The 802,152-nt window shown below is 55.3% G+C and carries 738 protein-coding genes, 5 tRNA genes, 1 other RNA gene, 13 pseudogenes, 1 riboswitch and 1 other annotated feature (1 of these 759 only partly in view); of the genes and pseudogenes, 416 read left to right on the top strand and 341 right to left on the bottom strand.

From position 1 onward, the window contains the following. Window positions 1-123: 123 nt before the first annotated feature. From amyA to fliD, 4 genes are read right to left on the bottom strand one after another with little or no spacing between them, the layout of a single operon-like run. A complete protein-coding gene (gene amyA / locus E3U32_RS23615; protein WP_134350800.1) occupies window positions 124-1,611 on the bottom strand; it encodes an alpha-amylase in 1,488 nt (495 codons plus the stop codon). Window positions 1,612-1,663: 52 nt separating this feature from the next. Continuing rightward, complete coding sequence (gene fliT, locus E3U32_RS23610) at window positions 1,664-2,038, bottom strand: flagella biosynthesis regulatory protein FliT (protein ID WP_134350738.1); 375 nt, start codon at window positions 2,036-2,038, stop codon at window positions 1,664-1,666. A 5-nt stretch (window positions 2,039-2,043) separates the two neighbouring features. Beyond that, the gene (gene fliS, locus E3U32_RS23605; RefSeq protein WP_023312296.1) at window positions 2,044-2,448 is read right to left on the bottom strand and encodes a flagellar export chaperone FliS; all 405 of its coding nucleotides are present in this window, start codon (window positions 2,446-2,448) and stop codon (window positions 2,044-2,046) included. Between the two features lie 21 nt (window positions 2,449-2,469). Then, on the bottom strand, window positions 2,470-3,894 hold the full coding sequence (fliD, locus tag E3U32_RS23600; protein WP_134350736.1) for a flagellar filament capping protein FliD: 1,425 nt from the start codon (window positions 3,892-3,894) through the stop codon (window positions 2,470-2,472). 401 nt (window positions 3,895-4,295) lie between these two features. On the opposite strand from fliD, the gene E3U32_RS23595 reads away from it, so the two are divergent. The 9 genes from E3U32_RS23595 (at window position 4,296) to sdiA (ending at window position 12,206) form a co-directional block, all read left to right on the top strand. Then, entirely contained in the window at window positions 4,296-5,120 is an 825-nt protein-coding gene (locus tag E3U32_RS23595; RefSeq protein ID WP_134350734.1) for a flagellin, read from the top strand. 62 nt (window positions 5,121-5,182) lie between these two features. Continuing rightward, window positions 5,183-6,388 carry a flagellin lysine-N-methylase gene (fliB, locus tag E3U32_RS23590; protein WP_134350732.1) on the top strand — a complete coding sequence of 402 codons (1,206 nt, stop codon included), beginning with the start codon at window positions 5,183-5,185 and terminating at the stop codon, window positions 6,386-6,388. Window positions 6,389-6,517: 129 nt separating this feature from the next. Continuing rightward, window positions 6,518-7,237, top strand: a complete 720-nt coding sequence (locus E3U32_RS23585) for an RNA polymerase sigma factor FliA (RefSeq protein ID WP_059310219.1) — start codon at window positions 6,518-6,520, stop codon at window positions 7,235-7,237. A 54-nt stretch (window positions 7,238-7,291) separates the two neighbouring features. Then, window positions 7,292-7,843: a flagella biosynthesis regulatory protein FliZ gene (gene fliZ / locus E3U32_RS23580; RefSeq protein WP_134350730.1), complete on the top strand. Its 552-nt coding sequence runs from the start codon at window positions 7,292-7,294 to the stop codon at window positions 7,841-7,843. A gap of 86 nt (window positions 7,844-7,929) precedes the next feature. Next, window positions 7,930-8,730: a cystine ABC transporter substrate-binding protein gene (tcyJ, locus tag E3U32_RS23575; RefSeq protein WP_047652374.1), complete on the top strand. Its 801-nt coding sequence runs from the start codon at window positions 7,930-7,932 to the stop codon at window positions 8,728-8,730. A 106-nt stretch (window positions 8,731-8,836) separates the two neighbouring features. Further along, window positions 8,837-9,823, top strand: coding sequence for a D-cysteine desulfhydrase (gene dcyD / locus E3U32_RS23570; RefSeq protein WP_134350728.1), 987 nt, complete (start codon window positions 8,837-8,839; stop codon window positions 9,821-9,823). A gap of 21 nt (window positions 9,824-9,844) precedes the next feature. Then, window positions 9,845-10,513: a cystine ABC transporter permease gene (gene tcyL / locus E3U32_RS23565; protein WP_028013677.1), complete on the top strand. Its 669-nt coding sequence runs from the start codon at window positions 9,845-9,847 to the stop codon at window positions 10,511-10,513. Next, window positions 10,510-11,262, top strand: coding sequence for an L-cystine ABC transporter ATP-binding protein TcyN (gene tcyN, locus E3U32_RS23560; protein ID WP_134350726.1), 753 nt, complete (start codon window positions 10,510-10,512; stop codon window positions 11,260-11,262). Before tcyL ends, tcyN begins: the two co-directional genes overlap by 4 nt. A 221-nt stretch (window positions 11,263-11,483) precedes the next feature. Further along, window positions 11,484-12,206 carry a transcriptional regulator SdiA gene (sdiA, locus tag E3U32_RS23555; protein WP_134350724.1) on the top strand — a complete coding sequence of 241 codons (723 nt, stop codon included), beginning with the start codon at window positions 11,484-11,486 and terminating at the stop codon, window positions 12,204-12,206. Between the two features lie 66 nt (window positions 12,207-12,272). Here sdiA and E3U32_RS23550 read toward each other — a convergent pair whose 3' ends face one another. Both E3U32_RS23550 and E3U32_RS23995 read right to left on the bottom strand, forming a co-directional pair. Next, window positions 12,273-12,497 carry a DUF2594 family protein gene (locus tag E3U32_RS23550; protein ID WP_008500345.1) on the bottom strand — a complete coding sequence of 75 codons (225 nt, stop codon included), beginning with the start codon at window positions 12,495-12,497 and terminating at the stop codon, window positions 12,273-12,275. 25 nt (window positions 12,498-12,522) lie between these two features. Then, window positions 12,523-12,591: pseudogene (locus E3U32_RS23995) on the bottom strand (hypothetical protein); the annotation flags it as partial. Between the two features lie 372 nt (window positions 12,592-12,963). Between E3U32_RS23995 and uvrY the strand changes: the two are divergent. The 7 genes and pseudogenes from uvrY to E3U32_RS23515 form a co-directional block, all read left to right on the top strand. Continuing rightward, window positions 12,964-13,620, top strand: coding sequence for a UvrY/SirA/GacA family response regulator transcription factor (uvrY, locus tag E3U32_RS23545; protein ID WP_013096026.1), 657 nt, complete (start codon window positions 12,964-12,966; stop codon window positions 13,618-13,620). After that, window positions 13,617-15,449 carry an excinuclease ABC subunit UvrC gene (gene uvrC, locus E3U32_RS23540; protein ID WP_134350722.1) on the top strand — a complete coding sequence of 611 codons (1,833 nt, stop codon included), beginning with the start codon at window positions 13,617-13,619 and terminating at the stop codon, window positions 15,447-15,449. The genes uvrY and uvrC overlap by 4 nt, the downstream gene beginning before the upstream one ends. A gap of 56 nt (window positions 15,450-15,505) precedes the next feature. Further along, window positions 15,506-16,054, top strand: coding sequence for a CDP-diacylglycerol--glycerol-3-phosphate 3-phosphatidyltransferase (gene pgsA, locus E3U32_RS23535; RefSeq protein ID WP_041909393.1), 549 nt, complete (start codon window positions 15,506-15,508; stop codon window positions 16,052-16,054). Window positions 16,055-16,206: 152 nt separating this feature from the next. Next, window positions 16,207-16,282: transfer RNA gene (locus tag E3U32_RS23530), tRNA-Gly, on the top strand. A 46-nt stretch (window positions 16,283-16,328) separates the two neighbouring features. Further along, window positions 16,329-16,402 (top strand) — tRNA-Cys (locus E3U32_RS23525). Between the two features lie 11 nt (window positions 16,403-16,413). Then, window positions 16,414-16,500 (top strand) — tRNA-Leu (locus tag E3U32_RS23520). A gap of 649 nt (window positions 16,501-17,149) precedes the next feature. Continuing rightward, window positions 17,150-18,244: pseudogene (locus E3U32_RS23515) on the top strand (replication endonuclease); the annotation flags it as partial. Between the two features lie 98 nt (window positions 18,245-18,342). Here the strand turns inward: E3U32_RS23515 and E3U32_RS23510 are convergent. The 8 genes and pseudogenes from E3U32_RS23510 to E3U32_RS23475 form a co-directional block, all read right to left on the bottom strand. Beyond that, a pseudogene (locus E3U32_RS23510) lies at window positions 18,343-18,829 on the bottom strand (phage portal protein); the annotation flags it as partial. A 345-nt stretch (window positions 18,830-19,174) separates the two neighbouring features. Further along, window positions 19,175-19,654, bottom strand: coding sequence for a DUF2778 domain-containing protein (locus E3U32_RS23505; protein ID WP_074170349.1), 480 nt, complete (start codon window positions 19,652-19,654; stop codon window positions 19,175-19,177). Further along, window positions 19,651-20,133: an Hcp family type VI secretion system effector gene (locus tag E3U32_RS23500; protein ID WP_063957584.1), complete on the bottom strand. Its 483-nt coding sequence runs from the start codon at window positions 20,131-20,133 to the stop codon at window positions 19,651-19,653. Before E3U32_RS23500 ends, E3U32_RS23505 begins: the two co-directional genes overlap by 4 nt. Window positions 20,134-20,288: 155 nt before the next feature. Then, window positions 20,289-21,005, bottom strand: a complete 717-nt coding sequence (locus E3U32_RS23495; RefSeq protein ID WP_063431873.1) for an ABC transporter ATP-binding protein — start codon at window positions 21,003-21,005, stop codon at window positions 20,289-20,291. Then, complete coding sequence (locus E3U32_RS23490; protein ID WP_063431875.1) at window positions 21,002-21,877, bottom strand: ATP-binding cassette domain-containing protein; 876 nt, start codon at window positions 21,875-21,877, stop codon at window positions 21,002-21,004. Before E3U32_RS23490 ends, E3U32_RS23495 begins: the two co-directional genes overlap by 4 nt. After that, window positions 21,874-23,148 carry a high-affinity branched-chain amino acid ABC transporter permease LivM gene (gene livM, locus E3U32_RS23485; protein WP_134350720.1) on the bottom strand — a complete coding sequence of 425 codons (1,275 nt, stop codon included), beginning with the start codon at window positions 23,146-23,148 and terminating at the stop codon, window positions 21,874-21,876. The genes E3U32_RS23490 and livM overlap by 4 nt, the downstream gene beginning before the upstream one ends. An 11-nt stretch (window positions 23,149-23,159) precedes the next feature. After that, window positions 23,160-24,074 carry an ABC transporter permease subunit gene (locus E3U32_RS23480; protein WP_047345968.1) on the bottom strand — a complete coding sequence of 305 codons (915 nt, stop codon included), beginning with the start codon at window positions 24,072-24,074 and terminating at the stop codon, window positions 23,160-23,162. Window positions 24,075-24,173: 99 nt separating this feature from the next. Then, window positions 24,174-25,295 carry a branched-chain amino acid ABC transporter substrate-binding protein gene (locus E3U32_RS23475; RefSeq protein ID WP_023312277.1) on the bottom strand — a complete coding sequence of 374 codons (1,122 nt, stop codon included), beginning with the start codon at window positions 25,293-25,295 and terminating at the stop codon, window positions 24,174-24,176. 425 nt (window positions 25,296-25,720) lie between these two features. Here E3U32_RS23475 and E3U32_RS23470 point away from each other — a divergent pair, with 425 nt between their 5' ends. Further along, window positions 25,721-26,389, top strand: a complete 669-nt coding sequence (locus tag E3U32_RS23470) for a YecA family protein (protein ID WP_134350718.1) — start codon at window positions 25,721-25,723, stop codon at window positions 26,387-26,389. A 34-nt stretch (window positions 26,390-26,423) separates the two neighbouring features. Here E3U32_RS23470 and tyrP read toward each other — a convergent pair whose 3' ends face one another. From tyrP to yecR, 3 genes are all read right to left on the bottom strand, one after another. Continuing rightward, window positions 26,424-27,635 (bottom strand): tyrosine transporter TyrP, encoded by a 1,212-nt coding sequence (gene tyrP / locus E3U32_RS23465; RefSeq protein ID WP_208527924.1) that lies wholly within the window; start codon window positions 27,633-27,635, stop codon window positions 26,424-26,426. 246 nt (window positions 27,636-27,881) lie between these two features. After that, window positions 27,882-28,379, bottom strand: a complete 498-nt coding sequence (gene ftnA / locus E3U32_RS23460) for a non-heme ferritin (RefSeq protein WP_134350714.1) — start codon at window positions 28,377-28,379, stop codon at window positions 27,882-27,884. 201 nt (window positions 28,380-28,580) lie between these two features. Then, complete coding sequence (yecR, locus tag E3U32_RS23455; RefSeq protein WP_047345964.1) at window positions 28,581-28,919, bottom strand: YecR family lipoprotein; 339 nt, start codon at window positions 28,917-28,919, stop codon at window positions 28,581-28,583. Between the two features lie 234 nt (window positions 28,920-29,153). Between yecR and azuC the strand changes: the two genes are divergently transcribed. Beyond that, a complete protein-coding gene (gene azuC / locus E3U32_RS23450; RefSeq protein ID WP_014884364.1) occupies window positions 29,154-29,237 on the top strand; it encodes a stress response protein AzuC in 84 nt (27 codons plus the stop codon). 110 nt (window positions 29,238-29,347) lie between these two features. Next, window positions 29,348-29,599, top strand: a complete 252-nt coding sequence (locus tag E3U32_RS23445) for a DUF2766 family protein (RefSeq protein ID WP_008500405.1) — start codon at window positions 29,348-29,350, stop codon at window positions 29,597-29,599. A 42-nt stretch (window positions 29,600-29,641) separates the two neighbouring features. Here the strand turns inward: E3U32_RS23445 and E3U32_RS23440 are convergent, their stop codons facing one another. Continuing rightward, a complete protein-coding gene (locus tag E3U32_RS23440) occupies window positions 29,642-30,985 on the bottom strand; it encodes an anaerobic C4-dicarboxylate transporter (RefSeq protein ID WP_134350712.1) in 1,344 nt (447 codons plus the stop codon). A 157-nt stretch (window positions 30,986-31,142) separates the two neighbouring features. Continuing rightward, complete coding sequence (locus tag E3U32_RS23435) at window positions 31,143-31,646, bottom strand: non-heme ferritin-like protein (RefSeq protein WP_134350711.1); 504 nt, start codon at window positions 31,644-31,646, stop codon at window positions 31,143-31,145. Between the two features lie 779 nt (window positions 31,647-32,425). Here E3U32_RS23435 and araF point away from each other — a divergent pair. The 5 genes from araF to otsA all read left to right on the top strand — a co-directional run bounded on the left by araF (window position 32,426) and on the right by otsA (window position 38,382). Continuing rightward, window positions 32,426-33,415 carry an arabinose ABC transporter substrate-binding protein AraF gene (araF, locus tag E3U32_RS23430; RefSeq protein ID WP_134350710.1) on the top strand — a complete coding sequence of 330 codons (990 nt, stop codon included), beginning with the start codon at window positions 32,426-32,428 and terminating at the stop codon, window positions 33,413-33,415. A gap of 71 nt (window positions 33,416-33,486) precedes the next feature. Continuing rightward, on the top strand, window positions 33,487-35,001 hold the full coding sequence (gene araG / locus E3U32_RS23425) for an L-arabinose ABC transporter ATP-binding protein AraG (RefSeq protein WP_134350709.1): 1,515 nt from the start codon (window positions 33,487-33,489) through the stop codon (window positions 34,999-35,001). Window positions 35,002-35,015: 14 nt separating this feature from the next. After that, window positions 35,016-36,002, top strand: a complete 987-nt coding sequence (araH, locus tag E3U32_RS23420; RefSeq protein WP_023336141.1) for an L-arabinose ABC transporter permease AraH — start codon at window positions 35,016-35,018, stop codon at window positions 36,000-36,002. 177 nt (window positions 36,003-36,179) lie between these two features. Then, entirely contained in the window at window positions 36,180-36,983 is an 804-nt protein-coding gene (gene otsB / locus E3U32_RS23415; RefSeq protein ID WP_134350708.1) for a trehalose-phosphatase, read from the top strand. After that, window positions 36,958-38,382 carry an alpha,alpha-trehalose-phosphate synthase gene (gene otsA / locus E3U32_RS23410; RefSeq protein WP_134350707.1) on the top strand — a complete coding sequence of 475 codons (1,425 nt, stop codon included), beginning with the start codon at window positions 36,958-36,960 and terminating at the stop codon, window positions 38,380-38,382. The genes otsB and otsA overlap by 26 nt, the downstream gene beginning before the upstream one ends. A gap of 15 nt (window positions 38,383-38,397) precedes the next feature. On the opposite strand, the gene uspC is transcribed toward otsA, so the two are convergent. Continuing rightward, entirely contained in the window at window positions 38,398-38,826 is a 429-nt protein-coding gene (uspC, locus tag E3U32_RS23405) for a universal stress protein UspC (RefSeq protein WP_134350706.1), read from the bottom strand. Between the two features lie 795 nt (window positions 38,827-39,621). On the opposite strand from uspC, the gene flhD reads away from it, so the two are divergent. From flhD to cheW, 6 genes are all read left to right on the top strand, one after another. After that, complete coding sequence (gene flhD / locus E3U32_RS23400; protein ID WP_023312264.1) at window positions 39,622-39,972, top strand: flagellar transcriptional regulator FlhD; 351 nt, start codon at window positions 39,622-39,624, stop codon at window positions 39,970-39,972. A gap of 2 nt (window positions 39,973-39,974) precedes the next feature. Then, on the top strand, window positions 39,975-40,553 hold the full coding sequence (gene flhC / locus E3U32_RS23395; RefSeq protein WP_134350705.1) for a flagellar transcriptional regulator FlhC: 579 nt from the start codon (window positions 39,975-39,977) through the stop codon (window positions 40,551-40,553). A gap of 123 nt (window positions 40,554-40,676) precedes the next feature. Continuing rightward, window positions 40,677-41,564 carry a flagellar motor stator protein MotA gene (gene motA, locus E3U32_RS23390; protein WP_008500417.1) on the top strand — a complete coding sequence of 296 codons (888 nt, stop codon included), beginning with the start codon at window positions 40,677-40,679 and terminating at the stop codon, window positions 41,562-41,564. Further along, on the top strand, window positions 41,561-42,490 hold the full coding sequence (motB, locus tag E3U32_RS23385) for a flagellar motor protein MotB (protein ID WP_134350704.1): 930 nt from the start codon (window positions 41,561-41,563) through the stop codon (window positions 42,488-42,490). Before motA ends, motB begins: the two co-directional genes overlap by 4 nt. Window positions 42,491-42,494: 4 nt before the next feature. Beyond that, window positions 42,495-44,531 carry a chemotaxis protein CheA gene (gene cheA / locus E3U32_RS23380; RefSeq protein WP_134350703.1) on the top strand — a complete coding sequence of 679 codons (2,037 nt, stop codon included), beginning with the start codon at window positions 42,495-42,497 and terminating at the stop codon, window positions 44,529-44,531. Between the two features lie 19 nt (window positions 44,532-44,550). After that, complete coding sequence (gene cheW / locus E3U32_RS23375; RefSeq protein WP_134350702.1) at window positions 44,551-45,054, top strand: chemotaxis protein CheW; 504 nt, start codon at window positions 44,551-44,553, stop codon at window positions 45,052-45,054. Window positions 45,055-45,149: 95 nt separating this feature from the next. Here cheW and E3U32_RS23370 read toward each other — a convergent pair whose 3' ends face one another. Further along, entirely contained in the window at window positions 45,150-46,415 is a 1,266-nt protein-coding gene (locus tag E3U32_RS23370; RefSeq protein ID WP_134350701.1) for a dicarboxylate/amino acid:cation symporter, read from the bottom strand. A 429-nt stretch (window positions 46,416-46,844) separates the two neighbouring features. Between E3U32_RS23370 and E3U32_RS23365 the strand changes: the two genes are divergently transcribed. The 14 genes from E3U32_RS23365 to flhE all read left to right on the top strand — a co-directional run bounded on the left by E3U32_RS23365 (window position 46,845) and on the right by flhE (window position 62,227). Then, a complete protein-coding gene (locus tag E3U32_RS23365; RefSeq protein ID WP_134350700.1) occupies window positions 46,845-47,417 on the top strand; it encodes a spore coat protein U domain-containing protein in 573 nt (190 codons plus the stop codon). Between the two features lie 12 nt (window positions 47,418-47,429). Next, entirely contained in the window at window positions 47,430-47,978 is a 549-nt protein-coding gene (locus E3U32_RS23360; RefSeq protein WP_134350699.1) for a Csu type fimbrial protein, read from the top strand. A gap of 16 nt (window positions 47,979-47,994) precedes the next feature. Then, window positions 47,995-48,756, top strand: coding sequence for a fimbrial biogenesis chaperone (locus tag E3U32_RS23355; protein WP_134350698.1), 762 nt, complete (start codon window positions 47,995-47,997; stop codon window positions 48,754-48,756). Next, a complete protein-coding gene (locus tag E3U32_RS23350) occupies window positions 48,732-51,116 on the top strand; it encodes a fimbria/pilus outer membrane usher protein (RefSeq protein ID WP_134350697.1) in 2,385 nt (794 codons plus the stop codon). Before E3U32_RS23355 ends, E3U32_RS23350 begins: the two co-directional genes overlap by 25 nt. Beyond that, on the top strand, window positions 51,113-52,075 hold the full coding sequence (locus tag E3U32_RS23345) for a Csu type fimbrial protein (RefSeq protein ID WP_134350696.1): 963 nt from the start codon (window positions 51,113-51,115) through the stop codon (window positions 52,073-52,075). The genes E3U32_RS23350 and E3U32_RS23345 overlap by 4 nt, the downstream gene beginning before the upstream one ends. A gap of 84 nt (window positions 52,076-52,159) precedes the next feature. Beyond that, window positions 52,160-53,827 (top strand): methyl-accepting chemotaxis protein II, encoded by a 1,668-nt coding sequence (gene tar, locus E3U32_RS23340; RefSeq protein ID WP_134350695.1) that lies wholly within the window; start codon window positions 52,160-52,162, stop codon window positions 53,825-53,827. A gap of 44 nt (window positions 53,828-53,871) precedes the next feature. Then, window positions 53,872-55,473, top strand: a complete 1,602-nt coding sequence (tap, locus tag E3U32_RS23335) for a methyl-accepting chemotaxis protein IV (protein WP_134350694.1) — start codon at window positions 53,872-53,874, stop codon at window positions 55,471-55,473. 19 nt (window positions 55,474-55,492) lie between these two features. Further along, window positions 55,493-56,359, top strand: a complete 867-nt coding sequence (cheR, locus tag E3U32_RS23330) for a protein-glutamate O-methyltransferase CheR (protein WP_023312253.1) — start codon at window positions 55,493-55,495, stop codon at window positions 56,357-56,359. After that, window positions 56,356-57,405: a protein-glutamate methylesterase/protein-glutamine glutaminase gene (locus E3U32_RS23325; protein WP_063143692.1), complete on the top strand. Its 1,050-nt coding sequence runs from the start codon at window positions 56,356-56,358 to the stop codon at window positions 57,403-57,405. The genes cheR and E3U32_RS23325 overlap by 4 nt, the downstream gene beginning before the upstream one ends. Window positions 57,406-57,422: 17 nt before the next feature. Continuing rightward, window positions 57,423-57,812: a chemotaxis response regulator CheY gene (cheY, locus tag E3U32_RS23320; protein WP_008500431.1), complete on the top strand. Its 390-nt coding sequence runs from the start codon at window positions 57,423-57,425 to the stop codon at window positions 57,810-57,812. Window positions 57,813-57,822: 10 nt separating this feature from the next. After that, on the top strand, window positions 57,823-58,467 hold the full coding sequence (gene cheZ / locus E3U32_RS23315) for a protein phosphatase CheZ (RefSeq protein ID WP_023312251.1): 645 nt from the start codon (window positions 57,823-57,825) through the stop codon (window positions 58,465-58,467). Between the two features lie 148 nt (window positions 58,468-58,615). Beyond that, on the top strand, window positions 58,616-59,764 hold the full coding sequence (gene flhB, locus E3U32_RS23310; RefSeq protein WP_134350693.1) for a flagellar biosynthesis protein FlhB: 1,149 nt from the start codon (window positions 58,616-58,618) through the stop codon (window positions 59,762-59,764). Beyond that, a complete protein-coding gene (gene flhA / locus E3U32_RS23305) occupies window positions 59,757-61,835 on the top strand; it encodes a flagellar biosynthesis protein FlhA (protein WP_134350692.1) in 2,079 nt (692 codons plus the stop codon). The genes flhB and flhA overlap by 8 nt, the downstream gene beginning before the upstream one ends. Further along, window positions 61,835-62,227, top strand: a complete 393-nt coding sequence (flhE, locus tag E3U32_RS23300) for a flagellar protein FlhE (RefSeq protein ID WP_134350691.1) — start codon at window positions 61,835-61,837, stop codon at window positions 62,225-62,227. The genes flhA and flhE overlap by 1 nt, the downstream gene beginning before the upstream one ends. A 56-nt stretch (window positions 62,228-62,283) precedes the next feature. Here flhE and argS read toward each other — a convergent pair whose 3' ends face one another. Beyond that, on the bottom strand, window positions 62,284-64,017 hold the full coding sequence (gene argS, locus E3U32_RS23295; protein WP_134350690.1) for an arginine--tRNA ligase: 1,734 nt from the start codon (window positions 64,015-64,017) through the stop codon (window positions 62,284-62,286). 239 nt (window positions 64,018-64,256) lie between these two features. On the opposite strand from argS, the gene E3U32_RS23290 reads away from it, so the two are divergent. Beyond that, window positions 64,257-64,817 carry a VOC family protein gene (locus E3U32_RS23290; protein ID WP_134350689.1) on the top strand — a complete coding sequence of 187 codons (561 nt, stop codon included), beginning with the start codon at window positions 64,257-64,259 and terminating at the stop codon, window positions 64,815-64,817. Window positions 64,818-64,895: 78 nt separating this feature from the next. Then, window positions 64,896-65,639 carry a copper homeostasis protein CutC gene (gene cutC, locus E3U32_RS23285; protein ID WP_134350688.1) on the top strand — a complete coding sequence of 248 codons (744 nt, stop codon included), beginning with the start codon at window positions 64,896-64,898 and terminating at the stop codon, window positions 65,637-65,639. Between the two features lie 175 nt (window positions 65,640-65,814). Here cutC and cmoB read toward each other — a convergent pair whose 3' ends face one another. From cmoB to E3U32_RS23260, 5 genes are read right to left on the bottom strand one after another with little or no spacing between them, the layout of a single operon-like run. Further along, the gene (gene cmoB, locus E3U32_RS23280; protein ID WP_134350687.1) at window positions 65,815-66,786 is read right to left on the bottom strand and encodes a tRNA 5-methoxyuridine(34)/uridine 5-oxyacetic acid(34) synthase CmoB; all 972 of its coding nucleotides are present in this window, start codon (window positions 66,784-66,786) and stop codon (window positions 65,815-65,817) included. Continuing rightward, window positions 66,783-67,526 (bottom strand): carboxy-S-adenosyl-L-methionine synthase CmoA, encoded by a 744-nt coding sequence (gene cmoA / locus E3U32_RS23275; RefSeq protein ID WP_134350686.1) that lies wholly within the window; start codon window positions 67,524-67,526, stop codon window positions 66,783-66,785. The genes cmoB and cmoA overlap by 4 nt, the downstream gene beginning before the upstream one ends. A gap of 40 nt (window positions 67,527-67,566) precedes the next feature. Then, window positions 67,567-67,962 (bottom strand): MAPEG family protein, encoded by a 396-nt coding sequence (locus E3U32_RS23270; RefSeq protein ID WP_021240443.1) that lies wholly within the window; start codon window positions 67,960-67,962, stop codon window positions 67,567-67,569. Window positions 67,963-68,013: 51 nt separating this feature from the next. Further along, window positions 68,014-68,832 (bottom strand): DUF72 domain-containing protein, encoded by an 819-nt coding sequence (locus E3U32_RS23265; RefSeq protein WP_134350685.1) that lies wholly within the window; start codon window positions 68,830-68,832, stop codon window positions 68,014-68,016. Continuing rightward, window positions 68,829-69,395, bottom strand: coding sequence for a hydrolase (locus E3U32_RS23260; RefSeq protein ID WP_134350684.1), 567 nt, complete (start codon window positions 69,393-69,395; stop codon window positions 68,829-68,831). The genes E3U32_RS23265 and E3U32_RS23260 overlap by 4 nt, the downstream gene beginning before the upstream one ends. A 263-nt stretch (window positions 69,396-69,658) precedes the next feature. Between E3U32_RS23260 and aspS the strand changes: the two genes are divergently transcribed. The 6 genes from aspS to ruvB all read left to right on the top strand — a co-directional run bounded on the left by aspS (window position 69,659) and on the right by ruvB (window position 74,914). Then, complete coding sequence (gene aspS / locus E3U32_RS23255) at window positions 69,659-71,431, top strand: aspartate--tRNA ligase (protein WP_134350683.1); 1,773 nt, start codon at window positions 69,659-69,661, stop codon at window positions 71,429-71,431. 1 nt (window position 71,432) lies between these two features. Continuing rightward, complete coding sequence (gene nudB / locus E3U32_RS23250) at window positions 71,433-71,876, top strand: dihydroneopterin triphosphate diphosphatase (RefSeq protein ID WP_047345934.1); 444 nt, start codon at window positions 71,433-71,435, stop codon at window positions 71,874-71,876. Window positions 71,877-71,903: 27 nt separating this feature from the next. Beyond that, window positions 71,904-72,644, top strand: a complete 741-nt coding sequence (locus tag E3U32_RS23245) for a YebC/PmpR family DNA-binding transcriptional regulator (RefSeq protein ID WP_010432574.1) — start codon at window positions 71,904-71,906, stop codon at window positions 72,642-72,644. A 34-nt stretch (window positions 72,645-72,678) separates the two neighbouring features. Further along, complete coding sequence (gene ruvC / locus E3U32_RS23240; RefSeq protein ID WP_134350682.1) at window positions 72,679-73,200, top strand: crossover junction endodeoxyribonuclease RuvC; 522 nt, start codon at window positions 72,679-72,681, stop codon at window positions 73,198-73,200. A gap of 80 nt (window positions 73,201-73,280) precedes the next feature. After that, on the top strand, window positions 73,281-73,895 hold the full coding sequence (gene ruvA, locus E3U32_RS23235) for a Holliday junction branch migration protein RuvA (RefSeq protein ID WP_023617042.1): 615 nt from the start codon (window positions 73,281-73,283) through the stop codon (window positions 73,893-73,895). Window positions 73,896-73,903: 8 nt separating this feature from the next. After that, the gene (gene ruvB, locus E3U32_RS23230; RefSeq protein WP_047345932.1) at window positions 73,904-74,914 is read left to right on the top strand and encodes a Holliday junction branch migration DNA helicase RuvB; all 1,011 of its coding nucleotides are present in this window, start codon (window positions 73,904-73,906) and stop codon (window positions 74,912-74,914) included. 57 nt (window positions 74,915-74,971) lie between these two features. Here the strand turns inward: ruvB and znuB are convergent, their stop codons facing one another. Continuing rightward, complete coding sequence (gene znuB / locus E3U32_RS23225) at window positions 74,972-75,757, bottom strand: zinc ABC transporter permease subunit ZnuB (RefSeq protein ID WP_134350681.1); 786 nt, start codon at window positions 75,755-75,757, stop codon at window positions 74,972-74,974. Continuing rightward, the gene (gene znuC, locus E3U32_RS23220; protein ID WP_134350680.1) at window positions 75,754-76,509 is read right to left on the bottom strand and encodes a zinc ABC transporter ATP-binding protein ZnuC; all 756 of its coding nucleotides are present in this window, start codon (window positions 76,507-76,509) and stop codon (window positions 75,754-75,756) included. Before znuC ends, znuB begins: the two co-directional genes overlap by 4 nt. Window positions 76,510-76,586: 77 nt before the next feature. Between znuC and znuA the strand changes: the two genes are divergently transcribed. The 3 genes from znuA (at window position 76,587) to lpxM (ending at window position 79,959) form a co-directional block, all read left to right on the top strand. Next, window positions 76,587-77,531, top strand: a complete 945-nt coding sequence (znuA, locus tag E3U32_RS23215) for a zinc ABC transporter substrate-binding protein ZnuA (protein WP_134350798.1) — start codon at window positions 76,587-76,589, stop codon at window positions 77,529-77,531. 15 nt (window positions 77,532-77,546) lie between these two features. Continuing rightward, the gene (gene mepM, locus E3U32_RS23210) at window positions 77,547-78,866 is read left to right on the top strand and encodes a murein DD-endopeptidase MepM (protein ID WP_134350679.1); all 1,320 of its coding nucleotides are present in this window, start codon (window positions 77,547-77,549) and stop codon (window positions 78,864-78,866) included. Between the two features lie 121 nt (window positions 78,867-78,987). Continuing rightward, complete coding sequence (lpxM, locus tag E3U32_RS23205) at window positions 78,988-79,959, top strand: lauroyl-Kdo(2)-lipid IV(A) myristoyltransferase (protein WP_134350678.1); 972 nt, start codon at window positions 78,988-78,990, stop codon at window positions 79,957-79,959. Between the two features lie 45 nt (window positions 79,960-80,004). On the opposite strand, the gene pyk is transcribed toward lpxM, so the two are convergent. Further along, a complete protein-coding gene (gene pyk / locus E3U32_RS23200) occupies window positions 80,005-81,447 on the bottom strand; it encodes a pyruvate kinase (protein ID WP_134350677.1) in 1,443 nt (480 codons plus the stop codon). 140 nt (window positions 81,448-81,587) lie between these two features. Then, entirely contained in the window at window positions 81,588-82,457 is an 870-nt protein-coding gene (locus E3U32_RS23195) for a MurR/RpiR family transcriptional regulator (protein WP_023336102.1), read from the bottom strand. Window positions 82,458-82,813: 356 nt separating this feature from the next. Here E3U32_RS23195 and zwf point away from each other — a divergent pair, with 356 nt between their 5' ends. The 3 genes from zwf to kdgA all read left to right on the top strand — a co-directional run bounded on the left by zwf (window position 82,814) and on the right by kdgA (window position 87,015). Further along, on the top strand, window positions 82,814-84,289 hold the full coding sequence (zwf, locus tag E3U32_RS23190; protein ID WP_134350676.1) for a glucose-6-phosphate dehydrogenase: 1,476 nt from the start codon (window positions 82,814-82,816) through the stop codon (window positions 84,287-84,289). 233 nt (window positions 84,290-84,522) lie between these two features. Next, window positions 84,523-86,334, top strand: a complete 1,812-nt coding sequence (gene edd / locus E3U32_RS23185; RefSeq protein WP_134350675.1) for a phosphogluconate dehydratase — start codon at window positions 84,523-84,525, stop codon at window positions 86,332-86,334. A 39-nt stretch (window positions 86,335-86,373) separates the two neighbouring features. After that, window positions 86,374-87,015, top strand: coding sequence for a bifunctional 4-hydroxy-2-oxoglutarate aldolase/2-dehydro-3-deoxy-phosphogluconate aldolase (gene kdgA / locus E3U32_RS23180; RefSeq protein ID WP_134350674.1), 642 nt, complete (start codon window positions 86,374-86,376; stop codon window positions 87,013-87,015). A gap of 41 nt (window positions 87,016-87,056) precedes the next feature. Here kdgA and purT read toward each other — a convergent pair whose 3' ends face one another. Next, complete coding sequence (gene purT / locus E3U32_RS23175) at window positions 87,057-88,235, bottom strand: formate-dependent phosphoribosylglycinamide formyltransferase (protein WP_134350673.1); 1,179 nt, start codon at window positions 88,233-88,235, stop codon at window positions 87,057-87,059. A gap of 301 nt (window positions 88,236-88,536) precedes the next feature. On the opposite strand from purT, the gene E3U32_RS23170 reads away from it, so the two are divergent. After that, window positions 88,537-89,796 carry an MASE1 domain-containing protein gene (locus E3U32_RS23170; protein ID WP_166790976.1) on the top strand — a complete coding sequence of 420 codons (1,260 nt, stop codon included), beginning with the start codon at window positions 88,537-88,539 and terminating at the stop codon, window positions 89,794-89,796. Window positions 89,797-89,798: 2 nt separating this feature from the next. Beyond that, on the top strand, window positions 89,799-91,805 hold the full coding sequence (locus E3U32_RS23870) for a MipA/OmpV family protein (RefSeq protein ID WP_286164471.1): 2,007 nt from the start codon (window positions 89,799-89,801) through the stop codon (window positions 91,803-91,805). On the opposite strand, the gene E3U32_RS23160 is transcribed toward E3U32_RS23870, so the two are convergent. Further along, window positions 91,789-92,919, bottom strand: coding sequence for an MFS transporter (locus E3U32_RS23160; protein WP_134350671.1), 1,131 nt, complete (start codon window positions 92,917-92,919; stop codon window positions 91,789-91,791). The genes E3U32_RS23870 and E3U32_RS23160 overlap by 17 nt on opposite strands. Window positions 92,920-93,135: 216 nt before the next feature. Between E3U32_RS23160 and E3U32_RS23155 the strand changes: the two genes are divergently transcribed. Continuing rightward, window positions 93,136-93,279 carry an omptin family outer membrane protease gene (locus E3U32_RS23155; protein WP_286164470.1) on the top strand — a complete coding sequence of 48 codons (144 nt, stop codon included), beginning with the start codon at window positions 93,136-93,138 and terminating at the stop codon, window positions 93,277-93,279. 199 nt (window positions 93,280-93,478) lie between these two features. Next, window positions 93,479-95,539: an oligopeptidase B gene (gene ptrB / locus E3U32_RS23150; RefSeq protein ID WP_134350670.1), complete on the top strand. Its 2,061-nt coding sequence runs from the start codon at window positions 93,479-93,481 to the stop codon at window positions 95,537-95,539. Here ptrB and exoX read toward each other — a convergent pair. The 3 genes from exoX to E3U32_RS23135 form a co-directional block, all read right to left on the bottom strand. Further along, complete coding sequence (exoX, locus tag E3U32_RS23145) at window positions 95,536-96,198, bottom strand: exodeoxyribonuclease X (RefSeq protein ID WP_047345922.1); 663 nt, start codon at window positions 96,196-96,198, stop codon at window positions 95,536-95,538. The genes ptrB and exoX overlap by 4 nt on opposite strands. A gap of 24 nt (window positions 96,199-96,222) precedes the next feature. After that, window positions 96,223-96,873: a carbon-nitrogen hydrolase family protein gene (locus E3U32_RS23140; protein ID WP_134350669.1), complete on the bottom strand. Its 651-nt coding sequence runs from the start codon at window positions 96,871-96,873 to the stop codon at window positions 96,223-96,225. A 110-nt stretch (window positions 96,874-96,983) separates the two neighbouring features. Then, window positions 96,984-97,214 carry a DNA polymerase III subunit theta gene (locus E3U32_RS23135; protein ID WP_013096102.1) on the bottom strand — a complete coding sequence of 77 codons (231 nt, stop codon included), beginning with the start codon at window positions 97,212-97,214 and terminating at the stop codon, window positions 96,984-96,986. Window positions 97,215-97,351: 137 nt separating this feature from the next. Here E3U32_RS23135 and yobA point away from each other — a divergent pair, with 137 nt between their 5' ends. Genes yobA through E3U32_RS23120 form a run of 3 tightly spaced genes read left to right on the top strand, consistent with a single transcriptional unit; the run spans window position 97,352 to window position 98,949 of the window. Further along, on the top strand, window positions 97,352-97,723 hold the full coding sequence (gene yobA / locus E3U32_RS23130) for a CopC domain-containing protein YobA (RefSeq protein ID WP_134350668.1): 372 nt from the start codon (window positions 97,352-97,354) through the stop codon (window positions 97,721-97,723). A gap of 1 nt (window position 97,724) precedes the next feature. Continuing rightward, entirely contained in the window at window positions 97,725-98,594 is an 870-nt protein-coding gene (gene copD / locus E3U32_RS23125) for a copper homeostasis membrane protein CopD (RefSeq protein ID WP_134350667.1), read from the top strand. A gap of 16 nt (window positions 98,595-98,610) precedes the next feature. Next, the gene (locus E3U32_RS23120; RefSeq protein ID WP_134350666.1) at window positions 98,611-98,949 is read left to right on the top strand and encodes a YebY family protein; all 339 of its coding nucleotides are present in this window, start codon (window positions 98,611-98,613) and stop codon (window positions 98,947-98,949) included. 407 nt (window positions 98,950-99,356) lie between these two features. Here E3U32_RS23120 and E3U32_RS23115 read toward each other — a convergent pair whose 3' ends face one another. Continuing rightward, on the bottom strand, window positions 99,357-100,298 hold the full coding sequence (locus tag E3U32_RS23115; protein WP_134350665.1) for a VirK/YbjX family protein: 942 nt from the start codon (window positions 100,296-100,298) through the stop codon (window positions 99,357-99,359). A gap of 176 nt (window positions 100,299-100,474) precedes the next feature. Here E3U32_RS23115 and pphA point away from each other — a divergent pair, with 176 nt between their 5' ends. Further along, window positions 100,475-101,119, top strand: a complete 645-nt coding sequence (gene pphA, locus E3U32_RS23110) for a protein-serine/threonine phosphatase (RefSeq protein ID WP_134350664.1) — start codon at window positions 100,475-100,477, stop codon at window positions 101,117-101,119. 34 nt (window positions 101,120-101,153) lie between these two features. Here pphA and E3U32_RS23105 read toward each other — a convergent pair whose 3' ends face one another. The 4 genes from E3U32_RS23105 to yebS form a co-directional block, all read right to left on the bottom strand. Beyond that, window positions 101,154-101,393, bottom strand: a complete 240-nt coding sequence (locus tag E3U32_RS23105) for a YebV family protein (protein WP_008500472.1) — start codon at window positions 101,391-101,393, stop codon at window positions 101,154-101,156. A gap of 106 nt (window positions 101,394-101,499) precedes the next feature. Then, on the bottom strand, window positions 101,500-102,942 hold the full coding sequence (gene rsmF, locus E3U32_RS23100) for a 16S rRNA (cytosine(1407)-C(5))-methyltransferase RsmF (RefSeq protein WP_134350663.1): 1,443 nt from the start codon (window positions 102,940-102,942) through the stop codon (window positions 101,500-101,502). Window positions 102,943-103,019: 77 nt separating this feature from the next. Next, window positions 103,020-105,653, bottom strand: a complete 2,634-nt coding sequence (locus tag E3U32_RS23095) for a PqiB family protein (protein WP_166790975.1) — start codon at window positions 105,651-105,653, stop codon at window positions 103,020-103,022. Further along, on the bottom strand, window positions 105,622-106,905 hold the full coding sequence (gene yebS / locus E3U32_RS23090) for a membrane integrity lipid transport subunit YebS (protein ID WP_134350661.1): 1,284 nt from the start codon (window positions 106,903-106,905) through the stop codon (window positions 105,622-105,624). Before yebS ends, E3U32_RS23095 begins: the two co-directional genes overlap by 32 nt. Before the next feature lie 132 nt (window positions 106,906-107,037). Between yebS and E3U32_RS23085 the strand changes: the two genes are divergently transcribed. From E3U32_RS23085 to htpX, 4 genes are all read left to right on the top strand, one after another. Beyond that, window positions 107,038-107,535, top strand: a complete 498-nt coding sequence (locus tag E3U32_RS23085) for a GAF domain-containing protein (RefSeq protein ID WP_134350660.1) — start codon at window positions 107,038-107,040, stop codon at window positions 107,533-107,535. Window positions 107,536-107,631: 96 nt separating this feature from the next. Beyond that, window positions 107,632-108,318, top strand: coding sequence for an RNA chaperone ProQ (gene proQ / locus E3U32_RS23080; protein ID WP_023336085.1), 687 nt, complete (start codon window positions 107,632-107,634; stop codon window positions 108,316-108,318). A 19-nt stretch (window positions 108,319-108,337) separates the two neighbouring features. Beyond that, the gene (gene prc, locus E3U32_RS23075) at window positions 108,338-110,386 is read left to right on the top strand and encodes a carboxy terminal-processing peptidase (RefSeq protein WP_059312760.1); all 2,049 of its coding nucleotides are present in this window, start codon (window positions 108,338-108,340) and stop codon (window positions 110,384-110,386) included. Window positions 110,387-110,579: 193 nt separating this feature from the next. Continuing rightward, on the top strand, window positions 110,580-111,461 hold the full coding sequence (gene htpX, locus E3U32_RS23070; protein ID WP_014884290.1) for a protease HtpX: 882 nt from the start codon (window positions 110,580-110,582) through the stop codon (window positions 111,459-111,461). A gap of 50 nt (window positions 111,462-111,511) precedes the next feature. Here htpX and E3U32_RS23065 read toward each other — a convergent pair whose 3' ends face one another. Beyond that, the gene (locus tag E3U32_RS23065; protein ID WP_134350659.1) at window positions 111,512-112,885 is read right to left on the bottom strand and encodes an MFS transporter; all 1,374 of its coding nucleotides are present in this window, start codon (window positions 112,883-112,885) and stop codon (window positions 111,512-111,514) included. Window positions 112,886-113,064: 179 nt separating this feature from the next. Here E3U32_RS23065 and kdgR point away from each other — a divergent pair, with 179 nt between their 5' ends. After that, entirely contained in the window at window positions 113,065-113,856 is a 792-nt protein-coding gene (gene kdgR / locus E3U32_RS23060) for a DNA-binding transcriptional regulator KdgR (RefSeq protein ID WP_134350658.1), read from the top strand. A gap of 65 nt (window positions 113,857-113,921) precedes the next feature. Here the strand turns inward: kdgR and E3U32_RS23055 are convergent, their stop codons facing one another. Continuing rightward, window positions 113,922-114,161 carry a YobH family protein gene (locus E3U32_RS23055; protein WP_134350795.1) on the bottom strand — a complete coding sequence of 80 codons (240 nt, stop codon included), beginning with the start codon at window positions 114,159-114,161 and terminating at the stop codon, window positions 113,922-113,924. A gap of 162 nt (window positions 114,162-114,323) precedes the next feature. On the opposite strand from E3U32_RS23055, the gene mgrB reads away from it, so the two are divergent. From mgrB to rlmA, 7 genes and pseudogenes are all read left to right on the top strand, one after another. Continuing rightward, window positions 114,324-114,467, top strand: coding sequence for a PhoP/PhoQ regulator MgrB (gene mgrB, locus E3U32_RS23050; RefSeq protein WP_006175995.1), 144 nt, complete (start codon window positions 114,324-114,326; stop codon window positions 114,465-114,467). Window positions 114,468-114,541: 74 nt separating this feature from the next. After that, window positions 114,542-114,832, top strand: coding sequence for a YebO family protein (locus E3U32_RS23045; protein ID WP_039263640.1), 291 nt, complete (start codon window positions 114,542-114,544; stop codon window positions 114,830-114,832). Between the two features lie 23 nt (window positions 114,833-114,855). Continuing rightward, on the top strand, window positions 114,856-115,845 hold the full coding sequence (locus E3U32_RS23040; RefSeq protein ID WP_134350657.1) for an MBL fold metallo-hydrolase: 990 nt from the start codon (window positions 114,856-114,858) through the stop codon (window positions 115,843-115,845). 525 nt (window positions 115,846-116,370) lie between these two features. Next, window positions 116,371-116,515 (top strand): annotated as a pseudogene (locus E3U32_RS23035) (DUF2627 domain-containing protein). A 12-nt stretch (window positions 116,516-116,527) separates the two neighbouring features. Continuing rightward, window positions 116,528-116,737 (top strand): transcription antiterminator/RNA stability regulator CspE, encoded by a 210-nt coding sequence (gene cspE, locus E3U32_RS23030; protein WP_001062678.1) that lies wholly within the window; start codon window positions 116,528-116,530, stop codon window positions 116,735-116,737. Window positions 116,738-116,956: 219 nt separating this feature from the next. Then, window positions 116,957-118,675 (top strand): peptidoglycan glycosyltransferase FtsI, encoded by a 1,719-nt coding sequence (gene ftsI, locus E3U32_RS23025; RefSeq protein ID WP_134350656.1) that lies wholly within the window; start codon window positions 116,957-116,959, stop codon window positions 118,673-118,675. Window positions 118,676-118,740: 65 nt separating this feature from the next. After that, window positions 118,741-119,556, top strand: a complete 816-nt coding sequence (gene rlmA / locus E3U32_RS23020) for a 23S rRNA (guanine(745)-N(1))-methyltransferase (protein WP_134350655.1) — start codon at window positions 118,741-118,743, stop codon at window positions 119,554-119,556. Here rlmA and mntP read toward each other — a convergent pair. The 5 genes from mntP to manX all read right to left on the bottom strand — a co-directional run bounded on the left by mntP (window position 119,553) and on the right by manX (window position 123,716). Next, on the bottom strand, window positions 119,553-120,119 hold the full coding sequence (mntP, locus tag E3U32_RS23015) for a manganese efflux pump MntP (protein ID WP_134350654.1): 567 nt from the start codon (window positions 120,117-120,119) through the stop codon (window positions 119,553-119,555). The genes rlmA and mntP overlap by 4 nt on opposite strands. A gap of 10 nt (window positions 120,120-120,129) precedes the next feature. After that, window positions 120,130-120,319, bottom strand: a riboswitch (yybP-ykoY riboswitch). 198 nt (window positions 120,320-120,517) lie between these two features. Further along, the gene (locus E3U32_RS23010; protein WP_134350653.1) at window positions 120,518-120,976 is read right to left on the bottom strand and encodes a DUF986 family protein; all 459 of its coding nucleotides are present in this window, start codon (window positions 120,974-120,976) and stop codon (window positions 120,518-120,520) included. 62 nt (window positions 120,977-121,038) lie between these two features. Further along, window positions 121,039-121,890 (bottom strand): PTS mannose transporter subunit IID, encoded by an 852-nt coding sequence (locus E3U32_RS23005; protein ID WP_006810994.1) that lies wholly within the window; start codon window positions 121,888-121,890, stop codon window positions 121,039-121,041. 12 nt (window positions 121,891-121,902) lie between these two features. Beyond that, window positions 121,903-122,703, bottom strand: a complete 801-nt coding sequence (gene manY, locus E3U32_RS23000; RefSeq protein ID WP_008500490.1) for a PTS mannose transporter subunit IIC — start codon at window positions 122,701-122,703, stop codon at window positions 121,903-121,905. A 47-nt stretch (window positions 122,704-122,750) separates the two neighbouring features. After that, window positions 122,751-123,716 (bottom strand): PTS mannose transporter subunit IIAB, encoded by a 966-nt coding sequence (manX, locus tag E3U32_RS22995; protein WP_032658500.1) that lies wholly within the window; start codon window positions 123,714-123,716, stop codon window positions 122,751-122,753. A gap of 264 nt (window positions 123,717-123,980) precedes the next feature. Here manX and E3U32_RS23990 point away from each other — a divergent pair, with 264 nt between their 5' ends. Together E3U32_RS23990 and yoaE are read left to right on the top strand one after the other, a co-directional pair. Next, entirely contained in the window at window positions 123,981-124,190 is a 210-nt protein-coding gene (locus E3U32_RS23990; protein WP_407057617.1) for a protein YoaL, read from the top strand. Continuing rightward, complete coding sequence (yoaE, locus tag E3U32_RS22990; protein ID WP_134350652.1) at window positions 124,178-125,737, top strand: CNNM family cation transport protein YoaE; 1,560 nt, start codon at window positions 124,178-124,180, stop codon at window positions 125,735-125,737. Before E3U32_RS23990 ends, yoaE begins: the two co-directional genes overlap by 13 nt. A gap of 6 nt (window positions 125,738-125,743) precedes the next feature. Here yoaE and E3U32_RS22985 read toward each other — a convergent pair whose 3' ends face one another. The 4 genes from E3U32_RS22985 to pabB form a co-directional block, all read right to left on the bottom strand. Further along, a complete protein-coding gene (locus E3U32_RS22985) occupies window positions 125,744-127,342 on the bottom strand; it encodes an EAL domain-containing protein (RefSeq protein WP_134350651.1) in 1,599 nt (532 codons plus the stop codon). A gap of 130 nt (window positions 127,343-127,472) precedes the next feature. Beyond that, complete coding sequence (gene sdaA, locus E3U32_RS22975) at window positions 127,473-128,837, bottom strand: L-serine ammonia-lyase (protein WP_134350649.1); 1,365 nt, start codon at window positions 128,835-128,837, stop codon at window positions 127,473-127,475. Between the two features lie 185 nt (window positions 128,838-129,022). Beyond that, window positions 129,023-129,601: a CoA pyrophosphatase gene (locus E3U32_RS22970; RefSeq protein ID WP_047345838.1), complete on the bottom strand. Its 579-nt coding sequence runs from the start codon at window positions 129,599-129,601 to the stop codon at window positions 129,023-129,025. Window positions 129,602-129,607: 6 nt separating this feature from the next. Continuing rightward, a complete protein-coding gene (gene pabB / locus E3U32_RS22965; protein ID WP_134350648.1) occupies window positions 129,608-130,933 on the bottom strand; it encodes an aminodeoxychorismate synthase component 1 in 1,326 nt (441 codons plus the stop codon). A gap of 61 nt (window positions 130,934-130,994) precedes the next feature. On the opposite strand from pabB, the gene E3U32_RS22960 reads away from it, so the two are divergent. Further along, the gene (locus E3U32_RS22960) at window positions 130,995-131,180 is read left to right on the top strand and encodes a YoaH family protein (RefSeq protein ID WP_047345836.1); all 186 of its coding nucleotides are present in this window, start codon (window positions 130,995-130,997) and stop codon (window positions 131,178-131,180) included. A 5-nt stretch (window positions 131,181-131,185) separates the two neighbouring features. Here the strand turns inward: E3U32_RS22960 and E3U32_RS22955 are convergent, their stop codons facing one another. Then, window positions 131,186-131,530, bottom strand: a complete 345-nt coding sequence (locus E3U32_RS22955) for a RidA family protein (RefSeq protein WP_134350647.1) — start codon at window positions 131,528-131,530, stop codon at window positions 131,186-131,188. A gap of 133 nt (window positions 131,531-131,663) precedes the next feature. Between E3U32_RS22955 and E3U32_RS22950 the strand changes: the two genes are divergently transcribed. The 5 genes from E3U32_RS22950 to rnd all read left to right on the top strand — a co-directional run bounded on the left by E3U32_RS22950 (window position 131,664) and on the right by rnd (window position 138,043). Then, window positions 131,664-133,574 (top strand): ATP-dependent DNA helicase, encoded by a 1,911-nt coding sequence (locus E3U32_RS22950; RefSeq protein WP_134350646.1) that lies wholly within the window; start codon window positions 131,664-131,666, stop codon window positions 133,572-133,574. A gap of 66 nt (window positions 133,575-133,640) precedes the next feature. Further along, the gene (gene tsaB, locus E3U32_RS22945) at window positions 133,641-134,336 is read left to right on the top strand and encodes a tRNA (adenosine(37)-N6)-threonylcarbamoyltransferase complex dimerization subunit type 1 TsaB (protein WP_134350645.1); all 696 of its coding nucleotides are present in this window, start codon (window positions 133,641-133,643) and stop codon (window positions 134,334-134,336) included. A gap of 37 nt (window positions 134,337-134,373) precedes the next feature. Further along, window positions 134,374-134,955, top strand: coding sequence for a Slp family lipoprotein (locus tag E3U32_RS22940; RefSeq protein ID WP_134350644.1), 582 nt, complete (start codon window positions 134,374-134,376; stop codon window positions 134,953-134,955). 203 nt (window positions 134,956-135,158) lie between these two features. Beyond that, the gene (gene fadD / locus E3U32_RS22935) at window positions 135,159-136,844 is read left to right on the top strand and encodes a long-chain-fatty-acid--CoA ligase FadD (protein WP_074164683.1); all 1,686 of its coding nucleotides are present in this window, start codon (window positions 135,159-135,161) and stop codon (window positions 136,842-136,844) included. Between the two features lie 71 nt (window positions 136,845-136,915). Beyond that, a complete protein-coding gene (rnd, locus tag E3U32_RS22930; protein ID WP_134350643.1) occupies window positions 136,916-138,043 on the top strand; it encodes a ribonuclease D in 1,128 nt (375 codons plus the stop codon). Between the two features lie 73 nt (window positions 138,044-138,116). Here the strand turns inward: rnd and minE are convergent, their stop codons facing one another. The 3 genes from minE to minC are packed head-to-tail and all read right to left on the bottom strand — an operon-like array spanning window position 138,117 to window position 139,933. After that, a complete protein-coding gene (gene minE, locus E3U32_RS22925; RefSeq protein ID WP_008500504.1) occupies window positions 138,117-138,386 on the bottom strand; it encodes a cell division topological specificity factor MinE in 270 nt (89 codons plus the stop codon). A gap of 3 nt (window positions 138,387-138,389) precedes the next feature. Next, a complete protein-coding gene (gene minD / locus E3U32_RS22920) occupies window positions 138,390-139,202 on the bottom strand; it encodes a septum site-determining protein MinD (protein ID WP_134350642.1) in 813 nt (270 codons plus the stop codon). Between the two features lie 23 nt (window positions 139,203-139,225). Further along, on the bottom strand, window positions 139,226-139,933 hold the full coding sequence (gene minC, locus E3U32_RS22915; RefSeq protein WP_134350641.1) for a septum site-determining protein MinC: 708 nt from the start codon (window positions 139,931-139,933) through the stop codon (window positions 139,226-139,228). 123 nt (window positions 139,934-140,056) lie between these two features. Between minC and E3U32_RS22910 the strand changes: the two genes are divergently transcribed. The 3 genes from E3U32_RS22910 (at window position 140,057) to E3U32_RS22900 (ending at window position 141,572) form a co-directional block, all read left to right on the top strand. Then, window positions 140,057-140,332, top strand: a complete 276-nt coding sequence (locus E3U32_RS22910; protein ID WP_134350640.1) for a YcgL domain-containing protein — start codon at window positions 140,057-140,059, stop codon at window positions 140,330-140,332. A 46-nt stretch (window positions 140,333-140,378) separates the two neighbouring features. Next, window positions 140,379-141,038, top strand: coding sequence for a fumarylacetoacetate hydrolase family protein (locus E3U32_RS22905; protein WP_134350639.1), 660 nt, complete (start codon window positions 140,379-140,381; stop codon window positions 141,036-141,038). 93 nt (window positions 141,039-141,131) lie between these two features. Continuing rightward, entirely contained in the window at window positions 141,132-141,572 is a 441-nt protein-coding gene (locus tag E3U32_RS22900) for a YcgN family cysteine cluster protein (RefSeq protein ID WP_024909872.1), read from the top strand. A 115-nt stretch (window positions 141,573-141,687) separates the two neighbouring features. On the opposite strand, the gene dsbB is transcribed toward E3U32_RS22900, so the two are convergent. Together dsbB and nhaB are read right to left on the bottom strand one after the other, a co-directional pair. After that, on the bottom strand, window positions 141,688-142,218 hold the full coding sequence (gene dsbB, locus E3U32_RS22895; RefSeq protein WP_063439323.1) for a disulfide bond formation protein DsbB: 531 nt from the start codon (window positions 142,216-142,218) through the stop codon (window positions 141,688-141,690). 143 nt (window positions 142,219-142,361) lie between these two features. Beyond that, complete coding sequence (gene nhaB / locus E3U32_RS22890; protein ID WP_134350638.1) at window positions 142,362-143,900, bottom strand: Na(+)/H(+) antiporter NhaB; 1,539 nt, start codon at window positions 143,898-143,900, stop codon at window positions 142,362-142,364. A gap of 201 nt (window positions 143,901-144,101) precedes the next feature. On the opposite strand from nhaB, the gene fadR reads away from it, so the two are divergent. Further along, window positions 144,102-144,821 (top strand): fatty acid metabolism transcriptional regulator FadR, encoded by a 720-nt coding sequence (gene fadR / locus E3U32_RS22885; protein ID WP_134350637.1) that lies wholly within the window; start codon window positions 144,102-144,104, stop codon window positions 144,819-144,821. 116 nt (window positions 144,822-144,937) lie between these two features. Here fadR and E3U32_RS22880 read toward each other — a convergent pair whose 3' ends face one another. After that, entirely contained in the window at window positions 144,938-146,470 is a 1,533-nt protein-coding gene (locus E3U32_RS22880) for a SpoVR family protein (protein ID WP_134350636.1), read from the bottom strand. A 321-nt stretch (window positions 146,471-146,791) separates the two neighbouring features. Here E3U32_RS22880 and E3U32_RS22875 point away from each other — a divergent pair, with 321 nt between their 5' ends. Together E3U32_RS22875 and dadX are read left to right on the top strand one after the other, a co-directional pair. Then, on the top strand, window positions 146,792-148,090 hold the full coding sequence (locus E3U32_RS22875) for a D-amino acid dehydrogenase (RefSeq protein ID WP_134350635.1): 1,299 nt from the start codon (window positions 146,792-146,794) through the stop codon (window positions 148,088-148,090). A 9-nt stretch (window positions 148,091-148,099) separates the two neighbouring features. Beyond that, window positions 148,100-149,170 carry a catabolic alanine racemase DadX gene (gene dadX, locus E3U32_RS22870; protein WP_134350634.1) on the top strand — a complete coding sequence of 357 codons (1,071 nt, stop codon included), beginning with the start codon at window positions 148,100-148,102 and terminating at the stop codon, window positions 149,168-149,170. Between the two features lie 97 nt (window positions 149,171-149,267). On the opposite strand, the gene E3U32_RS22865 is transcribed toward dadX, so the two are convergent. Beyond that, window positions 149,268-151,001, bottom strand: a complete 1,734-nt coding sequence (locus E3U32_RS22865) for a potassium/proton antiporter (RefSeq protein ID WP_134350633.1) — start codon at window positions 150,999-151,001, stop codon at window positions 149,268-149,270. A gap of 97 nt (window positions 151,002-151,098) precedes the next feature. Continuing rightward, window positions 151,099-152,013 carry a muramoyltetrapeptide carboxypeptidase gene (gene ldcA, locus E3U32_RS22860; protein WP_134350632.1) on the bottom strand — a complete coding sequence of 305 codons (915 nt, stop codon included), beginning with the start codon at window positions 152,011-152,013 and terminating at the stop codon, window positions 151,099-151,101. 108 nt (window positions 152,014-152,121) lie between these two features. On the opposite strand from ldcA, the gene emtA reads away from it, so the two are divergent. Next, window positions 152,122-152,733: a membrane-bound lytic murein transglycosylase EmtA gene (emtA, locus tag E3U32_RS22855; RefSeq protein ID WP_134350631.1), complete on the top strand. Its 612-nt coding sequence runs from the start codon at window positions 152,122-152,124 to the stop codon at window positions 152,731-152,733. Between the two features lie 38 nt (window positions 152,734-152,771). On the opposite strand, the gene ycgR is transcribed toward emtA, so the two are convergent. Continuing rightward, on the bottom strand, window positions 152,772-153,503 hold the full coding sequence (gene ycgR / locus E3U32_RS22850; RefSeq protein WP_134350630.1) for a flagellar brake protein YcgR: 732 nt from the start codon (window positions 153,501-153,503) through the stop codon (window positions 152,772-152,774). A 208-nt stretch (window positions 153,504-153,711) separates the two neighbouring features. Between ycgR and E3U32_RS22845 the strand changes: the two genes are divergently transcribed. Next, window positions 153,712-153,966, top strand: a complete 255-nt coding sequence (locus E3U32_RS22845; protein ID WP_008502662.1) for a GlsB/YeaQ/YmgE family stress response membrane protein — start codon at window positions 153,712-153,714, stop codon at window positions 153,964-153,966. Window positions 153,967-154,079: 113 nt separating this feature from the next. Next, the gene (locus tag E3U32_RS22840; protein WP_134350629.1) at window positions 154,080-156,182 is read left to right on the top strand and encodes a TonB-dependent siderophore receptor; all 2,103 of its coding nucleotides are present in this window, start codon (window positions 154,080-154,082) and stop codon (window positions 156,180-156,182) included. A 62-nt stretch (window positions 156,183-156,244) separates the two neighbouring features. On the opposite strand, the gene E3U32_RS22835 is transcribed toward E3U32_RS22840, so the two are convergent. Continuing rightward, entirely contained in the window at window positions 156,245-157,930 is a 1,686-nt protein-coding gene (locus E3U32_RS22835) for an alpha,alpha-trehalase (RefSeq protein WP_134350628.1), read from the bottom strand. Window positions 157,931-158,295: 365 nt separating this feature from the next. Here E3U32_RS22835 and E3U32_RS22830 point away from each other — a divergent pair, with 365 nt between their 5' ends. Both E3U32_RS22830 and E3U32_RS22825 read left to right on the top strand, forming a co-directional pair. Then, window positions 158,296-159,654, top strand: coding sequence for a glycoside-pentoside-hexuronide (GPH):cation symporter (locus E3U32_RS22830; RefSeq protein ID WP_134350627.1), 1,359 nt, complete (start codon window positions 158,296-158,298; stop codon window positions 159,652-159,654). Between the two features lie 94 nt (window positions 159,655-159,748). Then, on the top strand, window positions 159,749-161,128 hold the full coding sequence (locus tag E3U32_RS22825) for a carbohydrate porin (RefSeq protein ID WP_134350626.1): 1,380 nt from the start codon (window positions 159,749-159,751) through the stop codon (window positions 161,126-161,128). Window positions 161,129-161,141: 13 nt separating this feature from the next. Here E3U32_RS22825 and E3U32_RS22820 read toward each other — a convergent pair whose 3' ends face one another. Beyond that, a complete protein-coding gene (locus E3U32_RS22820) occupies window positions 161,142-162,098 on the bottom strand; it encodes an AraC family transcriptional regulator (RefSeq protein ID WP_134350625.1) in 957 nt (318 codons plus the stop codon). A gap of 115 nt (window positions 162,099-162,213) precedes the next feature. Between E3U32_RS22820 and E3U32_RS22815 the strand changes: the two genes are divergently transcribed. Next, the gene (locus E3U32_RS22815) at window positions 162,214-163,401 is read left to right on the top strand and encodes an MFS transporter (RefSeq protein ID WP_059312785.1); all 1,188 of its coding nucleotides are present in this window, start codon (window positions 162,214-162,216) and stop codon (window positions 163,399-163,401) included. Between the two features lie 41 nt (window positions 163,402-163,442). Here the strand turns inward: E3U32_RS22815 and gap (E3U32_RS22810) are convergent, their stop codons facing one another. Both gap (E3U32_RS22810) and E3U32_RS22805 read right to left on the bottom strand, forming a co-directional pair. Further along, window positions 163,443-164,453 carry a type I glyceraldehyde-3-phosphate dehydrogenase gene (gene gap / locus E3U32_RS22810; RefSeq protein WP_134350624.1) on the bottom strand — a complete coding sequence of 337 codons (1,011 nt, stop codon included), beginning with the start codon at window positions 164,451-164,453 and terminating at the stop codon, window positions 163,443-163,445. A gap of 79 nt (window positions 164,454-164,532) precedes the next feature. Beyond that, the gene (locus E3U32_RS22805) at window positions 164,533-165,513 is read right to left on the bottom strand and encodes a GlxA family transcriptional regulator (RefSeq protein ID WP_134350623.1); all 981 of its coding nucleotides are present in this window, start codon (window positions 165,511-165,513) and stop codon (window positions 164,533-164,535) included. 149 nt (window positions 165,514-165,662) lie between these two features. Here E3U32_RS22805 and E3U32_RS22800 point away from each other — a divergent pair, with 149 nt between their 5' ends. Next, a complete protein-coding gene (locus tag E3U32_RS22800) occupies window positions 165,663-166,634 on the top strand; it encodes a fatty acid desaturase (protein ID WP_134350622.1) in 972 nt (323 codons plus the stop codon). Beyond that, the gene (locus E3U32_RS22795; RefSeq protein ID WP_134350793.1) at window positions 166,627-167,385 is read left to right on the top strand and encodes a phosphate/phosphite/phosphonate ABC transporter substrate-binding protein; all 759 of its coding nucleotides are present in this window, start codon (window positions 166,627-166,629) and stop codon (window positions 167,383-167,385) included. Before E3U32_RS22800 ends, E3U32_RS22795 begins: the two co-directional genes overlap by 8 nt. On the opposite strand, the gene E3U32_RS22790 is transcribed toward E3U32_RS22795, so the two are convergent. Together E3U32_RS22790 and E3U32_RS22785 are read right to left on the bottom strand one after the other, a co-directional pair. Further along, window positions 167,364-168,260: a LysR family transcriptional regulator gene (locus E3U32_RS22790; protein ID WP_134350621.1), complete on the bottom strand. Its 897-nt coding sequence runs from the start codon at window positions 168,258-168,260 to the stop codon at window positions 167,364-167,366. The genes E3U32_RS22795 and E3U32_RS22790 overlap by 22 nt on opposite strands. 22 nt (window positions 168,261-168,282) lie before the next feature. Beyond that, a complete protein-coding gene (locus tag E3U32_RS22785) occupies window positions 168,283-170,571 on the bottom strand; it encodes an FdhF/YdeP family oxidoreductase (protein WP_134350620.1) in 2,289 nt (762 codons plus the stop codon). Window positions 170,572-171,571: 1,000 nt separating this feature from the next. Here E3U32_RS22785 and E3U32_RS22780 point away from each other — a divergent pair. The 39 genes and pseudogenes from E3U32_RS22780 to E3U32_RS22585 all read left to right on the top strand — a co-directional run bounded on the left by E3U32_RS22780 (window position 171,572) and on the right by E3U32_RS22585 (window position 215,038). After that, window positions 171,572-172,066: a hypothetical protein gene (locus tag E3U32_RS22780; RefSeq protein WP_032647696.1), complete on the top strand. Its 495-nt coding sequence runs from the start codon at window positions 171,572-171,574 to the stop codon at window positions 172,064-172,066. A gap of 23 nt (window positions 172,067-172,089) precedes the next feature. After that, complete coding sequence (gene tssJ, locus E3U32_RS22775) at window positions 172,090-172,593, top strand: type VI secretion system lipoprotein TssJ (RefSeq protein ID WP_134350619.1); 504 nt, start codon at window positions 172,090-172,092, stop codon at window positions 172,591-172,593. A 28-nt stretch (window positions 172,594-172,621) separates the two neighbouring features. Continuing rightward, a complete protein-coding gene (gene tssK, locus E3U32_RS22770; protein ID WP_134350618.1) occupies window positions 172,622-173,965 on the top strand; it encodes a type VI secretion system baseplate subunit TssK in 1,344 nt (447 codons plus the stop codon). A gap of 17 nt (window positions 173,966-173,982) precedes the next feature. Next, on the top strand, window positions 173,983-175,221 hold the full coding sequence (locus E3U32_RS22765; RefSeq protein WP_033145801.1) for a DotU family type VI secretion system protein: 1,239 nt from the start codon (window positions 173,983-173,985) through the stop codon (window positions 175,219-175,221). Between the two features lie 2 nt (window positions 175,222-175,223). Further along, entirely contained in the window at window positions 175,224-178,844 is a 3,621-nt protein-coding gene (gene tssM, locus E3U32_RS22760; protein ID WP_134350617.1) for a type VI secretion system membrane subunit TssM, read from the top strand. Window positions 178,845-178,860: 16 nt separating this feature from the next. Beyond that, window positions 178,861-179,577, top strand: coding sequence for a type VI secretion system-associated protein TagF (gene tagF / locus E3U32_RS22755; protein ID WP_134350616.1), 717 nt, complete (start codon window positions 178,861-178,863; stop codon window positions 179,575-179,577). 11 nt (window positions 179,578-179,588) lie between these two features. Beyond that, entirely contained in the window at window positions 179,589-180,605 is a 1,017-nt protein-coding gene (tssA, locus tag E3U32_RS22750) for a type VI secretion system protein TssA (protein ID WP_134350615.1), read from the top strand. Window positions 180,606-180,680: 75 nt separating this feature from the next. After that, window positions 180,681-181,205 carry a type VI secretion system contractile sheath small subunit gene (tssB, locus tag E3U32_RS22745; protein WP_008502644.1) on the top strand — a complete coding sequence of 175 codons (525 nt, stop codon included), beginning with the start codon at window positions 180,681-180,683 and terminating at the stop codon, window positions 181,203-181,205. A gap of 3 nt (window positions 181,206-181,208) precedes the next feature. Beyond that, entirely contained in the window at window positions 181,209-182,708 is a 1,500-nt protein-coding gene (gene tssC / locus E3U32_RS22740) for a type VI secretion system contractile sheath large subunit (RefSeq protein ID WP_028018712.1), read from the top strand. A gap of 368 nt (window positions 182,709-183,076) precedes the next feature. Then, the gene (locus tag E3U32_RS22735; RefSeq protein WP_134350791.1) at window positions 183,077-183,466 is read left to right on the top strand and encodes a T6SS amidase immunity protein Tai4 family protein; all 390 of its coding nucleotides are present in this window, start codon (window positions 183,077-183,079) and stop codon (window positions 183,464-183,466) included. A gap of 180 nt (window positions 183,467-183,646) precedes the next feature. Then, window positions 183,647-184,129, top strand: coding sequence for an Hcp family type VI secretion system effector (locus tag E3U32_RS22730; RefSeq protein WP_014884229.1), 483 nt, complete (start codon window positions 183,647-183,649; stop codon window positions 184,127-184,129). A 57-nt stretch (window positions 184,130-184,186) separates the two neighbouring features. Next, complete coding sequence (locus E3U32_RS22725; protein WP_134350614.1) at window positions 184,187-184,729, top strand: hypothetical protein; 543 nt, start codon at window positions 184,187-184,189, stop codon at window positions 184,727-184,729. After that, window positions 184,720-185,127: a putative T6SS immunity periplasmic lipoprotein gene (locus tag E3U32_RS22720; RefSeq protein ID WP_134350613.1), complete on the top strand. Its 408-nt coding sequence runs from the start codon at window positions 184,720-184,722 to the stop codon at window positions 185,125-185,127. Before E3U32_RS22725 ends, E3U32_RS22720 begins: the two co-directional genes overlap by 10 nt. Before the next feature lie 18 nt (window positions 185,128-185,145). Further along, window positions 185,146-185,322 (top strand): annotated as a pseudogene (locus E3U32_RS23985) (type VI secretion system-associated FHA domain protein TagH); the annotation flags it as partial. A 3-nt stretch (window positions 185,323-185,325) separates the two neighbouring features. Next, the gene (locus E3U32_RS22715) at window positions 185,326-185,679 is read left to right on the top strand and encodes a T6SS amidase immunity protein Tai4 family protein (RefSeq protein WP_134350789.1); all 354 of its coding nucleotides are present in this window, start codon (window positions 185,326-185,328) and stop codon (window positions 185,677-185,679) included. A gap of 613 nt (window positions 185,680-186,292) precedes the next feature. After that, complete coding sequence (gene tagH, locus E3U32_RS22705; protein WP_134350611.1) at window positions 186,293-188,059, top strand: type VI secretion system-associated FHA domain protein TagH; 1,767 nt, start codon at window positions 186,293-186,295, stop codon at window positions 188,057-188,059. Then, a complete protein-coding gene (locus E3U32_RS22700) occupies window positions 188,056-188,853 on the top strand; it encodes a PP2C family protein-serine/threonine phosphatase (protein WP_014884226.1) in 798 nt (265 codons plus the stop codon). Before tagH ends, E3U32_RS22700 begins: the two co-directional genes overlap by 4 nt. 16 nt (window positions 188,854-188,869) lie before the next feature. Next, the gene (locus E3U32_RS22695; protein ID WP_134350610.1) at window positions 188,870-189,868 is read left to right on the top strand and encodes a hypothetical protein; all 999 of its coding nucleotides are present in this window, start codon (window positions 188,870-188,872) and stop codon (window positions 189,866-189,868) included. Between the two features lie 9 nt (window positions 189,869-189,877). Continuing rightward, complete coding sequence (locus E3U32_RS22690; protein ID WP_134350609.1) at window positions 189,878-190,690, top strand: type VI secretion system accessory protein TagJ; 813 nt, start codon at window positions 189,878-189,880, stop codon at window positions 190,688-190,690. Continuing rightward, complete coding sequence (tssE, locus tag E3U32_RS22685) at window positions 190,683-191,246, top strand: type VI secretion system baseplate subunit TssE (RefSeq protein WP_134350608.1); 564 nt, start codon at window positions 190,683-190,685, stop codon at window positions 191,244-191,246. The genes E3U32_RS22690 and tssE overlap by 8 nt, the downstream gene beginning before the upstream one ends. A 2-nt stretch (window positions 191,247-191,248) precedes the next feature. Beyond that, entirely contained in the window at window positions 191,249-193,120 is a 1,872-nt protein-coding gene (gene tssF, locus E3U32_RS22680; RefSeq protein ID WP_134350607.1) for a type VI secretion system baseplate subunit TssF, read from the top strand. Beyond that, complete coding sequence (gene tssG, locus E3U32_RS22675) at window positions 193,117-194,160, top strand: type VI secretion system baseplate subunit TssG (protein WP_134350606.1); 1,044 nt, start codon at window positions 193,117-193,119, stop codon at window positions 194,158-194,160. Before tssF ends, tssG begins: the two co-directional genes overlap by 4 nt. A gap of 38 nt (window positions 194,161-194,198) precedes the next feature. Continuing rightward, a complete protein-coding gene (gene tssH / locus E3U32_RS22670) occupies window positions 194,199-196,814 on the top strand; it encodes a type VI secretion system ATPase TssH (protein WP_134350605.1) in 2,616 nt (871 codons plus the stop codon). A gap of 24 nt (window positions 196,815-196,838) precedes the next feature. Continuing rightward, complete coding sequence (locus E3U32_RS22665) at window positions 196,839-198,275, top strand: serine/threonine protein kinase (RefSeq protein WP_134350604.1); 1,437 nt, start codon at window positions 196,839-196,841, stop codon at window positions 198,273-198,275. Between the two features lie 32 nt (window positions 198,276-198,307). Further along, window positions 198,308-199,726, top strand: coding sequence for a phospholipase (locus tag E3U32_RS22660; protein ID WP_134350603.1), 1,419 nt, complete (start codon window positions 198,308-198,310; stop codon window positions 199,724-199,726). Between the two features lie 35 nt (window positions 199,727-199,761). Beyond that, window positions 199,762-200,484: an ankyrin repeat domain-containing protein gene (locus E3U32_RS22655; RefSeq protein WP_435659356.1), complete on the top strand. Its 723-nt coding sequence runs from the start codon at window positions 199,762-199,764 to the stop codon at window positions 200,482-200,484. 357 nt (window positions 200,485-200,841) lie between these two features. Next, window positions 200,842-202,770, top strand: a complete 1,929-nt coding sequence (locus tag E3U32_RS22645) for a type VI secretion system Vgr family protein (protein ID WP_134350601.1) — start codon at window positions 200,842-200,844, stop codon at window positions 202,768-202,770. A gap of 74 nt (window positions 202,771-202,844) precedes the next feature. Further along, on the top strand, window positions 202,845-203,279 hold the full coding sequence (locus tag E3U32_RS22640; RefSeq protein WP_134350600.1) for a hypothetical protein: 435 nt from the start codon (window positions 202,845-202,847) through the stop codon (window positions 203,277-203,279). A gap of 65 nt (window positions 203,280-203,344) precedes the next feature. Then, on the top strand, window positions 203,345-205,267 hold the full coding sequence (locus tag E3U32_RS22635) for a type VI secretion system Vgr family protein (protein WP_134350599.1): 1,923 nt from the start codon (window positions 203,345-203,347) through the stop codon (window positions 205,265-205,267). Between the two features lie 75 nt (window positions 205,268-205,342). After that, the gene (locus tag E3U32_RS22630; protein WP_134350598.1) at window positions 205,343-205,783 is read left to right on the top strand and encodes a DcrB-related protein; all 441 of its coding nucleotides are present in this window, start codon (window positions 205,343-205,345) and stop codon (window positions 205,781-205,783) included. 3 nt (window positions 205,784-205,786) lie between these two features. Beyond that, on the top strand, window positions 205,787-210,202 hold the full coding sequence (locus tag E3U32_RS22625; protein WP_134350597.1) for an RHS repeat-associated core domain-containing protein: 4,416 nt from the start codon (window positions 205,787-205,789) through the stop codon (window positions 210,200-210,202). A 21-nt stretch (window positions 210,203-210,223) separates the two neighbouring features. Continuing rightward, window positions 210,224-210,580 carry an SMI1/KNR4 family protein gene (locus E3U32_RS22620; RefSeq protein WP_134350596.1) on the top strand — a complete coding sequence of 119 codons (357 nt, stop codon included), beginning with the start codon at window positions 210,224-210,226 and terminating at the stop codon, window positions 210,578-210,580. Between the two features lie 576 nt (window positions 210,581-211,156). Then, window positions 211,157-211,639 (top strand): competence protein ComJ, encoded by a 483-nt coding sequence (gene comJ / locus E3U32_RS22615; protein WP_134350595.1) that lies wholly within the window; start codon window positions 211,157-211,159, stop codon window positions 211,637-211,639. A 140-nt stretch (window positions 211,640-211,779) separates the two neighbouring features. Continuing rightward, window positions 211,780-213,228: pseudogene (locus E3U32_RS22610) on the top strand (RHS repeat domain-containing protein); the annotation flags it as partial. 11 nt (window positions 213,229-213,239) lie between these two features. After that, window positions 213,240-213,464, top strand: a complete 225-nt coding sequence (locus E3U32_RS22605) for a hypothetical protein (protein ID WP_134350594.1) — start codon at window positions 213,240-213,242, stop codon at window positions 213,462-213,464. Window positions 213,465-213,676: 212 nt separating this feature from the next. Beyond that, entirely contained in the window at window positions 213,677-213,814 is a 138-nt protein-coding gene (locus tag E3U32_RS23865; RefSeq protein WP_286164457.1) for a hypothetical protein, read from the top strand. Window positions 213,815-213,822: 8 nt separating this feature from the next. Beyond that, window positions 213,823-214,203 (top strand): hypothetical protein, encoded by a 381-nt coding sequence (locus E3U32_RS22595; RefSeq protein WP_134350593.1) that lies wholly within the window; start codon window positions 213,823-213,825, stop codon window positions 214,201-214,203. A 73-nt stretch (window positions 214,204-214,276) separates the two neighbouring features. Next, window positions 214,277-214,597, top strand: coding sequence for a hypothetical protein (locus tag E3U32_RS22590; protein WP_134350592.1), 321 nt, complete (start codon window positions 214,277-214,279; stop codon window positions 214,595-214,597). Between the two features lie 147 nt (window positions 214,598-214,744). After that, a complete protein-coding gene (locus E3U32_RS22585) occupies window positions 214,745-215,038 on the top strand; it encodes a YciI family protein (RefSeq protein ID WP_134350591.1) in 294 nt (97 codons plus the stop codon). A gap of 54 nt (window positions 215,039-215,092) precedes the next feature. On the opposite strand, the gene ychF is transcribed toward E3U32_RS22585, so the two are convergent. Continuing rightward, a complete protein-coding gene (ychF, locus tag E3U32_RS22580; RefSeq protein ID WP_010432886.1) occupies window positions 215,093-216,187 on the bottom strand; it encodes a redox-regulated ATPase YchF in 1,095 nt (364 codons plus the stop codon). A 126-nt stretch (window positions 216,188-216,313) separates the two neighbouring features. After that, window positions 216,314-216,898 (bottom strand): aminoacyl-tRNA hydrolase, encoded by a 585-nt coding sequence (gene pth / locus E3U32_RS22575; RefSeq protein ID WP_134350590.1) that lies wholly within the window; start codon window positions 216,896-216,898, stop codon window positions 216,314-216,316. Between the two features lie 274 nt (window positions 216,899-217,172). On the opposite strand from pth, the gene ychH reads away from it, so the two are divergent. Further along, complete coding sequence (gene ychH, locus E3U32_RS22570; RefSeq protein ID WP_024907062.1) at window positions 217,173-217,448, top strand: stress-induced protein YchH; 276 nt, start codon at window positions 217,173-217,175, stop codon at window positions 217,446-217,448. 120 nt (window positions 217,449-217,568) lie between these two features. After that, window positions 217,569-218,627, top strand: coding sequence for a MerR family transcriptional regulator (locus tag E3U32_RS22565; RefSeq protein WP_134350589.1), 1,059 nt, complete (start codon window positions 217,569-217,571; stop codon window positions 218,625-218,627). On the opposite strand, the gene dauA is transcribed toward E3U32_RS22565, so the two are convergent. From dauA to lolB, 4 genes are all read right to left on the bottom strand, one after another. Beyond that, complete coding sequence (dauA, locus tag E3U32_RS22560) at window positions 218,613-220,292, bottom strand: C4-dicarboxylic acid transporter DauA (protein ID WP_134350588.1); 1,680 nt, start codon at window positions 220,290-220,292, stop codon at window positions 218,613-218,615. The genes E3U32_RS22565 and dauA overlap by 15 nt on opposite strands. A 124-nt stretch (window positions 220,293-220,416) precedes the next feature. Continuing rightward, window positions 220,417-221,364, bottom strand: a complete 948-nt coding sequence (prs, locus tag E3U32_RS22555) for a ribose-phosphate diphosphokinase (RefSeq protein ID WP_003856663.1) — start codon at window positions 221,362-221,364, stop codon at window positions 220,417-220,419. Window positions 221,365-221,489: 125 nt separating this feature from the next. Continuing rightward, window positions 221,490-222,359: a 4-(cytidine 5'-diphospho)-2-C-methyl-D-erythritol kinase gene (ispE, locus tag E3U32_RS22550; protein WP_134350587.1), complete on the bottom strand. Its 870-nt coding sequence runs from the start codon at window positions 222,357-222,359 to the stop codon at window positions 221,490-221,492. Next, window positions 222,356-222,967, bottom strand: coding sequence for a lipoprotein insertase outer membrane protein LolB (lolB, locus tag E3U32_RS22545; protein WP_134350586.1), 612 nt, complete (start codon window positions 222,965-222,967; stop codon window positions 222,356-222,358). Before lolB ends, ispE begins: the two co-directional genes overlap by 4 nt. A 201-nt stretch (window positions 222,968-223,168) precedes the next feature. Between lolB and hemA the strand changes: the two genes are divergently transcribed. From hemA to kdsA, 6 genes and pseudogenes are all read left to right on the top strand, one after another. Further along, window positions 223,169-224,425: a glutamyl-tRNA reductase gene (hemA, locus tag E3U32_RS22540; RefSeq protein ID WP_023335999.1), complete on the top strand. Its 1,257-nt coding sequence runs from the start codon at window positions 223,169-223,171 to the stop codon at window positions 224,423-224,425. Between the two features lie 41 nt (window positions 224,426-224,466). Continuing rightward, window positions 224,467-225,549, top strand: a complete 1,083-nt coding sequence (gene prfA, locus E3U32_RS22535; protein ID WP_134350585.1) for a peptide chain release factor 1 — start codon at window positions 224,467-224,469, stop codon at window positions 225,547-225,549. Next, on the top strand, window positions 225,549-226,379 hold the full coding sequence (gene prmC / locus E3U32_RS22530; RefSeq protein ID WP_134350584.1) for a peptide chain release factor N(5)-glutamine methyltransferase: 831 nt from the start codon (window positions 225,549-225,551) through the stop codon (window positions 226,377-226,379). Before prfA ends, prmC begins: the two co-directional genes overlap by 1 nt. Continuing rightward, window positions 226,379-226,471: pseudogene (locus E3U32_RS23860) on the top strand (siroheme synthase); the annotation flags it as partial. The gene prmC and the pseudogene E3U32_RS23860, both read left to right, overlap by 1 nt. Before the next feature lie 41 nt (window positions 226,472-226,512). Beyond that, on the top strand, window positions 226,513-227,322 hold the full coding sequence (sirB1, locus tag E3U32_RS22520; RefSeq protein WP_047348217.1) for an invasion regulator SirB1: 810 nt from the start codon (window positions 226,513-226,515) through the stop codon (window positions 227,320-227,322). Between the two features lie 36 nt (window positions 227,323-227,358). Beyond that, window positions 227,359-228,213 (top strand): 3-deoxy-8-phosphooctulonate synthase, encoded by an 855-nt coding sequence (gene kdsA / locus E3U32_RS22515; RefSeq protein ID WP_134350583.1) that lies wholly within the window; start codon window positions 227,359-227,361, stop codon window positions 228,211-228,213. A gap of 106 nt (window positions 228,214-228,319) precedes the next feature. Here kdsA and chaA read toward each other — a convergent pair whose 3' ends face one another. Further along, window positions 228,320-229,420, bottom strand: coding sequence for a sodium-potassium/proton antiporter ChaA (gene chaA, locus E3U32_RS22510; RefSeq protein ID WP_134350582.1), 1,101 nt, complete (start codon window positions 229,418-229,420; stop codon window positions 228,320-228,322). A 270-nt stretch (window positions 229,421-229,690) separates the two neighbouring features. Between chaA and chaB the strand changes: the two genes are divergently transcribed. Beyond that, window positions 229,691-229,921: a putative cation transport regulator ChaB gene (gene chaB, locus E3U32_RS22505; protein WP_008499518.1), complete on the top strand. Its 231-nt coding sequence runs from the start codon at window positions 229,691-229,693 to the stop codon at window positions 229,919-229,921. Between the two features lie 177 nt (window positions 229,922-230,098). Next, window positions 230,099-230,794 (top strand): gamma-glutamylcyclotransferase, encoded by a 696-nt coding sequence (locus tag E3U32_RS22500; RefSeq protein ID WP_023344362.1) that lies wholly within the window; start codon window positions 230,099-230,101, stop codon window positions 230,792-230,794. Between the two features lie 30 nt (window positions 230,795-230,824). Here E3U32_RS22500 and E3U32_RS22495 read toward each other — a convergent pair whose 3' ends face one another. The 3 genes from E3U32_RS22495 to E3U32_RS22485 form a co-directional block, all read right to left on the bottom strand. After that, complete coding sequence (locus E3U32_RS22495; RefSeq protein ID WP_010432930.1) at window positions 230,825-231,064, bottom strand: DUF1883 domain-containing protein; 240 nt, start codon at window positions 231,062-231,064, stop codon at window positions 230,825-230,827. Window positions 231,065-231,275: 211 nt separating this feature from the next. Then, window positions 231,276-233,060, bottom strand: coding sequence for a methyl-accepting chemotaxis protein (locus tag E3U32_RS22490; RefSeq protein ID WP_134350581.1), 1,785 nt, complete (start codon window positions 233,058-233,060; stop codon window positions 231,276-231,278). 103 nt (window positions 233,061-233,163) lie between these two features. Continuing rightward, the gene (locus E3U32_RS22485) at window positions 233,164-233,520 is read right to left on the bottom strand and encodes a DsrE/DsrF/TusD sulfur relay family protein (protein WP_134350580.1); all 357 of its coding nucleotides are present in this window, start codon (window positions 233,518-233,520) and stop codon (window positions 233,164-233,166) included. 72 nt (window positions 233,521-233,592) lie between these two features. On the opposite strand from E3U32_RS22485, the gene nasR reads away from it, so the two are divergent. From nasR to E3U32_RS22445, 7 genes are all read left to right on the top strand, one after another. Continuing rightward, entirely contained in the window at window positions 233,593-234,777 is a 1,185-nt protein-coding gene (nasR, locus tag E3U32_RS22480; protein ID WP_134350579.1) for a nitrate regulatory protein NasR, read from the top strand. 228 nt (window positions 234,778-235,005) lie between these two features. Continuing rightward, on the top strand, window positions 235,006-236,253 hold the full coding sequence (locus tag E3U32_RS22470; protein ID WP_134350578.1) for a CmpA/NrtA family ABC transporter substrate-binding protein: 1,248 nt from the start codon (window positions 235,006-235,008) through the stop codon (window positions 236,251-236,253). A gap of 2 nt (window positions 236,254-236,255) precedes the next feature. Beyond that, the gene (ntrB, locus tag E3U32_RS22465) at window positions 236,256-237,134 is read left to right on the top strand and encodes a nitrate ABC transporter permease (protein WP_134350577.1); all 879 of its coding nucleotides are present in this window, start codon (window positions 236,256-236,258) and stop codon (window positions 237,132-237,134) included. A 9-nt stretch (window positions 237,135-237,143) separates the two neighbouring features. Next, entirely contained in the window at window positions 237,144-237,932 is a 789-nt protein-coding gene (locus tag E3U32_RS22460) for an ABC transporter ATP-binding protein (protein ID WP_047348225.1), read from the top strand. 10 nt (window positions 237,933-237,942) lie between these two features. Continuing rightward, window positions 237,943-241,932 carry a nitrite reductase large subunit NirB gene (gene nirB / locus E3U32_RS22455; protein ID WP_134350576.1) on the top strand — a complete coding sequence of 1,330 codons (3,990 nt, stop codon included), beginning with the start codon at window positions 237,943-237,945 and terminating at the stop codon, window positions 241,930-241,932. Continuing rightward, window positions 241,929-244,427 carry a nitrate reductase gene (locus E3U32_RS22450; RefSeq protein ID WP_134350575.1) on the top strand — a complete coding sequence of 833 codons (2,499 nt, stop codon included), beginning with the start codon at window positions 241,929-241,931 and terminating at the stop codon, window positions 244,425-244,427. The genes nirB and E3U32_RS22450 overlap by 4 nt, the downstream gene beginning before the upstream one ends. Before the next feature lie 75 nt (window positions 244,428-244,502). Then, window positions 244,503-245,909 (top strand): YchO/YchP family invasin, encoded by a 1,407-nt coding sequence (locus E3U32_RS22445; RefSeq protein WP_134350574.1) that lies wholly within the window; start codon window positions 244,503-244,505, stop codon window positions 245,907-245,909. 3 nt (window positions 245,910-245,912) lie between these two features. On the opposite strand, the gene narL is transcribed toward E3U32_RS22445, so the two are convergent. After that, entirely contained in the window at window positions 245,913-246,563 is a 651-nt protein-coding gene (narL, locus tag E3U32_RS22440; protein ID WP_008499531.1) for a two-component system response regulator NarL, read from the bottom strand. After that, complete coding sequence (gene narX / locus E3U32_RS22435) at window positions 246,556-248,352, bottom strand: nitrate/nitrite two-component system sensor histidine kinase NarX (protein WP_134350573.1); 1,797 nt, start codon at window positions 248,350-248,352, stop codon at window positions 246,556-246,558. The genes narL and narX overlap by 8 nt, the downstream gene beginning before the upstream one ends. A 309-nt stretch (window positions 248,353-248,661) precedes the next feature. On the opposite strand from narX, the gene E3U32_RS22430 reads away from it, so the two are divergent. The 5 genes from E3U32_RS22430 to narI (E3U32_RS22410) all read left to right on the top strand — a co-directional run bounded on the left by E3U32_RS22430 (window position 248,662) and on the right by narI (E3U32_RS22410) (window position 257,098). Continuing rightward, on the top strand, window positions 248,662-250,059 hold the full coding sequence (locus E3U32_RS22430; RefSeq protein WP_134350572.1) for a NarK family nitrate/nitrite MFS transporter: 1,398 nt from the start codon (window positions 248,662-248,664) through the stop codon (window positions 250,057-250,059). Between the two features lie 379 nt (window positions 250,060-250,438). Continuing rightward, entirely contained in the window at window positions 250,439-254,182 is a 3,744-nt protein-coding gene (locus E3U32_RS22425) for a nitrate reductase subunit alpha (RefSeq protein ID WP_134350571.1), read from the top strand. After that, window positions 254,179-255,714 carry a nitrate reductase subunit beta gene (gene narH, locus E3U32_RS22420; RefSeq protein ID WP_134350570.1) on the top strand — a complete coding sequence of 512 codons (1,536 nt, stop codon included), beginning with the start codon at window positions 254,179-254,181 and terminating at the stop codon, window positions 255,712-255,714. Before E3U32_RS22425 ends, narH (E3U32_RS22420) begins: the two co-directional genes overlap by 4 nt. After that, window positions 255,711-256,421, top strand: coding sequence for a nitrate reductase molybdenum cofactor assembly chaperone (narJ, locus tag E3U32_RS22415; RefSeq protein ID WP_134350569.1), 711 nt, complete (start codon window positions 255,711-255,713; stop codon window positions 256,419-256,421). Before narH (E3U32_RS22420) ends, narJ begins: the two co-directional genes overlap by 4 nt. Next, window positions 256,421-257,098 (top strand): respiratory nitrate reductase subunit gamma, encoded by a 678-nt coding sequence (narI, locus tag E3U32_RS22410; protein WP_134350568.1) that lies wholly within the window; start codon window positions 256,421-256,423, stop codon window positions 257,096-257,098. The genes narJ and narI (E3U32_RS22410) overlap by 1 nt, the downstream gene beginning before the upstream one ends. Here narI (E3U32_RS22410) and E3U32_RS22405 read toward each other — a convergent pair. Beyond that, a complete protein-coding gene (locus E3U32_RS22405) occupies window positions 257,095-257,991 on the bottom strand; it encodes a DMT family transporter (RefSeq protein WP_134350786.1) in 897 nt (298 codons plus the stop codon). The genes narI (E3U32_RS22410) and E3U32_RS22405 overlap by 4 nt on opposite strands. Before the next feature lie 107 nt (window positions 257,992-258,098). Between E3U32_RS22405 and E3U32_RS22400 the strand changes: the two genes are divergently transcribed. Continuing rightward, window positions 258,099-258,542 (top strand): Lrp/AsnC family transcriptional regulator, encoded by a 444-nt coding sequence (locus E3U32_RS22400; RefSeq protein WP_029740417.1) that lies wholly within the window; start codon window positions 258,099-258,101, stop codon window positions 258,540-258,542. Between the two features lie 84 nt (window positions 258,543-258,626). Here E3U32_RS22400 and E3U32_RS22395 read toward each other — a convergent pair. The 5 genes from E3U32_RS22395 to E3U32_RS22375 all read right to left on the bottom strand — a co-directional run bounded on the left by E3U32_RS22395 (window position 258,627) and on the right by E3U32_RS22375 (window position 260,514). Then, window positions 258,627-258,757, bottom strand: a non-coding RNA gene (locus tag E3U32_RS22395) — RtT sRNA. Window positions 258,758-258,802: 45 nt separating this feature from the next. Continuing rightward, window positions 258,803-258,887, bottom strand: a tRNA-Tyr gene (locus E3U32_RS22390). 35 nt (window positions 258,888-258,922) lie between these two features. After that, a tRNA-Tyr gene (locus E3U32_RS22385) sits at window positions 258,923-259,007 on the bottom strand. A gap of 158 nt (window positions 259,008-259,165) precedes the next feature. Next, window positions 259,166-260,008, bottom strand: coding sequence for a formyltetrahydrofolate deformylase (gene purU, locus E3U32_RS22380; protein WP_023335983.1), 843 nt, complete (start codon window positions 260,006-260,008; stop codon window positions 259,166-259,168). Between the two features lie 47 nt (window positions 260,009-260,055). After that, window positions 260,056-260,514, bottom strand: a complete 459-nt coding sequence (locus E3U32_RS22375; RefSeq protein WP_134350567.1) for a YchJ family protein — start codon at window positions 260,512-260,514, stop codon at window positions 260,056-260,058. Window positions 260,515-260,629: 115 nt separating this feature from the next. Here E3U32_RS22375 and rssA point away from each other — a divergent pair, with 115 nt between their 5' ends. The 3 genes from rssA (at window position 260,630) to galU (ending at window position 263,746) form a co-directional block, all read left to right on the top strand. Continuing rightward, on the top strand, window positions 260,630-261,532 hold the full coding sequence (gene rssA, locus E3U32_RS22370) for a patatin-like phospholipase RssA (protein WP_134350566.1): 903 nt from the start codon (window positions 260,630-260,632) through the stop codon (window positions 261,530-261,532). 91 nt (window positions 261,533-261,623) lie between these two features. Beyond that, on the top strand, window positions 261,624-262,637 hold the full coding sequence (gene rssB / locus E3U32_RS22365) for a two-component system response regulator RssB (RefSeq protein WP_134350565.1): 1,014 nt from the start codon (window positions 261,624-261,626) through the stop codon (window positions 262,635-262,637). Between the two features lie 200 nt (window positions 262,638-262,837). Continuing rightward, entirely contained in the window at window positions 262,838-263,746 is a 909-nt protein-coding gene (gene galU / locus E3U32_RS22360) for a UTP--glucose-1-phosphate uridylyltransferase GalU (RefSeq protein ID WP_134350564.1), read from the top strand. A gap of 199 nt (window positions 263,747-263,945) precedes the next feature. On the opposite strand, the gene hns is transcribed toward galU, so the two are convergent. Then, window positions 263,946-264,359: a histone-like nucleoid-structuring protein H-NS gene (gene hns, locus E3U32_RS22355; RefSeq protein ID WP_008502781.1), complete on the bottom strand. Its 414-nt coding sequence runs from the start codon at window positions 264,357-264,359 to the stop codon at window positions 263,946-263,948. A gap of 551 nt (window positions 264,360-264,910) precedes the next feature. On the opposite strand from hns, the gene tdk reads away from it, so the two are divergent. Beyond that, window positions 264,911-265,525, top strand: a complete 615-nt coding sequence (gene tdk, locus E3U32_RS22350) for a thymidine kinase (protein ID WP_134350563.1) — start codon at window positions 264,911-264,913, stop codon at window positions 265,523-265,525. Window positions 265,526-265,593: 68 nt separating this feature from the next. Here the strand turns inward: tdk and adhE are convergent, their stop codons facing one another. Next, entirely contained in the window at window positions 265,594-268,272 is a 2,679-nt protein-coding gene (adhE, locus tag E3U32_RS22345) for a bifunctional acetaldehyde-CoA/alcohol dehydrogenase (RefSeq protein ID WP_134350562.1), read from the bottom strand. A gap of 478 nt (window positions 268,273-268,750) precedes the next feature. On the opposite strand from adhE, the gene E3U32_RS22340 reads away from it, so the two are divergent. The 7 genes from E3U32_RS22340 to E3U32_RS22310 all read left to right on the top strand — a co-directional run bounded on the left by E3U32_RS22340 (window position 268,751) and on the right by E3U32_RS22310 (window position 276,641). Beyond that, window positions 268,751-269,398: a YchE family NAAT transporter gene (locus E3U32_RS22340; RefSeq protein WP_023312098.1), complete on the top strand. Its 648-nt coding sequence runs from the start codon at window positions 268,751-268,753 to the stop codon at window positions 269,396-269,398. Window positions 269,399-270,172: 774 nt separating this feature from the next. Then, on the top strand, window positions 270,173-271,804 hold the full coding sequence (gene oppA / locus E3U32_RS22335; protein WP_134350561.1) for an oligopeptide ABC transporter substrate-binding protein OppA: 1,632 nt from the start codon (window positions 270,173-270,175) through the stop codon (window positions 271,802-271,804). Between the two features lie 84 nt (window positions 271,805-271,888). Beyond that, complete coding sequence (gene oppB / locus E3U32_RS22330) at window positions 271,889-272,809, top strand: oligopeptide ABC transporter permease OppB (RefSeq protein ID WP_134350560.1); 921 nt, start codon at window positions 271,889-271,891, stop codon at window positions 272,807-272,809. Window positions 272,810-272,823: 14 nt separating this feature from the next. After that, entirely contained in the window at window positions 272,824-273,732 is a 909-nt protein-coding gene (gene oppC, locus E3U32_RS22325; protein ID WP_047348245.1) for an oligopeptide ABC transporter permease OppC, read from the top strand. Between the two features lie 11 nt (window positions 273,733-273,743). Next, a complete protein-coding gene (locus tag E3U32_RS22320; RefSeq protein WP_134350559.1) occupies window positions 273,744-274,757 on the top strand; it encodes an ABC transporter ATP-binding protein in 1,014 nt (337 codons plus the stop codon). After that, window positions 274,754-275,758, top strand: coding sequence for a murein tripeptide/oligopeptide ABC transporter ATP-binding protein OppF (gene oppF, locus E3U32_RS22315; RefSeq protein ID WP_114977023.1), 1,005 nt, complete (start codon window positions 274,754-274,756; stop codon window positions 275,756-275,758). The genes E3U32_RS22320 and oppF overlap by 4 nt, the downstream gene beginning before the upstream one ends. Before the next feature lie 46 nt (window positions 275,759-275,804). Then, window positions 275,805-276,641: an ion transporter gene (locus tag E3U32_RS22310; protein ID WP_134350558.1), complete on the top strand. Its 837-nt coding sequence runs from the start codon at window positions 275,805-275,807 to the stop codon at window positions 276,639-276,641. A gap of 31 nt (window positions 276,642-276,672) precedes the next feature. Here E3U32_RS22310 and E3U32_RS22305 read toward each other — a convergent pair whose 3' ends face one another. Together E3U32_RS22305 and cls are read right to left on the bottom strand one after the other, a co-directional pair. Further along, the gene (locus E3U32_RS22305; RefSeq protein WP_006810881.1) at window positions 276,673-277,002 is read right to left on the bottom strand and encodes an HI1450 family dsDNA-mimic protein; all 330 of its coding nucleotides are present in this window, start codon (window positions 277,000-277,002) and stop codon (window positions 276,673-276,675) included. A gap of 33 nt (window positions 277,003-277,035) precedes the next feature. Continuing rightward, on the bottom strand, window positions 277,036-278,496 hold the full coding sequence (gene cls, locus E3U32_RS22300; protein WP_134350557.1) for a cardiolipin synthase: 1,461 nt from the start codon (window positions 278,494-278,496) through the stop codon (window positions 277,036-277,038). Between the two features lie 144 nt (window positions 278,497-278,640). Here cls and E3U32_RS22295 point away from each other — a divergent pair, with 144 nt between their 5' ends. From E3U32_RS22295 to E3U32_RS22285, 3 genes are all read left to right on the top strand, one after another. Further along, the gene (locus tag E3U32_RS22295; RefSeq protein ID WP_021240326.1) at window positions 278,641-278,814 is read left to right on the top strand and encodes a YciY family protein; all 174 of its coding nucleotides are present in this window, start codon (window positions 278,641-278,643) and stop codon (window positions 278,812-278,814) included. A 108-nt stretch (window positions 278,815-278,922) separates the two neighbouring features. Next, complete coding sequence (gene leuE, locus E3U32_RS22290; protein ID WP_134350556.1) at window positions 278,923-279,558, top strand: leucine efflux protein LeuE; 636 nt, start codon at window positions 278,923-278,925, stop codon at window positions 279,556-279,558. Window positions 279,559-279,652: 94 nt separating this feature from the next. Further along, complete coding sequence (locus tag E3U32_RS22285) at window positions 279,653-280,606, top strand: bifunctional helix-turn-helix transcriptional regulator/GNAT family N-acetyltransferase (protein ID WP_134350555.1); 954 nt, start codon at window positions 279,653-279,655, stop codon at window positions 280,604-280,606. A 41-nt stretch (window positions 280,607-280,647) separates the two neighbouring features. On the opposite strand, the gene E3U32_RS22280 is transcribed toward E3U32_RS22285, so the two are convergent. Beyond that, window positions 280,648-280,944 (bottom strand): YciI family protein, encoded by a 297-nt coding sequence (locus E3U32_RS22280; RefSeq protein ID WP_047348250.1) that lies wholly within the window; start codon window positions 280,942-280,944, stop codon window positions 280,648-280,650. Window positions 280,945-281,164: 220 nt separating this feature from the next. Here E3U32_RS22280 and tonB point away from each other — a divergent pair, with 220 nt between their 5' ends. Beyond that, window positions 281,165-281,887: a TonB system transport protein TonB gene (tonB, locus tag E3U32_RS22275; protein ID WP_134350784.1), complete on the top strand. Its 723-nt coding sequence runs from the start codon at window positions 281,165-281,167 to the stop codon at window positions 281,885-281,887. Between the two features lie 38 nt (window positions 281,888-281,925). On the opposite strand, the gene yciA is transcribed toward tonB, so the two are convergent. From yciA to E3U32_RS22255, 4 genes are all read right to left on the bottom strand, one after another. After that, window positions 281,926-282,321, bottom strand: coding sequence for an acyl-CoA thioester hydrolase YciA (gene yciA / locus E3U32_RS22270; RefSeq protein WP_008502796.1), 396 nt, complete (start codon window positions 282,319-282,321; stop codon window positions 281,926-281,928). Between the two features lie 104 nt (window positions 282,322-282,425). Next, window positions 282,426-282,965, bottom strand: coding sequence for a septation protein A (locus E3U32_RS22265; RefSeq protein WP_023312088.1), 540 nt, complete (start codon window positions 282,963-282,965; stop codon window positions 282,426-282,428). Window positions 282,966-283,020: 55 nt separating this feature from the next. Continuing rightward, window positions 283,021-283,764: a YciC family protein gene (locus tag E3U32_RS22260; RefSeq protein WP_033145752.1), complete on the bottom strand. Its 744-nt coding sequence runs from the start codon at window positions 283,762-283,764 to the stop codon at window positions 283,021-283,023. Window positions 283,765-283,789: 25 nt separating this feature from the next. Further along, a complete protein-coding gene (locus E3U32_RS22255; protein ID WP_134350554.1) occupies window positions 283,790-284,194 on the bottom strand; it encodes a YkgJ family cysteine cluster protein in 405 nt (134 codons plus the stop codon). Between the two features lie 282 nt (window positions 284,195-284,476). On the opposite strand from E3U32_RS22255, the gene ompW reads away from it, so the two are divergent. After that, window positions 284,477-285,109, top strand: a complete 633-nt coding sequence (gene ompW / locus E3U32_RS22250; RefSeq protein ID WP_134350553.1) for an outer membrane protein OmpW — start codon at window positions 284,477-284,479, stop codon at window positions 285,107-285,109. A gap of 46 nt (window positions 285,110-285,155) precedes the next feature. Here ompW and E3U32_RS22245 read toward each other — a convergent pair whose 3' ends face one another. From E3U32_RS22245 to yedE, 3 genes are all read right to left on the bottom strand, one after another. Next, window positions 285,156-285,494: a hypothetical protein gene (locus tag E3U32_RS22245; protein WP_071995940.1), complete on the bottom strand. Its 339-nt coding sequence runs from the start codon at window positions 285,492-285,494 to the stop codon at window positions 285,156-285,158. Between the two features lie 126 nt (window positions 285,495-285,620). Then, window positions 285,621-285,854, bottom strand: a complete 234-nt coding sequence (gene yedF, locus E3U32_RS22240; RefSeq protein WP_069598428.1) for a sulfurtransferase-like selenium metabolism protein YedF — start codon at window positions 285,852-285,854, stop codon at window positions 285,621-285,623. After that, the gene (yedE, locus tag E3U32_RS22235) at window positions 285,851-287,062 is read right to left on the bottom strand and encodes a selenium metabolism membrane protein YedE/FdhT (RefSeq protein ID WP_134350552.1); all 1,212 of its coding nucleotides are present in this window, start codon (window positions 287,060-287,062) and stop codon (window positions 285,851-285,853) included. Before yedE ends, yedF begins: the two co-directional genes overlap by 4 nt. A 249-nt stretch (window positions 287,063-287,311) precedes the next feature. Between yedE and E3U32_RS22230 the strand changes: the two genes are divergently transcribed. After that, on the top strand, window positions 287,312-287,728 hold the full coding sequence (locus E3U32_RS22230; RefSeq protein WP_134350551.1) for a hypothetical protein: 417 nt from the start codon (window positions 287,312-287,314) through the stop codon (window positions 287,726-287,728). A gap of 47 nt (window positions 287,729-287,775) precedes the next feature. Here the strand turns inward: E3U32_RS22230 and E3U32_RS22225 are convergent, their stop codons facing one another. The 7 genes from E3U32_RS22225 to trpL form a co-directional block, all read right to left on the bottom strand. Further along, complete coding sequence (locus E3U32_RS22225) at window positions 287,776-288,651, bottom strand: transcriptional regulator (RefSeq protein WP_134350550.1); 876 nt, start codon at window positions 288,649-288,651, stop codon at window positions 287,776-287,778. Between the two features lie 218 nt (window positions 288,652-288,869). Further along, window positions 288,870-289,679: a tryptophan synthase subunit alpha gene (trpA, locus tag E3U32_RS22220; RefSeq protein ID WP_134350549.1), complete on the bottom strand. Its 810-nt coding sequence runs from the start codon at window positions 289,677-289,679 to the stop codon at window positions 288,870-288,872. After that, entirely contained in the window at window positions 289,679-290,872 is a 1,194-nt protein-coding gene (trpB, locus tag E3U32_RS22215; RefSeq protein WP_134350548.1) for a tryptophan synthase subunit beta, read from the bottom strand. Before trpB ends, trpA begins: the two co-directional genes overlap by 1 nt. A 10-nt stretch (window positions 290,873-290,882) precedes the next feature. Then, window positions 290,883-292,241 (bottom strand): bifunctional indole-3-glycerol-phosphate synthase TrpC/phosphoribosylanthranilate isomerase TrpF, encoded by a 1,359-nt coding sequence (trpCF, locus tag E3U32_RS22210; RefSeq protein WP_134350547.1) that lies wholly within the window; start codon window positions 292,239-292,241, stop codon window positions 290,883-290,885. Between the two features lie 3 nt (window positions 292,242-292,244). Next, window positions 292,245-293,840: a bifunctional anthranilate synthase glutamate amidotransferase component TrpG/anthranilate phosphoribosyltransferase TrpD gene (gene trpD / locus E3U32_RS22205; RefSeq protein WP_134350546.1), complete on the bottom strand. Its 1,596-nt coding sequence runs from the start codon at window positions 293,838-293,840 to the stop codon at window positions 292,245-292,247. After that, window positions 293,840-295,402: an anthranilate synthase component 1 gene (locus E3U32_RS22200; protein WP_134350545.1), complete on the bottom strand. Its 1,563-nt coding sequence runs from the start codon at window positions 295,400-295,402 to the stop codon at window positions 293,840-293,842. Before E3U32_RS22200 ends, trpD begins: the two co-directional genes overlap by 1 nt. Window positions 295,403-295,425: 23 nt before the next feature. Continuing rightward, window positions 295,426-295,520, bottom strand: a sequence feature (Trp leader region). Then, window positions 295,497-295,541: a trp operon leader peptide gene (trpL, locus tag E3U32_RS23940; RefSeq protein WP_106993556.1), complete on the bottom strand. Its 45-nt coding sequence runs from the start codon at window positions 295,539-295,541 to the stop codon at window positions 295,497-295,499. It overlaps the preceding feature by 24 nt. Before the next feature lie 127 nt (window positions 295,542-295,668). On the opposite strand from trpL, the gene rnm reads away from it, so the two are divergent. The 3 genes from rnm (at window position 295,669) to rluB (ending at window position 298,151) form a co-directional block, all read left to right on the top strand. Beyond that, window positions 295,669-296,562 carry an RNase RNM gene (rnm, locus tag E3U32_RS22190; RefSeq protein WP_134350544.1) on the top strand — a complete coding sequence of 298 codons (894 nt, stop codon included), beginning with the start codon at window positions 295,669-295,671 and terminating at the stop codon, window positions 296,560-296,562. After that, complete coding sequence (locus tag E3U32_RS22185; protein WP_003856793.1) at window positions 296,559-297,179, top strand: L-threonylcarbamoyladenylate synthase; 621 nt, start codon at window positions 296,559-296,561, stop codon at window positions 297,177-297,179. The genes rnm and E3U32_RS22185 overlap by 4 nt, the downstream gene beginning before the upstream one ends. Window positions 297,180-297,275: 96 nt before the next feature. Further along, window positions 297,276-298,151 (top strand): 23S rRNA pseudouridine(2605) synthase RluB, encoded by an 876-nt coding sequence (rluB, locus tag E3U32_RS22180; protein WP_008502809.1) that lies wholly within the window; start codon window positions 297,276-297,278, stop codon window positions 298,149-298,151. 35 nt (window positions 298,152-298,186) lie between these two features. Here the strand turns inward: rluB and cobO are convergent, their stop codons facing one another. Beyond that, window positions 298,187-298,777 carry a cob(I)yrinic acid a,c-diamide adenosyltransferase gene (gene cobO, locus E3U32_RS22175; RefSeq protein ID WP_134350543.1) on the bottom strand — a complete coding sequence of 197 codons (591 nt, stop codon included), beginning with the start codon at window positions 298,775-298,777 and terminating at the stop codon, window positions 298,187-298,189. Next, window positions 298,774-299,535, bottom strand: a complete 762-nt coding sequence (locus E3U32_RS22170) for a YciK family oxidoreductase (protein WP_134350542.1) — start codon at window positions 299,533-299,535, stop codon at window positions 298,774-298,776. The genes cobO and E3U32_RS22170 overlap by 4 nt, the downstream gene beginning before the upstream one ends. A gap of 251 nt (window positions 299,536-299,786) precedes the next feature. Here E3U32_RS22170 and sohB point away from each other — a divergent pair, with 251 nt between their 5' ends. Continuing rightward, a complete protein-coding gene (sohB, locus tag E3U32_RS22165) occupies window positions 299,787-300,833 on the top strand; it encodes a protease SohB (RefSeq protein ID WP_134350541.1) in 1,047 nt (348 codons plus the stop codon). 34 nt (window positions 300,834-300,867) lie between these two features. Here sohB and E3U32_RS22160 read toward each other — a convergent pair whose 3' ends face one another. Next, a complete protein-coding gene (locus E3U32_RS22160; RefSeq protein ID WP_023312072.1) occupies window positions 300,868-301,119 on the bottom strand; it encodes a YciN family protein in 252 nt (83 codons plus the stop codon). Between the two features lie 399 nt (window positions 301,120-301,518). Here E3U32_RS22160 and topA point away from each other — a divergent pair, with 399 nt between their 5' ends. The 6 genes from topA (at window position 301,519) to acnA (ending at window position 309,002) form a co-directional block, all read left to right on the top strand. After that, the gene (gene topA, locus E3U32_RS22155) at window positions 301,519-304,116 is read left to right on the top strand and encodes a type I DNA topoisomerase (protein ID WP_134350540.1); all 2,598 of its coding nucleotides are present in this window, start codon (window positions 301,519-301,521) and stop codon (window positions 304,114-304,116) included. A gap of 187 nt (window positions 304,117-304,303) precedes the next feature. Continuing rightward, window positions 304,304-305,278, top strand: a complete 975-nt coding sequence (gene cysB / locus E3U32_RS22150; RefSeq protein ID WP_006175683.1) for an HTH-type transcriptional regulator CysB — start codon at window positions 304,304-304,306, stop codon at window positions 305,276-305,278. 336 nt (window positions 305,279-305,614) lie between these two features. Further along, window positions 305,615-305,755 (top strand): YmiA family putative membrane protein, encoded by a 141-nt coding sequence (locus E3U32_RS22145; protein ID WP_216689425.1) that lies wholly within the window; start codon window positions 305,615-305,617, stop codon window positions 305,753-305,755. A gap of 38 nt (window positions 305,756-305,793) precedes the next feature. After that, window positions 305,794-305,928, top strand: coding sequence for a hypothetical protein (locus E3U32_RS23855; protein ID WP_072162352.1), 135 nt, complete (start codon window positions 305,794-305,796; stop codon window positions 305,926-305,928). A 138-nt stretch (window positions 305,929-306,066) separates the two neighbouring features. Continuing rightward, window positions 306,067-306,165 (top strand): small membrane protein YmiC, encoded by a 99-nt coding sequence (ymiC, locus tag E3U32_RS23850; protein ID WP_032623144.1) that lies wholly within the window; start codon window positions 306,067-306,069, stop codon window positions 306,163-306,165. A gap of 161 nt (window positions 306,166-306,326) precedes the next feature. After that, on the top strand, window positions 306,327-309,002 hold the full coding sequence (gene acnA / locus E3U32_RS22140) for an aconitate hydratase AcnA (protein ID WP_134350539.1): 2,676 nt from the start codon (window positions 306,327-306,329) through the stop codon (window positions 309,000-309,002). Window positions 309,003-309,038: 36 nt separating this feature from the next. On the opposite strand, the gene ribA is transcribed toward acnA, so the two are convergent. Beyond that, window positions 309,039-309,629: a GTP cyclohydrolase II gene (gene ribA / locus E3U32_RS22135; protein ID WP_134350538.1), complete on the bottom strand. Its 591-nt coding sequence runs from the start codon at window positions 309,627-309,629 to the stop codon at window positions 309,039-309,041. A 197-nt stretch (window positions 309,630-309,826) separates the two neighbouring features. Between ribA and pgpB the strand changes: the two genes are divergently transcribed. The 5 genes from pgpB (at window position 309,827) to yciH (ending at window position 313,478) form a co-directional block, all read left to right on the top strand. Further along, window positions 309,827-310,594: a phosphatidylglycerophosphatase B gene (gene pgpB / locus E3U32_RS22130; protein ID WP_134350537.1), complete on the top strand. Its 768-nt coding sequence runs from the start codon at window positions 309,827-309,829 to the stop codon at window positions 310,592-310,594. 148 nt (window positions 310,595-310,742) lie between these two features. Then, window positions 310,743-311,051 (top strand): LapA family protein, encoded by a 309-nt coding sequence (locus E3U32_RS22125; protein ID WP_023312067.1) that lies wholly within the window; start codon window positions 310,743-310,745, stop codon window positions 311,049-311,051. A gap of 6 nt (window positions 311,052-311,057) precedes the next feature. Further along, a complete protein-coding gene (lapB, locus tag E3U32_RS22120; protein WP_134350536.1) occupies window positions 311,058-312,227 on the top strand; it encodes a lipopolysaccharide assembly protein LapB in 1,170 nt (389 codons plus the stop codon). 184 nt (window positions 312,228-312,411) lie between these two features. Then, window positions 312,412-313,152: an orotidine-5'-phosphate decarboxylase gene (gene pyrF, locus E3U32_RS22115; RefSeq protein WP_134350782.1), complete on the top strand. Its 741-nt coding sequence runs from the start codon at window positions 312,412-312,414 to the stop codon at window positions 313,150-313,152. Beyond that, on the top strand, window positions 313,152-313,478 hold the full coding sequence (yciH, locus tag E3U32_RS22110) for a stress response translation initiation inhibitor YciH (protein ID WP_063145056.1): 327 nt from the start codon (window positions 313,152-313,154) through the stop codon (window positions 313,476-313,478). The genes pyrF and yciH overlap by 1 nt, the downstream gene beginning before the upstream one ends. 105 nt (window positions 313,479-313,583) lie before the next feature. On the opposite strand, the gene osmB is transcribed toward yciH, so the two are convergent. The 3 genes from osmB to E3U32_RS22095 all read right to left on the bottom strand — a co-directional run bounded on the left by osmB (window position 313,584) and on the right by E3U32_RS22095 (window position 315,044). Further along, window positions 313,584-313,802 (bottom strand): osmotically-inducible lipoprotein OsmB, encoded by a 219-nt coding sequence (osmB, locus tag E3U32_RS22105; protein ID WP_008501216.1) that lies wholly within the window; start codon window positions 313,800-313,802, stop codon window positions 313,584-313,586. Between the two features lie 263 nt (window positions 313,803-314,065). After that, window positions 314,066-314,818 carry a DNA-binding transcriptional regulator YciT gene (yciT, locus tag E3U32_RS22100; RefSeq protein WP_134350535.1) on the bottom strand — a complete coding sequence of 251 codons (753 nt, stop codon included), beginning with the start codon at window positions 314,816-314,818 and terminating at the stop codon, window positions 314,066-314,068. Between the two features lie 43 nt (window positions 314,819-314,861). Then, on the bottom strand, window positions 314,862-315,044 hold the full coding sequence (locus E3U32_RS22095) for a YciZ family protein (RefSeq protein WP_134350534.1): 183 nt from the start codon (window positions 315,042-315,044) through the stop codon (window positions 314,862-314,864). A 194-nt stretch (window positions 315,045-315,238) separates the two neighbouring features. On the opposite strand from E3U32_RS22095, the gene E3U32_RS22090 reads away from it, so the two are divergent. Next, window positions 315,239-316,108: a crotonase/enoyl-CoA hydratase family protein gene (locus tag E3U32_RS22090; RefSeq protein WP_134350533.1), complete on the top strand. Its 870-nt coding sequence runs from the start codon at window positions 315,239-315,241 to the stop codon at window positions 316,106-316,108. Here the strand turns inward: E3U32_RS22090 and pdeR are convergent. The 6 genes from pdeR to crrC form a co-directional block, all read right to left on the bottom strand. Further along, window positions 316,105-318,096, bottom strand: coding sequence for a cyclic di-GMP phosphodiesterase (gene pdeR / locus E3U32_RS22085; RefSeq protein WP_134350532.1), 1,992 nt, complete (start codon window positions 318,094-318,096; stop codon window positions 316,105-316,107). The two genes, E3U32_RS22090 and pdeR, sit on opposite strands and share 4 nt — an antisense overlap. Window positions 318,097-318,418: 322 nt before the next feature. Beyond that, window positions 318,419-320,353, bottom strand: coding sequence for an exoribonuclease II (locus E3U32_RS22080; protein ID WP_134350531.1), 1,935 nt, complete (start codon window positions 320,351-320,353; stop codon window positions 318,419-318,421). 88 nt (window positions 320,354-320,441) lie between these two features. After that, window positions 320,442-321,428, bottom strand: a complete 987-nt coding sequence (locus E3U32_RS22075) for a CMD domain-containing protein (protein ID WP_134350530.1) — start codon at window positions 321,426-321,428, stop codon at window positions 320,442-320,444. Window positions 321,429-321,584: 156 nt separating this feature from the next. Continuing rightward, window positions 321,585-322,373 carry an enoyl-ACP reductase FabI gene (gene fabI, locus E3U32_RS22070; RefSeq protein ID WP_134350529.1) on the bottom strand — a complete coding sequence of 263 codons (789 nt, stop codon included), beginning with the start codon at window positions 322,371-322,373 and terminating at the stop codon, window positions 321,585-321,587. Between the two features lie 270 nt (window positions 322,374-322,643). Continuing rightward, the gene (locus E3U32_RS22065) at window positions 322,644-325,739 is read right to left on the bottom strand and encodes a multidrug efflux RND transporter permease subunit (protein WP_134350528.1); all 3,096 of its coding nucleotides are present in this window, start codon (window positions 325,737-325,739) and stop codon (window positions 322,644-322,646) included. 36 nt (window positions 325,740-325,775) lie between these two features. Further along, window positions 325,776-326,162, bottom strand: coding sequence for a colistin resistant protein CrrC (crrC, locus tag E3U32_RS22060; RefSeq protein ID WP_166790973.1), 387 nt, complete (start codon window positions 326,160-326,162; stop codon window positions 325,776-325,778). Window positions 326,163-326,433: 271 nt separating this feature from the next. On the opposite strand from crrC, the gene E3U32_RS22055 reads away from it, so the two are divergent. Together E3U32_RS22055 and E3U32_RS22050 are read left to right on the top strand one after the other, a co-directional pair. Then, window positions 326,434-327,138, top strand: a complete 705-nt coding sequence (locus E3U32_RS22055) for a response regulator (RefSeq protein WP_134350526.1) — start codon at window positions 326,434-326,436, stop codon at window positions 327,136-327,138. Continuing rightward, on the top strand, window positions 327,135-328,199 hold the full coding sequence (locus E3U32_RS22050; protein ID WP_134350525.1) for an ATP-binding protein: 1,065 nt from the start codon (window positions 327,135-327,137) through the stop codon (window positions 328,197-328,199). The genes E3U32_RS22055 and E3U32_RS22050 overlap by 4 nt, the downstream gene beginning before the upstream one ends. Window positions 328,200-328,213: 14 nt before the next feature. On the opposite strand, the gene E3U32_RS22045 is transcribed toward E3U32_RS22050, so the two are convergent. The 7 genes and pseudogenes from E3U32_RS22045 to E3U32_RS23845 all read right to left on the bottom strand — a co-directional run. Then, complete coding sequence (locus E3U32_RS22045; RefSeq protein WP_134350524.1) at window positions 328,214-329,128, bottom strand: ATP-grasp fold amidoligase family protein; 915 nt, start codon at window positions 329,126-329,128, stop codon at window positions 328,214-328,216. 158 nt (window positions 329,129-329,286) lie between these two features. After that, window positions 329,287-330,093 (bottom strand): putrescine export ABC transporter ATP-binding protein SapF, encoded by an 807-nt coding sequence (sapF, locus tag E3U32_RS22040; protein WP_047348277.1) that lies wholly within the window; start codon window positions 330,091-330,093, stop codon window positions 329,287-329,289. 1 nt (window position 330,094) lies between these two features. After that, on the bottom strand, window positions 330,095-331,087 hold the full coding sequence (gene sapD, locus E3U32_RS22035) for a putrescine export ABC transporter ATP-binding protein SapD (RefSeq protein WP_023335931.1): 993 nt from the start codon (window positions 331,085-331,087) through the stop codon (window positions 330,095-330,097). After that, window positions 331,087-331,977, bottom strand: coding sequence for a putrescine export ABC transporter permease SapC (sapC, locus tag E3U32_RS22030; protein WP_134350523.1), 891 nt, complete (start codon window positions 331,975-331,977; stop codon window positions 331,087-331,089). The genes sapD and sapC overlap by 1 nt, the downstream gene beginning before the upstream one ends. After that, window positions 331,964-332,929, bottom strand: coding sequence for a putrescine export ABC transporter permease SapB (gene sapB / locus E3U32_RS22025; RefSeq protein ID WP_023335929.1), 966 nt, complete (start codon window positions 332,927-332,929; stop codon window positions 331,964-331,966). Before sapB ends, sapC begins: the two co-directional genes overlap by 14 nt. Continuing rightward, window positions 332,926-334,566, bottom strand: coding sequence for an ABC transporter substrate-binding protein SapA (gene sapA / locus E3U32_RS22020; protein ID WP_134350522.1), 1,641 nt, complete (start codon window positions 334,564-334,566; stop codon window positions 332,926-332,928). The genes sapB and sapA overlap by 4 nt, the downstream gene beginning before the upstream one ends. 66 nt (window positions 334,567-334,632) lie before the next feature. Continuing rightward, a pseudogene (locus E3U32_RS23845) lies at window positions 334,633-334,814 on the bottom strand (site-specific integrase); the annotation flags it as partial. A gap of 657 nt (window positions 334,815-335,471) precedes the next feature. Here E3U32_RS23845 and E3U32_RS22010 point away from each other — a divergent pair. The 4 genes from E3U32_RS22010 to E3U32_RS21995 are packed head-to-tail and all read left to right on the top strand — an operon-like array spanning window position 335,472 to window position 341,574. Beyond that, window positions 335,472-337,145, top strand: coding sequence for a type I secretion system permease/ATPase (locus E3U32_RS22010; RefSeq protein ID WP_134350780.1), 1,674 nt, complete (start codon window positions 335,472-335,474; stop codon window positions 337,143-337,145). Continuing rightward, entirely contained in the window at window positions 337,138-338,451 is a 1,314-nt protein-coding gene (locus tag E3U32_RS22005; RefSeq protein WP_134350521.1) for an HlyD family type I secretion periplasmic adaptor subunit, read from the top strand. Before E3U32_RS22010 ends, E3U32_RS22005 begins: the two co-directional genes overlap by 8 nt. Next, window positions 338,451-339,812 carry a TolC family outer membrane protein gene (locus E3U32_RS22000; protein ID WP_134350520.1) on the top strand — a complete coding sequence of 454 codons (1,362 nt, stop codon included), beginning with the start codon at window positions 338,451-338,453 and terminating at the stop codon, window positions 339,810-339,812. Before E3U32_RS22005 ends, E3U32_RS22000 begins: the two co-directional genes overlap by 1 nt. Window positions 339,813-339,840: 28 nt before the next feature. Continuing rightward, window positions 339,841-341,574: a polyurethane esterase gene (locus E3U32_RS21995; protein ID WP_134350519.1), complete on the top strand. Its 1,734-nt coding sequence runs from the start codon at window positions 339,841-339,843 to the stop codon at window positions 341,572-341,574. An 84-nt stretch (window positions 341,575-341,658) separates the two neighbouring features. Here E3U32_RS21995 and pspF read toward each other — a convergent pair whose 3' ends face one another. After that, window positions 341,659-342,636, bottom strand: coding sequence for a phage shock protein operon transcriptional activator (gene pspF / locus E3U32_RS21990; RefSeq protein WP_134350518.1), 978 nt, complete (start codon window positions 342,634-342,636; stop codon window positions 341,659-341,661). A 166-nt stretch (window positions 342,637-342,802) separates the two neighbouring features. Between pspF and pspA the strand changes: the two genes are divergently transcribed. The 15 genes from pspA to E3U32_RS21915 all read left to right on the top strand — a co-directional run bounded on the left by pspA (window position 342,803) and on the right by E3U32_RS21915 (window position 357,236). After that, window positions 342,803-343,471 carry a phage shock protein PspA gene (gene pspA, locus E3U32_RS21985; protein ID WP_134350517.1) on the top strand — a complete coding sequence of 223 codons (669 nt, stop codon included), beginning with the start codon at window positions 342,803-342,805 and terminating at the stop codon, window positions 343,469-343,471. Between the two features lie 49 nt (window positions 343,472-343,520). Then, the gene (gene pspB / locus E3U32_RS21980; protein ID WP_134350516.1) at window positions 343,521-343,745 is read left to right on the top strand and encodes an envelope stress response membrane protein PspB; all 225 of its coding nucleotides are present in this window, start codon (window positions 343,521-343,523) and stop codon (window positions 343,743-343,745) included. After that, on the top strand, window positions 343,745-344,104 hold the full coding sequence (pspC, locus tag E3U32_RS21975; protein ID WP_023617934.1) for an envelope stress response membrane protein PspC: 360 nt from the start codon (window positions 343,745-343,747) through the stop codon (window positions 344,102-344,104). Before pspB ends, pspC begins: the two co-directional genes overlap by 1 nt. 12 nt (window positions 344,105-344,116) lie before the next feature. Beyond that, on the top strand, window positions 344,117-344,341 hold the full coding sequence (gene pspD, locus E3U32_RS21970) for a phage shock protein PspD (protein WP_134350515.1): 225 nt from the start codon (window positions 344,117-344,119) through the stop codon (window positions 344,339-344,341). Window positions 344,342-344,536: 195 nt separating this feature from the next. Then, complete coding sequence (locus E3U32_RS21965; RefSeq protein WP_134350514.1) at window positions 344,537-346,234, top strand: sugar phosphorylase; 1,698 nt, start codon at window positions 344,537-344,539, stop codon at window positions 346,232-346,234. 15 nt (window positions 346,235-346,249) lie between these two features. Further along, window positions 346,250-347,542 (top strand): ABC transporter substrate-binding protein, encoded by a 1,293-nt coding sequence (locus tag E3U32_RS21960; protein WP_134350513.1) that lies wholly within the window; start codon window positions 346,250-346,252, stop codon window positions 347,540-347,542. A gap of 22 nt (window positions 347,543-347,564) precedes the next feature. Beyond that, entirely contained in the window at window positions 347,565-348,446 is an 882-nt protein-coding gene (locus tag E3U32_RS21955) for a carbohydrate ABC transporter permease (RefSeq protein ID WP_134350512.1), read from the top strand. Then, window positions 348,433-349,275, top strand: coding sequence for a carbohydrate ABC transporter permease (locus E3U32_RS21950; RefSeq protein ID WP_059309892.1), 843 nt, complete (start codon window positions 348,433-348,435; stop codon window positions 349,273-349,275). The genes E3U32_RS21955 and E3U32_RS21950 overlap by 14 nt, the downstream gene beginning before the upstream one ends. A gap of 28 nt (window positions 349,276-349,303) precedes the next feature. Next, a complete protein-coding gene (locus tag E3U32_RS21945; protein WP_134350511.1) occupies window positions 349,304-350,356 on the top strand; it encodes a zinc-dependent alcohol dehydrogenase in 1,053 nt (350 codons plus the stop codon). A gap of 17 nt (window positions 350,357-350,373) precedes the next feature. After that, complete coding sequence (locus E3U32_RS21940) at window positions 350,374-351,162, top strand: sugar phosphate isomerase/epimerase family protein (protein WP_134350510.1); 789 nt, start codon at window positions 350,374-350,376, stop codon at window positions 351,160-351,162. A gap of 2 nt (window positions 351,163-351,164) precedes the next feature. Next, entirely contained in the window at window positions 351,165-352,232 is a 1,068-nt protein-coding gene (locus E3U32_RS21935; protein ID WP_134350509.1) for a Gfo/Idh/MocA family protein, read from the top strand. Beyond that, entirely contained in the window at window positions 352,226-354,505 is a 2,280-nt protein-coding gene (locus E3U32_RS21930) for a glycoside hydrolase family 65 protein (protein ID WP_134350508.1), read from the top strand. The genes E3U32_RS21935 and E3U32_RS21930 overlap by 7 nt, the downstream gene beginning before the upstream one ends. Next, the gene (gene pgmB / locus E3U32_RS21925; protein WP_134350507.1) at window positions 354,495-355,160 is read left to right on the top strand and encodes a beta-phosphoglucomutase; all 666 of its coding nucleotides are present in this window, start codon (window positions 354,495-354,497) and stop codon (window positions 355,158-355,160) included. Before E3U32_RS21930 ends, pgmB begins: the two co-directional genes overlap by 11 nt. 13 nt (window positions 355,161-355,173) lie before the next feature. Further along, complete coding sequence (locus tag E3U32_RS21920) at window positions 355,174-356,256, top strand: ABC transporter ATP-binding protein (RefSeq protein WP_134350506.1); 1,083 nt, start codon at window positions 355,174-355,176, stop codon at window positions 356,254-356,256. 65 nt (window positions 356,257-356,321) lie between these two features. Further along, complete coding sequence (locus E3U32_RS21915; RefSeq protein ID WP_134350505.1) at window positions 356,322-357,236, top strand: OmpG family monomeric porin; 915 nt, start codon at window positions 356,322-356,324, stop codon at window positions 357,234-357,236. A gap of 34 nt (window positions 357,237-357,270) precedes the next feature. Here E3U32_RS21915 and E3U32_RS21910 read toward each other — a convergent pair whose 3' ends face one another. Continuing rightward, window positions 357,271-358,281 carry a LacI family DNA-binding transcriptional regulator gene (locus E3U32_RS21910; protein ID WP_134350504.1) on the bottom strand — a complete coding sequence of 337 codons (1,011 nt, stop codon included), beginning with the start codon at window positions 358,279-358,281 and terminating at the stop codon, window positions 357,271-357,273. A gap of 155 nt (window positions 358,282-358,436) precedes the next feature. Here E3U32_RS21910 and E3U32_RS21905 point away from each other — a divergent pair, with 155 nt between their 5' ends. From E3U32_RS21905 to tyrR, 3 genes are all read left to right on the top strand, one after another. Next, window positions 358,437-359,834, top strand: coding sequence for a YcjX family protein (locus tag E3U32_RS21905; RefSeq protein ID WP_134350503.1), 1,398 nt, complete (start codon window positions 358,437-358,439; stop codon window positions 359,832-359,834). Next, the gene (locus E3U32_RS21900) at window positions 359,831-360,883 is read left to right on the top strand and encodes a YcjF family protein (protein WP_134350502.1); all 1,053 of its coding nucleotides are present in this window, start codon (window positions 359,831-359,833) and stop codon (window positions 360,881-360,883) included. The genes E3U32_RS21905 and E3U32_RS21900 overlap by 4 nt, the downstream gene beginning before the upstream one ends. A 112-nt stretch (window positions 360,884-360,995) precedes the next feature. Further along, the gene (gene tyrR / locus E3U32_RS21895) at window positions 360,996-362,537 is read left to right on the top strand and encodes a transcriptional regulator TyrR (RefSeq protein ID WP_134350501.1); all 1,542 of its coding nucleotides are present in this window, start codon (window positions 360,996-360,998) and stop codon (window positions 362,535-362,537) included. A gap of 36 nt (window positions 362,538-362,573) precedes the next feature. Here tyrR and E3U32_RS21890 read toward each other — a convergent pair whose 3' ends face one another. Both E3U32_RS21890 and tpx read right to left on the bottom strand, forming a co-directional pair. Beyond that, complete coding sequence (locus tag E3U32_RS21890; RefSeq protein WP_134350500.1) at window positions 362,574-363,782, bottom strand: aldose 1-epimerase family protein; 1,209 nt, start codon at window positions 363,780-363,782, stop codon at window positions 362,574-362,576. Between the two features lie 275 nt (window positions 363,783-364,057). After that, window positions 364,058-364,564 (bottom strand): thiol peroxidase, encoded by a 507-nt coding sequence (gene tpx, locus E3U32_RS21885; protein WP_134350499.1) that lies wholly within the window; start codon window positions 364,562-364,564, stop codon window positions 364,058-364,060. Window positions 364,565-364,671: 107 nt separating this feature from the next. Here tpx and ycjG point away from each other — a divergent pair, with 107 nt between their 5' ends. Further along, window positions 364,672-365,637 (top strand): L-Ala-D/L-Glu epimerase, encoded by a 966-nt coding sequence (gene ycjG / locus E3U32_RS21880; protein ID WP_134350498.1) that lies wholly within the window; start codon window positions 364,672-364,674, stop codon window positions 365,635-365,637. Here the strand turns inward: ycjG and mpaA are convergent. Continuing rightward, on the bottom strand, window positions 365,628-366,341 hold the full coding sequence (mpaA, locus tag E3U32_RS21875) for a murein tripeptide amidase MpaA (protein WP_134350497.1): 714 nt from the start codon (window positions 366,339-366,341) through the stop codon (window positions 365,628-365,630). The genes ycjG and mpaA overlap by 10 nt on opposite strands. 185 nt (window positions 366,342-366,526) lie before the next feature. Here mpaA and E3U32_RS21870 point away from each other — a divergent pair, with 185 nt between their 5' ends. Continuing rightward, window positions 366,527-368,143 carry a peptide ABC transporter substrate-binding protein gene (locus E3U32_RS21870; protein ID WP_134350496.1) on the top strand — a complete coding sequence of 539 codons (1,617 nt, stop codon included), beginning with the start codon at window positions 366,527-366,529 and terminating at the stop codon, window positions 368,141-368,143. 122 nt (window positions 368,144-368,265) lie between these two features. Further along, window positions 368,266-369,021, top strand: a complete 756-nt coding sequence (locus tag E3U32_RS21865; RefSeq protein ID WP_134350495.1) for a hypothetical protein — start codon at window positions 368,266-368,268, stop codon at window positions 369,019-369,021. Between the two features lie 98 nt (window positions 369,022-369,119). Here E3U32_RS21865 and E3U32_RS21860 read toward each other — a convergent pair whose 3' ends face one another. The 4 genes from E3U32_RS21860 to E3U32_RS21850 all read right to left on the bottom strand — a co-directional run bounded on the left by E3U32_RS21860 (window position 369,120) and on the right by E3U32_RS21850 (window position 373,570). Then, on the bottom strand, window positions 369,120-369,683 hold the full coding sequence (locus E3U32_RS21860) for a DJ-1/PfpI family protein (protein WP_134350778.1): 564 nt from the start codon (window positions 369,681-369,683) through the stop codon (window positions 369,120-369,122). 217 nt (window positions 369,684-369,900) lie between these two features. After that, on the bottom strand, window positions 369,901-370,041 hold the full coding sequence (locus E3U32_RS23685; RefSeq protein ID WP_166790970.1) for an Ecr family regulatory small membrane protein: 141 nt from the start codon (window positions 370,039-370,041) through the stop codon (window positions 369,901-369,903). Window positions 370,042-370,115: 74 nt separating this feature from the next. Beyond that, entirely contained in the window at window positions 370,116-371,348 is a 1,233-nt protein-coding gene (locus E3U32_RS21855) for a sensor domain-containing diguanylate cyclase (RefSeq protein WP_134350494.1), read from the bottom strand. A 92-nt stretch (window positions 371,349-371,440) separates the two neighbouring features. Next, window positions 371,441-373,570 carry a putative bifunctional diguanylate cyclase/phosphodiesterase gene (locus E3U32_RS21850; protein WP_134350493.1) on the bottom strand — a complete coding sequence of 710 codons (2,130 nt, stop codon included), beginning with the start codon at window positions 373,568-373,570 and terminating at the stop codon, window positions 371,441-371,443. 455 nt (window positions 373,571-374,025) lie between these two features. Between E3U32_RS21850 and E3U32_RS21845 the strand changes: the two genes are divergently transcribed. The 4 genes from E3U32_RS21845 to dbpA all read left to right on the top strand — a co-directional run bounded on the left by E3U32_RS21845 (window position 374,026) and on the right by dbpA (window position 378,164). Further along, a complete protein-coding gene (locus tag E3U32_RS21845; RefSeq protein WP_134350492.1) occupies window positions 374,026-375,168 on the top strand; it encodes a methyl-accepting chemotaxis protein in 1,143 nt (380 codons plus the stop codon). 155 nt (window positions 375,169-375,323) lie between these two features. Further along, complete coding sequence (zntB, locus tag E3U32_RS21840; protein ID WP_134350491.1) at window positions 375,324-376,307, top strand: zinc transporter ZntB; 984 nt, start codon at window positions 375,324-375,326, stop codon at window positions 376,305-376,307. 273 nt (window positions 376,308-376,580) lie between these two features. Then, on the top strand, window positions 376,581-376,763 hold the full coding sequence (gene ynaL / locus E3U32_RS23840; protein WP_134350777.1) for a proline-rich small protein YnaL: 183 nt from the start codon (window positions 376,581-376,583) through the stop codon (window positions 376,761-376,763). A gap of 27 nt (window positions 376,764-376,790) precedes the next feature. Next, the gene (dbpA, locus tag E3U32_RS21830; RefSeq protein ID WP_134350490.1) at window positions 376,791-378,164 is read left to right on the top strand and encodes an ATP-dependent RNA helicase DbpA; all 1,374 of its coding nucleotides are present in this window, start codon (window positions 376,791-376,793) and stop codon (window positions 378,162-378,164) included. A 42-nt stretch (window positions 378,165-378,206) separates the two neighbouring features. Here the strand turns inward: dbpA and ttcA are convergent, their stop codons facing one another. Continuing rightward, window positions 378,207-379,142, bottom strand: coding sequence for a tRNA 2-thiocytidine(32) synthetase TtcA (gene ttcA, locus E3U32_RS21825; RefSeq protein ID WP_134350489.1), 936 nt, complete (start codon window positions 379,140-379,142; stop codon window positions 378,207-378,209). 15 nt (window positions 379,143-379,157) lie between these two features. Beyond that, a pseudogene (locus tag E3U32_RS23935) lies at window positions 379,158-379,268 on the bottom strand (site-specific integrase); the annotation flags it as partial. Window positions 379,269-379,362: 94 nt separating this feature from the next. Here E3U32_RS23935 and E3U32_RS21815 point away from each other — a divergent pair. The 7 genes from E3U32_RS21815 (at window position 379,363) to E3U32_RS23835 (ending at window position 382,887) form a co-directional block, all read left to right on the top strand. Then, entirely contained in the window at window positions 379,363-379,689 is a 327-nt protein-coding gene (locus E3U32_RS21815; protein WP_134350488.1) for a hypothetical protein, read from the top strand. A 121-nt stretch (window positions 379,690-379,810) separates the two neighbouring features. After that, window positions 379,811-380,155 (top strand): DUF1294 domain-containing protein, encoded by a 345-nt coding sequence (locus E3U32_RS21810; RefSeq protein WP_134350487.1) that lies wholly within the window; start codon window positions 379,811-379,813, stop codon window positions 380,153-380,155. 122 nt (window positions 380,156-380,277) lie between these two features. Then, the gene (locus E3U32_RS21805) at window positions 380,278-380,727 is read left to right on the top strand and encodes a hypothetical protein (RefSeq protein WP_134350486.1); all 450 of its coding nucleotides are present in this window, start codon (window positions 380,278-380,280) and stop codon (window positions 380,725-380,727) included. A 268-nt stretch (window positions 380,728-380,995) separates the two neighbouring features. Then, window positions 380,996-382,027, top strand: a complete 1,032-nt coding sequence (locus E3U32_RS21800; RefSeq protein ID WP_134350485.1) for a methyltransferase — start codon at window positions 380,996-380,998, stop codon at window positions 382,025-382,027. 90 nt (window positions 382,028-382,117) lie between these two features. Continuing rightward, window positions 382,118-382,315: a hypothetical protein gene (locus E3U32_RS21795; RefSeq protein ID WP_023312007.1), complete on the top strand. Its 198-nt coding sequence runs from the start codon at window positions 382,118-382,120 to the stop codon at window positions 382,313-382,315. 3 nt (window positions 382,316-382,318) lie between these two features. Then, the gene (locus E3U32_RS21790) at window positions 382,319-382,741 is read left to right on the top strand and encodes a GFA family protein (RefSeq protein ID WP_134350484.1); all 423 of its coding nucleotides are present in this window, start codon (window positions 382,319-382,321) and stop codon (window positions 382,739-382,741) included. A 68-nt stretch (window positions 382,742-382,809) separates the two neighbouring features. Then, window positions 382,810-382,887, top strand: coding sequence for a hypothetical protein (locus E3U32_RS23835; RefSeq protein WP_223239581.1), 78 nt, complete (start codon window positions 382,810-382,812; stop codon window positions 382,885-382,887). Window positions 382,888-383,224: 337 nt separating this feature from the next. Here E3U32_RS23835 and ompC (E3U32_RS21785) read toward each other — a convergent pair whose 3' ends face one another. Next, the gene (gene ompC, locus E3U32_RS21785) at window positions 383,225-384,334 is read right to left on the bottom strand and encodes a porin OmpC (RefSeq protein WP_134350483.1); all 1,110 of its coding nucleotides are present in this window, start codon (window positions 384,332-384,334) and stop codon (window positions 383,225-383,227) included. 387 nt (window positions 384,335-384,721) lie between these two features. Continuing rightward, complete coding sequence (gene nifJ / locus E3U32_RS21780) at window positions 384,722-388,246, bottom strand: pyruvate:ferredoxin (flavodoxin) oxidoreductase (RefSeq protein ID WP_134350482.1); 3,525 nt, start codon at window positions 388,244-388,246, stop codon at window positions 384,722-384,724. A gap of 271 nt (window positions 388,247-388,517) precedes the next feature. On the opposite strand from nifJ (E3U32_RS21780), the gene E3U32_RS21775 reads away from it, so the two are divergent. Beyond that, on the top strand, window positions 388,518-388,784 hold the full coding sequence (locus E3U32_RS21775) for a putative hemolysin (RefSeq protein ID WP_032658293.1): 267 nt from the start codon (window positions 388,518-388,520) through the stop codon (window positions 388,782-388,784). Here the strand turns inward: E3U32_RS21775 and hslJ are convergent, their stop codons facing one another. From hslJ to E3U32_RS21755, 4 genes are all read right to left on the bottom strand, one after another. Then, the gene (gene hslJ, locus E3U32_RS21770) at window positions 388,785-389,222 is read right to left on the bottom strand and encodes a heat shock protein HslJ (protein ID WP_134350481.1); all 438 of its coding nucleotides are present in this window, start codon (window positions 389,220-389,222) and stop codon (window positions 388,785-388,787) included. It abuts the gene before it with no gap. 127 nt (window positions 389,223-389,349) lie between these two features. Then, window positions 389,350-389,478, bottom strand: coding sequence for a DUF2474 domain-containing protein (locus tag E3U32_RS21765; RefSeq protein ID WP_045354196.1), 129 nt, complete (start codon window positions 389,476-389,478; stop codon window positions 389,350-389,352). Further along, window positions 389,478-390,488, bottom strand: coding sequence for a cytochrome d ubiquinol oxidase subunit II (gene cydB, locus E3U32_RS21760; RefSeq protein ID WP_134350480.1), 1,011 nt, complete (start codon window positions 390,486-390,488; stop codon window positions 389,478-389,480). Before cydB (E3U32_RS21760) ends, E3U32_RS21765 begins: the two co-directional genes overlap by 1 nt. After that, window positions 390,488-391,888, bottom strand: coding sequence for a cytochrome ubiquinol oxidase subunit I (locus tag E3U32_RS21755; protein ID WP_134350479.1), 1,401 nt, complete (start codon window positions 391,886-391,888; stop codon window positions 390,488-390,490). Before E3U32_RS21755 ends, cydB (E3U32_RS21760) begins: the two co-directional genes overlap by 1 nt. A 392-nt stretch (window positions 391,889-392,280) precedes the next feature. Between E3U32_RS21755 and ymcF the strand changes: the two genes are divergently transcribed. The 7 genes from ymcF (at window position 392,281) to patD (ending at window position 399,603) form a co-directional block, all read left to right on the top strand. Beyond that, a complete protein-coding gene (gene ymcF / locus E3U32_RS21750) occupies window positions 392,281-392,469 on the top strand; it encodes a cold shock small protein YmcF (protein ID WP_134350478.1) in 189 nt (62 codons plus the stop codon). An 82-nt stretch (window positions 392,470-392,551) separates the two neighbouring features. Further along, on the top strand, window positions 392,552-393,961 hold the full coding sequence (locus tag E3U32_RS21745; RefSeq protein WP_134350477.1) for a PLP-dependent aminotransferase family protein: 1,410 nt from the start codon (window positions 392,552-392,554) through the stop codon (window positions 393,959-393,961). Window positions 393,962-394,235: 274 nt separating this feature from the next. After that, window positions 394,236-395,381, top strand: a complete 1,146-nt coding sequence (gene ydcS, locus E3U32_RS21740) for a putative ABC transporter substrate-binding protein YdcS (RefSeq protein WP_134350476.1) — start codon at window positions 394,236-394,238, stop codon at window positions 395,379-395,381. 17 nt (window positions 395,382-395,398) lie between these two features. Beyond that, window positions 395,399-396,412 (top strand): ABC transporter ATP-binding protein, encoded by a 1,014-nt coding sequence (locus tag E3U32_RS21735; protein WP_134350475.1) that lies wholly within the window; start codon window positions 395,399-395,401, stop codon window positions 396,410-396,412. 1 nt (window position 396,413) lies between these two features. Next, a complete protein-coding gene (locus tag E3U32_RS21730) occupies window positions 396,414-397,358 on the top strand; it encodes an ABC transporter permease (protein WP_134350474.1) in 945 nt (314 codons plus the stop codon). Next, complete coding sequence (locus E3U32_RS21725; protein ID WP_008501291.1) at window positions 397,348-398,154, top strand: ABC transporter permease; 807 nt, start codon at window positions 397,348-397,350, stop codon at window positions 398,152-398,154. The genes E3U32_RS21730 and E3U32_RS21725 overlap by 11 nt, the downstream gene beginning before the upstream one ends. A gap of 24 nt (window positions 398,155-398,178) precedes the next feature. After that, window positions 398,179-399,603, top strand: coding sequence for an aminobutyraldehyde dehydrogenase (patD, locus tag E3U32_RS21720; protein WP_134350473.1), 1,425 nt, complete (start codon window positions 398,179-398,181; stop codon window positions 399,601-399,603). A gap of 37 nt (window positions 399,604-399,640) precedes the next feature. Here the strand turns inward: patD and E3U32_RS21715 are convergent, their stop codons facing one another. From E3U32_RS21715 to E3U32_RS21705, 3 genes are read right to left on the bottom strand one after another with little or no spacing between them, the layout of a single operon-like run. Next, a complete protein-coding gene (locus E3U32_RS21715) occupies window positions 399,641-399,823 on the bottom strand; it encodes a DUF1869 domain-containing protein (RefSeq protein WP_134350472.1) in 183 nt (60 codons plus the stop codon). Between the two features lie 4 nt (window positions 399,824-399,827). Continuing rightward, window positions 399,828-400,181, bottom strand: a complete 354-nt coding sequence (locus E3U32_RS21710; protein ID WP_134350471.1) for a DUF1971 domain-containing protein — start codon at window positions 400,179-400,181, stop codon at window positions 399,828-399,830. Between the two features lie 27 nt (window positions 400,182-400,208). Further along, entirely contained in the window at window positions 400,209-400,535 is a 327-nt protein-coding gene (locus E3U32_RS21705) for a DUF1971 domain-containing protein (RefSeq protein ID WP_134350775.1), read from the bottom strand. A gap of 244 nt (window positions 400,536-400,779) precedes the next feature. Here E3U32_RS21705 and E3U32_RS21700 point away from each other — a divergent pair, with 244 nt between their 5' ends. Next, on the top strand, window positions 400,780-400,953 hold the full coding sequence (locus E3U32_RS21700; protein ID WP_003856960.1) for a GhoT/OrtT family toxin: 174 nt from the start codon (window positions 400,780-400,782) through the stop codon (window positions 400,951-400,953). Window positions 400,954-401,039: 86 nt separating this feature from the next. After that, window positions 401,040-401,795: an alpha/beta fold hydrolase gene (locus E3U32_RS21695; protein WP_134350470.1), complete on the top strand. Its 756-nt coding sequence runs from the start codon at window positions 401,040-401,042 to the stop codon at window positions 401,793-401,795. Between the two features lie 96 nt (window positions 401,796-401,891). Here the strand turns inward: E3U32_RS21695 and E3U32_RS21690 are convergent, their stop codons facing one another. Genes E3U32_RS21690 through E3U32_RS21680 form a run of 3 tightly spaced genes read right to left on the bottom strand, consistent with a single transcriptional unit; the run spans window position 401,892 to window position 408,392 of the window. Next, the gene (locus tag E3U32_RS21690; protein ID WP_134350469.1) at window positions 401,892-404,069 is read right to left on the bottom strand and encodes a virulence factor SrfC family protein; all 2,178 of its coding nucleotides are present in this window, start codon (window positions 404,067-404,069) and stop codon (window positions 401,892-401,894) included. After that, window positions 404,066-407,047, bottom strand: coding sequence for a virulence factor SrfB (locus tag E3U32_RS21685; RefSeq protein WP_134350468.1), 2,982 nt, complete (start codon window positions 407,045-407,047; stop codon window positions 404,066-404,068). Before E3U32_RS21685 ends, E3U32_RS21690 begins: the two co-directional genes overlap by 4 nt. 4 nt (window positions 407,048-407,051) lie before the next feature. Beyond that, window positions 407,052-408,392, bottom strand: coding sequence for an SrfA family protein (locus E3U32_RS21680; RefSeq protein ID WP_134350467.1), 1,341 nt, complete (start codon window positions 408,390-408,392; stop codon window positions 407,052-407,054). 283 nt (window positions 408,393-408,675) lie between these two features. Between E3U32_RS21680 and E3U32_RS21675 the strand changes: the two genes are divergently transcribed. After that, window positions 408,676-410,274 (top strand): ABC transporter substrate-binding protein, encoded by a 1,599-nt coding sequence (locus tag E3U32_RS21675; protein ID WP_134350466.1) that lies wholly within the window; start codon window positions 408,676-408,678, stop codon window positions 410,272-410,274. A 96-nt stretch (window positions 410,275-410,370) separates the two neighbouring features. Continuing rightward, window positions 410,371-410,604, top strand: a complete 234-nt coding sequence (locus tag E3U32_RS21670; protein WP_134350465.1) for a YdcY family protein — start codon at window positions 410,371-410,373, stop codon at window positions 410,602-410,604. 3 nt (window positions 410,605-410,607) lie between these two features. Here E3U32_RS21670 and E3U32_RS21665 read toward each other — a convergent pair whose 3' ends face one another. Further along, the gene (locus tag E3U32_RS21665) at window positions 410,608-411,057 is read right to left on the bottom strand and encodes a DMT family transporter (protein WP_134350464.1); all 450 of its coding nucleotides are present in this window, start codon (window positions 411,055-411,057) and stop codon (window positions 410,608-410,610) included. After that, window positions 411,054-411,572, bottom strand: a complete 519-nt coding sequence (locus E3U32_RS21660; RefSeq protein WP_134350463.1) for a GNAT family N-acetyltransferase — start codon at window positions 411,570-411,572, stop codon at window positions 411,054-411,056. Before E3U32_RS21660 ends, E3U32_RS21665 begins: the two co-directional genes overlap by 4 nt. A 146-nt stretch (window positions 411,573-411,718) precedes the next feature. Here E3U32_RS21660 and E3U32_RS21655 point away from each other — a divergent pair, with 146 nt between their 5' ends. The 3 genes from E3U32_RS21655 to E3U32_RS21645 all read left to right on the top strand — a co-directional run bounded on the left by E3U32_RS21655 (window position 411,719) and on the right by E3U32_RS21645 (window position 414,323). Further along, a complete protein-coding gene (locus E3U32_RS21655) occupies window positions 411,719-412,294 on the top strand; it encodes a helix-turn-helix domain-containing protein (RefSeq protein WP_008501301.1) in 576 nt (191 codons plus the stop codon). A gap of 65 nt (window positions 412,295-412,359) precedes the next feature. Further along, window positions 412,360-413,400 carry an NADP-dependent oxidoreductase gene (locus E3U32_RS21650; RefSeq protein ID WP_134350462.1) on the top strand — a complete coding sequence of 347 codons (1,041 nt, stop codon included), beginning with the start codon at window positions 412,360-412,362 and terminating at the stop codon, window positions 413,398-413,400. Window positions 413,401-413,654: 254 nt separating this feature from the next. Continuing rightward, window positions 413,655-414,323, top strand: a complete 669-nt coding sequence (locus tag E3U32_RS21645) for a GntR family transcriptional regulator (protein ID WP_134350461.1) — start codon at window positions 413,655-413,657, stop codon at window positions 414,321-414,323. A 119-nt stretch (window positions 414,324-414,442) separates the two neighbouring features. Here E3U32_RS21645 and pqqU read toward each other — a convergent pair whose 3' ends face one another. Beyond that, on the bottom strand, window positions 414,443-416,557 hold the full coding sequence (gene pqqU, locus E3U32_RS21640; RefSeq protein ID WP_134350460.1) for a TonB-dependent receptor PqqU: 2,115 nt from the start codon (window positions 416,555-416,557) through the stop codon (window positions 414,443-414,445). A gap of 243 nt (window positions 416,558-416,800) precedes the next feature. Between pqqU and E3U32_RS21635 the strand changes: the two genes are divergently transcribed. Then, window positions 416,801-417,862 (top strand): YncE family protein, encoded by a 1,062-nt coding sequence (locus tag E3U32_RS21635; protein ID WP_134350459.1) that lies wholly within the window; start codon window positions 416,801-416,803, stop codon window positions 417,860-417,862. Between the two features lie 91 nt (window positions 417,863-417,953). Here the strand turns inward: E3U32_RS21635 and ansP are convergent, their stop codons facing one another. After that, window positions 417,954-419,450, bottom strand: a complete 1,497-nt coding sequence (ansP, locus tag E3U32_RS21630; protein ID WP_134350458.1) for an L-asparagine permease — start codon at window positions 419,448-419,450, stop codon at window positions 417,954-417,956. A gap of 435 nt (window positions 419,451-419,885) precedes the next feature. Continuing rightward, on the bottom strand, window positions 419,886-421,421 hold the full coding sequence (locus E3U32_RS21625; protein WP_134350457.1) for a methyl-accepting chemotaxis protein: 1,536 nt from the start codon (window positions 421,419-421,421) through the stop codon (window positions 419,886-419,888). A 346-nt stretch (window positions 421,422-421,767) separates the two neighbouring features. On the opposite strand from E3U32_RS21625, the gene E3U32_RS21620 reads away from it, so the two are divergent. The 11 genes and pseudogenes from E3U32_RS21620 (at window position 421,768) to E3U32_RS21565 (ending at window position 432,055) form a co-directional block, all read left to right on the top strand. Then, entirely contained in the window at window positions 421,768-422,307 is a 540-nt protein-coding gene (locus tag E3U32_RS21620) for an AAA family ATPase (RefSeq protein WP_134350456.1), read from the top strand. A 110-nt stretch (window positions 422,308-422,417) separates the two neighbouring features. Further along, entirely contained in the window at window positions 422,418-423,419 is a 1,002-nt protein-coding gene (locus E3U32_RS21615; RefSeq protein WP_134350455.1) for an LLM class flavin-dependent oxidoreductase, read from the top strand. Next, on the top strand, window positions 423,416-424,537 hold the full coding sequence (locus E3U32_RS21610; RefSeq protein ID WP_134350454.1) for an amidohydrolase: 1,122 nt from the start codon (window positions 423,416-423,418) through the stop codon (window positions 424,535-424,537). The genes E3U32_RS21615 and E3U32_RS21610 overlap by 4 nt, the downstream gene beginning before the upstream one ends. A gap of 16 nt (window positions 424,538-424,553) precedes the next feature. Further along, window positions 424,554-426,817, top strand: a pseudogene (locus E3U32_RS23830) (NtaA/DmoA family FMN-dependent monooxygenase). 9 nt (window positions 426,818-426,826) lie between these two features. Beyond that, the gene (locus E3U32_RS21595) at window positions 426,827-427,336 is read left to right on the top strand and encodes a GNAT family N-acetyltransferase (RefSeq protein ID WP_134350451.1); all 510 of its coding nucleotides are present in this window, start codon (window positions 426,827-426,829) and stop codon (window positions 427,334-427,336) included. A 9-nt stretch (window positions 427,337-427,345) separates the two neighbouring features. After that, window positions 427,346-428,272, top strand: coding sequence for an amino acid ABC transporter permease (locus E3U32_RS21590; RefSeq protein WP_134350450.1), 927 nt, complete (start codon window positions 427,346-427,348; stop codon window positions 428,270-428,272). Beyond that, window positions 428,256-429,029, top strand: coding sequence for an amino acid ABC transporter ATP-binding protein (locus E3U32_RS21585; protein ID WP_134350449.1), 774 nt, complete (start codon window positions 428,256-428,258; stop codon window positions 429,027-429,029). The genes E3U32_RS21590 and E3U32_RS21585 overlap by 17 nt, the downstream gene beginning before the upstream one ends. Window positions 429,030-429,038: 9 nt before the next feature. Continuing rightward, a complete protein-coding gene (locus E3U32_RS21580) occupies window positions 429,039-429,926 on the top strand; it encodes a transporter substrate-binding domain-containing protein (protein ID WP_134350448.1) in 888 nt (295 codons plus the stop codon). Window positions 429,927-429,973: 47 nt separating this feature from the next. After that, window positions 429,974-430,591, top strand: coding sequence for a glutathione S-transferase family protein (locus tag E3U32_RS21575; protein WP_134350447.1), 618 nt, complete (start codon window positions 429,974-429,976; stop codon window positions 430,589-430,591). Window positions 430,592-430,628: 37 nt separating this feature from the next. Then, window positions 430,629-430,859: a tautomerase PptA gene (gene pptA / locus E3U32_RS21570; protein WP_047348369.1), complete on the top strand. Its 231-nt coding sequence runs from the start codon at window positions 430,629-430,631 to the stop codon at window positions 430,857-430,859. Window positions 430,860-431,053: 194 nt separating this feature from the next. Next, window positions 431,054-432,055 (top strand): Kdo(2)-lipid IV(A) acyltransferase, encoded by a 1,002-nt coding sequence (locus tag E3U32_RS21565; protein ID WP_134350446.1) that lies wholly within the window; start codon window positions 431,054-431,056, stop codon window positions 432,053-432,055. Window positions 432,056-432,099: 44 nt separating this feature from the next. Here the strand turns inward: E3U32_RS21565 and E3U32_RS21560 are convergent, their stop codons facing one another. Both E3U32_RS21560 and E3U32_RS21555 read right to left on the bottom strand, forming a co-directional pair. Further along, window positions 432,100-433,785 (bottom strand): NAD-dependent malic enzyme, encoded by a 1,686-nt coding sequence (locus E3U32_RS21560; RefSeq protein WP_134350445.1) that lies wholly within the window; start codon window positions 433,783-433,785, stop codon window positions 432,100-432,102. Between the two features lie 32 nt (window positions 433,786-433,817). Continuing rightward, window positions 433,818-434,765 (bottom strand): AEC family transporter, encoded by a 948-nt coding sequence (locus tag E3U32_RS21555; RefSeq protein WP_134350444.1) that lies wholly within the window; start codon window positions 434,763-434,765, stop codon window positions 433,818-433,820. A gap of 406 nt (window positions 434,766-435,171) precedes the next feature. Between E3U32_RS21555 and E3U32_RS21550 the strand changes: the two genes are divergently transcribed. Beyond that, on the top strand, window positions 435,172-436,497 hold the full coding sequence (locus E3U32_RS21550; RefSeq protein WP_134350443.1) for a 2-hydroxycarboxylate transporter family protein: 1,326 nt from the start codon (window positions 435,172-435,174) through the stop codon (window positions 436,495-436,497). Between the two features lie 34 nt (window positions 436,498-436,531). Here the strand turns inward: E3U32_RS21550 and E3U32_RS21545 are convergent, their stop codons facing one another. Next, window positions 436,532-436,993 carry a winged helix-turn-helix transcriptional regulator gene (locus E3U32_RS21545; RefSeq protein ID WP_134350442.1) on the bottom strand — a complete coding sequence of 154 codons (462 nt, stop codon included), beginning with the start codon at window positions 436,991-436,993 and terminating at the stop codon, window positions 436,532-436,534. A gap of 60 nt (window positions 436,994-437,053) precedes the next feature. Here E3U32_RS21545 and E3U32_RS21540 point away from each other — a divergent pair, with 60 nt between their 5' ends. Then, a complete protein-coding gene (locus E3U32_RS21540) occupies window positions 437,054-437,290 on the top strand; it encodes a tautomerase family protein (RefSeq protein WP_134350441.1) in 237 nt (78 codons plus the stop codon). A 67-nt stretch (window positions 437,291-437,357) separates the two neighbouring features. Here the strand turns inward: E3U32_RS21540 and E3U32_RS21535 are convergent, their stop codons facing one another. After that, a complete protein-coding gene (locus tag E3U32_RS21535; RefSeq protein ID WP_134350440.1) occupies window positions 437,358-438,836 on the bottom strand; it encodes a PLP-dependent aminotransferase family protein in 1,479 nt (492 codons plus the stop codon). 191 nt (window positions 438,837-439,027) lie between these two features. On the opposite strand from E3U32_RS21535, the gene E3U32_RS21530 reads away from it, so the two are divergent. Next, window positions 439,028-439,483, top strand: a complete 456-nt coding sequence (locus E3U32_RS21530; protein ID WP_134350439.1) for a GNAT family N-acetyltransferase — start codon at window positions 439,028-439,030, stop codon at window positions 439,481-439,483. 92 nt (window positions 439,484-439,575) lie between these two features. Here the strand turns inward: E3U32_RS21530 and E3U32_RS21525 are convergent, their stop codons facing one another. Next, entirely contained in the window at window positions 439,576-439,878 is a 303-nt protein-coding gene (locus E3U32_RS21525; RefSeq protein WP_134350438.1) for an ArsR/SmtB family transcription factor, read from the bottom strand. A 161-nt stretch (window positions 439,879-440,039) separates the two neighbouring features. On the opposite strand from E3U32_RS21525, the gene fusA reads away from it, so the two are divergent. Beyond that, a complete protein-coding gene (gene fusA, locus E3U32_RS21520; protein WP_134350437.1) occupies window positions 440,040-442,139 on the top strand; it encodes an elongation factor G in 2,100 nt (699 codons plus the stop codon). A gap of 77 nt (window positions 442,140-442,216) precedes the next feature. On the opposite strand, the gene E3U32_RS21515 is transcribed toward fusA, so the two are convergent. Next, on the bottom strand, window positions 442,217-442,642 hold the full coding sequence (locus E3U32_RS21515) for a DUF3828 domain-containing protein (RefSeq protein ID WP_134350436.1): 426 nt from the start codon (window positions 442,640-442,642) through the stop codon (window positions 442,217-442,219). Between E3U32_RS21515 and E3U32_RS23930 the strand changes: the two genes are divergently transcribed. Continuing rightward, window positions 442,633-442,848 carry a hypothetical protein gene (locus E3U32_RS23930; RefSeq protein ID WP_166790969.1) on the top strand — a complete coding sequence of 72 codons (216 nt, stop codon included), beginning with the start codon at window positions 442,633-442,635 and terminating at the stop codon, window positions 442,846-442,848. The genes E3U32_RS21515 and E3U32_RS23930 overlap by 10 nt on opposite strands. A 281-nt stretch (window positions 442,849-443,129) precedes the next feature. Here E3U32_RS23930 and E3U32_RS21505 read toward each other — a convergent pair whose 3' ends face one another. Further along, window positions 443,130-443,702 (bottom strand): flavin reductase family protein, encoded by a 573-nt coding sequence (locus E3U32_RS21505; protein WP_134350434.1) that lies wholly within the window; start codon window positions 443,700-443,702, stop codon window positions 443,130-443,132. A gap of 106 nt (window positions 443,703-443,808) precedes the next feature. Between E3U32_RS21505 and nhoA the strand changes: the two genes are divergently transcribed. Further along, window positions 443,809-444,645 (top strand): N-hydroxyarylamine O-acetyltransferase, encoded by an 837-nt coding sequence (nhoA, locus tag E3U32_RS21500; RefSeq protein WP_134350433.1) that lies wholly within the window; start codon window positions 443,809-443,811, stop codon window positions 444,643-444,645. 9 nt (window positions 444,646-444,654) lie between these two features. On the opposite strand, the gene E3U32_RS21495 is transcribed toward nhoA, so the two are convergent. The 3 genes from E3U32_RS21495 to E3U32_RS21485 form a co-directional block, all read right to left on the bottom strand. After that, window positions 444,655-445,608: a GlxA family transcriptional regulator gene (locus E3U32_RS21495; RefSeq protein WP_134350432.1), complete on the bottom strand. Its 954-nt coding sequence runs from the start codon at window positions 445,606-445,608 to the stop codon at window positions 444,655-444,657. Between the two features lie 61 nt (window positions 445,609-445,669). After that, window positions 445,670-446,383 carry a cysteine hydrolase family protein gene (locus E3U32_RS21490; protein WP_134350773.1) on the bottom strand — a complete coding sequence of 238 codons (714 nt, stop codon included), beginning with the start codon at window positions 446,381-446,383 and terminating at the stop codon, window positions 445,670-445,672. 113 nt (window positions 446,384-446,496) lie between these two features. Continuing rightward, the gene (locus tag E3U32_RS21485; protein ID WP_134350431.1) at window positions 446,497-447,423 is read right to left on the bottom strand and encodes a LysR family transcriptional regulator; all 927 of its coding nucleotides are present in this window, start codon (window positions 447,421-447,423) and stop codon (window positions 446,497-446,499) included. A 153-nt stretch (window positions 447,424-447,576) separates the two neighbouring features. On the opposite strand from E3U32_RS21485, the gene E3U32_RS21480 reads away from it, so the two are divergent. From E3U32_RS21480 to E3U32_RS21420, 13 genes are all read left to right on the top strand, one after another. After that, entirely contained in the window at window positions 447,577-448,665 is a 1,089-nt protein-coding gene (locus E3U32_RS21480; protein ID WP_134350430.1) for a 4-oxalomesaconate tautomerase, read from the top strand. Window positions 448,666-448,740: 75 nt separating this feature from the next. After that, window positions 448,741-449,985, top strand: a complete 1,245-nt coding sequence (locus E3U32_RS21475) for an MFS transporter (protein ID WP_134350429.1) — start codon at window positions 448,741-448,743, stop codon at window positions 449,983-449,985. 70 nt (window positions 449,986-450,055) lie between these two features. After that, entirely contained in the window at window positions 450,056-450,919 is an 864-nt protein-coding gene (locus E3U32_RS21470; RefSeq protein WP_134350428.1) for a fumarylacetoacetate hydrolase family protein, read from the top strand. Window positions 450,920-450,937: 18 nt separating this feature from the next. Continuing rightward, window positions 450,938-452,005: a [citrate (pro-3S)-lyase] ligase gene (gene citC / locus E3U32_RS21465; RefSeq protein WP_134350427.1), complete on the top strand. Its 1,068-nt coding sequence runs from the start codon at window positions 450,938-450,940 to the stop codon at window positions 452,003-452,005. Window positions 452,006-452,029: 24 nt separating this feature from the next. Further along, window positions 452,030-452,320, top strand: a complete 291-nt coding sequence (gene citD / locus E3U32_RS21460; RefSeq protein WP_134350426.1) for a citrate lyase acyl carrier protein — start codon at window positions 452,030-452,032, stop codon at window positions 452,318-452,320. Further along, on the top strand, window positions 452,320-453,195 hold the full coding sequence (gene citE / locus E3U32_RS21455; protein WP_134350425.1) for a citrate (pro-3S)-lyase subunit beta: 876 nt from the start codon (window positions 452,320-452,322) through the stop codon (window positions 453,193-453,195). Before citD ends, citE begins: the two co-directional genes overlap by 1 nt. Before the next feature lie 30 nt (window positions 453,196-453,225). Beyond that, window positions 453,226-454,746, top strand: a complete 1,521-nt coding sequence (citF, locus tag E3U32_RS21450) for a citrate lyase subunit alpha (RefSeq protein WP_134350424.1) — start codon at window positions 453,226-453,228, stop codon at window positions 454,744-454,746. A 5-nt stretch (window positions 454,747-454,751) separates the two neighbouring features. Further along, complete coding sequence (gene citX, locus E3U32_RS21445) at window positions 454,752-455,291, top strand: citrate lyase holo-[acyl-carrier protein] synthase (protein WP_134350423.1); 540 nt, start codon at window positions 454,752-454,754, stop codon at window positions 455,289-455,291. Beyond that, complete coding sequence (gene citG / locus E3U32_RS21440; protein WP_134350422.1) at window positions 455,266-456,141, top strand: triphosphoribosyl-dephospho-CoA synthase CitG; 876 nt, start codon at window positions 455,266-455,268, stop codon at window positions 456,139-456,141. Before citX ends, citG begins: the two co-directional genes overlap by 26 nt. A 17-nt stretch (window positions 456,142-456,158) precedes the next feature. Further along, window positions 456,159-456,707, top strand: coding sequence for an RBBP9/YdeN family alpha/beta hydrolase (locus E3U32_RS21435; RefSeq protein ID WP_134350421.1), 549 nt, complete (start codon window positions 456,159-456,161; stop codon window positions 456,705-456,707). A 17-nt stretch (window positions 456,708-456,724) separates the two neighbouring features. Continuing rightward, the gene (gene acnB, locus E3U32_RS21430) at window positions 456,725-459,316 is read left to right on the top strand and encodes a bifunctional aconitate hydratase 2/2-methylisocitrate dehydratase (protein WP_134350420.1); all 2,592 of its coding nucleotides are present in this window, start codon (window positions 456,725-456,727) and stop codon (window positions 459,314-459,316) included. A 96-nt stretch (window positions 459,317-459,412) separates the two neighbouring features. Further along, entirely contained in the window at window positions 459,413-460,852 is a 1,440-nt protein-coding gene (locus E3U32_RS21425) for an anion permease (RefSeq protein WP_134350419.1), read from the top strand. Between the two features lie 70 nt (window positions 460,853-460,922). Beyond that, the gene (locus E3U32_RS21420) at window positions 460,923-461,372 is read left to right on the top strand and encodes a hypothetical protein (protein ID WP_134350418.1); all 450 of its coding nucleotides are present in this window, start codon (window positions 460,923-460,925) and stop codon (window positions 461,370-461,372) included. Between the two features lie 85 nt (window positions 461,373-461,457). Here E3U32_RS21420 and narI (E3U32_RS21415) read toward each other — a convergent pair whose 3' ends face one another. The 6 genes from narI (E3U32_RS21415) to E3U32_RS21390 form a co-directional block, all read right to left on the bottom strand. Then, window positions 461,458-462,138 carry a respiratory nitrate reductase subunit gamma gene (gene narI / locus E3U32_RS21415; protein ID WP_047348394.1) on the bottom strand — a complete coding sequence of 227 codons (681 nt, stop codon included), beginning with the start codon at window positions 462,136-462,138 and terminating at the stop codon, window positions 461,458-461,460. Then, entirely contained in the window at window positions 462,135-462,830 is a 696-nt protein-coding gene (gene narW, locus E3U32_RS21410) for a nitrate reductase molybdenum cofactor assembly chaperone (protein WP_134350417.1), read from the bottom strand. Before narW ends, narI (E3U32_RS21415) begins: the two co-directional genes overlap by 4 nt. Further along, entirely contained in the window at window positions 462,830-464,374 is a 1,545-nt protein-coding gene (narH, locus tag E3U32_RS21405) for a nitrate reductase subunit beta (RefSeq protein WP_134350416.1), read from the bottom strand. Before narH (E3U32_RS21405) ends, narW begins: the two co-directional genes overlap by 1 nt. Continuing rightward, window positions 464,371-468,111 (bottom strand): nitrate reductase subunit alpha, encoded by a 3,741-nt coding sequence (locus tag E3U32_RS21400; protein WP_134350415.1) that lies wholly within the window; start codon window positions 468,109-468,111, stop codon window positions 464,371-464,373. The genes narH (E3U32_RS21405) and E3U32_RS21400 overlap by 4 nt, the downstream gene beginning before the upstream one ends. Window positions 468,112-468,178: 67 nt before the next feature. Then, entirely contained in the window at window positions 468,179-469,564 is a 1,386-nt protein-coding gene (locus E3U32_RS21395; protein ID WP_134350414.1) for a NarK family nitrate/nitrite MFS transporter, read from the bottom strand. 209 nt (window positions 469,565-469,773) lie between these two features. Beyond that, complete coding sequence (locus tag E3U32_RS21390) at window positions 469,774-470,349, bottom strand: TetR family transcriptional regulator (protein ID WP_134350413.1); 576 nt, start codon at window positions 470,347-470,349, stop codon at window positions 469,774-469,776. Between the two features lie 116 nt (window positions 470,350-470,465). Here E3U32_RS21390 and E3U32_RS21385 point away from each other — a divergent pair, with 116 nt between their 5' ends. Both E3U32_RS21385 and E3U32_RS21380 read left to right on the top strand, forming a co-directional pair. Beyond that, window positions 470,466-471,953 carry an MFS transporter gene (locus E3U32_RS21385; protein ID WP_134350412.1) on the top strand — a complete coding sequence of 496 codons (1,488 nt, stop codon included), beginning with the start codon at window positions 470,466-470,468 and terminating at the stop codon, window positions 471,951-471,953. A gap of 93 nt (window positions 471,954-472,046) precedes the next feature. Next, entirely contained in the window at window positions 472,047-473,930 is a 1,884-nt protein-coding gene (locus E3U32_RS21380) for a potassium transporter Kup (RefSeq protein ID WP_134350411.1), read from the top strand. Between the two features lie 36 nt (window positions 473,931-473,966). Here E3U32_RS21380 and E3U32_RS21375 read toward each other — a convergent pair whose 3' ends face one another. From E3U32_RS21375 to E3U32_RS21345, 7 genes are read right to left on the bottom strand one after another with little or no spacing between them, the layout of a single operon-like run. After that, complete coding sequence (locus E3U32_RS21375) at window positions 473,967-475,193, bottom strand: Zn-dependent hydrolase (protein ID WP_134350410.1); 1,227 nt, start codon at window positions 475,191-475,193, stop codon at window positions 473,967-473,969. Next, window positions 475,190-475,672: an L-2-amino-thiazoline-4-carboxylic acid hydrolase gene (locus E3U32_RS21370; RefSeq protein WP_134350409.1), complete on the bottom strand. Its 483-nt coding sequence runs from the start codon at window positions 475,670-475,672 to the stop codon at window positions 475,190-475,192. The genes E3U32_RS21375 and E3U32_RS21370 overlap by 4 nt, the downstream gene beginning before the upstream one ends. A gap of 17 nt (window positions 475,673-475,689) precedes the next feature. Next, the gene (locus E3U32_RS21365) at window positions 475,690-476,847 is read right to left on the bottom strand and encodes a branched-chain amino acid ABC transporter substrate-binding protein (protein WP_134350408.1); all 1,158 of its coding nucleotides are present in this window, start codon (window positions 476,845-476,847) and stop codon (window positions 475,690-475,692) included. Window positions 476,848-476,875: 28 nt separating this feature from the next. Continuing rightward, window positions 476,876-477,595, bottom strand: a complete 720-nt coding sequence (locus E3U32_RS21360) for an ABC transporter ATP-binding protein (RefSeq protein ID WP_134350407.1) — start codon at window positions 477,593-477,595, stop codon at window positions 476,876-476,878. Then, window positions 477,588-478,355: an ABC transporter ATP-binding protein gene (locus tag E3U32_RS21355; RefSeq protein WP_134350406.1), complete on the bottom strand. Its 768-nt coding sequence runs from the start codon at window positions 478,353-478,355 to the stop codon at window positions 477,588-477,590. The genes E3U32_RS21360 and E3U32_RS21355 overlap by 8 nt, the downstream gene beginning before the upstream one ends. Beyond that, window positions 478,352-479,458: a branched-chain amino acid ABC transporter permease gene (locus E3U32_RS21350; protein WP_134350405.1), complete on the bottom strand. Its 1,107-nt coding sequence runs from the start codon at window positions 479,456-479,458 to the stop codon at window positions 478,352-478,354. The genes E3U32_RS21355 and E3U32_RS21350 overlap by 4 nt, the downstream gene beginning before the upstream one ends. A gap of 8 nt (window positions 479,459-479,466) precedes the next feature. Then, a complete protein-coding gene (locus E3U32_RS21345; protein ID WP_134350404.1) occupies window positions 479,467-480,417 on the bottom strand; it encodes a branched-chain amino acid ABC transporter permease in 951 nt (316 codons plus the stop codon). Between the two features lie 170 nt (window positions 480,418-480,587). On the opposite strand from E3U32_RS21345, the gene E3U32_RS21340 reads away from it, so the two are divergent. Next, complete coding sequence (locus E3U32_RS21340) at window positions 480,588-481,532, top strand: LysR substrate-binding domain-containing protein (protein ID WP_134350403.1); 945 nt, start codon at window positions 480,588-480,590, stop codon at window positions 481,530-481,532. Here the strand turns inward: E3U32_RS21340 and E3U32_RS21335 are convergent. The 3 genes from E3U32_RS21335 to yddG form a co-directional block, all read right to left on the bottom strand. After that, on the bottom strand, window positions 481,522-481,962 hold the full coding sequence (locus E3U32_RS21335; protein WP_134350402.1) for a GFA family protein: 441 nt from the start codon (window positions 481,960-481,962) through the stop codon (window positions 481,522-481,524). The genes E3U32_RS21340 and E3U32_RS21335 overlap by 11 nt on opposite strands. Window positions 481,963-482,039: 77 nt before the next feature. Further along, the gene (ompC, locus tag E3U32_RS21330; RefSeq protein ID WP_134350401.1) at window positions 482,040-483,122 is read right to left on the bottom strand and encodes a porin OmpC; all 1,083 of its coding nucleotides are present in this window, start codon (window positions 483,120-483,122) and stop codon (window positions 482,040-482,042) included. A 622-nt stretch (window positions 483,123-483,744) separates the two neighbouring features. Continuing rightward, the gene (gene yddG, locus E3U32_RS21325; protein ID WP_134350400.1) at window positions 483,745-484,623 is read right to left on the bottom strand and encodes an aromatic amino acid DMT transporter YddG; all 879 of its coding nucleotides are present in this window, start codon (window positions 484,621-484,623) and stop codon (window positions 483,745-483,747) included. 221 nt (window positions 484,624-484,844) lie between these two features. Here yddG and fdnG point away from each other — a divergent pair, with 221 nt between their 5' ends. From fdnG to fdnI, 3 genes are read left to right on the top strand one after another with little or no spacing between them, the layout of a single operon-like run. Then, the gene (gene fdnG, locus E3U32_RS21320; RefSeq protein ID WP_134350399.1) at window positions 484,845-487,892 is read left to right on the top strand and encodes a formate dehydrogenase-N subunit alpha; all 3,048 of its coding nucleotides are present in this window, start codon (window positions 484,845-484,847) and stop codon (window positions 487,890-487,892) included. Window positions 487,893-487,903: 11 nt separating this feature from the next. After that, on the top strand, window positions 487,904-488,788 hold the full coding sequence (fdxH, locus tag E3U32_RS21315) for a formate dehydrogenase subunit beta (protein WP_134350398.1): 885 nt from the start codon (window positions 487,904-487,906) through the stop codon (window positions 488,786-488,788). Continuing rightward, a complete protein-coding gene (fdnI, locus tag E3U32_RS21310; protein ID WP_134350397.1) occupies window positions 488,781-489,437 on the top strand; it encodes a formate dehydrogenase-N subunit gamma in 657 nt (218 codons plus the stop codon). The genes fdxH and fdnI overlap by 8 nt, the downstream gene beginning before the upstream one ends. A 65-nt stretch (window positions 489,438-489,502) precedes the next feature. Here fdnI and E3U32_RS21305 read toward each other — a convergent pair whose 3' ends face one another. The 3 genes from E3U32_RS21305 to ppk2 form a co-directional block, all read right to left on the bottom strand. Further along, window positions 489,503-489,826: a CcdB family protein gene (locus E3U32_RS21305; protein WP_134350396.1), complete on the bottom strand. Its 324-nt coding sequence runs from the start codon at window positions 489,824-489,826 to the stop codon at window positions 489,503-489,505. Then, window positions 489,826-490,017 (bottom strand): type II toxin-antitoxin system CcdA family antitoxin, encoded by a 192-nt coding sequence (locus E3U32_RS21300; RefSeq protein WP_166790968.1) that lies wholly within the window; start codon window positions 490,015-490,017, stop codon window positions 489,826-489,828. The genes E3U32_RS21305 and E3U32_RS21300 overlap by 1 nt, the downstream gene beginning before the upstream one ends. Window positions 490,018-490,116: 99 nt before the next feature. Next, a complete protein-coding gene (ppk2, locus tag E3U32_RS21295) occupies window positions 490,117-490,935 on the bottom strand; it encodes a polyphosphate kinase 2 (protein ID WP_134350394.1) in 819 nt (272 codons plus the stop codon). A 166-nt stretch (window positions 490,936-491,101) separates the two neighbouring features. Here ppk2 and araJ point away from each other — a divergent pair, with 166 nt between their 5' ends. Next, window positions 491,102-492,277, top strand: a complete 1,176-nt coding sequence (gene araJ / locus E3U32_RS21290) for an MFS transporter AraJ (protein WP_134350393.1) — start codon at window positions 491,102-491,104, stop codon at window positions 492,275-492,277. 5 nt (window positions 492,278-492,282) lie between these two features. On the opposite strand, the gene E3U32_RS21285 is transcribed toward araJ, so the two are convergent. The 12 genes from E3U32_RS21285 to E3U32_RS21230 form a co-directional block, all read right to left on the bottom strand. Next, a complete protein-coding gene (locus E3U32_RS21285; RefSeq protein WP_134350392.1) occupies window positions 492,283-493,374 on the bottom strand; it encodes an alkylhydroperoxidase domain protein in 1,092 nt (363 codons plus the stop codon). A 10-nt stretch (window positions 493,375-493,384) separates the two neighbouring features. After that, window positions 493,385-494,374: a putative FMN-dependent luciferase-like monooxygenase gene (locus E3U32_RS21280; RefSeq protein ID WP_134350391.1), complete on the bottom strand. Its 990-nt coding sequence runs from the start codon at window positions 494,372-494,374 to the stop codon at window positions 493,385-493,387. Then, entirely contained in the window at window positions 494,371-495,978 is a 1,608-nt protein-coding gene (locus tag E3U32_RS21275) for a dipeptide ABC transporter ATP-binding protein (RefSeq protein ID WP_134350390.1), read from the bottom strand. The genes E3U32_RS21280 and E3U32_RS21275 overlap by 4 nt, the downstream gene beginning before the upstream one ends. After that, window positions 495,975-496,826: an ABC transporter permease gene (locus tag E3U32_RS21270; protein WP_134350389.1), complete on the bottom strand. Its 852-nt coding sequence runs from the start codon at window positions 496,824-496,826 to the stop codon at window positions 495,975-495,977. Before E3U32_RS21270 ends, E3U32_RS21275 begins: the two co-directional genes overlap by 4 nt. Next, a complete protein-coding gene (locus E3U32_RS21265; protein ID WP_134350388.1) occupies window positions 496,823-497,767 on the bottom strand; it encodes an ABC transporter permease in 945 nt (314 codons plus the stop codon). Before E3U32_RS21265 ends, E3U32_RS21270 begins: the two co-directional genes overlap by 4 nt. A 10-nt stretch (window positions 497,768-497,777) precedes the next feature. Next, complete coding sequence (locus tag E3U32_RS21260) at window positions 497,778-499,397, bottom strand: TIGR04028 family ABC transporter substrate-binding protein (RefSeq protein ID WP_134350387.1); 1,620 nt, start codon at window positions 499,395-499,397, stop codon at window positions 497,778-497,780. A gap of 149 nt (window positions 499,398-499,546) precedes the next feature. Further along, window positions 499,547-500,557 carry an alcohol dehydrogenase AdhP gene (gene adhP, locus E3U32_RS21255; protein ID WP_134350386.1) on the bottom strand — a complete coding sequence of 337 codons (1,011 nt, stop codon included), beginning with the start codon at window positions 500,555-500,557 and terminating at the stop codon, window positions 499,547-499,549. 321 nt (window positions 500,558-500,878) lie between these two features. After that, the gene (locus E3U32_RS21250) at window positions 500,879-502,588 is read right to left on the bottom strand and encodes an ABC-F family ATP-binding cassette domain-containing protein (protein WP_134350385.1); all 1,710 of its coding nucleotides are present in this window, start codon (window positions 502,586-502,588) and stop codon (window positions 500,879-500,881) included. A gap of 348 nt (window positions 502,589-502,936) precedes the next feature. Then, window positions 502,937-504,634: an NAD-dependent malic enzyme gene (locus E3U32_RS21245; RefSeq protein ID WP_134350384.1), complete on the bottom strand. Its 1,698-nt coding sequence runs from the start codon at window positions 504,632-504,634 to the stop codon at window positions 502,937-502,939. A 176-nt stretch (window positions 504,635-504,810) separates the two neighbouring features. Continuing rightward, window positions 504,811-504,948, bottom strand: coding sequence for a stationary-phase-induced ribosome-associated protein (gene sra / locus E3U32_RS21240; protein ID WP_008501714.1), 138 nt, complete (start codon window positions 504,946-504,948; stop codon window positions 504,811-504,813). 95 nt (window positions 504,949-505,043) lie between these two features. Beyond that, on the bottom strand, window positions 505,044-505,259 hold the full coding sequence (gene bdm / locus E3U32_RS21235; protein WP_013096534.1) for a biofilm-dependent modulation protein: 216 nt from the start codon (window positions 505,257-505,259) through the stop codon (window positions 505,044-505,046). Between the two features lie 232 nt (window positions 505,260-505,491). After that, on the bottom strand, window positions 505,492-506,343 hold the full coding sequence (locus E3U32_RS21230) for a Vmh family MBL fold metallo-hydrolase (protein WP_134350383.1): 852 nt from the start codon (window positions 506,341-506,343) through the stop codon (window positions 505,492-505,494). Between the two features lie 110 nt (window positions 506,344-506,453). Between E3U32_RS21230 and E3U32_RS21225 the strand changes: the two genes are divergently transcribed. Then, complete coding sequence (locus tag E3U32_RS21225; protein WP_134350382.1) at window positions 506,454-507,329, top strand: LysR family transcriptional regulator; 876 nt, start codon at window positions 506,454-506,456, stop codon at window positions 507,327-507,329. Between the two features lie 19 nt (window positions 507,330-507,348). Here E3U32_RS21225 and E3U32_RS21220 read toward each other — a convergent pair whose 3' ends face one another. Beyond that, the gene (locus tag E3U32_RS21220) at window positions 507,349-508,308 is read right to left on the bottom strand and encodes a hypothetical protein (protein ID WP_134350381.1); all 960 of its coding nucleotides are present in this window, start codon (window positions 508,306-508,308) and stop codon (window positions 507,349-507,351) included. Between the two features lie 116 nt (window positions 508,309-508,424). Here E3U32_RS21220 and E3U32_RS21215 point away from each other — a divergent pair, with 116 nt between their 5' ends. Further along, the gene (locus E3U32_RS21215) at window positions 508,425-508,853 is read left to right on the top strand and encodes an OsmC family protein (protein WP_134350380.1); all 429 of its coding nucleotides are present in this window, start codon (window positions 508,425-508,427) and stop codon (window positions 508,851-508,853) included. A gap of 331 nt (window positions 508,854-509,184) precedes the next feature. After that, the gene (locus E3U32_RS21210; RefSeq protein ID WP_134350379.1) at window positions 509,185-509,919 is read left to right on the top strand and encodes a lytic polysaccharide monooxygenase; all 735 of its coding nucleotides are present in this window, start codon (window positions 509,185-509,187) and stop codon (window positions 509,917-509,919) included. 21 nt (window positions 509,920-509,940) lie between these two features. Here E3U32_RS21210 and E3U32_RS21205 read toward each other — a convergent pair whose 3' ends face one another. The 7 genes from E3U32_RS21205 to E3U32_RS21175 are packed head-to-tail and all read right to left on the bottom strand — an operon-like array spanning window position 509,941 to window position 516,775. Then, window positions 509,941-510,870, bottom strand: coding sequence for an oligopeptide/dipeptide ABC transporter ATP-binding protein (locus E3U32_RS21205; RefSeq protein WP_134350378.1), 930 nt, complete (start codon window positions 510,868-510,870; stop codon window positions 509,941-509,943). Then, window positions 510,863-511,849 (bottom strand): ABC transporter ATP-binding protein, encoded by a 987-nt coding sequence (locus tag E3U32_RS21200; protein WP_134350377.1) that lies wholly within the window; start codon window positions 511,847-511,849, stop codon window positions 510,863-510,865. The genes E3U32_RS21205 and E3U32_RS21200 overlap by 8 nt, the downstream gene beginning before the upstream one ends. Continuing rightward, entirely contained in the window at window positions 511,849-512,742 is an 894-nt protein-coding gene (ddpC, locus tag E3U32_RS21195; RefSeq protein WP_134350376.1) for a D,D-dipeptide ABC transporter permease, read from the bottom strand. Before ddpC ends, E3U32_RS21200 begins: the two co-directional genes overlap by 1 nt. Next, window positions 512,739-513,761 carry an ABC transporter permease gene (locus E3U32_RS21190; protein WP_134350375.1) on the bottom strand — a complete coding sequence of 341 codons (1,023 nt, stop codon included), beginning with the start codon at window positions 513,759-513,761 and terminating at the stop codon, window positions 512,739-512,741. The genes ddpC and E3U32_RS21190 overlap by 4 nt, the downstream gene beginning before the upstream one ends. Window positions 513,762-513,784: 23 nt before the next feature. After that, window positions 513,785-515,317 carry an ABC transporter substrate-binding protein gene (locus tag E3U32_RS21185; RefSeq protein WP_134350374.1) on the bottom strand — a complete coding sequence of 511 codons (1,533 nt, stop codon included), beginning with the start codon at window positions 515,315-515,317 and terminating at the stop codon, window positions 513,785-513,787. Window positions 515,318-515,332: 15 nt separating this feature from the next. After that, entirely contained in the window at window positions 515,333-515,908 is a 576-nt protein-coding gene (gene ddpX / locus E3U32_RS21180; protein ID WP_134350373.1) for a D-alanyl-D-alanine dipeptidase, read from the bottom strand. Window positions 515,909-515,920: 12 nt separating this feature from the next. Continuing rightward, entirely contained in the window at window positions 515,921-516,775 is an 855-nt protein-coding gene (locus E3U32_RS21175) for a MurR/RpiR family transcriptional regulator (protein WP_134350372.1), read from the bottom strand. A gap of 266 nt (window positions 516,776-517,041) precedes the next feature. Here E3U32_RS21175 and E3U32_RS21170 point away from each other — a divergent pair, with 266 nt between their 5' ends. From E3U32_RS21170 to E3U32_RS21130, 9 genes and pseudogenes are all read left to right on the top strand, one after another. Then, window positions 517,042-518,523, top strand: a complete 1,482-nt coding sequence (locus E3U32_RS21170; RefSeq protein WP_134350371.1) for an alpha/beta hydrolase — start codon at window positions 517,042-517,044, stop codon at window positions 518,521-518,523. A gap of 95 nt (window positions 518,524-518,618) precedes the next feature. Beyond that, the gene (locus tag E3U32_RS21165; RefSeq protein ID WP_134350370.1) at window positions 518,619-519,830 is read left to right on the top strand and encodes a diguanylate phosphodiesterase; all 1,212 of its coding nucleotides are present in this window, start codon (window positions 518,619-518,621) and stop codon (window positions 519,828-519,830) included. An 89-nt stretch (window positions 519,831-519,919) separates the two neighbouring features. Beyond that, entirely contained in the window at window positions 519,920-520,810 is an 891-nt protein-coding gene (locus tag E3U32_RS21160) for an aminoimidazole riboside kinase (RefSeq protein WP_134350369.1), read from the top strand. 173 nt (window positions 520,811-520,983) lie between these two features. Further along, window positions 520,984-522,501, top strand: a complete 1,518-nt coding sequence (locus E3U32_RS21155) for a carbohydrate porin (protein WP_134350368.1) — start codon at window positions 520,984-520,986, stop codon at window positions 522,499-522,501. 68 nt (window positions 522,502-522,569) lie between these two features. Then, window positions 522,570-523,940, top strand: a complete 1,371-nt coding sequence (locus E3U32_RS21150) for a sucrose-specific PTS transporter subunit IIBC (RefSeq protein WP_134350367.1) — start codon at window positions 522,570-522,572, stop codon at window positions 523,938-523,940. Beyond that, window positions 523,940-525,346 (top strand): sucrose-6-phosphate hydrolase, encoded by a 1,407-nt coding sequence (locus E3U32_RS21145; protein ID WP_134350366.1) that lies wholly within the window; start codon window positions 523,940-523,942, stop codon window positions 525,344-525,346. The genes E3U32_RS21150 and E3U32_RS21145 overlap by 1 nt, the downstream gene beginning before the upstream one ends. A gap of 28 nt (window positions 525,347-525,374) precedes the next feature. Beyond that, window positions 525,375-526,391: a LacI family DNA-binding transcriptional regulator gene (locus E3U32_RS21140; protein WP_134350365.1), complete on the top strand. Its 1,017-nt coding sequence runs from the start codon at window positions 525,375-525,377 to the stop codon at window positions 526,389-526,391. 89 nt (window positions 526,392-526,480) lie between these two features. Then, window positions 526,481-528,031: a methyl-accepting chemotaxis protein gene (locus E3U32_RS21135; RefSeq protein ID WP_134350364.1), complete on the top strand. Its 1,551-nt coding sequence runs from the start codon at window positions 526,481-526,483 to the stop codon at window positions 528,029-528,031. 110 nt (window positions 528,032-528,141) lie between these two features. Continuing rightward, a pseudogene (locus E3U32_RS21130) lies at window positions 528,142-528,803 on the top strand (replication endonuclease); the annotation flags it as partial. Window positions 528,804-529,514: 711 nt separating this feature from the next. On the opposite strand, the gene E3U32_RS21125 reads toward E3U32_RS21130, so the two are convergent. Next, window positions 529,515-530,474, bottom strand: coding sequence for a colicin-like pore-forming protein (locus tag E3U32_RS21125; RefSeq protein WP_166790967.1), 960 nt, complete (start codon window positions 530,472-530,474; stop codon window positions 529,515-529,517). A gap of 552 nt (window positions 530,475-531,026) precedes the next feature. Continuing rightward, a complete protein-coding gene (locus tag E3U32_RS21120; protein WP_134350362.1) occupies window positions 531,027-531,887 on the bottom strand; it encodes a hypothetical protein in 861 nt (286 codons plus the stop codon). Window positions 531,888-532,116: 229 nt separating this feature from the next. Here E3U32_RS21120 and E3U32_RS21115 point away from each other — a divergent pair. From E3U32_RS21115 to dsbG, 7 genes and pseudogenes are all read left to right on the top strand, one after another. Continuing rightward, window positions 532,117-532,254 (top strand): annotated as a pseudogene (locus tag E3U32_RS21115) (phage baseplate assembly protein V); the annotation flags it as partial. A 274-nt stretch (window positions 532,255-532,528) separates the two neighbouring features. Then, window positions 532,529-532,948 (top strand): hypothetical protein, encoded by a 420-nt coding sequence (locus tag E3U32_RS21110; RefSeq protein ID WP_134350361.1) that lies wholly within the window; start codon window positions 532,529-532,531, stop codon window positions 532,946-532,948. Window positions 532,949-532,953: 5 nt separating this feature from the next. Further along, window positions 532,954-533,514, top strand: a complete 561-nt coding sequence (locus E3U32_RS21105) for an RNA polymerase sigma factor (protein ID WP_134350772.1) — start codon at window positions 532,954-532,956, stop codon at window positions 533,512-533,514. An 87-nt stretch (window positions 533,515-533,601) separates the two neighbouring features. Beyond that, on the top strand, window positions 533,602-533,973 hold the full coding sequence (locus E3U32_RS21100; RefSeq protein ID WP_134350360.1) for a hypothetical protein: 372 nt from the start codon (window positions 533,602-533,604) through the stop codon (window positions 533,971-533,973). A 48-nt stretch (window positions 533,974-534,021) separates the two neighbouring features. Then, the gene (locus E3U32_RS21095) at window positions 534,022-536,046 is read left to right on the top strand and encodes a protein-disulfide reductase DsbD family protein (RefSeq protein WP_134350359.1); all 2,025 of its coding nucleotides are present in this window, start codon (window positions 534,022-534,024) and stop codon (window positions 536,044-536,046) included. Between the two features lie 7 nt (window positions 536,047-536,053). After that, window positions 536,054-536,668, top strand: a complete 615-nt coding sequence (locus tag E3U32_RS21090; protein ID WP_134350358.1) for a DsbA family protein — start codon at window positions 536,054-536,056, stop codon at window positions 536,666-536,668. Window positions 536,669-536,709: 41 nt separating this feature from the next. Further along, on the top strand, window positions 536,710-537,468 hold the full coding sequence (gene dsbG / locus E3U32_RS21085) for a thiol:disulfide interchange protein DsbG (RefSeq protein ID WP_134350357.1): 759 nt from the start codon (window positions 536,710-536,712) through the stop codon (window positions 537,466-537,468). A gap of 40 nt (window positions 537,469-537,508) precedes the next feature. Here the strand turns inward: dsbG and E3U32_RS21080 are convergent, their stop codons facing one another. From E3U32_RS21080 to E3U32_RS21070, 3 genes are all read right to left on the bottom strand, one after another. Beyond that, window positions 537,509-538,801: a glycoside hydrolase family 10 protein gene (locus E3U32_RS21080; protein ID WP_134350356.1), complete on the bottom strand. Its 1,293-nt coding sequence runs from the start codon at window positions 538,799-538,801 to the stop codon at window positions 537,509-537,511. 7 nt (window positions 538,802-538,808) lie between these two features. After that, the gene (locus E3U32_RS21075) at window positions 538,809-539,096 is read right to left on the bottom strand and encodes a VF530 family DNA-binding protein (protein ID WP_134350355.1); all 288 of its coding nucleotides are present in this window, start codon (window positions 539,094-539,096) and stop codon (window positions 538,809-538,811) included. A 131-nt stretch (window positions 539,097-539,227) separates the two neighbouring features. Further along, window positions 539,228-540,715, bottom strand: coding sequence for a UbiD family decarboxylase (locus E3U32_RS21070; RefSeq protein WP_134350354.1), 1,488 nt, complete (start codon window positions 540,713-540,715; stop codon window positions 539,228-539,230). 110 nt (window positions 540,716-540,825) lie between these two features. On the opposite strand from E3U32_RS21070, the gene E3U32_RS21065 reads away from it, so the two are divergent. Continuing rightward, window positions 540,826-541,710, top strand: a complete 885-nt coding sequence (locus E3U32_RS21065; protein WP_134350353.1) for a LysR substrate-binding domain-containing protein — start codon at window positions 540,826-540,828, stop codon at window positions 541,708-541,710. On the opposite strand, the gene E3U32_RS21060 is transcribed toward E3U32_RS21065, so the two are convergent. From E3U32_RS21060 to E3U32_RS21050, 3 genes are all read right to left on the bottom strand, one after another. Further along, entirely contained in the window at window positions 541,701-542,612 is a 912-nt protein-coding gene (locus E3U32_RS21060; RefSeq protein ID WP_134350352.1) for a LysR family transcriptional regulator, read from the bottom strand. The two genes, E3U32_RS21065 and E3U32_RS21060, sit on opposite strands and share 10 nt — an antisense overlap. A gap of 1 nt (window position 542,613) precedes the next feature. Continuing rightward, window positions 542,614-543,600, bottom strand: a complete 987-nt coding sequence (locus tag E3U32_RS21055) for an MBL fold metallo-hydrolase (protein ID WP_134350351.1) — start codon at window positions 543,598-543,600, stop codon at window positions 542,614-542,616. A 141-nt stretch (window positions 543,601-543,741) separates the two neighbouring features. After that, entirely contained in the window at window positions 543,742-544,494 is a 753-nt protein-coding gene (locus tag E3U32_RS21050; RefSeq protein WP_134350350.1) for a 5'-nucleotidase, lipoprotein e(P4) family, read from the bottom strand. Window positions 544,495-544,725: 231 nt separating this feature from the next. On the opposite strand from E3U32_RS21050, the gene treZ reads away from it, so the two are divergent. The 3 genes from treZ to glgX are packed head-to-tail and all read left to right on the top strand — an operon-like array spanning window position 544,726 to window position 551,069. Continuing rightward, window positions 544,726-546,513, top strand: coding sequence for a malto-oligosyltrehalose trehalohydrolase (gene treZ, locus E3U32_RS21045; RefSeq protein WP_134350349.1), 1,788 nt, complete (start codon window positions 544,726-544,728; stop codon window positions 546,511-546,513). Continuing rightward, window positions 546,510-548,978, top strand: coding sequence for a malto-oligosyltrehalose synthase (gene treY, locus E3U32_RS21040; RefSeq protein WP_134350348.1), 2,469 nt, complete (start codon window positions 546,510-546,512; stop codon window positions 548,976-548,978). The genes treZ and treY overlap by 4 nt, the downstream gene beginning before the upstream one ends. A 15-nt stretch (window positions 548,979-548,993) precedes the next feature. Further along, a complete protein-coding gene (glgX, locus tag E3U32_RS21035; protein ID WP_134350347.1) occupies window positions 548,994-551,069 on the top strand; it encodes a glycogen debranching protein GlgX in 2,076 nt (691 codons plus the stop codon). A gap of 2 nt (window positions 551,070-551,071) precedes the next feature. On the opposite strand, the gene E3U32_RS21030 is transcribed toward glgX, so the two are convergent. After that, window positions 551,072-551,617, bottom strand: a complete 546-nt coding sequence (locus tag E3U32_RS21030) for a winged helix DNA-binding protein (protein ID WP_047348472.1) — start codon at window positions 551,615-551,617, stop codon at window positions 551,072-551,074. Window positions 551,618-551,816: 199 nt separating this feature from the next. Here E3U32_RS21030 and E3U32_RS21025 point away from each other — a divergent pair, with 199 nt between their 5' ends. The 6 genes and pseudogenes from E3U32_RS21025 to E3U32_RS21000 all read left to right on the top strand — a co-directional run bounded on the left by E3U32_RS21025 (window position 551,817) and on the right by E3U32_RS21000 (window position 556,066). Continuing rightward, entirely contained in the window at window positions 551,817-552,539 is a 723-nt protein-coding gene (locus E3U32_RS21025) for a DUF969 domain-containing protein (RefSeq protein WP_023327494.1), read from the top strand. Beyond that, window positions 552,536-553,522 (top strand): DUF979 domain-containing protein, encoded by a 987-nt coding sequence (locus tag E3U32_RS21020; protein WP_134350346.1) that lies wholly within the window; start codon window positions 552,536-552,538, stop codon window positions 553,520-553,522. Before E3U32_RS21025 ends, E3U32_RS21020 begins: the two co-directional genes overlap by 4 nt. A 9-nt stretch (window positions 553,523-553,531) precedes the next feature. After that, window positions 553,532-554,527 (top strand): DUF2891 domain-containing protein, encoded by a 996-nt coding sequence (locus tag E3U32_RS21015; protein ID WP_134350345.1) that lies wholly within the window; start codon window positions 553,532-553,534, stop codon window positions 554,525-554,527. Between the two features lie 227 nt (window positions 554,528-554,754). Further along, window positions 554,755-555,147, top strand: a complete 393-nt coding sequence (locus E3U32_RS21010; protein WP_134350344.1) for a polymorphic toxin type 44 domain-containing protein — start codon at window positions 554,755-554,757, stop codon at window positions 555,145-555,147. Beyond that, the gene (locus E3U32_RS21005) at window positions 555,125-555,559 is read left to right on the top strand and encodes a hypothetical protein (RefSeq protein WP_134350343.1); all 435 of its coding nucleotides are present in this window, start codon (window positions 555,125-555,127) and stop codon (window positions 555,557-555,559) included. The genes E3U32_RS21010 and E3U32_RS21005 overlap by 23 nt, the downstream gene beginning before the upstream one ends. Window positions 555,560-555,580: 21 nt before the next feature. After that, window positions 555,581-556,066: pseudogene (locus E3U32_RS21000) on the top strand (Hcp family type VI secretion system effector). 135 nt (window positions 556,067-556,201) lie between these two features. On the opposite strand, the gene E3U32_RS20995 reads toward E3U32_RS21000, so the two are convergent. Beyond that, on the bottom strand, window positions 556,202-557,617 hold the full coding sequence (locus E3U32_RS20995; protein ID WP_134350342.1) for an MFS transporter: 1,416 nt from the start codon (window positions 557,615-557,617) through the stop codon (window positions 556,202-556,204). Window positions 557,618-557,734: 117 nt separating this feature from the next. On the opposite strand from E3U32_RS20995, the gene E3U32_RS20990 reads away from it, so the two are divergent. Continuing rightward, window positions 557,735-558,640 carry a LysR family transcriptional regulator gene (locus tag E3U32_RS20990; RefSeq protein ID WP_134350341.1) on the top strand — a complete coding sequence of 302 codons (906 nt, stop codon included), beginning with the start codon at window positions 557,735-557,737 and terminating at the stop codon, window positions 558,638-558,640. A 4-nt stretch (window positions 558,641-558,644) separates the two neighbouring features. Here E3U32_RS20990 and E3U32_RS20985 read toward each other — a convergent pair whose 3' ends face one another. After that, window positions 558,645-560,099 (bottom strand): Cu(+)/Ag(+) sensor histidine kinase, encoded by a 1,455-nt coding sequence (locus E3U32_RS20985; protein ID WP_134350340.1) that lies wholly within the window; start codon window positions 560,097-560,099, stop codon window positions 558,645-558,647. Next, entirely contained in the window at window positions 560,089-560,772 is a 684-nt protein-coding gene (locus E3U32_RS20980; RefSeq protein ID WP_134350339.1) for a copper/silver response regulator transcription factor, read from the bottom strand. Before E3U32_RS20980 ends, E3U32_RS20985 begins: the two co-directional genes overlap by 11 nt. A 162-nt stretch (window positions 560,773-560,934) precedes the next feature. On the opposite strand from E3U32_RS20980, the gene E3U32_RS20975 reads away from it, so the two are divergent. The 4 genes from E3U32_RS20975 to silA are packed head-to-tail and all read left to right on the top strand — an operon-like array spanning window position 560,935 to window position 567,103. Further along, window positions 560,935-562,320, top strand: coding sequence for an efflux transporter outer membrane subunit (locus E3U32_RS20975; protein ID WP_134350338.1), 1,386 nt, complete (start codon window positions 560,935-560,937; stop codon window positions 562,318-562,320). 28 nt (window positions 562,321-562,348) lie between these two features. After that, window positions 562,349-562,690: a cation efflux system protein CusF gene (gene cusF, locus E3U32_RS20970; protein ID WP_134350337.1), complete on the top strand. Its 342-nt coding sequence runs from the start codon at window positions 562,349-562,351 to the stop codon at window positions 562,688-562,690. A gap of 11 nt (window positions 562,691-562,701) precedes the next feature. Further along, on the top strand, window positions 562,702-563,952 hold the full coding sequence (locus E3U32_RS20965) for an efflux RND transporter periplasmic adaptor subunit (RefSeq protein WP_134350336.1): 1,251 nt from the start codon (window positions 562,702-562,704) through the stop codon (window positions 563,950-563,952). 10 nt (window positions 563,953-563,962) lie between these two features. Next, window positions 563,963-567,103, top strand: coding sequence for a Cu(+)/Ag(+) efflux RND transporter permease subunit SilA (gene silA, locus E3U32_RS20960; protein ID WP_134350770.1), 3,141 nt, complete (start codon window positions 563,963-563,965; stop codon window positions 567,101-567,103). Between the two features lie 43 nt (window positions 567,104-567,146). Here silA and E3U32_RS20955 read toward each other — a convergent pair whose 3' ends face one another. Further along, a complete protein-coding gene (locus E3U32_RS20955) occupies window positions 567,147-567,728 on the bottom strand; it encodes a hypothetical protein (protein ID WP_286164437.1) in 582 nt (193 codons plus the stop codon). Window positions 567,729-567,927: 199 nt separating this feature from the next. On the opposite strand from E3U32_RS20955, the gene E3U32_RS20950 reads away from it, so the two are divergent. Beyond that, window positions 567,928-569,550, top strand: a complete 1,623-nt coding sequence (locus tag E3U32_RS20950; RefSeq protein ID WP_134350767.1) for a mechanosensitive ion channel family protein — start codon at window positions 567,928-567,930, stop codon at window positions 569,548-569,550. A 2-nt stretch (window positions 569,551-569,552) separates the two neighbouring features. On the opposite strand, the gene E3U32_RS20945 is transcribed toward E3U32_RS20950, so the two are convergent. Beyond that, on the bottom strand, window positions 569,553-570,458 hold the full coding sequence (locus E3U32_RS20945; protein ID WP_134350765.1) for a LysR family transcriptional regulator: 906 nt from the start codon (window positions 570,456-570,458) through the stop codon (window positions 569,553-569,555). 279 nt (window positions 570,459-570,737) lie between these two features. Further along, entirely contained in the window at window positions 570,738-571,775 is a 1,038-nt protein-coding gene (locus E3U32_RS20940; protein ID WP_134350335.1) for an aldo/keto reductase, read from the bottom strand. A 704-nt stretch (window positions 571,776-572,479) separates the two neighbouring features. Here E3U32_RS20940 and E3U32_RS20935 point away from each other — a divergent pair. The 4 genes from E3U32_RS20935 (at window position 572,480) to E3U32_RS20920 (ending at window position 576,263) form a co-directional block, all read left to right on the top strand. Continuing rightward, window positions 572,480-572,749: a hypothetical protein gene (locus E3U32_RS20935; RefSeq protein WP_024908520.1), complete on the top strand. Its 270-nt coding sequence runs from the start codon at window positions 572,480-572,482 to the stop codon at window positions 572,747-572,749. 245 nt (window positions 572,750-572,994) lie between these two features. Next, the gene (locus tag E3U32_RS20930; protein ID WP_134350334.1) at window positions 572,995-574,137 is read left to right on the top strand and encodes an HBL/NHE enterotoxin family protein; all 1,143 of its coding nucleotides are present in this window, start codon (window positions 572,995-572,997) and stop codon (window positions 574,135-574,137) included. A gap of 111 nt (window positions 574,138-574,248) precedes the next feature. Further along, window positions 574,249-575,136, top strand: a complete 888-nt coding sequence (locus E3U32_RS20925; RefSeq protein WP_134350333.1) for a hypothetical protein — start codon at window positions 574,249-574,251, stop codon at window positions 575,134-575,136. A gap of 35 nt (window positions 575,137-575,171) precedes the next feature. Next, on the top strand, window positions 575,172-576,263 hold the full coding sequence (locus E3U32_RS20920; RefSeq protein ID WP_134350332.1) for an HBL/NHE enterotoxin family protein: 1,092 nt from the start codon (window positions 575,172-575,174) through the stop codon (window positions 576,261-576,263). 103 nt (window positions 576,264-576,366) lie between these two features. Here the strand turns inward: E3U32_RS20920 and E3U32_RS20915 are convergent, their stop codons facing one another. From E3U32_RS20915 to nifL, 4 genes are all read right to left on the bottom strand, one after another. After that, window positions 576,367-576,921: a nitrogen fixation protein NifQ gene (locus tag E3U32_RS20915; RefSeq protein ID WP_435659353.1), complete on the bottom strand. Its 555-nt coding sequence runs from the start codon at window positions 576,919-576,921 to the stop codon at window positions 576,367-576,369. Continuing rightward, window positions 576,918-578,324 carry a nitrogenase cofactor biosynthesis protein NifB gene (gene nifB, locus E3U32_RS20910; protein ID WP_134350331.1) on the bottom strand — a complete coding sequence of 469 codons (1,407 nt, stop codon included), beginning with the start codon at window positions 578,322-578,324 and terminating at the stop codon, window positions 576,918-576,920. The genes E3U32_RS20915 and nifB overlap by 4 nt, the downstream gene beginning before the upstream one ends. 165 nt (window positions 578,325-578,489) lie before the next feature. Beyond that, on the bottom strand, window positions 578,490-580,064 hold the full coding sequence (gene nifA, locus E3U32_RS20905; RefSeq protein ID WP_134350330.1) for a nif-specific transcriptional activator NifA: 1,575 nt from the start codon (window positions 580,062-580,064) through the stop codon (window positions 578,490-578,492). Continuing rightward, a complete protein-coding gene (gene nifL / locus E3U32_RS20900) occupies window positions 580,061-581,548 on the bottom strand; it encodes a nitrogen fixation negative regulator NifL (RefSeq protein ID WP_134350329.1) in 1,488 nt (495 codons plus the stop codon). The genes nifA and nifL overlap by 4 nt, the downstream gene beginning before the upstream one ends. A gap of 356 nt (window positions 581,549-581,904) precedes the next feature. Between nifL and E3U32_RS20895 the strand changes: the two genes are divergently transcribed. Next, a complete protein-coding gene (locus E3U32_RS20895; protein ID WP_134350328.1) occupies window positions 581,905-582,435 on the top strand; it encodes a flavodoxin in 531 nt (176 codons plus the stop codon). Window positions 582,436-582,490: 55 nt separating this feature from the next. Here E3U32_RS20895 and nifM read toward each other — a convergent pair whose 3' ends face one another. The 14 genes from nifM to nifH all read right to left on the bottom strand — a co-directional run bounded on the left by nifM (window position 582,491) and on the right by nifH (window position 595,681). Further along, on the bottom strand, window positions 582,491-583,285 hold the full coding sequence (gene nifM / locus E3U32_RS20890) for a nitrogen fixation protein NifM (protein WP_134350327.1): 795 nt from the start codon (window positions 583,283-583,285) through the stop codon (window positions 582,491-582,493). Beyond that, window positions 583,282-583,725, bottom strand: a complete 444-nt coding sequence (locus tag E3U32_RS20885; protein ID WP_134350326.1) for a nitrogen fixation protein NifZ — start codon at window positions 583,723-583,725, stop codon at window positions 583,282-583,284. The genes nifM and E3U32_RS20885 overlap by 4 nt, the downstream gene beginning before the upstream one ends. Next, window positions 583,722-583,979 (bottom strand): nitrogenase-stabilizing/protective protein NifW, encoded by a 258-nt coding sequence (locus tag E3U32_RS20880; protein ID WP_134350325.1) that lies wholly within the window; start codon window positions 583,977-583,979, stop codon window positions 583,722-583,724. Before E3U32_RS20880 ends, E3U32_RS20885 begins: the two co-directional genes overlap by 4 nt. A 2-nt stretch (window positions 583,980-583,981) precedes the next feature. Further along, entirely contained in the window at window positions 583,982-585,121 is a 1,140-nt protein-coding gene (nifV, locus tag E3U32_RS20875) for a homocitrate synthase (protein ID WP_134350324.1), read from the bottom strand. A gap of 10 nt (window positions 585,122-585,131) precedes the next feature. Then, complete coding sequence (gene nifS, locus E3U32_RS20870; protein WP_134350323.1) at window positions 585,132-586,334, bottom strand: cysteine desulfurase NifS; 1,203 nt, start codon at window positions 586,332-586,334, stop codon at window positions 585,132-585,134. 15 nt (window positions 586,335-586,349) lie between these two features. After that, complete coding sequence (gene nifU, locus E3U32_RS20865; protein ID WP_134350322.1) at window positions 586,350-587,189, bottom strand: Fe-S cluster assembly protein NifU; 840 nt, start codon at window positions 587,187-587,189, stop codon at window positions 586,350-586,352. Window positions 587,190-587,395: 206 nt separating this feature from the next. After that, on the bottom strand, window positions 587,396-587,860 hold the full coding sequence (locus E3U32_RS20860) for a NifB/NifX family molybdenum-iron cluster-binding protein (protein WP_134350321.1): 465 nt from the start codon (window positions 587,858-587,860) through the stop codon (window positions 587,396-587,398). Next, window positions 587,847-589,232: a nitrogenase iron-molybdenum cofactor biosynthesis protein NifN gene (gene nifN / locus E3U32_RS20855; protein ID WP_134350320.1), complete on the bottom strand. Its 1,386-nt coding sequence runs from the start codon at window positions 589,230-589,232 to the stop codon at window positions 587,847-587,849. Before nifN ends, E3U32_RS20860 begins: the two co-directional genes overlap by 14 nt. Window positions 589,233-589,242: 10 nt before the next feature. Continuing rightward, window positions 589,243-590,616 carry a nitrogenase iron-molybdenum cofactor biosynthesis protein NifE gene (gene nifE / locus E3U32_RS20850; protein ID WP_134350762.1) on the bottom strand — a complete coding sequence of 458 codons (1,374 nt, stop codon included), beginning with the start codon at window positions 590,614-590,616 and terminating at the stop codon, window positions 589,243-589,245. Window positions 590,617-590,772: 156 nt separating this feature from the next. After that, window positions 590,773-591,435, bottom strand: a complete 663-nt coding sequence (locus tag E3U32_RS20845; RefSeq protein WP_134350319.1) for a NifB/NifX family molybdenum-iron cluster-binding protein — start codon at window positions 591,433-591,435, stop codon at window positions 590,773-590,775. A gap of 11 nt (window positions 591,436-591,446) precedes the next feature. Continuing rightward, a complete protein-coding gene (gene nifT, locus E3U32_RS20840) occupies window positions 591,447-591,665 on the bottom strand; it encodes a putative nitrogen fixation protein NifT (protein WP_090135060.1) in 219 nt (72 codons plus the stop codon). A gap of 40 nt (window positions 591,666-591,705) precedes the next feature. Further along, entirely contained in the window at window positions 591,706-593,268 is a 1,563-nt protein-coding gene (gene nifK / locus E3U32_RS20835) for a nitrogenase molybdenum-iron protein subunit beta (protein ID WP_134350318.1), read from the bottom strand. A 55-nt stretch (window positions 593,269-593,323) separates the two neighbouring features. Continuing rightward, on the bottom strand, window positions 593,324-594,772 hold the full coding sequence (nifD, locus tag E3U32_RS20830) for a nitrogenase molybdenum-iron protein alpha chain (protein ID WP_074779463.1): 1,449 nt from the start codon (window positions 594,770-594,772) through the stop codon (window positions 593,324-593,326). A gap of 27 nt (window positions 594,773-594,799) precedes the next feature. Next, window positions 594,800-595,681, bottom strand: coding sequence for a nitrogenase iron protein (gene nifH / locus E3U32_RS20825; protein ID WP_134350317.1), 882 nt, complete (start codon window positions 595,679-595,681; stop codon window positions 594,800-594,802). A gap of 387 nt (window positions 595,682-596,068) precedes the next feature. Here nifH and nifJ (E3U32_RS20820) point away from each other — a divergent pair, with 387 nt between their 5' ends. After that, window positions 596,069-599,581 carry a pyruvate:ferredoxin (flavodoxin) oxidoreductase gene (gene nifJ, locus E3U32_RS20820; RefSeq protein WP_134350316.1) on the top strand — a complete coding sequence of 1,171 codons (3,513 nt, stop codon included), beginning with the start codon at window positions 596,069-596,071 and terminating at the stop codon, window positions 599,579-599,581. A gap of 241 nt (window positions 599,582-599,822) precedes the next feature. Here the strand turns inward: nifJ (E3U32_RS20820) and E3U32_RS20815 are convergent, their stop codons facing one another. Next, entirely contained in the window at window positions 599,823-600,146 is a 324-nt protein-coding gene (locus tag E3U32_RS20815) for a darcynin family protein (RefSeq protein ID WP_134350315.1), read from the bottom strand. A 432-nt stretch (window positions 600,147-600,578) separates the two neighbouring features. Continuing rightward, on the bottom strand, window positions 600,579-601,487 hold the full coding sequence (locus E3U32_RS20810; protein WP_134350314.1) for a LysR family transcriptional regulator: 909 nt from the start codon (window positions 601,485-601,487) through the stop codon (window positions 600,579-600,581). Window positions 601,488-601,581: 94 nt separating this feature from the next. On the opposite strand from E3U32_RS20810, the gene E3U32_RS20805 reads away from it, so the two are divergent. The 5 genes from E3U32_RS20805 to E3U32_RS20785 all read left to right on the top strand — a co-directional run bounded on the left by E3U32_RS20805 (window position 601,582) and on the right by E3U32_RS20785 (window position 604,393). Further along, complete coding sequence (locus tag E3U32_RS20805; protein ID WP_134350313.1) at window positions 601,582-602,544, top strand: NAD-dependent epimerase/dehydratase family protein; 963 nt, start codon at window positions 601,582-601,584, stop codon at window positions 602,542-602,544. A 79-nt stretch (window positions 602,545-602,623) separates the two neighbouring features. Continuing rightward, window positions 602,624-603,067: a PACE efflux transporter gene (locus E3U32_RS20800; protein ID WP_134350312.1), complete on the top strand. Its 444-nt coding sequence runs from the start codon at window positions 602,624-602,626 to the stop codon at window positions 603,065-603,067. Between the two features lie 71 nt (window positions 603,068-603,138). Further along, the gene (locus E3U32_RS20795; protein WP_134350311.1) at window positions 603,139-603,492 is read left to right on the top strand and encodes a hypothetical protein; all 354 of its coding nucleotides are present in this window, start codon (window positions 603,139-603,141) and stop codon (window positions 603,490-603,492) included. 13 nt (window positions 603,493-603,505) lie between these two features. Continuing rightward, entirely contained in the window at window positions 603,506-603,934 is a 429-nt protein-coding gene (locus tag E3U32_RS20790; protein WP_134350310.1) for a DUF4354 family protein, read from the top strand. A gap of 87 nt (window positions 603,935-604,021) precedes the next feature. After that, a complete protein-coding gene (locus tag E3U32_RS20785) occupies window positions 604,022-604,393 on the top strand; it encodes a VOC family protein (protein WP_134350309.1) in 372 nt (123 codons plus the stop codon). 12 nt (window positions 604,394-604,405) lie between these two features. Here the strand turns inward: E3U32_RS20785 and E3U32_RS20780 are convergent, their stop codons facing one another. Beyond that, the gene (locus tag E3U32_RS20780) at window positions 604,406-605,173 is read right to left on the bottom strand and encodes a DeoR/GlpR family DNA-binding transcription regulator (RefSeq protein WP_134350761.1); all 768 of its coding nucleotides are present in this window, start codon (window positions 605,171-605,173) and stop codon (window positions 604,406-604,408) included. A gap of 86 nt (window positions 605,174-605,259) precedes the next feature. Between E3U32_RS20780 and E3U32_RS20775 the strand changes: the two genes are divergently transcribed. Both E3U32_RS20775 and tam read left to right on the top strand, forming a co-directional pair. Next, window positions 605,260-605,844, top strand: a complete 585-nt coding sequence (locus tag E3U32_RS20775; protein WP_134350308.1) for a GDP-mannose pyrophosphatase — start codon at window positions 605,260-605,262, stop codon at window positions 605,842-605,844. A gap of 83 nt (window positions 605,845-605,927) precedes the next feature. Further along, complete coding sequence (gene tam, locus E3U32_RS20770; RefSeq protein WP_134350307.1) at window positions 605,928-606,686, top strand: trans-aconitate 2-methyltransferase; 759 nt, start codon at window positions 605,928-605,930, stop codon at window positions 606,684-606,686. Between the two features lie 4 nt (window positions 606,687-606,690). Here the strand turns inward: tam and E3U32_RS20765 are convergent, their stop codons facing one another. The 7 genes from E3U32_RS20765 to E3U32_RS20735 form a co-directional block, all read right to left on the bottom strand. After that, window positions 606,691-607,881 carry a cytochrome c biogenesis protein/redoxin gene (locus E3U32_RS20765; protein ID WP_134350306.1) on the bottom strand — a complete coding sequence of 397 codons (1,191 nt, stop codon included), beginning with the start codon at window positions 607,879-607,881 and terminating at the stop codon, window positions 606,691-606,693. Between the two features lie 135 nt (window positions 607,882-608,016). After that, window positions 608,017-609,315 carry an ATP-binding protein gene (locus E3U32_RS20760; protein ID WP_134350305.1) on the bottom strand — a complete coding sequence of 433 codons (1,299 nt, stop codon included), beginning with the start codon at window positions 609,313-609,315 and terminating at the stop codon, window positions 608,017-608,019. Next, window positions 609,312-610,052, bottom strand: coding sequence for a response regulator (locus E3U32_RS20755; RefSeq protein WP_134350304.1), 741 nt, complete (start codon window positions 610,050-610,052; stop codon window positions 609,312-609,314). The genes E3U32_RS20760 and E3U32_RS20755 overlap by 4 nt, the downstream gene beginning before the upstream one ends. Before the next feature lie 44 nt (window positions 610,053-610,096). Next, window positions 610,097-611,092 (bottom strand): alpha/beta fold hydrolase, encoded by a 996-nt coding sequence (locus E3U32_RS20750; RefSeq protein WP_134350303.1) that lies wholly within the window; start codon window positions 611,090-611,092, stop codon window positions 610,097-610,099. A 145-nt stretch (window positions 611,093-611,237) separates the two neighbouring features. Continuing rightward, window positions 611,238-611,678, bottom strand: coding sequence for a GNAT family N-acetyltransferase (locus tag E3U32_RS20745; RefSeq protein ID WP_134350302.1), 441 nt, complete (start codon window positions 611,676-611,678; stop codon window positions 611,238-611,240). Window positions 611,679-611,690: 12 nt separating this feature from the next. Next, window positions 611,691-612,161, bottom strand: a complete 471-nt coding sequence (locus tag E3U32_RS20740) for a GNAT family N-acetyltransferase (protein ID WP_134350301.1) — start codon at window positions 612,159-612,161, stop codon at window positions 611,691-611,693. A gap of 9 nt (window positions 612,162-612,170) precedes the next feature. Beyond that, window positions 612,171-612,698 (bottom strand): hypothetical protein, encoded by a 528-nt coding sequence (locus E3U32_RS20735; RefSeq protein WP_134350300.1) that lies wholly within the window; start codon window positions 612,696-612,698, stop codon window positions 612,171-612,173. A gap of 134 nt (window positions 612,699-612,832) precedes the next feature. Here E3U32_RS20735 and E3U32_RS20730 point away from each other — a divergent pair, with 134 nt between their 5' ends. Continuing rightward, window positions 612,833-613,381, top strand: coding sequence for a GNAT family N-acetyltransferase (locus E3U32_RS20730; protein ID WP_134350299.1), 549 nt, complete (start codon window positions 612,833-612,835; stop codon window positions 613,379-613,381). Here E3U32_RS20730 and E3U32_RS20725 read toward each other — a convergent pair. From E3U32_RS20725 to sad, 9 genes are all read right to left on the bottom strand, one after another. Continuing rightward, window positions 613,369-614,283, bottom strand: coding sequence for a bestrophin family protein (locus E3U32_RS20725; RefSeq protein WP_134350298.1), 915 nt, complete (start codon window positions 614,281-614,283; stop codon window positions 613,369-613,371). The two genes, E3U32_RS20730 and E3U32_RS20725, sit on opposite strands and share 13 nt — an antisense overlap. A 201-nt stretch (window positions 614,284-614,484) precedes the next feature. Beyond that, entirely contained in the window at window positions 614,485-615,936 is a 1,452-nt protein-coding gene (locus E3U32_RS20720; RefSeq protein ID WP_134350297.1) for a tagaturonate reductase, read from the bottom strand. A gap of 117 nt (window positions 615,937-616,053) precedes the next feature. Next, window positions 616,054-616,581, bottom strand: a complete 528-nt coding sequence (locus E3U32_RS20715; protein ID WP_134350296.1) for a GNAT family N-acetyltransferase — start codon at window positions 616,579-616,581, stop codon at window positions 616,054-616,056. 82 nt (window positions 616,582-616,663) lie between these two features. Continuing rightward, entirely contained in the window at window positions 616,664-617,629 is a 966-nt protein-coding gene (locus E3U32_RS20710) for a sensor domain-containing diguanylate cyclase (RefSeq protein WP_134350295.1), read from the bottom strand. A 110-nt stretch (window positions 617,630-617,739) separates the two neighbouring features. After that, window positions 617,740-619,188, bottom strand: a complete 1,449-nt coding sequence (locus tag E3U32_RS20705; protein WP_134350294.1) for a GGDEF domain-containing protein — start codon at window positions 619,186-619,188, stop codon at window positions 617,740-617,742. 107 nt (window positions 619,189-619,295) lie between these two features. After that, complete coding sequence (locus E3U32_RS20700; RefSeq protein WP_134350293.1) at window positions 619,296-619,658, bottom strand: DUF4186 domain-containing protein; 363 nt, start codon at window positions 619,656-619,658, stop codon at window positions 619,296-619,298. Further along, window positions 619,658-620,584, bottom strand: coding sequence for a glutaminase B (gene glsB, locus E3U32_RS20695; protein ID WP_134350292.1), 927 nt, complete (start codon window positions 620,582-620,584; stop codon window positions 619,658-619,660). The genes E3U32_RS20700 and glsB overlap by 1 nt, the downstream gene beginning before the upstream one ends. A 62-nt stretch (window positions 620,585-620,646) precedes the next feature. Then, window positions 620,647-622,236 (bottom strand): methyl-accepting chemotaxis protein, encoded by a 1,590-nt coding sequence (locus tag E3U32_RS20690; protein WP_134350291.1) that lies wholly within the window; start codon window positions 622,234-622,236, stop codon window positions 620,647-620,649. Between the two features lie 107 nt (window positions 622,237-622,343). Then, window positions 622,344-623,732, bottom strand: a complete 1,389-nt coding sequence (sad, locus tag E3U32_RS20685; protein WP_134350290.1) for a succinate-semialdehyde dehydrogenase — start codon at window positions 623,730-623,732, stop codon at window positions 622,344-622,346. A 98-nt stretch (window positions 623,733-623,830) separates the two neighbouring features. Between sad and ptrR the strand changes: the two genes are divergently transcribed. After that, complete coding sequence (gene ptrR, locus E3U32_RS20680; protein ID WP_134350289.1) at window positions 623,831-624,709, top strand: putrescine utilization regulator PtrR; 879 nt, start codon at window positions 623,831-623,833, stop codon at window positions 624,707-624,709. On the opposite strand, the gene E3U32_RS20675 is transcribed toward ptrR, so the two are convergent. The 4 genes from E3U32_RS20675 to dtnK form a co-directional block, all read right to left on the bottom strand. Beyond that, entirely contained in the window at window positions 624,663-625,145 is a 483-nt protein-coding gene (locus E3U32_RS20675) for a GNAT family N-acetyltransferase (RefSeq protein ID WP_134350288.1), read from the bottom strand. The two genes, ptrR and E3U32_RS20675, sit on opposite strands and share 47 nt — an antisense overlap. Window positions 625,146-625,226: 81 nt before the next feature. After that, complete coding sequence (locus E3U32_RS20670) at window positions 625,227-625,988, bottom strand: DeoR/GlpR family DNA-binding transcription regulator (RefSeq protein WP_134350287.1); 762 nt, start codon at window positions 625,986-625,988, stop codon at window positions 625,227-625,229. A gap of 1 nt (window position 625,989) precedes the next feature. Next, window positions 625,990-626,976 carry a D-threonate 4-phosphate dehydrogenase gene (locus E3U32_RS20665; protein WP_134350286.1) on the bottom strand — a complete coding sequence of 329 codons (987 nt, stop codon included), beginning with the start codon at window positions 626,974-626,976 and terminating at the stop codon, window positions 625,990-625,992. Continuing rightward, entirely contained in the window at window positions 626,969-628,186 is a 1,218-nt protein-coding gene (dtnK, locus tag E3U32_RS20660; protein ID WP_134350285.1) for a D-threonate kinase, read from the bottom strand. The genes E3U32_RS20665 and dtnK overlap by 8 nt, the downstream gene beginning before the upstream one ends. A 173-nt stretch (window positions 628,187-628,359) precedes the next feature. Here dtnK and E3U32_RS20655 point away from each other — a divergent pair, with 173 nt between their 5' ends. The 6 genes from E3U32_RS20655 to E3U32_RS20630 all read left to right on the top strand — a co-directional run bounded on the left by E3U32_RS20655 (window position 628,360) and on the right by E3U32_RS20630 (window position 634,204). Further along, complete coding sequence (locus tag E3U32_RS20655; RefSeq protein ID WP_134350284.1) at window positions 628,360-629,502, top strand: iron-containing alcohol dehydrogenase; 1,143 nt, start codon at window positions 628,360-628,362, stop codon at window positions 629,500-629,502. Between the two features lie 17 nt (window positions 629,503-629,519). Then, window positions 629,520-630,404 (top strand): dihydrodipicolinate synthase family protein, encoded by an 885-nt coding sequence (locus tag E3U32_RS20650; RefSeq protein ID WP_134350283.1) that lies wholly within the window; start codon window positions 629,520-629,522, stop codon window positions 630,402-630,404. A 76-nt stretch (window positions 630,405-630,480) separates the two neighbouring features. Continuing rightward, the gene (locus E3U32_RS20645; protein WP_134350282.1) at window positions 630,481-631,893 is read left to right on the top strand and encodes a sodium:solute symporter family protein; all 1,413 of its coding nucleotides are present in this window, start codon (window positions 630,481-630,483) and stop codon (window positions 631,891-631,893) included. 1 nt (window position 631,894) lies between these two features. After that, the gene (locus tag E3U32_RS20640; protein WP_134350281.1) at window positions 631,895-633,058 is read left to right on the top strand and encodes a sialidase family protein; all 1,164 of its coding nucleotides are present in this window, start codon (window positions 631,895-631,897) and stop codon (window positions 633,056-633,058) included. Continuing rightward, window positions 633,055-633,525: a YhcH/YjgK/YiaL family protein gene (locus tag E3U32_RS20635; protein WP_134350280.1), complete on the top strand. Its 471-nt coding sequence runs from the start codon at window positions 633,055-633,057 to the stop codon at window positions 633,523-633,525. Before E3U32_RS20640 ends, E3U32_RS20635 begins: the two co-directional genes overlap by 4 nt. 1 nt (window position 633,526) lies before the next feature. After that, the gene (locus E3U32_RS20630) at window positions 633,527-634,204 is read left to right on the top strand and encodes an SDR family NAD(P)-dependent oxidoreductase (RefSeq protein ID WP_134350279.1); all 678 of its coding nucleotides are present in this window, start codon (window positions 633,527-633,529) and stop codon (window positions 634,202-634,204) included. Here E3U32_RS20630 and E3U32_RS20625 read toward each other — a convergent pair. Further along, the gene (locus E3U32_RS20625) at window positions 634,201-634,992 is read right to left on the bottom strand and encodes a PhzF family phenazine biosynthesis protein (protein WP_134350278.1); all 792 of its coding nucleotides are present in this window, start codon (window positions 634,990-634,992) and stop codon (window positions 634,201-634,203) included. The genes E3U32_RS20630 and E3U32_RS20625 overlap by 4 nt on opposite strands. A 27-nt stretch (window positions 634,993-635,019) precedes the next feature. Continuing rightward, window positions 635,020-635,808: a PhzF family phenazine biosynthesis protein gene (locus tag E3U32_RS20620; protein WP_134350277.1), complete on the bottom strand. Its 789-nt coding sequence runs from the start codon at window positions 635,806-635,808 to the stop codon at window positions 635,020-635,022. 177 nt (window positions 635,809-635,985) lie between these two features. On the opposite strand from E3U32_RS20620, the gene E3U32_RS20615 reads away from it, so the two are divergent. Then, window positions 635,986-637,182, top strand: a complete 1,197-nt coding sequence (locus E3U32_RS20615) for a sugar transporter (protein WP_134350276.1) — start codon at window positions 635,986-635,988, stop codon at window positions 637,180-637,182. Window positions 637,183-637,266: 84 nt separating this feature from the next. On the opposite strand, the gene E3U32_RS20610 is transcribed toward E3U32_RS20615, so the two are convergent. Further along, window positions 637,267-637,932: a MarC family NAAT transporter gene (locus tag E3U32_RS20610; protein ID WP_134350275.1), complete on the bottom strand. Its 666-nt coding sequence runs from the start codon at window positions 637,930-637,932 to the stop codon at window positions 637,267-637,269. 255 nt (window positions 637,933-638,187) lie between these two features. Between E3U32_RS20610 and marR the strand changes: the two genes are divergently transcribed. Genes marR through marB form a run of 3 tightly spaced genes read left to right on the top strand, consistent with a single transcriptional unit; the run spans window position 638,188 to window position 639,275 of the window. Beyond that, window positions 638,188-638,622 (top strand): multiple antibiotic resistance transcriptional regulator MarR, encoded by a 435-nt coding sequence (gene marR / locus E3U32_RS20605; protein WP_032647191.1) that lies wholly within the window; start codon window positions 638,188-638,190, stop codon window positions 638,620-638,622. Between the two features lie 20 nt (window positions 638,623-638,642). Then, window positions 638,643-639,023, top strand: a complete 381-nt coding sequence (gene marA, locus E3U32_RS20600) for an MDR efflux pump AcrAB transcriptional activator MarA (RefSeq protein ID WP_008502237.1) — start codon at window positions 638,643-638,645, stop codon at window positions 639,021-639,023. 33 nt (window positions 639,024-639,056) lie between these two features. Further along, a complete protein-coding gene (gene marB, locus E3U32_RS20595) occupies window positions 639,057-639,275 on the top strand; it encodes a multiple antibiotic resistance protein MarB (RefSeq protein WP_047348538.1) in 219 nt (72 codons plus the stop codon). 32 nt (window positions 639,276-639,307) lie between these two features. Here the strand turns inward: marB and eamA are convergent, their stop codons facing one another. Continuing rightward, complete coding sequence (eamA, locus tag E3U32_RS20590) at window positions 639,308-640,210, bottom strand: O-acetylserine/cysteine exporter (RefSeq protein ID WP_134350274.1); 903 nt, start codon at window positions 640,208-640,210, stop codon at window positions 639,308-639,310. Between the two features lie 194 nt (window positions 640,211-640,404). Between eamA and ydeE the strand changes: the two genes are divergently transcribed. Further along, on the top strand, window positions 640,405-641,598 hold the full coding sequence (gene ydeE / locus E3U32_RS20585) for an efflux MFS transporter YdeE (RefSeq protein WP_134350273.1): 1,194 nt from the start codon (window positions 640,405-640,407) through the stop codon (window positions 641,596-641,598). 48 nt (window positions 641,599-641,646) lie between these two features. Here ydeE and zinT read toward each other — a convergent pair whose 3' ends face one another. From zinT to E3U32_RS20545, 8 genes are all read right to left on the bottom strand, one after another. Next, window positions 641,647-642,288, bottom strand: a complete 642-nt coding sequence (zinT, locus tag E3U32_RS20580) for a metal-binding protein ZinT (protein WP_134350272.1) — start codon at window positions 642,286-642,288, stop codon at window positions 641,647-641,649. A 52-nt stretch (window positions 642,289-642,340) separates the two neighbouring features. Further along, complete coding sequence (gene urtE / locus E3U32_RS20575; protein ID WP_134350271.1) at window positions 642,341-643,039, bottom strand: urea ABC transporter ATP-binding subunit UrtE; 699 nt, start codon at window positions 643,037-643,039, stop codon at window positions 642,341-642,343. 9 nt (window positions 643,040-643,048) lie between these two features. After that, window positions 643,049-643,846, bottom strand: a complete 798-nt coding sequence (gene urtD, locus E3U32_RS20570; RefSeq protein WP_134350270.1) for an urea ABC transporter ATP-binding protein UrtD — start codon at window positions 643,844-643,846, stop codon at window positions 643,049-643,051. After that, on the bottom strand, window positions 643,846-644,919 hold the full coding sequence (gene urtC / locus E3U32_RS20565; RefSeq protein ID WP_134350269.1) for an urea ABC transporter permease subunit UrtC: 1,074 nt from the start codon (window positions 644,917-644,919) through the stop codon (window positions 643,846-643,848). The genes urtD and urtC overlap by 1 nt, the downstream gene beginning before the upstream one ends. Next, entirely contained in the window at window positions 644,919-646,493 is a 1,575-nt protein-coding gene (gene urtB / locus E3U32_RS20560) for an urea ABC transporter permease subunit UrtB (protein WP_134350268.1), read from the bottom strand. The genes urtC and urtB overlap by 1 nt, the downstream gene beginning before the upstream one ends. 23 nt (window positions 646,494-646,516) lie before the next feature. Next, window positions 646,517-647,788 (bottom strand): urea ABC transporter substrate-binding protein, encoded by a 1,272-nt coding sequence (urtA, locus tag E3U32_RS20555; RefSeq protein WP_047348546.1) that lies wholly within the window; start codon window positions 647,786-647,788, stop codon window positions 646,517-646,519. A 204-nt stretch (window positions 647,789-647,992) separates the two neighbouring features. Then, window positions 647,993-649,096 carry a cobalamin-independent methionine synthase II family protein gene (locus E3U32_RS20550; RefSeq protein WP_134350267.1) on the bottom strand — a complete coding sequence of 368 codons (1,104 nt, stop codon included), beginning with the start codon at window positions 649,094-649,096 and terminating at the stop codon, window positions 647,993-647,995. Between the two features lie 156 nt (window positions 649,097-649,252). Continuing rightward, window positions 649,253-649,666: a rhodanese-like domain-containing protein gene (locus E3U32_RS20545; protein WP_134350266.1), complete on the bottom strand. Its 414-nt coding sequence runs from the start codon at window positions 649,664-649,666 to the stop codon at window positions 649,253-649,255. Between the two features lie 73 nt (window positions 649,667-649,739). On the opposite strand from E3U32_RS20545, the gene ftrA reads away from it, so the two are divergent. Together ftrA and E3U32_RS20535 are read left to right on the top strand one after the other, a co-directional pair. Then, window positions 649,740-650,747 (top strand): transcriptional regulator FtrA, encoded by a 1,008-nt coding sequence (gene ftrA, locus E3U32_RS20540; RefSeq protein ID WP_134350265.1) that lies wholly within the window; start codon window positions 649,740-649,742, stop codon window positions 650,745-650,747. A gap of 52 nt (window positions 650,748-650,799) precedes the next feature. Next, a complete protein-coding gene (locus E3U32_RS20535; protein ID WP_134350264.1) occupies window positions 650,800-651,336 on the top strand; it encodes a dihydrofolate reductase family protein in 537 nt (178 codons plus the stop codon). 167 nt (window positions 651,337-651,503) lie between these two features. Here the strand turns inward: E3U32_RS20535 and E3U32_RS20530 are convergent, their stop codons facing one another. Then, complete coding sequence (locus E3U32_RS20530) at window positions 651,504-651,866, bottom strand: hypothetical protein (RefSeq protein WP_134350263.1); 363 nt, start codon at window positions 651,864-651,866, stop codon at window positions 651,504-651,506. Between the two features lie 243 nt (window positions 651,867-652,109). Between E3U32_RS20530 and E3U32_RS20525 the strand changes: the two genes are divergently transcribed. Further along, window positions 652,110-652,340: a DUF2554 family protein gene (locus tag E3U32_RS20525; protein WP_134350262.1), complete on the top strand. Its 231-nt coding sequence runs from the start codon at window positions 652,110-652,112 to the stop codon at window positions 652,338-652,340. Here E3U32_RS20525 and E3U32_RS20520 read toward each other — a convergent pair whose 3' ends face one another. Together E3U32_RS20520 and E3U32_RS20515 are read right to left on the bottom strand one after the other, a co-directional pair. Further along, window positions 652,341-654,305 carry a peptidase U32 family protein gene (locus E3U32_RS20520; RefSeq protein ID WP_134350261.1) on the bottom strand — a complete coding sequence of 655 codons (1,965 nt, stop codon included), beginning with the start codon at window positions 654,303-654,305 and terminating at the stop codon, window positions 652,341-652,343. A gap of 80 nt (window positions 654,306-654,385) precedes the next feature. Then, complete coding sequence (locus E3U32_RS20515) at window positions 654,386-654,913, bottom strand: helix-turn-helix domain-containing protein (RefSeq protein WP_134350260.1); 528 nt, start codon at window positions 654,911-654,913, stop codon at window positions 654,386-654,388. 92 nt (window positions 654,914-655,005) lie between these two features. Here E3U32_RS20515 and E3U32_RS20510 point away from each other — a divergent pair, with 92 nt between their 5' ends. Then, the gene (locus E3U32_RS20510; RefSeq protein ID WP_134350259.1) at window positions 655,006-656,172 is read left to right on the top strand and encodes a benzoate/H(+) symporter BenE family transporter; all 1,167 of its coding nucleotides are present in this window, start codon (window positions 655,006-655,008) and stop codon (window positions 656,170-656,172) included. Here E3U32_RS20510 and E3U32_RS20505 read toward each other — a convergent pair. Further along, entirely contained in the window at window positions 656,152-657,024 is an 873-nt protein-coding gene (locus E3U32_RS20505; RefSeq protein WP_134350258.1) for a helix-turn-helix domain-containing protein, read from the bottom strand. The genes E3U32_RS20510 and E3U32_RS20505 overlap by 21 nt on opposite strands. Window positions 657,025-657,197: 173 nt before the next feature. Here E3U32_RS20505 and E3U32_RS20500 point away from each other — a divergent pair, with 173 nt between their 5' ends. After that, window positions 657,198-658,094, top strand: coding sequence for a DMT family transporter (locus E3U32_RS20500; protein WP_134350257.1), 897 nt, complete (start codon window positions 657,198-657,200; stop codon window positions 658,092-658,094). Between the two features lie 34 nt (window positions 658,095-658,128). Here the strand turns inward: E3U32_RS20500 and E3U32_RS20495 are convergent, their stop codons facing one another. Both E3U32_RS20495 and E3U32_RS20490 read right to left on the bottom strand, forming a co-directional pair. Then, complete coding sequence (locus E3U32_RS20495) at window positions 658,129-658,803, bottom strand: DUF3313 domain-containing protein (RefSeq protein ID WP_134350256.1); 675 nt, start codon at window positions 658,801-658,803, stop codon at window positions 658,129-658,131. Window positions 658,804-658,938: 135 nt separating this feature from the next. Beyond that, on the bottom strand, window positions 658,939-660,534 hold the full coding sequence (locus E3U32_RS20490; protein ID WP_134350759.1) for an ABC transporter substrate-binding protein: 1,596 nt from the start codon (window positions 660,532-660,534) through the stop codon (window positions 658,939-658,941). 111 nt (window positions 660,535-660,645) lie between these two features. On the opposite strand from E3U32_RS20490, the gene pepT reads away from it, so the two are divergent. Further along, window positions 660,646-661,875 (top strand): peptidase T, encoded by a 1,230-nt coding sequence (gene pepT / locus E3U32_RS20485; RefSeq protein WP_134350255.1) that lies wholly within the window; start codon window positions 660,646-660,648, stop codon window positions 661,873-661,875. On the opposite strand, the gene tehB is transcribed toward pepT, so the two are convergent. Further along, a complete protein-coding gene (tehB, locus tag E3U32_RS20480) occupies window positions 661,872-662,465 on the bottom strand; it encodes a tellurite resistance methyltransferase TehB (RefSeq protein ID WP_134350254.1) in 594 nt (197 codons plus the stop codon). The two genes, pepT and tehB, sit on opposite strands and share 4 nt — an antisense overlap. Window positions 662,466-662,599: 134 nt before the next feature. Between tehB and ydcK the strand changes: the two genes are divergently transcribed. Then, the gene (gene ydcK / locus E3U32_RS20475) at window positions 662,600-663,580 is read left to right on the top strand and encodes a YdcK family protein (RefSeq protein ID WP_134350253.1); all 981 of its coding nucleotides are present in this window, start codon (window positions 662,600-662,602) and stop codon (window positions 663,578-663,580) included. Here the strand turns inward: ydcK and rimL are convergent. The 4 genes from rimL to E3U32_RS20455 all read right to left on the bottom strand — a co-directional run bounded on the left by rimL (window position 663,575) and on the right by E3U32_RS20455 (window position 668,071). Next, the gene (gene rimL, locus E3U32_RS20470; protein WP_134350252.1) at window positions 663,575-664,114 is read right to left on the bottom strand and encodes a 50S ribosomal protein L7/L12-serine acetyltransferase; all 540 of its coding nucleotides are present in this window, start codon (window positions 664,112-664,114) and stop codon (window positions 663,575-663,577) included. The two genes, ydcK and rimL, sit on opposite strands and share 6 nt — an antisense overlap. Window positions 664,115-664,219: 105 nt before the next feature. Then, entirely contained in the window at window positions 664,220-665,875 is a 1,656-nt protein-coding gene (locus E3U32_RS20465) for a glucan biosynthesis protein D (RefSeq protein ID WP_134350251.1), read from the bottom strand. Between the two features lie 242 nt (window positions 665,876-666,117). After that, window positions 666,118-666,891 carry a transporter substrate-binding domain-containing protein gene (locus E3U32_RS20460; RefSeq protein WP_025756391.1) on the bottom strand — a complete coding sequence of 258 codons (774 nt, stop codon included), beginning with the start codon at window positions 666,889-666,891 and terminating at the stop codon, window positions 666,118-666,120. A 10-nt stretch (window positions 666,892-666,901) separates the two neighbouring features. Continuing rightward, window positions 666,902-668,071 carry a pyridoxal phosphate-dependent aminotransferase gene (locus E3U32_RS20455; RefSeq protein ID WP_134350250.1) on the bottom strand — a complete coding sequence of 390 codons (1,170 nt, stop codon included), beginning with the start codon at window positions 668,069-668,071 and terminating at the stop codon, window positions 666,902-666,904. 114 nt (window positions 668,072-668,185) lie between these two features. Here E3U32_RS20455 and E3U32_RS20450 point away from each other — a divergent pair, with 114 nt between their 5' ends. After that, a complete protein-coding gene (locus tag E3U32_RS20450; RefSeq protein ID WP_134350249.1) occupies window positions 668,186-669,028 on the top strand; it encodes a LysR family transcriptional regulator in 843 nt (280 codons plus the stop codon). Here the strand turns inward: E3U32_RS20450 and E3U32_RS20445 are convergent. Both E3U32_RS20445 and hglS read right to left on the bottom strand, forming a co-directional pair. Next, complete coding sequence (locus tag E3U32_RS20445; RefSeq protein WP_134350248.1) at window positions 669,015-670,520, bottom strand: carboxylesterase/lipase family protein; 1,506 nt, start codon at window positions 670,518-670,520, stop codon at window positions 669,015-669,017. The two genes, E3U32_RS20450 and E3U32_RS20445, sit on opposite strands and share 14 nt — an antisense overlap. Window positions 670,521-670,563: 43 nt before the next feature. Further along, window positions 670,564-671,907 carry a 2-oxoadipate dioxygenase/decarboxylase HglS gene (gene hglS / locus E3U32_RS20440; RefSeq protein WP_134350247.1) on the bottom strand — a complete coding sequence of 448 codons (1,344 nt, stop codon included), beginning with the start codon at window positions 671,905-671,907 and terminating at the stop codon, window positions 670,564-670,566. Between the two features lie 524 nt (window positions 671,908-672,431). Between hglS and E3U32_RS20435 the strand changes: the two genes are divergently transcribed. From E3U32_RS20435 to E3U32_RS20400, 8 genes are all read left to right on the top strand, one after another. After that, a complete protein-coding gene (locus E3U32_RS20435; RefSeq protein WP_004136767.1) occupies window positions 672,432-672,617 on the top strand; it encodes a general stress protein in 186 nt (61 codons plus the stop codon). Window positions 672,618-672,711: 94 nt separating this feature from the next. Beyond that, complete coding sequence (locus tag E3U32_RS20430) at window positions 672,712-673,206, top strand: ferritin-like domain-containing protein (protein WP_023311678.1); 495 nt, start codon at window positions 672,712-672,714, stop codon at window positions 673,204-673,206. A 23-nt stretch (window positions 673,207-673,229) separates the two neighbouring features. After that, a complete protein-coding gene (locus E3U32_RS20425) occupies window positions 673,230-673,433 on the top strand; it encodes a hypothetical protein (protein WP_013096662.1) in 204 nt (67 codons plus the stop codon). A 25-nt stretch (window positions 673,434-673,458) separates the two neighbouring features. Next, window positions 673,459-673,965, top strand: coding sequence for a ferritin-like domain-containing protein (locus E3U32_RS20420; protein WP_024908416.1), 507 nt, complete (start codon window positions 673,459-673,461; stop codon window positions 673,963-673,965). A 16-nt stretch (window positions 673,966-673,981) separates the two neighbouring features. Next, entirely contained in the window at window positions 673,982-674,854 is an 873-nt protein-coding gene (locus E3U32_RS20415) for a manganese catalase family protein (RefSeq protein WP_134350246.1), read from the top strand. A gap of 68 nt (window positions 674,855-674,922) precedes the next feature. Beyond that, complete coding sequence (locus E3U32_RS20410) at window positions 674,923-676,326, top strand: cytochrome ubiquinol oxidase subunit I (RefSeq protein WP_134350245.1); 1,404 nt, start codon at window positions 674,923-674,925, stop codon at window positions 676,324-676,326. Then, window positions 676,326-677,336 carry a cytochrome d ubiquinol oxidase subunit II gene (cydB, locus tag E3U32_RS20405; RefSeq protein WP_134350244.1) on the top strand — a complete coding sequence of 337 codons (1,011 nt, stop codon included), beginning with the start codon at window positions 676,326-676,328 and terminating at the stop codon, window positions 677,334-677,336. The genes E3U32_RS20410 and cydB (E3U32_RS20405) overlap by 1 nt, the downstream gene beginning before the upstream one ends. Window positions 677,337-677,344: 8 nt before the next feature. Beyond that, window positions 677,345-678,970 carry an alpha-amylase family protein gene (locus E3U32_RS20400; protein ID WP_134350243.1) on the top strand — a complete coding sequence of 542 codons (1,626 nt, stop codon included), beginning with the start codon at window positions 677,345-677,347 and terminating at the stop codon, window positions 678,968-678,970. Here the strand turns inward: E3U32_RS20400 and E3U32_RS20395 are convergent, their stop codons facing one another. From E3U32_RS20395 to E3U32_RS20380, 4 genes are read right to left on the bottom strand one after another with little or no spacing between them, the layout of a single operon-like run. Next, window positions 678,971-679,957, bottom strand: a complete 987-nt coding sequence (locus tag E3U32_RS20395) for an SDR family oxidoreductase (protein ID WP_134350242.1) — start codon at window positions 679,955-679,957, stop codon at window positions 678,971-678,973. A gap of 17 nt (window positions 679,958-679,974) precedes the next feature. Beyond that, window positions 679,975-680,493, bottom strand: a complete 519-nt coding sequence (locus tag E3U32_RS20390; RefSeq protein ID WP_134350241.1) for a 2-oxo-tetronate isomerase — start codon at window positions 680,491-680,493, stop codon at window positions 679,975-679,977. A gap of 11 nt (window positions 680,494-680,504) precedes the next feature. Continuing rightward, window positions 680,505-680,951: a DUF421 domain-containing protein gene (locus E3U32_RS20385; RefSeq protein WP_134350240.1), complete on the bottom strand. Its 447-nt coding sequence runs from the start codon at window positions 680,949-680,951 to the stop codon at window positions 680,505-680,507. Between the two features lie 9 nt (window positions 680,952-680,960). Then, a complete protein-coding gene (locus E3U32_RS20380) occupies window positions 680,961-681,464 on the bottom strand; it encodes a hypothetical protein (protein WP_134350239.1) in 504 nt (167 codons plus the stop codon). Window positions 681,465-681,602: 138 nt separating this feature from the next. Between E3U32_RS20380 and E3U32_RS20375 the strand changes: the two genes are divergently transcribed. From E3U32_RS20375 to E3U32_RS20360, 4 genes are all read left to right on the top strand, one after another. Continuing rightward, the gene (locus tag E3U32_RS20375) at window positions 681,603-681,992 is read left to right on the top strand and encodes a YdeI family stress tolerance OB fold protein (RefSeq protein WP_134350238.1); all 390 of its coding nucleotides are present in this window, start codon (window positions 681,603-681,605) and stop codon (window positions 681,990-681,992) included. Between the two features lie 64 nt (window positions 681,993-682,056). Beyond that, window positions 682,057-682,941: an SDR family oxidoreductase gene (locus tag E3U32_RS20370; RefSeq protein WP_134350237.1), complete on the top strand. Its 885-nt coding sequence runs from the start codon at window positions 682,057-682,059 to the stop codon at window positions 682,939-682,941. 182 nt (window positions 682,942-683,123) lie between these two features. Beyond that, the gene (locus E3U32_RS20365; protein WP_134350236.1) at window positions 683,124-684,047 is read left to right on the top strand and encodes a LysR substrate-binding domain-containing protein; all 924 of its coding nucleotides are present in this window, start codon (window positions 683,124-683,126) and stop codon (window positions 684,045-684,047) included. Window positions 684,048-684,303: 256 nt separating this feature from the next. After that, a complete protein-coding gene (locus tag E3U32_RS20360) occupies window positions 684,304-686,685 on the top strand; it encodes a glucose/quinate/shikimate family membrane-bound PQQ-dependent dehydrogenase (protein WP_134350235.1) in 2,382 nt (793 codons plus the stop codon). A 119-nt stretch (window positions 686,686-686,804) separates the two neighbouring features. Here the strand turns inward: E3U32_RS20360 and E3U32_RS20355 are convergent, their stop codons facing one another. The 4 genes from E3U32_RS20355 to cspF all read right to left on the bottom strand — a co-directional run bounded on the left by E3U32_RS20355 (window position 686,805) and on the right by cspF (window position 690,543). Then, window positions 686,805-688,496, bottom strand: coding sequence for a methyl-accepting chemotaxis protein (locus E3U32_RS20355; protein WP_134350234.1), 1,692 nt, complete (start codon window positions 688,494-688,496; stop codon window positions 686,805-686,807). A 160-nt stretch (window positions 688,497-688,656) separates the two neighbouring features. Next, window positions 688,657-689,775, bottom strand: a complete 1,119-nt coding sequence (locus E3U32_RS20350) for an S-(hydroxymethyl)glutathione dehydrogenase/class III alcohol dehydrogenase (RefSeq protein WP_134350233.1) — start codon at window positions 689,773-689,775, stop codon at window positions 688,657-688,659. Window positions 689,776-689,806: 31 nt separating this feature from the next. Next, on the bottom strand, window positions 689,807-690,082 hold the full coding sequence (locus tag E3U32_RS20345; protein WP_134350232.1) for a metal/formaldehyde-sensitive transcriptional repressor: 276 nt from the start codon (window positions 690,080-690,082) through the stop codon (window positions 689,807-689,809). A 248-nt stretch (window positions 690,083-690,330) separates the two neighbouring features. Continuing rightward, entirely contained in the window at window positions 690,331-690,543 is a 213-nt protein-coding gene (cspF, locus tag E3U32_RS20340) for a cold shock-like protein CspF (protein ID WP_134350231.1), read from the bottom strand. A 270-nt stretch (window positions 690,544-690,813) separates the two neighbouring features. On the opposite strand from cspF, the gene E3U32_RS20335 reads away from it, so the two are divergent. Further along, complete coding sequence (locus E3U32_RS20335; protein WP_134350230.1) at window positions 690,814-691,035, top strand: cold shock domain-containing protein; 222 nt, start codon at window positions 690,814-690,816, stop codon at window positions 691,033-691,035. 115 nt (window positions 691,036-691,150) lie between these two features. Here E3U32_RS20335 and E3U32_RS23820 read toward each other — a convergent pair whose 3' ends face one another. After that, a complete protein-coding gene (locus E3U32_RS23820) occupies window positions 691,151-691,315 on the bottom strand; it encodes a YnfU family zinc-binding protein (protein ID WP_286164430.1) in 165 nt (54 codons plus the stop codon). A gap of 149 nt (window positions 691,316-691,464) precedes the next feature. On the opposite strand from E3U32_RS23820, the gene E3U32_RS20330 reads away from it, so the two are divergent. The 3 genes from E3U32_RS20330 to E3U32_RS20325 all read left to right on the top strand — a co-directional run bounded on the left by E3U32_RS20330 (window position 691,465) and on the right by E3U32_RS20325 (window position 692,949). Then, complete coding sequence (locus tag E3U32_RS20330) at window positions 691,465-691,692, top strand: hypothetical protein (protein ID WP_134350229.1); 228 nt, start codon at window positions 691,465-691,467, stop codon at window positions 691,690-691,692. A 239-nt stretch (window positions 691,693-691,931) separates the two neighbouring features. Continuing rightward, entirely contained in the window at window positions 691,932-692,039 is a 108-nt protein-coding gene (locus tag E3U32_RS23925) for a YnaM/YnfT family protein (protein ID WP_353620398.1), read from the top strand. 307 nt (window positions 692,040-692,346) lie between these two features. Continuing rightward, entirely contained in the window at window positions 692,347-692,949 is a 603-nt protein-coding gene (locus E3U32_RS20325; protein ID WP_134350228.1) for a LysE family translocator, read from the top strand. On the opposite strand, the gene E3U32_RS20320 is transcribed toward E3U32_RS20325, so the two are convergent. Then, complete coding sequence (locus E3U32_RS20320; RefSeq protein WP_134350227.1) at window positions 692,944-693,837, bottom strand: LysR family transcriptional regulator; 894 nt, start codon at window positions 693,835-693,837, stop codon at window positions 692,944-692,946. The two genes, E3U32_RS20325 and E3U32_RS20320, sit on opposite strands and share 6 nt — an antisense overlap. Window positions 693,838-694,051: 214 nt before the next feature. Between E3U32_RS20320 and E3U32_RS20315 the strand changes: the two genes are divergently transcribed. From E3U32_RS20315 to E3U32_RS20295, 5 genes are read left to right on the top strand one after another with little or no spacing between them, the layout of a single operon-like run. After that, window positions 694,052-694,858 (top strand): MipA/OmpV family protein, encoded by an 807-nt coding sequence (locus E3U32_RS20315; RefSeq protein WP_134350226.1) that lies wholly within the window; start codon window positions 694,052-694,054, stop codon window positions 694,856-694,858. A gap of 9 nt (window positions 694,859-694,867) precedes the next feature. Next, on the top strand, window positions 694,868-695,983 hold the full coding sequence (locus E3U32_RS20310; protein ID WP_134350225.1) for a serine hydrolase domain-containing protein: 1,116 nt from the start codon (window positions 694,868-694,870) through the stop codon (window positions 695,981-695,983). Continuing rightward, window positions 695,970-696,317 carry a hypothetical protein gene (locus E3U32_RS20305; RefSeq protein WP_134350224.1) on the top strand — a complete coding sequence of 116 codons (348 nt, stop codon included), beginning with the start codon at window positions 695,970-695,972 and terminating at the stop codon, window positions 696,315-696,317. Before E3U32_RS20310 ends, E3U32_RS20305 begins: the two co-directional genes overlap by 14 nt. A 25-nt stretch (window positions 696,318-696,342) precedes the next feature. Then, on the top strand, window positions 696,343-696,876 hold the full coding sequence (locus E3U32_RS20300) for a DUF2975 domain-containing protein (RefSeq protein WP_134350223.1): 534 nt from the start codon (window positions 696,343-696,345) through the stop codon (window positions 696,874-696,876). A 2-nt stretch (window positions 696,877-696,878) separates the two neighbouring features. Beyond that, entirely contained in the window at window positions 696,879-697,094 is a 216-nt protein-coding gene (locus tag E3U32_RS20295; protein ID WP_024908393.1) for a helix-turn-helix domain-containing protein, read from the top strand. Here E3U32_RS20295 and E3U32_RS20290 read toward each other — a convergent pair. Next, window positions 697,049-698,011: a LysR family transcriptional regulator gene (locus E3U32_RS20290; protein WP_134350222.1), complete on the bottom strand. Its 963-nt coding sequence runs from the start codon at window positions 698,009-698,011 to the stop codon at window positions 697,049-697,051. The genes E3U32_RS20295 and E3U32_RS20290 overlap by 46 nt on opposite strands. An 89-nt stretch (window positions 698,012-698,100) precedes the next feature. Between E3U32_RS20290 and E3U32_RS20285 the strand changes: the two genes are divergently transcribed. Together E3U32_RS20285 and E3U32_RS20280 are read left to right on the top strand one after the other, a co-directional pair. Next, window positions 698,101-698,577, top strand: a complete 477-nt coding sequence (locus tag E3U32_RS20285) for a GNAT family N-acetyltransferase (RefSeq protein ID WP_134350221.1) — start codon at window positions 698,101-698,103, stop codon at window positions 698,575-698,577. 119 nt (window positions 698,578-698,696) lie between these two features. Then, window positions 698,697-698,969 carry a DUF883 family protein gene (locus tag E3U32_RS20280; RefSeq protein WP_047348589.1) on the top strand — a complete coding sequence of 91 codons (273 nt, stop codon included), beginning with the start codon at window positions 698,697-698,699 and terminating at the stop codon, window positions 698,967-698,969. A gap of 29 nt (window positions 698,970-698,998) precedes the next feature. Here the strand turns inward: E3U32_RS20280 and E3U32_RS20275 are convergent, their stop codons facing one another. Next, a complete protein-coding gene (locus E3U32_RS20275) occupies window positions 698,999-700,462 on the bottom strand; it encodes an EAL domain-containing protein (protein WP_134350220.1) in 1,464 nt (487 codons plus the stop codon). 276 nt (window positions 700,463-700,738) lie between these two features. On the opposite strand from E3U32_RS20275, the gene E3U32_RS20270 reads away from it, so the two are divergent. Beyond that, on the top strand, window positions 700,739-701,623 hold the full coding sequence (locus tag E3U32_RS20270; RefSeq protein WP_134350219.1) for a MarR family transcriptional regulator: 885 nt from the start codon (window positions 700,739-700,741) through the stop codon (window positions 701,621-701,623). A gap of 35 nt (window positions 701,624-701,658) precedes the next feature. Here the strand turns inward: E3U32_RS20270 and E3U32_RS20265 are convergent, their stop codons facing one another. The 4 genes from E3U32_RS20265 to E3U32_RS20250 form a co-directional block, all read right to left on the bottom strand. Continuing rightward, complete coding sequence (locus E3U32_RS20265) at window positions 701,659-702,834, bottom strand: HlyD family type I secretion periplasmic adaptor subunit (protein ID WP_134350218.1); 1,176 nt, start codon at window positions 702,832-702,834, stop codon at window positions 701,659-701,661. Continuing rightward, window positions 702,831-705,011, bottom strand: coding sequence for a type I secretion system permease/ATPase (locus E3U32_RS20260; RefSeq protein ID WP_134350217.1), 2,181 nt, complete (start codon window positions 705,009-705,011; stop codon window positions 702,831-702,833). The genes E3U32_RS20265 and E3U32_RS20260 overlap by 4 nt, the downstream gene beginning before the upstream one ends. A 73-nt stretch (window positions 705,012-705,084) precedes the next feature. Continuing rightward, window positions 705,085-723,090, bottom strand: coding sequence for an Ig-like domain-containing protein (locus E3U32_RS20255; protein ID WP_134350216.1), 18,006 nt, complete (start codon window positions 723,088-723,090; stop codon window positions 705,085-705,087). Between the two features lie 120 nt (window positions 723,091-723,210). Then, window positions 723,211-724,548 carry a TolC family outer membrane protein gene (locus E3U32_RS20250; RefSeq protein WP_134350215.1) on the bottom strand — a complete coding sequence of 446 codons (1,338 nt, stop codon included), beginning with the start codon at window positions 724,546-724,548 and terminating at the stop codon, window positions 723,211-723,213. A gap of 744 nt (window positions 724,549-725,292) precedes the next feature. Here E3U32_RS20250 and E3U32_RS20245 point away from each other — a divergent pair. After that, window positions 725,293-726,036, top strand: a complete 744-nt coding sequence (locus E3U32_RS20245; RefSeq protein WP_134350214.1) for a DeoR/GlpR family DNA-binding transcription regulator — start codon at window positions 725,293-725,295, stop codon at window positions 726,034-726,036. A gap of 13 nt (window positions 726,037-726,049) precedes the next feature. Continuing rightward, window positions 726,050-727,117 (top strand): oxidoreductase, encoded by a 1,068-nt coding sequence (locus tag E3U32_RS20240; protein ID WP_134350213.1) that lies wholly within the window; start codon window positions 726,050-726,052, stop codon window positions 727,115-727,117. A gap of 77 nt (window positions 727,118-727,194) precedes the next feature. Here the strand turns inward: E3U32_RS20240 and cybB are convergent, their stop codons facing one another. Continuing rightward, window positions 727,195-727,725, bottom strand: coding sequence for a cytochrome b561 (gene cybB, locus E3U32_RS20235; RefSeq protein ID WP_134350212.1), 531 nt, complete (start codon window positions 727,723-727,725; stop codon window positions 727,195-727,197). A gap of 189 nt (window positions 727,726-727,914) precedes the next feature. On the opposite strand from cybB, the gene gap (E3U32_RS20230) reads away from it, so the two are divergent. Then, window positions 727,915-728,916 (top strand): type I glyceraldehyde-3-phosphate dehydrogenase, encoded by a 1,002-nt coding sequence (gene gap, locus E3U32_RS20230; protein WP_134350211.1) that lies wholly within the window; start codon window positions 727,915-727,917, stop codon window positions 728,914-728,916. A 42-nt stretch (window positions 728,917-728,958) separates the two neighbouring features. On the opposite strand, the gene E3U32_RS20225 is transcribed toward gap (E3U32_RS20230), so the two are convergent. Further along, window positions 728,959-729,762 (bottom strand): YdcF family protein, encoded by an 804-nt coding sequence (locus E3U32_RS20225; protein ID WP_134350210.1) that lies wholly within the window; start codon window positions 729,760-729,762, stop codon window positions 728,959-728,961. 202 nt (window positions 729,763-729,964) lie between these two features. Between E3U32_RS20225 and E3U32_RS20220 the strand changes: the two genes are divergently transcribed. The 4 genes from E3U32_RS20220 to E3U32_RS20205 all read left to right on the top strand — a co-directional run bounded on the left by E3U32_RS20220 (window position 729,965) and on the right by E3U32_RS20205 (window position 734,859). Then, window positions 729,965-731,617: an MFS transporter gene (locus tag E3U32_RS20220; RefSeq protein WP_134350209.1), complete on the top strand. Its 1,653-nt coding sequence runs from the start codon at window positions 729,965-729,967 to the stop codon at window positions 731,615-731,617. 22 nt (window positions 731,618-731,639) lie between these two features. Continuing rightward, window positions 731,640-732,722, top strand: a complete 1,083-nt coding sequence (locus E3U32_RS20215; RefSeq protein ID WP_134350208.1) for an HlyD family secretion protein — start codon at window positions 731,640-731,642, stop codon at window positions 732,720-732,722. Next, entirely contained in the window at window positions 732,719-734,098 is a 1,380-nt protein-coding gene (locus E3U32_RS20210; RefSeq protein WP_134350207.1) for an efflux transporter outer membrane subunit, read from the top strand. Before E3U32_RS20215 ends, E3U32_RS20210 begins: the two co-directional genes overlap by 4 nt. Window positions 734,099-734,199: 101 nt before the next feature. Continuing rightward, complete coding sequence (locus E3U32_RS20205) at window positions 734,200-734,859, top strand: O-methyltransferase (protein ID WP_134350206.1); 660 nt, start codon at window positions 734,200-734,202, stop codon at window positions 734,857-734,859. Window positions 734,860-734,941: 82 nt separating this feature from the next. On the opposite strand, the gene hrpA is transcribed toward E3U32_RS20205, so the two are convergent. Then, the gene (gene hrpA, locus E3U32_RS20200) at window positions 734,942-738,844 is read right to left on the bottom strand and encodes an ATP-dependent RNA helicase HrpA (RefSeq protein ID WP_134350205.1); all 3,903 of its coding nucleotides are present in this window, start codon (window positions 738,842-738,844) and stop codon (window positions 734,942-734,944) included. Between the two features lie 205 nt (window positions 738,845-739,049). On the opposite strand from hrpA, the gene azoR reads away from it, so the two are divergent. After that, window positions 739,050-739,655, top strand: a complete 606-nt coding sequence (gene azoR, locus E3U32_RS20195; protein ID WP_008502313.1) for an FMN-dependent NADH-azoreductase — start codon at window positions 739,050-739,052, stop codon at window positions 739,653-739,655. A gap of 89 nt (window positions 739,656-739,744) precedes the next feature. Next, the gene (locus E3U32_RS20190) at window positions 739,745-740,431 is read left to right on the top strand and encodes an RluA family pseudouridine synthase (protein ID WP_134350204.1); all 687 of its coding nucleotides are present in this window, start codon (window positions 739,745-739,747) and stop codon (window positions 740,429-740,431) included. A gap of 7 nt (window positions 740,432-740,438) precedes the next feature. Here E3U32_RS20190 and E3U32_RS20185 read toward each other — a convergent pair whose 3' ends face one another. Then, window positions 740,439-740,978 (bottom strand): DUF2058 domain-containing protein, encoded by a 540-nt coding sequence (locus E3U32_RS20185; protein ID WP_134350203.1) that lies wholly within the window; start codon window positions 740,976-740,978, stop codon window positions 740,439-740,441. A 353-nt stretch (window positions 740,979-741,331) separates the two neighbouring features. Between E3U32_RS20185 and E3U32_RS20180 the strand changes: the two genes are divergently transcribed. Further along, a complete protein-coding gene (locus tag E3U32_RS20180) occupies window positions 741,332-742,306 on the top strand; it encodes a DUF1852 domain-containing protein (RefSeq protein WP_134350202.1) in 975 nt (324 codons plus the stop codon). A gap of 23 nt (window positions 742,307-742,329) precedes the next feature. Continuing rightward, complete coding sequence (locus tag E3U32_RS20175) at window positions 742,330-743,358, top strand: methionine synthase (RefSeq protein ID WP_023311627.1); 1,029 nt, start codon at window positions 742,330-742,332, stop codon at window positions 743,356-743,358. A gap of 4 nt (window positions 743,359-743,362) precedes the next feature. Here the strand turns inward: E3U32_RS20175 and E3U32_RS20170 are convergent, their stop codons facing one another. Further along, a complete protein-coding gene (locus E3U32_RS20170; RefSeq protein WP_134350201.1) occupies window positions 743,363-744,295 on the bottom strand; it encodes a LysR family transcriptional regulator in 933 nt (310 codons plus the stop codon). 95 nt (window positions 744,296-744,390) lie between these two features. On the opposite strand from E3U32_RS20170, the gene E3U32_RS20165 reads away from it, so the two are divergent. Both E3U32_RS20165 and E3U32_RS20160 read left to right on the top strand, forming a co-directional pair. Then, window positions 744,391-744,825 carry a DMT family transporter gene (locus E3U32_RS20165; RefSeq protein WP_134350200.1) on the top strand — a complete coding sequence of 145 codons (435 nt, stop codon included), beginning with the start codon at window positions 744,391-744,393 and terminating at the stop codon, window positions 744,823-744,825. A gap of 3 nt (window positions 744,826-744,828) precedes the next feature. After that, on the top strand, window positions 744,829-745,287 hold the full coding sequence (locus tag E3U32_RS20160; RefSeq protein ID WP_134350199.1) for a DMT family transporter: 459 nt from the start codon (window positions 744,829-744,831) through the stop codon (window positions 745,285-745,287). A gap of 2 nt (window positions 745,288-745,289) precedes the next feature. Here the strand turns inward: E3U32_RS20160 and E3U32_RS20155 are convergent, their stop codons facing one another. From E3U32_RS20155 to E3U32_RS20120, 8 genes are read right to left on the bottom strand one after another with little or no spacing between them, the layout of a single operon-like run. Further along, window positions 745,290-745,817 carry a DUF3833 domain-containing protein gene (locus tag E3U32_RS20155; RefSeq protein ID WP_134350198.1) on the bottom strand — a complete coding sequence of 176 codons (528 nt, stop codon included), beginning with the start codon at window positions 745,815-745,817 and terminating at the stop codon, window positions 745,290-745,292. Next, entirely contained in the window at window positions 745,814-746,338 is a 525-nt protein-coding gene (locus E3U32_RS20150; RefSeq protein WP_134350197.1) for a hypothetical protein, read from the bottom strand. Before E3U32_RS20150 ends, E3U32_RS20155 begins: the two co-directional genes overlap by 4 nt. After that, entirely contained in the window at window positions 746,335-746,820 is a 486-nt protein-coding gene (locus E3U32_RS20145) for a DUF2878 domain-containing protein (protein ID WP_134350196.1), read from the bottom strand. Before E3U32_RS20145 ends, E3U32_RS20150 begins: the two co-directional genes overlap by 4 nt. Continuing rightward, the gene (locus E3U32_RS20140; protein WP_134350195.1) at window positions 746,817-748,037 is read right to left on the bottom strand and encodes an SAM-dependent methyltransferase; all 1,221 of its coding nucleotides are present in this window, start codon (window positions 748,035-748,037) and stop codon (window positions 746,817-746,819) included. The genes E3U32_RS20145 and E3U32_RS20140 overlap by 4 nt, the downstream gene beginning before the upstream one ends. Then, complete coding sequence (locus E3U32_RS20135) at window positions 748,034-748,756, bottom strand: DUF1365 domain-containing protein (protein WP_134350194.1); 723 nt, start codon at window positions 748,754-748,756, stop codon at window positions 748,034-748,036. The genes E3U32_RS20140 and E3U32_RS20135 overlap by 4 nt, the downstream gene beginning before the upstream one ends. Before the next feature lies 1 nt (window position 748,757). Beyond that, entirely contained in the window at window positions 748,758-750,017 is a 1,260-nt protein-coding gene (locus E3U32_RS20130; protein ID WP_134350193.1) for an NAD(P)/FAD-dependent oxidoreductase, read from the bottom strand. Then, window positions 750,014-750,733: an SDR family NAD(P)-dependent oxidoreductase gene (locus E3U32_RS20125; protein ID WP_134350192.1), complete on the bottom strand. Its 720-nt coding sequence runs from the start codon at window positions 750,731-750,733 to the stop codon at window positions 750,014-750,016. The genes E3U32_RS20130 and E3U32_RS20125 overlap by 4 nt, the downstream gene beginning before the upstream one ends. After that, window positions 750,730-751,164, bottom strand: coding sequence for a nuclear transport factor 2 family protein (locus tag E3U32_RS20120; RefSeq protein ID WP_134350191.1), 435 nt, complete (start codon window positions 751,162-751,164; stop codon window positions 750,730-750,732). Before E3U32_RS20120 ends, E3U32_RS20125 begins: the two co-directional genes overlap by 4 nt. 258 nt (window positions 751,165-751,422) lie before the next feature. On the opposite strand from E3U32_RS20120, the gene E3U32_RS20115 reads away from it, so the two are divergent. Then, on the top strand, window positions 751,423-751,620 hold the full coding sequence (locus E3U32_RS20115) for a hypothetical protein (protein WP_134350190.1): 198 nt from the start codon (window positions 751,423-751,425) through the stop codon (window positions 751,618-751,620). Window position 751,621: 1 nt separating this feature from the next. Continuing rightward, the gene (locus E3U32_RS20110; RefSeq protein ID WP_134350189.1) at window positions 751,622-752,410 is read left to right on the top strand and encodes a hypothetical protein; all 789 of its coding nucleotides are present in this window, start codon (window positions 751,622-751,624) and stop codon (window positions 752,408-752,410) included. On the opposite strand, the gene E3U32_RS20105 is transcribed toward E3U32_RS20110, so the two are convergent. Continuing rightward, the gene (locus E3U32_RS20105; RefSeq protein WP_134350188.1) at window positions 752,391-752,903 is read right to left on the bottom strand and encodes a GNAT family N-acetyltransferase; all 513 of its coding nucleotides are present in this window, start codon (window positions 752,901-752,903) and stop codon (window positions 752,391-752,393) included. The genes E3U32_RS20110 and E3U32_RS20105 overlap by 20 nt on opposite strands. Window positions 752,904-753,099: 196 nt before the next feature. Here E3U32_RS20105 and E3U32_RS20100 point away from each other — a divergent pair, with 196 nt between their 5' ends. Further along, window positions 753,100-753,684: a histidine phosphatase family protein gene (locus E3U32_RS20100; RefSeq protein ID WP_353620397.1), complete on the top strand. Its 585-nt coding sequence runs from the start codon at window positions 753,100-753,102 to the stop codon at window positions 753,682-753,684. A gap of 52 nt (window positions 753,685-753,736) precedes the next feature. On the opposite strand, the gene E3U32_RS20095 is transcribed toward E3U32_RS20100, so the two are convergent. Continuing rightward, window positions 753,737-754,315 (bottom strand): TetR/AcrR family transcriptional regulator, encoded by a 579-nt coding sequence (locus E3U32_RS20095; RefSeq protein ID WP_134350187.1) that lies wholly within the window; start codon window positions 754,313-754,315, stop codon window positions 753,737-753,739. Between the two features lie 103 nt (window positions 754,316-754,418). On the opposite strand from E3U32_RS20095, the gene E3U32_RS20090 reads away from it, so the two are divergent. After that, a complete protein-coding gene (locus tag E3U32_RS20090; protein WP_134350186.1) occupies window positions 754,419-754,886 on the top strand; it encodes a DUF1348 family protein in 468 nt (155 codons plus the stop codon). A gap of 49 nt (window positions 754,887-754,935) precedes the next feature. Here the strand turns inward: E3U32_RS20090 and E3U32_RS20085 are convergent, their stop codons facing one another. Together E3U32_RS20085 and E3U32_RS20080 are read right to left on the bottom strand one after the other, a co-directional pair. Further along, entirely contained in the window at window positions 754,936-755,511 is a 576-nt protein-coding gene (locus E3U32_RS20085; RefSeq protein WP_134350185.1) for an ester cyclase, read from the bottom strand. Further along, window positions 755,508-756,623 (bottom strand): alkene reductase, encoded by a 1,116-nt coding sequence (locus E3U32_RS20080; RefSeq protein WP_134350184.1) that lies wholly within the window; start codon window positions 756,621-756,623, stop codon window positions 755,508-755,510. Before E3U32_RS20080 ends, E3U32_RS20085 begins: the two co-directional genes overlap by 4 nt. Before the next feature lie 98 nt (window positions 756,624-756,721). Here E3U32_RS20080 and E3U32_RS20075 point away from each other — a divergent pair, with 98 nt between their 5' ends. From E3U32_RS20075 to E3U32_RS20065, 3 genes are all read left to right on the top strand, one after another. Next, on the top strand, window positions 756,722-757,633 hold the full coding sequence (locus E3U32_RS20075; RefSeq protein WP_134350183.1) for a LysR family transcriptional regulator: 912 nt from the start codon (window positions 756,722-756,724) through the stop codon (window positions 757,631-757,633). 57 nt (window positions 757,634-757,690) lie between these two features. Beyond that, complete coding sequence (locus tag E3U32_RS20070; RefSeq protein WP_134350182.1) at window positions 757,691-758,290, top strand: HAD-IB family hydrolase; 600 nt, start codon at window positions 757,691-757,693, stop codon at window positions 758,288-758,290. A gap of 133 nt (window positions 758,291-758,423) precedes the next feature. Continuing rightward, a complete protein-coding gene (locus tag E3U32_RS20065; protein WP_134350181.1) occupies window positions 758,424-758,738 on the top strand; it encodes a PTS sugar transporter subunit IIB in 315 nt (104 codons plus the stop codon). 44 nt (window positions 758,739-758,782) lie between these two features. Here E3U32_RS20065 and E3U32_RS20060 read toward each other — a convergent pair whose 3' ends face one another. Further along, the gene (locus tag E3U32_RS20060) at window positions 758,783-759,151 is read right to left on the bottom strand and encodes a MerR family transcriptional regulator (protein WP_134350180.1); all 369 of its coding nucleotides are present in this window, start codon (window positions 759,149-759,151) and stop codon (window positions 758,783-758,785) included. Window positions 759,152-759,247: 96 nt separating this feature from the next. On the opposite strand from E3U32_RS20060, the gene E3U32_RS20055 reads away from it, so the two are divergent. From E3U32_RS20055 to E3U32_RS20025, 7 genes are all read left to right on the top strand, one after another. Continuing rightward, entirely contained in the window at window positions 759,248-760,042 is a 795-nt protein-coding gene (locus E3U32_RS20055; RefSeq protein ID WP_134350179.1) for an SDR family NAD(P)-dependent oxidoreductase, read from the top strand. A gap of 211 nt (window positions 760,043-760,253) precedes the next feature. After that, the gene (locus E3U32_RS20050; RefSeq protein WP_134350178.1) at window positions 760,254-760,868 is read left to right on the top strand and encodes a TetR/AcrR family transcriptional regulator; all 615 of its coding nucleotides are present in this window, start codon (window positions 760,254-760,256) and stop codon (window positions 760,866-760,868) included. Between the two features lie 74 nt (window positions 760,869-760,942). Beyond that, window positions 760,943-762,052 (top strand): efflux RND transporter periplasmic adaptor subunit, encoded by a 1,110-nt coding sequence (locus E3U32_RS20045; protein WP_134350177.1) that lies wholly within the window; start codon window positions 760,943-760,945, stop codon window positions 762,050-762,052. Beyond that, window positions 762,049-765,138: an efflux RND transporter permease subunit gene (locus E3U32_RS20040; RefSeq protein WP_134350176.1), complete on the top strand. Its 3,090-nt coding sequence runs from the start codon at window positions 762,049-762,051 to the stop codon at window positions 765,136-765,138. Before E3U32_RS20045 ends, E3U32_RS20040 begins: the two co-directional genes overlap by 4 nt. A gap of 34 nt (window positions 765,139-765,172) precedes the next feature. Then, the gene (locus E3U32_RS20035; protein ID WP_134350175.1) at window positions 765,173-765,766 is read left to right on the top strand and encodes a TetR/AcrR family transcriptional regulator; all 594 of its coding nucleotides are present in this window, start codon (window positions 765,173-765,175) and stop codon (window positions 765,764-765,766) included. 73 nt (window positions 765,767-765,839) lie between these two features. Further along, window positions 765,840-766,439, top strand: a complete 600-nt coding sequence (locus tag E3U32_RS20030; protein ID WP_134350174.1) for an NAD(P)H-dependent oxidoreductase — start codon at window positions 765,840-765,842, stop codon at window positions 766,437-766,439. Window positions 766,440-766,774: 335 nt separating this feature from the next. Beyond that, window positions 766,775-767,320 carry a cysteine hydrolase family protein gene (locus E3U32_RS20025; protein WP_134350173.1) on the top strand — a complete coding sequence of 182 codons (546 nt, stop codon included), beginning with the start codon at window positions 766,775-766,777 and terminating at the stop codon, window positions 767,318-767,320. Between the two features lie 65 nt (window positions 767,321-767,385). Here the strand turns inward: E3U32_RS20025 and E3U32_RS20020 are convergent, their stop codons facing one another. Continuing rightward, window positions 767,386-767,862, bottom strand: coding sequence for a WbuC family cupin fold metalloprotein (locus tag E3U32_RS20020; protein WP_134350172.1), 477 nt, complete (start codon window positions 767,860-767,862; stop codon window positions 767,386-767,388). Between the two features lie 320 nt (window positions 767,863-768,182). Here E3U32_RS20020 and E3U32_RS20015 point away from each other — a divergent pair, with 320 nt between their 5' ends. Then, window positions 768,183-768,653, top strand: a complete 471-nt coding sequence (locus E3U32_RS20015) for a hypothetical protein (protein ID WP_134350171.1) — start codon at window positions 768,183-768,185, stop codon at window positions 768,651-768,653. A gap of 53 nt (window positions 768,654-768,706) precedes the next feature. Here E3U32_RS20015 and E3U32_RS20010 read toward each other — a convergent pair whose 3' ends face one another. Both E3U32_RS20010 and E3U32_RS20005 read right to left on the bottom strand, forming a co-directional pair. Next, window positions 768,707-769,630 (bottom strand): LysR substrate-binding domain-containing protein, encoded by a 924-nt coding sequence (locus tag E3U32_RS20010; protein ID WP_134350170.1) that lies wholly within the window; start codon window positions 769,628-769,630, stop codon window positions 768,707-768,709. A gap of 20 nt (window positions 769,631-769,650) precedes the next feature. Beyond that, window positions 769,651-770,190 (bottom strand): MarR family winged helix-turn-helix transcriptional regulator, encoded by a 540-nt coding sequence (locus tag E3U32_RS20005; protein ID WP_134350169.1) that lies wholly within the window; start codon window positions 770,188-770,190, stop codon window positions 769,651-769,653. 130 nt (window positions 770,191-770,320) lie between these two features. Between E3U32_RS20005 and E3U32_RS20000 the strand changes: the two genes are divergently transcribed. The 3 genes from E3U32_RS20000 (at window position 770,321) to E3U32_RS19990 (ending at window position 773,151) form a co-directional block, all read left to right on the top strand. Beyond that, complete coding sequence (locus tag E3U32_RS20000) at window positions 770,321-771,481, top strand: MFS transporter (protein WP_134350168.1); 1,161 nt, start codon at window positions 770,321-770,323, stop codon at window positions 771,479-771,481. Window positions 771,482-771,545: 64 nt separating this feature from the next. Further along, complete coding sequence (locus tag E3U32_RS19995; RefSeq protein WP_134350167.1) at window positions 771,546-771,983, top strand: VOC family protein; 438 nt, start codon at window positions 771,546-771,548, stop codon at window positions 771,981-771,983. A 229-nt stretch (window positions 771,984-772,212) separates the two neighbouring features. After that, window positions 772,213-773,151: an omptin family outer membrane protease gene (locus tag E3U32_RS19990; RefSeq protein ID WP_134350166.1), complete on the top strand. Its 939-nt coding sequence runs from the start codon at window positions 772,213-772,215 to the stop codon at window positions 773,149-773,151. 165 nt (window positions 773,152-773,316) lie between these two features. Here E3U32_RS19990 and E3U32_RS19985 read toward each other — a convergent pair whose 3' ends face one another. The 15 genes from E3U32_RS19985 to paaA all read right to left on the bottom strand — a co-directional run bounded on the left by E3U32_RS19985 (window position 773,317) and on the right by paaA (window position 785,416). Further along, window positions 773,317-773,622 carry a cupin domain-containing protein gene (locus E3U32_RS19985; protein ID WP_134350165.1) on the bottom strand — a complete coding sequence of 102 codons (306 nt, stop codon included), beginning with the start codon at window positions 773,620-773,622 and terminating at the stop codon, window positions 773,317-773,319. A gap of 134 nt (window positions 773,623-773,756) precedes the next feature. Then, complete coding sequence (locus tag E3U32_RS19980; RefSeq protein WP_134350164.1) at window positions 773,757-774,239, bottom strand: glutathione peroxidase; 483 nt, start codon at window positions 774,237-774,239, stop codon at window positions 773,757-773,759. Between the two features lie 26 nt (window positions 774,240-774,265). Continuing rightward, the gene (paaY, locus tag E3U32_RS19975; RefSeq protein ID WP_134350163.1) at window positions 774,266-774,862 is read right to left on the bottom strand and encodes a phenylacetic acid degradation protein PaaY; all 597 of its coding nucleotides are present in this window, start codon (window positions 774,860-774,862) and stop codon (window positions 774,266-774,268) included. Window positions 774,863-774,871: 9 nt separating this feature from the next. Further along, complete coding sequence (gene paaX / locus E3U32_RS19970) at window positions 774,872-775,807, bottom strand: phenylacetic acid degradation operon negative regulatory protein PaaX (protein WP_025757961.1); 936 nt, start codon at window positions 775,805-775,807, stop codon at window positions 774,872-774,874. Between the two features lie 100 nt (window positions 775,808-775,907). After that, window positions 775,908-777,224: a phenylacetate--CoA ligase PaaK gene (gene paaK, locus E3U32_RS19965; RefSeq protein ID WP_134350162.1), complete on the bottom strand. Its 1,317-nt coding sequence runs from the start codon at window positions 777,222-777,224 to the stop codon at window positions 775,908-775,910. Window positions 777,225-777,250: 26 nt separating this feature from the next. After that, window positions 777,251-778,456 carry a 3-oxoadipyl-CoA thiolase gene (pcaF, locus tag E3U32_RS19960; RefSeq protein ID WP_134350161.1) on the bottom strand — a complete coding sequence of 402 codons (1,206 nt, stop codon included), beginning with the start codon at window positions 778,454-778,456 and terminating at the stop codon, window positions 777,251-777,253. Beyond that, window positions 778,456-778,878 carry a hydroxyphenylacetyl-CoA thioesterase PaaI gene (paaI, locus tag E3U32_RS19955; RefSeq protein WP_134350160.1) on the bottom strand — a complete coding sequence of 141 codons (423 nt, stop codon included), beginning with the start codon at window positions 778,876-778,878 and terminating at the stop codon, window positions 778,456-778,458. The genes pcaF and paaI overlap by 1 nt, the downstream gene beginning before the upstream one ends. Continuing rightward, entirely contained in the window at window positions 778,868-780,292 is a 1,425-nt protein-coding gene (paaH, locus tag E3U32_RS19950; protein WP_134350159.1) for a 3-hydroxyacyl-CoA dehydrogenase PaaH, read from the bottom strand. Before paaH ends, paaI begins: the two co-directional genes overlap by 11 nt. Window position 780,293: 1 nt before the next feature. Beyond that, complete coding sequence (paaG, locus tag E3U32_RS19945) at window positions 780,294-781,082, bottom strand: 2-(1,2-epoxy-1,2-dihydrophenyl)acetyl-CoA isomerase PaaG (RefSeq protein ID WP_134350158.1); 789 nt, start codon at window positions 781,080-781,082, stop codon at window positions 780,294-780,296. Further along, window positions 781,082-781,849: a 2,3-dehydroadipyl-CoA hydratase PaaF gene (gene paaF / locus E3U32_RS19940; RefSeq protein WP_134350157.1), complete on the bottom strand. Its 768-nt coding sequence runs from the start codon at window positions 781,847-781,849 to the stop codon at window positions 781,082-781,084. Before paaF ends, paaG begins: the two co-directional genes overlap by 1 nt. Continuing rightward, window positions 781,846-782,916: a 1,2-phenylacetyl-CoA epoxidase subunit PaaE gene (gene paaE, locus E3U32_RS19935; RefSeq protein ID WP_134350156.1), complete on the bottom strand. Its 1,071-nt coding sequence runs from the start codon at window positions 782,914-782,916 to the stop codon at window positions 781,846-781,848. The genes paaF and paaE overlap by 4 nt, the downstream gene beginning before the upstream one ends. Window positions 782,917-782,923: 7 nt before the next feature. After that, window positions 782,924-783,421 carry a 1,2-phenylacetyl-CoA epoxidase subunit PaaD gene (gene paaD, locus E3U32_RS19930; protein ID WP_134350155.1) on the bottom strand — a complete coding sequence of 166 codons (498 nt, stop codon included), beginning with the start codon at window positions 783,419-783,421 and terminating at the stop codon, window positions 782,924-782,926. Window positions 783,422-783,432: 11 nt separating this feature from the next. Further along, entirely contained in the window at window positions 783,433-784,179 is a 747-nt protein-coding gene (paaC, locus tag E3U32_RS19925) for a 1,2-phenylacetyl-CoA epoxidase subunit PaaC (protein ID WP_134350154.1), read from the bottom strand. 8 nt (window positions 784,180-784,187) lie between these two features. Continuing rightward, complete coding sequence (gene paaB, locus E3U32_RS19920; protein WP_108416960.1) at window positions 784,188-784,475, bottom strand: 1,2-phenylacetyl-CoA epoxidase subunit PaaB; 288 nt, start codon at window positions 784,473-784,475, stop codon at window positions 784,188-784,190. 11 nt (window positions 784,476-784,486) lie between these two features. Beyond that, window positions 784,487-785,416 (bottom strand): 1,2-phenylacetyl-CoA epoxidase subunit PaaA, encoded by a 930-nt coding sequence (paaA, locus tag E3U32_RS19915; protein WP_286164422.1) that lies wholly within the window; start codon window positions 785,414-785,416, stop codon window positions 784,487-784,489. A gap of 284 nt (window positions 785,417-785,700) precedes the next feature. Between paaA and paaZ the strand changes: the two genes are divergently transcribed. The 4 genes from paaZ to E3U32_RS19895 all read left to right on the top strand — a co-directional run bounded on the left by paaZ (window position 785,701) and on the right by E3U32_RS19895 (window position 793,540). After that, window positions 785,701-787,740 (top strand): phenylacetic acid degradation bifunctional protein PaaZ, encoded by a 2,040-nt coding sequence (gene paaZ / locus E3U32_RS19910; protein ID WP_134350153.1) that lies wholly within the window; start codon window positions 785,701-785,703, stop codon window positions 787,738-787,740. Window positions 787,741-787,945: 205 nt separating this feature from the next. Continuing rightward, window positions 787,946-790,222 (top strand): primary-amine oxidase, encoded by a 2,277-nt coding sequence (gene tynA, locus E3U32_RS19905; protein WP_134350152.1) that lies wholly within the window; start codon window positions 787,946-787,948, stop codon window positions 790,220-790,222. A gap of 165 nt (window positions 790,223-790,387) precedes the next feature. Continuing rightward, entirely contained in the window at window positions 790,388-792,361 is a 1,974-nt protein-coding gene (locus E3U32_RS19900; RefSeq protein WP_134350151.1) for an alkyl/aryl-sulfatase, read from the top strand. Between the two features lie 72 nt (window positions 792,362-792,433). Further along, window positions 792,434-793,540 carry a GGDEF domain-containing protein gene (locus E3U32_RS19895; protein ID WP_134350150.1) on the top strand — a complete coding sequence of 369 codons (1,107 nt, stop codon included), beginning with the start codon at window positions 792,434-792,436 and terminating at the stop codon, window positions 793,538-793,540. Window positions 793,541-793,626: 86 nt separating this feature from the next. Here E3U32_RS19895 and E3U32_RS19890 read toward each other — a convergent pair whose 3' ends face one another. Next, window positions 793,627-795,126 (bottom strand): aldehyde dehydrogenase family protein, encoded by a 1,500-nt coding sequence (locus E3U32_RS19890; RefSeq protein ID WP_134350149.1) that lies wholly within the window; start codon window positions 795,124-795,126, stop codon window positions 793,627-793,629. A gap of 241 nt (window positions 795,127-795,367) precedes the next feature. Between E3U32_RS19890 and feaR the strand changes: the two genes are divergently transcribed. After that, entirely contained in the window at window positions 795,368-796,276 is a 909-nt protein-coding gene (feaR, locus tag E3U32_RS19885) for a transcriptional regulator FeaR (protein ID WP_134350755.1), read from the top strand. Here feaR and E3U32_RS19880 read toward each other — a convergent pair whose 3' ends face one another. From E3U32_RS19880 to E3U32_RS19865, 4 genes are all read right to left on the bottom strand, one after another. Beyond that, window positions 796,277-796,594: a YdbL family protein gene (locus E3U32_RS19880; protein ID WP_047958482.1), complete on the bottom strand. Its 318-nt coding sequence runs from the start codon at window positions 796,592-796,594 to the stop codon at window positions 796,277-796,279. It abuts the gene before it with no gap. 7 nt (window positions 796,595-796,601) lie between these two features. Then, on the bottom strand, window positions 796,602-796,793 hold the full coding sequence (locus E3U32_RS19875) for a YnbE family lipoprotein (RefSeq protein ID WP_134350148.1): 192 nt from the start codon (window positions 796,791-796,793) through the stop codon (window positions 796,602-796,604). After that, window positions 796,790-799,429, bottom strand: coding sequence for a YdbH family protein (locus tag E3U32_RS19870; RefSeq protein WP_134350147.1), 2,640 nt, complete (start codon window positions 799,427-799,429; stop codon window positions 796,790-796,792). The genes E3U32_RS19875 and E3U32_RS19870 overlap by 4 nt, the downstream gene beginning before the upstream one ends. Window positions 799,430-799,556: 127 nt before the next feature. Beyond that, window positions 799,557-799,880 carry a hypothetical protein gene (locus E3U32_RS19865; RefSeq protein ID WP_134350146.1) on the bottom strand — a complete coding sequence of 108 codons (324 nt, stop codon included), beginning with the start codon at window positions 799,878-799,880 and terminating at the stop codon, window positions 799,557-799,559. A 328-nt stretch (window positions 799,881-800,208) separates the two neighbouring features. Between E3U32_RS19865 and E3U32_RS19860 the strand changes: the two genes are divergently transcribed. Further along, entirely contained in the window at window positions 800,209-801,198 is a 990-nt protein-coding gene (locus E3U32_RS19860; protein WP_134350145.1) for a 2-hydroxyacid dehydrogenase, read from the top strand. Between the two features lie 406 nt (window positions 801,199-801,604). On the opposite strand, the gene E3U32_RS19855 is transcribed toward E3U32_RS19860, so the two are convergent. Continuing rightward, window positions 801,605-802,152: the 3' portion of a DUF6694 family lipoprotein gene (locus tag E3U32_RS19855; RefSeq protein WP_134350144.1), read on the bottom strand. The gene runs 244 nt beyond the window's last position; the window shows 548 of its 792 coding nt (coding positions 245-792); its start codon lies off the right edge, out of view; the stop codon is at window positions 801,605-801,607.

Here is an 802,152-nt window from a genome sequence, read left to right as displayed (position 1 = left end):
ATCACCATGGGTAAAGGATGTTAAAAAGTGTTCACCATGTCCCCGAACACCTGTCTACCATGTCCCCGGACTGTACAGTGGGAGAGGGACGGGGAGAGGGCATCAGGCCGCACTTTTCCAGTACTACAACGCATCCTCAATGACCCACACGCTCACGCTCCCGCCTTTGCAGGTAAAAGTCCCTTCGCCATCCGCCGCCGTAGTGATGGTTTCTTCGCGATTGCCGAGAAAATCACGCCACGTTTTGTTGCCGTAGTTTTCCCCAAGACAAATCACCTTCTCGCCGTCGTCTCCGTTCGACATCACCACCACGCAGCCGGGATCGTCCTCGGTGCCGCTGCGGCTGAAGGCGATGCAGTTAGGATGGTCAAAAAACAGCGTCTGTACGCCGTGGGCAAAACGCTGCCGGGCGAGGATCAGCTCGTGAAGCTGCTCAATCACCGGCATATCAATATGGTACGTTTCACCGTCGCCTCCCGTGTCGTCATAGCTGGCGCCAAAGAGGTCGGGATAAAAGACGCTGGGTACGCCATTTTCCCGCAGCAGGATCAGCGCGTAGGCGAGCGGTTTAAACCAGGCTTCGACCGGTGCTTCCAGCGCCTGCAGAGGTTGAGTGTCGTGGTTCGCGACGAGGGTGACCGCATGAAACGGATCGGCTTCCACCAGCGTACCGGTGAAGATCTGGCTCATGTCGTAATCCCGTCCCTGACGTGACGCCTCGTGGAATTTCATCTGCAGGGGGGCATCAAACAGCATGGTTTTGCCCTCAACCTGATCAATATAGGCCTGAAGTTTATCTACCTCGTGGGACCAGTATTCCGCCACGATAAACAGCGGCTGGTCGGCGACTTCCTGAACGTGTTCTATCCACTCTTTGTAAAACCAGGCGGGAATATGCTTAACAGCGTCCAGACGAAAACCGTCGCAGCGCGTCTGTTCCATCACCCAGCGGGCCCAGTATTTGATCTCTTCGGTCACGGCGTGATTGCGAAAATCGATATTCTCGCCCATCAGATAATCGAAGTTACCCATCTCATCATCAACCTGATCGTTCCAGCCTTCGCCGGTGTAGTCGTTGACGATTTTAAAGATGCCGTCTTCATCGGGGTTTTCAATATGGTCGACGCCGCTGAAGCATTTGTAATCCCAGATAAACTGCGAGTATTGCCCGGCACGGACAGGGAAGGTGTAGCGGGTCCAGGCTTCACACTCAATGACATCATCATCGATTTGCGTGCGATCCTGCTCGTTGACGCGCTGAACGTGAACTGACTCTTTCTCGTCTGCCCCCATTTTGTGATTCACTACCACATCCAGCAGCACGGCAATGTCGTTGCTTTTGAGCGCGTCGATAGCTTCCAGCAGCTGCGCTTTGTCGCCGTATTTGGTGGCGATACTGCCTTTCTGATCAAACTCGCCGAGATCGAACAGGTCGTAAGAATCATATCCAACCGAATAACCCCCGGACGCACCTTTATAGGCGGGGGGGAGCCAGATCATATTGATGCCGATTTCGTTAAGATTGGGGGCTAACGCCGTGACCTCACGCCACAATTCACCGCCAGCAGGGTAATACCAGTGAAAACATTGTAACAGGGTGGGGTTTTTCATCATCCTTGCTCCAGAAGCCGTGTGGCTGACTTCTGGAGTATGGATGAAGAAATCATAATTGTGTGTCGCGGGTCAAACTTTCTGGATAAAGAATATTCCCTGACAGCTTTCCATAGGTAGACGTGATGGATTGCTGTTTGCCGGTTTGATCAATCAGATTACGCAGCTCGTCCATCCGGACCTTCAGCAGTGCCTTTAGCGCATTCTCATTGTCGAGGATCATTTCCAGCAGCGCACGCGCTTGCTCAACCTGAGCCGGAGGGCATGACATGATGGGCGTTTGAGAAATCCTTTCCACCAGTTGTACGTAATGCATTTCCTGCTCGATAAGCGCATCCCATTGACCAGAATGAGCGAGATTTAGCATAGCAATGCTCTGAGCATGTAACGCCTGCCAGTGGCTAAGCGCTGCGCTGGGATTGTTCATCAAAATTATCCTGAAATAGAGGACGCATTGGGGCCAATTTGCTTCCACGCATCCGCAATGTTGTTTAATAAACCCTCGACTTCAACAATTGCGTCTACGTCGTTACTGACATTCGCCAGCAACAAACGTCGAACCATATATTCGTACAAGGAGGCAAGATTACCGGACAACTCGCTCTCAACCTCCATGTTCAGTCCTGCTTTTAAACCGTTGTCGATGATGTTAATGGCTTTGGATAACGCTTCGCCTTTCTCACGAATTTGTCCGGCTTCCATGAACAAACGCGCGCGAACAAGGGCGCTATGCGCCCCGTCGAACAACATGACAATCAGCTGGTGTGGACTGGCATTCATGACTGCGCTTTCAACTCCTATCTGCTGATAAGATTGAACACCAGAGGTCTTATACATATCCACTCCTGAAGGCTACGACTACTTTTGTGAGAACTGTTGGGTCAGGTAGTTGGCCGTACTGGTCATTTTGGTGACTAATACGTCCAGGCTGGTGAACTGCGTTTTGTAACGTGCCATGGTGGCTTCAATTTGGGCATCCATGGCATCGTAACGTTCACCCAGCGTTTTCAGCGTTTTGTTGATTCCGTCTTTCGCGTTCTGGATCACCCCGGCGCTGCCGGTACTGGTGCTGAGCATAGTGGTCAGCGTGTTATTCATCTGGGTCGCCATGCCGGTTTTCTTTCCGTCACCGACAAAATACTGCTGTACGGCGTTCGGGTTGTCGGTCAGCGCTTTTTTCAGCTTATCGGTATCGACTTTCAGGTTGCCAACGGTACCGTCCGCACCTTTCACCGGGTCCTGGGTAATCCCCAGCTGTGCCATGATCTGAACAGAGCCGGTCTGCACTTCGGTCAGCAGGCCGCGCAGCTGAGACTGGACCCCGCGCACGTTCGCATCACCGACCAGCGCGCCGTTGCTGGTAGACTGGCCGCCAGCGCCTGCATCGACCGGAACATACTTCGTCAGGCTGTTAATGGTGGACTGCAGCGAGTTGTACGCCGTGACCCAGTCCGTGATCGCCTTCTGGTTTGCATCCGTTGCGCGTGATACCTCAAGGGTTTCATCCGCTTTGCTCTCGGCCTTCACCGAGAAGGTGACCCCAGGCAGCGCATCGGTAATGGTATTCGACTGGCGCTCGATCGAGATGTTGTTCACTACCACAATCGCGTTCTGAGCGTCGGTGTTCACCGTCAGCGCGCCCGTTTTGGCGGTTGAATCGTAGCCAATGGCGCTTTGAAGCTTGGCGTCGCCGGTGACGCTTACCGTCATCGCCCCGTCAGTACCGGTGGTTTTTGATGACAGCATCAGGCGGTAATCGCCGTCTTTCGCTTTAATCACGCTGGCGGTGACGTTGCCGTTGGCTTTATTAATGGCGCTCGCGATCCCTGCCAGGGACGTATCGCCATCTGCCAGGTTCACCTCTAAAGGTGTCTTCGTACCCGGCTGGGTGATGGTGATTTTACGCGTCGTACCTGTCGTATCGCCCAGCAGATCCGTGTTGTTTGCATAGGATCCCGTGGTGAGCGCCTGTGCTTTTGCAACCTGGTTGACGTTGACAACAAAGGAACCCACGGACGCGTCAGCCGTTGTTGTGGCAGTAAAGGCCGTGTTAGTGCTGCTAACGGACGTTGAGTTCCAGGTGGTAGCTTTACCCAGTGCAGCGGTTGCAGTCTGCAGCGATGTCATGGCGCTCTGCAGCTTGCCGTAAGCGCTTAACTGTGCGTTATACGTTGATTGCTGGGAAGTAATCGTCGTCAGCTTGGTTTTCTCTGCTGCTTCCAACTGATTATATAAATCCCCGAGTCCTGCAGAACCTATCCCGAGGTTACTGATAGTAGCCATGCATATTTTCCTTAAAATACGAAAGTAGTTCAGGACTCTTATCGGCCTCTCAACGTAAAAGTTTACGATGGTGAGAAAAAAATAATCCAAAGAATAGACACGTCCTGGCGGGGTAAATGAAAGGATTGCACTTTAGGATCATTATCGGCGCATTAAAAACAGGAATAAGTGTGTGCCTTTTTTGTCATCTCTTTGTGCGTTAAAAAAGCGTAAATAATAAACCTCTCGTGAACTTTAATTGATTTTTTAAAAATAAAAACATTAAAAATCATTAAGTTATAATTTTTTCAAAATTGATTCTAAAGTCTTTTGGGGACCCGTCGATAACCTTGTTGACGGTGAGAGACGCTGTGAGTGTTAGGCACCGGACCTAAAACCCAATTTTTGAAGGAAACAAAATTATGGCAGTTATCAATACTAACCTGTTGTCCCTGACCACTCAGAACAACCTGAACAAATCTCAGTCTTCTCTGGGCACTGCTATTGAGCGTCTGTCTTCAGGTCTGCGTATTAACAGCGCGAAAGACGATGCTGCTGGCCAGGCGATTGCAAACCGCATGACCTCCCAGATCAAAGGCATGACTCAGGCAGCACGTAACGCCAACGACGGTATCTCCATGGCGCAGACCGCTGAAGGTTCACTGAACGAAATCAACAACAACTTGCAGCGCGTTCGTGAGCTGGCTGTTCAGGCAAGCAACGGCACCAACAGCGCATCTGACCTGGCTTCTCTGCAGGATGAAGTTACCGCTCGTCTGGCTGAAATCGACCGCGTTGCGGGCAAAACTGACTTCAACGGCATCAAACTGCTGGACGGTTCTGCTGGTACTGCTGGCGTGGTTAAGATTCAGGTTGGCGTGAACGATGGCGACACCATCAACCTGGACCTGAGCGGTGCTAAAGCTGATACTGCTACCCTGAAAGTTGACACTCTGGATCTGAAAGCTGTAAAAGCTACAGACTTGGCAACCATCGATGCTGCTATCGCTACCGTTGATAAAGCACGTTCTGGTCTGGGTGCTGTGCAGAACCGTTTCACTTCTGCAATCAACAACCTGAACAACACCTCTAACAACCTGTCTGCTGCTCAGTCCCGTATCCAGGACGCTGACTACGCAACTGAAGTTTCCAACATGTCCCGCGCGCAGATCCTGCAGCAGGCTGGTACTTCTGTTCTGTCTCAGGCAAACCAGGTTCCACAGACCGTTCTGTCTCTGCTGCGTTAATTTTACGCGTGAAACCCCGCTTCGGCGGGGTTTTTTTATCTCTGCTATTTGAGAATCCGCCTGTGAAACAAATCAGTGTCACTCAACCAAAGCTGGTCGCAGATTTTTCATGTGTCGGTGGGGAATGCCGTGAACATTGTTGTCAGGGCTGGACCATCGCGTTTGATAAATCCTCTGTTAATCGCTATCTGAACAGTAAAAATGCCGTCATTCGTCATACGGCGAAAACGGCGATAAAAGTCACCAAAAAACAGTTTGGCCATTGGGGTGAAGTCATTTTCCATACGGAAAGTAAAAACTGCCCGTTTATGGATACAGAAAAACTCTGTTCCATTCATAGCGCCATGGGCGCCCAGGCATTAAGCCCAACCTGTTCGTCGTTCCCGCGCACAAGCCGGGTCTATAAAAATGAAATCGAAAAATCGCTGAATCTCTCGTGTCCGGAAGTCACCCGGCTTCTGTTGAACGATCGGGAGTCGATGGCGCTGATGGAATCCATCAGCGTTCAGCAGGACGTCAATAATGCGCCGATGATTGATTTGAAGGCCAAGGTCATCAATCTCTTCTGCCAGAATATTTTCAGCGTTGAGGCGGTCTGCGTTGAAGAACAGGTTTACGCCGTGGTGAAATTCCTCATGGTGGCTGAAAAGCTCGATAATCTCGAAGAGAATATCGGCACGCTCGAAACGGTTTATTTCTCGCTGGTGAACGAGCTGGTGAGCGGTAAAATCAAGACGGAGTTAGGCGGCTTTAACCAGAACTACAGCCTGAAATTCGCGTTAGTCTCGCTTATTCAAAGTTACTTTACGAAGAAAACGACTTCCCGCGGTGGTGCCGTACTGAACCGTTATTTTGACCAGGTCTATAAACAGTTTGAATCTGTCGATGACACCGTTTCGGCAGAAAAGGTGATGGAAAACATCGAGTCCGTCTGGTGCGATGTGGCGGGCAGTTACCTGGCGGAAAACGATCATCTGTTTAAAAACTTTTTTAAATACAAGCTCTGGCAGCAGGCCTTCCCACAAAGCAATGGCCGCAGCATGTTGAATAATCTTTATTTAATCGTTGCGGAGTTCTATTTCCTGAAAACGTTACTTGCCGGTCAGGCACTCGTGGCGGGAAAAATTGAGCAAGATAATATCATTGATGTTATTTACAGCTTCCACTCCCTGAGCCAGCATAATCAGGAAGCGGGAAAGCTCTTTCATCAACATATAGATAGCGTAAAACTCGGCGACGATCTTTCATTGTTACAACTGTTAATTTAGGCAGAAAAGTTGCCCCTGTTGTGGGCAACCTCAGAATAACCTCACTTTATCCCCCTTTTTCATCCAATTGAACGCCCTGCAGAATCGGATAATCATGCCGATAACTCAACTAACGCAGGGCTGTTTATCGTGAATTCACTCTATACCGCTGAAGGTGTAATGGATAAACACTCGCTGTGGCAGCGTTATGTCCCGCTGGTGCGTCACGAAGCATTGCGCCTCCAGGTGCGCTTGCCGGCGAGCGTGGAACTCGACGATCTGCTACAGGCGGGCGGTATCGGGTTATTGAATGCAGTTGACCGATACGACGCTCTGCAAGGAACGGCATTTACGACTTACGCAGTTCAGCGTATTCGTGGTGCGATGCTGGACGAGCTGCGCAGCCGCGACTGGGTGCCGCGCAGTGTTCGCCGTAACGCGCGCGAAGTGGCGCATGCGATGGGGCAGCTGGAACAGGAACTGGGACGTAACGCAACGGAAACCGAAGTGGCGGAACGTCTTGGCATTGCTGTTGAAGAGTATCGTCAGATGTTGCTCGATACCAATAATAGCCAACTCTTCTCTTATGACGAGTGGCGCGAAGAGCATGGCGATAGCATCGAGCTGGTGACGGATGAGCACCAGCAGGAAAACCCGTTACACCATTTAATGGAAGGGAATTTACGCCATCGCGTTATGGAGGCTATTGAAGCTCTGCCTGAACGCGAACAGCTGGTGTTGACCCTTTATTACCAGGAAGAGCTTAACCTCAAAGAGATTGGCGCTGTTCTGGAGGTGGGAGAGTCGCGGGTGAGCCAGCTGCACAGCCAGGCCATTAAACGCTTACGAACCAAGCTGGGTAAGTTATAGGTGATTGATTCACCTGAAAAATGCCGCACAACGTATTGACAACCAGGAGTTATCATGACGGTGCAGCAATCTAAAAGACGGCCTTTAAGCCGCTACCTGAAAGACTTTAAACACAGCCAGACGCATTGCGCCCACTGTAACAAGTTACTCGATCGTATCACGCTGGTTCGCCGTGGCGAAATCGTCAATAAAATTGCGATTTCGCGCCTCGACACATTGATGGACGAAGCAGCATGGCTCGAAGAACAAAAAGAGTGGGTGGCGCTTTGCCGTTTCTGTGGCGATCTCCACTGCAAAGAGCAAAGCGACTTCTTCGATATTATTGGCTTCAAACAATTCCTGTTTGAACAAACGGAGATGAGCCACGGAACCGTTCGCGAATATGTGGTTCGCCTGCGTCGCCTCGGACAGCATCTGACCGTGAACAATATTTCCCGCGATCTGCTCAAGAGCGGTTATCTGGATGAGAATCTGGAGCCGTGGCTGCCTGCGACCAGCACCAACAACTACCGTATTGCCCTGCGTAAGTATGCGCAATACAAGGTACAAATGCCGGGTGCCATGAAGCAGAAAGCCCACGCCGGAACAACTTCTGATATATATTAAAAAAGAATAAGATGTAGCGCAGTCGCCTTTGACGTTGCAGGCGATTTCTCTACACTACGTAAAAATTCCACTATATCGGGGTATTTATGAAATTTGCACTTCTGGGTCGTCAGGCGCTGATGGGTGTTATGGCCGTTGCGCTGGTTGCGGGTATGAGCGTGAAAACGTTCGCTGCAGAAAACCTGCTGAATAAAGTAAAAGAGCGCGGTACGCTGCTGGTTGGGCTGGAAGGGACTTATCCTCCGTTCAGCTTCCAGGGTGATGACGGTAAGCTGACCGGTTTTGAAGTGGAATTTGCTGAAGAGCTGGCGAAGCACCTCGGCGTTAAAGCGTCCCTGAAACCGACCAAATGGGACGGTATGCTGGCGTCGCTGGATTCCAAACGTATTGATGTGGTCATTAACCAGGTGACCATCTCTGACGAACGTAAGAAGAAATATGATTTCTCCACCCCGTACACCGTATCCGGTATTCAGGCGCTGGTGAAAAAAGGCAACGAAGGCTCCATCAAAACGGCTGCGGACCTGAAAGGTAAGAAAGTCGGTGTGGGTCTGGGAACCAACTACGAAGAGTGGCTGCGCCAGAACGTTCAGGGCGTGGATATCCGTACCTATGATGATGACCCGACGAAATACCAGGATCTGCGCGTGGGCCGTATCGACGCCATTCTGGTTGACCGCCTGGCAGCACTGGATCTGGTGAAGAAAACCAACAACACCCTGGCGGTAGCGGGTGATGCGTTCTCTCGTCAGGAATCCGGCGTGGCCGTTCGTAAAGGCAACGAAGACCTGGTAAAAGCGATTGATTCCGCCATTGCTGACATGCAAAAAGACGGTAGCCTGAAAGCGCTCTCCGAGAAGTGGTTCGGGGCAGACGTGACCAAATAAGTCTCTGACTGATAAAAAAAGGCGCTTTTAAAAGCGCCTTTTTTATTTCTGGCGCGTCTGCGTGCATAATGAAAATATCAAATAAGAGTGAGTTACCGGAGAACCCATGTCACTACAGAATTTAACGCGCTTTCCTCGTCTGGAGTTTATCGGCGCGCCAACGCCGCTGGAGTACCTGCCGCGATTTTCTGATTATTTAGGCCGCGACATTTTTATTAAGCGTGATGACGTGACGCCGATGGCGATGGGGGGCAACAAGCTGCGCAAGCTGGAGTTTCTGGCGGCGGATGCCCTGCGCGAAGGCGCGGATACGCTCATTACTGCCGGGGCCATTCAGTCCAACCACGTTCGTCAGACGGCGGCAGTGGCGGCAAAACTTGGGCTCCATTGCGTAGCGTTGCTGGAAAACCCGATCGGCACGCGGGCAGAAAACTATCTGACCAACGGGAACCGCCTGCTGCTGGACCTGTTTAACGTGCAGGTTGAGATGGTCGACGCGTTGACCGACCCGACCGCCCAGCTCGATGAGCTGGCGACGCGTCTGGAAGCGCAGGGTTTTCGTCCCTACGTTATCCCCGTTGGCGGTTCGAATGCGCTGGGCGCGCTGGGGTATGTGGAAAGCGCGCTGGAAATCGCACAGCAGTGCGAAGGTGCGGTAAGCCTCTCCTCCGTGGTGGTCGCGTCTGGCAGTGCAGGTACGCATGCCGGGCTGGCTGTGGGGCTGGAGCAACTGCTGCCGGATGTCGAGCTGATTGGCGTGACGGTATCCCGCAGCATCGCGGACCAGAAGCCAAAAGTGGTGACCTTACAGCAGGCGGTAGCAGAGCAGCTGGAGCTGAAGGCAAAGGCCGATATTCTGCTGTGGGATGACTATTTTGCACCGGGTTACGGCACGCCTAACGAAGAGGGAATGGAAGCGGTTAAGCTGCTGGCGCGCCTCGAGGGCATATTGCTCGACCCGGTCTATACGGGTAAAGCGATGGCCGGACTGATTGATGGCATTGCGCAGAAACGCTTTAAGGATGAAGGGCCGATTTTATTTGTCCATACCGGCGGGGCGCCTGCGCTGTTTGCCTACCATCCTCATGTCTAAAAATCAGGTCGAAAAATAATAATGCAAGAAAGTATTCAACTGGTTATTGATTCGCTGCCGTTTCTGCTGAAAGGTGCGGTATTTACATTACAGCTCAGTATTGGCGGGATGTTCTTCGGGCTGGTGCTGGGCTTTGTGCTGGCCTTAATGCGCATGTCACCCATTCTGCCGGTACGCTGGCTGGCGCGTTTTTATATCTCCGTGTTTCGCGGTACGCCGCTCATCGCCCAGCTCTTTATGATCTACTACGGCCTGCCACAGTTTGGTATTGAGCTGGATCCGATCCCTGCAGCGATGATTGGTCTGTCGCTCAATACTGCGGCGTACACGTCAGAAACTCTGCGTGCGGCGATTTCGTCTATCGATAAAGGGCAGTGGGAAGCGGCGGCCAGTATCGGTATGACCCCCTGGCAGACGCTGCGCCGCGCTATCCTGCCGCAGGCGGCCCGAGTAGCGCTTCCGCCGCTCAGCAACAGCTTCATTAGCCTGGTGAAAGATACCTCCCTGGCGGCAACGATTCAGGTACCGGAGCTATTCCGTCAGGCGCAGCTGATTACCTCCCGCACGCTTGAAGTCTTCACCATGTATCTGGCCGCCTCGCTGATTTACTGGGTGATGGCGACGGTGTTGTCTGCCCTGCAAAACTACTTCGAAAACCAGCTTAACCGCCAGGAGCGTGATCCAAAATGAGTGCTATCGATGTCAAAAACCTGGTGAAAAAATTCCACGGTCAAACGGTGCTCCACGGGATCGATCTTGAAGTTGAGCAGGGCGAAGTGGTAGCGATTATCGGACCGAGCGGGTCGGGAAAGACAACGCTTCTGCGCAGCATTAACCTGCTTGAACAGCCGGAGGGCGGCACCATTCGGGTCGGGGAGATAACGATTGATACCGCGAAATCCATCAGCCAGCAGAAAGGATTGATCCGCCGCCTGCGTCAGCATGTTGGCTTCGTTTTTCAGAACTTCAATCTTTTCCCACACCGTACGGTGCTGGAGAATATTATTGAAGGGCCGGTCATCGTAAAAGGTGAATCGAAAGAGGACGCGACGGCGCGCGCGCGCGAACTGCTCGCTAAAGTTGGGCTGGCGGGTAAAGAGACCAGCTATCCGCGCCGCCTGTCGGGGGGGCAACAGCAGCGCGTGGCGATAGCGCGCGCGCTGGCGATGCGCCCGGATGTGATCCTCTTTGATGAACCCACCTCTGCGCTCGATCCGGAACTGGTGGGTGAGGTGCTGAACACTATTCGCCAGCTGGCACAGGAAAAGCGGACGATGGTGATCGTGACCCATGAAATGAGCTTTGCACGCGATGTAGCTGACAGGGCCATCTTTATGGACCAGGGACGGATCGTGGAACAGGGGCCGGCGAAACGCTTATTCGCTGACCCTCAACAGCCGCGAACCCGTCAGTTCCTTGAAAAATTCCTCATGCAGTAGCATTTTTGCACTAATTTGCTCCAGAAATTTACCCTGGAGCAAATTATTCTCCCTCTTCGCGCTGTCCTGTGTTTTTTTATTCCACCCGGCTTGGATAAACCTTATCAATAGTAAAGTTAATTGTGCTATTGCCGATATTTTGTAGTTAGAAATAAGTTTTATGTGTTAGGTTATATTCACCATAATAATGATTATCTTTTCAGAGGCTTCATTTAGTAAGTATGAAGGATTCAGACTTTTTCACCTGGCGACGGGATTGCTCCCTCCGGTTTCAGGAATTGACCTGTGCCGACGAGGTATATCAGGAACTACAGAGACAAACGCAGGCGCTTGAATTTGATTATTACGCACTCTGCGTGCGGCATCCCGTGCCATTTACGCGGCCTAAGATCTCTGTGCACACCACTTACCCAAAGCAGTGGATGGCGCAATATCAATCCGCGAACTATTTTGCTATTGATCCGGTTCTAAAACCGGAGAATTTCATTCAGGGTCATTTACCCTGGACGGATGCATTATTCGCTGATGCACAGGAATTATGGCACAGCGCTCAGGAGCATGGTTTACGCACGGGAATTACCCAGTGTCTGATGCTGCCTAATCATGCGCTTGGCTTCCTGTCGGTTTCTCGTACTAGTGTAGTGGAAGGACCGTTTGCCAGTGAAGAAATAGAATTGCGGTTGCAAATGCTGGTGCAAATGGCCTTAACCTCTCTGATGCGTTTTGAAGATGAGATGGTCATGCCGCCAGAAATGAAATTCAGCAAACGCGAGCGTGAAATTCTGAAATGGACTGCGGAAGGGAAGACGTCAGCGGAAATAGCGATCATTCTCTCCATCTCAGAGAATACCGTTAACTTCCATCAGAAAAATATGCAGAAGAAATTCAACGCGCCAAACAAGACGCAGATCGCGTGCTACGCGGCGGCAACGGGGCTGATCTGAGTAGATAATACGTTCTGCGTGACAGACGAGCGAACGGCTGAATGCCCTGCATTCAGCCGTTTTTTGTTACTGGCGGTAGGCTTGTTTGATTTGCTTAACGGTGTTCGCAAATACCGCTGATTCAGCCTGGTCTTCCATCTCCGCGATTTGTTTTTCCATTTTAATGATCACACGACCGGCGTCAGCCTGGCCCATCGCCTGCAGCATCAGCGTTAGCAGCGCTTTCAGGCAGTTTACTTCCTGTGCCAGTTCCTGGTTATTCTCCGCAGTGGCAAATTCAGGTGTGCTCATTTATTTTCCTCATTATTTAACGGCGCTAAAACGCGACGACGAAAGTCAAGGCGGCGGAGTATACCACAAGCTGCTGCAAAAAATGCAGCGGTTGTTTTTCGTACTTTTACGCGGATGTTTAATTGCGTAAACAGAACGAACCGGTAAACTGCACCGCTGTTAATGGCTATTAATTGTTTAAGTCCGGTTCGCTTGCCGTTAATTATTGTTACAAAAATTTGAGAGCTGTTTTTTTGCAGGTAAAGCTTGCAGGCTTTTTGTAACTTTTTGAATACAGATGCTTAAAAAAAGCCGCAATAGCACTGAATGCACGGGCTCTCTTTCCAGGGACTGTACAGCCTAATTTCCAAAAACGAGAGCGAAATCGAATAGCAGGGTTTTTAACGTTTTAATCTTGTGAGGAAAACCGTTAATATAAACCAAATTATCACTCAGTAGCGTTATCCCTATTCTGGAGACATTTCCTTTGATCAACGTCCTTCTTGTTGATGACCACGAACTGGTGCGCGCAGGGATACGACGCATTCTTGAAGATATTAAAGGTATTAAAGTTGCCGGTGAGGCGTGCTGTGGCGAAGATGCTGTAAAATGGTGCCGCACAAACTCGGCCGACGTGGTACTGATGGATATGAACATGCCCGGTATCGGCGGTCTTGAAGCAACGCGCAAAATCGCGCGTACCTTTGTTGATACGAAAGTCATCATGCTGACGGTGCATACCGAAAACCCACTGCCTGCGAAAGTGATGCAGGCGGGTGCCGCGGGTTACCTGAGTAAAGGTGCTGCGCCGCAGGAAGTCGTCAATGCTATCCGTTCCGTGTTTGCCGGACAGCGCTATATCGCTTCCGACATTGCTCAGCAGATGGCGCTGAGCCAGATCGAGCCCGAGAAAACCGAATCACCGTTTGCCAGTTTGTCCGAGCGTGAATTGCAGATTATGCTGATGATCACCAAAGGTCAGAAGGTGAATGAGATCTCGGAACAGCTGAATCTCAGCCCGAAAACGGTGAACAGCTATCGTTATCGCATGTTCAGTAAACTGAACATTCATGGTGATGTCGAACTGACGCATCTGGCCATCCGACATGGTTTGTGTAATGCGGAGACGTTGTTAAGTCAGTGAGTGATGTGTTCGATTCAAAAGCATTTCTGAAAACCGTAACCAGCCAGCCTGGCGTCTATCGCATGTATGACGCTGGCGGTACGGTTATCTATGTGGGGAAGGCAAAAGATCTTAAAAAACGCCTCTCCAGCTATTTTCGCAGCAACCTTGCCTCCCGTAAGACCGAAGCGCTGGTCTCACTTATTCAGAATATTGATGTTACCGTCACGCACACCGAGACAGAAGCGCTGCTGCTTGAGCACAACTATATTAAGCTCTACCAGCCGCGCTATAACGTGCTGTTGCGCGATGATAAATCCTACCCGTTTATCTTTCTGAGCGGCGACACCCATCCGCGCCTCGCCATGCACCGCGGAGCAAAACACGCGAAGGGTGAATATTTTGGGCCGTTTCCTAACGGCTATGCCGTGCGCGAAACGCTGGCGCTGCTGCAAAAAATCTTCCCGATCCGCCAGTGTGAAAACAGTGTCTACCGTAACCGCTCGCGCCCGTGCCTGCAGTACCAGATTGGGCGTTGCCTGGGGCCTTGCGTTGCCGGGCTGGTGAGTGAAGAAGAGTATGCGCAGCAGGTTGAGTATGTGCGCCTGTTTTTAGCCGGAAAAGACGATCAGGTGTTAACCCAACTGATCGAACGGATGGAAAAAGCCAGCGCCGCCCTTGAATTCGAAGAGGCCGCGCGCATCCGCGACCAAATCCAGGCGGTGCGCAGAGTCACTGAGAAACAGTTTGTCTCAAATACCGGTGACGATCTCGACGTCATCGGCGTGGCCTTTGACGCCGGGATGGCCTGCGTGCACGTTCTCTTTATTCGCCAGGGCAAAGTGCTCGGCAGCCGCAGTTATTTCCCGAAAGTGCCTGGCGGCACTGAACTGGGTGAAGTGGTGGAAACGTTTGTCGGCCAGTTCTATCTGCAGGGGAGCCAGATGCGCACGCTGCCTTCTGAGATCCTGCTTGATTTCAGTCTCGACGATAAAACTCTGCTGGCTGATTCGCTTTCGGAACTTGCCGGTCGTCGGGTCAATGTGCAAACCAAACCGCGCGGCGACAGGGCGCGTTATCTGAAGCTGGCGCGGACCAACGCGGCGACGGCGCTCACGACGAAACTGTCTCAGCACTCGACGGTGCATCAGCGCTTAACGGCCCTGGCGGCGCTGCTGAAGCTGCCGGAAGTGAAGCGTATGGAGTGTTTCGACATCAGCCATACGATGGGTGAACAGACGGTGGCTTCCTGCGTGGTGTTTGATGCCAATGGCCCACTGCGCGCCGAGTACCGTCGCTATAACATCACCGGCATCACGCCGGGCGATGACTATGCGGCGATGAATCAGGTGCTGCGTCGTCGCTATGGTAAAGCCATTGAAGAGAGCAAGATCCCAGATGTGATCCTGATTGACGGTGGGAAAGGGCAGCTCGGCCAGGCGAAAGCGGTATTTGAATCGCTTGACGTCAGTTGGGATAAAAACCATCCGCTGCTGCTGGGTGTCGCAAAAGGGGCCGATCGTAAAGCCGGTCTGGAGACATTGTTCTTCGAGCCAGAAGGTGAGGGCTTCAGCCTGCCGCCGGATTCCCCGGCGCTGCATGTCATCCAGCATATTCGCGATGAGTCACACGACCATGCCATCAGCGGTCACCGTAAAAAACGGGCGAAGGTGAAAAATACCAGTACCCTGGAAACAATTGAAGGCGTGGGGCCAAAACGTCGCCAGATGCTGCTGAAATATATGGGCGGATTGCAAGGATTACTCAACGCCAGCATGGAGGAAATTGCAAAAGTGCCGGGTATTTCGCAAGGGCTGGCAGAAAAGATCTACTACTCGTTGAAACATTGAGGGCTCTGTAGCAACATAGAGCTAAATTTTACTGACAACAAATAGTTACCGTCACTATGCAATATAATATCCCTACGTTGCTCACTCTTTTTCGTGTTGTACTCATCCCGTTCTTTGTACTGGCGTTTTATCTGCCGGTCGTCTGGGCACCTTTTGCCTGCGCATTGATCTTTCTGATCGCGGCGGTCACCGACTGGTTTGATGGCTATCTGGCTCGCCGCTGGAATCAAAGCACCCGTTTCGGTGCCTTCCTCGATCCGGTGGCAGATAAAGTAATGGTTGCTATCGCGATGGTGCTGGTGGCCGAGCACTATCATACCTGGTGGGTAACGCTGCCGGCGGCAACCATGATTGGCCGTGAGATCATCATCTCCGCGCTGCGTGAGTGGATGGCTGAACTGGGTAAGCGCAGCAGCGTGGCGGTCTCCTGGATTGGTAAAGTGAAAACGACCGCGCAGATGGCGTCGCTGGTCTGGATGCTCTGGCGTCCAAACGCCTGGGTTGAATGGGCGGGAATTGGTCTGCTGTGGGTGGCGGCAGTGCTGACGTTATGGTCAATGCTGCAATATCTGAACGCCGCGCGCGGGGATTTGCTTGATCAGTGATCGTTTCGCCGTAATTTTCAGCAAACGATCCGGGGATGTAAAAAATAACGTTGACTCATAACGTCATATCAGTAGAATGCAACGCATCGAACGGCGGCACAGCAAGCCGGACGATAATGAAATCAAGTGGTTAGAAGTTAACTTGATGACATGCGGGAATAGCTCAGTTGGTAGAGCACGACCTTGCCAAGGTCGGGGTCGCGAGTTCGAGTCTCGTTTCCCGCTCCAGATTAAAGACATGCGCAATGGCGGGTGTCAGTTTTAAAGATTTAGCGGCGCGTTAGCAAAGCGGTTATGTAGCGGATTGCAAATCCGTCTAGTCCGGTTCGACTCCGGAACGCGCCTCCACTTTCTTCCCTGGCCGGATGGTGGAATCGGTAGACACAAGGGATTTAAAATCCCTCGGCGTTCGCGCTGTGTGGGTTCAAGTCCCACTCCGGCTACCATGGGAAACAAAGAATAATCAAAGCAATAAGCAGTGTCGTGAAACCACCGAAAGGTGGTTTTTTTGTGCCTATTGTTTGCCTTCATACAATTTGATTGGCATGCTGCCCATGCTGTAATCTGGCTTTCTATAGTTTTGCTTTGCTGAATCAAAATCTGTTTATCAGGACCTTTTTCTTCTTACTGCTGATTTCCCCGGCCAGTTACAATTACTGGAGACGCGATCGACAATCACCTGTTTCCTCGCCCTTAGTGACATTTACTTTTAGGCGTTAAGTATGTTCACAATGGCACCCACTCAATTCTCATTATCGCTGATGAGATAGCCAGCAGCACGAACATTTTACTTCGAGTCGAATGGATTAGCGTGTAATGCCTTCCCCAAAGATATGCGCCCCAGCACCTTCTCTAGCTGCGTAACTACTTTCCCATGTTGCCGTGGACGGAAAAAAAACGCCTGAAAAGACTGGCGTATAAGCTTGCTAACCTTATGAAAAATGAGTTTATGCATGAGTTTGATACAGACATCAGGTTTGAAGTTTCATCGCTCTATAAATACGGGGCTATAGCGAGCAAAGCAGCTATTCGCAATATTATGCTCCCGGGGGGCGCTATTACGATGTAGAATTGGCCGCTGACGAAGCTTTGAGCGTTGCCGAGCCTCATCACGATGGAACCCCTCACTGGCACCTGTTGCTTTTCCTCCGTCATGAGGAAGTGGAGTATGCAACAGCCATTTTCCGTAAGCATGCCATGAGAGAAGACGGGCAGGAGCCGGGAGCACAGGACCACCGCTTTACCGTTAAGCCAATTGACGAGCAATTTGGTTCGGCGACGGGCTACATCGCTAAATATATCTCCAAAAATATCGACGGCTACGGCATGGATGGTGAGCGTGATCTTGAGTCAGGCCAGCCAGTCATGGATATGGCAAAGCGCGTACGCGCCTGGGCTTCACGCTGGAATATCCGCCAGTTTCAGCAGATTGGCGGCGCGCCGGTGACCACCTGGAGGGAGTTGCGCCGGTTAGGTAACCGTGAGCTGGTATTGCATCCGGAGCTGGAAGCGGTACGTGCCGCAGCCGATGCACCAGACTGGCCGGGATATACCAACGCTCAGGGCGGACCGTTTGTCGCGCGCGATTGCCTGCGCGTTCGCCTAAACTATGAATTCACTGAAAACGGCAATGATTATGGTGATACGGTCGCCAAAATTACTGGCGTTTATTACCCATATACGGGCAGCGAATCAGTCATTTTCACTCGCACCACCGATTACAAGATTGTGCCGAAGCGTAAGCCGTCGCCGGTCGAGATTTTGACCTTAGAAAGCCGCGCAGCGGCCCCTTGGTGTTCTGTCAATAACTGTACGAATCGTTCAGGCGCGGTCGAAAAACAACCGTCAAAAGTATCTGTGCCAGCTGGTGCTACAACGTTAAAATCAGCGATGAATGCCAGTAATTCTACCCAAGTAAGTCCGGTGACAGAACTTCCGCTGAATATCGAAGAGTTGCGACGATATTCACGTCAACAACGACAAGAAATCACTAGCCGACTTAAAAATTACGGTCGTGAAAGCTCAGATCAAACCTTCGAACGTACCGTGCGAGCCATGCGCGCATCTGTTGAGGATGAAAGTGCGTTGACGTGGGGGCCAACAGTAGTCGCCGCGACAGATATGAATCTGACCCCTGAAGAGACGGAGCAGCGCTGGCGTAAGAAGTTGCCCGTTGGCTGCGTCTGGTAGGGGGGATTTATTTGTGTTTCGTGAGTGGCCGATATGGCCGGAAATGATGGTGCTGCGGGTGGTACCACACCGCCAGAAATGACGATGCGGCCAGGAGATCACTTCGTGGATTCAAGCAATGCGTAAGGGTTGAAGCGAATCACCTCCTCACCCAGCCAGTCGTTAACATGCTTCATGGCTTCCATGCAGGGTGTCAGCTCATTGACGGCGAACACGCGAGTCACTTTCTCAATATCACTGAATGAACCGTCTCCTTCCGGAATGGCGCCCATCAATTTCGGTGGCACCCGGTGTGCTGCAAGCATGTCATTGCGAGAGGAAGAGGAAGACTCCCATCCTACAAATTAATCCTTAGCCGATATCTGGCTGAATGATAGGATTTTCACGGAGTCTTTGCCGCCGTTAGGTGCGTGCAGAAGAATGTTCTTAAACGCACCGCCGCGCCGGGTATCAGCCAGCGACTTTTTGAGCTCATCAAGGCTCTCCTGGTTGGTCATCACGCTGTTAACGTAGACGATGCAGCCAGCATGTGAGCCGTTGTCTTAGTAGAGCTTTCGCAGAATGGGCCAAATCAGCCGACAGTATTCTCTTTGACACAAAAGTCTTCTGAGCAAGCCCAGAAGACCTTTTACCTTTTTCTCTCACAATCGCTATAACATGGTTTTTGAGTCTGGTGTTAAACGTGTTTTTTCCGAACGTTTTGATGCACTATCGCTGCTATCCATATCAATATGGTCGTTAACATAATCGAAACGGTAAATAGAATCAGCGTGTAGTAATCAAGAAAATCTTCCTCCAAAACATAGCCATATCTTTTTACATACCAATCGTATATTTCCAGGTCCGGCAAAAAGAAACAAAGCACGGAATAAGATATGAAAAGGGTTGCGAGTTCTGCGAACCAGACAAGCACCCGTGAAAGAGGTTTCATCAATATACCTGTATCGTCCCGAAAGCCTTCAGTTGGGCGGTGATCATAACTGGTGGGGATTTAACTAGCGCCCTCCAGAGGATCATGTAGTCTGACAACGAAACAATTGAAATACATCCATCGCTGTTTCCATTATGGCCTGCGGGATGTAGGCGAAATGCTCCGCGCTCAACATCTCCAATAAAGGAGGTATCATCAATCCGATCATCTTCACGAAACAGGGCAAACCACAACTTGCGATCTGAACCACTTTCCAGGGATTTATAGAAATCATTCAGTCTGGTTTTCCATCCGCCGCGCGAACGGGCGACGATGTAGTACTTTCCCGGAGGAAGGGGGCCCCTTTTGGATATTGCGATCGAGTCTGGGTTGTTCCTGTGCTTCCCTTTATTGCCTGAGTAGGCAGCAAAGAAACCCACCCCAGGACAACTTAATGAAGAAAGTTGCCCGTTATTGATATGAAAATAGCAACGAATCATCTGTCTGCCCACGAATCAGTAAATATGATATTTCCGTCGCAGTGCTTCCAGGTTATGCGTTCATAACGCAAAGATATGCTTTCAATATGGTTGTGCTTTTCAGTCGTAGGATCTTTCACATCGTGCATGACGGGGCATACAGAAACCACCTTTACCCCTTCAAGATACATATTGAAGTATTCAACTTCCTGCCCAGCGTCGTTAATCCTGTACCACTTAAATTCCGCTGATTGTAACGTTTGTCCGTGCGCCACTGCTTTATAAAGATAGGGGCTTGATGAATCGAATTCTTTTTCAAAATGTAATGCGGAGTGAACTCGTGTACCTGTAATTTTGCCGGTTGCGCTATCAGTCGGAAGATGTAAACCATGCCCAAATCCAAGAACTTCAATACTACCTTCACGGTATTGAACATCGACAGACCCTTTGATGTTTGCGCCACCGTCATCTTTAAGCCAAAGGTATGCGGGTATAGCCATTCTGAACGCTCCTTTTTCAGTGAGTTTGACGTGATTATCAGAGACTAATAAATCAACAAACTCAGACCTTCTCAAGGCATTGCGTGCTATACCTTTGGTGAATATCTCATTGTTATTTATATGAAAATATTTTTAATGGTTCCTTTCGTATCAAATCACACCCCACCCAAATAAGCCTTCCTCACCTCCTGGTTGCCCAGCAGTTCCTCACCGCTGCCGCTCAGCCGGATCTGTCCGTTAACCATCACGTACCCGCGGTCAGACAGCTTCAACGCGTGATGCGCATTCTGCTCCACCAGAAAAATCGTCATCCCGTTGCGGGCCAGCTCGCGCAGCGTCTGGAAGATCTGTTTCACCACTATCGGCGCTAAGCCCAGGCTCGGTTCATCCAGCAGCAGCAGCTTCGGACGGCTCATCAGTGCCCGGGCGATAGCTAACATCTGCTGTTCCCCGCCGGACATGGTCATTGCGCGCTGTTTACGCCGCTCTTTAAGACGGGGAAAGAGGTCAAACATGGTTTGCATATCGTCAGCGGCAAACTGGCTGCCGATGGGGATGGTGCCCATCAGCAGGTTCTCTTCAACGGTCATATCGGGAAAGATTCGTCGCCCCTCGGGTGCCTGCGCAATGCCGCCGGAGGCGACATAGTGGGTGGATTTATGGCTGATATCTTCACCACTGAAAAGGATCTGCCCGTTGCGGATACGGGGCTGGCCAAAGATGGACATCAGCAGAGTCGATTTACCTGCGCCGTTTGCGCCAATCAGCGCCACGGTTTCACCTTTATTGACCTCCAGCGAAACCTGTTTCAGCGCCTGAATGACGCCGTAGAACACATCCACTTCGCGAAATGCCAGCAGCGGTTCGCTCATAGGGTGACCTCGCTTTCATCAGTGCCCAGGTAGGCGGCAATGACCTTTTCATCATGCTGGATCTGCTCGGGTTTTCCCCTGGCAATGACATCGCCGTGGTCGAGCACGATAATGTCGTCTGAAATCTCCATCACCATCCCCATATCGTGCTCAATCAGTAATACCGTGATGTCATGGCGATCCCGCAGAAAACGAATAATGCTGCTCAACTTATGCGTTTCAACCGGATTCAGCCCGGCGGCGGGTTCATCCAGACAGATCATTTCCGGCCCGGTACACATTGCTCGCGCAATTTCCAGACGCCGTTGCTGGCCGTACGACATCTCTCCCGCCAGGCGATTGGCGCACTCCACCAGATCCACCACTTCCAGCCAGTAGAAGGCCCGGTCCAGGGCGTCGCTTTCCGCCCGACGGTATGCCGGCGTATTTAAGATCCCGGCGAGCAGATTGCGGTTTACACGCATATGTTGTGCGACCAGCAGATTTTCCACGACTGACATCTCGCGAAAAAGGCGGATATTTTGAAACGTGCGCGCCAGTCCTGCGCGGTTGACCAGGTGCGTTCCGCCAAACATTTTGTAGAAAAGACGCTGCCCGAGCTGCGCGGGATGGATCCAGTCGCCTGGCTGGAATTTTTGTCCGAGTACCTGAATGACGTTGGTCGTTTTATTGCGGGTATTAAATAAAATGTTGCCGCCGGAGGCTCTGTAGAAGCCCGTCAGGCAGTTAAACACGGTGGTTTTCCCCGCCCCGTTGGGTCCAATAAGGGCAGTGATTGACCCGCGCTGAACGTCCAGGTTGACGTCGTTCAACGCTTTAATTCCACCGAAGTGCATCATCAGGTGTTCAACGCGTAATATCGTTTCGTTCATGGTGCGACGCCCTTACGCACGGCAAACCCGCTGCGATTAATGCGGATCAAACCGCGTGGACGCCAGATCATCATCACTACCATGAGCATGCCAAACAGCAGGACGCGGTACTCTGCAAAACTGCGCAGCAGTTCTGGCGTGACCGTGAGCACAAAGGCGGCCAGCACCACGCCCAGCGTCGAGCCCATGCCGCCCAGCACGACGATGGCGAGGATCAGCGCGGATTCAAAGAACGTGAATGAGGTCGGGTTCACGAACCCCTGGTAGGTCGCGAAGAAAACTCCGGCAATGCCCGCGGTCGACGCGCCCAGCGTAAAGGCCGACAGTTTGACCAGAACATGATTCAGCCCCATTGAGCGACAGGCAATTTCGTCTTCACGCAGGGCTTCCCACGCCCGCCCAATCGGCATTCGCGTTAGGCGGTGCTTGATATAGAGCACCAGCATCACCACCAGAAACAGCACCGTGTAGATAAAAATAAATTTCATATTCGGGTTGTAGGTCAGGTGGAAGAACTCGTGGAAGGGCACGCCTCCTTCTTTCGCACGCCGACCAAATTCCAGACCGAAAAAGGTCGGGGGAGGGGCCGACACGCCGTTAGGCCCGCCGGTGAACGTCAGCCAGTTGTTCAGTATCAGGCGAATGATCTCCCCGAAGCCGAGGGTGACGATGGCCAGATAGTCACCGTGCATGCGCAGCACCGGGAAACCGAGCAGGGCACCGGCGGCGGCCGCCATGATTGCCGCCAGCGGGAGCATGCTCCAGAAGCCTAACCCGAGATACTGATACCCCAGCGCCAGGCCGTAAGCGCCAATCGCGTAGAAAGCGACATATCCCAGGTCCAGCAGACCGGCCAGGCCCACGACGATGTTCAGCCCCAGGCCAAGAAGCACGTAGATCAGCCCGAGGATGGCGACGGTCAGCACATATTTGGTGGCGACAAACGGGAAGCAAATCGCGAGGGTAATCACCAGGGGAATAATCCAGCGCATGCGGCTTTTGTATTCCGGTGGCCGGACATACACGCCTGCGCTATCGGCTTCGAAGCGCGCCTGGAAACGGGCACCGGCAGGGGTACCTAAGAAAGCGCTCAGCAGAAAACGCCCCAGCATCACAATGCCGACCATCCAGGCCAGGCGCTGCCCGGCGAAGTTAAAGCTGTACCCGTCCAGCACCACGCCTGCAATGGGGCCGAAGATAATTAGCGCAATCAGCCCCGAAAAAATCGCGTCCAGAATGCAGCGTTTAAGCGAAAAAGCGTGCGATACCATGTCGTTCTCCCTCACACTTTGGCCACAATCGGGCGCCCAAGCAGCCCCTGGGGACGGAAAATCAGGATCATGACCAGCAGCCCAAACGAGAAGACATCTTTATAGTCCGAGTTCACCATGCCTGAGAACTGCGCTTCCGCCACGCCCAAAATAAGGCCGCCGAGCATCGCGCCGGGCAAGGAACCGATGCCCCCCAGTACCGCTGCCGTAAAGGCTTTAATCCCAATCACAAACCCGACGTAGAAATCAAAGGTGCCGTAATTCATGGTGATCAGCACGCCCGCCAGGCCGGCCATCGCTGCGCCGATGACAAAGACCAGCGAAATGATCCGGTCGGTATTAATGCCCAGAATGGAGGCCATTTTTCGATCCTGCTGCACCGCACGGCACATCCGCCCAAGACGGGTATGGTTGATTATCCAGGTGAGCACCAGCATGCCGGCAAACGAGGCGAGCAGAATAAACACTTTGGTGTAGGTTATCTGAACGAACCCATCGCCCAGATGCAGACGAATAACGCCGTCCAGCATGGTTGGCACCCCTTGCTGGCGGGGGCCCTGGCTCAGCTGCGCGTAGTTTTGCAGGATAAGCGACATCCCGATGGCGGAGATAAGTGGAGCGAGGCGCGTGGAGTTTCGTAGCGGCTTGTAGGCAATACGCTCGATAGTCCAGCCGTATACGCCAGTCACCACAATGGTGAAAACCAGCGTCCCAAGGATCAACAGCGGGAACGACTGCAGGCCGAAGAATGACAGCAGCGCCAGGCCAATGGCGCAGAGATAGGCGGAAATCATATACACTTCGCCGTGGGCGAAATTAATCATGCCGATAATGCCGTACACCATGGTGTAGCCGATGGCGATTAAGCCGTAGACGGAGCCCAGCGTTAAGCCATTGATTAACTGTTGCAGGAAGAATGTACTCATTTTAGCGCGCTCGTTTTATAGGCTGCGCGAGCCGCGCAGCCTGATGTTTATTACGCGCCGGCAGGCAGGCCCGCCGACGTTGAGCGTGACTCCGTCCCGTTACTGTACTTCCTTATATTTTCCTTTGTCGTCCCACTGGTAAACCACATAGTCAGAGACTTTCAGGTCGCCTTTGCTGTCCCAGGCTTTTTTGCCCATCACCGTGTCGACGGAGTTAGCTTTCAGCCACTCGCTGGCTTTGGCTGAGTCCTTGCCGCCGGTGGCCTTGAAGGCCGCTGCAATCGCCTGTACGGAAGCATAAGAATAAAGGGTGTAACCTTCCGGCTCGAATTTACCGGCGCGGAATTTCTCGATAACCGCTTTACCGTCCGGGATCAGGCGCGGATCTTTACCGAAGGTCATGTAAATACCATTGGTGTACTGCGGGCCGCCTGCCGCGGTTACCATCTCTTCGTTGACGATACAGTCACCGGAGAAGAATTTCGCCTGTACGCCCTGTTCACGCATCTGGCGAACCAGCGGGCCAGCTTCCGGATGACACCCGCCGAAGAACACCACGTCCGGTTTTTGTGCGCCAATTTTAGTGACCAGCGCGTTAAAGTCTTTTTCACCGCGCGATAGCCCCTCGTACATCACATCCTGAACCCCGCGTTTTGCCAGCGCCGCTTTGGTGGCGTCAGCCAGACCCTGACCATAGGTGTCTTTATCGTGAATGATCACCACGCGTTTGGCTTTCAGTTTGTCGATGATGAAGTCGCTGGCAACCTGGCCCTGCTGGTCATCGCGGCCGCACATGCGGAACATGTCGCTCATGCCGCGTTCGGTAATCAGCGGGTTGGTCGAGCCGGGGGTAATAGCGATGATCCCCGCATCGCTGTAAACCTCGGAGGCGGGCATTGTGGAAGAGGAGCAGAAATGGCCGACCACGGCGTTGACTTTATCCTGGTCAACTAAACGGTTGGCGACGGCCACGGCCTGCTTAGGCTCGCAGGCGTCATCTCCCTGAACCAGTTTGATCTTCTCACCGTTAATGCCGCCCGCGGCGTTAATGTCTTCAGCGGCCTGCGTTGCGCCGTGCCAGTACTGATCGCCATAGGTGGCATTAGGACCCGTGAACGGCCCGGCCACACCAATCACAATATCTGCCCTGGCGGAAAACGCCGTCACCAGGCAGCCGGCCAACACGAGAGAAAGAGGAGTTCTGATAAATTTCAGCGACATTATTATGTTCCTTAGCAAAGAGGTTTTTGCACCACGGCGTAAACCCAAACGCCCGACGGCGCAGCCAATCCAAAACACGAACAAGAACAAAATGCACTAAACGAACAAGATACAGACGGCATCCTGCATATTACGGCGAGGTTTCCCTGCGCAGCATCGCGCGAAGAACAGTAAGCAAAAACGTTGCCAGAATGGTTAACCCATTGACGGGCTTGTGACCTGTTTGAGTATAGAGCGCCGCGTTATGCCGCCCTGCGGGAGGAGAAGAAATTACAGCGGAGATCACATATCGTTAACAATAAAGCCCATAAGTTGTGCAAAGGTCACGATTTGCACGTTTTTGCAGCAATAAAGACCTAAACTTCAGCCCGGAGAGGCGTGAGATATGTGTTAGGATCGTTTCCTTTTTATCAGGAGTGTCAGCGATGACTGAAGGCCCATTAAATGAAAGCGAAATGGCGTGGCTTGAAGAGACGTTAATGTCTTACGGTCATGATGATGCGTCCGTGATTGACGTGTCCGAACTGGACGGCATGTTCACCGCAGTGCTTTCCGGCCCTGTTGTCGTTGAGCCAGATGCCTGGCTGGTGGCGGTGTGGGGTGGTGAAAAATACATTCCACGCTGGAAAAACGATCGTGAGATGAACCGTTTTATCGATCTCTGCTTTAAGCATATGAACGATATTGCAGAGCGCCTGAGCGAATATCCGGATCAGTTTGAACCGATGTTTGGGTACAACGACGTGGACGGTGAGAGCTATACCGTTGTGGAAGAGTGGTGCTACGGCTACATGCGCGGCGCGGCGCTGACGGACTGGTCAGCCTTGCCGGAAGAACTGAAGGCCGATCTCGATGTGATTGCGCTTCACGGTACGGAAGAGAACAGCGACCAGCTGGATGCGCTGACCGAAGAAGACTATAAAGACAGCATTGAGCGTATTCAGCCTGCGGCGCTGCGCTTGTATAACTACTGGGTTAACAACCCGCAGCAGCCGGAAGTGAAGAAACCGACGGTGAATGGCACGAAAGTTGGGCGTAACGATCCGTGTCCTTGCGGCAGCGGGAAGAAGTTTAAGAGCTGCTGTTTGCACTGATAAAAAAAGGGGCTGATGATAGCCCCTTTTTTATTTAACCCACTTCCGGCAGCATTCCCGCTGCAATCAACGCCTGCACCAGAATAATCACCACCCCACAGGCAAACACAACACACAGCAGCGGTTTTCCCCCTGCCACGCGGTACCCCTGCTGCGGATGCTGCTGGCGGCTCTTCCATGCCAGCAGGGAAGGGAGGAGCAGGGCAAGGACCGACAGCGCCACTCCTGCGTATCCCAGCGCCATCACAAACCCGCGTGGATAAAACAGCGCGAATGCCAGCGGCGGCAGAAAGGTGATTGCCCCGGTCTGTAAACGCCCTGCGGCGGTATTGCGACGCTGGAACAGGTCGGCCAGGTAATCGAACAGGCCAAGGGCCACACCCAGGAACGAGGTCGCCAGCGCCAGGTCGGCAAACAGGTGTACCGCCAGCTCAACGTGCGGGGAGGTGACGACCTCGCGCAGTGCCAGCAGAAAACCGTTCAGACCAGCGTGCTGTGCCATCAGCCCAATAAAGGTTGAGGAATCAATGCTGCCCAGGGTCACCAGTTGCCAGAAAATATAGGCGATCAGCGGGATCGCGCTGCCGATGACAAAGACGCGGCGCAGCTTGCGAATATCGCCGTTCATATAGCTAACGATGCTCGGCACGCTGCCGTGGAAGCCAAACGAGGTGAAGATGACCGGGATCGCGGAAAGCGCCAGACCTTTTTCCAGCGGCAGGGTCAGCAGATTGACCTTGTGAACATGCGGTGCCAGCAGGACCAGCATGACTATCAGGAACAGAATTTTGGCGCTAAACAGAAAACGGTTAAACAGATCGACCAGCGACGTCCCCACGCAGACCACACCGCCGCCGATGAGCGCAAAGAAGATAGCCCCCGTTGCAGGGGTAATGTCTGAGCCGAACCAGTCATTAACGCTGGAGGCGATCAATTCTCCGGCGCCGCTGATATAGGCGGCGGTCAGGGCGTACATCAGGAACATCATGCTAAAGCCGGTGATCCACTGGCCGTAACGTCCCAGGTAGCGCGACGCAAGTGAACCCAGACCGGTGTCGGCGGGCACATGCTGATAAACCTCAAGCAGCAGCAGGGCGGTGTAACACATCAATGCCCAGAGCGTACCCAGCAGCAGCAGGGTCATGCCAAATCCCACGCCTGCGGCGGCCAGGGGCATTGCCAGCATTCCTGCGCCAATTGTCGTTCCGGCGACGATAAAAATACTTCCCAGGGTTCTGTTTTTCACGCTTTCCTCTACAACAGCTCTTAATCGCGGCAAAATCTGCGGCGCAGAGTAAGGCAAAAGCGATAATTCGTCAAACCACCGTTACAAGGGGTGTAATGAAAGGTTTACGTATTGCGCTGCCGACAATCCGACGTGGGGCGACGTTCAGGTATGACGTAAACAAGGCATACAGGGAATAAAATGCGTGTTTTGATGCGGAGGGAAAGAGAAATTAACGCGGTGCCGGAAACCAGCACCGCATTGAGATTAATTCTGCGTATCAAGAGTGGAAAGTTCTTTATCAATAAAGTAAAGACCTTCGCCTGATTTACCCGCCAGAGCTAATTTATCCAGAACAGATTTAAACAGCTTCTCTTCTTCGTGCTGTTCAGCAACATACCACTGCAGGAAATTAAAGGTTGGATAATCCTGGCTGGTCATAGCGGCATGAACCAGTTCGTTAATTTTCTGCGTGATCAGCTGCTCGTGCTCGTAGGTGGCACGGAACAGTTCGTCGAGAGAATTATATTCAGCAAAAGGGGATGTCACGGTTTCAATGCGCGGCAGGCTGCCCGTATCTGTCAGATAATCAAACAGACGTTGCATGTGGGTCATCTCTTCCTGAGCGTGACGACGCAGAAACGCGGCTGCGCCTTCGAAGCTGTGGTAGCTGCACCAGGCGCTCATCTGCTGGTAGAGGAGAGACGAAAAAAGCTCAAGGTTCATTTGTGCGTTGAGCTTGTCGATCATTTCAGATTTCAGCATGGTGGCGCTCCGGGTTATTATTTCTGGTTCACAATGAGCGACACTATAATTTGTTATTTAATTATTTGCAAAACGTAAAATTTTTATTTCTTTATTTAAAATACGAATGGGAATAAAACGCATTGGCGATATTTATATTTATTATTGAGAATTGTTTTTGTTCGTAATAAATAAACCGCCAGCAAACGCTGGCAGCCTTGATCAATACCACGGATTATTTGACTTAGGGTTAACGGCATACCCCATACATTTATACTGGATAGTTACGCTCTCGTTCAGACACAACGCGCCGCTGGTCAGGGTACAGGTTTTGATGGGCTGACCATAGGCTGATGCGGTGGCGTACCCCATGCTCTGACACGCTTTTGCCGCCGTGCCGTTATTCACATACTCATCGGAATACGCATTTTGCAGTACTGCCTGGCCGTAGTCGAGGCGGACGATGCCGTTAGGCGCGTCGAGGCTACTGACTTCAGCCTGGCGGTTAATACTGCATCCTGCGAGCAGCAGGAGCGTGCCGGCTACAATGACTCTTTTCATGGTTCGCTCTGAGTGGATGGAAATACGTTATCGTACCCGCAGATGCCCACTGCAATGCCTGGAATAGCCGGGCAATCTGCCCTCACTCTTTGCAACGGGTCAGAGATGAACGCTATCAGGCCACACCCTGAGAAAATTGTGATGTATATCACAAAAATATTGATTTTTGTGATGATGGTCATATTATAGGCACGTTGACAATAAAGTTGTATAACAAGTTAATGGAGCCTCATCGTGAAACTGCGCAAAATCCTGAAAAGCATGTGGGCCAATTACTGCCGCACGTTCAAAGACGTGCCGCCGGGCGCCATGTTCTGACAAAAAAAACCTGCTTCGGCAGGTTTTTTTGTCTCTGCCGACGACGAAGGGGAGATGAAAGGGGCTGCATTTTGCTACTATGGCGGCCTTTAAATAAGGAGAAAGCCCCCATGTCACAAAACCTGAGCGCCGATCAGGAGCTGGTGTCTGACGTTGTCGCATGCCAGCTGGTTATCAAACAAATCCTTGATGTTCTGGACGTGATTGCGCCGGTTGAAGTGCGCGAGAAGATGTCTACGCAGCTGAAAAACATCGATTTCGCCAGCCATCCTGCTGCCGCTGACCCGGTTACGCTTCGTGCGATCCAGAAAGCCATCGCGCTGATTGAGCTGCGATTCACGCCGCAGGGTGAGTCCCACTAAAGCGGGGAAATGGGCGACGGTATGTGTCGCCCTTTGATGCCGCTAAAAGAATGTCTGGACCAGCAGGTAGCTCGCCGCGCACGCGCAGCTTACCCCAATCAGCCCTGGAAGAATGAAGCTGTGGTTGATGATAAATTTGCCGATGCGGGTGGTGCCTGAACGGTCGAAGCCGATGCAGGCCAAATCGCTTGGATAGGTTGGCAGGACAAAATAGCCGTATGAGGCCGGGAAAAAGGCGATCAGCATTTTCGGATCGATACCCAACATAAGGCCCATAGGCGCAACGGCCGTCAGCGCAGCCGCCTGGCTGTTCACCAGTTTTGACACCAGAAACAGCACAATCGCATAGGTCCACGGGTGGCTTTTCACCACGCCTTCCAGCGCCAGTTTTAGCTCGTCGAGATGCGCCTGGAAGAAGGTATCGCTCATCCACGCTACGCCGAACACCGAGAAGATCGCGACCATACCTGCCTTGAACACCGCGCCGTTAGAGATCGCGGACGCATTCACTTTGCAGGCCATCAGCATCACGGCGCCCGCAATCAACATCATCATCTGGATGACAAGATTCATCGACAGCGCCGTCATTTTGCCTTTCAGTTCAAAGGCGGGACGCAGTTCAGGAAATGCCCCCAGCAGAACGACCACGGCAATCCCGGCAAAGAAAATCCACGTGGACCAGTAGGCCTGTTTTGGGAAACGTTGGTTCATTAACGTCTCCGTTCCGCCATAGATAAACTCGCGCTGTTTAGGATCTTTCAGTTTTTCCTGAAATTCCGCGTCGTCAGCCAGGTCTTTCCCGCGGCGTAAGCTCCACAGGGCTGCAATGGCCACGCCGAAAAGTGAAGCGGGAACCGACACGGCGAGTATTTCCAGGATCCCCCATACGTGACCGATCCCATGCTGTGCCGCCAGGATGGAGATCAGCGATACGACGGCGACGGAAACGGGGGATGCCGTAATCGCCATCTGCGATGCCACCGATGCCACGGCCATTGGGCGTTCCGGGCGGATCCCTTTTTTCAGGGCGATGTCCGCAATGATGGGGAACATGGTGTACACCACGTGCCCGGTCCCGCACAGAAAGGTCAGCATCCAGGTGGTAAAAGGGGCGAGCAGGGTGATGTGTTGCGGGTGTTTGCGCAGAAGACGTTCGGCAAACTGCATCATGACGTTGAGGCCGCCCGCAGTCTGAAGGGTAGCCGCGCAACCAATCACCGCGAGAATGGTCAACATGACGTCAACCGGCGGCTTGCCCGGCTGCAGACCAAAAACAAAACACAAAATAAAAAGGCCAATACCGCTTATTAACCCAAGCCCCATCCCACCGAAACGTGTACCCGTCAGCAGGCAGAGGAGAATGACAACAAATTCAATGGTGATCATGATGCTCCCTCGACAATGATTATGTAATTAAATAAATCATTACACGTTGTGTGGTTAATCATTGGGAGCAAGATCTGATTTGTTAAATTTCAGCAAAAGCAGAAGGTTGGAGCTAAGAAGGGGAACCTGCCCCCGGAACGGAAGCAGGTCAAAAGACTCAGTGATGCTGCACGGCCACGATGTCGAGCAGATTACGATCGGTTTGCTCAGGGCATAAACCTGCCTGCTGCGCATTATGGATTTCATCCGCCAGCGTCTTCAGCAGCATGCCGTCCTGCTGCTGCTCTTTGTCCATGTCATGTAAGAACGTGAGTGTGGTAATGTCCTGCTGCGCTCTGGCTTCATCGGCCAGTTTGCTGAGCGTGCTGCAGCGTTGTTCATATTCTTCGAGCGTTTTCTGGAACAGTTCTTCCAGTGAGGAGTAGTCTTCATTAATTCCATCAAGGGCTTTAACGACAGGATTTGCCCCTGCGGCTTTAAGGAAGTTAAAGACGCGCATCATATGGGTGACGTTACTTTGCGCCTGAGAGCGAAAGAATGTGGCAGACCCCGTGAGACTTTTCTCGGAACACCAGGCACTTAAGTGAAGGTGCAGATTCGAGGCGTAGAACTCAAGGTTCATCTGCGCATTAAGTTTTTGCATCATCGTTTGGGTAGCCATACTCATATCCTTATTGACTGTGGGACGTGATGTCCGTTGCTTAACCTGAGCGTCAGGCAAATACGAAGAAAAAGAGCAGAAATAAGCATTCTGCAGCGACCGAAATTCACTTCCTGTGTTCGATATAAATAAGCATACCCTTGTCTGTGGTCTAAGAAAACTCTTAATTGGGCTGTATTTACCATACATTACAAACTTTAATATAGTACAGAAATACAATTAGCTCGCCATCGAATAACTATACATTAATTGATTGATAATTAATGTTTTTTAATGAAGAGATATACTGTTACTCTTTGGAGGATATTAAGTTGGAGTAATGCTCCGTAAAAACAAGAAATACGGATTAATTATTTCGAATATATGATGCATTAATTAAATTGCGCTAAATCAAATTCTGCGGAATAACGAATCTTCAGGGCGTGGTACATTTTTGATGAAAAACATGCTGCATCCTTTTTAACATCGGGAGTCCTTTCGTGCGTAGCCGGGCATCAGGGATATCTTAGCTAATCTTATGGATAATCCTGCTCAACCCTCTTTCATTTGTCCGACAAATCCTGCCTTTTTTATGTCATTTTCCGCTGAATTTATGTACGCAATTACTGTAATTCTGCGGTGTGATGGGGCTCTCTTATGGATGATTAATTTCCCGCTAAAACTATCACCAGCAATAACGCTTATGACGAGGTAAGCGCTAATGCCTTGTTTTAAGTCCGATTAAATAAGAAGCACGCAAATATTCCCTACAGAAAAGAATGCTAAAGCTGGAGTTTACCATGCACAAATTTACTAAAGCGCTGGCGGCCATCGGTCTGGCTGCCGTTATGTCACAATCCGCTATCGCTGAGAATTTAAAACTCGGTTTTTTGGTAAAACAGCCCGAAGAACCCTGGTTCCAGACTGAGTGGAAATTCGCCGATAAAGCCGGGAAAGATTTAGGTTTTGAAGTGATTAAAATCGCCGTGCCTGACGGTGAGAAAACCCTGAACGCCATTGACAGCCTGGCAGCCAGCGGCGCGAAAGGTTTCGTTATCTGTACTCCGGATCCAAAGCTCGGTTCGGCAATCGCGGCGAAAGCCCGCGGTTACGATATGAAAGTCATTGCCGTTGACGATCAGTTCGTTAACGCCAAAGGCAAGCCCATGGACAGCGTTCCGCTGGTGATGATGGCGGCGACCAAAATCGGCGAACGTCAGGGTCAGGAACTTTATAAAGAGATGCAAAAGCGTGGCTGGGATGTCAAAGAGACCGCAGTGATGGCCATCACTGCGGATGAGCTGGACACGGCTCGCCGCCGTACTTCCGGTTCAATGGACGCGCTGAAAGCGGCCGGCTTCCCGGAAAAACAGATCTACAAAGTCCCCACCAAATCCAACGATATCCCGGGTGCTTTCGATGCCGCGAACTCCATGCTGGTTCAGCATCCGGAGGTGAAACACTGGCTGGTGGTCGGCATGAACGACAACACCGTGCTGGGCGGAGTACGCGCGACGGAAGGCCAGGGCTTCAAAGCGGCTGACGTGATCGGGATTGGCATCAACGGCGTTGACGCCGTCAGCGAGCTGTCCAAAGCGCAGGCTACCGGTTTCTACGGCTCTCTGCTGCCAAGCCCGGACGTTCACGGCTACAAATCTAGCGAGATGCTCTACAACTGGGTAACCAAAGGGGCTGAGCCGCCGAAATTTACCGAAGTGACCGACGTGGTGCTGATTACCCGCGACAACTTCAAAGAGGAGCTGGCGAAAAAAGGACTGGGCGGTAAGTAATACGCTGTGATTGTGCCCCTCACGCATCGTGAGGGGCCAGACGTACACACTACAGGAATCACGGAGACGTTATGCGACAGTCTGATCCGTATCTCTCTTTTCGCGGCATCGGGAAAACCTTCCCCGGTGTTAACGCGCTGACCGATATCAGCTTCGACTGCTATGCCGGCCAGGTTCACGCCCTGATGGGGGAAAACGGTGCGGGAAAATCCACGCTGTTAAAAATTCTCAGCGGCAACTACGCGCCAACAACCGGCACGCTGGCTATTCGCGGCGAAGAGGTGACCTTTGCCGATACCACGGCGGCACTCAATGCCGGGGTTGCCATTATCTATCAGGAGCTGCACCTCATCCCTGAGATGACCGTGGCGGAAAATATCTATTTAGGCCAGCTCCCGCACAAAGGCGGCGTGGTGAATCGTTCGCTACTTAATTATGAAGCGGGGCTGCAGCTCAAACACCTGGGTCTGGATGTCGATCCTCAGACCCCGCTGAAATATCTCTCCATCGGCCAGTGGCAGATGGTTGAAATTGCTAAGGCGCTGGCGCGTAACGCCAGAGTTATTGCCTTTGATGAGCCCACCAGTTCGCTCTCTGCGCGTGAAATCGACAATCTGTTCCGCGTGATCCGCGAGCTGCGTCAGGAAGGCCGTACGATTTTGTATGTTTCGCATCGTATGGAAGAGATCTTTGCCCTGAGCGATGCTATTACCGTATTTAAAGATGGCCGCTATGTGCGCACCTTTACCGACATGGAGCAGGTTAACCATGACCAGCTAGTTCAGGCGATGGTCGGGCGCGAGCTGGGTGATATTTATCACTGGCAGCCGCGGGCATACGGGCCTGAACGCCTGCGTCTGGATAACGTCAAGGCGCCGGGCGTGCGTGCGCCGGTTTCATTATCTGTACGCAGCGGCGAAATCGTCGGGCTGTTTGGTCTGGTGGGCGCGGGGCGCAGTGAATTAATGAAAGGCCTGTTCGGCGGTACCCGCATTACCGATGGGCAGGTCTCCATTGACGGTGAGCGGGTAGATATCCTGAAACCGGCCCACGCGATAAAAGCGGGGATGATGCTCTGCCCGGAAGACCGTAAAGCCGAGGGCATTATTCCGGTGCATTCGGTGCGCGACAACATCAACATTTCCGCCCGCCGCAAGTTTATTCGCGCAGGTTGCCTGATAAACGATAGCTGGGAGTCGAGCAACGCCGACCACCATATTCGCTCACTGAATATCAAAACGCCGGGTCCAGAGCAGTTGATCATGAATCTTTCAGGCGGAAACCAGCAGAAGGCCATTTTGGGTCGCTGGCTGTCAGAGGATATGAAGGTCATTTTACTGGATGAGCCGACGCGCGGTATCGATGTGGGGGCAAAGCACGAGATTTATAACGTGATCTATGAGCTGGCAAAACGCGGCGTGGCGGTGCTCTTCGCCTCCAGCGATCTGCCGGAGGTGCTTGGCGTGGCCGACCGCATTGTGGTGATGCGTGAAGGCGAAATTGCCGGTGAATTACTTCATGAACAGGCGAATGAACAACAGGCGTTGAACCTCGCCATGCCTAAAGTCAGCCAGGCTGTCGCCTGAGTAAGGAGTTAATGATGTCCTCTGTTACTACATCCGGAGTGCCGAAGTCGAAGTCGGCGTTAAGTTTTGGGCGTATCTGGGATCAGTACGGCATGCTGGTGGTCTTTGCCGCACTCTTCCTCGCCTGTGCCATCTTTGTCCCTAATTTTGCCACCTTCATTAATATGAAGGGGCTGGGGCTGGCCATCTCCATGTCCGGGATGGTGGCCTGCGGGATGCTGTTCTGCCTGGCCTCCGGCGATTTTGACCTGTCGGTGGCGTCGGTGATTGCCTGTGCGGGCGTCACGACGGCCGTGGTGATCAACATGACGGAGAGCCTGTGGATTGGCGTTCTGGCCGGTCTGCTACTCGGCGTCATCAGCGGTCTGGTGAACGGTTTTGTTATCGCTCGCCTGAAGATTAATGCCCTGATCACCACGCTCGCGACGATGCAAATTGTCCGCGGGCTGGCCTATATCATCTCCGACGGTAAAGCGGTGGGGATTGAAGACGAGCGCTTCTTTACGCTGGGTTACGCCAACTGGCTGGGCCTGCCTGCGCCTATCTGGCTGACCGTGGCCTGCCTGATCCTGTTCGGCTTCCTGCTGAACCGGACCACCTTTGGCCGTAACACGCTGGCGATTGGCGGGAATGAAGAGGCCGCTCGTCTGGCGGGTGTGCCGGTTGTGCGAACCAAGATTATTATCTTTGTGCTCTCAGGGCTGGTTTCTGCCGCCGCGGGGATTATTCTGGCTTCGCGTATGACCAGCGGCCAGCCCATGACCTCTATCGGTTATGAGCTGATCGTCATTTCGGCCTGCGTGTTAGGGGGCGTTTCCCTCAAGGGCGGCATCGGAAAAATCTCATATGTGGTGGCCGGTATCCTGATTTTAGGGACGGTAGAGAACGCCATGAACCTGCTGAATATTTCGCCGTTCTCTCAGTATGTGGTTCGCGGCCTGATCCTGCTCGCAGCCGTGATTTTCGACCGTTACAAGCAAAAAGCGAAGCGTACCGTGTAACCCTTTTTCCCGCCTTTTATTGCTCAACTTATAACCTTAGTTGACCCCTTAACCGCCCCGCCAGTAAAACTGGCGGGGCGGTTGTCAAATGGCGAGCGACGTCACACTGTCTATACTTACATGGCTATGAAAGAGGTAAAGGCGTTTACCTCTCAGTAAACCGTAAGGAGGAAAAGGGTGGCTGACATGTTAACCGCACCGCCTGTACTGCCCGGACATTATGCTTTCTTTTTTGATCTCGACGGCACGCTCGCCGGGATAAAGCCGCACCCCGATCAGGTGTCTATTCCGGATGCGGTATTACAGGATTTGCATCAGCTCTCGCTTATGAATGAGGGAGCACTGGCATTGATATCAGGGCGCTCAATGGCCGAGCTGGATATGCTCGCCAGTCCTTACCACTTTCCGCTGGCCGGTGTACACGGAGCGGAGCGCCGCGACATCCATGATCACACGCATATCGTTTCACTCCCCGCCGCACTCACGCAAACGCTGCAGAAGCAGCTTTCTGCTGCGCTGGAAGCGCTGCCTGGCACCGAGCTGGAAGCCAAAGGTATGGCTTTTGCCCTGCATTATCGTCAGGCACCGCAGCATGAAGAGGCCGTGCTTGCACTGGCTCAGTCGGTGGCGGATGCGCATCCACAGCTGGCATTGCAGCCCGGCAAGTGCGTGGTGGAGTTAAAACCGAAAGGGATTAATAAAGGCGCGGCCATTGCCGCATTTATGGCGACACCGCCTTTCAAAGGGCGGACGCCCGTTTTCATTGGGGATGACCTGACCGACGAGGCCGGGTTTCGTGTGGTGAATCAGGCCGGAGGGATAGCCGTCAAGGTGGGGCCTGGTGACACTGTCGCCGAATGGCGGCTGGCGGATGTCGCCAGCGTCTGGAAGTGGATATCTGACATCGCTAACCAGCAACAACAACAAATAGCGCAAAACAAAGGGGGAAACCATTATGGGTCGCTTAGTCGTCGTCTCTAACCGAATTGCACCGCCGGATGATAAAAAAGCCAGCGCGGGTGGCCTGGCGGTAGGGGTGTTAGGTGCCTTAAAAGCTGCTGGTGGGCTGTGGTTTGGCTGGAGTGGTGAAATCAGTGAAGAAGAAAAACCGCTCAAAAAAGTGACGCGCGGAAATATTACCTGGGCTTCTTTTGCGCTGAAAGAGAAAGACTATGACGAGTATTACTCGCAGTTCTCTAATGCCGTTCTGTGGCCCGCATTTCACTATCGTCTTGACCTGGTCAAATTCCAGCGGGAATCGTTTGAAGGCTACTCACGCGTGAATGCGTTGCTGGCAGATAAACTGCTGCCTTTAATCGAGGAAGACGATATTTTATGGATCCACGATTATCACCTGCTGCCCTTCGCCAGAGAGCTGCGAAAAAGGGGCGTAAATAACCGGATTGGCTTCTTCCTGCACATCCCGTTCCCGACGCCGGAAATCTTTACCGCACTGCCGCCGCACGAAGCGCTGCTGGAGGCGCTGTGTGATTACGATTTACTGGGCTTCCAGACCGAGAATGACCGCCTCGCGTTCCTCGACTCCGTGTCAGGAAAAGCGCGTCTGGTGACCAAAGGCGGGAAAACCCATACGGCGTGGGGGAAAACCTTCCACACCGAAGTGTATCCGATAGGGATTGAGCCTGACGAAATCGCGGAACAGGCTTCCGGCCCGCTGCCGCCGAAACTGGCGCAGCTTAAGAATGAACTCAAGCACGTGAAAAATATCTTCTCGGTAGAGCGTCTTGACTATTCCAAAGGGCTGCCGGAACGCTTCCAGGCGTATGAGACGCTGCTGGATAAATACCCGCAGCATCACGGTAAGATTCGCTATACCCAGATAGCGCCGACGTCGCGCGGTGAGGTTCAGGCCTACCAGGATATTCGCCATCAGCTGGAGACCGAAGCAGGGCGCATTAATGGCCGTTATGGCCAGCTGGGCTGGACGCCGCTCTTTTACCTGAATCAGCATTTTGACCGTAAGATCCTGATGAAGGTCTTCCGCTATGCGGATGTGGGCCTGGTCACGCCGTTGCGTGATGGGATGAACCTGGTCGCGAAAGAGTATGTGGCGGCCCAGGATCCTGCTGACCCGGGCGTCCTGGTGCTTTCCCAGTTTGCCGGTGCGGCGAATGAACTCACGTCGGCGCTTATCGTTAACCCTTACGATAGGGATGACGTGGCAAACGCGCTGAATCGTGCCCTGACGATGCCGCTCACGGAGCGTATTTCCCGTCATGCTGAAATGATGGAGACGATCCGTAAGAACGATATTAATCACTGGCAGGCGCGCTTTATTCAGGATCTCCGTAATATCGCCCCACAAAGTCATGAAGGCGATCTACAAAAAAAGATCGCGACCTTTCCTAAACTAGCCTGATTTGCCACTGGGGGGTTAATGCCCCCCAAGCGGCACTAATAGCACATCAACCTGGCTTGACGCGACAATCGATTTCGCCGCACAGGCTGCGCGCGATATAAAGCTGTGGTTATGATTTCCGCATATCACCAAATCAATATGGTGTTTACGACACATATCGAGAATATGGGCGTTAAGTTCCCCCGTCGCAATAACGGTTTCATAAACAGGATATTGTGCCTTTTCAACTAACTCTCGCAGAAATTGCTGTGTTTCCTCCTGAAGAACCTCACGAATATCCTCCAGCATCGGGGCGGCCAGCTGATTATACATCTCGGGTTCTGCCGCGAGAGTGATGAGGCTGATACGGGCATTGTGGGGCCTGGCAATGAAGACTGCCCGTGCGACGAGTTGATGGCTTTCGGGAGAAACTGCAACAGAAACAAGAATATGGGAGTAACTCATGGCGCACTCCTTTGGTGTCTGACAGACAGCGTTTGATCACCATTACCGCGAATTGCCTGGATCTGCAAGAGCGGATTACGACATTAGTGTGAAGCTTATCATAATTATTCATTAATTATTCTTATAAGAAGAATAACTGAAAAATGCGCCTAAATGAAAAAAATTAACAACTTAACGTAAATCACACAAATTCCCGCTTTCACTGTTGAATCGTTTAGGTATGTTACAAAACCATTTCGAATGATCACGAACTGAAACAGTTTTTTTGTGCTACCTGCATAACTATATGTTTTTTCACGGTAAGAAAAATGTTTCCGGGAGAGGTGTTTGATGTGAATGTTTCCGCGCGGCGCTTACAGCAGGAAAAGCACGATGCATGCCAGTTCGGATCACCCTTCTGCATGAGTATTCGTCAATTAAGAATACAAAACAGTGCTGACAGGTTAAAAAATGAACAAATTACAAGTCATACTGATGGATTTATGGGTCATATTCACTTAAATTGTGTGACGTGGATCACATTTTTTTTAAATTTGAGGGTGGTTGGATTGTATGTGTCAAAACTGACGAGTAGAGTTTGCGTCGAATTAGGAAAAATCTTAGTTATTTGTAAGAAATGATAAATCATGTAAGAGACGCGTTCGCGTTTCATCTCTTACACGTTTCAGTGAATACAAACCTAAATTCAACTATGCATTTAGCCTTTTCTTTTTTATACCGGGTGATTTCCCGGCGACATCACGGGGTGCGGTCTTTCCGCATAAAAATAATAGTTGGTTATTCGGGATGGGAACAATGCATACATCCGAGTTGCTAAAACATATCTATGACATCAATTTGTCGTATTTACTGCTCGCGCAGCGTTTGATTAGTCAGGACAAGGCGTCCGCGATGTTTCGTCTGGGTATTAACGAAGAGATGGCAACCATGCTGGGCGGTTTAACCCTCCCGCAGATGGTTAAACTGGCTGAAACGAATCAACTGGTTTGCCAGTTCCGTTTCGATGATTCGCAGACAATAACGCGTCTGACGCAGGAGTCCCGTGTTGACGATCTTCAACAGATCCATACCGGTATTCTTCTCTCCACTCGCTTGCTTAACGAAATCAGCCAGCCTGATGACGCAGCCCGTAAGAAAAGGGCCTAGCAATGAGCGAGAAAAGCATTGTTCAGGAAGCGCGTGACATACAGCTGGCCATGGAGCTGATTACACTGGGTGCTCGTTTACAAATGCTGGAAAGCGAGACTCAGTTGAGCCGTGGTCGCCTCATCAAACTGTACAAAGAGTTACGTGGTAGTCCCCCGCCGAAAGGCATGCTGCCGTTTTCTACCGACTGGTTTATGACGTGGGAGCAGAATATTCACGCTTCCATGTTCTGTAATGCCTGGCAGTATCTTCTCAAAACCGGTTTGTGTAGCGGCGTTGATGCCGTGATCAAAGCGTACAAACTTTACCTTGAACAATGCCCACAGCAGGACGAAGGTCCTCTGCTGGCGCTGACCCGCGCATGGACGCTGGTGCGTTTTGTTGAGAGCGGAATGCTTGAACTGTCGCGCTGCAATTGCTGCGATGGCAATTTCATTACCCATGCTCACCAGCCTGCAGGCAGCTTCGCCTGTAGTTTATGTCAGCCTCCATCCCGCGCAGTAAAAAGACGTAAACTTTCCCGGGATGCTGCCGATATTATTCCACAACTGCTGGATGAACAGATCGAACAAGCTGTTTAACCCGAACGTGTGGGCAAGATTCCAGCAGCGGTAAGCAATTACCGCTGCTTTTTTTTACCCCGCAAACGGTAAACGCTGCGAGCTGGACGTCCTTGCCATAGTCACTAGCGGAAGGATGATGTCGTGCTTATCTTATTAGGTTACCTGGTAGTTCTCGGTACAGTTTTCGGCGGTTATATGATGACCGGCGGGCACCTTGGAGCACTCTATCAACCGGCTGAACTTATTATCATCGGCGGTGCAGGGGTAGGGGCTTTTATCGTTGGTAACAACGGTAAATCGATCAAGGGGACGCTGAAAGCTATTCCATTGCTGTTCCGTCGTTCGAAATACACCAAAAGCATGTATATGGATCTGCTGGCACTGCTCTATCGCCTGATGGCGAAGTCGCGTCAGCAGGGGATGTTCTCTCTTGAACGGGATATCGAAAACCCAAAAGAGAGCGAAATTTTTGCCAGCTATCCGCGCATTCTTGCTGACGCCATGATGCTGGATTTCATCGTCGATTATCTGCGACTCATCATCAGCGGCAACATGAACACCTTCGAAATCGAAGCGCTGATGGACGAAGAGATCGAAACCCACGAAAGCGAATCTGAAGTGCCGGCCAACAGCCTGGCGCTGGTGGGCGATTCCCTTCCGGCATTCGGTATCGTTGCCGCGGTGATGGGCGTTGTCCACGCCCTGGCCTCGGCAGACCGTCCGGCAGCCGAGCTGGGTGCGCTGATTGCCCATGCGATGGTGGGAACCTTCCTCGGTATTTTGCTGGCGTACGGCTTCATCTCTCCGCTGGCAAGCGTTCTGCGCCAGAAGAGCGCGGAAACCACCAAAATGATGCAGTGCGTGAAGATCACGCTGCTCTCTAACCTCAACGGTTACGCGCCACCGATCGCGGTTGAGTTTGGCCGTAAAACGCTTTATTCCAGCGAGCGTCCGTCGTTTATCGAGCTCGAAGAACACGTGCGTGCGGTGAAAAACCCAAACCAACAGACGACAACTGAGGACGCATGAAAAACCAGTCCCATCCGATCGTCATCGTAAAAAAACGCAAGCACAAGGGCGGCGGGCATGGCGCACACGGCTCGTGGAAAATTGCGTACGCCGACTTTATGACCGCAATGATGGCGTTCTTTCTGGTGATGTGGCTGATCTCTATCTCCAGCCCAAAAGAACTGATCCAGATTGCCGAATATTTCCGAACGCCGCTGGCGACGGCGGTGGCCGGTGGACCGCGTATCTCTAACAGTGAAAGCCCGATCCCCGGCGGGGGCGATGATTACACCCAGCAGAAGGGTGAGGTGAAAAAAGAGCCGAACATCGACGAGCTGAAAAGAAAGATGGAGCAGGCGCGCCTGAAGAAACTGCGTGGCGATCTCGATCAGCTGATTGAAGCCGATCCTAAGCTGCGCGCATTGCGCCCGCATCTGAAAATCGATCTGGTGCAGGAAGGGTTACGCATTCAGATTATTGATAGCCAGAACCGCCCGATGTTTAAAACCGGGAGCGCGGAAGTTGAACCGTACATGCGCGATATTCTGCGCGCCATTGCCCCGGTGCTGAACGGCATTCCTAACCGGGTCAGCCTGTCAGGACACACGGATGATTTCCCGTACGCCAGTGGGGAAAAGGGATACAGCAACTGGGAGCTTTCTGCCGATCGTGCCAACGCCTCGCGTCGCGAGCTGGTGGTAGGTGGGCTTGATGATGGCAAGGTACTGCGCGTGGTCGGCATGGCAGCAACCATGCGCCTCTCCGACCGCGGGCCGGATGACGCCATCAACCGTCGTATCAGTCTTTTAGTGCTGAACCAGCAGGCGGAGCAGGCCATCCTGCATGAAAACGCCGAAAGTCAGAATGAGTCACTGGACGATTTAAAACAGCCTGGGGCCGTTCCTTCGGCTGCCGTTCCAACATCGCCACCAGCCAATCCGAGGTGATAGCGTGAGCATGGATATTAGCGATTTTTACCAGACATTCTTTGATGAAGCCGACGAATTGTTGGCCGATATGGAGCAACACTTACTCGATTTGGTGCCCGAAGCACCGGACTCCGAGCAGCTCAATGCCATCTTCCGTGCGGCGCATTCCATTAAGGGCGGAGCCGGAACATTTGGATTTACCATCCTGCAGGAAACAACCCATTTAATGGAAAACCTGCTTGATGAAGCACGACGCGGTGAGATGCAGCTCAATACCGACATTATCAACCTGTTTTTGGAAACCAAAGATATTATGCAGGAACAGCTCGACGCCTATAAAAGCTCGGCAGAGCCTGATGCCGCCAGCTTCGAATACATCTGCAATGCGCTGCGCCAGCTCGCGCTGGAAGCAAAAGGTGAGGTTGCTGCAGCCGTGGTTCCGGCCGCAAAACTGAGCGTTGTCGATGCGGTTGCCGGGCAGGAGTCTGCCCCTGCCGAAGCACAGGCGGGCAAATTGCGCGTTGTACTGTCACGCCTGAAAGAGAGTGAAGTTAACCTGCTGGAAGACGAGCTGGGTAACCTGGCGACATTAAGCAACGTGGTAAAAGGTAAAGACAGCCTTGCGGCGACGCTTGATGGCGGTATTGGTCAGGACGATATCGTGGCGGTGCTGTGCTTTGTGATTGAAGCCGACCAGATTGCCTTTGAAACTGAAACCGCCGCGGTTGACGCCCCGGCGACAGAAGAAGAGGTGGCTGTGGTCGCTCAGGCTGCGGCATCGGCCGTTGCGCCTGCGGCTCCGGCGTTAAAAGCGGTACCAAAAGAGGCAGCCGCGCCAGGCCGTGGCGAAAAACCCGCCGCGCGCTCCAGCGAGTCTACCAGCATCCGCGTTGCCGTTGAGAAGGTTGACCAGCTGATTAACCTGGTGGGTGAACTGGTCATCACGCAGTCGATGTTGGCCCAGCGTTCTAACGAACTGGACCCGGTCACCCATGGCGATCTGATTACCAGCATGGGTCAATTGCAGCGTAATGCCCGCGACCTGCAGGAATCGGTCATGTCCATCCGTATGATGCCGATGGAATATGTCTTCAGCCGCTTCCCGCGTCTGGTCCGCGATCTCGCCAGCAAGCTGAATAAACAGATTGAACTGACCCTGATGGGCAGCTCAACCGAACTGGATAAAAGCCTGATCGAGCGCATCATTGACCCGTTAACGCACCTGGTGCGTAACAGTCTCGACCACGGTATCGAACTGCCGGAAAACCGCATTGCCGCCGGAAAATCCCCGGTCGGGAATCTGATCCTGTCCGCGGAACATCAGGGCGGGAACATCTGCATCGAAGTGACGGATGACGGTGCAGGTCTGAACCGTGAGCGTATCCTGGCGAAAGCAATGTCGCAGGGGATGGCGGTCAATGAAAACATGACCGACGAAGAAGTGGGCATGCTGATTTTCGCGCCGGGCTTCTCAACTGCCGAACAGGTGACAGACGTATCCGGGCGCGGCGTGGGCATGGACGTGGTGAAACGTAACATCCAGGAGATGGGCGGCCATGTTGAAATCAAATCTAAACAGGGTTCCGGCACGACCATTCGTATCCTGTTGCCGCTGACGCTGGCGATTCTGGACGGCATGTCTGTGAAAGTGGCGGACGAAGTCTTTATCCTGCCGCTGAACGCCGTGATGGAATCCCTGCAGCCGCGTGAGGAAGATCTGCATCCGCTGGCGGGCGGCGAGCGCGTTCTTGAAGTGCGCGGTGAGTACCTGCCGCTGGTGGAACTGTGGAAAGTGTTCGAGGTGGACGGGGCGAAGACAGAGGCCACGCAGGGTATCGTTGTGATCCTGCAAAGTGCGGGCCGCCGCTACGCGCTGCTGGTTGATCAGCTGATTGGCCAGCACCAGGTGGTGGTGAAGAACCTCGAAAGCAACTACCGCAAAGTGCCGGGTATTTCGGCCGCCACCATTCTGGGTGATGGTAGCGTGGCGCTGATCGTCGACGTGTCGGCGCTTCAGGGATTAAATCGTGAACAACGTGTGGCGTACACAGCCGCCTGATTAAGTAGAAGGTAAAAACATGACCGGTATGAGTAATGTAACGAAGCTGGCGGGCGAGCCATCAGGGCAGGAATTCCTGGTATTCACTTTAGGCGATGAAGAGTACGGCATCGATATCCTGAAAGTGCAGGAAATCCGTGGTTATGATCAGGTTACCCGCATCGCTAATACGCCTGCTTTTATTAAAGGTGTCACCAACCTGCGTGGCGTTATTGTCCCTATCGTTGATCTGCGCGTGAAGTTCAGCCAGGGCGACGTTGACTACAACGAGAACACCGTGGTGATTGTCCTCAACCTGGGTCAGCGCGTGGTGGGTATTGTGGTGGATGGCGTCTCTGACGTGCTTTCTCTGACCTCTGACCAAATCCGTCCTGCGCCGGAGTTTGCGGTCACGCTGTCGACCGAATACCTGACCGGTCTGGGCGCGCTCGGCGAGCGTATGCTGATTCTGGTGAACATTGAGAAGCTGCTGAACAGCGATGAGATGGCGCTGCTGGATATCGCGGCGAGCCACGTAGCATAAAACAAAGCCGGGTGGCGCTGACGCTTACCCGGCCTACGTGTTCGAGTTATTTGTAAGCCGGGTAAGCGTCAGCGCCACCCGGCTTTTTCATACCCTTACGCTTCCTGCTTTACCAGCTCAGCTTCCGCTTCAGCTTCCCGCGCACCTTCATTCTGCGACAGCATCGCGGTTGCAATCCCGTTCCCCAGCACGTTAATTGCAGAGCGGCCCATATCCAGGAAGTGGTCGATCCCCATCAGCAGCAGAATGCCGGCCACCGGAATGTTAAAGCTCGGGATCGTCGCCGCCAGTACCACCAGCGAGGAGCGCGGTACGCCCGCAATCCCTTTTGAGGCCAGCATGAGGGTCAGCATCAAAACCGTCACTTCAGAGAAGCTCAGGTGAATATTGTACGCCTGTGCGATAAACATCGAGGCGAAAGAGCAGTACACCATCGAACCCACCAGGTTGAAGGAGTAGCCAATCGGCAGCACGAAAGAGGCAATGTTGCGCGAACAGCCAAAACGCTCCAGCTGCTCCAGCGTTTTTGGATAAGCGGCTTCCGAACTGCTGGTGGTAAACGCCACCAGTACCGGGTCTTTCAGCATGCTGACCAGGCGAAACACCTCTTTTTTCAACACCATGTAACCCACGGCCAGCAGCACCATGCAGGTGATAAGAATGGCAACATAGTAGCCGCCAATAAAGGAGGCATAGTTCAACAGAATGCCAAGACCCTGAGTGGCAATCACGGACGAAATCGCCGCGAAAATGGCCAGCGGGGCAACGTACATCACGTAACCCGTTACCTTCAGCATGATATGGGAAACCACATCCAGCGCGGCTACCAGCGGTGCGTTGAATTTCTGCCCCAGCGACGCGCCACCGATGCCAAAGAACATCGAGAACACCACAATCTGCAGGATTTCATTGTTCGACATCGCCCCTGCGATACTGGTTGGAATGGTGTGAGACAGGAACGCTTTCAGCGTCATGCCCCCAACGGCCAGACCGGTATCGACCGCCTCGGTTGGGACCGTCAGGTTAAGTCCGCTTCCCGGATGCTCCAGGGTGACAATAAACAGTCCTACCAGAATAGAGAGCACGGATGAGCTGATAAACCACACCATCGCTTTGCCACCCACGCGGCCAATGGTGGAGGTTTCGCCCAGCTTCATAATGCCGACGGTGAGCGTGCTGAAGACCAGTGGTGCAATGACCATTTTGATCAGACGCAGGAAAATATCGGTCAGAAGGGTAATATTATCCGACCAGGCTTTGATGGCATCCGCAGATGCATACTCATGAATTGCTGCCCCTGAAAGAATACCCGCCAGCATGAATATCACGATGAAGAGTGTGAGTTTGTTTGCACTTGCCACGAAAAAAGACCCTCTATGCGCTTCGGTTGTCGTCCGCGTCGATACATATAAATTTTTTATTACGACGCGGTAAATTATTCGGCACATAAATTGACGCAAAGTGTAGGGGGATACAACTCCTTTTTAAGTTTTATTAATTTTGTTGTTAATGCGCTGACGATATATTGTGATCGTGATCACATTTTAATGGATATATTCTCTCTGGATAAAATAAAATCTCTGACTGAATTAATTTAACTATCTGTTATTTATAAAAATACTCAGTCAATAAGACATGTGCCTTAGATGTCCTGGGGCAGGTGGTCGAAGCGATATCCGTAAACTAAATTCTCAATAACCCCCTCAGAGGAACCTTAAGCGGGGCTAACAGCTTGAACGACAAAAATAAAATGTAGCAAGGGAACGGAGACGTCTTCTGGAGGGTGGTAAATGAAAAGAAAACTCCTTTTGATCTGCACAGGCACCTTACTGGCTGCGACAACGGCCCATCAGGCGTTGGCCGTCACCAGCAGCGGCACCATCGGCGCGACGCTGACGCTGACAAACGGTTGTCTGATAAACGGATCGCCCACGCAAAACGGCATTAACTTCGGGACGCTTGATTTCGGTACCCATCCCGCAACATTTTCCACCCTGACCACGCAGTTAAGCGGCGCCAGCGGCGGAAACACCTTCACCATTCAATGCACCACAGCCAGCTATACGGTGGCGATCACCGGCAATACCAACTCCACAGCCCCCGGTACCGTTGTCGGCACGACGGGAACCCCTGCGCGTTATCTGATCAATACGGCCAACGCGGCACAGGGTGTGGCTTACAGCCTGTATAGCGACAGCGGGTTTAACACCGTGGTTGCTAATAACGCCGCATTGCCGATCGCTTCAACGGCGGGAGGTGTCGATAGTTACACTCTCTACGGGCGTATTACCGGCGGCGGTAACAGCGTAACGGTCGTACCGGGAACCTACACCGACACGATAAACGTCAGCGTGACCTATTAGTCCTGCACCGCCATGAAGGCATTTATTACAGGTCTGCGCAAACGCGCAGAGGGACACGTGCAGCCTATTTTTGCGCTGATCGTCGGATTGCTAATGGTGCCCACGGCCAGTGCGGTGACATCACAATCCTTCAAAGTCAGCGCGACCATTGTGCCGGGATGCGCGGTGGCCACGGGCAGCGGAGGACTTTTCGGTACGCTGGATTTTGGCACCCATAACGGCGTCGAAAGCGCGCCGGTAAGCACCGGCTTTGTGCCAAACGGGGCGTTGTCCATCGCCTGTACGCCAGGCGTGTCGCTGAGCATGAGCATCAATGGTGGTCAAAATTATGCATCCGTTCGCCGCATGAAACGCTCGGGCGGAACCGAAGTGGTGGCATACCGGCTCTACAGCAGCAGTTCGCTGGCCGCGAACAGCGAAATTGGCGTCAACCAGGCAATACCGGTGACCTACACCAACAGCAATAACATCGCGCTGCCGCTTTTTGGCGTGGCGCTACTGACCGGGTTTAGCCCGGCAGGAACGTATTCCGATCAGCTCACCGTGACCTTGTCATGGTAATAAAGGGAGAGTGCCGATGAAGCCATTTTTCAGACCTGTTTGTCTGGTGTTCGCGTTGGGAATGGCGGCAGCAGCAGCCGGCCAGGCGCAGGCGGCAGCCACCATTCTGCTATGGCCAATCGATCCGTGGCTTGCTGCAGACGCCAAAGCCACGGAATTGTGGATCCAGAACCAGGGAAGCAGCGCCACGACGATGCAGGTGCGCATTGTGCGCTGGAAGCAGGAGGACGGGCACGAGCGCTATACCGCGCAGCAGGACGTGGTGGCCAGTCCCCCCATTGTCACGATTGGAACTGGCAGCAAGCAGCTTATTCGTCTTATCAAACAGGCTTCGGTTCCCGCAGGCGTCGAACAAGCCTACCGCATTATTGTGGATGAAATTCCCCAACCTGATGCCAAAGCCAAACCCACCATTGGCCTCAAATTACAGATGCGTTACTCCATTCCTCTGTTTGTTTATGGGCAGGGGATCCCGACCATAAAAGAGGGTGCGCATCACGCGCTGGCGGAGACCCAAAACCTGAGCTGGCGGGTGACGCAGACGGGCGGGGAGCCTGCGCTGGAGGTCCGAAATCGGGGGGATGTCCATGTCAGGCTGAGCCAGGTGGCGCTGGAGCAGGGAGGGCAGAAGCGTACGGTCGCGGAGGGATTACTGGGTTACGTCCTCCCGGGCAGCACCCGCAGCTGGCCGATACCCGCTGGCGTTCGTCAGCCAGAGCGGATGAGCGCGCAGATTAATGCCAGGGATGCACAATGGCAGTCGACGCCCGTCAACTGAAGCCGGCGATGATGATCCTGCTTTGCATCAGTTCCGCGACCTGGGCTGAACCCGGCGACGACAGTTTACCGCCGCCGCCCCAGGCGCAGGCGATAAACGATGAGGCAGTCTTCCAGCTTGCCATTGTGCTGAACCACTACGATACCGGCCTGGTTGTGCCGGTGACGCAGCGTAACGGCGCTTTCTTTATTTCCAGCGCCGATTTACTGCGCGCGGGGCTGCCCCCGGAGCATGTGCCAACCGGAGAGGTGAATCTCTCCTCGCTTACCCGGGTTCGGGTGGAGTACGACAGCGCCGCGCAGCGCCTGCTGCTGACCGTTCCCCGCGACTGGGTCACTGCCCGGGTTACCCCCTTCAGCGCCCAAACGGCGCAGACCAAACCGCACTTCGGACGCGGGGCGCTGCTGAATTACGATTTCTACACCAACCACACGGAGCATATCGGCGGTCAGGCCTCGCTCTGGCACGAATTCCGCTATTTCAATGAGAACGGCTCGTTTTCCTCTACCGGCTATGCCCGGGAAAATTTCACCGGTAGCGACGGCCAGCAGGAAGGCTATGTTCGCTATGACACGACTCTGCTGTTCACAAATGAAGATGACGCGATGAGCTGGAGCGTGGGGGATGTGATCGGTGATGCCCTGAGCTGGAGCTCCAGCGTGCGGATGGGCGGGGTAAGCGTCGGGCGGGATTTCTCCCTGCGTCCTGACCTGGTGACATGGCCGCTGCCCGAGTTCTCGGGAGAAGCCGCGGTACCCACCTCGGTCGATCTCTTTATCAATGGCTATCGCTCCGGCTCAACCCAGCTTCAGCCTGGCCCCTTCACCCTGACCAATCTGCCCTACATTAACGGCGCAGGGGATGCGGTGCTGGTGACCACCGATGCACTCGGGCGCCAGGTGAGCACCACGCTACCGTTTTACGTCACCAGTGATTTGCTGAAACAAGGGCTGAGCGACGGCGCCGTGACCCTGGGCAGCCTGCGGCGTAATTATGGCATCAAGAATTTTGACTACGGTTCCGCGGCAGGCAGCGGCTCGTATCGCTACGGGGTGACGGACTGGCTGACGCTGGAGGGCCACGCGGAAGGGGCGCAGGAGCTGGCGCTGGGTGGGGCGGGGACGGTGATAAAACTCGGGCAGCTTGGCGTGGTGAATACCGCTTACTCGCAAAGCCGCATGCGCGGGGATGCTGGCGGACAAATCAGCTGGGGTTACCAGTACAGCACCAGCGAGTTTAGCGTGGCGACCCAGCACACGCGTCGCGGCCGCGGCTTTGGCAATCTTGCCCTCTACGACCAGCCGACGGTCTATGACGAAAACGACAGACCCATCGCCAGTTTTAGCCGTAATACGGACCAGTATTCTCTGACCTTCAATCTGGGGCAGTACGGCAACATTGGCGCGGCCTGGATTGGCGTCGAGAGCTTTGACAGTCAAAAAACGGAGCTGCTGAATCTCTCCTGGAGCCGCAATCTGTGGGGCGCGAGCAGTATTTACCTCGCCGGCAGCCGGGACCAGCAGCGGGGAGACTGGACGGTCGCGCTGTCGCTGCAGGTGCCGCTGGGCGCGCGCGACAGCGCCGCCGTCACCTTTGAAAACACCCCGGACGCAGGCAGCACCCAGCGGGTCAACTACAACCACTCCATGCCCTCTGACGGCGGGTTTAGCTGGAACATGGCGTGGGCCAACCAGTCGAGAGCCAGTGATTATCAGCAGGGAACGCTGGGCTGGCGCAATAACAATATTGAGCTGCAGGGCGGTGGCTATGGCGAAAGGGACATGATGACCTGGTGGGGCGAGGCGATGGGCGCGATTGTTCTGATGGACGGCGAGCTATTTGCCGCGAACAAGATCAACGATGCGTTTGTGGTTATCAGTACCGACGGTCATCCGGATGTGCCCGTCAGCTATGAGAACCAGCCCGTCGGAAAAACAAACGGCAACGGTTATCTGCTGGTCAGTGGGGTGTCGGCGTATTACCCGGCAAGCTACCGGATTGATACGCTAAATCTGCCTGCCGATACCCGGCTGAAAGAGACCGAGCGTCGAATTGCGATCCGGCGTCACAGCGGCTATCTGGTCGATTTCCCCATGGAGCAGGAGCGAGTAGCGAGCGTCATCCTGCAGGATGCGCACGGGCAGGCGATACCGGTTGGAAGCCAGGTCCGGCGTGCCTCGCGCAGCAATGCAGTGGTGGGGTATGACGGCATCGCCTGGCTGGAAAATCTCAGCGATGTAAACCCGCTTGAGGTGATGACGCCTGACGGGAAACGCTGCACGGCCACCCTGACCGTGGGGGCAAATCCCCAGCACAAGCTGGAAACCTACGGTCCGCTGGTTTGTCGGGAGGGGCCGTGAGGCGCCTGCTGCTGTTGATGCTGCTGCTCTTCTCCGGCGGCGGCTGGGCGGCGTGTACCGTCAATACGGTCAATGCGTCGTTTGGCAGCGTCACCTCGTTCGCGCTCAGCGGAACCGGGGAGGTGGAAACCACCGGCACGCTGGTGGTGGCGTGTGATACCGTGCTCAACGTTCTGACCAACGACTCGGTGACGCTGAACTACACCGCGGCATCGGTGACGGGCAACAGTCGCGCGACCATGAAACGCACGGATAATGCGGCCATCACGGACGTGATCCCCACCCGGCTGTGCGGATTATCGGCTTGCGCGAGCAGCAGCGAGGTACAGATAAGTAAATCGTATACCTGGAGCGGCAATACTTTGCTGGGACTGCTGGGGACAAAGCAGTACAACATTCCGCTCTATTTTCGCACCGTCGCCGGACAAAACGTCACTGCCGGTCCCTATCAGGTGCTGTTGACCTTCAGCATCAACTACAGCGTCTGTGCCTTCGGTGTAGGAAGCCTCTGTACGAATCCCCAGACGGGCACCGCGACAGCCAGCATCCTGCTTGATATGAACGTCACCAACGACTGCAGCGCGATGACCACCCCGGACGTCAACTTTAATAGCGCACCGCTGGTGCAAAGTTTCCCGACCGTCTCGCAGGCGATTGCCGTCACCTGTACCAAAGGAAGTACGTATACCATCGGCATTAATAATGGTGCTAACGCGCTGAACAACGTGCGGCGGATGGTGAGCGGCAGCAACACCATGAGCTATGACATCTATAAGGAAGCCACCGGTAGCCGCTGGGGCGGCAGCGGCAGCGAGCGCTGGTCCAGTGCGGTATCGTCACAGGTCAGTACCGACGGTTTACTGCGCACCTACAACTACACCGCGAAAGTCCTGGCCAGTCAGGCCACGCCCCCCGCCGGAACCTACACCGATACGCTGATTGTCGACGTGGCGTTTTAACCCCGCGCTTTTCCCTTTCTCAAATGTAAAGTTCCTGTGGGCAGTGCCGATAACACCGTTAATAAATCTATGAGAAGGTGTTGTATGTTGAACCGTATCCGCGTTGTCACAATGCTCATGATGGTGCTGGTCATTTTCGCACTTCTTCAGCTCATTTCCGGCGGGCTTTTTTTCTCGTCATTAAAACAGAACCAGGACAGTTTCGCGGCCTCAAACGATCTCCGCCTGCAGCAGAGTGAACTCACGTCAACGTGGGATCTGATGCTGCAAACGCGTATCAACCTGAGCCGCTCGTCCGCGCGCATGATGATGGATCCCAACAATCAGCAGAGCAGCGCGAAAACCGATCTGTTGAAAAATGCCCGTGCCACCCTCGCTGACGCCGCGAAACACTACGACGCCTTCAAAAAGATTACCCCGCAGCCTGCGATGGAGCAGGTGAGCCAGAATATTGATGAGAAATACAACGCCTACTTTGCCGGCCTGACAGAGCTGATTCAGTTCCTGGAGAGCGGCAACATGGACGCCTATTTCGCGCAGCCTACGCAAGGGATGCAAAACGCACTTGGCGCGGCGCTGGGGGAATACGCGAAGGTCAGCGGCGATCTGTATCACTCGGCCTTCACTGAAAGCCAGAATGACTACCGCTTTGCGAAATGGCAGATGGCGGTGCTGGCGCTGGCGCTGGTCATTGTGCTGGTGGCGGTATGGTACGGCATTCGCCATATCCTGCTTAACCCTCTCGGCCGCGTTATTGCCCACATTCGTGAAATTGCCGGCGGCGACTTAACCAAAACGCTGACCGTGTCCGGGCGCAATGAGATCACCGAGCTGGCAAACAGCGTTGACCATATGCAGCGTTCGCTCATCGAGACCGTCGCCAACGTGCGTAACGGGTCTGAGGCGATCTATACCGGCACCAGCGAAATTGCGATGGGGAATAACGACCTCTCTTCTCGCACCGAACAGCAGGCGTCCGCCCTGGAAGAGACGGCCGCCAGCATGGAGCAGCTCACGGCGACCGTGAAGCAGAACGCCGATAACGCCCGTCAGGCGTCTCAGCTGGCGGAAAGCGCCTCCGAGACGGCGCAGCGCGGCGGTCGCGTGGTGGATGGCGTGGTCAAAACCATGCACGAAATCGCCGACAGCTCGAAGAAAATTGCCGACATTATCAGCGTGATCGACGGTATTGCTTTCCAGACCAACATTCTGGCGCTGAACGCCGCCGTGGAAGCGGCGCGCGCGGGCGAACAGGGGCGCGGGTTTGCCGTGGTGGCCGGGGAAGTACGTAACCTGGCCAGCCGCAGCGCCAATGCGGCGAAAGAGATCAAATCGCTGATTGAAGATTCTGTCTCCCGCGTGGATACCGGCTCCGTGCTGGTTGAAAGTGCCGGGGAGACCATGAATGACATCGTGAATGCCGTTACCCGCGTGACGGACATCATGGGTGAAATCGCCTCTGCGTCTGATGAGCAGAGTCGTGGTATTGACCAGGTTGCCCTGGCGGTATCGGAAATGGACCGCGTGACACAGCAAAACGCCGCCCTGGTGCAGGAGTCCGCTGCGGCGGCCGCTGCCCTGGAAGACCAGGCGAGCCGTCTGAAGATGGCCGTCTCGGCGTTTCGTCTCGCTTCACTCGCTGGAAACACGGTCACCCCGCAGGCGACGTATCGCGTGCCAGCCGCAGAATCGGCTGCCAACCGTACGCGTACCGCGACGACCGGACAAGATGAAAACTGGGAAACATTTTGACTGACAATTAAACCGCGGCTGCTTGCCGCTTGATGGGAGCGTGGATGTTAAATCGTATTCGTATCTCGACCACACTGTTTTTGATTCTGATCCTTTGCGGTGTGTTGCAGGTTGGCAGTAACGGGTTGTCTTTTTGGGCGTTTCGCGATGGCTATCAGAATTTGCAGGAAGTTGAGGCGAGTAATCAGCAGCGCTCCGCACTGGCACAAACGCGTGCCGTGCTGTTGCAGGCAAGCACTGCGCTGAACAAGGCGGGAACCTTAACCGCGCTGAGCTATCCGCCGGATGACATTAAAGCGCTGATGGCGACCGCGCGTGACAGTCTGAAACAGGCTGATACGCAGTTTAAAGCCTTTACGGCGCAGGCCGCCGACAGCGAGAAAGAGAGAGCGCTGAAGGCCGCGATGAAGACGAACTTTGAGCAGTGGTACAGCGATCTCGACCACCAGGCGACCTGGCTTGAGAACAACCAGCTTTCGGACTTCATGACCGCACCGGTTCAGGCCTCTCAGGCGGCGTTTGACGGCAGCTTTAACGCGTGGCAGCAGGATATTAACCAGTCCGTTCAGCGTGCCGGTGAAGACAGCCGCAAAAGCTATCACATGTCGGGCGTCATCTTTGCCGTGGTTGTGATTCTGGCAGGGCTGCTGACCGGCGGGGCGTTGCTCTGGGCGCGCAGAATGATTGTACAACCGCTGGCGATTGTCAGCAGCCACTTCGACAGCATTGCGAAGGGTGACCTGGCGCGTCCGGTGGCGGTGTTCGGTAAGAACGAAATTTCGGCGATCTTTGCCAGCCTGAAGGCGATGCAGGGATCGCTCAGGGAAACGGTATCCGATGTGCGTCAGGGCAGTTATGCCATGCACACCGGGATCTCAGAGATTGCGGCAGGCAATAACGATCTCTCCTCCCGCACCGAGCAGCAGGCAGCTTCGCTGGCGCAGACGGCGGCCAGCATGGAGCAACTGACCGCGACGGTAAGCCAGAACGCCGATAACGCGCGTCAGGCGTCTGACCTGTCAAAACAGGCGGCGATGACGGCGAAGAAGGGCGGCGATCAGGCCTCTCACGTCGCCAGCACCATGCAGGAGATTGCCACCAGTTCGCAGAAAATTGGTGACATCATCAGCGTGATTGACGGTATCGCGTTCCAGACCAACATTCTGGCGCTGAATGCCGCCGTTGAAGCGGCGCGTGCCGGAGAGCAGGGGCGCGGGTTTGCGGTGGTGGCGGGGGAAGTGCGTAACCTGGCGAGCCGCAGCGCCAACGCGGCAAAAGAGATTAAGGTGCTGATTGAAGAGTCGGTCTCGCGCGTTCAGCAGGGCTCAACGCTGGTGGACACGGCGGCGAAAACCATGCACGAGATTGTCACCTCCGTCACGCGGGTGAACGACATCATGGGCGAAATTGCCTCGGCGTCGGACGAGCAGCGTCGCGGCATTGAGCAGGTTGCCCAGGCCGTCAGCCAGATGGATCAGGTGACGCAACAAAACGCCTCGTTAGTCGAGGAAGCGGCAGCGGCAACCGATCAGCTGGCCAGCCAGGCGGATCGCCTGACCGGGCTGGTCGCGGTATTTAATGTGAAAGAGCACGTTGAAGCAGTAACAGAAGTCGGGCGGTCGCAGGCCGTGCCAGTTGTATCCTGAATGTAATTAAGAAGGCGCTATGACATCACCAATGCCCCCTGGGCAAACGTCATTATTGTTGCAGATGACACAGCGCCTCGCGCTGTCCGACGCGCATTTTCGTCGGATATGTCAGTTAATCTACCAGCGTGCGGGGATCGTGCTTGCGGATCATAAGCGAGACATGGTCTACAACCGTCTGGTGCGGCGCTTGCGTACGCTGGGGCTGGATGATTTTGGTCGCTATCTGAGCATGCTCGAGGCGAACCAGAACAGCGCAGAGTGGCAGGCTTTCATTAACTCCTTAACCACCAACCTGACGGCGTTTTTCCGTGAAGCTCACCACTTCCCGGTACTGGCAGAGCACGCGCGCCGTCGCACCGGAGAGTATCGCGTCTGGAGTGCGGCTGCCTCGACGGGCGAAGAGCCTTACTCACTGGCGATTACCCTTGCAGACACGCTGGGAATGACGCCCGGACGCTGGAAAGTTTACGCCAGCGATATCGATACCGAGGTGCTGGAGAAGGCGCGCAACGGTGTTTATCGCCAGGATGAGCTGAAAACGCTGTCGCCGCAGCAGCTGCAGCGTTATTTCATGCGCGGGACAGGCCCGCATGAAGGCCTGGTACGCGTACGCCAGGAGCTGGCGAACTGCGTGGAGTTCGCGCCCGTTAACCTGCTGGATAAGCAGTACAACGTGCCGGGGCCGTTCGACGCCATTTTTTGCCGTAACGTCATGATCTATTTTGATAAAACGACGCAACAGGACATTCTGCGTCGGTTTGTTCCGTTGCTCAAGCCTGACGGTTTACTGTTTGCCGGGCACTCGGAAAACTTCAGCAACCTCGCGCGTGAGTTTAGCCTGCGTGGGCAAACGGTATATGCGCTGAGTAAGGAAAAAGCATGAGTAAAATCAGGGTGTTGTCTGTCGATGATTCAGCGCTGATGCGTCAGATCATGACTGAAATTATCAATAGCCACAGCGACATGGAGATGGTGGCTACAGCGCCTGATCCACTGGTAGCGCGGGATTTAATTAAAAAATATAACCCCGATGTGCTAACGCTGGATGTCGAGATGCCGCGCATGGATGGCATAGATTTCCTCGAAAAGTTAATGCGACTTCGGCCCATGCCGGTGGTGATGGTCTCCTCCCTGACCGGGAAAGGCTCGGAAATCACCCTGCGCGCGCTGGAGCTGGGGGCGGTGGATTTTGTCACTAAACCGCAGCTCGGCATTCGTGAAGGGATGCTGGCGTACAGCGAAATGATCGCTGAGAAGATCCGCACCGCGTCGCGCGCAAAGCTTGCCGCCCACACGCCGATGGCCGCGCCGGTAACCCTGAAGGCCGGTCCCTTACTCAGTTCGGAAAAACTGCTGGTCATTGGGGCGTCAACCGGAGGAACAGAGGCAATTCGCCATGTACTCCAGCCATTGCCGCTTTCAAGTCCGGGTATTCTGATCACTCAGCATATGCCGCCAGGTTTTACCCGATCGTTTGCCGAACGCCTGAACAAGCTGTGCCAGATCAGCGTGAAAGAGGCGGAAGACGGCGAGCGCGTGCTCCCGGGACATGCCTATATCGCCCCGGGTGACAAGCATATGGAGCTGTCGCGCAGCGGCGCTAACTATCAAATCAAAATTCATGACGGACCGCCGGTTAACCGGCACCGTCCGTCGGTGGATGTGCTGTTTCATTCGGTGGCGAAACATGCGGGGCGCAACGCCGTTGGGGTGATCCTGACGGGGATGGGCAACGACGGTGCCGCCGGAATGCTTGCAATGCACCAGGCTGGCGCCTGGACGATTGCGCAGAATGAAGCAAGTTGTGTGGTGTTCGGCATGCCGCGCGAGGCCATCAATATGGGTGGCGTGAGCGAAGTGGTCGATCTTAGCCAGGTAAGCCAGCAGATGCTGGCGAAAATCAGTGCCGGACAGGCAATACGTATTTGACTCAGGAGTATTATTTTATGGCGGATAAAGAGCTTAAGTTTTTGGTTGTGGATGACTTTTCCACCATGCGTCGCATTGTGCGCAACCTGCTGAAAGAGCTGGGCTTCAACAACGTTGAAGAAGCAGAAGACGGCGTTGATGCGCTGAACAAACTGCAGGCTGGCGGATTTGGTTTTGTTATCTCTGACTGGAACATGCCAAACATGGACGGTCTGGAACTGCTGAAAACCATTCGTGCCGATGCGGGAATGGCGTCTATGCCGGTTCTGATGGTCACTGCGGAAGCGAAAAAAGAGAACATCATTGCCGCTGCACAGGCGGGCGCAAGCGGCTATGTGGTGAAGCCATTCACCGCGGCAACCCTGGAAGAGAAGCTCGGTAAGATCTTCGAGAAACTCGGCATGTGAGGTGATGGAAATGTTGCAACCTGCTATGAAACCCGTTGAAGAACACTCGCCGAGCGATATCATCGTCCGCATCGGCAGCCTGACGCGCATGCTGCGTGACAGCCTGCGTGAGCTGGGTCTGGATCAGGCGATTGCCGAAGCGGCGGAAGCGATTCCTGATGCCCGCGATCGTCTGGACTACGTTGTGCAGATGACCGCCCAGGCCGCTGAACGTGCGCTGAACAGCGTTGAAGCATCACAGCCGCACCAGGATGCGATGGAAAAGGGGGCGAAAGCGCTGAGCAAACGCTGGGACGAGTGGTTTGAAAACCCTATCGAGCTGGCGGATGCCCGCGAACTGGTGACGGATACCCGTCAGTACCTGGGTGATGTGCCGGGCCACACCAGCTTCACCAACGCCCAGCTGCTGGACATCATGATGGCGCAGGATTTCCAGGACCTGACCGGTCAGGTGATCAAGCGCATGATGGATGTTATCCAGGAGATTGAGCGTCAGCTGCTGATGGTTCTGCTGGAGAACATCCCGGAACCGGCAGCTCGTCCAAAACGCGAGAACGAAAGCCTGCTCAATGGGCCACAGCTCGACGCCAGCAAAGCGGGCGTTGTGGCGAGCCAGGATCAGGTCGACGACCTGCTGGACAGCCTCGGCTTCTGATTGTCCATTCCGCCTCAGGAGGTTAATGCCCCCTGAGGTGGTTTGCGACAAAATCACCGAAAAGAGCCCGAATAAACGGGCTTTTCCCGCCATTGGATTTCCGCTGCGCTGGCATGATACCCGTGACGTAATGGGCTGAGCATGCACTGTGGCAGAAGAGAACGACGACAAAACGGAAGCCCCCACACCCCACCGACTAGAAAAGGCGCGTGAGGAAGGGCAGATCCCCCGATCCCGAGAATTGACCTCCCTGCTGATCCTTATCGTAGGCGTGTGCATTATCTGGTGGGGTGGGGAGTCGCTCGCCCGCAAGCTGGCGGGAATGCTCTCAACCGGCTTACGGTTTGACCACAGCATGGTCAACGATCCGAATCTGATCCTCAGCCAGATTATTCAGCTTATCAAAGGGGCCATGGCCGCGCTGTTGCCCCTGATTACCGGGGTTGTGCTGGTCGCGTTGGTTTCCCCGGTGATGCTGGGCGGTCTGGTTTTTAGCGCCAAATCGCTGCAGCCGAAATTTTCTAAACTGAACCCGCTGCCGGGCATTGCAAAAATGTTCTCTGCCCAGACCGGGGCTGAGCTGCTCAAAGCCGTTCTCAAATCGGTGCTGATGGGCAGTTCCGCGGGGTTTTACCTCTGGTACCACTGGCCGGAAATGATGCGTCTTATCAGCGAATCGCCGCTCACCGCGATGAGCAACGCGCTGAACCTGGTTGGGCTCTGCGCGCTGCTGGTGGTGCTCAGCATTATCCCGATGGTGGGTTTTGACGTGATCTTCCAGCTTTATACCCACTTTAAGAAACTGCGGATGTCACGTCAGGACATCCGTGACGAATACAAGCAGATGGAAGGTGACCCGCACGTGAAAGGGCGTATCCGCCAGATGCAGCGTGCCGCCGCCCGTCGCCGCATGATGGACGATGTGCCGAAGGCCGACGTCATCGTTACCAACCCGACACACTATTCCGTTGCGCTGCGCTATGACGAAAACAAAATGAGCGCGCCGAAAGTGGTGGCGAAAGGGGCGGGACTGATCGCACTGCGTATCCGCGAAGTTGGCACCGAACATCGCGTGCCAATCCTCGAAGCCCCTCCGCTGGCGCGTGCCCTGTACCGCCATGCGGATATTGGACAACAGATCCCCGGGCAACTCTACGCCGCCGTGGCGGAAGTTCTGGCCTGGGTATGGCAGTTGAAGCGCTGGCGTCTGGCCGGCGGTCAACGGCCTGTGAAACCTGAGAACCTTCCGGTGCCTGCCGCGCTGGATTTTATGAACGAGAAGGACACTGATGGCTAATCTGGTGGCAATGTTGCGCCTGCCCGGCAACCTGAAATCGACCCAATGGCAGATCCTTGCCGGGCCGATTCTGATCCTGCTAATTCTGTCGATGATGGTACTGCCGCTCCCGGCGTTCATCCTCGATCTGCTTTTCACTTTCAACATTGCGCTGTCCATTATGGTGCTGCTGGTGGCGATGTTCACCCAGCGTACCCTGGAGTTCGCCGCGTTCCCGACCATTCTGCTGTTTACCACCTTGCTCCGACTGGCGCTGAACGTGGCTTCCACGCGTATCATTCTGATGGAAGGCCACACCGGTGCGGCAGCGGCGGGTAAAGTGGTGGAGGCGTTCGGCCACTTCCTGGTGGGCGGTAATTTCGCTATCGGTATCGTGGTGTTCGTTATCCTCGTTATCATCAACTTTATGGTTATCACCAAAGGTGCAGGGCGTATCGCGGAAGTGGGCGCGCGTTTTGTGCTGGACGGGATGCCGGGCAAGCAGATGGCGATCGACGCCGACCTGAACGCCGGGCTTATCGCCGAAGATGAAGCCAAAAAACGCCGTTCGGAAGTGACGCAGGAAGCGGACTTCTACGGCTCCATGGACGGTGCGAGTAAGTTTGTGCGCGGTGACGCCATCGCGGGCATTCTGATCATGGTGATTAACGTGGTCGGCGGCCTGCTGGTGGGGGTATTGCAGCACGGGATGGACATGGGCCACGCGGCGGAAAGCTATACGCTGCTGACCATTGGTGACGGTCTGGTCGCGCAGATCCCGGCGCTGGTTATCTCCACGGCGGCGGGTGTGATTGTCACCCGCGTCAGTACTGACCAGGACGTTGGCGAGCAGATGGTGGGCCAGCTCTTCAGTAACCCGCGCGTTATGCTGCTGGCCGCTGCCGTTCTGGGTTTACTCGGCCTGGTGCCGGGGATGCCAAACCTGGTGTTCCTGCTGTTTACCGCGGGGCTGCTGGGGCTTGCCTGGTGGATGCGTGGCCGTGAGACCAAACCGTCAGCGGAACCTGTTCCGGTAAAAATGCCGGAGAACACCCAGGCCGTAGAAGCGACCTGGAACGACGTTCAACTGGAAGATTCCCTGGGAATGGAAGTCGGATATCGCCTGATTCCGATGGTCGATTTCCAGCAGGATGGCGAGCTGCTTGGTCGTATCCGCAGTATTCGTAAAAAATTCGCGCAGGATATGGGCTTCCTGCCGCCGGTTGTGCACATCCGGGACAATATGGACCTGCCGCCCGCGCGCTATCGCATCCTGATGAAAGGTGTCGAAATTGGCAGCGGTGATGCCTATCCGGGCCGCTGGCTGGCGATTAACCCCGGCACGGCAGCAGGCACGCTGCCGGGCGAGCAAACCATCGATCCGGCCTTTGGCCTGGCCGCTATCTGGATTGAAAGTGCCCTGAAAGAGCAGGCGCAAATCCAGGGTTATACGGTGGTAGAAGCCAGTACCGTGGTGGCGACCCACCTTAATCACCTGATTGGGCAATTCTCAGCAGAGCTGTTTGGCCGTCAGGAAGCGCAGCAGCTGCTCGACCGCGTCACGCAGGAGATGCCGAAGCTGACCGAAGATCTGGTCCCGGGCGTGGTGACGCTGACCACGCTGCACAAGGTGCTGCAAAACCTGCTCGACGAAAAAGTGCCGATCCGCGATATGCGCACCATTCTGGAAACGCTGGCAGAGCATGCGCCAATCCAGAGCGATCCGCACGAGCTGACGGCGGTAGTGCGCGTGGCGCTGGGACGTGCGATCACCCAGCAGTGGTTCCCGGGCACCGGGGAAGTGCAGGTTATTGGTCTCGATACGCCGCTTGAGCGTCTGCTGCTTCAGGCCCTGCAGGGCGGTGGCGGGCTGGAGCCGGGCCTGGCGGACCGTCTGCTGGCGCAAACGCAGGAGGCGCTGGCGCGTCAGGAGATGCTGGGCGCGCCGCCGGTGCTGCTGGTGAACCACGCGCTGCGTCCGCTGCTGTCGCGCTTCCTGCGTCGCAGCCTGAACCAGCTGGTCGTGCTGTCGAATCTGGAGCTGTCGGATAACCGTCATATCCGCATGACCGCGACGATTGGAGGAAAATAATGCGTAAATGGTTATGGATTTTGCTCTTCCCGCTGGCAGCGCAGGCTGCCGGGGGAGGCACCTGGCAGGCAAGCAGCATGGGCGTGACGCTCAGCAACCGGGGTGTGGCTATGTCATCTAACCCGCTGTCGCCTTCTGACGCGGTTTCCGGCCAGATGGGCCTTGTGGTCTGGAACTACAGGCTGATTGGCCCAACGCCTGCCGGGCTGCAGGTGCGCCTCTGTTCTCAGACGCGCTGCACGGAAATCGACGGAGAAAACGGTACGACGCAGGCGTTCAACGGCGTGCCTGCCATTGAACCTTTGCGTTTTATCTGGGAAGTGCCGGGCGGGGGACGTTTGATCCCGGCGCTGAAGGTGCAGAGTAATTCCGTCATCGTGAACTACCGCTGACGGTCGTATTATCAGGACTGCAAAAAACAAAACCCGGCGATTGCCGGGTTTCTTTTTTACATACGCTCTACGGTTTCGATACCCAGGGTATCCAGACCCAGCTTCAGGGTCTTCGCCGTGAGCTGCGCCAGCTTCAGGCGGCTGTTGCGGACCGATTCATTTTCCGCAGACAGAATAGGGCAGTGCTCGTAGAAGCCGGAGAACAGGCCCGCCAGATCGTACAGGTAAGCACACATCACGTGCGGTGTGCCGTCACGCGCAACAACCGTCAGCGTCTCTTCGAACTGCAGCAGACGCGCCGCCAGCTGTGCTTCACGATCTTCAGTGATGGTCACGGCAGCATTCGCCAGCGCGCTTTCGTCGATATTGGCTTTACGGAATACCGAGAGCACGCGGGTATAGGCGTACTGCATGTACGGCGCGGTGTTGCCTTCAAACGCCAGCATGTTATCCCAGTCGAAGATATAGTCGGTGGTACGGTTCTTGGAGAGATCCGCGTATTTCACCGCGCCGATACCCACGGCGTTCGCCAGTTTTTCCAGTTCATCGGCCGGCATGTCCGGGTTCTTCTCAGCCACCAGGCGACGGGCGCGTTCCAGCGCTTCGTCCAGCAGGTCGGAGAGTTTTACGGTACCACCCGCGCGGGTCTTGAACGGCTTGCCGTCTTTGCCCAACATCATGCCAAACATGTGGTGTTCCAGCGGAACGCAATCTGGCACGTAACCGGCTTTACGCACTATCGTCCACGCCTGCATCAGGTGCTGGTGCTGACGGGAATCGATGTAGTACAGCACGCGGTCGGCGTGCAGCGTTTCGTAACGGTATTTCGCGCAGGCGATATCGGTGGTGGTGTAGAGGTAGCCGCCATCCTTTTTCTGGATGATCACGCCCATCGGTTCGCCTTCCTTGTTTTTGTACTCATCAAGGAACACTACCGTTGCGCCTTCGCTCTCAACCGCCAGGTTTTTTGCTTTCAGGTCGGCCACAATGCCCGGCAGCATCGGGTTATAGAGGCTTTCACCCATTACGTCGTCACGGGTCAGGGTCACGTTCAGACGGTTATAGGTGAGCTGGTTCTGAGACATGGTGATGTCAACCAGCTTGCGCCACATCTCGAGGAAGTATTGATCGCCGCCCTGCAGTTTTACCACGTAGCTGCGCGCGCGTTCGGCAAAGGCTTCGTCTTCATCGTAGTGTTTTTTGGCTTCGCGATAGAACCCTTCCAGGTCCGCCAGCGCCATTTCACCCGCGTTTTCCTGCTGCTGTTTTTCCAGGTAGGCAATCAGCATGCCGAACTGGGTACCCCAGTCGCCCACGTGGTTCGCGCGGATCACCTTGTGACCGAGGAACTCGAGCGTGCGCACTGCGGCATCACCGATGATGGTGGAGCGCAGGTGGCCAACGTGCATCTCTTTCGCCACGTTAGGGGCAGAGTAGTCGATCACGACGGTCTGCGCTTCCGGCTGGGAAACACCCAGACGGTCAGATTTCAGCGCCGCGTCAACGTGGCCGGCCAGGAACGCAGGTTCCAGGAAGATATTGATAAAGCCCGGGCCGGCAATTTCGGTTTTGCTGGCAATGCCGGTGAGATCCAGATGCGTCAGTACCTGCTCAGCGAGCTGTCGCGGCGGCATGCCCAGTTTTTTAGCCACTGCCATCACGCCATTAGCCTGATAGTCGCCAAACTGTACTTTTGCTGACTGACGAACCTGCGGTTCGCAATCCGCAGGCGCACCTGCGGCAATCAGTGCCTGACTGACTTTTTCGGAGAGAAGAGCCTGAATATTCACCTGGATACCTTACGTTTTTGATGCGGGCTTACAACCGCCCGCGCCAGTTAAAGAATTTAGGGCGGGAGTATACTGCAAATGCCTTCTGGCGTCAGCATCGCGGGGGCCGAAGATTGTTCAGAATCCAGGCTAAGAAGGAGTGCATAATCATGCAGTCATAAAAAGCCGTATTCTGCGGTTGGTCAAAACAGGGCAACAGAGTAAATTAGCGCCTTTGCGACCCGAAAAGAGACTGATTTATGGCGAACTGGCAATCCATTGACGAACTGCATGATATTTCCGCAGATTTACCGCGCTTCACCCAGGCGTTCACAGAACTTGCCACCCGTCTTGGTCTGGATATCGCGCCGCTTGAGGCCGATCACATCTCTTTGCGCTGTCATCAAAACGCGACCGCCGAGCGCTGGCGTCGCGGGTTCGAACGGTGTGGTGAGCTGCTGTCCGAGAATATCATTAACGGTCGCCCCATTTGCCTGTTCAAACTGCATCAGCCTGTCAGCGTGGCACACTGGCAATTCACCGTAGTTGAACTGCCGTGGCCGGGTGAGAAACGCTATCCGCACGAAGGCTGGGAGCATATCGAAATTGTCCTGCCGGGTGAGCCGGAAACGCTGAACGCGCGCGCGCTGGCCCTGTTATCCGACGAAGGCTTAAGCAAGCCGGGGATCTTTGTTAAGACGAGCTCCCCCAAAGGTGAACGCGAGCGGTTACCGAACCCGACGCTGGCCGTCACGGACGGACAGGTCACAGTGAAGTTTCATCCGTGGACCATCGAGCAGATTGTTGCCAGTGAAGCCTGAGAGTTGTGATTCCACGCTGAGACCGCAAGCGGTCAGCGTGTCATGATGGTGCGTTACGTCGATTTTAAGGAGGATTGAATGGCGCTGCTGGAGATTTGTTGTTACAGCGTGGAGTGTGCCGTGACGGCACAACAGCAGGGTGCTGACCGCATTGAACTGTGCGCGGCCCCGAAAGAAGGTGGGTTAACGCCTTCGTACGGCGTGTTGAAGTCTGCCCGTCAGGCTGTCACTGTTCCGGTACACCCGATTATTCGTCCTCGCGGCGGTGATTTTTGTTACACGCCGGGCGAGTTCGGTGCCATGCTTGAAGATATCACCCTCGTGCGCGATCTGGGATTCCCCGGGCTGGTGATCGGTCTGCTTGATGAAGACGGTCAGGTCGATTTGCCGCGTATGCGTCAGGTCATGGACGCCGCGAAAGGGATGGCCGTCACTTTTCATCGCGCGTTTGATATGTGTAAAGATCCCCTGCAAGCGTTTGAAACGCTTGCCGAACTGGGTGTGGCGCGCATCCTGACATCAGGACAGCAGGCCTCTGCTGAAAAAGGACTGCAATTAATTACGGAACTAAAAGCACATTCCGGTGTTCCAATAATAATGGCGGGCGCGGGAGTTCGTGCCAGCAATCTGGAACTGTTTTTAAACGCCGGGGTAGAAGAGCTTCACAGCTCGGCAGGCAAATGGATGCCGTCACCCATGCGTTATCGCAATACAGGGTTGTCAATGTCGACGGATGCTGAAGCGGATGAGTACTCACGCTACGGTGTAGATGGAGAGTCGGTTGCGGAAATGAAGTCGCTGATTGAGCGCCATCACGTGTAGCAACGTACCGATTTTTACCGCGCATCATGTCGCCCAATATGATGCTTGCTTGTACCAGGCCCCTGCAATTTCAACAGGGGCCTTTTTTTCTCCTGTGCCCGGTGGCGCTGCGCTTACCGGGCCTACAAAAGCGATGGTAGGCCGGGTAAGGCGCAGCCGCCACCCGGCTAAAAGGCTACGGCTTGGTCGCTATCAGTACCGCACGCATCGGGGCCGGATAGCCTTCAATGGTTTTGCTGTGGTCGGCCGGGTCAAGGAACTGCTCCAGCGATTCGGTGATCATCCAGTCGGTGCGGCGTTGTTCCTCGATTGAGGTCACGCTCACGTCGGCAATCCGCACATCCACAAACCCGCATTTCTCAAGCCAGTTCTTCAGCGCCAGCGCGGAAGGGATGAAGTAAACGTTGCGCATCTGCGCGTAGCGATCGCCCGGCACCAGAACGGCATGTTCATCACCTTCAATGACCAGCGTTTCCAGCACCAGCTCGCCGCCGCTGACCAGCTGGTCTTTCAGTTGCCACAGGTGTTCAAGCGGGGAACGACGGTGATACAGCACGCCCATGGAGAACACGGTATCAAATGCTTTCAGGGCAGGGAGTTGCTCAATGCCCAGCGGCAGCAGGTGCGCGCGCTGGTCATTACCCAGCAATTTACGCACCGCCTCAAACTGGCACAGGAAGAGCTGCATCGGGTCAATACCTACGGCCAGATGTGCCCCCGCGCCAATCATGCGCCACATGTGGTAACCGCTGCCGCAACCCACGTCGAGAATGGTGCGCCCGGTCAGGTCGGAAAGGTGGGGCAGAACGCGATCCCATTTCCAGTCAGAGCGCCATTCGGTATTGATGTTCACGCCGTATAGTGAGAATGGCCCTTTGCGCCACGGCATCAGGTTACGCATCAGCGTTTCGATGCGGTTGACCTGACCTGGCGGGAGTGGTTCTTCACTCTCTGCGGTCACGCTGTGCAGGAGATCCAGACGATGCGGGGTCAGCTCGGGCAGAAACTCCACCGCATTAGACCATTGCTTTAACAAGCCGTGCTGCTGATCACGCTGCCAGGCGGCAATCTGCGCAGGCAGCGTCTCCAGCCAGTGTGAAAGCTGGTTTTTGGCAATCAGCTGGTAGAAGTTGCTGAATTCGGTCATGCGGATTCTCCCGATTTCAGCGCCACCAGAGAGCCAAAGTTAAAGCACTGGAACCACAGTTCGCTATGCTCAAATCCGGCCTGACGCAGGCGCGCTTTATGGGTTTCCACAGAGTCCGTCAGCATCACGTTTTCGAGCATGCTGCGTTTTTGGCTGATCTCCAGCTCGCTGTAGCCGTTCGCACGCTTGAAATCGTGGTGCATATTAAACAGCAGCTCGCCAACCTCGGCATCTTCAAAGCTGAATTTCTCGGAGAGCACCAGCGCGCCGCCAGGATTCAGCCCTTTATAAATTTTGTCCAGCAGCAGCTGGCGGTCTTCAGGCACCAGGAACTGAAGGGTGAAATTCAGCACCACCATCGACGCGTTATTGATCTCGATATCACGGATATCGCCTTCCACCACGTCCACCGGAACAGGGGCTTTGTAAGCGTCAATATGGCGACGGCAACGTTCAACCATGGCCGGGGAATTATCGACGGCAATGATTCGGCAGCCTTCATGGCGAACATTACGACGAACCGACAGCGTTGCCGCGCCGAGCGAGCAGCCCAGGTCATAGATCGTCGTGCCGGGGTGAACGAAACGCTCAGCCAGCATACCGATCATAGAGATAATATTGGAATAACCGGGAACAGAGCGCTGGATCATATCCGGGAAGACTTCGGCTACCCGTTCATCGAAGGTCCAGTCGCCCAGGCTGGCGATAGGCGCGGAAAAAAGCGTGTCGCGATCTGACATAACGTAAAAATCCGGGAAAAATAAAGTGGCGTATTGTGCGCTAATGGAGGGAGAAAACCAACTCCCACGGCATATACCACAGGTTAGCCAGCACCATCAGCAAAAGCGAACACCAGGTCGCACTCATGCCGGAACGACGCCAGCGGATCAAGCGGTGGTGAAAACCGTAATAATGCATTAGCCGGCCAGCAATCAGAAGCAGGCCACAGATGTGCACCATCCAGGTTTCTGCGCCATTCATCTCCATAAAAAGCAGCAGGATCAAGGCTGCGGGGATGTATTCGACCGCATTACCGTGAATGCGGATAGCGCTCTGTAGCTCGGAAAATCCACCGTCACCGTAAGAGACACGGTACAGCGTTCTGAGGCGCACAACATCAAATGAAAACTTAATCAGCAGTAATGCACCTAACACCGCATACAGCGCGCTGACCATACAAACTCCCTGTTTTTGGCAGATAGCACTTCACTATGATAGGGGGTGATATCAGAAAAGAGAAGATTGTTGTGGGATGGAAGGGGCGTTACCCACGGACGGAACCGCAGCCTGTAAGGCTTGCCACAGTGCATCGACCAGTTCGGGGGCCTGGGCGATATCCGGCGTGTGCAAAAAGAGATACGGCGTGGTGGTGTGTTCCCATTTCGCTAATGTTTGCAGCCAGACGGCGAACATCTCCTGGTTTTGCTGCATATTATCGCTGCCGATAAACCTGACCATGGGGTTACGTGCGGTCACCAGGGCATGAACAGGCACTTTGGGCTTTTTACGCTGCGCATCGATGATGGCTTCACTGTGCGGTATAGCGCTGTGCACCGGACGGCTGTCGAGGATCACCCGGTTAACGGAACGTTCAAGCAGGCCGCGATTAAGCGCTTTTTCAGCTTCACCTTTTGCAAAAAACTCAGGATGTCTGACTTCTACGCCGTAGGTAAACGTCCGGGGCAGCGTATCAAGAAACTGCCAGAGTGCAGGCAGATCGCGCGGACCAAAGACGGCAGGTAGCTGTAGCCAGTACTGACCAATGCGATTCGCCAGCGGCGACATGCGCGTAAAAAATTCTTCGGTCAAATCCCCGCAGTTGCGCAGCGCAGCCTGGTGGGAAATGGTGGCCGGAAACTTGAAGCAGAAGCGGAAGTCGTCGGTGGTTTGTTCCCGCCATCGCGCCACAATCTCTGCTTTGGGAAGCGCGTACAGGGTAGTGTTACCCTCGACGCAGTTGAAGTGCCGGGCATATTCCTCAAGGCTGGTGATGCCAAGGCGCACCCATTTCGGGTGCGACCATTGGGGCAAACCGACATACATCATAGCGCGCTGATAATCTCATCCGTGCTGCGCACGCGGCCGATGCGCGGGAAGATATGGGTCATACTTCCCTGGTGCTGCTCCGCGGAGGCCGCGCTGCAGGCATCTTCAGCAATCACCAGATTAAAGCCCAGCTCCCACGCGTTACGGGCGGTAGACTCCACACCGATATTGGTGGAAATGCCGCACAGGATGATGGTGTCTATGCCGCGACGGCGCAGCTGCAGCTCGAGATCGGTACCGTAAAATGCGCCCCACTGGCGTTTAGTCACTTCGATATCGCTATCACGTTTGCCGAGTGAGACCGGATACGACCACCAGTTTTCCGGTAGAGAATGTGCCGCAGCCTGAGCGTCGACGGGCTGTTTTAAGGCTTCGGCGAAATCGGCGGACCAGCCGACGCGCACCATGAAAACAGGGGCACCGCTGGCGCGACATTTTTCCGCCAGGCGGGCGGCGCGGCTGACGACATCGTCCGCGGTGTGCGGACCCCCGGCAAAGGGCAGAATGCCTTCCTGTAAATCAATCACGACAAGCGCGGTTTTGCTGGCATTAAGTGTTAACATCGTTACTCCCGTAAAATTAATCACTTCCTGACACCATACGACGTGATGGCCTGTTATCGGTCGGATAATTTTGTTAATTTTTGTGAGAATGCGCAATAAGAGTGCAGCAAACGACCGTCTGGCCGTGGTTCGCACTTATCGTCCGGCGGAATTTCCAGTATAATAGCCGCCTTTTTTCATCCAGTTGTGACATACAGAAAGCTGCGACATAGTAGCCTGCATACCAGGCGACATTTAGCCTGCGGCTAATTAAGGGATATCTCATGCGTACAGAATATTGCGGGCAGCTGCGTCAGTCCCACGTCGGACAGCAGGTCACCCTGTGTGGTTGGGTCAATCGTCGTCGTGATCTTGGTAGCCTTATCTTCATCGATATGCGCGACCGCGAAGGTATCGTTCAGGTGTTCTTCGATCCCGATCGCGCAGACGCGTTGAAGCTGGCTTCTGAGCTGCGTAATGAGTTCTGCATTCAGGTCACCGGCACCGTGCGTGCGCGTGACGAGAAAAACGTCAACGCCGACATGGCGACGGGCGCCATTGAAGTGCTGGCGTCCGATCTGACGATCATCAACCGTGCAGAAGCGCTGCCGCTGGACTCCAACCACGTCAACACTGAAGAAGCGCGTCTGAAATACCGCTACCTGGATCTGCGTCGTCCGGAAATGGCCCAGCGCCTGAAAACCCGTGCGAAAATCACCAGCCTGGTGCGTCGCTTTATGGATGACCACGGTTTCCTTGATATCGAAACCCCGATGCTGACCAAAGCCACGCCAGAAGGCGCGCGCGATTACCTGGTTCCATCCCGCGTTCATAAAGGCAAATTCTACGCGCTGCCACAGTCTCCGCAGCTGTTCAAACAGCTGCTGATGATGTCCGGCTTCGATCGCTACTATCAGATCGTAAAATGCTTCCGCGACGAAGACCTGCGTGCTGACCGCCAGCCAGAATTTACCCAGATCGATGTGGAAACCTCCTTCATGACCGCCGAGCAGGTGCGTGAAGTGATGGAAGCCCTGGTGCGTAGCCTGTGGAACGACGTGAAAGGCGTTGAGCTGGGTGATTTCCCAATCATGACCTTCGCGGAAGCCGAGCGTCGCTACGGCTCTGATAAACCGGACCTGCGTAACCCGATGGAGCTGGTGGACGTGGCTGACCTGGTGAAATCTGTAGAGTTCGCCGTATTCGCGGGCCCGGCCAACGATGCCAAAGGCCGCGTTGCAGCGCTGCGTGTACCGGGCGGTGCGGCACTGAGCCGTAAGCAGATCGACGACTACGGCAACTTCATCAAGATCTACGGCGCGAAAGGTCTGGCCTATATTAAAGTGACCGAGCGTGCGAAAGGTCTGGAAGGTATCACCAGCCCGGTCGCGAAATTCCTGAACGCGGACATCGTGGAAGCGATCCTTGAGCGCACCGGCGCGCAGGACGGCGATATGATCTTCTTCGGCGCAGATAACAAGAAAGTCGTTGCGGATGCGATGGGCGCGCTGCGTCTGAAGCTGGGCAAAGACCTGAACCTGACCGATGAGAACAAATGGGCGCCGCTGTGGGTCATCGACTTCCCTATGTTTGAAGACGACGGTGAAGGCGGCCTGACCGCGATGCACCACCCGTTCACCTCGCCAAAAGACATGACGGCGTCTGAACTGAAAGCAGCGCCAGAAGATGCGGTCGCTAACGCCTACGATATGGTCATCAACGGCTACGAAGTGGGCGGGGGTTCCGTGCGTATTCACAGCGGTGAAATGCAGCAGACCGTGTTCGGCATCCTGGGCATTAACGAGCAGGAGCAGCGCGAGAAATTCGGCTTCCTGCTGGACGCGCTGAAATACGGTACGCCTCCGCACGCGGGTCTGGCTTTCGGTCTTGACCGTCTGACCATGCTGCTGACCGGCACTGATAACATCCGTGATGTTATCGCCTTCCCGAAAACCACCGCAGCGGCGTGTCTGATGACCGAAGCGCCAAGCTTTGCCAACCCGGCCTCTCTGGCCGAGCTGGGCATTGAAGTGGTGAAGAAGGAAGAGAAAAACTGATATGGCATATAAGCTTCCCGTTTCTGTTCTGGTTGTCATTTATGCAGAAGACACGAAGCGGGTGCTGATGTTGCAGCGGCGCGATGATCCTGATTTCTGGCAGTCGGTTACCGGTAGTCTGGAAGAGGGGGAAACCGCGTCGCAGGCCGCCGCGCGCGAAGTAAAGGAAGAGGTCGCCATTGATGTTGCCCGCGAGCAACTGACCCTGAAGGACTGTCAGCGCACGGTGGAGTTTGAAATTTTTAGCCATTTACGTCATCGCTACGCGCCGGGTACCGAGCGCAACACGGAATCCTGGTTCTGTCTTGCACTCCCCCACGAGCGGGAGATCGTGTTTACCGAACACCTGACCTACCGCTGGGTGAATGCGGCGGATGCCGCCGCACTGACCAAGTCGTGGAGCAACCGGCAGGCGATTGAAGAATTTGTAATTAACGCTGCCTGAAAAGGCGCGCTCTTTGAGGATATTTTTATGGCAGGTCATAGTAAGTGGGCCAACACCAAACACCGCAAAGCGGCACAGGATGCCAAGCGCGGTAAGATCTTTACCAAAATCATTCGCGAGCTGGTGACAGCAGCGCGTCTGGGCGGCGGCGATGCGGGTTCTAACCCTCGTCTGCGTGCAGCGATCGATAAAGCGCTGTCTAACAACATGACGCGTGACACCCTGAACCGTGCTATCGCACGTGGCGTGGGCGGTGATGAAGACGCGAACATGGAAACCATCATTTATGAAGGTTACGGTCCTGGCGGTACGGCGGTAATGGTTGAATGTCTGTCAGACAACCGTAACCGTACCGTAGCGGAAGTGCGCCACGCGTTCACCAAAACCGGTGGCAACCTGGGCACTGACGGTTCCGTTGCTTACCTGTTCAGCAAAAAAGGCGTCATCTCTTTCGAGAAAGGCGACGAAGATGCGATCATGGAAGCGGCGCTGGAAGCGGGTGCGGAAGATGTAGTGACCTTCGACGATGGTGCTATTGACGTTTACACCGCGTGGGAAGAGATGGGCGCCGTACGTGATGCGCTGGAAGCGGCTGGCCTGAAAGCAGACAACGCTGAAGTCTCCATGATCCCGTCTACCAAAGCGGACATGGATGCGGAAACCGCACCAAAACTGCTGCGACTGATCGACATGCTCGAAGACTGCGATGACGTGCAGGAAGTGTATCACAACGGTGAAATCTCTGATGAGGTTGCAGCGACTCTCTAATGAGAGCGTCTAAATCCGTTACAGGAGACGCGTGATGTCGATTATCCTTGGGATTGACCCCGGCTCGCGCGTCACCGGTTATGGCGTTATCCGTCAGGTGGGACGCCAGCTAACCTACCTCGGCAGCGGGTGTATTCGCACCAAAGTGGACGATCTGCCGTCACGCCTTAAGCTCATTTATGCGGGCGTGTCGGAGATCATCACCCAGTTTCAGCCAGATTTTTTCGCTATCGAACAGGTTTTTATGGCGAAAAACGCCGATTCGGCGCTAAAGCTCGGTCAGGCGCGAGGGGTCGCCATCGTGGCTGCGGTGAACCAGGATTTGCCGGTGTTCGAATACGCGGCAAGACAGGTCAAGCAGACGGTGGTGGGCATCGGTAGCGCGGAGAAAAGCCAGGTGCAGCACATGGTGCGAACCTTGCTTAAGCTCCCTGCGAACCCGCAGGCGGACGCCGCGGATGCGCTGGCTATCGCGATTACCCACTGCCACATCAGCCAGAACGCGATGCAAATGAGCGAGTCGCGGCTCAATCTGGCGCGAGGCAGGTTACGATAATAGTAAATCAGGCTGGATGTTTATCCAGCCTTTTTTTATTATGTCGCAAGTAAAAATTTTCCAGAACGCAGGAGCGTCACGTGATAGGCAGACTCAGAGGCATCATCATTGAAAAACAACCCCCGTTAGTGCTGCTGGAAGTGGGTGGCGTGGGCTATGAAGTCCATATGCCAATGACCTGCTTCTACGAGCTGCCGGACGCGGGCAAAGAGGCGATTGTCTTTACTCAGTTTGTAGTGCGTGAAGATGCTCAGCTGCTGTACGGCTTCAATAACAAACAGGAACGCACCCTGTTCCGCGAGCTGATTAAAACCAACGGGGTGGGGCCGAAGCTGGCGCTGGCAATTTTATCCGGCATGTCAGCCCCGCAGTTTGTGAATGCCGTTGAGCGAGAAGATCCTGCGGCGCTGATTAAGCTTCCTGGCATCGGCAAGAAAACCGCCGAGCGCCTGATTGTCGAGATGAAAGACCGCTTCAAAGGGCTGCATGGCGATCTCTTCACCCCGGCTGCCGATTTGGTGCTGACGTCCCCAGGCGCGCCTGCGACGGATGACGATGCCGAGCAGGAAGCGGTTGCTGCGCTGGTGGCGCTGGGCTATAAACCTCAGGAGGCCAGCCGTATGGTGAGCAAAATTGCCAAACCGGATGCCAGCAGTGAAACCCTGATTCGTGAAGCGCTGCGCGCTGCATTGTGAGGTAAAGGATGATTGAAGCAGACCGCCTGGTGTCGGCAGGCACCCTTCAGGCAGAAGACGTGGTGGATCGCGCTATCCGCCCGAAACTGCTTGATGAGTATATCGGCCAGCCGCAGGTACGTTCTCAGATGGAGATTTTCATCCAGGCGGCAAAACTGCGCGGCGATGCGCTCGATCACCTGCTGATTTTTGGCCCTCCGGGGTTGGGGAAAACCACGCTGGCGAATATCGTCGCCAATGAGATGGGCGTCAACCTGCGCACCACCTCCGGCCCGGTGCTGGAGAAAGCGGGGGATCTGGCGGCGATGCTGACCAACCTCGAACCGCATGACGTGCTGTTTATCGATGAGATCCACCGTTTGTCACCGGTGGTGGAAGAGGTGCTTTATCCGGCAATGGAAGATTACCAGCTGGATATCATGATTGGTGAAGGCCCGGCTGCGCGCTCCATCAAAATCGATCTCCCGCCGTTTACTCTGATTGGCGCAACGACCCGCGCCGGATCGTTGACCTCTCCGCTGCGTGACCGTTTTGGCATTGTGCAGCGTCTGGAGTTTTATCAGGTGCCTGACCTGCAGCACATCGTCGGGCGCAGTGCGCGCTACATGGGGCTGGAAATGAGCGAAGAGGGGGCGTTTGAAGTAGCGAAGCGTTCCCGCGGCACGCCGCGTATTGCTAACCGCCTGCTGCGCCGCGTGCGTGACTTTGCCGAAGTGAAGCATGATGGCTCGATTTCCGCCGAGATTGCCGCGCAGGCGCTGGATATGCTGAACGTCGATGCAGAAGGTTTTGACTATATGGACCGCAAGCTGCTGTTGGCGGTGCTGGACAAGTTCTTTGGCGGTCCGGTGGGGCTGGATAACCTGGCGGCGGCTATCGGTGAAGAGCGCGAAACCATCGAAGATGTGCTTGAGCCCTATCTTATCCAGCAGGGCTTCCTGCAGCGCACCCCGCGTGGACGCATGGCAACGGTGCGGGCGTGGAATCACTTCGGCATTACGCCACCGGCAATGCCGTAATATTGTTCCCTCTCCGTGTGGGAGAGGGTCAGGGTGAGGGCATCAGCGCCCTCCGTGTTAATTTGCCGTCTTCTTCATCATACTGAAGATAAACAGCACCGCCGCACTCAGCACCACAGACGGCCCCGCAGGCGTGTCATAGAACGCCGAGAAGGTTAACCCACCCGTTACCGCAACCATCCCGACGATAACCGCCACACCTGCCATCTGCTCCGGCGTACGGGCGAAACGACGCGCCGTGGCGGCAGGGATGATCAGCAGCGAGGTAATAATCAGCGCGCCGACAAACTTCATCGCTACACCGATCGTTAACGCCGTCACCAGCATCAGCAGCAGTTTCACGCGCTGCAGCTTCACGCCATCAACAAATGCCAGGTCCGGGCTGACGGTCATCGCCAGTAAATTACGCCATTGCCAGAGCAAAATCCCCAGTACTACAACCACGCCTATAGCGATGGCGATCAGATCGTCCGGCGTCACGGCCAGCAGGTCACCAAACAGGTAGGCCATCAGGTCGACGCGGATATTCGACATCAGGCTGACCACCACCAGACCCAGGGACAGGGCGCTGTGCGCCATAATGCCGAGCAAAGTATCAATGGCGAGGTGAGGGCGTTTTTCCAGCCAGACCAGACCGGCCGCCAGCAGCAGCGTGACCACAATCACCGCGTAGAAAGGATTCACATCCAGCAGCAGACCAAAGGCAACACCCAGCAGAGACGCATGCGCCAGGGTGTCACCGAAGTAGGACATTCTACGCCACACCACAAACGAGCCCAGCGGCCCTGCGGCGCAGGCAAGCATAATCCCGGCCAGCCAGCCGGGCAGTAACAGTTCAATCATGAGTGTCCATTTCCCCGGCGCAGGACAATTCGTCCCTGTAAATCATGGCGGTGATTGTGATTATGGCGATAGATTCCCAGCTGCTCTGCACCCCGATGGCCGAACATCGAAATAAACTCCGGGTGCATTGACACCACTTCAGGCGTACCGGAGCAGCATATATGATGGTTGAGACACAGCACTTCGTCGGTTTTAGCCATCACCAGATGCAGATCGTGGGACACCATCAGCACCGCGCAATTCAGTTCCCGGCGCAGCTGGTCGATAAGGTCGTAAAGCGCGACCTGGCCATTAACGTCGACGCCCTGGGTTGGCTCATCCAGTACCAGCAGCTGCGGGCTGCTCAGCAGCGCGCGGGCAAGTAAAACACGCTGTGTTTCACCGCCGGACAGTTTTTGCAGCGGCGCATCGACAAGGTGACCCGCCTGTACGCGTTTCAGTGCCGGGAGGATGTCTGCTTTCCGCGTGCCGGGGCGCAGACGCAGGAAACGGCTGACCGTCAGCGGTAGCGTGGCGTCGAGGTGAAGCTTTTGCGGCACATAGCCGATACGCAATTTTTCCTCACGAACGATCACGCCTTCATCGGGGACGACCAGACCCAGCACCACGCGCACCAGGGTGGATTTACCGGCGCCATTGGGCCCGAGCAGCGTCAGAATTTTGCCGGGCTTCAGATCAAGCGACACGTCAGAGAGGACGCGGCGCTGGCCAAATGAGACCGAAATATTTTCAAGAGAAACCAATGTCGTCATGTCATTTTAAGCTTGAAGAAGTCAACGAATGTTATAATATCACATTCCACGCATTCACTACGATGATTAGTCGCATTATGTTACATAAAAATACGCTTCTTTTCGCAGCATTATCCGCTGCCCTTTGGGGTTCAGCAGCACAAGATGTTAACGCCGCTGTTGTCGCTTCGCTTAAACCGCTCGGTTTCATCGCCTCGGCCATTGCAGATGGGGTAACGGAAACCCAGGTTCTGCTTCCCGACGGGGCCTCCGAGCATGACTATTCCCTGCGTCCATCAGATGTAAAACGCTTACAAAACGCAGACTTAGTTGTGTGGATTGGTCCAGAGATGGAAGCGTTTATGCAGAAGTCTGCAAAACAGATTGCTGGCGAAAAACAGGTCGCCATTGCCTCTCTGCCCGGCGTAAAACCGCTGCTCATGAAAGGGGCTGACGACGACGGTGACGAACATGACCATCACCCTGCAGACGCTGAAAAAGGTGATGGAGATCACCATCACGGCGAGTACAACATGCATCTTTGGTTATCCCCAGAGATAGCGCGGCTTTCGGCGGTTGCAATCCATGACAAATTAGTGGAACTTATGCCGCAAAGTCGAGCCAAACTTGACGCCAACCTGAAGGATTTTGAGGCACAATTAGCCGCAACCGATAAGCAGGTAGGTAATGAGCTCGCACCGTTGAAAGGAAAAGGGTATTTCGTTTTTCATGACGCCTATGGCTATTACGAAAAACACTACGGCCTGACCCCGCTGGGTCACTTTACCGTCAACCCTGAAATTCAGCCTGGTGCGCAGCGTTTACATGAAATCAGAACACAGCTGGTTGAGCAAAAAGCGACATGCGTTTTTGCTGAGCCACAGTTCAGGCCAGCGGTCGTTGAAGCCGTGGCCAGGGGGACAACCGTGCGCATGGGAACCCTTGACCCGCTAGGTACGAATATCCAGTTGAGCAAAGCGAGCTATTCGCAGTTCCTCAGCCAACTGGCGAACCAGTATGCGAGCTGCCTGAAAGGAGATTAACGAGGAAGTGAATACGTGCAACAGATAGCCCGCTCTGTCGCCCTGGCATTTAACAATCTGCCTCGACCCCATCGCGTTATGCTGGGGTCGCTTACAGTACTCACCTTAGCGGTCGCCGTCTGGCGGCCCTATGTGTACCACCCGAGTTCTGCCCCTATCATCAAAACCATTGAGCTTGAAAAGAGCGAAATCCGTTCTTTGCTGCCTGAAGCCAGTGAGCCTATCGACCAGGCGGCTCAGGAAGATGAAGCTATTCCGCAGGATGAACTGGACGATAAAACCGAGAACGAAGCGGGTATCCACGAATATGTTGTGTCTACCGGAGACACGCTGAGCAGCGTGCTGAACCAGTACGGCATCGACATGGGTAATATCAGCCAGCTGGCGGCTGCAGATAAAGATCTTCGCAACCTGAAAATCGGGCAACAGCTCTCCTGGACATTAACGGCTGATGGGGATCTGCAGCGTCTGACCTGGGAAATGTCCCGCCGTGAAACCCGCACCTACGATCGCACTGCAAACGGTTTCAAAATGACCAGCGAAATGCAGAAGGGCGACTGGGTTAATAGCGTTCTGAAAGGCACCGTGGGCGCGAGCTTTGTCTCCAGTGCGCGAGATGCAGGATTGACCAGCGCTGAAATCAGTGCGGTGATTAAAGCCATGCAGTGGCAAATGGATTTCCGCAAGCTGAAGAAGGGTGACGAGTTTTCCGTTCTGATGTCCCGCGAAATGCTGGACGGCAAGCGCGAGCAGAGCCAGTTGCTGGGCGTACGTTTGCGCTCCGAGGGCAAAGATTACTACGCGATTCGTGCAGAAGACGGCAAATTCTATGACCGCACCGGTACGGGCCTCGCGAAAGGTTTCCTGCGCTTCCCGACGGCTAAACAGTTCCGTATCTCCTCTAACTTTAACCCGCGACGTCTGAACCCGGTGACCGGGCGTGTTGCACCGCACCGTGGCGTTGACTTTGCTATGCCGCAGGGAACGCCGGTACTGGCGGTTGGGGATGGGGAAGTGGTTGTCGCCAAACGTAGCGGTGCCGCCGGATATTATGTTGCGGTGCGTCATGGTCGTACGTATACGACCCGCTACATGCACCTGCGTAAGCTGCTGGTCAAACCGGGCCAGAAAGTGAAGCGTGGCGACCGTATCGCGATCTCCGGAAACACCGGGCGTTCTACCGGCCCGCACCTGCACTATGAAGTGTGGATCAACCAACAGGCTGTGAACCCTCTGACGGCGAAACTGCCGCGCACCGAAGGCCTGACAGGTAAAGATCGTACTGATTATCTGGCGCAGGTGAAAGAGGTGATGCCGCAGCTGAGCTTAAACTAAGCTCTCTGTTTTTGTTAAAAAAGCCGGCGTCAGAATGCGCCGGCTTTTTCTTTTGTGCGTGAGCGACTGCCTCGCTACACTATCTGCATAAAATTTTGCGTCATCAGACCCTGGATCCAGCATGGAAACCCAAAAAAACAATATTGAATACATTCCTGAGTTTGAAAAATCTTTTCGCCATCCGCGCAACTGGGGCGCCTGGTTTGGCGTTTACGCATTTGCGGGTATCGCGATGCTACCGGCCTCCGTTCGCGATCCTGTGCTGGGTAAAATAGGTCGTCTGGCCGGACGCTTAGGCAAAAGTGCCCGTCGTCGCGCGCAAATTAACCTCTATTATTGCTTCCCGGAAAAGAGCGATGCGGAGCGGGAGGCCATTATTGATGCTATGTATACCACCGCACCACAGGCAATGGCGATGATGGCAGAGCTGGCGCTGAAAGGGCCGGATAAAGTGATGGAACGCGTTGACTGGAAAGGGCTGGAGATTATCGACGAGATGCGTCGCAACGATGAGAAGGTGATTTTTCTCGTTCCCCACGGCTGGGGCGTTGATATTCCTGCCATGCTGATGGCATCGCAGGGCCAGAAGATGGCGGCAATGTTCCATAATCAGGGCAACAAGATCTTCGATTACGTCTGGAATACCGTGCGTCGTCGTTTTGGTGGCCGTCTTCATGCGCGAAATGATGGCATCAAGCCGTTTATTCAGTCCGTGCGCCAGGGATACTGGGGCTACTATTTGCCGGATCAGGACCACGGCCCGGAGCACAGCGAGTTTGTTGATTTCTTCGGCACCTACAAGGCGACCCTGCCTGCGATTGGCCGTCTGATGAAAGTGTGCCGCGCCCGGGTCATTCCGCTTTTCCCGGTCTACGATGGCAACACCCATCGCCTGAGCATTGAGGTTCGTCCGCCGATGGACGATCTCCTCACCGCGGACGATCGCACCATTGCGCGTCGAATGAACGAAGAGGTGGAGCTCCTGGTGGGACCGCATGCCGAGCAGTACACGTGGATACTGAAGCTGCTCAAAACGCGCAAACCGGGTGAAAAAGAGCCGTATAAGCGCAAAGAGCTTTATCCGACGAAATAAAAAAAGCCCTCTCCATCCGGAGAGGGCTTTTTAACAGAGACGTCATTACTCGACGGTCATAACTCGCGTGGTGTTGGTTGAACCAATGGTACTCATCACATCGCCCTGGGTCACAATAACGATATCCCCGGAGACCAGATAGCCTTTGTCACGCAGCAGGTTTACGGCATCGTGTGCCGCTGCTACGCCGTCATTGGTGCTGTCGAAGTGAACCGGCGTCACCCCGCGGTACAGCGCTGTAAGATTCAGCGTACGTTCGTGACGCGACATGGCGAAGATTGGCAGACCGGAGCTGATACGGGAGGTCATCAGCGCGGTACGGCCGGATTCGGTCATGGTGATGATCGCTGTAACGCCTTTGAGATGGTTAGCGGCATACATGGCGGACATGGCAATCGCTTCTTCCACATTGTCGAACTGCACGTCCAGACGGTGTTTAGAAACGTTAATGCTCGGGATCTTTTCAGCGCCCAGGCAAACGCGCGCCATGGCGGCCACGGTTTCTGCCGGATACTGTCCCGCAGCGGTTTCTGCAGAGAGCATGACCGCATCGGTACCGTCCAGCACGGCGTTGGCCACGTCCATGACCTCCGCACGGGTTGGCATAGGGTTAGTTATCATGGATTCCATCATCTGAGTGGCGGTAATCACCGCGCGGTTCAGCTGACGCGCGCGACGAATCAGCGCTTTCTGGATACCCACCAGCTCAGGGTCGCCGATTTCAACGCCCAGGTCGCCGCGCGCAACCATCACCACGTCAGACGCGAGGATCACGTCGTCCATGGCGTCCTGATCGCAAACCGCTTCCGCACGTTCAACCTTGGCGACGATTTTGGCCTCACAGCCTGCATCGCGAGCCAGACGACGCGCATAGTTCAGATCTTCGCCGCAGCGTGGGAAGGAGACGGCCAGGTAGTCAACGCCAATCAGCGCCGCAGTTACGATGTCTGCTTTGTCTTTATCGGTGAGCGCCTCTGCAGAGAGACCGCCGCCCAGTTTGTTGATGCCTTTATTGTTAGAGAGCGGGCCGCCGACGGTAACTTCGGTGAACACCTTCATGCCCTGAACTTCCAGTACTTTCAGCTGTACGCGACCGTCGTCGAGCAGCAGAATATCGCCCGGCACTACGTCAGCTGGCAGGCCTTTATAGTCGATACCGACTTTCTCTTTATCGCCTTCGCCTTTGCCCAGGTTGGCATCAAGCAGGAATTTGTCGCCGATATTGAGGAAAACTTTACCCTCTTTAAAGGTCGAAACACGAATTTTAGGACCCTGTAAATCGCCAAGGATAGCAACGTGGCGGCCCAGTTTTGCTGCGATTTCACGCACTTTATCGGCACGTAATTTATGGTCTTCTGGCGTACCGTGAGAGAAGTTCATACGCACCACGTTGGCGCCAGCGGCGATAATTTTCTCAAGATTATTATCGCGATCGGTGGCCGGACCTAAGGTGGTTACGATCTTGGTTCTGCGAAGCCTTCTGGACATGTAATACTCCGTTGACTGAAACAACTTTGGTGTTGCGTGAACATTGAATCGGCCTTCATCTGCCGCAAGGCAGCAAAGAGTGGACCGAATGCCGTAAATCGTTACTTCGTCATTATTCGTGACGTCTTCGTTATCAACTATCAGGGAACATCGCTCTTTATAAGCAATTCTTTATCAAAACGCGATTCCTTCAGCGCTTCCTTGACCCGCTTCAAGTTATCCCGGAATTTTGCCCCCCGACGTAAGGTAAAACCGGTTGCCAGCACGTCAATCACCGTAAGCTGCGCCAGACGAGATACCATTGGCATATAAATGTCGGTGTCTTCCGGCACGTCGAGGGTGAGTGCCAGCGTCGCTTCACGCGCCAGCGGCGTACCCGCCGTGGTAAGGGCAATCACCATGGCATCGTTTTCACGGGCCAGCTGCGCCAGCTCGACCTGGCTCTTGGTGCGGCCGGTATGCGAAATCAGTACCACGACGTCATCTTCACTGCAATTCATACAGCTCATGCGTTGCAGCACAATGTCATCTGAGTAAATCACCGGAACGTTAAAGCGGAAAAATTTGTTCATGGCGTCATGCGCCACAGCAGCTGACGACCCGAGACCAAAGAACGCAATCCGCTTAGCCTGGGTGAGCAAATCCACCGCGCGATTCACGGAACTCATATCCAGAGACTGACGAACGTGGTCAAGCGAGGCCATGGCCGATTCAAATATTTTCGCGGTATAGGCATCAACGCTGTCGTCTTCATCCACATTACGATTAACATAAGGGGTGCCATTAGCCAGACTTTGTGCCAGATGCAGTTTAAAATCAGGAAAGCCGCGCGTTTCCAGGCTGCGGCAAAAGCGATTGACCGTCGGTTCGCTCACACCTGCTTCCTGCGCCAGAGCGGCGATGCTTGAATGAATCGCCTGAGCGGGAGAAGCCAGAATGACCTCGGCCACTTTTCGCTCGGATTTGCTAAGGTGTTCCAGTTGAAACTGGATTTTTTCCAGCATGTTCATGTTAACAGGACGCTCATGGGTGTAAACGATTTCATAAATTGATGAAATCGTGATTCGATTTAGCCGATATTACCCTTGCGGCTTCCATAAAGGGTAACAACCGACAAGATAATGTTGTTGTTTTTTTTCATTACTTGATCGGTGTCGGGTTTTGCTGTGAACCTGTTGCGCAAAGAATCGACGGTTGTTGCGTCATTACGCCATCGTAATCACCCGGAGGGTGAAAAATCGCGGTATCGCACGCGACGATAAGCGCTAATGGTTTCAGGAATGACGTAAAAGCAGTACAGTGCATTGTAATAAAATTACAACGATACCTGGCAGAAGTACCAGGTGATCCAACTGAGGAGAATGACATGGCGGTAACGCAAACAGCCCAGGCATGTGACCTGGTCATTTTCGGCGCGAAAGGCGATCTTGCACGCCGAAAATTGCTGCCTTCCCTGTATCAACTGGAGAAAGCGGGCCAAATTCATCCGGATACCCGTATCCTGGGTGTAGGGCGCGCCGACTGGGACAAGGACGCTTATACCAAAGTCGTCCGCGAGGCGCTCGAAACTTTCATGAAAGAAAAAATTGATGAAAGTTTGTGGGATACCCTGAGTGGACGTCTCGATTTCTGCAACCTGGACGTGAATGACGTCAGCGCGTTTAACCGTTTAGGCGCGATGCTGGATCAGAAAAACCGTGTCACTATTAACTATTTCGCCATGCCGCCAAGCACCTTCGGCGCCATTTGCAAAGGTCTGGGCGAAGCAAAGCTGAACGCCAAGCCAGCTCGCGTCGTGATGGAAAAGCCGCTGGGTACCTCACTGGCCACCTCGCGTGAAATCAACGACCAGGTGGGCGAGTTCTTTGAAGAGTGTCAGGTTTACCGTATTGACCATTACCTCGGTAAAGAGACGGTTCTGAACCTGCTGGCGCTGCGTTTTGCGAACTCCCTGTTTGTGAATAACTGGGACAACCGTACCATCGACCACGTGGAAATTACCGTGGCGGAAGAGGTGGGGATTGAAGGCCGCTGGGGTTACTTTGACCAGGCAGGCCAGATGCGCGACATGATCCAGAACCACCTGCTGCAAATTCTGTGCATGATCGCCATGTCTCCGCCGTCTGACCTGACGGCTGACAGCATCCGTGACGCCAAAGTGAAAGTGCTGAAGTCACTGCGCCGCATCGACCGCTCCAACGTGCGCGAGAAGACCGTTCGCGGTCAGTACACCGCCGGGTTTGCGCAAGGCAAAAAAGTGCCTGGCTACCTGGAGGAAGAGGGCGCGAACAAGTCCAGCAACACCGAGACGTTTGTGGCGATCCGTGTAGATATCGACGACTGGCGTTGGGCGGGCGTTCCGTTCTACCTGCGCACCGGTAAGCGTCTGCCAGCCAAGTGCTCCGAAGTGGTTGTTTACTTCAAAAACCCGGAACTGAACCTGTTCAAAGAGTCCTGGCAGGAACTTCCGCAGAACAAACTGACCATCCGTCTGCAGCCGGACGAAGGGGTGGATATCCAGATCCTGAACAAAGTGCCGGGCCTGGATCATAAACACAACCTGCAGACCACCAAGCTGGATCTGAGCTACTCCGAAACCTTCAACCAGACGCACCTGGCCGATGCTTACGAGCGTCTGCTGCTGGAAACCATGCGCGGTATTCAGGCGCTGTTCGTGCGTCGCGATGAAGTGGAAGAGGCGTGGAAATGGGTCGATTCCATTACCGAAGCCTGGGCTGCCGATCAGGATGCGCCAAAACCGTATCAGGCGGGTACCTGGGGACCTGTGGCGTCGGTTGCGATGATCACCCGTGATGGCCGCTCCTGGAACGAGTTTGAGTAAGATAATCCTCTAGCTCGAAAGTGTTATTTTACCGGTAACATGATCTAGCACAGCTAGAGGCACAATTTTCAACTTTTAAGCTCCGCGTGGATTCACCCGCGGAGCTTTTTTTATTACACTGCCGGAAGTGATTTTGCCCCTGAGCTCCGGACAGCAAGCGTTTCAGCGTTGTTAACAACTGCCAGCGACTTTGTAAACTCCCGAGCCCGGACAGATAAATAAGAGGAGCTTTTATGAATCCGACATTGTTACGCGTAACAAAGCGCATTATCGAGCGCTCGAAAGAGACCCGTTCGGCCTACCTCGCCCGCATTGAACAGGCAAAGAGCAACACCGTACATCGCTCGCAGCTGGCCTGCGGTAACCTGGCGCACGGTTTCGCCGCCTGTCAGCCCGATGATAAAGCCTCCTTAAAAAGCATGTTGCGTAACAATATCGCCATCATTACCTCCTATAACGATATGCTTTCCGCGCACCAGCCTTATGAGGTTTATCCCGATATCATCCGTAAAGCGCTGCACAGCGTGAATGCCGTGGGCCAGGTGGCGGGCGGTGTACCCGCGATGTGCGACGGCGTGACGCAGGGTCAGGATGGTATGGAGCTGTCCCTGCTGAGTCGCGAAGTGATTGCCATGTCTGCGGCGGTGGGCCTGTCGCATAACATGTTTGATGGCGCACTGTATCTCGGCGTATGTGACAAGATTGTCCCGGGCCTGGTGATGGCAGCCCTGTCGTTTGGTCATCTGCCTGCGATCTTTGTGCCGTCCGGCCCAATGGCAAGCGGTCTGCCGAACAAAGAAAAAGTCCGTATTCGTCAGCTGTACGCGGAAGGGAAGGCAGACCGCCAGGCGCTGCTGGAGGCGGAAGCCGCGTCCTACCATGCGCCGGGTACCTGTACTTTCTACGGTACGGCTAACACAAACCAGATGGTCGTGGAGTTTATGGGGATGCAGCTTCCGGGCTCGTCCTTTATCCAGCCGGATGCACCGCTGCGCAAGGCGCTGACCGAGGCCGCGGCCCGTCAGGTCACGCGTCTGACCGGCAACGGCAACGAATGGATGCCTATGGGCAAAATGGTTGACGAGAAAGTCATCGTCAACGGTATCGTCGCGTTGCTGGCAACCGGGGGGTCAACTAACCACACCATGCACCTGGTGGCTATGGCGCGTGCGGCAGGTATTCTGATTAACTGGGATGATTTCTCCGAGATCTCTTCCGTGGTGCCTCTGATGGCCCGCCTGTATCCAAACGGCCCGGCGGATATTAACCACTTCCAGGCTGCAGGCGGCGTACCGCTGCTGATGCGCGAGCTGCTGAAGGGCGGTCTGCTGCATGAAGATGTAAACACCGTGGCGGGCTTTGGCCTGCAGCGCTATACCCAGGAGCCGTGGCTGAACAACGGCGAGCTGGACTGGCGTGATGGGGCAAGCGTCTCTCTTGATGCGCAGGTGATTGCCACCATCGATAAACCTTTCTCTCCTCACGGTGGCACCAAAGTGCTGAGCGGCAACCTCGGTCGTGCGGTGATGAAAACCTCTGCCGTACCGGAAGAGAACCAGATTATCGAAGCGCCGGCAGTGGTGTTTGAAAGCCAGCACGACGTATTACCCGCCTTTGACGCCGGTCTTCTCGACAAAGACTGCGTGGTGGTGGTGCGTCATCAGGGGCCAAAAGCCAACGGGATGCCAGAATTACATAAACTTATGCCACCACTTGGTGTATTATTGGACCGCCGTTTCAAAATTGCACTGGTGACCGATGGACGCCTCTCTGGCGCATCCGGTAAAGTGCCTTCAGCCATCCACGTGACGCCGGAAGCTTACGACGGCGGCCTGCTGGCGAAAGTGCGTGACGGTGACATGATCCGCGTTAACGGTCAGACAGGCGAGTTAACCCTGCTGGTTGATGACGCAGAGCTGGCAGCACGTAAACCCCATATTCCTGACCTGAGCGCCTCGCGCGTGGGGACTGGACGCGAAATGTTTGGTGCGCTGCGTGAGAAACTCTCCGGTGCTGAGCAGGGCGCAACCTGTATTACGTTTTAAGACGACTTGATTTTAACGATCTGGCGAGAGAAGACTCTGATGAAAAACTGGAAAACAAGTGCAGAAGCAATCCTGACCACTGGCCCTGTCGTGCCGGTTATCGTGGTAAACAAGCTGGAGCACGCTGTACCGATGGCGAAAGCGCTGGTTGCGGGCGGCGTTCGCGTTCTGGAAGTGACCCTGCGTACCGCCTGCGCGATGGATGCTATTCGCGCCATTGCGAAAGAAGTGCCGGATGCCATCATCGGTGCGGGTACCGTTCTTAATGCACAGCAGCTGGCCGAAGTGACCGAAGCGGGCGCACAGTTTGCCATCAGCCCGGGTCTGACCGAGCCGCTGCTGAAAGCCGCCACCGAAGGCACTATTCCGCTGATCCCGGGTATCAGCACCGTCTCTGAACTGATGCTGGGCATGGACTACGGTCTGAAAGAGTTCAAATTCTTCCCGGCGGAAGCAAACGGCGGCACCAAAGCGCTGCAGGCGATTGCGGGCCCATTCTCTCAGGTGCGTTTCTGCCCGACGGGCGGTATCTCTCCTGCTAACTACCGTGACTACCTGGCGCTGAAAAGCGTGCTGTGCATCGGTGGCTCATGGCTGGTTCCGGCGGATGCGCTGGAAGCGGGTGACTGGGATCGTATCACCAGACTGGCTCGTGAAGCGGTTGAAGGCGCGAAGCAGTAAGTTATACGCCGTATGAAAAACGGGCCTTACGGCCCGTTTTTTTATCCTGCTACCTTTACGTTCGCTGCGGCCGCTTTCGCTCTCGCCACGGCATCATCCACGTTATTCCCGGTGGCTAATGCCACGCCAAGACGACGGGAGCCGTCGATTTCCGGCTTGCCGAACAAACGCACCTGCAGCCCTGCGCCCACCGCCGCGTCGACGTTATCAAACGTGACGTTCTGGCTGGTTAATTGCGGCAGGATCACCGCTGAGGCAGCCGGACCGTACTGGCGGATACCGCCGACGGGCAGGCCGAGGAACGCGCGCACGTGCAGGGCGAATTCGGAAAGATCCTGCGAAATGAGCGTGACCATGCCGGTGTCATGCGGGCGAGGGGAGACTTCGCTGAAAATCACGTCATCACCGCAAACAAACAGCTCCACGCCGAAGAGGCCATATCCGCCCAGCGCCAGGACGGTCTTACGAGCGATCGCCTGCGCACGTTCCAGCGCAAGGGCGCTCATCTGCTGCGGCTGCCAGGATTCACGGTAATCGCCATCTTCCTGGCGGTGGCCAATAGGGTCACAGAAATGGACGCCGTCAACGGCGCTGACCGTCAGCAGGGTGATCTCGAAATCAAACTTCACCACGCCTTCGACAATCACGCGACCGGCTCCGGCGCGGCCACCCTGCTGGGCATAATCCCACGCCTTGTCCAGCGTGCTGCTGTCGCGAATGAAGCTCTGCCCCTTACCGGAGGAGCTCATTACCGGCTTAATGATGCACGGATAGCCAATCTCGTCGACGGCCTGCAGGAATGCGGCTTTATCGCCAGCAAAACGGTAGCTCGAGGTGGGCAATTCCAGCTCTTCCGCCGCCAGGCGACGAATGCCTTCGCGGTTCATGGTCAGCTTTGCGGCTTTTGCGCAAGGCACCACGCGCTGACCTTCCTGTTCAAGGGCGATCAGCGTATCGGTGGCGATGGCTTCAATTTCCGGCACAACGAAATCCGGCTTCTCGCGCGTAATCAGCTGACGAAGGGCTTCGCCATCCAGCATGTTAATCACATAAGAACGATGGGCGACGTGCATGGCGGGTGCGTCGGCGTAACGGTCGACGGCAATGACTTCCACGCCTAAACGTTGACACTCAATGGCGACCTCTTTGCCCAGTTCGCCCGATCCCAACAGCATCACTCGCGTCGCTGCAGGTCGCAGCGCGGTTCCTAAACGAATCATAACAATCCCCCTGAAAAAGTTGCGCGCAGTATAAACGAAAACGTTTGCGTCTGTCCTGGCATATAGGAAATTGAAACCATTTTTCCTGGGATATAGTACCCAAAAATTAATCCCCCTAATGCCCGGGTCATCTGCAGCAGGGGTATTGCTGCCGGTTAATACATACAGTCAGGTTCCGTCGATGATCATTTCTGGGCAGGAAGCGCAACTGTTTTGTAATCTATTCAATTGAGGTGATCATATTTAGGCATTTCGCCCCTCATTACGCATGACGGGACAGATAAGCTTGTGGGAGATAATTATGCAAAACAGGGCATTAAAAGGTGAGCAAAAAATATGGTCATTAACAATGCTGACGTGGGGAATGCTCTACTACCTGTTGGGATATCTCTCCTTAACCATAGATGACCCGGGTAATCGGGTCGCTTTTATATGGCTCCCCGCTGGAGTGGCGGTCAGTGCTTTCCTTATTTCCCCCCGCCGAAGTTGGACGCTGCTTTTTATTGCCTTTTTTATTACGCATTTATTGCTGGATCTGACTTTCCATCATCAATTAACAGTCTCTCTGGTGCTGGCGAGCATATCACTGGTAAACGATCTGGCTATTGCATGGTGCGTTCGTTATTTTTCCTCTCACCATGATGAGCTGCATAAGGTTGTTACATGGATTATTTCCACCATCATTATTAGCGCGCTGGCGGCAATGCTGGGCGTGTTATGGCTCCGCTTTTATAACGGCGCGCCGTTGATAAAAGGAATATGGATTTGGTGGAGCGCCAACGTTTCTGGCACCCTGTTCACCACACCCGCGCTGGTTGGGTTGATCGGCTATAACGAACCCCGGCGTGGCTGGCTGGCGTATCTCTTGTCCGTTGTCGTTCTGGTTGTGACGTTTCTAATCTTCGTGCGAACGCCGGATAATGTCGAAAATATTGCCCTGACCTACTCTCTGGCGTGCGTGCCGCTGGTACTGGTAACTATCGCCGCCGTGCTGTGTGGCAACCGGCCCGGCTCAGTGGCATTCATTCTATTTAGTATGGTCGTGATAGGGGCATCGTGGTATGAGACTGGACCTTTTTATATTGCCAGACTGAATACCGAACAGTCGATTATTCTGGCCCAGAGTTATCTTTCGGGGGCGGCTCTGCTGATTGTTTTTATCAGAGCGCTAAAACGCATGCAGCCAGGCGCTGTTGAGACCGCAACACGGGAAATCGCCTATTCGCTCAATCCTGATTCAGGCCAGATTGTCTGGAATCCCCATACGGATTACCCGCTGCGCACCGAACTTGCTTGCATTCGCACCCGAGATGAACTGCTGGCCTGTATTCCTGATGACGGGCAAAAATCGCAATTGCAGGCACGCTGGCAGACCGTTGTCGCGCGTAACGACGTAACGGACACCTTTCGCTTTACCCTGCAGCTGAACGACCAGACGTTGTTGAATATGATTGAGACCAGGACGCTGTTGGTCACGGCAAATGATGCTACTGCCATTATCGGGTTTTGGGTTGAATCACGTCCCGGGTTGTATAAATCGGCACCGAAAGGGAAACAGTAATTATGTTGCAAATTGCTTTTTTACTTGCTGGCGCGGCCTTTGTCAGAAAAGCGGCCCCGGTGTTTATGTTCTCAGGCATAGTGTGGGGAGGTCTTGGCCTGTCGATCTTTATCGATGGTCTGCAGGGAGAGCGTCATTTCCCGCTGCACGTGTTTGGCCTGCTGCTGCTGACTGACAGTGTCGTATCTCTGCTTATGGGTTCAGCTGCCCGTGGTACTCAGCGTGGGATATTTTATTTTAAAGGCGGACTCTTTTTTTTGATTGCCATGCTAATCCTGGTGGGCCACCACAACGGTAACCTGGTACTGGCGATTGTTTTTGGCATGGCTTATTTCATCACCGGGCTTTTTGTCATTGCCTCTGCATTGGTCGTGCGCTTTAGACAGTGGCAGCGGTCCCTTTTATCTGGTGTATGGCAAATCATTTTTTCTGTTTTTCTGTTTTTACCTTACCCCACTGAACATGATGGCACGGTATCGCAGTTTATCGGAATGGTGCTAATTACCGGTGGTATCCATTCAGTGCGTTTGTCGTTACGGATGCTGCGCATTAAAAACGGTTCCTCGGTATTTGATATACTTGCACCGCGCGATCTCGTGACGCCCACAGTCGAACAGACGCCCGCGATGGATATGCCCGCTACTGGCCGGTTGACTGTTCATGTCTGGACACCAGAAGGATCAGCGGAAAATGAGCCTCTTCGGAGACCTGTGATTAACCGCTACATTGCCGCCGTGGATGCCAATGGCGTGATCTCTACCGGACATGCCGCACTGGAATTACCGCCATCTCTGTATATCAGTCTCTATCCGGCAGCAGATATCGACCGGTCGCCATCTGAGTTTTTTAATACCCTGAAGGCGGTTGAAGAGAATACTGTTGCCGGCAAGTTCCAGTCCGATTATGCCTCAGAGGCGCGGGCCTGGTGCGAATCAGATCGTAAAATCGTCTTTTCAACGTTTAATGCCCCATCACTTATCGGTTTCTGGACGCGTTATCGGCAGAACGAGACCTATAACCTGACCTGGCGCAACTGTTCCAGTAGCGTGGCCTATGCGCTGGAAGCCGCTCTTGACGGCGTATTGCGCGAGCGTTGCTCATATGTTGGCTTCATACGCCTTCTGTTTGTTCCTGAACTGTGGATTGCTGCCCAACTGCGTAAGCGAGCCACAACCATGGCATGGACGCCAGGGCTGGTGCTGGACTACACCCGGGCGCTTCATGCGATTGTTCATCCGGATAAGCTCTCACTGTTGACGTTTATCAAAAGGAAAATTTTTGTTGGTCTCTTTGTCGCGCTTGCGGCGTTGCCCTTTGTACCTTGTCCGGCCTCGGCCATCTCGCTGGGGCTGCAGGGCGGAAGTTACGGCACGCCTTATAACGATCGTCATGCTGAAAATTGGGTACTACCCTATATTGGGCTGAATTATAAGCAGTTTTATATCGACGGCACGGAGCTGGGGTACACTCTTATTGACTCACCCTCCAATACGCTGAAGCTGAAAATAGAGTATCTGGACGTGCAATATGACGCTTCCGAAGGGCGCACCGCGGCTCTTCGCAGTTTAAATAATCGCCACAGCACTCTGCTGGCCGGAGCCAGCTATTTGTATACAACCCCGTTTGGTGGCTTTCAGACTACATTGGGTGTTGACACACTGAATCAGAGTAAAGGGGTTACGGCTAATTTCAGCTGGATCCTGATGAAACAATGGGGCGGCCTGACGCTGGTTCCCATGGCCGGTGTCGACTGGGATAATGGCCAACAAAACCGCTACTACTATGGTATCTCGGATGACGAAGCGAGGCGTTCGGGACTTGACGCGTGGCGCCCTCACGCCAGCGCCATACCTTTTATCACTCTGGCGGCAAACTATGACTGGCAAAATAACTGGAATAGCTGGGCTGAAGTCACGGGACGTTTCTACTCCTCAACCATCACCGACAGCCCGATGGTCAACAAAAATGCAATCGCTGAATTGACAGTTGGCTTTAGCTATAGCTTCTGAACGGACGAAACAGGCTGACCAGGGCAAACAGCAGGCACAGTGCAGCTGTCAGCCAGGGCAGCCCATGCAGGGAAAACTGCATCGCAACACCACCCAGAAGCGGTCCGGCCATCGCGCCGACGCCCCAGGCCACCGACATAGCGGCGTAGATCCCCGCCAGTTGCCCTCCCTTAAAACGCTCCCCTACCCAGGTGATGGCGACGGTATAAATACCGACGAAAATTCCCCCCCAGAGAAACAGCATGGCGTAAGAGAGCAAGTGAAACGCGAGAATATGTGGCCAGACAAACGCCAGTACAGCAGCGATAAACGCCAGGGATCTCATCAACATCAACCGGTTAACCTTATCGGCTAGCCAGCCAATGGGTAACTGCAAAATAATAGCGCCAAACATTAGCACCGAAATCAGAAGAGCTGACGCGGATTCACTCCAGCCTAACCGGGTTGCGTACAGTGACAGAAAATTCATCCCAAGAACTTCTACTGAGGCGTTCAGCATCGTGGCTATCACCGGCAATGTTGCCAGCTTCAGGCTATCACGAAGTGTTGAGGGAGTATCGTGATGTCCGTTAGTCCGGGGCATGCCCGTGGCGGCGATAAGAATAATGGCGATTGCTGCCAGCAGGGCTGCGGCATAAAAGGCAAGATCGCCCTTGCTGCCTGTCCATGCCAGAATTAGCGGTCCGGAGGCAAAGCCAAGAGACATGCCACTGGTATACAGTGCCAGCACTTTTCCCCTTGCCCGCTCGACCGTGCTTCCGTTAAGCCAGGTCTCAGTTTGCACCATGATGATTTCACTGAATAGCCCCAGCCCCATGCGTAACACAAACCAAACCGGCAGAGGGACAACGGTGAATAACATAAAAATGATGGCTATCGCTGTCAGCGATGCCACTATCAAAGTAACCGGACGAAACTTATGAAATAAAGCGGGTAAAAATGGGGCGATAATAAATACGCCGACGGCATGCATGGCGGCGTTAAAGCCGAGCATACTTTCACTCATCCCTGCGGCATGTAATTTAAAAGCGATGAGCGGTGAACTAAGTCCATAAGTCAGACTAAACACCGAAACCGAAAAAATTAATGCAATCAATCTCTTAATTGATATCATAATCCGTTTTTACCGCAACAATTGATCGCTATATCTATTATACGCTGGCAGTAACGGTTCAGTGACGGTTTTGCTTACCGCGCTGTATAGCAGAGCCACGTTCGTTGGGAAAGTAAGTATAGGAGACCGCATGGGAGACGTGTTAGTAACTTATAACATTCAATAGACCAGTATAGGGCAGGTGTTATCGCTGGTTATCAGGAAACCCGTTTTAGCATGACGGCGAAAAATGACACCTTCGATTATTGGGTTACGCCGCATGTGAAAATATTTATCGAAGTTACTTATACTTATTATCCCAATAATAAAGGTGAAATTAAGCAATGGGATAATAGCGGGTCTCAGTCAGAAAACAACTGAGGCGGCATGCAAAACCGTAACTGGGAATTATCCATCGACATCAGCCGCCTGAACTCTATTGCCTCAGCCGTGCCGCCATTGATGTCGATCACGTTATGCAGCGGAGTTACCTTAACGCATGGGCTGCGACACTGTTTCGCTTGCATCATGCGTGGGTTTTGCCAACCTTATAGGGTGTAAAACTTAAAAGAATGATGACATGCCACCGAAAGCCCGACGTACTCCTTATGCGATCACCACGCATGGCGATACGCGCATAGACAACTATTACTGGCTACGGGACGATTCACGCTCCCGGCCAGAGGTGCTCGACTACCTGCACGAGGAAAACGACTATGGCCGCAAGGTCATGTCCAGCCAGCAAACGCTTCAGGACCAGTTGCTGAATGAAATGGTGCAGCGCATTCCCCAGCGCGATATCTCCGCGCCCTGGACCAAAAACGGCTATCGCTATCGCCATATTTACGAGCCCGGCAATGAGTATCCCATCTACCAGCGTCAGTCGGTGTTAAGCGCAGAATGGGACGAGTGGGATATTCTGCTGGATGCCAACCAGCGCGCTGCCCACAGCGAGTTTTATACTCTGGGCGGCATGTCCATTTCTCCGGATAACGCGGTGATGGCGCTGGCGGAGGATTACCTCTCCCGTCGCCAGTATGGCCTGCGTTTTCGCAATCTGGACACCGGTAACTGGTATCCTGAAATGCTGGAGAACGTTTCCCCGGATTTTGTCTGGGCGAATGATTCCGAGACGGTTTACTACGTCAAAAAGCATGCTTCCACGCTGCTGCCTTATCAGGTATGGCGACACACCGTGGGGACGGACTCCGCAGACGACGAACTGGTCTATGAAGAGAAAGACGAAACGTTCTATGTCAGCCTGCATAAAACCTCTTCACGCCACTATGTGATTATCGTCCTTGCCAGCGCGACGACGTCGGAAGTCCTGCTGCTGGACGCCGAACTGCCTGATGCCCAGCCGCTCTGCTTCCTGCCGCGCCGCAAGGATCATGAGTACAGCCTGGATCACTTCCAGCACAGTTTTTATTTGCGTTCGAATCGCGAGGGCAAAAACTTTGGTCTTTATAAAACCAAAGTGCGCGATGAGCGCAAATGGGAGGTACTTATTCCCGCGCGGGATCAGGTGATGCTGGAAGGGTTCACCCTGTTTACCGACTGGCTGGTGGTGGAAGAGCGCCAGCGGGGGCTGACCAGTATCCGGCAAATTAACCGTAAAACCCGGGAAGTGGTGGGGATTGCGTTCGACGACCCGGCCTACGTGACGTGGATTGGTTTCAACCCTGAACCCGAGTCGTCGCGGTTACGCTATGGCTACTCATCCATGACCACACCGGACACCCTGTTTGAGCTGGATATGGATACCGGGCAGCGTCAGGTGATTAAACAGACCGAGGTAAAAGGGTTTGAGTCTGAAAACTACCGAAGCGAGCACGTGTGGGTTATCGCCCGCGATGGGGTGGAAGTGCCCGTCTCGCTCGTCTATCACAAAGCACATTTCCAGAAAGGCAAAAATCCGATCCTGGTCTACGGCTACGGCTCTTATGGCTCAAGCATGGACGCCGATTTCAGCAGCAGCAGGTTAAGCCTGCTCGATCGCGGCTTCGTTTTTGCCATCGCCCATATTCGCGGCGGCGGCGAACTGGGGCAGCACTGGTATGAAGACGGGAAGTTCCTGAAAAAGAAAAACACGTTTAATGACTACCTCGACGTCTGCGATGCGCTGGTTGAGCAGGGCTATGGCGATCCGCAGCTCTGCTTTGGAATGGGCGGCAGCGCGGGCGGCATGCTGATGGGGGCGGTTATCAACCAACGTCCCGACCGCTTTAAGGGGATTGTCGCGCAGGTTCCTTTTGTCGATGTGGTCACGACCATGCTCGATGAATCCATCCCACTTACAACCGGGGAGTTTGAAGAGTGGGGAAATCCGCAGGATGAGCTCTACTACCGCTATATGAAAGAGTACAGCCCGTACGACAACGTGGAGGCAAAAGCCTATCCCCATATGCTGGTGACTACCGGTTTGCATGATTCTCAGGTTCAATACTGGGAGCCAGCAAAATGGGTGGCAAAACTGCGGGAACTGAAAACCGATGACAATCTGTTGCTGCTGTGTACGGACATGGACTCCGGACACGGCGGGAAATCGGGACGGTTTAAATCGTATGAAGGGGTAGCACTGGAATATGCCTTTTTGATAGGCCTGGCGCAGGACACGCTGCCAGGCCGTGCGGAGCGTTAAGCCTCGCCCAGATAATGTTTCAGCGTTAAGCGCAGCTCCGGGCTCATTTTGTCGAGGTTGTTATACAGCCAGCGCAAATAGCCCGGGTCTTTATCCGCAATATCCGACACCGCTTTGCCCCGGTATTTACCAAAGGTGAACGTGGTCAGAAGCGCAGGGCGACCGGTAATTGTCGCCATATCATCCGGCGTCCAGCCAGAGATATTCATTATATCAATGAGTAGCGCGGCGGTGATATAGCAGTCATACAGGGCGCGGTGATGGTGAAGTCCCTCGGGGGTACGAACGCTGAGCTTGCGGGACTTGTACAGCGCCATGTTACTGTATTTAATCCCCGGCCAGAGGCGGCGCGCCAGCTTCATGGTACAAATCCATTCACCTGGCATTTCAGGTAACACCCGGCGGTCAAAGCTGGCGTTATGCGCGACGTACCACGGGCTACCGTAATAGTGGGGAATGATCTCTTCTATCCATGGCTTATCCGCCACCATCGATTCGGTAATGCGATGGATAGCCATTGCCTGTGGGCTGATGGGGCGATCGGGACGCACCAGATGGCTCATTGGGTTGACGATTTTACCGTCCACCACGTCGACAGAGGCCACTTCCACAATTCCGCCCTGAAGATCGCAAGTTTCGGTATCGATGACGCGCAGCATGGAAAACTCCTGAGCTTAAAACGCTTAGCCTAAAGGAATGATATCGCCTTGCCAACCCCGTCTGCTGAGCGTGCCGGTTAACAGCAGCTCGCCTTTATCCGCCCGGACGATCAGCTGGCCTTTTTCATCCCACAGCGCGCTGCCGCCGCAGGCATTCGCCATTAACACCGCAATGGCATATTTATGCGCAAATCGCTGCAGGGAACTGATGGACTGCCGCCAGCGGTTATCCCCCACAGACTGACAGCTGGTAACAAGCGTTGCCCTGGGATCGAGAAGGGGGGAATCAGCATGTGCATCAATGATGGTGAGCTGTTTATCTCCTGGCACCAGACTTGCTCCGCTCCCCTGGGGATAGCGCAAAATGCTCTGGCGAGAGGGCGAAAACAGCACGAGGCCTTTCTGGCAGTGGCCATTCAGCTCAAGGGGGAGCCCGGCAATAACCGTAATCCGATAAAAATGTGCTGCGTTAAGCAGGGGTTGCAGCTGCGCGTCGCCGGGTGGGGAAGGTAACATCGGCGCGTCTGAGCCCGTCAATGAGAGTTCAGGGAATACCAGCAAATCGCAATGCTGCCGTGCTGCTTCAGCAATGAAGCGGAGGTGGTGCGTAACGTGTTCATCGATATTCTGATGCTGCCCGCCATACTGGGCTGCCGCTATATTCCAATGTGACATCGTGACTTCCTTATACACTGAGTCGCAGGGATTTAAGAATACACCTAAATTAATCAGGGTCTTCTTATCCTGGCAGATTCCGCGTAAGGAAATGTAACGACTCGTTAAGCTTATTTAACTTTAGGCTCGTACGGTAGACGTGAGAGGTTGACCGAGGCGAGACGGTGGGCGATTAACCTTTCGCGAAACCAGTCGCGCAGATGGGCGGGTTGTTCACGTTCAACGACTTCAGCCACGATGGGCATGTTGTAACGCTCTTTGAAAGCGACGCCAGCGGCAGCGAGATCGACATTCACTTTATCCATCTCGTCCTGAGGAAGGGCGGCCAGATTGATCTTCATTACCTTCTCCTTATTATGCGGCGGCAACGTTACCGCGATTGCACGACGATGACAAGCGGGGGCGGGATGATCCTCGACTCGTTTATTATACAGCATTATTCTTTAGCATACAGACATAACAAAAAGGAATGATTGCGATGAGTTTCTCCGCTTCCCGTGCGGTAGGCGCACTGGTTTTTCTGGCCTCGACTCTTGTTACGCCCTCCGTGCTGGCACATGCGCATCTTAAACAGCAGATCCCGGCGGCTGATAGCCTGGTAACCGCGCCGCAGGCGCTTACGCTGAATTTTTCTGAAGGTATCGAACCTGGATTTAGCGGTGTGGTGGTAACGGATGCGCAAAAGCAGGCCATCAGGACGGGTACCGCTACGCGAGACGAAAAGAACAAGGCTCAGCTCACCGTGCCGCTGGAGCAAACGCTGACGTCAGGGATTTACCAGGTCGACTGGCATGTGGTCTCTGTGGACGGCCATAAAACCATAGGCAGCTATTACTTTAGCGTGAAATAGCATGCTGGCGCTGTTTTATATCGGGTTGCGCTTTATCCATTTTGCGGCGCTAATGCTGGTTTTTGGCAATGCGCTTTACAGCGTCTGGTTTGCGCCTTCCTCTCTCCACCGTCTGATGTCCCGGCGTTTCGAGCAGCAGCAGAAAGTGGCGTCCTTAATCAGCCTGACGTCTGCTCTCCTGATGTTTATGCTGCAGGGCGGGTTAATGGGAAGCGGCTGGGGAGATGTGCTTGCCCCGGAGGTCTGGCGCAGCGTGATGGGGACACAGTTTGGTGGCGTCTGGCTGTGGCAAATTATACTTGCTGCGATTACGGTCGGTGCAGCATGGCTTGCACCGCTGAAAGGTTCTCGACTGCTGCTGCTCGCAATGGGCCAGCTTATCCTGCTCGCTGGAGTTGGGCACGCTGCGATGAACGAAGGCGCTATGGGGGCTTTGCAGCGTCTTAACCATGCTATTCATCTGCTATGTGCGGCGACCTGGCTTGGTGGTTTACTGCCGCTGCTGTTCTGCATGCGTCTGGCGAAAGGGCGCATGCAGAATGCTGCCATCTATACCATGATGCGCTTCTCGCGCGTAGGCCATTACGCCGTCGCAGGTGTGCTGCTCACCGGCGTTGTTAATACGCTATTGATTCTGGGCGTCCATATTCCCTGGCAGGCTGGCTACGTGCAGTTTTTGTTGTTCAAATGTGCGCTGGTGGCGTTGATGGTGGTAATTGCGCTGGCAAATCGGTATTTTCTGGTGCCACGGTTTCGTCCGGAGACCGGGCGGGCACAACAGATTTTTATCAGGATGACACAGGCAGAAGTGGTGCTGGGGGCGCTGGTGCTGGCAACGGTCAGCCTGTTCGCCACCTGGGAACCCTTCTGACAAGGTTAAATATCATATGAAAAAGACAGTACTTTCTCTCGTATTGCTGGCCTGCACGGGGAGCGCGCTTGCCGCACCGCAGGTTATCACCGTCAGCCGTTTTGAAGTGGGTAAGGACAAATGGGCTTTCAATCGCGAAGAGGTGATGCTGACCTGCCGTCCGGGCCATGCTCTGTATGCGATTAACCCGAGCACGCTGGTGCAATACCCGTTAAATGATACCGCAGAGCAGCAGGTGGCCAGCGGCAAGAGCAACGGCCAGCCGATCGGCGTGATTCAGATCGATGACCCCGCTCATCCGGGACAGAAAATGAGTCTGGCACCGTTTATCGAGCGCGCCGACAAGCTCTGCTAACGTTCAGGTTTCCAATAAAAAACCGCAGATGCTTGCGAAAGCACTGCGGTTTTTCACTTTTAATGATGCTCTGACGCTTTTTTTCCGACCGCTTTAACTGTGGACTGGAAAACCTGGCGTCGTCATCTATTCTTAAAAGGCAAGGCGACTTAGCCTGCATTAATGCCAACTTTTAGCGCACGGCTCTCTCCCAAGAGCCATTTCCCTGGACCGAATACAGGAATCGTATTCGGTCTCTTTTTATCTGTATGAAAGTAAACGCGTAATCCCAACGTTATCTTTTTCATACAGCGCGCACGTCCTGTACGTCCTGTTAAAACATAACACAACACAGCATGCGGAAGTCCAGCCCTTTTTGCCTGTTTTGTTAAATTTTCGTGTACAGTCAGCAAAAGCAAGAGCCGTGCTTAAAAGCGGGATTTAACGGACGCTTCAATTTCATCAAGCAGTTCAAAGCGACGGCGGTATTCGGCACGTTTTTTACTGGCAATCTCCTCAAGGGATTTGCGTTCCATCTGTAAGGGTAGCTGCCAGCTGAAGGTTGAGCGCTTTTGACCGTCGATAGAGGCCCAAAACTCGTCATAGCTGGCATGGAAATGGCGACCTTTACTCAGACGATAACGCAGCGCACGGAAGATGTGTCCTTCATCGCTGACCGCATAAATGGCTTTGATACCGGAGAGCGTTGCCAACTGGAAAAGCACTTCCATCAACACTCGCTTCGGGAAAAGACCATGACAGGCACGGGTTGCCTGTTTGATCACATCACGGGATACGCTGCGGCGTGGGCCCTGAAGACCGCCAATAACCAGAACATATTCGCCGTTTTCGCGGGCAACGCAAAATGTCACGCTTGCAAGCAGGGTGTTTTCGTTATCACGCAGCCACAGCGTACACTCGCCCTCACGCTCTGCTTTGCTGGCATTCATGGCATTGACGTTATAGCTCACGCCATCTTTGGCATGAAACTCAACGATTGATTGCTCTTGCGGTCCGGTTAAAGCGGCGATTAGCTCGGCGTCTTTCAGGGAGTCAATCCACTGATAATGGCTGATGATGGCGTCGGCCCGTGCGTTAGCGTTCATACCACGCATCAGATACTGGCGGTGTGTTTTACTTGGCAGGGTGATTTGCGATGCCAGCAACTGATCGAAATCGTCGCGGCGAGCCAGCGCATCGAGCATGCGATGCGTGGAAGACCAGAACAGCAGTGAACGTAACAGAAATTTGAGACGGTACTCGCGTTTTTGCCAGATAGGGCCTGGAACGAGTTTACCTTTCACCAGTTCGGAAATGATATGGGTACGATGCGAATGTGGCGCATCGTCTTGCAGGCGCGTATTTGACACGGGAAAACCTCAAAGTTTATGCAATGCATAGTTTAGGGGGCATGCAAAAGTGGATTAATACTGGTGAAATATTTATTTATCCTTAGTTTACTGTTTGTTTAGCTTTGTGAAAAGCGCTCCCGCAGAGCGTCGCTGCGCATATTCCAACTGCAACTATACTCCCTATGGGAGGTTCTATGTACCAGCGAATAGAGGGGCGACTGTGGCGTCACGTCTGGGTTGTCAGCGATATACATGGCTGTTACCAGCGGCTTATGGATGAGCTTAAACGCCGTCACTTTAACCCGTATGAGGATTTACTCATTTCTGTAGGCGATATGATCGATCGTGGCCCTGACAGCGTGAAATGCCTGCAGCTAATCAATGAAAAATGGTTTCGCGCCGTGCGGGGTAACCACGAGCAAATGGCAATCGACAGTCTGGATAATAACGATTTCGCGCTCTGGACGATGAATGGCGGAATGTGGTTTGCACATCTTGAACGCGACCAGAAACCGCACGCGTTGGCGTTGCTTAATGACTGTCGCCATTTACCGCATATCATTGAGATAACCTGTGCTAACGGCCTGAATGTGATTGCCCATGCCGATTATCCGGCAACCGAATACCGCTGGCAAAAGCCGGTCAGCGCTCAGCGCGTTTTATGGGACCGCGATCGGTTGATGGGGTTTATGGTAGGTAAAGGGCAGGGCATCAGCGGCGCGGATCATTTCTGGTTCGGACATACGCCCGTCGACAGAAGGTATGATTTTGATAATCTCCACTACATTGATACGGGCGCTGTTTTCGATGGTTACTTCACGCTGGCGCAGCTGCAGTAATAAATAACCCGCCTTCGGGCGGGTTCACTTTAGGTCAGGCAAGGCGCATGACCCAGGCATCGGTTTTGCTATCGTAATGCTCACGGTAAAGGACAGAATGTTCGCCATCAAGTATTGCCGGGACGCTGGTGTCTGCATCCCATGCATCAAGCTGCATACACAAATCCGGGTCGGATTTGCAGGGAATACTTAACGTTCGATCGCCTTGTGCTTCGCCGCGCAATTCTGCGTCGTCGATCTCAAAAGCGCCAATACGCACGCTGGTTTTCGTCATAGTGCTCTCCGGGTCGGTTGTCAAAATCTGGTATGACCAGTGCGATCACCCATTTTTTATCGTAGACAAGGAGAGCAAAATCGCCAGTAAAAAAATGCGCTTTTTTTCAGGCCGTGCGATCGTTACCGGTAAACAGCCGACCATCCCGAACCAGCTCGCGCGGATAGCTGTTTTTCAATCGGGAGCCGACCTTTTTTGCCAGTCCCAGCGGGTATCCCTGATACGTCACCACCACTTCATCGTTAGATGGCGTGTTTTCCGGATAGACATCGCGACCGCGGTACCACTCTTCAGCTTCCTGATGCGTCAGGGCGAAGGTATTGTCGTGACCGGCAAGCGCGATGACGGCCTCGTGCTGCCAGCGATACCCTTTATTATGGACTTCCGCCAGGCGGATCCCGATGCGGGAGAAACGGACTTTGCCAATCAGCGGCTCAATATTCGCCGGGAACAGCCAAATTTCTTTATCTCGCTGCCAGAGATGGAGCGTTTCATCCCAGCTAAGTCCTGCTTTACCCGCGGCGAGGGTGACCTGCCCGGCGTCACGGCCTTTTAGCGGTGCGAACGGGAAGTTGCCAACCTTAAACGTTGGGGCAGGCAGCGGGGCAACGGCGGCAGTTTTACGCAGACGGGCCACAAAGAACCCTTCGCAGTCGTAAATTTGCGGGAACACATGGAGGAAACCGTCAGGCGTGACGGCTTCATGCGCTGAGGCAAACAGATCGTTAAGCGGCAGGAACTCGACTGCATCCGGATATTGCGCTTTCAGCCACAGACAGACGTCTTCGTTTTCATCGCGGTTGAGAGTGCAGGTGGAGTAAACCAGCGTGCCGCCGGGGCGCAGGGCGTGAAAGGCACTCCCGATCAGCTCTCGCTGCGTGGCGGCGATCTCAAGATTGCTTTCCACCGACCAGTTCTTTAACGCATCGGGATCTTTACGCACCACCCCTTCGCCGGAGCAAGGGGCATCCAGCAGAATGGCATCAAAGGCTTCCGGTAAGGCGGCACCAAACACGCGTCCGTCGAAGTGCGTCAGGGCGACATTACGAATGCCGCAGCGGCTGATATTGGCATGCAGCACTTTCACACGACTGGCGGAAAACTCGTTGGCGAGGATCGCCCCGCGGTTACCCATCCGGGCGGCAATTTGCGTGGTTTTCGAGCCGGGCGCCGCAGCGACGTCCATCACGCGTTCAGGCGTATTACCTTCTGCGAACAGGGCGGCAACGGGCAGCATCGAGCTGGCTTCCTGAATATAAAACAGGCCGCTCAGATGTTCAGCGGTACTGCCCAGCGGCACGGCGTCTTCATCATCGCGTTCGATCCAGAACCCCTCAGCACACCACGGGACTGGCGTAAGCTGCCAGCCGTATGGCGCGACCAGCGTCAGAAAATCTTCGACGCTGATTTTCAGCGTATTGACGCGAATACTCCGGCGCAGCGGGCGCTGGCAGGCGGCAATAAAATCGTCTAACGACAGGTGAGAAGGAAGCGCCTCGCGCATCTGCGCCAGGAATTGTTCAGGAAGAAATACGGAGTTTTGAGCCACGGGCACACCACAGGGAAAAGTTCAGGTGCGCAGTGTAACATAAAGGCTCCGGTGCGTTGACACCGGAGCCTTTCAGATTAACGCGGCAGGGCCGTTCCCCATTCGCGCCACTCTTTCGGTTCACTTTCGAGCAGCAGGAAGTGTTTACCCGACTGCGCTTTCGGCGCCAGCGGTGTTCCCGGTGGTGTGGCAAACGCGATACCGCCGCGAATGAACTGGTTGAAGGTGCCGGTTTTCACCACGCCTCCCGTCAGGCCGAAGTCCAGCGAATAGCCGGATGCCAGCCAGAATACCGAGTTATTACGGACCAGGTGCTGGTACCGTTCGCTGATACGTAACGCCACCATCACGCGGTCGGAGAGCGTACCGAGCGTCAGGCCCGTGACCGTACCCACCTCAATGCCGCGGAACAGTACCGGCGTGCCGATATTCAGCGAGCCCGCTTCCGGCACTTCCACCACAATGCTCAGGCCGCCAAGGTAGCGTGAGTCGGTGATCGTGGCTTCCTGCAGCTCAAAATCACGGCGGGCATTGCCCTGGCCGGGCTCAACGTTGATGTACGGCTGCAGGATGGTGTCGAGATGCTCAACGCCCGCAGCCGAAATCTGCGGCGTGACCACCGAGAAGCGCGAACCCGTGCGGGCGAAGGTCTGAACATATTCCGGGTAAAGCACTGCGGTAGCTTGTACCTCGTTACGCGCGGTGATCAGCGTCAGCTTCTGGATCTGTCCGATATCAATGCCCAGATAACGGATTGGCATACCTTCCGCCAGCTTGCCGGCATCGAACGCGTGCAGGGTAATTTGCCCACCCACGGCACGTGCGGCGGTTTCGGACGGGAAGAGAATACGCTTATCGCCTTTACGCAGATTCGCGCCGGCACCGCTGAGATTATCGAAGCTAATCGCCCCGCGCAGCGCTCGTGAGAGCGGGGAGGCCTGCACGGTCAGTCCGTTGCCGTTAAGCTGAACTTTCGCGCCACCCTCGGCCCAGAAGACGCTGTTTGGTGTCAGCAGCTTGCGGTACTCCGGCTTGATATGCAGTTCGATATCAAACGCGTCCGCACGGGGGCGCACGGTGATCACTTCCCCGACTTCAAACTTGCGATACAGCACCACGGAGCCTGCCTGTACGTCCGGCAGCGTTTCGGCGCTTAATGTCAGCGTGGTGGTAGGGAGATCGCTCAGGCTGTTTTCAATCGCTTTATCCAGGTTGGCATACAGCGGGTAGCTTTCGCGCACGGGGCCTTTATCTCCTGGTAAAATACGGATGCCGCCGTTAACCCATTCGCTGGCGCTGGCACCGAGGAACTCCACGCCGTCCAGCCCAACTTTCACGTCGACGCGACTGTTCACCACGAATTTACTGTCGCCATGTACCAGGTCGCTGTATTGCGGATCGATGGCGACCGAGAACGTCACGCCATTCGCGGAGAGCTTACGCTCCAGCACCTGTCCGACCTGCACGCCGTGTAAAATCAACGGCTGTCCGGCTTCAATACCATAGCTTTCTGGTGCATTCAGCGTAACCGTCACTACACCCGGTTTTTGCAGCAGGGCTTTATCTGCCGGGGCAATCACGAAGCTATTGCTGGGTTGACCTTCACCGGGGATTAGCTCAAACGTATTGCCGGTCAGCAGGGTGCTGAGGCTGGCATCGTTCAGGGAGAGCTTCGGACTGCGCATTTCGATGCGCGTTTTCTCGCGCAGGAGGTCGACCACGCTAGGATCGACCGTCATTTCGCCGGTGACTGAGCCGCCCGGGTTGAGCGTCATTTTGGTGAGCTGACCAACCTGCAACCCCTGATACATCAGCGGCGTTGAACCAGCTTTTAGCCCCTTAGCATCGGGCAGGGCGAGCTTGACGATCACGCCGCGCTGGCTGTGCGCCAGGTCAGCGTACAACCCGAACGTGTCATCGGCGGAGGCAGGGCTTGAGTTTTCCGGGGAATCAAAGGCAATGGCGCCATTCACCAGTGCGGCCAGGCTCTCCAGCTTCACCTTCGCGCCGCTCAGGCTGAGGTCGGCGTCCACGCCGGATACGTTCCAGAAGCGGCTGCCTTTTTTCACCAGGTTAGTGAAGCGACGCTCGATCAGAACATCAATGGTGACGCCCTGTTTATTCGGGTTAATCGCGTAGTCGTACACGCGGCCAACCGGGATTTTTCGGAAATAGACCAGGGAGCCACTGTTCAGAGAGCCGAGATCCGGCGCCTGGAGATGGATCATCAAATCGCCGTTATTGAGACGGTATTTGGGCTGAGTATCCAGTGCCACAAAGTGATCCTGAGGCTCACCTTTGCCCGGCATCATGCCGATGTAGTTACCGCCCACGAGGGCATCCAGCCCGGATACCCCGGCCAGAGAGGCTTTCGGCGTCACTAGCCAGAACTGCGTTTCGCTGCGCAGGGCATCCTGCATGTCAGATTTAATACTGACCCGCACCTGTATCTTGTTCAGCCCTTTTCCAAGGGAGATGTCCTGAACCGTACCGACTTCAACCCCCTGGAAGCGAACAGGAGTTCGCCCGGCAACAATGCCGTCAGCGGTCTGAAAATCAATGGTGACCGTGCTCCCGCGATCTTCATAGCTCGTCCAGATAAGCCAGCCTGCAATCATCAGGGCGATGACGGGCAGCAACCAGAATGGCGAAATGCGGCGTTTTGTTTTAATTCTCGCTTCAGTCGGCGAAGCGGGGGTTTCCTGACTCATGTGCATCCCAAAGTAAGCGGCTATCCAGCCATTCCACAGCAAGAATAGTCAATATCACCGCAGAGCCGAAATAAAAAGCCGCGGGTCCCATTGTAAAAGCAAGTAACTGGTCGCGATTGATAAGCGACATCATCAGCGAAATCACAAACAGATCTAACATTGACCAGCGGCCAATCCAGGTGACGAATCGCAGAAGCAGAATGCGGGTACGTAAGCCTTGTTCACACTTAAAGTGAATGCTGATAAGCAGGGTAAACATCACCACGACTTTGGTAAAGGGAACCAGGATACTGGCAATAAAGACAATCGCAGCCACCCCGACGTTGCTGTGTGCAAGGGAGATAATACCCGAAAGAATAGTATCCTCCTGACGCCCGCCATTCACGTAAATAATGGAAATAGGAAGCATGTTGGCTGGGATCAGAAACACCAGAGAGGCGATAAGTGCGGCCCAGCATTTTTGCAGACTGTTGTTGCGTCGCAGCCTTAACGGAATGTGGCACCGTGGGCAACGTCCACGTGTGTCGGGTAACCCGGTGTAGTGGCATCCCAGACAGACGCGGAGATTTTCATCAGGACGTGTGGCGGGGCGTTGAGGGTAAAATCGCTCCCAGAGTTGCTCAACGTTTAGATGTATCAGCGTCAGAATGCTCAGCAATACCAGACTGATGAAAGCAAAGAGTCCGATGCCGGGCTGCAAAAATGCATAGTCCTGCACCTTTATTGACGCAACGCCCACGCCCACCAGATAAATATCCAGCATCACCCACTCTTTGAGTTTGTCCAGCATCAACAGCACCGGACGAAGGTTCATGCCAAGAATATTGCCTAACCAAAGATAGGCAATGGCGGCGACCAGCACCAGCGGCGCGCCGACGGTGCAGAACAGCACCATGGCGGCAGTGATTGGGTCGCCCTGACGGGTCATCTGCCAGATACCCTGCAGCACGTTGGCATCAATGCGTACGCCAAGCAGGTAGAGTTTCAGCAGCGGCTCGCTCCAGGCGAAGGGCATCAGCAGCAGCATGGTGACAGCCATCGCGGCGAGGCGGGTTAAAGACCAGTCGCGGCCGTCACGAATTTTGGCGTCGCAGCGGGGACAAAAGGCACTTTGGTGCGATTTCATCTTCGGCAACATAAAAAGCGTATCGCACTGGGGACAACGCTGATAATGTGCACGGGGCAAAGCTTTGCTTACCGTATGGACAGTTATCTTTCTTGTCGGCGTAATTTTGGTTGTTTTTAAGGCCATCAGCTGCGCACAAATAAGTATTGTTGAAAGTTATAATAACTCATGAACGGATTCATCTTGAGCATGAGCGCATTTAATGCTTATTTTAATAGGCTATGCGGTAATTTTGTAAGACAACCAAGTGATTGAATAATGAACAAAACAGAATTCTACGCGGATCTAAACCGCGATTTTAAGGCATTGATGGCGGGTGAGACCAGCTTCTTAGCCACTCTGGCAAATACTAGCGCATTGCTGTTTGAACGTCTCTCTGACGTGAACTGGGCCGGCTTTTACCTTCTGGAAGGTGAAACGCTGGTGCTTGGCCCGTTCCAGGGCAAACTGGCGTGCGTGCGCATCCCGGTAGGACGCGGCGTATGCGGCACTGCTGTGGCCGAAAATCAGGTACAGCGTGTAGAAGACGTTCATGCGTTTGACGGGCACATTGCCTGTGATGCCGCCAGTAATTCTGAAATCGTTCTGCCGCTGGCGGTAAAAAATCAGATTATTGGCGTTCTGGATATCGACAGCACGGTCTTCGGCCGCTTTACAACCGAGGACGAACAGGGGCTGCGCGAACTGGTGGCGAATCTGGAAAACGTACTATCAGCAACCGATTATCAAAAATTCTTTGCGAGCGTCGCAGGATAATCAACGGATAACGTAGCATTTACTGATAGCGTCATTATAATGACGCCTGTTCATGCCTGCGCTTGTTGGCAACGTCCGTTGTAATCAGGAAATTTCATGGAAAATCAACCTAAGTTGAATAGCAGTAAAGAAGTTATCGCATTTCTGGCCGAGCGTTTCCCGCAGTGCTTCAGCGCGGAAGGTGAAGCTCGTCCCCTGAAAGTCGGTATTTTTCAGGATCTGGTGGCGCGTGTTGAGGGGGAAATGAACCTCAGCAAAACTCAGCTGCGTTCCGCCTTACGTCTTTATACTTCGAGCTGGCGTTACCTTTACGGTATCAAAGCGGGCGCGACGCGTGTGGATCTCGACGGCAACCCTTGTGGTGAGCTGGACGAGCAGCACGTTGAGCACGCGCGTAAACAGCTTGAAGAAGCCAAAGCACGCGTTCAGGCACAACGTGCAGAGCAGCAAGCGAAAAAACGCGAAGCCGCAGCGGCAAACGGTCAGGAAGAAGCGCCTCGTCGCGAGCGTAAACCACGTCCTGCACCGCGTCGTCACGATAATAACGATCGCAAACCGCGTGCTGACAAACCAGCAGCTAAAGCCCCGCGCGCCCCTCGTGAAGAGCCGCGCCATACTCCGGTTTCAGACATTAACGCCCTGAGCGTTGGTCAGGCGCTGAAGGTTAAAGCGGGCAACAATGCTATGGACGCCACCGTACTGGAAATCACCAAAGATGGCGTTCGTGTACAGCTGACTTCTGGTATGTCAATGATTGTACGCGCAGAACACTTGTTGTTCTGAAACGGAGGCCAAGCCTGGCATGAACACTTTTTTTAAGCTCACCGCGCTGGCGGGCCTGTTTGCCATAACAGGTCATGCTTTTGCAGTGGACGATATCACCCGTGTTGATCAAATTCCGGTCCTTAAGGAAGAGACGCAACACGCGACGGTGAGCGAGCGCGTGACCTCACGTTTTACCCGTTCGCACTATCGTCAGTTCGATCTCGATCAGGCCTTTTCGGCCAAAATCTTTGACCGCTATCTGAACTTGCTGGATTACAGCCATAACGTTTTGCTCGCCAGCGATGTCGAGCAGTTCGCTAAGCGCAAATCCGAGGTGGGTGACGAGTTGCGTTCAGGCAAGCTGGATCTGTTTTACGATCTCTACAACCTGTCGCAAAAGCGCCGTTTCGAACGCTATCAGTACGCGCTGAAAGTGCTGGAACGTCCAATGGACTTCACCGGTACCGACACCTTTAATCTGGACCGCAGTAAAGCACCCTGGCCGAAAGATGAAGCCGAGTTGAATGCGCTGTGGGACAGCAAAGTTAAATACGACGAACTGAGTCTTAAGCTGACCGGCAAAGATGAAAAAGAGATCCGTGACACGCTGACGCGTCGTTACAAATTTGCCATTCGTCGTCTGGCGCAGACCAACAGTGAGGATGTCTTCTCGCTGGCCATGACTGCTTTCGCTCACGAAATCGATCCGCATACCAACTATCTCTCTCCACGCAACACCGAACAGTTCAATACCGAAATGAGCCTGTCTCTGGAAGGTATCGGCGCGGTACTGCAGATGGACGATGATTACACGGTGATCAATTCAATGGTCGCAGGTGGCCCGGCATCCAAAAGCAAAGCGATTAGCGTAGGCGATCGTATTGTGGGTGTGGGACAAACCGGCCAGAACATGGTCGACGTGATTGGCTGGCGTCTCGATGACGTGGTTGCACTGATCAAAGGTCCGAAAGGCAGCAAGGTTCGTCTGGAAGTTCTGCCGGCCGGAAAAGGCACCAAAACCCGTATCGTTACCCTGACCCGCGAGCGTATCCGTCTGGAAGATCGCGCGGTGAAAATGTCGGTGAAAACCGTGGGTAAAGAGAAGGTGGGCGTCCTGGATATTCCTGGCTTCTACGTGGGGCTGACTGACGATGTGAAAGTACAGCTGCAGAAGCTTGAAAAGCAGAACGTCAGCAGCGTTATCATCGATCTGCGCAGTAACGGCGGCGGTGCGCTGACAGAGGCGGTTTCTCTCTCTGGCCTGTTTATTCCATCCGGTCCTGTGGTTCAGGTGCGCGATAACAACGGTAAAGTGCGTGAAGATGCTGACAACGACGGTGTGGTCTACTACAAAGGCCCGCTGGTGGTGCTGGTTGACCGCTTCAGCGCCTCCGCGTCTGAAATCTTTGCCGCTGCCATGCAGGACTATGGTCGTGCGCTGATCGTCGGTGAGCCAACCTTCGGGAAAGGTACTGTTCAGCAGTATCGCTCTCTGAATCGTATTTACGATCAGATGCTGCGTCCGGAATGGCCTGCACTGGGCTCTGTTCAGTACACCATCCAGAAATTCTACCGTGTGAACGGCGGCAGTACGCAGCGTAAGGGCGTCACGCCGGATATCATGATGCCGACAGGCACGGAAGAGACTGAAACCGGCGAGAAGTTTGAAGATAACGCGTTGCCGTGGGACAGCATCAATGCCGCGACGTACGTGAAGGCGGGTGACATGACGCAGTTTGGTCCTGAACTGCTGAAGTCACATAACGACCGCATCGCGAAAGATCCGGAATTCCAGTACATCATGAAGGACATTGCTCGCTTCAATGCTCTGAAAGATAAACGGAATATTGTTTCTCTGAACTACGCTCAGCGTGAGAAAGAGAACAACGAAGACGATGCAACGCGTCTGGCGCGTATCAACGATCGCTTCAAGCGTGAAGGTAAGCCTCTGCTCAAGAAACTGGACGATCTGCCTAAAGATTACCAGGAGCCCGATCCGTATCTGGACGAGACGGTGCATATCGCACTCGACCTGGCGAATCTGGAAAAAGACAAGCCTGCCGTACAGCCCGCTCCGGCAAAATAACCTCCCAACAGGCACAAGAAATTGTGCCTGTTTCTTTTTGTTCTGCATCCTTCCGTCAGCCTGATTTTCAATTGTGTAAAGTTGTGTCTTTCTGGTGACTTACGCCCGCCGGATGCTTGAAAATAGCCGCAATACCCATACGATGTGGGTAATCGCATAGTGCGTTTTGTTAAACTGAGGTAAAAAGAAAATTATGATGCGAATCGCGCTCTTCCTGCTCACCAACCTGGCGGTAATGGTGGTTTTCGGGCTCGTGCTAAGCCTGACAGGGATTCAGTCGAGCAGCGTTCAGGGTCTGTTGATTATGGCGCTGCTGTTTGGTTTTGGTGGCTCTTTCATTTCCCTGCTGATGTCGAAGTGGATGGCGCTGAAATCAGTAGGCGGTGAGGTTATCGAGCAACCGCGTAATGATATGGAACAGTGGCTGATGAATACGGTGGCTCAGCAATCCCGTCAGGCCGGGATCGCCATGCCGCAGGTGGCCATTTACCATGCTCCTGATATCAACGCCTTCGCCACAGGTGCCCGTCGTGATGCATCACTGGTTGCCGTCAGCACTGGTCTGTTGCAGAACATGAGCCGTGACGAAGCCGAAGCGGTTATTGCTCACGAAATCAGCCATATCGCAAACGGTGATATGGTAACCATGACCCTGATTCAGGGCGTGGTGAACACCTTCGTTATCTTTATCTCTCGTATTCTGGCGCAGATTGCGGCTGGCTTTATGGGCGGCAACCGCGACGAAGGGGAAGAGAGCAACGGTAACCCGCTGATCTATTTCGCTGTCTCCATGGTTCTTGAACTGGTATTCGGTATTCTGGCCAGCATCATCACCATGTGGTTCTCTCGTCACCGTGAATTCCACGCGGATGCCGGCTCAGCGAAACTGGTTGGCCGTGAGAAGATGATTGCGGCGCTGCAGCGTCTGAAAACCAGCTATGAGCCGCAGGAAGCGAACAGCATGATGGCCTTTTGCATTAACGGTAAATCGAAATCGCTGAGCGAGCTGTTTATGTCTCACCCGCCGCTGGATAAGCGTATTGAAGCGCTGCGCAGTGGGGAATATCTGAAGTAACACAAAGAACCGCAATGAGCCGGGCAGGAGAATACTCCGCCCGGCTTTTTTTATGCCTGAACCCTGGGCTGGGTCACCCGCAGGCCGCTGACGAAAGCCGCGAGGGTGGCAAGGAAACCCGCGGTGAGGAGAGCAACATGATTGCCATTTTGTCCGGCGAGGTTAAACATCAGGGCAACCAGTGCCGCACCGGTGCTTTGTCCCAGAAGGCGCGCGGTCCCCAGCATGCCGCTGGCACCTCCGCTGCGATGACGCGGTGCGGAGGTGATAATAGTGTGGTTGTTAGGAGACTGGAACAGGCCAAACCCCGCACCGCACAGGATCATGCGCCAGATGATGTCCAGATCGGTCGGCGATGACGGTAGCAACGCCAGCGCGAAGAGGCCTGTCGCCATCACCGCCAGCCCCAAAGCACCCAACAAACCGGCATGAACGCGTTCAATTAAGTAACCTGCCAGCGGCGCCATCACCATCGTTGCCAGCGGCCACGGCGTTAACAGCAGTCCGGTCTCCACTTCTGAACGTCCTACCACGCTCTGTAGAAAGAAGGGCAGCGACACCAGAGCCAGCATCTGGGCGCAGAACGAGCAGACAGACGTGCAAATGGAGAGCGAAAAGAGGGGAATACGCAGCAGATCAACAGGCAGTAAAGGCACCGGGAGAGTGAGTTGGCGGCGAACAAAGAAGAAGCCTATGACCAGCAGGGCGAGCAGTTCCACTCCGGTCAGCACCAGTGATTGCCCCTGCGCAAAGCCGCTCAGGGCGGTAATCAGCAGGCCAAAGGTGAGGGCATTCATCACCGCGCTCGCGACGTCGAAGCGCGGCATGGTGCTTTTAGGACCGTTAGCGGGAAGGAAGCGCAGGGCAAAGAAGATGGCCACGATACCCAGCGGCACGTTAATGGCGAACAGCCATTGCCAGGAGGCAACGGAAAGAATAGCCGCCGCAATGGTTGGCCCGGCGGCGGAAGAGACGGCGACAATAAACGAGTTTATCCCCATGCCGCGCCCCAGATGTCGCTGGGGATAAATTAAGCGAATCAACGCCGTGTTTACGCTCATGAGCGCCGCGCCACCAAAACCTTGTGCAATGCGTGCAAGCGTCAGGGTATGAAGTGAATCAGAAAGTGCACATAACAATGAGGTAACGGTGAAAACCACCAGACCGCACTGATACACCCGACGGTAACCGAACATATCGCCCAGGAAAGAGAACGAGAGCAGGGAAACCACAATCGCAATCTGGTAGGCGTTAACAATCCATATTGAACTGGCTGGGGAGGCATGCAGGTCGCTGGCGATAGTTGGCAGGGCAACGTTCGCAATTGCGCCGTCAAGGACGGCCATTGAGATACCGATAATGATGGTCGCTATAGCGCCATACCGCTGGGGTAAAGGCAGGCCATCGGAAAGATTTTTTTCCATTAGGATTAAAAAAGCTCAGCGTGAAATTATTCTCAGGGTAACTATTTTAGCACTGTTACTGGCGCGATATGTCGCAGATTTGTAACGAAGTAAACGCGGATTGATTGCAGGTGACATGACGGGAACTTATAATAAAAACCGGTTCTGATTTTTATAAAACACTCTCTATGAGGTGGTAAATGGCTATTGCGGATTTGGATAAACAGCCAGATTCTGTTTCTTCCGTGCTGAAGGTGTTTGGCATCTTACAGGCGCTCGGGGAAGAGCGTGAAATTGGTATTACAGAGTTGTCGCAGCGCGTGATGATGTCGAAAAGCACCGTTTATCGCTTTTTGCAAACCATGAAGTCACTGGGCTATGTTGCACAGGAAGGCGAGTCAGAAAAATACTCTCTGACCCTTAAACTGTTCGAACTCGGTGCCCGTGCGCTGCAAAATGTTGATCTGATCCGCAGCGCTGATATTCAGATGCGCGAAATCTCGCGCCTGACCAAAGAGACCATACATCTCGGTGCGCTGGATGAAGACAGCATTGTTTATATCCATAAAATCGACTCCATGTACAATCTGCGCATGTATTCGCGCATCGGTCGTCGCAACCCGCTCTACAGTACCGCCATTGGTAAGGTTCTGCTGGCGTGGCGCGATTGCGAGGAAGTGAAGCAGATCCTCGATGGCGTGGAATACAAACGCAGTACGACACGAACCATTACCAGCACTGACGAACTGTTAACGGTGCTTGATCACGTGCGTGAGCAGGGGTATGGCGAAGATAATGAAGAACAGGAAGAAGGGCTGCGCTGTATCGGCGTTCCGGTGTTTGACCGTTTTGGCGTGGTGATCGCGGGTTTAAGTATCTCTTTCCCAACCCTTCGCTTCTCAGAAGAGCGTCTGCACGAATATGTGGCTATCCTGCACACTGCCGCACGTAAGATTTCTGAACAGATGGGTTATCACGACTACCCGTTTTAATCTCTGTTAGCATAAAAAACGCCGCAGATGTTGCGGCGTTTTTTGTCAGTGATTAAACCGGTTGATTAGCCATTATCGATGACGACGGACGTTTTACGCAGTACAGGACAGTTTGTTAAACCAATGAACCCGCTGTCAGAATGCAGATACTGCGCAGTGCTCAGTCCTTGTGCCGTTAAGTACTTACACTGAATACCTAATCCGGCTGCGTTTTCGGTGCTCCCCACGAGCACACCATAACCCGTTAACAGAAGGCCAATCCAGACGATGGCCAGTGCAATAATTGTTCGAATAATTAAGCGCATCATTACCTCTTTTTTATCGTTGTTATCATAAAGCTAGCGTAAACGGTTTACGCTATGAAACAAGTGCAGGATTCTGAAAAAAGCGTGTTGGCGGTACAGTTAGTCCTTGTTTAAGATAACCGTGATAACCTGGTTACATCAGGTCTTTAGACGGAGTGTGGAGTGAAAAAAATACGCTGGGTGATTCTGATTATCGTGCTGATAGCGTGCGTGGTGTTATGGACGCAGACTATCAATGTAATGTGCGATCAGGATGTACAGTTTTTTAGCGGCGTCTGCGCAATTAATAAGTTTATTCCGTGGTAACACGCATTTTTTCTCAAGGTGATTTCCTTCCTTCGCGCCAGTGGTAAAATAGACGTTTTTATTGAGGTGGTGAAATGGGTGAGTTACTGAATTCAGGGCTGCTGAATATGGCATCCCTGATGATTTCTTTGGTTGTTCTGCTTGTGGGGCTGGTCATCTGGTTTTTCGTGAACCGTGCCAGTTCGCGTACGAACGAGCAGATCGAACTGTTAGAAGCGCTGCTCGATCAGCAAAAACGTCAGAACGCGCTGCTGCGCCGTCTGTGTGAGGCTAACGAGCCGGAAGAGAAAGACGCGCCGAAAGACGTGGTCGCTGAAGATAACAAAGACGAAGACGACTTTATCCGCCTGGTGGCTGAGCGTTAATTTTTTCGTGCTGGGAGGTGGCTGTGGTCTGGAAAAATCCCTGGTATGACCCCTCCCTGAAACACCACACCCCGAACGGTTTTCGTAATACCCATCCTGCTGGACATCAACCCGGCGACCTGGACCGTTGGCGTAAAGCGCGTAAAGAAGCTGGTTTGCCGAAACCACCCGCGCTGGGTTATGAAGATTTTATTCGTCAGTGGTGGCAACCCGCCGAGCTTACGCAACCTCAAGAGGATGGAGTGTGGTGGCTGGGGCATGCGAGTGTGTTGCTACAGCTAGACGGTAATATCATCCTTACCGACCCGGTTTTTTCGCAGCGCGCCTCTCCACTCCCTTTCCTGGGACCACAGCGTAAAACGCCTCCTGCACTGTCTGTCGAGCAACTTCATCAGCTTGATGCGGTCGTCATTTCCCATAACCATTACGATCATCTTGATGATGCGACCATTCGCCGTATTCTCAAACGCTTTCCCGACGTGAGTCTCTTCGTCCCTTTAGGTCTGGCCGCCTGGTTTCGGCGTCGGGGAGCAAAACGCGTGGTTGAGCTCGACTGGTGGCAGAGTTTCACCTGGCAGGGGATGACGTTAACCGCCGTACCTGCGCAGCACTGGAGTATGCGCACGCCATGGAACCGCAATCGCTCCTTATGGTGCGGCTGGGTCATGGAAGGGCGGCATCATCGTTTCTGGTTCAGCGGGGATACAGGGTATTCACCTGAGCTGCTGTTGATACCTGAACGTCTGGGGCCTGTTGATGCTGCCGCGTTACCGGTGGGTGCCTATGCCCCACGATGGTTCATGGCTGTACATCATATGGATCCGCAATCTGCGGTGGCATTGTGGCAGCAGCTGGGTTGTCCTCTGGCGTTTCCCATTCACTGGGGCGTGTTTGAACTGGCAGATGAAGCCTTGGATGAACCGGTGCAGGAGTTAACTGAGGCGCTAGATAATTTAGCACCAGTTAATGATTCTTTCAGGATACTGAAAATTGGTGAATATTTATCCTTATAAACGACGCGATAAATTGTTGCATATATTCTGTATGTAAACGCGCATATGAATGTTTTATTTTTATCGAAACGTTTTGCTTGCCTTGTTTTGATGCAGAGTCATAAAAATTTCATTATTTTGGTGCATAACACTGTTTATTAACTGATGCATTTTAATACAGCTGGCCGCGGGTTATTAACAATGTTTTTTCCCTGAAACAATTTGGTCGCGTTACAATGATTTAAGCATAAGTTTTCACAAATTGTTCTAACTCAATCAATGCTTAAGATTTCTTTTCCCGGTTGCTGGACGCTTTGTAATGATTGCGCTATGTTAAAAATGTCTTAGATTACAGCGGCTGTGTAAGCAGCGTTGGGTCTTTGTTACGCAGCAGGGCTGTCGGTACGTATTGCGCATAATTGTGCAAAACCTGACAAGCACTGTTCGAATTTGTGCGGCGGATCGAGACATGTTTAAAAATGGCTTGCCATATTAAACATTGTGTGTGATAACACGTTTTGGGTCAAACGAGGTACAGTTCTGTTTATGTGTGGCATTTTCAGTAAAGAAGTCCTGAGTAAACACGTTGTCGTTGAATACCGCTTCTCTGCCGAACCTTATATTAGTGCCTCATGCAGTAATGTCTCAGTTTTATCTCAGTTAATGCCTGCGGGCTAAGAAAACACTCTAAGGAATTTTGCAAATGGCAAAGATTAAAGGTCAAGTTAAGTGGTTCAACGAGTCTAAAGGTTTTGGTTTCATTACTCCTGCTGACGGCAGCAAAGACGTGTTCGTACACTTCTCTGCAATCCAGGGTAACGGCTTCAAAACTCTGGCTGAAGGCCAGAACGTTGAGTTCGAAATTCAGGATGGCCAGAAAGGCCCAGCTGCAGTTAACGTAACTGCTATCTGATCGAACCACTGCTGACTGAAACGCGCCGCGTTTCAATCTCAGACATAAAGCCTCGCATAACGCGGGGCTTTTTTATGCCCTTTATCTTTCAAAATATTACGATCTGCGGCCTTGTTCGTAACTTGTTGCAAAGCTGCGAGGTTAGTAGCACTGTTTCGCCACCTTCCTCCCGTCTTTTCCCGTTAAATCAGGGCGTTGTTTAACAGCCCTGGGGTTCAGGTGAAGAAGAAATTAATAACAGCAACTGGAAATTTCACGCCGGTGCGTTTTGCTCTGCTCTGTTTCGCTATTTTTTGCAGTCTGGCTTTTTTGCTGGGCCGCGTTGCCTGGCTGCAAATCATCAAGCCTGACAATCTGGTGAAGCAGGAAGATATGCGATCCCTCCGTCAACTGGCAATTGATGCACCGCGTGGCATGATAATGGATCGCGAAGGTCGACCGCTGGCGGTGAGCGTGCCTGTCCGGGCCGTATGGGCCGATCCCAAAACGGTGCTGGCAAAAGGGGGCGTCAGCGCTGATGAACGCTGGCAGGCGTTGGCAAATGCGCTGCATCTCTCCCTGAGCACGCTTTCGGCGCGAATCAATGCCAGTCCACAGGGGCGTTTCATTTACCTTGCCCGTCAGGTCGATCCTGCGCAGGCGAAGTGGATCGATAAACTGAATTTGCCCGGCATCAATTTGCGCGATGAGTCCCGCCGTTTTTATCCTGCCGGGCATGTCGCCGCAAACCTGATTGGTTTTACCAATATTGACGGGCAGGGCATTGAAGGTGTGGAAAAAAGCTTCAACGCTCAATTGACGGGCAAGGCGGGGGTACGGCAGGTAAGGGAAGACCGCTATGGACGCGTGGTTGAAAACCTGACAGAAGTTGCGCCCGCACCGGCGCACAACATCCAGTTGAGCATTGACGAGCGGCTGCAAACCATTACCGAAGATGCGCTGGATAATGCCGTGGCCTGGAACAAGGCCGAGTCAGGTGCATCGGTGCTGATTAATATCCCAACCGGGGAAATACTCGCCATGGCGAGCTATCCGAATTTTAACCCCAATAATCGGGAAGGTGCGACGATAAATGACTTTCGCAATCGCGCCATCAGCGATACGTTCGAACCCGGTTCGACCGTCAAGCCGCTGGTGCTAATGACGGCCCTGCAGCAGGGGCTGGTCCAGCCGGATAGCGTGATTGACACTCACCCGTATATCCTTGACGGGCATCGTATCCGCGATGTGGGTTACTATCCTGAACTGACAATGACCGGGATCCTGCAAAAATCGAGCGACACGGGTGTGTCGCGACTGTCTCTGGCAATGCCAGTCCAGCATCTTATTGATACGTACAGAAACTTTGGTTTTGGTACCAACACGGGGCTTGGCTTAACGGGGGAGAGCGCGGGACTGTTGCCACGGCGTAAGTACTGGAGCCAGCTCGACCGCGCGACATTTGCCTTCGGCTACGGGCTGATGGTAACCCCGCTACAGCTGGCGCACGTCTACGCGACAATTGGCGGCTTCGGGCTTGAGCGCCCCCTTTCCATTACCCGTATCGATCCCCCCGTCATCGGCCAACGCGTCATGCCGGAAGAGATTGCGCACGAAGTGGAGCACATGATGGAGAGCGTCGCGCTACCCGGCGGTGGGGGCGTTAAGGCCGCCGTTCGTGATTACAGGGTTGCGGTGAAAACCGGCACGGCGAAGAAAATTGACGATAGCGGAAAATATGTCGATAAATACGTGGCCTACACTGCGGGCGTAGCACCTGCCAGCGACCCGCGTTTTGCCCTGGTGGTAGTGATTAACGATCCCCAAAACGGAGCCTACTACGGCGGTGCCGTCTCCGCACCTGTCTTCAGTGAGATTATGGGTAACGTACTGCGTCTGGAGAACGTGAAGCCTGACGGGCTACCGGCGGGTTCCGATCACCTTATCGTTATGCGCTAACCGGGCGTTTATAACCAGGGCGAATAGCGGTACACTTCGCCCTTTGATTATGCTCCGGAGTAGCCATGTCCTTCAGTTGTCCCCTTTGCCACGCGGCCCTGACGCACTCAGATAAAAGTTATACCTGTCCGCAGGGACATCAGTTTGATATGGCGAAAGAAGGCTACGTAAATCTTCTGCCGGTGCAGCATAAACGCTCCCGCGATCCCGGGGACAGTGCCGAGATGATGCAGGCGCGCCGCGCGTTTCTCGATGCCGGACACTATCTGCCGTTACGGGAAACGGTCGCGAAAATACTGGATGATATTTTGTCTGGTTCAGCAACCGCCATGCTCGATATTGGCTGCGGGGAAGGGTATTACACCGCGCGGTTTGCGGAGGTTGCTCGCGAGAAGGGCGCGCTGACATTTGGTCTGGATGTGTCGAAAGTGGCGATTCGCGCGGCGGCTAAACGCTACACTGACGTGACGTTCTGCGTGGCATCCAGCCATCGGCTGCCGTTTGACGATGCCAGTATGGACGCTGTTATCCGCATTTACGCGCCCTGTAAGGCGGAAGAGCTGGCGCGTGTGGTGAAACCGGGCGGATGGGTGATCACCGTTACGCCAGGCCCGCGTCATCTGATGGAGCTGAAAGGGCTGATCTACGATGAGGTGCGTCTGCATGCCCCTCATTCTGAACAGCTGGCCGGTTTTACCCTGAAGCAAGCGCAAACCGTGGCGTATGAAATGACGCTGAAAGGGGAAGAGGCCACAGCATTGTTGCAGATGACGCCGTTTGCGTGGCGGGCGAAGCCGGAAGTGTGGGAAGCGTTAGCTGCGCATTCACTCTTTCGCTGCCAGACGGATTTTAGTATCCACGTCTGGCAGCGCGAAGATTAACCGGCGAAGTGTGCCCAGAGGATCTGGGCACCAATCCCAATTAACACAATCCCCCCCAGGATCTCGGCGCGTTTACCCAGCAGTGGGCCGATAAACCGTCCGACCATCATGCCCAGCGTGGACATAATCAGGGTTGCACAGCCAATGGCCAGCGCGGTGGCGATAATATTAACCTGCAGGAATGCCAGACCGACACCGACAGCCATCGCATCCAGGCTGGTGGCGATTGCCGTAGTGACCAGTAGCCAGAATCCGTGGCGATGCAGCGGCTCCTCATCTTCATCTTCACCGCCGCGAAAACCTTCAATCACCATTCGACTGCCGAGAAATACCAGCAGGATGAAGGCAATCCAGTGGTTCCACTCCAGCACAAACTGGCTGGCGAGCATGCCAAGGCCCCAGCCGATAAGAGGGGTCAGCGTTTCGATAGCACCAAAAATCAGTCCGGTGCGCAGGGCTTCTGAAAATTTCGGTTTGTGAAGCGTGGCGCCTTTTCCGATGGAAGCCGCAAATGCGTCCATGGACATGCCAAAAGCGAGAAGGATCGTAGCGGAGATATTCATAACAGCGTCCAGACCGGGGATATCCATATGACACATCACTGCCCCCAGTAAACAGCAGTTGATGTATCTATGGTCTCGCCTGATCGCTCTACACATAAGATGTGCTGAAAACGATCCGTACGTGCCACGTTTTTCAACGAGTATGTTGACACGTACATTTCCTGTGAACAGGAAATCGGCTACTCCCCAACGACGGGCGCAACCTTAACATATTTTGAGAATATAAAACAACAATGAATAAGTATAATCCAACCTGCTTATTGAGAACAGTTTTCATTTACTTTTAAGTGTGAAGGTATCGTTAACAAATAGAGATCAAATTAACGAAGGGGATATAGCTTGGGCTATATTTCTTGCGCAAAATAAACGCAGAACATAGCCATTGCTATATATCTAACTTATTGAGTTTTAAGGAGTAGGTTGTATATCCTCTCCAGGTCGTCAATATTCTTCACCCGAATAAGCAGGCGCCGCTGTTCTAATTGCATAACCAGTACACCGTCTTCGGATAAATTCATCTCTTTAATACGGTTATATTCTATCCACACATTGGCAAAGAAAAATCCACGAGTTTTAAAAATGACTTTCGGCGTGCGGATCCAGAACAGATAAACCGCCATTAATGCCAGCGCACATAATAACCATGTGGTTAATATTGCACCATGGCTGGTGACGTTATTGTAAATAAGAATGACGATGAGACCCGCGAAGATAAACGCATCCACGCGCCCGCGTCGCAGAAGGGGAAGGGAGAGCAGCGTCTCGCCGTGACGGCGGGGCATGATGAACTCGTCATAGATCGCGTAAGCCAGAAGGGCTGCAATAAATAAAACCAGTACGATGTCCGTGACAGTCATTCATCCTCCAGTAAACAGATAAAAAAACCGGGGGCAAGCCCCCGGCGTCTAACGTTATTGCTTTACAGACCCAGCAGGCCCACAGCGTAGCCCGCGATACCGATGACGAAGAAGCCAACGATAATCCACAGCGGGTTCACTTTCTTACGCAGGAGCCACATACAGGCGAAGGTCAACAGCAGAGGTACCAGGCCTGGCATCAGCTGGTCCAGGATAGTCTGCACGGTGGTGACACGAGTTTGTCCATCCTGGCCAGTGATGGTTGACACCACCAGTGGGATGTTCACGTGCGTCCACTTGTTAACCAGTGCCCCCATGACAAACAGGCCGAGGATTGACGCCCCCTCAGTCAGTTTCTGCAGGAAGCCGCCGCCCATGTCCTTAACGATGTCCACCCCTTTACGGTAGCCGTAGGCCACGCCGTAGTAACGAGTCAGCAGACGCACGGCGTTGAACAGGATGAAGAACAGCAGTGGACCAAGCAGGCTGCCGCTCATCGCGATACCGGCACCCAGTGCCGCGAAGACCGGACGAACGGTACCCCAGAATATCGGGTCGCCAACGCCGGCCAGCGGGCCCATCAGACCGACTTTGATACCGTTGATGGCACCATCGTCAATCTCTGCGCCGTTAGCACGCTGCTCTTCCATCGCCAGCGTAACGCCCAGAACCGGAGCCGCTACATAAGGATGGGTGTTAAAGAATTCCAGGTGACGCTTAATCGCCTGACGGCGCGCTTCGTTGTTTTCCGGGTACAGGCGTTTAATCGCCGGTACCATGGAGAAACAGAAGCCCAGCGCCTGCATACGTTCGAAGTTCCATGAACCCTGAAACAGGTTAGAACGGATGAACACGCCACGAATATCACCCGGAGTGAGTTTTTTCTCAGTGGTAGTTTTTGTCATATCAACCATTTCGCTCACCTGCTAGTCCAGTTCGTTATCGAGATCGTTGTTACCAGCAGCCTGCGCTGGGGCACCCGCGACGCGGTTATATTTCGGGCTGAGCTGGATGTAGAGAATCGCCATCACCGCACCAATCACACCCAGTGCAACCAGGTTAAAGTTGGTGAATGCAGCGGTCACGAAGCCGAGGTAGAAGAACGGCATCAGGTAGCCTGCGCGCATCATGTTGATGACCATTGCATAACCGACGACCACGATCATACCGCCCGCGATGTTCAGACCGCCGGTGACCACTTCTGGAATGGCGTTCAGCATGCTCTGGACTTCACTGGTACCGACGGAAATCGCGACGATAACGGCCGGGATCGCGATACGCATCGCCTGCAGGAACAGGGACGAAACGTGGATCCACGACAGTGCCGTGAGGTTGCCGTTTTCGGCCGCCTTATCCGCTGCGTGCTGGAAGGCTACGGTGATTGTACGAACAATGATGGTCAGAACCTGGCCTGCGGCTGCCAGCGGGATCGCCAGGGCGATACCTGCACCAATACTCTGGTGACCGGCAATAACCAGAACGGTAGAAATGATAGAGGCCAGCGCGGCATCGGGCGCAACTGCCGCACCGATGTTCATCCAGCCAAGGGCGATCATTTCCAGGGTACCACCGATGATGATACCGGTTTTCATGTCACCCAAAACGGCCCCAATCAGCGTACAGGCCACCAGTGGGCGGTGGAACTGAAATTCATCAAGTACGGATTCCATACCCGCAATACATGCGACGACGAACACCAGCACAATCTGAAGAGTAGTAATCTCCATTGCACTTCTCCTATTACATAAGCTCTATGTGAAAAACCGGCGCGGGCTTATTTCCCAACTTTGCCGATCAAATCCATCATTTTCAGTTTTTGATCCGTGGAAACCTTACGGGCTTCCAGCTCAATACCGCGCGCATTCAGCTTGTTGAATGCCTCGATATCTTTCGCATCGACTGAAATGGCGTTGTTGACCTGCGTTTTGCCCTGACGGAATGCCATACCACCAATGTTCACGGAGGTGATTTTCACGCCGCCTTCAACAATGCGCTCAACGTCTGTCGGGTTAGTGAACAGGAGCATTACGCGTTCACCCGCATATTTCGGGTTGTTGTAAACGCGAATCATCTTGGCGACATCCACGACGTGCGCGGTAACGCCAGGAGGAGCAACCTGAGTCAGAAGGGTTTTACGCACGGTGTCGGCGGCAACTTCATCGCTGACGACGATAATGCGTCGAACGTTGGTCTCTTTGGTCCAGCGCGTGGCGACCTGGCCGTGGATTAAGCGGTCATCAATACGGGCAAGGCCGATAACCATGTAATCGTTCGGGCCCATCGGTTTTGCCGGCGCTGCCGCTTTCGGTGCCGCAGCAGGCGCAGGGGCTGGTTTTTCAACCGGCTGCGCTTTCAGGGCTTTTACCCCTTCGCGACCGGTTTCAACGGCCAGTGCCACCAGCTCATCGAACGCCGGATTGTCGTCGCGGGCCATGAAGGTTTCCACCAACATGGGGATATTGACCCCGGCGACAACTTCATAGTGCTCTTTATCGACGACAATGCGGCTGGCAGCATTGAACGGGCTGCCGCCCCATGTATCAACGAGAAACAGCACGCCTTTGCTGGTATCCAGCTTCGCGAGTTGAGCGTTGTACTTCTCAATCAGCGTCTCGGCATTTTCACCGGGAACGAAATCGATCCAGCCGACGTTTTCCTGCTCGCCCAACAGCATCTCTGCCGTTTTGAGTAGCTGCTCAGCAGCCCAACCATGTGTGCCTATGACAATAGCAATGGTCACTTGCTACCTCCTTTTATTATCATTAATACGCCTGCCGGGCAGTCGTACTGAGAATCGTATTGGCGAACCGAATCGATTCAGATAAGGGTTAGAGAGAAATAAACTAAGACTTACGCGAATTATTTTAGATAGTGAAAAAATAATTTATGTGATGAAGATCCGTAATTTAGCTTTCCCGATACAGAAATTACTCAACACAAATAAAGTCTTTTCGCGATTTTGCAAAAGAACGTAAATCTTTGCTAAAAATGCATTGTGTCTGATATGTTTAGCCTCCGTTTAATTGTTCAGGAGTATAGGGCTACAGCCCACTATATGGACCGTCACCGACGTCAGTCATCTTCCAGGCCATTTCGCGCCTTTTTCACCGGCGATCCTCGCCATGTATCGACTCTGTCTGCCTCTGTTTTGCCCACATTGAGTGGGGCACCGTTTCGTCATTCCTTTAGCAGGAGCTTGTCATGGAATTCTTAATGGACCCGTCAATCTGGGTGGGATTACTCACGCTGGTGGTGCTGGAGATTGTTCTCGGCATCGATAACCTGGTGTTTATCGCTATCCTTGCGGACAAACTGCCGCCAAAACAGCGTGACAAAGCGCGACTGATTGGTCTCTCGCTGGCGCTGGTCATGCGACTGGGCCTGCTGTCCGTCATCTCCTGGATGGTCACGCTGACCAAACCGCTGTTCTCCGTCATGGATTACACCTTCTCCGGCCGTGACTTGATCATGCTGATCGGGGGGATATTCCTGCTCTTTAAAGCGACGACTGAGCTTCATGAGCGGCTGGAAAACCGTCAGCATGATGATGGGCACGGTAAAGGCTATGCCAGCTTCTGGGTGGTGGTAATGCAGATCGTGGTGCTTGATGCGGTCTTCTCGCTGGATGCGGTGATCACGGCGGTCGGCATGGTGAACCACCTGCCGGTGATGATGGCAGCGGTCGTCATTGCGATGGCGGTCATGCTTCTGGCCTCGAAGCCGCTGACGCGTTTTGTGAACCAGCATCCGACGGTGGTGGTACTGTGTCTGAGCTTCCTGCTGATGATCGGTCTGAGCCTGGTGGCTGAAGGCTTTGGCTTCCATATTCCGAAAGGCTACCTGTACGCCGCGATTGGCTTCTCGATCCTGATCGAGCTGTTCAACCAGATTGCACGTCGTAACTTCATTAAGCAGCAGTCTAATCAGCCGCTGCGCGCTCGTACCGCAGATGCCATTCTGCGCCTGATGGGCGGTCGTCGTCAGGGGAACGTTCAGTCTGATCCCGAAAACCATAACCCGGTTCCGGTCCCGGAAGGGGCGTTTGTGGAACAAGAGCGCTACATGATTAACGGCGTGCTCTCTCTGGCCTCTCGTTCACTGCGCGGGATCATGACGCCACGCGGGGAAATCAGCTGGGTCGATGCAAACCTGAGCGTTGATGAGATTCGTCAGCAGCTACTCTCTTCACCGCACAGCCTGTTCCCGGTGTGTCGTGGTGAACTGGATGAGATCATCGGCGTCGTGCGGGCGAAAGAGATGCTGGTCGCCCTGGAAGAGGGCGTTAACGTGGAAGCGGTTGCCGCCGCATCACCTGCGATTGTCGTTCCGGAAACGCTGGATCCGATCAACCTGCTGGGGGTGCTGCGCCGCGCACGCGGTAGCTTTGTTATCGTCACCAACGAGTTTGGTGTGGTGCAGGGACTGGTAACGCCGCTGGACGTGCTTGAAGCGATTGCCGGTGAATTCCCGGATGCCGACGAAACGCCGGAGATCGTCGCCGACGGCGAAGGCTGGCTGGTTAAAGGGACGACCGACCTGCACGCGCTCTCGCACACGCTGGGGCTGGAAAACGTGGTCAACGATGAAGAAGACATCGCGACCGTCGCCGGTCTGGTTATCGCCGTTAACGGGCAAATCCCGCGTGTCGGCGATGTGATTGAACTGCCGTCGCTGCACATTACGATTGTCGAAGCCAACGACTATCGCGTTGATATGGTCCGTATTGTTAAAGAACAATCTGCCCACGATGAAGATGAGTAAGTCTGCTTAACGCAGCGGCATTAAGGGCACGATGTGTCCGTTATGACGCGCTGGCGGGGGAGTTCTCCCCGCCAGCCAGTCTGGAAAGTCCCGAAGCGGCATAGGCCGCGCATAGAAAAACCCCTGCAGAACAGGTACGCCATGGCGGCGTAAAAATCGCGCCTGCTCCTCCGTCTCGACCCCTTCAGCCACCAGTTCTATATTCAGCCGCTGACCCAGAGCAATAATGATATCCGTCACCGTTGAATTCACGGCATCAGTGCCAATGGCTGTGGTAAATGACTGGTCGATTTTCAGCACGTCCGGGTGCAGCTTTTCAAGCCAGGAGAGGGAGCTGTTTCCGGTGCCAAAATCGTCGATGGCGAGCTTCACCCCTTTGCGATGCAGTTCGCGGACGATGCGATAATCCGCATCCAGCAGCGCATCCCGCTCCGTTAATTCAATCACCAGCTGCTGACGCGGATTAGCGCTGAACCAGAGACGGTTCAGGTCCTGTAACAGCACCGCGCGACGGAAATGGCTGGCGGCGACGTTAATGCCGATGTGAAAACCGGCGCTGGCAGGGAAGTAGCCTATCTGGCGCACCGTTTCGGCGATCACATAACGGGTCAGGGGGACAATCTGGTTGTGTTCTTCTGCCAGAGGAATAAACACTTCCGGGGAAATCCACCCCTGACGGGGATTATTCCAGCGCAGCAGGATCTCAACGCCAGTGCATTTCTGGGTACGGGCATTCACCAGCGGCTGGCAGAAAAGCTCAAATTCCCGCGACGCAATCCCCATGTCGATCTCCCACGTGAAGCTCATCCGGTTTGCCGTGGCCAGCCAGGCGAGATAGCCCAGCAGCAGGCTGAGCATGAGTCCCAGCGGCAGCTGGGCTGGCAGACTTTTTAAGGCTAATACTCCGGGCCCCGGTCCGCTGACCGTAATGGTGAAAGGATTTCGGGATGATGACTGCTGGAAAATCGCACCATCTTCATCAAATGTCAGGCTGTCGGTGACGCGTTGACCATAGCGTAAAAAGCGATCGCCCACGTTAAGCGCCACGTCATTGATAAGCGGACGCTGGGGCTCCAGAATCATTTTAGTGATCAGATCAATATTGATGATCTCAATGATGCCATCTTCACCGTCCCGGGAGACGGGGTACCACTGGATCACTATCGGGCTGCCCTTCAGCAGCCACTGATCGGTCGATAAAATCAGCGTCGCCGTGCTGGCGGGTAATTCCTTCTGGAAGTCGCGAACGGGTACATCACGGCTGCCGAAAATACTCGAGCAATAGAGGATACCGTCTTTGATCAGGGCGATGGAGCGTACCGTCTGCAAAATGGCGGCCTGCTTTCGCAGGGCCAGATGCGCCTGCGGGCAGGGCTGACCCACCAGTGGCTGCAGCACGCTGCGGCGGTTTTCTAAAGAAAGCAGTACGTTATCAAGGGCGCGAACGGAATGGCTGGTAAAATCGATGATCCGCTGTTGGTTAACATTGCGCTGTGAAATAAAGCGAATACCTAATGTCAGGATGAGCGTCAGGAGCGCAACCGTCACACAGACGATAACGCGTTTTTGGCGATAGTTTTTAATGATCGTTTGTGCAGTTTGCATGAACGGTCGCCTGATAAGCCACCAGCCACAAAAGCCGGACGCAACAGTAAAAGTGTAGTGGGGAAAGCAGAAGGAGACGAGGAAGAAGAGGGAAATTCGCCCATCCGTTGCAGATGGGCGAAAGGCAGTATTAGTCGCACTGCACCTTAATGGCCAGGCCACCACGGGACGTTTCACGGTATTTCGCGTTCATGTCTTTGCCCGTTTCATACATGGTTTCAATCACCTTATCCAGCGATACGCGAGGTTCGCTGGTACGGCGCATCGCCATACGTGAGGCGTTGATGGCCTTCACCGACGCAATCGCGTTACGCTCGATACACGGCACCTGCACCTGGCCTGCGACCGGGTCACAGGTCAGACCGAGGTTATGCTCCATACCGATTTCGGCCGCCACACAGACTTGCTCAGGACTTGCGCCCAGCAGCTCTGAAAGACCGGCTGCCGCCATAGAACAGGCCACACCCACTTCACCCTGGCAGCCGACTTCAGCGCCAGAAATGGAGGCGTTCATTTTATACAGCGCACCGATGGCACCCGCCGCCAGGAAATAACGGATGTAGATATCCGGCGTCACGGGCTCAATAAAGTGGTCGTAATACGCCAGCACCGCGGGAACAATACCGCACGCGCCGTTGGTTGGCGCGGTCACGACGCGGCCGCCGGCGGCGTTCTCTTCGTTAACCGCCAGGGCGAACATATTCACCCAGTCGACCACGTTCATTGGGTCGTTGGAGAATTTGTCTGTGGTCACCAGCATACGGCGCAGGGCAGAGGCACGACGCGGCACGCGTAGTGGACCCGGCAGGACACCTTCGGTGTTCATCCCGCGATCGATGCAGGCGCGCATGGTTTGCCATACGTTCGCAAAATAGTCTTCAATCTCTTTTTTGCTGTGCAGCGCCAGTTCGTTCTGCATCACCATGCCGGAGAGTGAAAGACCGGTCTCTTTGCAGTAACCCAGCATTTCGGTAGCCGATTTGAACGGATACGGAACGCTGACGTCGCCAACGCTATCTTTGCCAAAATGTTCTTCATCCACGATGAAACCACCGCCGATGGAGTAGTACGTTTTGCTGTAAATCTCTTTTTCACCGCTAAAAGCGTGAATGGTCATGCCGTTCTCATGTAGCGGCAGGTTGTCGCTGCGAAAACGCATGCCGTCATCCTGCGGGAAATCGACTTCCTGCTGACCGTTTGCCAGCAGCAGGCGGCCGCGTGTTTCCACGTCGCGGATGAATGCCGGAATGGCATCAATATCTACGGTATCCGGCATATTGCCTGCCAGACCCATAATAATGGCGATATCGGTGTGGTGGCCTTTACCCGTCAATGACAGCGAGCCGTAAACATCCACGGCGACACGGGTAACGCTTTCCAGTAATCCTTTTTCGACCAGATCATCGACGAACTGTTTACCGGCCTTCATCGGGCCAACAGTATGGGAAGACGAAGGGCCAATTCCCACTTTGAACATGTCGAATATACTAATCACTTTCACACTCCTGACAGGGTTACCGGGGTTCCAGTAACGATGTTATAACTGCGCATAGTGTAAGAGGGAACACCGACCTCGGCTTAACTATTCACATGAATTAAACTAATGGTTGGCGATGGGTTTTGCTAATAGCGCGACGCGGATCGCAAACCTGGCAGAAGAGGGTGGAACGTAAAGTATAGTCAAGGCTTCAGGCCGATTTGCAACGCCAGCTCACGAATAATGCCCGCCGTCATGCCCCAGACAAAATAATGCTGATACCAGGATAACCACACCCGATGGTCATGCCCCCGGCGTTGGATATCCAGCGGGTGATAACGACTCAGTCGAAGGGCCTCTTCCAGCGGCATTTCAAACACCGCTGAAACTTCATCGACGCTGGCGTGATACTGCAGGTCCGGCGGGATAATACCGACCACCGGCGTAACCTGAAAGCCGGTGACGCTGTTGACCGGCGGCAGCACGCCGATGACCTCAACCGCTTCCGGCGGAATGGCGACCTCTTCCTGCGCCTCGCGCAGCGCGGCGGCAATCAGCGAGGCATCGGTGCTATCGACAGCGCCACCCGGAAAGGCGACCTGACCGGCGTGCTTGCGTAAATGGGGAGAACGCTGGGTGAGCAACAGGCCCGGCTGCGCGCGGCGCACGACCGGGATCAGCACGGCCGCCTGGCGCTGATTCAGCGCTTCGCGGTTGACCTGCGGTCGTAATAGCTGAAAGCGAGATAAAAAGTCATCCAGCGTCAGGTTCTCTTTTTCCACCCGTGATTACTCCAGTTGTTTCAGGATACGGTTAACTTTATCAAAGGTTTCCTGATATTCCGCATCGACCTGGCTATCGGCAACAATACCGCCCCCAGCCGAGCAGTATAAATTTCCGCCGCAGGCGGTCAGCGTGCGTATGGTAATGCTGGTATCCAGCGTGCCGCACAGGCTGATGTAGCCAATACTGCCGCACCAGGCGTTGCGGCGCTGCGGCTCCAGCTCATCAATGATCTCCATCGCCCGTACCTTTGGCGCACCGGTGATGGAGCCTCCCGGGAACGCGGCACGCAGCAGGTCGCAGGCCGTGCGCGAGGGCGGCAGCCGAGCGGTAATCGTGCTGACCAGATGATGCACGGCCGGGAAAGGCTCAACGACAAACAGTTCCGGCACGCGCACGCTGCCCGGAACGGCCACGCGGCCGATATCGTTGCGCATCAGATCGACAATCATCAGGTTTTCGGCGCGGTCTTTCGGCGAAGCGGCCAGTGTTTCCGCCTGCTGGCGATCGGCATCGGGATCTGCAAGACGCGGCAGGGTGCCTTTGATCGGGCGGGTCTGAATAGTGCCTTCCGCCAGATGGATAAAACGCTCAGGCGACAGGCTGAGGATCGCGCCCTGTTCCAGACGTACGAATGCGCTGAACGGCGCCTTATTGCAGGCATTCAGACGGGTGAACGCCTGCCATTCATCTCCCTCATATGTTGCCTGAAAACGCTGGGCAAGATTGACCTGATAACAGTCACCGCTTTGCAGATACGCCTGTACGCGCGAGAATTTTTCTGCATACTCCGCAGCGCTCATATTCGAGCGCCATTTTGAGGTCAGCGTGAACGTTTCTGCCGGTGCAGGCTGCTGCGCCTCAAGCCAGGCCAGACGCGCCTGCACGTCATGATGACTCAGCAGTGAAACCGTTTTTTTGTGGTGATCAACAATTAACGCCCAGTCATACAACCCCACGGCCATGTCTGGCAGGGAAATATCCGCCTGCGCATGCTCAGGCAGCGTTTCGAAACGACGACCTAAATCGTAGCCAAACAGGCCCAGCGCGCCCCCCTGAAAGGGGAGGTCCGGGTTCGGCGTGGCAGATAAGCCCAGCGCGTTAATTTCTTGCTGAAGCTGCATCAGCGGATCGTCCGTTAGCGACAGGTCATTGGTCGTCAGCGTCTTCAGCGGATCGGCTACCAGGATATCAAAGCGGCTGTAGGGGTGGTCCGCGTAGCCGGAATGCAGAAGCATCGCAAAAGGAAGGTGGCTCAGACGGGCAAACCAGAATTCCGCAGCGTCTGTACGCCAGGGCAAGGTAATAACAGTGGGGAAGCGCATGTTCATGTGTGGCATACTACCGGGCAGCGTGAAATAATTAGCGCGAATAATTTAGCAGGAGTTGACGATGTTTGCAGGTTTACCTTCTCTCAGTCATGACCAACAGCAGAAAGCGGTTGAACGCATTCAGGAACTGATGACCCAGGGTATGAGCAGCGGAGAGGCGATTACCGTTGTCGCTCAGGAAATTCGCGCCAGTCATACCGGCGAGCGGATTGTGGCGCGATTCGAAGATGAAGATGAAGAAGAATAACGGGCTTAAACCGCCGCGATAATCTTGATCTCAACCTTATACTCCGGTTTCATCAGCGTCGCCTGTACGGTGCAACGTACAGGCGCGTGACCCGCCACGACCCATGCATCCCAGGCTTTGTTCATTGCCGCGAAATCGTCTTTGTTTGCCAGGAAAATCGTCGCATCCAGAATGCGGGATTTGTCGCTACCTTGCTTAACAAGTACTGCATCAATTTGCGCCAGGGTGTTAGCCGTTTGTTCGAAGGCATCCGCGTCCAGGTTAGCCGGTACGCCGGTGTAGTAGAGCGTCTGGTTGTGGATCACCACATCAGACCAGCGGGCTTCGGCATCAATGCGCACAATCGTCATAAACGTTTCCTCGTTATTTTTCGTCATCAGGCGGCAAGACTGCCATATTGTTCCGTCGTCGTCACTATTTGGGGTGGCACTGGAGAGGATGGGCTGACATAATCCCTGTGCAAAAATACAGTGAGAGAGCACCGTGGCAGACGATTTTTCCCCTGAAGGTCAATTAGCACAAGCTATTCCCGGCTTCAAACCGCGTGAACCTCAGCGGCAGATGGCCCACGCCGTTGCGCGTGCCATTGATAAGGCACAGCCGCTGGTGGTGGAGGCCGGAACCGGCACGGGGAAAACCTACGCGTATCTCGCTCCGGCGCTGCGCGCGAAAAAGAAGGTTATTATTTCCACCGGGTCGAAAGCGCTGCAGGATCAGCTCTACAGCCGCGATTTGCCCACGGTGGCAAAAGCGCTGAAATACAAAGGCCGTCTGGCCTTGCTGAAAGGACGCTCCAACTATCTCTGCCTGGAACGTCTTGAGCAACAGGCGCTGGCAGGCGGCGATCTGCCGGTACAAACCCTGAGCGACGTCATTATCCTTCGCGCCTGGGCGAACCAGACGGAAGAGGGTGATATCAGCACCTGCGCGAGCGTGCCGGAAGACTCACCTGCCTGGCCGCTGGTGACCAGCACCAACGACAACTGCCTTGGCAGCGACTGTCCGCTGTATAAAGACTGCTTTGTGGTGAAAGCGCGCAAAACGGCGATGGACGCCGATGTGGTCGTGGTAAACCACCATCTGTTCCTCGCGGATATGGTGGTCAAGGACAGCGGGTTTGGTGAGCTGATCCCTGAAGCGGACGTCATGATTTTCGATGAAGCCCACCAGTTACCGGACATCGCCAGCCAGTATTTCGGCCAGTCGCTTTCCAGCCGCCAGCTGCTGGATCTGGCAAAAGATTTCACCATTGCTTACCGCACCGAATTAAAAGATACCCAGCAGCTGCAGAAGTGTGCTGACCGCCTGGCGCAAAGCGCGCAGGATTTCCGATTACAGCTCGGCGAGCCGGGCTATCGCGGTAACCTGCGCGAGCTACTGGCGGATAAAAATATCCAGCGCGCGCTGCTGCTGCTCGATGATGCGCTGGAACTTTGCTACGACGTGGCGAAACTGTCGCTCGGCCGTTCCGCGCTGCTGGATGCCGCCTTCGAGCGTGCCACGCTCTATCGTGGCCGGCTCAAGCGGCTAAAAGAGATTAACCAGCCTGGGTTCAGCTACTGGTATGAGTGCACCTCTCGTCATTTCACGCTGGCGCTCACGCCGCTGACGGTGGCGGATAAATTTAAAGAAGTGATGGCGCAAAAGCCGGGAAGCTGGATCTTCACGTCGGCAACCCTGTCGGTGAATGACAATCTCCACCACTTTACCGAACGTCTGGGCATTGAGCAGGCGGAGTCGCTGCTGCTGCCAAGCCCGTTCGATTACGAAAAACAGGCGCTGCTCTGTGTCCCGCGAAATCTTCCGCTGCCTAACCAGCCGGGTGCGGCACGCCACCTGGCGGCGATGCTAAAACCGATGATCGAGGCCAACAACGGCCGCTGCTTTATGCTCTGCACCTCTCACGCCATGATGCGCGACCTTGCGGAGCAGTTCCGCGCCACTATGACCTTGCCGGTGCTGCTGCAGGGCGAAACCAGCAAAGGGCAACTGCTGCAGCAGTTCGTCACTGCCGGTAATGCCCTGCTGGTGGCAACCAGCAGCTTCTGGGAAGGGGTCGACGTGCGGGGAGACACCCTTTCGCTTGTGATCATCGATAAGCTGCCGTTTACCTCCCCGGACGACCCGCTGCTGAAGGCGCGGATGGAAGACTGTCGCCTGCGCGGCGGCGATCCGTTCGACGAGGTACAGCTGCCGGATGCGGTGATTACTCTCAAGCAAGGGGTAGGGCGCCTAATCCGCGACGTTACCGATCGCGGTGTGCTGGTCATTTGCGATAACCGACTGGTCATGCGCCCTTACGGCGCAACCTTCCTGGCAAGCCTGCCGCCCGCGCCGCGGACGCGGGACATAAAACGCGCGGTGCGTTTCCTGGCAAACCCAACGGCGGAGTAATTTACCCCGGAGTGTGCTAAGATGCGCGCCATTTTGTGACTGACCCTTGCGAGAGCGCGACGACCCATGCGAATTCTGGCTATTGATACCGCAACAGAGGCTTGCTCTGTTGCCCTGTTGAACAACGACGCTGTTTCTGCTCATTTCGAAGAGTGCCCCCGGGAACACACCCAGCGTATCCTGCCCCTGGTAAAAGAGATCTTAACCCAGGGCAATACCTCCTTAACCGACCTCGACGCTCTGGCCTTTGGCCGCGGCCCCGGCAGCTTTACGGGCGTACGCATCGGGATTGGCATTGCCCAGGGGCTGGCGCTGGGCGCCGAACTGCCGATGATTGGCGTCTCTACGCTCGCCACTATGGCGCAGGGCGCATGGCGCATGACCGGGGCAACGCGCGTCCTGGCCGCGATTGATGCCCGTATGGGCGAAGTCTACTGGGCGGAATACACCCGCGACGCGCAGGGCGTGTGGCACGGTGAAGAGACGGAAGCCGTACTTAAGCCGGAAGCGGTTACTGAGCGGCTGAAACAGCTGTCCGGTGAGTGGGCGACCGTCGGCACCGGCTGGCCGGCGTGGCCAGATATGGCGAACGACACCGGGTTAATGCTGGTGGACGGCAACATGCTTCTGCCTGCCGCTGAGGATATGCTTCCCATTGCCTGCCAGCTGCTTGCAGCAGGGAAAACCGTTGCCGTTGAACACGCGGAGCCGGTTTATTTACGAAACACCGTTGCGTGGAAGAAACTTCCGGGCCGCGAGTGAATCTCAGTAACAGGAACTGAGAAAAAGGAGTCGCATCATGGCGGTTCAGACTAAAGCAGTACGCCTTATTATGGCAGGCGCGGTGGCCATAGCATTGAGCGGATGCGTTTCCGTTCCTGATGCGATCAAGGGCAGCAGCCCGACGCCCCAGCAGGATCTGGTTCGGGTGATGAATGCGCCTGAGCTGTACGTCGGCCAGGAAGCGCGCTTCGGCGGCAAGGTGATCGACGTGCAGAACCAGCAGGGGAAAACCCGTCTGGAGATCGCGACCGTTCCGCTGGACAGCGGCGCGCGGCCCGTACTGGGCGAGGCCTCCCGCGGACGTATCTATGCGGACGTCAGTGGTTTCCTCGACCCGGTCGATTTTCGCGGACAGCTGGTAACCGTTGTCGGGCCGATAACCGGTGCCGTGCAGGGCAAAATCGGCAACACGCCGTATAAATTTATGACCATGCAGGTCAACGGGTATAAACGCTGGCGGCTGGCGCAGCAGGTGATCATGCCGCCTCAGCCGATCGATCCGTGGATGTGGGGTCCACATCCTTATCGTTACGGCTACCCGGGCTGGGGCTGGTATAACCCGGGACCTGCACAGGTACAGACGATCGTTACTGAGTAACTTACTGTTATTGTTAGAAAAGAGACAGCGGCTCAGCCGCTGTCTCTGTTTTTTTACGGATAAAACGAAAAAAAAGAGTGACGCGCTTCGCAACCTTAAATCTGAACAATTAATAAACTGGTACGCTGAGTTAATATAATGTTAACAAACTGTTTATTATCGGGGTTGTGATGACGACGAACACTCATTTCAGAGGTGATGCATTGAAGAAGGTTTGGCTTAACCGTTATCCCGCAGATGTTCCTGCTGAGATCAATCCTGACCGTTATCAATCCCTGGTGGAATTATTTGAGCACTCGGTAAGGCGCTACGCGGACCAGCCCGCATTTGTGAATATGGGCGAGGTGATGACGTTCCGTAAGCTTGAGGAGCGTAGCCGGGCGTTTGCGGCGTATCTGCAGGAAGGGCTGGGGCTGCAAAAAGGGGACCGCGTCGCGCTGATGATGCCGAACCTGCTGCAATACCCGGTGGCGCTGTTCGGTATCCTGCGTGCCGGGATGATTGTCGTCAACGTCAACCCGCTGTATACCCCGCGCGAGCTTGAGCACCAGCTGAACGACAGCGGCGCGGCCGCGATTGTCATTGTGTCCAACTTCGCCCATACGCTGGAAAAAGTGGTCGACAAAACCCAGGTTAAACACGTCATCCTGACGCGCATGGGGGATCAACTCTCCACCGCCAAAGGCACGCTGGTTAACTTTGTCGTCAAATACGTCAAGCGTCTGGTGCCCAAATACCACCTGCCGGATGCTATCTCCTTCCGCCGTGCGCTGCATGCGGGCTATCGTATGCAGTACGTCAAGCCGGAAGTGGTTTGCGAAGACCTGGCCTTCCTGCAATACACCGGTGGCACAACCGGCGTGGCAAAAGGCGCGATGCTGACCCACCGCAACATGCTGGCGAACCTGGAACAGGTTAACGCCACTTACGGGCCGCTGCTGCACCCGGGTAAAGAGCTGGTGATCACCGCGCTGCCGCTGTATCACATTTTCGCGCTGACCATGAACTGCCTGCTGTTTATTGAACTGGGCGGTCAGAACGTCCTGATTACGAACCCGCGCGATATTCCGGGGCTGGTGAAAGAGCTGGCGAAATATCCGTTCACCGCCATGACCGGGGTGAATACCCTGTTTAACGCGCTGCTTAATAACAAAGAGTTCCAGCAGCTGGATTTCTCCACGCTACATCTCTCTGCGGGCGGCGGCATGCCGGTTCAGCAGGCGGTGGCCGAGCGCTGGGTAAAACTCACCGGCCAGTATTTGCTGGAGGGTTATGGCCTGACGGAATGTGCTCCGCTGGTCAGCGTTAACCCGCATGATATCGACTATCACAGTGGAAGCATTGGTCTGCCGGTCCCTTCCACAGAAGCCAAACTGGTCGACGATAACGATAACGAAGTCGCGCCGGGCGAGCCGGGCGAGCTGTGCGTCAAAGGCCCTCAGGTGATGCTGGGCTACTGGCAGCGTCCCGATGCGACCGACGAAATCATCAAAGACGGCTGGCTGCACACCGGTGATATCGCGGTAATGGATGACGAGGGCTTCCTGCGTATCGTCGATCGTAAGAAAGACATGATCCTGGTCTCCGGCTTCAACGTCTATCCGAATGAGATCGAAGACGTGGTTATGCAGCACAGCGGCGTGCTCGAAGTGGCGGCCGTAGGCGTTCCTTCCGGCAGCAGCGGTGAAGCGGTCAAGATATTTGTGGTCAAGAAAGACGCTTCTCTGACAGAGGAGGAGTTGATAACGTTCTGTCGTCGTCAGCTGACGGGCTACAAGGTGCCGAAACTGGTTGAATTCCGCGATGAGCTGCCGAAATCCAACGTCGGAAAGATATTACGACGAGAATTACGTGACGAAGCCCGTGGCAAAGTAGACAATAAGGCCTGAGCTTCACGCTAATCGCCCAGACGCCGGTTAAGCCGGCGTTTTTTATGGGCGCAAACAAAAGAGAACCCGTTTTGAATTACCAGATGATCACGACCAATGACGAGCTGGCTTCGCTGTGCGAAGTGACGCGCGACTTTCCTGCCATTGCCCTGGATACCGAATTTGTCCGTACCCGGACGTACTATCCGCAGCTGGGTTTGATTCAGATGTATGACGGTAAACACGTGTCGCTGATTGACCCTCTCGGTATTACCGACTGGGCGCCGATGCGCGATCTGCTGCTTGATACCGCCGTGACGAAATATCTGCACGCAGGCAGTGAAGATCTGGAAGTCTTTCTGAACACTTTTGGCATCATGCCCCAGCCGCTGATTGATACGCAGATCCTCGCGGCATTCAGCAATCGTCCACTCTCATGGGGCTTTGCTGCCATGGTTGAGGAGTATACGGGCCTGACGCTGGATAAAAGTGAATCCCGTACCGACTGGCTGGCGCGTCCGCTTACCGAGCGTCAGCTGGAATATGCGGCGGCAGATGTGTTTTACCTGCTGCCAATTGCCGGACAGCTGATGAAAGAAGCTGAAGCCTCTGGACGGCTCTCTGCGGCGCTGGACGAGTGTCGTATGACCCAGCAGCGTCGCCAGGAAGTGGTTGACCCGAAAGAGGCCTGGCGCGATATCAGTAATGCCTGGCAGTTGCGTACGCGTCAGCTGGCGTGCCTGCAGCTGTTAGCGGACTGGCGTCTGCGTAAAGCACGCGAGCGCGATCTGGCCGTTAACTTTGTAGTCCGCGAAGAGCATCTTTGGGCAGTCGCGCGCTATATGCCGGGCAGCCTGGGCGAGCTGGACAGCATTGGGCTTTCGGGCAGTGAGATTCGCTTCCACGGCAAAACCCTGCTGGCGCTGGTCGCAAAAGCGCAGGAACTGCCGGAAGATGCGCTGCCGGAACCGCTGCTGAACCTGATGGATATGCCGGGCTATCGCAAAGCGTTTAAGGATATCAAAGCGCTGGTGCAGGAAGTTGCAACGGAAAGCAAACTGAGCGCTGAGCTGCTCGCATCACGTCGACAGATTAATCAGCTGTTGAACTGGCACTGGAAGCTGAAGCTGCAGAATGGCGTACCGGAGATGATGGCAGGATGGCGAGGGGAATTGATGGCCGATCGCCTGAATACGCTACTGGAAGGTTATCCGCGCTAAAAAATATGCCGGGCTTATACCCGGCATATTTCCCCGGCGGCGCTGCGCTCACCGGGGCTACGAAATCACAACCCTACGGACGCGACTCTTCCGCTTCCGGGAGCGTAACGTTCAGCTCCAGAATCGAAATATCCCCGTCTTTTTGTTCCAGCTGTACGGTGACCATCTCCGGGTCAATCTGCACATACTTACAGATCACTTCCAGGATGTCCTTGCGCAGCTGCGGCAGGTAGTGAGGCTCGGCGTCGCTACGACGACGCTCCGCAACGATAATTTGCAGACGTTCTTTTGCGATGTTGGCGGTGTTCTTTTTCCGCGAGAGAAAAAAGTCCAGTAATGCCATAACTTATCCTCCGAACAGGCGTTTGAGGAAACCTTTCTTCTCTTCTTCAATGAAGCGGAAAGGACGTTCTTCTCCCAGCAGACGGTCAACAGTATCAGCATACGCTTTACCTGCATCTGCCTCTATATCAAGGATCACTGGCTCGCCCTGGTTAGAGGCGCGTAACACGGACTGATCTTCCGGGATGACGCCCACCAGTTTGATGCGCAGGATCTCCAGCACGTCTTCCATGCTCAGCATGTCACCCTTGTTCACGCGGCCCGGATTGTAGCGGGTGAGCAACAGGTGTTCTTTAATCGGGTCTTCGCCATTTTCCGCACGACGGGATTTAGAGGCGAGGATACCCAGAATGCGGTCTGAGTCACGCACGGATGAAACTTCAGGGTTGGTAGTGATGATCGCTTCATCAGCGAAGTAGAGCGCCATCAGGGCACCGGTTTCGATGCCGGCAGGGGAGTCGCAGACAATGAAGTCGAACTCCATTTTTTTCAGCTCCTCGAGCACCTTTTCCACCCCTTCACGGGTCAGGGCGTCTTTGTCACGCGTCTGAGAAGCCGGGAGAATGTAGAGGTTCTCGGTGCGCTTGTCTTTAATCATCGCCTGGTTCAGCGTGGCATCGCCCTGAATGACGTTCACGAAGTCATACACGACACGACGCTCACATCCCATGATGAGGTCGAGGTTACGCAGACCGATATCGAAATCGATAACGATGGTTTTCTTTCCCTTCTGGGCCAAACCAGTAGCGATGGCCGCGCTGGAGGTGGTCTTGCCAACGCCTCCTTTACCCGAAGTAACAACAATAATGCGTGCCATAGAAATTCCTTGTTAAAAAGGGATCAATTCAACGGTTGAACGGTCAACGCGTCGTCTGCCAGAAGCAGGCGAGCTGCTTTGCCATAAAATTCGGCTGGGATCTTGTCGCTCAGCCAATATTCACCTGCGATGGACACCAGTTCCGCCGTCAGGTGAGTACAAAATATTTGCGCATCTCGATCGCCACTTGCGCCTGCGAGCGCACGTCCACGCATCATACCGTATACGTGAATATTGCCATCTGCAATCAGCTCAGCGCCAGCACTGACGTGGCTTGTAACAATCAGATCACAGTTTGGTGCATAAATGCGCTGACCGGAACGAACCGGTACATCAATCATTCGCGTTTTTGTGACGGTAGTAACGTTTTGCACCGCAGGAGGAGGCGTTTGCACGGCAACAGGTGCCGAACGTGGGGCTTTTTCTTTACCCTCGCTTAGAAGGGGCAGCCCCGCACGGTCAATTTCCGCTTTCAGCTCAGTATCTTTGCAGCCGCTGATGCCGACAATACGCAGTCCGGTCGAGGAGACGGCTTTCTGAAGAAGTTTCCAGTTAACCGGAGCCTCAAGACCGCTGACGTTGATAACAACAGGGGCATGCTTCAGAAAGGCGGGAGCCTGGGCGATTTTGTCTTCTAACGCCTGACGAATAACCTCGGGTTTTGCATCATGCAAATGTACCACTGATAAGGTGAAGCTACTGCCTTTAAGCTCGATGGGCGTGTTTGACATCCTGGCCTTACTCAATTTGCTATTAACCGCAACCATTCGCTGCGATATTCCGAAGAGTATCAGGCATGTTATAGTCAGGAGTATATTGAGGCAAGCAACCACCCATTAATTCAGAGTAAAAACATGTTTTGTGTGATCTACAGAAGTACAAGCCGTGACCAGACCTATCTTTATGTCGAAAAGAAAGACGATTTTTCACGCGTGCCTGAAGAATTAATGAAGAGCTTTGGCCGACCACAGCTGGCGATGCTGCTGCCGCTCGATGGTCGTAAGAAACTGGTCAATGCCGATCTGGATAAAGTGAAAAAGGCATTAGCCGAGCAAGGCTATTATTTACAACTTCCACCGCCGCCTGAGAATTTATTAAAACAGCATCTTGAGGCGAACGGTAAAAAATAGTCTCAACTGTTTTGGGCATAACACATCAACCGTTTAGGGGTCGACCATGTATCAACATCATAACTGGCAAGGTGCATTACTGGATTATCCCGTCAGCAAAGTGGTTTGCGTGGGCAGCAACTATGCAAAACATATTCAGGAGATGGGCAGTGCGACGCCAGAAGAGCCAGTCCTGTTCATTAAGCCAGAAACGGCGCTTTGCGATATCCGCCAGCCGCTGGCGCTGCCGCAGGGGCTGGGTTCGGTGCATCACGAGGTTGAACTCGCCGTGCTGATCGGTGCGACGCTGCGGCAGGCCTCTGAAGAGCATGTTCAGAAAGCGATTGCCGGATACGGCGTGGCGTTGGATCTAACCCTACGTGATGTTCAGGGCAAAATGAAGAAAGCAGGGCAGCCGTGGGAAAAAGCCAAAGGGTTTGATAATTCCTGTCCGATATCGGCGTTTGTGCCGGTGAGCGAATTTGCTGGCGATCCGCAGGACACGCCGCTCAGCCTGAAGGTTAATGGCGAGATCCGCCAGCAGGGCACCACGGCAGACATGATCCATAAGATTGTCCCGCTGATTGCCTATATGAGCCGCTTCTTTACCCTGAAACCGGGTGATGTGATCCTGACCGGAACACCTGAAGGCGTTGGCCCGCTACTCAGCGGCGATGAACTGGAGGTCGGTTTTAACGGCCTGTCGCTGAAAACCCGCGTGCTATAACCCCATCTTGCCGCCTGAAGAGGGCGGCAAAACTTGCAACAACGTGCCAGACTCGTTATAAGGTGCGCTTTCTTTTGACGTGTGGACATCCTGATGAACGACATCCCTTTCTGGCAAAGCAAGACTCTCGACGACATGACTGACGCGGAATGGGAATCATTGTGCGACGGCTGCGGGCAGTGCTGCCTGCACAAGCTGATGGATGAAGATACGGACGAGATCTACTTCACCAACGTTGCCTGCAAGCAGTTAAACATCAAAACCTGCCAGTGCCGCAACTATGAGCGTCGGTTTGAATTTGAGCCGGACTGCATCAAGCTCACCCGGGATAATCTGCCGACGTTTGAATGGCTGCCGCATACCTGCGCGTATCGCCTGCTGGCGGAAGGGAAAGGTCTACCTGACTGGCACCCGCTGCTGACCGGTTCAAAAGCGGCGATGCACGGCGAGCGTATCTCCGTGCGCCACATTGCGGTGAAAGAGTCCGAGGTGCGTGACTGGGAAGACCACATCATGAACCACCCGACCCGTTGAGATTAAAAAACCCGCCGAGGCGGGTTTTTTATTGTGCGCTGTTGTGTCGGGTGGCGCTGCGCTTACCCGACCTACAAAACCGTAGGCCCGCGCAAGCGAAGCGCCGCCGGGCAAGTTAGCGCCCGAACAAATCGCGTTTCTTCGGTTTGAACGGCTGAGCGATCAGCACCAGCAGCGCCACGACGAAGTAGGCGGCAAAAATACCCACCAGCCACTGCGGCATCTCCAGCGTCAGGAATTCCCACTGACGAACGGAGCAGTCACCGGAGGCGACAAACACCTGCGGCAGCCATTTGTCCAGCGGCAGCCAGCTCGGGAAGCGGGCGGCAAAATCACAGGTCATAAACGGTGACGGATGCAGCTGCATCATGGTGTGCTGCCAGGAGAGTTCAATCCCTTTCCAGGCGCTGTAGATCCAGATGGCAATGCCGACATAGCGAAGCGGCGATTTTGGGGCAATCGCGCCGACCAGGCCTGCACCCATAATGCCGAACAGTGCGCAGCGTTCGTAAATACAGAGCACGCAAGGCTTGAGTCCCATTACATGCTGGAACCACAGCGCGACCATTTCCAGCGCAAAGGCGGTCAGGGCCATTAGCAACCACGCTCCGCGACCGCGGGAGCACTGGTTTAAAAATCTCAACATAATCATTTCCCTGGAACATGCTTAGAAAGCGCAGTGTAAACGAATTCGTTTTTCGCGCCACCTGTACCTGGCGAAATAAAACGTAATTGGATGTTTATCGTGCGAAAAGGCAAACGGGCAGCGAACTGCCCGAGATGCATTGTTTACTGCGCCGCAAGTATACCCGCTTGTATCAACCATTGCGTACAGGGAATGAGGGTAATTTTGACGCAAAGCAATCCCACTATCGTGAGCACCAGCGTATACGGCAGCGCCATCCATACCATCCTGCCATACGAAAGACGTATGAGCGGCGCGAGGGCCGAGGTCAGCAGGAACAGGAAGGCGGCCTGTCCATTGGGTGTCGCCACCGACGGCAGGTTGGTGCCGGTATTGATCGCCACGGCCAGTAGCTCAAACTGACCGGCGCTGATGACGCCTTGCTCCATCGCGGCTTTGGCCTCGTTGATGTAGACCGTCCCGACAAAGACGTTATCTGAGATTGACGAAAGCAGACCGTTGAACAGGTAAAACAGCGTCAGCTGAGCATCCGGCGCGGCCTGTAAGACAAAGGCAATAATCGGCGCGAACAGATGCTGGTCGATAATCACGGCCACGACCGCAAAGAACACCGCCAGCAGGGCGGTAAACGGCAGGGCTTCGGTAAAGGCTTTGCCGATGGCGTGCTCGTCCGTCACGCCGGTAAAGGTGGTGGCGAGAATAATGACCGACAGGCCAATCAGCCCCACTTCGGCAAGATGGAGCGCCAGCGCCGCGATAAGCCAGACGCCGATAATCCCCTGAGCAATCAGACGCAGCGTCTCCTGGCGCGTCCGCTGGCTTCGGCTCTGTAAATCGAATTTATGCAGTTCCTGACGTACCGGCTCCGGAAGTTGCGCCCCATAGCCAAAGAGACGAAACTTCTCCACCAGCAGACAGGTCGCCAGACCGCAGAAAAGCACCGGTACGCTCACCGGCGCCATCCTCAGGAAGAACTCACCGAAGTGCCAGCCCGCCGCTTTGGCAATGATCAGGTTTTGCGGCTCGCCCACCATCGTCATCACACCGCCCAGCGCGGTTCCGACGCCGGCATGCATCATCAGGCTGCGCAGGAAGGCGCGAAACTGTTCCAGCACGTCACGGTTATGCGCTTCGACGTGGCTGTCATCCTGCAGGTCCTCGCTAGGGCGAGAGGAGGCGACACGGTGATAAATACCGTAAAACCCAACCGCTACGCTTATCACGACCGCGACAACCGTCAGCGCATCCAGGAAGGCCGACAGGAAGGCGGCCGCAAGGCAAAACGCCAGCGAGAGGAACATTTTCGATGGAATGCTGAGCAGCAGGCGCGTGAAGATAAACAGCAGCAGCTGTTTCATAAAGTAGATGCCCGCCACCATAAATATCAGCAGCAGAAGCACTTCAAGATTAGACGCCAGCTCGGCTTTGACATGTTCGGCGCTGGTCATACCGATGACGACGGCTTCAAAAGCCAGCAATCCACCGGGCAACAGGGGATAACATTTCAGCGCCATGGCCAGGGTAAAGATAAACTCCGCGACCAGCAGCCACCCGGCAATGAACGGGCTCACGCTAAAGAGGAGAGGGTTAACGACCAGGAATACCAGAAGTATAAGTTTGTACCAGTCCGGAGACTGGCCTAAAAAGTTGCGCCACAGCGCGCGCCCAAAAGAAATTTCCACGACAGACGTCCTTCCCCGTCAAGTAAGACAAAACATCAGTATACGCAAAAATCGCGGCCTGGAGGCGGATAAGGCGGGATTGTAAATTTCACAAAAATGAAACGGCGATCCCTCTTTTCTCGCTTTGCCGCGCTACCTGCCACTGCGCGCCTCTGGTATGATGAGTCCAATTTGCTAAAGCTGTGTAATGGAAATCTCACTATGGTCATTAAGGCGCAGAGCCCGGCGGGTTTCGCGGAAGAGTACATCATTGAAAGCATTTGGAATAATCGTTTCCCTGCGGGGTCCATTCTTCCGGCTGAACGCGAACTCTCTGAACTGATTGGCGTCACTCGCACCACGCTGCGTGAAGTCCTCCAGCGACTGGCGCGTGATGGGTGGTTGACGATTCAGCACGGCAAGCCAACGAAAGTGAATAACTTCTGGGAAACATCCGGACTGAACATTCTTGAAACGCTGGCGCGTCTCGATCATGAAAGCGTGCCGCAGCTCATTGATAACCTGCTCTCCGTTCGCACCAACATCGCGACGATCTTTATTCGTACCGCTTTCCGTCAGCATCCGGAAGATGCCCTTGCGGTGCTGGCTACCGCGAACGAGGTGGAAGATCACGCCGATGCGTTTGCCACCCTCGATTACAACGTGTTTCGCGGCCTGGCGTTTGCCTCCGGCAACCCGGTGTACGGTCTTATCCTCAACGGCATGAAAGGGCTTTATACCCGCATCGGTCGCCACTATTTTGCCAATCCGGAAGCGCGTAGCCTGGCGCTGGGCTTTTACCATAAGCTGAGCAAGCTCTGCACTGAAGGCCTGCACGATCAGGTTTATGAAACGGTGCGCCGCTACGGTCACGATTCCGGTGAAATCTGGCACCGTATGCAGAAAACGCTGCCGGGTGATTTAGCGATTCATACTCGCTAAAACAAAAAACCTCTCATACGAGAGGTTTTTTTTCGTCGGGTGGCGGCTACGCCTTACCCGACCTACAGGACCCGTAGGCCCGGTAAGCGTAGCGCCACCGGGCAAACAAGATAGAGCTACAGCGTATTCAACCGCGCCGGGCAGCGTTCCAGCAGCTCTACGCTCCCGTCTTCATTCTGCTGCTCCAGCTGTACGTCAAAGCCCCACAGGCGATGCACATGTTTCAGCACCTCTTTACGTCCTTTATCCAGCGGCGCGCGGTTGTGGGGGATATAGCGCAGCGTCAGGGAGCGGTCACCGCGCAAATCCACGTTCCACACCTGAATATTGGGTTCAAGGTTGCTCAGGTTGTACTGGGAAGAGAGGCGAGAGCGAATCTCACGGTATCCCTCCTCGTTGTGGATCGCTGAAATCTCCAGGAAGTTGTTGCGGTCATCGTCCAGCACGGTGAAGAAGCGGAAATCACGCATGATCTTCGGCGACATAAACTGGCTGATAAAGCTCTCATCCTTAAAGTCACGCATCGCAAAATGCAGCGTTTCCAGCCAGTCAGAGCCGGCGATATCCGGGAACCAGTACTTATCTTCTTCCGTCGGCGACTGGCAGATGCGTTTTATGTCCTGGAACATGGCAAAGCCAAGCGCATACGGGTTAATTCCGCTGTACCACGGGCTGTTATAGGGCGGCTGGAACACCACGTTGGTATGGCTGTGAAGGAATTCCATCATGAACCGCTCGGTGACTTTCCCCTCGTCGTACAGATGGTTGAGAATGGTGTAGTGCCAGAATGTCGCCCAGCCTTCGTTCATCACCTGCGTCTGCTTTTGCGGGTAGAAATACTGGCTTACCTTGCGCACGATGCGCAGGATCTCACGCTGCCATGACTCCAGCAGCGGGGCGTTCTTCTCCATAAAATAGAGCAGGTTTTCCTGCGGCTCGGACGGATAACGACGCGCTTCGGTGACCGCTTTCTCTTCCTCACGCTTAGGCAGGGTACGCCACAGCATGTTCACCTGGCTTTGCAGATACTCTTCGCGGCTTTTCTGCCGGGCTTTCTCCTCCTGCAGGGAGATTTTCTGCGGGCGTTTGTAGCGGTCAACGCCGTAGTTCATCAGCGCGTGACAGGAATCGAGAAGTTTTTCCACTTCGTCCACGCCGTAGCGCTCTTCGCAGTCGGTAATGTATTTACGGGCGAAGATGAGGTAATCGACGATGGAGCTGGCATCCGTCCAGCTGCGGAACAGGTAGTTATTCTTGAAAAATGAGTTATGCCCGTAGCAGGCGTGCGCCATCACCAGCGCCTGCATGGTAATGGTGTTCTCTTCCATTAAATAGGCGATACACGGGTTGGAGTTAATGACAATCTCATACGCCAGCCCCTGCTGACCGTGCTTATACAGCCGCTCCGTTTCAATAAATTTTTTGCCAAACGACCAGTGCGGATAGTTAATCGGCATTCCGACGCTGGAGTAGGCGTCCATCATCTGTTCAGACGTAATGACTTCAATCTGATGGGGATAGGTGTCCAGACGATAGAGTTTTGCGACCCGGTCGATTTCGGCGAGGTAGACATCCAGCAGCTCGAAGGTCCAGTCGGGTCCATCGCTCAGACGTGTGTTGTCCTTGTTCAGGGAATCAATAGTAGCCATTAGCGCGCCCTCGTTGTGGGTGCTCTCTCTGTCTGGAGAGCCTCCTTTCAAGCATAGATCAACGTGTTAAAAAGCGTGCTGGGGCAGAAATTTTTTCTTTGCGATTTCGCGTTTTTGATACGGCAAAAAAACGGTTCCTCACAGCACATTATGCTGGTTAAAAATAACGCGCAGCAGGAGATCCCAAATTAACACTATCCCCTGATGCTGGGGGATGTGTGAGATAAGTCACCATAAAAAAGTCGTATGTTGAATAATATTTTCAACTAGGTTATCAATCTGTAATTAGAAGATTGTTCTTTTGCACATAATGGAGTGGCTATGCGTGTTGTCATACTGGGAAGTGGTGTCGTTGGCGTAACCAGCGCCTGGTATTTAAGTCAGGCGGGACATGACGTAACCGTTATCGATCGTGAGCCAGGCCCTGCGCTGGAAACCAGCGCGGCGAACGCCGGGCAAATCTCTCCGGGCTATGCGGCACCGTGGGCTGCACCGGGTGTTCCGCTGAAAGCGATTAAATGGATGTTCCAGCGCCACGCGCCGCTGGCCATCAGCCTTGATGGCACGCAGTTCCAGCTGAAGTGGATGTGGCAGATGCTGCGCAACTGCGACACCCGCCACTATATGGAGAACAAAGGGCGCATGGTGCGCCTGGCGGAATACAGCCGCGACTGTCTGAAAGCGCTGCGCGCCTCGACCGGAATTGAGTACGAAGGCCGTCAGGGCGGGACGCTGCAGCTGTTCCGCACTGAGCAACAGTACGAAAATGCGACCCGCGATATCGCCGTGCTGGAAGATGCAGGCGTGCCGTATCAACTGCTGGAAGCCAGCCAGTTGGGTCAGGTTGAACCGGCTCTGACGGAAGTGGCACATAAGCTGACGGGTGGCCTGCGCCTGCCTAATGACGAAACCGGCGACTGCCAGCTCTTTACTCAACGTCTGGCGCAAATGTGCGAGCAGGCGGGGGTAAAATTCCGCTTCAATACCTCAGTCGACAAGCTGCTGTCGGAAGGGGAAAAAATTTACGGCGTGAAGTGTGGGGAAGAGGTGATCAAAGCGGATGCCTACGTCATGGCGTTTGGTTCGTACTCCACCGCGATGCTGAAAGGCATTCTCGATATTCCGGTCTACCCGCTGAAGGGCTACTCGTTGACCATTCCGGTGAAAGAGGAGAGCGGCGCGCCCGTGTCGACCATTCTGGATGAAACCTACAAAATCGCCATTACCCGCTTTGATAACCGCATCCGCGTAGGCGGCATGGCGGAGATTGTCGGCTTCAACACCGAGCTGCTGCAGCCGCGGCGTGAAACGCTGGAGATGGTGGTGGGCGATCTCTTCCCGCGCGGTGGTTTTGTTGAACAGGCGACGTTCTGGACCGGTCTGCGTCCTATGACGCCAGACGGCACACCGATCGTGGGCCGCACGCCGTATAAAAACCTGTGGACCAATACCGGTCACGGTACGCTTGGCTGGACGATGGCCTGCGGGTCCGGCCAGCTGCTGAGCGACCTGATTTCCGGGCGTACGCCGGCAATTCCGTTTGACGATTTAAGTGCGGCACGCTATCAATCGGGGTTTATGCCTTCGCGTCCACAGCACCTGCACGGCGCGCATAACTGAGGAGTTGTCATGTCCCGTCCTGTTCTGGCCCAGCTGAACCTGCAGGCCCTGAAGGATAACCTGCAAATTGTTCGCCGGGCAGCACCTGGTGCTCGCGTGTGGTCGGTGGTGAAGGCGAATGCCTACGGCCACGGCATTGACCGTATCTGGAGCGCGCTGAGCGCGACCGATGGTTTTGCGTTACTGAATCTGGAAGAGGCCATTCTGCTGCGCGAGCGCGGCTGGAAAGGGCCCATACTGTTGCTGGAGGGGTTCTTCCACGCGGACGATCTGCCGCTGCTGGATAAGTACCGGCTGACCACCAGCGTTCACAGCAACTGGCAGATTAAGGCGATTCAGGATGCGAAGCTCCAGGCTCCGCTGGATATTTATCTCAAGGTGAACAGCGGCATGAACCGCCTGGGCTTCCAGCCTGAGCGGGTGCATACGGTCTGGCAACAGCTACGAGCCCTGAAGAACGTGGGTGAAATGACGCTGATGGCGCACTTTGCCGACGCGGAAAAAACCGACGGTATTGCCGATGCCATGGTGCGGATTGAGCAGGCGGCAGAAGGACTGGATTGTCCACGCTCGCTGTCAAACTCGGCGGCCACGCTGTGGCATCCCGAGGCGCACTATAACTGGGTGCGTCCGGGGATCGTTCTGTACGGTGCATCGCCCTCAGGCCAGTGGCAGGATATCGCCAACAGCGGCCTGAAGCCGGTGATGACACTGCGCAGCGAAATCATTGGCGTGCAAACCCTGAAGGCCGGTGACACGGTGGGCTACGGCAGCCGCTACCGGGCAACGGGCGAGCAGCGCATTGGTATCGTGGCGGGCGGTTATGCCGACGGCTACCCGCGCATCGCGCCGACCGGTACGCCAGTGTGGGTGGATGGCGTCCGCACGGGGACGGTGGGGACGATATCCATGGATATGCTGGCCGTTGACCTGACGCCATGCCCGCAGGCGGGCATTGGCTCACCTGTCGAACTGTGGGGTAACGAAATCAAAATTGATGATGTGGCCGCCGCGGCGGGAACGGTGGGGTACGAATTGATGTGCGCGCTGGCACCGAGAGTGCCAGTTGTGACGGTGTAACGAGTGTTTGTGTCGGGTGGCGGCCTCGCCTTACCCGACCTACAAAACCCTCGAACGTAGGCCGGGTAAGCGTCAGCGCCACCCGGCCAAAAAATAACTACTCCGCGTCCTCTTCCATTGGTCGGACGCCGACTTTTCTGACTGCGTTATCTTCTTTCTCCGCCACCGTCCAGATCATCCCTGCGAACTCCACCTGGTCACCGACGACGGGGGCAGCCCCCAGCAGTTGCTGAATGATTTCCCCTAACGTTTGCTGCTTATCGCGGTACTCCAGCCCTTCATCCAGACCGTAAATCAGTGCCACATCGGCAAATTTGGCGCTGGCTTCCAGAATAAAATCGCCGAAGAAACGCTGGTCCAGCGCCACCGGAGGCGACTGGCTGAACAGCTTGCCCAGCGCGGGCAGGTCGCGCTCGCGACCAATCACGCACAGAATATCCCCTTCGCGCAGGCGGGTGCTGCCTGTAGGGTGCAGCAGGACATTGTCGCGGAACAGGGCGGCAATGCGCGTTTCAGCCGGCATGTGCAAATCGCGCAGCGAGGCCCCCACGCACCATTTGTCGGCGCTCAGCTGATAGACAAACTGTTCCCACGGGTTCTCCGGATGAATGTCGAGCCCCACCCGGGAAACCGGCCAGCCCACGGGGGGCACCACCACTTTGGCTTTTTTCGCCGCCCACCCGAGCGACGTCCCCTGGAACAGCAGCGAGATCAGCACCACGAAGAAGGCCACGTTAAAGAACAGCCGCGCGTTATCCAGACCGGCCATCATCGGAAAGACCGCAAGGATAATCGGCACCGCGCCGCGCAGGCCCACCCAGCTGATAAAGACGCGCTCGCGCAGGTTGAAGCCGCGAAACGGCAGCAGGCCTGCAAATACCGACAGCGGACGGGCGAAAAAGATCATCCAAGCCGACAGCAGCAGCGCCGGAATGGCGATCGGCAGCAGGTCTGATGGCGTAACCAGAAGCCCCAGCACCAGGAACATGCCGATCTGTGCCAGCCAGGCCAGGCCGTCGAAGTTCTGCAAGATTGCATGGCGGTTGCGAATAGGGCGGTTGCCCATCAGGAACCCGCAGAGATAAACGGCGAGAATGCCGCTACCGTCCAGCGCAGTGGTCACGGCAAAAATAAGAATACCGCCGCTCAGCGCCAGCAGCGGGTAAAGCCCCAACGGCAGGGATATGCGGTTGATTGTCTGCTGTAACAGGTAGCCCCCCGCCAGGCCGATGAGTATCCCCAGGCCGAACTGCTGCAGGATATGCCACGCAAACATCCAGCTCAGCCCGTTTTCATGCTGCTGAATCATCTCGATAAGCGTAATGGTGAGAAACACCGCCATCGGATCGTTACTGCCGGATTCAATTTCAAGCGTGGAGCCAACGCGTTCGTTAAGCCCTTTCCCGCCGAGCAGGGAAAACACGGCTGCCGCATCGGTTGAACCCACGATAGCGCCAATCAGCAAACCTTCCATGATATTAAGATGGAAGAGCCACGCGGCCATCATCCCGGTGAGGCCAGAGGTAATCAACACGCCGACGGTTGCCAGCGACAGCGCGGGTCCTAAGGCAACGCGAAAGGAGCTCGCCTGGGTGCGCATCCCGCCGTCAAGCAGGATCACGGCCAGCGCGAGGTTACTTACCATGTAAGCGAAAGGGTAGTTGTCGAAGGGGATACCGCCGATGCCATCAATGCCAGCCAGCATGCCGATGGCAAGAAAAATAACAAGAATAGGTATGCCGAGACGCGATGAAAATGAACTTAATAAAATACTGCTGGTTACAAGGACCGAACCCAGAATGAAAAGGCTGATTATCGCTGCGGCATCCAATGTTCTCTTACTCCCACCTCAATGTTAACGCTGTTACTAAAACCCTAACATATTAACGACGGCAACAGCGTTTTATTAAGCGGGTATAACGGCTTTTTTATGCCTTTATGGCAGGATGGCTGCTGATGGTTAGCCGGCTGCCTGAATCGTTATGAATCAGGGAGGCGTGCGCCCCCAGCGCCAGGGTCACGGTTTGCTGCTCATGACCAAAATCCAGGCCGGTGATGACCGGAATATCCAGCCGCGAGCGAACGAAGTCGACCATGGTCTCAAGGGAGTAACCCGCGTCATAGTCATTCGGCGCAGAGCCGCTAAAGCTGCCCAGCACAATCGCGGACTGGCGTTCAAGAATACCGGCATGATAAAGCTGCAATAGCATGCGCTCGACGCGGAACGGATGTTCGTTAATATCTTCCATCACCAGAATGCCGTCCTCGATGTGCGGCATCCACGGCGTTCCAATGAGCGAGACCAGCATTGCCAGGTTGCCGCCCCAGAGCTGACCTTCACATTCCCAGTGAGGTCCATTTCCCTGCCACTCAACGCTGTAGGTTGGATTGCGCAGCGCGCGCCAGAAATGTTCCACGGTAAACGTATCCAGCTCCGGTGCACCAAAGTTGCCGGCCAGCATCGGGCCGCTGAAGGTGATCACGTTATGCAGCGCCAGCAGTCCCAACTGGATGACGGTGAAATCGCTGTGGCCGCAAATCAGCAGCGGATCCTGCTGCTGGCGCTGCGCCAGTCCCTGCCAGTCAATGCTCTCCAGCAGCCGACTCGCGCCATACCCGCCGCGCACCGCCAGAACTATCTGGTTTTCACCCTTCAGGTTCACCAGGCTGTTGATATCATTCAGCCGCTGCGCTTCAGTGCCGGCAAAGCGCTGCTGACGGCGGGGGATAATCGTCTGATTTTCTACCTGATGGCCGGATTCCAGCAAACGCTGAACGCCCCGCTGCGCCGCGTCCTGGTTAATGCAATAGCCCGACGGCGCGATGAGATGAAACTGAGACATGGCAATTCCTTGCTGAATGAGAAACTAATTGTCTATATCATGCCGCTTATACGCTGCCTGCTTCAAGGGGGCGGCGCACTGCGATGACCGGCTATAAGGATAGATGACGTGAAATTGAGATGGTTTGCTTTTTTGATTGTGTTGCTCGCTGGCTGTAGTTCAAAGCATGATTATCAAAATCCGCCCTGGAACCCTGAAGTGCCGGTGAAGCGGGCCATGCAGTGGATGCCGATCAGTGAACAAGCCGGGAAGGCCTGGGGCGTCAGTCCACGTCTGATCACGGCGATTATTGCGGTCGAGTCCGGCGGTAATCCTACGCTTGTCAGCAAGTCCAACGCGGTGGGGCTGATGCAGCTTAAAGCGTCCACGGCAGGAAGAGAAGTATACCGCTATATGGGCTGGAGCGGTCAGCCGTCGACCAGCGAGCTGAAGAACCCGGAACGCAACATTTCAATGGGTACAGCCTATCTGAGCATTATGGAACATGGCGTGCTGAAGGGGATTCAGGATCCGGAGGTGATGCAATACGCGCTGGTAGTGTCTTACGTTAACGGTGCCGGCGCGTTGCTCAGAACCTTCTCCTCTGACCGCAAAGAGGCGATAGAAGAGATTAACGGCATGGACAAAGACGAGTTCTTTGAACATGTGGCGAAAAATCACCCGGCACCACAGGCGCCTCGTTATATCTGGAAAGTACAGAAAGCGATGGATGCCATGTAATGCCGCAGACGGGCGGCGGTCACGCTGCCCTCTTTTCTTCAGAGAACTTTATTTGCACGTTCCCGCGCTTCCCGCTCAAGCGAATAGATAATACGCTGAAGTTCACGCTCTGCACCGGGTCCGACGTTCAGGAAACGGAAACTCAGACGCGGCGTGGTGATGGTTTCATTTTTGCTGTCCACGACGGTGCGATCGCTGATGGCAATCAGCTGTGCATCGAAATAAAAGCGACCCCAGCCCCCCATATCCAGCTCGATTTGCGTAAACCGCATGCCTTCTACCAGTCCGTCAGGTTTCGGCGTATCCATCAGCGCGCCCATACCGCCCAGCGACAGATCGAAGAGACGGAAGCGGATCTCTTTTTTGTCCGGCATTTTGGCCTTGCAAAAATAGGCGGGGTGAAGCGGGGCGCTGATGCGGAAATATTCACGACGCTGGACAAACCAGAGATTGGTGGGAAGCGGGGTAGCAAAAGCAGGGAGTCCCTGGTATTCGCTCAGTTCCAGCCGCGACAGGACAAACTCCACTTTGGCGCCCTGCGTTTCGGCCATCACCGCGATATTCTCCGCTCTCAGCGCAGCGCGGTTTTCATACTCCTGACTGCCTAAATCAATCACCAGCCGCTCCTGCGATACGTCAAGGATCTTGCTGATGAACTGATTATTCGACCAGCTGATGCGCAGCGGCACTTCACCTTTTTGCAGGTCGCGTAATACCCCTAATACAGCCAGCGGATTTTGCTTGAGGAACTGCTCACTGTAATGACTCACGCCGGATGGCTCCTTGATAGATGACAGACTGTCTTAGCGTTATCGGCAATCTGCAATGAAACTTAATACAAACCGGTGAGTTTTTTTTGCCTGTTTACGCAAAGATAAGTCGGTGAGAAGAAAATGATTTTCCGGCGATGACCTATACTTAAGTTAGCTGCGCAGAAGGTTTTCTGCACATGCGTTAAACCTGCAAGAGGGCATCGCTATGGGTATCATCGCCTGGATTATCTTTGGTCTTATTGCTGGCGCTATCGCTAAATTGATCATGCCGGGAAACGATGGCGGCGGCTTTATTTTGACCTGTGTACTCGGGGTCGTTGGTGCGGTTGTAGGCGGCTGGCTGGCGACGATGTTTGGCTTTGGAGGCAACATAAGTGGTTTTGACCTGCACAGTTTCCTGGTCGCTGTCGTGGGTGCCATTGTTGTGTTGGGCATATTCAGACTACTGCGACGAGCATAAAATGACATAAACGGCTCTCTGCGGAGGGCCGTTTTTTTTGCCTGAATATTGATTTGTTAATCGAAATGATAATAATTGTCGTTCCGTATTGCATCTAACAACAAGACGACATTATGAATACCTCCCGTTTTACGCTATGCGCCCTGGCAGGCGCCGTTACGCTGGCATTGCAGGTTCAGGCGTTTGCCGAAGAATCAACCATCGTCGTCACGGGCTCAGAGCAGGGCAGCGCGCTGCCGGCCTGGACAAACAGCGCCACGAAATCCGCCGTGGCCGAAAGTAAAACCCCGCAGATCATCACGACCGTCTCTGCGCCGGAAATTGAAAAGCGTCATGCGAGTTCCGTGAATGAAATCCTGCGCTATGCCCCGGGCGTCTCTACGGAGGTGCGGGGAAATACCTCCTACATGAGCGAATATAAAATTCGTGGCTTTACCGTCGACCAGGAGTTCTACAACGGGCTGCAACTGCCCTATAACGTTACCGGCAATACCAAAGCCCGCATCGACCCGCTGTTGATTGACAGCGTGGATATCCTGAAAGGCCCTTCATCGGTTCTTTACGGCGGCGGCTCGCCGGGCGGGCTGGTAAATATTCAGAGTAAAAAGCCGCAGCGGGAAGCCCGAACCGAGATCGGCGTAAATACCGGGACCCGAAACCTGAAAGAGGGCTATCTCGACTCAACCGGGCAGATTGCCGACAGCGACTGGAACTACCGTCTGCTGGGCAAAGCCACGGAAAATGACGGTCAGCCGCACACCACCCGGTATGAAAACTACCTGGTTGCCCCGTCTGTCACCTGGCAACCCGACAGCAAAACCCGCCTCACCCTCGATGCGCTGGCACAAAATACCCCAAGCCTGACGCCGTCGAACCCGCTGCCGCTCGCCTACCTGCGCTCGAAATACGCGGGCAAGCGCGATTACGCCGGAGATGAGTGGAACGGATTTAAGCAGCGACAGTGGATGCTGGGCTACAGCTTTGAACACGAGTTTGACAGCGGCTGGGGCTTTAACCAGAAGGCGCGCTATTTCGATGTCGATACCCATCAGCGCAGCGTCTATGCAACCGGCGCGGGGAGCGAGGTCTATCAGCTTAACCGCTTTGCCTACACCACCGATGAAGATCTGAAGAGCTTCAACATTGACAACCAGGTGACCAAAACCATTGCGCTGGGCGAGTGGAAACACCATCTGCTGGCCGGGTTTGACTATCAGAAGCTGAACTCCCACTTCCACTACCGTTACGCGTCGGCCACGCCGGGCATTGATATGCGCAATCCTGACTATTCGCAGATCAATGAAGGCGCTCTGGGGCTTTATACCGCCCAGAAAAACCGTCTGAGCTATCAGCAGAACGGCTATTACCTGCAGGATCAGGTTGAATTTGGCGGCTTAAATCTGCTGGGTAGCCTGCGCTACGATGATTACCGCTCCGTCACTACCAATTATCTGCAAAACGGTGATAAGGCCTGGGTATCACAGGACCGCGTCACCAAACGTCTGGGCGCGCTGTACGCCTTCGAGAACGGGATTTCACCGTTTATCAGCTATTCCGAAGGTTTTGCGCCGGTGTCGCCGCAGGGAACGCTCGTGGCAAAAGACGTCAAACCCACCACCAGCAAGCAGGTGGAAGGCGGGGTAAAATATCTGCTGGCGGATTACGCCACCACCTTTACCGCCTCGGTGTTTAACATCCGTCAGAAGAATGTCGTCACCTCCGATCCGGGCTTCCTGAACTATCGTCAGACCGGGGAAGTGGAATCTAAAGGGGCAGAACTGTCTGCCATCAGCCGTCCGACGGACAACCTGACGCTGATTGCCAACTATGCTTACACCCACGCGATCAATACGGAAGATGACAAGTACAAAGGAAAACGTCCGACGCAGGTGCCGGAGAACGCCTTCAACCTCTGGGGGGATTACACCTTCGAGAACACGCCGCTGAAAGGGCTGATGCTGGGCGCAGGCGCACGCTACACCGGGCCAATGGAAATCTCTCCGGCTAACGATGCGGGTAAGCTGGGCGGCACTACGCAGTACGATCTGTCGGCATCCTACCGGATGGGCGAAATACTGCCTTCGCTGGCAGGGCTAACGCTTAAAGCCAGCGCGCAGAACATCACTAACAAAGAGACGCTGACCTGTTACGACGCGACAAACTGCTGGATTGGGCGTGACAGAACGTATCAGCTAGGGGCGAGTTACAGCTTCTGAGCAAAGCCCTGTGAGTTCAAAATGTAGGCCGGGTAAGGCGTAGCCGCCACCCGGCAATACACTTACTGCGCCGCAGCTTTCGTCGGCGCAGCCTCGTCATTCGCCGCAGGCCGATTCTCCGGCACGCTGTCGCACGGTTTTTCTTTCGGGCAGACCAGGTCCAGCATCTTCAGCGTCACGCCGTTGCTCCAGCCAAACCCATCCTGTAGCGGATATTCTCCACCGCCGCCGCCCGTACCGGTTGTCGACACGTCATACTTCTCGACCAGTTTCTTTTCGCGATCGTAAGTATGCTGAACGTTCTTCAGGAAGCGCCAGGTCACGTCCATCGCGACCTTATCTTGCCCGTAATTCTGCAACCCTTCTGTTGCTACCCACTGCAGCGGAGCCCAGCCGTTTGGCGCATCCCACTGCTGGCCGCTGTTTACGGTGGTGGTCGCTATCCCGCCCGGCTGCAACAGGCGAGATGAGGCTGCCGCGGCGACTTTATCGGCGCGATCCTGTGCCGCTGCCTTCACGTAAAGCGGGAACAGGGCCGCCGCCGTGAGCTGATTGCGGACCTTCTTGCTCTTGAGATCGTAATCGGCGTACCAGCCCTCTTTATCATTCCACAGGTGGCTCTCGATGGCTTTCTGGCGCGCAGTAGCCAGCGCCTCATATTTGCTTGCGCTGGCGGCATCACCGCTCTCCTGGCTTGCCCGCGCCAGCAGTTTTTCCATCTTGAACATCAGGGCGTTCAGGTCTACCGGCACGATGCTGGTGGTCCGGATGGTGCCGAGTTTTTGCGGATTATCCATCCAGCGGGAGCTAAAGTCCCAGCCCGAGGCCGCAGCGGAACGTAAATCACGGTAGATCTCTGTCGCGGGTCGGTTAGGGTTACTTTTAGCGGTATTCACATCATCAAGCCAGGATTCCGGGCGCGGGGTATCGCGATCGTCCCAGTAGCGATTGAGGATTGCGCCGTCATCCAGCTTCACCACGCGTTTGTTGGCCTGCCCCGGTTGAAGGGCGTCAACGCCGTCCATCCAGTAGGCATACTCTTTCTCCATCTGCGGACGATATTTCTTCAGCGCATCGCTGTCGTGGGTCGCCAGCAGTTCAACCATCAGTGAGAAAAACGGCGGCTGGGAACGGCTCAGGTAATAGCTGCGGTTGCCGTTGGGGATATGCCCGAAGGTGTCGATTTCATAGGCAAAGTTATCCACCATATCGCTGATTTTGTCCCAGTGACCGCTTTCCGCCAGACCCAACATGGTGAAATAGCTGTCCCAGTAGTAGACCTCCCGGAAACGACCGCCGGGCACAACGTAAGGTTTCGGTAACGGCAGGAGGGAATCCCATTTGTTGCTGGCTTTATCGGTGGTGCGCGTCAGTACGGGCCAGAGATCGTCAATGTGTTCACGTAAGCTTTGCCCGGCAGGCGGAACATATTTTTCACCTTCCCCCGGTAGCGTAAAGTTCACCTCAACAAAATGGCGTAAATCAAACCCGGACTGACGGCGCTGCATGCGGTAATCGGCAAGGATCGTCAGAGGATCGCTGTTAGGTACCGCGTCGGCAAAGGTTTTTTGATCGGGGAAGAGTTTGGCACTCTGAACATCGTTGAAGAGGGGCCCGAGCAAAATATCCGGTGAATTCGTCTGGCCAGCGTTCATCTCTTCCGCGGCGCCAGAAGCGGCAACCGCGAGCAGCGCACTGCCCAGAACCAGAGGTAAAAGGCGAGGGCGCAGCTTTTGAGGGGTTATCATTGGTGCTTCTCCTTATTCACTGAGCAGCAGTTACGCTGTCAACAATCACCAGAAAACCTTAGTCGAATATGCCGCGCTTCGCGTGTCGAACATCGCATTTTGCACAAATCCAGACTATTTACCGTTGCGCTTAATGCCGCGCGTGATGCGGTGAAATATTGATATTGTGAATATCTAACAGCATGGGAAATAAATTGCGATCCGTTGCACATAATGTGCCCGGTGAATTGTTTCTTTTAATTATCACGATCACATAAAGCAAAAAACATAAGTTCCTGGTGAAAAAACATAATGGATCGTGGCGTCACTCTCAGGCGAAATTGTCGCAACAAAAGAAACCGGTTTCATAAATGAGGAGTCACGCTATGTCAGTTGCAGAAAAAATTCCGGTCAAAGAAAAAATAGGCTATAGCCTGGGAGATGCAGCGAGTCACATTGTATTTGATTCATCGGTGGCCATTCTGGCGTATTACTATACGGATATATATGGATTACCGCCGGCCGTAATGGGAACGATGTTTCTTCTGGTGCGTTTATTAGATGCCATTACCGATCCTGTAATGGGAGCAATTGCCGATGCAACGTCAACGCGCTGGGGGCGTTTTCGTCCATGGCTGCTGGCGATATGCGTGCCTTTTGCGGTGAGCTGCGTACTGGTTTATTCCATTCCGAATTTTACCGAAACCGGAAAGATTTATTATGCCGTCGGGGCATATATATTTATGACTCTGATGTATACCGCCATTAATATCCCGTATTGCTCCCTGGGGGCGGCGCTAACGTCCGACCCGCGTGAAAACCTCTCTTTGCAGTCCTGGCGTTTTGCTATCACCCCTATTGGCGGTGCGCTTGGTACAGCCCTCATTCTGCCTCTGGCGGATTATCTCTACCCTGGTGACAGAGCAACCGGCATTCAGGTAGCGATGGCGCTCTTTGGCGCGATCGGTTGTCTGATGTTTATCGTCTGTTTTGCGACCACAAAAGAGCGCGTGCAGCCCATCAAAGAAGAGAATCTGAACATCGCCCGTGACGTTAAAATTCTCTTCCGTAACGATCAGTGGCGCATTCTCTCCATTTACAACTTTATGATGCTGGTGGCGGTGGTGATTCGCGGCGGCGCGGTGGTCTATTACGTCAACACCGTGCTGAACAAAGGGGCGGACATCATCTCGTTCTTTATGCTGGGCGGGATGCTGGCCTCGATGTTTGGCTCCGTGCTGGCTCAGCCGTTCGGCACCCGTTTTTGCAAGGTCAAACTCTCGTTCTGGATTAATATCCTGAATGCCGCATTAGGCGTGGCCTGCTTCTGGCTGCCGCTGGAGTTCTGGGTTATTCCCCTGATCGCCCACGTGCTTATTCAGATTGTCCAGGGCGGCAACGGCGCGCTGCAGTGGTCTATGATCACCGATGCAAATAATTACGGTGAATGGAAAACCCAGCGTCGTATTACAGGTATGAATGTTGCGGCCAATATATTTGTGATTAAATTAGGTGTTGCGGTCGGCGGCGCTATCCTGGGCTGGGTTCTCGCCGGGTATAATTATGAGTCAAACAGCGCGGTACAATCGGAATCCGCCGTTCAGGGCGTCATTCTTCTGTTTACGTTGATCCCTTCACTCTTTTATTTACTCACCGCCTTCTCGATTAAGTTTTATAAATTAACGGAAAACGTCATGGATGGCGTAGTGAATGATTTAAATAAAGGCGAATTCGCTAATTCTTAATGGTTGATGTAGTAAGCCGATAATTCATATGAATTATCGGCGAGGTTCTCTGTGTCCGTCAGGAAATAATGATTAACTCACGAGGATGGAGTCGATGAAAGTGAAATACCTTGCACTCATTGTCAGTGCGTTTTGTACTACCGGAGCAATGGCAGCAAAAGATACCCAGCGTCTGGAAGATAAGCTGGCGCAACTGGAGGCGCGCCTCGAAAAGGCGGAAACACGGGCGGCAAAGGCGGAAGCGCAAATTCAGGATCTGAAGCAACAGCAGCAAACCGTGGCGGCCGCGAATCCGGTTGTGGTTGAATCCACGGAGCCTTCCACAGCACAAACGGCACCCAAACTGACGTTATCCGGCTACGGGGATATTAAGTTCTACGGCGACGTTGAATTTAATATGGACGCGGCCAGCAAGACCGGCAGTTTAACCTCCATGAAAACGACGGCCAATAAAGACTGGGCACCCGGCAGCCACGAGCGCTGGGATATTAACGGCCGTCTGCTGCTGGGTTTTGACGGATATAAACGGATGGAGAACGGCAATTTCGCCGGTTTCTCCGTGCAGCCGCTGGCTGACTTAACGGGCAAAATGAACCTTGATGATGCCGTTTTCTTCTTTGGTACGGAAAACGACTGGAAGGTGAAAGTTGGGCGCTTCGAAGCCTATGACATGTTCCCGCTGAATCAGGACACCTTCGTTGAATATTCCGGCAACACGGCTAACGACCTCTACAGCGATGGTTACGGCTACATCTACATGATGAAAGAGGGGCGTGGGCGTAGCGACAGCGGCGGTAATTTCCTGCTGAGTAAAACCCTGGGAAACTGGTATTTCGAGGTCAACACCCTGCTGGAAGATGGCAGTTCGCTGTTTGTTGACCAGCAGTACCACGGTGTGGACCTGGATAACGAAAAAAACGTCGCCTACGTCCGTCCGGTCATTGCCTGGCAGGAAGGCAACTTCTCGACGGCCATCGCGATGGAGAGCAACCTCGTCAACAACGCCTATGGCTACCGCGATGCATCGGGGAAATGGGTAGACCAGTCTGATCGCACCGGCTACGGCTTCACCATGACGTGGAACGGGCAAAAAACCGATCCGGATGGCGGTATCGTGGCGAACCTGAATACCGCTTATATGGATGCAACTGATGAGAAGGATTTCACCGCGGGCGTGAATGCCTTATGGCGTAACGTTGAGCTGGGCTATATCTACGCGCACAACCAGATCGATAATTTCAACACCGCTAACTTCGACGCTGACTGCGACGGGGACTGCTGGGTAACCGATCCCGGGGATTATGATATTCACACCATTCATGCTTCATACCTGATCCCGAACGTGATGAAGATGAAGAATTTCAATATTTATCTTGGCGCGTATGCGTCCTGGGTGGAAGCCCATCCGAAAGACGGCGATGACCGAAATGACGATCGCTACGGCGGACGCGTGCGCTTTAAATACTACTTCTGATGTCGTACGCCAGTCATACCTCTTCCGGGGTCTGGCTGGCTTCCCGCAGCGTGCCGGGTGCATGCCCGATAATCCGCTTAAACGCCCGGCTGAACGCCGCCAGCGAACCATATCCCAGCCGCAGCGCGACCGTTTCAATGGGCTGATTTTCATGGCGAATGTACTGAATGGCCAGCCGCATCCTCAGCTCACTGAGATATTTGGCCGGTGTGGTTCCCGTCGCGGACAGAAACCGTTCTGCAAACACGGAACGGGAGGTGCCCGCTTCTTTTGCCAGGTCCGCCACGCTCCAGTTCAGGCCGGGCTGCTGGTGCATGGCGTAGATGGCCCGGCTCAGACGAGGGTCACGTAAGACCTGCACCCAGCCTGTCGCTTTTCCACAACCCGCCTCGACCCAGCCGCGGACGATCAGCGCCGCCACCACGTCGGCCAGCCGGGCAAGGATCCCGGCGAACCCGACCTGTCGCGTCATTGACTCGCGCTCCATTGCCGCGAGCAGCGGATGAATTTCCGGCCAGGTGGACATCAGCCGGCTAACCATCATCACTTCCGGCATCGCCTTGATCAGCGGCTGCATCCCGCCCAGCTCAAAATCCATGCACCCGCTAAAGATGATGGTGTTCTCGCCCTCCGGGCAGGGCTCACAGGTAATAGCGCAGACCGAGCTGCAGATAGGTTCGCTGGGAAAGTCGTTGACCGGGGTTATGGTGGCCTGCTCGTCAGAGAGTAGTGCATGAGAATTACCGCCGGGAATAAACAGGGCATCGCCGCTGCTCAGTTCGAACGTCGCACCGCTCTCCATTCGCAGCAGGGCGCTGCCTTGGCTCACGAAATGAAACTGCGCTCTGCCGGGCGCGTGATGGAACGCGACGCCAAACGGCGAGCTGGCTTCAATTCGACGGTATTTCACCCCCGACAGGCGCATGCCGCGTAAAAGTTCGCTGATCAAATCGGGTGACTGTACGGTCATGACGCAACTCCGGACGAATAATCAATAAGTGGAGATTATATGTCATAGATCGTCCAGGGTGAACCTTCTATGCTTTTGCGACAGTTGTCACATTTCTATAACGGGAGAAAAACAGATGAATTCATGTGTCGCGGCGAGCGAGGCGGTAACGCCTGCAAAACCCGCCTGGCGGGCCGTCTATTCACTGGGGCTGGGGGTGTTTGGCTTGATTACGGCAGAATTTCTGCCCGCCAGTTTGTTAACGCCAATGGCCGCGAGCCTCGGCGTGAGTGAGGGAATGGCCGGACAGGCCGTGACCGCCACCGCACTCGTGGCGCTGGTGACCGGGCTGCTGATTACCCCGGCAACCAAAAGTATCGACCGCCGCTGGGTGCTGATGTTTTTCTCGGTGCTGCAAATTATCTCCAGCCTGCTGGTGGCTTTTGCGCCCAACCTGCACGTTCTGCTGATGGGGCGTTTGCTGCTCGGGGTTGCCATCGGGGGATTCTGGGCGATGTCGACGGCCACGACGATGCGTCTGGTGCCGGCGGACAAAGTGCCGAAAGCGCTGGCGGTGATCTTCTCCAGCGTATCCATTGCCACGGTGGTTGCGGCGCCGCTGGGCAGCTATCTTGGCAGCCTGATCGGCTGGCGTAACGTGTTTATCCTCTGCATTCTGCCGAGCATGCTGGCGCTGCTGTGGCAGCTCTGGGTCCTGCCGTCCATGAAGCCGGAGAGCAGCGGCAGCCTGAGCACGCTGTTCCGCGTGCTGCGTCGCCCGGGAATGATCGGCGGCATGCTGGCGACCATCCTGATCTTCAGCGGCCATTTTGCGTTCTTTACCTACCTGCGTCCGTTCCTGGAAACGGTAGGGCAGGCGAGCGTAGAGACCATTTCACTGATCCTGCTGGGCTTTGGACTGGCCAACTTTGTGGGCACCTCCGTTGCCGGGCATCTTCTGGCGCGTAATCTGCGCCTGACGCTGGCGCTGGTACCGTTCGCCATGGGCGTGCTTGCGCTCACGATGGTAGCGTTTGGTCATCTGGCCATGCTGGACGGATTCCTGGTTGCGCTGTGGGGCTTTGCATTTGGTCTGGTTCCGGTGGGCTGGTCAACCTGGCTTGCCACTACCGTTCCGGATGAAGCCGAAAGTGCAGGGGGGCTGCTGGTAGCCTCAATCCAGCTGGCGATAAGCGCCGGTGCGGCCGGGGGCGGGGCGGTATTTGACCTCAATGGCGCCAGCGGCGTATTTGCCGGCAGCGGCCTTCTGCTGGTAACGGCGATGGTGATTGTGTTTATGGGCGTGAAAGTTAAAGCGGAGTAATGCACTTGCCGGGTAGGCGCAAGCGCCACCCGGCTCCAGACTTACAGCCCTTTCTTATCCATAAATACCGCCAAATCTACCAGACGGTTTGAGAATCCCCACTCGTTGTCATACCACGCCAGGATCTTCACCATATTCCCGCCAATCACCAGCGTGGAAAGCCCGTCAATAATCGAGGAGCGCGGGTCGCCCTGGTAATCGCTGGAGACCAGCGGTTCATCGCTGTATCCCAGAATGCCTTTCAGTGGCCCGCTGGCGGCAGCGTGACGGAACGCCTCATTCACCTCTTCGACGGTTACATTGCGGCTCAGCGTCACCGTTAAATCCACAACCGACACCACCGGAACCGGCACGCGCAGGGAGTACCCGGTCAGTTTACCGTCCAGAGAGGGGATCACTTTCCCCAGCGCTTTCGCCGCGCCGCTGGAGTAAGGCACAATCGACAGCGCCGCCGCGCGCGCGCCGCGCAGATCTTTCTCCGGCTGGTCGTGCAGCGCCTGGCTGTTGGTATAGGCGTGGGTCGTGTTCATCAGACCATGCTCAATCCCGAACTGCTGATGCAGCACCTGAGCAGCCGGTGCCAGACCGTTCGTGGTGCAGCTCCCGTTACTCACCACGGCGTGGCGGGCGGGATCGTACTGCTCATGATTGACGCCCATCACAATCGTCAGGTCGTCGTTCTTCCCGGGAGCGGAAATGATGACGCGCTTCGCGCCGCCGTGGGTAATATGCACTGCCGCTTTTTCTCGTTCAGTAAAGAACCCGGTGGCTTCAATCACCACGTCAACGCCGACATCGCGCCACGGAATATTCGCCGGATCGCGTTCGCTAAATACGGCGATCCGCTGCCCGTCTACCTGCAGCGCGCCGTCTGCCGCTTCAACGGGCGCGGGTAGTTTACCCAGCAGGGAATCGTGTTTCAGCAGATGGGCGAGGGTTTTGCTGTCCGTCAGATCGTTAATGGCCACAATCTGCAGATCCGGGTTACCCAGCGCCGCGCGCAGGAAATTACGTCCGATACGGCCGAAACCGTTAATACCGACCTTAACCATGGTGCACTCCTTATCTTTCGTTGTCTGGAGTCACTGTAGGCGTCAGGCGCAATGGCGTAAACGACAAAAAAGGATCAGATTACGCCATTTTCCGGCAATGAAAGCGCTGGCGATATTCGCCCGGGGTGAGGTGGAGCTGTTTCTCGAACACGCGTCGCAAATTAATGCTGGTGCCAAACCCGCTTTGCCCGGCAATGCGCTCAAGGGAATCGCTGGTCTGCTCAAGCAACTGGCGGGCGGCGGCCAGACGCGCTTCGGTCACGTAGCGGGCAGGAGAGACGCCGGTCTCACGGGTAAACACGCGGGTGAAATTGCGCGGGCTCATCACCGCTTTTTCGGCCAGATTTTCCACGCACAGGTCGGCGGTGAGGTTTTGCAGAATCCAGGACTGCAGCTCGCTTATCGGGCCCGATGCGCCAGGCTGCTGCAGGCTGTAGCGACTGAACTGCAGCTGTCCCCCAGGGCGGCGCAGATACATCACCAGATCCTGCGCCACATCGCGGGCGAGGGTAAATCCGTAGTCGTCCTCCACCAGCGCCAGGGTCAGGTCAAACCCGGAACTCACGCCCCCGGAGGTCCAGATGGGGCCATCCTGAATATACAGCGGGCCGCCTTCGACCCTGATCGACGGGTACTGAGCCTGCATTGTCTCCAGCAGCCGCCAGTGGGTGGTCGCGCGACGACCGTCAAGCAAACCGCTCTGGGCCAGCAGCATCGCGCCGCCACATATTGAAGCGACCCGCCGGGCGTGCGGTGCCGCAAGGTGCAGCCAGTCGACGACCGCCGTGCTCTCCTGCTCGTTCATGCCGCGCCCGGTGATGATAATGGTGTCCAGCGGTTCACGCGGATCCAGCTCCGGCAGGCGATAATCCGCCAGCAGATTCAGGCCGGACTGACCGTGGATCACCTGGTGAGGCTGGGTCGTGGCGATGATAATCCGGTAGCGGGGTTGGGCAAGCCCTTCCGGGTGCAGCCGGTTGGCCTGCATCAGAATGTCGGCAATACCGGCGGCTTCAAACAGCATGCCGCCGTCAGGAACGATAATCAGGATCTTTTTCATGTCCTGAAAAGTACCTTTATTACAGAATAAGTCAAGCAGCGGGCAAGCCCCATGTTTCTGGCAAAGCAAAGCGATTTAAGTTGTTTGTTATTTCAGATGTAATCCCGGATTGTCAGGAGACTGTCTCTGGCGAAACGGCGTCTGAAGGAATGGGTAAACGAAACTCCCTCTATTTGCATCCGCAACAACGCAATCAAATCCACCATCTCGCATCGGGATTCCTGTGGCGAAGCGAACTGCCCACCTGGCTTTTAATTATTACTATTTATGCTGGCTGGTTTGCCACGCTGGCGTTCTGGCAAACGCTCGGCCTGCTTCCCGCCACGCTGCTGCTGATCGGGTTTACCGCCTGGTACATGTCCCTGCAGCATGAGCTGATCCATGGGCACCCCACGCGTTTTGCCTGGCTTAACCAGCTGTTTGGCACACTCCCGCTGGCGGTCTGGTATCCGTATGGCCTGTACCGGGATTCTCATCTGGCCCATCATCGGTACGATAGCCTGACCCATCCAGTGGATGACCCGGAGTCGTACTATTTTACCGACGAGAGCTGGGCGCGCTTTACCCCATGGCAGAAGCGCGCGATCCGCGCCCGGAACACCTTCGCCGGTCGGCTGATGCTTGCGCCGCTGCTCGATATTCTTCAGACCCTGGGCAGCGCCGCGGCGGCGTTTCGTCATCTTCGCCTGCGGGCGATGACGATGTGGCTGGTTCACAGTGTGCTGCTGGCGGCACTCTTCGCCTGTATGATGCACGTCGGTTTTTCACCCGTCTGGTTTGTGCTAGCGGTAAGCTATCCGGCGCTGGCGCTCACTAAAGTTCGATCCTTTTTCGAACATCGCGCAGCGGACGACCCGCTCGCGCGCTCCGTCATTAACGAGGCGGGGCTCTTCTGGCGGGTACTGTTTTTAAATCTCAACTACCATTCAGTACATCATGATTTGCCGGGCGTTCCCTGGTACGGACTGAAGGCGATCTACCTGCAAAACCGGGAGGCGTACCGGGAGCGAAACCACGGTTTTCTCGTCAGGGGCTACGGCGAATGGCTGCGACAGTTCTGGGCCAGACCCGTCGACGTCACCGTTCATCCCGGGAGACAACAAGAGGATGAGTATGAGTAACCTGCTGGCGTTTCCCATGTACGCCGTGGATCGCGACGACACCCGCGCGCTCTGGCTGGCGGTAAAGGGTTTACTGGTTGCGCGCGGTGTGCCCGTCGATCGTGACCCCGGCTGGCCGGAGGCTGACCTGCTGACCCACTGGCAACAGCCTGGGCTTATCCTCAGCCAGGCCTGCGGCTATCCGCTGGTCACGCAGCTTCCGGATGTGCAGGTGGTCGGCTGTTTTCACTACACGGCACCGGGCTGCGAAGGGATCCACTACCGCAGCGTTCTGGCGGTGCGCGAGGAGGATCGGCATCTCACGCTGGCTGATTTTCGCGGACGCCGGGCGGTCTGTAATTCACCGGACTCGCAGTCCGGCTACCGTGCGCTGCGAAAAAAAGTGGCTCCTCTGGCAACTGACGGTCCGTTTTTCGCGCAAACGTCCTTTAGCGGTAGCCATCGACAGTCGCTGATTGATATCAAACGCGGGGCAGGAGATATCGCGGCTATCGACTGTGTCACCTGGGCGCTGCTGCAGCGTCACGAGCCGGAGCGGCTTGCGGGGCTGGCGGTTATTGACCGCACCCCCCTGACGCCTGGGCTGCCGCTCATCACCTCGCATAACACTTCGCCTGAAACGCTGAACGCCATCCGCGATGCGCTACGCGCGCTGGTGAGCTCGCCGGAACACCGGGCCGTTTGCGACGCGGTATTCATCGGTGGGTTTAGCGTGGTGGCGCGCCAGGCTTACGCCTCATTGTCCGCATGAAAAATTTCCTGCGCATCGGTAAAACAGCGCAGCGCCAGTGAAGATACGGGTTTCTGCCTGCGCATAATCAGTCCGACGGGAGCCTCAATATTTGCGTCGGTGATGGGGACTATCCTGAAATTACTGTTCAGATCCTCCAGACCGTTGTTCAGCGGCATCACGGCGCAGCACACGCCGCTCTGAACCGCCTGAATGATCTGGAACGTGGAGTCGCTCTCAAAAACCGACGTCGGTTCGATGCCCGCCGCGTTAAAGCTGGCCTCCATATGCGCCCGGTAATGCATCCCTTTGGTCAGGAACCCCAGCGGAAAATCCATCAGATCGCGCCAGGTCAGTCTCTCCTGGCGTAGCTGGAAGTGGCGGGTGTCGTGCAGCAGACCCATCTTCGTTTTGGGCAACTGAATAATGTCGAACAGGCTGGTGTCGATGCTATTGAGGTAGCAAATCCCAAGTTCAAGCTGGTTGCGGCTGACGCCATCGGCTATCTGTGCGGAGGACATAGAATAGAGGCTGTAGGTCAGCTCCGGGTATTTTTGCGTCAGCAGACGAATAAAGATCATCGGATCCACACTCGCCAGCGGCACCATCCCCAACCGTAATTCACCCACCACCTGGCCTTTGCACAGCGCGGCTTCCGCCTGTAAGCCGTCGTGCGCGGCCAGCAGGGAGCGAGCCCACGCAAGGATGCGCTCTCCCTCCGGCGTAAACCCTTCAAAGCGCTGTCCGCGCACGATCAGCACCAGCCCCAGCTCCTCTTCCAGGTTGCGGATGCGCATGGAGAGGGTCGGCTGGGTGATATTGCACTGCGAGGCCGCTTTACCAAAGTGCCGGGTCTGGTCGAGTGCGATTAAGTATTTTAACTGTTTAATATCCATCTTTTTCTTTGCGCGAACAGCCTTACAGCATGCGGATCTCTTTTGAGCGCAGGGTAATGCGAACCGGAACGGATTTATAAGACGGCGTTCCGCTGTCCTTATCCAGATAGTCGAGCGGTACCAGCACGTTGGCCTCCGGGTAGTAGGCGCCGACAGAGCCCGGGGCGATGCTGTACGCCACCACGGTGATGTCTTCCAGACGCTGAACGCTGCCGGGCAGGGCGGTTTCGATATCCACGCGGTCGCCGTGTTCCAGTCCTGACTGCGCCATATCGTCTTCGTTCATAAACAGCACGTCGCGGCGGCCAAACACGCCACGGTAGCGGTCGTCGAGGGCGTAAATGGTGGTGTTGTACTGGTCGTGGCTGCGCAGCGTGATCAGGCGCAGAACGTGTTCACCTTCGCCGCTGGCGTTCTCGTGAACACCGTCGAATACCGAGAACATCGCTTTTCCCGTCGCCGTTGGCCAGATACGTTGCGTTGGCGGCAGCGGCATCCGGAAGCCGCCGGGAACGCGGATCCGCGCATTGTAGTTCTCAAAGCCCGGGATGGTCTGCTCAATCAGATCTCGGATGCGGTCGTAATCCTCAACCAGCGTCATCCAGTCCACGCGGGTGGCTGGCAGGGTGGCTTTTGCCATGCCGGCGACGATAGCGGGTTCTGAACGGAGCAACGGTGAGGCAGGTTTCAGCTTGCCGGAGGAGGCATGCACCATCGACATAGAGTCTTCGACGGTGATGGACTGACGGCCGGTAGCCTGGATATCCAGTTCGGTACGGCCGAGACACGGAAATATAAAGGTCTCTTTGCCTACCAGCAGATGCGTGCGGTTCAGCTTAGTACCGACGTGGACGCTCAAATCCAGGTTACCCATCGCCGGAAAACCGCGTTCATGATCGGGCATCGCCACCGCAAAATTGCCGCCGAGGCAGATAAGCGCTTTCGCCCTGCCGTCGATCATCGCCTGCGTCGCCTGCACCGCGTCATGCCCGTGGTGAGACGGCGGCTCAAAGCCGAACACGTCCTTCAGACGGTTCAGGAAGGCCGGCGTGGGTTTCTCGCTAATCCCGACGGTGCGGTTCCCCTGCACGTTAGAATGACCGCGCAGCGGGCAGATTCCCGCGCCGGGCTTGCCGATATTGCCGCGCAGCAGCAGCACGTCAGCGATCAGCCGCACGTTTGCCGTGCCTTTATTGTGCTGGGTAATCCCCATCCCGTAGGTAATGATGGTGGCCTTCGATTTTGCATAGGCCTCGGCCACTTTCCCGAGCGCCTGCTGGCTCAGGCCCGACTCGTGCTCGATATCGTCCCAGCAGGTTTGCGCGATATCGGCGGCAAAATCCTCAAAGCCCTGGGTATGCTCTGCAATAAACGCGTGGTCAAGCACGTCACCGCGTTCAGCCTCCATCTCCAGGAGGTGTTTGGCAAGACCTTTCAGCGCGGCGGCATCGCCCCCGGCCTTCACCTGGAAATAGGTTGAGGCGATATCCGTGGAGCCGTAGGTCGCCATTTCAATCACGCTTTGCGGGTCAGCGAAGCGTTCCAGGGCGCGCTCGCGCAGCGGGTTAAAGACGATAATCGGCACATTGCGACGCGCCAGCTCATGAAGAGTACCCATCATGCGCGGATGGTTAGTGCCGGGGTTGTGGCCGATGGAGATCACCAGCTCGGTCTTGTCGAAGTCGTCCAGCGAGACGGTGCCTTTCCCGATGCCAATCGACCGCGGCAGACCGACGCTGGTGGCTTCATGACACATATTCGAGCAGTCCGGGAAATTATTGGTGCCGTATTCGCGGGCGAACAGCTGGAACAGATACGCCGCTTCGTTAGAGGCTCGCCCGGAGGTATAGAACTCAACCTGGTCCGGTTCGAGCCCGCGCAACACCTCGCCGATGCGTTGAAATGCCTCGTCCCATTCGACGGGCCTGAAGGTATCGCTGTCCCGGTCATAGCGCAGGGGATGCGTCAGCCGACCATAGCCTTCCAGTTCAAAGTCCGATTTTGCCAGCAGCGAGGAGACGCTGTTTTCCGCCAGAAACGCGGGGGTTACACGTTTGCTGGTTGCTTCCCAGGTCACCGCTTTGGCGCCATTCTCGCAGAACTGAAACGTCGATTTATGTTCTTTATCGGGCCACGCGCAGCCCGGGCAGTCAAAACCGTCAGGTTGATTGGTGCGCAACAGCGTCGCGGGGGCATCAAGGGTATCCATCTGGGTACGTACCGCAATGGCCGTGGCTTTTAACGCGCCCCAGCCTCCGGCAGGACCATCATAGTGTCTGATACCGGGCACTGAGCGTCTTTTATTGTTCATACCAACTCCTGATTCGTTCGGTCTTACGGCGACTAAGCCAATAAATCACTGAAGAAGACAATAAGCGAAAGCAATGACGGCCGGGTGTCTGTGCGCATACGGCACGGCAAAATGCCTTATCTTAAATTCTTTTTATTACAGTTAGTTATCATCTAAGTTGCATAAATATTTAAAGAAATTATAACGAAATTTTATCATTTGAATAATAAATCTTATCTATCATCCGGTAGGTGGGATAGATGGCGGCGAACGCAGGAGGATGTAGTACCAGTTAAACTTCGAATGAAGCTTACGATTGGTGAAAAAGACAATATTCGGACCTGGCAGGCGATCTGGCGCATTGGGCAACGCGAGAGTGACGGGAATGTTTACTCAGGCTTAATGATTAATGGATATAATTTATGTCTTAGTGGGTAATTATCACAACGTGAAATATAAAGTTATTTTGAGGCGTGAAATTAACGCCGTTCGGCATAAGTGAAATATTCCCATTTTGACGGTGAATTACGATGAATATTAAAGATACCCTGTTAGTGCAACAAATAATTCATCGTCGGTATATTCTTGTGGCATCACCAATACGCGAATTCTACTAATTATGGTAGTGGCGATAATAGCAGTATTGCGTTAATGAAAGTGGTTCTCTTTTGTGTTTTTAATTTATAAAACATGATGTTATGTCGTGTTGGGGTGGGGTAATAAAAGGGTGCAGGCTGTGTCGTATTTTTTTCTCAGATTAATCCTATAATTTTCCGACTGCTTCATTTACCATCAGTTACGTAGCGGTAAATATTGAATTGATACGAAGCTCATGTAAACTTGTTTACCGTTTGTCAAAATATGTCAGGAAGACACTGGGCCTTATTCTGAAGGGCTCGTGCGGTAGCTATGCCTTTAAAATAGTAACGCCCCGAAAATATCCTGGCTATTTTAACGATAGCACTTAAGTCAAACTTCATCCCCTTATCTCCATCATCGAAATATCGCTACGGAAAAGCATATGAAAATGCGCGTACTGTTTTCACTTCTGTTTGTAATGGCGGTGGCGGGCTGTAAAGCGCCGCAGAAACCTGTGATCAACGACGATACGATCGAGACCAGCCAGGTCAACGGCGTAACCTTAACCCACCGTCACGCTGTTACGCCGCCGACGGAGTTCACGCCGGTCAACGAGCCGTATCGTGCCATGTACCCAGCCTCCCTGATGAGCCGTCCTGACTTTGGCGGTAAAGTTATCCGCAACCTGGAGACTGGAAAAACATACGTGGTGCTGGGACAGGTTGAACACTACTGGATGGCGCTCGCCGATGAAGGTAACGATCAGCTGATTGGCTACGTCCCGATGCGCGCCGTTATTAAGGCCGATCAGTACGATGCCGCCGTGCGTAAACAGGCCATTCGTCCTAAGGCGCGTAAAAAAGCGACCTGTGTGGATGTCGATGGCAACAGCAAAGCCTGCAAAGACAGCGCTAACGGTACCTGGATCCTGAACTAAACGGCTTTCATGAGCGCATTTTTATGAATAATAAAAATTTTCATAAGCTGTGGTTATTCTTTTACGCGGTGGTTTTCGCCCTTGTCAGTGGTTGTACGTCGTCTTCACACAGCGACCCTTCCCGCTACAATCTGCAGTTTCAGGCTCATCCACAAATCAATGAATCTGCGCCGCTTAAGGTTCGGGTGCTGTTGCTGAAATCCGATGCGGATTTTATGTCCAGCGACTTCTACTCCCTGCAGAACAACGCGTCAGCCACGCTTGGCGCGAATCTGCTGAACAGCGATGTGTTCTTCCTGATGCCGGGACAGCTGTCGAAAACCCTCACCGGGCAAAGCTCTCCGGAGGCTCGCTACATCGGCGTGATGGCGGAATATCAGATGCTGGATGGCAAAAAATGGCGCGTTTCACTCCCTCTGCCTGTGCCTGGCGAAAATCATATCTATCAGTTCTGGAAATGGTCCGCAGATGAACTTCAGGCCAACGTCTTTCTCGACGTGAACGGCATTCGGGTCATCAGCCAGTAACGCGCTTCATAACAGGAAACACATCATCATGACCAAAGCAGAAAAGGTCGTCTGGACCGAAGGCATGTTCCTGCGTCCACACCATTTTCAGCGGACTGAAAGTTATCTGCTCAACCATGTTCGTGAATGGGGTGCGCTGCAGCGTTCCTATCTCTGGGGCTTTCTTGACGTTGAACTGGATGAAGCGATGCTTCGTCAGGGATGCATTGCCCTGAGCTACTGCAGCGGGTTGCTGCCCGACGGCACTTTTTTCCAGGTCCGTAACGGGCGCAACGGTCCTGTGCCGCTGAAAATTCCTGACAACCTCACCAATGAAAAGGTGGTGCTCGCACTGCCGGTTCGTCGTGGCGAGAGAGAAGAGGTGATTTTCAGCGAAGAGCCGGCCTCGCTGGCGCGCTTTATCGCGTTCGAGCAAGAGGTGGAAGACGATAACGCCATGTCGGTGGGGGATGCCACCGTCCAGTTTGGCCGTCTGCGTCTGACTCTGATGCTCGAAAAAGACCTCACAGCCGAATGGACCGCCATCGGCGTGGCGTTTGTGGCTGAGAAACGTAACGACAACCACGTGCGGCTCGATAACAGCTACATCCCGCCGATGCTGAATGCCAATAACAGCCCGCAGATCTACAGCATGATCAACGACCTGCACGGCTTACTGGTGCAGCGCAGCCAGCAGATTGGCGGCCGTCTGCGCCAGCCTGGCCGCTTTAACACCTCGGAAATGATTGAGTTTACGCTGCTGTCGCTGGTTAACCGTCATCTGGGCGAGGTGTCTCATTTAAAAACCCTCCCGCTGCTGCATCCGGAAACGCTCTGGCGCAGCTGGCTGCCGTTCGCCACCGAGCTCTCCACCTGGACGTCGCAACGTACCACCGAAAGCGTGCTGCCGATTTACGATCATGACGATCTGGCAAACTGCTTCAGCAAACTGATGCTGATGCTGCGCCAGGGACTGTCGCTGGTGATGGAAGACCACGCGATTCAGCTGCCGCTTAACGAGCGCTCTCACGGCCTGAATATCGCCACGGTGCCTGAAACGAGCATGGTGCGTGAGTTTGGTTTCGTGCTGGCGGTAAAAGCCAATGTGCCAGGCGAACACCTGCAAACGCATTTCCCGGCGCAGATGAAGGTCGCGCCGGTCTCGAAAATCCGCGATCTGGTTCAGCTTCAGCTGCCGGGCATTATGCTGCGCGCCATGCCGGTCGCACCGCCGCAGATCCCGTGGCATGCCGGCTACAGCTACTTTGAGCTCGAGAAGGGCAGCGAGCTGTGGCACGAGATGGATAAGTCCGGCGCATTCGCCCTGCATCTTGCAGGGGAGTTCCCGGGGCTGGATATGGAGTTTTGGGCCATCCGTAGCCCGACTGAATAATAAAGCGAGCGCTTAATATGCAGGAACGACAGGATACCGGCAGTGATGCCGCGTTTACCGGAGCCAGTAGCAACAATCAGCTGGTGGCGGCCGCCAATCCGCTGCTCAATGCGATCCCGCAGATTCGTCATTCGGTATCGCATGACGACCAGGTGGCGTTACGCCAGCGTCTGATCGATGAGATTCGCCGTTTTGAAGTCCGCTGCCAGCAGGCAGGGCTGCCTTACGAAGTGATCGTCGGGGCTCGTTACTGTCTGTGTACGGCGCTTGATGAAGCCGCCGCGCTCACCCCCTGGGGCAGCAGTGGCGTCTGGTCAAGCAATGGCCTGCTGGTCACGTTCCATAACGAAACCTGGGGCGGCGAGAAGTTTTTCCAGCTGCTGGCGCGCCTGTCGCAGAACCCGCGCGAACATATCCTCCTGCTGGAGATGATCAACTACTGTCTGCTGCTCGGCTTCGAAGGGCGCTATCGGGTGCTGGACAATGGCCGCACCCAGCTTGAAACCATCAAGCAGCGGCTGTGGCAGATGATCCGCGGCGTGCGCGGCAGCTATCCGCCGCCGCTCTCACCCCATCCGGAAGATCGTCCGGTGCTGCGCAAGCTCTGGCGGCCGATGGTTCCCCTGTGGGCCTGCGTGGCGCTGGCCGGGTTTATCGCCTGTCTCTTCTATATCGTGCTTAACTGGCGTCTCGGCGATAACACTAACCCGGTGCTGGCGAAGATTTACCAGTCTCAGCTGCCGGAAACCACTATTCAGCAGCCGGCTCGTCAGCTACCGGCGGTGCTGAACCTGCGGGGCTTCCTGAAACCGGAAATCGAAGCTGGCCTCGTCGCGGTGAAAGACGAAGCGGATCGCAGCGTCGTTATCCTGAAAGGCGACGGGCTGTTTGCGTCTGCCTCTACCGTCGTGCGCGACCGCTATGAGCCGGTGATCAACCGCATTGCGCAGGCGATGAATAACGTCAGCGGCAAAATTCTGGTGGTGGGCTACAGCGACAACGTGCCGATCCGCAGCGCGCGCTTTGCCTCTAACTACGAACTCTCTCTGGAACGTGCCCGCTCTGTACAGAAAATGCTGCAGGGAAGCCTCTCTCAGCCTGGCCGCGTGAAAGCGGAAGGGCGGGGCGAGATTAACCCGGTGGCGCCAAACACGACGCCAGAAAACCGCGCCCGTAACCGCCGTGTGGAAATTACTCTGCTGGTGTCGCCTGAAAATACGCAGGCCGAGCTGAACGGATTGCCGCAAGGAAACTAAGGATGCTGACTACACTTCTTTCCATTTTGACCAACCGCATTCTGTGGAGCTTCCTCGGCGTAACGGCGCTGGCGGCGGTGATCTGGATGATTGGTCCCCTGTTGTCCATCGTGGACACCCGGCCGCTTGAATCCGAACAGAACCGCATTATCAGCATCGCCGTGGTCTATCTGCTCTGGGCGCAGGGCCACATTCTGCCGCGGCTGTACAATGCCTGGCTGAACCGCAAGCTGATGGACAAGCTCAATGAGAACACCACCAGCCCGGAAGCGGCGGATCCGCAGAAGCGACTGAACAGCGAGGAGCAGATCCTCGCCAGCCGTTTTGATGAAGCCGCGCAAATGCTGAAAAAAGCGCACTTCAGCAAAGCGGGACAGGGTGCCCAGTGGACCCAGCGCTTCAGCACGCAATATCTCTATCAACTGCCGTGGTACGTGATTATCGGCGCGCCGGGATCGGGTAAAACCACGGCGCTGGTCAACTCCGGACTGCAGTTCCCGCTGGCGGATCGTTTCGGTAAGACCGCGCTGCGGGGCATCGGCGGCACGCGCAACTGCGACTGGTGGTTCACCAACGAGGCGGTGCTGCTGGACACGGCGGGTCGATACACCACGCAGGAGAGCGAGCAGGTACAGGACGCCGGCGAATGGCTGGAGTTCATGGGACTACTGCGTAAGTATCGCCGCCGCCAGCCGATCAACGGCGTCATCATCACCATAAGCATTTCTGACCTGCTTACCCAGTCTGCCGAGGCGTCCCGCCAGCAGGCGGTGAATCTGCGTCAGCGTCTGTCGGAGCTGCATGAACAGCTGGGTATCCGCTTCCCGGTGTACGTGATGGTGACCAAGGCCGACCTGCTTAAAGGCTTCCGCGCCTGGTTTGCAGACTACGACAAAGCGCAGCGCGACCAGATCTGGGGCTTTACGCTGCCGTGGGAGCAAACCAAACACGCCGACTACGACCTGATGGGCAACTTCCAGCAGGAGTTTTCGCTTTTACAGCAGCGCCTCGATGCCGGGCTGCCGGAAACCATGCTCAAAGAGCATGACGCGAAAACCCGTGCCGAAGCGTATCTCTTCCCCCAGGAGTTCGCCGCGCTGCGTCCGCTGCTGGCGGATTACCTGAGCACGGTCTTCGCCCGCTCCAACTTCGAAACCGAATTCTCCCCGCGTGGGATCTACTTCGCCAGCGGCACTCAGGAAGGCATGCCGTTCGACCGCGTGATGGGCGAACTGAACCGTGCGCTGTCGCTGCCGGAAGGGGCGGAGGCGGATCGCTGGGATTCGGTCAGCAAAGAGGCCCCTATCCCGGGGGCGAAAGGCCAGAGCTTCTTCATTAAGAACCTGCTGCAAAACGTTATTTTCCAGGAAGCGGGGATCGCCGGAGAAAACCGCTGGTGGGAACTGCGCAACCGGGCCGTGATCTGGTCCGGCTACGCGGCGCTGCTGGCTCTGCTGGTGATCCTGGGCGGTCTGTGGCTGACCAGCTATGCCAAAAACAAGGCCTATCTGGAAGAGGTGGATGCGAAGGTACCTCTGCTGGACCAGCAGAGTAAAGCGCTGCAGGGCCAGACCCAGCGCGACCTGTTCGATCTGCTGCCGCTGCTGAACGGTCTGGTTGACCTGCCGAAAAGCGACGCGTTTGACGTGAACGACCCGCCCGTTTCCCGCCGTATGGGGCTTTATCGTGGCGATGACGTCAGCGATGCATCCCAGTCTCTGTACCAGAAAGCACTGGATCAGATGCTGTTGCCCGCCGTCGCCATGCACATTACCACCTGGCTTCGCAACGACAACGGCAGCGATGTGGAGTACAGCTACGAAGCGCTGAAAGCCTATCAGATGCTGTATCAGCCGAAGCAATATGACGGCAAATTCCTGCACTCATGGGTGATGCTGAACCTGCAGCGTAACCTGCCGCAGAACGTTACGAAGGCGCAGCTGCAACAGCTTGAATGGCACCTGACTCAGTTGCTTGAGCCGAAAATTCAGGCCTCCCCGTACGCTCAGGATGAATCTCTGGTTGCGCGCGAAAGGGCGATGATCAACCAGCAGCCGCTCTCCACGCGCGTGTACGGTCGTCTCAAGCGCCTGCTGGAGCATGATGAAAACCTGAAGCCGGTCTCCCTTTCCGACCTCGGCGGACCGCAGAGCGAGCTGGTCTTTTCACGTAAAAGCGGCAAGCCGGTGAGCGAAGGCGTACCGGGCCTCTATACGCCGGACGGCTACTGGAAAAGTTTTAACGGCCAGATTGACAGCGTTACCACTGCGCTGCACGAGGACGACGCCTGGGTGCTGGGAGCCGCCACGGCGCAGGAAGATAAACAGCAAATTGATAACGCCGTGCGCCAGCTCTACATGCGCGACTTTATCGCTAACTGGGATCGCTTTCTCGCCGACATTCAGCTGAACAACAGCGCCGATCTTTCCCAGCGCATCAACACCGCGCGCCTGCTCTCGGGGGCAAACTCGCCGCTGCGCCGTCTGGTGCAGAACCTGAGCCAGGTGCTGAATCTGTCGCGCAATGCCCCAGTACCAGAGGATGCGGGTAAAGCGCAGGATCAGAGCAACCGTGCCACGCGTACGCTGGAAGCGCTGTTCAGTAACAATGACGCAGCCCCGACGCAGGCAGCCGTGGTTACGCAGGCACCGGAACAGCTGGTGACCGACCACTATGCGCCGATGATTGAGCTGGCGCAGCCGCTGGAGAAGGGCGGGAAGACCATCGTATTTGACGATTTTCTCAAGCAGGTGGACGAGCTTTATCGCTACCTGACCGCCGTACAGGACGCCGCCAACAGCGGCATGCCGGCGCCGGGCGGCGAGGCGATAAGCCGCCTGCAGGCCAGCGCCGGTCGTCTGCCGGGCGGGCTGCAAACCATGTTCAGCAATATGGCGGTGGGTGCCAGCAGCGATACCCAGCGCCGTGACCTGGAAAACGTGCGTAAGCGAATCAACGTTGAAGTGGGCGGGTTCTGTCGCCAGGCGATTGCCGGTCGCTACCCGCTGGTGCGCAGCGCCAGCACCGAGGTCACCCCTGACGATCTCGCGCGCATGTTTGCCCCTGGCACCGGTCTGATGGACGCCTTCTTCCGCGACAACCTGACCAATAAAGTGGATACCACGCAGGCAAACTGGCGCTTTATGCCGGGCATTGACGGTAAAACGCTGCCGGGAAGCGAAGGGCTGCTGAGACCGTTCCAGCAGGCCCAGTCCATTCGCGACGCCTTCTTTGCTAACGGCGCAACCACGCCGTCTTTCAAGGTGACGGTACGCACCGTGCGAATGGATAACACCATTCTGAACCTGACGCTGGACGTTGACGGCCAGCTGCTGCGCTACAGCCATGGCCCGCAGGCCGTGCAGATCATGAACTGGCCGGGGCCGGGCGGTACCAATCAGGTCCGTATGCAGCTGGGTCTGGCGAACGGCAGTACGGCGACGCTGGTAACGAACGGTGCCTGGGCACTGAACCGCTTTTTCGATAAAGCGAGCACCAGCCCGGGCGCGGGTAGCCTGAGCCGTCAGGCCACCTTCAACGTTGACGGACATCAGGTCACGCTGGAGTTTGCGCCAAACAGCATTCGCAACCCGTTCCAGCTTCCTCGTTTCTCATGCCCATAACCGCAAGGACAGCCGTATGACGAATACCCCTGCGATGAACCGCTACAGCTGGTATGGCAAATTACCCAGCGCCGGAGATTTTTTGCAGCGCCGCTTTCCTGACACCTTACAACGCCAGTGGTCCCACTGGTTCCAGGTCGGTCTGCTGGCCTGGCAGCAGGAAGAGCTGCGCAGCGGCGAGCGCCAGTTCCATAAAGCGCCAGTCTGGAACTATGTGGTACCGCCTATGCTGGGCAGCCAGATGATCCAGATGGGCTGTCTGCTGCCCGGTCGCGACAGCGTTGGCCGACAATATCCGGTTTGCCTGCAGCTGAGCTTCGCCCCGTCAGAGTGGTCGACTAACCTGCTCAGCCAGGCCGAAAGCTGGTATCAGCAGATTGGACGCCTGGGGCTGCATGCGGTGCGCAACAGTTTTTCCGCCTCGCAGCTGGACGAGATGCTGATGACCATTCCGGCACCGCAGCCTGTCGAGCCGCAAAAGCGTTCCGATATCCTTGATGTGATTGGTTATGACGAGGACGGCCAAAGCACGCTGGGCTGGCCTCAGGCGGCAGAATGTTTTGATCCGCTTCGTCAGACCAGCTACTGGTGGACCAACCGCTGCGACGGCTACCCGCTGTACACCCACGTTCACAGCGGTAACTTTACCGGGCAGCTTTTTACCCTGCTGTTCGATCCGGCAGGGGGCGCCCGCCCGGGTCGTCACGGTCTTTATCCGCCTATGTTTGAATAAGCAGGGATCTTATGAATATCGAAGAATTTCTCGCGCCAATCAGCCCCGACAAACCCTGCGGCGAAAACCTGGAGTACGACGCTGACTTCCAGATCATGAATCAGGCAGGCCAGGGAAAAGCGGAACAGCAGTTTGGCGACACCATCATCCCGGCAGAGCCGGCTGACTGGAACACGGTAGAAAAATACGCCACCAGCCTGCTGACCCGCACCAAAGATCTTCGCGTGCTGCTGGCGTTAACCCATGCCTGGACGCGCCGCCGCGGGCTGGCGGGCTACGCGGATGGATTACTGCTGGTGCAGGAGGCGATCGCACGCTACTGGGAGCCGCTCTATCCGCTGCTGGAAGAGTTTGGCGAGACCGATCCGTTCTACCGCATCAACGCCCTGGCAGGGCTGAGCGATAAGTCTGATCTCACCGTCGCCGTGCGTAACGCCTCGCTTCTGCGTTCAAACGGCGATGAAATTTCGCTCCGGGATGCCCAGGCGCTGCTGGACGGCAGTAAGACGGAATGCCCGGACTATCCCGGCGGCCGTCCACGGCTGATTGACGAACTGGCCCGCGGCGACCAGCCGGGAACCGCAGCGGTTATCGTCATTAACGAACGGCTGCTGGCGATTCGCGCTTTGCTCACCGGCTATCTCGGTGAAAGCGGGGTGCCGGAGATGGAGCAGCTACTGAAAACCGTAGGGCTGGTTGCCGACGCCTGTCAGGTGACCGACATCAGCAAGCTGCTGCCGAACCGTGACGCACAGGCTGAACAGCCTGCCGGGCCACAGCCGGTGGCCGCGCAGCCTGCTCAGCAGGTGACGGACTGGCGCAGCGTGCAGGTCACCAGCCGCGCCGATGCGCAGCTGATGCTGGAAAAAGCGAAGCAGTATTTTGCACAGTACGAACCGAGCCACCCCGCACCGCTGATGATTGAACGGGTGCAGCGGCTGTCAGAACTTAACTTTATGGACATTATTCGCGACCTGGCGCCAGACGGCGTTAACCAACTGGAAAACATCTTTGGACGCCGCGAATAACGCGTCCAGGCATTATGACGACAGGCATGGAGCCTGCCGTTTCACCTTCACCGCGCATCTTTGATGGAGAACATCATGGCAATGAGTAACAGTGGGCAGAAATTCATCGCACGTAACCGTGCCCCCCGCGTGCAGATCGAGTACGACGTAGAGATCTACGGTGCAGAACGTAAAATTCAGCTGCCGTTCGTGATGGGCGTCATGGCCGATCTGGTCGGCAAACCGGTGGAAAATCTGCCGGCCGTCGACGAGCGTAAGTTCCTCGAAATCGACATCGACAACTTTGACGAACGCATGAAGGCGCTGAAGCCGCGCGTGGCGTTCCAGGTGGATAACACCCTGACCGGCGAAGGCAAGCTCAACGTCGATCTGACCTTCGACAGCATGGACGACTTCCTGCCGGATGCGGTGGCCCGCAAGGTTGAGCCGCTGAACAAGCTGCTGGAAGCGCGTACTCAACTCTCCAACCTGCTGACCTACATGGACGGCAAAAACGGTGCGGAAGAGCTGATCGCTAAAATTCTGCAGGATCCGACGCTGCTCAAATCCCTGAGCCAGTTGCCGAAAAATGACGAAAGCGCGAAAGGTAGCGAGGAATAATCGATGAGCAACCAGACTCAACAACATGAGCAGCAGGCGGGTCAGGCGTTCAGCCAGGATGAATTCAGCGCGCTGCTGAACAAAGAGTTCCGCCCGAAAACTGACCAGGCGCGTTCCGCCGTAGAAAGCGCGGTTAAAACTCTGGCGCAGCAGGCGCTGGAAAATACCGTCACCTTCTCAAACGATACCTACCGTACCATTCAGAACCTGATTGCGGGTATCGATGAGCAGCTGTCGCAGCAGGTAAACCAGATTATTCACCACGACGAGTTTCAAAAGCTGGAGAGCGCCTGGCGCGGTCTGAGCTACCTGGTGAACAACACTGAAACCGACGAGATGCTGAAGATCCGCTTTATGAGCATCTCCAAGCAGGAGCTGGGCCGTACCCTGAAACGCTACAAGGGCGTGGGCTGGGACCAGAGCCCGATCTTCAAGAAAATCTACGAGCAGGAGTACGGTCAGTTTGGTGGCGAGCCGTTTGGCTGCATCGTCGGCGACTACTACTTCGACCACAGCCCGCAGGACGTTGAGCTGCTGGGTGAAATGGCGCGCATCGGTTCTGCGGCGCACTGTCCGTTTATCACCGGTACCGCACCGGGCGTGATGCAGATGGAGTCCTGGCAGGAGCTGGCCAACCCGCGCGACCTGACCAAAATCTTCCAGAACACCGAATACGCCGCCTGGCGTTCACTGCGTGAATCTGAAGATGCCCGCTATCTGGGTCTGGTGATGCCGCGCTTCCTGTCGCGTCTGCCGTACGGCATTCGCACCAACCCGGTCGACAGCTTTGACTTTGAAGAGCAGACCGACGGCGCAAACCACAACAGCTACTCGTGGGCGAACGCCGCCTATGCGATGGCTGCCAACATCAACCGCTCCTTCAAAGAGTACGGCTGGTGCACCTCGATTCGTGGCGTCGAGTCCGGCGGGGCGGTAGAAAACCTGCCGTGTCACACATTCCCGAGCGATGACGGCGGCGTGGACATGAAATGCCCGACCGAGATCGCCATCAGCGACCGTCGTGAGGCCGAGCTGGCGAAAAACGGCTTTATGCCGCTGGTTCACCGCAAAAACTCTGACTTTGCTGCCTTCATCGGCGCGCAGTCTCTGCAAAAACCGGCGGAGTACCACGACCCGGATGCGACCGCTAACGCGCGCCTGGCCTCCCGTCTGCCGTACCTGTTCGCCTGCTGCCGTTTTGCGCACTACCTGAAGTGCATCGTGCGCGACAAAATCGGCTCCTTCCGCGAGCGTGAAGAAATGGAGCGCTGGCTGAACGACTGGGTCATGAACTACGTGGACGGTGACCCGGCTAACTCCTCTCAGGAAACTAAGTCCCGCAAACCGCTGGCGGCTGCGGAAGTGCAGGTGCAGGAGATTGAAGACAACCCGGGCTACTACGCCGCGAAGTTCTTCCTGCGTCCACACTACCAGCTGGAAGGCCTGACCGTTTCCCTGCGTCTGGTTTCTAAACTGCCGTCGCTGAAGACGAAAGACGCGTAATGAAGGTGGCCGGCCCATTGGGGCCGGCGGCCTTACTGTGAATACGAGATAGCTAATGAATTTACCTGTGAAAGCGATAACAAGAAAATTCATCAGCTATTTAACGATTTATACGTTGTTAATTATTTCATTCATGCTGTGTGTGACGGTATCCGGCTACTATCTGTTTATCTTTGACTGGCCGGAAGATATACCCCGGATCGCAATGCATGGGTTCTTATGTGCTGGACTTAATGCATTAGCGATAGGGATATACGTTGTCGCAGAGAAATGGAAAGAGAAAAGTTAGTGCCTCACGCTGGCAGATGCGCTACTGAGCATATGGCAAAGGATATAAGGTGAAACGTTTCTGTTTTTTCCTCGCATTTATGACTTTTTACGTGTGTGCCGGAAATAACTATCCTGATTTTTATCATCAGCAAACATATCGGCAGGTTTTAAAAGATTTAGTTCTGGCGCGCTGTCTTGCGCAGGTGGCAGATAAAGGCAGCCAATTTTCTGCTGATGCGGCCCGTAGTGCGAGTGCATTCATTGAGTGGATACCTTTTGATGCCGAAAATGGCACTGATAAAGTGAATGCCCTCATTGCGAAATATAAAAATCAAATTAACGGTTTTCATTCAGAGCGAAAACCCGATGTCAAAGGCGTAACCTTAAACTGTTTACGTCTTTATCATAGCGACGAACTGAATAAACTGGTTCCGCAGGTCATCATTGGCGATCCTGAACGTACCTGGATTCAGGATAACCCGGAGTAGTAAAAGACTTCACATTCTTTCCGTTCATTCAGGGGGAATGTAAGACTGTCAAATGACACGGGTCATTTGATATGAGGCAGAGGTAAAATATGGACGGTTTTATTCAGCCCCATGCTTTCCTGTTTGCCATATAAGTGCTTTTTCGAAAGCAATATTGTTCATCCACGAAGAGTAGATATTATGGCTATTGATATGTTTCTGAAGGTCGAGGGTGTTACTGGCGAATCTAAAGATTCTAACCACACCGGCTGGACTGATATTACCTCCTTCTCCTGGGGCGCTTCCCAGCCAGGTAATATGAGCGTTGGCGGTGGCGGCGGTGCCGGTAAAGTTAACTTTAACGATCTGCACGTTAACGCCCTGATCGACAAATCCACTACAGCAATCCTGAAGCACTGCGCCAGCGGTAAACACCTGACCAAAGTTGAGCTGTCCGTCTGTAAAGCCGGTGGCCAGCAGGTGGAATATACCCGCATCACGCTGGAAGATGTGCTGGTCACTTCTGTTCAGTACACCGGTGCAGACAACGGCGATACCGTTGGTGTGACCTATGCATTCCAGGCTGCGAAAGTGAAACAGCAGTACTGGGAGCAGACCACTGCCGGTGGTAAAGGTGCTGAAAGCAGCGCTGGCTGGAACATCAAAGAGAACAAAGAAGCGTAATTGCGCATGTGGCCGGGGAATTTTCCCCGGCCCTTATCAACCGGGAAGGAAGATAGCATGGCAAGTTTGCAGGAAGGAGGCGCCCGTCCTCTCACCATTGGCGAAATAGCACTGGCGCGCTCGGTTTTTGGTGACGCAATAAAGTATTCTGAAGTTAAAGTCCATAATAAAAGCTATTTGCCATTTAATATGCAGTCCACAGATGTCGCGATGACCCCCAATGGTGAGCTCTATTTTCGCGAGCCGCATTATCGGGATGACTTCTCGATAGAGGTTCCACGATATAAACACTGGTTTATTCACGAGATGGTGCATGTGTTGCAGCATCAGATTGGAATGAATGTTCGAACCCGAGGAGCATTCAGTTGGGCAGCAAGTTATAACTATTCTCTGCCCTCCGATAAAAAGCTATCGGACTTTGGTATGGAGCAGCAGGCTTCTATCATTTCAGATTTTTATTATCTGATAAATTACGGCTTGGGTGATTTCCGAAATATTGCAGGGTTTGAGGGAATTATTGGACCAGATCTGAAGGAAAAATACCTGCAGGTATTATCGTTGTTTATTCAAAATCCTAAAGACCGACGGGTATGGTTATGAAACAGTTACTCAGTGTTGTGGCAATCGCATTAACGGTGAGCGCCTGTGTATCTTATCCGGCACAATATCAGCCGCTTTCGGTTACGCTAAAGAACAACGAACCCTGCTTTGCTATTCCCGCTAAAGCCGGGTTAGACGCGCCTATCACCAGTCATTCACCCACCATAATGAAACGCGCGGGAAATGAATGGAAAGCGATATCGCCGCCGTCAACGTTTAGCCCTGAGGTGACGTTAACGACCCAACAATGTCATCAGTGGACGGGGATTACGTGGCAAGCGGGAGAATATGATGTTGCTCTGAAAGTGTCAGGGAAAAACGATTCTATTCGCTATGCGGCCCGTTTCACCTTACAAGAAGGCCCCTCAGGCCAGTTTAAGCTTACGCAGACTGAATAGAATATGTTAACCCCAAACGCCGCCGTTCACGCCCCGGTCGGATACTGCCTGACCAACCGTGGCAGCGTCATCCGCGTGGTATTAAATGACATTCCTCTGGAACGTGGGCGTCAGGTTGAACTGCAGGATGGCGGTATTCTTGGTATTGATGACTACTGTTTATCGGGCACGCAGCAACGCAACATTCTGGAGCCTGAAATGAAACGTTTACTGCTGCTCTTGTTGGCATTAAATGCCCCTGTTGTTTATGCCCAATCACTGCCTGATTTCAGCGCTTTTTCTCAGCAACAAATCTTTGAACACTGGGTGCAAAATCGATGCATCGGCAAGATTGCAGATAGTAAAATCCTGAAGGATGATGCAGAGGCCAGTGCCGCTGCATGGCTCGAAGCAAGCGATCTGCCTGCAGAGAATTTTGAAAAAGCTGACAAGGTGATTGTTTCCTTACTTAAAGAGAAGGTAGGCGGTACTGAATCGGGTAATTATCAGGTATTAAAGTGCAGCTTAATCGCCAATAGCGACGCAATCCGCCTGCTCGATGTCCAAAAATAGCGTTTCACCGATATTGCCAGGAGATTTGACCGCACCATCTCGCGTCTTCAAGTCACAGCCCGTGATGGCCCTCAAGATGAGTGCAGATTCGCCAGCCTTGGTAGTAAATTATGGTGTATATGGACTGTTTACTATTCTTTCTTATTGTGGTCTTGTTCCTGATTGTTGTAATCATGGACCTATTCAGCTCACGTTTTTTTAAAAAGCACGAGAATGATTATAATCAGCTTCTTTCAGACTACAGACGGAAAGGATATGACCTGGATCTTGTGACAAATTACGCTTCTTTTTCTGGTTCACTGGTTAATTACCAAAAAATAATCTGGTTTGTACGCCTTTATAAAGGCGTCAAAATGAAGTTTACTCATCAAAAGCCGGTGCAGGAAGAAGCTTATAAATACGTGCAGTCGTTACCGGATGAAAGAATTGGCTGGATACTAAAGTTACATCGTCGTTATAAATTACAGGCGTTAATATTCACTCTATGGCTCATTGTTGGATTATATTTTATAACCTTCATTAAATAGTTTTAATATTCACTTTCTCAAACGCCGCCGTTCTCGCCCCGAGAGCGGCAGCGTTTGAGCGCTAATCATACCAGCAGGAATACGCCATGCGATTCACGATTATTTCTACAAAACCCGGTCATCAGCCGCCGCAGAGCAGCTGTGATTTTTACGCCCCGGGCGGCACCATTGGGCGCGGTACGGATAACAATCTGGTATTGCCGGACAATGACCGCACCATCTCGCGTCTGCAGGCCATTGTTCACGTTGACGCCCAGGGGGAATGCCGCGTCACCAACCGTGGCAGCGTCACCCGCGTGGTATTAAATGACATTCCGCTGGAGCGGGGGCGTCAGGTTGAGCTGCAGGATGGCGACATTCTCGGTATTGATGACTACCGCATCGAAGTGACCGAGCTTATCCACGACACGCAGCCGGTGAGCCGCATGGCGGCCAGCATGCAGCAGCAGGTTCGTCCAGCAGCGCCAGCGCCCGCTCCGCAGCCGAAACCGGCGAGCGCCGCCCCGCGCGGGAAAACCGAGCCGACAGCCGTGCCAACGGAAATCTGGGATAGCCTGATGCAGGAGTTCTCTATCTCCGACAGCATCTCCAGCAACCGCACGAGGCCTCAGCCCGCTGCATCGCACGACCCCTTCACCCAGCCCGCGGCACCGGAGCGTAACGCCGAAGATCCGCTGGCGATGTTCAACGACAGCGATCTGAAGCTTGAGCGGAAGAATGTCGATCCGGACACGCTGTTCAGCGATGAGGCGTTGTTCAAAAAAGAGAGTATTTTTGACGACGTCACCCCGTCAACGCTGGTACCGCCGAGCGAGACGCCCCCCGTGCAGCCAGAAGAAGAGGCGACGGATGAGCTCGACCCGCTGGCCCTGTTTGGTGGAAAGACCAGCGCGCCCGCTGCGCGTAATGACGACCCGCTCGGACTGATGGGCGGCGCGCCGTTAACCCATCCGGATGACATTGCCGACGAAAAGCCGGAGCCAAAAACGGAGCCAGCGCCAGTGCAGGAGGAGGACGTGCTTGCCGCTTCCCCGCTGTTCGCCCCTGAGCCGCAGGAAACCCCGCGTGCTGAGGAAGAGCCTGCGCGGCCGGATTACGCAGGCTTCACCATGCCTACGCCGCAGGCCGTTGCGCGCAGTAGCGCGCAGACGCCTAAGGGCCGTTTGCGTATCGACCCGGTCAATAACGCCGCCTCCCCAGCCGCCACGGCGAACAGCGGTGAGAAGGGCGAAGTGCTGCAGGGCGAGCTGCTGGAGGCGCTGCTGGAAGGCATGGGCCTGAGCGAAATGCAGCCGGTGCCGCAGTTTGACCGTGAAAATATGCGTCAGCTGGGTCAGATCCTGGGCATGTTCTCCCAGGGGACCGTGGCGCTGCTCTCCTCGCGCTCCATCCTCAAACGCGGCGTAAAAGCCGATATGACCATGGTGCTGGACGATGCCAACAACCCGTTCAAGCTGTTGCCGACCGGGAAAACCGTCCTGATCCAGATGTTCGGTACGCCAATGCCGGGCTTTATGCCGCCAACAAAATCCGTGCGCGACGCGCTGATCGATCTGCAGGCGCACCAGCTGGGTATGATCTCCGGTATCCGCGCCATTATTGCCGCGATGCTGCAGTCCTTTAACCCGGAACAGCTGGAAGAGCAGGCGAAGCAGAACGGGATGACCTCTCGTCTGGCGCTGCCGGGAAGCCGCAAAGCCGCCCTGTGGGACTATTTTGTTCGCAGCTACGGTGAGACAGCTGGCGAAATTGAAGATGACTTCCACACCCTGTTCGGCGAGGCCTTCCTTCATGCGTATGACATGGAGGTGAATCAGTACAAAGACTCACAGAGTGGATCGGAAGACAAATGAATATCGCAACGGCTTCTCTCTCCCGCCAGGGGACGCGCGCCAGCAACCAGGATCAGACGGGAGAAACCATCGGGGAACGTTCAGCCTGCTTTGTCGTCTGCGACGGCATCGCGGGCCTGCCGGGCGGTGAGGTTGCCGCTGAACTGGCCCGCAACAGCATTATCTCCCGCTTCGATGGCGACAAACACCTTAATGCGCAGCATATTCGCGACTACGTGCAGACCGCGAATCGCACCATTCTCAGCGAACAGCAGGCCGTTCAGGACTATCGCCGGATGGGCACGACGCTGGTCAGCCTGTTCATTGACCGGGATTACGGCCTGGCCTACTGGGCGCACGCGGGTGACAGCCGCCTGTACCTGTTCCGCCGGGGATGGCTGTGGCACGTGACCACCGACCACAGCCTGGTGCAGCAGATGAAGGACGCCGGGCATCAGACCGACAACCTGAACAGCAACCTGCTGTATCTGGCGCTGGGGATTGAAAACGGTGGACCAGAAGCCAGCTATAGCGACGTGGTGCAGGTCGAAGACGGCGATGCGTTCTTACTGTGCACCGACGGCTTCTGGCACGGCGTCAGCGAAGAGCAAATGAAGCAGTCGCTGCATATGGTCAATACGCCGCAGGAGTGGCTGACCTTAATGAACCAAATCATTCAAAAGAATGGCGAACAGGAGGGGAATGCTCAGGATAACTATACTGCCCTGGCGGTATGGATGGGCAACCCTCAGGATACCACTTTGCTGCACACCCTCTCTGATGCAGCACAATTTCTTCCCTGCGGAACTGATTAGACACACAAGGAACGATATGAAACTTTGGCTATCGGGTTTGGCAATACTGGCGGTAACCTCCACCGCGCAGGCTGAAAATTTCCGCATCGTGCAGTCTCCTGCGCAGAAGCTGGATATCTGGATCGACAACATCAAAGACAACACCCCACAAAGCTGGTGTAAGCCAGAGGTGGCGCTGCGTATTGTGGCGAACGGCAAGAAAGACGTCTCTGTGCTGGAAAACTTTGTGCCGCGTCTTGGCTCACTGCTGGAACACCAGTGCAGCAAAGTGAATAAACTTAGCTGGACGCTCAACGATCCGGCGGGTACGACGCTTGCGCAGGGCACAGCAGGCAAAGCGCAGGACTGGGCGCTGGTGGTGAAACAGGCGCAGGCTGAGCCAGCCGCAACCCCGACCGCGACCACAGCCAGCGGCGCGTTACTGCCGCCAGACCAGAACGTGGCAGCCAATACCGTCGCCGCCGACCGCACGCCGTGGCAGGAGTTTACCCTTCAGGACGGCTGCCACCTGCGCACCTTCTGGGAAGGCGGCGCTTCCGCACCGGCGCTCTTCATTCCGGATTCTGACACCACCCGCTGCGGTAACGGCAGCTGGCTGAGCGGACACACCGTTATTTCTCAGTCCCGCAACGGCGGGCAGAAAGAGATGGCAGTGACCTACATTCATGGCTTCCCGGTGATGGGACTGAACCAAAGCGCCGACCCGGAAAATGCGCTGATCACCTCCGTCAACAAAGAGCGCATGGTATTCAGCACCCCAAACAGCGACCAGAGCTGGATGATCCTGCCTTACGATAACTCTCTGAACAGCTGGAAGAGCAACGGCACGGTGGCGGTGGAAATTTCGCGTGAAACCGCCAGCGACGATGCCAAACTGCAGGCGCGTATCGCCGCGGTGAAAAAAACGTGGAGCGCCTGGGTCGCACCCGGCACCCCGCTGAATATCGTTCTGATTGACACCCTGCGTCCACAGCTGCGCGATCCGGCAGTGGGCGCATGGCGCGCGGCGAATTAAGGAATGGCTATGAATACGCTCTATCAACACCTGGCGGGTGAGTCGCTCAGCGACGCGCTGGCGCGTCTTGAAGCCGAAATCAAAGCCCGTCCGGCAGATGCCGATCTTCGCGCCGCGTTCGTGCAGTTTTTAACCCTCAGCGGCAACTGGACGCGGGCCCTGACCCAGCTGAAAAGCTGGCTGGCGCTGAAGCCTCAGGCGAAGCCCACCGTGACGCTGCTGGAGCAGTCCATTCAGGGCGAGCTGCAGCGTGCGCAGGTGATGGCCGGTGCGCAGCGTCCTGCCATGCCTGAAACCCAGTGGCCGTGGCTGACCACCCTTGCCGCGGCGCTGAGCGAGGAGGGCGAGCGTGCGCAGGCGCTGCGTCTTGAAGCACTTGAACAGGCTCAGGCAAACCCAGGCCACATCGTGCTTGAAAACGAAGAGACCCAGGCCTTTGACTGGCTGATGGACGGCGATGCCCGTCTCGGCCCGGTGTGCGAAACCATAGTTAACGGTCGTTATTTCTGGCTGCCGTTTAGCGCTATTGCGGAGATCCGTTTCCAGGCACCGGCCAGCGTCACCGACCTTGTCTGGCGTCATGCGCTGGTGCGTCTCACCGACGGCACGGAACAGGTGTGCCAGATCCCGGCGCGCTATCCTTTTGCGGCCGATGCCTCCGATGCGGTCAAACTGGCACGCACCACCGAGTGGCGTCCGCTCGACGAGGATGGCACCCTTTACGAAGGGATGGGCCAGAAAGCCTGGCTGAGCGAACAAAGCGAAAGCCCGCTGCTGTCGCTAAGCCTCGTGACGTTTGCGACGGATGGAGCCGATGAGTAATCCCGCTGGCGAAGGCGATCTGCTGCGCAGCGGCTGGCAAGCCCGCAGCAAGCAGGAGAAGGTGGGGGCGCGCGATAAAATGCAGCCCTCGCTGCTGGATCGTCTCACCGATAACGACCCGGAAAAAAAACGCGAGTCGGCCAACAGCAATCTGATCACCCACGCCGCGCTGCGCCGCAATGTCCTGCGGGATTTGCAGTGGCTGTTTAATACCATCAACCATGATGCCTCAAGTGATTTAAGCGCCTTGCCGCACGTGAGCCGCTCGGTGGTTAACTTCGGCGTCGCGCCGCTGGCCGGGAAGCGAATGTCGGATATCGAATGGCACGATATTCAGCGCAAGCTCACCGAGGCCATCATCAATTTTGAACCGCGCATTTTGCCGCAGGGGCTGCAGGTCCGCTGCGTGTCGGATACCTCCTCGCTGGATCTGCACAACGTGCTGTCCATCGAGATAAAAGGGCGTTTATGGTGTGTGCCGTACCCGCTGGAGTTCCTGTTTCGCACCGATGTCGATCTGGAAAACGGCCATTTTGAACTGAAAGATGCGGGGTAATCATGGAAAGTAAACTGCTCGAATATTACAACCGTGAGCTGGCCTACCTGCGTGAAATGGGGGCCGAGTTTGCCGAGCGCTATCCTAAAGTCGCCGGGCGGCTGGGCATGCGCGGCATCGAAGTGGCGGACCCGTACACTGAACGCCTGATGGAGGGCTTCGCCTTCCTGACCTCCCGCGTGCAGATGAAAATGGATGCGGAGTTTCCGCGCTTCTCCCAGCGTCTGCTGGAGATGATTGCGCCGAACTACCTCGCGCCCACGCCCTCGATGGCGATTGCCCAAATTGAGCCCGACAGCAGCCGGGGCGACCTGAGCAAAGGCTTTATCGTGCCGCGCGGCACCATGATGGACAGCCTGGCGCTGAAAAAAACGGGTGTTACCTGCAGCTATACGACGGCGCAGGAGGTCAATCTGCTGCCGGTGAAAATCGACAAGGTTGAGCTGGGCGGTGTCCCCGCAGACCTGCCGCTGGCGCAGCTGGGCCTGAGCCAGCGGGGTATCAACAGCGCCTTACGGATCCGCATCGCCTGCGACGGTCCGCAAAACCTCGGACACCTGGATTTTGACCGGCTCGAGTTTTTCCTTAGCGGCCCGGATATCGAAGCGCTGAAGCTGCTGGAGCTGGTGATGGAGCACCATGCCGGGATCGTCTGTCAGACGGTCAGCAAACATCCGCAGCGGCAGCTGCTGGCGTCTGACGCGCTGCGCCAGGAGGGCTTTGAGCCGGACCAGGCGCTGCTCCCGGACGATCTGCGCAACTTTGACGGCTACCGTCTGCTGCAGGAGTACTTTGCTTTCCCGGCTCGTTTCCGCTTTATCAGCCTGAGCGGTCTGAGCAAGCTGATTCAGCGTTGTGAAAACGAAAAAGCCTTTGATATTTTCATCCTGCTGGATAAATCGGACGAACAGCTGGAGCGCGTGGTCGACGCCAGCCATCTGGCGCTGCACTGCACGCCGGTGATCAACCTCTTTCCGAAGGTGGCGGCCCGGCAAAAGCTGAACGAAGGCCAGCATGAATACCATCTGGTGGTCGATAACATCCGGCCGCTGGATTATGAAATTTACGCCGTGAATAAAATCTTCGGCAGCGCCGACGGGCAGCGTGACGACCAGACGTTTCGTCCTTTCTGGAGCACCTGGAGCGGCGATGCGGGCAACTACGGAGCCTATTTTTCGCTGCGCCGGGAACAGCGCGTGCTCTCTGAGCATGCCCTGCGTTACGGCACCCGTACCGGCTATATCGGTTCGGAGGTGTTTGTCTCGCTGGTGGATGAACAGCATGCGCCTTGGCAGGAAAACCTGCGCTATATCTCTGCCGAGGTACTCTGCACCAGCCGTGACCTGCCGCTGATGCTGCAGCAGGAGCTCGGGCAGTTCATTATGGCTGACTCCATGCCGGTGAAATCTCTGACGCTGCGTAAAGGCCCGACGCCGCCACGTCCGGCGCTGGCCGAAGGGTTCAGCACCTGGCGGCTCATCAGCCAGCTGCAGATGAACTACCTCAGCCTGATGGACAGCGAAAATGAAGACGGCGCGGCCGCGCTGCGTCAGCTGTTAGGGCTGTACGCTAACCTGGCAGAAACGCCGGTTGCGCGCCAGGTGGAAGGCGTTCGCCACTGCGTGCTGGAGCCGGTTCACCGCCGCGTGCCTGAACCCGGCCCGGTCGTTTTCGCCCGCGGGATTGGCATTACCCTGACGGTAGATGAGCGAGCGTTTTCCGGCGCCAGTCCCTGGCTTTTCGGCAGCGTGCTGGAGCGCCTGTTTGCACGGCTGGTCTCGATTAACAGCTTCACGGAATTCACCCTGAAAAGTCAGCAGCGCGGTGAAATCGGCTACTGGGCACCGCGAATGGGTAAAAGGGCGCTGCTATGAGTGACGTTGCTGCCGCACCGCTGCGCGTTCACCGCCTCACGCCGCTGCCGGACAGTTTCTGGCGCGGCGTGCGCGAAACGCCGTGGCGCTATGACCTGTTCCAGCTGTTAAGGCGCATTGATGCCCAGGGCGGAGAGCGCTATCCGCTGGGACGCGCGCCGCTGCCGAAATTTGAGCCGTTACGCATCGGCCAGCAGCCGTCGATGAGCTTTGCGCCTTCCACGCTGGCACAGGTACGACAGCGGGAAGAGAGCGGACTGCACGAGGTGTCTATCCTCAGCTTCGGTCTGTTTGGCCCGAATGGTCCGCTGCCGGTCCACATGACCGAATACGCCCGCGAGCGTATTCATCATCATCAGGACACCAGTCTGAGCGCGTTTGCCGACCTGTTCCATCATCGCCTGACGCTGCTGTTCTACCGCGCCTGGGCGGATGCGCAGCCCGCCGTCTCCCTTGACCGCGCCGACAACAGGCGCTTTGAGGGATATCTGGCGTCGCTGATTGGGATGGGGCAGCCGGGTCAGATGAGCAAAGGCAGCCTGAGCGCTCATGCCCGCTTTACCCACGCCGGGCACCTGACGCGTAACGGGCGGGATCCGGAGGGGCTGGAAAAGATCCTTCGCGACTATTTTAAGGCCCCGGTCAGGCTGGTGAGCAACGTGCCGCAGTGGATGCCGCTCTCCGCGCGTGAGCAGGCGCAGCTGGGAGCAGGACGCCGCCTGCCGCGCATGGGTGAATCCGCCTTTCTGGGCGTTGCGGTGCGCGACGTGCAGCATAAGTTTCGCATCGAGATTGGCCCGCTGAGCGCGGAGGAGTACAACCGCTTCCTGCCGGGCGAAGCGTGGGTCACCGAACTGCGCGACTGGGTGCGCCAGTATGCCGGGGTGGAATTTGAGTGGGAAACACGGGTGATCCTGCGCGAAGACGCGGTGCAGGGCACCACGCTCGGCGGCGACGGGCGATTAGGCTATAGCACCTGGCTGGGCCACCAACCCCAGCCTGTCCCGCGTGGCGATCTGGTGTATCGTGCAGAGCGGTAATCCTTCCGTATACCGAATCATTGTTAATGGAAACTAACATGTCAGAAATTAGCCGTGCCGTGCTTTTCGGCAAACTGGATACGCTGTTATTTACCTCTCTGGAAAGTGCGACTGCGTTTTGCAAGCTGCGCGGCAACCCTTACGTGGAGCTGGTGCACTGGCTGCATCAGCTGATGCAGCAGCAGGATGGCGATCTGCAGCAGGTCATCCGCCACTTTGCCCTCGACGAACAACAGCTGACGCGCGATATCGTAGCCGCGCTGGACGCCCTGCCGCGCGGGGCGAGTTCCGTTTCCGATCTCTCCGAACATATCGACAGCGCCGTGGAGCGCGCCTGGGTTTATGGCTCGCTGAAGTTTGGCGTTAGCCGTATTCGCGGCGGCCACCTGCTGATCGGCCTGCTCAAAACCTGGAACCTGGCTAACGTGCTGAAAAGCATCTCGGCGCAGTTCACCCGTCTTAACGTCGAGGTGCTGATCGAGCAGTTCGATGCCATTTGTTCCAACAGCAAAGAGACGCAGCAGGCCGCTGCCGCGGTTGACGCCCCGGCGGGTGCGGTCCCGGCTGCGCAGGGGACGTTGGCCCAGTACGGTCAGGATCTGACCGCTCGCGCACGTGACGGCAAGATTGACCCGGTTGTCGGGCGCGATGAAGAGATCCGCCAGATGGTCGATATTCTGATGCGCCGCCGTCAGAACAACCCGCTGCTGACCGGTGAAGCCGGGGTCGGCAAAACGGCGGTGGTGGAAGGGCTGGCGTTGCGTATCGCCGAGGGCGACGTACCGGAGCCGCTGCAAAATATTCAGCTGTGGCTGCTGGATATCGGCATGCTGCAGGCAGGCGCAGGCATGAAAGGCGAGTTCGAGGCCCGACTGCAGGCGTTAATCAATGAAGTACAGTCCAGCGCTACGCCGATTATTCTGTTTATCGATGAGATCCACACCCTGATTGGCGCAGGCGGCCAGCAGGGCACCGGCGATGCCGCCAACCTGCTGAAGCCTGCCCTGGCACGCGGTCAGCTGCGCACCATCGGCGCCACGACCTGGGCGGAATACAAAAAATACATCGAAAAGGACCCGGCGCTGACCCGTCGTTTCCAGACGGTACAGGTTCACGAACCGGACGAAGCGAAAGCCGTTCTGATGCTGCGCAGCACCGTATCCCCGCTGGAGACGCACCACCAGGTCCTGCTGCTCGACGAAGCGGTCAGCGCGGCGGTGAAACTGTCGCATCGCTATATTCCGGCGCGTCAGCTGCCGGATAAAGCCGTGGCCCTGCTCGACACCGCCTGTGCCCGCGTGGCGGTCAGCCAGAGCGCGCCGCCGGCGCAGCTGGAAGACTGCCTGCGCCATCTCGCCGCGCTGGACGTGGAAATCGAGATAGCCGAACGCGAAGCGCGCGTGGGGGCCGGTGACGCCGGGCGCGTAACGGCATTACGCGCAGAACGCGACGCGTATGAAACAAAACGCGAAACCCTTGCTCAGCGCTGGGAAGAAGAACGCAGCCTGGTGCAGGAGATCATCCGCCTGCGTGCCGCGCTGTTTGCGGCGGGTGATGACGATACCGCCGGGCTGCGCAGCCAGCTGGCGGAGCAGCAGCAGGCGCTGAACGCCTTACAGGGCGATGAACCGCTGCTGTTTGCCGCGGTGGATGAAAACGTTGTCGCTGCGGTGGTCTCTGACTGGACCGGCATCCCGCTGGGGCGGATGGTGAAAAACGAGATCGACGCGGTGCTGAACCTTGCCGACACGCTGAACCAGCGGGTCATTGGCCAGCGTCACGGTCTGGACCTGATCGCCCGCCGCGTCAAAACCTCGCGGGCGAAGCTGGACGATCCGAACAAACCGGTGGGCGTCTTTATGCTGTGCGGCCCGTCCGGCGTTGGTAAAACGGAAACCGCGCTGGCGCTCGCGGAATCGCTGTACGGCGGCGAGCAGAACGTTATCACCATCAATATGAGTGAGTTCCAGGAAGCACATACCGTTTCCACCTTAAAAGGTGCACCTCCGGGGTACGTAGGGTATGGTGAAGGCGGGGTATTAACCGAGGCCGTTCGCCGCCGCCCGTACAGCGTAGTGCTGCTGGACGAAATTGAAAAAGCGCACCCGGACGTCCACGAGATCTTCTTCCAGGTCTTTGATAAAGGCTGGATGGAGGACGGCGAGGGGCGCCATATTGATTTCCGCAACACCATTATTATTCTGACGTCGAACGTGGGCACCGACCTGATTAGCGCCATGTGCGCCGATCCGGAGCTGATGCCGGAGCCGGATGCCCTGAGCGGCGCGCTGCGCCAGCCGCTGCTGGAGGTGTTCCCGCCCGCGCTGCTGGGCCGTTTGCTGGTGGTGCCGTACTACCCGCTCAGCGACGAGATGCTGGGGCAGATTGTTCGCCTGCAGCTCAAGCGCATCCAGCGCCGTCTGGAAGAGAATCACAACATTATTTCTGAGTTTGACGACAGCGTGGTGGAACAAATTGTTCAGCGCTGCACCGAGGTGGAGTCCGGCGGCCGCATGGTGGACGCTATTCTGACCAACACCTTGCTGCCTCAGATGAGCCAGATATTACTTACCGCCAGCCGCAGCGACGAGCAGTACCGACGTCTGCACGTCACCTGCGAGCAGGGCGAGTTTCACTGTCAGTTTGCCGCGTAATAATCATCAAGAGAACTGTAAAAGATGACGGATAATGATAACAATCGGACTGTCCCAAACGCGCTCCCGGTCGGGTACCGCTTCAACGAGTTTGAAATCAAAGAGGTGATCGGCGGCGGCGGTTTTGGCATCGTTTATCGCGCGTGGGATCACCAGCTCGAACGCACTATCGCTATCAAAGAATTTATGCCTTCCTCGCTCGCCGTGCGCGGCGACGACATGACCCTGGTGCTGCGCAGCGAGCGCTTTGGCAAAGCCTTTTCCGCCGGCCTGAACAGCTTTATTCAGGAGGCGCGTCTGCTGGCGCGCTTTAACCACCCGAACCTGCTGCACGTCCTGCGTTTCTGGGTGCAAAACGACACGGCCTACATGGGGACGCTGTTTTACAGCGGTACCACGCTTTCGCGCCTGCGTGAACAAAAGCCGGAGCTGATTAACGAAGCCTGGATCCGCCGCACGCTGCCGATGCTGTTTGGCGCGATCAAGACCATCCACGACGAAGGCTATCTGCACCGCGATATCTCTCTGGATAACATCCAGATCCAGGATAACGGCCTGCCGGTGCTGCTCGATTTCGGCTCCGCGCGCCGCACGATTGGTAACCTCTCCGACGAAACGGAAACCATGCTGCGTCCGGGCTTTGCGCCGATTGAGCAGTACACCGACGATAACGAAAGCGAACAGGGCCCGTGGACGGACATATATGCCCTCGGTGCCGTGCTGCGTACCCTGATTGTGGGATCTCCGCCGCCGGTCAGCGTGGTGCGCTCCATTCAGGACACCTGTAAACCGCTGGTCGAGCTGATGCCGCAGGGCTATTCCATTCCGCTGCTGCAGGCTATCGACCGCGCGCTGGCGCTGCACATGGAGGACCGTCCTCAGTCTATTGACGAGTTCGCCGCGCTGATTGAGATGCCGGTTGCTGGTATTAACGACGTGCTGACGGCGAAAAAACCCGGCACGATGCTGGTCCCGGTAGAAGATGAAAAACCGGCTTCGGCACTCGACTGGCGTCGCTACAAGATCCCGGGCATGGTTGCCGCGGGCGTGCTGGTGGGGGTCGTTGCCGGTGCGATGCTGTTCAGCGGTGGTGGCCATGACGCGCCTGAGCAGGCTGCGCAGGCACCGGCAGAGACGCGTGCGACGGAAACAGCCGCGAACGCGCCAGACGTGAAGCCAGAAACGGCGACGGTGAACGAGCAGGCCACTGCGCCAGCAACGGCGCAGCCGACGCCACCGCCTGTCGAGGCCAGCCCGGTTGCGTTGGTCTACATCCGTATTCTCGACGGCGAAACGCTGAAAGTGAACGGCGAACCAAAAGCGCTGCGTCCGGCGAATAACGGCTACGCGTCGCTCAAGCTGCCAGCCGGCGAAGTGAAGATTGAACTGCAGGGCAACGGGAGAACGCGTGGCCAGACGCTGGATATCACCAAGCCGGGCACCTGGCTGGTGAATCCGTAGGGCAGGCAGGGACAGGGAACAGGACGGAGCGAATGTATAACATTAAGTTTGTCTATCTTTTCAGCGAGAAGGTCTCGCCAGCGCTTTTTGCGAAAATTATCCGCCCGTCCGTTGCCGGGCAGTGGATTATGTCGGTGCCCGACAATTCGCTGCGCTCGCTGTTCACGCGCTACGATTTACTGCGAACCATTACCGGTGCGAATCCCTATCAGTCCGGGCGCGATACGCGCAAGCTGATTGTGCAGGATCTCGATATGGGCAGAATCGTTGCGATTGACGAGAGTTTTCGCAGCTGGTCGTCGGTAACGGAAATCTTTTATATCAATGCACAGGGGCGGCTGCAGGCCGCCTCGCTCACCGGGCTGGGCTGGTACCCGGTAAGCACTATTGTCGATCGTTATGAAACGATGGTGCGCACCTATGGTTCCCGCCCTGCGCCAACGGAGCTGCCGACGCAGGTGGTGAAATCCAAAGCGGCGCAGGTGCCTGACCAGCCGACGCCGGGCAAAGACGGTAAAACCTATGCCTCTCAGTTGCAGAATATGACCAAAGCCGAACGCTGGCAGGCCCGTAAGGACCTGATTGCGAAGGGCAGCAACAGTCTCTACCCGGATGCGCAGATCGCGGCTAAACGGTTAGCGGCGAATAATATTGCCGTGGAGAAAGCGAAGCTTGCGGAAAATGTTTATAAGACCGTAAACCCGCTGGAAACAACGCCGGGCGTGCCGGAGGGGTGGACGGATATTAGTAATGACGCAGCGGCGCTGAAGAAGCTTGGGCTGAACAGCAAATCACTTTTCGACAATACAGCCTCTCCTGATTTTCTGGCCCGCGTATATCAACCCGACCCTGCTGTTTTTGGTCGTGATATGAACCCAACGTTGGTTTTCAGAGGGTCACGGCAACCCGAATTTTTCCCCATGAAGAACATGGCTGACTGGAAAAATAACGGTGCGCAAGGGCTCGGAATGGCGTCAGATTATTATAAAAGAGCAGTGGGCCTTGGCGAACAGCTCTCTAAATCCGGTCAACAAGTGGACATTGCGGGCCACTCTTTAGGGGGCGGATTAGCGTCTGCTACCGCGATGGCCAGCGGTATGCCGGGATGGACCTTCAACGCGGCTGGTCTGCATCCGGGTACCGTAGAGAAATATGGCGGAAGTTTGTTGGGCAGTACGGAAAATATTCAGGCCTACCGGGTTGAAGGTGAACTGCTGACAAAAATTCAGGAAGTTAACCTTTGGGAAGATTTCAAAACGGTTAAAGGACACGTGCCGGCGCTGATAGCCAAAGAAGAGCTTTCTGCCGTCATGCCTAACGCCGCCGGAATTGCACACGACCTTCCGGGGGGAACGGGAGGCGCTCTCGATCGCCATGGCATCGATCAGGCGATTAACTGTATTGAGCAACAGAAAGATGAAGACATCGCAATTATCGGGAGTCGCGCGTGAAATCATTGATTACTGGCTGGATAGCGCTTTGTTTAATGTTTATGGTTCAGGGGTGCAAGCAAAATATGGATTTAAAACCAGACAATTACTTCAGTGGTCAGCAGCTCACAGTCGCGCGTGCAATTGAAGCCGGTGAGATGAATGAGGTTATTAAATTAGCTTCGCAAACAGACCTTAATAAGCCCGGCAAAGAGGACATGACGCTGTTGTTTTGGGCGGTGATGAGCTCAATTAACGATAAAAAAACACCGGAACAGCTAAAAATTATTACCGCTCTGGTTAAATCGGGGGCAGACCCGCTCCAGCCAAGGCCTAAAGGAGAGAGCAGTCCGGCTGAATATGTGCTGAAAGCGGACAGTGGGGTCTGGATAAAGGCGATGCTGGAGGGCGGATTATCGCCGGATGCGAAGGATAAAACGTTTGGGGAACCGATTATCTTCGAGACCCTCGAAGCAAAAAACACCGATACGCTGCAGGCGATGCTTGACGGTGGAGCGGACATCAATATTACCAATTCACTGGGTAATACGTTGCTGATCGCCGCGCTGGACTTTCACTCTTACGACCATGTCCTGCTTTTGCTGGAGCGTGGCGCAAACGCTGAGATCAAGGCGGATAATGGCTGGACAATGGCCAACCAGCTGCAGCGTTATCTGAAGCGGGCGAAAGAGGGCAGTGACGAATATCAAAAGCTGACTGAAATCAAAGACGCGCTTATTCGGCATGGCGGTAAATGGCCTCCTGCACCGGTGAAGTGAGGCCGCCATTGATGACCTCGAAAGAAAAGATTTTCTTTTTTGGGGTCGTGATGGATATCATCGGGATTGTGTTTTATATGCTGTCCGTTTTGCCCTCTCGCAGGAAGCGTTGCGCGCTCTCACTGTAAGTTGTTCAGTGACTTTATTCCCAGTTGCTATCGTCAGTACTGGATTAATCATTATCCCCCTAAATATTGCGCTGTTTGTATTTTCTGAATTACTAAAAATCGGAACGCTCATCTTTATCATAAAAAAACAGCCCGCCGTCCCTGCAGGGCAGTGATCAGAACAGCGCCTGTTCTGGCTTGTCTGTTGCCGTAATACTTTTCATCGCATAAGCCATATGGATTAACGATTATGCTCAACCGAATTACCGTTCAGCTCCCGGTCGAGGGGCTGCTCTTCTGGAAACTTTCCGGCCGCGAGGCGATGTCCGAGTCGTTTGCCCTGACGCTGACCCTGCTCGGCACGGACGCGCGCATTGACCGCAGCAAATTACTCGGGCAGCCGGTCACGGTGACCATCCCGACGCAGAATCTGCTCACCTCCCGCTATATCAACGGCAAAGTCACGCGCGTGGCGGTGAGCGCCGTTGAGCTGACTGGCACCCGCTACGCGGTGTACCAGCTGACGGTGGAGCCGGACCTGTGGCCGATGAAGCGCGACCGCAACCTGCGTATCTTCCAGGGTCAGACGGTGCCGCAGATAGTGAAAACCCTGCTGGGTGAGCATCAGGTCAACGTGGAGGACAAGCTCACCGGCAGCTACCGGGTGTGGGACTACTGCGTGCAGTATCAGGAGTCGAGCCTGGACTTCATCAGCCGCCTGATGGAGCTGGAGGGGATTGCGTATCACTTCAGCCACGAGGCGGACAAACACACCCTGGTGCTGACTGATGCCGCCACCCAGCACCAGCCGTTCAGCGGCTACGAGGTGATTCCGTATCACCAGACGCCGTCCGGCGGCAGCACGGACGAAGAGGGCATCGGTCAGTGGGCGCTGGAGGACAGCGTCACGCCGGGCATTTACAGTCTCGATGACTACGACTTCCGCAAGCCGAACGCGTGGCTGTTCCAGGCTCAGCAGAACCCGGCGTCGCCGAAACCGGGCAGCATTGACGTCTACGACTGGCCGGGCCGCTTTGTGGAGACCGGGCATGCGGAGTTCTACGCCCGCATCCGCCAGGAGCGCTGGCAGGTGGAGCATCAGCAGATTCAGGCCACCGCCACGGCGGCGGGCATTGCGCCGGGCCACATCTTCACCCTGACTAACGCGCCATTCTTCAGCGATAACGGCGAGTATCTGGTGACGGCGGCCGGGTATCACTTCGAGGAGAACCGCTACGCCAGCGGCGAAGGTGAAACTATTCACCGCACCGATTTCACGGTCATCCCGGCGTCGGTCTCTTATCGCCCGGCGCAGAGCACGGCGTGGCCGCGCACCTACGGCCCGCAGACGGCGAAAGTCGTGGGGCCGCAGGGGGAGAGCATCTGGACGGACAAATACGGTCGCGTGAAGGTGAAGTTCCACTGGGACCGTCTGGCGAAGGGGGACGACACCAGCTCCTGCTGGGTGCGCGTGTCGAGCGCGTGGGCGGGCCAGGGCTACGGCGGGGTGCAGATCCCGCGCGTGGGCGATGAGGTGGTGGTGGACTTTATCAACGGCGACCCGGACCGGCCGATTATCACCGGTCGCGTGTACAACGACGCGAGCATGCCGCCGTGGGCGCTGCCAGCAGCGGCGACGCAGATGGGCTTTATGAGCCGGACGAAAGACGGCTCGGTCGACAACGCCAACGCCCTGCGCTTCGAGGACAAGGCGGGGGGCGAGCAGGTGTGGCTCCAGGCCGAACGCAACCTGGATATCAACGTCAAAAATGATGAATCCCATTCGACTGAAAAGAATCGAACCCAATTTGTGGGAGAGGATGAAACATTACGGGTTGTCAAAAATCAGAATGCGGGCGTAAAAGGGAACGTCATCTGCCTGACGGGTAACAGTCGCAGTGACAAAGTGGTTAACGACTATATTCTTTCGGCAGGTAATACGCTGAGGCTGGAATGCGGTGAAAGCGCCATTGAATTATCGAAAGATGGCAGCGTTAATATCATTGGCAATAATTTTAACTTTACCGCTAAGCAGAATGCGCAAATAAACACGCTTGGCGGTGAACTGCATCTGAATCCTGCCGGTGGAAGCAATGCGATCAATCCTCCTGGGACATCCCACCAGACGGCAATCCAGCAGGAAGTGGATGGTTTTTTTGTTTTCAACGCCAATAAGTAAACGTATTCAGGCTGGCTCATAACCGACTACCCCGTCACCGTAAGGCGACGGGGTAGTCGATGGGATAAATTGTAATGCACTGGTTTTTCTTTCTTTTCTTTTTATTCCTGACGCTGGCGGTTATCTGGAATGAAAAGAACTTATTTAATAAAAAACAGTGGATCATAACGGGCCTGATGTTGGTGCTTGTTCTGCTTTCTACGGTTGTCATTGGTTTCTTTTTGAAATGGCTGGCGCAGTCATTTTTATTATTCCCTGTAGCGGTGGCAAAAAAATACACCATCATCATTTCTATGTCTCTCCTGTGCGTCTGGGGTATGAAATTTGCCGTCGCTTTGCTGTGTACTCTATTTTCAGGCGTTATGGCCGCGCATAAAAAAATGAATTTTCGCAATTATGAAAAGATCTCCCTGATGTCACGCACCGTAGCGCCGCCCTTATTTGTCTTCGCTAAACTCCTTCTCTCGTTAGGGTGTGTCCTTATGTTTTCAGGCCTGTGGCTTAAGTAAGCGTTGCGATTGATGCTGCTTCGTGGCCGCTGAAACAAAGATGTTGCATTTACGGAATAACGATTATGCTCAACCGAATTACCGTTCAGCTCCCGGTCGAGGGGCTGCTCTTCTGGAAACTTTCCGGTCGCGAGGCGATGTCTGAGTCGTTCGCCCTGACGCTGACCCTGCTCGGCACGGATGCGCGCATTGACCGCAGCAAATTGCTCGGGCAGCCGGTCACGGTGACCATCCCGACGCAGAACCTGCTTACCTCCCGCTATATCAACGGCAAAGTCACGCGCGTGGCGGTGAGCGCCGTTGAGCTGACGGGCACCCGCTACGCGGTGTACCAGCTGACGGTGGAGCCGGACCTGTGGCCGATGAAGCGCGACCGTAACCTGCGTATCTTCCAGGGGCAGACGGTGCCGCAGATAGTGAAAACCCTGCTGGGGGAACATCAGGTCAACGTGGAGGATAAGCTCACCGGCAGCTACCGCGTATGGGACTATTGCGTGCAGTATCAGGAGTCGAGCCTGGACTTCATCAGCCGCCTGATGGAGCTGGAGGGGATTGCCTATCACTTCAGCCACGAGGCCGACAAACATACGCTGGTGCTCACCGACGCCGCCACCCAGCATCAGCCGTTCAGCGGCTACGAGGTGATTCCGTATCACCAGACGCCGTCCGGCGGCAGTACCGACGAAGAGGGCATCGGCCAGTGGGCGCTGGAGGACAGCGTGACGCCGGGCATTTACAGCCTCGACGACTACGACTTCCGCAAGCCGAACGCATGGCTGTTCCAGGCGCAGCAGAACCCGGCGTCGCCGAAGCCGGGCAGCATTGACGTCTACGACTGGCCGGGAAGATTTGTCGAGACGGGTCATGCGGAGTTCTATGCCCGCATTCGTCAGGAGCGCTGGCAGGTTGAGCACCAGCAGATTCAGGCCACCGCCACGGCGGCGGGCATTGCGCCGGGCCACATCTTCACCCTGACCAACGCGCCATTCTTCAGCGATAACGGCGAGTATCTGGTGACGGCGGCGGGGTATCACTTCGAGGAGAACCGCTACGCCAGCGGTGAAGGTGAAACCATTCACCGCACCGATTTCACGGTTATCCCGGCGTCGGTGTCGTACCGTCCGGCGCAGAGCACGGCGTGGCCGCGCACCTACGGCCCTCAGACGGCGAAAGTCGTGGGGCCGCAGGGAGAGAGCATCTGGACGGACAAATACGGTCGCGTGAAGGTGAAGTTCCACTGGGACCGTCTGGCGAAGGGCGACGACACCAGCTCCTGCTGGGTGCGCGTGTCGAGCGCGTGGGCGGGCCAGGGCTACGGCGGGGTGCAAATTCCGCGCGTGGGCGATGAGGTGGTGGTGGACTTTATCAACGGCGACCCGGACCGTCCTATCATTACCGGTCGCGTGTATAACGAAGCCAGCATGCCGCCGTGGGCGCTGCCGGCAGCGGCGACGCAGATGGGCTTTATGAGCCGGACGAAAGACGGCTCGGTCGACAACGCCAACGCCCTGCGCTTTGAAGATAAGGCGGGCGCGGAGCAGGTGTGGATCCAGGCCGAGCGGAATATGGACACCAGCGTTAAGAATGATGAAACGCACAGCGTCGGCGGCGAGCGCAGCCATTACGTGAAGAAAAACGAGCTGCATCGCGTGGAGGCTAATCAGATCCAGGCGGTGAAAGGTGGAACCGAGATCCTGACGGGGAAAGGCAAGCTGGATGCGGCGGTGGAGCAGTACGTTATCGCTTCCGGAACAAAGCTGAGGCTGGTCTCCGGCGAGAGCGCCATTGAGCTTAACGCGAACGGCAAAATTAGCCTGATCGGCAAAGAGTTTAACTTCTTTGTTGAAGGGGATGGCCATATCACGACGGGCGGTAAGCTGCACCTGAATACCTCAGGCACAAAACCGGGCACCACGGCGCCGGGATCGGGGCATAAAGGGGATATTGATGCGGCGGTGCAGGCGAAATTCACGCCGCCGAAAGAATAACCGCTTACTGTCTGCCGCCATGTTGTCCATAACGGCCCTTAATATTCTTCAGCAATCTTAGACGCGGTTTCATCAATGAAATACACCCTCCAGGAAGGTTCGTTTTCCCTTTTTCCTGCTGCCTGGCAGGATAACAGCATGAACATTATTCGCGATGACGAAAGCGGGCTGTCCGTCGTGGTCAGCCGCGGCGTTATCCCGGATGGCAGCGATTATGAACAAGAGTTCCACCGCCAGTGGGACGTGATGCGCCCGCAGATGGGCGAGGTCGTTCAGAGCGAGTTCCAGGGTGTGAAAGCCGGGCCTGACGGCAACATCATCGGTCTGGAAGTTGAAACCAACTTTGACCATAACGGCCAGCGCCTGTGGCAAAAACAGCTGGCAGTCCAGACGCCGGGCAAACCGGTATTGATGATTTTTACCCTCTCGGCACTCAGAGCATTCACTGAAGAGGACGAGGTGCGCTGGAGCGCGCTTAAGCAGAGTCTGACGCTGAACGACAACCGGAATGTGTAAGGCATGAGCGACAACAACGCGGCCCGTAAGGGCGACGAGATTATTCACTCCAGCATTTTTGCGGACATCACCAGCATTGTGGCGGAAGGCGCCGCTTATGCGGTGATCGGCGCGGCGGTGGGGGCAGCAGCTACCGTGGCGGCACCATTGCTGGGGGCAGGGGCGGCAGCCGCAGGCGTGGCGGCGATTGGCTCCAGCTGTCTGTTAAGCGGCATCATTGGCGGCGTGCTGGCAAACGTGGCGGGGATCACAGACGATATCAGCAACGCCGCTGAGGGGTTAGGCAACGCGATTTTCCCGCCGTCGCCTGCGGGTAAAATCACCACCGGTTCGAATAACGTTCTGACCAATGCGATCCCCGCCGCGCGTGCGGCTGGAACGCTGACGCCAGCAGATACCCCTTCACCTGAGCCGCAGTCGCCGGGCAGCTTTGCCGATTACGCAGGCATGCTGCTTTCCGCTGCCGGACAGTTTGGTAGCGAAATGTGGCAGCCGAGCGTGGCGTCTGCCGCTGCGGGGACCTCACCGCTGGAAGAAGACAAGGTGGCGTGTGAAAAGCACTCCGGACCGCAGTATCTGGCGGAAGGCTCGAAAAGCGTCTTCATCAACGGCCAGCCTGCGGTGCGTGCGAAAGATCGCACCACCTGCGAAGGGACCGTTTCCGATGACGTCTCCCCGAACGTGATCATCGGCGGCGACACGCTCACGGTTCGCGATATCAAAAGCGGCAAAACGCCGGGTCTGGCGCTGGGGATGATTGCGCTCTCCCTCCTGCGCGGCCGTCCGGGCAAGATCCTGAAAAACATGCCCTGCGCGCTGGCGGCAGCCGGCGGCGGGATGCTGGCCGATATGGCCGTCAATGCCGTGTTTGGCTCCTCGCACCCGGTTCACGCCGCCACCGGCGTGAAGGTGCTGAATGACGATGATGAACTCGATTTCTCGCTGCCGGGCCGCTTCCCGCTTCGCTGGCAGCGCAGCTACAACAGCCTGACCACCCGCGAAGGGCTGTTTGGCCTGGGCTGGGCGACCGCCTTTGACAGCTATCTGACTCTTGAAGAGAACAGCGCGACCTGGTTCGACGAAACCGGACGCGAGCTGAGCTTCGAACTGCCCCCTGTCGACCGGGCGTTTTACAGCATCAGCGAAGGCATTATTATCCGCCGCAATGAGAGCGGCGACGTGGCGATTGCCGACGATGACGGCGCTGTGTGGCGTTTGTACAAACCGACACGCGCGAACCCCTTAATCCTGCGTCTGGCCTCCCTGAGTGATGAATACGGCAACGCGCTGCTGACGGAGTGGGACGAGCACGGCAGGCTGGTTGGTCTTCACGATGAGCCGCGGGCGATAGACGTCACCCTGCGCTATGAGGACGAACGGTTCCCGCATCGCGTGACTGCTGCCAGCCATTTCGACGGCAACCGAACCTGGCCGCTGATGCAGTGGGGCTACGATGCGCGCGGCCAGCTGGCGAGCGCGACGGATGCCTCCGGCGTCGTCACCCGCGAATACCGCTATAACGACCACGGTCTGATGGTCTGGCACCGCCTGCCGGGCGGGCTGGAGAGCGAGTACCGCTGGAAAAAATTTGATCACTGGCGCGTGGTGGAAAACCGCACCAGCACCGGTGACGGCTGCCGCTTTACCTATGATTTAGCCGTCGGGCTAACGACCGTCGAGCACTATGATGGTCAGAAGCGTCAGCACTACTGGAATGCGCAGAGCCTGATCGTCCGCTTCGTTGACGAGCGCGGTGAAAACTGGCGCTACGAGTGGGATGACAACGAGCTCCTGACCCGCCGCATCGATCCGCTCGGGAATGCCGTTACCTTCGTTTATGACGAGATGGGCAACCGGGTGCAGGAGATCGACGCCGACGGTAATGCCCGCACCACCACCTGGCTTGAGCACCGCGCGCTGCCGTCTTCGATTATCGAAGCCGACGGCAGCGCTACCCGGTTCTGGTATGACGAACATCACGGCCTGAAGCGCGTGGTGGACCCGATGGGGCAGACCACGCTGCTGCGCCGGGACGAGTTTGGTCAGGTCGTTGAGGAGGTCGATGCCGCCGGCAACAGCCGCTACCAGGAGTACAACGAGGCGGGACAGGTGGTGCGAGCGACGGACTGCTCTGGCCGCACAACCCGGTATCACTATCATCCGCTGGGCTGGCTGGTGGCCGAGACTGGGGCCGACGGTGAAGAGACGCGCTATCGCTACGACGCTGCAGGGCGCCCGGTGCAGCTCGATCGCCCGGAAGGCTGGACGGAATCGCTCAAATGGAACGAACATGGCCTGCCGGTGAAGCATGCTGGTGCTGATGGTAAAGAAAGTGAGTTCAGATACGATCGGGCAGGACGCTTAACCGCCACGCGTAATACTCAGGGTGAAGAGGTCCGTCGCCGCTGGGACAGCCGAGGGCGTCTGATTGCCCTTGAAAACGAAAACGGTGAAGCGTATCAGTTCCGCTGGGGAGCAGATTCGCTGCTGCTGGAAGAGGTAGGGCTCGATGGCGTGGCCTCGCAGTATCGCTACGACGCCTGCGGGCGCACGATAGCGCGTACCTTTGCCGCCGGTCATCCCGAAGCCATTACCCACGCCTTTGCCTGGAGCGCGAGCGGCCAGCTGGTCGCCCGCACCACGCCGGAAGGACAGACCCGCTACCACTACACGCCGTCCGGGCTGTTAAGCCGGATTGGGCTGCATCCTGCGCTTTCAGCAGACGCCTGGAGCACCGAGGCAGAGCAGGAGCTTGCCTTTGAATATGATGCGCTCGGTCGCGTGACGCGCGAAGCGGGCGAGCACGGCGAGCTGGCGTGGCAGTATGACGCCCTTGGCAACCGCACCTCCGTTACGCTGCCCGATGGCCGCGAGCTAAAACAGTTCTACTACGGCAGCGGGCATCTGCTCGGCATTGCTCTCGATAAGCTGTCGGTCTCCGACTTTACCCGCGACGAACTCCACCGGGAGACCAGCCGCACGCAGGGGCTGCTGACCACCCGCAGCGAGTACGACCGTCTCGGTCGACTGCATCGCCGGGATGTTTTCACCGGTAACGCCCAGCGCCCGTCGCCGCGCCGCTGGTCCCGCCGCTGGGATTACGACTACCGCAATAACCTGGTACGGGAAGAGCGGGACGATAACCCGTTCAGCTGGTACCGCTGGCAGTACGACAGCGCCGGACGCCTGCTGGTTCAGGACGGCACGCTGCCCGGACAGGAGCAGTGGCGCTGGGATGCTGCCGGTAATCCGCTCGAAGGCTCTGCTGAGAAGATTACGCACAACCGCCTGACGCAGCTGAACGGCATTCGCTGGCGTTATGACATCCACGGGCGCACCGTGGAGAAGGATAACGGCCAGATCCGCTGGCATTACCGGTACGACGGTGAGCACCGCCTGACGGAGGTGATTAGCCAGCCACGGGATCGCAACAGGCCGCAGACGCAGGTCAGCTTCCGCTACGATCCGCTCGGACGCCGTATCAGCAAAACGCGCCGCCAGATGCTGGGCGGTCAGCCAGCCGGCAAGCCGGTCACTACCCGATTTGTCTGGGAAGGCTTCCGCCTGCTGCAGGAGCTGCACGGAGACGTGCCGCTGACCTACGTCTACAGCGACCAGGACAGCTACGACCCGCTGGCGCGTATTGACGGCGCTGATGCCCCGGAGATCTTCTGGTTCCACTGCCAGCCGAACGGCACGCCGGAACAGATGACGGATATCGAAGGGCAGGTGCGCTGGGAAGGCGTTAACAGCGCCTGGGGCAAGCTGCTGCGGGAAAGCGAGACGCAGCTATCAGGATATTCCCAGAACCTGCGCATGCAGGGACAATACCTGGACCGTGAGACAGGGCTGCACTACAATCTGTTCCGGTATTACGACCCGGACTGCGGACGGTTTACGCAGCAGGACCCGATAGGGCTGGCGGGGGGGATAAACCTTTACCAGTATGCGCCGAATGCGCTGGGGTGGGTGGATCCGTGGGGGTTGTCGAGATGCAAAGCACCGAACGGATATAAAACTGGTGATGTTGATCCACATGGTAATCTTTCTCCTGGTGTAAACAGAGCGTCGGGCCATACAAATAGTAAAAATGATGGGTTTGTACAAAGTCACCACCCAATACAAGACGCTTGGGCTAAGAAAAGAATAAACGGTTACCAGAGAAATACTGCACCTGCTACGTTACTTAAATCCGCATCAGGCAGTCCACACGCTAATATAAGTTCTGCTCAACGAACTCGTAGAGCTTTGCCTGGAGGTTGGGATACAACGTTGAAACAAGAGTTCCATATCAGTTACAAAGAAATGATTGATGCAGGTGTTCCAAAGCAGCAGGCAAGGAAATCGATTAGTGATTCATATAAATATTTTGACCAATTGAGAGAGTCTAATAGTAGTAATGTTTATTTTGATATATAACTTATTTATAGGTAAGCCGATATGGAAAAACAGGATTTAATTGATCAGTTAAATGAAATTGAAAAGCTCATACACATGTCTTTACCTTCTGAATATAAGCGCTTTATGATTGAGAACGTCAAGGATAGTGACTCTTATGAAATTCAACGAGCAAATGGTGACCAGCTTTATGTTTTCAATTGTTTTGACTTACTTGAAAGGAATGACACTTACACAATTCAAGCGGTTGAGCCTGGCGTTTTATTGATTGGTCAAGATGGTGATTTGGGTTACTTTTTGAATTTGCGCAAAGGTACTGATGAGATTTATTCTTTAGATCTTGGAGCGTTAGGAAGTCTAGACATGGATAAAGAAAGTAATAGTATATTTATGCTATAATTTTTTATTTATTAAAGACCTAGTTCAGAATATTGGAAAATCCACGCCAAATCGTGGATTTTTTTTCAAAACAAATCAAACATAAAAAAGAAGTTCATCATATCGCAATTTTTAATGATGTAATCTTTACCTTTCGCACCCAGTGCTACGCCGCTGGTCTCTCCGCTCGGATTACGGCTACCGCAATAACCTAGTGCGGGAAAAGCGGGACGATAACCCGTTCAACTAGGACAATAGCGCCGGCGACTACTCGTTCAGGACAGCATGCTGAGGGACAGGAGCAGTGGTGTTGGGAAGCTGCCGGGAATCCGATCAGAGGATCCCCTGAGAAGATAATCCATAACCGTCTGCTGAAGGAAGTGCACTGGGATGCTCTGCTTACCTATGTCTACAGCGATCAAGACAGCTACGATTCGCTGGCGAGTATCGATGCCCCGGAGATTTTCTGGTTCCAATGCCAACTCGACTGCACCGATGACGGATATCGAAGGGCAGTAACTGTGGTGCAGGTTCAAGTATTGGTAAACTTTTATCAGAACTTCCAGTTAGAACGAGAATAAAAGTCAAGGAAATGTAATGAATGATAAAAAAATACAAATAGTTGATCTGCTGATTTCGCATAGTCAAATATTGTTACGATCCCGAGACTATGACGAAAAGCTGAGTCGGTGGGGAAAAGGCAATGTTTCTCAAGGTGCTGTTCTACACAAGGATTATGTTATATTCGATCCATTACCAGAGGATGCGTTTGGAGCAAACGTCAATATCAAAATAGAAAATGCTTTCAAATTTGATGAAAATGCTCAGCGCTGTATTGTTGTACCATTTTTCATCACGGATAAACATAAGTTGCAGATCGCTTCTGCAACTGAGAAATTTGATTTAAATATAGATGTGAGCGATAAAGTTTATTCACTCTTTTATGAGATTTGTGAAGGGGATGAAATTTACTATAATTTCACTCTTGTACCGGCAAAAGATGCTATTACTGCTAAGTTTTTGCTAGATGACCCTTGGGGGGGAATAAAAGACCATCCTCTCAAGGAAGGTGTTTTTTAAATTTAATACTATCTGGGATTTTTATTCATTCAAAACAAATCAAACGTTAAACAGGAAGTTCATCACATCGCCATCTTTAACGATCTAATCTTTCCCTTCCGCACGCATCTTGCCTGCTAATTTCGCGCCTCGCTCGCCCTGCTCTCAATAAGCTGTCGGTCTCCGATTTTACCCGCGATGAGCTCCACGGGAGACGAGCCGCACGCAGGGGTTGCTGACCACCCGCAGCGAGTACGACCGCCTTGGTCAACTGCATCGCCGTGACGTCTTACAGGCAATGCCCAGCGCCCGTCGCCGCGCCGCTGGTCCCGCCGCTGGGATGCTCCGGTAACCCGCTCGAAGGCTCTGCTGAGAAGGTCACGCACAACCGCCTGACACAAATGAACGGCATTCGCTGGCGTTATGACATCCACGGCCGCACCGTGGAGAAAGATAACGGTCAGACTCGCTGGCACTACCGCTATGACGGCGAACATCGCCTGACGGAGGTGATTAGTCAGCCACGGGATCGCAACAGGCCGCAGACGCAGGTCAGCTTCCGCTACGATCCGCTCGGACGACGCATCAGCAAAACGCGCCGCCAGATGCTGGGCGGTCAGCCAGTCGGCAAGCCGGTCACTACCCGGTTTGTCTGGGAAGGGTTCCGCCTGCTGCAGGAGCTGCACGGAGACGTGCCGCTTACCTACGTCTACAGTGACCAGGACAGCTACGACCCGCTGGCACGTATTGACGCCGCTGATGCCCCGGAAATCTTCTGGTTCCACTGCCAGCCCAACGGCACGCCGGAGCGGATGACGGATATCGAAGGGCAGGTGCGCTGGGAAGGCGTTAACAGCGCCTGGGGCAAGCTGCTGCGGGAAAGCGAAACGCAGCTATCAGGATATTCCCAGAACCTGCGCATGCAGGGGCAATACCTGGACCGTGAGACAGGGCTGCACTACAATCTGTTCCGGTATTACGACCCGGACTGCGGACGGTTTACGCAGCAGGACCCGATAGGGCTGGCGGGGGGGATAAACCTTTACCAATATGCGCCGAATGCGCTGGGGTGGGTGGATCCGTGGGGTTTGTCGTGCAGAAATAGCTGGAATGATTTCCAGAATAAAACAAAAGGAGTTTTCTCAAGTAGGGCATGGGCAGCAAAGGCGTATAATTCATTAAAAGGTACGACGAAGCCCAATCGGCCAAACCCAACAACCTATTTAAAACCTTCCTATGTTAAGCAACATCTTGCATTATTTAACGATGGTATTTCTAAAATTGCTTGGGAAGTAAATAGAGCTGAGATTGGTCCTCCATCTGTTCATTTTGTGATGCCAAAATCAGTTGCTGATAATATTATTACGAAAGCTGGCGGGGATGTCGGGAAGTTAGAGAAAATGTTGGGATTAGACCCTGGAGATCTCGGCGATTCACCGGTTAGAATAGATATCCTTAAACCTCAAGGGCTTAGGATGCCTTCAGGCAACGAGGGGGGAGCTAATGATTTTTGGGTTCCTGGTGGTAAGACGTCAGGAGGTATCCCTGAGGCCGTAATAGATCAAACACCTGTCGGTGATGCGTTGATTACACCAATTATAAATAAATAGAGGTATGAAAAATGGATGAACTTATTTTTACAGGTTTTGGTATTGACATAATTAAAAGAAGTGGTGAATATTTTATCCGATATGATACCGGAACTATTGCTATGATTGAAAAGGAATCGAAAATTACATTAGAAGAGGCATTGAAAGCACAAAAAAGTGAAAGCGATGCTTATGAAGTTATTATTGCCACTCAGACTAGAGAGGGAAAAAACAAACCGTTCTTTTCGAAAGAATAATAGATTCTTACAGTAGGTGGGTAATTAATTTTGGTTTTCATAGCAAAAAGAATCGGGTGCAGTATAATTGACAGCGCCAGAATGATAATGTACTTCGTTGATGTACCGCTGGGTAAGTAATATGTCTTTTTTAGAAAAAAAAAGATGCTGAAAAACTTCTCCATAGATTTTTAAAGAGTACTTTAAAAAAACAGTCCGATATTAATGAGTTAATGGCTTGGGCAATCAATCATGAATCTGGTATTCCTATGAAAGGAATAATGTATGAATATGATAAAATGGAGCAAAATAAGCCAACCGCACAAGATTTAGATGATCTTAACAAACTGATGCATTTTTATGGTCCATGATTAGGAATATGAAGCCTATTCTACTAAAAAGTTATAATTACAGACCGGGTAAAATCATCTATGACGGAAAGGATGATGATTTTTATGATTATTCAGATAAGATCTTTATCCCACAATTAAATAGCGATATTATTTTCCAAAATAAAGACGCCAAACCTCTTTGGAATCTCCAGAACGATTTGATAAGTGAAGTTTTATATAATATTTCGGAGATTAAAGTTATAACATATCAAGATGATCTTAAACCTTCTTATAAAAATAATGATCTGGATATTTATGTTTTTCGTCATTTATTACCAGATGACACTTTGCATATTGTGTTGGCGGAGGGGGAAAGTCAGCCTGCCAGATATAAAATTATATTGTTAGGATATATAGTAACAACATAATGTTTATGCTATATACTAAATTTTCTACATAAGTGTTGAATCATCCTAATGAAAATATTTATTAAGAGTGAAGATGATCGCTGACTTCAGGTTTATTAAAGAAAATAGCGTGCTCGAATGGATGTGCTGTACAAAAAATGTACGCTTAAATATATCTTGCTCAGATCTCGCAATGGTCGACTCAACACGCCAGTTAGTCTTTGCGTTAAGCGAGCCAAAGCCACTACCAACCGTTTTGACCATCTTCAATGCGCAGGGCGAAAAACTATTTTGGTCTGCACCTCCTGAAGGCGCATTTTTCTATTACTTAACTTTCAACCTGTCAAAGGAAGTGGTTGTGGTCTGTAGCTATGCGGAAAAGCAAAACGGCTGGCATGATTGGTTTTATTCCTGAGAGATGAAGCGTAACGCGTTGTCTCGATCGGGCCCTGCGTATTAAGATCACATGCGCCCAAAAAATAATAACAATAAACGGTGGCAAAAGAGGGACTGTATCAGCAGTTCCAACAAGCGGTTTAAAAACAGAGCTAAGAGGCAAAGGATGAGCACGGTTTACATTGTCATATTGACCTATATAAAACCCCTTGACGAGGTTGATGCAGCGATATCTGCTCATGTTGAGTGGCTAAAAAAGGGGTATGCAGAGGGGATATTTCTGGCTTCCGGGAGACGGATCCCAAGAAACGGTGGAGTCATTCTCGCTAAATGCGAGAGTCTTGCTTCTCTTGAAGAGCGCTTACGCGAGGATCCTTTTCAGGCGTTAAAGCTTGCGACCGCCGAAATCATTCCCTTTGAACCCAGTATGAAGACAGATCTCTTAGACAATGTGTTTTGACGCCGCAATAAAAAAATCCACGCCAGGGCGTGGATTTTTTTCGTTCAAGACGAATCAGACGTTAAACAGGAAGTTCATTACGTCACCATCTTTAACGATATAATCTTTCCCTTCCGCACGCATCTTGCCTGCTTCTTTCGCGCCTTGCTCACCCTTGTAGGTGATGAAGTCTTCAAACGCGATAGTCTGCGCACGAATAAAGCCTTTCTCGAAGTCGGTGTGGATTTTACCAGCCGCCTGAGGTGCAGTTGCGCCTACAGGGATGGTCCACGCACGCACTTCTTTCACGCCAGCGGTGAAGTAGGTCTGCAGGTTCAGCAGCTCATAGCCTGCGCGGATCACGCGGTTCAGGCCCGGCTCTTCCAGACCCAGCTCGGCCATGAACTCTTCACGGTCGGCATCGTCCAGCTCGGCGATATCAGATTCAACGGCAGCGCACACGGCAACAACCACAGAACCTTCAGCCGCTGCGATTTCACGCACTTTGTCGAGGTACGGGTTGTTCTCGAAACCGTCTTCGTTAACGTTGGCGATGTACATGGTTGGCTTCAGGGTCAGGAAGCTCAGGTATTTGATTGCCGCTTTGTCTTCTTCAGTCAGGTTTTTCAGCGCGCGCAGCATGCCCGCGTTTTCCAGCTGTGGCAGACATTTTTCCAGCGCAGCCAGTTCCGCTTTCGCGTCTTTGTCGCCGCCTTTGGCTTTCTTCTGCACGCGGTGAATGGCGCGTTCGCAGGTGTCGAGGTCAGAGAGCGCCAGCTCGGTATTGATGACGTCGATGTCGTCGGCCGGATCCACTTTGTTGTTTACGTGGATGATGTTGTCGTTCTCGAAGCAGCGCACAACGTGACCGATCGCTTCGGTTTCACGAATGTTGGTCAGGAACTGGTTGCCCAGACCTTCACCTTTGGATGCGCCTTTTACCAGGCCCGCGATGTCCACGAACTCCATGGTGGTCGGCAGAATACGCTGCGGCTTCACGATTTCCGCGAGCTGGTCCAGACGCGGATCCGGCATTGGCACAACGCCGGTGTTAGGTTCGATGGTACAGAACGGGAAGTTCGCCGCTTCGATACCCGCTTTGGTAAGCGCGTTAAACAGGGTGGATTTGCCCACGTTTGGCAGACCGACGATACCGCATTTGAATCCCATTTCTAAATCACCTTAATATCTTGATAATCAATCCGTTAACGATAACCGACTGATGAAAAGTAAATAACTACGCCTATTATACACGTAACCCGCATGACGCGCGGTAAAAAAGCCGTATCGGGCGGATTATTGCGCTTTGAAAGCGTGCAAGCGGTTTGTCGCCTTGGTTAACCCATCTTTCAGCCAGATTTCGGTGCAGCGCGCCGCTTCGTCTACCGCCTCGTCAATCAGTTTCTGCTCAGAAATCGGGGGTTTACCCAGAACAAAACCGACAACTTTGTTTTTATCGCCCGGATGGCCGATTCCTACGCGCAAACGGTGAAAATTCGGGTTATTGCCCAGCTTGCTGATGATGTCTTTAAGACCGTTGTGGCCGCCGTGCCCGCCGCCCAGTTTGAATTTTGCCACGCCAGGCGGGAGATCCAGCTCATCGTGGGCCACCAGAATTTCATCCGGATTAATGCGATAAAACGTCGCCATCGCCGCCACCGCTTTACCGCTCAGGTTCATAAACGTGGTGGGCACCAGTAAGCGAACATCCGCGCCTGCAAGGTTGATACGTGAGGTATACCCGAAGAATTTAGGTTCTTCACGCAGAGGAGCACGTAACCGCTCGGCCAGCAGATCGACATACCATGCCCCGGCGTTGTGGCGGGTGGCCGCATACTCTGCGCCAGGGTTGGCGAGGCCGACAATCAGTTTAATCGTCACGATTTAATTCCTAATGGGTTCCAGATCTGGCGCGTAGTTTACTGTCTGGCGCGCCGCTTGACAAAATTCTGCGATCTTCGCAGTGAAATACGAATAATTTCTTATTTGAACAATTAGAATTTCAAGCTGTTCAAAGTCTTATTTGTAAACTTTTGTTTGGGAGTTATCTGTAATTGTGATCATTCACGCAACTCATAAAAGGGGCGTTGTCTATACTTTACACACAAGGATTAGGGGCTTTTCCCCTGACAACCCAAAGTTCCGGAGGTGACACATGAAACGCAAAAACGCTTCGTTACTCGGTAACGTGCTCATGGGGTTGGGGCTGTTCGTGATGGTAGCCGGCGTGGGTTATTCAATTTTAAACCAATTGCCGCAGCTTGATCTCCCGCAATACTTCGCACATGGCGCGATATTAAGCATCTTCATTGGGGCGGTGCTGTGGCTCGCCGGGGCGCGCGTCAGCGGCCATGAGGAAGTGTGTGACAAATACTGGTGGGTGCGCCACTACGATAAACGCTGTCGTCGCGACCAGCATAAACACAGCTAGTGCTACGATAAGAAACACCGAAACGGCTCCCGAGGGAGTCGTTTTTTTTGCATCAAGGGTTGACCCTCACGTAACGTAAGGCTCCAGAGTGACGGCACTGGCAAAGTAAAAGGAGCAGTTATGTTGATTCAGGTGGGTGAGCTGGCGAAAAGGGCCGGTATCACCGTGCGAACATTGCATCACTATGAGCAAACAGGGTTGTTGCTGCCTTCTGCCAGAAGCGCGGCAGGTTACCGGCTTTACAACCTGGCGGATGTTCAGCGTCTGCACATGATCCAGGCGCTGGCAAAAGCGGGGCTGGAACTTGCTGAGATCAGGGATTTTCTGGAACAGGAGTCGCTGTCGTTAACGGAACTCCTCGATGCGCAAATCAGCCTGCTGGATAAACAGCTGCGCAGCATAAACACGCTGCGCGACCGGCTGATGGACTTACGCACCGGGCTTGCCGCTGATGAGACTCCCGATCTGGAATCCTGGCTACAGACTCTGGAGTTGATGAATATGTACGATCGCTGGTTTAGCAAAAAAGAGTTACAGCAGCTGCCGTTTGCGGTGCAGAAGGATGCGCTGGCGGCTATCTGGTCAGGGCTGGTTGCAGAGGCCAGCATGCTGCTGGAACAACACATACCCGTGACGGACGCCCGGGCGATGGACCTGGCAACGCGCTGGATGGAACGCCTGGAGCAGGACACGGCGGGTAAGCCGGAGTTTCTCACCCGGCTGAACGAAATGCACAGCGTTGAGCCACAGATGCAGGTACAGACCGGCATTACGCCGGAGATGACCGATTACATTACGCGGGCGTTTGCCGAATCGAAGCTTATTATCTGGGAGAAATATCTCTCTGCCGAAGAGATGGCTTTTACCCGGAAACACTACTTTGACCGCATGATGGAGTGGCCGCCGCTGGTGGCAAAAGTGCACCAGGCGCAGCGGGAACATCTCGACCCCGCCTCTGAAGAGGCGCAAGAGCTTGCCGAAAACTGGCTGGCGTTGTTCCAGTCGTACGCGGGTACGAACCCGGAGACCCAGCAAAAGTTTCGCGTGGCCATGCAGCAGGAGCCTCATCTAATGAAGGGAACATGGATGACGCCTGCCGTGCTTGGGTGGCTCCAGCAGGCTATCGGAGTGATGATGCAGAGACGTTTCTCTGCATCAGGTGGCTCACAGGTCCGCTAGCGCGGCATCCCGGTTAGGGTAGAAGGAGAGTCGGCCAGGGATGGGCTGCACGCCTGCGCGCGCCATGGTGCGCAGGGGCTGGAACTCCAGGTTACTCACCCGCAGCTCGCAGCCTTCCGGCAGACGTTTCACGAAGCGCTGGAAGGCATCCAGCCCGCCGGCATCCAGCACCGGTACGGCATCCCATTTCAGTACCACAATCCGTTTGCCCGCCATGCGGGACTCCAGATCGCTGAACAGGCCTTCCGCCGCGGCGAAGAACAGCGGGCCAATTACGCGCAGCACCAGCACATCATCAGGCACCTCCACGTTAACCGGGGAGAGGCGCGTCATCTGCGCAATGCGTCGCATAAACAGCAGGGAAGCCAGCACGATCCCGACGCTGATGGCGATGACCATATCGAACAGCACGGTCAGCGACATACAGATCAGCATCACGATGATGTCGTCTTTCGGGGCGCGACGCAGCAGGTTCACTACCTTATGCGCCTCGCTCATGTTCCAGGCCACCATCAGCAGCAGGGCGGCCATGGCGGAGAGCGGCAGCCAGGAGAGCAGCGGAGCGAGGATCAGCAGGGCGAGGATCACCAGCACGGAGTGGATAACCGCAGAAACCGGTGAGGTTGCCCCGGCGCGCACGTTCGCTGCAGAACGGGCGATAGCCGCCGTGGCCGTAATACCGCCAAAAAACGGTGCGATGAGGTTGCCTAAGCCCTGGCCGACCAGCTCGCCGTTGGCTTTATGTTTGGTGCCGGTCATGCCGTCAAGCACCACGGCGCAGAGCAGGGATTCAATCGCCCCCAGCATCGCCATAGAGAACGCGGCAGGAAGCAGAGCACGCAGGGAGTCCCAGCTGAGGGTAAAGCTGGAACCGGGCATGTCCCACGGCAGCACCAGCTGCGGTAACAGTTGCGGAATGCCGCTGCCCTGTGAACCGTCCGCCAGAACATAGTGGAACTGCGAGCCGATAGTCGCGACATGACCACCAAACATATTCACGATAGCCATCACCGCGCAGCCCAGCAGTAGCGCGGGCAGATGGCCCGGCAGACGAATGCCCAGACGAGGCCAGACGATCAGCGTACCCAGCGTCACAATCCCGATGGCGGCGTCGCCCAAGTTTGCAGTCGGCAGCGCCATAAACAGCGCGCCCACTTTTTGCAGATAGTGTTCAGGGACGTGAGCCATTTGCAGGCCGAGGAAATCCTTGATTTGCATTGTCCCGATGGTGATACCGATCCCGGATGTGAACCCCAGCGTGACGGAAAGGGGTATGTACTCAATCAGGCGGCCAAAACGGGCCAGGCCAAACAGAATTAAAAAGACCCCGGACATCAGGGTGGCGACCAACAGGCCCGCCAGCCCAAACTGTTGCGAAACGGGGTAGAGGATCACCACAAAAGCGGCGGTCGGGCCGGAGACGCTAAAGCGTGAACCGCCGGTCAGGGCGATGACTATCCCGGCGACAGCCGAGGTGTACAGACCGTACTGCGGCGCAACGCCGCTGCCAATCGCCAGCGCCATTGCCAGCGGGATGGCGATAATGCCGACGGTGATCCCGGCAATCAGGTCACGTACAAAGCGTGATGAGGTGTATTTCTCTTTCCAGCAGGCGTCGATGAGGGCGCGAAAGGGCAGAACATGTGAGGAAGTTACGTTTTTCACAATTATCTATCATCCGTATGCGCATCATCTGTCATATCAATGGCAGGTGAAGGAGGCATTAATCATACAAATAAAACCCAGAGACAAAAAAACCCGCCGCAGCGGGTTTTTTGGCCGTATTCGATTAGTGTTCGAACATTGCAGAGATGGATTCTTCGTTGCTGATACGACGAATCGCTTCGGCCAGCATCCCGGACAGAGTCAGAGTACGTACGTTTGGCAGTGCCTTGATCTCGTCGCTCAGTGGGATGGTATCGCACACCACAACTTCGTCAATAACGGAGTTGCGCAGGTTGTTTACCGCATTGCCGGAGAAGATCGGGTGGGTCGCGTAAGCGAACACGCGCTTGGCACCACGCTCTTTCAGCGCTTCAGCGGCTTTACACAGCGTACCACCGGTATCGATCATGTCGTCAACCAGCACGCAGTCACGGCCAGCAACGTCACCGATGATGTGCATCACCTGAGAAACGTTAGCGCGCGGACGACGTTTGTCGATGATCGCCATGTCGGTATCGTTCAGCAGCTTAGCGATAGCACGAGCACGTACCACGCCGCCGATGTCCGGAGAAACCACGATTGGGTTATCCAGGTTCAGCTGCAGCATGTCTTCCAGCAGGATTGGGCTGCCGAATACGTTATCAACCGGGACGTCGAAGAAGCCCTGGATCTGCTCTGCGTGCAGGTCAACGGTCAGAACGCGGTCAACGCCGACGCTGGACAGGAAGTCAGCGACAACTTTAGCGGTGATTGGCACACGCGCGGAACGAACGCGACGGTCCTGACGGGCATAGCCGAAGTAAGGAATAACAGCAGTGATACGGCCTGCTGAAGCACGACGCAGGGCGTCGACCATAACAACCAGTTCCATCAGGTTGTCGTTTGTTGGAGCACAGGTGGACTGGATGATGAAAATATCACCACCGCGTACATTTTCGTTGATTTGTACGCTGACTTCGCCGTCGCTAAAGCGACCTACGGCGGCGTCGCCGAGGGAAGTGTACAGGCGGTTGGCAATACGTTGTGCTAGTTCCGGGGTGGCGTTACCAGCAAAAAGCTTCATATCAGGCACGAGAAGAACCTCAGGCATGCGTCCAGTGGTGGATAGCGTTCGCCGCAAACTGTGCGGGCCAGGCAAATGCTATCCAGGCGGTGTATTAAAGAGCGCGATGCAACGTCTGGAACAGGGTGACGTTGTCACCGAAACTCAGTCTGCGCCAGAATGGCGTGCTGCAGGGGGGAGGTGTTCATCCCACGCGCTACAAAACCATGCAGCCAAACCGGCGCTTGCTCAAGCACCTGACGAGCGGCGGATTCGGTGTCAAATTCAGCAAAGACACAGGCCCCTGTACCAGTCAGGCGCGACGGCGCGTATTCTAACAGCCAGGAAAGCACCGCATCAACCTCGCGAAAACGTTTTCTTGCGATATCCTCGCAATCGTTGCTGAATTCACAATTTAATAACGTTTCTATTGACCGAACCGGGGTATTTCTTTTGAGGTCTGGATCTTTAAAGATGACCGGGGTCGGAATGCTCACGCCAGGGTGGGCCACCAGATACCATTTTTCCGGCGGTTCAACCGGGGAGAGGATCTCACCCACGCCCTCGGCAAAGGCCGCATGACCGCGAACAAATACCGGGACATCCGCGCCCAGCGTCAAGCCTAAGGCTGCCAGCTCGTCCTGCGACAGTCCGCAACCCCAGAGGTGGTTCAGGGCAACCAGCACCGTGGCGGCGTTAGAAGAGCCACCGCCCAGCCCGCCGCCCATTGGCAAACGTTTCTCAATGCGGATGTCAGCACCGCTCCCTGCCGGCAATCGTCCGGCGTCGGCCGCGGCTTTCATCAGCAGGCGCGCAGCGCGCACGATCAGGTTGTCTTCATGCGCTACGCCTTCGACCGGCGTCAGGAGGCAAATCTGCCCATCCTGGCGCAGTTCGATGGAGATCGTGTCGCCATAGTCAATAAACTGAAACAGCGTCTGCAGGGTGTGGTAGCCGTCAGCACGCTGGCCAGTAATATATAAAAACAGGTTCAGTTTTGCCGGAGAGGGCCAGTGGGTCATCATTTAACGATCCAGTTGTCCATTTTCAGCTTGATGCGCTGGCTGCCCTGGGTCAGTTCCATATTTGATGGCAGCGACGGTTTACTCTTACTGTCATAGTCGTTGTACACCACTTTCCAGGTTTTGCCGTTCTGGGTGTAGCTCATCTGGCTCAAATGGTATTGCTCGTCAAGCGTGTAGTCAGTTGCTTCACCCGGCAGGCCAAGGATCCACTGGCGCAGGCTGTTGAGCGGGATAGGCATCCCGGTCAGCTTGCCAATCATCTCTTCGGCGTCGGTTGCGGTGTAGTGCTGGCCTTTGTTATCGGTGATCTGCGCTTCGCCCGGTTTCGCGATAAGCTCCAGTTCGGTGCTGCCCAGTGGGTTCAGCAGCAGCAGGCGATAGTTGTCCTGGCCCGTCTGCTGCCAGAAGAAGCGCGCATAAACCTTTTGTTCGTCAGAGAGATAGGCGAAGGCGCCACGGGTCTGGTACTGGCTCAAATTACGGACGTCCTGCTGGTGCTGACGCCACTGCGGTGAATCAGGGCTTTTGCCCGGGCCTTTTGGTTGGGTGACGGTACATGCGGTCAGAACCAGTGCCGCCAGCGGCAGCAGGCGAATCAGTCGGGTCATAATGAGGACAAATCCTTGAGATACGTTGCAGTTATAACTGTTAATGCTAGCGTCGAAGGGGGCTACCGTCTACGTTCAAATTATCTCAAAGCGTGGCGTAAGCTATTACTCCGAAAGGGGGCAGTCTCTTTTATTGATCTCGCGCATCCTGTATGATGCGTTCTGCTAACCTTATTAACGCTGGTACTACTCCCGCTCAACATGACCCTATTAGCACTCGGCATCAACCACAAAACGGCCCCGGTTTCGCTGCGAGAACGCGTTACGTTTTCGCCGGATACGCTTGACCTGGCGCTGGACAGCCTGCTTGCACAGCCGATGGTGCAGGGTGGCGTGGTGCTCTCGACGTGCAACCGTACCGAGCTGTATTTAAGCGTGGAAGAGCAGGATAACCTGCATGAAGCGCTGATCCGCTGGTTATGCGACTACCACAATCTCAATGAAGACGAGCTGCGCAACAGCCTGTACTGGCATCAGGACAACGATGCCGTCAGCCATCTGATGCGCGTCGCCAGCGGGCTGGATTCGCTGGTACTGGGCGAGCCACAAATTCTGGGTCAGGTGAAAAAAGCGTTTGCGGATTCGCAAAAAGGGCACCTGAAGGCCAGCGAGCTGGAGCGCATGTTCCAGAAGTCTTTCTCCGTGGCGAAGCGTGTGCGAACCGAAACCGACATTGGTGCCAGTGCGGTTTCTGTTGCTTTCGCGGCCTGCACCCTTGCACGCCAAATCTTTGAATCCCTCTCAACCGTCACCGTGATGCTGGTGGGTGCGGGCGAAACCATCGAACTTGTGGCGCGCCATCTGCGCGAGCATAAAGTGAAAAAGATGATTATCGCTAACCGCACCCGCGAACGCGCGCAGGTGCTGGCGGATGAAGTGGGTGCAGAGGTGGTTGCCCTGAGCGACATCGATGAACGCCTGAAAGAGGCGGACATTATTATCAGCTCTACCGCCAGCCCGCTGCCGATCATCGGTAAAGGGATGGTTGAGCGTGCGCTGAAGTCCCGCCGTAATCAGCCGATGCTGCTGGTGGATATCGCCGTTCCGCGCGATGTGGAGCCAGAAGTAGGCAAGCTGCCTAACGCCTACCTTTACAGCGTGGATGACCTGCAAAGCATCATTTCGCACAACCTCGCTCAGCGTAAAGCGGCGGCGGTTCAGGCGGAAACCATTGTCGAGCAGGAAACCAGTGAGTTTATGGCCTGGCTGCGCGCGCAAAGCGTCAGCGAGACCATCCGCGAGTACCGCGGGCAGGCGGAGCAGGTGCGTGATGACCTGACTGCTAAAGCGTTAGCGGCCCTTGAACAGGGTGGCGACGCAAATGCGATTATGCAGGATCTGGCGTGGAAACTGACCAACCGCCTGATCCATGCACCAACCAAATCTCTTCAGCAGGCTGCCCGTGACGGGGATGATGAACGCCTGACTATTCTGCGCAACAGCCTCGGGCTGGAATAGCGCCCTATACCCATTTTCTAAGACAAGGTGCACTTACGCCTATGAAGCCTTCTATCGTCGCTAAACTGGAAGCTCTGCAAGAGCGCCATGAAGAAGTACAGGCGCTGCTCGGGGATGCCGGGACCATTGCGGACCAGGAACGTTTTCGCGCACTCTCACGTGAATACGCGCAGTTAAGTGATGTTTCTAAATGCTTTACCGACTGGCGACAGGTTCAGGAAGATATCGAAACCGCGCAGATGATGCTCGACGATCCTGAAATGCGCGAGATGGCGCAGGAAGAGTTACAGGATGCGAAAGCGCGTTCTGAAGAGATGGAGCAGCAGCTTCAGGTACTTCTGCTGCCGAAAGATCCGGACGATGAGCGTAACGCGTTTGTGGAAGTTCGCGCCGGTACCGGCGGTGACGAAGCGGCCCTGTTTGCCGGGGATCTGTTCCGCATGTACAGCCGCTACGCCGAATCGCGTCGCTGGCGCGTGGAGATCATGAGCGCCAACGAAGGCGAACATGGTGGCTACAAAGAGGTTATCGCTAAGATCAGCGGCGACGGTGTGTACGGTCGCCTTAAGTTTGAATCCGGCGGCCATCGCGTGCAGCGCGTGCCGGCCACCGAATCTCAGGGACGCATTCATACGTCAGCCTGTACGGTGGCGGTGATGCCGGAGCTGCCGGAAGCGGAACTGCCGGACATCAACCCGGCGGACCTGCGTATTGATACTTTCCGCTCCTCTGGCGCGGGTGGTCAGCACGTTAACACCACCGACTCCGCCATCCGTATTACCCACCTGCCAACCGGCATCGTCGTCGAATGTCAGGACGAGCGTTCGCAGCACAAAAACAAAGCCAAAGCGCTTTCCGTGCTAGGTGCACGTATTCACGCGGCAGAAATGGCGAAACGCCAGCAGGCGGAAGCATCTACGCGTCGTAACCTGCTGGGGAGCGGCGATCGCAGCGACCGTAACCGCACCTACAACTTCCCGCAGGGCCGCGTGACCGACCACCGCATCAACCTGACGCTGTACCGTCTGGACGAGGTGATGGAAGGGAAGCTGGATATGCTGATTGAGCCTATCGTGCAGGAATACCAGGCTGACCAGCTGGCGGCACTGTCCGAGCAGGAATAATGGATTTCCAGCGCTGGTTACGCCAGGCCACCGATGAGCTTTCAGAAAGTGAAAGCCCTAAGCGCGATGCCGAAATTTTGCTGCAGCACGTGACGGGCAAAGCCCGCACGTATCTGCTGGCCTTCGGCGAAACCGAACTGACCGCTGAGCAGGAAGTGCAACTCGCAGCGCTGCTCGCCCGCCGTAAAACCGGTGAGCCGGTGGCGCATCTGGTCGGCGAGCGCGAGTTCTGGTCGTTACCCTTGTTCGTCTCTGCAGCAACCCTGATCCCGCGTCCCGACACCGAGTGTCTGGTTGAGCAGGCGCTGGCGCGTTTGCCGGCGGCGGCCTGCAGCATTCTCGATCTCGGGACGGGAACAGGTGCTATCGCGTTGGCGCTCGCCACCGAGCGGCCCGACTGCGCGGTGACGGCGGTGGATGTGATGTCCGATGCGGTGGCGCTGGCGCAGCGTAACGTGGAACGTCTCGGGCTCAGCAACGTGACGGTGCTGCAAAGCAGCTGGTTTGCCGCGCTGGAGAATCGTTCATTTGCGATGATTGTCAGCAATCCTCCTTACATCGACGAACACGACCCGCACCTTGCGCAGGGTGATGTTCGCTTCGAACCGCTCACGGCGCTCGTGGCCGCCAACGCGGGATTAGCCGATCTTGATCACATTGTGACAACGTCACGGGAACATTTACTTTCCGGCGGCTGGCTGCTCGTGGAGCATGGCTGGACGCAAGGAGAAGCCGTGCGGGCACTGTTTACGCAAGCAGGTTATGCCGCTGTCGAAACCTGCCGCGACTACGGCGGCAACGAACGCCTGACGCTGGGGCAGTGGTCTTGAGATCCGGATATCTGCCATTTACTGATAAAGGCGTAAGGCTGACTGAAACGCAGTTTGGCGTTATCATCTACATCGTTTTGAGTTTTATCGCGCCTGAGCGTCATTGTACGCTCAGGCGTTACTGGGGTAAGTCATGAGGTCCTTAGCCGATTTCGAATTTAATAAAGTGCCGCTTTGCGATGGCATGATCCTGATTTCGGAGATGATCCGCGACGATTTTACGTCGCAGTATGTCTACGATGAGCTGGAAAGCCTGGTTAGCCTGGCGCGCGAAGAGATCAATCAGGCGCGTCCGCAGGACTGGCAGCTGGAGAAGCTGCTTGAGCTTTTCTACGGCGAATGGGGTTTCTGCGACACGCGTGGCGTGTACCGCCTGTCTGACGCATTATGGCTGGACCAGGTCTTAAAAAATCGTCAGGGTAGCGCGGTTGCGCTGGGCTCTATTTTGCTGTGGGTCGCGCACCGTCTGGATATTCCACTGGTGCCGGTCATTTTCCCGACGCAGATGATCCTGCGTGCAGAGTGGCTGGACGGTGAGATGTGGCTCATTAATCCGTTTAACGGCGACACGCTGGATGAGCATACGCTGGATGTCTGGTTGAAAGGCAATATCAGCCCGGTGGCCGAGCTCTTTAATGAAGATCTCGACGAAGCCGACAACGCAGAAGTCATCCGCAAGCTGCTGGATACGCTGAAATCCGCCCTGATGGAAGAGCGTCAGATGGAGCTGGCCTTACGTGCCAGCGAAGTGCTGCTGCAGTTTAATCCGGAAGATCCGTACGAAATTCGCGACCGTGGGCTGATTTATGCCCAGCTTGACTGCGAGCACGTGGCGCTGAACGACCTGAACTATTTCGTCGAGCAGTGTCCGGAAGATCCGATCAGCGAAATGATCCGCGCGCAGATCAACGCGATCTCGCACAAACAAATTACACTGCATTAATCTTAATTCCGATTCACACCTGAATAAGGCGATCCTATGAAACAAAAAGTGGTTAGCATTGGTGATATCAAGGTAGCAAACGACCTGCCGTTCGTGCTGTTTGGCGGTATGAACGTGCTGGAATCCCGCGATCTCGCCATGCGTATCTGCGAACACTACGTGACCGTGACCCAGAAGCTGGGCATTCCGTACGTGTTTAAAGCCTCTTTTGACAAAGCCAACCGCTCCTCCATTCACTCTTACCGTGGCCCGGGCCTGGAAGAGGGGATGAAAATCTTCCAGGAACTGAAACAGACGTTTGGCGTGAAAGTGATCACCGACGTGCATGAAGCCTCTCAGGCGCAGCCTGTGGCTGACGTGGTTGACGTGATTCAGCTCCCGGCGTTCCTGGCTCGCCAGACTGACCTGGTTGAAGCGATGGCGAAAACGGGCGCGGTGATCAACGTGAAAAAACCGCAGTTCGTGAGCCCAGGCCAGATGGGTAATATCGTCGATAAATTTATCGAAGGCGGCAACGACAAAATTATTCTGTGCGACCGTGGTGCTAACTTCGGTTACGACAACCTGGTTGTGGATATGCTCGGCTTCAGCGTGATGAAGAACGTCTCTAACCAGTCTCCGGTTATTTTCGACGTGACCCACGCGCTGCAGTGCCGCGACCCGTTTGGCGCTGCGTCTGGCGGCCGTCGTGCACAGGTGACTGAACTGGCGCGCGCCGGTATGGCGACCGGCCTGGCAGGCCTGTTCATTGAAGCGCACCCGGATCCGGACAACGCGAAATGCGACGGTCCATCCGCGCTGCCGCTGGACAAGCTGGAGCCGTTCCTGAAACAGATCAAAGCGATTGACGATCTGGTGAAGAACTTTGACGAGCTGGATACCAGCAAATAATAAAAAACCCGCTTCGGCGGGTTTTTTATTTGCCCGGCGGCGCTACGCTTGCGCGGGCCTACGGGTTTTGTAGACCGGGTAAGCGCAGCGCCACCCGGCAAAAAGGCTACGCAAATATCGTCATCAGATACGCAATAAACAAGGCCATATGCGCCGCGCCGTTCAGCACGTTGGTGCGTCCCGTGGAGAATGAAATCTGGCACAGCAGCAATGATGCCACCATCACGATCATTTCCGGCGCGCCCAGCGCAAACTGCAGTTCGTTGCCGGTCATAAAGGCAATCAGCGTCACCACCGGTACGGTGAGTGAAATCGTCGCCAGTACAGAGCCGAAAAACAGGTTCATTGCACGCTGCACCTGATTATTCAACACCGCTTTCAGCGCGCCGAGCCCTTCAGGCGAGAGAATCAGCAGCGCTACCAGGAAGCCGGTAAACGCCACAGGCGCGTTCAGCTCGGTTAACAGTGTCTCCAGCGGGTTAGCGTTCATCTTGGTGACGGCAATCACCGCAATCAGATGCACGATCAGCCAAACCGTATGCCACGTGCTGCTGTGGGCCGACGGTTTACCGTGGTGTGGGTCATCGTCGTCGCCATCGTCTTCATGCTCATACACAAACAGGCTCTGGTGCGTTTTAGTCTGTATCAACAGGAACACGCCGTACATGGCGGCGGAAATCAGTGCGACCAGCAGCGCCTGCCCAGTGGAGAAGTTCGCACCCGGCAGGGCCATCGGGAAGACCAGCACGATAATCGCCAGCGGGAAGAGTGCAATCAGATACTGTTTAATGCCAAACAGGTTCATATACTGGGTCGCGAATTTGCGTCCGCCCAGTAACAAAGAGAAGCCCACCAGGCCGCCCGTTACAATCATAATGATCGAGTAGAGCGTGTCGCGCATCAGCGTCGGCGCGGCATCACCGGTCGCCATAAGCGCGGAAATCAGGCTGACTTCGAGAATAACAACGGAAAGGCTGAGAATTAACGATCCGTACGGCTCGCCCAGACGGTGGGCTAACACGTCCGCATGGCGAACGACGCTAAATGCGCTGGTTAAAATGCCGACCAGAGCCAGAATATTGATACCAACCACCACTGGCAGTGACTGACTGCTTCCCCAGAAGAGCAGCACAGCCAGTGCCAGAACCGGGAAAATGAGTGACGACTCCTTGTGGCGGGTCTTTACCGCCTCGTGTGTTGCTGTCATGTGCTTCTCCATCAATGCAGGTGCTTGTAATTATAGATAGATTTTAGAGGTCGTTAAACTAACAGATCTCTGTTAAATACCCTTTATATTTTACTTAATTTTACCCTTTGTCATCATTTCTCTGTTTGAGTCTTATAATGAGATATTTTCATTTAATACACCTTAAATAACAGTGAATTATAATTCATATACATTCATAAATTAATGCCGGGTGGCACCCTGACGTATCGTCGTCCACACTTATCTCTTTAACCAAAAGAGAGGTTAGTGATGCCCTATAAAACGAAACGCGAATTACCTGATAACGTACAAAACGTGCTGCCCGCTCACGCGCAGGATATCTACAAAGAGGCGTTTAACAGCGCCTGGGATCAGTACAAAGATAAGGACGATCGCCGGGATGATGCCAGCCGTGAAGAGACGGCGCACAAAGTCGCCTGGGCCGCAGTAAAACATGAATATGAGAAAGGGGACGATGATAAATGGCATAAAAAGAAATAGCCGTGAAATTATTCGCTGCCTTCATTTTGACTTTTCAGGCGGTTGAACTTTCGTTGTATTGCAACTGGTCCGCTAATTGCTTATCGTTATTTAACTGCTGGCAAAATGACCAGCACATAATGCCGGGAAGGCGAATTACAGATGTCGCAAGGAAGCACGCAGTGGCGGAGGTGGAAAGTGTTAACGCGTGATTTCTTAATGAAGGCAGATTGTAAAACGGCATTTGGTGCTATTGAGGAATCGCTTCTCTGGTCGGCTGAACAACGTGCGGCGTCACTCGCTGCCACGCTTGCCTGCCGCCCGGACGACGGCCCGGTATGGATTTTTGGCTACGGTTCACTGATGTGGAACCCGGCTCTGGAATTTGTTGAATCGGCAACGGGAACGCTGCCTGGCTGGCATCGGGCATTTTGCCTGCGCCTGACGGCCGGGCGCGGCAGCGCGTGCCAGCCGGGACGGATGCTTGCACTGAAAGAGGGCGGACGCACCACGGGCGTGGCGTATCGCCTACCGGACGCCACGCTGGAAGAGGAGCTCACGCTGCTCTGGAAGCGTGAAATGATCACCGGCTGCTATATGCCGAGCTGGTGCAAGCTGGAACTGGACGACGGCCGCACCGTCAATGCGCTGGTCTTTATTATGGACCCGCGCCATCCGCTGTATGAAGCGGACACCCGCACGCAGGTGATTGCCCCGTTAATTGCCGCCGCCAGCGGGCCGCTCGGCACCAACGCGCAGTATCTCTTCTCCCTCGATCAGGAGCTGACCCGCCTCGGCATGAAGGACGATTGTCTGAATGAGCTGGTGGTGAAAGTGAAGGCGCTGCTGGAAGGGAACCCGCTCAACGGTACGCTGCGACCGGGTTTTGCCTGATAATACGCCCGGCGAGCCGGGCGTTTGACTTTATGCTGCCACGTAGCTGACTGAATGCTCCAGCGACTGACTGTGGCTGTCGATCAGCACATCCCACGTGCCGGTATACGGCACGGTAAGCCAGGCTTTATCGTCCTGTACGGTCAGAATATCCGCCTGGGACTGTTTTTGCGCTTTCGAACTCATCAGATGAATACGACAGCGTTCTGAGCAACGCACCACTACCGTATCCCCGCCAAACAGTTTCAAACTTGTTTTTACCAGTGCCATTTTTTACCCCGTAGTCTTAAACAACGCTCTCCCTGCTGCCATATCCGAGCGTGATGTTGTTCACAATTCACTCATGGCATAACACCAAAGGGGGAGGGATGGGATGCTGATTTTGATCAAAAAATGGCATAACGATTAAACAAAAATGACAAAATTCCTCAAAATTTCCGCTGGCGCGCGTTTTCCCCGCTAAACGCGCGCCGGTAGAACATTAAATGCGGAAATGGCCGGCGGTTTCAGCAAGGTCGCCCGCCTGGCTCTGCAGGGCGCCCGCGGCGGCGGCGGATTCCACCACCAGCTCGGCGTTCTGCTGCACCATGCGGTCAAGATGGGTCACCGCGTGGTTGATCTCGTGAATGCCTTTCATCTGCTCGCTGGTGGCGATGGAGATTTCGCGCATGATGCCGGAGACGCTGCCGATGCTGGAGCGGATCTCATCCATGCTTTCCCCTGCCAGATGCACGTAGCGGGACCCGGTTGCCACGCTGTCGGTGGTGGAATCAATCAGCGATTTGATCTCTTTCGCCGCCTGGGCGCTACGGCTCGCCAGGTTACGCACTTCGCCTGCCACCACGGCAAACCCGCGACCCTGCTCACCGGCTCGGGCCGCCTCTACTGAGGCGTTCAGCGCCAGAATGTTGGTCTGGAAAGCAATACCGTCAATCACGCTGGTGATATCGCCAATTTTTGCCGACGCGACTTCAATGGACTGCATGGTGCTGATCGCCTGCGATACCACCTCGCCACCGCGTGCAGCGGCCGCGGAGGCCTTGCTCGCCTGGTCGTTCGCTTCGGCTGCCGATTCATTCGACTGCGTCACGGAGGCGGTGATCTGCTCCACGGCGCTTGCCGTTTCGCGCAGGCTGGACGCCGCCTGCTCGGTACGCCCTGAGAGATCCTGGTTACCTGCGGCAATCTCCTGCGCGGCATTTTTCACCGATTCACTGGCATCGCGAAGCTGTACCATCACCACCGAGAGCTTATCGCTGAAGGCGTTAAAGGCCTGAGCAATCTGCGCGACTTCGTCCTCGCCGTTGTCCGGCAGACGCTGTGACAGATCGTTGGTCCCGTTGGCAATGTTGTGCATCGCGTCGCGAATGTCAGACAGACGCTTCAGCAGGCGGGCAATCAGGAAATGGACGATGGCCGCGCTCAGCAGCGCCAGGATCACCAGCGAAATCCCCGACGCTTTAAGCAGGGAACGCATACCGGAGGAGGCGTCACCGCTGTCGAGGGCGACGACCAGCAGCCAGTTCGTGCCCGGCACGGCTGTCGCCACGAAGGTTTTCTCTACGTCGTTCAGCGTTCCGTTAACCGGATTACCGCTTTTCAGCGCAGCAAAATCGATACCTTTGATGGTTTCAGCAAACGGTTTAAGCGTTAAAGCCGGATCGTTAGCCGCAATAACGCTGCCATCGCTGTTCAGAAGCAACCCGCTGCTGGCCGGGGTAGGATGGATCCCGCGCACGTTTGCCACCACGCTGTCCATGGCCACATCGCCCGCCACAACCCCTTTCAGGGTGCCATTTTCTTTCACCGGCACGGCGAAGGTCACCACCAGCTTACCGGTTCCGGCGTCAACGTAGGGCGCAGTGACAACCGGGCCATCCGTGCTGACCACCTGCTGATACCAGGGGCGAATGGTCGGGTCATAATCCGCCGGGACACCCGCAGGCTCGGAGAATTTTGCCGTTTTGCTGGCGTAGCCAACATAGACGTTGGTGAATCCACCCGCCTGGGCAAGCTGTTTAAACACCGGAACCGGATCGTCACTCAGCGCAACGGTCTGCGCGGAGGCGATGACGGTCATCTTGCTTTTTACCCAGTCGGCAATCGCCATGTTATGGCTGGCGCTGGTGCTGGTCAGGATATCGCGCTGGGACTGCTGGTTATCCTGGCGTGTGACCTGGAAGTTGATAACGGTATTCAGGAGAAGGGCGACGACCAGACAGCCTGCCGTCGCGACGATGATGCGTGCACGAATGGATCTGAACATAAGTGAAATACCTGCTGTGTTGTTTCCATGCCTATCGGCAACCGTGCAGGTAAACTTGATGCTGAAACCGCGTCCATAAGAAAATAATATTTTTACGGGTTTATTATGAAAAAGCTAATACTTTATCGGCGGTCAGCGTCCACTCGGCCAGCTCAACCAGCGTACCAATTTCTACACCCTCAATCAGCGGCAGACCAGTAATGCCGCGTCCGTCGGTGCAGGTCTTGCACAGCTTAACCGGCACGTTTTGCGCGGTCAGGATCTCCAGCATCTGCTGAATGTTATAGCCCTCTGCGGGTTTCTGCCCCTTCAGCCCGGCGGTGACCGCGTCCGACATTAAAAAGAGGCGTAACGCCAGGTCGCTCTCTTTTTCACGCAGCGCAATGGCCAGACGCAGGCTGTTAAAAAGGGATTCGCTACCGTAGGCCGCACCGCTGGCGACGATCACAATCTTTTGCATGTTGACTCCTGTTCTTATAAAGGCACGAATATTGCTTAACTATCCCGAGTTTCGCTGTTCTGGAGAGTAAGCATGACATTAATGGCTGGCATTTCGCCAGGTGCTGCCGAATGGCTCCAGCGCGCAAAGATGATGCGTCGGGAGCAGCTCAGCAAGCTGGCACAGCTGGGCGTGCTTGTGCATGGCATTAGTCAGCTGGTGCACATGTTACAGTGCGAGCGCGGGGCGTCCAACGTCTGGCTCTGCTCACAGGGTAAGCTTTACGCCCCGGAATGCAAAGCCAGCCGGGCGCTGGTGGATGAAAACCTCGCTGCACTTTACGGCATTCTTGAAGCACAGTCTCCGATCCCGGGAAGTACCGTTTGTGAACGCATCGGCGGGGCGTTGCTAAGCCTGGAAATGCTCCCCGCGCTGCGTGATGGTGTCATTCAGCAAACGGTAACCGCACCGCAGGCGATGGAGCACTACTCCCGCATGCTTCGTCATCTGCTCAGTATCGTGCCGCAGCTCAATGACAGCATTGACGATCCGCAAATCGCCGGGCGTTTTGTCGCTCTTTATAGCCTGATGCAGGGCAAAGAGCTGGCGGGACAGGAGCGGGCGCTGGGGGCAATTGGCTTCACGCAGGGCTTTTTCGATGATGTGACCCGCCAGAGGCTGGTTGACCGCATCGACGGCCAGCAGGCCTGCTTTGAGATCTTTCTCTCGCACAGCTCCGCTGACGCTCAGACCGCCTTTTCCCTGAACTGCCAGCCCGACCGTGAAACGGAGCAGCTGCGACGCGTGGCCTGTACCCGCCAGCCTGCCGCAGACGATGGCCATACTGCGCTGAGCTGGTTTGCCCTGCAAACCGCGCGCCTTGAACATCTGCGCGCGCTGGAGGAGACGATCATTGCCGATCTGATAGTCGCGGTGGACGATCGCATTTACCGTGACGACGAGTACGCGCCTCCCGCCGATGAGCATGACGAGCCGCCTGTTCACTACCCGGAAAAACCGTTGCTCACCCTGGTGCGCCAGCAGGCGCGCGAGATAGAGCAGCTCTCGCGCCAGCTCGCGTCGCTGCGCGATACGCTTGAAGAGCGCAAAATCATTGATAAAGCGAAAAGCGTGCTGATGACCCACCAGAATATGAGTGAGGAGCAGGCCTGGACGGCACTGCGCAAAATGGCGATGGACAAGAACCAGAGAATGGTAGATATCGCCCGCGCGCTGCTCATGGTAAAGAATCTTTGGCAGGTAACCCCAAAGGAGTAGTTGCACAATCAGCGGGCATGTTGTGCCTGATTGAGGTGCGTGAAGGCGAAAGCATTGTTGTTAGCACCGCGAAAACAGCGTGTTAAAACCTGGCATTCGCTTTGCATTATCAGATTAACCATTTTTGACGGTGCGCCAACGGCGGTGCATTAGTCTTCGGGATAAAGGCGTCCAGCAGTGCTTCTGCACTGTCGGGCGCTTTTTTTTGTCTTTTTTTCAGGAGTGGTCATGGCGGATTTGTCGAGACGACGGTTTTTGCAGGCCAGCATGCTGGCGAGTGGCGCAATGCTGTTACCGGGTGTCATGCAGGCCGCATGGGCGGCAGGCTCGGATAAGCCGGAGCAGGAAACGGTGCGCATCGGGTTTATCCCGCTAACCGACTGCGCGCCCGTGGTTATCGCGGCGCTGAAGGGGTTTGATAAAAAATACGGCATCACCATCGTGCCCACTAAAGAGGCGAGCTGGGCGGCGGTGCGCGATAAGCTGGTGGCGGGCGAGCTGGATGCCGCACACATTCTCTACGGTCTGCTGTACGGGCTGGAGCTGGGTATCGCCGGTAAGCCGCAGCAGATGGCGAACCTGATGACCCTTAACCAGAACGGCCAGGCGATTACCCTCTCAGGCGACCTGGCGGAGAAGGGGGTTCGCGACCTCGATGGGCTGAAAAAGCTAATTGGGCAGCAGGTGCCCGGCACGTACACCTTCGCGCACACCTTCCCGACGGGCACACACGCCATGTGGCTTTACTACTGGCTGGCCAGCGCGGGCATTAACCCGTTCGACGATGTTCGCACCGTGGTGGTACCGCCGCCGCAGATGGTGATGAACATGCGCATTGGCAACATGGTCGGCTTTTGCGTCGGCGAGCCGTGGAACGCGCGCGCCATCAACGACCGCATCGGTTTTACCGCCGCAACCTCGCAATCCATCTGGGCCGATCATCCGGAAAAAATCCTCGGTACGCGTCGTGAGTGGGTAGAGAAAAACCCTCACACCGCACGGGCGCTGGTCAGCGCGGTGCTGGAGGCGGCGCGCTGGATTGATGCTTCCCCGGAAAACAAACGCGAGACCGCGCAGATCCTCTCCCGCCGTGCGTGGCTGAATACCAAAGAGCAGTACCTCACCGGGCGGATGCTGGGCGAGTACGACAACGGTCTGGGCACGCGCTGGCAGGACGCCCACCCGATCCGCTTCTTTAACGAAGGGGCCGTCAGCTATCCGTATCTTTCCGACGGCATGTGGTTCTTAACCCAGTTCCGCCGCTGGGGCTTGCTTAAATCAGCGCCGGACTACGCGGGCATTGCACAGCGCATTAACCAGACGGCGGTCTGGCAGGATGCCGCCACGGCGGTGGGGGGCATTACCGCACCGGCGTCACCGCTGCGCAGCAGCACATTGATGGACGGCACCGTCTGGAACGGTACCGACCCGGAAGGATACGCCAACCGTTTCGCCATTCATCGTAAAGGGGCCTGATTATGCAGCATCTGCAAAAGACGAAATCACACGAGACGCCGGAGAGTGGGGAGGTGATTATTCTGCCTCCGGTAGAGATTCGCCGCCGTACGCCGACGTTCGCGCGCCGGATTAACGGGATCCTTCAGCGCATCATTCCAGCGTTTCTGGGGCTGGGGCTGCTGGTCGTGCTCTGGCAGCTGGCAGCGATCAACAGTAAAGGATTCCCGACGCCGCTCAGCACCCTGGATTCGGCATTAACGTTGTTTGCCGATCCGTTTTACCGTGACGGACCCAACGACATGGGGATCGGCTGGAACGTGCTCGCCTCACTGCAGCGCGTGGCGGTGGGTTTTGGTCTGGCCGCACTCGCCGGGATCCCGCTTGGCTTCCTGATCGGTCGCTTCACCTTTTTCTCGCGCATGTTCAGCCCGCTCATCGCGCTGTTGCGTCCGGTCAGCCCGCTGGCCTGGCTGCCTATCGGCCTTCTGCTATTCCAGAAAGCGGAACCGGCCTCCAGCTGGACCATTTTTATCTGCTCAATCTGGCCGATGGTGATCAACACCGCCGAAGGGGTACGCCGCATTCCGCAGGACTACCTTAACGTCGCGCGCGTGCTGCAGCTCTCTGAGTGGACCATCATGCGCCGCATTCTCTTTCCGGCCGTGCTGCCGGCGGTGCTGACCGGGGTGCGTCTGTCCATCGGCATTGCCTGGCTGGTGATTGTCGCCGCCGAGATGCTGACCGGAGGTTTAGGGATTGGCTTCTGGATCTGGAATGAGTGGAACAACCTCAACGTCGAAAACATTCTCATCGCCATCGTCATCATTGGCGTGGTCGGATTACTGCTGGAGCAGGGGCTGATGCTGATCGCCCGCCGCTTTAGCTGGCAGGAAAAATAAGGAGCGAAGATGAAACCAATAATTCAGGTCCAGGCCGTGAGCCAGCGTTTTTCCACCGCCAGCGGTGAGTTTCTGGCGCTGCAGAACGTCTCTTTTGATATTCACGAAGGCGAAACCGTGAGCCTGATTGGCCACTCCGGCTGCGGCAAATCGACGCTGCTGAACCTTATCGCCGGCATTACTCTGCCGACGGAAGGCGGGCTGATTTGCGACAACCGGGAAATTGCCGGGCCAGGGCCGGAGCGTGCCGTGGTCTTTCAGAATCATTCGCTGCTGCCGTGGCTCACCTGCTTCGACAACGTTGCTCTGGCGGTGAATCACGTGTTTCGTCACACCATGAGCAAGGCGGAGCGCCGGGAGTGGATTGAACACAATCTCGATCGCGTGCAGATGGGGCACGCCATGCATAAGCGCCCGGGAGAGATCTCCGGCGGCATGAAACAGCGCGTCGGGATTGCCCGCGCGCTGGCGATGAAGCCGAAAGTGCTGCTGATGGATGAGCCGTTCGGCGCGCTGGATGCGCTGACGCGCGCCCATCTGCAGGACTCGGTGATGCAGATCCAGCAGGCGCTCAACACCACCATTGTGCTTATCACCCACGACGTGGACGAGGCGGTACTGCTCTCCGATCGCGTGCTGATGATGACCAACGGCCCGGCGGCGACCGTTGGGGAGATCCTGAACGTTGACCTGCCGCGCCCGCGTAACCGGGTGCAGCTGGCGGACGACAGCCGCTATCACCATCTGCGCCAGCAGATCCTGCATTTCCTCTATGAAAAACAGCCCAAAGCGGCGTAGCGGGGCAGCCATGACGCGACTGATCGTTATCGGCAATGGGATGGCAGCAGCGCGGCTGATTGCTTCGCTGACGGAGCGTGCTCCCGGTCGCTTCGCGATTACCGTGCTGGGCGATGAGCCTGAACACGCGTACAACCGCATCCTGCTCTCTCCGGTGCTGGGCGGGGAAAAACAGGCAGAGCAGATCCGCCTGCAGGATGACGCCTGGTATGAGGCCCGGGGGGTGACCGTGCGAAGGGGGGAAAAGGTGCTCGCGGTAGATGTGGCGAAGCGGCTGGTCCGTACAGCACAAACCACGCTGGCCTGGGATGAGCTGGTGTTTGCCACCGGTTCAACGCCCTTTGTGCCACCCATCCCCGGCGGCGACGCGTCTCATGTGTTTACCTTCCGACGGCTGGCGGATATCGATGCGATTCAGGCTATCCCGGGCCCGGCGGTGGTGCTGGGCGGCGGCGTGCTCGGCGTTGAGGCTGCGGCGGCGCTCGCAAATCGTTGTGACAATGTCACGCTGGTACATCGCGGGGCGTGGCTGATGGAACAACAGCTGGATCGGAAGGCTGGCCTCCTGCTCGAGGAGGCGCTGACGGAGCGCGGAGTACGCTGCGCGCTGTCGTCAGGGATTGCGTCCATCGCAGCGGACTCGGTGACGTTATCTGACGGTAAGCGGGTTAGCGCCACCCGGGTGGTGCTGACGACAGGGGTACAGCCCAACATCTCACTGGCAAAAGCCAGCGGCATCCACTGCGCCCGCGGCATTGTCGTTAACCCGCAGATGCAGACCTCCGCTGCGAACGTCAGCGCCATTGGCGAATGCTGCGAGATCGATGGCCAGACCTTTGGCCTGGTCGCCCCCTGTCTGGCGCAGGCGGATATCCTCGCCGCCCGGCTGGCCGGTGAAGCCGTAGCGTCTTTTGCCCCAACGGACAGCGGGATGCGGCTCAAGGTGACGGGAATCGAACTGTTCACCGCCGGTCGCGCCACGGAACAGCCGGACGACGTGGTCTGGAGCGCATGGGATCCGCTGACGCGCCACTACCGACGCTTATTGATTCATCGCGGGGCGCTGGCTGGCGTGCTGCTGATGGGCGACTGCCGGAGCGCGGCGACATTTACCGATTTACTGGCAACGGCTGCGCCCGCCCACGCGGACTGGCTGTTCGATCGTTTCACTACGCAACCGCAGGTTGCAGGACAGAACGCTATGACAAAACCTACTTTGGTGGTGGTTGGACACGGTATGGTCGGCCATCATTTTCTCGAAGATTGCGTTAGCCGCAATTTGCATCAGCAGTATCAGATTGTTGTCTTTGGTGAGGAGCGCTATGCCGCTTATGACCGCGTGCATCTGTCGGAATATTTTGGCGGCCGCAGCGCGGAGTCGCTCTCGCTGGTGGAAGGGGATTTCTTTGCTGACAACGGCATTGAGCTGCGCCTGTCGCAGCAGATCGTCGTTATCGATCGCGATGCACGCGTGGTGCGCACCGCCAGCGGACATGAAACCCACTGGGACAAACTGGTGCTGGCGACCGGCTCATACCCGTTTGTGCCGCCCGTACCGGGCAACGATTTACCGGGCTGCTTTGTCTACCGCACCCTTGACGATCTGGACGCGATTGCGGCCCATGCGGCAGGCTCCCGCCGCGGCGTGGTGATTGGCGGTGGGTTGCTCGGGCTGGAAGCGGCCAACGCCCTGAAACAGCTGGGCCTGGAAACCCACGTGGTGGAGTTTGCTCCCAATCTGATGGCGGTCCAGCTCGACGGCGACGGCGCGGCGATGCTGCGCAAGAAAATCGAGGCGCTGGGGGTCGGCGTGCACACCAGTAAAGCGACGACGGAGATCGCCATCGCGGACGGCGGGCTGGTGCTGCGCTTCGCCGACGGCGAACAGCTGGAAACGGACATGGTGGTCTTTTCTGCGGGTATTCGTCCCCAGGACTCGCTGGCGCGCAGCAGCGGGCTGGCTATCGGCGAGCGCGGCGGGGTCTGCATTGACGACGGCTGTCGTACCTCCGATCCGGACGTGCTTGCCATAGGCGAATGCGCGCTGTGGGAGGGGAAAATCTTCGGACTGGTCGCGCCCGGCTATCAGATGGCGCGGGTGGCCGCCGCCGCGCTGGCGGGTGAGGATAAAACCTTTACCGGCGCGGATATGAGCACCAAACTCAAGCTGCTGGGCGTGGACGTGGCCTCGTTCGGTGACGCTCACGGGCGCACGCCGGGCGCGCTGAGCTACCAGTGGACGCATGGCCCGCAGCAAATCTACAAGAAAATGGTGGTGAGCAACGACGGAAAAACGCTGTTGGGCGGCGTGCTGGTGGGCGATGCCAGCGAATACGCCACGCTGGTGCAGATGATGCTCAACGGGGTTGCCCTGCCAAAAGAGCCGGAGACGCTGATTTTACCCGCATCGTCAGGCAGCGCGCCAAAAGCGCTCGGCGTGGCGGCGCTGCCGGAAAGCGCGCAAATCTGCTCCTGCCATAACGTCAGCAAAGGCGATATCTGCCAGGCGGTGAGCGCCGGCGCGACCGACATCGGCGCCATCAAGCAGTGCACCAAAGCGGCAACCGGCTGCGGCGGGTGTAGCGCGCTGGTGAAGCAGGTGATGGAGTTCCAGCTTGCCGAGCAGGGCGTGGAGGTGAAAAAGGATATCTGTGAACACTTCCCGTACTCGCGTCAGGAGATTTACCACCTGGTGCGCGTTAACCATATTCGCACTTTCGAACAGCTGATTAGCCGCTACGGGCAGGGGCACGGATGTGAGATCTGCAAGCCGCTGGTGGGGTCGGTGCTGGCCTCGTGCTGGAATGAATACCTGCTGAAACCGTCACACCTGCCGCTGCAGGACACCAACGACCGCTATTTTGCCAACATCCAGAAGGACGGCACCTACTCCATCGTGCCGCGTATGCCCGCAGGGGAAGTGACCGCCGACGGGCTGATTGCCATCGGCCAGATTGCGAAACGCTACAGCCTTTACAGCAAAATCACCGGCGGCCAGCGTATCGACCTCTTCGGTGCCACCCTTGAGCAGCTGCCGGAGATTTGGCAGGCGCTGGTGGAGGCCGGGTTTGAAACCGGGCATGCTTACGGGAAATCCCTGCGCACGGTGAAATCCTGCGTCGGGTCGACGTGGTGTCGCTACGGCGTGCAGGACTCCACCGGCCTCGCGGTCAGGCTGGAGCACCGCTACAAGGGCCTGCGTGCGCCGCACAAAATCAAAATGGCCGTCTCAGGCTGTACCCGCGAATGCGCCGAGGCGCAGAGTAAAGACGTCGGGGTCATCGCCACGGACAAAGGCTGGAACCTCTATCTGTGCGGCAACGGCGGCATAAAGCCGCGCCATGCGGATCTCTTCGCCAGCGATCTCGATGATGAAACGCTGATCCGCACCGTTGACCGTTTCCTGATGTTTTACATCCGCACGGCGGATCGCCTGCAGCGCACCAGCACCTGGATGGATAACCTGGAAGGCGGTCTCGACTATCTGCGGGAGGTGATCCTCAACGACAGCCTGGGCATCGCCCATGAGCTGGAGCAGGAGATGGCTCGGGTGGTGGAAACCTACCAGTGCGAATGGCAGACCACGCTTAACGATCCGAACCGTCTGGCGCTATTCCGCACTGCCGTGAATGACGCCGCAGCGGATCACAATAAGCGCTGGCAGGAAATGTGCGGCATCGACGACATCCCCGAGCAGGCGGGCATTGGCGCGCGGCTTGGGCGTAAGCCGATTGCGCTGTTCCGCTTTGGTGAGTTCGTTTACGCCCTCGACGATCGGGAGCCCGGCAGCAGCGCGAACGTGCTTTCCCGCGGCATTCTTGGCGATGCGGCGGGGGAGCCGGTGGTGATCTCCCCGCTCTATAAACAGCGCATTCGCCTGCGCGACGGCTGTCAGGCGGATAACGGCGAACCTGCGGTGCGCGCCTGGCCGGTAAAAATTGAAGACGGCAAAGTGTGGGTCGGAAACGACGCCCTGGTGATGCGTGCGGAGGCCTCATGACTGAAACCCGGACAACGTGCCCCTACTGCGGGGTCGGCTGCGGCGTGGTCGCCCGCGTGGAAGATGAAATGGTTAGCGTTCGGGGGGATGAAACCCACCCGGCGAATGCTGGACGACTGTGCGTGAAAGGGGCTGCCCTGGGGGAAACGACGGGCCTGCAGGGGCGATTGCTGCACCCCGTTGTTGACGGTGTTGAGGTGGGCTGGGCGCAGGCGCTGGGGACGGCAGGTGAACGGTTGCGGGACATCATCGACGCTTATGGGCCGCAGGCGGTGGCATTTTACGCGTCCGGGCAGTTGCTGACCGAGGACTACTACGCCGCCAATAAGCTGATGAAAGGGTTTATCGGCGCGGCGAACATTGATACCAACTCCCGGCTTTGCATGTCGTCGGCGGTCGTCGGCTATAAACGCGCCTTCGGTGAAGACGTCGTGCCGTGCAGCTACGAGGATGTAGAAAACAGCGATCTGGTGGTGCTGGTTGGCTCAAATGCGGCCTGGACGCATCCGGTGCTGTATCAGCGGCTGGTGCAGGCGCGGAACGCCAATCCGGAGATGAAGGTGGTGGTCATCGACCCGCGCAGAACCGCCACCTGCGATATTGCCGACCTGCATCTGGCGCTTGCGCCGGGGAGTGATGCCGGATTATTTGTCGGCCTGCTGAACCTGATTCAGGGAGCGGATGAGTGGCCCGTTGAGCGCGTGGCGGCATTTTGCGGTCTTTTGCCGCAGGATATTGGCACCTTTTACGACTGGTTTATGACGGCGCCCCGGGCCGTCACGCTCTACACAATGGGGATCAACCAGTCCTCCAGCGGCAGCGACAAATGCAGCGCCATCATTAACGTTCACCTTGCCAGCGGGAAATTTAACCGTCCGGGCTGCGGCCCGTTTTCGCTGACCGGACAGCCTAACGCGATGGGCGGAAGGGAAGTGGGCGGGCTGGCAAATCAGCTGGCGGCGCACATGAACTTTGAGCCGGACGATCTTTCGCGGGTGGCGCGTTTCTGGGGAACGGAACGGCTTGCGCAAACCCCGGGGCTGATGGCGGTGGAGCTGTTTGACGCCATTGCCCGCGGCGAGGTGAAGGCGGTGTGGATCATGGGCACCAACCCTGCCGTCTCGCTGCCGGACAGTCACGCGGTGTGTCAGGCGCTGGCAGGCTGCCCGCTGGTGATTGTCTCTGAGGTGATGAACGACACCGACACCGGCCGGTTTGCCCATATTCGCTTTCCGGCGCTGGGCTGGGGGGAGAAGGACGGCACGGTCACTAACTCGGAACGGCGCATCTCGCGCCAGCGCGCGTTTCTGCCCGCGCCGGGAGAAGCGAAGCCGGACTGGTGGATCGTCGCGCAGGTGGCAAAGCAGCTGGGCTACAGCGACGCGTTTGCCTGGCAACATCCCCACGAGATTTTTTGCGAGCATGCGGCGCTGACGGCCTTTGAAAATGACGGCGCGCGGGCGCTAAACCTTCATGACCTGGCTGCGCTGACCCGTGAGGAGTGGCAGCAGCTTGAGCCTTATCAGTGGCCGACGGGGGATTTTCCGTGCCGAAACATCGTCATCGTTAACCCTCTGTCGCACGGTGCGACGGTCAGCGCATTATACCCGCTGATTCTCAACACCGGGCGCATTCGCGATCAGTGGCACACCATGACCCGAACGGGATACGTGGCCAGACTGATGCAGCATATAGCCGAGCCGTTTGTTGAGGTTTGCCCCGCAGACGCTGTTCGGTTTTCCCTGGGCGACGACCAGCTGGCGCGCATCAGCTCGCCGCGCGGCGTCATGGTGGCAAGAGTGCGCGTCAGCGACGGACAGCGTGAAGGAGAGGTTTTTGCCCCGATGCACTGGAACGCCGAGTTTGCCCGCCAGGGAAAGGTGAATGCGCTCGTGGAAGGGCGCTGCGATCCGGTGTCGGGCCAGCCGGAGAGTAAACAAACCGCCGTCAGAATCATGCCCTGGCAGCCCGCCTGGCAGGGAGAACTCTACTCCCGCGAACGGCTGGAAATGCCCGCTTCGGTTTACTGGTGGCGCAAAGCGTCACGCCTGACGGTGGCGGGCGATAAACCGCTGCTGTCGTGGATTATGGATTACGCCAGCGGCCGGGGCTGGCAGCTTCAGGTTGCTCAAACCGGTGAGCGTAGCAGCGTGCTGGCCTGGCATGAAGGCCAGCTGATGCTGGGTTTCTGGGAGGACACCGCGCTACCGGCGCTGGCGCATACGGTGATAGAAGCCGCTTTTCAATCGCCGCCCTCAACGCCTGCTGCGCGCCATGCGCTGCTGAACGGGCAGGGCATCGGCAAGGCGGCGGATCCGGGGCGCATTGTCTGTAGCTGTTTCAGCGTCGGGGAAAAGGCGATACGGGAGGCAATTGCCGGAGGTTGTGATTCCGTCTCCATGCTGGGCGCACAGTTACGCTGCGGAACCAACTGCGGTTCGTGCGTGCCGGAGCTCAAAACAATGTTTCAGGAAATTCCGGAAAATTCCCCGTAAAGCTGCAAATACGGAGAAATCGCGTTAAGGTACCTGGTGTTCTTACGTAAGCACCGGGTATTTCTTACGACATTGATGACTGTTTCCCCCCCTTTCCGAACGCTGGTTTTACTCTCCCTTCTTACGGCTGGAGCCGCTCACGGTGCGCCGAATTCCTTTATGCATCAGGCGCAGAACCCCTTCGATAATGATGGGGATAGTTTGCCCGATCTCGGCATAGCGGCACCAGCGGGCGAGGGGGAGAAGCACCTGGCCGAAATGGCCAAAGCGTTTGGCGAAGCCAGCATGACCGATAACGGCCTCACCACCGGCGAGCAGGCGCGGCAGTTCGCGTTTGGTCAGGTGCGCGACGCGGTGAGCGGCGAAGTGAACCAGCAGATTGAGTCCTGGCTTTCGCCTTGGGGGAACGCGAGCGTGAATTTACTGGTGGACAACGACGGCAAATTTAACGGCAGCAGCGGGAGCTGGTTTATCCCCTGGAATGATACTAACCGCTATCTGAGCTGGAGCCAGCTTGGCCTGACGCAGCAGACGGATGGCCTGGTCAGTAATGCCGGAGTTGGACAGCGCTGGGTCGCCGGGAAATGGCTGCTGGGCTACAACACCTTTTACGATAACCTGCTGGACGAAAACCTGCAGCGTGCCGGGCTGGGGGCGGAAGCGTGGGGGGAAAATCTGCGCCTGTCAGCGAACTATTATCAGCCCTTTGCCAGCTGGCGCGAGCGCTCCGACGTTCAGGAGCAGCGCATGGCGCGCGGATACGACGTGACGGCCAACGCCTGGCTGCCGTGGTTCCATCATCTGAATACCAGCGTGAGCTTCGAGCAATACTTTGGCGATAACGTCGACCTGTTCAACAGCGGAACCGGCTATCGCAATCCTGTGGCAGTGAATCTGGGGCTTAATTATACCCCCGTTCCGCTGGTCACGCTGACCGCCGCGCATAAGCAGGGCGAGAGTGGAGAGAGCCAGGATAACCTCGGGCTGAAGCTCAACTACCGCTTTGGCGTGCCGCTGGCCAAACAGCTTTCGGCTAGTGAAGTCGCCGCCACGCGTTCCCTGCGCGGAAGCCGCTATGACTCGCCGGAGCGCAATAGCCTGCCGGTGATGGAGTTCCGTCAGCGGAAAACGCTGTCCGTCTGGCTGGCCACGCCGCCGTGGGATCTGAAAGGGGGCGAGACTGTGATCCTGAAGCTGCAGGTTCGCAGCACGCATGGCATCCGTCAGATCCACTGGCAGGGTGATACTCAGGCGTTGAGTCTGACATCGCCGGCTAAAAGCAATAGCAGCGACGGCTGGAGCGTGATTATGCCTGCCTGGGATGGGAGTGAAGCGGCGACAAACCGCTGGCACCTGTCGGCAGTGGTGGAAGATGAGAAAGGCCAGCGCGTCTCGTCCAATGAGATCGTGCTGACAGTGGTGCAGCCGCTGGTCGCATTACCTGGCAACGACCCGCGCTGGAAGCTGCTGCCGGAGGAGTGATCCTTAGAAAATGCGTTCCTGATGCACCCACACGGCGGCTTCAACGCGGGATTTTAATTTCATTTTCTTCAGCATATGTTTCACGTGCACTTTGACCGTGCTTTCGGTGATATCCAGGCGGCGGGCGATCATTTTGTTCGGCAGCCCCTGGGCAATGAGTTTGAGAATATCGCGCTCGCGCGGCGTTAGCTGGCTGACATCACGGTCGGAGGTGGCGCGGTTTGCCCGCAGGCTGGCGGCCAGGACCGGCGTTAAGGCCTCGCTGAGCACCATCTCGCCCGCCGCAGCCTGCTGTAGCGCCTTAAGCAAGTCTTCCGGCTCCATATCCTTCAGCAGATACCCATCCGCCCCGCGCTTCAGCGCCGTGACCACATCCTCTTCATGGTTCGACACGCTAAAGACGACGATGCGTCCGGAAAGCGATTTTTCCCGCAGCTTGTCGAGGGTTTCCAGGCCGTTCATGCCCGGCATATTCAGATCGAGCAGGATCAGATCGGGATCGAGGGATTCGGCAAGCTCAATGCCCTGTTCGCCGTTGCTGGCTTCGCCAACCACGGTGATATCGGGTGCCATGCTGACCAGCTGTTTCACGCCAGTACGCAGCATCGGATGGTCGTCGATCAACAGGATGGATGCCGGTTCCTGATTAGTCATGGGTTTCTCCTTGAGCAGTTGTGAGCGGTTTTTCGGGAATAAAGGTGACGACAACTTCCGTGCCACCCGTCTCTCTCCGGCGAACCTGGCAATCACCGCGCAGGCTTTGGGCGCGGTCTCGCATAATAATTAAACCGTAGTGGTTCGTTCGTTCGGCATTTTCCGGCACGCCGCGGCCGTTGTCGTGAACCGTCAGCTTCACCTGATTGTTGTGCTGGCTGACGGTGACCGTTACCGCCGTTGCGCCGGCATGCTTGAGCACGTTGCTCAGCGCTTCACGGGCGATCTGCAGTAAATGGATGGCCTGGTGGGAGGGGACAAACCGCGGCGGCAGCTGGTAGTCCAGCTTCACCGGGAACCCCAGCCGGGCGCTAAATTCGTGGCAGCTGGACTCCAGCGCCGGACGCAGGCCCGGCTCGGTCAGCTGCAGACGGAAGGTGGTCAGCAGCTCGCGAAGCTGTATCCAGGAGGTATTCAGCTCGTTGCGGATCTGGCTGAGCAGCTGCTTGTTACTTTCGGGCATCTCTGCATCCTGCATCTGCAGGCAGCTCACCTGCATTTTCATACAGGAGAGCGACTGGGCGATAGAGTCGTGAAGCTCGCGGGCGATGGTCGCGCGCTCTTCCATGACGATCAGCTGCTGCTGCTTTTCCTGATGTCTGTCGAGCGCCAGCGTGGCCGTTAGCTGTTCGACCAGCGTATCAACCAGCTGCTGCTGGTCGTGGCTCAGATGACGCCCGGCCGGGAGGGTTGCAAGCAGAATACCGTACTGGGTGTGGCTGTCCGTCAGCCGCCACTTCAGGGTGGTGCCGCTGGAGGTGAGCGGCGGCAGGCCGCGAGGGCAAAGATGGCAGCCTTTGTCATCGCAGGACATATCGGACTGACAGGTAAATTCCTGATGGTTATCTTCGTCTTCCACATCGTAGACCCGCAGTTCAAGGTCATGAAGCAGGGTCAGATTTTGCAGGCCGTTCAGCACCGGCGAGAGGCGTTCGCATAGCGGCACCTGCATGTGCAGCCGACGGTTGGCCTGCCACAGGAAGGAGAGGATTTCGTTTTTCTGCTCAAGCCCCGCCGTCTTTTCCTGAACGCGCTGTTCCAGCACCGCGTAGCTCTCGGAGAGTTCAGCCGACATGGTATTCAGCGCCTGCCCGAGCATCGCCATCTCGTTGCGCCCGCTGATGTGCGTGCGCTGGGTAAAATCGCGCGCGGTGACCGCGCGGGCCATTGCCAGCAGCTGTTTCCAGGGATTCAAGAGCCGCGCGCGGAGCCAGACGATGGTGAAGATCAGCAGCAGCCCCATAAACAGCGCCATGGCGCGGTGCACCATCACCACCCGGTCGATGCGTAATTCGGTGGTTTGGTCGAAAGCGGAGACCAGCGCATCAATGCGTGAGACGAACCCCGCAACGTCCTGGGCAACAGCCTCTGCACTACGCGCCTGTTTCAGGCCTGGCTGCAGCTGGGTGTGCCAGTACCCCTGAAGGGCTTTAAGCTGGGATTGTTGGCCGGCGCGAATGGCGGCATTTTCCAGCTCGGGGCTGAACGCCGTGCGCTCCATTTCATCGATCAGGGGCCTGTCATCCTGCGTCAGGGGAACCGACGCCAGCAGGCGATAACTCTGCATGCGTAGCGAGCCTGCCTCATTAATAGCATGCGCATTACCCTGTACTCCCTGTACCAGCCAGCCGGAAATCGCCATGCCGGCCACGCCGATGGCGGTGGACAGCAAAACAATCAGGGCGACCTGATTCACGAGCGTCAGCGGTGATAAACATCTTTTTAACATAGAGTTGGCGTGCTCCTGACGTGGCCTGCTTGCAGGAATGGCGCTATTCTGGTGCATACCCTGGAGTATACCCATACCAATAAAGGATTACCCCTAAATTGCCAACGGAGTAGGGGGAAGGTGGTGGGGGTAGCAATGAACCGTCAGTGCCGTGAAAAACCACGTCTTTTTTACCGAATTAGCCTACTCACTAAGGGTAAGGCCTTTTTTTGTGCCGCAAATCCTCCCACTTTTCCTTTGATTTATATCAACTTACCGCCGCCCTAAAACCCTAATGTTTGCAGCATCATTCGAGAATCAGAGGTGTCTATGAGTCACTCATCCGCTCCCGAAAGGGAAAATGGTGCCGTTATTACAGACTGGCGTCCAGAGGATCCGGCGTTCTGGCAACAGCGCGGCCATCGTGTAGCAAGCCGGAATCTGTGGATTTCCGTGCCATGTTTGTTATTAGCGTTTTGCGTATGGATGTTGTTTAGTGCGGTGGCGGTCAACCTGCCAAAAGTTGGGTTTACGTTTACGACCGATCAGCTGTTTATGCTGACCGCGCTGCCGTCGCTGTCAGGCGCGCTGCTGCGTGTACCCTACGCGTTTATGGTGCCGGTCTTTGGCGGTCGTCGCTGGACGGCGTTCAGTACGGGCATCATGATCGTCCCTTGCGTGTGGCTCGGCTTCGCGGTGCAGGATACCTCCACGCCGTTCAGCGTGTTCGTGATTATCTCCCTGCTGTGCGGCTTTGCGGGCGCGAACTTCGCCTCCAGCATGGCGAACATCAGCTTCTTCTTCCCGAAAGCGAAGCAGGGCGGCGCGCTGGGCATTAACGGCGGTCTGGGGAATATGGGCGTCAGCGTGATGCAGCTGATTGCTCCGCTGGCGATCTCGGTCTCCATTTTTGCGGCCTTTGGCGGCGGTGGCGTTGAGCAGGCGGATGGCTCTTCCCTGTACCTGCAAAATGCAGCCTGGATTTGGGTACCGTTCCTGGTGGTCTTTACCCTCGCAGCCTGGTTCTTTATGAATGACCTGTCCGCGTCGAAGGCGTCGCTGAGCGAACAGCTGCCTGTGTTGAAACGCGGTCATCTGTGGGTGATGGCGCTGCTGTATCTGGCAACCTTCGGTTCGTTCATCGGTTTCTCTGCGGGCTTCGCGATGCTGTCGAAAACCCAGTTCCCGGAAATTCAGATCCTGCACTTTGCCTTCTTCGGACCGTTCATTGGTGCGCTGGCGCGTTCGCTGGGCGGCATGGTGTCTGACCGCCTGGGCGGTACCCGCGTGACCCTGGTTAACTTCGTCATGATGGCGGTCTTCTGTGCACTGCTGTTCCTGACGCTGCCCGTCGACGGACAGGGCGGTAACTTCATCGCCTTCTTCGGCGTGTTTATGGTGCTGTTCCTGACGGCTGGGCTGGGGAGTGCGTCTACCTTCCAGATGATCTCCGTTATTTTCCGTAAGCTGACCATGGACCGCGTAAAAGCGCAGGGTGGAAGCGAAGAGCAGGCGATGCGCGAAGCGGCGACGGATACGGCTGCGGCACTGGGCTTTATCTCTGCCATCGGCGCGATTGGCGGCTTCTTTATCCCGAAAGCGTTCGGTATCTCTCTGGACCTGACCGGCTCTCCGGCGGGTGCAATGAAAGTCTTCCTCGTCTTCTATATCGCCTGCGTCGCGATCACGTGGCTGGTATATGGCCGTAATACCAAGAAAAATAAGTAAGTGTGATTATCCGTTTACGCGGCCTTCGGGCCGCGTTTTTTTGGGTTGGAAATAGTTACAACATACTGATGGATTAGCAGCAAAAGCCCGCAGGTAACATTGTGATCGCCATCGCTTTGCAGGGCGCTCTACCCCTTAATACCTGAGATGTTAAATTTTACCCTGCCTTTTGTACGATAAAATAAAAATAACGATATATTTCATGTTGATACGCAATTCATAAAGATACCGCTTTGGTGGTATTTGGTATAACCCCTCGCCAGAAAGTCCCTCGTCGTCTTGATCGTTATCAATTCTCCCCCTCTTTCAGGGCGTTACCTTCGCTGCAAATCAGCAATGTCGATTTAGAGAGCCACAGGCTCCACACAGGAGATACCCGATGAGCAAATTTTTGGACCGGTTTCGCTACTTCAAACAGAAGGGTGAAACGTTTGCCGATGGGCACGGCCAGGTTCTGGATACCAACCGGGACTGGGAAGACGGTTACCGCCAGCGCTGGCAGCATGACAAAGTCGTCCGTTCAACCCACGGCGTGAACTGCACTGGCTCATGTAGCTGGAAGATATTCGTTAAAAACGGTCTGGTGACCTGGGAAATGCAGCAGACCGACTATCCGCGCACCCGCCCTGATATGCCAAACCACGAACCGCGTGGCTGCCCGCGTGGCGCCAGCTACTCCTGGTATCTCTACAGCGCAAACCGCCTCAAATACCCTCTGATGCGCAAGCGCCTGATGAAAATGTGGCGTGAAGCGAAGGTGCAGCACAGCGATCCGGTTGATGCCTGGGCGTCTATTATCGAAGACGCGGACAAAGCGAAAAGCTTTAAGCAGGCCCGCGGCCGCGGTGGTTTTGTACGTTCTTCCTGGAAAGAGGTGAACGAGCTGATTGCCGCTTCCAACGTCTACACCGTCAAAACCTATGGTCCGGACCGCGTGGCGGGCTTCTCGCCCATCCCGGCGATGTCGATGGTCTCTTACGCCTCCGGCGCACGCTACCTGTCGCTTATCGGCGGTACCTGCCTGAGCTTCTACGACTGGTACTGCGACCTGCCGCCTGCGTCTCCGCAGACCTGGGGCGAGCAGACCGACGTGCCGGAATCCGCTGACTGGTACAACTCCAGCTACATTATCGCCTGGGGCTCTAACGTGCCTCAGACCCGTACGCCGGACGCGCACTTCTTTACCGAAGTGCGTTACAAAGGCACCAAAACCGTGGCGGTAACCCCGGACTACGCCGAAATCGCCAAGCTGTGCGATCTGTGGCTGGCTCCGAAACAGGGTACCGATGCCGCGATGGCGATGGCGATGGGCCACGTCATGCTGCGTGAGTTCCACCTTGATAAGCCAAGCCAGTACTTCACCGACTACGTCCGCCGCTACACCGACATGCCGATGCTGGTCATGCTGGAAGAGCGTGAGGGTTACTATGCTGCTGGCCGCACGCTGCGCGCTGCCGATCTGGTGGACGCCCTGGGTCAGGAAAATAATCCTGAGTGGAAAACCGTCGCGTATAACAGCAACGGCGAGCTGGTGGCGCCAAACGGCTCTATTGGCTTCCGCTGGGGCGAGAAGGGCAAGTGGAACCTTGAGCAACGCAATGGCACAACCGGTGAAGAGACTGAACTGCGCCTGAGCATGCTAGGTAGCCAGGACGAGATCGCCGAGGTTGGCTTCCCGTATTTTGGCGGTGAAGGTTCCGAGCATTTCAACAAGGTCGAGCTGCAGAACATCCTGATGCATAAGCTGCCGGTAAAACGCCTGCAGCTGGCCGACGGGTCTACCGTGCTGGTCACTACCGTTTATGACCTGACCATGGCGAACTATGGTCTGGAACGCGGTCTGGGCGATGAAAACTGCGCAACCAGCTATGACGACGTGAAGGCCTATACCCCGGCATGGGCGGAACAGATCACCGGCGTTCCTCGCGGGCATATTACCCGTATCGCACGTGAATTCGCTGAAAACGCCGACAAGACCCACGGCCGTTCAATGATCATCGTCGGTGCGGGTCTGAACCACTGGTATCACCTCGACATGAACTACCGTGGCCTGATCAACATGCTGATCTTCTGCGGCTGCGTCGGTCAGAGTGGCGGCGGCTGGGCGCACTACGTGGGTCAGGAAAAACTGCGTCCGCAGACCGGCTGGCAGCCGCTGGCGTTTGCCCTCGACTGGCAGCGTCCGGCACGCCACATGAACAGCACCTCTTATTTCTATAATCACTCCAGCCAGTGGCGCTATGAAACGGTCACCGCGCAGGAATTGCTGTCGCCGATGGCGGATAAATCCCGCTACAGCGGCCACCTGATTGACTTCAACGTGCGCGCAGAGCGCATGGGCTGGCTGCCGTCTGCGCCTCAGCTGGGTACCAACCCGCTGCGCATTGCAGAAGAGGCGAAGAAAGCGGGGATGTCGCCGGTGGATTACACCGTTAAATCCCTCAAGGACGGCTCAATCCGTTTCGCGGCAGAACAGCCGGAAAACGGTAAAAACCATCCGCGTAACCTGTTCATCTGGCGCTCCAACCTGCTGGGCTCGTCCGGTAAAGGCCACGAGTACATGCTGAAATACCTGCTCGGTACCGAAAACGGTATCCAGGGTAAAGATCTCGGCAAGCAGGGCGGCGTGAAGCCGGAAGAGGTGGAGTGGAAAGACAACGGTCTCGACGGCAAGCTGGATCTGGTAGTGACGCTCGACTTCCGTCTGTCCAGCACCTGCCTGTACTCCGACATTGTGCTGCCAACCGCGACCTGGTACGAAAAAGACGACATGAATACCTCGGATATGCATCCGTTTATTCATCCGCTGTCTGCGGCCGTTGATCCGGCGTGGGAATCGAAAAGCGACTGGGATATCTACAAGGACATCGCGAAGAAATTCTCTGAAGTTTGCGTGGGACACCTCGGCAAAGAGACCGACGTGGTGACGCTGCCAATCCAGCACGACTCCGCCGCCGAACTGGCGCAGCCGCTGGACGTGAAGGACTGGAAAAAAGGCGAATGCGACCTGATCCCGGGCGTGACCGCACCGCACATTATTCCGGTTGAACGTGATTACCCGGCAACGTACGAGCGCTTTACCTCTATCGGCCCATTGATGGAGAAAATCGGTAACGGCGGGAAAGGGATTGCCTGGAACACCCAGAGCGAAATGGATCTGCTGCGCAAGCTCAACTACACCAAAGCGGACGGCCCGGCGAAAGGCCAGCCAATGCTGAACACGGCGATTGATGCGGCAGAGATGATCCTGACCCTGGCACCGGAAACCAACGGCCACGTTGCGGTGAAAGCCTGGGCGGCGCTGAGCGAGTTCACCGGTCGCGACCATACGCACCTGGCGACGAATAAAGAGGAAGAGAAAATCCGCTTCCGCGATATTCAGGCACAGCCGCGCAAGATTATCTCCAGCCCGACCTGGTCTGGCCTTGAAGATGAACATGTGTCTTACAACGCCGGCTACACCAACGTTCACGAGCTGATCCCATGGCGTACCCTGTCCGGCCGTCAGTCGCTGTATCAGGATCACCAGTGGATGCGCGACTTCGGTGAAAGCCTGCTGGTTTACCGTCCGCCAATTGACACCCGCTCTGTGAAAGCCGTGATGGGTGCGAAATCGAACGGTAACCCTGAGAAGGCGCTGAACTTCCTGACGCCGCACCAGAAGTGGGGTATCCACTCCACCTACAGCGACAACCTGCTGATGCTGACCCTGTCGCGCGGCGGTCCGATTGTCTGGATGAGCGAGGCGGACGCCAAAGATCTGGGTATTGAAGATAACGACTGGATTGAAGTGTTCAACAGCAACGGTGCCCTGACGGCGCGTGCGGTAGTGAGCCAGCGCGTACCGGCCGGTATGACCATGATGTACCACGCGCAGGAACGTATCGTTAATCTGCCGGGTTCAGAAATCACCGAGCAGCGCGGCGGGATCCACAACTCCGTGACCCGTATTACGCCGAAGCCGACCCATATGATCGGCGGCTATGCGCAGCTGGCCTACGGCTTTAACTACTACGGCACCGTAGGATCGAACCGCGATGAGTTCGTGGTGGTACGTAAGATGAAGAATATTAACTGGTTAGACGGCGAAGGTAATGACCAGGTACAGGAGAGCGTAAAATGAAAATTCGTTCACAAGTCGGCATGGTGCTGAATCTGGATAAATGCATCGGCTGTCATACCTGCTCGGTCACCTGTAAAAACGTCTGGACCAGCCGTGAAGGTATGGAATACGCCTGGTTCAACAACGTGGAAAGTAAGCCGGGCACCGGCTTCCCGACCGACTGGGAAAACCAGGAGAAGTGGAAGGGCGGCTGGATCCGCAAAATCAACGGCAAGCTGCAGCCGCGCATGGGTAACCGTGCGATGCTGCTCGGTAAAATTTTCGCTAACCCGCACCTGCCGGGTATCGACGATTACTACGAGCCGTTTGACTACGACTACCAGAACCTGCACAACGCGCCGGAAAGTAAACACCAGCCGATCGCCCGTCCTCGCTCGCTGATCACCGGGAAGCGCATGGACAAGATCACCAGCGGTCCAAACTGGGAAGAGATTCTGGGCGGCGAGTTCGAAAAACGCGCTAAAGACCAGAATTTCGAGAATATGCAAAAGGCGATGTACGGCCAGTTCGAAAACACCTTCATGATGTATCTGCCGCGCCTGTGCGAGCACTGCCTCAACCCGGCGTGCGTGGCGACCTGCCCGAGCGGCGCCATCTACAAGCGTGAAGAAGACGGTATCGTCCTGATCGACCAGGACAAGTGCCGCGGCTGGCGTATGTGCATCACCGGTTGCCCGTACAAAAAAATCTACTTCAACTGGAAGAGCGGCAAGTCTGAGAAGTGCATCTTCTGCTACCCGCGTATTGAAGCCGGTATGCCGACCGTCTGCTCCGAGAGCTGCGTAGGCCGTATCCGCTACCTCGGCGTGCTGCTGTACGACGCGGACGTGATTGAAAATGCCGCGAGCACCGAGCACGAGAAAGATCTGTATCAGCGTCAGCTGGACGTGTTCCTCGATCCGAACGATCCGAAAGTGATAGAGCAGGCGCTGAAGGACGGCATTCCGCAGAGCGTGATCGACGCCGCGCAGCAGTCTCCGGTGTACAAAATGGCGATGGACTGGAAGCTGGCCCTGCCGCTGCATCCGGAATACCGCACGCTGCCGATGGTCTGGTACGTGCCGCCTCTGTCGCCGATTCAGTCAGCCGCGGATGCGGGCGAGCTGGGCAGCAACGGCATTCTGCCGGACGTGGAAAGCCTGCGTATCCCGGTTCAGTACCTGGCGAACCTGCTGACCGCAGGCGATACCCAGCCGGTACTGCTGGCGCTGAAACGTATGCTGGCGATGCGCCACTTCAAACGTGCCGAAACCGTGGACGGCGTGACCGATACCCGCGCGCTGGAAGAGGTTGGTCTGACCGAAGCGCAGGCGCAGGAGATGTACCGCTACCTGGCGATTGCCAACTACGAAGACCGCTTCGTGGTGCCGAGCAGCCATCGTGAGCTGGCCCGCGAAGCCTTCCCGGAGAAAAACGGCTGTGGCTTTACCTTTGGCGACGGCTGCCACGGGTCAGACAGCAAATTCAACCTGTTCAACAGCCGCCGCATCGACGCCATGGATGTGACCAGTAAAACGGAGCCGCACTCATGATTGAACTCGTCATTGTTTCGCGTCTGCTCGAGTACCCGGATGCTGCGCTTGCGCAGCATCAGCAGGAGCTCTTTGATGCACTTGCGGCATCTGAAAACCTGGATAAAGAGGATGCCCAGCGGCTTGGCGTTTTCCTCCGCGACCTGTTTGCGCGCGACCTTCTTGATGCGCAGGCAGACTACAGCCAGCTGTTTGACCGTGGTCGTGCAACCTCGTTGCTGCTGTTTGAACACGTTCACGGTGAGTCCCGCGACCGCGGTCAGGCGATGGTTGACCTGATGGCGCAGTACGAGCAGCACGGACTGCAGCTCGACAGCCGCGAGCTGCCGGACCACCTGCCGCTCTATCTGGAATATCTGGCGCAGCTGCCGAAAGAGGAGGCGCTGGGTGGTTTGCAGGACATCGCGCCGATCCTTGCGCTGCTCGGCGCGCGGCTTCAGCAGCGCGAGAGCCGCTACGCGGTGCTGTTCGATCTGCTGGTGAAGCTGGCCAACGCGTCGGTAGACAGTGAAAAAGTGGCGGAGAAAATCGCCGATGAAGCCCGCGACGATACCCCGCAAGCGCTGGATGCCGTCTGGGAAGAAGAACAGGTGAAATTCTTTGCTGACCAGAACTGCGGCGAGTCTGAAATCTCTGCTCACCAGCGTCGTTTTGCCGGAGCCGTTGCCCCGCAATATTTGAATATCTCTAACGGAGGACAGCAATAATGCACTTCCTGAATATGTTCTTCTTTGACATCTACCCGTATATCGCGGGCACCGTGTTCCTGGTGGGAAGCTGGCTGCGTTATGACTACGGCCAGTATACCTGGCGCGCTGCCTCCAGCCAGATGCTGGATCGTAAAGGGATGCATGTGGGCTCTAACCTGTTCCACATCGGTATTCTGGGGATTTTTGCCGGTCACTTCCTCGGGATGCTGACGCCGCACTGGATGTACGAAGCGTGGCTGCCGATCGAGGTGAAGCAGAAGATGGCGATGATCGCCGGCGGTGCCTGCGGCGTGATGACTCTGGTTGGTGGCCTGCTGCTGCTTAAGCGTCGTCTATTCAGCCCGCGTGTGCGTGCAACCACGACCGGGGCGGATATCCTGATCCTCTCTCTGCTGATGGTGCAGTGCGCGTTGGGTCTGCTGACCATTCCGTTTTCTGCGCAGCATATGGACGGCAGCGAAATGATGAAGCTGGTCGGCTGGGCGCAGTCCGTTGTCACCTTCCACGGCGGAGCGTCTGCACACCTGGACGGCGTAGCGTTTATCTTCCGCGTCCATCTGGTGCTGGGTATGACGCTGTTTGTGCTGTTCCCGTTCTCTCGTCTGGTGCATATCTGGAGCGCGCCGGTGGAGTACCTGACGCGCAAATACCAGATTGTACGCGCCCGTCGCTAATTTGCCGTTTTGATACCAACCCCGCACTCGCGGGGTTTTTTTTCGCCCCAGCCCAGGTTATTGCCAGCCGCAGCAAACAATATCAGTGCGCCGCCCGCCAGCTGCGTCAGGTTCAGCGAGTGTCCGAATACCAGATTATCGACAATAATCGCTACCACCGGATAGATAAACGACAGCGAGCCGGTAATGGGCGTAGGCAGCTTCTGAATCGCGCTATAGAGCAGCTGGTACATGATGCCGGTATGGACGATGCCCAGCGTCAGCAGGATCGGCCAGGGGAAATCAGCGGAAAATGACGGCATGCGGGCAAACGGCAGAAGCATCACTACGCCGGTCAGCACCTGAATAAAGGCAATATGCTGTGGCGCTATGGACCTGAGTTTGCGGGCAATAATGGCCGTGACCGCGTAGAAGAACGCCGCGGCCATCGCCAGGCCGATTCCGGCAAGCCATTCGCTGCCATGCGCACCGGTCAGCTCGCTGGAGAGCAATATCACCACGCCGCCGAAGGCGAGGAACAGCCAGCCCCATTTCACCAGGCTGACGCGTTCGCCTAAAAACATCCCCATCAAGACCAGCATAAACGGCTGGGTGTTATAGACCACGGTAGAAAGACCAATAGAGATCCGTTCATAGGCGGCGAAGAGCAGCAGCCAGTTCACCACGAGCGCCACGCCGCCGAGAATAGCCAACAGCAGTGTGGTGCGGGTGAGGGGACTAAAAGGCTTTTGACTGACCCGGATAAAAATAAAAAGCGCCATAGCCCCGATAAGGCAGCGCCAGAACACCACTTCCGTCACAGGCAGACCGGAAAGTAATACAAATGCGCCGATAGAGCCGGAAATTAACATCGCCAGGCTCATCTGCCAGACGCCTTTATGGAAATCACGCATCATCCACCTCCTGATTAATGACGCTATTGTCGAAAATTGCTGACGGGTTTTACAGGGGTGATATAAGGTTGAATACGTTAATGGCTTTTTAAAATTAGGTGAAAACGATGGAATACCTTCTCGATGATATCGACCGACAAATTCTAGCCTGTCTGGTCGAGGATGCGCGCATGTCCCTGAAGGTGCTCAGCGGGCGTATCGGTCTGACGTCACCCAGCACGGCAGAGCGCCTGAAACGGCTGGAAGAGCGTGGCGTGATTCAGGGGTATGGCGCACGGGTGAATCTGGCGGCGCTAGGGTATACGCTGCAGGCGCTGGTGCGCGTGCGGCCTTTGCCGGGATTATTGCATAAGGTGGATAAGTACATTCAGGCGATGCCGGAGTGTATTGAGAGCGACAAAGTGACCGGTGAAGACTGCTTTGTTATCCGGCTGGTGGTGCGGTCAATCGAGCAACTGGATGTGTTGCTGGACGGGCTGGCAGAACATGCCCAGTGCAATACGTCGATTGTGAAAAGCTCGCCGGTGAAGCGACGCTTGCCGCCGATGTAGCTGTCTGTTGCCGGGTGGCGGCTGCGCCTTACCCGGCCTACGAAGGTGGACTCGGTTCGATTTTGTTATGATTTTTGGAAGTGATGGTGGTGGGGGAAGGATGACTCGGCGCGTTGCGCCTCGCCCTTCGGGTCGTTGCCTGCGGCAACGCTTTCTCGCTACGCTCGAATCGAACCTTAGTCGAAGCTTCTCATCCTTCCCCGTTACGGAAATGCATGATGCCCGGTGCGAACAGAAAGTTTAGAGTCATTTAAAAGTGATGGTGGTGGGGGAAGGATTCGAACCTTCGAAGTCGATGACGGCAGATTTACAGTCTGCTCCCTTTGGCCGCTCGGGAACCCCACCAGGGGTAATTCAAATTTTGAGGTGATGCTGAGAGATGGTGGTGGGGGAAGGATTCGAACCTTCGAAGTCGATGACGGCAGATTTACAGTCTGCTCCCTTTGGCCGCTCGGGAACCCCACCACGGGGCAATGCTTTTTTACTGGCCTGCTTCCTGCTGGAAGCGGGGCGCATCATATCAAATGAGACGCCCCTGTAAAGCATTCCTTTAGGGAAATGAAGCTGTTTGCCTGCTTTTTATCCGTAAAGGCGCAAAGCTAATCAATTCATTTTCCGAAAGATTAAAGAATGATGGTTCTGTTGCCGTACACGAAGACCCGCTGCGCCAGCACCTGATACAGCGCACGACTCAGCACATTCTTCTCAACGTCACGCCCCGCGCGCATCATATCTTCGGCAGTGTAGGTGTGATCTACATGAATCACGTCCTGCATAATGATTGGACCTTCGTCCAGGTTGTCATTCACGTAGTGCGCGGTCGCACCGATGATCTTCACACCGCGCTCGTACGCCTGGTGGTATGGGCGTGCGCCAATAAAGGCCGGCAGGAACGAGTGGTGAATGTTGATGATCTTGTTCGGGAAGCGCGCTACGAAGGATGGCGTCAGCACGCGCATATATTTCGCCAGAACAACGTAGTCCGGGTTATGCGCTTCAATGGCCTGCGCCATCAGATCGTCGTGTTCTTCACGGGTATGGCCTTCGTGGCTGACCAGCTCGAACGGAATATCAAAACGTTCGACCAGCGTGCGCAGCGTCTCGTGGTTGCCGATAACGGCAGCAATTTCGACGTCCAGACCGCCATAGTTGGCTTTCATCAGCAGGTCGCCAAGACAGTGTGCTTCCTTGGTCACCAGAATCACGACGCGGCGTCGGCCTGCGGGGGTCAGTTCACGCACGGAACCTTCCGGCAGCGCGCTGTCCAGATCGGCAAGCAGGGTGGTGTCGTTGAAAATACCTTCCAGTTCGGTACGCATGAAGAAGCGACCGGTACGGTGGTCAACGAACTCGTTGTTCTGCACGATATTCAGTTCATGTTTGTAACAAATGTTGGTAATTCGTGCGATCAGTCCTTTTTGATCGGGACAGATGGTGCGCAGAACTTTACGTTGTAATGATTGCATCGCCGGGAAATCCTGTTTGTATTTGCGAAGTCTGGGTTGTCAGGCAGCTACTGCCCGCAACACTTTTTAAATTTTTTACCTGAACCACATGGGCAGGGATCGTTACGACCAAACTGCGGGCGCGTTCCGTCAATATAATACCATTGCCCGCTTTCCTTTAAGAACCGGGAACGTTCGATAATGGCACCGGGCTTATTATTCTCGGTAAAGCGGGCTACAAAACTGACATAACCTTCATCAATATGATTGCCTGCTGAGGATTCATAGACGGTAAGGCCGAGCCATTGCGTGTTCGCGAACCCGGCTTCGATGTCCTGTCTGAATTCGGCTGCGTGGCAGGACGGGTGCCAGGTTTTGATCAGATAGTCTGCGTCTTTGATCACAAAAGCAGTGTACCGTGAACGCATGAGGTGTGACGGGTCTGGCGCAACCTGATCGCCAGAAAGATATCGCTGGCAACATAGGCTATACTCCAGAGCGCTACCACAAGGGCAGAGTTGAGACACGATTCTCTTCCTGGAACAAAAAAATAAGGGCGTAAAACGCTTCGGGTAGCACTATGTTAACTGAGCTGTTGCATTGACGCTATGTCAGGAATCCAGGGGACGTAAAACAGGGCTAATGAGAAAGGTTAAAATTGGACTGGCGCTGGGCTCAGGTGCAGCCCGGGGATGGTCACACATCGGCGTGATTAATGCTTTAAATCAGATGGGCGTTGACGTCGATATTGTTGCAGGGTGCTCAATAGGATCGCTTGTCGGCTCCGCTTATGCGTGCGGGAAGCTGCCGGAACTCGAGACCTGGGTACGCTCCTTCAGTTACTGGGACGTGCTGCGTCTGATGGACCTCTCATGGCAGCGCGGTGGGCTGTTGCGCGGCGAGCGCGTCTTTAATCAGTTTCGCCAGGTTATGCCTCTTGAAGACTTCACTGATTGTCACATGCCTTTTGGCGCCGTTGCGACGAATCTCAGCACGGGTCGCGAACTTTGGCTCACCGAAGGGGATATCCATCTTGCTGTGCGTGCCTCCTGCAGTATGCCGGGGTTAATGGCGCCTGTCCCGCATAACGGTTACTGGCTTGTCGATGGTGGAGTCGTTAACCCGGTTCCCATCTCGCTGACGCGTGCAATGGGGGCAGACATCGTCATTGCCGTGGACCTGCAGCATGACGCTCATCTGATGCAACAGGACCTCATGCCGGTCAATCTCCAGAGCGAAGATGCAGAAGGCGAGAAACTGGCCTGGCATGCTCGCCTGCGCGGAAGAATCGGGCGTATGGCCGCGCGACGCTCGGTTGCTGCGCCCACGGCGATAGAAATCATGACCACTTCAATCCAGGTGCTTGAGAATCGCCTTAAGCGCAATCGTATGGCCGGCGATCCGCCAGATATTCTTCTTCAACCTTACTGTCCGCAAATCTCTACCCTTGATTTCCATCGTGCTGAGGCCGCCATCGCAGCGGGCTCGTTAGCCGTCGAAAAGAAAATGGACGAATTGCTACCTTTTGTGCGAACAGCACGTTAAGCACCTTTTTTTGACTACTTCAGCAAAATCTGACAGGCGATAGTGCCGATCGCATGCCACTATTTAGTAACTGTCAGCCAGGGGAGGAACCATGACGCAGCCATTGGCCGGAAAACACATTTTGATTGTTGAAGACGAGCCCGTTTTCCGATCGCTACTGGATTCGTGGTTATCCTCACTGGGGGCAATCACGTCACTGGCTGAAGATGGCATCGACGCGCTGGAAAAAATGATCAGCATTACGCCCGATTTGATGATTTGCGACATTGCGATGCCGCGTATGAATGGACTGAAGCTGGTTGAACATCTGCGTAATGAAGGCAACCAGACGCCGATTCTGGTGATATCTGCCACAGAGAATATGGCTGATATCGCCAAAGCGTTGCGCCTTGGGGTGCAGGATATACTGCTTAAACCGGTCAAGGATCTGAACCGGTTACGGGAAACGGTGTTAGCGTGCCTTTATCCAAATATGTTTAATTCACGGGTAGAGGAAGAAGAGCGCCTTTTCCAGGACTGGGATGCCCTGGTCAGCGATCCGCCTGCCGCGGCGAAACTTTTGCAAGAGCTCCAGCCGCCCGTTCAGCAAACCATTTCACATTGCAGAATAAATTATCGTCAGCTGGTGTCCGCAGACCAACCTGGACTGGTGCTGGATATTGCACCGCTGTCTGATTCCGATCTTGCGTTTTATTCTCTTGATGTCACCCGCGCGGGGGATAATGGTGTCTTAGCGGCGTTACTCCTTCGTGCGCTATTTAATGGTTTACTGCAGGAACAGTTATCACATCAGGGGCAACGGTTGCCGGAGTTAGGCAGTTTGCTCAAACAGGTAAACCAGCTTTTTCGTCAGGCAAATTTACCGGGACAGTTTCCGCTGCTGGTCGGTTATTACCACAGCGGTTTAAAGAATCTTATCCTCGTTTCTGCCGGCCTCAACGCTTCACTGAATACCGGTGAACATCATATTGAGGTGAGTAACGGTGTGCCGCTTGGGACATTGGGAACGGCTTATCTTAATCAAATTAGCCATCGCTGTTCTTCCTGGCAGTGCCAAATTTGGGGTGCCGGGGGACGACTACGCTTAATGTTGTCCACGGAATAAGCAAATGGATCGTAATTTTAAGATTGCTTTACCTGTGTTTTACGGGGAGTGCTACTATCGCTGCCCAGATTCATGCGTATTTATCCTAATTGATCGGCAACGCGTTCTTTTCAGACCCGGACTGTGGGGCGAGGCTGATATACTTAACGCGTTATTTATTGCATAAAAGTTCAAAACTTGAACAGCTCAGGAGAATTTGAATGGCTGCCCTAAATTCGAAAGTCAGAAAGGCCGTCATCCCGGTAGCGGGATTGGGGACCAGGATGTTACCAGCAACTAAGGCGATTCCTAAAGAAATGCTGCCTCTGGTTGATAAGCCATTAATCCAGTATGTCGTTAATGAATGTATCGCAGCCGGCATCACGGAAATTGTGCTGGTTACACATTCATCAAAAAACTCTATCGAAAACCATTTCGATACAAGCTTTGAACTTGAAGCCATGCTGGAAAAACGTGTTAAGCGTCAGCTGTTAGAAGAAGTTCAGTCTATTTGCCCTCCGCACGTTACCATTATGCAGGTTCGTCAGGGGCTGGCTAAAGGTCTGGGCCACGCTGTGCTATGTGCACATCCTGTTGTGGGTGATGAGCCTGTAGCGGTAATTCTGCCAGACGTTATTCTGGACGAATATGAATCCGATCTTTCTCAGGATAATCTGGCTGAGATGATCAAACGTTTTGACGATACAGGTAGTAGCCAGATCATGGTTGAGCCTGTTGACGACGTAACGGCTTACGGTGTGGTTGACTGCAAAGGTGTTAACCTTGAACCGGGTGAAAGTGTGCCAATGATTGGCGTGGTAGAGAAGCCTAAAGCCGACGTAGCGCCTTCGAACCTGGCCGTTGTAGGTCGCTATGTCCTGAGTGCTGAAATCTGGCCTCTGCTGGCGAAAACGCCTCCAGGAGCAGGTGATGAGATCCAGCTGACTGATGCCATTGATATGCTGATCGAGAAAGAGACCGTTGAAGCTTACCATATGAAGGGTAAGAGCCATGACTGCGGTAATAAGCTCGGTTATATGCAGGCATTTGTTGAATATGGCATTCGCCACAACACCCTTGGTGAAGAATTTAAAGCCTGGCTCAAAGAGAACGTAGGTATTAAGAAATAAGCCAGCATTGCTAATGTCTGAAACCGGTGAGGCGCTGCCCACCGGTTTTTTTATGCCCGTAACACTCCGAAGCCCACTGAAAGTAAGCGCCCTGAAATAGCCGAATAACGTTTTATGACAGAGTGTAAGGGGATGTTTGCGATAAATTTTGGTTAAAAAAAATCCCGCATAATGCGGGATTTTTCTGAATGCGGCTTGATTAATCCTTGATCAGGAAGTCATCCAGCTGTTTACCTTGCTCATCCATGGCTTTCTTGATAACAGCAGGAGTACGACCCTGGCCAGTCCAGGTTTTAGTTTCGCCGTTCTCGTCAACGTAGCTATATTTAGCAGGACGGGCAGCGCGCTTAGCTTTAGTACCGGTTTTAGCTGCAGCCATGCTGTTCAGCAATTCATTTGGATCGATACCATCAGCAATCAGCATTTCACGATATTGCTGCAGTTTACGCGTACGCTCTTCGATTTCAGCAGCAGCAGCGCTTTCTTCTTCGCGACGTTCATTAACTACAACTTCTAATTTTTCCAGCATTTCTTCAAGCGTTTCGAGGGTGCATTCTCTTGCCTGCGCACGAAGAGTACGGATGTTGTTCAGAATTTTAAGTGCTTCGCTCATTGTAGTAATCTCAAACTTATAATGGGGGGGGTGGTTTGTTGACCTAATAATAGAGCCATAAATTCAGTTGTGCAATAGCCAGGAATGTAAGGAATTCAAAAAATACTAAATAATGCCGCTATTATTAATTACGCTAACTTAAATTTCATCACCCGACAGTCTCGCTTGTTATCACGTAAACCTGCCTAACCCGGCCGATTGCATCTTTTTTTTGTGACATTTACCGCAGGAATTATAGTTGCGGTAGAGAAATATCAGCCTTTTGTATTAGTTCCCACCAGTGATGTTAAGACTGAAATAGTTAATAAATAGTGAATTTTAATGAACGGTGATTCCACTATAAAAAGAAGTGTTATGTTTGGCTGAACTTATAACATATTGGCCTGGCTGAACGCGTTTACTTCATGTTTTAACGGATTATTTTCGAAAACAGAAGACCCGGATCTCCGCTGCGAACCGTGTCGTCTGTGCGCTGTATCGCTGATGACCAGACAAAATATGGTACAATCAATCATTGGGAATATTACACATTGATTAGGGTTTTACGGCCAATGGCACAACTTTATTTCTACTATTCGGCAATGAATGCAGGGAAATCCACCGCGTTGCTGCAGTCCTCGTACAATTACCAGGAACGAGGGATGCGTTCCGTTGTTTATACGGCTGAGATAGACGATCGCTTCGGTGCAGGGAAGGTGAGTTCCAGAATAGGTCTCTCGTCGCCTGCCAGACTGTTTAACCCGAAAACTGACCTGTTTGAGGACATTCGTACAGCGCATGCTGCGCAGCCCATTCACTGTGTCCTGGTAGATGAGAGCCAGTTTCTGACGCGTGAACAGGTTCATGCGCTTTCAGAAGTGGTCGATGAACTCGATATTCCCGTTCTTTGTTACGGGCTGCGTACGGATTTTCGCGGCGAACTCTTTGCCGGGAGCCAGTATTTGCTCGCCTGGTCGGATAAACTTGTTGAACTGAAAACAATCTGTTTTTGCGGCCGTAAAGCCAGTATGGTGCTTCGTCTCGACCAGGCCGGGAAACCTTATGCAGATGGTGAGCAAGTGGTGATAGGCGGTAATGAACGCTATGTTTCGGTCTGCCGTAAGCATTATAAAGAAGCGTTGTCTGTAGGCTCGCTGACAGCGATTCAGCACGACAACAGAAAGTAACGTCAGCTTTATTATTCAGACATAAAAAAACCCGCCATACAGGCGGGTTTTTATCATCAGACTGTCAGTTAAGCGCTTTTCTTCGCTTTCTTGTCAGCTTTAATAACAGGAGCTTCTGTTTTCACAGCGGCAACGTCGCTTTCTTTGAACTCACGACCGTAGAAGGTATCCAGCAGAATCTGTTTCAGCTCAGAGATCAGTGGGTAGCGCGGGTTAGCACCAGTACACTGGTCATCGAATGCATCTTCAGACAGCTTGTCTACGTGAGCAAGGAAGTCAGCTTCCTGAACGCCTGCTTCGCGGATAGATTTAGGAATACCCAGCTCAGCTTTGATGCTGTCCAGCCATGCCAGCAGTTTCTCAATCTTCGCAGCAGTACGGTCGCCCGGTGCGCTCAGACCCAGGTGGTCTGCAATTTCAGCGTAACGACGACGCGCCTGAGGACGGTCGTACTGGCTGAATGCAGTCTGCTTGGTTGGGTTATCGTTAGCGTTATAACGGATAACGTTGCTGATCAACAGGGCGTTCGCCAGACCGTGAGGAATGTGGAACTGAGAACCCAGTTTGTGTGCCATAGAGTGGCAAACACCCAGGAAGGCGTTGGCAAACGCGATACCGGCGATGGTTGCTGCACTGTGAACACGCTCACGCGCTACCGGGTTTTTAGAACCTTCGTTGTAAGACGCTGGCAGGTTTTCTTTCAGCAGTTTCAGCGCCTGCAGTGCCTGGCCATCAGAGAACTCAGAAGCCAGTACGGAAACATAAGCTTCCAGGGCGTGAGTTACTGCATCAAGACCACCGAATGCACACAGCGATTTCGGCATATCCATAACCAGGTTGGCATCAACGATAGCCATGTCTGGAGTCAGCGCGTAGTCAGCCAGTGGGTATTTCTGACCTGTTGCGTCATCAGTTACAACCGCAAACGGTGTAACTTCTGAACCGGTACCGGAAGTGGTCGTTACTGCGATCATCTTCGCTTTCACGCCCATTTTCGGGAACTTATAGATACGTTTACGGATATCCATAAAGCGCAGCGCCAGTTCTTCAAAGTGGGTTTCTGGATGCTCGTACATGACCCACATGATTTTCGCGGCGTCCATTGGGGAACCACCACCCAGTGCGATAATCACATCAGGTTTGAAGGAGTTAGCCAGCTCAGCACCTTTGCGAACAACGCTAAGGGTAGGGTCAGCTTCAACTTCAAAGAATACTTCAGTTTCAACGCCAGACGCTTTCAGCACAGAGGTGATCTGGTCAGCGTAGCCGTTGTTGAACAGGAAACGGTCAGTCACGATGAGCGCACGTTTGTGGCCATCAGTAATCACTTCATCCAGCGCGATTGGCAGAGAGCCACGGCGGAAGTAGATAGATTTCGGAAGTTTGTGCCACAACATGTTTTCAGCTCGCTTAGCAACGGTTTTCTTGTTGATCAGGTGTTTTGGACCAACGTTTTCAGAGATGGAGTTACCACCCCAGGAACCACAACCCAGAGTCAGGGAAGGTGCGAGTTTGAAGTTGTAAAGGTCACCGATACCACCCTGAGAAGCCGGGGTGTTAATCAGGATACGCGCAGTTTTCATCATCTGGCCGAAGTGAGCGACGCGTTCTGGCTGGTTATCCTGGTCGGTGTACAGGCAAGACGTGTGACCGATACCACCCATGGCAACCAGTTTCTCGGCTTTCTCTACCGCGTCTTCGAAATCTTTCGCACGGTACATTGCCAGCGTAGGAGACAGTTTTTCGTGTGCAAACGGCTCGCTTTCGTCGACAACTTTCACTTCACCGATCAGGATTTTGGTTGTTGCCGGAACGGTAAAGCCTGCGAGTTCAGCGATTTTGTACGCTGGCTGACCTACGATAGCGGCGTTCAGCGCGCCATTTTTCAGGATGATGTCCTGAACCGCTTTCAGCTCTTTGCCCTGCAGCATGTAGCCGCCGTGGCTGGCGAAACGTTCACGAACGGCGTCGTACACGGAGTCTACGACAACAACAGACTGTTCGGATGCACAGATAACGCCGTTATCGAAGGTTTTAGACATCAGCACGGAAGCAACAGCGCGTTTGATGTCAGCAGTTTCGTCGATAACAACAGGGGTGTTACCTGCACCCACACCGATGGCCGGTTTACCGGAGCTGTATGCTGCTTTAACCATGCCAGGACCACCCGTCGCCAGGATCAGGTTAATGTCCGGGTGATGCATCAGCGCGTTGGACAGCTCAACAGAAGGTTGGTCAATCCAGCCAATCAGATCTTTAGGTGCGCCAGCAGCGATAGCAGCCTGCAGGACGATATCCGCAGCCTTGTTGGTTGCGTCTTTCGCACGTGGGTGTGGAGAGAAGATGATAGCGTTACGGGTCTTCAGGCTAATCAGCGATTTGAAGATGGCAGTAGAGGTTGGGTTAGTTGTCGGAACAATACCGCAGATGATGCCGATAGGTTCAGCGATAGTGATAGTACCGAAGGTGTCGTCTTCAGACAGCACGCCACAGGTTTTCTCATCTTTATAGGCGTTGTAGATATACTCTGAAGCAAAGTGGTTTTTGATCACTTTATCTTCAACGATACCCATGCCGGATTCGGCAACGGCCATTTTAGCGAGAGGGATTCGAGCATCTGCAGCAGCCAGTGCGGCCGCGCGGAAGATTTTATCAACCTGTTCTTGGGTGAAATTGGCATATTCACGCTGGGCTTTTTTAACGCGCTCGACGAGGGCGTTCAGTTCAGCGATATTAGTAACAGCCATAATGCTCTCCTGATAATGTTTAAACTCTTTTAGTAAACCAGCGCTCGATACGTCACACAGTATAGACAGAGCCGATACGACTTGCGTAACATAAAGTAAAACAAAGGGTTACTTTATGCTTCAGCACACTAATTTACTAAAAGAGCCTTACCTTAGCATCATCCGTTTTTGTCAGGTGATCTCCCTGGGGGCGTAACCAAGATTACTCACTTCTGAGTACGGAAATTATGATCTGCGTCAATTTTACCCCAAGCTGATACCTTTCAGCAGGGTTATTTCTTTGAGATTTTTCCAGTGTTAAATAATTACGTAAGTATTGGAAGCGGCGCTATCATTGATTATACATATGTTTAACATCCTGAAATGATAACGTTTTGGCACAGATTTCAAGTGAAGTATGCTAATAAAAAGGGTATCTTCAGCGCGATTTCTCATAACAAATTATCAATCCCGGGCATATGTATAAGCGGAGCAAAACGTGATCCAAACGCTCTTTGATTTTCCAACGTATTTTAAGTTTTTTATTGGTTTGTTTGCCCTGGTCAACCCGGTGGGGATCATTCCTGTCTTCATTAGTATGACGAGTTACCAGACGGCGGCGGCCAGGAACAAGACCAACCTCACCGCTAACCTCTCAGTGGCTATCATATTACTGACCTCCCTTTTTTTGGGTGATGCCATTCTTCAGCTCTTCGGGATTTCGATCGATTCTTTCCGCATCGCGGGTGGGATCCTAGTGGTGACTATCGCCATGTCCATGATCAGCGGGAAGCTGGGCGAGGATAAACAGAACAAACAGGAGAAGTCAGAAACCGCCATCCGGGAAAGCATCGGCGTGGTGCCACTGGCATTACCGCTCATGGCCGGTCCTGGCGCCATCAGTTCAACCATTGTCTGGGGCACGCGTTACCATAGCCTGATGCATCTGATTGGCTTTTCAGTCGCTATTGCCCTTTTCGCGCTGTGTTGCTGGGGGGTATTCCGCATGGCACCCTGGCTGGTGCGCTTGCTGGGGCAGACGGGCATTAACGTCATCACGCGTATCATGGGCCTGTTGTTGATGGCGTTAGGGATAGAATTCATTGTCACGGGGATTAAAAGCATTTTCCCTGGCTTGTTACACTAATATTTCATATGAAAGAACGGAGCTACGGCTCCGTTTTTTTTTTACGTAATTATCAGCAAATCATATAACTAAAGTTGAAATGCTCACATATCATAATAAATTCTACTAATAATGTTCATCTCTTGTATTTCAATAAGTTATTAATCCCGCCTCAGTCTGCCTGCGCAGAAAACCTTCGATCGCTCTGTTATTTTACTCACATGATACTCTGGGGCTTGCTGAGAGATAACCGAAATGATATTAGTAATTTCAACATTCCCTTAGAGGAATGTGCTAAATAATAACCAGTTGTTAAATTTTTGTACAAAGTTGCTCAGTGATAGCGCAGCGACGCGCGCATAGAGAGGTTTTTCTCTATCATGTTGAATATCATGTCTTTTTTATGGTGTTTGATGTCTGGCAGGGCTGCCCCCAACGATACGGTGCTCACCGTAAAAGAGAATTGCTTAACAAATTTGCAAAATGTATTGGCGCGCGTTTACGCCATTTGATACTTTCCGGCCTAATATTTTGCAGCGTAAAACAATCAGATGAGAATTATTTTCATATAGTTCTCTTCTCAGATATCCAGCACGGATCTCAAACAGGGGAGGTCTGTGACGAATCGACGCAAGACGGCCATACGAGCGGTCAGTAATAAAAAAAGTCGGTGATAGCAAGCAGTAAAAGAAGAACCTGACAGCAGCAAAAAAAACTCCTGCGCTGTACAGGCCCCAACAGGGGATTACACAGCTGGCGAAGGCCAGTAATTATAATGAGTGGAGTACCAACACAATGTCCATCATCACAAAAAAAAATCTGGTAGCGGCGGGGATTTTAACTGCGCTAATCGCGGGCAACGCTGCAATGGCTGCGGACGTTCCTGCAGGTGTTCAACTGGCAGAGAAGCAGACGCTGGTTCGTAATAACGGTGCGGAAGTTCAGTCTCTGGATCCGCACAAAATTGAAGGTGTTCCTGAGTCTAACGTTAACCGCGACCTGTTCGAAGGCTTGTTGGTCACTGACGTTGACGGCCACCCGGCACCGGGTGTGGCAGAGAAATGGGAAAATAAAGATTTTAAAGTCTGGACCTTCCATCTGCGTAAAGATGCAAAATGGTCCGACGGCACTCCGGTCACCGCCGAAGATTTCGTATATAGCTGGCAGCGCCTGGCGAACCCAAATACCGCCTCTCCGTATGCGAGCTACCTGCAATATGGCCACATCGCCAACATTGATGACATCATCGCGGGCAAAAAACCCATTACCGACCTGGGCGTAAAAGCGATTGATGCCAATACTTTTGAAGTGACGTTGAGCGAACCTGTTCCGTACTTCTATAAGCTGCTGGTTCACCCGTCCGTTTCTCCTGTTCCAAAATCCGCTGTGGAAAAATTTGGTGAGAAATGGACTCAGCCTGCCAATATCGTGACCAACGGCGCCTATAAGTTGAAAGATTGGGTAGTCAACGAACGTATGGTTCTTGATCGTAACCCGCAGTATTGGGACAACGCGAAAACCGTTATTGATCAGGTGACCTACCTGCCAATCTCTTCCGAAGTGACTGATGTTAACCGCTACCGCAGCGGTGAAATCGACATGACGTATAACAACATGCCGATTGAACTGTTCCAGAAACTGAAAAAAGAGATCCCTAAAGAAGTTCACGTCGATCCGTACCTGTGTACCTATTACTACGAAATCAACAACCAGAAAGCACCGTTCACCGACGTACGCGTCCGTACTGCGCTGAAGCTGGCACTGGATCGCGATATCATCGTGAACAAAGTGAAAAACCAGGGCGATTTGCCGGCATACAGCTATACCCCTCCATACACCGATGGCGCGAAACTGACTGCGCCAGAGTGGTTCAAAGAAACGCAGGAACAGCGTAACGCGGAAGCGAAGAAACTGCTGGCCGAAGCGGGCTACACCGCTGACAAGCCGCTGACCTTCAGCCTGTTGTACAACACCTCTGACCTGCACAAAAAATTGGCTATCGCCGTCGCCTCGATCTGGAAAAAGAACCTGGGCGCAAACGTGAAGCTGGAAAACCAGGAGTGGAAGACCTTCCTCGACAGCCGCCATCAGGGCACCTTTGATGTGGCGCGTGCTGGCTGGTGTGCGGACTATAACGAACCGACCTCCTTCCTGAACACCATGCTGAGCGACAGCTCAAACAACACCGCGCACTATAAGAGCCCGGCGTTTGACAAGCTGATTGGCGATACTCTGAAAACCACTGACGAAGCACAGCGTACTGAACTGTACTCTAAAGCTGAGCAGCAGCTGGATAAAGATTCCGCGATCGTTCCGGTTTACTACTACGTTAACGCCCGTCTGGTGAAACCGTGGGTAGGTGGTTATACCGGTAAAGACCCGATGGATAATATCTACGTTAAAAACTTGTATATTATCAAGCATTAATGGCAATGAGTGGGGCGAGTTTGCTCGCCCCACGGTGTCTAACCAACGTCACATTATATAGGCACACGCCAGAAGGTACGGGCAATGTTTAAATTTATCCTACGTCGCTGTCTTGAAGCGATTCCAACGCTTTTTATTCTAATTACGATTTCATTCTTCATGATGCGTCTTGCACCGGGAAGTCCATTTACCGGTGAGCGTACGCTGCCGCCAGAAGTCATGGCGAATATCGAAGCGAAATACCACTTAAACGATCCTATCTCCACCCAGTATTTCAATTATCTGAAGCAGCTGGCCCACGGTGATTTTGGACCGTCATTTAAATATAAAGACTATTCCGTTAACGACCTGGTCGCCTCCAGCTTCCCGGTTTCGGCTAAGCTGGGTGCTGCGGCATTCATTCTGGCCGTCGTTTTCGGGGTCACCGCAGGCGTTATCGCCGCGCTCAGACAAAATACCAAATGGGATTATGCCGTAATGGGGGTGGCGATGACCGGGGTAGTCATACCCAGCTTCGTTGTCGCGCCATTACTGGTAATGATATTTGCCATCACGCTGAAGTGGTTGCCTGGCGGGGGCTGGAACGGTGGGGCATTAAAGTTCATGATTTTGCCGATGGTGGCATTATCTTTGGCGTACATCGCCAGTATCGCGCGTATCACCCGTGGTTCAATGATCGAGGTGCTACACTCGAACTTCATTCGTACCGCGCGCGCAAAAGGGCTACCGATGCGCCGGATTATTTTACGCCACGCGCTCAAACCGGCGCTGTTGCCCGTACTCTCCTATATGGGACCGGCATTCGTCGGGATCATCACCGGTTCAATGGTCATCGAAACGATCTACGGCCTGCCAGGCATTGGTCAGCTGTTCGTTAACGGTGCGCTCAACCGTGACTATTCACTGGTACTGAGCCTGACTATTCTCGTCGGGGCGCTGACCATTCTCTTTAACGCTATCGTCGATGTGCTGTATGCCGTCATCGATCCGAAAATCCGTTACTAACACTGGAGCACGCCATGATGTTGAGTAAGAAAAACAGCGAGGCGCTGGAAAACTTCAGTGAAAAACTGGAAGTAGAAGGTCGTAGCCTCTGGCAGGACGCGCGCCGTCGTTTTATGCACAACCGTGCAGCGGTTGCCAGTCTGGTTGTTCTGGTGATTATCGCGCTGTTTGTGACCCTGGCGCCGATGCTGTCGCAATTTACCTATTTCGACACCGACTGGGGCATGATGTCCAGCGCGCCTGATATGGAATCCGGCCACTATTTTGGCACGGACTCCTCCGGACGCGATCTGCTGGTGCGTGTCGCTATCGGTGGTCGTATCTCGCTGATGGTCGGTATCGCTGCCGCGCTGGTGGCGGTGATTCTGGGGACGCTTTACGGCTCACTTTCCGGCTATCTTGGCGGCAAAGTTGACTCCGTAATGATGCGTCTGCTGGAAATCCTGAACTCCTTCCCGTTCATGTTCTTCGTTATCCTGCTGGTGACCTTCTTCGGCCAGAATATCCTGCTGATCTTCGTGGCCATCGGGATGGTATCCTGGCTGGATATGGCACGTATTGTTCGCGGCCAGACGCTGAGCCTCAAACGTAAAGAGTTTATCGAAGCCGCGCAGGTGGGGGGCGTCTCTACCGGAAATATCGTGGTTCGCCATATCGTTCCTAACGTACTGGGCGTGGTAGTGGTGTACGCCTCACTGCTGGTGCCAAGCATGATTTTGTTTGAATCCTTCCTGAGCTTCCTTGGTCTGGGTACGCAAGAGCCACTGAGCAGCTGGGGCGCGCTCCTGAGCGATGGCGCAAACTCAATGGAAGTATCACCCTGGCTGCTGCTTTACCCGGCGGGTTTCCTGGTCGTCACCCTGTTTTGTTTTAACTTTATCGGCGATGGCCTGCGTGATGCCCTCGACCCGAAAGACCGTTAAGGAGCGCCGTCATGACAATTATTGAAACGGCCACTGCGCCACAGGCGCAACAGCAGAACAATCTTCTGCTGGATGTGAAAGATCTCCGTGTGACCTTTAAAACGCCGGACGGGGATGTTACCGCCGTCAACGATCTCAACTTCAACCTGCGCGCGGGCGAAACGCTGGGGATCGTCGGTGAATCCGGCTCGGGCAAATCCCAGACCGCCTTTGCGCTGATGGGGCTGCTGGCATCTAACGGTGTCATTGGAGGTTCCGCAAAATTCAACGGCCGTGAAATTCTCAACCTGCCGGAGCACGCGCTGAACAAGCTGCGCGCCGAACAGATCTCGATGATTTTCCAGGATCCGATGACCTCGCTGAACCCGTATATGCGCGTTGGCGAACAGCTGATGGAAGTGCTGATGCTGCACAAAGGCCTGGGCAAAGCTGAAGCCTTTGAAGAGTCCGTTAAAATGCTGGATGCGGTGAAAATGCCGGAAGCGCGTAAGCGTATGCGCATGTTCCCGCACGAGTTCTCTGGCGGTATGCGTCAGCGCGTGATGATTGCGATGGCGCTGCTGTGCCGGCCAAAATTGCTGATTGCCGATGAACCTACCACCGCGCTGGACGTCACCGTTCAGGCACAAATCATGACCCTGCTGAACGAGCTGAAGCGTGAGTTCAACACGGCGATTATCATGATCACCCACGACCTGGGCGTGGTTGCGGGCATTTGTGACAAAGTGCTGGTGATGTATGCCGGTCGAACCATGGAATACGGCAAAGCGCGCGATGTGTTCTATCAGCCTGCGCATCCGTACTCGATTGGCCTGCTGAATGCGGTCCCGCGTCTCGATGCGGAAGGGGAAGCGCTGCTCACTATTCCGGGCAACCCGCCAAACCTGCTGCGTCTGCCAAAAGGTTGTCCGTTCCAGCCGCGCTGTCCGCACGCGATGGAGATCTGCAACAGCGCGCCGCCGCTGGAAGAGTTTGCACCAGGCCGTCTGCGCGCCTGCTTTAAGCCGCAGGAGGAGCTGGTATGAACGCATTAGATGAAAAACGTAACGTGCTGCTCGAAATCGCAGATCTTAAAGTGCATTTCGATATCAAAGACGGCAAACAGTGGTTCTGGCAGCCGCCGAAGACCCTGAAAGCGGTGGATGGCGTCACGCTGCGTCTGTACGAAGGGGAAACCCTGGGCGTGGTGGGCGAATCCGGCTGCGGTAAATCGACCTTCGCGCGAGCAATTATCGGTCTGGTAAAAGCCACCGGCGGCAAGGTGGCCTGGCTGGGTAAAGATCTGCTGGGCATGAAACCCGACGAGTGGCGCGACGTGCGCAGCGATATCCAGATGATATTCCAGGATCCGCTGGCGTCATTAAACCCGCGTATGACTATCGGTGAGATTATTGCCGAGCCGCTGCGTACCTATCATCCAAAGATGGCGCGTCAGGAAGTACGCGATCGTGTTAAGGCGATGATGATGAAAGTGGGGCTCTTGCCTAACCTCATCAACCGCTATCCGCACGAATTCTCCGGTGGCCAGTGCCAGCGTATTGGTATTGCGCGTGCGCTGATCCTCGAGCCGAAGCTCATCATCTGTGATGAGCCAGTTTCCGCGCTGGACGTTTCTATTCAGGCGCAGGTGGTGAACCTGCTGCAGAAATTACAGCGTGAGATGGGACTGTCGCTGATCTTCATTGCACATGACCTGGCCGTGGTGAAACACATCTCTGACCGCGTGCTGGTGATGTATCTGGGTCATGCCGTGGAGCTGGGCACCTACGATGAGGTGTACCATAACCCGCTGCACCCCTACACCAAAGCGCTGATGTCCGCGGTACCGATCCCCGATCCCGATCTGGAAAAGAATAAAACGATTCAGCTTCTGGAAGGGGAATTGCCCTCACCGATTAACCCGCCGTCGGGCTGCGTCTTCCGCACGCGCTGCCCAATGGCCGGGCCGGAGTGTGCGAAAACGCGACCGGTTCTGGAAGGCAGTTTCCGACATGCGGTTTCCTGCCTGAAAGTAGACCCGTTATAATCGCAAGGGCTGACATGATGTCAGCCCTTATCTTTGCGAGGTTATTGTGTCGCGTTTATTCACGTCAGCCCGTCAGCGGCTTTATCATTTATTATTCGATCCTGAAACGGTATCCGGGCGACGCTTCGAAGGTCTCTGTGGTTTATTTGCGCTCCTCAGCGTGGTTGTCATCTTTATTGAATCGGGTGCCGGGACGCAATACCACCTGACGTTTGACGAATGGCATATCTTTGTCTGGCTTGAACTGGTGATAACCCTGGTCTTTACCGCTGAATATGTCCTCAGAGTGGTTACCTGGCCTAATCCGGCCCGATATGTTTTCAGCTTTTGGGGGGTTATCGATTTAGCTACCATCCTGCCGCTCTATGTGATGTGGCTGTGGCCGGAAATCAGCCTGAGCTATGTCTTTGCCTGGCGGGCGATGCGCGTTATTCGGGTATTGCGTATTCTGAAATTACTGCGTTTTATGCCGTCATTGCGCATATTCTGGAGTGCGATCGTTAGCGCGCGACATCAGCTTATTCTGTTCTATTCATTTATTGCCATCGTCATGATTGTTTTCGGCGCGTTGATGTATTTGATAGAAGGGCCGAAATATGGCTTTACGACGCTCAATGCGTCGGTGTACTGGGCAATTGTGACCGTCACGACCGTGGGTTACGGAGATATCACTCCCCATACGCCACTGGGCCGCATTGTGGCGTCCGTGCTAATTTTGATTGGATATTCGGTGATTGCTATCCCGACGGGACTCATTACTACACACATGAGCAACGCATTTCAGAGCCGCAAGCAGCAGCGTAAATGCCCGAGCTGCCATCAGGGTGAACATGAACACAGCGCGCGGTTTTGTAACCGCTGCGGAAGTGAATTGCCGGAGTAAATAAAAAAGGCTGCAATCGCAGCCTTTTTTATTATTCGCGCCAGAGTATATGGCACAGCTTGTGGTCTTTCTCGCGACACAACAGGACGCGGGCGAAGATGTCGTTAATTTCGCCGCCATCTTCATCGGCCAGCCCAATCACCACTTCGGCAAAGAAGTCAGGATTAAGGTCAAAATCCACGTGTTCAGCCCAGTCTTCTGAAGGGTCGAACAGTTCAGCACCGCCGCGCTCTTCGAATTGCAAATTAAAGAGGATCACGTCTGCGGGATCGAGATTATCAACCGCCAGTTCGAGAAAAATGTCATAGGCCTGCTCGAGCGTTTCGTCTTCGGTCAGGCGATTGTTCAGATCCATTTCCATGATGACTACCTGTTTAACATCGTTGGGCACGTTTTACAGCAACGGACTAAAGAAGTAAAACAGTCGTTCGGTAATTCTCTGCCACAGCGGACGTTTTACCCACAGCCGGGCATCCAGCAGCCGAGAGCGCGAGATATAATCATCCTGCACCGCCGCCAGATCGCCGCCAAAGCCGGCATCATCAATCACCAGCGTGATTTCAAAGTTTAGCCACAGGCTACGCATATCCAGGTTGACCGTCCCCACAAGACTCAGTTCACCGTCGACGAGAACGCTCTTGGTGTGGAGCAAGCCGCCTTCAAACTGGTAAATTTTCACCCCGGCGGCCAACAGTTCGCTAAAGAATGCGCGGCTGGCCCAGCCCACCAGAAGGGAGTCATTTTTGCGTGGCAAAATGATGCTCACATCGACACCGCGCTGCGCTGCGGTACAGATCGCGTGCAGGAGATCATCGCTGGGGACAAAGTAGGGCGTCGTCATGATCAAATATTCACGCGCCGAGTACGTTGCCGTCAGCAGCGCCTGATGGATCAAATCCTCCGGGAAGCCCGGCCCCGAGGCAATGGTATGAATGGTATGACCGCTGGCCTCTTCAAACGGCATAATATTGCCATCCGGTGGCGGCGGCAGGATACGCTTGCCGGTCTCTATCTCCCAGTCGCAGGAGTAGACGATCCCCATCGAGGTGGCAATCGGCCCCTCCATGCGCGCCATCAAATCAATCCACTGGCCAACCCCCGAGTCCTGTTTGAAGAAGCGCGGGTCAACCATATTCATGCTGCCGGTGTAGGCAATATAGTTATCGATCATGATCATCTTACGATGCTGACGGAGATCCATCCGACGCAGAAATACACGCAGGAGATTTACCTTCAGCGCCTCAACCACTTCGATACCGGCATTGCGCATCATGCCCGCCCAGGGGCTACGGAAAAATGCCACGCTGCCCGCGGAGTCAAGCAGCAGGCGGCAATGAATGCCGCGCCGCGCGGCTGCCATCAGCGATTCAGCAACCTGGTCGGCCATCCCGCCGGGTTGCCAGATGTAGAAGACCATCTCGATATTATGGCGGGCCAGCTGGATATCGCGGATTAACGCCTGCATGACGTCGTCGGATGAGGTCAGCAGCTGGAGTTGATTGCCTTTAACGCCGCCAATTCCCTGACGGCGCTCGCACAGCTTAAACAGTGAGGAGGCGACGCTGCTGTTCTCCTCGGCAAAGATATGTTTGCAGGCTTTAAGGTCATGGAGCCACTTTGCGGTCGAGGGCCACATGGCGCGGGCCCGCTCGGCACGGCGTTTACCCAGATGAAGTTCACCGAAGGAGAGATAGGCAATAATTCCTACCAGCGGCAGGATGTAGATTATCAGAAGCCAGGCCATGGCAGAGGGTACGGCTCTGCGCTTCATCAGGATGCGTAATGTCACACCCGCGATTAACAGCCAGTATCCCAAAATGACCAGCCAACTCACCACGGTGTAGAAGGTTGTCATAGGTAAAAAAATCCTTTTGAAAGCGTATTGTTAAGAGTGTACGCATCAGGATTCATCTGGCAAATAAAAACGCCAGGTAAAAGCGCTGGTTTGCAGCCGGGTTGGGTTTATAATGGCGGCTCTGTTAGAGAAAGAGTTGTAGACATGAAGCGCAGTAGAACAGAAGTAGGGCGCTGGCGCATGTTGCGACAGGTGAGTCGTCGCAAGGCTCGTTGGCTGGAAGCACAATCCCGCCGCAATATGCGTATTCACGCCATCAGAAAATGTGGAATGACCAGACATCGTAACGCGTTGCTGTTCGCAGTCCAGGATATCTGAGAACCATGAGGGCACCGTAATGGTGCCCACTGTTTTTATAGCGTCTGATTTTTAGGAATAGCGTATTTGCAGCGATATTCCTGTTGTGTTTAGCAAAAGGAGGGAGAAGTGTTTGCGGAGTTTGGTGTACTGAATTTCTGGACGTACGTTGTCGGCGCATTTTTTATCGTGCTGGTGCCAGGGCCAAATACCCTGTTTGTGTTGAAAACCGGGATCGGTCACGGTGTTAAAAAAGGCTATCTCGCCGCGACAGGGGTATTTATCGGCGATGCGGTACTGATGTTTCTGGCCTGGGCAGGCGTTGCTGCATTAATCCAGACCACCCTGGTGCTGTTTAATATCGTGCGCTATCTCGGGGCCTTCTATCTGCTGTGGCTGGGCGGTAAAATGCTCTGGTCGGTAATCACCCGGCAGAATCATGCTCACGAGAGTGGAACCGAGCCTGCCAGCACGATCATGAAACGCTCGCTGGTGTTAAGCCTGACGAATCCAAAAGCGATTCTGTTCTACGTATCTTTCTTTGTTCAGTTCATTGACGTGAATGCTGAGAACACAGGCACCTCTTTCCTGATCCTCGCCACCACGCTTGAACTGATAAGCTTTATGTACATGAGTTTCCTGATCTTCTCTGGCGCGTTTGTGACGCGTTATCTGAAAACTAAAAAGAAACTGGCAAAGCTGGGAAACGGGCTGATAGGGTTACTGTTTGTCGGGTTTGCGGCGAGGTTGGCGTCGCTACACTGATTGAATGAAAGGCTCCTGCGAGAGCCTTTTTAATTCTATTTGACAGCCTTTTACTATTTGGTTGTATAGTACAACTAAATAGTGAGGGCATAATATGCACAGCGAAGCTCCCATAGTCAGCGTTATCCGTAGTTCCTCGCGTCTGATGGTGCGAGAGTTAGGTTTTATGGCTTCCACTCTGGCCTCAACCCCTTACTCTCCCTCGGCCGTGCACACCCTTGTCGAAATAGCATTACGCAAGGAAATGACGGCGGGTCAACTGGTGAAGCTGCTGGGGCTGGAAAAATCCAGCGTCAGCCGGATGCTGGCTCGCCTGATTGCCGCGGGTGAACTTGAAGAGGTGGTGTCCACTGACGATGCCAGAACAAAATGTCTCAGGTTGACTGCGAAAGGCCATGAGACAGTCCAAAAAATTAATACCTACAGCAACGAGCGAGTTGTCTCAGCGATAAAGCTCCTGAAACCCGCTCAGCAGCAGACCATCTCTCAGGGATTATCCCTTTACGCCAATGCGCTACTGGCGTGTCGTGAGATGACTGTCGATACCCGCCCCGACGAGCTTAAGATTGTGCAGGGCTATCTACCTGGCATGATTGGCCGCATTGCAGAAATGCACGGGTGCTATTACGCACGCGAGCATAATTTTGGTCGCTTCTTTGAGGCCAAAGTGGCTTCAGGTCTGGCAGAGTTCAGTGGCAGGCTGGACAAGCCATGTAACCAGGTCTGGCTGGCGATGATGAACGACAGGATCGTGGGGTCGGTGGCAATCGATGGAGAGGACTTAGAACAGGGCGAAGCCCACCTGCGCTGGTTTATTATCGACGACGGCTGTCGGGGTCATGGCGCTGGAAAAAAATTACTCGCCGAAGCCATGCTGTTTTGCGACAGCGCCGGGTTTTCAACCGTGCATCTCTGGACATTTAACAAGCTGACCACCGCCCGGCGGCTGTACGAATCGTTTGGTTTTACGCTGGTTAAAGAGTGGGAAGGCGACCAGTGGGGAAGCCTCATGACGGAGCAGCAGTTTACCCGGCACAGAGACGCGTAGCCGCCACCATAAAAAAGGCTCCTTTCGGAGCCACTTTGGTATCAGAACACTTTCTTGTATGGTCGAACCGTGACTTTCGCATACACGCCCGCAGCAACGTACGGGTCAGCGTCAGCCCAGGCCTGAGCGGCTTCCTGGGATTCAAACTCGGCAATGACCGTGGAGCCCGAAAAACCGGCGGCACCCGGGTCATTGCTGTCTACTGCAGGCATTGGGCCAGCGGTCAGTAACCGACCTTCATCCTGGAGCAACTGTAAACGCGCGAGGTGAGCAGGGCGTACAGACTGGCGTTTTGCGAGTGAATCAGCAACATCTTCAGAGTAAATCACGTAAAACACGGCGAAGCTCCTTAACCGGTAAAAGTGTCAGTTACGTTATGTGAAAGGGCAAACGACTGCAATGTAAAATAAAAACAATGTTAATGCCCTGATCTGAATGCCCCTTTTTTAGCCTCTCATGCGCTAAAGTTGCGCCAGAGCAAAGTGTCTTATTGAATATGATTGCTATTTGCATTTAAAATCAGTGTTCGATTTTTTAACGTTGATGAATATGACTTCGATGACCCTTGATTTACCTCGCCGCTTTCCCTGGCCGACGCTGCTTTCTGTCGTGATTCACGGTGCCGTTGTGGCGGGTTTGCTGTACACCTCGGTTCATCAGGTTATTGAAATGCCCGCGCCCGCGCAGCCGATTTCGGTGACGATGGTATCGCCAGCGGATCTCGAACCGCCGCAGGTTGCACCGCCACCGCCACAACCCGTTGCTGAACCGGAGCCAGAGCCCGAGCCCGTTCCGGAGCCGCCGAAGGAAGCCCCGGTGGTTATCCATAAACCTGAACCGAAGCCAAAACCGAAGCCGAAGCCAAAGCCGATGAAAAAGGTCGAGGAGCGTCCGAAACGCGAAGAACGTCCGGTTGAACCGCGCGCGACCCAGCCGGTTGAAAATGCAGCGCCTTCACGTCCGGTGATGAACAATACGGCAACGGCCGCAAAGCCGACGGTAACCGCGCCAGCGGGTCCGCGTGCCGTGAGCCGCAACCAGCCACAGTATCCGCCTCGCGCTCAGGCCTTACGTATTGAAGGCCGCGTGCGGGTGAAATTTGACGTCACGGCGGATGGTCGCGTTGATAACGTGGAAATTTTGTCTGCTCAACCTTCTAATATGTTCGAGCGAGAAGTGAAATCGGCGATGCGCAGATGGCGTTATGAGCCAGGCAAGCCAGGGAATGGGTTGATAGTGAACATTGTTTTCCGCCTGAACGGCGGGGCGCAGATGGAATGAAAAAAGCCTCCTTAGGGAGGCTTTTTTTTGCCTGTCTGTCAGGCCTGTGGAAGTTGACGAGGTTTACCCTCGCTGTCTACTGCGACATAAATAAACAGCGCTTCTGTAGCTTTATAGCGTTGTCCAATCGGCTCAGAAGAGACTTTCTTCACCCATACTTCAATATTGATTGAAATAGAGGTATTGCCGCGTTTGACGCAGCGCGCGTAACAGCAAACCACATCACCCACCGCAACCGGGCGCAGGAAGGTCATGCCGTCCACTCTCACGGTCACCACGCGCCCGTGGGCGATCTCTTTTGCCAGAATTGCGCCGCCCATATCCATCTGCGACATCAGCCAGCCGCCAAAAATATCGCCATTGGCATTGGTGTCAGCGGGCATTGCCAGTGTGCGTAAAACCAGTTCGCCCTGAGGGGCGTTAGTTGTTGTCATTGTTTTAACTCATAACGGAAGACTTCAGGCGGGATGCTACTATGATTTCGAAGCGGAGAGAATAGACCAGAACGCCTCTCGTTAACGTCCTGGTCAGTCATTAATCAGTGCTTGTCGTCCTGCGGCATGTGGCGATAGATGTATACGCCGCTTAACAGCGTGAAGATAAGCGTCAGCGCAGTCAGGCCGAAGACCTTGAAGTTGACCCAGATATTCTGCGGCAGCCAGAAGGCGATATAGATGTTGGCGAGGCCGCAAAGAATAAAGAAGACCGCCCAGGCGATATTCAGACGCGACCAGACTTCCTGAGGCAGGGTCAGCTCTTTGCCCAGCATGCGCTGGATCAGCGGCTTTTTCATTACCCACTGGCTGATTAGCAATGCGCCCGCAAACAGCGCGTAAATCACGGTCACTTTCCACTTAATAAATTCATCGTTGTGGAAGAACAGAGTAAGCCCGCCGAACACGGCGACCAGGACGAACGTTATCAGCGCCATTTTTTCGACTTTACGATAGCGAACCCAGCTGTAGATCAGTACTACAGCGGTCGCGACGATCAGCGCAGTGGTCGCGGCATAAATGTCATACAGCTTATAAAAAGCAAAAAAGACCACGAGCGGTAAAAAATCAAGAAACTGCTTCATTCTGTGATTCCATCTTCTGAATGGGGCGGGAGACAGCGATGTTCCCGCCACAGGATTACTGACGAATTAACATATACAGGCGGAACAGGTAAACCAGCAGTACCGCAGAAATCAGATTGCTCAGCGTATTCGCCACCACCGCGCCAACGTTTGGCGTCAATACCGCGAAATTCGGTGCAAACAGTAGCAGGAGCGTTTTGGCAAGCAGCCAGCCGATCACGGCGGGAGCCACAAGACGCATATTAGCCCATGCCAGTCTGATGCTGCTGCGCATCGCGGTAAAAATACCCATTTTGTCCTGCACAACCATGACCGGGGCAAATGAGAGCACGATAGCCAGTAACACACCCGGCACCACAACCAGCATAATCCCCATCTGAACCAGCAGGGTGGTTAAAAATATCAGGATAAACAGCTTAGGTAAGACCGGTGCGCTGGCACCAATCGCCCGTAAGGCGCTGACCCGATGACCCGCCGATACCAGCTGAATCATCAGTAAAACGCCGCCCGCCAGAACCGCATTACCAATAAGGCCTGAGAATGTGGATGCGGCAGAGGCCCGCAGCAGAATTTGCTGCTGCTCCGGCGTCATGTTTTGCACCAGCTCAAACAGCCCCACGCTTCCCGCAAGATGGTCGCCCTGGCTCAGGCTGGCAATCTGTTCTTCACTCGGTGAGAACGCATGACCCAGCACCACCGTGATAAAGGCGCAAAGCAACGCGATCAGTAAAAAGGTTATGAACTGATTGCGGAAAAAGTTTCCCGTGTCACGGTAGACAGACTTCGCCGTGATAGACATGCACTCTCCTTGAGTATTGCAGGTGTTAATTAGCCGGCAATTGTACACCGGATGCGCCTGCTGTGGCAGCATCAAGGCTTGTATGGAAAAGCATATCTTTGTAAAGCGGCGGTAATCCAACGCGCGCCCGGGCGCGATTACAGGATTCATTGACCAGCCCATCTTCTCCCGACATGGCAAATTCCCGGCACGGGCTGGGACGATCCTCATAGATAGAACACCGGGTAAAGACTCCAGGCTCACCCTGTAACGCTACACAGCGGACCTGTTTTTGGTTCGTGCCGCTCATGCAGCGCAGAAAAGGTGTTAACGGCTCGGTGAGATGAACCGGAACGGTACCGCCGCCATCGCTGGCTTCGGCCCAGTAGAAAGAGACTCGAAAATACGCACAACAGGCTCCGCACGTCATGCACGGGTTAATATCACTCATGGCACACCTGCAAAAGAAGAACGCATCAAATCAACTTGTGAGAGCGCTAAATTATCCAGCCGCCAGAGGAAGAGCAAGAGGGGGAAAAGAGAAAATTTTGTAACTGCGAAATGCCAAAAATTGACATGGAAACAACTTATTGCTTTTCAAAGTGCCACAAAAAATTAACCCAGATCAATGAATGTTAAGTTACTGGTTTTAATGTGATCTGTGGCAGATCACTTATTACCCTTTTGTGAGTATATTCTCACCCGCGATTAAAACCACAACGATGGAGCGGATATGAAAAAATTAGCGGTGGCAGCCCTTGTATTAAGCAGTCTCTCTGGCGGCGCGTATGCGCATGAAGCAGGCGAATTCTTTATTCGTGCCGGTTCGGCGACGGTTCGCCCAACTGAAGGATCTGATAACGTGCTGGGAATGGGCGGTTTTAACGTCAGTAATAACACCCAGTTAGGTTTAACGTTCACCTATATGGCGACGGATAACGTTGGTGTTGAGCTTCTGGCTGCAACACCGTTCCGTCATCGCGTCGGTTTAGGACCAACCGGTGATATCGCCACGGTACATCATCTGCCGCCAACGCTGATGGCGCAGTGGTACTTTGGTGATTCGAGCAGCAAGGTGCGTCCTTATATTGGCGCGGGTGTGAACTACACCACCTTCTTTGATGAGAAATTTAACGATACCGGTAAAGAAGCTGGTCTGACTGACCTCAGCCTGAAAGACTCGTGGGGGATGGCAGGGCAGGTAGGTCTGGATTATCTGATTAACCGCGACTGGTTAATCAACGCCTCCGTCTGGTATATGGATATTGATACCGATGTACGCTTCAAAGCGGGCGGTCAGCAGCAAAGCATCAGCACTCGCCTCGATCCGTGGGTATTTATGTTCTCTGCGGGTTATCGTTTCTGACCCGCCGTCAAACTGGCCACAGGGTGGCCAGTTTGCTTTGCTCACTTCAAAACGACGGATAAACCGGCCGCTCATCAAGCTTTACGCAGTGCCTCAGGATCTTTTCCCCATCGTATAAATAGCTGAAAGCGTCGCTGGACAGGGAATGGAAAAGAATATCGCCGTTGGCAAACGGGATAATTTCGGTATCTCCCGCACGTTTATGTCCCGCACCGGTTTCAAAATGACCTTGCCATCGTTCCTGGGTATGGTCATAAACGTGCAGAATGACCTCGACAAGTCCTCTTTGCGGACAATTAAGGCGCAGGAAGGTAGAAGAGAAATTCAGGGACAGCGCATGGAAGGGAATCAATAAGGCGAAAACCAGTAAAGCTCGTAAATACATCAAACCGCGAAAACCTGCTTCAAAAGGGAAATGAGATTTTACTTAAGTCAAAAATTGCGTTTTTGCCGTGGATCAAGATGTCCTATAATTCAATAGGATAAAGGCCCTTTACGAGGCCCTTAGCGATCACTTCTGAATCAAATACCGAATGGTCGGGCCATCCTGCTGGATATCCAGCACCGTGTAGCCGTGGTTTTTCGCATCCAGCGGAATATTATTAATGGACTGCGGACAGTCGCTCACCACTTCCAGAATTTCACCTTTTTTAAGCTGCGGTAGCGCTTCAAGCGTAGCGACAGCCGGATAAGGGCAGGGTTCACCGACCATATCCAGACGGTAATTGGGCACGATCTCTTTCATGCTGCATTCTCCTGCGTTTCTGTTTTAACACTCGCCCGGCGGAAGAAACGTTTCTCCTGTGCGACAACCAGTAAAAAAGCGACCAGCAGCAAGCCATAGGTAACCAGCAGGCCGCCGAGAGGACCGAAGGTGCTCAGCAGGTTGACCTTATCCCAGTTCGTCGCAAGCGCCGGGGACAAATCGTCCCAGAAGTACGCCAGGATGGTCGAGCCAATAACATTCCCCAGGCCCACCCACCAGTAGTGCACCTGGCCTTCAACGGCACGGTACATCCAGCCGGTTTCACACCCGCCGGCCAGCACAATCCCGAAGCCAAACAGCAGACCGCCAATTACCGCGTTAGGACCGGCCCACATGATTTTCGGTTCGACGCCTAACTGAACATAGCTGAAGATACCGATGGCGCTGACCGCCATCCCGGCGATAATCGCCTTCGCCATCATCGTCCGGCCGGTGATCCACATATCGCGAAACGCTGAGGTGAAGCAGATCTGCGCGCGTTCAATGAGCAGGCCAAACCCCACACCGAACAGCATCGCCAGGCCGAGTTTGGGCTGGTTCAAGGCCGTACATAGCGCCCATGCCACCATAGCGAAAAAGACCACCATACCGAGGCGGAAACGGCGTCGCGCCTGTGAGGGCTTTTGCGTTAGCGGCGACGCTGCGCTCACTTTGACCATTTTGACGGGAATACGAAACAGCGGCAGAAGGGTAAATTTTGCGCCAAAGTAAGAGCCGATGGCCGTGGCGACAGCAAAGAACCAGGCATGCAGCGAAAACTGAGGGATCCCGGTAAAGAAGGCGGCAAGGTTACACCCCATCGCCAGGCGCGCGCCGAATCCGGCAATGATGCCGCCGACAATCGCCTGCAAAATGCGTATTCGACTTTTGGGCAGCCGGAGCTTAACGTTATTTGCCCACAACGCGGCAGCAAAGCAGCCGCCGAACATACCGATGATCATCATCCCGTCGATGCGTGTGAGCGGCGTGCCGTCCAGATGAATGAGTTTAAAGTAGCCCCACTCTTCGGTATGCACGCCAGCGAGTTGCAGCAATTGACCACCCCAGCGGGTGAACTCGCCGGTGACCGCCCAGAAGGTGCCGGTAATGCCGAAGTAGTAGGTAGAGAGAATGCCTGCCGCGATAACGGCCGGGACAGGGGACCAGAACTTAACCAGGTAAGTCTGTTTGAAGTATTGCCATGACATGAATAAGCCTCTGAACTCAGAAGGAATATGTGGAATTAACGGACTGGAATATATAACTTTTTTCGTTACCCTAAAACCTCTCTGATGTCTTTCTCTAAAATACCTCCCTTTTTAATGACTTTTATCACTAAACCGGACGCCTTTTTCATCCACGCCTGGCTTCAGGAGGCGACAGCACAGGCGTTGAATAAATATTTAAATGGTTAATGTTATGTTAAAGCATGCTTGAACTCGATGCAGGCGTTTTCAATGGCGAAAACTGATTCTATAACCACTGATGAATTCATGGTCATTCATCAGAAGTTGTACCGGATTTCAAAGACGTGGGGTGATTTATGGTTAACATTATTTTTTTTACGCGCTGAAAGTTGCCGGGTTGTAAGCATAAAATACAGTGATATCAAAGATGATTTGTTGCATCTCGCGGCAACACCAAAATTTGAGTCGCGGACAGTGAGACTGTGCAAGATACTGCGGCAATTATTTAATAAAAGAAAGCTAGCAAACCCCCTGGATATCTATGTTTTTCAGAGTAAATCAAATCGCGTAAAAGGAGTTGCAAAGCCAGTAACAACGGTGGCGATGAATATAGCCCTTAAAGAGGCCGCCAGAGAAATTGCAAACAAAAATGTCACCATGAAAAGTGCTCAGCAGATAATGGACTAAGGAATTTGTAAAGATCCAGGTGGCCGTACGCACGGCATAAAGTATAATTAAAATACACATCTCAAAGGAATGATGTTACACCACTGTTTTTTATACTCCATTCCGGTGAAGTATTTTCCCAATGAGAATATCATTTGTTTTTCATTTCGCTCACACAGTTCTCGGGCGCGATTATAATTTTCCCAAAGCAAGATACTCCCCGCACCAATGTCATTATATAGGGGGTCATATCCACCATTGATGTCATCGAAATAGATCCATTCGGGGCATTCAGTTTTGAATATTAAATCAATTGCTATGATTTTCTTATTGAATGCGAGCGCGGAGCCAAAAACCATATGCCTCAGACTTTCAATAGCATCCAGCAGGTTATCTCTTGGATAGGGCGATACCTTGCCGCGCCAGCGAGCATTAAATAAGCTTATGTAACTGTCGCAAATCTCCTCGACAGAAAGATTATTCACATCCAGTATCTCCCCGCCAAGCTTGAGGAAACGATTCCTTTCGCCATTTCTTTTCTTAACCGTTTTTGTAGAAAATACAGGTTTCATATGACATATCTCATCATTCAGTATTTTACTGCTGAACGAGTTGATGAACGCGTGTTTCTGTAATGGCGAAAGTTTTTTAGTCCTGACTGGAAGGAAAGTTTTTGAATGAGGGGCGCTGGGTAATATTATATCCTCAAAAACAAACGGGTGTGGTTTTGAATAGAGATTCAGAGAGCCGCTGATGGAGTAAGTTGATGAAACAATAACGCCATCTTTTTTTCTACAGAAAAAACGAATGTCTTTTTTTCGTTTATTTGCCAGATAAGTTAGCACATCCGGGTGTGTACATACGCTTCCGCCATAAACGGAATAAGCCTGGCGGTAAATACTCAGGTCACACTCTTCCCATCCACAAATGAAACTTCTCAACATAGTGTCCAAATATTTTTGCAATCACAAATATACGCATACTTTATACATTCCTTACAGTATGTAAATCGACAAAGAGATATTGTTGACTACTTGTTTAGTGAAGGGTGGGGCCAAGTATAAGTGTGCTATTTATTGCAATTGGTATTAATGCTGAAAATGAAGAGAGAGTGTAATAAAAGAAGAGGACCGCCTGGCTGAAAAGCCAGACGGTCAAAGGATTAGGCTTTACGCGTCGCTGCTTTCATTGCAGTCACGAATGCTTTTAACTCAGCCAGCATCTGCTCTGGCTTATCTACGTTCTTCTCAATGATTTTGACGATAGCAGAGCCGGAGATTGCCCCTGCCGCTTTCGCCTCAATCGCTGCGGAGACCTGATCGGGAGATGAAATCCCAAAGCCCTGCAGCGGCGGTGCAGCGTGGTATTCAGCCAGCTTCTCCACCAGATGATGCAGAGGCAACGCCGCTTTATTCTCGGCACCGGTCACGCCCGCGCGGGAGAGCAGGTAGGTATACCCGCGTCCGTAAGAGGCAATCTGGCGCAGCAGTGCGTCATCGGCGTTCGGCGGGCAGATGAAAATCGGGGCCACGTTATGACGCATTGCCGCCTGACGGAATGGCGCAGACTCCTCAACCGGCACGTCTGCCACCAGAACGGAGTCGACGCCCACGCGCGCGCACTCGGCATAGAACTCATCAATACCGCGGTTAAAGACCAGGTTGGCGTACATCAGCAGGCCGATCGGAATGGTCGGGTGCTTCTGGCGAATCGCCGCCAGCATCTCGAAGCACTGTGTTGGCGTCACACCGGAGGCAAATGCGCGCAGCGTTGCGTTCTGGATGGTTGGGCCATCCGCTAGCGGATCAGAGAACGGAATACCCAGCTCCAGCGCGTCGGCGCCGGCTTCAATCAGGGTGTCGATAATCTTCAGCGACTGTTCCGGGCCCGGATCGCCCAGGGTGACGAAGGGAACGAACGCGCCTTCCTGGCGGGATTTCAGCTCTGCAAATACGTTATCGTAGCGTTCCATCAGATTTCCCCTCGTGCTTTCAGAATATCGTGAACGGTGAAGATATCTTTGTCACCGCGACCGGAAAGGTTCACCACCAGCAGCTGTTCTTTTTCCGGGTTTTCTTTAATCATTTTCAGCGCGTGCGCCAGCGCGTGCGAAGACTCCAGTGCCGGAATGATCCCTTCGCTGCGGCACAGCGTTTTAAACGCTTCCAGGGCTTCGTCATCGGTAATGGAAACGTACTCCGCGCGACCGGTACTGTTTAGATACGCGTGCTGTGGCCCGACGGACGGGAAGTCGAGACCAGCTGAGATAGAGTAAGACTCTTCAATCTGGCCTTCATCGGTTTGCATCATCGGGGATTTCATTCCGAAGTAGATCCCCACGCGGCCATGCTTCAGCGGCGCGCCGTGCTCACCCGATTCAATGCCGTGACCGGCAGGCTCGACGCCAATCAGACCGACGCTGGTGTCGTCGATAAAGTCTGCGAACATGCCGATGGCGTTAGAGCCGCCGCCAACGCAGGCGATAACGGCATCCGGCAGGCGACCCTCTTTTTCGAGGATCTGCGCTTTGGTCTCTTCACCGATCATGCGCTGGAATTCGCGCACAATAGTCGGGAACGGATGCGGACCCGCTGCGGTACCCAGCATATAGTGCGCAGTTTCGTAACTGCCAGACCAGTCGCGCAGCGCTTCGTTACAGGCATCCTTCAGCGTGGCGGAGCCGCTGTGCACCGGGATCACTTCTGCGCCCATCAGGCGCATACGGAACACGTTCGGAGACTGACGCTCAACGTCTTTCGCCCCCATATAGATGCGACACTTCAGGCCGAGCAGGGCGCTGGCGAGCGCAGAGGCGACACCGTGCTGGCCTGCGCCGGTTTCGGCGATGATTTCGGTTTTGCCCATACGCTTCGCGAGCAGCGCCTGGCCCAGCACCTGGTTAGTTTTATGCGCGCCGCCGTGCAGCAGGTCTTCACGCTTCAGATAAAGCGTGGTTTTGGTACCTTCCGTCAGGTTACGGCATTTGGTCAGCGCAGTCGGACGGCCCGCGTAATTTTTCAGCAGGTCGGTAAATTCAGCCTGAAACGCCGGATCTTTCTGCGCGCTGACAAAGGCTTCTTCCAGCTGGCGCAGCGCGGGCATCAGGATTTGCGGGACGTACATCCCACCAAACTCACCAAAATACGGGTTAAGTAATGTTGTCATCTTCTCTTCCTTAATATGCACGCAGAGTTTTAAACACTGAGGCCAGTTTGCTGGCATCTTTTATTCCGGGTTGGGACTCTACGCCTGAATTGAAATCGAGGCCTGCGCAGCCGGTTTTGGCGGCTTCTACGCAGTTATCCGGGCTTAATCCGCCCGCCAGCAGGACGTTATCCAGCTTTTCGCCGTTCAGCAGTGACCAGTCAAAACGCTGGCCGGTGCCGCCCTGGCCGTTATCGAGGACGTATTTATCGACATGGCTCAGGTTGCGCGCGGGCAAGGTCTCGCCGACGCTTTGCGCTTTCCAGATCTGTACCTGAGGCGCCAGCGAGGCGCGCAGGGTATCGATATAGCCCTGGTCTTCATCACCGTGGAGCTGCACCGCACTCAGGGATAATGCCTCGGCTTTTGCTACCACATCTGCGATATCCGCATTGCGGAACACGCCCACGTAGCTGAGGGGAGCTGCGGCTATCACCTTACGCGCCTGCTCTTCGCTCACTACACGAGGTGAGGTATCCACGAAAATCAGTCCGCCGTAAATGGCACCCGCTTCATACGCGGCCTGGGCATCCTGTTCGCGGGTTAAGCCGCAGACTTTGTTTTCACCCAGCAGCACGCGACGTACTGCCGCATTGAGATCGTCATGCTCCATCATGGCGGAACCAATCAGGAAACCGTTGGCGAAGTGGCTAAGCTCGCGCACCTGGGCGTAGCTGTTTATCCCGGATTCGCTGATAACGGTTACGCCCGAGCCCAGACGCGGTGCCAGCTGGCGGGTACGGTTGAGGTCTATCGACAGATCGCGCAAATCGCGGTTGTTGATCCCGACAACTTTGGCACCGAGCGCCATGGCGCGCTCCAGCTCCTCTTCGTTGCTTACTTCGGTCAGCACGCCCATATTCAGGCTGTGCGCGACGGCTGCGAGCTGGCGATACTGTTCGTCATCAAGTACCGAGAGCATCAGCAGGCAGGCGTCAGCCTGGTAGAAACGCGCCAGCCAGATCTGATACGGGTCAATAATAAAGTCTTTGCACAGGATCGGCTGCGTCGCGATACCGCTGACGATAGGCAGAAAATCGAAGCTGCCCTGGAAATATTTCTCATCCGTCAGCACCGAGATGGCTGACGCATGATGCTTATAAATGCCGGCAATACGCGCCGGGTCGAAATCGTCACGAATAACGCCTTTAGACGGGGACGCCTTTTTGCACTCAAGAATAAACGCGGTGCGCGCGCCCTGCAGGGCGTCATAGAAACGACGGCTGCTCGGGACGACGTCGTTCTGGAAACTGGCAAGCGGCTGCTGTTGCTTGCGGGCTTCCACCCAGATGGCCTTATCGGCAACGATTTTCGCTAAAACGGTCTGCATTCTTTACCCTCTTGCCGCAAGTGCGGTAACGCGATCGTAAGCTGCACCGGAGCGCAGTACATCCAGAACTTTTTGAACGTTGGCCTTCAGGTCTTCCTCACCGTGCAAACGCATCAGCATGGCGACGTTGGCAGCAACGGCGGCCTCATGGGCGACCTCTCCCTTACCTTGTAATAAGCGCGTCAGAATGTCACGGTTTTCTTCCGGCGTACCGCCTGCCAGCGCTTCCTGGTGATATGGCGCAAGGCCGAAGTCGGCAGCGTCCAGCTGATAGCTCTGGATTTCACCGTCGCGCAGTTCGGCCACCAGCGTCGGAGCATGCAGAGACACTTCATCCATTCCGCCACTGTGCACCACGGCAGCACGCTGATAACCCAGGACGCGCAGTGTCTCAGCAATCGGCAGGACCAGCTCTGGGCTATAGACACCAATCAGCGCCAGCGGCGGATGGGCCGGGTTAATCAGCGGACCCAGAACGTTAAACAGCGTGCGGGTTTTAAGCTGCTGACGAACCGGCATCGCGTGGCGGAAACCGGTGTGATATTTCGGCGCAAACAGGAAGCAGACGCCCAGGTCATCCAGCGCTTCACGGGAACGTTCGGCGTTCATATCGAGGTTAATACCGAATGCGGCGAGCAGATCAGACGAACCTGACCGGCTTGAAACGCTACGGTTACCGTGCTTCGCGACTTTCAAACCACACGCCGCCGCCACGAAGGCGCTGGCGGTGGAGATATTGATACTGTTACTGCCGTCACCCCCGGTGCCGACAATATCCGCGAACTGATAGTCCGGGCGCGGGAACGGCGCGGCATTTTCCAGCAGGGCCGTGGCGGCACCGGCGATCTCCTGTGGGCTTTCGCCGCGCACTTTCATGCTCACCAGCGCGGCCGCCAGCTGTTCAGGCTTCAGCTCACCGCGAACCACGGCGGAGAAAAGCTGGTGGCTTTCCTGCTGGCTCAGGGTTTGTGCCTGGTACAGTTTTTCCAGAATCGGTTGCAGGGTATTGGTTTGCTCCAGCTTCTGTAACGCCCAGTCCAGGGTCTGTTCCAGCAGACGAGCGCCGTGTGAGGTCAGGATCGATTCCGGGTGGAACTGCATGCCACAGACGCGGTCTGCATCGTGACGCACCGCCATCACCATCCCTTCATACGAGGCGTTAATGGTCAGCCCGGCTGGAATGTTGCTCCCGACCAGCGAGTGGTAGCGGGCAACCGGGAGCGGATTCGGCAGCCCGGCAAACATTGCCTGACCGTCATGTTCGATGCTGGACGCTTTACCGTGCAGGATCTCACCCGCCTGGCCGACGTACCCGCCGTAGGCTTCAACAATGGCCTGATGGCCCAGGCAGATGCCGATAATCGGCAGCTTGCCGCGCATACGGGTCAGCAGTTCCGGCATACAGCCCGCTTCGCTCGGTGCGCCAGGCCCCGGGGAAAGCATCAGCACCGGATTTTGCATGGTTGCCAGACGGTCAATCAGAGTCTGCGCAGGTACATGGTTGCGATAGATAACGACGTTATGACCATTCGCACGCAGCTGATCTGCCAGGTTATAGGTAAAGGAGTCGATATTATCGAGCAGCAGAATGTCAGCCATCAGAAAATCTCCTGTGCATGGTGTGCGGTAGCAATGGCGCGAAGGACCGCTCGGGCTTTACTGCGCGTTTCGTCAGCTTCAGACTGCGGAACAGAATCAAGAACAATCCCGGCACCCGCCTGTACGGTAGCAATACCGTCTTCGACATAGGCGGAGCGGATCACGATGCAGGTATCGAGGTCACCGTGGGCCGTGAAGTAGCCCACCGCGCCGCCGTAGCTTCCGCGACGACGTCCTTCGGCTGCGGCAATCAGCTGCATGGCGCGCACTTTCGGCGCACCGCTCAGGGTGCCCATGTTCATGCAGGCGCGATAGGCGTGCAGTACATCGAGGTCGTGGCGCAACTCACCGACCACGCGGGAGACCAGGTGCATGACGAAGGAGTAACGGTCAACTTTGGTCAGGTCCGCCACGTAGCGGCTGCCCGGGGTGCAAATGCGGGCCAGATCGTTACGCGCCAGGTCTACCAGCATCAGGTGCTCGGAGAGTTCTTTGTGGTCGGTGCGCATTTCCAGTTCAATGCGGCTGTCGAGATCGCGATCCAGTGAGCCATCAGCACGACGTCCGCGTGGACGGGTTCCGGCAATCGGGTAGATCTCAATCTGGCGGCTGGTAGCGTCATATTTCAGCGAGCTTTCCGGCGACGCGCCAAACAGGGTGAATTCGTTGTCCTGCATAAAGAACATGTACGGGCTTGGGTTGCTCTTTTTCAGCACCTCGTAGGCTGCCAGCGGAGACGGGCAGGGCAAAGAGAAGCGACGGGAAGGGACAACCTGGAAAATTTCCCCGGCGCGAATGGCTTTTTGCATCTGGCGAACGACGGCGCCGTACTGATCGTCGGTCTGGTTAACATCGCAGGTCATTTTCTCCACGCGCTGCACCGGAAGCGCAGGCGGCGCTTCGGTCATTTGCTGTTGCAGCTGCGCGATACGGTGTTCAAGGCGATATTTTTCAGATACAGACGGCGTGAACAGGCTTGCCTGGATGCGGGTATATTTTTTCTGATGGTCGATCACCAACAAGGTTTCAGCCAGATAGAAACAGTAATCCGGGCAGCGGTTACCCTGGTCCGTTTCCGGTAAATCTTCGAAACCGGCGACCAGGTCATAAGCAAACAGCCCGCCAAAGAACATCGCTTCGCGTTCCTCTGCTGGCACGGAGACCAGATTTTGCAGCAGGCGGAAAGCATCGAAAACGGACAGTGAGCAGAGGCGCGCGTCTTCGTCCAGCAGCTGGCTAACCGGCGGGAAGCGCAGAATACGCATCTCCGGATGACGCTCGTTTTCAATGCCTGCAGGCAGGGCGGCATCCAGCAGCGGCAGCAGCGATGCGCCATTGTCTGACAGCGCCTTAATCGTGACGGTGTCACCTAAAGCGGTAATGCGCAACGCGCTGTCGACCAGCAGCAGGCTCTTAAGATCGTCCTTGCTGTCGATATCCGCAGATTCAAGCAGCAAGGTCGCCGGACGGGCTCCGCACACCTGATGAAACAGCGCGGTGGGGTTGTGGCGATAGGCCGCCTCGCAGGTCAGCAATTCAAGGTGTGGTTTGGCTGTTTGCATTATTTTGTTCTCATTTTCTGTTCAAAAAAAAGCCCGCTTGGTAGCGGGCTGGGTATCTGTTTGCATTTCGCAGACGTGTGACACTGCCCGAAGATCAGGAAGTACGCCACCAACCGTGCAGAGTGAAATGTGCTGTCATTTTCAGATACCTTTCTCGTGTGAACTTGCGTACTAGTTAACTAGTTCGATGGCGTATTGTCAACCCTTGATTTCAGAATTTCAACGTAAGTCGGTATCATAGTGGTTTCGGATGTCTCCAACCTGTTATGGGAAGTGCTTTGAGCGATACCACCTACGCCATTATTTATGATTTACACAGCCATACTCAGGCCTCTGACGGCCTGCTGACACCCGAAGATCTGGTCCATCGCGCCGTTGAAATGCGCGTCGGTACGCTGGCGATAACCGATCACGATACGACAGATGCCATTCCGGCGGCGCGCGCCGAAATTGCCCGCAGCGGGCTGACGCTGAATCTGATACCCGGCGTCGAGATATCAACCCTCTGGGAAAACCACGAAATTCATATTGTTGGCCTGAATATCGATATAGAACATCCGGCACTTCGTGCCTTTTTGCAAGAACAAAAAACGCGCCGCAATCAGCGCGCCGAGATGATCGGTGAGCGTCTGGAAAAGGCGCATATTCCGGGCGCGCTGGAAGGTGCGCAAAAGCTGGCGAACGGCGGGGCTGTTACTCGCGGTCATTTCGCCCGTTTTCTGGTTGAAGCGGGTAAAGCAACGACCATGGCGGACGTCTTTAAAAAGTATCTGGCACGGGGGAAAACCGGATACGTTCCGCCACAGTGGTGTACAATAAAACAAGCTATTGATGTCATTCATCATTCTGGCGGTAAGGCCGTGCTGGCCCATCCGGGACGGTATAATCTTTCTGCTAAATGGCTGAAAAGACTGTTGGCACACTTTGCCGAATGTGGCGGTGAGGCGATGGAAGTCGCCCAGTGTCAGCAGGCGCCCAATGAGCGCGCACAGCTCGCGACCTATGCCCGCCAGTTTGGCCTGCTTGGGTCACAAGGGTCTGATTTCCATCAGCCCTGCGCCTGGATTGAACTGGGGCGCAAGCTCTGGCTGCCCGCTGGCGTCGAGCCGGTCTGGCAGCTCTGGGAACAGCCACAGCAAATTGAAGAGAGGGAAGTATGAGTCAGTTTTTCTATATCCATCCGGATAACCCGCAGCCACGTCTGATTAACCAGGCCGTGGAGATCGTCCGCAAAGGCGGTGTGATTGTCTACCCGACCGATTCAGGCTACGCGCTGGGCTGCAAAATTGAAGATAAAGGCGCGATGGAACGCATTTGCCGTATTCGCCAGTTGCCGGACGGCCATAATTTTACCCTGATGTGTCGCGATCTCTCAGAGCTGTCGACCTACGCTTATGTCGATAACGTGGCGTTTCGCCTGATTAAAAACAACACGCCGGGTAATTACACCTTCATCCTGAAAGGGACAAAGGAAGTGCCGCGCCGTCTGTTGCAGGAAAAACGTAAAACCATCGGCATGCGCGTGCCGTCGAACCCGATTGCTCAGGCGCTGCTGGAAACCCTCGGCGAACCGATGCTCTCTACCTCGTTGATGCTGCCGGGAAGTGAGTTTACCGAGTCCGATCCAGAAGAGATCAAAGATCGTCTGGAGAAGGTGGTGGAGCTGATTATTCACGGCGGCTATCTCGGCCAGCAGCCGACCACCGTCGTCGACTTAACCGAAGACGCCCCGGAAGTGATTCGTGAAGGCGTGGGCGATGTAAAGCCTTTCTTGTAAAGGTATAAGCAGATATACTACGCGGCCATCAAAGCAGGGCCCGACCCTGTTTTGACCTGATTCGACGCCTGTGAAGGCGACACCTGAGGAAGCTCAATGAGCGAGAAGTTACAGAAAGTGCTGGCGCGCGCCGGCCACGGTTCACGCCGTGAAATCGAAGCCATTATTGAAGCGGGCCGCGTGAGTGTGGACGGTAAAATCGCCACGCTTGGTGACCGCGTTGAAATCGTACCGGGGCTGAAGATCCGCATCGACGGTCATCTTATCTCCGTGAAAGAATCCGCTGAGCAGATCTGCCGCGTGCTGGCTTACTACAAGCCGGAAGGCGAGCTGTGCACCCGCAACGACCCGGAAGGTCGTCCGACGGTGTTTGACCGTCTGCCTAAACTGCGTGGCGCTCGCTGGATTGCCGTAGGTCGTCTGGACGTGAACACCTGCGGTCTGCTGCTGTTTACCACCGATGGTGAACTGGCAAACCGTCTGATGCACCCAAGCCGTGAAGTGGAACGTGAATACGCTGTGCGTGTATTTGGCCAGGTTGATGAGAATAAACTGCGCGATCTGTCGCGCGGCGTTCAACTGGAAGACGGTCCTGCGGCGTTCAAAACCATCAAATTTACCGGTGGGGAAGGTATTAACCAGTGGTACAACGTGACGTTGACCGAAGGCCGTAACCGCGAGGTGCGTCGTCTTTGGGAAGCAGTTGGCGTCCAGGTTAGCCGTCTGATCCGCGTACGCTACGGTGACATTCTGCTGCCAAAAGGTTTGCCGCGTGGTGGCTATACCGAACTGGATCTGACGCAAACCAACTATCTGCGCGAGCTGGTTGGCCTGACGCCAGAAACCACCTCTAAAGTGGCTGTGGAGAAAGATCGTCGTCGAATGAAGGCGAATCAGATCCGTCGCGCGGTGAAGCGTCACAGCCAGGTGAGCAGCAACCGCCGCTCCGGCAGCCGTAATAACAACGGTTAAAAACAGAAGCCCGGTCTTATTGACCGGGCTTTTTTTTAGTAATCAATCCCGATTTGCGCTTTGATACCCGCATCAAAGGCATGTTTAACCGGACGCAGCTCGCTAACGGTATCTGCCAGCGCCAGAATATCCCGATGACACCCGCGTCCTGTGACGATAACCGTCTGGTGCGCAGGGCGGCTCTGCAGGGCAGTCAGCACGGCTTCCAGCGGTAGATAGTCGTAGGCGACCATATACGTGAGCTCATCCAGCAGAACCATATTCAGAGAGGGATCGGCCAGCATTCTTTTGGCGTGCTCCCAGACGGCGAGACAGGCTGCGGTATCGGTTTCCCGGTTCTGCGTATTCCACGTAAATCCAGTTGCCATCACCTGAAACTCAACGCCGTGAGGCTCAAGTAAATTTCGCTCGCCGTTGGGCCATTCGCCTTTGATAAACTGGATAACGCCGACTTTCTGCCCATGCCCGACCGCGCGGGTGGCGGTACCAAACGCGGCGGTGGTTTTCCCTTTGCCGTTGCCGGTAAACACGATGACGATCCCACGCTCGTCCTGCGCTGCCGCGACGCGTGCATCGACCTGTTCTTTCAGACGCTGCTGGCGCTGCTGATGACGTTCTTCACTCATTGCGAAATTCCTGGTTTACGACCCGGCTGGGCGTCAAAGGTCATCCCGGTTTTGCGGCGGCTGTCATCGCCCATTAGCCAGAGATAGAGCGGCATAATGTCTGCCGGGGTTTTGAGTTTCTGCGGATCTTCGCTCGGGAACGCGCTGGCGCGCATTTTGGTGCGCGTACCGCCTGGGTTAATGCAGTTCACGCGAAGATGGCGGCTCTGATACTCCTCCGCCAGCACCTGCATCATGCCTTCGGTCGCGAATTTTGATACGGCATAAGCTCCCCAGTTTGCGCGTCCTTCACGGCCGACGCTGGAGGAGGTAAAGACCAGGGACCCTGACTCGGAATTAAGTAATAAAGGAAGCAATGCCTGTGTGAGGAAAAACGTGCCGTTGACGTTGACCTGCATCACCTGCTGCCAGAGTTCAGGATCCTGTTCATCCATCGGGCGCACCTCTCCAAGCAAACCAGCGTTATGCAGCACGCCGTCGAGCCGTGGATAATGGGCGCTGATGCGCCGGGCTAATTCCTGGCACTCCGCGGGCGTGCAGGTAAGTAAATCGAGCGTATACCACGGGGCCGGCGTGCCGCAGGCGGCTTCAATCTCCTGAGCGACGCTTTTCAGTTTTTCTTCGTTGCGTCCCATCAGAATAACGTTCGCGCCGTACTCGGCGTATGTCAGGGCTGCCTCGCGGCCAATCCCATCGCTGGCACCGGTGACAAGAATGATCCGGTTTTGCAGCAGATTTTTTTGCGGTTGATAATGCACGGTGACTCCTCAGACGCCCGGTAACGCAGTGACGCCTTCATGATGACTTTTCGGCTTTATGCCCGAATTAGCATGAGAATTCAATCAGTCTACAGGACGCTTTCCTGTAAAATTAACAATTTGCAAATATTTAAACTACACAACGGGGATTCCTGAAGGCGGCTCGCAGAGGTAATGTCACGAGCGAGACGCATGGGCAGGGCTGTTGTACACTGCCGTGAAAGATTCGTGGTTAAATCAAGGTGGAACGCGTGGAATTACTTTCTCAATATGGGTTGTTTTTGGCCAAAATCGCGACGGTGGTGATTGCCATTGCGGTGATTGCCGTTCTGATTGTCAACCTGACGCAGCGCAAGCGTCAGCGTGGGGAGTTACGCATTACCCGCCTGAGCGAGCAGTATAAAGAGATGCAGGAAGAGATGTCTCTGGCGCTGCTTGATAGTCATCAACACAAACTGTGGCTGAAAGCGCAGAAGAAAAAGCATAAACAGGAAGCCAAAGCGGCAAAGGCAAAAGCGAAGCTCAATGCCCCACAGGATAAGGTGACGCCACGCGTCTATGTGCTCGATTTTAAAGGCAGTATGGATGCGCATGAAGTGTCCTCTCTGCGGGAAGAGGTCACCGCCGTTCTGTCCGTGGCGACACCGCAGGATCAGGTTGTCGTGCGTCTTGAAAGCCCCGGCGGTGTGGTTCACGGTTATGGGCTGGCCGCCTCACAGCTGCAGCGCCTGCGTGAAAAACAGATTCCGCTGACCGTTGCCGTGGATAAAGTGGCGGCGAGCGGGGGCTATATGATGGCCTGCGTGGCGGACAAAATTGTTGCCGCGCCGTTCTCTATTATTGGCTCAATCGGCGTGGTCGCACAAATACCGAATTTTAACCGCTTCCTGAAAAATAAAGAGATTGATATCGAACTTCACACGGCGGGTCAGTACAAACGCACCCTGACGCTGCTGGGGGAAAATACGGAAGAAGGACGCCAAAAATTCCGTGAAGACCTCAACGAAACGCATCACCTCTTTAAAGACTTTGTGCACCGGATGCGCCCGACGCTCGATATCGAACAGGTCGCGACAGGTGAGCACTGGTATGGGGTTCAGGCTCAGGAAAAAGGGCTGGTGGATGAAGTCGGGACCAGCGACGACCTGCTGCTCAACCTGATGGAAGGCCGGGAGCTGGTTGGTGTACGCTTTACCCAGCGTAAGCGACTGCTTGACCGCTTTACCAACAGTGCGGCAGAGAGTGCGGACCGCCTGCTGCTCCGCTGGCTACAACGCGGACAAAAACCGCTGCTGTAAACAAAAACGCGAGGCATTTGCCTCGCGTTTTACATTAATCGACCAGGTGATATTTCTCTGAAAGCGTATGTGCCAGGTATTTAAACATGTTAAACACGGCGGTGCTTTTCGGGGTTGGTAACCCCTGCTCGTCAAGGAAGTATTCGCCGCTGAAAATCAGCACGCCATTACGCTGCTCTACGCCGGTGGCTTCAATGCCCGCCAGTGTATCTTCATGGTCACGGATAAGCTTGTTTGCTTCAATAAGCAGAGAGGCTCGGTCAATAGGTTGGGTCGTATTCTGCATAATCCACTCCTTAAACAGTGACAATAGTCTACGCCGAGGGCGCTTTGGGGGCAAATTTTCCCTGTAATGTGAGGGGTTAAGGTAACGGGGCCTGGCTGGCAGGTTTTGCTTTTGCATGCTAATAAAGTTGCGTAACGAATTTTATCAGGTAGAGTGTGCGCTTTCGTCATTCTGGCAACAGAATTGCTTGACATTCGACCTGGAATTCGTCACGAATTACACGAGATGTGAGAAAAATACCCGAAAACTCAATCACCTGGGCGTTTTTTGTTTGACGCTCAGTAAGACAAAGGGGTTGATATCTCCTGACGCAGTCGCAATATCATTGGCTCGTCGTCAGAGGAAGGGAAATCAACGTGCGGCGTATTCCTGGAAGAATTAAATTAGGTAAAGGTGAATATGGGTAAAGCTCTCGTCATCGTTGAGTCCCCGGCAAAAGCCAAAACGATCAATAAGTATCTGGGTAATGACTACGTGGTTAAGTCCAGCGTCGGTCATATCCGCGATTTGCCGACCAGTGGCTCAGCCAGCAAAAAGAGCGCAGACTCTACCTCCACCAAAGGGGCTAAAAAGCCTAAAAAGGATGAACGTAGCGCGCTTGTCAACCGCATGGGTGTTAACCCATGGCATAACTGGGATGCACAATATGAAGTGCTGCCCGGGAAAGAAAAAGTCGTTAACGAGCTGAAGCAGCTTGCTGAAAAAGCAGACCACATCTATCTCGCAACCGACCTTGACCGCGAAGGGGAAGCCATTGCGTGGCACCTGCGGGAAGTGATCGGTGGCGATGACAAACGCTACAGCCGTGTAGTGTTTAACGAAATTACGAAGAATGCGATTCGTCAGGCTTTTGAGAAGCCGGGCGAGCTGAATATCGACCGTGTAAACGCACAGCAGGCGCGTCGCTTTATGGACCGCGTTGTGGGCTATATGGTCTCTCCACTGTTGTGGAAGAAGATTGCCCGTGGGCTGTCCGCAGGCCGTGTGCAATCCGTCGCTGTGCGTCTCGTCGTTGAGCGTGAACGCGAAATTAAAGCCTTCGTGCCGGAAGAGTTCTGGGAAGTCGACGCCAACGTGACTACGCCGGGCGGTGACGCTCTGCCGCTGCAGGTAAGTCACCAGAACGACAAGCCTTTCCGTCCAGAAAACCGCGACCAGACTATGGCCGCCGTAGCATTGCTTGAAAAAGCACGCTACCAGGTTCTGGAACGAGAAGACAAACCGACCAGCAGTAAGCCTGGTGCGCCGTTTATTACCTCTACGCTGCAACAGGCTGCAAGCACGCGTCTGGGCTATGGCGTGAAGAAAACGATGATGATGGCCCAGCGCTTGTATGAAGCGGGTTACATCACCTATATGCGTACTGACTCAACTAACCTGAGCCAGGATGCGGTCAACATGGTGCGTGGCTATATTGGTGACAATTTCGGTAAGAAATACCTGCCGGAAAATGCCAACCAGTTCGCCAGTAAAGAGAATTCTCAGGAAGCGCACGAAGCGATTCGTCCTTCTGATGTCTCTGTGTTAGCCGAATCGCTGAAAGATATGGAAGCCGACGCCCAGAAGCTGTATCAGCTGATCTGGCGCCAGTTCGTAGCGTGTCAGATGACGCCAGCGCAGTACGACTCCACCACGCTGACCGTTGGTGCGGGCGATTTCCGTCTCAAGGCGCGCGGTCGTATCCTGCGTTTCGACGGCTGGACGAAAGTGATGCCTGCGCTGCGTAAAGGCGATGAAGACAGAACGCTGCCTGCGGTAAACAAAGGTGACGAGTTGTCGCTTGTCGATCTGGTTCCGGCGCAGCACTTCACCAAGCCGCCAGCACGTTTCAGTGAAGCCTCACTGGTTAAAGAGCTGGAAAAACGCGGTATCGGTCGTCCGTCTACCTACGCGTCCATCATCTCGACAATTCAGGACCGTGGCTACGTACGCGTTGAAAACCGCCGTTTCTATGCGGAAAAAATGGGTGAGATCGTCACCGACCGTCTGGAAGCGAACTTCCGCGAGTTGATGAACTACGATTTCACCGCGCAAATGGAAGACAGCCTCGACCAGGTTGCCAGCCATCAGGCGGAATGGAAAAAAGTACTCGATAGCTTCTTTAGCGACTTTACCGACCAGCTTGAAAAAGCGGAGAAAGATCCTGAAGAGGGCGGCATGCTGCCTAACCAGATGGTACTGACCAGCATCGATTGCCCAACCTGTGGCCGCAAGATGGGGATCCGTACTGCCACGACGGGTGTTTTCCTCGGTTGCTCCGGCTACGCGCTGTCGCCAAAAGAGCGCTGCAAAACCACCATCAACCTGGTGCCTGAGAATGAAGTTCTCAACGTGCTGGAAGGTGACGATGCGGAAACAAACGCTCTGCGCGCCAAACGCCGCTGCAAAAAATGCGGCACGGCAATGGACAGCTACCTGATCGATCCAAAACGTAAACTGCACGTGTGTGGTAATAACCCAACGTGTGACGGGTATGAGATTGAAGAGGGTGAGTTCCGCATTAAAGGCTATGACGGCCCGATTGTGGAGTGCGAGAAGTGTGGTTCTGAAATGCACCTGAAAATGGGGCGTTTCGGTAAGTACATGGCATGCACCAACGACGAGTGTAAAAACACACGTAAAATTCTGCGTAACGGTGAAGTGGCTCCACCGAAGGAAGATCCGGTTCCGCTGCCGGAATTACCGTGTGAGAAATCCGACGCGTACTTCGTGCTGCGTGACGGCGCTGCGGGTGTCTTCCTGGCCGCCAACACCTTCCCGAAATCGCGTGAAACGCGTGCGCCGCTGGTCGAAGAATTGCATCGTTTCCGCGATCGTCTGCCTGAGAAACTGCGTTATCTGGCCGATGCGCCACAGCAGGATCCGGAAGGTAACAAAACCGTGGTACGTTTTAGCCGTAAAACCAAGCAGCAGTATGTTGCGGCGGAAAAAGAGGGTAAAGCGACCGGATGGTCCGCCTTCTTTGTCGATGGCAAATGGGTTGAAGGCAAGAAATAATCTTCCCTTACCGTAACTTACCTGTAAAAGGGCCGGATTTCCGGCCCTTTTTTATTGCCTTGTTATTATTTTTTGTTCCGTACTATACAGTCAGGCTATAAATGATATAGTGGTTATAGTTAACCTGTTTTTTATTATTAAATCGTCTTAAGCGATTGACCGCGTGCGCTAAATCGGATGGTCTGGCATGAAATTACAACAGCTTCGTTATATCGTTGAGGTGGTGAATCACAACCTTAACGTCTCTTCCACCGCCGAGGGGTTATATACCTCACAGCCGGGCATCAGCAAACAAGTTCGTATGCTGGAGGACGAGTTAGGTATCCAGATATTTGCCCGCAGCGGTAAGCACCTCACCCAGGTGACGCCAGCAGGGCAGGAAATCATCCGCATTGCGCGGGAAGTCCTCTCTAAAGTCGATGCAATTAAGTCTGTCGCAGGGGAACATACCTGGCCGGATAAAGGCTCGCTGTATATTGCCACGACGCATACCCAGGCGCGCTATGCGCTGCCGGGCGTCATTAAGGGCTTTATCGAGCGTTATCCTCGCGTCTCTTTGCATATGCATCAGGGCTCGCCAACGCAAATTGCGGAGGCGGTATCGAAGGGCAACGCGGACTTTGCTATCGCCACGGAAGCGCTGCACCTGTATGACGATCTGGTGATGCTTCCATGCTACCACTGGAACCGTTCGATTGTGGTGACGCCCGATCATCCCCTGGCGGGCAAGGGGTCGGTGACTATCGAAGAGCTGGCACAATATCCTTTAGTGACGTATACGTTTGGCTTCACCGGACGGTCTGAACTTGATACTGCTTTTAATCGGGCAGGCTTAACGCCGCGTATTGTCTTTACCGCGACCGATGCCGACGTTATTAAGACCTATGTCCGGCTTGGCCTGGGAGTGGGCGTCATTGCCAGCATGGCGGTCGATCCGGTGTCAGACCCTGACCTTGTGCGCCTTGATGCGCATGATATTTTCAGCCATAGCACCACGAAAATTGGGTTCCGCCGCAGCACCTTCCTGCGTAGCTATATGTATGATTTTATTCAGCGCTTTGCCCCTCATTTAACGCGTGACGTGGTTGATACCGCCGTAGCATTACGTTCAAATGAAGATATCGAAGAGATGTTTAAAGATATCAAACTCCCTGCAAAATAATCACATCCGGTATCTTTCCCTCACGGAAAGATACCGAAATATCGCCTCAAAGCTAAATTAGAATTATCTTCATCTACGCTTCCTGCCATATAATGTCAGTACCCTTTTAATTGGTGTGGTTATAATGTCGTGAATTGGCGACAAAAGTAGAAACTAATTAACGGCTACGCAAATTTTTCTTTTCAATTATTTATTTCTGGTCAAAAGAATGAATATTTCCTGGGTTCCGGTGCGTAAATTCACTGGCTTTTCGGCTAAAGTTTCTTTAGGATTTATCTCAACAGATGATTAATTGTACCAATTGTTTGGTCCTAAATGATAAGCGATATCGATTGTATGAGGTTAGCAATGCCTTCAGGAAGTGAAGAACCGCAAAGGGATCCTGCGCTCAAGCGTAAAGCCTGGCTGGCGGTCTTTCTCGTCTCCGCCCTGTTTTGGGTGGCAGTTGCTCTCCTGGCCTGGAAATATTGGGGTTAAATATGGCAGTGACGGTTCGTACAGCAACGGTAAAACAGATGTGTCAACATCGTGACAACGGCCACAGAGGGCGTAAAGCACCTGCGACGGTTGTGCCTGCGTCCTGGAAACTGACGCCGCAACAGCAAGCGTTTATTGATGTGTTCGCAGAAGACGAACCTAAAAAACAATAATTTAGTTTATTGCGTAATGATGCAAATAGTCTGAATAAAGACTCTGCACTTTTGTACTCTTTAATAAATACACATCAGCAATATAGCACTGAGGACAAACCTCGGAACTTTTTATAAATAATGCCTGGTGTCCCTATGATGAATAACATGACGTCTCACAAATACTGGTCATGGATCGGCGTTTTTACCGTGTCGATTCTGTTCTGGAGTCAACTCATCTGGTTGGCCCTCCACTAAATTGTAAAACCTCGCTACGGCGGGGTTTTTTGTTTCTCCCCTCTGGACCAATCTGAAATTTATCAATTTGGGTTGTTATCAAAACGTTACGACATCCTTGTGTTATCTTTAATTACGGCCCTGATGATTGTCAGGGTATCTCTGTGATTAAGGAGGAGCTTATGTCGTTAACCCTACGCGAAGCCAGTAAGGACACATTACAGGCAGAAAATAAAACCTGGCATTACTACAGCCTGCCGCTGGCTGCCAGAACGCTTGGGGACATTTCGCGTTTACCCAAGTCATTGAAAGTTTTACTGGAGAACCTTTTGCGCTGGCAGGACGGTGACTCCGTCACGCTTGAAGATATCCAGGCGCTGGCAGGGTGGCTTGAGAATGCCCATGCCGACAGAGAGATCGCCTACCGCCCGGCAAGGGTCCTGATGCAGGACTTTACCGGCGTTCCTGCCGTGGTTGATTTAGCCGCGATGCGCGAGGCCGTTAAGCGTCTCGGGGGGAATACGGCAAAAGTGAATCCTCTTTCCCCTGTTGACCTCGTCATTGACCACTCCGTCACCGTAGACCACTTCGGTGATGACGACGCCTTTGGTGAGAATGTGCGTCTGGAGATGGAACGTAACCACGAGCGCTACGTATTTCTGAAGTGGGGGCAGCAGGCGTTCAGCCGGTTTAGCGTGGTCCCGCCGGGTACCGGTATTTGCCACCAGGTGAACCTGGAATATCTGGGGAAAGCCGTCTGGAGCGAATTGCAGGATAAGGAGTGGGTGGCTTATCCGGACACGCTGGTGGGCACGGACTCCCATACCACCATGATCAACGGTCTGGGGGTGCTGGGGTGGGGTGTCGGCGGTATTGAAGCGGAAGCCGCCATGCTCGGCCAGCCGGTCTCCATGCTCATCCCTGATGTGGTGGGCTTCAAGCTGACAGGCAAACTGTCTGAAGGCATTACCGCAACCGATCTGGTGCTCACCGTCACCCAAATGCTGCGTAAGCATGGTGTAGTGGGCAAATTTGTTGAGTTCTACGGCGACGGGCTGGATTCGCTGCCGCTGGCCGACCGCGCCACCATTGCCAATATGGCTCCGGAATATGGTGCAACCTGCGGCTTTTTCCCGATCGATGATGTCACGCTGGAATATATGCGCCTTAGTGGCCGCAGCGAAGAGCAGGTGGCGCTGGTGGAGGCGTACACCAAAGCACAGGGCATGTGGCGAAATCCGGGCGACGAACCGGTCTTCACCAGCACGCTCGAACTCGATATGGGCAGCGTCGAGGCGAGCCTCGCCGGGCCTAAACGTCCCCAGGATCGGGTTGCGCTGACTGATGTGCCGAAAGCGTTTACCGCCAGCAATGAGCTGGAAGTGAACGTGGCGAAGAAAGACCATCGCCCAATCGACTATGTTCTGAACGGTCATCAGTATCAGCTTCCGGATGGAGCGGTTGTTATTGCCGCCATTACCTCCTGTACCAACACCTCGAACCCCAGTGTGTTAATGGCGGCCGGTTTGTTGGCTAAAAAAGCGGTAGAGCTTGGGCTGAAACCTCAGCCGTGGGTCAAGGCCTCGCTGGCGCCGGGCTCCAAAGTGGTGTCGGATTACCTTGCTCAGGCAAGGTTGACACCGTACCTCGACGAACTGGGCTTTAACCTCGTGGGCTATGGCTGTACGACCTGTATCGGTAACTCCGGTCCGCTGCCTGAGCCCATTGAAATGGCGATTAAGCAGGGCGATCTGACGGTTGGCGCCGTCCTTTCCGGTAACCGAAACTTTGAAGGGCGCATACATGCGCTGGTAAAAACCAACTGGCTCGCCTCGCCGCCGCTGGTGGTGGCCTATGCCCTGGCAGGGAACATGAACATCAACCTGGTGACCGATCCAATTGGCCACGATCGCAAGAATGACCCTGTCTATCTGAAAGATATCTGGCCGTCATCGCGTGAAATCGCGTTAGCCGTTGAAAAGGTCTCGACCGAAATGTTCCGCAAAGAGTATGCGGAAGTTTTTGAAGGCACCCCGGAATGGAAAGCGATTAACGTCGCAGCTTCGGATACCTATGACTGGCAGGATGACTCGACCTATATTCGTCTTTCGCCGTTCTTTGATGAGATGCTGGCCGAGCCGGCACCGCTTAAGGATATCCACGGCGCGCGCATCCTGGCAATGCTGGGGGATTCTGTCACGACTGACCATATCTCTCCGGCGGGGAGTATCAAAGCCGATAGCCCGGCAGGACGCTATTTGCAAAGCCGGGGGGTGGAACGCCGTGATTTTAACTCCTACGGATCGCGACGTGGCAACCATGAAATTATGATGCGCGGCACGTTTGCCAACATCCGCATTCGTAACGAAATGGTACCGGGCGTAGAAGGGGGCATGACCCGCCATCTGCCGGGTACGGAAGTTATTTCGATTTATGATGCGGCCGTTAAATATCAGCAAGAAGGAACGCCGCTGGCGGTGATTGCCGGGAAGGAGTACGGTTCCGGCTCAAGCCGTGACTGGGCGGCGAAAGGCCCGCGTCTGCTTGGCGTTCGCGTGGTTATCGCCGAATCCTTTGAACGTATTCACCGCTCGAATCTGATCGGTATGGGGATCCTGCCGCTTGAGTTTCCACAGGGAGTGACGCGCAAAACGCTGGGCCTGACCGGGGAAGAGCAGATTGATATCAGCAGTCTGCAAAACCTGAAGCCGGGTAAGACGGTGCCGGTGAAGTTAACGCGAGCTGACGGGAAGACAGAGGTGCTGGAATGCCGGTGTCGTATTGATACGGCAACCGAGCTGACCTATTACCAGAACGACGGCATTTTACATTACGTGATTCGTAAGATGCTGGATTGATGAAAGAGCCCGGCACTCATGCCGGGCTTTTTACGTTTACTCGTTCAGGAGATGGCCCATTTTGGCAGCTTTGGTATCTAAATAGTGGGCGTTTTTCGGGTTACGGCCGACAATCAGCGGGACACGCTCAACGATATTGATCCCGGCTTCGGTCAGGATCTCCACTTTTTTTGGGTTATTGGTCAGCAGGCGAACTTCATCCACGCCAAGCAGCTTGAACATATCGGCACACAGGGTGAAGTCCCGTTCGTCAGCGGCAAAGCCGAGTTGATGGTTCGCTTCGACCGTATCGTAGCCCTGGTCCTGAAGCGCGTAAGCGCGGATTTTATTCAACAGACCAATGTTTCGGCCTTCCTGACGGTGATAAAGCAGCACGCCGCGACCTTCTTCAGCAATATGAGAAAGGGCCGCTTCCAGCTGGAAACCGCAATCACAGCGCAGGCTGAACAACGCATCGCCGGTAAGACACTCTGAATGTACGCGGGACAGCACCGGCGTCTGCCCTGAAATGTTGCCATACACCAGGGCGACATGATCCTGTCCGGTTGCCAGTTCTTCAAATCCGACCATCAGGAAATCGCCCCATGGGGTTGGCAGTTTGGCTTCTGCCACACGTTTAAGCTGCATGTGATTCTCCAGAGTAGGCTGACACGTTCCGTGTCTTTGCCCTGTTTTGCTTTCTGTATCAGTTCATTTTGCCACAAGCTCAGCACGTTCGCCTAATGGGCACCATGCTATATAAACGTTAAACGCACGATCCGACATATCCACCCGGTGAGTAAATTTCAGTTATGATTGTGGCGCTTAGCAAAAAAGGAGAAGACATGCTTTCAATTGCCAGACGTACGGCAGCAGGTGCAGCCATTTTACTGATTATGCCTCTGGCCGTATGGGTCTCAGGCTGGATGTGGCAGCCCGGGCAGAACGCCACGTGGCTGAAAACATTATACTGGATAACGGAAACGGTTACCCAGCCGTGGGGGATCATAACCCACGTACTCCTCTGCGCCTGGTTCCTGTGGTGCCTGCGCTTTCGTCTGCGCGCGGCGCTGATGCTTTTTGCGATCCTCGGTGCTGCCATTGTTATTGGTCAGGGTGTAAAGTCCTGGGTTAAAGATCGCGTTCAGGAGCCACGTCCTTTTGTCGTCTGGCTGGAAAAAACGCATCATGTTCCGGTGGATGAGTTCTACAATTTAAAGCGTAAAGATCGCGGTGCGCTGGTGAAAGAACAGCTTTCGGAACAGCAGGATATCCCGAAATTTTTACGTAAGCACTGGCAAAAAGAGACGGGGTTCGCGTTCCCTTCCGGTCATACCATGTTTGCGGCCAGCTGGGCGTTACTGGGGGTTGGGCTGCTTTGGCCAAGACGTCGGACGGTCACTATCGCGATTTTACTGGTCTGGGCTACGGGGGTAATGGGCAGTCGCTTATTACTGGGAATGCACTGGCCTCGGGATCTCGTCGTCGCTACGCTGATCTCATGGCTGCTGGTCACGCTGGCGACCTGGCTTGCTGAACGATTCTGCGGTCCGCTAACGCCACCGCCAGAAGAGAAAGAAGAAATAGCCGAAAGGGAGCAAAGCGACGTCTGACGGTTGATATTGCATATTTTGCCCATAAATCCATGGCTGGCGCGTTACTTTTTCCGTTTCGCGCCCGTCACTAAAATGGTAGTTTATAAGACTGATTGCGGTGAGTTGAACACACTTTATTCGCTTGAACCACATAACGGGAAGTAATGTGAAATATTTACTCATTTTCTTACTGGTATTGGCGATTTTTGTCATTTCAGTCACATTGGGTGCACAGAACGATCAACAGGTGACGTTTAACTATCTGCTGGCCCAGGGCGAGTATCGCGTGTCGAGCCTGCTTGCGGTCTTATTTGCTGCTGGCTTTGCCATTGGCTGGCTGGTTTGCGGTCTGTTCTGGTTGAAAGTCCGTGTTTCTCTTGCGCGCGCTGAACGTAAAATCAAACGACTTGAAAATAACATTGCGCCTGCGTCCGACATTCCGGAGAGCTCTGGTGTGCCGGTCGTGAAGGAATAATCGACTATGCTGGAGTTGTTGTTTCTGCTTTTGCCTGTCGCCGCAGCCTATGGCTGGTATATGGGCCGCAGAAGTGCGCAACAAACAAAACAGGATGAGGCCAATCGTCTCTCCCGCGACTACGTTGCGGGTGTGAACTTCCTCCTGAGTAATCAGCAGGACAAAGCGGTAGATCTGTTCCTCGACATGCTGAAAGAGGATACAGGGACCGTTGAAGCGCATCTCACCCTGGGCAACCTGTTCCGCTCGCGCGGTGAGGTCGATCGCGCCATCCGTATCCATCAGACCCTGATGGAAAGCGCTTCGCTGACCTACGATCAGCGTCTCCTTGCGGTGCAGCAACTGGGGCGCGATTACATGGCCGCGGGACTGTACGATCGCGCTGAAGATATGTTCTCGCAACTCGTGGATGAAACGGATTTCCGTATAGGCGCGTTGCAGCAATTGCTGCAGATTTATCAGGCCACCAGCGACTGGCAGAAAGCCATTGATACGGCTGAACGACTGGTGAAGCTGGGTAAAGATAAGCAGCGCGTTGAAATAGCCCATTTCTACTGTGAGCTTGCCCTTCAGCAGATGGGCAATGACGACATGGACAAAGCCATGGCGTTGCTGAAGAAAGGCGCCGCCGCGGATCGCAACAGCGCGCGTATCTCCATCATGATGGGGCGTGTCTTTATGGCGAATGGTGATTATGCCAAAGCCGTTGAAAGCCTGCTGCGGGTTATCGACCAGGACAAAGAGCTGGTCAGTGAAACGCTGGAAATGCTGCAAACCTGCTACCAGCAGCTGGGCAAGCAGGAAGAGTGGGTGGCATTCCTGCGTCGTTGTGTGGAAGAGAATTCCGGTGCGACCGCTGAACTGATGCTCTCAGACGTGGTTGAGCAGTATGAGGGGAGCGACACCGCGCAGGTTTATATTACCCGGCAACTGCAACGCCATCCGACCATGCGGGTATTCCATAAGCTGATGGATTACCATCTGAACGACGCTGAAGAAGGGCGCGCCAAAGAGAGCCTGATGGTGCTGCGCGACATGGTTGGCGAGCAGGTGCGCAGTAAACCGCGCTATCGCTGCCAGAAGTGTGGTTTTACCGCTTATACGCTGTACTGGCATTGCCCTTCATGCCGGGCATGGTCCACCATTAAGCCAATTCGCGGCCTCGACGGGCAGTAATTTTTTAAAACACCTCATTTTAGTTACAACATACTTGTCCTTTCAAACACCTTCTGGCGCCGTGCGGTTTGCCTGTCTGGCAGGAGAGCAAATGGATTCTGTCAATTTACGGCGGCGGCAGGTAGAATGCTCGCCGTTTATCTGTTCCGCGCCGCTGCGCGCCCATAGACGAAAAGGGCTGGTCATGACGTCTGTTACATCCTCCACTTCCCGCATAGTTACGGATTCTCCTGTTGTTGTTGCGCTTGATTACAATAAGCGTGACGCTGCACTGGCGTTTGTCGACGGTATCGACCCTCGCGATTGCCGTCTGAAAGTTGGCAAAGAGATGTTCACGCTGTTTGGACCGCAAATCGTTCGCGATCTGCAACAGCGCGGCTTTGACGTTTTCCTCGACCTCAAATTCCATGATATCCCGAATACCACGGCGCATGCTGTTGCAGCCGCCGCAGAGCTGGGCGTATGGATGGTCAACGTCCATGCGTCGGGTGGGGCGAGAATGATGACGGCTGCCCGTGAAGCGCTCCTGCCGTTTGGCAAAGATGCGCCACTGCTGATTGCGGTCACCGTGTTGACCAGTATGGATGAAAACGATTTACGTGACCTCGGCGTGACGTTGTCACCTGCAGAGCATGCCGAGCGTCTCGCGCGTCTGACGCAGCATTGCGGTCTTGATGGCGTCGTCTGCTCCGCGCAGGAAGCGGTACGTTTCAAATCAGTGCTGGGTCAGGATTTTAAACTGGTCACCCCGGGGATCCGTCCTGCAGGCAGTGAAGTCGGCGATCAGCGCCGTATTATGACGCCTGAGCAGGCGCTAGCTGCTGGCGTTGACTACATGGTCATTGGGCGTCCGGTGACGCAGTCTGCCAACCCGGCAGAGACGCTTAAGGCTATCAACGCGTCGCTGAAAAAGGGGGCATCATAATGACCGATTCCAACAGTCGCCTGGTCTACTCAACCGATAGCGGGCGTATAGACGAACCGAAGGCGAAAGTAGAGCGTCCGAAGGGAGACGGCATCGTTCGGATCCAGCGTCAGACCAGTGGTCGAAAAGGGAAAGGGGTTTGCCTTATCTCCGGAATTGACCTGGATGATGCGGAGCTGACAAAGCTGGCGGCCGAGTTGAAAAAGAAATGTGGCTGCGGCGGTGCTGTGAAAGACGGCATTATCGAAATCCAGGGTGATAAACGCGATTTAATAAAATCTCTGCTGGAAGCCAAAGGCATGAAAGTCAAACTGGCGGGCGGCTAAAATAAATGAGCCACGGCAAATGCCGTGGCTCGTGTTATATACGTGCGTATGTCAGACCTGAAATGCGTTCAAATATTTCAATACCGCGGAAGGCTTATAGAATAATTATTTGCCAACCTGGTGACCGATAATACCACCGACAGCAGCGCCACCTAATGTACCCAGCGTACTACCATCCGTTAATACTGCACCACCGAGAGCACCGGCACCGGCACCAATCGCGGTGTTACGGTCACGTTTAGACCAGTTAGAGCATGCGCTCAGGGACATTGCTACAGTGATTGCCAGAACAGCGGCGGCTAATTTTTTGCTGGTTAAGGTCATAATACTTTCTCCTGAATTATCGATTCACGGAAAGATGTACACGTTAAGTATAGACGAATCGAATACTTAATTCTGTTCTCCGTGAAAGCTGGTCGCGCAGGCGTTACGTAATCACGCAGGTGATAGTCACTTCCTGTTATATCGCTAACATTAATTTTACGACTTTAGGGCGGGTTAAACAGGTAAAAACTCTTAAATAAGTACCAGGAATCATCTCAGAGAAAGAAGGGCGTGTGCGCCCGAAATTCGGGCGCGGAGAGGGCTCAGGCGGTCGTTTTAATAATATTGACGATGAGACCGTCATCTTCCAGTTTATTACGGTGCTCTTCGCTTAAACGTTCGTCGGTAATAACGCGGTTAAAGCGAGAGACGGGCCCCATCGTGTAAGGATGAACAGCGCCGAATTTAGAGCTATCGGTGAGCACAATGGCTTCACACTCTTTTTCCAGTACGGCATTCACGACGTCAGATCGCATCATATCCCGGCCGGTGAACCCCGTCTCAGGCTGCCAGCCGTCAATCCCGATAAAGGCCTTACTGAAATGAACCTGCTGTACATACTGGCGGGTCAGCGGGCCTACCATGCTTTCACTTTTTTTCTGGTAAATACCGCCCAGAAGAATGACCTCGCAGCGCGTCTCTTTGAGCAAATGCGCAATATAGCTACTGACAGTGATGATGGTAATGTCTTTTTGATCGGCAAGCGTCCGCGCCAGAAGGGCATTACTGCTGCCGTTTTCAATAAAGACCGTCTCGCCATTGTTCACTAAAGAGGCGGCAAATTCCGCCAGTTCACGTTTGAGCGCGTAGTTATTCATCATACGCGTCTCAACGTCATCGCTGTCCAGCGGGACAGCATATCCGTGTGCGCGACGCAGGTAGCTCTGTTTTTCCAGCAGATTAAGATCCTGACGGATTGTGACTTCAGACACGCCGGTCGTTTTAGCAAGCTCGACTACGCTTACGCGTCCCTGGTCGATGACCATCTGCAAAATGAGTTGTTGTCGGGAATTCATAGCATCCATTTAATAAAGCGAAACGAGGTCGGAGACGGTGGGGTTAAACTTCCCACGGCGCTTTTGGTTGTCTGTTTTCGGGTGCCATATCAGTGCCATTCTGAGCAAGAAGTTCAGACTTCAGGATCTCGAGATTACGGATAGCAGAGTGATAATCGCCCGCCACCAGGATATCCAGCACGGTATCAATACGTTGTGCTACAGCTTGTGCATCAATAGTCGACATATTCTCACCCCCAGGCGTGAAAAGTTAATATTTTCAATGATGCAGAAATTAGGATCAAAAGAGAAGGGAAAAAATGCAATTACTAAATTACATAAACGGAAGTGATAAATTTATTCCCCCTCATATAGCGGGCTTATTGAGTGGATTAGTCTAAAACTGCGCGCAACGCGCTTTTTTATAAGAGGAAATAGACTATGACCGTTATCAATCAGCCAACCTGCACACTGTTTACCGATACTGAACGGTTCACACAGCTGTCAGGGTACTATGAGGCGGAGCGACGCACAGTCTGGATGATGCTGCGGGCTCAGCCACGTCCTTGCTTCAACCATGCGTTAATCGAGGAGATCATGAACTTTTCATGGCTGGTTCGCCAGTCTGGTTATGCGGTTGATTTTTGGGTTACCGGATCGCTGGTTCCTGAGATGTACAACGTGGGCGGGGATTTACAGTTCTTCGTCGAGTGCATTCAGAACGGACGTCGGGAAGCGCTGCGGGCGTACGCGCGCGCTTGCGTTGATTGCGTCCACGCGGCATCCCGGGGGTTTGATACGGGGGCCATCTCTCTGGCAATGGTCGAAGGCAGTGCGTTAGGTGGCGGGTTTGAGGCCGCGCTGGCGCACCATTTCGTTCTGGGTCAGCGCGATGCGCGTTTAGGTTTCCCGGAGATAGCCTTCAATCTTTTCCCGGGCATGGGAGGATATTCTCTGGTGGCACGCCGCTCAGGCATGAAACTGGCGGAGGAACTCATCTACAAGGGAGAATCCCATACGGCTGAATGGTACGAACAGCACGGGCTGGTGGATGTCCTGTTTGAGCCCGGACAAAGCTATGTCTCCACCAGGACCTTCATCGATACGCTGCAGCCAAAACTGAATGGCGTAAGGGCGATGCTGCGCGCCCGTACGCGCGTACTGCAATTGCCTCGCAGTGAACTGATGGACATCACGGAAGACTGGGTTGATGCTGCTTTCTGCCTGGAGCCGAAAGATATCGCTTACATGGAGCGTCTGGTGATGCTGCAAAACCGCCATCACGCGGCGGGTTTGCGTAAAGCCAGTTAACGCTGTTTACGCGCTTGATATCGTTTTAGCCATCGCTCGAATGCGGCAGCGGGCATCGGCTTAGCAAACAGAAAACCCTGCCGTTCGTTGACGCCATTCTTGGTCAGAAAGGCGTCTTCTTTTGCATTTTCGACCCCTTCGGCAATCACCTGCAGGTTCAACGCCTGCGCCACCGCGACGATGGCGCGCACCAGAGACTGGGAGATTGACTGCTTATGAATATCCCTGACAAAGGATTGATCGAGTTTAATGGCGTCGATTGGGAAACGGGCCAGCTGGGATAGGGAAGAGTAGCCGGTACCAAAATCGTCCAGATGAATTTGCGCCCCGAGTCGGCTGAACTGCTGGATCACGGAGAGCGCCAGCTCTTCGTTCTCAATAAGACAGCTTTCGGTTAATTCAACGTCGACGGGGCAGTATTCAAAATCGAGATCCTTTAGCGCCTGCTTTAACTCACTGAAAATAGTCTGGTCGGCCAGCTGTCGCGCAGAGACGTTCACCGCCACGCGCAGGTTTATCCCCTTGTCTCGCCATTTCGCCACCTGGCGAACCACATCGAGCATTACCCAGCGGCCCAGCGGCACAATCAGACCTGACTCCTCTGCATACGAGATAAATTCCAGCGGCGGAATCAAACCGCGTTCCGGTGATTGCCAGCGGACCAGCGCTTCAAGGCTTCTGATTTCCCCGCGCCAGGTTATTTTAGGCTGGTAGTGGATCAGGAGCTGATCGTTATCCAACGCTTTACGCAGGTTGGTATCCAGCCAGAGATATTCAAACACACGCTGGTTCATCTCGGGTGAGAAGACGCAGAACTTGCCGCGACCGTTCTCTTTGGCGGTGTACATGGCGGTATCGGCGTTACGAATGACGCTTTCCCGGTCATTACCGTGCTGCGGAGCGAGGGCAATACCCAGAGAGCAACCGGTGTAAATCTCAATCAGACCGATTCTGAACGGCTGGCGAAGACGGGTTAAAATGCGCGATGCCATCGCTTCCAGAGAACCCTGAGAGGTATTCGTGGCCATGACGATGAACTCATCACCGCCCAGTCGCGCCAGCACCTGGCCCTCATCCAGACAGCTCAAAATGGCGAGAGCTACGGCCTGTAACAGCTGATCGCCAAACATATGCCCGTAGGCGTCGTTGACCTTTTTAAAGTTATCCAGATCGAGATACACCACGCCAACCTGCGTATCGCCGCGGTTGTCGATGGCATCAGAAATCAGTTCATGAATGGCATTGCGGTTTGGCAGGCCGGTGATGGTATCGGTATTGGCCAGTACGCGTAGTCGCTCCTGAGCGCGGCGTTCCTCGGTAATATCGGTTCCGGAACAAATAAGGAAAATTTCATTTTTACCGCTGCCGCTGTGAACGAATTTGTTTCTGAACAGAAATAAACGTTGCCCTTTCCGCGTTTTGATCCAGCGTTCGACTTCGTAGGAGCTGCCATTGCGGAAGAAGCCGGTAATATTACGCTTTGAGGCTGCCGCTTCGCTGCGGCTCATAAACAGCTTAAACACGTTCTGGCCAATCACTTCCTGTTCTTTCAGACCGGTGTACTCTTCGCTCAGCCGGTTAAAACGCTGAATATTGCCGTTATGATCGAGAATAACAATGACGGAGTTGGCCTCTGAGACAACCTGTTCCGCAAAAGAGAGACCCTGAGCCAGATCGCGTGCCACGGAGGGCGTATCGTTCCAGGCGGAAGCGGTGCCGGCCCATTCGCTGCGGGTGATTTTTCGTCCCACAAGATGGACCGGGACATCTTCCCCGTACAAGGAGAGCGACATGGAAATACTGGACGTAATTACGGTTAACTGACGGATGAGATCGGCCTGTTCATCGTCCAGCGCCACCACCTGCGTCACATCGGCATTCTCGCTGGTGGCAAGATGCAGAGCGTTGCTGTCAGCTGACAGGCGCCACCAGGGGCTGTGAGTCCCCATGTAACGAAACAGCAAATTCTGCTCCAGATCGTCCATCACGTTTTCTCCCGCCGCTGTTCATTAGCGCACAAATTATTCATTTGCAGTCGACTTTTCCGTTTTGAAGCAGCGGCAAAACCGAAGTGAACTTATTGTTTTTCCCTGTTTTCTTATAATAAAACGAGTCAGGTCAAAAAGGATACTGAGCGTATAAAAATTCACGTAACCGAATATAACAACACTCTTTTAATGTAGATAATTATGGCGATTTTGGGCGGAGGTAAACGGAAAATAGTAAGAAAAAATAATGGTTTTGTGGTGGGGGTAAAAAGAAAAATTGTCGGCCCTCCGGAAAGGAAATGGCCGACAATTTAACAGGTTATCAGGCGACAGGGCGCGCGATAATACTGCGGGTTTCCATGCGGACTTCGGCGATATTTACGTCAATCACGTCTGTGACTTTGTAAACTGTTTCACCTTTAATTTGCACAGTGCCGTTTTCCTGACTACAGACCATTTCGTCACGGACGGCATGCAGGAACGGAGCAGGGATAAAGGCGACAGCACCGTTATCGACCAGACGGACGCGCATCCCCCCGCGGCTGATATCAATGATCTCGGCAGCGAAACGGATATCCGTACCGGTTTTATCCTGCAGGAAACGCGCGTACAGCCAATCTCCAACGTCACGCTCCGCCATGCGGTTCAGGCGGCGACGTTCGGCCATCTGCAGCGTGGTATCGTCCTGAGGACGCGCGATTGTTTCGCCTTTGATAATGGCTTTCAGCAGACGGTGGTTAACCATATCGCCATACTTACGGATTGGTGACGTCCAGGTGGCGTAAGCTTCCAGGCCGAGACCAAAGTGCGGGCCAGGCTCTGTGCTGATTTCAGCAAAGGACTGGAAGCGACGGATGCGGCTGTCCAGGAAACCGGACGGCTGCGCGTCCAGTTCACGACGAAGCTTGCAGAAGCCCGGCAGCGTCAGCACTTCTTCCGGATCAACGTGCACATCGTGATTCTTCAGCAGGGCCGCCAGCGCTTCGGTATTCGCCGGATCAAACCCGGTATGGACGTTGTAAATACCGAAGCCCAGTTTGTCGCGCAGCACGCGTGCGGCACAAATATTGGCGGAAATCATCGCTTCTTCCACGATGCGGTTCGCAATGCGTCGCGGTTCGGCCACAATATCAAGCACTTCACCTTTCTCGCCCAGAACAAAGCGGTAATCCGGACGATCTTTGAACACCAGAGCGTGATTTTTACGCCACTCGCCGCGGTTCAGACAGATGCGATGCAGCAGACGGATCTGCGCGGCAATAGCCTCTGATTCAGGTTTCCAGCTACCGGTATTTTCAAGCCAGTCGGACACGTTATCGTAGGCCAGCTTGGCTTTCGATTCGATGGTGGCGGCAAAGAACTCGATATCGTCTTCAATCGCACCATCCGCGGTGATAGTCATGCGGCAGGCAAGCACCGGGCGCACTTCATTGGGGCGCAGTGAGCAGAGATCGTCTGACAATTCGCGCGGCAGCATCGGAATGTTGAAGCCTGGCAGGTAGTTTGTGAAGGCGCGGATTTTCGCCGCGTCATCCAGCTTGCTCCCTTCGGCAATCCAGGCTGTCGGATCGGCAATAGCAACCGTCAAATGCAGTTTGCCATCATCGCTCTCTTCAGCGTAGAGCGCGTCATCCATATCTTCTGTGCTGGCGCTGTCGATGGTGACAAACTCCAGGGCAGTGAGATCGCGACGCGTCAAACCTTCGTCCTGCATCTCAGTCGCTACGCCATTCGGTGCTTCTTTTTCAAGATTGTGGCGCGCCAGCGTGACCCACCATGGCACGAAATGGTCGGCGCCAAAGGTAATGAACTGGGTCAATTCAGCATAAAAACCGCGATCGCCTTTCAGAGGATGACGGCGCATTTCTGCTACGGCCCAGTCACCTTCTTTAAAATCATGCTCAACACCACGGGCGGCGCGGCAGGGAATGGCATCTTTCAGCAGGGGATGATCCGGCACGATAGACAGACGATCGTCTTTTCTCTGCACCTTACCCACAAAACGGGTCAGGAACGGTTCGATCAGTTCTTCCGGCTCGGCGGACTCTCGTTCCTTTTCAGTATGAATGACGGCCATGACGCGATCGCCATGCATCACTTTCTTCATCTGCGGTGGCGGAATGAAGTAGCTTTTCTGCGCGTCAACTTCAAGGAAGCCAAAGCCCTTTTCCGTGGCTTTTACGACCCCTTCTGCACGCGGCGTCTGGGAATGCAGTTGCTGTTTAAGCTGCGCTAGCAGCGGGTTGTCCTGAAACATAATGTTCTATTTTCGTAGCCATTGAGCGGCTGACAGTTTTACGCGATTCTCACTGTCTCAGCAAGCGGTCTTTGGGTAATTAGTATGGTTATTCCTCTTTACCAAACGCGACTTTCAGACGCGTAAGCCAGCCATCAAACGCACTTTGGGTAAGCAGTGCGATGGCATGTTCGGCAGAGAGTCCTTGATCCGTGAGCGGGGTAAACTGTGCGGCACTGAAGCGGTCCGGAGAGCGTGTCAGCAGTTCGACCGCTGCCGAAAGTGCGGGAGATGTCAGAGAAATCTCTTCGCGACTGTTGATCAGGATTTCTCCCGTCAGGTCGAGCAGTGACGGTTCATGGCAAAGAACCGGCGTCAGGATCTCAAGCGCGGATTCTGCCTGCCAGCGGGACAGCGACTCAAGCTGATGTGCACTCGCATAACGCAGCTCGACGACAGGCAAAAGCGGCACCCACGCCTTGTGGCTCGGGGGCAGGGTGTGGGGCTGAATATGATGGCCCGGCAACCAGCGAACGGGCTGTCCTAACAGCGCCTGAAAAACCGCGACCACGCGCGCCTGAAAACCAATAAAGCCGATGATCTGGTTAATTACCACAATGTCGTACGTTGACAGGCCAACCTCATCGAGTTGGTTCTGCGCTTTATCATCAATGACATCAGGGGAGCTGGCGAGCTGGCGGGCATACTGCGTGATTTGTGCCAGGCGTCGGTTGCTTTCGCGCGAGGAGTCCGGGCCGGGTAGCGGGGCGAGGAGGGCGGCGTAATGGTTACAAAGCCGCTGAACGCCACAGGCCTGGGCGACCGTCAATGCGGTACTGAGCCTATCGTAGGCGCTGAGCGTATGCAGACGATTCACGGGAATCGAGAGTGGAAACAGCTGATGGCATAAGGCTCTTGCAGGGGCAAGCCAGCCAGAACAGGCGGCGACAATCTCATCAGGCAAGGCTAAATCGAGCAAAAAACGATCGTCGACGTTAGCGGCTTCGGGCACCAGGGGCAGAACATCCGTCTGCGCGTGGTTTGACTGGGTTTCGTGGTACCAGTGGCCTTTGCCGGAAAAACGGCGTTGTTCCATGTGCGTTCCTTGATCTCAAAATGGCGATCAATATCCTGGCGTAAGGCAGATAAAGGGAAAAATATTGTTAGGTGATAACAAATAGCAGAACGGAATAACGAAGGGGTGGTGCGGGGGGGGGGGAACTCTCTTCCCGTGCGGGAAGAGAGTCAAAGCTTATTTAATTTCCAGCTCGTTCATTGCAGCGATGTTGAAGCCGCCGTCAACGTGAACCACTTCGCCGGAGATACCTGCGGAAAGGTCAGAGCACAGGAATGCCGCAGAGTTACCCACATCTTCAATGGTAACAGTACGACGAATCGGGGTAACTGCTTCGCAGTGTGCCAGCATTTTACGGAAATCTTTGATGCCGGACGCTGCCAGGGTGCGGATAGGGCCAGCAGAGATGGCGTTAACGCGCACGCCTTCAGGACCCATCGCGTTAGCCATGTAGCGTACGTTTGCTTCCAGAGACGCTTTAGCCAGACCCATTACGTTGTAGTTAGGGATAGCACGTTCTGCGCCCAGGTAAGACAGCGTCAGCAGGGCTGCGCCCGGGTTCAGCATCGCGCGGCAAGATTTAGCCATCGCAACGAAGCTGTAGGAGCTGATGTCATGAGCGATTTTGAAGCCATCACGGGTAACCGCGTTCACGTAGTCGCCGTCCAGCTGGTCGCCAGGAGCGAAGCCGATGGAGTGAACGAAACCGTCGAATTTAGACCATGATTTTGCCAGTTCAGCAAACATGCCATCGATGCTTTCGTCTTGTGCAACGTCACATTCCAGAACAATGCTGGAACCCAGCTGTGCGGCAAACTCTTCAACACGGCCTTTCAGCTTGTCGTTCTGGTAGGTGAACGCCAGCTCAGCGCCTTCGCGATGCATTGCCTGTGCGATGCCGTATGCGATGGACAGTTTGCTGGCAACGCCAGTCACCAGAATGCGCTTACCGGAAAGAAAACCCATAGCTTTAATCCTTATATTCATTGCTTATTTTGCCTTGTAATTCATAGCGTTACAGGCAGTATTTCAAAATCATTCGAAATTAGCTCGAAATTATAGCCCACTCACAGCCCCTTGTGTCACGATTTTTCTCGCTCTTCTCCGAAGACGCATGCCCCATGGTATGAGGCGCGGACGCGCGGGAGCGCAAAATTTCAGCATCCGTCCAGTATATCACCCGGCAGCAGCTTCACCTCATCCAACCAGCGAGGAAGCGTGATCCATCAAGGGTATTCACGCTTTTCTGATTCTGTCGATGAAGCGCGCGATGACGATAAAGAAAACCGGTACGAAGAAAATGGCGAGAAGCGTACCGCTAATCATGCCGCCAAATACTCCGGTGCCAATAGCATGCTGAGTACTGTCGCTTGCACCACTGGCCAGCATCAAAGGAACCACCCCCAGGGTAAAGGCTAACGAGGTCATCAGAATAGGGCGCAGGCGCTGGCTGGCGGCGTGTATCGTTGCTGCCAGGACCGTTTGCCCTTCGCGATGGAGCTGTCTTGCAAACTCAACAATCAGGATGGCGTTCTTGGCCGACAGGCCGATAAGCGTAATCAGGCCGACCTTGAAGAAAACGTCATTCGTCATGCCGGCAACCCATACGGCTGTCACCGCGCCGATAAGTCCCAGCGGAACGACCAGCATGACCGCAAAAGGAATAGACCAACTTTCATAGAGAGCCGCGAGCACCATAAACACGACCAGTATCGACAGGACGATAAGGCCCGGAAGCTGAGATTCCGATTTTCTTTCCTGCAATGAACTCCCGGCCCACTCGCCCGCCATGCCCTGGGGTAAAGCTCTCGATAAACTCTCCATCACCTTCATTGCGGTGCCGCTGGATTCACCAGATGCCGCACTTCCGGTAATGCGAAGAGCAGGGTACCCCTGATAACGCGTCAATTGCTGGGGGGCAACGTTCCAGGAGAGTGTGGCAAACGTTGATACTGGCACCATCTGCCCTGGCCGGTTTTTCACTGATAATTTCAGTAGCTGCTCAGGCTGCATTCGGTAGGGCGCATCGGCCTGAATAATCACCTGCTGAACGCGACCGTTATTCGAATAATCGTTGACGTAATTCGAACCCATCGTGACGGAGAGCGTCTGGTTGATTTCATCAAATGAGACGCCCATCGCTTCAGCTTTTTCTCTGTCAACCTGGAGCGCAAGGCTTGTTCCTTCCGGCAGACCGTCTATATACACGTCACTCAGTTCAGGGCGCTGATTAGCTTTCAGGACCAGCGCGTCGGCAGCACACTTTAATGCCTCGTAGCCCAGACCTGCTCTGTCTTGCACGTACCAGGTGAACCCCGAGGAGGTGCCCATATCCGAAATGGCTGGCGGGAGCAGGCTCATCGTGACGGCATCAGAAACGTTCGCCATGCTCTCCTGTATATGGTCGGCTTCATCTTGCGCTGTCGAACCCTGCCGATTTTTCCAGTCCTTCAGCGTGGTGAAGGCCATGGCCGAATTTGGTCCTGAACCTGAAAATCCAAACCCCAGGATCATAATGTTGCTTTCAATATCCTGTCGGGTCGCAATTTCCTCTTCAAATTTTTTAACCACTTTCAGGGTACGCTGCGTTGTGGCATCAGAAGGTAGCTGTATTGAGGACATAAAATAGCCTTGATCTTCATCCGGCAGAAAGGACGTCGGTAAAGACGACAATCCAAAAAACAGCGCAGCGCAAAGCGCAACGTACAGGAGCAACATACGCCCGGTGCGTTTCAAAACGGCACCCAGTCCAGCCTCGTAACAGGCGGTGAGCGAACGAAAGCGCGCGTTAAACCATGGCGCGAACCTTCCACTTCCGCTCTTATCTGACTTATGCGGCTTGAGTAAGGTTGCGCACAGGGCCGGGGTCAGCGTCAGGGCAAGAAACGCCGATAGCAGTATGGAGACCGCCATTGAAATACAAAATTGTCGATAGATAATCCCGACGGATCCTTCAGCAAAACCCATGGGTATAAAGACGGCGGTAAGCACCAGCGTGATCCCTATAATCGCCGGCGTGATTTCCTGCATGGCTTGCCGCGTGGCATCCCGTGGAGAGAGGTTTTTTTGCTCCATCAGTCGTTCGACGTTTTCTACGACCACAATGGCATCATCAACGATAATGCCTATCGCCAGTACCATGCCGAACATCGTCAGAATATTGATGGAGTATCCGCTCAGTAACATCACCGTGAAGGTGCCAAGAAGCGCGACGGGCGCAACAATCGCCGGGATAAGCGTACAGCGTATCTTATGCAGAAACAGCAGCATAACAAGGAAGACCAGGACCATCGCTTCCACAAATGTCTGTACGACTTTCATGATAGAAAGTTTCACAAACGGGGCCGTATCGAAGGGGACCGTAAATGTCATTCCTTCGGGTAACACCTGCGAAAGCGCGTCGATGCGTGCCCGTACTCCAGAAGCGGTGCTCATCGCATTCGCCCCAGGCGACAGCTGTATCGCGGCAGCCGTTGCAGGAACCCCATTTTCGCGTATACCAAAGGCGTAACTTTGCAGGCCAGATTCAACGCGTGCAATGTCGGATAATTTCAGTCGGGCGCCGGACGCGTCAGATTTAAGGGTGATATTCCTGAAAGCCTCTACTGAGGAGAATTGTCCCTCCACGGTGATGGGATACGTCACCCCTTGTCCTTCCGTCGTCGGTTCATCTCCCGTTCTGCCGGGCGAAACAAGGGCGTTTTGCTGGCTGACAGCGGTAAGAACATCGCTCACCGAAAGCCCATAAGCGTGGAGCTTCATTGGATCCAGCCAGATGCGCAGCGCTTTTTCGCCACCAAACAGCTGAACTTTTCCTACGCCAGGTACGCGGCGAAGCTCATCACTGACGTTTCGGGCGAAATAATCGCTTAAATCGGCTTCCTCAAATTTACCTGTCGTGGACTTCAGCCCGACCATCATTAAAAAACCTGAATTAGCGGCCTCGACGTTAATGCCGTTTTGTCTTACCGCCTGAGGTAAACGCGGCTCCACAATCTTAATCTGATTCTGAAGATCCATCTGGGCCAGCTTGATGTCCGTGCCTGGCTTAAACGTGACGGTAATCGATGCTGAGCCGGTTGTGTCACTGGATGATTCGAAATAGAGCAAATTATCTACCCCGGATATTTCACGCTCAATCAACGACACCACTGACGTATTCATGACATCGGGGCTGGCGCCCGGGTAGCTGACGGAAATAATGATCCCAGGCGGAGCCACCGCCGGATACTGGGCTACCGGTAAACGCGGAATAGAGAGTACGCCCGTCAGGACGATAAAAAGCGCCACTACCCAGGCGAAAACGGGGCGTTCAATAAAAAAATGAGGCATTAAATTAATGTCCAGATACGTAAGTAGTGCGATGGCTTAAATCATCCTCATGATGAGGTACAGCGGTGAACCGCCAAAAAAGATGATCAAATAGCATTCGTAGTAAAAGACCAGATCGTCGATATCGGGCGTCGCGTTTAACAGCACAGTGAACGTAATGATGAGATAAACGAAAATCACCATCAGCCAGAAGGCAATGACAAGTAACTCTGTGAGCGCACCGGCTTTATGTTGTATTACCAGAGTGACAACCGACAACACGATGCAGCCGTAGATAATGGGTGAAGAAGGCAGCGTCGAGGCGACTTGTTCATCCATTCGGTGTATTAGCACCAGCCAGGTATAAAGTAATCCCCACGACAGCAGCAGGAATAGCGAATATACGCCGATCTTTTTAGGGGAGAAATATTTAGAAAGTTCCATGTTCATTATTTCAGCAAAATTCATAAAGTCTTAATGCATTAGGGTTAATTGGCAACATTCAATGAAAAAAGGTTTATGCCTGAATAGCTATTTTGAACGGGTATTGTCGAGTCTTTATTGCCGGAATGTGTAGCCTGTGTGGAGAAATTGCCGGGCATTTAAATCAACCTCAAAATTTTCGCGACCGCGGCACTTTTTCCCGGAGGCTATGTCTTATTGTGCTAAAGACATCTAATAGCGTGCTAAAAGGGATTTCACCCGCGGAGATAAAATGAACAAAAATACGCTGATCCTTGTTGTTGAAGATGAAGACGAAATCGCCGATATACTGATGAGCTACCTGGAGCGTTCGGGAATGAAAACGCTCAGGGCCAGACAGGGCGAGCAAGCGATAACGCTTAATCGCCTCCATAAGCCGGATCTCATATTGCTGGATATTCATTTGCCCGTTTGTGATGGCTGGAGCGTACTCACCACGCTTCGCCATGAAAGTTCCGTGCCCGTTATTATGGTGTCCGCCCTCGACCAGGATGTCGATAAACTCATGGGACTCAGGCTTGGCGCGGATGATTACGTGATCAAGCCCTTTAACCCTTCCGAAGTGGTCGCACGGGTTGAAGCTGTGCTGCGCAGAACAAAACCCACAGTTCAGCAAACGGGTTCGATGCCTCTTCGTACGCCATTTATTACGGTCTATCCGGATGATTTTTACGTGGAGGTCACCGTGGGCGCAGAGGTTATCTCCCCGGTATTAACGACGACCGAATTTAAATTACTTACTTATCTGGTGAGATATCCGCGAAAGGTGTGTTCCCGCGAAGAGTTACTCAACGCGTGTCTGCCTGAAGGCGATACGCTCGACAGAACGGTCGACAGCCATATGAGCAAGCTGCGTAAAAAACTTGAGCTTGCCGGCCTTTATGGCGTTCCCGAGAGCATCAGAGGGATGGGCTACCGGCTTGGGGAAAAGAAATGAACAAAGAGCCTGTTCTGAGTCGCCAGATCTTAACGTACATGCTGTTGCTGACGTTTACGATAATTGCCATCGCCATACTGGGCTCCTGGTTTTTTTACTCTTTTATTCTGGATCACCTCCCCGGCGGCGCTGCTGCGGGAGATGAAGATCAGATGACGATGTGGGACTGGGTGTGGATCGGGACAGCGACAACCATCAGTCTGATCATTGCCGTATTTTTTACGGTAAAACTCTCTTCGCGAATTCTCACCCCGTTAAACGCGGTGGCATCCAGTCTGAAAAAGATTTCTCAGGGCGATCTGGACGCCCGGGCATTTTGTGCCAGTTCCCGGCTTGGGGAGATCAACCACCTTGTCACGGATTTCAATGAAATGGCGGAAAAACTCCAGACGCTGGATATCCAGCGGAAATCCTGGAATGCCGCGATTGCGCATGAACTGAGAACGCCGGTCACAATTTTACGCGGGCGGCTTCAGGGGCTGGTTGACGGCGTTTTTTCCCCGGATCCAGTACTCTTTAATAACCTTCTCAAGCAGACGGAAGGGTTAACCCGTCTGATTGAAGACCTTCGGGTTATCAGTTCGGACGGAGGAGCGGGATACACGTTATATCAATCCAGAACCGATCTAAAAGGGACGATACAGGACGCACTCGACACTTTTATGCCCGAGTTCAACCATAAAGAGTTCACCATTCATACAGAACTGAGGGAGCAGCGATGTGTGTTCGATCCGTTGCGTATCAATCAGTGTCTGACCGTCCTATTTGACAACGCATTACACTATTCAACCTCGCGCAAACTCATCGTCAAAAATGGGGTTTCAGATAAAGGAAATTATATCCTTATTCAGGACGGGGGACCGGGCATCCCCAGGGAGTTTCATGACTTCTTGTTTCATCCCTTCCAGCGCGATAATAGCGCCAGACGGGTGAACCCGGAGGGCTGTGGGTTAGGCTTATCGGTGGTAAAAGCCATCATGCTTGCTCATGGTGGCGATGTTACCTATACCTTATCGACGCAAAATCACTCGATTTTCAAACTCACCTGGCCAGATTCCTGAGTTTCAGCGGCTGGTCAAACGTGCCTGCCCGTAGACAGCGGTAAGTGCCATATTTTTCCTAACCTGGCATCCCATTCCTGTGGGGTAATGGTCAGTTTACCGCGTCTCGGGCTCAGGGTTATTTCACTGAAATAGATTTCATGCTTTTTTAGCATCAGATCAACGCGACAGTAGTCAATTCCAGCCGCCAGCTCCTGGGATGCCAGCAATGCCTGTCGGAACAATGCCGGCTCGCCTGGCTGTACCAACGTATTCGGATATTCCATCTGGAAAGGCTGTAAATTCCAGTGCCTGTCGTAAACGTTGATAAACCCGTTGCCATTATTGTCCGTAAAATCCGCTTCAACGTAGTGGGCAACACCATGAAAGCAGTGAATCCTCAGCATTTCCGGCGTGGTGTTTCTGTCGGCATCATCAAAGAGATCGATAAACGGTTCGCAAAGTATCATCGGGGTAATGTTTTTGTACTGCCATTCACGTGTGGTGTAGTACAAATTTTTCTTTAATGCGAGGCTCAGCTTTTTACACGCTTCTCTGTAATTAAATCGCGCTTTGTTTTTGCATACAATTGTGCTGCCGCTATCATGATTGCACTTAAGGACGAATTTATCCGGGAGTATTGTGAAATCAATTTGCGACGCCTTGCTGTAAACACCAATTAATGGCACCGTTTTTACTCGTTTTGTTCTTGATGTAACGTATTTCCGAACGGCGAGTTTATCGGCAAGCGTTGTGTAGAGGTCATTGCGATCGTATACCAGTCGATGACATATTTTTTCACTCAACGTCATGGGCGATTTAATGTCTGGCTCTTTTCCTGAGATTTTTTTGAGCCTGATCGTATGAAAAACCAGGTCCGTCATTAAAAAAGAGCGGCATTTTCTGATGAGATACTCGGTGTATTTTAGTACGTAAGTTGCGTTATTCATTTCTTCTCCTCCGTAATGTCCGGGTATTCTGGAGAAGAACTGTTGATTGATATTGATTAGAATATGGAGCAGGAATGGAGACGCAAATTTAAAGGATTAAATAGTCTCTACAGACTATTTAACCCTTATATTCGCAGAGTAATTTTTTACCGTCGCGCCTAGCGGTCTTTTCGCCACGCATCAGCCGTTAATGCTTCACCGAAATGACCGGCAATCAGTCGTTTTGTCAGCTCATGAAGCGGGGAGGCCATCACATCTGCCGTGCTGCCGCGCTCGACGACTTCCCCCTGGTGCATGACCATCACCTGATCGCTGATGTGCTTCATCATTCCCAGATGTTGGGTGACGTAGATATACGAGATCCCCTGTTTTTCCTGCAGCTCCAGCATCAGGTTAATCAACTGCGAACGCATCGACATATCCAGCGAGGCAAGCGCTTCATCCGCAATGATCACTTTTGGCCGCAAAATCAGTGCACGCGCCAGGCCCAATCGCTGTTTCTGGCCGGGGGCCAGCATATGCGGGTAGTAGCTTTCGTGATCCGGTAACAGCCCAACCATACGCAGGGTTTCAAATACGCGCTTACGGCGCGCCTCCGGCTCCAGGTCAGTGTTCAGACGCAGTGGAAAATCGAGGATTTGCGAAATGCGCTGGCGCGGATTAAGCGAGGTAGACGGATCCTGGAAGATCATGCGGATGCGCTGGCTGCGGAAAGAGTAATCCCCGAATGCCAAAGGGTGATCGTCAATCAATACTTCGCCGGCGGTGGGTTCAACCATGCCGGCGAGCATTTTCGCCAGGGTAGATTTCCCTGAACCGTTCTCCCCGATGATCGCCAGGGTCTGTTTTTCACGCAGGGTAAAGCTCAGGGGTTTTACCGCTTCGACGGTTTGCCGGTGAAACAGCCCCGTACGGTAGCGAAAGGTCTTACTCAGGTTGCGGACTTCCAGTAAGGTTTCGACCATTTCACTCTCTCTCCATGTTCAGCGGGAAATGACAGGCGTAAAGATGATTTTTGGCCCCGGTCAGGCGCGGCGTCTCGATACATTTACGCTGAGCATAAGGGCACCGCGGCCCCAGACGACAGCCTATCGGCAAGGATTCCAGCAGCGGAATAGCCCCTGGCAGAGTATTCAGGCGGCTCTTATGCGGCATGGCGCTGCCAAAATCCGGAATGGCGCGGATAAGCGCCTGCGTATATGGATGATGCGGCGCGTTGATCAGATCTTCACTCGGCGCGGTTTCGACCGTTTGCCCGCAGTACATCACGTCGATTTTATCCGCCCATTTGCTGAGCATCTGCAGGTCATGGCTGATCAGCAAAATGGTGGTGTTGTTATTCTGATTGAGACGCGACAGCAGGCGGAAAATTTGCGCCTGCGTGGTGGGCTCCATCGCGTTCGTGGGTTCATCCGCAATCAGCAAACGCGGCTGATTGGCCAGGGCGATGGCAATCATCACTTTCTGACACTCGCCGTCGGTCAGTTCATAAGGGAAGCTGCGCATCGCATCTTTGTGATCTTTGATCCCGACGCGGTGTAAAAGCTCAATAGCGCGACGCTTGCGCCAGCCAACGCGCTGCCACCAGCGGCCTTTATAGGTCCAGCCGGGAATGTTCTGCATCAGCTGTTTGCCCACGCGTTCGGACGGGTCGAGACAGGATTGCGGCTCCTGGAAAATCATCGAGACGTTATGCCCGACCAGCTTGCGCCGCTCGCGAGGGGAAAGGCGCAGCAGGTCGATATCATCAAACCGCATACGGTCAGCGGTCACGCGCCAGTTGTCTTTTGCCACGCCGCAGATGGCTTTGGCAATCAGGCTTTTTCCGGAGCCGGATTCCCCCACCAGCCCGCGAATTTCACCCTCCGCGAGGGTGATGCTGATGCGATCGACGGCTTTAACCCAGCCTTCACCGGTTTTGAATTCAATGGTGAGGTTACGAATATCAAGAAGCGGCATTATTGCACCCCCGCGTTAATTGCACGGCGTATACCGTCGCCCAGCAGGTTAATAAGCAACACGCTCACCATAATGGCAGCACCTGGCAGCATGACCGTCCACGGCGCAACGTAGATTAACTCCAGCGCGTCACCGAGCATCGCGCCCCATTCAGGCGACGGCAGCTGTGCGCCAAGATCCAGAAAGCCGAGCGCAGCGATGTCCAGAATCGCCATCGACAGGGCGCGGGTTATTTCGGTGACCAGCCCGGCGGCAATATTTGGCAGAACGGCAAACCACAGGATATTGAAGGTCGTCGCACCGTCCAGACGGGCCGCGACGACATACTCTTTTTCCAGCTCATCATGGACCATGCTGTAAACCGATCGCACGATGCGGGGCAGAATAGCGAGCCAGACGGCGAACATGGCATGCGACAGATGCGGGCCGGCAAAGGCAACGACAATGATCGCCAGCAGCAGAGACGGAATAGAGAGCAGCGTATCCAGAATGTGGTTAAGCACCGCCGAACGCAGGCCATGCGTGGAGCCCGCAAAAATACCCAGCGCCAGTCCACAGATCGTGGCCGCGAATGTCACCACAAATGCACCGCCTACCGTCGGGGCGGCGCCGCTCAGCAGGCGGCTTAGCACGTCGCGTCCGAGATCGTCCGTCCCCAGGAAGAAAGAGACTTCACCGTAGCGGGACCAGGAAGGCGGCAGCAGCTGATAGCCAAGGAACTGCTGGTCAATGCCATACGGCGCAAACCACGAGCCAAAAACGCAGAGCAACACCAGCCCGGCGCAGCCATAGAGGCCGATCATTGCCGTAGTGTCACCATAGAATTTACGCCACACGGTACGCAGCACACCGGGCGTGCGCTTTTCACTGTATACGCTATCGTAAGGCATACCATTCCTTATGCTTCAATGGGTTGGCCATGGCACCCAGAATATCGGATAACACGTTAACAATAATCACCAGCGAACCAATCACCATCACACCCGCAGAAATAGCCGCGTAGTCCTGCTGGCGGATGGCGTTGATCAACCACCGCCCCAGGCCAGGCCAGCTAAAGACCATCTCGGTGATCATGGCCAGCGTGAGCATGGTGGAAAACTGTAATCCCAGACGCGGAATTACCGGTGGTAGCGCGTTATGCAGGACGTTGCGGCGCAGTATGGTCAGACGCGATAACCCGCGCGTGGCGGCGGCTTTGACATAGTTCTGGTCAAACACCTCGATGGTGCTCAGGCGCATCAAACGGATCACTTCTGTCGTCGGGGCAACCGCCAGCGTCAGCACCGGCAATACCATATGGCGCAGGGCGCTGACGATCATCTCATGACGCCACACGGAATCGGACAGCCACGCGTCAATGATGGCAAAGCCCGTCACCGTTTTGACCGTATAGAGCAGGTCAAAACGACCGGAGACCGGCAGCCAGCCCATTGTCAGCGAGAAGAAAAGCGTCAGCAGCAGCGCCAGCCAGAAGACCGGGATGGAGAAGCCGAGCAGGGCGAGAGCACTGATAAACTTATCCTGCCATTTGTTACGATAAATCCCGGCCAGCATGCCCACGGGGATCCCGACCATCAGGGCAAAGCCGAAGGCCAGAATGCACAGCTCCATCGTGGCCGGGAAAACCTCTTTCAACTGTTCGGAAATAAGCTGCCCGTTAATGCTGGACACGCCAAAATCCCAGTGCAGCAGCCCGTTAAACCAGAAGAGCCAGGCATCCCACAGCGACGAGCCCTGGAGCGGGGCGTGCGGTGTGAAATAGCTCAGGCTGAAGCCGACAAAGTTCAGAAAAAAGAGCGTCACCAGCAGTAAAAGGAGCCGACGTAAGGTAAAAATAATCATGGTTTTTTCACCTCGTGTTCTTTTTCACGCGACACGCCGGCGAACGAAGCGTTGCCGAACGGGCTCAGCACCAGGCCTTTAATATCGTAGCGATAGGCCTGGAGACGCAGGGAAGATGCCAGCGGCAGCACTGGCAGTTCCTGGGCAAGGATCTTCTGCGCTTCATCATAGGCGTCGATGCGAGAGGCCAGCTGTTGAGAAGCGAGCGCTTTTTGCAGCACGGCGTCAAACTCCCGATTACACCAGTGGGCGTAGTTGGTCTGCGAGTTTATCGCCGCGCAGCTCAACAATGGTCGGAAGAAACTGTCCGGATCGTTACTGTCGGTGGCCCAGCCGGTCAGGGTTAAATCATGATTCATGTCCATCAGGCGCGCCTCCTGGAAACGGCCTTCTACCGGTACGATGATCACTTTGACGCCCACCTGAGCCATATCCGCCTGCAGCAGTTCGGCGGTTTTGAGCGGGCTCGGGTTCCACGCCTGGGAACTGGTTGGCACCCAAAGTTGCAGCGTAAGGTTTTCCGCTCCTAACGCTTTCAGCTGTTCACGCGCTTTTGCCGGATTGTATTCTGTAATTTTAGCCTCACCGTCATAGGCCCACGAGGCGCGCGGTAAAATTGAGGCGGCGGTTTCCGCCGTGCCGTAGTAGATGGACTGCATCAGGCGCTGGTTGTTAATCGCCAGCGCCAGGGCATGACGAACGGCAGGGTTATTCAACGGCGGCTTATCCGTATTAAAAGCCAGATAAGCGATGTTCATGCCGGGACGTAACGTCAGACGCAGACGCGGGTCGTCGCGCAAAATAGTGAGCTGGCTGGCTGCGGGCCAGGCGAGCACGTCACATTCCCCGGTGAGCAGTTTCGACAGACGTCCTGTCCCGCCAGAACCCAGATCGACCACCACCTGCGGCATGAGCGGGGTACCGCGCCAGAAATGTTCATGGCGCTGCAGGCGAATATATTGCCCGGCGCGGTATTCGGCCAGCTGGAACGGACCGGTGCCGACCGGCTGACGATCGAGCAATTCCTGACGATCTTTTTTCGTCAGCTTCGCCGCGTATTCGGCAGACATGACCGACGCATAGTGGGTCGCCAGGTGCCAGAGGAAGGAGGCATCCGGACGCGTCAGCGAAAATTCAACCGTCCGGTTATCCAGCTTACGCACGCTTTTAACCGTATCGGCAAACTGCAGGCTGTCGAAGTAGGGGAAGTTGCCGCCGTTAACGTTATGCCATGGGTGGTTGCGGTTAAAGATGCGCTGGAACGTAAAGACCACGTCATCTGCGTTCAGCTTGCGCGTGGGGGTAAACCACGGTGTACGCTGAAATGCGACGTCATCGCGCAGGTGAAAACGGTAGGTAGCGCCGTTATCCAGGACTTCCCAGCTTTCCGCAAGCTCAGGCACCAGACGGTAGGTGTAAGGGTCGACATCAAGCAGACGATCGTAAAGCTGTGCGGCAAGGGTATCCACAATCAGGCCGCTGCCCGCTTTCTGCGGGTTGAAGGTGTCCACCTGGCCGCTTACGCAATAGACGAAGCCGCTGTCACGAATGTCAGGCTGCGGCGTTTGCCCGGGCGCAGCGAACGCCAGGCTGCTAAACAGACCGAGTGCAAAAAAGGACGATAAAACCAGACGCATAATTTTTAAGGTATTTTATATGAAGTGGCTATCTTACTAATATTAAACGAAATTATCCAGTCTCGTTTATCCCTGAGGGCATCCTGGGGAAGGAGCGTTTACAGTCGCTCATTCAGCATGCCTACCTGATCGGCGTTCATACCAACTATCCACGTTGAATATACCTCATAAACCATCTTAGCATTTTCACGGCCCATCTGACTCGCTATAAACGAAGGATCCGCCCCGGCGGACAGCATCCAGTTAGCAACTGAGAAAGCGGACGCCGCCTTATACCTAAGCGATTTACCGCAATTTTCTAACAGGAGCCGACTGGACGTTACCCAACCAGGGGGCTGATCTACAGCGAGGCATATAAACCTGATGATTTATTCCAACAAATAGCTATAGGCTTCTTCCTTTAGCCCCACTGCTGGCATTAATATTGGCGAATTGTCTTAAAATCCATGCTTTGATATTAACGCCACCCTAAAACTTCATAATAATGTGCTCAGTGTTTATATCGCGCAAACAGTACGCCATTGCGTAAATTATCATTAGGTCTGCGTATTGCTATAAGAAATATTCACTAAATACATGTTTATTGAATTCATTGTTGCGTTCTTGGTAATGATGGTTTATATACTGCCTCTCTGGGTCAGCAATTTTCCTGAGCGAAAGAATCGCCAGGATAAAATGAATTTTTAAACGTTTAGGAAAATTACATTTTTATATGTGCACATTGCTCTGCACGGTCGTTTGATTGCTTGTTAATTTGTTGGGTTTTGATGTTAATTGTTAAATGTTTTTCAATAAATACATCGCAAACTCACCTTGGTATGCGGTCATTATTATGAATATCATATGGTTATGGGGTTGGTGGGTCCTTGGGGATATTTAAGAATTTTACACGCACGCGCACGCGAATATTCGTAGTTATCGCTTTTTTCTCATCCGTAATAAATTTACTGATGCTTGCGCCTTCAATTTATATGTTGCAGGTCTACGATCGCGCGTTGTCATCCGGGAATACGACAACTCTCTTTATGTTGACGTTGCTGGTGTTATTTATGTTCACCATTATGGCTTGCCTTGATTATGCACGTGGCATCGTCATCATCAGATTAGGAAATCAGTTTGATAATGCACTTTCGCCTGTACTGTATACCGCTGCATGTGAAAGCAATCTCGTTAAGCGCAGCCCTAATGCCGGTCAGGCTATCAACGACCTCACCGTCATACGCCAGTTTGTTACCGGTCCGGCGTTATTCGCCGTTTTTGATTCAATCTGGTTTCCAGTCTACATCGGCGTCATTTTTCTTTTTAATACCTGGCTCGGTTTGTTCTCTCTTTCGGGCGCGTTTGTACTGCTGGCTCTGGCTTTTATTAATGAAAAAGCAACGCGTCAGCTTTTAAATGAAGCGGGTGGTTATGCCTTGATGTCGAATCATCAAGCTAACAGCACCCTGCAATGTGCCGAGACGTTGCAGGCTCTGGGGATGACAGAAAACGTCAAGGCGCGCTGGTGGCGCGCGCATCAACAGTTCCTTTATTGCCAGAGTGCAGCCAGTGAGCGTGCTGTCGTTATGTCTGCCATCACCAAAACAGTTCGTATGGCACTTCAGTCTCTCATGCTCGGGCTTGGCTGCTGGCTGGCGATTCTGGGGGATATCTCGCCGGGCATGATGATCGCAGGTTCTATATTGCTCGGAAGAGCGCTGGCGCCGGTTGAACAACTTATCAGTGTGGCAAAAGGGTACAGGTCAGCTCGCCTGGCATGGGAACGCATGGCTCATTTGACGGGTGAGTTTCCACCGGCGCAGGAGAGCATTCGCCTGCCGGAGGCACAAGGGTTGCTCACGGTGGAGAATGTCACCGTCTTTCCGCCGGGAAACCCCCAGCAGCCCATACTGCACAATATCAATCTGCGGGTAGAACCGGGTGAGGTGTTGGGTATTGTGGGGGCCAGTGCATCGGGAAAATCTTGTCTCGCAAGAGTGTTGTGCGGTGTCTGGCCCGCCGGGGAAGGGGATGTCAGGCTGGATGGGGCAGATATTTATCAATGGCAGAAGCAAAAGCCAGGCCCGGGAATCGGGTACTTGCCGCAGGACGTTGCGCTTTTTACGGGAACCATCGCTGAGAATATTGCGCATTTTGGTCAGATCGATTCAACGCAACTGATCGCCACTGCAAAGATGGCCGGCATTCATGAAATGATTTTGCGTATGCCTGAAGGCTATAACACCCTGACCGGCGAGCAGGGTACGGCCCTTTCGGGCGGACAAAAACAATGCATTGGCCTGGCACGTGCGCTGTACGGCAATCCGGCGCTGGTGATCCTTGATGAGCCCAACGCTAACCTGGATGAATCAGGTGAACAGGCCTTGCAGCAGGTTATCCGGCAGCTTAAACAGCAGAAAAAAAGCGTCGTCATCATTTCTCATCGCCCAGGTATTTTGCCTCTGACCAGCCACCTGCTCGTTCTGGAAGGTGGAAAATCAAAGCTTTATGGCCCGACGGCACAACTCTTACAGCAGTCAACTCGCCCGGTAAATCAGACAAAAAGCGCCCCAGTAGAACAAGGAAAAGTCCATGCATAATACCGATGCGCTGAAGACGCCTCTTGTTGACGTCATTCCGTTTGTTCGCCTTGGCTGGATCGTGTTGCTGGCAGGCCTGGGCTCTTTTTTGCTCTGGGCTGCCCTGGCTCCTCTGGATAAAGGTGTTGTGTCATCCGGAACAGTGGTGGTCGACGGATATCGTAAGGCCATTCAGGCTCCCATCGGCGGCGTGGTGACAAAAATCGCGGTCAGAGAGGGTCAGACGGTACATAAGGGCGACCTGCTCGTGCTGCTCAGCCAGCAAACCACGCTCGCCCAGCTCTCCGCAGCACGCCAACATTATCTGACTTCACTTATTGCCGAAAGCCGCCTTCAGTCTGAGCTGGCTGGCATGCAAACGCTGGCATTGCCCCCTGAGGCAGAGGAAGAAGCCCTGCAGGATGCGCTTAAGCCAATTGTTTTACAGCAAAGTCAGCTTATGCATGCCCGGCAGGAGGCGCTGAAAAACGCCCAGGAAAACGACGTTCAGGCCATCGCAGGGCTGGCGCGCCAGCGCGATTCTCTTGCCCGAACATGCGAGACGAAAGAGCGAGGACTCGCGCTATTAAATCGTCAACTCAACGACCTGAAGCCGCTGATGGAGGAAGGCTATTTCCCCCGTAACCGCTTTCTCGATATTCAGGTGCAATCTGCGTCACTGGCGGGCGAGGTGGGCGAAACCCGCAGCAAAATAGTGGAGTTAGGTAATCAGATAGCGCAACTCAAGCGCAGCATGCAACAGCGGTTGGTTGATAACCGGAAAGATATTGAAACGCAGATCGACCAGCTTCGCCTGCAGGTAAGCGAGAGTAAAAAACAGCTGACGCTCTCCGATGTCGATCTCTCATTAACCCGAGTCGTCGCACCGCAGGACGGTGTGGTAATGAATCTCGCGCTTGCCAGTGATAGCGCGGTAGTGAGTGCGGGAGAGCAACTTTTGGAGCTTGTCCCGCAGACATCTCCCCTGATTATCGACTCACATATTGATGTCACCTTGATCGATAAAGTCCATAAAGGCATGCCCGTCACCCTGATGTTCACTGCCTTTAACCAGCAACGCACGCCAAAAATCCCGGCCCAGGTATCACTGGTTTCGGCGGACCGACAGACCGATCCCACTACCCAACAGCCGTATTACAAGATTCAGATCGCCGTTTCGCCGGAGGGCATGAAAAAGCTGGAGAGTGAGGATATTAAACCGGGTATGCCGGTAGAGGTCTTTATTAAAGCCGGAGAGCGGTCGCTGTTGAGCTATCTGTTGAAACCCATTGTGGATCGTGCCTCGCGGTCGTTCATCGAGGAATAATGATGCTTACCGCAAAGTTAAGACCAGTTTTGTACCTGCTCGCGCTGATGGCACCGTTTTCCGCCTGTGCCCTGACGCTTGCACAGGGCTGGTTCATGGCATTGGATAACGATCCCCAGTATCGTGCTGCAGTTAAGGATCAACTTGCCGGGGAAGAATACATTCCCATTGGCCGCGCCGGGTTACTGCCAAAAGTCAGCGTCAGCTATCAGCGCGCACCGCGTAACTGGCAACGGCAGCAGTACCAGCAATCAAATTTGCTGGGTGAGCGTTCTGAGGTGGTGCAACATCAACAATATGACAGCCATTCGGGATCGCTTACCGTCGTTCAGCCGCTGTTTGATTACGACGCCTATGCGGGCTATCGCATCGGCATCATCAAAAAATTGCAGTCTGATGAACGCTACCGAAGCAGCCTGATTGATCTGCAAAACCGCTTCATTACCGCATGGCTGGATCTTACCGAGGCACACCAGCGGCTCCAGCTTGCGGCCCTGCATCGTCAGGGTCTGGAAGAGCAGAAAAAGCAAACTCAGCGACAGTTTGAATCCGGAGAGGGGTCGATAACGGATGTCACGGAAACCGCCTCTGCACTCAGCCTTGCTGTTGCTGATGAGGTTGAAGCGCGCGATTCGCTTGAGACGGCAAACGTTGCGTTATCGGCGATCGTTGGTATGGATCTGTCGGATACTGCGGCGCTGCCGACGCTCGGTGAAAAAAATCTTATGCTGCCCCTGGCATCACGAGACTATCAATACTGGGAACAAAAGGCTTCCTCGCATAACCCCGATATCCTGTCTGCCGGGCACAGCGTGGAGGAAAAACGCTATGAAATTGAGCGCAGCCGCGCTGGTGCGCTTCCCCGGATACAGCTTTACGCAATGCATTCAGAGAATGACTCAAGCAACGATAACACCATCCATCAGAAATATCGTACCGACAGTATAGGTCTGCGCGTCAGCATGGATCTGTTCTCCGGCGGAGGCGTTTCAGCCTCCGTGCGCCAGGCTGCGGCCCACTATGAGCAGGCTAAATATCTTCACGACGCGCAGCGGCTGGTTACCTATAGTGAAATAAAAAAATCATTAAATAAATGCCTTCATGCGCCAGAGCGCATTGCAGCCTATACCTCCGCTGTGGAAGCCGCCAGGCGACAGATTGAAGCTACCCAAAAAAGTATTCAGGCTGGCCAGCGTATGAATATTGATTTATTAAATGCAGAACAATCTTTCTATAAAACCAAAGTTGAGCTTACTGCAGAAAAACATGCTGTCATTAAAGCATGGGTCAGTTTGCTCGCGCAGACGGGCGAGATAAATAATGACGACATCATGTTACTGGATTCGTATTTCGCTCATTAATTGTCGATATTGAACAGAGGGACAAACTATGCCTGTATTTGATTATCAGGGCGAGAAAAACACGCAGCTTATTAAGGATGCGCTGACTATTGAAAGTGTCAATTTTGGTGCGGCAACCTATGCTGATTATACCTATACTGAAGAAAATGGCTGGAAAATATTAGACGGTGCGGCGCTCAACTACAGCGGCTGTACTAATCCCTATGGTGCTTTTTATGGCGAAAGTCTTCTGGAGGCAAGTGCCGAATGCAACGTCATGGGGAAATATGACGCTAGTGGTAATCTGGTGAATATAGGAATTAGCTTCTGGGGGACCGGCACTTACGCGAGCGCGCCTTCACTTCAGCATACCGTTAACACAGCGATGGATACCGTCAGCGACGTTTTATCTGCGGTAATCGACGGCTATGCGGATAACTATGTTCTCAACGCTTATAAAAACCTTATGAGTTCGGTGGTCGCGCTTGCCACAGCAAACGGCCTCACCGGTAATGACGTTATCATCACCGGACATAGTCTCGGTGGACTGGCTGTTAACAGCATGGCGACCCTTTCCGCACAGGGTCAATGGAATGGTTTTTTTGATGACGCGAGCTATGTCGCTTTTGCCTCTCCGACCCAGAACCTTGCTGATGACAAAGTGCTTAACATCGGTTATGAAAACGACCCCGTGTTTCGTGTTTTAACTGGCCATAGCTTGTCTCTGGACAGTTTATTTAATCATGACACTCCGCTCGAGACTTGTACCAATAACCTTGTCTCTTTTAATGATTACTATGCAGGCCTGACCAGCGATTGTAAGTTCTTTTCAATCGCGAATATGGCTTCATGGGCCGGGCATTCAGGTCAGGGTTATACTGACGGTGCTTTACGAATTATGGATTCTGAAATCTATGATTTCACGCATCAAAACTCCAACATTGTTGTTTCCAACCTGTCTGAGGAGTACCGCTCGACAACCTGGGTTTCCGATCTTAATAAATCCGTAACGCATGTTGGTTCGACGTTTATTATTGGTACAGAGACGAATGATTTATTACAAGGTGGGAAGGGCAACGATTATCTTTGCGGGGGAGGGGGAGATGATAGTTTTAAAGATCACAGTGGCTATAACGTTATTTATGGTGGCGCGGGAAGCAATACCTACGTAACGGAATGCAATATCGCCGATTTTGCCTTCAGCCACGACACAGAGGGAACGCTGTACTTTAAGTATTCTACCGGGGATATTACCCGGGCAGAAGATATCCATTACGTTAATGCTGATCACACATTGTTCAGCCTGTTTGGCATTAACTTCAACCAGAACGCCACATGGCAGGTAACTGATTATGGGTTAGAAGGCGATAGCGGCTCAATCGCGTATGCGAAAAGCTATTATGCTGATACGACTAACAGTTTCACTATCTCGACCGCCAGCAATGACAGCTGGTTCTATTCAGGAGCAAATGACAGCGATATCAACATTGCCGGTAACAATAATAATGTTGTTTCTGGGTTTGCAGACGACGCTATTCACCTCAATGGCAGCGAAAACACGCTTCTCTTCTATGGTGATTTTGGTCATGACACTGTCTATAACCTCTCAACCAGCGACAGCCTGATCTTTATGGCTAGCCAGAGTATTGCAGATAATGACAGCTATCTTAACCATCTGTCGTTTGAAGGTGATAACGCTTTACTGACCTATGGTGACAGCAGCGTCACGCTAGTGGGTGTTAATACTGATATGCTTTCACAAATGCACATAGCGGTAGCATGAGTCTTATCCCCGCGGGCTGCTCCGCGGGGATAAGTTCCGTCTAAATTTTTTTAACTGCATAGCGCTGTCGGCCGCTCCCGGTTGTCAGCGCATTTGATGCTTTTTGAGCAGTGCCCTTAATTGATGGTAGGTAAGACCCAGCAGTTCAGCCGCCCGTTTCTGGTTATACTTCGCCGCCTTCAGGCTTTGCTCCAGCAGTCGTTGCTCCTGGTCGTGCTGGAACTGGCGTAAATCAAGGGGGAGAGTGGGGACATCGTCTGAAGATGTCGGTGTGGACAGCGGCGGTGCGCTGCGCTGAAAAGGATCGATAATAATATTGTCCAGCTCCGTCTCGCTGCTGCCGTGACGGTACACAGAGCGCTCCACGACGTTTTTTAGCTCGCGGATATTTCCCGGCCAGTGGTAAGCAAGCAGCGTCTCCTGCGCATAATCGCTGAAGCCCGGGAACAGCGGCAGTCCAAGCTCACGGCACATCTGAATTGCGAACTGTTCCGCCAGCAGCATGATGTCGCTTCGCCGCTCGCGCAGCGGAGGAAGCTGAACGACGTCAAAGGCCAGGCGGTCAAGCAGGTCGGCACGGAATTTCTCCTCCGCCACCATCTCCGGCAGGTTGGCGTTAGTGGCGCAGACCAGGCGTACATTGACCTGCAGCGGCTGGCTACCGCCGACGCGTTCGAGCTCGCCGTACTCAATCACGCGCAGCAGCTTTTCCTGCACCAGCATGGGCGCGGTGGCCAGTTCATCAAGAAACAACGTGCCGCCGTCGGCGCGCTCAAAGCGTCCGGGATGGCGTTTCTGGGCACCGGTAAACGCGCCCGCTTCATGGCCAAAGAGTTCGGTGTCGAGCAGGTTTTCATTCAGTGCCGCACAGTTAAGGGAAATAAAGGGGCCATCCCAGCGTCCGGATAAATAATGCAGACGGTTGGCTATCAGCTCTTTCCCTGTTCCGCGTTCACCGATGATGAGCACCGGTTTATTGAGCGGCGCAAGACGGGAAACCTGTTCCAGCACTTCCAGAAAACTGTTTGCTTCACCGAGTAAATTGTCTTTGTATCCAGGCATGATGAAATTAACCACTCCTTAGCGATATTCACCAGGGAAGAATAGTTCTTCAATGCGTGAAAATCAATCAGTGTCAGTGAAATCAATAAGATAAAAAGTTGGCATGAGATTTGTATTATCGGTACAGCAGGGCATCGCCCGATAACAGAAATATGAGGATTAGATTATGGGTATTTTTTCTCGTTTTGCCGACATCGTGAACGCCAACATCAACTCTCTGCTAGAGAAAGCGGAAGATCCGCAGAAGCTGGTACGTCTGATGATTCAGGAGATGGAAGACACGCTGGTTGAAGTGCGTTCCACATCCGCCCGCGCACTGGCGGAAAAAAAACAGCTGACGCGCCGTATTGAGCAAGCCACCGCTCAGCTGAACGAATGGCAGGAAAAAGCGGAGCTCGCGCTGCGCAAAGACAAAGAAGATCTGGCCCGAGCGGCGTTGATCGAAAAACAGAAGCTGGCAGATATGGTTGCCACGCTCGAGCATGAAGTGACGCTGGTAGATGACACGCTCGCCCGTATGAAGAAAGAGATTGGTGAACTTGAAAACAAATTGAGCGAAACGCGGGCTCGTCAGCAGGCGCTGACCCTGCGTCACCAGGCGGCAAGCTCTTCCCGCGACGTGCGTCGTCAGCTGGACAGCGGTAAGCTTGATGAAGCGATGGCGCGTTTTGAATCATTTGAGCGTCGTATCGACCAGATGGAAGCGGAAGCCGAAAGCCACAGCATCGGTAAACAGAAGTCGCTGGATCAGCAGTTCGCCGACCTGAAAGCAGACGATGAAATCGGCGAGCAACTGGCGGCACTGAAAGCCAAAATGAAGCAAGATAACCAATAATAATGCCTGCGGCACCTGAGTGTGCCGCATCATAAGACAAGGAGTACACATGAGCGCGCTTTTTCTGGCCATTCCCCTGACTATTTTCGTGCTGTTCGTATTGCCGATTTGGCTATGGCTGCACTACAGCAACCGTTCTTCACGAGGCGAACTTTCCCAGAGTGAACAACAGCGTCTGGCACAGCTCTCCGATGAGGCGAACAGAATGCGTGAACGCATTCAGGCGCTGGAGGCTATCCTGGATGCCGAACATCCAAACTGGAGGGACCGTTAATGTCTGGACTGAATCTGAACAAAAAGTTGTGGCGTATTCCGCAGCAGGGCATGGTGCGCGGCGTCTGTGCCGGGCTGGCCCATTATCTTGATGTCCCGGTAAAACTGGTGCGCGTGGTCACGGTGCTTTCGATCTTCTTCGGTCTGGCATTCATTACCCTGGTGGCGTACATCGTGCTGTCGTTTGTCCTTGACCCGATGCCGGAAGGGGAGCTGGCTGCGGAAGGGGCACCAACCAGCAGCGATCTCCTCAATGCCGTTGATGAGCAACTCGCCGCCGGTGAGAAGCGATTGCGGGAAATGGAGCGCTATGTCACGTCAGATACCTTTACGCTGAGAAGTCGTTTTCGTCAGCTTTAAGAGAGAGAAGAGATGAAACAAAACTGGCAACAGGCCGGTCAGAAGGTAAAACCCGGCCTGAAAATCGCAGGTAAACTGGTCCTGCTGACTGCATTACGTTTCGGCCCGGCAGGTGTGGCGGGGTGGGCGATAAAATCTGTTGCCCGCAAGCCGGTCAGAATGGTGCTGGCCGTGGCGCTCGAACCGCTGTTGCAAAAGGTGGCAAAACGACTTTCACGCCGCTACTTATCCCAATGATTCCCACTCGCGTTAGCCCTTACTCTTCCGAAAAGGGGCTAGCGGCGATTAACCGCGTTATCTCTTCTTCCGTACTTTCTTTGCGGCAGCTCACAATATTGCGCTGAGCTGCTTTGCAATCACGTTTTTCTCCTTCCCGGTCCGTTGACAGATATTTTCCATGGGAGTAGATTGCCACTTCGTGGGACCGCTACCATGGAAAATGAAATGAATACAAAAATTAAAGAACTCATTAATCTTGTTTACGGGGAAACGTTTTCTGAGGCACATTTTAATGTGCTTTTTGAAAATATTGGAAAGGCCGCTTCTGTTATTACAGAAAAGCGTAAAACGGGTTGGGATGAAAAAGATGTTGTTTTGATTACCTATGCCGATCAATTTTCGGTGGAAGGAGGGAAGGCACTGCCGGTTTTTACACGTTTTTATAACAAATGGCTTTCTCACTCTTTTTCTCACGTCCATCTCTTACCCTTTTATCCATGGTCTTCTGACGACGGTTTTTCTGTTATTGATTATCATGAGGTTGCACCTGAAACCGGAACATGGCGAGACGTTGCCGAATTAAAACAGTCAACCAGTTTGATGTTTGATTTTGTATGCAACCATATGTCTGCCAAAAGCAAATGGTTTGCTAATTACCTTAAGCAAATACCAGGATATGAAGATTTCTTCATTTCTGTCGATCCTGAAACAGACTTATCTGCGGTGACTCGCCCACGTGCGTTACCCCTTCTTACGCCTTTCACGCTTCATGATGGCAGCGTGCGACACCTGTGGACCACCTTCAGCGAGGACCAGGTCGACCTCAATTTCGCCTCTCCGCGGGTGTTGATTGCAATGGTTGACGTGTTGCTGCATTACCTGATTGAAGGGGCGCGATACATTCGTCTGGATGCTGTTGGGTTTATGTGGAAAATACCCGGAACACCCTGCATCCACCTTGAACAAACCCACCAGCTCATCCAGCTTTTCCGCGCCATTACCGAGGCTGTGGCCCCCGGAACGGTGATTATCACTGAGACGAACGTTCCGCATAAAGATAACGTTGCTTACTTCGGTGACGGTGAAAATGAAGCACAGATGGTTTATCAGTTCTCTTTGCCCCCGCTTGTGCTGCATGCAGTGCATTGTCAGGACGTCCGGACGCTGAGTCAGTGGGCAACGTCGCTTGCGTTACCCTCCACGAAAACCACCTGGTTCAACTTCCTGGCCTCGCATGACGGAATCGGCCTTAATCCGCTACGCGGAATTTTACCTGAGTCGGAGATCCTCTCGCTCGTGGAGAAACTTCAGACCGAAGGCGCGTTAGTTAACTGGAAAAATAACCCGGATGGTACACGCAGTCCTTATGAAATTAATGTGACCTATCTGGATGCATTAAGTACGGGTGACTGTGATGATAATGGCCGCGTTGCCCGGTTTATTCTGGCTCACGCCGTACTTTTAAGTTTTCCAGGTGTGCCTGCAATCTATATTCAAAGTATTCTTGGCTCCCGTAATGATTATGCAGGTGTTGAACGCCTGGGATACAACCGTGCAATAAACCGCGAGAAATACGTTGCAGGGCAAATTGATGGCGTGCTTGAAGATAAAAACAGCCTGCGTTATCAGGTCTATTATAAATTAAGCCAGTTAATCGCGCTGCGTCGGAAAGAAAAAGCTTTCCACCCTGATAGTGAAACTTATTTTAGTGCGTCAGGGGAACATGTTTTAAAAATTATTCGCGTTGCGGATTCTGGCGAGAAGATAACAGCAGTGTTTAATTTCAGCGATCGCGCTCAAAAGGTTGGATCTGATATTCAATCCGGAAGAGAGTTGATCGCCGGAGAGGATATTACAGATACGGCTCTGACCCTTACTCCATGGCAGGTGTTGTGGATTAAAGAAAACTAAAAAAGGACCTTAAACATGAAAATGCCCAGAATTGTGCTGATATCAGCACTGGTTTCGTGCGCCTTGTTATCAGGCTGCAAGGATGACAAACCGACTGCTGTCACCATTGAGTTTATGCACTCGTCAGTAGAGCAAGAGCGTCAGGCGGTTATTACGAAACTGATCGAAAAATTCGAGAAAGAGAACCCCGGTATTACCGTAAAACAGGTGCCGGTGGAAGAAGATGCCTATAACACCAAGGTGATTACGCTGGCCAGAACGGGCGCGCTGCCTGAGGTGATTGAAGTCAGCCATGACTACGCAAAAGTTATGGACAAGGAGCAACTGCTGGATCGCGAGGCTATCGGCGAAGCCATTAAAGCCGTAGGGGAAAACACCTTCTATGACGGTATCTTGCGCGTTGTTCGTACGGAAGACGGTTCTGCCTGGACGGGCGTACCCATCAGTGCCTGGCTGTCCGGCGTCTGGTATCACAAAGATGTGCTGGCAGCGGCGGGTATTGAAGAGCCGCGTAACTGGGAACAACTGTTGAAGGCCAGCCAGAGTCTTAACGACCCGGCCAAAAAACATTACGGCATTGCGCTGCCAACCGCAGAAAGCGTGATGACCGAGCAGGCCTTCTCCCAGTTTGCCCTGTCAGGCGGCGCTAATGTTTTTGATGCTAAAGGGGATATCGACGTCGATACCCCCGAAATGGCTAAAGCTCTGGCGTTTTATAAAGCACTGGCCGCGACCACCATGCCTGGATCAAATGATGTCATGGAAATCAAAGACGCCTTCATGAACGGTTCTGCGCCGATGGCCGTTTACTCCACCTATATCCTGCCGGCGGTCTTCAAAGACGGAGATCCTGCCAATCTGGGCTTCGTTGTCCCCACTGAAAAAACGTCTGCAGTCTACGGCATGGTTACATCACTGACGATCACCACCGGCCAAACTGAAGATGAAACTAAAGCGGCAGAGAAATTTGTCACCTGGATGGAACAGGCTCAACACGCCACTGATTGGGTAATGATGTCGCCGGGTGCGGCTTTGCCTGTGAACAAGCTGGTGGTTGGTACGGATACCTGGAAAAACAACGATGTGATTAAAGCGTTTGGGCAATTGCCTTACGAACTGATCGCGCAGTTCCCGAATGTGCAGGTGTTTGGCGCGGTGGGAGACAAAAACTTCACCCGCATGGGTGATGTGACGGGGTCCGGCATTATCAGTTCCATGGTGCATAACGTCACGGTGGGGCAACAAGATCTCAGCGCGACCTTAAGCAACAGCCAGAAGCGACTGACTGACCTGATTTCACAACGATAGGAGCGCTTTGCGGAAGGAAATTATGAAGACGTTGTTTTCTGGTCGTTCAGATATGCCTTTCGCCATGCTGCTGTTGGCCCCCAGCCTGATTTTGCTGGGGGGCCTGGTGGCCTGGCCGATGATTTCCAATATCGAAATCAGTTTTTTACGCTTGCCGCTTAACCCGCGCATTAGCGCTGTGTTTGTCGGGCTGGACAATTACATTCGCATTCTCAGTGATGCTGCATTCTGGCATTCGCTGTGGATGACCTTCTGGTACACGGCACTGGTTGTGATCGGTAGCACGGTGCTGGGGCTGGCCGTTGCCATCTTCTTTAACCGGGAATTTCGTCTGCGAAAAACGGCGCGTTCGCTGGTGATTTTGTCCTATGTCACCCCGTCCATTTCGCTGGTATTTGCCTGGAAATACATGTTCAACAACGGCTACGGCATTGTGAACTATCTGGGCGTTGACGTGCTGCATCTGTATGACCAGGCGCCGCTGTGGTTCGACAATCCTGGCAGCAGCTTTGTGCTGGTGGTGCTGTTTGCCATCTGGCGTTACTTCCCGTACGCGTTCATTTCGTTCCTGGCGATTTTACAAACCATTGATAAATCGCTGTATGAAGCCGCGGAAATGGACGGAGCAAATGCCTGGCAACGTTTTCGCATCGTCACGTTGCCCGCGATTATGCCGGTGCTGGCAACGGTGGTCACGCTCCGCACTATCTGGATGTTCTACATGTTTGCGGATGTCTACCTGCTGACAACCAAGGTCGATATTTTAGGCGTCTATCTTTACAAAACTGCCTTCGCTTTCAACGATTTGGGTAAGGCAGCGGCTATCTCCGTCGTGCTGTTCGTGATCATCTTCGCGGTGATTCTGCTGACCAGAAAAAGGGTAAACCTCAATGGCAACAAATAAACGCGTACTGGGTCGTATTGGCTTTTACCTGGGGCTGGCGGTGTTTCTGGTTATCACGCTGTTCCCGTTCTTCGTGATGTTAATGACGTCATTAAAGAGCGCGAAAGAGGCGATATCGCTTCACCCGACCATACTGCCGCAGGAGTGGACGCTGCAGCATTACGTCGACATTTTTAACCCGCTGATTTTCCCGTTCGTAGACTATTTCAGAAACAGCATGGTGGTGTCGTTGACCTCATCGGTGATTGCCGTGTTTCTCGGCACGCTGGGGGCTTACGCCTTATCCAGGCTGCGTTTTAAGGGCCGCACGACGATCAATGCGAGTTTTTACACCGTCTACATGTTCTCCGGGATATTGCTGGTGGTACCGCTGTTCAAAATCATCACTGCCCTGGGGATCTACGACACCGAGCTGGCGCTGATTATCACCATGGTGACCCAGACGTTACCGACCGCGGTGTTTATGCTGCGCAGTTATTTCGACACCATTCCGGACGAAATTGAAGAGGCCGCGATGATGGACGGGCTCAACCGTCTGCAAATCATCTTTCGCATCACCGTGCCGCTGGCGATTTCCGGCCTCGTGTCGGTGTTTGTTTACTGCTTTATGGTGGCGTGGAACGACTATCTGTTTGCGTCCATTTTCCTGTCCAGCGCCAGCAATTTCACTCTGCCGGTTGGGCTGAACACGCTCTTTAGCACGCCAGATTATATCTGGGGTCGCATGATGGCGGCATCGCTGGTGACGGCGCTTCCGGTGGTCATCATGTACGCCCTGTCTGAACGTTTTATTAAAAGTGGTTTGACCGCCGGCGGCGTGAAGGGCTGAGGCAGTCAATTTTAACAAGGAGTCAGTCATGAAAAAATTAGTTGCGACCGCGCCTCGTGTGGCGGCGCTGGTGGAATATGAAGATCGTCAGGTTGCCGTACATGAAGTGAAAATTCGTGCACGCTTTGGCGCACCAAAACACGGGACTGAAGTGGTGGATTTCCGTGCGGCAAGTCCGTTTATTGATGAAGAGTTCAACACGGAGTGGCAGATGTTTACCCCGCGTGAAGAGGGCTCGGCCCGCGGGATCGAATTCGGTAAGTTCCAGCTGGGCAATATGATTGTTGGCGACATTATCGAATGCGGTGATGACGTTACAGAATACCAGATTGGCGATCGCGTCTGCTGCTACGCACCGCTGCAGGAGACGGTCATTGTGAATGCCGTCAACAACTACAAGCTGCGCAAAATGCCGCAGGGCGCCTCCTGGAAAAACGCCGTTTGTTACGATCCAGCGCAGTTTGCGATGAGCGGCGTACGCGATGCCAACGTGCGGGTAGGCGATTTTGTGGTGGTGGTGGGGCTTGGTGCGATTGGGCAGATTGCGATCCAACTGGCCAAAAAAGCCGGTGCGTCAATCGTCATCGGAGTCGATCCTATCGAACACCGTTGCGAGATAGCCCGTCGTCACGGTGCCGACCATTGCTTTAATCCGATCGGGACTGATGTCGGTCTCGAAATCAAAGCGCTGACCGGGAAACAGGGCGCGGATGTGATCATCGAAACCAGCGGCTTTGCAGATGCACTGCAGTCCGCGCTGCGCGGACTCGCCTACGGCGGCACCATCTCCTACGTAGCCTTCGCGAAGCCGTTCGCGGAAGGTTTCAACCTCGGCCGAGAAGCGCATTTCAATAATGCGAAGATTGTCTTCTCGCGCGCCTGCAGCGAACCCAATCCGGATTACCCACGCTGGAACCGCAAACGTATTGAAGAGACCTGCTGGGAACTGCTGATGAACGGTTATCTGAATTGCGAAGATCTGATCGACCCGGTCGTGACCTTCACCACCAGCCCGGAAAGCTACATGACGTATGTCGATCAGCATCCGGAACTCAGTATCAAAATGGGCGTCACTTTTTAAGCTAAGGAGAGAAAATCATGAAAATCGCGACACAAAACCAGGCTTTTTTCCCGACGTCGATTCTGGAGAAGTTCCAGTATATCAAGGCGATGGGTTTTGATGGCTACGAAATTGATGGCCGACTGCTGGTCGATAATCTCGACGACGTGAAAGCGGCAATCAAAGCCACTGGCCTGCCGGTGACGACGGCCTGCGGCGGATATGATGGCTGGATTGGCGACTTTATTGAAGAACGCCGTCTTAACGGGTTAAAGCAGATTGAACGCATTCTGGAAGCACTGGCAGAGGTGGGCGGAAAGGGCATTATCGTGCCTGCCGCGTGGGGGATGTTTACATTCCGACTGCCTCCGATGACCTCTCCACGCAGTCTTGAAGGCGATCGTAAAGCGGTGAGTGCTTCACTGTGCTGGCTGGATGAAGTGGCGGCGCGCACCGGGACGACCGTCTACCTGGAACCGCTGAACCGCTATCAGGATCACATGATCAACACCCTGGCGGACGCGCGTCGCTATATCGAAGAGAATGGCCTGAAACATGTGCAGATCATCGGCGATTTCTATCATATGAACATTGAAGAAAATTCGCTGACGGACGCGCTGCATCAAAACCGCGATCTGCTGGGTCATGTGCACATTGCTGATAACCACCGCTATCAGCCGGGCAGCGGTAGCCTCGATTTTGCCAGCCTGTTCGCACAATTGCGTGCGGACGATTACCAGGGCTATGTGGTGTATGAGTGCCGCGTCCGCGCCGACGATCCTGCTCGGGCTTACCAGGATTCACTGACTTATTTGCGTGAATGCTAAGGATGGCAAGCGCGATGAGCCCTTCAACACCTTCGCTACTGCGCGTCGCCATAATTGGCGCCGGGCAGGTTGCGGAAAAAGTCCATGCCTCGTACTACGCCACACGCGGTGATGTTCAGATGGTGGCTGTTATGGATAGCCACCCCGAACAGGCACGGGCGTTTGCGGAGCGTCATGCCATCCCTTCTGCATGGCATGATGCGCGAGAGATGCTCAAGGCGGTTAAGCCGGATGTGGTGAGCGTCTGTTCGCCAAACCGGTTTCATTTTGAACACGTTATGGCAGCGCTGGAAGCAGGCTGCCACGTGATGTGCGAAAAACCACCGGCGATGACCCCGCAAGAGGCCGAACGGATGCGTAACGCCGCGCGCAAGGCGGGAAAAGTGCTGGCGTATGATTTTCACCATCGTTTCGCACTTGATACGCAATTGCTGCGTGAGGCCGTGATGAACGGTGTGCTGGGTGAAATTTATTTCACCTCGGCACAGGCGTTACGGCGCTGCGGAGTTCCGGGCTGGGGCGTCTTTACCAACAAATCATTACAGGGTGGGGGACCGCTGATTGATATCGGCATTCATATGCTTGATGCCGCGATGTACGTGCTGGGGTTCCCGGCGGTAAAAAGAGTGACGGCGCACAGTTTCCAGAGGCTGGGAAACCGCAAAAGCAGCGGCCAGTTTGGCGCGTGGGATCCCGCTCAGTTTACCGTTGAAGATGCCCTGTTTGGCACCATTGAATTTTGCAACGGCGGCATTCTGCGTCTGGACACGTCGTTTGCGCTGAATATCCGTGAGCAATCGATCATGAACGTCGCATTCTGCGGTGAAAAAGCGGGCGCCACGCTTTTCCCTGCCCACATTTACCACGACGAGTCCGGTGTTTTACAGACCGTCATACAGCGTGAAGAAGCTGACGATCAGCGTCATTTGCGCAGTATGGATGCTTTTGTACGCCATGTTCTGGGGGAACCCGTAATGATCGCTGATGCGGAGCAGGGGCTGGTTATCCAGCAGCTTGTCGCCGCGCTGTATGAGGCGGCAGAAACAGGGGAAAGCGTAACATTATGCTAAACGTGTCTGTCTTAACTGAGCCGGGCTTTTGCCCACACAGCCTGAATAAATACGCCTCCATCATGGCCTGCGGTAATGGCTACATAGGGATCCGTGCTGCGCATGAAGAAGATTACACCCGGCAAACCAGAGGCATGTATCTTGCGGGTCTTTATCATCAGGCGGGTCGTAACGAGACCACTGAACTGATTAACCTGCCAGACATCACCGGCATTGATGTTGAGCTGGATGGTATTAATTTTACCCTGCTTTCAGGCGATATCCTTGAGTGGCAGCGCGAGCTGGCATTTGCCAATGGCGAACTTCGCCGCAGCGTCGTCTGGCGCTCGCCCGACGGGAAACGCTATCGGCTGGAGAGCCGTCGTTTTGCGTCGCTGGACCAACTGCCGTTAGCGGCAATGCAGATTTCGATCACCCCCCTTGATGCCGTCTCGCAGGTCGTGCTGAAAACCGGCATTGATGCGACGCAAACCAATAGCGGCAGGCAGCATCTGGATGAAGTTTCGGTCAGAGTGTTCGACCAGCATTACATGCAGGGCGTGTATGAAACACAGGACCGGACCTCAGATGTTGTTATTTCGGCGTTTTGTCAGCTCTCAACGAAGAGCGACAGCTGTTTCACCGCCAAAAATCGTCGTCTCAGCGTTCATCATTCGCTGACGGTAGCTAAGGGTGACACTGTCACGCTTGAGAAAATCGTCTGGGTGACACATCGCAGCGATAAATCACTGTCGCAGGCGTCATTCGCTCGTAGTGCGCTGGCCGATCTCAAAGTCTGTGCGGCAAGAGGCTACAACGCGTTGCTTGAGAGTTCATCGTATGCCTGGAAAGACGTCTGGCTTGACGCTAGGGTTGAGGTCACTTCAGCGGAACATCAGGATCAGATCGCGCTGGATTACGCCGTCTGGCATCTGACCACCATGACGCCAGCCCATGATGAACGAAGCAGTATCGCCGCCAAAGGGCTGACGGGAGAGGGGTATAAAGGCCACGTCTTCTGGGATACCGAAATTTTTCTGCTGCCTTTCCATCTCTTCACGCGTCCCCAGGTCGCCCGTAGTCTCCTACGTTATCGTTGGCTCAACCTGTCCGGAGCTCGGGAAAAAGCCCGTCGTAACGGCTGGCCTGGTGCGCTTTTCCCGTGGGAAAGTGCTGCGAGCGGGCAGGAAGAGACGCCGGAGTTTGCCGCCATCAACATTCGAACGGGCACGCGCCAGAAAGTGGCATCCGCACTGGCTGAACATCATATCGTGGCGGACATTGCCTGGGCCGTCGTCGCGTACTGGCAGGCAACGCACGATGATGCCTTTATGCGCAATGAAGGTCTGACGTTACTGGTGGAAACCGCCACGTTCTGGATGGGGCGCGCAACGGAAATCAAGGGTCGTCTGGAAATCCATGACGTGATCGGACCGGACGAATACACGGAACACGTGAACAACAACGCCTACACCAACTATCTGGCCTGGTACAACGTTGCCAGCGCATGCCGCTTTATGGCGATGTTTGGGCGTGAGGATGCGGGTTTTACGCAGAATGCCAAACAGTTCCTGGCGCGCTTATGGCTGCCGGAGCCTCGCACAGACGGTGTGATCCCACAGGATGATAGCTTCATGGCGAAACCGGCCATTGACCTGAGCCGCTATAAAGCGAAAGCGGGTAAGCAGACCATCCTGCTCGATTATTCCCGCGCGGAGGTAAACGAGATGCAGATCCTCAAGCAGGCAGATGTGGTGATGCTGAACTACCTGTTGCCGGAACGGTTTACGCCGAAGCAATGTGTCGCCAATCTGGCGTTCTACGAGCCCCGCACGATCCATGACTCTTCGTTGAGCAAGGCCATTCACGGCATTGTGACTGCCCGCTGTGGTGATACCGAAGGTGCCTATGCCTTCTGGCGCGACGGCGTCGCCATAGATCTTGGGGACGACCCGCACAGCAGCGATGACGGTATTCATGCCGCAGCGACCGGCTCTATCTGGTCCGGCGTCATTCAGGGATTTGCCGGTATGCAGATTGTGGAAGGGGAGCTGCACCTTGCGCCGAAATTACCCGCCCACTGGAGAAGGCTTGCTTTCCCGTTGCGCTGGCGCAACGCGCGTATGCATTTCGCTTTTGAAAATGAAGTGTTGACGATCGACACCTCTTCACCCGTCACGTTCACCCTGTGGGGTAAAACGGTGTGCATATCGGAGCGCCAGGTTTTTTCTTACCAGGATTTTCTTACATCCGTTAATGGGACCGCTACCATGGAGGCAAGCCATGACGCCTGAAGCTGTGGTCTTCGATCTTGATGGGGTTATCACCGATACCGCACATCTGCACTTTCTTGCCTGGCGTGCCGTGGCGCAGGAGATTGGCATTTGCATCGATGAGGTTTTCAACGAGGAACTGAAGGGAATAAGCCGCATGGAATCTTTGCAGCGGATCCTGCGACAGGGTGGAAAAGAGGGGGCGTTTGACGACAAACAATGTCTGGCACTAGCGAGTAAAAAAAATGCGCTTTATGTCCAGTCTCTGGCGTCGTTGACGCAGGACTCTCTGCTTCCTGGCATCCGCGACGTACTGGCGGAAATACGTGCGGCGAAGGTCAAAATTGGGCTCGCCTCCGTTTCCCTGAATGCTCCCGGCATATTGCATGCGCTGGGCATTCAGAACGCCTTTGATTTTTGCGCCGATGCCTCACTCATTGTCTGTTCGAAACCAGACCCGGAGATCTTCCTCGCAGCCTGCGCAGGTCTGAATGTGCGTCCTGAAGCGGCCATGGGTATTGAAGATGCCCCGGCTGGCGTTGAGGCGATCAACGCAGCGGGAATGCTATCGGTTGGGATTGGAACTGGCCTGAACCATGCGGGATTACAACTTCATTCAACGCGGGAACTAACCTGGAAATGCCTGACCGATTTCTGGGCATCCCGGACGTATTGATAAGGAATTAACAATGGCCCAACTGTCACTGAAACATATTCAGAAAATCTATGATAACCAGGTCCACGTGGTTAAGGATTTCAATCTCGACATTGAGGATAAAGAGTTTATCGTTTTCGTCGGTCCGTCAGGCTGCGGCAAATCGACAACGCTGCGCATGATTGCGGGGCTGGAAGAGATCTCCGCCGGCGAACTGGTGATTGACGGCGTTTGCATGAACGACGTGCCAGCCAAGTCTCGCGACATTGCCATGGTTTTCCAGAATTATGCGCTTTATCCGCACATGACGGTCTACGACAACATGGCGTTTGGCCTGAAAATGCAAAAAATAGCGCCTATGGTCATTGAGGAACGCGTGAACTGGGCGGCCCAGATCCTCGGTTTGCGGGAATATCTTAAGCGTAAACCGGGTGCGTTGTCGGGCGGCCAGCGTCAGCGCGTGGCGTTAGGCCGGGCGATCGTGCGCGAAGCAGGTGTCTTCCTGATGGATGAGCCGTTATCCAACCTCGATGCCAAGCTTCGCGTGCAGATGCGGGCTGAAATCAGCAAGCTGCATCAGAAGCTTAACACCACAATGATTTACGTGACCCACGATCAGACGGAAGCTATGACGATGGCCACCCGCATCGTTATCCTGAAGGATGGCATTATTCAGCAGGTGGGGGCACCGAAGCAGGTTTATAACGAACCGGCGAATATGTTTGTTGCAGGTTTCATTGGTTCACCTGCCATGAACTTCATTCGCGGTGCGCTCGACGATCGTTATTTCGTGACGGAAACGCTGCGCCTGGAGATCCCGGGAGATACGCTCGCGGCACTCAATAACGCGGGATATCAGCGTAAAGCCGTGGTCTTTGGGATCCGCCCGGAAGATATTCTGACGCTTCAGAACCGTGATGACGACATTGCCGCGAAAGTCAGCGTAGCCGAATTGACTGGCGCGGAGTTCATGCTCTATGCCACGGTTGGCGGGCATGAACTGGTTGTTCGTGCAGGGGCCGCGAATGATTATGCCGCAGGGGATAATATCGGCATTCAGTTCGATATGAATAAGTGCCATTTCTTCGACGCTGAAACCGAAGCAGCTATTAGATAAGAAAGGTGTTCGCCGGAAATGAAAATTTCCGGTTTTTTGTTTGTTACTTATAAAGGGAATATTTAATGAGTACTCTACTAAAAAGTGCTGCGCTCGTTCTGTGCGCAGGGGTTAGCTACGCACAAGCATCAGAAACAACTAAGCAGTGGGAATTTAATATTGGCGCAATGTATGAAATTGAAAACGTCGAAGGTCAGGGCGACGATAAAGATGGATTATATGAGCCTTCCGTGTGGTTTAATGCCACCTGGGATGCATGGACGCTTTCGCTGGCGATGTATCAGGAAGGACCGGTTGATTACAGCAGTATGACCCGCGGCACCTATTTTGATCGTCCTGAATTCGAATTACGCTATCGCTTTATCGGAACCGATGATTTTACTTTCGGTCTGACCGGTGGTTTCCGTAATTATGGTTATCACTTTAAAGATGAACATGGTGCTAAAGACGGCAGCGCTAATATGCAGCGCTACAAAATCCAGCCGGACTGGGATATTAAATTAACCGACGACTGGCGTTTTGGTGGCTGGTTTGCCATGTATCAGTTCGCCAACGATCTGGAGAAAACCGGTTATGCTGACAGCCGTGTCGAAACCGAAACGGGCTTCACCTGGACCATTAACGAAACCTTTGCGGCTAAAGTGAATTACTATTTAGAGCGCGGTTTCAATATGGACAGATCCCGAAATAATGGCGAGTTTTCGACACAGGAAATTCGAGCGTATTTGCCTATTTCGTTGGGCCAGACCACCTTAACGCCTTATACCCGTTTGGGGCTTGATCGCTGGTCGAACTGGGACTGGCAGGACGATCCGGAGCGTGAAGGACACGATTTCAACCGACTCGGTCTCCTCTACGCTTATGATTTCAACAATGGTTTATCCATGACGCTGGAATACGCCTATGAGTGGGAAAACCACGATGAAGGCGAAAGCGACCGCTTCCACTATGCGGGTGTTGGCGTAAACTACGCGTTCTGACAGACGGCACACCAGGGGCAATAAGCCCCTGGTTTTAGCGAAGGGAGGCAGCCAACAAAAAATGGGTATCAACCAGTACTTTTTGCGGGGCGGGATGGCCGGCAATACGCCTGAAGAGAAGATCGCAACTCTCTTCACCCAGTTTGCGGGTGGGAATATCAAAGCCGCCCGGTGCTGGCGTTAATATGAGAGACAGCATCGGGTCACTGTATCCGGCTATAACCACCTGCTCTGGGATCATCAGATTTAACTCATCCGCCGCGCGATAGAGGCTGAGTAACTTCATGCTGTCGGTAGCAAATACTGCATCAGGCGGTGTGGGTGAGGATAATAATTCAAGCGCCGCCGCGAGCGCGCTCTCATGGGTATAACCGCCATCCATAATCCAGCCAGGAGTAATAGCGATGTTATGCTTTTTCAGGCTGGCTTTATAGCCTGCAAGACGATCAATCGAAACATGATAATCAAGTGGCGCATGCAGACAAGCAATTTTACGGCGACCATTTTTAATAAAGGTTTCCGTCAGCGTAGCGCTGTCATGAAAATTATCCGTATCGACGGAATAGATATTCTGATAATCACCTTCAACTTTACCAATGACCACTACCGGTACGCCATAGGCATCCAGCGTAGTGAAAAAGGATTCATTTGCCGGTGAACTTAGCATAATGATCCCTTTGATCATCTTCTGTTTTATTTTACTCACACATTTCAGCAGATCGTCTTCACTGCTTTTTGACGTTTGCAAAATAACATCAAAACCTTCTTGTTCCGCTTTTGCCGTAATGGCATGAAGGACATCGGAGAAAAAAGGGTTACCGGCGGTGGTTTTGGTTGAACGGGTCGAAATAACCATAATGGCGTCGAAACCCGAAGAGGTCAGGGCACGGGCCAGTTTGTTGGGTTGATAATTTAATTCGTCAATCGCCTTCAGCACTTTGTCACGCGCTTCGGGAGAAATATTTGTTTGTTTATTCAGAACGCGGGAAACGGTTGATTTCGATACGCCCGCAACCCGTGCGATATCATAAATGGTGGGTGACATACACCTTACTCACTCCGGACTGACAGCAATGCCGTTCATCTTACTGGAGAGAAAACGGCAATAGCAATAAATAAGAATTGATAATCAACGATCTGCCCCCATTTATTGTATTCTGAAGCAATGCATTCAAGGCTTCCGGGCAACGAAGGACGGCGATGAAGCGACTTAAAAACGAACTCAATTCACTGATGAACCGCGGCGTTGACCGTCATTTGCGTCTGGCGGTAACAGGGCTGAGCCGCAGCGGTAAGACGGCGTTTATCACCGCGATGGTGAACCAGCTACTGAACCTGCATGCCGGTGCGCGCCTGCCGCTGCTGGGCGCGGTGCGGGAAGAGCGTCTGTTGGGCGTTAAGCGCGTCCCTCAGCGCGATTTTGGCATTCCACGTTTTACCTATGACGAAGGGCTGGCGCAGCTCTATGGCGATCCGCCCACGTGGCCGACGCCGACGCGAGGGGTCAGTGAAATTCGCCTTGCGCTGCGTTTCCGCTCAAATGAATCCCTGATGCGCCACTTTAAGGATACCTCCACCCTGTACCTTGAAATCGTCGATTACCCCGGCGAGTGGCTACTCGACTTGCCGATGCTGGCGCAGGACTACCTCAGCTGGTCCCGGCAGATGACAGGGTTGTTGCAGGGACAGCGTGCCGAGTGGTCGGCCAAATGGCGACAGCTGTGCGAAGGCTTAGATCCGCTTGCCCCGGCCGATGAAAACCGTCTGGCGGCCATTGCCGAAGCCTGGACGGCGTATCTGCATCAGTGTAAGCAGGAAGGGCTGCACTTCATTCAGCCGGGTCGCTTTGTCCTGCCCGGCGATTTAGCGGGTGCGCCTGCGCTTCAGTTCTTCCCGTGGCCGGATGTGGATGGGGTTGGCGAGTCGAAGCTGGCGCAGGCCGACAGGCACACGAACGCCGGAATGCTGCGCGAGCGTTACAATTACTACTGTGAAAAAGTGGTCAAAGGATTCTATAAAAACCACTTCTTGCGTTTTGACCGCCAGATTGTGCTGGTGGATTGTCTGCAGCCGCTCAACAGTGGGCCACAGGCCTTCAACGATATGCGCCTTGCGCTAACGCAGCTGATGCAAAGTTTTCACTACGGGCAGCGGACGCTGTTTCGCAGGCTGTTCTCACCGGTGATCGACAAACTGCTCTTTGCGGCCACAAAGGCCGATCACGTTACGGTCGACCAGCATGCCAATATGGTGTCGCTGCTGCAGCAACTGGTGCAGGACGCCTGGCAAAACGCCGCCTTCGAAGGGATCAGCATGGATTGCCTGGGGCTCGCGTCCGTGCAGGCGACGCAAAGTGGACTGATTGACCTTAACGGCGAGAAAATACCCGCATTACGTGGAAATCGACTCAGCGACGGCGAACCGCTTACCGTATATCCGGGCGAAGTGCCCGCGCGTCTGCCGGGCCAGGCCTTCTGGCAGAGCCAGGGCTTCCAGTTTGAAGCCTTCCGCCCGCAGGTCATGAGCGTCGACCAACCGTTACCGCACATCCGTCTGGATGCGGCGCTGGAGTTTTTGATTGGAGATAAATTGCGATGACGGAACCGTTAAAACCGCGCATAGACTTTACCGGAACGCTTGAGCAGGAACACCAGGAGGCGTTTAAAACGTCCCAGACGTTCAGTGGCACGCAGGCGGATAACTTTGCCCCGGTGGTGACTGAGGAGCCTGACGTTGAGGAAGGTCCTGCGGAGGCAGTTGTGGAAGCTGCTCTGCGTCCAAAACGCAGCCTGTGGCGTAAAATGGTCACCGCCGGTCTGGCGCTGTTTGGCGCAAGCGTGATTGGGCAGGGCGTACAATGGACGATGAATGCCTGGCAAACTCAGGACTGGGTCGCGCTGGGTGGTTGTGCTGCAGGCGCGCTGATTGTGGGGGCGGGCGTAGGGTCGGTTGCCACCGAGTGGCGTCGGCTCTGGCGTCTGCGACAGCGCGCGCATGAGCGTGATGTCGCCCGGGATCTGCTTCACAGTCACGGCACCGGGAAAGGTCGTGCGTTCTGTGAAAAGCTGGCCAGCCAGGCCGGAATCGATCAGTCACACCCTGCGCTTCAGCGCTGGTATGCCGCCATCCATGAAACCCAGAACGACAAGGAAGTGGTAACCCTCTATTCGCACATGGTTCAGCCGGTGCTGGATGCACAGGCGCGACGCGAGATCGGCCGTTCGGCGGCGGAATCGACGCTGATGATTGCCGTCAGCCCGCTGGCGCTGGTCGATATGGCCTTTATCGCCTGGCGTAACCTGCGCCTGATCAACCGTATCGCGAACCTTTACGGCATTGAGCTGGGTTACTACAGCCGGCTCAGACTGTTTAAACTGGTTCTGCTCAATATCGCGTTTGCTGGTGCGAGTGAGCTGGTGCGCGAAGTGGGAATGGACTGGATGTCGCAGGATCTGGCGGCGCGTCTTTCTACCCGTGCCGCTCAGGGCATCGGCGCCGGATTATTGACCGCGCGTTTAGGGATTAAAGCGATGGAAGTCTGTCGTCCGCTGCCCTGGATTGATGGCGATAAGCCCCGGCTGGGGGATTTCAGGCGTGAGTTGATCGGCCAGCTCAAAGAAACGCTCAATAAAAAACCTGCTCCGTGATGTTTTGTTCACTAATCGTGCTGGCTGTCAATATTTGTTGACAGCCATCTTCCGGATCACCGTGTTCTGACATATCATTTTAGTGTTATTGGCTTAAAACGGTGAATTTCCCATGCGTCTTGAAGTCTTCTGTGAAGACCGTCTCGGTCTGACCCGCGAATTACTCGATCTTCTTGTTTTACGTAGCATTGATTTACGTGGCATTGAGATCGATCCTGTCGGGCGAATTTACCTCAATTTTGCCGAAATTGAATTTAATACATTCAGTAGCCTGATGGCGGAAATCCGCCGTATCGCTGGCGTTACGGATGTACGCACCATTCCCTGGATGCCGTCTGAGCGCGAGCACCTGGCGTTGAGCGCGCTGCTGGAAGCGATGCCTGAGCCGTTCCTCTCTCTGGATTTAAAAAGTAAAGTGGAGCGCGTAAATCATGCGAGCTGCCAGCTTTTCGCACAGAGCCAGGAGAAGCTCAGCAATCATAACGCCGCACAGCTGATCCCCGGTTTTAACTTCCAGCGCTGGCTGGACAGCAATCCGCAAAACACGCATAGCGAGCATGTGGTGATTAACGGGCAGAATTTCCTGATGGAGATCACGCCGGTTTATCTGAAAGGGGAAGGGAATACCCGCGTGTTGACCGGGGCGGTGATCATGCTGCGGTCGACGTTACGCATGGGCCGTCAGCTGCAGAACATTTCCAGTCAGGACGTTGGCGCTTTCAGCCAGATTATTGCCGTCAGTCCGAAAATGCGCCATGTCGTTGACCAGGCGCGCAAGCTCGCCAGCCTGACCGCACCGCTGCTGATCACCGGCGATACCGGCACCGGGAAGGACCTGCTGGCTCATGCCGTGCATCTGGCGAGCCCGCGTGCGGCAAAACCGTATCTTGCGCTTAATTGCGCTTCTATCCCGGAAGATGCCGTCGAAAGCGAGCTGTTTGGTCATGCTCCGGAAGGCAAGAAAGGGTTCTTCGAGCAGGCGAATGGTGGCTCGGTGCTGCTGGACGAGATCGGCGAAATGTCGCCACGTATGCAGGCTAAACTGCTGCGTTTCCTGAACGATGGCACATTCCGCCGCGTCGGTGAGGATCACGAAGTGCATGTGGACGTGCGCGTCATTTGTGCCACTCAGAAAAACCTGGTCGAACTGGTGCAAAAGGGGATCTTCCGCGAGGATCTCTATTACCGTCTCAATGTCCTGACGCTGAATATTCCACCGCTGCGCGATTGTCCACAGGACATTATGCCGTTAACGGAGCTGTTTGTGGCCCGCTTTGCCGACGAGCAGGGGGTTCCGCGTCCGAAGCTTTCTGCCGATCTCGGCACGGTGCTAACGCGCTACGGCTGGCCAGGCAACATTCGCCAGCTCAAAAACGCCGTCTATCGTGCGCTGACGCAGCTGGAAGGGTATGAACTGCGTCCACAGGATATTTTGTTGCCTGATTACGACGCCGGGACGGTATCGGTCGGCGAAGAGGCGATGGAAGGCTCGCTGGATGACATCACCAGCCGTTTCGAGCGCTCCGTGCTGACGCAGCTGTATCGCAGCTATCCAAGCACCCGAAAACTGGCAAAACGTCTTGGTGTCTCGCACACCGCGATTGCGAATAAGCTCCGTGAGTACGGTTTGAATCATAAGAAGGGTGATGAATAACAAAAAGCCTCTGTAAAGAGGCTTCTTACTTTACGCTTATTCCTTCGCCAGAGGCGTGGTCACGATTTCTGTTTTTGTCTCGCCCTGAATCGACGCAATCCTGCTTTCGACATCTTTTACCTGCTGTGGGCTGTGAAGCAGGGTATAGGTCAGGTCAAACTGCGCGCTGGCACCAGGCTGTAGCTGCTTGACGCGCTTCTGCTCGCGTTCAATCGTAACGGGGTAGGCGTAGCTGGTGCCAGGTTCAATGCCCGTGACATAGCCCTGCTTCAGCGTGTCGGTATTTTTCCATAAGGTCAGCACGGGTAGCTGGCGGGTATCAAACTGAATTGACGCGCCTTTATCTCCGGCTTTATTGACCACTGCTGCGAGCGTTTCATGGTTATTGTCGGCAAGTGGTTTGATGTTAAAGACCATCTCATCAAAGCCTTTTGTCGGCCCGGCATAGGTTTGCCAGTCGTTAACGCCCGCTTTGGCGTAATCATTGAACGGGCTCACGCTCACCGCCGGCGCAAGGAAACGAGCGCCTTCTTCGAGGATCGGCGTCCCGAAGTTGCTGTGATAGATGATCTGGTAATCATGAGGGTAATCTGCATGGTTTGTCAGAACATCGTGCAGGCTGAACTGATTGGTTCCAGGAACGTAACGCAGTTCGGTCATGGTTTGCAGATCGGCTTTTTTAAACGTGCTCTCTTTAATCAAACCCCGTACACGGATCTCATGCGGGGCGGCATCCGCAACCTCGACCTCTACCTGCGACACAGGGGTATTGCCGGCTTTGCCGTGAAGAGTATAAATTTGTCCGTCTGCGGTGACAGGGTGTCCTGTCCACTCATAGCCACAGCGCACCATCATTTCGTTGAAACCATCCAGCCAGCCGAGTCCGTTTCGGCTTTCCAGATTGATATAAGCCGGGTTCACGACCTCTTTGACGGGAGAATTCCACCCCAGTCTGGTGCCAAACCCTTCAACGTGCAGAAGGTTCATCCCGCGGGTCGGGCTTAAGGTAATAGTCAGGCCGTCTTTGCTACTAATAACGATGATTTTACTGCCTTCCTGTTTCCCGCCGTGTAAGACTTTTTGCTCAATGCTGAACGGGTGATCCTTAACGTTCAGCTCATCACTGGAAACCTTCCAGTTTCCTTTCTCTATGCTGCTTTCAGCACTTGTCAGCACCCAGGTTTTAGCCGCTGCATGGCCAGAAATCATTACCGCAAGGAGCGTAAAAGCGAGTTTGATCTTCATATTTTATCCTTTTTGCTGAAACGATTATTTTCTTTCGTAAGCAAATCTAATGTTTAGACAAAAAGGGAAATGTGATGTGCTTCACTGGGGGCGAAAATAGAGAATTTTAACGATAATAATGCGTTACTGGTCACGTTAATATTGGATGCTATGATTTTTGTTGCATCATTAATGTGAGTTTCGATTATTTGTGCTTTAACGATTCAGCTTTGAGTTAATAAAAAACCCCGCCATGGCGAGGTTGATAATTAATTGTATAGAATGCTCAGTACTTATTATGCTTTCAGCACGTCCAGCGCGGCAGAGTAGTCCGGCTCGGTGGTGATTTCGTTAACCAGTTCGCTGAAGACGACAGTGTCGTTTTCATCAAGAACCAGTACAGCGCGTGCCGCCAGACCTTTCAGAGGGCCTTCCGCGATGCTGACGCCGTATTTTTCGAGGAAATCCGCGCTGCGCAGGGTGGAGAGGGTAATGACGTTGCTCAGGCCTTCGGCACCGCAGAAACGGGACTGGGCAAACGGCAGGTCAGCGGAAATGCACAGCACAACGGTGTTGTCCATTTCAGTCGCCAGCTGGTTGAATTTACGCACGGATGCGGCACAAACGCCGGTATCAATGCTTGGGAAAATGTTCAGCACTTTGCGTTTACCGGCAAACTGAGCCAGTGTGACGTCAGACAGATCTTTAGCCACCAGAGTAAAAGCCTGAGCTTTGCTGCCAGCCTGCGGAATAGAACCTGCAACAGCAACCGGGTTGCCCTGGAAATGAACGAGTTGTGACATAGATATCTTCCTGTTTACATATAGTTAACGTCGGGGCTAGTGTATGCCATCAGCGGATAACACGGCAAACCAAATTTTTCGCCTTTCCGGGCCGCAAGGAGTCAGTGATGAGAAGCGTTAAGGTCTATGAAGAAGCCTGGCCATTGCATACCCCGTTTGTGATCTCCCGCGGCAGCCGAAGTGAAGCCAGCGTGGTCGTGGTTGAAATCGAAGAAGAGGGTTTTAAAGGTGTCGGGGAATGTACGCCTTACCCGCGCTATGGGGAAAGTCTTGCATCTGTGATGGCGCAGATCATGACTCTGGTACCTGACCTGCAAAAAGGGCTGACGCGCGAGTCGCTACAGCAGCGTTTGCCCGCCGGTGCGGCGCGCAACGCCATCGACTGTGCGCTCTGGAACCTTGAGGCCGCCAGGCAGCAAACATCGCTGACGTCATTGCTGAACGTGGCGCTACCGCAATCGGTCGTGACAGCGCAAACGGTCGTGATTGGTGAGCCGGAACAGATGGCAGCCAGCGCAAAAGCGCTCTTTGACGCCGGGGCCACGCTGTTAAAAGTGAAGCTCGACGATCGCCTGATCAGCGAGCGGATGGTCGCCATTCGCTCGGCGGTACCCTCGGCCACGCTGATTGTTGACGCCAACGAGTCATGGCATCCCGAAGGGCTTGCCGCGCGATGTCAGCTGCTGGCTGACCTCGGCGTGGCCATGCTGGAGCAGCCTCTGCCGGCGAAGGACGATGCGACGCTGAAGAATTTTATCCATCCGCTGCCTGTCTGTGCGGATGAAAGTTGCCATACCCGCGCGAGTTTGAGCGAGCTTAAGGGCAGCTATGACATGATCAACATTAAGCTCGACAAGGCCGGTGGGCTGACAGAAGCGCTGGCCCTGGCGGCGGAAGCCCAGGCGCAGGGTTTTTCACTGATGCTGGGATGTATGCTCTGCACGTCCCGGGCTATCGGCGCGGCGCTGCCGCTGGTCAATCAGGTCCGTTTCGCCGATCTGGATGGCCCGACATGGCTGGCTGTTGACGTTTCACCTGCGCTCAATTTCACCAGCGGCGTGCTTCATCTCTGAGGCTGCCAGCGCAGAAGCTCCATCATGGGTTTTAAGTATTTTTCGCTGGCTTCGTCGGAGGAGATCGGCGGGAATTCAGCGGTGATGCAGGGCAGACTCAAATCGGCACACCAGCTACCGAATGAACCGGGTGTTTCATAGCCCACGCTGGTGACGAGTGGCAGGGCGAACGCCTGTGCCAGCCACGCACCCAGATCGGAGTGGCGCGGATCTTCAATACAGGCCAGCGGATCGTGGAAGGAGACAACCCAGGCAGGGTGGATCTTATGGATAAGCTGGCACAGCGCCTGCGTTTCCGGCTCCGAGCCGGGTTTGTCTCCCGTCAGCAGGACCACGTCCCGCTCCTCGGCGGAGCTGTTCCAGCGATAAACCGTTTCCCCGGCGCGCCAGTTTGCTGCCGGAAAATTACGGTTCAGGTCGACTCCTCTTGCATTAGCCCGTAATCCAAGCTGACAGCCATCCGGATTCACGGCAAGAATCACATGATGTCGTCGTAGTGAAGGGGTGAGCGTGCGCAGTGCGCATGAGAGCGTGACGACGGACGAGTTCTCATCCCCGTGCGTGCCGGCAATGATCAAACCGCTGTCGCGATCGGCATCGGGTGCCGGGAACCAGATCAACGATGCGCCTAAGAATGAGCGGCCATATTGCTCAGCGCCCGGCGGAAAGGCGCCGCGTTCGGCTCGTGGTCGGGTGATTGCCATACGAAATCCTGATAAAGAAGTCTCTACTGGCAGTGTTGTGTAAAACCCGCCGTTAATCAAATAGTTTCCGTAACGCCTGAGAATTGCCTTAAATCACTATTCAGGAGTAAGTTATTTGCATTTCTTTTTGTCGAAACAAATAATTACGCATCTGCTTGTTACCTGAATTCATTAAAGGGGATCTTATGAAGCATCCTGTTTCGCGTCTTTTCGCCGCACTGTGCCTGTGCGGACTCTCTACACTCTCGTACGCTGCCGATGTGCCACAGGGCACGGCACTGGCGCAAAAACAGGAGCTGGTCAGACATATTAAAGACGAACCGGCTTCGCTCGATCCGGCAAAAGCGGTGGGGCTGCCAGAGATTCAGGTGATTCGCGATCTTTTCGAAGGGCTGGTGAATCAGAACGAGAAAGGGGAACTGATACCGGGCGTGGCGACGCGCTGGCAGAGCAACGATAACCGTATCTGGACGTTCACCTTGCGCGATAACGCGAAATGGTCTGACGGTACGCCTGTCACCGCGCAGGATTTTGTCTACAGCTGGCAGCGTCTGGTTGACCCGAAAACGACCTCTCCGTTTGCCTGGTTTGCGGCGCTGGCGGGTATCAACAACGCACAGGCAATCATTGACGGTAAAGCGGCGCCTGATACCCTGGGCGTGACGGCGGTGGATGCCAGAACGTTACGCGTCCAGCTGGACAAACCGCTACCGTGGTTTAGCAACCTGACGGCAAACTTTGCCTTCTATCCGGTGCAAAAAGCGAACGTTGAAAGCGGTAAAGAGTGGACTCGCCCGGGAGCCCTGGTCGGCAATGGCGCATACGTCCTGAACGACCGCGTGGTGAATGAAAAACTGGTTGTCGTTCCGAATACCCATTACTGGGACAATGCGAAAACTGTCCTGCAAAAAGTGACCTTCATTCCGATTAATCAGGAATCGTCCGCCACGAAACGCTATCTGGCGGGGGACATTGATATTACCGAATCATTCCCGAAAAACATGTATCAGAAGCTCCTGAAGGACATCCCAGGACAAGTCTATACGCCGCCTCAGCTCGGGACTTACTACTATGCGTTTAACACGCAAAAGGGCCCGACGGCCGATGCCCGGGTTCGTCTTGCGCTGAGTATGACCATCGATCGCCGCATTATGGCGGAAAAGGTATTAGGTACAGGTGAGAAGCCAGCCTGGCATTTCACCCCTGACGTGACGGCGGGTTTCACGCCTGACCCTTCACCGTTCGAGCAAATGTCGCAGCAGGAGCTGAATGCACAGGCGAAAACCTTGCTCCAGGCGGCTGGCTATGGTCCTCAGCGCCCGCTGAAGTTGACCCTGCTGTACAACACCTCGGAAAACCACCAGAAAATCGCGATTGCGGTGGCGTCCATGTGGAAGAAAAACCTCGGTGTGGATGTCAAACTGCAAAACCAGGAGTGGAAAACCTATATCGACAGCCGCAATACCGGCAATTTTGATGTGATCCGCGCCTCATGGGTAGGCGATTACAACGAGCCCTCGACTTTCCTGTCCCTGCTGACCTCCACCCACAGCGGCAATATTTCGCGTTTCAACGACCCGGCTTACGATAAGATTATCCACCAGGCGACGCTGGAAACCACGGCGAAAGCGCGTAATACGGACTACAACATGGCGGAGAAAATCCTCATGGAGAAAGCGCCTATCGCGCCCATTTACCAGTACACCAACGGTCGCCTGATTAAGCCCTGGGTGAAAGGTTATCCTATTAATAACCCGGAAGACGTGGCGTATAGCCGGACAATGTATATTGAGAAGCACTGACGAGCCCGGTTTCTACGGTAACTAACGTTAATAAGAGTAACATTGAGAACTGGCGCATCTGGCGCCAGTTGTTTTTTTATTCCCGAAAATGTCTGTTTCACAAATAATCGCATGGATAAATTATGACGGATGAAAAGAAAGACAAACCCTCATTTCCGGCAGGCTTAGGCATTATGGATAAAATCTGGGAATGGCAGTGGATTATACGTTTCATCTATATTGTCCTTTTCGCCGATCTGGCGCTGCTGGCTTACAGCGGACAGGGGATTTTGACCTGGCCCGAACAGGCCATTAACTGGACCGAACACCTTGGTTTTTTCTGCGTCGCGCTGGCGGCTCTGGGCCTGATAGCCACAACCCTCATGCCCATTGCTGCCAATGTCGTGAGGCTAGTACTGAATGAGGTCATATACAGCAGTAGCTTCCCGGATATTCTTCGCCCGCAGAGCGATTACCAGAGACATCCTGGTGAGGTGCCCTCAAAGGAAGTGCTTGATTTAGCGTTGAAAGAGAATAATCAGTTTTTGCTTAATTACTACGAAAAGCATGATTCCGCCTGGCGCAGTAAATTTAGTGAACGATTCAAAGTCGGTGATTTACTCTTTGGTATCCTGTTTTTTATGGTACTTGATTACCATCCATACTGGTTCAGTCATGCTCAGCACTCCTTAGCCAGCGATATTTTCAATCTGGGCGGTGATGAGGGTTTTGTTATCTTCTATATCGTCCTCATCATTGTATTTAGTGCCCTGATGAATATCTGGTTCGGAAAGTGGGACTGGGGACATATTTATTACCCGCCGCTGTATCGTAAAAAAGAAGAAGCGCGGAGAAAACAGCGCGAGATGGAAGCGCAATGGCGTCGGCAGGATGAATAAATATCGTCTCGCGAATCTGCGCCGACGTCTGACATTATCGGGGACGTCGGCTGTGATATCGCTCCCGCCCATCTTGCTCTGGCGGGAGCAGGGTATCGCTATTCTAACAGCGCATTAAACTTTGCCAGCCACTGTGGATGCGCGGGCCAGGCGGGAGCCGTCACCAGGTTGCCGTCTACGTGTGCCTGATCGATGCCGATGCTGGCGTAATGTCCGCCGCTGAGGCGGACCTCTGGCGCACAGGCCGGGTAGGCGCTACAGGTTCGTCCTTTCAGTATGCCCGCGGCAGCGAGCAGCTGTGGGCCGTGGCACACCGCGGCAATCGGTTTACGCGCGGCGTCAAATGCCTGTACCAGCTTTAACACGTCCTCATTTAACCGCAGATACTCGGGCGCTCTCCCGCCGGGGATGAGCAGCGCATCGTAGTCCTGCTCCTTTACGGCGGAGAAGTCGGCGTTGAGGATAAAACGGTGGCCGGGTTTTTCGCTGTAGGTCTGGGCGCCGTCAAAATCATGGATCGCCGTCATAATGTAGTCGCCCTTCGGTTTGTCAGGGCAGACCGCATCCACCTGGTGGCCTACCATCTGTAACGCCTGAAAAGGCACCATCGTTTCGTAATCTTCGGCGTAATCGCCAACCAGCATCAGGATCTTCTTGCTCATCATTCCTCACCTTTATCAATAACGATGATTAAGATATAGCCTGGCGTGGCTGAATTGCCGGAAATAAAAAAGCCCGTCAGAGCACGGGCAACATAAGCAAGTGAATAAGTGATTCGTTATCAACGTTGTTGGAGGATAACGCCGCGTATCTTACGCGGCTGTCAGGCATGCAGGTACCTGACAAATTCGGTAGGTGAAACAATAAATTAAACGTGCGTTAGGGCGCATCAAAAGTGGGGTAAAGGCTATTTTCAAGAAACTCGACCAGATACCAGACTTCACCGCTAAAGATAAACCAGAAGCCAAATATAATAAGAAGCAAAATAATTATGGTGAGTATTATTTCTGTTTTTCCCATTGCAGACTGTACCCACCTGACATCAATTTACTCAAGGCAGGCATTGTATCCGGGCTTTGCCAGATACACCAGTTTCATGCTGCAAGCACTTTATTGCGTCCGTCATTTTTAGCGCGATAAAGCGCATCGTCGACACGCTTAAACAGCTCATCAATACTCTCCCCCTGATTATGCCGTGCCACGCCAATGCTGACGGTAAAGCGAGGCAAGCCAGGAATAGTGATACGGGCAACTGCCGCACGAATCGACTCGGCAATCTGCAATGCGGTGTCGAGGGAGGTATGCGGCAGCAGGATGACAAACTCTTCGCCACCCCAGCGGAACACCAGGTCGTCTTTCCGGCTACAGGCTTCGAGCGTTCGGGAGAGGGCGATAAGCACCTCATCGCCTTTAAGATGACCGAACAGGTCATTGATGTTCTTGAAATGATCGGTGTCCACCAGCAGCAGGCTAAACTGCTGTTGTGCCGGAAGATGATTCAGGTTGCTTTGATCGGTAATGGTGTAGAACTGGCGACGGTTGAGCAGTCCTGTCATGGAGTCACGTAACGCAGCATGTTCCAGCTCCTGCTCCAGCCTTTTTTGCTCGGTGATATCGTGGATGATGCACAGCATCAGCTTGTCACCGTAGATCTCAATGGGCCCTGCGTACGTCTGGACATGGCGGGTGGAGCCATCGGCAAGTCGATGAACAAAGTTGAGCGGCTTATGGCCACCGGGCAGCGCGGCAATCGCAGTCATAATGGGCATGACATCTCGCCCCAGGGTGTTTATTTCCCAGGTATGTTTACTGCACATATCATCATGCGAATAACCATAAAAGTTGAGCGCGGCCAGGTTAGCATCGACGATATGGCCATCGCGTGCAGGATCGATTAACAACATGGGGGCGCTGTTGGTCTGAAAAAAACGCGCGTAAAACCCCTGTTTTGTCCGCCGGTAGTTTGCGGAGCGGCTGGCCTTTAATCCTGAGAGTATTTGCGGGTTGAGCCCCTCGATGACAATCACATCGCCCCAGGGAGCGTAGTGGGTAAGCGAGAGACGACAGCTTAACGGCGTGTCGTTTCCATCCCGGCTGATTGTCCAGATTTCGACGATCTCCTGCTCTGTTTTCAGTTCAGGTACATACATCGCCAGGAGAGTTTGCGCATTTGCGGAATAGGTGCCTTTGCGCAGCGCATCGAGCGTTTTATCCCCCATAACCTGCGTAGCGGCTACATTCGCAAAAATAATCTGTTCCGACACGGGTGAAATGAGCCACACGGGTGTTTTAATTACATTCAACGCATCAAAACAAGGTTGCGACATAGCCGTTTCCTGTTCATCGGCACCCTGTGCCTGACAATCATGACCGAATGGACTCGCGTGTACTCTTTTGAAACATACTCTACTTGACCCCGTCAGGCATGATTTTTTTGTGAAATAAATGCGGGGTCCGTTTGAATTTTAGTAATGGGTATAATTTGCTTGTCTGAGTTTTTCTGCAGAAGCAGCCACGGTACCTGTTCGGCGGGTAATGGACGGGAGAAAAGGTAACCCTGCAGGTAGTCGCAGCCGAGACGGGTAAGAACCGCCTGCTGTTCTTCCGTTTCGATCCCTTCTGCCACCACATTCATCTCCATGGTTCGCGCAATACTCATAATGGTTTCGACCAGCTTGTAGCTTTTTTCATTCTCCAGCATCGACGTGACAAAGCTTCTGTCAATCTTGAGTTCTTTTGCCGGGAGGACGCTCAGCATCAGCAGGTTGGAATAGCCCGTGCCAAAATCATCAATCGAGACGGTGATCCCCGCACGATTGAACGCATCGAGCAGTTCAATGCTGCGGTCGAGATTTTTAAGTGCAGTGCTCTCCGTTACCTCAAGGATCAGCCTGGAAGGTGACAAGCTATATTTTTCCAGCATCGACGAGACGATATGGAAGATGTCCGGCTGTTCGAACTGGACGGGGGATAAGTTGAGCGACAGCGTCCACTGGCTGAAGCCTTGTTCAGTCCAGAAATGAAGCTGTCGGCACGCCGCTTCAATGGCCCAGTTACCCACTGGAATGATCAAGCCTGTTTGTTCCAGCGAAGGGATAAACAGATTAGGCAGTAAAACGCCTTGCTCGGGATGCCGCCAGCGCAGAAGGGCCTCAAATCCATGAATAGTCTTATCTTCCGCATGCCAGGTTGGCTGGTACCACAGTTCAAACTGATCGCGCTCAAGCGCCTGAGAAAGTTCCTGTAGAAAACCGGGTTTAGCCGGGACCGCAGTTGACATCTCGGTTCTGTAAACCGCCCAGCCGTTGCGGCCCTCTTCTTTAACGTAATGTAACGCTGCATCCGCCTTGAGTTTCAGCTCATGCAGCGTTTCGCCATCCTGAGGATAGAGGCTGACACCCGCACTGATTGTCGTGCTCAGCGTATGTACGCAGAGCGAAAGCGGACGTCGCATATCGTCGAGCAGCGAGGTAAGCAGGGCGTTGAGCTTGTCGTCGTCACATTCAGGCATCAGCAGGATAAAGGCGTCTCCGCCCAGCCTTGCCAGGGTCATCTCACGCGTGAGCCGGGCCGTGATGCGCTGGGCAACGGTGATTAATAGCTCATCCCCGACGCTGTGACCCCAGGTATCGTTAACACGCTTGAAGTGATCGACATTCAGGAAAATGACGGCAAATGACTTTTTACTCAGCAGCGCGCTACGCAGACAATCCTGCATGCGGATATCCATCTGGTGGCGATTTGCGAGTCCGGTAAGCGCGTCAAAGCGTGCCTGTAGCTCGAGCTGGCGGTTGAGCTGCCGCAGGTTATCCGTCAGCCGGCCGGTACGCCAGTGAGAATCGATAAGCGAAATAATTAACATCACGCCGAGCAGGCAGAGCGTGGTGACCGACACCCAGATGGATAACCCCAGCTCGCCGATCCCGCCGGGGAGAGTATGCGACGCCTCCTGAAACTGCGCGGCACTCATGCCGGTATAGTGCATCGCACAAATGGCTGCGCCCATGATGAAAGACGCGAGAAGGCGATCGATAAAGACCCCTTTGTGTTTATCACGCAGACGGAAAGCGAGCCACAGTGCCGTGCCGGAAGCAATGATGGCAATGACCACGGACAACGCCACAATGCGACGATCCCAGATAATGCTGCCATCCAGCATCAGGGCAGCCATACCGGTGTAGTGCATGGAGACCACGCCAGCGCTCAGGAGCGCCGTGGCAAAGAGCAGTCGTAAGGGAGAGAGTTTTTTGCCCGTGACGGCAATATTAATGGCCGTGGTCGAGGCAACCACCGCGACGCCGAGTGAGGTAAGGGTTAACCAAAGGTCGTAGCTCATCATCATTGGCATTTGCATGGACAGCATGCCGATAAAGTGCATCGACCAAATGCCGATGCCCAGCGTGACCCCTCCGGCAATGCGCCAGAACAGGGCAGCCTTGCGGCTGGAAAGGGGGATTTTTCCGGCGCTGTCCAGCGCCACAAAGGAGGCAATAAAAGCCACCAGATAAGATATAGCGATCAACACAGGGTCCCACGATATATTGAGCATTATGCAATCCCACGCCTCAGAGGGTTACCGATTTCGCCTGCCGGCACATCTTAATCTGGCAACGAACATGCGCATTCAAACAATATTAGTTATTTATCGTGAAAAATGACCAGTCATATTAATACTCTACAACTCATTAAGAATATAAAATATATTCCCTTTGTTAACGTATTAAGCATTGCTAAACAAAACGAATAACAGTAGCAAAGCACCTTAAATATGAGGGCGATCGTGTCGTCTCACCGCAGGGAATGGTATCGCTTAACATGGCTGGAGACCAGTATCGCAGCATGCCGAGAAGAACATTTTCACTAATACGCTTTTTTTCTCTGACTTAAGACAAATCTCAGGTTGCTAACGGCGAAACAAAAAACCAGCGTCGTTTGCGAGGAAAAACTTCTGAGCCAATGCTATAAGTTTTAATGCCGACCAAAATATAAAATGTGGGTATCATTATGCTAAGAAATATTAGTGTCAGGACCTTTATTATCGGGTTCCTGTTATCTCTTTTTTTGGTAAATGCAGGTGTCGTTGTTCTATTTTCCAGCAATCCCTCTCTCTTTATTTCCCTTAACGTAATCAACTTCGTTGCGCTATTTTTGCTGTGGGTCTACATGACGAAGTATCTTGTGACGCCGATCAATACGGTGAAGAAAAGTATTGAAGAGGTGACAGAGGGCAACCTGGGTGTGTCTATTCCTGAGTTTGGCAATAACTGTGCGGGTCGACTCATCCCAGGGATCAATAGCCTTTCCGGCAACATCGCGACGCTGGTACGCGAGATCAGGGCGTCATCGCAAACAGCTATGACCTTATCGGATCAACTCTCGCAACGTAGCGCACAGCTTTCGGTGAAAACCGAGCAGCAGTCTGCGTCTTTAGTGCAAACCGCAGCCAGCATGGAACAAATGGCGGCGAGCACCAAAAACAATGCCGATAACACCCGTCTGGCGAGCGAGCAGGCCAATGTGGCGACGCTGCAGGCGCGCAAGGGCGGGGAGCTGATGGGGCTGGTTGCCACCAATATGCAGTCCATTACTGAATGCGCACAGCAGATGACGGAGATTATTTCGCTGATCGACGGCATTGCATTCCAGACGAATATCCTCGCGCTCAACGCGGCCGTTGAGGCGGCGAGGGCGGGAGATCATGGAAAAGGTTTTTCTGTTGTCGCTGAAGAGGTCAGAAACCTGGCGCACCGCAGCGCAGAGGCGGCGAAGAACATCAAAACGCTGATTGAAGTGACCAGCAGTAACGTTACGCAGGGCGTTACCGTTGTGTCACAGGCGGAAAAGAATATGCATGAAATCGTGACGGGCTCGGGGAACGTCAGCCGGTTAATGGACGACATTTCCGCGTCAACGTCAGAGCAGGAGAAAGGCATTTCTCAGATCACGCTGGCGCTCTCGGAGCTCGAGCGGGTCACGCAAAGTAACGTGGCGATGGCAGAGGAACTTAATGGCTCCTCTGATGTGCTGCGTAATCAGGTGATTGAGCTGCAGGCCCGAACGCGTAATTTCAGACTTGAACCAGGCTCTCCTTCCTCATTACCTGGCGGTTCGCCATCCTTCCTTCATCGGCCAGAACACTCTCTCTGATTGAACCTCAAAGCCTGGCGTGCCAGGCTTTTTCTCGCCTCTCGTCAGCATGTACAATTCCTGAGCGATTTCAGCGCGATGGGAAACATAGTTGTTGCTTAAGCCCTGATGAAAGCTAGACTGACACCGAAAGAGCTAAAAAAGGTGGAGGCGCTGTGGAAAGCATTAAAGGATCTGAACTTAACGTTCCTGACGCAGTTTTTGCGTGGGTGCTGGACGGTCGCGGCGGTGCACGACCGCTGGAAGACAATGATGTGATCGATAATGCGCATCCCTGCTGGCTACATCTGAACTATACCCACACGGACAGCGCTGACTGGCTGGCTTCGACTCCGCTCTTGCCTAATAACGTGCGCGATGCGCTGGCGGGTGAAAGCCTGCGACCCCGCGTGAGCCGAATGGGTGACGGTACGCTGATCACCCTGCGATGCATTAACGGCAGCACGGATGAGCGTCCCGACCAGCTGGTTGCGATGCGTGTCTATATGGACGATGGGCTGATTGTCTCAACCCGGCAGCGTAAAGTCCTGGCGCTGGATGACATCGTGAACGATCTGAAAGAGGGCACCGGGCCAATCGACTGCGGCAGCTGGCTGGTGGACGTGTGTGACGCGCTTACCGATCACGCGAGTGAGTTTATTGAAGAGCTGCACGACAAAATCATCGACCTGGAAGATAACCTGCTCGATCAGCAGATCCCGCCGCGCGGTTTTCTGGCCTTACTGCGTAAGCAGCTCATTGTGATGCGCCGCTATATGACGCCGCAGCGCGATGTGTATGCGCGTCTGGCCAGCGAAAGGCTCGCGTGGATGAATGACGATCAGCGACGCAGAATGCAGGATATCGCCGACAGACTGGGTCGTGGGCTGGATGAAATTGATTCCTGTATTGCCAGGACGGCGGTGATGGCGGACGAAATCGCGCAGGTGATGCAGGAGTCGCTGGCGAGAAGAACCTACACGATGTCCCTGATGGCGATGGTATTTTTGCCGAGCACGTTTCTTACCGGGTTGTTTGGCGTGAACCTGGGCGGAATTCCAGGTGGGGCGTATCGCTACGGCTTTACCGCGTTTTGCGTCATGTTAGTTGTTTTGATTGGTGGTGTTGCATGGTGGTTGCATCGTAGTAAATGGCTGTAAATTTACGCTTTTTTGACCTTTTACAGAGATCAAAACGCTCTTTTAATTGAGCGAAGTCAATAAACCTCTACCCCGTAAGGTGCAATATTACTCCCGCAGGTGAATGCAACGTCAAGCGATGGGCGTTGCGCTCCATATTGTCTTACTTCCTTTTTTGAATTACTGCATAGCACAATTGATTCGTACGACGCCGACTTCATAGTCGGCTTTTTTTTGCCTCCTGATTCTCAGCGTCTACCCTAAAAGGGACGACAGCAAATTCTGGAGGGAATGATGAGCATCCTTAACGCTCTGCTACTGCCACTATGGCGTCAATCCGATCCCATCCCCACCGATCCGGTGCCGATGCCCGATCCCATTCCGCGTCCTCAGCCGATGCCCGACCCGCCGCCTGATGAAGAACCGATTAAATTGTCGCATCGGACCGCGAGATCTGCGAGGATACGCGCCATCTGACTGCAAAGATGACCACGAGAGACTACTGTGACCGCTTTTTCTACCCTGAATGTTCTGCCCACCGCCCAACTCGATAACCTCAACGAGTTGGGATACCTCACGATGACGCCTGTTCAGGCGGCCGCCTTGCCCGCCATTCTTGAGGGCCGTGATGTACGCGTACAGGCGAAAACGGGCAGTGGGAAAACGGCGGCGTTTGGCCTTGGTCTGTTGCAGCATATCGATGCGGCGCTTTTTCAGACCCAGTCTCTGGTGCTGTGCCCGACCCGCGAGCTGGCGGACCAGGTCGCGGGCGAACTGCGTCGCCTGGCGCGTTTTCTGCCTAATACCAAAATTTTAACCCTCTGCGGCGGACAGCCGTTCGGCGCGCAGCGTGATTCGCTCCAGCATGCGCCGCACATTATTGTCGCGACGCCGGGCCGCCTGCTGGATCACCTGCAAAAAGGTACCGTCTCGCTGGATGCGCTACAAACGCTGGTGATGGATGAGGCAGACCGGATGCTGGATATGGGCTTCAGCGATGCAATTGACGAGGTGATCCGTTTCGCACCGGCCGATCGCCAGACGCTGCTGTTCTCTGCGACCTGGCCGGAAGCCATCGCCGCCATCAGCGGGCGCGTGCAGAAAAATCCGCTTACCATTGAAATCGACAGCGTAGATGCGCTGCCCGCAATCGAACAGCAGTTCTTTGAAACCTCGCAGCAGGGAAAAATTGCGCTCCTGCAGAAGCTGCTGAGCCAGCATCAGCCCGCGTCCTGCGTGGTGTTCTGTAACACGAAGAAAGACTGCCAGTCGGTTTGTGATGCCCTGAATGCCGCCGGACAGAGCGCATTGTCGCTGCATGGCGATCTGGAACAGCGCGATCGCGATCAGACGCTGGTCCGTTTTGCCAACGGCAGCGCCCGCGTTCTGGTTGCAACCGACGTTGCCGCGCGCGGCCTGGATATTAAATCGCTTGAGCTGGTCGTGAACTATGAGCTGGCATGGGATCCTGAGGTCCATGTTCACCGTATTGGCCGTACCGCGCGCGCCGGAAACAGCGGCCTGGCCATCAGCTTCTGCGCGCCGGAAGAGGCGCAGCGCGCCAACATTCTCTCTGAGATGCTGCAGATTAAACTGAACTGGATGAATGCCCCTGTCGGCGTCAGCCTGGTGCCGCTGGAGGCTGAAATGGCGACGCTGTGTATCGATGGCGGTAAAAAAGCCAAGATGCGCCCTGGTGATGTATTAGGTGCGCTGACCGGGGATGTAGGTCTGGACGGGGCGGATATCGGTAAGATTGCGGTCCACCCGGCGCATGTCTATGTGGCGGTTCGCCAGGCGGTTGCCCATAAGGCATGGAAGCAGCTGCAGAACGGGAAAATCAAAGGTAAAACCTGCCGCGTACGTCTGCTGAAATAGGGAATGGCGCGTCTCAGAAGGTCCTTCTGAGACGCTAATCACTTACTTCACTTCAACCACGTTCAGACGCAACTCTTCAAACTGATTGTCATCTTCTTCCGGCTGCCAGCCTGCAGGCTGCATGGGGATATCTTCCCGGTCAAACGCCAGGTCACCGCCGTTCACCACGTCTGATTCGTGGTTGATTCCTTTGAAGTCGAACAGCTCAATATCTGCGAGATGTGAAGGGACAACGTTCTGCATCGCGCTAAACATGGTTTCGATACGACCCGGATAACGCTTATCCCAGTCGCGCAGCATGTCGCCAATCACCTGACGCTGCAGGTTTGGCTGAGAGCCGCAGAGGTTACATGGAATGATCGGGAACCCTTTAGCCTGAGAGAAACGCTCAATGTCTTTTTCGCGGCAGTAGGCAAGAGGGCGGATCACGATGTGTTTGCCGTCATCGCTCATCAGTTTAGGGGGCATGCCCTTCATCTTGCCGCCGTAGAACATATTGAGGAACAGCGTTTGCAGGATATCGTCGCGATGGTGGCCCAGCGCAATTTTGGTCGCACCCAGCTCCGTCGCGGTACGATACAGAATGCCGCGGCGCAGACGAGAGCAAAGAGAGCAGGTGGTTTTCCCTTCCGGGATTTTCTCTTTCACAATACCGTAGGTATTTTCTTCTACGATTTTGTACTCAACACCCAGATTTTCGAGGTATTCCGGCAGAATGTGCTCCGGGAAGCCCGGCTGTTTCTGGTCAAGGTTGACCGCCACCAGGGAAAACTTCACCGGTGCGCTTTGCTGAAGATTACGCAGGATCTCCAGCATGGTGTAGCTGTCTTTACCCCCTGACAGGCAAACCATGATGCGGTCGCCTTCTTCAATCATGTTGAAGTCTGCAATGGCTTCGCCCACGTTACGGCGCAGTCGCTTTTGCAGTTTGTTCAGGTTGTATTGCTCTTTTTTGTTAATCTCTTGATTCTGTTGCATTGAGTACTACCTTCGGAGCCAGCTGGTGCAAAAATTTGTCTGCCGCGTATGGTACGGATTCCGGCGACGAATACCAGCACGTTTTACAGCGGCGTTAAATCTGACGCCGACGCCCGATAATGAGTAGTCGGCTTACTGTTCTCCCTGGTGCACAGAGGCGTATGAAAACAAAGGGTTGCCTGTATTGACCGTGTGAATATATCCTGATGGTGTTATCTGTGTGGTGAATTTGCTGCCTGCAGCCAGACGCGTGACTTTTTATAACAAAGAAAAGTCACCGGGACACAACCGGCACCACGCTTTTTCTGTAACTTTTATCCCATTGGAAGGGTTTAACGTGTTCAAGCTTAATTTATCTCTACTGGCGGTTTTGGTGCTGTCAGGCTGTAGTTCCGATCTTGTTCTCAGTCCACCTAAGCAACCTGAATACAAGTCAATGCCTGAAATAACCCAGTCTGTGACGCCATCACAACAGCGTGCAATCATGGCTGGCGAGCGGCCAGACTGGTCAGAAAGAACGCCGGTCAACACAATAAAGCGATATTAATAAACACTTATTTACCAGGGCTGCCATTCGGCGGCCATTTTTCCCCTTGTTTTGAGAGGTGCATAGATGCAACCTGTTTTATGTGTCTTCGAAAACCGCTTATTAACCCGTGGCTAGTGTTATGACCCTCAATCGCTTTTGTTATTTACTGTTGATTTTCGCTGCGCTCGGTAGTCTTCTTACCTCGCATCCTTTGGCCATGTGGTTTCTGCTGATTAATGTGCTCACGATGAGCATGTATGGCGCCGATAAAATGGCTGCGCGTAAAGGTTTACGCAGGGTTCCGGAAGCTACTTTGCTGGTGTTTGGCGCGACAGGCGGCTGGCCAGGCGCTATTGTGGGCCAGCAACTCTTTCGCCATAAAACCCAAAAGCAACCTTTTAAAACATACTTTTTCATCAGCGTCGTCGCCAGCACCGCTGTGATGGCGGCTGTTTATGCTTTCTTGCCTTTTTCTCCTTTATGACTATATCGCACGTCGCTAATTAATCCTCCACCACTGCCAATAGTAGTAGGACTATTCTTAAGGGGGTGCTGTTTTTTGCACAATCTGAATAATACGTGCAACAACACGGACGACAACATCCCATGAAAATAGAATCTATTATACTGGCAGTGCTGGTGGCCTTTTCTGCGCCTGCCTGGTCCGCTTTTCAGGAGCGGGAATATAATACCTGGTATATGAAAAATGCCATTCTTTATGATATGACGCAGACCTCTGAAGGTTTTCCTGTCATGGTAAGCGTCTCTCAGCCAGGAAGAAAATCCGCTAATTTGCTGGTGTCATATATTACTGAAGGGCGTTGTGGTGAGAATAACCTGCCGCTTAATGTGAATGGTAAAGTGCTGCCCGCCAAATATTACTGTGTTCAGGTTGGGCAGAACAGAATTGAACATTTTTCGGTAGTGGATGCGGACAGCGTCAATGGCATGGTGACGCATTTGAAATCAGATTTCACTCTTCTGCTGCAAAACGATATCAAGATTTGGGCTGCAAATATCAAAACGCCGAAGTACGGATTGGCGCCAAGATTCTAAATATGAAAAGCCTGTCTTACGACAGGCTTTTTTGGATGCAAAAATAATTATTTTCAAAATGATATTTTCAGCATGTTATTAATCAATGTGAAGAGTAAGTGGCCGTACTTTTTTACGTATTTAAATGTACTGTATGCTAAACGATACAAAAGAACATAAATGAACGTTGCTGAATGTTCATTATATTATGGATAAAGCTCACTACCAGACTTACGCTTGCTAACAGCTTTTAGTTGTTCAACATATCTTTATTGGTAAGGAGCAGCAAATGTCACAACGTAATAGTCTGGATTTACTCAGTCGCAAAGAAGGAATGTATTTGCTAGAGCAAAGCATGGGGTTTGTCTGGCAAGCGGCACTCCGGGCGGTCGCGGTATTGGGTGTCGCAGACCTTTTGGTCGAAGGAAAAAAATCCGTTACGCAACTGGCGAAGGAGCTTAATGTCGACGGCGACTATCTTCATCGAATCATGCGTTTATTGTCTTCTCGTGGGGTTTTCAACGAATTAGCCGAAGCTGAATACGGTCTTAGCCATTCAGCACAATTCCTGTGCTCTGATCATGAATTTTCCTTGCGTGCGGCGGTGCTCATGCTGACAGACCAAACATTCTGGCAGCCAGCAGCTAAAATGGATGAGATATTGCAAGGAAAACCTGTTTTTAATGAATTGTTTGGCAAGCCTTTTTACGACTACTGGCAGCATGACGAGAGTGTAGCTGATAGCAACATCTTTCATGCCGGTATGGCCTCTATGTCATCCGTGGAGAATGAAGTCATTGCAGATAGCTATTCGTTCCCTCAAAACGCTGTCGTTGCCGATATCGCCGGTGGCCTGGGGAATTTGTTGCTGGCTGTTTTACGTCGAAATCCGACTTTAACAGGGATCCTGTTTGATCAAAAAGACGTGCTTAAGCGGAATCGACTGCACCTTTTGAATGATAATCGTCGATGGGAGACCGTCGAAGGAAGTTTTTTTGAAGCCTGTCCTGCAGCGGACATTTATCTACTTAAATATATTTTGATGGACTGGCCTGATGAGAAGGCCGTTCAGATACTTCAATGCTGTAGACATGCAATGAAAGAAAACTCCCGACTATTAATTTTTGAGCCGCTTATTAAAGAAGAAAAAAATGAGCAGGGACGATTTGAAATCGATCTTCTTCTGTTAACAAGCTTTGATGGAGGGCGGGCAAGAACAGAGTCTGAGTATCAGGTCTTGTTTGAACAGGCGAATCTTAAATTGAAAAAAATAATAGACACCCGTTCGTATCTGTCGATTTTAGAAGTCGTAGCTGTTTGAATTGCTTTAATGATATTCGCAGAGCCTATGTCCGTCATTCCGTTTGACCGTATTCCTGCTACTCTTGTTGATTGTACCAGGAGCATGAATATGAAAAACAAAGATGAACAGACAGGATTAGTGGGGCTGGCGATTGGGGCGGCCGTTATTGGGCTGGTTTCAGCGCAGAAACCGATCCATCGCAACAGCATTGTTGATGAACTGGTCAGGCTCGGCAGGCAAAAAGGCGATGGCGTAGAAGATGAGGTTTTCGTTAAAGCCGCCGAGCTGGTCAGAAAAGGGGTATAGCCAATGGCCGAAAGACGAAATGCGAAGTGCCATTGCGGCGCGGTGGCTTTTATCGTTGAGCTAACGGATGGCCTGAACACCGCTCGGCGCTGCAGCTGTTCCTTTTGTCGAATGCGGGGGGCGGTTGTCGTCTCTGCACCGCTGTCGGGGATTACGGTGACCAAAGGTGAGGATAAGCTCACCGAGTACCGTTTTAACACAGGAACGGCTCGACACTTTTTCTGCTCGGTGTGCGGGATTTATACGTTCCATCAGCGGCGTTCTAATCCGAATGAATACGGTGTGAATGTCGCCTGTTTTGAAAACTTATCTCCTTTTGATTTCCCTGAGGTAACGGTAATGGACGGCGTTAACCATCCCACGGATGGGAGGAGTGGGGTGTTTGGCTATCTCTCTTTTCGTGAGAAAGGGGCGAATCAGACCTGATTACCGCCTGGCCACTCTTTAATCAGCCTGGCTATAGTGGAGAGTGGTTAACTGAAACAGGAGAAATTATGCTCTGTGTTGAAAAAGACGATCCGCGTGAGGCACCTGAATCAGGGGACAAAAAGCCTCAACCCGTGAAAAAATAACGTTGCGCATACGTTTACCCGCCACCGGCACTGCTGGTGGCTTTTTATTTCACAGGAACAATGTTAACTGCCATCCAGATGGTTTAACAGAGCGCCGAGATGCCCAACAATATCACCAAAATCAAAAATTAACGCCATCCACAGTACGGCTAAAAGGGTAAGTACAGCAAGGGATACACGACCAAACAACGCTGTTATCCTTAGTGACGAAAGGGCTATCGCCGCAGTTTAAACAGCTTTCTCTCAACTTACCCTCAACCACACGACTCCAGCATCTCTTTTTTGTGACGAACTTCAAAAAATGAGTGAGCCCGCATCATGATGCGGGCTCTGACCATCAGAACTGGTAAACCAGGCCTAACGCTACGACATCATCTGTGCTGATGCCGTTATTTTTGTAGAAGCTGTCATCTTCATCCAGCAGGTTGATTTTATAATCAACGTAGGTGGACATATTTTTGTTGAAGTAGTAAGTCGCGCCGATGTCAGCGTATTTAACCAGATCCTGGTCGCCCTGACCGTTGCCAAGGTCCTTACCTTTTGATTGCAGGTAGGAAAGGGACGGACGCAGGCCAAAGTCGAACTGGTACTGCGCGGTCACTTCGAAGTTCTGGGTTTTGTTCGCCACGGCGTCGGTGTTATCACCATACGGTGTCATATTGCGGGTTTCAGAATACATTGCCGCCAGATAGATGTTATTGGCGTCGTATTTCAGGCCGGCTGTCCACGCATCCGCTTTGTCACCACCCGCAGTGGTATTCATGACCTGCTCATTGGTGCGGTCAGAAGAGGTGTACGCGGCACCTGCAGTAATCCCCATGCCAAAGTCATAGGTGGTAGAAATACCGAAGCCGTCACCGTTCTCGTGACGCGTGTCGCGGCCGTTGTTGGTGCCTTCCTGGTTGTTGCTGGCGTCTTCATTTTTGCCCTGATACTGCAGCGCAAAGTTCAGGCCCTGTACCAGACCATAGAAGTCGGTGTTACGGTAGGTTGCCACGCCATTGGCGCGGCCGGTCATGAAGTTGTCGGCTTTGGTGTAGGAGTCGCCACCAAACTCCGGCAACATATCGGTCCAGCCTTCCACGTCGTACAGGACACCGTAGTTACGACCGTAATCGAAGGAGCCATAGTCACCCACTTTTACGCCGGCGAAGGCCAGACGCGTCCAGGACTGATTATCAGACCCTTCGGTGTTATTAGCCTGAACGTTGTATTCCCACTGCGCATAGCCGGTCATTGTGTTGTTGATCTGAGTTTCACCCTTGAAACCCAGACGCATGTAGGTTTGATCGCCGTCAGCGCCTTTATCATCAGAGAAGTAGTGCAGACCATCCACTTTTCCGTACAGATCTAATTTGTTACCGTCTTTATTATAAATTTCTGCCGCATGCGCAGCGCCAGCCATTAACAGAGCCGGAATCATCAGAGCCAGTACTTTTCTTTGCATTGTGATATTCCTTTGCAGTTGTTTTTATTTAATTACCTGTTGAACTTCCTGAATGAGAAAGTTGTCTCATGCTAAATCACTCCTGTGTAAGAGTAATAAAATATAATTGTTACGAACTAAGTAAAATCTAAACTGAATAAATCAACAGAAATGGTCATTAGTTTGATGAATGATTTAAAACTAAGTATATTAAATTAAAATTATTAATCAGGGGTTAATTACGTTAATCTCAGCGGCGTTATATGCCATTAAGATTATTTATCCATAATTCGTATGAATGTTATTCGGGAAACTAAAGAGATATTCATTGATTATCTGGAACCGCCCGGTGTGAAGACACCGGGCTTTTTTTGTGGCAAAAAATGCCCGGCAAGCCGGGCAGGGGAACTAGTCGCTAGTCGATTTCTCGGCTTTACCCGCCATCTGTGCCAGGAAATCATAGCGTTTTTGCAAATCGGCCGCCGCGTCTTTCCACAGCTGTTCAGCCACTTCCGGCTGCTGCGCGTTTAGGCGACGGAAGCGCTGCTCCTGCATTAACGTCTCGGCCAGGGCATCTGATGGCGGACGCGAATCCAGCGCCAGCGGTAATTTACCCTCATCCGCACGGCGCGGATCGAACCGGTACAACGGCCAGAAGCCGGTAGCCGTCAGCTGTCGCATCTGATCGTGGCTGAGCGCCAGGTCGTAGCCATGCTCTTCGCAAGGACTGTAGGCAATGATCAGCGACGGGCCAGGATACGCTTCCGCTTCCTGAATCGCTTTCACCGTCTGGTTAAGCTGCGCACCCAGCGAGATTTGCGCGACGTAGACGTGACCGTACATCATCATGCTCACACCGAGATCTTTGCGTGCCTTGCGCTTACCGTGTTCACCAAATTTCGTAACAGCGCCTAACGGCGTGGCTTTTGACGCCTGCCCGCCGGTATTGGAATAACACTGCGTATCCAGAACCAGGATATTGACATTTTCGGTCAGGCTCAACACGTGATCCAGCCCGCCGAAGCCAATGTCGTAGGCCCAGCCGTCGCCGCCAATCAGCCAGATCGATTTTTCGACCAGGGCGTCCGCGTCGGTCAGCAATTGTTCAGCACCCGCCACGCCCTGAAGCGCCTGACGCAGCTCAGCAACCTGCTCACGACGTACCTCTGGCGTTGCGTCCGCGTGAAGGGCGTCATTGAGCTCAGCAGGGATCTGCCCGGCAAACTGTTCCAGCAGGCGCATTACGCGCGTCCGGTGCTGGTCGACGGTCAGGCGGAAGCCCAGACCAAATTCGGCGTTATCCTCGAACAGCGAGTTTGCCCAGGCCGGACCGCGACCATTGGCGTCGGTAGTGTAGGGGGTAGAAGGCAGATTGCCGCCATAAATTGAGGAGCAGCCGGTTGCGTTGGCAATCAACATCCGGTCACCGTACAGCTGGGTAAGCAGCTTGATATACGGCGTTTCACCGCACCCTGAACAGGCGCCGGAGTACTCAAACAGCGGTGTGATCAGCTGTGACGTACGAATATCAATACGTTCCAGTTTGCTGCGATCGATTTCCGGCAAACTCAGGAAGAAGTCATAATTGACCTTCTCCTCTTCTACGTGCTCCAGACGCGACATCATATTGATGGCCTTAATCTCCGGATCCTGCCTGTCTTTCGCCGGACAGACTTCGACGCACAGGTTACAGCCGGTGCAATCCTCCGGCGCAACCTGCAGAACGTATTTCTGTCCGCGCATATCGCGGGATTTCACATCCAGCGAATGCAGGCTGGCCGGTGCGGCTTCCATCTCTTCCGGCGAAACCACTTTGGCACGAATGGCAGAGTGCGGGCAGGCCGCCACGCAGTGGTTGCACTGGGTACACAGCTCTTCTTTCCAGATGGGGATCGCTTCGGCGATGTTACGTTTTTCCCAGCGGGTGGTGCCCATCGGCCATGTCCCATCCGGCGGTAGCGCAGAAACGGGCAGGGCGTCACCCAGACCGGCCAGCATCGCCGCCGTCACGGTCTTCACGAAATCAGGCGCCTCATCGGATACCACCGGAGGGCGGTTCGGGCTTGTGCCATTGACAGGCTGCAGCGGCACCTCGAACAGTGACTCGCGCGCCAGCGCCAGCGCCTGCCAGTTGCGCTCGACCAGTTCCTGACCCTTGCTGCTATAGCTTTTGGCAATCGCGCCCTGCAGTTCCACCAGCGCGCTGTCGCCCGGCAGGATGCTGGTCAGATGGAAGAAAGCCATTTGCATAACGGTATTGATACGCGCGGCCAGACCACATTCGCGGGCTATTTTCGCAGCGTTGACCACATAGAAACGGGCTTTTTTCTGGTTCAGCACCGCCTGAACTTCCTGCGGCAGGCGTGCCCAGACTTCATCTGCGCTGTATGGGGTATTGAGGAGGAAAATACCGCCGGGTTTCAGGCGCTCAGCCATCTGATATTTATCGATAAACTGCAGCTGGTGGCAGCCAACAAAGTCAGCCTGAGAAATAAGATAGGCAGAGCGGATAGGCTGTTCGCTGACGCGCAGGTGGGAAACGGTCAGGCCGCCTGCTTTTTTCGAGTCATAGACGAAGTAACCCTGGGCGTACCACGGCGTTGAGTTGCCGATGATTTTGATGTTGTTTTTGGTCGCGGAGACGCTACCGTCGCTGCCCAGACCATAGAACAGCGCCTCAAGTTTAGCAGTCGAGGGCAGGGTGTTTTCCGGCAGGACCAGGGACAGGTTGGTGACATCATCATAGATGCCGACGGTAAAGCGCGGCTTGGGCTTCGCCTCGCTTAGCTCGTTAAATACCGCCAGCACGCAGTCCGGCCCAAACTCTTTGGAGGACAAACCATAGCGTCCCCCGATGGTGCGCGGCAGCGTTTCACGTTCACCGTTATTAAAGGCTTCTGCCAGGGCGGTCATCACATCCAGATACAGAGGTTCCGCCTGCGCGCCCGGCTCTTTGGTACGGTCAAGCACCGCCACCGCGCGGGCGCTTTCAGGCAGAGCGGAAAGCAGATGTTTAGCCGAGAACGGACGATAGAGACGCACTTTAAGCACGCCGACCTTTTCTCCGCGCGTCAGCAGTTCGTCAACCACCTCTTCACAGGTTCCAATGGCTGAACCCATCAGCACAATCACCCGTTCAGCCTGCGGATGGCCGTAGTATTCAAACGGCTTATATTCACGGCCAGTCGCGGCGGCAAAGTCGTTCATCGCCTGTTCAACATGGTCATAAACCGCGTTGTACCACGGGTTCGTGGCCTCGCGGGACTGGAAATAGGTATCCGGATTGGCCGACGTTCCGCGAATAACCGGGTGTTCCGGGTTAAGGGCCCGGGCGCGATGAGCGTCGATCTCCGCCTGCGGCAGCAGGTTCAGGATTGTATCGTCAGCCAGCGGGACGATTTTATTGATTTCGTGAGAGGTGCGGAAACCATCAAAGAAGTGAATAAACGGAACCCGGCTTTTGAGCGTGGCGATATGCGAAATTAAGGCAAAGTCCTGGGCTTCCTGAACGCTGCTGGCGCACAGCATTGCGCAGCCGGTCTGGCGCACGGCCATCACGTCAGAGTGATCGCCAAAGATGGAGAGCGCGTGGGTGGCAACGGTACGCGCAGCAACGTGCAGAACAAAGGGAGTCAGTTGACCCGCGAGTTTGTACAACGTAGGGATCATTAACAACAATCCCTGAGAAGAGGTAAACGACGTGGAAAGCGCGCCTGTCTGAAGCGCGCCATGTACCGTGGCAATCGCACCGGCTTCAGATTGCATTTCAACCACTCTCGGGACATCGCCCCAGACGTTTTTTAACCCGTTACCCGCCCAGGCGTCCGCCTGCTCAGCCATGGTAGAGCTCGGCGTAATCGGGTAGATGGCGATAACTTCACTGGTGCGAAACGCGACTGAGGCAACTGCACCATTACCGTCAATAGTTTGCATAGGACAACACCCTTACATTGCGCAAAAAATAGGGGTCTGTATTACGGCGACAAACCCTGAATATTATCTGTGTATTCTAGCAAACGGGGGATTTTACGATTTTCGCTTTTGTGTCCTCGGTATTCTCGCCATCAATGAGTAGATCAAACTTTTGGCGAAAAAATTGCGAGAAATTGTTTCTGGAGCGCATAAATACGCACTTCCGCTCTCGACGACACGGGATGTGATGCCTATTATGCATAGGTTTCGCATTATTCACGGGGGAGAGAGCATGCGCTCAGCATTTTTGGTAGGGTGTGCCGCATTATTGTTGTCGGCATGTAGCAGTGAACCAGTCCAGCAGGCAACGGCAGCCCACGTGGCGCCGGGAATGAAAGCGGCAATGTCCAGTTCAGGTCAGGCCAACTGCGCGATGATTGGCGGTTCGTTGTCTGTTGCCCGTCAGCTCGATGGTTCTGCTATCGGGATGTGCGCCTTGCCAAACGGCAAACGCTGCAGTGAACAGTCACTTGCCGTTGGAAGCTGCGGTAACTACTGATTATTCTGCGCGCTTAAACATCAGCGTTTTATCGGCTGTCGCCAGCGTTAACTGGTCTTCTGTCAGGTCGACCTGCGCTCCGTTGCGCAGCATATCGCCGATGGCCTGATCCAGCTCATTCAGCTGCGGCTCAGTACAGAGTTTGCGCGTCATGGCCAGCGTTTTCACCTTTAGCTCGCCTTCGGACAATTTCCCCTGTCCGTTGAAGCGGTTGCACATCGCACCAGATACGCTGATGTTATTAACCAGGCTGATATCTGGCAGGGCGCTAAAGCTGATCTCAGGTTGCGCTGTCGCGGTCTTCACGGCCTTACCGTTCACATTTTCCAGCACAAAGCGGTGGTTTTTCAGTTGCTCCGGCTGTACGGAGGCTTTGCCCGGATTAACGCAGCCGGTAAGGACAAGACTAATAACGCTTAACGCAATGAGCTTTTTCATTTTTCTTCTCAAACTATAAATACTGTGAATCTTTTTCCAGTGTAACGATACTCCGCGGTTCGTTAATGGGGTTTATCTGAAAGTGCGGGGAGAGGTGCCGGGCAACGCAGCGGATGCCCGGGTGACGTTAATGAGATTTAAACCCTGCCGCCGTCATCAGCATACGGAAGAGCATGCTGACAGCAGCCAGCGCCAGCACGCTGCCGCCCCAGATAACGGCCAGCCAGAGTAATCTTTTCCAGACAGGTTGTTGCATCAGTGATAACCCTCCCCATGCTGAACTTTGCCGCGAAATACGTAGTAGCTCCAGAAGGTGTAGACCAGAATAACGGGAATGATCAACAGCGCGCCCACCAGCATAAAGCCCTGGCTTTGCGGCGGCGCGGCGGCCTGCCACAGGGTGATCGACGGCGGAATAATATGCGGCCAGATGCTGATCCCAAGCCCGCTAAAGCCGAGGAATATCAGCCCCAGCGTCAGGATAAACGGTCGGCTATGGCTGTCGGGATTGTTCAGGCAGCGCCACTGATACAGGCTAAAAATCACCACCAGGGCCGGGACAGGCAGCAGATAAAACAGATTCGGCAGCGTAAACCAGCGCGCAGCGATGGCCGGGTGTGCCAGCGGTGTCCAGAGGCTGATCGCCGCAATAAACGCCAGCAGTACGAGTAACAGCGTTTTCGATACCTCGCGCATCCGCTGCTGCAGCGCGTTTTCGCTTTTCATCACCAGCCACGTAGAGCCTAACAGCGCATAGGCCACCACCAGGCCCGCGCCGCAAAACAGGTTAAACGCGGTAAACCAGTCAAAGGGCCCGCCGGTATAGGCCCGGCCGGTAACGGTAAAGCCGTTAATGACGGCCCCCACCGTCACACCCTGGGTAAACGTCGCCAGAATGGAACCGCCAATAAACGCCTTATCCCAGAAAGGACGGTGCGCTGGCGTGGCTTTAAAGCGAAACTCAAATGCCACGCCACGGAAAATAAGTCCGATCAGCATTAATGTCAGCGGAATGGTGAGGGCATCAACGATGACCGCATAGGCCAGCGGGAATGCCCCGAAGAGGGCGGCTCCACCAAGCACCAGCCAGGTTTCATTTCCGTCCCAGACCGGCGCAACGCTATTGACCATCACGTCGCGATCGTCGGCGTTTTGCGTTGCCGGGAACAAAATACCTATCCCCAGATCAAAACCGTCCATCACGATATACATCAGCGTGGCGAAGACGATGATGACAAACCAGATAATGGAAAGATCGATACCCATTATGGTAGCTCCTTATGTTCAGCGGTGACGGCAGAAAGCGGGCGCGCCGGACGTCCGTCGGACTCGGTGGCGAAAGATTCATGCGGCTGCGGGCCTTTTCGGATGAGGCGCACCATATAGCTGTAACCCACGCCGAATACCGAGGTGTAAACGACGAAGAAGGCCAGCAGGCTCACGCTCATATGCAGATCGCCATGGGCAGAAACCGCATCTTTCGTTCGCTGAAGTCCGTAGACTACCCACGGCTGGCGGCCTACTTCGGTGGTGACCCATCCGGCCAGGATAGCAATCAGCCCGGTTGGCCCCATCAGCAGTGCAAACCACAGGAAAGGGCGGGAAGAATAAACGCGCTTTTTATAGCGCAGCCAGAGTGCCGTCACGCCAAGCAGCAGCATCAGCATGCCCAGGCCCGCCATAATGCGGAATGACCAGAAGACGATGGTGGAATTCGGGCGGTCCTCCTTTGGAAACTCTTTGAGTGCCGGAACCTGTTTTTCCAGGCTATGCGTCAGGATAAGGCTCCCCAGCGCCGGGATCTCCAGCCCAAAGCGGGTGCGCTCCTGTTCCATATCCGGCCAGCCAAACAGCAGCAGCGGGGTAGGCTCACCCGGCGGATTTTCCCAGTGCCCTTCAATGGCGGCAATTTTCGCAGGCTGGTGCTTTAAGGTGTTCAGCCCGTGCATATCGCCCACCATGGCCTGGATAGGCGCGACTATCAGCGTCATCCACAGCGCCATTGAGAACATCGCGCGGATGGCGGGGGTATTATTGCCGCGCAGCAGATGCCATGCCGCGGATGCGCCTACAAACAGGGCGCTACTCAGGAACGCGGCTATCGACATATGCAGCAGGCGGTAAGGGAAGGAGGGGTTAAACACCACCGCGAACCAGTCCACGGGTACAACCTGACCGTTGACGATCTCATAGCCCTGCGGGGTCTGCATCCAGCTGTTCGAGGAGAGGATCCAGAAGGTGGAGATAATGGTGCCCAGCGCCACCATGCAGGTGGCGAAGAAGTGCAGTCCCGGCCCGACTTTATTCCAGCCGAACAGCATCACGCCGAGAAACCCGGCTTCGAGGAAGAAGGCGGTAAGCACTTCATAGGTCAACAGCGGGCCGGTAATGCTGCCCGCAAACTGCGAAAAACCACTCCAGTTGGTGCCAAACTGGTAGGCCATCACCAGCCCGGAGACCACGCCCATGCCAAAGTTGACGGCAAAAATCTTTGACCAGAAATGGTACAGTGAGCGCCAGACCGGATTTTTTGTTTTCAGCCACAGTCCTTCGAGCACGGCAAGATAGCTGGCGAGACCAATGGTGATTGCCGGGAAAATAATGTGAAAGGATACGGTAAACGCAAACTGTATCCGTGCAAGGTGAAAAGCATCTAAACCAAACATGCACAGCCTCAATGTCAAACGGTGTGCTGTTATGGTATAGGGGCGAAGATCAGACTATCAGACGCAGAAAAGTGTTTTTTAACCATAACAGTTGATTGAAAGTCGATGCTTTAGGCATCTGATATACTTCGCGGTTAGGGAATAAAAACAATCTTTTTATGAATTTTACGCATTAAACTGCTTGCCTTGTCGTCTGAGCCGTGCGTTAATGGTCTTCTGGTTTTGAGTCCAAATAAATATCTGACGTAGTTTTATAAAGCAGTTCTCATCACGTTGTGCCTCTCCGCAGCCTCTCTTGGGTCTTTATCTACTTTCCGATTAGTTTTTGTTTAAAACCATTATTGCCCAATCGGCCCATTAGTAATTTACGTTTTACGTTTCAGGAGAATCCTATGACTTCTTATATCCATTTTCGCTGCCCATGCTGTCATGGCTCGCAGTACCGTACCTCAGTCTTTGATATGTCTGAGAAAAACCCACTCGGCGCGAAATGCATTTTTTGCAAATCGTCGATGATCACGCTCGACTACCTGACCGCTGCGCGTCAGGCGCAAAGCCACATCACCGAGTACCGTAAGTAATTCATTTTCAAAACTATAACAGTTAGCTAAATCTTCTCTTTTTCTCCTGCTGATATACACTGTCAGTCATAAGGAGAATCTGATGAAAAAATACCAGCGTCTGGCGCAACAAATTATCTCGCAGATTGAGCTTGGCGTATGGCTGCCGGGCGATAAGCTGCCTTCCCTGCGAGAGCAGGTGGCGAGCAGCGGCATGAGTTTTATGACCGTTGGCCACGCGTATCAGATGCTGGAAAGTCAGGGGCGCATTGTCGCCAGACCGCAGTCGGGCTATTACGTTGCCTCGCGCCCGACCGCACAACAGCCTGCGCCACCCGCCCAGGTGATGCGTGACGAAGCGGTGGATATCAACACCTACATCTTCGAGGTCTTACAGGCCAGCCGCGACCCCTCCGTTGTCCCTTTTGCTTCCGCATTTCCCGACCCCCGACTTTTCCCGCTTCAGCAGCTCAACCGCTCGCTGGCGAACGTCAGCAAAACCGCGACGGCGATGAGCGTGATTGAGAACCTGCCGCCGGGTAACGTCGATCTCCGACACGCCATTGCCCGCCGCTACGCGCAGCAGGGAATGAATATCTCCCCCGAAGAGATCGTGATCACCGCCGGCGCGCTCGAAGCGCTCAATCTCAGTCTGCAGGCAGTAACCGAACCCGGCGACTGGGTGATTGTCGAAAACCCCTGTTTCTACGGCGCGCTGCAGGCGCTGGAACGCCTGAAGCTCAAAGCCTTGTCGATTGCGACGGACGTCCGCGAGGGGATTGATCTCAACGCCCTGGAACAGGCGCTGAATGAGTACCCGGTAAAAGCCTGCTGGGTCATGACCAACAGCCAAAACCCGCTTGGCTTCACGCTGAGCGCGGAGAAAAAAGCGCAGCTTGTCGCTCTGTTAACGCAGCACAACGTCCCGCTGATTGAAGATGACGTCTACAGCGAGCTCTATTTTGGGCGTGAAAAGCCGCTCCCGGCGAAAGCCTGGGATCGTCAGGACATGACGCTGCACTGCTCGTCCTTTTCAAAATGTCTGGTGGCCGGTTTTCGCATCGGCTGGGTCGCGGCGGGAAAACACGCGCGGCGCATTCAGCAACTGCAGCTGATGAGCACGCTCTCAACCAGCTCTCCCATGCAGCTGGCGCTGGTGGATTACCTGGCGACCAAACGCTACGACGCCCATCTGCGCCGCCTGCGACGGACGCTGGCCGAGCGAAAACAACAGGCCTGGCAGTCACTTCTGCGCCATATGCCTGCTGGCGTCAAAATTCACCATAACGACAGCGGCTACTTTTTATGGCTGGAGCTTCCGGCGCAGCTGGATGCGGGACTTCTGAGCGAAAAGGCCCTAATGCACCACATCAGCATTGCCCCCGGAAAGATGTTTTCCACCTCTGACGCGTGGACACCATTCTTTCGTTTTAATACGTCCTGGGCCTGGGGAGAGCGGGAAGAGCAGGCGGTCATTCAGTTAGGGAAATTAATTAGCAGCATGCTGGAATAAATTTCCTCGCCCCTCCATTAAATAATCATTTCTTATCCTGATGACGGCACTGTGAATATTTCGCGGTGCCGTATCATAGGAAATCTGCATACCGTCTCTCGCCGCTAACTCCTTGTCTATAATCCAGTTAACGGGGAATGCGCCCTCGGTCACACCTTGATGAAATTTCCTTAAGCTGCACGGTGCGGCGCATTTGCGCGGTCTACGTTTAATAAGGGAGATATTTTTACGGCACGGCTGCCGCTAAATTTCATTGCGACAGGAGTAAATTCTTATGAGCAAAAAATTTGCCCACAGCAGCCTGTGTGCGCTCGGCATGACAATCATGACAGCGCAAGCCGCAGAACCGCCGAAAGCTATTGGCGACGGGGAAGGACGGCTGGATATTATTGCCTGGCCGGGATACATCGAGCGGGGGCAGACGGATAAAAACTATGACTGGGTCACCCAGTTTGAAAAAGAGACCGGTTGCGCGGTCAACGTCAAAACGGCGGCGACATCTGATGAAATGGTGAGCCTGATGGCGAAAGGGGGATACGACCTGGTCACTGCGTCAGGTGATGCGTCGCTCCGCCTGATCATGGGTAAACGCGTTCAGCCGATTAACCCCGATCTCATTCCCAACTGGAAAACCCTCGACGCTCGGATGGTGAAAGGGGAATGGTTTAACGTCGGGGGTAAAGTCTACGGCACGCCGTACCAGTGGGGGCCAAACCTGCTGATGTACAACACCAAAACCTTCCCGACGCCGCCGGACAGCTGGAGCGTGGTCTTTACCAAACAGGATCTGCCTGACGGTAAAACCAATCAGGGACGCGTCCAGGCCTATGACGGCCCGATTTACATCGCCGATGCGGCGCTGTTTGTCAAAGCCACTCAACCTCAGCTCGGGATCAAAGACCCGTACCAGCTCACCGAAAAACAGTATGCCGCCGTGCTCAAGGTGCTTCGCGATCAGCATGCCCTGATCCACCGCTACTGGCACGACACCACCGTTCAGATGAGCGACTTCAAAAATGAAGGCGTCGTCGCCTCCAGCGCCTGGCCGTATCAGGCAAATGCCCTGAAGGCCGAAAACCAGCCTGTTGCTACTGTCTTCCCGAAAGAAGGGGTAACCGGCTGGGCGGATACCACCATGCTGCATGCGCAGGCAAAACACCCGATGTGCGCCTACAAGTGGATGAACTGGTCGCTAACGCCGAAAGTGCAGGGCGATCTGGCCGCATGGTTTGGCTCGCTGCCCGTCGTGCCGGAAGGGTGTAAGGCCAGCACGCTGCTGGGAGATAAAGGCTGCGAAACTAACGGGTATAACGAGTTCGACAAAATCATGTTCTGGAAAACCCCCATTGCAGAAGGCGGAAAATTTGTGCCTTACAGCCGCTGGACGCAGGATTACATCGCCATCATGGGTGGCCGTTAATCGCCCGGGAGCAGAACATGACGTACGCGGTAGAGTTTAATAATGTTTCCCGCCTGTACGGCGACGTGCGGGCGGTGGATGGGGTCACCATTGCGATCCGTGACGGAGAATTTTTCTCCATGCTGGGGCCTTCGGGCTCCGGCAAAACCACCTGCCTGCGTCTGATCGCCGGTTTTGAACAACTGTCAGGCGGCACGATCTCAATCTTCGGCAAAGAGGCGAGCGAACTGCCGCCCTGGGAGCGGGACGTGAATACCGTGTTCCAGGACTACGCGCTGTTCCCGCATATGTCGATCCTCGATAATGTCGCTTACGGGCTGATGGTAAAAGGCATAGATAAGAAAAAACGCCATGCGCAGGCCCGTGATGCGCTGGAAAAAGTGGGCCTGAGTTTTGCCGTCGCCCGCAAACCTTCGCAACTTTCCGGCGGCCAGCGTCAGCGCGTTGCCATCGCCCGGGCGCTGGTCAATGAACCGCGCGTGCTGCTGCTGGACGAGCCCTTAGGTGCGCTCGATCTCAAACTGCGTGAACAGATGCAGTTCGAGCTGAAGAAACTTCAGCAGGAACTCGGCATCACCTTTATTTTCGTCACCCACGATCAGGGCGAAGCCCTTTCCATGTCAGACCGGGTGGCGGTGTTCAATAACGGACGCATCGAGCAGGTGGACACCCCACGCGATCTCTACATGCGCCCGCGCACGCCGTTTGTCGCCGGTTTTGTCGGCACGTCCAACGTCTTTGATGCAGGCCTTGCGCAGAAAATATGCGGCATGGAAGGCTCCTATTCTTTGCGTCCGGAACATATTCGTCTTAACGAGAGCGGTGAAGTTCAGGTTCAGGGATGCGTGCAGGCCGTTCAGTATCAGGGGGCCGCCACGCGTCTGGAGCTAAAACTCGCTGACGGCGCAAAACTGCTGGTAAGCCAGGCTAATCTCAGTGACGCCTCGCCGCTGAGCGGCATTGCGCCGGGGCAGGTTGTCATGGCGTCGTGGTCGCGCGACGCCATGATCCGCCTTCACGAGGAGAGGTGAAATGGATATGAGCGTTGCGCATCCTCCCGCCTCTCGCACCCGCCTGAGCCGCATGACGGCACTGCTCTGGCGCAAGCCATCGCTCGGGCTGTTCCTGCTTCTGCTTGCGCCGCTGATGTGGTTTGGCATCGTCTATTTAGGATCGCTGCTGACTCTGCTGTGGCAGGGGTTTTACACCTTTGATGATTTCACCATGGCGGTCACGCCGGACCTGACCCTGGCGAACATTCAGGCGCTCTTTAACCCGGCAAACTACGATATTATCCTGCGTACGCTAACCATGGCGATTGCGGTGACCCTTGCCAGCGCCATCCTGGCGTTCCCGATGGCCTGGTACATGGCGCGGTACACCCACGGCAAGTGGAAAGCGTTCTTCTATATTGCCGTGATGCTGCCGATGTGGGCGAGCTACATCGTCAAAGCCTACGCCTGGACACTGCTGCTGGCGAAGGACGGCGTGGCGCAATGGTTTCTCAGCCATATGGGGCTGGAGCCGATCCTGACCTCGCTCCTTACGCTCCCGGCGATTGGCGGCAACACCTTGTCCACCTCCGGGCTGGGACGGTTTCTGGTCTTCGTTTATATCTGGCTGCCGTTTATGATCCTGCCCGTCCAGGCGGCGCTGGAACGTCTGCCGGCTTCTTTACTGCAGGCCTCTGCCGACCTCGGCGCGCGACCCCGCCAGACCTTTCGCTACGTCGTTCTGCCGCTGGCGATCCCGGGCATTGCGGCGGGCTCGATATTCACCTTTTCCCTGACGCTGGGGGATTTTATTGTTCCCCAGCTGGTGGGGCCGCCGGGCTATTTCATTGGCAATATGGTCTATTCCCAGCAGGGGGCTATCGGCAATATGCCGATGGCCGCCGCGTTCACGCTGGTTCCCATCGTGCTGATTTCTCTCTATCTGGCGTTCGTGAAGCGTCTGGGAGCATTCGATGCACTCTGAACGCGCACCGCTGTTCCTGAAAGTGGCAGCGTGGGGAGGTGTTATCTTCCTGCACTTCCCGCTGCTGATTATCGCAACCTATGCCTTTAACACCGAAGACGCCGCCTTCAGTTTTCCGCCGCAGGGGCTGACGCTGAAGTGGTTTAGCGTGGCGGCGGGGCGTGGAGATATCATTGAATCCGTGACGTTGTCACTTCAAATTGCTGCGCTCTCCACTGCGATAGCCCTTGTGCTTGGCACGCTTGCTGCAGCGGCGCTGTGGCGAAGCGAGTTTTTTGGCAAGAATGCGATCTCACTGTTGCTGCTATTGCCGATTGCGTTACCGGGGATCATCACCGGCCTGGCGCTGCTGACCGCATTCAAAACCATCAACCTTGAGCCGGGTTTTTTCACCATCGTGGTGGGACACGCCACGTTTTGTGTAGTGGTGGTGTTTAACAACGTGATTGCCCGGTTCAGACGCACCTCCTGGAGCCTGGTGGAAGCGTCGATGGATCTCGGGGCTGACGGGTGGCAAACCTTCCGCTATGTCGTGCTGCCCAATCTGGGTTCAGCGCTGCTGGCCGGGGGAATGCTGGCGTTTGCCCTGTCGTTTGACGAGATAATCGTTACAACGTTTACGGCGGGACACGAGCGTACGTTACCGCTGTGGTTGCTCAACCAGCTCGGGCGTCCGCGCGACGTGCCGGTCACAAACGTCGTTGCACTGCTGGTGATGCTGGTGACAACCATCCCCATTCTGGGAGCCTGGTGGCTAACCCGCGACGGCGAGAACATTGCCGGCAGCGGGAAATAACATTGATTTCAACAGGACAATGCTATGCAAACACATCTGCTGATAAAGGGTGAACTGGTTGCCGGAGAAGGCGAGAAACAGCCGGTTTATAATCCGGCCACTGGAGAGGTACTGCTTGAAATTGCTGAAGCGTCACTGGCCCAGGTCAACGCGGCGGTAGAGGCCGCTGACCGGGCTTTCATCGACTGGGGGCAGACCACGCCCAAAACGCGCGCTGAGTGCCTGTTGAAGCTGGCTGACGCCATCGAGGCGCAGGGTGAAGAGTTTGCCCGGCTTGAGTCTCTCAACTGCGGCAAGCCGCTGCACTGTGCCCTCGGGGACGAAATTCCGGCGGTGGTCGATGTTTTCCGCTTCTTTGCCGGGGCAGCCCGCTGCCTGAACGGGCTGGCCGCCGGTGAGTATCTTGATGGCCACACGTCAATGATCCGCCGTGACCCGGTGGGCGTGGTTGCCTCTATCGCGCCGTGGAACTACCCGCTGATGATGGCCGCGTGGAAGCTCGCACCCGCGCTGGCAGCCGGTAACTGCGTGGTGATCAAACCCTCCGAAATTACGCCGCTGACGGCGCTGAAGCTGGCGGAGCTGGCAAAGGACATCTTCCCGGCGGGTGTGCTGAACGTACTGTTTGGCCGCGGCAAGACGGTAGGCGATCCGCTGACCGGGCATGAAAAAGTCCGCATGGTCTCGCTGACCGGTTCGATTGCGACCGGGGAACATATCATCGGCCATACGGCGTCCTCCATTAAACGCACCCACATGGAGCTGGGTGGAAAAGCGCCGGTTATCGTGTTTGATGATGCCGACCTGGATGCTGTTGTCGAAGGCGTGCGGACGTTTGGTTTCTACAATGCCGGGCAGGACTGCACGGCGGCCTGCCGTATTTATGCCCAGAAGGGAATTTATGCTGCGCTTGTGGAAAAACTGGGCGCAGCGGTAGCCAGCCTCAAAATGGGTACCCCGGAGGATGGGGATACCGAACTGGGACCGCTCAGCTCGGCGGCCCATCTTTCACGCGTCTGTCAGGCTGTCGACGAGGCGAAAGCGCTCGGCCATATCCGCGTGGTGACGGGCGGCAGCAAAAAAGAGGGGGCAGGTTACTACTTCCAGCCAACCCTGCTGGCAGGGGCAAAACAGAATGATGCCATCGTTCAGCGCGAGGTGTTTGGCCCGGTGGTGAGCGTCACCGAGTTTGACGACGAGGCGCAGGTGCTGGCCTGGGCGAACGATTCGCAGTACGGCCTGGCCTCGTCGGTCTGGACGAAAGACGTGGGCCGCGCCCATCGTCTGAGCGCGCGCCTGCAGTACGGCTGCACCTGGGTGAATACCCATTTCATGCTGGTGAGCGAAATGCCGCACGGCGGCATGAAATTATCCGGCTACGGAAAGGATATGTCGGTGTACGGGCTCGAGGATTATACGGTTGTCCGGCATGTGATGATAAAACACTAAGAATCATGCCCGGCGGCCAGTATCGCCGGGCGTTTTCTTACCAGCCACAAACTTCGTGCTCATTTTCCGTATCATAAGCGCGAACGGTATTCACCAGATCTTTCACCACGTCTGCGGCGACGTCCGGGATGAGCAACTCCATTGGGGCGTCTGTTTCATACTCCACCGAGACGCCGTTGCTGTTGTTGGTCACGGTCACGGTGTACGTTGCTTTACCCACGCTATTACTCCTTATGTGTATTAACCACTTTTCCGATACCTGCGCCCTGAAGCGTAACGTCAGGATCGGCAAAAAAGTCGATATTGAAATACGTATCGTCGGTCAATAACTCAATGCGGTGCCATTTTTGCGGCGGTGAGATGCCAAACGATCCGGCCTCGATCACCAGTTCCAGATCCGGTTCTGTCGCATCTGCATCCGGGAAGCCAAAATAGCGCACAGTGCCCTGCATCACGGACAAACGGCCGTAGACGCTGGCTTTAGTATTATGATGGGTGAAAAGGGCTTTTGGCGCCGTGTCTTTGTTCCAGAATGGCGTGGAGCGGGTATGCACAAAATTCTCAGGAATACGTAGCATAATGGTTTCCTCGTAAGTAAAAGCCGTTTAAAGCGACCTCAGTACCTCGGGTTCGACGAAAAAGTCGATGTTGAACAGCGTGTCATCGGACATCACTTCGATGTGATGCCATTTCTCAGGCGGAAAAACGCCGAAGTGGCCGGCCTTGATAATCATTGTGCTGTCGGGCTCAGGGGTCAGTTCATCGGCATAGCCTAAGTAGCGTACGGCACCCTGCATTACGGTCAGGCGAGGATAGACGCCCGGACGGGTACCGGTGTCGAGATGACGCTGAAAGATCCCGGCAGGAGCGGTATTTTTATTCCAGAAAGGGGTGGAGCGGGTATGAATACAACTCGGCGGAATGCGCAGCATATTGCCTCCCATGAATGTCTGCCTTAATTAGACGCCTTTTCAGGATACAAAATTTATCAAAAAGTGCATTTATTATGCATGTTATCAATAAAGGTTATTGTCCGCTCTCCCAGTTTGTTACGCAGAATACTCAGTTGTTATTAGCCTTAATATTTAAGTGGTTATTGTGTAATGAAAAAACTTGATCTGTATCAACATATGACGCATATTGCGTGCGGTTATTTTTTCGGCTCTGGTATTAAGAATGACGTTGTATCAAAAGATGTTGGTTTTTTACGCAATCATGGCTTCCATCTGCGCATTAATTACCTGGTTTCTCTCCAAAGACCGCAAACGTATCCGCCTGCTCAGCGCTTTTCTGGTGGGATCAACCTGGCCAATGAGCTTTCCCGTTGCGCTTCTGATCTCGCTTTTCTGAAGCACGCTTCCCGTTTTAGAAGATGAATATAGCATTCCTGATGTGATAACTGTATAAATACACAGTGAGTCATAAAAGGAGTGCTTATGAACAGTTTTTACTCGCAGCAGGCTGGCTGCACCGTACGCTGGCATGATTTGCCCGGCACCGGCGATCCCGTGGTGTTCATTCACGGGCTGGGCTGCGCCGCTTCCTATGAATACCCCCGCGTCGTTCGTGACCCTCTTTTTGGTGCACGCAGAGCGATTCTTATCGATTTGCCCGGCAGCGGCTACAGCGATAAACCTCTCCACTACAGCTACCGAACCAGTGACCAGGCCCGTGTCGTCGTGGAACTGATTAACCATCTCAAACTCGATACCTTCTGGCTCTATGGTCACAGCATGGGCGGCAGCATTGCTATCGAAACGGCGGGGCTGCTGGGCACCCGCGTTAAGGGACTGATGGTATCAGAACCTAATTTTCACGCGGGCGGGGGCATGTTCAGCCGCTCTATTGCGGCACAAACCGAGCAACAGTTTCTGGAGCAGGGCTATGACGCCATGCTGCGGGCAGAAACCACGGCGTGGGCGGGGTGCCTGCAGAGCAATGCCCCTTATGCCGTCTGGCGCGGTGCATCGAGTCTGGTGGAAGGCGTTGAGCCAGAATGGGAGGCGCAGTTCCTGTCACTCCCTTGCCCGGTGACGTTGATTTTCGGCGAGCTGTCGCTGCCTGATGACGATGTGAATAAGCTGCAGCAGAAGGGTGTTGCGGTGAAAATCATCCCTGCGGCGGGGCACTCAATGTCCTGGGAAAACCCCTCTGCACTGGCGAAGACGCTAGCCGGGTGTATGGTTGAGTGATAATGGCCCGCACTGCTGCGGGCCAAATATCAGGATGTAGGCCGGGTAAGCGCAGCGCCACCCGGCAAGAAAAGCGGCTACATTGTTAATCAGCGTTCAGCGCAATAATGCGTGTAAGGCCTGACGCGCGCCAGGCTGGACATCATGCGGATGCTGGTAATCAATGTTCTCTATCGCGCGGCTATAGAGCGCGACCAGCCAGTCATACACGTATGCGGTGGCCGCATGCACAGGCTGTTCCCCCAGGCGCGTCAGGCGGGGCTCGGCGCTGCTGACCACTGGCGTAACGAAGATGGCCTGCCCCTTGCGGATGCGGCTGGCAGGACGCGTCGCCACGGGCGTCTGGTCGTAACCCAGCCAGCCAATGAAGTTACCCATTACGGCATGCAGTTGTGCAGCGCTGCTTTTATCCGCTTCGACAATACGCTGAAGCTGTTGAGGCAGATCCAGCCGGTAGCTGGTGACCACCAGAACATCCGCGATTTGCTGTAACACTGCGGGTTCCAGCCCAAGACGGGCGGACATGGCCTCGCTTCGGCTCCACTGACGCAGATGATTTATCCATACTCTGTGTGCCAGGCGCGCTTTGTCTTTTGTCTTGAACAAACCGGCGCTTTCCTGTGCGCTATCGGCAAACAGGTCAATGCTATCCGTAAATAGCCCGTTAACCTGTTCCTCGCGCGGCTGCTGAACGGCCAGTAGTGTTTCAAAGGCTTTTAGCGGCGGCAACAGGCCATCAAGCAGCTCACCGTGACGGGCGGCGCTGCTTTGCAGCGTGCGCACCATGTTTTCTGCCTGAGCGCGTCGGGTACCCGGCTCCTCAACCATCGGTGCCAGATAACTTTGCATCAGCGAACAGAGCTCCTGGTGCAGTGCGTTTTTCAGCGTGCTGAGACGCTTCTGTCGCTGCGCGGGTAGCGTGGCCTGAGATAACCACTCGATGACGCGCTGCATGCTGTGGCTGTCCAGCGCCTGCAGCGTGCCCCAGCGTAAACCCGGTTTCCCGAGCAGATGCTGTACGGCTTCATCAAGATTCTGCCGGGTGGTAAAGCGGGCATCATGGGGGGTAATTGCCCACACCAGTCCCGGCAGAGCAGAGTCTTCAGCAGGCTGCGTCTCTTTGACCCAGTTCATTAACGCTTTTGCTTTTTTGGCCGTCTGTCCGTGCTCCGCCGTCGCATTACAAATGACCAGCACATCCGGCTGCAGCTGTTGACGATAGTGCTCAAGCAGCCACTGGGATTTCGCCTGGCGCAACGGGTCGGCCCGGTTATCTTCAAAAACCGGGATATCAACGATATCGACGTTATCGAGCGCGCCATTCTCAACCGGCAGCACCAGCTCGCGGGTCAGGAAGGCAAGCACATCGACGGGAATGCTGATGGCGTTAAGCATTCCCCCGTTATTCAGCGGATGAAGCAGCGTCTCCTGCGCGTCCTGAAGGGCCGGCGTGCCGTCGTGCGTCAGGAACCCTTCACCCGGCAGCCCAAAGCTGTCTACCAGCAGGCTAAGCGGGGCGGCAAGCTCGCGGGCGTGGCTGGTCTGATGCAGCACATGGGCCAGGTTTAACCATTGCTGGGTCAGCTCCTGCTGCTCGCCCCACAGCAGTGACCAGACGCTGGCCCGCGTGCTGAGATCGAGTGAAGGCACCAGCTGGGCAAACTCATGCCACAGGGCATCATCAATTTGCTGTTTGGCGGCGGGTACCGTGCTCTGCCAGAAGCGGGCGATGGCCCCCACTTCCTGAGCCGTGATGCCGGGCACGCCCTGCGGCTGGCGCAGGCCGCGCCATTTCTCCAGACGCGTCTCAATGACCGCCTTATCCACCGCGCGCATCTGTGGATGCAGCGTCGTGCGGGCAATAAACAGCTGCACCAGCTCGGCCTCGGTGACCAGGCTCAGACGCAGCGGGAACGCCTCATCAGCCACCTCCGGGTTTTCCCGGGTGAAGCGGACGGCCATGTTGGTCAGGGCATGTCCCGGATTGATATGCGAAAAATAGTCAAAGGTGCGCTGGCCCGGCGTCACGTTCAGGCGTCCGTTACCGCTGCCGCACAAAGACAACAGCAGGTGCGCTTTCGCGCTCTGCGAATGGCCGTAAAGCCCGATGCTGCTCTGGCGGGTCATGGCGCGTTCAATGGCCTGCTCCCGCGCCCGCGCCGCGTTGATGCGAGCAAGCAGGGCGTCGGCATCGTTATCCAGCACAGGGGCGTTCAGGCGCGTCTCATTAATCCACCCGATTAATGCCTGAGTGGTGGTCGTCGTCGCTGTCATTTCAGGTATACGCTCCCGCTGTCGATCCAGTAGTGGCTGCCGCTGTGTCGGCGATCGGCCAAGGTATTCAGTTTGAAGGTTAATGCGTCAGGTGCCACCGGCGTGCCGTCCTGCAGCCAGGCGTCGCTCAGCTCGAAGGCCTCTGGACCTTCCTGCTTGCTGCCGCCGCAGAGTTTGAGTCGCACGTTCAGCACGCCGTCGCCGGCAATCGCTTTCGCCAGTTCAGCCGAGTTAATGCTGAGCGTGTAGAGCGGTGTGGCGGGCCAGCGCGCGTTCGCCAGCTGGCGGAAGCCGAGGGTGACGTTACCGCGCAGCGGGAAGTGCAGACGCGCGTCGAGCTTCGCGCCAGGCTTATCGAGATCGATATCCTGATACCAGACGTTTTCCTCGCGCAGAGTGTTGACGGTGTTATCCAGCACGCCCAGATAGCGCACGGTTGAATACGCGCCAATGTCCGCGGCTTTAAAATTGAAGCGCGGCAGGCGCAGGTCGAGCGCCAGGCTGCAGAGCATGGCCCCCACGGCGGCCGTCGATTTCGGGTTGCCAATGCGCCCCTGCTGGCTGAACGGATACCACTCGTGCACCTGGTATTTATCCAGCCAGACGATGCGGTTGACCGGCACCGGCTGCAGATGGCGAATGAGCGCCTGAACGCCGGGCAGACAGCCAGGGCGACCGGTGATCAGCAAAATATCGCAGCTGTAATGGGATATCGCCTCGCACACCGCGTGAAGCGGTGAGGCCAGCGTAAACTGTCCGGCCAGCATTGCATCCTGCATTTCGCGGAAATTCACATGCAGCGGCACGGCGAAGAGGTCAAAAGCGTCTGAACCCGCAGGCAGGGCATGATCGATCGCCTGCTGCAGGTAATTCATCACGTTGCGGGTCGGTTTCTGCGCCAGGAGATCGCCAAAGGTTGCGTGCAGACCGGCCAGCGGATCGTCAACATCGCTGGACTCCCACGCGGCAAGAATGGCATGGCCAATCGGCATGAAGAGCTGAAGCGCCGTTTGCTGGCGGAGTACGGCCTGGGTATCAATGCGCCCGGAGTCACCGAACAGCGAGGCCATCAGCAGCGAGGCGTCCGCAATGCCGGATTTCTGCAGCTGCGTTTGCAGGGCAGGCAATACATAGCGCTGGATCACGTCCAGAAGCGTATCGTCGCCCGCGACTTTAAAGCCTTCGCGGAACAGCAGCTGCGGGGTGATTTTGACGTTATTCCCGGAGCCGTCATCCAGCTGATAATGGGTGATCGCCATATCCGTTGTGCCGCCGCCGATGTCGATGGAGGCGACGCGCAGTGCGCGGCCCGGCTGGCTACCCGGCTCAGGCTCACGGTCCGGGCGGGCCAGGGAGGCGAAGAAGGCTTCCGTCTGGCCGCCAAAACGGGATATCGCTTCGTTATACAGCCAGACCAGTTGACCACAGCTGGCTTCATCCCACTCCATCTGGATTTCAGGCACCGGCACCACGCTTTTATCCTGCTGTTTGCGGGTGACAAAATCCTCATCCTGCGGGTGCCAGCCCATCGCTTTCCAGACAATGGCGATAGCTTCGAACATGCGGCGACGGAAAATCTCGCGCTCCTGCTTTGGCATAGCGGAGGGCAGCGTCAGGATCAGGGTGCGCAGCTGGCGTGGAGACGCGGGGAAGCCCAGACGCAGGCGCGTGGCGACGCTGTTGATCTGCCCCAGGGCCTGAGCCAGTAGCTCGCACAGCATGTGCGTCATCAGCGTGCTGCGGCTGTACTGCGGCGAGAAGACCGGCAGCCGCTCGTCCTGCGGCAGCGTGAAGAGCGGCTCTCCGTCATCATTCATCAGGTTCATCAGCGGAAACGCGGTGGCAAGCGGTTCACGCTGGGTTTTGCTGTTCATCTGGCTAAAGCGCCAGTCCTGTACCACCGGCGTTTCATCCCACAGATAGCGACGCGGGCTGGAGATGCCGCTGTTACCTTCGGTCCCCAGACGCTGCATCGCCAGCTTGCGGGCTTCATCACCGACACGAACAATCGACGGCCAGACAAACGCATCTTCGCGGCCGCTTTCAACCGAGAAGTGCTGCTTGCCAAAACGCGCTTCCGAAAACTCGAGACGGCTGGTGAACAGTGGCTCATTCAGGAACTGCGGCTCGCTTAACGAGCGCACCTGCAGCTCAGCGGTCTGGCGCAGCCCATCGTTCGCATCGCCGTGATCTTCAATAATGACGCCGCAGGTGTGGGTATTGCCCACGTCGAGGATCAGGTCAACCGGAATGGCAGGCGTGCTGAGCGTATGGGTAACAAACTTCACTTCCGGCACGGTGAGCTGCTCACCGAGCATGGTCAGCAGGTTGAGCCAGTGGGCCTGATATTCAAAACTGCGCATCGCCTGCTGCAGGTCCCGTTCTGAGCGGTTTTCAACGCCGTCGGCATACTGGGTAAACGCCTCGCGCAGCCAGCCGTCAATCCAGGTCTGGTCGAGGAAACTTTCAACCTCATTGTCTCGCCAGGCCAGCGCGAAGCGGGTGCCGTTCAGAATGTCGTTTTCCACCGGGGACAGGGCGGACGTGGCATGTTCAGCAATCTGGCTGTCAAGCGCGAGGGTCACGCGGTGCGTATTGCCAGCCGTGTCGGGGGTATCAAGCTTGCGCACCTGAACGCGGGCCCAGTTATCCGGGCCTTCAACAAAGGTCCGCGGCGGGTTGAAGCGCAGGAACGGAACCGGAAGCCAGACGCCATCGAGCACCGCCAGCGACTGATGCAGCGGAATGGTGGTTTCCGGTTTGACCACTTCAGGCTGCCCGCCGTTCATTCCCGGCACGGTATAGCGCCCGTTGACCAGGTTGAAATCGAGTCGCAAAAGCGGGCCGTTCGCGGTTTTACGTACGAAGCGTCCGTGGCTGGCGGTGTCCTGTGGCGTGAGACCGAAGTCAAGAAACTGCACGCCGCTGTTAGCGATAAGCGTGACGCTTTGTTTATAGTCGCAAAGATTTACCAGCATAGGATCAGGCACCTGCTTTCTTGAACGTCAGTGGGACGACGGTATTTGCGTCATAACGGGCGCGACATTCTGCGATATCGCTGGTGCCTGCTTTACAGGCAATCTCCGGCATCGGGTAGCGGGAACCGTCGGTGCAGCGGGCATGACCGCGACTCTTAATCATCAGCTCGCCATTGCTGTGCAGACCGGAGAACACTTCCACGCGGCAGACAACGTTGTCGCCGTGGACAACGCGGGCGAAGCCTTTATTGTTCTGGATCTGGTAGCGCAGCGACGGCGGCTTGCCGGTCACCGGATCTTTCACATCGAGGATGGCGCGCCAGGTTCCATTCAGGAAACGCGTGGATCCCGCTTTCACCTGATTCGCTTCCATCACCATGGCATCTTTCGGGATGGCGACAATTACCACCGGAGCAGGCTGTGGTGCCGGAGCCGGTTCTTTTTCTTTGCTCGCCACGACTTCTGCCTGATGCAGCGGTAAGTTCATGGCCAGGGGCTCAACCGCTTTGATCGGCTTTGGCGCAATCTCCACGGGCTGAGGGACGGGTACCGACACGGGCTCTGCGGAAGGCGCCTGTTTTGGCCACAGCAGCGGTGCGGAAATGGCGGCAACAATCACGGCGGCAACCGGCAGCGTCCACAGGGGGATACGGCGCTTTTTCGCGACAATTGCCGGGGCCGGTTCCTGAACGGGTTGCGCAACGACGGGAGCTGGTTCGGGTTCATACAGATCCTCCGGCGTAATGCGCACCACCGTGGAAGGGGCGACCAGCGGCTCGTCAGCGTGCTCAAAGGTCATCACCGGTTCAGGTTCTGGCTCGGGTTCCGGATCCTCAATGACAACGGGGGCAGGCTCGGGGATCAGCGATTCACGCAGGCAGTCGAGAACATCGTCGCGCGCATTTTCATTCAGGTTTACAAACCCCCAGAAGCTGATGACCGGCTTTCCGTCCACCAGGAAAAGGAAGTTTTCCCCCGGGAACTGAAACGCCTTCGACAGCAGAGAGCCAAAAAGCTGTTGCGCGGTTTTGGGCGACTGCAGGCATTTCTTGCTTAGCGACTCGACGCTGGCTAGCGTGTTCTCCAGGTAGCGCAGGGCGCGATAGCGGTCATCTTCATCGGCCGCTTTCCAGCTCGTTACGCTCCCTTCAACAGGGGAATACCAGTCCACGCGGTCGCCGCTGTCGTTGACCTGAGGAATAGCCAGACAGTCGACAATGGCCTGTTGTTTGCGCAACCGGAGCGCTTCCCGGATTTGTAACGCTGATTCAAAAACGGCTTGTCCGCCGCCGCCAACGGCCTGAAAGTCATCCAGATTACCGGTACGTAAAAGAGTTTTTGCCACGATTTGATCCCATATACTTCTTCACACCGTTACTTTAACGAAATAGGGCGTCAAACAAACGGAGGAAGAGACGCTAAAAGGGCCGATTTCTTGCGGCATAGAAAGTGACGGTTGTGCTTGACGGATAATGGCACTTAAGGCAAATCATTTTTTTGGAGGCTGGCTGTAAAACCAGCAAAAAACGCGGCTTTAGAATAACCTGATAGTGTTTCGTTATTTGCCAGGTCATAACGCCTGTGCTGTTATTACGGTTCTATATAATAAAACTGTCAGGGTTATAACCATGTCTACAGGGAAAACACTGCTCGCCCTCGCGCTGAGCGCGCTTTTACCAGCCGGTGCCGCATGGGCGGCAAACAACGACACCCTTATTTACTGTTCTGAAGCGTCCCCCGAGTCGTTCAACCCGCAAATTGCCAGCTCTGGCCCATCTTTTGTGGCCAGCTCACAGGTGCTATATAACCGCCTGATCAATTTCGACCCGGTGAAAAACACCCCGGTCCCGTCGCTGGCGGAGTCCTGGACAATTTCACCGGACGGCAAGACGTATACCTTTACCCTGCGCAAAGGGGTGAAGTTCAACAGCAACAAATACTTCAAACCGACGCGCGATTTTAACGCCGATGACGTCATTTTCTCGGTCATGCGTCAGAAAGACCCTAAACACCCGTACCACAACGTTTCGCAGGGCAACTACGAATACTTCAACGATGTCGGCCTCGATAAGCTGATTCAGGACGTTAAAAAGGTTGATGATTACCACGTTCAGTTCACCCTCAGCGAGCCCAACGCCGCGTTCCTGGCCGACTGGGGGATGGATTTCGCCTCCATTCTTTCCGCTGAATACGCCGACGCGATGCTGAAAAAGGGCACGCCTGAGAACGTTGATACCTGGCCGATTGGTACCGGACCTTATGTACTCCAGCAGTACAAAGTGGATTCGTTGATTCGCTATGTCGCTAATCCGAACTACTGGGACGGCGCGGTTCCAACGAAGCATCTCATCTTCTCCATCACGCCAAATGTGGAAACCCGTCTGGCGAAGCTGCAGACCAACGAATGCCAGATTATTCCCGCGCCATCCCCGGTGCAGTTCGATGTCATCAAGAACAACAAAGACCTGACGCTGCACTCAGTAGATGCGCTGAACGTGGGTTATCTGGCGTTCAACACCGAGAAAAAACCGTTTGATAACGTGCTGGTGCGCCAGGCGCTTAACTACGCGACCGACAAAAAGGCTATTGTTAATGCGGTCTTTATGGGATCGGGTACGGTGGCAAAATCGCCGATTCCGCCAAATATGCTGGGCTTTAATAAAGATTTGAAGGACTACAGCTACGATCCTGAAAAAGCGAAAGCGCTGCTGAAGCAGGCCGGGCTGGAGAAGGGCGCGGAAGTCACGCTGTGGTCAATGCCGGTTCAGCGTCCGTATAACCCTAACTCGCGTCGTATCGCGGAGATGATTCAGAGCGACTGGGCCAAAGTTGGCGTGAAGGCCAAAATTGTCTCCTACGAGTGGGGCGAATACCTCTCCGGAATGCGCAAAGGCGAACATGACTCCGCGCTGTTTGGCTGGATGTCCGATAACGGCGATCCGGACAACTTTGCCGATGTGCTGCTGGGCTGCAACAGCATTAAAACCGGTTCAAACGCCGCGCGCTGGTGTGATAAGGGTTATGATGGTCTGGTGCAAAAAGCGAAGCTGACCAGCAACCCGGCTGAGCGTGCGAAACTCTACGGCCAGGCGCAGGAGATTTTCTACCAGCAGGCGCCGTGGATCGCGCTGGCAAACGGCAAAACGTTCTATGCGACCCGCAGCAACGTAACCGGGTACAGCGTGAGCCTGATGGGCAGCGATTTCTCGAAAGCGAAGCTGAACTGATCTTATGCCCGGTGGCGCTGCGCTTACCGGGCCTACGGTTCCCCCTGTAGGCCGGGTAAGGCGTAGCCGCCACCCGGCAATTCTCAAGGAGTGACAATGTCACATTTAAATGAAGTTATCGCCCGTGTGGATGCCGCGATTGACGAGGGCGTCATCACCCACATGAATGAACTGCTGATTGAACTGAGCGATGACGCTGAGCTGAGCCGCGATGAACGCTACATCCAGCAGCAGCGCCTGCGGACCGCGATTTCGCACCATGGTAAGCAGCATAAAGAAGAGATGGACGCGCGCCACGAACAGTTGACCAAAGGTGGCTCAATCCTCTAGCGATCAAAACTGGCGTCGCGCCACCAGCCAGGCACCGACGACCAGCATCACCGCGCCGCATACCGGGCCGATCAAAGCGCGCAGCGGAATACCATTACTTCTCAGCACGTCCATCACCAGCCCGCCGATGAGCTGGCTTGCCACCAGCACGGCGATGGTCGTCGCCGCGCCAACGTTCTGATACCCACTGATACTGGCAAACACGAAAAACGACCCCAGCAGCCCCGGGATAAGCGTCCACCAGCGTATTGTTGCGCCCAGCTCGCTAAACCCGGCGAGGCCCTGTTTCAGCAGCAGTATGCTGACAAACAGCACAATGCCCACCAGGGAATTCAGCAGCATCGCGATAAGAATAGTGGAGGAGGACTGGGTGATGCGCACCATTAAGGTGTTTTGCACCACCAGACCGATCCCCGCTGCCACCAGAAACGCCAGCGTCAGGGATTGATTCATGGGATGGCGTCCGGGTCGCTGCGCTCGTCCAGCTGCAGCTGCATAAACGTTAAGTCCAGCCAGCGGCCAAATTTGGTTCCTACCTGCGGCATTTGCCCCGTTGTCACAAAACCGAGCGTTTCATGGAGATGAATCGAGGCCTGGTTTTGCGCTTCAATTCCCGCCACCATGACATGTTTGCCGATCTGACGAGCTTCGATGATCAACGCCTTCATCAACGTGCGGCCAATGCCTTTGCCCTGATGATCCGGGTGGACATAGACTGAATGCTCTACCGTATGACGAAAACCATCGAAGGCGCGCCAGTCGCCGAAAGAGGCGTAGCCGGTGATTGCGCCGTCTTCTTCACTCACCAGAACCGGGTAACCCGCGAGCGTGCGCGCCTCAAACCAGGCGATTCGGTTGTCGGTATCAACGGTTTTATCGTTCCAGATGGCGGCAGTATGCAGCACCGCGTGGTTGTAGATCTCTCCTATCGCAGCGCAGTCTTCTTTGCAGGCGTGACGAACGATCATGATTAAACCTCTGTGTTGTTCACTATAGTATTACGTTGTAGCTACGATATTACACAACTGCATCGCCCGATCGCTACGGCATAAGCCATATTTTTTTGTTATCAAAAGCCCATTGAAATGCCGTTCATACACTATAGTATGACGTCATGAACACCATAACAGACACAATGAATCAACGGATTAGCGCAAGAATTCGCCTTGAACGCGAGTCTCGCGGATGGTCCCTGAGCGAGCTTGCTGACCGGGCAGGCGTCTCCCGCGCCATGATCCACAAGATAGAGCGCGGGGACAGTAGCCCGACAGCCACCTTGCTTGCCCGCCTGTCAGGGGCGTTTGGCATCAGCATGTCCACGCTGATTGCCCGGGCCGAGATGCAGGAAGGCAAGCTGCTGCGCCTGGCAAACCAGCCCGTCTGGCGCGACCCGCAGACGCACTACCTCCGCCGCCATGTTTCTCCCCGCACCGATTTGCCCATCGACCTTGTTCAGGTTGAACTGCCTGCGGGCAGCGATGTTCCAATGCCTGCCTCTTCTTATGCGCTGGCACGTCAGCTTATCTGGCTGCAGTCCGGTGAGCTGGTGTTTCAGGAGGGCGATACGCGTCACGAGATGCACGCCGGAGACTGTCTCGAGCTGGGGCCGCCAAATGACTGCCGGTTCATCAACGAAACGAATGAAACCTGTATCTATCTGGTCGTACGGCTTAACCAGTCTGGCTCGTAATGCTAATGCGATAACGCCAATCGTGAGCCAGGCTGTAATGACATTTGTACCAGAAGGAGATCCCGATGAATCAATCTGTTTCGCAAAATCGCCGCTGGGTACTGGCCTCTCGTCCACAGGGTGCGCCGGTTGCGGAAAATTTTCGTCTGGAAACGCAGCCTGTTCCAGCACCTGTTGAGGGGCAGCTTTTGCTTCGTACCGTCTGGCTGTCGCTGGACCCTTACATGCGGGGCCGCATGAGCGATGCGCCATCCTATTCGCCTCCGGTAGAGCTGGGTGCGGTGATGGTGGGGGGAACGGTCAGCCGCGTTGAGCAATCCCGTCACCCCGATTTCAAACCGGGTGAGTGGGTGCTGGGCTACGGCGGCTGGCAGGAGTATGAACTTTCAGACGGCAGCGGCCTGGTGAAGCTCGGCGAAAATCTGTCTCATCCTTCCTGGGCGCTGGGTATTCTGGGCATGCCAGGCTTTACTGCCTATATGGGGCTGCTGGATATCGGGCAACCCAAAGCGGGTGAAACGCTGGTGGTTGCCGCTGCGACGGGCCCGGTGGGCGCGACCGTTGGGCAGATCGGCAAAATCAAAGGTTGCCGGGTGGTCGGCGTCGCCGGTGGTGCTGAAAAATGCCGCCATGCCGTTGAGGTTCTCGGGTTTGACCTGTGTCTGGACCACCACGCGGCGGATTTTGCCGAACAGCTGAAGCACGCCTGCCCGAAAGGGATCGACGTTTATTATGAAAACGTCGGCGGAAAAGTGTTTGATGCCGTTCTGCCGCTGCTGAATACCTCCGCCCGCGTGCCGGTTTGTGGTCTGGTGAGCGGCTACAATGCGACGGGCCTGCCTGAAGGGCCGGATCGCCTGCCGCTCCTGATGGCGACCATTCTGAAGAAACGCATTCGTATGCAGGGCTTTATTATCGGCCAGGACTACGGGCACCGCATTGAAGAGTTCCAGGAAGAGATGGGGCGCTGGGTGCGGGAAGGTAAAATTCACTATCGTGAACAGGTCACGGACGGGCTGGAGAACGCGCCTGAGGCGCTGATTGGCTTGCTTGAAGGGCGTAACTTCGGCAAAGTCGTGATTCGCGTCGCGAGTGACAATAAATAAACAGCACTATGGCGGGGTTTCCCGCCATATTTATTTGTGAAGATACGATATATTGTCTTTAATTAATGGACATGGCATTTCGCGCCCTCATCACGGATGAGCGCGAAACCGATAAAAAACAAACTTTGCTTTTTTTGATGTTTTTATGTACTTCCCACCACCAGGCATGACGATACAGGATATATCGGACCAGCGTCGTTTTATTAAAACTGGCGTTTAAAAATAGCATTAAGTTTTAGCTACAGGAATTGAACATGCTTGATTTGGATCACTTAGAAAAAGCCCAAAGGATCAGTCTTACCATGCAAGTTGAACTCAGTTTGAAAGGAGCGTTAATTACAGGCTCACTCAAACCTGGGGCACGACTGATTACGAAAGAGATCGCCGATAAATTAGGAACCAGTATTACCCCGGTTCGCGAGGCGCTTTTGCGCCTGGTGTCATCAGGGGCGTTACACGCCACGCCAGCGCAGGCATTTCTGGTTCCGGAGGTGACGCTGGAGCGGTATAACGAGATTAACGCCATCCGAAAACAACTTGAGCCGATGGCGGTCGCCGCCGCGTGCCAGAATATGTCAGACGGCAAGCTGGAGGCATTGCGCAAAATGTCAGAGGTATTCCATGAAGCCATGCGCAACGGAAACGTTCAGCAGGCGCTTCATGCGAATCGCGTCTTCCGGTTTACGCTGTATCAGTATGCGGAAATGCCCACGCTTAACGCGTTAATTGAACAACTCTGGGTGCGCATCGGGCCTTGTATGAACTATCTGCACCAGGAGCTTAACGACATCAAATCGTCGACGTATCACTATGACGAACTCCTTTCCGCCCTTGAGCGAAGAGATGTTGATGCCTGCCAGAAGGCAATTGATCAGTTGATTGATGAAGCGAATTCTCTTTTACAGCGACAATATTTTAACTAAGAGATTATTTAACAGAGCGACTATATACCGCACCTAATTATTTATCTGGTGAATAACTCCTGATGGTTTAATGCCATCAGGAGGGTTATTTTCTTTATAAAATAAACTTTTGTTTTTGCTTACTCGAAGCGATAAGAGACCGACAGCCCGACGCCGTAGTTCCGGCCAGGTGCAGGTTCGTAATAACGCCCGTTGGATTCGTTGACAATTACTGAGCCGACGTACTCTTTGTCGAACAGGTTATCGACGCGACCAAAGACGTCCATGCCCCAGTTGCCATAGTTGAATTTATACCCGGTATTCAGCCCGACCACGGTATACGACGGGGCTTTCGCCGTATTCTCGTCGTCGGCCATGATATCGCTCATATAGCGCACGTCTGAGCCCGCGTACCAGCCTTCTTCAGGCTGCCAGCCAAACGAAGCGTAACCCATGTTGCGGGCGATGCCCGGCATACGGTTACCGTTGCAGTCTGCGTCTCTGCATACGTTGGTGCGATAGGTAGCGTCCAGATACGTCCACGCCAGCTTCAGCTTCCAGTTCTCAGCAAACTGCTGGTCGAGGGAGACGTCCACCCCCTGACGACGGGTTTTTCCGGCATTTTTATAGCTGGTACGCCCGCCGGAACTGGCATCCACCACGATCTCATCATCCGTATCGGTGCGGAACAGGGCTGCGGTCAGCAGGCCATTACCGATGCGGGTTTTGCTGCCCACTTCATAGGTGTTGTTGGTGGACGGCTTCAGGCCAATATTCAAACCGCCCTGGTTGTCGGCACGGTAGGAGAGTTCATTGATGGTTGGCGTTTCAAAGCCACGCCCTGCGGCGGCGTACAGGTTCCACGCGTTCGTCACGGCATACTTCACGGAACCGGCCGGGAGCCATTTGTGATAGCTTGCGTCGCCGCTGTCATCGCCATTGCCCGGCGTAACGTAACGATCGTTGGAATCGAACCAGACCGAGCTGTAGCGCACCCCCGCATCCACCGACAGCTTCTGCGTCAGCTGCCAGCTCGTTTGCAGATAAGGATCGACGTTCCACATCAGGTTACGTTCGTTTCGACGTTTGTCACCTTTTACGCCGTAATCCGGCACGCCGTTGTTCATCACGAAGTTCTCGTATCCGCGACGATCTTCACTCAGGTTTTCGTAGTTCAGACCGGTGGTAAAGGTGACCGGCACCAGCAGCTCGCCACGGTGCGTCCAGCGGGTATCAATGCCCTGATAATGGCGCTGCATATCAATCACCCCGCCGGAGTGGGAGGGTTTCAGCTGCGGCTGGTACGGAATCGACTGGTACTGCGTCATTTCACGCTCACCGGCGTACATCATTACGCTAAGATCGTCCTGCGCGCTGAGCTGGCGGTCGTAGCGCAGACCGGCCTGGGTCTGTTTGATGGTCTTACGCGTGTTGTACTGATCGCCACGCGGAGACTGGCGCGGGTTGTCCCGCCACTCCTGATAGTCCAGTCCGCCCGGGTCGTTGGCCTTCATGTCCACGCTGTTAAAGATAAGCGTCAGCTTGCTGACGTCATCAATCCGCACGCCCAGTTTGGCGTTGGCAAGGTTCTTACGCGCGCCGCTGTGGTCGCGAAAACCTTTGGTGGTGAAGCGGGTGGTAGAAACGGTGTAATCCACATCGCCCGCGTGGGTGCCATCACCCATCGCGCCGGTGGCTTTCATGCCGTAGCGCCAGGTCCCGTAACTGCCGTAATAGCTGCTGGCTTCAATGGTCGGCGGCTGCTGCCCGGTCTGGGTATTGATGTTAATCACGCCGCCAGAGGCGTTGCCGTACAGGGCAGAGAAGGGACCGCGCAGCACTTCGACGCTCTCCACGCTGGAGAGATCGATATTGGAGGTCTGGCCCTGTCCGTCCGGCATGGTGGCCGGAATACCGTCGACGTACATACGGATACCGCGCACGCCGAAGGTTGAGCGGGCACCAAACCCGCGCATCGACAGCTGGAGATCCTGGGCATAGTTCTGACGGTTCTGAATTTGCAGCCCCGGGACGCTGCCGAGGGATTCAGACAGGTTGATGCGAGGCGTGGCCTGGCGCATATCATCGCCATTAACGACGCTGACCGCTGCCGGGGTATCGAGTTCCGATACGGTTTGTGGCGTGGCGCTGACGATCATGGTTTGTTCTTCCGCGCTCATCGCGCTAAGCGGCGCAAAAATTACGGGAACCAGCAGCAGCGGGAGAGAAGCCTTACGGGCAGAAATGATTTTCATGAATAAAACCGGTTGTGGTGTATAAACGAACCAAATGGAACATGTCCATACATGTTAAAGGTTTTGTAAATGTTTTGAAAACTATAACCGCACATTGCGTTAATGAAAGGCGAAGCGGGAAAGAAAAACTCCACATTTTCTTGATTAATGATTATTATTCTCATTATCAAAAGGCGATGCCATGACGTTGCCTGCCGGAAGTGATGTCAGCAGAAAACCCTCTTTTTAAGAAAAGGAATTGTTATGTCTTTACGTCATCTGTACTCGCCGCGTCTGAGCGTGTCGCTGCTGTCTGCCACTTTACTGTTTGCCGGAACGTTCCAGGTGCATGCCGCCGAAGAGGTGCTGCGCAAAGCGGTGGGTAAAGGGGCGTATGAAATGGCGGTGAGTCAGCAGGAGAATGCGCTGTGGGTTGCAACGTCGCAAAGCCGTAAAACCGACAAGGGTGGCGTTGTCTATCGTCTCGATCCGGTCACGCTGGACGTAACGCAGGCGATTCATAGCGATCTCAAACCCTTTGGTGCCACTCTTGACAGCGGGAGCCAGACGCTGTGGTTCGGTAACACCCTCAACGGCGCGGTAACGGCCATTGACGCAAAAACGGGTGACGTAAAAGGGCGACTGGTACTGGATGGACGTCAGCGTAGTGACACCGTCAAACCGCTGCAGCCGCGCCAGCTGGTAGCTGACGACAGCACCCACACCGTTTACATCACGGGCGTAGCGAAAGAGAGCGTGATTTGGGTAGTGGATGGCACAACGCTGAAGCTGAAAGAGACCATTACCAATACCGGTACGTACGGCACTGGCCTGGCGCTGGACGCGCAGGCGAAACGTCTCTATACCACGAATGCGGACGGCGAGCTGGTGACGATTGATACGGCCAGCAACAAAATTATCAGCCGTAAAAAGGTGCAGGATGACGGGAAAGAGCACTTCTACCTGAATCTGAGCCTCGACACTGCCGGTCAGCGCGCGTTCCTGACCGATTCAAAACAGCCGGAAGTATTGGTCGTAAGCCTGAAAGATGGCAGCGTGATCGAGAAAATCGCCGCGCCGGAATCACTGGCCGTCCTGTTTAACCCGGCCCGCAATGAAGCCTATGTGACGCACCGTGAAGCTGGAAAAGTGAGCGTGATTGACGCGAAATCGTATAAGGTCACCAAAACCTTCGACACGCCGGTCTTCCCGAACAGCCTGGCGCTCTCAGCGGATGGCAAAACCCTGTACGTGACGGTGAAACAAAAATCCACCCGCCAGCAGGAAGCCACCCAGCCTGACGATGTGATTCGTATTGTGCTCTAGTATGGGGTTGCCCGGTGGCGCTGCCGCCTGCCGGGCCTAAAAACCGTGAAATGTAGGCCGGGTAAGGCGAAGCCGCCACCCGGCTTTTTTATTAACGCGAGGTCTCTTCTACCAGCGGCGCGTCGTGCGTTTCATCATCAGGATGAACCGGCGCGGTACTGTGGATTTCGTGAACGCGTTTACGCACGCCAAACCAGCCGGCAATCAGCAGTACGGCCAGCAGCGGAATGGTCGCGATGGTGTAGGTGCCGTTCGGGTAGTCGAACGCCATCAGCACCAGCACGCTGAACAGGAAGAGCAGGGTGAGCCATGACGTCACCGGTGCACCCGGCATCTTGAAGCTCACATCAGCGGCTTTGCCCTCTTTAATGGCTTTGCGCAGACGCATCTGGCAGACCACGATAAAGGCCCAGGATGCGATAATGCCCAGCGCGGCAACGTTCAGCACGATCTCAAACACCCGGGACGGAACCAGATAGTTCAGGAACACGCCAAAGACATACACCACCAGCGTCGCCAGAATACCCGCGTAAGGAACCTGCTGTTTGCTCATCTTCGACATGAACTTCGGCGCAGAACCGCCCATGGACATGGAGCGCAGGATACGACCGGTAGAGTAAAGGCCGGAGTTCAGGCTGGAGAGCGCCGCCGTCAGCACCACGATATTCATGATACTGCCTACATAAGGTACGCCCAGCTTAGAGAAGAAGGTGACGAACGGACTTTGACCCGCCTGATAAGCGGTCCACGGCAGCAGCAGCACCAGCAGTACCACAGAACCCACGTAGAACAGACCGATACGCCAGATCACGCTGTTGATGGCTTTTGGCACCATGGTCTGCGGATCTTTACATTCGCCTGCCGCGGTACCCACCAGTTCGATGGAGGCAAAGGCGAACACGACGCCCTGAACCAGCACCAGCGCAGGCAGCAGACCGTGCGGGAAGAAGCCGCCGTTATCGGTTATCAGATGGAAGCCAGTGGCATTGCCATCCAGCGGCTTACCGCTGCCGAGGAAGACGGTACCCACGACCAGGAACACCACGATGGCCAGCACTTTTACCAGCGCAAACCAGAACTCCATCTCCGCGAACCACTTCACGCCGATCATGTTCATGGTGCCGACAATCGCCAGCGCACCAAGTGCAAAGACCCACTGCGGCACATCGCCAAACGCGCCCCAGTAGTGCATATATAGCGCAACAGCGGTGATATCGACGATACCGGTCATCGCCCAGTTGACGAAGTACATCCAGCCCGCAACGTAGGCCGCTTTTTCACCAAGGAATTCACGGGCATAAGAGACGAAGCTTCCGCTGGAAGGACGATGCAGTACCAGTTCGCCCAGCGCGCGTAGTATGAAGAAAGAGAAGATCCCGCACACCAGATAGACCAGGGCGAGAGCCGGGCCAGCCATCTGCAGACGTGCACCCGCACCTAAAAACAGACCCGTTCCGATAGCGCCGCCGATGGCGATCATTTGAACCTGACGGTTGCCCATCGCTTTGTGGTAGCCCTCTTCGTGGGAGTTCAACCAGCGACGTTTAGCAGCATGATGATCGGCTGCGCTTTTATTGCTTGTTTTCATTGAGTTACCTGTTTGCCTGTCTGAACCATTATCGTGATAGTCCTGCCTGGCAGAAAGCAATACAAACGATTGCGTCTGCGCAAACACATGTCGCCTTCCCAGTCATTCTGCGTATGGATAAGGCGAACATGGCGAGGCATCCTACCTGCAATTCATAAGCGACGCAAAATTTAACCGTGCCGAAAGTGATGTGCGTCGAAGGAAATCGTGTGGTCAGAGCAGACGGCGATCACAACACGCTGAATCATGGTGAGTTTTTAGACAAAACAATCGCGGGGTTGATTATTAAATCATCAGATTCGCTTAATAATTACCAGGTGGTAAAGATTTTGACTGCCGCAGAGCATCCGCCTGTAACCTGAAAGCGGTAACAGACTGGCGATGGCTCTGCGATAACTCACAAAAATAGACGCCAGGCTTCAAAAAACAGAACGGCTAACCGCCAAAAACGGCAATCGCCTGCTGCAGGCGCGTCGTGCGCTGCGTCAGGTGATTTGCGGCGTGAGTGACGTTATCCACCATTCCCGTATTGTTTTGGGTCATTGCGCCGATACGGGAGATGGATGCGTTAATGAGCGTCAGCGCCTGGGTTTGCTCCTGCGTGGCGTGGCCGATCTCCTTAATAAGGGAGGAGACCTGCAGAACGTTGTCGATCATGACCGTCAGCTGCGTTTCGGTCTGTTCCACCTTCTCTACGCCCGCGTTGACGCTGGCAACGTTTTTCTCAATCAGCGCTTTGATCTCTTTCGCCGCCGTCGCCGAGTGCTGCGCGAGATTGCGCACCTCAGCCGCCACCACGGCAAATCCGCGTCCGGCTTCACCGGCGCGTGCCGCTTCAACGGCAGCATTCAGCGCAAGAATATTGGTCTGAAAGGCAATACGATCGATAACGCTGATAATATCGACGATCTGGCTATTATCCTGCGATACGGACTGCATCATACCGATGGTCTCTTTCATCATCGCTTCACCGCAGCGGGCGCTGGCGCGGGTGCGATCCGCCATCTCGATGGCTTCTTTCGCGGTTTCCGCCGTCTGCTGCACCGCGCTGGCGATCTCTTCTACCGCAGATGCGGTTTGCTGCAGAAAGTCTGCAGTCTCTTCTGAACGCGTCTGCAGCGCTGCACCTTCTTTCGCGACCTGCTGGCTGATGGTGCTAATACCGCTGATTTGCGCCCCGACGTCGTCCACCAGCGAATTGAGGTTTAAACCAGACTGATTCACCAGGCGCATCATCAGCCCGACGTCATCGATCCTGTCAAAATGGTAATAGGTTGTTTTACGCCCTGAAACCACACGCTGCATCTGTTGCACGATGGATTTTACCGGCCGGGCGATCTGCGCATGAAGATAACAGGCGAGGGCAGAAAACAGCAGTACCAGACTGCCGGCCTGAACGCGACTATCAGAGAATAAATATACCGCCAGACAGGAGAGTAACGCTGTCGCCGCAATACCGAGATGGATTCGTTTGCCAGTGCTAAGACATTTAAAAAGCGACATAAAAGAAAATAAACCGCGTCGAACTAACAGTCCCTTATAAAAACGGTAATGTTTTAATTCGTTATTACGTACTTTCTCATACAGTTTTTCACTGGCCGCGATCTCTTCCCGTGAAGGGATATTTCGCACGGAAATATAGCCCGTCAGAGTTTCATCCTGCCAGACCGGCGTCACGTTAGCCCGTACCCAGTAGTGATCGCCATCATGACGACGGTTTTTCACCATCCCCGTCCAGGTTCCACCTTGTTGTAGGGTAAACCACATGTCCCCGAACGCCTCGGCAGGCATGTCGGGATGGCGGATGAGGTTATGCGGTTCACCCAGAAGATGCTCTTCTTTATATCCGCTGGCTTCAATAAAAGCGGAATTGGCATAAGTAATATGACTTTTTGTATCGGTGGTCGACATTAGCGTCGAACCATCGTTAAGCAAATACTCGTTTTGTGTAACGGGAGTGTTACGCTTCATGAGTAACTCCATGATGATGTGCAAGAATAAAAAGAACACCCGAAAAACGCTCAGGTAAGATTAATGTGATTATTTTTATAACTGTCTGTTGCCTATTCTCCCTGAAATTTAGATTGTCCGAAATACCTGGTGTTCATTATTTTTAATTTGTTAATTCCATTGAATGTAATAAAAATGAAAATATTTTCAGGGGCGTTTTTTCGAATTACTGTAAATAAATGACATAAGCCAAACTGAAAGTGGGAGATCGCCTCCCCGGGAAAATTGCCATGCTGAAATAGCGTTTCGTTAACAGGATGAAAACGCTATTATTTGGTCAGTTTTTCGTTAACAGGATGAGGCTGAGGTGAAAATTAACGTCATCGGAACCAGCGGGAGTGGGAAAAGCACGCTGGCGAAGCAGATAGCGACCGAGCTGGCGATTCCCTATATCGAGATGGACAGGCTCTACTGGCGACCTGACTGGCAGGGAACGCCGGACGATGTGTTTCAGGAAAACCTGGAGCAGGCGCTGCATGCGTCGCCAGACTGGGTCCTTGACGGTAACTATAACCGCACGCGGCCTGTTAAATGGCGCAATGTCGACGTTGTGGTGTGGGTGGATTACGGGTTTACCCGCACCCTCTGGCAGGCCGTCACCAGGGCCATCAAACGGGCCTGGCATCAGCACGAACTCTGGCCCGGAACTGGGAACAAAGAGAGTTTCCGCCGCGCGTTCCTGAGCAAAGAGTCCATTATCATCTGGACAATCAAAACCTGGCGCAACAACCGCACGCGTTATGAAGCCGATCTGCAGGATCCGCGCTACGCACATATTCGCTTTGTCCGCATTACCCGCCGCGGGCAGGTGAAAACGCTGATTGCCTCCCTAAAGGCTTATTCTTAGCATGGTTTTATATATCTGATTTCCGGCAAACCAAATGTAAATTAATTGTTTCTCAGTGGTGAAATGCGCCTTTAATAATGTCGACATGTTAAGTCAAACGAGAACGCAACATGTCATGGCGAATCAGCATTCTGGATAAAAGCCCCATCGCTGAAAATGAAACGGCTGCCGATGCACTGGCGCGTACCCTGGCGCTGGCGCAGCAGGCAGAAAATCTGGGCTATCACCGCTTCTGGATTGCCGAACACCACAATACCCCACAGCTTGCCAGCCCCTCGCCGGAGCTGCTGATTGCCTGGATCCTCGGGCAAACCTCACGAATTCGCGTTGGCTCCGGCGGCGTGATGCTCCAGCACTACAGCCCTTATAAAGTTGCCGAAAATTTCAACGTTCTGGCCGCGCTGGCCCCCGGTCGCGTGGATCTCGGCGTCGGAAAAGCGCCCGGCGGCTTGCCGCTCTCAACCCGCGCGCTGCAGCAGGGGCTGAATCAGCAGGAAAAGGGCAGCTTTGCCGAACAGCTGGCTCAGCTCGATCGCTGGATCCGTCCTGAACATCAGTCTACAGAGGAAGCTGTTCTTGCCACGCCGCTGCCGCCGTCACCTGCGCAGGGTTTCCTGCTGGGGGCAAGCACCGAAAGCGCTCTGCTGGCCGCCCGGCTTGACTGGCACTTTGTTTTTGCCGCGCACCTGAACGGCGATCCGGACCTGCTGCGTGAGGTGATCGCCACCTGGCGTGAAAACAGCACCCGGGAGGCAATTGTGGCGGTGCAGGCGATTGTCGCGCCGACGCAGGCCGAAGCAGAAGCGCTGGCGCAGAAGGTGGAAGTGTGGGGCGTTGAGCTGGCCAACGGACAGCGCGTCACCGTGGCCAGCGAAGAGCAGGCTTACGCTTTTGCGCGTCAGGCGGGCAGTGAACCGGTGCGCATTGCGCGTCGGGCGCAATCTCTGCTGGCGGGTACGGCGGAGTTCGTGCTCGAACACCTTAACGCCCTCCATGAAACGTGGGGCATTGACGAATTTATTATTGATACCCCGGTTGCAAATGGTGCCACGCGCGTGGCGTCCCTGCGTTTGCTGGCCGAGGCGCGTCTTAACAGGGAGGTTACCGTATGAGCTTTGGCGAACAATTGATTGCCTGGCGTCGCGAGCTGCACCAGAACCCGGAGCTGTCGGGCCAGGAAGTAGAAACCACGGCGCGACTGCGCCAGTGGCTGACAAACGCGGGCATTGCGCCCCTGCCTTACGACCTTCCAACCGGGCTGGTGGCGGAAATCGGCACCGGCAGCAGGCTGATTGCGCTGCGGGCAGATATCGATGCCCTGCCGATTGAAGAGCGCAGCGGCGTGCCGTTTAGCTCTCAGCATGCTGGCGTCATGCACGCCTGCGGACATGATATCCACACCAGCGTGATCCTCGGCGCGGTGCTAAAGCTGAAAGAGCGGGAAGCGTCGCTCAATGGGCGAGTGCGTATTCTGTTTCAGCCTGCCGAAGAGAACTTTGGCGGCGCGAAGAGCATGGTGCGGGCCGGGGCTTTGCGCGATGTCAGCGCGATTTTCGGTATGCATAACGAGCCCGGCCTGCCGGTCGGCGAGTTCGCCACCCGCGGCGGACCGTTCTATGCCAACGTCGACCGCTTCGTGATCCGCATAACCGGCAAAGGCGCGCACGCCGCCCGTCCGCATGAAGGCAACGACGCCATCGTGCTGGCGAGCCAGCTGGTGACGGCGCTGCAGAGCGTCGCCAGCCGCAACGTCAATACGCTGGATTCTGTGGTGCTGAGCGTGACGCGCATTGCAGGCGGCAACACCTGGAACGTGCTGCCGGAAAACGTCGAGCTGGAAGGCACGCTGCGCACCCATCGCACGGAAGTCCAGCAGAATGTGAAGGCCCGCGTGGGCGAAATTGCCGCCGGGTTTGCCAGCGCCTTTAGCGCGCAGATCGATATCACCTGGTATGCCGGGCCTACCGCGCTGGTCAATGACGAACGCTGGGCCGATTTTGCCACCTCGGTTGCCCGGGAAGCCGGTTACGAAACCCGGCACGCGGAGCTGCACATGGGCGGGGAAGATTTTGCGGTCTATTTGCAGTCCATTCCCGGCGCGTTTGTCAGCATTGGCAGCAACAGCCCGTTTGGTTTACATCACCCGGCGTTTAACCCGGATGAAGCATTAATTGAGCCCGCTGCCCGCTATTTTGCACAGCTTGCGGAAAAAGCCCTGCAACACGTTTAATTCAGAAGAGGTGAATATGTCTGCACATCGTCAACTGCGGCTCGGGACCATTTTGCATGGTGCATCCGGGAATATGTCCGCCTGGCGTCACCCTGCGGCCGTCGCCGATGCCAGCATCAATTTTGATTTCGTCAAAGCGACGGCGTTAAAGGCGGAAGAGGGCAAACTCGATTTCTTATTCGTTGCCGACGGTCTTTATATTAACGAAAAGTCGATCCCGCATTTTTTAAACCGGTTTGAACCGCTGACGGTATTATCCGCTCTCGCCAGCATTACCTCGCGCCTGGGGCTGGTGGGAACTTTATCCACCTCCTACAGCGAGCCCTTTACCACGGCGCGACAGTTTGCCAGCCTCGACCATCTGAGCAATGGCCGCGCGGGCTGGAACGTGGTGACCTCACCGCTGGAAGGTTCGGCGAAGAATTTTTCCCGCGAGAAACACCCTGAACACGCGCTGCGCTACCGGATCGCCGATGAGTATCTCGACGTGGTGAAAGGGCTGTGGGATTCCTGGGAAGGCGATGCCTTTGTGCGCAACAAAGAGAGCGGTCAGTTTTTTGACCCGGCCAAACTGCACGCGCTGGATCACCGCGGTGATTTCTTCCAGGTCGCCGGGCCGCTGAATATTGGCCGTACTCCACAGGGGCGTCCGATTGTATTCCAGGCCGGCGCGTCGGATGACGGGAAAAAGCTGGCGGCGAAACATGCCGACGCCATTTTTACCCATCACGAAACCGTTGAGGAAGCAAAAGCCTTTTATCGCGACGTGAAGCAGCAGCTGGAAACGCACGGCCGCCGTGCCTCTGATTTACATATTTTCCAGGGCGTCAGCGTGATTGTGGGTAAAGACGCCGACGACGTGGAAAACCAGTATCAAACCACGGCGGCGCTGGTGTCGATTAACGATGCCCTCAATTACCTCGGGCGTTATTTTGAACATCATGATTTCAGCCAGTATCCGCTCGACGAACCGTTCCCGGATATCGGCGACTTAGGTAAAAACAGCTTCCGCAGCACCACCGATGAAATCAAGCGTAACGCCCGCGAGCGCAACTTAACCCTGCGTCAGGTGGCGCTGGAAGCCGCGTCGCCGCGCCCGCGTTTTTCCGGTACGCCGGAAGAGGTGGCAGATGGTCTGCAGGCCTGGTTCGAAGGCTATGCCGCAGACGGCTTCATCATTCAGGGCGGTACGCCGGACACCTTCCCGCGCTTTGTTGACCAGGTGGTGCCCGTGTTACAGGCTCGCGGCCTGTTCCGCACCGAATACCCCGGCACCACGCTGCGCGAAAGCTTAGGCCTGGACGAGCCGAAAAACGCCTTCACACAACAATAAAAGAGAACACCGCTATGCAGAAAACATCGCTTATTCTGGCGCTCGCGCTGGCCTTTACCCCTGCCGTCTGGGCAGAGAATGTGAATATTAACGGCACCGGCGTGAGCATTGAGGCCAATAAAACGCCGATCAACACCGCCAAAAACGGTGATGCCATCGCACAGCTGCCGAAAGATTATCGCTTTGCCGTGCCGGGGAAATTTACCGTGGCGGTAGCCGCGCTTAACTCTCCGCCGCTGACGGTCTTCTCCGATGACAACAAAACGCTGTTGGGAAGCGAGGTCGACGTCGCCCGACTGGTGGCAGACAGTCTCGGGCTGGAGCTGAACGTGGTGCCAACCTCCTGGGAAGACTGGCCGCTGGGCGTGGCATCCGGGAAATACGATGCGGCCATCAGCAATATCACCGTCACCAAAGAACGCAAACAGAAGTTTGATTTTGCCACCTACCGTAAGGACTCTCTCGGTTTCTACGTGAAATCCACCAGCCCGATTACCTCGCTTCAGAAGGCGGAGGACATCGCCGGGCTGCGGATTATTGTGGGTTCCGGCACCAATCAGGAAGCCATTCTGCTGGCATGGAATGCCGAAAACCTGAAGAAGGGGCTGAAACCCTTTACCCCGATCTACACCAAAGACGATGCGGCACAAACCCTGGCGCTGCAGTCCGGGCGCGCGGACGCCTACTTTGGCCCGAACGTGATTGGCGCGTGGAAAGCGGCGCTGACAGGTAAAACCAAGCTGGTCGGCAGCGTCGACGGCGGCTGGCCGAAGGCGGCGCACATTGCGGTAACGTTGAAAAAAGGCAGCGGCCTGGTCGAGCCGGTACAAACCGCGCTGAACGGTGCTATCAAAAGCGGCGATTACGACAAAGTGCTGAACCGCTGGGGAGAAGGGGTTGAGCGCATCCCGAATTCAGAAGTGAACCCGGCTGGCCTGGGTGATTAAGGAGGCGTGATGAGCGAACAATTTCGTGATGTTTCGCCGGAAGATGCCGAACTCCAGCCCATTATCGAGGGGCTGTTCGGTGAATATGCGGCCCGTTACGGGGACTACTTCTCTAAGGACGCGGAAGTCGAGCTGACGGAATGGTATCTGGCGCCGCAGGGGCTGTTTATCGTCCTGGAACGCGATGGTGAAATCATCGCTACCGGCGCCTACAAGCCCTTTGACGAGCGAACCGCAGAGATTAAACGTATCTGGACCAACAAATCCCTGCGCCAGCAGGGGCTTGCCGGGCGCGTGGTGCAGGAGCTGGAGCGCAGGGCAGTGCTGGCAGGGTATAGCCAGATCTACCTGACAACCGGTTTTCGTCAGCCGGAGGCAGTAAGGCTCTATCTCAGCCAGGGCTATCAGCCGCAGTTCGATCTGAACCGGGATCCGGAAGAGTATAGCCAGCCGCCGTTTGACGGCCGGCTGCGTTTCATCAAAACGCTGGTACGCGAAGCGTTCAGTCAAACCGCATGAGGAACGACGATGAGCAACGTTGAAACCATTAAGGTGGTCCCGGCGCGATATCCGCTGCGGGCCGTCGGCGCCGCGGTGGCGCTGTTTGTCCTGGCGGTCGTGATCCAGTCGGTGGCCTTTAACCCGCGCTGGGAGTGGGCGGTGTTCGCCCGCTGGTTCTTTGACCCGGTGATCCTCGAAGGTGTCGGTCAGACCCTGCTGCTGACGCTGATTGGTACCGCGCTGAGCGTGGTGATTGGCGGCATGCTGGCCCTGGCGAGACTCTCTTCGTCCTGGCTGTTGAGCAGCCTGGCGTGGGCTTACATCTGGCTGTTCCGGTCGCTGCCGCTGATCGTGGTGCTGATCATCCTGTACAACTTTTCCTATCTCTACGACACGCTCTCGCTTGGCGTGCCGTTCACCAGCATCACCTGGGGCAGTTTTGAAACCATCAACGTGCTGGGGCAGTTCTCCACCGCCGTGGTGGGTCTTACCCTTGTGCAGAGCGCCTATACCGCCGAGATAATTCGCGGCGGATTCCTCGGGGTCGACCACGGACAGTATGAGGCCGCCGCCGCGCTCGGCCTGCCGGCCTGGCGCCGCACGGTGCGCATCATTTTGCCGCAGGCGCTGCGCACTATTCTGCCTTCGGGGTTCAATGAAATCATCAGCCTCGCCAAGGGCACGGCGATGGTCTACGTCCTGGCGATGCCGGAGCTGTTTTACACCATCCAGATGATCTACAACCGCACGCAGGAGGTGATCCCGCTGTTGATGGTTGGAGCCGCCTGGTACCTGGTGATTACCACCGTCTTGTCCGCTATCCAGTACGGTGTCGAACGCGCGCTCGCCCGCAGCGAACGCCGCTCTGCCGTTAATCAGAACCGCGCTACACGTCGTAGCCGTTCCGTCACCACCGCACCAGCACAGGAGCCCGTCCATGCAAGCCTCTCCTGAAGGACACATTTCGATTACCGGCGTCAGTAAATTTTTTGGCCGCCATAAGGCGCTCGACAACGTCACGCTTGAGATCCCGCCCGGTTCGGTGACGGTGATCCTCGGGCCGTCCGGCTCGGGCAAATCGACGCTGCTGCGCACCATTAACCACCTGGAGCGCGTCGACGAAGGTTTTATCCAGATTGACGGCGATTACATTGGCTATCGCCGTCAGGGCGACCGGCTCTACGAGCTGAAAGAGAAGGAGATCCTCAAGCAGCGCGTGAACGTGGGCTATGTGTTCCAGAACTTCAACCTCTTTCCGCACCTCACGGTGCTGGAAAACCTGATAGAGGCACCGATCGCGCATAAAAAGCTCAGCAAAAAAGAGGCGCTGGAAAGGGCGTACAGCCTGCTGGACGTGGTTGGGCTGCGGGATAAAGCAGACGCCTGGTCCCGCCATCTTTCCGGCGGCCAGCAGCAGCGCATTGCCATTGCCCGCGCGCTGGCGCTGCGACCGCGCGTGATGCTGTTTGATGAACCTACCTCGGCATTGGATCCAGAGCTGGTGGGGGAAGTGCTGGATGTGATCAAAAAACTGGCCCGGTCCGGCACCACGCTGGTGGTGGTCACCCATGAGATCGGCTTTGCCCGGGAAGTGGCGGATCAGGTGGTGTTTATGGTCGACGGAAAAATTGTGGAACAGGGCAGCAGTGACGAGGTGTTAAACCGACCGTCACACCCGCGAACGCGTCAGTTCCTGTCGAAAGTGCTGTAAGGAGCGAAGATGAAATACGGACTTCTGGCGGGGCTGATCTTCTCAGCCGCCAGCCACGCCAGCATTGATTTAAAAGCCAACGAGCAGCCGCTGCCGGTGACGGTCGATCCTCAGGCGGTGGCGAAGATCCCCGCGAACTATAAGTTTGTTGAACCGGGGACGCTGACGGTCGCCATTTCGGCGCTGAACTCTCCGCCGCTGGCGCTGCTGGCCAGCGATAACCGGACGCGGATTGGCAGCGACCCGGATATCGCCCGCCTGCTGGCGGGCAGCCTGGGGCTGAAGCTGAAACTGGTGCCGACGGCGTGGGAAGACTGGCCGCTGGGGATCGCCTCCGGGCGCTACGACGTGGCGCTGGTGAACATTGCGGTGACCGAACAGCGTAAAGAGAAGTTCGATTTTGCGACCTACCGTGTTGATTCACTCGCGTTTTCGGTGAAATCCACCAGTGATGTGCAGTCTATTAAAAACGCGGAAGATCTGGCGGGAAAAAAGGTGATTGTCGGCTCTGGCACCAATCAGGAACGTATCCTGCTGGGCTGGAACGAAGAGAACCAAAAGGCAGGGCGGGCGCCTGCGCTGCCGGTCTATCTCCTCGACGATGCCTCGGGCAATCTCTATATTCAGTCCGGCAGGGCGGATGTGTTCTTCGGGCCGCAGTCGGTCTCAGCCTATAAAGCGGCGCTCACCGGCAAAACCCGCGTGGTCGGTTTAGGGCCGAAAAAAGCCTATGTCGCGACGACCACCAAAAAAGGCAATAAGCTGGTGTACGCGCTGCAGGCCGCGCTGAACGGTGCGATTAAGCGGGGAGATTACCAGAAGGTGCTGGCGCGCTGGGGAGAGCAGGGCGAAGCGGTGGCGCAATCGGATGTCAACCCGCCTGGGATAACCTACTAATGGTGCTCTACACTTAGGGTTTTCATCCCTTACCCTCAGGGGGCAACATGATTAAACTCTATGGCGTACCCGGCTGGGGCTCGGCAATCAGTGAAGTGATGCTAACCCTGGCTGATATCCCTTATCAATTTATCAACGTGGACGGGTTTGACCAGCCCGGTCCGCAGCGTGAGCTGTTGAAAAAGCTGAACCCGCTGTGCCAGGTCCCCACGCTGGAGCTGGAAAATGGCGTCATCATGACCGAAACGGCAGCGATTGCCCTGATGGTGCTCGACAGATGTCCCGATCTCGCCCCGCCCGTAGGGCAGGCCGAACGTCAGCAGTTTCAACGTTTGCTCATCTGGTTTGTGGCGAACGTCTATCCCACGTTTACATACGCAGACTATCCCGAACGCTGGGTGCCGGATGCGCCGGAGCAGCTGCAGAAAAACTGCATCGAATACCGGAAATCTCTCTATTTGTGGTTCGAAGATCGGCTCAAGGCTACCCCGTTTGCGCTGGGAGAACGGCTGACGCTGTTGGATGTGTACATTGCGGTGGCGCGCACCTGGGGTCCCCGTCACGCCTGGTTTGCGGCCAATACGCCGAAACTGACGGCCATCGCGGACACCGTATGCCAGCTGCCGGAACTGCACAAGGTGTTAAAGGCCAACGATATTATCTGATAACGTGGAGCTCTGACTCACAACTGGAAGCCTGCATATGCCACACGTAGATATCAAATGTTTTCCCCGTGATTTGAACGACGAACAAAAAACCGCCCTGGCGGCGGATATTGCCGAGGTGATTATTCGCCATTTCAACAGCAAAGACAGTTCCGTGTCGGTGGCGTTGAACCAGGTGAACCAGGAGGACTGGAAAGCGCAGGTCTGGGATACCGAAATAGGACCGAAGCTGGACGAGCTTATTAAGAAGCCCGGCTATTCAATGTAAGATCTTTTGCCGGGGAGCGGATCCGCACTCCCCGGTTTTCCCCGCCTTGTCTTCCCGTTTTTCGCAAAAATCGATAAAAATGAGTTTTGTCTTATCCGTTACACTTCACGTTTCTGCATGACATTTCATAAATCCTTAGGAAAAATCTTCACCAGAATCAGTTAAGGACAGACACGTTAAAGGATAATTTTCTGATGACAAAATTACCCCGGTTTTCACTTGCCTTTCTTCACCCCCGTTACTGGCTCAGTTGGGCCGGCATTGCCGCGCTGTGGCTCATTATGCTGCTACCTTATCCGCTGTTGTTCCGAATCGGCCACAGCCTTGGGCGGCTGGCGATGCGCCTGCTCCCTCGCCGCGTCGAGATTGCCCGTCGCAACCTTGAGTTGTGCTTTCCTAAGATGAGTGAGGACGAGCGCGAGACGTTGCTGCAGCGTAATTTCGAATCGGTAGGAATGGGGGTGATCGAAACCGGGATGGCGTGGTTCTGGCCTGCGTGGCGGGTGCGGAAATGCTACACCGTAGTGGGTTATGAGCACATGGAAAAAGCGCGGGCGAAAGGCAATGGCGTGGTGCTCGTTGGCATGCATTTTCTCACCCTTGAGCTGGGCGCGCGGATCTTTGGCATGCTTAACCCCGGCATTGGGGTGTATCGTCCTAACAATAATGCGCTGCTGGACTGGCTGCAGACGCGCGGGCGCCTGCGTTCCAATAAAACCATGCTCGACCGCCATGATTTAAAAGGCATGATCCGCTCGCTGAAGCAGAATGAAATTTTGTGGTACGCCCCGGACCATGACTATGGCAAAACCAATAGCGTCTTTGTGCCGTTTTTTGCGGTACCGGATGCCGCCACGACGGCGGGAAGCTATATGCTGGTCAAGAGCGCACGGCCTGCCGTTATCCCCTTCGTACCGCGACGCAGGGCGGATGGCACAGGTTACGAACTGATTATTCTGGAGGATATCGGTGAAGCGCTGCAGGGGGGAGATAAAGAATCCGTTGCGACGCAAATGAACAGGGCGATTGAGCAAGCGGTACGGATGGCACCAGAACAGTATATGTGGCTGCACCGCCGCTTTAAAACGCGTCCTGACGGCCAGCCTGACCGCTATGCCCGTCGCAAACAGGTGGCACCGCGGGTTGATATTCTGTCCGTCGACGATTTTTCTGACCGCTCGGGCGTACAGCACTAAAACAGCACAAAGGCCCTCACCGCGCGGTGAGGGCATGACCGAAGCTACAGCGCGGATCGGCGGTAAGGCGCATAGGTTGCCTGCCACCAGGTCTTCTCAATGCGCGCCATCAACATCTCATCATCTATCGCCGGGGCAACCCCCTGAGCAATTGCGGCCCGTGCGACGGCGACGGCTATCTGGCGTGACACCGTTTCAATACGATCAACCGGCGGCAGCAATCCACCTTTTTCCGTGGTGACCAGTGGCGACTGCGCGGCCAGACTGCGGCTTGCTGCCATTAACATTTCTTCGGTTACCCGGCGCGCGTCACAGGCCAGAACCCCTAATCCCAGCCCCGGGAAAATATAGGCGTTGTTACACTGTGCTATCTCATACTGCGCATTCTCCCAGAATACCGGAGCAAACGGGCTGCCGGTGGCTACCAGCGCGGCGCCCTGGGTCCAGGCGATAAGATCCTGCGGCTGTGCCTCTGCGCGAGAAGTCGGGTTCGAGAGCGGCATGATAATCGGGCGCGGGCAGTGGCGATGCATCTCTTTGACAATCTCTTCGCTGAACAGCCCCGGCTGGCCTGAAACGCCAATCATCACCGTTGGATGCGCATTCTTCACCACGTCCAGCAGGGAAATATTCTTCGCCTCTACCTGCCAGCGGCTAATGGCGTCGCGCGCGGTAAGCAGGTTTTTCTGGAAATCGAGCAGGTTGGTCATGTCGTCGGTCAGCAGACCGAAGCGGTCGACCATAAAGATCCGGCTGCGGGCTTCGGACTCGGTCAGGCCATCATCCACCATCAGCGCCACAATTTTTTCTGCAATTCCGCAGCCGGCGGAGCCGCTGCCCAGGAAGACTACGCGCTGATCGCGAATGCGCGTGCCCGCCGCATGGGCCGCGGCAATAAGCGTACCTGCGGTGACGGCTGCCGTCCCCTGGATGTCATCATTAAAGCAGCACAGCTGGTCGCGGTAGCGCTGGAGCAGTCTGGTGGCGTTTTTCTGGGCAAAGTCTTCAAATTGCAGGAGAACATTTGGCCAGCGCGCTTTGACGGTGCTGACAAACATATCCATAAACTCAGCGTACTGATCGTCGCTGATGCGCGGATGACGCCAGCCCATGTACATCGGGTCGTCCAGGTGCTGCTGATTATTGGTACCGACATCCAGCATGATCGGGAGGGTAGAGGCCGGATGGATCCCCCCGCAGGCGGTATACAGCGACAGCTTACCAATCGGAATGCCCATTCCGCCGATACCCTGATCGCCAAGACCTAAAATACGCTCCCCGTCCGTCACCACAATCACGCGAATGTCGTTGCGCGAGAAACTTTGCAGCATCTCATCAATACGATGGCGGTTAGGCCATGAAATAAATAACCCGCGAGCGCGGCGATAAATGGTGGAGAAATGCTCGCAGGCTTCACCCACGGTCGGGGTATAGATAATCGGTAACGTCTCTTTCAGATGCAAACGCAGGAGGTTATAAAAGAGGGTTTCATTGGTATCCTGAATATTGCGCAGATAAACATGACGGGAAATATCGCTTTTAAAATGGCAGAACTGCACCCAGGCGCGTTCGGTTTGTTCTTCAATCGTTTCAACGTTGTGCGGTAATAGCCCATGCAAATTAAAATTATCCCGCTCTTCTTTAATGAAAGCGAGTCCTTTATTTAATAACGGATTCTCCAGCAGTACGGCTCCGTTATAGGGCGTATACAACACTTCTTTGCGAGACATAGTTAACTCCTGAATTTTTTAAATAAAACAGATTAAGAGATGAAATAGATCATAATGCCTTCGGTCACGACCCCGACGGCAGTACCAATTAAGATGGATGAGGAAGCAGTATCAATATAGGTATCACTGCGTAACGCAAACATGCCCGCGGCGATAGCGGAAGGCGTCGCGCCAATAATAACAACCTGCTGCAGTAGGGTATGGCTAAGGCCAAAGGCGAGCCCTGCGGCGGCCATCATCGCCGGCTGAATAAGGTTTTTAATACTGATATTGGTAAAGGTCTGCACATTCAGCTTTGGACGCTCACCGTAAAACAGCAGGCCGAGGGCAAACAGGGAAAGTCCGCCTGAAACCTTACCCACCATCTCAATGGGCATGCTGAGAATAGACGGGATCTGCACGCCGGCCAGACTGAGCAGCACGCCGGAGACCGGTATCCAGACGATAGGATTACGTGCCGCTTTGATAAGATTCTGCACAATCATCGTGCCCGGGTGTAGTGCCTCCAGGCCGTCATGACCGTTTTTATCCCCCATACGAATCAGGACGATAGTCAGAGGGATCATGATAACGCTCGTGATAATATTGCCAATCAGGACGCCGATAAAACCTTCTGGCCCAATCAATACCGCCAGAACCGGCGCGCCGAAGTAGGCCATATCAGGAAAGGCGCAAACCAGAGACTGAATGGCGCTGGTTTTGATATCGTGGCGAAAAACATAGCGTGAAATAAATAACGTCAGTAAATAAGACCCCATTAAACCGACAACCAAAACGGCCATAAACGTCAGGTTTTTAATTTTATTGGGATCGGTATGCAATGCACCAATAAAAAGATGGAAAGGCAGGGCAAAACGAATCACCACGGTTGCCATGACGTTTGCATCTTCACGCCGGGAATATCCCAGCTTTCCACTTAGCCATCCAAGTAACATGATAAAGACGAGCGGAAACAGTGACTGTAATAGTAATGAAGGCATAGTATTTCCTGTAGGGTATTTTATGTGTTTTGTTGCAGCGCTAATCTAGCGGTTAGATAGCAGGGCAGGAGTGACAAGGGTCACACTCTCTCTGGTTTTATTAATTTCAAAAAGATTGCATTAGTTGGATAAGTAATACTTTCGTTAAAAATTGATAAGACGCAAGAAAACGACATTAGCAGCCATAAATAACTTTAGTTACTTAATGGTGAATTAAGTTATTTAAAGAGAAAGGGGAGTATTGTTCACATTTCTCCTGATAAGCCCGTGATAATTTCACAGTGAGCCTGTTTTTAGAAAAGGCCATCTAAGTCATTATTTGTATTTAAGAACATTTATTCGTATCAGGAATAGTTCCAGTTTATTCCTTTCTCTGCATATCCGAACACAATTTTCAGGTGATTATATGAAAGATAATCCTGTACCGACTTCTGCGCTGCCGACCTCGCGTTTCGCCTTTGGACTCAACAATACCGAGGTTGGCGCGGTCCCGCTGATGCTGTTTGTCGGGATTGCCGCCATTGTGGCGACGTCCGCCTGGGCAGGGCTGCTGCCGAAAAATATGATTGGTGGACTTGCGGTCATCATGACCCTCGGTTTCGCGTTTGCCAAAGTGGGGCGTCAAATCCCCCTGCTGAAGGATATCGGCGGTCCGGCAATTCTGTGCCTGATGGTGCCCTCCGTGCTGGTCTATTTTGGCGTCTTCGACAAACATACCCTTGGTACGGTGCATCTGCTGATGAAAGAGGCGAATCTGCTCTATTTCGTCATCGCTTGCCTGGTGGTCGGCAGTATTCTGGGAATGAACCGGGTGCTGCTGATCCAGGGGATGATGCGCATGTTTGTTCCGCTGGCGGCAGGAACATTCATGGCTGTGCTGAGCGGGCTCATTGTGGGGTCGCTGTTTGGTTATACCCCTTACCACACGTTCTTCTTTATCATCGTTCCGATTATTGGCGGCGGGATTGGCGAGGGGATTTTGCCCCTGTCCCTGGCCTATTCGGCCATACTGGGACAAACGCCGGACGTCTACGTTGCTCAGCTGGCACCCGCTGCGGTCGTGGGAAATATCTTCGCCATAATTTGTGCCGGCTCGCTGGCGCGTCTCGGGGCGAAACGTCCCGCGCTTTCGGGTAACGGTATGCTCACGCGGAGCAAAGAAGACGCTAGCCTGTTTGCCGGGGCGCAAAGTGCTCAACAGACGGATTTTCATCTGATGGGCGGCGGGTTGCTGATGGTGTGCGCGTTTTTCATCGTCGGAGGGCTGTTTGAAAAACTGGTCCACATTCCCGGCCCGGTGCTGATGATCCTGATTGCCGTTTTGTGTAAATACTTCAGGGTTATCCCGGCGTCCATGGAGCAGGGCGCGCACAGTTGCTATAAATTCGTCTCGGCTGCGCTTGTCTGGCCGCTGATGATCGGCCTCGGGATGTTATATGTGCCGCTCGAGAGCGTGGTGTCGGTCTTCTCGGTGGGGTACGTAGTGGTGTGCGGTTCGGTCGTGATTGCGATGGCGCTGAGCGGCTACTTTATTGCGTCGCGTCTGAATATGTATCCTGTGGAAGCCGCTATTGTGACCTGCTGCCACAGCGGTCTGGGCGGGACAGGGGACGTGGCCATTTTGTCCGCCTCTAACCGGATGTCGCTCATGCCGTTTGCACAGATTGCCACCCGCATCGGCGGCGCGTCGACGGTGATCGTTGCCACGCTGCTGATGGGATGGATCATGTAACGTGATGCGGGTAAGCCGGGCGACATCGCCGGGCTTACCCCCTGGTTGACGGCACAATGTGAACATGATTTTGTTTCACCTCCTGACCCCGCGTATTCACGTAGCCAATATGCAACGGATCCCCCGTTTCGCTGTCCACCAGGGTTAAATGCGGCGCGGTGTGTAACACATGTTTGTGCCCCCATTCCATCAGCGACAGAAGCACCGGGGCAAGGGTGCGGCTTTTATCGGTAAGCTGGTATTCATAGCGTTCCCGTTCACCTTCTTCCCGGTAAGGTATTCGGGAAAGCAACCCCAGCTCCGTCATCTGCTTTAAACGCGTCGCTAACGTCTGTTTCGTGATCCCGGTATGGCTTCGCATGGTTTCAAAGCGCGTCACCCCATAAAATGCCTCCCTCAGGATCAGTAAAATCCATTGATCGCCCACGATTTTGGCCCCTTCAGCCAGACCGCACAGTTCGGGCGAGAGGTAAGGCAACGATTTATCTTTTGACACCGGATGTTTTCCTTTCTAACCTAAGTATGATTTTTAGACCTTGGTGATAGGGAGAATACAATGCCTTTTGTGAATGTACAAACGATTAAAGGGATCATGAACGACGAGCAGAAGAGCGAGCTGCTGCGCCGGATGACGGACTTAATGGTGGAAATCGAGGGAAGAGGGGATCCGGAGTTCCGGCGCTCGGTCTGGATCCGGATTGATGAGCACGACCCTGAGCAGTGGAGCCTGGGGGGATTACAGCCCAACGCTGAAATGATTGCGAAGAAATTCGCGTCGACGCAGGCGTCCTGATGAGAGGTCGGGAGGTGCTATGACCTCCCGGCAATAATGGGCCTGACGCGCCTGCAACAGTATTTCCTTAAGCAAGACGGAAAATTGCCGCCATTTTTTTTACTGCGTCTTCCATTTCCCTGTCCGTGTAAGCGGCAAATCCCATTAAAAAACCGCTGGTTACGGGGCTGCCCGCATATAAACCGGTAAGCCCTAATATATCAACATTTGCGCGGCGGGCGGCGGCGGCAATCTCCTTCTCGGATATGCCGTTCCTGAGGTGACAAGGCATCTGCATGCCACCTGTTGGTGTTACGTACACAACATAATCAGAAAGATACTCGTCCATCAGGCTAGCCAGTTTGTCGCGACGAGCAACATAAACGCTCCGCATCTTGCGAATATAGGCACCAAAATGCCCTCCCTCCAAAAATTTAGCCAGCGTCAGTTGGGTGATTGAAGCGGTATGGCCGTCCATTAATGTCCTGGCCATGGTCAGGGGCTCTGTCAGTTCTGAGGGAACGATCATGTACGCAATACGCAGCCCGGGAAACAGGGACTTGGTGAACGTGCCGATATAAATCGTCCGGTTGTAAGCATCAAGCCCCTGAAGACAGGCCATAGGCTTTCCCTCGTAGTGAAACTCACTGTCATAGTCATCCTCAATGATCCAGGCGGAGTGACGATTTGCCCAGTCAATGACAGCCAGTCGTCGGTCAAGAGAGAGCGTCACCCCGGTAGGATACTGATGAGAAGGCGTAAGGTAGATAGCTCTGGCAGGCTCGGTCAGAGAATTCAGTGCGTCAACAGAGAGGCCTTTATCGTCAAGAGGAACCGGAATACGCTGCAGTCCGGCAGCGTTAAACGCTTTGTGTGCCCCTTGATAGCAGGGATCTTCAATGACAATGCCATCCCCGGCGTCCATCAGCACGTGGGAACAGAGAGCAAGCGCCTGTTGAGAACTTGTCAGAATGATGACCTGTTCAGCCCTCGCTCGCGTTCCGCGCTCAAGATTGACGTATTCCGCGATCGCTCTCCGCAGGCGTTCCATGCCCTGCGGAGGACTTTGCTCTAATATTCGGTGTTGATATTCCTTCAGGACCTGCCGCTGAAGGCGCTCCCAGGTTGGAATGGGAAACATGCGGGTCTCGGGGATACCTGGCGCCAGCGGGCGGGGCGAAGAAAATTCGCGGATCCCGCCACTTTCATAGATGACCTTTCCACGGGCGCTGAGGTTTGCTTTTCGTCTCTCTGCGGCTGGATGATGCTGTCGGGAATGGGGTTTTAAACATCGCGCGCTGGAAGAGACAAAGCTTCCTCTGCCCGTTTGTCGCTCAATAAAACCTTCTGCATGCAGGCTGGAATAGGCTGCTTCAATCGTATCCCGGGAAACATTCAGTGAGGTAGCCAGCGCACGTGAAGCAGGGAGGGCCTTACCGTGAGATAAGATCCCTTCCAGTATCAGAGTCCGTATCGCTCTCTGGATCCGTTCATGAAGGGGCAGCGATCCGTTTGAAGGATCAATTATCCATGCCTTAACCGTTTCAAGCTGTGCGTGCTTAAACATTTTTTTCCACTCTCCCTCGTGTGGCCTTCATTCTAAAACAATACGGTAAAATTGGTCTGCTTCATTTGCGAAAATTGGCGGGGCTCACCGTGCCATTTAGCGCATACACTCGTCCCGAAACCGTGGAGGACTGCCGTGATGTGCTATATGCAGGAATCCAGAATGAATCATGAATAAACAACGAGGCTGGTATGAATAATACGATTGTGACCATTGAGGCTGTCCGGGAGGGTGATTATGAAAGCTGGTTGCCACTGTGGGGGAAATATCAGGAATTTTATCAGGTCGATCTCTCAGGCGCTGTTTCGCAACGAACCTGGCAACGATTTTTCAGCCCCGTTGAACCGCTATTCTGTGTGGTGGCGAGACTTAATGGTGAGATAGTGGGTTTTGCTCATTACCTTTTTCACCGCTCGACCTGGGCTGAGAGCGATTACTGTTACCTCGAAGATTTATATGTTTGCGATGCTGTCAGGGGCAAACACATTGGCAAACAGTTAATAGAATATGTTCAGCGAGAAGCAAGAAAACACCATGCCGCTCATCTTTACTGGCATACGCATGAAGCGAATTACCGCGGGCAACGATTGTATGACTGGGTTGCGAGAAAAAGCGGCATGATTGAATATCGTATGCACGTAAGATAAATCCCATGGCTGACGTGATGCCCCTCAAATGTTGACGGGGCGTTTTCTATTATATCGCTGACAGCAATGATCGGGGGAAACCAGGCCCCTCCTTATGATTTAGCCCGCAAAAGTATTTCCATCAGCCCTGGAAAACGGGCATCCAGCTCCTCTCTGCGCAACGAAATCATATTTTCTCGTCCCTGCGGACGCTGCCAGATGACCCCGCTGTCGCGCAACACGCGCCAGTGATGGGTCATCGTGGATTTCACCACATCTTCCGGGCGCAGCGCATTACAGCTGAGTTCGCTGCCGTCGGCAAGCCGGCGAATAATCGACAGCCGGAGCGGGTTGCCGAGGGCAAACAGCACATTTTCCAGCAGTATTTGTTCAGTTTCGGGATGGTTTTGGATCATCGTTTTCCTGCGTATGACGTCAGATTGAGCTATATCAACAATAGGTCAACTACTAAAAAATAGTTCGATAATACTCGTACAATAGGACTATTATAGCAAACGAACGAATACGCGACCATCCCGGTCGTCACATACAGGTCATAAAGACTTAAGGAAATATCATGCCCCGACCCATCCCTCTCGAACGTTATCGCAACATCGGTATCTCCGCGCATATCGATGCCGGTAAAACGACCACCACCGAGCGCATCCTGTTTTACACCGGGATGAGCCACAAGCTGGGCGAAGTACACGATGGCGCGGCAACCACCGACTGGATGGCGCAGGAGCAGGAGCGCGGGATCACCATTACCTCCGCGGCCGTCAGCTGCTTCTGGCCGGGTATGGACAGAGGGTTTGAACCGCACCGGATCAACATCATCGATACCCCTGGGCACGTGGATTTCACCATTGAGGTGGAACGTTCCATGCGCGTACTCGACGGTGCCGTGATGGTGTATGACTCCGTTGGCGGCGTGCAGCCTCAGTCCGAAACCGTCTGGCGTCAGGCGAATAAGTATCACGTACCGCGTCTGGCCTTCGTCAACAAAATGGACCGTCCGGGTGCCGATTTCTTCCGCGTCGTGCGGATGATGCAGGAGCGCCTGAAGGCAAATCCGGTACCGATTGTGATTCCGGTTGGCGCGGAAGAGCATTTCACCGGCGTGGTGGATCTCATCAAGATGCGCACCATTCTGTGGGACGATGCCACCCAGGGCATGGTGTTCACCTACGCACCCGTGCCGGATGATTTAGTGAAAACCGCCCAGGAATGGCGGGAAAAAATGGTCTCTGCGGCGGCGGAAGCCAGCGACGATCTGATGGATAAATACCTGGAGACGGGCGATCTGGAGGAGGCGGAAATCATCAGAGGGCTGCGTATTCGCACTATCTCGGGTGAAATCCAGCCGATGCTGTGCGGCAGCGCGTTTAAAAACAAAGGCGTGCAGCGCATGCTCGATGCGGTCATTGAGCTGATGCCGTCGCCGCTGGACGTGCCGGCGATTGATGGCGTGGATGAAAAAGGGCAGCATGCCGAGCGCCATCCCAGTGATGATGAGCCGTTCTCCGCGCTGGCGTTTAAGCTGATGAGCGATCCGTACGTCGGGCAGCTAACCTTTATCCGCGTTTACTCTGGCGTGCTGCGCAAAGGCGACGCGGTGTATAACCCGGTGAAAGGGAAGAAAGAGCGTATCGGGCGTATCGTGCTGATGCATGCCAACGATCGCCATGAGGTGGACGAACTGCGCGCCGGGGACATTGCGGCCTGCGTTGGGCTGAAAGATGTGACCACGGGGGATACCTTAACCGACCCGAATGCGGTGATCACGCTTGAGCGGATGGAGTTCCCGGATCCGGTTATCTCGCTGGCGATCGAGCCGAAAACGAAAGGCGATCAGGAGAAAATGGGGATCGCGCTGCAGCGTCTTGCGGCGGAAGATCCGTCTTTCCGCCTGCATACTGACGAAGAGTCCGGCCAGACCATTATCTCCGGGATGGGTGAGCTACACCTTGAGATTATCGTCGACCGCATGAAGCGTGAGTTTGGCGTCGAGGCGAACATTGGTCGCCCGCAGGTAACCTACCGCGAAACCTTGCGTAAAGCGGTGAAGGATATCGAAGGCAAATTTGTCCGTCAGTCCGGTGGTAAAGGGCAGTACGGTCACGTAGTGCTGAGCCTTGAGCCGACCGAACCCGGCAGTGGCTTTACGTTTGAAGATGCCACCAAGGGCGGCGTGGTGCCGCGCGAGTATATTCCGTCCGTTGAGAAAGGGCTGCGGGAAGCCATGAACAGCGGCGTGCTGGCGGGGTATCCGGTTGTTGATGTCAAAGCGACGCTGACGTTTGGTTCGTATCATGAAGTCGACTCCTCGGAGATGGCGTTCCGCATGGCGGCGATCCACGGCTTTAAAGAGGGCGCTCGCAGGGCGGATCCGGCGATTCTTGAGCCGATCATGCACGTGGAGGTGGAAACACCAGAGGAGTACGCCGGCAACATTATGGGCGATCTCTCCTCCCGTCGCGGCATGGTGCAGGGGATGGAAGAGCAGTACGGAAGCCAGATTATTCGTGCTGATGTGCCGCTGGCCGAGATGTTTGGTTACGCCACGACTTTGCGCTCAATGTCCCAGGGACGCGCGACGTACACGATGGAATTTCATCATTTTGCGGAAGCCCCGCGGAATGTTGCGGATGAGATTATTGCGCGGCGTGCGAAGTAGTTAATTAATTGCACGCGGTAGCCGCTGGGCTACCGCGTGCTTTTTACGCTGGTACAGGCGGCTTTCATATCACGTTGTCATTTAATCAGCGTGGCTGATCGAACTTTCCATTTCCCTTTTTCCTCAACGAGACAATCGGCAACAACGTGATCCTGCTTTTTACCAAACGCGATATACACGTTTGTGCAAACGGCATCAAAATCAGAATGCAACACTGTTATCCGATCCCAGTCCTCATTCCAGTCCTGCGATTTAATAAACATATCCGCATCGGGCATGTCTTTTTCGTTACTGTCGCCAGAGTACATCTCTTTAATTGCTGCGATAGTTTCTGAAGTAACGTAGTCACTCATGCTGTCCGGATTGAGGACTGGCGGTTTGTCCTGATTCAACTGCGCGATATACCATTGATTGAATTTAAGCGCCGCCATCCCCGGTGGAGAGATGCTATCAGCGACGGCGAACGGAGACAGGGCGAAAAGAAAAAAGAAGAGTGCTTTCATTAGTCATGCCTGAAGAGTTCGTAATGGGGTTGTATGCTTCGGTAAGCCTGTCCTGGGTACAGGGTGCGTTGTACAAAATCGCTGATCCACTGCTGGCCATCGTAGATGCAAACGTGTCCGCTATCGTGGCCCACAATATTCTGGATAACGGCTACGTCGCCTGCATGCGGTTGATCATATACCAGGCGGAAGCCAGCGTTGACTAATGTCAGCCCCATGTCTTTTGCAAGACGCGTATTAGGGATTTTTAATCTTCCTCCGGCTCTTATTGCTTCGGTGACGTAGTGAGCACAATTGCCTGTGCTCTTCGATTGGGCGTGCGATCGGGCATATGAGATTGCACCATCTTTATTCCATGACATCGATATTTCCTTAATGAAAATTGCTAATGCAGCAGACCCAGAAATATCCTCCGTTTTACTTCGTTGTGGTAAACATAAAATGCCATGGAAAATACTTATATTTCAGTAGGATATAATTGACGAAATCAATCCAGCGCCTTCACCATCTTCCCACTCGCCACAAACGTCCCGGCCCCAAGGTGATGCAGCGTATTCAGCTTATCGCTGTCAAACTGCCAGCGTCCGGCGACAAACGCGCGTTCATCTGCCGCCGCCGATACCACTTCGCCAAACAGCGTATCGTATTTTTCTGCCGCCGATGTGGCGGGTAATAACCGACACTCCATCCACGCCAGACATTTTTCTTCAATGACGGGCAGGCCGAGTGCGGGACCGTTTACGACCGGGATCCCATAGCAGTTGAATTTGTCTTCATCGCGCCCGCTGACGCTACCCACAGCGTAGGTCCAGTTGGCCGCCGCCACGCCGGGGATGACGATGCCAAACTTCCCGCTGCGTTCGATCAGCTCGCGCGACCAGGCGCTTTTATCCACTACAATGGCGATGCGCGGCGGCTCGAATTCGACGGGCATTGACCATGCGGCGGCCATCACGTTGCGTCTGTCCAGGGTTTCATCCCGGCTGGTAATCAGCACGGTGGGGCCGTGGTTCAGCAGACGGCTGGCATGACGTAATTCAACAGGGCGAAAGTGGCTCATAGGTTCTCCTCATAAATAATGGAGTATGCAGAAAAAGCACGGAAATCAAAGTGAACGCGTAGAATTAGTTTATAAACAAAACATCACTTTTAAAGGAACCTGATGCATGTCCCCCTTTCTGACTGCCTATTTTGCTCGCATCGGCTGGAAGCTACCGGCTTCTGCTGATATCGGCACCCTGCGCGCGCTGCATTTACATCACAACTGCGCGGTCCCCTTTGAGAATATTGATGTTGTCCTGCCGCGCGAAATCCAGCTTGACGATTCGTGCCTGGTCGACAAACTGGTGACCGCCCGCCGGGGGGGATATTGCTTTGAGCAAAACGGCCTGTTTGAGCGCGTATTGCGCGAAGTCGGGTTTACGGTACGTAGCGTGCTGGGCCGCGTGGTATTGGCGAGTCCGCCGCAGATGCCGCCGCGCACGCACCGACTGCTGCTGGTGGAACTTAACGGTGAGCGCTGGATTGCCGACGTTGGGTTTGGCGGCCAGACGCTGACGGCGCCGATTCGTCTGCTCGCAAACGAAGAACAGGAGACGCCCCACGGGCTTTACCGTCTGCTGAGCGAGGGGAACGACTGGGTGCTGCAGTTCCGTCACCACGAGCACTGGCAGTCGATGTACCACTTTGACCTGACGACGCAGTATTTCAGTGATTACGTGATGGGGAATTTCTGGTCGGCGCACTGGCCGCAGTCGCATTTCCGCCATCATCTGCTGATGTGTCGTCATCTGCCGGACGGCGGCAAGCTGACGCTGACCAACTTTAACTTTACCCACTGGCAGAATGGCCATGTAGAGGAGCAGATCCATCTTCCCGATGCTGCGGCGCTGTATCAACTGATGCAGACGCGCTTTAGGCTGGGCGTTGACGATCCGAAGCACGGTTTTTCACTGGCAGAACTGACGGCGGTGATGGCGGGGTTTGATACTCACGGGAAATAACGTAGACCGCTATCGGCCGCGAAATTCGCGTCGATAGCGGGAAGGAGACGTATTTAGCAGATTGTTAAAGTGGCGGCGCAAGGAGGTTGTCGAGGGAAAACCGACGCGCTCAGCAATATCCTCCACCGGCTGGTCAGTTTTTTCGAGATAGCGTTGCGCGACGATAATGCGTTGGTTAAGCAGCCAGCGCGAAAAACTCTCCCCAGTTGTTTGCTGAAAACGGCGGGTAAAGCTGCGCCGGCTCATGCAGGCTTTCTCCGCCACGCAATTCAGCGTGAGTGCGAGCTGAAGATTCTCCGTCGCCCAGGCCAGCGCATCGGTGAAATAATCCCCGCGACGCGTATTCTGAACCGGCAGCTCTACATACTGCCGCTGCCCACCCTGGCGATGGGGCGGCACAACCAGCAAACGCGCTACGCTGTTGGCCACTTCTGCTCCCCAGGCCTGACGCACCAGATGCAGGCAGCAGTCAATGCTGGCCGCCGTTCCCGCAGACGTGACAACGTCACCATCATCAATATAAAGCACGTCTTTGTCCATTTGTACGGAGGGATAGAGGCGCTGAAAATCAGCCGCCCATCGCCAGTGCGTTGTCGCAGGGCGATGTTCCAGTAACCCGGCGGCGGCAACCACAAACGCGCCCATGCACAAACCCACAATGCGTGCACCCGCAGCATGCGCCTTTATTAGCGCCAGCAAGAGGTCGGGATCCGGGGCACGATCGGGGACATCCCAGCTTGGGACGATCACCATATCCATTCCGGCCAACGCATCCAGCCCACGTTCAACAACGATAGAAAAGCCGGCATTGGTTTTAAGTACGCTGGGTGTTGTGGCGCAAACGACTAACTCACAAAGGGGCTCGCCTTGTGGCGTTAGCGCTTTCTCAAACACGGCATAAGGCACCGAAAGGTGAAAAGGGATGATGCCATCAAATACCACAATACCAATTTTCAACGTCATAAAAGCCTCCATGTGCCAGCCAGTATAGAAGTCTGGCTGGCGACAGTGATCAAGTCCGGTCTTATTTTGTGACCGGCAGTGCCATAACGTCTTTGGTGGTCATTATCTCAGCGAATACATCGGCCACACCGGCTAATGCCGCTCGCTGCAGCGTTTTGTGATCCACCACGCCGCCCTTGCCGTCATCAAGATCGCGTGTTGCCGTTGCATCTTCAGGAATAATCACGCTGTAACCCAGCGGTACTGCGTCACGTGCAGTCGACGAAATGCACATATGCGTCATCAGGCCAATCACAATCACCGTTTTAATCCCTTTTTTCTTTAATTGCGCATCCAGATCGGTGCCAACAAAAGAACTGGGGGTCGCTTTGGTGATAATGGCGTCTTGCGCAGAAGGCTGCAGATCTTTATGGAACTGCGCATAAACAGATCCTTCGGCAAACAGTGGGCTGTCTTTCGGCCCCATATGACGAACGAAGTAGACCGGCATCCCTTTTTGATGGGCATAGCTGACCAGTTTTTGACTGTTTTTCAGTACTTTTTCACCATCCGGGATAACCATCTGACCGCGAAAATCTTTTGATGCGTAATATTCGTTTTGAATATCCACCACGATTAACGCAGTTTCAGAAGCCGATAAGGAAGGGGTTGCCGTTGCGCCCGTCATTGCGCGAATGGTTTTGCTATTTATGCTGGTTGTCTCCTGTGCGGTAGCGTAAGTGGAAAATGCGCTCATCATGCCGATCATCAATGCCGTACGAAAAAAAGGTTTCATCACGATAACTCCCTCTATGTTGTGTTCGGGAGCCATTATTCCTCACCGTCACCCACGGCAGGAGTCACCTGGAGAACCAATAACGGTACTTTTGGGCCAATATGAGACGGCTACTACTTCGTAAACTTACCGATCCACGGGCTGCTGTTTTCGCCTGACCACAGATGTAAAATCAGCTCGCGGAATTTTTCCGCCGCCGGACTCAGCGTTGTTTCCCGGCGTTGCACAAGCCCCAGCGTTCGGCGAATAACGGGTTCGATCAGCGGGCGACTGACCAGGACATGATGTTCATCGGTTGGCATCGCCAGACTCGGAACGACAGATACGCCGAGACCCGCTTCCACCATCCCCAGCGACGTTGACAGATGACGCACTTCATAAAACCAGTTCGGTTTCCAGGCCATTTTCTCGAAAGCCTGATCGATAAGCGAACGGTTTCCGCTGGAGCGCCTTACCCCAATCAGCTTTAGTCCTGCCAGATCGTCCCATGTGACCAGCGGTTTTTTTGCCAGCTCATTGTCGCGCCGGCATGCCAGAACGAAGGGTTCATTTACCAGCGGCGCAAAATCGATATTAGGATGTGTGATGTTTATCATATTTATGCCGAAATCTGCGTCGCCATTTAAAACCGCTTCGAGACAATCGCTGGCACTGTGCTCAAGTATACGAATCCGGATGTTTGGGTAGTCATTGTTATAATCTCGTATCACGGATGGCAGAAAATAGAAGGCGGCAGTAGGGATACAAGAAACCGTAATAACGCCTGCCTGATGCGTCGCCATCTCTTTAATACTCAGGATTGAGCTTTCATAAAAATCGATTAAATTCCTTGCCTTAGGTAAAAACTCTCTTCCCACCGTCGTGAGCTTAACGCTGCGCGTCGAACGTTCAAACAGCGTGGCTCCCAGGCTCTCTTCCAGTTTCTGAATTCTGCGTGTTAACGCCGGTTGTGAAATATGAAGAAATTGCGACGCTTTTGTAAAACATCCGATTTCTGCAATTTTTACAAACGCTTGTATTCCCTGTAATTCATGTTGCATATCCGCATCCTGTTCTAACTTTCCTTTAACCACGATAACGTAAGGGCTATTAATGTGCAAAACGTATTAATCCTGCTTTTTTTGACATTAGAGTTATCAACAGGAGTGTGAAAACCTTATTGCGTTCCTGATAAAACGAAATGAGAAAAAGACATGTTAAAGATCCCTTGCGTATTAATGCGTGGCGGTACGTCAAAAGGTCCCGTTATTCTGGCCAGCGACCTGCCTGAGGAAACCGAAGCGCGCGACTCGGTGTTACTCAGTTTGATGGGGGCAGGCCATGAACTTGAAATTGACGGCATTGGCGGTGGAAGCCCGCAAACCAGTAAGGTAGCCATCGTCAGTCCTTCCGACAGCCCGGATGCAGATGTGGATTACTTATTCGCACAGGTGATGGTGAACGAGCGACGCGTCGATACCACGCCTAACTGCGGCAATATGCTCTGTGCCGTGGGTCCCTTTGCGATAGAAAAAGGGCTGGTGAAGGCGCAAAGCCCGGTGACAACGGTGCGGATCCGTAATCTTAACACCGGAACGCTGGTTGATGCGGAAGTGCAAACGCCTGATTATCGGGTCACCTATGAAGGCGATACCCAAATTGACGGTGTTCCGGGTACAGCCGCACCCATTGGCTTAACCTTCCTGAATTCTGCAGGTTCTAAAACAGGGAAATTACTCCCGACTGACAGCGTCACAAATGTGTTCGACGGTATTGAAGTCACCTGCATTGATATGGCGATGCCGATGGTTTTGATTGAGGCATCGGCCCTGGGAAAAACAGGGGGGGAGTCACCCGCGGAACTGGACGCCGATACGGCATTTAAAGCAAGGCTGGAGAACCTGCGTCGTCAGGCGGGCGAGGCGATGGGCTTAGGGGACGTGTCAAACAAAGTCATCCCTAAACCGGTTCTGCTGAGCCGGGCGCGTAACGGCGGAACGCTTCAGGTGCGGTATTTCATGCCACACACGTGCCATAAATCACTGGCCATTACCGGCTCGATTGGTATTTCGACCGCGACGCTCATTGACGGTTCCGTCGCCGCTAAAATCGTCGCCGATCGTCCAAAGGAGCGCTTTACCAATATTATTGATATAGAACACCCAAGTGGGAAAATATCTGTTTCATTACTGAGGGACGGTAACAATATCGCAAATACCCGAGCCGCGGTAATTCGGACTTCCCGTAAGTTATTTGAAGGTGCCGTTTGTGTACCTGAAAAAATGCTCTCTGAAGTAGATTAGGTAAAACCCAAACTAAGAAATAGTTCTGCCTTAAACAATTACATTCTGTACCTTAACTATAATACTGAGGTTATTATGGCGTTAACGCATGCTAACAATACCCTGAAAGCCCCCGATCCTGTAAAAGCCAGCGCGTATATTCGCGTGATTCTGGCGCTGGCATTATCCGGGCTTGCTGAACTTGCTTCTCTGTTTTTTATTCAGCCACTGCTTCCGACGCTTGCTGTGGAGTATAATGTCCCGGTCAGCCAGGTGAGTATTATCTTATCGGCAGAAACAGCCTTGCTGGCAATTGGATTGCTGTTTACCGGGACGTTATCCGATCACTATGGCAGGAAGCGCTTAATTATCGTCTCCCTCCTGTTGGGCGGTATTCTGACGCTGCTCTGCCCGCTGGTGGAATCCTGGGCGATGCTGGTGGCGCTGCGTGCGGTAATTGGTCTGGCGCTGAGCGGTATCGCTGCGGCAGCCACCGCCTACATCAGCGAAGAGGTTGCGCCGGTGGCGGCAGGCATCGTGACGGGCTATTTTGTCTTCGGTAACTCGATGGGCGGCATGTCCGGCCGTATTGTTGCCAGCCAGCTGATCGATCACGTTTCAATCAATGTCATCTTTTACGGGTTTGCGGTCAGTTTGATTGTGGTGGCCGTTCTGGTGAAGTTCCTGCTGCCTGAATCTAAAAACTTCACACCCACGCAGAGCCTTAACGCTATGCGTATGGTGAAAGGGGCGGCATCGCATTTCAAAAATAAAAATCTGGCGCTGGCGTTTGTCATCAGCTTTATTATCTTCGGCGCATTTACCTCACTGTATAACTATCTGGCCTTCTTCCTGAAAGGTGAACCATTCCATATTTCACCGGCAAATGCAGGTCTGCTCTCTTTTAGCTTCGCCCTGAGTTTCTTTACGGCTCCGCAGGCAGGCCGCTTATCGGCGAAATATGGCGCAATGAAAGTCTTGCGTGTGTTGTTCCTGATTATGGCGTTCGGCATGCTGCTGACGCTGACATCGAACGTCGTCACCTTTATTGTTGGCGCTGTGATTTTTACCGGCTGTTTCTTCGGCTGCCACTCTATCGGCTTAAGCTGGGTCAGTAAAAATGCAACCCATGCCAGAGGTCAGGCCGTCGCGCTCTATTTATTCTTCTACTACATGGGCGGTTCGGTTATTGGTTTTATTAACGGTTTTGTTTTCCATTCAATGGGCTGGCAGGGGATGACCGGGTTTATTCTGGCATTACTCGGGGTTGGCGTTGTGGTGGCGACGTATCTGGCATCCGGTAATAAACCGGTACTGGTACCCGCCCAGTCCGCAGAATAAAAGTCAGGCAATGTGTTCACGTCCTGGGGCGTGAACACAGAAAGAAAACGTATATCAATCGGGTATCATCATGAAATTAGCAAGCTATATTCATCAGGGCCGTAAAAGCTACGGGATTTATACACCATCCGGCTTTATCGATTTGGGTAATAAAATCGGCCATCAATATGCGACATTGAAAGACCTTCTTCAATGGGATGCAGTAGACGTCGCCAGGCAATATCTCGATTGCCCAGTGGATATCATGCCTGAAGACATTACCTTTTTGCCCGTGATAGAAGAGCCCGGAAAGATTTTCTGCGTGGGAATGAATTACGCTGAAAAAAGAAAAGAGTTTGCTGAGACGAATAATGCCCCCACGCTGTTTATTCGTTTTCCTGATTCGCAAACCGGACACGCGCGGCCGGTGATAAAACCGGTTCTCTCCAGCGAGTTCGATTATGAAGGCGAGCTGGCCGTTATCATTGGCAAACCCGGCAGCCGAATTGACGTCAATAACGCGCTCAGCCATGTCGCGGGTTACAGCTGCTATATGGATGGCTCCGTGCGCGACTGGCAGCACGCCTGGTTCACCGCCGGTAAAAACTGGACGCAAACCGGTGCCTTCGGCCCGTATATGACCACGGCAGATGAGATCCCCGATCCCCACGCGTTGACCATTCACACCTGGCTGAACGGCATGCTGGTTCAGAATGATTCCACCGGCAGCATGATCCACAAAGTGGCGGATCTTATCGCCTACATCAGCACGTTCACCTCCCTCAGCGCCGGCGACGTCATTATTACCGGCTCGCCCGGTGGCGTCGGCAAAAAGCGTAATCCGCCTCTGTTTATGCACGATGGCGATCGCGTCGAAGTCGAAATCGAAAACATTGGTCGCCTGATGAATACCATTGTGGAAGCTCAACCGCAGCCGGAAGAGTTAGCTGTCTAGACGCTCAGGAGAGAGAAGATGTACACCGCCAGAACACCCGAGTTTGAGGTTATTAACGCCGGTAACGCCCAGTCCAGAGAGGAAGTCGCCCGCTTCCTGGCCCGCAACGGGTTAGGCATTGATGACGATATTGAGCAATTTATTGTTGCCCGCTATCAACGCCAGCTTGTCGCCTGCACCGGCATTGCGGGTAACACCTTAAAATGCATCGCGGTGGATGCCGCGTGGCGGGGCACGTCGTTAAGCCTGACGTTAATCCATGAGGCCGAGCTTCAGGCGGCACAGAACGGTGAGCATCAACTCTTTCTTTTTACCTGTCCGGATAACGTGAAGTCGTTTCGCGGATGCGGGTTTTATCCGCTGGTGACGGTCGAGAACTGTGCGTCATTAATGGAGAATACGCCGGTGGGTATTCATCGTTATTGCAGCCAGCTGCGCCGCCACCACTTCGTGCCGGGAAAAAATATTGGCGCGATTGTGATGAACGCCAATCCGTTCACCCTCGGCCATCAATATTTGATTGAGCATGCGGCAAGCCGGTGCGACGCGTTACATGTTTTCGTGGTCCAGGAAGATGTCTCCGCATTTTCGTTTAAAGAACGATTCGCGATGGTCAGGGAAGGATCCCGTCACCTGCCAAATGTCACCGTTCATCCGGGGTCGGCGTATATTATTTCGCGCGGGACATTCCCGGGCTATTTCCTGAAAGATAAGCAGGTTATTGATAAAACCTACGCGGCAATTGATCTCCTGCTGTTCAGAAATTACATCGCCCCCGCGTTGAATATTAATCATCGTTTCGTGGGTACCGAGCCGTTCTGTCCGTTAACCGCCGAATATAACCGGGCGATGCATCGCTGGCTGGAAGAAGAAACGAGCACGGCGGCCCGCATTAGCGTACACGAAATAGAACGAAGAACGGATGGCAATAATGTGCCGGTATCGGCTTCAGCCGTTCGTCGTTTATTAAAAGAAAACAAAATCGCTGCCGCCAGTCGCATGGTGCCCGCCACCACGCGCGCGTTTCTGAATAACGGATTACAGCATCAGCCTTGTTTATCCGAACCGCTGACGGCAGCGGTTTAACCGCATTATCACAGGAAAACTGATATGAAAATTGTGCAAGCCGCGATGGCGGGAACGCTGGAGTCCAGCGACCTTATGGTTAAGGTAAGCCCCGTCGAAAGCGGGCTGGATGTGGTCATCCAGAGCGAAGTGTATAAGCAGTTTGGCGACCGAATTACAGAGGTCGTTAATGAAACGCTTGCTGCATTCAATATCAAGCAGGGGCTGATCGTTGTCGATGATAAAGGCGCGCTGGACTGCGTGATCCGCGCCCGCGTGCAGGCTGCACTGCTCAGAGGTACAGCCCGGGAAGACATTGCATGGGAAACGTTATAATGAAAAAGTTACGCCGCAGTATGTTATTTATTCCCGGTTCAAGTGCAGCCATGCTGTCGACGGCATTTATCTATAAACCAGACTCTATTATGTTTGATCTGGAAGATGCCGTTGCGCTGAAAGAAAAAGACAGCGCCCGCCTTCTGGTATTTCATGCGCTGCAGCACCCGATGTACAACGATATTGAAACCGTTGTCAGAATTAACCCGCTCAATACCCCTTTTGGTTTAAAGGATCTGGAAGCCGCCGTCAGGGCAGGTGTGGATGTTATTCGTCTGCCGAAAACTGACTCTCCGGAAGATATCTATCAACTTGAACGTGAAATCGTCCGCATTGAAGAAAACTGCGGGCGTCCTGTTGGCTCAACGAAATTAATGGCTGCAATCGAATCTGCCGTCGGCGTGATTAACGCGGTTGCCATTGCGAAATCCTCAGACCGGTTAATGGGTATTGCGCTGGCCGCCTTTGACTATGTGATGGATATGCAAACCGAGCGGGGCGACGGGACAGAGCTGTTCTATGCCCGCTGCGCCGTATTGCATGCCGCGCGCGGGGCAGGAATTGACGCTTTCGACGTGGTATACGCCGATGTGAATGACGAGGCCGGTTTCCTCAAAGAAGTGGATCTCATCCGCCGGATGGGCTTCAACGGAAAATCGCTGATTAATCCGCGACAAATTGAAATTCTTCATAACGCCTACGCGCCTACGCAGGAAGAAGTGGATTACGCCCAGCGCGTGATTGCTGCTGCAGAAGAGGGAGAACGCAACGGACTGGGGGTGATTTCGCTGAACGGAAAAATGATCGACGCGCCAATCATCAACCATGCCCGCGTGGTAATCGAACGTAAAAATGCCTCGGGCATTCGCCAGTAATCCCTTATACCGCAAGCGACAGGATGAATAATGAAAAACCTCACTGAAACTCTGCATCACATGCCCGGCTCCCGTCGTGAGTACGTCGCCTTCAGCGGCGCTAACGCGACGACGCCTTACCTTTCTGATCATCAGCAAAAGACTCAGCGCAAACTTTTTGCCAGCGTAGACGACGTGCTGGCCCGCTGCGATCTGCATGACGGCATGACCGTATCCTTTCATCACGCGTTCCGCGAGGGTGATAAGGTCATTAATTACGTGATGGATAAACTGGCTCAGCGCGGTCTGAAAGGGATCACGCTCGCGTCCAGTTCGTTGATGTCGTGCAATGCCCCGCTTATTGAACACATTCGCAGTGGCGTGATTGGCAAAATCTATACCTCCGGCATGCGTGGCGAGCTGGCGGATGCGATTTCACACGGATTGATGGACGAGCCGGTACAGATCCACTCCCATGGTGGACGGGTGAACCTGATTCAGAAGGGCGAAATTGCTATTGATGTCGCCTTTCTGGCGGTGTCCTGCTGCGATGAATATGGCAATGCCAGCGGCAACGGCGGCACATCGCAGTGCGGCTCGCTCGGTTATGCCATGGTCGACGCGCAATACGCCAAAAAGGTGGTCTTGCTCACCGAAACTCTGAAGCCGTTCCCCAACCTGCCGGCCAGTATCGTCCAGGACCGGGTTGACTATGTGGTGCAGATTGAGAGCGTCGGCGACCCGGCAAAAATCAGCGTAGGCGCTGCCAGGGTCACCAGTAATCCACGTGAGCTGATGATTGCCCGTTCTGCCGCCGACGTTATCGAACACTCTGGCTATTTCCGCAACGGCTTTTCCATTCAGACCGGTTCAGGCGCGGCGTCCACCGCCTGTACGCGGTTTATGGAAGCCCGTATGCGCAAACACAATATTGTCGCCCGGTTCGCGCTCGGCGGCATCACTGGCAGCATTGTCGATCTGCATCAAAAGGGACTCATTGAAAAGATTCTCGATACGCAAAGCTTTGATGGTGCAGCGGCAGCCTCTATGACGGTCAATCCAGGCCATGTGGAAATTTCCACCAACGTCTATGCGAACCCGGCTGCAAAAGCCGCCTGCTGCGACAGGGTTGATGTGGTCATTCTCAGCGCGCTGGAGGTGGACACACAGTTCAACGTAAACGTCCTGACCGGTTCCGACGGCGTGATGCGCGGCGCCTCAGGCGGGCATTGCGACGTCGCCGCGGCGGCAAATCTCACCATCGTGGTTGCCCCGCTGATCCGCAGCCGAATTCCTACCGTTGTCAGGCAGGTCACCACCCTGGTGACGCCGGGCGAAAGCATCGACGTTCTGGTTACCGATCACGGTATTGCCGTTAACCCGGCGCGTCCGGAGATCCGTGAACGTCTGATTAACGCCGGGCTGACCGTCGTCGACATCGATGCGCTGTATCGCAAGGCGCTGCTCATCTCGGGTGAGCCTAAGCCTGTCGAGTTTACTGACCGTATCGTCGGTGTGGTGCGCTACCGCGACGGCAGCGTGATAGATGTGGTTCGCCAGGTTAAGGAGTAATTCTCATGATGGATAAAGCCTCGAACGCGAAGGTCTCTCTGGAACAGGTTCTGAACGCCAGAGAACAGCGAGCCCGTCGTCAGCAGGCGTGGCTGTTTCAGTCGGATCATACGGTGGTTTCCGTCACGCTGGTCTGGCCGGGGGAGGTGAAGGATACCGCGCTGGCCAGACAGGTGATGGCCGCTGCGAATGACGCGCTCGGGAACCTGTTCCGGACCCATCAGTGGACGGTCTGCCGGCAGCAGATCCTGCAGCCGGTCACGGGGCCGGAAGCGCTCTGGGCGGTGGCGGCACCCGCGTGGATGGTCAAACACGTGACGGCGCACCTGGAAGATAACCATCCGCTGGGACGCTTATGGGATATCGACGTGCTGTGTCCAAAAGCGGGCCTGCTGAAAAGAAACGCTATCCAGCAACCGATGCGCAGATGCTTTATCTGTCATGAACCTGCTCATGTTTGTTCTCGTATGCGACGTCATTCACAGGCCGAGCTCACGCGCGTAATCGAGGCGTTAACCGATGACTACTTTGCTTGCCAGATGTAATGCACCCGACGTTCAGCACACCTTCGCTGAGCTGGCTACCGAGGCCCTGTACCGGGAAATTCGCTTAACCCCGAAACCGGGTCTGGTGGATCGCGTAAACAGTGGGGCGCATAAGGATATGAATTTCGCACTGTTCATGACCAGTATCGCGGCGATTGCCCCCTGGTTTTCAACATTCTTTAACGTTGGCAGAGAGACTGCTCGTCTTGCTGGCCCGCAAACGCTGCGGGCGATAAGGCCGACCGGTCTGGCCTGCGAACAGGCAATGTTTAACGCCACCGGCGGGGTGAATACCCATAAAGGCGGGATCTTCTCTCTGGGGCTGCTGTGTGCCGCGGCGGGGCGTCTGACGCAAAGGCAAGAAAGCCTCACGCAACGCAGCCTGTGCGATGAGAGTAGCGCAATCTGCAAAGGCATCGTTGAACAGGAGCTGAAAAATCGCGGCGTTGCGAAAACGAAGGGCGAGCAGCAATACAAAGCGTACGGCTTCACCGGTGCCAGAGGGGAGGCGGAAAGCGGTTTTGCCACCGTCCGCCACGTTGGCCTTCCTCACTTTGACATCGCACTGCGCCGGGGAGCCTCTGAGGACGACGCGCTGCTGAGGATGCTGCTCGGGCTGATGGCGGCGAATCCGGATACCAATCTTGTTTCACGTGGTGGAACGGAAGGGCTGAATTACGCCAGACGCTATTCCAGACGACTATTAACCGTGAGACATCTGACGCCGGAGAAATTAGTTAATGCCTTATCCAGAATGGACGTTCAGTTTATTCGCCGGAATTTAAGTCCGGGTGGGAGCGCAGATCTTATCGCCGTCGGATGGTTATTGTCGCAGTTCCCGTGCGAATAATCGAAAAGGAAAACGTCATGATTGAACAACGCCTGCAGCAGCTCAGTAACGTTTATACCCTAATTCTGGTGCCGGGATTGAGAGACAGCGATGAGCATCACTGGCAAAGCTGTTGGGGGCGGCGTTTTCCTTTCTGGAAGCGGATTCAGCAGAAAAATTGGTTTGAGCCCGATATTGAAAACTGGGTCTCCGCCATTACCCGCGAACTGGCATCGTGCCAGCTGCCCGCCATCCTCGTCGGCCATAGCTTTGGCGCGCTGGCGTCATGCCGGCTGCTGCAAACGCGACGGGTAAACGTCGCCGGGGTGGTGATGGTCGCGCCGGCAGAACCCGCTATTTTCGGCCTTGAAGAGGCCATTCAGCCAGCGTCATTGCCGGTTCCCTGCCTGATGTTTGCCAGCAGAAACGACCCCCTGATGCCTTTCGCGCGCGCTCAGTTCTGGGCAGCACGCTGGGAGGGCCATTTAATCGATATCGGGGAGGCCGGGCATATTAATGCCGAATCGGGTTTTGGTGAATGGCCTTACGGACTCGAACGGCTAACAGAATTTTGTGAACAACTTTAGCTTTAACAGGAGACCCTATGTTAGATGATTATAATCAGCACCTGATCGCACGCGAAGAGGCGGGCATTCCGGCGAAACCCTTAACAGCGGAACAGACTGATGCGCTTATTCATCGTTTAATTCACGATGCGTCCGCACCTCATCCTCTCTTAGAATTATTAACCCACAGCGTTCCCCCGGGCGTCGATCCCGCGGCAAAGTTAAAAGCCGAATTTTTATTTAAGGTGGCATTGCAGGAATACCGTATTAACGGCCTCTCTCCCGAGGCGGCCACGACGCTGCTGGGCACCATGCAGGGAGGCTATAACGTCCAGCCGCTGATTGATCTTCTGGACCACCCGAGCCTGGCACCGCTGGCCGTACAGCAGCTTTCTTCTACCATCCTGATTTTTGAAAAATTCAGCCAGGTTGAAGCCAAAGCGATGAGCGGTAACGACCGGGCAAAAGAGGTGCTTCAGTCCTGGGCAAATGCCGAATGGTTTACCCGCCGTCCGGCGATGCCTGAAAAAATCACCCTGAAGGTGTTCAAGGTTCCCGGTGAGACCAATACCGACGATTTGTCTCCGGCACCGGAGGCGTGGTCACGTCCGGATATTCCGCTGCACGCGCTCTCCATGCTTAGTAACGTCAGGGAAGGGGTCGAGCCGGATGAAGCCGGCGTGCGAGGCCCTTTGCGCCAGCTGGCAGAATTAAAAGAGGAAGGCTGGCCGCTGGCGTACGTCGGCGATGTCGTCGGAACCGGGTCATCGCGCAAATCCGCCACTAACTCGATTTTATGGCACATCGGAAACGATATTCCGTACGTGCCGAATAAACGTAACGGCGGGTTTGTGTTTGGCGGCAAAATCGCGCCCATTTTCTTCAACACGCTGGAAGATTCCGGTGCTTTGCCGGTAGAGATGGACGTCTCCGCGCTGACGACCGGGATGCTGATCGATTTGTATCCCTACAAAGGCGAAATTCGCGAGACGGAAAGCCAGCGTCTGTTGACGCGCTTTACGCTTAAAACCGAGGTGTTGCTGGATGAAGTGCGCGCCGGCGGGCGGATCCCGCTGATTATCGGACGCAGCCTGACCGCGAAAGCGAGGGAATCGCTGATGCTTGCGCCTTCAGAAGTCTTCCGCAAGCCCTCCGCCCCTGCGCCATCCGCAGCCGGTTTTACGCTGGCACAGAAAATGGTGGGTAAAGCCTGCGGCGTCGCGGGGATCCGTCCCGGGCAGTATTGCGAGCCGAAGATCACGACCGTGGGTTCTCAGGACACCACCGGCGGGATGACGCGTGACGAGCTGACCGACCTTGCCTGCCTCACGTTTTCAGCCGACCTGGTGATGCAGTCTTTCTGCCACACCTCTGCGTACCCTAAGCCCGTCGACGTTCAGCTGCATGAAACCCTGCCGCAGTTTATTACCCGTCGTAACGGGGTCGCGCTGAAGCCGGGCGATGGCATTATCCACTCCTGGCTTAACCGCATGCTGCTGCCGGATACGGTGGGCACCGGTGCCGACTCCCATACCCGCTTCCCGCTGGGGATCTCTTTCCCGGGCGGCTCCGGGCTGGTAGCGTTTGCCGCCGCAACCGGCATTATGCCGCTGGATATGCCTGAATCGGTGCTGGTGCGCTTTAAGGGCGAGATGCAAAAAGGGATCACCCTGCGCGATCTGGTTCATGCCATACCGCTCTACGCCAGAAAGCAGGGACTGTTGACGGTCGAGAAAAAGAATAAACGCAATGTTTTCTCGGGCCGGATCCTCGAAATTGAGGGGCTGGAAACACTGAGTGCAGAGCAGGCGTTTGAGCTGGCTGACGCCTCCGCTGAACGGTCCGCTGCTGCGTGCGTGATGCGCCTGGCAGAAGAGAATGTCGCGCAATATCTGCGTTCCAACGCGGCTCTGCTGCGCTGGATGGTTAAGCAGGGGTATGAGAACGCCGACACGCTTGAACGTCGCATCGCTGAAATCGAGGCGTGGCTGGCTAACCCATCGCTGCTGTCCGCCGATCCTGACGCGGAATATGCCGCAGTCATTGACATTGACCTCAATGAAATCACTGAACCGGTGGTCTGCGCGCCGGACGATCCGGACGATGCCCGGTTACTTTCCGACGTTGCCAGCACGCCTGTTGAAGAGGTCTTTATTGGCTCCTGCATGACCAACATTGGTCATTTCCGCGCTGCGGGTGAAATCCTGGCCGATGCCAGTGCAAGCCAGGCGCGGTTGTGGATCGCGCCTCCCACCAAAATGGATGCCCGGCAGCTTTCCCGTGAGGGCTATTTTAGTCAGTTTATAAAATCGGGGGCGAGAATCGAGCCCGCGGGCTGTTCCCTCTGCATGGGGAACCAGGCGAGGGTGCGCGAAGGGAGTCACGTAGTATCAACGTCCACCCGAAATTTCCCGCATCGTCTGGGAACGAATGCCAAAGTGTTCCTTGCCTCGGCTGAATTAAGCACCGTCGCGGCCATACTGGGTAAAATGCCAAGCGTGGAAGAATATTTTAGCTATACGGATAAACTTCATGGCGCGCAGGAAAATATCTATCGCTATCTCAGTTTTGACACCCTGGCAGAATATAAAAACACAGAAGGTGATAATATCCAGATTGTTAGTCTGTAGTTTCTTATTATTTATTTAGCAAATGTATTTAGCCGGCAGAGGCGTCTCTCTGGAGCCGTCTCTGCCATTCAGGGACCCTTTTCTCATGGGTGAGATATGCTTAAATCCAATGTTTTAAAAACAATCTTACTTGCCGTGATAATATTATTATCAATATTCATTCCTCCGCCTGATGGATTAACCAAAGAGGCGTGGATACTGGCAGGAATATATTTGTCCGCTATCGTTGGCCTGGTCATTAAACCTTATCCCGAACCCGTCATCATGCTCGTCGCGGTTGCATTAACCTGTTTTACCGTAACAAAATTCCCGGATTCACCCGTCAAATCAATGGATGTGCTGAGTGGATACGCCTCAGGCACCACCTGGCTGGTGTTCAGTGCCTTTACGCTTAGCGCGGCATTTGTCACGACCGGTCTGGGGAAACGGCTTGCCTACTGGTTTATCCTCAAGTTTGGCAGTACGACGCTGAGACTGGGGTATGTGACCGCCTTACTGGATTTGGTGCTGGCACCCGCCACGCCCTCAAATACCGCGCGGGCAGGTGGGGTGGTATTCCCTATTATTAACAGCATCGCGACCGTACTGGGCTCAACGCCAAAAGAGACGCCGTGTAAGGCTGGCCGTTATTTAATGGTTAATGTCTATATGGTCACTAAAACGACCAGCTATATGTTTTTAACGGGCTTTGCCGGGAACGCGTTAGCGCTTCAGCTCATTTCAGATATTTTCCATATTCATATTAGCTGGATCGGCTGGATGCTGGCGGGTGCCCCGTTGGGTTTATTGATGCTGTGTATCATTCCCTATATTTGCTACCGAATTGCCTCTCCGGAAATTAAAGAAATTGATAATGTCGCGATTGCGACCAACGGGCTTCAAAGCCTCGGTGCAATGAGCCTCAAAGAGAAGGGGCTGGTGGTTATTTTTATCGCCGCATTATTGGGCTGGATCTTCTCACGTCATCTTGGACTCACTGAATCCGCCGTCGCCATTATCGCGATGGGGGCGGCCCTGCTGTTTAATATTATCGGCTGGAGCGATGTTCAAAAAAATAAAGGCGGCTGGAATACCCTGATGTGGTATGGGGGCATCATTGGTCTGAGCGCCACCCTGAGCAAAGAGGGATTTTTCCGCTGGCTGGCTGATTTCCTGTCTGCGCATCTGGATTTTCTCAGCGCCGGTAATATGACTATCGTGATTATCGTGTTTCTCAGCGTGCTGGTTCGCTATTTCTTTGCCTCCGGTGGAGCATACGTCGCGGCCATGGTGCCGGTGTTTGCCACCGTGGGTCTGGTAACCGGAACGGCGCCTGTCCTGCTGGCGCTTGCTATTCTGTTTTCCAACTCCTACGGCGGGTGTATCACGCACTATGGGGGCGCAGCAGGACCCATTATCTTCGCCGCCGGGTATAACGACATTAAGTCATGGTGGACGATCGGCACCGTCGTGGCGTTGTGCACATTTCTGATCCATATGGTTTGCGGCATTCCGTGGTGGAATTTTCTTCTGCAAAACGGCATGCTGCAGTTTTAATCTCCCGGTGGCGGCTACGCCTTACCGGGCCTACAGCCCACGCGGCGGCATTACTCGAAGGCATGTTGATATGGAAATCGTATTACGAAATAAATTCAGTTCATTGGGTATGTTTCTGGGGGGAATTGCACTCATTCTCTCAATCGTTCAGTTTTCATTCGGACCGTTTTCTCCAAAGCCGCCAGCGCTTGAGGTTATTGTTGCTGAGAAAGTTTCGGCTGTAAAACAAGGGGTAATTGCGGGGTTAAAGGGAGAGCGTCCTGCTGCCCGAACCGAAAAAATGACGGTTGATATCGACAGCATTCTTCTTAACGCCGGGATTATTCTCGCTGTTGTGGCACTGGGACTTTCGTTCATCGGAGGAATGTGCAAGGAGAGCCGTTGGGGTATCTCTGGGGCACTTCTATTCTCAGGGCTAACGCTTACCTTTCATGCTGTGCTGCTTGCGTTTGGGCTGATCGTCGCAGTGTTGTTGCTGTTATTTATTCTCTCTCTGGTAACCGGAGGTTCCGTAGGTTGATTCTAGCCCGGTGGCGGCTACGCCTTATCGGGCCTGGAGGAACCTGAACGTAGGTCGGGTAAGGCGTAGCCGCCACCCGACAAAATCAACGGCGCGATCTCACCACCTGATACCGACGGGTAAAATACTCAAACGGTGCGCTCCACACGTGCACCAGACGGGTGAACGGGAAGATAAGGAAGATTGTCATCCCCAGCACCAGATGGATGCGGAAGATCGGCGCCACGCCGCTCAGCATTTCTGATGAGCCTCCCTTAAACGTCACGATCCCTTGCGCCCAGCCGACCAGCTTCATCATTTCACTCCCGTCAGGATACTGTGCGGAGAAGGGGATGGTGGTCAGCCCCAGGATGCACTGGATCAGCAAAATGCTCATGATGATGATATCCGGCGTGGTGGACGTGGCGCGCACGCGCTGATTGAACAGGCGGCGGTAAAGCAGCATAGAACCGCCAATCAGCGTCAATACGCCACAAACCCCACCAGCCATCATGGCCAGCTGCTGTTTAACCGCGACGGGTAAAAACCAGGCGTACATCCAGTGCGGGGTTAACATGCCGAACAGGTGTCCGAAGAAAATCCCCAGGATCCCGATATGAAACAGGTTAGAGCCCCAGTTCATACCGCGTTTACTGAGCATCTGGCTCGACGAGGCGCGCCAGGTGTATTGCCCGTAGTCGTAGCGCAACCAGCTGCCGAGGAAAAAGACGGTGGCGCAGATGTACGGGTAAATGTCATAGAAAAACACGTTCAGGTAATGTGTCATTTTGGGCCTCCGGCACTGACGTCCACGTACTGCGGCGCGACGTCTTGGCTAAAGCGTCGTTGATATTGCTGCATCAGCGAGCTGTCGCACGATGTGGCGTTGTCTTCGATAAACTTGACCTGTTCCTCTTCCCATACGGCGTCCAGCGCCTGACGGGTGTCGTCTCGTTTTTCACCGGACACCTGTTTTGCCACGCTGTCGCTGGAAAGCCGCGTTCCCGCCAGCGTCAGAAGCGCGTCAAACAGCTGGTAATGCGCCACCCCGCGCTGCTTAAGGCGCCCGCCAATTAGCGCCAGGATCGGCGCGACGTTTTGCAATCCTTCGCGCGCTTCGTCGTCGGTGATGATGCTGAGGTATTCCAGGTAGAGCGGAAGGTAGTCCGGTAGCTCGCGGCAGTCCAGCTGAAGCCCGGCTTTCTCGTACTGGCTCATGAGATCGACCATCGCCTGACCGCGATCGCGGGACTCAGCGTGAACGTGCTCGAACAGCAGCAGCGACGTTGCGCGACCGCGCTCAAAAACCTCGCACCACTCGGCCTGTTTATCCAGCAGCGGGGCGTTCAGATGCTGCCGGGTAAACGGCAGCAGCGTGGGCGCCTCCTGATCAATCAACGAAAGCGCTTCATCACGGCTATCCCACAGGGTCTCATCGGGATATTCGATCAGCAGCGCGATGATTTTGAGGATTTGCATTATTCTCCCTCCCCGTGTTCGCGCACCTCGGTGATGTTAATCGCGTCAATGCGGCTGCTGTTGAAGAGGTTGAATTTGGTGTCAGAGCCGTGGCAGCCGTCGCCAAAGGTGAAGCCGCAGCCGTTTTTCTCCGGGAAAGCGTCGCGCGCCATTTCACGGTGGCTGGTCGGGATCACGAAGCGATCTTCGTAGTTGGCGATCGCCAGATAGCGGTACATCTCTTCAACCTGTGCTTCGGTCAGGCCGACCTCTTCGATAGCGCGGGTATCGGTCACGCCTTCCACGGTCTGGGAACGTTTGTAGTGGCGCATCGCCATCATGCGCTTCAGGGCGCGCAGCACCGGGCCGGTATCGCCCGCACTGAGCATGTTTGCCAGGTACTGCACCGGAATGCGCAGGCTCTCTACGGCAGGCAGTACGCCGTCGCTCTGCGGCAGGCCGCCCGCATCGGCGTAGGACTGAATCGGTGACAGCGGCGGCACGTACCAGACCATCGGCAGGGTGCGGTACTCCGGATGTAGCGGCAGGGCCAGCTTCCAGTCCATCGCCATTTTGTAGACCGGTGAACGCTGGGCTGCGTCAATCACGTTCTGCGGAATGCCCTGCTTCAGCGCTTCCTCAATCACAGCCGGGTCGTTCGGGTTCAGGAACACGTCGCACTGGCGCTCGTACAGATCGGTTTCATGCTCGGTGCTGGCGGCCTCTTCAATACGATCTGCGTCATACAGCAGCACGCCGAGATAGCGGATGCGCCCAACGCAGGTTTCCGAGCAGACGGTCGGCTGGCCGGACTCAATGCGCGGGTAGCAGAAGATGCATTTTTCTGACTTGCCGCTCTTCCAGTTGAAGTAGATTTTTTTGTACGGACAGCCGCTGATGCACAAACGCCAGCCGCGGCATTTGTCCTGGTCGATCAGCACAATGCCGTCCTCTTCGCGCTTGTAGATGGCACCGCTCGGGCAGGTGGCGACGCAGCTCGGGTTCAGACAGTGCTCGCACAGGCGCGGCAGGTACATCATGAAGGTGTTTTCAAACTGGCCGTACATCTCTTTCTGAATCTTCTGGAAGTTGCGGTCGCGGGCGCGTTTTTCGAACTCCCCGCCCAGCAGCTCTTCCCAGTTGGGTCCCCAGACGATTTTGTCCATCCGCTTGCCGTCAATCAGCGAGCGCGGGCGGGCGGTAGGGAGGTGATCGCCCTCCGGGGCGCGGTGGAGATCCTGATAGTCAAAGGTAAAGGGCTCGTAGTAATCGTCAATCTGCGGCAGGACGGGGTTAGCGAAAATTTTCGACAGTACGCCTATCTTGCCGCCGAGGCGCGGCGTCAGCTTGCCGGTAATGCCGCGGATCCAGCCGCCTTGCCACTCCTCCTGATCTTCCCAGTTTTTCGGGTAGCCGATCCCCGGTTTGGTTTCGACGTTGTTAAACCACGCATATTCCATGCCTTCACGCCCGGTCCAGACGTTCTTACAGGTGACCGAGCAGGTGTGGCAGCCAATGCATTTATCGAGGTTCAGAACCATGCCAACCTGTGAGCGTATTTTCATTTTTTCGCCTCCTGTACCTGATCCCGACCTTCGCCATCCAGCCAGTTAATGTTTTTCATTTTGCGGATCATGATGAACTCGTCGCGGTTGGAGCCGACGGTGCCGTAATAGTTAAAGCTGTACGCCAGCTGGGCGTAGCCCCCGATCATGTGCGTCGGTTTAGGGCAAACGCGGGTCACCGAGTTGTGGATCCCGCCGCGCCGTCCGGTCACCTCTGAACCTGGAATGTTCAGGATGCGCTCCTGGGCGTGGTACATCATGGTCATGCCCGGCGGCACGCGCTGGCTGACCACCGCGCGGGCGGTGAGGGCGCCGTTGGCGTTGAAGGCTTCGATCCAGTCGTTGTCCTCAATGCCCAGCTCGCGGGCGTCGGTTTCGCTGATCCAGACAATCGGCCCGCCGCGCGACAGGGTTTGCATCAGCAGGTTTTCGCTGTAGGTAGAGTGGATGCCCCATTTCTGGTGCGGCGTCAGGAAGTTCAGCGCTTTTTCCGGGAAGCCGTTCGGCGGGATCTCGCGCATATGGGTAACGCTTCGGGTATCAATCGGCGGACGGTAGGCCACCAGACTCTCTCCGAAGGCGCGCATCCACGCGTGGTCCTGATAAAGCTGCTGACGACCGGAAAGGGTACGCCACGGGATCAGCTCGTGGACGTTGGTATAGCCTGCGTTATACGACACGTGCTCGCTCTCAAGACCGGACCAGGTCGGGCTGGAGATGATTTTGCGCGGCTGCGCCTGGATATCGCGAAAGCGGATCTTCTCGTCTTCTTTATTCAGCGCCAGATGCGTGTGGTCGCGCCCGGTCAGTTCGCCGAGTGCTTTCCAGGCCTTCACCGCCACCTGACCGTTGGTTTCCGGCGCCAGGGCGAGGATCACCTCGGAGGCGTCAATAGCGGTTTCAATGCGCGGGCGGCCTTTAGCCGGGCCCTCGAGCTTCACGTAGTTCAGCTTGCCGAGGAAATCGACCTCGTTCTGCGTGTTCCATGAAATGCCTTTTCCGCCGTTGCCGAGCTTGTCCATTAGCGGACCGAGAGAGGTGAAGCGTTCGTAGGTTTCCGGGTAGTTACGCTCGACGACCATAACGTTCGGCGCGGTTTTGCCGGGGATCAGGTCGCATTCGCCTTTGCGCCAGTCCTGAATATCAAACGGCTGGGAGAGCTCCGCCGGAGAGTCGTGCTGCAGCGGCTGCAGCACCACGTCGGTTTCGGTGCCCAGATGCCCGACGCAGACCTCGGAGAAGACTTTGGCGATGCCTTTGTAGATCTCCCAGTCGCTGCGTGACTCCCACGCCGGATCGACGGCGGCGGAGAGCGGATGAATAAACGGATGCATATCCGAGGTATTCATGTCGTCTTTTTCATACCAGGTAGCGGTGGGCAGAACGATATCTGAGAACAGACAGGTGCTGGACATGCGGAAGTCGAGCGTCACCAGCAGGTCGAGCTTGCCCTCGATGGCGGCGGTCTGCCATTCCACCTCTTCAGGCTTCACGTCATCGGTCGAGCCGAGATCCTCGCCCTGAATGCCGCTTTCGGTGCCGAGCAGGTATTTCAGCATGTACTCGTGGCCTTTCCCGGACGAGCCGAGCAGGTTAGAGCGCCAGACGAACAGGTTGCGGGGATGGTTTTTACCGTTGTCGGGCTGCTCGCAGGCGAAACGCACGTCACCGGATTTTAGCCCCTGCACGGTGTACTCCTGCGGCGTCATGCCCGCCGCCTCCGCGCGGGCTTTAATGTGCAGCGGGTTAAGGTTGAGCTGCGGGGCCGACGGCAGCCAGCCCATACGCTCGGCGCGGACGTTGAAGTCGATCAGGTGGCCGGTGAATTTCGAGGCGTCCGCCAGCGGGGAGAGCAGCTCCTGCGCGGTCAGCTTCTCGTAGCGCCACTGGCTGGCGTGGTTGTAAAAGAATGAAGTGCTGTTCATCTGGCGCGGCGGACGGTTCCAGTCCAGCGCGAAGGCCAGCGGCAGCCAGCCGGTTTGTGGGCGCAGCTTCTCCTGGCCCACGTAGTGGGACCAGCCGCCGCCGCTCTGCCCGACGCTGCCGCAGAAGACCAGCATGTTGATCATCCCCCGGTAGTTCATGTCCATGTGGTACCAGTGGTTCACCCCGGCACCCAGAATGATCATTGAGCGACCGTGCGTTTTGTGCGCCGTATCGGCAAACTCGCGGGCGATTTTTTCTATCAGATAAGCGGGTACGCCGGTAATCTGTTCGCCCCAGGCCGGGGTGTAGGCTTTGATTTCACCGTAGTGTGCTGCTGCGTTGTTGTCTTCCAGACCGCGATCGAGACCGTAGTTAGCCAGCACCAGATCGTAAACGCTGACCACCCGTTTCTCGCGACCGTCGGCGAGCGTCAGGGTTTTGCTCGGCACGCGGCGCGTCAGTACCGGCTCCTGCTTCACGCTGCGAAAATGCGGGTTTTCATTGCCGCCAAAGTAGGGGAAGGCGACGTCTGCCACGCTGTCGTGGGTAATGAGCAGCGAAAGGGTCAGCTCGGTTTCATGGCCCGCCGCCTGCGGCTCCAGGTTCCATTTGCCTTTTTCTCCCCAGCGGAAACCAATCGATCCGTTTGGTACCACGAGGTTCCCGGCAACATTAAAGGCGACGGTCTTCCATTCAGGGTTATTGGCTTCCCCCAGCTCGTCAACAAGGTCCGAGGCGCGCAGCATCCGGCCCGGCACAACGCGACCGTCTTCCTGCTCGTCGAGCAGCACCAGCATCGGCATGTCGGTATAGCGGCGACAATAGTTGAGGAAGTAGTCGCTGGGGTTATCGAGGTGGAACTCTTTGAGGATCACGTGGCCCATCGCCATGGCGAGGGCGCTGTCGGTGCCCTGTTTGGGGGCCAGCCACTGGTCGCTCAGCTTCGCTACCTCCGAGAAGTCAGGCGTGATGGCGACGGTTTTGGTGCCTTTGTAGCGCACCTCGGTGAAGAAGTGGGCGTCCGGGGTACGGGTCTGCGGCACGTTCGAGCCCCAGGCAATGATATAGCTGGAGTTGTACCAGTCGGCGGACTCCGGCACGTCGGTCTGCTCGCCCCAGGTCATGGGGGAGGCAGGGGGAAGATCGCAATACCAGTCATAGAAGCTCAGGCAGGTGCCGCCCAGCAGGGAAAGATAGCGCGTGCCGGCGGCGTAGGAGACCATCGACATCGCCGGAATAGGTGAAAAACCGGCGACGCGATCCGGGCCATAATTTTTGATGGTCCAGACATTGGCGGCGGCAATCAGCTGGTTCAGCTCCTTCCAGTTCGAGCGGATGAATCCGCCGTGACCGCGCGCGCGCCTGTAGCTCTGCGCTTTTTGCGGATCGCTCTGGATGGCGTCCCACGCCAGGACCGGATCGTGATGTTGGGCCAGCGCCTCGCGCCAGAGTTCAATCAGCCTGCGGCGCACCAGCGGGTATTTGAGACGGTTGGCGCTGTAGAGATACCAGGAGTAGCTCGCACCACGCGGGCAGCCGCGCGGTTCATGGTTGGGCAGGTCGGGGCGGGTGCGGGGATAGTCGGTTTGCTGAGTCTCCCAGGTTACCAGGCCGTTTTTGACGTAAATTTTCCAGCTACAAGAACCGGTACAGTTCACACCGTGGGTGGAGCGTACAATCTTGTCGAACTGCCAGCGCTGGCGGTAGCTGTCCTCCCAGTCGCGGTTGGTGTGATACACCTGCCCGTGCCCATCGGCGAAACTGTCGCCTTTTGTTTTGAAGTAGCGGAAGCGGTCCAACAGTTTACTCATGACATTTCTCCTGCTTCGATAGCATTGCCGGAGGGGGCTACATCACGCTCCGGCGAAGAGGTCGTTATTATTTTTGTGCGGATTTGCGGCCATAAACCAGCCAGGTAACGAACACACAGACGATGTAAAACACGAGGAACACTTTCATGGCGCCGACCGGCGATCCGGTCATTGCCAGCGAGGTGCCAAAGGCTTTGGGGATGAAGAACCCACCGACGGCACCGATGGCGGAGATAAAGCCCAGGGCCGCCGCGGTTTCGGTCACTGCTTCATGCTGCGCCTGTTCGTCCGTTCCGCCCTGCTGCTTCACGCGGGTGAGCGTTATCTGCCGGAAGATAATGGCAATCATCTGGAAGGTGGAGCCGCTGCCCAGACCGGCGGTGAGGAACAGCCCCATGAAGACCAGATAGAAGGCGATAAAGCTGCCGGAGCCCGTGCCGGGCAGCGTCAGGAAAATCAGGGCGCTGAACACGGCCATAAAGACAAAGTTGATAAGCGTGACGCGTACCCCGCCCAGTTTGTCAGAGATCATCCCGCCCGCTGAACGCGCCAGCGCGCCAATCAGGGGGCCAAAGAAGGCGAGGTGAAGGATATTAACGTCGGGAAACTGGGTTTTTGACAGCATGGCAAAGCCTGCCGAGAAACCGATAAACGAGCCGAATGTCGCGAGATAAAGCAGGCTCAGCAGCCACAAATGAAAGCGTTTTAACACCGGAAGCTGGCTGGCGATAGAGGCCTTAGAGCTGGCGATATCGTTCATGCCAAAGAAGGCGGCAAGAGTTGCCAGCAGCAGCAGCGGTGTCCATATCCAGGCGGCATTCGCCAGCCACATGGTGGAGCCGTCATCCTGTGGTACGCCCAGCACGTCAAGGAAGGTAAACATTGGCAGGAAGATCACCAGCGGCGCGACCAGCTGCATCACGCTGACGCCGAGGTTGCCCAGCCCGCCATTAATACCGAGCGCGCTACCCTGTTTTGCCTTAGGGAAGAAGAAGCTGATGTTGCCCATGCTGGAGGCGAAGTTGGCGCCGGCAAAGCCGCAGAGGAGGGCAATCACGATAAAGACCCAGTAAGGCGTCGCGGTGTTCTGAATGGCAATCCCCAGCCAGACGCAGGGGATAATCAGGATGACGGTACTCAATACCGTCCAGTAACGCCCACCAAATATTGGCACCATAAACGAGTAGGGGACGCGCAATATCGCACCGGAGAGAGAAGGTAATGCCGTTAGCATAAAAAGCTGGTCAGTGGAGAAAGTAAATCCGATTTTATTCAGGTTCACGGCAATCGCGCTAAATAACATCCATACGCAGAACGCTAACAGCAAACAAGCGACTGAAATCCACAGGTTTCGCCGCGCGATATGTTTTCCTTTATTCTCCCAAAATTGTGTATTTTCCGGTTTCCAGTTACTCAACAGATGCGGATTACTCTTCTCACTTTGTTGTGACATATCACCCTCTTGCTTGCCAAGATGAAGATAAAAAACAAATGAAAACAGATGGATAGTTATTGGTGTGTGGATCGGTTTATTGGGTGTTTTTGGATACAACTGAAAGGATAGATAAAAAAACGAACCCTTGAGTTTAGAAAGGAAATAAGGGTTCGCTTAATATGTTACTAATTGTAAGCCCAGCGGTAAATAATACTCCGTCAGGAGTATTAACCCAATTCGAGGGAAATCAGCTTGTCGAGATGCTTATTAAGCGCCGCATCGTCCATCCCGGGCATATTTAATATGGTGATCCCGTCAAGCCCGCAAACCAGCCCGATCAAACGCCAGGCAATATTTTCCGCACGGTCGGTAAGCGTAAAGGCGCTGGCCTCCGCCCCGGCGTGGATAATCGCCACGGTCTCCTGATGCCACATCTCCATGGTCAGGACATACGCTGCTTTGATTTCGGGGTCCCGGCTGGCGAGAATTTGCGCTTCCCGCCACAGGCGAATGTAGGGCTCAAACCCGCCGTCATCGCTGCCGAGCATGGCGAGCAGCCGCTCGCGCCAGCTGGCGTTTTCACCCAGCATGTCGGCATCCAGCAGCTCGCGGATCAGACGCACAAAGGCCAGCGATTTTAGCTCGCCGCCAGAGGTGAAGTGGTGGTGAACCTGACCGGTCGCGACGCCGGCTTCAGCGGCAATACGTCGCACCGTCATGGCCGCCAGTCCTTCGGCCAGCGCCACGCGCATGGCGGCCTGTAAGATGGCTTCCCGCCGTTCGTCCTTGCTCAGATATCGCATGTTTACTCACTCTCAATGGGAACGAAACGAGTGTAACAAAAAGCTGGACACTCGTTCAACTTTACGTAGGATCCTAATCTGGACATGTGTCCATGTTTAAAATGAAAAGGAAATTTATGTTTCGTCAGTGGTTAGCGTTAGTGATTATCGTGCTGGTGTATATCCCGGTGGCGATCGACGCGACGGTGCTGCACGTGGCGGCGCCGACATTGAGCATGACGCTGGGTGCCAGCGGTAATGAATTGCTGTGGATCATCGATATCTACTCTCTGGTGATGGCGGGTATGGTGCTGCCGATGGGCGCACTCGGTGACCGGATTGGTTTTAAGCGGCTGCTGATGATTGGCAGTACGCTGTTTGGCCTGTCGTCCCTGGCGGCGGCGTTTGCCCCGTCGGCCGGGTGGCTGATTGCGGCGCGTGCCTCGCTGGCAATCGGTGCGGCGATGATCATTCCGGCCACCCTGGCAGGGATCCGTACGCTGTTTGTCGACGCGCGGGACCGTAATATTGCGCTTGGCGTCTGGGCGGCGGTGGGCTCCGGCGGGGCGGCGTTTGGTCCGCTGATCGGCGGTATGCTGCTTGAGCATTTTTACTGGGGATCGGTGTTTTTGATCAACGTGCCGATCGTACTGGTCGTCGTTTCGCTGGCCGCGCGTTTTGTGCCCCGCCAGCAGGGCCGTCCGGAGCAGCCGCTGAATATCAGCCATGCCATCATGCTGATTGTGGCGATTTTGCTGCTGGTCTACAGCGCTAAAACGGCGCTAAAAGGCGCACTGTCACCGTGGCTGGTCATCTCCGCGCTGGTTACCGGCTCGGTGCTGCTGTTTGTCTTTGTCCGTATTCAGCTTCGCGCCCGCGTACCAATGATCGACATGCGCCTGTTCTGCCACCGCATCATTTTGAGCGGCGTGGTGATGGCGATGACCGCGATGATTGCCCTGGTCGGCTTTGAGCTGCTGATGGCCCAGGAGCTGCAGTTTGTTCACGGCTTTACGCCGTTTGAAGCGGGAATGTTCATGCTGCCTGTGATGGTCGCCAGCGGGTTCAGCGGACCGATCGCGGGCGTGCTGGTTGGGCGTTTAGGGCTACGCATCGTCGCGGCTGGCGGAATGGGGCTCAGCGCCGTCAGCTTTATCGGCCTGTCGATGCTCGACTTCAGTACGCAGCAGTGGCAGGCGTGGGGGCTGATGGTGCTGCTCGGCTTCAGTGCCGCCAGCGCGCTGCTGGCTTCGACCTCCGCGATTATGGCTGCCGCGCCGAAAGAGAAAGCCGCAGCAGCAGGGGCGATTGAAACCATGTCCTATGAGCTGGGAGCCGGGCTGGGGATCGCCATTTTTGGCCTGCTGCTGACCCGCAGCTTCTCGGCGTCGATTGCGCTTCCGCAGGGGTTGAATGCTTCTCTCGTCGACAAAGCCTCGTCATCCATTGGTGAAGCGATGAAGGTGGCGCAGGATCTGACGCCGACAATGGCGGAGTCGGTTATTGAGGCGGCGAAAAGCGCGTTTATCACCTCGCACAGCGTGGCGCTGGGAAGTGCAGGTGGAATGCTGCTGCTGCTGGCCGTTGGGATCTGGTTCAGCCTGGCGAAGGTCAACCCGCGGTAAGTAAATAGCGCAGTAAAACCGGGCTGGAGGTTGGCGCGGGTGGGGCAGATGGGCTATGTTTTTTAAAGGATTATCTGATTCTTGCTGGAAAATATGAGCCCACGCAACAGCAGTGAACCGTCCCAACCCTTCTCCCGGTTAACCCTACTTGCAGGTGGTGCACTGGGCGTCGTTTTTGGTGATATCGGCACCAGCCCGCTTTATACCTTCAGGACGGTGCTTTCGCTCTCTGAGCATGACCCGACGCCAGCCGTCATACTGGGCCTGCTCTCCCTGATTACCTGGACACTCATCCTGGTGACATCCATAAAATATGCCGCCTTCGCCATGCGAATTGATAATCATGGCGAGGGGGGCATCATGGCCCTGATGTCGCTTCTGGTAGAAAAAGGAAAAGGCGGACGCTGGGTCATTTTTGCCGCTCTCATCGGCGCAGCGTTGATTTACGGTGACGGTGCGATAACCCCGGCAATCTCCGTGCTTTCAGCCCTGGAAGGGCTGGAGATGGTCATTCCTGAATCGCAGCCGTACATCTTGCCCCTCACGGTTGCGGTTCTGCTGGCGCTGTTCCTGATCCAGCCATTTGGTACTGCCCGTATAGGGAAGATATTTGGCCCGGTGATGGCGCTATGGTTTCTTGTGATTGCCGCGCTGGGTGTCTGGGGCATCATTCAGCACCCCTCCGTACTGTTGGCCCTGAATCCGGCTTACGGCATCGCGTTTTTATTCTCGAATGGGTACACCAGTTTTCTGGTCCTGGGCGGCGTTTTTCTCTGCGTGACGGGGGCCGAGGCCCTGTATGCCGACATGGGACATTTCGGTAAAAAGCCTATCTGGCTTGCCTGGTACGGCGTCGTCTTTCCTTCGCTGCTGCTCAACTATGCCGGCCAGTCGGCGCTGATCCTGGCGGGGGCCGACAGCAAACAAAACCTTTTTTACGTGCTGTGTCCGCCGGTGCTGCAGGTTCCGCTTATTGTTCTTGCCGCGCTGGCAACAATCATCGCCAGTCAGGCGATCATCACCGGCGCCTTTTCCATGACGCGCCAGGCCATTCAGCTTGGCTGGCTACCGCGATTACGCATAAAACAGACGGCAGCAGAAAGCTACGGTCAGATCTATATCGGGACAATAAACTGGCTGCTGATGGTGGTGACTATCGGGCTGGTGGTGTTCTTTAAATCCTCCGATAAGCTTGCCGCTGCGTACGGCATTGCCGTGTCGTTAACTATGCTGATGACCACGGGACTGCTGTTCGTCGCCATGCGGGAAGTGTGGCGCTGGAGCCTGGTCAGCAGCGCGGTTATTGCGCTCTGTTTCCTGGTGATTGATGCCACTTTCTTATTTGCCAATCTGATTAAGGTCCTGGAAGGCGGCTATATTCCGCTACTGATGGCCGCCGCCATTTGTACGGTGATGCTGATCTGGCACCGCGGCGTTCGGGCAGTATCCGCGTCGGTGGGCGAGAAGGGCGTCAGCGTGGATGCCTTCTTTGCCCAGCTTCAGCAAAAGACGGTGCCCAGAGTGGCGGGTGCCGCAGTATTTTTGACCCGGACGCAGCACAATATCCCGCCGGTGATGCGCTGGCACGTCGCGCGAAACCGGGCGCTACAGCGGGATGTGTTGTCTCTTACCATTGATATTCTGAATGTGCCGTACGTAGGGGAAGAACAACGCATCAGCGTAGAGCAGCGCGCGCCGGGCTACTGGCACGGCGTGGCGCAGTATGGTTTTATGGAACACCCGGACATCCCGCATTTGCTGCAGGGCGTCAGCGAGATTAACGCACTTTTTGCCACAGATGACACCACCTGGTATGTCGGACATGAAACCATTGTGGCAGGCGAAGGCGGGGCGGGTATGGCGGCCTGGCAACGACACATTTTTGCCTTTATGAAGCGCAACTGCGCGCACGTCATCAACCACTATCGCCTTCCCAGCGATCGGGTTGTTGAAATCAGCCGGCGCGTTGCCGTCTAGGGTCGCGCGAAAGCCGGATTTGCTTTCGCGCCGCGCTTATCTCTCCTGGGCTGCGGAAAGGACGCTGTGTAACAACACGTTCGCCCCTTTCTCTGACCATTCCGGCAGGATCCTCTCCGCTTCGTTATGGCTGATGCCTTTCACGCAGGGGATAAAAATCATGCTGGCAGGCGCAATCTTGCTGATATAGCAGGTGTCGTGTCCCGCGCCAGAGACCATCGGCTTCGACGAATAGCCCAGTTCCGCCACGGCCTTCTCCGTGCGGGCCAGGCATTCGGCATCAAACGCAATGGGCGCGTAGTCAAAAATGCGTTCAACGGCAGCCACTACGCCGCGCAGGCTCAGGCTTTCAGCCACCTTATGCAGCGCCGCTTCCATGGCTTCCAGCGCCTCCTGCGAGGGATGGCGAAACTCCACGCTGCATACCACGCGAGACGGCACGACGTTACGCGAGTTTGGGGTAACCTGCGCCATACCGATCGTCGCGCGTCCGTCTGGCGCATGCCGATAGCCAATCGCTTCCACCTTCAGCGCCAGCTCAGCGAAGGCAGTCAGCGCGTCGCGGCGGCTGTGCATTGGCGTCGTGCCTGCGTGGGCGGCGAAACCGTCTAGCGTCAGGGTAAACCAGCGCTGACCCATTGCCGCGCGAACGAGCCCGATATCCAGGGCTTCATCTTCCAGAATCGGGCCCTGTTCGATGTGCAGCTCGTAGCAGGCGTGAACCGGAAACGCACGGGCCGGGATGTCGCCGCGATAGCCTATCGCTTCAAGCGCCTCGCGGACCGTGACGCGCTTGCTGTCCATCCGGGCGTAAGCAAACGCCTCGGTAAGCTGGCCTGCCCAGACGCCTGATGCGAGCATAGCTGGCGCGAAGCGCGCGCCTTCTTCGTTGGTCCAGTTTACCAGCACAACGTCACGTTCCGTCTCAACGTGATGGTCATTGAGGGTACGCAGCAGTTCCAGTCCGGCCAGCACGCCGTAAACCCCGTCGTAGTTGCCGCCCAGCGGCTGGGTATCCACGTGCGAGCCGGTCAAAACCGGCGCGAGTTCTGGGTTTTTCCCCGCGCGACGGATAAACATGTTGCCCATGCTGTCGACGTCGCAGGTAAAACCCGCCTCCCGCGCCCAGTCGCGCAGCAGGTTACGCGCAATACGATCTTCCTCGCTCAGCGCCAGGCGGGTTACGCCACCGGCGGGCGTGCCGCCGATCTGCGCCATCATCTCAAGCGTTGACCACAGCCGTTCGGCATTGACGTGGATCATGGCTTGTCCTTAGTGCTGCGGTAGCGGAAATCACAGCATGCGCCGCCCTGCATGATGGTGGTGGTGCGGGTCAGCTTCACGTCCGGCGCATAGCCAACGATGAATTTTTCATCGCGCGCGCAGGAGAGCAGGTGGCCGATTTCGCCCAGCCCCATCTCGTGATACATCTCTGCGTAGCGACAGCGGGTGACGTTGTAATTGTATTGCTGGTCGTCGGCGTCGATCACCTTCACGTCCAGCGCGTTGTCTTTCTCCCACAGATACTGCAGGGCGATAAAACTCTTTACATTCGCGCCGTTGGGCTCTTTGCTGGCAAACGCTTTGCCTGCGTCAATCGCGGCCTGCTCAATGGCCTCGCCAATCACCGCCTGGGCGCGGGTTTTCCCTATCTCGCGCACCAGGATTTCATAAATTGGCTTAATAATTTCGGCTTCAATTTTGCGGCGGGCGAGAATGCCCAGCTCGTTATTATCACTCATCACATTGCCTCGCTGCGTTACTTCGCTTTTGCGCCGCCCAGCACGGTCTGCGGCTGCCATTTGCCGTCGACAACTTTGTAGACCGTGAACGACGGCGATTTCAGATTGCCTTCTTTATCAAACGCGATCTGCCCGGTTACGCCGGAGTAGCTAATGGCGCGAAGGGCGGGCAGGTAGTTGGACGGCTCAACGGAGTCTGCTTTTTCCATCGCCGCAACCAGTACGCGGGTGGCGTCATAGGCGAACGGGGCGTGCAGTTCAATATGGGTGTGGTAGCGATCCTGATAGGCCTGCTCAAACGCTTTGCCGCCCGGCATCTGGTCAACGGGCAGACCTGGCTCCAGAGCGACAACGCCTTCACCCTCTTTTTGCGCCAGCTGCAGGAACGTCTGGCTGACGAATCCGCCTGCGCCCATCAGCGTGGCATTCATCCCCAGCTGTTTGATACGACGCGCCAGCGGTGCGGCCTGACTGTCGACGCCGCCGAAGAAGACCAGATCGGCATTTTTACTGCGGATGGCGGTCAGCACGGCGCTGAAATCGACCGTTTTGTCATCCACGTACTGACGATCGACAATCTTCACGCCCTGCGCTTCCAGCGATTTAATAAACTGGTCTGCCAGACCCTGACCAAAGGCGGTACGGTCGTCGATCACCGCAATGCGTTTGGCTTTCAGGGTATTCACCGCGTACTGGCCGGCGAGCTGGCCGCCGTCGTCGTCGTGGCCCATCACGCGGAAGCTGGTGTCAAAACCCTGTTTGGTATACGCGTGACCGGTCGCGACCGGTGCCACCTGTGCGATACCCGCATCGTGATAAACCCGGGCTGCTGGAATGCTGGTGCCGGTGTTCCAGTGACCGACCACGCCTGCCGCGCCGCTGTCGACCAGACGCTGCGCAACGGCCACGGCGGTGCGCGGGTCGGACTGATCGTCTTCGGACTGCAGTTTGAAGGTCACCGCTTTGCCGCCGATGGTTGGGTGCTGCTTGTTGATGTCATCGATAGCCAGCTGCGCGCCGTTCTCCAGATCTTTACCGATACGGGCAGACGGGCCGGTGAGCGGGCCCGCCAGACCAATAACCACGGTTTCACCGTCAGCGGCCCACGCGGCCGTTGAGGCAACACTGCTGAACAGAATAGCGGCGCTGAGCGCACTGAATTTTACTGTTTTCATTGTATTTCCCTGATGTTGGCTGGTGTTGTTAAACGGGCATTTCGCCCAAATAAATCTGTGCAATCTGGTCGTCATCGAGCATCGCTTTTGACTGGCCGCGATGAACGATGCTGCCGCTGTCCATCACCCACGCGCTGTCGGTCACCTCCAGCGCCAGGCGGGCGTTTTGCTCAATAAGCAGCAGGGCGACGCCGCGCTCGCGCAGGCCGGCGATAACGGCAAAAATGTTTTCGACCATCTTCGGGGCGAGGCCCATTGACGGTTCATCGAGGATCAACAGGCGCGGCTGGCTGAGCAGGGCACGGTTAAGGGCCAGCAGCTGCTGCTCGCCGCCGGACAGCAGCCCGGCGAGCTGGTGCTGGCGCTCGCCCAGACGCGGGAAGCGCTCGAAAATCGCCGCCATTTCTTGCCTGACGGTGACAGTGTCACGCCTGAGCCAGGCGCCCATCTGCAGGTTTTCCAGTACCGTCATGCGGGAGAATATCCCGCGGCCCTCCGGAACCATGACCAACCCGTCGCGAAGCAGAGCGTCGGGGCCGTGTTTGCCTACCGCTTTACCGTTAAATTCAATGCTGCCGCTAAAGCTTTCCAGCCCGGTGATGGCGCGCACGGTAGAGCTTTTACCCGCGCCGTTAGCGCCGATCAGCGTAGCCTGTTCGCCCTCGTGCAGGGTAAAGGAGACGTCGCGTACTGCCTGAATGCCGCCGTAATGCACGTCCAGACGTTCGACCTTGAGTAATTCAGACATGGGCATTGCCTCCAAGCCAGGCGGCGATCACCAAAGGGTCGCGACGCACGCTTTCCGGCGTGCCGCTGGCGAGCGTTTTGCCGTAATCCAGCACCGTCAGGCGATCGCAGATGCCCATCACCAGCTTGACGTCATGTTCAATCATCAGCAGGGTTTTGCCGTCATCGCGGATGCGGATGAGCAGCTCGCCGAGCGCCACTTTTTCCGCCGCGTTCATGCCGGCGGCGGGTTCGTCCAGCGCCAGCAGGAGCGGATCCGTTGCCAGCGCGCGGGCGATTTCAAGACGACGCTGATGACCATAGGCCAGATCGCAGGCGCGATAGTGGGCGAACTGCGCAATGCCGGTATATTCCAGCCAGTGCCAGGCGAGCTCACGGGTCTGCCGCTCTTCCGCGCGGGCGCGTTTGTGGCGGCTCAGCGCGGCCCACACGCCGTTACGGGTGCGCACGTGGCGGCCCACCATCACGTTTTCCAACACCGACATGTCGTTAAAGAGGCGCACGTTCTGGAAGGTGCGCGCAATCCCGGCGGCGGTGACTTTCTCGATCTGCTTCGGAAAATAGGGCTTATCGGCAATGGAAAACTCACCGCTGTCCGCCGGATAAAGCCCGGTGATCAGGTTAAAGCAGGTGGTTTTTCCCGCCCCGTTGGGGCCAATCAGCCCGTAGATCTCGCCCTTGTTCACGGTAATCGAAACATCATCCACGGCAGTCAGCCCGCCGAAGCGTTTTGACATATGGCGTACGGTTAACAGACTCATGCCTTTACCTCCTTGTGGCGTACCGGCCAGATGCCGGAAGGACGCACCAGCATCACCAGCACCAGTGCCAGGCCGTAGAACAGCTGACGTAACACTTCCGGGTCAATCAGCACCGCTCCGAACAGCGCCTGCTGAACCGGGGCCGCCTGGCTACGCAGCAGTTCCGGCAGGGCGGTGAGCAGTACCGCGCCGAGGATCACGCCCGGTATGTGTCCCATACCGCCCAGCACCACCATCGCCAGCACGGCGATGGATTCCTGTAGCGTGAAGGATTCCGGGGAGACAAAGCCCTGAAATGCGCCAAAAAGTGCACCCGCCACGCCGCCAAAGGAGGCGCCCATCGCGAAGGCCAGCAGCTTATAGTTACGCACGTTGATGCCCATCGCGCGGGCCACATCCTCATCTTCACGGATGGCGTGCCAGGCGCGGCCAATACGGGAATGCTGCAGGCGCAGGCAGACGAAAACGATCGCGATAATCACCAGCATCAGCAGGTAGTACCACAGCCACAGGGCGGGCACTTTAACGCCGAACCAGTGATAGACGCCGCTAAACTTCAGGCCGAACAGGTTGAGCGTATCTACCCCAGTAATGCCCTTGGCACCGTTGGTGATGTTCACCGGACGATCGAGGTTACGCATCAGGATACGAATAATCTCCCCAAAACCGAGGGTCACTATCGCCAGATAGTCTCCACGCAGCTTCAGCGTGGGGGCACCCAGCAAAATGCCGCAGACAGCCGCCACGAGTGCGGCCAGCGGAATGATGAGCAGATAAGAGGTGTGCAGCCCGTCCGGGAACCAGACGCCGAGGATCGGGAACACCTCCAGCAGGTGTGGCGACGCCATCAGCGCCGCGAGGTAAGCCCCGACCGCGTAAAAGGCGATAAAGCCCATGTCCAGCAGGCCGGTATAGCCGACCACAATGTTAAGCCCCAGCGCCAGCATGATGTAGAGCAGGGCGAAGTCGATGACGCGCACCCAGTAGTTGCCGCCAAGCTGCGTGGCCACGATGGGCGCAATCAGCAGCGCGACGCAGAATAACGTCATGCCGGACCAAAACTTGCGCGTCGTCGCCGGGGTCTGGAGTTGAAGAGTTGTCATAGTGTCCCTTACGCTCTGTTTGCCACGCGCTCGCCCAGCAGGCCTGCCGGACGGAAGACCAGCACCAGAATCAGCACGATGAACGCAAAGACATCCTGGTAATTGCTGCCGAACACGCCGTGGGTCAGTTCACCCAGGTAGCCCGCCCCCAGCGCTTCGATAATGCCGAGCAGGATGCCGCCAATCATTGCGCCACGAATGTTACCAATGCCCCCCAGAACGGCGGCGGTAAAGGCTTTGATCCCGGGCAAAAAGCCCATTGAGAAGCTGGCGTTGCCGTAGTTGCTGGCCATCATGACGCCTGCCAGCGCGGCAAACGTTCCGCCAATAGCAAACGTCAGGGTGATGATGGCGTTTGGGTTAACCCCCATCAGCGTGGCCACGCGCGGGTTTTCCGCCACGGCGCGCATGCCGCGACCCAGGCGGGTGTATTCCACCAGCAGCCACAGCCCGGTCATTACCGCAAGCGCCAGCGCCACGGTGACAATGCCGGTGACGGTCACAATGGCGGGGGGATGCATTTCACTTCCCGATGTAATGGCAATCGGATCCATGGGCAGGATCTGCGCGAACATCAGCGGGTTACGCGTCCAGATAATCATCGCCACGGTTTGCAGCAGGACCGAGACGCCGATACCGGAGATCAGCGGCGCCAGGCGCGGGGCGTTGCGCAGGCGACGGTAGGCAAAGCGTTCGACGGCCATGGCCAGCAGGGCGCAAACGGCCATGGACACCGCCAGCGCAACGCCGAGCTGCAACAGCAGCGGCATGTGCGGGAAGGCGGAATTCAGGGCGTTGATGGCAGAAAGCGTGGTGAGCGCGCCGACCATCAGAATATCGCCGTGAGCAAAGTTAATAATGCGCAAAATGCCATACACCATGGTATAGCCCAGCGCGATCAGCGCGTAGATGCTTCCCAGCATCACGCCGTTGATCAGTTGTTGTATAAGTGTATCCAACGTTTGTACCCGCAAAGTGCTCTTTCTGCGGCTACCATCTAATAAATGAATTAAATTGTAAAATACACATCTATTATTTCTTATGATAAATAAATATTGTTTTATCTTTATGATTTATATAAAGATAATGAAAGCCTGCTTTTGGGTGAAAAGCCTAAAGAAATCAACATATGAATAAAACAGAACAATCGGTTGGCCTGTCTGCGTATGCAGAGAGTCGCCTTGCAAACGATCCGCCGCTTCGGGCAGTACGTGCCTTTGAGGCTATCGCCCGGCTGGGCAGCGTCACGCTGGCCGCGCAGGAGCTGGCTATCTCTCCGTCGGCCGTCAGTCATCAGCTCAAGGTGCTCGAAGGGTACCTGCAAATGCCGCTGACGGAGCGTCAGGGGCGCAGGCTGGTTCTGAGCCAGCACGGGCGTGAATACTACCGCTCGATCCGTGCGGCGTTTAACGTTCTCCGCCAGGCGACGGAGCATCTGGCGGAGCAGGCGCAAACGCGTCAGGTCACTATCAGCCTGATCCCGCTTTTTGGCATGGGGTGGTTTATCCCGCGTTTGCCCGCTTTTATGCGCGCCAATCCGCAAACCGAAATCAACGTGGTGTATGCCAACCACCGTAACTATCTGAGCGACGCGTCGGACATGTCGATTCGTTTTGGGAACGGTCAGTGGGCGGGCTATCAGAGTGAAAAGCTGATTTCAGGACAGATGGTGCCGGTGTGCAGCCGCGCATTTTTGCGCGTTCATGGCCATATCGACACCCCTGAGCAGCTGCTGCAAATGCCGCTGCTGCATGATGAGGAGCGCACCACCTGGCCGCAGTGGTTTCAGCTGCAGGGGGTAAAACGTCCTCTGCGGCGCAGCGGCCCCCTGTTTGAAGATGGGCTGTTGACGCTGGCGGGCGTACAGGCAGGGCTGGGCTGCGCGCTGATGCGTGAGCCGCTGATTGCGCCTTATCTCGAAAGCGGTGAGCTGGTGAAGATATTTGACTCACCCATTGACGACGGGCGCGACTATTACCTCTGCGTGCGTGCCGATTCAGAGATGACCGAGGACGGTAAGCTGCTGCAAAACTGGCTTCGTCGGGCAGCAGGCGTTGAACCGTCTACGGCGTAAGCAGGCAGTGTTTATCCAGCGCTTCAATTTCCGATCCGCTGTAGCGTGCGTATTGCCCGGTCAGGCCAAAAAACGCAGGTTGGGTTTCGGTGTAGATTTCTGCTGCAAGCACCAGCCGGCGTCGTTCATCCTCGCTCATCTCAAGCAGCGTCCAGGGAATGAAATAGCGCGCTGTTGTGGTCAGCTTGAACCACAGCGGGCAGCCGCAGCCGGGACAGAACCAGCGTTCGCCGCGCGCGGATGATGCGAAATGAGAAGGGGAAATGGAGTCTTGCTCTACCAGCGGCTGGCCCTGTGTCTCAAGATACATGGCAATACCCCCCGACCACTTCTGGCATTGCGTGCAGTGACATGCGTATACGTCAAAATTATTGAGGCTCACGCTGAACTGACTCATTCCGCACAAGCAGCGTCCTTTGAATATGTGCATGGCGTACTCCTTTTTGACGCCAGAAATCCGTATAAAAAAAGCCAGCCACATGGGCTGGCCTTTTATTGTGACAAATCTTAGAACTGGTAGGTCAGACCTACAGCTACGATGTTGTCGGTAGCAACGCCAGTTGCTTTGGTGAAGCTGTTGTCGTCAACCAGGTTGATTTTGTAATCAACATAGGTAGACATGTTTTTGTTGAAGTAGTAGCTCGCGCCAACGTCAACGTATTCAACCAGATCCTGGTCGCCGTATGAACCGATGTCTTTACCTTTGGATTTCAGGTAAGCGATGGATGGACGCAGGCCGAAGTCGAACTGGTACTGAGCAACAACTTCGAAGTTCTGAGCTTTGTTCGCGATATAACCGTCACCGAAGTTGGTCATGTTGCGGGTTTCAGAGTAGGTGGTTGCCAGGTAGATGTTGTTCGCATCGTATTTCAGGCCAGCAGCCCATACTTCTGCGTTCTCGCCGCCAGCGTTAACGGTGTTAGCGACGCGACCTGCAGCAACCTGACGGTCAGTACGGTCAGATTTCGCGTAGGTTGCACCGACACCGAAGCCGTCCATTTCATAGGTAGAAGACAGACCCCAGCCGTCACCGTTCGCTTCGGTGATGTCATTACGGTCGTTTTTACCCTGGTACTGAGCGGCAACGTTCAGACCGTCAACCAGACCGAAGAAGTCGGTGTTACGGTAGGTTGCAACGCCAGTCGTACGGCCAGTCATAAAGCCATCAGTCTGAGTCCAGGTATCGCCACCGAACTCTGGCAGAACGTCAGTCCATGCGCCGATGTCGTAAGCAACACCGTAGTTACGACCGTAGTCGAATGAACCGAATTCGTTGAATTTCAGACCTGCGAATGCCAGACGGGTTTTGTTGCCGTCAGCGCCCTGGGATTCAGAACGGTTGCCTTTGAACTCATATTCCCACTGGCCGTAACCGGTCAGCTGATCGTTGATCTGAGTTTCGCCTTTGAAGCCCAGACGAACGTAAGTTTTGTCGCCGTCGTTATCAGTATCATCAGAGAAATAGTGCAGACCTGTTACTTTACCGTACAGATCCAGCTTGTTACCGTCTTTGTTATAAACTTCAGCCGCGTTTACAACGCCTGCTGCCAACATGGAAGTCACTGCCACTGCAACTAATTTAAGTTTCATCTTAAATATTCCTTATAATTTTCTTTGGTATTTCCTGAGCCACTTTGAACGATTTCTAAACGAGGCCTATCGTCAATGGCATGCTATTTTTAAAAATCTTGTAGTCCTATTTCAATAATAAGTTTCAAATTATTAGCAATAATTTCAGTTAGTGTGATCGAGATCGGATAAATGGCGATGAGATAGCGTGAAATGGTGAGGATTTAATCAGTTTCATGCGGAATTGATTGCTGTAAATATAGTTGCACGCTGGTTTTATAAAAAGTGGTAATTGTCGGTTTTATCGTGCTTTTGATGGGGTGGGGATCTTGTTTTAAGCCTTTAAGCCTTGTTTGCAGCCCTTTATGGTACGGAATTTCCGTGGTTTTAATAGAAACACACAGAAACATACTATTGCACTTCGTGCTATTAATATTGTGAGTATTTGCAAGAAACTAATCACTTGCCGGTGTCAATTTATGTCAACACAGGAAGACGAAAACTTACGAAAGGGTGTGGAATATAAATAGAAGCTAAACACGCATTCTACTGCACAGATGAATATTTTGACGTGCGCTCAGATATTAAATTTATGTTAAGTTTTCGCTGTCGGGATAAATATTCCCCGACAGCAAAACAGATATTATTTTCTTGTCGCGTACCAGCAAAGCAACGACCCGGCGCAGACCAACAGTGCGCCTTGCCAGAACGCGAAGGAGAGCGGGGAATTCAGCACTGCGGCGGCAAGCGCGGCTGAGAGAACCGGGGTAAAATAGGAGACGGCCGCCAGTACCGTGACGTTACCGTGAAGGATGCCAATATTCCATGCGGCGTAACCCAACCCAAGGGCGACCCCGCACATCACGAGTTTTACCACCACCGGAAGCGTGAACACCATATCAGGCTGATCGCTGAGGGCATATTTCACCCACAGACTCAGCGCTGTGAGCAAAACAAACAGAGTGATACCGTTTTGCCCTTTCGCAAATTTACTGGTTACGGTGCAGTAGGCCGCCCAAATAAATGCCCCGGCGAATGCCAGCGCATAGCTCAGCGGACTGGACACGATATTGCGGGTTATTTCATCAAGATGTAACCCTTGCTCGCCCCCTAATACCCAGCAGACGCCCAGCAGTGAGATAGCTAACCCGGGGATCACCCACAGGGTAGATTTTTGCCCATTGAACAAAATAGCAAACACAATCGTCAGGCTTGGCCAGAGGTAATTCACCATACCGACTTCAATGGCCTGAGCGCGCGTTGCGGCATAGCCCAGCGACAGCGCCAGGCATATTTCGTAGCTGACAAATAAAACGCTGCCGGCAATAAGATAGCGGGGTGAAAACCGCCTGATATCAGGAAATCCTACCGTCACCAGACACAGTAATCCGCTGAGGGTGTATATCATCGCCGCGCCGCCTACCGGCCCCAGCCCTTCGCTCACGCTGCGAATAAGGCCGACCATGGTGCTCCATAGCAGTATCGCCGCCAGCCCAATAAGCGTTGCTCTCTTTCTGTCCATGACTTAGCCATTGCAATGAAAATCGAACAGAAAATGTATCGCATTAATCCTGATGCTGTCGCGAATTATTCTCTTAAGCCGTTAATCAAAAAGGGGTATTTAACCGTACCGGAGGTGACTATTAAGGGGGGGAAGGGAGATGACTTTGATTTGACGCAAAAAAAACAGGGGCTTTGCTGCTAGTTTGCGCCACGAAGTCTTATCAGATAACGAGGACAACAATGGACGTCAGCCGCAGACAATTTTTCAAAATCTGCGCGGGCGGTATGGCCGGAACAACAGCCGCTATGTTGGGTTTTGCTCCCAAAATGGCGCTGGCTCAGGCACGCAACTTTAAGCTGCTGCGCGCGAAAGAGATCCGTAACACCTGCACATACTGCTCCGTAGGTTGTGGGCTTTTAATGTATAGCCTGGGCGATGGCGCGAAGAACGCCAGAGAAGCGATTTATCATATTGAAGGGGATCCGGATCATCCGGTGAGCCGCGGCGCACTTTGCCCGAAAGGGGCGGGGCTGCTGGACTACGTTCACAGTGAAAACCGCCTGCGCTACCCGGAATACCGCGCGCCGGGCTCTGACAAATGGCAGCGTATCTCCTGGGATGAGGCGTTCTCCCGTATCGCAAAATTAATGAAAGCCGACCGCGACGCCAACTTTATTGAAAAGAACGCGCAGGGCGTGACGGTCAACCGCTGGCTTTCCACCGGCATGCTATGCGCCTCTGCGGCAAGTAATGAAACCGGCATGCTGACGCAAAAATTTGTGCGCTCTCTCGGCATGCTGGCGGTAGACAACCAGGCGCGCGTCTGACACGGACCAACGGTAGCAAGTCTTGCTCCAACATTTGGTCGCGGTGCGATGACCAACCACTGGGTTGATATCAAAAACGCGAACGTCGTGGTGGTGATGGGCGGTAATGCCGCTGAAGCCCATCCGGTGGGATTCCGCTGGGCGATGGAAGCGAAAAACAACAACGATGCGACGCTTATCGTCGTCGATCCGCGCTTCACGCGCACGGCGTCGGTGGCCGATATCTATGCGCCTATTCGCTCCGGTACGGACATTACGTTCCTGTCTGGCGTCCTGCTGTACCTGATTGAAAACAACAAAATTAACGCGGAATACGTTAAACACTACACCAACGCGAACCTGCTGGTGAGGGATGATTTTACCTTCGATGACGGGCTGTTTAGCGGCTATGACGCCGAAAAACGCCAGTACGATAAGTCCTCCTGGAACTATCAGTTCGATGAAAACGGCTACGCGATGCGCGATGAAACGCTGACGCATCCGCGCTGTGTATGGAACCTGCTGAAACAGCACGTTTCACGCTATACGCCGGACGTGGTGGAGAACATCTGCGGCACGCCGAAAGCGGACTTCCTGAAAGTGTGTGAAGTGCTGGCCTCTACCAGTGCCGCAGACAGAACCACTACGTTCCTGTATGCGCTGGGCTGGACGCAGCATACCGTTGGCGCGCAGAACATCCGCACCATGGCGATGATCCAGCTGCTGCTGGGCAATATGGGTATGGCAGGCGGCGGCGTGAACGCCCTGCGCGGTCACTCCAATATTCAGGGCCTGACCGACCTCGGCCTGCTGTCCACCAGCCTGCCGGGCTACCTGACGCTGCCTTCTGAAAAGCAGGCGGATCTGCAAACGTACCTGACGGCGAACACGCCAAAAGCGACGCTGCCGGACCAGGTAAACTACTGGAGCAACTATCCGAAGTTCTACGTCAGCCTGATGAAATCCTTCTACGGCGACGCGGCGCAGAAAGAGAATGACTGGGGCTTTGAGTGGTTACCGAAGTGGGACCAGGCTTACGACGTTATCAAATATTTCAACATGATGGATAAGGGTAACGTCACGGGGTACATCTGCCAGGGCTTTAACCCGGTGGCCTCGTTCCCGGATAAAAACAAAGTGGTTCGCAGCCTGAGCAAGCTGAAGTACATGGTCGTTATCGATCCGCTGGTGACCGAGACCTCCACCTTCTGGCAGAACCACGGGGAATCGAACGATGTCGATCCGGCGTCGATTCAGACCGAAGTGTTCCGCCTGCCGTCCACCTGCTTTGCGGAAGAGGACGGCTCCATTGCCAACTCCGGCCGCTGGCTGCAGTGGCACTGGAAGGGGCAGGACGCACCGGGTGAAGCGCGTAACGACGGCGAGATCCTGGCCGGGATTTACCATCGCCTGCGCGAGATGTACCGCACCGAAGGCGGCAAAGGCGCTGAGCCGCTGCTGAAGATGAGCTGGAGCTATAAGCAGCCGGATCGTCCCGAGTCTGAAGAAGTGGCGAAAGAGAACAACGGCGTGGCGCTGGCGGATCTCTATGACGCGAGCGGCAACCTGGTGGCGAAGAAAGGTCAGTTGCTGAACAGCTTCGCGCTGCTGCGCGACGACGGGACGACGGCCTCGTCCTGCTGGATCTACACCGGCAGCTGGACGGAGCAGGGTAACCAGATGGCCAACCGCGATAACGCGGACCCGTCCGGACTCGGCAACACGCTGGGCTGGGCATGGGCGTGGCCGCTGAACCGTCGCGTGCTGTACAACCGCGCGTCGGCGGATATCAACGGCAAGCCGTGGGATCCGAAGCGCATGCTGATCCAGTGGAACGGAGCCAGGTGGACGGGGAACGATATCCCGGACTACAACACCGCCGCGCCGGGCAGTAACACCGGGCCGTTTATCATGCAGCCGGAAGGACTGGGACGCTTGTTTGCCCTCGACAAACTGGCGGAAGGGCCGTTCCCGGAACACTACGAGCCGATGGAGACGCCGCTGGGTACGAACCCGCTGCACCCGAACGTTATCTCCAGCCCGGTGGTGCGTATCTACGAAGACGACGTCCTGCGCCTGGGCAAAAAGGACAAATTCCCGTACGTGGGAACGACCTACCGCCTGACCGAGCATTTCCATACCTGGACCAAGCACGCGCGGCTTAACGCCATCGCGCAGCCGGAACAGTTTGTGGAGATAAGCGAAACGCTGGCGAAGACGAAAGGCATCGCCAACGGCGACCGCGTGAAGGTGAGCAGCAAGCGCGGCTTTATTCGCGCGGTGGCGGTGGTGACCCGTCGTTTGCAAAGCCTGAACGTGCATGGGCAGCAGGTGGAAACCGTTGGTATCCCGCTGCACTGGGGCTTTGAGGGTGTGGCGCAGAAAGGTTATATCGCCAACACCCTGACGCCAAACGTTGGCGACGCCAACTCGCAAACGCCGGAGTACAAGGCGTTTCTGGTCAACATCGAGAAAGCGTAAGGAGCGATTAGATGGCGATGGAAACACAAGACATTATTAAGCGCTCCGCGACTAACCCGATTACCCCCGCGCCTCGCGCGCGGGATTACAAGGCAGAGGTTGCCAAGCTTATCGACGTCTCCTCCTGCGTGGGCTGTAAGGCCTGCCAGGTGGCCTGCTCGGAGTGGAATGATATCCGCGACGAGGTGGGGCACTGCGTTGGGGTTTACGACAACCCGGCGGATCTGAGCGCCAAATCCTGGACGGTGATGCGCTTTAGCGAAACCGAGCAGAACGGCAGGCTGGAGTGGCTCATCCGCAAGGACGGCTGCATGCACTGTGAAGATCCGGGCTGCCTGAAGGCGTGCCCGTCTGCCGGCGCGATCATTCAGTACGCCAACGGGATCGTCGACTTCCAGCAGGACAACTGCATCGGCTGCGGCTACTGCATCGCGGGCTGTCCGTTTAATATCCCACGCCTCAATAAAGAGGATAACCGGGTATACAAATGCACCCTGTGCGTGGACCGCGTCAGCGTCGGGCAGGAGCCTGCCTGCGTTAAGACCTGTCCAACCGGCGCGATTCATTTTGGTACCAAGAAAGAGATGCTGGATGTGGCGCAGGCGCGAGTGGACAAGCTGAAAGCGCGCGGCTTTGAAAATGCGGGCATCTATAACCCGCAGGGCGTGGGCGGCACGCACGTGATGTATGTGTTGCACCATAACGACCAGCCGGAGCTGTACCACAACCTGCCGAAAGAACCGGCGATCGATACCTCCATTAACCTGTGGAAAGGGGCGCTCAAACCGCTCTCGGCGGCGGGCTTTATCGCCACCTTTGCGGGTCTCATTTATCACTACATCGGTATCGGGCCAAACAAAGAGGTGGATGACGACGAGGAGGAGCATCATGAGTAAGTCGAAAACGATCGTGCGCACGAAGTTCGTTGACCGCGCCTGTCACTGGACGGTCGTGATCTGCTTCTTCCTGGTGGCGGTGTCGGGGATTTCGTTCTTCTTCCCGACGCTGCAGTGGCTAACCGAAACCTTCGGCACTCCGCAGATGGGGCGCATTCTGCACCCGTTCTTCGGCGTGCTGATTTTCGTGGTGTTGATGTTTATGTTCGTGCGCTTTGTTCATCACAATATTCCTGACAAACAGGATATTCCGTGGGTGAAAGGGATTGTTGAAGTCCTGAAGGGTAACGAGCATAAAGTCGCGAAGGTGGGCAAATACAACGCCGGGCAGAAAATGATGTTCTGGACCATCATGAGCATGATTTTTGTGCTGCTGGTGACCGGGGTGATTATCTGGCGACCGTATTTTGCGCACTATTTCCCGATCCAGGCAGTGCGCTACGCGCTGCTGATCCACGCGACATCGGCCATCATTCTTATTCATGCCATCCTGATCCATATGTATATGGCGTTCTGGGTGAAGGGGTCGATCAAAGGGATGATTGAAGGGAAGGTAAGCCGTCGCTGGGCACAGAAACATCACCCGCGCTGGTACCGTGATGTGGAACGACTGGAAGCGAAACAGGAAAGTACGGAAGGATTGAAGTAAACCCTGCGCCGTCGGCTTTGCCCGGCGGCGCTGCGCTTGCGCGGGCCTACCTGGCAGGCCTTAAGTCATGTATTTGTCAATAAACGATCAATTGCCGCTATAACGTCATGACGTGCGTTACGTAAATTACAAACAAAGTCTTTAGGGTCGATTTTTTGATTATTAATATTCGTGATCATTGGCGAATAAATCAGAAACGTTTCAAAATCGATATTAACGCCTGGAGCCAGCTGGCTCTGCCATAACGGTAGCCTATTATTTCTCGCAAGCGGTACAATTACGCGCGTAGCCAGATCGTCAAAGCAATCATCCTGAATAAGCATATAGTAAGGTAGCCTTTCCCGAGTTGCGGCGGACGTATTACGATAAACATTAAATTGTCTCAGCATTAAAGCACTCTGAAAAAATCATCATCAGTAATCGTTCCATGTTTCTCTACAAACTCATTCATTGCCTGCATAAATGCACGATCTTCTTCGGAAGGCTGATGCCGTCTGGCAGAGCGTTGTTCTGCATGGCACAAGGGCTTACGCGATGTGATGTTCTGGTCCGGTTTTGTTTCTTCGGTATGTTTCATCATTATCTCCTTTGTTGGTGCGGTCATTATCAACCGCAGCCAACAAAAAACAATACCGTTTCCCCTGGTAATCTACATTCTGCGAGCTGTCTTCCAGTAATATTAAAACCTCTCGGCAATATACCGGAACGGGTATTTTGTGGGTTTAACTTTACCAATTTTGCGTTTCGGTAAATCCACCTTTTCTACGTGTATTTCTTTATAGGGGATCTGTGAAAGCAGGTGCGAAATAATATTCAGGCGCACGCGTTTTTTATCCTCTGAACGCGCCACAAACCACGGTGCCCAGGCGGTGTCGGTGGCTTCAAACATGGCGTCGCGGGCGCGGGTGTACTCGTCCCACAGGTTAAAAGATTTAATATCCATCGGCGATAGCTTCCAGATTTTACGACCATCGTTAATACGGTCGCGCAGGCGGCGCTCCTGCTCTTTAGGCGTTACCTCCAGCCAGTACTTCAGCAGGATAATGCCGGCATCGACCATCGCTTTTTCCATGACCGGCGTGCCGTCCAAAAATTTCTCAACCTGTTCCTCTGTACAGAAACCCATAACCCGTTCCACACCCGCACGGTTGTACCAGCTGCGATCGAAAATCACGATCTCGCCAGCTGAAGGCAGGTGCGGTACATAGCGCTGAAAGTAAAGCTGGCTTTTTTCTTTATCGGTCGGGGCAGGGAGCGCAACAACGCGAAATACGCGAGGGCTGACGCGCTCGGTAATCGCTTTAATGGTGCCACCCTTGCCGGCACCGTCGCGTCCTTCAAAAACGATACACACCTTTAGTCCTTTGGCGACGACCCACTGCTGGAGCTTAACCAGTTCAACGTGCAGGCGGCGGAGCTCGTTTTCATACTCTTTGGTCTTTAGCGGTGCATTCTTTTCGACATCAACAGCGACACTGGTTTTCTTTTTGCTTCCCATGATTGTCATCCTCAGGTTGTCCGGCGCGGGAAAAAGCGAGGCCGCACTATGAAGTGTAATCCACCTGAATTAATGGATTAACCTGTCAGCCAGCTGATTTGAACTGGCTCACCATACAAGATTATTCAATAATGCCCGTCGCGAGTGATTAACCAGTGGTTGAAGTATGAAAAAGACAATTTTTTCGTTGGCGCTGAGCACCTTTGGCCTGGGAATGGCTGAATTTGGCATTATGGGAGTGTTAACCGAGCTGGCGCATGACACCGGCATTTCAATTCCCTCTGCCGGGAATATGATCTCGTTTTATGCCTTCGGGGTGGTGATTGGCGCGCCGATTATGGCGCTGTTTTCTGGCAAGCTCTCCTTAAAAACCACGCTGCTGTTTCTGGTGGCGATGTCCGCCGTCGGAAACGCCCTGTTTACCTTTTCAACGTCGTATTTCTGGCTGGCGGCGGGGCGCCTAATTTCAGGATTCCCACACGGCGCGATTTTCGGCGTCGGGGCGATTATCCTCTCCAAAATTGCGCCACCGGGGAAGGTGACTGTCGCGGTGGCCGGGATGATCGCCGGCATGACGGTGGCCAACCTGGTGGGCGTTCCGCTGGGCACCTGGCTGGGGCACCAGTTCAGCTGGCGTTACACTTTTTTCCTGATTGCCGTGTTCAATACGCTGGTGATCCTCTCGGTGCTGCTCTGGGTGCCGGACATCCGAGACAAATCAGAAATTAAATTAACCGAGCAGTTCCAGTTTCTGAAAAAACCAGAACCCTGGCTGATTTTTGCCGCCACGATGTTTGGCAACGCCGGCGTGTTCGCCTGGTTCAGCTTCGTTAAACCGTTTATGGTCAACGTTTCGGGCTTCACGGAAGGGGTGATGACAATCATCATGATGCTGATGGGCCTTGGCATGGTGTTGGGCAATCTGTTGAGCGGTAAACTCTCGGGTCGCTTTAGCCCGCTGCGCATTGCGGCCACCACCGATATGGTGATTGTCGCCTCGCTGCTGCTGCTTTTCGCCTTTGGCGAACTGAAAACGGCCTCGCTGGTCATGGGCTTTATCTGCTGCGCCGGGCTGTTCGCACTCTCTGCGCCACTGCAAATCCTGCTTCTGCAAAATGCGAAGGGCGGGGAGATGCTGGGAGCCGCTGGCGGGCAGATGGCGTTTAATCTCGGCAGCGCGATTGGCGCGTACTTTGGCGGGATGATGATTACCCTCGGCTTTAGCTGGAACTACGTTACGCTGCCTGCGGCGATGCTCTCTTTCTCGGCCATGAGTGCGCTGCTGATTTACGGTTTACTGCGGGCCAGACAGGCTCAGGCTAACGCTCGCGCGCTAGCCTGATCGGGTCATGCAAGCCAGGGTTCTCCCAGTGTCAGCATCAGGCGGTTGGCCCAGGCGAAGAATGCCGCGGACTGCACCAGGTCAAGCTGCGCTAAGGTATCCAGCCCCTCTTTTTCGACTGCGGCAAGGTGCAGCGGCGTGGCGGCAGGCGGCGTAACCGACAGCGCCGCCGCAAAGTTAATTTCCGCCTGCCAGCGTGCAGACTGCCCCTCGCTCAGGGATTGCCCCGGACGCACCGCCAGAAGCGCCTCTACAGCCGCGTCATCCTTTGACAGCTGGCTGGCTTTACGCGCATGGACAGATGCGCAGTAGATGCAGCCGTTGATTTTACTGGCGACCGTTGCGGCCAGCTCGCGCTCGGCGCGCGGCAATCCCCCCGGGGTATAAAAAATCCCTTTATCGGTCAGCGTGCGCTGTTCAAGCACCGGCAGGTTGCGCCCCAGCAGGCGGAAATAGTCGGAATCGGTATGACCAAATTTTGCCAGGATCGCAACCTCATCGTCACGAAAATCCGCCAGCGGTTTGGCGGCTATCCATGGCTCCCATCCCAGCTCCTGCTGGGTAAATACGACGGGGGCCGCCTTCCCGGTGGCCGTTGTTGCGGTCGTGTGCCAGTGGCCCGCAGCCACCGGTGCATCGCTTGTGGCGACGGGCTTGTCGTTCAGCAGCCGCAGCCCGGTGATGATTCGGCTCTGGAAGCTCACAAACGCGATGAGCTGCGCCAGGGTAACGATGCCTTCCTTGCTCCATCCCGCCTGGTTCAATGCCTTTAACGCGGCCGGCGTGGCTTCAACGGGTGAGAACGTCAGCAGGCGCGCAAAATTCAGCGCCGGGGTCAGGCGTTCTGAGGTGGGATCCGCCAGGCCAAACCCCGCATAGTGTGCGGCCAGCGCCTCCGCGCTGTGCCATCTGGCCACTTTCGCCGCTACGGCAAAACGCTCGTCGAGTGCAAAATCATCATCCTGCTGGCTAAAGAGGATTTCGTAGCTGCCCTGCGCGTGGCGCGTGGCGGCATCCCGCGTGGCGCGCGCCTCAGCCAGAGGGGAACCGGGTTTAATTTCCGCCAGCTCGGCGAGAATGTCCTGACTTAATGACATAGGTGTCTCCTCAAAGAATGTGGGGTGCGATATGTTCGGCAATCAGCTCAATGGAGCGCAGCGTGTCGCGGTGCGTGGGTTCGACCGAATGGACCTGGAACGAAATATCCGTGGCGCGCCTGAGAATGGAATCGGCTTGCAGCGAACGCAATACCGTGTCGGGCGAGCCGATATGGGCGTCAAACTGGCGACGATAATCTGTGACAGTGTCACCTTTAACCGCGTGTCCGGCAGCGCGATGCTGCTGCGCCTGTTTCGTGAGGCCCGGCGCTGCAACCTTCAGCGCATAGTCATCGCTGTCGGCGACGAACGCGGTACGGGAGGCAAGAATACGCGGCGCGATGCCCGCCGGCAGTGCCTCAAGGTAGGCATCCACAATCGGGTTCTGGATTTCGTCGAGCGTGAGATCCGGCCGGTCCGCCGGGCGCGGTTGCGTGCGGGAGAGCATTAAACCGTGTCCGGCCTGTGCTGCACGCACTGCGCCGTCCACGGAGAAGGTGGCAATCCAGATGCGGTCCGCCAGCTGCGGTGCCGGGGGGTATAAATGGTTATCCGGATGGGCGAGCGAATCGCCGCGCCAGGCGCTCTGGAGCACGTGCAGGTTCTCGGCAAATGCGGTAGCGCGCGCCTCAAACGTCAGGCCGAACGGCAGGAATGAGGTTGGCGTGCCGCCTGAACCCAGCCCGACTTCAAGACGTCCATCGGCGAGTAAATCAAGCACCGCGGCATCTTCCGCCACGCGCAGCGGGTTTTCCATCGGCAGGGTAATGATGGCCGTGCCCAGACGGATGGTTTCGGTATGCGCGGCCACGTGCGCCAGAAATAGCAGCGGCGACGGCAAACCGCCTTCACTTTCGTGGAAGTGGTGCTGCGCAATCCAGGCGCTGTCAAAACCGTGGCGTTCAGCGTGGCGGATCTGTTCTGTTGCCAGACGATAGCGCTCCTTCGGCGTGGCGTCGTCAAGCAGGCGGGTGAAAAACCCCAGGCGTTTTCGCGTCATGCGAACTCCTCCGTAGCGGGTGAAAAGTGGGGAATGGCGTCAATCAGCTCGCGGGTATAGTCGTTCTGCGGCGACGCGAATAAGGTCCCGACGTTGCCGTGTTCAACCACCTGACCGCTGCGCAGCACCGTGACGCTGTGGGCGATCCGGCGAACCGTGGACAGATCGTGCGTGATGAAGAGGTAGGTCAACCCCAGTTGCTGCTGCAGCTGCTGTAGCAGCGCCAGAATCTGCGCCTGGACGGTGACATCCAGCGCGGAGGTGGCTTCGTCCAGCACCAGAATGGTCGGCTCAAGGATCAGCGCCCGGGCGAGGGCAACGCGCTGGCGCTGTCCGCCTGAGAGCTCCCGGGCGGTGCGGCTCAGGAGTTCGACGGGCAGGGCAACCCGCTGGGCTACCGTCTCCACCCGGACCTTACGCTCCGCTTTGCGCAGGCGAGAAAAGTTCTTCAGCGGCTCTTCGATAATGTCAAACAGCGTCTGACGCGGGTCGAGAGAGGCAAACGGGTTCTGGTAAACAAACTGGATCTTCTGGCGCAGCTGGCGACGGGCCTCGCGGCTGAGCGTGGTGGCATCAATATCGTCAATAATGACCTGCCCGCTGTCGGCCTGTTCAAACCCCAGCAAAATACGGGCAAGGGTGGTTTTCCCGGAACCGGATTCACCCACCAGCGCATGCGTACTGCCGCGCCTGACGTCAAACGTCACCTGATCCAGCGCCTGAAGCTGATGGCCTTTGCCCAGCGAGAACCGTTTGCTGATGGTGCGGGCGCGAATGGCCGGTGACGCGAGCGGGAGACCGGCCACCGGGGCGATGGTCAGACGCTGGCCCTGGAGATCGCTCAGTAGCTGACGGGTGTAGGCGTGCTGCGGCGTACGTACGATATCGGCGGTGTTTCCCTGCTCCTGAATTTCGCCATCGCGAAAGACCAGCAGCCTGTCCGCGCGCTGTGCGGCCAGCGCCAGATCGTGGGTGACAAACAGGACGGCGGTCCCCGATTCCCGGCGCAGGATATCCAGCAGGTCAAGAATGCGTTTTTGCACCGTTACGTCCAGCGCGCTGGTGGGCTCATCGGCAATGATGACGTCCGGACGCAGCGCAATCGCGATGGCAATCAGTACGCGCTGTTTCATGCCGCCGGAGAGCTGATGCGGGTACTGCTTCATGCGCTGTTCGGGATGGCTCAGGCCGACCTTTGTCAGCAGGGCGAGCACCTGCTCGTCGCGCTGGAGAGCCGTTACCTTTTGGTGTAGCTGAATAATTTCGCCGACCTGCGCGCCGATGGTTTTTACCGGGTTGAGTGAATTACCCGGGTCCTGCGGAACCAGGCTAATGCGCGCACCGCGAAGGGTATCGAGACGTTTAGCGGACCACTGGCTTATCTCTTCGCCGTTGAGAATGATTTTTCCCGCATCGCGCCGGGCGTTATCGGCCAGCAGACCGATGATCGCCTGCGCCGTGGTTGTTTTGCCGGAGCCGGATTCGCCGACAAACGCCAGCATTTCCCCTCGTCCGAGCGTGAAGCTGACGTTATGCACCACCTCTCGCCACTGGCGCGCGGTACGGTAGCTAATGGTCAGGTTTTCTACCGAGAGTACGGTCATTTCAGGCCTCCGCTGAACTGTTGGCTGATACGGTTGGTCGCCAGCACCACGGCGATGACGGCCACGCCGGGGAAGGTGGTTAACCACCAGGCGGTAGAGAGATAGTTACGACCTTCGGCAATCAATAAGCCCCATTCCGGTACGGGCGGCGGAGTGCCGTAGCCGAGAAAGCTCAGCGTGGAGAGCGCCAGGATGGCCTGACCAAACTGCAGCGTGGCAAAGGCGAGAACGGCGGTTAAGGCATTGGGCAGGATATGTCGCCACAGCACCGCAAAGAACGTCCCGCCGCTGCCATACGCCGCTTCGACATAATCCGTATGGCGGATGCGCACCACTTCACCGCGCGCGAGGCGGGCAAAGCTGGCAATTGAGGCCACGCCCACGGCAATCGCGGCGTTAACGGTGCCAAACCCGAGCAGAATAATGACCGTCAGCGAGAGCAGCAGAGACGGGATAGACAACAGCACGTCGACGAAACGCATCAGCAGAGACTCGACGCGTCCGGCGAACGCCCCGGCAACCACCCCTAAACCGGTCCCCACCAGCAGACCCATCGTGACGGCGGCCAGCGCCGCGCTCAGGGAGTGGGAGGCGCCATAAACGATACGCGCGTAAACATCGCGGCCAAGCTGATCGGTGCCGAGCCAGTGGCCGGCCTGCGGCGCCAGGCGCTGTGCGCCCGCGATGCCCTCAATCGGACTGTAGTGGGTTAACAGACCGGGCGCCACGGCGGCAAAAACCGCAATAATGATCGCCGCCCATGCCAGCCACAGACCAGGCAGCCACTCGACGCCCTGGAAGGTGGGGACACGTTTTCGCGCAGCGGCTGCGTAATCGACAAGGCTCATGATGCACCTCCGGAAAGGGGTTGCAGACGGGGATCCAGCAGCGGCATCAGCAGATCCACCAGCAGATTGATCAGGACAAAACCGAGGGCGGAAATCATCACTACCGCCTGAAGCACGGCGATATCCTGGTTATTCACCGCCTGCTGGGTCAGTTGCCCGAGCCCGCTGCGGCCAAAAACGGTTTCCGTGATCAGCGCCCCTGCAATCAGCTCGCCCAGCAGCAGACCGGCAATATTCAGCACCGGCAGCAGGGCGTTGCCGGTCACGTGACGCCACAGAACAGCGGTTTCACTCAGCCCTTTTGCACGCGCAACGGCGACAAACGGCTGGGTCGCCACCTGGTCCAGACTGCGCATCAGAATTTGTGCCAGCGGGGCGGAGATCGGGATGGCGACGGTCACGATCGGCAGAATCAGCCCCTGCAGCGGCGTCGGGTTAATCACCGGGATCAGCCGCAGCTGAAAAGAAAAAAGCTGAATCAGGGCAATTCCCAGCCAGAACGTCGGCAGGGAGATAAACAGGACAGGCAGAGACTGGAGGGTATTGCTCAGCCAGCGCAGACCCGGCAGACGCGACGCGAGAGCCAGCGCAAACGCCAGCAGGACCGCGAGTAAAAACGCGGGCAGGGCGAGGCTCAGGGTATCCGGCAGATTGCTGGTAATCAGCTCGCTGACCGGCACGCCTGCCTGTAACGAATAGCCGAAATCCCCGCGCAGCATCGCCAGCAGCGTGTGGCCGTATTGCTGCCACAGCGGGCTGTCCGCGCCGTAGGCCACGCGCATCTCCTCGATTTGCACCGGGCTTAAGCCTAGGTCCGGGTTCTGAAATTTAATCAGCACCGCGTCGCCCGGCAGGACCTGGAGCAACACGAACGAGAGGGTAAAGGCGGCCCACAGCACCAGCAGCCCGTGCCCGAAACGTTGAAGAAGTGCGTGGCGCATCGTCGGCTCCTCAGTGTTTCTCAATCCACGCGCCGTAGAACGACGGGCGGCCTACCGCTTCAAAACTCACGCCTTTCAGCCATGGGGCACCGGCAAAGACCTGCGGCTCTTCGAAAATTGGAATGACGTAGGCGTTGTCCAGCAGATAGCGCTGGGCATCGCCGGTCAGCTGCAGGCGTTTTTGCGGGTCGACTTCGGCGGAGATGTTCACCAGCAGAGCATTCAGCTTGTCGTCGCGGAAGTTTTTGACCTTGTCGCTGGAGCCGCCTTTTTGCAGCAGCGCGTCGCGGTTAGCGGGGTAGAACATGCTTTTCACCACGTCCGGATCGGCACGGCCCACTTCGGAGACGGTTAACGGGGTTTTCAGCGGGTCAAGGTTATCCAGCGTGCGGCTGCCAGCGTCACCGGCTTTGACGCTCAGCGAGACGCCCACCTGACGCCACTGCTGAGCAACCAGCTGCAGCACCTCTTTGTTTTGCGGCTGCGGTAACGATTCATACACCGTCAGCGCCAGCCGCTGGCCGTCTTTGGCGCGGATCCCGTCGCTGCCTGCTTTCCAGCCCGCCTCATCCAGCAGCTGGTTGGCTTTCGCCGGGTCAAAGGCCAGTTTGTCGCTGAGATCGACAAAGCCTGCGGCGGAATCGGCAATCACCGACTTCGCCTGCGGATAGTTGGCCGAGAAGAGGGTCTCGACCACCTGTTTGGCATTGGTGGCGTGCAGTAGCGCCTGACGAACCCGAATATCGGAGACCAGCGGGTTATCCGGGCGGAAGCTGATGCTGTCATTCACGCCGCGCGTCGGGGCGGCGTAGATTTTATAGCCCTGATCGGTCGCCTGCTTTTCGTCATACGCCTGTACCTGACGGATAAAATCCGCCTGACCGGCCAGCAGGGCACCGACGCGCACGCTGTCTTCCTGGGTCACGATAAACGTAATGCCGTCCAGATTGGCCGGCCCCTGTTGCGCCAGATTCTTGGGCCCCCACTGGTATTCTTTACGGGCTTCGAGCGTCACTTCGCGGCCCAGCTTCTCGTCCTTCACCACAAACGGGCCGGAGCCAATGATATGGCGGGCGTCTCCCAGCTCTTCAAAGTTGCGCTTCAGCGTGCTGAGCGAGACCAGGCCCGAGCCAATGGTGGCGGTGCCTTGCAGGAACCCCGGCGACGGTTTTTTGAAGTAGAACTTCACGGTCAGCGGATCGACCACTTCACTGCGATCGTAGTTATTGATCACTTCGGACACCGGCAGGCGCTGCGCCTTATTGCCTAAACCGTAGGTATCAAAGTTTTTCGCCACGGCGTTGGCATCCAGCGGCGTGCCGTCGGAGAAGGTGATGCCGGGACGAATTTTAAAGGTATATTCGGTTTTATCAGCGTTGGTGGTCCAGCTTTCTGCCACCCACGGTTCGACCTGCAGCGTCTTTGGGTTCTGCCACGTCAGTTTGTCGGTAATTTGGTTCAGAATGCCGCCGTTCGGGTAGAAGCCGCCGGCGGGCGGGTAGAGGTTGGTGTGCGCCTGTTGCTCCAGATAAATCAGCGTGCCGCCTTTGACCGGCGCATCAGCGGACCAGGCTGCGGTTGTCGTCAGAATCAGCGCCGTCAGCAGCGGCAGACGAAATGGGGTTTGCATGGTGAATTCCTTTGTTATCTTCTTGTTAGCGTCGGATTCATCATCGGGCGCGGGGGAAAACAAGGGAACAAAGGAATTAAGATAAGGATTGCCGGAAAATGGCTATAAAAAAACCGCCCCGGAGAGGAGCGGTGATGAACGGTGGACGACTATGAACGTAAGTCGATCACCATACGGCCACGGATCTGGCCCTGTTCCATCTCTTTAAAGATGGCGTTGATATCCTCCAGCGGACGCATCGTCACTTTCGGCACAACCTTGCCTTCAGCGGCGAACTGGAACGCTTCCTGCAGATCCTGACGGGTGCCGACCAGCGAACCCACCACCTGAATGCCGTCCAGCACCAGGCGCGGAATGTCGAGGCTCATCGCTTCCGGTGGCAGGCCAACGGCGACCACGCGGCCACCGGCGCGCACGGCATCCACCGCTGAGTTAAATGCCGCTTTTGCGACGGCAGTGACGACTGCGGCATGCGCGCCACCGGTTTTTTCCTGCACAATTTTAGCGGCATCTTCGCTGCGTGAGTTGATGGTTAAATCTGCACCCATGCTGGCCGCCAGCTTCAGCTGTTCGTCGTTAACGTCAAGGGCGATGACTTTGGCGTTAAAGACGTTTTTGGCGTACTGCAGCGCGAGGTTGCCAAGCCCGCCCAGACCATAAATTGCGATCCACTGGCCCGGTTTGATACCAGACACTTTCACCGCTTTGTAGGTGGTCACGCCGGCGCAGGTAATGCTGCTGGCCGCCGCAGAATCCAGACCGTCCGGCACTTTTACCGCATAATCCGCGGTGACGATGCACTCTTCCGCCATGCCGCCGTCAACGGAGTAACCGGCGTTTTTCACATCGCGGCACAGGGTCTCGTTGCCGGTATTACAATATTCACAGTGGCCACAGCCTTCAAAAAACCATGCCACGCTTGTGCGGTCGCCAACTTTCAGTGATTTCACACCGGGGCCGATTTCTTTCACGATCCCAATCCCTTCATGGCCCAGGATAACCCCGGTTTTATCGCCGAAATCGCCGTTCTTCACGTGGAGATCGGTATGGCATACGCCACAGCACTCCATCTTCAGCAGGGCTTCCCCGTGCTTTAGCGGGCGTAAGGTTTTTTCAGTGACATTGACCTGGTGGTCCTGAGTGACAACAGCAGCCTTCATGTGTATCTCCTTGTTCATGATAAGAATCTGTATATACCCTAAATAATTCGAGTTGCATGAAGGCGGCAAGGGAGTGAATCCCCGGGAGCTTACATAAGTAAGTGACTGGGGTGAACGAGTGCAGCCAACGCACAGGCAACTTGAAGTATGACGGGTAGAGCAGGTGTAATACCCCTTAAGGATTAATACATTAGCCTGGTAATGCAAGGCTGCGGCAACATAATGTCATCATTTGATTCGATTTCAGATTAAGAATACGGCGTTCCTCTAATAATTAAGGGGGAAAATGCTGGCCCGGCGAGGTGCTCGCCGGGCGCAGTCTTACAGCTGTGCTTCTATCTCCTCAATCTCCTTACGCCATTGCGCCTGCAGCTGCGGCTTTTGATGCTTCGGCTTACGCGCCAGATCGTCTTCCAGCAGCGTTTCCAGCGCGACCAGCCGTTCAAGCAGATCGTCATACGGCGAGGGTTGAACCGTCGCGGCGGCAGCGGGCGCAGCGGATGTCATAAGCCCCGCGCTTTCACGCAGCCGTTCAAACACCGCTTCTGCATCGTGCCACTCGCTCAGCGTTCCCTCTTCAATCAGCCAGAAACGGTTGCAGCTTTGGCTGATTAACTGACGGTCATGGCTGACCAGCAGCACGCCGCCTTCGAACTGCGAAAGGGTTTGTGCCAGCGCCTCTTTGCCTTCCATATCCAGGTGGTTGGTCGGCTCATCCAGCATCAGCAGGCTGTAGCGGGCAAGCGTCAGGCCAACGAACAGCAGGCGCGAACGCTCGCCGCCGCTGAGCGTGCTGACTTTTTGCCCGTGACGGGACCACGGGAACCCGGCGCTGATGAGCGCCATCTTCCTGTTTTGCGGGTCGGGCGCGAAAGGCTCCAGCGCGTCGAGCAGCGTGGCGTCATCCGGCAGCTGGTTCAGCGTCTGGTCGTAATAGCCCGGCGAGACGCGCGGATGAATTTTCAGCCCGCTGTCCGCTGGTTCATCGGTAAAATGTTGCCAGATAAGTTTCATCAGCGACGATTTACCGCAGCCGTTACGACCGACAATCGCCACGCGATCGCCGCTTTTCAGCCGCGCCATTTCGATGTTAAACAGAGGTGGTAGCCCAGGCGCAGGCGGTACGCCGAGGTTTTCCATCTCCAGCAGACGGTCCGCCCGCAGCGCGTCACCGCGAAGGGTTAACGTCCACGGGCTGCCCGCCGTGAGCGCGGTCTGGCTCTCTTTGAGCCGTTCAACCTGTTTTTCCATCTGTTTAGCTTTGCGGGCCAGGTCTTCGTTATCGTAAACCTTGCCCCAGGTTGCCAGGCGTTTGGCGCTGGCCGTCACGCGCTCGATCTCCTTTTGCTCTACCTTGTGGCGCTGCGCGTCGCTTTCATCTTTTGCTTCAAGCGCCTCGCGTGCCGCCGTGCAGGGAAGGGCAAAGTAGTGCAGCGTTTTATCACGCAGGATCCAGCTGCCGTTGGTGACGGCATCCAGCAGCTGTCTGTCATGCGAGACCAGCACAAAGCTGCCTGACCAGTTCTGTAAAAAGTGCTCCAGCCAGAGCATGGTCGGCAGGTCCAGGTGGTTACTGGGCTCATCCAGCAGAAGCAGATCCGGCTCGTGAATCAGCGCCCGCGCCAGCAGCAGGCGGGTGTGCTGTCCACCGCTGAGCGTGGCGGAATGCAGCGACATATCCTGCGGCGTGAAGCCCATGCCCGCCAGCAGCGTTTCGGCTTTCCAGCGCAGGCTGTCGCGTTCCACTGAGGGCAACCGGGCCAGGACGGCATCCAGCATGGTCAACGGTAAAATAGCGTCCGGGAGGTGTTGTTCCACGCGCGCCATCAGGCAGTGCCCGGCCAGCGCTACCGTTCCGGCAGCAGGGGAATCTGTGCCGTCCAGTACCTTCAGCAGTGTACTTTTGCCGCAGCCGTTATCGCCCAGCAGGCCAATGCGGTCGCCTTTTTTCAGCGTAAAGGAGAGAGAGTCGAAGAGCGTGCCAAACGCCGTATCAACGCGTAAAGATTGTGCAGTGAGTAAAGTGCTCATTGTTGCTTACCCAAGAGTTACAGGCATGTTTATGCCTCGTCAAACATCGCTGACGATAACTCAGTAAGCCCGAGAGAAGGGATTTCAGGGGTTGGTGTCTTCGCTCAAGCAGAAGTTATCGCAGCACGATACCGATAACGCTTGAGCTGGTGCGATCACCAAATGTATGTGAAACATTGAAAATTTCACAGTACAGCATAATTGGCCTCCTTATATATTCAGTGGGTTAATGGATGAAAGGAGTGTAGCGGGGGAAAAGGGGTTTGGCTAGTGGGTATTCGATGGTGCGGTCTGTTGCCCTCACCCTAACCCTCCCCCAGAGGGAGAGGGAACGGTTGAAGCGCAGAGTTAAATCGAGGTACGACGATAGCTGCGGTATTCAGGCTTCCAGAAGTTGTCGTCGATGGCCTGCTGCAGCGCGTCGGCAGAGGTTTTCACCGCCACACCCTGCTGCTGCGCCATTTTACCGACCGCAAAGGCGATAGCGCGCGACACCTTATGAATGTCTTTCAGCTCTGGCAGCACCAGCCCTTCGCCGTCATTGACCAGCGGCGAGTGGCCCGCCAGGGTTTCGCTCGCCGACATCAGCATTTCATCGGTGATGCGGGACGCGCCGGAGGCGATAACGCCCAGACCAATGCCCGGGAAGATATAGGAGTTGTTGCACTGGGCAATCGGATAGGTTTTATCCTTCCACACCACCGGATCGAACGGGCTGCCGGTGGCAACCAGCGCGTTACCTTCGGTCCAGGCGATGATGTCCTGCGGCGTCGCTTCCACGCGGGAGGTCGGGTTAGAGAGCGGCATCACGATAGGGCGTTCGCAGTGCTTGTGCATCTCGCGAATAATCTCTTCGGTGAAGAGACCGGTTTGCCCGGAAACGCCGATCAGGATATCCGGCTTCACGTTGCGCACCACGTCCAGCAGGGAAAGCACTTCGTTGTCGGTATCCCAGTTTTTCAGGTTATCGCGCTTTTGCACCAGTTTGGTCTGGAACGGCAGCAGGTTCGGCATACCGTCGGTCAGCAGGCCGAAGCGGTCAACCATAAAGACGCGGGAGCGGGCCAGCTCTTCGCTCAGGCCTTCGCGCTGCGTCTGGGCGATAATCTGCTCGGCGATACCGCAGCCCGCGGAGCCTGCGCCAAGGAAGACGATTTTTTGATAGCTCAGCTGGCTGCCGGCCGCGCGGCTGGCGGCGATAAGCGTACCCACTGTCACGGCTGCAGTGCCCTGGATGTCGTCGTTAAAGGAGCAGATCTCATCGCGATAGCGGTTCAGCAGCGGCATCGCGTTTTTCTGCGCGAAGTCTTCAAACTGCAGCAGCACGTCCGGCCAGCGGTGCTTCACGGCCTGGATGAAATCATCGACAAACTCATAGTATTCGTCGTCGGTAATACGCGGATGACGCCAGCCCATATAGAGCGGATCGTTAAGCAACTGCTGGTTGTTGGTACCGACATCCAGCACCACCGGCAGGGTATACGCCGGGCTGATGCCGCCACAAGCGGTGTAGAGAGAGAGTTTACCGATTGGGATCCCCATCCCGCCAATGCCCTGGTCGCCAAGGCCGAGAATACGTTCGCCGTCGGTCACCACAATCACTTTGATATTGTGGTTCGGCACGTTCTGCAGAATATCGTCCATGTTGTGACGGTTCTGATAAGAGATGAATACCCCGCGTGAACGGCGGTAGATCTCTGAGAAACGCTCGCAGGCCGCACCCACCGTCGGGGTGTAGATCACCGGCATCATCTCTTCCAGATGGTTCTGCACCAGGCGATAGAAGAGGGTTTCATTGGTGTCCTGAATGTTACGCAGGTAGATGTGTTTGTCGATTTCAGTTTTGAAACCCTGATACTGGATCCACGCGCGCTCTGCCTGTTCTTCAATGGTTTCAACTACTTCTGGCAGTAAACCCAGCAGGTTAAAGCTGCTGCGCTCTTCCATGCTGAAGGCGCTGCCTTTGTTGAGCAGGGGGAATTCGAGTAAAACCGGTCCGGCGTATGGGATATATAAGGAACGATGTTTTTTCAGTTTGTTGTCCATGTCACTCACTCTTTTTATGAAGATCCGTCCCTGGCACTGCTGTTTGTCATCTTTCTGGCCTGTGCGATGGGGTTCGGTCAGGCGGTATTATAAAGGAGCTAAATATTAATTACCGCAACACATAAACAAAAACACCATCGGGATTACCGATGGTGTTCTGGATCTCAGTCTGGAACTTACTTGCCCGCGTGGCGTTTTCTGCCGGTGGCGTGAGTGACTTGCGTTTCATGGTCGCCTTCAATCACCACTTTGCGCTGATTAGAAAGCTTGTAGTTCAGTCCCAGAATATGGCGTGCCTGACGGTTCGATTTCATGTTAACTCCTCAATCCTGTTGATAGTTTTAAGGACCAGTTTGCTTACGCAAACGAAATGTAACCCCTTAGGTTGCAGATCCAGCTTAGCAGGTTTTTACAATGGTGCGTTTTGCCCGCTGACGACGTAGTTAATGGTCTGCTGGTAGATGTCACTGAGGATGTCATTATCTGTGGATTCCACCCATTTGGTCAGTTCCATCAAAATGTCATCTTCAGTCACAGCACCGTGCTCGGCGTGAAGACCCTGCGCAATCGCGTTAACGAGTTCAGGTTGTGCTGCTGCGGTATTAGCCGGGTAATAAGTAAACATGCTGCCTCCGTGTCGTTGTCTGTTTAATGGTACGGCTCGCAAAAAATTTAATTCATAAACAGAATGGCAAATATTTTCCCGGTTGTGGCTCAGATTCATCTTAGAAATAAAAATGACATAAGTGCATGCTTTTATGTGCTTTTAAAAGGTGTGGCTATATCGAAGGGTAACGGCGGGGATATTATGAGGATGCTCCTGCTATCACGAATATATAGCAGGAGCAGATTTTAAATTACCACTTCATTTCGCCGGTATTGACTTTGGCGCTTAATTCCAGCGAGCTCTCTTCCGCCAGGCCGGGATACTGTTTTTTCAGGGTGCTGATGATGCCTGCAGAATCTTTATGTGCGGCTAAGGCTTTTTCAAAGCGCTGCAGATAGTCGCGGGTAAAATCAATCGCGCCAGCGCCCGCCGGCGGGGTGCCCAGATAGTGGCCAGGGATCACGCGTTCTGGTTTGTGCGCAGCCATCTTCACAAGGGTTTCCTGCCACTGCTTACGGCTTTCCGGGGTCTGGGTGTCTGCCGTCCAGACGTGAATCCCCCATGCTACACCGGTGCCGCCGAGGATCGTTTTCGCAGACGGGATCCACACATAGGCCGCGTAGCTGTCTGGCTGTTCGATATCGATTTTTTCCCCATCAACCATAAACGTGGTGGAGGCAATCACCTGCGGGACAATCAGCTCCGTTGGTGCGCCGTCTTTCATCTGCGGGCCCCAGAAGGCAAGCTTGGCGTCTTTGGTGGCCTTGATGTGGTCAACCACGTGCTGCGTGGCCACCACTTTGGCATTCGGGAAGGCTTTGACCAGCGGCTGCAGGCCAAAATAGAAATCAGGATCGCCGGAGGTGATCACAATCTTATTCAGGGTTTTACCGCTGCGGCGAATTTTCTCTACCAGCGCTTTGCCATCCTTCACGCTGAACTGCGCGTCGAACAGCACCGCTTCTTTCGGGCCGGAAACCAGCGTGGAGGAGACCGCGAAAATGCCTTTTTCCTGCGGGTTGTAGGTATCAACGTTCAACGGTGCGGCAAACACGGCCGGAGTGATAAGGGTGGAAAGTAAGGCAAAGTGAGTGAGTTTCATGCTGTTGTCTCTGTTGTTCAGGAATGTCTCTATTGTACGGATATTCGCATTTGCCAGAATTCCTGAAACAAGACATGCTTAGTTTCATAAATCGAGCAAATGGAGCTTATATGGATCGCGTTATTGCCGCTCAGGTCTACAACCGGATATGCGAGCTGGGAAGTTTGAGTGCGGCGGCCCGCGCGCTGGGTATCTCCCGACCGATGGTAAGCCGCTACCTTGAACAAATGGAGAAGTGGGCGGGAACACGGCTGGTAAACCGCTCCACGCGCAAGCTGACGCTGACCGCGGCAGGAGAAAAGGTGCTGCAAAAAACGCGGACGCTCTCGCAGATCTCGCAGGAAATTGAAGGCCAGTCGGAGAAAGATCTTCCGTCAGGCACCCTGCGGGTGGCCTGCGCGCACTTTACCGCCATGCACCTGATTGCGCCGGTCCTGCCCGGCCTGCTCGCGCGCTACCCGCAGCTGCGCGTTGAGCTTGACGTGAACAACCACCCGGTGAGCCTGGTGGGTGAGCGTATTGATGTTGCCGTGCGCATTACCGACAACCCCGAGCCCGGGATGATTGCCCGCCGGCTGGGGGAATGTCGCTCGGTGCTCTGCGCTTCGCCGGACTATCTGGCACAGCGCGGCACGCCCGCCAGCCCTGAAGAATTAGCGCTGCATAACTGCCTGCACTACAGCTTTTTCGCCGGACAGTCCTGGCACTTCCTGACGCCGGAAGGGGAAAGCCTGAGCGTGGCCGTCAGCGGCAACCTGAGCGCCAGCATCTCTTCGCTGTTGATGGACGCGGCGATTAAGCACTGCGGTATCGCTATGCTGCCAGAGCGCGAAGCGCGTGCCGCGCTGGAGCAGGGGTTGCTGGTGCCGGTACTGGAGGCGCTGGAACCGAAACCGCTTGCCATCCATGGCATTTATCAGTCCCGGGAATATCAACCTGCCGCGCTGCGGGTGTTCCTTGACGAACTGGCCCGGCACCTGGCATGAGCGCGGCGTTCACCGTCGCTTACTTTGCCTTTAGCCAGGGAGAGGCCGTGCTCCAGAAAATAATATCGGCTCCGAGATAGTTTTCAGCGAACCGATCAAACTCAGCTTTGGTGAAGGGCTTACCGGTCTGAGGATTCTTATAGGTCAGGGTCGGTTCCTGAACCGCCATCGCGATGAGCGGCAGCGTCTGCTTATTTTTATTGAAGAAGGGATAGGCATTCTTCATGTGTGCCTTGCGGTTGGGAACAATGTCCGGCCCACCCAGGCCGACGTTGTTGGCGCTGGCCCAGGCAAAAAGACGCCCCATGTAGTTGTGGTCATTATCCCATTCGCACGGCCAGAAGTTCACGTATTGCACCACATGTGATTTCTGGAAAGCCTTACGCGCAAAGGCCAGGTTTTCCATTTCACCCGCGAAATAGCTGTCGCAGGTAAACCCCGCGGGCGGATTTTTTTCGTCGATATCAATGGCGGTTTCAGGCAGGTTTACCCCATATACCTCACCATCAAAGCGTTTCGCAAGAGCGGTCAGCAGTGCCTGGTAGCGCTGGCGCACGGCAGGATCCCACTGACGCGCCACCCATCCTGAACCGACTGGCTTTCCTTCGCCGGGGTTATCGAACTGCGGTGCAATCCCGCCACCATATTGCTTATCGTGCATCAAATAATCCGGCACGTAGCGGGCATTAGGCTCAAAGAAACGATCCTGAATCTGGATGAAGAGCTTTTTCCTGGCAGTCTTAAGACGCGCCAGATCCTGCTCAATGCGCGAGAAGTCATACTTGTTCTTCTCGGGTTCAAGCAAGCGCCAGTTGTAAACGATCTGCACGCCGCCGATGTCGCTTCGCGCAACAAGCGGAAACGCCGCATCGAGATCGCCGGAGCTGGTATAGATAAAGTTTTCCGGCGTTTTCGCCAGTGAAGACAGCGATAGAGCCAGTGTGGTTACCGCAACGGCCATCCTGATTTTTAGCGTCATATTATTATCCTTTTTTGTCGGTACAGCAGGTGAAAGACCTGGAATTTTCTGTGTTCCAGGGTGGGTCAGATGCGTAGTCTATACTTAACCCTTTGTAAGCCAAAAGGAGAGCAAGAATGACTATTCATAAGCACGGTTCGGCACACTGGTCTGGCGACATTAAGCGCGGAAAAGGAACGGTATCCACCGAGAGCGGCGTTCTCAATCAACAGCCTTATGGTTTCAATACCCGCTTTGAGGGTGAAAAGGGGACTAACCCCGAAGAGCTGATTGGCGCAGCACATGCGGCCTGCTTTTCAATGGCGCTGTCGCTGATGCTTGGCGAAGCGGGTTATACCGCCGACTCCATTGATACCACGGCGGACGTCTCGCTGGATAAAACCGACGGCGGCTTTGCCATCACTAAGGTTGCCCTGAATAGTAAGGTGACCGTTCCGGGCATCGCGCCGCAGCAGTTTGATGGCATTATTCAGAAAGCGAAAGCGGGCTGCCCGGTTTCGCAGCTCCTGAAAGCCGAGATTACGCTGGACTATAAATTCAACTAAGCCAGAGCCGGGTCAAGGCCCGGCTATTCCTTCCATGCGGTAAAAAACCATTCACTGTATTTCCATTGCATCGAGTATGCCGATATAAATTAATTTATTTCGATATTATTTCATAATTAAATAATTTATCTATTATATTTATTTAAACAATATAAATACCAGGGCCTGAACGCTGGTGGTTATATATAATATATGATATCCACCCCCTTAATTATAGTGGGTAATAAATTTACAAAGAGGCGTTGTTTTTTATTTTTGGTTGTATATTGATTCTTCTGTCTATACTGATAGCGCAGTTGTTAATACATCAATTTACTACAAGGTGGATGTTATGAAATATTCAGCTCTGACTATTGGCTGTATTATGATGTTTTCTGGTTTTAGTTCACTTTCCATGGCTGAAGCTGCAAAAAAAGTTGAGGCAGTCCCTGCACCAAGGCATGGCACATCAAACGTGCCACCTTCTCGTCAGTATTATTGTTATAATCAAAAAGATTTCGGTGGTGGTAGTGGGGGTATTAAAAATGCGGCCTGCAAGGCGGCATATGAGGCCGCAGGCAATGAGAACTGGCAAAGAGAGCGGTTGTTTAATAACTGGAATGCTTACTCTCAAAATGCCCCTAAAGATCAATGGAAAACGAAGGTGCCAGACGAGCAATTATGTTCTGCGGGCATTGAGGATTATAAAAGCATTAATCTGCCCAGTGCGGATTGGTACACAACTGAACTGGATGTAAAAAATGGTCACGTCGTGCTGGATTATATAGCAAGCAAGATGCACGACCCGAGTGTGTTTACTGTGTATATAAGTAAACCTGATTTTGACCCCACCACCAGCAAGTTAAAATGGTCAGATTTACTGGAATCTCCTGATGTGAAATCTACAGCTATTCCGGATGAAACTGACCCTGATAAAGGACATTACAAACTGGATGTCAAACTACCGGAAGGTTATACCACCGGCAAGAAAGCCATCATATATATTGCCTGGGCACGTCATGAAGATCCCGCCCGCGAGACCTTCTTCAGTTGCAGTGATGTGATCCTGAAAAATACAGCCGGGTAAAATTGCCGCGCCACGCGGCAATTAATCCACATTGCGCCAGCAGCGCACGCTACGGCCCCCGGATGAGGGCTGTAGCGGCTGCGGGCGTTCACATCCCTGCGTTGCCATCGGGCAACGGTCACGGAAAAAACAGCCTTCGGGCAGATGTCGGTTGCCGGGAAGATCCGTTTTGCGTAAGGCCAGTTTTTCATCCAGCGGTTCTCCGGTGCGGGGAACCGAATCGAGTAACAGGCGGGTATAGGGATGGCGTGCCTCCCCAAGCACCTGCGCGGCGCTGCCCAGCTCCACAATCTGCCCAAGGTACATCACCGCCACGCGGTCGCTCATGTGTCTGACCACCGAGACGTTATGCGAAATTAACACGTAGGTCAGATTACGCTGCTGCTGTAGCGTCACCAGCAGGTTGAGGATTTGCGCCTGCACGGAGATATCCAGCGCGCTAGTGGGTTCATCGAGCACGATGATATCGGGATCGGACGAGAGCGCCCGGGCAATGGCGATGCGCTGGCGCTGCCCGCCGGAGAAGGCGTGCGGAAGCCGGTCGAGATATTCCGGGCGAATGCCAACCTGCAGCGCCAGGTTTTCTGCCAGCTGGCGGCGTTCCCGCTCGCTGCTGCGTTTTTGCACCCATACCGGCTCAGTGATGATGCGCCAGACCGGCAGGCGCGGGTCGAGAGAGGAGAGCGGATCCTGAAATACCATCTGCATGCCGCCCGCGTGGTGCGCCCGCTGGCATGCGCCGGTGCTGGGCTTAAGCATGCCCATCAGCAGCTGGGCCAGCGTGCTTTTCCCGCAGCCGGATTCCCCGACAATGCCGAGCGTTTCCCCCCGACGGATCTCAAGGTCGAGCCCGTTGAGGGCATGGACCTGCTCCGTTACGCGTCCCAGCCAGTTTTTGCGCGCCGCAAAGTTCACGTGCACGCTATCCAGTTCCAGCAGTACGTCAGACATGGTGTTTCTCCCGTTGCGGATACCAGCAGGCAGCCTGTTGGCCTTCTGCACCATTGGGCTGTAAGCGCGGCGTTTCGCTGCATTTCGCCCCGGCGGCAAAGCAGCGCTCGCGAAAAGCGCACCCCTGCGGAAGCTGGCTGAGGTTGGGCACCGTGCCGGGGATGGCGGGAAGCAGATCGCGCGGCTGGCCGTTTTCGGGTGCGCACTGCAGCAGGCCAATGGAGTAGGGATGCACAGGGCGGTGGATCAGCGTCTGCGTGGTACCGCTTTCGATCACGCTGCCCGCATACATCACATACATTCTGTCGCAAAGCTGCGACACCACGGCCATATCATGGCTGATAAACAGCACCGAGGTGCCGCTGGCCCGCGCCTTATGCTTCAGCAGCCGCAAGACCTGCAGCTGGACGGTGACATCCAGTGCGGTGGTCGGTTCGTCGGCGATGATCAGCTCTGGCTCGCAGGAGAAGGCAAGGGCGATCATCACCCGCTGGCGCATCCCGCCGGACAGTTCAAAGGGATAACGCTCCATGACCTGTTTCGCGTCCGGAATTTGCATCTCTTCCAGCAGAGTTATCGCCTTTTGCTGCGCCTCACGCCGCGAAAGTGGCTGATGCTGGCGGATCACCTCCACCATCTGTTTGCCAATCCGCCGCGTTGGGTTGAGTGCGGTCATGGGCTCCTGAAAAATCATCGCCACTCTGGCACCGCGCCACTGGCGAAGCTGTTTCTCGGAGGCTGTCAGGACATTTTCGCCGAGTAATTTCACCTGACCATGATGAATGCGGTAGCTCCCTTCCGGCAGCAGCCGCATGGCGAGCATGGCGGTTACGGATTTACCCGATCCCGATTCGCCCACTACGCCGACAATTTCGCCCCTTTCAATCTCCAGCGAGACGTGGTTCAGCGCGTGGACCTCCCCGCGAAACACCGGGAAGCTCAGGTGCAGGTCTTCAATGCGTAATACCGGTTCGGTCATCACTGTTTTCCTCCCGATTTCGGGTCCAGCAGATCGCGGATGCCATCGCCAAACAGGTTAAAGCCGACGGCGGTAATCAAAATCGCCGCACCGGGAAAGGCACAGTACCACCACTGATCCAGGACGTAGTTACGGCCAACGGCCACCATTGCGCCCCATTCGGCGGTGGGCTGCTGCGCGCCCAGGCCAATAAACCCCAGCGTGGCGGCCATCAGAATAGCGCTGCCGATGTCCAGGGAGGCCTGCACAATCAGCGGCGGCAGGGCGTTGCGCAGGATATGCCAGCTGATCAAATGCCAGCGGGATGCGCCGAACGTGCGGGCGGCCTGAACGTAGGTAAACTGGCGCACCACCAGGGTTTGCCCGCGCGCCAGGCGGACGTAGAACGGAATGCGGACAATCGCAATCGCCAGCATGGCGTTGAACAGGCTCGGCCCGAGCGCGGCGGCCAGCGCCATGGTCAGCACCAGTGAGGGAATGGAGAGCATTATGTCCATCACCCGCATGATGATGGCATCGCCGCGTCCGCCCAGCACGCCGGACAAACAGCCCAGCAGCGAGCCAATGCCGCCCGCAATCACCACCACCGCCAGCCCGGCGGTAATCGACTGCTGGCTGCCTGCCAGTACCCGGCTGAACAGATCGCGTCCCACCTCATCGGTACCAAACCAGTGCTGCGCAGACGGCGCCTGCAGTCGGGCGGTGAGATCCAGCGCGTTCGGGTCATGCGGCACGATCCACGGTGAGGCTACCATCAGAAAGAGCATCGCCATCATAATGACGCCGCCAACGATCGTGAGCGGGCTTTGACGCAGCATCCAGAACAGCTTTGCCCAGTTGATGCGTTGTCTGGCGGTTTTAACCGGGACGGGCGTTTCCTGAGTTAACATCATTCGGCACCTCCGCGCCCGATTCGCGGGTCAATCCACAGGTAAAGCAGATCGACCACCAGATTAACCAGCACGTAGGCCAGCGAAACGACGACGGCAAAGCCCATCACGGCGGGGAAATCGAGCGCCTGAATGGACGTCACCACCCAGGCCCCCATGCCCGGCCAGGCGAAGACGGTTTCGGTCAGCACGGCGCCGTAAAGCAGATCGCCCAGCGCCAGCCCGAGCACGGTAATCGACGGGATCATCGCATTCGGCAGGGCGTAGCGCAGAACGATGTACCAGCCGGGCAGGCCGCTGGCGCGGGCGGTACGAATGTAATCCTCGCTAAGCTGCTCCAGCATCGCGGAACGGACCTGACGCGCCACGATGCCCAGATGAACAAACGCCAGCGTCAGCGAGGGTAAAATCAGGTGCTGAAGCGCATTGAAAAAGACCTCCCCGTTGCCTTCCAGCAGCGCATCCAGTAGATAAAAGCCGGTAACGTGCGTAGGCGGGTCGAGCCAGTCGTCCAGCCTGCCGCCGCCGGGCAGAATTTGCAGTTGCCCGTAGAACAGCACAATCACGCCCAGCCCCAGCCAGAACGCAGGGGTGGAGATGCCGGTCATCGCCATCAGCCGCACCAGATGATCCAGCCAGCGGTTACGGTACACCGCTGACAAAATCCCCAGCGGCACGCCGATGACCAGCGCCAGCAGCAGAGAACAAAAGGCCAGCTCCAGCGTGGCGGGGAAAAAGGCCTTCAGATCTTCGGCAACCGGACGTCCGGTACGAATGGACGTGCCTAAATCACCGTGGGCAAGGGCGTCCACGTAGCGACCAAACTGAATATACAGCGGCCGATCCAGCCCAAGCTGCTGGCGGATGTTCTGCACGATTTCGTCGCTGGCACGGTCTCCGGCCAGCAGACGGGCCGGATCGCCGGGGATCAGGTGCGAAATAATAAAGGTGATGATACAGACACCCGCCACCACCAGGAGTAACCCCCAGCAGCGCTGGCGCACGATGCTCCAGAACGTCATACACTTTCCCCCGGCGAGAACCGTTATTTGCTCATGGTGGCGATGTTAAACACCTGCTCAAGCATCGGATTAAAGGTGAAGCCTTTGACCTCTTTGTTCATCGCCAGCTGGTAATTCTTCTGGAACAGATAAACGTAGGCTGCTTCGTCAATCACCACCTTTTGCGCCTGCTGGTAATCTTTGGTGCGTTCCGCCTGGTCGGTGGTTTTCAGCGCGGCCTGCAGCAATGAGTCGACCTCTTTGTTCTCATAGAACGAACGGTTGCCCGGCAGCCCTTTTTTGTCTGATTCAAACCAGTAGTTCATGAACATATACGGGTCGGCAAAGTCCGGGCTCCAGTTGCCGATGGCAATGTCGTAATCACCTTTGCCGACGCGGTCGCGCATGGTGGCATTGGCCAGTTTTTCCAGCTTGACGTTAATGCCGATCTTGCCAAGACTGGCCTGGGTCGAGAGGGCGATAGGCTCCCAGTTGGGATCGTTGTCCGAATAGAGGAAGGTCAGGCTGGCGGGCTTGTCTTTAACCTTCTCCAGAGCTGCTTTGGCTTTGGCCTCGTCAAAGCTGTACTGCATTGCCGTGGCGTCAAAGCCCCACATGCCTTCCGGGATCGGGCCGCGCATCTGCTTGCCGTTGCCGCTCAGAATGCCTTTCACCATGCCCTGGTAGTCCGTCGCCCAGGAGACGGCCCGGCGTAAATCCACCTGGTTGAGCGGGGCTTTGCTGTTGTTGAGGTACAGATAAGTGACGCGCAGCGAGGGGTATTCCGCGACGGCCACTTTCCCTTCCTGCTTCAGGGCTGCGAGCTGATCGACCGGCAGGGAGTCGGCAATATCCAGGTCACCGCGGGAAAGCTGCAGCCGACGGGAGGCGCTTTCACCGATAATTTTCACCGATACGCGCTTAAAGTGCGGCTTGTCGCCCTGCCAGTGGGGGTTCGGCACCAGGATCAGCTGCTGGCCTTTCTGCCAGCTTTTCAGCATAAATGGCCCGGAACCGGCGGTGTTTTGCGCCAGATACCCGCGCGCGTCGTCCGCGGCATTGGCCTTCAGCACCGTCGGGTTAATGATGGAAGCCCCGTCGTTCGCCAGCGTATACAGGAAGGGCGCGAACGGCTGGCTGAGGGTAAATTTCACCGTGTGGTCATCAACGGCATCAACTTTCAGGTCTTTCGGGAAGGCTTCGGACGGCCCCTGGCTGAGCTTGAGCAGGCGTTCAAAGGAGAGTTTCACCGCTTCCGCGGTGACCGGCGTACCGTCGGAGAATTTCGCGTTATCCCCCAGGGTAAAGGTCCACTCTTTCTGGTCGTCGGACGCTTTCCAGCCTGTCGACAGATCGCCTTCTACCTCGGTAGAGCCTGGCTTGTACTTGACCAGACGCTGGTAGGACGGATAGGTAACGGTCCAATCGTTGTTATCAATCGTCACGGCAGGATCGAGCGTTTGCGGGTCGGCGGCTTTACCGATCGCCAGCATGTCTTTCGGGACGGCAGCCAGCGCCAGCGGGGCGCTCAGGACCAGTGTGGCGGCAATTACGGTCGAGAGAAGCGATGTTTTCATTGCAGTGCTCCAGGTTCAAAGAGAGGTGTGCGTCAGTGGAAAACAGGCAAAACGGTCATCAAGCAGCGGGTAGCTGGCGGCATTCGGCAATTCGAAGTGCCACCATTCGCTGCCGATCCCGACAAAACCGCCGCCGAACATGATGGCGTTCAACAGCAGACGGTTGCGCTGGGCGTGCGGCGGCACGGAGGGGTGATACGGATGCGAACGGTCGTGCATTTCGTCAAAACCGGCGCCCATATCCAGCACGGCGTTATGTTCGTCCATCAGCGTGACGTCGATGGCCGTACCGCGGCTGTGGTTAGAGCCAATCGCCACGTCGACCACATATTCCGGATTCGGGCAGGCATCCCACAGCTGGGCCTGCGCCTGCTGCGGCCGATAGGCGTCGTAGACTACCAGCTTCAGCCCGGCCAGCGTGGCAATGCTGATGGCTTTTGCCAGCGCGGTGGCGGCATCGATATGCAGCAGGCACAACGCCTCCTGATAGATCGGGCGGCCAGTAATGTTGTCGGCGGTGGCGTACTTAAGATCGATATGCAGCGTGGGGAATGTCTTCGCCACATCAATCAGTTCACTCTCTTCGGGCATAGTTCCGCTCCTTTAGCGTTCGAATTGTCCAAACTCTTGTTGTAATTGTCGGTTGACCGCCAGGCGCGCCGGAAGCGCATCACCCAGCGCTTCCACCACGCCCGACAGCAGCAGGTTGAACAGACAGCTCACGGGGGCAAGTGAATCCCAGAAATGACCGGTATCGGTTTTCACCTGCAGCAAATCAATCGGGTAATCCCGCGCCCACGGGCACCAGATGTCGGTGATTAAGGCCAGCGGAATCCCTTTTTCGCTCGCGACGCGGCAGTACTGGCGCGCCATCGCGGAGTAGGCGCGCGTATCGGTCAGCACGACGTAGGGATGCGAAAATCCCGAGTTCAGGGATTCAACCCAGCTCCCGGATGCCCCTTCCGAATAACTCACGCGCGGGCGGAGGTACTCGAGGTGGCTGAAGAAGGCGTTGGCAATCCCGCGCGTTGACTGGATCCCCAGCACAAACACCGCGTCCGCGTGGGCCAGGTTGTGTACCACCTGACGGAAGGCGTCCGTTTGCGCCAGCTGATACACCTGCGTGATGGCATCCACTTCCAGAGACAGGGCGTGCTGAAGGCGGTTGGGCAGGGGGCGCTGCTGCTGCCAGGAGTCAAGCCGCTCGCTCATGCCCCAGGGCTGATACGGGTCGCGCAGGCTCTTTTTGGCATCTTCCAGGTTGCGATACCCCAGCTTGCGCAGGAAGCGCCCGACGGTGATCCCGCTGGTTCCGCTCGCCAGACCCACGCTCTCCGCCGTTTCAAACGGAATTTGCGCGGCGTGCGCCAGCAGCCAGCTCCCGACCCGCTTTTCGCTGGGCGTGAGCTGGCTGAAGGTCGCTTCGATACGGCTCAACATCTCAGGTTTCGTCGTCATACCGCCTCGCTGTTAACAGGCTGTCAATGTTCGAATTTGTGTTATCGGTTTAACAATGCACGACGCGTGCCATGTTCACAAGACGGTAAGAACCCGCTGTGGAGCAAATTTCATGCAATATTTGATTAACCACTGATCAACATTTGTGCATCGTAGTTCACTTTTGGTGCACTGTCTGAAGCGTCAGGTATGAATTTGGTGAATACGTCAGTCCGTTCACATTTTTGATAAGATAGAAGCACTGTGAATATAAAAGGGATCCCGGCATGGCGAATTTGCCCTGGCGAGTCAGCGTGCGCCTGTTAGCGCTTGCAAAGAAAATGGCGATGGTCGCGGGGATCGTGCTGATCGTCCTGCTGGCGGTGCGGGTGTATCTCTCGCAGCAGGGGCCGGAACTGCACCTGTGGCATACCTGGCGGGCCGATGAGATGTCCGTCCGCGATCTGGATAACGCCGATTTTGCCGGATATATCGCCCGGGAAAACGCCATTTTCGCCGATCTGGATAAGGCGGTGACGGCCAAAACAGAGCGCGAAGAACGCACGCCGCTAAACCGCTATTATCGCCAGAGCCTGGTCTGGCCCGGTCAGTTTTCGCCCGATGCCAACCGCTCATTTGTGCTGATGCCAGCCGGAAAGCCGCGCGGCGCGGTAGTGCTGCTGCACGGTTTAACGGACTCGCCTTACAGCGTTAAACACCTTGCCATGAACTATCAGCAGCGCGGCTTTGTGGCCGTTGTCCCGCGCCTGCCAGGACACGGCACCGCGCCCGGTGCGCTGACCGGCGTTGACTGGGAGATGTGGCAGGCGGCGACGCGCCTTGCGGTGCGGGAAGCCACGCGTCTGGCGGGGGAGAATGTGCCGCTGCACCTGGTGGGCTACTCCAACGGTGGGGCGCTGGCGATGAAATATGCCCTCGATGCACTGGATTCGTCTGCGCTGCGTAAACCGCAGCAGGTGATACTGCTCTCACCGATGATCGGCGTGACGGCCTTTGCGCGGTTTGCCGGTTTCGCCGGGCTACCGGCGCTGCTGCCGGCATTTGCCAAAGCGGCGTGGCTGAATATCTCCCCGGAATATAACCCGTATAAATACAATTCTTTCCCGGTGAACGCCGCCCGCCAGTCGTGGCTACTGACGAAAGCCCTGCAGGAGCAGATTGGCCGCGCGGCGCGTGAGCAGCGGCTGGCACAGCTCCCACCGGTGCTGGCATTCCAGTCGGTCATGGATTCCACGGTCAGCACCCGCGCGGTGGTCACCGGTCTGTTTGACCAGCTTCCGGCAAACGGCAGCGAACTGGTGGTGTTTGACATCAACCAGGCTGCCAGCTTCCGCCCGCTGTTCAAGCCGTCGTCGTGGACGGCCACCTCGGCGCTGCTGCCGGTGGCGCAAAGGCGTTACAGTGTCACGGTTATCACCAATGCTGGCGATCACAGTTTTTCGACAGTAGCAAAAATAACCCCCGCAGGGAGCACACGGGAGACGGTCGTGCCGCTCGCGCAGTCCTGGCCGCAGGATGTCTATTCACTGTCGCACGTTGCCGTGCCGTTCCCGCCGGATGACACTCTCTATGGCCGCGAACCAGGCGTAAAAAACCGCTATGGCATTAGCCTGGGGACGATTGCGCTATGGGGAGAGACCTCCGTGCTGAGCGTCGGGAAAGAGGCGCTCATGCGGGTCACCTCGAACCCGTTCTACGACTATATGCAGGAGAGGATCGACAGCCGGATCGGGGACGGGGAAAAGTAACGTTCCCTTGTGACGTGAATATGTTAGGTCGCATTGATTAAGTATGTTAAATAGTAGCTTCAAGGCACCTCTCTTTCTTATCGGAACCCATTTTTGTGCTGACGACTCTGATTTACCGAAGCCAGTTGAATTTATCCCGCCAGTCCACTGAACTGCGGGAGCTGGTGGAGCGCGCCAGGGGCCGCAACGCAAAACTGAATATTACCGGCGTACTCCTTGCAAAAGGGAGTGATGTCCTGCAAATCCTCGAAGGGTCGGAAGAGAGTGTGGTTAAGCTGTTCCATACCATCCGCGAGGACAAGCGGCACAGTGGGGTGGTTGAACTGATGCGGGACTATGGCCCGCGCAGACGCTTCGAAAATGTCGGTATGCTGCTGTTCGATCTGCAAACGCAGTCGCCGAAAGAGGTGCTGCAGTCGGTTCTGCACTACAGCAAGCTTGAAAGCTATCTGACCTCTGATGACCGGGTGTTCAAATTCATTCAGACGTTTATTATGGGCAAACGTCCGGTCCCGTCGGGAGCACGCTACATTCCTGAAAAATGGACGCTCTCACCCGAAGCGTTACCCTTTGGCGAGTCTCTGGGTCTGATTGCCGGTCAGTCCTGTCAGTTTGCGCTCCAGCCCATTGTCGAGCCTTCGGAAGGGAAGATCAGCTCCCTTGAAGCCCTCATCCGCGGCAACGACGGCGGCAGTCCGGAGCACTTCTTCAGCACCCTCGACCCGGACAAAATCTACGAAGTCGATCTCCAGACAAAAGCGTATGCCTTTGCGCTGGCGGAAAAACTGGGTATTGGCAGCCATAAAATTGCGGTCAACCTGCTGCCCATGTCGCTGGTGAATATCCCCAACGCTGTGGAATTCCTGGTCAGTGAGATTAAAAAACATGGGCTGCAGCCAGAGCAGGTGGTCATTGAAGTTACTGAAAACGAGATGATCTCCGGCTTCAACCAGTTTAATAGCGCCATCAAGCAGCTTCGCGGTGAGGGGGTTGGCCTGGCGATTGATGATTTTGGTTCTGGCTACGCCGGTCTTTCCCTGCTGACCCGGTTCCAGCCGGATAAAATTAAAATCGACCGGGAAATTGTCAGCGATATTCACCTCAGTGGCCCGAAACAGGCGATTGTGCGCTCCATCGTCAGCTGTTGTTCCGACCTCGAAATCACCCTGGTGGCCGAAGGGATCGAGAAGATAGAGGAGTGGTGCTGGCTCGAGTCTGCCGGTATCCGCCGCTTCCAGGGCTTTCTGTTTGCCCGTCCGCAGATTAATGGCGTCGGTGATATTCACTGGCCGCATCTGGTGCGTTAAGCCAATTTTCCTTCCCCGTTATTTCCCCTTTGCCCTGCCTGTGCTTAAATAGCTAAAACGGTTTAATATAGTTTAGCTAAGAGGATCACATGAAAAAAATCTGGGTACTTGGCGATGCGGTGGTGGATTTGCTGCCCGATGGAGAAGGCAGATTGCTGCAGTGTCCCGGCGGCGCACCGGCAAACGTTGCGGTCGGTATTGCCCGGCTGGGTGGCCGGAGCGCCTTTATCGGCAGGGTTGGCGACGATCCTTTCGGACGTTTTATGTATAAGACGTTAGCGCATGAGCAGGTCGACGTGCACCAGATGCGCCTTGACCCGGCGCACCGCACCTCGACGGTGGTGGTCGATCTCGACGACCACGGCGAGCGTTCATTTACGTTCATGGTGCGCCCGAGCGCCGATCTGTTTCTGGAACCCGCCGATCTGCCGTCGTTCAGCGCCGGGGAGTGGCTGCACGTCTGTTCCATCGCGCTAAGCGCAGAGCCGAGTCGTTCTGCGACATTTCAGGCGATGGCCGCCATTCGTGAGGCGGGCGGTTACGTCAGCTTTGACCCCAATATTCGCCCGGATCTCTGGCCGGATGAGAACGCACTGCGCCGCTGCCTGGAGCAGGCCCTGCAAAGCGCCGACGTGGTGAAACTCTCCGTCGAAGAACTGGCGTTTTTAAGCGGAGATGTGCAGGTAAACGTCGGTCTGGACACGCTGATGCAGCGCTGCCCGGCGCGTCTGGTTCTGGTCACCCAGGGTAAAGAGGGCGTTGTCGCCTGGAATGAGGGTACCGTGACACACTATCCGGCAACCCCCGTTCAGTGCGTCGATACGACCGGCGCGGGAGATGCCTTCGTGGCGGGGCTGCTCTACGGTCTGGCCGCCGGGCAGGACCTGACGCCGGTCATCGCCTTAGCCCAGCGCTGCGGCGCGTTAGCCACTACCGCCAAAGGGGCAATGACCGCGTTGCCCTGGCAGCACGAGTTGTAATTCCTCCTTTCACTGGCCGCCACCCGGCGGCCTGAATTGTCGCCTCGATCACACTTACTAAAACGGTTTAGCAAAAAAGATTGCCGATCCAAAATTCAGAGGTTTAGTATCAGCAGCCTAAACCGGTTTAGCAATTTAGCACGTTTAATGACTTCTTTTAGGGATGCGACAAAATGTATAAAAAACGCAGACTTGCCGTGATGATAGGCATGCTGGCCGGTAGTACCTCTGTTTTTGCCCAGACGGATATGTCCAGTATCGAAGCGCGACTTGCCGCAATGGAGCAGCGCCTTCAGGACGCGGAAACGCGTGCGCAGGTTGCTGAGAAGCGCGCCACGGCAGCAGAACAAAAAACGCAGCAGTTGGTTACTGCTCAGCAGCAGGCGCAAACGACAACCCAGGAGGTGGCGCAGCGCACCACCGCGCTGGAGAAGAAGGCGGATCAAAGCGGTGGGTTTGAGTTCCACGGCTACGCTCGTTCTGGCCTGCTGATGAATGATGCGGCGTCCAGCAGCAAAAGCGGTCCTTATCTGACGCCAGCCGGCCAAACCGGTGGCGCAGTAGGGCGTCTGGGTAACGAAGCCGATACCTACGTTGAGCTGAACCTGGAGCACAAGCAAACCCTGGATAACGGGGCGACCACGCGCTTCAAGGCGATGCTGGCCGACGGTCAGAGAACCTATAACGACTGGTCAGCCGATACCAGCGATCTCAATATTCGTCAGGCCTTCGCGGAGCTGGGCAATCTGCCTGATTTTACCGGCGCGCTGAAGGGCAGCACCTTCTGGGCGGGTAAACGCTTCGACCGCGACAACTTTGACATTCACTGGCTGGATTCCGACGTGGTGTTCCTGGCCGGTACCGGTGGCGGCGTCTACGACGTGAAATGGAACGATTCGCTGCGCAGCAACTTCTCTATTTATGGCCGCAACTTCGGCAGCGTGGAGCAGACCGACAATAACGTTCAGAACTATATCCTGAGCATGAACCACTTCGCCGGCCCGTTCCAGCTGATGGTGAGCGGCCTGCGGGCGAAAGATAACGACGATCGCAAAGATACCAACGGCGATCTCATTAAAACGGATGCCGCCAATACCGGCGTTCATGCGCTGGTGGGCTTGCATAATGAGAGCTTCTACGGCCTGCGGGAAGGGACAGCCAAAACGGCGCTGCTGTACGGTCACGGGCTGGGTGCGGAGGTGAAAAGTATCGGCTCCGACGGCGCCTTGCTGTCTGAGGCAGATACCTGGCGCTTTGCAAGTTACGGTGTCACGCCAATCGGCGGTGGCTGGAGCGTTGCGCCCGCCGTACTGGCACAGAGCAGTAAAGATCGCTACGTCAAGGGCGATAGCTATGAGTGGGTAACGCTCAACACCCGCCTGATTAAAGAGGTTACGCAGAACTTCGCGCTGGCGTTTGAGGGAAGCTATCAGTACATGGATTTAAATCCGGAAGGCTATAAGGACCGGAACGCCGTCAACGGGAGTTTCTACAAGCTGACCTTTGCACCAACGTTAAAAGCGAGCAAGATCGGCGACTTCTTTAGCCGTCCTGAGCTGCGCCTGTTTGCCACCTGGATGGACTGGAGCAGCAAACTGGATCATTACGCCAGCGATGATGCCTTTGGCAGCAGCGGCTTCAACGCCGGCGGGGAATGGAACTTTGGGGTCCAGATGGAAACCTGGTTTTAACCCAACCCGCTCCCGCCCGGCGGGAGCGGTTCAAACATCATAAAAAATGAAGTCAGGCAGAGGTATCTATGGATTTTGATAATATCGCCCGCGCGCTTATTCCGCTGCTCGGTGGCAAAGAAAACATCGCCAGCGCGGCGCACTGCGCAACGCGTCTTCGTCTGGTGCTGGTCGATGACGCGCTTGCCGATCAGCAGGCTATCGGCAAGGTTGACGGCGTAAAAGGCTGTTTTCGTAACGCCGGACAGATGCAGGTGATTTTTGGTACGGGCGTGGTCAACAAGGTTTACGCCGCGTTTATTCAGGCGGCGGGGATTAGCGAATCCAGCAAATCTGAAGCTGCCGATCTGGCGGCGCGCAAGCTGAACCCGTTCCAGCGTATTGCCCGTTTGCTTTCTAACATCTTTGTGCCGATCATTCCCGCGATTGTGGCGTCCGGTCTGCTGATGGGCCTGCTCGGCATGGTGAAAACCTACGGCTGGGTTAATGCGGATAACGCCATCTACATCATGCTGGACATGTGCAGTTCCGCTGCGTTTATCATTCTGCCTATTCTGATTGGCTTCACCGCCGCGCGCGAGTTTGGCGGTAACCCGTATCTCGGTGCGACGCTGGGCGGCATTCTGACCCACCCGGCGCTGACCAACGCCTGGGGCGTGGCCTCCGGCTTCCACACCATGAACTTCTTCGGCCTTGACATCGCGATGATCGGCTATCAGGGCACGGTATTCCCGGTGCTGCTGGCCGTCTGGTTTATGAGCATGGTGGAGAAAAACCTGCGCCGCGTGATCCCGGACGCATTAGACCTGATCCTGACGCCGTTCCTCACCGTCGTTATCTCCGGCTTTATCGCCTTGCTGATTATCGGCCCGGCGGGGCGCGCCTTAGGGGATGGTATTTCCTTTATTCTCAGCACCCTTATCGCCCACGCGGGCTGGCTGGCCGGGCTGCTGTTTGGCGGACTTTACTCGGTGATTGTGATCACCGGTATTCACCACAGCTTCCACGCCATTGAAGCCGGACTGCTGGGGAATCCGTCGATTGGCGTTAACTTCCTGCTGCCTATCTGGGCCATGGCGAACGTGGCGCAGGGCGGTGCCTGTCTGGCGGTGTGGTTCAAAACCAAAGATGCCAAAATCAAAGCCATTACCTTGCCGTCGGCGTTTTCTGCGATGCTGGGCATTACCGAAGCGGCCATTTTTGGTATCAACCTGCGCTTCGTTAAACCGTTTATCGCCGCACTGATTGGCGGCGCGGTGGGCGGTGCCTGGGTGGTCTCCGTACATGTTTACATGACCGCCGTCGGGCTGACTGCCATTCCGGGCATGGCCATCGTGCAGGCCAGCTCGCTGCTCAACTATATTATCGGCATGGTGATTGCCTTCGGCGTGGCGTTTACCGTCTCACTGCTGCTGAAATATAAAACGGACTCTGAATAATGACGTTACCTTCCCGCTGGCCTGCGATCCTGCAGGCCGTTATGAAAGGTCAGCCGCGGGCGCTTGCGGATAGCCATTATCCGCAATGGCACCCCGCGCCGGTGACGGGGCTGATGAACGATCCCAACGGGTTTATCTGGTTTGCCGGCCGCTACCATCTGTTTTATCAGTGGAACCCGCTGGACTGCGAGCATCGCTTTAAGTGCTGGGGGCACTGGAGCTCTGCGGACCTGGTGCACTGGCAGCATGAGCCGATGGCGCTGCTGCCCGACGAAGAATATGACCGCAACGGCTGCTACTCCGGTAGCGCCGTGGATAATGAGGGCGTTTTGACCCTGTGCTATACCGGCAACGTCAAGTTCGACGACGGCAGCCGCACGGCCTGGCAGTGCCTGGCCGTGGAGCAGCCGGACGGTACCTTCACGAAGCTGGGGCCGGTGCTTGCACTGCCGGAAGGTTACACCGGCCACGTGCGCGACCCGAAAGTGTGGCAGCACGACGGGATGTGGTACATGGTGCTCGGCGCGCAGGATTTGCAAAAGCGCGGCAAAGTGCTGCTGTTTAAATCGGCCGATTTGCACGCCTGGACGTCCTGCGGGGAAATCGCCGGTCACGGCGTCAACGGCCTGACGGACGCAGGGTATATGTGGGAGTGTCCGGACCTGTTCGCGCTCGACGGAACGCACATCCTGATTTGCTGCCCGCAGGGGCTGGCGCGCGAGCCGCATCGCTACCTCAACACCTATCCGGCCACCTGGATGAGCGGGGCGTTTGACTATGCAAGTGTCGCATTCGATCACGGCGAACTGCACGAGCTGGACGCGGGCTTTGAGTTTTACGCCCCGCAAACGACGCTGGCGGAAGACGGTCGCCGCATTCTGATAGGCTGGATGGGCGTACCGGACGGGGAAGAGATGCTTCAGCCCACGCGGGCGCACGGCTGGATGCACCAGATGACCTGTCCGCGCGAATTACAGTATCGCGACGGCAAACTCTGGCAGACCCCGGTGCGCGAGCTGGCGGGGCTGCGCGAAGAAGAGCAAAACTGGCAAGGGCATGCCAGCGCTGCACCGGAACTGGACGCCACGCGCCTGGAGTTTGAGATGAGCGCAACGCACGCGAACGTCGATTTTGCCGGCGCGCTGCGTCTCACCGTCGATGAGCAGGGCGTGCGTCTGGAACGCGCGAGCCTGAAAACCGGTGAAACGCTGACCCGCTACTGGCAGGGCGACGTCCGTCATTTACGCGTCCTGTGCGACCGCTCCAGCGTTGAAATATTCATCAATCACGGTGAAGGGGTGATGAGCAGCCGCTATTTTCCTGACCATCCGGCCCGGGTGCGATTCGAAGGTGCGTCCGACATCACATTACGCTACTGGTCGCTGCGCGCCTGCATGATAGAATGAGGGTTTTGGCAGCCGGATCTAAGTCGTTGTGAGAAAAACAAAACGCGTCACCATTAAAGACATCGCGGAGCTGGCGGGTGTGTCAAAAGCCACCGCCAGCCTGGTACTGAACGGGCGCAGCAAAGAGCTTCGCGTGGCGGAAGAGACGCGCGAGCGCGTGCTGGCGATCGCAAAAGAGCACCACTATCAGCCCAGCATTCACGCCCGGTCGCTGCGCGATAACCGCAGCCACACCATTGGTCTGGTGGTTCCGGAGATCACCAACTACGGTTTTGCCGTGTTTTCTCACGAGCTGGAAACGCTGTGCCGCGAGGCGGGCGTTCAGCTGCTGATCTCCTGCAGCGATGAAAACCCGGGGCAGGAGACGGTGGTGGTGAACAACATGGTGGCGCGCCAGGTGGACGGGCTGATTGTGGCCTCCAGCATGCTTAACGATGCGGACTACCACAAGCTGAGCGAGCAGCTGCCCGTTGTCCTTTTCGACCGCCACATCAACGACAGCGCGCTGCCGCTGGTCATCACCGATTCCATTACCCCGACGGCGGAACTGGTGGCCGACATTGCGCGTCAGCATCCTGATGAGTTCTACTTCCTCGGCGGGCAGCCCCGCTTATCCCCGACGCGCGACCGCCTGGAAGGGTTCAGGCAAGGGCTTCGTGACGCTGGCGTAGAGATGCGCCCGGAGTGGATCATTCACGGCAACTATCACCCGAGCTCCGGGTACGAGATGTTTGCTGAACTCTGCGCCCGCCTGGGGCGCCCGCCGAAAGCGCTGTTCGCCGCCGCCTGCGGGCTGCTGGAAGGGGTGCTGCGCTATATGGGCCAGCATAACCTGTTGCAAAGCGATATCAGGTTAGCCAGTTTTGACGATCACTATCTCTACGATTCGCTGACCATCCCCGTGGATACCATCCGTCAGGATAACCGTCAGCTGGCGTGGCACTGCTTTGATTTGATTAGCAAATTGATTGAGGGTGAGACTCCGGAACCGCTGCAGCGGAAACTGGATGCCACCCTGCAGCGACGCTATAAGTCAGCAAAATAGCCCGACTTAATACATCAATAACTTTAATTAATTTAAGTTTTGGAAGCGCCGATAACCATAAGGAATAATTTTCCTTGAGGTATTGGTTTATGTCGTTGAAAAAGTCGTCCCTGATTGTCCTGTTCTCACTGCTTTTCTTCTTTGTTGTCAGCACTGTCACCAGCGTTGGCCTCATCATTAAAAGTAATAATTCCCTGGATAACGTCAACAAAGAGATCCAGGTTGTGCTGTCCATTATTGACCCTATCAACCATAGCCGTACGCTGCGCGTTCGGGTGATGGAGTATGTGAAGATGGTGGAAGCAGGCAACTCGGCAGACGAGTCTGCGAAGCTTGCCGCCGTGAAAGAGGCGCTGACCAAAGCGGACCACGCCTTTGCGGCCTTTATGGCGTCGCCGCGTCTGACGGATGAAGCCCCGCTGGTGAGTGCCTATCAGGATGCCTGGCAAAACTACCGCAACCAGGGTCTGGCGCCGCTGATCGATGCCGCTGCGGCGCACGATGTCGCCAAATTTAACGCGCTGATCCCGGAAGTGTCCCGCCTCGACCGCCAGTACGAGATCGTTCTCGACCAGGTGCTTTCCGTCCACCAGAAATATGCCAAAAGCCTGAACGAAGATGCGAGCAGTAACTTCATCTCCGGCCTGGTGATTATTGCCGCTATCGCCTGCCTGTTTGTGGTGGTGATTATCGCCGTCAGCCTGCTGATGAAGCGCTTTGTCTTTGCACCGGTAAACCTGGCGCGCGAGCACTGCAGCCAGATTGCGGCAGGCAAGCTGGACATTCCGGTGCCGGTGATGGGGAGCGCACATAACGAAATCGATCATCTGATGAGCTCGATGGAACAGATGCGTCAGGCACTGCTTGCGACCATCGCCCAGGTGCGCGATGCGAGCCATACCGTAACGCACGCAGCGCAGGAGATTGCCTCCGGGAATATCGACCTCGCTTCACGCACCGAGCAGCAGGCTTCCGCATTAACCCAGACGGCGGCCAGCATGGAAGAGCTGAGCGCGACGGTGGCGAACAATACCGATAACGTCTATCAGGCCGGGAAACTGGTGCAGGACGCGGTGAAAAATGCCCACACCGGTGAAGCGGTGACCCGCGAAGTCATCGACACGATGAATACCATCGCCGCGAACTCGAAGCGTATCGAAGACATTACCAGCGTGATTAACAGCATCGCCTTCCAGACCAACATCCTGGCGCTGAACGCGGCGGTAGAAGCGGCACGCGCCGGCACGCAGGGACGCGGCTTTGCGGTCGTGGCCAGTGAAGTGCGCACTCTGGCGCAGAAAAGCGCGGTGGCGGCTAAAGACATCGAGAGCCTGATTGCCCAGTCGGTTTCCAGCGTGAAAAACGGTGCGGAGCTGGTCAGCCGCTCGGGCGAGGTGATTGACTCGATTATTTCATCGGTCAATAAAGTGAATACGCTGATGGAGCAGATCTCCGTCGCCTCTGAAGAGCAGAGCCGCGGGATTAGTCAGGTCGGGCAGGCGGTGACCGAGATGGATGGCGTGACCCAGCAGAACGCCGCCCTGGTGCAGCAGTCCGCCGCGGCAGCGGCCTCGCTGGAAGAGCAGGCGCAGCAGCTTTCACGGAGTATTTCGAGTTTTAGTTTGCCGGTGCAGGCTTGATTTAGTGAGGGAGGCTCCTTATGGGGGCCTTTTTAATGTCTGGCGTAACGGGAAAGCCGTGCCAGACAAGGCTTCACGTTTTACTACTAGCAGTCAAAAGCCATATAAAGCGGCTAGAGGCTGCGCGAGGTGCTGCAGATGAGAGTGATTTTGAGTGATACATCATCGCGCAGGGTGATGCAAACATGCCGCGTAATGCTCAGGCCTTGATGGTCGCCCGTAAGATATCGAGAGGGTGGTCGGTATTTATGACCATCACCTCGGGGCTCACCGTGTCCATGTAACCCATATAGCTGAATGGCGCATTGTTGCAAAGGTTTTGGCTGTTGAGCCTTTGACCTTCACGCCTCGGAGTCCTGTCAATAACTGTGGAAAGCTCACCGGCGCTGGCTATCCAGTTATGACCCCCACACCGTCTGAGCAAGCCGCAGCGGTGTTAAATCTGATTGAGTGCGGGGTTATCGTCTGGGATGAGCCAGACGTGGTAAAGGTACTTAACAACGCGTTAAAAGCTGGCGCGCCGCGAAAAAATCGCCAGCAAAGAAGCAATGCGCCGCTCAAAGCGAGCGAGCAAGCACCATCAGCCAGGATGACAAAACTCGAAAGGGATCACGTTGCAAAAATTCGTTTCGATTTGGCTCAGGAGGGGATTACCCCGGAACGGTGGGAACTCGACGCGCTGGCGCGTGGGGCGACGGTGGTTTATGGCGATAAAAAATTCAAATACGCGATTGCTGATGAGTGGCCTGGAAATTCAACTCAAATGGAGTGAGCTTTATGAAAGGTTTTTGATTCAAACAGATAATTACTGGTGTGGATGGATTTAGGTGACCCAAAAGGGGATAAATCAGTGGGTATTATATTCCTTGTCGATAAAAAAGGGATAGTACACGTCTTATTGACGCTTGATGAGTATGATGTCGCCAGATTGGGTAGCTAGCTATTAAGCTGTAACCCGTCAGTCCACTGATGCTAGCGAACGTCACTGGTGCTTAAATTTTTTTTTCAGTGTCTCTGATGTGGAACAATGAGCTCGGTGAGATGCTTTATCTTAAATTAGATAGTTGAAGCAAACGAAAAATGCTAGTGATTTAATGTAGCATGTATTTAACAAAGTGTGATATCATATATAAAAACTCCATATCAAATGCGAGGGGCGAATGAGATATTTAAGACGGCTAGTGTACCCAGTTGCTTTTTATTCTTTGATTTATTTTTTGTCTTTTTCGCAAAATGGAAGCTCTATCTTTTATGATAAATGGTTTTTGCTTTTTGTTATAGTAAACATAATAACTTATCCATTTGCTCGTTTATTCATTGAATCGTTAAATAAAAAATTTGTTTCGCTTCCTCACTGGAATCGTTCTGTGGGTTTTATTTGCCTCGTTCTCGCATTTCCAATATCGATTCTTTATTTTATAAAGAAATAGAACTTACTAAAGTCCCCCAGATAAAACAATGTGTCTATATCTGGGGGTAGGGCTTAAATCAAACCTAGCACTGATTTGTTAAATGAATCATAATCTAATTTATCAACAAGTGCTGCCATAACTATCATTATCAAACCGAAACCTAAAATTCCCATCGTTGTTGTGGCCATAACCCCAAAGGCGAAAGCTACTAACTCTGAAGCGACCATTCCAGCCAACAATTTTTCTACGTCAGTATAAAAGCCCCCCCATTGTCCTGTTCTAACAGCGTTTCTGTAAGAGTCATATAGACCTAAGCCATTAACAGAATATGAGACTATGCCAAATACTTTGCTGTATTGAGCTAATGTCTTAGATAACTCGGCACGGTTAACCGATTCTAAAGCTTGGCTTATTGCAGCTCTGTCCGCTGCACTGAACTTTGTGTCTATTTCGTTTTTGTACTTATTGAAAGCTCTTAATGCATCACCTGCATTTTTTAGCTTCTTACCTTTCGCAGTTTCTGCAAGGCTTTGAGCCTGCTTTGACAAACTATCACTAAATTTAGCAGTGATTTCTTTATAAAAATCAGCAGCCTTGCCTATTACGTTATTCACGTCTACGGCAAGGTTCTTGGCTTGTTCTTCTCTGGCTCTAAATGGGGTTTGTTGTTGATAGTCTGGAGCGCGATTCTCCAAATCTTTTTCCCAGTTAACATAGTCAACCTGGAGAACTCTACCGGTTGTGTCGATATAAATCTTATAAACGTAGTTCTCAATGCGCGTTATATATACATTAGTATTTATGCCTTTGGTTGTTTTACCCTCTCCCAGACTAATAACATCCCATTTGGGTACTTTCTTAAACCAATCTCCGTTATTAACGGGAGGGAATCCCAAGGTGTTGGGATAGTCTGTAGTGCCTCCAGGCAATGTTTCATTGTGATTTCCACTGTTTCCACCTGTTCCTCCGTGATCCCATCTACCATTGATTTCAATTCGGTAGTTGCCGTCTTTATCCCATCCTGAAGCCATAATTCTATCCTTTTTGAAAGTTACAGTTATATTTTTGCTATACCAATACATAGTGGCGATGTATGGTACTTAGTTCTGTATATCAGATAAATAAATCTTAGTGAAGATTTTTAAGGGGATTTTTCATTTTGACGAAGATGGCTTCACTTAACGATGAATTTTAAGTTAAATCAGTGATGGTAAACTATTAGGTTTCTTATTATGCGGTGAGATATTAATTGAACATGTATGGATAGTCGAGCAAAAAGGACTTTTGTATTAAGTTGCATTAGCTATTAATTTCTTCGGTGTTAAGTACAGTAATTGCTGTTAAGGAGAGTTCTGCGGGCTTGAAAATATAACATGATAAGAAACTGTGTAAATATCTTGATTCTCAAAAAGAATACATGAAAGTCATTAATAAATTCTATTAGTAGTTCATTGACTCTGTGTCATAACTGATAAACTCCACCTCAATTGCCGCTGGCTTCTCCCGGCGGCATCCTTCCCCCGGAAATAGTCTAAATTTTCTGCAGGAAATCACGCACACGTTAGGGAATATAATTTTCCTTCCTATTTAGAATCAAGATTGTTTATTATGCTTTCGGGGATGTCATTGTTTTCGAGGGAGTTTATAATATTCATATGTGCATTGCGTGTATCTCTCGCAAGATTAGCAGCGGCCTCAGTGTCTTTCATCATGTTACCAGTCCCGAGAAGTTCAGTTCTGAGCTCATTCAAAATTTGCGTATAAAAATACATGGTCAAATGGAAAACATGATTGTCTCCATATTGCTCAAATCCCGCTTGAGATTGTGGGTAAAGATCAATAATCATGCCTTTCATTTTTTCTTTATTAAATAGATTTGGGTCGATTTTTAAACCGGAAAGAGACAGTAATTTCATAATTGTTACAGCATTGAGTATAATTGACTCGTATGCCTCAAAGGTTTTTATTGTTCGCTCGTTAAGGTATAAGTTTGGGAGAGTTCTGTCGATCTCTTTAAAGGTTTTTAATTTTTCATCTATATTGAATGGGTCAGTTAATGTTTTAATGAAGTTTGTTATTTTGGGGTCGGAGTTGCTTTTTATTATTTCATCAACTTTAAGAATTTTTAAGTACTCAGCCAAACCCGAAAATTCAGATATAAGTTGACGTGCACGTAGTAAACTTTCTGCAGCCTCGAAGCGTTTAGATTGAAGTGCTGAATCACGGTCTCTTCGTGCAGAACTCATGAATGTTCTGATTTGCTCTAGCTCCTTTTCGTTGTCGCGTATCTCAGCCTTAAATTTTTCAAATTTTTTCTCGAAATGATGCTCTACTGATTTAGTGAAGAATTTAGCCAACGTTGAACGTGTTAGGAATGCAAGCAACGTCAGTACCCCCGCAGATGTAATAAAACTAATCACCCATCTTGAAATTTGTTCGGCCATTTTCGTTCCTTAGTGTCTTTTAGTTTATCCGAGAGAATTTGAAGGTTGCAGTAAAGATAATGTTTAACAAAGAGAAATACCAACAAAATAAATAAGGTGAACATTGGGTGAAGCGGCGACGCTAGTGCGTTCGTAGGTAAATATGTGTTGCTAAACAGCTTGTCTAGATGCTGATAATCAAACACCTCACCCTCTGAGCGTTGTCACAACAACCACAAAACATCGTTGCATTGCCGCTGGCCTTGCCTGGCGGCAAAATTTCCCCATGAATAATCTATATTCTCTGCAGGAAATCGCTCGCGCGATCCGCAACCTTATCCGCACCGGTATCGTGACCGACGTCGACCATGACGAGGGGCTGTGTCGTGGCTTGAATTAAGCCACAAGACCAGCACTCATAATGCCGGTCTTTTTATGCCATTTACTCGCGCCTTTCTCCTTTTCTGTCAAGCGAAGACTAGCGACTTCATTTCGAAAAAAATGATGGTCTGAAGGAGACTCATAGCGCCCGCCAGCTCTAACAGCTATGAGTCCAAATCCGACAGCATAAAAAATTTTCATTCATCCCAGCAATATTTCCCTCCCTCATCCGTCTACCTCATCACAAGCCATAATCAGTTACTGTAAACGAGGTAAACACCATGAGAGATTTTGATATGCACGAAAGAGGTCACGGACGCGGATTTGGTCGCCACCGTATGGGCAAGGGTTTAGTCATCGGCGCGGTGATTTTCATCGTGCTCGGCCTGCTGGTAATGACCCTGTGGAACGCCTTACTTCCGGCCATCCTTGGCGTGAAAGCGATTGGATTCTGGCAGGCGCTGGGCATTCTGGTGCTGAGCCGCATTTTGTTTGGCGGGTTAGGTTTCCGCCCCGGAATGTTTGGCGCGCACCGCCGGATGCACGAGCGCTGGATGAACATGACGCCCGAACAGCGCGAGGCGTTTATTCAGCAGCGTCGCGAAGGGTTTGGTCGCCACGGTCGCGGGCACTGCGGCTGGCACGGTCATCGTGACGATAAACGCGACGACGCCACGCCAAAAACGCCGGAAGCAGAGTGAGCGAAATGAAAACCGGGGAGGCGGGCGGTTCTATGCTGATGTCGGCGCTCAATGCCTGCCGCACCCGGCTGAAAGCCTTCATTCGCGGGCGGACGTCCGTCCGCGATGATGCCGACGACATTTTGCAGGAAGTGACGTATCAGCTGATGAAAGTGGAACAGCCGGTCGAAAACGTCGCCGCCTGGCTGTTTCGGGCGGCGCGTAACGAGATGACCGATCGGGCGCGTAAAAAGCGCGAGGTGTCGCTCACCGGCTATTTTACGGGCGAAGACGAAGAGGGTTTCCCGGAGGACGAACTGGCCGAAACCCTGTTCGGCGTACCGAACACGCCGGAAGAGGAGTACCTCAAAACGCTGCTGTGGGAAGAGCTGGGGCAGGCACTGTCTGAACTGCCGCCGCCGCAGCGCGAGGTGTTTGAGAAGACCGAACTTCACGGCTACAGCATTAAAATGCTGGCAGAGGAGACCGGTGCCAGCGAACAGGCGCTGTTATCCCGCAAGCACAAGGCTGTGCTGTTTCTGCGCACGCGACTGCGGGACGTCTATGACGCCCTGACGGGCGAATAGCGGCGACAGACAAAACCTTACACTTCCGCCACTTGTAGATTCATCACTATCGTTTATGATCGGGGCGTCTTGTTACTCTGGAATGTTATGCGCAACCGTCAGCTCCTCGGAAAATGGCTTTTGATCGTCACCTGTCTCGCGATGGCGCTTTGCCTCGTGCAGCGTGCGGTGATGCTCAACCATTTTTTACAGGGACTGGATCCGCAGATTTCTCTGGTGGCAGATGCCCCGGCTCAAAGCAGCACCACTGAACAGTCCGGCCCGTCGCCCTGTCAGCTGGGCGCACACTCGCTGCTTTGCGCGCAGCCGCTGTTCTTCGACGGTGCGCTACCGGCCATTATTATCTTCTTCGCGCTGCTGCAGCTGTTTACGCAAGGGCGGGCATTTGCTCCCGCAGAACAGCCCGTTCAGGCACCGCCTCCCCGAATACACCTGAAAAACTGCGTTTTCCGTGAATGAAAATCATCGTCACCGCACGATAATTTTTCACTGTTCACGGAGTAAAACATGGTTAACCTCTTCAGGGGATTCGTCTTCCTGTGGCTGTCCTGCATTGGCATTGTCCATGCGGCGGACACGGGCTGGCTGGTTTCCCCCCAAAACGATCACGCCCGCATCCGCTTTCAGGCGGAGAGGGAAAACAACCGCATTCAGGGCCTGCTCACCGTTGAGCTAAAGCCCGGCTGGAAAACCTACTGGCGATCGCCGGGCGAGGGCGGCGTGGCGCCGAAAATCAGCTGGCCGGAAGGCGTGACGGATAGCTGGTCCTGGCCGGTCCCGTCGCGCTTCGATATCTCCGGCATGACCACGCAGGGCTATCACGATAGGGTCCAAATCCCGATTACGCTCGACGGGGTGAAGAACGACACGCTCGACGGGACGCTCACGCTCTCCACCTGCAGCAACGTCTGTCTGCTGACGGACTACCCGCTGCACCTCGATTTTACCCAGCCGGCGGATGACGGTTTCCGTAGCGAATTCGAGCAAGCGATGCGCGCCGTTCCCGGTACGTCAGGCGTATCCACAGATCTGTCCGCCTGGCTCTCTGGCGACAAACTGGTGATTACCGGCACGACGGACGGGAAATGGGACAATCCAGGGATCTACTTTGACCCGCTGGAGGGCGACATTCTGCCCGGCGAACCGGTCATTACGCACGACGGTAACCGGCTTCGGGTAACGGTGCCCGTCACCGATGAATGGGGCGATAAGCCGGCCTCGCTGAAGGGCAAAGCGCTGTCGTTTGTGCTGACCAACGGTGGTCAGGCGCAGCAAACCTCACTCACCGTTGGGGCAACGCCCGAAGCACCCTCTGCGCCTGACGGGACCGGCAAAATGGTGCTGTTTGCGCTGCTGGGCGGGCTGATCCTGAACCTGATGCCCTGCGTACTGCCGGTAATGGGCATGAAGCTAAACAGCATCCTGCACGCGGGCTCGGACAGCCGCACCATCAGGCTGCGCTTTCTGGCAACCAGCGCCGGGATTATGACCTCCTTTATGCTGCTGGCCGCGATGGTCACCGCGCTGAAGCTGGCCGGGTCGACGCTGGGGTGGGGCATTCAGTTCCAGAACCCGTGGTTTATCGGCCTGATGGTCGCCGTCACCTTCCTGTTTGCGCTGAACCTGTTTGGAACGTTTGAGATGCTGCTGCCCTCCGTCGCCGCAGGACGGCTGGCAACGGCAGGGGGAGCGGGGATAAGCGGCAGTTTCTGCGAAGGGATGTTCGCCACGCTGCTGGCCACCCCGTGCTCCGCGCCGTTCCTCGGGACCGCGGTCGCCTTTGCCCTTGGCGCACCGCTGCACTCCCTGTGGCTCATCTTCCTGATGCTCGGCGTGGGCATGAGCCTGCCGTGGCTGTTTGTCGCCCTGGTGCCGAAAACGGCGTTGCTGCTGCCTAAACCCGGGCGCTGGATGAACACCCTAAAAATCGTTCTCGGCCTGATGATGCTGGCCTCCAGCTTCTGGCTGGCGTCGCTGCTGAGCCTGCATCTGGGCGACACGTCCGCTCAGGCCGTGATGCTGATTCTGGTCGCCGTCGCGCTGGCGCTGTTCGTGATGAAGCGTCAGGCGTCCTCGCCGCTGTTCTGGCTCGTCGTCATCGCGCTGTCGGCTTTCGGCGGGTATCAGGTGCGCGGGCTGCTTAACGCGCCGCCTGACGCGTTGGCGCAAAATACCGCACAGACCATCTCGTGGCAGCCGCTCAGTGAGGAAGCCATCGAGCAGGCGCTGGTGCAGGGGAAACGGGTATTCGTGGATATCTCTGCCGAGTGGTGCGTGACGTGCAAAGTTAACGAGCATCGGGTACTGAATCAGCCGGACATCATTGCCGCCCTGCGCCAGCCGGACGTGGTGGCCCTGCGCGGAGACTGGAGCCAGCCTTCCGCGCTTATTGCGGAGTTTCTGGCGAAGCGAAATCGCTACGCCATTCCGTTTAACGCGGTTTATGGCCCCGGCCTGCCTGATGGAGAAATCCTCTCGCCGCTGCTGGACAAGCGCACCCTGGTCACCACCCTGAACAACGCAAAAGGTTAAATGTGTTATGAAAAAATTCCTTATTACGTTTCTGCTCCTGCTGGCCCCGGTTCAGGTGTTTGCTGCCCAGCCGTTGACGCCGGACCAGGAGCAGCGCGCGCAGAAGAAGATGGTGTATGATTTTCTGTTTAACGATCCGAACTCCCCGCGCATCGGCGCGAAAAATCCCAAACTCACCCTGGTGGTGTTTACCGACTACAACTGTCCGTACTGTAAAAAATTCGATCCGTACCTGGAGAAGATTGTCGAAAAATACCCGGACGTCGCGGTGGTCTTTAAGTTTTTACCTTTCCGCTCGGAAAGTTCGCTGACCGCGGCGCGGGATGCGCTAACGCTCTGGCGTCAGGATCCCGGGCAGTTTATGAAACTGAACCATACCCTGATGGCGAAGAAGGGGTACCACGATGACGCCAGCATTCAGGAGGCGCAAAAGCGCGCGGGCGTGAGCGTCACGACGCCGGATGAGGAGAGTCTAATGACAATTAAGCGCAGCCTGATCGTCGCGGAAAAAATGGGGATCCAGGGAACGCCCGCCACGCTTATCGGTGAGGGATTGCTTCCCGGCTGGGTGCCTTTCGAGCAGTTCGATGAAATGGTCAGTGACGCACTGAAAAACCGCTAACCTGAAGGGGGCGTAATGCCCCCGACAACCCGGAGAGGGAAATGAAAAAATTACTGTTACTTTCGGCGCTGGCGACGTCAGGGCTGGTACAGGCGGCTGAAGCCATACCGGACGTGGTGAAGCACTTCAGCGAACAGCAGAACATTAAAATCATCAAGAAGCTGGATGCGCCCGGTGGTGCCCCAGCCTGGCTGGGGCAGTATCAGGACATGGGCGTCACGTTGTTTTTAACGCCGGACGGCAAGCATGTGATCTCAGGTTATCTGTACGATGACAAAGGGAAAAACCTCAGCGAAGGGGTTTTCCAGAAAGAGATCTACGCCCCGATGGGACGCGAAATGTGGAAGACGCTCAACGCGGCGCATCCCCTGAAGGAAGGGGCGGATAACGCCCCGCGTAAAGTTTTTGTCTTCGCCGATCCGTTCTGCCCGTACTGCAAACAGTTCTGGTCCGAGGCGCAGCCGTGGGTGAAAGCGGGTAAGGTTCAGCTCAACACGCTGCTGGTGGCGTTCCTCAACCCCAACAGCGGACGTAACGCCGCCGCCATCCTGAATGCGAAGGATCCGGTTGCGGCCTGGCGCGAATACGAGCTTTCCGGTGGGAAAAAATTACCGAAACCAGAGGGTGAGGCTTCCCGCGAAACGGTAGCGATACTGCAGAAACACCAGACGCTGATGGACAGCCTGGGCGCTAACGCCACGCCGGCCATTTATTACATGAATGCGGATAATGAGCTGCAGCAGGTGGTCGGTATGCCGGATGCGCAGCAGCTTGAGGCGATGTTCGGGCCGAAGCCGTAAAAAAAACAGGCAGAAACGGGGCGTTTCTGCCTGATGTTCATTAGCTACCCCAGCGTCCTTTCAGGTAGTTCACCGCCTGCTGCGTCTGCGGCTGGTTCAGGTAATCTTCCCGGAACAGGATCGTGCCGTTGACGTTGGGCAGCGAATCGTTGAGATCGAGCTGTTTTTTCAGCTCCGGCACGCCGCCCTGAACCGTCCAGTCCGGCTCATTTCGCGACGGCTCGCCCACCTTGTAGAACGCAATGCCGATATACAGGCGAGTGTGGGTCGGCTTCACTACGTCGGCCCACCATTTGGTCAGCACGTCGTAGCGCGCGGCATCCCGCGAGAAGGGCCAGTAAATCTGCGGAGCAATGTAGTCCAGCAGGCCCTGCTGCACCCACTGACGCGTGTCGGCGTAGGATTCATCATAGGCCGCGGCGCCGCGGGTGTCGGAGCCTGCCGGGTCAAAAGAACGGTTACGCCACACCCCCGCCGGGCTGACGCCAAACTCCACGTCGGGCTTTGTCTGTTTAATCGCTCGGGAAACCTGGACGATCAGCTGCTGCGTGTTGTGTCTTCGCCAGTCGGCTTTTGAGGCAAATCCCTGGCCGTACTGCCGCCAGGTCTGCGCGTCATTGAGCGCGGATCCCGGCGATTCGGCATAAAAGTAATCATCAAACTGCACGCCGTCTACCGGGTAGTTCGCCACTACTTCGGTGACCACCCGGGTTATCCAGTCGCGAACTTCCGGAATGCCCGGGTCGAGCACAAAGCGGTCGCCCGAGATGCGCACCCACTCCGGGTGCTGGACATAGACGCTGGACGGGGTCTGGTATGACGTCCGGTTCAGGGCGGCGATGGTTGACGGCCTGGTGTTGGTCGACACGCGGTACGGGTTGAACCAGGCATGCACCTTCATGCCGCGCTTGTGCGCTTCATCGAGCATAAACTGCAGCGGATCGTATCCCGGATACTCACCGACGTTGCCCGTCAGCATATCTGACCACGGTAAAATTTTTGATGACCAGAGCGCCGTGCTGTCCGGCTTCACCTGGAAAAATACCGTGTTAATGCCGAGGTGCTTCAGGTTGTCGAGCTTGCTGGTCAGCGCCTGCTTTTGCATCGCGATGCGCTGGTCAGCGCTGCGGCCGTTCACCGAGGCTACCGGTGGCCAGTCTAGGCGAGAGACGGTCGCCAGCCAGATCCCGCGCATCGGCTCGTTTGCCTGCTGCGTCGGTTTGCTCACGGTGGGAAGGGGGGTAACCAGTGATTTGGGTGGTTTTGAGGAGCAGCTCACAAGTAAAAGTGCGCAGGCAGTCAGCGCACCTATCCGTTTTACGTGTCGCGTCATTTGCGTATTAGCTCTTGATAATCCGACTGTTGGCCCAGGGATCAAAGGCGGGCGCCTCCTGCTTCGTGCTTCCCTCATCGTCGAGAGAGTCCAGATACAGGGCTTCAACCTCCGCGCGCGCCCACGGGGTACGGCGCAGAAATTTCAGGCTCGATTTAACGCTGGGATCTTTTCTGAAACAGTTAATTTTGATTCGGTCGCCCAAGTCGCTCCAGCCATATTTTGCCACCAGGGCGTTGACCATCATCTCCAGCGTTACGCCATGCAAAGGATCTTTGGAAATATGTGCAGTCATAGGCGTCCGGATGTCTCGATTTTTAGGGGATTGGGGTAAACGCTGAAAGGGTACAAGAAAGCAGGGGAAGCGGCAATTTTAGCGTGAGGTTTCTTCACCCCCGGAGAGGTGAAGAAAAGGGAAAAGTCCGTTTATTTTTTGGCGCTGAACAGTTCCGGTGCCCACGGACGCGGATCCACTTCCATAAACGGCGCCCGTTCGAAGCGGTCCTTCAGCGCCCACGGCACCGTGCAGTCGAAGATGGTCTTGCAGGAAATGCCGTTTCCGCGAATCGAGGTGCTGTAATCCGACGATTGCGATGGATCCAGCTGGTGGCCGCGGATCCCCGGAATATTCGTGATGCTGACATCTCCCTGCATGCGGGTGGTCATCGCCCACAGGATGTCGTCGCTGTCGAAAATATCCACGTCTTCGTCCACAAGAATGATGTTCTTCAGCTCCGAATAGGTGGCTAAGGCAATCAGCGCCGCCTGGCCCTGACGCCCTTCGTCTGACGGCTGGCGTTTTTTCACCTGCAGGATACCGAGGAACTTACCGCCGCCCGCGGTATGCGCATAGACGTTTTGCAGGAAACCCGGAATCGCCTCTTCAACGGCATTGCGGATGCTGGCCTCCGTCGGCAAACCGGCCAGCGTGGTATGTTCTTCTCCCGGTCCCACCAGCGTTTGCAGGATTGCGTGATGACGCATGGTCACGGCTTTCACTTTGATCACCGGCAGCGAGGGGTTCGCTTCGCCGCAGTAGCCAGGGAACTCCGGCATCGCGTGGCCGGTGTTGGTGTGCTGATCTTCCCTGACGCGCACGTCCGGAAGCAGTTCACCTTCGATGATGATTTCCGCCCGCGCGATGGCTTTCTCTTTTACCGCCACGCCCTGCACCAGTTCGACCGGATGCTGGCGCAGCGCCCCGGCGACGCCCAGCTCGTTGTAGCCAAACGGCGTGGTGGGCGCCTCAAAGCACGCGCCGATATAGATGGCGGGATCGAGCCCCATATTGATCGTCACCGGTAGCGGTTTTCCGGCCTCTTCGGCTTTTTTGCGGAAGACTTCGATATGACGACCGGCGGCAAGGAACATGGAAAGCTCGTCACGCTCCTGGACGCAGAGGCGGTGAATGGTGACATCCGTCAGCGAGCTATCCTCAGGATCGCTTGCCAGCACCAGCCCCAGACAGAAGAACGGGCCTGCATCAATCGGCGTGTTTGTCGGTGCCGGAAGCAGTTTGCGCAGGTCGAAGTCAGGGTCGTCTGCGAAGAAGACCTGTTCCTGACAGGGTGCCTGGGATGCAGGGACAACAACGGGTGCCACCGGCTTTTTCACCGCCTGGCCGACGTGTTTTGCCAGTTCAGAGGGCTCGCATCCCAGAAGGAGCGCCGCGCGCTCGCGGCTGGCGTGCATGCCCACCAGGATGCGGGAGCCCGGATAGCCCTTCACGCTGTTGAACATCATCGCCGGTCCCGTACGGGTTGGACGTTTTACCGTGCCGCCCGCGCCGATATGACGGTAGACCCCCGCCAGCTCCGCGTTGGGATCGACCGGATGATCGGTTTCAAGATACTGCCCTTCGTGGCGCTGCAGCAGAGCGATGGCGCTGCGGAGATCGTTGATCTCGTTTTCCATATTTTCCTCCCTCGGTTGAATACCTCCATTTTTATGGCAATGACCAATAGCATCAATTGCATCATTACTGCTAAATTGATAAGTAAATTCATATCAAAAGGAGGCGTTCCGTGCAGTTTCGTCAGATGCGCCATTTCATCGTTGTGGCCGAAGAGCTACACATGCACCGGGCCGCTGAGCGTCTGAATATGGCGCAGCCGGCGCTGAGTCAGCAAATCAAGGCGCTGGAAGAACGTTTAGGCGTCATGCTCTTTAGCCGGGCGAACCGCCGCTTAACCCTGACGCCCGCTGGCGAAGCGTTTCTGGTGAAAGCCAGGCTCGCCATCTCCCTGACCGAGCAGGCGGTGCTGGACGCCAGGCAAACGGCAAGGGGCGAGCAGGGGGTGTTAAACCTGGGGTGCGTGTCGAGCGCAATGTTCGACGGCAGGCTGCCCGCCGCGCTGCGACAGATGCATACGCGCTGGCCGGCCATTACCATGTCGCTGGTGACGGGAAATGTGCAAACGCTCTACGCCGCCGTGCAGAGTAACCAGCTGGATGTTGCCATTATTCGAGCGCCGCTGCCGTCGCTGCCTGACGATCTGCAAAGCCGCCCGTTCACCTCAGAGAAAACGGTGCTGGCGCTGTATCGTCAGCATCCGCTGGCGGGATCTTCCGCGCTGACGCTCTCGTCGGTGAAAGACGAAAAATGGATCTCCCTGCGCGACCCGGAGGGGATGGGGCTGGAACAGTACTTTTATGACGCCTGTAGCGGGGCGGGTTTTCAGCCGGACGTGGTGCAAAACGCGACCGATGTGCCCACCGTGATAAGCCTGGTCTCGGCAGGGTTTGGCCTGGCGCTGCTTCCCGCCTCGGCAAAGGCGGTGAGCGTTGAGAACGTCGTCTACGTGGACATCCTCGACCGGCTGCGGGAGAGCGAGCTAACGCTGGTTTGCCACCGAATTATTCGCTCAGAAGTGCTTAAAAAATTTCTGCTTACCCTCGATCACACCTGACGTCCGGCAGCCTGCAGCAGCTGCTCGCGCAGCCACACGCTCGCCGGATCCTGGCTGTTTTTCGGGTGCCAGTACATGTTGATGGTAATCGGCTGGAGCGGCAGCGGCGGCGCAAAGATATCCAGCGTGGTAGCGAACCGTCGCAGCATCCGTTCCGGCAGGGTGCACACCAGGTCAGTACCGGCAACAAGCGCAGGCGCCACGGCATAGCTCTGTGTGGACATGGCGACGTGCCGCTGGTAGCCCAGTCCGGCCAGGGTTTGATCGACAAAGCCGGTAAACGGATCCCCCGCCGATGACACCACCAGATGAGAAAGCGCACAGTAGCTTTCCAGATCTAACGCACCGGTCCCGCGCGGATGGCCTTTGCGCTGGGCGGTGGCAAACGCGTCGTCGAGCAGTTTGCGCCTCACCCATCCGTCATGTGCGCCCGCGCTCACGCCAATGTAGATATCCACATCGCCGTTTTCCAGCTGCTGCGGCAGGTCAGCCATCTCCGGCAGGGCGAAGCGCAGGCGGATGCCGGGGGCAACAGTGCCCACCTGGTTAAGCAGCTCGGTGCCCAGCATCAGCGCCGGGTTTTCATGCAGCGCGATAACAAAGGTCCGGCTGCTGGTTTGCGCCTCGAAGGTGGTGGGGGCAAACATCGCACTGATGCCGCGCAACACGCTCTCTACCTGCGGCTTGAGCGCTTCCGCTCTCGGCGTCGGTAACACCCCACGTCCGTGTGGGGAGGGAATAAACAGCGGTTCGCCAAAGAGCGAGCGCAGACGCGCGAGACGGGCGGACATCGCGGGCTGGCTGATACCCAGCCGCGCGGCCGCATGGGTGATATTCCTGTCCTGAAGCAGGGCGTCCAGGGTCAGGATCAGGTCTATGTCCATGTCATTGATGGGCGTCATCTTATTTCGCGCTGCTGGCGTCCCGGTTGGTATAGGTCACAGGGACCCAGACATAGCCGCCGTTTTCGCCTTTGCTGACATAGCCAATACCCGGGAACGGCAGATGTGGCGCGGCAATCAGGTCTTTGTTTTTCACAAATTCCGCGAAAGCATGTTCGCGCACGCTTGCTGCTTTGTTCTGATCTTCATCGTAGGTAATGGTCACGTCAGGCTGCGGGAACTGGACCGCCGCGGCATGAATGATGTCACCGACAAAGGTGATCTTCTCGCCTTTACTTGTCAGCGTGTAGAAGGCTGAACCCGGCGTATGGCCGGGATGAACCGTGCCAGTAATGCCTGGAAGAAGGTCAGAGGTGCCGCTAAACGGCACCACTTTGCCGGCGTCAAGATAGGGCTTTAAGGTCTTCTGCGCGACGGTAAAGTAGTTCTTGTCGTAGCCGGTTTTTTTCTGATTGTCGTTGTTAAAGAAAAAGTCGATGTCCGGTTTGCCAACGAAAACGCGCGCGTTGCTGAACACCGCCTTGCCGTCTTTCACCAGGCCGCCAGAATGGTCGGAGTGGGCGTGGGTCAGTAGAACTTCAGTAATGTCCTCGGGTTTAATCCCCTGCGTGGCGAGGCTCTCAATCAGACGTCCGCCGTTTCCGGGGCCAAAGAGCTGGCCTGAGCCGGTATCCACCAGGATTTTATGCCCGGGCATCGCAATCAGGAAAGCGTTGATGGACACCTCGGCCGGGTTGGTCTGGAAGTTTTTCGCGAGCAGCGCATCAATTTTTTGCGGCGTTGTCCGGCGCAGCAGCTTGTGCAGATCCTGCGCGACGCTCCCGTCGGTAAACGAGGTGACAAGAACATCGCCAACCTGAACGCTGTATCCGCCCGCCGGTTGTTTAACGACGTGCTGGGGCGTCTCTGCAAACGCCTGCAGCGCAGGGTAGAAAAGCAATGAACTGGAAATCAGCGTGGACAGAGCAAGTTTTTTCACGGTAAGCATACGAGTCTCCTTTGAAAGCGCTCATCTTACTTCTCCGTAAAATTATAAGAACCTGCCTAATAATGATAGGACCTATAAACGTGATGAATGGTACAACCGAAAAGCCGGGGGGCGGTAATGCCTCTCCCGGCCCGTAAGACGTTATTTTTTCAGCGGTGCGTTCCAGCTGTCCGGCGTGGCTTTGGACCAGGCGCCATAAGCGGCGTTAGGCAGCACAATCCAGTCATCGCCGAAGTGTGCTTTGCTGGCCTCAACCAGCTCGCGCTGCTGCTCGCTCGGCTTTTTGTTTTTAAACTGCACGGCGAAATCCGGCAGGCTGTCGCCGAACAGCATCACGATCTGCTGCTTTTTGAGAATGCTCTGGCGACGCTCTTCCTTGCTGACCGTATCCAGAAGCACGCTTTCGTCGGACACCTGCGGAAGTCCAAGGGCGTTTAACGTCCTGAGCGTATCGGCTTTATTTTCCTGCATACGATCCGAGACATAATAGATACGAACCTTGCTTTGATTTACATGGTCCAGAAACACTTTCGCGCCCGGGATTAATCCGGGTTTTCCCTGTTTCTCCCAGTCGCTCCAGGTGTCCCATTTTGTAAAGTCGTGACACTGTTCCGCGTCGCGCACCAGCAGAGGGGTGTTGTCCAGTACCGTTTCATCCAGGTCCATCACCACGGCGTAATTTTCGGGCGTTTTCAGGTCTTTTAACTTTTCATTAAAACGCTCGGTGGCAAACCGATACGTCTGCAGCTGAAGGGCCATAATCTCTGCCGATTTCTGCTGATAGCGCAGTGCCATTTCGTACGTTTTGGGTTCACACAGGTTGCGCTCAGCGGCCGTCGCCGCTGTACTTAAAACAGGTAATGCCAGCAGTAATGCCTTCGCCATAAAATTCACGCTTCTTTCCTCAACGCCTTGTTTAAAATCCGCAAAGCGTAGTGAAATTCAATGACAGAAATATGAAGGTCGCGTTGCCAGGCCAGCATGTCATAGCAGAACAGGGCGACCTCGTCTTTTTGCGGTAAATCCTGAACGAAGCGGTTAAATCCGCTGAGCTAACACACTTTTGATCCTGAACTAAGCTTGTACTTCGTTCCGCGTAAAATGTGGGTCATTCGAGGACAATGAATGGAATTCAGGACATTTCAAAAGCAGTGGGGTGCTGAGTTTATTTCCGATGACGTTGTACGTTTTCGCGTCTGGGCAGAAGGACAAAAAGAACTTACGCTTCGTCTGGCCGCCGCCGACGTGCCGATGACGGCAGTGGGCGGTGGCTGGTTCCAGGCAGACGTACCCGGCGTCACGCACGGCGCAGAGTATCAGTTTGTCCTGCAGGACGGCATGACGGTGCCCGATCCCGCGTCGCGCGCCCAGAAGGGGGATGTTAACGGGCGCTCCGTGGTTATCGATCCGCGACGCTATCAGCCTACCAACCGCGACTGGACCGGGCGTCCGTGGGAAGAGACGGTCATTTACGAACTGCACATCGGCACCTTCACCCCCGAGGGCACCTTCCGGGCGGCCATCGACAAACTGCCTTATCTGGCAGAGCTCGGTATTACCCAGCTTGAGGTGATGCCCGTCGCCCAGTTTGGCGGATCCCGCGGCTGGGGGTATGACGGCGTATTGCTGTATGCCCCGCACGCCGCCTACGGCACGCCGGAGGATTTCCACGCGTTTATTGACGCTGCTCACGGGCTGGGGCTTTCCGTGGTGCTGGATATCGTGCTTAACCACTTCGGCCCGGAAGGGAACTATCTGCCGCTGCTGTCGCCGGCGTTTTTCGAGGCCGATCGCACGACGCCCTGGGGCAACGGCATCGCCTATGAGGCGGAGCCAGTCAGGCAGTACATTACCGACGCGCCGCTCTACTGGCTGACGGAATATCGTCTGGATGGCCTGCGCTTTGATGCCATCGACCAGATTAAAGACGCCTCGGATACGCACGTTCTCCAGGATATAGCCGAAAAGATCCGCGAGGCGATCCCGCACCGACACGTTCACCTGACCACGGAAGACAGCCGCAACGTGATTTTCCTGCACCCGTGGGATGAACAGGGCAACACGCCGCTGTTTACCGCCGAATGGAACGATGACTTTCACAATGCCGCCCATGTGTTTGCCACCGGCGAGACCCACGCTTACTACCAGGATTTTGCCTTTGAACCGGAGAAAAAATTCGCCCGGGCGCTGGCCGAAGGGTTTGTCTACCAGGGCGAGGTATCTCTGCAAACCGGTGAATCCCGCGGGGTGGAGTGCCACACGCAGCCACCGCAGTTCTTCGTCGATTTTATTCAAAACCACGACCAGACCGGGAATCGCGCCCAGGGCGAGCGGCTTATCACCTTGGCGGGTGCCGATAAGACGCGGGTGCTGCTTGCCGCGCTGCTGCTTTCTCCCCATATCCCGCTGCTGTTTATGGGCGAGGAGTTTGGTGAAACGCATCCGTTCCTGTTCTTTACCGATTTTCACGGCGATCTGGCAAACGCGGTGCGGGAAGGGCGCGCGAAAGAGTTTACCGGCCATGTCGGGCACGATGAAACCGTCCCGGACCCGAATGACGTGAACACCTTTGTTCGCTCAAAGCTCGACTGGAATAAAATCGCCACCGACGAGGGCAAAACGTGGCTGCGTTATACGCGCCACCTGCTGACGCTGCGCCATCGCTATATCGTTCCGCTTCTGCATCAGGGCGGCGCCGTTAAGGGCCAGGTGCTCAGGACCGCGCCCGGCATGGTGGCGGTGAGCTGGCGCTTCCCGTCGGGAACGCTCTCGCTGGCGCTCAATATCGGAACGAAGCCCGTCGCGCTGCCCGCTCTCGCGGGGGAGACGCGCTTTGCCTGGCCGGAGAACCACGACGTTTTACCCCCGAACGGTATTGTCGTTCGCTTTGCTGATGGAGAAGCATCGTTATGATCCCTTCCGCTACGTACCGTATTCAGTTTCGTAATGGCATGACCTTTGACCGCGTCGTCGCGCTGGTGCCGTATCTGAAGGATCTCGGAATCAGCCACCTCTACGCCTCGCCGGTGTTTACCGCCACAAAAGAGTCTACCCACGGGTATGACGTGACCAACCCGAATGAAATTGACCCCGCCATCGGCGGTCGAGCCGGGTTTGACCGCATGGCCGCGGCGCTCAGGCAGGCCGGCATGGGGCTGATTCTGGATATTGTCCCGAACCATATGTCCACCTCGCTGGAAAACGCCTGGTGGCGGGACGTGATTGAGCACGGCAAGCAGAGCCGCTATGCCCGGTATTTTGATATTGACTGGTCACGGCCGCTCACGCTGCCGTTTCTCGGCGACACCTTTGAGGCAGAGCTGGAGAAGGGAGCCATCACCCTTAAACGTGACCCTGTCACGGATAAGGCCGCGCTGGTCTACTATGACGCCGGGTATCCGCTCAACCCCGGCACGTACAGCGAGGAGAAGAGCATTGCCGAGCTGCACGACGCGCAAAGCTGGCGCCTGATGTCCTGGCGGGAAGCGCCGAAGCAGCTCTCGTGGCGGCGCTTCTTTGAAATAACCGGCCTGGTCGGCGTTCGGGTTGAAGATGACGCGGTCTTCGACGACACGCATCGTCTCATCCTTGAGCTGGTCCACGCGGGCGTGGTGGATGGCCTGCGTATTGACCATATCGACGGTCTGGCCGATCCGCTGGGCTATCTGCAGCGCCTGCGGCAGGCAACCGGACCCGACTGTTACATCACGGTCGAGAAAATTCTCGCGAAGGGAGAACAACTTCCTGCAGACTGGCCAATATCCGGCACCACCGGCTACGAGTTTATCGCCTCGCTGGCGGAGGTGCTGGTCGACGACGCTAACCTGCCGCGCCTGGAGAAAATCCACGACGAAACGCTGGGGGTTACGGTCGATCGCCACGCTGAACTGCGGGATGCCAAAGGCCTGATGACCGATCGTAATTTTGAGGGCGAATTCACCACGCTGTTAACGATTGCGGCCGATCTGGCCCAGCGCAATGACGTTGCGCTGCCGCGCGACGATATCCGTCACGCGCTTCGGGAACTGCTTATCGCATTTCCGGTGTACCGCACCTATGGCACCCGGGAGGGATTAACCCCGCCGGACGTGGCGCTGCTCAACCGCGTGGTCGCCAGCGTGGAGACCTCCGAAGCGGCGCTGAGCCTGATCGTGCGCATTCTTACCGGCGACCTGCCGGACGCGTGCCGCGAATCCGCCGCGCTTTTCAGAACCCGCTTCCAGCAGCTCACCGGGCCGCTGATGGCGAAGTCGGTGGAGGACACGCTGTTCTTTCGCCACAACCTGGAGCTGGCGCTTAATGAAGTGGGCGCCGACCCGACGCCGCGCGCGTTCTCGCTATCCCGCTTTCACCAGGAGATGCGCATTCGCCTTGCCCGCCAGCCCGATGCGCTGCTGGGCACCTCCACGCACGATACCAAGCGCGGGGAAGATGCCCGGGCGCGTCTTTACACCCTGACGGAAGCCCCGGAACGGTGGGGTGAAAACCTGGCCCGCTGGCGACAGATGAACCAGACCGAGGTGCGTTTTCTCAATGACGGTACCGCGCCGAACGCCGCCGATACCTGGATGATCTATCAGGCGCTGGCGGGCGTCTGGCCCGCCACGCTGTCACCGGACGACGCCGACGGGCTGAAATCACTGGAAGGGCGTTTCCTCGGCTTCCTTGAGAAAGCGCTGCGCGAGGCGAAACAGCGCACCGACTGGATCGACAGCAACGAGAGCTATGAGAGCGTGGTGCTGAGCTACGCGCGGCACCTGCTTTCCCCGGACAACACCCTGTTCCTGCATGATTTTAGCGAGGCGATGCAGCCCTTTATCCGGGCCGGTCTGATGAACAGCCTTAGCCAGACGGTAATCAAGCTGACGGCTCCCGGCGTGCCGGATATCTATCAGGGCAGCGAGGCGCTTAACTTCAGCCTTGTCGACCCGGATAACCGACGGGAGCCGGACTTCCCGGCCCTGGTGAGAAACCTCAGCGCGGCGGATGCCGGCCTGTTTGACAACCCGGCCTGCTGGCGGGACGGGCGGGTAAAACAGTTCGTTACCGCCACGCTGTTACGGCTTCGGCCGCATTACGCGACGCTTTTCCGCTACGGCGACTGGCTGCCGCTTAAGGTCACCGGCGAACGCGAGGAGAATCTGATTGTTTATGCGCGCGTTAAGGACGATGAGGCGCTGATTGTTGCCGTGCCGCGTCTGGTGTTTGACGTCACCGGTAACGACAAATTGTGGGTCAATACCACGGTCGCGATACCGGAAGAACTGACCGGGAAACGCTATCGGGATCTGTTCAGCGGTGAAAGCCGCATTCTGCAAAAGACGCTGGATTTAACGTCAGAAAAGGGATGTGTACTGGTTCTGCTAACCTGCGAATAATCGTGGAGAACGAAAATGGCAAAGGATACTACGTTTGAAATTCGGGCCGGTCATGGCCAGCAGTTGGGGGCGAATTATGACGGGAAGGGAGTTAACTTCGCGCTGTTCTCCGCTCACGCCGAGCGGGTGGAGCTCTGTCTGTATGACCCGTCCGGGAAAACCGAAATCGCCCGGCTGACGCTTCCGGAATATACCCATGAGGTCTGGCACGGTTACGTCCCCGATCTGCAGCCCGGCGCGCTGTACGGCTATCGCGTCTACGGTCCTTACGACCCGGAAAACGGTCACCGCTTCAACCCGCATAAGCTGCTTATCGACCCCTACGCGCGTGAACTGGTGGGCGATATCGACTGGAACGACGCCCATTTCGGTTATGAGCTGGGGCATGACGAGTTAGATTTAAGCTTTGATACGCGGGACAGCGCGCCGTTCACGCCGAAATGCAAGGTCATCGACCCGAATGCCTTTGACTGGCAGGACATCAACCGGCCGAAGGTGCCCTGGTCGCATACCGTTGTCTATGAGAGCCACGTGAAGGGCTTTACCCAGATGAACCCGGCCATTCCGCCCGAGCTGCGCGGAACATTTGAGGGGATGGGACACAAAGCCTCGGTCGACTACATCAAGAGTCTTGGCATTACCTCGGTTGAGCTGCTGCCGGTTCACTGGTTCCCGGACGATCAACACCTGCTCGACCGTGGCCTGAAGAACTTCTGGGGCTATAACACGCTCGGCTTTTTTGCTCCGGCGTCGCGCTATTACGGCCCCGCGGGCATCCAGGGCTTTCGCGATATGGTGCGCGCATACCATGATGCGGGCATCGAGGTGATTCTGGACGTGGTGTATAACCACACGGCGGAAGGGAATGAGCTTGGCCCTACGCTCTCGTTTAAAGGGATTGATAACTACAGCTACTACCGCACGCTGCCTGACCAGCACCGGTATTACATCAACGACACCGGCACGGGAAACACGGTCAATACCTCGCACCCGCGCGTGCTGCAAATGGTGATGGATTCCCTGCGCTACTGGGCAGAATCGATGCACATTGACGGTTTTCGCTTCGACCTGGGGACGATACTGGGTCGCGAGCCCGAAGGGTTTGACCCGCGCGGCGGTTTCTTCGACGCCATAACCCAGGATCCGGTGTTATCCCGCCTGAAGCTGATTGGTGAACCCTGGGATATCGGCCCCGGCGGGTATCAGGTGGGCGGCTTCCCGCCGGGCTGGGGCGAGTGGAACGACAAATACCGCGACACCGTGCGCGAGTACTGGAAGGGGGACAACGTCTCCACGGACTTTGCCGCGCGCCTGCTCGGTTCAGGCGACCTGTACGACCTGCGCGGGCGTCGTCCATGGGCCAGCGTCAACTTCATCACCGCCCACGACGGCTTTACGCTGAATGACCTGGTGTCGTACAACGAAAAGCATAATGCCGACAACGGCGAGGACAATAACGACGGCCACAACGATAACCGGTCATACAACTACGGCGAAGAAGGGCCAACCGAGAACCCGGACATCATCGCCACCCGCGAGCGGCAGAAGCGTAATTTCCTGACCACGCTCTTATTTTCACACGGCACGCCGATGCTGCTGGCGGGCGATGAGTTTGGCCGATCGCAAAAGGGCAACAATAACGGGTACTGTCAGGACAGTGAGATCTCGTGGATCGACTGGAAAGGGCTGTCCGAAAACGACGCGACGCTGCGCGAATTCACCCGCCGTTTGATTGCTCTTCGCGCCGCGCAACCGCTGCTGCGTCGTGAAAGCTGGCGCGACGGGCTGGAGATCCGCTGGTTCAATGCCGGAGGCGGCGCGCAGCAGGCCGAGCAGTGGGATGAAGGCTCGACGCTCGGGGTCTCCATCAGCAGACCGGATCTCAAACAGGAGGAAGGCATCTGGCACGACGTGCTGATGCTGTTCAACCCGTTTGAAGGCACCGTGCCGTTCCAGATCCCGCAGTTTGGCGAGGGGGGATGGGTGCTGGAACTGTCCACGGCGGATGAGGCTGCCGCCGGGACAGCGATCACCGAAACCGTCGAGTACGAACTGGCCGGACGCAGCATTACCCTGTTCCGACGTCCTTAGCCTTAGAGTGATGCCGCCGCGCGGGCGGCGGTGTCATACAGGGAGGAGATCGTGCGTAACAGCTGCGCGGTTTCTCCGATCGATTTCCCGGCAATGCCGCTCTCCGCGTGGATCGCAATTAAACACGCTTCGCGCACGTCCCGGTACTTCATGCACAACGCTTTCCCTTCCTCAGTGGTGGAGAAAAAGAGCTCTTTGCCCGCTTTCTCACTCGTCACGTAGCCCGCTTTGACCAGCTTTTTCAGGGCATAGGTCACCACATGGGTATCTTCCACGTTGAGAACGAAACAGATATCGGCCAGCTTTTTCTTGCGATCGCGGTGGTTCACGTGATGGAGCAGCGAGACGTCAAAGGCGCCCATGTCGGGCTCGCCCGCTGCAGTCATGCAGCGCACCATCCATTTGTTGAAGGCGTTGCTGGTCATGATCAGCGCGTATTCCAGCTCTGACAGTTCCGCGCAGCGCTCAGAGACCAGATGGCGGGAAGAGACGATCCGGCCGTCGTTGATATCGTCGTGATGGGGGGTAGCACTCTTTTCTGAGGTCATAACGTTCCTTAGCCAGAAATGTAAACTCATCGATAAAATAAGAACATTTTATTGATAAATTGTTTACATGTTTTTGAGGTTCAGATATAGCTTTTTAGCGCAGGTTTTCCGAAACCTGACGAAAAACACAACATCGCTCGCCGCAAATTAAAAAAATAGCCGTCGGCGCGCAACGCTCACTTTGGATAGGGTAAACGTTATGGACGGTACTACGCTGTTGCCGCTGATCGGGATACCGATCGTGGTTATTGGTTTTGCACTGCGCTTCAACCCGCTGCTGGTGGTCGTGGTGGCGGGGCTGGCGACGGGTCTGCTGGTCGGTATGGATTTCGGTATGCTGCTGGAGACCTTCGGCGAGAAGTTCGTGAACAGCCGATCGTTGGCGACCTTCATTCTGATCCTGCCGGTGATTGGTCTGCTGGAATATTACGGACTCAAAGAGCGAGCGCAGGCCTGGGTGGCGAAGATCGCCAGCGCCACTTCGGCGCGTATTCTGATGCTTTACTTTGTGGCGCGTGAAGGCACGGCCGCGCTGGGGCTGATGTCGCTGGGCGGGCATGCCCAGACGGTACGCCCGCTGCTGGCCCCGATGGCCGAAGGGGCGGCGCTGAATGAATACGGCGAGCTGCCGCAGCATATTCGCGACAAAATCAAAGCCCATGCCGCCGCGTGTGACAACATCGCGGTCTTCTTTGGGGAAGACATCTTTATTGCCTTTGGCGCGGTGCTGCTGATTGACGCGTTCCTGAAAGAGAACGGTATTCAGGGCATCGAACCGCTGCATATCGGCCTGTGGGCTATCCCAACCGCCATTGCGGCATTGGTTATTCATATGACGCGCCTGCTGCGCCTCGATGCCAGCATCCGTCGCGATGTGATGGCCTGGCGCGCGGAGCAGGGTACGCAGGAGGCTGCGCAATGATGACGCTTATCACCATTAACCGCGTGTACTACCTGATTGGCTTTGTCGTGATGCTGCTGGTTGTGATGACCCTGCGCGATCGCGCCAACCCTAAACGCTTTACCACCGCGCTGTTCTGGTTCTTGTTTGGCGGGATTTTCCTGTTTGGCGACCTGATGGTGCAGGAGCTTGGTAAATCCCTGGCGTACCGGATCATCGGCGGCGGCGTCATCGCTATCGCGCTGCTGGCGGGTTTTGGCCTGGTCGGGAAGGGGCACTATAAAATGTCCACCGAGGAGGAGCGCGTCGCGTCGTCACATCGACTCAAAAACTGGCTGTTCCTGCCTGCGCTGATGATCCCGGTAGTGACGGTTATCGGCACCCTGTTCCTGAAGGGGGTGTCGATTGGCGGCGTGTTCCTGCTCGATCAGAAACAGCTTACCCTGGCGGCGCTTTGCGTGGCCTGCGTCGCGGCGATCCTCACCGGCTGGTGGCTTACCAAAGGCACGCCGCTGCATGCGGTTCGCCAGTCTCGTCGTCTTGTCGATACCATCGGCTGGGCGGTGATCCTGCCGCAGATGCTGGCCATGCTCGGCGGGGTCTTCGTGGTGGCGAACACGGGCGACTCGGTGCAAAAAGTGGTGAGCCTGTTTGTGAACCCGGATAGCCGCTTCATGCTGGTGGTGATTTACTGCGTGGGGATGGCGCTGTTTACCATGATCATGGGCAACGCCTTTGCGGCCTTCCCGGTGCTGAGCGCCGGTATCGCCTTGCCGTTCCTGATCAACGTGCATCACGGCAACCCGGCGCCGCTGCTGGCGATTGGCATGTACGCGGGCTATTGCGGCACGCTGATGACGCCGATGGCCGCGAACTTCAATATCGTTCCCGCCGCGCTGCTGGAGCTGAAAGATAAATATCAGGTAATCAAGATCCAGATCCCGACCGCGTTAACCCTGCTGGTGGTGAACGTGTTCCTCATGTATTTCCTCGTGTTTCGCTAAGGAGCTGTTATGGAATTAACGCAACATCAGGCCGACGCGTTTGCCCGCATGCCTTTGACCTATTTGCGCCAGGAATACCCGAACCACATCATGCACCTGCTGAATGATGATGGCGACGTGCTGCCGCCTCGTGAACTGCATCCGATTTTCTACGGCTGTTTCGACTGGCACTCGGCGGTGCACGGCTACTGGCTGCTGCTGCGCTGCGTGCGCCTTTATCCAGAATTGCCGTGCCGGGATGCGATCGTCGCGCTTTTTGACGAGCACCTGACAGAAGAGAACGTGGCGAAAGAGCTGGCCTATTTCACCGCACCGTTCCGCGCCTCGTTTGAGCGGCCATACGGTTACGGCTGGCTGCTGGCGCTGGCCCAGGAGCTGAAACAGTCGTCGCTGCCGCAGGCCGCAGGCTGGTATCAGATGCTGGAGCCGCTCACCCAGGACATTCGCAACCGGCTGATGGATTACCTCGGCAAGCTTACTTATCCGATCCGCGTCGGGACCCACTACAACACGGCGTTTGCCCTCGCGCTGGCGATCGATTACGCCCGTGCCGTGGAAGACCGCGCGCTTGAGCAGGCGATTCTGACTGCGGCGGAGCGGTTTTATCTCGCCGACACGCGCTATCCGGCGCACTACGAACCCGGCGGTGATGAGTATATTTCCGGGGCACTGACGGAAGCGCTGCTGATGAGCAAAGTGTCGGCGGACTTCCCGGCCTGGTTTGACGCGTTTCTGCCGGAGGTGGGCTCCGTTGCGGCACTGATGAACCCGGCGGAGGTGAGCGATCGTACCGACCCGAAAATTGCCCATCTGGACGGATTAAACCTCAGCCGCGCGTGGTGCATGAAGCATATTGCCCGCGCGCTTCCCGCCAACCATCCTGCGCAGCAGGCGCTGCGTGATGCGGTGGCGAAACACCTGACGGCGAGCGTCGAGCATGTTGTCGGCAGCCATTACAGCGGCGGGCACTGGCTGGCGAGCTTTGCGCTGCTGGCGCTGGAGTAAACGACTGTGCAGCGACGCAAGGCGCTGCACAGAATCAGGCTGACGCCGAACAGCAGTGCACAGTTATTAACCCAAAGTTCTGTTTCGCCTCAACTTCTTTGATTTTTAATGCGATCAATACCTTAGATATATTTTTTTCTGTCGTTTCTCCGGAAACAGATATCTTTTTTACTATCGCAACAGTGTACGATAATCGACCCAATACCCATGATAAGTAAGTGGTTAATATGGCTGTTATACCTTTGTTACCAAAAGAAGGCATCGCGCTTGTATTGGCAAACATGAGGATTGCTAGAGTGCATGGTATGAGTAGAAATATGGCTATCCCTACAACCTATTTTTGGTTTTATCAAAAAGTAAGAAATAGGGGGCCATGGGATTACAAGCAAGGACACCCTGAGTTAGCGAACTTTGGGAACTTCAATTATGGTTCGGCTGGTTATGCTGCCGGGATACCATCAGAAACGTTATTGATGGGGGCTGGATGGGCGCAGGAAAGAGCTAAAACTTCCAAAAAGAAATGGGGGCACTGGTATCAAAAACCGCCTTATGGAGATGATCCTCACGATCAGTTTTGGATAAGGCAAGGAATTGAATATGCAAAGAAATACGGTTATTAAATGGCTTCATTGCTTACTCACATCGATTCTATTACTCGTTGTTTGTGGGTTTCTGGCATACCAATATTATTTTAATGCACCACCTCACGATAGCTTTGTCAGTAAACAGAAACTATCTGATTCCGTGACACTGTACATAACAAAATATGATGATGGAGGCGCTACGGTGTCGGATGTTTACCGCTTCTACTTGGATAAAGACAACAGCGGGAACATTATGGAAGCCCTTGAAGATCGATCACCATTCCTTGAAGCCAATACAAGCACTGTTACAGCTTCTGCTTATGGGAACACGGTAAATGTAAAAATCACGGGCAAGGTCTATTCATTCACTAATTCGGATCTGTTCTATGCCGATGGTGTAGCGATCATGCCTGTAATTAACCTCATAGCCAATGGAATAAGAGATTAATTAACATAAGGAGTTATAGAAATGGCTGTACCAGTGCACCTCTTTTTGAAAGACGATGGCGGAGCAATGATCCGTGGCGGTTCTGATGTTGCAGGCCGTGAAGGAAGTATAGAGCTTAGAGATCTGATCCATAACCTGAGCATTCCAACAGATGAAGCAACAGGTAAACTTACAGGTACTAGGCAACACTCAGCTTTCAGTTTAACAAAAGCAATTGATTCATCTTCACCCTATCTATACAAAGCAGTAGCAACTGGTCAGACGCTTCAAAGTGCTGAATTAAAGTTCTATCACATCAATGATGCTGGTCAGTAAGTGGAATACTTCAACATTCTTATGGAAGGTGTGAAAGTCATTTCAATAACTCCAATAATGCATGATACAAGAGATTGCCCCGGTACTGGGCACATGGAAAATGTATCTTTGCGATATGCAAAAATCACATGGAAAATTCTGGACGGTAATATTCATTTCAGTGATGCGTGGAACGAACGTCCAATATCGTAAGTTCAGCAGCTTGAGATTGATGACAACCCCTGCCATCAACAATTAAGCCGTCTTTCTTGCCGGGTGGCGCTGCGCTTACCCGGCCTACATTCTTCACCGTTGTAGGCCCGTGCAAGCGTAGCGCCGCCGGGCGAATCAGGCTGACGCCCGAACCGCAGGGCGCAGCCTGCTCAGGCTAAACAACACCGATCCCGTCGAGGCGATGACGGCTATCCATAGCGCAAAATGCACGGCCCGGTCATCAAACGTTTGATGGCCTGACCCGGCCGTCGTGGCCAGCAGCACGCCCACCGCGGCGGCACCAAGACACTGGCCGAATGTCCTTACAATCGACAGTACCCCTGAGGCATAGCTGGCATGCTCCCGCGCCACGTTAGAGAGCATTTCCCGGTTATTGGGGCTCTGGAAGCAGCCGAAGCCAATCCCGCAAACCAGACTTCGCAGGCAGATATTCCATGCGGAAGGGCTGTCCGGCAACGTTGCCAGCAGGACTAACCCGCAGACAAAAATCATCAGCCCGAGGGTCGAAATCAGCGGCGCGGAAATCGTATCTGCCCAACGCCCCGCGTGCGGCGCTATCAGCACAATTCCAATCGGCCATGGGGTGAACAGCAGCGCGGAGACCACCGGGCTATAGCCATATACGCTCTGAAACAGAAACGGCAGCGCGATAAACGTGATGCCCTGGCTCACAAACGAGGCCAGCGAGGTCAGCGCGGCGAGGGTAAAGCGGGCGTTTTTGAACATCACCGGCGGCAGTAAAGGATTTTGCGCGCGCCGGATACGCCAGATAAAGGCGAGGGCGCTGACCAGCGCGAGAAGCCCCCAGCCTACCGCCTCCCGGCTAACGTGCTGCGTTACGCTCTGAAGGCTGTTGGCCATCATGATTGCTGAACCTAACAGTACGGCCGAAAGCACGGCGCCCGGCGCATCAAAGGATGACCGGTCAACAGCCGACTCCCGCGGCAAGGCACGCCATGCCAGCAGCAGGGCGATGCTGCCGGGAATAATGTTAATGGCGAACAGCCACTGCCAGCTCAGCGCGTCCAGTATCGTCCCGCCCAGCACGGGGGCAATCGCCGTGCTGGAGGCGATAAGCAGGGCGTGCAGCCCCAGAATGCGGCCAAGCAGCCGTCCCGGGAAAACGGAACGCAGGATCGCCGGGGCGATACTCAGAGTGGCCGCGCCGCCGATGCCCTGCAGAATGCGCATACCGGTTAGCATTTCCGGCGTGGTTGCCAGCGCGCAGCCGAGAGAGGTGAGCGTAAAGGTGGCAAGCCCGGCCAGAAAGACCGGGCGATAGCCCACGCGCGCCGCCAGCGCCGCGAAGATGGCTAGCGTCATTGCCGCTGACAGCAGATAGCCGTTGGCGAACCAGACCGCAACGTTCGCGGGAACCTCCATTGCCCTTGCCATAGAGGGCAGCGCGATGTTGATCATGGTGCCGTCAAAGACGCCCATTAGCGTGGTGGTCATGACGGCGGCCAGAACCCGGGCGCGTTCATGCCCGGGTAGACCTTCATCGCCGGGCAGGTTTGAAAATAGCGTCATCGTCGTCACTCCGGATAAGAATATTGATGACGAAACTATAGTCATGCGGTATACAGGGCGGAAGACGCAGCGTTTGCACTTTATCGTTGCATATAACGCCTTATCTGAGGATTTACCGTGTCCGATCCTGATTTTAACCTTCTGGTTGCGCTCGACATTCTGCTGGCAGAAGCCAGCGTGGCGGGCGCGGCGCGGCGCTTAAACCTGAGCACCTCCGCCATGAGCCGCACCCTGAGCAGGCTGCGGGAGGTGACCGGCGATCCTATTATGGTGCGGGCCGGTCGACATATGGTGCTGACGCCCTGGGCCGAAGCCACCCGGGACCGCGCCAGAAGCGCGGTGCATGAGGCGAGGGCGGTGCTGCAGCCCTCCACCGATGCGCTGAAGGTGGAAAGCCTCGAGCGGCTGTTCACCATCCGCGCTAACGACGGTTTTGTGGTGGCCTTTGGGCCACTGCTTATTGCCGCAGTGGCGAGCGTTGCCCCCGGGGTGTGCATCCGTTTCTCGCCGAAACCTGAAAAAACGTCGCGCTATTTGCGTGAGGGGCTTGTCGATCTGGAGATCGGCGTGCAGGGCAATATGGGGCCTGAAATACGGCTGCAAAGGCTCTTTCAGGATCGGTTTGTTGGCGCGGTGCGTAAGGGACACCCGCTGTCATCACAGCCTGAAGTCAGCCTGAGCGATTATATCGCCTGGGGCCATGTGGTGGCCTCACCGGACGGATCGCTACACGGGTTTGTCGATGAGGCGCTGGCGGAGCGCGGGCTGAAACGCAAGGTCGCCAGCGTGGTACCCGGTTTTCCGACGGCGCTGTCCGTGGCGCTGGCCTCCGATCTGGTTGCCATGGTGCCGGCGCTGTACCTGCTCAACCAGCCGATGACCGAGCGCGTACACGTCTTTGAACTGCCCTTTAAGACCCGAACCATTACGGTTTCACAGATGTGGCACCCACGCATGGAGAGGGATCCGGGGCACCGGTGGCTCAGAGAGAAGGTGCTGGAGGTGTGCCGCGATGTGCGCTGACGGCTCAGGCAACCTTTCCCGGTACGGTGAGGATGAAGCGCGTCGACACCGCATCCGATTCCACGCGGACTTTACCGTGATGCGCGGTGACGATGGACTTCACGATGGCAAGCCCAATCCCGCTGCCTTCCCCCTTACGCTGTCTGGACGGATCGACGCGGTAAAAGCGGTCAAACAGCTTCGACAGATGTTCCTGCGGGATTGGCGTGCCGGGATTTTCTGTCACCAGCTCAACGTCGTTATCCCGTTTTCTGATGGCGACCGTCACCGTTTTGCCCGCTGGGGTATAGCGCAGGGCGTTGGATAACAGATTATTGATTGCTCTTCTGAACATCTGCGGGTCGCCTTCTATCAGGCAGGGCACCCCGTTAAAGGCCAGCGTGACGTTGCGCTCTTCCGCCCAGGCCTCGAAGAAGTCGAAGACTTTCATCACCTCAGCGCTCAGATCAAACATCACCCGGTCAGGGATCAGCTGATTGTTGTCCGCCTGCGCCAGGAAGAGCATATCGCTGACCATCCGGGTCATCCGGTTGTACTCTTCCAGGCTGGAGTACAGCACATCTTCCAGCTCCTTCTGCGTCCGGTGCTGGCTCAGCGCGATTTCAGTTTGCGTCACCAGGTTGGTGATGGGCGTTCTGATTTCGTGCGCGATATCGGCGGAAAAATTAGCCTGTCGGGTAAAGACATCTTCTATTTTCCCCATCATATGGTTGAACGAAATAACGAGTTGCTCCAGCTCAACGGGGACGCGGGACGGCTCCAGTCGCGCATCCAGGTTTTCGGAGGTGATATTTTTAATGGCGGTGCTGACATTACGCAGGGGTAAATGTCCCTGGCGAACCGCGATGCGAATAACAAGCACAATCAGCAGGCTGATCGCCGCGGCAATCGCCAGCAGATTCTTTTTCAGCGCCTCCAGGTAGTGCAGATGAAAATTAATGGAGAGCCCGATCAGCATGACGTAGCTTTGCGTTTTGCCCTGCAGCGTCGCCGTTCCTGAAGAGGCGATAATCCGGTAGGTTTCCATCTTCATGTCGGACCCGGCATGCATGGCTGGCGTCTGGCCCTCGACCGTCCAGAGAAACACATCCTGTGCCTGACGATGTTCGCTAAAGTTCGCCGTGTTCATCGCCGGGCGTAATGCCGCCCCCTGTGCCGAGCTGAACAGGGTATTTCCCTGCGGATCCAGAAGCAGAACGGCAACGTTGCGGTAGCTGGCGATCGACTCTTTGATCTTACTGATTTTCTTTTGATCGGGATCGGCCGGGGATTGCAGTATGCGGTGCATCGCGGTGCTGATTTGCTGCAGGTCGCTGATATCCTGCTCGGCGAAATGCTTTTCAACGGAATGCAGCATAAACCAGGTAAAGGCGAAGAAGGCCAGGATCGTGGAGAGACTGATAAAAAAGGTCAGCCGCAGGGCGAGAGAAAAAGGGCGCCTGGGGAGCTTAACGCGCATCCGGCACCTCCAGCATATAGCCCACGCCGCGCACCGTCTGGATCAGCTTCGGTTCAAAATCGTTATCGACTTTCGCACGCAGCCGCTTTACCGCCACGTCAATCGCGTTCGTGTCGCTGTCAAAATTCATGTCCCACACCTGGGAGGCAATCAGGGAGCGGGGAAGCACCTCGCCCTGATGACGCATGAAAAACTCCAGCAGGCTGAACTCCTTGCTGGTGAGCAGGATGCGATTGCCCGCCCGGCTCACTTTTCTCGACACCAGGTCAACCGTCAGGTCAGCCGCCTGAAGCTGGCTTTGTGCAATCACCGTATTCCCGCGTCTTAGCAGCGTCCTGACCCGGGCGAGCAGTTCAGCAAAGGCAAAAGGCTTAATCAGGTAATCATCAGCACCCAGCTCAAGCCCCTTAACCCGGTGTTCAATCGTGCCGAGCGCCGTCAGCAGCAGGATGGGCATCCCTTTGCCGGCAGAGCGGAGCATGCGGACAATATCCCAGCCGTTCACATCGGGCAACATGATATCCAGAATCAGCAGGTCATATTCCGCAGTCATGGCGAGGTGGTACCCGGTCAGGCCGTTATCCGCGTGGTCCACGACAAACCCCGCCTCAGTCAGCCCCTTGCTGAGGTACTCACCGGTTTTCTTCTCATCTTCAACGATCAGTATTTTCATCTTGCTCCCCTGACTGGCTGCTGATGACATTCTATTGCGCTCGCGACCGTTAACAATGACTTACGCCATAAATGACAACATTGTCATTATCCTGTCACCCGTCAAACAGGATGCGTTCAGTAGAGTAGCCCTAAAAATACTCTGGAATTCATTTGAACCGCTATGTTCCTGTTAAAACGACTAAGCATCAGTACGGTATTGATCCTGGCAGGCTGCGTCTCGCTGGCCCCTGAATATCAGCGCCCGGCGTCACCGGTACCCCAGCAGTTTTCGCTCTCGCGTAACGGCCTGACGCCTTCGGTGGCCGGGTATCAGGACACCGGCTGGCGCAACTTCTTCGTCGACCCTCAGATAGCAGGATTGATTACAGAAGCCCTGAAGAACAACCGCGATGTAAAAATGGCCGCCCTGAAGGTTGAAGAAGCCCGGGCCCAGTTCAACGTGACGGATGCGGATCGTTATCCTCAGCTGAATGCCTCCTCGGGCATCACTTACAGCGGGGGGCTGACAAGTGACAAATCCACCGCACAGCAGTACGACGCGGGTCTTGCGCTTAGCTACGAACTCGACTTTTTCGGCAAGCTGAAGAACATGAGCGATGCTGACCGACAAAACTTTTTTGCCAGCGAAGAAGCCCGTCGCGCCGTGCATATTCTGCTTGTCTCTAACGTGTCGCAGAGCTATTTCAACCAGCAGCTGGCGTATAAACAGCTGCGTATCGCGCGGGAAACGCTGAAAAATTACCAGCAGTCTTACGCTTTTGTTGAGCAACAGCTGGTGACGGGCAGCACGAACGTCCTGGCGCTGGAACAGGCCCGGGGGCAGATCGAAAGTACCCGGGCAGATATTGCTAAAAGAGAGGGAGAGCTGGCGCAGGCCAGTAATGCCCTGCAGCTGGTCCTCGGAACGTATCGTGCGCTACCGGGCGACGGCGGAATGAACGCCAGCGATATTGCGCCGGTAACGCTGCCGCCGCGTCTTTCATCGGCAATCCTGCTGCAGCGCCCGGATATTATGGAGGCGGAGTATCAGCTTAAAGCGGCCGATGCGAATATTGGTGCGGCGCGCGCTGCCTTTTTCCCGTCCATTTCCCTGACCAGCGGGCTTTCCACAAGCAGCACGGAGTTATCCAGCCTTTTTACGCCCGGAAGCGGCATGTGGAACTTTATTCCTAAAATAGACATTCCCATTTTTAATGCGGGCAGGAATAAAGCCAACCTGAAGCTGGCCGAAATTCGCCAGCAGCAGTCGGTTGTGAATTACGAACAAAAAATTCAGTCCGCCTTTAAACAGGTCGCCGACGCGCTCGCGCTGCGGGACAGCCTCAGCCAGCAGCTTGCTGCGCAGCAGCGGTATCTTGATTCGCTAAACATCACCCTGCAGCGTGCCAGAGGGTTATATTCCAGCGGCGCGGTCAGCTATATCGAAGTACTAGACGCGGAACGCTCGCTGTTTTCCACACAGCAAAACATTCTCGACCTTATTTATGCCCGACAGGTTAATGAAATTAATCTCTTCACCGCGCTGGGCGGCGGTTGGGTCGAATAACCTCATTTAATTAAACAGGAAAATAAACATGCGCAATTCACTTAAGGCCGTTGTATTCGGTGCAATCTCCATTATGTATTCTGCCGGCCTCCAGGCTGAGGTTCATCAGCACGCGGAGATGAATGCCGCCAGCGAAGGGACCTCAGAGCAGATCGTCACCGGGACGGGCATCGTGAAGGACATCGATCTCACGAACAAAAAAGTCACGATTTCTCATGAAGCCATCCCGGAAATTGGCTGGCCCGCGATGACCATGCGCTTCACCTTTATTCAGTCGGACGAGAGTATCAAGGCCTTAAAAGTCGGCAGTCACGTGAATTTCTCGTTTATTCAGCAGGGCAATCTCTCTTTACTGAAGAGCATTAAATAGCGAGAAACGGCATGGCCTCTTTGAAAATAAAATACGCTGCCGTGATAGTCAGTAGCCTTATTGCGGGAGGGCTGTTCTCGGTGACGGCATGGCAGGCTCTTCATTCATCGGCAAAAACAGAAAATAGCGCGCCTGAAAGAAAAGTGCTTTTCTGGTATGACCCGATGAAGCCCGACGTTAAATTCGATAAGCCCGGTAAATCGCCGTTTATGGATATGGATCTGGTGCCGAAATACGCGGATGAGAATGACGAAAAAAGCGGTGCCGGTATCCGTATTGACCCGACGCAGGTCCAGAACCTGGGATTAAAAACGCAAAAGGTGACGCGCGGAACGCTGAATTATGCCCAGACGATCCCGGCGAACGTCAGCTATAACGACTATCAGTTTGTCATTGTGCAGGCGCGCGCGGAAGGATTCGTTGAGAAAGTGTATCCGCTGACCCTCGGCGATAAGGTGAAGAAAGGCACGCCGCTTGTTGATATCACGATCCCGGACTGGGTCGAAGCCCAGAGCGAGTTCCTGCTGCTTTCCGGTACCGGCGGTACGCCCACGCAGATAAAAGGGGTCCTGGAACGGCTTCGGCTGGCCGGCATGCCGGATGACGATATTCAGAGGCTGCGTGCGACCCGCACTATCCAGACCCGCTTTACCATCAAGGCGCCGATTGATGGGGTCATCACGGCCTTTGACCTGCGCACCGGCATGAATATTTCCAAAGATAAGGTAGTGGCGCAGATCCAGGGGATGGATCCGGTCTGGATCAGCGCGGCGGTCCCTGAGTCGATTGCTTATCTGCTGAAAGACACCTCGCAGTTTGCCATTTCGGTACCGGCTTATCCGGATAAAACCTTCCCGGTTGAAAAATGGAGCCTTCTGCCGAGCGTGGATCAAACCACCCGTACGCTGCAGGTGCGCCTGCAGGTCTCTAACAAAGATGAACTGCTGAAGCCGGGCATGAATGCGTACCTGAAGCTGAATACCCAAAGTCAGGAAATGCTGCTGATCCCGTCCCAGGCCGTTATCGATACCGGCAAAGAGCAGCGGGTCATTACCGTTGATGCAGAAGGGCGCTTTGTGCCGAAGCCTGTCCACGTTCTGCATGAATCTCAGCAACAGTCCGGTATCGGCTCTGGCCTGAATGAAGGGGATTCGGTGGTGGTGAGCGGTCTGTTCCTGATTGACTCGGAGGCCAATATTACCGGCGCGCTGGAGCGCATGCGTCAGGCTGAAACCGCTGACGACGCGCATTCAGGCCATTAAGGAGACGATGATGATTGAATGGATTATCCGGCGGTCGGTCGCCAACCGTTTCCTGGTCATGATGGGCGCGCTGTTCCTCAGCGTCTGGGGGACATGGACCATCATCAACACGCCGGTCGATGCCTTGCCCGATCTGTCTGACGTTCAGGTGATTATCAAAACCAGCTATCCCGGCCAGGCCCCGCAGATTGTTGAAAACCAGGTCACGTATCCGCTCACCACTACGATGTTGTCGGTTCCCGGCGCTAAGACCGTGCGCGGGTTTTCTCAGTTCGGTGATTCGTACGTGTATGTCATTTTTGAAGACGGAACCGATCTGTACTGGGCCCGTTCTCGCGTGCTGGAGTACCTGAACCAGGTTCAGGGCAAACTGCCTGCCGGCGTGAGCTCCGAAATCGGCCCGGATGCCACGGGCGTGGGCTGGATCTTTGAATATGCGCTGGTGGATCGCAGCGGAAAACACGATCTCGCAGAGTTGCGCTCGTTGCAGGACTGGTTCCTCAAGTTCGAGCTGAAAACTATCCCGAACGTCGCTGAGGTAGCCTCGGTCGGCGGCGTGGTGAAGCAGTATCAGATTCAGGTGAACCCGTTAAAGCTGGCTCAGTATGGCATCAGCCTGCCCGAGGTTAAGCAGGCCCTTGAGTCGTCTAACCAGGAAGCAGGGGGATCGTCAGTTGAAATGGCAGAAGCGGAGTATATGGTCCGCGCCAGCGGCTATCTGCAGACGATGGACGATTTCAATAACATCGTCCTGAAAACCGCCGAGAACGGTGTGCCGATTTACCTGCGCGACGTTGCCCGCATACAAACGGGGCCGGAAATGCGCCGCGGTATTGCCGAACTCAACGGGCAGGGTGAAGTGGCGGGTGGCGTGGTGATCCTGCGTTCGGGCAAAAACGCGCGCGAAGTCATTACGGCGGTAAAAGACAAGCTGGAGACGCTGAAGGCCAGCCTGCCGGAAGGCGTTGAGATTGTCACGACCTACGATCGCAGCCAGCTCATCGACCGGGCTATTGATAACCTGAGCGGCAAGCTTCTCGAAGAGTTTATCGTGGTGGCCATCGTCTGCGCGCTGTTCCTCTGGCACATCCGCTCCGCGCTGGTGGCGATTATCTCTCTGCCGCTTGGCCTGTGTATCGCCTTTATCGTCATGCACTTCCAGGGGCTGAACGCCAATATTATGTCGCTGGGAGGCATTGCCATTGCCGTCGGTGCGATGGTGGATGCCGCCATCGTGATGATTGAAAATGCGCATAAACGGCTGGAAGAGTGGGATCATCAGCATCCCGGTGAAGACATTGATAACGCCACGCGCTGGAACGTCATCACCAATGCCTCCGTTGAAGTGGGGCCTGCACTGTTTATCAGCCTGCTGATCATTACCTTATCCTTCATTCCGATTTTTACCCTTGAGGGGCAGGAAGGGCGGCTGTTTGGTCCGCTGGCCTTTACGAAAACGTACGCCATGGCGGGCGCAGCCGCTCTGGCCATTATCGTCATTCCGATTCTGATGGGGTTCTGGATCCGGGGGAAAATACCCGCAGAGAACAGTAACCCGCTGAACCGACTGTTGATTAACGCCTACCATCCGTTACTGACTAGGGTGCTCCACTGGCCAAAAACAACCCTGCTGGTTGCGGCCTTGTCCATCTTCACGGTTATCTGGCCACTGAGCCAGGTGGGCGGCGAGTTCTTGCCAAAGATCAACGAAGGTGACCTGCTGTATATGCCGTCAACACTGCCGGGCGTCTCTCCGGCAGAAGCGGCGGCGCTGTTACAGACCACCGACAAGCTCATCAAGACCGTCCCTGAAGTGGCCTCTGTGTTTGGTAAAACGGGTAAAGCAGAGACCGCAACGGACTCCGCGCCGCTTGAAATGGTGGAAACTACCATTCAGCTCAAACCGGAGAATGAATGGCGGCCCGGCATGACGATTGACAAGATTATTGACGAACTCGACAAGACCGTTCGTTTGCCTGGCCTGGCGAACCTCTGGGTACCGCCGATCCGCAACCGTATCGACATGCTTTCCACCGGGATCAAAAGCCCAATTGGTATCAAGGTGTCAGGGACCGTTCTGTCGGATATCGACGCGACGGCGCAGAGCATTGAGGCGGTAGCCAAAACGGTACCGGGCGTGGTGTCGGCCCTGGCTGAACGTCTGGAGGGCGGGCGCTATATTGATATCGATATCAACCGGGAAAAAGCCTCCCGTTACGGGATGACGGTGGGCGATGTGCAGCTGTTTGTTTCATCGGCCATCGGCGGTGCGACGGTGGGTGAAACGGTGGAAGGCGTCGCCCGGTACCCGATTAATATTCGCTATCCCCAGGACTACCGGAACAGCCCGAGCGCGTTAAAGCAGATGCCGATCCTGACGCCGATGAAGCAGCAAATCACGCTGGGCGACGTCGCGGAGATTAACGTGGTTTCCGGCCCCACGATGCTGAAAACGGAAAATGCCCGACCTGCGAGCTGGATATATATCGATGCCCGCGGCAGGGATATGGTGTCGGTGGTGAACGACATTAAGACCGCCATCAGTCAGAACGTAAAACTCAGACCGGGAACCAGCGTGTCGTTCTCCGGACAGTTTGAACTGCTTGAGCATGCCAACAAGAAGCTGAAGCTGATGGTGCCGATGACGGTGATCATCATCTTCATTCTGCTCTATCTGGCGTTCCGACGCGTGGATGAGGCGTTGCTGATCCTGATAAGCCTGCCTTTCGCGCTGGTCGGAGGGATATGGTTCCTGTACTGGCAAGGCTTCCATATGTCTGTCGCAACCGGCACCGGGTTTATCGCTCTGGCCGGGGTGGCGGCAGAGTTTGGGGTGGTTATGCTGATGTATTTACGCCATGCCATTGAAGCGCATCCCGCGTTGTCCCAGCGCGAAACATTCACCGAACAGGGGCTTGATGACGCCCTTTATCATGGCGCCGTGCTGCGTGTGCGGCCAAAGGCGATGACCGTCGCGGTGATTATTGCCGGTCTGCTGCCCATTCTCTGGGGTACCGGTGCTGGTTCCGAGGTCATGAGCCGGATAGCAGCGCCCATGATTGGCGGGATGATTACGGCGCCGCTGTTATCGCTGTTTATTATTCCTGCGGCGTATAAGTTAATCTGGTTGCGCAGGCATAAAAAGCCATAAAAAAATCCCGCCGGTAGCGGCGGGATTTTTACGGGATGAATTCTTAGCGCGTCTGGCTAATAAGCTTGCGCCAGGCTCTGTTATGAAGAGTAAACAGCAGCATTTTATAGAAAGCGGTAGAGAGGATACAGCTGCCGCTAAGCCCCAGCATGACAATACTCACCAGCGCCGCAGTCAGGCTGACGCCCGGAGCAGCGCTACCGCTCAGCGCGACCAGCAGATAGGCTGCCGTTAATACCAGGCTTATTACCGCCAGCGTAAGGTGTAACCGCACGGCGCGCATGCTGCCTTTGCCAATCATAAATATGGTCACGCCATTAATGCCGGCGAACAGCAGGGCGATCAGCACAACCCACACGAATGCGCGTTCGGCTGGCTGGCCGAGTGCGGCGAGTACGCCATACCCAAGCCACAGCTGCGGAATGGCGAAACTGACAATCACCCCGAGCGTACTGACCGCCGCAGGAATACCCATGGTGTGTAGACCCACAGGTTTGCCCATTTCGTTGGCCAGCTGCGTCTTGAGCTGCTGCAGCTGTGTCGGGGCGGCATTGTCTATCCTGGCGGCCACCTCGTTACAGTGTTGCAGTCGACGGGGGGATTTTTTAATCCTGCTAATAATCAACGTGTTATTCCTTTCTAATTTTGTGTGCGGGCAAATAAAAGGGAATAAACCCATAGGCAGCGATAGCACACCAGACAGCGAATAATATGCTTCAGGCAGGCGTTGCAGAAGCGAAAGGGTGGTCTATGCTGAAAAACGAGACCTGCCATTCACGGGTGTCCTGAAAAATAATAAGAATTTAGCCTCTGGGGTAGTGGTGATGAACAGGATCCTGCTGGCAGCGTTAACCTATCTTTTCGCCTCAATCACATTTTATGCTTCTGCCGCAGAACCTCGCCAGGAGCCCACCGAGCAGGAGCGTGCTCGCACGGTCTACATTTTCCATCAACCTGTTGTCATGCTGCAGGCGAAGTTTGGCCTTACCACCCCGGAAGAACGTGTTTTGCGTATTCGTAATACATTGCGCAACTTTACCCAGGCCGATGTTCGCGAACCACTGAAGATTATCCCTGTTACCCGTTACAACCAGCAGGGACGGTTGATTGTGATGAACAGTAAGCCAGTGATGCTTCTGACTGAAGCCGATCTTGATGAAGGGGACGATCTCACCCTCGATCAGGCCGCAGAACGTGTGTTAACGCGGCTGGAAGCGCAACGCACCGCTTTGCGCGATCAATTCAATCCGGCATGGCTGGCTCTCTCGGTGGTAAAAACAGCCGCTGGCCTGCTGGTATTAGGGCTTCTCTACTACGGCGCCTGGCGTTCCTGGCGTGGGTTCCGTCGCATTTTTCGGCGGCGCATTATGGAAAACCGCAGTTGGGTACCGCACAGCTGGAGGCGATACATCGGTGCCATTGAAATCAAACTGTTTGCCCTGTTAATGATCGTTCTGGGGCTAATTGCCTTTTATATCTGGCTTAGCTGGGTATTCAGCCTGTTTCCATGGACGCGCGTATGGGGCACGTCGCTGGGGGATTGGTCGATTCGCGTCGTGCGGCAAATTGCCTTATCCATCGTCTCAGCATTACCAGGGCTGATGATTGTTCTGATCATTTTCCTGATTACTGCGTTCATTCTTAAACTTCTCAAAATGGTGCTCAACCAGGTAGAAGCAGGGCGGTTACAACTGCCCGGCATCCACCCTGAAACCGTGGGCGCCACCCGCAAGTTGATATCCGTTGCCGTCTGGCTCTTTGCGCTTTCAGCTGCGTATCCGTTTCTACCCGGTGCGAACTCGCTGGCATTTAAGGGCATAAGCGTTTTCTTTGGCCTGATGTTAACGCTGGGATCGGCAGGCATCATGAACCATGCCATGAGCGGCCTGGTGCTTATTTATTCTCGCGCGCTGCGCAAAGGTGATGTTATCCGCGTTGCGGATAACGAAGGAAAGGTCAGTGAAATCGGCATGCTCGCCACCAAAATAATCACCCGGGAGAACTACGTCGTGACCGTGCCTAACGCGGTTGTGGTGAGTGGAAAAATAACCAATTTGAGCGCGCAGCAACCGGATAGCGGTATCAACCTGACGGTAGGCGTTACCATTGGTTATGACACGCCGTGGCGACAGGTGCATGCCATGCTGGAACTTGCCGCAAAGCGGGCAAAAGGTATCGACCTTTCTGAACCGCCGCTGGTGAGGCAGTTAGGATTGATGGACTGGTATATCGCTTATGAGCTACAGGTTCGGCTTTTGCCGAACCAATCCCTTGCCGTCGCCCGTAATGAACTGCACAGCCACATTCAGGACGTCTTCAACGAATTTAATGTCCAGATCATGTCGCCAAACTTTGTCATGCAGCCGAAGGGCACCGTTATGGTGGAGAAGAACAACTGGTATGCTGCGCCAGCTTCGCCGCCGCAGGGTGAGAAATCTAGTGAATAACGCTAACCCAGCGGCCTGGCCTCCTGTATGAACTCAATCAGAAGGCGGAGCCCGGTCGGCAGTTGCCGACGGCTTGAATAATAGATATGAAAACCTTCCTCGAGCGGGGACCATTCCGTAAGCACCAGGCGGAGCCGCCCATCCTTCACATAGGGTGCAACAAGAGGCTCCGGAAAATACATCAGGCCGGCCCCGCCTAATACGGCCACAAGGCCCGTTTCAGCCTGGTTGACCGTCATTGAGCCTGGCACAGTGATTTGGTACGTTTCGCCGTCTCGCTCAAGTTCCCAGCGATAAATCCGATCGTCGCCGAGACGATTGCTTATACAGCGATGGTGTAACAAATCATCAGGATGCTCAGGTATTCCGTAACGTTCCAGGTAGTCGGGGGATGCTGCGATAACCCAGCGAATATCTGCAGATAAACGCCGGGCAACCATGTCTTCCGGGACGGTGCCACCATATCGGATACCGGCATCAAAGCCAGCATCAGTGACGTCAACCATACGGTTGCTGGCCACAATATCGATTTCAATATCGGGATAGCGATCCATAAAAGCGGGCATGACCGGCGCAAGCAAAAGATTGGCCGCTTCAACGGCAGCATTGATGCGGATACGTCCGGTAGGGGTATTACGATACCGGTTAAGCGATTCAAGCGCGCCTTCTATCATGTCGAAAGGCTGAAGGACAGACTGAACCAGTTCTTGACCTGCTGCCGTAGGTGTAACGCTCTTGGTCGTGCGATTAAGGAGGCGAACCCCGAGCCGGGTTTCCAGTCCCTTCAGGGCATGACTAAGCGCTGATGCACTGACACCTAATTCAATCGCCGCACGGCTGAAACTGCGATGACGTGCAATAGCCATGAAATAAATGAGATCGGCTACATCAGCTCTGCTTATTTGCATACAGAATAGTTTTCCTTTTGCGGCGTTAAGGCGCGAATGCGTTGATAAGGAAATGATATACACCATAGACCGACCAGGGCTAATCGGTTGCTGAATTTTTTTCACAAGTTCATCCACTCATCTCCTCTTACTGAACACGTTGTGCTTCGTTATTCTTGAAAATTATGCGCTCTGGCCGCTGGCCAGAGCGGAACATTCACATAATTTCATTCCTTTTCACACCAGTGACCTGGAATAAGTTATCTGGGAGACCCGGCAACGCCGGGCCAGGGTAGGGTATTAACAGTTCAGTATTGCTGAAGGCGGCGTAAGTGAAGGTGGCGTATCCGGAAGCGGGGGAATGATCCCGTCAACGGGGTGCGGCAGATAGCATGCCTCAAGTTCCGTGATTTCTGCATCGCTAAGTGAAAAGTCCAGCGCGCTGATAGCCGTGGAAAGATGTTCTGGTTTCGTCGCGCCGATGATAGGTGCTGTGATGACCGTTTTTGATAATAACCAGGCAATTGCAATATAAGCTCTTGGCACATCGTGCTTTTCGGCAATTTTAGCAACAACATCAATAACGGGCTTATCCAGAAGGGCTGCGTTCTCATACATTTTTAACGCAAAGGCATCGTTTTGCGTTCGTCGGGACGTGACACTCCAGTCGCGCGTAAGCCTGCCGCGTGCCATCGGACTCCAGGGGATCACACCAACGCCCAGGTCTTCACACAGGGGCAGCATCTCGCGCTCTTCTTCCCGGTAAAGCAGGTTGTATTGCGGTTGCATCGTGATAAATCGGGTCCAGCCGTTACGCTCAGCAGTATGCTGCATTTTTGCAAAGCGCCAGGCTTCCATAGAAGATGCGCCGATATAACGTACTTTTCCTGCTTTAACGAGGTCATGCAAAGCCTCCATGGTCTCTTCAACAGGCGTGGAGTGGTCAAAGCGGTGAATCTGAAAGAGATCCACATAATCCATACCTAAGCGTATCAGACTATCGTCAATAGACTGAAAAATGGCCTTGCGGGAAAGAAATCCTGTATTGGGCGAGTTACGCCACGGAAAGAAGGTCTTTGTCGCCACAACGATCTCGTCGCGTCTGGCCATTTCTCTCAGCGCCTTTCCTGTAATTTCTTCTGAACTTCCGCCCGAGTAGATATTCGCGGTATCAAAAAAATTAATGCCAGCTTCAAGCGCCTGACGAATGAGCGGACGTGACGCCTTTTCATCCAGGGACCAGGGTTGAGGCAGACGTTCAGGTTCACCATAGCTCATACAACCGAGACAAAGACGGGAGACTTTCAAACCGCTACGACCCAGATTCACATACTTCATTCTGTGTTCCTTCTTTTATTGCCAGCCATTCTGTATGTGACAGGGTATTGCACCGACATGAAGGGAACCAGCATGCGCCATCGAATGGTGTTGTGAGTTTTTTTCACAAATAGTGGAGCCGGATATGGCGGGTGAAACCGTGACCCTGAAAACCCGCAGGTGACTTTGCGGGTTTTTATTCCAGCCGCAAAAAAAGGTCGACAAATCAAAGTTTAAATATTTATATAATTAAGTTTTGATTAATGAATAGATTAACCATTAACGATTGCTTAATTGTTAATTTAAAACAAAAACGTTTTTTTTGCCTTTTTTCTGGATGAGGTGGTATTTATTCTGATAATAATTAATCACTTGAGGTTTTGTTCTGAATTGTGAGACTGATGCCGTTATTGATGCTTTGTTTTTGTCATTAAGTGGCGCATTGCACTATATAATCCATAGGGCAGTGAAATGAAATTCCGTATTATTAAAGTCAGTTGCGGGAAGTGATTGCACCACCCATATTTAAGAACGTTCTGATTGCCAGTTATTGCACTAACCAAAATATAAAATATATCACAAGCAGCTTCTGCAAGATTGAAGCTGGCAGGGTTTTTGTTGACAAATCTGTATGGAAATAAATGGATCCCAGAAACCATTTCAAAATAGATGGGGCGAACTCCGAAAAGCCAAATGAGTAGGATGACTAATGTCGAGGCAATATCATGTCGAATCAAGAGACTATTGTTGGTGGCTGGACGGCTTATCATACGTTGACCGAAAAAGATTGGCAGGTATTTAAAGAAGCCATGGCGGGATTTGTTGGTGTAACGTATGAGCCGCAGGCCGTCTCAACGCAGTTAGTGGCCGGGACAAATTATCGTTTCAAGTGCCTTGCTTCAATTCCGCCTGCTTTGGTGGTGTGGGAATCTATTGTTGAAATCTTCCAGCCTTTGCAGGGTGCTCCACATATTGTCGGAATCACCAGAATCTGAATTTTCAATTAATACTGTGTCAATGCGTGATTTAGGAAAACATTCCAGACTCTGACGGTCTTTTCTTAAATAAGTCCTTTTTATTAACCTGGTTTTTCTTTAATGCATTTATTGACGGATGTCGTGAGCTTAAAGCACGATTTCCTTGGTTTGAAATGACCTGATTGACCACGGACAATATGTTTTATATTTAACTGAGCTCAAAGAGTTCACTCCGATCTTAGTAACAGAAAGGGCATTTAATAATGTTAAATCATATTCTACAGGCTGGCACCAATCCGTCGATTAACAGTAATAACATGAAAGCGAGCGCTGATGCCTCAACCACGGCCGCCGTGATTATTCAAAACTATGTCGGCACTATTTTAACACAGGCCGATCTCTCCCTACCGGATATATTACCCGATCTACCGGAACATCAGGCAAAGGCCAGAGACCATGCCACATCCTGGCGTGATGTCATACAGCCGCAAATGATCTCAACCAATACGGATATTGTGAGCTTCTCTAACAATTTTGATTCCTATTATGATCCTTTGGTTAAGCTGGCGGTAAAAATACAGCAAAACCCTTCGGACACAGCATCAATTAATACTTTTAAACTGGGTGTTCAGCAACTTCAGGCGCTGGTCGCTCAAAAACAAACCGCTACGCATACCGTGGTTAATTCAGTGGGCGGTTTCCAGACCACGCTTGCCGAAGATGCCCGCAATTTCGCCAGTGATTTTACTACGGCAGAAGCGACATTAGCCGGTAAAGACGGACAAATTGCCGCACTGGGCAAACAAATCGACGCTATTAATTCCGCCATGAGTAAAGACTTGACTATGATTGCAGCGGGTTCAACCGCCGCAGTGGTAGGAGGATTAATGATTGCCGTGGGGGCACTGGCGGAAATTGCGACCGCAGGTGTCAGTACCGCACTGATTGTCGGTGGATTGGTAGTCGTCGGGGCCGGTGCTGGTGTTGCCATTGCCGGGGGAGTTGACTATGCCAAGCAAACCAGCGCGCTCAGCACGGCCATTACGACCAAAACAAAACTACAACAACAGTATTCTGCCACCAAAAACGTGAATACGATTGTTCAGAACCTTTCGGGCCAGGCATCCGCTGCGGTTCAGGCCGCGGGTTCTTTACTGGCAGGTTGGCAGACGCTTGAACAGGACTTTATTGTCTTCCAGTCGGCGCTGACCAGCGCGACCCCCGATTTAGGCTATTTCCTGATCGCGCAACTCAATGCGGCGAAAGCGGACTGGGATGATGTTGGTAATCATGCCCGTAAACTATTGGATTATGGTTCTTTACCGGTCAGCAACGCATCGGTCACCAGCGGTGGGATCCTGTTGCCTAACCCAACGGCGACGTTTGCACGGCTGGCTGCTGCATAGCGTTCATCAAACATCAATCAGGCCCGTGAGGGTCTGATTGTTTTAACAGACTAACCGGACGCATCGTTTCACGATGATGCCAATAAGAGACCCTTGTCTAAGGTTCAGAGTATGCCAGCATTGAAAGTCAGCTTTACTCAGGCATTAACGGCTCAACAAAATGTGCGTCAACAGATGACGCAGGTTGCACAACAATTAGAACAGCTTCCGCCCATTAACGATCCGCAGATCTCCGACCTGAATGGAAATATTCTCTCCGTCCACAATCATGCGAATTATTATCTGTCTGACATTGTGGTGAAAATGGATTCGTTGTATTCCGAGGTTATCAAATTTGGTGGCGAGCTGGATTCTACGGTTGCCAACATCCGTTCTGAATTAAATGGTCCTGACGGACAGGAATATCTCACAAAAGCTCAGGGGCAGATTAAGCAATTACTCTCCGATAGCGCGCCGCTATCCGCCTCTCTGAATGATTTCAATGGGGTAGTTATTTCCTTTAATAATGACATTACGACCGACTCAAGGAACTTGCTAGCCGATCAGCAAAGGGCGCAACAGTTATTAGCTGCCGATCGGGCAAGGTTAGAGGCTCTTAACGCTCAGCTGAATGCGCTGAATGCTGAACTTGAAAGTAAAAAGAGGATGGAAATTATCATCGGCATTTTTACTCTTGGGATTGGCGCCGCCATTATGGAATTAACAGGCTATGTGCAAAGCACGGAGCGGGCGATTGGTCAGGCGCAACAGGAAACGGGGATACTTTATCAGGAAATAGGACAACTCGGCGCCACCAGTGATGCACTGAACGCATTGACCAAAGGAACCGCTATTTTGTGTGGCCTGACACAATCTCTTCAATATGGTTGGCAAACCGTGACGGCCGAGCTGTCGGAGGTTACCCAACAACAGGTGACTGCGGATTTTCTTATAGTCTCCGTTAATACCGTGCAGGCGAACTGGCAGGAAGTGATGCGCACCGTTGAGCAATTGCAGTAAGGCAAAAACCAATTAACGACTTTGAGGTTTTCATTATGATCATGCAAGCCATTGCAGCTGCGAAAAATGATACTGAATCATCATCAACCAATGCCTTAATGACAGGTATTCAGGGCATCGGTGCTTCATCGATTGCTCAACAGACTTATGCGAGCACTGTATTATGTCAACCCAACATTCATTTAGATATTTTACCTGATCTTCCTGCACAGCAGGCTATTGCGCGCGATCAGGCGCAGGAATGGTTGTCCTCGATTAATCCGGCGGCCATCTCTTCTCTGGTGAATGTGCGTAATTTTTCGAATCAGGTGGGGGCTTATGTCGATGCACTTCTTCCGGCGGCTCAAAAATATGACATGGGGGATAAAAGCCAGCTTCCTTATATCCAGCAGGGCATCCAGCAGCTACTTTCTCTTGCTCAGAAAAACGTCACTTCCACGGGGGTGTTTGTCGATAACGTCCAGGTTTATGTGAATGGGATCAACAGCAGTCAGAGCACATTTAAAGCGGCTAAAGAAACCGTGCAGACGCAAATTACCGGTGATAAAGGGGAAATATCGGCACTACGGCAGAAGCTAAACGATCTGAATAAACAGATGGATGCAGATATTGTGCAGATTTCGGCGGGAGCGGTGAGCGACATTATAGGGATCGGCATGATTGTCATTGCGGCCACAACAATTATCGAAACCGGTGGGGCAACGCAAACGCTTCTGGCTGCGGGTATTACCCTGGTCGCGGGCGGAACGCTGGCGATGACTATAAGCTCTGCCGATATCGTCAAAGCGCAAAAAGAGTACAGCACAACGTTGACGAATCTCGTCGGGCTTGAATTGGAGGTTGCTGTTTTTGACACGGTTTATAACCAGTTGACGGCCAGTGAAAGACTTTCTCAGTCTGCCATTGATGCCGCTAAGCTGCTGGTCAACGGATGGCAGACCGTTGCTGATAGCTACCAGCAAACGCTGGCCGACCTGCAGCAGAGTTCAAAAGGGTATCTGGCACTGAGGCTGAGCGCGATGAAACGCCAGTGGCAACAGCTAGGCGAGCAGGCGGGAAGCGTGATGCAGTTAGGGCCGCTGCCTTTCAATACTGTTCCCGCAAATGAACTGAAGTCGAGTGCATGACAAGCGAAGATTAATATTTGGCTGCTGCTGCCCGGCAACCGCCGGGCAGACAGGCTTTTTAGAACAGATACCGTCTGTTCAACGTCAGACTGGGGCGTAAAACCTAAATTTCCCCCTCGATGCTGAGCCTGGTCTTCAGCGGACCAGATGTATCGGAAAAACAGAATTCGCGTTCGTAGCAGGCGTCGCAACTTGGGGAGCGGCAAATAAGCTCGCCAGCGGAATGCAGGCAGCGCTGACGATAAAAAAACTTTTTCCAGCGCATATTTTCACTATTCATTTCTACCAGCAGAGGAAAACAGTCGCTCATTAATTCGCGTAACTCCTGACGCGAACTTAACCCCAGATCCTGCCACAGGTGATTAAACGCCAGCGAAACACTGGCGATAATGTTGTGCATCGGTGCCGCATCCGGCGCCATATATCCCGCCAGCCACTGCGCCAGTTGTTGCTGTTCGTCGCAGCGGGTGGCATTCAGCTCGCTCATCAGCTTTTGGCGCAGCAAACAATCGGCGGGCATCGGCTGCGTGGGGGGGGCGAACTGCACCTGTAGGGCATCCCATTCGGTCACCTGCAGGCCCATCATCAACGGATAACAGCCTTCTCCGTGTGCATAGAGCCACAGTAAACGCCGCAGCCAGTCGTGAACAGGCATCATGCCACCCCCTGTGACGTAGGTTCGGACGGCACATTTTTCCGCCACTGCTGCCACCAGCCGGTCAGCGCCTCGTTAACCGGTTGCCAGGCAAGATCGACGCAGGGTTGAATGCCGCGCGCTTCCAGCTTTTGCCATGGCGCGTAACCGATACGGGCGCAAAATACTGCTTTCACATCGGCCAGCAGATCGAGAACCGCGGCCATACGCGCGTCGCTGTCCTGCGGTTCGCAGTTGTCGCTTCCCTGACAAAACTTCGGCGTAAAACGTTCGTTCACCAGCACCGCGCCCGCCGCCGACAGGCTGTAAATGCGAAAGCGATCGGCATGACCAAAGTGGCAATCAATCGTATCGCCACGTATGGAGGCGACCGCCACCAGACAGGCATCCGGCTCTTCCGATTCGCCGCGCGTGGCAATGCTGGCATGCAACTGCGCCCGGCGGTAAAGCGTTGGCAACCACGGCTGCGGCGACTCTTCAACCGGCGTCAGGGCAAACTGCTGGCTGCGATCTTCTCCGAGCATGCCAATCGCATCAGCGCGGCACTGCTGGCAGTGCGTCATCTGCGGCATCACCTCGGCGCAGCGCTCGCGCACCTGGGCTACCATCTGCGCATCCGGCTCCGGCTGTCCATTCAGGCCAAACACCGTACCGTGCTCCGGGCGAGCGATCAGCGGCATAATATTGTGAATAAAGGCACCGCTGGCGCGAAGTTCACGGCTGACATCGCTCAGGACGCCATCGTTGATGCCGGGGATCAATACCGAGTTGATCTTCACCAGTACGCCTTTCGCCGTCAGGCGACGCACACCTTCAAGCTGGCGGGCAATCAGGATCTCACCGGCTTCACGCCCGCTGTAACGTTCACCGTCCAGCCATAGCCAGGCGTAGATTTGCGCCGCGATATCGGCATCCAGCGTATTGATCGTCACGGTGACATGGTCAACGCCAACATTTACCAGTCTCTCTACCGCATCCGGTAGCATCAGCCCGTTGGTTGAGAGGCAAAGTTTCAGGTCGGGGAGCTGTTCTCGCACCATTTCCAGAGTGGTGAATGTACGTTGGATATTGGCCAGCGGGTCGCCAGGCCCGGCGATACCAACTACGGATAATTGCGGGATCGCCGCGGCTACATGGCGAACTTTGGCTACCGCCTGTTCCGGCGTCAGCAGGGATGACGAGACACCGGGGCGCGATTCATTACTGCAATCAAATTTGCGGTTGCAGTAGTTACATTGCAAGTTACAGGCAGGCGCGACCGGTAGATGTATACGGGCATAGCGGTGATGACCGTTTTGCGAGTAGCAGGGGTGCGACGCTACCTTACCGGCAACGACGTCAGATAAAGGCTCGCGCTGCCCGGTGTGACAGCGTGAACCACCAGCGGCGGATAAGCAGGAAGTCATGGGCGTACCTTGGTTGTGTGGTCATAACCTCCTGCTGCAAAAGCCGTACCGTTTCTCCTTAATGTAACTTACTGAAAATTAAAATTAAAAATTCACCGCGTCGTCGTCTGTTTGTCGAGTTTGTGGCGTTTGGCCGACAATGTGCCGAATGTCACAAAACCTGCGCTACAATCTCGGCATGGCAATGTCCATTGTCTGAATACGATAGGCCACCTGGCGCGGGGTCATTCCCAGCAGGCGCGCGGCTTTTGCCTGTACCCAACCGGCTTTCTCCAGCGCGGCGATCAATCTTTGTCGCTCATCGAGATTCTGATCGAGCCAGCTCTCTTCGCGCGGCGCACTGGTCTGTGGCGGTTTTGGCAGATTTTCCCTGTGGTGAAACAAAATCACGTCGCGATCGATTAGCCCGCTTTCCGACATGACCGCCGATCGCTCAAGGCAGTTTTCCAGTTCACGCACGTTTCCAGGCCAGCTGTAGCTCATCAACAAACGGATCGCGCCATCGCTGATGCGCAGCGTGCGGTTCTGGTTTTGCGCGATTTTGCGCACCAGAAAATGCGCCAGCTCGACGATGTCCTCCTGACGCTCGCGGAGCGGGGGCAGGGAGATCGGCATCACATTAAGGCGATAGTAGAGATCTTCGCGAAAATTCCCCAGCCGCACTTCCTCCTCCAGATTACGGTTGGTGGCGGCAATGATCCGTACATTCACCCGCAACGTTTCGTCGCCGCCGACGCGTTCCATTTCGCCTTCCTGCAAGATACGCAGCAATTTCGCCTGAAACGAGGCGCTACTTTCGCCGATCTCATCAAGAAACAGCGTACCGCCATCCGCCAGTTCGAAGCGGCCTTTGCGCTGGCGCACCGCGCCGGTAAATGCGCCTTTTTCATGACCGAAGAGTTCACTCTCCAGAAGCGTATCGGGCAGCGCCGCGCAGTTGAATTTGACAAACGGCGCGGCGGCGCGCGGTGAATTGTGGTGGATAGCGTTGGCTATCAGCTCTTTACCGGTTCCGCTTTCGCCACGCACCAGCACGGTGGTGTCCCAGCGTGATACCTGGCGAATAATTTCCAGCGTCTGACGCATAGCCGCGCTTTTACCGACCATGTTTTCAAAGCCAAACGCTCGCGAAGAGGCGCACCCACGCTGGCCGGCAATCTGCGCGGCAGCAGCACGGGGTGGAGACGCGACGCTGGGTGGTGTCATCAGGCGAACGGTTTGCGCCACCAGATTGGCGACGGTTTCAAGAAAACGCGTGCAGGCGGGCAGCCGCTCCTCGTAACGCGCCATCGGCTGGGCGGCCAGCACGCCGATAGGCTGCGAGTTTGGCCCCATCAGCGGCACGGCGATAAACGGCAAGCTGTAATCATACAATCCCAGGCGATCGAGAAAACGCCGATCGTCGGAGACACAGGGCAGCACCAGCGACTGTCCCTGCGACAGCACCGTGCCTACCAGCCCTTCGCCCGGACGGTAGCGAATCTGTGAACTGCCGGGAATTAACTGCTGATCGGCCTCATGCAAGGCTTCAATGGAAAGGATCGCTTGCTTACTGTCGTACAGACAGATCATCCCGTGCTGCATAAAGGCATCGTTGTGCAGCACGCACAGCACTTCCTGTAGCGTCTGCCCGATCTCCGTCGCCCGGCTTAACACCACACTGATACGCTGCATGGCTGTAAACTGTTGGGAGAGGTCAAAGCGCCAGACGGTTGTACCCGACTCGGTTCGCTGAGTCATAGTGAGCCTCCTGTCAGCGAGTAAAATAATGGGAAACGCAGGATCAGACAGGTGCCTCCCTGAGGGCGTGAGGTCAGTTCTATTGCGCCTCGATGGTGGGCGACCAGCGTCTGGATCAGCCGCAGCTCCATGCCTTTACCGGGCGCATTGAGTGCATCGGGTGAATGGGTGTAGCGCACCTGAATCAGCGGCACATTGTCGTTTAAATAGAACGACAATGTGCCGCTCTCTTCGCGGGCGTAAAGTTGAGTCTGTACCGTGAAATCACGTAGCTCCGCGGCAATATCCAGGGTTCTGTCGAGCCACAGGCTCAGGCAGGCAAGCAGTTGTGTTCGCTGGCCAAAGCCCACCAGGTCGGGGGATTCCAGCTCAATTTGCAGGTTTTCGCCCTGGTTATATCGGGTGTGATACAGGGCACGCAGATCGTCAAGGAACGGCTGGAGCGGCCAGACTGCCGGGCTTTCCAGTTCCAGCGACGGGCGGCAGCGCTGCAACCGCGCCATCGCTTCTTCGCCTTCACGCCATGCGGCATCCAGCGCCAGATTGCTATGCTCGTCGCCATTTAAGCGGCGTGCGGCGGCCAGCATATTAATTGGGCAATTGAGTTGTACCAGCGCGGCGTCCAGCGATTCGCGGATCGCCGCCAGCAATTTACCGCTGGTTATCTGCTGCTTCAGACGATCAAGACGCCCCTGCTCCTGCTGTTGCTGCTGCTGGGTATTATCGGTGATCACCACCAGCGTGCGCGGCACGGCGCTATCAATAAAGTAGCGGCCTGCTTCTTCGCTGACGCCCGGCAGCGCCCAACAGGTAACGGACAACCAGCGCACGGTGCCGCGCAGCACTACCGGCAGTACCAGGCCCTGCGCCAGCTCCGCCTTATGGGCGGCAAAATTGATTTCGGTGAGCAGTTCTTTACCGCCGCAATCGGCGCAAAAGGTTTTGTAGGCGAGGTTATCCATCACTACCCGATCGCGTTCATCCACCACCACAACCGCCGCCGGAATGTTATTCAAGACGGCTTCGGTCAGCGTCATATGATTGCGCAGCCGTTGTTCCAGCGCGTAGCTGGTGCTGATGTCGCGCTGCATGGCCAGGTAATGTTCGAGTTTGCCGAACGCATTAAACAGTGGGGTGATGTCGATTTCCACCAGAAACAGGCTGCCGTCGCGGCGACGATTGATCAGTTGTCCGCGCCACGGACGGTGTTGCAGCAGGGTGTGCCACATATCCTGGTAGATTTCACGCGGCGTCTGCTTACTGGCAAGCAGGCGCGGGTTTTGCTGCAACAACTCTTCCAGTTCATACCCCGACTGGCGACAAAACGCGGGGTTGGCGTAGAGAATGTGGGCATCGGCATCGGTCAGTGAAATCGCGACGGGCGCCTGTTCAACCATGGTGAAAAACAACCCGGGATGCTGTTGTGAGAGCGCTCCGGCGATCTCGGCGGGCGCGGTGGCGTCCATCATCATATTCAGGGTCATCACAAACTCCTGTGGTCAACATGGAAATGTCGCAGTTATGACAATTTGTGCCACCTGTCGACTTTCGTCCGAACATAAACGGACGCTCATTAACCATGCAAAGGGTGCGCCTTTGGCCCGCATTACTCGCCGTAAGATTGATCCAGATCCCTGTTTGCTGCCGATTTTTAGCCTTTTGCCCTCGGGTTGTGCGCGGCAGCGACCAATCGGTCGGGTAAAGAAGCGCCGCCCTGGTGCATAACAGACCAATACGGTGCAGTTATTGCACGGAAAAAAACTGGCACAGCCTTCGCAATATCTTTTGTGGTAGCCGCCTGTTCAGGGCGGATTCATACTTTTTCTCACAGGAGCACGCGATGGCTAACATTGGAATTTTTTTCGGTACCGATACGGGCAAAACGCGCAAGATTGCCAAAATGATCCACCAAAAAATGGGTGCGGCGGCCGATGCGCCGGTGAATATCAACCGTACCGATCTCGACACGTTTCTTTCCTATCCGGTACTGCTTCTGGGAACGCCGACGCTCGGCGACGGGCAACTGCCAGGGCTGGATGCGGGATGTGAGGAGGCGTCATGGGGAGAGTTTGTCGCTCAGCTTGATAGTCACAGCCTGAGCGGCAAAACCGTGGCGCTGTTCGGTCTTGGCGATCAGGTGGGTTACCCGGATAACTTTGTCAGCGGCCTGCGCCCGCTGTATGACGCGCTGAAAAACAGCGGGGCGCAGATTGTCGGCCACTGGCCGAATGAAGGGTATGAATTCAATGCCTCATCGGCGCTGGAAGCGGATAAATTTGTCGGCTTAGCGATCGATCAGGACAATCAGTATGACCTGACCGACGAGCGCCTGGATGCCTGGCTGGAAACGCTTAAGCCGGTGTTTTTATAAATGATATGGCCGGGTAACACTGTGTTTACCCGGCATTGTTGTTCTGAGGGTGAAATTACCCCATCTCCACGCTACGGGTTAACGTCGCCAGCCACTGGCGCTGGTACTGCTGCTGGTTTTGGCGAACCAAATAGCTTCGTGCTTTTTCCAGCGCCTCCGCCTGCGGCATCGGCGCAGCGTCACGGATCGCTTCGCACCATATCAGATGCCAGCCGAGGCGGGTTTCGATAGGGGCGCTGAGGCCATTCTCCGCCAGCGCAAACAACGCGGCGTCGAGTTCGGGATAGAGCACCCCTTGGCTTATCCAGCCCAGACGTCCGCCTTCCAGCGCGCTGGGGCAGTGGGAGTAGCGCTGTGCCAGCCGGGCAAAGTGCTGGCGCGAGACGCTAATGTCCTGATGAAAACAGCGGATCTGGCGCTGCACTGCGGCATCGTCATTATCGACCGTCAGTAACAGGTGAGATGTCAGCCGCTGCGGCGGGCGCGTAAACTGCGCCTGATGTTTCTGATACCAGGCCAGCACGTGTAAATCGTCCGGCAGCGGGGCGCGCGCGGCAATCTCGGCGAACTGCCACTCCATGCGGGCATGATGTCGGACCACTGTCTGCCGCTCGTCAGCAGAAAAATGCCCGCCATCCAGCCAGCTTGCCAGCGAGGTTGCGACACTCTGCAGCACGCTATCCGGCAGGGGGGCACCGGCGGCAACTTCTACCACAGCCTGTTCCAGTTGGCACTGGCGGGTGAAGGCATCGTCAAACGCGGTTTGCCGATCGGCAGGAATGTGTTCCGGCTCGCACTGCCAGCGCGTTATCGCCAGCCGCCGCCGGGCGAAGCGTTGCCACGGTGTCATACGTCGTCCTCCAGCAGGATCATGGCGCTGGAGGGCACCTGAAACCAGCGCCCGGAAAACGTGACGGTATAATCATTTCCACCTTCGCCCTGGTTTGTTCCTTCAATACGGCCATGTTCTCCGGCGGCGATCGCCACTTCGCCATTTACCGACAGCGCGTGGCGACAGGCAACCCGATCGCCATACTGAAACTGCCCGGCGTGCCACGGCACGGAAAGTGGCAGTAGCTCCTGCTCGCGGCAGCCAACCACCAAATCATCATCGAGAAAATGTACCTGATAGATAATCTGATCCATCAAAAACGTGCCCCATTCACGGATAAAACCGGTACTACCGCGACGAACCAGCAGGTCGCCGCGCGCAAAGCCGCGCATGGTGCCGTCATTGCGAATGGCACGGGTAACGCGCACCTCTTCGCCAAAATCGAATTTTTGTCTCATGGAGTACGCTCCGGAAGGTAGTGCTGATAGCTCTCCGTCAGCAACCGGCGCGCCAGCAACCACGGGGCGCGGGGTACCTCTTCAAGCATATTGCACAGCGGTACGTTTTGCCGCAGCCGCTGGTGAAACTCCCGCAGCACAGGCAGGCAGCAGTGGCGCAGCACCAGTGGGTCATACGGCACGCTAAAGAATTCAAAAAAGGACTCGGCGGTATCGAGCTCATCCACGCCGGGAATTTGATAAAACCACTCCATCGTCAGCCCCTCGCAAAGTGTGCGGATTCTCCGCACAGCGCATCGTAAATTGCCACCAACTCATCCTCTTTCGGCGAGCGTTTCCAGCGCTCGGCAAAGCGGCGGATCGCTGGCAGCAGCAGATCGATTTGCAGGTTATCGAGGTGATACCCCATGCGGGCGAAGACGCCATCTACCGCCTGGCGACCGGAGTGTTTGCCCAGCACCAGCCGGTACTCGCGCCCCATCAGCGCCGGATCAATCGCCTGATAACTTTCGCGATCGCGCAGCAGCGCGGCAACATGAACACCGGACTCATGGGTGAACACCTGCGAACCTACCAGCGGTTGCTGCGGATCAATCGCCCGCTGTGTCGCGTCGGCCACGGTCTGGCACAGGGACGGCAGGCGTGTAAAATCAACGCCGCAATCCCGTTGCAGGCAGCGGCTCAGGCTCAGCGCAACGGTTTCCAGCGCGGCATTGCCTGCGCGTTCGCCCAGCCCGAGCACTGTCGTGTTGACGCTGGAGGCTCCGGCGCGCACCGCCGCCAGCGTATTTGCGGTCGCCAGCCCCAGATCGTTGTGGGCGTGCATTTCGATTTCACCCGGCCAGTATTCGGCAAGCGCCCGAATACGGGTGGTGGTGGTAAAGGGATCGAGCAGGCCGAGAGTGTCGGCGAAACGCAGCCGTTTCGCGCCCGCCTCGCGGGCAATATCGGCAATCTGGTTCAGCGTCCGATCGCTGGCGCGTGAGGCATCCTCACAGCCGACACAGACCTGCATGCCCAGCGTCCGCGCTTGTACAATCAGCGAGCCCAGTTTATCGAGCAACTGTGGCAGCGGTTCGCGCAGCTTGTACTGGCGCAGCTTATCCGAAGCGGGCAGGGAGATATCCACCCAGTCCATACCAAGATCCGCGCTCTGGTGGATCTCATCGCGGTTCATCCGACACCAGGACATCAGCGTTGCAGCGGGTAAATGCCGGCGCACCTGCAAAATGCGCTGGCGCTCCTCGTCGCCCATCGCTGGCGTACCAACTTCGAGCGCGGTAATGCCCGCCGCAAACAGCGCCTCGGCGATGGCGATTTTCTCACTGGCGAGAAACGCGACACCCGGACTCTGTTCGCCGTCACGCAGAGTGGTGTCGTTGATAAGCACATTCATGCTCACCGCCTTAGCCGTATAACGGCGCAAATGCTGATTCAGCCGCCCCGGGTTTCCCCTCCTGCCAGTAGGGCGAGAGCATCCGCAGGCGGGCTATAATCGTTGGCAGGGTATCGATCACGTAGTCGATCTCTTTCTCACGCGTGTAGCGTGACAGCGAAAAACGAATACTGCCGTGCGCGGCGGTGTAAGGAATGTTCATCGCCCGCATGACATGCGAAGGTTCCAGCGAACCGGAGGTACAGGCGCTGCCGCTCGACGCCGCAATTCCCGCCTGGTTCAGCAGCAATAAAATGGCTTCCCCTTCGATAAACTCAAACGCCAGATTGGTGGTGCCTGGTACGCGCGGCTGGTTACCGCCCATGGCCATCACGGAAGGCACCTGCGCGATAAGCCCTTCCTGCAGTCGATCGCGCAGTTGCGCCAGCGAGGAGGCACCCGGCAGATGGATCTGCGCCAGTTCGCAGGCTGTGCCCATGCCGACGATCCCGGCGATGTTTTCCGTTCCTGCGCGGCGTCCGCGCTCCTGATGGCCGCCGCGCAACAGCGGACGAAAACGCGTTCCGCGCCGCAGATAGAGGCAGCCGACACCTTTCGGCCCGTGCAGTTTGTGCGCCGAGCAGGAGAGCATATCGATCTGCGTGCGGCCAATATCCAGCGGAATTTTGCCGACCACCTGTACCGCATCGCAGTGGAACAGCGCGCCGTGCTCCTGCGCCATGGCCGCCATTTCAATCACCGGAAACAGCACGCCGGTTTCGTTGTTCGCCCACATCACGCTGACCACCGCCACCCGAGAACTGAGCGCCTGGCGGTACTGCTCCATATCCAGCGCGCCGTCGCTATTCACGCCAATGCGGTGGATCAGGTAACCCTGGCGCTCCAGGTGTTCGCAAACGGCGAGCGTGGCCGGGTGCTCCACCGCGGAGGTGATGATTTCCCGGCGCTCCGGCATCAATTCCACGCAGGCATGCAGCGCGGTTGACGTGGCTTCGGTCGCGCAGGAGGTGAAAATAATCTCGCTGGCATGATCGGCGCCAAGCAGGGTGGCAACCTGCTGGTGCGCGCGCTCAAGGGCCACACGGGAAGGTGTGCCGAAATCATGAATCGAAGAGGGGTTGCCATAATGCTCGGTCAGAAAGGGCATCATCGCTTCCAGCACCATCGGATCGATTCGCGTGGTGGCGTTGTTATCCAGATAAACGTGTTTCATGTTTTTTCCCCTCTGTTAATACGCTGCGGCTTCAGCGGCCACGACTTCCATATAACAGCCGGTGCGTTCCATCAGTTTTTGCTGTAACCAGGCGAGCGTCATGTCGGTCATCATGCAGCCGCTACAACTGCCGGAGAGGCTGACCGTGACTTTATGATTTGCCACGCTGAGCAGCGCCATATCGCCGCCATCGGCCTGAATATGCGGGCGCAGTTCAGTGATGGCATCAACCACTTCCTGCCAGTGCGGATCTTTGGTTGTCGCAACCGGCGCGGCGACCTGCAGGTGCTGCGCGAGAATATCGGCCAGCGCCAGTTCGATTTTTTCATGACACGAAGTACAGCCGCCGCCTGCTTTGGTGTAGTTGATCACCTCTTCCAGCGTGGTCAGCCCGTTGCTTAGCACCGCGCGGCGAATCTGTCCTTCATCCACGCCAAAGCACTTACAAATCAGTGCGCCTTCTTCGTGGTCATCTTCCAGCGTTTCACCACGGTAGTTGGCGATGGCAGCGCGCAGTGCTTCCTGGCCCATGACCGAGCAGTGCATTTTTTGCGGCGGTAAACCGTCAAGATAATCGGCAATTTGTTGGTTGGTGACCTGTTCGGCCTGCTCCAGCGTGCGGCCGATAATCAGTTCCGTTAAGGCGGAAGAAGAGGCAATTGCGCTGCCGCAACCAAAGGTCTGAAACCCGGCCTCAAGAATGGTTTCATCTTGCGGATCCACTCGCAGCATCAGCCGTAACGCATCGCCACAGCTTAACGATCCCACATCACCCACGGCGTTGGCGTTTTCCACCACCCGGGCGTTACGGGGATTAAAAAAATGTTCTTTCACTTTCTCGGAGTAATTCCACATGCTTTTGGCTCCCAGTATGTATGACGGAACGCGCCGGAGCGCATTACACCGTGTCAATCAACAGCGGGTAATATCGTTGAAGCAAAAGCAGTACCAGAAGATGAAGTCTTTATATTTCAATGGGATGATTTTTACACTGACATAAAACTGCGAACTATGTCGCAGTTTTATGTTGTCTTTGTCACAGAGCTGACACAGAAAAGGCATCAGCGCTCATCCTCTTCCTGCCACTCATCTTCCTCCAGCAGCCCGGCTAAGCGATCGGTATTGCGGCTGCGCGCACTTCTTCGCTGCTCTTTGTCGTACCAGTAGTGTTGGATTTCCTGCAACAGTCCGACAATCGTGGTATCTGCCGGAACGCGCACCGCGCGCACACCGACCTGTAAAAGCTGGCGAAAAACCTCCTCGCCGATCGCCACGCAGTAGAGCGTCACGCAATCCTCCAGCGCGTTAATCCGGCGGGTCAGTTTCTCCTGCTGATGGCCGGGCAGTACCGAGAAATCCACCACCCGCAGCAAGGTGATGTCATCCTCTTTGACCCCGTACACCACCAGTCTCGGTGTCGCGCCGAAATGCTGATCGACATGGTGGTAATCGGAACTGGCAAAGGCCACTCTCATCGACCATTCACTGTCGCAAATGGTGCTGAATTGTCGGTTAACATGTTGCATAGTCACCTCCCGAAGATGCGGGTTCGTAAAAACGCTGGCGCAGCGGCGAGTGATAAGCGGCAAGATGATGGTGGCGATCGCGCAGCGCATTCGCCAGCTCAAACAAGGTGTCGCGCATCCCGGCGTAACCCTGGCGCACGCGGCGAAACTCGCCCAGACGGTCGAACAGGGGGAAACCGGCGCGCACCAGCGGAATGTCGAACTGCCTGGCCAAATCAGCGGCGTGAGAATTAGAGACGAGCAGCGATGCAGGCGTTTCACACAACAGATCCTGCATATCCTCCAGATCGCCGATAATGACTTTTTCGACCGGCAGATCCTGCAACCCTTTCTGGCTCACCGGCGCCACCACCGGGCCGGGCACCATGCCCATATCGCGGGCGAAATCGCACCAGGCGGCGAGCAGATCGCCCTCGGCGGCCAGCGCGACAGGCGCGCCCTGCAACCACATATGACAATCGATCATCGCATCCTGTAATTGCCCGCGCTGGCGCTCGATCCACGCCGGAACATCGCGCCCGGAGAGGCGCTTCAGTTGATGAATAAACGTATCGCACTGGCTCATGGTCATCAGATGCGGCAGGGTGACCACTTCCGCATGGCTGCGCTGCGCCAGCAATTGCGCGGCGCGGGAGAGGGATACGCCAATGGCGAACGTGCCAAGACTCTGTCCCATCTGTTCAATCAGCCGCAGGCTGCTGCCGCCCTGGGTAATCGGCGAGAAATCCCCGCTGGCGAGATGGCCGTCCAGCGACTGGGAAAGATCCGGCGCCATCACCGGCTGCAGGCCAAATGCCTCGACATAACTTCGCAGCAGCTCAATGTCGCCCGGCGTAAGCAAATGGCTGAGCAGCAGGTTCACGCGGCGATTGCGCACGCCCGGCTGCGGTTTTTCCGGCACCCACTGTTCAACCATGCTCTCCAGCACCGCGCTGTAGCCGTTTTCCAGGCTGCCGTAAAAATCCGGCGTGTTGACGGTCAGCAGCGCCACCCCTTTATGGCGCGGATATTCATCGCGGAACTGGCGCACCACGCGCGAAATATCGCTGCCCTGCGCCTCGGAAAGGCCTGTGCTCAGCAGAACAATCGCTTTCGGGTTGTTGCGTGAACACAGCACATTCAGCGCGGTAAAGATGTTCTCATCGGCACCCATAATGGTCGATGTCGGGTCCATTGCCGTCGATTGCAGCGGGATCGGATCGTGAAAATGCTGGATAAAAAAGACCTTCGCGAAGGCGCTGCACCCCTGAGCGCCATGAACCAGCGGAATGCTCTGTTCAAAGCCCATGCTCGCCAGAATCGCGCCCAGCGGCTGGCCACTTTTTACCGGGCTGACGGCCAGCGGCTTTTTACTACGGATAATTTCTGCCATTGCAGGCTCCTTATTGCCACGGTGCGCGGGAATGGGTTTGCGGCCAGACCGGGCTTTCCATGGTCAGGCAGAGCTGTTCGGCCAGCGTGACAATGCCGCGGTAGCCGGCAAAGGCGTGCTCGCGCTCCTGATTGATATCGAGGAACGGCAGCCGCGCTTTGTAGGCGGTGTACATATTGCGTCCCCCGGCTATCATCATGTCCGCCTTGTAGCGGTAAACCACGTCCAGCAGCGAGCGAGCGTTACCTTCATCAAGCATCAGCGCGTCGGCGCCCATCAGTTCGCGGATGCGCTGTTTATCCTCTTCGGTGGATTTGCGCGTGCCGGTCGCCACCACTTCCATGCCCAGATCCTGAAGCGCCGAGACCACCGACCAGGATTTCACGCCGCCGGTATAGAGCAGCGCTTTGCGCCCGCGCAGGCGCTCGCGCAGCGGGGCCAGCGCCTGCTCTGTTTGCTGCTCTTCGCGGGCAATAAGCTGTTCGGCGCGCTGCATCAGATCGCGGTCTCCGGTCAGCGCCGCCAGTTGGCGCAGGGCGTCAGAGGTGGCGCGAACACCATAAAAACTGCCTTCAAACCACGGCGTGCCGTAGCGCTGCTCCAGCGAGCGGGCGACGTTGATCAGCGCCCTGGAGCAGACCAGCATATTGACCTGCGCCCGGTGCAGCGTCTGGATTTCACTGAAGCGCCCGTCGCCGGAGAGGCTGCCGAGCACGCGAATACCCAGCTCATCGAGCAGCGGCTGAATGTGCCAGAACTCTCCGGCAATATTGAATTCGCCAATCAGCCCGATATCGTGGCGGTGCGCCGGGGCAAAAGGGGTATCTTCCGGCCACGGCGTGGGTTCACGCCCGCCAATCACCTTTTTCACCATCACTTCACCGGCCAGCCGGTTGCCGAGATTTTTGCTGCCGTAAAACCCGGCGACATCAACGGCAATCACCGGTACGCCGGTGGCGGTTTCTGCCGCCTGGCAGACGGCTTCGATATCGTCGCCCTCCATCGCGGGAACGCAGGTGTTATAGATAAAGACGGCGGCCGGGTGGTAGCGGTTGACGATGTGGCGCACGGCATGGAACAGGCGGCGCTCGCCGCGTCCCATGATCACATCCTGTTCGCTCAGATCGGTGGTAAAACCCAGCCGGTTGATCGTCGGGCCGGAACTGAAGCTGCCACGGTTATCCCATGAGCTACCGGTACAACCAATGGGGCCGTGTACCAGGTGGGCAACATCGGAGAGTGGCAGCAGGGTGATCTGCGCACCGTCAAAGGCGCAGCCGCCCGCTGTCGCGCCGGGTTTCGGCGCGCTGCAGCCGGATTTCTGTTTATGGTTGTGCTCGCAGGCAGGTTCATCGAGCAAAGCCAGGATCTCGTTCCCCTTCATCATCACCTCATTATCTGGTTGGGTTGTAGCAGAAGGTGCAATTCGCGAGCCAGCAATGAGTGATTGATTTTTAAGAGAAAAAAAGTGTCGGTTTTGCAACAAAGCAGACAATTGGCGCAATGTTCACGCAAAAAAAATCCCCCGAAGGGGATGAGTTCAGAACACCCGTTCTTCAAGCGGGTTGGCGCGCTCAAGGCGTTTTGCCAGCCACGGCGGCAATTGCCCGTTAAGTAGCGTTTTGATGGCGTCGCACTGCGAGGTAATGGTCTGACCGGGGGCGACTTTCATCGGATGGATATTGTGGCGGATCAGGCGGGCAGCGGCGGGGCCGCCAATCGCTTCGCAGAACAGCAGATGGCAATCGCCGAGCAGTTGCGCGCGGCACTCGTTGGGCTCTTTGTCCTGCGGGCTGGCAGCGTAACGGCGTAAGTCATACAGCCAGCCGCCCTGGTCATCAAAGGCATAAATAAAAAACAGCCGCCCCTGGCCGAAATGGCCGTTGATTGCCAGCCCATCCTGCGAGCAGAAGGCGACAATCAACTGCGGGCGACGCGCCGCGTGCTCGATCGCGCGCAAATGGCTGGGCAGATCGCCTTTCAGGCACGCTTTTACCCGCGCCCAGCGCCCGGCGGACATTAAGGCTTCCTCATGAGGAAAGCGCTGCTCCAGATGACGTTCATCCAGCGAGGCCAGCAGCTCCGGCGTCAGCGCCTCATCGCAGTCGCCGGTCAGCCACGTCATGATTTGCGCGGGTTGCAGTTCCGGCAGCGCCTGGAACAGCGCCAGCATCCGCCAGAAAAGGGTATCGTTGTCGGACATTGCGGATCTCCTTATAGCAGGGCGTCGCGGGTGGCGCGCAGGCTAATGGGAAATGAGGGCCGTCCGGGTTGCAGATTGACGTAATAGCGGCGACCGCCCTCAAGAGAAATTGCACCGCCCCAGCGTTCCGGGGAGTCGTGCTCAACGTCCAGGATTTTCGCTTCCAGATCCTGTTTGGCGATATAGCAGTAAAGATCCGCGCCGCGCTGGCGAATAGTAACGACCGGCATAGTGCCTCCCTGAGCCCCGCGCAAGGCGGGGCTGTGATGGTTAACGGATAAGATCGAAGCTGTAGTCGGTTTTGCCGAGCTTGATGGTCTCTCTGTCGACTTTCTCCAGCACCGCATTAACCAGCGTGGTGAGGATACTCATGGCCCCTTCGTAACCCCAGGTGGTCTGGCGGTGCAGATGGTGGCGATCGAACAGCGGGAACCCCAGACGGATCAGCGGCACTTCAAACTGCTCACCCTTCGCCAGCGTATCGCGCTGGATAAACTTGGCGTAGGAATTGCCGATCATAAAGTCCGGCTGACGGGTAAACATCAGCGAGCGGAAATGCCACAAATCGCAGTTGATAAAGACTTCGCTCTCTTTCCCGTACGGCGAGGCTTCAAGCATTTTCTTCATCGCTTTCTGCCAGCGCTTGCTGCCGTTATGGCACAGAATCACCGTCGGTTCGCAGCCCAGCTCCAGCAGGAAGCGGGTCAGCCCCATGACAAAATCCGGGTCACCGAACAGGCCGAATTTCTTGCCGTGCAGCCAGGTGTGGGAGTCGAGCATCATATCCACCAGCCGACCGCGTTCCAGCGCTAAGCTATCCGGAATGGCTTTGCCGGTTAACTGGCTAACCGTCATCAGCAGCTCGTCGGTTCCGGCCAGCCCCATCGGGATTTGCACCTCGGTAGCGGGCTGGTTCCAGCTTTCCTGCACCACTTTTTTGGTTTTCACCAGTTGCCAGGGTTGCAGCAGCAGGGTGTCGATAGCGTCAGGCGCTTCGCGCATCTCCTGCTGGGTCGTACCGCCCGCATACATGTGGTAATGGCCGTCAGCCGGGGTATCCAGCACTTCGGAGGGATCGGAAAGCAGGCTGCACGGCACGTCCATTTGCTCCATCATGCGTTTCAGCACGCGGAAATTGCCGAGATAGGTTTCAAATCCGCTGACCAGATTGATACGCGGTAATTTGCCCGGTTGTCCGCTGTAATCGGCGGTAAAGGTACGGGCGAAGCCCTCAAACATATTGTCCCAGCCGGTGATATGGCTGCCGATAAAGCTTGGCGTGTGCGCGTAAGGCACCGGGATCGCCGCGTCGATAAAGCCGTCTTTTTTGGCGTTAGCAATAAACGCCTGCAGATCGTCGCCGATGACCTCCGCCATACAGGTGGTGGAGACGGCAATGATTTCCGGCTTGTAGAGGGCGCTGGCGTTCTGCAACCCGGTGTTCAGGTTGTTGTTGCCGCCGAATACTGCCGCATCTTCCGTCATCGAGTCAGAAACACAGGCAATCGGCTCTTTAAAGTGACGGTTAAAATAGGTGCGGAAATAGGCCACGCACCCCTGGGAGCCGTGAACATAGGGCAGGGTATTGGCAAAGCCCAGCGAGCACAGTACCGCACCCAGCGGCTGGCAGGCTTTGGCCGGATCGATAGTCAGCGCTTCGCGTTGAAAGTTAAGCGCTTCATACTCGGCGGTGGTGGTCCATTGAAAGACCTCCTGCACGCGCGCCGGATCGTGGGCTTCTTCCAGTTGCCGTTTATCTTTAAACAGCATCTGGTACGCATCCTGTTCAAACAGCGGATGACAGTTTTGAATTTTCTCAGCACTTTGGCTCATGGTGTTCTCCTCCCGCGCCACAAATCGGTGAACAGACGGGATAACAGGATTAAAATCAGGCGGATTTCAGCCACGGCGCGGTCAACTGGCCCCACGCGGGGTTGTTGATCGTCATATCCATATCGCGGGCGAAGATGGCAAAGCCGTCATAACCGTGATAGGGGCCGGAGTAATCCCAGGAGTGCATCTGGCGAAACGGCACGCCCATTTTCTGGAAGATGTACTTCTCTTTAATGCCGGAGCCGATCAGATCCGGCTTCAGCGCTTTGACAAAGGCTTCCAGTTCATAACTGCTGGCATCGTCGAACAGCAAGGTGCCTTCTTTCAGATCCGGCAGGGTGCGGTCGTAGTCATCGTTGTGGGCGAATTCATAACCCGCAGCGATAATTTCCATCCCCAGATCTTCATAAGCGCCAATCACATGGCGAGGACGTAAACCGCCCATATACAGCAGCACTTTGCGGCCTTCCAGACGCGGACGGTATTTGGCGATGATGGCGTCGTTCTGCGCCTGATATTTGGCGATCACCGCTTCGGCGTTGGCGCGAATGGTGTCATCAAACATATCGGCGATTTTGCGCAACGATTCGGCGACTTTGGTCGGACCGAAGAAGTTGTACTCCATCCACGGAATACCGTGTTTCTCCTCCATATGGCGGGAGATGTAGTTCATTGAGCGGTAGCAGTGCACAAGGTTGAGTTTGACGAACGGCGTGTTCTCCATCTCAACCAGCGTGCCGTCGCCGGACCACTGCGCCACCACGCGCAGGCCCATCTCTTCGAGCAAAATGCGCGACGCCCAGGCATCGCCGCCGATGTTGTAATCGCCGATGATCGCCACGTCATAAGGACCGGCCTCAAACGGCTTGCCTTCGCGGTTATCCAGTACCCAGTCGCGGATCACGTCGTTGGCAATGTGGTGACCGAGTGACTGGGAAACGCCGCGAAAACCTTCGCAGCGCACCGGAATGACCGGTTTATTGATGGCTTTGCGGCTGGCGTTGGCAACGGCTTCAATGTCGTCGCCAATCAGGCCGACCGGGCATTCGGACTGAATGGAGATCCCTTTGGTCAGCGGGAACAGCGTCTCCATCTCTTCAATCAGTTTGGTCAGCTTTTTATCGCCGCCAAACACGATATCGCGCTCCTGAAAATCGGAGGTAAAGTTGAGCGTACCGAAGCTATCCACACCGCTGACGCCGGTGTAGTAGTTACGCCTCCCGGCGCGGGAGTACTGACCGCAGCCGACCGGGCCGTGGGAGATATGGGCCATATCTTTGATCGGCCCGAATACCACCCCTTTAGAACCGGCGTAAGAGCAACCGCGCACGGTCATTACGCCGGGCTGCGACTTACGGTTGGAGATGATGCATTTCCCGACGCTTTCCATCTCCGGGTCGCTCACCATCATGTGCTTTCTGCGTTCTTTGCGCGTTTTTTCCGGAAAGATCTCCAGCACTTCCTGGATGATCTCCAGATTACGTTCGCCTGTTGCATTGCTCATAGTCGTCTTCCTGTAGGCGGGCGTGCATCAAACCGCGTTTTCTTCTGCGGCGGTTTTACCGATAATGCTGGTGTCTTCTACATCCATAATGCCGAATTCCATCAACAGCTCTTCCAGTTCGTCCATGGTGATGGGCGTTGGCACGACCATTTTGGTGTTGTTGACGATCTTGTTCGCCAGCGTGCGGTATTCATTGGCCTGGTTGCATTTCGGATCGTACTCAATCACCGTCATACGGCGGATTTCAGCGCGTTGCACGATGTTGTCGCGCGGCACGAAGTGGATCATCTGGGTGCCGAGTTTTTCCGCCAGCGCTATGATCAGCTCATCTTCGCGGTCGGTCTGACGGGAGTTACAGATCAGCCCGCCAAGGCGCACTTTGCCGGATTTGGCGTATTTCACGATGCCTTTAGAGATGTTGTTGGCGGCGTACATCGCCATCATTTCGCCGGAGCAGACGATGTAGATCTCCTGCGCTTTGTTTTCGCGAATCGGCATGGCGAACCCCCCGCACACCACGTCGCCCAACACGTCGTAAAAGACGAAATCGAGGTCGGGAACATAGGCGCCTTCTTCTTCCAGGAAGTTGATGGCGGTAATTACCCCGCGACCAGCACAGCCAACGCCTGGTTCCGGGCCGCCGGATTCTGCGCAGCGTACGTCGCCGTAACCGATTTGCAGCACATCTTCCAGTTCCAGGTCTTCCACGGAGCCGACTTCAGCCGCCATCTCCATAATGGTGTTCTGCGCTTTCGCATGCAGGATCAGACGAGTGGAGTCTGCTTTCGGGTCGCAGCCGACGATCATTACTTTCTTGCCCATCTCCGCCAGCGCGGCGACCAGGTTTTGCGTGGTAGTGGATTTACCGATACCACCTTTGCCGTAAATGGCACATTGACGCATGGTCATGGTGTTTCTCCTGTTGGTTGTGTGAGTGGCAATTGCCTCACTCTGTTGTGCAGGGAACATACCAGCCGTGCCATTTCATTTAATCTGTTGATTTTAAAAGTATTGATGTTTTCACTGCCGCAAAAAGAGGGACAAAGAGTAAACAATCGCCTTACCAATTGTTCGAAACAGAACAATTCCGCACATCGTGTCTGTACGTCGGGGGACCACCCACGGCGGTGCGACACTTTGTCGGCAGTTCAACAGGATGTCGCGTCCGCTGTCTTGTTTCATGCAACCGTTTTGGCATGGTTGCCGTTAATGCTTTGTTTATAAAGGGATAAATGAGCTGGCACAGGCTGTGCAACGGCTGTTGGGAGATGACCTCTTACAGTCGAGGAATGAGCAATGTCCGGAAAGATGAAAACAATGGATGGCAACGCGGCAGCGGCATGGATTTCGTATGCTTTTACTGATGTCGCCGCGATTTACCCCATAACCCCCTCAACGCCGATGGCGGAAAACGTCGATCAGTGGGCGGCTGACGGCAAAAAAAATCTGTTTGGCCAGCCGGTGCGTTTAATGGAGATGCAGTCGGAAGCGGGCGCCGCTGGTGCCGTACACGGCGCGTTGCAGGCCGGGGCGCTGACCACCACCTATACCGCTTCGCAGGGGCTGCTGTTAATGATCCCCAATCTGTACAAAATCGCCGGTGAGCTGCTGCCCGGCGTGTTTCACGTCAGCGCCCGCGCGCTGGCAACTAACTCGCTGAACATTTTCGGCGATCATCAGGATGTGATGGCGGTTCGCCAGAGCGGCTGCGCAATGCTGGCGGAGAGCAACGTTCAGCAGGTAATGGATCTCTCGGCGGTGGCGCACCTTTCTGCCATTAAAGGTCGCGTACCTTTTATTAACTTCTTTGACGGTTTTCGTACTTCCCACGAGATCCAGAAAATTGAAGTGCTGGAGTACGACGATCTAGCACCGTTGCTGGATACCGACGCGCTGAACCGCTTTCGCCGTAACGCCCTGAACCCGGATCATCCGGTGATCCGCGGTACCGCGCAAAACCCCGATATCTATTTCCAGGAGCGGGAAGCGGTCAACCGCTACTATGATGCGCTGCCGGAGATCGTCGAAAACTACATGACGGACATCTATCGCCTGACGGGCCGCGAATATCACCTGTTTGATTACTACGGTGCAGACGATGCCGATCAGATTATTGTGGCGATGGGTTCGGTATGTGACACCATTTCCGAAGTGGTGGACGCGCTGATCGACAGCGGTGAAAAAGTTGGCATGGTGACAGTGCATCTGTTCCGGCCTTTTTCGCTGTCGCACTTCTTCGCCAAAATCCCGAAAAGCGTTAAACGTATTGCGGTGCTCGATCGCACCAAAGAGCCTGGCGCGCAGGCGGAACCGTTGTGCCTGGATGTGAAAAACGCCTTTTATCACCAGCATGACGCGCCGCTGATTGTAGGCGGGCGCTATGCGCTGGGCGGTAAAGATGTGCTGCCGGGACATATTGTCTCGGTGTTTGAGAACCTGAAAAAACCGCTGCCGAAAGATGGCTTTACGGTGGGGATTTTCGACGATGTGACGCACACATCGCTGCCGGTGCCTTCTCATGAGGTCCACGTTTCCCGCGAGGGGATCACCGCCTGTAAATTTTGGGGGCTGGGTTCCGACGGTACGGTCAGCGCCAACAAGAGCGCCATCAAGATCATCGGTGATAAAACGCCGATGTATGCGCAGGCCTACTTTGCCTACGATTCGAAAAAATCCGGTGGTATTACCGTTTCGCACCTGCGTTTTGGCGAACGGCCGATTACCTCGCCGTATCTGATCCACCGCGCGGATTTTATCGCCTGCTCGCAGCAATCCTACGTCGATAAGTACGATCTGCTGGAAGGGCTGAACGCTGGCGGCACCTTCCTGCTGAACTGCACCTGGTTTGGCGAAGAGCTGGAGGCGCGGCTGCCAAACGGTATGAAGCGTTATATCGCCCGCCAGGGAATCCGTTTTTACACCCTCAATGCGGTGGATATTGCCCGCAAGCTGGGGCTGGGCGGACGCTTTAACATGCTGATGCAGTCGGCATTCTTCAAACTGGCGGAGATTATTGATCCGCAAGCGGCGTCCGATTACCTGAAGCAGGCAGTCGAGAAATCCTACGGCAGTAAAGGGCAAAAAGTGGTGGATATGAACAATGCCGCCATTGATCTGGGGATGGAAGCCATTCAGGAAGTGATGGTGCCGGAACGCTGGGCGACGCTGGAAGATGACATAGTGGAAGAGACGCGGATGATGCCGGATTTTATTCGCGACATTCTCGAACCGATGAACCGGCAGAACGGCGACAAACTGCCGGTCAGCGCCTTTGTCGGTATGGAGGACGGAACATTTCCGACGGGAACCGCGGCGTGGGAGAAACGCGGCATTGCTTTGCAGGTGCCGGTGTGGAACCCCGAAGGCTGTACCCAGTGCAATCAGTGCGCCTTTATCTGCCCGCATGCCGCCGTTCGTCCAGCGCTGCTGAATCAGGAAGAGCGCGATGCTGCGCCGGTCGCGTTGTTGAGTAAAGCGGCGCAGGGGGCGAAAGAGTACGACTATCATCTGGCCATTTCGCCGCTCGATTGTTCCGGCTGCGGCAACTGTGCCGATATCTGCCCGGCGAAGGGCAAAGCCCTTACGATGCAGCAGCTGGAGAGCCAGTTAGCGATGCAACCGGTGTGGGATTACGCGCTGGCGCTGTCGCCCAAAAGCAATCCGTTCAACAAAACCACGGTCAAAGGCAGCCAGTTTGAAACCCCGCTGCTGGAGTTTTCCGGTGCCTGTGCTGGTTGCGGCGAAACCCCGTATGCGCGGCTGGTGACGCAGTTGTTCGGCGATCGCATGATGATCGCGAATGCCACAGGGTGTTCGTCGATCTGGGGGGCCAGCGCACCGTCAATTCCGTGGACCACCAACCATAAAGGGCAAGGCCCGGCGTGGGCTAACTCGTTGTTTGAAGATAACGCCGAGTTTGGCCTGGGGATGATGCTTGGCGGGGGCGCGGTGCGTGAACAACTCGCCAGTGATGCGATGGATGCACTGACTGCGCCGCACAGCGAGGCGTTACAGCAGTCATTGCGGCAATGGCTGGAGAGCAAAGATCGTGGTGAAGGCACGCGCGAGCGCGGTGAGGATCTGAGCGCGCTACTGGCGCAGGAGAAGGGCGACGATCCGCTGCTGAACCGCATGTACCAGAACCGCGACTATTTCGCTAAACGTTCGCAGTGGATTTTTGGTGGCGACGGTTGGGCATATGACATTGGTTTTGGTGGCCTCGATCATGTGCTGGCCTCCGGCGAGGATGTGAATATCCTGGTGTTTGATACCGAGGTGTACTCCAACACCGGTGGTCAGTCGTCGAAATCGACGCCGGTTGCAGCGATTGCCAAGTTCGCCGCAGAAGGCAAACGGACGCGCAAAAAGGATCTCGGCATGATGGCGGTGAGCTACGGCAATGTGTATGTCGCGCAGGTGGCGATGGGCGCGGATAAAGCCCAGACGCTGCGGGCCATTGCTGAAGCGGAAGCGTGGCCTGGCCCGTCGCTGGTTATCGCTTATGCAGCCTGTATCAATCACGGTCTGAAGGCCGGGATGGGATGCAGTATACGCGAAGCAAAACGCGCGGTGGATTCCGGTTACTGGCATCTGTGGCGCTATAACCCGCAGCTGATGGCGAAGGGCAAGAATCCGTTTATTCTCGACTCCGACGAACCAGAGGAGAGCTTCCGCGACTTCCTGATGGGCGAAGTGCGTTACGCCGCACTGGTCCGCACTGCGCCGGAGCTGGCGGATCAACTCTTCGAGCAAACCGAGCAGGACGCGAAGCAGCGTTTCGCGCAGTATCAGCGAATGGCGGGGGAGTAAACGGTAATTTTCCCCGGTAATATTTCGTTACCGGGGATTAGGATAACGGAGAGACGCCATGCGTATTCGCGCAAGGCTTTTGGTTCAGCAAAAGAGGGAATATTGAAGGATGATGGTATTGTCCAGCTTCATGTGTTCCGCGATCGTCGAGGGTAAGTTAATTTAACTTATCAGGCCACTGGTTCCCATCTGGATAGGGGGAGGTGGACAGGATAATGGAGAATGGAAGGGCAGCCGGAAACTAAGAACTAGCTTGCTCTTCAAAAATCTTAAACCCGTCCTCGATGGTTGGGATGATCTCTACCATCTCAAAGTACGGCTCTGTAATGAGTACTGAGTCACGTAATCGTTCTATGGCAAAGTAAAATGACTGCATATCCTTGGCTTGAAACATAGCTACATCCGTACAGCGAGTTGTAAAAGCCTCGGCATCGAACATTCTCAATGTTACGTCGGTATTCACAAGCACACTGCTTAGTGCTTTATCGGCAATTGCGTTGCGCTCATCTCTGCTCAGCCGTAACCAAGAAACAGTAGTTTTTAGTAGTACAAAAACAGTGATCATTTTGTATGCCTGTGGTTTTGTCTAAAACACTCTAAGAGTCCTTAGGTTACTAAAAAGCTATTGAAAATCCAGATATTAAATTGTTTCAATTTCTAAGGGATACTTAAAGGATATCTTTGCTCAAGGATCCACTGACCCAAATCTTGCCGTTAACAACCAGGTTTAGTACGGCATGGCGAAGAGAAGGGTAGAAAGCAATTGGATTTTCAGGACCTGCATCAAGCGGACACAATCCTGGAAAACATCTGGCTATTTTCAGAGCCTTCACAACATGCTGATTTCTGTGGCCACACGAGAGAACCATGAAGTAATAGACCCATGAATGTCATTTAACATAATATACATTATGCGCACTAGCGTTTGTGTACGCTTATTGTGGCATCTTTTGCTCACCAATCTCCCCATGGTTCGTATTTAACTCCTGACGAGATCTCACCGCAGCCCTCTGTTGATATAACCCTGTAAACCCTCAGCAAGAAAATCAAATACCGTTTTACAGGCCAGGCTATGTCGTAAGTCCTCATGCATCACCAGCCAGGTGTCGAGATGAAATGCAAAGAAATCAGGCATTATCCTTTGCAACGGCGGAGAAAAATCGGCCAGTTGTACCTGACACATACCAATACCGGCCCCTGCGCGTATGAGGTTTAATTGTGCAACATCACTGTCAGTTCGCACGGTAAACAGATCGCGGTTAAGCTGAGGGTATTGTTTAAGTGCCTGTAAAATAAAGGGCGTCACAGTATCGAAACCCACAAGCGTATGGGTGAATAACTCTTCAATACTTTCCGGTGCACCATGTCGCGACAGATAAGCTGGCGCGGCATGCAGACCAATTTCAATCTTCCCCATCCGACGCGCAATTAGTTGATCCTGCACCGGTGTGGTCATGCGGACGGCAATATCCGCTTCCCGGTTCAGTAAATCCTGAACGCGATTAGACAGAACCAGCTCAACGGTTATGTTTGGGTATGCATCCTTTATTCGGGCAATCGCCGAAGGTAGGACCTCCGTGCCGATGATTTCGCTGGCAGCGACGCGCACCACTCCGCGTAATCCGGTTGCGCCGGAACTGAAACTGGCCGCAGAGCGCTCAATCATCATGGCGGTGTTTTCCATCGCTTGCGCATGGCCTTTCAGCTCAGCGGCGGCATCCGTAGCCTGTAGTCCTGTCTGCGAACGGGTAAATAAAACAAGACCAAGGGCTGATTCCAGTGCCGCAATATGGCGTCCGGCGGTTGGCTGGGTGATGGCGAGCAAGCGTGCGGCCCCTGACAAGGACCCTTCTTTCATCACGGCCAGGAACGTGCGATACCATTCCCATGGGATATTTAGCTTCATACAAAAATGCATACCTGCTGGCTTATATTATGCAATTACATTTAGCCCGTACGCTTATTAAGATGTCAAGCAGATATCCAACAAGGCTAAGACGATGAAAAACACAAATAAGGTACTGATTCTGGGTGCAACGGGTGGGATTGGCGGCGAAATTGCCCGTAAATTGATCCGGGACGAATGGGATGTTCGTGCATTGCGCCGCAGCGCTTCGCAAAATGACGAGCACAACAAAAACATTACATGGGTAAGTGGTGATGCGCAGAATGCTGAACAGGTTGAGGCTGCGGCGTCAGAATGTAGCGTGATTGTCCATGCCGTTAACCCACCGGGTTATCGGAACTGGGAACAGCTCGTCTTGCCCATGCTGCATAACACGATCAACGCAGCGGAGCGAAACGGTGCTTTAATTGTTCTGCCGGGCACAATTTATAACTACGGCCCGGATGCGTTTCCCCTCTTACACGAAGATTCTCTCCAGAATCCTGTTACCCGGAAAGGCGCCATACGAGTGCAAATGGAGCAGGCACTCGAAGCCTATGCACAGCGTGGCGGCAAGGTGCTGATTTTGCGGGCGGGTGACTTTTTTGGTCCCCGCGCAGGTAACAACTGGTTTTCCCAGGGATTGATTAAACCGGGGCATCCATCGCTGGTTGTTAAAAATCCCGGAAAAGCCGGAACAGGCCATCAGTGGGCATACCTGCCGGATGTCGCCGAAACGCTCGTAGCCCTGCTGGCGCGTCGGGAGGAACTCGAATCGTTTGCCAGTTTCCACATGCGTGGGCACTGGGACCCTGATGGGACAGCGATGACCGCAGCCATAAAACACGTCGCGGAGCGTGCCGGTATTAAAGCGAAGGTGAAATCGTTTCCCTGGTGGCTTGTCTTCGCGATGAGTCCTTTTAACACCACCCTGCGTGAAATGCAGGAGATGCGCTATCTTTGGCAGCAGACCATAGAGATGGACAATTCAAAACTGCTTGCCTTTTTAGGCCATGAACCGCAGACCCCCCTTACAGAGGCCGTGCATTCTACATTAGCCGGCCTGGGTTGTATTTAACATAACCCGACCTGCACGTTTAGATAGGGTTGAAAGATGTCTGATATACTTCAGCTTTTGAAAAACGCTGCCCGAATATATGGAAATTGAATTAGATAAAAGTTTTAAAGAGAGAATTTTCCATGCTGTCATTTTTGAAGTGACGGCCAACGTTATCATCGCGCTGTCACTTGCCTGGCTGATGAACGTGTCGGTACTCCAGTCGGGTTCGCTGTCCGTGATATCTGCACTTACCGCGACGGCCTGGAATTTTGTTTTTAATAAACTCTTTGACTCGCTGCAGAAGAAACACCGCTTTCAGCGAACCTTCCTCGTTCGTGCAATCCATGCGGTTGGTTTTGAAACGGGACTTATCATCACCTTAATCCCTGTCGCGATGGTTATGCTGGATTTAACAATGACTGAGGCATTTTTTGTTGAGATTGGTCTGGTACTGTTTTTCCTGCCATACACGATGCTGTTTAACTGGCTTTACGACTACCTGCGCTGGATATTGGTTGGACGGAAACGGGTTGCCATGTAGCGGTTGTGCGTTATAGCGCACGATGATAAACTGGCCTAATTGATTGACAATAAGCATTGAGGCGCCGCTTTATGAATAAACTTCTTATACTCTTCCCCGCTCTGTGTTTAATCGGTTGCGTGGATCTGGGTAAAATTGGAACTCATCCGGAAGTGGCATCCTTCTATATCAATCATCCTAAAAGCCAGGTTGCAGATTGCCTCATATACGCATCCTCCAGGGAACATTTATCGCTGGAATTTGATGATACCCTCCCTGATGGTAGCGAAAGGTATAATCTCCAGGATAGCGATTATACCGATGTTGCCTGGGTCGAAGTCAGTAAGTTCAGCGGAAAACAAACCTCCGTTGAATTTTATTATGCCCCTCACGATCCTGGGTTGCATAAGTCTATTCTGTCTATAGTGGATCAGTGTAAAAAATGAAGAGGAAGATAAAATGCGAAATATCATGACTAAAGGGATTTGCATTGCGTTAGCGTTGTCCGCAGCCGGGGCGGCTCAGGCCGTTGAGAAAGAGAGCCATGGCGACAAGTTTACCGGGATCACTATTTTCGCTCAAAAAGAGTCTCAGGGAAGCCAATGGAACAGTGCAACGGGCGAAGCGAAATACATGGTCAGCTATAAGGTGACGCTGGATAATGCGTCGGGTAAAAGTATTGAGCCGGGCAAGGATAATAAAATATGTTTCTTCCTGTTTGATAAAACCGGAAAGACATTTATGAGCACCGGTATTGAACTGGAAATGTTGAACAAATACAAACCCCGGGACAACAGAACGGGCGGGGTTTATTTCGCCAGTTCAAACCCTGATATTTTAAATATGCCATTTGTCCGTTTCGGCATGGGAAAAGACTGCATAAATTGATGTCCGTCACATCGACGCGTCCTTTAGCATGTTCGATTCCCCTCTCCTTCTATACTCGTTATTTCTTTCTCTTATAAGGAAGGAACGATGTTCGATCATGTGAAATTCGGCGTCAGTGATTATGAAAAAAGTAAAACCTTCTTCCTCGTGGCGCTTCAACCGCTTGGTGTAGAACTCATCGATGAAGGTACGCCTGAGTACAGTGTCGAAATGAGTTCTGGCGACGTTTCGCTCTGCCTTTTTCAGACAAATGAAAAACCAGCACCGCTGCATCTGGCTTTTGTGGCCAACACGCGCCAGCAGGTCGATGCGTTTTACCATGCCGCGCTTAGCGCAGGCGGACTTGATAACGGCGGGCCGGGGTTGCGGCCATACGGTGAAAATTACTATGCCGCTTTTGTTATCTCGCCTGATGGTCATAATATCGAGGCGGTGTGCCATGCGCCGGAGAGCGTGTAGCTTAACGCTTCTTCAATCGCGATCGGAGGTCAACACGACGGATACCCCCTTTTCCGATACCGCGCGGATCCAGTCCTTATCGGTATTGTCTTCAACGACAATTGTGTTCACCGAAGACACATCGCCAATCACGAACGATGACGCAGTGTTTATTTTTTCCGGAGACGCCAGGACAACCGTCTCGGCGGCTCTGCCGGAAAATGCACGTTTGATGCATGCCTCTTCGAAATCGCCGGTGGTCAGCCCTGCCTCAGGATGGATACCGGTCACGCCCATAAAGAACAGGTCCGCATGAATATTTTCGATACCTTCAATGGCCGCTGCGCCGACCGCGACAATCGAGTGTTTATACAAGCGGCCGCCAATCAGAATTACTTCGATGGAAGGATGCTCGACAAGTCCCAGGGCAATACTCGGGCTGTGCGTAACCACCGTGATACGCAGGTCAGCCGGTAAAAACATAATCAGCTCCGAGGTGGTCGTGCCACCGTCGACGATAACCACCTGGCCTGATGAGATCAGCTGCGCGCCTTTGCGGGCGATCCTTTTTTTCGCATCCATCTTCACGGATTGACGCTCAGCGAACGGTGCAATAGCGGAAGATGACGGCAGCGCGCCGCCGTGAACGCGCTGCAAACGCCCTTCTGCCGCCAGCTCACGTAAATCACGTCGGATGGTGTCTTCTGAGACGTCAAAGAGAATGCTAAGTGCTTTAGACTGGACCTGACCTTCGGCGTCGAGCTTTTCGAGGATCAATTGTTTTCGCTGACTGGTGAGCATCATGAATTCCTGATATTGCATGTTTTATCTTGAAAGTGCACGATAATGCTGTTTATGATGATTACTCTACGTAAGGAGGAACAAACGTGCAATCAAAACGTGCAGATGTGCGCATCATCGACAGTGAAACGCTGTCAGATAACTGGTACGTCCTGAAAAAATACATCTTCGACCTGCAGCGACGCGATGGCGAATGGCAGCGTCAGCATCGAGAAGTCTACGACCGTGGGAACGGCGCGACGATCCTGCTCTACAACCAGGATAAAAAAACGGTGATCCTGACCCGCCAGTTCCGTTTCCCCGTTTTTATCAACGGTCATGAGGGCGATTTAATCGAAGCCGCTGCGGGGTTGCTGGACAACATGGATCCCGAAAGCCGCATAAAAGCAGAAGCGGAAGAAGAGACCGGCTTTCACGTTTCGCGAGTGCAGAAAATTTTTGAAGCCTATATGAGCCCGGGCTCCGTCACGGAAAAACTCTACTTTTATATTGCCGAGTACCAGCCTAAAGACAGAACCGGCGCAGGCGGCGGGATCAAGGCTGAGGGAGAAGATATCGACGTGCTGGAAATGACGCTTGAAGAGGCATTACGCGGCATTGAAACCGGCAAGATTGTAGACGGGAAAACCATCATGCTGCTTTATCATGTTGCGCTGAAAGGCATTCTCTAGCCTGCCGCTCTCCGGACACCTGCCGTCGTGCAGGTGTCTGCCTGTGCTATTCTTGCAGAAGCATGCAAAACGGAGAACCGAAGATGGCCGACTGGAACCCTTCTCTTTACCTGCAATACGGCGCCGAAAGGACGCGACCTGCCGCTGAACTGCTCGCCAGAATCCCGCTGGATGAGGTCGCCACCATCGCTGATTTAGGCTGCGGGCCAGGAAACAGTACCGCGCTGTTGAGGCATCGCTGGCCTTCGGCACGCATCACCGGGGTCGATAACTCCCCCGCTATGCTCGAGGAAGCACGCACCGCCTTACCTGACTGCCACTTTGTTGAGGCCGATATCCGCCAGTACAAACCTGGCCAGCCGCTGAGCCTGATTTACGCTAACGCATCGCTACAGTGGATCCCAGACCATTACGATCTCCTGCCTCACCTTGTTTCTCTGCTCTCGCTTAATGGCGTACTGGCGATCCAGATGCCTGACAACTGGCTTGAACCCACTCACGTGGCGATGCGTGAAGTGGCGCTGGAGCAAGACTATCCTGACCGCGGCCGCGAACCACTGCCGGGCGTACATGCCTATTACGACATCTTGTCGGAGGCCGGTTGTGATGTGGATATCTGGCGGACAACCTATTTCCATAAAATGAACTCGCACCAGGCCATTATTGACTGGGTAAGCGCCACCGGTTTACGCCCGTGGCTCCAGGAATTGAATGAGAGCGAGCAGAAACGGTTCCTGAAACGCTACCATGAACTGCTGGAAGAGCAGTATCCGCTCCAGGAAAACGGACAGATACTGCTCGCTTTTCCACGGCTGTTTATCGTGGCAAAACGTCAGCCCTGACGGGTTATGAGCGGGCCTCTTTGAGCAGATGCTGGATAACCTTTTCCTGCTGCTCATAATCGCCTTCGCCAAAGGCGGTGTAGCGTAGTTGCCCTTTGGCATCAAAATAGTAATGCGCTGGCCAGTACTGGTTGCCGAAAGCATTCCAGATTTCATAGTTGTTGTCTGTCACAACCCGATACGGCAACTGCCATTTGGTGACCGCATTTTTTACCGACGAAAGCGGTTTTTCCCAGGGATATTCCGGGGTGTGAACCCCTATCACCACCAGACCCTGCGGCTGATACTTTGTGGCCCAGTCCCGCACGTGGGGGAGCGTATGCTGGCAGTTGATACAATCCCACGTCCAGAAATCAATCAGAACCACCTTGCCGCGCAGTGATTCAGACGTGACAGGGTCACCGTTTATCCACCCTGTTCCACCGCTTAGCGAAGGCAGCTGGCTGCTGGGCTCTGTTATCACTACCGGCTGGAGCTTCACCGGCGTGGTTGTCGATTTCGACATATTCAAGAGCGCGGTCTCCAGGCGGTCCGCGACGCCGTTTGCCCCTTTCAGCAGCGAAGTCATCCCTGTCGCGTTTAAGACGACGGCCGCTAACATTGCCACACCCGCCCCCTGACGCAGTTTCGCCATCAGCGCCGACTTTGCTCTTAACGGTGCCATTAGCGTGCGGCCGCCGATAACGAGCAGGCCCAGCATCAGCGCGCATCCGCTGCCATAGGCGGCCAGCAGTGCGCCTGTGGCGATGGCTGAATGCCCCGCAATATTAATGCTGAAAATAGCGCCCAGAATGGGCCCCGCGCAGGGAGACCAGAGCAGTCCGACCGCAAGCCCGGCCAGAAAAGCCGATGCCATACCGCGCGTTTGCCCGCTTTGGGCGTTAAGGACGTTGCCCGCGCTGACTGCAGGGCCCGCCATGCGCTGGGCGAAGGTTGGGAAAATTAAGGCCAGGGCGGCGGCGGCCAGGATCAAAAGCGCGACCCAGCGCCCAACAATGGTTGCCTCCGTTATCCACTCGCTGGCGACGGTGACGACCATCGCGACCAGGGTGAACATCACGATCATCCCCGCGAGCAGGGCCAGAATATGTCGACGCTGCCCCTGAAAACCGGCAAAAAGCAGTGGAATTACCGGGAGCGTACATGGGCTGAGCAGGCTTATCATCCCGCCCAGAAACGCGATTACCAGAAACATAGTGACCTCACAATACAAGTCCTGCGACGCTGCAGTGAGGCTATTTCATCGTGCGGATGTGTTCAGGATATGTGTGAAAGCGTGGGTTTTGTCTGGCTCTGTATCACCCCGGCCGGGAGATACAAAGCCGTACAATTAACGGCGCGGTAGCGTAATGGAGACCTCCAGCCCGCCCCCGGCGCGGTTCGCCAGGTTCAGCTTTCCGTCAAGCTGAGCGGTGAGCTGCGCGGCGATCGCCAGGCCGAGCCCGGTCCCGCCGGTATCGCGGTTGCGGGATGTTTCAACCCGATAAAACGGCTGTAATACCGCCTCAAGCTCGGCTTCGAGGATCCCCGGCCCGTCGTCCACAATATGAATAACCACCTCTTCTTCAGACGAATCATCTATGGCAATCACGGCATGCTCGCCAAATTTGAGGGCGTTATCCAGCAGGTTGGTCATCACCCGGCGAAGCGCCTGCGGACGCGTAACGATCGGCAGGCGGGCAGCGTTTGCCTGAAACTGCACGTTTTTACCGATGTCCTGATAATCGCAGGCGATGCTGTTGACCCAGGCGTTCAGCTCCAGCTTCAGCGAGGTCTCTTCCAGTGTTTCTGATGACCGGGCATATGCAATGCCCTCCCGCACCAGACGCGTCATGCTATCAAGGTCGTTCAGGAGCTTGTCGCGAAGTTCTGGTTCCCCGGCCATTTCGACGCGCAGCTTCATGCGGGTAATCGGGGTCTGGAGATCGTGCGAAATGGACGCCAGGATCTGCGCCCGTTCCCGGAGGTAAGACTGAATGCGCGCCTGCATCGCATTGAAGGCGTGCGCTGCCCGCTGCACCTCAAGCGGCCCGTTCTCCGTCATTGGCGTGCTGGCCGCGGGATCCAGTGAATCCACCGCGCGGGTAAACTGTGAAAAAGGCCGCACCACCTGTCGCACGGCGAACCAGGAACAGGCCGACAGAAGCAGCAGCTGCAGGATGAGCACAGCGGGCAGCCAGCTGGCGACGGGCGGCATGCGCGGGATCAGGTCAATGGTCAGCGGCGCGCCGTCGCTGAGCGTCAGATGCGCCTGAATATGCGAAATGGCGCCGGGAACCGCGGTAAAGCTGAGCGGGTACTGTGCCGCGAGCGTCGCTTTCAGGGTGCGGATAGCATCCTGTGAACGCTTATCCGTCGGCGCGGGTCCGGGCTCACCGGTGCCCAGGATATAGCGGTAGTTACCTCGTTCAAGTCGCGGAAGCCAGGCGGCGCGTTCGCTGGCCGGTAATCGGTTTAAAATGGCGACGCTGGTTGCGACATCGTTTTCCAGATTACCGAGCATCACCGTGCGGGCGCTGTGCATTCGTTCCACCATGACCAGCGTCAAGCTCAGGGCGTTAGCCAGTAGCAGACCCGGCAGCACGACCATCAGCAAACGGGCCAGCAGCGAGCGTGGCCAAAGGGTCATTCGTTAACCTCTTTGATGATGACCGGCATCGTAAAGACGTAGCCTTCACTGCGGACGGTTTTGATATAGGCCGGCGTGCGGGCATCTTCATTCAGGCGCTGGCGAACCCGGCTTACCAGCAGGTCGATTGAGCGTTCAAACAGCTCGGCGTCGCGCCCCTGCGTCAGGTTGAGCAGCTGGTCGCGGGTCAGCACGCGCTGAGGATGGTCAAGGAAAACGCGCAGCAGGCGATACTCCGCCCCGCTGAGCGCAACAATCACCCCTTCCGGATCGATTAAGTGGCGGGCGACGGTATCGAGCTGCCATTCACCGAACATCACCAGCCGCCCTGCTTCCGTTACCTGTAAATTGGGCGGCATCGTGCGAAAACGCCGTAAAATGGCTTTGATGCGCGCCAGGAGTTCGCGGGCAACAAAAGGCTTCACCACATAGTCGTCCGCGCCCATCTCCAGCCCCAGGATCCTGTCCGTCTCCTCACTGCGTGCTGTAAGCATCAGGACAGGCAGATCTTTATGTTTGCCGCTGCGCAGCTGTCGGCATAGCGTAAGACCGTCATCGCCGGGCATCATGACATCCAGCACCACCAGGTCGATATGCTGTTTATCCAGCACGGCGCGCATCTCTTTGCCGTTGGCCGCGCCCGTGGCGCGATAGCCAGACTTTTCGAGATAATCGACAATCAGTTCACGAATATCCCTGTCGTCATCGACGACAAGGATGTGGTCAATATGCTCCACCGAAATCTCCAGACCGAAGGGTAACGTACTGAAAATAGCACATTTCAGAGTTTATCAGCGTCGACAACGGCCTTGACGAAATCCTGCGGATCTTCCTGAGGCGGGTTGTGCCCCACGGTGGCCCCGAAGGTCCGGTGCTCATATTTACCGGTAAATTTACCCGCATAGGCCTGCGGCGCGGGGTGCGGCGCACCGTTGTTTCCGCCTTCGATGGTGATGGTCGGGACGGTAATGTTCGGCAAGGCGGCCAGTTTTTGCTCATAGCTGTCATATTTCCGTTCCCCTTTTTCCAGCCCTAAACGCCAGCGATAGTTGCTGAGCGTCACCGCGACGTGATCCGGATTATCGAGCGATTTGGCACTGGCGTTAAAGACAGCATCGTTAAATTTCCAGTCAGGCGATGCCTGCGACCAGATCAGGCGCGCGAAGTCATGCGTGTTTTTGGCATAGCCTTCTGCGCCGCGCGCGGTGGCGAAATAGAACTGATACCACCACTGCTGCTCTGCTTTTGGCGGCAACGGCTGTTTACCAATCTGCTGGCTGCTGATGAGATAGCCACTTACCGAGACCAGTGATTTCACGCGCTCTGGCCACAATGCCGCAACGATATCCGCCGTACGGGCACCCCAGTCATATCCCGCGAACACCGCCTGCCTGATGTTCAGGGCATCCATCAGGTTGACGATGTCTTTCGCCATGGCCGAAGGCTGACCGTTGCGCGGCGTTTTTGCTGACAGGAAGCGCGTGGTGCCGTAGCCGCGCAGAGAAGGCACAATGACCCGGTAGCCTTTTGCCGCCAGAGCGGGAGCGACCTCGGCGTAGCTGTGAATATCGTAGGGCCAGCCGTGTAGTAAAATGACCGGTTGGCCATCTTTGGGGCCGATGTCGACATAGCCGACATTCAGATCGCCGGCGTTAATTTGCTGTGGATGATCAAATGCGGCCGCGACGTTTGCGCCGCTGGCTTCGGCCTGGCAGGACATCACGGTGGCAAGAGAAACGGTCAGTGCAAGGGTTGAGTAAGCAAGTTTGCTGAACATGTTGGTATCTCCGGTTGAGTACAATTCACGGGGATATAACAACACCTCAATGTATAGCGGATATGTGCGAAAGCGGGTTTATTGCAAGCCTGTGTATGTATCAGCGACGCGGATACAGTGTGATACAAACCCAGGCGTTTTAGTCTTAAAGAGAGAGGCGGTAGCGGACGTAGTCGTCAGCCTCGCCGTATTTGTCATAGAGTTTACGCGCCGGGTTATTCTCCCGGGTGACCCAATACAGTTTCGACCACCCTTCGCGCTTGCCTTCCTCAATCAGGGCATCAATGAGCGCCTTCCCGGCCCCCGCTCCCCGTTCATCGGCAGCAACAAACAGGTCTTCCAGATAGCAGACAGGGGCTGTTGACCAGGTGCCTTCGTGGAGAATACACATCGCGAAACCGATGACCTTTGTGTCTTTCTCTACTACGCGGCAGAACATCGGAGAATGCGCTGAGAGCGCCCTTTCCCACGTTGATGCGGTAACCGACTCATCGAGGAAGCAGTCATAAAAATGGGTGTAGCCGTCCCACAGCGGTCGCCAGTGGGAGTAATCGTCTGCCTGTAGAGGCCTTACCGTGACAGCCATGCGTCCCTCACATTACAAAGCGATCGCCATTTCAAAACAGCGTAAATCCGCGCCCGCCATGCGCGAGTGATGATATTTTTCGCTCAGCGTGACAAACCCCAGCTTCTGATAAAACGACCGGGCGTTAGGCGTAGCATCGAGCGTCAGGCGGGTTATTCCCCGGCTACGGGCCTCCTGTTTGAGTGCCTCGATAATCCGGGTCGCCATGCCTTTACCAGATGCCGCAGGCAAGGTGAATATCGCCTCCAGGCAGTGGGTATCCAGATCCAGATAGCCGGTTGCCGCAATCTCGCCCTTTTCATCTTCCACCACGTAAAAAGGGTATTCAACGATCATTTGCCGGTAGCGTTCGGGCATCAGATCGGGCGTCCAGCGCGCAATGACGTCCGCGTTGTAACTGGTTTTACAGCCGTGACGAATCGCCTGATTGCGAATATTCCAGAGTATTTCGGCTTCCTGCGGATTCGCTTTTCGTAACGTCATATCACCTCTTTAACGGCTATTTAACCGGATTTCACGTGCCAGTCTGGCGAGACGCTGAGTGCGACAATAGAGGGTAAACAACACAAAGCCTCTGCTGTTCATCACCACCCGACAAAGTAACAGCGCGAAGGATGCAATGACCAGCGGCCAAAGGCTTCCGTCATGAGAAAACAGGAGATGTAGCGCCTGAACAACGGTCATGACCAGCAGAATGATGAACACTGTCATAAACCCCAATAATCCTGACGTCGCCCCTCGGGCCAGAAGCACGCTGATAACAATGAGCGCGCCTGTCATTATTAATGATGGTACGAAAAAGCTCAGTGCATGATGTAACGGCGTCAACCCCTGCAACGCGCTGAGAAAAGGCAGAAGGTTTAATGCAAACGCCATTAAAAACAGAGGTAACAGCGCCGCTACCGGATAAGGATTTTGACGCGGAAGTTCGCTGAGGGGGCGAGAAAAATACTGTTCCTCTTTGCAATGCTGAAGGAGATCCTGAAAACCCCGTCCGACTAAAAGTGCCAAAAAACTCATCAATATTTCGCCCTCAAAGAGAGGTTGCCCATTTTTGGTAGTGAATAACCACAGCGCGCTTCAAAAGAATGTGATAGAGATGAAAATACCAGAACGCAAACAAAAGCATAACGCTTAAATATGGAGATCCGCGGATGACGATACCGACGCTCACGACAGAACGCTTGCTGCTAAAACCGCTGGTTGCCGAAGATGCCGTTCAGATACAAAAGCTGTATCCGCGCTGGGAGATCGTCCGCTATATGGTCTCTTCCGTGCCCTGGCCCTACCCGGATAACGGCGCGGAAAACTATGTTAATAACGTGGCGCTGCCGGATATAGCAAAAGGGATTGCCTGGTTCTGGAGCATCCGCCGTCGCGAGGTGCCGGACGCGCTGATGGGCATTATCTGCCTGTACGATGTGGAAGATAACAACCGCGGGTTTTGGCTGGCGCCGGAGTTTCAGGGACAGGGATATATGCGTGAGGCCAGCATTGCCGCAACGGATTACTGGTTTAATACGCTCAACAAACCCGTATTACGCGCGCCGAAGGCTGCCGCCAACAGCCGCTCCCGCCGTATTTCAGACAGTAGCGGCATGCGGCTTATCAGAACGGAACAGAAAGCGTACGTCAGCGGCATGCTCGATTCCGAGCTGTGGGAAATCACTCGCGACGAATGGAACGCCCGTCAGGTCAGCTGATAGTGCTTATCCGGCATCAGCCTTTCCGGAATATTCACTTCATCGTTCATCTGCAGCAGATCGCGTTCCATCATGTTGCAGATGGCGTCCAGCGGCAGGTCGTTATTTTCGGTGCCAAACGGATCTTCCAGCTCTTCCGCCAGGGTATCCAGCGAGATAAAGGTGTAAGAGATCAGGGCCGAGACAAATGGCGTCATGTAGTGCAGGTCCACGACCAGCGCGAAAGGCAGCATGATGCAGAACAGATACACCGTGCGGTGCAAAATCAGCGTGTAGGCGAACGGCACCGGCGTTGTTGCAATACGCTCGCAGCCGGAAAGCACGATAGACATGTCGTTCAGACGGTTGTTCAGACTGTGGAACAGAATGTCTGAGAGTTGCCCGTTACGTCGCCGCACGGCCAGCCACTCCCCCATGATCAGCAAAATACGGTTCGCCGGCGAGTTGGCGTCCATGACTTTACGTAAATCATCCGCAGCAAGATAGCGAGAGAGTTGCTCAGCGTTCAGTTCCCGGCGCAGGGTCATGCGCAGGCAGTTGGCGAAGGCGATCTGCAGGCGGACAAACTCCCCCAGGTGCTTATCGTCGGGCAAGGTGTTTTTTACCTCGCGAAACAGCGAGCGTGCCGCTATCATCAACTGCCCCCAGAGCAGCCGGGCTTCAACGTAGCGGGAATAACAGGCGTTGTTCCTGAAACCGAGAAAGATAGCGATCGCCACGCCGAGAATACTAAAGGGCGCCACGGTAAATTTGATACCCAGCGAGGTATACCACGGCAGCATCAGGATAACGGCGATAGAAAGCAGGAAGTTGAGCAGCAATCGGGTATAGATCTTGGGAAGTACCGAACCGTGCCAGACGAAAATCAGTTGTAGCCAGTGCTGTTTAGGACGAACAATCATAGTGAGTTTCAGGAAAGAAAAGAGCGTGGCTATTAAACGTGATCCCCCTCACGGTTGCAAGCATGTTAACGGAACATTGAATTTTCTGACCTGATTAGCGAAAACCGCACGGTGCTGAATCTGCTTTTTAAAAACAGGGTAAATAGTATGTTGTAACTAAAAAAGATCGTATATAAACCCGGCCGAAGCCGGGTGAACTCATTAGCAAAGCGGTTTAACCGCGGCGCGCATGCCCTTCAGCAAAATGGCATCCAGGTCCAGCGTGATCTGATCGACAAGACCGCTCACCTGCGTCAGATCCTGTTCCCAGTGCTCGCTCACGCTCAGCACCGACTGCACCAGCTCGCGGGTACTTAACTGCTGGTCGCGGTGCTGCGCCCAAAGCTGCTGATAACGTTCCAGCCATGACGCATCTTCCTGAACCGGATAGCTCTCCCCGTTACGCTCCGCGCGATAAAACGCGATCAGCGCCGCTAAGGCAAACGTCAGTCGCGCAGGCAATTGACCTGTTGCCTTCTGCCCTGCCAGCAGCTGCGGCAGGATGCGGGTACGGTATTTAGTCATGCCGTTGAGCGCGATGGAAAGCAGCTGGTGTTTGATATAGGGATTACGAAAACGCCCTGTTACCGCACTGGCGAAAGACTCCAGCTCGCCGCGCGGCAGGTCCAGTACCGGGATAATTTCCTGATAAATCGCTTTCTCGACGAAGGCGCACACCTCCGCATCGTTCATCGCCTCGCCTACCGTATCCAGCCCGGCCTGGAATGCGACCGGTACGAGCGCTGTGTGCGCCCCGTTCAGGATGGCGACCTTGCGCGCCTTGTAGGGTTTGATGTCATCGACAATCAGCACGTTTAACGGGTACTTATCCAGACGGAGTTCGCGAGCAAGGGATGCCGGCCCCTGGATCACAAACAGATAGAAATGCTCAGCCGTATCCAGGAACCCGTCGTGATAACCCAGCTCAGCTTCCAGCGTGGCCACTTCATCGCGCGGATAACCGGTCACGATACGGTCAACCAGCGTCGAGCAGAAGCTGTTGGCATCGTTTAGCCAGCGGGTAAAGGCGTCAGGCAGCGACCACTCCTGAGCATAGCGCAAGACGAGTTCACGCAATGCATCGCCGTTGTAGTCAATCAGTTCACACGGAATGATGACCCAGCCTTTGTCTGGCGCGCCGTTGAAGTGGCTAAAGCGCTCAAACAGCAATCGCGTCAGCTTAGCCGGATAGCTCGCTGCAGGGGCATCGTCGAACTTGTCCCCCGCGTGGTAGCTGATACCGGCTTCGGTGGTGTTCGAGAAAACAAACCGCATATCGGCATTGTGAGCCAGTTTCAGAAACGCGTCATAGTCGTCATAGACGCTGATTTCACGGTTAACGGAGCGTATGAGTCGGGCGTCACTCACCGCCTCACCCTGCTCATTCAGGCCACGAATGATAGTGGTGTACAGCCCATCCTGCGTGCTCAAAGACGGCGGGAAGTCGCTCTGAATCGGGCGAACGATGACCACACCGGCGTTGAGGTCGGTATGTTCGTTTAGCAGGTCTATTTGCCAGTCGATGAAGGCGCGCAGGAAATTGCCCTCACCAAACTGAATGATACGTTCAGGATAGTGCGCACCGGGAAAATCACGACGGTTGAGAGTGTTCACCTTGGGTTCCTTTTATAATTAGTCATACAGCCTGATAAGATTGGTACGATAACTTATCAAAACTTAACGACCAGAAACCCTGTTTTGATCAATCCGCGGTGCGGTTGTGCAAAATAATTATAAGAACTTATAGAACACGGACGTGGCCGTCATAGCGCCGTCCGGCATCAGCGCATAGCGCGGGATCTCACCGACCTTTTGCCAGCTGGCGCGCTGGTAGAACGTCTCAGCCCCGCTGCCGGTGGAAGTATCGAGCACCAGAACAGAAATGTTCCTTGCCCTGGCCTCCACTTCAAGCGCTTCCATAAGCGCCATCGCAGCGCCTTTCCGGCGCGCTTTCTCATGAACCAACAGTTTCGCCACATCCGCGCGGTGCGGCTGGTTTTCCGGCTGGTCGACGATCAGCTGCACCGTGCCAATAACGCCGTCCTGCGGGTCGATACAGGCAAGCACGAGACGCTCATTGCGTCCTGTGCTGTCTGCTATCCCGCGCCAGTAAGATCGAGCCTTATCGAGGCTAAAAGGCAGCATAAAACTGACGGATGCCCCGCCGTTTACGCAGTTTTCGAGGATCCCGGCCAGCGTATCAAGATGGGTGAGGATCTCTTCCCGGGTGAGGTTTTTGATTTGCAGTGAGGTATTCATTGTTTTCCCTTGTGTAGAATACACTCACTTTGCATTTAACATCTTCTTAACGCAAATGGATCGGACATAGGTTTTTACTATGTCAACCGGACCGCTGGCGCTGCTGTTTCATGGCATACATCTTTTCATCGGCGTCCTTCAGCCACTGCTGGAGGTCGTTGCCATTATGGTCGAATTCACTCAGCCCCCAGGAGAACAGAAGCGACCAGGGGTGTAGCTTGCGGGCATTATACTTTTCCACCTGCTCGGCAAGATACTGCATCGCAATCCAGGCGCCCTTCTCGTCGGTATCCGCGAACAGCACGGCGAACTCATCCCCGCCAAAACGCACCAGCAGATCCGCCTCACGGAAAGAGGCGCGCATCAGCTGCGCCATGACTTTCAGGGCCTTATCCCCCTCTTCATGACCGTAGCGATCGTTAATTTCCTTAAAGCGATCCAGATCCAGCCAGCCGAGCGTCAACGGCTCAGCCCGGCGTTGGGCAACGGAAAGCGTAAACCTCACAAGCTGATTAAAGCCCCGACGGTTGAATAACCCGGTTAACTCATCCGTGGTTGCCGCGCTGATTGCGGCAAATTCATCTTCCGCCAGCGCACCAAGGTCTCCCAGGACGGCGAGATCGGCCGCGGAAAACTCCCGGGGCGCGTAATCAATAAGGCACAGCGAGCCCACGCTTGCGCCATCGCGCAAGCGCAGCGGGAAGCCCGCGTAAAAACGCACGCGAGGTTCACCGGCCACCAGCGGATTATCCGCAAAACGATCGTCCTGCAGCATATCCACCACCACCAGCGGTGCTTCGGAAAGGATCGTATGGCCACAAAATGAGATGTTCCGCGGAACGGTACCGGGGGCCTGACCATCGGCCGACTTCACGATAAGCGAATGCTCATCAATGAGATTGACCATTGCCAGCGGCACCTGGAAGAAGCGTTTCGCCAGGCGCGTGAGGCGGTCAAACGCCGGGGAACTGTCGATCTCAAGCAGACCCGATTCGCGCAGTGAGTTCAGTCTGTCTGTTTCATTTTCAGGGGTTGCTGGTGCTTTCATAATGTCTCCTGACGTAAAGCTTTACTAAAAGCGTAGCTTAAACAGAGACATTGTCAGTGTTCGACTATCCTGTTAAGCCGCTTACTATTCACGTCAATGCCTTATGACGATTAACGCAGCTCTGTTTCGCTCCCGGCGGTCGCAGCAATGTGCTCGTCCGACACCCGGGCGCTGGTACGATTTCGACCCGCTTTTTTTGAACGATAGAGATGATCGTCCGCTTCGGCCATCAACGTGTTGAAGACCTCGGTCAACTGCCATGACTCAGACCTTCCGCTCCCGAGGCCAATACTGACCGTCAGATAGAGCGTTTGCTGGCGCCATGTAAAAGGGTGACTGGCAACGGTAGTTCTGATACGTTCCGCCAGTGCATAACCATTTTGCGCATCGCCCGAGTTGACCACCACCGCGAACTCTTCCCCGCCCATGCGCGCGACCATTCCGTCTTCACCGACCACCTGCTGAACCTGTCGGGCAAACGAGGCCAGTACCCTATCTCCACACTCGTGGCCGTAGTTATCATTAATGCTTTTGAAGTAATCGATATCCAGCAGCATGACGGTCAGAAAACGCGAATGGCGGTGCGACTCTTCATGCTTTAGCGCCTCATAAAGCCCGGAGCGCGAATAGACGTGCGTTAAGAAATCATAATCCGCCCGCAGTGAAACCTGGCGGATCAGGGAATTAATGGCTGCCATGCTCACGGACACCATCACCGGGCAGATCGCCATCGTGGCAATACCCAGCCGGGCTGAGAACATCATGGGGGTCGTAAACGGCGTCGCCACGGCAATATTGATCACCGAGTTGGCGACCAGAATAATTTCAGTGGTGCCCGTGATAAACGTCAGCAGACAGGTTGCAGGCAATGAGTAGCGTACCGCACACCAGATAAGCGCAGGCAGCGGAAAGGCGAGACTCCCCGCCCCGCCAATCACCACCGACGCGGCCACCGAAACAATCAGTGCAATAACCGGGAACAGCTGCTCCAGACGTAACCTGAACTCGTGCGCGGACATGCCTATCGTGAGCATACACGGCACCACCAGCACGCCGGTTGAGAACTGCTCGCTAAACCAGTCGGCAAACAGCGGCCAGAAGCTATGAGTGTCGATCCCGACCGACCCCACCGCGCCGAGCAGCGCGCAAAGCAGCGCGGCAATCAGACAGTAGTTAAACAGGCGTAAGGCGTTAAGCGGATCGGGCGTTTTCTTCATCAGCCGCCTGTCGCGCTGAACCAGCACGGCGACAACGACGATAAAGATCATGTTCGACAGGTTAATCACCACTGAGGCCATCCCCCAGTTGGTCGTTACCGCATCGTACAACAGCATAGCGACATAGCACACCGCATAGTAATGCAGGCGATTCAGGTAAACATAGCGGGCGAAAATCCCTGCCATGACGCCATTCAGCGGCCAGAACAGCGACAAGGCCTCAACCAGCCGTAATTCCGCCCCCACAAAATAGAATAAAGTGGTGAGAATAAAGATCGTCGTTGCATTTCGCAGCGGCGTGTCCGGTTGAAAGAGCCTGAAGGCAGTAAGAGCAGAACGCATTAAATATCATTCCATATGAGAGCTTATGGCAATTATTGCGGTCGTCAGCGTTGTCGGGACTAACTTAGGATGCATCTATAACACAATTACAACAGGATCATAACTCGTCAAATTTGGGCGTTCATCTGTAATACCAGCCAGTGGTGGATCACGCCGACAATATAATGTTGCTGCTCAACGGTGAGCTGAACACCTTGCGGAATGTGGTGCCATTTAGCCAGACAGCCCCGACAGCAGGTGGCCGTGGCATGCTGGGCGATAAACACCGGATGACCGCGCATAGGCGTCTGTTTGCCGTCATTCGCGGGGTGTGCAGGCGCAAGGCGCTTTTCGACAAAATCAGCGGCATGCTGGTCAATGGTTTCGGGGCCTTTGTCCCAGCAGTACCGTCGTTCCTTCTCGCCTAAGCGAAAGCGCGAGCGAAACGTCGATCGCGCCAGGCGGGAAAAGAGAGGATCCAGATCGGACATCAGTATACGGACCGCCCCAGACGCTGGGTCAGTTTCTCCAGAACCGCCACGCCGGCGAGCGAATTTCCCGTATCATCCAGCTCCGGGCTCCAGACCGCAATCGCCATTTCATGCGGTACAATCGCCACCACTCCGCCGCCGACGCCCGATTTCGCCGGTAAGCCGACGCGCCAGGCAAACTCCCCGGCGTTTTGATACATCCCGCTGGTGGCCATCAGCGCGTTCACCTGGCGGGCCTGTAGCGGAGAAACCACCTCCTGATCGAGATGCGGCGCATGTCCCTGGTGCGCCAGGAACAGGAACGTTTGAGCCAGCTCAACGCAGCTCATTTTCAGGGCGCAGTAATGGAAGTAGTTTTGCAGCACCGTCGCCACATCGTTATGGAAGTTGCCGAAGGATTTCATCAGCCAGGCGATAGCCGCGTTACGGGCGGAGTGTTCAAACTCCGAGCGAGCGACCACCGAGTCGTAGGCAATATCGTCAACGCCCGAGAGCTGACGAACAATCTCCAGCATGCGCTGACGCGGCGCGCTGAGGCGGCTTTGCAGCATATCGCAGACCACCAGCGCCCCGGCGTTGATAAAGGGGTTTCGCGGCTTGCCCTGTTCGATCTCGAGCTGGAGCAGTGAGTTAAAAGGCTGGCCGGAAGGGTCTTTGCCGACACGCTGCCAGATCTCATCTTCTTCATACTGGCGCATCGCCGCCACCAGACTTAGCACTTTAGAAATGGACTGAATGGAAAAACGTTCAGTCGCATCGCCGGCCTGGAACCGCTGTCCGTCGATGGTACAGATAGCAATCCCCAGCTTATCCCCGCTGACCGAGGCAAGGGCCGGAATATAGTCGGCAACCTTCCCCTTTCCCAATAACGGACGAACCTGCGCCAGAATCTCGTCCAGCATCTCATTATGGATGACCGCAGCCACACTTTGCTCCTTGCCCTCAGGCTAAAACGGGCTGCGAGTATAACAGAGGCTTATGTATTGCGTCAGGCACTGAGACGAAAACGCGAAACGGCCTGCAATAAAAGATCGGATTGCTTTTGCAGACGTTCCGAGGCCTCCGAGGCGTCAGAGACCAGCCTGTCGGTCTGGCGGGAGACCTGATTCAACGCCTGAAGCTGGCGCGTCATCTGATGAATACTTTCCCCCTGGCTGAGCGTGGCGGTGGAGATCTCATTCAGCAAACTGCTTAAATTGCCCACCAGACCGGTAACCTGCTGCAAATTCTCTTCCATCAGGTTTACGGCGCGGGAGCCGTCCTCAATGCCCTGCAAGGAGCGGTTGATCAGCTCCTGAATGGTCTGCGTCGAGTGGCTGCTCTTTCTGGCCAACAGCCCGACTTCCCGGGCGACGACGGCAAAGCCGCGTCCCTGGTTTCCGGCATGGGCGGCCTCAATGGCGGCGTTCAGCGCCAGGATGTTCGTCTGAAACGCCACGCTGTCGATCATCGCCACGATCCCGCGCATCTCTGAGGATCGGTCGACGATCGCCTGCATCGACGCATTCACGGTAGACATCATCTGGTCGCCGCCCACGGCAGCCTGACGCGCTTCATCCGCTCGCGAGCTGGCGAGCCGGGCATAGCCGGTATTCCCTTCCACATGGGTTTCCAGCGTCGCGATATGCGCCGTCACGTCCTCAAGCTCTTTCGCCTGGCGTGCCGACTGCTGATACAGCTTCTGGTTACCCTGCGCCAGGGAGCCAATGTTCTCCACCATGGTGGCTGTCGCATGGCTAACCTGCGTCACCAGCTGCTGCAGGCCGTGCTGCATAGTGTCAATGCTGTCGCTAAGCTGCCCGACTTCCCGGTTAAAGCGCATGACATCCGGCTGCGTGCCGGAGAGATCCCCTGCCGCCAGCTGATTAATATGCGCAATCAACCGGCGCAGCGGCGTAATCACCCATCTGGACATGCCAAACCAGACGGCAACGGCGATGGCCAGCAGCAGCACCGGCGCAAACAGAAACAACGTTTGCAGCCCGGAGAGCTGCGCCATCAGGCTCTGACGCCCCTGCATAGCCTGCTTCTCGCTTGCCTGCTGATAGCGCGCATAGTTGTCGTTAAAATCAGTCTGAAAAGCCTGAGACGGTACGGCAAAAAAAGCGTCGATGGTGTTGGTTTTAATCAGCCCTTCCGCCTGCTCCTCGATCGCGCCGTAGAAAAGCTGATAGCTGTTCACCAGAGCATCGTCTTTCGGCGGGTTCAGCGCCAGCCAGGCCTTCCACGCCTGCTGAGAAACCGTCAGCGCCTTTTGCGCCTCATCCATCAGGCTGTGCCAGCTTCCGTCGGAGCCGGTCTCTTTATCCTGCATAAACCAGACGCCGGAGCGGTTAAGCAGATCGCTTGCGGCCAGCAGAGACACACGGGCCAGATCCAGCTTGCTCTGCTGCTGCCAGGCCAGCAGATTGTGCTGCTCGTTGCGCTGGGCTTCGTTCAGGGAGGCGTTAAGCAGGAATGACGAGGAGAGCTGCAGCGCGGAGAAAAGGCCAATAATACAAAAGATACCCGTCAGCAGGCCAAATTGACGAGGGGTAAGACGCTGCGCAATACGGCGAAAAATTTGCGTTAGGTTCATGATTTTCTTCATTAACAATGCGTTAGACGCGTGGGAGTCTACGAAATGAAAATGACAGAACCATTGCAGAGAAATGACAACGGCCCTCGAGATGAGGGCCGAAAAAATTACACGCGATCCTTCCACACCGTCTGCACGTTGCAGAACTCGTGCAGCCCAAAGTGGGAAAGCTCGCGGCCAAAACCGCTTTTCTTCACGCCACCGAAGGCCACGCGTGCATCGCTGGCGCTAAAGCCGTTGATAAACACGCCGCCGCACTCCAGTTCGCGGGAGAATTTATCCGCAAGCGCTGCGTCAGCGGTAAAGACGGTGGCAGACAGGCCAAAGTCGCTGTCGTTTGCAAGCGTCAGGGCGTGCTCTGCGTCTTTCGCGACCGTAATGGCCGCGACCGGACCAAACAGTTCCTGGCGGAACGCCGTCATCGACGGGGTGACGTTCGACAGTACGGTTGGCGCGTAGTAATTGCCCTCTCCGCTGATCTTCTCCCCGCCCAGCAGCAGCGTTGCCCCTTCTGCCAGAGTGACCTGCACCTGCTGATGCAGTTCATCGCGCAGGTCAAAACGCGCCATCGGGCCAATAAAGTTCTCTTCCCGATCCGGTGCGCCGAGCTTCAGCGCAGAAACAGCCTCGACAAATCGTTGGGTAAAGGACTCCGCGATACCCTCCTCCACAATGAAGCGTTTTGCCGCGGCGCATACCTGCCCGGTATTCTGGTAGCGCCCCGCCACCGCAGCCTTCACGGCAAGATCGAGGTCGGCATCGTTGAGAACGATAAACGGATCGGAGCCACCCAGTTCAAGCACGCATTTTTTCAGCGCAGCCCCGGCCTGAGCGCCAATCGCCGCACCGGCACGCACGCTGCCGGTGACGGTCACCGCCGCAATACGGCTATCGTTAATTGCCTGGCTGACGCCGTCATTAGTGGCATTAACCCAGCCGAAAACGCCGGCTGGAATACCGGCGTCAGCCGCTATCTGCGCAATCAGTTCGGCCGAACCGAGCACGTTTGGTGCATGTTTGAGCAGATAACTGTTTCCCGCCAGCAGGATGGGCACCGCCCCGCGCAGCACCTGCCAGAGCGGGAAGTTCCACGGCATCACCGCGAGAATCGGCCCCAGAGGACGGTATTCAATCACCGCATTGTGGTTTTCCACCAGCGTGGGTTCCGCGCGCAGCATCGCCGGGCCGTGCTCGGCATACCAGTCGCACAGCGCGGCGGATTTTGCCACTTCCGCCCGCGCCTGCAGGATGGGTTTTCCCATTTCTCGGGAGATCGTCTGCGCCATCTCTTCAGCGCGGTTTCGCAGCGCTGCGCCGAGATCGCGCAGCTTTTGCGCCCGGTGGGAAACGCTTTCGCGCCGCCACTGGCGATACCCCGCGTCGGACTGCGAAATGGCGCGCTCAACGTCGGCAGGCGTTGCCCACGGATACGCGGCGAGGGTTTCACCCGTTGCCGGGTTAACAGAGAGGGCATGTGTAGCAGATGAATAAGTCATGTTGTTCTCCACGTATTTCGGTTGATTGATTGTGGCCCACTCTGCTATTTCTTAAAAATGAATAATACTAACCACCTTGTTCACGAAACGAGAATACTATGGACCTAACCCAGCTTGAAATGTTTAACGCCGTCGCGCAGACGGGCAGCATCACCCAGGCGGCGCAGAAGGTGCATCGCGTGCCGTCCAATCTGACGACCCGCATCCGCCAGCTGGAAGCTGACCTGGGCGTTGAGCTGTTTATTCGGGAGAACCAGCGTTTGCGTTTATCCCCCGCCGGGCATAACTTCCTGCGCTACAGCAGGCAGATCCTGGCGCTGGTGGATGAAGCGCGCATGGTCGTGGCGGGCGATGAGCCGCAGGGGTTATTTGCCCTCGGCGCGCTGGAGAGCACCGCCGCGGTGCGCATCCCCGAAACGCTGGCGCTGTTTAACCAGCGCTATCCGCGCATTCAGTTTGCCCTTTCTACCGGGCCATCCGGGACGATGATTGACGGCGTGCTGGAGGGAACCTTAAGCGCCGCCTTTGTTGACGGGCCTCTGTCGCACCCGGAGCTGGAGGGTATGCCGGTCTACCGGGAAGAGATGATGCTGGTCACGCCTGCCGGTCAGGCGGAAATCTCACGCGCCACGCAGGTCAGCGGCAGCGACGTTTACGCCTTTCGCGCAAACTGTTCGTACCGTCGACATCTGGAGAGCTGGTTTCATGCGGACAGAGCCACGCCCGGCCGCATTCATGAGATGGAGTCCTATCACGGCATGCTCGCCTGCGTCATCGCGGGTGCGGGCATCGCACTGATGCCGCGCTCAATGCTGGAGAGTATGCCGGGACACCATCAGGTTGAATCCTGGCCGCTGGCGGAAAACTGGCGCTGGCTCACCACCTGGCTGGTGTGGCGCCGTGGGGCGATGACCCGCCAGCTGGAAGCCTTTATAGCGCTGCTAAACGAACGTCTTCAACCAGCGCCTTCTCCATAAACAGGCTGAGCGGATCGTCAACGTACGGGGCAAACGCCGGGCGCATTTCGTATCCGCACTGTTCGTAAAGACGAACCGCGGCGCGCTGTTTGATGCCCGTCTCCAGCCGTACCGTATGGCAATGACGGCTCAGGGCCTCATCTTCCAGGGCGGCCAGCAGCGTTTCGCCGAGATGTTGCCCCCGATGAGCCGGGTCGATATAGACCCGCTTCATCTCCCCCGTTCCGTCGCCGTTGAGCACAATGGCCCCACAGCCGACCGCCTGAAGCTGCTGGTCGCGAATGACCATCAGGATAAGCGAGGCTTCCGGCAGCGCAGCCAGGTCGAGCAGATGATTGCTTTCGGCGGGATAGAGCTCGCTCTGGTAGCGGTCAAGCGCCGCGATCAGTTTGAGAATGTCCGGGTGACGTGCAGATTCAGAGGTAATGGAATACATGGCAGGCTCCTTGCTTTTTTTTTGAGACTAAATTTGAACATAGCGCAGGCCTGCCGGGGTGCTTCATAGTATTAACTTATGTCATGACGCCAGCGTCAGCGGGATATCCAGCTCCCGAAGCTGCGCCTGCGTCGTCTCATCCAGTCTGCTGTCGGTGACAATATCCGTGAGCGAATTAAGATGCGCCACGTTAAACAACGACCAGGCACCGTACTTGGAGCTGTCCGCCAGCAGCACGCGACGTTTTGCATTGGCAAGTAAATCACGCTTCAGCGCGGCCTTCTCTTCCGTTGGCGACGTTATGCCGCGGGTGATATCCCATCCGTTACAGCTGACAAAAGCCACGTCCGGCCACACGTTTTGTAGCAAGCGACGCCCGTGTTCACCGATGCAGGACTGGCTCGAATCATCGATACGTCCGCCGATAATCGTCACCTCAATCTGGCGGAACTCCGAGAGAAACAGCGCGATGTGCAGGTCGCTGGTGATGACGCGAAGCGGCAGATGCGTCAGCTGACGCGCGAGTTCAATCATCGTGGTACCGGCATCGAGCACAATGGCGTCACCTGCTTTAACAAAGCTCGCGGCCGCGCTGGCGATAGCGTGCTTTTCCGCCAGGCTGCGCTGCTTTTTTTCATGCGTCGTGGGCTGGGAAGGAATAAACCGGTTGAGAGTGACCCCGCCATGGGTACGGCTGATCACCCCTTCCTGATCGAGCTTGATCAAATCCCGACGAATCGTCGCTGGCGAGGCATCGGTAATCGCCACCAGCTGATCCACCGTCACCAGATTGTGCCCTTTCAGGTAATCCATTATCTGCTCTAACCGGTTATATCCCTTCATATCATTCCCGTGTGATTTGCATAGCCAACTGAATAGACACCGTCATGCTCTCAGACTTGGCTTTACCGGTCCATGCAATATCGAACGCGGTTCCGTGGTCTGCTGAGGTACGGATAAACGGCAAGCCGGCGGTGATATTCACCCCGTCGTAAAAGCCGAGTAATTTTAGCGGAATATGCCCCTGATCGTGATACATCGCAACGACCATGTCATACATTCCTTCGTGACATTGCATAAATACCGTATCCGGCGGACACGGTCCGGTGACGTTTAACCCCTGCGCTTTCATCGCCTTAACGGCCGGGCCGACAATCTTGATCTCTTCATCACCAAACAGGCCGTTCTCCCCCGCATGCGGGTTGACGCCGGCAACGGCAATGCGAGGATGCTCGAACCCGACGCGTTTCAGGAAGCTATCCGCAATGCCAATCACGGTTTTTACCCGATCCTGATTGAGCGTATCAAGGAATTTGCGCAGCGCAATGTGGGTGGTGATGTGAATCACCTTAAGCTTATCGGTATACAGCACCATGGCGTAATCTTTGCTGTTGGTCAGGTGCGCCAGCAGCTCGGTATGCCCGGGATAAAGGTGACCGGCAAGGTGCAGTGCCTCTTTATTCAGCGGCGCCGTCGCGATAGCCTTCACCTTGCCCGCCATCGCCAGTTCGGTGGCACGCTTCACGCAGCGATAGGCCAGATCCCCTGCCGCAGCCTGCACGACGCCCGGCTTTAGTGCATCAGGATCCGCAAGCGGTTCGTCAAGCACGTTAATCACGCCCGGGGCAAAATGCGCGTCGCTCACCGCGTCGATAATACGCATATCCGCCTGCCCGGCGATCCCTTTCTCCAGCACCCGCTGCAGCGTTCTGGCGCAGCCCACCACCACGACAGGCGCCCCTGACAGCTCGCCCCCGGTGAGGGATTTGATAATGATTTCCGGGCCAATGCCGGCCGGGTCACCCATGGTTACAGCGATGATTTTAGTCACTCAGTCTCTCCTCGATAAAATGCAAAACCTCAAGCAGCGTCTCTTCCTTTCCGAAGCCCCCTGCTTTGGTCATTACCGGCCGCTGCCAGCTACAACCCAGAAATTGTCCGACCGGTACGCACTGTGCGATGCATCCGGTAATTTCAAACCCGCGGGCATCAAGTGCCCTGGCGACAGCCATCGCCACATCGCCTCCGGAGACGTACAGCGCGTCCGGCTCGTGCACCGCAAGCACCTGTCGGGTTAATTCGCCTAAAAACGTACAGATTTTTTCGCCCAGGCCTGCGCGGGTGACGTGATGCAGCTGACAGAGTTGCTCCACCTGATGTCGAGCCTCCTGGCCCGCGCAGGTATGCACAATGCAGTGATGGCCAGCCTGAAGCACCTGCGCAATCTGTTCGAGATACCCGTCCGCGTCGCCGCGCAGCGCGTCATTCACATTGATGAATACCGACGAGACGCCCGTCATACCTTTAGCCCGCGTAATTTGTTGTTGAGCGATCTCACTCATTGAGCCCACCACGGCAAGCAGCTGTTTGTGTCGGGCCGGGGCCAGATGACGGGCCAGCGCATCGCACAGCCCGGCCGAGCCCACCAGCAGCGGCGTCTGCGCGCAGCCCAGCGCGGCGGCGATAATGGCGTCCAGCTCCTCGTCGGTCTGTGAATCAACGATGAGCCACTCCGTTCCCTGCGCCAGTTCGGCTGTCAGCGTCCTCACGGTCACGTTTTTAACGCTCACGTCGGTAAACAGGTCAGCAATAGCGGCAGACGGGACGGGCGTTTTGGGATCGCTGGCAAATTCGGTTTCATTAACCGGAATGCCGTTTACCAGACACCTGCCGTGCCGCGTGATGCGCCCTGCCGCAGGATATGCCGGGGCAACAATCACCTGTCGCTTGCCGCTTAATGCCTTCAGGGCCTGTGACTCAGCCCCCGCGTTGCCGCGCAGCGTGGAATCCATCTTTTTGATGAGCCAGCGGGCATTTGCGATATCCGCCCCGAGAGCGGCCACCTTTTCCGCCGCCTGCGATGCCCGCAGCGCCCGGGAATCGGTATTGACGATCAGCGCATCGGTCGGCTGGGTAAAAGGCGTATGAAACGCCACGCTGACTTTTTTGCCGCACAGCGCCAGGCTGACGCCGGCATCGTTAGCGCCGGTAAAGTCATCTGCGACGACCACGACCTCTCTGTACAGATTGTTCACTTTCATCCCCACTCCGGGTTCGCCTTTCCTGTTAATGATTATATTCAATCATGATTGATTATATGTGAGCAAGATCAAGTTAATCAGTTTGCGAATAAATTATAAATTTAGCCACACGATGACCATGAAGCGTCTTATTTGAGCGAAATCAATCATGGGCACAGAGACAGGAGAAAAGTTTGGGTACGATCAACAGCACCATTATTAGCGGCGCGAATGCTATCGCCGCCATCAGGCCGTTACTGACTGATAAAACGCAGCTCTTGCTGGTGACGGACGGCAATATTGCGCGTCTGGAGGCGGCGAAGCAGATCCGCGCGATCCTCGAAGAGGACAACCGCCGCGTCACGATTATTGACACGGTGCCGCCTGAACCCTCCCACCATGATGTGAGCCAGCTGCTCGCCGGGTTAACGGGAACGTTTGGTCTGGTCGTCGGGCTCGGTGGGGGGAGCGTACTGGATGTAGCCAAACTGCTTTCGGTGCTTTGCCACCCGCAGTCACCGGGGCTGGACAGCCTGCTGGCGGGAACAAAACCCGTGGCGCGTATCTCCTCGTTGCTGATCCCGGCTACTGCCGGAACCGGTTCGGAAGCGACGCCGAATGCCATTCTGGCCATACCGGAGCAAAACACGAAAGTGGGCATTATCTCCCCCGTGCTGCTGCCCGATTACGTCGCCCTGCTGCCGGAGCTGACGACCAGCATGCCCGCGCACATTGCCTCATCCACCGGGATTGATGCCCTGTGCCATCTGATAGAGTGTTTCACCTCAACGGTCGCCAACCCGGTCAGCGATAACGCCGCGCTGATGGGCCTGTCTAAGCTGCTCAACAACATTGAAACGGCCTGCGCCGAACCGGGCAATCTGATGGCGAAGCTGGAGATGCTGTGGGCGTCTTACTACGGCGGGGTCGCCATTGCGCACGCCGGCACGCATCTGGTTCACGCCCTTTCCTATCCGCTCGGCGGCAAATATCACCTGCCGCACGGCGTCGCCAACGCCATTCTCCTGGCGCCCTGCATGCGCGTGGTTCGTCCCCACTGCGTGACGAAATTTGCGCAAGTCTGGAATTTGGTGCCCGGCGCGGAGACGACGCTATCAGACGAAGATAAATCCCACGCGCTGGTGGAATACTTTGCCGCGCTGGTGCGCAGGCTCAACCTGCCGGACAACCTGGAGACGCTGGGTGTCCCACGCGAGGACATCGCCGCACTGAGCGATGCGGCCCTTAACGTTAAACGGTTAATGAACAACGCCCCTTACCAGGTCAACCACGACGAGGTGCAGGCAATTTACCGGACGCTGTTCCCCCAACATTAATATCGAAGGAGTGAGAAATGCGTAACACAATCAGGGGCGTGCTGACGGCCATCGTGACCCCCTTTGACACGGAAGGCGCGCTGAATCTGTCGGGTCTTAAACGACAGCTCGAACGTCAGCTCAGCGCGGGCAACGGCATTTTCTGCGGCGGCACAAACGGCGAGTTCTTCGTGCTGAACGAAGAGGAAAAAATCGCCGTCACCCGTACCTGTGTGGAGGCGGTTGCCGGGCGCGCGCCGGTCGTGGCGCACATTGGGGAGATCTCAACCCGCGAAACCATCCGTCTGGGGAAACAGATCGCCATGCTGGGCGTCGATGCCGTTTCCGTCATTACCCCTTACTTCGTTCCGCTGAAACAGGCTGAACTTGTTGCACACTACACCGCTATCGCCGACGCGCTGGACGTGCCGGTATTTCTGTACAACATTCCGGCGCGTACCGGCAACACCATAGAGCCCGCGACCGTACGCACGCTGGCCGGGCATCCCAACATCATCGGTATTAAAGACAGCGCAGGAAGTTACGAGAGCCTGCGCGGATTCCTCAATGCGGTAAGCGACATTGACGGGTTCGACGTGCTGAACGGTCCGGATTCACTGATCCACCAGTGTTTCGTCGACGGCTGTTCGGCCTGTATTTCCGGGCTGGCGAACGTGGCGCCAGCGGCCATCAACGCCATCTGGTCACGCTTTAACGCGGGTGATATCGAAGGTTCCCGGCTGGCGCAGGAGAGCGTCACGCAGCTGCGCACAGATCTGTACAACGTGGCGTTTTCGCCTGCCGCCGTCAAAAAAGCGCTGCAGATTATGGGAGAAGAGGTCGGCGAAAGCCGCTATGCCGTGGCGTTTAACGATAAGCAGCTTGCAGAGATACGTCGAATAGTGACAACGTCACTGAACTAACCGGCGTTGGTTTCGTCCATAAGAATACCGGGTGCCTGAGGTGCCCAGGATTCACTCGCCCTGAAGAGAGGCAAAGATGAATAATTTTACCGCTGAAGATACCCTGATTATTGTGGGCATAGTCATTGCCTACATCCTGTTCACCACCTGGCTGACCTTCCGGATCCGCAGTAAAAACTCCGGGGACTTTATGGAAGGCTCCCGCGCGATGCCGGCGTTTATCGTCGGGATCCTGTTGATGTCCGAGTATATTGGCGCTAAATCCACCATCGGCACCGCGCAGGCGGCGTTTGAAGGCGGGTTTGCCGCGTCATGGTCCGTTATCGGGGCCGCGATTGGCTTCCCGCTCTTTGGCCTGTTGCTGGTAAAGCGCATATACAACACCGGGAAAATCACCATCTCGGGTGCGATTGCTGAAAAATACGGTAACAGCACCAAAAACATTATCTCCATCATCATGATTTACGCCCTTCTGCTGGTTAACGTGGGGAATTACGTTAGCGGCGCAGCGGCCATTTCCACGGTATTGAAAGTGAATCTTCCTGTTGCCGCTTTCATTACGGCCATTGTCAGTACCTTCTATTTTGCCTTTGGCGGCATGAAGGGCGTGGCCTGGGTTACGGTGCTGCACAGCGCGCTGAAATACTTCGGCATCCTCGCCATTATGGGCTTTGCGCTGTCGAAAACCGGCGGTTTTACGCCGATGATTGAAAACATGCCGGACTTCTACTGGACCTGGGATGGCAACATCGGCGCGACGACTATTTTCGCGTGGCTCATTGGCACCATCGGCTCCATATTCTGTACCCAGTTTGTCATTCAGGCGATTTCCTCCACCAAAGACGTGAAATCCGCTAAGCGTTCCACCTGGGTCGCCTTCTTCTTCTGCCTGCCGATTGCGCTGGCCATCGCGGTGATTGGCGTGGCGGCAAAATACCTGCACCCGGAGATCGACAGCCTCTATGCGATGCCGATTTTCCTGCAGGATATGAACCCGTGGCTGGCTGGCGTGGTGACCACCTCTCTGGTGGCGTCCATCTTCGTCAGCGTCAGTACCGTTGCGCTGGCCATCGCCTCCCTGGTGGTAAAAGACTTTTACGTGCCGATGCGCAACCCGACGCCCGAGCAGGAGTTTAAAGCCACCCGCTGGATCTCCCTGCTGATTGGCTTCCTGCCGCTGATTTTTGTTCTGCTGGTGCCTGAAGTACTGAAGCTCTCGTTCTTTACCCGCGCCATTCGCCTGTCGATTTCAGTGGTGGCCGTTATCGCGTTTTACGCCCCGTTCTTCCGCAGCACCCGCGGTGCCAATGCGGGCCTGATTGGTGCCTGCGTCGTGACCTCCGTCTGGTATCTGCTGGGCGATCCTTTCGGCATCAACAATATGTACGTCGCCCTGGTAACCCCAGCCGTCATCATGGCGATCGACCGTCTCATTCCTGGAAAAGCGCAGGGTAAAGCGCCAACCCCCGTTGAAAATAATGGAGTCTGATATGTCTGTAACCATAACCCGCGACGGGATTATTCGCCCGCAACAGGATGCTCACGTTAAGGCCGCCATGCTGCCTTCCTCTTGCCCACAAAACCACGCGGCGAATCTACTGCCGCTGCCGGACGGCTCGCTGATGTGCGTCTGGTTTGGGGGAACTCAGGAAGGCATTGCGGATATCTCCGTATGGGGTTCACGCCTGAAGCCGGGCAGCCAGCAGTGGAGCGATGCGGTAAAACTGTCGGACGATGCCACGCGTTCCGAACAAAACCCGGTTCTGTTCCTGGCCCCGGACAACGTGCTGTGGCTGCTGTGGACCGCGCAAATCTCGGGTAATCAGGACACGGCCATTGTGCGCTATCGCCAGTCCCGGGACCTGGGTAAAACCTGGGGGGACATCGCGACCCTGCTTGATAAACCGGGCACGTTTATCCGCCAGCCGATTGTTGTGCTGGACAACGGCAGCTGGCTGCTGCCGGTGTTTTACTGCCGCACGCGGCCGGGCGAGAAATGGGTCGGCAACGATGACATCAGCGCGGTAAAAATCTCCGGAGACGGCGGCAAAACGTGGCGCGATGTCGAGGTGCCGGACAGCCTGGGCTGCGTCCATATGAACATCACCCCGCTCAGTAACGGCACCCTGGTGGCGCTGTTCCGCAGCCGCTGGGCGGACAATATTTATTACAGCCAGTCAACCGATAACGGTGAAAGCTGGTCCGTACCGGAGCCCACGGAGTTACCCAATAACAACTCGTCTATCCAGGTGACCACGCTTGCGAGCGGTGAGCTGGCGCTTGTCTTTAACGCCATGAGCGCCGCCGGCGCGCGGGAACGTCGCGCCTCGCTATACGATGAAATTGACGATGGTGACGGTCGTAAAGAGCCGGTTGTCACCGACGGTCGGGCTGCCTTCTGGGGCGCACCGCGCGCCCCGATGACGGTCGCCATTTCGCCGGACGGCGGGAAAAGCTGGCCGTGGCAACGTCATCTGGACGAGGGGGATGGCTACTGTATGACCAACAACTCCCTGGAAAAGCTCAATCGCGAATTCTCCTATCCCAGCATCAAGCAGGGACCTGAAGGGGATCTGCATATCGCGTATACGTATTTCCGTCAGGCCATCAAATACGTGCGGGTGACGCCAGAATGGATCAAGGAGCCAGTATGATTATCGGACATCTCAACGCCCTGCCGCTGGCAGGGCTACCGCCCGCGCTGTACGCCCTGCTTTCGCGCCCTGACTGCACGCTTAAGGCGCTCAGCGAACGCGATGACGGGCGCTGGCAGCCAGACGATGCGCCATGGTTTTGCCACGTCGGCCCGGCGCAAACCCAGCCGCGCGCCGAGCGGCACACGGAGTATCATCATCAGTGGGCGGATATCCAAATCGTATTAGCCGGTGAAGAGCATATTTACGCTGGCGCGCTTCCCGCAGGCAGGCCGGGTGACGAAGAGCGTAAACCGGATCTCTTTATTGCTTCATCAGCCGGGCACAGCGTGAGGATCCGCCTGGCCGCAGGCGACTTTGCGGTCTTTTGTCCCGGTGAACCTCACCAGGCACTGTGCGCCGCAGAGGCACCGATGACCTTGCGCAAAGCGGTGTTTAAAATTCCGCGCGCGATGCTGGAGGTCTGACATGCGTCACGCCGTCGTCACCGGAGCCAGCTCCGGAATTGGTGAAGCTATCGTTAAGCGTTTGCTGGCGGAGGGCTGGCAGGTCACCGGGCTCAGCCGACGGGCCGTGATGCCGGATACCCCGGGCTTCACCTGCCTTCGTGTTGATATTACCGACCAGGGCGCGCTAAGCAACGCCCTGCACACCATCGCCACGCCCCGGGCGGTGATCCATGCCGCCGGGATGATGGCCGCCGCGCCGCTGGGCCAGCTGGAAAGCCGCGTTAGCGCGTCACTGTGGCAGCTCCACGTCCTGGCCTGTGAGGCGTTGTTTAACCATTTTGCGCCCGCAATGGCTCCGGGTGGACGGTTGGTGGCGATAGGCAGCAGAACCTCCCGCGGTGCAGCAGGACGATCGCAGTATGTTGCCAGCAAAGCGGCGATGGTGGGGATGGTCAGAAGCTGGGCGGCGGAACTGGCTCCGCGCGGGATAACCGCTAACGTGGTCGCGCCAGGCGCCACCCAAACGCCGATGCTCAGCGCGCCGGGGAGAGAAACTTCACCGCCCAAATGTCCGCCAATCGGGCGTCTCATCGCGCCAGAAGAGGTGGCGGGACTGGTGAATTTCTTGCTTAGCGACGACGCCGCCGCCATCACCGGCCAGGAGATGGTGATATGCGGCGGCGCCTCACTCAGCTAGCGCAGGAAGATACGCCCTTTCAGGTACAGGGTAGCCTGGCCGCCAATCAGCACCCGGTCGCCCTTCAGTTCGCAGCGCAGATCCCCGCCACGGTACGACACCTGGCGGGCGTTCAGTGATGTTTTACCCAGCTTTTCGCTCCAGTACGGGATCAGCATGCTGTGAGCGGATCCGGTGACCGGATCTTCCGGCACCCCTTCCCCCGGGCAGAAGAAGCGGCTGACGAAGTCATACTGGTCTCCCGGCGCCGTCACGCAGACCATTTTATCCAGCGGAAGCATCGCCCCAATATCCGGCGTTAACGCTTCCACCTGCTGCTGACTCTCCAGCACGACCATGTAATCGCGACCGGCGCGCACCTCTTTCGCCCCGGTAATGCCCAGCGCGCTAAACAGCACCTCTGGTGAGTTTTCGACGACTTCCGTCGACCACGCGGGGAAGTTCAGCGTCAGCCAGTCGCCGCTGCGTTTGACGGTCAGCTCGCCGACAAAGCGCGTGGTGAAGGTGATCTCGGTATGCGGATAATCAAGGTATTCGAAAATGACGTGTGATGCAGCCAGCGTAGCATGACCGCAGAGGTTAATTTCACCCAGCGTGGTAAACCAGCGCAGTTCATACCCACCGTCGGTGCGCACGAAAAAGGCGGTCTCCGACTGGTTATGCTGCTGCGCCATTTTGAGCAGCGTCTCGTCCGGCAACCACTCTTGCAGAGGACATACCGCTGCGGCGTTGCCGCCAAAGGTTTTGTCGCTGAAGGCATCCACCAGATAAAAATCAATTTCCTGCATTGTCTCTTCCTCTCTTGTTATGGCTATTTAGCGCAGAAAAACTGTGCCTTTCAGATAAAGTGTGGCCTGCCCGCCCATCAGCACGCGCGCTCCTTTCAGCTCACAGCGCACATCGCCGCCTCGCGCTGAAACCTGGCGGGCAAACATCGTCGTTTTGCCCAGCTTTTCGCTCCAGTACGGGATCAGCATCGTGTGTGCGGAGCCGGTGACCGGGTCTTCCGGGACGGATACCCCCGGGGAGAAAAAGCGGCTGACAAAATCGTATTCATCCTCACCCCGCGCCGTAACGCTCACTTTATGTTCGCCTGGCGTCATCGCCGAAATGTCTGGCGTGAGGGCTTCAACCTGCTGGCGATTGTCCAGAACAATCAGCCAGGCGCGCCCTTTACGGGCTTCAACGTAGCGGCTGATGCCCAACGCCGAGAGCATCTCCGGCGGGGGCGTCTCTTCCTGGGTAGGGCATGCCGGGAAGTCCAGCGTCATCCACTCTCCTTCCCGGCTGACCGTCAGGCGGCCAGACGCGGTATCAAAGTGGATCCGCGAATCAGGGTAATCCAGTTCAGTAAACAGGACGTGCGCCGCCGCGAGCGTAGCATGACCGCAGAGATTGACTTCGGTCAGCGTGGTAAACCAGCGTAGCTCAATGCCGCCTTTACTGCAGACGAAAAAGGCCGTCTCTGACTGGTTATGCTGCTGCGCCAGTTTCAGTAAGGTCTCATCGGGTAACCACGCTTTCAGCGGACAAACGGCGGCAGGGTTGCCTCCAAATGATGTATCGCTGAACGCATTGACCAGATAAAAATCAATCTCCTGCATTGTCTTACCGCCTGTTTTTATTGTGTTGTTCTTTTATATTCAATGAAAACAGCGTTCCCGGCTACCGCTTTCATAAGGTAAATATTGAGATCTGCATCACATAATGGTTGAGTTTTCGCCGTTCGACGTTTTAAGATCGTCTCCTCTTCTTTTCAGCAACGAATCTCCGACATCCCTATGACAACGAACACAGTTTCCCGCAAGGTTGCGTGGCTACGCGTGGTCACGCTGGCCATTGCCGCGTTTATTTTTAACACCACAGAATTTGTTCCGGTTGGGCTGTTGTCTGACATCGCTGAAAGTTTCCAGATGGAAACGGCTCAGGTGGGCATTATGTTGACCATCTACGCCTGGGTGGTGGCGCTGATGTCCTTGCCGTTTATGCTGCTGACCAGCCAGATAGAGCGGCGCAAGCTGCTGATCGGTCTGTTCGTGCTGTTCATTGCCAGCCATGTCCTGTCGTTTATGGCGTGGAATTTTACGGTGCTGGTCATTAGCCGCGTCGGTATTGCCTTTGCCCATGCGGTGTTCTGGTCGATCACCGCGTCGCTGGCTATTCGCCTGGCGCCAGCGGGTAAACGCGCTCAGGCGCTGAGCCTGCTGGCCACCGGCACCGCGCTGGCGATGGTGCTGGGTCTGCCGATTGGCCGCATCGTGGGGCAATACTTCGGCTGGCGTACCACCTTCTTCGCCATCGGCATGGGCGCGCTGATTACCCTGGTGTGCCTGATAAAACTGCTGCCCGCGCTGCCCAGCGAGCATTCCGGCTCGCTGAAAAGCCTGCCGCTGCTGATGCGCCGCCCTGCGCTGCTGAGCATCTACCTGCTGACCGCCATCGTGGTGACGGCCCATTACACGGCGTACAGCTACATTGAACCGTTTGTGCAGGTTGTGGCAGGCTTTAGCGCGAACTTTGCCACCGTTTTACTGCTGATCCTCGGCGGAGCGGGCATAATTGGCAGCGTGCTGTTTGGTAAGCTGGGTAACCGGCATGCCTCCCTGCTGGTGAGCAGCGCCATCGGCCTGCTGCTGGCCTGCCTGCTGCTGCTGATGCCCGCCGCGGGCAGCGAGAGCCATCTGGCGATCCTCAGCCTGTTCTGGGGCGTGGCGATCATGGTTATTGGCCTGGGCATGCAGGTGAAAGTGCTGGCTCTGGCACCGGATGCGACGGACGTGGCGATGTCGCTGTTTTCCGGGATTTTCAATCTGGGTATTGGCGCGGGGGCGCTGGTGGGAAATCAGGTCAGCCTGCACGTGTCGATGTCGGCGATTGGCTATCTGGGTGCCATTCCGGCACTGGTGGCACTTATCTGGTCAGTGCTCATCTTCCGTAAATGGCCGGTGGCGCTGGAGGAACAGGGGCAGCATGGGTGAGCCTTCTTGCCGGGTGGCGGCTTCGCCTTACCCGGCCTACAAAACCCGTAGGCCCGTGCAAGCGAAGCGCCGCCGGGCAAGACATCAGTGATAGGTCTTAATAATTTCCAGCACGCCGTTAATAATAAACTGCACGCCCATACAGACCAGCAAGAAGCCCATCAGACGGGAAATCGCCTCGATACCGCCCTTGCCTACCCAGCGCATAATGGCGCCGGAGCTGCGCAGTGACGCCCACACGATAACCCCGATAATCGCAAAAATCAGCGGCGGTGCAACCGTCAGCACCCAGTCAGGGAAGGTTGCGCTGTCGCGCACCGTCGACGCGGAGCTGATGATCATCGCAATGGTACCCGGCCCCGCCGTGCTCGGCATGGCAATCGGCACAAACGCAATATTCGCACTCGGTTCGGTTTCCAGCTCTTCGGATTTGCTAACCGCCTCCGGCGACTCATGGGCCTTTTGCGCCGGGAACAGCATGCGGAAACCGATAAAGGCCACAATCAGCCCCCCGGCGATACGCAGGCCAGGGATGGAAATCCCAAAGGTGTTCATCACCACCTGTCCGGCATAGTAGGCCACCATCATGATGGCAAACACATACACCGAGGCCATCATCGACTGATGGTTGCGCTCGGCGCTGTTCATATTCCCTGCCAGCCCGAGGAACAGCGCCACCGTCGTTAACGGGTTAGCCAACGGCAGCAAGACCACCAGCCCAAGGCTGATTGCTTTTATTAAATCCAACATAGTGCGTTGTTGTCCTTATCCATATTTAACACAGCAATTATAGGGTGAAAGTGTGACATTCAGCCATGGGCGCAACGTAACGATTATTTTCCTCCAGAAATGATAACTGACAGTTATCTATCTGATTTGAAAGACCTCAAAAATAGTTCATGAAACGTTTTAGCAATTCGTGGCATCGGCTAATTCATTCAGTTGACTTATACTTGCCTGAGCAATAATATCTGCCGTGACTAACTACTTGCCAGGGCAACCATTGTGAAAAGCACCAGTGATATCTTTAACGACGTTGTTCCGCTGGGTCGTCTTATTCATATGGTAAATCAGAAAAAAGATCGCCTGCTCAACGACTATCTGTCACCGCTGGATATCACCGCGACACAGTTCAAAGTGCTGTGTTCCATTCGCTGCGAAGTGTGTATCACACCGGTTGAGCTGAAAAAGGTGCTCTCTGTCGATCTGGGTGCGTTAACCCGCATGCTCGATCGTCTCGTCTGCAAAGGATGGATAGAACGAAGCCCTAACCCGAATGACAAACGCGGCGTACTGGTGAAGCTGACCAGCGATGGCGCGGACATGTGCGAGCAATGTCATCAATTAGTAGGACAAACACTGCATCAGGAACTAACAAAAAACTTAACGGCAGATGAAGTGGCAACCCTTGAGCTTTTGCTGAAGAAAATACTGCCGTAAACAGAAAAAGAGGTATGACGATGTCCAGACGCAATACTGACGCTATCACCATTCATAGCATTTTGGACTGGATCGAAGATAACCTGGAATCGCCGCTCTCCCTTGAAAAAGTGTCAGAGCGTTCAGGTTACTCCAAATGGCACCTGCAACGGATGTTCAAAAAAGAGACCGGCCATTCATTAGGTCAATACATTCGCAGCCGCAAGCTGACGGAAATTGCCCAGAAGCTGAAAGAAAGCAATGAGCCGATCCTTTACCTGGCGGAGCGTTACGGATTTGAATCGCAACAAACCCTGACGCGTACGTTCAAGAACTATTTTGACGTGCCGCCTCATAAGTACCGAATCACCAGCGTGCCGGGTGAATCCCGATACCTGTATCCGTTAAAACACTGTAGTTAATCATCGCCTGTAACAGACGTAACCGAGGAAATCATGAAAGTTACCGCCTCCGCCGCCCTCGCCTTGCTGGTGCTGTTCTCCAGCCAGACCTTCGCGGAGCAAACCCCTCGTGCAACGCAGCAAAATAATCCTGATACGATGATTTTGCCGTCAGCACATGACCAGACGCCTTATGATTTCAACCATATGGGTGCTGGTAGCGACAAATCCGACGAATTAGGCGTGCCTTATTATAATCAGCACGGCCTCTGATTCGTTTTTGCCCCGCAGACGCGGGGCTTTTTTTATGCCTTTCTTACCCGCGTCACCCGACGCACGCGCAGGCCAAAGACATTAATATACAGCCCGGCCATGATCAGCACTGCGCCCAGCAGCTGCAGCGCGTTCAGCGTTTCATCCAGCAACAGTGTCGCACTGGCAAGCCCCACAACCGGAACCAGCAGGGATAACGGCGCGACGCGCCAGGTTTCATAGCGGCCCAGCAGCGAGCCCCAGATCCCGTAGCCCACAATGGTGGCGACAAAGGCCAGATAGACCAGAGAAAGGATGGTGGTCAGATCGATCTCAACCAGGCTGTTGAGCATGACCTGAGGGCCATCCAGGATCCACGCCGCGACCATAAACGGTAAAACGGGGATCAGGGCGCTCCACACCACCAGGGACATCACCTGCGGACGTGCTTCATGCTGCATAATCAGCTTGTTGAAGATATTCCCGCAGGCCCAGCTCAGCCCTGCCGCCAACGTCAGCATAAAGCCCAGCAGCGCCACGTGTTGTCCATTCAGACTGGCCTCTATCAGCACCAGCACGCCAAACACCGCCAGCGTAATGCCCGCCAGCTGTTTACCCTGCAGGCGTTCGCCAAACACAAACGCGCCGAGAATAATGGTAAAGAACGCCTGCGCCTGTAAAACCAGCGAGGCAAGACCGGCCGGCATACCGAACTTGATGGCGCAGAAGAGAAACGCGAACTGGCCAAAGCTGATGGTCAGACCGTAGCCCAGCAGCAGTTTTAAGGGGATTTTAGGACGGGCGACAAAGAAGATGGCCGGGAACGCAACCAGCATAAACCGCAAACCGGCCAGCATGAGCGGAGGCATGTTATGAAGCCCCAGCTTGATGACCACAAAATTGAGTCCCCATACTACGACCACCAGCAACGCCAGCAGCCCGTCTTTACGCGTCATACCCTGCCCCTGAATTATTAATTATTTGTTAACACTTCAAGGTAACAGAAAAAACTGCGCCGCGAGAAGATCATTAATTCTGGCAGTCAGGCGAAGCACTTACGGATAAATTGGGCGCTATACAAGCTCCTTATGTCGTGGTAATCCTTTTAGAACACAACATAAAAAAGCATAAGCATTTGTCGGGCAGGAATATGAAACCATCTCTCAGGCGCTCAACCGCAGCGCTGCTGGCATCGTCATTGTTATTAACTATCGGTCGGGGGGCAACGCTGCCGTTTATGACCATTTATCTCACGCGCGTCTATAGCATGAGCGTCGAGAATATTGGTTATGCCCTGACGATTGCGTTGACCATTGGCGTGGTATTCAGCCTGGGATTTGGCATTCTGGCCGATAAGTTCGATAAAAAACGCTACATGCTGATCGCGATTGTGGCCTTTATCGCCGGATTTGTGGCGATCCCGCTGGTGGATAACGTCACCCTGGTGGTGCTGTTCTTTGCGCTGATCAACTGCGCCTATTCCGTTTTTTCGACGGTGCTGAAAGCCTGGTTCTCCGACGTGCTGACCTCAAGTGAAAAAGCCCGCGTTTTTTCGCTGAACTACAGCTTCCTGAATATTGGCTGGACGATCGGGCCGCCGATTGGCACCCTGCTGGTGATGTACAGCCTGCAACTCCCGTTCTGGCTGGCGGCCTTCTGCGCCGCCCTGCCGCTGGGGTTTATCCATTTCTTCGTGCAAAAGAGCGTGGCGTTAGATACCGCCGAGGAGAAGATGCCGTGGCAGCCGTCAGTATTGCTGAAAGACCGCGCTCTGTTCTGGTACACGCTCTCTGGCCTGCTCGCGTCATACGTCGGCGGATCGTTCGCAACCTGCATTTCGCAGTATGTCCTGGCCGCGCATGCAGACAGTAATTTCGCCGAAAAGGTGGTCGCCGTGGTGCTGCCCGTCAACGCCGCCGTGGTGGTGACACTGCAGTACGCCCTGGGCCGCAAGATCTCAGCCCGCAACATTCGCCCGCTGATGACCGCAGCAACCCTGTTCTTTATCGTTGGGTTGGCCGGCTTTATGCTCTCCGGTGAAAACCTGATTTACTGGGGCATCGCTGCCGCCATCTTTACGCTGGGTGAGATTATCTATGCGCCAGGCGAATACATGCTGATCGACAACATCGCCCCGCCGGGGATGAAAGCCAGCTACTTCTCCGCTCAGGCGCTGGGCTGGCTCGGCGCGGCGGCAAACCCGATGATCACCGGTATTATCCTGACCAACCTGCCGCACTGGTCATTGTTCGTGATTATGATGGCCGCCATTGTCGTTGCATGGTTGATGATTTTGCGTGGCATGAGCGTGAAGGCGTGGTGCGAAACGCCCAACGTAGCGTAGCGCTGTAGGCCGGGTAAGGCGTAGCCGCCACCCGGCAACAACAACAGCCTAGTGGTGCAACATCTCCTCCACCACCTGCTCTTTGTACATCTCGTTCGGATAATAGGTCGGCCAGTTATCCATCTCTTTCAGCAGCGCCTCGTGGGAGGTGTTGCCCATGAAAATGTGGAAATGCGAAGAGGGCTTCGGCGCGATGGTATGGTCGCTGAACTGCACAAACTTCGGTGCCTTGCTGCTGGCGTCCTTACACTCGAACAGATAGCGAACGCCCTTTTTGCCCGATGCGTAGGTCAAAATTTTGTACCCGCTGTAATCATAACGACAGCTACTGACCGCTTTGCCCTTATGAAATTCCATCACGTTATTTTCGATGCCGATGGCATCCACATCCGTCGCATACCCCGTGCGGTAATACGCTTTTACCTGGTCGAAGGATTTGCTTTTGTCTTTCTGCGCTTTCTGTTTAAACACCGGATCCAGCGAGCCATCCTGCAGGAACGGATAGACCGACTGCCAGGTGCCGTCCCAGTCAGACAGCTGTCTGTCCTTGACGTCTTTGTCCTCAAAGACGCCATTCGCCGCCTTTTGTTCCGCTTCGGTCATCGCGTGTCCGTGTGAATGGGCAAACAGCTGGCCGCTGACCAGCATCGCCCCCAGAGTCATGGCAAATTTCCCAATATGTGCAGCCAAAATAACACCCTCATTCCGTTTTATAAGAATGAGAATGTTATATTATAACATTTCAAATCGCAACCAGCCCGCGAACGCCCTCCTGCTCCATGTTTTCTCCCCGCCCGCGCTGAATGATGGTGCCGCGCGACATCAGCAGGTAGCTGTCGGCCAGTTCGGCGGCAAAGTCGTAAAACTGCTCGACCAGCAGAATTGCCATATCCCCCCGGTCCGCCAGGGTGCGGATCACCTGGCCAATCTCCTTAATCACCGAAGGCTGTATGCCTTCCGTGGGCTCATCGAGGATCAGCAGCTGCGGGCGGCTCGCCAGCGCGCGACCAATCGCCAGCTGCTGCTGCTGTCCACCGGAGAGATCGCCCCCGCGACGGTGCTTCATCTCTTTGAGCACCGGGAACAGCTGCCAGATCTCGTCCGGCACCTGCTTTGCCTCGCGGGCGGAAAAGCGCGACAGCCCCAGCAGGAGATTCTCTTCCACGGTCAGGCGCGGGAAAATCTCCCGTCCCTGCGGAACATACGCCACGCCAGAGTGCACCCGCTGGTGCGGCTTGCTGTGGGTGATCTTTTTCCCCTGCCAGATGACCTCCCCGGTTTTCGCCGGGATCAGCCCCATCAGACACTTCAGCAGCGTGGTTTTCCCTACGCCGTTGCGCCCCAGCAGGCAGGTAACTTCTCCGGTGACGGCTTCAAAGCTCACACCGCGCAGGATATGGCTTCCGCCGTAATACTGATTCAGTTCGTTGACCTGTAACATCCCCTCTCCTTAACGTCCCAGATAGACTTCAATCACCTGCTCGTTGGCCTGCACCTCGCGAAGCGACCCTTCCGCCAGCACGCGCCCCTGATGAAGCACCGTCACGCGATCGGCGATGGTTTCCACAAAGCCCATATCGTGCTCCACCACCATCAGGGAATGTTTGCCCGCCAGCGTTTTGAACAACTCTGCGGTATATTCCGTTTCCGCGTCGGTCATCCCGGCGGCGGGTTCATCCAGCAGCAGCAGGTGCGGGTCCTGCACCAGCAGCATGCCAATCTCCAGGAACTGTTTTTGCCCGTGCGAAAGCAGCCCGGCGCGGCGGTCCCGCTCGTTGCTAAGGCGAAGCAAAACCAGCATCTCATCGATACGGTCGCGCTGCTCACCGTTGAGCGTGGCCCGCAGGCTCGCCCAGACGGATTTATCGGTTTTCATCGCGATTTCGAGGTTTTCCCACACCGTCAGCGCCTCAAAGACCGTGGGTTTCTGGAATTTACGCCCGATGCCCTGACGGGCGATGGCCGCAGGCTCCAGCCCGGTCAGATCGACGGACTGATCGTAAATAGCTCGCCCGCTTTTTGGCCGCGTCTTGCCGGTGATCACGTCCATCAGCGTGGTTTTACCAGCCCCGTTGGGACCAATCACGCAGCGCAACTCGCCCACGCCGATATTCAGCGAGAGATCGGTCAGGGCCTGAAACCCATCAAAATTCACGTTAATGGATTCAAGCTGAAGCACCGGGTCGGTCTGTTCGCGGTAGCGATCGCCGGGCAACTGGCGAGTGAATAACCCTTCGGCTGGCTGCATTATTTTTCTCCCTTGCGAAACAGGCCGTAGACGCCGCGCGGTAAAAACAGCGTGACGGCGATAAAAATCAATCCCAGAAACAGCTGCCAGTACTCCGGCATCGCGACGGTGAAGAAGCTCTTCGCCCCGTTGACCAGCGCCGCGCCAATCACCGGCCCGACCAACGTTCCGCGCCCACCCAGCGCCACCCAGATGGCGGCTTCTATCGAGTTTGTCGGCGACATTTCACCGGGGTTGATAATGCCCACCTGCGGGACATACAGCGCGCCGGCCAGGCCGCACAGCACCGCAGAGAGCGTCCATACCAGCAGCTTGAACCCGCGCGGGTCGTATCCGCAAAACGTCAGGCGGTTTTCGGCGTCGCGAACGGCCGTCAGAATGCGGCCAAACTTGCTCTTCGCCAGCGCGAATCCGCTGCCCAGCGCCAGGAGCAGCAACAGTACGGTCGCCAGAAACAGCGCGACACGCGTAGTGGTTTCCGTCACCGAAAATCCGAGCAGCGTGGTGAAGCCGGTAAAGCCGTTATTGCCGCCAAAGCCGGTTTCGTTGCGAAAGAACAGCAGCATCCCGGCATAGGTCAACGCCTGGGTCATAATCGAGAAATAGACCCCTTTGATCTTTGAGCGGAAGGCAAACCAGCCAAACACCAGCGCCAGCAGCCCGGGGACCAACACAATCAGTACCAGCGTCCAGGCAAAATGCTGGGTTCCCCACCAGAACCACGGCAGTTCGCTCCAGGAGAGAAACGACATAAACGCAGGCAGACCGTCACCCGCCGCCTGGCGCATCAGGTACATACCCATCGCATAGCCGCCCAGAGCGAAGAAAATGCCATGCCCCAGGGAGAGCATGCCGGCATAGCCCCATACCAGATCCAGCGCCACCGCAACGATGGCATAGCAGAGGATCTTCCCGAGAAGGGTCAGCATCCAGGTCGATAGCGCCAGCGGATGCGTCGCGGGCAGTAAGGCGAAAAACGGCAATATCAGCAGACACACCACCAGCAGGCTGCCGGCAATCTGCGTTGTGCGCGGCGCTTTACGCGCCAGCGTTAAGGTCAGCGGCTGGCTCATCAGTCAATTACCCTCCCTTTCAGCGCAAACAGCCCCTGAGGGCGTTTCTGAATAAACAGCACGATCGCCACCAGAATCAGGATTTTACCCAGCACGGCCCCCATCTGCGGTTCAAGGATTTTATTGAAGATCCCCAGACCAAACGCCGCGGCGACGCTGCCTGCCAGCTGGCCAACCCCGCCGAGAACGACCACAAGGAACGAGTCGATGATGTACCCCTGACCCAGCTCCGGCCCGACGTTACCGAGCTGGGATAGCGCCACGCCGCCCAGACCCGCAATGCCGGACCCCAGTCCAAACGCCAACATATCCACACGCCCGGTCGGCACGCCGCAGCAGGCGGCCATGCTGCGGTTTTGCGTCACCGCGCGCACGTTCAGACCCAGGCGGGTTTTATTCAGAATGAGCCAGGTGAAGAACAGCACCAGCAGCACGAAGCCCAGCACAACGATACGGTTCCACGGCAGGGTCAGGTTGGCAAAAACCTGCACTCCCCCGGAAAGCCATGCCGGGTTCGCCACCTCCAGGTTCTGGGCGCCAAACGTCATGCGCACCAGCTGGATAAGCATCAGGCTGATCCCCCACGTCGCTAGCAGCGTTTCCAGCGGACGGCCATACAGATGACGAATCACGGTGCGCTCCAGCACCATCCCGATGCCCGCCGTCAGGCAGAATGCGACCGGCAGCGCAATAACGGGATAGAGCGCCAGCCACTGGGGAGCAAGCCCGGCCATCGCCTGCTGCACCATCCACGTGGCATACGCGCCAAGCATCAGCATCTCGCCGTGCGCCATATTAATCACGCCCAGCAGACCGTAGGTGATGGCGAGCCCCAGCGCTGCCAGCAGCAGCACCGACCCCAGCGACAGCCCCATAAACGCCTGGCCCAGGAGGTCACCCCACATCAGTCGATGCTGGATCTGGCTAAGGCTCTCCTGCGCGGCGGCGCGAACCCCGCCGTCAGGCTCGGTCTGCACCTGGGTAAACGGAGTAAGTCTGGACTCCACGTCCGGATCGTCGGACTGCCCTAGCCGTTCGACTGCTTTGCGACGCACCTCTGCCTGCGGGCTGGTCAGCTGGAGATTCGCCACCGCCAGCAACAGCGCCTGACGCGCCACCGCGTCCGTTTCATCCTTTAGCCGCGTTTCCAGAAAGGCCAACATCCCGGGCTGGGCATCCCGCTGAAGCTGACGTGCTGCCGCGCGCCTTTCGGTGACGCTGTCACTGACGAGCTGATGGGTGGCGATGGCCGTTGCGGCAAGCACGCGCAGCCGGTTAGTCAGGCGAACGGCTTTGGTTGGCCCTGCTGCCGCCTGACTTTCACCGAGCGGGATGACGTCGCCATTGCGTTGTGCAAAGGCGTGCTTCTGTGCGTCGACGTAGAGGTTTTCCTTTTGCAGCGCCTGGAGCAGCGGCAACCTTGCTGCATCCGGCGACGCGGCCCACTGCGTCAGCAATTCCGCCTGCTGGCTGCGACTGGCGGCAACAAAACGATCGGCATCCGATGCCTGCGCCATCCCTGGCAGCAGTCCGGTAAGCCATACAAGCGCGACAATCGTGCGTATGAGGTTCATGGCTTTCTCCCTGCGGTGATGGCTTAGTTACTGGCGGTTTTCATCGGCTGGTCGGGCTTTTTGTCATTCCCGGCAATGAACGGGCTCCATGGCTGAGCGCGTACCGGCTGTTCCGTCTGCCACACCACGTTAAACTGGCCGTTGCCTTCGATTTCGCCGATCATGACCGGCTTATGCAGATGGTGGTTGGTAGCATCCATGGTGAGCGTAAAGCCAGACGGTGCTTTAAAGGACTGGCCGGCCATTGCCGCACGCACTTTATCCACATCGGTGGAGCCCGCTTTTTCTACCGCCTGCGCCCACATATGGATGCCCACGTAGGTGGCTTCCATCGGGTCGTTGGTCACCACGGTATCGGCGTTCGGCAGCTTATGTGCTTTGGCATAGGCTTTATAGTCCGCCACGAAGGCCTGGTTGGTCGGGTTATCGACGGACTCAAAGTAGTTCCACGCGGCCAGGTTGCCGACCAGCGGCTTGGTGTCGATCCCGCGCAGCTCTTCTTCACCCACGGAGAACGCCACCACCGGCACGTCCGTCGCCTTCAGCCCCTGGTTAGCCAGCTCTTTGTAGAACGGAACGTTGGAATCGCCGTTGATGGTCGAGACCACGGCAGTTTTGCCGCCCGCAGAGAATTTCTTGATGTTGGCGACGATGGTCTGGTAGTCGCTATGGCCAAACGGGGTATAAACCTCTTCGATGTCCTTATCCTCAACCCCTTTCGAGTGCAGGAAGGCGCGCAGTATTTTGTTGGTGGTACGCGGATAGACGTAGTCCGTGCCCAGCAGGAAGAAGCGTTTCGCCGCACCGCCGTCTTCGCTCATCAGGTATTCCACCGCCGGGATGGCCTGCTGGTTCGGCGCCGCGCCGGTATAGAAGACATTCGGCGACATTTCCTCGCCCTCGTATTGCACCGGGTAGAACAGCAGGCCGTTCAGCTCCTCGAAAACAGGCAGGACGGATTTGCGCGAGACCGACGTCCAGCAGCCAAACACTACCGCCACTTTATCCTGACTCAACAGCTGGCGCGCTTTCTCGGCAAACAGCGGCCAGTTTGAGGCCGGGTCAACCACCACCGGCTCCAGCTTCTTACCCAGCACGCCACCTTTGGCGTTGATCTCATCAATCGTCATCAGGGCAACGTCTTTTAGCGGGGTTTCGGAGATCGCCATGGTGCCGGAAAGAGAATGCATGATCCCCACTTTGATGGTATCGGCCGCCTGCACGCCGAAACTCATTCCCATAGCAACGACAGAGGCAGACAACGCAAAGGCTTTTAATAAAGTACGACGATGCATATTTTCACTCCTGAAAAAGAACGCTGTGCGAAGACGTCCGTTACGGCGTGGACGCGAATAAAAATGTGTCAGCGAAGCAGGAGCAAAAAGGATGCCAGAATGAAGAAAGCGCGAATGCAGGAGGTGAAGCGCAGGATGTAAAGAGAATGTCTCAGAATAGCCCAGCGCTGCACTTTTATAATGCAGCGCTGGGGAAAAACGTGATTACCAGACTTCGCTGGCGATCTGCGTTACCAGCCGGACTTTGTCCCACTGCTGGGTTTCGCTCAGGCTGTTCCCCTCTTCGGTAGAGGCAAAGCCGCACTGTGGGCTGAGGCAAATTTGATCTTTCGCCACGTATTTCGCCGCCTCTTCCAGACGGGCTTTAATCCCTTCCGGGTTCTCCAGCTCACCATTTTTAGTGGTGATAAGACCCAACACCACCTGCTGCTTGCCAGGGCGAACAAAGCGTAGCGGCGCGAAATCTCCGCTACGGTCGTTATCATATTCAAGGAAGAACGCGTCAACGTTGACCGTGCCAAACAGCACTTCCGCCACCGGCTCATAGCCACCTTCGGAGATCCAGGTTGAACGGAAGTTACCGCGGCAGACGTGCAGCCCGATGGTCAGATCGTCCGGCTTGCCCTCCAGGGCCTTGTTCAGCACGCGGGCATAAATGCGCGCCAGCTCATCGGCATCGTCCCCGCGCTCGCGGATCTGACGGCGCTGATCGTCCGAACAGAGATAGGCCCAGACGGTGTCATCCAGCTGCAGGTAACGGCAGCCCGCGTCGTAGAAGGCGCGGATGGCGTCGCGCCAGGTGGTCGCCAGATCGTCAAAATAAACGTTCAGGTCCGGATACACGTTCGCATCAATGTCTTTGCGACCGCCGCGGAAATGCAGCACGCTCGGGCTGGGGATCGTCATCTTCGGCTGAGCATTACCGCTGATGCTTTTCAGATAACGAAAATCTTCGAGCATCGGATGCTCGCCAAAGCCCAGCTTGCCGGTAACGCGCACGCCGTGGGCTTTGGTTTGCACCCCGTTGAACTGAATGCCCTGCTGTGAATCGTAACGCTCCACGCCCTGCAGACCGTCGAAGAAGTCGAAGTGCCACCAGGCTCGGCGGAATTCGCCGTCGGTGACCACATTCAGCCCGCACGCGCACTGTTGCTCAACAACATGGCGGATAGCGTCATCCTCAGCCGCACGAAGCTGTCCGGCGTCTATTTCGCCGCTGGCAAATTTCAGGCGAGCCTGTTTGATGGCATCCGGACGTAAAAAACTGCCAACTACATCGGCGCGGTATGGGGCATGGTGTCGTTGCATGGAAATCTCCTCAGTCTGCCGACGATAATTGCCAGCAGTGATAATTCATTATTTGAATTTTTAGACTTCTGGATGTCTAAATGTCCAAAAAAGATGTCATACCTGTCCTGTTCCGGCAAACGAGAAAATTTCACGGGTGTTGAAAAAAATTCATGTTCACAGTGCGGCGGCGGCTTCGCTGCTGGCAAAGGCGAACTTTTCATCTTCCCAGCCGGTGATCCCCCCTAGCATGATTTTGACCGGCAGCCCAAGACGCGCCAGCTTTAGCGCGGCTCTGTCCGCGCCGTTACAGTGTGGCCCCGCGCAGTAGACGACGAACAGCGTGCCCTCAGGCCATTGAGCCATACGTTCCGCGGTAATCTGGCTCCGTGGCAGGTGCAAGGCGCCGGGCACGTGCCGGCGGGCAAACTGCTCCGGGCTTCCCACCACGTGAAGCAGCACGAAGTCCTGCTCATGATTGACAATGGCGTGATGCACATCTGCGCAGTCGGTCTCGACGCTCAGGCGACGCAGAAAATGGGTGACGGCTTCCTGCGGCTCTGCAGCCGGAAATTCAGTAACATAGCTCATGAAACTTCCTCATCTTTAGCGTTTGTGTTAACACTACTCTATCCACAAATTCAGCCCGTGAATGCGCTCGCTTATGCCAGAAAACAGCAAAAAGATGACAAACTTAAGACAAACTCCCCGCCCGAAGGTGGTCGTGCTGGCGTATGACGGTCTGTGTACCTTTGAGTTTGGCGTGGCGGTGGAGATCTTCGGCCTGCCGCGTCCCGAGCTGGGGAACGAATGGTACCGTTTTGCGGTGGCGGGCGTGGATAGCGGTGAGCTTCGGGCGACGGGCGGGATCCGCATCATTACCGACGGTGATATTTCCCTGCTTGAGTCTGCCGACCTGATCGTCGTGCCGGGCTGGCGGGGTCTGGATGCACCGGTTCCGGACGCGCTCTGCAGCGCCTTACGTCAGGCCAGCGCGCGGGGCTGTCAGCTGCTGTCCATCTGTTCGGGCGTGTTTGTCCTGGCCGCGTCGGGGCTACTGGACGGACGCAAAGCCACGACGCACTGGCGCTACGTTGACGCGCTTAAAGCCCGCTACCCCGACGTCGACGTGGTCGAGAATGTGCTCTACCAGGACGAAGGGAATATACTGACCTCCGCAGGCAGCGCGGCGGGGATCGATCTCTGTCTTCACGTTGTACGCCGGGATTATGGAATGGAAACCGCTAACAGCGTGGCGCGTCGGCTGGTCATTCCCCCTCACAGGGACGGCTCGCAGCCGCAGCAGCTGAGTCGCCCGGTGGCGCAGCTGCGCGAAAGCCAGCGTCTGGGCCAGCTGTTTGATTTTTTGCACACGCATCTTGTCGAGCCGCACAGCGTCGACTCGCTCGCGCGTCGGGTTGGCATGAGCCAGCGCACCTTTCTTCGTCGCTTCGAGGCGGCAACCGGAACGACGCCTGCGCGCTGGTTAATCAATGAACGCCTGCTGCGGGCCAAAGATTACCTGGAAAGTAGTCGTTTAAGCATCGACAGCATCGCTGAACAGACCGGGTTTGGTCAGGCCTCGGCACTGCGTCATCATTTTCGCCAGCAGTTCGCGCTTTCCCCGGCCCAGTATCGCAAACAATTTTCACGTCCCGACGCTGCCCGCTGAGGGAGCCGTCTGGATATCGACACGTTGATGACGCAGGAATACGGAGCACCTGATGGTTACCACACACGTTTTTATCGCGGTCAGTCTTGATGGCTACATCGCCCGAGAGAATGACGATATCGACTGGCTTTTGCAGCGCGATGACCCGACAGAAGATCATGGCTATACGGCGTTTATCGCAGACAAAGAGTGGATCGTCATGGGCCGGGGGAGCTATGAAAAGGTGTTGACCTTTGATACATGGCCTTATGACCGGCCCGTACTGGTGCTCTCCCGGCAGCTGGCCGATACTCCCGTGCCGGAGGCGCTGAAGGGCAAAGTACAGTTTTCAGGACGCACGCCAAAGGAGGTTCTCGACGATTTGGCCGCGCAAAACGTCCATCGCGTCTATCTCGATGGCGGCCGGGTGATACAGTCGTTCCTGCGCGAAGGGCTGGTTGCCGATATGGTTATCACTACCGTTCCTGTCCTGCTCGGGTCGGGTAAAGCGCTGTTTGGAACCCTTCACCAGGATATCGATTTAACGCTGGTATCAAGCCGCAGCTTCCCTTCGGGCCTGGTGCAGTCGCACTATCGGGTAACGTCATAAAACCGTGCCAGCGCCGCTGCGGGCAAAAAAAAACCGCCATTATCTGGCGGTAAATGCTTGCATGGATAGATTTGTATTTTGGTCTCTACGTCCCGACACTCCATGGCCGGGCAGCGGATCCCTTACAACCTACCACCTTTTATCTTAACGAACCCTCAACAGCGCTATTAACCTGCCTGGGTATTGATTTGCAAATAACGCATCAGGCCCTGTTCAGCACTCTGTTTTGCGTCATCATTGATGGCTTCAAGATAAAATGAACGCGAGACACCATAGGGTGCTTTTTCAGACGGATACACGGCAAACTGGAATGTTTTTCCTCTCGTCTGATTGGCGCAGTCTAATTCCCAACGCTGATCGTTAACTTTGGTGCTATTACAGGCAACGTGCCCATAATCGCTGGTTAAATATGAACCCACGCGAGTTTCTGCGGACTGAATATATTCAGGTGCGTCATTACCGGCATAATGAGCCCCCGCAGCGGCTCCTACTGCAACCACCAGAAGCGCAAGCGCCATTATTTTTTTCATTTATGTAGACCTGTTCCTTAGCCAGAGATAGCTATTATATAGGATTTATCCTTAATGGAACTGTCCAATTGTGTACCATAAATGGGAGTTTACAAAGAGACATACATTTTTAGGAATAATCTTAGGTTGCTTTTTAACATCCACACTCTTTGACATTCTCTTTGCACTAATTTGAACTTTTGAATAATAACCCTAAAAAATAAGCGACATGATTATCCCGCAATATCATTCAGCGGTGAATCCATGATAAAAAAAGGGTTATCTCTCGTCATGCTTATCTGCGCGCTGTTTTCAGGCAAGATAATGGCTGGACACAACGGGCATGAATATATATGGGTAAAATATGTGGAGCATCAGCTTCGTCATGAAGCCGACAGCGATGAGTTGCGAAGCGCTGCGGAAGAGTCGGCGGAGGGTTTGCGCGAACACCACCTGTGGCAGAAATCGCGCAAACCGGACACGCACGTTCGGTAATTAGCTGCCCTTGCGCTTTGGCAGGGTTTTCATCAGATCGTCCGGACTGACGGACGCCACAATACTGCCGGGCTGCGGCATTTTGAAGATGTGGTTTTTCATCTTGCCAATCACATGCATTTCGCAGGGACGGCAGTCAAATTTGAGGGTCAGGACTTCATCACCATTCACCAGCTGCATGGGGGTGGCTTTCCAGCTTTTGATATTCCCTTTCGCCTGCTTCGGACACAGGTTAAACGCGAAGCGGAGACAGTGCTTGGTGATCATCACCGGCACGTCGCCCTTCTCTTCGTGCGCTTCATAGGCCGCGTCGATCAGCTGCACGCCGTGGCGATGATAGAATTCACGGGCTTTATGGTTGTAGACGTTGGCCAGGAAGGATAAATGCGTATCCGGGTAAACGGGTGCCGGGACGGTTTCGGCTTTACGGCTGCCGCGCGGGTACTGCGCCAGACGTGCAGCATCCAGCATTTCTGCCGTTTCGCGGCGGAACGCGTTAAGCAGGCTGTTCGGCACGAACAACGCGTCCGGCAGATTCACGTCGATAGCGCGCGCATAGTAAATCGTCTGCCCCAGCTTCGCCACGCCATCCTTCAGGCTGTTAAGCGCTTTTTCCGCGTTATTTGCCACCTCGAACAGGCCGTCAAGGGTATGCGTCACGCTGATACCGTCTTCACAGGTCATGGTCAGAATAAGCTGCTCTTCCCAGCCTCCCAGCTCAATGTCCACCGCGATGCGGCGTTCGCTGGAGGTTTTCAGCAACGCCTGCTGCCAGTTATGATCGAGGTTGCGGTTAAGCGCCGCATTCGGTCGCGCTTTATAGAGGTCGGCCGGCATTTCATTCGGCCATACGCGGTAGCGATTTTCACCGGTCTTTTCGACCGTATTGGCACGGAAGCCGACAACTTCACGCTTGATCATCACGTTCAGGCCATCGCCGTTCGCCAGCGGTTCCGTCACTTCGACATCAAGGTGATCTTTCGCTACTTTCAGCACTTCACCGACCGGTAAACCGATAAACTTCGGTGAATCAAACGCGCCGATATCCCCTTTACGGGCATTCACAAAATAGTCCGTGCTGCCGCGGTGGAACGTTTTGTCTGTCGATGGAATGAAGAAATGCTCGGTACGACCAGCCGACGCGCATGCCAGGTCACCGCGATCTTCAATAATGGCGTCCAGCATCTGGCGATAGTGCGCGGTGATGTTCTTCACGTAGCTCATATCTTTGTAACGCCCTTCAATCTTGAAGGAACGCACGCCTGCGTCAATCAATGCGCCCAGGTTCGCGGTCTGATCGTTATCCTTCATGGAGAGCAGGTGTTTTTCAAACGCCACGACGCGGCCCTGATCGTCTTTCAGGGTATACGGCAGACGACAGGCCTGAGAACAGTCGCCGCGGTTGGCGCTGCGGCCCGTCTGTGCGTGAGAAATGTTGCACTGACCGGAATAGGCGACGCACAGCGCGCCGTGGATGAAGAACTCAATCGTCGCGTCGGTCGCCTGGTGAATATCGCGGATCTGATTCAGGTTAAGCTCGCGCGCCAGGACGATCTGCGAAAAGCCGACGTCGGAAAGAAACTTCGCCTTCTCTACCGTGCGGATATCGCACTGGGTGCTGGCATGCAGTTCAATGGGGGGAATATCGAGTTCAAGCACGCCCATATCCTGAACAATCAGGGCATCGACGCCGGTCTGGTAGAGATCGGTAATCAGACGTTGCGCAGGCTCCAGCTCATCATCATGCAGAATGGTGTTGAGGGTCACGAACACTTTCGCCCCAAAACGGTGGGCGAACGGCACCAGTTCAGCGATATCGCTCAGGCTGTTGCTGGCGTTATGGCGGGCACCGAAGCCAGGACCGCCAATGTAGACGGCGTCTGCACCATGAAGGATCGCTTCACGGGCAATGGCGGCGTCACGGGCCGGGCTTAAAAGTTCAAGATGATGGGATTGCAGGCGCATACTTCGTCGTTATCCGTTATGGTCAAAATGGCGGCTATTGTAGTCAGAAGTATGCGTTAGCGAAACAGTTTTGCGTAACCTCAGCGGGGATAATGAATCAGGGAGTGAAAATGTACCGTCCGGTCGCTGCTGTTGCGGTAGGCATGCGGTTTATCGCCGGCAAAACGAACGCCCGAATCGGCAGAAATTGACTGCCATTTGCCGTCAATTTTCATCTCCAGCTCGCCGCTGATGACCACCACGTGTTCAATCACTCCCGCCTCGTGCGGCGTGGACTCGCTCAGGGCACCGGGTGCCAGCGTGATAGAGAAATAATCAAATCTGAGCGTCTCGTCCCACGGAAAGAGCGGTTTCACCACCATCGCCTGCTGCTGCGGGTCAAATACCGTCTGGCGGTCCGCCTCCGGCGTGATGAATGCGGAAAACGGGACGTTCAGCCCTGTGGCAATTTTCCACAGCGTCGACACCGTCGGGCTGGATTCATTGCGCTCGATTTGACCGAGCATGGCTTTTGACACGCCGGTCTCGTCTGCCAGCTTCGACAAACTCCAGCCGCGCGCCTGGCGCAGCGTTTTCAGCGTTGTTGCAAGATGTAGTGTGATGTCCATGTTCCCTCCTGATGGCGATCAGCATACCACTTGTACGCTATAGCGCACAGTGTTACCTTATGCCGGACGTTATAACGCACAACGGAGTTTCCATGCGCCCTTCCTCTCACCTTGTTCCAGTCGCACTGGCTGGATTTGTCGCCGTGCTGGTCGGTTACGCCAGCTCGGCCGCCATCATCTGGCAGGCCGCCGCTGCGGCAGGCGCCAGCGCGCAGCAGATAGCGGGCTGGATGACCGCGCTGGGGATTGGCATGGGCGTCAGCACGCTGGCGCTTTCCTGGTGGTACAAAGCGCCGGTGCTGACCGCCTGGTCGACGCCGGGCGCGGCGCTGCTCGCCACCAGCCTGCACGGCGTGACGCTGGCTGAAACGATCGGCGTATTCATCTTTGCCAACGCTCTCATTTTACTCTGCGGCATCACCGGTTTATTCGCCCGGCTGATGAAGCTGATCCCCCATTCGCTGGCCGCCGCCATGCTGGCTGGCGTGCTGCTGCAGTTTGGCCTGCATGCATTTGCGCATCTTGAGGGACACTTTCTGCTGTGCGGCAGCATGATTGCGGCGTGGCTGATAGCAAAAGCGCTGGCCCCGCGCTATGCCATCGTGGTCACGCTCCTGGTGGGTGGTATTGTGGCATGGGCGGGAGGTGACGTTGTCACTGATAAGATTACCCTCTCTCTGGTAATGCCTGAATTTATTGCGCCCGCCTTCACCTTCACCAGCCTGCTGAGCATTGGCGTGCCCTTCTTCCTGGTGACCATGGCCTCGCAAAACGCGCCGGGGTTCGCCACGATGAAAGCCTCCGGTTACCCGCTGGCAGTCTCACCGCTCATTATCGTTACCGGTGGGCTGGCGCTGCTGTTTTCACCCTTTGGCGTCTTTTCCATCTGCATTGCGGCGATTACCGCCGCCATTTGTCAAAGCCCGGACGCACACCCGGATGCCGGGAAACGGTGGCTGGCGGCCATCGCAGCCGGGGTGTTTTACCTGCTTGCGGGGATTTTCGGCGGCTCCATTACCGGGCTGATGGCCGCCCTGCCGCTCAGCTGGATCCAGACGCTGGCCGGTCTGGCGCTGCTGGGCACCATCAGTGGGAGTTTATATCAGGCGCTGAATCACGAAGCGGAGCGTGACGCGGCCATCGTCACGTTTCTGATGACCGCAAGCGGCGTAACGATTCTGGGCATTGGCTCGGCATTTTGGGGGCTGGTGCTGGGGGGCGTGTGCTATGCCCTGTTTTCACGCGCTCGCCGCGCGTAGCTGCGACGGCGTCATGCCCGTCACGCTGCGAAAGCGGTTGCTGAAGTGGCTAGCGGAGTTAAACCCGCAGGCAAGTGCGATATCCGTCAGCGGCGTTGAGGTATGCTGCACCAGGGCTTTCGCTTTTTCCATTCTTCTCTGCATCACGTACTGATGCGGCGCCAGCCCCGTCGACTGGCGGAACATGCGGGCAAAATGGTATTCGCTGAGAGCGGCCTGTGCCGCTAGTTCTACCAGCGTCAGGGGCTGCCCCAGGTTCTCTTCGATAAAGGCCAGCACGTTGCGCAGAACAAACGGCGATAGCCCTCCGGTGACGACCGGCAGCTTCCACTGTACGTTTGAGTAGTTTTGCAGCAGATGGGTCAGGAGCAGCGTAGAGGCCGTGCTCAGGGTAAGCTGGTTGGCGTGCTGCTGCCAGTCGCAGCCAAGCAAAAACTGGCGATACAGGGCGGTGATTTTCGGATCGCTGCCGAAAATGCGCTCGTCCAGGGTCAGCGAAAGCGGCCGCTTGTCCCAGATTTTTTCCCCCACGTCGCGCAGGTGCTCATCAGTGCAGTAGAGATGCACAAACGACAGATCGTCCCGGATATCCCACGTCGATTCGCTCTCTTTGGGCATTAAACAGAAACGATCCGGCCCCCCGCCGTTCTTCCAGCCGCCCGGCGTTTTTTGATAGCTTTCGTAGCCATCCTCCACGTAAAGGCTCAGGGTATGATGGTTACTTTTTACCGTTATCGTATCGTGCTTGTTGTACCACGCTGCCAGCTGAATACCCGAATTCAGCGAGACGGTTTCCCGCAGGATTGCATTCTGTTGGCAAAGCGTTTCAAAGGTATCGTAAGCGTGAGACATAACCGTTAGCGCGTGATGGACAGGAATCTCAGTCTAAGAAGAGTTGTCTCCGGTTGCCAGTCCCCGGGAAAGAAAAAAGCGCAAGATTTTGCAAGTCTGCCGCAAGCCGGTGAAAGCCCCTTATGGAATGCAGCGCCATACTGCGGGCTTCAGCGGTTTGAGAAGAGAAAAATATGAACGCATTACTATACGGACTGGTGGTCATTATCTGGGGAACGACCTGGATTGCCATTTTCCTGCAGCAGGGTCCCGTGGCGGCGCCCGTCTCTATTTTCTGGCGCTTCGCCGTCGCCAGCCTCACGATGATGGTGGTATTACTCGCCCTGCGCCGCCTGCGCAAGCTGGCGCTGCGGGATCATCTTTTTTGCATGCTCCAGGGATGCTGCGTCTTCTGCTTTAACTTCTGGTGTTTCTACACCGCGGCCTCGCACATCAACACCGGGCTGGAGTCGGTGATCTTCTCCATGGCCGTGCTCTATAATGCCATTAACAGCTTTCTTTTCTTCGGGCAGCGCCCGCCCGCGCGTTTCTGGACGGCTGCGGCTCTGGGCCTGATCGGGATCGTCACCCTCTTCTGGGACGATCTGCTGGCCAGCGGCTGGAGCGCGTCGCTCCTGACGGGTATCGGTCTTTCAGCACTTGGTACCTATGGCTTCTCGCTGGGCAATATGATCAGCATGCGCCATCAGCGCAAAGGCCTTGAAACCATGACCACCAACGCCTGGTCGATGCTCTATGGCACGCTGGTGATGGGCTGCATTGCGCTCTTCCGAGGCGACAGCTTCACGCCGGAGTGGACCACCAGCTACATTGGCGCGTTGCTCTATCTGGCACTGTTTGGTTCGGTGATTGCCTTTGGCGCCTACTTCACGCTGGTGGGCCGCATTGGCCCGGGCAAAGCGGCCTACAGTACGCTGCTCTTCCCGCTGGTGGCGCTGTCCATCTCCACGGTGTATGAAGGCTACGTCTGGCATATCAACGGACTCGTTGGATTATTGCTGATTTTGGGGGGAAATATGGTGATGTTTACCAAACCAGAAACCTGGTTCAGGCGCTTGCGCACGGCGTAAATAAAAAGGCCTGCATTGCGCAGGCCGTTTTAGGTTATTTCGCGGTCTTTTTCACATCAAACATGGTGGCGTCGGTCGCCATGTCATCAACAACCTGCTTCAGCGTCGCAAAGGTCATCGGTGTACTTTCGTTATTCAGATCTTTGCCTTCGCCTTTACGAACCACTTTCATGACCGGCTTGTTGGTAGCCGCATCGATCAGCTCACCTTCAAAGTAAAGATGGGTATCCATGGTGCGATGTCCGGTTGCCATCTGCGTACCGGCAACCACCAGCGCAACAGGCACCACTTCATAGAACTGCAGTCCCTCTTTCTGCGAACTCACCCCGGTAATTGCGCCGCGGAAAATCAGGCTGTGTTTACCCGGCTTGGTCACAACTGGCTTACGGGTACCAATAGCGGTTTTCATTTTGTTATTGGTGTAATTCAACAACTCATCAAGCGTTTTTTGACCAATTTGTGTCGTTGGTTTAGGCGTTGGATAATAAGTAATCGGCGTCCAGAGAATACTGTCGTAATTAGCTTCGTTATAGGAAGGGTCAACCCAACGCAGCGTTGGTTTGCCCGTCGCAGACGTTGTCTGTTGTAAACCTGAATAGTCTTTTAAAAAGCCAGAATATTGTTCTGGAGCGGCGACTTTTGAAGAACAGCCCGCCAACGCCAACAGACCAGTAAGCACTGCAACTTTAAAAAAAGTTTGAGTACGCATGATAGTTTTCCATGTTATTTGCAAGTATGCATTTGAAGTTATAGCAAAAGACTGGCGGGTTTGTTGTGACAAAAAATGATGCCGGGAGCACAAATTGCGAAAAGACTGCCCGGACGCGTGCCGGGCAGTGAAAAATTACTGATTTATGTCCAGTTGCCAGAACAGATGTTTACCAAACGGGTCTATTTCATAGCCCTTCACTTCCTTGCGCACCGGTTCGAAAATGGTTGAATGCGCAATCATCACCGCGGGCATCTGGTCATGCATAATCTGCTGAGCCTGTTTATACAGCGCCACGCGTTTATCATGATCGGTTATCGATTTCGCCTCAGCGATAATATTATCAAACGGCTTATAGCACCATTTCGCCGAATTCGACCCGCCGTTTGCCGAGGTGCAGGTAAACAGCGGACCAAAGAAGTTATCGGGATCGCCCGTAGCGGTCGTCCAGCCCATCAGCGCGGCCTGATGCTCCCCGCCCTTCACGCGTTTCAGGTATTCGCCCCATTCGTAGGTAACGATTTTGGCCTGTACGCCGACCTTCGCCCAGTCCGCCTGAATCATCTCCGCCATGCGTTTGGCATTCGGGTTATAGGGCCGCTGGACGGGCATCGCCCATAAATCGATGCTCATGCCGTTGGCAAACCCGGCCTCTTTCAGCAGGGCTTTGGCTTTTTCTGGATCGTACTCGTAGTCCTTAAGCTCGCTGTCAGCGCTCCAGACGCCCGGTGGCAGCAGGTTCTTCGCCGCAGTGCCGGTACCGTGGAACACCGCGTCAATAATGGCCGGTTTATTGATGGCCATCGCCAGCGCCTGACGGACTTTCACGTTATCCAGCGGCGGCTTTTGGGTATTGAAAGCCAGAAAACCGGTATTCAGCCCGGGTTTGCTCATCAGATTGATGTCTTTATTGGCCTTCATGCGCGGCAGGTCGGCCGGATTCGGGAACGGCATGACCTGACATTCGTTCTTCTCAATTTTGGCAAAACGCACGGAGGCATCCGGTGTGATGGAAAACACCAGTCGATCCAGCTTCGATTTTCCCTGCCAGTAGTCGGCAAACGCCGTGAACAGGATCCGGGAATCTTTCTGATACTGCGCCAGCTTAAACGGCCCGGTGCCGATCGGCGCCATATCCACCTTCTCTGGCGTACCCGCTTTTAGCATCGCATCGGCATACTCCGCTGAAAGGATCGAGGCAAAATACCAGGCCAGATCGGCGACGAACGGCGCCTCCGGGTGCGCCAGGGTAAAGCGCACGGTGTGGTCATCGACTTTATCAATAGCGGTGATCAGACTGCCAAACTCCAGGCTTTCGAAGTTGGAGTAGCTGCCGTTCGAGACGTTATGGTAGGGATGGTTGACGTCTTTCTGCCGCATAAACGAGAAGATGACGTCATCGGCGTTAAAGTCACGGGTCGGCGTGAATGATTTATTGCTCTGGAACTTAACGCCTTTACGCAGATGGAAGGTGTAAACCTTACCGTCGTCGCTCACCTCCCAGCGCTCTGCCAGGCTTGGCACCAGCTCCGTGGTGCCGGGTTTGAAATCAACCAGCCGGTTATAGACCGGCACGGCGCTGGCGTCCACGCTGGTTCCCGAGGTGTATAACTGAGGATTAAAGTTTTCCGGCGATCCTTCGGAGCAATACACCAGCGTTTTTGCGGCGACAGCGGAACTGACCGTAAGTGCAGCAAGCGCCAGCGATAAAGTTGCGAGTTTGCTTGTCATCATTTATTCCTGTCTTTTTAATTCGACGGCTAATTAATTCTTTTGCCATTTCATAAATAACATTAAAGTGATGTGGCAAACACCCGAAAAATAAATAAGGAACAAATCACTATGGGCTCGCCGCTTTCCAGACAATTAACGCACCGTTTTTTCCGCTACCTCGCGATCGCTAGCCAGAGCGATCCCAAAGTAAAAACCCTGCCCTCAACGCCCGGCCAGCACGACATGGCGCGAGAGCTGGCGCAGGAACTGGCACAGCTGGGTTTAGACGACATTGTGATTGATGAATTCGCCACGGTGACAGCGGTCAAAAAAGGCAACGTGTCCGGCGCGCCGCGCATCGGCTTTATTACCCATATTGATACCGTCGACGTGGGATTATCACCGGATATTCATCCACAAATATTAACGTTTACCGGTGAAGATCTCTGTCTGAATAAAGAAAAAGAGATCTGGCTGCGGGTGAAAGAGCATCCCGAAATTCTGGCTTACCCGAACGAGGAGATTATTTTCAGCGACGGGACCAGCGTATTAGGTGCCGATAATAAATCGGCGGTCACGGTGGTGATGACGGTGCTGGAAAACCTGACGGCGGAGCATCAGCATGGCGATATCGTCGTGGCGTTTGTGCCTGACGAAGAGATTGGCCTGAACGGCGCCAAGGCGCTGGATCTTAAACGCTTCGACGTCGACTTCGCCTGGACCATCGACTGCTGCGAGCTGGGTGAAATTGTCTACGAGAACTTTAATGCGGCAGCCGCTGAGATCCGCTTTACCGGCGTGACGGCGCACCCGATGTCCGCCAAAGGCGTGCTGGTGAACCCGTTATTAATGGCAACCGACTTTATCAGCCACTTCGACCGCCAGCAGACGCCGGAGTGCACCGAGGGGCGTGAAGGCTATATCTGGTTTAACGGCATTCAGGCCGGGCAGAATGAGGCCGTTCTTAAGGCCAATATCCGGGACTTTGACAAGGAGAACTTCGCCGCCCGCAAGCAGCAAATTGCCGACGTTGCCGCGCTGATTGCCGCCCAACATCCGACGGCCAAAGTGGACTATCGCATTGAAGATATCTACAGCAATATCAGCAATGCGATTGGCGAAGACAGGCGCGCTATCGACCTGATGTTTGAGGCGATGGAATCGCTCGGCATCACGCCGAAACCGACGCCTATGCGCGGCGGTACTGACGGCGCGGCGCTCTCGGCAAAAGGGCTGCTCACGCCGAACTTCTTCACCGGCGCGCATAACTTCCACTCGAAGTTTGAATTCCTGCCACTGTCGTCGTTCGAGGCGTCTTACAAGACTGCTCTGCAGCTCTGTTTGCTGGCCGCCCGTTAAGCAGGCTTGCGCGCCAGCATAGTGGCAAAACGCAGCTTGATGCGGTTCCCGTTTTCGTCGGTGCGGTGCAGTTCGCCAACATCTTCGTTGTATTTGAGCAACTCCCAGCCTTCATAGTAGTTGCTCAGTTCACCGGTTTTAAATGCAAACGGGAAGCCGACGGTGCAGGGAAAATCTGCCGTGTCCATGGCGGCAACAATCAGGTTGTAGCCGCCCGGTCTGGTGCAGCGCTGCATATTGGCGATAAGGCCCGGGATGGTGTTGGCTTCCAGGAACATCAGCACCACGGTGGAGAGAATAAAATCGTACTCGCCGTCAAAGCTCAGGTTGTTGAGATCTTTGATTGCCGTCTGGAGATTCTCAATGCCTTCTGCCGCTTTGATGCGCTCAATATTATCGATGCTCATCGGGTTCTTGTCCCACGCGGTCACGTCGTAACCGTTGGCCGCAAGGTACAGGCTGTTGCGGCCGTTGCCGCAGCCCAGGTCCAGCGTTTTGCCCGGTTTAACCTTTTCCGCACTGAACAGCACCTCTGAGTGCGTACGGGTTAAGCCATATTTCTCTGTAAAGTAATTCTCATCAACGGTCATTATTTTTCCTGAGCCTGCATAAGCTGAAAGTGCATTTTGAATGCCATTTTAAGTCGTTTACCGTCTGGTTGCCAACCGTTCGAAAACCGAAAAATTTGCTACGTTTAGTTAAGACGCTTATCAGAGAGATTACGATGAACAAATATCGCCTTAGCGACGAGACACGCCTCTGGCAGTGGAAAAACGGCGAGACATCCCACTCCGCCGCGCTGCGGCAGATTATCGCCACGGCCGATTTTAACGACGTAGTGGCCGGTACGAAAGGCGGCTGGGTTGACGACGAGCGCGCCCTCTCGCACGACGGCAATTGTTGGATCTACGACGAAAACAGCGTGGTGTTCGCCGGCGCAACCGTGTCCGGCAACGCGCGTCTTACCCTGCCTTGCATCATTAGCCATGATGCCCATATCGGCGGCAGCTGCTGGCTGGACGGCGCGGAGGTCAGCCATGGCGCACGAATTAGTGACAACGTCACTATTCAGCAATCCTGCGTGCGCGGCGAGTGTCATATTTACGGTGAGGCTCGCGTGCTGCACCACAGCGTGGTGATCGCGGCCAAAGGGCTGACGCCGGACCATGAACAGATCCTGCAAATCTACGATAAGGCGACGGTGAGCCAGTCGCGCATTGTGCATCAGGCGCAAATCTACGGCGAGGCGATGGTTAATTTTGCCTTTGTTGAGCATCGCGCTGAAATTTTCGACAACGCCATCCTTGAGGGGAACGATCTGAATAACGTCTGGGTGTGCGACTGCGCAAAAGTCTATGGTAACGCCCGCGTAATAGCCGGTTTTGACGACGATGCCATCCCGACGGTGCGTTACAGCTCGCAGATTGCAGAGAATGCCGTGGTGGAAGGCAACTGCGTCATCAAGCACCACGTCCTGATTGGCGGTCAGGCATGGCTGCGCGGCGGTCCGATCATGCTGGACGATAAGGTGGTGATTCAGGGACGCGCGCGGATCAGCGGGGATGTGCTCATCGAGCACCGGGTTGAAATCACCGATGATGCGGTCATTGAAGCGTTTGCCGGCGAGAGCATTCACCTGCGCGGCGAAAAAGTGATTAACGGCGACCAGCGCATCACCCGCACGCCGCTGCTGGGGGCGTTATAGGGTAAAAATTTTTCCGTAGATATTCACATCATCAAAGCGGCCATTCAGGTATTCCGCTTCCCGCAGGCACCCTTCCAGCGTAAAACCATTGCGCAGAGCAACGTTGTTGCTGTTCTGATTCGCGACCCGGCACTTAATCACAAAACGACGGATCTCACCGCGTTCAGCGTAGTAGCGCATAAACGCCTGCAGTGACCGGGAGAGAATGCCCTGCCCCTGATGGTCTTCATCCAGCCAGTAGCCGATGTACCCGGCTTTGTTGGTCGGTTCAATCGTGTTGAACGACAGCACGCCGACCAGCGCATCATCCTTGAAGATCAGAAACATTTTGGCGTAGCCGCGCTGGTGCAGCATCTGGTTACTCTGCACGTTACGGCGGGTATCCTCTTCGCTGCCCGCGTGCTGCGCCCAGTCAAAGGCAGTTTGCAGCCAGGGTTTGTTTTTGACGACGAGGTTGTGCAGATCGGCGGTATAGCGCTCTTCGACGGCGCGAAGTTCGATGTGTTGCGAAACGGGGATGATTTCTGAAGACATGGTGCCTCTCCATTGCCGGGTGGCGGCTTCGCCTTACCCGGCCTACTCTGGACGCATTTGTAGGCCGGGTAAGCGCTAGCGCCACCCGGCACAATTCCACAAGGACTAACGCATTACCCGGTCGTCAACATACTGACGTTTATCCGGCGCTGGCGGGAAATACTGGTACAGCCAGGTTTCACTGATGGCATCGCCCTGGCAGCGCAGGAACAGGCGCATATCCACCGGCTCCGTCGAATCCGACGTTGGGTACCAGTCAAACAGAATACGGTATCCATCAAACGGCTCAACGTAGAGGATCTCAACCTGCTTCGCTTCACCGCTGGAGAGCGTAATCACCGGCTCGATACCTTTTGGCGCTGCGGCCTTCAGGTCGCCACCGACGAAGTCGATAGCAAAGCGACGGGCCCACACTTTCGGGTAATTTTCGCCCGGCGCCCAGCCTTCCGGGAACCCGCCCATGCCGGTGCGGGTGGCAAAAACGTTGGCCAGCGGAGAACGCACCGGCGGCATAGCGCTCCAGTACAGGCGATATTTGAAGTCCAGCTCGTCGCCCGCTTTGACGGCTTTTTCCGGCTGCCAGAAGCACACCACGTTATCCAGCGTTTCACCGGTGGTCGGGATCTCCATCAGGCCAACCGAGCCTTTACCCCAGTCGTTACGCGGTTCAACCCACAGGCTCGGGCGTTTGTTATACCAGCCCATCACGTCCTGATAGTGCGAGAAATCGCGATCGAGCTGCAGCAGACCGAACCCTTTCGGGTTTTTATCCATATAGGCATTGAACTGCAGCTTCTGCGGGTTGTTCAGCGGACGACAGATCCACTCCCCGTTGCCGCGCCACATCGCCAGACGATCGGAATCATGAATTTGCGGGTGAATGGTGTCACACATGCGGCGTTCGTTATTGCCGCAGCTGAACATGCTGGTCATCGGCGCGATGCCGAGCTGTTTAATGTCTTTACGCGCATAGAGGTGATTTTCGACTTCCATGATCACCTGGCTCTTCTCGCAGTGGATCACGAATTTATAAGCCCCGGTGATGCTTGGGCTGTCGAGCAGCGTATAGACGGTAAAGGTCGTGTCACCCGGCTTGACGGTCTCAAACCAGAAGGAGGTAAAGTCCGGGAACTCTTCCGGAGTGTCGGTGAAGGTGTCGACCGCCAGACCGCGCGCGGAAAGACCGTACTGGTAGGTGTCATCCACTGCGCGGAAATAGCTCGCCCCCAGGAAAGAGACGATATCGCGACGCGCCAGCTCAGGCGCCTTAAAGGCGCGGAAGCCTGCAAAACCGAGATCGCTTTGCCCTTCCAGCTGTTTGGTATCCACGCCCGTTTCACCGTAGCTGAACAACTCCGGGCGGAAGTGGATCTCGCGCGCCATCGAGGTGGACTGGTCCAGCGAGAACATCCGCACGCGGCGGCGGAACCCCATCCCCATATGGAAGAACTGCACGTCCAGCTGACGCCCTTCAACGTTGTTCCACAGAGACTGTTTTTCATCGTACCGGATGGCGTTGTACGCCTGTGGCGTCATGGTTGCCAGCGTGTCCGGCAGCGGACGCGGCGCGCCACCCCATGGGGTTTTCGCCAGGTCATGCGCCATGGATTGCAGTACGGAGAAGTCAAAACGACGGCTCTGACCGTCAGCAATGTCAGAGTCGGCAGCGTATGCCGCTTTGGAAAACAGGGAAGCAAGGCCGGATGTGCCGCTCAGGGCTGCCACTGCCAGCGAGCCTTTTAGAAAACGTCTGCGATTCATGCCTGGAAAAACGTCCTTATGGTCGTGTGAATGTGTTCCGCGCTCGGCGAAATGACGGCAAGAAAGAACGCACAGCCTAAACAAAAATGGTTAAGAATCCAATTGTTGGCCGGTGATTATCTGAACAAAGTGAGAAATATTTTCTGTCGACCAGAACGGCCCGAAAGTGGTGTAAAGAAAGCCTGGAAAATGTGTATAAAAATGCCCCGGCGCGACATCGTTCGCCGGGGCTAATGAGGCGGTTATTTTACGCTGACATCGATACCCGGAAAGTACTTATCAGCGAGTTTAGCGATCGTGCCGTCGGCACGTACTTTATCAATCGCGGCATCAAGCTGCTTTTTGGTGGCCTCGTCCCCTTTACGCAGCCCAAAACCGATCCCACTGCCGAGGATAGTGTCGTCAGACACCGGTTTGCCGATGAAGCCAAACCCTTTACCCTGCGGCTTGCTGAGAAAACCTGCCTGCCCGGCCGCGGACATGACCAACGAGGCGTCGATACGGCCATTCAGCAGATCGCCCCAGGCCATATTCTGATCTTTATAAGACACCACGGTGACACCCTGCTTTTCCCAGTGCTCTTTTGCATAGGTTTCCTGAATCGACCCCTGCAACACGCCGATAGTTTTACCCTTCAGCCCTTCTGGCGTGGCCTCGACCGCCGTGCCAGCCTTGCCGACGAGCTGCGACGGAATACGGTAAATCGGCTGGGTAAAATCAATGCTCTTGCGGCGCTGCTCGGTGATGTTCATCGCCGAGTTGATGGCGTCAAATTTCTTCGCCACCAGGCCCGGGATCAGCGCATCAAATGAGGTTTCCACCCAGCTGCATTTCAGCGCAGCCGCTTTGCAAATGGCATTCCCCAGCTCAACGTCAAACCCTTCCAGTTCGCCCGCCGCATTGCGGCTCTCAAACGGCGGATATTCCGCTTCCAGACCGTAACGCAGCTCGGTGGCCGCGAAGGAGGAAAATGTACACAGCAATCCCATGCCGACTACTAACGCGCGTAATTTCATCTAATACTCCTCAGCGTGGTTTAACCCGACACAGGGCCTGGGCACCTGCCCGTAACGTCGCCTCATCTTTCGCAAAAGAGAGACGAATCAATTTATTATCCGTACCGTCCGCATAAAACGCCGACAGCGGGATGGTGGCAACGCCGTACTCGACGATCAGCCTTTTCACCAGCTCGCTGTCGCGCTCGTCGCTGAACTGGCTGTAGTCCGCCAGCATGAAGAACGAACCGGCGCTCGGCAACAGCGTAAACGGTGAATCGGCCAGCAGACTGTGCAGCAGATCGCGCTTGCGCTGGTAAAACGCCGACAGCGACAGCCAGGTTTGCGGGTCGACCATATGCTCAGCAAACGCGTGCTGCATTGGCGTATCGGCAGAAAACATTAAAAATTGATGGACTTTACAAATCTCGTCCATCAACACCACCGGGGCCACACAGTAACCCACGCGCCACCCGGTGACGTGATAGGTTTTTCCGAAAGATGAGATAATCACGCTGCGCTCCGCCAGCTGCGGATGCGTGGCCATCCCGTGGTGCGGCTCACCGTCAAACACGACGTGTTCGTACACTTCGTCAGACAAAATAATGATGTCGGTATTGCGCGTCAGCGCCACCAACTGCTGCAGGTCATTGGCTGAGAACACCTGACCGCTCGGGTTGTGCGGCGTATTGATGATGATCATGCGCGTGCGCGGGGTGATCGCGGCGCGAACCTCGTCCCAGTTGACGGCAAAATCCGGCACCGTGAGCTTGATGGCGATCGGGGTTGCCCCCTGCAGACGGACAATCGGCGCGTAGCTGTCAAATGACGGCTCAAAGTAGATCACCTCATCGCCCGGATGCACCAGCCCGCTAATCGCCGAATAGAGCCCTTCGCTGGCGCTGGCGGTGACCAGCACCTCGCTGGCAGGGTCGTACTGCGTGCCGTAGAGCGTGGCAATTTTATCAGCAATACGTTCTTTGAGCGGCTGCAGACCGGTCATCGCCGCGTACTGGTTATGCCCCGCCTCCATTGCGCGGGTGACGCTCGCGACAAGCTTCGGGTCGCAGGAAAAATTCGGCGCGCCCTGAGAAAGGTTAATGGCGTTATGCTGCGCCGAGAGCTGGCCGATAACGGTAAAAATGGTGGTTCCCACATCTGGCAGTTTGGAGCGCGTTTGTACCGGCGTTCGTAAAGTCATCCTGTTACCCTTCTCATGGTCTTTGCATAACTATTCAAACAACATCTGTGCTGTCGGGACAATCGAATTGTTGTCATAATAGCCATGAGAAAAATGCATAGCTGAGGTATTTTCATGTCGCGCCGTTCGCTCCCGCTCAATGCCATCGACGCATTTTTAGTCACCGCGCGTCATCTGAATCTTACCCATGCTGCCGCCGAGCTTTGTCTGACGCAGGGGGCCGTAAGCCGCAAAATAGCCTCCCTTGAGGCGTGGTTTGGCTTTCCACTTTTTGAACGCCACGCGCGCGGCCTGCGCCTCTCTTCGCAGGGCAGCGCCCTGCTGCCGGAACTGCAGTCTGCTTTCGAACACTTGCTGGCCGTGGCCGATCAGGCCCGCAGCCAGCAAACCGTGATCCGGCTCAAGGCCCCCACCTGTGCGATGCGCTGGCTGGTGCCGCGCCTGCTGGAGGTGGAGCGCGAGCAGCCGGAACTGCAGATTGCGCTGACCACCACCACCGATCATAACGTCAATTTCAAAACCGAATCCTACGACGCGGCCATCGTGTTCGGTACGCACATGAGCGCGGGCGATCTGCTGTTCGAAGAGGCGCTCACCCCGGTAATAAGCCCGGTGCGGGCAGGTGCAGCGCTTGGATCGTTAACGTTTCTTCACCCGACAAGAGATAAGACAGACTGGTCTCTGTGGCTGACGAAACAGGAAGGCCCCGGCTTTGTCATGCACAAAAATCAACACTTCGACACGATGGATCTGGCGATTACGGCCGCCATTCAGGGGCTGGGCGTCGCCATTGCCGACGAAACGCTGGTGGCAGAAGATGTCCGCGCCGGAAGGCTGATGCGGCCCTATGAGACGAGCATAAAAACCGGCGCGAGCTACCGGCTGGTGCTGCGCGAAACGCCTGGCGAGGAAAATGGACTGGCGGCGTTTCGCGCCTGTTTGCTTAATCGAGACTGACGTGATGCTTCATCACCCGCTTGAAGAGGCTCATGCGGGCGCGCATAAAGCGGTTTTCAAGCCTGAAATCTGCATGTTTATTCACGCCTATGCGTAGCAGAACGTCCCGTCCTTTGCGACACGCGGGCCAGTGCGTCGGCCCTGACAGGCTGTCGCGACGACCGGCGTTACGCGCAAAGCTCACCCAGTAGTCGGCTACCTGGGCAGCAAACTGCAGATCCCGCGCATTAACATACTGGCGCGAGGGCTCCACCTGGCCCAGCGTGTCGAAGACGTAGGGAACCTCGTTGCCGTGCCAGGCGCCGTTGATATAGGTGGCGTGTTCCGCTTCCGCGACGTAGTCAAACCAGTAGCGCCAGCACAATCCACCGACGCGCTGCTGGGCCTGCATCACCACATAGCCCATCGTCGTAAACGCCATGTCGCGGCACACCTGTCTGCCGAGCTCTTCATCACCTTTTACGCCCGGATAGAGCAACTTAATCAGCCCCAGCCCGAAGCGGCGCTCCCGGCGAAGCTTCTGAATTTGCCCGGCGAGATCGATGCCAAACACCGCCATCACGCTGGCTTCATCGCTGTTGGAACCAATCATTACCGGCACGGGGTGCTGACGAGCAGCGAAAAAGACGTCCAGCATGGCTTCCGGCAAAACGCAATCCCCGACGATGGGCGCCGGGGCAACGTTCAGCGGCGCGGTCAACGGCCAAAACGCGTCGGGCGGAATGGCGCGCAGCTCCTCGGCCGTTGCTTTCTCCAGGCCAAAATGGGCGGCCAGGGCTTCTCCTTTCTGCAGCGCCTGCTTACGCGGCGTGTCCGGCAAGGTATAGCCGCTTTGCACAATCGCCTTATGGAATAAGCCTTCTGCCAGCGGAGAGGCCAGCAGCGAGAGCACGCTGCGCGCGCCGGCGGATTCACCAAACAGGGTCACGCAATTCGGATCGCCACCAAACGCGGCGATATTCTCACGCACCCATTCGAGGGCGGCGATCTGATCCAGCAGAGCAAAATTATGCACCACGCGATCTTCTTCCCCTTCCAGTGCAGGATGGGCAAAAAAGCCGAGATGGCCGAGACGGTAATTGAGCGTCACAACAACCACGCCGCGCGTGGCCAGCGCTTTGCCGTTATACGGCGGCAGGCCACCAGCACCAATTGTAAACCCGCCCCCGTGCAACCAGACCATAACCGGAAGCGGCTCCGCGCGCTCTGTGGGAGACCAGACGTTAAGATAGAGACAATCTTCAGAAAACTGGCCCGGATCGCCGCCGCCCAGCTCCTGACAATACTCGCTGCTTTGCCAGCTGGAGGGCGAAAACGCCGTGGCCTCGCGCAGGCCCTCCCAGCGTTCAGGCGGCCGTGGAGAGCGCCAGCGCCAGTGACCTACGGGAGGCGCGGCGTAAGGGATCCCGTACCATGCATGCACATCATCATCAGTGAAACCAGCCAGTGCGCCGCAGCGCGTTTCAACCACAGGGGCGGAAGGATTTTGCATAACGACCTTATTTTTTCCATCACACCCCAGCAGAGTAACGATTTCAGAGCAAACCGCAACGCTGTTTGCTGCGCGTTTCAGCCTCCTGATAGAGCGTAAACTCGTCATACACCGGGCAGCCCAGCGCCACTTCAAACGCTTCACGGCTGGCATTACCGTGGCTTCGCGCCTGGGTTTCGTTCCCAAGATTGGACTGGAAAATCCCGGCAGCGCTGACCGGGAGGAAATCTTCGTAGGTGATCGGCTGGGCAACCACCCATCCGCGCTCTATCAGCGGCTGCGGATCGTCGCCGGGACGGAACGCATGACGATGGGCTTCCCCCGCTGGCGTCAGACGATAGCGAAAATAGGCCAGTTCCTGACGGCGCATTAACAGCTCGCTGTCCGGGAAGGCGCTAAATATCTCCCGTAAATGCAGCTGGTGCGTCAGATTATCTTTACCGGTACCGGCCTGGGCGAGCAGGCTATCGTACAGTTCTCGTCCTTTCGGGGTCAGCGCCACGCCGCGCTGCTCAATCTCACCGAAGCGCGCGGTGTGGGTGCCCTTATGTTCACCGGCAAACAGCACCGGCTCTTCCAGCGCCTTGAAGCTGGTTTGACGCAATAAGACCGGCACTTCGCGACGAGGCGGCCCTTCGATCACAATTTTTGGCTCGATACCGTACTTCGGCATCAGCTCCTGCACCCGGTCAATATCCAGCGTGCGCGGCGTAAGGTGGTTAATATGGCAGCCAGGGAAGCAGACCACATCGGCAATCAGCCGGTGCTCGTTATGCAGCGCCTGATAGGTTTCCTGATCGACCGTCGCATGACGGTGCCAGCGGAAGGTTTCCAGCGCTTCCTGCACAAACTCGCGCGCCTGTGCGTCTGTAAACTGCCCTTCTGCGTCATACAGATCGAGAAGCGCCAGACAGCGCGGGGTAAAGATGTTCCGGTGAGAAAGGATCTCCGCGGCACGCTCGCGCAGCGTGACGTTGTCAATCAGTTCGAGGCGCAGGAGTGAGGTAAAGATACGAAACGGATTTCGACACAGCGCGGCATCGTCTATCGGGCGAAACGCCGTGGAGTGAACCGGCACCCCGGCCTGTGAGAGATCGTAATAACTGACCGGGTACATGCCCATAATGGCAAACATACGGCGCAGGGTTGACAGTTCCTGCGCCGAGCCGACGCGGATTGCCCCGTGACGCTCTACGTTCAGGCGTGCAAGTTCATCGGCGTTTGCCAGTTGTTCATGTAATAGTGGGTTATTTTCCAGAACCGCCAGGTTTACGTCCGCAACCAGTTCAAGCAAGGTGCCGTACTGCGGAACTTCCTGCTGGTACATCGCCGACATAGCCTGCGAAAAGTGTTCCCGAATGTCATCAGCCGTGATGGTGTTCGCCATGATGTCATGCCTCCAGTGAATATTACCTGGAGTGTAGAGAAACCCGTTCGTTCCGGGGGGAAGAATTTCTGAATTGTGATCTTAAGGCGACAGTGGTCAAACCGTGTGCTATGGCCCCTGAACGGCCACAACGAAACCGCCCTTTCGCCTCGTTCTATTCTCCTGGATTTTAATAATTATTTAGGGTTCCGTTTTCTAGCCATAAAGGAGTATATTTATTCACACCTTAGCGGTTGCAAATTAATCAGATGCAGCACCCCGTTATTTTTATCCTCTGCATTCAGTTTTTTAGCAAAAACTTAGGACTAATCCGATCTTGTGTTTACAAGTCCTTCCTGCCCCTCCTTATTTTATCGATAAGCGAAGCGTGAGCGCTTGAATATTTAGAAATAACGCAACCGCAAATAGCCAAACGCATTTGACGAATGACGAACAGCGACTAGAGTTATTACTCGAACGACGAGTGATACGGAATATTTTTCGTATCGTACTGACATAACCAATATATGACTATGAGGTTTAATATGGCAGAGCATCGTGGTGGTTCCGGTAATTTCGCTGAAGACCGTGATAAAGCATCAGAAGCTGGACGTAAAGGCGGCCAGCATAGCGGCGGCAACTTTAAAAACGATCCGCAACGCGCTTCTGAAGCGGGTAAGAAAGGGGGACAGAACAGTCACGGCGGAGGCCGTAAATCTGATAACTCCTGATCTTATTTAAAACTCTTTTAATAAAATCAGAGAGTATGCTGCGGGCTGAAAGGCTCGCAGTACCCTTTCATTATTTTACCGGAGCGTAATTATTATGAATATGAAAAGCGTTGAGGATGTCTTTATTCATCTTCTGTCGGATACCTACAGCGCGGAAAAACAGCTTACCCGCGCGCTGAGCAAGCTTGCCCGCGCCGCGTCCAGTGAGAAGCTGAGCGCAGCCTTCACCGCACACCTTGAAGAGACGCAGGGTCAGATCGAACGCATCGACCAGATCGTCGAACAGGAAGACGGTATCAAGATTAAGCGCATGAAATGCGTGGCAATGGAAGGCTTAATAGAAGAAGCCAATGAAGTCATCGAAAGCACGGAAAAAAATGAAGTGCGTGATGCCGCGTTAATAGCCGCTGCGCAAAAAGTCGAGCATTACGAAATAGCCAGTTACGGTACCCTTGCCACACTCGCAGAACAGCTGGGCTATAAAAAAGCCGTTAAACTTCTTGCCGAAACGCTGGAAGAAGAAAAAGAAACCGATCTTAAACTCACCGATCTGGCCGTTGGAAATATTAACCAAAAAGCGCAGAAATGACGCAATAACACAGGTTAAATAAAATGAGCATCAGTCCCAGGACAATTAAACGGTGCCATTTAACGGCAGCCATAATATGGTTCATTCTCGCTATCCCTTCCGTAATATGGTGGAAGAACAGCGTGCTATGGGTCATTATCATCAGTATTTACGCTAATATTGTCGGCCATTTATCTGGCTACAGTGCCGCGCGTGCCGATCAGGCTGCTGAAAGTGAGACCAAATAAGCGAACCCATTATGAGGATACAATAATGAATCACGTAGAACACTACCATGACTGGCTACGCGATGCCCATGCGATGGAAAAGCAAGCCGAATCAATGCTGGAATCCATGGCCAGCCGTATCGATAATTATCCTGATGTTCGCGCCAGAATCGAGCAACATATTAATGAGACAAAACGGCAAATTACATTGCTGGAGGAAATCCTCGACCGTAATGATATTTCTCGTTCGGTTTTAAAAGATTCGATGAGCAAAATGGCGGCGCTGGGTCAATCCATCGGCGGCATGTTCCCTTCTGACGAAATCGTGAAGGGTTCGATCAGCGGCTACGTGTTCGAACAGTTTGAAATCGCCTGTTATACCTCCCTGCTAGCGGCGGCCAAAAAAGCAGGTGATGTCGCCTCGGTGCCTGCAATTGAAACCATTCTTGCCGAAGAGCGCGAGATGGCCGACTGGTTGATTCGTCATATCCCGCAAACGACGGAACAGTTCCTGCTGCGTTCAGACGCGTCGGGTGTCGAAGCGAAAAAATAACCACAGGAGAGTGCGCATGTTTCGACACGTTAAACAGCTGCAATACACGGTTCGCGTCGCTGAACCAAACCCTGGCCTGGCCAATCTTTTACTGGAACAGTTTGGCGGTCCGCAGGGCGAGCTGGCAGCCGCCTGCCGCTACTTTACGCAAGGCCTGAGCGATGACGATCCGGGCCGTAAAGATATGCTGATGGATATCGCGACCGAGGAGCTAAGCCACCTCGAAATCATCGGTTCCCTGGTGGGGATGCTGAATAAAGGCGCGAAAGGCGCGCTGGCGGAAGGAGTGGAAAATGAGGCCGAGCTGTACCGGTCTATGACCGAAAACGGTAACGACAGCCACATCACCTCCCTGCTTTACGGTGGCGGCACCCCGCTGACCAACTCTGCGGGTGTGCCGTGGACGGCGGCCTACGTCGATACCATCGGCGAGCCGACGGCGGATTTGCGCTCTAACGTGGCCGCCGAGGCCCGGGCGAAGATCATCTATGAACGGCTGATCAACGTGACCGACGATCCCGGCGTGAAGGATGCGCTGGCGTTTCTGATGACGCGTGAGGCTGCGCACCAGCTCTCCTTTGAGAAGGCGCTACAGTCCATTCGCAATAACTTCCCACCGGGAAAACTGCCGCCAATCGAGGAATTCACCAACAAGTACTACAATATGTCTGAAGGTGGAGAGGTTCGCGGAAGCTGGAACAGCGATAAACATTTCGATTACGTTGAGTCCCCCCAGCCTGCCGTTGATGGCGGAGACGGTAGCGCAAGCGTGACGCTGACGACCGAACAGGCAACCCTGGTCAAGGCGATGTCTGCCCGCACGAAGTCCGATCCACACGCCGACCCGCTGACCGGTGCCGAGCTGGGCGCCGGTAAGAAAAAACCGTAATCGGTTTTGCCGGGCAGCCATAAGCTGCCTGGCAATTCTCGTGCCCCATCGTTTCAGAGGTACGGACCATGTTCGAACTCGATGCATTTCATCTGGCCAGAATTCAGTTCGCTTTTACCGTCTCGTTCCATATTCTTTTCCCCGCGATCACCATCGGGCTCGCCAGCTATCTGGTGGTGCTGGAAGGCATGTGGCTACGCACCAAAAATGACGTCTGGCGCTCCCTGTACCACTTCTGGCTAAAGATATTTGCCGTTAACTTCGGTATGGGCGTCGTGTCCGGGCTGGTGATGGCATACCAGTTCGGCACCAACTGGAGCGGATTCTCCCAGTTCGCGGGCAGTATTACCGGTCCACTCCTGACGTATGAAGTGTTAACCGCCTTCTTCCTGGAAGCGGGCTTCCTCGGCGTGATGATGTTCGGCTGGAATAAGGTTGGTCCGGGCCTGCATTTCTTCTCGACCTGCATGGTGGCGCTCGGCACGCTGATGTCGACCTTCTGGATCCTCGCCTCCAACAGCTGGATGCACACGCCGCAGGGTTTCACCATTCAGAACGGTCAGGTTATCCCTGAAGACTGGCTGGCAATCGTTTTCAACCCCTCTTTCCCGTACCGTCTGATCCATATGGCTATCGCCGCCTTCCTGAGCAGCGCGCTGTTTGTTGGCGCATCAGGCGCGTGGCACCTGCTGCGCGGTAACGATACCCCCGCCATTCGGACCATGTTCTCCATGGCGATGTGGATGGCGCTGCTGGTCGCCCCCATCCAGGCCGTTGTGGGCGATATGCACGGCCTGAACACGCTTGAGCATCAGCCGGCAAAAATCGCCGCCATCGAGGGGCACTGGGAAAATCCGCCCGGCGAGGCCACCCCGCTGCTGCTGTTTGGTCTGCCGGATATGGAAGAGGAACGCACCAAATACGGCCTCGAAATCCCCGCGCTCGGCAGCCTTATCCTGACGCACAGTCTGGATAAGCAGGTCCCGGCGCTGAAGGACTTCCCGAAAGAGGATCGTCCAAACTCGACCATCGTTTTCTGGTCGTTCCGCGTTATGGTCGGGATGGGCCTGCTGATGATTACCCTGGGGTTGATCAGCGTCTGGCTGCGCTATCGCCATCGGCTTTTCCACTCGCGTCCGTTCCACTGGTTTGCCCTCTGTATGGGGCCTGCCGGTCTGCTGGCGCTGCTGGCGGGCTGGGTGACTACCGAAGTGGGCCGTCAGCCGTGGGTCGTTTATGGCTATCTGCGCACGGTCGACGCGGTTTCCCTGCACAGCACTCTGCAGATGAGCATCAGCCTGCTGACGTTCTTCGTCGTCTACTCGTCGGTATTCGGCGTGGGCTATGTTTACCTCATCCGGCTGATTAAGAAAGGCCCTCAGCCTGTTGATACGCTGACGTCAAATACCTCGGGCACGCCCGCGCGTCCGCTGTCTGCCGCTGAGTCTGTTCCGGAAGAGGAGAAAATCTGATGGGCGTCGATATCTCAGTTATCTGGTTTGCCATCATCGTGTTTGCCACGCTGATGTACATCATCATGGATGGCTTTGATTTGGGGATCGGCCTGCTGTTTAACTTCGTGGGCGATGCCAGAGAGCGTGACGTGATGGTCAACAGCGTGGCGCCGGTCTGGGACGGAAACGAAACCTGGCTGGTGCTCGGCGGCGCGGGCCTGTTCGGCGCGTTTCCGCTGGCCTATGCGGTAATTATTGATGCGCTGAGCATCCCCCTCACCGCGATGCTGATCGGCCTCATCTTTCGCGGCGTCGCCTTTGAATTCCGCTTTAAAGCCACGCCCTCACACCGCAAATTCTGGGACTACTCCTTTGCAGGCGGCTCCCTGCTCGCCACCTTCAGCCAGGGGATCGTGGTGGGCGCCGTGATTAACGGCTTCGACGTGGAGGGGCGGCGGTTTGTCGGCTCTGCGCTTGACTGGCTCACCCCCTTTAACCTCTTCTGCGGTATCGGGCTGGTCGTCGCCTACACGCTGCTGGGCACCACGTGGCTCATTATGAAAAGCGAAGGTGCGCTGCAGGCCCGCATGCGCGAACTCACCCGCCACGTGCTGCTGGCGCTGGTTGTCGTTATCGCGGTGGTGAGCATCTGGACGCCGCTCGGCTGGCAGTACGTGGCCGACCGCTGGTTCACCTTGCCCAACTTCTTCTGGTTCCTGCCGGTTCCTCTGCTGGTAGCGCTCTTCAGCGTGCTGATCTGGCGCTTGACGCGCAACCCTAACAGCCACGCGCGCCCCTTCCTGCTGACGCTGGGGCTAATCTTCCTCGGGTTTAGCGGGCTCGGTATCAGCCTGTGGCCGAACATTATTCCGCCGCGTATCACCCTGTGGGAAGCCGCGGCGCCGCCTGCCAGCCAGCTGTTTATGCTGGTAGGGACATTACTGATTATTCCGGTGATTCTGGTGTACACCGCCTGGAGCTACTACGTCTTTCGGGGCAAAGTTTCTGACACTGAAGGTTATCACTGAGGGACGTTATGACTGACTGGCATACACGAGCCATTATTTATCAGATTGATACTGCGCTATTTTATGATTTGAACGGCGATGGCTGCGGGGACATCGCCGGGATTACGGCCAAGCTACGTTATATTCGCCGCATGGGGGCGACGGTAATCTGGATCACCCCGTTTTACCTCACCCCCTTTCTCGATGAGGGCTACGACGTCAGCGACCATCTCCAGGTAGATCCTCGCTTCGGAAAACTGGCCGATATCATCGCCTTTATCGAACAGGCCCGGGAGCTGGGCATGCAGGTCATTATCGAGCTGCTGATCCAGCACACGTCGGATGCGCATCCCTGGTTCCAGCAGGCCCGCCGCAACCCGGCGTCACCCTATCGTGATTATTACCTGTGGTCGGATAACGACGAGGACGATACTCCCCCCATGTTCCCTGGCGTGGAAGAGAGCATCTGGACCTGGGACGACGAGGCGGGACAATACTATCGGCACATGTTCTATCGCCACGAGCCGGATCTGAACCTCACCTCTCCTGCGGTGCTGAAAGAGATTGAGAACATCATCCTCTTCTGGCTCAAGCTGGGCGTGTCGGGTTTTCGCCTGGATGCCGCATCCCACCTCACCACGCAGGCAGGAAACGGGGATGAAAAAAAGGGGCTGTGGATCCTCGAACATATGCGTCGTCTTATTGAGGAGCATAATCCGGACGCGATCCTGCTGGGTGAAGTTGATGTCGAGGTGGAAGCCTATCAGGACTACTTCGGCAATAATGACCGCCTGAATCTGGTGCTGAATTTCTGGCTCAACAAGTATTTCTACGTCAGCCTGGCGAGGAAAAGCGCCCGCCCGCTGCGCAATGCGGTGAAGAAGATGATCGCCCCGCCTGATTCCTGCTGCTTTGCCAACTGGCTGCGCAATCATGACGAGCTGGATCTGGAAGGCATTAGCCAGAAAGATAAACAGTTTGTCCTCGACACGTTCGCGCCTGATGAAGAGATGAACGTCTATCAGCGCGGGATCCGCCGCCGCCTGGCGCCGATGCTGAATGGCGATCAAAAACGGCTGGCGTTCTGTCACGCGGTGCTGTTTTCCCTGCCGGGTGTCCCGGTGATGCGCTACGGCGACGAGATAGGCATGGGTGACGACCTGGATCTGGAGGAACGCTACGCCGTCCGCACCCCGATGCAGTGGGCGGGCTCACAGGGGGGCGGATTTTCCGCAGCCGATCCGGATAAATTTATTGCCCCGATTATCGACCACGGCCCTTATCGCTATCAGAAAATTAACGTCGCCGATTCGCTGCTCCACCGCAACTCGCTCCTGCACCGAATTATTGATATTGCCAATACCCGCTCGGAGTTTCCCGAAATTGCCGTTGCGCCCTTTCATCTCATCACCATCGATCATGACGCGGTGCTGGGGATCTACTACGAAACCGACGAGCGCAGCATCCTGACCTTCGTTAACTTTAGCGACCAGCCTGTGACGTTCAGCGCCAGAGGGATCCGCAATGCCACCTGGACCGCCTGTCTCGCGGACAAACGCTACGACGATGCGCTGATCTGCGGCAAAACCGTTCAGCTCAGTCTTGGCGGCTACGGCTATCGCTGGTTCTGGACACGCCGTAGCGCGCTGCGATAATTATGTTTTCCGGCGCGTTAGCAAGCGGGTCACCATAATCCCCGCCACCGCGAGGGCCCCTAATGCCACTTTACCCGGCATACCGGAGGTGACGGACGGCGCGCGGTTTTTTGCCTCGTCAGTGAAGCGACCATGGATTTTGTGCAGATCGTTAACCGGCCGATCGAGGTAGTCCTGGCGATCCGGCGCGTTCAGATCGTCAGTCATCTGGCCCTCCCAGGCTTTTTTCACCATCAGCCGGTCAAGAAAACCGGGGAAGAGAAACTGACCGACAATCGACTGGATGGTGCTGCCGCCTACCCACAGCTCCCGTACCGGTTTTTGCGCCACCCTGAAGATGGCGCTGGCGGCGACCTCAGGCTCAAACACCGGCGGCACCGGGCGCATCGCCCAGGCGAACTTATTCCTTGCCCATTCAAACTGCGGGGTATTGAGCCCCGGCATCTGGACCATCGAAAGCTGAACCCGGCTGTTCTCATGCATCAGCTCGGTACGCACCGCATCGGTAAACCCGCGGATCGCCGCTTTGGCGCCGCAGTAGGCTGACTGCAGCGGAATAGAACGATAGGCCAGCGCCGAGCCCACCTGGATAATCACGCCCCTGTCGCGCGGAACCATGAGCTCCAGGGCAGCGCGGGTGCCGTTCACGTAGCCGAGGTATGTCACGTCAGTCACGCGTCGAAACTCGTCCGGCGTGAGGGTACGAAACGGTGCCAGGATGGCCCCCATGGCATTGTTAACCCAGACATCAATCGCCCCGAGGCGATACTCAATTTCGTTAGCGGCATCCACCACCGCCTGGCTGTCGGCGACATCCGCCTGTACGGCGTGGGCATTGACGCCAAACCGCCGTAGCTCCTCCTGAGTGGAGTGCAGGCTTGCTTCATCCCGCGCGATGAGCCCCACATCGTAACCTGCCTTTGCAAAGCGCAGCGCCGTGGCTTTTCCCACGCCCGCCGTTCCGCCGGTAATCACTATGACAGCCATACAACCTCCGCGTGCGTTTAGCCGTTATTCCAGTCCGACAATGTTGTCACCAGTTCAGACAGCGAAAAATGCACCGCTTTTTCCACCACGTCCTGACAGTCGCCGGAGAACAGTACGGTGCGGGTTTTCGTCTGGCCGCGTATATTCCAGGCAAAGCAGACCGTCCCCGCCGCCGTGCCATCGTCGCCCCCTTCTGGCCCGGCATAGCCGCTGATGGCGATGCTGATATCAGCCTCGGCAATGTCGCGGATACTGGCGGCCATCTCGGTGACGGTTTGTTCACTGACGGCGGTATACCGCGCGAGCGTCTCAGGACGAACGCCAAGGATCCGCTCTTTCGCGGCATCACTGAACACGACCAAACCGACATCATAAAAATCGGCGGTGTTCTCTTCCGCACAAAGCGCCACCGAGAGCTTTCCTCCCGTACAGGATTCCGCCGTAGTTAAGCGAAGCCCGCGATCGGTTAATTTGCTTGCCAGCTTTTTCGTCAGTTCACCCACCGTATTATTACTGTCGTGAAAAAGATTGCTCATCTTGCCGCCTCTTATTTCTCGAAAGGAATGATTGAAATATGTCCATTGCGCTCAAGTATGGCATATTTAATTTTACTCATTTCCGTAATGCCATTATTCTGCCGCGCCGACACCAGAATATCATCGCAAGATACGTCGACTTTCTTAAGTTTATCTGCTAAAGGCACGCCGTTCTCAACCAGAATCACGGGGGTGCCATCCAGAATATTTTCCACCGGGGAAAAGTATTTCTTCATTAGCCCAAATATAATATCCACTACCACCAGGGTGGTAATCGTAATCATCGCACCGGTGACGGAGAAATCTTGTCCAAGGAGCGCCTGCTGTGTGGCTTCACTAATAATCAAGAGCAGAATGAGATCAAAACTGGTCATTTGCAGCAGCGCGCGTCGTCCGGCCACTTTAAATACCACCATGAGAAACAGATAAATAGCCATCGCGCGAAAGACCATATCCATATCAGCCTCCTACGGGTAAATAAATTGCCAGAGGGTAATTTCCGGCTCGTTGTTTACGCGGATGACCGTGTCCCACTTACCGGCTCTGGACGGTGTCGTGAAGAGCAACACAGAGAAATTGTCTGACCTTTTAAGGTTGTTATAGACAAAATAGAGGGTTTTCCCGCGGCTGAACATGGTGTCCGGTTGCGGCCATACGCTGCCGGGCTCATACGCGTCGCTGCTCTCGCTGGTCATGCTGAGGGTATACTTCCCCTCTGCTTGTACCGGAAACGCGAGCTGCATTCGCGTCTCTGTCTCCCGCCGTCCAAAGCGTTCATAGTTTATGGACAGTGATTTAGCGGAATTCGTTTTTACCGTATCGCTGACCATTCCGCTTGAAAACAGACCGGCAATGGCCGCGACGATAATACCTAGCAGAGCAATAAAACCCACCTGACGAAACGCGTATTCAAACGTCAGCAAGCGATAACTCTCATCTATCCCGGGTAAGTTTTCATTTTCACGCTTCATGGCCGTCGTCACCGTTTCGCTTATTATCCGATAATTTTGATTTCTAACGCGAATGTTTTTAGGACTTATCACATTTGCCACATAAAGGAATAGCAACAATACTTAATAAGTCAAGACACCCAAAATGAAGGATATCAGATGAAATTATCGCTTATTTCCGCTTTTTTGATATTTCTGGTTCCGGCCGCATGGGCAGATAATAACGGCGGGTTACAAAAAGGTGAAGCACCGCCGCCCCCGCACGCTCTTGATAGCGGATATCGCGGAACCGACGACGCGCGTATTATGACCATCGTTCAGGCAAAACAACTGCACGATGGTGCGACAATTTCCCTGCGCGGTAATCTTATTGACGGTAGCGGCGATAAATTTGTATTTCAGGATAAAACCGGAAAAATAGACGTTATTATTCCCCAGGCAGTCTTCGACGGCAGAATGGTAAAACCCGATCAGATGATCAGCATCAACGGCTCGCTTGATAAAAAATCATCCCCTGCCGTCGTCCGTGTCGATCGTTTGCAGAAATAATTCAGCGAAGCGTTAACGCTGCAACTATCCATCAAATCTCACCCCTTGGCTTAAGGAGTCAGCTATGAGTGATACTACACAACGTACGAACGCTTACCCGCAGCCCCCGTTCCCGGAACAGCCGCAAACGCCGCCGGGACTGGCATCCGAAATGCAACCTGTACCCGACCACGGGGAACAAAGCTATAAAGGACATGGCCGCCTTGCCGGCAAAAAAGCGCTGATTACCGGTGGTGACTCCGGTATTGGTCGCGCGGTGGCGATCGCCTATGCCCGTGAAGGCGCTGACGTGGCCATCAACTACCTGCCGGAAGAAGAGAAAGACGCGGTTGAAGTCATCGACCTGATCAAAGCGGAAGGCCGCACGGCCGTCGCGCTTCCCGGCGATGTGCGGGACGAAACCTTCTGCGAGAATCTGGTCGATGAAGCCGTCTCCAGACTCGGCGGGCTGGATATTCTGGTGAATAACGCCGGCCGTCAGCAGTTCCGTGAATCGTTAGAAGAGCTGACCACGGAAGATTTTGACGCGACGTTCAAAACCAACGTCTATGCGCCTTTCTGGATCACGAAGGCGGCGCTGCGCCATCTGAAAGCGTCTTCCGTTATCATTAATACTTCCTCCGTTCAGGCGGTGAAGCCCAGCCCCGTGCTGCTGGATTATGCCCAGACAAAAGCCTGTCTGGCGGTATTCACCAAAGCCTTAGCCAAACAGCTGGGTCCGAAAGGCATTCGCGTCAACGCGGTCGCCCCAGGCCCTTACTGGACGGTGCTGCAATCCAGCGGCGGCCAGCCGATGGAAAAAGTGAAGGAGTTCGGGGGCGATACGCCGCTGGGGCGTCCGGGTCAGCCCGTGGAGATTGCTCCGCTGTACGTCACGCTGGCCTCGGATGAATGTTCATTTACGTCCGGCCAGGTGTGGTGCTCTGACGGCGGTGACGGCGTAATCTAAACCACTTAGCAATTCCCCCCTCCGCAATGAGCAATAAATGAACAAGGACGTTCGCTTTTATTCCCTGCCGAAAAATTTGTTGTAACTCAAACAGATCAAATGTTAAAAATATTTTGCTATCAAGTTATCAAAATTAAACAACTTAACTTGTCACCCGCATCGCTCTGTTTTTAACATCGCCTATGGAAAAAAATGGTCTGTTCAGTCAGCGCATACGCTTGCGCCATTTGCATACATTTGTGGCCGTCGCTCAACAGGGAACGCTGGGGCGTGCGGCTGAAACTCTTAACCTGAGCCAGCCTGCGCTCTCCAAAACCCTCAACGAGCTGGAACAGCTGACCGGTGCCCGCCTTTTTGACCGCGGTCGGCTGGGGGCGCAGCTTACCCTCGTGGGCGAGCAGTTCCTCACGCACGCCGTGAAAGTCCTGGATGCGCTCAATACTGCAGGCCAGTCCCTGCACCGAAAAGCAGAGCAGGCCAGCGAGGTCGTGCGCGTGGGTGCCTTGCCTACCGCGGCGCTGGGCATTCTTCCCCCGGTTATCGGCCAGTTCCACAAGCAGCAGCGGCATACCACCATTCAGGTTGCCACCATGAACAACACCATGCTGCTCGCGGGGTTGAAATCGGGCGAGTTGGATCTCGGCATCGGTCGAATGTCCGACCCGGAACTGATGGGCGGGCTCAATTACGAACTGCTGTTCCTGGAGTCCCTGAAGCTGGTAGTGCGCCCCGATCACCCACTGTTGCAGGATACCGTAACGTTAAGCCGCGTCATGGAGTGGCCTGTTGTGGTTTGCCCGAAAGGAACCGTCCCGCGCCAGGCCGCCGAAACATTACTGCAGATGCAGGGATGTACGCTGCCTTCAGGCTGTATCGAAACGCTTTCGGCCTCGCTTTCGCGCCAGCTCACGCTGGATTATGACTACGTCTGGTTCGTCCCCTCCGGGGCGGTGAAAGACGATTTGCGTCAGGGAACGCTGACCGCCCTGCCGGTGACCGCCCCCGGCGCCGGTGAACCTATCGGCATTTTGACCCGGGTGGATACCCCGCTTTCTATTGGCGCGCAAACGTTGCTGAGTGCCATTCGTAAATCAATGCCTGTCTGACACCTTTCTCCCCTCACCCTAACCCTCTCCCCAACGGGGCGAGGGCATTGCCCTGCGCGCTAATCAATTAATGCGAAATTATTCATTAACAATTGCGTAAAACAATTTAACAGTTTTATCATAACGACGAATTCACCAAATGGTTCGCAAATCATTTTATAAACCCGAATTCACTCATAATAATCATTACTCTCCCCGCAATTATTACCCAACTGGTACACACCCAACACGGCGGGGGGATCGAAAGGAGAAAGACATGGCATTTGGCAGCGCGCCGCGCGGGATACCTCGTATTCTGCAGTGGCTTCTTGCCGGACTGATGATGCTCATCGGTCTGGCCGTCGGCGGGTTGGGCTTTAAGCTCGCCACCGTGGGCGGAAGTAGTTACTTCCTGATTATGGGCGTGGTAATGGTGATTGCCGCGATCCTGATTTTTCTTAATCGCAGCAGCGGGATCGTGCTTTACGGTATCGCGTTTATTGCCTCGCTGTTCTGGGCGGTAAGCGATGCGGGCTGGGATTTCTGGCCGCTCTTCTCCCGCCTGTTTACCTTTGCCGTACTGGCCTTCCTCTGCGCCATCGTCTGGCCTTTCCTGCGCGCAGCAAACCACAGCGCACCGAACAAGGCGCCCGCTTTTGGCACCGCGGCCGTGCTCGCGGTTGTGATGCTGGTTAGCCTGGGCTGGATGTTTAAGCCGCAAACCCTCGTGGCAGCGAACGAGCCCGTGCCGGTGAAACCCGTCGCGCCCGGCGAGCAGCAAAAAAACTGGGAGCACTGGGGTAACACCACGCACGGCGACCGCTTCGCCGCGCTGGACCAAATTAACAAACAAAACGTCAGTGACCTGAAGGTCGCCTGGGTTGCACACACTGGCGATATTCCGCAGAGCAACGGCTCCGGCGCGGAAGATCAGAACACGCCATTGCAGGTTGGCGACACGCTTTATGTCTGTACCCCGTACAGCAAAGTGCTGGCGCTGGACGTGGATTCCGGTAAAGAAAAATGGCGCTACGATTCCAAAGCCACCGCGCCTAACTGGCAACGCTGCCGCGGTCTTGGCTACTTTGAAGAACGCTCAAGCGTGACAACGTCACAGGCTGAGACTCAGCCTGCGGCCTGCCCTCGCCGCCTGTTCCTGCCGACCACCGATGCCCGCCTGATTGCCATTAATGCGGATAACGGCAAAGTCTGCGAAGACTTTGGCGACCATGGCACCGTGGATCTGAGCATCGGCATGGGCGAGATCAAGCCCGGGTATTATCAGCAAACCTCCACACCGCTGGTTGCCGGGAATGTCGTTGTCGTCGGCGGTCGCGTCGCGGATAACTACTCCACCGGCGAACCGCCGGGCGTGGTGCGCGCGTACGACGTTCACACCGGTAAGCTGGCCTGGGCGTGGGATCCGGGTAATCCGAACATCACCGGCCTGCCGCCGGAAGGCCAGACCTACACGCGCGGTACACCGAACGTCTGGTCTGCCATGTCTTACGACGCTAAGCTGAACCTGATTTACCTGCCAACCGGCAACGCCACCCCTGATTTCTGGGCGGGCGAGCGTACCGCGCTGGACGATAAGTACAGTTCCTCCATCGTCGCCGTTGACGCAACCACTGGTCAGGTGCGCTGGCATTTCCAGACCACCCACCACGACCTGTGGGACTTTGACCTGCCTTCCCAGCCGCTGCTGTACGACCTGCCAGACGGTAAAGGCGGCACCACCCCTGTGCTGGTGCAGACCAGCAAGCAGGGCATGATTTTCATGCTTAACCGCGAAACCGGCAAGCCGGTGGCGAAGGTTGAGGAACGTCCTGTTCCGGCGGGTAACGTTGAAGGTGAACGCTACTCTCCGACCCAGCCGTATTCCGTTGGCATGCCGATGATTGGCAACCAGACGCTGACCGAGTCCGACATGTGGGGGGCGACACCTGTCGACCTGCTGCTGTGCCGCATTCAGTTTAAAGAGATGCGTCATCAGGGCGTCTTCACCCCGCCGGGGCTCGACCGTTCCCTGCAGTTCCCCGGTTCTCTCGGCGGGATGAACTGGGGCAGCGTCTCCGTTGACCCGAACAACAGCCTGATGTTCGTCAACGATATGCGCCTGGGGCTGGCAAACTACATGGTGCCGCGCGCTAACGTGGCGAAAAACGCCAGCGGCATTGAGATGGGTATCGTTCCGATGGACGGCACGCCGTTCGGCGCAATGCGCGAACGCTTCCTGTCACCGCTGGGCATTCCGTGCCAGAAGCCGCCGTTTGGTACTATGTCGGCCGTTGACCTGAAAACCGGCAAGCTGGTGTGGCAGGTCCCTGTCGGCACGGTGGAAGATACCGGCCCGCTCGGCATTCGTATGCACATGCCAATCCCAATCGGGATGCCGACGCTCGGGGCATCGCTTTCTACCCAGTCCGGTCTGCTGTTCTTCGCCGGCACGCAGGATTTCTACCTGCGCGCGTTTGATACCGCCACCGGGAAAGAGATCTGGAAAGACCGCCTGCCGGTCGGTAGCCAGTCCGGCCCGATGACCTACGTGTCGCCGAAAACCGGTAAACAGTACATCATCATTAACGCCGGCGGCGCTCGCCAGTCGCCGGATCGCGGTGATTACGTTATCGCCTATGCGTTACCCGATAAGAAGTAACGGATGAAAAAAGGGACCTTTCGGTCCCTTTTTTTTGCCCGGTGGCGCTACGCTTACGCGGGCCTACAAATACAAGTAGGTCGGGTAAGGCGAAGCCGCCACCCGACACAACACGCTACTCAGAACGTCTCCCAGTTATCCCCGGACACCGTTGCCGCTGGACGCAACGGTGAGCTCTTCGCCACTGGAGCAGACATTACCGCGCGGCCCGGCTTTGCCCCGCTCAGACGAAATGCGCCGACCGCCTCGGTCAGACGCGCGCCCTGTTCTTCCAGAGACGCCGCCGCGGCGGAGGCTTCTTCCACCAGCGAGGCGTTCTGCTGGGTGACCTTATCCATCTCAGAAATCGCCTGGCTGACCTGCACGATACCGCGGCTCTGCTCATCGGACGCGGCGGCGATCTCCAGCATGATATCGGTCACGCGCTTAACCGCATCGACGATTTCATTCATGGTGTGACCCGCGGCGACAACTTCACCGGAGCCCTGGTCGATCAGAGAAACCGATTCGTTGATCAGGCTTTCAATCTCTTTTGCGGCATTTGCACTGCGGCTTGCCAGGGTACGGACTTCGCTTGCCACCACGGCAAACCCTCGCCCTTGCTCGCCCGCACGCGCCGCTTCTACCGCGGCGTTAAGCGCCAGAATATTGGTCTGGAACGCAATGCTGTTAATCACGGCGGTAATCTCAGAGATCTTCTTCGAACTGGTGGAGATATTGCCCATGGTTTTAACCACGCCGGAGACCATCTGACCGCCGCGGCTGGCTTTGCCGGAGGCATCTTCCGCCAGCTTGCTGGCATGATGCGCGTTATCGGCGTTCTGTTTCACCGTTGCGGTCAGTTGCTCCATGCTCGCGGCGGTTTGCTCAATCGCCGCAGCCTGCTGCTCGGTGCGCGAAGAGAGATCGGTGTTACCGGCAGAAATCTCGCTGGTGCCGCGGTAGATTTCCTCTGCACCCTGACGTACGGTGCCCACGGTGTTTTCAAGCGAGTGCTGCATGGTTTGCAGATCGCGCGTCAGGCGGCCAATTTCGCTGCGCCCGGCTACATCGTCCGGCATCGTCAGGTCGCCTTTGGCGATATTTTCGATGCGTTTCGCGGCACGCTGCAGCGGGTTGATTACCGTGCGACGCAGCACAACAAAGGTCATCGCTGTCAGCACCAGCGCCAGCGCAAACGCGCCCACCATAAACATCAGACCCAATTGCGTGCGGCTGTGAGCCTGTGCCGTCAGCGCACTGGCGCGGTCGGTACGGATCTTGATCGCCTTCAGCAGCACGGCGTTATAAGCCTCGTCCAGCGGGCGTGCCGTTTCGTTTTCGTGGTTGATAATCGCTTCGAACATGCCGTTTTTGGCAAATTTGACCATCGGCATAAGACCCGCGATGTAGGCGTCGTAGCGCGCTTTCAGGTCAGCATCCAGCGCTTCGTCGGCAGACGTGCACACTGCACGGTTCATGTAGGCGGTAAAGCTATCCTGGGACTGCTTAATCCGCGTTTCCGCCTCGGCGATGTTCTGCTTCATGGCATCCATTTCCGCGATACGACTTGCCGCACCGGCGTGGATCATATTAATACGCGCGGTTCGCAGATGGTTTGAGCTATTCGACAGCCCCATACGCACCTGAATTTCGGATGTGACATCCTGCTGGTCGCGATCGGCCTGCAGCAGGAAATAACCCGCCAGACCCGAGCTCAAGGCAAAGAGCAGAATAATGCCACCGAGAATGGAGGAAAACAGCGGAACCAGCCTGATGTGATGCAAGAAGCTCAGCTTGCGCTGCGCCGGCATCGAAGTAGTGTTGTCCATGACCGTCGACTCTCTTGTAGGTAAGATGCGTAAAAACACGCCTGTCAGATAGTCATCGGCACGGTTGGGATTTAGATTACGGCTAAAAACGCCGCACTGGTCACACTTTAGAGAAGATTATTAAAGAAACGCCAGCGGCTAAAAACCGCTGGCAGAAGAGTTACTTGTCGCCGAAATGAATGACGGTGCGGATGGATTTTCCTTCGTGCATCAGATCGAACGCATCGTTGATCTGCTCAAGCGGTAAACGGTGGGTAATGAACGGATCGAGCTGAATCTTTCCGACCATGGCATCTTCAACCATCCCCGGAAGCTGGGTACGCCCCTTCACGCCGCCAAAGGCGGAACCGCGCCATACGCGTCCGGTGACCAGCTGGAATGGACGGGTTTTGATCTCCTGACCCGCACCGGCCACGCCAATGATGATGCTCTCGCCCCAGCCCTTGTGGCAGCACTCCAGCGCGGAACGCATCACGTTAACGTTGCCGATACACTCGAAGCTGAAGTCAACGCCACCGTCGGTCATCTCAACAATGACATCCTGAACCGGTTTCTCGTGATCTTTCGGGTTCACGAAGTCGGTCGCGCCCATTTCACCCGCCAGTTTGAATTTCTCCGGGTTGGTGTCGACCGCGATGATACGACCTGCCTTCGCCTGGACCGCGCCCTGAATGACCGCCAGACCAATGCCACCGAGACCGAACACCGCCACGGTGTCACCCTCTTTGACTTTTGCCGTGTTGTGCACCGCACCAATGCCGGTGGTTACGCCGCAGCCCAGCAGGCAGACTTTATCCAGCGGCGCCTGCGGGTTCACCTTCGCCAGCGAGATCTCCGCGCAAACGGTGTATTCACTGAAGGTGCTGGTGCCCATATAGTGATAAACAGGCTCGCCGTTGTATGAGAAACGGGTAGTACCGTCCGGCATCAGCCCTTTCCCCTGGGTGGCGCGAACCGCCTGGCAGAGGTTGGTCTTGCCGGATTTACAGAACTTACACTCGCCGCATTCCGCCGTGTACAGCGGGATCACGTGATCGCCGGGTTTCAGGCTGGTCACGCCCTCGCCCACTTCCACCACAACACCGCCCCCTTCATGGCCCAGCACCGCCGGGAAGACGCCTTCCGGATCGTCGCCCGACAGCGTAAACGCATCGGTATGACATACCCCGGTATGGGTGATTTTAATCAGCACTTCACCTTTCTTAGGCGGTGCCACGTCGATTTCAACGATTTTGAGCGGCTGGCCGGGACCAAATGCAACTGCAGCGCGAGATTTCATATTGTCTTCCCTTATTGTGAGGTGTGTGGGTTTATTTTAGATAAGAGCGCAGTAAATGGCCGACTTCTGCCATGCGTACGGCTCGCTGATCCGGCGTTGTTTCCCCCGCCACCAGCTCGTCTTTGAGGTGAATTTCAACCATTTCGCCCATCAGGCCATTAGCTGCCCCACGCACGGCGGCAATTTGCTGCAGAATGGCCAGACAGGGTTCGCCCGACTCCAGCGCACGCTCAAGGGCATCAACCTGGCCCCGAATGCGACGGACGCGAGTAAGGATACGTTTTTTATCTGCGGGTGAATGCGGCATACGCCCTCCTGATACTATAGGGGGGTATTGTATGTTTTAAAGCAGCCTCATGTAAACATTACGTTTTCTATGGTTATCAGTCTGCTATTCAATATGGTCAAAAGGCACTATCGGAGAGAGGTTTATCTGACATGCAATTTCATGCGCTGTGGGGGGTGTTAAAAATCAAGGAGCGAAATTAATAGAACCAGTGGAATTCAAATCCCACACTGGTTTGGCATTGTACGTTTTTAATTGGTTTCATATTTTTAAGAAAAAAATATGTTAGCCGCCATCGGTCCACTGAGTCCGTTTATGCGATAAAATTCAACACGAACGCCTGGCTCTAACGATTGATTTTCACTGTTATTTAATGCGGAGATATGTAGAACAACATCTTTTCGGCCATCTGATGGGATGATAAAACCTTTTCCACTCTTGAAGTCAAAACTTTTGACAATTCCTGTCATTTTACGAGACAAATAATTTCCTTGTAGTAATCTAGTCTCAACTATACAGGAAATATTTATTTTAGCTAATCATCTTTAAAAGGCCGCCCAGACGGCTAAAATAAAAATTGCTTATTGACGCTATTCGTGCCTTAATGCTTTAGTTAGTTCGATGCAATACCGAATGAAAATATTTTGCAAGTCAGTCCTCATAACCAGGCGCTATCGCTGATATCCCCTCCTTTTGAGTCCATACGTTTTAGTCCTTCCTTATCATTTTAATAGCATTTAAAAGGAGTATTTATGTCTTCAAGAATTCAAGGTTTGGTTAAGTGGTTTAATGAAGGTAAAGGATTTGGTTTTATCTCCCCGCTTGATGGCAGTAAAGATGTTTTTGTTCATTTCTCTGCACTCCAGGGAGATGACTTTAAGACGCTGTTTGAAGGTCAGAAAGTCGAATTTGCTATTCTAAGCGGCGATAAAGGTCCTGCAGCTTCAAATGTAATACTTTTAGATAGATTATAGTACAAATTAGGCAACCTCCAAAAGCATCACTTCCTTGCCTTCATGACAAGAAGATAACTTGTTGCCAAAAAAAATAAATATATTCAATAATTTTTCTTTCTGACAACTAACAGATTCAGAAGCGTTGAGTAGATTTAAACAAAGCATTGCAATACGGGCAGACAAGTTGAGCACCCTTTTGCACGCGATTAAAACTATGTTCTGAATCTTTAGAACAATTTGGGCATGGACATTTGACTAAATGATTTCGACGGAATTGTGTATTTTTACGTCCAGACATAGGCTTCTCCTGATTTTAAGGACTGCCACAATACACGTTCCAGCAAAGAAATGCTTGCTTTAATTTTTCTAAAGGGTTCAAAAATGACAAAGTAATGCACTCTATTAGCAAGTATTACTTTGGAAATCCCCAAAAATACAGGGTGGTCTATGAAGAATGTAATCGTTTTTTTCAACGGAAAACCGAGTAAACTTGTCACTGTACTGCAAGGAACGACGTCTGTAAGGCAGGAGTATCCGAACGGTGAAGAAATACACCTTCAGATAATGTCTGCGGGTTTCCCATCGTTAACCGGAGATCACAACTTTGTCTATGTAGCTTCTGACAGTGAACTCACCTCTAAGAAGATACTTGATGCGGCAAAAATCCATATGTGACAGGCTGTGCCGGCTACAACGCAGTCAGTAAAGTGCTATTTATATGTGATTTATTTTTTGAATTAGAATAACAACAATGACTCACTATTAAAGCCTGCAAAATGCAGGCATTTTTTTACAGATAGCCCACCCAAGACACATCATTATAAAATGACAACACCAAATAAATTCTCGTGGTTAAGGAACTAACGCAAAAATAAAAAGTCAAATAAACTATCTGAATAGAAAAAGGTGATTTCATGTCATCTTATATTATCGTAACTAGCGTCGCCGTAGTTATGGGGTTGATAATGTTGAGTCTAATTAAGGTTTGGATCAGCACTTCGAACAACCCTGACAATCTTTGACGCCGCCGTAACCCATTGCTGGCATTGTGTATCGCACGCTATGCCCAGCGTGGGGAATCAGCGGCAACCCACCTCGTCTTCCAGGTCACGACTCTGCATGCACATCTGCTAAAGCCTCAAACCAGACTACCCTCCCCATTCAAATGGGTATTAGCCTTTAAAAGCAAAAAACTCAAACAAACCTTTAGAGAAAAGCCACTTACTCTGACGAAGGTTCCCGGGTAGTCTTCAGAAACATGATGAGACAAGTAGTGAATGAAAAAATCACAGTACCTATATTGCAGATAAACCAACATGCGGAGATAAAATGTTATTAGTTTTTTCGATGTTTATATTTTCACTGACGCTTTCTTTTTCACCTGGTCCCGTTAACATGGTGATTATATCGTCAGGAGCCGTTAATGGTTTTAGAAAGACATTCTCATTTGTATCAGGTGCAACAACAGGGTTTACGTTATTACTTTTCTTAGTGTGTTTCGGGTTTTACGCCGCAATCGAAAAACATCCTCTGTTCTTTCAGTATCTCAATATTGCAGGTTCATTATTTATCATGTACCTGGCCTATAAGATAGCGGCATCCCGGCCAGATATGTCATTATCAAAAACAGATTCACCCGGTTTCATTCAGGGTTTCTTAATGCAATGGATCAACCCAAAAGCATGGACCGCGTGCGCCTCGGGGGCCGCTATGTTTTCTGAACCCTCAAACCCTGCGACAGTACTCGTCTTTATAATCATCTATTTTTTAGTGTGTTACCTGTCACTTTCTGCATGGGCGCTGCTGGGAGAAAAGGTGTCGGTGCTACTCAGTAGCACGCAACGTATCCGTACGTTTAACGTATTGATGGGCGGGCTGTTGCTTATTACGGCGTGTTACATGCTCTCTTTACAGTTCTTAAGCCATTCATAACGTGTGAAACTCAACTGAGTTATACATATCATTAATCAATTTGTAGGCAATACTGCTGGTCGAAATATTTGAAGGCCATACGGCATAGACTTTCAGCGGTTCTAATGACCAACCAGGGAGTAAAGCCTGCATTTCTCCGCGCTTAACGTCCTCTTCGCTTAAATAGCGAGGAGGTGCCGCGAGGCCAATTTGCTGCTTTGCGAGGGAATAGGCGGCTTCGACATTATCAACATACACGGTGGGTGTATATATTACGACGGCAACTTCCCCATTTTCATGCCGGAATTCCCGCTTATTCTGCCTCATATTGAGTCCAATCCACGGCAGTTGCGCTAAGTCATCAGGATGTTTAATTGGGGGATAATGGCTGAGCAAATCCCGGGAGGCAACTAACTGCCGGGGCAGCACAAAAAGATGCCGCGCTTTAAGTGAGCTGTCCGGAAGTTCGCCGATTCGAAACGCAACATCAATACCGTCAGCAATAATATCTCTGCGCGTATCGCTGTAAGAAATATTCAGTAAAATACCCGGGTGCTTTTTTATAAAAGTGGCCAGATGACGAGTAAACGCGCTGTTCAGAAATACGGCTGGAATAGAAATATGCAGCTTATTCGCCGTTGAAATCGAACGCTGCTTAAATTCAATAACCCCCTGCTCATACAGCGCCAGCATCGATTTGGCCGTTTCCAGCAAATTAACGCCGTCGTGAGTGAGAGAGAGTTTACGGGTGTTTCTGTACAGCAGCGCGCAGCCAAGATTTTTTTCAAGCTTAGATAAATGCGTGCTTGCCGTTGCTGTCGTAAGCCCTAAAGCCTCTGCCCCGCCTGAAATGGATCCTGCCTCAGCAATCTTTGCAAACACTATCAGATAACGGATGTCATCAATCATTTATCGTCCTGTTACAACGGCGTTCCTGCGAACCATTAATTTAATCATAGGGTTACGATAGCCGATTTTCCTCCCCGGTCGCATCTCTTTTTAACGAGAGCACTTGCGTCCCCCTACCAAATTTAGTGTAAAACAATAAATGTTTATTGTTAAACGATAAGCACCAGGCTAGCCTGCACACACTTCAACGTACCTTTGCCAGGAGAGGCATCGAATGAACAGAAGTCTGCTGTATGGCGTTTCGCTCGCGGGGATGGCGCTTTGCGCCCCTTTACACAGTGCGGAGCTGTCCGGTTATGCGGGTCTGGGTGTCGCGGTCAGTCCCGTTTATTCGGGATCGCGGCACTCCGCGCCCGGGCCGCTACTTAAAGGCGGTCTGAGCCTGAAGAGTAAAGACTGGGGGCAATGGGATCTCTCCACGGAGGGGCTGGTGTGGACGTTTCAACCCGACTCCCCGTTTGCCGTGAGTTTGCTGCTGGCCTCAGATGAGGGGCGCAAAGAGATAATTAATTACCCCCTCTCCGCCAGAAAAAATCGTGACCTGCAGGGAATGGGCGATCTGTCCGACATGCTGATGGCGGGCGGGGAGCTGCGTTATCAACGTGGGGACTGGGGGCTCTGGCTGCGCGCATTAAGCGCAACGCAAACACACCGGTACGGTGGCGAGACGCAGCCCCTGGCGAGGACCGTGAACGGCGGCGTAAAGACTATCCTCTGGCGCGGGCAGCACGTCGAATTTTCGGTCGCTGGTGATATCACCTGGGCGAACAGCGGCTATCAGCAGCGCCACTATGGGGTCACCGTTAGCCAGTCTCAGCGCACTGATTTTGAGGCATATTCCCCTTCATCGGGTTTACAGGAAGGAGGAGTCGTTAGCGAACTGGTCTGGCACATCAGTGAAAACCTGACGGCTGGAGTCGCTGGTCGCGCGGCCTGTCTGCTCGATGAAGCGGCTAAGAGCCCGCTGGTAAAAAGCAGAATGCAGTACACCCTCTCATCAATGATCCAGTATCAATTCTGAGGCGCAACCATGAGCAAACAATATGTGCGCAGCCGTACGAGATTGTTAGCCGCAGGAACGGTTTTTATGTCGCTGATTGCCGCAGGCATCTACCTGCAGCCGGGGTTCAGTAAACCCTCTCCACGCCTGGCGGGAGATGCAACGGTCGTCTCGTTCTTAACGCCCCTCCTCAGCGGCGCGCGAGGCAGCGTTGCCGCCGCCGTCATCACCCCGAAAGGCGTGCAGTACGCCCTGTGGGACAGTGATTTCACAAAACAGTATGAAATCGCCAGCCTGACCAAAACCATGACCGGCAGCCTGCTGATTGAGGCGCAGCGACGCGGTGAAGTGACCCCGCAAACCCGCGTCGGCGAACTCATCCCGGAGATAGCAGGCCCGGCGAGCAATATTACCCTTGCGCAGCTGGCATCGCACCGCTCCGGTCTGCCGCCGCTGGCGACGTCGTTACTTCAGAAAATTCAGGTACTTAAGACCATCATCCTGCGTGACAATTTCTGGAGCTTCGGGGAGAAGACGTTAATAGAGATGGTGAATAAAGCCAGCCTCGAACGCCCCGCCGGATTTGACTACTCTAACACCGGCTACGCGCTGCTGGGACTGGCGCTGGCACGCGCAGCGCATCAACCCTTTACCCAGCTTCTGCAAACGCGGCTTTTCGCCCAGGCGCACATGACAAATTCCCTCGTCGCCGGTGATTCAACACCTGCCTCGCCCGCGTTCAGCCAGGGCGCTACCGCATCAGGTTTCAGCGAAGCGCCGTGGATAATGCACGCATTTGCGCCTGCCGGTGGCGTGCGTTCGACCATTGTCGATATGGCCAATTATGCTCAGTCGCTACTGTCCGGAGAGCTCGCCGGGAGCGACGCGATGATGCCGCAGTTTCCGACTGACGACCCCGATTCACGCGTGGGCTATGGCTGGTTCACCACGCGCATTAAGGGGCGCGATATCACCTGGCATGATGGTGAGTCGTCGGGGTTCGCAGCCGCTATCGCCTTCGACCGACAGCGACAAAGCGCCGTGGTGATCCTCTCCGACACCGCGTGGCCGGTGATTGTCCCGGCAATACGACTGTTATTAACGCAGCCAGATAATGCAGCAGAGGTACATCATGAACTGGATTGATATCCTCTGGGCGATACTGACCTTTGCCTCGGCTCTGCTGTTTGTGTGCGGAACGTGGGCCGCGCATTATAAGCTTCGGCTGGTCAACACGATGCTGACCGTCGGAATTATTCTGTATTGCATGGAAATGATGCAGACAATTACCCATCTGAGCAGTTCGGGTTACTTATTCAGAATGCTTACCTGGGTCATTCAGGCGTCATATCTTGCCGTTAGCGTGTATCACGCGTGGTCAAAACCCTGGATGAAACACGGTGCTAACTCTCTGAACGGCGTCAAGATTGCTATCGCGCTGATGCTTATGTCATGCTTGAGCATGCTGGTCTTAAAATAATATGAAATATTCAGGAAGGTTTAACGTGAACGGTGCGAGGAATAAACTCAGTCTGGTGCTCATTGCAGGGTTGCTACCGCTATTTCTCATCCTGGTATTAATCGTCCCCCTGTGGATCTATTTCACCGGTGAGTCGCTTTTTATTTCCACTATGCTTACGTTCGCCGAGGTTAAGAATGACACTCTGCAAATAACGACGGTGTCGCCGCTTCGCCAGCTACTCTTGCTGGCGATCCTTTATCTTCCTGCCGGTCTTTTTGCCTTTGCTATCTGGCAGGGAATGAGCGTCACGCGTCAGGTGCGTCAAAAACAGATCCTCTCCCGACCACTGGCAAACAGCGTGCGTAAAATTGCCATCGCAATGCTAAGCCTTGGCATCGCGCTGCCGGTGTCGCGCTTTTTGATCCCGCTGACGATCGCGTGGCCGGGACATTACTACCAGGTCACCCTTTTGCTGGGGGATTTTGTACTGTTATTAACAGGCGGCTTGCTGCTGGTGACGTTTCACTCCCTGGTCGAAGGGATCAAAGCGGAAGAAGAAAATAAGGAGTTCATCTGATTATGGCTGTTGTGGTTCATCTGGACAAAATGCTGGTAGAGAAGAAAATGACGTCCAGAGCGCTGGCAGCCTTTGTGGGGATCACGGAGCAAAACCTGTCGCTGCTCAAGTCCGGAAAGGTGAAAGGGATACGTTTTGATACGCTGGCCAAAATTTGCGAGGCGCTGCAGTGTCAACCCGGCGATATCCTCTCCTGGGAGCCGGATAGCCCGGAATGAAGCCCTTGCGCCAGCGTTTGCAGCTCCTCTTTAAGCCAGCGGGTCGCGCCCCGCTGGCCGCTGCGTTTATGCGAGTAAATTTTCACTTCAAACCTGCGTATCGGGAACGGTAACGCAAATATCCTGAGATCCGCTGCCGCAGTCAGTTTCTCAGCGGCATACCTGGGGATGGCCATCAGCAGGTCACTTTCCGCTACGATAAACGGTGCGCTGAGCATCGATGGCGTTTTGATCGCGATTTGCCGGGTATAGCCCAGTTGTTCGAGCCGCACATCCAGAACGCCCTGCTTTTCATTCCACGGCGTCACCACCAGGTGCCGGGCCGCGAGATAATCTTCCAGCGTCAGCCGCGTCCGGCTTGCGTTGCTGATGACCACATACTCATCTTCAAACCAGCCGATCTCTTCCAGTTCTGGATGGCGGAAATCATCCGGCGTGCTGAAACCCAGCGCCAGATCCACCTCGCCCGCCAGCAGTTCCGTCAGCGCCGGGCTGTGCGGCAGGTAGCGCAATTCAAAACATAAACCCGGGGCAGCAAGCTGCAGCTTGTGCATCAGGGCCGGAAAAATGCAAAGCGCGGTAAAATCCGTAATCGCAATCTGTAAGCTCTCGGTGCTGCTGGCCGCGTCAAACTCCGGCTGCGGGGTCAGCTCATGATTAAGGAACGACAGTGCGGAAGCAATGGAAGGCGCGAGCTGAGAGGCATACACGCTGGGGGACATGCGATGCCCTTCCCGAAAAAATAGCGGGTCATTCAGGGTGGCGCGCAAACGCGATAGTGCATGGCTGAGCGCCGATGTGCTCATCGCCAGCTCATCAGCGGCCAGCCTAACGGAACGGTGGCGGTAAATCGCGTCGAAAACGGGCAGCAGGTTTAAATCAAGCCGCCTCAGTGCCGGATGCATAATATTCATCATTTGTTGATTTCATTGCACTTAATTCTTCGAACAATACTCCGTATGCTTAACGCCATCAATCGAAACACACGCTAAAAACAGGAACCACAATGAGCATCACCATTCGTCAGGCCCGCCCCGAAGATGCGGCGGCCATTTACGCCATGATTTATGAACTGGCGGTGTATGAAAAAGCGCCGGAAGAAGTGGTTACCACGCCGGAGGAGATCCGCCAAACGCTCTTTGGCGCAGGCACTAAAACCGAAGCGTTGATCGCGGAGTTTGCAGGTAAGATCGCCGGCTATGCCGTGTTCTTCACCAGCTATTCTACCTGGCTTGGACGCAACGGGATTTATATGGAAGACCTGTACATATCCCCGGAGTATCGCGGTAAAGGCGCGGGCAGAGCGCTGCTGAAACATATCGCGCAGCTCGCGGTAACGCGGCAGTGCGGACGCCTTGAATGGAGCGTGCTCGACTGGAACCAGCCCGCCATCGACTTTTACCTGAGCATTGGCGCGCTGCCGCAGTCCGAATGGGTTCGCTATCGTCTTGATGGCGAAGCGCTGCTGAAATTTGCCGAATAACGGGTTAGCGGCATAGAGATATATCCGAAAACCACCGTATCGGATGCCGAAATTAGCCTTTCATCTCTCATATCGGCAAAGAGCGGCTATCCTTTAATTATCAACAAAAGGAGGCAAAAATGTCTGATTTCGGTACTGATAAAAACACCCAGTTTGCTGAAGACAAAGCAAAAAATAAACTTGATGAACTTGCAGGCTCAGCGCAGCAGCAGTTTGGTGAATTCGTTGATTCACCGAAGCACCAGGTCAAAGGCGCGGCTAAAAAATATGCCGCACAGGCCAGCGATGCCGTTTCCGACGTCACTGAAGCTGTCAGAAATAACCCCCTCACCGGCCTCGTCGCAGCGGGTGCGGTCGGTATTGTTCTCGGCCTGTTGCTGGGTCGAAAATAATAAAAGGCCCTTCGGGGCTTTATTTTTTCTTAACTAAACAACCTGACCATGCGGTCTAACTCCTCCTCTTTTACAGCTTGCGATAAATAATACCCCTGAAAGTTTTTGACACCCAGCGCGACTAATTTCTCAAACTTTTCTTCACTATCAACCCCCTCCGCTATACAGTCCGTACCGGTCATGTCGCTATAAAGCTGTATCGCTTTAATCAAGTTATAGTCATTGTCGTTTGCCACAAAATGCTCAACGATGTCCCGATCCAGCTTGAGTCCATCAAAATGCACCTGCCGCACCGGGAACATGGTTTGATGATTAGAGAAACAGTCATCCAGAAACAATCGACACCCCGTATTACGTAACTGCCGCATGGTTTCAGGGATCCTTTTGTCCTTTGTCACGTCAATATCTTCTGCAAACTCAAAGACCAGCTTTTCGGCCCATTGCGGTTTGAGCAGCATACCGATAGCTTTCCTTGCCATATCAGGTAATGCATTCCCTGAGGCCAGAACAGCTGGAATATTCACTGAAAAATAGTATTTCCCATTATATTTATTAATCCCCGAAACGGCGGCATGAATGACTAACGCCGTTATTTTTAACCATATTTCGTGATTTGAGATATCTGTGAGGAAACTGGCTGGCTTGACAATTTTACCGTTTTTATCCCAACGAATCAGTATTTCAAAACCTACACCTTTCTTGTCACGGTCGGTAATAATCTGATAGGAAGGGAAGATCTCTTTTTTAAGTAGCGCATTTAATATTTCTGTTTCCTTATCCGTGAACTCTGTCTTTTGACACTGATGTTTAATACCCCCTTCGGCTTTAAAATTATGCGGATCGTGTAGCCATTGTTTAATCAAGCGTAATTTCATCACGCCTTCCTTGCGGTGAGTATAAACCGTTTTATTAGAAAGCCCCATTACGTCACACATTTCTTTTACGGACATGCCGCGGTAGAAACTTAATAAAACGTCAATCTCTCTTTTTGTTAGCCACTTTACGTTTTCTTGCGAAGAATTATCCCTGCAGCGATCGCGTAATAAGTACGAACGATCCTTAAAAACGTTATGTTGCGTATGAGAACAGGTTATGACATCTGAAACGCGGGCAATACGAATCAATGATAATTGATAGCTATTATTTAAAAGACTGCCTAGGGTGCGATACAACCAGCCATCCGGAATGTCACCGTACAGGGTGACGCATCGAATAACGGGAAGAGTATTGAGCACGGATGCCAGCCGCTTCAGGGTTTCCAGGAGATTGACGATACCTTTTCCGAGAAACGCTACAATATGAGAACTTTGATTTATAAGGATATTTCCCACATCCTGTTGGGATACCTCATCCCCCTCAAAGTGAATATGCGAGACCTGTATTCCGTACTTGCTAAGGATCTCACGATATCCCAGGAATGTGAACGCGCAGGCTGAAACGACAAATTTTTGTTCATCGCACGCCCCATTTCTCAGAGAAATTTTGTGGGTCATAACCTGCTCCTGGGCACTGAAGCGCCATTTCCATTTGTGAATGCGTAAAATTTAACGCACCCGTTTTAAACATTAATTTTACAGTACAGCTTCAGGCTAAGAAATAGTTATCAGCCTAATTCACAGGAACATCTTTGCGTTAATCACCGACGTTTAAATATACTTTTCTTTGCAAATACCAACGGCAAACACCTCATTCTCAGGGTATAATATGAGTTCCGAAAAAGAAGACTAAACACTTCATCTATCGGCTCATTTAAATACGAGAAAAATGCTATGGATAATCACGTCTCATCCAGGGCCTTGCTACATCGAAGGGATGTTATAAAGAACAATCCGCGATTCGGTGAGGCAATATTAGAGCACTACACAATTAATGACACCATCTACAAAAAACAACCTCTGTTCTACAAAACAATGCTACAGGAATCACGATTTAACATTATTCTCTCCATGTGCTGTTTTATTTTTGGAAATCAGGCCGAGTCAGTTTCAGAGATTAAAGCGTTATGTTCTCGCTATAAGATAGCCAGCCCCAACAGCGTTATTGCGATCATTACGATACTCAGAACCACAGGACGCATCAAGACCTGGCGGTGCACGGAAGACAGACGCAAAACAAAAATCGCACCAACCGAAAAAGGTTTGAATGAACTAAAGCGATATATGTCTGGCGCATTTTTGCCGGTCAGCATTCTTTATCCTAAATTTAATATCAATGTTAACTTACTGGATAATGATGTATTGAGAAATAACTTTTTCCGCCGTGCGGCTGAGTATCTTTTTCGGGGATTAACGTTCAGAAAGGTTTTGCCAGAAGTGGGATTATTTATCGATAAGGATGGCGGCCGCATGATTATGCTTTATATTTATCTGCAGGCCATGAAAAACAAATCGGCTAACGGTGCAGTCATTGCGTATTCAGCCAACTCGCTCGCAAAAGAATTTTTTGTTTCACGCATTCACGTCAACCGAATTATCAAAATGGCACAGGAGGCGGGTTATCTGAAAGATCGCGGTGATGGTCGGATGTCGGTATACCCGGCATTTCTCGAACTGGTCGAAAATTATGCCGGGTTATATTTTGCATACGTCACGCATTACATCAATGTTGTACCTAAAGAGCGACGCCATGCTCATCACGTGACGTCAACGGTATAATCCAGCAGGCGTTCGGCATCCCGAACGCCGTTTACCTATCTTTCCCGCAGCGCCTCTTTGGCCTTGTTCAGCGGCTTCAACAGATAATCCAGAATAGTTTTGCTGCCGGTTTTAATATCAACAGTGGCAATCATGCCCGGAAAGACCGGAAATTCCTGACCTTGCTTATTGGTCAGATGGTTACTGTCGGTACGAATATAAACGCGATAGTAGTAGACATCCCTTTTCACCTCATCCTGCAGGGTGTCCGGCGAAATCATGGTCACTTCCCCTTCCAGCCCGCCGTAAATCGAGTAGTCATAGGCCGTAATTTTCACCAGCGCTTTCTGGCCAGGATGGATAAACGCCACGTCGCGCGGCGAAATTTTCGCCTCCACCACCATCTGGTCGTCTAACGGGACCAGGCTCATCAGCTTGCCGTTCGGCGGGATAACGCCTCCCACGGTGGTGACGTCAATATCCTTCACGATCCCGCGAACCGGAGCATTGAAGGTCAGTCGGGTCAGGGAGTCCTCACGCCCTTTCATCACCGAACGCTGGGCTTCAATCTCCGCATTAGCTTTCGCCAGCTCTTCACGGGCGCGAACGTAATACTGGTTTTTCATCTCGGTGATTTTATTCTCAAGCTCATTTTTTTGACGCTCAAGACGTAACACCTCAACCTTGCTGGCCGCCCCCTGGGTCACCAGCGGACGGGTTAACGACAGCTCGCGCTGCACCAGCTCTGCGCCCTGACGTAAACCGGCCAGCCCTTTTTCGAGGCTTTCACGACGGGACTGATAGAGCGCCGTTTCCTGTTTGACCAGCTCAACGTCGTCATCCAGCTCATCCGGAAACGCGAGTTCCGTGTCGTTCACCTCGGCCTTCAGGCGCGCTGCCGTTGCCAGCGCCGCATTCAGGCGAGACGCACTCTCCAGCACGCTCGACTCGGTTTTTGTCCGGTCAAGCTGCGCAAGCTGCTGGCCGCGTTCAACAATGTCGCCTTCCCGCACCATCAGGCTGTGGATAATGCCGCCTTCCAGGGACTGAATGACCTGTTCATGAGAAGACGGTATGACCTTGCCGCTGCCGGTCGTCACTTCATCAAGATGGAACAGGCTTGCCCAGGCGATAAACACCGCCAGCAGGGCGAAGAGCGACCATGCCACCAGTGACGAGCGCGGCAGGCGGGGCTCCTTCAGTCGGCTATTGAAACGAGACAAATCATTCATGCCGCGCCCTCCTCGGCAACCGCCGCCGGCTTCATGGTCACCGTGCGCTGTGCGCCTTTCTGCGGCGCCATACCGTGCTGATGCAGGATCGCATCGCGCGGGCCGTCCATCACTACCTTGCCGTTTTCCAGCACAATGATACGGTCGACCAAATCCAGAATCGGCAGGCGATGCGTCGCCACGACCAGCGTCCGGCGCTTGCTCAGCCAGGTGTGAAGATGTTGAATAAACTGCTTCTCGCTCATTTCGTCCAGCCAGGCGGTAGGTTCGTCCAGCAGCAGGATATTCGGGGAGGTAATCAGCGCGCGCGCCAGCAGGAGCGCCTGACGCTGACCGCCCGACAGGCCCGTTCCGCCCTCGTTGATGAGGGTGTTCAGCCCCATTTTCTGCTTGCGTACAAACTCCAGCGCGCCGCTGTTGACCAGCGCCTGATGAATTTCATCATCTGTCGCCAGCGGGTTCCCCATCAGGATGTTGTCCCGCACTGAGCCAAAGAACAGCCGGGCCTGCTGGCTAAGCAGCTGCATGTCGCGACGCACATCGGCCGGGTCCAGATGATTGAGGGCAATACCGTCCAGCAGGATGCTCCCTTGCTGCGGCTCCTGCATGCCCGCCAGAAGCTGTAACAGCGTGCTTTTACCGGAGCCATTACGCCCAAGCACCGCCACCCGCTCCCCGGCGCGGATCTGCAGCTTGCTGATGTTGAGCACGGTGAGTTTCTCTTCCTCGTCGTAATAAAACCCGACGTCCTCAAGGCTATAGTCGCCGCGCAGGTGGGCTTTGTGCACCTTCTTGCCGTACTGCGGATCGTCAATCGGACGCTGCATCAGATCGTCCAGCCCCTTGCGGGCCACTTTTGCCGACTGCCAGCGCGAGAGCACGCCTGAGATCTGCGACAGCGGCGCGATAGTGCGCGATGCCAGAATTGAGGTCCCTACCAGCGCACCGGTGGTCATGTCACCGCTGATGACCAGGTAACAGCCGACCAGCAGTACCACCGCATAAACGATTGACTGCACCTCCTGCGTCCACGTCAGCAGCAGGCCCGTCAGCCAGCGCTGCTTCATGCCGACGCTGGCGGCGACGTCGTTGGTGTTATTCCACTGGTTCTGGAAACGCTGCTCGGCACGCATCAGCTTGATGTCTTCAATGCCCTGCACCGCTTCCACCAGCGTGGCGTTACGAATGGCGGATTCACGCATCCCTTCGCTGGAGAGTTTCCCCAGCGGGCGCTGCACCAGCAGGCCGGGGATGAGCAGCAGCGGCACGGCAAGCAGGACCACCAGTACCAGCGGACCGCCAATCATCCAAAGAATAAAAACGAACAGCAGGAAAAACGGCAGATCGGAGATAGCCGCAATGGTGGTGGAGGTGATCAGCTCGCGCACCGACTCCAGCTCGCGGATCTGCGCGATAAACGATCCGGTTGATTTGGAGCGTGCGCCATTTTTGATCCGCAACGCGTGGGCAAAAACGCGTTCAGAGATACGCAGGTCGGCGCGTTTCCCCACCACGTCAGAAATATGCACGCGCAGCATGCGCATGATGAATTCAAACACGATGGCAATCATCACGCCGCCAAACAGCACCCACAGCGTGGCTTCCGACTGCGACGGTACAACCCTGTCGTACACCTGCATGGAGAAGACCATGCCGGAAAGGGCCAGCACGTTGGCAACCAGCGCCACCAGCATAATGTCGCTGTAGCGTCGCCAGTCCTTCAGCGCCAGCTGCCAGAACCAGTTTTTCTCATACGGTTTAATGTAGTCATCCACACGGGCATCCGGCGTGGACTCGAGCGGACGCAGCACCATTAGCCCCTTTAGCCGTGGCCCAAGTTCTTCACGCGTCAGCGTCGTCTCCAGCCCCGCATCGCCGCTAAACTGCAGGCTGACGTTGCCTTCGCTATCCATGCGGTTAATGACCGCGATTTGTCCGCCGGTGAATTCCGCCAGCAGCGGCAGGCGCCACGGATCGAGGGATACCGCTTCAGCCGCCACCATACGCAACCCCAGCCCAAGCTGACGCGCAATCTCCTCCAGCACCAGCTGGCGTGGAGACTGGCTTTCATGGTTAACCGTGACCCGAACATGCTCCGCTGAGAAATCCAGCCGATAGTGTTTCGCGATGATAAGCATGCCCTGCAGCCAGGGTTCGTACTGTGGATGTGTCTTCATAATCTCCGGGTTAACGCAATTCGTGTAAAAGAAACGCCAAAAGGCCGCGAGGATCGCTCCCCGCGGCGTTGTTTTACGCAATTAACAGCTGATGGTTCGCCAGCAGCGTCGCCAGATCCGTCTGTACGCCGTTCAGCGTCACCAGAGTGGTTGGTGAGAACTGACCGCCTGTACCATCCATGTCAACCTGGATCTCGGTATTGCTGCCGTTCTGCACCACGCGGATGTAATCGCTGATATTGCCCGCGCTGCTGTCCAGCGTGGCCACGCCGTTCACATAGCTCGCCGAGCCCGTGCCGGTATAGCCGCTGTCGGAGAGCAGATCGCGCAGGTCAATACGATCCGTGTCCGCGGTCCCTTCCCAGGTGCCGACCGTAAAGCCATTCACCACGTCGTGACCGTTACCGCCCGTTGCGTCAGACGCGTTGATCAGCTTGTAGAGCAACGTATCGTGACCGCCGCTACCGATATTGAAGGTGTCGTTCCCGCCGCGGCCTTCGAACCGGTTATCACCGCTGTTGCCGGTAATGACGTCGTCGAAGTTCGAGCCGTTAATTCCCTCAATGTTGAGCAGTCGTGACGTACCGAACCCGGTGTCCTGTGCGGTAGAGAGGCGCAAATCAACGGTAATGCCGGACGTCGCATTTCGGTAATCCACCACGTCCATGCCACCGGTATTGCTCCAGGTATCATGGTCAGAATGGGTATTCCAGCCGCCGGAACCGTTGTAGGTATAGGTGCCGTTCTCTGCGATAAAGGTGTCGTTATACCCGGTGCCGGTAATCGTCCCGCTATGTCCGCCGGTAGCCGCTTCGGCCGTCAGGACGTAGCCCTCTTTGCCGTTGCCCGCCTCCAGACCGCTCCAGGTGACGTTATCCGACACGCCGTTGGTGATCTTCAGGATCTCGGCCGAATAAGTTTCATTCGGATCCAGCCCGTAGAAGCTCACCAGCGCAGAGGTATCGTTCGAACCGATACCGGACTGGGCGTTGATGATCTGCGACGCCACCAGCACGCCCGCGGCGTTATACAGATTGACCGTGTTGCCGTAGTAGGCGTTGATGCCCTCGCTGTCGACGATGTGCAGATGCATCGCGGTACCGTCAGCAATGGTTTTGCTGTTCTGCACCAGCACCACCTTGCCGTTCTGCTGCGATACCAGCAGATCCTGCGCGCCGTCCCAGTTGTAGTCCACGGCCGCCACGCCGGTGACGTTCGCCAGCCCTGAAGCCAGCTGGCTTGAGGTCCAGGTGGAACCGTAGCCGTTGTTGGTGAACAGGGTCGCCGTCTGCGAACCGCCGTAGGTGCTGAGCTTGACGATGTCCATCTGCCCGTCACCGTTCCAGTCAACCGCCACCGACAGATACCCTGCCGTGGCGTTAGAGGCTTCAACCGCGCTCTTAGTGGTGGACAACTGCCCTGCACCGTTGTTGTAGTAAATCACCCCACCGGTGTTGTTGTAGCTGCTGCCCAGGTACAGGTCCATGTAGCCATCGCCGTTGAAATCCGCCCACGTCATGGACGCCGCCGTGGTGGTATTAGAGGCGTTTGCCACAAACACGTTGGTCAGGTTCTGACCGATAGAGAGCGTGCCGTTACCGTTGTTGTTGATCACGGTTAACGAGTACGCGCCGCTGCGGTTGGTGTGCTGCACAATGTCTACGGTGCCGTCGTTGTTAATATCGACGCCAGAGAGTTCACGCAGCGTAACGAATTGTCCCCAGAAGCCGGCCCCGCCGTTGGTACCATCCGGCGACAGTACGCCGTTGTTGTTGATCAGGTAAGTGATGGAGTCAGCACCCGCATCGCCGTACGCCAGGTCAAGATAACCATCGCCCGTTTTGTCGTACGCCACCACACCGCCGTACCAGATGGTGGTCCCCATCGCCAGCTGGCTGGCGTTATAGGTGCTGCCATCGTAGGTCCACATGACCTGCGTAGAGCCTGCGTAGCCGGTTTCAGTGCCGAATACATCCTGCGTGCCGTTTCGGTCAAAGTCGGCTGCCGTCTGGCTGACCACGTTGTAGGAACGAGTATTGGTCAGCGCATTACCTGCATAAGAGGAGCTATCGCTGCTGGAGTAAGACTGGCCGTTAGCAATGATATTCCACAGACCGCTGCTGTTCATGCCGAGGGTCATGGTGGAGTTGTTGCTGTTCCCCGCCGTGGTTGCCCAGTCGGTATTCACCGAGGTGGTATCAATCACCAGGCTGCCGGTCGCCGAACCGGTGGTGTTACCGTTACCCGCGCTGCTCTTCACCTGCGCCGTCACGCTGTAGCTCGCTACGCCAAGGGCATCGCTGTCCGGGATCTGCAGATACCAGGTGTTATGATCCGGGTCGACCACCACCGCGCCGCCGGTCTGCGAGGTATAGGTTTTACCGTTGACAATAACCGTCAAGTATTCCCCGTTCACCAGATCCGCGGAGACCGTACCGCTAACAATCGGCGTGGTATCGGAGGTTGTTTGTGCGGTAATTACCGCTGTGGTAGTCGGGATGCTGGTGTCCACATTCAGCACGAAACCGTCCGATTCCGTGTAATTACCGGCCTTATCGGTGACGCGCACAATGTAGGTGTGATTGCCATCGCTCAGGCCGTTGTCCTGGAAGGACCAGCTTGCGCTGCCGTTCATGGTCACCTGGCCGAGCAGGACCCCGTCACGATACAGCTGCACAATTTCACCGTCTTCCGGGGCGCGGTTAAGCGTGCCGTTGATCAGCGGCGAGTTATCGTCAGTTGCCACCGCACTGCCAAAGGTACCCTGACGCTCGCCTTCACCGTCGGTATAGCTTACTACCGTGCCTACCGTGGTTGGCGGCGTGGTGTCCACCGTCACCACCTGAGAGGCGGTGGAGCCGACGTTGCCCGCCTGGTCGATAATCCGCACCTGGTAGGTGTAGTCTCCGTCAGGCAGATCGCGGGTATCGGTGTAGCTCCAGCGCTGGTTGGTGACCGTGGTATCGAGCCAGGTGTTTCCGCCGTCCAGACTGATCTGCACGCGCTCGTCGCTTGCCAGCGCGCTGCCCAGCGAACCGTTGATGGTCAGCGTGGTGTCCATGGTGATGAAATCACTGCCGGACTGGCCGGTGTCTTCGCTGATGCTGTCGATGGTGACACCGTACTGCGGCGCGTGCGTATCCACCGTCACCGCCTGCGCGGTGGTGGCCCCCACGTTCCCCGCCTGGTCAACGACCCGCACCTGGTAGTTATGGCTACCGTCGGTCAGGGTACGCGTGTCGCTGTAGCTCCACTGCGTACCGCTTACGGTGGCGTATACCCAGGTGCTGCCGCCGTCCATGCTCACCTGCACGAATTCACCCGCGCCGAGTTCTGCACCGAGCGTTCCGTGCAGCGTGTACGAGGTCGAGCTGGTCAGGAAGTCGTTATTGTCGAAGCCGGTATCCACGGTGATGTTATCCACGGTCACCGTAATCGCCGCATCCGGGGCGACCGTATCGACGGTCACCTGCTGATGGGCGCTGGCGCCTACGTTACCGGCGGCATCCACCACGCGAACGTAGTAGTCATAGGTCTGGTTACCCAGCGTGCGGCCGTCCACGTAGTACCAGCTGTTGCCGGTGACGATCACGTTCTGCCAGGTGACGCCACCGTCGATGCTGATCTGGGCATACTCGCCGTCGGCCAGCGTCGCGCCGAGCGAGCCGTGCAGCGTCAGGGACGTATCGTTAGTGATAAAGTCGCTGCTGCTCAGGCCGGTATCGTCGCTGATGCTGTCGATGGCGATAGTTTTACTGGCGTCCGGTGCAACCGTATCAATGGTCACCACCTGGCTGGCGGTGGCGCTGATATTGCCTGCGTCGTCAATCACGCGCAGCTGATAGTTGTAATCCCCGTCGGCCAGCGTGCGGCCATCAACATACGTCCAGCTCAGGCCGCTGACGCTGACGTCAATCCAGGTAACGCCACCGTCGAGGCTGATCTGCGCGTGGTCGCCGCTGCCCAGCGCCGCGCCGAGCGTCCCTTTCAGGCTGATCTGGTTATCGCTGGTGATAAAGTCGCTGCCGGACAGGCCGGTATCCTGGGTGATGGAATCGACCGTAATCGTCGTTGCCACAGGCTTCGTCAGGTCAATAATCACGTCCTGACTGTCCGTTGCCCCCACGTTCCCGGCGTTATCGATCACGCGCACCTGGTACTGGTAGGTACCGTCCGTCAGGGTGCGGCCATCGGTGTAGCGCCAGGTGGTGCCGGTCACGGTCAGGTCAATCCAGGTGGTGCCGCCGTCGAGGCTGATCTGCGCCTTCTCGCTATTGCCGAGCTGCGCGGTCAGGGAGCCGTTGACCACAACGTTGCTTTCGTTGGTGATGAAATCGCTCGCGCTCAGGCCGGTGTCGTTTTGCAGGGAATCAATCGTAATTCCCATCGACGGCGCGGTGAGATCCACGGTGACGGTGTGGTTCTCGCTGGCGCTGTTGCCGATGGTGTTGCTCACCTGCGCGTTAATCACGTACGAACCGCCGTCCGCCAGCGCGGTCACGTCAGCGCTGCCCAGGGTGTAGCTCCAGGTGCCGTCATTCTGGACGGTAGCCGCATAGGTTTTACCGTTCAGCGTGATGGTCACCGTCTGGCCCGCCGGGGCGTCGGTGGTGCCGCTGACAATCAGCGGCGTACCGTGCTCGGCGGCGTTGACGATATCGTCCTGCGCAAAGGTGTTAATGGTGATGGTTGGGACATCGCCGTTCAGCGTCACGTCGTGCGTTGCGCTGCCCGGGTTGCCCGCCTTGTCGCTTACCGAAGCGGTGATGGTGTAATCCCCGTCGCTCAGGCCGAGGAAATCACGGCCCGGCACGAAGACCGACCACGATCCGTCCGCCCCGACGGTCGCCTGATAGCTGTGCCCGTTAAAGGAGGCGGTCACCGTCTGGCCCTGTTCCGCCGTGGTCGTACCACGGATCGTCTGGCCCGCCAGCTGCTCCGCGTTGTTGACGATATCGTCATCGGCCACGGTGCTGATGGTGACGGTTGGCGCGACGGTATCGACCGTTAAGGTATGCGTGGTTTGACCGTTATTACCCGCTTTGTCGTTCACCGACGCGGTGACCGTCAGCGCGCCTTCGCTCAGGCTGGCAAGATCGGCGGCCGGAACGTCGAGCGTCCAGGTGCCGTCGTTTGCTACGGTTGCGGTGTAGGATTTGCCGCCCAGCGTCACGGTAACCGTCTGGCCCGCTTCCGCGCTGGAAGAGCCGTGTACGGTGAGCGGCTGCTGCGCTTCCGCCGCGTTCAGCATGTCGTCAACCGACAGCGTGGCAATGCTTACCACCGGCGAGGTGGTATCCACGCTGATGCCGTGCGTCGCCGACGCGCTGTTGCCCGCGCTATCCTGCGCCGACACGGACACCTGATAGCTTGCGCCATCGGCCAGGGCGCCCACGTCTGCGGCCGGAACGGTGGTCGTCCAGCTGCCGTCGCTCTGGATGCTGGCCGTATAGGTCTTGCCGTTCAGCGTCACGGTGACCTGCGTCCCGCTGGCGAACTGGGCGCTGGAGCCGTTAATCACCAGGGACGAACCGGCTTCAGCCGCGTTGATGACGTCGTCACCGCTAACGGTGTTCACCGTCAGCGCCACGGAGGCCGTATTTACCACCACATCGTGGGTCTGGGTGCTGCTGTTGCCCGCGCTGTCGGTAATCGTCGCGCTGAGGGTCACGGTGCCGTCGGTCAGCGCGGAAATCACGCTGGCCGGAACGCCCACGCTCCAGTTACCGCTTGCGTCAACGGTAGTGGTGTACTGGTTCGAACCGATGGTGATGACCAGCTTATCGCCGACGCTCGCGCCGGTTGCCGTGCCGCTGACAATCTGTGCCTGCCCGTGCTCCACGCTGTTAATGACGTTATCGCCCGCGACAGCGTTAAAGCTGACGGTCGGCGGCGTGGTATCAAGCGTAATCGCTTTGCCCGCGCTGCCCGGGTTACCCGCGGCGTCGCTCACGCTGACCTGCACGGTGTAGCCGTTATCCGCCAGTGCGGACAGGTCGGTGCCCGGTACGTTCACGCTCCAGATGCCACCCTGCTGCACCTGCGCGGTATAGCTCTTACCGCCCAGCGTCACGGTGACCGTCTGGCCGACTTCCGCCGTGGTGGTACCGGAAATGGCCACGCCCGCAGCCGCTTCACTGCCGTTAATCACGTTATCGCCAGCGACCGTATCAATGCTCACGGTTGGCGCGGTCGCATCCACGCTGTACTCGCGGCCCGCAGAGGCGCTGTTGCCGTGCGCGTTGGTGACGCTCACCTGCACGGTGGCATCGCCGTCTTTCAGGCCCGCGAGATCGGCGGAAGGCACGGTGGCCGTCCAGTTACCGTCGGCATCCACTTTCGCGGTGTAAGTCTTGCCGCCGAAGGTGATGGTGACGGTCTGGTTTTCCTCCACGTTCGAGGTGCTGCCGGACAGCACCAGATCCGCGCCTTTCTCCGCCGCGTTAATCACGTCGTCGGTGGCAATCGCATCGATGCTGACGGCAACGGCAGACAGATCGACGGTGACATCGTGGCTGATGGTCACCGGGTTGCCCGCCGCGCTCTGGCCTGCAACGGTCACGGTGACCGTACCTGCTGCCAGGGCCCCGACGTCTGCCGCCGGGATCGCCGCGCTCCAGGTGCCGTCTGCCAGCACGGAGGCCGCATAGGTTTTGCTATTGACGGTCACGGTGAGCGTGGTGCCCGCCGCCAGCCCGTCGCTGGAGCCGGTGACGATCAGGTTCTGACCGTGCTCGATGGAGTTGATCACATCGTCGCCCGCCACGGTATCGACGCGCAGGCCCGGCAGGCTGGCGTCTATAGCGATTTCGCGCTCGCCCGTTCCCGCGTTGCCGTGGCCGTTGGTGACGGTCGCCGACACGGTCAAATCACCGTTGCCCAGCGCGGTCAGGACCGATTCCGGCACGCTCACGGACCAGGTCAGATCATCCTGAACGCTGGCCGTGTAGCTGTTGCCACCGAGGGTGACGGTGACGGTATTGCCCGCTTCCGCGTTCGCCACTTTACCGCTGATGGTCTGGCCTGCGGCCACTTCCGCCGCATTGATGACGTTATCACCCGCAATGGTGTTGATGGTGACGGTCGGCAGCGCGGTGTCGACCAGCAGGGTCGCCGTATTGCTGACGCTATTGCCCACGCCGTTGATGGCAGTTGCGCTCAGGGTGTAGTTGGCTTCGCCCAGGCCCGCCAGATCCGCTGCCGGAACGGTCAGGCTCCAGGTGCCGTCCGCCGCCGTCGTGGCCGTGTAGTTTTTGCCGTTGAGGGTCACGGTCACCACGGTGCCTTCCGACAGGTTGGCACTGGTGCCGCTGACGCTCAGATCCTGACCTTTCTCCACCGCGTTCAGCACGTTATCGCCGCTGATGGCGTTGAAGGCTACCGATGGCAGACCGGTATCGACGGTCACATTATGGCTGCCGGTACCGGTATTGCCCGCCGCGTCGGTGACTGACGCAGTGACGGTTACGGTGCCGTCGCTGAGGCCGGAGATGACGCTCGCCGGTACGCCCACGCTCCAGTTACCCGCCGCGTCCAGCACGGTGGTGTAAGTCTGGCCGCCAATGGTGACGGTGACCTTATCGCCCGCTGCCGCGCCGGTGGCGATGCCGCTGATGATTTGCGCCTGAGCGTGCTCAGTGATGTTAATCACGTCATCGCCCGCGATGACGTTGATGGTGACCGCAGGCACGGTAACGTCCACCGTCAGGTTGTGGTCAACGGACGCCGGGTTACCGGCTTTGTCGCTCACGCTTGCAGTGACGGTCACGCTGCCGTCAGCGAGTGCACCCAGATCGGCGGACGGAACGCTCAGCGTCCAGGTGCCGTCTGCGCTGACCGTTGCGGTGTAGTCCTTGCCGTTCAGCGACACGGTCACGGTCTGGCCCGCCTCGGCGGTGCTGGTGCCGGAGATCGCCAGGTCAGACTGCGCTTCGGTCGCGTTCAGGATGTCGTCCGAGGCAATGGTATTGATGGTCACGGTCGGTGCGGTTGCATCCACGCTGTACTCACGACCCGCCGAGGCGCTGTTACCGTTCACGTTGGTGACGCTCACCTGCACGCTGGCGTCGCCATCCTTAAGGTGTACCAGATCCGCAGACGGTACGGTATAGGTCCAGTTGCCGCTGTCGTCTACTGTCGCGGTATAGATTTTGCCGTTCAGGCTGATGGTCACGGTTTGCCCGGCTTCCACGTTGGTGGTCGCACCGGACAGCACCAGATCCGCGCCCTTCTCCGCCGCGTTAATCACGTCGTCGGTGGCGATGGCGTTGATGCTGATGGCAACGGTCGCCAGATCCACCGTCACATCGTGGCTGATGGTAATCGGGTTGCCCGCTGAACTATCGCCGGTAACGCTGATTTTCACGGTGCCTTCCGGCCACGCGCTCACGTCTGCCGCCGGAACCGCTGCGCTCCAGGTGCCGTCTGCCAGAACCGTTGCGGAATAGTCTTTCCCGTTAACGGTCACGGTCAGCGCGGTGCCCGGGATCAGGCCGTCGCTGGAGCCGGTCACGATCAGGTTCTGCCCGTGCTCGATGGAGTTGACCACGTCATCACCCGCCACGGTGTCCACGCGCAGTCCCGGCAGGTTAGCGTCGATAGCGATTTCGCGCTCGCCGGTGCCTGTATTGCCGTGGCCGTTGGTGACGGTCGCCGTTACGCTCAGGCTGCCGTTGCCCAGCGCGGTCAGCACGTCAGACGGCACGTTCACGGACCAGGTCAGATCGTTCTGTACCGCTGCGGTGTAGCTGTTGCCGCCAATGGTGACGGTGACGGTATTGCCCGCTTCGGCGTTCGCCACGGTACCGCTCAGGGTCTGGCCTGCCGCCACTTCCGCCGCGTTGATGACGTTGTCGCCCGCCACGGTGTTAATGGTCACGGTCGGCAGCGCGGTGTCCACCAGCAGGTTCGCGGTATTGCTCACGCTGTTGCCCACGCCGTTGGTGGCGGTCGCGTTCAGGGTGTAATTGGCCTGACCGAGACCGGCCAGATCCGCTGCCGGAACCGTCAGGCTCCAGGTACCGTCCGCCGCCGTCGTGGCCGCGTAGTTTTTACCGTTCAGGGTCACGGTCACCACGGTGCCTTCCGCGAGGTTGGCGCTGGTGCCGCTGACGTTCAGATCCTGACCTTTTTCAACCGCGTTCAGGACGTTGTCATCGCTGATGGCGTTGAAGTTCACCGATGGCAGGCCGGTATCGACGGTCACGTCATGGCTGCCGGTACCGGTATTGCCCGCCGCGTCAGTGACTGACGCAGTAACGGTCACGGTGCCGTCGCTGAGGCCGGAAATCACATTCGCCGGTACGCCGACGCTCCAGTTCCCCGCCGCGTCCAGCACGGTGGTGTAAGTCTGGCCGCCAATCGTGACGGTGACCTTATCGCCCGCTGCCGCGCCGGTGGCGGTACCGCTGATGATTTGCGCCTGGCCGTGTTCTGCGATGTTAATGACATCGTCGCCCGCAACGGTATTGATAGTCACCGCAGGCGCGGTGATATCTACCGCCAGGTTGTGATCCACGGACGCCGGGTTACCCGCTTTATCGCTGACCGATGCGGTAACGGTCACGCTGCCGTCGGTTAATCCAGCCAGATCCGCCGCCGGAACGTTCAGCGTCCAGCTGCCGTCTGCGCTGACGGTTGTGGTGTAGTCTTTGCCATTCAACGATACGGTGACCGTCTGGCCCGCTTCTGCGGTGCTGGTACCGGAAACGGCCAGATCGCTCTTCGCTTCGGTGGCATTCAGAATGTCGTCGGTCGCCAGAGTATTGATGGTCACGGACGGTGCGGTCGCATCCACGCTGTACTCGCGGCCCGCCGAGGCGCTGTTGCCGTTCACGTTGCTGACGCTCACCTGCACGCTGGCGTCGCCGTCTTTCAGACCCGCCAGATCGGCCGCAGGCACCGTGGCGGTCCATTTACCGTCAGCGTCCACCGTGGCGGTGTAACTCTTGCCGCCGAAGGTAAGGGTAACGGTCTGGTTTGCTTCCACGTTCGAGGTGGTGCCGGAGAGCACCAGATCCGCGCCCTTCTCGGCCGCGTTAATCACGTCATCGGTGGCGATGGCGTCAATGCTGATGGCAACGCTCGCCAGATCCACCGTCACATCGTGGCTGATGGAAACCGGGTTACCGGCGCTGCTCTGGCCCGCAACGGTTACTGAAACCGTGCCTGCACTCAGTGCGCCAACGTCTGCTGCCGGGATCGCGGCGCTCCAGGTGCCGTCCGCCAGCACGGTCGCCGGATAGGTTTTGCCGTTTACGGTCACGGTCAGCGCCGCGCCCGCCGCCAGCCCGTCGCTGGTGCCGGTGATAATCAGGTTCTGCCCGTGTTCAATGCTGTTGATCACGTCATCACCCGCCACGGTATCCACGCGCAGGCCCGGCAGGTTAGCGTCTATAACGATTTCGCGCTCGCCCGTTCCGCTATTGCCCACGCCGTTCGTGACGATGGCTGACACGGTCAAATCGCCGTTGCCCAGCGCGGTCAGCACTGATTCCGGCACGTTAACGGACCAGGTGAGATCGCTCTGCACCGTTTCGGTGTAGCTGTTACCGCCAATCGTCACGGTCACGGTGTTGCCCGCTTCGGCATTCACCACCTTACCGCTGATGGTCTGCCCGGCTGCCAGCTCCGCCGCGTTAATGACGTCGTCACCTGCAATGGTGTTGATAATCACGCCCGGCAGAACGGATTCCACGTTCACGGTGTGTGACGTGCTGGTATTGTTGCCGACGCTGTCCGTTGCCGATGCGGTAACGGTGTACAACGCTTCACCCAGCTGGCTCACCTGATCCGCCGGAACGGTAGTCGTCCATTTCCCGTTGCTATCGACCATCGCGCTGTACGCTTTGCCGTTCAGCATCACGGTCACCAGCGCGCCTGTCGCCAGGCCGGAGGCCGTACCGGAGATCGTCAGATCCTGGGTTTTCTCGCTGTTGTTGATCACATCGTCACCGGAAACGGTGTCAATGGTCAGCACCGGCGCGGTCAGGTTCACCTCCACGCCGTGCGTGGCGCTGTTGCTGTTGCCCGCTTTATCGGTCAGCGCCGCGGTAATGGTGTAATCCCCGGCGGCCAGCGCGGTGACGTCCGCCGCAGGCACGCCCACGCTCCAGTTGCCTGAGGCATCCAGGGTGGCGGTGTAGGATTTGCCGTTGAGGGTGACGGTGACCACGTCACCCGCCGCCGCACCGGTCACGGAACCCGTGACGATCAAAGCCTGCGCATGCTCGGCGCTGTTGATCACATCGTCGTCGGAAACGGTGTGGATGGTCAGCTGCGGGACGGTGGTATCGACCAGCACGTCGCGATCCGCTGAGGCCGGGTTGCCCGCCTTATCAGATACGGCGGCGCTGATGGTGTAGTTGCCGTCGGTAATACCGCTCAGATCCGCAGACGGCACGGTCACGCTCCAGCTGCCGTTCGCCTGTACGGTAGTAGTGTAGTCCACGCCGTTCAGCGTTACGGTGACGGTCTGGCCCGCTTCGGCGTTGGTCACGCCGTTAACGACCAGATCCTGCTGCGCTTCGGCCGCATTGATGATGTTGTTGTCGCTGACAATTTCAATAGATACCGTCGGCGCGGTGGCGTCCACGCTGTACTCGCGGCCTGCCGACGCGCTGTTGCCGTTCACGTTGGTGACGCTCACCTGCACGCTGGCATCGCCGTCTTTCAGGCTGCCTAAATCGGCAGACGGTACGGTCGCCGTCCAGTTGCCGCTGGCATCCACCGTCGCGGTGTACGACTTGCCGCCGAAGGTGATGGTAACGGTCTGGTTTTCTTCCACGTTGGTGGTCGAGCCGGACAGCACCAGGTCCGCGCCTTTCTCCGCCGCGTTGATCACGTCGTCCGAAGCAATCGGGTCAATGCTGATGGCGACTGCCGCCAGATCCACCTTCACGTCATGGCTGATGGAAACCGGATTACCCGCCGCGCTCTGGCCTTCTACGGTCACGGCGATCGTGCCCGCATTCAGCGCGCTGACGTCTGCTGCCGGAATGGCCGCCGTCCATGTACCGTCCGCCAGCACGGTAGCCGCGTAGGTTTTGCCGTTGACGGTCACGGTTAACGCCGCGCCCGATGCCAGGCCTTCGCTGGAGCCGGTGATAATCAGGTTCTGAGCGTGCTCAATGCTGTTGATGACATCGTCGCCCGCCACGGTATCGACGCGCAGGCCCGGCAGGCTGGCGTCAATAGTGATGTCGCGCTCGCCCGTTCCGGTGTTGCCGTGGCCGTTGGTGACGCTGGCTGACACCGTCAGTTCGCCGTTACCGATGGCGGTTAAGACCGTGGACGGCACGTTGACCGACCAGCTCAGATCGTCCTGAACGATGCCAGTGTACGTATTGCCGCCGATTGAAACAGTGACGGTGTCACCACTCGCCGCGCCGCTCACTTTGCCGCTCAGGGTCTGCCCGGCAGCCACTTCCGCTGCGTTAATGACATCGTCCATGGCGACAGGGTTGATGGTGAGCTGCGGCAGCGCGCTGTCGACCAGCACGCTGTGGCCGGTGCTCGCGCTGTTGCCTGCAGTGTCGGTTACGCTCGCCGTCACCACGTAGCTTGCTTCGCCCAGCGCAGAAACGTTTGCTGCCGGAACGGTGATGCTCCAGCTACCGCTGGCGTCGGTGGTGGCCGTATAGCTGATACCGTTCAGGGTCACCGTAATGGTGGTTCCGTCCGGCTGGTTGCTGGTGCCGGACACCAGCAGATCCTGGCCTTTCTCGGTCGCGTTGATCACGTCGTCAACCGCCAGGGTATTGATGGCAACCACCGGCGCGGTCAGGGAGACGTCAAACTCGTGCGTCGCGGTGGTACTGTTACCGGCTTTATCGGTGAGTGTCGCGGAAATCGTCTGGTCGCCGTTAACCAGCGCGCCCACGTCCGTCGCCGGAACGCCCACGCTCCAGTTGCCGGACGCGTCCAGCATGGCGGTGTAGTCTTTACCGTTCAGGGTCACGGTAATCACGTCGCCCGCCTGCGCGCCCGTGACCTTACCGGAGACGATCAGCGCCTGGCCGTGCTCGGCAATATTGATGACGTCGTCACCCGCAACGATGTTAAACGAAATCTGCGGTACGGTGGTGTCGACCAGCACCGAGGAGCCCGCGCTGGCCGGGTTGCCTGCCTTATCGGACACGGTCGCCGTTACCGCCGCGCTGCCGTCGGTGATGCCTGCCATATCCGCCGCCGGAACGTCGAGCGTCCAGCGGCCGTCCGCCTGCACCTGCGCGGTGTACTGATTGCCGTTGAAGGTCACGGTGACCGTCTGGCCTGCTTCGGCAGTAGAGGTGCCGCTCAGGGTCAGATCCTGCGCCGCCTCTGCAGCGTTCAGCATATTGTCATGGCTGATGGTGTTGATAGTCACCGTCGGCGCGGTGGTATCGACGCTGAATTCCTGCGCCGAAGACGCCGCGTTGCCGTTCACATTGATGACGTTTACCTGCACGCTGGCATCGCCGTCTTTCAGGCCGCTCAAATCGGCTGACGGTACGGTCCAGGTCCAGTCGCCGTTGGTATCCACCGTCGTGGTGTAGGTTTTACCCGCGAAAGAGATGCTCACGGTCTGACCCGCTTCAACGTTGGAGGTGGTGCCGGAAAGTACCAGATCCTGGCCTTTTTCCGCCGCGTTGAGCACGTTATCGTCGGTCACGCTGCTGATGGTGATGGCGACAGGCGCGAGATCGACGTCCACGACGGTGCCGATGGTCACCGGGTTGCCGGAAGCGTCCTGCGCGCTGGCGCTAATGGTGAGTGAACCGTCCGCCCACTGGGACACATCGGCCGCCGGTACCGCCGCCTGCCAGGTGCCGTCCGCCAGTACCGTCGCCGAATAGGCTTTGCCGTTGATGGTCACGGTCACGGTGCTGCCCGCCGCCAGATCGGTGCTGGTACCGGACACAATCAGGTTCTGAGCGTGTTCGATGACGTTAATCACGTCATCACCTGCGACGGTATCAATACGCAGTCCCGGGAGCTGGGCGTCAATGCTGAAGTCGAGAGAAGAAGAGCCGGTATTGCCGTGGCCGTTGGTCACGCTGGCGGATACGGTGAGGTCGCCGTTGCCGAGCGCGGTCAGCTGGGTCTCGCTTAACGGCAGGCTCCAGGTCAGATCGTCCTGCACGATAGCGGTGTACGACTGGCCGCCAAGGATAATAGTGACAGTGTCACCTGACGCCGCGTTCGTCACCTTACCGGTCAGGGTTTGCCCTGCCGCCACTTCCGCTGCGTTAACGATATTGTCGCCCGCCAGCGTGCCGATCGTCACCACCGGCAACGAGCTGTCCACCAGCACATCGTGTGAGGTTGAAGCGCTGTTGCCGACGTTATCCGTGACGCTCGCCGTCACGGTGTAATGGGCTTCTCCAAGGGCGCTTACGGCCGAGGCCGGTACGGTCACGCTCCAGTTACCGCTGGCGTCAGCGGTGGCCGCGTAGTGAATGCCGTTCAGGGTCACCGTAATGGTCGTGCCTTCCGGCTGGTTGCTGGTGCCGGAGAGCAGCAGATCTTCGCCCTTCTCGGTAGCGTTAATCACGTCGTCCGCTGCCAGCGTGTTAATACCGATAACAGGCGTCACGGTATTTACCACCACATCCAGTGAACTGCTTCCGGTATTACCGGACCTGTCGGTAACGGAGACGTCGATTGTCCAGGTGCCGTCCGCCAGACCCTGCACGACAGACGCCGGCAGGCCAAGGCTCCAGTTCCCCGCCGCATCCACCACGGTGGTGTAATCGACGCTGTTAATGGTGACGGTCACCCGATCGCCCGCCGCCGCACCGGTGACGGAGCCGCTCAGGATCTGCGCCTGTGAATGGGCGAGCTGGTTAACGGTGTTGGTGTCAGTGACAAAATCGTTAATGGTCACCTGCGGGACGGTCGCATCTACCAGACCCACGCGGTCCGCGCTGCTGGTGTTGCCCGCCACGTCGCTCACGGTTGCCGTCACGGTAACGATGCCATCCGTCAGGGCACCGACGTCTGCCGCCGGGACGCTCAGCTGCCAGGTACCGTCCGTCTGGACCGTGGTCTGATACGTTTTGCCGTTCAGCGTCACGGTGACCGTCTGGCCGGGTTCCGCACTGCTGCTGCCGCTTAACAGTAAATCCTGCTGCGCTTCAGCCGCATTGATGATGTTGTCGGCGGTCAGGTTATCGAGCGTAATCGCCGGCGGCTGTGTATCCACCGTGACCACGCGCGACGCGTCGGCACTGTTTCCGCTGACGTTAGTGACGCTGACGCTCACCTGCGCGCGCCCGTCGAACAGAGTTTCCATGGCGCTGGCGGGTACGGTCAGGCTCCAGGAGCCATCCTGCTGCACCTGCGCGGTAAAGGTCTGGTCAGCGAATTTCACCACCACGGTCTGTCCCGCTTCCACGCCCTGCGTCTGGCCGGAAAGGGTTAAATCATCGCCTTTTTCTGCCGCATTCAGCAGGTCGTCGCCGGAGACGGTATCAATGGTGACCGCCACGGCGTTCAGATCGAGTTCAATCGGGTGTTCAGCCGCAACGGTATTGCCCCAGGCATCTACCGCGCTGACGCTTACCGTCATGCCCCCCGCCGTCCAGGCCTGCAGGTCCGCCGCCGGAACGCCGATCTGCCAGTTGCCGCTGGCGTTAACCGCGGTAACGTACTCAACGTTGTTGATGGTGACGACAATCTGCGTGCCCGCGGCCAGATGAGTACTGGAGCCAGTGACGCTCAGATCCTGCTGCTGTTCGATCGCGTTGATCACGTCATCGCCGGAAATGGTGTTCACGCGAAGACCCGGCAGCTCCGCGTTGATATTGATATCACGCTCGCCGGTGCCGGTATTGCCGTGCCCGTTGGTCACGGAGGCCGTAAAGGTTAAATCACCGTCGCCGAACGCCTGGAGATCCGCTGACGGGATTTTCACGCTCCAGGTCAGATCGCTGCCAACCGTTGCGGTGTAGCTCTTGCCGCCTGCGGTGATGGAGACGGTATCGCCCGCCGCCGCGCCGGTAACGCGACCGCTGAGGGTTTGATCGACGCCCGATTCGGCGTTATTGACCAGGTTATCGCCCGCAAACATATTGATAATGACCTGCGGAAGGACGGTATCCACCAGCAGATTCGCTTCGGCAGAACCGCTGTTACCCACGCTGTCGGTACCGCTGACGCTGACGGTATAAAGCGTGTTCGCCAGATTCAGCACGTCAGAAACCGGCACCTGGACCGCCCAGATACCGTTTTCGACGGTGGCCTGATAGGTGACGTTGTTCAGCGTCACGGTGATGGAGGTGCCGTCCGGCAGGTTGCTGGTGCCGGTCAGGCTCAGGGGCTGCATCGCCTCCTGGGCATTAAGCACGTTATCCTGGCTGATGGCGTCAATCGTAAATTCTGGCGGGTGTCCACTCAGCGTAATGCCGTGCGTGGCGCTGCCGGTGTTGCCTGCCGCGTCAGTGACGGAAACCGAAAGCGTGTGGTTGCCTTCACCCAGCGCGCCCAGTACGGACGCCGGAACGCCGACGTTCCAGCTGCCGTCCGCCAGCACCACGCCGGTGAAGGTCTGGCCGCCAAGAGTCACGGTGACCACATCGCCCGCGGCGGCACCGCTCGCCTGGCCGGAAATAATGTGCGCCTGGCCCTGCTCGCTGATATTGAGGATATCGTCGCCCGCCACGGTATGGATGGTGACGACAGGCGCCGCGGTATCCACCGTGAAATCTGCCGTCACGGACGCGCCGTTGCCCGCTTTGTCGCTAACGTTAACCGTCAGGGTCTGATTACCCTCATTGAGCGCCTGCACGTCGCTCGCTGCAAGCGTGACGGACCAGGTGCCGTCGCTGCCCACCGTAGCGTTATAGTTTTTACCGTTCAGGGTGACCGTGACGATCTGACCGGCTTCCGCATTCGTTTTACCGGTCAGGGTCAGCGGCTGATTGTGCTCAGCCGCATTAATGATGTTGTCCTGTGCGAGGGTATCGACAGAGAGGGTTGGCGCGGTGGTATCCACGCCAATCGTCTGGCTTCCGCTAACGGTGTTACCCGCCGCGTCTTTACCGCTCACGTTAACCGTCCAGGTACCGTCGCCCAGCGCCTGCGCGTCTGCCGCAGGCACGTTAACGTGCCACGCGCCGTCTGCCCCGACTTCAGCCGTGTAGGTTTTGCCATTCAGCGTCACGGTGAGTTCGGTACCCTGCGCCAGATTTTTGCTGGCACCGGAAAGCGTAAAGCCCGCGGATTGCTCGCTGGCGTTCAGCACGTTATCGCCCGCCGTGGTGGCCAGCGTAATAGCGGCATCGGCGGTAGAGACCGTCACGGTGATACTGCCCGCAGAGGTGGTTTTACTGCCGTCGAGCTGCACAACCGACCAGGTGTGCTCCCCGTCCGTCTGGGTCGGTAATATTACCGTCCACGTGCCGTCTTTACCGACCATGGTGCTGGCAATGGTGCTGCCGCTGCTATCTTTGATCTGGATGGTCGCACCCGGCTGACCGGTACCGCTAAAGGTTGGGTTGCTGTCGTCCGTGATCTCGTTTGCACTTAGCACGCCCTGCTTGTCACCCGCTTTATCCGACAGCAAGAAGGTCGGCGTGGCGCTTTCAACTTCTTTGGTATTATCAATGACTTTTGTTTTAGTTTCGCCGTCACCGCCGTTTGCCAGCAATGCCCCGATGGCACCGCCGCCTAACGCAGCCCCCGCAATCCAGCCCCACGGCGCGTCGCTTAGAACACTTTCCTGCTCGAGGAAAGGTTGAATGCTATTAATCGGTGTGGCCTGCGCGGTTAACTCGGTAACTGCAACGCCTGACGCTTCCCCGGCATCGGCAAAAGAAATATGTGTCAGTTCCTGACTGTCGTTGAACACCAGTTCTGACTGATTATGCGTTTCAGGATCTTCGACAAAATAGTTATTGCAGCGAATAACGCTGCCATCTTTCATATAAATGAGGAGGTCTTTACCCTGGCGGACATAACGCGCAACATCCAGAGCAGAACCCTGGATTTCAATCACACTCGGCGATGAAATAGAGACCGACAGATTTCCTTCGCCGGTTAATTTCGTTTTCTCTGCCGTTTTGCGAATGATGACATCAACAATTTTTACGTTACTCATTTCTTCTCCTTGCAGGTGTAAGGATTCCTGTGGATATGACCACCAGATGGATGTAGCTATCCCTGGGAAAAAACACCCATTATATTAAGACTTATTTTTGCGCAACACTGCGCATCTTTTTTAGCTCAAGTCAGGTAATTTTGCGGCAGCGTTTTTCTCTATTCCAATAAGCGGCATTAAATTATCAACCGCGGAAGCATAATTAATTGCCGAACTCCAGCCATCATACTCAGCGATTATTTTCGCTGATGTGGCCTGCCAGACATCCTGCTCAACGCTGAGCAGATCGTTAATGCTCCGCTTGCTCAGGGTGTATTCATTTTTATAAACATCGCGGGCGCGCAAAGCATTTTCCAGCTGTTGCTTCCCGGCTTCCATTCTTCCCCGTGCGCCGGTCCAGTCAGCCTGCGCGACGGAGGCTTTTTGCAGGACATCGAAACGCGCCTGATCGACCTGAGAGGAGGCCATGGCCCGTGTGCCTTCCGCCTGCCGAACGCGAGCGGAAACCGCGCCCCCCTGATACAGCGGAGCATCAATATTGAGCTGTATCTGGTCGTCCCAGTATGAACGGTTATCCGATTCATAACGGGTGCGTCCCCCTTTCAGGCTTAACGTCGGCCAGTGCTGGGACTTCGCCGTTTCCACGCCATATTGAGCCGAACGTTCCATATTCTGCGCGGCCATCACCGACGGTATTAACGAATAATCAATACGGTTGAGAGAATCTGGCTCAACCGCGAGGTTCGCAGGCACTGGCGAAAAGGCTTCTGCCTGCATCCCCGTTAATACCGCAAGCCTTGCGCGCGCGCTGTTTAAGGCGGCGTTATACTGCGCGACCGTCGCCTGCATGCCGGCAATACGCGTGCGGGTCTGCAGCTCATCGGAGGTGGAACTCACGCCCGCGTCTGCGCGCAGCTTTGCCAGCTGCTCGACGTTTTTGAGCGCCTGCACGTTATCAATTGCCGCCTGCAGCAGATCGGAATAGCGTTTGACCTCTACATAGCTCAGCGCCGTTTTTTCCGCCACGTTCGAAAGCGTGCCCATCAACTGGTAGCGGTAGCTATCACGCTGGGCGGAAGACTGGCTGATGCTGTTATTGGTTTTGCCAAAATCGTACAGCAACTGCGTCAGGCTCAGCCCCCAGGCGGCTGAATTCTTCAGTGACCCGCTGGAATCGGTGGTCTGGCTGTGCCCTGTACTCCCGTTCAACGATATTTGCGGCATCCAGCCGCTGCGCGCTTCATCTATTTGTGCCTGGCCAATACCTAATTGCGCGGCCTGCTGACTAATTGACGGATCGCGATCGATAGCAAAAAGAATACTTTCTTTTAAGGTTGTGGTTGCCACCGGAGCAATACCCACCTGATGACTATTGGCGTACGCCGAATTTATGGCTAATGAAATGAATGCCAGTGCTGCTGTAAATCGGCGTAACATAGGCTTTCGTAATATCGTCATGTTATCTCCCTGACTCTGAGTGATACTCAAGCAAATACCCAAAAGAGGTACAGATAATTAGACAAATATCTTATTTAGCTACCGTGCTGAATTTTAGGTAATAATCCCCATACCCATACCCATTTCCATTGGAGATGAGATCTGCCTGCGTCTTATTTCAATTAAGAATTTACTTATTTCTTAAACTGGTTAGCAGCATAACAAAATGTGGTATAGCCCACTACACCCACAATGTTAATGTGGTGTTGCAATTAAGAAAAAACATGGGGTTTCTGGACAAAACCCTAAAAGTATCCTTTCAGATGAAACATACAAACCCCCTGTTATCTAAGGAAAAAACTTAAATCTTTCCGTGCACATTTTTGCGTTAATTTCAGAACGGGTCAGACACAAAGATTTTCAAAGAAGTGTCAATTTAAGTAACCAAAGGGGTATATTTAAAATTAAAAGCTTTTAAAAAACTAATTAAAGCAATTAAATGCTGCAAAATTTCGATTAAACAGAACTTACACCCATACAATGGCGATACACTGGTTACATAACCCAAATCGTTAAACAAAACATAACAATAACATTGTGATTAACATTCAAAACGGCTTACTTATACCCGCTTAATAAAATTTTAATAATCACCGATATGAACCATCACGCCGCTGCACATCGTCATGATGACATTCCCCTTCTCTCTGCGTCAAAATGCTGTATTATGCAAACTATTGCGACATTTTGCAGGATTACAGCCCCATGCACAAAACCGCACGTCAACGCTACGTTCTGGATATCCTCAGCGAGCAAGGCCAGGCCAGCATCACCGAACTGGCCGAAAGGCTGCAGGTTTCAGCGGATACCATCCGTCGGGATCTGACCGACCTGGAAAACCAGGGCCTTGCGCAGAAGAACCACGGCGGGGCCATCGCGCTGAACCTTTCTGCCATGAACCGGCAGGGTCGCAGCACGCTGCTGCCGGATGCTAAACAGCGCCTGGGAAAACAGGTCGCGCAGCAGGTTCCACCGGGATCTACCCTGTTTCTGGATGCAGGAAGCACGGTGATGGCGGTCGCCACCTTTCTTAAGGGGCCGCTGACCGTCATTACCCCATCCCTGGATATCGCCCAGCATTTTAGCGACCGGGAAGATATTGAGCTGATTCTGCTCGGGGGGAAATGGGACCATAAGCAACGCCTGTTTGCCGGAAGCGCTACCTTGTCCCTGCTGTCCCGGTACCGGGCAGATATCGCCATTCTCGGGGCGTGCGCCATCCATGCCGAGCTCGGCTTGAGTGCCGGTAAAGAAGCAGATGCCGAGGTTAAGCGCGCAATGCTCGCCGCAAGCCATGCGCACTGGATTGTCGCCGACCACCTGAAAGTCAACCGCTGCGAACCGTATCTGGTTTCCGGGTTATCCAGCATTCAACAACTCTTTTTAGATCGTCCCTGGCCCGAGCTTGGGGACCATAGCGCATTGCAGGTCACGGTATGCGCGCAATAACGTGGAGAAGGTCATGAGTAAAGTTCAAACAATCAACATTGCGCTGATCGGGTATGGATTTGTCGGTAAAACCTTCCATGCTCCGCTGCTCCAGTCGGTGGACGGACTTAAGCTGGCAGTGGTCTCTTCCAGAGATGAAGAGAAGGTTAAACGCGATCTGCCGGACGTACAGGTGGTAGCGACCCCGGAAGAGGCCATTCAGCATCCTGATATCGATCTGGTGGTGATCGCCTCCCCCAACGCCACGCACGCCCCGCTGGCGACGCTGGCCCTGAACTCAGGTAAGCACGTGGTCGTGGATAAGCCTTTTACCCTCGACATGCAGGAAGCCCGCGACCTGATTGCGCTGGCGGATGAAAAGCAGCTTCTGCTTTCCGTCTTTCACAACCGCCGCTGGGACAGCGATTTCCTCGGCATTAAGCAGATTATTGAGCAAGGCACGCTCGGCAAGATTAAACACCTGGAGTCGCATATCGACCGCTTCCGCCCGGAAGTCCGCGTGCGCTGGCGCGAGCAGAACGTCCCGGGGAGCGGCCTGTGGTTTGACCTGGGCCCTCACCTGATCGACCAGACGCTGCAGCTCTTTGGCCTGCCGCAGTCGGTTCAGGGGAATATTGCAACGCTGCGCGACGGCGCGGAAATTAACGACTGGGCGCACGTGGTTTTAAACTACCCGGAGCACAAGGTCATTCTTCACGCCAGCATGCTGGTGGCTGGCGGTACGGCCCGCTTTACCGCCCACGGGGACAAAGGCAGCGTAGTGAAAGCCAGAATCGACCAGCAGGAAGCGCAGCTGCTCTCAGGGGTTATTCCCGGCAGTGAAACCTGGGGCGAAGACAGCGACAGTATGGTGTTCTATGGAGCTGACGGCGTCCCGCAGACGATCGAGACGCCGAAAGGCGATCAGCGCCAGTATTACATCAACGTACGTGATGCGTTACTAGGGAAAATCACCAATCCTGTCCACCCTGTCGAGGCATTAGCGGTGATGGCCGTGCTGGAAGCGGCGGTGAAATCGTCGGAGACCGGGTCAACGCAGCCGCTGGCGTTAACTGCTGAAGAGCGTGCTCTGGTGCGTTAAAAACAAGCCGGGTGGCGCTGCGCTTACCCGGCCTACAAACGGTTCTGAGCGCAACGCCACCCGGCAAGCGTTAAAGACTACTGGCGCTTTTTCGGCATCATGCGCAGGAGGGTATTATCTTTCCAGAAGTAGTGATGCATCAGCGCCGCCGCCGCGTGCAGGCCAATAATAAAATAGCCCAGGTTCGCCAGCGTCTCGTGCCACTCTTTCAGTACATCAACCAGGTCAAAATTTGACTCCGCCGCATGCGGCATCACCAGACCAAAAGCAAACCAGTCGCTGCCCCGGTTGTACATCATCACAATGCCAATCAGCGGCAGCGCAATAAACAGCAGATACACCACCAGGTGCCCCAGATGAGACATCCCCGTCACCATCGCTTTTGGCTTCGGCTGAATCGGTGGCGCACGGAATTTCAAACGAACCAGCAGACGTGCCACCATCAGCACCAGGATACTGATACCGCATGAGACATGGATCATATTGATCGTCGGACGTGCGGTGCGCGGGAAGAAACCTTTGAACTCCATGGCGCAGTAGGCGACGATAATTAACAGAAACACCAGCCAGTGGATGCCGATTTGCAGACTTGTGTATTTAGTGCGCATATGATTTCCCGGTTAAAAACAGTTATCGCGCCAACATAGTCCCCTTTCCTTAAAAATTCATTAATTTTTCTGTATGGTTTTTCAAATACTTCCCCCCGCATGAAGCATCTTCAATTGCCGCCCTGCCCGTGATGGTCTAAGCCTGGATGAGTTCAAACTGTCGCATCGACACGTTTACAGGAGAACACCATGAGTAAAATTGGCATTAACGGATTTGGACGCATCGGACGCCTTGTACTGCGTCGCCTTCTTGAAACCCAGGACAGCAATACCGTCGTCGCCATCAACGACCTCACCTCCCCCAAAGTGCTGGCCTATCTGCTGAGGCATGATTCAAACTACGGTGGCTTCCCGTGGAGCGTGGATTTCACCGAAGACGCGCTGATTGTGGATGGCAAAACGATCGCGGTTTACGCTGAGAAAGAGGCCAAACATATTCCGTGGAAAAGCGCGGGTGTGGATATCGTCGTTGAATGCACCGGTTTTTATACTTCCGAAGAGAAATCCAGAGCGCATCTGGATGCGGGTGCCAAAAAGGTGCTGATTTCCGCGCCGGCGGGTGAGATGAAAACCATTGTGTTTAACGTGAACGATGACACCCTCGACGCCAGTGATACCATCATCTCCGTCGCCTCCTGCACCACCAACTGCCTCGCCCCGCTGGCAAAAGCCCTGCACGACGCCTTTGAAATTAAAGTCGGTACCATGACCACCATTCACGCCTATACCGGTACGCAGGCGCTGGTGGATGGACCACGCGGGAAAGATCTTCGCGCCTCCCGCGCGGCGGCAGAGAATATCATTCCTCACACTACTGGTGCCGCGAAAGCCATCGGCCTGGTGATCCCGGCCCTGAGCGGCAAACTGAAAGGACACGCCCAGCGCGTGCCGGTGAAGACAGGTTCGGTGACCGAGCTGGTAGCGATTCTGGGCAAGAAAGTGAGCGTTGAAGAGATTAATGCCGCACTGAAAAAAGCGACCCAGGGCAACAAATCCTTCGGCTATACCGATGATGAGATTGTGTCGTCCGATGTGATTGGCTCGCATTATGGTTCGGTGTTTGACGCCACGCAGACGGAAGTGTCAGAAGCGGGAGAGCTTCAACTGGTGAAAGCCGTTGCCTGGTATGACAACGAATATGGTTTTGTGACGCAGCTGGTGCGTACGCTGGATAAGTTTGCTGCGCTGTAACCGGTTTCCCCTCTCTCTTTGAGAGGGGAATTTAGCCAATATTCAGAGAAGTGAGCGCCGTGATAAGGCCTCGGTGAGGATCGGATCTTTTTGTAACCGTGCCCATGCGGCAGTCACGGCCTCAGGAAATTCAACGTGAGCGATAAAATCCCGCCCGGCCGGGCCATAGCCGTTAACGTCATCATACAGACGCGGCAGTTCCCCCAGAACCAGTGAAAGGTAGCGGTCAACGGGCCACAGTCCGGTGTTGCTCTCGCTAAATTCCACGCCATCCTTGCCGTTCTGCAGTATCGGCGTAATCCCCGGGTGGCTTATCCACTGCGGCGAAACGGGCTCATCCCGGCAAACGCGGGCAAATGTCGCCATCGTACGGCGCTGCATCGTCGGATCCTGCACCACCAGCACCTGCCCGGTTGCTCGCTGATGCTGTTTCAACATATTCCAGCTAAAACGCGCGTTCTCACCGCAGTTGGTGGATTGATCCTCAATCCACAGGCGTGACTCGGGGATCTGCCAGAACTGCCGCGCAATGTCGGCAAGAATACTCGCTTCCGCGCGCCCCGTTGCCGGTACGGTATGGTAATGCGGATGGTTGCCGATGGCTGCGTATAAAAACGCGGTCGAATGGCCTATACCGCCGCTAATCAGGAGCGGGATTTCGCTCTGCGCGGCGATGCGACACGCCGCATCTATGGTCGGGATCGCCGCGTTCCCTGCCAGAATAACCGCATCGACGTTCGGAAACTGACGTGTTGCACGCACGTCGTCCTGCGCCAGCCATTCACCGACGGTATTGATGGCCGCCAGCGTGGCATCCGGCAGGAGGGGAAAATGGGTCTGTTCCAAAATGAACTCCTTCTCTGTATCCCTTCAGGGTAGCGACTTCAGTATCTCAACACAACGACGACGTCGCCGCTCTTTTTCCTTAAACTTTCCCTTCAACATTTGATTAACATGCGTAAATCATATTCACTTGAATTATGATTTACGGCAGACGTAGAATCGCGTCCCCGTTAATTCTTCAATTTTTTCAAAGGTAAACAACGTTATGCGCCTGCCCGAACGCGACCCTTATGCTCCTCGCGAGTGGCAGCCACACGAGAAACCCGCCCTGCTGGGTTCGCCTTCTACGCCGGAGCACAGCACGCCCAAACGGATTGCCTACGGCGTCGTGGGCCTGCTGGTATGCCTGACGGGAGCCCTGGGAAATGCGGTGGTCACCGCCAACCTGCAAAATCTGCAGGGGACCTTCGGCGTCTGGTCTACGGAGATCGCCTGGCTACCGGCAGTCTATGTCATGACCAACATTTCCATAAACCTGCTGCTGGTTAAGTTCCGCCAGCAGTACGGTCTGCGCGCCTTCACGGAAGGTTTTCTGGTGCTCTATGTGCTGGTCACCTTTTTCCACCTGTTCGTTAACGACCTGAGCTCGGCGCTGATGGTCCGCGCCGCGCACGGGATGGTGGCCGCCGCGCTCAGCTCGCTGGGGATTTACTATCAGATCCAGGCCTGGCCGGCGAAGCATCGCCTGAAGGCGTTGACCATTGGCATCACCGGATCGTCGCTCGCTATCCCTCTGGCGCGTCTTTTTTCAACCGAACTGCTGCAGCTGGACGAGTGGCGCGGGCTCTATTTCTTCGAACTGGGGCTGGCGCTGATCTCCCTTGCCTGCGTGATAGCGCTGAAGCTGCCGCCGGGTGACCGGCGCAAGGTCTTCGAGAAGAAAGACTTTATCACCTTCTTTTTAATGGCCCCCGGGATGGCCCTGCTCTGCGCCGTGCTCTCATTAGGCCGTCTTGACTGGTGGTTCGAAGCGCCGTGGATCGGCTGGTCGCTGGCGCTATCCCTGGTGCTGATTGTGGCGGCCATCGTCTTTGAACATAACCGCACCAACCCGCTGCTGAACACCCGCTGGCTGTCGAGCGGCAGCATCGTTCGTCTGGGGCTGATCATGCTGCTGATCCGTATCGTTCTCGCCGAGCAAAACACCGGCGTCATCGGCTGGCTCCAGTATGTAGGGTTACAGAACGAACAGATGACGCATCTGGCGTGGTCCATTTTCGCCGGTATCGTCTGCGGGATAGTGACCAGCTGTCTGACCATCAAGCCCACGAAACTGGCGTGGCCGATAATCACCTCGCTGGCGCTGATGATTGTTGCCTCGCTGCTGGACAGCCAGTCCAACAACCTGACCCGACCGGATCAGCTGATGCTAAGCCAGTTCCTGCTGGGCTTTGGCAGCGCCTTCTTCCTGGCGCCCGCTATGCTGGCCGCCATTGGCGGGGTGATCGCCGACCCGCGCAACCTGGTCAGCTTCTCGGTGATGTTTGGCATGAGTCAAAACATAGGTGGCCTGCTGGGTTCCGCCATCCTCGGGACCTTCCAGACCTGGCGTGAGAAGTACCACTCCAGCCTGCTGGCGGACCAGCTCACTACGCTGAATCCCCTGGTCAACGAACGCATTCAGCTTTATACCCAGATGTATAAAAGCCTGATTGGCGACAGCGCGCTGCTGGGAACGCAGGCGATAACGCAGCTGCAAACGGTCACCACGCTGGAGGCGAATATTCTGGCTTACAACGATACTTATCTTCTGACGGCGAGTATCGCTGCCGCCACGCTGGTCTGGATTTTATGGCGCTTGCTGCGCCTGCGCATCACTGCCCGTATGGCGCTTAAGAACGCCACCGGCAACAAATAATTGAAATATTTCTGGAGAGTTTATGAGTCAGCAGGATGCCGCCAAAGAGCAGGCCAACACCCGCAAAAATGTGCGCATTGTTTCCGTTTTCACCGCCGCTGCCATCGGTATTGTCGGCGTGCTGGTGATCCTTTATGCGTGGCAGCTCCCGCCGTTCACCCGCCACGCGCAGTTTACCGACAACGCTTACGTGCGCGGTCAGACGACGTTTATCAGTCCGCAGGTCAACGGTTACATCACTGAGGTGAATGTTCAGGATTTTGTGCAGGTTAAAAAAGGCGACCTGCTGCTGCAGATCGATGACCGCATCTATCGTCAGCGGGTGCATCAGGCCGAGGCGCAGCTGGCGATGAAAATTGCCGCGCTGAATAACAACCTGCAGCAGCGTAAAAGCGCTGAGGCCGTCATCGCAAAAAATGACGCCGCGCTGAAAAATGCCCGCGCCCAGAGCCTGAAAACCCAGGCGGATTTGAAGCGGGTGAAAGAGCTGACGTCTGACGGCTCGCTTTCCATTCGCGAGCGCGACGCGGCGCTGGCCAGCGCCGCCCAGGGCAGCGCAGATATCGACCAGGCGAAAGCCGCGCTTGAAATGTCGCGTCAGGATCTGCAGACGGTGATTGTTAATCGCGGTGCGCTGGAAGCGGATGTAGAAAACGCCAAAGCGGCGCTGGAGCTGGCGCAGATCGACCTGCAAAACACGCGTATTGTGGCCCCGCGCGACGGCCAGCTTGGCCAGATTGCCGTTCGTCTCGGGGCGTATGTCACCGCCGGGACCCATCTCACTACCCTTGTGCCGCCTCAGCATTGGGTCATCGCCAATATTAAAGAGACCCAGCTCGCGGAACTGCGCGTCGGTCAGCCGGTGAAATTCACCGTCGATGCCTTCAATAACAAAGCGTATCAGGGCCGCGTTGAGAGCATCTCTCCGGCGACCGGCGTTGAATTCAGCGCCATCACGCCGGATAACGCCACCGGTAACTTTGTCAAAATCGCCCAGCGTATTCCGGTGCGCATCGAGGTGCTCGGCAAGCCAGAGGCGTCCGCGCTGCTGCGTCCGGGCATGTCGGTGCAGGTGACCATTGATACGCGGGAGGCGAAGCAATGATCCTTCGCCCGATAGCCGCGCTGGTGGTGGCGGTAATGCTGGCCGGATGCCAGTCCGTCGATGTCAAACCGGCGCAGCCGACGCTGCAAATCCCCACGCAGTGGCGCAGCGTCTCAGGCCCTGCCAGCCCGACGGAGCAGCTCTGGTGGCGCAATTTTCATGACAACAATCTGAACCGCTACGTGGACCAGGCGCTGGGGCATAACAGCGATGTCCTGATCGCCCGCGAACGGATAAACGAGTACCAGGCGCGGGTCTTTGCGGCCGACGGCAGCCTGTTTCCCTCGCTCGACGCTGGAATCACAGGGACGCGCGCCCGTTCGCAATCCGCCGCGACCGGGCTACCGGTTTACGGCACGTTGTACAGAGGGAGCCTGACGGCGAGCTATGACGTTGATATCTGGGGCGTCAACCGCAGTACCTCACGCGCTGCTGAAGCCTCGCTGGACGCGCAAAAAGCTGCCGCCGCCGCCGCGGATTTGACCGTCGCCTCGTCCGTTGCATCCGGGTATGTCACCCTGCTCTCGCTTGACGAACAGCTGCGCGTGACCGAGTCCACGCTGAAATCGCGCGAAGAGGCATTTAACCTCGCGAAGCGTCAGTTTGAGACGGGCTACAGCTCGCGCCTGGAGTTGATGCAATCGGATTCCGAACTCCGCTCAACCCGGGCGCAGGTTCCGGTGCTGCAGCACCAGATTGCACAGCAGGAGAATGCCCTTAGCCTGCTGCTGGGAAGCAACCCGGGCGATGTGGCGCGCAGCGAAAGCTTTGCGTCGCTAACGCCGCTGACGCTGCCGTCGCAGCTGCCCTCTACGCTTCTGAACCGCCGGCCGGATATCGCTCAGGCTGAACGACAGCTGGTGGCGGCTGATGCATCGCTTGCCGCGTCGCGCGCCAGCCTGCTGCCGTCGATCAACCTGACAGCAACCGGATCGATACAGGATCGCACCCTGTCGGGCCTGCTGGACAATCCGCTTCAGCTCTGGAGCGCAGGGGGAAGTATTCTCGCCCCGCTCCTTAACCGCCAGGCGCTCAATGCGCAGGTGGATATCTCTCAGTCCCAGCGTAACCAGGCGCTGTACGCCTATGAGAAAACCGTGCGTAACGCGTTTGCCGAAGTGAACAACAGCCTTGATGCCATTACGCGCTATCAGGAACAACTGACGGAACTGCTTGCCCAGCAGGATGTAGCCCAGGAGACCCTGCGCATTGCGCAGAATCGCTATCGCAACGGTTATTCATCCTATCTGGACGTGCTGGATGCACAGCGCACGCTGTTCTCGGTCCAGACCAGCGTCGTGCAGGTGAAAAATAACCTGCTGCTGGCGCAGATTGATTTGTATAAAGCGATGGGCGGCGGCTGGGTCAGTGCCTGAAAACCTGCCCGGTGGCGCTGCGCTTACCGGGCCTACATTTCACCCCGTAGGCCGGGTAAGGCGCAGCCGCCACCCGGCGATTCCCCCTCAGGAGTCAATCTATGCAACAACAGTGGTCTGCAGTAGATAATTTCATGATTTCTTCGCTTATTCCTGAAGATGACGTACTGAGTCAGGTACTGGAAAACAACAAGCGCGCCGGGCTCCCCGAACACGACGTAGCGGCCAATCAGGGGCAGCTGCTGGCGCTGTTCGTGCGCATGACGCAGGCGCGGCGTATTCTCGAGATTGGCACGCTGGGTGCTTACAGCTCCATCTGGATGGCACGCGCCCTCCCGCCGGACGGAAAGCTGATCACGCTTGAGGCCCATCCCACGCATGCCAACGTTGCGCGCCAGAATATCCACCTCGCCGGGCTAAACGAGCGCATTGAACTGATTGAAGGTCCGGCCCTGAACTCTCTTGAAAATTTCGGTGACGTTCCGCCGTTCGACCTGATCTTTATTGATGCCGATAAGCCAAACAATCCCGGCTATCTGGAATGGGCGCTGTACTACTCCCGTCCAGGGACGTTGATCATCGGCGATAACGTGGTGCGCGAGGGCGAAGTGATTAACGGGCAAAGCGACGACGCGCGCGTACAGGGCGTGCGTCGGTTTATCGAGATGATTGGGGATAATCCGCGCCTGACCCCCACCGCGCTGCAAACGGTGGGGGTTAAGGGATGGGATGGGTTTACGCTGGCAATTGTGGAACGATAACCAGCCGGGTGGCGGCTACGCCTTACCCGGCCTACATTTTCTTCCGTAGGCCCGGTAAGCGCAGCGCCACCGGGCAAGGGTTTTAAGCGGAAATCTGCTCCATCGCCTGCAATATACGTTTATCCGATATCGGATACGGCGTACCAAGCTGCTGAGCAAAGAAGCTGACGCGCAGCTCCTCAATCATCCAGCGGATCGCCTGAACGTCTTCATCGTCGCGGCGCGCTGGCGGCAGTTTGTTGAGCCACTGCTGCCACGCCTGCTGCACGCTTTCCACTTTCAGCATCTGCGCGCGATCGCGGTGTGGATCGATAGCCATTTTCTCCAGACGTTTTTCAATTGCCTGCAGATAGCGCAGCGTATCGCCGAGACGGTTGAAACCGTTGCCGGTAACAAAACCGCGATATACCAGCCCGGCCATCTGCGCCTTCACGTCAGACAGCCCCAGCGCCATGGTCATATCCACGCGCCCTTTCAGGCGCTTGTTGATATTGAACACGGCGGTGAGGATCTGCTCAACCTGTTTGGCAATCTCTACCACGGTGTCGTTCAGCTCCGCGCGCACCTTCTCATGAAGCTGCGCAAAGCCCTCTTCCTTCCAGACCGGGCCGCCCGCCTCGTGGATGAGTTTGTCCACGCCGCAGGAGATACAGTCGTCAATCAGATCCAGCACTTTGCCGTAAGGGTTAAAGTACAGCCCCAGTTTGGCTTTGTTCGGCAGCTTCTCGTGCAGATACTTAATCGGCGACGGGATGTTCAGCAGCAGCAGGCGACGCAGCCCGCGCCACATCGTCTGCTGCTGTTCCTGCGGGTTATCAAACAGCCTGATCGCCACGCTGTCGCGCTCGTCCACCAGCGCCGGCCAGGCTTTGACTTTATAGTTGCCGCGCTTCTGCTCGTAGCTTTCCGGAAGCTGACCAAAGCTCCAGATATGCAGCCCGCTCTGCTCGATGCCGTCGTCCGCCACCGCAGAGAGCGTCTCCTGGACTTTGCCTTTCAGGGCCTCTTTCAGCTCGCTCAGGGAACGCCCTTCCAGCAGCTTTTTGTTTTTATCGTCCACCACGCGGAAGCTGATTTTCAGGTGATCGGGCACCTGATCCCAGTTCCAGTCATCGCGGTCAATCGTAGTGCCGGTCATGCGGCGGAACTCGCGCTCCAGAGCATCCAGCAGCGGCAGCTCCAGCGGCGTGACGCGGCCTAAAAAGGCTTCCGCATAGTTTGGCGCGGGAACAAAGTTACGGCGCACCGGTTTCGGCAGGGATTTGATCAGCGCTATCACCAGCTCGCGGCGCAGGCCGGGGATCTGCCACTCAAACCCGCTCTCATCCACCTGGTTTAACAGCGGCAGCGGAATGTGGACAGTCACGCCATCCGCGTCAGCACCCGGCTCAAACTGATAGGTTAAACGCAGCTTGAGGTTTCCCTGATGCCAGAAGTTCGGGTAGTCGAGTTTGCTGACCGACTCCGCCCCCTCTTTAATCAGCATGCTCTTTTCAAAGTTGAGCAGGTCCGGCGTCTCTTTGCTGGCCTTCTTCCACCAGCTGTCAAAGTGGCGGGCGGAGATCGCTTCGTGACTGATGCGCTGGTCGTAAAACTCGAACAGCGCTTCATCGTCCACCAGGATGTCGCGACGGCGGGATTTATGCTCAAGCTCTTCCACTTCGGCACGCAGTTTGAGGTTTTCGCGGAAGAACGCGTGACGCGTCTGCCAGTCACCCTCCACCAGCGCATGGCGGATAAACAGCTCGCGGCTGAGTGCCGGATCGATCTGGCTGTAGTTCACCTTACGCGCGGCCACCACCGGCAGGCCGTAAACCGTCACTTTCTCGGTTGCCATCACCGCGCCCTGCGCGCGCTCCCAGTGCGGTTCACTGTACGAGCGCTTCAGCAGATGCTGCGCCACCGGCTCAACCCATTCCGGATCGATACGCGCGGCAATGCGCCCCCACAGGCGGCTGGTTTCCACCAGCTCCGCAACCATGGTCCATTTCGGCGGCTTCTTGAATAAGCCGGAACCAGGGAAGATGGAGAAACGGGCGTTACGCGCGCCGGTATATTCCTGCTTCTCGGCGTCCTTCATCCCAATATGGGACAGCAGGCCGGTCAGGAGTGCGATATGCACTTCACGGTACTCCGCCGGTTCGCTGTTGACCGGGATCCCCAGCTCTTTCACCACCTGGCGGAGCTGGGTGTAGATATCCTGCCACTCGCGCACGCGAAGGTAGTTGAGGAAATCCACGCGGCACTGGCGGCGGAACTGGTTCGACGAGAGCGCTTTCTGCTGCTCGCCAAGATAGTTCCACAGGTTCACGAAGGCGAGGAAATCGGACTCTTTATCGTGGAAGCGACGGTGTTTTTCGTCAGACGCCTGCTGTTTGTCCATCGGACGCTCGCGCGGGTCCTGAATGGAGAGCGCAGACGTAATGATCATCGCCTCGCGCACGCAGCCGTGCTTTTGCGCTTCCAGCACCATGCGCGCCAGGCGCGGGTCGACCGGCAGCTGGCTGAGCTGGCGGCCCAGCGGCGTCAGCTTATAGACCGTCGCCTGCTCGTCGGTGGTAATGGCCCCGAGCTCTTCCAGCAGGCGTACGCCGTCCTGAATGTTGCGTTTGTCCGGCGCTTCGACGAACGGAAACGCCGCGATGTCGCCCAGCCCCAGCGCGGTCATCTGCAGGATAACGGACGCCAGGTTGGTGCGCAGAATTTCCGGGTCGGTAAACTCCGGGCGCGACAGGAAATCGTCTTCGGAATAGAGGCGAATACAGATCCCTTCCGACACGCGGCCGCAGCGGCCTTTACGCTGGTTAGCGGAAGCCTGGGAGACCGGCTCAATCGGCAGACGCTGGACTTTGGTGCGGTAGCTGTAGCGACTGATGCGCGCCGTGCCCGGGTCGATAACGTACTTGATCCCCGGCACGGTGAGCGAGGTTTCCGCCACGTTGGTCGCCAGCACAATGCGACGCCCGCCGTGAGGCTGGAAGACGCGGTTTTGCTCGCTGTTCGACAGACGGGCATACAGCGGCAGAATTTCGGTGTGGCGCAGGTCGCGCTTGCTGAGCGCGTCGGCGGTATCGCGAATTTCTCGCTCGCCGCTCATGAAGATCAGAATATCGCCCGCGCTTTCGTTGCCCAGCTCGTCAACGGCATCAAAAATGGCCTGCAGCTGGTCGCGCTCGGTATCATCCGCCTCTTCCACAATCGGGCGATAGCGCACTTCCACGGGATACGTGCGTCCTGACACCTCGATGATCGGCGCATTGTTGAAATGCTTCGAGAAGCGTTCCGGGTCGATGGTCGCGGAAGTGATGATGATTTTCAGATCCGGGCGACGCGGCAGCAGCTCTTTCAGGTAGCCGAGCAGGAAGTCGATGTTCAGGCTGCGCTCGTGCGCTTCGTCAATGATGATGGTGTCGTACTGCATCAGCAGGCGATCCTGCTGAATCTCCGCCAGCAGAATACCGTCGGTCATCAGCTTGACCATGGTGTTATCGCTGACACGATCGCTGAATCGCACCTTGTAACCGATGCAACCGCCCGGCTCCGTTTGCAGCTCTTCGGCAATACGGTTCGCAACAGTACGCGCCGCCAGACGACGCGGCTGGGTGTGGCCAATCAGCCCTTTGATCCCGCGACCAAGCTCCATACAGATTTTCGGCAGCTGGGTGGTTTTCCCCGAACCGGTTTCACCCGCGACAATCACCACCTGATGGTCGCGCACCGCCTCAAGGATGTCCTGTTTCTTCTGGCTGACGGGCAGGTTTTCCGGGTAGGTAATCGCCGGACGTGCGGCTTCGCGCAGCACAACTTTCCCTGCCGCCTGTTCAATCTCTTTCGCCATCTCCTGGTAAATGGCCTGTTGAGCATCAGGATTTTTAACCTTCTTCACGCCGTGCAGACGGCGGGCGAAGCGCTGTTTATCGCGCAGCGTCAGGGAATCAAGCTGTTGCAGGAGCATCGGGAAGGTTAATATTTGTTGTTCTGTCATAGCGTTAAAGGGCAGTACACGCCCTGATAAACTCTCTTTTTAATGATTGCTATAGAGTACCACATTGACGCCTTTCGCGCCTTATTCAAAAAATTCGAACATAGACTTCGATATATTGCGCTATCTCTGTGGCAGGATTGTGAATAGAGTGTCAACAAGCAACGGGGCAACCCCCTTCAATCAAATGCAACAACAGGAATCACCCATGAGCAAAGTATTAGTTTTGAAATCCAGTATTCTGGCAGGGTACTCTCAGTCTGGTCAGCTGTCTGACTACTTCGTTGAACAGTGGCGTGAACAGCATTCTGCTGACGAAATCACCGTGCGTGACCTGGCTGCAAACCCGATTCCTGTGCTGGATGGCGAGCTGGTTGGCGCGCTGCGCCCAAGCGATGCACCACTGTCTCCACGTCAGCAGGAAGCTCTGGCGCTCTCCGACGAGCTGATTGCCGAGCTGCAGGCGCACGACGTTATCGTCATCAACGCCCCAATGTACAACTTCAACATCCCTACCCAGCTGAAGAACTACTTCGACCTGGTAGCCCGCGCTGGCGTAACCTTCCGTTACACCGAGAACGGCCCTGAAGGTCTGGTAAAAGGCAAACGCGCCATCGTGCTGACCAGCCGTGGCGGTATCCATAAAGATACCCCAACCGACCTGGTTGCGCCGTACCTGAGCCTGTTCCTGGGCTTCATCGGTATCACTGACGTGAACTTCGTGTTCGCTGAAGGTATCGCTTACGGTCCGGAAGTGGCGACTAAAGCGCAGACTGACGCGAAAGCCGCCATCGACAGCCTGGTCGCAGCGTAAGATTTCGCCCTCTCACCGCCAGGTGGGAGGGTTTTTCTTTTCCCCGCATTTCGTTATCATCCGCTCCCACTCTCCAGCCGGGCGGCCTGATGTCTGCGATTATTGATTCTTTTATTGCTCCACCGTGTCACGACGACATTGAGATCCTCTGGCAGGATGAACATCTGCTGCTGATCAATAAGCCTTCCGGTCTGCTCAGCCTCTCGGGCAAAAATCCGCAAAACCTCGATTCGGTCCACTATCGTCTGGTCCAGACCTTCCCCGGCTGCACGCTGGTACACCGTCTGGATTTTGGCACGTCCGGGCTGATGGTGGTTGCGCGCAATAAGGCCATCAACGCCGCGCTCTGCCAGCAGTTCAGCCAGCGCAGCGTGGAGAAAGGTTACAGCGCCCTGCTTTGCGGACATGTGGAAAACGATGAGGGGGTTATCGACGCGCCGATTGCCAAAGATCCGGCGCTGTTCCCGCTGATGTCGATCTGCGCCATCAGCGGAAAGCCGGCACGCTCCCGCTACCGGGTGGTGGAACGTTTTTATCAGGGTATGGAACTGCCGTTAACGCGGGTGATGCTTACCCCGGAGACCGGGCGAACCCATCAGCTGCGTATTCACTGCCAGCAGCTGGGGCACCCTATTCTGGGCTGCGATCTGTATGGCGGTCTTGAAGTGCCGGGGGCGGAAGACGCGCCCCGGCTGATGCTGCATGCCAGCGAGTTGAATTTTATTCATCCCGTGAGCGGAGAGCCGGTTAACGCCCGTCACGCCGCCCCGTTCTGAAGCCGATTTACCACATCAAATCGTCCGGGATTTTGAAGTCCGCGTACGGATCGTCTTCGTCCTGCTCTTCCTGGCTGAGCGCGCTGTTCAATACAATGCTGTCGGCATCGCGCTGGGCAATTTTATCGGCAACCACCGCCGGGATAATCGCGTATTCGCTGTCGCCGCTGGCGTTGATGACCAGACGGGCAATCGCCAGACGGCCGTTAATCAGCTGAGCCTGGGTTTGCTTGTCGACCTCGATTTTTTTGATCAGATTACCGTCGGTGAAGTTAAAGGTGATGTTGCCTCTTGAAACGGTGATGCGGTTCATCTCAATGAGCTGCTTCACCTGTGCTTTAAACTCTTTCGCCAGCACGGCCTGCTTCTGCTGCTCGCTCAGCTGCTTGTCACGCTCGATCTGCGCTTTCTTGTTCTCTTCTACCGCTTCCCGAGCTTCACGAGCCTGAACGCGTGATTTCTTTGCCGTGCGCTGAACTTTCGCCGCTTTTTTGCTGCTGACCAGGCCCGCTTTCAGCATCTGCTCTTGTAAGGTGAGTTTTGTCATGATCGTTTCTAAACCGGTTGGAAATTTTGGGGATTATAGCGGGAATTGAACGGAAATAAAAAATCCCTCTCCCCCGCAGCCGGTTAACGACGAGGGCAAAGTGCATATCACAGACATATTGCGAGCTTCGCCCGGCGGCGCTGCGCTTGCACGGGCCTACAAACGACGCTGAACCGTAGGCCGGGTAAGCGCAGCGCCACCCGGCATGAAGGCAGCGACACCTCGAGCATTACACTTCATGAAGTTCGCTCATGTTGCAGTGAAATTAAGTCACTTCCCCTGCGCCGCGGGCTCAGGCATAAATTATGCATTGGTAACTTCTTAGCAACATGAACTTAGGATGCATAACCACAATGAGCAAAGCTTTCACATATACCCTTAAGCGCAGTTGCTTCGATGAGAATTACAACCCGTCAGAAAATACGCGTACAACCACCAACTTTGCCAACCTGGCGCGTGGGGAAAAGCGTCAGGAAAACCTGCGCAACACGCTGGTGATGATCAACAACCGCTTTAACGCCTTAGCGCGCTGGGATAACCCTAACGCCGATCGCTACGCGGTTGAGCTTGAAATCATCTCAGTCGATTTGAATATTGGCGTGGAAAAACCGTTCCCGGCCATCGAGATATTGCAAACGTATATTGTCGACAAAAAAAATAACCAGCGTATTCCAGGTATCGTCGGGAATAACTTCTCGTCTTACGTGCGGGATTACGATTTCAGCGTGCTGCTGCTGGAGCACAACAAGAACCAGCAACGCTTCAGCATTCCGGAAAAATTTGGCGAACTGCACGGCAATATTTTCCGTCACTTTGTGAAGTCACCTGAATACAAAGAGAACTTCAGAAAAGCACCGGTGATCTGTCTGAGCGTTTCCAGCAAGGATACCTATCGCCGCACGGGCAACGAGCACCCCATTCTGGGCATTGAGTATCAACCGGAGGGTGAGTCCTTAACGGAGCAGTACTTCGCGAAGATGGGCCTGAGCGTGCGCTATTTCATGCCGGAGAACAGCGTGGCGCCTTTCGCGTTCTTCTTTACCGGGGATTTACTGAGTGATTACACCGATCTGGAACTGATCGGTACCATCAGCACGATGGAAACGTTCCAGAAAATTTATCGTCCGGAGATTTATAACGCTAACTCGGCAGCGGGACTGTGCTATCGACCGGATCTGAACCAGCAGGATCACTCATTAACAAAAATTGTTTATGACCGTGAAGAGCGAAGCCGCCTGGCGATTGAACAGGGTCGATTTACAGAAACGTATTTCATTAAGCCCTACAAACATATTCTTGAGCAGTGGTCTGATAACTACACGCTTTAATTCATCAAAAAAGGTCTTTTATTATGAAAACATTGCTCCCGACTTCTACGGCTGGCAGCCTGCCTAAGCCGACCTGGCTTGCACAACCTGAAACGCTCTGGTCCCCCTGGAAATTACAGGATCAGGAATTACTGGCAGGTAAACAGGATGCGCTGCGCCTGTCCCTGGATGAGCAGATCCGTGCGGGTATCGATATCGTCAGCGACGGGGAACAGACCCGCCAGCATTTCGTCACGACGTTTATTGAACACCTGAGCGGCGTTGATTTTGAGAACCGCCAGACGGTGCGCATTCGTAACCGCTATGACGCCAGCGTGCCGACCGTGGTCTCTGCCGTCGCAAGGCAGAAACCGGTCTTCGTGGACGATGCAAAATACTTACGCCAGCTCACGGATAAGCCGATCAAATGGGCACTGCCGGGCCCGATGACCATGATCGACACCCTTTACGACGCGCACTATAAAAGCCGCGAAAAGCTGGCCTGGGAATTCGCCAAAATCCTCAATCAGGAAGCGCGTGAGTTAGAGGCCGCAGGTGTCGATATTATCCAGTTTGATGAACCGGCGTTTAACGTCTTTTTTGACGAGGTCAACGACTGGGGCATCGCCGCGCTGGAGCGCGCCATCGAAGGGCTGAAATGCGAAACCGCGGTACACATCTGCTACGGATACGGCATCAAGGCCAATACCGACTGGAAAAAGACGCTCGGCTCAGAGTGGCGCCAGTACGAAGAGGCCTTCCCTAAGCTGCAGACCTCTAACATCGACATCATCTCCCTGGAGTGCCACAACTCCCGCGTGCCGATGGATCTGCTGGAGCTGATCCGCGGTAAAAAAGTGATGGTCGGCGCGATCGACGTGGCAACCAACGCCGTTGAAACGCCGGAGGAAGTGGCCGATACGCTGCGTAAAGCGCTGCAGTTTGTCGATGCCGACAAGCTTTATCCGTCAACCAACTGCGGCATGGCTCCACTTTCTCGTCAGGTTGCCAACGGCAAGCTGAAAGCGCTCAGCGCCGGTGCAGAGATTATCCGCAAAGAGCTCGGCGCGTAATTCTTTACGTTTGCCAGTAAAGCGGCGTACCAAAGCGCTCGACGTAATAATCAATCACCGCCCTGACGTTCAGGGGCGGATGTCGGGCATCTGGATAGATCGCCGCGATAGCCTGCTGTTCCGTATTAATGGCGCACTCCAGCGCGGGCAGGAGCGGAATCAGCTCACCGCGCTGGAGCTGCTCGCTCACCAGCCAGTCCGGAAACAGCACAATACCCATCCCGCCCAGCGCCGCTGCCAGTAACGCTTCCGCATTATTCGAAGTCATCAATGGCGTAACGGGATAGTGTGTCCACGCCTCGCCCTCCCTGCGCAACAGCCAGCGGTTAGGTCCTGACGATCCGCGATAGACAAGACAGTGATGACGGTTCAGATCGTCCGGCCCTTCAGGTGCACCGTACTTACGCACATACTCTGGCGACGCGGCCAGGTGATACACCTGCTGCCCGAACACCCGCGCGTGAAAGGAGGAGTCCGTCAGCACGCCAATCCGGAAGATAACGTCGGCGGCATCGCGGTGCGGGTCGATAAAATCATCGGTCAACGTCAGCTCTACGCTGAGGCGAGGATAACGTTCCGACAGGCCGGGAAGTCCGGGGGCAATGTGCTTCTGGCCGAAAAACACCGGTCCGTTAATGCGGATTGTACCGGACGGCTCCACCGCACGCGCGTCCAGCTCTCGTCGCGCCTCTTCCAGGTTTTCCGTCATCGAACGGGCATAGCGAATAAAAAGATGACCGCTTTCCGTGGGGATGACGGCCCGCGTGTTGCGGTAGAAAAGCTGCTGCCCGAGCGCGTCCTCAAGCTGGTGGATCACGCGCGATATCTGCGAGGCCGATATTCCCTGCCGCCGCGCCACGACGGAGAAGTTCTGTGCTTCATACACGTCAATAAAGATCAGCAACGCGCGGATGTTGATATTGCTAGCGTCAACCATTGATGCATATCCTGCAAAGGTGTTTCCAGCATTATGGCATTTTTCTCACTGAGCTACCGACGTAATCTTCTTCGCCTGAAAACGGAGGAAGAAGAATGCAGTTTGTTTTGATTTTACTGGTGATTGCCGGCGGGATGGGTCTTTCCGTCGAGGCGGGGTTGCTGGGGCCGCTAGGCAGCGAAGTTGGGGATTTATGGGCCACGTTCAGCATCTTCGGCGTGGGTGCTGCGCTGACGTTTCTGCTGATGCTATTTTTTAGTCCGCGAAACAGCCCGTCATTTTTTTCACAGCCGTCATGGCAACTGCTCGGCGGCGTGCTTGGCCCTGTTTACGTGGTCATTCTGACCGTGGCGACACCCGCCATCGGCATCGCCCTGACGATGATTGGCATTCTGGCGGGTCAGGTCTTTAAAAGCCTGATCATTGACCACTATGGTCTGCTGGGTACACCGCACAGGAGGATAAACGCGAAGCGCATTATCGCGCTGGGATTCATCATTGCGGCACTGGTTCTGGTCGCACAGGGGTAACGTATGACACTGATTATGATTCTTCTGGCCGTTTGCGGCGGCGCGACGCTGAGCATTCAGGCCGCAATCAACGGACAGCTTGGCAGCAACGTCGGCGTTTTTAAAAGCGCGTTCCTGACGTTTTCCGTCGGCGCCCTGGTAACCGCCCTGCTCATTTTCTTCTTTGAGCCTAAGCAGGCTGTCACGCTTCTGGACGTGCCGAAATGGCAGCTCCTCGGCGCGATGTTTGGCGTGCCCTATATCGTGATAATGGTGCTCGCGGTGCAGCGTATCGGCACCGCCGTCGCCACGGTAGCGGTCATCTTTGGTCAGCTCACCATGAGCATGCTGATTGATAACTTTGGCTGGCTGGGGAATACGGCCATTCCCTTTTCGATGAGCCGCCTGGGCGCGGTGGTCTGTCTGGGTATTGCCCTGTACTTCATCTACTCCAGCAGCAAAACCGGGAGCCTCCGCGACTAAACTCACGTCCTACGGGTAAAGAACAGCGTCACCGTGGCGACGGTGACGCCAAATTTCTTCATCTCGGTTTTATTAAACAGATGGGTCTCATCCTGCAGGTACATCCAGTCGTCAAACTTCAGTAGCCAGGTGCTCCCGTTGGCTTTTACGTTCATGCTGTAATGCCAGTTAAAGGCGTTGCCCGCTGCCTGCCCCGTGGCAACCCCTTCAATATCCCCCGCCGTTCCCTCGTAGCGATCGTTCCCCACGCGACGGATATGCCATACCCGCTGCTGCTTCTCGCCGTCGTCGTAGACAAAGTGTTCATTGAGCGTCAGCGTATCGCCGATAACGTCCCCGGCAATCTCAACGTGGAAGCGACGGATCTGCTTCCCGCTACGATCCTGCACCATCCCCCACGCTTCGGTTTTGCCCTGGAAATAGTGGAAGATATCCAGCCGCGGCTGCTGCTGGCGATACTCGGCCACCTCCGTGCTACAGCCCGCCAGCAGCATCGTGAATGCCAGCGCCACCATCAGGATACGTTTCATTTTTGGCCTCCGATTAACTGCTGGCGCAGCTCAGGATATTGCGTGCGAGGATCGAGCCAGATGGCCAGAAAACGGGTGCTGAACGCTTCCGACTGGCGTGCTCCGAGTGGAATAAAGGATGTTTGCGCCGCTGACGCGCGGTACCAGAACTGCCCCTGCTTATCGTTGAGAACAAACGCCAGCTGCGAGCCCGGTCGGACATCCGGCCACAGCGACTGGAGCATCCGCAGCCAGGCTTCGCTTTGCGGTTCCTGGGCCAGGATCCCCTGCGCCTGCCACTGGTCGCGGGTCGCCTCGACCAGTTCATCGCGACCGATGTCGCGCGCATAGGTAATAATCAGCGCCTGTTCCTGCTCCTCTCGGCTGTAACGGCCATCCGGAGTGCGCAGCTGGGAGGTATAGACGGTGAAAGGTCCCCAGGTGAGCGTGGCGTCGCCCACTTTACGCCAGGCCAGCCAGTCGGCCGCCTGGGCTGCGGGGGTGACGATCGTTAACCAAAGCAGCAGAACCGCAGCTCTCATTTTTGACTCCCCATCAGCAGGTGGAAAAACAGCATCAACACCAGCCACCCCGGCGCCATCCAGCTGACGACGATAAAGGTCGGTTCCAGAAACGTGATAGCGCCCAGGCGCTCGCCGAACAGGTAAGCCACCGGACCCCCAACCGCGGCCAGCAGGGTCAGCAGCCAGCCGGGCAACGTTGTAGTGCGCGTCAGCTGTGTCCAGACCGTGGCAAACATCAGCCACAATGCCACCATCCATAAAGGCATCAGGGACTCACCCGTGAAGGCAATGAGCCCGGTCAGGGCCCAGAGCGCGTCCAGCATGCTGCCCGCCGCCGCCAGCCCAATGGCGTAAAACCGGTATGCTGGCGGTAACAGCAGGCACGCCAGGACCGCCAGCGCGAGCCAGATAATCAGGCCTTGCTCGCGAAAGAGCACCACCAGCGCCCAGTAAAGATCGAACGCGACGGCCAGCAGGAAGACCTGAAGGTAACGCCTCATACGCGCTCGGCGGTGAGCTGCACCACGCTAATGGTGCGGGCGTTAAACCCGGCTTCGCAGTAGCCAAAGTAATACAGCCACATCCGGCGGAACCGTTCATCGAAGCCAAGCTTTTCAATCTCCTGCCAGGCATGGACAAAGCGTTGGCGCCAGTGGGCCAGCGTGCGGGCATAGTCCGGCCCCATGTCGAAGAGATTGCGCACCACGAAGTCGGTGTGGCGCGTCATCAGCTCATTCATTGCGGTAATGCTCGGCAAAAAACCGCCGGGGAAAATGTAGCGCTGGATAAAATCGACGCTTTTGCTGTAGTCGCGATAGCGCTGATCCTGAATGGTGATGGCCTGAATCGCCATGCGTCCTCCCGGACGCAGCCGCGCCTGGCAGGTGCGGAAGAACACCGGCAGATAGCGCTTACCTACGGCCTCAATCATCTCTATCGAGACCAGCTTATCGTACTGACCGGTGAGATCGCGATAGTCGCAGAGCAGCACCTCAACCCGATCCTGCAGCCCGGCGCGGGCGATCCGCTCTGTCGCCCAGACGTATTGCTCCTGCGAAAGCGTGGTGGTGGTCACCCGGCAGCCATAATGGCGGGCTGCGTATTCCGCCATCGCGCCCCAGCCGGTGCCAATTTCCAGCAGGTGGTCACCCGGGCGCAGCGCCAGCTGTTCGCACAGACGCGCCATTTTGGCCTGCTGAGCCGCCGTGAGATCCTGCTCGTCAGCGTTAAACAGCGCGCTGGAGTAAAGCAGCTCCTTATCCAGAAAATGGCTATAAAAGGTGTTGCCCAAATCGTAATGGGCCGCAATATTTTCCCGCGCCTGCACGCGGGAGTTGCGCCGCGTCCAGTGGCGTAACCGTTCAAGCGGCCTGCCGAGCAGATGGAATCCTTTTTCCAGACGGCCAAGTACCTCGCCGTTGAGCGCCAGCAGTTCCAGAAGCGGCGTGAGATGCGCGGTTTCCCATTCGCCGTCTATCCAGGCTTCTGCCGCGGCAAGGCTCCCGCCCGTTAAGACGCGCCAGTAGACGCCGGGCGTGAGGATCTGCACGTCGGCATGCAGCGCGGAGGATGTCTCGCCAAAATGAAAGGTCTGCGCCCCTTCCCGCAGCGTGAGCGAGCCGCCGCGGATGCCGCTTAACAGCCTGAAAAGCAGCCAGCGCGCGATGCGGACGTTGCGCGGGATATCGGGTTCTAGCGCAAAGACGGGATCGGTCATGAGCGTTCACTCCTGCTGACGGGATGGTTATACAGCGGCACGCGCTTGAGCCACAGGCGCAGCGCCTGCCAGTAAATGGCGAAAACGGTTTTCAGGGTCATCAGCGGGATGCGCAGCAGCAGCGAGCGCAGCGCCGGACGGGTCAGAGGCGCCCGGCGCAGCGCCAGCGTGGCGTCAAACACCTTCGCTTCCTGGTGATTTTCAATGTGCATATGCAGGGTGTTATCCGGGTTGTTGAAGCGCCAGTGGTAAATCATGTCCATCGGGTTGAAGGGGGAAACGTGAAACGCTTTTTCCGTGGGCTGCGCATCCTGCCCGTTGACGGCATAGTAATGACGTTCATTCCACGGTGTGTTGCGGACCTCAGCCAGCACCCAACGCAGGATTCCCTTCCCGTCATAGCAGTAGTAAAAGTTGACCGGATTAAAATGCAGCCCGAAATAGCGCAGCTGCGTCAGGAGCATAACCCGCCCGTCCGGACGTTCGCCGGTCAGGCTCTCCAGCCTGCTCAGCGCGTTCTCCTTAAGCGGCGTGCCGAGGGGATAGTCCGCATCATGGAACGAGGCGGCGGCAAAGCGATTGCGCCGCACGCCGACGGACGCCAGCTGCGGCAGTTCATCCAGATCCAGCCAGGCCATAAAGACGCTGTAGCTAAATTCATGGGTTTTCGGATGAAGGCGACGGTGGCGTAAGACGCCGTGATAGAGGCAGCTGTTCATGTCAGTTCCCCTCTCCGGCCGCTATCGCATTGACCACGTCCAGCGCGCTGCGCACGCCATCTTCATGAAAACCGTTGTACCACCAGGCCCCGCAGAACCAGCTCCGCCGCTGGCCGTTGATCTCGCCGCGGCGCGCCTGCGCCTGCCAGCTTTGCGGGTTAAACAGCGGATGTTCATAAACAAAGCGTTGCCAGACGAAGCGTTCGTCCACCGGCGTGTCCGGATTGAGGGTAACGCAGAACAGCGGACTGCCCGCAGGCAGCCCCTGCAGAATGTTCATGTTGTAGGTGACGCAGGCGCTGGCCTGCTCCCGATCGCTGAGGCGGTAGTTCCAGCTGGCCCACGCCCGCTGGCGCACCGGCAGCCAGCGCGGATCGCTGTGCAACACCACCTCGTTGCGCTGCCAGCCGATATCGCCCAGCACCTCGCGTTCTGCCTGCGTCGGATTGTCAAGCATGGCCAGCGCCTGGGCCGAGTGGCAGGCAAAAATCACCTGATCGAAGGTATGGGTGGCGTCGTCAAACAGGAGAGTGACACCATCCGCATGGCGTTTCACACGCTGAACCGGCGCGTTCAGGTGTAGCGTCAGACGGTCACCCAGTTTATCCAGCATCGCGCGGATATACTCCCGCGAGCCGCCCGGGACGACGTACCACTGCGGGCGATGGGTGATATCCAGCAGGCCGTGATGGTGAAAGAAGCGTAAAAAGAGCGGCAGCGGGAAACGCTTCATCTCCTGCAGCGAGGATGACCAGATGGCGGCCCCCATCGGCAGAATATAGTGTCGCGCGAAAAACGACGTGAAGCCGTGCTGCTGCAGAAACGTCTGCAGCGTGGCGTTGGGGTCAACCTCGGCGTCCAGCGCCACTTTCGCCAGACGATTGAAGCGAACAATCTCGCCCAGCAGCCGCCAGAATGTCGGATTCACCAGGTTTCGACGCTGGGCAAACAGCGATGTCAGGGTGTGCCCGTTGTACTCAAGCCCCGTCGCCGGGTTGTGCACCGAAAAGCTCATCTGCGTTTTTTGCCCGCTGATGCCCAGCTCGCTGAGCAGGCCCATAAAACGCGGATAGGTGCGATCGTTGTAGACGATAAACCCGGTATCGATCGCATATGTGCCCTGCGGCGTCGTCACGTCAACCGTTGCGGTATGCCCGCCGGGCGTAGCTCCCGCTTCAAACAGGGTCACCTGGTGGTGCCCGGCCAGCCGCCAGGCGCAGGTCAGCCCGGCGATGCCGCTGCCGATAATCGCAATCTTCATGAACGCACCATCCTGCGCAGCAGCGCGCGCTGCAAAAACGCGGGTAGCCTGGAGAGCAGCCGCAAAATGAAGCCAAACCCGGCGGGAAACGCGATATGCATTTTCCCTGCCGCCAGTCCGGTCCGGATCGCCTTCACCGCCTCGTCGACGCTCACCCTGCCCGGCATGGCAAAATCGTTTTTGCGCGTCAGGGGCGTGTCAACAAAGCCCGGCGAGACAACCGTGACGGTAATCCCTTTTGGCTCCCAGTCCAGGCGCAGGCTCTCGGCAAACCAGCTCAGCGCCGCCTTGGACGCGCCGTAGGCCTCCGCGCGGGGAAAAGGCAGCCAGTGGGCCATCGAACTCACCAGGACCACGCGGTTGCCCGCAACCAGCTGCGGCTGTAGCGCCTCAAGGCAATTCACCGGACCGAGGAAATTTGTTGCCATCACCCGCTCCACCAGCGCCGCGTCCACCACGCCCTGTTCGAGGTATTCGCAGGTCCCGGCGCAGAGAATTATCAGATCGGCGTAGCTGCCGGTCAGAGCCTGGCGACAGGCATCCCTGTCTGTCATATCGAACAGGCGAACGGTGAGATTGGGGCAGGTTTGATGCAGTGCTTCCAGGCGCACAGGATCTCGCCCGCAGGCGATCACATGGTAGCCGTCAGCGGAATAGGATTTCGCCAGACCGGCACCGATGCCCGAGCTTGCGCCAGTAATCAGAACCGTCTTCATGATTTCACCCTCCGCTTAACGCCCCGTACCGCCCAGCCAAGCAGAGGAAGGTGTTCGTAGATCATCTCTCCCGCATCGTAGTAGTCGCGCTGGCGTGTGATGAGATCGTTTTCCGTCTCCACCACGGAACACCCCGGCAGTTCGAGCGGCTCTCCCCCGGCAATGCGCGGGTGCGACCAGTGCATCATCCAGGTCACAACAAAACGGCTTTCGCTGCACAACGGCGGATCGATGGTAAAACGGCAATGCTCAACGTTGGCCAGCAGATGGATGAAGTAGCGCTGAAGCGCGAAAATTCCGTCATGCTCGCCAAACGGATCGATAAGCGTGGCATTTGAATGATAAAGCCCCACCAGCGCAGACGGCGGCTGGCTATCCAGTGCGGCGTAGTACTCAACAAACCGACTCACGACAGAGGGCAAAGTGCTCATGGGTCACATCCTGGCTGTAAACAACGTGGCGTAATCGCATAATTAAAACTTACACAGTTCACGTTATTTGTCCAAGTTTGTAGTGATCTATTTTTTATTTTAGATATATATCAATAAGTTGATAACAAACCAAAAAATGGGTTTTGTGGACGGGGTAAGGTGTCGCCGTCAGTCGGCTTTAACTTTCAGGTTATCCTTAAGGCAAACTCACCGGACATCTTCCAGGCTTATCCTTTTTAATTCATAAGGATGCCTGACATGAAACGCTTCTTTCTCTCGCTTTTCTCCAGCCCCGAATCTTTGCTCCAGGTAATGAGCCAGCAGGAAATGATTGAAGCCGTCGAAGATGGCGATCGCATCATCATCGACCAGGACGGGAACGCCTCGGTGAACTACAAAAGCAACGAGGTGCGGCAGGATTTTCTGCGTCACGTCGACACGCTGAAGAGGGCCTGATATGGGAACGGCGATATTTATGGTGCTGATGGTATGCGGGTACTGGTACACCAGCCGCGACCTGTCGACCCGCTTTAAAATCAAGCGATCCTTCGGCTGGGATGTGTATTTTCTGGTTGCGCTGTATGGCTGTATTTTCGTTCTGCAGGGCGTGATTGCCACGGGGCTGCTCTGGTTGCTGCTGCTCGCCCTGTCCGCCGCCAACAACGCTTTCCACTTTGCCTCACCGAAATATACCGACTGGCAAATCGACTTTATGAACTGGAGTTTTTTAGGCATTCAGGCACCGGTGGTCGTTATGCTGGCGTTTGCCATCCTGTTTTGCCTCTACCGCTCTAACTGGGCAGGTAGCGCAAGGCTGGACGGTGAAAGCCGGAAAAAGCTCTACAAACGCCTTGCCCAGTCGAGCGGGATAGAACAACTGCTGTACCAGTGTATGGAGCAAGGCGAGCTGGCGCAGGTCACGCTCCGGTCGAGGCGGATATACATCGGCATGATCCACACCGCGACGCTGGAATATGAAAAAACGGCCAATATTGTGCTGATCCCGATGTTAAGCGGGTACAGAGATGAAAAGACGATGGATCTGCGCATCGAGAATAATTACAGCAGGTGGTATGCGGAGCATGACATTACGCTCGACTCAGAACCCCGCAGCGCAATGTCATTCCGCAAGGTGATTTTACTCAATCAAATTGAGAGCCTGTCATTGTTCGACCCCGCCAGCGCCAGTGCGCTGTCGCTGGCACAGCGGGATGCGCGCGCTTTTTCTAAAGAGACATCCCCATAATCCTGAGTATGCTCTGCTGAGAAGCGGTTTCGAAAAGCACGTTCTTAAGGCAGAGCATGCCCTGCTTTTGGTAGAAGCGGTACGCTCCCGCGTTCTGCTCAAGCACTTCCAGCCAGAGATAGTCTTTCCCTCTGTTCTGGGCCATGTCGATGATTTCGTTGAACATGACCTGACCATAATTCTTGCCGGTCTCAGCAGGATCAAGGTAGAGCTTGTTCAGAAGCACACCCTGCTTATCCGTTTCTGGAATCATGGCCTCCCAGGTCACTTTCATGAACCCCACGGGCCGATCGGTCTCGGCAACATACCAGGAAACAGCGTTATCTTTCAGGCTCTGTTCAAGTACAGAAAGCGCGTACTCGCCGTGCAGAAAATCCTTCATCTCTGCGTCTGACACCCACAGATGCTGAAAATGGGCGGGGTAAATGCGATATCCCAGCTCGCTTAAAAGCGTTGAATCGGCTCCGGTGGCCTGTCGAATTCGAAGAGACATGGAGGGTATCCTTACTAACCCGCTTTACGTGTGATGCCGCGCGAAACGAGAAAGCCAAAAAACAGTTAAATTCTTGCGACATATATTATTGCGGTGAACAACGTTAAGTACAGCCGCGTGTTATGGATCTCGCTCTGACACACCAAAACGGGTGGGTGAACATTCTTATCAGATCGCGTTAGTCTTGCTGTGATGAATGGAAGATCGGGACTCGCGATTAGAACGTATGGAAATTATTTTGATGCGGCATGGAGAACCCCATTACAGGGGTGCGCCAAAAGTCTCATGCAGGGAAATAGCGGAGTGGATCGACAGCTATAACCTCTCTTCAACGGGCAGCGACAGGCCGCCTGAAATGGCTCAAATCCAGGCGTACCGAGCGCTCGCTTTCCTCAGCAGCCCTCTCCCGAGAGCCCTGTCATCGTTAAAAACACTGGGGTGTGAACCGGGCGTAATTGATGATGTATTTCGGGAAGCGGAGTTGCCGGTATTTCGTATCCCAGGGTTACGGTTATCGCCTTTTTCCTGGGCGGCGCTATTTCGTATACTTTGGCTCTGCGGCCTGCCAGGTGAGGCAGAGTCTGTAAACGTCGCCAAAAAACGCGCCGTTAAGGCGGCGGAGATCCTTGTGACGGTAGCCAGGCACGCCGACGGTCCCGTCCTGCTCATGGGGCACGGGATCATGAACCGGTTTATTGCAAAAGCGCTGATGGCATCAGGCTGGAAAGAAGAGAGTCGCCCGGGTAAGGGGTACTGGGGTGCGGGGGTTTACAGTCTGTAATAGACTGTCGCGTATTCCAGCCATTTAACATGATGCAACGCCCCGGCTACGCTTATTTTCCTGTTAACCTTTCCAGACCCGGTGCTAACGACGTGATGACCGTGCTGGTATCCATGCCCATTTGCGCATGAATAATTGCGCCGTCAATGAGCAGCATGATCTCATTGACGACGCGCTCATCAGCGATCTTCGTCAGCGATGCAATAATTTTCTTAGTTTCACATTTATGATTTCGGCAAATCTCTTTTATTTCGCTTTCAATATCTTCCGATTTTGCCTCGGCGCTGGCATTAATAAACGCGCAGCCGTGAAACTCGGGCGAAATAAACCATTCGTAAAGCGATGCAGATAACGCGTCAGAAGGTATTTCACCTTCCTCAAGATGTCGACGCAGCGTGGACTCAAACCAGCCAATCCATATTTCATGCCGATACTGTAAATAAGCGAGAATAAGTAAACTTTTACTCGGAAAATGGCGATAGAAAGTCACCTTTGTCACTTTCGACGCTTTAATCAGCGTATCCACGCCCGTCGCCCTGAAGCCTGTGGAATAAAACAGATCGTGCGCCGTCAGTAATATCTTATCTCTGACGCTGATTTTTGTATCATTGCCTGCGGATTCTGTTTTCACTTTTTTATAACCTCAAAACGGATGTTGACAGCGTTATTTTACAGGCATAGATTATCGCAAGTAGACAGACCTGTCTACATCATAATACGCTGAGGTAATCGCCATGAACACACGTCCTCCTTTACCGCCCTTCACACGTGAAAGCGCCATCGAAAAAGTCAGACTGGCAGAAGATGGCTGGAACAGTCGCGACCCGGCGAAAGTCGCGCTGGCCTATACGCTGGATACCCAATGGCGCAACCGCGCGGAGTTCGCCACCAACCGTGAAGAAGCGCAGGCGTTTCTGGAGCGGAAATGGAAAAAAGAGCTGGATTATCGTCTGATTAAAGAGCTCTGGGCGTTTACGGATAGCCGCATCGCCGTTCGCTATGCCTATGAATGGCATGACGATTCTGGCAACTGGTTCCGCTCGTACGGCAATGAAAACTGGGAGTTCGAGCCGGACGGATTGATGAAGCGCCGTTTTGCCTGCGTAAACGATATGCCGATAAAAGCCGCTGAGCGACTGTTCCACTGGCCGCTGGGCAGACGCCCGGACGATCACCCCTCTCTGAGCGATCTGGGGTTATAGGATTTACGCATCACTCCGGGCTCCCCCCGGGTTACCCGGAGTGATGAAGTTACAGTGCGCCCAGCTGTTTCATCAGCGTCAGGTTATCCTCAATATGCCAGTTAGCCGCAATTTTACCTTCACGAATGTCGTAAATATCCGTGGCGATAAAATCTATTTTCTGCCCCTTCCCCTTCAGCTTGCCGAATGTTCCGCTGAACGTGCCGTAAAAATGCAAATGGGAGACCACGCGATTACCTGAAATAATCATTTGCTCAACCTCGCAGCGTAAATCAGGCACGGCGGCACGAAAGGCCCGCGAGGCTAAAATAGCGCCTTCCGGCCCCTGCTTACGACCTTCCGGGGGCGTTTTATCAATAAAGTTCACCGCCAGGGCATCACGCGCCAGGGATTCATCCCCCGTGTTCCAGAACGTTGCATATTCTCTGGCAACAGATTCATTCGCAGTTAATTGCGCCTGGGGCAGGCTTTTATCCACAATAAGCTGATGAGGTTTTACCCATTCTGCCTGCGCCGAATACGCGGTGCCCGACAGTCCAATAAAAACAAGCGCCGCGAGAGCGGAACGAAAATATGTCGACCCGCTGCCGGACGCGCCGCCGATAATTAAGGTCTTACGGTTCATAATGTTTCTTCCTGCAGGTTATATAAGGGGTAGTCGGTATATCCCGTCGCGGTGCCGCCAAACAGCGTGGCGGGATCGCGCACCTGTGCCAAAGGCAACCGGTGCGCCAGTCGGAGGGGTAAATCCGGGTTAGCAATAAATGGTCGTCCGAACGCAATCAAATCGGCATAGCCCGCGGCAAGGATGTTTTCCGCTTTTTCACGATCGTAGTTGCCCGCGACGATAAGGGTTCCGCTAAAGGTCTCGCGAAGTGACTGGCGGAAATGTTCAGGTACCTGCGGCGCATCGTCCCAGTCGGCTTCCGCCAGGTGGATGTACGCGATCCCTTTTTGTTCACACCAGGCCGCAAGAGCGAGTATGGCTTCCGTCACCTGCGGATCGTTCATCCCGCGCTGGGTAATAAACGGCGAGAGACGGATGCCCGTACGCTCGCGACCAATGGCCTCAGCAATGGCGCTCAATACCTCCTGGGCAAAGCGGATCCGGTTGGCAAGCGTGCCACCGTACTCATCCGTGCGTATGTTGGATGTTTGACGCAGGAACTGGTCGATCAAATAGCCGTTTCCACCGTGAACCTCCACGCCATCAAACCCGGCCTGAACGGCATTCAGGGCGGCCTGGCGATAGTCCGCAATGATAGAGTGAATGTCATTGCGCGAGAGGGTTCTCGGCTGTGGGCAGTCAACCATCTGGCCCTCTCCCTTTTCATTCACCACCCATACCTGCGCGTCCGGCGCCAGCGCTGACGGGGCGACGGGCTTTCCATCCTGATGAAAACTGGCGTGCGACATCCGCCCTACGTGCCAGAGCTGAGAAAAAATGACCCCGCCCGCCTGATGCACGGCGCCCGTGGTGAGCTGCCATCCTGAAATCTGCTCCGGCGTATGCATGCCGGGTGTCCATGAGTAACCCTGCCCCTGAGGCGAGATCTGCGTGGCTTCCGTGATGATTAATCCCGCGCTGGCACGCTGCCGGTAATACTCCGCCATCAGCGCGGAGGGAATATTTCCCGGCTGAAGGGAACGCGCGCGGGTCATCGGTGCCATGATGATACGATTTTTCAGGTCCAGCGGACCCAGCCTGTAGCGTTCAAAAAGTGAGGTACGTTTCATGCTTCATCCCCTGTGGTTTGGATGAAATCACTTTACAGGCGGCATCTGATTTTGATAATTACGCTAAAAACAGATGCACTTTTCGGAAAATATGAATAATGGGCAAGCTCGAAGACATGGCATTACTGGTTGAGATTGCCGGGGCTGGCAGCCTTTCCGCTGCCGGACGACGCCTGTCGCTTTCCCCGGCCACCATGACGGCCAGGCTAAAGGCAATTGAAGAGCGTTACCAGACCCGCCTGTTTCATCGCTCAACGCGGTCCATCACGCTGACCCGCGCCGGGGAAGAGTTTTACCATGCTGCGCTGCGCGTGCTGGAAGAAGTGCATCATGCCGAGTCGTTACTGACGCAAAAAGAAGGCGTGCTCAGCGGCAACATTCGCCTTTCTGCACCCTCTGACTTTGGCAGACAGTATCTGAGCCCTGCCGTCGTTGAATTTTCCCGCATCCATCCTGACGTGAAATTTTTCATCTCGTTAAGAGAGCACGTTGAGGACCTGGTCGCTAACCGGCTGGATATGAGCGTACGCTTCGGTAACCTGCCGGACAGCAGTCTTGTCGTCAGAAATATCCGCCCGAATCATCGGGTGCTGGTTGCCTCCGGGCAATATCTTAACGACCGTGGCATCCCCTCCACGTTTGCAGATTTAGCCCATCATCGGTGCCTGGCGCTTGAGTCGCAGGGCGTGGTAATGAACGAATGGCGCTTTGAAACCGAGGGCGAGGAAACGGTTGTTCGCGTGGATCCTGCCATGGTGTGCGACGACGGCGCGCTGCTTCGTCAGTGGGCCCTCAGCGGGGCCGGTATCGCGGGGAAATCCTGGTGGGACGTCAAAGACGATGTTGAGACCGGAAGACTCACGGTGCTGTTTGCCGACAGCTTCACCGGCTTTAGCCGATACGATCGCAAAGATGTCGGGCTGCAGTTTGTTTACCCGCAGCGCAAGCTGCAGCCGCTTCAGGTCACGGCGTTTAGCCAGTTTTTTCTCGACTGGCTAAAAAAACATTAACATCAAAAACAGTGATACACTCGCCCGATGCAATTCATTATCCCGTCTGAACGGCTTATGACTACAAATATTGCTTTTTTCGATTTCGATGGAACGATAACTTTTTCCGATACCTTCACGCCGTTTATTTACCGTTCTGTGGATGAAAAAACGCTGCGGCGTGGAAAGCTACGCCTTCTTCCCTATATCCTCGCCTATAAAATGGGCGCGTTATCGGGATCGGTTTTACGAAAAAAAGTGGTAAGAATAGCGTTAGCTGGCAAGTCTGAAGCTGAATTAAAAAATGCAGGTCTTTTCTACAGTAAAACAGAAATTCCATCCCTGTTGCGGGAGGATGCCATGAACAAAATCAACTGGCATAAATCTCAAGGGGATACGGTGGTAGTTGTCTCTGCCTCGCTTGATTTGTACCTTAAACCCTGGTGTGAGCAGAATGGGTTGGAACTTTTATGCAGTGAAGTGGCCTTTTCAGGGGGAAAAGCCACCGGAAACTACAAACAAGGGGACTGTAGCGCTCGCTTAAAAAAAACGAAGATAATTGATAATTATGATTTATCTTCCTATAAAGACGTCTATGCCTATGGCGATACAAAAGAAGATTTAGACATGCTCTCTCTTGCCTCAATAAAATTTTATCAGTGGAAAGAAATGGTCTGAATCTGCCGCGTCATATCAAACAAACATTCAATTAATGCAGCTGCAGTTAATTTGTCACCAAAATAAGAGATAGCGCGCATTTCGGTGACAACCTCAGGATTACCCTATGAGCGGTTTTCAGGAGGAACAAAATATGAAAAAGCTTCTGATATGTTGTTTATTCGGTAACACCGCAAACTCTCTCGCCAAAAAAATGCAGTCCCTGGCAGAACAAGAAGGCTATCCACTGATGATTAGCGCCGTTGGGCTGGATAACTTCGCCAGTGTTTCCCCCGCTTTCGACGGTTTTCTTATCGCGCCGCACATTCAATACAAACTCGATGAGATAAACGACATCGTGGGAAATACGCGTTCAATTGCCATCATTGAGAGCCTTCCCTACGCGTCTCTGGACGCGAGGAAGGTGTTGAATTTCGTGAAGGAGCAGATGCCTGAACTGGCTGCCTGACAGACAAGGCCGCATCGCTATTGCGGCCTCCACTCACCCGTCGATCAAAACTCGTCTATACAAGGCTGGCCAACCTTATTAATAGCGTTGATTAGCCTGGCTCTGAGTTCAATTAACGCCGTTTCTTTCTCTTCAAGCTGCTGCAATTTGCGGCGCAGAGAGGTTTGCTTTTGCTCAGAGGTAAATTTATCGTCGACCCAGACAGCTAAAACCTCTGATATTTCGGCTAAAGTAAAGCCCAGCATTTTGGCATGTTTGATCATGTTCAAACGCTGTAAATCGACGGCGGAATAGACTTTGTAGTTATTGCTGCGATTGGGTTGTGGGATATTCTCTAACAACCCTTGCCTTTCATAGTAACGGACCGTCTCTTTCGATAATCCCGTTTTCGTACACAGTTCGCCAATTCGCATTGCGTCGTCCTTATCTTGTAAAAATCACGCTTGACCGTGTACCTAAGTGCACGGTTTATCCTGTGATGCACAAATTAGGGAAACGGGATTTAAGGTATGAACTCTTTTGATTATACAGGAAAAACAGCGCTGATTACCGGGGCATCTTCGGGAATAGGTCGTGATTTCGCCAGACAACTCGCCGCTCGCGGCGTGGCATTGATCCTGATAGCCCGCTCAGAGCAAAAGCTTCAGGCGCTTGCCGCTGAGTTAGTCAGAAAGCATGGCGTTTCCGTTACGGTTATCGTGCAGGACTTAGTGAAATCAGAAGCCATCCCCCACATTGCAGAACGGCTTGAAACCTTAAGGCGTTTCCCCGACATTTTGATCAATTGCGCCGGGTTTGCCACCTATGGGCCATTCGAAGAACTGTCAATCGACAGGCAGCGTGATGAGATCAACGTGAATTGCCTGGCCCCTGTGGAACTCACTCACGCCATGCTGCCGGGAATGCTGCAGAAAGGCTCCGGGGTGATTATTAATGTTGCCTCTACTGCCGCGATGCAGCCTGACCCTTATATGGCGATTTATGGCGCAACCAAAGCATTCCTGCTCTCGTTTTCAAACGCGCTGTGGGGAGAATACCGCTCAAAGGGTATTCGCGTGTTGGCGCTTTGTCCCGGTGCCACAGATACGGCTTTTTTTGATGTAGTGAACGCTGAGGAAGCCTCAGTAGGTAAAAGAATGCCCGCGGACAAAGTGGTCACTCTGGCGTTAGAGGCCGTGGACACTAACCGTAACTACGTAATTACCGGATGCGGCAACTGGCTTCTGGGCCAGCTACACCGCTTCGTGACGCGCAGGCGTCTGGTGCTCATCGTCGAAAAAATATTGCGCCCACGATCGGCTTAAGCAAAATACTGACGTTTCAGTGCAAGGGAATTGCGCTGAAACCCTCACAATTCGCAGACAGATAGATGCCATAGTACGCGAAAAACAGTGATACACTTACCCCCACCTGGTTGATCGTCCCGTCTGAACGGCTCATGACGAAAACGCATGTAACCAAAATACGAAATGGTCACTCGTTGTCAATCCTGGCCCGTCACGCTAAGCTTAAATAATGACTAAAAATATGAACGCCCCATCAACACGTGGTCCCCTTGACCACTCTGTCAGAGAGCAAATCGTCGAAGCGGCTTTTGAGCACTTCGGTCACTATGGCTATGAAAAAACCACCGTAGCCGAACTGGCTAAATCCATCGGTTTTTCAAAGTCCTATATTTATAAGTTTTTCGATTCCAAACAAGCAATTGGTGAAGTGATCTGCGCTAACCGCCTGGAGCTGATCATGGCGGCCGTGCTTGCCGCCATCAATGATGCGCCGTCAGCAAGCGAGAAATTACGCCGTCTTTTCAAAGCGCTCACCGAGGCAGGAAGCGAGCTGTTTTTCCACGATCGTAAGCTTTACGACATTGCCGCCGTTGCCGCACGCGACCAGTGGCCTTCGACAGAACGGTATGCAGAAAGCCTGATGAAGCTGATTGAGAGCATCATTATCGAAGGCAGGCAGGCGGGCGAGTTCGAGAGAAAAACGCCGCTGGATGAGGTCACTCAGGCCATCCACATGGTGATGTGTCCTTACATTAATCCCGTACAGCTGCAGTACAACCTCGAAACGGCCCCGGCGGCAGCGGTGCTGCTCTCTTCACTGATTTTAAGAAGCCTGGCCCCCTAATTTGTGACCATTGACATTATTGGTCACTAGTCAGAGAATGCGGATATCGTCCTGTTACGTCTATAAGGTATCCCATGCTCAGGCTCACTTCAGCCCACGTTGCCGCTTGTCTCCTGCCGTTTGCCCTGGTGGCGTGCGGCGATAATTCCGCGAGTGACGATCCGCGCACTCAGCCACCGCTTGTCAGATCCACCTCCGTCGAACTTGCGAACCATACCGCCCGCTCCTTTACGGGCGTGGTGGTCGCCAGAACGCAAAGCGATTTGGGTTTCAGGGTTCAGGGAAAAATCCTCGAACGCCTGGTTGATACCGGGCAGACCGTCAAACAAGGCCAGCCGTTGCTGCGCCTCGACCCGGTTGACCTCAAATTACAGGCCCAGGCACAGCAGCGCACGGTGGATGCAGCCCAGGCGCGTGCGAAAAAAGCGTCCAGCGATGAGGCGCGTTATCGCGGCCTTGTGGCATCCGGTGCCGTATCTGCCTCGGAGTATGACCAGATCAAAGCGGCGGCCGATACGGCCAGGGCCGAGCTCAGCGCTGCCCGCGCGCAGGCCAACGTGGCGCAAAACGCCACGGGCTATGCCGTACTGCTGGCGGATTCAGACGGCGTGGTGATGGAGACGCTCGCCGAACCGGGCCAGGTCGTCAGCGCCGGGCAGGTGGTGATCCGGCTCGCCAGGGCAGGACAGCGCGAAGCGCTGGTGCAGTTCCCGGAGACCTTGCGCCCTGCCGTCGGCAGCGCAGCGCAGGCCACGCTGTATGGCAATGAAAAACACCCGGTCACCGCAACGCTGCGCCAGCTTTCTGATTCAGCCGACGCCACCACCCGCACCTTTGAAGCACGATACGTCCTCGAAGGCGCGCTGGCCAACGCGCCGCTGGGGGCCACCGTCACGCTGAACATTGAAGACACGAAAGCGCAGGGTCAGATCATGCAGGTCCCGCTGGCCTCACTCTACGATGCGGGCAAAGGCCCCGGCGTCTGGCGCATTTCTGCGCCGCCGGCAAAGGTCGCATGGACGCCCGTCAACGTGCTGAGCGTGGGTGAAGCTGCGGCGCAGGTCACGGGTGGCGTAAAGCCCGGCGAGAAGATTGTTGCGTTAGGCGCACATCTTCTGCACGAGGGTGAAGTCGTCAGGCTTGCTGAACAACGCAATGCCGCCCATGCGGAGAACACGCCATGAGCGGAAGCCGCTTTAACCTGTCAGCGCTTGCCGTTCGCGAGCGTTCAGTCACGCTGTTTCTGATCGTTCTCGTGACGATTGCCGGTATTTACGCCTTTTTTGGGCTCGGACGCGCGGAAGATCCGCCCTTCACCGTCAAGCAAATGACGGTGATTACCGTCTGGCAGGGTGCCACCGCGCAGGAAATCCAGGATCAGGTTGCCGAACCGCTGGAAAAGCGCCTGCAGGAACTCAAATGGTATGACCGTACGGAAACCTATACCCGTCCCGGCATGGCCTTTATCACCTTATCATTGCAGGACAAAACGCCGCCCGCAGAGGTGCAGGAAGAGTTCTACCAGGCGCGGAAGAAGCTTGGAGACGAGTCCCAGCGCCTCCCGGCGGGCGTCATCGGCCCGATGATGAATGACGAATTCGCGGATGTCACCTTTGCCCTTTTTGCCCTCAAAGCGAAAGGCGAACCCCAGCGGCAGCTGGTACGTGATGCCGAAGGCCTGCGCCAGCAGCTTCTGCACGTTCCTGGCGTGAAAAAAGTGAACATTATCGGTGAACAGGCCGAACGGATTTATATCTCCTTCTCGCACGATCGACTGGCGACGATGGGGCTCTCGCAGCAGGATATTTTCAATGCGCTCAATAGCCAGAACGCGTTGACCGCCGCGGGCGCCATTGAGACCCGGGGCGCGCAGATCTTCATCCGCCTGGACGGTGCTTTCGATGAACTGCAGAAGATCCGCGATACGCCATTCGTTGCTCAGGGAAAAACGCTCAAGCTCTCCGATGTGGCGACGGTTGAACGCGGCTACGAAGATCCGCCCACGATGCTGATACGCAATCAGCATGAACCCGCCCTTCTGCTGGGCATCGTAATGCGCGAAGGCTGGAACGGCCTGTCGCTGGGTAAAGCGCTGGATGCGGAAACGGCGAAAATTAACGATAACCTGCCTCTCGGCATGACCCTGACCAAAGTCACCGATCAGTCCGTGAATATCCGCTCGTCGGTCGATGAGTTTATGATCAAATTCTTCGTTGCCCTGCTTGTGGTCATGGTGGTCTGTTTTGTCAGCATGGGCTGGCGCGTGGGCGTGGTGGTGGCAGCGGCGGTCCCGCTGACGCTGGCGGTCGTCTTCGTAGTGATGGAGGCCGCGGGGATAAATTTTGACCGCGTCACGCTGGGCTCCCTGATCCTCGCCCTCGGCTTACTGGTGGATGATGCCATTATCGCCATCGAAATGATGGTGGTGAAGATGGAGGAAGGTTACGACAGAATCAAAGCCTCAGCCTACGCCTGGAGCCATACCGCCGCGCCCATGCTGGCAGGTACCCTGGTGACGGCTATCGGCTTTATGCCGAATGGTTTTGCCCAGTCGACCGCCGGGGAATACACCAGCAATATGTTCTGGATTGTCGGTCTCGCCCTGATTGCGTCGTGGTTTGTCGCCGTGGTGTTCACGCCTTATCTGGGTGTGAAGATCCTGCCGAACATTCCAAAAGTGGAAGGTGGTCATGCCGCCATCTATAACACGCCCCGATACAACCGTTTTCGCCAGCTGCTTGGCCGCGTTATCGCCAGAAAATGGCGGGTGGCCGGTTCGGTGGTCGCCATCTTCATTCTGGCCGTGCTCGGCATGGGGATGGTGAAAAAACAATTTTTCCCGACCTCCGATCGCCCTGAAGTGTTGGTTGAAGTTCAGATGCCCTACGGCACGTCGATTGCCCAGACCAGCGCCGCCACCGCAAAAATAGAAGCATGGCTGAGCAAGCAGCCGGAGGCCAAAATCGTTACCGCCTATATTGGTCAGGGTTCACCCCGTTTTTATCTGGCAATGGCCCCCGAGCTGCCCGACCCTTCATTTGCGAAAATCGTGATCCTGACGGACAGCGAGACGTCGCGCGAGGCGCTCAAGTTCAGGCTCAGGGAGGCCGTCGCCAGCGGCCTTGCGCCCGAAGCGCGAGTGAGGGTGACGCAGCTGGTGTTTGGCCCGTACTCTCCCTTCCCGGTTGCCTGGCGCGTTTCAGGGCCGGATGTCGAAAACGTGCGTGACATCGCTGATAAGGTAAAAGCCGTGCTCCAGGCCAGCCCGATGATGCGAACCGTCAACACCGACTGGGGGTCACGCGTGCCCGTATTACATTTCACCCTCGATCAGAACCGCCTGCAGGCCACCGGCTTAACCTCCAGCGCCGTCGCCCAGCAGCTCCAGTTCCTGTTATCAGGCGTACCCATTACCTCCGTGCGGGAAGATATTCGTTCGGTAGAGGTGATTGGCCGTGCGGCGGGTGATATCCGTCTTGACCCGGCAAAAATCGAGGGCTTCACCCTCGTGGGTAATGCGGGACAGCGTGTTCCGCTGTCTCAGATCGGCAAAATTGAGATCGGCATGGAAGACCCACTCCTGCGCCGTCGCGATCGCACCCCCACGATTACCGTGCGGGGCGATATCGCCGACAATCTCCAGCCACCGGACGTGTCGGTCGCTATCATGAAACAGCTCCAGCCGATTGTTGATGCGCTGCCGGCCGGCTACCGTATCGACATGGCAGGTTCTATTGAAGAATCGGGTAAAGCTACGCAGGCCATGTTACCGCTGTTCCCGATCATGATTGCCCTGACGCTATTGATCATCATTTTGCAGGTGCGTTCACTTTCGGCGATGGTGATGGTGTTTCTTACCGCTCCGCTGGGGTTGATTGGCGTAGTGCCTACCCTGCTGCTTTTCAATCAGCCGTTTGGCATCAACGCCCTGGTGGGCTTAATTGCTCTGTCAGGCATTCTTATGCGCAATACGCTGATTCTGATCGGTCAAATCGATCATAACCAGAAGGACGGCCTCGATCCGTTCCAGGCGGTAGTCGAAGCAACGGTCCAGCGGGCACGCCCGGTATTACTGACCGCAATGGCCGCCGTGCTGGCGTTCATTCCTCTGACGCATTCCGTATTCTGGGGAACGCTGGCCTGGACGCTGATCGGCGGAACGTTAGGTGGGACGATCATTACGCTCGTCTTCCTGCCCGCGATGTATGCGATCTGGTTCCGGATCCGCCCTGTAGAACAACGCGTGCAGCAACGTACGGAAAACGTGTAAACTACCATCAGTAGATAATTGATTTGAGGAAAGCATGGTTGTTAAGCGCTTAAGAAAAGAGGACCGCCGCGTGCAGCTGCTGGAGGTTGCGCGTGGAATTGTCCGCCAGCAAGGCACGGAGGCACTGACGCTGGGCTATCTGGCTGAACGGGCCAACGTGACAAAGCCCATTCCCTACGATCACTTTGGCGATCGCGAAGGGTTGCTGATGGCGCTGTACCAGGATTATAGCGATCGGCAACTGGCGAAATTCCGTGAGACGCTGGCGGTAGACAGCAAAACGCTGGAAAAGACGATCCGCTTTTTCAGCGCTGCCTATATTGATTGCGCGATTTCCGCTGGCCCGGAAACCGGGCCGATCGCCGCGGCGCTGTCCGGTTCCCACGCGCTGCAGACGTTCCGCGAGGCATGCGTGGCCGAGTGTGCCGACTGTCTGCGCACCGCGCTTTCTCCTTTTATCGTGCTGAAAGGTGTCCAGGGGGAAGCGGTGCTGACGGCCATCATTGGTGCGGCAGATGCGCTCAGTACCGCCGCGGGTAACGGCGTACTCGCCCGAAATGTTGCGGAAGATATGCTCAGCGGCGCGATGTCCGGCGTGCTGGAAACCTACGCGAATAGCACAAAATGATCGTAGCAGGCGGATTGACACTTAAGTTACCAATAGTAATATAGGTGTCAATCCTACCCCTGTTGAGGTTGCTATGTCTGCTACAAATGTCATCAAGAATGCGCTGATCGTGACGGCTCACCCTGTCGATAATTCGTTATCCCATTCACTGGCAAATCGCATTGCCGGACAGCTTCGCGAGCAAGGTACGCAGGTCGAGATTGCTGACCTGCATGCCGAAGGCTTTAATCCGGCAATGTCTCGCCCCGATCTGGATTTGTATCACGGTGATGCCAGCGCGCTTCCCGACGATATTCAGCGCGAGCAGCAGCGCGTTGATCGTGCGGACAAGCTGGTATTTGTCTTCCCGGTGTACTGGTGGTCTGTTCCCGGCCTGCTGAAAGGCTGGTTCGATCGCGTGCTGACGCTGAACTGGGCGTACAAGGTGGCAGAAGATGGCCGGATTGTGGGTAACTTACGTGACGTTCCCGTTCACCTTATTGCGACTGCTGGCACCGATGTTAGCGGGTTCGATAAGCATGGTTATTCAACGGCGATTCAGACGCAGATCGTCGAGGGCGTCTTCGGCTTCTGCGGTTTGAAGAACGTCACGCTCGATATTCTCTATCAGGCCGATACGGCGACGCCTGCTCAGGTTGAGGATTTCCTGCGGGGCCTGGACAGTATTAAATAATAACGGCCAGCACGTTTCAGAAAATCCGGGTGATCCCTTTTTTTCGGCACTGAAGAAAGTGCAACGCTAACGGCACGCCTACCCAAGTTAGTGTATTGAAGAAAATATTTCACCCGCGATATAACTGAATGGACTTTTTCGCCGATCGCGAAATAAATAAGCAAAGGTCTTTATATGTATCAGTCAGTTCAGCCAACAACCACTCTCACCACCACCGGCACCTTCGGCGGCGTGAGCGTATCTGTAGCGAACAACTGACAAACAGATCCTCATCCCCCGCCAATCTGGACGGGGAAATGTGTCTCCGTTCATCATCTTCTGAATGGAGAAAGAAAATGGTTTCATCTGACAATGCTCTCTTAGTTATCGACATGCAGCAGGGACTCTTCAATGGCCCGGTTTCCCCCTGTTCCGCCGATACCGTTCTGGCAAATATCCGTTTATTAATAGCCAAAGCGCGTCACGCGCAGGTGCCCGTCTTTTTTGCCCGCCATACCGGGCCTGATAACTCTCCGTTTTCAGAGAAGAGTCCGTTAACAAGCCTGGTACCCGAACTGGAGGTGAAGCGTGAGGTGGATGTTGTTTTCACAAAGCGCTATCCCAGCTGTTTTCGGGATACCGTATTGCAGCGTGAACTTAATCAGAGAGGCATCAAACAGCTGGTCATTGCCGGGATGAAGACAGAGTTTTGTGTCGATACCACTTGTCGGATTGCACCGGAACTGGGTTTCAGGACGGTATTGATTTCAGATGCGCATACTACAATGGATAATGAATATTTATCTGCCAATGACATCATTACTCATCACAACAGCACGCTGGCAGGTCCATTCGTGACGTTGTCGACTGCCAGTGACTGGCATTTTAATACGGTCAGTTGAATCAGCGGGATCTTGTCTATCTTGCCCGGCTCGCCTTTCCGCGCGCCGGGCACAAGACAGAATCCCTACAGGGAAAAACCACCGTCACCCACTTGCGCCTGAGCGTACCATTTCATCAGCTCCGCGGTGCCGGGCGCGTTTTCAGCCGGTGACCACGGGGCGGTATCGTGTTCAGCTACGGGCTGATAACCACCGTGTTTCACCTCAAAAATGACGCCGCCTTTATCCAGTGACAGCACGGCATGCCAGGTACCTGCGTCCATCTCCAGTACTTTACACTCTTCACCTAACACAACGCGCTGGGTCACGGTACCGTTGTCATCAAAATTCAGCACCAGAAAGCGGCCGCTAAGCGCGGTCAGCAGTTCAAACGTGTGCGGGTGACGATGGGGGCGAACATAGGTACCGGGCTCCATGGCAATGGCCAGACGCTGCACCGGGTCGCTCAGTTCAGGATGTAAATTACGATGCGCGCGTAAGCGAGGGGAATTTGCGGCCTGCTCGCTCTGTTGCTGCAGGTCACTGAAAGTAATTTGTTTCATATACACCTTTGTGAATGGGGTCAGACGACGGCAACCCGCTTGCCGCAGGACGTTATACCATTTGGAACAGTCGCTGAGCCATGGCATTTGTGAAACAAATCGCTGCAGGGAGATATTACGCAAGGCCGATGTCCAAAGCGCCACTTTTCGCGGCGACAGAGCACCCAACATTGAGTAAAACTCACATTGATGCTCACTATTTATCGTTTTTCAAACATAGCCACCATGAAATATCATCCTTTTAAACCTGCTTGATTAGTGAATTTAAAAAAACATCGATATACAAACGATAAATAATACCGCGCGCATATGGAGCACCTATGACACTCGATATTCTATTTCATGTAATGAAAATTTTTCCGCCACATAAAAACAGTACCAATGAAAATATACATGAGTTTATAAAGCTTCTTTCAGCAGAAAAGGAAAATTCAGAAGTGCTGTCACCCTTTATCCATCGACTGCATCTCCTGGCTTTCGCTCAGGGTAACCCGGGTAACGCCGAGGAACTGCTCGCAGCGCATTTACCAAAAGATGAGGGGAACCTCCCGCTGCTTGACTTCGCAGGCTGGCCCCAGGTGCGTTACGCTGCGTCAGGCGAAGTGCAGACGCCTGAATCTGAGGATTACTTCCGTAAAATGACCTCGGCTGCCAATCTGTTACGTTCTGCGCTGATCGATGCCGAACGCGAAAAGGGGACGCCTGCGCTTTATATTCTGGATAAATTACTCAACCTGAACAGCGCGCTGCCGGAAAGATATAAGAAAATGGCCAATATTCCCTACGCATAAATACACTCCACAGGCAGGATATTCCGAAAGGAATATCCTGCACTTAAAGAGTATTAAAACCTTTTTTCATCGTCATCCAGATAAACAATGTCCAGAGAAGGAACAACCGGCGTATGGAAATTAAGCCAGGTCAGCAGGCATTCAATGCTCTGTGTTCTGAGCGAATTTTTCGGCCAAACAATATAGTAGCCGTCGCCCGTCGCGATAGCTTCCCTGAAAGGCAGCGCAAGCAGTCCACCCTCAAGCGCCTCGCGGGTAAGACAAAGATCGGCCATCGCGACGCCATGGCCGTTCATGGCGGCCAGGCTTCCCTGCTCCAGGGTGTCGAACACTATTCCTCCACTCACGTCGAGCCCGGAGAATAACCCCGTTCTTTTCAGCCAGCGCCTCCAGTCCCGCCGGTCCCGTGAGGGATGGATAAGATCGCACTGTGGAAGCTGATGCCGGGCAGATTCAAGCAATGACGGGGTACAGACCGGAATGAGCCATTCGCTGAAAAGCAACCGGCTTTCTGTTGACTCACCAAAATAGCCATTACCGAGGAGGATCGCACAATCGTAAGGCTCACGGCTGAAGTCAACCGTGTCAAAGTCCATCCAGACGCTGGCAATTTCCACTTTGGGTTTTGCATGGTTATCACGAAAGGTTTTCAGAACATGAAGAAGCCACTTCATCGTCAGGGAGCTGGGTGCTTTAAGGCGCAAAAGGTGGTTTTCACTTTTGAATGCGCGACAGGCCCACTCAATGCTGGTGAAACTCTCGCTAAGTTGCCCGGCCAGAACGCGTCCGGCGTCACTGACCTCGACTCTCGGGCCCTGCCGTTTAAAAAGCTCACAGTCGAACCACATTTCAAGCGTCCGGACATGCCTGCTGACCGCCCCCGGCGTGATATTGAGCGCTTCAGCGGCCTTGCTGAAGGAGTTCAGCCGTGCGGCAACTTCAAAAGCGCGCAGGGCATACAGTGGAGGTAAGGACATAGTTTCCCTTTCAGTGAGGTTTATTCATGTAGTGGTTTTTTATCTGCACTCAGCGGTTTATCCACCTCCTCCTCGGGCGGAAACGTCAGCAGTAACTCTCTGAGCAGGGATTCCAGCTGCGCGCGTTGTGCATCAGACAAGTTTCGCAGCAGCGCATTCTGCGTTTGGGTATGAACGAGTAGCGCCTGTTCGATACGCTCCAGCCCGAGTGACGTCAGACTTACGAGAGTGCTGCGCTTGTCATCGGGATCGGCAATTCGCCGGATAAGCCCTTGTTGTTCAAGATGCGTTAGCCGGTTCGTCATCGCCCCTGAGGTGATCAGTAGCGATTTATACAGCTGCGTTGGCGATAGACAGTACGGTGCTCCGGCGCGGCGCAGCGTGGCGAGCACGTCAAATTCGCCCTCGCGAAAGCCAAACGGCGCCATGGCCTGCGCGCGTTTTTTACCCAGGTGCTTCATTAGCCTGAGTATTCGGCCAAAGATTCTCATCGACGAGGCGTCCAGCTCAGGCATGGCGCTGCTCCACTGGTCGACGACGAAGTCTACATGGTCTTTCATTTTCACCCCTGATGGCATGGGAATTTATCGTGTTGTGCGGTACATCTTACACAAAAATACATTTTATCTTAACGTTAAGATAAATGCTCGCGGTGATTTGCCCGGGCCATTCATAGCCGAAAAGGATCCCATGTTGAAACGCACGTCTCCAATACTCTTTGCCGTTATCGCTTTTATCGTCGGGTTGAACCTGCGCCCCATTCTGGCGTCTGTCGGACCGCTGTTTTCCGTGCTACAGCGCGAAGCGGGACTGACGGCCACACAATTCAGCCTGCTGACTACCCTGCCGGTCGCGATGATGGGCCTGGCCGCCCTGTGCGGACCCTGGCTGTTAGCCAGAGTGGGTGCCGTCCGGGGGATTATGATCGGACTTTTCATCCTGCTGGTGGCCTGTTTATTACGCGGTTTGAGTGCCTCGCTGGTGAGCCTGATGGGCACCGCGTTACTGGGTGGGGCCAGCATCGGCACGATCCAGGCGTTAATGCCTGCCCTGATAAAAAAAGAGTATTCGCAAACGGCCAGCACGGTCATGTCGCTGTTCAGCACCGGCATTATGGCCGGTGCTGCAGTAGCCGCCGCCAGCGCCGAGCCGTTGTTTTCGTGGCTAACGCTAAAACCGGCGCTGGCCATGGCAGGCCTGTTAGCACTGCTTGCGCTGATGCTATGGCTGACCCTGGTGACGCGTTCGCAAAGTGAAAATACGGCCCGCGAAACCGTTACGCTCTCCTCCTCCCGGACAGGGTTACTGCTGCTCTTTTTCGGCGTAGGGACGGGAGCCTACACGCTGGTATTAGCCTGGCTGCCGCCGCTCTATATTCAGGCGGGATGGTCCGCACGCAGCAGCGGCTATATGCTGGCCTGGCTGACGTTAACCGAGGTGGTCGCAGGGTTTGTCGTCTCCGCGCTTATCGGTAAATTCCCCGATCGCCGTGCTCCGCTGATTACGGTCCTGTTGCTGCTGCTGGCAGGATTACTGTGTCTGGTCTTTGCGCCGGGCACCACGCCGGTATTATCAACACTGCTGCTTGGCACAGGGATCGGCGCCCTCTTCCCGCTGTCGCTCATTGTCACCTTCGATCACGCACAAACGCCCGCGCAGGCCGGGAAGCTACTGTCTAAAGTTCAGGGAGGTGGATATATGATTGCCGCGCTAATGCCGTTAATTGCGGGGATCGTTCGCGACAGCGCTGTCTCACTGACCAGCGCATGGCTGGTCATGAGTGCGGGTGTTATCCTGCTGATCGTCATCGCGTTGAAATTTAAACCCGTCGGGGAAGCGCAGGTACGGTGAATGCGGTACCCGATCTGAGAGTCGTACTATAAATTCTGGAGTTTCAGCCAATTAAGGAGTGGATATGTCGCAGACGTTACCGGGAATTGATGTCTTATTTATCGCCGGCTTCGGGCCCATTTCACAAAGCACCGACGCCAGCACCGCGTTTTATGTCCATACACTCGGTTTACCGCTGAAGCCCATGGAGGGTAACAGCGACTATCTGCTCGCTGAAGAGGGGCAGCTGGAGGGCGTGAAGCATTTTGCCGTCTGGCCGCTTTCACAGGCGGCAGCCTCCTGTTTTGGTGAAGCGCAGTGGCCCTCTGAGTACCCGATACCGCAGGGATGGATTGAATACGAGGTGCAGGAACTTGACTCGGCTACCCGCATTCTGAGTGAAAAAGGCTATCGCCTGCTGGTGGCCAACCGCACAGAACCGTGGGGCCAGACCGTTACTCGCCTGCTCAGCCCGGAAGGCCTGCTGACCGGCCTGACGATCACGCCGTGGCTGCGCGGGTAAACGGAATTTATTGTGGCGCCGGTTACAGTAAATCAACTGACTGTTATTTCGCATTGAGCCAGTAATGATTTAAATATTCGCGGCCGCCTCCTTCAGGCGGCCCAAAGTTAAATATCACACCTTACGTCAAATTATAAAAAAATTACCAAAACTGGCAGTTGATTCTTATTTGTATGACTTTTACTATTCCCCTGCAACTCATTGATTAATTTGTTTTAGGGAAATAAAAATGACAAGAAATATCGTTGCGGGAATGATGATGGCCGCGTTTTCAGGGGCAGTATATGCAGGTACCTCACAAGTCACACCGGATTTTTCACCGGAAAGTTTAACGGTTTCAGCCTCTGCCGGGATGCTGAGCGGAAAATCCCATGAGATGGTTTATGACGAAGTCACAGGAAGAAAAATTAGCCAGCTGGACTGGAAAATAAAAAATGTCGCTATTCTGAAAGGCGATATTTCCTGGGATGCATACTCATTTTTGACACTGAATGCCCGCGGCTGGACGTCCCTGGCATCAGGCTCAGGTCATATGGATGACTATGACTGGATGAATGCAAAACAATCCTCCTGGACAGACCATTCAAGCCATCCTTCGACCAACGTTAACTATGCCAATGAATACGATCTCAACGTAAAAGGCTGGATCTTCCAGGGCGATAACTATAAAGCGGGCGTAACCGCTGGTTATCAGGAAACCCGCTTCAGCTGGACGGCGACCGGGGGTTCTTACAATTACGATAACGGCGCCTATCAGGGGAACTTCCCGGCAGGCGAACGCGGTATTGGTTATAGCCAGCGTTTCTCCATGCCGTATATTGGCCTTGCAGGACAGTACCGTTTTAATGACTTTGAATTTAATGCCCTGTTTAAATTCAGTGACTGGGTCCGTGCGCATGATAACGACGAGCACTACATGCGCGATTTAACCTTCCGCGAGAAGACAACGGATTCCCGTTATTATGGCGCATCCGTTGATGCCGGATATTATGTGACGCCGCACGCCAAAGTTTTTGCTGAATTTACCTATAGCAGTTACGAAGAAGGTAAAGGCGGTACGCAGATTATTGATACCAACACTGGCGAATCCGGCTCTATTGGCGGGGACGCTGCGGGTATTTCTAACCATAACTATACCATTACAGCGGGTCTGCAATATCGCTTCTAATTCAGGCGTTAAAACAGACCAGGCCCCTTACGGGGCCTGAGATTGATGACAAACCCCGCCATCAATATTTTAACCGTCTTTTTTGCCGGGTGGCGCTGCGCTTACCCGGCCTACATTTCACACCGGGCGAAACTCACAAATCGCATTTTGTCAGCAGTCTGAAATTTAGGTTTCGGGTAGATCGATGATAACCAGTGTGCCAAAGCTGCCGATTTCCACGGTATGAGGAACGCCCGCTTTAGCTATATAAAGCTCGCCCGAGCTTACAGAGATTTTTTTGCCGTTAACACTCAGTTCCAGACGTCCGTCAATGACCAGTAACCCCTCGTCATACTCATGCACCTCTTCAGTGACTGAGCGCTCATCCATTCGTAAAATTTTGAGATTTGCTTCCCCAACGCGGCCTAATACGTGAGAGCGCCAGGCCTCATTTAATGCATTTGCTTCAGTCTTAAGGTCATAAAGCGACATAAGGTCGTTCCCTTTGATATTCGTATGGTGCATTTATGCCATATAAATTTTCTTTCGCTATATAACAAATAGGGGAAAACAAGTCGAAAAACAGACTAAAGAAAGGCCATCAGGGCTGCTAAAAACAAAGAAACTTAGCTTTCCAGGGCCGCAAGGATCGCAGACTCCATGTTCTCGGGCTTGGTCATCGGTGCAAAGCGCTTGAGAGGTTCCCCGTTGCGTCCGATCAGAAACTTCGTAAAGTTCCACTTAATTCTCCCGCCCAGCACGCCGGGCAATTCGTTTTTCAGATAACGAAACAGCGGGTGCGCTGAGGCTCCATTTACCTCTACTTTCTCGAACATTGGGAAACTGACGCCGTAGTTGATGTAACAGGTCTTTGAGATATCATCGGCACCGCCGGATTCCTGCTTACCAAACTGGTTGCAGGGGAAGCCAAGCACCACCAGCCCTTGAGCCGCGTATTTCTTGTATAGCGCTTCAAGACCGGCGTACTGAGGCGTGAAGCCGCACTGGCTTGCCGTATTCACGACTAAAACCACTTTACCCGCGTAGTCGGTCATAGAGATCGGTCGGCCATCCAGGCTAGTGGCTGTAAATGGGTAAAAGCTAGTCATACTGGCATCCTCAAAGCAGAACCACCCTACACCGCCGACTTCGGCCGTAAATTCTCGTCAAACGTCAGTCGTTTGCGATCGGCCTCAACCTCACGCAGCGGCTCTACCTGATGCATCGTCAGCTTGCAGCGTTCCACCAGCACCTGATACTCCCGCGTGCCCTGCTGCTTCCAGGCCAGCTCCTGCTCGCTGAGCTCACGGATCGCTTTGGCCGGGCTGCCGATAATCAAATGGTTGGCGGGCATTTCCGCTTTCGCCTTCACGAACGCCGCCGCGCCAACGATGCTGTTTTCACCAATGACGGCCCCGTCCATCACCACCGCGTTCATGCCCACCAGCGCATTGCGGCGGATCACGCAGCCGTGGAGAATGGCGCTGTGGCCGATATGCCCGTCCTCTTCCACCACCGTGTCCTGCTCCGGGAAACCGTGCATCACGCAGTTATCCTGAATGTTCGCACCGTCTTTCACCACGATACGACCAAAGTCGCCGCGCAGGCTGGCATTGGGGCCAACATAAACGCCTTTGCCCAAAATCACGTCACCAATCAGCACCGCCGTCGGGTGAACATAGCTCTCATCCGGCACTACCGGCGTCAGACCGTCAATTTGATAAACAGGCATTTTCACTCCTTATGCGCTTGTAAGACCACCAAAGCGTTGATAGTAGAGCGTGCCGGGCACGGGCAGTTCGCCGACGGAGGTTTCGCCCTTCTCGCTGACAAACGCCAGCGCCCCCGGTGCCACACGCTGATAAATATTGATGCAAAGCTGTCGGGCGCTTTGTCCCGCCCAGTGCGCAGGCAGTAACTCTTCCGGCAGCAGCGGGTCTTTCAGCACCACGCGACGATAAAAGTGAATCAGTAACAGCTGGATCTGGAAGCAGCGTTCCGGCGTCAGTTCCTCCGGCGCGGCCTCTTTCAGCAGCGGCAGCAGCGGGCGAAACGAGCTGATAAACGTCTCGTACATCGCGTTTTGCTCGGTCAACTGCCAGCACTCTTCTACCCGCGAACGCAGCGCGGCGCGGGAGAGCGCCAGCGGCGAGTGGGCTTCAAAGAAAATCACGTTTTCCGCCACCCCGGCATCGTGAAGCAGGGACTGCACATCTGCCAGATGCTGCGACGGCGAGGCCATCAGGCTCGGCGCCAGCGTGCCAAACCCCTGCCAGATAAGCTGTTTTTTAACGTCGGCAAGGGTGTTTTTATCCAGCCCCTCGGAGAGCAGCAATAACCATTTGCCGTCCCAGGCGGGCAGTTCCGCGCGGTAGATCTTATTCTCCGCGCGACGCGTCAGGCGCAGCCCTTTATCGCTCAGGCGGTAAAAGCTGCGCCGCCCGATGCGCGAGACGTCCAGCCAACCCTCTTTGTTGAGGCGAAACAGCGCGGTACGTACGAAGCGCTCGCCAAACCCCATGCCTTCCAGCAAGGCAGCCAGGCTGCCGAGCCAAATCTCACCGCCGCGATGGGAAAGCGCGTCACCGTATAACGAGGAGATAAGCGATGTCCCGCTGACGGGAACGGAGCTGACTGCATGCTGGATAAAAGCGTCGAGTTTATTCATGTGATTCATTCTGTTGTTATTTTTGTCCTGGATGAATCATAGCATACGAATCTGGGATGTACCCTCACCCTAACCCTCTCCCAAAGGGAGAGGGTGTATTGAGGGAAATTCAACCGTTGGCCGCCACTTTACGCAGGTCAAACACCCGGCAGGCTTTCCCCTCTGAGCGCGGGATACTGCCGCAGTTGACGATCGTCACGTCGGTGGAAATCCCAACCATCGACTTGATCCGGTGGCGCAGCTGGTGACACACCTGGCAACGCTGCTCGTGGGTCAGCGTCAGGCTGCTCTCTTTCAGCTCCACCTTCACGGAAAGTGAATCAAGATGCCCGCGGCGGTTCACCTCCAGCTGGTAGTGCGGAGAGAGATGTTCGAACTTCACAATCTCCTCTTCCAGCTGCGACGGGAAGACGTTGACCCCGCGGATGATCAGCATATCGTCACTGCGACCGCTGATGCGGTCCATACGGCGCATGCTGCGTGCGGTGGCCGGCAGCAGGCGCGTCAGGTCGCGGGTGCGGTAGCGGATCACCGGCAGCGCCTCTTTGGTCAGCGTGGTGAACAACAGTTCGCCCGGCTGACCATCATCCAGCGGCGTACCGTCGTTCGGGTTAACGATCTCCGGGTAGAAATGGTCCTCCCAGATGGTCGGGCCGTCGACGGTTTCGATACACTCCATCGCCACGCCCGGCCCCATCACTTCGGAGAGGCCATAAATATCCAGCGCCGTAATGCCTAAGCGTTTTTCAATTTCGCGACGCATGGCCTGCGTCCACGGCTCGGCGCCGAAGACGCCCACGCGCAGGGAACAGCCGCTGGCATCGCCGCCCATCTGGCGCTCCAGCTCTTCAATCAGGTTGAGGCAATAGGATGGCGTCACCATGATCATATCCGGCTGGAAATCACGGATCAGCTGCGCCTGTTTCTCCGTCTGGCCGCCGGACATCGGGATCACCGTCGCCCCTAAACGCTCGGCGCCGTAGTGCGCACCCAGCCCGCCGGTAAACAGGCCGTAGCCATACGCCACGTGAATTTTGTCCTTCGCGCTGCCGCCCGCGGCGCGCAGGGAGCGAGCCACCAGGTTGGCCCAGTTGTCGATGTCGTTTTGCGTATAGCCAACGACGGTCGGTTTGCCGGTGGTGCCGGATGATGCGTGAATGCGCACCACCTGCTCCATCGGCACGGCAAAGGTATCGAATGGATAGTTATCCCGCAGGTCCTGCTTGGTGGTGCACGGGAATTTACGGATATCCGCCAGCTCTTTGAAATCGTCAGGGTGAACGCCCGCAGCGTCAAACTTGCGTTTGTACATCGGCACGTTGTTATAGGCGTGGTGCAGCGTCCATTTCAGACGCTCGGTCTGCAGCGCCTGTAACTCGTCAATGGAAGCCGTTTCAATCGGATCAAGCTTTGTTGTATTTGTCATTGTAGGGTACTCACATTGTCTTACGCTCAAACACGCTCAAGGATCATGGCAATGCCCTGACCCACACCGATGCACATCGTACACAGCGCGTAGCGCCCGCCGCGTCGGTGCAGTTCATTGCTCGCGGCCAGCGCCAGTCTGGCACCGCTCATCCCCAGCGGGTGGCCCAGCGCAATCGCGCCGCCGTTCGGGTTGACGTGTGCGGCATCATCCGGCAGCCCCAGCTGACGCAGCACGCCCAGCGCCTGCGAGGCGAAAGCTTCGTTCAGTTCGATGACGTCCATATCGTTAATACTGAGTCCGGCGCGCTCCAGCACCTTGCGGGTCGCAGGAACCGGGCCGAGCCCCATCAGACGTGGCTCGACGCCTGCTGTTGCCATCGCCACGATCCGCGTGCGCGGGACTAACCCCTGAGCGAGCGCCATCTGCTCGCTGGCAATGAGCAGTGCCGCCGCGCCGTCGTTGACGCCGGAGGCATTCCCCGCCGTGACCACCCCGTTCTTACGGAAAGGCGTTTTCAGGCCTGCAAGCTGCTCGAGCGTGGTGTCCGCGCGCGGATGTTCATCCACGCTAAATTCCGCGATCGCCCCTTTTTTACCCGGCACCTGCACCGGCACGATCTCCTGCGCCAGAATACCGTTCTGCTGCGCCTGAGCGGTACGCTGCTGGCTGCGCAGCGCGAAAGCGTCCTGATCGGCACGGCTGATATTTAACAATTCAGCTACATTCTCTGCCGTTTCCGGCATACTGTCAGTTCCGAATTGCTGATGCATGAGCGGATTCACAAATCGCCAGCCGATGGTGGTATCAAAGATCTCCGCCTGACGCTGAAACGCGGCCGTGGCCTTACCCATCACAAACGGCGCGCGGGACATTGACTCCACGCCGCCGGCAATCAGCAGATCGCCATCGCCCGCCTTAATCGTGCGCGCGGCAAAGCCAATGGCGTCCAGGCCTGAGCCGCACAGGCGGTTAATGGTGGTCCCGGAGATCGTCTGCGGCAGCCCGGCCAGCAGCGCCGACATGCGTGCCACGTTGCGGTTATCTTCCCCCGCCTGGTTGGCGCAGCCGTAAATCACGTCATCAATACGCTCGAGGTCGAGCTGTGGGTAGCGGGCCAGCAGCGCGCGCAGCGGCACGGCACCGAGATCGTCGGTTCTTACCGCAGAAAGCGCGCCGCCGTAGCGCCCCACCGGCGTTCGAACGCCATCACAAATAAATGCGTCACGCATCAGGCCTCTCCTGTCACACTGCCGCCGATGCGGTGAGATTTCCCGCGAAAAAGGGCGACGGTTTTCTGTTGTTGATTCTGGATCTCAATGTCATACACGCCGGTCAGCTTGCCCTGATGCTTCACCCGCGCGGTGGCGGTAAGCGTGTCCCCGGCAAAGCCCGGACGCAGGAAATCAATCGAACAACCTGAGGCCACCGCCGCCAGCCCCTGGCTGTTGCAGGCGTAGGCAAAGGCGGTATCTGCCAGCGAAAAAAGCTGCCCACCGTGGCAGGTGTTGTGGCCGTTCAGCATCTGCGGGGTAATGGTCATGGTCACTACCGCGTAGCCCTCGTCCATCTCGACAATGTCCATCCCCATCGCCTGCGCGCAGGCGTCCCGTTCGTACATGGTGCGGGCGTTATGCCAGGCGTTATGACTCATAGCTACTCTCCAGAAGCGCGCGCTGGCGCAGCAGTGAACAGGGGCGATAGCGCTCTTCGCCGTAATGGCGCTGCAGATTCTCCAGCAGCGTCAGCAGGCGCTGCCAGCCCAGACGCTCGCCCCAGGCAATCGGGCCGCTCGGGTAGTTCACGCCGAGGCGCATGGCGGTATCGATGTCCTTCTCGCTGGCGACCCCTTTTTGCAGGGCATCCAGCGCTTCGTTGGCGATCATCGCCACCGTGCGCCAAATCAGCAGACCGGGATAATCGGCAATTTGTACCACCCGTTTTCCCTGCTGTTGCAGATAGCGGATGACTTTTTGCGTCGCGGTGTGGGGGTTGCTGGCGGCCGCCGCAATGACCGCCACGTCGCTCTCCATGCGGTCAACGACCACCACCGGGCCGTTAAGGCGCAGCGCCAGCGCCTGCGCGGTTTCCCCCTGCGTTTCCACCAGATACACGTCGTCAATCTCGGTGACACCGTCACGTCTTTTCTCCACGCGCATCGGGCTGTAGCTGTCATTTACCGCCTTAACCCACTGCACGTCGGGTTTGTGACTCTGCCAGTCGTAAACACCCTTCCCGCTCTTTTTGCCCAGTCTTCCGGCCAGCACCAGCTCCTGCTGCACCAGCGAAGGCAGAAAACGACGCTCCTGCCAGAAGGCGTTAAATACCGAGCAGGTCACCGCGAAGTTAACGTCCTGACCAATCATGTCGGTCAGCTCCAGCGGCCCCATCGGGAAGCCGCCGCCTTCGCGCAGGGCGGCGTCAATGACCTCCGGCGCAGCCACTTGCTCTTCCAGCGCGCGCCAGGCCTCGGAATAGAACGGACGCGCAACGCGGTTGACGATGAACCCCGGCGTTGACTGGCAGCGAACGGGCTGTTTCCCCCAGTTCAGCGCCAGCTCGCACAGCGCATCGGCCACTTCCGGTGAGGTTGCCAGCCCGCTAACCACTTCCACCAGCTTCATCACCGGTGCCGGGTTGAAAAAATGCAGCCCCGCGACGCGCTCCGGGTGGTGCACGTCCGCCGCAATCGCCGTGATGGAAATGGAAGAGGTGTTGCTGGTCAGCACCGTCTGCGGCGGGCAGATCTCTGCCAGCTTTGCAAACAGTCCCTTTTTGACTTCAAGCCGCTCGGCGGCCGCTTCAATCACCAGATCGGCCGCAGCAAGCGCGTTGATATCCGTGACCGGAAGCAGCCTGGCAAGGATCTGGCTCCCGGCATCGGCGGAAAGTTTTCCGCGCGTCACCCGGGAGGCCAGGCGCTGGCGGATCCCGTCGATGGCGCGTGATATCGCATCGCTGGAGATGTCGTAGATCAGCACCTGATGGCCGTGGCTGGCCGCCACTTCGGCAATTCCGGCACCCATCGTGCCGCTGCCAATCACGGCGACAGTACGTATGTTCAACATCTTATTTCCCCGTAAAATTCGGCGCGCGCTTCGCCAGGAAGGCGCTGACGCCCTCGCGGTAGTCGTCGCTGCGCCCGGCCAGACGTTGATAGTCGCGCTCGAGATCGAGCTGAGCGTCCAGGGTATTCGTTTCCGCGGCATTGATGGCCTGCTTGATCAGCCCCAGCCCGAAGGTCGGCTGAGAGGCAAAATGCAGCGCCATCTGCTGTGCGGTAGCGGAGAGCTGGTCGTCGTCCACCACCTGCCAGATCATCCCCCAGGCCTGCGCCTGTTCGGCGCTGAGCTTGTCACCGAGCAGCGCCAGCCCCATCGCACGGGCGCGTCCGGCCACGCGCGGCAGCAGCCAGGTGCCGCCGCAGTCCGGGACTAAGCCGAGCTTGCTGAAGGCCATCACAAAGTTAGCGGAACGCGCTGCAATCACCATGTCACACCCGAGCGCCAGCGTGGCACCGGCGCCGGCCGCCACGCCGTTGACCGCGCAGATGACCGGTTTCGGCAGTTTCGCCAGGCGGCGAACCAGCGGGTTATAGAAGGTTTCAACGGACATCCCCAGATCCGGCGCCGGGCCGTTGGGGTCGACGTTGCGGTCATTGAGATCCTGACCGGCACAGAAACCGCGTCCTGCCCCGGTGATAAGCAGGCAGCGAACGGTGTCATCACGTTCGGCCTGTTTCAGGCAGTCGGCAAACTGCTGATGCATCACGTCGTTAAAGCTGTTCAGACGCTCCGGACGGTTCAGCGTAATCGTCATTACGCCCTGTTCTACATGACTGAGAATAAATTCCACAATTAGCGTCCTTTAAAGTCGGGGGTGCGTTTTTGTAAGAAGGCGTCGATGCCTTCCCGGCGGTCTTCGGTGGCAGAAAGCAGCGTAAAAAGCTGACGCTCCTGCGCCAGGCCAGCCTGTAGCGGCACCTCCTGAGACTGACGCAGGGCCTGTTTGGCCGCCTGTAACGCCAGCGGTGAGTGGCGCGCCATCCGTGCTGCCTGTTTCAGGGCATACTCCAGCGTCAGCGCTGCCGGGAAGACATCGCTGACCAGCCCGGCGCTCAGCGCCTGCTCTGCACAGATGCTCTCGCCGGTCAGCACCATTTTGCTGGCGAGCGATTTACCGACGCAGCGAATAAGACGCTGGGTGCCCCCCGCGCCGGGCATAATGCCGAGCGTGATTTCCGGCAGGCCAAAGCGGGCGTTGTCGCCGGCGATAACCACGTCGCACAGCAGCGCCAGCTCGCAGCCCGCGCCCAGCGCGAAGCCGTTCACGGCGGCGATCAGCGGTTTAGGAAAAGCGTTGATTCGCGCCCACAGCTGCGGACGGATATCGTTCAGGGTGGCTGGCAGGTCTTTCTCTGCCATTTCATTGAGATCGGCCCCGGCGGCAAAGCAGCGCTCGCTTCCGTAAATCACGCAGACGTCGACGTCGGCATCCGCTGCGGCGGCCTCAAGCTGCTCAGCAAGCTGCGTCAGCAGCGCATTGTTGAGGGCGTTGCGCGCCGCCGGACGGTTCAGCGTCAGCTGCAACACGCGGCCATGACGGGTAACGGTCAGTTCGCTCATGCCATCCCCTTCGCGTCAAAATCCACGATCACGTCAGCGGTTAACGGCAGCGACTGGCAGCTCAGTACATACCCGGCGGCCAGTTCGTCCGGCTCCAGGCTGTAGTTGGTCGCCATGTCCACCTTCCCGCGCAGCACTTTGCATTTACAGGTGGCGCACACGCCACCCTTGCAGGCATACGGGAGATCCGCCCCCTGACGCAGGGCGGCATCGAGAATACTTTCATCGTCCGCCGTCAGGGTGATTTCACGGTCGCGTCCGTCCTGACGCACGGTCACTTTCTGGCCTTCCGCCTGCACGTTCACCGCGCGTTTAACGGCGCGTTCTGGCGTATTAAAGCGCTCAAGATGAATGGATTTTTCCGGCATCCCCAGCGCTTTCAGCGCAGCTTCGGCGTCGTCCATCATCGCCGTCGGGCCGCAGATAAAGGCTTCGTCGTACTGGCGGAAGTTGATCAGGGTTTTCGCCAGCGCCTGCAGTTTTTCCCCGTCGATGCGGCCGTAGAGCAGGTCGCTGTCCAGCCGCTCCTGGCTGAAGATGGAGACCAGCTGCAGCCGCTGCGGGTATTTATCCTTCAGGTCCGCGAGCGCCTGGCGGAACATCATGCTCTGGCTGCTGCGGTTGCCGTAGATCAGGGTGAAATGGCTGTTCGGTTCGGTCGCAAGCGTGGCGGAGATTATCGCCAGCATCGGGGTGATCCCGGAGCCTGCCGCAATCGCCAGATAGTGCCCTTCACGTTCAGCCCGCGGCTGGTAGCCAAACTGCCCCTGAGGGACCATCACCTCAAGCGCCATGCCCGCTTTGATCTCATCCCGGGCATAGCGGGAAAAGCGCCCGCCTTCGATGGCTTTGACCGCCACGCTGATCTCGCCCGGGGCGGTACTCCGGCAGATGGAGTAGCAGCGGCGCAGCTCGTCCCCGTCAAGCTTCGTTTTTAAAGTCAGGTGCTGGCCGGGACGGAAGCGGTAGGCTTCCTGCAGCGCCTGCGGCACCGCGAACGTGATAGTTACCGCGTCGCGGGTTTCGGGTTCCACTTTTGCCACTGTTAATGAATGAAACGTTGTCATGGCAGCCTCAAATGCATTTGAAATAGTCGAAGGGCTCACGGCAGGTGTTGCAGCGGTAGAGCGCTTTGCAGGCCGTCGAGCCAAATTCACTGATAAGCGAGGTGTCGGTGCTGGCGCAGCGCGGGCAGCTCACCTCAGCAGGCGCGTGCGCGTGACAGCTATGCCCCACGGGCGGGCTGATGCCATACGCCCGCAGGCGTTCGCGCGCGTCGGCGGTCATCCAGTCGGTGGTCCAGGCGGGTTCAAGCTGAAGCACGATATGCACCGGGGTAAAGCCGTTAGCGGTCATCGCGTCGCGGATCGCCCCCAGCAGGTGTTCCGTTGCCGGACAGCCCGAGTAGGTTGGCGTGAAGCCAATGACCCAGCCATCCCCCTGCGCCTTCACGCTGCGCACCATGCCTAAATCAGTGATGGTTAATACCGGCACTTCCGGGTCCGGGATCTGGCTTAACAGCGACCAGATCTGCGGAATTTGTGCTGGCGCAATGTCGACGAGGCGTTGCATAGCGTTCTCCTTTACCACTGCTGACCGGGATACGCGCGCTGGAGATACTGCATTTCTGCCAGCATCGGGCCCAGATGTTCGGTATGCAGCCCCTTCTTGCCCCCGGTGCGGTACGCCGCCTCTTCGGGCACCTGCAGGCAGGCTTCATTCAGACCGGCAAAGACTTCGCTTTCCCACGGCTGGCGCAGGAGGCGCGGGTCAACCGCCACGCCGGAGTCAATCAGCGCCAGCTCAACGTCATCCGCTTCAAACAGCTCCGCCGTAAAACGCCACAGGTTGTCGATGGCCTGCTGCATTTTCTGCGCGGAGGTTTCGGTGCCATCGCCCAGGCGCACCAGCCAGCCGCGGCTAAAGCGCAGGTGGTAGCGCGCCTCTTTAATGGCTTTCGCGGCGATGGCGGCAAGCTGGCTGTCGGTGCTTTGGGTCAGGCGTTCGTATAGCGCCACGTTCCAGGCATCCATCAGGTACTGACGGGCCATCGTGTCAGCGAAGCTGCCGTTTGGCTGCTCCACCAGCAGCACGTTGCAGAACTGGCGCTCATCGCGGCCAAACGCCAGCGTGTCTTCATCGCCCTGGCCTTCCAGCTCGGCGGCATAGGCCAGGAAATTGCGCGCCAGGCCCAGCAGGTCAAGACCGATATTGGCGAGCGCGAGGTCGATTTCCAGCTCCGGCGCGTGGCCGCACCAGGCACCCAGACGCTGGGAGAGCACCAGACCGTTGTCGCCCAGACGCAGGGCATAGGCAGTCACTGAATTCATTCTTTGCCTCACATATGCTCGATGCCATCGGGGATGGTGTAAAACGTCGGGTGGCGGTAAACCTTGCTTTCCGCCGGGTCGAAGAACTCGCCGCTCTCTTCCGGCTGGGAGGCGACAATCTCGCTCGCCCTGACCACCCAGATAGAACACCCTTCGCTGCGGCGAGTGTAGGCATCACGCGCATTTTCCAGCGCCATGCGATCGTCGGCGGCATGGAGACTGCCCACGTGACGGTGGGATAACCCTTGTTTGCTGCGTACGAACACTTCGTACAGCGGCCAGTAGACATTGCTCATCGTGATTCCTCTTAAGCCACTTTGCGGGCGTGTTGTTTTTCCGCGTGCGCCAGCGCGGCTTCCCGCACCCACGCCCCTTCGTCCCAGGCTTTACGTTTGGCGGCCAGACGTTCGTGGTTGCAGATGCCGCGTCCGTTAATGACCTCTTCAAACTCCTGCCAGTCGATCTCGCCGAAGCGGTAATGACCGCTCTCTTCATCCAAACGCAGGTCGGGATCGGGAACCGTCATGCCCAGCATCTCCACCTGCGGCACCGTGTTGTCGACAAAGCGCTGGCGCAGCTCATCATTACCGAAGCGTTTGATTTTCCACGCCAGGCTGCGGGCGCTGTTCGGCGAGTTGTCGTCGTTCGGCCCGAACATCATCAGCGCCGGCCACCAGAAGCGGTTGATGGCGTCCTGCAGCATCTGGCGCTGAGCCTCGCTCCCCTGCGCCAGCGCCATGCAGGCTTCAAAGCCCTGACGCTGGTGGAAGCTCTCTTCTTTACAGATTTTCACCATCGCCCGGGCATACGGACCGTAGGAGGTCCGGCACAGCGCCACCTGGTTGACGATGGCCGCCCCGTCCACCAGCCAGCCAATCACGCCGATGTCGGCCCAGCTCAGGGTCGGATAGTTAAAAATGGAGGAGTATTTCATCTTGCCGTCGAGCATCTTCTGGTAGATGTCTTCCCGCGCGCAGCCCAGCGTTTCCGCCGCACTGTAGAGGTAGAGCCCGTGTCCGGCTTCATCCTGCACTTTCGCCAGCAGGATCGCCTTTCGGCGCAGCGTCGGGGCGCGGGCGATCCAGTTCCCTTCCGGCAGCATGCCGACAATTTCGGAGTGCGCATGCTGACCAATCTGGCGGATCAACGTCTTACGGTAGGCGTCAGGCATCCAGTCCTGAGGCTCAATCGCCGTCTCCTGCGCTATGCGCTGCTCAAACCGTTGTTCTTGCGTCACGTCATCACCTTTATGATTCGTTAGTTTGCAAATTAAAGCGTAATGTTGAATCACTTTGTTTTTTAAAAGTTACACAAAGGTTAAATATAACCCCAAGGATTGTTTCCCGGTTTTGTGATGCCGCTCGCAAGGCTTTTACTTCAGGCCCTGCGAGCAGCGCCTTCTGGCGAGACAATTCATAATCCCCGATCACAACGTTAACAATTCATTAAAACTCAGCTTGATTTTTATGATTCGCGATCAAACTATTAATAGTGAAATTACGTAACATTTGGAGAAAAGCGATGCAGCAGTTAGCCAACTTCTTGTCCGGCACCTGGCAGTCTGGCCGGGGCCGCGAACGCACTATTCATCACGCCATCACTGGCGAAGCGCTGTGGAGCGTGACCAGCGAAGGGCTGGACATGGCGGCCGCCCGTCGCTATGCGATTGAGCGCGGCGGCGAAGCACTTCACGAGATGACCTTTATTGAACGTGCTGCCATGCTGAAGGCGGTGGCAAAGCACCTGCTTGGCGAGAAAGAGACGTTTTATGCCCTGTCCGCCCAGACCGGGGCGACAAAAGCAGACAGCTGGGTCGATATTGAAGGCGGTATTGGCACCCTCTTCACTTACGCAAGCCTGGGTAGCCGAGAACTGCCGGACGACACATTGTGGCCGGAAGATGAGTTGATCCCCCTGTCAAAAGAAGGCGGCTTTGCGGCGCGCCACGTTCTGACCTCGAAGTCCGGCGTGGCGGTGCATATCAACGCCTTTAACTTTCCCTGCTGGGGCATGCTGGAAAAACTGGCACCGACCTGGCTTGCCGGGATGCCTGCCATTATCAAACCCGCTACCGCCACCGCACAGGTAACGCAGGCGATGGTGAAATCCATCGTGGACAGCGGACTGGTGCCGGACGGCGCCATCAGCCTCATCTGTGGCGGCGCGGGCGATCTGCTGGACCAGCTCGACAGCCAGGACGTGGTGACCTTTACCGGCTCCGCCAGCACCGGGCAAAGCCTGCGCGTGCACCCGAATATTGTCGCGAATTCGATTCCGTTCACCATGGAAGCCGACTCCCTGAACTGCTGCGTGCTGGGTGAAGACGTCACGCCGGAACAGCCGGAGTTTGCCCTGTTCATCCGGGAAGTGGTGCGCGAGATGACCGCCAAGGCCGGGCAAAAATGTACTGCTATCCGCCGCATTATCGTCCCGCAAAACCAGATTGACGCCGTCAGCCAGGCGCTGATTGCGCGGCTGGAAAAGGTGGTGGTGGGCGACCCGGCGCAGGAAGGCGTGAAGATGGGGGCGCTGGTCAACGCCGAACAGCGCGCGGACGTGCAGGAGAAAGTGGATCAGCTGATCGCCGCAGGCTGCCAGATCCGCCTTGGCGGCAAAGCGGATTTGCAGGCCGCTGGCGCGTTCTTCCCCCCGACTCTGCTGTTCTGCCCGCAGCCGGATGAAACCCCTGCCGTCCACGCAACGGAGGCTTTCGGCCCGGTTGCGACGCTGATGCCGTATCGCACAGCACAGCACGCGATGCAGCTTGCCCGCGCGGGCGGCGGCAGCCTGGCGGGAACGCTGGTCACCGCCGATTCGGCGATTGCCCGCCGGTTTATTGCCGGCGCGGCGCGCGCCCACGGCCGAATTCAGATCCTCAACGAGGAATCCTCAAAAGAGTCCACCGGCCACGGCTCCCCGCTGCCGCAGCTGGTCCACGGCGGCCCGGGCCGCGCGGGCGGCGGCGAAGAGCTGGGCGGTCTGCGCGCGGTGAAGCACTACCTGCAGCGCACCGCGATCCAGGGCAGCCCGACGATGCTGGCCGCCATTGGCAAACAGTGGGTGCGGGGCGCAACGGTGCAGGAAGATCGCGTTCATCCGTTCCGCAAATACTTCGAGGAGCTACAGCCGGGCGACAGCCTGCAGACGCCGCGCCGCACCCTGACGGAAGCGGATATCGTGAACTTTGCCTGCCTGAGCGGGGACCACTTCTACGCCCATATGGATAAGATCGGTGCGGCAGAGTCGATTTTTGGCGAGCGCGTGGTGCACGGTTACTTCCTGATTTCCGCCGCGGCGGGGCTGTTCGTCGACGCGGGCGTCGGGCCGGTGATTGCCAACTACGGTATGGAAAACCTGCGCTTTATCGAGCCGGTTAAGCCGGGCGACACCATTCAGGTGCGTCTGACCTGCAAACGTAAAACGCTGAAGAAACAGCGTACCGCGGAGGAAAAACCGACCGGCGTGGTGGAATGGGCCGTTGAGATTTTCAACCAGCACCAGCAGGCCGTGGCGCTCTACTCCATTCTGACGCTGGTGGCGCGCCAGCGGGGCGATTTCTGACACCTTCCCTTCACCACCTTTCCTGCCGGGTGGCGCGATGCTTACCCGGCCTACGACGACCAGCCGGGGTGTGACACCGCCCCGCTCTTTTTTTAACCTGGCAAGGCTGACAAATAATCTGGCAGATGCAGGCAAACGCTTTTCTCATGGGCCTGTCAGGATAAGGCTGTCACAACACAATAAACACAACAAGATGAGGTCTACGATGGGAAGCAATTCTTCTTTTTCTGCCCGTAGAACGGCGCTGGCCATGGCCGTTGCGCTGTGTTGCGCCTGGCAATCCCCTGTTTTCGCCCACGGCAGTCAGGCGCATATGGTCCCGATGGACAAAACGCTGCAGGACTTCGGCGCGGACGTTCAGTGGGATGATTACGCACAGATGTTCACCATTACTAAAGACGGTGCCTTTGTGAAGGTCAAACCGGGCGCCAAAACCGCCATCGTTAACGGTAAAACCCTCAAGCTTGAGGTGCCAGTGGTAATGAAAGGTAAGAAAGCCTTTATTTCCGATACCTTTATCAACGATGTTTTCCAGTCCGGCCTTGACCAGACCTTCCAGGTTGAAAAAAGCCCTCACCCGTTAAACGCGCTAACGGCGGACGAAATTAAACAGGCCGTAGAGATTGTTAAAGCCTCTGCGGATTTTAAACCGAATACCCGCTTTACCCAAATTGCCCTTGCTGAGCCAGAGAAAGCCAAAGTGTGGGACTTTGTGCTTAACGGTACGCCAGTGGATTCCCCCCGCCTGGCGAAGATCGTGATGCTCGATGGAAAGCACGTTATCGAAAGCGTGGTGGATCTGAAGGATAAAAAAATCCTGCGCTGGGAACCGGTGAAAGACGCGCACGGCATGGTCCTGCTGGATGATTTCACCGCGGTGCAGCAGATCATCAACGACAGCACAGAGTTTGCCGAGGTGCTTAAAAAGCACGGCATCACCGACCCGAAAAAAGTGATAACCACGCCGCTGACCGTCGGCTATTTCGACGGTAAAGATGGTCTGAAGCAGGAAGATCGCCTGCTGAAAGTGGTGAGCTATCTCGACGTTGGCGACGGCAACTACTGGGCGCACCCAATTGAGAACCTGGTGGCCGTGGTGGATCTTGAGCAGAAGAAAATCCAGAAAATTGAAGAAGGTGCCGTTATTCCGGTACCCATGACCCCGCGCCCCTATGATGGCCGCGACCGCGTAGAGACGCCGAAAAAGCCGCTCGACATCACTGAGCCGGAAGGCAAGAACTACACCATAACCGGCGACAGGGTGCACTGGCAGAACTGGGATTTCCACCTGAGCCTGGATTCCCGCGTCGGCCCGATGATTTCAACCGTGACGTATAACGACAACGGCAAAAAACGCCAGATTATGTATCAGGGCTCTTTAGGCGGGATGATCGTCCCGTACGGCGACCCGGACGTGGGCTGGTACTTTAAAGCCTATCTCGACTCCGGCGATTACGGCATGGGCACCCTGACCTCACCGCTGGTGCGCGGGAAAGACGTGCCGTCTAACGCCGTCATGCTCAATGAAACCATTTCGGATTACACCGGCGCGCCGATGGAGATCCCGCGCGCGATCGCCATTTTCGAACGCTACGCCGGGCCTGAGTACAAACATCAGGAGATGGGCCAGCCTAACGTCAGCACCGAGCGCCGCGAGCTGGTGGTGCGCTGGGTGAGTACCGTTGGCAACTACGATTACATCTTCGACTGGGTGTTCCATGAAAATGGCACCATCGGCATTGACGCCGGCGCGACGGGTATCGAAGCGGTGAAAGGCGTGCAGGCGAAAACCATGCACGATGCCACCGCGAAAGACGACACCCGTTACGGTACGCTGATCGACCATAACATTGTGGGCACCACACACCAGCACATCTACAACTTCCGCCTGGATATGGACGTGGATGGCATCAACAACAAGCTGGTGGCCATGGATCCGGAAGTTAAGCCGAATACCGCCGGTGGCCCACGCACCAGCACCATGCAGATTAACCAGTACGATATTGATACCGAGCAGCAGGCGGCGCAGAAATTCGACCCGGGCACCATTCGCCTGCTGAGCAACACCCGCAAAGAGAACCGCATGGGCAACCCGGTCTCGTACCAGATAATCCCTTACGCGGGCGGTACGCACCCGGTGGCGACCGGCGCGAAATTTGCCCCGGACGAGTGGATCTACCATCGCCTGAGCTTTATGGACAAACAGCTGTGGGTGACCCGCTACCATCCTGATGAGCTCTATCCGGAAGGGAAATTCCCTAACCGCTCCGTGCACGACACGGGCCTGGGGCAGTACAGCAAGGATAACGAGTCGCTGAACGACCAGGACGACGTGGTCTGGATGACCACCGGCACCACCCACGTCGCCCGCGCAGAAGAGTGGCCGATCATGCCGACGGAATGGGTGCATACCCTGCTCAAACCGTGGAACTTCTTCGACGAGACGCCAACGCTCGGGAAGAAAAAAGACGAACAGAAATAAATAACGCACCGGGCGCAATGCCCGGTTTTTCATCTATTTACTTGCTGAATACCTCTCCCCGATTATAGTTATTTCACCTCGTTTATTTCCTTGCATTTCTTGAACCACTTTCAGCCAGGACTCGAAGTTTCCACGAACGACGTAATACATCACTGAGAGGTTAGGATGAAATTCAATTTGATCGTCAGGAGTCTTGCGCTGGCAGGGCTTGTTATTTCCGCAAATTCGACTTATGCCGCAGAAGCCCCGAAGGATGCCACTACCGCGACGCAACAATCCAATAACGCCCTGTTTAATCAACTTCCCTTCTCCGACAACACCGATTTTACGGATGCCCATAAAGGCTTTATTGCGCCTCTTCCTCAGGACGTTATCAAAGGGGAACAAGGTAATATCATCTGGAACCCACAGCAGTATTCGTTTATTAAAGAAGGCGATAAGGCACCGGACTCCGTTAATCCCAGTTTATGGCGTCAATCTCAGCTGATTAATATTAGCGGCCTGTTTGAAGTGACCGATGGCGTATATCAGATACGAAATCTTGATCTGTCGAATATGACCATCATTGAAGGGAAAGACGGTATTACCGTGGTTGACCCGCTGGTGTCGGCAGAAACGGCGAAAGTCGGTATGGATCTCTATTTTAAAAATCGCGGCAAGAAACCTGTCGTTGCCATCATTTATACCCACAGCCACGTGGATCACTATGGCGGCGTGCGCGGCGTGGTGGATGAAGCTGACGTGAAAGCTGGCAAGGTGAAAATCTACGCGCCAGCCGGGTTTATGGAGGCAGCCGTTGCCGAGAACATCATGGCAGGTAACGTGATGAGCCGCCGCGCCAGCTATATGTACGGCAACCTGCTGAAGCCAGATGCCAAAGGTCAGGTGGGTGCTGGTCTTGGGACCACCACCTCCGCCGGGACGGTGACGCTGATTGCGCCGACCAATATTATTGAAAAAGATGGGCAGAAAGAGGTTATCGACGGTCTGACCTACGACTTTATGCTCGCACCGGGTTCCGAAGCACCATCGGAAATGCTCTGGTATATCGAAGAGAAAAAAGTCATTGAATCCGCAGAGGATGTTACCCACACCCTGCATAATACCTATTCTCTGCGTGGAGCAAAAATTCGTGAACCGCTGCCGTGGTCGAAATACATCAACCAGGCGATTGTGCGCTGGGGTGACAAAGCCGAAATCATTATGGCACAGCACCACTGGCCGACCTGGGGCAACGAAAACGTGGTCAAGCTGCTGAAAAGCCAGCGTGACCTTTATCGTTATATCAACGACCAGACGCTACGCATGGCGAACGAAGGGCTGACGCGCGACGAAATCGCCGCTAACTTCAAGCTCCCGGACTCACTGGCACATACCTGGGCGAACCGTGGCTATTACGGTTCGGTGAGCCATGACGTCAAAGCTACCTACGTGCTTTATCTGGGCTGGTTCGACGGCAACCCGGCGACCCTGGACGAACTGCCGCCAGAAGAAGGCGCGAAGAAATTCGTTGAGTATATGGGCGGCGCGGATGCCATCCTGAACAAGGCGAAAACCGACTTCGACCAGGGGAACTACCGCTGGGTGGCGCAGGTGGTGAGCAAAGTAGTCTTTGCCGACCCAAACAACCAGGCGGCGCGAAACCTGGAAGCGGACGCGCTGGAACAGCTTGGCTATCAGGCTGAATCTGGCCCATGGCGTAACTTCTACCTGACTGGTGCGCAAGAGTTGCGTAACGGCGTGGTGAAAGGTCCAACGCCGAATACCGCCAGCCCGGATACGGTACGCGCGATGACGCCAGAGATGTTCTTTGACTATCTGGCTGTCCATATCAATGGTCAGAAAGCCGGAGAGGCTAAATCGGTGTTTAACATTGACTTAGGCAGCGATGGCGGGAAGTACAAACTCGAGCTGGAAAACGGCGTGCTGAACCACACGGCGAACGCTGAAGCTAAAGATGCTGACGCAACGCTGACGCTGAACCGTGACACGCTAAATAAAATTATCCTCAAGGAAGTTACGTTGAAACAGGCTCAGGATAGCGGAAAGATTAAAATTAGTGGCGACAGCGCTAAACTTGATGCCATGCTTAGCTATATGGACAAGTTTGATTTCTGGTTTAACATTGTGACACCGTAACGTCGCGAGCATAAGGGCGGTTCATCCGCCCTTTCCTGCTTCACGTGTGGCCAGGACAGGGTAAAAACGTCAATGGAAAAAAGAAAAAAACCGACACTTGAACGGGCAACCTGGCCGACGCGCCATGCCATGGTCATGCATGGACTGGCGATAAATCTGCCGTGGCTGGCTTTCGTCAACGTCAGCTTCGCCGTGATGATCCTGCTGCGACACATCCTGCTTAAGGCCGGCGACCCCCTTTATCCGACCTCACCGCATCTGACGAAAATGGTCGATGCCTCCATGCTTGGGATTATTATCCTCTCTGCCGCGCTGGTCCTGATGGCCTGGCGGCGTATCGCCGGTATCAGCGTCGTGCTGTTTATCTGTAGCGCCATCTGGTCGGTAGCCTGTTTCTGGTTTATTACCCAACTGCTGCTGCCTCACGTCTGGCCCCTGTGCGTCATTTTATTACTCGCTGGCTTAACGGCGCTCTATTTTTACCCTGAAGGGCTACTCGCCTTTGTGCTCCCGCTATGGGTCACCCTGCCGGTCGCCAGCTGGAGACTCAATGAGGGCCTTAACCTTCACTTCGTCATTATCTGGAGCGTCTTTACGCTGATCCTGATCTGCGGGCGTTTCATCCTGTTAAGCTGGTTTGACGAAGCGTGGCGACGCAACCAGCAAAATCAGCTGCTGATTTCACGGCTTGATGCGCTGGCGCATCAGGACCCGTTAACCAAAACCGCCAATCGCCGGAAAATGGAAGTGGTGCTGGAAAACGCGGTTGAGCAGAAAAAAACCTTCTCGGTGATCATGCTGGATATCGACTATTTCAAACGCTACAACGATACCTACGGGCACCAGGCGGGTGACGAATGCCTGACGCGCGTGGCGCGCGTGCTGAAGCAGTCGGTGCGCACACCAGAGGATGTAGTGTCACGCTACGGCGGCGAGGAGTTCGTAGTGATCCTGTTTAACTGTCCGGAAAACATCGCTGAAAAGGTTGCCCTGCGTATTCAGGACGGCCTGCGCGCGGAGTCCATACCGCACAGCGCCTCAGCGGTCAGCGACCATGTCACCGTCAGTATGGGCATTGCAAACATGGCGGAGGGGTTAGCCGGCACCGAGATCATCGCCCGCGCCGATGCGGCGCTGTATCGGGCGAAGGAGGCCGGGCGGGATCGGTGGTCTTTGTAAACATGTCGGGTGGCGGCTACGCCTTACCCGGCCTACGGCTCGTGCTGTTGTAGGCCGGGTAAGCGCAGCGCCACCCGGCTTGTTTTTTAATACCGCACGCAAACCGATTTGGTTTCACACCAGCCGTCCAGCCAGTCCGGGCCAAAGTCACGTCCGGTGCCGGACTGCTTCATCCCGCCAAACGGCAGGTTGGCGTCGATCAGCGTATGGCTGTTCACCCAGACGGTGCCCGCCTGCAGCCTGTCGGTATATTCCAGCGCCTTGCTGATATTTTGTGTCCAGACGCTGGCCGTCAGGCCATATTCGGTGTCGTTTGCCAGCTGGAGCGCCTCTTCCCCGTCCGCAACGCGCACCAGGTTGACCACCGGACCAAACACCTCTTCGCGGGTCAATCGCAGCGCGGCATCCGGGTTGACCACCAGCGTAGGCGAAACGTAATAGCCTTTACCTTCCGGGCCACGGTTTCCGACAATCAGTTCAGCATGGCGAGTTTTCGCTTCATCAAGGAAGGTCTGCACCTTGTCGCAGTGCGCGCGCGACACCAGCGGGTTAATAAACGCCTCCGGCGACATGCCCGGCCCGACGCTCAGGGATTTCACCGCCTGTTCAAACCCGCTGACCAGCGTGTCAAACAGCGGCGCTTCAATATAGATGCGGGAGCTCGCCGCGCAGACCTGCCCCTGGTTCAGGAAGCTTCCGGTCATTAAGCCTTCTATCACCCACGCAGGATCTGCATCCTTCAGCACAATCGCCGGGTTTTTGCCGCCCAGTTCGAGGGTCACTCCTGTCAGCGTGTCCGCCGCCGTGCGGGCAATTTGCTTGCCTGTCGCCGTAGAGCCGGTAAAACTGACCTTGGCAACATGCGGGTGCGAGGTCAGCGCTGCGCCACACACCGCGCCGCTTCCGGTTACCACGTTGAACACCCCGTCCGGGATGCCCGCTTCGCTGGCCAGTTCCGCCACGCGCAGCATGGTCAGCGGCGTGGTTTCGGACGGTTTAATGACGATAGAGCAACCCGCGGCCAGGGCAGGCATCACTTTCCACATCCCGATCATCAGCGGGAAGTTCCAGGGCACAATTCCTGCCACTACGCCAACCGGCTCTTTGCGCGTCCACGCCTGGTAGCGCGCGCCCTGCGGCAGTGGAATGGAGAGGTCGAGGGTTTTACCCGCAATTTTGGTGGTCAGCCCGGCGGTATAGCGCATCCAGTTGAGGGTGCAACCCACTTCAAAGGCGCGGGAAATATTAATGGATTTGCCCTGCTCCAGCGTTTCAAGCTGGGCCAGCTCCTCGCTGTGCTGTTCAACCAGATCGGCAAAATGGAGCAGGATCCGCTCGCGCTCCGCCGGTAATTTTCCGGCCCAGCTGCGGGCAACAAAGGCGCGCCAGCCGGACATCACGGCGCGGTCGACGTCATCGACGCTGGCATCGGCAGTCGAGGCAATCACCTCGCCCGTGGCCGGGTTATAGACGTTCAGCCGTTTTTCGCTGTCCGACGCGGCCTGACGCCCCTCAATCCACAGGCCATGATGTCGGTCTAAAAACTGTTGCACGGCAGGCTGAATAGCCACCTGTGATTCAGACATAGGATACTCCTTCGTTATTATTCGCAGGGTGTTAATCCAGTCTAAGAGGGGTTTCGCATTCTCGCTTTTGTCTCTGTGACATTCGCTTTGCCACCTGTGACAGGCTCCGCAAATCGTGATAATTCCGCCTTATATCGCTGTCCCCGGTGAGTATTCTTTCCTATAGTCAGCCTCATAGCTCTGACAAAATGCAACACAAATGCAACAATGCGAAAACGTTGACGGCGCAGTGAGAGAAACGATGGCGTGTGCAAGCGAGCAGGAACAGTATCAGCAGTGGCTGGCGCAAATTAACCAGGTTTGCGGACGTTTTAACGCCCGTCCTCTGGAGGGAAAATTCTTCGGTGAACTGGAAACCAGCTACGCGCGCAGCCTGAAGCTCAGCACCGTTACCGCTGGCGGCGTTAACCTGTTCCGCTCTCGTCAGGAGATCAAAAACAGTAACGATGCCTGGTTCTATACCGTGTTCCAGCTTGAAGGCAGCGCGGAGATTGAACAGGACGACCGCCGAGCGGTGCTTAAAACCGGTGATATCACGCTGCTTGACGCATCGCGTCCCTGCTCAATCAACTGGCAGGAAAAATCCCGCCAGATTTCTCTGCTGGTACCCCGTCAGATTATTGAGCAGCAGTGTCGGTTTCAGGAAATAAGCTGTGCGCTCACCCTTTCCCGTTCGTTGCCGACGGTCCAGCTGAGCCACCGTCTGTTGATGGACAGTATGAACAATGCTGACCTGAGTGACCGGGAGAGTGAAGCGGCGCTTGAAGCGATGGTTTGTCTGCTGCGCCCCGCTTTCCAGCAGCGCGAGTTGATTCAGCCGCGTAAGGAACGTCAGTTCCAGCACGTGGTGGCGATGATTGACGACAATATTCAGTCTGAATCTCTGCGCCCGGAATGGATTGCCGCCGAGAGCGGTATGTCCGTGCGCAGCCTCTACCGCATGTTTGCCGAGAAGGGGCTGGTGGTGGCGCAGTACATCAAAAACCGTCGTCTGGATCTCTGCGCGCAGGTGCTGCGCTCTGCCGGCGACGAGGAAAAGCTGGCGGGGATTGGCTACAGCTGGGGGTTCACCGACCATAGCCATTTTTCAACGGCGTTTAAGCAGCGTTTTGGCGTCTCGCCGGGTGAATACCGCAGGCGCTACCGCTAGCTACTTCTTGAGCCATTTTCCGTTAATGCCCTTCACGTACTCGCCCGGCTGTGCGCGGGCCACCAGTTTTTGACCTGCCATTTTCGCCACTTCATCAACCGGTAAATTATTGCTGTCAGCCAGCTTCTGGTAGTTTTCCGTGCGCGCCGCGTTGATACGGCTGACCAGCGCCAGCGTTTCCGCATCCTGTTGAATCGGGGCAAGATAACCACTGAGGGTTTCCCCCACGCGCCCTTGCGCCCGGGCATCGTTTAAGGTCAGCGCCGCTGCCTGCACGTTCATCCCCAGTGCCAGTAAAATCAGAGCTAATCGTTTCATGGCGTCCTCAGAACAGATCGCTGCGCGATTTCAGCAGGGTTTCAACGTCTTTATCGACCTTAATATGGATCTCATGTTCGATTTTGACATTCATATTGATGGTAATCGGCTCCTTCGGTGCAGCGACTTCAATGCGCGGCGTACAGCCGTTCAGTAGCGCGGCAGCGGCAACGGTGAGCACACTAGCCCTCATTTTCATTGTTGTTCCTCACTTTCCTTGCCAGTCGAACTGCGGGGAGCAGGTATCGCCGCATGTTGCTCAAACCAGGTTTGCAGGTTGTCTCCAAAACGCAGGCTGCGCCAGAGGGTAAAGACATTCTCGTCATGGGTATAGTTCAGATTGACGGAGCTGCTTTTGCCATCCACGCGGCTGGTCCCCTTGATGGTCGCCTGCATGGTTAATTCACCCAGGTTATCTAAATTGATTCTCGTCCACGAACGCGAAATTTCCATATAGCGGAGCCAGTTAATTGCAGCACCCGCCACCATATTATCTTTCACGATGGCGTCCGCCGTGTCTTTGTCGATGCGCAGCGTCATGGGACCCGGGTTGGTCAGCCAGCCATCTTTAATGATCCATTTTTCATTGTCCAGCCAGAACGGCAGCGCCCCGCTGACCGGGCCCGACATGGTAAACTGTTTCGGATTAACGGCGCTAATCAGTTCGCTCGAGGAGATATTGTCCACGCGCAGCAGGGCCGGATCGTGCTGCGGCATCCTCAGCTGCTGCATAGTGATCTTCCCGCCGAGGGCTTCCACCTTCACGTTGGTGAGCAGCAGCGGATTGTCCTCCGTCCAGGGATAGTCCCCCTGTAAGTCGGCGGTAATATTGCGTGCTGTCACCAGGTTTACGACTTCGCCAATGCGCAACGTGACCGGGCCGCGCGTGCCGAGAGACCAGGTCCCTTCGCTAAAGCGGAACGGCAGCACAAAATCGACGCCGTTGATCTGGTTATCTGGCATCCAGGCGCTGCCGGTTTTCAGCACCCCGTGCCCACCCGCTTCAAAGCCCTGATCGGCCGCCGCCGAGAAGGCGATCTGCGCATAGAGTTCCCCGTCACGCAGCGTCATTTTCCAGTCCGGCGGGATCAAAGGCTGGAATACGGTGAGCGACTGTTTCGGCCACCAGGCCTGCCCGCGAAGACGTACGCCATCCCAGCGGCCGTTCACCTGCACCGGGCCGATTTTGTCCGCATGGAGGTCTCCCTTAAACTGGAATATCGTCGGGTCGGTACCGTCAACGCTGAAGGTCAGGACCGACGGCGGTAAAAAGCTACCGCCGGAGAAACGGGTTTGCCCGGCATTGAGCGACAGCGCGCCGCTGAAGCTCGGCTTTTCAGGGTCGCGGAACCAGCGCACCGGCCGATCCAGCACCAGGCGCGGCTTGCTGACGTCCATCGTGCCGTACTGAAGCTTGTCAAAACCGGTGGAGAGCGCCGTCAGCTCGATAAGCTTGTCGCGCCACTCGCCTTTTCCGGCGACATCCCAGCGGGCATTCATCGGCGTAAAACCACCTTTACCCCAGTAACGCCACTGCCACAGGCCGTTGTCGGGTAAAAAGTCGTTGGCCTGGCCGTCCAGGTGGAGTTCAAAATCACCCATCTCGTTTTCATGGGCGCGCAGAATAGCCTGTAAACGACCGTCCACCCCCTTCTGCGTGAGCTTCACGCCCGCCAGCGGCCAGCGGATTTCATCGATGTCGAGTGAGTTGATGATGCGCCCGCGCGAGCGGAGCAGCGCACCCGGTTCAAAGGCAAGCTGCGGTTCATACAGGCTGCCGGTCAGTTTTGCCGGCAACCGGGCGTAAAGAATGAGATCGTTTTGTTTCGCCTCGCCGCTCAGGTGCAGCGGCATGTCGCTGTTTTCCATGCTGAGCCTGCCGGGCCCAATATTCAGTACGGCGTTGCCTTTCCCCGCATCGCCGTGCGTCAGCACGTTCAGTCGTCCGGTCAGCGTGGTTTTGTCCAGCCCCTGCTGCCAGTTATCGGCGCGAAGCGAAACCCGCCCGCTTAGCGGCATACCGGAAAGGTCCCAGTTCCAGCGTCCGTCACTGATGTTCAGCTGTTCCGCCGTGATTAGCCACGGCAGGTCGAGCAGCGGATCGGGGTTGTCTCTCGCCATGACCACCAGTTGACCCTGATTGTCTTCCCAGTCGAGATCGGCATCGACCAGGGACGTTAACTGTGGCACGTTAAAGGTCGCGACCGCGTGGCCTTTCACCGGCACACCATCCGGAACCAGCGGCAGCGTGAACTTCCCAACCAGTTTAATGGGCTGCGGCTGATCGGGTAGCTGAATATCGAACTGGCTCACCGAGAGCGTCTGACCGTGTAGTTTTCCTTTGATGCTGACCTGCTCGCCTTTATAGGCGATCTCCTGGCTTAACGGGGTCAGCGACGCATTAAGCTCACCCTGCCACTGCTGCCAGGGCGAAAGCGTCAGACGATGAACGGTGAGCCAGGTATTGGGCAATACCGCCTGCCACTGGGCCAGCGTTTTGGGGGCAACCGTTGACGGCGCGGACTGGGGAATTTTACTGAGGCAGACGGAGTTAAGATCCAGCGCGCCGATATCCAGTTTCCAGCGGCTTGGATGTGACAGCGTCACGTTATCGATGCGCGCTATTTCGCAGTCTTCAACCAGATAGCGGAGATCGGGGATGACCAGCGCGTGACGAGTGAGCTTTGGGCTCTCTTCGAACGCGATCCGTGTCCCGACGGGCAGCCAGATCCCGGCGAGCGTCGGTACCCACTGGGCGAGCGTCATCAGCAGCGTCAGCGGCAACAATATGAATAGCAGTAAAAGCGCAAGTGCGGCTTTGTATTTACCCTTCATGGGCAGTTAATATCCTGATTTAGCGAAAGAATTAAGCCGGCAGTGCCGATCATTGTCGCATGTTTAGCTGGTCAGTTGAAGTCAAAGCCAGGTTTAAGGATAGATGCTGTAACGTTAAGTTGCGAAACTAGCACCTGTTCCGAGGCATCGCCAGAAGGTAAAGCATGGCGAATATCAATGACCCCCAATACACCGAGTCATAACGCCAGGGATCAAAGTCGATATGCAAAAAAACGCTCACAAACGCATAGCCATTGGCAAATACGTTAATTTGTACGGCTGCAATTGCTATGACAAACAGAGTGTAAGCAATGAAGAGAGGATATTTTCTGAGTTTGTTAACCTTGAGTTTACCCATGTACAGCAAGAAAAAAACAGCAATAGATACAATGAAATAGCACAAGACAGGCATAATTGGCTGGGTTAATGACAACTCAAATTGTTGCGACATGCTCCATTCTCCCTTTCTGTCTAAAAACTCAACAACTTGTTAAGTCGTTCCATTGCCTCCGGAAGCATTGCAGTTTTTACGCCCGCTTGCCATTCTTTAACGTAATCCAACCAGACGTTCTATCACATCCTTTATCAACGCCCTTATTCCCAGGCTATCCCGGACCAGATTCGCGCCTGAACTTTCTCGTAGTAAGAATATCATGGAGTTAGGATGTACATATGCTCTAGAATAATTGATAGAACTTATTGAATTCAATAATATTTTAGAAATTGTAAGATAATTTTAATCATGCTAACGTGAATGCAAAATCACTGGAGAAAGTCTTATGAAACTCGCGGTATATAGCACAAAGCAGTACGACAAAAAGTATCTGCAACATGTTAACGAGGCTTACGGGTTTGAGCTTGAATTTTTCGACTTTCTGCTGTCCGAAAAAACCGCTAAAACGGCGCACGGCTGTGAAGGCGTCTGCATCTTTGTTAACGATGACGGCAGTCGTCCGGTGCTGGAGGAGTTGAAAAAACACGGGGTGAAGTACATCGCCCTGCGCTGTGCGGGCTTTAATAACGTGGATCTCGACGCGGCGAAAGAGCTGGGTCTGAAGGTGGTTCGTGTCCCGGCCTACTCCCCGGAAGCGGTCGCGGAACATGCGATTGGCATGATGATGTCGCTCAACCGTCGTATTCACCGCGCTTATCAGCGTACCCGTGACGCCAACTTCTCGCTGGAAGGGCTGACCGGCTTTACCATGTACGGCAAAACCGCCGGCGTGATCGGGACCGGTAAAATTGGCGTGGCCGCCCTGCGCATTCTGAAAGGCTTCGGCATGCGTCTGCTGGCGTTTGATCCGTACCCAAGTGCGGCGGCGCTGGATCTGGGCGTGGAGTACGTCGACCTGCCGACCCTGTTTTCGCAGTCTGACGTGATCTCCCTGCACTGCCCGCTGACGCCGGAAAACTACCACCTGCTTAACCAGGCGGCGTTTGACCAGATGAAAGACGGCGTGATGATCATCAACACCAGCCGCGGCGGATTGGTTGACTCTCAGGCCGCTATCGAAGCGCTGAAGACCCAAAAAATTGGCGCGCTGGGGATGGACGTATATGAGAACGAACGCGATCTGTTCTTTGAAGACAAGTCTAATGATGTGATCCAGGACGACGTATTCCGTCGCCTCTCTGCCTGCCATAACGTGCTGTTTACCGGGCACCAGGCGTTTCTGACCGCCGAAGCGCTGATCAGCATTTCGGAAACGACGCTGGGTAACCTGCAGCAGTTGGAAAAGGGTGAAGCGTGCCCTAACGAAATCGTGTGAGCGTGTATTGCCCGGTGGCGGCAACGCCACCGGGCGTTAATCGGTTATTTTGTTAATACCGACCCACCGAAACACAATTTACGGGTAAAGGTTATTACCAGAGTTTTACGCTTCCATCTGGCTGCTTACCACCTACAGGCGTCATGTCATAGACCCTGGAATAGGCTTTAACATTTCAAATCCATTTGAATTCATAATAAGTGCATGAATAAAACACCTTATTTCACCATACTTGTCCCGGTTTTATTTTCAGTTTCCGAGCGGAGTTATTCTAAAGATCACCAAAGGATGTGGAGCGTGTTGAATAGCTAAACGACCATTCTCTTCCAGCAGTATATTTTTCGCTCACCACGTTTCCTCTCAACATAAAAAAACCCGCCGAAGCGGGTCAATTATGAGTCATAAATCAAAGATTATTTTTCTTAAGATCTTCAAGCCTGCTGTCATCTTTCTTTGTGAACCCTGTTGCATCAAACAACGCCTGGCGATCAGGCCCGTCTACCCTTGCGACGGTCACAGTGAAAACGGCATCAGTTGGGACATAAAGTCGACCCCATTCAGAATCCTTAGGCGGAGCCAGAGTCCACGTGGCTTCTTCATTTGGTTTAAGTCCACCAGGAACATCGTAAAAGAAATTACTTACCAGCCAGGGTTCTGAATGCCCACTGCCTGCAACCACTCCCTGAAGGTATGCCCTGGAGATAACGGTATCAGTATTGTTTTTAACGACCAGTTTTATTATGGGTTGTGGCTTACCGTCTTCCTGGGGCTCCTTGATAAGTTGGGATGATAAAACCTGGACTTTTTTCAGCGCTTCTATGGCTTTCTCTGCGTTAGCTTTTCTCTGTTCCAGCCCTTTGATTTCCTGAAGCACCTGCTCTTTCTGCTTAAGCTCTTTCTCCGCGTTTACTTTCTGAGCATATGAAATTACTTCGTCGGCAGTCTTTCCAGACA

Source organism: Lelliottia nimipressuralis, from assembly GCF_004402045.1.
In the GTDB taxonomy this organism is placed as follows: Bacteria; Pseudomonadota; Gammaproteobacteria; order Enterobacterales; family Enterobacteriaceae; genus Enterobacter; species Enterobacter chinensis.
The sequence above is the reverse complement of the archived record's forward strand: the minus strand, read 5'-3'. Positions and strand labels throughout refer to the sequence as shown.

What these genes read in the sequence shown, in the direction of transcription:
- amyA (WP_134350800.1), bottom strand. Translation starts at nt 1,611, where the DNA reads ATGAAAAACCCCACCCTGTTACAATGTTTTCACTGGTATTACCCTGCT.
- fliT (WP_134350738.1), bottom strand. Translation starts at nt 2,038, where the DNA reads ATGAACAATCCCAGCGCAGCGCTTAGCCACTGGCAGGCGTTACATGCT.
- fliS (WP_023312296.1), bottom strand. Translation starts at nt 2,448, where the DNA reads ATGTATAAGACCTCTGGTGTTCAATCTTATCAGCAGATAGGAGTTGAA.
- fliD (WP_134350736.1), bottom strand. Translation starts at nt 3,894, where the DNA reads ATGGCTACTATCAGTAACCTCGGGATAGGTTCTGCAGGACTCGGGGAT.
- E3U32_RS23595 (WP_134350734.1), top strand. Translation starts at nt 4,296, where the DNA reads ATGGCAGTTATCAATACTAACCTGTTGTCCCTGACCACTCAGAACAAC.
- fliZ (WP_134350730.1), top strand. Translation starts at nt 7,292, where the DNA reads ATGACGGTGCAGCAATCTAAAAGACGGCCTTTAAGCCGCTACCTGAAA.
- tcyJ (WP_047652374.1), top strand. Translation starts at nt 7,930, where the DNA reads ATGAAATTTGCACTTCTGGGTCGTCAGGCGCTGATGGGTGTTATGGCC.
- dcyD (WP_134350728.1), top strand. Translation starts at nt 8,837, where the DNA reads ATGTCACTACAGAATTTAACGCGCTTTCCTCGTCTGGAGTTTATCGGC.
- tcyL (WP_028013677.1), top strand. Translation starts at nt 9,845, where the DNA reads ATGCAAGAAAGTATTCAACTGGTTATTGATTCGCTGCCGTTTCTGCTG.
- tcyN (WP_134350726.1), top strand. Translation starts at nt 10,510, where the DNA reads ATGAGTGCTATCGATGTCAAAAACCTGGTGAAAAAATTCCACGGTCAA.
- sdiA (WP_134350724.1), top strand. Translation starts at nt 11,484, where the DNA reads ATGAAGGATTCAGACTTTTTCACCTGGCGACGGGATTGCTCCCTCCGG.
- E3U32_RS23550 (WP_008500345.1), bottom strand. Translation starts at nt 12,497, where the DNA reads ATGAGCACACCTGAATTTGCCACTGCGGAGAATAACCAGGAACTGGCA.
- pgsA (WP_041909393.1), top strand. Translation starts at nt 15,506, where the DNA reads ATGCAATATAATATCCCTACGTTGCTCACTCTTTTTCGTGTTGTACTC.
- E3U32_RS23505 (WP_074170349.1), bottom strand. Translation starts at nt 19,654, where the DNA reads ATGATTCGTTGCTATTTTCATATCAATAACGGGCAACTTTCTTCATTA.
- E3U32_RS23500 (WP_063957584.1), bottom strand. Translation starts at nt 20,133, where the DNA reads ATGGCTATACCCGCATACCTTTGGCTTAAAGATGACGGTGGCGCAAAC.
- E3U32_RS23495 (WP_063431873.1), bottom strand. Translation starts at nt 21,005, where the DNA reads ATGAGCGAACCGCTGCTGGCATTTCGCGAAGTGGATGTGTTCTACGGC.
- E3U32_RS23490 (WP_063431875.1), bottom strand. Translation starts at nt 21,877, where the DNA reads ATGAACGAAACGATATTACGCGTTGAACACCTGATGATGCACTTCGGT.
- livM (WP_134350720.1), bottom strand. Translation starts at nt 23,148, where the DNA reads ATGGTATCGCACGCTTTTTCGCTTAAACGCTGCATTCTGGACGCGATT.
- E3U32_RS23480 (WP_047345968.1), bottom strand. Translation starts at nt 24,074, where the DNA reads ATGAGTACATTCTTCCTGCAACAGTTAATCAATGGCTTAACGCTGGGC.
- E3U32_RS23475 (WP_023312277.1), bottom strand. Translation starts at nt 25,295, where the DNA reads ATGTCGCTGAAATTTATCAGAACTCCTCTTTCTCTCGTGTTGGCCGGC.
- E3U32_RS23470 (WP_134350718.1), top strand. Translation starts at nt 25,721, where the DNA reads ATGACTGAAGGCCCATTAAATGAAAGCGAAATGGCGTGGCTTGAAGAG.
- ftnA (WP_134350714.1), bottom strand. Translation starts at nt 28,379, where the DNA reads ATGCTGAAATCTGAAATGATCGACAAGCTCAACGCACAAATGAACCTT.
- yecR (WP_047345964.1), bottom strand. Translation starts at nt 28,919, where the DNA reads ATGAAAAGAGTCATTGTAGCCGGCACGCTCCTGCTGCTCGCAGGATGC.
- E3U32_RS23445 (WP_008500405.1), top strand. Translation starts at nt 29,348, where the DNA reads ATGTCACAAAACCTGAGCGCCGATCAGGAGCTGGTGTCTGACGTTGTC.
- E3U32_RS23440 (WP_134350712.1), bottom strand. Translation starts at nt 30,985, where the DNA reads ATGATCACCATTGAATTTGTTGTCATTCTCCTCTGCCTGCTGACGGGT.
- E3U32_RS23435 (WP_134350711.1), bottom strand. Translation starts at nt 31,646, where the DNA reads ATGGCTACCCAAACGATGATGCAAAAACTTAATGCGCAGATGAACCTT.
- araF (WP_134350710.1), top strand. Translation starts at nt 32,426, where the DNA reads ATGCACAAATTTACTAAAGCGCTGGCGGCCATCGGTCTGGCTGCCGTT.
- araG (WP_134350709.1), top strand. Translation starts at nt 33,487, where the DNA reads ATGCGACAGTCTGATCCGTATCTCTCTTTTCGCGGCATCGGGAAAACC.
- araH (WP_023336141.1), top strand. Translation starts at nt 35,016, where the DNA reads ATGTCCTCTGTTACTACATCCGGAGTGCCGAAGTCGAAGTCGGCGTTA.
- otsA (WP_134350707.1), top strand. Translation starts at nt 36,958, where the DNA reads ATGGGTCGCTTAGTCGTCGTCTCTAACCGAATTGCACCGCCGGATGAT.
- uspC (WP_134350706.1), bottom strand. Translation starts at nt 38,826, where the DNA reads ATGAGTTACTCCCATATTCTTGTTTCTGTTGCAGTTTCTCCCGAAAGC.
- flhD (WP_023312264.1), top strand. Translation starts at nt 39,622, where the DNA reads ATGCATACATCCGAGTTGCTAAAACATATCTATGACATCAATTTGTCG.
- flhC (WP_134350705.1), top strand. Translation starts at nt 39,975, where the DNA reads ATGAGCGAGAAAAGCATTGTTCAGGAAGCGCGTGACATACAGCTGGCC.
- motB (WP_134350704.1), top strand. Translation starts at nt 41,561, where the DNA reads ATGAAAAACCAGTCCCATCCGATCGTCATCGTAAAAAAACGCAAGCAC.
- cheW (WP_134350702.1), top strand. Translation starts at nt 44,551, where the DNA reads ATGACCGGTATGAGTAATGTAACGAAGCTGGCGGGCGAGCCATCAGGG.
- E3U32_RS23365 (WP_134350700.1), top strand. Translation starts at nt 46,845, where the DNA reads ATGAAAAGAAAACTCCTTTTGATCTGCACAGGCACCTTACTGGCTGCG.
- E3U32_RS23360 (WP_134350699.1), top strand. Translation starts at nt 47,430, where the DNA reads ATGAAGGCATTTATTACAGGTCTGCGCAAACGCGCAGAGGGACACGTG.
- E3U32_RS23355 (WP_134350698.1), top strand. Translation starts at nt 47,995, where the DNA reads ATGAAGCCATTTTTCAGACCTGTTTGTCTGGTGTTCGCGTTGGGAATG.
- E3U32_RS23350 (WP_134350697.1), top strand. Translation starts at nt 48,732, where the DNA reads ATGGCAGTCGACGCCCGTCAACTGAAGCCGGCGATGATGATCCTGCTT.
- tar (WP_134350695.1), top strand. Translation starts at nt 52,160, where the DNA reads ATGTTGAACCGTATCCGCGTTGTCACAATGCTCATGATGGTGCTGGTC.
- tap (WP_134350694.1), top strand. Translation starts at nt 53,872, where the DNA reads ATGTTAAATCGTATTCGTATCTCGACCACACTGTTTTTGATTCTGATC.
- cheR (WP_023312253.1), top strand. Translation starts at nt 55,493, where the DNA reads ATGACATCACCAATGCCCCCTGGGCAAACGTCATTATTGTTGCAGATG.
- E3U32_RS23325 (WP_063143692.1), top strand. Translation starts at nt 56,356, where the DNA reads ATGAGTAAAATCAGGGTGTTGTCTGTCGATGATTCAGCGCTGATGCGT.
- cheY (WP_008500431.1), top strand. Translation starts at nt 57,423, where the DNA reads ATGGCGGATAAAGAGCTTAAGTTTTTGGTTGTGGATGACTTTTCCACC.
- cheZ (WP_023312251.1), top strand. Translation starts at nt 57,823, where the DNA reads ATGTTGCAACCTGCTATGAAACCCGTTGAAGAACACTCGCCGAGCGAT.
- flhA (WP_134350692.1), top strand. Translation starts at nt 59,757, where the DNA reads ATGGCTAATCTGGTGGCAATGTTGCGCCTGCCCGGCAACCTGAAATCG.
- flhE (WP_134350691.1), top strand. Translation starts at nt 61,835, where the DNA reads ATGCGTAAATGGTTATGGATTTTGCTCTTCCCGCTGGCAGCGCAGGCT.
- E3U32_RS23290 (WP_134350689.1), top strand. Translation starts at nt 64,257, where the DNA reads ATGGCGAACTGGCAATCCATTGACGAACTGCATGATATTTCCGCAGAT.
- cutC (WP_134350688.1), top strand. Translation starts at nt 64,896, where the DNA reads ATGGCGCTGCTGGAGATTTGTTGTTACAGCGTGGAGTGTGCCGTGACG.
- cmoB (WP_134350687.1), bottom strand. Translation starts at nt 66,786, where the DNA reads ATGACCGAATTCAGCAACTTCTACCAGCTGATTGCCAAAAACCAGCTT.
- cmoA (WP_134350686.1), bottom strand. Translation starts at nt 67,526, where the DNA reads ATGTCAGATCGCGACACGCTTTTTTCCGCGCCTATCGCCAGCCTGGGC.
- E3U32_RS23270 (WP_021240443.1), bottom strand. Translation starts at nt 67,962, where the DNA reads ATGGTCAGCGCGCTGTATGCGGTGTTAGGTGCATTACTGCTGATTAAG.
- E3U32_RS23265 (WP_134350685.1), bottom strand. Translation starts at nt 68,832, where the DNA reads ATGATGTATGTCGGTTTGCCCCAATGGTCGCACCCGAAATGGGTGCGC.
- E3U32_RS23260 (WP_134350684.1), bottom strand. Translation starts at nt 69,395, where the DNA reads ATGTTAACACTTAATGCCAGCAAAACCGCGCTTGTCGTGATTGATTTA.
- aspS (WP_134350683.1), top strand. Translation starts at nt 69,659, where the DNA reads ATGCGTACAGAATATTGCGGGCAGCTGCGTCAGTCCCACGTCGGACAG.
- nudB (WP_047345934.1), top strand. Translation starts at nt 71,433, where the DNA reads ATGGCATATAAGCTTCCCGTTTCTGTTCTGGTTGTCATTTATGCAGAA.
- E3U32_RS23245 (WP_010432574.1), top strand. Translation starts at nt 71,904, where the DNA reads ATGGCAGGTCATAGTAAGTGGGCCAACACCAAACACCGCAAAGCGGCA.
- ruvC (WP_134350682.1), top strand. Translation starts at nt 72,679, where the DNA reads ATGTCGATTATCCTTGGGATTGACCCCGGCTCGCGCGTCACCGGTTAT.
- ruvB (WP_047345932.1), top strand. Translation starts at nt 73,904, where the DNA reads ATGATTGAAGCAGACCGCCTGGTGTCGGCAGGCACCCTTCAGGCAGAA.
- znuB (WP_134350681.1), bottom strand. Translation starts at nt 75,757, where the DNA reads ATGATTGAACTGTTACTGCCCGGCTGGCTGGCCGGGATTATGCTTGCC.
- znuC (WP_134350680.1), bottom strand. Translation starts at nt 76,509, where the DNA reads ATGACGACATTGGTTTCTCTTGAAAATATTTCGGTCTCATTTGGCCAG.
- znuA (WP_134350798.1), top strand. Translation starts at nt 76,587, where the DNA reads ATGTTACATAAAAATACGCTTCTTTTCGCAGCATTATCCGCTGCCCTT.
- lpxM (WP_134350678.1), top strand. Translation starts at nt 78,988, where the DNA reads ATGGAAACCCAAAAAAACAATATTGAATACATTCCTGAGTTTGAAAAA.
- pyk (WP_134350677.1), bottom strand. Translation starts at nt 81,447, where the DNA reads ATGTCCAGAAGGCTTCGCAGAACCAAGATCGTAACCACCTTAGGTCCG.
- E3U32_RS23195 (WP_023336102.1), bottom strand. Translation starts at nt 82,457, where the DNA reads ATGAACATGCTGGAAAAAATCCAGTTTCAACTGGAACACCTTAGCAAA.
- zwf (WP_134350676.1), top strand. Translation starts at nt 82,814, where the DNA reads ATGGCGGTAACGCAAACAGCCCAGGCATGTGACCTGGTCATTTTCGGC.
- edd (WP_134350675.1), top strand. Translation starts at nt 84,523, where the DNA reads ATGAATCCGACATTGTTACGCGTAACAAAGCGCATTATCGAGCGCTCG.
- kdgA (WP_134350674.1), top strand. Translation starts at nt 86,374, where the DNA reads ATGAAAAACTGGAAAACAAGTGCAGAAGCAATCCTGACCACTGGCCCT.
- purT (WP_134350673.1), bottom strand. Translation starts at nt 88,235, where the DNA reads ATGATTCGTTTAGGAACCGCGCTGCGACCTGCAGCGACGCGAGTGATG.
- E3U32_RS23170 (WP_166790976.1), top strand. Translation starts at nt 88,537, where the DNA reads ATGCAAAACAGGGCATTAAAAGGTGAGCAAAAAATATGGTCATTAACA.
- E3U32_RS23870 (WP_286164471.1), top strand. Translation starts at nt 89,799, where the DNA reads ATGTTGCAAATTGCTTTTTTACTTGCTGGCGCGGCCTTTGTCAGAAAA.
- E3U32_RS23160 (WP_134350671.1), bottom strand. Translation starts at nt 92,919, where the DNA reads ATGATATCAATTAAGAGATTGATTGCATTAATTTTTTCGGTTTCGGTG.
- E3U32_RS23155 (WP_286164470.1), top strand. Translation starts at nt 93,136, where the DNA reads ATGACGGCGAAAAATGACACCTTCGATTATTGGGTTACGCCGCATGTG.
- ptrB (WP_134350670.1), top strand. Translation starts at nt 93,479, where the DNA reads ATGCCACCGAAAGCCCGACGTACTCCTTATGCGATCACCACGCATGGC.
- exoX (WP_047345922.1), bottom strand. Translation starts at nt 96,198, where the DNA reads ATGCTGCGCGTCATCGATACCGAAACTTGCGATCTTCAGGGCGGAATT.
- E3U32_RS23140 (WP_134350669.1), bottom strand. Translation starts at nt 96,873, where the DNA reads ATGTCACATTGGAATATAGCGGCAGCCCAGTATGGCGGGCAGCATCAG.
- E3U32_RS23135 (WP_013096102.1), bottom strand. Translation starts at nt 97,214, where the DNA reads ATGAAGATCAATCTGGCCGCCCTTCCTCAGGACGAGATGGATAAAGTG.
- yobA (WP_134350668.1), top strand. Translation starts at nt 97,352, where the DNA reads ATGAGTTTCTCCGCTTCCCGTGCGGTAGGCGCACTGGTTTTTCTGGCC.
- copD (WP_134350667.1), top strand. Translation starts at nt 97,725, where the DNA reads ATGCTGGCGCTGTTTTATATCGGGTTGCGCTTTATCCATTTTGCGGCG.
- E3U32_RS23120 (WP_134350666.1), top strand. Translation starts at nt 98,611, where the DNA reads ATGAAAAAGACAGTACTTTCTCTCGTATTGCTGGCCTGCACGGGGAGC.
- pphA (WP_134350664.1), top strand. Translation starts at nt 100,475, where the DNA reads ATGTACCAGCGAATAGAGGGGCGACTGTGGCGTCACGTCTGGGTTGTC.
- E3U32_RS23105 (WP_008500472.1), bottom strand. Translation starts at nt 101,393, where the DNA reads ATGACGAAAACCAGCGTGCGTATTGGCGCTTTTGAGATCGACGACGCA.
- E3U32_RS23095 (WP_166790975.1), bottom strand. Translation starts at nt 105,653, where the DNA reads ATGAGTCAGGAAACCCCCGCTTCGCCGACTGAAGCGAGAATTAAAACA.
- yebS (WP_134350661.1), bottom strand. Translation starts at nt 106,905, where the DNA reads ATGGCCTTAAAAACAACCAAAATTACGCCGACAAGAAAGATAACTGTC.
- E3U32_RS23085 (WP_134350660.1), top strand. Translation starts at nt 107,038, where the DNA reads ATGAACAAAACAGAATTCTACGCGGATCTAAACCGCGATTTTAAGGCA.
- proQ (WP_023336085.1), top strand. Translation starts at nt 107,632, where the DNA reads ATGGAAAATCAACCTAAGTTGAATAGCAGTAAAGAAGTTATCGCATTT.
- prc (WP_059312760.1), top strand. Translation starts at nt 108,338, where the DNA reads ATGAACACTTTTTTTAAGCTCACCGCGCTGGCGGGCCTGTTTGCCATA.
- htpX (WP_014884290.1), top strand. Translation starts at nt 110,580, where the DNA reads ATGATGCGAATCGCGCTCTTCCTGCTCACCAACCTGGCGGTAATGGTG.
- E3U32_RS23065 (WP_134350659.1), bottom strand. Translation starts at nt 112,885, where the DNA reads ATGGAAAAAAATCTTTCCGATGGCCTGCCTTTACCCCAGCGGTATGGC.
- kdgR (WP_134350658.1), top strand. Translation starts at nt 113,065, where the DNA reads ATGGCTATTGCGGATTTGGATAAACAGCCAGATTCTGTTTCTTCCGTG.
- E3U32_RS23055 (WP_134350795.1), bottom strand. Translation starts at nt 114,161, where the DNA reads ATGCGCTTAATTATTCGAACAATTATTGCACTGGCCATCGTCTGGATT.
- E3U32_RS23045 (WP_039263640.1), top strand. Translation starts at nt 114,542, where the DNA reads ATGGGTGAGTTACTGAATTCAGGGCTGCTGAATATGGCATCCCTGATG.
- cspE (WP_001062678.1), top strand. Translation starts at nt 116,528, where the DNA reads ATGGCAAAGATTAAAGGTCAAGTTAAGTGGTTCAACGAGTCTAAAGGT.
- rlmA (WP_134350655.1), top strand. Translation starts at nt 118,741, where the DNA reads ATGTCCTTCAGTTGTCCCCTTTGCCACGCGGCCCTGACGCACTCAGAT.
- mntP (WP_134350654.1), bottom strand. Translation starts at nt 120,119, where the DNA reads ATGAATATCTCCGCTACGATCCTTCTCGCTTTTGGCATGTCCATGGAC.
- E3U32_RS23010 (WP_134350653.1), bottom strand. Translation starts at nt 120,976, where the DNA reads ATGACTGTCACGGACATCGTACTGGTTTTATTTATTGCAGCCCTTCTG.
- E3U32_RS23005 (WP_006810994.1), bottom strand. Translation starts at nt 121,890, where the DNA reads ATGGTTGATATGACAAAAACTACCACTGAGAAAAAACTCACTCCGGGT.
- manY (WP_008500490.1), bottom strand. Translation starts at nt 122,703, where the DNA reads ATGGAGATTACTACTCTTCAGATTGTGCTGGTGTTCGTCGTCGCATGT.
- E3U32_RS23990 (WP_407057617.1), top strand. Translation starts at nt 123,981, where the DNA reads ATGTTTAGCCTCCGTTTAATTGTTCAGGAGTATAGGGCTACAGCCCAC.
- yoaE (WP_134350652.1), top strand. Translation starts at nt 124,178, where the DNA reads ATGGAATTCTTAATGGACCCGTCAATCTGGGTGGGATTACTCACGCTG.
- E3U32_RS22985 (WP_134350651.1), bottom strand. Translation starts at nt 127,342, where the DNA reads ATGCAAACTGCACAAACGATCATTAAAAACTATCGCCAAAAACGCGTT.
- pabB (WP_134350648.1), bottom strand. Translation starts at nt 130,933, where the DNA reads ATGAACATGCGCTTCCCCACTGTTATTACCTTGCCCTGGCGTACAGAC.
- E3U32_RS22960 (WP_047345836.1), top strand. Translation starts at nt 130,995, where the DNA reads ATGTTTGCAGGTTTACCTTCTCTCAGTCATGACCAACAGCAGAAAGCG.
- E3U32_RS22955 (WP_134350647.1), bottom strand. Translation starts at nt 131,530, where the DNA reads ATGACGATTGTGCGCATTGATGCCGAAGCCCGCTGGTCTGATGTGGTG.
- tsaB (WP_134350645.1), top strand. Translation starts at nt 133,641, where the DNA reads ATGCGAATTCTGGCTATTGATACCGCAACAGAGGCTTGCTCTGTTGCC.
- E3U32_RS22940 (WP_134350644.1), top strand. Translation starts at nt 134,374, where the DNA reads ATGGCGGTTCAGACTAAAGCAGTACGCCTTATTATGGCAGGCGCGGTG.
- minE (WP_008500504.1), bottom strand. Translation starts at nt 138,386, where the DNA reads ATGGCATTACTGGACTTTTTTCTCTCGCGGAAAAAGAACACCGCCAAC.
- minD (WP_134350642.1), bottom strand. Translation starts at nt 139,202, where the DNA reads ATGGCACGCATTATTGTTGTTACTTCGGGTAAAGGAGGCGTTGGCAAG.
- minC (WP_134350641.1), bottom strand. Translation starts at nt 139,933, where the DNA reads ATGTCAAACACGCCCATCGAGCTTAAAGGCAGTAGCTTCACCTTATCA.
- E3U32_RS22910 (WP_134350640.1), top strand. Translation starts at nt 140,057, where the DNA reads ATGTTTTGTGTGATCTACAGAAGTACAAGCCGTGACCAGACCTATCTT.
- E3U32_RS22905 (WP_134350639.1), top strand. Translation starts at nt 140,379, where the DNA reads ATGTATCAACATCATAACTGGCAAGGTGCATTACTGGATTATCCCGTC.
- E3U32_RS22900 (WP_024909872.1), top strand. Translation starts at nt 141,132, where the DNA reads ATGAACGACATCCCTTTCTGGCAAAGCAAGACTCTCGACGACATGACT.
- dsbB (WP_063439323.1), bottom strand. Translation starts at nt 142,218, where the DNA reads ATGTTGAGATTTTTAAACCAGTGCTCCCGCGGTCGCGGAGCGTGGTTG.
- fadR (WP_134350637.1), top strand. Translation starts at nt 144,102, where the DNA reads ATGGTCATTAAGGCGCAGAGCCCGGCGGGTTTCGCGGAAGAGTACATC.
- E3U32_RS22880 (WP_134350636.1), bottom strand. Translation starts at nt 146,470, where the DNA reads ATGGCTACTATTGATTCCCTGAACAAGGACAACACACGTCTGAGCGAT.
- E3U32_RS22875 (WP_134350635.1), top strand. Translation starts at nt 146,792, where the DNA reads ATGCGTGTTGTCATACTGGGAAGTGGTGTCGTTGGCGTAACCAGCGCC.
- dadX (WP_134350634.1), top strand. Translation starts at nt 148,100, where the DNA reads ATGTCCCGTCCTGTTCTGGCCCAGCTGAACCTGCAGGCCCTGAAGGAT.
- ldcA (WP_134350632.1), bottom strand. Translation starts at nt 152,013, where the DNA reads ATGTCTCAGTTTCATCTCATCGCGCCGTCGGGCTATTGCATTAACCAG.
- E3U32_RS22845 (WP_008502662.1), top strand. Translation starts at nt 153,712, where the DNA reads ATGGGTATCATCGCCTGGATTATCTTTGGTCTTATTGCTGGCGCTATC.
- E3U32_RS22840 (WP_134350629.1), top strand. Translation starts at nt 154,080, where the DNA reads ATGAATACCTCCCGTTTTACGCTATGCGCCCTGGCAGGCGCCGTTACG.
- E3U32_RS22835 (WP_134350628.1), bottom strand. Translation starts at nt 157,930, where the DNA reads ATGATAACCCCTCAAAAGCTGCGCCCTCGCCTTTTACCTCTGGTTCTG.
- E3U32_RS22830 (WP_134350627.1), top strand. Translation starts at nt 158,296, where the DNA reads ATGTCAGTTGCAGAAAAAATTCCGGTCAAAGAAAAAATAGGCTATAGC.
- E3U32_RS22825 (WP_134350626.1), top strand. Translation starts at nt 159,749, where the DNA reads ATGAAAGTGAAATACCTTGCACTCATTGTCAGTGCGTTTTGTACTACC.
- E3U32_RS22820 (WP_134350625.1), bottom strand. Translation starts at nt 162,098, where the DNA reads ATGACCGTACAGTCACCCGATTTGATCAGCGAACTTTTACGCGGCATG.
- E3U32_RS22815 (WP_059312785.1), top strand. Translation starts at nt 162,214, where the DNA reads ATGAATTCATGTGTCGCGGCGAGCGAGGCGGTAACGCCTGCAAAACCC.
- gap (WP_134350624.1), bottom strand. Translation starts at nt 164,453, where the DNA reads ATGGTTAAGGTCGGTATTAACGGTTTCGGCCGTATCGGACGTAATTTC.
- E3U32_RS22805 (WP_134350623.1), bottom strand. Translation starts at nt 165,513, where the DNA reads ATGAAAAAGATCCTGATTATCGTTCCTGACGGCGGCATGCTGTTTGAA.
- E3U32_RS22800 (WP_134350622.1), top strand. Translation starts at nt 165,663, where the DNA reads ATGGGTAAACGAAACTCCCTCTATTTGCATCCGCAACAACGCAATCAA.
- E3U32_RS22795 (WP_134350793.1), top strand. Translation starts at nt 166,627, where the DNA reads ATGAGTAACCTGCTGGCGTTTCCCATGTACGCCGTGGATCGCGACGAC.
- E3U32_RS22790 (WP_134350621.1), bottom strand. Translation starts at nt 168,260, where the DNA reads ATGGATATTAAACAGTTAAAATACTTAATCGCACTCGACCAGACCCGG.
- E3U32_RS22785 (WP_134350620.1), bottom strand. Translation starts at nt 170,571, where the DNA reads ATGAACAATAAAAGACGCTCAGTGCCCGGTATCAGACACTATGATGGT.
- E3U32_RS22780 (WP_032647696.1), top strand. Translation starts at nt 171,572, where the DNA reads ATGAAAATGCGCGTACTGTTTTCACTTCTGTTTGTAATGGCGGTGGCG.
- tssJ (WP_134350619.1), top strand. Translation starts at nt 172,090, where the DNA reads ATGAATAATAAAAATTTTCATAAGCTGTGGTTATTCTTTTACGCGGTG.
- tssK (WP_134350618.1), top strand. Translation starts at nt 172,622, where the DNA reads ATGACCAAAGCAGAAAAGGTCGTCTGGACCGAAGGCATGTTCCTGCGT.
- E3U32_RS22765 (WP_033145801.1), top strand. Translation starts at nt 173,983, where the DNA reads ATGCAGGAACGACAGGATACCGGCAGTGATGCCGCGTTTACCGGAGCC.
- tssM (WP_134350617.1), top strand. Translation starts at nt 175,224, where the DNA reads ATGCTGACTACACTTCTTTCCATTTTGACCAACCGCATTCTGTGGAGC.
- tagF (WP_134350616.1), top strand. Translation starts at nt 178,861, where the DNA reads ATGACGAATACCCCTGCGATGAACCGCTACAGCTGGTATGGCAAATTA.
- tssA (WP_134350615.1), top strand. Translation starts at nt 179,589, where the DNA reads ATGAATATCGAAGAATTTCTCGCGCCAATCAGCCCCGACAAACCCTGC.
- tssB (WP_008502644.1), top strand. Translation starts at nt 180,681, where the DNA reads ATGGCAATGAGTAACAGTGGGCAGAAATTCATCGCACGTAACCGTGCC.
- tssC (WP_028018712.1), top strand. Translation starts at nt 181,209, where the DNA reads ATGAGCAACCAGACTCAACAACATGAGCAGCAGGCGGGTCAGGCGTTC.
- E3U32_RS22735 (WP_134350791.1), top strand. Translation starts at nt 183,077, where the DNA reads ATGACTTTTTACGTGTGTGCCGGAAATAACTATCCTGATTTTTATCAT.
- E3U32_RS22730 (WP_014884229.1), top strand. Translation starts at nt 183,647, where the DNA reads ATGGCTATTGATATGTTTCTGAAGGTCGAGGGTGTTACTGGCGAATCT.
- E3U32_RS22725 (WP_134350614.1), top strand. Translation starts at nt 184,187, where the DNA reads ATGGCAAGTTTGCAGGAAGGAGGCGCCCGTCCTCTCACCATTGGCGAA.
- E3U32_RS22720 (WP_134350613.1), top strand. Translation starts at nt 184,720, where the DNA reads ATGGTTATGAAACAGTTACTCAGTGTTGTGGCAATCGCATTAACGGTG.
- E3U32_RS22715 (WP_134350789.1), top strand. Translation starts at nt 185,326, where the DNA reads ATGAAACGTTTACTGCTGCTCTTGTTGGCATTAAATGCCCCTGTTGTT.
- tagH (WP_134350611.1), top strand. Translation starts at nt 186,293, where the DNA reads ATGCGATTCACGATTATTTCTACAAAACCCGGTCATCAGCCGCCGCAG.
- E3U32_RS22700 (WP_014884226.1), top strand. Translation starts at nt 188,056, where the DNA reads ATGAATATCGCAACGGCTTCTCTCTCCCGCCAGGGGACGCGCGCCAGC.
- E3U32_RS22695 (WP_134350610.1), top strand. Translation starts at nt 188,870, where the DNA reads ATGAAACTTTGGCTATCGGGTTTGGCAATACTGGCGGTAACCTCCACC.
- E3U32_RS22690 (WP_134350609.1), top strand. Translation starts at nt 189,878, where the DNA reads ATGAATACGCTCTATCAACACCTGGCGGGTGAGTCGCTCAGCGACGCG.
- tssE (WP_134350608.1), top strand. Translation starts at nt 190,683, where the DNA reads ATGAGTAATCCCGCTGGCGAAGGCGATCTGCTGCGCAGCGGCTGGCAA.
- tssF (WP_134350607.1), top strand. Translation starts at nt 191,249, where the DNA reads ATGGAAAGTAAACTGCTCGAATATTACAACCGTGAGCTGGCCTACCTG.
- tssG (WP_134350606.1), top strand. Translation starts at nt 193,117, where the DNA reads ATGAGTGACGTTGCTGCCGCACCGCTGCGCGTTCACCGCCTCACGCCG.
- tssH (WP_134350605.1), top strand. Translation starts at nt 194,199, where the DNA reads ATGTCAGAAATTAGCCGTGCCGTGCTTTTCGGCAAACTGGATACGCTG.
- E3U32_RS22665 (WP_134350604.1), top strand. Translation starts at nt 196,839, where the DNA reads ATGACGGATAATGATAACAATCGGACTGTCCCAAACGCGCTCCCGGTC.
- E3U32_RS22660 (WP_134350603.1), top strand. Translation starts at nt 198,308, where the DNA reads ATGTATAACATTAAGTTTGTCTATCTTTTCAGCGAGAAGGTCTCGCCA.
- E3U32_RS22655 (WP_435659356.1), top strand. Translation starts at nt 199,762, where the DNA reads ATGTTTATGGTTCAGGGGTGCAAGCAAAATATGGATTTAAAACCAGAC.
- E3U32_RS22645 (WP_134350601.1), top strand. Translation starts at nt 200,842, where the DNA reads ATGCTCAACCGAATTACCGTTCAGCTCCCGGTCGAGGGGCTGCTCTTC.
- E3U32_RS22640 (WP_134350600.1), top strand. Translation starts at nt 202,845, where the DNA reads ATGCACTGGTTTTTCTTTCTTTTCTTTTTATTCCTGACGCTGGCGGTT.
- E3U32_RS22635 (WP_134350599.1), top strand. Translation starts at nt 203,345, where the DNA reads ATGCTCAACCGAATTACCGTTCAGCTCCCGGTCGAGGGGCTGCTCTTC.
- E3U32_RS22630 (WP_134350598.1), top strand. Translation starts at nt 205,343, where the DNA reads ATGAAATACACCCTCCAGGAAGGTTCGTTTTCCCTTTTTCCTGCTGCC.
- E3U32_RS22625 (WP_134350597.1), top strand. Translation starts at nt 205,787, where the DNA reads ATGAGCGACAACAACGCGGCCCGTAAGGGCGACGAGATTATTCACTCC.
- E3U32_RS22620 (WP_134350596.1), top strand. Translation starts at nt 210,224, where the DNA reads ATGGAAAAACAGGATTTAATTGATCAGTTAAATGAAATTGAAAAGCTC.
- comJ (WP_134350595.1), top strand. Translation starts at nt 211,157, where the DNA reads ATGAATGATAAAAAAATACAAATAGTTGATCTGCTGATTTCGCATAGT.
- E3U32_RS22605 (WP_134350594.1), top strand. Translation starts at nt 213,240, where the DNA reads ATGGATGAACTTATTTTTACAGGTTTTGGTATTGACATAATTAAAAGA.
- E3U32_RS23865 (WP_286164457.1), top strand. Translation starts at nt 213,677, where the DNA reads ATGGCTTGGGCAATCAATCATGAATCTGGTATTCCTATGAAAGGAATA.
- E3U32_RS22595 (WP_134350593.1), top strand. Translation starts at nt 213,823, where the DNA reads ATGAAGCCTATTCTACTAAAAAGTTATAATTACAGACCGGGTAAAATC.
- E3U32_RS22590 (WP_134350592.1), top strand. Translation starts at nt 214,277, where the DNA reads ATGATCGCTGACTTCAGGTTTATTAAAGAAAATAGCGTGCTCGAATGG.
- E3U32_RS22585 (WP_134350591.1), top strand. Translation starts at nt 214,745, where the DNA reads ATGAGCACGGTTTACATTGTCATATTGACCTATATAAAACCCCTTGAC.
- ychF (WP_010432886.1), bottom strand. Translation starts at nt 216,187, where the DNA reads ATGGGATTCAAATGCGGTATCGTCGGTCTGCCAAACGTGGGCAAATCC.
- ychH (WP_024907062.1), top strand. Translation starts at nt 217,173, where the DNA reads ATGAAACGCAAAAACGCTTCGTTACTCGGTAACGTGCTCATGGGGTTG.
- E3U32_RS22565 (WP_134350589.1), top strand. Translation starts at nt 217,569, where the DNA reads ATGTTGATTCAGGTGGGTGAGCTGGCGAAAAGGGCCGGTATCACCGTG.
- ispE (WP_134350587.1), bottom strand. Translation starts at nt 222,359, where the DNA reads ATGATGACCCACTGGCCCTCTCCGGCAAAACTGAACCTGTTTTTATAT.
- lolB (WP_134350586.1), bottom strand. Translation starts at nt 222,967, where the DNA reads ATGACCCGACTGATTCGCCTGCTGCCGCTGGCGGCACTGGTTCTGACC.
- hemA (WP_023335999.1), top strand. Translation starts at nt 223,169, where the DNA reads ATGACCCTATTAGCACTCGGCATCAACCACAAAACGGCCCCGGTTTCG.
- prfA (WP_134350585.1), top strand. Translation starts at nt 224,467, where the DNA reads ATGAAGCCTTCTATCGTCGCTAAACTGGAAGCTCTGCAAGAGCGCCAT.
- prmC (WP_134350584.1), top strand. Translation starts at nt 225,549, where the DNA reads ATGGATTTCCAGCGCTGGTTACGCCAGGCCACCGATGAGCTTTCAGAA.
- sirB1 (WP_047348217.1), top strand. Translation starts at nt 226,513, where the DNA reads ATGAGGTCCTTAGCCGATTTCGAATTTAATAAAGTGCCGCTTTGCGAT.
- kdsA (WP_134350583.1), top strand. Translation starts at nt 227,359, where the DNA reads ATGAAACAAAAAGTGGTTAGCATTGGTGATATCAAGGTAGCAAACGAC.
- chaA (WP_134350582.1), bottom strand. Translation starts at nt 229,420, where the DNA reads ATGACAGCAACACACGAGGCGGTAAAGACCCGCCACAAGGAGTCGTCA.
- chaB (WP_008499518.1), top strand. Translation starts at nt 229,691, where the DNA reads ATGCCCTATAAAACGAAACGCGAATTACCTGATAACGTACAAAACGTG.
- E3U32_RS22495 (WP_010432930.1), bottom strand. Translation starts at nt 231,064, where the DNA reads ATGGCACTGGTAAAAACAAGTTTGAAACTGTTTGGCGGGGATACGGTA.
- E3U32_RS22490 (WP_134350581.1), bottom strand. Translation starts at nt 233,060, where the DNA reads ATGTTCAGATCCATTCGTGCACGCATCATCGTCGCGACGGCAGGCTGT.
- E3U32_RS22485 (WP_134350580.1), bottom strand. Translation starts at nt 233,520, where the DNA reads ATGCAAAAGATTGTGATCGTCGCCAGCGGTGCGGCCTACGGTAGCGAA.
- nasR (WP_134350579.1), top strand. Translation starts at nt 233,593, where the DNA reads ATGACATTAATGGCTGGCATTTCGCCAGGTGCTGCCGAATGGCTCCAG.
- E3U32_RS22470 (WP_134350578.1), top strand. Translation starts at nt 235,006, where the DNA reads ATGGCGGATTTGTCGAGACGACGGTTTTTGCAGGCCAGCATGCTGGCG.
- ntrB (WP_134350577.1), top strand. Translation starts at nt 236,256, where the DNA reads ATGCAGCATCTGCAAAAGACGAAATCACACGAGACGCCGGAGAGTGGG.
- E3U32_RS22460 (WP_047348225.1), top strand. Translation starts at nt 237,144, where the DNA reads ATGAAACCAATAATTCAGGTCCAGGCCGTGAGCCAGCGTTTTTCCACC.
- nirB (WP_134350576.1), top strand. Translation starts at nt 237,943, where the DNA reads ATGACGCGACTGATCGTTATCGGCAATGGGATGGCAGCAGCGCGGCTG.
- E3U32_RS22450 (WP_134350575.1), top strand. Translation starts at nt 241,929, where the DNA reads ATGACTGAAACCCGGACAACGTGCCCCTACTGCGGGGTCGGCTGCGGC.
- E3U32_RS22445 (WP_134350574.1), top strand. Translation starts at nt 244,503, where the DNA reads ATGACTGTTTCCCCCCCTTTCCGAACGCTGGTTTTACTCTCCCTTCTT.
- narL (WP_008499531.1), bottom strand. Translation starts at nt 246,563, where the DNA reads ATGACTAATCAGGAACCGGCATCCATCCTGTTGATCGACGACCATCCG.
- narX (WP_134350573.1), bottom strand. Translation starts at nt 248,352, where the DNA reads ATGTTAAAAAGATGTTTATCACCGCTGACGCTCGTGAATCAGGTCGCC.
- E3U32_RS22430 (WP_134350572.1), top strand. Translation starts at nt 248,662, where the DNA reads ATGAGTCACTCATCCGCTCCCGAAAGGGAAAATGGTGCCGTTATTACA.
- E3U32_RS22425 (WP_134350571.1), top strand. Translation starts at nt 250,439, where the DNA reads ATGAGCAAATTTTTGGACCGGTTTCGCTACTTCAAACAGAAGGGTGAA.
- narH (WP_134350570.1), top strand. Translation starts at nt 254,179, where the DNA reads ATGAAAATTCGTTCACAAGTCGGCATGGTGCTGAATCTGGATAAATGC.
- narJ (WP_134350569.1), top strand. Translation starts at nt 255,711, where the DNA reads ATGATTGAACTCGTCATTGTTTCGCGTCTGCTCGAGTACCCGGATGCT.
- narI (WP_134350568.1), top strand. Translation starts at nt 256,421, where the DNA reads ATGCACTTCCTGAATATGTTCTTCTTTGACATCTACCCGTATATCGCG.
- E3U32_RS22405 (WP_134350786.1), bottom strand. Translation starts at nt 257,991, where the DNA reads ATGCGTGATTTCCATAAAGGCGTCTGGCAGATGAGCCTGGCGATGTTA.
- E3U32_RS22400 (WP_029740417.1), top strand. Translation starts at nt 258,099, where the DNA reads ATGGAATACCTTCTCGATGATATCGACCGACAAATTCTAGCCTGTCTG.
- purU (WP_023335983.1), bottom strand. Translation starts at nt 260,008, where the DNA reads ATGCAATCATTACAACGTAAAGTTCTGCGCACCATCTGTCCCGATCAA.
- rssA (WP_134350566.1), top strand. Translation starts at nt 260,630, where the DNA reads ATGAGAAAGGTTAAAATTGGACTGGCGCTGGGCTCAGGTGCAGCCCGG.
- rssB (WP_134350565.1), top strand. Translation starts at nt 261,624, where the DNA reads ATGACGCAGCCATTGGCCGGAAAACACATTTTGATTGTTGAAGACGAG.
- galU (WP_134350564.1), top strand. Translation starts at nt 262,838, where the DNA reads ATGGCTGCCCTAAATTCGAAAGTCAGAAAGGCCGTCATCCCGGTAGCG.
- hns (WP_008502781.1), bottom strand. Translation starts at nt 264,359, where the DNA reads ATGAGCGAAGCACTTAAAATTCTGAACAACATCCGTACTCTTCGTGCG.
- tdk (WP_134350563.1), top strand. Translation starts at nt 264,911, where the DNA reads ATGGCACAACTTTATTTCTACTATTCGGCAATGAATGCAGGGAAATCC.
- adhE (WP_134350562.1), bottom strand. Translation starts at nt 268,272, where the DNA reads ATGGCTGTTACTAATATCGCTGAACTGAACGCCCTCGTCGAGCGCGTT.
- oppA (WP_134350561.1), top strand. Translation starts at nt 270,173, where the DNA reads ATGTCCATCATCACAAAAAAAAATCTGGTAGCGGCGGGGATTTTAACT.
- oppB (WP_134350560.1), top strand. Translation starts at nt 271,889, where the DNA reads ATGTTTAAATTTATCCTACGTCGCTGTCTTGAAGCGATTCCAACGCTT.
- oppC (WP_047348245.1), top strand. Translation starts at nt 272,824, where the DNA reads ATGATGTTGAGTAAGAAAAACAGCGAGGCGCTGGAAAACTTCAGTGAA.
- E3U32_RS22320 (WP_134350559.1), top strand. Translation starts at nt 273,744, where the DNA reads ATGACAATTATTGAAACGGCCACTGCGCCACAGGCGCAACAGCAGAAC.
- oppF (WP_114977023.1), top strand. Translation starts at nt 274,754, where the DNA reads ATGAACGCATTAGATGAAAAACGTAACGTGCTGCTCGAAATCGCAGAT.
- E3U32_RS22305 (WP_006810881.1), bottom strand. Translation starts at nt 277,002, where the DNA reads ATGGAAATGGATCTGAACAATCGCCTGACCGAAGACGAAACGCTCGAG.
- cls (WP_134350557.1), bottom strand. Translation starts at nt 278,496, where the DNA reads ATGACAACCTTCTACACCGTGGTGAGTTGGCTGGTCATTTTGGGATAC.
- E3U32_RS22295 (WP_021240326.1), top strand. Translation starts at nt 278,641, where the DNA reads ATGAAGCGCAGTAGAACAGAAGTAGGGCGCTGGCGCATGTTGCGACAG.
- E3U32_RS22285 (WP_134350555.1), top strand. Translation starts at nt 279,653, where the DNA reads ATGCACAGCGAAGCTCCCATAGTCAGCGTTATCCGTAGTTCCTCGCGT.
- tonB (WP_134350784.1), top strand. Translation starts at nt 281,165, where the DNA reads ATGACCCTTGATTTACCTCGCCGCTTTCCCTGGCCGACGCTGCTTTCT.
- yciA (WP_008502796.1), bottom strand. Translation starts at nt 282,321, where the DNA reads ATGACAACAACTAACGCCCCTCAGGGCGAACTGGTTTTACGCACACTG.
- E3U32_RS22265 (WP_023312088.1), bottom strand. Translation starts at nt 282,965, where the DNA reads ATGAAGCAGTTTCTTGATTTTTTACCGCTCGTGGTCTTTTTTGCTTTT.
- E3U32_RS22260 (WP_033145752.1), bottom strand. Translation starts at nt 283,764, where the DNA reads ATGTCTATCACGGCGAAGTCTGTCTACCGTGACACGGGAAACTTTTTC.
- E3U32_RS22255 (WP_134350554.1), bottom strand. Translation starts at nt 284,194, where the DNA reads ATGAGTGATATTAACCCGTGCATGACGTGCGGAGCCTGTTGTGCGTAT.
- ompW (WP_134350553.1), top strand. Translation starts at nt 284,477, where the DNA reads ATGAAAAAATTAGCGGTGGCAGCCCTTGTATTAAGCAGTCTCTCTGGC.
- E3U32_RS22245 (WP_071995940.1), bottom strand. Translation starts at nt 285,494, where the DNA reads ATGTATTTACGAGCTTTACTGGTTTTCGCCTTATTGATTCCCTTCCAT.
- yedF (WP_069598428.1), bottom strand. Translation starts at nt 285,854, where the DNA reads ATGAAAGAGATCGTGCCCAATTACCGTCTGGATATGGTCGGTGAACCC.
- yedE (WP_134350552.1), bottom strand. Translation starts at nt 287,062, where the DNA reads ATGTCATGGCAATACTTCAAACAGACTTACCTGGTTAAGTTCTGGTCC.
- E3U32_RS22230 (WP_134350551.1), top strand. Translation starts at nt 287,312, where the DNA reads ATGGCGAAAACTGATTCTATAACCACTGATGAATTCATGGTCATTCAT.
- E3U32_RS22225 (WP_134350550.1), bottom strand. Translation starts at nt 288,651, where the DNA reads ATGTTGAGAAGTTTCATTTGTGGATGGGAAGAGTGTGACCTGAGTATT.
- trpA (WP_134350549.1), bottom strand. Translation starts at nt 289,679, where the DNA reads ATGGAACGCTACGATAACGTATTTGCAGAGCTGAAATCCCGCCAGGAA.
- trpB (WP_134350548.1), bottom strand. Translation starts at nt 290,872, where the DNA reads ATGACAACATTACTTAACCCGTATTTTGGTGAGTTTGGTGGGATGTAC.
- trpCF (WP_134350547.1), bottom strand. Translation starts at nt 292,241, where the DNA reads ATGCAGACCGTTTTAGCGAAAATCGTTGCCGATAAGGCCATCTGGGTG.
- trpD (WP_134350546.1), bottom strand. Translation starts at nt 293,840, where the DNA reads ATGGCTGACATTCTGCTGCTCGATAATATCGACTCCTTTACCTATAAC.
- E3U32_RS22200 (WP_134350545.1), bottom strand. Translation starts at nt 295,402, where the DNA reads ATGCAAACAGCCAAACCACACCTTGAATTGCTGACCTGCGAGGCGGCC.
- rnm (WP_134350544.1), top strand. Translation starts at nt 295,669, where the DNA reads ATGGGAAGTGCTTTGAGCGATACCACCTACGCCATTATTTATGATTTA.
- E3U32_RS22185 (WP_003856793.1), top strand. Translation starts at nt 296,559, where the DNA reads ATGAGTCAGTTTTTCTATATCCATCCGGATAACCCGCAGCCACGTCTG.
- rluB (WP_008502809.1), top strand. Translation starts at nt 297,276, where the DNA reads ATGAGCGAGAAGTTACAGAAAGTGCTGGCGCGCGCCGGCCACGGTTCA.
- cobO (WP_134350543.1), bottom strand. Translation starts at nt 298,777, where the DNA reads ATGAGTGAAGAACGTCATCAGCAGCGCCAGCAGCGTCTGAAAGAACAG.
- E3U32_RS22160 (WP_023312072.1), bottom strand. Translation starts at nt 301,119, where the DNA reads ATGCAGAATACGACCCAACCTATTGACCGAGCCTCTCTGCTTATTGAA.
- topA (WP_134350540.1), top strand. Translation starts at nt 301,519, where the DNA reads ATGGGTAAAGCTCTCGTCATCGTTGAGTCCCCGGCAAAAGCCAAAACG.
- cysB (WP_006175683.1), top strand. Translation starts at nt 304,304, where the DNA reads ATGAAATTACAACAGCTTCGTTATATCGTTGAGGTGGTGAATCACAAC.
- E3U32_RS22145 (WP_216689425.1), top strand. Translation starts at nt 305,615, where the DNA reads ATGAGGTTAGCAATGCCTTCAGGAAGTGAAGAACCGCAAAGGGATCCT.
- E3U32_RS23855 (WP_072162352.1), top strand. Translation starts at nt 305,794, where the DNA reads ATGTGTCAACATCGTGACAACGGCCACAGAGGGCGTAAAGCACCTGCG.
- ymiC (WP_032623144.1), top strand. Translation starts at nt 306,067, where the DNA reads ATGAATAACATGACGTCTCACAAATACTGGTCATGGATCGGCGTTTTT.
- acnA (WP_134350539.1), top strand. Translation starts at nt 306,327, where the DNA reads ATGTCGTTAACCCTACGCGAAGCCAGTAAGGACACATTACAGGCAGAA.
- ribA (WP_134350538.1), bottom strand. Translation starts at nt 309,629, where the DNA reads ATGCAGCTTAAACGTGTGGCAGAAGCCAAACTGCCAACCCCATGGGGC.
- pgpB (WP_134350537.1), top strand. Translation starts at nt 309,827, where the DNA reads ATGCTTTCAATTGCCAGACGTACGGCAGCAGGTGCAGCCATTTTACTG.
- lapB (WP_134350536.1), top strand. Translation starts at nt 311,058, where the DNA reads ATGCTGGAGTTGTTGTTTCTGCTTTTGCCTGTCGCCGCAGCCTATGGC.
- pyrF (WP_134350782.1), top strand. Translation starts at nt 312,412, where the DNA reads ATGACGTCTGTTACATCCTCCACTTCCCGCATAGTTACGGATTCTCCT.
- yciH (WP_063145056.1), top strand. Translation starts at nt 313,152, where the DNA reads ATGACCGATTCCAACAGTCGCCTGGTCTACTCAACCGATAGCGGGCGT.
- osmB (WP_008501216.1), bottom strand. Translation starts at nt 313,802, where the DNA reads ATGACCTTAACCAGCAAAAAATTAGCCGCCGCTGTTCTGGCAATCACT.
- yciT (WP_134350535.1), bottom strand. Translation starts at nt 314,818, where the DNA reads ATGAATTCCCGACAACAACTCATTTTGCAGATGGTCATCGACCAGGGA.
- E3U32_RS22095 (WP_134350534.1), bottom strand. Translation starts at nt 315,044, where the DNA reads ATGTCGACTATTGATGCACAAGCTGTAGCACAACGTATTGATACCGTG.
- E3U32_RS22090 (WP_134350533.1), top strand. Translation starts at nt 315,239, where the DNA reads ATGACCGTTATCAATCAGCCAACCTGCACACTGTTTACCGATACTGAA.
- E3U32_RS22080 (WP_134350531.1), bottom strand. Translation starts at nt 320,353, where the DNA reads ATGTTTCAGGACAACCCGCTGCTAGCGCAGCTTAAACAGCAACTGCAT.
- E3U32_RS22075 (WP_134350530.1), bottom strand. Translation starts at nt 321,428, where the DNA reads ATGGAACAACGCCGTTTTTCCGGCAAAGGCCACTGGTACCACGAAACC.
- fabI (WP_134350529.1), bottom strand. Translation starts at nt 322,373, where the DNA reads ATGGGTTTTCTTTCCGGTAAGCGCATTCTGGTGACTGGCGTTGCCAGC.
- E3U32_RS22065 (WP_134350528.1), bottom strand. Translation starts at nt 325,739, where the DNA reads ATGCCTCATTTTTTTATTGAACGCCCCGTTTTCGCCTGGGTAGTGGCG.
- crrC (WP_166790973.1), bottom strand. Translation starts at nt 326,162, where the DNA reads ATGGAACTTTCTAAATATTTCTCCCCTAAAAAGATCGGCGTATATTCG.
- E3U32_RS22055 (WP_134350526.1), top strand. Translation starts at nt 326,434, where the DNA reads ATGAACAAAAATACGCTGATCCTTGTTGTTGAAGATGAAGACGAAATC.
- E3U32_RS22050 (WP_134350525.1), top strand. Translation starts at nt 327,135, where the DNA reads ATGAACAAAGAGCCTGTTCTGAGTCGCCAGATCTTAACGTACATGCTG.
- E3U32_RS22045 (WP_134350524.1), bottom strand. Translation starts at nt 329,128, where the DNA reads ATGAATAACGCAACTTACGTACTAAAATACACCGAGTATCTCATCAGA.
- sapF (WP_047348277.1), bottom strand. Translation starts at nt 330,093, where the DNA reads ATGGTCGAAACCTTACTGGAAGTCCGCAACCTGAGTAAGACCTTTCGC.
- sapD (WP_023335931.1), bottom strand. Translation starts at nt 331,087, where the DNA reads ATGCCGCTTCTTGATATTCGTAACCTCACCATTGAATTCAAAACCGGT.
- sapC (WP_134350523.1), bottom strand. Translation starts at nt 331,977, where the DNA reads ATGCCTTACGATAGCGTATACAGTGAAAAGCGCACGCCCGGTGTGCTG.
- sapB (WP_023335929.1), bottom strand. Translation starts at nt 332,929, where the DNA reads ATGATTATTTTTACCTTACGTCGGCTCCTTTTACTGCTGGTGACGCTC.
- sapA (WP_134350522.1), bottom strand. Translation starts at nt 334,566, where the DNA reads ATGCGTCTGGTTTTATCGTCCTTTTTTGCACTCGGTCTGTTTAGCAGC.
- E3U32_RS22005 (WP_134350521.1), top strand. Translation starts at nt 337,138, where the DNA reads ATGCATAATACCGATGCGCTGAAGACGCCTCTTGTTGACGTCATTCCG.
- E3U32_RS22000 (WP_134350520.1), top strand. Translation starts at nt 338,451, where the DNA reads ATGATGCTTACCGCAAAGTTAAGACCAGTTTTGTACCTGCTCGCGCTG.
- E3U32_RS21995 (WP_134350519.1), top strand. Translation starts at nt 339,841, where the DNA reads ATGCCTGTATTTGATTATCAGGGCGAGAAAAACACGCAGCTTATTAAG.
- pspF (WP_134350518.1), bottom strand. Translation starts at nt 342,636, where the DNA reads ATGCCTGGATACAAAGACAATTTACTCGGTGAAGCAAACAGTTTTCTG.
- pspA (WP_134350517.1), top strand. Translation starts at nt 342,803, where the DNA reads ATGGGTATTTTTTCTCGTTTTGCCGACATCGTGAACGCCAACATCAAC.
- pspB (WP_134350516.1), top strand. Translation starts at nt 343,521, where the DNA reads ATGAGCGCGCTTTTTCTGGCCATTCCCCTGACTATTTTCGTGCTGTTC.
- pspC (WP_023617934.1), top strand. Translation starts at nt 343,745, where the DNA reads ATGTCTGGACTGAATCTGAACAAAAAGTTGTGGCGTATTCCGCAGCAG.
- pspD (WP_134350515.1), top strand. Translation starts at nt 344,117, where the DNA reads ATGAAACAAAACTGGCAACAGGCCGGTCAGAAGGTAAAACCCGGCCTG.
- E3U32_RS21965 (WP_134350514.1), top strand. Translation starts at nt 344,537, where the DNA reads ATGGAAAATGAAATGAATACAAAAATTAAAGAACTCATTAATCTTGTT.
- E3U32_RS21960 (WP_134350513.1), top strand. Translation starts at nt 346,250, where the DNA reads ATGAAAATGCCCAGAATTGTGCTGATATCAGCACTGGTTTCGTGCGCC.
- E3U32_RS21955 (WP_134350512.1), top strand. Translation starts at nt 347,565, where the DNA reads ATGAAGACGTTGTTTTCTGGTCGTTCAGATATGCCTTTCGCCATGCTG.
- E3U32_RS21950 (WP_059309892.1), top strand. Translation starts at nt 348,433, where the DNA reads ATGGCAACAAATAAACGCGTACTGGGTCGTATTGGCTTTTACCTGGGG.
- E3U32_RS21945 (WP_134350511.1), top strand. Translation starts at nt 349,304, where the DNA reads ATGAAAAAATTAGTTGCGACCGCGCCTCGTGTGGCGGCGCTGGTGGAA.
- E3U32_RS21940 (WP_134350510.1), top strand. Translation starts at nt 350,374, where the DNA reads ATGAAAATCGCGACACAAAACCAGGCTTTTTTCCCGACGTCGATTCTG.
- E3U32_RS21935 (WP_134350509.1), top strand. Translation starts at nt 351,165, where the DNA reads ATGGCAAGCGCGATGAGCCCTTCAACACCTTCGCTACTGCGCGTCGCC.
- E3U32_RS21930 (WP_134350508.1), top strand. Translation starts at nt 352,226, where the DNA reads ATGCTAAACGTGTCTGTCTTAACTGAGCCGGGCTTTTGCCCACACAGC.
- pgmB (WP_134350507.1), top strand. Translation starts at nt 354,495, where the DNA reads ATGACGCCTGAAGCTGTGGTCTTCGATCTTGATGGGGTTATCACCGAT.
- E3U32_RS21920 (WP_134350506.1), top strand. Translation starts at nt 355,174, where the DNA reads ATGGCCCAACTGTCACTGAAACATATTCAGAAAATCTATGATAACCAG.
- E3U32_RS21915 (WP_134350505.1), top strand. Translation starts at nt 356,322, where the DNA reads ATGAGTACTCTACTAAAAAGTGCTGCGCTCGTTCTGTGCGCAGGGGTT.
- E3U32_RS21910 (WP_134350504.1), bottom strand. Translation starts at nt 358,281, where the DNA reads ATGTCACCCACCATTTATGATATCGCACGGGTTGCGGGCGTATCGAAA.
- E3U32_RS21905 (WP_134350503.1), top strand. Translation starts at nt 358,437, where the DNA reads ATGAAGCGACTTAAAAACGAACTCAATTCACTGATGAACCGCGGCGTT.
- E3U32_RS21900 (WP_134350502.1), top strand. Translation starts at nt 359,831, where the DNA reads ATGACGGAACCGTTAAAACCGCGCATAGACTTTACCGGAACGCTTGAG.
- tyrR (WP_134350501.1), top strand. Translation starts at nt 360,996, where the DNA reads ATGCGTCTTGAAGTCTTCTGTGAAGACCGTCTCGGTCTGACCCGCGAA.
- E3U32_RS21890 (WP_134350500.1), bottom strand. Translation starts at nt 363,782, where the DNA reads ATGAAGATCAAACTCGCTTTTACGCTCCTTGCGGTAATGATTTCTGGC.
- tpx (WP_134350499.1), bottom strand. Translation starts at nt 364,564, where the DNA reads ATGTCACAACTCGTTCATTTCCAGGGCAACCCGGTTGCTGTTGCAGGT.
- ycjG (WP_134350498.1), top strand. Translation starts at nt 364,672, where the DNA reads ATGAGAAGCGTTAAGGTCTATGAAGAAGCCTGGCCATTGCATACCCCG.
- mpaA (WP_134350497.1), bottom strand. Translation starts at nt 366,341, where the DNA reads ATGGCAATCACCCGACCACGAGCCGAACGCGGCGCCTTTCCGCCGGGC.
- E3U32_RS21870 (WP_134350496.1), top strand. Translation starts at nt 366,527, where the DNA reads ATGAAGCATCCTGTTTCGCGTCTTTTCGCCGCACTGTGCCTGTGCGGA.
- E3U32_RS21865 (WP_134350495.1), top strand. Translation starts at nt 368,266, where the DNA reads ATGACGGATGAAAAGAAAGACAAACCCTCATTTCCGGCAGGCTTAGGC.
- E3U32_RS21860 (WP_134350778.1), bottom strand. Translation starts at nt 369,683, where the DNA reads ATGAGCAAGAAGATCCTGATGCTGGTTGGCGATTACGCCGAAGATTAC.
- E3U32_RS23685 (WP_166790970.1), bottom strand. Translation starts at nt 370,041, where the DNA reads ATGGGAAAAACAGAAATAATACTCACCATAATTATTTTGCTTCTTATT.
- E3U32_RS21855 (WP_134350494.1), bottom strand. Translation starts at nt 371,348, where the DNA reads ATGTCGCAACCTTGTTTTGATGCGTTGAATGTAATTAAAACACCCGTG.
- E3U32_RS21850 (WP_134350493.1), bottom strand. Translation starts at nt 373,570, where the DNA reads ATGCTCAATATATCGTGGGACCCTGTGTTGATCGCTATATCTTATCTG.
- E3U32_RS21845 (WP_134350492.1), top strand. Translation starts at nt 374,026, where the DNA reads ATGCTAAGAAATATTAGTGTCAGGACCTTTATTATCGGGTTCCTGTTA.
- ynaL (WP_134350777.1), top strand. Translation starts at nt 376,581, where the DNA reads ATGAGCATCCTTAACGCTCTGCTACTGCCACTATGGCGTCAATCCGAT.
- ttcA (WP_134350489.1), bottom strand. Translation starts at nt 379,142, where the DNA reads ATGCAACAGAATCAAGAGATTAACAAAAAAGAGCAATACAACCTGAAC.
- E3U32_RS21810 (WP_134350487.1), top strand. Translation starts at nt 379,811, where the DNA reads ATGACCCTCAATCGCTTTTGTTATTTACTGTTGATTTTCGCTGCGCTC.
- E3U32_RS21805 (WP_134350486.1), top strand. Translation starts at nt 380,278, where the DNA reads ATGAAAATAGAATCTATTATACTGGCAGTGCTGGTGGCCTTTTCTGCG.
- E3U32_RS21800 (WP_134350485.1), top strand. Translation starts at nt 380,996, where the DNA reads ATGTCACAACGTAATAGTCTGGATTTACTCAGTCGCAAAGAAGGAATG.
- E3U32_RS21795 (WP_023312007.1), top strand. Translation starts at nt 382,118, where the DNA reads ATGAAAAACAAAGATGAACAGACAGGATTAGTGGGGCTGGCGATTGGG.
- E3U32_RS21790 (WP_134350484.1), top strand. Translation starts at nt 382,319, where the DNA reads ATGGCCGAAAGACGAAATGCGAAGTGCCATTGCGGCGCGGTGGCTTTT.
- E3U32_RS23835 (WP_223239581.1), top strand. Translation starts at nt 382,810, where the DNA reads ATGCTCTGTGTTGAAAAAGACGATCCGCGTGAGGCACCTGAATCAGGG.
- ompC (WP_134350483.1), bottom strand. Translation starts at nt 384,334, where the DNA reads ATGCAAAGAAAAGTACTGGCTCTGATGATTCCGGCTCTGTTAATGGCT.
- nifJ (WP_134350482.1), bottom strand. Translation starts at nt 388,246, where the DNA reads ATGCAAACTATTGACGGTAATGGTGCAGTTGCCTCAGTCGCGTTTCGC.
- E3U32_RS21775 (WP_032658293.1), top strand. Translation starts at nt 388,518, where the DNA reads ATGCGCTCAGCATTTTTGGTAGGGTGTGCCGCATTATTGTTGTCGGCA.
- hslJ (WP_134350481.1), bottom strand. Translation starts at nt 389,222, where the DNA reads ATGAAAAAGCTCATTGCGTTAAGCGTTATTAGTCTTGTCCTTACCGGC.
- E3U32_RS21765 (WP_045354196.1), bottom strand. Translation starts at nt 389,478, where the DNA reads ATGCAACAACCTGTCTGGAAAAGATTACTCTGGCTGGCCGTTATCTGG.
- cydB (WP_134350480.1), bottom strand. Translation starts at nt 390,488, where the DNA reads ATGGGTATCGATCTTTCCATTATCTGGTTTGTCATCATCGTCTTCGCC.
- E3U32_RS21755 (WP_134350479.1), bottom strand. Translation starts at nt 391,888, where the DNA reads ATGTTTGGTTTAGATGCTTTTCACCTTGCACGGATACAGTTTGCGTTT.
- ymcF (WP_134350478.1), top strand. Translation starts at nt 392,281, where the DNA reads ATGACTTCTTATATCCATTTTCGCTGCCCATGCTGTCATGGCTCGCAG.
- E3U32_RS21745 (WP_134350477.1), top strand. Translation starts at nt 392,552, where the DNA reads ATGAAAAAATACCAGCGTCTGGCGCAACAAATTATCTCGCAGATTGAG.
- ydcS (WP_134350476.1), top strand. Translation starts at nt 394,236, where the DNA reads ATGAGCAAAAAATTTGCCCACAGCAGCCTGTGTGCGCTCGGCATGACA.
- E3U32_RS21735 (WP_134350475.1), top strand. Translation starts at nt 395,399, where the DNA reads ATGACGTACGCGGTAGAGTTTAATAATGTTTCCCGCCTGTACGGCGAC.
- E3U32_RS21730 (WP_134350474.1), top strand. Translation starts at nt 396,414, where the DNA reads ATGGATATGAGCGTTGCGCATCCTCCCGCCTCTCGCACCCGCCTGAGC.
- E3U32_RS21725 (WP_008501291.1), top strand. Translation starts at nt 397,348, where the DNA reads ATGCACTCTGAACGCGCACCGCTGTTCCTGAAAGTGGCAGCGTGGGGA.
- patD (WP_134350473.1), top strand. Translation starts at nt 398,179, where the DNA reads ATGCAAACACATCTGCTGATAAAGGGTGAACTGGTTGCCGGAGAAGGC.
- E3U32_RS21710 (WP_134350471.1), bottom strand. Translation starts at nt 400,181, where the DNA reads ATGCTACGTATTCCTGAGAATTTTGTGCATACCCGCTCCACGCCATTC.
- E3U32_RS21705 (WP_134350775.1), bottom strand. Translation starts at nt 400,535, where the DNA reads ATGCTGCGCATTCCGCCGAGTTGTATTCATACCCGCTCCACCCCTTTC.
- E3U32_RS21700 (WP_003856960.1), top strand. Translation starts at nt 400,780, where the DNA reads ATGACGTTGTATCAAAAGATGTTGGTTTTTTACGCAATCATGGCTTCC.
- E3U32_RS21695 (WP_134350470.1), top strand. Translation starts at nt 401,040, where the DNA reads ATGAACAGTTTTTACTCGCAGCAGGCTGGCTGCACCGTACGCTGGCAT.
- E3U32_RS21690 (WP_134350469.1), bottom strand. Translation starts at nt 404,069, where the DNA reads ATGACAGCGACGACGACCACCACTCAGGCATTAATCGGGTGGATTAAT.
- E3U32_RS21685 (WP_134350468.1), bottom strand. Translation starts at nt 407,047, where the DNA reads ATGCTGGTAAATCTTTGCGACTATAAACAAAGCGTCACGCTTATCGCT.
- E3U32_RS21675 (WP_134350466.1), top strand. Translation starts at nt 408,676, where the DNA reads ATGTCTACAGGGAAAACACTGCTCGCCCTCGCGCTGAGCGCGCTTTTA.
- E3U32_RS21670 (WP_134350465.1), top strand. Translation starts at nt 410,371, where the DNA reads ATGTCACATTTAAATGAAGTTATCGCCCGTGTGGATGCCGCGATTGAC.
- E3U32_RS21665 (WP_134350464.1), bottom strand. Translation starts at nt 411,057, where the DNA reads ATGAATCAATCCCTGACGCTGGCGTTTCTGGTGGCAGCGGGGATCGGT.
- E3U32_RS21660 (WP_134350463.1), bottom strand. Translation starts at nt 411,572, where the DNA reads ATGATCGTTCGTCACGCCTGCAAAGAAGACTGCGCTGCGATAGGAGAG.
- E3U32_RS21655 (WP_008501301.1), top strand. Translation starts at nt 411,719, where the DNA reads ATGAACACCATAACAGACACAATGAATCAACGGATTAGCGCAAGAATT.
- E3U32_RS21650 (WP_134350462.1), top strand. Translation starts at nt 412,360, where the DNA reads ATGAATCAATCTGTTTCGCAAAATCGCCGCTGGGTACTGGCCTCTCGT.
- E3U32_RS21645 (WP_134350461.1), top strand. Translation starts at nt 413,655, where the DNA reads ATGCTTGATTTGGATCACTTAGAAAAAGCCCAAAGGATCAGTCTTACC.
- pqqU (WP_134350460.1), bottom strand. Translation starts at nt 416,557, where the DNA reads ATGAAAATCATTTCTGCCCGTAAGGCTTCTCTCCCGCTGCTGCTGGTT.
- E3U32_RS21635 (WP_134350459.1), top strand. Translation starts at nt 416,801, where the DNA reads ATGTCTTTACGTCATCTGTACTCGCCGCGTCTGAGCGTGTCGCTGCTG.
- ansP (WP_134350458.1), bottom strand. Translation starts at nt 419,450, where the DNA reads ATGAAAACAAGCAATAAAAGCGCAGCCGATCATCATGCTGCTAAACGT.
- E3U32_RS21625 (WP_134350457.1), bottom strand. Translation starts at nt 421,421, where the DNA reads ATGAAGCGTAACACTCCCGTTACACAAAACGAGTATTTGCTTAACGAT.
- E3U32_RS21615 (WP_134350455.1), top strand. Translation starts at nt 422,418, where the DNA reads ATGTCATGGCGAATCAGCATTCTGGATAAAAGCCCCATCGCTGAAAAT.
- E3U32_RS21610 (WP_134350454.1), top strand. Translation starts at nt 423,416, where the DNA reads ATGAGCTTTGGCGAACAATTGATTGCCTGGCGTCGCGAGCTGCACCAG.
- E3U32_RS21595 (WP_134350451.1), top strand. Translation starts at nt 426,827, where the DNA reads ATGAGCGAACAATTTCGTGATGTTTCGCCGGAAGATGCCGAACTCCAG.
- E3U32_RS21590 (WP_134350450.1), top strand. Translation starts at nt 427,346, where the DNA reads ATGAGCAACGTTGAAACCATTAAGGTGGTCCCGGCGCGATATCCGCTG.
- E3U32_RS21585 (WP_134350449.1), top strand. Translation starts at nt 428,256, where the DNA reads ATGCAAGCCTCTCCTGAAGGACACATTTCGATTACCGGCGTCAGTAAA.
- E3U32_RS21580 (WP_134350448.1), top strand. Translation starts at nt 429,039, where the DNA reads ATGAAATACGGACTTCTGGCGGGGCTGATCTTCTCAGCCGCCAGCCAC.
- E3U32_RS21575 (WP_134350447.1), top strand. Translation starts at nt 429,974, where the DNA reads ATGATTAAACTCTATGGCGTACCCGGCTGGGGCTCGGCAATCAGTGAA.
- pptA (WP_047348369.1), top strand. Translation starts at nt 430,629, where the DNA reads ATGCCACACGTAGATATCAAATGTTTTCCCCGTGATTTGAACGACGAA.
- E3U32_RS21565 (WP_134350446.1), top strand. Translation starts at nt 431,054, where the DNA reads ATGACAAAATTACCCCGGTTTTCACTTGCCTTTCTTCACCCCCGTTAC.
- E3U32_RS21560 (WP_134350445.1), bottom strand. Translation starts at nt 433,785, where the DNA reads ATGTCTCGCAAAGAAGTGTTGTATACGCCCTATAACGGAGCCGTACTG.
- E3U32_RS21555 (WP_134350444.1), bottom strand. Translation starts at nt 434,765, where the DNA reads ATGCCTTCATTACTATTACAGTCACTGTTTCCGCTCGTCTTTATCATG.
- E3U32_RS21550 (WP_134350443.1), top strand. Translation starts at nt 435,172, where the DNA reads ATGAAAGATAATCCTGTACCGACTTCTGCGCTGCCGACCTCGCGTTTC.
- E3U32_RS21540 (WP_134350441.1), top strand. Translation starts at nt 437,054, where the DNA reads ATGCCTTTTGTGAATGTACAAACGATTAAAGGGATCATGAACGACGAG.
- E3U32_RS21535 (WP_134350440.1), bottom strand. Translation starts at nt 438,836, where the DNA reads ATGTTTAAGCACGCACAGCTTGAAACGGTTAAGGCATGGATAATTGAT.
- E3U32_RS21530 (WP_134350439.1), top strand. Translation starts at nt 439,028, where the DNA reads ATGAATAATACGATTGTGACCATTGAGGCTGTCCGGGAGGGTGATTAT.
- E3U32_RS21525 (WP_134350438.1), bottom strand. Translation starts at nt 439,878, where the DNA reads ATGATCCAAAACCATCCCGAAACTGAACAAATACTGCTGGAAAATGTG.
- fusA (WP_134350437.1), top strand. Translation starts at nt 440,040, where the DNA reads ATGCCCCGACCCATCCCTCTCGAACGTTATCGCAACATCGGTATCTCC.
- E3U32_RS21515 (WP_134350436.1), bottom strand. Translation starts at nt 442,642, where the DNA reads ATGAAAGCACTCTTCTTTTTTCTTTTCGCCCTGTCTCCGTTCGCCGTC.
- E3U32_RS21505 (WP_134350434.1), bottom strand. Translation starts at nt 443,702, where the DNA reads ATGAGCCACTTTCGCCCTGTTGAATTACGTCATGCCAGCCGTCTGCTG.
- nhoA (WP_134350433.1), top strand. Translation starts at nt 443,809, where the DNA reads ATGTCCCCCTTTCTGACTGCCTATTTTGCTCGCATCGGCTGGAAGCTA.
- E3U32_RS21495 (WP_134350432.1), bottom strand. Translation starts at nt 445,608, where the DNA reads ATGACGTTGAAAATTGGTATTGTGGTATTTGATGGCATCATCCCTTTT.
- E3U32_RS21490 (WP_134350773.1), bottom strand. Translation starts at nt 446,383, where the DNA reads ATGAAACCTTTTTTTCGTACGGCATTGATGATCGGCATGATGAGCGCA.
- E3U32_RS21485 (WP_134350431.1), bottom strand. Translation starts at nt 447,423, where the DNA reads ATGCAACATGAATTACAGGGAATACAAGCGTTTGTAAAAATTGCAGAA.
- E3U32_RS21480 (WP_134350430.1), top strand. Translation starts at nt 447,577, where the DNA reads ATGTTAAAGATCCCTTGCGTATTAATGCGTGGCGGTACGTCAAAAGGT.
- E3U32_RS21475 (WP_134350429.1), top strand. Translation starts at nt 448,741, where the DNA reads ATGGCGTTAACGCATGCTAACAATACCCTGAAAGCCCCCGATCCTGTA.
- E3U32_RS21470 (WP_134350428.1), top strand. Translation starts at nt 450,056, where the DNA reads ATGAAATTAGCAAGCTATATTCATCAGGGCCGTAAAAGCTACGGGATT.
- citC (WP_134350427.1), top strand. Translation starts at nt 450,938, where the DNA reads ATGTACACCGCCAGAACACCCGAGTTTGAGGTTATTAACGCCGGTAAC.
- citD (WP_134350426.1), top strand. Translation starts at nt 452,030, where the DNA reads ATGAAAATTGTGCAAGCCGCGATGGCGGGAACGCTGGAGTCCAGCGAC.
- citE (WP_134350425.1), top strand. Translation starts at nt 452,320, where the DNA reads ATGAAAAAGTTACGCCGCAGTATGTTATTTATTCCCGGTTCAAGTGCA.
- citF (WP_134350424.1), top strand. Translation starts at nt 453,226, where the DNA reads ATGAAAAACCTCACTGAAACTCTGCATCACATGCCCGGCTCCCGTCGT.
- citX (WP_134350423.1), top strand. Translation starts at nt 454,752, where the DNA reads ATGATGGATAAAGCCTCGAACGCGAAGGTCTCTCTGGAACAGGTTCTG.
- citG (WP_134350422.1), top strand. Translation starts at nt 455,266, where the DNA reads ATGACTACTTTGCTTGCCAGATGTAATGCACCCGACGTTCAGCACACC.
- E3U32_RS21435 (WP_134350421.1), top strand. Translation starts at nt 456,159, where the DNA reads ATGATTGAACAACGCCTGCAGCAGCTCAGTAACGTTTATACCCTAATT.
- acnB (WP_134350420.1), top strand. Translation starts at nt 456,725, where the DNA reads ATGTTAGATGATTATAATCAGCACCTGATCGCACGCGAAGAGGCGGGC.
- E3U32_RS21425 (WP_134350419.1), top strand. Translation starts at nt 459,413, where the DNA reads ATGCTTAAATCCAATGTTTTAAAAACAATCTTACTTGCCGTGATAATA.
- E3U32_RS21420 (WP_134350418.1), top strand. Translation starts at nt 460,923, where the DNA reads ATGGAAATCGTATTACGAAATAAATTCAGTTCATTGGGTATGTTTCTG.
- narI (WP_047348394.1), bottom strand. Translation starts at nt 462,138, where the DNA reads ATGACACATTACCTGAACGTGTTTTTCTATGACATTTACCCGTACATC.
- narW (WP_134350417.1), bottom strand. Translation starts at nt 462,830, where the DNA reads ATGCAAATCCTCAAAATCATCGCGCTGCTGATCGAATATCCCGATGAG.
- narH (WP_134350416.1), bottom strand. Translation starts at nt 464,374, where the DNA reads ATGAAAATACGCTCACAGGTTGGCATGGTTCTGAACCTCGATAAATGC.
- E3U32_RS21400 (WP_134350415.1), bottom strand. Translation starts at nt 468,111, where the DNA reads ATGAGTAAACTGTTGGACCGCTTCCGCTACTTCAAAACAAAAGGCGAC.
- E3U32_RS21395 (WP_134350414.1), bottom strand. Translation starts at nt 469,564, where the DNA reads ATGTCACAACAAAGTGAGAAGAGTAATCCGCATCTGTTGAGTAACTGG.
- E3U32_RS21390 (WP_134350413.1), bottom strand. Translation starts at nt 470,349, where the DNA reads ATGCGATATCTGAGCAAGGACGAACGGCGGGAAGCCATCTTACAGGCC.
- E3U32_RS21385 (WP_134350412.1), top strand. Translation starts at nt 470,466, where the DNA reads ATGTTTCGTCAGTGGTTAGCGTTAGTGATTATCGTGCTGGTGTATATC.
- E3U32_RS21380 (WP_134350411.1), top strand. Translation starts at nt 472,047, where the DNA reads ATGAGCCCACGCAACAGCAGTGAACCGTCCCAACCCTTCTCCCGGTTA.
- E3U32_RS21375 (WP_134350410.1), bottom strand. Translation starts at nt 475,193, where the DNA reads ATGATCCACGTCAATGCCGAACGGCTGTGGTCAACGCTTGAGATGATG.
- E3U32_RS21370 (WP_134350409.1), bottom strand. Translation starts at nt 475,672, where the DNA reads ATGAGTGATAATAACGAGCTGGGCATTCTCGCCCGCCGCAAAATTGAA.
- E3U32_RS21365 (WP_134350408.1), bottom strand. Translation starts at nt 476,847, where the DNA reads ATGAAAACAGTAAAATTCAGTGCGCTCAGCGCCGCTATTCTGTTCAGC.
- E3U32_RS21360 (WP_134350407.1), bottom strand. Translation starts at nt 477,595, where the DNA reads ATGTCTGAATTACTCAAGGTCGAACGTCTGGACGTGCATTACGGCGGC.
- E3U32_RS21355 (WP_134350406.1), bottom strand. Translation starts at nt 478,355, where the DNA reads ATGAGTCTGTTAACCGTACGCCATATGTCAAAACGCTTCGGCGGGCTG.
- E3U32_RS21350 (WP_134350405.1), bottom strand. Translation starts at nt 479,458, where the DNA reads ATGACAACTCTTCAACTCCAGACCCCGGCGACGACGCGCAAGTTTTGG.
- E3U32_RS21340 (WP_134350403.1), top strand. Translation starts at nt 480,588, where the DNA reads ATGAATAAAACAGAACAATCGGTTGGCCTGTCTGCGTATGCAGAGAGT.
- E3U32_RS21335 (WP_134350402.1), bottom strand. Translation starts at nt 481,962, where the DNA reads ATGCACATATTCAAAGGACGCTGCTTGTGCGGAATGAGTCAGTTCAGC.
- ompC (WP_134350401.1), bottom strand. Translation starts at nt 483,122, where the DNA reads ATGAAACTTAAATTAGTTGCAGTGGCAGTGACTTCCATGTTGGCAGCA.
- yddG (WP_134350400.1), bottom strand. Translation starts at nt 484,623, where the DNA reads ATGGACAGAAAGAGAGCAACGCTTATTGGGCTGGCGGCGATACTGCTA.
- fdxH (WP_134350398.1), top strand. Translation starts at nt 487,904, where the DNA reads ATGGCGATGGAAACACAAGACATTATTAAGCGCTCCGCGACTAACCCG.
- fdnI (WP_134350397.1), top strand. Translation starts at nt 488,781, where the DNA reads ATGAGTAAGTCGAAAACGATCGTGCGCACGAAGTTCGTTGACCGCGCC.
- E3U32_RS21305 (WP_134350396.1), bottom strand. Translation starts at nt 489,826, where the DNA reads ATGCTGAGACAATTTAATGTTTATCGTAATACGTCCGCCGCAACTCGG.
- E3U32_RS21300 (WP_166790968.1), bottom strand. Translation starts at nt 490,017, where the DNA reads ATGATGAAACATACCGAAGAAACAAAACCGGACCAGAACATCACATCG.
- ppk2 (WP_134350394.1), bottom strand. Translation starts at nt 490,935, where the DNA reads ATGGGAAGCAAAAAGAAAACCAGTGTCGCTGTTGATGTCGAAAAGAAT.
- araJ (WP_134350393.1), top strand. Translation starts at nt 491,102, where the DNA reads ATGAAAAAGACAATTTTTTCGTTGGCGCTGAGCACCTTTGGCCTGGGA.
- E3U32_RS21285 (WP_134350392.1), bottom strand. Translation starts at nt 493,374, where the DNA reads ATGTCATTAAGTCAGGACATTCTCGCCGAGCTGGCGGAAATTAAACCC.
- E3U32_RS21280 (WP_134350391.1), bottom strand. Translation starts at nt 494,374, where the DNA reads ATGACGCGAAAACGCCTGGGGTTTTTCACCCGCCTGCTTGACGACGCC.
- E3U32_RS21275 (WP_134350390.1), bottom strand. Translation starts at nt 495,978, where the DNA reads ATGACCGTACTCTCGGTAGAAAACCTGACCATTAGCTACCGTACCGCG.
- E3U32_RS21270 (WP_134350389.1), bottom strand. Translation starts at nt 496,826, where the DNA reads ATGAGCCTTGTCGATTACGCAGCCGCTGCGCGAAAACGTGTCCCCACC.
- E3U32_RS21265 (WP_134350388.1), bottom strand. Translation starts at nt 497,767, where the DNA reads ATGCGCCACGCACTTCTTCAACGTTTCGGGCACGGGCTGCTGGTGCTG.
- E3U32_RS21260 (WP_134350387.1), bottom strand. Translation starts at nt 499,397, where the DNA reads ATGCAAACCCCATTTCGTCTGCCGCTGCTGACGGCGCTGATTCTGACG.
- adhP (WP_134350386.1), bottom strand. Translation starts at nt 500,557, where the DNA reads ATGAAGGCTGCTGTTGTCACTCAGGACCACCAGGTCAATGTCACTGAA.
- E3U32_RS21250 (WP_134350385.1), bottom strand. Translation starts at nt 502,588, where the DNA reads ATGAGCACTTTACTCACTGCACAATCTTTACGCGTTGATACGGCGTTT.
- E3U32_RS21245 (WP_134350384.1), bottom strand. Translation starts at nt 504,634, where the DNA reads ATGGACAACAAACTGAAAAAACATCGTTCCTTATATATCCCATACGCC.
- sra (WP_008501714.1), bottom strand. Translation starts at nt 504,948, where the DNA reads ATGAAATCGAACCGTCAGGCACGCCATATTCTGGGACTGAACTACAAG.
- bdm (WP_013096534.1), bottom strand. Translation starts at nt 505,259, where the DNA reads ATGTTTACTTATTACCCGGCTAATACCGCAGCAGCACAACCTGAACTC.
- E3U32_RS21230 (WP_134350383.1), bottom strand. Translation starts at nt 506,343, where the DNA reads ATGAAACTCACTCACTTTGCCTTACTTTCCACCCTTATCACTCCGGCC.
- E3U32_RS21225 (WP_134350382.1), top strand. Translation starts at nt 506,454, where the DNA reads ATGGATCGCGTTATTGCCGCTCAGGTCTACAACCGGATATGCGAGCTG.
- E3U32_RS21220 (WP_134350381.1), bottom strand. Translation starts at nt 508,308, where the DNA reads ATGACGCTAAAAATCAGGATGGCCGTTGCGGTAACCACACTGGCTCTA.
- E3U32_RS21215 (WP_134350380.1), top strand. Translation starts at nt 508,425, where the DNA reads ATGACTATTCATAAGCACGGTTCGGCACACTGGTCTGGCGACATTAAG.
- E3U32_RS21210 (WP_134350379.1), top strand. Translation starts at nt 509,185, where the DNA reads ATGAAATATTCAGCTCTGACTATTGGCTGTATTATGATGTTTTCTGGT.
- E3U32_RS21205 (WP_134350378.1), bottom strand. Translation starts at nt 510,870, where the DNA reads ATGTCTGACGTACTGCTGGAACTGGATAGCGTGCACGTGAACTTTGCG.
- E3U32_RS21200 (WP_134350377.1), bottom strand. Translation starts at nt 511,849, where the DNA reads ATGACCGAACCGGTATTACGCATTGAAGACCTGCACCTGAGCTTCCCG.
- ddpC (WP_134350376.1), bottom strand. Translation starts at nt 512,742, where the DNA reads ATGATGTTAACTCAGGAAACGCCCGTCCCGGTTAAAACCGCCAGACAA.
- E3U32_RS21190 (WP_134350375.1), bottom strand. Translation starts at nt 513,761, where the DNA reads ATGACGTTCTGGAGCATCGTGCGCCAGCGCTGCTGGGGGTTACTCCTG.
- E3U32_RS21185 (WP_134350374.1), bottom strand. Translation starts at nt 515,317, where the DNA reads ATGAAAACATCGCTTCTCTCGACCGTAATTGCCGCCACACTGGTCCTG.
- ddpX (WP_134350373.1), bottom strand. Translation starts at nt 515,908, where the DNA reads ATGCCCGAAGAGAGTGAACTGATTGATGTGGCGAAGACATTCCCCACG.
- E3U32_RS21175 (WP_134350372.1), bottom strand. Translation starts at nt 516,775, where the DNA reads ATGACGACGAAACCTGAGATGTTGAGCCGTATCGAAGCGACCTTCAGC.
- E3U32_RS21170 (WP_134350371.1), top strand. Translation starts at nt 517,042, where the DNA reads ATGGCGAATTTGCCCTGGCGAGTCAGCGTGCGCCTGTTAGCGCTTGCA.
- E3U32_RS21160 (WP_134350369.1), top strand. Translation starts at nt 519,920, where the DNA reads ATGAAAAAAATCTGGGTACTTGGCGATGCGGTGGTGGATTTGCTGCCC.
- E3U32_RS21155 (WP_134350368.1), top strand. Translation starts at nt 520,984, where the DNA reads ATGTATAAAAAACGCAGACTTGCCGTGATGATAGGCATGCTGGCCGGT.
- E3U32_RS21150 (WP_134350367.1), top strand. Translation starts at nt 522,570, where the DNA reads ATGGATTTTGATAATATCGCCCGCGCGCTTATTCCGCTGCTCGGTGGC.
- E3U32_RS21145 (WP_134350366.1), top strand. Translation starts at nt 523,940, where the DNA reads ATGACGTTACCTTCCCGCTGGCCTGCGATCCTGCAGGCCGTTATGAAA.
- E3U32_RS21135 (WP_134350364.1), top strand. Translation starts at nt 526,481, where the DNA reads ATGTCGTTGAAAAAGTCGTCCCTGATTGTCCTGTTCTCACTGCTTTTC.
- E3U32_RS21125 (WP_166790967.1), bottom strand. Translation starts at nt 530,474, where the DNA reads ATGGCTTCAGGATGGGATAAAGACGGCAACTACCGAATTGAAATCAAT.
- E3U32_RS21120 (WP_134350362.1), bottom strand. Translation starts at nt 531,887, where the DNA reads ATGGCCGAACAAATTTCAAGATGGGTGATTAGTTTTATTACATCTGCG.
- E3U32_RS21110 (WP_134350361.1), top strand. Translation starts at nt 532,529, where the DNA reads ATGAGAGATTTTGATATGCACGAAAGAGGTCACGGACGCGGATTTGGT.
- E3U32_RS21105 (WP_134350772.1), top strand. Translation starts at nt 532,954, where the DNA reads ATGAAAACCGGGGAGGCGGGCGGTTCTATGCTGATGTCGGCGCTCAAT.
- E3U32_RS21100 (WP_134350360.1), top strand. Translation starts at nt 533,602, where the DNA reads ATGCGCAACCGTCAGCTCCTCGGAAAATGGCTTTTGATCGTCACCTGT.
- E3U32_RS21095 (WP_134350359.1), top strand. Translation starts at nt 534,022, where the DNA reads ATGGTTAACCTCTTCAGGGGATTCGTCTTCCTGTGGCTGTCCTGCATT.
- E3U32_RS21090 (WP_134350358.1), top strand. Translation starts at nt 536,054, where the DNA reads ATGAAAAAATTCCTTATTACGTTTCTGCTCCTGCTGGCCCCGGTTCAG.
- dsbG (WP_134350357.1), top strand. Translation starts at nt 536,710, where the DNA reads ATGAAAAAATTACTGTTACTTTCGGCGCTGGCGACGTCAGGGCTGGTA.
- E3U32_RS21080 (WP_134350356.1), bottom strand. Translation starts at nt 538,801, where the DNA reads ATGACGCGACACGTAAAACGGATAGGTGCGCTGACTGCCTGCGCACTT.
- E3U32_RS21075 (WP_134350355.1), bottom strand. Translation starts at nt 539,096, where the DNA reads ATGACTGCACATATTTCCAAAGATCCTTTGCATGGCGTAACGCTGGAG.
- E3U32_RS21070 (WP_134350354.1), bottom strand. Translation starts at nt 540,715, where the DNA reads ATGGAAAACGAGATCAACGATCTCCGCAGCGCCATCGCTCTGCTGCAG.
- E3U32_RS21060 (WP_134350352.1), bottom strand. Translation starts at nt 542,612, where the DNA reads ATGACGCCCATCAATGACATGGACATAGACCTGATCCTGACCCTGGAC.
- E3U32_RS21055 (WP_134350351.1), bottom strand. Translation starts at nt 543,600, where the DNA reads ATGCTTACCGTGAAAAAACTTGCTCTGTCCACGCTGATTTCCAGTTCA.
- treZ (WP_134350349.1), top strand. Translation starts at nt 544,726, where the DNA reads ATGGAATTCAGGACATTTCAAAAGCAGTGGGGTGCTGAGTTTATTTCC.
- treY (WP_134350348.1), top strand. Translation starts at nt 546,510, where the DNA reads ATGATCCCTTCCGCTACGTACCGTATTCAGTTTCGTAATGGCATGACC.
- glgX (WP_134350347.1), top strand. Translation starts at nt 548,994, where the DNA reads ATGGCAAAGGATACTACGTTTGAAATTCGGGCCGGTCATGGCCAGCAG.
- E3U32_RS21030 (WP_047348472.1), bottom strand. Translation starts at nt 551,617, where the DNA reads ATGACCTCAGAAAAGAGTGCTACCCCCCATCACGACGATATCAACGAC.
- E3U32_RS21025 (WP_023327494.1), top strand. Translation starts at nt 551,817, where the DNA reads ATGGACGGTACTACGCTGTTGCCGCTGATCGGGATACCGATCGTGGTT.
- E3U32_RS21020 (WP_134350346.1), top strand. Translation starts at nt 552,536, where the DNA reads ATGATGACGCTTATCACCATTAACCGCGTGTACTACCTGATTGGCTTT.
- E3U32_RS21015 (WP_134350345.1), top strand. Translation starts at nt 553,532, where the DNA reads ATGGAATTAACGCAACATCAGGCCGACGCGTTTGCCCGCATGCCTTTG.
- E3U32_RS21010 (WP_134350344.1), top strand. Translation starts at nt 554,755, where the DNA reads ATGGCTGTTATACCTTTGTTACCAAAAGAAGGCATCGCGCTTGTATTG.
- E3U32_RS21005 (WP_134350343.1), top strand. Translation starts at nt 555,125, where the DNA reads ATGCAAAGAAATACGGTTATTAAATGGCTTCATTGCTTACTCACATCG.
- E3U32_RS20995 (WP_134350342.1), bottom strand. Translation starts at nt 557,617, where the DNA reads ATGACGCTATTTTCAAACCTGCCCGGCGATGAAGGTCTACCCGGGCAT.
- E3U32_RS20985 (WP_134350340.1), bottom strand. Translation starts at nt 560,099, where the DNA reads ATGCGCGTTAAGCTCCCCAGGCGCCCTTTTTCTCTCGCCCTGCGGCTG.
- E3U32_RS20980 (WP_134350339.1), bottom strand. Translation starts at nt 560,772, where the DNA reads ATGAAAATACTGATCGTTGAAGATGAGAAGAAAACCGGTGAGTACCTC.
- E3U32_RS20975 (WP_134350338.1), top strand. Translation starts at nt 560,935, where the DNA reads ATGTTCCTGTTAAAACGACTAAGCATCAGTACGGTATTGATCCTGGCA.
- cusF (WP_134350337.1), top strand. Translation starts at nt 562,349, where the DNA reads ATGCGCAATTCACTTAAGGCCGTTGTATTCGGTGCAATCTCCATTATG.
- E3U32_RS20965 (WP_134350336.1), top strand. Translation starts at nt 562,702, where the DNA reads ATGGCCTCTTTGAAAATAAAATACGCTGCCGTGATAGTCAGTAGCCTT.
- silA (WP_134350770.1), top strand. Translation starts at nt 563,963, where the DNA reads ATGATTGAATGGATTATCCGGCGGTCGGTCGCCAACCGTTTCCTGGTC.
- E3U32_RS20950 (WP_134350767.1), top strand. Translation starts at nt 567,928, where the DNA reads ATGAACAGGATCCTGCTGGCAGCGTTAACCTATCTTTTCGCCTCAATC.
- E3U32_RS20945 (WP_134350765.1), bottom strand. Translation starts at nt 570,458, where the DNA reads ATGCAAATAAGCAGAGCTGATGTAGCCGATCTCATTTATTTCATGGCT.
- E3U32_RS20940 (WP_134350335.1), bottom strand. Translation starts at nt 571,775, where the DNA reads ATGAAGTATGTGAATCTGGGTCGTAGCGGTTTGAAAGTCTCCCGTCTT.
- E3U32_RS20935 (WP_024908520.1), top strand. Translation starts at nt 572,480, where the DNA reads ATGTCGAATCAAGAGACTATTGTTGGTGGCTGGACGGCTTATCATACG.
- E3U32_RS20930 (WP_134350334.1), top strand. Translation starts at nt 572,995, where the DNA reads ATGTTAAATCATATTCTACAGGCTGGCACCAATCCGTCGATTAACAGT.
- E3U32_RS20925 (WP_134350333.1), top strand. Translation starts at nt 574,249, where the DNA reads ATGCCAGCATTGAAAGTCAGCTTTACTCAGGCATTAACGGCTCAACAA.
- E3U32_RS20920 (WP_134350332.1), top strand. Translation starts at nt 575,172, where the DNA reads ATGATCATGCAAGCCATTGCAGCTGCGAAAAATGATACTGAATCATCA.
- E3U32_RS20915 (WP_435659353.1), bottom strand. Translation starts at nt 576,921, where the DNA reads ATGATGCCTGTTCACGACTGGCTGCGGCGTTTACTGTGGCTCTATGCA.
- nifB (WP_134350331.1), bottom strand. Translation starts at nt 578,324, where the DNA reads ATGACTTCCTGCTTATCCGCCGCTGGTGGTTCACGCTGTCACACCGGG.
- nifA (WP_134350330.1), bottom strand. Translation starts at nt 580,064, where the DNA reads ATGACTCAGCGAACCGAGTCGGGTACAACCGTCTGGCGCTTTGACCTC.
- nifL (WP_134350329.1), bottom strand. Translation starts at nt 581,548, where the DNA reads ATGACCCTGAATATGATGATGGACGCCACCGCGCCCGCCGAGATCGCC.
- E3U32_RS20895 (WP_134350328.1), top strand. Translation starts at nt 581,905, where the DNA reads ATGGCTAACATTGGAATTTTTTTCGGTACCGATACGGGCAAAACGCGC.
- nifM (WP_134350327.1), bottom strand. Translation starts at nt 583,285, where the DNA reads ATGACACCGTGGCAACGCTTCGCCCGGCGGCGGCTGGCGATAACGCGC.
- E3U32_RS20885 (WP_134350326.1), bottom strand. Translation starts at nt 583,725, where the DNA reads ATGAGACAAAAATTCGATTTTGGCGAAGAGGTGCGCGTTACCCGTGCC.
- E3U32_RS20880 (WP_134350325.1), bottom strand. Translation starts at nt 583,979, where the DNA reads ATGGAGTGGTTTTATCAAATTCCCGGCGTGGATGAGCTCGATACCGCC.
- nifV (WP_134350324.1), bottom strand. Translation starts at nt 585,121, where the DNA reads ATGAATGTGCTTATCAACGACACCACTCTGCGTGACGGCGAACAGAGT.
- nifS (WP_134350323.1), bottom strand. Translation starts at nt 586,334, where the DNA reads ATGAAACACGTTTATCTGGATAACAACGCCACCACGCGAATCGATCCG.
- nifU (WP_134350322.1), bottom strand. Translation starts at nt 587,189, where the DNA reads ATGTGGAATTACTCCGAGAAAGTGAAAGAACATTTTTTTAATCCCCGT.
- E3U32_RS20860 (WP_134350321.1), bottom strand. Translation starts at nt 587,860, where the DNA reads ATGCAACATGTTAACCGACAATTCAGCACCATTTGCGACAGTGAATGG.
- nifN (WP_134350320.1), bottom strand. Translation starts at nt 589,232, where the DNA reads ATGGCAGAAATTATCCGTAGTAAAAAGCCGCTGGCCGTCAGCCCGGTA.
- nifE (WP_134350762.1), bottom strand. Translation starts at nt 590,616, where the DNA reads ATGAAGGGGAACGAGATCCTGGCTTTGCTCGATGAACCTGCCTGCGAG.
- E3U32_RS20845 (WP_134350319.1), bottom strand. Translation starts at nt 591,435, where the DNA reads ATGTCCGACAACGATACCCTTTTCTGGCGGATGCTGGCGCTGTTCCAG.
- nifT (WP_090135060.1), bottom strand. Translation starts at nt 591,665, where the DNA reads ATGCCGGTCGTTACTATTCGCCAGCGCGGCGCGGATCTTTACTGCTAT.
- nifK (WP_134350318.1), bottom strand. Translation starts at nt 593,268, where the DNA reads ATGAGCCAAAGTGCTGAGAAAATTCAAAACTGTCATCCGCTGTTTGAA.
- nifD (WP_074779463.1), bottom strand. Translation starts at nt 594,772, where the DNA reads ATGAGCAATGCAACAGGCGAACGTAATCTGGAGATCATCCAGGAAGTG.
- nifH (WP_134350317.1), bottom strand. Translation starts at nt 595,681, where the DNA reads ATGACCATGCGTCAATGTGCCATTTACGGCAAAGGTGGTATCGGTAAA.
- nifJ (WP_134350316.1), top strand. Translation starts at nt 596,069, where the DNA reads ATGTCCGGAAAGATGAAAACAATGGATGGCAACGCGGCAGCGGCATGG.
- E3U32_RS20815 (WP_134350315.1), bottom strand. Translation starts at nt 600,146, where the DNA reads ATGATCACTGTTTTTGTACTACTAAAAACTACTGTTTCTTGGTTACGG.
- E3U32_RS20810 (WP_134350314.1), bottom strand. Translation starts at nt 601,487, where the DNA reads ATGAAGCTAAATATCCCATGGGAATGGTATCGCACGTTCCTGGCCGTG.
- E3U32_RS20805 (WP_134350313.1), top strand. Translation starts at nt 601,582, where the DNA reads ATGAAAAACACAAATAAGGTACTGATTCTGGGTGCAACGGGTGGGATT.
- E3U32_RS20800 (WP_134350312.1), top strand. Translation starts at nt 602,624, where the DNA reads ATGGAAATTGAATTAGATAAAAGTTTTAAAGAGAGAATTTTCCATGCT.
- E3U32_RS20795 (WP_134350311.1), top strand. Translation starts at nt 603,139, where the DNA reads ATGAATAAACTTCTTATACTCTTCCCCGCTCTGTGTTTAATCGGTTGC.
- E3U32_RS20790 (WP_134350310.1), top strand. Translation starts at nt 603,506, where the DNA reads ATGCGAAATATCATGACTAAAGGGATTTGCATTGCGTTAGCGTTGTCC.
- E3U32_RS20785 (WP_134350309.1), top strand. Translation starts at nt 604,022, where the DNA reads ATGTTCGATCATGTGAAATTCGGCGTCAGTGATTATGAAAAAAGTAAA.
- E3U32_RS20780 (WP_134350761.1), bottom strand. Translation starts at nt 605,173, where the DNA reads ATGCTCACCAGTCAGCGAAAACAATTGATCCTCGAAAAGCTCGACGCC.
- tam (WP_134350307.1), top strand. Translation starts at nt 605,928, where the DNA reads ATGGCCGACTGGAACCCTTCTCTTTACCTGCAATACGGCGCCGAAAGG.
- E3U32_RS20765 (WP_134350306.1), bottom strand. Translation starts at nt 607,881, where the DNA reads ATGTTTCTGGTAATCGCGTTTCTGGGCGGGATGATAAGCCTGCTCAGC.
- E3U32_RS20760 (WP_134350305.1), bottom strand. Translation starts at nt 609,315, where the DNA reads ATGACCCTTTGGCCACGCTCGCTGCTGGCCCGTTTGCTGATGGTCGTG.
- E3U32_RS20750 (WP_134350303.1), bottom strand. Translation starts at nt 611,092, where the DNA reads ATGTTCAGCAAACTTGCTTACTCAACCCTTGCACTGACCGTTTCTCTT.
- E3U32_RS20745 (WP_134350302.1), bottom strand. Translation starts at nt 611,678, where the DNA reads ATGGCTGTCACGGTAAGGCCTCTACAGGCAGACGATTACTCCCACTGG.
- E3U32_RS20740 (WP_134350301.1), bottom strand. Translation starts at nt 612,161, where the DNA reads ATGACGTTACGAAAAGCGAATCCGCAGGAAGCCGAAATACTCTGGAAT.
- E3U32_RS20735 (WP_134350300.1), bottom strand. Translation starts at nt 612,698, where the DNA reads ATGAGTTTTTTGGCACTTTTAGTCGGACGGGGTTTTCAGGATCTCCTT.
- E3U32_RS20730 (WP_134350299.1), top strand. Translation starts at nt 612,833, where the DNA reads ATGACGATACCGACGCTCACGACAGAACGCTTGCTGCTAAAACCGCTG.
- E3U32_RS20725 (WP_134350298.1), bottom strand. Translation starts at nt 614,283, where the DNA reads ATGATTGTTCGTCCTAAACAGCACTGGCTACAACTGATTTTCGTCTGG.
- E3U32_RS20715 (WP_134350296.1), bottom strand. Translation starts at nt 616,581, where the DNA reads ATGAATACCTCACTGCAAATCAAAAACCTCACCCGGGAAGAGATCCTC.
- E3U32_RS20710 (WP_134350295.1), bottom strand. Translation starts at nt 617,629, where the DNA reads ATGAAAGCACCAGCAACCCCTGAAAATGAAACAGACAGACTGAACTCA.
- E3U32_RS20705 (WP_134350294.1), bottom strand. Translation starts at nt 619,188, where the DNA reads ATGCGTTCTGCTCTTACTGCCTTCAGGCTCTTTCAACCGGACACGCCG.
- E3U32_RS20700 (WP_134350293.1), bottom strand. Translation starts at nt 619,658, where the DNA reads ATGTCCGATCTGGATCCTCTCTTTTCCCGCCTGGCGCGATCGACGTTT.
- E3U32_RS20690 (WP_134350291.1), bottom strand. Translation starts at nt 622,236, where the DNA reads ATGAACCTAACGCAAATTTTTCGCCGTATTGCGCAGCGTCTTACCCCT.
- sad (WP_134350290.1), bottom strand. Translation starts at nt 623,732, where the DNA reads ATGACTTATTCATCTGCTACACATGCCCTCTCTGTTAACCCGGCAACG.
- ptrR (WP_134350289.1), top strand. Translation starts at nt 623,831, where the DNA reads ATGGACCTAACCCAGCTTGAAATGTTTAACGCCGTCGCGCAGACGGGC.
- E3U32_RS20675 (WP_134350288.1), bottom strand. Translation starts at nt 625,145, where the DNA reads ATGTATTCCATTACCTCTGAATCTGCACGTCACCCGGACATTCTCAAA.
- E3U32_RS20670 (WP_134350287.1), bottom strand. Translation starts at nt 625,988, where the DNA reads ATGAAGGGATATAACCGGTTAGAGCAGATAATGGATTACCTGAAAGGG.
- dtnK (WP_134350285.1), bottom strand. Translation starts at nt 628,186, where the DNA reads ATGAAAGTGAACAATCTGTACAGAGAGGTCGTGGTCGTCGCAGATGAC.
- E3U32_RS20650 (WP_134350283.1), top strand. Translation starts at nt 629,520, where the DNA reads ATGCGTAACACAATCAGGGGCGTGCTGACGGCCATCGTGACCCCCTTT.
- E3U32_RS20645 (WP_134350282.1), top strand. Translation starts at nt 630,481, where the DNA reads ATGAATAATTTTACCGCTGAAGATACCCTGATTATTGTGGGCATAGTC.
- E3U32_RS20640 (WP_134350281.1), top strand. Translation starts at nt 631,895, where the DNA reads ATGTCTGTAACCATAACCCGCGACGGGATTATTCGCCCGCAACAGGAT.
- E3U32_RS20635 (WP_134350280.1), top strand. Translation starts at nt 633,055, where the DNA reads ATGATTATCGGACATCTCAACGCCCTGCCGCTGGCAGGGCTACCGCCC.
- E3U32_RS20630 (WP_134350279.1), top strand. Translation starts at nt 633,527, where the DNA reads ATGCGTCACGCCGTCGTCACCGGAGCCAGCTCCGGAATTGGTGAAGCT.
- E3U32_RS20625 (WP_134350278.1), bottom strand. Translation starts at nt 634,992, where the DNA reads ATGCAGGAAATTGATTTTTATCTGGTGGATGCCTTCAGCGACAAAACC.
- E3U32_RS20620 (WP_134350277.1), bottom strand. Translation starts at nt 635,808, where the DNA reads ATGCAGGAGATTGATTTTTATCTGGTCAATGCGTTCAGCGATACATCA.
- E3U32_RS20615 (WP_134350276.1), top strand. Translation starts at nt 635,986, where the DNA reads ATGACAACGAACACAGTTTCCCGCAAGGTTGCGTGGCTACGCGTGGTC.
- E3U32_RS20610 (WP_134350275.1), bottom strand. Translation starts at nt 637,932, where the DNA reads ATGTTGGATTTAATAAAAGCAATCAGCCTTGGGCTGGTGGTCTTGCTG.
- marA (WP_008502237.1), top strand. Translation starts at nt 638,643, where the DNA reads ATGTCCAGACGCAATACTGACGCTATCACCATTCATAGCATTTTGGAC.
- marB (WP_047348538.1), top strand. Translation starts at nt 639,057, where the DNA reads ATGAAAGTTACCGCCTCCGCCGCCCTCGCCTTGCTGGTGCTGTTCTCC.
- eamA (WP_134350274.1), bottom strand. Translation starts at nt 640,210, where the DNA reads ATGACGCGTAAAGACGGGCTGCTGGCGTTGCTGGTGGTCGTAGTATGG.
- ydeE (WP_134350273.1), top strand. Translation starts at nt 640,405, where the DNA reads ATGAAACCATCTCTCAGGCGCTCAACCGCAGCGCTGCTGGCATCGTCA.
- urtE (WP_134350271.1), bottom strand. Translation starts at nt 643,039, where the DNA reads ATGTTACAGGTCAACGAACTGAATCAGTATTACGGCGGAAGCCATATC.
- urtD (WP_134350270.1), bottom strand. Translation starts at nt 643,846, where the DNA reads ATGCAGCCAGCCGAAGGGTTATTCACTCGCCAGTTGCCCGGCGATCGC.
- urtC (WP_134350269.1), bottom strand. Translation starts at nt 644,919, where the DNA reads ATGAGCCAGCCGCTGACCTTAACGCTGGCGCGTAAAGCGCCGCGCACA.
- urtB (WP_134350268.1), bottom strand. Translation starts at nt 646,493, where the DNA reads ATGAACCTCATACGCACGATTGTCGCGCTTGTATGGCTTACCGGACTG.
- urtA (WP_047348546.1), bottom strand. Translation starts at nt 647,788, where the DNA reads ATGCATCGTCGTACTTTATTAAAAGCCTTTGCGTTGTCTGCCTCTGTC.
- E3U32_RS20550 (WP_134350267.1), bottom strand. Translation starts at nt 649,096, where the DNA reads ATGCAACGACACCATGCCCCATACCGCGCCGATGTAGTTGGCAGTTTT.
- E3U32_RS20545 (WP_134350266.1), bottom strand. Translation starts at nt 649,666, where the DNA reads ATGAGCTATGTTACTGAATTTCCGGCTGCAGAGCCGCAGGAAGCCGTC.
- ftrA (WP_134350265.1), top strand. Translation starts at nt 649,740, where the DNA reads ATGCCAGAAAACAGCAAAAAGATGACAAACTTAAGACAAACTCCCCGC.
- E3U32_RS20535 (WP_134350264.1), top strand. Translation starts at nt 650,800, where the DNA reads ATGGTTACCACACACGTTTTTATCGCGGTCAGTCTTGATGGCTACATC.
- E3U32_RS20530 (WP_134350263.1), bottom strand. Translation starts at nt 651,866, where the DNA reads ATGAAAAAAATAATGGCGCTTGCGCTTCTGGTGGTTGCAGTAGGAGCC.
- E3U32_RS20525 (WP_134350262.1), top strand. Translation starts at nt 652,110, where the DNA reads ATGATAAAAAAAGGGTTATCTCTCGTCATGCTTATCTGCGCGCTGTTT.
- E3U32_RS20520 (WP_134350261.1), bottom strand. Translation starts at nt 654,305, where the DNA reads ATGCGCCTGCAATCCCATCATCTTGAACTTTTAAGCCCGGCCCGTGAC.
- E3U32_RS20515 (WP_134350260.1), bottom strand. Translation starts at nt 654,913, where the DNA reads ATGGACATCACACTACATCTTGCAACAACGCTGAAAACGCTGCGCCAG.
- E3U32_RS20510 (WP_134350259.1), top strand. Translation starts at nt 655,006, where the DNA reads ATGCGCCCTTCCTCTCACCTTGTTCCAGTCGCACTGGCTGGATTTGTC.
- E3U32_RS20505 (WP_134350258.1), bottom strand. Translation starts at nt 657,024, where the DNA reads ATGTCTCACGCTTACGATACCTTTGAAACGCTTTGCCAACAGAATGCA.
- E3U32_RS20500 (WP_134350257.1), top strand. Translation starts at nt 657,198, where the DNA reads ATGAACGCATTACTATACGGACTGGTGGTCATTATCTGGGGAACGACC.
- E3U32_RS20495 (WP_134350256.1), bottom strand. Translation starts at nt 658,803, where the DNA reads ATGCGTACTCAAACTTTTTTTAAAGTTGCAGTGCTTACTGGTCTGTTG.
- E3U32_RS20490 (WP_134350759.1), bottom strand. Translation starts at nt 660,534, where the DNA reads ATGACAAGCAAACTCGCAACTTTATCGCTGGCGCTTGCTGCACTTACG.
- pepT (WP_134350255.1), top strand. Translation starts at nt 660,646, where the DNA reads ATGGGCTCGCCGCTTTCCAGACAATTAACGCACCGTTTTTTCCGCTAC.
- tehB (WP_134350254.1), bottom strand. Translation starts at nt 662,465, where the DNA reads ATGACCGTTGATGAGAATTACTTTACAGAGAAATATGGCTTAACCCGT.
- ydcK (WP_134350253.1), top strand. Translation starts at nt 662,600, where the DNA reads ATGAACAAATATCGCCTTAGCGACGAGACACGCCTCTGGCAGTGGAAA.
- rimL (WP_134350252.1), bottom strand. Translation starts at nt 664,114, where the DNA reads ATGTCTTCAGAAATCATCCCCGTTTCGCAACACATCGAACTTCGCGCC.
- E3U32_RS20465 (WP_134350251.1), bottom strand. Translation starts at nt 665,875, where the DNA reads ATGAATCGCAGACGTTTTCTAAAAGGCTCGCTGGCAGTGGCAGCCCTG.
- E3U32_RS20460 (WP_025756391.1), bottom strand. Translation starts at nt 666,891, where the DNA reads ATGAAATTACGCGCGTTAGTAGTCGGCATGGGATTGCTGTGTACATTT.
- E3U32_RS20455 (WP_134350250.1), bottom strand. Translation starts at nt 668,071, where the DNA reads ATGACTTTACGAACGCCGGTACAAACGCGCTCCAAACTGCCAGATGTG.
- E3U32_RS20450 (WP_134350249.1), top strand. Translation starts at nt 668,186, where the DNA reads ATGTCGCGCCGTTCGCTCCCGCTCAATGCCATCGACGCATTTTTAGTC.
- E3U32_RS20445 (WP_134350248.1), bottom strand. Translation starts at nt 670,520, where the DNA reads ATGCAAAATCCTTCCGCCCCTGTGGTTGAAACGCGCTGCGGCGCACTG.
- hglS (WP_134350247.1), bottom strand. Translation starts at nt 671,907, where the DNA reads ATGGCGAACACCATCACGGCTGATGACATTCGGGAACACTTTTCGCAG.
- E3U32_RS20435 (WP_004136767.1), top strand. Translation starts at nt 672,432, where the DNA reads ATGGCAGAGCATCGTGGTGGTTCCGGTAATTTCGCTGAAGACCGTGAT.
- E3U32_RS20430 (WP_023311678.1), top strand. Translation starts at nt 672,712, where the DNA reads ATGAATATGAAAAGCGTTGAGGATGTCTTTATTCATCTTCTGTCGGAT.
- E3U32_RS20425 (WP_013096662.1), top strand. Translation starts at nt 673,230, where the DNA reads ATGAGCATCAGTCCCAGGACAATTAAACGGTGCCATTTAACGGCAGCC.
- E3U32_RS20420 (WP_024908416.1), top strand. Translation starts at nt 673,459, where the DNA reads ATGAATCACGTAGAACACTACCATGACTGGCTACGCGATGCCCATGCG.
- E3U32_RS20415 (WP_134350246.1), top strand. Translation starts at nt 673,982, where the DNA reads ATGTTTCGACACGTTAAACAGCTGCAATACACGGTTCGCGTCGCTGAA.
- E3U32_RS20410 (WP_134350245.1), top strand. Translation starts at nt 674,923, where the DNA reads ATGTTCGAACTCGATGCATTTCATCTGGCCAGAATTCAGTTCGCTTTT.
- cydB (WP_134350244.1), top strand. Translation starts at nt 676,326, where the DNA reads ATGGGCGTCGATATCTCAGTTATCTGGTTTGCCATCATCGTGTTTGCC.
- E3U32_RS20400 (WP_134350243.1), top strand. Translation starts at nt 677,345, where the DNA reads ATGACTGACTGGCATACACGAGCCATTATTTATCAGATTGATACTGCG.
- E3U32_RS20395 (WP_134350242.1), bottom strand. Translation starts at nt 679,957, where the DNA reads ATGGCTGTCATAGTGATTACCGGCGGAACGGCGGGCGTGGGAAAAGCC.
- E3U32_RS20390 (WP_134350241.1), bottom strand. Translation starts at nt 680,493, where the DNA reads ATGAGCAATCTTTTTCACGACAGTAATAATACGGTGGGTGAACTGACG.
- E3U32_RS20385 (WP_134350240.1), bottom strand. Translation starts at nt 680,951, where the DNA reads ATGGATATGGTCTTTCGCGCGATGGCTATTTATCTGTTTCTCATGGTG.
- E3U32_RS20380 (WP_134350239.1), bottom strand. Translation starts at nt 681,464, where the DNA reads ATGAAGCGTGAAAATGAAAACTTACCCGGGATAGATGAGAGTTATCGC.
- E3U32_RS20375 (WP_134350238.1), top strand. Translation starts at nt 681,603, where the DNA reads ATGAAATTATCGCTTATTTCCGCTTTTTTGATATTTCTGGTTCCGGCC.
- E3U32_RS20370 (WP_134350237.1), top strand. Translation starts at nt 682,057, where the DNA reads ATGAGTGATACTACACAACGTACGAACGCTTACCCGCAGCCCCCGTTC.
- E3U32_RS20365 (WP_134350236.1), top strand. Translation starts at nt 683,124, where the DNA reads ATGGAAAAAAATGGTCTGTTCAGTCAGCGCATACGCTTGCGCCATTTG.
- E3U32_RS20360 (WP_134350235.1), top strand. Translation starts at nt 684,304, where the DNA reads ATGGCATTTGGCAGCGCGCCGCGCGGGATACCTCGTATTCTGCAGTGG.
- E3U32_RS20355 (WP_134350234.1), bottom strand. Translation starts at nt 688,496, where the DNA reads ATGGACAACACTACTTCGATGCCGGCGCAGCGCAAGCTGAGCTTCTTG.
- E3U32_RS20350 (WP_134350233.1), bottom strand. Translation starts at nt 689,775, where the DNA reads ATGAAATCTCGCGCTGCAGTTGCATTTGGTCCCGGCCAGCCGCTCAAA.
- E3U32_RS20345 (WP_134350232.1), bottom strand. Translation starts at nt 690,082, where the DNA reads ATGCCGCATTCACCCGCAGATAAAAAACGTATCCTTACTCGCGTCCGT.
- E3U32_RS20335 (WP_134350230.1), top strand. Translation starts at nt 690,814, where the DNA reads ATGTCTTCAAGAATTCAAGGTTTGGTTAAGTGGTTTAATGAAGGTAAA.
- E3U32_RS23820 (WP_286164430.1), bottom strand. Translation starts at nt 691,315, where the DNA reads ATGTCTGGACGTAAAAATACACAATTCCGTCGAAATCATTTAGTCAAA.
- E3U32_RS20330 (WP_134350229.1), top strand. Translation starts at nt 691,465, where the DNA reads ATGAAGAATGTAATCGTTTTTTTCAACGGAAAACCGAGTAAACTTGTC.
- E3U32_RS23925 (WP_353620398.1), top strand. Translation starts at nt 691,932, where the DNA reads ATGTCATCTTATATTATCGTAACTAGCGTCGCCGTAGTTATGGGGTTG.
- E3U32_RS20325 (WP_134350228.1), top strand. Translation starts at nt 692,347, where the DNA reads ATGTTATTAGTTTTTTCGATGTTTATATTTTCACTGACGCTTTCTTTT.
- E3U32_RS20320 (WP_134350227.1), bottom strand. Translation starts at nt 693,837, where the DNA reads ATGATTGATGACATCCGTTATCTGATAGTGTTTGCAAAGATTGCTGAG.
- E3U32_RS20315 (WP_134350226.1), top strand. Translation starts at nt 694,052, where the DNA reads ATGAACAGAAGTCTGCTGTATGGCGTTTCGCTCGCGGGGATGGCGCTT.
- E3U32_RS20310 (WP_134350225.1), top strand. Translation starts at nt 694,868, where the DNA reads ATGAGCAAACAATATGTGCGCAGCCGTACGAGATTGTTAGCCGCAGGA.
- E3U32_RS20305 (WP_134350224.1), top strand. Translation starts at nt 695,970, where the DNA reads ATGAACTGGATTGATATCCTCTGGGCGATACTGACCTTTGCCTCGGCT.
- E3U32_RS20295 (WP_024908393.1), top strand. Translation starts at nt 696,879, where the DNA reads ATGGCTGTTGTGGTTCATCTGGACAAAATGCTGGTAGAGAAGAAAATG.
- E3U32_RS20290 (WP_134350222.1), bottom strand. Translation starts at nt 698,011, where the DNA reads ATGATGAATATTATGCATCCGGCACTGAGGCGGCTTGATTTAAACCTG.
- E3U32_RS20285 (WP_134350221.1), top strand. Translation starts at nt 698,101, where the DNA reads ATGAGCATCACCATTCGTCAGGCCCGCCCCGAAGATGCGGCGGCCATT.
- E3U32_RS20280 (WP_047348589.1), top strand. Translation starts at nt 698,697, where the DNA reads ATGTCTGATTTCGGTACTGATAAAAACACCCAGTTTGCTGAAGACAAA.
- E3U32_RS20275 (WP_134350220.1), bottom strand. Translation starts at nt 700,462, where the DNA reads ATGACCCACAAAATTTCTCTGAGAAATGGGGCGTGCGATGAACAAAAA.
- E3U32_RS20270 (WP_134350219.1), top strand. Translation starts at nt 700,739, where the DNA reads ATGGATAATCACGTCTCATCCAGGGCCTTGCTACATCGAAGGGATGTT.
- E3U32_RS20265 (WP_134350218.1), bottom strand. Translation starts at nt 702,834, where the DNA reads ATGAATGATTTGTCTCGTTTCAATAGCCGACTGAAGGAGCCCCGCCTG.
- E3U32_RS20260 (WP_134350217.1), bottom strand. Translation starts at nt 705,011, where the DNA reads ATGAAGACACATCCACAGTACGAACCCTGGCTGCAGGGCATGCTTATC.
- E3U32_RS20255 (WP_134350216.1), bottom strand. Translation starts at nt 723,090, where the DNA reads ATGAGTAACGTAAAAATTGTTGATGTCATCATTCGCAAAACGGCAGAG.
- E3U32_RS20250 (WP_134350215.1), bottom strand. Translation starts at nt 724,548, where the DNA reads ATGACGATATTACGAAAGCCTATGTTACGCCGATTTACAGCAGCACTG.
- E3U32_RS20245 (WP_134350214.1), top strand. Translation starts at nt 725,293, where the DNA reads ATGCACAAAACCGCACGTCAACGCTACGTTCTGGATATCCTCAGCGAG.
- E3U32_RS20240 (WP_134350213.1), top strand. Translation starts at nt 726,050, where the DNA reads ATGAGTAAAGTTCAAACAATCAACATTGCGCTGATCGGGTATGGATTT.
- cybB (WP_134350212.1), bottom strand. Translation starts at nt 727,725, where the DNA reads ATGCGCACTAAATACACAAGTCTGCAAATCGGCATCCACTGGCTGGTG.
- gap (WP_134350211.1), top strand. Translation starts at nt 727,915, where the DNA reads ATGAGTAAAATTGGCATTAACGGATTTGGACGCATCGGACGCCTTGTA.
- E3U32_RS20220 (WP_134350209.1), top strand. Translation starts at nt 729,965, where the DNA reads ATGCGCCTGCCCGAACGCGACCCTTATGCTCCTCGCGAGTGGCAGCCA.
- E3U32_RS20215 (WP_134350208.1), top strand. Translation starts at nt 731,640, where the DNA reads ATGAGTCAGCAGGATGCCGCCAAAGAGCAGGCCAACACCCGCAAAAAT.
- E3U32_RS20210 (WP_134350207.1), top strand. Translation starts at nt 732,719, where the DNA reads ATGATCCTTCGCCCGATAGCCGCGCTGGTGGTGGCGGTAATGCTGGCC.
- E3U32_RS20205 (WP_134350206.1), top strand. Translation starts at nt 734,200, where the DNA reads ATGCAACAACAGTGGTCTGCAGTAGATAATTTCATGATTTCTTCGCTT.
- hrpA (WP_134350205.1), bottom strand. Translation starts at nt 738,844, where the DNA reads ATGACAGAACAACAAATATTAACCTTCCCGATGCTCCTGCAACAGCTT.
- azoR (WP_008502313.1), top strand. Translation starts at nt 739,050, where the DNA reads ATGAGCAAAGTATTAGTTTTGAAATCCAGTATTCTGGCAGGGTACTCT.
- E3U32_RS20190 (WP_134350204.1), top strand. Translation starts at nt 739,745, where the DNA reads ATGTCTGCGATTATTGATTCTTTTATTGCTCCACCGTGTCACGACGAC.
- E3U32_RS20185 (WP_134350203.1), bottom strand. Translation starts at nt 740,978, where the DNA reads ATGACAAAACTCACCTTACAAGAGCAGATGCTGAAAGCGGGCCTGGTC.
- E3U32_RS20180 (WP_134350202.1), top strand. Translation starts at nt 741,332, where the DNA reads ATGAGCAAAGCTTTCACATATACCCTTAAGCGCAGTTGCTTCGATGAG.
- E3U32_RS20175 (WP_023311627.1), top strand. Translation starts at nt 742,330, where the DNA reads ATGAAAACATTGCTCCCGACTTCTACGGCTGGCAGCCTGCCTAAGCCG.
- E3U32_RS20170 (WP_134350201.1), bottom strand. Translation starts at nt 744,295, where the DNA reads ATGGTTGACGCTAGCAATATCAACATCCGCGCGTTGCTGATCTTTATT.
- E3U32_RS20165 (WP_134350200.1), top strand. Translation starts at nt 744,391, where the DNA reads ATGCAGTTTGTTTTGATTTTACTGGTGATTGCCGGCGGGATGGGTCTT.
- E3U32_RS20160 (WP_134350199.1), top strand. Translation starts at nt 744,829, where the DNA reads ATGACACTGATTATGATTCTTCTGGCCGTTTGCGGCGGCGCGACGCTG.
- E3U32_RS20155 (WP_134350198.1), bottom strand. Translation starts at nt 745,817, where the DNA reads ATGAAACGTATCCTGATGGTGGCGCTGGCATTCACGATGCTGCTGGCG.
- E3U32_RS20150 (WP_134350197.1), bottom strand. Translation starts at nt 746,338, where the DNA reads ATGAGAGCTGCGGTTCTGCTGCTTTGGTTAACGATCGTCACCCCCGCA.
- E3U32_RS20145 (WP_134350196.1), bottom strand. Translation starts at nt 746,820, where the DNA reads ATGAGGCGTTACCTTCAGGTCTTCCTGCTGGCCGTCGCGTTCGATCTT.
- E3U32_RS20140 (WP_134350195.1), bottom strand. Translation starts at nt 748,037, where the DNA reads ATGACCGATCCCGTCTTTGCGCTAGAACCCGATATCCCGCGCAACGTC.
- E3U32_RS20135 (WP_134350194.1), bottom strand. Translation starts at nt 748,756, where the DNA reads ATGAACAGCTGCCTCTATCACGGCGTCTTACGCCACCGTCGCCTTCAT.
- E3U32_RS20130 (WP_134350193.1), bottom strand. Translation starts at nt 750,017, where the DNA reads ATGAAGATTGCGATTATCGGCAGCGGCATCGCCGGGCTGACCTGCGCC.
- E3U32_RS20125 (WP_134350192.1), bottom strand. Translation starts at nt 750,733, where the DNA reads ATGAAGACGGTTCTGATTACTGGCGCAAGCTCGGGCATCGGTGCCGGT.
- E3U32_RS20120 (WP_134350191.1), bottom strand. Translation starts at nt 751,164, where the DNA reads ATGAGCACTTTGCCCTCTGTCGTGAGTCGGTTTGTTGAGTACTACGCC.
- E3U32_RS20115 (WP_134350190.1), top strand. Translation starts at nt 751,423, where the DNA reads ATGAAACGCTTCTTTCTCTCGCTTTTCTCCAGCCCCGAATCTTTGCTC.
- E3U32_RS20110 (WP_134350189.1), top strand. Translation starts at nt 751,622, where the DNA reads ATGGGAACGGCGATATTTATGGTGCTGATGGTATGCGGGTACTGGTAC.
- E3U32_RS20105 (WP_134350188.1), bottom strand. Translation starts at nt 752,903, where the DNA reads ATGTCTCTTCGAATTCGACAGGCCACCGGAGCCGATTCAACGCTTTTA.
- E3U32_RS20100 (WP_353620397.1), top strand. Translation starts at nt 753,100, where the DNA reads ATGGAAGATCGGGACTCGCGATTAGAACGTATGGAAATTATTTTGATG.
- E3U32_RS20090 (WP_134350186.1), top strand. Translation starts at nt 754,419, where the DNA reads ATGAACACACGTCCTCCTTTACCGCCCTTCACACGTGAAAGCGCCATC.
- E3U32_RS20085 (WP_134350185.1), bottom strand. Translation starts at nt 755,511, where the DNA reads ATGAACCGTAAGACCTTAATTATCGGCGGCGCGTCCGGCAGCGGGTCG.
- E3U32_RS20080 (WP_134350184.1), bottom strand. Translation starts at nt 756,623, where the DNA reads ATGAAACGTACCTCACTTTTTGAACGCTACAGGCTGGGTCCGCTGGAC.
- E3U32_RS20075 (WP_134350183.1), top strand. Translation starts at nt 756,722, where the DNA reads ATGGGCAAGCTCGAAGACATGGCATTACTGGTTGAGATTGCCGGGGCT.
- E3U32_RS20070 (WP_134350182.1), top strand. Translation starts at nt 757,691, where the DNA reads ATGACTACAAATATTGCTTTTTTCGATTTCGATGGAACGATAACTTTT.
- E3U32_RS20065 (WP_134350181.1), top strand. Translation starts at nt 758,424, where the DNA reads ATGAAAAAGCTTCTGATATGTTGTTTATTCGGTAACACCGCAAACTCT.
- E3U32_RS20060 (WP_134350180.1), bottom strand. Translation starts at nt 759,151, where the DNA reads ATGCGAATTGGCGAACTGTGTACGAAAACGGGATTATCGAAAGAGACG.
- E3U32_RS20055 (WP_134350179.1), top strand. Translation starts at nt 759,248, where the DNA reads ATGAACTCTTTTGATTATACAGGAAAAACAGCGCTGATTACCGGGGCA.
- E3U32_RS20050 (WP_134350178.1), top strand. Translation starts at nt 760,254, where the DNA reads ATGACTAAAAATATGAACGCCCCATCAACACGTGGTCCCCTTGACCAC.
- E3U32_RS20045 (WP_134350177.1), top strand. Translation starts at nt 760,943, where the DNA reads ATGCTCAGGCTCACTTCAGCCCACGTTGCCGCTTGTCTCCTGCCGTTT.
- E3U32_RS20040 (WP_134350176.1), top strand. Translation starts at nt 762,049, where the DNA reads ATGAGCGGAAGCCGCTTTAACCTGTCAGCGCTTGCCGTTCGCGAGCGT.
- E3U32_RS20035 (WP_134350175.1), top strand. Translation starts at nt 765,173, where the DNA reads ATGGTTGTTAAGCGCTTAAGAAAAGAGGACCGCCGCGTGCAGCTGCTG.
- E3U32_RS20030 (WP_134350174.1), top strand. Translation starts at nt 765,840, where the DNA reads ATGTCTGCTACAAATGTCATCAAGAATGCGCTGATCGTGACGGCTCAC.
- E3U32_RS20025 (WP_134350173.1), top strand. Translation starts at nt 766,775, where the DNA reads ATGGTTTCATCTGACAATGCTCTCTTAGTTATCGACATGCAGCAGGGA.
- E3U32_RS20020 (WP_134350172.1), bottom strand. Translation starts at nt 767,862, where the DNA reads ATGAAACAAATTACTTTCAGTGACCTGCAGCAACAGAGCGAGCAGGCC.
- E3U32_RS20015 (WP_134350171.1), top strand. Translation starts at nt 768,183, where the DNA reads ATGACACTCGATATTCTATTTCATGTAATGAAAATTTTTCCGCCACAT.
- E3U32_RS20010 (WP_134350170.1), bottom strand. Translation starts at nt 769,630, where the DNA reads ATGTCCTTACCTCCACTGTATGCCCTGCGCGCTTTTGAAGTTGCCGCA.
- E3U32_RS20005 (WP_134350169.1), bottom strand. Translation starts at nt 770,190, where the DNA reads ATGAAAGACCATGTAGACTTCGTCGTCGACCAGTGGAGCAGCGCCATG.
- E3U32_RS20000 (WP_134350168.1), top strand. Translation starts at nt 770,321, where the DNA reads ATGTTGAAACGCACGTCTCCAATACTCTTTGCCGTTATCGCTTTTATC.
- E3U32_RS19995 (WP_134350167.1), top strand. Translation starts at nt 771,546, where the DNA reads ATGTCGCAGACGTTACCGGGAATTGATGTCTTATTTATCGCCGGCTTC.
- E3U32_RS19990 (WP_134350166.1), top strand. Translation starts at nt 772,213, where the DNA reads ATGACAAGAAATATCGTTGCGGGAATGATGATGGCCGCGTTTTCAGGG.
- E3U32_RS19985 (WP_134350165.1), bottom strand. Translation starts at nt 773,622, where the DNA reads ATGTCGCTTTATGACCTTAAGACTGAAGCAAATGCATTAAATGAGGCC.
- E3U32_RS19980 (WP_134350164.1), bottom strand. Translation starts at nt 774,239, where the DNA reads ATGACTAGCTTTTACCCATTTACAGCCACTAGCCTGGATGGCCGACCG.
- paaY (WP_134350163.1), bottom strand. Translation starts at nt 774,862, where the DNA reads ATGCCTGTTTATCAAATTGACGGTCTGACGCCGGTAGTGCCGGATGAG.
- paaX (WP_025757961.1), bottom strand. Translation starts at nt 775,807, where the DNA reads ATGAATCACATGAATAAACTCGACGCTTTTATCCAGCATGCAGTCAGC.
- paaK (WP_134350162.1), bottom strand. Translation starts at nt 777,224, where the DNA reads ATGACAAATACAACAAAGCTTGATCCGATTGAAACGGCTTCCATTGAC.
- pcaF (WP_134350161.1), bottom strand. Translation starts at nt 778,456, where the DNA reads ATGCGTGACGCATTTATTTGTGATGGCGTTCGAACGCCGGTGGGGCGC.
- paaI (WP_134350160.1), bottom strand. Translation starts at nt 778,878, where the DNA reads ATGAGTCATAACGCCTGGCATAACGCCCGCACCATGTACGAACGGGAC.
- paaH (WP_134350159.1), bottom strand. Translation starts at nt 780,292, where the DNA reads ATGTTGAACATACGTACTGTCGCCGTGATTGGCAGCGGCACGATGGGT.
- paaF (WP_134350157.1), bottom strand. Translation starts at nt 781,849, where the DNA reads ATGAGCGAACTGACCGTTACCCGTCATGGCCGCGTGTTGCAGCTGACG.
- paaE (WP_134350156.1), bottom strand. Translation starts at nt 782,916, where the DNA reads ATGACAACGTTTCATTCATTAACAGTGGCAAAAGTGGAACCCGAAACC.
- paaD (WP_134350155.1), bottom strand. Translation starts at nt 783,421, where the DNA reads ATGCAACGCCTCGTCGACATTGCGCCAGCACAAATTCCGCAGATCTGG.
- paaC (WP_134350154.1), bottom strand. Translation starts at nt 784,179, where the DNA reads ATGAATTCAGTGACTGCCTATGCCCTGCGTCTGGGCGACAACGGTCTG.
- paaB (WP_108416960.1), bottom strand. Translation starts at nt 784,475, where the DNA reads ATGAGCAATGTCTACTGGCCGCTGTACGAAGTGTTCGTACGCAGCAAA.
- paaZ (WP_134350153.1), top strand. Translation starts at nt 785,701, where the DNA reads ATGCAGCAGTTAGCCAACTTCTTGTCCGGCACCTGGCAGTCTGGCCGG.
- tynA (WP_134350152.1), top strand. Translation starts at nt 787,946, where the DNA reads ATGGGAAGCAATTCTTCTTTTTCTGCCCGTAGAACGGCGCTGGCCATG.
- E3U32_RS19900 (WP_134350151.1), top strand. Translation starts at nt 790,388, where the DNA reads ATGAAATTCAATTTGATCGTCAGGAGTCTTGCGCTGGCAGGGCTTGTT.
- E3U32_RS19895 (WP_134350150.1), top strand. Translation starts at nt 792,434, where the DNA reads ATGGAAAAAAGAAAAAAACCGACACTTGAACGGGCAACCTGGCCGACG.
- E3U32_RS19890 (WP_134350149.1), bottom strand. Translation starts at nt 795,126, where the DNA reads ATGTCTGAATCACAGGTGGCTATTCAGCCTGCCGTGCAACAGTTTTTA.
- feaR (WP_134350755.1), top strand. Translation starts at nt 795,368, where the DNA reads ATGGCGTGTGCAAGCGAGCAGGAACAGTATCAGCAGTGGCTGGCGCAA.
- E3U32_RS19880 (WP_047958482.1), bottom strand. Translation starts at nt 796,594, where the DNA reads ATGAAACGATTAGCTCTGATTTTACTGGCACTGGGGATGAACGTGCAG.
- E3U32_RS19875 (WP_134350148.1), bottom strand. Translation starts at nt 796,793, where the DNA reads ATGAAAATGAGGGCTAGTGTGCTCACCGTTGCCGCTGCCGCGCTACTG.
- E3U32_RS19870 (WP_134350147.1), bottom strand. Translation starts at nt 799,429, where the DNA reads ATGAAGGGTAAATACAAAGCCGCACTTGCGCTTTTACTGCTATTCATA.
- E3U32_RS19865 (WP_134350146.1), bottom strand. Translation starts at nt 799,880, where the DNA reads ATGTCGCAACAATTTGAGTTGTCATTAACCCAGCCAATTATGCCTGTC.
- E3U32_RS19860 (WP_134350145.1), top strand. Translation starts at nt 800,209, where the DNA reads ATGAAACTCGCGGTATATAGCACAAAGCAGTACGACAAAAAGTATCTG.